Annotated in this window: 836 protein-coding genes, 1 tRNA gene and 8 pseudogenes (2 of these 845 running past the window's edge); 466 read left to right on the forward strand and 379 right to left on the reverse strand. The window is 71.6% G+C overall.

Going from position 1 to position 922746, the window contains the following annotated elements:
- A protein-coding gene (gene pyk, locus BUB75_RS02225; protein WP_073250895.1) for a pyruvate kinase crosses the window boundary here: on the forward strand, positions 1-193 show its 3' end. 1226 nt of this gene lie to the left of the window's left edge; only the last 193 of its 1419 coding nucleotides appear in the window; its start codon lies off the left edge, out of view; it ends in the stop codon at positions 191-193.
- A 51-nt stretch (positions 194-244) separates the two neighbouring features.
- Here the strand turns inward: pyk and BUB75_RS02230 are convergent.
- Positions 245-330, reverse strand: a tRNA-Leu gene (locus BUB75_RS02230).
- A gap of 233 nt (positions 331-563) precedes the next feature.
- On the opposite strand from BUB75_RS02230, the gene BUB75_RS02235 reads away from it, so the two are divergent.
- The 11 genes from BUB75_RS02235 to BUB75_RS02285 all read left to right on the forward strand — a co-directional run bounded on the left by BUB75_RS02235 (position 564) and on the right by BUB75_RS02285 (position 13796).
- Complete coding sequence (locus BUB75_RS02235) at positions 564-1193, forward strand: ANTAR domain-containing response regulator (RefSeq protein ID WP_073250897.1); 630 nt, start codon at positions 564-566, stop codon at positions 1191-1193.
- Between the two features lie 281 nt (positions 1194-1474).
- The gene (locus BUB75_RS02240) at positions 1475-2605 is read left to right on the forward strand and encodes a branched-chain amino acid ABC transporter substrate-binding protein (protein WP_342761106.1); all 1131 of its coding nucleotides are present in this window, start codon (positions 1475-1477) and stop codon (positions 2603-2605) included.
- Between the two features lie 165 nt (positions 2606-2770).
- Positions 2771-3721, forward strand: coding sequence for a branched-chain amino acid ABC transporter permease (locus BUB75_RS02245; RefSeq protein WP_073250901.1), 951 nt, complete (start codon positions 2771-2773; stop codon positions 3719-3721).
- A complete protein-coding gene (locus BUB75_RS02250; protein WP_073250903.1) occupies positions 3718-5274 on the forward strand; it encodes a branched-chain amino acid ABC transporter permease in 1557 nt (518 codons plus the stop codon). Before BUB75_RS02245 ends, BUB75_RS02250 begins: the two co-directional genes overlap by 4 nt.
- Before the next feature lie 70 nt (positions 5275-5344).
- The gene (locus BUB75_RS02255) at positions 5345-6181 is read left to right on the forward strand and encodes an ABC transporter ATP-binding protein (RefSeq protein WP_342761114.1); all 837 of its coding nucleotides are present in this window, start codon (positions 5345-5347) and stop codon (positions 6179-6181) included.
- On the forward strand, positions 6171-6887 hold the full coding sequence (locus BUB75_RS02260) for an ABC transporter ATP-binding protein (RefSeq protein WP_073250906.1): 717 nt from the start codon (positions 6171-6173) through the stop codon (positions 6885-6887). The genes BUB75_RS02255 and BUB75_RS02260 overlap by 11 nt, the downstream gene beginning before the upstream one ends.
- Before the next feature lie 178 nt (positions 6888-7065).
- Positions 7066-7977: an ABC transporter substrate-binding protein gene (locus BUB75_RS02265; protein ID WP_073250908.1), complete on the forward strand. Its 912-nt coding sequence runs from the start codon at positions 7066-7068 to the stop codon at positions 7975-7977.
- A 90-nt stretch (positions 7978-8067) separates the two neighbouring features.
- The gene (locus BUB75_RS02270) at positions 8068-9066 is read left to right on the forward strand and encodes an amino acid ABC transporter permease (RefSeq protein WP_073250910.1); all 999 of its coding nucleotides are present in this window, start codon (positions 8068-8070) and stop codon (positions 9064-9066) included.
- The gene (locus tag BUB75_RS02275; RefSeq protein WP_073250912.1) at positions 9063-9845 is read left to right on the forward strand and encodes an amino acid ABC transporter ATP-binding protein; all 783 of its coding nucleotides are present in this window, start codon (positions 9063-9065) and stop codon (positions 9843-9845) included. Before BUB75_RS02270 ends, BUB75_RS02275 begins: the two co-directional genes overlap by 4 nt.
- Positions 9846-9878: 33 nt before the next feature.
- Positions 9879-12296 (forward strand): ABC transporter substrate-binding protein, encoded by a 2418-nt coding sequence (locus tag BUB75_RS02280; protein WP_073250914.1) that lies wholly within the window; start codon positions 9879-9881, stop codon positions 12294-12296.
- Between the two features lie 60 nt (positions 12297-12356).
- A complete protein-coding gene (locus tag BUB75_RS02285) occupies positions 12357-13796 on the forward strand; it encodes a cytochrome P450 (protein ID WP_073250916.1) in 1440 nt (479 codons plus the stop codon).
- Here the strand turns inward: BUB75_RS02285 and BUB75_RS02290 are convergent.
- The gene (locus BUB75_RS02290) at positions 13780-14187 is read right to left on the reverse strand and encodes a PaaI family thioesterase (RefSeq protein WP_073250918.1); all 408 of its coding nucleotides are present in this window, start codon (positions 14185-14187) and stop codon (positions 13780-13782) included. The genes BUB75_RS02285 and BUB75_RS02290 overlap by 17 nt on opposite strands.
- Positions 14188-14238: 51 nt before the next feature.
- Here BUB75_RS02290 and polA point away from each other — a divergent pair, with 51 nt between their 5' ends.
- Complete coding sequence (gene polA, locus BUB75_RS02295) at positions 14239-16917, forward strand: DNA polymerase I (RefSeq protein WP_073250920.1); 2679 nt, start codon at positions 14239-14241, stop codon at positions 16915-16917.
- A gap of 206 nt (positions 16918-17123) precedes the next feature.
- On the opposite strand, the gene BUB75_RS02300 is transcribed toward polA, so the two are convergent.
- Complete coding sequence (locus tag BUB75_RS02300) at positions 17124-17618, reverse strand: general stress protein (protein ID WP_073250921.1); 495 nt, start codon at positions 17616-17618, stop codon at positions 17124-17126.
- Between the two features lie 209 nt (positions 17619-17827).
- Between BUB75_RS02300 and BUB75_RS02305 the strand changes: the two genes are divergently transcribed.
- Positions 17828-19270, forward strand: a complete 1443-nt coding sequence (locus BUB75_RS02305; protein WP_073250923.1) for a hypothetical protein — start codon at positions 17828-17830, stop codon at positions 19268-19270.
- Here BUB75_RS02305 and BUB75_RS02310 read toward each other — a convergent pair whose 3' ends face one another.
- The gene (locus BUB75_RS02310; RefSeq protein WP_073250925.1) at positions 19271-20506 is read right to left on the reverse strand and encodes an oligosaccharide flippase family protein; all 1236 of its coding nucleotides are present in this window, start codon (positions 20504-20506) and stop codon (positions 19271-19273) included. It abuts the gene before it with no gap.
- A gap of 117 nt (positions 20507-20623) precedes the next feature.
- On the opposite strand from BUB75_RS02310, the gene BUB75_RS02315 reads away from it, so the two are divergent.
- Together BUB75_RS02315 and BUB75_RS46025 are read left to right on the forward strand one after the other, a co-directional pair.
- The gene (locus tag BUB75_RS02315; protein WP_073250927.1) at positions 20624-22426 is read left to right on the forward strand and encodes an MmpA family trehalose lipid delivery protein; all 1803 of its coding nucleotides are present in this window, start codon (positions 20624-20626) and stop codon (positions 22424-22426) included.
- 65 nt (positions 22427-22491) lie between these two features.
- Positions 22492-22641, forward strand: a complete 150-nt coding sequence (locus BUB75_RS46025; RefSeq protein WP_178379741.1) for a DUF2613 family protein — start codon at positions 22492-22494, stop codon at positions 22639-22641.
- Between the two features lie 279 nt (positions 22642-22920).
- Here the strand turns inward: BUB75_RS46025 and BUB75_RS02325 are convergent, their stop codons facing one another.
- Positions 22921-24039, reverse strand: coding sequence for a glycosyltransferase (locus BUB75_RS02325; protein WP_143174993.1), 1119 nt, complete (start codon positions 24037-24039; stop codon positions 22921-22923).
- 46 nt (positions 24040-24085) lie between these two features.
- Between BUB75_RS02325 and BUB75_RS02330 the strand changes: the two genes are divergently transcribed.
- Positions 24086-24904 carry a class I SAM-dependent methyltransferase gene (locus tag BUB75_RS02330; RefSeq protein WP_218617239.1) on the forward strand — a complete coding sequence of 273 codons (819 nt, stop codon included), beginning with the start codon at positions 24086-24088 and terminating at the stop codon, positions 24902-24904.
- Entirely contained in the window at positions 24901-29250 is a 4350-nt protein-coding gene (locus BUB75_RS02335) for an alpha-(1->3)-arabinofuranosyltransferase (protein ID WP_073250929.1), read from the forward strand. The genes BUB75_RS02330 and BUB75_RS02335 overlap by 4 nt, the downstream gene beginning before the upstream one ends.
- A gap of 57 nt (positions 29251-29307) precedes the next feature.
- On the opposite strand, the gene BUB75_RS02340 is transcribed toward BUB75_RS02335, so the two are convergent.
- Positions 29308-30879 (reverse strand): acyltransferase family protein, encoded by a 1572-nt coding sequence (locus BUB75_RS02340; protein ID WP_073250931.1) that lies wholly within the window; start codon positions 30877-30879, stop codon positions 29308-29310.
- Positions 30876-32783, reverse strand: coding sequence for a hypothetical protein (locus tag BUB75_RS46030; RefSeq protein WP_073250933.1), 1908 nt, complete (start codon positions 32781-32783; stop codon positions 30876-30878). Before BUB75_RS46030 ends, BUB75_RS02340 begins: the two co-directional genes overlap by 4 nt.
- A gap of 335 nt (positions 32784-33118) precedes the next feature.
- Here BUB75_RS46030 and pgfA point away from each other — a divergent pair, with 335 nt between their 5' ends.
- A complete protein-coding gene (gene pgfA / locus BUB75_RS02350) occupies positions 33119-34096 on the forward strand; it encodes a cell envelope lipid trafficking protein PgfA (protein ID WP_084740137.1) in 978 nt (325 codons plus the stop codon).
- A gap of 117 nt (positions 34097-34213) precedes the next feature.
- Here pgfA and BUB75_RS02355 read toward each other — a convergent pair whose 3' ends face one another.
- Positions 34214-35068 carry a class I SAM-dependent methyltransferase gene (locus BUB75_RS02355; protein ID WP_073250937.1) on the reverse strand — a complete coding sequence of 285 codons (855 nt, stop codon included), beginning with the start codon at positions 35066-35068 and terminating at the stop codon, positions 34214-34216.
- Between the two features lie 532 nt (positions 35069-35600).
- Here BUB75_RS02355 and rpsA point away from each other — a divergent pair.
- The 3 genes from rpsA to coaE are packed head-to-tail and all read left to right on the forward strand — an operon-like array spanning position 35601 to position 38742.
- Positions 35601-37103 (forward strand): 30S ribosomal protein S1, encoded by a 1503-nt coding sequence (gene rpsA, locus BUB75_RS02360; protein WP_073250939.1) that lies wholly within the window; start codon positions 35601-35603, stop codon positions 37101-37103.
- A gap of 38 nt (positions 37104-37141) precedes the next feature.
- A complete protein-coding gene (locus BUB75_RS46035; protein ID WP_178379743.1) occupies positions 37142-37753 on the forward strand; it encodes a hypothetical protein in 612 nt (203 codons plus the stop codon).
- Positions 37754-37800: 47 nt separating this feature from the next.
- Positions 37801-38742, forward strand: a complete 942-nt coding sequence (gene coaE, locus BUB75_RS46040; protein ID WP_073250943.1) for a dephospho-CoA kinase — start codon at positions 37801-37803, stop codon at positions 38740-38742.
- 106 nt (positions 38743-38848) lie between these two features.
- Here coaE and BUB75_RS02375 read toward each other — a convergent pair whose 3' ends face one another.
- Together BUB75_RS02375 and BUB75_RS02380 are read right to left on the reverse strand one after the other, a co-directional pair.
- The gene (locus BUB75_RS02375; RefSeq protein WP_073250945.1) at positions 38849-40540 is read right to left on the reverse strand and encodes an ABC transporter permease; all 1692 of its coding nucleotides are present in this window, start codon (positions 40538-40540) and stop codon (positions 38849-38851) included.
- 28 nt (positions 40541-40568) lie between these two features.
- Positions 40569-41492, reverse strand: a complete 924-nt coding sequence (locus tag BUB75_RS02380) for an ABC transporter ATP-binding protein (protein WP_073250947.1) — start codon at positions 41490-41492, stop codon at positions 40569-40571.
- A gap of 245 nt (positions 41493-41737) precedes the next feature.
- Here BUB75_RS02380 and BUB75_RS02385 point away from each other — a divergent pair, with 245 nt between their 5' ends.
- The 3 genes from BUB75_RS02385 (at position 41738) to BUB75_RS02395 (ending at position 45779) form a co-directional block, all read left to right on the forward strand.
- Positions 41738-42190, forward strand: coding sequence for a MarR family transcriptional regulator (locus BUB75_RS02385; protein ID WP_073252625.1), 453 nt, complete (start codon positions 41738-41740; stop codon positions 42188-42190).
- Positions 42191-42233: 43 nt separating this feature from the next.
- Complete coding sequence (gene uvrB / locus BUB75_RS02390; RefSeq protein ID WP_084740139.1) at positions 42234-44417, forward strand: excinuclease ABC subunit UvrB; 2184 nt, start codon at positions 42234-42236, stop codon at positions 44415-44417.
- A gap of 159 nt (positions 44418-44576) precedes the next feature.
- Positions 44577-45779: a cellulase family glycosylhydrolase gene (locus BUB75_RS02395; RefSeq protein WP_218617241.1), complete on the forward strand. Its 1203-nt coding sequence runs from the start codon at positions 44577-44579 to the stop codon at positions 45777-45779.
- An 86-nt stretch (positions 45780-45865) separates the two neighbouring features.
- On the opposite strand, the gene BUB75_RS02400 is transcribed toward BUB75_RS02395, so the two are convergent.
- Positions 45866-46165: an antibiotic biosynthesis monooxygenase family protein gene (locus tag BUB75_RS02400; RefSeq protein ID WP_073250951.1), complete on the reverse strand. Its 300-nt coding sequence runs from the start codon at positions 46163-46165 to the stop codon at positions 45866-45868.
- Between the two features lie 357 nt (positions 46166-46522).
- Between BUB75_RS02400 and BUB75_RS02405 the strand changes: the two genes are divergently transcribed.
- Entirely contained in the window at positions 46523-47506 is a 984-nt protein-coding gene (locus BUB75_RS02405) for a TerC family protein (protein ID WP_073250953.1), read from the forward strand.
- 136 nt (positions 47507-47642) lie between these two features.
- On the forward strand, positions 47643-48641 hold the full coding sequence (locus BUB75_RS02410) for a TerC family protein (protein ID WP_073250955.1): 999 nt from the start codon (positions 47643-47645) through the stop codon (positions 48639-48641).
- On the opposite strand, the gene BUB75_RS02415 is transcribed toward BUB75_RS02410, so the two are convergent.
- Complete coding sequence (locus BUB75_RS02415) at positions 48638-50173, reverse strand: PucR family transcriptional regulator (RefSeq protein WP_073250957.1); 1536 nt, start codon at positions 50171-50173, stop codon at positions 48638-48640. The two genes, BUB75_RS02410 and BUB75_RS02415, sit on opposite strands and share 4 nt — an antisense overlap.
- A gap of 94 nt (positions 50174-50267) precedes the next feature.
- Here BUB75_RS02415 and BUB75_RS02420 point away from each other — a divergent pair, with 94 nt between their 5' ends.
- The 9 genes from BUB75_RS02420 to ppk2 all read left to right on the forward strand — a co-directional run bounded on the left by BUB75_RS02420 (position 50268) and on the right by ppk2 (position 58514).
- Entirely contained in the window at positions 50268-50765 is a 498-nt protein-coding gene (locus BUB75_RS02420; RefSeq protein WP_073250959.1) for a nucleoside deaminase, read from the forward strand.
- Positions 50762-51718 (forward strand): isopenicillin N synthase family dioxygenase, encoded by a 957-nt coding sequence (locus tag BUB75_RS02425; protein WP_073250961.1) that lies wholly within the window; start codon positions 50762-50764, stop codon positions 51716-51718. The genes BUB75_RS02420 and BUB75_RS02425 overlap by 4 nt, the downstream gene beginning before the upstream one ends.
- A 98-nt stretch (positions 51719-51816) precedes the next feature.
- Positions 51817-53241, forward strand: a complete 1425-nt coding sequence (locus BUB75_RS02430; RefSeq protein WP_073250963.1) for a purine-cytosine permease family protein — start codon at positions 51817-51819, stop codon at positions 53239-53241.
- 44 nt (positions 53242-53285) lie between these two features.
- The gene (locus BUB75_RS02435) at positions 53286-54461 is read left to right on the forward strand and encodes a PAS domain S-box protein (RefSeq protein ID WP_218617242.1); all 1176 of its coding nucleotides are present in this window, start codon (positions 53286-53288) and stop codon (positions 54459-54461) included.
- A complete protein-coding gene (locus BUB75_RS02440; protein WP_073250965.1) occupies positions 54454-54825 on the forward strand; it encodes an STAS domain-containing protein in 372 nt (123 codons plus the stop codon). Before BUB75_RS02435 ends, BUB75_RS02440 begins: the two co-directional genes overlap by 8 nt.
- Entirely contained in the window at positions 54809-55234 is a 426-nt protein-coding gene (locus tag BUB75_RS02445) for an ATP-binding protein (RefSeq protein ID WP_073250967.1), read from the forward strand. Before BUB75_RS02440 ends, BUB75_RS02445 begins: the two co-directional genes overlap by 17 nt.
- A complete protein-coding gene (locus BUB75_RS02450; protein WP_073250969.1) occupies positions 55222-56280 on the forward strand; it encodes a SpoIIE family protein phosphatase in 1059 nt (352 codons plus the stop codon). Before BUB75_RS02445 ends, BUB75_RS02450 begins: the two co-directional genes overlap by 13 nt.
- Positions 56277-57473, forward strand: a complete 1197-nt coding sequence (locus BUB75_RS02455) for an ATP-binding protein (RefSeq protein WP_073250971.1) — start codon at positions 56277-56279, stop codon at positions 57471-57473. Before BUB75_RS02450 ends, BUB75_RS02455 begins: the two co-directional genes overlap by 4 nt.
- A gap of 111 nt (positions 57474-57584) precedes the next feature.
- Positions 57585-58514, forward strand: a complete 930-nt coding sequence (gene ppk2, locus BUB75_RS02460; protein WP_084740140.1) for a polyphosphate kinase 2 — start codon at positions 57585-57587, stop codon at positions 58512-58514.
- 4 nt (positions 58515-58518) lie between these two features.
- Here the strand turns inward: ppk2 and BUB75_RS02465 are convergent, their stop codons facing one another.
- The 7 genes from BUB75_RS02465 to BUB75_RS02495 all read right to left on the reverse strand — a co-directional run bounded on the left by BUB75_RS02465 (position 58519) and on the right by BUB75_RS02495 (position 67157).
- Entirely contained in the window at positions 58519-59415 is an 897-nt protein-coding gene (locus BUB75_RS02465) for an alpha/beta hydrolase family protein (RefSeq protein ID WP_425430858.1), read from the reverse strand.
- Between the two features lie 229 nt (positions 59416-59644).
- Positions 59645-59854 (reverse strand): hypothetical protein, encoded by a 210-nt coding sequence (locus tag BUB75_RS02470; protein ID WP_073250973.1) that lies wholly within the window; start codon positions 59852-59854, stop codon positions 59645-59647.
- 117 nt (positions 59855-59971) lie between these two features.
- A complete protein-coding gene (locus BUB75_RS02475; RefSeq protein ID WP_073250975.1) occupies positions 59972-61852 on the reverse strand; it encodes a tetratricopeptide repeat protein in 1881 nt (626 codons plus the stop codon).
- Between the two features lie 114 nt (positions 61853-61966).
- Complete coding sequence (locus tag BUB75_RS02480) at positions 61967-63745, reverse strand: sensor histidine kinase (protein WP_073250977.1); 1779 nt, start codon at positions 63743-63745, stop codon at positions 61967-61969.
- 80 nt (positions 63746-63825) lie between these two features.
- Entirely contained in the window at positions 63826-64503 is a 678-nt protein-coding gene (locus BUB75_RS02485; protein ID WP_073250979.1) for a response regulator transcription factor, read from the reverse strand.
- Positions 64494-66257 carry a sensor histidine kinase gene (locus tag BUB75_RS02490; protein WP_073250982.1) on the reverse strand — a complete coding sequence of 588 codons (1764 nt, stop codon included), beginning with the start codon at positions 66255-66257 and terminating at the stop codon, positions 64494-64496. The genes BUB75_RS02485 and BUB75_RS02490 overlap by 10 nt, the downstream gene beginning before the upstream one ends.
- 234 nt (positions 66258-66491) lie before the next feature.
- A complete protein-coding gene (locus tag BUB75_RS02495; protein ID WP_073250984.1) occupies positions 66492-67157 on the reverse strand; it encodes an MBL fold metallo-hydrolase in 666 nt (221 codons plus the stop codon).
- A gap of 251 nt (positions 67158-67408) precedes the next feature.
- Between BUB75_RS02495 and uvrA the strand changes: the two genes are divergently transcribed.
- Positions 67409-70354, forward strand: coding sequence for an excinuclease ABC subunit UvrA (gene uvrA, locus BUB75_RS02500; protein ID WP_073250986.1), 2946 nt, complete (start codon positions 67409-67411; stop codon positions 70352-70354).
- A gap of 131 nt (positions 70355-70485) precedes the next feature.
- Here the strand turns inward: uvrA and BUB75_RS02505 are convergent, their stop codons facing one another.
- On the reverse strand, positions 70486-71439 hold the full coding sequence (locus BUB75_RS02505) for a glucosyl-3-phosphoglycerate synthase (RefSeq protein WP_073250988.1): 954 nt from the start codon (positions 71437-71439) through the stop codon (positions 70486-70488).
- Positions 71440-72032: 593 nt separating this feature from the next.
- Between BUB75_RS02505 and BUB75_RS02510 the strand changes: the two genes are divergently transcribed.
- Positions 72033-72569 (forward strand): polyadenylate-specific 3'-exoribonuclease AS, encoded by a 537-nt coding sequence (locus tag BUB75_RS02510; protein ID WP_073250990.1) that lies wholly within the window; start codon positions 72033-72035, stop codon positions 72567-72569.
- A gap of 102 nt (positions 72570-72671) precedes the next feature.
- Complete coding sequence (locus BUB75_RS02515; protein WP_073250992.1) at positions 72672-73697, forward strand: 6-phosphofructokinase; 1026 nt, start codon at positions 72672-72674, stop codon at positions 73695-73697.
- 7 nt (positions 73698-73704) lie between these two features.
- Here BUB75_RS02515 and BUB75_RS02520 read toward each other — a convergent pair whose 3' ends face one another.
- Positions 73705-74088: a phage holin family protein gene (locus BUB75_RS02520; protein ID WP_073252636.1), complete on the reverse strand. Its 384-nt coding sequence runs from the start codon at positions 74086-74088 to the stop codon at positions 73705-73707.
- Between the two features lie 82 nt (positions 74089-74170).
- A complete protein-coding gene (locus BUB75_RS02525) occupies positions 74171-75337 on the reverse strand; it encodes a hypothetical protein (RefSeq protein WP_073250994.1) in 1167 nt (388 codons plus the stop codon).
- Between the two features lie 103 nt (positions 75338-75440).
- Here BUB75_RS02525 and BUB75_RS02530 point away from each other — a divergent pair, with 103 nt between their 5' ends.
- The 3 genes from BUB75_RS02530 (at position 75441) to BUB75_RS02540 (ending at position 79114) form a co-directional block, all read left to right on the forward strand.
- The gene (locus tag BUB75_RS02530; protein ID WP_073252638.1) at positions 75441-76769 is read left to right on the forward strand and encodes a class II 3-deoxy-7-phosphoheptulonate synthase; all 1329 of its coding nucleotides are present in this window, start codon (positions 75441-75443) and stop codon (positions 76767-76769) included.
- 47 nt (positions 76770-76816) lie between these two features.
- Complete coding sequence (locus BUB75_RS02535) at positions 76817-77773, forward strand: GntG family PLP-dependent aldolase (protein WP_084740295.1); 957 nt, start codon at positions 76817-76819, stop codon at positions 77771-77773.
- Positions 77774-77848: 75 nt separating this feature from the next.
- Positions 77849-79114 carry a hypothetical protein gene (locus BUB75_RS02540; protein ID WP_073250999.1) on the forward strand — a complete coding sequence of 422 codons (1266 nt, stop codon included), beginning with the start codon at positions 77849-77851 and terminating at the stop codon, positions 79112-79114.
- A 62-nt stretch (positions 79115-79176) separates the two neighbouring features.
- Here the strand turns inward: BUB75_RS02540 and BUB75_RS02545 are convergent, their stop codons facing one another.
- The 6 genes from BUB75_RS02545 to pknB all read right to left on the reverse strand — a co-directional run bounded on the left by BUB75_RS02545 (position 79177) and on the right by pknB (position 85428).
- Positions 79177-80205 carry a GDSL-type esterase/lipase family protein gene (locus tag BUB75_RS02545; RefSeq protein WP_073251001.1) on the reverse strand — a complete coding sequence of 343 codons (1029 nt, stop codon included), beginning with the start codon at positions 80203-80205 and terminating at the stop codon, positions 79177-79179.
- Between the two features lie 127 nt (positions 80206-80332).
- Positions 80333-80815, reverse strand: coding sequence for a bacterioferritin (bfr, locus tag BUB75_RS02550; RefSeq protein WP_073251003.1), 483 nt, complete (start codon positions 80813-80815; stop codon positions 80333-80335).
- A gap of 131 nt (positions 80816-80946) precedes the next feature.
- Positions 80947-81129, reverse strand: coding sequence for a (2Fe-2S)-binding protein (locus BUB75_RS48400; protein WP_073251005.1), 183 nt, complete (start codon positions 81127-81129; stop codon positions 80947-80949).
- A gap of 203 nt (positions 81130-81332) precedes the next feature.
- Positions 81333-82358: a 3-deoxy-7-phosphoheptulonate synthase gene (gene aroF / locus BUB75_RS02560; RefSeq protein WP_073251007.1), complete on the reverse strand. Its 1026-nt coding sequence runs from the start codon at positions 82356-82358 to the stop codon at positions 81333-81335.
- A 194-nt stretch (positions 82359-82552) separates the two neighbouring features.
- Positions 82553-83428 carry a deoxyribonuclease IV gene (locus BUB75_RS02565; RefSeq protein WP_218617245.1) on the reverse strand — a complete coding sequence of 292 codons (876 nt, stop codon included), beginning with the start codon at positions 83426-83428 and terminating at the stop codon, positions 82553-82555.
- Positions 83429-83439: 11 nt separating this feature from the next.
- Entirely contained in the window at positions 83440-85428 is a 1989-nt protein-coding gene (gene pknB / locus BUB75_RS02570) for a Stk1 family PASTA domain-containing Ser/Thr kinase (protein WP_073252642.1), read from the reverse strand.
- Between the two features lie 204 nt (positions 85429-85632).
- Between pknB and BUB75_RS02575 the strand changes: the two genes are divergently transcribed.
- From BUB75_RS02575 to BUB75_RS02585, 3 genes are read left to right on the forward strand one after another with little or no spacing between them, the layout of a single operon-like run.
- The gene (locus BUB75_RS02575) at positions 85633-86010 is read left to right on the forward strand and encodes an Rv2175c family DNA-binding protein (RefSeq protein ID WP_218617246.1); all 378 of its coding nucleotides are present in this window, start codon (positions 85633-85635) and stop codon (positions 86008-86010) included.
- 4 nt (positions 86011-86014) lie between these two features.
- On the forward strand, positions 86015-86338 hold the full coding sequence (locus BUB75_RS02580; protein ID WP_073251009.1) for a lycopene cyclase domain-containing protein: 324 nt from the start codon (positions 86015-86017) through the stop codon (positions 86336-86338).
- A complete protein-coding gene (locus BUB75_RS02585; protein ID WP_073251011.1) occupies positions 86335-86715 on the forward strand; it encodes a lycopene cyclase domain-containing protein in 381 nt (126 codons plus the stop codon). Before BUB75_RS02580 ends, BUB75_RS02585 begins: the two co-directional genes overlap by 4 nt.
- Here the strand turns inward: BUB75_RS02585 and BUB75_RS02590 are convergent.
- The 5 genes from BUB75_RS02590 to BUB75_RS02610 form a co-directional block, all read right to left on the reverse strand.
- Positions 86633-87565 carry a phytoene/squalene synthase family protein gene (locus BUB75_RS02590; RefSeq protein ID WP_073251013.1) on the reverse strand — a complete coding sequence of 311 codons (933 nt, stop codon included), beginning with the start codon at positions 87563-87565 and terminating at the stop codon, positions 86633-86635. The genes BUB75_RS02585 and BUB75_RS02590 overlap by 83 nt on opposite strands.
- On the reverse strand, positions 87562-89079 hold the full coding sequence (mptB, locus tag BUB75_RS02595) for a polyprenol phosphomannose-dependent alpha 1,6 mannosyltransferase MptB (protein WP_143174994.1): 1518 nt from the start codon (positions 89077-89079) through the stop codon (positions 87562-87564). The genes BUB75_RS02590 and mptB overlap by 4 nt, the downstream gene beginning before the upstream one ends.
- Before the next feature lie 5 nt (positions 89080-89084).
- Complete coding sequence (crtI, locus tag BUB75_RS02600) at positions 89085-90575, reverse strand: phytoene desaturase family protein (protein WP_084740296.1); 1491 nt, start codon at positions 90573-90575, stop codon at positions 89085-89087.
- Positions 90576-90619: 44 nt separating this feature from the next.
- Positions 90620-92032, reverse strand: a complete 1413-nt coding sequence (locus tag BUB75_RS02605; RefSeq protein WP_143174995.1) for a Tat pathway signal sequence domain protein — start codon at positions 92030-92032, stop codon at positions 90620-90622.
- Positions 92033-92251: 219 nt separating this feature from the next.
- On the reverse strand, positions 92252-93319 hold the full coding sequence (locus tag BUB75_RS02610; RefSeq protein ID WP_073251019.1) for a polyprenyl synthetase family protein: 1068 nt from the start codon (positions 93317-93319) through the stop codon (positions 92252-92254).
- A gap of 103 nt (positions 93320-93422) precedes the next feature.
- Between BUB75_RS02610 and metF the strand changes: the two genes are divergently transcribed.
- Positions 93423-94379 (forward strand): methylenetetrahydrofolate reductase [NAD(P)H], encoded by a 957-nt coding sequence (metF, locus tag BUB75_RS02615; protein WP_084740143.1) that lies wholly within the window; start codon positions 93423-93425, stop codon positions 94377-94379.
- A gap of 22 nt (positions 94380-94401) precedes the next feature.
- On the opposite strand, the gene BUB75_RS02620 is transcribed toward metF, so the two are convergent.
- Genes BUB75_RS02620 through BUB75_RS02645 form a run of 6 tightly spaced genes read right to left on the reverse strand, consistent with a single transcriptional unit; the run spans position 94402 to position 99672 of the window.
- On the reverse strand, positions 94402-95892 hold the full coding sequence (locus BUB75_RS02620) for a phytoene desaturase family protein (protein ID WP_073251021.1): 1491 nt from the start codon (positions 95890-95892) through the stop codon (positions 94402-94404).
- Positions 95885-97066 carry a glycosyltransferase family 2 protein gene (locus tag BUB75_RS02625; protein ID WP_084740144.1) on the reverse strand — a complete coding sequence of 394 codons (1182 nt, stop codon included), beginning with the start codon at positions 97064-97066 and terminating at the stop codon, positions 95885-95887. The genes BUB75_RS02620 and BUB75_RS02625 overlap by 8 nt, the downstream gene beginning before the upstream one ends.
- Positions 97063-97824 carry a carotenoid biosynthesis protein gene (locus BUB75_RS02630; protein WP_218617247.1) on the reverse strand — a complete coding sequence of 254 codons (762 nt, stop codon included), beginning with the start codon at positions 97822-97824 and terminating at the stop codon, positions 97063-97065. The genes BUB75_RS02625 and BUB75_RS02630 overlap by 4 nt, the downstream gene beginning before the upstream one ends.
- A gap of 25 nt (positions 97825-97849) precedes the next feature.
- Positions 97850-98395 carry a GNAT family N-acetyltransferase gene (locus BUB75_RS02635; RefSeq protein WP_073252652.1) on the reverse strand — a complete coding sequence of 182 codons (546 nt, stop codon included), beginning with the start codon at positions 98393-98395 and terminating at the stop codon, positions 97850-97852.
- A gap of 5 nt (positions 98396-98400) precedes the next feature.
- Positions 98401-99129, reverse strand: coding sequence for a DUF3291 domain-containing protein (locus BUB75_RS02640; protein WP_073251027.1), 729 nt, complete (start codon positions 99127-99129; stop codon positions 98401-98403).
- Between the two features lie 48 nt (positions 99130-99177).
- Positions 99178-99672 (reverse strand): YbaK/EbsC family protein, encoded by a 495-nt coding sequence (locus BUB75_RS02645; protein ID WP_073252654.1) that lies wholly within the window; start codon positions 99670-99672, stop codon positions 99178-99180.
- A 95-nt stretch (positions 99673-99767) separates the two neighbouring features.
- Here BUB75_RS02645 and BUB75_RS02650 point away from each other — a divergent pair, with 95 nt between their 5' ends.
- On the forward strand, positions 99768-101132 hold the full coding sequence (locus tag BUB75_RS02650; RefSeq protein WP_073252656.1) for an acyltransferase family protein: 1365 nt from the start codon (positions 99768-99770) through the stop codon (positions 101130-101132).
- Between the two features lie 118 nt (positions 101133-101250).
- On the opposite strand, the gene BUB75_RS02655 is transcribed toward BUB75_RS02650, so the two are convergent.
- From BUB75_RS02655 to BUB75_RS48405, 4 genes are all read right to left on the reverse strand, one after another.
- On the reverse strand, positions 101251-102837 hold the full coding sequence (locus tag BUB75_RS02655) for a S1C family serine protease (protein WP_084740145.1): 1587 nt from the start codon (positions 102835-102837) through the stop codon (positions 101251-101253).
- 122 nt (positions 102838-102959) lie between these two features.
- Entirely contained in the window at positions 102960-103685 is a 726-nt protein-coding gene (locus BUB75_RS02660) for a phosphoadenylyl-sulfate reductase (RefSeq protein ID WP_073251029.1), read from the reverse strand.
- A 246-nt stretch (positions 103686-103931) separates the two neighbouring features.
- On the reverse strand, positions 103932-105641 hold the full coding sequence (locus BUB75_RS02670; RefSeq protein ID WP_073251033.1) for a nitrite/sulfite reductase: 1710 nt from the start codon (positions 105639-105641) through the stop codon (positions 103932-103934).
- A gap of 108 nt (positions 105642-105749) precedes the next feature.
- Positions 105750-105842: a putative leader peptide gene (locus BUB75_RS48405; protein ID WP_342761107.1), complete on the reverse strand. Its 93-nt coding sequence runs from the start codon at positions 105840-105842 to the stop codon at positions 105750-105752.
- 143 nt (positions 105843-105985) lie between these two features.
- Between BUB75_RS48405 and BUB75_RS48735 the strand changes: the two genes are divergently transcribed.
- From BUB75_RS48735 to map, 6 genes are all read left to right on the forward strand, one after another.
- Positions 105986-106051 (forward strand): putative leader peptide, encoded by a 66-nt coding sequence (locus BUB75_RS48735; protein WP_425430859.1) that lies wholly within the window; start codon positions 105986-105988, stop codon positions 106049-106051.
- 318 nt (positions 106052-106369) lie between these two features.
- Positions 106370-106918, forward strand: coding sequence for an adenylyl-sulfate kinase (cysC, locus tag BUB75_RS02675; RefSeq protein ID WP_073251035.1), 549 nt, complete (start codon positions 106370-106372; stop codon positions 106916-106918).
- Positions 106915-107853 carry a sulfate adenylyltransferase subunit CysD gene (cysD, locus tag BUB75_RS02680; protein WP_084740147.1) on the forward strand — a complete coding sequence of 313 codons (939 nt, stop codon included), beginning with the start codon at positions 106915-106917 and terminating at the stop codon, positions 107851-107853. The genes cysC and cysD overlap by 4 nt, the downstream gene beginning before the upstream one ends.
- 2 nt (positions 107854-107855) lie before the next feature.
- Entirely contained in the window at positions 107856-109112 is a 1257-nt protein-coding gene (locus BUB75_RS02685; RefSeq protein WP_073251037.1) for a sulfate adenylyltransferase subunit 1, read from the forward strand.
- 2 nt (positions 109113-109114) lie between these two features.
- A complete protein-coding gene (locus BUB75_RS02690) occupies positions 109115-109954 on the forward strand; it encodes a sirohydrochlorin chelatase (protein WP_073251039.1) in 840 nt (279 codons plus the stop codon).
- 59 nt (positions 109955-110013) lie between these two features.
- Positions 110014-110865 carry a type I methionyl aminopeptidase gene (gene map / locus BUB75_RS02695; RefSeq protein ID WP_073251041.1) on the forward strand — a complete coding sequence of 284 codons (852 nt, stop codon included), beginning with the start codon at positions 110014-110016 and terminating at the stop codon, positions 110863-110865.
- 35 nt (positions 110866-110900) lie between these two features.
- Here the strand turns inward: map and BUB75_RS02700 are convergent, their stop codons facing one another.
- Positions 110901-111740: a YaaA family protein gene (locus BUB75_RS02700; protein ID WP_073251043.1), complete on the reverse strand. Its 840-nt coding sequence runs from the start codon at positions 111738-111740 to the stop codon at positions 110901-110903.
- 59 nt (positions 111741-111799) lie between these two features.
- On the opposite strand from BUB75_RS02700, the gene BUB75_RS02705 reads away from it, so the two are divergent.
- The gene (locus BUB75_RS02705) at positions 111800-112540 is read left to right on the forward strand and encodes a VIT1/CCC1 transporter family protein (RefSeq protein WP_084740149.1); all 741 of its coding nucleotides are present in this window, start codon (positions 111800-111802) and stop codon (positions 112538-112540) included.
- A 97-nt stretch (positions 112541-112637) separates the two neighbouring features.
- On the opposite strand, the gene BUB75_RS02710 is transcribed toward BUB75_RS02705, so the two are convergent.
- On the reverse strand, positions 112638-113333 hold the full coding sequence (locus BUB75_RS02710; RefSeq protein ID WP_073251045.1) for a hypothetical protein: 696 nt from the start codon (positions 113331-113333) through the stop codon (positions 112638-112640).
- 243 nt (positions 113334-113576) lie between these two features.
- Here BUB75_RS02710 and BUB75_RS02715 point away from each other — a divergent pair, with 243 nt between their 5' ends.
- Positions 113577-114767: an MFS transporter gene (locus BUB75_RS02715; RefSeq protein ID WP_073251047.1), complete on the forward strand. Its 1191-nt coding sequence runs from the start codon at positions 113577-113579 to the stop codon at positions 114765-114767.
- Between the two features lie 100 nt (positions 114768-114867).
- The gene (locus BUB75_RS02720) at positions 114868-115590 is read left to right on the forward strand and encodes an HAD family hydrolase (protein ID WP_073251049.1); all 723 of its coding nucleotides are present in this window, start codon (positions 114868-114870) and stop codon (positions 115588-115590) included.
- Between the two features lie 10 nt (positions 115591-115600).
- On the opposite strand, the gene BUB75_RS02725 is transcribed toward BUB75_RS02720, so the two are convergent.
- Both BUB75_RS02725 and BUB75_RS02730 read right to left on the reverse strand, forming a co-directional pair.
- A complete protein-coding gene (locus BUB75_RS02725) occupies positions 115601-116032 on the reverse strand; it encodes a ferritin-like domain-containing protein (RefSeq protein ID WP_073251051.1) in 432 nt (143 codons plus the stop codon).
- Positions 116029-116574 (reverse strand): hypothetical protein, encoded by a 546-nt coding sequence (locus BUB75_RS02730; RefSeq protein ID WP_143174996.1) that lies wholly within the window; start codon positions 116572-116574, stop codon positions 116029-116031. Before BUB75_RS02730 ends, BUB75_RS02725 begins: the two co-directional genes overlap by 4 nt.
- Positions 116575-116771: 197 nt before the next feature.
- Here BUB75_RS02730 and rimP point away from each other — a divergent pair, with 197 nt between their 5' ends.
- The 15 genes from rimP (at position 116772) to BUB75_RS02805 (ending at position 131872) form a co-directional block, all read left to right on the forward strand.
- Positions 116772-117275 (forward strand): ribosome maturation factor RimP, encoded by a 504-nt coding sequence (rimP, locus tag BUB75_RS02735; protein WP_073251055.1) that lies wholly within the window; start codon positions 116772-116774, stop codon positions 117273-117275.
- On the forward strand, positions 117272-118327 hold the full coding sequence (gene nusA / locus BUB75_RS02740) for a transcription termination factor NusA (RefSeq protein ID WP_073251057.1): 1056 nt from the start codon (positions 117272-117274) through the stop codon (positions 118325-118327). Before rimP ends, nusA begins: the two co-directional genes overlap by 4 nt.
- Before the next feature lie 68 nt (positions 118328-118395).
- Complete coding sequence (locus tag BUB75_RS48410) at positions 118396-118680, forward strand: YlxR family protein (protein ID WP_218617250.1); 285 nt, start codon at positions 118396-118398, stop codon at positions 118678-118680.
- 103 nt (positions 118681-118783) lie between these two features.
- Complete coding sequence (gene infB / locus BUB75_RS48045) at positions 118784-121870, forward strand: translation initiation factor IF-2 (RefSeq protein ID WP_073251060.1); 3087 nt, start codon at positions 118784-118786, stop codon at positions 121868-121870.
- Positions 121871-121941: 71 nt separating this feature from the next.
- Complete coding sequence (locus BUB75_RS02755) at positions 121942-122238, forward strand: DUF503 domain-containing protein (RefSeq protein ID WP_073251062.1); 297 nt, start codon at positions 121942-121944, stop codon at positions 122236-122238.
- A gap of 48 nt (positions 122239-122286) precedes the next feature.
- Positions 122287-122763 (forward strand): 30S ribosome-binding factor RbfA, encoded by a 477-nt coding sequence (gene rbfA / locus BUB75_RS02760; RefSeq protein ID WP_073251064.1) that lies wholly within the window; start codon positions 122287-122289, stop codon positions 122761-122763.
- Between the two features lie 86 nt (positions 122764-122849).
- Entirely contained in the window at positions 122850-123890 is a 1041-nt protein-coding gene (locus tag BUB75_RS02765) for a DHH family phosphoesterase (RefSeq protein WP_073252663.1), read from the forward strand.
- Positions 123887-124801 (forward strand): tRNA pseudouridine(55) synthase TruB, encoded by a 915-nt coding sequence (gene truB / locus BUB75_RS02770; RefSeq protein WP_073252666.1) that lies wholly within the window; start codon positions 123887-123889, stop codon positions 124799-124801. Before BUB75_RS02765 ends, truB begins: the two co-directional genes overlap by 4 nt.
- Positions 124802-124897: 96 nt before the next feature.
- A complete protein-coding gene (locus BUB75_RS02775) occupies positions 124898-125911 on the forward strand; it encodes a bifunctional riboflavin kinase/FAD synthetase (RefSeq protein ID WP_073251067.1) in 1014 nt (337 codons plus the stop codon).
- A gap of 116 nt (positions 125912-126027) precedes the next feature.
- Entirely contained in the window at positions 126028-126297 is a 270-nt protein-coding gene (gene rpsO / locus BUB75_RS02780) for a 30S ribosomal protein S15 (protein WP_073251069.1), read from the forward strand.
- Positions 126298-126513: 216 nt separating this feature from the next.
- On the forward strand, positions 126514-128757 hold the full coding sequence (locus tag BUB75_RS02785) for a polyribonucleotide nucleotidyltransferase (RefSeq protein WP_073251071.1): 2244 nt from the start codon (positions 126514-126516) through the stop codon (positions 128755-128757).
- A gap of 10 nt (positions 128758-128767) precedes the next feature.
- The gene (locus BUB75_RS02790; RefSeq protein ID WP_073251073.1) at positions 128768-130189 is read left to right on the forward strand and encodes a M16 family metallopeptidase; all 1422 of its coding nucleotides are present in this window, start codon (positions 128768-128770) and stop codon (positions 130187-130189) included.
- 2 nt (positions 130190-130191) lie between these two features.
- Positions 130192-130935 (forward strand): 4-hydroxy-tetrahydrodipicolinate reductase, encoded by a 744-nt coding sequence (gene dapB / locus BUB75_RS02795; RefSeq protein WP_218617253.1) that lies wholly within the window; start codon positions 130192-130194, stop codon positions 130933-130935.
- Position 130936: 1 nt separating this feature from the next.
- Positions 130937-131425, forward strand: coding sequence for a hypothetical protein (locus BUB75_RS02800; RefSeq protein WP_073251077.1), 489 nt, complete (start codon positions 130937-130939; stop codon positions 131423-131425).
- A gap of 66 nt (positions 131426-131491) precedes the next feature.
- Positions 131492-131872: a TFIIB-type zinc ribbon-containing protein gene (locus tag BUB75_RS02805; protein WP_073251079.1), complete on the forward strand. Its 381-nt coding sequence runs from the start codon at positions 131492-131494 to the stop codon at positions 131870-131872.
- 50 nt (positions 131873-131922) lie between these two features.
- Here BUB75_RS02805 and BUB75_RS02810 read toward each other — a convergent pair whose 3' ends face one another.
- The 3 genes from BUB75_RS02810 to BUB75_RS02820 are packed head-to-tail and all read right to left on the reverse strand — an operon-like array spanning position 131923 to position 134310.
- A complete protein-coding gene (locus BUB75_RS02810; protein WP_073251081.1) occupies positions 131923-132510 on the reverse strand; it encodes a GNAT family N-acetyltransferase in 588 nt (195 codons plus the stop codon).
- A 10-nt stretch (positions 132511-132520) separates the two neighbouring features.
- Positions 132521-133174 (reverse strand): hypothetical protein, encoded by a 654-nt coding sequence (locus BUB75_RS02815; RefSeq protein WP_073251083.1) that lies wholly within the window; start codon positions 133172-133174, stop codon positions 132521-132523.
- Complete coding sequence (locus BUB75_RS02820) at positions 133171-134310, reverse strand: hypothetical protein (protein WP_073251086.1); 1140 nt, start codon at positions 134308-134310, stop codon at positions 133171-133173. The genes BUB75_RS02815 and BUB75_RS02820 overlap by 4 nt, the downstream gene beginning before the upstream one ends.
- A 116-nt stretch (positions 134311-134426) precedes the next feature.
- Between BUB75_RS02820 and BUB75_RS02825 the strand changes: the two genes are divergently transcribed.
- The 5 genes from BUB75_RS02825 to BUB75_RS02845 all read left to right on the forward strand — a co-directional run bounded on the left by BUB75_RS02825 (position 134427) and on the right by BUB75_RS02845 (position 139987).
- On the forward strand, positions 134427-135749 hold the full coding sequence (locus BUB75_RS02825) for a winged helix-turn-helix domain-containing protein (protein WP_218617254.1): 1323 nt from the start codon (positions 134427-134429) through the stop codon (positions 135747-135749).
- A gap of 82 nt (positions 135750-135831) precedes the next feature.
- Entirely contained in the window at positions 135832-136389 is a 558-nt protein-coding gene (locus tag BUB75_RS02830) for a DUF2752 domain-containing protein (protein ID WP_073251088.1), read from the forward strand.
- Between the two features lie 123 nt (positions 136390-136512).
- Complete coding sequence (thyX, locus tag BUB75_RS02835; protein ID WP_073251090.1) at positions 136513-137271, forward strand: FAD-dependent thymidylate synthase; 759 nt, start codon at positions 136513-136515, stop codon at positions 137269-137271.
- Between the two features lie 44 nt (positions 137272-137315).
- Positions 137316-138230, forward strand: a complete 915-nt coding sequence (dapA, locus tag BUB75_RS02840) for a 4-hydroxy-tetrahydrodipicolinate synthase (RefSeq protein ID WP_073251092.1) — start codon at positions 137316-137318, stop codon at positions 138228-138230.
- Between the two features lie 71 nt (positions 138231-138301).
- Complete coding sequence (locus BUB75_RS02845) at positions 138302-139987, forward strand: ribonuclease J (protein ID WP_073251094.1); 1686 nt, start codon at positions 138302-138304, stop codon at positions 139985-139987.
- 99 nt (positions 139988-140086) lie between these two features.
- Here BUB75_RS02845 and BUB75_RS46045 read toward each other — a convergent pair whose 3' ends face one another.
- Positions 140087-140257, reverse strand: coding sequence for a hypothetical protein (locus BUB75_RS46045; RefSeq protein WP_178379746.1), 171 nt, complete (start codon positions 140255-140257; stop codon positions 140087-140089).
- 183 nt (positions 140258-140440) lie between these two features.
- Here BUB75_RS46045 and BUB75_RS02850 point away from each other — a divergent pair, with 183 nt between their 5' ends.
- Complete coding sequence (locus BUB75_RS02850; protein WP_084740151.1) at positions 140441-143044, forward strand: DNA translocase FtsK; 2604 nt, start codon at positions 140441-140443, stop codon at positions 143042-143044.
- A 38-nt stretch (positions 143045-143082) separates the two neighbouring features.
- Here the strand turns inward: BUB75_RS02850 and BUB75_RS02855 are convergent, their stop codons facing one another.
- On the reverse strand, positions 143083-143670 hold the full coding sequence (locus tag BUB75_RS02855) for a hypothetical protein (protein ID WP_073251096.1): 588 nt from the start codon (positions 143668-143670) through the stop codon (positions 143083-143085).
- Positions 143671-144124: 454 nt separating this feature from the next.
- On the opposite strand from BUB75_RS02855, the gene BUB75_RS02860 reads away from it, so the two are divergent.
- Positions 144125-144955, forward strand: a complete 831-nt coding sequence (locus tag BUB75_RS02860) for a nucleoside-diphosphate kinase (protein ID WP_073251098.1) — start codon at positions 144125-144127, stop codon at positions 144953-144955.
- Here BUB75_RS02860 and BUB75_RS02865 read toward each other — a convergent pair.
- Positions 144949-145485, reverse strand: coding sequence for a peptide deformylase (locus BUB75_RS02865; RefSeq protein ID WP_073251100.1), 537 nt, complete (start codon positions 145483-145485; stop codon positions 144949-144951). The genes BUB75_RS02860 and BUB75_RS02865 overlap by 7 nt on opposite strands.
- 183 nt (positions 145486-145668) lie before the next feature.
- Between BUB75_RS02865 and BUB75_RS02870 the strand changes: the two genes are divergently transcribed.
- Positions 145669-146430, forward strand: a complete 762-nt coding sequence (locus tag BUB75_RS02870) for an HAD family hydrolase (RefSeq protein WP_084740153.1) — start codon at positions 145669-145671, stop codon at positions 146428-146430.
- Here BUB75_RS02870 and BUB75_RS02875 read toward each other — a convergent pair.
- Entirely contained in the window at positions 146392-147444 is a 1053-nt protein-coding gene (locus BUB75_RS02875; protein ID WP_073251104.1) for a helix-turn-helix domain-containing protein, read from the reverse strand. The genes BUB75_RS02870 and BUB75_RS02875 overlap by 39 nt on opposite strands.
- Positions 147445-147672: 228 nt before the next feature.
- On the opposite strand from BUB75_RS02875, the gene rimO reads away from it, so the two are divergent.
- The 7 genes from rimO (at position 147673) to pspM (ending at position 153441) form a co-directional block, all read left to right on the forward strand.
- Positions 147673-149181 carry a 30S ribosomal protein S12 methylthiotransferase RimO gene (gene rimO / locus BUB75_RS02880; RefSeq protein ID WP_084740154.1) on the forward strand — a complete coding sequence of 503 codons (1509 nt, stop codon included), beginning with the start codon at positions 147673-147675 and terminating at the stop codon, positions 149179-149181.
- Positions 149178-149813: a CDP-diacylglycerol--glycerol-3-phosphate 3-phosphatidyltransferase gene (gene pgsA / locus BUB75_RS02885; RefSeq protein ID WP_084740155.1), complete on the forward strand. Its 636-nt coding sequence runs from the start codon at positions 149178-149180 to the stop codon at positions 149811-149813. Before rimO ends, pgsA begins: the two co-directional genes overlap by 4 nt.
- A gap of 10 nt (positions 149814-149823) precedes the next feature.
- On the forward strand, positions 149824-150309 hold the full coding sequence (locus BUB75_RS02890) for a CinA family protein (protein ID WP_073251106.1): 486 nt from the start codon (positions 149824-149826) through the stop codon (positions 150307-150309).
- 238 nt (positions 150310-150547) lie between these two features.
- Complete coding sequence (locus tag BUB75_RS48050) at positions 150548-150994, forward strand: helix-turn-helix domain-containing protein (RefSeq protein WP_143174998.1); 447 nt, start codon at positions 150548-150550, stop codon at positions 150992-150994.
- A complete protein-coding gene (locus tag BUB75_RS02900) occupies positions 150991-151599 on the forward strand; it encodes a TetR family transcriptional regulator (RefSeq protein ID WP_073251109.1) in 609 nt (202 codons plus the stop codon). The genes BUB75_RS48050 and BUB75_RS02900 overlap by 4 nt, the downstream gene beginning before the upstream one ends.
- Before the next feature lie 183 nt (positions 151600-151782).
- Positions 151783-152661 (forward strand): PspA/IM30 family protein, encoded by an 879-nt coding sequence (locus BUB75_RS02905; RefSeq protein ID WP_073251111.1) that lies wholly within the window; start codon positions 151783-151785, stop codon positions 152659-152661.
- A 9-nt stretch (positions 152662-152670) separates the two neighbouring features.
- Entirely contained in the window at positions 152671-153441 is a 771-nt protein-coding gene (gene pspM, locus BUB75_RS02910) for a phage shock envelope stress response protein PspM (RefSeq protein WP_073251113.1), read from the forward strand.
- On the opposite strand, the gene BUB75_RS02915 is transcribed toward pspM, so the two are convergent.
- Positions 153434-154231: an Fpg/Nei family DNA glycosylase gene (locus BUB75_RS02915; RefSeq protein WP_073251115.1), complete on the reverse strand. Its 798-nt coding sequence runs from the start codon at positions 154229-154231 to the stop codon at positions 153434-153436. The genes pspM and BUB75_RS02915 overlap by 8 nt on opposite strands.
- A 201-nt stretch (positions 154232-154432) precedes the next feature.
- On the opposite strand from BUB75_RS02915, the gene BUB75_RS02920 reads away from it, so the two are divergent.
- Positions 154433-155281, forward strand: coding sequence for a hypothetical protein (locus tag BUB75_RS02920; RefSeq protein ID WP_073251117.1), 849 nt, complete (start codon positions 154433-154435; stop codon positions 155279-155281).
- Here the strand turns inward: BUB75_RS02920 and BUB75_RS02925 are convergent.
- From BUB75_RS02925 to BUB75_RS02945, 5 genes are all read right to left on the reverse strand, one after another.
- Positions 155268-156716, reverse strand: coding sequence for a DUF4153 domain-containing protein (locus BUB75_RS02925; protein WP_218617255.1), 1449 nt, complete (start codon positions 156714-156716; stop codon positions 155268-155270). The genes BUB75_RS02920 and BUB75_RS02925 overlap by 14 nt on opposite strands.
- A 675-nt stretch (positions 156717-157391) precedes the next feature.
- Positions 157392-158450: a HAMP domain-containing sensor histidine kinase gene (locus BUB75_RS02930; protein WP_073252676.1), complete on the reverse strand. Its 1059-nt coding sequence runs from the start codon at positions 158448-158450 to the stop codon at positions 157392-157394.
- Positions 158447-159148, reverse strand: a complete 702-nt coding sequence (locus tag BUB75_RS02935; protein WP_073251119.1) for a response regulator transcription factor — start codon at positions 159146-159148, stop codon at positions 158447-158449. The genes BUB75_RS02930 and BUB75_RS02935 overlap by 4 nt, the downstream gene beginning before the upstream one ends.
- 115 nt (positions 159149-159263) lie before the next feature.
- A complete protein-coding gene (locus tag BUB75_RS02940; protein ID WP_073251121.1) occupies positions 159264-160052 on the reverse strand; it encodes a hypothetical protein in 789 nt (262 codons plus the stop codon).
- Entirely contained in the window at positions 160049-160957 is a 909-nt protein-coding gene (locus tag BUB75_RS02945) for an ABC transporter ATP-binding protein (RefSeq protein WP_073251122.1), read from the reverse strand. Before BUB75_RS02945 ends, BUB75_RS02940 begins: the two co-directional genes overlap by 4 nt.
- Before the next feature lie 130 nt (positions 160958-161087).
- Here BUB75_RS02945 and BUB75_RS02950 point away from each other — a divergent pair, with 130 nt between their 5' ends.
- Positions 161088-162347: a sensor histidine kinase gene (locus BUB75_RS02950; RefSeq protein ID WP_218617256.1), complete on the forward strand. Its 1260-nt coding sequence runs from the start codon at positions 161088-161090 to the stop codon at positions 162345-162347.
- Positions 162344-162988: a response regulator gene (locus BUB75_RS02955; RefSeq protein WP_073251126.1), complete on the forward strand. Its 645-nt coding sequence runs from the start codon at positions 162344-162346 to the stop codon at positions 162986-162988. Before BUB75_RS02950 ends, BUB75_RS02955 begins: the two co-directional genes overlap by 4 nt.
- Positions 162989-163051: 63 nt before the next feature.
- Here the strand turns inward: BUB75_RS02955 and BUB75_RS02960 are convergent, their stop codons facing one another.
- The 3 genes from BUB75_RS02960 to BUB75_RS02970 all read right to left on the reverse strand — a co-directional run bounded on the left by BUB75_RS02960 (position 163052) and on the right by BUB75_RS02970 (position 171428).
- The gene (locus BUB75_RS02960) at positions 163052-163993 is read right to left on the reverse strand and encodes a DUF559 domain-containing protein (protein WP_073251129.1); all 942 of its coding nucleotides are present in this window, start codon (positions 163991-163993) and stop codon (positions 163052-163054) included.
- A 500-nt stretch (positions 163994-164493) separates the two neighbouring features.
- Positions 164494-169386, reverse strand: coding sequence for an ATP-dependent helicase (locus BUB75_RS02965; protein WP_073251131.1), 4893 nt, complete (start codon positions 169384-169386; stop codon positions 164494-164496).
- A gap of 779 nt (positions 169387-170165) precedes the next feature.
- Positions 170166-171428, reverse strand: coding sequence for a bifunctional pyridoxamine 5'-phosphate oxidase family protein/GNAT family N-acetyltransferase (locus BUB75_RS02970; RefSeq protein WP_073251133.1), 1263 nt, complete (start codon positions 171426-171428; stop codon positions 170166-170168).
- A 40-nt stretch (positions 171429-171468) separates the two neighbouring features.
- On the opposite strand from BUB75_RS02970, the gene BUB75_RS02975 reads away from it, so the two are divergent.
- The 5 genes from BUB75_RS02975 to rny all read left to right on the forward strand — a co-directional run bounded on the left by BUB75_RS02975 (position 171469) and on the right by rny (position 179215).
- Entirely contained in the window at positions 171469-172785 is a 1317-nt protein-coding gene (locus tag BUB75_RS02975; protein WP_073251135.1) for an aminotransferase class I/II-fold pyridoxal phosphate-dependent enzyme, read from the forward strand.
- Positions 172786-173811: 1026 nt separating this feature from the next.
- Positions 173812-174006 carry a DUF3046 domain-containing protein gene (locus tag BUB75_RS02980; protein ID WP_073251137.1) on the forward strand — a complete coding sequence of 65 codons (195 nt, stop codon included), beginning with the start codon at positions 173812-173814 and terminating at the stop codon, positions 174004-174006.
- Positions 174007-174224: 218 nt separating this feature from the next.
- Positions 174225-175271 (forward strand): recombinase RecA, encoded by a 1047-nt coding sequence (recA, locus tag BUB75_RS02985; protein ID WP_073251139.1) that lies wholly within the window; start codon positions 174225-174227, stop codon positions 175269-175271.
- Between the two features lie 134 nt (positions 175272-175405).
- The gene (locus BUB75_RS02990) at positions 175406-176362 is read left to right on the forward strand and encodes a regulatory protein RecX (protein ID WP_218617257.1); all 957 of its coding nucleotides are present in this window, start codon (positions 175406-175408) and stop codon (positions 176360-176362) included.
- 1317 nt (positions 176363-177679) lie between these two features.
- Positions 177680-179215, forward strand: coding sequence for a ribonuclease Y (gene rny / locus BUB75_RS46945; RefSeq protein WP_425430860.1), 1536 nt, complete (start codon positions 177680-177682; stop codon positions 179213-179215).
- Positions 179216-179352: 137 nt separating this feature from the next.
- On the opposite strand, the gene BUB75_RS03000 is transcribed toward rny, so the two are convergent.
- The 4 genes from BUB75_RS03000 to BUB75_RS03015 all read right to left on the reverse strand — a co-directional run bounded on the left by BUB75_RS03000 (position 179353) and on the right by BUB75_RS03015 (position 182674).
- A complete protein-coding gene (locus tag BUB75_RS03000) occupies positions 179353-180258 on the reverse strand; it encodes an amino acid ABC transporter permease (RefSeq protein WP_073252678.1) in 906 nt (301 codons plus the stop codon).
- On the reverse strand, positions 180255-180911 hold the full coding sequence (locus BUB75_RS03005; protein ID WP_073251140.1) for an amino acid ABC transporter permease: 657 nt from the start codon (positions 180909-180911) through the stop codon (positions 180255-180257). The genes BUB75_RS03000 and BUB75_RS03005 overlap by 4 nt, the downstream gene beginning before the upstream one ends.
- 69 nt (positions 180912-180980) lie before the next feature.
- On the reverse strand, positions 180981-181856 hold the full coding sequence (locus BUB75_RS03010; protein WP_073251142.1) for a glutamate ABC transporter substrate-binding protein: 876 nt from the start codon (positions 181854-181856) through the stop codon (positions 180981-180983).
- Between the two features lie 59 nt (positions 181857-181915).
- The gene (locus tag BUB75_RS03015) at positions 181916-182674 is read right to left on the reverse strand and encodes an amino acid ABC transporter ATP-binding protein (RefSeq protein ID WP_073251144.1); all 759 of its coding nucleotides are present in this window, start codon (positions 182672-182674) and stop codon (positions 181916-181918) included.
- Positions 182675-182802: 128 nt separating this feature from the next.
- Between BUB75_RS03015 and miaB the strand changes: the two genes are divergently transcribed.
- The 3 genes from miaB to BUB75_RS03030 are packed head-to-tail and all read left to right on the forward strand — an operon-like array spanning position 182803 to position 186516.
- The gene (gene miaB, locus BUB75_RS03020) at positions 182803-184281 is read left to right on the forward strand and encodes a tRNA (N6-isopentenyl adenosine(37)-C2)-methylthiotransferase MiaB (protein WP_073251146.1); all 1479 of its coding nucleotides are present in this window, start codon (positions 182803-182805) and stop codon (positions 184279-184281) included.
- Between the two features lie 4 nt (positions 184282-184285).
- Complete coding sequence (locus BUB75_RS03025) at positions 184286-184990, forward strand: response regulator transcription factor (RefSeq protein ID WP_073251148.1); 705 nt, start codon at positions 184286-184288, stop codon at positions 184988-184990.
- 2 nt (positions 184991-184992) lie between these two features.
- Complete coding sequence (locus BUB75_RS03030; protein WP_073251151.1) at positions 184993-186516, forward strand: sensor histidine kinase; 1524 nt, start codon at positions 184993-184995, stop codon at positions 186514-186516.
- Here the strand turns inward: BUB75_RS03030 and BUB75_RS03035 are convergent.
- A complete protein-coding gene (locus BUB75_RS03035; protein WP_178379749.1) occupies positions 186495-187463 on the reverse strand; it encodes a TAXI family TRAP transporter solute-binding subunit in 969 nt (322 codons plus the stop codon). The two genes, BUB75_RS03030 and BUB75_RS03035, sit on opposite strands and share 22 nt — an antisense overlap.
- 32 nt (positions 187464-187495) lie before the next feature.
- Complete coding sequence (locus tag BUB75_RS03040; protein WP_073252680.1) at positions 187496-188677, reverse strand: DUF349 domain-containing protein; 1182 nt, start codon at positions 188675-188677, stop codon at positions 187496-187498.
- Between the two features lie 991 nt (positions 188678-189668).
- Between BUB75_RS03040 and BUB75_RS03045 the strand changes: the two genes are divergently transcribed.
- From BUB75_RS03045 to BUB75_RS03065, 5 genes and pseudogenes are all read left to right on the forward strand, one after another.
- Positions 189669-190424, forward strand: coding sequence for a class III extradiol dioxygenase subunit B-like domain-containing protein (locus BUB75_RS03045; RefSeq protein WP_073251153.1), 756 nt, complete (start codon positions 189669-189671; stop codon positions 190422-190424).
- Positions 190421-191506, forward strand: a complete 1086-nt coding sequence (gene miaA / locus BUB75_RS03050) for a tRNA (adenosine(37)-N6)-dimethylallyltransferase MiaA (protein WP_143174999.1) — start codon at positions 190421-190423, stop codon at positions 191504-191506. Before BUB75_RS03045 ends, miaA begins: the two co-directional genes overlap by 4 nt.
- A 49-nt stretch (positions 191507-191555) precedes the next feature.
- Positions 191556-192407: pseudogene (dapF, locus tag BUB75_RS03055) on the forward strand (diaminopimelate epimerase); the annotation flags it as partial.
- Between the two features lie 137 nt (positions 192408-192544).
- On the forward strand, positions 192545-193378 hold the full coding sequence (locus BUB75_RS03060) for an inositol monophosphatase family protein (RefSeq protein WP_073251157.1): 834 nt from the start codon (positions 192545-192547) through the stop codon (positions 193376-193378).
- A 39-nt stretch (positions 193379-193417) separates the two neighbouring features.
- A complete protein-coding gene (locus BUB75_RS03065) occupies positions 193418-193837 on the forward strand; it encodes a hypothetical protein (RefSeq protein WP_073251159.1) in 420 nt (139 codons plus the stop codon).
- 100 nt (positions 193838-193937) lie between these two features.
- Here BUB75_RS03065 and BUB75_RS03070 read toward each other — a convergent pair whose 3' ends face one another.
- A complete protein-coding gene (locus tag BUB75_RS03070) occupies positions 193938-195326 on the reverse strand; it encodes a malic enzyme-like NAD(P)-binding protein (protein ID WP_073251162.1) in 1389 nt (462 codons plus the stop codon).
- A 377-nt stretch (positions 195327-195703) separates the two neighbouring features.
- Here BUB75_RS03070 and hflX point away from each other — a divergent pair, with 377 nt between their 5' ends.
- Both hflX and BUB75_RS03080 read left to right on the forward strand, forming a co-directional pair.
- Positions 195704-197179, forward strand: coding sequence for a GTPase HflX (hflX, locus tag BUB75_RS03075; protein WP_084740161.1), 1476 nt, complete (start codon positions 195704-195706; stop codon positions 197177-197179).
- Between the two features lie 241 nt (positions 197180-197420).
- Positions 197421-199757 carry a hypothetical protein gene (locus tag BUB75_RS03080; RefSeq protein WP_073251164.1) on the forward strand — a complete coding sequence of 779 codons (2337 nt, stop codon included), beginning with the start codon at positions 197421-197423 and terminating at the stop codon, positions 199755-199757.
- A 109-nt stretch (positions 199758-199866) separates the two neighbouring features.
- On the opposite strand, the pseudogene lexA reads toward BUB75_RS03080, so the two are convergent.
- A pseudogene (gene lexA, locus BUB75_RS03085) lies at positions 199867-200541 on the reverse strand (transcriptional repressor LexA); the annotation flags it as partial.
- A gap of 515 nt (positions 200542-201056) precedes the next feature.
- Here lexA and BUB75_RS03090 point away from each other — a divergent pair.
- The 6 genes from BUB75_RS03090 (at position 201057) to BUB75_RS03115 (ending at position 209156) form a co-directional block, all read left to right on the forward strand.
- Positions 201057-201794, forward strand: coding sequence for a LysM peptidoglycan-binding domain-containing protein (locus BUB75_RS03090; RefSeq protein WP_143175000.1), 738 nt, complete (start codon positions 201057-201059; stop codon positions 201792-201794).
- A 173-nt stretch (positions 201795-201967) separates the two neighbouring features.
- Entirely contained in the window at positions 201968-203317 is a 1350-nt protein-coding gene (locus BUB75_RS03095; RefSeq protein WP_073251169.1) for a B12-binding domain-containing radical SAM protein, read from the forward strand.
- Between the two features lie 291 nt (positions 203318-203608).
- Positions 203609-204145, forward strand: coding sequence for a transcriptional regulator NrdR (nrdR, locus tag BUB75_RS03100; protein WP_084740162.1), 537 nt, complete (start codon positions 203609-203611; stop codon positions 204143-204145).
- A 237-nt stretch (positions 204146-204382) separates the two neighbouring features.
- Positions 204383-207283 (forward strand): vitamin B12-dependent ribonucleotide reductase, encoded by a 2901-nt coding sequence (locus BUB75_RS03105; RefSeq protein WP_073251171.1) that lies wholly within the window; start codon positions 204383-204385, stop codon positions 207281-207283.
- A gap of 119 nt (positions 207284-207402) precedes the next feature.
- Positions 207403-208359: a DUF4184 family protein gene (locus BUB75_RS03110; RefSeq protein ID WP_178379750.1), complete on the forward strand. Its 957-nt coding sequence runs from the start codon at positions 207403-207405 to the stop codon at positions 208357-208359.
- Between the two features lie 59 nt (positions 208360-208418).
- The gene (locus BUB75_RS03115) at positions 208419-209156 is read left to right on the forward strand and encodes an HNH endonuclease family protein (RefSeq protein WP_073251177.1); all 738 of its coding nucleotides are present in this window, start codon (positions 208419-208421) and stop codon (positions 209154-209156) included.
- A gap of 13 nt (positions 209157-209169) precedes the next feature.
- On the opposite strand, the gene BUB75_RS03120 is transcribed toward BUB75_RS03115, so the two are convergent.
- Complete coding sequence (locus BUB75_RS03120) at positions 209170-211314, reverse strand: RecQ family ATP-dependent DNA helicase (RefSeq protein WP_073251179.1); 2145 nt, start codon at positions 211312-211314, stop codon at positions 209170-209172.
- A 12-nt stretch (positions 211315-211326) separates the two neighbouring features.
- Positions 211327-212295, reverse strand: a complete 969-nt coding sequence (locus BUB75_RS03125) for a potassium channel family protein (RefSeq protein WP_073252687.1) — start codon at positions 212293-212295, stop codon at positions 211327-211329.
- Positions 212296-212750: 455 nt separating this feature from the next.
- Between BUB75_RS03125 and BUB75_RS03130 the strand changes: the two genes are divergently transcribed.
- From BUB75_RS03130 to BUB75_RS44800, 4 genes are all read left to right on the forward strand, one after another.
- Positions 212751-213368 carry a hypothetical protein gene (locus BUB75_RS03130; RefSeq protein ID WP_073251181.1) on the forward strand — a complete coding sequence of 206 codons (618 nt, stop codon included), beginning with the start codon at positions 212751-212753 and terminating at the stop codon, positions 213366-213368.
- Positions 213369-213497: 129 nt separating this feature from the next.
- The gene (locus BUB75_RS03135) at positions 213498-215270 is read left to right on the forward strand and encodes a DUF4192 family protein (RefSeq protein WP_073251183.1); all 1773 of its coding nucleotides are present in this window, start codon (positions 213498-213500) and stop codon (positions 215268-215270) included.
- 77 nt (positions 215271-215347) lie between these two features.
- Positions 215348-215995 (forward strand): hypothetical protein, encoded by a 648-nt coding sequence (locus BUB75_RS44795; RefSeq protein ID WP_178379751.1) that lies wholly within the window; start codon positions 215348-215350, stop codon positions 215993-215995.
- A 145-nt stretch (positions 215996-216140) separates the two neighbouring features.
- Positions 216141-216338: a hypothetical protein gene (locus BUB75_RS44800; RefSeq protein WP_073251187.1), complete on the forward strand. Its 198-nt coding sequence runs from the start codon at positions 216141-216143 to the stop codon at positions 216336-216338.
- A gap of 63 nt (positions 216339-216401) precedes the next feature.
- Here BUB75_RS44800 and BUB75_RS03150 read toward each other — a convergent pair whose 3' ends face one another.
- On the reverse strand, positions 216402-217058 hold the full coding sequence (locus tag BUB75_RS03150) for an iron-dependent transcriptional repressor DtxR (protein ID WP_245806223.1): 657 nt from the start codon (positions 217056-217058) through the stop codon (positions 216402-216404).
- Positions 217059-217474: 416 nt separating this feature from the next.
- On the opposite strand from BUB75_RS03150, the gene BUB75_RS03155 reads away from it, so the two are divergent.
- Together BUB75_RS03155 and BUB75_RS03160 are read left to right on the forward strand one after the other, a co-directional pair.
- Complete coding sequence (locus BUB75_RS03155) at positions 217475-218671, forward strand: acetoin utilization protein AcuC (protein ID WP_143175057.1); 1197 nt, start codon at positions 217475-217477, stop codon at positions 218669-218671.
- Position 218672: 1 nt separating this feature from the next.
- A complete protein-coding gene (locus tag BUB75_RS03160; RefSeq protein ID WP_084740165.1) occupies positions 218673-221699 on the forward strand; it encodes a bifunctional acetate--CoA ligase family protein/GNAT family N-acetyltransferase in 3027 nt (1008 codons plus the stop codon).
- Here BUB75_RS03160 and BUB75_RS03165 read toward each other — a convergent pair.
- Together BUB75_RS03165 and sigB are read right to left on the reverse strand one after the other, a co-directional pair.
- Positions 221696-222928: an MFS transporter gene (locus BUB75_RS03165; protein WP_073251192.1), complete on the reverse strand. Its 1233-nt coding sequence runs from the start codon at positions 222926-222928 to the stop codon at positions 221696-221698. The two genes, BUB75_RS03160 and BUB75_RS03165, sit on opposite strands and share 4 nt — an antisense overlap.
- 196 nt (positions 222929-223124) lie before the next feature.
- The gene (sigB, locus tag BUB75_RS03170) at positions 223125-224246 is read right to left on the reverse strand and encodes an RNA polymerase sigma factor SigB (RefSeq protein WP_342761108.1); all 1122 of its coding nucleotides are present in this window, start codon (positions 224244-224246) and stop codon (positions 223125-223127) included.
- A 361-nt stretch (positions 224247-224607) separates the two neighbouring features.
- On the opposite strand from sigB, the gene BUB75_RS03175 reads away from it, so the two are divergent.
- Both BUB75_RS03175 and BUB75_RS03180 read left to right on the forward strand, forming a co-directional pair.
- Positions 224608-224982 (forward strand): BlaI/MecI/CopY family transcriptional regulator, encoded by a 375-nt coding sequence (locus BUB75_RS03175; protein WP_073251194.1) that lies wholly within the window; start codon positions 224608-224610, stop codon positions 224980-224982.
- 75 nt (positions 224983-225057) lie between these two features.
- Positions 225058-226011 (forward strand): M56 family metallopeptidase, encoded by a 954-nt coding sequence (locus tag BUB75_RS03180; protein ID WP_084740166.1) that lies wholly within the window; start codon positions 225058-225060, stop codon positions 226009-226011.
- Between the two features lie 25 nt (positions 226012-226036).
- On the opposite strand, the gene BUB75_RS03185 is transcribed toward BUB75_RS03180, so the two are convergent.
- The 3 genes from BUB75_RS03185 to BUB75_RS03195 form a co-directional block, all read right to left on the reverse strand.
- A complete protein-coding gene (locus BUB75_RS03185) occupies positions 226037-228073 on the reverse strand; it encodes an RNA polymerase sigma factor (protein ID WP_073251196.1) in 2037 nt (678 codons plus the stop codon).
- Between the two features lie 142 nt (positions 228074-228215).
- Positions 228216-228638 carry a D-aminoacyl-tRNA deacylase gene (gene dtd / locus BUB75_RS03190; protein ID WP_073251198.1) on the reverse strand — a complete coding sequence of 141 codons (423 nt, stop codon included), beginning with the start codon at positions 228636-228638 and terminating at the stop codon, positions 228216-228218.
- Positions 228635-230230 (reverse strand): DUF7782 domain-containing protein, encoded by a 1596-nt coding sequence (locus BUB75_RS03195; RefSeq protein WP_073251200.1) that lies wholly within the window; start codon positions 230228-230230, stop codon positions 228635-228637. Before BUB75_RS03195 ends, dtd begins: the two co-directional genes overlap by 4 nt.
- A 77-nt stretch (positions 230231-230307) precedes the next feature.
- On the opposite strand from BUB75_RS03195, the gene BUB75_RS03200 reads away from it, so the two are divergent.
- From BUB75_RS03200 to BUB75_RS46050, 3 genes are all read left to right on the forward strand, one after another.
- Positions 230308-230889: an HhH-GPD-type base excision DNA repair protein gene (locus tag BUB75_RS03200; protein ID WP_073251202.1), complete on the forward strand. Its 582-nt coding sequence runs from the start codon at positions 230308-230310 to the stop codon at positions 230887-230889.
- Complete coding sequence (locus BUB75_RS03205) at positions 230886-231650, forward strand: GNAT family N-acetyltransferase (RefSeq protein ID WP_073251204.1); 765 nt, start codon at positions 230886-230888, stop codon at positions 231648-231650. The genes BUB75_RS03200 and BUB75_RS03205 overlap by 4 nt, the downstream gene beginning before the upstream one ends.
- Positions 231651-231769: 119 nt before the next feature.
- Positions 231770-232177 (forward strand): DUF3099 domain-containing protein, encoded by a 408-nt coding sequence (locus tag BUB75_RS46050; RefSeq protein ID WP_178379752.1) that lies wholly within the window; start codon positions 231770-231772, stop codon positions 232175-232177.
- An 11-nt stretch (positions 232178-232188) separates the two neighbouring features.
- Here BUB75_RS46050 and BUB75_RS03215 read toward each other — a convergent pair whose 3' ends face one another.
- On the reverse strand, positions 232189-233097 hold the full coding sequence (locus BUB75_RS03215) for a carbohydrate kinase family protein (protein ID WP_073251208.1): 909 nt from the start codon (positions 233095-233097) through the stop codon (positions 232189-232191).
- Between the two features lie 28 nt (positions 233098-233125).
- Positions 233126-234100 (reverse strand): pseudouridine-5'-phosphate glycosidase, encoded by a 975-nt coding sequence (locus BUB75_RS03220; protein WP_425430861.1) that lies wholly within the window; start codon positions 234098-234100, stop codon positions 233126-233128.
- Between the two features lie 125 nt (positions 234101-234225).
- Here BUB75_RS03220 and BUB75_RS03225 point away from each other — a divergent pair, with 125 nt between their 5' ends.
- On the forward strand, positions 234226-234459 hold the full coding sequence (locus BUB75_RS03225) for a DUF3039 domain-containing protein (protein ID WP_073251210.1): 234 nt from the start codon (positions 234226-234228) through the stop codon (positions 234457-234459).
- Here BUB75_RS03225 and BUB75_RS03230 read toward each other — a convergent pair.
- A complete protein-coding gene (locus BUB75_RS03230) occupies positions 234432-235514 on the reverse strand; it encodes a YihY/virulence factor BrkB family protein (RefSeq protein ID WP_073251212.1) in 1083 nt (360 codons plus the stop codon). The two genes, BUB75_RS03225 and BUB75_RS03230, sit on opposite strands and share 28 nt — an antisense overlap.
- Positions 235515-235878: 364 nt before the next feature.
- Here BUB75_RS03230 and BUB75_RS03235 point away from each other — a divergent pair, with 364 nt between their 5' ends.
- On the forward strand, positions 235879-237627 hold the full coding sequence (locus BUB75_RS03235; protein WP_245806211.1) for a DEAD/DEAH box helicase: 1749 nt from the start codon (positions 235879-235881) through the stop codon (positions 237625-237627).
- Positions 237628-237714: 87 nt separating this feature from the next.
- Here BUB75_RS03235 and BUB75_RS03240 read toward each other — a convergent pair whose 3' ends face one another.
- Both BUB75_RS03240 and BUB75_RS03245 read right to left on the reverse strand, forming a co-directional pair.
- Positions 237715-237909 (reverse strand): DUF7455 domain-containing protein, encoded by a 195-nt coding sequence (locus BUB75_RS03240; protein ID WP_073251216.1) that lies wholly within the window; start codon positions 237907-237909, stop codon positions 237715-237717.
- A 529-nt stretch (positions 237910-238438) separates the two neighbouring features.
- Positions 238439-239941, reverse strand: a complete 1503-nt coding sequence (locus tag BUB75_RS03245) for an RNA polymerase sigma factor (RefSeq protein ID WP_084740314.1) — start codon at positions 239939-239941, stop codon at positions 238439-238441.
- 329 nt (positions 239942-240270) lie between these two features.
- Between BUB75_RS03245 and BUB75_RS03250 the strand changes: the two genes are divergently transcribed.
- The gene (locus BUB75_RS03250; RefSeq protein WP_073251220.1) at positions 240271-241083 is read left to right on the forward strand and encodes an inositol monophosphatase family protein; all 813 of its coding nucleotides are present in this window, start codon (positions 240271-240273) and stop codon (positions 241081-241083) included.
- Between the two features lie 70 nt (positions 241084-241153).
- On the opposite strand, the gene BUB75_RS03255 is transcribed toward BUB75_RS03250, so the two are convergent.
- Together BUB75_RS03255 and rsgA are read right to left on the reverse strand one after the other, a co-directional pair.
- Positions 241154-241651 (reverse strand): LytR C-terminal domain-containing protein, encoded by a 498-nt coding sequence (locus BUB75_RS03255; RefSeq protein WP_178379753.1) that lies wholly within the window; start codon positions 241649-241651, stop codon positions 241154-241156.
- Between the two features lie 85 nt (positions 241652-241736).
- Positions 241737-242495: a GTPase RsgA gene (rsgA, locus tag BUB75_RS03260; protein ID WP_073251224.1), complete on the reverse strand. Its 759-nt coding sequence runs from the start codon at positions 242493-242495 to the stop codon at positions 241737-241739.
- A gap of 562 nt (positions 242496-243057) precedes the next feature.
- On the opposite strand from rsgA, the gene BUB75_RS03265 reads away from it, so the two are divergent.
- Both BUB75_RS03265 and BUB75_RS03270 read left to right on the forward strand, forming a co-directional pair.
- The gene (locus BUB75_RS03265) at positions 243058-243360 is read left to right on the forward strand and encodes a DUF4193 domain-containing protein (RefSeq protein WP_035856868.1); all 303 of its coding nucleotides are present in this window, start codon (positions 243058-243060) and stop codon (positions 243358-243360) included.
- 243 nt (positions 243361-243603) lie between these two features.
- Entirely contained in the window at positions 243604-244455 is an 852-nt protein-coding gene (locus BUB75_RS03270; protein ID WP_073251226.1) for a hypothetical protein, read from the forward strand.
- Positions 244456-244482: 27 nt separating this feature from the next.
- On the opposite strand, the gene BUB75_RS03275 is transcribed toward BUB75_RS03270, so the two are convergent.
- Positions 244483-244965 carry a DUF3093 domain-containing protein gene (locus BUB75_RS03275; protein WP_073251228.1) on the reverse strand — a complete coding sequence of 161 codons (483 nt, stop codon included), beginning with the start codon at positions 244963-244965 and terminating at the stop codon, positions 244483-244485.
- A 99-nt stretch (positions 244966-245064) separates the two neighbouring features.
- Here BUB75_RS03275 and dut point away from each other — a divergent pair, with 99 nt between their 5' ends.
- The 9 genes from dut to BUB75_RS03320 all read left to right on the forward strand — a co-directional run bounded on the left by dut (position 245065) and on the right by BUB75_RS03320 (position 254708).
- Positions 245065-245568 (forward strand): dUTP diphosphatase, encoded by a 504-nt coding sequence (gene dut, locus BUB75_RS03280; protein ID WP_073251230.1) that lies wholly within the window; start codon positions 245065-245067, stop codon positions 245566-245568.
- A gap of 13 nt (positions 245569-245581) precedes the next feature.
- Positions 245582-246229, forward strand: coding sequence for a DUF3710 domain-containing protein (locus BUB75_RS03285; RefSeq protein WP_073251232.1), 648 nt, complete (start codon positions 245582-245584; stop codon positions 246227-246229).
- A 267-nt stretch (positions 246230-246496) separates the two neighbouring features.
- Complete coding sequence (kdpF, locus tag BUB75_RS03290; protein WP_073251234.1) at positions 246497-246586, forward strand: K(+)-transporting ATPase subunit F; 90 nt, start codon at positions 246497-246499, stop codon at positions 246584-246586.
- Positions 246586-248220 (forward strand): potassium-transporting ATPase subunit KdpA, encoded by a 1635-nt coding sequence (gene kdpA / locus BUB75_RS03295; RefSeq protein ID WP_073251236.1) that lies wholly within the window; start codon positions 246586-246588, stop codon positions 248218-248220. The genes kdpF and kdpA overlap by 1 nt, the downstream gene beginning before the upstream one ends.
- 3 nt (positions 248221-248223) lie before the next feature.
- On the forward strand, positions 248224-250269 hold the full coding sequence (kdpB, locus tag BUB75_RS03300) for a potassium-transporting ATPase subunit KdpB (protein ID WP_073251238.1): 2046 nt from the start codon (positions 248224-248226) through the stop codon (positions 250267-250269).
- Between the two features lie 10 nt (positions 250270-250279).
- Positions 250280-250876, forward strand: coding sequence for a potassium-transporting ATPase subunit KdpC (gene kdpC / locus BUB75_RS03305; RefSeq protein WP_073251240.1), 597 nt, complete (start codon positions 250280-250282; stop codon positions 250874-250876).
- 2 nt (positions 250877-250878) lie between these two features.
- Positions 250879-253353 carry a sensor histidine kinase gene (locus BUB75_RS03310; protein ID WP_073251242.1) on the forward strand — a complete coding sequence of 825 codons (2475 nt, stop codon included), beginning with the start codon at positions 250879-250881 and terminating at the stop codon, positions 253351-253353.
- Positions 253350-254024, forward strand: coding sequence for a response regulator (locus tag BUB75_RS03315; protein ID WP_073251244.1), 675 nt, complete (start codon positions 253350-253352; stop codon positions 254022-254024). Before BUB75_RS03310 ends, BUB75_RS03315 begins: the two co-directional genes overlap by 4 nt.
- Before the next feature lie 15 nt (positions 254025-254039).
- A complete protein-coding gene (locus BUB75_RS03320) occupies positions 254040-254708 on the forward strand; it encodes a DUF2461 domain-containing protein (protein WP_073251246.1) in 669 nt (222 codons plus the stop codon).
- A 104-nt stretch (positions 254709-254812) separates the two neighbouring features.
- Here BUB75_RS03320 and BUB75_RS03325 read toward each other — a convergent pair whose 3' ends face one another.
- Positions 254813-256741, reverse strand: a complete 1929-nt coding sequence (locus tag BUB75_RS03325) for an APC family permease (protein WP_073251248.1) — start codon at positions 256739-256741, stop codon at positions 254813-254815.
- A gap of 38 nt (positions 256742-256779) precedes the next feature.
- Positions 256780-257505: a hypothetical protein gene (locus BUB75_RS03330; RefSeq protein ID WP_084740171.1), complete on the reverse strand. Its 726-nt coding sequence runs from the start codon at positions 257503-257505 to the stop codon at positions 256780-256782.
- A gap of 168 nt (positions 257506-257673) precedes the next feature.
- On the opposite strand from BUB75_RS03330, the gene BUB75_RS03335 reads away from it, so the two are divergent.
- Both BUB75_RS03335 and BUB75_RS03340 read left to right on the forward strand, forming a co-directional pair.
- Positions 257674-258069: an OB-fold nucleic acid binding domain-containing protein gene (locus BUB75_RS03335; RefSeq protein ID WP_073251252.1), complete on the forward strand. Its 396-nt coding sequence runs from the start codon at positions 257674-257676 to the stop codon at positions 258067-258069.
- The gene (locus BUB75_RS03340) at positions 258066-259070 is read left to right on the forward strand and encodes a DUF3159 domain-containing protein (RefSeq protein ID WP_084740172.1); all 1005 of its coding nucleotides are present in this window, start codon (positions 258066-258068) and stop codon (positions 259068-259070) included. Before BUB75_RS03335 ends, BUB75_RS03340 begins: the two co-directional genes overlap by 4 nt.
- A gap of 69 nt (positions 259071-259139) precedes the next feature.
- Here BUB75_RS03340 and BUB75_RS03345 read toward each other — a convergent pair whose 3' ends face one another.
- Both BUB75_RS03345 and BUB75_RS03350 read right to left on the reverse strand, forming a co-directional pair.
- On the reverse strand, positions 259140-259811 hold the full coding sequence (locus BUB75_RS03345; RefSeq protein WP_073251254.1) for a potassium channel family protein: 672 nt from the start codon (positions 259809-259811) through the stop codon (positions 259140-259142).
- Entirely contained in the window at positions 259811-260479 is a 669-nt protein-coding gene (locus BUB75_RS03350; protein ID WP_073251256.1) for a potassium channel family protein, read from the reverse strand. Before BUB75_RS03350 ends, BUB75_RS03345 begins: the two co-directional genes overlap by 1 nt.
- A 148-nt stretch (positions 260480-260627) precedes the next feature.
- Between BUB75_RS03350 and BUB75_RS03355 the strand changes: the two genes are divergently transcribed.
- The gene (locus tag BUB75_RS03355; protein WP_073251259.1) at positions 260628-262667 is read left to right on the forward strand and encodes an APC family permease; all 2040 of its coding nucleotides are present in this window, start codon (positions 260628-260630) and stop codon (positions 262665-262667) included.
- Positions 262664-264049, forward strand: coding sequence for a class I SAM-dependent RNA methyltransferase (locus BUB75_RS03360; protein WP_084740173.1), 1386 nt, complete (start codon positions 262664-262666; stop codon positions 264047-264049). Before BUB75_RS03355 ends, BUB75_RS03360 begins: the two co-directional genes overlap by 4 nt.
- Here BUB75_RS03360 and BUB75_RS03365 read toward each other — a convergent pair.
- Positions 264046-265224, reverse strand: a complete 1179-nt coding sequence (locus BUB75_RS03365; protein WP_073251261.1) for an ROK family transcriptional regulator — start codon at positions 265222-265224, stop codon at positions 264046-264048. The genes BUB75_RS03360 and BUB75_RS03365 overlap by 4 nt on opposite strands.
- Positions 265225-265470: 246 nt before the next feature.
- On the opposite strand from BUB75_RS03365, the gene BUB75_RS03370 reads away from it, so the two are divergent.
- From BUB75_RS03370 to BUB75_RS46950, 6 genes are all read left to right on the forward strand, one after another.
- Positions 265471-266571 (forward strand): sugar ABC transporter substrate-binding protein, encoded by a 1101-nt coding sequence (locus BUB75_RS03370; protein WP_073251263.1) that lies wholly within the window; start codon positions 265471-265473, stop codon positions 266569-266571.
- Positions 266572-266681: 110 nt separating this feature from the next.
- Positions 266682-267524 (forward strand): ATP-binding cassette domain-containing protein, encoded by an 843-nt coding sequence (locus BUB75_RS03375; RefSeq protein ID WP_073251266.1) that lies wholly within the window; start codon positions 266682-266684, stop codon positions 267522-267524.
- Positions 267521-268795, forward strand: a complete 1275-nt coding sequence (locus tag BUB75_RS03380) for a sugar ABC transporter permease (RefSeq protein WP_073251267.1) — start codon at positions 267521-267523, stop codon at positions 268793-268795. The genes BUB75_RS03375 and BUB75_RS03380 overlap by 4 nt, the downstream gene beginning before the upstream one ends.
- Positions 268796-268971: 176 nt before the next feature.
- A complete protein-coding gene (gene dxs / locus BUB75_RS03385; protein WP_084740174.1) occupies positions 268972-271026 on the forward strand; it encodes a 1-deoxy-D-xylulose-5-phosphate synthase in 2055 nt (684 codons plus the stop codon).
- A 144-nt stretch (positions 271027-271170) separates the two neighbouring features.
- Positions 271171-271467 carry a type II toxin-antitoxin system Phd/YefM family antitoxin gene (locus BUB75_RS03390; protein WP_073251271.1) on the forward strand — a complete coding sequence of 99 codons (297 nt, stop codon included), beginning with the start codon at positions 271171-271173 and terminating at the stop codon, positions 271465-271467.
- 100 nt (positions 271468-271567) lie between these two features.
- Complete coding sequence (locus tag BUB75_RS46950) at positions 271568-271747, forward strand: type II toxin-antitoxin system RelE family toxin (protein ID WP_218617263.1); 180 nt, start codon at positions 271568-271570, stop codon at positions 271745-271747.
- On the opposite strand, the gene BUB75_RS03400 is transcribed toward BUB75_RS46950, so the two are convergent.
- Positions 271732-272712 (reverse strand): hypothetical protein, encoded by a 981-nt coding sequence (locus BUB75_RS03400; RefSeq protein WP_143175002.1) that lies wholly within the window; start codon positions 272710-272712, stop codon positions 271732-271734. The genes BUB75_RS46950 and BUB75_RS03400 overlap by 16 nt on opposite strands.
- A gap of 234 nt (positions 272713-272946) precedes the next feature.
- On the opposite strand from BUB75_RS03400, the gene BUB75_RS03405 reads away from it, so the two are divergent.
- From BUB75_RS03405 to BUB75_RS03420, 4 genes are all read left to right on the forward strand, one after another.
- On the forward strand, positions 272947-273609 hold the full coding sequence (locus BUB75_RS03405; RefSeq protein ID WP_073252715.1) for a response regulator transcription factor: 663 nt from the start codon (positions 272947-272949) through the stop codon (positions 273607-273609).
- Positions 273606-274871 carry a HAMP domain-containing sensor histidine kinase gene (locus tag BUB75_RS03410; RefSeq protein ID WP_073251277.1) on the forward strand — a complete coding sequence of 422 codons (1266 nt, stop codon included), beginning with the start codon at positions 273606-273608 and terminating at the stop codon, positions 274869-274871. The genes BUB75_RS03405 and BUB75_RS03410 overlap by 4 nt, the downstream gene beginning before the upstream one ends.
- A gap of 190 nt (positions 274872-275061) precedes the next feature.
- Positions 275062-275304 (forward strand): preprotein translocase subunit SecG, encoded by a 243-nt coding sequence (secG, locus tag BUB75_RS03415; RefSeq protein WP_084740175.1) that lies wholly within the window; start codon positions 275062-275064, stop codon positions 275302-275304.
- Positions 275305-275380: 76 nt separating this feature from the next.
- Positions 275381-275725, forward strand: a complete 345-nt coding sequence (locus tag BUB75_RS03420; RefSeq protein ID WP_073251278.1) for an RNA polymerase-binding protein RbpA — start codon at positions 275381-275383, stop codon at positions 275723-275725.
- Positions 275726-275771: 46 nt separating this feature from the next.
- On the opposite strand, the gene pgl is transcribed toward BUB75_RS03420, so the two are convergent.
- The 6 genes from pgl to tkt all read right to left on the reverse strand — a co-directional run bounded on the left by pgl (position 275772) and on the right by tkt (position 284126).
- Positions 275772-276539 carry a 6-phosphogluconolactonase gene (gene pgl / locus BUB75_RS03425; protein WP_073251280.1) on the reverse strand — a complete coding sequence of 256 codons (768 nt, stop codon included), beginning with the start codon at positions 276537-276539 and terminating at the stop codon, positions 275772-275774.
- The gene (locus tag BUB75_RS03430) at positions 276536-277522 is read right to left on the reverse strand and encodes a glucose-6-phosphate dehydrogenase assembly protein OpcA (RefSeq protein ID WP_084740176.1); all 987 of its coding nucleotides are present in this window, start codon (positions 277520-277522) and stop codon (positions 276536-276538) included. Before BUB75_RS03430 ends, pgl begins: the two co-directional genes overlap by 4 nt.
- Positions 277519-279255 carry a glucose-6-phosphate dehydrogenase gene (gene zwf / locus BUB75_RS03435; protein ID WP_084740177.1) on the reverse strand — a complete coding sequence of 579 codons (1737 nt, stop codon included), beginning with the start codon at positions 279253-279255 and terminating at the stop codon, positions 277519-277521. The genes BUB75_RS03430 and zwf overlap by 4 nt, the downstream gene beginning before the upstream one ends.
- Positions 279252-280766: a hypothetical protein gene (locus BUB75_RS03440; protein WP_073251281.1), complete on the reverse strand. Its 1515-nt coding sequence runs from the start codon at positions 280764-280766 to the stop codon at positions 279252-279254. The genes zwf and BUB75_RS03440 overlap by 4 nt, the downstream gene beginning before the upstream one ends.
- Positions 280759-281868, reverse strand: a complete 1110-nt coding sequence (gene tal / locus BUB75_RS03445; RefSeq protein WP_073251283.1) for a transaldolase — start codon at positions 281866-281868, stop codon at positions 280759-280761. Before tal ends, BUB75_RS03440 begins: the two co-directional genes overlap by 8 nt.
- A 128-nt stretch (positions 281869-281996) precedes the next feature.
- Positions 281997-284126 (reverse strand): transketolase, encoded by a 2130-nt coding sequence (gene tkt, locus BUB75_RS03450; RefSeq protein ID WP_073251285.1) that lies wholly within the window; start codon positions 284124-284126, stop codon positions 281997-281999.
- A gap of 340 nt (positions 284127-284466) precedes the next feature.
- Between tkt and BUB75_RS03455 the strand changes: the two genes are divergently transcribed.
- From BUB75_RS03455 to BUB75_RS03465, 3 genes are all read left to right on the forward strand, one after another.
- On the forward strand, positions 284467-285387 hold the full coding sequence (locus tag BUB75_RS03455; protein ID WP_073251287.1) for a heme o synthase: 921 nt from the start codon (positions 284467-284469) through the stop codon (positions 285385-285387).
- A gap of 37 nt (positions 285388-285424) precedes the next feature.
- The gene (locus tag BUB75_RS03460; protein WP_073251289.1) at positions 285425-285760 is read left to right on the forward strand and encodes a hypothetical protein; all 336 of its coding nucleotides are present in this window, start codon (positions 285425-285427) and stop codon (positions 285758-285760) included.
- A gap of 112 nt (positions 285761-285872) precedes the next feature.
- Positions 285873-286817, forward strand: a complete 945-nt coding sequence (locus BUB75_RS03465; RefSeq protein ID WP_073251290.1) for an oxidoreductase — start codon at positions 285873-285875, stop codon at positions 286815-286817.
- Here the strand turns inward: BUB75_RS03465 and BUB75_RS03470 are convergent.
- Positions 286786-287745, reverse strand: a complete 960-nt coding sequence (locus BUB75_RS03470; protein ID WP_084740178.1) for a COX15/CtaA family protein — start codon at positions 287743-287745, stop codon at positions 286786-286788. The two genes, BUB75_RS03465 and BUB75_RS03470, sit on opposite strands and share 32 nt — an antisense overlap.
- On the opposite strand from BUB75_RS03470, the gene purU reads away from it, so the two are divergent.
- Positions 287744-288682 carry a formyltetrahydrofolate deformylase gene (gene purU, locus BUB75_RS03475; RefSeq protein WP_084740179.1) on the forward strand — a complete coding sequence of 313 codons (939 nt, stop codon included), beginning with the start codon at positions 287744-287746 and terminating at the stop codon, positions 288680-288682. The genes BUB75_RS03470 and purU overlap by 2 nt on opposite strands.
- Here the strand turns inward: purU and BUB75_RS03480 are convergent.
- Positions 288679-289431, reverse strand: coding sequence for an AAC(3) family N-acetyltransferase (locus tag BUB75_RS03480; RefSeq protein ID WP_073252725.1), 753 nt, complete (start codon positions 289429-289431; stop codon positions 288679-288681). The two genes, purU and BUB75_RS03480, sit on opposite strands and share 4 nt — an antisense overlap.
- A 313-nt stretch (positions 289432-289744) precedes the next feature.
- Between BUB75_RS03480 and BUB75_RS03485 the strand changes: the two genes are divergently transcribed.
- The 8 genes from BUB75_RS03485 to BUB75_RS03520 all read left to right on the forward strand — a co-directional run bounded on the left by BUB75_RS03485 (position 289745) and on the right by BUB75_RS03520 (position 296428).
- Positions 289745-290461 (forward strand): helix-turn-helix transcriptional regulator, encoded by a 717-nt coding sequence (locus tag BUB75_RS03485; protein ID WP_084740181.1) that lies wholly within the window; start codon positions 289745-289747, stop codon positions 290459-290461.
- 47 nt (positions 290462-290508) lie between these two features.
- Positions 290509-291975, forward strand: coding sequence for a Fe-S cluster assembly protein SufB (gene sufB, locus BUB75_RS03490; protein WP_073251294.1), 1467 nt, complete (start codon positions 290509-290511; stop codon positions 291973-291975).
- Positions 291976-292039: 64 nt separating this feature from the next.
- Entirely contained in the window at positions 292040-293224 is a 1185-nt protein-coding gene (gene sufD / locus BUB75_RS03495; protein WP_073251297.1) for a Fe-S cluster assembly protein SufD, read from the forward strand.
- Positions 293224-293553: a non-heme iron oxygenase ferredoxin subunit gene (locus BUB75_RS03500; RefSeq protein ID WP_073251299.1), complete on the forward strand. Its 330-nt coding sequence runs from the start codon at positions 293224-293226 to the stop codon at positions 293551-293553. Before sufD ends, BUB75_RS03500 begins: the two co-directional genes overlap by 1 nt.
- Positions 293550-294317 carry a Fe-S cluster assembly ATPase SufC gene (gene sufC, locus BUB75_RS03505; RefSeq protein WP_073251300.1) on the forward strand — a complete coding sequence of 256 codons (768 nt, stop codon included), beginning with the start codon at positions 293550-293552 and terminating at the stop codon, positions 294315-294317. The genes BUB75_RS03500 and sufC overlap by 4 nt, the downstream gene beginning before the upstream one ends.
- Entirely contained in the window at positions 294314-295591 is a 1278-nt protein-coding gene (locus BUB75_RS03510; RefSeq protein ID WP_073251302.1) for a cysteine desulfurase, read from the forward strand. Before sufC ends, BUB75_RS03510 begins: the two co-directional genes overlap by 4 nt.
- Before the next feature lie 13 nt (positions 295592-295604).
- Positions 295605-296069: a Fe-S cluster assembly sulfur transfer protein SufU gene (gene sufU / locus BUB75_RS03515; RefSeq protein WP_073251305.1), complete on the forward strand. Its 465-nt coding sequence runs from the start codon at positions 295605-295607 to the stop codon at positions 296067-296069.
- A complete protein-coding gene (locus BUB75_RS03520) occupies positions 296066-296428 on the forward strand; it encodes a metal-sulfur cluster assembly factor (RefSeq protein WP_073251307.1) in 363 nt (120 codons plus the stop codon). Before sufU ends, BUB75_RS03520 begins: the two co-directional genes overlap by 4 nt.
- On the opposite strand, the gene BUB75_RS03525 is transcribed toward BUB75_RS03520, so the two are convergent.
- Positions 296418-297884: an MFS transporter gene (locus BUB75_RS03525; RefSeq protein WP_073251309.1), complete on the reverse strand. Its 1467-nt coding sequence runs from the start codon at positions 297882-297884 to the stop codon at positions 296418-296420. The genes BUB75_RS03520 and BUB75_RS03525 overlap by 11 nt on opposite strands.
- Before the next feature lie 56 nt (positions 297885-297940).
- Here BUB75_RS03525 and BUB75_RS03530 point away from each other — a divergent pair, with 56 nt between their 5' ends.
- Positions 297941-298630, forward strand: coding sequence for an acVLRF1 family peptidyl-tRNA hydrolase (locus BUB75_RS03530; RefSeq protein ID WP_073252729.1), 690 nt, complete (start codon positions 297941-297943; stop codon positions 298628-298630).
- On the opposite strand, the gene BUB75_RS03535 is transcribed toward BUB75_RS03530, so the two are convergent.
- Positions 298627-299214 carry a CGNR zinc finger domain-containing protein gene (locus BUB75_RS03535; protein WP_073251311.1) on the reverse strand — a complete coding sequence of 196 codons (588 nt, stop codon included), beginning with the start codon at positions 299212-299214 and terminating at the stop codon, positions 298627-298629. The two genes, BUB75_RS03530 and BUB75_RS03535, sit on opposite strands and share 4 nt — an antisense overlap.
- A gap of 68 nt (positions 299215-299282) precedes the next feature.
- On the opposite strand from BUB75_RS03535, the gene BUB75_RS03540 reads away from it, so the two are divergent.
- Together BUB75_RS03540 and BUB75_RS03545 are read left to right on the forward strand one after the other, a co-directional pair.
- Complete coding sequence (locus BUB75_RS03540; protein WP_073251313.1) at positions 299283-299672, forward strand: RidA family protein; 390 nt, start codon at positions 299283-299285, stop codon at positions 299670-299672.
- A gap of 29 nt (positions 299673-299701) precedes the next feature.
- Positions 299702-300790 carry a winged helix DNA-binding domain-containing protein gene (locus tag BUB75_RS03545; protein WP_143175003.1) on the forward strand — a complete coding sequence of 363 codons (1089 nt, stop codon included), beginning with the start codon at positions 299702-299704 and terminating at the stop codon, positions 300788-300790.
- On the opposite strand, the gene BUB75_RS03550 is transcribed toward BUB75_RS03545, so the two are convergent.
- The 6 genes from BUB75_RS03550 to ypfJ form a co-directional block, all read right to left on the reverse strand.
- A complete protein-coding gene (locus tag BUB75_RS03550; protein WP_073251316.1) occupies positions 300787-301392 on the reverse strand; it encodes a response regulator transcription factor in 606 nt (201 codons plus the stop codon). The genes BUB75_RS03545 and BUB75_RS03550 overlap by 4 nt on opposite strands.
- Positions 301389-302567: a sensor histidine kinase gene (locus BUB75_RS03555; protein ID WP_073251318.1), complete on the reverse strand. Its 1179-nt coding sequence runs from the start codon at positions 302565-302567 to the stop codon at positions 301389-301391. The genes BUB75_RS03550 and BUB75_RS03555 overlap by 4 nt, the downstream gene beginning before the upstream one ends.
- Before the next feature lie 22 nt (positions 302568-302589).
- The gene (locus BUB75_RS03560; protein ID WP_073251320.1) at positions 302590-303336 is read right to left on the reverse strand and encodes an ABC transporter permease; all 747 of its coding nucleotides are present in this window, start codon (positions 303334-303336) and stop codon (positions 302590-302592) included.
- The gene (locus BUB75_RS03565) at positions 303333-304259 is read right to left on the reverse strand and encodes an ABC transporter ATP-binding protein (RefSeq protein ID WP_073251322.1); all 927 of its coding nucleotides are present in this window, start codon (positions 304257-304259) and stop codon (positions 303333-303335) included. Before BUB75_RS03565 ends, BUB75_RS03560 begins: the two co-directional genes overlap by 4 nt.
- On the reverse strand, positions 304256-304480 hold the full coding sequence (locus BUB75_RS03570; protein ID WP_073251324.1) for a hypothetical protein: 225 nt from the start codon (positions 304478-304480) through the stop codon (positions 304256-304258). Before BUB75_RS03570 ends, BUB75_RS03565 begins: the two co-directional genes overlap by 4 nt.
- 89 nt (positions 304481-304569) lie before the next feature.
- The gene (ypfJ, locus tag BUB75_RS03575) at positions 304570-305454 is read right to left on the reverse strand and encodes a KPN_02809 family neutral zinc metallopeptidase (RefSeq protein ID WP_073251326.1); all 885 of its coding nucleotides are present in this window, start codon (positions 305452-305454) and stop codon (positions 304570-304572) included.
- Positions 305455-305643: 189 nt separating this feature from the next.
- On the opposite strand from ypfJ, the gene BUB75_RS03580 reads away from it, so the two are divergent.
- Positions 305644-307245 carry an ABC-F family ATP-binding cassette domain-containing protein gene (locus tag BUB75_RS03580; protein ID WP_073251328.1) on the forward strand — a complete coding sequence of 534 codons (1602 nt, stop codon included), beginning with the start codon at positions 305644-305646 and terminating at the stop codon, positions 307243-307245.
- Between the two features lie 78 nt (positions 307246-307323).
- On the opposite strand, the gene BUB75_RS46055 is transcribed toward BUB75_RS03580, so the two are convergent.
- From BUB75_RS46055 to BUB75_RS46060, 3 genes are all read right to left on the reverse strand, one after another.
- Entirely contained in the window at positions 307324-307926 is a 603-nt protein-coding gene (locus BUB75_RS46055) for a hypothetical protein (protein ID WP_178379754.1), read from the reverse strand.
- 223 nt (positions 307927-308149) lie between these two features.
- Positions 308150-308899 carry a hypothetical protein gene (locus tag BUB75_RS03590; RefSeq protein ID WP_073251332.1) on the reverse strand — a complete coding sequence of 250 codons (750 nt, stop codon included), beginning with the start codon at positions 308897-308899 and terminating at the stop codon, positions 308150-308152.
- Between the two features lie 124 nt (positions 308900-309023).
- On the reverse strand, positions 309024-310670 hold the full coding sequence (locus tag BUB75_RS46060; protein WP_073251334.1) for a hypothetical protein: 1647 nt from the start codon (positions 310668-310670) through the stop codon (positions 309024-309026).
- Positions 310671-310841: 171 nt separating this feature from the next.
- Here BUB75_RS46060 and BUB75_RS03600 point away from each other — a divergent pair, with 171 nt between their 5' ends.
- Positions 310842-311555, forward strand: a complete 714-nt coding sequence (locus BUB75_RS03600; protein WP_178379755.1) for an enoyl-CoA hydratase/isomerase family protein — start codon at positions 310842-310844, stop codon at positions 311553-311555.
- Here BUB75_RS03600 and BUB75_RS03605 read toward each other — a convergent pair.
- Entirely contained in the window at positions 311552-312325 is a 774-nt protein-coding gene (locus BUB75_RS03605) for an exodeoxyribonuclease III (RefSeq protein WP_073252733.1), read from the reverse strand. The genes BUB75_RS03600 and BUB75_RS03605 overlap by 4 nt on opposite strands.
- 94 nt (positions 312326-312419) lie before the next feature.
- Between BUB75_RS03605 and BUB75_RS03610 the strand changes: the two genes are divergently transcribed.
- Complete coding sequence (locus BUB75_RS03610; RefSeq protein ID WP_425430862.1) at positions 312420-314267, forward strand: ABC transporter ATP-binding protein; 1848 nt, start codon at positions 312420-312422, stop codon at positions 314265-314267.
- Here BUB75_RS03610 and BUB75_RS03615 read toward each other — a convergent pair.
- From BUB75_RS03615 to BUB75_RS03625, 3 genes are all read right to left on the reverse strand, one after another.
- Positions 314264-316558 carry a bifunctional polysaccharide deacetylase/glycosyltransferase family 2 protein gene (locus BUB75_RS03615; protein WP_084740183.1) on the reverse strand — a complete coding sequence of 765 codons (2295 nt, stop codon included), beginning with the start codon at positions 316556-316558 and terminating at the stop codon, positions 314264-314266. The two genes, BUB75_RS03610 and BUB75_RS03615, sit on opposite strands and share 4 nt — an antisense overlap.
- Before the next feature lie 70 nt (positions 316559-316628).
- Positions 316629-316904, reverse strand: coding sequence for a hypothetical protein (locus BUB75_RS03620; protein ID WP_073251340.1), 276 nt, complete (start codon positions 316902-316904; stop codon positions 316629-316631).
- Positions 316905-317130: 226 nt separating this feature from the next.
- A complete protein-coding gene (locus tag BUB75_RS03625; protein WP_143175005.1) occupies positions 317131-318390 on the reverse strand; it encodes a peptidoglycan-binding domain-containing protein in 1260 nt (419 codons plus the stop codon).
- Between the two features lie 256 nt (positions 318391-318646).
- Between BUB75_RS03625 and BUB75_RS03630 the strand changes: the two genes are divergently transcribed.
- The gene (locus tag BUB75_RS03630; RefSeq protein ID WP_073251344.1) at positions 318647-319363 is read left to right on the forward strand and encodes a class I SAM-dependent methyltransferase; all 717 of its coding nucleotides are present in this window, start codon (positions 318647-318649) and stop codon (positions 319361-319363) included.
- Here the strand turns inward: BUB75_RS03630 and BUB75_RS03635 are convergent.
- The 4 genes from BUB75_RS03635 to BUB75_RS03650 form a co-directional block, all read right to left on the reverse strand.
- A complete protein-coding gene (locus BUB75_RS03635) occupies positions 319360-319932 on the reverse strand; it encodes a TetR/AcrR family transcriptional regulator (RefSeq protein WP_073251346.1) in 573 nt (190 codons plus the stop codon). The genes BUB75_RS03630 and BUB75_RS03635 overlap by 4 nt on opposite strands.
- Positions 319933-320046: 114 nt before the next feature.
- Positions 320047-322875 (reverse strand): aconitate hydratase, encoded by a 2829-nt coding sequence (locus tag BUB75_RS03640; protein WP_245806213.1) that lies wholly within the window; start codon positions 322873-322875, stop codon positions 320047-320049.
- A gap of 300 nt (positions 322876-323175) precedes the next feature.
- Positions 323176-323565 carry a hypothetical protein gene (locus tag BUB75_RS03645; RefSeq protein WP_143175006.1) on the reverse strand — a complete coding sequence of 130 codons (390 nt, stop codon included), beginning with the start codon at positions 323563-323565 and terminating at the stop codon, positions 323176-323178.
- A gap of 95 nt (positions 323566-323660) precedes the next feature.
- Complete coding sequence (locus tag BUB75_RS03650) at positions 323661-325163, reverse strand: aminopeptidase P family protein (protein WP_084740184.1); 1503 nt, start codon at positions 325161-325163, stop codon at positions 323661-323663.
- A gap of 140 nt (positions 325164-325303) precedes the next feature.
- Between BUB75_RS03650 and asnB the strand changes: the two genes are divergently transcribed.
- Positions 325304-327235 (forward strand): asparagine synthase (glutamine-hydrolyzing), encoded by a 1932-nt coding sequence (gene asnB, locus BUB75_RS03655; RefSeq protein WP_073251350.1) that lies wholly within the window; start codon positions 325304-325306, stop codon positions 327233-327235.
- Between the two features lie 47 nt (positions 327236-327282).
- Here the strand turns inward: asnB and BUB75_RS03660 are convergent, their stop codons facing one another.
- Together BUB75_RS03660 and BUB75_RS03665 are read right to left on the reverse strand one after the other, a co-directional pair.
- Positions 327283-328092 (reverse strand): MBL fold metallo-hydrolase, encoded by an 810-nt coding sequence (locus BUB75_RS03660; RefSeq protein WP_073251352.1) that lies wholly within the window; start codon positions 328090-328092, stop codon positions 327283-327285.
- Positions 328089-328493: a thioesterase family protein gene (locus BUB75_RS03665; protein WP_073251354.1), complete on the reverse strand. Its 405-nt coding sequence runs from the start codon at positions 328491-328493 to the stop codon at positions 328089-328091. Before BUB75_RS03665 ends, BUB75_RS03660 begins: the two co-directional genes overlap by 4 nt.
- A 146-nt stretch (positions 328494-328639) precedes the next feature.
- On the opposite strand from BUB75_RS03665, the gene BUB75_RS03670 reads away from it, so the two are divergent.
- Together BUB75_RS03670 and BUB75_RS03675 are read left to right on the forward strand one after the other, a co-directional pair.
- Positions 328640-329416 (forward strand): SIR2 family NAD-dependent protein deacylase, encoded by a 777-nt coding sequence (locus BUB75_RS03670; protein ID WP_073251356.1) that lies wholly within the window; start codon positions 328640-328642, stop codon positions 329414-329416.
- 115 nt (positions 329417-329531) lie between these two features.
- On the forward strand, positions 329532-330602 hold the full coding sequence (locus BUB75_RS03675) for a phosphatase PAP2 family protein (RefSeq protein WP_342761117.1): 1071 nt from the start codon (positions 329532-329534) through the stop codon (positions 330600-330602).
- Here the strand turns inward: BUB75_RS03675 and BUB75_RS03680 are convergent.
- From BUB75_RS03680 to BUB75_RS03690, 3 genes are read right to left on the reverse strand one after another with little or no spacing between them, the layout of a single operon-like run.
- Positions 330539-332044, reverse strand: a complete 1506-nt coding sequence (locus tag BUB75_RS03680) for a PH domain-containing protein (protein ID WP_073251358.1) — start codon at positions 332042-332044, stop codon at positions 330539-330541. The genes BUB75_RS03675 and BUB75_RS03680 overlap by 64 nt on opposite strands.
- Positions 332041-332547, reverse strand: a complete 507-nt coding sequence (locus tag BUB75_RS03685) for a PH domain-containing protein (protein WP_073251360.1) — start codon at positions 332545-332547, stop codon at positions 332041-332043. Before BUB75_RS03685 ends, BUB75_RS03680 begins: the two co-directional genes overlap by 4 nt.
- Before the next feature lie 38 nt (positions 332548-332585).
- Complete coding sequence (locus BUB75_RS03690) at positions 332586-332789, reverse strand: hypothetical protein (protein ID WP_218617267.1); 204 nt, start codon at positions 332787-332789, stop codon at positions 332586-332588.
- Between the two features lie 265 nt (positions 332790-333054).
- Here BUB75_RS03690 and BUB75_RS03695 point away from each other — a divergent pair, with 265 nt between their 5' ends.
- From BUB75_RS03695 to BUB75_RS03720, 6 genes are all read left to right on the forward strand, one after another.
- Positions 333055-334146, forward strand: coding sequence for an AAA family ATPase (locus BUB75_RS03695; protein ID WP_073251362.1), 1092 nt, complete (start codon positions 333055-333057; stop codon positions 334144-334146).
- Positions 334147-334172: 26 nt separating this feature from the next.
- A complete protein-coding gene (locus tag BUB75_RS03700) occupies positions 334173-335159 on the forward strand; it encodes a DUF58 domain-containing protein (RefSeq protein WP_425430863.1) in 987 nt (328 codons plus the stop codon).
- Positions 335156-336106, forward strand: a complete 951-nt coding sequence (locus tag BUB75_RS03705; RefSeq protein WP_073251365.1) for a VWA domain-containing protein — start codon at positions 335156-335158, stop codon at positions 336104-336106. The genes BUB75_RS03700 and BUB75_RS03705 overlap by 4 nt, the downstream gene beginning before the upstream one ends.
- 92 nt (positions 336107-336198) lie before the next feature.
- Positions 336199-336903, forward strand: coding sequence for a 3-oxoacyl-ACP reductase FabG (fabG, locus tag BUB75_RS03710; RefSeq protein ID WP_073251367.1), 705 nt, complete (start codon positions 336199-336201; stop codon positions 336901-336903).
- 26 nt (positions 336904-336929) lie between these two features.
- Positions 336930-337700, forward strand: coding sequence for an enoyl-ACP reductase FabI (gene fabI, locus BUB75_RS03715; protein WP_073251369.1), 771 nt, complete (start codon positions 336930-336932; stop codon positions 337698-337700).
- A 160-nt stretch (positions 337701-337860) separates the two neighbouring features.
- Entirely contained in the window at positions 337861-338844 is a 984-nt protein-coding gene (locus BUB75_RS03720; RefSeq protein WP_425430864.1) for a ferrochelatase, read from the forward strand.
- 97 nt (positions 338845-338941) lie between these two features.
- Here the strand turns inward: BUB75_RS03720 and BUB75_RS03725 are convergent, their stop codons facing one another.
- On the reverse strand, positions 338942-339739 hold the full coding sequence (locus BUB75_RS03725; protein ID WP_218617269.1) for a hypothetical protein: 798 nt from the start codon (positions 339737-339739) through the stop codon (positions 338942-338944).
- Positions 339740-339855: 116 nt separating this feature from the next.
- Here BUB75_RS03725 and BUB75_RS46065 point away from each other — a divergent pair, with 116 nt between their 5' ends.
- The 4 genes from BUB75_RS46065 to BUB75_RS03740 all read left to right on the forward strand — a co-directional run bounded on the left by BUB75_RS46065 (position 339856) and on the right by BUB75_RS03740 (position 342515).
- Positions 339856-340002 carry a GPGG-motif small membrane protein gene (locus BUB75_RS46065; RefSeq protein ID WP_178379726.1) on the forward strand — a complete coding sequence of 49 codons (147 nt, stop codon included), beginning with the start codon at positions 339856-339858 and terminating at the stop codon, positions 340000-340002.
- Positions 340003-340136: 134 nt separating this feature from the next.
- Positions 340137-340964: a DUF3097 domain-containing protein gene (locus BUB75_RS03730; RefSeq protein ID WP_073251372.1), complete on the forward strand. Its 828-nt coding sequence runs from the start codon at positions 340137-340139 to the stop codon at positions 340962-340964.
- Between the two features lie 58 nt (positions 340965-341022).
- Complete coding sequence (locus BUB75_RS03735; protein ID WP_218617270.1) at positions 341023-341457, forward strand: NfeD family protein; 435 nt, start codon at positions 341023-341025, stop codon at positions 341455-341457.
- A complete protein-coding gene (locus BUB75_RS03740; protein ID WP_073251374.1) occupies positions 341457-342515 on the forward strand; it encodes an SPFH domain-containing protein in 1059 nt (352 codons plus the stop codon). The genes BUB75_RS03735 and BUB75_RS03740 overlap by 1 nt, the downstream gene beginning before the upstream one ends.
- A gap of 81 nt (positions 342516-342596) precedes the next feature.
- On the opposite strand, the gene BUB75_RS03745 is transcribed toward BUB75_RS03740, so the two are convergent.
- The 6 genes from BUB75_RS03745 to BUB75_RS03770 all read right to left on the reverse strand — a co-directional run bounded on the left by BUB75_RS03745 (position 342597) and on the right by BUB75_RS03770 (position 348183).
- On the reverse strand, positions 342597-343832 hold the full coding sequence (locus BUB75_RS03745) for an MFS transporter (RefSeq protein WP_073251376.1): 1236 nt from the start codon (positions 343830-343832) through the stop codon (positions 342597-342599).
- The gene (locus BUB75_RS03750) at positions 343829-344359 is read right to left on the reverse strand and encodes an ArsR/SmtB family transcription factor (protein WP_073251378.1); all 531 of its coding nucleotides are present in this window, start codon (positions 344357-344359) and stop codon (positions 343829-343831) included. The genes BUB75_RS03745 and BUB75_RS03750 overlap by 4 nt, the downstream gene beginning before the upstream one ends.
- Before the next feature lie 41 nt (positions 344360-344400).
- Positions 344401-345243: a CPBP family intramembrane glutamic endopeptidase gene (locus BUB75_RS03755; protein WP_073251380.1), complete on the reverse strand. Its 843-nt coding sequence runs from the start codon at positions 345241-345243 to the stop codon at positions 344401-344403.
- A 117-nt stretch (positions 345244-345360) separates the two neighbouring features.
- Positions 345361-346008, reverse strand: coding sequence for a response regulator (locus BUB75_RS03760; RefSeq protein ID WP_084740320.1), 648 nt, complete (start codon positions 346006-346008; stop codon positions 345361-345363).
- Between the two features lie 5 nt (positions 346009-346013).
- Positions 346014-347216, reverse strand: coding sequence for a sensor histidine kinase (locus tag BUB75_RS03765; protein WP_084740185.1), 1203 nt, complete (start codon positions 347214-347216; stop codon positions 346014-346016).
- A gap of 16 nt (positions 347217-347232) precedes the next feature.
- Complete coding sequence (locus BUB75_RS03770; protein WP_073251384.1) at positions 347233-348183, reverse strand: oxidoreductase; 951 nt, start codon at positions 348181-348183, stop codon at positions 347233-347235.
- A gap of 100 nt (positions 348184-348283) precedes the next feature.
- Here BUB75_RS03770 and BUB75_RS03775 point away from each other — a divergent pair, with 100 nt between their 5' ends.
- Both BUB75_RS03775 and BUB75_RS03780 read left to right on the forward strand, forming a co-directional pair.
- Complete coding sequence (locus BUB75_RS03775) at positions 348284-348862, forward strand: TetR/AcrR family transcriptional regulator (protein ID WP_218617271.1); 579 nt, start codon at positions 348284-348286, stop codon at positions 348860-348862.
- Between the two features lies 1 nt (position 348863).
- Positions 348864-349661: a TrmH family RNA methyltransferase gene (locus BUB75_RS03780; RefSeq protein ID WP_073251386.1), complete on the forward strand. Its 798-nt coding sequence runs from the start codon at positions 348864-348866 to the stop codon at positions 349659-349661.
- On the opposite strand, the gene BUB75_RS03785 is transcribed toward BUB75_RS03780, so the two are convergent.
- The 3 genes from BUB75_RS03785 to BUB75_RS03795 all read right to left on the reverse strand — a co-directional run bounded on the left by BUB75_RS03785 (position 349658) and on the right by BUB75_RS03795 (position 353178).
- Positions 349658-351631, reverse strand: coding sequence for an acyl-CoA dehydrogenase family protein (locus BUB75_RS03785; RefSeq protein ID WP_073251388.1), 1974 nt, complete (start codon positions 351629-351631; stop codon positions 349658-349660). The genes BUB75_RS03780 and BUB75_RS03785 overlap by 4 nt on opposite strands.
- 130 nt (positions 351632-351761) lie before the next feature.
- Complete coding sequence (locus tag BUB75_RS03790; protein WP_073251390.1) at positions 351762-352670, reverse strand: RNA polymerase sigma factor SigF; 909 nt, start codon at positions 352668-352670, stop codon at positions 351762-351764.
- Between the two features lie 43 nt (positions 352671-352713).
- On the reverse strand, positions 352714-353178 hold the full coding sequence (locus tag BUB75_RS03795) for an ATP-binding protein (protein ID WP_143175007.1): 465 nt from the start codon (positions 353176-353178) through the stop codon (positions 352714-352716).
- 284 nt (positions 353179-353462) lie between these two features.
- Between BUB75_RS03795 and BUB75_RS03800 the strand changes: the two genes are divergently transcribed.
- Both BUB75_RS03800 and BUB75_RS03805 read left to right on the forward strand, forming a co-directional pair.
- A complete protein-coding gene (locus BUB75_RS03800; RefSeq protein ID WP_073251393.1) occupies positions 353463-353915 on the forward strand; it encodes a phage holin family protein in 453 nt (150 codons plus the stop codon).
- Positions 353891-354187 (forward strand): DUF3618 domain-containing protein, encoded by a 297-nt coding sequence (locus tag BUB75_RS03805; RefSeq protein ID WP_073251395.1) that lies wholly within the window; start codon positions 353891-353893, stop codon positions 354185-354187. Before BUB75_RS03800 ends, BUB75_RS03805 begins: the two co-directional genes overlap by 25 nt.
- Positions 354188-354211: 24 nt before the next feature.
- On the opposite strand, the gene BUB75_RS03810 is transcribed toward BUB75_RS03805, so the two are convergent.
- The 3 genes from BUB75_RS03810 to ku form a co-directional block, all read right to left on the reverse strand.
- Positions 354212-354616, reverse strand: a complete 405-nt coding sequence (locus BUB75_RS03810; protein ID WP_073252758.1) for a ChaB family protein — start codon at positions 354614-354616, stop codon at positions 354212-354214.
- An 83-nt stretch (positions 354617-354699) separates the two neighbouring features.
- The gene (locus BUB75_RS03815) at positions 354700-355110 is read right to left on the reverse strand and encodes an STAS domain-containing protein (protein ID WP_084740187.1); all 411 of its coding nucleotides are present in this window, start codon (positions 355108-355110) and stop codon (positions 354700-354702) included.
- Positions 355111-355206: 96 nt separating this feature from the next.
- On the reverse strand, positions 355207-356208 hold the full coding sequence (gene ku / locus BUB75_RS03820; RefSeq protein ID WP_073251397.1) for a non-homologous end joining protein Ku: 1002 nt from the start codon (positions 356206-356208) through the stop codon (positions 355207-355209).
- 81 nt (positions 356209-356289) lie between these two features.
- On the opposite strand from ku, the gene ligD reads away from it, so the two are divergent.
- Both ligD and BUB75_RS03830 read left to right on the forward strand, forming a co-directional pair.
- On the forward strand, positions 356290-357231 hold the full coding sequence (gene ligD / locus BUB75_RS03825) for a non-homologous end-joining DNA ligase (RefSeq protein WP_073251400.1): 942 nt from the start codon (positions 356290-356292) through the stop codon (positions 357229-357231).
- A 255-nt stretch (positions 357232-357486) separates the two neighbouring features.
- Positions 357487-358659: a SpoIIE family protein phosphatase gene (locus BUB75_RS03830; protein ID WP_073251402.1), complete on the forward strand. Its 1173-nt coding sequence runs from the start codon at positions 357487-357489 to the stop codon at positions 358657-358659.
- A gap of 128 nt (positions 358660-358787) precedes the next feature.
- Here BUB75_RS03830 and BUB75_RS03835 read toward each other — a convergent pair whose 3' ends face one another.
- The 3 genes from BUB75_RS03835 to BUB75_RS03845 all read right to left on the reverse strand — a co-directional run bounded on the left by BUB75_RS03835 (position 358788) and on the right by BUB75_RS03845 (position 361800).
- A complete protein-coding gene (locus tag BUB75_RS03835; protein WP_084740188.1) occupies positions 358788-359213 on the reverse strand; it encodes an STAS domain-containing protein in 426 nt (141 codons plus the stop codon).
- A gap of 150 nt (positions 359214-359363) precedes the next feature.
- On the reverse strand, positions 359364-360161 hold the full coding sequence (locus BUB75_RS03840; RefSeq protein ID WP_073251404.1) for a site-2 protease family protein: 798 nt from the start codon (positions 360159-360161) through the stop codon (positions 359364-359366).
- Between the two features lie 184 nt (positions 360162-360345).
- Positions 360346-361800 (reverse strand): MFS transporter, encoded by a 1455-nt coding sequence (locus BUB75_RS03845; protein WP_073251406.1) that lies wholly within the window; start codon positions 361798-361800, stop codon positions 360346-360348.
- A gap of 230 nt (positions 361801-362030) precedes the next feature.
- Here BUB75_RS03845 and BUB75_RS03850 point away from each other — a divergent pair, with 230 nt between their 5' ends.
- Together BUB75_RS03850 and BUB75_RS44810 are read left to right on the forward strand one after the other, a co-directional pair.
- Positions 362031-363569, forward strand: coding sequence for an ATP-dependent DNA ligase (locus tag BUB75_RS03850; RefSeq protein WP_073251408.1), 1539 nt, complete (start codon positions 362031-362033; stop codon positions 363567-363569).
- A 346-nt stretch (positions 363570-363915) separates the two neighbouring features.
- Positions 363916-364128 (forward strand): hypothetical protein, encoded by a 213-nt coding sequence (locus BUB75_RS44810; RefSeq protein ID WP_143175009.1) that lies wholly within the window; start codon positions 363916-363918, stop codon positions 364126-364128.
- Here the strand turns inward: BUB75_RS44810 and BUB75_RS03855 are convergent.
- Positions 364078-365382, reverse strand: a complete 1305-nt coding sequence (locus BUB75_RS03855) for a coiled-coil domain-containing protein (RefSeq protein ID WP_143175010.1) — start codon at positions 365380-365382, stop codon at positions 364078-364080. The two genes, BUB75_RS44810 and BUB75_RS03855, sit on opposite strands and share 51 nt — an antisense overlap.
- A gap of 244 nt (positions 365383-365626) precedes the next feature.
- Positions 365627-365977: a hypothetical protein gene (locus BUB75_RS03860; protein WP_073251412.1), complete on the reverse strand. Its 351-nt coding sequence runs from the start codon at positions 365975-365977 to the stop codon at positions 365627-365629.
- Positions 365978-366027: 50 nt separating this feature from the next.
- On the opposite strand from BUB75_RS03860, the gene BUB75_RS03865 reads away from it, so the two are divergent.
- On the forward strand, positions 366028-366726 hold the full coding sequence (locus BUB75_RS03865; protein ID WP_073251414.1) for a hypothetical protein: 699 nt from the start codon (positions 366028-366030) through the stop codon (positions 366724-366726).
- A 162-nt stretch (positions 366727-366888) separates the two neighbouring features.
- Here the strand turns inward: BUB75_RS03865 and BUB75_RS03870 are convergent, their stop codons facing one another.
- The 4 genes from BUB75_RS03870 to BUB75_RS03885 form a co-directional block, all read right to left on the reverse strand.
- Positions 366889-367329 carry a hypothetical protein gene (locus tag BUB75_RS03870; RefSeq protein ID WP_073251416.1) on the reverse strand — a complete coding sequence of 147 codons (441 nt, stop codon included), beginning with the start codon at positions 367327-367329 and terminating at the stop codon, positions 366889-366891.
- Between the two features lie 342 nt (positions 367330-367671).
- A complete protein-coding gene (locus BUB75_RS03875; RefSeq protein WP_084740190.1) occupies positions 367672-369846 on the reverse strand; it encodes a sensor histidine kinase in 2175 nt (724 codons plus the stop codon).
- A gap of 50 nt (positions 369847-369896) precedes the next feature.
- A complete protein-coding gene (locus BUB75_RS03880) occupies positions 369897-371126 on the reverse strand; it encodes a cation:proton antiporter (protein WP_073251418.1) in 1230 nt (409 codons plus the stop codon).
- A 159-nt stretch (positions 371127-371285) separates the two neighbouring features.
- Positions 371286-371777 carry a cation:proton antiporter regulatory subunit gene (locus tag BUB75_RS03885; RefSeq protein WP_073251420.1) on the reverse strand — a complete coding sequence of 164 codons (492 nt, stop codon included), beginning with the start codon at positions 371775-371777 and terminating at the stop codon, positions 371286-371288.
- Positions 371778-371893: 116 nt separating this feature from the next.
- Between BUB75_RS03885 and BUB75_RS03890 the strand changes: the two genes are divergently transcribed.
- A complete protein-coding gene (locus BUB75_RS03890; RefSeq protein ID WP_073251422.1) occupies positions 371894-372448 on the forward strand; it encodes a methylated-DNA--[protein]-cysteine S-methyltransferase in 555 nt (184 codons plus the stop codon).
- 5 nt (positions 372449-372453) lie between these two features.
- On the opposite strand, the gene BUB75_RS48055 is transcribed toward BUB75_RS03890, so the two are convergent.
- Both BUB75_RS48055 and BUB75_RS03895 read right to left on the reverse strand, forming a co-directional pair.
- Positions 372454-372588 carry a hypothetical protein gene (locus BUB75_RS48055; RefSeq protein ID WP_281248278.1) on the reverse strand — a complete coding sequence of 45 codons (135 nt, stop codon included), beginning with the start codon at positions 372586-372588 and terminating at the stop codon, positions 372454-372456.
- A 72-nt stretch (positions 372589-372660) separates the two neighbouring features.
- Complete coding sequence (locus BUB75_RS03895; protein ID WP_073251424.1) at positions 372661-373641, reverse strand: LLM class F420-dependent oxidoreductase; 981 nt, start codon at positions 373639-373641, stop codon at positions 372661-372663.
- Between the two features lie 63 nt (positions 373642-373704).
- On the opposite strand from BUB75_RS03895, the gene BUB75_RS03900 reads away from it, so the two are divergent.
- Positions 373705-375549, forward strand: coding sequence for a sensor histidine kinase (locus BUB75_RS03900; RefSeq protein WP_084740192.1), 1845 nt, complete (start codon positions 373705-373707; stop codon positions 375547-375549).
- Positions 375550-375552: 3 nt separating this feature from the next.
- On the opposite strand, the gene BUB75_RS03905 is transcribed toward BUB75_RS03900, so the two are convergent.
- The gene (locus tag BUB75_RS03905) at positions 375553-376380 is read right to left on the reverse strand and encodes a serine hydrolase (protein WP_084740193.1); all 828 of its coding nucleotides are present in this window, start codon (positions 376378-376380) and stop codon (positions 375553-375555) included.
- A 200-nt stretch (positions 376381-376580) separates the two neighbouring features.
- Between BUB75_RS03905 and BUB75_RS03910 the strand changes: the two genes are divergently transcribed.
- Entirely contained in the window at positions 376581-377957 is a 1377-nt protein-coding gene (locus BUB75_RS03910; protein ID WP_073251428.1) for an NADP-dependent succinic semialdehyde dehydrogenase, read from the forward strand.
- On the opposite strand, the gene BUB75_RS03915 is transcribed toward BUB75_RS03910, so the two are convergent.
- The gene (locus BUB75_RS03915; protein WP_073251430.1) at positions 377954-379168 is read right to left on the reverse strand and encodes a serpin family protein; all 1215 of its coding nucleotides are present in this window, start codon (positions 379166-379168) and stop codon (positions 377954-377956) included. The two genes, BUB75_RS03910 and BUB75_RS03915, sit on opposite strands and share 4 nt — an antisense overlap.
- Before the next feature lie 102 nt (positions 379169-379270).
- On the opposite strand from BUB75_RS03915, the gene BUB75_RS03920 reads away from it, so the two are divergent.
- From BUB75_RS03920 to nagA, 8 genes are all read left to right on the forward strand, one after another.
- Entirely contained in the window at positions 379271-380047 is a 777-nt protein-coding gene (locus tag BUB75_RS03920; RefSeq protein WP_178379757.1) for a GntR family transcriptional regulator, read from the forward strand.
- Positions 380047-381519 carry a glycoside hydrolase family 3 protein gene (locus BUB75_RS03925; RefSeq protein WP_073251432.1) on the forward strand — a complete coding sequence of 491 codons (1473 nt, stop codon included), beginning with the start codon at positions 380047-380049 and terminating at the stop codon, positions 381517-381519. Before BUB75_RS03920 ends, BUB75_RS03925 begins: the two co-directional genes overlap by 1 nt.
- 168 nt (positions 381520-381687) lie before the next feature.
- Positions 381688-382983, forward strand: a complete 1296-nt coding sequence (locus tag BUB75_RS03930) for an extracellular solute-binding protein (protein ID WP_073251433.1) — start codon at positions 381688-381690, stop codon at positions 382981-382983.
- Positions 382984-383053: 70 nt separating this feature from the next.
- Positions 383054-384007, forward strand: a complete 954-nt coding sequence (locus BUB75_RS03935) for a carbohydrate ABC transporter permease (protein WP_073251435.1) — start codon at positions 383054-383056, stop codon at positions 384005-384007.
- Positions 384004-384828: a carbohydrate ABC transporter permease gene (locus BUB75_RS03940; protein ID WP_073251437.1), complete on the forward strand. Its 825-nt coding sequence runs from the start codon at positions 384004-384006 to the stop codon at positions 384826-384828. Before BUB75_RS03935 ends, BUB75_RS03940 begins: the two co-directional genes overlap by 4 nt.
- 101 nt (positions 384829-384929) lie before the next feature.
- Entirely contained in the window at positions 384930-385916 is a 987-nt protein-coding gene (locus BUB75_RS03945) for an SIS domain-containing protein (RefSeq protein ID WP_073252770.1), read from the forward strand.
- 55 nt (positions 385917-385971) lie between these two features.
- A complete protein-coding gene (locus tag BUB75_RS03950) occupies positions 385972-386835 on the forward strand; it encodes an N-acetylmuramic acid 6-phosphate etherase (protein ID WP_178379758.1) in 864 nt (287 codons plus the stop codon).
- Positions 386832-387959: an N-acetylglucosamine-6-phosphate deacetylase gene (nagA, locus tag BUB75_RS03955; protein ID WP_073251441.1), complete on the forward strand. Its 1128-nt coding sequence runs from the start codon at positions 386832-386834 to the stop codon at positions 387957-387959. The genes BUB75_RS03950 and nagA overlap by 4 nt, the downstream gene beginning before the upstream one ends.
- 66 nt (positions 387960-388025) lie before the next feature.
- Here the strand turns inward: nagA and chrA are convergent, their stop codons facing one another.
- Both chrA and BUB75_RS47540 read right to left on the reverse strand, forming a co-directional pair.
- Entirely contained in the window at positions 388026-389444 is a 1419-nt protein-coding gene (gene chrA, locus BUB75_RS03960) for a chromate efflux transporter (RefSeq protein WP_084740195.1), read from the reverse strand.
- Positions 389445-389463: 19 nt separating this feature from the next.
- Positions 389464-390723, reverse strand: coding sequence for an MFS transporter (locus tag BUB75_RS47540; RefSeq protein WP_073251443.1), 1260 nt, complete (start codon positions 390721-390723; stop codon positions 389464-389466).
- A gap of 138 nt (positions 390724-390861) precedes the next feature.
- Here BUB75_RS47540 and BUB75_RS03970 point away from each other — a divergent pair, with 138 nt between their 5' ends.
- The 3 genes from BUB75_RS03970 (at position 390862) to BUB75_RS03980 (ending at position 394664) form a co-directional block, all read left to right on the forward strand.
- The gene (locus BUB75_RS03970; protein ID WP_084740196.1) at positions 390862-391374 is read left to right on the forward strand and encodes an NUDIX domain-containing protein; all 513 of its coding nucleotides are present in this window, start codon (positions 390862-390864) and stop codon (positions 391372-391374) included.
- Positions 391375-391501: 127 nt separating this feature from the next.
- Positions 391502-393169, forward strand: a complete 1668-nt coding sequence (locus BUB75_RS03975; RefSeq protein WP_073251446.1) for an NAD(P)/FAD-dependent oxidoreductase — start codon at positions 391502-391504, stop codon at positions 393167-393169.
- 40 nt (positions 393170-393209) lie between these two features.
- Complete coding sequence (locus tag BUB75_RS03980) at positions 393210-394664, forward strand: ATP-binding protein (protein WP_073251448.1); 1455 nt, start codon at positions 393210-393212, stop codon at positions 394662-394664.
- A gap of 187 nt (positions 394665-394851) precedes the next feature.
- On the opposite strand, the gene BUB75_RS46070 is transcribed toward BUB75_RS03980, so the two are convergent.
- The 5 genes from BUB75_RS46070 to BUB75_RS44815 form a co-directional block, all read right to left on the reverse strand.
- Positions 394852-395028, reverse strand: coding sequence for a hypothetical protein (locus BUB75_RS46070; RefSeq protein WP_178379759.1), 177 nt, complete (start codon positions 395026-395028; stop codon positions 394852-394854).
- 108 nt (positions 395029-395136) lie between these two features.
- The gene (locus tag BUB75_RS03985; RefSeq protein ID WP_073251450.1) at positions 395137-397965 is read right to left on the reverse strand and encodes a helix-turn-helix transcriptional regulator; all 2829 of its coding nucleotides are present in this window, start codon (positions 397963-397965) and stop codon (positions 395137-395139) included.
- Positions 397966-398117: 152 nt separating this feature from the next.
- Positions 398118-398522 carry a hypothetical protein gene (locus tag BUB75_RS03990; protein ID WP_073251453.1) on the reverse strand — a complete coding sequence of 135 codons (405 nt, stop codon included), beginning with the start codon at positions 398520-398522 and terminating at the stop codon, positions 398118-398120.
- Entirely contained in the window at positions 398515-398871 is a 357-nt protein-coding gene (locus BUB75_RS03995) for a hypothetical protein (RefSeq protein ID WP_073251455.1), read from the reverse strand. Before BUB75_RS03995 ends, BUB75_RS03990 begins: the two co-directional genes overlap by 8 nt.
- A 148-nt stretch (positions 398872-399019) precedes the next feature.
- Positions 399020-400225, reverse strand: a complete 1206-nt coding sequence (locus tag BUB75_RS44815) for an FAD/NAD(P)-binding protein (protein WP_073251457.1) — start codon at positions 400223-400225, stop codon at positions 399020-399022.
- Between the two features lie 89 nt (positions 400226-400314).
- Here BUB75_RS44815 and BUB75_RS04005 point away from each other — a divergent pair, with 89 nt between their 5' ends.
- The 6 genes from BUB75_RS04005 to BUB75_RS44825 all read left to right on the forward strand — a co-directional run bounded on the left by BUB75_RS04005 (position 400315) and on the right by BUB75_RS44825 (position 404160).
- Entirely contained in the window at positions 400315-401133 is an 819-nt protein-coding gene (locus BUB75_RS04005; RefSeq protein ID WP_073251460.1) for an LLM class flavin-dependent oxidoreductase, read from the forward strand.
- A gap of 59 nt (positions 401134-401192) precedes the next feature.
- A complete protein-coding gene (locus tag BUB75_RS04010) occupies positions 401193-401957 on the forward strand; it encodes an IclR family transcriptional regulator (protein WP_073251462.1) in 765 nt (254 codons plus the stop codon).
- Between the two features lie 229 nt (positions 401958-402186).
- Positions 402187-402321 carry a hypothetical protein gene (locus BUB75_RS48060; protein ID WP_281248279.1) on the forward strand — a complete coding sequence of 45 codons (135 nt, stop codon included), beginning with the start codon at positions 402187-402189 and terminating at the stop codon, positions 402319-402321.
- A gap of 160 nt (positions 402322-402481) precedes the next feature.
- Complete coding sequence (locus BUB75_RS04015) at positions 402482-403414, forward strand: aldo/keto reductase (RefSeq protein WP_073251464.1); 933 nt, start codon at positions 402482-402484, stop codon at positions 403412-403414.
- Between the two features lie 172 nt (positions 403415-403586).
- A complete protein-coding gene (locus BUB75_RS44820) occupies positions 403587-403850 on the forward strand; it encodes a hypothetical protein (protein WP_143175013.1) in 264 nt (87 codons plus the stop codon).
- Between the two features lie 55 nt (positions 403851-403905).
- On the forward strand, positions 403906-404160 hold the full coding sequence (locus BUB75_RS44825; RefSeq protein WP_143175014.1) for a hypothetical protein: 255 nt from the start codon (positions 403906-403908) through the stop codon (positions 404158-404160).
- 112 nt (positions 404161-404272) lie between these two features.
- On the opposite strand, the gene BUB75_RS04020 is transcribed toward BUB75_RS44825, so the two are convergent.
- On the reverse strand, positions 404273-406219 hold the full coding sequence (locus tag BUB75_RS04020; RefSeq protein WP_073251466.1) for an MFS transporter: 1947 nt from the start codon (positions 406217-406219) through the stop codon (positions 404273-404275).
- Positions 406220-406361: 142 nt separating this feature from the next.
- Here BUB75_RS04020 and BUB75_RS04025 point away from each other — a divergent pair, with 142 nt between their 5' ends.
- On the forward strand, positions 406362-407177 hold the full coding sequence (locus tag BUB75_RS04025; protein WP_073251468.1) for a hypothetical protein: 816 nt from the start codon (positions 406362-406364) through the stop codon (positions 407175-407177).
- A gap of 121 nt (positions 407178-407298) precedes the next feature.
- Positions 407299-408744, forward strand: coding sequence for a serine hydrolase (locus tag BUB75_RS04030; protein ID WP_073251470.1), 1446 nt, complete (start codon positions 407299-407301; stop codon positions 408742-408744).
- On the opposite strand, the gene BUB75_RS04035 is transcribed toward BUB75_RS04030, so the two are convergent.
- Genes BUB75_RS04035 through BUB75_RS04050 form a run of 4 tightly spaced genes read right to left on the reverse strand, consistent with a single transcriptional unit; the run spans position 408733 to position 413667 of the window.
- Positions 408733-410604: a glycoside hydrolase family 127 protein gene (locus BUB75_RS04035; protein WP_073251472.1), complete on the reverse strand. Its 1872-nt coding sequence runs from the start codon at positions 410602-410604 to the stop codon at positions 408733-408735. The two genes, BUB75_RS04030 and BUB75_RS04035, sit on opposite strands and share 12 nt — an antisense overlap.
- Before the next feature lie 25 nt (positions 410605-410629).
- Positions 410630-411439 (reverse strand): carbohydrate ABC transporter permease, encoded by an 810-nt coding sequence (locus tag BUB75_RS04040; protein WP_073251474.1) that lies wholly within the window; start codon positions 411437-411439, stop codon positions 410630-410632.
- Complete coding sequence (locus BUB75_RS04045) at positions 411439-412365, reverse strand: carbohydrate ABC transporter permease (RefSeq protein ID WP_073251476.1); 927 nt, start codon at positions 412363-412365, stop codon at positions 411439-411441. The genes BUB75_RS04040 and BUB75_RS04045 overlap by 1 nt, the downstream gene beginning before the upstream one ends.
- A gap of 3 nt (positions 412366-412368) precedes the next feature.
- The gene (locus tag BUB75_RS04050; RefSeq protein ID WP_073251477.1) at positions 412369-413667 is read right to left on the reverse strand and encodes an ABC transporter substrate-binding protein; all 1299 of its coding nucleotides are present in this window, start codon (positions 413665-413667) and stop codon (positions 412369-412371) included.
- A gap of 247 nt (positions 413668-413914) precedes the next feature.
- Here BUB75_RS04050 and BUB75_RS04055 point away from each other — a divergent pair, with 247 nt between their 5' ends.
- Positions 413915-414889, forward strand: a complete 975-nt coding sequence (locus BUB75_RS04055; RefSeq protein WP_218617275.1) for a LacI family DNA-binding transcriptional regulator — start codon at positions 413915-413917, stop codon at positions 414887-414889.
- Positions 414873-415580, forward strand: a complete 708-nt coding sequence (locus BUB75_RS04060) for a (2Fe-2S)-binding protein (RefSeq protein ID WP_218617276.1) — start codon at positions 414873-414875, stop codon at positions 415578-415580. The genes BUB75_RS04055 and BUB75_RS04060 overlap by 17 nt, the downstream gene beginning before the upstream one ends.
- Here BUB75_RS04060 and BUB75_RS04065 read toward each other — a convergent pair.
- Positions 415554-416306 (reverse strand): site-specific integrase, encoded by a 753-nt coding sequence (locus BUB75_RS04065; RefSeq protein ID WP_073251479.1) that lies wholly within the window; start codon positions 416304-416306, stop codon positions 415554-415556. The two genes, BUB75_RS04060 and BUB75_RS04065, sit on opposite strands and share 27 nt — an antisense overlap.
- Before the next feature lie 162 nt (positions 416307-416468).
- Here BUB75_RS04065 and BUB75_RS04070 point away from each other — a divergent pair, with 162 nt between their 5' ends.
- Together BUB75_RS04070 and BUB75_RS04075 are read left to right on the forward strand one after the other, a co-directional pair.
- On the forward strand, positions 416469-416828 hold the full coding sequence (locus BUB75_RS04070; RefSeq protein WP_073251481.1) for an STAS domain-containing protein: 360 nt from the start codon (positions 416469-416471) through the stop codon (positions 416826-416828).
- Between the two features lie 134 nt (positions 416829-416962).
- Complete coding sequence (locus BUB75_RS04075) at positions 416963-417718, forward strand: lysophospholipid acyltransferase family protein (protein ID WP_084740200.1); 756 nt, start codon at positions 416963-416965, stop codon at positions 417716-417718.
- On the opposite strand, the gene BUB75_RS04080 is transcribed toward BUB75_RS04075, so the two are convergent.
- Positions 417715-418872, reverse strand: a complete 1158-nt coding sequence (locus BUB75_RS04080) for an alkaline phosphatase PhoX (RefSeq protein ID WP_073252779.1) — start codon at positions 418870-418872, stop codon at positions 417715-417717. The genes BUB75_RS04075 and BUB75_RS04080 overlap by 4 nt on opposite strands.
- 101 nt (positions 418873-418973) lie before the next feature.
- Between BUB75_RS04080 and BUB75_RS04085 the strand changes: the two genes are divergently transcribed.
- On the forward strand, positions 418974-420056 hold the full coding sequence (locus BUB75_RS04085) for a magnesium and cobalt transport protein CorA (RefSeq protein WP_218617278.1): 1083 nt from the start codon (positions 418974-418976) through the stop codon (positions 420054-420056).
- Here the strand turns inward: BUB75_RS04085 and BUB75_RS04090 are convergent.
- The gene (locus tag BUB75_RS04090; protein ID WP_218617279.1) at positions 420053-421132 is read right to left on the reverse strand and encodes an ABC transporter permease; all 1080 of its coding nucleotides are present in this window, start codon (positions 421130-421132) and stop codon (positions 420053-420055) included. The genes BUB75_RS04085 and BUB75_RS04090 overlap by 4 nt on opposite strands.
- Positions 421133-421257: 125 nt before the next feature.
- On the opposite strand from BUB75_RS04090, the gene BUB75_RS04095 reads away from it, so the two are divergent.
- From BUB75_RS04095 to BUB75_RS04125, 7 genes are all read left to right on the forward strand, one after another.
- A complete protein-coding gene (locus tag BUB75_RS04095; protein WP_073251485.1) occupies positions 421258-424053 on the forward strand; it encodes a helix-turn-helix transcriptional regulator in 2796 nt (931 codons plus the stop codon).
- Positions 424054-424240: 187 nt separating this feature from the next.
- Complete coding sequence (locus BUB75_RS04100) at positions 424241-425047, forward strand: SDR family NAD(P)-dependent oxidoreductase (protein ID WP_073251487.1); 807 nt, start codon at positions 424241-424243, stop codon at positions 425045-425047.
- A complete protein-coding gene (locus tag BUB75_RS04105) occupies positions 425044-425829 on the forward strand; it encodes an ABC transporter ATP-binding protein (RefSeq protein WP_073251489.1) in 786 nt (261 codons plus the stop codon). Before BUB75_RS04100 ends, BUB75_RS04105 begins: the two co-directional genes overlap by 4 nt.
- Positions 425829-426545 (forward strand): ABC transporter ATP-binding protein, encoded by a 717-nt coding sequence (locus BUB75_RS04110; protein WP_073251491.1) that lies wholly within the window; start codon positions 425829-425831, stop codon positions 426543-426545. The genes BUB75_RS04105 and BUB75_RS04110 overlap by 1 nt, the downstream gene beginning before the upstream one ends.
- A gap of 4 nt (positions 426546-426549) precedes the next feature.
- The gene (locus tag BUB75_RS04115) at positions 426550-427428 is read left to right on the forward strand and encodes a branched-chain amino acid ABC transporter permease (RefSeq protein WP_073251493.1); all 879 of its coding nucleotides are present in this window, start codon (positions 426550-426552) and stop codon (positions 427426-427428) included.
- Positions 427425-428588 (forward strand): branched-chain amino acid ABC transporter permease, encoded by a 1164-nt coding sequence (locus BUB75_RS04120; protein WP_218617280.1) that lies wholly within the window; start codon positions 427425-427427, stop codon positions 428586-428588. Before BUB75_RS04115 ends, BUB75_RS04120 begins: the two co-directional genes overlap by 4 nt.
- Positions 428589-428609: 21 nt before the next feature.
- Positions 428610-429887: an ABC transporter substrate-binding protein gene (locus BUB75_RS04125; protein WP_073251497.1), complete on the forward strand. Its 1278-nt coding sequence runs from the start codon at positions 428610-428612 to the stop codon at positions 429885-429887.
- Between the two features lie 103 nt (positions 429888-429990).
- Here the strand turns inward: BUB75_RS04125 and BUB75_RS04130 are convergent, their stop codons facing one another.
- A complete protein-coding gene (locus BUB75_RS04130) occupies positions 429991-430380 on the reverse strand; it encodes a winged helix-turn-helix transcriptional regulator (RefSeq protein ID WP_073251499.1) in 390 nt (129 codons plus the stop codon).
- A gap of 100 nt (positions 430381-430480) precedes the next feature.
- Here BUB75_RS04130 and BUB75_RS04135 point away from each other — a divergent pair, with 100 nt between their 5' ends.
- Positions 430481-431326 (forward strand): SDR family oxidoreductase, encoded by an 846-nt coding sequence (locus tag BUB75_RS04135; RefSeq protein ID WP_073251501.1) that lies wholly within the window; start codon positions 430481-430483, stop codon positions 431324-431326.
- 50 nt (positions 431327-431376) lie between these two features.
- Here BUB75_RS04135 and BUB75_RS46955 read toward each other — a convergent pair whose 3' ends face one another.
- On the reverse strand, positions 431377-431547 hold the full coding sequence (locus BUB75_RS46955) for a hypothetical protein (protein ID WP_218617281.1): 171 nt from the start codon (positions 431545-431547) through the stop codon (positions 431377-431379).
- Between the two features lie 106 nt (positions 431548-431653).
- Between BUB75_RS46955 and BUB75_RS46960 the strand changes: the two genes are divergently transcribed.
- Positions 431654-431887 carry a peptidase associated/transthyretin-like domain-containing protein gene (locus tag BUB75_RS46960; protein WP_073251503.1) on the forward strand — a complete coding sequence of 78 codons (234 nt, stop codon included), beginning with the start codon at positions 431654-431656 and terminating at the stop codon, positions 431885-431887.
- A 12-nt stretch (positions 431888-431899) separates the two neighbouring features.
- On the opposite strand, the gene BUB75_RS04145 is transcribed toward BUB75_RS46960, so the two are convergent.
- A complete protein-coding gene (locus BUB75_RS04145; RefSeq protein ID WP_073251506.1) occupies positions 431900-432685 on the reverse strand; it encodes a tyrosine-protein phosphatase in 786 nt (261 codons plus the stop codon).
- Between the two features lie 251 nt (positions 432686-432936).
- On the opposite strand from BUB75_RS04145, the gene BUB75_RS04150 reads away from it, so the two are divergent.
- From BUB75_RS04150 to BUB75_RS04160, 3 genes are all read left to right on the forward strand, one after another.
- A complete protein-coding gene (locus BUB75_RS04150) occupies positions 432937-433176 on the forward strand; it encodes a hypothetical protein (RefSeq protein ID WP_073251508.1) in 240 nt (79 codons plus the stop codon).
- Between the two features lie 19 nt (positions 433177-433195).
- Positions 433196-433378: a hypothetical protein gene (locus BUB75_RS04155; protein WP_073251511.1), complete on the forward strand. Its 183-nt coding sequence runs from the start codon at positions 433196-433198 to the stop codon at positions 433376-433378.
- Positions 433379-433529: 151 nt separating this feature from the next.
- Positions 433530-435326 (forward strand): endonuclease/exonuclease/phosphatase family protein, encoded by a 1797-nt coding sequence (locus BUB75_RS04160; RefSeq protein WP_073251514.1) that lies wholly within the window; start codon positions 433530-433532, stop codon positions 435324-435326.
- Here BUB75_RS04160 and BUB75_RS04165 read toward each other — a convergent pair.
- Positions 435323-436369 (reverse strand): saccharopine dehydrogenase NADP-binding domain-containing protein, encoded by a 1047-nt coding sequence (locus tag BUB75_RS04165; protein WP_073251516.1) that lies wholly within the window; start codon positions 436367-436369, stop codon positions 435323-435325. The genes BUB75_RS04160 and BUB75_RS04165 overlap by 4 nt on opposite strands.
- 184 nt (positions 436370-436553) lie before the next feature.
- Between BUB75_RS04165 and BUB75_RS04170 the strand changes: the two genes are divergently transcribed.
- From BUB75_RS04170 to BUB75_RS04190, 5 genes are all read left to right on the forward strand, one after another.
- A complete protein-coding gene (locus BUB75_RS04170) occupies positions 436554-438857 on the forward strand; it encodes a putative bifunctional diguanylate cyclase/phosphodiesterase (RefSeq protein ID WP_073251518.1) in 2304 nt (767 codons plus the stop codon).
- 76 nt (positions 438858-438933) lie between these two features.
- A complete protein-coding gene (locus BUB75_RS04175) occupies positions 438934-439287 on the forward strand; it encodes an ArsR/SmtB family transcription factor (RefSeq protein ID WP_073251521.1) in 354 nt (117 codons plus the stop codon).
- The gene (locus BUB75_RS04180) at positions 439280-439756 is read left to right on the forward strand and encodes an SRPBCC family protein (RefSeq protein ID WP_073251523.1); all 477 of its coding nucleotides are present in this window, start codon (positions 439280-439282) and stop codon (positions 439754-439756) included. The genes BUB75_RS04175 and BUB75_RS04180 overlap by 8 nt, the downstream gene beginning before the upstream one ends.
- A 10-nt stretch (positions 439757-439766) precedes the next feature.
- Positions 439767-440627: a TIGR03620 family F420-dependent LLM class oxidoreductase gene (locus BUB75_RS04185; RefSeq protein WP_143175017.1), complete on the forward strand. Its 861-nt coding sequence runs from the start codon at positions 439767-439769 to the stop codon at positions 440625-440627.
- 104 nt (positions 440628-440731) lie between these two features.
- Positions 440732-442942 (forward strand): molybdopterin-dependent oxidoreductase, encoded by a 2211-nt coding sequence (locus tag BUB75_RS04190; protein ID WP_073251525.1) that lies wholly within the window; start codon positions 440732-440734, stop codon positions 442940-442942.
- On the opposite strand, the gene BUB75_RS04195 is transcribed toward BUB75_RS04190, so the two are convergent.
- Entirely contained in the window at positions 442935-448607 is a 5673-nt protein-coding gene (locus BUB75_RS04195; RefSeq protein WP_084740202.1) for a diguanylate cyclase, read from the reverse strand. The two genes, BUB75_RS04190 and BUB75_RS04195, sit on opposite strands and share 8 nt — an antisense overlap.
- A 288-nt stretch (positions 448608-448895) precedes the next feature.
- On the opposite strand from BUB75_RS04195, the gene BUB75_RS04200 reads away from it, so the two are divergent.
- Positions 448896-450593, forward strand: a complete 1698-nt coding sequence (locus BUB75_RS04200) for a substrate-binding domain-containing protein (protein ID WP_073251531.1) — start codon at positions 448896-448898, stop codon at positions 450591-450593.
- Between the two features lie 6 nt (positions 450594-450599).
- On the opposite strand, the gene BUB75_RS48065 is transcribed toward BUB75_RS04200, so the two are convergent.
- The gene (locus tag BUB75_RS48065; RefSeq protein WP_281248281.1) at positions 450600-450734 is read right to left on the reverse strand and encodes a hypothetical protein; all 135 of its coding nucleotides are present in this window, start codon (positions 450732-450734) and stop codon (positions 450600-450602) included.
- Between the two features lie 138 nt (positions 450735-450872).
- On the opposite strand from BUB75_RS48065, the gene BUB75_RS04205 reads away from it, so the two are divergent.
- Positions 450873-452000: a winged helix DNA-binding domain-containing protein gene (locus BUB75_RS04205; RefSeq protein ID WP_073251533.1), complete on the forward strand. Its 1128-nt coding sequence runs from the start codon at positions 450873-450875 to the stop codon at positions 451998-452000.
- Between the two features lie 17 nt (positions 452001-452017).
- Here the strand turns inward: BUB75_RS04205 and BUB75_RS04210 are convergent, their stop codons facing one another.
- Positions 452018-452956, reverse strand: coding sequence for an exopolyphosphatase (locus BUB75_RS04210; protein WP_073251536.1), 939 nt, complete (start codon positions 452954-452956; stop codon positions 452018-452020).
- Positions 452957-453423: 467 nt separating this feature from the next.
- On the opposite strand from BUB75_RS04210, the gene BUB75_RS04215 reads away from it, so the two are divergent.
- From BUB75_RS04215 to BUB75_RS04230, 4 genes are all read left to right on the forward strand, one after another.
- Entirely contained in the window at positions 453424-455223 is a 1800-nt protein-coding gene (locus tag BUB75_RS04215; RefSeq protein ID WP_073251538.1) for a cutinase family protein, read from the forward strand.
- A 66-nt stretch (positions 455224-455289) separates the two neighbouring features.
- Positions 455290-455763, forward strand: a complete 474-nt coding sequence (locus tag BUB75_RS04220) for a hypothetical protein (protein WP_073251540.1) — start codon at positions 455290-455292, stop codon at positions 455761-455763.
- A gap of 410 nt (positions 455764-456173) precedes the next feature.
- Complete coding sequence (locus BUB75_RS04225; protein ID WP_073251543.1) at positions 456174-457391, forward strand: cellulase family glycosylhydrolase; 1218 nt, start codon at positions 456174-456176, stop codon at positions 457389-457391.
- 90 nt (positions 457392-457481) lie between these two features.
- Complete coding sequence (locus tag BUB75_RS04230) at positions 457482-457700, forward strand: EF-hand domain-containing protein (protein ID WP_073251545.1); 219 nt, start codon at positions 457482-457484, stop codon at positions 457698-457700.
- Between the two features lie 159 nt (positions 457701-457859).
- Here BUB75_RS04230 and BUB75_RS04235 read toward each other — a convergent pair whose 3' ends face one another.
- Positions 457860-459461 carry an amino acid permease gene (locus BUB75_RS04235; protein WP_073251547.1) on the reverse strand — a complete coding sequence of 534 codons (1602 nt, stop codon included), beginning with the start codon at positions 459459-459461 and terminating at the stop codon, positions 457860-457862.
- A 352-nt stretch (positions 459462-459813) separates the two neighbouring features.
- Here BUB75_RS04235 and BUB75_RS48740 point away from each other — a divergent pair, with 352 nt between their 5' ends.
- Together BUB75_RS48740 and BUB75_RS48415 are read left to right on the forward strand one after the other, a co-directional pair.
- On the forward strand, positions 459814-460008 hold the full coding sequence (locus BUB75_RS48740; RefSeq protein WP_073251549.1) for a DUF397 domain-containing protein: 195 nt from the start codon (positions 459814-459816) through the stop codon (positions 460006-460008).
- A 246-nt stretch (positions 460009-460254) separates the two neighbouring features.
- Complete coding sequence (locus tag BUB75_RS48415) at positions 460255-460473, forward strand: DUF397 domain-containing protein (protein WP_084740205.1); 219 nt, start codon at positions 460255-460257, stop codon at positions 460471-460473.
- 65 nt (positions 460474-460538) lie between these two features.
- On the opposite strand, the gene BUB75_RS04250 is transcribed toward BUB75_RS48415, so the two are convergent.
- Positions 460539-461384 carry a helix-turn-helix domain-containing protein gene (locus BUB75_RS04250; RefSeq protein WP_073251551.1) on the reverse strand — a complete coding sequence of 282 codons (846 nt, stop codon included), beginning with the start codon at positions 461382-461384 and terminating at the stop codon, positions 460539-460541.
- Between the two features lie 717 nt (positions 461385-462101).
- On the opposite strand from BUB75_RS04250, the gene BUB75_RS04255 reads away from it, so the two are divergent.
- Both BUB75_RS04255 and BUB75_RS04260 read left to right on the forward strand, forming a co-directional pair.
- Positions 462102-462578: a hypothetical protein gene (locus BUB75_RS04255; RefSeq protein WP_178379760.1), complete on the forward strand. Its 477-nt coding sequence runs from the start codon at positions 462102-462104 to the stop codon at positions 462576-462578.
- A 9-nt stretch (positions 462579-462587) separates the two neighbouring features.
- Positions 462588-463205, forward strand: a complete 618-nt coding sequence (locus tag BUB75_RS04260; RefSeq protein ID WP_084740207.1) for an RES domain-containing protein — start codon at positions 462588-462590, stop codon at positions 463203-463205.
- Positions 463206-463311: 106 nt separating this feature from the next.
- Here BUB75_RS04260 and BUB75_RS04265 read toward each other — a convergent pair whose 3' ends face one another.
- Both BUB75_RS04265 and BUB75_RS04270 read right to left on the reverse strand, forming a co-directional pair.
- Positions 463312-464508, reverse strand: a complete 1197-nt coding sequence (locus BUB75_RS04265) for an RNA polymerase sigma factor (protein ID WP_073251557.1) — start codon at positions 464506-464508, stop codon at positions 463312-463314.
- Positions 464505-464867: a YciI family protein gene (locus BUB75_RS04270; RefSeq protein WP_073251559.1), complete on the reverse strand. Its 363-nt coding sequence runs from the start codon at positions 464865-464867 to the stop codon at positions 464505-464507. Before BUB75_RS04270 ends, BUB75_RS04265 begins: the two co-directional genes overlap by 4 nt.
- 463 nt (positions 464868-465330) lie before the next feature.
- On the opposite strand from BUB75_RS04270, the gene BUB75_RS04275 reads away from it, so the two are divergent.
- From BUB75_RS04275 to BUB75_RS48420, 7 genes are all read left to right on the forward strand, one after another.
- Positions 465331-466131 carry an alpha/beta fold hydrolase gene (locus BUB75_RS04275; protein ID WP_073251561.1) on the forward strand — a complete coding sequence of 267 codons (801 nt, stop codon included), beginning with the start codon at positions 465331-465333 and terminating at the stop codon, positions 466129-466131.
- 56 nt (positions 466132-466187) lie between these two features.
- Complete coding sequence (locus tag BUB75_RS04280; protein ID WP_218617282.1) at positions 466188-466781, forward strand: TetR/AcrR family transcriptional regulator; 594 nt, start codon at positions 466188-466190, stop codon at positions 466779-466781.
- 93 nt (positions 466782-466874) lie between these two features.
- On the forward strand, positions 466875-468404 hold the full coding sequence (locus BUB75_RS04285; protein ID WP_073251565.1) for an MDR family MFS transporter: 1530 nt from the start codon (positions 466875-466877) through the stop codon (positions 468402-468404).
- A gap of 183 nt (positions 468405-468587) precedes the next feature.
- On the forward strand, positions 468588-471698 hold the full coding sequence (locus tag BUB75_RS04290) for an efflux RND transporter permease subunit (protein ID WP_073251567.1): 3111 nt from the start codon (positions 468588-468590) through the stop codon (positions 471696-471698).
- Positions 471699-471751: 53 nt separating this feature from the next.
- A complete protein-coding gene (locus tag BUB75_RS04295) occupies positions 471752-473716 on the forward strand; it encodes a TRAP transporter permease (protein ID WP_073251569.1) in 1965 nt (654 codons plus the stop codon).
- Positions 473713-474729: a TAXI family TRAP transporter solute-binding subunit gene (locus BUB75_RS04300; RefSeq protein ID WP_073251571.1), complete on the forward strand. Its 1017-nt coding sequence runs from the start codon at positions 473713-473715 to the stop codon at positions 474727-474729. Before BUB75_RS04295 ends, BUB75_RS04300 begins: the two co-directional genes overlap by 4 nt.
- 13 nt (positions 474730-474742) lie before the next feature.
- Complete coding sequence (locus BUB75_RS48420) at positions 474743-475156, forward strand: RpiB/LacA/LacB family sugar-phosphate isomerase (protein ID WP_073251574.1); 414 nt, start codon at positions 474743-474745, stop codon at positions 475154-475156.
- Positions 475157-475249: 93 nt separating this feature from the next.
- Here the strand turns inward: BUB75_RS48420 and BUB75_RS04310 are convergent.
- A pseudogene (locus BUB75_RS04310) lies at positions 475250-476065 on the reverse strand (EamA family transporter); the annotation flags it as partial.
- On the opposite strand from BUB75_RS04310, the gene BUB75_RS04315 reads away from it, so the two are divergent.
- Together BUB75_RS04315 and BUB75_RS04320 are read left to right on the forward strand one after the other, a co-directional pair.
- A complete protein-coding gene (locus BUB75_RS04315; protein ID WP_073251578.1) occupies positions 476064-476963 on the forward strand; it encodes a LysR family transcriptional regulator in 900 nt (299 codons plus the stop codon). The pseudogene BUB75_RS04310 and the gene BUB75_RS04315 overlap by 2 nt on opposite strands.
- A complete protein-coding gene (locus BUB75_RS04320) occupies positions 476948-477628 on the forward strand; it encodes an adenylate kinase family protein (RefSeq protein WP_073251581.1) in 681 nt (226 codons plus the stop codon). Before BUB75_RS04315 ends, BUB75_RS04320 begins: the two co-directional genes overlap by 16 nt.
- Here BUB75_RS04320 and BUB75_RS04325 read toward each other — a convergent pair.
- Both BUB75_RS04325 and BUB75_RS04330 read right to left on the reverse strand, forming a co-directional pair.
- Positions 477623-478375 (reverse strand): SDR family NAD(P)-dependent oxidoreductase, encoded by a 753-nt coding sequence (locus BUB75_RS04325; protein ID WP_073251584.1) that lies wholly within the window; start codon positions 478373-478375, stop codon positions 477623-477625. The two genes, BUB75_RS04320 and BUB75_RS04325, sit on opposite strands and share 6 nt — an antisense overlap.
- A 5-nt stretch (positions 478376-478380) precedes the next feature.
- A complete protein-coding gene (locus BUB75_RS04330; RefSeq protein ID WP_073251587.1) occupies positions 478381-479907 on the reverse strand; it encodes a long-chain-fatty-acid--CoA ligase in 1527 nt (508 codons plus the stop codon).
- Between the two features lie 96 nt (positions 479908-480003).
- Between BUB75_RS04330 and BUB75_RS04335 the strand changes: the two genes are divergently transcribed.
- The gene (locus BUB75_RS04335; RefSeq protein ID WP_073251589.1) at positions 480004-480666 is read left to right on the forward strand and encodes a TetR/AcrR family transcriptional regulator C-terminal domain-containing protein; all 663 of its coding nucleotides are present in this window, start codon (positions 480004-480006) and stop codon (positions 480664-480666) included.
- A 14-nt stretch (positions 480667-480680) separates the two neighbouring features.
- On the opposite strand, the gene BUB75_RS04340 is transcribed toward BUB75_RS04335, so the two are convergent.
- On the reverse strand, positions 480681-481310 hold the full coding sequence (locus tag BUB75_RS04340; protein ID WP_073251591.1) for a TetR/AcrR family transcriptional regulator: 630 nt from the start codon (positions 481308-481310) through the stop codon (positions 480681-480683).
- Positions 481311-481436: 126 nt separating this feature from the next.
- Here BUB75_RS04340 and BUB75_RS04345 point away from each other — a divergent pair, with 126 nt between their 5' ends.
- The 3 genes from BUB75_RS04345 to BUB75_RS04355 are packed head-to-tail and all read left to right on the forward strand — an operon-like array spanning position 481437 to position 484740.
- Entirely contained in the window at positions 481437-482594 is a 1158-nt protein-coding gene (locus BUB75_RS04345) for an acyl-CoA dehydrogenase family protein (RefSeq protein WP_073251593.1), read from the forward strand.
- A gap of 9 nt (positions 482595-482603) precedes the next feature.
- On the forward strand, positions 482604-482966 hold the full coding sequence (locus tag BUB75_RS04350) for a DUF2203 domain-containing protein (RefSeq protein ID WP_073251595.1): 363 nt from the start codon (positions 482604-482606) through the stop codon (positions 482964-482966).
- 10 nt (positions 482967-482976) lie between these two features.
- Complete coding sequence (locus tag BUB75_RS04355) at positions 482977-484740, forward strand: acyl-CoA dehydrogenase (RefSeq protein WP_073251597.1); 1764 nt, start codon at positions 482977-482979, stop codon at positions 484738-484740.
- On the opposite strand, the gene BUB75_RS04360 is transcribed toward BUB75_RS04355, so the two are convergent.
- Positions 484737-485402: a DUF6308 family protein gene (locus BUB75_RS04360; RefSeq protein ID WP_073251599.1), complete on the reverse strand. Its 666-nt coding sequence runs from the start codon at positions 485400-485402 to the stop codon at positions 484737-484739. The genes BUB75_RS04355 and BUB75_RS04360 overlap by 4 nt on opposite strands.
- Before the next feature lie 151 nt (positions 485403-485553).
- Here BUB75_RS04360 and BUB75_RS04365 point away from each other — a divergent pair, with 151 nt between their 5' ends.
- Positions 485554-486540, forward strand: a complete 987-nt coding sequence (locus BUB75_RS04365) for a glutathione S-transferase family protein (protein WP_073251601.1) — start codon at positions 485554-485556, stop codon at positions 486538-486540.
- Positions 486541-486624: 84 nt separating this feature from the next.
- On the opposite strand, the gene BUB75_RS04370 is transcribed toward BUB75_RS04365, so the two are convergent.
- Positions 486625-487578, reverse strand: a complete 954-nt coding sequence (locus BUB75_RS04370) for a lytic polysaccharide monooxygenase auxiliary activity family 9 protein (protein WP_073251604.1) — start codon at positions 487576-487578, stop codon at positions 486625-486627.
- Positions 487579-487918: 340 nt separating this feature from the next.
- On the opposite strand from BUB75_RS04370, the gene BUB75_RS04375 reads away from it, so the two are divergent.
- Complete coding sequence (locus BUB75_RS04375) at positions 487919-488968, forward strand: LacI family DNA-binding transcriptional regulator (protein WP_073252787.1); 1050 nt, start codon at positions 487919-487921, stop codon at positions 488966-488968.
- Between the two features lie 509 nt (positions 488969-489477).
- On the opposite strand, the gene BUB75_RS04380 is transcribed toward BUB75_RS04375, so the two are convergent.
- The 5 genes from BUB75_RS04380 to BUB75_RS04400 all read right to left on the reverse strand — a co-directional run bounded on the left by BUB75_RS04380 (position 489478) and on the right by BUB75_RS04400 (position 496009).
- On the reverse strand, positions 489478-490416 hold the full coding sequence (locus tag BUB75_RS04380; protein ID WP_073252790.1) for an MBL fold metallo-hydrolase: 939 nt from the start codon (positions 490414-490416) through the stop codon (positions 489478-489480).
- Positions 490417-491503: 1087 nt separating this feature from the next.
- Positions 491504-492343 carry a hypothetical protein gene (locus BUB75_RS04385; RefSeq protein WP_073251605.1) on the reverse strand — a complete coding sequence of 280 codons (840 nt, stop codon included), beginning with the start codon at positions 492341-492343 and terminating at the stop codon, positions 491504-491506.
- A 119-nt stretch (positions 492344-492462) separates the two neighbouring features.
- Positions 492463-492756, reverse strand: a complete 294-nt coding sequence (locus BUB75_RS04390) for a hypothetical protein (RefSeq protein ID WP_178379761.1) — start codon at positions 492754-492756, stop codon at positions 492463-492465.
- Between the two features lie 281 nt (positions 492757-493037).
- Positions 493038-494831 carry an SRPBCC family protein gene (locus BUB75_RS46075; RefSeq protein WP_073251607.1) on the reverse strand — a complete coding sequence of 598 codons (1794 nt, stop codon included), beginning with the start codon at positions 494829-494831 and terminating at the stop codon, positions 493038-493040.
- Positions 494831-496009, reverse strand: coding sequence for a vWA domain-containing protein (locus BUB75_RS04400; protein WP_218617284.1), 1179 nt, complete (start codon positions 496007-496009; stop codon positions 494831-494833). Before BUB75_RS04400 ends, BUB75_RS46075 begins: the two co-directional genes overlap by 1 nt.
- On the opposite strand from BUB75_RS04400, the gene BUB75_RS46080 reads away from it, so the two are divergent.
- A complete protein-coding gene (locus BUB75_RS46080) occupies positions 495986-496390 on the forward strand; it encodes a hypothetical protein (protein ID WP_178379727.1) in 405 nt (134 codons plus the stop codon). The genes BUB75_RS04400 and BUB75_RS46080 overlap by 24 nt on opposite strands.
- On the opposite strand, the gene BUB75_RS04405 is transcribed toward BUB75_RS46080, so the two are convergent.
- The 5 genes from BUB75_RS04405 to BUB75_RS04425 form a co-directional block, all read right to left on the reverse strand.
- Positions 496368-497234, reverse strand: a complete 867-nt coding sequence (locus BUB75_RS04405) for an AAA family ATPase (RefSeq protein WP_073252795.1) — start codon at positions 497232-497234, stop codon at positions 496368-496370. The two genes, BUB75_RS46080 and BUB75_RS04405, sit on opposite strands and share 23 nt — an antisense overlap.
- A 269-nt stretch (positions 497235-497503) precedes the next feature.
- On the reverse strand, positions 497504-498625 hold the full coding sequence (locus BUB75_RS46965; protein WP_073251609.1) for an XdhC family protein: 1122 nt from the start codon (positions 498623-498625) through the stop codon (positions 497504-497506).
- Complete coding sequence (locus BUB75_RS04415) at positions 498625-501018, reverse strand: aerobic carbon-monoxide dehydrogenase large subunit (RefSeq protein WP_073251611.1); 2394 nt, start codon at positions 501016-501018, stop codon at positions 498625-498627. Before BUB75_RS04415 ends, BUB75_RS46965 begins: the two co-directional genes overlap by 1 nt.
- Complete coding sequence (locus BUB75_RS04420) at positions 501015-501485, reverse strand: (2Fe-2S)-binding protein (protein ID WP_073251613.1); 471 nt, start codon at positions 501483-501485, stop codon at positions 501015-501017. Before BUB75_RS04420 ends, BUB75_RS04415 begins: the two co-directional genes overlap by 4 nt.
- A 4-nt stretch (positions 501486-501489) precedes the next feature.
- Positions 501490-502362 carry an FAD binding domain-containing protein gene (locus tag BUB75_RS04425; RefSeq protein ID WP_073251615.1) on the reverse strand — a complete coding sequence of 291 codons (873 nt, stop codon included), beginning with the start codon at positions 502360-502362 and terminating at the stop codon, positions 501490-501492.
- 104 nt (positions 502363-502466) lie between these two features.
- On the opposite strand from BUB75_RS04425, the gene BUB75_RS04430 reads away from it, so the two are divergent.
- Complete coding sequence (locus BUB75_RS04430) at positions 502467-503411, forward strand: LysR family transcriptional regulator (RefSeq protein ID WP_073251618.1); 945 nt, start codon at positions 502467-502469, stop codon at positions 503409-503411.
- On the opposite strand, the gene BUB75_RS04435 is transcribed toward BUB75_RS04430, so the two are convergent.
- Positions 503408-504268 (reverse strand): ABC transporter permease, encoded by an 861-nt coding sequence (locus BUB75_RS04435; protein ID WP_073251620.1) that lies wholly within the window; start codon positions 504266-504268, stop codon positions 503408-503410. The two genes, BUB75_RS04430 and BUB75_RS04435, sit on opposite strands and share 4 nt — an antisense overlap.
- Positions 504265-505185, reverse strand: a complete 921-nt coding sequence (locus BUB75_RS04440) for an ATP-binding cassette domain-containing protein (protein WP_073251622.1) — start codon at positions 505183-505185, stop codon at positions 504265-504267. The genes BUB75_RS04435 and BUB75_RS04440 overlap by 4 nt, the downstream gene beginning before the upstream one ends.
- Before the next feature lie 88 nt (positions 505186-505273).
- Here BUB75_RS04440 and BUB75_RS04445 point away from each other — a divergent pair, with 88 nt between their 5' ends.
- Positions 505274-505963, forward strand: coding sequence for a TetR/AcrR family transcriptional regulator C-terminal domain-containing protein (locus tag BUB75_RS04445; RefSeq protein ID WP_073252797.1), 690 nt, complete (start codon positions 505274-505276; stop codon positions 505961-505963).
- Here the strand turns inward: BUB75_RS04445 and BUB75_RS04450 are convergent.
- Together BUB75_RS04450 and BUB75_RS04455 are read right to left on the reverse strand one after the other, a co-directional pair.
- Entirely contained in the window at positions 505954-506502 is a 549-nt protein-coding gene (locus BUB75_RS04450) for a DUF3558 family protein (RefSeq protein WP_073251624.1), read from the reverse strand. The two genes, BUB75_RS04445 and BUB75_RS04450, sit on opposite strands and share 10 nt — an antisense overlap.
- A 140-nt stretch (positions 506503-506642) precedes the next feature.
- Complete coding sequence (locus tag BUB75_RS04455) at positions 506643-507497, reverse strand: dioxygenase family protein (protein WP_073251627.1); 855 nt, start codon at positions 507495-507497, stop codon at positions 506643-506645.
- Between the two features lie 90 nt (positions 507498-507587).
- Here BUB75_RS04455 and BUB75_RS04460 point away from each other — a divergent pair, with 90 nt between their 5' ends.
- On the forward strand, positions 507588-508097 hold the full coding sequence (locus tag BUB75_RS04460) for a MarR family winged helix-turn-helix transcriptional regulator (protein WP_218617286.1): 510 nt from the start codon (positions 507588-507590) through the stop codon (positions 508095-508097).
- A 12-nt stretch (positions 508098-508109) separates the two neighbouring features.
- On the opposite strand, the gene BUB75_RS04465 is transcribed toward BUB75_RS04460, so the two are convergent.
- The 3 genes from BUB75_RS04465 to BUB75_RS04475 are packed head-to-tail and all read right to left on the reverse strand — an operon-like array spanning position 508110 to position 509604.
- Positions 508110-508319, reverse strand: coding sequence for a heavy-metal-associated domain-containing protein (locus BUB75_RS04465; RefSeq protein WP_073251631.1), 210 nt, complete (start codon positions 508317-508319; stop codon positions 508110-508112).
- A 19-nt stretch (positions 508320-508338) separates the two neighbouring features.
- A complete protein-coding gene (locus BUB75_RS04470) occupies positions 508339-508623 on the reverse strand; it encodes a metal-sensitive transcriptional regulator (RefSeq protein ID WP_035856696.1) in 285 nt (94 codons plus the stop codon).
- Between the two features lie 36 nt (positions 508624-508659).
- On the reverse strand, positions 508660-509604 hold the full coding sequence (locus tag BUB75_RS04475; RefSeq protein WP_073251634.1) for a dioxygenase family protein: 945 nt from the start codon (positions 509602-509604) through the stop codon (positions 508660-508662).
- Between the two features lie 174 nt (positions 509605-509778).
- Here BUB75_RS04475 and BUB75_RS04480 point away from each other — a divergent pair, with 174 nt between their 5' ends.
- The gene (locus BUB75_RS04480) at positions 509779-510207 is read left to right on the forward strand and encodes a DUF2243 domain-containing protein (protein ID WP_073251636.1); all 429 of its coding nucleotides are present in this window, start codon (positions 509779-509781) and stop codon (positions 510205-510207) included.
- Positions 510204-510947 (forward strand): cytochrome c oxidase assembly protein, encoded by a 744-nt coding sequence (locus BUB75_RS04485; RefSeq protein WP_073251638.1) that lies wholly within the window; start codon positions 510204-510206, stop codon positions 510945-510947. Before BUB75_RS04480 ends, BUB75_RS04485 begins: the two co-directional genes overlap by 4 nt.
- 27 nt (positions 510948-510974) lie before the next feature.
- Here the strand turns inward: BUB75_RS04485 and BUB75_RS04490 are convergent, their stop codons facing one another.
- Entirely contained in the window at positions 510975-511574 is a 600-nt protein-coding gene (locus BUB75_RS04490) for a sulfite oxidase-like oxidoreductase (protein WP_073251640.1), read from the reverse strand.
- Between the two features lie 144 nt (positions 511575-511718).
- On the opposite strand from BUB75_RS04490, the gene BUB75_RS04495 reads away from it, so the two are divergent.
- Both BUB75_RS04495 and BUB75_RS04500 read left to right on the forward strand, forming a co-directional pair.
- Positions 511719-511955 carry a hypothetical protein gene (locus BUB75_RS04495; protein WP_073251642.1) on the forward strand — a complete coding sequence of 79 codons (237 nt, stop codon included), beginning with the start codon at positions 511719-511721 and terminating at the stop codon, positions 511953-511955.
- A 47-nt stretch (positions 511956-512002) separates the two neighbouring features.
- Complete coding sequence (locus BUB75_RS04500; protein WP_143175019.1) at positions 512003-514114, forward strand: sensor histidine kinase; 2112 nt, start codon at positions 512003-512005, stop codon at positions 514112-514114.
- On the opposite strand, the gene BUB75_RS04505 is transcribed toward BUB75_RS04500, so the two are convergent.
- Positions 514080-515249, reverse strand: a complete 1170-nt coding sequence (locus tag BUB75_RS04505; RefSeq protein ID WP_073251646.1) for a saccharopine dehydrogenase family protein — start codon at positions 515247-515249, stop codon at positions 514080-514082. The genes BUB75_RS04500 and BUB75_RS04505 overlap by 35 nt on opposite strands.
- A 64-nt stretch (positions 515250-515313) precedes the next feature.
- Positions 515314-516834, reverse strand: a pseudogene (locus BUB75_RS04510) (MDR family MFS transporter); the annotation flags it as partial.
- Positions 516835-517124: 290 nt separating this feature from the next.
- Here BUB75_RS04510 and BUB75_RS04515 point away from each other — a divergent pair.
- Complete coding sequence (locus BUB75_RS04515; protein ID WP_084740330.1) at positions 517125-519083, forward strand: DHA2 family efflux MFS transporter permease subunit; 1959 nt, start codon at positions 517125-517127, stop codon at positions 519081-519083.
- Positions 519084-519162: 79 nt separating this feature from the next.
- Here BUB75_RS04515 and BUB75_RS04520 read toward each other — a convergent pair whose 3' ends face one another.
- Positions 519163-520743, reverse strand: a complete 1581-nt coding sequence (locus tag BUB75_RS04520) for an MFS transporter (protein ID WP_073251650.1) — start codon at positions 520741-520743, stop codon at positions 519163-519165.
- A 41-nt stretch (positions 520744-520784) separates the two neighbouring features.
- Positions 520785-521234, reverse strand: coding sequence for a MarR family winged helix-turn-helix transcriptional regulator (locus BUB75_RS04525; protein ID WP_218617289.1), 450 nt, complete (start codon positions 521232-521234; stop codon positions 520785-520787).
- Positions 521235-521390: 156 nt separating this feature from the next.
- Here BUB75_RS04525 and BUB75_RS04530 point away from each other — a divergent pair, with 156 nt between their 5' ends.
- From BUB75_RS04530 to BUB75_RS04545, 4 genes are all read left to right on the forward strand, one after another.
- The gene (locus BUB75_RS04530; protein WP_073251654.1) at positions 521391-522482 is read left to right on the forward strand and encodes a sugar ABC transporter substrate-binding protein; all 1092 of its coding nucleotides are present in this window, start codon (positions 521391-521393) and stop codon (positions 522480-522482) included.
- Between the two features lie 61 nt (positions 522483-522543).
- A complete protein-coding gene (locus BUB75_RS04535) occupies positions 522544-523326 on the forward strand; it encodes an ATP-binding cassette domain-containing protein (protein WP_073252802.1) in 783 nt (260 codons plus the stop codon).
- A 7-nt stretch (positions 523327-523333) separates the two neighbouring features.
- Positions 523334-524758, forward strand: a complete 1425-nt coding sequence (locus tag BUB75_RS04540) for a sugar ABC transporter permease (protein WP_073251656.1) — start codon at positions 523334-523336, stop codon at positions 524756-524758.
- Positions 524759-524765: 7 nt separating this feature from the next.
- Positions 524766-525938, forward strand: coding sequence for an ROK family transcriptional regulator (locus tag BUB75_RS04545; protein WP_073251659.1), 1173 nt, complete (start codon positions 524766-524768; stop codon positions 525936-525938).
- Between the two features lie 64 nt (positions 525939-526002).
- On the opposite strand, the gene BUB75_RS04550 is transcribed toward BUB75_RS04545, so the two are convergent.
- Entirely contained in the window at positions 526003-526986 is a 984-nt protein-coding gene (locus tag BUB75_RS04550; protein WP_218617290.1) for a sugar phosphate isomerase/epimerase family protein, read from the reverse strand.
- A 157-nt stretch (positions 526987-527143) separates the two neighbouring features.
- Between BUB75_RS04550 and BUB75_RS04555 the strand changes: the two genes are divergently transcribed.
- The 10 genes from BUB75_RS04555 to BUB75_RS04600 all read left to right on the forward strand — a co-directional run bounded on the left by BUB75_RS04555 (position 527144) and on the right by BUB75_RS04600 (position 537146).
- The gene (locus BUB75_RS04555) at positions 527144-528022 is read left to right on the forward strand and encodes a transketolase (RefSeq protein ID WP_073251663.1); all 879 of its coding nucleotides are present in this window, start codon (positions 527144-527146) and stop codon (positions 528020-528022) included.
- Positions 528019-528981 (forward strand): transketolase family protein, encoded by a 963-nt coding sequence (locus BUB75_RS04560; RefSeq protein WP_073251665.1) that lies wholly within the window; start codon positions 528019-528021, stop codon positions 528979-528981. The genes BUB75_RS04555 and BUB75_RS04560 overlap by 4 nt, the downstream gene beginning before the upstream one ends.
- A 4-nt stretch (positions 528982-528985) precedes the next feature.
- Positions 528986-530467 carry an FGGY family carbohydrate kinase gene (locus BUB75_RS04565; protein WP_218617291.1) on the forward strand — a complete coding sequence of 494 codons (1482 nt, stop codon included), beginning with the start codon at positions 528986-528988 and terminating at the stop codon, positions 530465-530467.
- Entirely contained in the window at positions 530464-531180 is a 717-nt protein-coding gene (locus tag BUB75_RS44845) for a DUF2291 family protein (protein WP_143175020.1), read from the forward strand. Before BUB75_RS04565 ends, BUB75_RS44845 begins: the two co-directional genes overlap by 4 nt.
- On the forward strand, positions 531177-532715 hold the full coding sequence (locus BUB75_RS04575; RefSeq protein ID WP_073251671.1) for a sugar ABC transporter ATP-binding protein: 1539 nt from the start codon (positions 531177-531179) through the stop codon (positions 532713-532715). The genes BUB75_RS44845 and BUB75_RS04575 overlap by 4 nt, the downstream gene beginning before the upstream one ends.
- A complete protein-coding gene (locus BUB75_RS04580; RefSeq protein WP_073251673.1) occupies positions 532712-533827 on the forward strand; it encodes an ABC transporter permease in 1116 nt (371 codons plus the stop codon). Before BUB75_RS04575 ends, BUB75_RS04580 begins: the two co-directional genes overlap by 4 nt.
- A gap of 45 nt (positions 533828-533872) precedes the next feature.
- Entirely contained in the window at positions 533873-534859 is a 987-nt protein-coding gene (locus tag BUB75_RS04585) for a D-ribose ABC transporter substrate-binding protein (protein WP_073251676.1), read from the forward strand.
- Between the two features lie 79 nt (positions 534860-534938).
- Positions 534939-535907, forward strand: coding sequence for a sugar-binding transcriptional regulator (locus BUB75_RS04590; protein ID WP_143175021.1), 969 nt, complete (start codon positions 534939-534941; stop codon positions 535905-535907).
- A gap of 60 nt (positions 535908-535967) precedes the next feature.
- Positions 535968-536360, forward strand: a complete 393-nt coding sequence (locus BUB75_RS04595; protein ID WP_073252804.1) for an ATP-binding protein — start codon at positions 535968-535970, stop codon at positions 536358-536360.
- Positions 536361-536399: 39 nt separating this feature from the next.
- Positions 536400-537146: an MBL fold metallo-hydrolase gene (locus BUB75_RS04600; protein WP_073251681.1), complete on the forward strand. Its 747-nt coding sequence runs from the start codon at positions 536400-536402 to the stop codon at positions 537144-537146.
- Here the strand turns inward: BUB75_RS04600 and BUB75_RS04605 are convergent.
- Both BUB75_RS04605 and BUB75_RS04610 read right to left on the reverse strand, forming a co-directional pair.
- Positions 537143-538654, reverse strand: a complete 1512-nt coding sequence (locus BUB75_RS04605; protein WP_073251683.1) for a M16 family metallopeptidase — start codon at positions 538652-538654, stop codon at positions 537143-537145. The two genes, BUB75_RS04600 and BUB75_RS04605, sit on opposite strands and share 4 nt — an antisense overlap.
- Positions 538651-539601, reverse strand: a complete 951-nt coding sequence (locus BUB75_RS04610; protein WP_073251686.1) for a hypothetical protein — start codon at positions 539599-539601, stop codon at positions 538651-538653. Before BUB75_RS04610 ends, BUB75_RS04605 begins: the two co-directional genes overlap by 4 nt.
- A gap of 254 nt (positions 539602-539855) precedes the next feature.
- Between BUB75_RS04610 and BUB75_RS04615 the strand changes: the two genes are divergently transcribed.
- Positions 539856-542588 (forward strand): hybrid sensor histidine kinase/response regulator, encoded by a 2733-nt coding sequence (locus BUB75_RS04615; protein WP_073251689.1) that lies wholly within the window; start codon positions 539856-539858, stop codon positions 542586-542588.
- Here BUB75_RS04615 and BUB75_RS04620 read toward each other — a convergent pair.
- The 9 genes from BUB75_RS04620 to BUB75_RS04660 form a co-directional block, all read right to left on the reverse strand.
- Positions 542585-542944 carry a hypothetical protein gene (locus tag BUB75_RS04620; protein WP_073251690.1) on the reverse strand — a complete coding sequence of 120 codons (360 nt, stop codon included), beginning with the start codon at positions 542942-542944 and terminating at the stop codon, positions 542585-542587. The genes BUB75_RS04615 and BUB75_RS04620 overlap by 4 nt on opposite strands.
- Before the next feature lie 67 nt (positions 542945-543011).
- The gene (locus BUB75_RS04625) at positions 543012-543656 is read right to left on the reverse strand and encodes a nitroreductase family protein (RefSeq protein WP_073251692.1); all 645 of its coding nucleotides are present in this window, start codon (positions 543654-543656) and stop codon (positions 543012-543014) included.
- 9 nt (positions 543657-543665) lie between these two features.
- Complete coding sequence (gene galT, locus BUB75_RS04630; protein WP_073251694.1) at positions 543666-544763, reverse strand: galactose-1-phosphate uridylyltransferase; 1098 nt, start codon at positions 544761-544763, stop codon at positions 543666-543668.
- A gap of 22 nt (positions 544764-544785) precedes the next feature.
- On the reverse strand, positions 544786-545583 hold the full coding sequence (locus BUB75_RS04635) for a DeoR/GlpR family DNA-binding transcription regulator (protein ID WP_073251696.1): 798 nt from the start codon (positions 545581-545583) through the stop codon (positions 544786-544788).
- The gene (galK, locus tag BUB75_RS04640) at positions 545573-546688 is read right to left on the reverse strand and encodes a galactokinase (RefSeq protein ID WP_073251698.1); all 1116 of its coding nucleotides are present in this window, start codon (positions 546686-546688) and stop codon (positions 545573-545575) included. Before galK ends, BUB75_RS04635 begins: the two co-directional genes overlap by 11 nt.
- Before the next feature lie 23 nt (positions 546689-546711).
- Positions 546712-548751, reverse strand: coding sequence for a beta-galactosidase (locus BUB75_RS04645; RefSeq protein ID WP_073251700.1), 2040 nt, complete (start codon positions 548749-548751; stop codon positions 546712-546714).
- A gap of 5 nt (positions 548752-548756) precedes the next feature.
- The gene (locus BUB75_RS04650) at positions 548757-549677 is read right to left on the reverse strand and encodes a carbohydrate ABC transporter permease (protein ID WP_084740213.1); all 921 of its coding nucleotides are present in this window, start codon (positions 549675-549677) and stop codon (positions 548757-548759) included.
- Entirely contained in the window at positions 549674-550645 is a 972-nt protein-coding gene (locus BUB75_RS04655) for a carbohydrate ABC transporter permease (protein WP_073251702.1), read from the reverse strand. The genes BUB75_RS04650 and BUB75_RS04655 overlap by 4 nt, the downstream gene beginning before the upstream one ends.
- A gap of 7 nt (positions 550646-550652) precedes the next feature.
- On the reverse strand, positions 550653-551921 hold the full coding sequence (locus BUB75_RS04660) for an ABC transporter substrate-binding protein (RefSeq protein WP_218617292.1): 1269 nt from the start codon (positions 551919-551921) through the stop codon (positions 550653-550655).
- A gap of 386 nt (positions 551922-552307) precedes the next feature.
- Here BUB75_RS04660 and BUB75_RS04665 point away from each other — a divergent pair, with 386 nt between their 5' ends.
- On the forward strand, positions 552308-553858 hold the full coding sequence (locus BUB75_RS04665; protein WP_073252808.1) for an AMP-binding protein: 1551 nt from the start codon (positions 552308-552310) through the stop codon (positions 553856-553858).
- On the opposite strand, the gene BUB75_RS04670 is transcribed toward BUB75_RS04665, so the two are convergent.
- On the reverse strand, positions 553855-554490 hold the full coding sequence (locus BUB75_RS04670; RefSeq protein ID WP_073251706.1) for an alpha-ketoglutarate-dependent dioxygenase AlkB: 636 nt from the start codon (positions 554488-554490) through the stop codon (positions 553855-553857). The genes BUB75_RS04665 and BUB75_RS04670 overlap by 4 nt on opposite strands.
- 43 nt (positions 554491-554533) lie before the next feature.
- A complete protein-coding gene (locus BUB75_RS04675; RefSeq protein ID WP_073251707.1) occupies positions 554534-557731 on the reverse strand; it encodes an NACHT domain-containing protein in 3198 nt (1065 codons plus the stop codon).
- 89 nt (positions 557732-557820) lie between these two features.
- Here BUB75_RS04675 and BUB75_RS04680 point away from each other — a divergent pair, with 89 nt between their 5' ends.
- Both BUB75_RS04680 and BUB75_RS04685 read left to right on the forward strand, forming a co-directional pair.
- The gene (locus BUB75_RS04680; protein ID WP_073252810.1) at positions 557821-558645 is read left to right on the forward strand and encodes a methyltransferase domain-containing protein; all 825 of its coding nucleotides are present in this window, start codon (positions 557821-557823) and stop codon (positions 558643-558645) included.
- Entirely contained in the window at positions 558642-559955 is a 1314-nt protein-coding gene (locus BUB75_RS04685; RefSeq protein ID WP_073251709.1) for an MATE family efflux transporter, read from the forward strand. Before BUB75_RS04680 ends, BUB75_RS04685 begins: the two co-directional genes overlap by 4 nt.
- Before the next feature lie 280 nt (positions 559956-560235).
- Here the strand turns inward: BUB75_RS04685 and BUB75_RS48745 are convergent, their stop codons facing one another.
- A complete protein-coding gene (locus tag BUB75_RS48745; RefSeq protein WP_425430865.1) occupies positions 560236-561306 on the reverse strand; it encodes a WD40 repeat domain-containing protein in 1071 nt (356 codons plus the stop codon).
- Here BUB75_RS48745 and BUB75_RS48750 point away from each other — a divergent pair.
- Positions 561191-561952, forward strand: coding sequence for a pentapeptide repeat-containing protein (locus BUB75_RS48750; protein WP_425430866.1), 762 nt, complete (start codon positions 561191-561193; stop codon positions 561950-561952). The genes BUB75_RS48745 and BUB75_RS48750 overlap by 116 nt on opposite strands.
- A 407-nt stretch (positions 561953-562359) precedes the next feature.
- Here BUB75_RS48750 and BUB75_RS48755 read toward each other — a convergent pair.
- Positions 562360-563412 (reverse strand): annotated as a pseudogene (locus tag BUB75_RS48755) (Hsp70 family protein); the annotation flags it as partial.
- 128 nt (positions 563413-563540) lie between these two features.
- Here BUB75_RS48755 and BUB75_RS04695 point away from each other — a divergent pair.
- The 4 genes from BUB75_RS04695 (at position 563541) to BUB75_RS04710 (ending at position 568602) form a co-directional block, all read left to right on the forward strand.
- Complete coding sequence (locus BUB75_RS04695) at positions 563541-564446, forward strand: DMT family transporter (RefSeq protein WP_073251714.1); 906 nt, start codon at positions 563541-563543, stop codon at positions 564444-564446.
- A 194-nt stretch (positions 564447-564640) separates the two neighbouring features.
- Positions 564641-566188: a DHA2 family efflux MFS transporter permease subunit gene (locus BUB75_RS04700; RefSeq protein WP_073251716.1), complete on the forward strand. Its 1548-nt coding sequence runs from the start codon at positions 564641-564643 to the stop codon at positions 566186-566188.
- 132 nt (positions 566189-566320) lie between these two features.
- A complete protein-coding gene (locus tag BUB75_RS04705) occupies positions 566321-567505 on the forward strand; it encodes an acyl-CoA dehydrogenase family protein (protein ID WP_073252813.1) in 1185 nt (394 codons plus the stop codon).
- Entirely contained in the window at positions 567502-568602 is a 1101-nt protein-coding gene (locus BUB75_RS04710) for an acyl-CoA dehydrogenase family protein (protein ID WP_073251718.1), read from the forward strand. Before BUB75_RS04705 ends, BUB75_RS04710 begins: the two co-directional genes overlap by 4 nt.
- Here BUB75_RS04710 and BUB75_RS04715 read toward each other — a convergent pair.
- A complete protein-coding gene (locus tag BUB75_RS04715) occupies positions 568520-569593 on the reverse strand; it encodes a DNA primase (RefSeq protein WP_143175022.1) in 1074 nt (357 codons plus the stop codon). The genes BUB75_RS04710 and BUB75_RS04715 overlap by 83 nt on opposite strands.
- Positions 569594-569681: 88 nt before the next feature.
- On the opposite strand from BUB75_RS04715, the gene BUB75_RS04720 reads away from it, so the two are divergent.
- Positions 569682-570536: an acyl-CoA thioesterase gene (locus BUB75_RS04720; RefSeq protein WP_073251723.1), complete on the forward strand. Its 855-nt coding sequence runs from the start codon at positions 569682-569684 to the stop codon at positions 570534-570536.
- Positions 570537-570626: 90 nt separating this feature from the next.
- Positions 570627-571250 (forward strand): hypothetical protein, encoded by a 624-nt coding sequence (locus BUB75_RS04725; protein WP_073251725.1) that lies wholly within the window; start codon positions 570627-570629, stop codon positions 571248-571250.
- A gap of 9 nt (positions 571251-571259) precedes the next feature.
- Here the strand turns inward: BUB75_RS04725 and BUB75_RS04730 are convergent, their stop codons facing one another.
- Entirely contained in the window at positions 571260-571730 is a 471-nt protein-coding gene (locus BUB75_RS04730; RefSeq protein WP_218617295.1) for a nitroreductase/quinone reductase family protein, read from the reverse strand.
- A gap of 49 nt (positions 571731-571779) precedes the next feature.
- On the opposite strand from BUB75_RS04730, the gene BUB75_RS04735 reads away from it, so the two are divergent.
- Positions 571780-572253, forward strand: a complete 474-nt coding sequence (locus BUB75_RS04735; RefSeq protein WP_073251730.1) for a MarR family winged helix-turn-helix transcriptional regulator — start codon at positions 571780-571782, stop codon at positions 572251-572253.
- On the opposite strand, the gene BUB75_RS04740 is transcribed toward BUB75_RS04735, so the two are convergent.
- A complete protein-coding gene (locus tag BUB75_RS04740) occupies positions 572254-572730 on the reverse strand; it encodes an Lrp/AsnC family transcriptional regulator (RefSeq protein WP_073251733.1) in 477 nt (158 codons plus the stop codon). It abuts the gene before it with no gap.
- A 93-nt stretch (positions 572731-572823) separates the two neighbouring features.
- Between BUB75_RS04740 and BUB75_RS04745 the strand changes: the two genes are divergently transcribed.
- Positions 572824-574491 carry an alpha-keto acid decarboxylase family protein gene (locus tag BUB75_RS04745; protein WP_143175023.1) on the forward strand — a complete coding sequence of 556 codons (1668 nt, stop codon included), beginning with the start codon at positions 572824-572826 and terminating at the stop codon, positions 574489-574491.
- A 75-nt stretch (positions 574492-574566) separates the two neighbouring features.
- On the opposite strand, the gene BUB75_RS04750 is transcribed toward BUB75_RS04745, so the two are convergent.
- Entirely contained in the window at positions 574567-575358 is a 792-nt protein-coding gene (locus BUB75_RS04750; RefSeq protein ID WP_073251737.1) for an alpha/beta fold hydrolase, read from the reverse strand.
- Positions 575355-576236: an RNA polymerase sigma factor SigJ gene (gene sigJ / locus BUB75_RS04755; RefSeq protein WP_073251739.1), complete on the reverse strand. Its 882-nt coding sequence runs from the start codon at positions 576234-576236 to the stop codon at positions 575355-575357. The genes BUB75_RS04750 and sigJ overlap by 4 nt, the downstream gene beginning before the upstream one ends.
- Before the next feature lie 168 nt (positions 576237-576404).
- Between sigJ and BUB75_RS04760 the strand changes: the two genes are divergently transcribed.
- Complete coding sequence (locus BUB75_RS04760) at positions 576405-577493, forward strand: MFS transporter (RefSeq protein ID WP_084740218.1); 1089 nt, start codon at positions 576405-576407, stop codon at positions 577491-577493.
- Between the two features lie 27 nt (positions 577494-577520).
- Here BUB75_RS04760 and BUB75_RS04765 read toward each other — a convergent pair whose 3' ends face one another.
- Positions 577521-578258: a glutamine amidotransferase gene (locus BUB75_RS04765; RefSeq protein ID WP_073251743.1), complete on the reverse strand. Its 738-nt coding sequence runs from the start codon at positions 578256-578258 to the stop codon at positions 577521-577523.
- Between the two features lie 107 nt (positions 578259-578365).
- On the opposite strand from BUB75_RS04765, the gene BUB75_RS04770 reads away from it, so the two are divergent.
- Genes BUB75_RS04770 through BUB75_RS04780 form a run of 3 tightly spaced genes read left to right on the forward strand, consistent with a single transcriptional unit; the run spans position 578366 to position 580228 of the window.
- Entirely contained in the window at positions 578366-578827 is a 462-nt protein-coding gene (locus BUB75_RS04770) for a VOC family protein (RefSeq protein ID WP_073251745.1), read from the forward strand.
- The gene (locus tag BUB75_RS04775) at positions 578827-579699 is read left to right on the forward strand and encodes a pyridoxamine 5'-phosphate oxidase family protein (protein ID WP_073251747.1); all 873 of its coding nucleotides are present in this window, start codon (positions 578827-578829) and stop codon (positions 579697-579699) included. The genes BUB75_RS04770 and BUB75_RS04775 overlap by 1 nt, the downstream gene beginning before the upstream one ends.
- A gap of 4 nt (positions 579700-579703) precedes the next feature.
- Positions 579704-580228 carry a CGNR zinc finger domain-containing protein gene (locus tag BUB75_RS04780; RefSeq protein ID WP_073251749.1) on the forward strand — a complete coding sequence of 175 codons (525 nt, stop codon included), beginning with the start codon at positions 579704-579706 and terminating at the stop codon, positions 580226-580228.
- Here the strand turns inward: BUB75_RS04780 and BUB75_RS04785 are convergent.
- Positions 580225-580860 (reverse strand): TetR/AcrR family transcriptional regulator, encoded by a 636-nt coding sequence (locus BUB75_RS04785; RefSeq protein WP_073251751.1) that lies wholly within the window; start codon positions 580858-580860, stop codon positions 580225-580227. The two genes, BUB75_RS04780 and BUB75_RS04785, sit on opposite strands and share 4 nt — an antisense overlap.
- Positions 580861-580920: 60 nt before the next feature.
- Between BUB75_RS04785 and BUB75_RS04790 the strand changes: the two genes are divergently transcribed.
- On the forward strand, positions 580921-581415 hold the full coding sequence (locus BUB75_RS04790; protein WP_073251753.1) for a quercetin 2,3-dioxygenase: 495 nt from the start codon (positions 580921-580923) through the stop codon (positions 581413-581415).
- On the opposite strand, the gene ilvA is transcribed toward BUB75_RS04790, so the two are convergent.
- Positions 581412-582668: a threonine ammonia-lyase IlvA gene (gene ilvA, locus BUB75_RS04795; RefSeq protein WP_073252815.1), complete on the reverse strand. Its 1257-nt coding sequence runs from the start codon at positions 582666-582668 to the stop codon at positions 581412-581414. The genes BUB75_RS04790 and ilvA overlap by 4 nt on opposite strands.
- 70 nt (positions 582669-582738) lie before the next feature.
- A complete protein-coding gene (locus BUB75_RS04800) occupies positions 582739-584385 on the reverse strand; it encodes an FAD-binding dehydrogenase (RefSeq protein ID WP_073251755.1) in 1647 nt (548 codons plus the stop codon).
- A gap of 245 nt (positions 584386-584630) precedes the next feature.
- Here BUB75_RS04800 and BUB75_RS04805 point away from each other — a divergent pair, with 245 nt between their 5' ends.
- Positions 584631-585644: a 2-dehydropantoate 2-reductase gene (locus tag BUB75_RS04805; protein WP_073251757.1), complete on the forward strand. Its 1014-nt coding sequence runs from the start codon at positions 584631-584633 to the stop codon at positions 585642-585644.
- A gap of 5 nt (positions 585645-585649) precedes the next feature.
- On the opposite strand, the gene BUB75_RS44850 is transcribed toward BUB75_RS04805, so the two are convergent.
- The 4 genes from BUB75_RS44850 to BUB75_RS04820 form a co-directional block, all read right to left on the reverse strand.
- Positions 585650-586762 carry an MBL fold metallo-hydrolase gene (locus tag BUB75_RS44850; protein WP_178379764.1) on the reverse strand — a complete coding sequence of 371 codons (1113 nt, stop codon included), beginning with the start codon at positions 586760-586762 and terminating at the stop codon, positions 585650-585652.
- Complete coding sequence (locus BUB75_RS46085; protein WP_178379765.1) at positions 586743-587312, reverse strand: hypothetical protein; 570 nt, start codon at positions 587310-587312, stop codon at positions 586743-586745. Before BUB75_RS46085 ends, BUB75_RS44850 begins: the two co-directional genes overlap by 20 nt.
- Positions 587309-588016 (reverse strand): hypothetical protein, encoded by a 708-nt coding sequence (locus BUB75_RS04815; RefSeq protein ID WP_143175025.1) that lies wholly within the window; start codon positions 588014-588016, stop codon positions 587309-587311. The genes BUB75_RS46085 and BUB75_RS04815 overlap by 4 nt, the downstream gene beginning before the upstream one ends.
- A gap of 82 nt (positions 588017-588098) precedes the next feature.
- Positions 588099-588650, reverse strand: coding sequence for a MarR family winged helix-turn-helix transcriptional regulator (locus BUB75_RS04820; protein WP_073251763.1), 552 nt, complete (start codon positions 588648-588650; stop codon positions 588099-588101).
- A gap of 59 nt (positions 588651-588709) precedes the next feature.
- Here BUB75_RS04820 and BUB75_RS04825 point away from each other — a divergent pair, with 59 nt between their 5' ends.
- Positions 588710-589486: a helical backbone metal receptor gene (locus tag BUB75_RS04825; protein WP_073251766.1), complete on the forward strand. Its 777-nt coding sequence runs from the start codon at positions 588710-588712 to the stop codon at positions 589484-589486.
- On the opposite strand, the gene BUB75_RS04830 is transcribed toward BUB75_RS04825, so the two are convergent.
- Positions 589456-591162, reverse strand: coding sequence for an Hsp70 family protein (locus tag BUB75_RS04830; protein WP_073251768.1), 1707 nt, complete (start codon positions 591160-591162; stop codon positions 589456-589458). The genes BUB75_RS04825 and BUB75_RS04830 overlap by 31 nt on opposite strands.
- Before the next feature lie 97 nt (positions 591163-591259).
- Between BUB75_RS04830 and icmF the strand changes: the two genes are divergently transcribed.
- From icmF to BUB75_RS04865, 7 genes are all read left to right on the forward strand, one after another.
- On the forward strand, positions 591260-594487 hold the full coding sequence (gene icmF, locus BUB75_RS04835; protein WP_073251770.1) for a fused isobutyryl-CoA mutase/GTPase IcmF: 3228 nt from the start codon (positions 591260-591262) through the stop codon (positions 594485-594487).
- A gap of 144 nt (positions 594488-594631) precedes the next feature.
- Positions 594632-595921 carry a helix-turn-helix domain-containing protein gene (locus BUB75_RS04840; RefSeq protein WP_073251772.1) on the forward strand — a complete coding sequence of 430 codons (1290 nt, stop codon included), beginning with the start codon at positions 594632-594634 and terminating at the stop codon, positions 595919-595921.
- Positions 595922-596088: 167 nt separating this feature from the next.
- A complete protein-coding gene (locus BUB75_RS04845) occupies positions 596089-596700 on the forward strand; it encodes a TIR domain-containing protein (protein WP_073251774.1) in 612 nt (203 codons plus the stop codon).
- A complete protein-coding gene (locus BUB75_RS04850; protein ID WP_073251776.1) occupies positions 596697-599174 on the forward strand; it encodes a hypothetical protein in 2478 nt (825 codons plus the stop codon). The genes BUB75_RS04845 and BUB75_RS04850 overlap by 4 nt, the downstream gene beginning before the upstream one ends.
- Entirely contained in the window at positions 599167-600057 is an 891-nt protein-coding gene (locus tag BUB75_RS04855) for a hypothetical protein (RefSeq protein WP_143175026.1), read from the forward strand. The genes BUB75_RS04850 and BUB75_RS04855 overlap by 8 nt, the downstream gene beginning before the upstream one ends.
- Positions 600054-601286, forward strand: a complete 1233-nt coding sequence (locus BUB75_RS04860) for an OmpA family protein (protein ID WP_073251780.1) — start codon at positions 600054-600056, stop codon at positions 601284-601286. Before BUB75_RS04855 ends, BUB75_RS04860 begins: the two co-directional genes overlap by 4 nt.
- Before the next feature lie 11 nt (positions 601287-601297).
- Positions 601298-602632, forward strand: a complete 1335-nt coding sequence (locus BUB75_RS04865) for a hypothetical protein (RefSeq protein WP_073251782.1) — start codon at positions 601298-601300, stop codon at positions 602630-602632.
- On the opposite strand, the gene BUB75_RS04870 is transcribed toward BUB75_RS04865, so the two are convergent.
- Positions 602613-603899, reverse strand: a complete 1287-nt coding sequence (locus tag BUB75_RS04870; RefSeq protein WP_073251784.1) for a methyl-accepting chemotaxis protein — start codon at positions 603897-603899, stop codon at positions 602613-602615. The two genes, BUB75_RS04865 and BUB75_RS04870, sit on opposite strands and share 20 nt — an antisense overlap.
- A 119-nt stretch (positions 603900-604018) precedes the next feature.
- On the opposite strand from BUB75_RS04870, the gene BUB75_RS04875 reads away from it, so the two are divergent.
- A complete protein-coding gene (locus BUB75_RS04875; protein WP_073251787.1) occupies positions 604019-604969 on the forward strand; it encodes a hypothetical protein in 951 nt (316 codons plus the stop codon).
- 14 nt (positions 604970-604983) lie between these two features.
- Here the strand turns inward: BUB75_RS04875 and BUB75_RS04880 are convergent, their stop codons facing one another.
- Complete coding sequence (locus BUB75_RS04880; protein ID WP_073251789.1) at positions 604984-606531, reverse strand: response regulator; 1548 nt, start codon at positions 606529-606531, stop codon at positions 604984-604986.
- A gap of 35 nt (positions 606532-606566) precedes the next feature.
- Positions 606567-609080, reverse strand: coding sequence for an aminotransferase class I/II-fold pyridoxal phosphate-dependent enzyme (locus tag BUB75_RS04885; RefSeq protein WP_073251791.1), 2514 nt, complete (start codon positions 609078-609080; stop codon positions 606567-606569).
- 128 nt (positions 609081-609208) lie between these two features.
- On the opposite strand from BUB75_RS04885, the gene BUB75_RS04890 reads away from it, so the two are divergent.
- Positions 609209-611464: an ATP-binding protein gene (locus tag BUB75_RS04890; RefSeq protein WP_073251794.1), complete on the forward strand. Its 2256-nt coding sequence runs from the start codon at positions 609209-609211 to the stop codon at positions 611462-611464.
- On the opposite strand, the gene BUB75_RS04895 is transcribed toward BUB75_RS04890, so the two are convergent.
- Both BUB75_RS04895 and BUB75_RS04900 read right to left on the reverse strand, forming a co-directional pair.
- Positions 611457-611903: a DUF309 domain-containing protein gene (locus BUB75_RS04895; RefSeq protein WP_073251795.1), complete on the reverse strand. Its 447-nt coding sequence runs from the start codon at positions 611901-611903 to the stop codon at positions 611457-611459. The two genes, BUB75_RS04890 and BUB75_RS04895, sit on opposite strands and share 8 nt — an antisense overlap.
- 47 nt (positions 611904-611950) lie before the next feature.
- The gene (locus BUB75_RS04900; RefSeq protein WP_073251797.1) at positions 611951-612304 is read right to left on the reverse strand and encodes a YciI family protein; all 354 of its coding nucleotides are present in this window, start codon (positions 612302-612304) and stop codon (positions 611951-611953) included.
- Positions 612305-612490: 186 nt separating this feature from the next.
- On the opposite strand from BUB75_RS04900, the gene BUB75_RS04905 reads away from it, so the two are divergent.
- From BUB75_RS04905 to BUB75_RS04930, 6 genes are all read left to right on the forward strand, one after another.
- On the forward strand, positions 612491-613201 hold the full coding sequence (locus tag BUB75_RS04905) for a DUF1684 domain-containing protein (RefSeq protein ID WP_073251799.1): 711 nt from the start codon (positions 612491-612493) through the stop codon (positions 613199-613201).
- Positions 613202-613323: 122 nt separating this feature from the next.
- The gene (locus BUB75_RS04910; protein WP_073251801.1) at positions 613324-614826 is read left to right on the forward strand and encodes an ABC transporter substrate-binding protein; all 1503 of its coding nucleotides are present in this window, start codon (positions 613324-613326) and stop codon (positions 614824-614826) included.
- Positions 614827-614855: 29 nt separating this feature from the next.
- Positions 614856-615812: an ABC transporter permease subunit gene (locus BUB75_RS04915; protein ID WP_073252817.1), complete on the forward strand. Its 957-nt coding sequence runs from the start codon at positions 614856-614858 to the stop codon at positions 615810-615812.
- Positions 615809-616630, forward strand: coding sequence for an ABC transporter permease (locus BUB75_RS04920; protein ID WP_073251803.1), 822 nt, complete (start codon positions 615809-615811; stop codon positions 616628-616630). The genes BUB75_RS04915 and BUB75_RS04920 overlap by 4 nt, the downstream gene beginning before the upstream one ends.
- Entirely contained in the window at positions 616627-617412 is a 786-nt protein-coding gene (locus BUB75_RS04925; protein WP_073251805.1) for an ATP-binding cassette domain-containing protein, read from the forward strand. Before BUB75_RS04920 ends, BUB75_RS04925 begins: the two co-directional genes overlap by 4 nt.
- Positions 617409-618158, forward strand: a complete 750-nt coding sequence (locus BUB75_RS04930; protein ID WP_073251807.1) for an ABC transporter ATP-binding protein — start codon at positions 617409-617411, stop codon at positions 618156-618158. Before BUB75_RS04925 ends, BUB75_RS04930 begins: the two co-directional genes overlap by 4 nt.
- On the opposite strand, the gene BUB75_RS04935 is transcribed toward BUB75_RS04930, so the two are convergent.
- Complete coding sequence (locus tag BUB75_RS04935; protein ID WP_084740221.1) at positions 618145-619407, reverse strand: aminotransferase class V-fold PLP-dependent enzyme; 1263 nt, start codon at positions 619405-619407, stop codon at positions 618145-618147. The two genes, BUB75_RS04930 and BUB75_RS04935, sit on opposite strands and share 14 nt — an antisense overlap.
- A gap of 244 nt (positions 619408-619651) precedes the next feature.
- On the opposite strand from BUB75_RS04935, the gene BUB75_RS04940 reads away from it, so the two are divergent.
- The 4 genes from BUB75_RS04940 to BUB75_RS04955 are packed head-to-tail and all read left to right on the forward strand — an operon-like array spanning position 619652 to position 623137.
- The gene (locus tag BUB75_RS04940; protein ID WP_073252819.1) at positions 619652-620878 is read left to right on the forward strand and encodes a cytochrome P450; all 1227 of its coding nucleotides are present in this window, start codon (positions 619652-619654) and stop codon (positions 620876-620878) included.
- A 9-nt stretch (positions 620879-620887) separates the two neighbouring features.
- Positions 620888-621547 (forward strand): TetR/AcrR family transcriptional regulator, encoded by a 660-nt coding sequence (locus tag BUB75_RS04945; protein ID WP_073251811.1) that lies wholly within the window; start codon positions 620888-620890, stop codon positions 621545-621547.
- A 49-nt stretch (positions 621548-621596) separates the two neighbouring features.
- Complete coding sequence (locus BUB75_RS04950) at positions 621597-622439, forward strand: sterol desaturase family protein (protein WP_073251813.1); 843 nt, start codon at positions 621597-621599, stop codon at positions 622437-622439.
- Positions 622436-623137, forward strand: coding sequence for a FadR/GntR family transcriptional regulator (locus BUB75_RS04955; protein WP_073251814.1), 702 nt, complete (start codon positions 622436-622438; stop codon positions 623135-623137). The genes BUB75_RS04950 and BUB75_RS04955 overlap by 4 nt, the downstream gene beginning before the upstream one ends.
- On the opposite strand, the gene BUB75_RS04960 is transcribed toward BUB75_RS04955, so the two are convergent.
- Entirely contained in the window at positions 623123-623647 is a 525-nt protein-coding gene (locus tag BUB75_RS04960; protein WP_143175027.1) for a nuclear transport factor 2 family protein, read from the reverse strand. The two genes, BUB75_RS04955 and BUB75_RS04960, sit on opposite strands and share 15 nt — an antisense overlap.
- A gap of 98 nt (positions 623648-623745) precedes the next feature.
- Here BUB75_RS04960 and BUB75_RS04965 point away from each other — a divergent pair, with 98 nt between their 5' ends.
- Together BUB75_RS04965 and BUB75_RS04970 are read left to right on the forward strand one after the other, a co-directional pair.
- A complete protein-coding gene (locus tag BUB75_RS04965; RefSeq protein WP_218617300.1) occupies positions 623746-624972 on the forward strand; it encodes an MFS transporter in 1227 nt (408 codons plus the stop codon).
- An 82-nt stretch (positions 624973-625054) separates the two neighbouring features.
- Positions 625055-626260 carry a metallophosphoesterase gene (locus BUB75_RS04970; RefSeq protein WP_084740225.1) on the forward strand — a complete coding sequence of 402 codons (1206 nt, stop codon included), beginning with the start codon at positions 625055-625057 and terminating at the stop codon, positions 626258-626260.
- Here the strand turns inward: BUB75_RS04970 and kstR are convergent.
- Positions 626229-626894 carry a cholesterol catabolism transcriptional regulator KstR gene (gene kstR, locus BUB75_RS04975; protein ID WP_073251818.1) on the reverse strand — a complete coding sequence of 222 codons (666 nt, stop codon included), beginning with the start codon at positions 626892-626894 and terminating at the stop codon, positions 626229-626231. The genes BUB75_RS04970 and kstR overlap by 32 nt on opposite strands.
- 213 nt (positions 626895-627107) lie before the next feature.
- On the opposite strand from kstR, the gene BUB75_RS04980 reads away from it, so the two are divergent.
- Genes BUB75_RS04980 through BUB75_RS05000 form a run of 5 tightly spaced genes read left to right on the forward strand, consistent with a single transcriptional unit; the run spans position 627108 to position 631798 of the window.
- Positions 627108-628169 carry an acyl-CoA dehydrogenase family protein gene (locus BUB75_RS04980; protein WP_073251820.1) on the forward strand — a complete coding sequence of 354 codons (1062 nt, stop codon included), beginning with the start codon at positions 627108-627110 and terminating at the stop codon, positions 628167-628169.
- A complete protein-coding gene (locus BUB75_RS04985) occupies positions 628160-629338 on the forward strand; it encodes an acyl-CoA dehydrogenase family protein (protein WP_073251822.1) in 1179 nt (392 codons plus the stop codon). The genes BUB75_RS04980 and BUB75_RS04985 overlap by 10 nt, the downstream gene beginning before the upstream one ends.
- Positions 629335-630252 carry a bifunctional MaoC family dehydratase N-terminal/OB-fold nucleic acid binding domain-containing protein gene (locus BUB75_RS04990; RefSeq protein ID WP_073251824.1) on the forward strand — a complete coding sequence of 306 codons (918 nt, stop codon included), beginning with the start codon at positions 629335-629337 and terminating at the stop codon, positions 630250-630252. Before BUB75_RS04985 ends, BUB75_RS04990 begins: the two co-directional genes overlap by 4 nt.
- A complete protein-coding gene (locus tag BUB75_RS04995) occupies positions 630249-630632 on the forward strand; it encodes a MaoC family dehydratase (protein WP_073251826.1) in 384 nt (127 codons plus the stop codon). Before BUB75_RS04990 ends, BUB75_RS04995 begins: the two co-directional genes overlap by 4 nt.
- Entirely contained in the window at positions 630629-631798 is a 1170-nt protein-coding gene (locus tag BUB75_RS05000; protein WP_073251828.1) for a lipid-transfer protein, read from the forward strand. Before BUB75_RS04995 ends, BUB75_RS05000 begins: the two co-directional genes overlap by 4 nt.
- Positions 631799-631828: 30 nt before the next feature.
- Here the strand turns inward: BUB75_RS05000 and kstD are convergent, their stop codons facing one another.
- Entirely contained in the window at positions 631829-633499 is a 1671-nt protein-coding gene (kstD, locus tag BUB75_RS05005) for a 3-oxosteroid 1-dehydrogenase (protein ID WP_073251830.1), read from the reverse strand.
- Positions 633500-633608: 109 nt separating this feature from the next.
- Between kstD and BUB75_RS05010 the strand changes: the two genes are divergently transcribed.
- From BUB75_RS05010 to dmpG, 3 genes are read left to right on the forward strand one after another with little or no spacing between them, the layout of a single operon-like run.
- Positions 633609-634433 carry a 2-keto-4-pentenoate hydratase gene (locus BUB75_RS05010; RefSeq protein WP_073251833.1) on the forward strand — a complete coding sequence of 275 codons (825 nt, stop codon included), beginning with the start codon at positions 633609-633611 and terminating at the stop codon, positions 634431-634433.
- The gene (locus BUB75_RS05015) at positions 634430-635320 is read left to right on the forward strand and encodes an acetaldehyde dehydrogenase (acetylating) (protein ID WP_073251835.1); all 891 of its coding nucleotides are present in this window, start codon (positions 634430-634432) and stop codon (positions 635318-635320) included. The genes BUB75_RS05010 and BUB75_RS05015 overlap by 4 nt, the downstream gene beginning before the upstream one ends.
- Positions 635317-636354 carry a 4-hydroxy-2-oxovalerate aldolase gene (gene dmpG, locus BUB75_RS05020; RefSeq protein ID WP_073251837.1) on the forward strand — a complete coding sequence of 346 codons (1038 nt, stop codon included), beginning with the start codon at positions 635317-635319 and terminating at the stop codon, positions 636352-636354. Before BUB75_RS05015 ends, dmpG begins: the two co-directional genes overlap by 4 nt.
- A 79-nt stretch (positions 636355-636433) precedes the next feature.
- Here the strand turns inward: dmpG and BUB75_RS48425 are convergent.
- The 5 genes and pseudogenes from BUB75_RS48425 to BUB75_RS05045 form a co-directional block, all read right to left on the reverse strand.
- Positions 636434-636616, reverse strand: a pseudogene (locus tag BUB75_RS48425) (class I SAM-dependent methyltransferase); the annotation flags it as partial.
- A 55-nt stretch (positions 636617-636671) separates the two neighbouring features.
- Positions 636672-637151, reverse strand: coding sequence for a nitroreductase family deazaflavin-dependent oxidoreductase (locus BUB75_RS05030; RefSeq protein ID WP_073251841.1), 480 nt, complete (start codon positions 637149-637151; stop codon positions 636672-636674).
- A complete protein-coding gene (locus BUB75_RS05035) occupies positions 637151-638158 on the reverse strand; it encodes a ferredoxin--NADP reductase (RefSeq protein ID WP_073251843.1) in 1008 nt (335 codons plus the stop codon). Before BUB75_RS05035 ends, BUB75_RS05030 begins: the two co-directional genes overlap by 1 nt.
- Positions 638155-638424 (reverse strand): hypothetical protein, encoded by a 270-nt coding sequence (locus BUB75_RS05040; protein WP_073251845.1) that lies wholly within the window; start codon positions 638422-638424, stop codon positions 638155-638157. Before BUB75_RS05040 ends, BUB75_RS05035 begins: the two co-directional genes overlap by 4 nt.
- Positions 638421-639554, reverse strand: a complete 1134-nt coding sequence (locus BUB75_RS05045) for a 3-ketosteroid-9-alpha-monooxygenase, oxygenase component (RefSeq protein ID WP_073251847.1) — start codon at positions 639552-639554, stop codon at positions 638421-638423. The genes BUB75_RS05040 and BUB75_RS05045 overlap by 4 nt, the downstream gene beginning before the upstream one ends.
- A gap of 149 nt (positions 639555-639703) precedes the next feature.
- On the opposite strand from BUB75_RS05045, the gene hsaA reads away from it, so the two are divergent.
- Genes hsaA through hsaB form a run of 4 tightly spaced genes read left to right on the forward strand, consistent with a single transcriptional unit; the run spans position 639704 to position 643185 of the window.
- Positions 639704-640891, forward strand: a complete 1188-nt coding sequence (gene hsaA / locus BUB75_RS05050) for a 3-hydroxy-9,10-secoandrosta-1,3,5(10)-triene-9,17-dione monooxygenase oxygenase subunit (protein WP_073251849.1) — start codon at positions 639704-639706, stop codon at positions 640889-640891.
- Entirely contained in the window at positions 640891-641763 is an 873-nt protein-coding gene (gene hsaD, locus BUB75_RS05055) for a 4,5:9,10-diseco-3-hydroxy-5,9,17-trioxoandrosta-1(10),2-diene-4-oate hydrolase (RefSeq protein ID WP_073251851.1), read from the forward strand. The genes hsaA and hsaD overlap by 1 nt, the downstream gene beginning before the upstream one ends.
- Positions 641760-642656, forward strand: a complete 897-nt coding sequence (gene hsaC / locus BUB75_RS05060) for an iron-dependent extradiol dioxygenase HsaC (protein WP_073251853.1) — start codon at positions 641760-641762, stop codon at positions 642654-642656. Before hsaD ends, hsaC begins: the two co-directional genes overlap by 4 nt.
- Positions 642631-643185, forward strand: coding sequence for a 3-hydroxy-9,10-secoandrosta-1,3,5(10)-triene-9,17-dione monooxygenase reductase subunit (gene hsaB, locus BUB75_RS05065; RefSeq protein WP_073251855.1), 555 nt, complete (start codon positions 642631-642633; stop codon positions 643183-643185). Before hsaC ends, hsaB begins: the two co-directional genes overlap by 26 nt.
- Positions 643186-643239: 54 nt before the next feature.
- Here hsaB and BUB75_RS05070 read toward each other — a convergent pair whose 3' ends face one another.
- Positions 643240-644370 carry a steroid 3-ketoacyl-CoA thiolase gene (locus BUB75_RS05070; RefSeq protein WP_073251857.1) on the reverse strand — a complete coding sequence of 377 codons (1131 nt, stop codon included), beginning with the start codon at positions 644368-644370 and terminating at the stop codon, positions 643240-643242.
- 168 nt (positions 644371-644538) lie between these two features.
- On the opposite strand from BUB75_RS05070, the gene BUB75_RS05075 reads away from it, so the two are divergent.
- Together BUB75_RS05075 and BUB75_RS05080 are read left to right on the forward strand one after the other, a co-directional pair.
- Complete coding sequence (locus BUB75_RS05075) at positions 644539-645774, forward strand: cytochrome P450 (protein ID WP_073251858.1); 1236 nt, start codon at positions 644539-644541, stop codon at positions 645772-645774.
- Entirely contained in the window at positions 645774-646826 is a 1053-nt protein-coding gene (locus BUB75_RS05080) for an LLM class F420-dependent oxidoreductase (RefSeq protein WP_073251860.1), read from the forward strand. Before BUB75_RS05075 ends, BUB75_RS05080 begins: the two co-directional genes overlap by 1 nt.
- Here BUB75_RS05080 and BUB75_RS05085 read toward each other — a convergent pair.
- Complete coding sequence (locus BUB75_RS05085; protein WP_073251862.1) at positions 646801-648321, reverse strand: long-chain-fatty-acid--CoA ligase; 1521 nt, start codon at positions 648319-648321, stop codon at positions 646801-646803. The two genes, BUB75_RS05080 and BUB75_RS05085, sit on opposite strands and share 26 nt — an antisense overlap.
- Before the next feature lie 131 nt (positions 648322-648452).
- Here BUB75_RS05085 and BUB75_RS05090 point away from each other — a divergent pair, with 131 nt between their 5' ends.
- Positions 648453-650081 carry an acyl-CoA synthetase gene (locus BUB75_RS05090; RefSeq protein WP_073251865.1) on the forward strand — a complete coding sequence of 543 codons (1629 nt, stop codon included), beginning with the start codon at positions 648453-648455 and terminating at the stop codon, positions 650079-650081.
- Positions 650082-650097: 16 nt separating this feature from the next.
- Complete coding sequence (locus BUB75_RS05095) at positions 650098-651198, forward strand: NAD(P)H-dependent flavin oxidoreductase (RefSeq protein ID WP_073251867.1); 1101 nt, start codon at positions 650098-650100, stop codon at positions 651196-651198.
- A 41-nt stretch (positions 651199-651239) separates the two neighbouring features.
- On the opposite strand, the gene BUB75_RS05100 is transcribed toward BUB75_RS05095, so the two are convergent.
- The 3 genes from BUB75_RS05100 to BUB75_RS05110 are packed head-to-tail and all read right to left on the reverse strand — an operon-like array spanning position 651240 to position 654356.
- Positions 651240-652100 (reverse strand): TIGR03619 family F420-dependent LLM class oxidoreductase, encoded by an 861-nt coding sequence (locus BUB75_RS05100; protein WP_073251869.1) that lies wholly within the window; start codon positions 652098-652100, stop codon positions 651240-651242.
- Between the two features lie 27 nt (positions 652101-652127).
- Positions 652128-653177 carry an acyl-CoA dehydrogenase family protein gene (locus BUB75_RS05105; RefSeq protein ID WP_073251871.1) on the reverse strand — a complete coding sequence of 350 codons (1050 nt, stop codon included), beginning with the start codon at positions 653175-653177 and terminating at the stop codon, positions 652128-652130.
- 3 nt (positions 653178-653180) lie between these two features.
- On the reverse strand, positions 653181-654356 hold the full coding sequence (locus BUB75_RS05110) for an acyl-CoA dehydrogenase family protein (protein WP_073251873.1): 1176 nt from the start codon (positions 654354-654356) through the stop codon (positions 653181-653183).
- Between the two features lie 152 nt (positions 654357-654508).
- On the opposite strand from BUB75_RS05110, the gene BUB75_RS05115 reads away from it, so the two are divergent.
- Genes BUB75_RS05115 through BUB75_RS05130 form a run of 4 tightly spaced genes read left to right on the forward strand, consistent with a single transcriptional unit; the run spans position 654509 to position 658605 of the window.
- Positions 654509-655390 (forward strand): 3-oxoacyl-ACP reductase, encoded by an 882-nt coding sequence (locus tag BUB75_RS05115; protein ID WP_073252825.1) that lies wholly within the window; start codon positions 654509-654511, stop codon positions 655388-655390.
- 1 nt (position 655391) lies between these two features.
- Positions 655392-656159 (forward strand): glucose 1-dehydrogenase, encoded by a 768-nt coding sequence (locus tag BUB75_RS05120; RefSeq protein ID WP_073251874.1) that lies wholly within the window; start codon positions 655392-655394, stop codon positions 656157-656159.
- A gap of 27 nt (positions 656160-656186) precedes the next feature.
- Entirely contained in the window at positions 656187-658109 is a 1923-nt protein-coding gene (locus BUB75_RS05125) for a WD40 repeat domain-containing serine/threonine protein kinase (RefSeq protein WP_143175029.1), read from the forward strand.
- A gap of 43 nt (positions 658110-658152) precedes the next feature.
- Complete coding sequence (locus tag BUB75_RS05130; protein WP_073251877.1) at positions 658153-658605, forward strand: MarR family winged helix-turn-helix transcriptional regulator; 453 nt, start codon at positions 658153-658155, stop codon at positions 658603-658605.
- Between the two features lies 1 nt (position 658606).
- Here BUB75_RS05130 and BUB75_RS05135 read toward each other — a convergent pair whose 3' ends face one another.
- The gene (locus tag BUB75_RS05135; protein ID WP_073251880.1) at positions 658607-659227 is read right to left on the reverse strand and encodes an L-threonylcarbamoyladenylate synthase; all 621 of its coding nucleotides are present in this window, start codon (positions 659225-659227) and stop codon (positions 658607-658609) included.
- 11 nt (positions 659228-659238) lie between these two features.
- Positions 659239-659787, reverse strand: coding sequence for a TetR/AcrR family transcriptional regulator (locus tag BUB75_RS05140; RefSeq protein ID WP_073251882.1), 549 nt, complete (start codon positions 659785-659787; stop codon positions 659239-659241).
- A gap of 52 nt (positions 659788-659839) precedes the next feature.
- On the opposite strand from BUB75_RS05140, the gene BUB75_RS05145 reads away from it, so the two are divergent.
- A complete protein-coding gene (locus BUB75_RS05145) occupies positions 659840-661135 on the forward strand; it encodes an MFS transporter (protein ID WP_073251884.1) in 1296 nt (431 codons plus the stop codon).
- On the opposite strand, the gene BUB75_RS05150 is transcribed toward BUB75_RS05145, so the two are convergent.
- The 3 genes from BUB75_RS05150 to BUB75_RS05160 are packed head-to-tail and all read right to left on the reverse strand — an operon-like array spanning position 661054 to position 664687.
- Entirely contained in the window at positions 661054-662031 is a 978-nt protein-coding gene (locus BUB75_RS05150; RefSeq protein WP_073252827.1) for a TIGR03564 family F420-dependent LLM class oxidoreductase, read from the reverse strand. The two genes, BUB75_RS05145 and BUB75_RS05150, sit on opposite strands and share 82 nt — an antisense overlap.
- 47 nt (positions 662032-662078) lie before the next feature.
- The gene (locus BUB75_RS05155; protein WP_073251886.1) at positions 662079-663737 is read right to left on the reverse strand and encodes a class I adenylate-forming enzyme family protein; all 1659 of its coding nucleotides are present in this window, start codon (positions 663735-663737) and stop codon (positions 662079-662081) included.
- Positions 663734-664687 carry a cyclase family protein gene (locus tag BUB75_RS05160; RefSeq protein WP_073251888.1) on the reverse strand — a complete coding sequence of 318 codons (954 nt, stop codon included), beginning with the start codon at positions 664685-664687 and terminating at the stop codon, positions 663734-663736. Before BUB75_RS05160 ends, BUB75_RS05155 begins: the two co-directional genes overlap by 4 nt.
- Before the next feature lie 122 nt (positions 664688-664809).
- Between BUB75_RS05160 and BUB75_RS48430 the strand changes: the two are divergent.
- Positions 664810-665149: pseudogene (locus BUB75_RS48430) on the forward strand (sulfite exporter TauE/SafE family protein); the annotation flags it as partial.
- Positions 665150-665292: 143 nt separating this feature from the next.
- Here the strand turns inward: BUB75_RS48430 and BUB75_RS05170 are convergent.
- Genes BUB75_RS05170 through BUB75_RS05180 form a run of 3 tightly spaced genes read right to left on the reverse strand, consistent with a single transcriptional unit; the run spans position 665293 to position 668332 of the window.
- The gene (locus BUB75_RS05170) at positions 665293-666015 is read right to left on the reverse strand and encodes a class I SAM-dependent DNA methyltransferase (protein WP_073251892.1); all 723 of its coding nucleotides are present in this window, start codon (positions 666013-666015) and stop codon (positions 665293-665295) included.
- 17 nt (positions 666016-666032) lie between these two features.
- Entirely contained in the window at positions 666033-667307 is a 1275-nt protein-coding gene (locus BUB75_RS05175) for an LLM class flavin-dependent oxidoreductase (RefSeq protein WP_084740226.1), read from the reverse strand.
- Entirely contained in the window at positions 667304-668332 is a 1029-nt protein-coding gene (locus tag BUB75_RS05180; RefSeq protein ID WP_073251896.1) for an LLM class flavin-dependent oxidoreductase, read from the reverse strand. The genes BUB75_RS05175 and BUB75_RS05180 overlap by 4 nt, the downstream gene beginning before the upstream one ends.
- A gap of 48 nt (positions 668333-668380) precedes the next feature.
- On the opposite strand from BUB75_RS05180, the gene BUB75_RS05185 reads away from it, so the two are divergent.
- Entirely contained in the window at positions 668381-669781 is a 1401-nt protein-coding gene (locus BUB75_RS05185) for an MFS transporter (RefSeq protein WP_178379767.1), read from the forward strand.
- A 228-nt stretch (positions 669782-670009) separates the two neighbouring features.
- On the opposite strand, the gene BUB75_RS05190 is transcribed toward BUB75_RS05185, so the two are convergent.
- The 13 genes from BUB75_RS05190 to BUB75_RS05250 are packed head-to-tail and all read right to left on the reverse strand — an operon-like array spanning position 670010 to position 682560.
- Positions 670010-670189, reverse strand: coding sequence for an LLM class flavin-dependent oxidoreductase (locus tag BUB75_RS05190; RefSeq protein ID WP_073251900.1), 180 nt, complete (start codon positions 670187-670189; stop codon positions 670010-670012).
- A complete protein-coding gene (locus tag BUB75_RS05195; RefSeq protein WP_073251902.1) occupies positions 670186-670971 on the reverse strand; it encodes an ABC transporter ATP-binding protein in 786 nt (261 codons plus the stop codon). Before BUB75_RS05195 ends, BUB75_RS05190 begins: the two co-directional genes overlap by 4 nt.
- Complete coding sequence (locus BUB75_RS05200; protein ID WP_073251904.1) at positions 670968-671765, reverse strand: ATP-binding cassette domain-containing protein; 798 nt, start codon at positions 671763-671765, stop codon at positions 670968-670970. Before BUB75_RS05200 ends, BUB75_RS05195 begins: the two co-directional genes overlap by 4 nt.
- Complete coding sequence (locus BUB75_RS05205) at positions 671762-672607, reverse strand: ABC transporter permease (RefSeq protein WP_073251906.1); 846 nt, start codon at positions 672605-672607, stop codon at positions 671762-671764. Before BUB75_RS05205 ends, BUB75_RS05200 begins: the two co-directional genes overlap by 4 nt.
- Positions 672604-673554 (reverse strand): ABC transporter permease, encoded by a 951-nt coding sequence (locus tag BUB75_RS05210; RefSeq protein ID WP_073251908.1) that lies wholly within the window; start codon positions 673552-673554, stop codon positions 672604-672606. The genes BUB75_RS05205 and BUB75_RS05210 overlap by 4 nt, the downstream gene beginning before the upstream one ends.
- Positions 673551-675044, reverse strand: coding sequence for an ABC transporter substrate-binding protein (locus tag BUB75_RS05215; protein WP_073251910.1), 1494 nt, complete (start codon positions 675042-675044; stop codon positions 673551-673553). Before BUB75_RS05215 ends, BUB75_RS05210 begins: the two co-directional genes overlap by 4 nt.
- Positions 675037-675816, reverse strand: coding sequence for a DUF427 domain-containing protein (locus BUB75_RS05220; protein WP_073251912.1), 780 nt, complete (start codon positions 675814-675816; stop codon positions 675037-675039). Before BUB75_RS05220 ends, BUB75_RS05215 begins: the two co-directional genes overlap by 8 nt.
- The gene (locus BUB75_RS05225; protein WP_073251913.1) at positions 675813-676841 is read right to left on the reverse strand and encodes a 2OG-Fe(II) oxygenase family protein; all 1029 of its coding nucleotides are present in this window, start codon (positions 676839-676841) and stop codon (positions 675813-675815) included. Before BUB75_RS05225 ends, BUB75_RS05220 begins: the two co-directional genes overlap by 4 nt.
- Positions 676842-676852: 11 nt before the next feature.
- The gene (locus BUB75_RS05230; RefSeq protein ID WP_073251915.1) at positions 676853-677311 is read right to left on the reverse strand and encodes a hypothetical protein; all 459 of its coding nucleotides are present in this window, start codon (positions 677309-677311) and stop codon (positions 676853-676855) included.
- Positions 677308-679164: an ABC transporter ATP-binding protein gene (locus tag BUB75_RS05235; protein ID WP_073251917.1), complete on the reverse strand. Its 1857-nt coding sequence runs from the start codon at positions 679162-679164 to the stop codon at positions 677308-677310. Before BUB75_RS05235 ends, BUB75_RS05230 begins: the two co-directional genes overlap by 4 nt.
- On the reverse strand, positions 679161-680027 hold the full coding sequence (locus tag BUB75_RS05240) for an ABC transporter permease (protein WP_084740228.1): 867 nt from the start codon (positions 680025-680027) through the stop codon (positions 679161-679163). The genes BUB75_RS05235 and BUB75_RS05240 overlap by 4 nt, the downstream gene beginning before the upstream one ends.
- Before the next feature lie 13 nt (positions 680028-680040).
- Entirely contained in the window at positions 680041-680994 is a 954-nt protein-coding gene (locus BUB75_RS05245; RefSeq protein ID WP_073251919.1) for an ABC transporter permease, read from the reverse strand.
- A complete protein-coding gene (locus BUB75_RS05250) occupies positions 680995-682560 on the reverse strand; it encodes an ABC transporter substrate-binding protein (RefSeq protein ID WP_073251921.1) in 1566 nt (521 codons plus the stop codon).
- Between the two features lie 131 nt (positions 682561-682691).
- On the opposite strand from BUB75_RS05250, the gene BUB75_RS05255 reads away from it, so the two are divergent.
- From BUB75_RS05255 to BUB75_RS05275, 5 genes are read left to right on the forward strand one after another with little or no spacing between them, the layout of a single operon-like run.
- Positions 682692-684473, forward strand: a complete 1782-nt coding sequence (locus BUB75_RS05255; RefSeq protein ID WP_073251923.1) for an ABC transporter substrate-binding protein — start codon at positions 682692-682694, stop codon at positions 684471-684473.
- Positions 684474-684475: 2 nt separating this feature from the next.
- On the forward strand, positions 684476-686026 hold the full coding sequence (locus tag BUB75_RS05260) for a dipeptide ABC transporter ATP-binding protein (RefSeq protein ID WP_073251925.1): 1551 nt from the start codon (positions 684476-684478) through the stop codon (positions 686024-686026).
- Complete coding sequence (locus BUB75_RS05265; protein WP_073251927.1) at positions 686019-686945, forward strand: ABC transporter permease; 927 nt, start codon at positions 686019-686021, stop codon at positions 686943-686945. The genes BUB75_RS05260 and BUB75_RS05265 overlap by 8 nt, the downstream gene beginning before the upstream one ends.
- Positions 686942-687964: an ABC transporter permease gene (locus BUB75_RS05270; protein ID WP_073251930.1), complete on the forward strand. Its 1023-nt coding sequence runs from the start codon at positions 686942-686944 to the stop codon at positions 687962-687964. Before BUB75_RS05265 ends, BUB75_RS05270 begins: the two co-directional genes overlap by 4 nt.
- Positions 687961-689142 (forward strand): GNAT family N-acetyltransferase, encoded by a 1182-nt coding sequence (locus BUB75_RS05275; protein WP_073251932.1) that lies wholly within the window; start codon positions 687961-687963, stop codon positions 689140-689142. Before BUB75_RS05270 ends, BUB75_RS05275 begins: the two co-directional genes overlap by 4 nt.
- Here the strand turns inward: BUB75_RS05275 and BUB75_RS05280 are convergent.
- Positions 689139-689864 carry a GntR family transcriptional regulator gene (locus BUB75_RS05280; protein WP_073251934.1) on the reverse strand — a complete coding sequence of 242 codons (726 nt, stop codon included), beginning with the start codon at positions 689862-689864 and terminating at the stop codon, positions 689139-689141. The two genes, BUB75_RS05275 and BUB75_RS05280, sit on opposite strands and share 4 nt — an antisense overlap.
- Positions 689865-689992: 128 nt before the next feature.
- On the opposite strand from BUB75_RS05280, the gene BUB75_RS05285 reads away from it, so the two are divergent.
- Genes BUB75_RS05285 through BUB75_RS05305 form a run of 5 tightly spaced genes read left to right on the forward strand, consistent with a single transcriptional unit; the run spans position 689993 to position 695433 of the window.
- Positions 689993-691033 (forward strand): BMP family ABC transporter substrate-binding protein, encoded by a 1041-nt coding sequence (locus BUB75_RS05285; protein ID WP_084740230.1) that lies wholly within the window; start codon positions 689993-689995, stop codon positions 691031-691033.
- Positions 691030-692511 (forward strand): ABC transporter ATP-binding protein, encoded by a 1482-nt coding sequence (locus BUB75_RS05290; RefSeq protein ID WP_073251936.1) that lies wholly within the window; start codon positions 691030-691032, stop codon positions 692509-692511. The genes BUB75_RS05285 and BUB75_RS05290 overlap by 4 nt, the downstream gene beginning before the upstream one ends.
- On the forward strand, positions 692508-693548 hold the full coding sequence (locus BUB75_RS05295) for an ABC transporter permease (protein WP_084740231.1): 1041 nt from the start codon (positions 692508-692510) through the stop codon (positions 693546-693548). The genes BUB75_RS05290 and BUB75_RS05295 overlap by 4 nt, the downstream gene beginning before the upstream one ends.
- Positions 693545-694450, forward strand: a complete 906-nt coding sequence (locus tag BUB75_RS05300; protein ID WP_073251938.1) for an ABC transporter permease — start codon at positions 693545-693547, stop codon at positions 694448-694450. Before BUB75_RS05295 ends, BUB75_RS05300 begins: the two co-directional genes overlap by 4 nt.
- The gene (locus BUB75_RS05305; RefSeq protein WP_073251940.1) at positions 694447-695433 is read left to right on the forward strand and encodes a nucleoside hydrolase; all 987 of its coding nucleotides are present in this window, start codon (positions 694447-694449) and stop codon (positions 695431-695433) included. Before BUB75_RS05300 ends, BUB75_RS05305 begins: the two co-directional genes overlap by 4 nt.
- On the opposite strand, the gene BUB75_RS05310 is transcribed toward BUB75_RS05305, so the two are convergent.
- Positions 695419-696723 carry a M20/M25/M40 family metallo-hydrolase gene (locus BUB75_RS05310; RefSeq protein WP_073251942.1) on the reverse strand — a complete coding sequence of 435 codons (1305 nt, stop codon included), beginning with the start codon at positions 696721-696723 and terminating at the stop codon, positions 695419-695421. The genes BUB75_RS05305 and BUB75_RS05310 overlap by 15 nt on opposite strands.
- 9 nt (positions 696724-696732) lie before the next feature.
- Positions 696733-697302 (reverse strand): NADPH-dependent FMN reductase, encoded by a 570-nt coding sequence (locus BUB75_RS44860; protein ID WP_073251944.1) that lies wholly within the window; start codon positions 697300-697302, stop codon positions 696733-696735.
- Between the two features lie 115 nt (positions 697303-697417).
- Here BUB75_RS44860 and BUB75_RS05320 point away from each other — a divergent pair, with 115 nt between their 5' ends.
- Positions 697418-697792 carry a winged helix-turn-helix transcriptional regulator gene (locus tag BUB75_RS05320; protein ID WP_073251946.1) on the forward strand — a complete coding sequence of 125 codons (375 nt, stop codon included), beginning with the start codon at positions 697418-697420 and terminating at the stop codon, positions 697790-697792.
- A 136-nt stretch (positions 697793-697928) separates the two neighbouring features.
- Positions 697929-698504 (forward strand): AAA family ATPase, encoded by a 576-nt coding sequence (locus BUB75_RS05325; protein WP_073251948.1) that lies wholly within the window; start codon positions 697929-697931, stop codon positions 698502-698504.
- A gap of 1 nt (position 698505) precedes the next feature.
- Here BUB75_RS05325 and BUB75_RS05330 read toward each other — a convergent pair whose 3' ends face one another.
- From BUB75_RS05330 to BUB75_RS05340, 3 genes are read right to left on the reverse strand one after another with little or no spacing between them, the layout of a single operon-like run.
- On the reverse strand, positions 698506-699726 hold the full coding sequence (locus BUB75_RS05330) for an SfnB family sulfur acquisition oxidoreductase (RefSeq protein WP_073251950.1): 1221 nt from the start codon (positions 699724-699726) through the stop codon (positions 698506-698508).
- Complete coding sequence (locus BUB75_RS05335; RefSeq protein WP_073251952.1) at positions 699723-700334, reverse strand: peroxidase-related enzyme; 612 nt, start codon at positions 700332-700334, stop codon at positions 699723-699725. The genes BUB75_RS05330 and BUB75_RS05335 overlap by 4 nt, the downstream gene beginning before the upstream one ends.
- Before the next feature lie 10 nt (positions 700335-700344).
- Positions 700345-700926: a peroxidase-related enzyme gene (locus BUB75_RS05340; protein ID WP_073251954.1), complete on the reverse strand. Its 582-nt coding sequence runs from the start codon at positions 700924-700926 to the stop codon at positions 700345-700347.
- A gap of 162 nt (positions 700927-701088) precedes the next feature.
- Here BUB75_RS05340 and BUB75_RS05345 point away from each other — a divergent pair, with 162 nt between their 5' ends.
- Positions 701089-701364: a hypothetical protein gene (locus BUB75_RS05345; protein WP_073251956.1), complete on the forward strand. Its 276-nt coding sequence runs from the start codon at positions 701089-701091 to the stop codon at positions 701362-701364.
- A gap of 43 nt (positions 701365-701407) precedes the next feature.
- On the opposite strand, the gene BUB75_RS05350 is transcribed toward BUB75_RS05345, so the two are convergent.
- Entirely contained in the window at positions 701408-702430 is a 1023-nt protein-coding gene (locus BUB75_RS05350; protein WP_073251958.1) for an iron-siderophore ABC transporter substrate-binding protein, read from the reverse strand.
- 71 nt (positions 702431-702501) lie between these two features.
- Here BUB75_RS05350 and BUB75_RS05355 point away from each other — a divergent pair, with 71 nt between their 5' ends.
- The 3 genes from BUB75_RS05355 to BUB75_RS05365 are packed head-to-tail and all read left to right on the forward strand — an operon-like array spanning position 702502 to position 705376.
- Positions 702502-703530, forward strand: a complete 1029-nt coding sequence (locus tag BUB75_RS05355) for a FecCD family ABC transporter permease (RefSeq protein ID WP_073251960.1) — start codon at positions 702502-702504, stop codon at positions 703528-703530.
- A complete protein-coding gene (locus tag BUB75_RS05360; protein WP_218617305.1) occupies positions 703527-704564 on the forward strand; it encodes a FecCD family ABC transporter permease in 1038 nt (345 codons plus the stop codon). Before BUB75_RS05355 ends, BUB75_RS05360 begins: the two co-directional genes overlap by 4 nt.
- Positions 704565-704566: 2 nt before the next feature.
- Positions 704567-705376, forward strand: a complete 810-nt coding sequence (locus tag BUB75_RS05365; protein WP_073251962.1) for an ABC transporter ATP-binding protein — start codon at positions 704567-704569, stop codon at positions 705374-705376.
- On the opposite strand, the gene BUB75_RS05370 is transcribed toward BUB75_RS05365, so the two are convergent.
- The gene (locus BUB75_RS05370) at positions 705360-706172 is read right to left on the reverse strand and encodes a DUF1684 domain-containing protein (protein WP_073251965.1); all 813 of its coding nucleotides are present in this window, start codon (positions 706170-706172) and stop codon (positions 705360-705362) included. The two genes, BUB75_RS05365 and BUB75_RS05370, sit on opposite strands and share 17 nt — an antisense overlap.
- Before the next feature lie 100 nt (positions 706173-706272).
- Between BUB75_RS05370 and BUB75_RS05375 the strand changes: the two genes are divergently transcribed.
- Entirely contained in the window at positions 706273-707406 is a 1134-nt protein-coding gene (locus tag BUB75_RS05375) for an esterase-like activity of phytase family protein (protein ID WP_073251968.1), read from the forward strand.
- Here BUB75_RS05375 and BUB75_RS46090 read toward each other — a convergent pair.
- Positions 707403-708068, reverse strand: coding sequence for a PASTA domain-containing protein (locus BUB75_RS46090; RefSeq protein ID WP_178379768.1), 666 nt, complete (start codon positions 708066-708068; stop codon positions 707403-707405). The genes BUB75_RS05375 and BUB75_RS46090 overlap by 4 nt on opposite strands.
- A gap of 30 nt (positions 708069-708098) precedes the next feature.
- Positions 708099-708782, reverse strand: a complete 684-nt coding sequence (locus tag BUB75_RS05385; RefSeq protein WP_073251970.1) for a type 1 glutamine amidotransferase domain-containing protein — start codon at positions 708780-708782, stop codon at positions 708099-708101.
- Positions 708783-708854: 72 nt separating this feature from the next.
- Here BUB75_RS05385 and BUB75_RS05390 point away from each other — a divergent pair, with 72 nt between their 5' ends.
- Entirely contained in the window at positions 708855-709772 is a 918-nt protein-coding gene (locus tag BUB75_RS05390; protein WP_073251972.1) for a LysR family transcriptional regulator, read from the forward strand.
- 42 nt (positions 709773-709814) lie between these two features.
- On the forward strand, positions 709815-711032 hold the full coding sequence (locus BUB75_RS05395; protein ID WP_073251974.1) for an NAD(P)/FAD-dependent oxidoreductase: 1218 nt from the start codon (positions 709815-709817) through the stop codon (positions 711030-711032).
- A gap of 82 nt (positions 711033-711114) precedes the next feature.
- Here the strand turns inward: BUB75_RS05395 and BUB75_RS05400 are convergent.
- The 3 genes and pseudogenes from BUB75_RS05400 to BUB75_RS05410 form a co-directional block, all read right to left on the reverse strand.
- A pseudogene (locus BUB75_RS05400) lies at positions 711115-712350 on the reverse strand (HNH endonuclease signature motif containing protein); the annotation flags it as partial.
- 18 nt (positions 712351-712368) lie between these two features.
- Entirely contained in the window at positions 712369-712626 is a 258-nt protein-coding gene (locus tag BUB75_RS05405) for a hypothetical protein (RefSeq protein ID WP_073251978.1), read from the reverse strand.
- 38 nt (positions 712627-712664) lie between these two features.
- On the reverse strand, positions 712665-713408 hold the full coding sequence (locus BUB75_RS05410; RefSeq protein ID WP_073251980.1) for an alpha/beta hydrolase: 744 nt from the start codon (positions 713406-713408) through the stop codon (positions 712665-712667).
- A 90-nt stretch (positions 713409-713498) separates the two neighbouring features.
- On the opposite strand from BUB75_RS05410, the gene BUB75_RS05415 reads away from it, so the two are divergent.
- The gene (locus BUB75_RS05415) at positions 713499-714569 is read left to right on the forward strand and encodes an LLM class flavin-dependent oxidoreductase (protein WP_073251982.1); all 1071 of its coding nucleotides are present in this window, start codon (positions 713499-713501) and stop codon (positions 714567-714569) included.
- Positions 714566-715060, forward strand: coding sequence for a flavin reductase family protein (locus tag BUB75_RS05420; RefSeq protein WP_073251984.1), 495 nt, complete (start codon positions 714566-714568; stop codon positions 715058-715060). Before BUB75_RS05415 ends, BUB75_RS05420 begins: the two co-directional genes overlap by 4 nt.
- Here the strand turns inward: BUB75_RS05420 and BUB75_RS05425 are convergent.
- Together BUB75_RS05425 and BUB75_RS05430 are read right to left on the reverse strand one after the other, a co-directional pair.
- Positions 715057-716634 carry an acyl-CoA synthetase gene (locus BUB75_RS05425; RefSeq protein WP_073251986.1) on the reverse strand — a complete coding sequence of 526 codons (1578 nt, stop codon included), beginning with the start codon at positions 716632-716634 and terminating at the stop codon, positions 715057-715059. The two genes, BUB75_RS05420 and BUB75_RS05425, sit on opposite strands and share 4 nt — an antisense overlap.
- 38 nt (positions 716635-716672) lie before the next feature.
- On the reverse strand, positions 716673-717104 hold the full coding sequence (locus BUB75_RS05430) for a DUF1810 domain-containing protein (RefSeq protein WP_073251988.1): 432 nt from the start codon (positions 717102-717104) through the stop codon (positions 716673-716675).
- Between the two features lie 30 nt (positions 717105-717134).
- Between BUB75_RS05430 and BUB75_RS05435 the strand changes: the two genes are divergently transcribed.
- Positions 717135-717938 (forward strand): GNAT family N-acetyltransferase, encoded by an 804-nt coding sequence (locus BUB75_RS05435; RefSeq protein WP_073251990.1) that lies wholly within the window; start codon positions 717135-717137, stop codon positions 717936-717938.
- Here BUB75_RS05435 and BUB75_RS05440 read toward each other — a convergent pair.
- Positions 717917-718342 carry a ribosomal protein L7/L12 gene (locus BUB75_RS05440; RefSeq protein ID WP_073251997.1) on the reverse strand — a complete coding sequence of 142 codons (426 nt, stop codon included), beginning with the start codon at positions 718340-718342 and terminating at the stop codon, positions 717917-717919. The two genes, BUB75_RS05435 and BUB75_RS05440, sit on opposite strands and share 22 nt — an antisense overlap.
- A 67-nt stretch (positions 718343-718409) precedes the next feature.
- Between BUB75_RS05440 and BUB75_RS05445 the strand changes: the two genes are divergently transcribed.
- On the forward strand, positions 718410-718706 hold the full coding sequence (locus BUB75_RS05445) for a DUF1330 domain-containing protein (protein WP_073251999.1): 297 nt from the start codon (positions 718410-718412) through the stop codon (positions 718704-718706).
- A 57-nt stretch (positions 718707-718763) separates the two neighbouring features.
- Positions 718764-719831, forward strand: a complete 1068-nt coding sequence (locus BUB75_RS05450) for an MBL fold metallo-hydrolase (protein ID WP_073252001.1) — start codon at positions 718764-718766, stop codon at positions 719829-719831.
- 6 nt (positions 719832-719837) lie between these two features.
- Here BUB75_RS05450 and BUB75_RS05455 read toward each other — a convergent pair whose 3' ends face one another.
- The 7 genes from BUB75_RS05455 to BUB75_RS05485 all read right to left on the reverse strand — a co-directional run bounded on the left by BUB75_RS05455 (position 719838) and on the right by BUB75_RS05485 (position 727399).
- Positions 719838-720938 carry a beta propeller repeat protein gene (locus tag BUB75_RS05455; RefSeq protein ID WP_073252003.1) on the reverse strand — a complete coding sequence of 367 codons (1101 nt, stop codon included), beginning with the start codon at positions 720936-720938 and terminating at the stop codon, positions 719838-719840.
- Between the two features lie 43 nt (positions 720939-720981).
- A complete protein-coding gene (locus BUB75_RS05460; protein WP_073252005.1) occupies positions 720982-721695 on the reverse strand; it encodes a helix-turn-helix transcriptional regulator in 714 nt (237 codons plus the stop codon).
- Positions 721685-722662: a threonine/serine dehydratase family protein gene (locus BUB75_RS05465; protein ID WP_073252007.1), complete on the reverse strand. Its 978-nt coding sequence runs from the start codon at positions 722660-722662 to the stop codon at positions 721685-721687. Before BUB75_RS05465 ends, BUB75_RS05460 begins: the two co-directional genes overlap by 11 nt.
- Before the next feature lie 45 nt (positions 722663-722707).
- Positions 722708-723847: a GGDEF domain-containing protein gene (locus BUB75_RS05470; protein ID WP_073252009.1), complete on the reverse strand. Its 1140-nt coding sequence runs from the start codon at positions 723845-723847 to the stop codon at positions 722708-722710.
- 77 nt (positions 723848-723924) lie between these two features.
- Positions 723925-724638 carry an ABC transporter ATP-binding protein gene (locus BUB75_RS05475; protein ID WP_073252011.1) on the reverse strand — a complete coding sequence of 238 codons (714 nt, stop codon included), beginning with the start codon at positions 724636-724638 and terminating at the stop codon, positions 723925-723927.
- On the reverse strand, positions 724635-725444 hold the full coding sequence (locus BUB75_RS05480) for an ABC transporter ATP-binding protein (protein ID WP_073252013.1): 810 nt from the start codon (positions 725442-725444) through the stop codon (positions 724635-724637). The genes BUB75_RS05475 and BUB75_RS05480 overlap by 4 nt, the downstream gene beginning before the upstream one ends.
- The gene (locus BUB75_RS05485; protein WP_084740234.1) at positions 725441-727399 is read right to left on the reverse strand and encodes a branched-chain amino acid ABC transporter permease; all 1959 of its coding nucleotides are present in this window, start codon (positions 727397-727399) and stop codon (positions 725441-725443) included. Before BUB75_RS05485 ends, BUB75_RS05480 begins: the two co-directional genes overlap by 4 nt.
- 262 nt (positions 727400-727661) lie before the next feature.
- Between BUB75_RS05485 and BUB75_RS05490 the strand changes: the two genes are divergently transcribed.
- The 7 genes from BUB75_RS05490 (at position 727662) to BUB75_RS05520 (ending at position 733548) form a co-directional block, all read left to right on the forward strand.
- A complete protein-coding gene (locus tag BUB75_RS05490) occupies positions 727662-728876 on the forward strand; it encodes an ABC transporter substrate-binding protein (RefSeq protein WP_073252015.1) in 1215 nt (404 codons plus the stop codon).
- A 181-nt stretch (positions 728877-729057) separates the two neighbouring features.
- Positions 729058-729996 (forward strand): thiamine pyrophosphate-dependent enzyme, encoded by a 939-nt coding sequence (locus BUB75_RS05495; protein WP_084740235.1) that lies wholly within the window; start codon positions 729058-729060, stop codon positions 729994-729996.
- Positions 729993-731009 carry an alpha-ketoacid dehydrogenase subunit beta gene (locus BUB75_RS05500; protein WP_073252019.1) on the forward strand — a complete coding sequence of 339 codons (1017 nt, stop codon included), beginning with the start codon at positions 729993-729995 and terminating at the stop codon, positions 731007-731009. The genes BUB75_RS05495 and BUB75_RS05500 overlap by 4 nt, the downstream gene beginning before the upstream one ends.
- A complete protein-coding gene (locus BUB75_RS05505; RefSeq protein ID WP_073252021.1) occupies positions 731006-731251 on the forward strand; it encodes a biotin/lipoyl-containing protein in 246 nt (81 codons plus the stop codon). The genes BUB75_RS05500 and BUB75_RS05505 overlap by 4 nt, the downstream gene beginning before the upstream one ends.
- Positions 731248-732603, forward strand: coding sequence for a dihydrolipoyl dehydrogenase (gene lpdA, locus BUB75_RS05510; protein WP_073252023.1), 1356 nt, complete (start codon positions 731248-731250; stop codon positions 732601-732603). Before BUB75_RS05505 ends, lpdA begins: the two co-directional genes overlap by 4 nt.
- A gap of 7 nt (positions 732604-732610) precedes the next feature.
- Positions 732611-733345, forward strand: coding sequence for a 2-oxo acid dehydrogenase subunit E2 (locus tag BUB75_RS05515; RefSeq protein ID WP_073252025.1), 735 nt, complete (start codon positions 732611-732613; stop codon positions 733343-733345).
- On the forward strand, positions 733342-733548 hold the full coding sequence (locus BUB75_RS05520) for a hypothetical protein (RefSeq protein ID WP_073252027.1): 207 nt from the start codon (positions 733342-733344) through the stop codon (positions 733546-733548). Before BUB75_RS05515 ends, BUB75_RS05520 begins: the two co-directional genes overlap by 4 nt.
- Here the strand turns inward: BUB75_RS05520 and BUB75_RS05525 are convergent, their stop codons facing one another.
- A complete protein-coding gene (locus tag BUB75_RS05525) occupies positions 733549-734274 on the reverse strand; it encodes an IclR family transcriptional regulator (protein WP_073252029.1) in 726 nt (241 codons plus the stop codon).
- Between the two features lie 146 nt (positions 734275-734420).
- Between BUB75_RS05525 and BUB75_RS05530 the strand changes: the two genes are divergently transcribed.
- Positions 734421-736001, forward strand: a complete 1581-nt coding sequence (locus tag BUB75_RS05530; protein WP_073252031.1) for a class I adenylate-forming enzyme family protein — start codon at positions 734421-734423, stop codon at positions 735999-736001.
- Here BUB75_RS05530 and BUB75_RS05535 read toward each other — a convergent pair.
- On the reverse strand, positions 735998-737122 hold the full coding sequence (locus BUB75_RS05535; protein ID WP_073252033.1) for an FAS1-like dehydratase domain-containing protein: 1125 nt from the start codon (positions 737120-737122) through the stop codon (positions 735998-736000). The two genes, BUB75_RS05530 and BUB75_RS05535, sit on opposite strands and share 4 nt — an antisense overlap.
- A 181-nt stretch (positions 737123-737303) precedes the next feature.
- On the opposite strand from BUB75_RS05535, the gene BUB75_RS05540 reads away from it, so the two are divergent.
- On the forward strand, positions 737304-738686 hold the full coding sequence (locus BUB75_RS05540; RefSeq protein WP_073252035.1) for an aromatic ring-hydroxylating oxygenase subunit alpha: 1383 nt from the start codon (positions 737304-737306) through the stop codon (positions 738684-738686).
- A gap of 17 nt (positions 738687-738703) precedes the next feature.
- Positions 738704-740527, forward strand: a complete 1824-nt coding sequence (locus BUB75_RS05545) for an NAD(P)-binding domain-containing protein (RefSeq protein WP_073252839.1) — start codon at positions 738704-738706, stop codon at positions 740525-740527.
- Here BUB75_RS05545 and BUB75_RS05550 read toward each other — a convergent pair.
- The 4 genes from BUB75_RS05550 to BUB75_RS05565 are packed head-to-tail and all read right to left on the reverse strand — an operon-like array spanning position 740520 to position 744577.
- A complete protein-coding gene (locus BUB75_RS05550; RefSeq protein ID WP_073252037.1) occupies positions 740520-741827 on the reverse strand; it encodes a TetR/AcrR family transcriptional regulator in 1308 nt (435 codons plus the stop codon). The two genes, BUB75_RS05545 and BUB75_RS05550, sit on opposite strands and share 8 nt — an antisense overlap.
- A gap of 55 nt (positions 741828-741882) precedes the next feature.
- Positions 741883-743118 (reverse strand): Nramp family divalent metal transporter, encoded by a 1236-nt coding sequence (locus BUB75_RS05555; RefSeq protein ID WP_073252039.1) that lies wholly within the window; start codon positions 743116-743118, stop codon positions 741883-741885.
- Positions 743115-743315, reverse strand: a complete 201-nt coding sequence (locus BUB75_RS05560; RefSeq protein WP_073252041.1) for a ferredoxin — start codon at positions 743313-743315, stop codon at positions 743115-743117. The genes BUB75_RS05555 and BUB75_RS05560 overlap by 4 nt, the downstream gene beginning before the upstream one ends.
- Complete coding sequence (locus BUB75_RS05565; protein WP_084740238.1) at positions 743312-744577, reverse strand: NADH-ubiquinone oxidoreductase-F iron-sulfur binding region domain-containing protein; 1266 nt, start codon at positions 744575-744577, stop codon at positions 743312-743314. The genes BUB75_RS05560 and BUB75_RS05565 overlap by 4 nt, the downstream gene beginning before the upstream one ends.
- A 46-nt stretch (positions 744578-744623) precedes the next feature.
- Between BUB75_RS05565 and BUB75_RS05570 the strand changes: the two genes are divergently transcribed.
- A complete protein-coding gene (locus BUB75_RS05570; protein WP_073252043.1) occupies positions 744624-745088 on the forward strand; it encodes a hypothetical protein in 465 nt (154 codons plus the stop codon).
- Here the strand turns inward: BUB75_RS05570 and BUB75_RS05575 are convergent.
- The 8 genes from BUB75_RS05575 to BUB75_RS05610 all read right to left on the reverse strand — a co-directional run bounded on the left by BUB75_RS05575 (position 745075) and on the right by BUB75_RS05610 (position 751900).
- Positions 745075-745950, reverse strand: coding sequence for an alpha/beta fold hydrolase (locus tag BUB75_RS05575; protein WP_073252045.1), 876 nt, complete (start codon positions 745948-745950; stop codon positions 745075-745077). The two genes, BUB75_RS05570 and BUB75_RS05575, sit on opposite strands and share 14 nt — an antisense overlap.
- The gene (locus BUB75_RS05580; RefSeq protein WP_073252047.1) at positions 745947-746333 is read right to left on the reverse strand and encodes a Rieske 2Fe-2S domain-containing protein; all 387 of its coding nucleotides are present in this window, start codon (positions 746331-746333) and stop codon (positions 745947-745949) included. The genes BUB75_RS05575 and BUB75_RS05580 overlap by 4 nt, the downstream gene beginning before the upstream one ends.
- Positions 746323-747459, reverse strand: a complete 1137-nt coding sequence (locus BUB75_RS05585; protein WP_073252049.1) for an amidohydrolase family protein — start codon at positions 747457-747459, stop codon at positions 746323-746325. The genes BUB75_RS05580 and BUB75_RS05585 overlap by 11 nt, the downstream gene beginning before the upstream one ends.
- Entirely contained in the window at positions 747456-748535 is a 1080-nt protein-coding gene (locus BUB75_RS05590) for an amidohydrolase family protein (protein WP_143175031.1), read from the reverse strand. The genes BUB75_RS05585 and BUB75_RS05590 overlap by 4 nt, the downstream gene beginning before the upstream one ends.
- A gap of 85 nt (positions 748536-748620) precedes the next feature.
- The gene (locus BUB75_RS05595; protein ID WP_073252053.1) at positions 748621-748938 is read right to left on the reverse strand and encodes a 2Fe-2S iron-sulfur cluster-binding protein; all 318 of its coding nucleotides are present in this window, start codon (positions 748936-748938) and stop codon (positions 748621-748623) included.
- Between the two features lie 3 nt (positions 748939-748941).
- A complete protein-coding gene (locus tag BUB75_RS05600) occupies positions 748942-750351 on the reverse strand; it encodes an aromatic ring-hydroxylating oxygenase subunit alpha (RefSeq protein WP_218617309.1) in 1410 nt (469 codons plus the stop codon).
- A 122-nt stretch (positions 750352-750473) separates the two neighbouring features.
- The gene (locus tag BUB75_RS05605; protein ID WP_073252056.1) at positions 750474-751241 is read right to left on the reverse strand and encodes an SDR family NAD(P)-dependent oxidoreductase; all 768 of its coding nucleotides are present in this window, start codon (positions 751239-751241) and stop codon (positions 750474-750476) included.
- The gene (locus BUB75_RS05610) at positions 751238-751900 is read right to left on the reverse strand and encodes a TetR/AcrR family transcriptional regulator (RefSeq protein ID WP_073252057.1); all 663 of its coding nucleotides are present in this window, start codon (positions 751898-751900) and stop codon (positions 751238-751240) included. Before BUB75_RS05610 ends, BUB75_RS05605 begins: the two co-directional genes overlap by 4 nt.
- 118 nt (positions 751901-752018) lie before the next feature.
- Here BUB75_RS05610 and BUB75_RS05615 point away from each other — a divergent pair, with 118 nt between their 5' ends.
- The 4 genes from BUB75_RS05615 to BUB75_RS05630 are packed head-to-tail and all read left to right on the forward strand — an operon-like array spanning position 752019 to position 755892.
- Positions 752019-753323, forward strand: coding sequence for an acyl-CoA dehydrogenase family protein (locus tag BUB75_RS05615; protein WP_073252059.1), 1305 nt, complete (start codon positions 752019-752021; stop codon positions 753321-753323).
- Positions 753316-754347: a phosphotransferase family protein gene (locus BUB75_RS05620; protein WP_073252061.1), complete on the forward strand. Its 1032-nt coding sequence runs from the start codon at positions 753316-753318 to the stop codon at positions 754345-754347. Before BUB75_RS05615 ends, BUB75_RS05620 begins: the two co-directional genes overlap by 8 nt.
- A complete protein-coding gene (locus BUB75_RS05625; RefSeq protein WP_073252063.1) occupies positions 754344-754787 on the forward strand; it encodes a VOC family protein in 444 nt (147 codons plus the stop codon). The genes BUB75_RS05620 and BUB75_RS05625 overlap by 4 nt, the downstream gene beginning before the upstream one ends.
- Before the next feature lie 52 nt (positions 754788-754839).
- Entirely contained in the window at positions 754840-755892 is a 1053-nt protein-coding gene (locus tag BUB75_RS05630; RefSeq protein WP_073252065.1) for an NAD(P)H-dependent amine dehydrogenase family protein, read from the forward strand.
- On the opposite strand, the gene BUB75_RS05635 is transcribed toward BUB75_RS05630, so the two are convergent.
- Complete coding sequence (locus BUB75_RS05635) at positions 755873-757084, reverse strand: CaiB/BaiF CoA transferase family protein (RefSeq protein WP_218617310.1); 1212 nt, start codon at positions 757082-757084, stop codon at positions 755873-755875. The two genes, BUB75_RS05630 and BUB75_RS05635, sit on opposite strands and share 20 nt — an antisense overlap.
- 150 nt (positions 757085-757234) lie before the next feature.
- Here BUB75_RS05635 and BUB75_RS05640 point away from each other — a divergent pair, with 150 nt between their 5' ends.
- The 7 genes from BUB75_RS05640 to BUB75_RS05670 are packed head-to-tail and all read left to right on the forward strand — an operon-like array spanning position 757235 to position 767668.
- Positions 757235-758449 (forward strand): amidohydrolase family protein, encoded by a 1215-nt coding sequence (locus BUB75_RS05640; RefSeq protein WP_073252069.1) that lies wholly within the window; start codon positions 757235-757237, stop codon positions 758447-758449.
- 22 nt (positions 758450-758471) lie between these two features.
- Positions 758472-759623 carry an aromatic ring-hydroxylating oxygenase subunit alpha gene (locus BUB75_RS05645; protein WP_073252070.1) on the forward strand — a complete coding sequence of 384 codons (1152 nt, stop codon included), beginning with the start codon at positions 758472-758474 and terminating at the stop codon, positions 759621-759623.
- Positions 759620-761260: an N-acyl-D-amino-acid deacylase family protein gene (locus BUB75_RS05650; protein ID WP_073252072.1), complete on the forward strand. Its 1641-nt coding sequence runs from the start codon at positions 759620-759622 to the stop codon at positions 761258-761260. The genes BUB75_RS05645 and BUB75_RS05650 overlap by 4 nt, the downstream gene beginning before the upstream one ends.
- Positions 761261-761269: 9 nt before the next feature.
- On the forward strand, positions 761270-762460 hold the full coding sequence (locus BUB75_RS05655) for a cytochrome P450 (protein WP_073252074.1): 1191 nt from the start codon (positions 761270-761272) through the stop codon (positions 762458-762460).
- A gap of 18 nt (positions 762461-762478) precedes the next feature.
- Positions 762479-763729, forward strand: a complete 1251-nt coding sequence (locus tag BUB75_RS05660; protein ID WP_073252076.1) for an amidohydrolase family protein — start codon at positions 762479-762481, stop codon at positions 763727-763729.
- Positions 763726-767079 (forward strand): indolepyruvate ferredoxin oxidoreductase family protein, encoded by a 3354-nt coding sequence (locus tag BUB75_RS05665; RefSeq protein ID WP_073252078.1) that lies wholly within the window; start codon positions 763726-763728, stop codon positions 767077-767079. The genes BUB75_RS05660 and BUB75_RS05665 overlap by 4 nt, the downstream gene beginning before the upstream one ends.
- Positions 767063-767668, forward strand: coding sequence for a hypothetical protein (locus BUB75_RS05670; RefSeq protein WP_143175032.1), 606 nt, complete (start codon positions 767063-767065; stop codon positions 767666-767668). The genes BUB75_RS05665 and BUB75_RS05670 overlap by 17 nt, the downstream gene beginning before the upstream one ends.
- On the opposite strand, the gene BUB75_RS05675 is transcribed toward BUB75_RS05670, so the two are convergent.
- From BUB75_RS05675 to BUB75_RS46970, 6 genes are read right to left on the reverse strand one after another with little or no spacing between them, the layout of a single operon-like run.
- Positions 767665-767967 (reverse strand): hypothetical protein, encoded by a 303-nt coding sequence (locus tag BUB75_RS05675; RefSeq protein WP_073252082.1) that lies wholly within the window; start codon positions 767965-767967, stop codon positions 767665-767667. The two genes, BUB75_RS05670 and BUB75_RS05675, sit on opposite strands and share 4 nt — an antisense overlap.
- On the reverse strand, positions 767967-769421 hold the full coding sequence (locus BUB75_RS05680; RefSeq protein WP_073252084.1) for an aldehyde dehydrogenase: 1455 nt from the start codon (positions 769419-769421) through the stop codon (positions 767967-767969). The genes BUB75_RS05675 and BUB75_RS05680 overlap by 1 nt, the downstream gene beginning before the upstream one ends.
- Positions 769418-770602, reverse strand: coding sequence for an amidohydrolase family protein (locus BUB75_RS05685; protein WP_073252086.1), 1185 nt, complete (start codon positions 770600-770602; stop codon positions 769418-769420). The genes BUB75_RS05680 and BUB75_RS05685 overlap by 4 nt, the downstream gene beginning before the upstream one ends.
- A 56-nt stretch (positions 770603-770658) precedes the next feature.
- Positions 770659-771495: an SDR family NAD(P)-dependent oxidoreductase gene (locus BUB75_RS05690; RefSeq protein ID WP_073252088.1), complete on the reverse strand. Its 837-nt coding sequence runs from the start codon at positions 771493-771495 to the stop codon at positions 770659-770661.
- 18 nt (positions 771496-771513) lie between these two features.
- Positions 771514-772698 carry a thiolase C-terminal domain-containing protein gene (locus tag BUB75_RS05695; RefSeq protein ID WP_073252090.1) on the reverse strand — a complete coding sequence of 395 codons (1185 nt, stop codon included), beginning with the start codon at positions 772696-772698 and terminating at the stop codon, positions 771514-771516.
- Positions 772695-773108, reverse strand: a complete 414-nt coding sequence (locus BUB75_RS46970) for a Zn-ribbon domain-containing OB-fold protein (protein ID WP_073252091.1) — start codon at positions 773106-773108, stop codon at positions 772695-772697. The genes BUB75_RS05695 and BUB75_RS46970 overlap by 4 nt, the downstream gene beginning before the upstream one ends.
- A gap of 93 nt (positions 773109-773201) precedes the next feature.
- On the opposite strand from BUB75_RS46970, the gene BUB75_RS05705 reads away from it, so the two are divergent.
- Positions 773202-774167, forward strand: coding sequence for an LLM class flavin-dependent oxidoreductase (locus tag BUB75_RS05705; protein ID WP_073252092.1), 966 nt, complete (start codon positions 773202-773204; stop codon positions 774165-774167).
- Positions 774164-776386, forward strand: coding sequence for a CaiB/BaiF CoA-transferase family protein (locus BUB75_RS05710; RefSeq protein ID WP_073252094.1), 2223 nt, complete (start codon positions 774164-774166; stop codon positions 776384-776386). Before BUB75_RS05705 ends, BUB75_RS05710 begins: the two co-directional genes overlap by 4 nt.
- Before the next feature lie 24 nt (positions 776387-776410).
- Here the strand turns inward: BUB75_RS05710 and BUB75_RS05715 are convergent, their stop codons facing one another.
- From BUB75_RS05715 to BUB75_RS05725, 3 genes are read right to left on the reverse strand one after another with little or no spacing between them, the layout of a single operon-like run.
- On the reverse strand, positions 776411-777691 hold the full coding sequence (locus BUB75_RS05715; RefSeq protein WP_073252096.1) for a hypothetical protein: 1281 nt from the start codon (positions 777689-777691) through the stop codon (positions 776411-776413).
- Between the two features lie 51 nt (positions 777692-777742).
- Positions 777743-779185 (reverse strand): aldehyde dehydrogenase family protein, encoded by a 1443-nt coding sequence (locus BUB75_RS05720; RefSeq protein WP_073252098.1) that lies wholly within the window; start codon positions 779183-779185, stop codon positions 777743-777745.
- Positions 779182-780372: an amidohydrolase family protein gene (locus BUB75_RS05725; protein ID WP_073252846.1), complete on the reverse strand. Its 1191-nt coding sequence runs from the start codon at positions 780370-780372 to the stop codon at positions 779182-779184. The genes BUB75_RS05720 and BUB75_RS05725 overlap by 4 nt, the downstream gene beginning before the upstream one ends.
- Before the next feature lie 106 nt (positions 780373-780478).
- On the opposite strand from BUB75_RS05725, the gene BUB75_RS05730 reads away from it, so the two are divergent.
- The gene (locus BUB75_RS05730) at positions 780479-781555 is read left to right on the forward strand and encodes a Zn-dependent alcohol dehydrogenase (RefSeq protein WP_073252100.1); all 1077 of its coding nucleotides are present in this window, start codon (positions 780479-780481) and stop codon (positions 781553-781555) included.
- 44 nt (positions 781556-781599) lie between these two features.
- On the opposite strand, the gene BUB75_RS05735 is transcribed toward BUB75_RS05730, so the two are convergent.
- On the reverse strand, positions 781600-782790 hold the full coding sequence (locus BUB75_RS05735) for a thiolase family protein (RefSeq protein WP_073252102.1): 1191 nt from the start codon (positions 782788-782790) through the stop codon (positions 781600-781602).
- 18 nt (positions 782791-782808) lie between these two features.
- Positions 782809-784515, reverse strand: coding sequence for an N-acyl-D-amino-acid deacylase family protein (locus BUB75_RS05740; protein ID WP_073252104.1), 1707 nt, complete (start codon positions 784513-784515; stop codon positions 782809-782811).
- Positions 784516-784601: 86 nt separating this feature from the next.
- On the opposite strand from BUB75_RS05740, the gene BUB75_RS05745 reads away from it, so the two are divergent.
- From BUB75_RS05745 to BUB75_RS05755, 3 genes are all read left to right on the forward strand, one after another.
- Positions 784602-785417 (forward strand): SDR family NAD(P)-dependent oxidoreductase, encoded by an 816-nt coding sequence (locus tag BUB75_RS05745; RefSeq protein ID WP_073252106.1) that lies wholly within the window; start codon positions 784602-784604, stop codon positions 785415-785417.
- Positions 785418-785489: 72 nt separating this feature from the next.
- The gene (locus BUB75_RS05750; protein ID WP_073252108.1) at positions 785490-786143 is read left to right on the forward strand and encodes a TetR/AcrR family transcriptional regulator; all 654 of its coding nucleotides are present in this window, start codon (positions 785490-785492) and stop codon (positions 786141-786143) included.
- Between the two features lie 3 nt (positions 786144-786146).
- Positions 786147-786533 carry a nuclear transport factor 2 family protein gene (locus tag BUB75_RS05755; RefSeq protein WP_073252109.1) on the forward strand — a complete coding sequence of 129 codons (387 nt, stop codon included), beginning with the start codon at positions 786147-786149 and terminating at the stop codon, positions 786531-786533.
- Between the two features lie 44 nt (positions 786534-786577).
- Here BUB75_RS05755 and BUB75_RS05760 read toward each other — a convergent pair whose 3' ends face one another.
- From BUB75_RS05760 to acuI, 3 genes are read right to left on the reverse strand one after another with little or no spacing between them, the layout of a single operon-like run.
- Positions 786578-788251 carry a class I adenylate-forming enzyme family protein gene (locus BUB75_RS05760; RefSeq protein ID WP_073252111.1) on the reverse strand — a complete coding sequence of 558 codons (1674 nt, stop codon included), beginning with the start codon at positions 788249-788251 and terminating at the stop codon, positions 786578-786580.
- Positions 788248-789429 carry an FAS1-like dehydratase domain-containing protein gene (locus tag BUB75_RS05765; protein ID WP_073252112.1) on the reverse strand — a complete coding sequence of 394 codons (1182 nt, stop codon included), beginning with the start codon at positions 789427-789429 and terminating at the stop codon, positions 788248-788250. Before BUB75_RS05765 ends, BUB75_RS05760 begins: the two co-directional genes overlap by 4 nt.
- A 14-nt stretch (positions 789430-789443) precedes the next feature.
- A complete protein-coding gene (gene acuI, locus BUB75_RS05770) occupies positions 789444-790427 on the reverse strand; it encodes an acrylyl-CoA reductase (NADPH) (RefSeq protein ID WP_073252114.1) in 984 nt (327 codons plus the stop codon).
- Positions 790428-790620: 193 nt separating this feature from the next.
- Between acuI and BUB75_RS05775 the strand changes: the two genes are divergently transcribed.
- From BUB75_RS05775 to BUB75_RS05835, 13 genes are all read left to right on the forward strand, one after another.
- Complete coding sequence (locus BUB75_RS05775) at positions 790621-792216, forward strand: Vgb family protein (protein WP_073252116.1); 1596 nt, start codon at positions 790621-790623, stop codon at positions 792214-792216.
- Positions 792213-793058, forward strand: a complete 846-nt coding sequence (locus tag BUB75_RS05780) for an SDR family NAD(P)-dependent oxidoreductase (RefSeq protein WP_073252118.1) — start codon at positions 792213-792215, stop codon at positions 793056-793058. The genes BUB75_RS05775 and BUB75_RS05780 overlap by 4 nt, the downstream gene beginning before the upstream one ends.
- Positions 793058-794401: an aromatic ring-hydroxylating oxygenase subunit alpha gene (locus tag BUB75_RS05785; RefSeq protein ID WP_073252120.1), complete on the forward strand. Its 1344-nt coding sequence runs from the start codon at positions 793058-793060 to the stop codon at positions 794399-794401. The genes BUB75_RS05780 and BUB75_RS05785 overlap by 1 nt, the downstream gene beginning before the upstream one ends.
- Entirely contained in the window at positions 794398-796221 is a 1824-nt protein-coding gene (locus tag BUB75_RS05790) for a flavin-containing monooxygenase (protein ID WP_073252122.1), read from the forward strand. The genes BUB75_RS05785 and BUB75_RS05790 overlap by 4 nt, the downstream gene beginning before the upstream one ends.
- Positions 796218-797126 carry an SDR family NAD(P)-dependent oxidoreductase gene (locus BUB75_RS05795; protein WP_073252124.1) on the forward strand — a complete coding sequence of 303 codons (909 nt, stop codon included), beginning with the start codon at positions 796218-796220 and terminating at the stop codon, positions 797124-797126. Before BUB75_RS05790 ends, BUB75_RS05795 begins: the two co-directional genes overlap by 4 nt.
- Positions 797123-798829, forward strand: coding sequence for a thiamine pyrophosphate-binding protein (locus BUB75_RS05800; protein ID WP_073252126.1), 1707 nt, complete (start codon positions 797123-797125; stop codon positions 798827-798829). The genes BUB75_RS05795 and BUB75_RS05800 overlap by 4 nt, the downstream gene beginning before the upstream one ends.
- A complete protein-coding gene (locus BUB75_RS05805) occupies positions 798829-800244 on the forward strand; it encodes an aldehyde dehydrogenase family protein (protein WP_073252128.1) in 1416 nt (471 codons plus the stop codon). The genes BUB75_RS05800 and BUB75_RS05805 overlap by 1 nt, the downstream gene beginning before the upstream one ends.
- Positions 800234-801145 (forward strand): SDR family NAD(P)-dependent oxidoreductase, encoded by a 912-nt coding sequence (locus BUB75_RS05810; RefSeq protein ID WP_178379769.1) that lies wholly within the window; start codon positions 800234-800236, stop codon positions 801143-801145. The genes BUB75_RS05805 and BUB75_RS05810 overlap by 11 nt, the downstream gene beginning before the upstream one ends.
- A 35-nt stretch (positions 801146-801180) precedes the next feature.
- Positions 801181-802470: a cytochrome P450 gene (locus tag BUB75_RS05815; protein ID WP_073252131.1), complete on the forward strand. Its 1290-nt coding sequence runs from the start codon at positions 801181-801183 to the stop codon at positions 802468-802470.
- On the forward strand, positions 802467-802655 hold the full coding sequence (locus BUB75_RS05820; RefSeq protein ID WP_073252133.1) for a ferredoxin: 189 nt from the start codon (positions 802467-802469) through the stop codon (positions 802653-802655). The genes BUB75_RS05815 and BUB75_RS05820 overlap by 4 nt, the downstream gene beginning before the upstream one ends.
- Before the next feature lie 125 nt (positions 802656-802780).
- Positions 802781-803608 (forward strand): TauD/TfdA dioxygenase family protein, encoded by an 828-nt coding sequence (locus BUB75_RS05825; RefSeq protein WP_073252849.1) that lies wholly within the window; start codon positions 802781-802783, stop codon positions 803606-803608.
- On the forward strand, positions 803605-804348 hold the full coding sequence (locus BUB75_RS05830) for an SDR family NAD(P)-dependent oxidoreductase (RefSeq protein WP_073252135.1): 744 nt from the start codon (positions 803605-803607) through the stop codon (positions 804346-804348). Before BUB75_RS05825 ends, BUB75_RS05830 begins: the two co-directional genes overlap by 4 nt.
- Positions 804345-804926: a carboxymuconolactone decarboxylase family protein gene (locus BUB75_RS05835; protein ID WP_073252137.1), complete on the forward strand. Its 582-nt coding sequence runs from the start codon at positions 804345-804347 to the stop codon at positions 804924-804926. The genes BUB75_RS05830 and BUB75_RS05835 overlap by 4 nt, the downstream gene beginning before the upstream one ends.
- A 50-nt stretch (positions 804927-804976) precedes the next feature.
- Here the strand turns inward: BUB75_RS05835 and BUB75_RS05840 are convergent, their stop codons facing one another.
- The 5 genes from BUB75_RS05840 to BUB75_RS05860 are packed head-to-tail and all read right to left on the reverse strand — an operon-like array spanning position 804977 to position 810184.
- The gene (locus BUB75_RS05840; RefSeq protein ID WP_073252138.1) at positions 804977-805744 is read right to left on the reverse strand and encodes an enoyl-CoA hydratase/isomerase family protein; all 768 of its coding nucleotides are present in this window, start codon (positions 805742-805744) and stop codon (positions 804977-804979) included.
- A complete protein-coding gene (locus BUB75_RS05845) occupies positions 805744-806994 on the reverse strand; it encodes an acetyl-CoA hydrolase/transferase family protein (protein WP_073252140.1) in 1251 nt (416 codons plus the stop codon). The genes BUB75_RS05840 and BUB75_RS05845 overlap by 1 nt, the downstream gene beginning before the upstream one ends.
- Positions 806991-807863, reverse strand: coding sequence for an HpcH/HpaI aldolase/citrate lyase family protein (locus tag BUB75_RS05850; RefSeq protein WP_073252142.1), 873 nt, complete (start codon positions 807861-807863; stop codon positions 806991-806993). Before BUB75_RS05850 ends, BUB75_RS05845 begins: the two co-directional genes overlap by 4 nt.
- 13 nt (positions 807864-807876) lie before the next feature.
- Positions 807877-809043 carry an acyl-CoA dehydrogenase family protein gene (locus BUB75_RS05855; RefSeq protein WP_073252144.1) on the reverse strand — a complete coding sequence of 389 codons (1167 nt, stop codon included), beginning with the start codon at positions 809041-809043 and terminating at the stop codon, positions 807877-807879.
- A 1-nt stretch (position 809044) separates the two neighbouring features.
- Complete coding sequence (locus BUB75_RS05860; RefSeq protein WP_073252146.1) at positions 809045-810184, reverse strand: CoA transferase; 1140 nt, start codon at positions 810182-810184, stop codon at positions 809045-809047.
- Between the two features lie 73 nt (positions 810185-810257).
- On the opposite strand from BUB75_RS05860, the gene BUB75_RS05865 reads away from it, so the two are divergent.
- The 8 genes from BUB75_RS05865 (at position 810258) to BUB75_RS05900 (ending at position 818603) form a co-directional block, all read left to right on the forward strand.
- A complete protein-coding gene (locus BUB75_RS05865) occupies positions 810258-811733 on the forward strand; it encodes a class I adenylate-forming enzyme family protein (RefSeq protein ID WP_073252148.1) in 1476 nt (491 codons plus the stop codon).
- 33 nt (positions 811734-811766) lie between these two features.
- Positions 811767-812570 (forward strand): FadR/GntR family transcriptional regulator, encoded by an 804-nt coding sequence (locus BUB75_RS05870; RefSeq protein ID WP_073252150.1) that lies wholly within the window; start codon positions 811767-811769, stop codon positions 812568-812570.
- Positions 812571-812668: 98 nt separating this feature from the next.
- The gene (locus BUB75_RS05875) at positions 812669-813415 is read left to right on the forward strand and encodes an SDR family oxidoreductase (RefSeq protein WP_073252851.1); all 747 of its coding nucleotides are present in this window, start codon (positions 812669-812671) and stop codon (positions 813413-813415) included.
- Positions 813416-813462: 47 nt separating this feature from the next.
- Entirely contained in the window at positions 813463-814611 is a 1149-nt protein-coding gene (locus tag BUB75_RS05880) for an acyl-CoA dehydrogenase family protein (RefSeq protein WP_073252152.1), read from the forward strand.
- Positions 814608-815573 carry an acyl-CoA dehydrogenase family protein gene (locus tag BUB75_RS05885; protein ID WP_073252154.1) on the forward strand — a complete coding sequence of 322 codons (966 nt, stop codon included), beginning with the start codon at positions 814608-814610 and terminating at the stop codon, positions 815571-815573. The genes BUB75_RS05880 and BUB75_RS05885 overlap by 4 nt, the downstream gene beginning before the upstream one ends.
- A 14-nt stretch (positions 815574-815587) precedes the next feature.
- The gene (locus BUB75_RS05890) at positions 815588-816370 is read left to right on the forward strand and encodes an enoyl-CoA hydratase/isomerase family protein (protein ID WP_073252156.1); all 783 of its coding nucleotides are present in this window, start codon (positions 815588-815590) and stop codon (positions 816368-816370) included.
- Positions 816367-817569 carry an acyl-CoA dehydrogenase family protein gene (locus BUB75_RS05895; RefSeq protein ID WP_073252158.1) on the forward strand — a complete coding sequence of 401 codons (1203 nt, stop codon included), beginning with the start codon at positions 816367-816369 and terminating at the stop codon, positions 817567-817569. The genes BUB75_RS05890 and BUB75_RS05895 overlap by 4 nt, the downstream gene beginning before the upstream one ends.
- Positions 817566-818603, forward strand: coding sequence for an acyl-CoA dehydrogenase family protein (locus tag BUB75_RS05900; protein WP_073252160.1), 1038 nt, complete (start codon positions 817566-817568; stop codon positions 818601-818603). The genes BUB75_RS05895 and BUB75_RS05900 overlap by 4 nt, the downstream gene beginning before the upstream one ends.
- Here the strand turns inward: BUB75_RS05900 and BUB75_RS05905 are convergent.
- Positions 818600-819595 (reverse strand): LacI family DNA-binding transcriptional regulator, encoded by a 996-nt coding sequence (locus BUB75_RS05905; RefSeq protein ID WP_073252162.1) that lies wholly within the window; start codon positions 819593-819595, stop codon positions 818600-818602. The genes BUB75_RS05900 and BUB75_RS05905 overlap by 4 nt on opposite strands.
- A gap of 38 nt (positions 819596-819633) precedes the next feature.
- The gene (locus BUB75_RS05910; RefSeq protein WP_073252165.1) at positions 819634-820449 is read right to left on the reverse strand and encodes a mycofactocin-coupled SDR family oxidoreductase; all 816 of its coding nucleotides are present in this window, start codon (positions 820447-820449) and stop codon (positions 819634-819636) included.
- 497 nt (positions 820450-820946) lie between these two features.
- On the opposite strand from BUB75_RS05910, the gene BUB75_RS47545 reads away from it, so the two are divergent.
- The 13 genes from BUB75_RS47545 to BUB75_RS05975 all read left to right on the forward strand — a co-directional run bounded on the left by BUB75_RS47545 (position 820947) and on the right by BUB75_RS05975 (position 835283).
- Positions 820947-822179, forward strand: a complete 1233-nt coding sequence (locus tag BUB75_RS47545) for a CaiB/BaiF CoA transferase family protein (protein WP_073252168.1) — start codon at positions 820947-820949, stop codon at positions 822177-822179.
- Positions 822176-822997 carry an NAD(P)-dependent oxidoreductase gene (locus BUB75_RS05920; RefSeq protein ID WP_245806216.1) on the forward strand — a complete coding sequence of 274 codons (822 nt, stop codon included), beginning with the start codon at positions 822176-822178 and terminating at the stop codon, positions 822995-822997. The genes BUB75_RS47545 and BUB75_RS05920 overlap by 4 nt, the downstream gene beginning before the upstream one ends.
- Positions 822998-823027: 30 nt before the next feature.
- Positions 823028-824158: an amidohydrolase family protein gene (locus BUB75_RS05925; RefSeq protein ID WP_073252171.1), complete on the forward strand. Its 1131-nt coding sequence runs from the start codon at positions 823028-823030 to the stop codon at positions 824156-824158.
- Positions 824155-824985 (forward strand): NAD(P)-dependent oxidoreductase, encoded by an 831-nt coding sequence (locus BUB75_RS05930; protein ID WP_073252173.1) that lies wholly within the window; start codon positions 824155-824157, stop codon positions 824983-824985. The genes BUB75_RS05925 and BUB75_RS05930 overlap by 4 nt, the downstream gene beginning before the upstream one ends.
- A 24-nt stretch (positions 824986-825009) precedes the next feature.
- Positions 825010-826479 carry an aldehyde dehydrogenase family protein gene (locus BUB75_RS05935; protein WP_073252175.1) on the forward strand — a complete coding sequence of 490 codons (1470 nt, stop codon included), beginning with the start codon at positions 825010-825012 and terminating at the stop codon, positions 826477-826479.
- Positions 826480-826508: 29 nt separating this feature from the next.
- Positions 826509-827381: a mycofactocin-coupled SDR family oxidoreductase gene (locus tag BUB75_RS05940; RefSeq protein ID WP_073252179.1), complete on the forward strand. Its 873-nt coding sequence runs from the start codon at positions 826509-826511 to the stop codon at positions 827379-827381.
- 26 nt (positions 827382-827407) lie between these two features.
- A complete protein-coding gene (locus BUB75_RS05945) occupies positions 827408-827599 on the forward strand; it encodes a ferredoxin (protein WP_073252181.1) in 192 nt (63 codons plus the stop codon).
- Positions 827600-827614: 15 nt separating this feature from the next.
- The gene (locus BUB75_RS05950; RefSeq protein WP_084740242.1) at positions 827615-828994 is read left to right on the forward strand and encodes a cytochrome P450; all 1380 of its coding nucleotides are present in this window, start codon (positions 827615-827617) and stop codon (positions 828992-828994) included.
- A gap of 92 nt (positions 828995-829086) precedes the next feature.
- Positions 829087-830463: a cytochrome P450 gene (locus tag BUB75_RS05955; RefSeq protein ID WP_073252184.1), complete on the forward strand. Its 1377-nt coding sequence runs from the start codon at positions 829087-829089 to the stop codon at positions 830461-830463.
- A gap of 66 nt (positions 830464-830529) precedes the next feature.
- Positions 830530-830847 carry a ferredoxin gene (gene fdxA, locus BUB75_RS05960; protein WP_073252186.1) on the forward strand — a complete coding sequence of 106 codons (318 nt, stop codon included), beginning with the start codon at positions 830530-830532 and terminating at the stop codon, positions 830845-830847.
- Positions 830847-832493 (forward strand): thiolase C-terminal domain-containing protein, encoded by a 1647-nt coding sequence (locus BUB75_RS05965; RefSeq protein ID WP_073252188.1) that lies wholly within the window; start codon positions 830847-830849, stop codon positions 832491-832493. Before fdxA ends, BUB75_RS05965 begins: the two co-directional genes overlap by 1 nt.
- Position 832494: 1 nt before the next feature.
- The gene (locus BUB75_RS05970) at positions 832495-833700 is read left to right on the forward strand and encodes an NAD(P)/FAD-dependent oxidoreductase (protein ID WP_073252190.1); all 1206 of its coding nucleotides are present in this window, start codon (positions 832495-832497) and stop codon (positions 833698-833700) included.
- A 26-nt stretch (positions 833701-833726) separates the two neighbouring features.
- Complete coding sequence (locus BUB75_RS05975) at positions 833727-835283, forward strand: APC family permease (RefSeq protein WP_143175033.1); 1557 nt, start codon at positions 833727-833729, stop codon at positions 835281-835283.
- Positions 835284-835334: 51 nt separating this feature from the next.
- Here BUB75_RS05975 and BUB75_RS05980 read toward each other — a convergent pair whose 3' ends face one another.
- From BUB75_RS05980 to BUB75_RS06000, 5 genes are read right to left on the reverse strand one after another with little or no spacing between them, the layout of a single operon-like run.
- The gene (locus BUB75_RS05980) at positions 835335-835646 is read right to left on the reverse strand and encodes a hypothetical protein (RefSeq protein ID WP_073252194.1); all 312 of its coding nucleotides are present in this window, start codon (positions 835644-835646) and stop codon (positions 835335-835337) included.
- A 29-nt stretch (positions 835647-835675) separates the two neighbouring features.
- Positions 835676-836608 carry a VOC family protein gene (locus tag BUB75_RS05985; RefSeq protein WP_073252196.1) on the reverse strand — a complete coding sequence of 311 codons (933 nt, stop codon included), beginning with the start codon at positions 836606-836608 and terminating at the stop codon, positions 835676-835678.
- 33 nt (positions 836609-836641) lie between these two features.
- A complete protein-coding gene (locus tag BUB75_RS05990) occupies positions 836642-836971 on the reverse strand; it encodes a hypothetical protein (RefSeq protein WP_073252198.1) in 330 nt (109 codons plus the stop codon).
- Positions 836972-836993: 22 nt separating this feature from the next.
- Entirely contained in the window at positions 836994-838400 is a 1407-nt protein-coding gene (locus tag BUB75_RS05995) for a carboxyl transferase domain-containing protein (RefSeq protein ID WP_073252200.1), read from the reverse strand.
- A complete protein-coding gene (locus tag BUB75_RS06000) occupies positions 838390-839244 on the reverse strand; it encodes a 3-hydroxyacyl-CoA dehydrogenase family protein (protein ID WP_073252202.1) in 855 nt (284 codons plus the stop codon). The genes BUB75_RS05995 and BUB75_RS06000 overlap by 11 nt, the downstream gene beginning before the upstream one ends.
- A gap of 183 nt (positions 839245-839427) precedes the next feature.
- On the opposite strand from BUB75_RS06000, the gene BUB75_RS06005 reads away from it, so the two are divergent.
- From BUB75_RS06005 to BUB75_RS06015, 3 genes are all read left to right on the forward strand, one after another.
- Positions 839428-840891, forward strand: coding sequence for an NAD-dependent succinate-semialdehyde dehydrogenase (locus BUB75_RS06005; protein WP_073252204.1), 1464 nt, complete (start codon positions 839428-839430; stop codon positions 840889-840891).
- Between the two features lie 104 nt (positions 840892-840995).
- Positions 840996-841787 carry an enoyl-CoA hydratase/isomerase family protein gene (locus tag BUB75_RS06010; RefSeq protein WP_073252206.1) on the forward strand — a complete coding sequence of 264 codons (792 nt, stop codon included), beginning with the start codon at positions 840996-840998 and terminating at the stop codon, positions 841785-841787.
- Between the two features lie 136 nt (positions 841788-841923).
- Entirely contained in the window at positions 841924-842352 is a 429-nt protein-coding gene (locus tag BUB75_RS06015; RefSeq protein ID WP_178379770.1) for an ArsR/SmtB family transcription factor, read from the forward strand.
- Positions 842353-842398: 46 nt separating this feature from the next.
- Here BUB75_RS06015 and BUB75_RS06020 read toward each other — a convergent pair whose 3' ends face one another.
- The 5 genes from BUB75_RS06020 to BUB75_RS06040 all read right to left on the reverse strand — a co-directional run bounded on the left by BUB75_RS06020 (position 842399) and on the right by BUB75_RS06040 (position 846289).
- Positions 842399-842818, reverse strand: a complete 420-nt coding sequence (locus BUB75_RS06020; protein WP_073252211.1) for a MaoC/PaaZ C-terminal domain-containing protein — start codon at positions 842816-842818, stop codon at positions 842399-842401.
- A gap of 14 nt (positions 842819-842832) precedes the next feature.
- Positions 842833-843321: an FAS1-like dehydratase domain-containing protein gene (locus tag BUB75_RS06025; protein WP_218617315.1), complete on the reverse strand. Its 489-nt coding sequence runs from the start codon at positions 843319-843321 to the stop codon at positions 842833-842835.
- Between the two features lie 68 nt (positions 843322-843389).
- Positions 843390-844739: a VWA domain-containing protein gene (locus tag BUB75_RS06030; RefSeq protein WP_178379771.1), complete on the reverse strand. Its 1350-nt coding sequence runs from the start codon at positions 844737-844739 to the stop codon at positions 843390-843392.
- A gap of 12 nt (positions 844740-844751) precedes the next feature.
- Positions 844752-845423, reverse strand: coding sequence for an alpha/beta fold hydrolase (locus tag BUB75_RS06035; RefSeq protein ID WP_073252216.1), 672 nt, complete (start codon positions 845421-845423; stop codon positions 844752-844754).
- Entirely contained in the window at positions 845420-846289 is an 870-nt protein-coding gene (locus tag BUB75_RS06040; protein ID WP_073252219.1) for an AAA family ATPase, read from the reverse strand. The genes BUB75_RS06035 and BUB75_RS06040 overlap by 4 nt, the downstream gene beginning before the upstream one ends.
- 116 nt (positions 846290-846405) lie before the next feature.
- On the opposite strand from BUB75_RS06040, the gene BUB75_RS06045 reads away from it, so the two are divergent.
- Both BUB75_RS06045 and BUB75_RS06050 read left to right on the forward strand, forming a co-directional pair.
- A complete protein-coding gene (locus BUB75_RS06045) occupies positions 846406-847542 on the forward strand; it encodes an acyl-CoA dehydrogenase family protein (RefSeq protein WP_073252221.1) in 1137 nt (378 codons plus the stop codon).
- On the forward strand, positions 847539-848786 hold the full coding sequence (locus BUB75_RS06050; RefSeq protein ID WP_073252223.1) for an acyl-CoA dehydrogenase family protein: 1248 nt from the start codon (positions 847539-847541) through the stop codon (positions 848784-848786). Before BUB75_RS06045 ends, BUB75_RS06050 begins: the two co-directional genes overlap by 4 nt.
- Positions 848787-848839: 53 nt before the next feature.
- Here BUB75_RS06050 and BUB75_RS06055 read toward each other — a convergent pair whose 3' ends face one another.
- On the reverse strand, positions 848840-850303 hold the full coding sequence (locus tag BUB75_RS06055) for a class I adenylate-forming enzyme family protein (RefSeq protein WP_073252225.1): 1464 nt from the start codon (positions 850301-850303) through the stop codon (positions 848840-848842).
- 82 nt (positions 850304-850385) lie between these two features.
- Positions 850386-850895 carry a DoxX family protein gene (locus BUB75_RS06060; protein ID WP_073252227.1) on the reverse strand — a complete coding sequence of 170 codons (510 nt, stop codon included), beginning with the start codon at positions 850893-850895 and terminating at the stop codon, positions 850386-850388.
- 131 nt (positions 850896-851026) lie between these two features.
- Here BUB75_RS06060 and BUB75_RS06065 point away from each other — a divergent pair, with 131 nt between their 5' ends.
- Together BUB75_RS06065 and BUB75_RS06070 are read left to right on the forward strand one after the other, a co-directional pair.
- Positions 851027-851893 (forward strand): hypothetical protein, encoded by an 867-nt coding sequence (locus BUB75_RS06065; protein WP_073252229.1) that lies wholly within the window; start codon positions 851027-851029, stop codon positions 851891-851893.
- A 112-nt stretch (positions 851894-852005) separates the two neighbouring features.
- Positions 852006-852662: a TetR/AcrR family transcriptional regulator gene (locus tag BUB75_RS06070; protein ID WP_073252232.1), complete on the forward strand. Its 657-nt coding sequence runs from the start codon at positions 852006-852008 to the stop codon at positions 852660-852662.
- A 48-nt stretch (positions 852663-852710) separates the two neighbouring features.
- Here the strand turns inward: BUB75_RS06070 and BUB75_RS06075 are convergent, their stop codons facing one another.
- Complete coding sequence (locus BUB75_RS06075; protein ID WP_073252234.1) at positions 852711-853481, reverse strand: SDR family NAD(P)-dependent oxidoreductase; 771 nt, start codon at positions 853479-853481, stop codon at positions 852711-852713.
- 158 nt (positions 853482-853639) lie between these two features.
- Here BUB75_RS06075 and BUB75_RS06080 point away from each other — a divergent pair, with 158 nt between their 5' ends.
- Positions 853640-854812 carry a thiolase family protein gene (locus BUB75_RS06080; protein WP_073252236.1) on the forward strand — a complete coding sequence of 391 codons (1173 nt, stop codon included), beginning with the start codon at positions 853640-853642 and terminating at the stop codon, positions 854810-854812.
- 52 nt (positions 854813-854864) lie between these two features.
- On the opposite strand, the gene BUB75_RS06085 is transcribed toward BUB75_RS06080, so the two are convergent.
- Together BUB75_RS06085 and BUB75_RS06090 are read right to left on the reverse strand one after the other, a co-directional pair.
- Complete coding sequence (locus tag BUB75_RS06085; protein ID WP_073252238.1) at positions 854865-855089, reverse strand: DUF397 domain-containing protein; 225 nt, start codon at positions 855087-855089, stop codon at positions 854865-854867.
- Positions 855070-855978 carry a DUF5753 domain-containing protein gene (locus tag BUB75_RS06090; protein WP_073252240.1) on the reverse strand — a complete coding sequence of 303 codons (909 nt, stop codon included), beginning with the start codon at positions 855976-855978 and terminating at the stop codon, positions 855070-855072. Before BUB75_RS06090 ends, BUB75_RS06085 begins: the two co-directional genes overlap by 20 nt.
- Positions 855979-856298: 320 nt before the next feature.
- Here BUB75_RS06090 and BUB75_RS06095 point away from each other — a divergent pair, with 320 nt between their 5' ends.
- Entirely contained in the window at positions 856299-856490 is a 192-nt protein-coding gene (locus BUB75_RS06095) for a hypothetical protein (protein ID WP_143175035.1), read from the forward strand.
- Between the two features lie 21 nt (positions 856491-856511).
- Here the strand turns inward: BUB75_RS06095 and BUB75_RS06100 are convergent, their stop codons facing one another.
- The 11 genes from BUB75_RS06100 to BUB75_RS06150 form a co-directional block, all read right to left on the reverse strand.
- Positions 856512-857249, reverse strand: coding sequence for a hypothetical protein (locus tag BUB75_RS06100; protein WP_084740245.1), 738 nt, complete (start codon positions 857247-857249; stop codon positions 856512-856514).
- A gap of 227 nt (positions 857250-857476) precedes the next feature.
- Positions 857477-857674, reverse strand: coding sequence for a hypothetical protein (locus tag BUB75_RS06105; protein WP_073252247.1), 198 nt, complete (start codon positions 857672-857674; stop codon positions 857477-857479).
- A gap of 59 nt (positions 857675-857733) precedes the next feature.
- Positions 857734-858984: an Nramp family divalent metal transporter gene (locus BUB75_RS06110; RefSeq protein ID WP_084740363.1), complete on the reverse strand. Its 1251-nt coding sequence runs from the start codon at positions 858982-858984 to the stop codon at positions 857734-857736.
- 9 nt (positions 858985-858993) lie between these two features.
- Complete coding sequence (groL, locus tag BUB75_RS06115) at positions 858994-860643, reverse strand: chaperonin GroEL (RefSeq protein WP_073252249.1); 1650 nt, start codon at positions 860641-860643, stop codon at positions 858994-858996.
- Between the two features lie 13 nt (positions 860644-860656).
- Positions 860657-861682: an NAD(P)-dependent alcohol dehydrogenase gene (locus tag BUB75_RS06120; RefSeq protein ID WP_073252251.1), complete on the reverse strand. Its 1026-nt coding sequence runs from the start codon at positions 861680-861682 to the stop codon at positions 860657-860659.
- Positions 861683-861712: 30 nt separating this feature from the next.
- The gene (locus tag BUB75_RS06125; protein WP_084740246.1) at positions 861713-862486 is read right to left on the reverse strand and encodes an iron-sulfur cluster assembly protein; all 774 of its coding nucleotides are present in this window, start codon (positions 862484-862486) and stop codon (positions 861713-861715) included.
- Positions 862483-863541, reverse strand: a complete 1059-nt coding sequence (locus tag BUB75_RS06130; RefSeq protein WP_073252253.1) for an amidohydrolase family protein — start codon at positions 863539-863541, stop codon at positions 862483-862485. Before BUB75_RS06130 ends, BUB75_RS06125 begins: the two co-directional genes overlap by 4 nt.
- A gap of 1 nt (position 863542) precedes the next feature.
- Positions 863543-863893 carry a propane 2-monooxygenase effector subunit MimD gene (gene mimD / locus BUB75_RS06135; RefSeq protein WP_218617316.1) on the reverse strand — a complete coding sequence of 117 codons (351 nt, stop codon included), beginning with the start codon at positions 863891-863893 and terminating at the stop codon, positions 863543-863545.
- Complete coding sequence (locus tag BUB75_RS06140) at positions 863890-864987, reverse strand: aromatic/alkene monooxygenase hydroxylase subunit beta (protein WP_073252872.1); 1098 nt, start codon at positions 864985-864987, stop codon at positions 863890-863892. Before BUB75_RS06140 ends, mimD begins: the two co-directional genes overlap by 4 nt.
- Positions 864988-864995: 8 nt before the next feature.
- Positions 864996-866021 (reverse strand): FAD-binding oxidoreductase, encoded by a 1026-nt coding sequence (locus BUB75_RS06145; protein ID WP_073252255.1) that lies wholly within the window; start codon positions 866019-866021, stop codon positions 864996-864998.
- Between the two features lie 48 nt (positions 866022-866069).
- Complete coding sequence (locus BUB75_RS06150; protein WP_073252257.1) at positions 866070-867707, reverse strand: ferritin family protein; 1638 nt, start codon at positions 867705-867707, stop codon at positions 866070-866072.
- 432 nt (positions 867708-868139) lie between these two features.
- Between BUB75_RS06150 and BUB75_RS06155 the strand changes: the two genes are divergently transcribed.
- From BUB75_RS06155 to BUB75_RS06165, 3 genes are all read left to right on the forward strand, one after another.
- Entirely contained in the window at positions 868140-869741 is a 1602-nt protein-coding gene (locus tag BUB75_RS06155; protein WP_178379772.1) for a sigma-54-dependent Fis family transcriptional regulator, read from the forward strand.
- A gap of 33 nt (positions 869742-869774) precedes the next feature.
- Positions 869775-870413 carry a DUF4291 domain-containing protein gene (locus BUB75_RS06160; RefSeq protein ID WP_425430857.1) on the forward strand — a complete coding sequence of 213 codons (639 nt, stop codon included), beginning with the start codon at positions 869775-869777 and terminating at the stop codon, positions 870411-870413.
- 147 nt (positions 870414-870560) lie between these two features.
- Positions 870561-870785, forward strand: a complete 225-nt coding sequence (locus BUB75_RS06165; protein WP_073252261.1) for a hypothetical protein — start codon at positions 870561-870563, stop codon at positions 870783-870785.
- 213 nt (positions 870786-870998) lie between these two features.
- Here the strand turns inward: BUB75_RS06165 and BUB75_RS06170 are convergent, their stop codons facing one another.
- Genes BUB75_RS06170 through BUB75_RS06190 form a run of 5 tightly spaced genes read right to left on the reverse strand, consistent with a single transcriptional unit; the run spans position 870999 to position 878335 of the window.
- Positions 870999-873938 (reverse strand): DUF5682 family protein, encoded by a 2940-nt coding sequence (locus BUB75_RS06170; protein WP_218617317.1) that lies wholly within the window; start codon positions 873936-873938, stop codon positions 870999-871001.
- Positions 873935-875053 carry an ATP-binding protein gene (locus BUB75_RS06175; RefSeq protein ID WP_073252263.1) on the reverse strand — a complete coding sequence of 373 codons (1119 nt, stop codon included), beginning with the start codon at positions 875051-875053 and terminating at the stop codon, positions 873935-873937. The genes BUB75_RS06170 and BUB75_RS06175 overlap by 4 nt, the downstream gene beginning before the upstream one ends.
- Positions 875054-875064: 11 nt before the next feature.
- Positions 875065-876456 carry a VWA domain-containing protein gene (locus BUB75_RS06180; RefSeq protein WP_084740248.1) on the reverse strand — a complete coding sequence of 464 codons (1392 nt, stop codon included), beginning with the start codon at positions 876454-876456 and terminating at the stop codon, positions 875065-875067.
- Positions 876453-877859: a hypothetical protein gene (locus tag BUB75_RS06185; RefSeq protein WP_073252265.1), complete on the reverse strand. Its 1407-nt coding sequence runs from the start codon at positions 877857-877859 to the stop codon at positions 876453-876455. The genes BUB75_RS06180 and BUB75_RS06185 overlap by 4 nt, the downstream gene beginning before the upstream one ends.
- Positions 877859-878335 (reverse strand): hypothetical protein, encoded by a 477-nt coding sequence (locus BUB75_RS06190; RefSeq protein ID WP_073252267.1) that lies wholly within the window; start codon positions 878333-878335, stop codon positions 877859-877861. The genes BUB75_RS06185 and BUB75_RS06190 overlap by 1 nt, the downstream gene beginning before the upstream one ends.
- A gap of 748 nt (positions 878336-879083) precedes the next feature.
- Between BUB75_RS06190 and BUB75_RS06195 the strand changes: the two genes are divergently transcribed.
- A complete protein-coding gene (locus tag BUB75_RS06195) occupies positions 879084-880100 on the forward strand; it encodes a hypothetical protein (RefSeq protein ID WP_143175037.1) in 1017 nt (338 codons plus the stop codon).
- Positions 880101-880157: 57 nt separating this feature from the next.
- Positions 880158-881063, forward strand: coding sequence for a pentapeptide repeat-containing protein (locus BUB75_RS06200; RefSeq protein WP_218617318.1), 906 nt, complete (start codon positions 880158-880160; stop codon positions 881061-881063).
- A gap of 166 nt (positions 881064-881229) precedes the next feature.
- On the opposite strand, the gene BUB75_RS06205 is transcribed toward BUB75_RS06200, so the two are convergent.
- The 6 genes from BUB75_RS06205 to BUB75_RS06230 all read right to left on the reverse strand — a co-directional run bounded on the left by BUB75_RS06205 (position 881230) and on the right by BUB75_RS06230 (position 891813).
- Complete coding sequence (locus BUB75_RS06205) at positions 881230-882375, reverse strand: FAD-dependent oxidoreductase (protein WP_073252273.1); 1146 nt, start codon at positions 882373-882375, stop codon at positions 881230-881232.
- A complete protein-coding gene (locus tag BUB75_RS06210) occupies positions 882368-885559 on the reverse strand; it encodes a LodA/GoxA family CTQ-dependent oxidase (protein ID WP_073252275.1) in 3192 nt (1063 codons plus the stop codon). Before BUB75_RS06210 ends, BUB75_RS06205 begins: the two co-directional genes overlap by 8 nt.
- A 96-nt stretch (positions 885560-885655) precedes the next feature.
- On the reverse strand, positions 885656-887185 hold the full coding sequence (locus BUB75_RS06215) for a hypothetical protein (protein WP_218617319.1): 1530 nt from the start codon (positions 887183-887185) through the stop codon (positions 885656-885658).
- 45 nt (positions 887186-887230) lie between these two features.
- On the reverse strand, positions 887231-888736 hold the full coding sequence (locus tag BUB75_RS06220) for a tetratricopeptide repeat protein (protein ID WP_084740249.1): 1506 nt from the start codon (positions 888734-888736) through the stop codon (positions 887231-887233).
- A 94-nt stretch (positions 888737-888830) separates the two neighbouring features.
- Complete coding sequence (locus BUB75_RS06225) at positions 888831-890501, reverse strand: DUF4331 domain-containing protein (protein ID WP_073252277.1); 1671 nt, start codon at positions 890499-890501, stop codon at positions 888831-888833.
- 202 nt (positions 890502-890703) lie between these two features.
- A complete protein-coding gene (locus BUB75_RS06230; RefSeq protein WP_073252279.1) occupies positions 890704-891813 on the reverse strand; it encodes a glycosyltransferase in 1110 nt (369 codons plus the stop codon).
- Positions 891814-891899: 86 nt separating this feature from the next.
- On the opposite strand from BUB75_RS06230, the gene BUB75_RS06235 reads away from it, so the two are divergent.
- The 4 genes from BUB75_RS06235 to nhaA all read left to right on the forward strand — a co-directional run bounded on the left by BUB75_RS06235 (position 891900) and on the right by nhaA (position 896306).
- Positions 891900-892649 (forward strand): NUDIX hydrolase, encoded by a 750-nt coding sequence (locus tag BUB75_RS06235; RefSeq protein ID WP_073252281.1) that lies wholly within the window; start codon positions 891900-891902, stop codon positions 892647-892649.
- Between the two features lie 10 nt (positions 892650-892659).
- Positions 892660-893604 (forward strand): hypothetical protein, encoded by a 945-nt coding sequence (locus tag BUB75_RS06240; RefSeq protein ID WP_073252283.1) that lies wholly within the window; start codon positions 892660-892662, stop codon positions 893602-893604.
- Positions 893601-894830: an adenylosuccinate synthetase gene (locus BUB75_RS06245; protein ID WP_073252285.1), complete on the forward strand. Its 1230-nt coding sequence runs from the start codon at positions 893601-893603 to the stop codon at positions 894828-894830. The genes BUB75_RS06240 and BUB75_RS06245 overlap by 4 nt, the downstream gene beginning before the upstream one ends.
- Positions 894831-894896: 66 nt before the next feature.
- Positions 894897-896306, forward strand: coding sequence for a Na+/H+ antiporter NhaA (gene nhaA, locus BUB75_RS06250; protein WP_218617320.1), 1410 nt, complete (start codon positions 894897-894899; stop codon positions 896304-896306).
- Here the strand turns inward: nhaA and BUB75_RS06255 are convergent.
- The 3 genes from BUB75_RS06255 to BUB75_RS44865 form a co-directional block, all read right to left on the reverse strand.
- A complete protein-coding gene (locus tag BUB75_RS06255; protein WP_073252288.1) occupies positions 896293-896823 on the reverse strand; it encodes a DsbA family protein in 531 nt (176 codons plus the stop codon). The two genes, nhaA and BUB75_RS06255, sit on opposite strands and share 14 nt — an antisense overlap.
- Before the next feature lie 23 nt (positions 896824-896846).
- Complete coding sequence (locus tag BUB75_RS06260) at positions 896847-898280, reverse strand: ATP-binding protein (protein WP_218617321.1); 1434 nt, start codon at positions 898278-898280, stop codon at positions 896847-896849.
- Positions 898281-898355: 75 nt separating this feature from the next.
- Entirely contained in the window at positions 898356-898823 is a 468-nt protein-coding gene (locus BUB75_RS44865; protein WP_143175039.1) for a hypothetical protein, read from the reverse strand.
- Between the two features lie 455 nt (positions 898824-899278).
- On the opposite strand from BUB75_RS44865, the gene BUB75_RS06270 reads away from it, so the two are divergent.
- The 8 genes from BUB75_RS06270 (at position 899279) to BUB75_RS06305 (ending at position 911241) form a co-directional block, all read left to right on the forward strand.
- Complete coding sequence (locus BUB75_RS06270) at positions 899279-902035, forward strand: tetratricopeptide repeat protein (RefSeq protein ID WP_073252294.1); 2757 nt, start codon at positions 899279-899281, stop codon at positions 902033-902035.
- A gap of 127 nt (positions 902036-902162) precedes the next feature.
- A complete protein-coding gene (locus BUB75_RS06275) occupies positions 902163-903212 on the forward strand; it encodes a hypothetical protein (RefSeq protein ID WP_073252296.1) in 1050 nt (349 codons plus the stop codon).
- A gap of 8 nt (positions 903213-903220) precedes the next feature.
- Entirely contained in the window at positions 903221-904783 is a 1563-nt protein-coding gene (locus BUB75_RS06280; protein ID WP_073252298.1) for a CHAT domain-containing protein, read from the forward strand.
- Complete coding sequence (locus BUB75_RS06285; RefSeq protein ID WP_073252300.1) at positions 904780-907410, forward strand: tetratricopeptide repeat protein; 2631 nt, start codon at positions 904780-904782, stop codon at positions 907408-907410. Before BUB75_RS06280 ends, BUB75_RS06285 begins: the two co-directional genes overlap by 4 nt.
- On the forward strand, positions 907407-909050 hold the full coding sequence (locus BUB75_RS06290) for an FHIPEP family type III secretion protein (RefSeq protein ID WP_073252301.1): 1644 nt from the start codon (positions 907407-907409) through the stop codon (positions 909048-909050). The genes BUB75_RS06285 and BUB75_RS06290 overlap by 4 nt, the downstream gene beginning before the upstream one ends.
- The gene (locus BUB75_RS06295; protein ID WP_073252302.1) at positions 909047-909286 is read left to right on the forward strand and encodes a hypothetical protein; all 240 of its coding nucleotides are present in this window, start codon (positions 909047-909049) and stop codon (positions 909284-909286) included. The genes BUB75_RS06290 and BUB75_RS06295 overlap by 4 nt, the downstream gene beginning before the upstream one ends.
- Before the next feature lie 150 nt (positions 909287-909436).
- Entirely contained in the window at positions 909437-910285 is an 849-nt protein-coding gene (locus BUB75_RS06300) for an aldo/keto reductase (RefSeq protein WP_073252303.1), read from the forward strand.
- Complete coding sequence (locus BUB75_RS06305; protein ID WP_073252304.1) at positions 910285-911241, forward strand: heme-dependent oxidative N-demethylase family protein; 957 nt, start codon at positions 910285-910287, stop codon at positions 911239-911241. The genes BUB75_RS06300 and BUB75_RS06305 overlap by 1 nt, the downstream gene beginning before the upstream one ends.
- Here the strand turns inward: BUB75_RS06305 and BUB75_RS06310 are convergent.
- Both BUB75_RS06310 and BUB75_RS06315 read right to left on the reverse strand, forming a co-directional pair.
- Complete coding sequence (locus tag BUB75_RS06310) at positions 911221-912234, reverse strand: LacI family DNA-binding transcriptional regulator (protein ID WP_073252306.1); 1014 nt, start codon at positions 912232-912234, stop codon at positions 911221-911223. The genes BUB75_RS06305 and BUB75_RS06310 overlap by 21 nt on opposite strands.
- Positions 912235-912267: 33 nt before the next feature.
- Positions 912268-913509, reverse strand: a complete 1242-nt coding sequence (locus BUB75_RS06315; RefSeq protein WP_073252308.1) for an MFS transporter — start codon at positions 913507-913509, stop codon at positions 912268-912270.
- A gap of 124 nt (positions 913510-913633) precedes the next feature.
- Here BUB75_RS06315 and BUB75_RS06320 point away from each other — a divergent pair, with 124 nt between their 5' ends.
- Complete coding sequence (locus tag BUB75_RS06320; RefSeq protein ID WP_073252310.1) at positions 913634-914440, forward strand: helix-turn-helix transcriptional regulator; 807 nt, start codon at positions 913634-913636, stop codon at positions 914438-914440.
- 11 nt (positions 914441-914451) lie between these two features.
- On the forward strand, positions 914452-915174 hold the full coding sequence (locus tag BUB75_RS06325) for an SDR family oxidoreductase (RefSeq protein WP_073252312.1): 723 nt from the start codon (positions 914452-914454) through the stop codon (positions 915172-915174).
- Between the two features lie 7 nt (positions 915175-915181).
- Here BUB75_RS06325 and BUB75_RS06330 read toward each other — a convergent pair whose 3' ends face one another.
- Positions 915182-915661: a pyridoxamine 5'-phosphate oxidase family protein gene (locus BUB75_RS06330; RefSeq protein ID WP_073252891.1), complete on the reverse strand. Its 480-nt coding sequence runs from the start codon at positions 915659-915661 to the stop codon at positions 915182-915184.
- An 87-nt stretch (positions 915662-915748) separates the two neighbouring features.
- On the reverse strand, positions 915749-916384 hold the full coding sequence (locus BUB75_RS06335) for a hypothetical protein (RefSeq protein ID WP_143175040.1): 636 nt from the start codon (positions 916382-916384) through the stop codon (positions 915749-915751).
- 116 nt (positions 916385-916500) lie between these two features.
- Between BUB75_RS06335 and BUB75_RS06340 the strand changes: the two genes are divergently transcribed.
- The 5 genes from BUB75_RS06340 to BUB75_RS06360 all read left to right on the forward strand — a co-directional run bounded on the left by BUB75_RS06340 (position 916501) and on the right by BUB75_RS06360 (position 921301).
- On the forward strand, positions 916501-918012 hold the full coding sequence (locus BUB75_RS06340; protein WP_073252316.1) for a GntP family permease: 1512 nt from the start codon (positions 916501-916503) through the stop codon (positions 918010-918012).
- Positions 918013-918024: 12 nt separating this feature from the next.
- Positions 918025-918921 carry an MSMEG_6728 family protein gene (locus tag BUB75_RS06345; RefSeq protein WP_281248294.1) on the forward strand — a complete coding sequence of 299 codons (897 nt, stop codon included), beginning with the start codon at positions 918025-918027 and terminating at the stop codon, positions 918919-918921.
- Between the two features lie 9 nt (positions 918922-918930).
- On the forward strand, positions 918931-919467 hold the full coding sequence (locus BUB75_RS06350) for a VldE C-terminal domain-containing protein (protein WP_073252320.1): 537 nt from the start codon (positions 918931-918933) through the stop codon (positions 919465-919467).
- 9 nt (positions 919468-919476) lie between these two features.
- Entirely contained in the window at positions 919477-920535 is a 1059-nt protein-coding gene (locus BUB75_RS06355) for an MBL fold metallo-hydrolase (RefSeq protein ID WP_073252322.1), read from the forward strand.
- Between the two features lie 145 nt (positions 920536-920680).
- The gene (locus BUB75_RS06360; protein WP_073252324.1) at positions 920681-921301 is read left to right on the forward strand and encodes an RlpA-like double-psi beta-barrel domain-containing protein; all 621 of its coding nucleotides are present in this window, start codon (positions 920681-920683) and stop codon (positions 921299-921301) included.
- On the opposite strand, the gene BUB75_RS06365 is transcribed toward BUB75_RS06360, so the two are convergent.
- Complete coding sequence (locus BUB75_RS06365) at positions 921267-921899, reverse strand: hypothetical protein (protein WP_073252326.1); 633 nt, start codon at positions 921897-921899, stop codon at positions 921267-921269. The genes BUB75_RS06360 and BUB75_RS06365 overlap by 35 nt on opposite strands.
- Positions 921900-921987: 88 nt before the next feature.
- On the opposite strand from BUB75_RS06365, the gene BUB75_RS06370 reads away from it, so the two are divergent.
- Positions 921988-922746, forward strand: partial view of a nucleoside hydrolase gene (locus BUB75_RS06370; RefSeq protein WP_073252328.1) — the 5' portion only. The gene runs 195 nt beyond the window's last position; only the first 759 of its 954 coding nucleotides appear in the window; it begins with the start codon at positions 921988-921990; its stop codon lies off the right edge, out of view.

Below are 922746 nucleotides of genomic sequence, written 5' to 3' on the forward strand. Positions count from 1 at the left end.
CTGGGGTGTCGAGACGTTTCTCTCACCGTCGGTGGAGCACACCGACGACATGGTCGACCAGGTCGACTCGCTGCTGCAGGAAGCGGAGTGGGTGACGCCGGGCGACAGCGTCGTCATCGTGGCGGGTACCCCGCCGAACACCGCGGGCGCCACGAACACCGTCCGGGTGCACCGCATCGGTTCGCTGGCCTGACCCCGTTGAGCCGTGTGGCCTGGTCGCTCGACGCGACCAGGCCACCGTTGGTGGTGCCGGGAGCGGGATTCGAACCCGCACGCCCTTTCGGGCAGACGCTTTTGAGGCGTCCGAGTCTGCCATTCCTCCATCCCGGCGTGTCGGACGATGAGTTACCACCGGCCGCACGAGTTTCGCAACCGGACCGCGCTGACCAGGGCAGCCGGAATCACCGGCGGCCGTGAACATCGACCCGCACGCGAAAGCCCTGACAGCTTAGCCCGGTACGCTGCTCGCCAGCAGGCACCATCAGCCGTCGGCATTCGTCGCCCCGGTCGCAGACCGTGTTAGCGCGCACGCCCGGCTCCACGTCAACCCCAGAGGAGGCCCCATGGCTGAGTCTCCAGCGTCATCTCCGGCTGCGGCCGAGCCCGCTGCCCCGACGCGACGCGTCCTCATCGCCGAGGACGAGGCACTGATCCGCCTCGATCTCAAGGAGATGCTGGTCGAAGAGGGTTACGAGGTGGTCGGCGAGGCCGGCGACGGCCAGAAGGCCATCGAACTGGCCGAGGACCTCCGACCCGACCTGGTGATCCTCGACGTCAAGATGCCGGTCCTCGACGGCCTGGCCGCCGCCGAGCGCATCGCGGGTGACCGCATCGCGCCGGTCGTGATTCTCACCGCATTCAGCCAGCGTGACCTCGTCGAGCGTGCGCGCAGCGCCGGGGCGATGGCGTACCTGGTGAAGCCGTTTCAGAAGAAGGACCTTCTGCCGACGATCGAAATGGCGGTCTCCCGGTTCGCGGAGATCACCGCGCTCGAGAAGGAGGTCACCGACCTCACCGAGCGGCTCGCCACCCGGAAGGTCATCGAGCGGGCCAAGGGTCTGCTCCAGGAGCAGGGCATGAGCGAGCCGGAGGCGTTCCGCTGGATCCAGCGGACCGCGATGGACCGCCGCACGACGATGAAGCTCGTCGCCGAGACGATCGTCGAGACCCAGACCCAGCGCGCCAACGGCTGATCCGCGGCAGCGGCTCGGACGTCCCGAAACGGTAACGTCCGAGCCGTTACTCCGGGCGACGATCTACGCTCTGAGGTGGGAGAAGGGGCAGTTCGCCCCCGTCCGTAGGCTTCTCCGGGTCACTTTGGTGTTACGACGCCCGTCAAGGCTGGTCTCAGGCGTTGTGGCACTCCTATAGTCCCTCCCACACAGGGGGATGCGGATCCGTGCCAGCAGCGGTAATGGATCGCGTACCCACGTTCAGTGGAGGTTAACTCGTGCGTCTTCGCAACCTCGCGCGCGTGGCGGCAGTTGGCGCCGCCATCGCGCTCGCCGCAACCGGCTGCAGCAGCGGTGGAGATGATGATGGCGACACGACCGCCAGCGGCGACAAAGCCTGTGGCCTGACCATCGCCTTCGTGGGTGCGCAGACCGGCGGTGAGGCGGCGCTCGGCATCAACATCTCGAACGGTGCTCAGCTCGCGGTCGACCAGTACAACGAGAAGAACGCGGACTGCAAGGTCACGCTGAAGAAGTTCGACTCCGAGGGCAAGCCGGAGAAGGCTTCGACGGTCGTCCCCGAGGTCGTCCAGGATGAGAAGATCGTCGGCGTCGTCGGCCCGGCGTTCTCCGGTGAGACGAAGGCCACGGGGCCGACGTTCGAGGAGGCCGGCCTCCCGATCATCACCGCCTCGGCCACCAACCCGGCGCTCGCCGAGAACGGGTGGAAGATCTTCCACCGCATTCTCGGTAACGACGCCGCGCAGGGCCCGCAGGCCGCGCTCTACATCAAGAACGACCTGAAGGCCTCCAAGGTCTACGTCGTCGACGACGCTTCCGAGTACGGCAAGGGCCTCTCGGACATCGTCAAGAAGGACCTCGGCAGCGTCGTGGTCGGGTCGGACACCGTCCAGGACGGTCAGACCGACTTCTCCGCGGTCGTCACGAAGATCAAGTCGTCCGGTGCCACCGCGCTGTTCTACGGCGGTTACTACGACGAGGCCGGTCTGCTCCGCAAGCAGCTGACGCAGGCGGGTGGCCAGGCGATCACGCTGATCGCCGGTGACGGTGTCAAGGACACGAAGTTCGTCGACGGCGCCGGTACCGCCGCTGCCGAGGGCACCATCGTGACCTGCCCGTGCCTCCCGCCGGAGAAGGCCCCGGGCACGTTCTTCGAGGACTACAAGAAGGCGTTCAACGCCGAGCCGTCGACCTACTCGGCTGAGGCCTTCGACGCCGCGACCGTCTTCCTCGACGGCATCGCCGACGGCAAGTCGACCCGCGCGGACATGCTCGAGTTCGTGAAGGCCTACGACAAGCAGGGCATCACCAAGCAGGTCAAGTTCGACGCCAAGGGCGAGGTCGCCGACAAGGGTGTCTGGGCCTACAAGTTCGAGGGCGGCAAGATCGTTGCGCTCAAGGAGATCAAGTAACAACGGCAGGCGGTCATTGAGATCGTCTCCCTGATTGCTTGATTCACTGACGAGGCCGGGTGCCGGCACCTCCGGCACCCGGCCTCGTCGTGTGAGCCCGACCGCCGCCGCCACGAACGGCGGCGTCGTCCCGTCCCCGATCACACCGGTTGGAAACCTTGGCAGATGGACTTCTCTGCTCTATTCGATGACTTCGGTCAGCTCACCGCGACCGGCTTCACCCAGGGAGCGATCTACGCGCTCGTCGCCCTGGGATACACCCTCGTCTACGGCGTTCTGCGCCTGATCAACTTCGCGCACTCCGAGGTGTTCGTCACCGGCACCTTCGCGGCGATCCTCACCCTTCGCCTGGTGGGTGTCGGCGCGGATGAGGCGGTGCCGGGCACGGTCATGGTCATCGTCGCGCTCGCGGCAGCGACCGTCGCCGCGATGGCCGCATCCGGAGCCACCGCGCTCGTTGTCGAACGCGTCGCCTATCGCCCGCTGCGGAAGCGGAACGCTCCGCCGCTGGTCTTCCTGATCAGCGCGATCGGTGCCTCGATCGCGATCTCGGAGGCGTTCGGCGTTTTTTACAGCCGCGACAACGTCCCGGTCGGCAACCTGATCCAGCCGTCGACCCAGTTCGAGATCTTCGGCGCCTCGATCACCAACCAGATGATCCTGGTGGTCGTCGCCGCGTTCGGCGTGATGATCCTGCTGGACACGATCATTCGGCGGACCCGGCTCGGCCGTGGCATCCGTGCGGTGGCGCAGGATCCGGACGCTGCCGCGCTGATGGGCGTCAACAAGGACCGCGTCATCGCGTGGACGTTCGTGCTCGGCGGCCTGATGGCCGGCGTCGCCGCGGTGCTCTACGACCTGCAGTTCGGCGTCACGAAGTTCAACGCGGGGTTCCTGCTCGGGCTCAAGGCGTTCACGGCCGCCGTGCTCGGCGGTATCGGCAACCTGCGAGGCGCGCTGCTCGGCGGGCTCCTGCTCGGCTTGATCGAGAACTGGGGCCAGGCCGTGATCGGCTCGAGTTGGCGTGACGTCATCGCGTTCGTCTTCCTCATCCTCGTGCTGATGTTCCGGCCGACCGGCCTGCTCGGCGAGTCGTTGGGGAGGGCGCGGGCATGAGTCAGGACACGCTCACTCCGACGACGGCGCCCGCTGCCGGGTCGCCGCTGCTCCGGGTCACCGATGCGATCGCTGCTCGTCGCGAAGCCGCGATGGGAAGCTTCCGTCACCGCTGGGGCGGACTGCCACGACCGGCCCGGTTCGTGCCGGCCGGGCTGCTGTTGCTGGTGCTGATCATGCTGCCGGTCTGGGACAAGAGCCTGCGCGAGTCGACCGGCTCCGGCATCCCGGTGATCGGGACGCCGAACACCAGCTTCTCCGGTGTGCTGTTCCTGGTCGGCGCGTTCGCGCTGTGTGCGATCGGTCTGAACGTCGTCGTCGGCTTCGCCGGTCTGCTGGACCTCGGCTACGTCGGTTTCTACGCGATCGGCGCGTATACGGTCGCGGTCTTCGGCTCGCCGTCGAGTGACCTCGCCACCGCGTACCCGTGGCTGATCTGTATTCCGATCGGCATCGCGCTCACGATGATCGCCGGCGTGATCCTCGGTGGTCCGACGCTGCGTCTGCGCGGCGACTACCTGGCGATCGTGACGCTCGGCTTCGGTGAGATCGTCCGCCTGACGATCGTGAACACGGACCCGCTCGGCAACCGGGCGGGTATCTCGAACATCCCGAAGCCGCCCGGCGAGAAGTCCGACGGCTCGAAGCTGTTCGGCGTCGTCGACATCGCGCCGTTCTACTGGCTGATCCTCGCGCTCATCCTGCTCATCCTCGTGCTCGTCTCGAACCTCGAGCGCAGCCGGGTCGGCCGGGCGTGGCTCGCGATCCGCGAGGACGAGGACGCCGCCGAGCTGATGGGTGTTCCGACGTTCCGCTTCAAGCTCTGGGCGTTCGCGATCGGAGCCGCGGTCGGCGGCCTTTCCGGCGGCATCTTCGCCAGCCGGCAGGGCTTCGTGAACCCGGACACGTTCGACGTCCTGACGTCGATCCTGTTCCTCGCCGCGGTCGTCATCGGTGGTTCGGGCAACAAGTTCGGCGTCATCCTCGGCGCGGTGATCGTGGTCTACGTGCCCGAGCGTCTGCGTGGCTTCGACGAGACGCTGTTCGCCGCGTGGTTCGTCGTGCTGGTGATCGCGCTGGCCGTGACGCTGATCTCGCGTCGCAAGACGCTTTTTGCCACGAACCTTCGGGCGGCGGCCACGCTCGTCGGCGGTGTGCTCGGGTTCGTGGTCGCGGTCGGCGTCGGTACTCAGCTGCACTCGATCGTGACCGAGGTGGGCACGGAGAACCCGACTCGGCTGCTGGTCGGCGCGGTCGCGGTCGTGCTGATCGTCGGGCTGCTGCTGGTCCGCCTCGTCGGGTCGGCGCAGGCCGAGGGTGCCCACGCGGCGGCGATCTTCCTCGGCGCGTTCCTCACCGTGCTGGTCGGGGCAATCGCACCGTACGTGTTCGACGAGATCGGGGACGGTATCCAGGCGCTGCGGTACTTCGCGTTCGGCCTCGCCTTGATCGTCATGAGCGTGTTCCGTCCGCAGGGCTTGCTGCCCAGCCGACGCCGCGCGACCGAACTCGCCGACCGGAAGAAGGAGGTGGCCGTCGGTGTCAACGCCTGACCACCCCGAGTTGAAGCCCGACGCCGTGGAAGCGCCCGACTCGATCCTGCCGGACGCCCCGCCTCCGTCGATCGACGAGAGCGTCGACCTGCCGGAGCCGGAAGCACACGTCAGCGTCGGCGAGAAGCTGCTGGAGATGCGGAACATCACGCTGCGCTTCGGCGGCGTCACCGCGCTCGACGGCGTCGACTTCGCGATCAACCGGGGCGAGATCCTCGGCCTGATCGGTCCGAACGGCGCGGGTAAGACGACGTGCTTCAACGTGATGACCGGCGTCTACCAGCCCACCGACGGAACCGTGTGGTTCGACGGGAAGAAGCTGGGCCGGCGGAAGAAGTACCAGATCACCCGGCTGGGCATCGCCCGGACGTTCCAGAACATCCGGCTGTTCCCGGAGATGAGCGCGCTGGAGAACGTCATGGTGGGCGCCGACGCCCGCCACAAGACGAGCGTCCCCGGCGCGGTCTTCCGGCTCAGCCCGCGGCACTTCCGTGAGGAGCGGGAGGGCCGCGAGCGCGCGATGGAGCTGCTGCGGTTCGTCGGCATCGCGGACCTGGCGCACGCCGCCGCCCGCAACCTGCCGTACGGGTATCAGCGGCGGCTGGAGATCGCCAGAGCGCTGGCCACCGAGCCGACGCTGCTCTGCCTGGACGAGCCGGCCGCCGGCTTCAACCCGGCGGAGAAGGCCGAGCTGATGGACCTGATCCGGGCCATCCGCGACCAGGGCTACACGGTCCTGCTCATCGAGCACGACATGCGTCTGGTGATGGGCGTGACCGATCGGATCGTCGTCCTCGAGTTCGGCAAGAAGATCGCCGAGGGAACCCCGGCCGAGGTCCGCGACAACCCGGCGGTCATCGCCGCCTATCTCGGGGTGCCGGAGGGAGAGCCGACCGATGTTGCTTGAGATCACCGACCTGGCGGTCGCCTACGGCCGGATCGAGGCGCTGCACGGAATCAGCATCCAGGTCGACGCCGGCGAGATCGTGACGCTGATCGGTGCCAACGGCGCCGGGAAGAGCACGACGATGCGGGCGATCTCCGGTCTCCGGCCGGCCAGCCGCGGAAGCATCATCTTCGACGGCGAGGACATCACCAACCTGCGCGCGGACCTCCGCGTGACCCGGGGCATCTCGCAGGCCCCCGAGGGCCGGGGCATCTTCCCCGGCATGTCGGTGATGGAGAACCTGGACATGGGCACGTATGCCCGGAAGGACCGGCGTAGCCCGGCCAGGGACGCCGACCTGGAGCGGGTGTTCGCGCTGTTCCCCCGGCTGAAGGAGCGGCGGACGCAGGTCGCGGGCACGATGTCCGGCGGTGAGCAGCAGATGCTGACGATCGGCCGGGCGCTCATGGCCCGGCCGCGGCTGCTGCTGCTCGACGAGCCGTCGATGGGCCTGGCTCCGATGCTGATCCAGCAGATCTTCTCGATCATCAAGGAGATCAACGCCCAGGGCATCACGGTGCTGGTCGTCGAGCAGAACGCCCAGCAGGCGCTCTCGATCGCCGACCGCGCGTACATCCTCGAGACCGGGTCGATCGTCAAGTCCGGCCAGGGCCGTGACATGCTCGGGGACCCCGCGATCAAGGCGGCGTACCTGGGTGTGGCGTAACACTCCGTTCACGACGTAAGGCACAACCCCGCGGGCCGGCTCAGCGCCGAAGCCGGCTCGCGGGTCGCAGGTCCACCAGTCAACGCAGCTGGTGAGAGGTACCGTCGGCCGTTGTCGGTCGGCGGCGGTTCCGTCGGATCCCCTCGACCGGCGGCAATTTTCCGGGAGGTAACTCCAAATGCGCTCGCTCCCCGTCGGCCGCGGCCGTCGAATGTTCGCCACGGTCGCCGTGCTCGCCGCTGTCGCGGCCGGACTCGCCGGTTGCGGCGACGACCCCAGCGACTCGTCCTCCGAGTCGTCGCCAGCCCCGACCGCCTCGGCTGACTCGGCCCTGGCCGACAAGGTGCCGGACGCGATCAAGGCGGACGGCAAGATCCTGGTCGGTACCGACTCGTCGTACGCGCCGAGCGAGTTCCTCGCCGAGGACGGCAAGACGATCCAGGGCTTCGACGTCGACCTGTTCACCGCCGTCGCGCAGAAGCTCGGACTGAAGGCCGAGTTCCAGACCGCGGACTTCGACGCGATCATCCCGGGCATCGGCTCCGGTAAGTACGAGGTCGGCGTCTCCTCGTTCACGATCAACGCCGAGCGCAAGAAGACCGTCGACATGGTCAGCTACTTCAACGCCGGCACCCAGTGGGCGACGAAGAAGGGCAACCCGGAGAAGCTCGACATCGACAACGCGTGCGGCAAGAAGATCGCGGTGCAGCAGGGCACCGTGCAGGTCGACGACATCACCGCCCGGTCGAAGAAGTGCACCGACGCCGGCAAGAAGGCGATCACGATCGACCAGTACCAGGGCCAGGACCAGGCCACCGCCGCCGTGGTGTCCGGTAAGGACGCCGCGACGCTCGCCGACTCGCCGGTCGCCGCCTACGCGGTGGAGCAGACGAACGGCCAGCTGGAGCTGCTCGGCGACATCTACGAGGCCGCGCCGTACGGCTACGTGCTGAAGAAGGACCAGGCCGAGTTCGCGCAGGCCGTCGCCGACGCGGTCAAGGCGCTGATCGCCGACGGCAGCTACAAGACGATCCTGGAGAAGTGGGGCGTCGAGGCCGGCGCGATCACCGACCCGGCCGTCAACCCCTGATTCCCTCATGACAGTGTGCCCCGGCCGGCTCTTCCGCTCCGCTCCTCGGTCGCTAGGGCTCCCTGCGATGCTCACTTCGGAGCCGACCTCATGACTTCGTCGGAAGACTCGGACGACACCTCGGGAGGCGCCCTCGCGGCGCCTCCCGAGAGGGAACGTCCCGAGCCGATCAAGGCCGTACCGGTCCGCCACCCCGGGCGTTGGGTGGCGGCCGTGGTCGTCCTGATCCTGGTCGCGATGTTCGTCCACATGCTGGTGACGAACGACGCGTTCCAGTGGTCGTTCATGGTCGATCACATGTTCCGGTCGCCGATCATCGAGGGCGTTCGCACCACGCTGGTGATGACCGTCCTGGCGATGATCATCGGCGTGATCCTGGGTGTCATCGCCGCGGTGATGCGGCTGTCGCCGAACCCGATCCTGGCCGGGGCGGCCTGGCTCTACACGTGGTTCTTCCGGGCGGTGCCGCGGCTCGTGCTGCTGGTGCTGTTCGGCAACCTGGGCATCCTCTACGCGCGGTTCGAGATCGGGCTGCCGTTCGACCGGCAACTCGGGAACCTGCTCGGGTTCGATCTGGACGCCCGCTTCTTCGGCATCGACGCCAACGACCTGCTGTCCGGCTTCTACGCCGGTCTGATCGGGCTGGCGCTCTCCGAGGGCGCGTACATGGCGGAGATCGTCCGCGCCGGTATTCAGTCGGTCGACCCTGGCCAGACCGAGGCGTCGCAGGCGCTGGGCATGTCCCGGACGGCGACGATGCGCCGCATCGTCCTGCCGCAGGCCATGCGCGTGGTGGTGCCGCCGACCGGCAACGAGACGATCGCGATGCTCAAGGACACCTCGCTGCTCGCCGCCGTCCCGATCAGCAACGAGTTGTTCTTCCAGCTGCAGGCGGTGGGCACCCGGACGTTCCAGGTGTTCCCGATGCTGGTCGCCGCATGTCTCTGGTACCTGGCCCTGACCAGCGTTCTGATGGTCGGTCAGTATTTCCTGGAGCGGTACTTCGGCCGAGGGTTCGGAACGCAGCCGCGCCGGCGAAGGACACTTCGGGGCCGGCCGGCCGCCGGTGAGGGAACGGGGGGCGCATGAGTACCGAACCGACGGTGGGCACCCCGATGGTGCTGGCGGACAACGTCCACAAGTCGTTCGGGCATTTGGAGGTGCTCAAGGGGATCGACCTGCGGGTCGATCCCGGCGAGGTGATGTGCATCCTCGGCCCGTCCGGCTCGGGCAAGTCGACGTTCCTGCGCTGCATCAACCACCTGGAGAAGATCAACGCGGGCAAGCTCTGGGTGGACGGCCGCCTGGTCGGCTACCAGGAGCGCGGCGGCAAGCTGCACGAGCTGTCGGAGAAGCACATCGCGGCCCAGCGCCGCGATATCGGCATGGTGTTCCAGCGCTTCAACCTGTTCCCGCACAAGACCGTCCTCGACAACGTGATCGAGGCGCCGGTGCAGGTGAAGCGCGAGCGCAAGTCCGAGGCCAAGGAGCGGGCTCGTGTTCTGCTCGACCGGGTCGGGCTCGGCGACAAGGTGGACAGCTACCCGAGTCAGCTCTCCGGTGGCCAGCAGCAGCGGGTGGCGATCGCTCGGGCGCTGGCGATGCGTCCGAAGCTGATGCTGTTCGACGAGCCGACCTCGGCGCTCGACCCCGAGCTGGTCGGCGAGGTGCTCGACGTGATGCGTGGGCTGGCGCAGGACGGCATGACGATGGTCGTCGTCACGCACGAGATCGGGTTCGCCCGCGAGGTCGGCGACAGCCTGGTGTTCATGGACGGTGGTGTGGTCGTCGAGTCCGGCCCGCCGCGCGACGTCATCACGAATCCCCAGCACGAACGCACGAAGGCGTTCCTCTCGAAGGTGCTGTAAGGGCCGGTCCGGGGCCGCCGATAGGCTGCCCCGGTGGCACCAGCGGGGTATGCGCTCGGCATCGACTTCGGAACCTCGAACACGGTGGCGGTCCTGCGGCACCCCGACGGCCGGGTCGAGTCGCTGCTGTTCGACGGATCGCCGCTGCTCGCGTCGGCGGTGTTCGCCGACCCGGACGGTCAGCTGCTGACCGGGCGGGACGCGCTGCACTCCGCGCGTACCCGGCCGGAATGCCTGGAGCCGAACCCCAAACGCCGGATCGACGACGGCAAGGTGCTGCTCGGCGCCCACGAGATCCCGGTCGTGGACCTGCTCACCGCGGTGTTGACGCGGGTGGTCGTGGAGGCGACGCGGGTCGCGGGCCGGGTTCCGGACGACGTCGTCCTCACCCACCCGGTGTCGTGGGGACCGCGCCGGCTCGACCTGCTGCACCGGGCCGCGACGTCGGCCGGGCTGGGTGACCCCGTCCTGGTGCCGGAGCCGGTCGCGGCGGCCCAGGGTTTCCTCGCGCTGCCGGACGTCCGGCTCTCGGCGGGTGAGATCGCCGTCGTCTACGACCTCGGCGGCGGGACGTTCGACGCGACGGTGGTCCGGCGGACCGCGGACGGCTTCGACGTGCTCGCCGCGGAAGGCCTGGCGGACGTCGGTGGCCTGGACATCGACGCGGCGGTCTTCGGTTACCTCGGTGCCGCGCTCGCCACCAGGGACGGCGTCGCGTGGGGCCGCCTGCAGTCGCCGGCCACGGCCGGCGACCGGCGCGCGGCTCGGCTGCTGTGGGACGACATCCGGACCGCGAAGGAGATGCTGTCCCGGTCGTCGACCGCGGACCTGCACGTGCCCCTGTTCGGCGACGAGCTCCCGCTCGGTCGCGAGCAGCTCGACGGTCTGGCCCGGCCACTGCTCGAACACACGGTGGACGCCACGCGCGCGGCACTTCGGGCGGCCCGCGTCACCGAGGTCGCCGGCGTGTTCCTGGTCGGTGGCTCGAGCCGGATCCCGCTGGCGTCGACGCTGCTGTTCCAGCGCCTCGGGGTGGCGCCGACCGTGGTGGAGAGCCCGGAGCTCGTCGTCGCCCGCGGAGCGCTGCTCGCCGCAGCCGAAACATCCACGGCAGGCACCCGGACCGCAGCCGGCGCCGGGGACCGATCCACCGCCGGAGCCGGGCAGCGGCGGAAGCCGGCGGATGCCGCGACGTCCGCGCTGCGGTCGCGGCGGCGCTGGTGGGCAGCGGCGGCGGCGACAGTGGTGACGCTCGCCGTCGTGGCCGGCGTCGTGTTCGCGAACACCCCCGGTGACGCCGAGCCCGCCGACGCGGCGGGGACCAGCGCACCGGCGGTGGCCGGCACCACGACCGCGGCGAAGGCCGCTCCGGCGCGCTCTGCGTCCGGGAGCCCGAGCGCCTCGCCGTCCGCGAGCCCGGTGTGCGGCCGGAAGCTGGCCGTGCTCGGCCCGTTGACCGGCGCCAGCTACGCCCGTGGCGTCCCGATCTTCAACGGGGCCAAGCTCGCGGTCGACGCGTACAACGCCGAGCACCCGGGCTGCACGGTGACGCTGGCGCGGTTCGACTCCCGCGGCCTGCGGGACGTCGCCGCCGAACGGGCCGCGGAGATCGTCGCCGACCCGTCGATCGTCGGACTGGTCGGGCCGACGTTCTCCGGTGAGACGCTGAGCGCCGCGCCGGTCTTCGAGCAGGCCGGGCTTCCGATGATCTCGCCGTCGGCGACGTCCTCGACGCTGTCCACGCGCGGGTGGCAGGTCTTCCACCGCGTACTGGGCGACGACGTGCGGCAGGCGGCACCAGCGGCGAAGTACCTGGCCGCCGCGGGCCTGAAGCGGGTGTATCTCGTCGCGGAGAACTCCGAGTACGGCACCGTGATGGCCGACGCGATGCGGGCCGAGCTCGGGAGCGCGGTGATCGGCACCGGAACCGTCCGGGACGGACAGACCGACTTCACCGCGCTGGCCGAGACGATCCTCGCGGCGAATCCGCAAGCCGTGTATTACGCGGGCTACTCCGACGAGGCCGGGCTGCTGCGCAAGCGGCTCACGACCGCCGGTGGCAGCACGATCACGCTGGTCGGCGGCAGCGCGATGCTGGCCGACACGTTCCCGCGTGTGGCCGGGGACAGCGGCACCGGCACGGTCGTCACCTGCGGCTGTGCCCCCGTGTCCGAGTTGCCGCACCGCTTCCGTTCGGCCTACGCCACGACGTTCGGCGCCGATCCCGAGCACTACGCCGCCGAGGCCTACGACGCCGCGAACGTGCTGCTGGCCGCGCTGGCGGGGGGCCGGTCCACGCGCGCCGACGTGCTGGCGTTCCTGGACGCCTACTCCGGTCAGGGCCTGACGAAGCCGCTCGCGTTCGACGACCGGGGTGAGGTGGAAGCAAGCGTCGTCTGGGCGTATCGGGTCGAGGGCGCGAAGTTCGTCCCGCTACGGCGGCTCGATTGAGAGCGGATCGCACCACCCGCCAGTGGTACCTTCTGGTACCGAGGGCTGCGGGAGGCGAACATGGTGACCAGCGTCGAGATGCCGACCGGCCAGGCGCGCCCGGCGACGAGCGTCCGCATCGGGCCGGTGATCGAGCAGCGTGAGCGGCGCCGCACGACGACCAGCGACGGGCTGCGGCTCCCTCCGGGGCCGGGCTTCTCGTTCGAGCGGCTGTCCGGCTTCCGCCGGGAGCATCTGCCCTGGATGATGCGGGCAACCGCGCGGCGCTGGCCGGGCGTCGCCTATCTCGGGCTGCTCGGCCGTCACCTGTACCTGGTCTCCGAACCGGAGCTGGTGCGTCAGGTGCTGATCGCCGACGGCCGGAAGGTCGACAAGGGCGAGGCGCTCCGCACCGCGAACATCGTGCTCGGCGAAGGGCTGATCACCGCGAAGCGCGAGCTGCACCTGCCACGGCGCAGGCTGGTCAACCCCGCGTTCGCGCACGCCCGGATGGCCGGGTACTCGACCGGCATGGTGGACGCCGCCCGCGCGGCCGACGCGCGCTGGCAGGACGGGCAGCGGGTCGACTTCGCCCGGGAGATGTCCCGGCTCACGCTCGACATCATCGGCCGCACGGTCCTGGGCGCCGATCTGGATGCGCAGTGGCAGCACGTCGGCAAGGAGTTGACGCTGGCGCTGCGCGGCTGGGAGGCGATGATGGTGCCGGGCGGTGCCTGGTACCTGAAGCTGCCGCTGGAGGCGCCGCGGCGGTTCTGGGCCGCGGCCGACAACCTGCACGAGATCGTCCGGCGCATTCTGGCCGTCGACACCGGCGGCGAGAGCGTCGTCGACGAGATGCGCCGAGCCCGGGACAACGGCGCCGCGCTCGACGACGACGCGCTGCACGACGAGACGATGAACCTGATGCTCGCCGGTCACGAAACCACCGCGCTGGCGCTGACCTGGGCGTTCTGGCTGCTCTCCCGGCATCCCGGGGAGGCCGCCGCGTTACGGGAGTCGCTGACCGACGCGCTCGGCGACCGGGAACCGGGCTACGGCGACCTCCGCGAGCTGCACCGCGCCTACGCGGTCGTCGCCGAGACGCTCCGGCTGTTCCCGCCGGCCTGGATCCTGGAGCGGGAAGCGGAGCAGGACCTGACGCTCGGCGAATGGACCGCGCCGGCCGGATCGACGGTGCTGGCCTCGCAGTTCGTGCTCCACCGCGACCCGCGGTTCTGGCCGTCGCCGGACGCCTTCCGCCCGGAGCGGTGGCTCGACGCGGACGGCCGGTTCAGCGAGGAGAACCCCGGTGTCCCGCGCGGGTCGTGGTATCCGTTCGGCGCCGGTACCCGGATCTGCATCGGTGAGTCGTTCGCCTGGACCGAGGCCGTGCTGGTGCTGGCCGTCCTGGCCCGGCGGTGGTCGCTCCGGGTCGACCCGGAGCACCGGATGGCGCTGCACGCCGCGATCACGCTGCGCCCGGCCCACGGGCTCCCCGGCGTACTCAGGCGCGCGGAGTGAGGTTCTGCAGACGCACCTGACCGCGCGCGACCAGGCGGCCGTCCTCGTCGTGGGTCTCGACGACCCAGACCTGCTGCGACCGGCCCCGGTGCACCGGCGAGGCGACCGACCGCAGCCGGGCACCGTCGGTGGTCGGGCGGTAGAAGTCGGTGGAGTTGTTCGCACCGACGACCTGACCGCGTTCGCCCAGCCAGACGGCCGCGCCGGTGCTGGCCAGGCTCTCCACCACCGCGCAGTGGACGCCGCCGTGCAGGATGCCGTACGGCTGGAGCAGCTCGGCCCGCACGGTCCAGCGGGCGACGATCTCGTCCGGCGTGACGGTGTCGAGTTCGAGCCCGAGGAACTTCGCGAACGGGCCGAGATCATCGCTGGAGAAGTTGGTCGGCAGCATGCTGCCAGCCTAGGTGCAGGAATTGTCGGTCGGTCTGACTAGGCTCGGGGTGTGAGCCAGACCGCCTCCAGACTGCTCCTGCTCGACGGCCACTCGCTGGCGTACCGCGCGTTCTTCGCGCTGCCGGTGGAGAATTTCTCCACGACCACCGGCCAACCGACGAACGCGGTGTACGGCTTCACGTCGATGCTGATCAACGTGCTGCGCGACGAGAAGCCGACGCACCTCGCAGTCGCCTTCGACGTCTCCCGCACCTCGTTCCGCACCGAGGCGTACGCGGAGTACAAGGCGGGCCGGTCCGAGACGCCGTCCGACTTCAAGGGTCAGGTCAGCCTGATCCAGGAGATCCTCGACGCGCTCCAGATCCCGTTCCTGAGCCTCGAGGGCTACGAAGCCGACGACATCCTGGCCACGCTGGCCACCGAGGCCAACGCCGCCGGCGCCGAGGTGCTCATCTGCTCCGGAGACCGGGACGCGTTCCAGCTCGTCAACGACAAGACCACGGTGCTGTACCCGAGGAAGGGTGTCTCCGACCTGGCCCGGGTCGACCCGGCCGAGGTCGTGGCACGCTACGGCGTTCCGCCGACGCTGTACCGGCACCTGGCCGCGCTGGTCGGCGAGTCCAGCGACAACCTGCCCGGCGTCCCCAAGGTCGGGCCGAAGACCGCGGCGAAGTGGCTCACCCAGTACGGCTCGCTGGAGGGCCTGGTCGAGCACGTCGACGAGGTCAAGGGCATGGCGGGGGAGAATCTGCGCGCCCACCTCGCCGACGTGCTGCGCAACTACCAGATCAACGCGTTGATGACCGACCTCGAGCTGCCGCTGCACCTCTCCGACCTGGAGCGGCGCTCGTGGGACCGGGAGAAGGTCCACCAGGTCTTCGACACCCTGCAGTTCCGGGTGCTGCGCGACCGGCTGTACGCGACGCTGGAGGCCGCGGAGCCGGAGGCCGACTCGACGATCGAGGTCGCCGGCGAGTTGCTCGGCCCGGACGCGGTCGCGCCCTGGCTGGCCGCGCACGCGCCGTCCGGCGTCCGCACCGGGGTGGCGTTCGACGGTTCGTGGGGGCGCGGCACCGGTGAGCTCCGCGCGATCGGTGTCGCGGGCGCCGACGGTGCCGCAGCCTGGTTCGAGCCGGCGCAGCTCACCGCCGCCGACGACGCCGCGGTGGCGGCCTGGCTCGCCGACGAGGCGCGCACGAAGGCGGTGCACGACGTCAAGGGGCCGCTGCTGGCGGTCACGGCTCGCGGCTGGACGCTCGCGGGCGTCACCGCCGACACCGCGCTGATCGCCTACCTGGTCCGGCCCGACCAGCGCACCTACGACCTGGCCGACCTGACGCTGCGGAACCTCCGGCGCGAGCTGCGGGCCGAGGGGCCGAGCGACGGGCAGCTCTCGCTCGACGGCCTGGACGAAGACTCGGCGAAGAAGCACCTGATGGAGAAGGCGCAGGCCACCCGCGAGCTGGCCGACGCGCTGGAGGCCGAGCTGGGGCAGCGCGGCGGCACCGCCCTGCTCACCGGCGTCGAGCTGCCGCTGGTGAAGGTGCTGGCCGACATGGAGCGGGTCGGCATCGCCGCCGACACCACGCACCTGGCCGACCTGGAGGCCCACTTCGCGGCCGAGGTGAAGGCCTCGGCGCAGGCTGCCTACGGTGTCGTCGGCCGGGAGTTCAACCTCGGATCGCCGAAGCAGCTGCAGGTGATCCTGTTCGACGAGCTCGGCCTGCCGAAGACCAAGCGGATCAAGACCGGGTACACGACCGACGCCGACTCGCTGCAGTGGCTGTACGCGCAGACCGAACACCCGCTGCTCGAGCACTTGCTGCGCCACCGTGACGTCGCGAAGCTGAAGACCACCGTCGACGGTCTGCTGAAGACCGTGGCGGACGACGGCCGGATCCACACGACGTACAACCAGACGATCGCGGCGACCGGTCGCCTCTCGTCCACCGACCCGAACCTGCAGAACATCCCGGTGCGCACCGAGGAGGGCCGCCGGATCCGGCGGGCGTTCGTCGTGGGGGAGGGGTACGAGACCCTGCTCACGGCCGACTACAGCCAGATCGAGATGCGGATCATGTCGCACCTCTCGGCCGACCCGACGCTGATCGAGGCGTTCACGTCCGGGCACGACTTCCACGCCGCGACGGCGGCCGGCGTGTTCGGCGTCGAGCCGACCGCGGTCAGCGGCGAGCAGCGCAGCAAGATCAAGGCGATGAACTACGGGCTGGCCTACGGGCTGTCCGCGTACGGGCTGTCGCAGCAACTCGGCATCACGACCGAGGAAGCCAAGGCGCTGATGACCGACTACTTCGAGCAGTTCGGCGGGGTGCGTGACTACCTGACCGCGGTGGTCGCCAGGGCCCGCGGTGAGGGCTACACCGAGACGATCCTCGGCCGCCGCCGGTACCTGCCCGACCTCAACAGCGACAACCGGCAGCGGCGCGAGATGGCGGAGCGGATGGCGTTGAACGCGCCGATCCAGGGGTCGGCGGCCGACATCATCAAGGTGGCGATGCTCGCGGTCGACAAGCGGATCCGCGAGGAGGGGCTGCGGTCGCGCCTGCTGCTGCAGGTGCACGACGAGCTGGTGTTCGAGACCGCGCCGGGCGAGCGCGAGGCGCTGGAGGCGCTGGTACGCGACGCGATGGGCGCCGCGTACCCCCTAGACCTCCCCCTCGACGTCAGCGTCGGCGTCGGCCGAACCTGGGACGACGCCGCCCACTGATCTGGGCGGCCCGCCCAGAACGACGCTGGCAGGCGAGCGCGAGGACTTGAGACGCCAGGGCCAAGGTCGCGGCGTCCTCGCGCTCGACAGCCAGCGCCGCCCTGGGCGGGCTCCACGTTAGAACGATGCGCGGCCTTCGGCGCGCTCAGCCGTGGTTCCGCCCTGCTGTTGTCTCGAGGCCTCGCGCGGCCGTCAGGCTCGCCCCCTCAGCGGGCCGTCTCCAGGAGGCGCTGGGCCTCGTTGAGGTAGGAGCTGCTGACCAGGACGTCGTACCGGCCGGCGGCCAGGGAGCTGCGGGACGCGAAGTCTCGCTGCCCACCGCTCAGCGAATGCGCGGCCAGCCCGAAGATCGCCCCCCACACGGCACCGATCACGATCGCGGTCAGGATCACCGCGACCCACGACCCGAAGCTGTTGTCGGTGAAGATCCCGAGCAGCAGCCCGAAGAACAGCCCGAACCACGCGCCCGACCCGGCGCCGGCGCCCGCGGCCTTGCTGAGCGTCATCCGGCCGATCACCTGCTCCACGAGGCGCAGGTCGGTGCCGATGATCGTGGTGTGCTCCACCGGGAACTTCTGGTCGGAGAGGTGGTCGACGGCTCGCTGAGCGGAGAGGTAGTCGCCGTAGCTGGCGAGCAGCGTGCGATCGATGTCGTTCGCACCGGTGGGTGTGCCGGCCGACGGTCCGACAGGGATGGTCATAACGTACTCCCGGACAGAACGAGTGGACGCGGCGAGCACCGCGCCTCGCCGCACGGATACCCCGGCCGCGCCTCGCGAACCCCACCGTTACCGGGCCGAGATACTGAAACGGTCCTGGACTGCCACTGTGGACCAAAATCAGAGGTTTTCTGCCCCCGGCTGCGGGGACCCCCGACGCGGCTCGGGAGACCCGTGCCACACTCACCGCCATGTCCTTACTCCCGGGTAAAACAGCCGGTGGACCGCTGCTGCGCACGGTCGCGCTCAGCTGCGTGATCGTGTTGGTCCTGGCGGTGGCCGGGTGCACCGCCGACGGCGACGAGGACCCGACGGCGCCCCGATCGTTCCGCGACTGCGGCGAGATCGCCTGCACCGGCGAGATCGACGGCGCCCGCTACCAGATCCGGCTGCCGGAGGTCTGGAACGGCACCCTGCTGCTGTACTCGCACGAGTTCCGCTCCGCCGACCCGTTCCCGCCCGCGTTCGAGGAGCCGCGGACCGACGCGCCGGTCGCCGGCGACAACGGCGCCGCGAACCGCCTGCTGGAAGCCGGCTATGCGCTGGCCGGCTCGTCCTGGTCGCGCAACGGGTACGCGCTCCGCGAAGGCGTGCAGGCCGGGCAGCAGCTCTACGAGTTCTTCCGGACGACGGTCGGTGAGCCTGCCCGCACCTACGTCTGGGGTGAATCGCTCGGCGGTGTCGTCACCGAGTTGCTCGCCGAGCGGGAGGACTGGGTCGATGCGGCGCTGCCGATGTGCTCCACGCTCGCCGGTACGAACCCGAACTTCGACCTCGCGCTCGACATCGCGTTCGCGTTCAAGACGCTGATCTACCCGGAGATGAAGCTGACCGGCTTCGCCAGCTACGCCGAGGCCAAGGCCACCTGGACGGAGATGCGGCGCCGCGCCACCGCCGCGCTGTCCGGTGGCGCGGACCAGCTCGGGCGCCTGATGCTGGTCAGCGCGCTCGGAAACCAGGTGTGGAAGTCGCGGGACCACGACGACGCGACGATCGAGTCCAGGATCGACGCCGGGATGGACATCCTGTTCGAGGTCATGGGGTACGCGACGATCGTCCGCTACGACCTGGAGCAGCGAGTCGGGGGCAACCCGTCGACGAACGTCACCGCGCAGTACGGGCAGCGCATCTCGGCCAAAGAGAAGGAGGAGATGGCGTTCATCGACCCGGACGGGCTGGACGGCCTTCTCGCCGAGCTCGAGGCGGCGCCGCGGATCACTGCGAACCCCGCGGCGCGGAAGGCCGCCGACGCGCTGGGCGACCCGACCGGCAAGCTGCGGGTGCCGACGCTCACCGTCCACACCGGGTACGACGCGACCGCGATCGTCCAGAACGAGACGGTCTTCGCCAACCGGGCGCTGCGGACGACCGGCCGCAGCGGCGACCTGATGCAGATCTATACGACGCCGCCGCCCAAGTACACCGGGAAGGGCGCGCCGTACGGCGCCGGGCACTGCAACTTCACGACCGACGAGCGGGTCGGCGCGATCAGCAACCTCGACCGGTGGGCACGCACCGGTACCCGGCCCTCGCTGGTCGACATCGGGATCACGATGCGCGGCACGTCGAAGGCCACCGGCTTCGACCCGGTGTTCGTGCCCGGTCAGTGGCCCGCCGAGCGCGAGGTCCAGTAGTCAGCCCGCGAGGGTGGCGGGCTCCGCGACACGGTGGGCTGCCGCGGAGCCGACGCGCAGCAGCACCACCGCGACCAGCACGCTGCCCACCGCCGTCGCCAGCGCCACCACCGCGGTGTGGGTGAGCGAGTACGGACGCCAGGTCAGCACCGCCACGGCCTCGACCGCGGCGGCCGCCCAGAGCGGCGCCGCCACCCACCGGTAACCGGCCGCGATCCGCGCGGTCAGGAACAGGTTGACCAGGGCCCACCCCGCACCAGCGGCGGCGAACAGCCACACCTCGTCGGCCAGCCCCGCGTACTCGCCCTTGCCCGCGACCCGCACCGCGAGGTCACCGGCGACCACGGTCGCCAGCACGCCGATCAGCCCAGTGGTTGCCACGACCAGCCCGCTCACCAGCAGCGCACGCCGCTGCCCCTGCGCCAGCCGGGGGAGCGCGACGACCGCGACGACCTGCGGAGCCCAGTAGGCCGCGTTGGTGAGGATCGCGCCGACCGCGTACTCGCCGCTGACCTCCGCCGGCAGCACCGCCCTGGCCAGCAGCAGGTCGGCGTTGACCAGCGCCAGCATCGCCAGCATCGCGCTGCACGCCCCGAGCACCTCGCCGATCCGGGGCGAGCCGACGCCCGACGCCTGCCGCACCGGCCGGGACAGCGCGTACGCGGCCACCAGCGCCAGCGCCCCGCCGACCGCCACGCCGAGCAGCGTCCAGAACGCGCTGCGCCCGAGCACCAGGCCGATCAGCCCACCACCGGAGCGTCCGACCGCGACGACGCCGGTGAGGATCGCGAGCCGCCCGAACCGTTCGGCGCCCTGCAGCAGCCCCAGATGGATGCCGGCCGCGTTGAGCGGCCCCACCGCGGCGGCGAGCGCGACGGCCGGCCAGACGCTCGGCAGGTGCAGCACCGCGGCCAGCACCGGCGAGGCCAGCACCAGCACCGCGGACGTCGCGACCGACAGCCGGATCCCGGTCGTCACCAGGCGATCGGGGTCGCTGGTGCCCTTCGCGGTGCGGACGGCCGCCACGGTCTGCGTCCCGACCTGGAGCACGGTCGCGACGGTCAGCAGCGCGATCAGCGCGCCGAGCGCGCCGTTCTCGTCGGTGTCGAGCAGCCAGTTGCCGCCGAGCCGCAGCCCGTACGCGAGCACGTTCGCCGCCATCGCGGCGGCGGCGACCAGCGTGGCCCCAGCGGCAAATCGAGCTGCTGCGCTGCTGGTCGACTGCGGCGCGGACATGTGCCTCCTTGCGTGCGCGTCCCCCGGTTACGGTGACACTTCCGGACCCGGAAAGTGCACAGCCTAACTACTCGCGGGTAGGTTTCGGGCCGTTGAGCGCCAGATCGAGGAGGACGCGTGGCTCGACGCTCCGCCGAGCACGTGCTCGCGGCCGGCCTCGTGCTCCTGCTGCTCGGTCCGGTGCTCCGCCCGGGCTACGTGCTGGCCTACGACATGGTGGCCACCCCCGAGGTGCCGTTCACCGCGGCGTCGCTGGGCTGGGGCGACGGATTGCCCCGTGCGGTGCCGCAGGACGCCGTACTCGCCGTGCTGACCACTGTCGTGCCGGGCTGGGTCGTCCAGCTCGTCGCGCTGGCCGCGGTCGTCTGGCTGGCGGTGGTCGGGGCGGCCCGGTTGGTGCCGAGCGACCGGCTGCTCGTTCGGCTGGTGGCCGGCGCGGCGTACGGGTGGAACGCGTTCGTCGCCGAGCGTCTCCTGATCGGACACTGGGGGTTGCTACTCGGTTACGCCGCGCTACCGTGGATCGTCCGGGCGGCGCGGGCAGCGCGCACGGGTGCACCGGCTGCGCCGGTGGTGGGCTGGGCCGCGTTGGCGGCCCTGACCCCGACCGGTGGGTTGCTCGCCGCGGTCACCGCGTCCGTGATCCTCTGCTGGCCCTCCAAGCGCTCTTCGGACGCCGGGCAAGGCGACGCCGAGCAGGGCGACGCCGAGCAGGGCGACGCCGAGCGCGGGGAGCCCCGGACCCGGCCGCGGCCAGGGTGGGCACTGGCGGTGGCCGCGCTGAACGCCCCCTGGGTCGTCGCAGGCGCGGTCGCCCGGGTGAGCGCCGTCTCCGACCCGGACGGCGTCGCGGCGTTCGCAGCCAGGGCGGAGAACTGGTCCGGGACGCTCGGTGCGCTGCTGGGGCTCGGTGGCGTCTGGAACGCCGAGGTGGTCCCGGCGAGCCGGACCGTCGTCGTCGCGCCGCTTTTCACGCTGCTGGTCCTCGTGATCGCGGCGGTCGGGTTCGGTCGGCTCGCGCGCGCCTGGGGCCGCGGGCCGACGACGGCGCTGGCCGTCGTGGCGGCCGCTGCCCTCCTGGTCGCCGTGTTCGGTGCGCTGCCCGGCGGCGCGCACGCGCTGGGCGTCCTTGTGGAGCACGTGCCCGGCAGCGGCCTGCTGCGGGACGGCCAGAAGTTCCTCGCGCCGTACGCGCTCCTGCTCGCGCTGTGCTTCGCGCTCGGCGTCGAGCGGCTCACCGACGCCCTGCGGACGCGAGGCGCGCGGACGGCGGCGGTCGCTGCCACGGTCGCGGCTCTGGTGTACCCGGTGCTGGTGCTGCCCGACCTGGCCTGGGGCGGGGCCGGACGGCTGGTCTCGGTGCGGTACCCGGCCGACTGGGACCGGGTCGCGGCGACGCTGGCCGCCGATCCGCGCGGCGAGATGGCCGTGCTGCCGTTCTCGACGTTCCGGGCGTTCGGCTGGAACGGCAACCGCACCGCGCTCGACCCGGCTCCCCGGTACTTCCCGGTGGACGTGGTGGTCGAGGACGCGTTGCCGGTGGACACCGGCGGCGGCGACGGGATCGTCGGCGGCGAGAGCAGCCGGGCCGCCGAGGTCCGGGACGCCCTGGCCGGCGGGCGGTCGCTGACCACGGCCGGCATTCGCTGGGTGCTGGTCGAGCGGGGGACGCCGGGTCCGGTGCCCGCGTCCGCGCTGACCGGCTACCGACCCGTCTGGACCGGTAGCGACCTCGTGCTCTACCGGGCCGAGTCAGCGCCCCCGCCGCCGTCCGGCTCTGAAACGGTACGGGTGACCGCCGTGGTGGGTGGGTATGCCGTAGCCATTGGCGTTCTGCTCGGGGCCTTGGCATCATGGGCGGTCTTCAGGTCGCGGTCACGGAGAAGCGATTTTCGCGCTTCTCCCTCCGCAATGAGGTGAAGACTTCCCGCACCGAGCTACTGCTTGGTAACGTCACCACCGCTTCATATGTGGAGGGAGCCATAATGAGCTCGTTTCTCTCGATCATCGTCGCTGCCGTGATCGGCGTCGTACTTGCGGTGGCGACCACCATCGGGATTGTGAGCGTCAGCAAGCAGTCGCCCGACAACACGCCTGCGGTCAGCAAGCCGCTGGTGCAGTACGGGCACCGCTGAGCTCGAAGCTGGTCGTGTCGCTGCCGCGGGCAGTGGCCGACCAGTAGTTTTTGCACGGCGAGGGTCGGCGTTGCCGCGGTCTGGTGACTGCGGTACGTCGGCCCTTTATGCATTCAGGACACATCACCCATCAGTGTCGGCTTTTTGGGTCGCTGATAACAATTCGGTAGCGATGTTTTGGCAACTCGCCCATTGCTACTGAATTTTCGTGCTCGGTACCGAAATGCATGCGGTACCCAACGGATAACTGGCTGTAATCGACGGAACCGAGCGTTTTCGTCAGCCGGTGATGTCGTCGACCAGCGCGGCAAAGCGCTTGCCGGTTTCGTCCCAGGTGAAACGGCCGGCGTGTGCACGCGCCGCCTCGCCCATCGACGTTCGTAACCTGTCGTCCCGGACGATTCGGGCGCAATGCCCGATGAATTCGTCCTCGTCGTCGGCGAGGAAGCCGGTCTCGCCGTCCACGACCGACTCGGCGACGCCGCCGGCGTTACGGAACGCGACCGCGGGCGTGCCGTGGGCGGCAGCCTCGATGACCGAGAGGCCCCAGCCCTCCTTGAGCGAGGGCACCAGCATCGCCCAGGATTCGGCCAGCAGTCGCTGCTTCTCGTCCTCGTCGACGAAGCCGGCGAACCGGACCCGGTCGCTGATCCCGAGCCGGGCGGCCTCCTCGCGTAACGGTTCGAGCCACCAGCCCTGCCCGGCGACGACCAGCCTGATGTCCGGGTGGTCGGCCGACAGCCGCTGGACGGCGCGTAACGCGACCTCGACCCGCTTGTGCGGCACCAGGCGGCCGAGCACCAGGAGCGTGGGGGAGGTGGCGCGGGTCCGCGGCCGGGGGTCGGGCGGCGGTGTTCCGTTGTGGATGATCGTGATCCGCTCGGGGTCCACCCCGAGTTCGGTCAGCTCGGCGCGCGTCGATTCGGAGACCGCGACGTAGCGGCAGCTCCGGTGCACACGCGGCGACAGCCAGGATTCCACCCACCAGCCGAACCGGGCCGCGACCGGGCCGAGCACGACCCGCCACTGCTCCCGGTGGACGTGGTGCACGAGCAGGACGACCGGCGTGCGGGCGTAGAGCCGGGAGAGGAACGGCAGTCCGTTCTGGACGTCGACCACCACACCGGGACGTCCCAGGCGCCCACGTAAGTACTCCCAGGCAGCCCGCGCGTACACTGTGTGACGGCCGCCGCGGCGTACAATCCGGACGCCATCCGGAGTGGTCTCCTCCGGGTCGCCGTATTCGTGCGCGGCGCACAAGATCGTGACCGGGTGGCCCCGGCGGGCCAGCGCTGCGGCCACTTGCTCCGCGTACAGCTCGGAGCCGCCGCCCTCGGGATTGCGAAGATCCCGCCAGTTGAAAATGAGTACGGCGGGTAGAGCAGCGGTTTCCACCACGCGTCTCCCTACCAATCAGTAACCTTGCCGCGACACCGTACGACACTTGGCCCGTCCGGAGGGACGAATCGCGTTGATCGACGTTTCAGGGAGCTCGACCGGCACCGCAGCCGACGGGCGCCGACTGGTCGTGCCGCCGCCCGGGACCTTCCGCCGCTCGGTCGCGCTGTTCCGCGCGTTCCGGGTCGAGCAGACCGACCCGGACTACTTCTACGGAATGCTCGCGGCCGACTCGGCCCGGCAGGTCGCCGGCTACGCCGACCTGGACGGGAAGACCGTGCTGGACGTCGGTGGTGGTCCCGGCTACTTCGCGGACGCGTTCCGCCGCTCCGGGGCCCGCTACGTGGGCATCGACGCGGACCTCGGCGAACTGGCGGCCCGGAGCGAGCCGGGTCCGGGCACGCTGCTCGGCAGCGGGATGGCGCTCCCGATCCAGACCGGAGCGATCGACGTCTGCTACTCGTCGAACGTGCTCGAGCACGTCGACAAACCCGAGCTGATGGCCGACGAGATGGTCCGCGTCACCAAGCCCGGCGGCGTCGTCTTCCTGTCGTACATGCTCTGGTGGGGCCCCTACGGCGGCCACGAAACCGCGCCCTGGCATTACCTCGGCGGTCACTACGCCGCGCGCCGGTACGCCAAGAAGCAGGGACACCCGCCGAAGAACGTGTTCGGCGAGAGCCTCTTCCGGATCACCGCGGGAAGGATGGTTCACTGGGCCAAACAGCGCCGCGCCGACGGTAGGGTCGAGATCCTCGATATCGTGCCGCGCTACCACCCCAACGGCTTCAAGTGGGTGGTCCACGTGCCTGGTGTACGGGAGATCGTGACCTGGAACCTCGTGCTCGTGCTGAGGGTTCGGTGACCGCCACCGCGGTCACCGGTCCTGACGACGAAATCTCCGAAGAGCGCGCGCCGGGTCGCGCGCCGCGTCCGGCTGCGCCGCCCACCTCGCACACCGTCCGCAGACTCCGGCTGATCGGGGTCGCGCTCGCGCTCGTCGTCCTGGCGTTCCTGCAGAAGCCGGGCGACATCGCGGCCGACACCAAGCTCGACCTGGTCGTCGACCCGCTCGCGTTCCTCGGCAGGGCGCTCGGGCTGTGGGACCCGACCGGCTACGCCGGCCAGCTGCAGAACCAGGCGTACGGCTACCTGTTCCCGATGGGGCCGTTCTTCGTCCTCGGCGACGTCCTGCACATCGACGCCTGGATGGTGCAGCGCCTCTGGTTCGCCGCGCTGCTCGTGGGCGCCTGGGGCGGCACCTACCGGCTGCTGAACGCGCTACGCATCGGCACGCCCACGGTCCGGGTGATCGCGGCGCTGACCTACGCGCTGGCTCCCCGCATGCTCACCGAGCTGGGCGGCGTGTCGTCGGAGGTCATCCCGTTCGCGGTCGCGCCCTGGGTGCTCACGCCGCTGGTGCTCGGCGCCCGTCGCGGTTCCCCGCGTCGGGCCGCCGCCGCGTCCGGGGTCGCGTTCCTGTTCGCCGGCGGGATCAACGCCGCCGCCGCGCTCGCGATCCTGCCGCTGCCCGCGTGGTGGCTGCTGACCCGCGCCAAGGGCCCGCGGAAGAACCAGCTGATCCGCTGGTGGCTGGTGGCGATCGGGCTGGCGTCGCTGTGGTGGGTCGTCCCGCTGCTCGTGCTCGGCCGGTACAGCCCGCCGTTCCTGGACTGGATCGAGTCGAGCGCGTTCACCACGTCGGCCACCGACCTGCTGGACGCCTGGCGCGGCACCACCCAGTGGGTGGCGCGGATCGCCGGTCCGGACGGCCCGGAGTGGACGGCGGGCTGGGTCCTGCTCACCGCGCCCGCGGCCATCATCGCGACGGTCCTGGTCGCGGCCGTCGGGTTGGTCGGCGCCGTCCAGCGGAGCAACCCGCACCGGCTGTTCCTCGGCGGTGGCCTGGTGATCGGCCTGGCGCTGATCACGTTCGGCCACACCGGCCCGCTCACCCCGCCGTGGGCGACGTTCTCCCAGGACCTGCTCGACGGAGCGCTGAGCCCGTTCCGGAACATCCACAAGTTCGACCCGGTCATCCGGCTCGTGCTCGCGATCGGCCTGGCACACCTGCTGGCGGCGATCCATCCGCTGCGCGGGCTGCGGCTGCGCGACCTGCCGGTCGCGGCGCTGGTGCGGATCGCGGTCGCCGCGACGCTCCTGGTGAGCGCGGTCCCCGCGTTCAGCGGCGACCTGGTGAACCGGGCCCGCCCGACCGAGTACCCCACGTACTGGGCGGACGCCGCCGACTGGCTCGCCGACAACGCCGGCGAGAGCCGCGGCCTGGTCGTCCCCGGTGCGCCGTTCGGGCTCTATTACTGGGGCCGGACCAACGACGACGTCCTGCAACCGCTGGCCGAGAGCGGCTGGCTGGTCCGGGACGGCGTCCCGCTCAGCTCGGCGGGCAACATCCGCCTGCTCGACGCGTTCGACCAGCTGCTCGCCGACGGGCAGCCGTCGGCCGGACTCGCCACCGCGCTGGCCGGCGCGGGCATCGGCTACGTCGTCGTCCGCAACGACCTGGACTGGCGGCGCGGGCGCGCCACGCGTCCGGAATTGGTGCACGAGGCGCTCGACGGGTCACCCGGCCTCGAACGGGTCAAGACGTTCGGGCCGGAGCTGACCGCCGCGGGCGACCTGGTCGACCGCCAGCTCTACGACCCGAAGATGGCCTCCTACCGCGCCGTGGAGATCTACAAGGTCACCGACGTGCCGGCCACCGTCCGCAGCGTTCCGCTGGAAAACGTGCTGCGGATGGCCGGCGGGCCGGAGGCGACGCTCTCGCTCGCCGAGCAGGGGCTCCAGGTCGGCCGGCCGACCGTGCTGGCCGGCGACGACCGGCTCCTCGGCGACACGGTGGGCACGCCGGTGGTCACCGACACGCTCCGAAAACGTGAGGTCAACTTCGGCGAGGTCCGGCACAACGTGTCCGCGACGATGACCGAGGACGAGCCGTACCTCGCCGACCGGTCCGCGCACGACTACCTCAACGGCGACGACCCGTCGCTGCTGACCGTCGCGCGGTACACCGGCGTGTCCCGGTTCAACGCGTCCTCGTCCGGCTCGGACGTCGACGCCGCGGTCTCCCACGACGCGGCGCACGCGCCGTGGTTCGCAGTGGACGGCGACGCGAACACCAGCTGGGCGACCGGTAGCCCGGGAGCGGTCGGCCAGTGGCTGGAGCTGACGTTCGACGAGGCGGTCGACCTGCGGTCGATCACCCTGCAGTTCGACGCCGCGCTCAAGCTCGGGCCGATGCCGACGAAGCTCGACGTCACGACCGACCGTGGCACCCGCTCGGTGGAGGTGAAGCCGGACGGCGAGCCGCAGCGGGTCGCCACGCCGGGCGGCACGACGAAGAAGCTCCGCCTGACCGTGCGGGCCGTCGACGGCGACCCGGCGAAGGCGGGCGGCGTCGCGATCGCCGAGATCACCGTTCCCGGCGTGAAGCCGACCCGGACGCTGGTCACGCCTGAGGTTCCCGGCACCGACCCGGCGATCGTCGTGTTCCGGGCCGCCACCAGCGGCCACGGTGACTGCCTGACGTTCGACAACCACCCGGTCTGCCTCCCGGGCCTGTCGACGCCCGCAGAGGAGCCGACCGGGATCGATCGCACGTTCACGCTGCCGGCTGCGGCCGCCTACGCAGTGACGATCTCCGCGCTGCCGATCTCCGGCGACGCGCTCGACGCGCTGCTCGCGCCGAGCCCGGACGGTGCCGTGGCCACCAGCCAGGACACCGGCTACAACGACCCGCGGACCCGGCCACAGGCGGTGTTCGACGGTGATCCGGCCACGGTCTGGATCGCCGAGCCCGGCGTCCAGGCGCCGCTCCTGACCGTGACGCTGCCGGAGAAACGCCGAGTCACCGGCCTCACGCTCCGGCTGGAAGGCACGGCGAGCGCCGCGCCGCCGAAGACCGTGCAGGTGACCAGCGACACCGGCCAGACGCAGCTCGGCGCGGTGCTGCCCAGCGGGTCGTCGAACAGCGTGCGGTTCGCCAAGCCGATGACCGGGACGACGTTCGAGATCCGGATCGTGGAGACGTCGGCGGCGGTGACCACGAACGCGGCGAACGGGCTGACCGAACTGCTGCCGCCGGGCATCTCGGAGCTACGGCTGGTGGGTGCCGAGGACCTGGTCGAGCCGGTGGACCCCAGCACGGTCATCCAGCTGGGCTGCGGGCAGGGACCGACGCTGCAGATCGACGGACGGAGCGTGCAGACCCGGGTCGTCGGCCCGGCGACCAGCGTCACCGCGGACGCGCAGGCCGACAGCTCCTCCACGCCGCGCGAGCTGACGCTCGGCGACCTGCTCGAGGAGCGTCCGGTGCGGGTCGAGCCCTGCTCGACCACCGGCGTGAGCGAGTCCGAGAGCGACCGGCCGGTCGCCGACCTGGAGCTGGCCGCGGGCGAGCACCGGCTGCAGCTGGTCGGCACCGAGAACATCCGTCCGGTCTCGGTGATGCTCGCGCCGCTGGGCGCCACCGGCATCCGCACCACCCAGCGCACGGCCGACGTCCGGGACTGGGGATCGACCTCCCGCAGCGTCGACCTGGGCCCGTCCGACCAGCCGAGCGTGCTCGTCGTCCCGGAGAACTACAACGAGGGCTGGGTGGCGTCGCTGGCCGGGCAGGACCTGGTGCCGATCCGGGTCGACGGCTGGCAGCAGGCGTGGATCGTGCCCGCCGGTGACGGCGGCACGGTGCAGCTCAGCTACCGGCCGAAATGGATCTACTGGGGCGGCCTGTTCTTCGGGTTCGCGGCCGTGATCCTGCTGCTGGCGCTGGCCCGGATGGGACGGCCGATCGGCCGGACCACGCCGGCGACCGCGGAGGCCGGAACTCCGGAGGCGCTCCCGCCGGTCGAGGCGGGGCGGTCGCGGTTCGTCCGGCGGTTGCCGCTGGTGCTGCCTGCCGTGATCGCGGGCCTACCCGGCCTGATCGGCACCGTCGTGCTCTGGCTGGTCGTCCGGAAGACCCGGTGGGGGAACGCGCTGGTGCGCTGGCTCCCGCTGGTGGGCGGCGCCGCGCTGATCGTGGCGGGCGGTTTGGGTGCCTTCCGGCCGTACGCCGGTTCGCAAGAGCCGTGGGCCGACACCTGGTTCGTGCAGGCGCTCTGCCTCGCCGCGGTCGTCGTGGTGGCGGTCGTGGCCGTGCATCCGACGTCGTCCGAGGACGCCCCGGAGCTCACCGAGGAAGACCGCACCTGAGAGCGAAGGCCTGTCGCGGTGGGAACCGCGACAGGCTGCTACACAGCGGGAGCGGGATCAGTCGGCGGGACGCCGCGGCGGAGGAGCCGGCCAGCCGGGCGGCGGACCCACCGGCGGCGGCCCGACCGGCGGAGCGCCTCCCGGCGGTAGCCCGACCGGAAGCGAGTTGTCCGGCGGCGGTGGCATCCGGGGGATCGGCTCGGTGGACCGCTCCGCCTCGGCGTCGGGTGTCGTCGGCTGCTGCGGGACCCAGGGCCCGAGCTGCACCGGGTGCTGGTACTCCCACGGCACGGCCGGCTCCGGCGGGGGCGGCAGCGGCGAGCGCGGCGCGTCCGGATCGGGCGCGGGGAACTGCGGTGCTTCGGCGTCGGACGGCGTCGGCGTCGGGTCGGTCGCCGGTGCGGCGTCCTTGGCCTGGATGTCGGCCGCCCCGCGCCGGGTACGGCGTCGGACGTAGTTCTGGGCCGGACGTTCGAGCAGGCGGTAGCTGAGCGCCGCGACGACGATCGCCGCCGCCACGGTGAGCGGGAACAGCGTGCTGAAGCCGCCGCGGAACAGCTCCAGGTTCAACGCCTCCACCAGCGTGAACATCAGCACGAGGTGGAACAGGAAGACGCCATAGCTGATCTCGCCGAGCCAGCGCACCCGCTTGTCGGTGAGCACGGCCCGGAGCGGGTGCGTGCGTCCACCGGCCGGGGCGGGGGAGACCAGCGGCAGCAGCATGAAGAACGCGGTGGCGCCGTAGAGAAGGTGCTTCGCGATCCACTGCGACGTGGTGGCGGCCTCCAGCGTGTACGGGCCCGCGACCGGCGTCATCGAGAGCGCGAACAGGATCCCGGCGATGATCCAGCAGGTGCCGGGCGCGGTGGCCAGGTCCTCGGCGAGCTTGCGCAGCCGCGGCCACGCCCCGACCGACGCCGCCGAGGGCAGGCACGCGAGGATCATTCCGAGCGCGAACCAGTCCAGGTACGCGGGCAGCCACTGCAACGCGAGTTGGTCGCGCAGCACCGGGATCTGGTGGATGACCAGACCCCACAGCGGGCCGATCGCGAGCAGCACGCCGAGCGCGATCGTCTGGCGCCGCATGATCCGGCGGGGGCGGCGGCCCTTGAGCGACACCGCGGCGATCAGCGGCAGCGCGAGGTAGAACGACATCTCGACGACGAGGCTCCAGATGTGCGTCAGCGCCTGGTGCGGGTTGTCGCCGAAGTAGATGTGGGTGAGCGTCGCGTACTCGAGCCAGTCGGTCCACGTCGTGCGCTGGATCGTGAACCCGGTCGAGTGCTCCCACGGGCGGATCAGCATCGTGAGCGCGAGCAGCGCCCAGTAAGCCGGGAAAATCCGGGCGAACCGCCGTAATAAGAACGCCTTGGACTCCGGCCGGGGCCGGAGGTCGACCGCGGCTTCCACGAACGGCCGGTAGAGCAGGAACCCGGACAGCAGGAAGAACAGCGTCACGCCGAAGTCGAGCCGGGCGAGGAACGGGGCGAAGAAACCCTCGACCGCGCGGCCGGTCTGGAACCCGGCGTGGGTAGCGACGACCGCGAACGCGGCCAGCGCGCGCACGCCGTCGAGGACGTCGAGATGCCCGCCTGCCCGCGTTCCGGCCCGGGGCGCCGGGGCCGTCACAGCGCCGGCTCCGGGCGTCCGGCCTTCGCCGCCAGACAGATCATCGCGTCCGGATCGGTGCTGCTCACCACGACCCGGTCGTACGCCTTGTTCGGCGTTCCGAGCATCAGCGACGAGTACTTGCCGGTCGTCAGCGTCGTCTCGGCGAACCGGCGGGGCGCGAACCTGCGCGCACCGTCGGCGAGCTGGACGGTGACCGTCGTGGGCGTCTGCGACAGGTAGTCCAGCCGGAGGAACGAGTCCGGATGGGGGATCCGCTTGTCGAGCGTCACGGTCACCGACCCGACGCCGCGTAACGGATGCGCGCAGAACACGCCTGGCCGATCGGCACTGGTGGCCTCCTCCACGAAGCGGGCCCGGAGCAGGTGGCCTCCCTGGTCGAACATGTACATGGGTCGGGTTGCATCGTCCCATCGCACGGCGGCCGGTAGGTGCGGTTCGACCGGACGGAAGATGTCGGAGGTGCGCCGGTTGGTGCTGATGAAGTTCGCGACCGTGCCCGCGACGTAGGTGTCGAAGATCGAGATCTGGCCCTTCTCGGTGTTCGTTTCCAGATCCCGGAGCGCGGTCGTCATGTAATCCCGGATCGGGTTCTCCACCCAGCGCTTCTCGAACGAGCCGACGGTCGCACCGTAGCTCAGCGCGTAGGCGACGACCGCGATCACCAGGCCGATTCCGACCGGCCGGGTGACCCCGTCACCCGCCGGTGCGGGCGGGAGTGCGCCCTGGTCCGGCTCCTCGTCGTCCGGCGCCGCGTGGCGTCCGGCCGGTGCCGGGGCAGCCGGTGCGGCCGGTGCGGGCTCCGGTGGCCACAGACCGTGCCGGCCTCTGGCCGCGACCGCGTCCGGGTCGGGGACGACGAGCAGCATCACTTCGGCGAGCACGAGCGCGATCGTGATCTCGGAGAGGTAGTGGAAGTTGCGGGCCAGGATCACGCCGACGTACTCGAACCGGCCGGCGGCGAGCAGGACCGCGGTGCCGGCCAGCACGCTCCCGGGCAGCAGCCACGCGCGCAGCGCCCACCAGCCGTTCCGCCGGACGCCGATCACGCTCAGCACCAACGCGGCGACCTGCCCGGCGACGATCGCGACCGCTCCCGGCGACGAGGCGCTGTAGTAGACGATGTCGAGCGAGAACCAGGTCCACGGACCGCCGATCATCGCCGGGGCGATCGATCCCACCCACGCGTCCGAGAATAGGTCCCAGGTGGCGCCGATCGACGGGGTCTTGCCGGACGAGGCGTAGTCGCCGGTGAGGAAGACGACGAAGAACGCCAGGATCGGGAGCGCGTAGATCAGCCAGGCCAGCCACGAGCGGAACAGCGCGCCGATCCGCGCCCGGATGCCACCCCGGCTCAGGTAGAGCAGCGTGAGCAGCGGGGCCAACGCGACGCTGAGCGCCGCTTTCTCCCAGAAACACACCGCGAGCAGGACGCCGAGCGCGCCGAACGCCGCGTACTTCAACTGCCGGGTGGCTTCGTACCGGATGTGCATGACCAGCAGCAGCAGGATGCCGATGTGCGTCGGCACCAGGTTGACGCCGCTGGACAGCGAGAGCAACGACGGCACGAGCAGCGGCGAGAACGCGTAGACGCCGAGCCCGAGCAGCGCGGCCCGGCCGGGGCCGAGCAACTGGGCGAGCAGGTACGCCATCAGCAGCGTCGCCACCGTCTGCAGCACCAACCGGGCGACGACCGTCGAGTCGTTGTCGTAGGGCGCCAGATGCGCGCTGACCCAGTAGAAAGTGCGCAGGCCCGGCGTCAGGTGGTCGTTGAGCGGGAGCGTGATGTAGTCCCACCCGAACGGGTGCTTCGCCGCTTCCGCGGTCATGTCGATGTCGTCGAGGTAGAAGTAGCCCGCCACCCCCAGCGCCCCGATGACGACGGCGTGGACAGCCGCGATCACTGCTGTGACGAGTGCGTACGGATGAAGCGCTCTGGATCCACCGACGCGCCGACTCGGCTCACCCCGCGTCGGCGCCGTCGGCAGGTACGTCGTCATCTGCTCTCACACCGTCCTCGTCGCCCCGGTTCGGTCGGTCGTGCCACGCCTTCGCGACCGGCGAGTAGTCAACTCGTTCCGGACCGTGCAGGCAGCCCACGACCTGCGGAGATATCCCGCACAAAACTGCTTCGAGGGAACCATGCGAATGCGCCCCCGGTGAGTTTACTCACTGGTAACCTCTGCGGGATCGCTCGGGGAAAACAGCTTTGAAGTGCAGGTCTCCTGGGAGGAACCTCATGCGTCGTGTCGTGGGTGCCGTGGTTTTGGCACTCGGAACCTTTTTGGTGGTTGCAGCAGTCATGCTGCCCACCTATGTGGCGTCGAATCTGGTGAAAACACCACTGGATCAGTACACGATCAGTGTCGCCACATCCGACAGCGCAACCGTTTTCGACGTTGCTTCGCTCACCGTGCAGCAGAACGTCCCGGTTGAAGCGACCCGCACCGTGCGGGCCGACCCTGAGGAGAGCACCGACGACGTCGTTGTGTTCGACGCGTTCCTGGTCGTCGAGGACGCGCGGAACAACAAGCAGATCACGTTCTCCAGCGACCACGTGGGCCTCGACCGGACCACGGCTGAGTCGCAGCCCGGCTTCGACGCCGCGGTCGACGACGAGCCGACCGAGCACGAGGGCCTGATCTACAAGTGGCCGTTCGGCGCGGAGAAGAAGTCGTACCAGTACTTCGACACCACCACCCGCAAGCCGTACACCGCCAAGTACGTGAGCAGCGAGGACATCAACGGCCTCGAGACGTACAAGTACGAGATGGAGATCCCGCCCACCAAGATCGGTGAGCTGGAAGTCCCGGGTGAGCTGGTCGACAGCGCCGAGCCGGACGTGACCGCGGACCGGTACTACACCAACGTCCGTACGGTGTGGGTGGAGCCGAAGACCGGCATCGTGCTGAAGGGCCAGGAGCAGCAGAAGCAGACGCTGCGCGACGCAGCGGGCACCGACAAGCTGACGCTGTTCGAGGCCACGCTCACGTTCGACGAGCAGACCATCGACGAGGCCGTCGGCCTCGCCGAGGACTCGATCTCACAGATCACTCTAGTGAAGACCGTGGCACCGCTGGTGGTCGGCGTGCTCGGTGTCGTGCTGATCCTGCTCGGACTGTTCCTCGCGCTTCGTCGCGGCGGCACCGATGAATCGTCGTACCGGCCGTCGAAGCCGTCGACGCCTTCGGACAATCCGGCGCCGGCTCGAACGTAGGTTTTCGTCCGCTTAGGTACGGACACGTACCTAGGCGTTCGTACAAGCTTGACAAAACAGTGCCGACCCCCGGGAAAAGGGGGTCGGCACTGTGCTGTTTACGCCCGATTTATTCGGTCAGTCGCGGCGGCACACATATATCGACGTACCCGGCACCAGCGCGCCGCGCAGCGGGCTCCACTGCCCCCAGACCTCCTGGTGTCCCTCGGGCCATTCCGGCTCGACGAGGTCGACCAGCTGGAAGCCGGCCGCGACGAGCTCGCGGACCCGGTCTCCGAGGGTGCGGTGGTGCTCGACGTACGTCGCCCGCCCGTCGTCGTCGAACTCGGCGTACGGCGTCCGGTCGAAGTACGAGTGGTAGACGGTCAGCCCCTCCGGGCCCGGGTCGTCCGGGAACGCCCAGCGGAGCGGGTGGGTGGTGGCGAACACCCAGCGGCCGCCGGGCCGCAGCACCCGGTGGACCTCGCGCATCACGGCGGCGGAGTCGGCGACGAACGGCACCGCGCCGAACGCCGAGCAGGCCACATCGAAGCTGGCGTCGGGGAACGGCAGCGCGCCGGCGTCGGCCAGGACCAGCGGGACGTCGACGCCGGACCGGTCGTTGGCGGCGCGCGCGTGCCGGAGCATGCCCGCGGAGAGGTCCAGCGCCACTGGGCGCGCGCCCTGGGTGGCCAGCCAGCGCGAGCAGGACGCCGCGCCGCAGCCGACCTCGAGCACGTCCCGGCCCGCCACCGGCCCGAGCAGCCCGGCGTCCTCCTCGGTCAGCCCCTCCGGGCACCACCGGAACCGCACGTCGCCGAGGAACTCGCCGTGGGAGGCCTGGTAGTCGTCGGCGTCGGCGTCCCACCAGAGCCGGCTCGCCGAGCGGCTCTCCGCCGGACCGACCGGACGATGGATGATCCCGGTGGTGCCGAGCAGCTGGACGGCGCTGAACCGCTGGGGGCCGCCGTCCGTGTCCGTAGAGTTCTGCACGGTTCCAGTGAACTCTTTTCGACCGGCGACTGCTGAGGCCCCTCGACCCTCGGAGAAGGCCGGAGGTGGAAAAGGGTTCAGTTGTGCCGAGGGCTCGAACCTCCCAGGAGCCCCGGCCGACGCGTACGAGCCGGGCGGATCGACGCGGCGCGTCGATCCGCCGGGCCCTCGACGGTGCCGGTGACAGGAGTCGCCGGCGAGACGGTCGTTAGCCATGCCGGGCATTCCGGTTTCGGAGGGCGGAATTGCGGGCCCGGATCCGGTGTTGAGCAGGTGTCTACTCGCAGGTAGCGGTACGAGGGAACGCGCGTTGGACCTTAAGGCCGCCTGCACGGTAGGCTTGAGAACGCGTTATGGGCTGACCGTGCCTCAGTAGGGAGCAGGCTCGCAGCCGTATGCGTGATCGGGTCCGAGTGCGCCCGAGTCGCGCCCGTTGGCACCGGGGTGTGACTGGAGTGTTTTCGGCTCGCGTCCGCGGCGAGCCCACGACGCACGGCACGACTCATTGTCCCAATCCGGAGCAACCGCCCACATGACGAGCAGCACCGAGGCCCAGCCGACCACCCCGCAGGTAGCGGTCAACGACATCGGTTCGGAAGAGGCCTTCCTCGCCGCGATCGACGAGACCATCAAGTACTTCAACGACGGCGACATCGTCGAGGGCACGATCGTCAAGGTCGACCGTGACGAGGTCCTGCTCGACATCGGCTACAAGACCGAGGGCGTCATTCCCTCGCGCGAGTTGTCGATCAAGCACGATGTCGATCCGGCCGAGGTCGTCTCCGTGGGAGACCACGTCGAGGCCCTCGTCCTCCAGAAGGAGGACAAGGAAGGCCGCCTGATCCTCTCCAAGAAGCGCGCTCAGTACGAGCGGGCCTGGGGCACGATCGAGAAGATCAAGGACGAGGACGGCGTCGTCACCGGCACCGTCATCGAGGTCGTCAAGGGTGGTCTCATCCTCGACATCGGCCTCCGTGGCTTCCTCCCCGCCTCGCTGGTGGAGATGCGCCGCGTCCGCGACCTGCAGCCGTACGTCGGCCGCGAGCTCGAGGCGAAGATCATCGAGCTGGACAAGAACCGCAACAACGTGGTCCTGTCCCGCCGCCAGTGGCTGGAGCAGACCCAGTCCGAGGTCCGCAGCGAGTTCCTCAACAAGCTGCAGAAGGGCCAGGTCCGCAAGGGCGTCGTTTCGTCGATCGTCAACTTCGGTGCCTTCGTCGACCTGGGCGGCGTCGACGGTCTGGTCCACGTTTCCGAGCTCTCCTGGAAGCACATCGACCACCCGTCCGAGGTCGTCGAGGTCGGCCAGGAGGTCGAGGTCGAGGTTCTGGACGTCGACCTGGACCGCGAGCGCGTCTCGCTGTCGCTGAAGGCGACCCAGGAAGACCCGTGGCGTCAGTTCGCCCGCACGCACCAGATCGGCCAGGTCGTTCCCGGCCGCGTCACCAAGCTGGTGCCGTTCGGTGCGTTCGTCCGCGTGGACGAGGGCATCGAGGGTCTGGTCCACATCTCGGAGCTGGCCGAGCGCCACGTGGAGATCCCGGAGCAGGTCGTCAACGTCGGCGACGAGATCATGGTCAAGGTCATCGACATCGACCTCGAGCGTCGCCGGATCTCGCTGTCGCTGAAGCAGGCGAACGAGGGGGCCATCGACCCCGACTCGTTCGACCCGACTCAGTACGGCATGGCCGCCACGTACGACGAGCAGGGCAACTACGTCTACCCCGAGGGCTTCGACCCCGAGACGAACGACTGGCTCGAGGGCTACGAGAAGCAGCGTGAGGAGTGGGAGCGCCAGTACTCCGAGGCGCAGACCCGCTTCGAGGCTCACCAGAAGCAGATCGCGGAGGCCCGCGCGGCCGAGGCGACCGCTGCCGAGGAGACCTCGTACTCGTCCGACTCGGCGTCCACCGGTGGCGGCAGCTCCACGAGCTCCAGCAGCCCCCGGAGCGACGACTCGGCGGCGACCGGCACGCTCGCGACCGATGAGGCCCTGGCCGCGCTGCGCGAGAAGCTGGCCGGCGGCCGTAGCTGAGTAATGGGCGAGCGTTCGAACGCTCGCCGGGAACGCTGATGGGGGCGCCGCGAATTCGTTCGCGGCGCCCCTTTCGTGTGCTCGTCCTGGCCGTGGTCTGGGTGGCGCTCGCCGCCGCGGGGTTATCGGTCCTGCTGGTCTCGCCGCTGCCGGACCGCCACCGGGACGAGTCGGTCCTCGACGGACGGGTCGCCTCCGGCCTGATCGGCTGGGTCGTCGCGGCGGAGGCCGATCAGGTCACGATGGAGCGGATCACCGGCATCGACGGCCCGCGCCGTGCCGACGCCGCGGTGGAGCTCCGCCGGTCAGGCGACAGCGGAGCGTGGGCATTCCTCCTCGCCGGGCTGGCGCGACCGGACGAGTTCTTCCGGATCGGTCGCTCGTACCGGATGCAGCTCTACGTCCGCGACCTGAACGCGTCCGGACGCCCGGTGACCCTGCGGGTCACGAACGGCGCCGCGGATCGTGGCCCGACCGACGCATCCGTGACCGCCGCGTTCACCGACCGCGACTGGCACCTACTGACGCGGACGTTCGTCGCCACCGGAAACGCGTTCCAGGACACCGCGCTCTACCTCGCGCTACCCCCGGACGGACCGCTGCACTGGCAGGCGACGCTGGCCAGCGTCCGGCGGGTGGATCCCGGCTGAGCGGCGGATCGGCCGACGGCGGGCTCCGCGTCGGGAAGGATGGTGCCGTGCTGAGGATCGGGTTGACAGGTGGGATCGGTGCGGGGAAGAGCGCGGCGGCGACGGCGCTCGCCGAACAGGGTGCGGTGGTGATCGACGCCGACCGACTGGCCCGCGAGGTCGTCGAACCGGGGACAGCGGGGCTCGCGGCGGTCGTCGAGGCGTTCGGCACCGAGGTGCTGGCCGCGGACGGCACGCTCGACCGGCCGAAGCTGGGCCGCGTGGTGTTCGGCGACGACGCGGCCCGCGCCCGTCTCAACGGGATCCTGCATCCGCTGATCGGGACGCTGACCGCCGAGCGGGTCGCGGCCGCGCCGTCCGACGGGGTGGTCGTCCACGACATCCCGCTGATCGTAGAGGGCGGGCTGGCGGCGGGGTTCCACCTGGCTGTCGTCGTGATGGCGCCGGAGGACGTCCGGATCGAGCGGCTCACCGGCCTCCGCGGCATGCCCGAAGAGGACGCCCGCGCCCGCATCGCCGTGCAGGCGACCGACGAGCAGCGGGCCGCGGCGGCCGATGTCCTGCTCGACAACGCGGGCCCGCTGGACCGGCTGCGCGACGCGATCGCCGAGCTCTGGGAGCTGCGGCTCGCTCCGTACGCGGCCGGGCTGGCCAAGGGCGTACCGGCGCCGCTGCCGTCCCGGCCAGGGCCGGTGGACCCGACCTGGCCGGCCCAGTACGCCCGCGCCGCTGCGCGGCTGCGGACCTGGCTGCACCGGCCCGACCTGCTGGTCGAGCACGTGGGCCCGACCGAAATGCCGACGCCCGGTGCGACGGTGCCCGACGTGCTGGATCTGCGGGTCGTTCTTCCGGACGCCGAAGCGGTGCGATCCACGGCGGGTGCGCTGGCCGGATCCGGTTGGATCGTCGGCGCCGAGCCGTACCCGGACGGCGCCACCGCCCACTCCGCCGACCCCGGCCGCCCGGCCCGGCTATTCCTCGCGTCGTAAACGCCTGCCGCGGCGGGCGCGGCGGCCTGCCGCGGCGGTCGAGGCGGGCGTGACGGCCGGCCGCGGCAGGCGTGGCGGCCGGACTTGGCAGGCCGCCGCGGTGGGTTCAGCCGATGTCGCGGCGGCGGAAGCCGGCCAGGCCGAGGACGGTCAGCGCCGCCGCGAGCGCGGCCAGCCACGCGTACGGGGCGTAGGCGGACGCACCGTCCAGCGGCGCGCCGGGCAGCTTCGGCAGGTGGGTGAACGGGGAGAGGTCCATCAGCCAGCTCGGGAGCTGGAGGATCTCGCCGAACTGTCCGATCACGATCGCGGCCAGCAGCACCGCCCAGCTGACCGCGGTCAGCCGCGGGAGGAGCCCGAACAGTGCCACCGCGACCGCGGCCAGCAGCATCACGGCCGGCCACTGACCCAGGGCGGCGCCCACCTGGCGGACGATCTCGGACCCGAGGTCGCCGGCTCGCACGCCGTGAGCGAGCCCGGCCGCCAGCCCGGACGCGATCAGGATGGCCGCCGACCCGACCGCGACCCAGAGCACGTGCGCCCCGGCCCACCGGACCCGGCCGACCGCGGCGGCCAGCACCGGCTCGGCGCGGAGGGACTCCTCCTCGGTGCGTGCCCGGAGCACCGCGCCGACCGCGTAACCGGCGACGACCATGCCCATGATCAGATAGATCATCGAGAGGTAGACGTCGGCGAGGCTGCCGCCCGCGCCGGTGTAGTCGCGCAGGATCTCGACGGTCTCTGGGTCGTTCTCCGCGGCGGTCACCATGTCCTGGGCCAGGCCGCCGAACGCGCCGCCGCCGATCGCCGCACCGATCGCCCAGCCGATGATGCTGCCCCGCTGGAGGCGCCAGGCCAGGCCGACCGGCCCGCTGAGCGAGCGGGATGCGGTGGCCGGACCGAGCCCGGGCCGGAACACGCCCGCTCCGGCGTCCCGTCGCATCCGCAGCGCGACCACGGCGGCGAGCAGCAGCAGGACCGTCGCCGCCGGCAGCAGCAGCACCCACCAGCGGTTCCCGGCGTAGGGGCGGATCGCCTCGGCCCAGCCGATCGGCGAGAGCCAGGACAGCCAGGACAGCGACGAGTCGCTCGCCGCCGCGGAGTCGCCCGCAGCCCGGAGCAGGAACGCGGCGGCGAGCGTGCCACCGGCGATGCCGCCCGCCGAGCGGCCGTGCTCGGTCAGCTGGGCGGCGAGCGCGCCGACCGCGGCGAACACCAGACCGACCGACGCGCAGCCGGCCATCAGCGCCAGTGAGCCGCCTGCCGGGATGCCCTCGATGCTGGCCAGCGCGCCGACGGTGAGCAGCACGATCAGGACGTTGAGCAGCGTGACGTAGAGCAGGGCGGCGGTCAGCCGGGCGTAGCGGCCCACCGGCCCGGCGTCGACCAGATCGGACCGGCCTGCCTCCTCCTCGGCCCGGGTGTGCCGGATGACGAGCAGGAAGCTCATCAGCCCGAGGAGCACGGCGGCGAACGTCAGGACCTGCCAGGCCGTCGCGCCGCCGTACGTGTTGAGCGCACGCGGCGGGCCGGTGAGCGCGACCAGGCCCGGGTTGGCGTCGCTGCCGTAGGCGCGAGCGAAGCGGTCGAGGTCGGCCTGGGTCGGATAGAGCCCCTTCAGCGGAGCGGCCTGGCTGTAGGTGAACAGGACCAGGCCGAGCGTCCAGGCGGTGGCGCGGACCCGGTCGCGGCGGAGGGCCAGGCGGAACAGCGTGCCGGTGCCGGTGAGGCCACCGGCGCCCCGGGCGGCCCGCGTCCGGGCGTCGGCCGGACGCGGGGGACTGGCGAGCGTAGTCATCGGACGACCTCCCTTCCGGACGAGGCGGTCATGCCCGCGCGCCGTTGAGCGCGGGCTCGTCGCTGTAGTGGCGCAGGAACAGTTCCTCGAGCGTGGGCGGCTGGCTGACCAGGCTGCGGATGCCGAACTGCTCGAGCCGCCCCAGCAGCGTCCCGAGCGACTCGGCGTCCACCTGGCAGATCAGGCGGGTGCCCGCCACCGTGACGTCGTGCAGGCCCGGCAGATCGGCGAGGCCGTCCGGCTCGCGGGTGAGCTCGGCCTCGATCGAGGTGCGGGTCAGGTGGCGCAGGTCGGCGAGGGTGCCGGTCTCCACGACCCGGCCGGAGCGGATGATGCTCACCCGGTCGCAGAGCTTCTCGGCCTCGGCCAGGATGTGGCTGGAGAGCAGCACAGTGCGGCCGTTCGTCCGCTCGTCGTTGATGCACTGCTGGAACACCGCCTCCATCAGCGGGTCGAGGCCGGACGTCGGCTCGTCCAGGATCAGCAGCTCGACGTCGGAGGCGAGCGCGGCGACCAGCGCGACCTTCTGCCGGTTGCCCTTCGAGTACGTCTTGGCTTTCTTGCGGGGGTCGAGCTCGAACCGCTCCAGCAGGTCCGCCCTGCGGCGCGGGTCGAGGCCGCCGCGGACCCGGCCGAGCAGGTCGATCACCTCGCCGCCGGACAGGTTCGGCCAGAGGTTGACGTCGCCGGGAACGTAGGCGAGCCGTCTGTGCAGGGCGACCGCGTCCCGCCACGGGTCGCCGCCGAGTAGCCGCGCCTGCCCGGAGTCGGCGCGCAGTAGCCCGAGCAGAACCCGGATCGTGGTGGTCTTTCCTGCGCCGTTGGGCCCGAGGAAACCGTGGACCTCGCCGGAACGGACTGAGAGGTCGAGTCCGTCGAGTGCGCGGACCGGCCCGAACGTTTTCACGACCCCGGCGAGTTCGATGGCCGAGACACTGTCGTTGGAAGCCATAGTTCTGACGGTATCGAGTCTTCACAAATTTGTGAAGATTGGCGAGAATGTTCGAGGCAGGGCAGTATCGAAAGACGCGACGTCGGTGGAAGGGAGCGCTGGTGAGACCGGAGGCCAGCAGGGGTGCGGGAGGCGCGGAGGTCGCCATCGAGCTGATTTCGCAGCCGTCGTCGGACGCCGTCCCGGAGAGCGGCGATGCCGACGAGGCGATCCGGGCGGACTTCCGCGAGCGGTTCGCGCTCGTGATGACGAACTGGGGTCTCCAGCGCATGGTCGCCAGGGTGTACGCCGCTCTGGTCGTGACCGAGTCGCCGACGCTGACGATGCCCGAGCTCGCCGAGTTGCTGCAGGCCAGCGCCGGGGCGATCTCGGGTGCGGTGAAGTCACTCACGACGATCGGCATCGTCGAGCGGGTGCCGGCTCCCGGCAGCCGTCGCGACCACTACCGGATCGCCGACAACGGCTGGTACGAGGCGATGCTGGAGAAGAACAAGCAGGTCGTGCAGCAGATGATCGATCTGGCCGCGGACGGCGTCGGTAAGGTCGGGGAGGACTCAGTCGCCGGTCATCGGTTGGCCGAGATGCGGGACTTCTATTCGTTCATCAGCGCTGAGATGCCGACGATGCTCAGCCACTGGGAGCGGGCCCGCGACGAGCGCCGGGCGGCGCGGCAAGCGTCGAGCGACGCCGAGGCGTAGATCGCGACGCGTTCTGTCGGACCCTCGACGTACCGTGGTTCGCATGAGTCCGTCAGCCCGACCTGCCTCCGGTCCGAACGCGCCGGAGGGCCTGCGCGACGACGCCGTTGCCCACGGCGAGACGACGTCCATCGTCCGGCGTCCGGGCCGGTTCGAGGTGGTCAGCGACTACGACCCGGCCGGTGATCAGCCGGCCGCGATCGACGAGCTCGAACGGCGCATCCGGGCGGGCGAGAACGACGTCGTGCTGCTCGGTGCCACCGGTACCGGCAAGTCGGCGACCACGGCCTGGCTGATCGAGCGGCTGCAGCGGCCCACGCTGGTGATCGCGCCGAACAAGACGCTCGCGGCCCAGCTGGCCAACGAGTTCCGCGAGCTCCTCCCGAACAACGCGGTCGAGTACTTCGTCTCGTACTACGACTACTACCAGCCCGAGGCGTACGTCCCGCAGACCGACACCTACATCGAGAAGGACTCCTCGATCAACGAGGAGGTCGAGCGGCTCCGTCACTCCGCGACGATGTCGCTGCTGACCCGGCGCGACGTCATCGTGGTCGCGACCGTCTCCTGCATCTACGGCCTCGGTACGCCGCAGGAGTACATCGACCGGTCGATCCCGTTGAAGGTCGGTCAGGAGATCGAGCGCGACAAGCTGCTCCGCTGGCTGGTCGACGTCCAGTACACGCGGAACGATCTGAACTTCACCCGGGGCACGTTCCGGGTCCGCGGCGACACGGTCGAGATCATCCCGGCCTACGACGAGCTCGCGGTCCGTGTCGAGATGTTCGGTGACGAGATCGAGCGGCTCTACCACCTCAACCCGCTCACCGGCGAAGTGGTCAACGAGGAGACCGAGCTGCACGTCTTCCCGGCGACGCACTACGTCGCCGGCCCCGAGCGGCTGGAGCGGGCGATCCGCGGCATCGAGGCCGAGCTGGAGACCCGGCTGGCCGAGCTGGAGCGGCAGAGCAAGCTCCTGGAGGCGCAGCGGCTGCGGATGCGCACGACCTACGACATCGAGATGATGCGCCAGGTCGGGTTCTGCTCCGGCATCGAGAACTACTCCCGCCACATCGACGGCCGCGATCCCGGCTCGCCGGGCTTCTGCCTGATCGACTACTTCCCGGACGACTTCCTGCTGGTCATCGACGAGTCGCACGGCACCGTCCCGCAGATCGGCGGCATGTACGAGGGCGACATGTCGCGGAAGCGGACGCTCGTCGAGTTCGGCTTCCGGCTGCCGAGCGCGATGGACAACCGCCCGCTGAAGTGGGAGGAGTTCCAGGACCGGGTTGGGCAGACCGTCTACCTCTCGGCCACGCCGGGCAACTACGAGATGGGCCGCGCGAAGGGCGAGTTCGTCGAGCAGATCATCCGCCCGACCGGACTCATCGACCCGGAGGTGCTGGTCAAGCCCACCAAGGGGCAGATCGACGACCTCGTGCACGAGATCCGGGTCCGGGCCGAGAAGGACGAGCGGGTCCTGGTCACGACGCTGACCAAGAAGATGGCCGAGGACCTCACCGACTACCTGCTGGAACTCGGCATCCGGGTGCGCTACCTGCACTCCGAGGTCGACACGCTGCGGCGGGTCGAGCTGCTGCGCGAGCTCCGCAAGGGCGACTTCGACGTGCTGGTCGGCATCAACCTGCTCCGCGAGGGCCTCGACCTACCCGAGGTCAGCCTGGTGTCCATTCTCGATGCCGACAAGGAGGGGTTCCTGCGCAGCGAGACGTCGCTGGTGCAGACGATCGGCCGTGCGGCCCGAAACGTCTCCGGCCAGGTCCACATGTACGCCGACCAGATCACGCCGTCGATGCGGCGGGCGATCGACGAGACCAACCGGCGCCGCGAGAAGCAGATCGCGTACAACACCGAGCGTGGCGTCGACCCGCAGCCGCTGCGGAAGAAGATCGTCGACATCCTCGACGACATCTACCGGGAGGCGGCCGAGAACGAGAGCGGCGAGCTGATCGGCGGCTCCGGCAGGCAGCAGTCCCGCGGCAAGTCGCCGGTTCCCGGGCTGAAGTCGAAGGCGACCGTCGGCGTCGGCGCCCACCGCGAGGGCATGGCGCGTGCCGAGCTCGCCGACCTGATCCAGCAGCTCAACGATCAAATGCTGGCGGCGGCGCGAGAGCTGCAGTTCGAGCTCGCGGCCCGGCTCCGGGACGAGATCAACGAGCTGAAGCGGGAACTGCGCGGCATGGACGCCGCCAACGTGAAGTAGCCTCCGGGCTGCTCGAGGCCGCGAGGCGGCGAGGTTGCGGGACGGCCGGCGGTTGGATCCACAACCGTCCGGCTCCCGGACGACACTCGGCGCGACAACCCCCGGTTCCGATGAAGCCACCGTCAGAACAAGGATTGTTCTCACGGAGGATTCATGACGATGGACCGTCGTAAGTTGCTCGGCGCCGCTGCGATCGCCGTCCCCGCTATTGCCGGCGCCGCTCTACTCAGCGACCTCGACCTGGGCACCGACACTCGATCGACCGGCGAGAGCTTCGCCGGCCAGGCGGAGGAAGTATCCGGCGACGCCACCGTGGCGCAGAACGCCGCGCCGCCGGTCGTCGGCGCCCAGTTCCACGGCACGTGGGACATGTACTGGAACAGCCTCACGCCCAACGCGATGTTCTACAAGCACCTCGACACGCTCGCGGCCCAGCGCATCCAGGTCCTGCGCGTCGACGTCGGCTGGTCGTCCGCGCAGCCCACGAACGTCGCCCCGACCGCTAGCCAGTGGTACCACCAGCGGCTCGCGATCGTCATCGACGCGATCCGCGCCCGCGGTATGCAGGTCTTCCTCACGGTTCACCAGTCGCCGGCGTGGTCGCGGCCGAACACCGGTAGCGAGGTGAAGCAGTACCCGACCGACCCCAACGCGATCAAGCCCTGGCTGACGTGGCTCGCGTCGACGTTCGGCTCGAAGCTGCTCGCGATCGAGGTCTGGAACGAGCCGAACCTGGCCGAGTTCTGCGGGATCGGCGACGCCTACCAGCGTGCGGTGAAGTACGTGCCGATCCTGAAGGCGGCGTACTCGGCGATCAAGGCCGGGCGCCCGACGCTGCCGGTGATCTTCGCCGGGCCGAGCCAGACCGATGACGGTTTCATCCGGGATTGCTACGCCAACGGTGCCAAGGGTTACTTCGACATCATGGGCGTCCACCCGTACCAGGGGAACCAGACCAAGGCGCCGGAGTCTACGGACATCACCGGTAAGGCGCGGATGACGAACATGCCCGCGATCATCAACCTGATGGCGGCGAACGGTGACGGTGCCAAGCCGATCTGGTGGACCGAGTTCGGCTTCAGCGTCCACTCCAACGTCGGGATCCCGAGCAGCCAGGTGTGGCTGTTCGGCGTGCCGGACGACGAGACCGCGGCGTCCTACATCTCGCGGTCGTTCTACCTGGCGTGGAACCAGTGGCCGCAGGTCAAGCTCGCGGTGACGTACTGCGGGTACAAGACGCCGTCGGACAGCTACGGGCACCAGTACGGCTACCGGATCATGGAGGCCGACGGAACCGCGAAGCCGCAGCTGGTGGCGCTCGCGAACATCCGGCAGGCGTTCGGCGCGCTGCAGACGCTCTGACGATCACCACCGAGGGCCGGTCACCGGGCCGGCCCTCGGTGGTTCAGGCGTGAGCAACTCCGGCCTGCGCCCCCGCCCACCCGCCCTCACGCGGAAGTAGGAACATCCCTGAAGTGCTCGACATGCGGCGGGCCGGCGAAGAACGGTCCGATCGTCGCGCGCCACCGGCCGAAGCGGTCGGTCGCGCGGAAGTTCTGCTCGTGCGCCTCCACCGAGTCCCACTCCACCAGCAGGACGAAGCGGCTGGGGGTCTCGATGCCCTGCGTCATCCGGACCGAGCGGCAGCCTTCCACGTCGATCAGCTCGGTGACCGCGGTTTGGTACGCGGCCGCGAACTCGGCTTCCTGACCGGGCGTGACATCGATGAGCGCGACTTCCAGAACCATGCCGCGGAGCTTGCCAGCACCCGGCGGGCGTGCCGTGCGCGGGGTCGGGCGGCCGGTCGGGATGTTTCAGTGCGCATTCGGCGTGCTGCACGTACGATCAAAGCAAATCGCTCGGTGCAAGTACCAGGAAAGTACATCGGTGCTCGTCAGGTGAGGCGTCGCTGACACTCACCGGCCCCTGGCTGGCCGTGGGCGCAGGCGCGCCCTACTATGGGGATCCGACGAGGGGAGTAGCCCCACGGTCCACCCGGTCAATACGGCGAGCGCAGCAGGTGTGGCGCGGACCCCGGGCACCGGCTCGCTTCGGCGGGTAGCGAGACCTCGGACACGTTCCGCTGCGCGTGATCCGGGGGCAATATGTCCGTTTCGTTGTGGGTCTGGGCCGCGACCATTGCGGGTCTGGCCGTGATCGTCGCCATCGACATCTGGCATGCGAGGCGTCCCCACCACGTCGGATTCCGTGAGGCGACCACCTGGTCGGTCATCTACATCGTCGCGTCGATCCTGTTCGGCATCGGTGTCTGGGCGTTCGCCGGTGCCCAGCCGGGAACCGAGTTCTTCGCCGGCTGGCTGATCGAGAAGAGCCTGTCGGTCGACAATCTCTTCGTCTTCGCGGTGATCCTGTCGACGTTCGGCGTGCCCGACAAGCACCAGCAGAAGGTGCTGCTCATCGGCATCCTGGGCGCGCTGGTCATGCGGGCGATCTTCATCGCGGTCGGCGCCGCCGCGATCCACCGCTTCGCGTTCACGTTCGTCGTGTTCGGCGCGTTCCTGATCTACACGGCGGTCAAGCTCGTCCGCTCGCACGGCGAGCAGCCGGACGTCGGCAACAGCCGGGCGGTGCGGATGCTGCGCCGGTTCGTCCCGGTGACCACCGAGTTCCCGGACAATAGCGCGCTGACCGTCAAGGAGAACGGCAAGCGGCTGGCCACCCCGCTGCTGGTCGTCGTCGTCACGATTCTCTCGGTCGACCTGGTCTTCGCGCTGGACTCGATCCCCGCGGTGTTCGGGGTGACCGAAAGCCCGTACATCGTCTTCACGGCGAACGCGTTCGCGTTGCTGGGCCTCCGCGCGCTCTACTTCCTGCTGATCGGGCTGCTCGACCGGCTGGTGCACCTGCACTACGGCCTCGCGGTCGTGCTGGCCTTCATCGGCGTGAAGCTGATCCTTCATTACGCTCACACGGTCTGGCCGTCGGTCCCGGACATCCCGACGTCGGTCTCGCTCGGGGTCGTCGTCGTCGTGCTGGCCGTGACCACGTTCACCAGCCTTCGGTCCACTCGGAAGGCCTCCCGCGCGGTCGCCGAGGGCGTCGGCTCCCGGACGGCTGATCATGGCTAGTAACCGCCTTTCGCGACACTTAGCGACGAAACTGTCGCACCATGTAAGACCTGGTCTGCGGTTCGGGTATGAGCAACACACACGCTCCTGCGCCGGTAACGGAGCAGGGCACACCAGTCGTAGAGAGGCCTGACCGGTGGATGTTCCTGCCTGGGTGCAGTGGAGCGTGCTCGGCGCGCTCATCGTTCTGTTGGCGGTCGACGTCTGGGTGATCGGCCGGCGGCCGCACGAGCCGTCGATCCGGGAGAGCACCAGAGGCGTCCTCTTCTTCATCGGGCTCGCCCTGCTGTTCGGGGTCGGCGTGTATTTCCTGGCCGACGCGCGGTACGCGGGCGAGTTCTACGCGGGCTGGCTGACCGAGTACAGCCTCTCGGTGGACAACCTGTTCGTGTTCCTGATCATCATGAGCCGGTTCAAGGTGCCGCGGGTGTACCAGCAGAAGGTGCTGCTGATCGGCATCGTGCTGGCGCTGGTGCTGCGAGGCATCTTCATCGTGGCCGGCGCCGCCGCGATCGAGCGCTTCATCTGGGTGTTCTTCCTCTTCGGAGGCTTCCTCCTCTATACGGCGTGGAACCTCGCGTTCCACCACGAAGAGGAGGAGGAGTTCAAGGAGAACGTCCTCATCCGGTGGTCCCGGCGGGTGCTGCCGATCTCCAAGGACTTCGGTGACGGCAAGCTGCGGACGGTCGTCGACGGCAAGCGGATCTGGACGCCGATGGTCGTCGTCCTCATCGCGATCGGGACGACCGACCTGCTGTTCGCGTTCGACTCGATCCCGGCGATCTTCGGCCTCACCCGGGAACCGTTCCTGATCTTCACCGCGAACGTGTTCGCGCTGATGGGTCTCCGACAGCTGTACTTCCTGCTCGGCGGGTTGCTCGACCGGCTGGTCTATCTGTCGGTGGGGCTCGCGTTCATCCTCGGGTTCATCGGCGTGAAGCTGATCTTCGAGGCGCTGCACGAGAACTCGCTGCCGTTCATCAATGGCGGCCACCACGTCGAGTGGGTGCCCGAGGTGCCGATCTGGCTCTCGCTCGCCGTCATCGTCGGGACGCTCGTCGTGACGACCCTCGCCAGCCTCTGGAAGTCCCGCCGCATGAGCCCCGACCGGGAGCTCACCTCGGTCGACAGCTAGCGGGCCGCCACCAGGCACGCCGCCAGGAGAGCGGGGTAGAGGTCGGGATCGGCGGGGGCGTGACCGAGGAGCGACTCGATCCGCTCCAGGCGCTGGTAGAGCGACTGGCGGCGCAGGTGCAGCGCCGCCGCGGTCCGGGTGACGTTGGTGCCGTGCCGGAGGTAGAGCTCCAGCGTGCGCACCAGCCCCGTGCGGTGGCGCGCGTCCCAGGCGACGAGCGGGCCGATCGTCCGCTCGACGAACGCGTCCAGTTGGCCCGGGTCGGCGCGGCGGCTGAGCTCCAGTTCGAGCGCCAGCGTCCGCGCCGACACGACCACCGGCCGGTTGCCCGGACGGGCCGCGCCGCGACCGGTGCGGGCCAGCGCGAGCGCCAGCGCGGCCCGTGCCTGCTCCAGGGACGACGCCCAGCCGGTCGGCTCGGTGACCGAGTACCCCAGCGCCACCGTGATCTGCGGCGCGCCGGACCGGCGGCCCGCCTCGCCGAACGCGGCTTCCGCCGCGCTGACCGGGTTGCCGGAGTCCGGCGCGACGACCAGCGCGAGCACCGACTCCCGTACCCGCGCCCGCAGCGCGGACGTCCCGAGCAGCCGGGCCGCGTGGTCGATCAGCGTCACCGCGGGCCGGGTCTCCGGCGCGTCCACCGCGACGCCGACCAGCGGCCGTCCCGGCGGCGGACGAAATCCGGCGAGCCCGGTGCGGACCGCGGTCTCCGCCGGGGCCAATCCGCCGCCCGCGACCAGGTCGGTCAGGAGCGCGGCGGCGTGGCGCTCCCGCTCGGTGGGCGGGTCGCCGGTGCGCAGGATCTCGACCGCCAGCGCGGTCGCGGTCCGCTCGACGGTGGACGCCAGGTCCTCCGGCGCCAGCGCTGAGCCGGACCCGGCGATCAGCCGCCCCCAGGCCCGGCCGTGGACGATCACCTCGGCCTCCGCTCGACCGGCGTCGACCGTCGCCCAGGCCGCATGGTCGTCCGACACCCCGAAGAACGCGACCAGCGCACCGCTCACCGTGGTCAGGACGATCGGCGCGCCGGTGACGTCCGCCGCGGTCCGCAGCAGCCCGGCGACGCCGGCGCCGGAGATCAGCGCCTCGTTCAGCGCGCGGGTCACCCGGTCGCCGAGTCGCAGCCGCTGGGCGGCCTCGTCGACGATCGCGGTGTTCGCGGCCTCGCACATCCGGATGAACGGCACCACCGCGCGGAGCGCGATCAGCGGGAGCCCGCGTCGTTCGGCCTCGGCGACCAGTTCCGACGGGATGTCCGAGAAGCTGCGGCCGAGTTCGACCACGAGGCCGCTCACGCCCCGGTCGGCCAGTTCACGGACGTAGTGGCGGCGAGCGCCCGCGTCGCTGCCTGCCAGGCCGAGACCGGTGGTGAGCAGCAGTTCTCCGCCCGAGAGCAGCGGCCCGATCTCGTAGATCTCGCTCGAGTGCACCCAGCGCACCGGCCGGTCGAGGGCGTCCCGACCGGCCAGCACTTCCGGCTCGGCGTCCCGGACCGCGTCGAACTCCAGCAGTTCGGCCACCGTCAGCGCCATCGGCCCACCTAGTCAGAATGTCAGCGTCGGACCGGCTCAGTATGGACGCGATGTCAGTTGTCCCGGTGGGCCGGGCGGGCGCAGAGTGTGGGGCATGACGAACCACCCCGCGGATACCGCGCTCGACCCCGCCGCGCTGCTCGCGGTCGCGGTCGAGGAGGCCAGGACCGGGCTCGCGGAGGGCGGCGTCCCGATCGGCGCGGCGCTGTTCGCCACCGACGGCACGCTGCTCGGACGCGGGCACAACCGCCGGGTGCAGGACGGCGATCCGTCGCTGCACGCGGAGACCGCCGCGTTCCGCAACGCCGGACGTCGTCCGGGCTACCGCGACACGATCATGGTCACCACGCTCTCGCCGTGCTGGTACTGCTCCGGGCTGGTCCGCCAGTTCGGGATCGGGCACGTCGTGATCGGCGAGGCGACTACGTTCTCCGGCGGGCACGACTGGCTGGCCGAGCACGGCGTCGCCGTGACGCTGCTCGAGGACCCCGAGTGCATCGGCCTGATGACCGACTTCATCCGCGACCGGCCCGAGCTGTGGGCCGAGGACATCGGGGTCGACCCCGCCGAGCTCGAGGACGGTGAGCTGTGACCGAACCCGTACCCTCCATCGATCTGCGTCCGTGGTTCTCCGGGGAGGACCGCGCCGGAGTGGCGGCGCAGGTGGACGCCGCCCTGCAGCGCTCCGGGTTCATGCTCGTCACCGGCCACGGCGTCGCGCCGGAGCTGCGGGCCGCCACCCGGGGGGCGGCGCGGGCGTTCTTCGCGCTCCCGACCGCGGTGAAGCAGCAGTACGCGGCCACCGTCGGCGGCCGCGGCTGGCTGCCGACCGGCGTCGAGGCCAACGGCTACGCGGAGGGCACCGAGACGCCGCCCGACCTCAAGGAGACGTTCGCGATCGGCGCCGACCAGCGGGTCGGCGACCCGGTTGTCGACGCGGCCTGGTTCCTGCCGAACGTCTGGCCGGCCGAGGCTCCGGAGCTGCACGACGTGCTGACCCGGTACCAGGCGGCGATGCGGACGCTCGCCGACCAGCTGCTCGAGGTGTGCGCCGCCGCGCTCGGCCTGCCGACGTCGTTCTTCGTCCCGACGACCGACCACCCGACCTGGACGCTGAACATCAACTGGTACCCGCCGATGGGGGTCGTCGGTGAGCCGGAGGAGGGCCAGTACCGGATCGGTCCGCACACCGACTTCGGCACGCTGACGCTGCTCGACCGCGAGTACGGCAGCGGCGGGTTGCAGGTGTTCACGGCCGACGGGGAGTGGGTGGACGCTCCCTACGACCCGGAGGCGTTCACGATCAACGTCGGCGACCTGCTCGCCCGCTGGACCGGCGACCGCTGGCTGTCCGCCCGGCACCGGGTGCTCCCGCCGCAGGCCGACGCCCCGGACGAGGACCTTGTCTCGCTCGTCTACTTCTACGAGGCCAACCACGACGCGGTGGTGGAGGCGCTGGAGCCCCCGATCGGCCGCGCGGCCCACCCGCCGGTCGTCAGCGGCGACTTCATCCGCGAACGCCTCGACGCCATCACGATCGCTTAGTCGAAGACCCGGCGGCTGCACCCGCCGGCGTACCGGGCGCCTACCGGAGTGACGACCGTGGACGCGGGCAGACAGCCCCGGCCGGGAGAGGACGACAGATGGCTGTAACCGAGGACGCGGGAGTCGAACCGCTGCGCGAAGGCACCTACGGCACCAAGGTGGTCGCCGTCGAACCCGGCGGGATCGAGAAGATCCCGCTCGCCGACCGACACGGCCGACCGCTCAACCTGTTCTGGACCTGGGCGTCGCCGAACCTGGAGTTCGCGACGATCTACCTCGGGGTGCTGTCCACGCTCGTGTTCGGCCTGACGTTCTGGCAGGCCGTGCTCGCGATCGTGCTCGGCAACGCGCTCTCGTCGATCGCGCACGGCGTGCTCTCGGCCAGAGGTCCGGTCCACGGCGTGCCGGAGATGGTGCTGTCCCGCGGTGCGTTCGGCTACTGGGGCAACCTCCTGCCCGCGGGATTCCTGGCGGTCACGGCGGGCATCGGGTGGTTCGCGGTCAACAGCGTGAGCGCCACGTTCGCGCTGAACGCGCTGACCGACCTGCCGAAGTGGCTGTGCCTGGTCGTCGTGGTGGGCGCGCAGGTCGTGATCGCGTTCCTCGGCCACAACTTCGTGCACTCGTTCGAGCGCTGGGTGTTCCCGGTGCTGGCGGTCGTCTTCGTGGTCGGCGCCGTCGTCGTGCTGAGCAAGTCCAGCCCGGGTGCGCCTGCCGGGGAAGGCATCCCGGGTGTGGGCACCGTCGGCGGGTTCCTGCTGACGCTCGCCGCGGTCTTCGGATACGCGTCCGGCTGGAACCCGTACGCCGCGGACTACGCGCGGTACCTGCCGCCGGACACCAACCGGCGTGCGGTGGGGCTCTGGGCCGGCGCCGGGCTGTTCGTCGCCACCACCGGGCTGCAGATCGTCGGTGCGGCGTCGGTCACGATCGGGCCACCGACCTCCGACAACCCGACCACCGCGTTCGTCGACACGATGCCGTCGCTGCTCGCGAACCTCACGTTACTGGCGATCGCGATCGGCGGTGTCGCGGCGAACGTCCTGAACATCTACTCGGGGTCGATGGCGTTCCTGACGATGGGCGTCAAGCTGCCCGCGCACCTTCGCCGGGCGCTGGTCGCGGTGACGTTCGGCGCGGTGGGGTTCGTCGTCGCGTACTTCGGGCTGGAGGACGCCGGGCACAAGTACGAGAACTTCCTGCTGGTGATCGGGTATTGGATCGCGCCGTGGCTGGGCGTCGTGCTGGTCGACCTCTGGCTGCGCCGGAAGGACAGCGACGGGTCGGCGGTGGCGCCGGTGCTGTACGACACCCGGTACACGAACTGGGCCGGACCGATCGCGATGGTCACGGGGCTGGTCGTCTCGATCGGGCTGTTCTCGAACCAGGCGAAGTACACCGGTCTGGTGGTCGAGTCGAACCCGGCGATCGGTGACGTGACGCCGATCGTGGGGCTCGTGCTCGCGGCCGCCGTGTACTTCGCGCTGCGCGCCCGGAACAGTCGGCAACAAATAGGGACATAGGTAACTTATGCTGTCGCCAGATGCGAGCTTTGCGGGAGGCTGGCGTGGGCGACACAGCGCACGGTACGGAGAGCGGCGGGAACGAGTACCGGGAGATGGTGGACGCCATCCCGGACTTCGGATTGGTCCGGCTGGACCGCGACGGCCTGATCCGGGGGTGGTACGGCGCGATCAGCGACATCACCGGATACGCGGCGGACGAGGTGCTCGGGCAATCGGCGTCGATACTCCATCCGGAGGGCGAGGCGCAGGACATCCGCAGCGAGCTCGAGGCCGCCGCGTCCACCGGACGGTTCCGCACCGAGGGATGGCGCGTGCGGAAGGGCGGCGAGCGCTTCTGGGCGACGGTGTCGCTCACGCCGATGGCGGGCGGCTACCTCAAGATCGTCCGTGACCTCACCGAACGTCGCACCCAGGAACTCGCGCTGCGCAGCGTCGAGGAGATGATCAACAGCATCACCGACTACGAGGTCATCCGTCTGGACGCGGATGGCCTCGTCCGGTCCTGGAACCCGGGCGCCGAGCGTCTCCGGCAGTTCACCGCCGCCGAGGTCATCGGTAAGCCGGTCTCGACGTTCTACTCCGAGGAGGAGGTTCGGCGCGGCGTCCCCGAGCGGGAGATGGCGGCGGCCGTTCGCGAGGGCCGGTTCGAGTCCGAGGGCTGGCGCCTGCGGCGTGACGGCAGCCGGTTCTGGGCCAACGACGTGCTCAGCCCGATCCGTAACCCGGAAGGCGACGTGGTCGGGTACGTCAAGATCTCCCGCGACCAGAGCGAACGCCGCGAGGCTGAACAACTCGTCTCCCGGCAGCGGGACGAGATCCTCGAGCTGTCCACCCCGGTCATCCAGGTCTGGGACGACGTCCTCGTGCTGCCGGTCATCGGGACGCTCGACAGCGCCAGGGCTGCCAGGCTCACCGAGAACCTCCTGGAGCGGATCGCCCGCGACCAGGCCGAGGTTGTCATCCTCGACGTCAGCGGCGTGCCCGCCGTCGACACCGAGGTCGCGCAGCACCTGCTGAAGACCGTGGAGGCGGCCCGCCTGATGGGCAGCATCAGCGTGCTGTCCGGCGTCCGGCCGGAGACCGCGCAGGCCATCGTCCACCTGGGCATCGAGCTGGGCACGCTGCGCTGCCGCAGCAGCCTCAAGGACGCACTGCAGCTCGCACTCCGGCTGGTCGGTGCCCCACTGACGTCGGAGAGGCCGGCGGTCGATGCCTGACGAGGTCCCGATCATGCGGATCGGCCGCAACCTCCTGGTCACGCTCCAGGGTGACCTCGAGGACGCCACGGTCGAGCAGATCGAGCGCGTGGTCACCAGAGAGGTGGCCCGGACCGAGGCGACCGGCATGCTGATCGACATCAGCGGGCTCACGCTCGTCGATTCGTTCGTCGCCCGGGTGATCGCCCGGCTGGTCGGCATGGTCCGCCTGCTCGGCGCGCGGACCACGGTCGTCGGCATGCAGCCGGCCGTCGCGATCACGCTGGTCGAGCTGGGCGTCTCGCTGAAGCACGTCCACACCGCGCTCAACGCCGAGCAGGGCATGGCGCGTCTCCGGGGACGGCAGGATGAGCGCCTCGACTGACGGCGCCGTGCAGACGGTCACGATCGGCGGCGAGTCGGACCTCCTGCGCGTCCGGACCACGCTGCGTGCGGAGTCGCAGGCAGCCGGCCTCGGCCTCACCGCGGCCACGAAGTTCGTAACCGCTGGTAGCGAGCTGGCCCGGAACATCATCCGGTACGCCGTGCACAGCCAGGGTGAGGTGCTGATCGAGCCACTACTGCAGCACGGTGGCAAGCGTGGCGTCCGGGCGACGTTCACCGACTCCGGCCCCGGGATCCCCGACCTGGACGCGGCGATGACCGACAACTACACGACCGGAGGCGGGCTGGGGCTCGGTTTGCCGGGCAGCAGGCGCCTGGTCGACGAGTTCTCGATCGACACCGGGCCGGACCGAGGCACCACGGTGGTGATCACACAGTGGGGCAGGTAGGCCACCGCGCCACCGTCCGATTCCCGCACCACCGCCGGGTGGAGGTGGGCGACGACACGGCCGTCGGCGAAGCGCGGCGGATCGCGAATCGGCTCGCCAGCGACCTGGGCGCCGATCCGGTCGGCGTCACCCGGGCCGAGCTGGTCGCCACTGAGCTCGCGACGAACCTGTTGCGGCACGCGGACCCGGGCGGGTGGCTGCTGCTCCGGGCCGCACGACCGAGCCGGGTGGAGATCCTCGCGGTCGACCGCGGCCCGGGGATCCCCGACGTGGCTACGGCGCTGGCGGGCCACTCGCCCGCGCCGAAGGGCCTGGGCTGCGGGTTGGCCTCGGCCCGCCGAGCGTCCTGCCTGCTCGACGTGTACAGCCGCGCCGGGTCCGGCACCGTGGTGCTGGCCCTGGTCGACGTCGCCGACGCCGAGGCGTCGGCGGACCCCCGGCGGTGCGCCGGGGTCTCGGTCGGGCTCTTCGAGGCCTGCGGCGACGGATGGTCGGTGATCGAGCTGGACGACGGGCGGCTCGCGGTCGCGGTGGTCGACGGCGTCGGGCACGGCGTCGCGGCGTCGGTCGCCGCCGACGTGGTGCTGGACGTCTTCGGCGAAGCGCCGACCGACCTGGCGACGTTCTCCCGGCGCGCCAACGAGGCCGCGCGGGGCACCCGGGGCGCCGTGGCCACGGTGTGCGTGCTCGACTCCGGCGCCGAGCGGCTGTCGTGCGTGGCGGTCGGCAACGTCAACGGACGGGTGTTCGCCGAGGCCACCGAGAAGGGCCTGTTGACGTTCAGCGGTGGCCTGGGACTGACCGCGCGGCCGCCGTCGGCGAAGATCCAGCATCCCGCGTGGGCCGCGGGGGCGACGCTGGTGCTGTGGACCGACGGGCTCCGCAGCCGGTTGGACCTGACCGGCTACCCGGGGTTGTTCGAGCACGACCCGGCGGTGGTGGCGGCCGTGCTGCACCGCGACCACGCCCGCGGTACGGACGACGCGACGGTCGTCGTCGCGCACGACGGCGGACGCCCCGGCTTCGGTCACCCGGACGGGCCGTGAGCAACGAGCCCGCCGACCTCACCGCACTCACCGCGGAAGTGGAGGCACTGCGCGCCGAGTTGGAGGAGACCAACCGCGGCCTGATGGCGCTCTACGCGGAGCTGTCCGCGCAGACCGACGAGCTGGACCGCGCCCGGGTCGTCGCGGAGGAGGCGACCAGGGCCAAGGCCGCGTTCCTGGCGGACATGGGCCACGAGATCCGCAACCCGCTCAACTCGGTGATCGGGTTCGCCGAGTTGCTCGACGAAACCGAGCTGACCCACGAGCAGTCCGACTACCTGAAGCCGATCCGCGCGGCCGGCGACCACCTCCGCAGCCTGATGGACGACCTCCTCGACTTCTCCAAGCTGGAAGCCGGGTACTTCACGTTCGAATCGGTCCCGTTCGACCTGGTCGGTTGCGTCGAGGACGCGCTGGCGATCGTCGCGCCGCAGGCGGCGGCGAAGCACCTGGGGCTGGCGGCGGTATTCACGCACGACACCCCGGCCACCGCGCACGGCGACCCCACCCGGCTCCGCCAGATCCTGGTCAACCTGCTGGTCAACGCCGTCAAGTTCACGGCGGAGGGACAGGTCTGGGTCGAGCTGACGACCCGCCGCGCCGGCTCCACCCCGGCCTGCCTGTCGTTCGCCGTCCACGACACTGGCATCGGCATCGCGCCGGACGCGCTGGAGCGGATCTTCGTCCCGTTCGCCCAGGCCGACGCGTCCACCCACCGCCGGTACGGCGGTACCGGGCTGGGCCTCTCGATCGCCCGCGAACTCAGCCACCGGATGGACGGCGAGCTCACCGTGGCCTCCGAGGTCGGCGTCGGGTCGACGTTCACCAGCACCGTCCGGATGGCCGTGGGTCCCGAGACGCTCACCGACCCGGACGACCGGCCGCTCTGCGGCCGGACCGTGCTGCTCGTCCACGACGATCCGGTGACCGAGCGGGCGCTCCGCACCCACCTGACGAGCTGGGGAGCCGTCGTGCGGACGGAGCCGGGACCGGTGGACCCGGCCCTCGCGGTCGTCGATGCCGGTGCCGAGCGGTTCCTCGGGCTCGGGCACTCGGTGCCGGTCCTCGTCGTCGTCCCGCTGGCCCTCCGGCGGCAGACGCCCGACGGTGTCGCCGCGGTGCTGCACAGCCCGGTGCGTCGCAGCCAGCTCCGGCTCGCCGTTGACGCGGTGCTGTCCGCCATCACCGCCTGAGCCGACCCGGCCGCTTCTCGTTCACAGTCCGTTCATGCTGCTCGGCGACGGTTCAGCCAGCGGCGCGGACGGGTAGCCGGGAAGTGGATGCACCACAGAAGGGGGTCAGGGATGACGGGCGGCGCGCCGTTTGGTGGCACCGAGCTGGATCTCTTGTTCGACGAGACCGGGGGTTTCCTCCTCGACCGTGCGCACGACTATCGCGTCGAGGACATCGACGACGACGATCCGGTGCTGCGCCGGTCGGACGGCGCCCCGGTGGACACCTGGCGCGAGGGGTACCCGTATCAGGAACGGATGTCCCGCGAGGAGTACGACCGGGTCAAGCGCCTGCTCCAGATCGAGCTGCTCAAGCTCCAGTACTGGATCAAGGACGCCGGCGAGCGCCTGGTCGTCCTGTTCGAGGGACGGGACGCCGCGGGCAAGGGCGGCACGATCAAACGGTTCCTGGAGCACCTCAACCCCCGCGGCGCGAGCGTGGTCGCGCTGGAGAAGCCGAGCGAGCGCGAGCAGAGCCAGTGGTTCTTCCAGCGCTACATCCAGCATCTGCCCGCGGCGGGCGAGATCGTGTTGTTCGACCGCTCCTGGTACAACCGCGCCGGCGTCGAGCGGGTGATGGGGTTCTGCACCGAGGAGCAGTATCAGCAGTTTCTCCGGGACGCCCCGCGGTTCGAGGACATGCTGGTGGAGAACGGCACCCGCCTGATCAAGCTGTGGTTCTCGGTCACCCGGTCCGAGCAGCGGACGCGGTTCATCATCCGGCAGATCGACCCGGTCCGGCAGTGGAAGCTCTCGCCGACCGACATCGCTTCGCTCGACAAGTGGGACGCCTACACCGAGGCGAAGGAGGCGATGTTCCTCCACACCGACCTCGCCGAGGCGCCGTGGACGGTCGTGAAGAGCAACGACAAGAAGCGCGCGCGGGTGGAGGCCATGCGGTACGTGCTGTCCCAGTTCGACTACGCCGACAAGGACGAGGAGGTCGTCGGCCGACCCGACCCTCGAATCGTCGGGCCGGCCGCGAGCGTCCTTCCGGATTGATCGATCAGAACGGGCAGGTGTTCATCGACGCGCTCACCGGGGCGAACAATCCGGTGGACGGTCCGGGGCAGAGGAACTGGGTGTAGCGGGTGTCGTTGTCCACCCAACGCTTGAGCCACGAGATGAAGTATTTCGCCATCGTGGTGTTCGCCGACGTGGGGAAGAAATGGTCGGCGTTCCGGAGTTCGATGTAATCCTTCTCGGCTCGGGTGATGCTGTTGTAGAACGGCTTCGCGTGGTCGTTCGGCGAGGCGACGGCGTCGGACGAACCACCGAAGAACAGCGTCGGCACGGTGACGGCGGACCAGTTGCGCTCGCCGTTCCAGGGCGCCATCCCGACGATCGCCTTGAGCGACGGGCGTTGCAGTGCGGCCCGCCGCAGGCCGCCGCCGCCCATCGACCAGCCGGCCGCGGCCAGCCGGGTCCGGTCGATCCGGCTCGCGACCGGGCTCCGGGTCGTCGCCCAGTCCAGCGCGGCCAGCGCCTGGTCACCGCGCGGGTCGGGCAGGTCGGTGATCACGCTGGTCTCGATGCCGATGACCACAAAACCCTGGGACGCCAGGCGCGGCCCGAGCCAGTTGAGCTGGGCCCAGACCGAGATGAAGCCCGGCACGATCACGACCGCCCCGTACGTCTGGCTGGTGTCGGTCGGGTAGTAGATCTGGCCGCCGCCGAAGCCGGAGGCACCGACGATCGGCTGCGTGCCGACCGCGAACGGGCCGGTCGCCGCCTCGATACTCGCGTTCGTGGGGTCCGGACCGCGTTGGTAGGGGTTGTCGGCCGCCTGCGCGGCGGGGGCGGCGGTGAGCCCGCTCGCGACGAGCGCAGCGGTGAACAACAGGAGCGCCGGTAACGACGCTCGTCGGCGCTCGGGGCGGCCGGTACTTCGGAGAAAGGACAGCACGTCGTCGTACACCTTTCGTTCGGGTGCGACGGCGCGGAATCAGTTTTCGGGCAGACCGCGGAAACGCGTCGGGTGACGATTTCCCGCGCGCGCCGTCACGAGGGTGCGGACGACGGAATTATGCGGCTGCGGGAAATGGAAATGGGGGAGTGCTGACGAAGATCGCCGCCGAATGACAAAACATTTCTCGCTCAATTCGGATGGCGAAAATTCGTTGTCACCCGGCTCAGCGGTCGCGGAAGAACCGAGCCGGCCCGAACGCGCGCCCGAACAGGTAGGCGCTGAGCAGGATCCCGAACACCGCCACGGCGAGGCGCGGCGCGCCGTGGTCGAGGACGTTCACCGCGGCGCTGGAGAGCAGCAGGACCAGCGCGGGCGCGGCGGGGTGTACGCCGCCCGCGCGCCGGTTGCTGTCCCGGGGTAACGGCCTGGTCACGCCTCGATGGTGAGGCGGCGCGGAATCCCCCGCCGGTCCGGGCCGCGCAACATCATCCGAACGCTGGGCGAACACCGTCCGCCGCCTCCCCCGTGGCGCCGGGGGAGGCGACCGGCGTCAGAGCTCTTCGGTGCGCGCGCGTTCGAGCGTCGCGAGCGTCTCGCCGGCCAGGTCGTGGAGCGGATGGTCGGGCACGGTCGCCTCGCGCAGCGTCCGGTAGGCCGCGATCGCGGCGTCCAGATCGGCGAGCGCGCCCCGCCGCCCGAACCGCTCGCTCAGCGCCAGCCCCAGCCGGAACGTGACCGCGTTGCGGCCGTCCTGCTCGGACGCGAGGGTCTCCGCGTCGCCTGCCTCGGCCGTGTGCGCCGTGTGCGCCTCCACGGAACCGGGCTCTCCGGCGCCGGGCCCCGTGGCGCCGGACCCCGTGGCGCCGGACCCCGTGGCGCCGGACCCTGTGGGACCGGACCCCATCGGACCGGGCTCCGGGCGACCGGGCTCCGCTGCGTCGGCCGGGGCGGCGGCGGGCTCGTCGGGCGGCGGGTTCGCCGCGATCGCCTGCTGCCGGGCGTCCCCAGTGGTGGGGGTGACCGGAGGGGACAACGGCGGCTCGCCGACCGGGGGTGTCCGGAGCGGGGCGCGCAGCGCCTCGCGGAGCAACGCGACGGCCTCGTCGAGGTCGGCGTCGCGGCCCGGCCGATGGCTGCTCGTCTGCAGCAAGTACCCCAGCGACGCCACCCGTGCCGGCAGGTCGGGGTGGTCGTCGCCGGTGGCGGCGACGGCCGCCTGGCCGAGCTCGAGCGCTTCGCCGATGTCCGCCTCCGCGCCGTACCGCTCGAACCGCTCGGCGAGCACGGTCGCCAGCCGGATGTTGACCGCGGCCGCTTCCGGCGTGCCGGTCCGATGCGCGGACACCGACGCCTGACGCAGCGTCGCGACCGCTTCGTCCAGATCCTCGCGCCGCTCGTGCAGCTCGAACCGCTCGAACAGCGCATCACCGAGCTGCCAGCGCCGGACCGCGAGCCCTGGGTGGCCGCTCGGCCCGCTCATGATCGAGGTACGGGCGTGCGTGATCGCGTCGTCCAGATCCGCGGCCTCACCGTCACGGTCCCATCGTTCTTTGAGGACCGCCGCCAGGCACCACGACGCCTCGTGCTGCTCCGGGCTCTCCGACGGCAACCCCTCGACCGCACGCCGCAGCGCGTCGATCGCCGCGTCGAGGTCCTCGTCGTTCCCGGCGTGCGCGTGCCGGTCGGCCAGCGCGAGCCCCAGGTTCGCGAAGTACCCGGGGCGGTTGGGGTCGGCGTCCACCGACAGCTCGGCGGCCTGCCGGAGCGTCGTCACCGCGGTGTCGATGTCGGCGGGCCGGTTTCGCACCCGGAACCGCAGCCGCAGTCCCAACCCGAGCGTGCACAGCGCGCTGGGCGTCCGGTGGTCGCCCTTCGCCATCGCGTCCACGGCCGTGCCCGCGGTGCGGATCGCCTCGTCGAGGATGCGCGCGTCCTGGACCGCCTCGGCCCGTGCGAGCAGCGCGTCGGCGTAACCCGCGAGGAAGCCGGACCGCGCGGGGTGGGCGGCGGGCAGGTCGGGGAAACCCTCCTCGTAGAGCGTCATCGCTTCGGCCAGATCGGATTCGCTCCCGGTCTCCCGGTACCGGCCGAGCAGCGTGTCGGCGAGGTCGGCGCGGGCGTCCACGACGGCGGGGTGCTGTTTCGGCGTGCCGGCCAGCAGTTCGCGGAGCAGGGCGACCGCGTCGTCGAGGTCCGCCGGGTGGGCGTAGACGCCGAAGCGGACCTGCAGTGCCGACTTCAAGCTCCACAGCGGAGCGAGACGGGTCGGGTCGTCCGGCGGGAGCTCGGCGGCCACCCCGCGGAGCAGCACGACGGCCTCGTCGAGGAGGTGCGGGTCGTGCTCCTCCATCGCCTGCTCGATGAGACGGTCGGCGTGCGCGACGCGGGCCGTCGTATCAGGCTCGGTGTTTTGTGCGGGGGCTGCCACCATTCCTCCACCATCGTTAACGGGTGACCCAAATGTCTCCGATGGCTCTCAGTATCGGGGAAGTCACGGAAGTGTGGGGGACGCCCACGTCCCCGTAACGGTGTGCACCTGCGCAACTCAGTCGAGGGGGAGCCGCACCCGTACGGTGGTGCCGACGCCTGCGGTGCTCAGGATCTCGACCTCGCCACCCAGTGCCCTGGCCTGGTCCCGGATCCCCGCGAGGCCACCGTCCGCGACCGCACGCGCACCACCGGCGCCGGCGTCGACGACCTCGCCGACCAGGTTCCGGTCCTCGGCGTAGACCCGCACGACGACCTCGTCCACGGACGCGTGCCGAGCCGCGTTCGTCAGCGCTTCGGCCAGTGCCAGGTACAGCGCCCGCTCCAGACCCGGCGACGGCTTGACGTCGGCGATCTGCAGTTCGACCGCGAGGTCCAGCCGCTCGGCCAGGCTCTCCAGGGCCGCGGGCAGCCCTTCCTCGGTGAGCTGTCCGGGGTGGATGCCGCGAGCGAACGCGCGTAACTCGCCGAGCGCCTGGGTCGCGGCCTCCCGCGCCTCGCGCAGCGCGGCCCTGGCCTCCGGTTCCTGGACCGACGCCTCCACCGCCGCCAGCCGCATCGCCAACGCGACCAGCCGCTGCTGCGCGCCGTCGTGCAGGTCGCGCTCCATCCGCTGGCGCTCGGCGGCCTCCGCCTGCAGCACCCGCATCTGGGCGACCCGGACCTGTTCGATCCGGGCCTGCACCTCGGTCTGCAACTGGGCGTTCTCCAGCGCGCGCCGCCCGGCGAGCAGCGCCGACATCACGAGGCCCTCGTGGCGCCGCAACGCCGGATCGGTGTCCACGACCGCGAGTGGCTCGCCGCCCTCGGTCACCACCGGCAGCCGCCAGCGTTCGGCGTCCGGGTCGGGCGGCGGCACCACCCGACCGGCGTGGTCGACGTACTGGCCCTGCCGCGGAACCCAGAACCAGACGTCGAGCGTCGGGTCGCGGAGCACCGCGCGGAACGCGTTCCGCACCTGCTCGGCCGAGGGTGGCCGGGTGAGCTGCAGCAGCTGGTCGGCCACGGCGACCTCGGCCCAGCGACGCCGCAGCCCGACCGCGAGCAGGGCCAGCGGCACCGAGAGCGCGAGCGTGCCCTGCACCAGGTACGTGTCGAGCTGCCGGTCCAGGCCGGTGATCGCTCCGGTCTGGACGAACGCGGAGAGCACGCCGACGACCGCGACGGCGGTCAGCACCGGGAGCGTCAGCGCCCGCTCGACACCGTAGAGCCGCCGCTGCCGCCACCAGATCACGGCCGCGAACCCGGCCGCGATCGCGAGCGTCGCCGCCGTGACGGCGCCGAGCGCGACGGTCTCCAACCGTGCGGAGTGGACCAGCCGCGGCCAGACGATGTCGTCGTCGTACCCGTAGAGCGACGGAGGTGTCGTCAGGCAGAGCACGACCTGGCCGCCGACCAGGACCACCGCGGCGGCCACCGCCCACCACCGCTCGGGCCGGCCGTGCAGCCGTCCGTCCGGGTAGTACAGGATGCCGACGCTGCCCGCGAGGAAGAAGAACGACTGCGCGAACGCCGAGATCAGCGGGCTCGCGCCGGTGTTCCACGCGGCCAGCCACACGAACGCCCAGCAGAACGCGGCCGTCAGCAGCAGCAACCCGGTCGGACGGGTGCCGCGGCCGGTGCCGAGCAGGACGCCGGCCGCTGCGGTGGTGCCGCACTCGAGCAGCGTGATCCCGGCGGCGAGCGAGTGGGTCTGCCAGTGCGGCCATCCACAGGCGACCGCGATGAGCGCGACGACCAGCCCCACGCCGATCGCCCACTGCCGTGGGTGGCGCTCCAGGGTCGTGTACGGGCGGATGCGCTTCCGCTCGCCCGGCACGCCGACCTCGGTGACCACGTGGTCACCCTAGGGGCAGCACCAGTGTGCTGTGTTCGCTTGTGCCCGCTCCGTATCCGAGTTGGGCGTCCGCACACGGTTCAGAGGTCGCCGGCACCGTCCTGCCGGGCCCGCAGGTACGCGAGAACCGCGGAGACCCGCCGGTGGTGACCGGTCTCGGTCGCGGGCAGGCCGAGCTTGGCGAAGATGCTCGCGATGTGTTTCTCGACCGTCTTTTGGTTGAGGACGAGGACCTCGGCGATGCCGCTGTTCGAGCGGCCTTCGGCCATGTGGCGCAGGACGTCCTTCTCGCGGTCGGTCAGCTGGGAGACGCCGGGGCTGGTCGCGCGCTTGCGACGCTGTTCGAGCAGCCGCTCGACGACCTCCGGCTCGATCACGGTGTCGCCCGCGGCGATGCGGGTCAGCGTGTCCTGGAGCGTCGCGACGTCGGCGACCTGCTCCTTGAGGCGATACCCGACGCCGCGCGAGCCGATCTCCAGCAGGCGCATCAGGTACGGCGTCTCGGTGTAGTGGGAGAGCATCAGGATGCCCAGTTCGGGCCAGGTCTCCCGGAGCCGTTCCGCGGTGGCCAGCCCACCGTCCGGCTTCGGGGGCATCCGAATGTCGAGGATGACGACGTCCGGCAGGTCGGCCGCGATCTTGCCGAACAGCTCGTCACCGTCGGCGGCCTGCGCGGCGACCTCGACGCCCGCCGCCGACAGCAGAAGGCAGAGGCCGTCCCGGAACAGGGCCGCGTCGTCGGCGACGGCTACGCGCATGGGATCCTCGCCGCGACCGTGAAGTCGGTGCCGTTCTCACTGGGTGCGAGTAACTCGCCGCCGATCGCCCGGATGCCCCCACCGAGCGCGGCGAAGTACTTCTCGCTGTGGTCCCCGCCGATCCCCACCGCGGTGGTTCGCACCCACAGGTCGCCACTGCGGGCCGAGACCTCCACCCGGATCTCGGCAGCATTCAACTGTCGTGTCACGATCGTCAGCACCTCGGTCGTCGAGTAGTACGCCACGGCTTCCACCACCGGCGGGAAACGGCGGGCCGGCGCAGTAATCGTGACCGGGACCGGGAAGCGGTCGGCGACGGCCTCCAGCGCCGGTCCGAGCCCCGACTCGGTCAGTGTGGACGGATGGATCCCGTCGGCCAACTCGCGCAGCTCCCGGAGGACCTCGCGGATCTCGTCCTGGACCTCGCCCATCAAGTCCCTGGCCCGGGTATCCAGCGGAACCGTCGCGCTGGCGGCCCCGAGCCGCATGGTCAGGGCCGCCAGCCGATGCTGGGCACCGTCGTGCAGGTTCTGTTCCAGGCGTCTTCGCTCCGCCCAGCGGGATTCTTCGACCTTCCGGTGGGCCGCGGTGAGGTCCTGACGTTCGGCGCGAATGCCCGCCTGCAGCCCGGCCAGTGCCAGCGCCGGGCCGGCGGCCTGGACGGCGGTGGCGACCAGGTCGGTCCGGTGGCGGTGGTGCGGGCTGCCCACGAGGATCGCCACCGGCACACCCGCGTCGAACCGCACGTCGGGGACCGGGACGCGCTCGGCGGTCTCGTGTTCGAGCGTCCGCCCGTCCTGGCAGATCACCGCGAACCGGTCGTTCGCCGGTACCTCGACCTCGCGGCCCTCGGCATCTACGTACCGGCGTAGGCCGTCGACCCAGTAGCCGATCTGGATCGACGGGTCACGCAGTGCCCGGCGGAGCGCGGACTGCAGCCGGTGCGGGCTGGCCGGCCAGGACAGCCCGGTGACCGCGTCGGCGACGTCGGCCCGCTCGGCGGCCAGCCGCGCGGTCGCGGCGACCACCGTGATCGGGAGGGCGAGCAGCGCGATGCCGATCACCGTCGGTACCCAGAGTGCTCCCGTCCCGGACGGCGACCCGGCCAGCGCCCAGGCCGCCAGCACCGCGACCGCGGCGACGACCGCGGGCACCTGGGCCGTGCGCAGCGTCCGCCGCTCCAGCCCGCGGACCCGGCCGAGCCTGCGGGCGACCAGCGTGAGGAACGCGGCGATCAACGCGAGGTCGCAGACGTTGGTCAGCGCGCGGACGGCCGGGGCGCCGTCGGTGATCGCCGTCAGCACGTCGGTGCCGACCATCGTGACGGTCGCCACCACCAGGTAGCGGCGCTCCCACCGGTTCACGTGGTTGGACCAGTAGAGGATCGCGGCGGTCAGCAGCAGCCAGAACGCGGAGTTGAAGAGCGAGCCGACGATCGCCGGGATGGCGTCGTGCCACTCCCCGATCCAGGTGCCGGAGCGGCAGACCCCGGCCACCCCGAACGCCCACGGCACCGACCGGCCACGCGTCCCGGCACCCGCGCCACGCAGCAGCGGGGCGACCGCGGCGTGCGCGACGGCCAGCACCGTGTTGACGCCGGCCAGCAGCGGGCTGATCTGCCAGAGCGGCCATTGGAGCGCGGTCGACGCCGCGGCAGCGGCCACGACGACCACCCCCACGGTCGCTGCCAACCGGGCCCGCTCGGGCAGCGAAGGCCGAGCGGGCCGGGTCAGCGTGACGCGCTCCGCGTACATGTCATGTGCTTATCCGGTCGTCAACTGGGAGAACAGGGGGCCTACCCCCAACTCGGCCACCGTGGGGCCACCCGAACGGATTCGGGGGGTCGCACGGGCGCCTGTTCCGACCGTGACCGGCAGGCTGTGGAACGGTCGGCCGGCGCGGAGGGGTGGGGCCGGCGGTCGCTGGGTCGCGCTCTGCCCGCGGGGGCAGATCGCACCAGCGTCCGGCGGCCCGGTCCGGTCGACCTCCTACCAGCCCCGCTCCCGCCACTCACCGAGGTGCGGCCGCTCCGCGCCCAGCGTCGTGTCGTCGCCGTGGCCGGGGTAGACCCAGGTGTCGTCCGGCAGGCGGCCGAACACCTTGCGCTCCAGGTGGTTCATCAGCGACGTGAAGTCCTCCGGCGACGTCGTCCGGCCGGGGCCGCCCGGGAACAGCGAGTCGCCGGTGAACAGGTGCGGGTGCCCACCCGGCTCGCGGTAGAGCAGCGCGATCGCGCCGGGCGTGTGGCCGACCAGGTGGATGACGTCCAGGGTGACGTCGCCGACCGTGACCGTGTCGCCGTCGTCGACCAGGTCGGTGGCGACGACCGGCAGCGACTCGGCGTCGGCCGGGTGGGCGACGAGCCGCGCGCCGGTCTCCTTGGCCACCTCGGCCAGCGCCTGCCAGTGGTCGGCGTGCCGGTGCGTGGTGACGACCGTGGTGAGCTCCGCGTCGCCGAGCAGCCGGAGCAGCGTCCCGGCGTCGTTGGCGGCGTCGATCAGCAGCGCCTCGCCGGTGGCCGTGCTGCGGAGGAAATACGCGTTGTTGTCCATCGGGCCGACCGACACCTTGGTGATCGTCAGCGGACCCGCGTCGCGGGTGGCCGGAGCGCCCTGCGGATCGACGTGGCCGGTGTAGCCGAACTCGATACTCATGCTTTCATCCTGGTGCATCCGTGTTACGGCGGCGGCGGGGGAGTGATCCGCGTCACCACTGCGCTGCGTTCTCTCGAACATGCGGTCGAGTGCGGGCAGAAACTGTCGTACGCCGCCGTTAGATTGGGTGCCGGCTTCGTCTGGGTAATCCGTGCCGGTGAGCGCCGGTCACGGATCGCCGTGACGACACCCGGGGCTGGCGCGTATCCGCCCAGCTCAGCCGTACCGCCGACGAACGGAAGAGAATCACCGTGGCCGACCGGCTCCTCGTGCGTGGAGCACGCGAGCACAACCTGCGGGACGTCAACCTCGACCTTCCCCGGGACGCGCTGATCGTCTTCACCGGTCTGTCCGGGTCGGGCAAGTCGAGCCTCGCGTTCGACACGATCTTCGCCGAGGGCCAGCGTCGTTACGTGGAGTCGCTGTCCGCCTACGCGCGGCAGTTCCTCGGGCAGATGGACAAGCCCGACGTCGACTTCATCGAGGGTCTGTCGCCCGCGGTCTCGATCGACCAGAAGTCCACGAACCGCAACCCGCGGTCGACCGTGGGCACGATCACCGAGGTCTACGACTATCTCCGGCTGCTGTTCGCGCGCGCGGGCGTGCCGCACTGCCCGGTCTGCGACGAGCAGATCAGCAGGCAGACGCCGCAGCAGATCGTCGACCGGGTGCTCGCGATGCCCGAGGGTTCACGCTTCCAGGTGCTGGCGCCGGTGATCCGCGGTCGCAAGGGGGAGTACCTCGACCTGTTCTCCGAGCTCCAGGCGAAGGGGTACGCCCGGGTCCGGGTCGACGGCGTCGTCCAGCCGCTGACCGAGTTCACCGAGGGCGACACCAAGCTGAAGAAGCAGGAGAAGCACACGATCGAAGTGGTGGTCGACCGGCTGGCGGTGAAGGAAAGCGCCCAGCGCCGGCTGACCGACTCGGTGGAGACCGCGCTGGGGCTGGCCGGCGGCATCGTCGTGCTCGACTTCGTCGACCTGCCCGAGGACGACCCGGCGCGGGAGCGGAAGTTCTCCGAGAACTTCGCCTGCCCGAACGACCACCCGCTGGCGATCGAGGACCTCGAGCCGCGCACGTTCTCGTTCAACGCGCCGTACGGCGCCTGCCCGGAGTGCACCGGGATCGGCACCCGCAAGGAGGTCGACCCGGAGCTGATCATCCCCGACCCCGAGCGGACGCTCGGCGAGGGCGCGATCCAGCCGTGGTCGACCGGCCACAACCTGGAGTACTTCCTCCGCCTGCTCTCCGGCCTCGGTGACGCGCTCGGCTTCGACCTGGACACCCCCTGGGAGAAGCTGTCCGCGAAGGCGAAGCGCGCGATCCTGCACGGGCACGACACCCAGGTGCACGTCCAATACACGAACCGGTACGGCCGCAAGCGGTCCTACTACGCGAGCTTCGAGGGTGTGATGCCGTTCCTGGAGCGGCGGCACGCCGAGACCGACTCCGACTGGAGCCGGGAGCGGTACGAGGGCTACATGCGGGACGTGCCGTGCCCGGTCTGCCGCGGCACCCGGCTCAAGCCCGAGGTGCTGGCGGTCCGGCTCTCCGGCCGGAACATCGCCGAGGTCTCCGCGCTGTCGATCGACGAGTGCGCGGCGTTCCTCGGCGACCTGCAGCTGAACGACCGGCAGCGGATGATCGCCGGCCAGGTTCTCAAGGAGATCAACGAGCGGCTGCGCTTCCTGCTCGACGTCGGGCTCGACTACCTCTCGCTCGAGCGGCCGGCCGGGACGCTGTCCGGCGGTGAGGCGCAGCGGATCCGGCTGGCCACCCAGATCGGGTCCGGGCTGGTCGGCGTCCTGTACGTGCTGGACGAGCCGTCGATCGGGCTGCACCAGCGCGACAACCGGCGGCTGATCGAGACGCTGGTGCGGCTGCGCGAGCTCGGCAACACGCTGATCGTCGTCGAGCACGACGAGGACACGATCGCGGCGGCCGACTGGGTGGTCGACATCGGCCCCGGCGCCGGCGAGCACGGTGGCAACATCGTCGTCTCCGGCACCGTGGCCGAGCTGCTGGCCAGCGAGAAGTCGCTGACCGGCGCGTACCTGTCCGGGCGGCAGAACATCCCGGTGCCGGTGGTTCGCCGTCCGGTCGACCCGAAGCGTCGCCTGGTCGTGAAGGGCGCCCGCGAGCACAACCTGCGCGGGCTGGACGTGGCGTTCCCGCTGGGCACGCTCACCGCGGTCACCGGCGTGTCCGGTTCGGGCAAGTCGACGCTGGTCAACGACATCCTTTACACGGTGCTGGCGAACACGCTCAACGGCGCGCGGCTGGTGCCCGGGCGGCACCAGCGGGTGACCGGTCTGGACCTGGTCGACAAGGTCGTCGGCGTGGACCAGTCGCCGATCGGCCGGACGCCGCGCTCGAACCCGGCGACGTACACCGGTGTGTTCGACCGGATCCGGAAGCTGTTCGCCGAGACCACCGAGGCCAAGGTCCGCGGGTACGGGCCGGGCCGGTTCTCGTTCAACGTCAAGGGCGGGCGCTGCGAGGCGTGCACCGGTGACGGCACGATCAAGATCGAGATGAACTTCCTGCCGGACGTCTACGTGCCGTGCGAGGTCTGCAAGGGCGCCCGGTACAACCGGGAGACGCTCGAGGTGCACTACAAGGGCAAGACGATCGCCGAAGTGCTGGAGATGCCGATCGAGGAGGCCGCGGAGTTCTTCGCCGCGATCCCGGCGATCCGGCGGTACCTGGCGACGCTGGTCGACGTCGGGCTCGGGTACGTGCGTCTGGGGCAGCCCGCGCCGACGCTCTCCGGCGGTGAGGCGCAGCGGGTCAAGCTCGCGACCGAGCTGCAGAAGCGGTCGACCGGGCGGACCGTGTACGTGCTCGACGAGCCCACCACCGGGCTGCACTTCGAGGACATCCGCAAGCTGCTCGGTGTGCTGGACCGGCTGGTCGAGCAGGGCAACACGGTGATCGTGATCGAGCACAACCTCGACGTGATCAAGACCGCGGACTGGATCATCGACATGGGTCCGGAAGGTGGCAACAAGGGCGGCACGGTCGTCGCCGAGGGCACGCCCGAGCAGGTCGTCGCGGTCGACGCGAGCCACACCGGCCGGTTCCTCGAGCCGCTGCTGCGCGGCGAGGGCGCGGGTGCCGCGGCGCTGCGCGCCAAAGCCGAACGCACGGTGGCCCAGCGTCCGAAGCGCGCACGCAAGGCCGCCGTAGTCGGCTGAGCCGCCGACCGCCTAACGCGGCCGCGCCCCCTGCGAGCCCGCAGCGGGCGGGGCGTGGGGCGGGCCGCCGCCCTCCGAGCAACGCCGAACGGCCGCCCCACGCGAGCGGGGCGGCCGTTCGTGTGCGTTGATCAGGCGGTAGCGGACGACGCGCGACGGGACGCCTGGTACGACGGGAGGGAGATCATCGGCGGCCTCTCCTCCCACGGAATGTCCCAGGTCACCGGCACGACCTCGCCCTCTACCCGGCTGAACTGGACCAGGTCGTGGCCCTCCGGCCGGGCGGGGCCGATCCGTGCGGTCAACGTCTGAATGATCGTGGCCGACATCCGCCCGAGTGCGGCGGTGTCCTGGTGGCCGTGCCCGCGCTCACCCAGGTCGACCTGGGCCACGGCGTCGATGCCGTGAGCGAGCACCGTGTCGATGAGGATGCCGGTCTCCACCCCGTACCCGGGGGCGAACGGCAGGCGCTCGAGCAGGGAGCGCCGTCCGGCGTACTCCCCGGCCAGCGGCTGGACGACACCGGCCAGCTCCGGCAGGAACGCGTTGAGAAGCGGTCGGGCGGTCAGCTCGGTGACCCGTCCACCACCGACCGGTGAGACCCCGGCCAGCGGCCGGTCGTAGAACGCCTTCACCAACTGGACGCTCGGATCGCTCAGGATCGGGCCGAGCAGCCCGGTGACGTAGTGCGGACGGAAATCGGTGAGATCCGCGTCGACGTAGACGACGATGTCCGCGGTCGTTGCGTGCAGTGAACGCCAGAGCACCTCGCCCTTGCCCGGTCGGCTGGGGAGGTCGGGGACGATGTCGTCGCGGTGGACGACCCGCGCCCCGGAGGCGGCGGCCCGCTCTGCGGTGCGGTCGGTGGACCCGGAGTCGACGACCACGATGTCGTCGACGAGGCGGCTGCGGTCAGCCAGGCTCACGATGCGTTGGACGATCGTGCCGACGGTTTCTTCCTCGTTGAGCGCCGGCAGCACCACAGCGACCGTCGTCGAGCCCTTGCGATCGGCAAGGACCTCGACGGGCCAATCACCTGCGGTGGAGGTCCGGCGGGAGAACCAGGCACGGGTGTCGGCTCTCATCGGCGACCCCTTCCGGTCAGGACCGAGCTGTCGTGGATGGCCAGCTCAGTGTGACGGGTGAGAACAACCACGCTGTCGGACAATGGTTTCTTGTGAGTTTCGTCCTGTGGTCACTCAAGTGACCTACGGTGACCGGTTTGGAAGGGGCAGCGCATCCGGCCCCGAACAGCAGGCCGTCTCTACCCCTTCACTCCTGTTTCCATGCGGCTGAGTGACGACGAAGCGAGGCTCACGCATTTCCATAGTGCGCCATCCTGTGTCGATCAAGCACCGTTTAAGTGATCGAGCTAATGCATAACGGATTTTCTCGACGTTTCTCGGCGCGAAGAAGACGTGGCGAGTGCCACTCGGGGCAGGTGAGACCGGTGCGGCGCCCCCGCGGACCGTGCCGCGACGACCTCGGGCGCGGTCCCCGACGCCACGCGCACCCCCATCCCCCTGCGTGGTGACGCCCGAATACCCGAGGCCGCCCGGATCTACCGTCCGCGACGGGTGCAGTTTGGGCGGGAGAATGGGGCTGTTGAGACCGCGTTTGCACCGTTTACCGGGTCCCGGATTCCTCGTCCGGGGGCCGGTGGCGGCAGAATGAGGGAATGGCACCGCTCCGCCGCATCTTCTACGACACCGAGTTCATCGAGGATGGGCACACCATCGATCTCGTCTCCATCGGAGCGGTCGACGAGGACGGCAACGAGTTCTACGCGGTCTCGACGGAGTTCGACGACAGCCGGGCGATTCCGTGGGTCCGGAAGAACGTCCTCGACAAGTTGCCCGGCCCGGCGTCGCCCGTCTGGAAGTCCCGGGAACGCATCCGTACCGAGCTGCTCGAGTTCCTGACCGCCGGGGTGACGAACCGGGGCTCGGTCGAACTCTGGGCCTGGTACGCCGCGTACGACCACGTGGCGCTCTGCCAGCTGTGGGGGCCGATGCCCGCGCTGGCCCGCCCGATCCCGCGGTTCTCCAAGGACCTGCGGCAACGCTGGGACGACCTCGGCCGCCCCGAACTGCCGCCGGCGGGTGCCGACCAGCACGACGCGCTCGCGGACGCCCGGCACAACCTCGCGCGCTGGCGGGCGATGGAGAAGGTCCGCATCTCCGGCGTGGAAGGTGTCCGCATCGGTTCGGCCTGACGACTACGGTGTGCGTCGAGGCGACTACCGCGTCGGCACGTCAGTCCCCGCAGCACAGGACGCGGCCCCTCCGTCGTCCCCGTGCTACGAAAGGACCGCACCATGCACATCGGCGTGCTCACCGGCGGCGGTGACTGCCCGGGCCTCAACGCCGTCATCCGGGCCATCGTCCGGAAAGGTGTCAGCGTCTACGGCCACGAATTCTCGGGATACCGGAACGGTTGGCGCGGCCCCGTCGAGGGTGACGCGCGGCCGCTGGGAATCGAGCAGGTTCGCGGGATCCTGCCGCGCGGCGGGACGATCCTCGGCTCCTCGCGGACCAACCCGTACAAGGTCGAGGACGGCGTCGAGCGGATCCGCCGGTCGCTGGAGGAGCGGGGCGTCGAGGCCCTGATCGCGATCGGCGGCGAGGACACGCTCGGCGTCGCGAAGAAGCTCACCGAAGAGGGCATCCCGGTCGTCGGGGTGCCGAAGACGATCGACAACGACCTGGGCGCGACCGACTACACGTTCGGCTTCGACACCGCGGTGACGGTCGCGGTCGACGCGATCGACCGGCTGCACACCACCGCCGAGTCGCACCACCGCGCGCTGGTGGTCGAGGTGATGGGGCGGCACGCGGGCTGGATCGCGCTGCACGCGGGCCTGGCCGGGGGCGCGAACGTCATCCTCGTGCCGGAGCTCCCGTTCGACCTCGACGACGTGATCAAGCACGTGGAGAGCCGCTTCGCCACGCAGTACGCGCCGATCCTCGTCGTGGCCGAGGGCGCGATGCCCCAGGAGGGCGCCGAGGTGCTGCAGAGCGGCGAGCTGGACGCGTTCGGGCACGTCCGGCTCGGTGGGATCGGGCAGTGGCTGGCCAGCCGCATCGAAGAGCGAACCGGCAAGGAGTCGCGGGCCGTGGTGCTGGGGCACGTGCAGCGCGGTGGGTCGCCGACGCCGTTCGACCGCGTGCTGGCCACCCGTTTCGGCCTGCACGCGATCGACGCGGCGCACGAGCGGGACTGGGGCCAGATGGTGGCGCTGCGCGGCACCGACATCGTCCGCGTCCCGATCGAGGAGGCGACCCGGGAGCTGAAGACCGTGCCGCTGGCCCGCTACGCCGAGGCCGAAGTGTTCTTCGGCTAAGCGCTGGTCAGTCCTTGTCCTTCGACAGGTCGAGGGCCAAGTTGAGGACGAAGCTCACGATCCAGACGACGATCGCGCCCCAGAAACCGGCCCAGAAACCGTCGACCTCGAAGCTCAGCCCGAACTGCTCGGCGAACCAGCCGACGAGCAGGAACAGGAGCGCGTTCACGACGAGCCCGAACAACCCGAGCGTCAACACGTAGATCCCGCAGCCGATCAACTTCACGATCGGCTTCACGATCGTGTTGACCAGACCGAAGATCGCCGCGACGACGAGCAGCGTGCCGACCTTGGCCGGCCAGGTCGCCTCGGTGACGTCGATGCCGTCGACGACGTATGTCGACGCCAGCAGCGCCACCGCGTTGACGAGCACCGTCAGGATGAGGTTCACGTCCCGATCCTGGCAGACCGGGTCGAGTGTTCCGGCCGACTCGGTCACACCAGCCCCAGGCGTTTCGCGGGAGGCCCCGGGATCAGTCGACCAGGTCGATCAAGTCCGGCGCCGCCGGGTAGTTGACCTCGAGCACGCCGAAGTCCACGCCGGTCGGCGTCCGACCCTCGGCGCGGTCGATCACGTCCTCGTCGAGCCGGTACGCGAGGCACGGGATCCCGGCCGCGCCGGCCAGCCGCACCAGCTCCCGCAGCGTCCATGCCAGGTCAGGCAGGTCCACGACGCGTCGCCCGGCGGCGTCCACCAGCGCGACCCGGTCGACGTCGCCGACCAGCCGCCGCAGCGCAGCCTCGGTGTCCGCGTCGAACGTCGGCTCGTCGCTCTCGGGCTTCAGCCCCGCGGCGACGATCACCACCATCGACGCCACCGGGCCGCCCGGCGCGTCCGGATCCGGCGTCGAGAGGCCGCGGCCGCCCACGAGCAGCGTCCGCTGCCGTCCCGCCTCGTCGATGATCTCGATCCGGCGCGGATCGGCGCGCACGGTCAGCTCCGGCTCGGAGATCCACTCCGCGTACTCCGCAGGCGAGTCGAAGTCCTCCGGGTCCATCGAGTCGTCGAGCACCACCAGCGTCACCGGCTCGTCCACCTGGGGGCGGAGCAGCACCGGGGCCGGTAGTGCCGGGAAACGCTCCGGCGTCCGGGTCTTCTGCGCCTGCACCTCGTCCCGCTGCGCCAGCCGCTGGTACCGCTCCAGCACCGGACGCTCCCGCTGCTGCGCCCGCGAGGCGATCAGCAGCCAGGCCGTCGCCGGCATCAGCCACCCGAGCGTGAGGCACAGGATCCCGCCGACGCCCCCGACCACGACGAGCGTGTCGACGTCGGTACGCACGAACCCGACCAGGAGCCCGAGGCACCCGAGAGCCAGCGTCACCGCCTGTAACCAGTCGCCGACGACCCGAGCGGCCTCCGACCGGGTGCTCCACCCGCCGAACGACGCCAGCGGCCACGACGTCAGCCCTCCGAGCGCGATCAGGGCCAGCGCGCCGAACGCGACGTAAATGGTCCACTCGTCGTTGGTCACCGCCCAGCCGGCGAAGGCGGCGGCCGAGACCAGCGCGAGCACGACCCGTGCCACGCGCACCACCCGGCGGATCGGCCGGCGACCGGCGATCGCGACCCGTAAGTCGGTGTCCGAGCGCCCGGACGGCAGCGCTGCCGTACCGATCGAGTCGGGGAGAGCTTCTAACATCTGTGCGGACCTTCCGATAACAGGCGTGTGACGCATCACCCCGATCCCACGGAGCGGGTGGGGACCGCACCCTTCCGGGGCGGCCAACTACTCTGGGGGCGTGATGGACACCGTCGTCGACGACCTGGATATCTGGCGCTCTCTGCCCGCCGCACAGCAACCGACCTGGCCGAATCCCGACACGCTCGCGGAGGTCGGCCGCACGTTGTCGACCGTTCCGCCGATCGTCGCGCCGTACGAGGTCGACGCTCTGCGCGAGCGGCTGGCCGAGGTGGCGCACGGCCGGGCGTTCGTGCTCCGCGGCGGTGACTGCGCCGAGACGTTCGACGACAACACCGAGCCCCACCTGCGCGCGCTCACCCGGGTGCTGCTGCAGATGGCGGTCGTCCTGACGTACGGCGCCTCGATGCCGGTCGTCAAGATCGGGCGGGTCGCCGGGCAGTACGCGAAGCCGCGATCGTCGGACATCGACTCGCTCGGCCTGCCGTCGTACCGCGGTGACATGGTCAACGCGTTCACGCCCGACCCCGAGCTGCGCATCCCCGACCCGAACCGGATGATCCGCGCCTACGCGAACGCGGCCGCCGCGATGAACATGATGCGGGCGTTCAGCCGCCGCGGCGGCATGGCCGACCTGCACGCGGTCCACGACTGGAACAAGGAGTTCGTGAAGAACTCCCCGGCCGGAGAGCGCTACGAGGCGATCGCGGCCGAGATCGACCGCGCGCTGAAGTTCATGCAGGCCTGCGGCGTGGACGACGTAGCGCTGCGCACCACCGACCTGTACGCGTCCCACGAGGCGCTGATCCTGGACTACGAGCGGCCGCTGACCCGGCGCGACGAGCGCGGCATCGCGTACGACCTGTCCGGGCACATGATCTGGATCGGCGAGCGCACCCGGCAGCTGGACGGCGCCCACCTGGACTTCGTCTCCCGCATCGCGAACCCGATCGGCGTCAAGCTCGGCCCCACGACGACGCCGGACTTCGTGATCGAGCTCGCCGAGCGCCTCGACCCGGACCGCATCCCCGGTCGGCTCACGCTGATCTCCCGGATGGGCAACCACAAGGTCCGGGACGCGCTGCCGCCGATCGTGGAGAAGCTCCGCGCGACCGGGCACCTGGTCGTCTGGGAGTGCGACCCGATGCACGGCAACACGCACGAGGCGTCCACCGGGTACAAGACGCGGCACTTCGACCGCATCGTCGACGAGGTGCTCGGCTTCTTCGAGGTGCACCGCGCGCTCGGCACTCACCCGGGCGGCATTCACGTGGAGCTGACCGGCGAGGACGTCACCGAGTGCCTCGGTGGGGCGCAGGACATCCTCGACGCGGACCTCGCCGACCGGTACGAGACCGCGTGCGACCCGCGGCTGAACAGCCAGCAATCGCTGGAGCTGGCGTTCCTGATCGCGGAGATGCTGCGCGGGTGAAACCGGTAGACCTCCGCTCGGACACCGTCACCCGTCCCACGGACGGGATGCGGAAGGCGATCGCCGAAGCCGAGGTCGGCGACGACGTCTACGGCGAGGACCCGACGGTCAACGCGCTCGAGGCCGAGGTCGCCGCACTGTTCGGCCACGAGGCGGCGCTGTTCGTGCCGTCCGGCACGATGGCCAACCAGCTCGCGCTCTCGGTGCTGCTCGGGCCGGGGGACGAACTGCTCTGCGACGCCGACGCGCACGTCGTCACGTACGAGGGCGGCGCGGCGGCGGCGATCGGCGGGGTCAGCACCCGCACAGTCGTCGGCACGTCGCCCGGTGCGCTGGACGTCGACGCCTGGCTCGCTCAGGTACGGCGTCCGGGGTACCACGCGCTGCCGACGAGCGCGGTCGCGGTCGAGAACACCCACAACCGGGGTGGCGGCTCCGTGTTGCCCTACGACGACCTGGTGCGGTTGCGGGCCGGCGCCCCGGCGCTGCACTGCGACGGGGCGCGGATCTGGAACGCGTCGGTGGCGTCCGGGGTGACGTTCGCCGAGTACGGCCTGCTGTTCGACACGCTCTCGGTCTGCCTGTCCAAGGGGCTGGGTGCGCCGGTGGGCTCGCTGGTGATCTCCACCGCGGAGCGGATCGAGCGGGCCCGGCGCCGCCGACAGCAGCTCGGCGGCGGGATGCGGCAGGCGGGCGTCCTCGCGGCGGCCGGCCGGTACGCGCTCGCGCACCACGTCGAGCGGCTGGCCGACGACCACGCGCGGGCGTCCCGGCTCGCGGCAGCGCTGGCCGAGTTCGGCGTGGTGGATCCGGCAGGCGTGTGGACGAACCTGGTGCTGCTCACGGTGCCCGATCCGCACGCGTTCGTGCGGGCGGCGGCCGAGCAGGGCGTCCTGGTGGGCGTTTTCGGTCCGCGCACGGTCCGGGTGATGACCCACCTCGACGTGGACGACGACGGCCTCGAGCGGGCGATCACCGTACTGTCGGCCGTACTGCGCGGCTGAACTAGCTCAAATTCCCGGGTGGGACCCTCCGAACGGTCCCTTTCCTCGCGCGGTGGGACACAGCAACGATGTGTCATGCGCACCTTACGCCGGGTGGTAGGTGACCAGTCGCTCATCCTGACGTGGGCCGGTGGCACGACGCTGGTGCTGCTGTTCGCCGCGTGGTTGCTCGGACGCTTCTCGCCGATCATCGTCGCGGTTCTGATCGGCGTCGTCGTCGGTGTTCTGCTGCTGACGATCCGGGACCTCGCCGCGGCCGAGGAGGCGGCAGCCGACGCTCTGGCCGGCTCCACCGAGCGCCTCGACCGCACCACCGCCGACCTGCGTGAGCTTCGCGCTCGCCTGAGCACGGTCGAGACGTCCCAGCGGGACCTGGATCAGCTGGGGGACCGGCTGAGCCGCTTGGAGAGCGTGCTGGCGCTGCTGACCCGCTGGCCCCGCGACCCGATCGCGGACCCGGTGACGAGCAGCGTGTTCCTCCGACCGGCCGGCGCAGTGGCCGCGCGGAACGGCCTGGCGGGCGCGCGGGACGCCGGGGCCGGTCTCCAGGGGCTCCAGCGGCGGCGCGCTGCCCAGGACCAGGCACGCAAACGCGTCGCGCGGTGGCGGACGCAGCTCGCTTCCGGCCCGGACCGGCTCGGCGTCTACGCCGACGTGTTCTGGCTGCCGCGTTGTACGACCGTGCGCGGTCATCCGATGCTGTTCGTCCGGCGGACGCGAATGGAGGCGCCACCGTGGCCACCGGTGACCGAGTCCGGCCGCCCGGTCCGGGAGGACTTCGTCGCGGCGATGGAGGAGCGTTTCACGGACTCGCGGTCCCGGCGGGAGGTGGCGTTCTGGAGTTCGCCGGTCGGCGACGACCTGAGCACGCTCGTCGCCCGGCTGGCCGCCGACCACGACCGCTGGCAGGACCTGGTCGACGGACTCCCGGCGGTCGTCCGGGAGTCCGACGGCGACCGGCTCGGTCCGGCCACCGTTGCCGAGATCGGGGCGCTCGCCGCCGACGGGGAGCCGGTGCGGATCGCCCGGTACGCGGGGCTGATCGCCGGTGCGCGGACCGCCGAGCCCGCGTTCCGGCACGCGTACGTGGTCTGGACCGACGGTGACCCGGTGGCGGCGCTGGTCGCGGACACCGTCGTCCGTGCGCTGGACGGGCTGGCCGCCGAGCGCGGTGGCGCCGCCGTCGGGCCGGACGTCCTGGTGGGCACGGACGCCGCCGGGATGACCCGGTGGCACGGCGTGGACGGCCTGCGTGCGGACGCGCGATCGGTGCTCGACCAGCGGCGCGACCGCGAGGCGAGCGGCGGACGCCGAGCCCACCGGGTGCGACACCGGGCCTGAGCCGCAAAACCGCCGCGACCGGCCGCGGCGGCCGCGCCCAGGGGGCCGCGCGCAGGCGGCGCTCAGGCCGCTAGGGGAGCGGCGACCGGGGCGAGGTTCCCGTCGGACTGGCGGGCGCACTTCGCGGCGCGGTCCCCGCGTGCCACGAACGCGCTCAGGCACCGTGCGAACTGTGCGTGCCCGCGAGCGTTCGGGTGCGCGGACTGCTGCAGCACGTTCATCCCCAGCCCGTGCCGGATGGCGGCCAGGTCCACGGTGACGCCGCGCGACCACTCCTGGAAGCGGCTGATCCCGCGCGCACACGCCTCCCGGCCGCGCAGCGCCGGTGCCAGGTCGAGGAACCGGACGCCCTCGTCGGCGGCGATCCGGGCGAACGCGGCGGAGAACTGCGCGGCGACCCAGTTCTTCGCCCAGTTGCCGTCGTCGTCCCTCACCGGGCAGCCGAACAAGCCGCGGGCCGCCGTGCCGTACCGGATGTCGCCGGTGACCGGGGACGCGTACGACTGCAGGACCAGCGTGTAGTCGTCGCTGCGGTAGCCGGCCTCCCGCAGCACGCTCCGGATGTCACGGACGTCTTGAGAGATCCGGGGGACCGCGGCGGCCAGCCGCTGCCGGATGCGCGGCGCCCAGGTGTCCTGGCAGCGGTCGGCGAGCCGGAGGTAGGCCAGGATGCAGTCGTAGGCCAGGTTCGCGTATCCGACGTCGTTCACGCCGACCGTCAGCACGATGAGCCGGACGTCGTACCGGCGCGCCACCGTCCGCAGCTGCTCGGCCTGCGGCGCCTCGCCGTAGCGCGGGTTACCGCCGAGCCGGACGTTCGCGGTGGTGGCTCCGGCGCAGGCCAGGTTCACCCGGGCCGGGTCGGCGACGCCGGGCAGCGTCGTCTGCTGGAGGGCAGCCGCCCGGGAGCGGTGGCAGAAGTTGCCGCGGCGGTCGGTGGCGGGCAGGTAGCGCCCGGCGCCCTCGCCGGCGACGAGGCTGTCGCCCATGCCGACGATCGCCGGGCGACGTGCGGCCGCGTCGGCGGGGTTGGTGAACAGTAGCCCGCTCAGGACCAGTGCCACTGCGGTGAGGACGCGCCAGGCAGCCATCCGAACTCCCCAACCCGATCGACGAGTGGTTTGATGATCCCACAGTGATCGCGTCGATACGGGTGGTTAACGTGCCGAGGCCCGTGCCGGCGGTGGTGCCGGCACGGGCCTCGGACGATCAGCTAGCTCAGTCCGATTCCGGGTGCTTTGTCAACCGGGACAGGTATAGCGGCTCGCCGAGCTTCTCGATCAGGTCGAGTTGAGTCTCGAGGTAGTCGATGTGGCTTTCCTCGTCCTTGAGGATGTCCTCGAAGATGTTCGCCGACGTGACGTCGCCGACCGACCGCATGTGGGCGATGCCCTCGCGGAGCCGAGTCACGGCCTCCTGCTCGATCAGCATGTCGCACCGGAACATCTCCGGCACGGTCTCGCCGATCCGCAGCGCCAGCAGCTTCTGGTAGTTCGGAAGCCCTTCCAGGAAGAGGATCCGATCGGTGAGCACCTCGGCGTGGCGCATCTCGTCGATCGACTCGTGCTTGGTGTGCGAAGCAAGAGTCGTGTAGCCCCAGTTCTCCTGCATCTTCGCGTGCAAGAAGTACTGGTTGATCGCGGTCAGCTCGGCGGTGAGCTGCTCATTGAGGAACTCGATGGTCCTCGCGTCGCCTTGCATGCCGGAGATCCTCCGTTCGGGTGTGGAGGCCTCACCCTAACTCCGCTCCGGCGTATTTTCCTGTTGTAGGGCACGACTCGCCGGTCGCAGACGTGTTCGTGTCTGCGACCGGTCGGTACTGACCTTGCAGGTCAGGACGCTCGAGCCAGGGGCGCCTCACTGTCGCGAAGTAATCCACAGATTCGTTCGACGCAGGAACCGCAACCGGTGCCCGCGCCGCATGCCTCGCCGACGTCGAACTCGTCCTGTGCGCCGGCGTGGATCACCGACCTGATCTCGGCCTCGCGAACTCGCGCGCAGATGCAGACGTACACGAGCTCACCCCCGGATGGTCGGTCAGGCTGTTGGTTAGCCTTGGCTCAGTAAGGCTTACCTATCCTTCTCCGGGATGCAAGTGGTTGCCGGGATTCGCTCCCGACCCTGGGCATGTTGCGGTCTTAATGTCCGATATTTTTTGGGTCCGGAAACGGCCGAGGCGCCGCCGTAAGGCGACGCCTCGGATCAGCCTCCGCGCTGGTCAGGGTGCGGGCGTGAGGGTCTTGCCGAGGGCGGGCGGGAGCGTACGCACCGCGGTCTCCAACTCGTCGAGGTCCGCACCGTGCAGGGCCTGCGGCCCGTCGCACTTGGCGACCTCCGGGTGCGGGTGGACGTCGATGAGCAGCCCGTCGGCGCCCACGCCGATCGCCGCTCGCGCCAGCGGCACGACCAGCTCCCGGCGGCCGGCCGCGTGGGACGGGTCGATCAGGACCGGCAGGTGGGAGAGCTGGTGCACCATCGGCACGGCCGAGACGTCCAGCATGTTCCGGATCGCGGACTCGAACGACCGCACTCCACGCTCGCACAGCACGATGTCGAGGTTGCCGCGCTGGGCGATGTACTCGGCGGCCATCAGCCACTCCTCGTACGTCGCGGTGAGACCGCGCTTGAGCAGCACCGGCTTGCCCACCGCGCCGACCGCCTGCAGCAGCGCGAAGTTCTGCATGTTCCGGGTGCCGACCTGCAGCATGTCGGCGTACTCGGCGACCACGTCGACGTCCGCCGGGTCGACGATCTCGGTCACCACCGGCAGACCGGTCTCGGTCCGGACGTCGGCCAGGATCTTCAGGCCGTCGACGCCGAGGCCCTGGAACGCGTACGGCGACGTCCGGGGCTTGTAGGCGCCGCCGCGGAGCAGGGCGGCGCCCGCCCTCCGCGCCATCAGCGCGGCTTCCAGCGTCTGTTCCGGGGTCTCCACCGCACACGGACCGGCGATCAGCGTCACGCTGTCCGGACCGATCGGGACGCCCCGGACGTGAACGGTGGACGTTCGTAGATGGTTCTCGTGGCTCACGAGTTTGTACGGAGAGGTGATGCGGACCACCTCGGCGACGCCGGGTAGTCCCTCCACCTCCAACGCGGCCAGGACCGATTCGCCGGCGACCACGCCGACGATCGTGCGGGTGACGCCGCGCGAGACGAACGCGGAACCGCCTGCCTCCTCGACCGTCGAGACGACGGTGCGGAGTGCGCTGTCCGCGGCGTCAGGGCTCATCACGATGACCATGCGAAGTTCTCCTCTAAAACGACGAGCCCCGGGCCTGGGGCCCGGGGCTGTCGGAAGGATTCCTGCGGCGTGCGCTTCTAGTACAGCGCGACTGGCCGCCGGGGGACGCCCGGGCGGTCGCCATACCAAAAGAAACGCTGCTGCATGATTCGAAGCCTAGCCGATCACATGCGTACTGGGCTGTCGGGTGTCCGTCACCCCGCGGCGAGGCGACGGAGGAGCGTGATGTCGGCGGCGTGGCCGGCACCGTCGTCCTCCGACGGCGTCTCCACGACGATCGGGACACCCGCCGCGGCCGGGTGCGTGAACAGCGCGGCGAAGCCGTCGACGCCGATCGTCCCCTCGCCCAGCGTGGTGTGCCGGTCCCGCAACGAGCCGGCCGGGTCGCGGGAGTCGTTCGCGTGCACCAGCGCCAGCCGACCCGGTCCCACGGTGTCGACGAGCGTGTCGAGCGTCTTCGTCAGGCCGCCGGGTTCGGCCAGGTCGTGTCCGGCCGCGTGCGCGTGGCAGGTGTCCAGACACACGCGCAGCCGCGGATGGGCGTCCACCGCCGCGAAGTACTCGGCGAGGTCCTCCACCCGGGACGCGAGCGCGAACCCGCCGCCCGCGGTCGGCTCGACCAGCAGGTCCGGATCCTCCGGGGTGAGTTCGTCGAGCAGCGGCAGCAGGTGCTCGCGCAGCTGTCCGTAGGCCGCGGCCCGGCGCTCGGTGGCCAGCGACGACCCGGCGTGGAACACCACCCCGCGCGCGCCGATCGCCCGGCCCCGCGCCACCGCATGGCGCAGCGACGCGACCGACTTCTCCACCGTCGCCTCGACGTTCGAGCCGAGGTTCACCAGGAACGTGGCGTGGATGAACACCGCGATGCCGCGCTCCGCCGCCCAGGCCGCGAACCGCTCGTCCTGCGCGGGCACGCCGGCCGCCAGGGCCCACCCGCGCGGGTTGGAGACGAACACCTGCACGGTGGTCGCCCCGATCCGCTCCGCGTAGGGGATCGCGCGCTTCGCGAGCCCTCCGGAGGCCGGGACGTGAGCCCCGAGAACGGGCTGGTTGAGAGGCAGCGGAGACACGATCGGCCAGGCTACCCGGTGATGATGCTGACCTCGGTGCCTGCAGCCACGAGCGTGCCGGCCGGTGGGTACTGGAAGATCACCCGCGCGTCGTCATCGTCCCCACCGCCCCGCCGGGACACCTTCAGCCCGGCTTCGCGGAGCTCGTCGCGGGCGTCGTCGAACTCCTCGCCGGTGACGTCGGGGATCTCCACCTGCGACTGGCCCTGTGCGACCTTCAGCACGATTTTCTGGGAGCTGGAGACCTGGCCCGGACTCGGCGTCTGGTTGGTCACCAGACCCGCCTGCTCCGGGTCGGTGACCGTATCGTCGATCTGGATGTCGTACGCCAGGTCGAGTTCCTCGAGCGTCTGTTCCGCCTCCTCGCGGGACTTGCCCTTGAGGTCGGGCAGCGTGATGCCCTTGCCCTTGCTGAGGATGATCGTGACCGTCGATCCGCGCTCGACCTTGGTGCCGAGCGCAGGAGACGTCGAGATCAGCTTGTTCGCGTCGATGTCCTCGCTGAACTCGAAGTCGGGCGTGGTCTTGAACCCAACCTTCTTCAGGGCTTCCTCGACGTCACCCTTGCTCTTACCGCGGAGGCTCTTCGGGATCTCGACGACGTCGGGGCCCTTGGAGATCGTCACGGTGACCGTGCCGCCCTTGCGGATCCGCCCGTCCGGCTTCGGTGACTGCTTGAACACCCGGCCGGCGAGCGCGGTCTTGTCGAACTCCTGGCGGATCTCGATCTTCAGGCCGGCCGCCTGCGCGCGTGCGGTCGCGTCGGCCGAGTTGAGCTCGTAGAACTGCGGTGTCGACGTGTAGCGGCCGATCCCGAGATACCAGCCGGTGCTGGCTGCGACGAGCGCGAGCACCAGCCCGACGGCGATGATCGCGAGCTTGCGCTGCTGTGGGTTCAGCCGTCCCAGCGGACCGGGGAGCGCGGCCGCGTGGCCACCGCCGCCCGGACGGTGCGGTGGCGGCATCCCGCCGGGCATCATCGCGGTGCCCCGCGGGTCACCGGCCCTGGGGACGACCTGGGTGTGCTGACCAGGCGCGGTCGGCACCGGCACCGCGGCGGACGCGGTGACGGTGTTCGTCGGCGGGCCGCTCTGCGGGCTCAGGCCGGCGAGGATGCCGGTGCCCGAGACGCTGCGGGTGCCGCGTCCGTCGATCTCGTCGCGCACCGCACGCAGTTCCTCGAGGAACGCGCCGGCGTCGGCCGGGCGGGCGTTCGGGTCGCGGCGGGTCGCGCGCATCGTCAGCTCGTCGAGTGCGGGCGGTACTAGCGGAGCCCGGGACGACGGCGCGGGCACGTCCGCGTGGACGTGCTGGAACGCGATGTTCACCGAGGAATCGCCGCCGTACGGCACCGACCCGGTAAGCATCTCGAACAGCATGATGCCCGCTGAGTACACGTCGCTGCGCGTGCTGGCCTGGCCGTACGTGATCTGCTCCGGCGAGACGTAGGCCACTGTGCCCATCACCACACCGCGGGTCGACGTGGGCCCGACGGACGCGACCGCGCGCGCCAGCCCGAAGTCGGCGACCTTGACCGCGCGGCCGTCCGCGCCGATCAGGACGTTCTCCGGCTTCACGTCGCGGTGGACCATGCCGTGCCGGTGGGCCGCGGCGAGCGCGTCGAGCACCGGGTCGAGGATCGCCAGCGCGTCGGCGGCGGGGAGCCGCCCGCGCGCGGCCAGGACCTCGCGGAGCGTCCGGCCCTGAACCTGCTCCATCACCAGGAACGCCAGGCCCTCGTGTACGCCCTGGTCGTACACGGCGACGACGTGCGGGTGGCTCAGCGCCGCCGCCGAGCGCGCCTCCTGGATGAACCGATGGACGAACGACGGGTCGGCGGCGTACCCGGGGTGCATGATCTTGACCGCGACGGTCCGTTCCAGACGCTCGTCGACGGCGTCGTACACGGTCGCCATGCCGCCGCGCGCGATCCGCCCCCGAATTCGGTAGCGGCCTTCGAGCACGGTACCCACCAAGGGGTCGGCCAGCGTCCTGTCCACGGGCATCAGTGTACGGAGAGACTGTCAACGAGACAGCCGACCTGCCATGCCGGTGGCCAGTTCCCCATCTCTGGCGTCAGATGGCGGCCTTTGGTCATGATATGACCGCGGAGCTTCATGCCGAGCACACGCATCCGGACGACAAATGGTTCGCCGGGGGACCGCAACCGTCACCGAACTGAGATCTCGTGGGATCGTGGGTGCGTGGAACCGAGTAACGACACGGTCGGCCCCGACGCTTGGCTCACGGTCCCCGAGGCCGCCGAGCGGCTGGACGTCCGGGTGACCAAGGTGCATCAGATGGTGAAGAGCAACACGCTGCTGGCGGTCCGGCGCGACGGGGTCTGGAAACTGCCCGCGGATCTGGTGCCCGACCTGCGATCGGCGGCCGGGACCAAGTCCAACCTGGCCAGGCACCTCGGCGGTGTGCTGATGCTGTTGCACGACGCCGGCTACTCCGCGGAGGACTCCGTGCGCTGGCTGTATACGCCGGACCCGACGCTGCCCGAGGGCACCGCCGCGGCGGCGCTGCGGGAGCGGCCGACCGAGATCAAGCGCCGCGCGCAAGCGTTGGGCTTCTGACGACGTGCGCCATCTGAGCTACCTGGCCGTGCTGGCGTTCTGTCTGCTGGGCTCCGGCTGGCTCGAGGTGGTGCTCCGGGTGCGGGTCTACCGGCGGTGGCGGCGGCTGCTCCTGGCGCTGGCGCCGACCGTGCTGGTGTTCGTCGTCTGGGACCTGGCGGCGATCGCCGCCGGTCACTGGACGTTCGACGCCGAGCAGATGACCGGGATCCGGTTCGGTTCGCTGCCGCTGGAAGAGCTGCTGTTCTTCGTCGTGGTGCCGATCGCGGCGATCCTCGCGTTCGAGGCGGTACGGACGGTCACGCGCTGGAAGGCTGGCGACGAGTGACGTACACCCAAGCAGCGGTACTGGGCGTCGTCGTCGCGCTCGTCGTCGACCTGTTCGTCTGGCGCACCCGGCTGATCACTCGTCGGGTGTGGTGGGTTTCCTACGCGATCGTGATGTTTTTCCAGTTACTGACCAACGGGTTCCTCACCGGACGGCGGATCGTGCAGTACGACCCGGACGCGATCCTCGGCGACGGCGGCCCGCAGCTGTTCGGCGACGGCCGGATCGTCTACGCGCCGGTCGAAGACCTGCTGTTCGGGTTCGCGCTGGTGCTGTTCGCGGTCTCCACCTGGGTCAGGCTGGGACGCCGCTCCGGCGGGCGCGCACGGCCCGAACCAGCGCAGGAACCGCGACCGCGGCCCGGCGGACGTCGCTGACCGCGACCCGGCGGTCGAGCACCTGGTAATCCGCGCGCTCGACCGCGTCCAGGATGCCGCCGTACAGCCGGAATGCGGTTTTCATGCACTCCTGGCTCGCCGGGTGCAGCAGCCGGAAGCCCGGCCACGCGGACCGGTAGACCTCCCGGCAGCGAGCCACCTCGAACGCCAGCAGCCGCCGGACCGGTCCATCGACGACGCCGCGGGCCAGGTGCTCCCGGTCCACGCCGAACAGCGCCAGGTCCTCCATCGGCAGGTACACGCGGCCGCGCCGGAGGTCCTCACCCACGTCCCGGATGAAGTTCGCGAGCTGGAACGCCACCCCGAGGTCGTGCGCATACGGTTCGACCACCGCGCGCGGCACGCCGGGGTGTTCCAAGATCGGCACCATCTGCAGGCCGATCACCGCCGCCGAGCCGTAGACGTAGGTCATCAGGTCGTCGTAGGTGGCGTACTCGGTAACGGTCAGGTCCATCCGCATCGACGTCAGGAACGCGTCGATGTAGGCGGTGTTGATGTCCCAGCGCGCGACGGTGTCGACCAACGCGCGGGTGATCGGGTGATCGGAGGCGCCCCGTTCCAGGTCGGCGCGCACCGAGGCCGCGAACGCGTCGAGCTCCGCCGCCTTCTCCGCGTCCGAGCACGTCGATGCGAGGTCGTCGACGATCTCGTCGGCGTACCGGGCGAAGCCGTAGAGCGCCTGCACGTACGGCCGCTTCGCCGGCGGCAGCAGCAGCGTCGCGAGGTGATACGTCTTGCCGTGCTCGGCGAGCAGCGCGCGGCAGGCCGCGTAGGAGGCACGCAAGGCCGGGTCGGTGATCCCGGCGGCGTCCAGTTCGCGAGCGCTCATGTCAGGGATCCCTTCCGGAGCCGGTGGACGCCGTACCCGATCGCGAGCACGGTGCCCAGGAGGACGACGATCGTGCCCGGTACGACCGTGGCGCGGGCCAGGTTGTAGCCGTCCGGCAGGATCAAGAAGCACAGCGCGCCGGACGCCACGGCGTAGGCGGTCGTCCATTTCTGGCCTGCGGCGACCAGGGGTACCGCCGGCCAGAGCAGGTACCACGGGTGGAACGCCTCACCGAGCACGCCGACCAGCAGCAGGGCCGCCGCGCAGGCCGCCAGCACCCGCTGTCCGTACGGCCACGCGTCCGGCGTCGTCGTTGCTGGTTTTCGGACGCGCCACCAGAGCACGACGAGCAGCACCACCGCGACCGCGGACCCGACCAGGCGCGCGGCCTCCAGCACCGCGTCGTCGCGGTCGGTGAACCACCCGGCCGCCAGGCCCCAGGCAGTCGGAATCGACGTCCACTGGACGCTGATCCCACCGGTCACCGACAACGCGTGGATGAACCCGGGGCCGACGCCCGCGACCAGGCACGAAGCAGCCAGCGCCAACAGCGCGGCCCCGACCGCGACGGCGCCGGTCTGCACCAGCCGCAGCCAGCGGCGCCACTCGGTTGCGGCAGGCAGACCCGCGGCGACCAGGACGACGACGAACGGCAGCGCGACGATCGCGGAGAGCTTCGTGGCGGCGGCCAGCCCGGCCAGCGCGCCCGCACCCGCCCCGACGGCCAGCACGCGGGAGGCCGGGCCGACGGCTCGGGCCGCGACGAGCAGCGCGGCGGCGAGCAGCGGCAGCATCAGGGCCTCGTTGTGACCGGCGGAGACCAGCTGGGTGAGCAGCAGCGGGTTGGCGATCACCAGCCACTGCGCACCGGCGGCCGGGACGCCGTACGCGGCGGCCAGCCGGGGGACGAGCAGCGCGAGCGCGACGACGCCGAGCACGGCCAGAGCGCGCAGCGCGAGGACGGCGACGATGAGGTTGCCGTCCGCGGCCTCGGCGATCCGGCTGCTGAAGAACAGGAACAGCGGCCCGTACGGCGCCGGGGTGTCCGCCCACGTCGGCGAGATCGACGTCAGCCAATCGACGCCAGGCCCGTCGGTGAGGGCCGACGGGCCGACCTCGTACGGGTCGAGCCCCTGGGCCAGCACCAGGCCCTGCGTGGCGTAGATGTAGATGTCGCGGCTGAACATCGGTGGGGCCAGCGCGAGTGGAACGGCCCACAGCGCGGCCGTCCTGGTGACCCAGGACACGTTCCGCGCGGTCCGCGTCCGCCACCAGGCGAGCACCAGCAAGCCGATCCCGACCATGGCCAGCGTGACGCAGACCGGAACACCGGCGCCGTGCCGCAGGACGCGCAACACCGGAGCGTCGGACAGCGGATCGGGACGCGGCAGCACGCCGGCGCCGAGACCACCGACCGCGATCAGCACCGACCCGGCGAAGCCGACCCATCGTTCTCGAGCGAACCGGTCGTGTGCTGCGGGGAGGTCGGTGGTGGTGGCTGACGGCACTGACACGGCCATCATGCTCGCATGGGGCCGGTGATGCGCTCGGCGGCGAGCCTGCCGGAGACCAGGACCATCGGCACCCCGACGCCCGGCTGCGTGCCGGACCCGGTGAACACGACGTTCGCCAGCCCCGGTGCCAGGTTCGACGGCCGGAACGGACCGGTCTGGCCGAACGTGTGCGCGGCCGCGAACGGGGCGCCCATCGCCAGCCCGGAGGCCTGCCAGTCGGCGGGCGTGACCATCCGCTCGACCTCGATGCCGTCCCCGAACCCCACGTAGCCGCGCTGCTCCAGGACCGCGATGATCTCGTCCCGGTAGCGCGGTCCGATCACCGACCAGTCGATCGGCGCACCGGCGTGCGGCGTCGGCGCGAGCACGTAGTACGTCTGCTTGTCCGCCGGGGCCAGCGCCGGGTCGCTCAGCGTCGGGTTGCACACCAGGATCGAGGGGTCGCTCATCAGCTCCTGGCGGTCGATCAGCTCGGTGAACGTCCGCTTCCACGCGCGTCCGAAGTGGATGTTGTGGTGCGCGGTCTTGGTGTACGCGGCGGACGAACCGATGTGCAGCAGGAAGCAGGACGGGGAGTAGCGCAGGTACTTCAACCGCCGCGGAGCGGCGGACGGCGGCAACAGGTCGCGGTAGGCGACCGGCAGGTCCGGGTTGAGGACGACGACGTCCGCCGCGATCCGGTCCCCGTCACTCGTCCGGACGCCGACCGCGCGGCCGTTCCTCGTCTCGACCTGGGTGACCGTGGTTCCGTAGCGGATCTGCGCGCCGTGCTTCTCGGCGGCGCCGGCCAGCGCGGTCGGCACCGCGTGGATGCCGCCGCGGGGAAAGAACACGCCGGCAACCGAGTCCATGTACGCGATCACCGCGTAGATCGCGAGTGCCTGGAACGGGGAGACGCCCGCGTACATCGCCTGGAAGCTGAAGACGCGCTGGGTCCGCGGATCCTTGAGGTACTGGCCGACCTTCGGCGCGAGCCGCCGGAACCCACCCAGCGCGAGCAGGCGCGCCAGTCCGGGCCCGAGCAGGTCGAGCGGCGAGTCGAGGTTCCGGTCGATGAAGTCATCCATCTCCAGGCGGTAGAGCTCGGAGACGAACCCGACGAACTTGCGGTACCCGTCGGCCTCCTTCGGACCGCAGACGGCCGCGATCTCCGCGGCCATCCGCTCGGTGTCCGGGTGGACGTCCAGCGTCGAGCCGTCCGGGTAGAACGCCCGGTACAGCGGGCTGACCGGGTCCAGCGTCAGCCAGTCGTCCATCCGCTCGCCGACCGCGCCGAACGCGTCCGCGATCAGGTTCGGCATGGTCAGCACCGTCGGCCCGGTGTCGAACTGGTAGCCATCAACGGTCAGCCGGCCGGCGCGTCCGCCCGGGACGGGTTCGCGTTCGACGATCGTCACCTGCCTGCCCGCGCCGAGCAGACGGAGCGCGCAGGAGAGACCGGCGAGGCCTGCTCCGACGACGACGACGTGATCGCTTGGCCCGGTTGTCGTGCGCACGTCAGAACCGTAGGGCACCGCGGGCGACACGGCATTTCGAGGCCTTACCGGCGATCGCTGCCCAGCGTGAACGGGTTGGTGCCGGTCGCGGCGAGCAGGTACCAGGCCGTCGTGCCGACGTGCCGGTACGGGTAGTAGCCGGTGTCGCCGACGCCGCTGTGCAGCGCGCTGGACGCGGCGATGAGGCCCTCGCCGTCCGGCAGTGGCTTGGACCCGGCCGTCTCCCGTGTGCCCAGCCGGCTCTGCACCTCGGCCAGCGTGTTCAGCCGGGCGTGCGCGGCCTCCAGGTCACCGACACGAGCCCGGACGAGCAGCGCGGCCGCCAGCTGCGCGGTGCCCTCCAGCCAGACCGCGTCCGGGTCCGGCCGGTGCAGGCCCGGCTCGATCGGTACGTCCGGGTCGACCAGGCGGCTGCGGTCGGAGAACGTCACCCCGGTCACCGTGACGCCGACCGGCAGCGCGCTGTGGTCCCGCTCGGCGGTGTCGGTGACCGTGAGCTCGTTCACCACGTAGTCCAGCGCGGTCTCCTGGGCCGGGCGGGCGCTGTCGTGCAGGGCGAGGACGGTGGTGACCTGCGCTGTCGTGGTGACCGGGAACCGCGCGACGACGATGCCGTCGTCCGAGCCGCACGCGTAGAACCCGCCGTCCTCCTGCCACATCCGGTGGACGAACGCGGCCGCCTTGGTGCGGCGCTCCACCCAGATCTCGTCACCGGTCAGCGTCGCGAGCTGGCCGAAGAACGCCGCGAGCACCGCGTTCTGCGCGGTGTCCGTGCGGGTCAGCGTGGTTCCGGCCCGGTTGATGCCCGCCCGGTAGCCGCCGAGCGCCTGGTTCGTGCCGCAGGTCGCGGCCACCCAGTTGCCCAGCTTGGTGGCCGCGGTGAGGAACGCCGGGTGGAGGCCGCGCCGGGCCAGCGCGACCAACGCGAGCCCGGCCCAGGCCTGGTCGCCGGTCAGGCTGGCGCTGTGGTCGAAGACGTTCCCGGCATTCACCATGCCGTCGGGCTGCACGAACCCGTTGGGCTGGACCACGCCGTTCCGCTCGTACGGGCCGACCGTGTACGACTGGCGCAGCCGTCCGTCCCGGTAGCCGGGGTCGTGTTCCTGGGCGAACCGGAGCGACTCGCCGATGACCCGGGCCCGCTCGACCGAGGCGGGGGAGCCCTCGGCCAGGTACGCCAGCGCGGCGAGGGCCGCGTCGTACGTGTAGGCCGTGCCGTACAGGCCGACCTGGTCGGCGTACGACTGGGGGAGCCGGAGCATCCCGTAGGCGGGGTAGTGGACGTCCATCGCCGCGTTCAAGAACCGGTATCCCGCCCGGAGCGCCGGGTGGTGGACGATGCTCGCCGCGGGGGCCGCAGGTGCCGCCGCGGCCGGTGCTGTGGTCAGCAGCCCGGCGCCGACCAGGCCGGCTCCTCCGACCAGCATCCCCCGCCGCGTGATCGCCCGGGATGCCACCGCTGTCTCGCCCTGACCTGCCACCGTGCCGCCCCCGTATGCGTTCGTGCGCGGCGGAACCGCCGCAGCCTGCGCTCATTGCGCACGGTCACGGTTGCAATCCGCCCCGACACGCCGGACGGTGGCCCGATCGACGCCGCGGCCCCGCTCAGAGACGCGAAACCGGCCTGTAAGCCGACGTTAGAGCCCGGTTTCGCGTCAGCGGCCGCGCCCGCGCTGCTACGCCTTGCGGGTGGTGGCTGCGCCGGCGAGTTCGGCCAGGGCGTCCGCGGCTTCGGCGTCCACATGGGCGTTGTTCAACGCGTCGAGAGCACGGCGGGTCAGCGAACCGATCCGCTCCTCGGTGCGCGTGAGCGCACCGGTCTCCACCAGCACCCCGCGCAGCGCCTCGACGCCCTCCGCGCCCAGCTCCGGGTCGCCGAGGTAGCGGTCCAGCAGCTCTTCCTGCGCCGGTGTCGCGCGCTCGGCGGCGTACGCGAGCAGCAGCGTGCGCTTGCCCTCGCGCAGGTCGTCGCCGGCCGGTTTGCCGGTCTCGGCCGGGTCGCCGAACACTCCGAGGACGTCGTCGCGGAGCTGGAACGCCTCGCCGAGCGGCAGCCCGTAGCGGCTGAGCGTCTCCACCAGGTCGGGCGCTGCCCCGGCCAGCGCGGCGCCCAGGTGCAGCGGACGCTCGACCGTGTACTTCGCGGCCTTGTACCGCACGACGCGGATCGCCCGGTCGACCGAGTGGCCGCCCTGCGCCTGCGCCAGCACGTCGAGGTACTGGCCGGCCATGATCTCGGTGCGCATCTCGTCCCAGACCGGGCGGGCGCGCTCCAGCGCGTCGGCGGGCATGCCGGACCGGTCGAGCATCTCGTCGGCCCAGATCAGGCAGGTGTCGCCGAGCAGGATCGCGGCCGCGGTGCCGAACCCGTCGGCGCTGCCCCCGTACCCCTCGTCGGCGTGCAGCGCGGCGAACCGCTTGTGCACCGCGGGCTTGCCACGGCGGGTGTCCGAGCCGTCCATCACGTCGTCGTGGATCAGCGCGCAGGCCTGCACCAGCTCGAGCGCGCCGACCGCCCGCACCACGGCCTCGGAGTTCGCGCCCCCGGCCGCCCGGTACCCCCAGTACGCGAACGCCGGACGCAGCCGCTTGCCGCCCTCCAGGAAGTCGGCCAGCGCGTCAGCGACCGGGCCGAGTTCGGGACCGACCAGCGCGAGCCGTCCGCGCTGGCGGTGGAGCTGGGCGCGGAGCGCCGCGCTCACGCGGGTCCGCAGGTCGTCCCGGTCGAGCGGGGTCGCGGGCACGCGGGGTTCCTCCTCTGCTGGCTACCTCCGGGCACGCTATCCGGTCGACGCGGTCGGGGACGCACTGACCGGGGCTAACTCGGCCCGACTACAGTGTGGCCACATGGCAACCGGTCTCGTTCCCCCCAAGGTCGGGCGGATCCCCAAGGTCGGGCGGGTCCCCAAGGTTCGGCGGATCTCGGTGGGGGATCTGGTGCGGGACGACGCGCCGACGTTCTCGTTCGAGTTCTTCCCGCCGAAGACCGACGCGGGCGAGCGCCAGCTCTGGCAGGCGATCCGCGAGCTGGAGGCGTTGCAGCCCTCGTTCGTCTCGATCACGTACGGCGCGGGCGGCTCCAGCCGCGACCGCACCGTCTCGATCACCGAGCGGATCGCGTCCGAGACCACGCTGCTGCCGATGGCGCACCTCACCGCGGTGAACCACTCGGTGGCCGAGCTGCGGAACGTGATCGGGAACTACGCCGCGGTCGGCGTCCACGACGTGCTGGTGCTGCGCGGTGACCCGCCGGGCGACCCGCAGGCCGAGTGGCTCGCGCACCCGGAGGGGTACTCGTACGCGTCCGAGCTCGTGAAGCTCGTGAAGGACTCCGGTGACTTCTGCGTCGGCGTCGCGGCGTTCCCGGAGAAGCACCCGCGGTCGCCCGACTTCGAGTCGGACGTCCAGTTCTTCGTCGAGAAATGCCGGGCGGGCGCCGACTTCGCGATCACCCAGTTCTTCTTCGACTGGCAGGACTGGGCGCGGCTGCGCGACGCGTCGGTCGCCTCCGGATGCGACGTGCCGATCGTGCCCGGCGTGATGCCGGTGACGAACGTTTCGCAGATCGAGCGGATGGCGATCCTGTCCGGGGCGGCGTTCCCGGTCGATCTCGCCGAGCGGCTGCGCGCGGTCGCGGACGACCCGGTGGCGGTGCGGGCGATCGGCGTCGAGGTCGCGACGGCGTTGTCGTCGCGGTTGCTGGCCGAAGGCGCGCCGGGCATCCACTTCATCACGCTGAACCGGTCGGCGGCGACCCGCGAGGTCTGGGCCAACCTCGCGCCCGCGAAGGTCGCGGCCCGCTAAAAATCTGTCCTTTGATCGACGTTCATGCGGGGCCCACGAGGCCGGCGACCGTCTGGGCGGAGAGCGTGACCAGGGGAAGCCCCCCGCCGGGGTGGGACGAGCCGCCGACCAGGAACAGGCCAGGAACGACCGCCCGGTTGCCCGGCCGGAGGAACGCCGCCCGGGCACCGTTGCTCGACGTCCCGTAGATCGCGCCGCCCACCGCGTGCGTGCGCGTCTCCAGGTCGGCGGGCGTCCGGACCTCCCGGAACAGCAGCCGATCGCACAGGTCGTATCCGCGCTCGGCCAGCCGCTCGAGCAGCAGGTCGGCGTACCGGTCGGCGAGCCCGGGCGTCCGCCAGTCGACCGCACCCCGGCCCGTCCCCTGCCGCGCCGCGTTGACCAGGACGAACCACGCCTCGTGGCCGTCCGGCCGGACGTCCGGGTCGTCGGGCACCGAGAGGTAGAGCGTCGGCTCCGGCACCGGACGCCCCGGGTCGCCGAAGACGTGGTCGAACTCCGCGTCGTAGCTGCCCGGCAGCGGGCCGGGCGGGAACAGCACGGTGTGGTGCGCGAGGCCGGGCGTCCGGCCCCGCACCCCGAGCAGCAGCACGAACCCGGACAGCGACGGCGTGGTTCGCCGCAACGCCCGCGCCGCCGACGGCACCGCGATCAGATCGGAGTACACGTGTGTCGCGTCCGCGTTGGCTACGACGACGTCCGCGCGAAGCCGGCCGCCGTCCGCGAGCAGGACGCCGGTCACGCCCCGGGCGTCCGCGGTGATCCGGGTGACCTCGGTGCTCGTGCGCACGGTGACACCCCGCTCCGCGCACCGGGCCAGCAGCGCGTCGGCCAGCCGCCGCAGCCCGCCCCGCAGGTACCAGCCGCCGAACGCCAGCTCGGCGTACGGCACCGACGCCAGTGCCGCCGGGGCGCGGCGCGGGTCGGAACCGGTGTAGGTCGCGTAGCGCTCGACGAACTGCCGCAGCCGCGGATCGCGCAGGTAGGTCGCTGCCAGCCCGCGTAGCGTCCGGGCCGGTGCGATCGTCGTCAGGTCCCGCAGCCGGGTCGCGTAGCGGGCCAGCGTCCGCGGGCCGTCCAGCGCCGACGCGAGGAACGGCTCGTAGGTGGCGGCCCAGATGCGTTCGGCGCGTCGCCAGAACTCCGCCCAGTCGGCGCCCGCGCCACCGCCGAACGCGTCGTCGATCCGCCGCCGGAACTCGAACGGGTCGGCGCAGGACGCCAGCGACGTGCCGTCGCCGAAGCGGTAGTGCGCGATCGGGTCGAGCGGCACCAGGTCGAGCACCGATTCCAGCCGGTCGCCGGTCTCCCGGAAGAAGTCCGCGAACACCTGCGGCATCGTCACCAGGCTCGGGCCGGTGTCGAAGCGGAACTCGCCGCGGGTCAGGAGGCCGAGCTTGCCGCCCACCTCCGGAGCGCGTTCGCACACCGTGACCCGGTGCCCGCCCACTGCCAGCCGGACCGCCGCGGCGAGCCCGCCGACACCCGCCCCCACCACCACGACGTCAGCCAAGCCTCCGGCCCTTCCAGGTCAGTGTGCCGCGGCGGTGATGCACGAGCGACCGAGCCACCAGGTACCCGAACGTGACGATCGACGCCGGGTGGGCCAGCGCGTCGGGCCAGGCGCGGCCGCCGCTGGCCCGTGCCGCGACCACCCGCCCGGCGACGCCGGCCGCGTATCCGAGCAGGCCGAGGCGGTTGCCCCGGAGTGCGGTGGTGACGGGCAGGACGTACAGCAGCCCGAGGAAACCCACGGTGGCTGCCGCGCCGGTGGGCGACCCGAATGCCGCCCACAGTGACTTACCGTAGCCGTCCCGCAGCTCCGGCCAGGACTCGTACATCCGGCACGCGGCGATCGTCGAGCCGTCGGTGACCACGCCCCGACCGCCTGCCCGCTTCACCGCCCGCAGCAGCCCGATGTCCTCCAGCACGTCGGCGCGCACGGCCGCGTGGCCGCCCGCGGCGTCGTACGCCTTGCGCGTGACGAGCAGGAACTGCCCGTTGGCGGCGGTCAGCGACGGCCGCGGCGACCGCTCGGCGATCCCCAGCGGCAGCGTCGTCAGCCACGACCACTGCAGCAGCGGCTGCACCAGGCGTTCGGCTGCGCCGGCCGCCACCTGGCGCGGGTACGGCGAGATCAGGTCCAGCCCGGATTCGTCGAGGACGGCGAGGGCCGCTGCGACCGCGTCCGGTGTCAGTACGACGTCCGCGTCGACGAAAACCAGCACCTCGGACGCCGGGTCAGCGGCATCGGCGAGTTGCTGACAGGCGTGCGGCTTACCGAGCCAGCCCCGGGGGAGCGGGACGCCGGTGAGCAGCCGGACACGCGCGTCACCGGCGGCGATCCGCCGGACGACGGCCGCGGTGCGGTCGGTGCTGCCGTCGTCCAGGACGACGATCTCCAGCCCCGGGACGCCACGCTGGGCGAGCAGCGCCCGCAGGCACGGTTCCACCCGGTGCTCCTCGTCGCGCAGCGGGAGCAGCACCGAGACGCGGACCGGCGTCTCCGGGGGGTCGGCCGGCGGCCGCCGCAGCCGCCGGGCGTTCACCGCCGCATGCGCCGTCAGCGCGACCGCCCCGACCGTTCCCCACAGCACCGGGTCCGCCAACCGGCGCGCCCAGCCGGATCGGGTGGTCCAGCTCGATCGGATGGCCCCGGCGTGTTGAGCGGCTGCCTCGCGGTTCATCGGGTGCTCGCGAGCCGGGTCGGCCGGGGCGCGCGGGCATGGCGGGCATCACGGTAGAGCGTGACGGCGAGCGGGATCGCCACCAGCCCCATGCCGAGCCCACCCCACGCCGCCGACGCGGGCAGGCCGAAGAACGCCGCGTGCGCCAGCACCGAGGACGCGTAGGTCCACAGGTAGAACCCGAGCATCGGCGCGTCGTGCCGGGCGTCCGCATCGACGTGCAGCAGTTGCAGTAGGCCGCTCATCACCACCGCGACCAGCAACCATCCGGCGTAGTTCGACAGCGGGATCCCGGGGACACCCGGCAGGGCCGGGTCCGTCGTCGCCCACGTCCAGTGCCCGGCGTCGACCATCTGCGGGTCGAGGAACAGGTCCCAGGACGCCAGTGCCCATCCCGAGACGAGCACCCGGAGCCACCCGGCGGAGGCCAACCGCCCGGCCACCAGCCAGGCGGGCCAGGCCATCATCGTCCAGGCCAGCGGGATCACCCACGGCACACCGAGCACCGCCGGGCCGAGCGACGAGGCGTACGTGTACTCCCCGAACGGGACGCCGGTCGCGGTGCCGACCGCTTCGACGACCAGCCCGCCCCCGGCGGTGACGACCACGACCACCGCCGCCGGGCGCACACCCCGCGTCACCGCGGCATGTGTCACCGCCGCAGCGAACCCGAGCACCACCGTCGCCACCGTGAGTCCACTGCGCACTCCGCCACCGACCAGCGGATACGTGATCTGGGCCAGGACGGTCAGTCCCACCAGGACGGCCGGTACCCGGCGCACGTCAGGGGGTGGGGTCGTCGAGCGGAAGGCCTCGTCCGAGCACGGCGAACGGCCGGTCGTCGCCGGGGAACACGACGTTGCGCAGCACGTCGAGGAAACCCAGCCGGCGGTAGAGCCGCCAGGCCCGTGACTCGCCACCCTCCGGGGTGGAGAGTGCGGTGGTGCGACGGGCCACGCCGTCCAGCAGCAACCGGATCTGCTGCTCCCCGATGCCCTTTCCCTGGACGCCCGGCGCCACGTGCAGCTCGACCACCTCGAAGCAGTCCGAGAGCCACGCGCGGTACCCGGCCGGGTCGAGCCGGGAGCGGACGTGCTCGTGCCACCACTGGCCCGGCTCACCGCGGTACCCGTAACCGAACCCGACCACGCGGCCGTCGGCGTCGAACGTGCCGACCGCGCGGAACTCCGGGCGGCGGGTGTGCGCGACCAGGATCCCCCGGCGCCCCTCGACCAGCGCCGGCGAGTAGTTCATCGCCGAGCCGTACACGCCGAGCACCTCGTCGAGGTGGGCGACGACGTCGCGAGCGGACCAACGCGTCGGGGTCAGTGGAGTCACGTCAGCGGATCTCTGCCGTCCAGCGAGCCGTCCGCCCGCACCACGCCGAAACGGGCGAAGAGTTCCTCGGCGTACCACCCGGTCTCCTTCGTTCTGCGGATCGCCGCGACGTGTGCGGCTCCCTGATAGGCGAACGCACGGAGGTCCTCCGCGTTCCGCCAGACGCTCAGCGTCCCCTGCCACCCGGCCGGGGCCTCGCCGACGCCGAATGCGGCCAGCAGGCCACCGCTCGCCCGGTGCTCGTGCAGCGCGGATGCCACCGGCGGCACCGCCCGCCAGAACGTTCCGGCCTTCCGCGCGGACAGGCGCGCCCTGGTCACCGCGGCGACCGGCCCGTCCCAGCGGCGGGGCACCGGCTTCCCGAACGGTTGCCGCCGCGCCCAGAGCCCGTGCGCGGCGAGCGGCGTCAGCTCCAGCCGCCACTGCTCCTCGGCGAGCCGCCGCCAGCCACGTGCGGTGGGCGAGCGTTCGAACGCGGCCGCGTCGGCGTCACTGGCCCAGCACGACAGCAGTGCCCAGCGATTGAGGTGCGCATCGCGGAGCGCGAACGTGGTGCCGTGGCCGGTGCCGAGCAGGCGCGCGAACCGCAGACCGGTCGTCGAACGCAACCGGACGCGGTCGGTGGCCATCCGGGTGAGCGCGGCCGCCACCCGGCGACCGGGCACCCGCCACACGTGGACGGTGACCAGCGCGGGTGGCGAACCGGACTCCCGCGCGGATGGCATGGAGCCAGCCTAAGGGGGACGCGTCGGAACGGCAGAAGCGAGGCGGGCTCAGGCAACCTCGGCCGCCACGCCGCCGGTGATCCGCAGCAACTCGTCGTAGGTGGTGGGGAACACCGCGTGCGGGATGCCACCGGCCGCCCACACCGTGTCGTACGCGGCGAGCGCCACGTCGACGAGCGTCCGGAGCCGAACCGGGTGCCCGACCGGCGCGACGCCGCCGATGGCCTGCCCGGTCACGTCCCGGACGAACTCCGGCGTGGCCCGGTGGACCGTGCTGACCTCCACCAGCGCCGCCACCATCGTGGTGTCGACCCGGTGCGAACCGGACGCGAGCACCAGCAGCGGCTCGCCGTCCGCGTCGAACACGAGCGAGTTCGCGATCTGCCCCACCGTGACCCCGAGCGCCTCCGCGGCCTGCGCCGCGGTGCGGGCGGCGTCCGGGAGCAGCCGGACGCGGTTCTGCGACCCGAACGCGGCGAGCACGGCGTTCACCGCGTCGACGTTCGGGTGGGCGGGACTGTCGGAGGTGGGCGTCGAGGTCATGGCGCTCATCTGAGCACATCCGGAGTCGAAGTGTGCACAGCGTTCCGAGTAGAACTGCTCTCGGAGCGAAGCGCCGGAACATGGACCGTGAGGCCATGACTTCCTCCGCGATACGGACGGCGCCGTTGTCGGCCGCCGCACTGGCGGCGGCGACGCCCGCCGACCGCGACCGGTACGTCGACGCGCTCCGGGTGCTGTCGATCGGCGTGGTGGTCCTCGGCCACTGGCTGATGCTCACACTCCAGGTGGACGACGGCCGGCTGCGCGCCGGGAACGTGCTGGCCGAATTACCGGCGGCCCAGCTGCTGACCTGGGTCTTCCAGGTGATGCCGCTGTTCTTCCTCGTCGGTGGCGCGGCGCACGCGGCGGCGCTGCGCTCGCACCGTGCACGGGGCGGCCGGTATCCGGAGTTCCTCGTCGCGCGGCTACGGCGCCTGCTCGCGCCGACCGCGGTGTTCCTGGCCGTCTGGTGCGCGATCGCGGCGGCGACCGAGCTGGCCGGCGTCCAGGCCGGGGACGGCACGGTCGCGGAGCTGACCCGGACCGCGACCCGCACGGTCGTGCAGCCGCTCTGGTTCCTGGGCGTCTACCTCGGCATCGTGGCGCTGGCGCCGGCGATGCACGCCGCGCACCGGCGGTGGGGCGTCGCGGTGCCGGTCGTGCTGGTGCTGGGCGCGGCGGGTGTGGACGCGGCCCGGCTGCTCGGCGGCGTCGAGGCGATCGGTGCGCTGAACATGGCGCTGGTCTGGCTGGCCGCCCACCAGGTCGGTTTCCTCTACGCCGACGGGCGTCTGACCCGGCGGGTCGGGCTCGCGCTGGCCGGCGGTGGGCTGGCCGCGACGACGCTGCTCACGGCCGTGCTCGGCTGGTACCCGGTGTCGATGGTCGGGCTGCCGGGCGCGCCGGTGTCGAACATGAGCCCGCCGACGCTCGCGCTGGTCGCGCACGGCGCGTGGCTGACCGGCCTGGTGGTGCTGGCCCGCGGTCCGGTGACCCGGTGGCTCGCGCGCCCACGCGTGTGGACGACGGTCGTCGCGGCGAACGGCGTCGTGATGACGGTGTTCCTCTGGCACCTCACCGCGCTGTTCGTCGTCGCGGCCGCCGTCGCGGCGGGGCTCGGGATGCCGGAGCCGGGCGGCGCGGTCTGGTGGCTCACCCGGCCGGTGTGGGTGGCGGTGCTCGCCGCGATCGCGGTGCCGCTGGTGCTGGCCGTCCGGCGGTTCGAGCGGCCGGCCGCCCGCCCGGCGCCCAGGAACCGGGTGAACCGCGGGCTGGACGGGATGGCCGCGGGCGTCGGTGCCGCGCTGGCCACCGGGGGCATGCTGGCCGTCTCGGTGACCGGGTTGAACGGGCTGCTCGCGGAACGGACCGCGCATCTGGTCGGGGTGCCGGTCACCGCGTGGGGCTCGCTGGCCGCGCTGGGGATCGGCTGGGCGCTGGTGCGGGCCGCCGGCCGCTGAAGTCGCTGAATCGTTGAACCGCTGAACACAAAACCGCCGCACCACGCTGGCTGCGTGGTGCGGCGGTTTGGTGCCGGGCCGGGGGAGGGGAAACCGCCCGGGCGTGGGGTTCGTCCGGTCAGGTCGAGCTGCTGTTGAGCGTCGCGCTGGCGGTGCTGGTCTTGCCGTCGCGCTGATAGGTCACCTTCACGGTCTCGCCGGGGTTGTGCGAGCGAACCGCCGCGACCAGGCCGTCGGTGTCGGTCACCGCGCGGTCGCCGATCGCGGTGACGACGTCACCGGTCTTCAGGCCCGCCTTGTCGGCCGCGGAACCGCTGGTCACCTGGGCGATCTGGGCGCCGGTGCCGCTCTGGGTGTCCTGCGCGCTGACGCCGAGCGTGGCGTGCTCGGCGGTGCCGTCCTCGATCAGCTGCTTGGCGACGTTCAGCGCCGTGTCGGAGGGGATCGCGAAGCCGACGCCGATGTTGCCGGACTGGGACTCCTGCTGGCCGAAGCCGGACGAACCGCTGGAGACCGTGGCGATCGCGGAGTTGATGCCGATCACGCGGCCGGAGAGGTCGACGAGGGCGCCACCGGAGTTGCCCGGGTTGATCGCCGCGTCGGTCTGCACCGCGTCGAGGACCGTGTTCTGGTCGGCGGTGCTCCCGGTGCGCACCGGGCGGTTGAGTGCGCTGACGATGCCCTCGGTGACGGTGTTGGAGAGACCCAGCGGGGCGCCGATCGCGAGCACGGTCTGGCCGGTCTTGACCGTGGACGAGGCGGCGAACGTCGCCGGAGTGAGCCCGCTCGCGTCGCTGACCTTGATCACCGCGATGTCGGAGGACGGGTCGCGGCCGACGATCGTCGCGGAGCGGGTCTCGCCGTTCGCGAGCGTCACGGTGATCGTGCCGCCGTCCGCGGCCGCTTCGACCACGTGGTTGTTCGTGATGATGTGGCCGGAGCTGTCGAGCACCACGCCGGAGCCGGTGCCTGCGCCCGAGCTCGCGGTGACCGCGATCGTGACGACGCTCTTCAGCGCGGTCGCGGCGGCCTTCTCGACGCTGCCGGTGTCGCTGGCCCTGGTGGCGGCGGTCGACGTCTCCTGGTTGATCGTGACGCCGTTGCCGCTGTTGCGGTCGCTGACCGCGACGCCCACGGCGGCGCCGGTGCCACCGGCGACCAGCGCGAGGACCAGCGCGCCGCCGGCGATCGCGAGCGCGAGGGGGCCGCGGCGACGGGCGGGCGCCGGGGCCGGCGTGCCGAGCGGGGTGGTCGGGTGGCTCGCGCCACCGGCCGTCCACGCCGGGAACGGCCCGGTCTGATGCGGCCCGGTCTGATGCGGCCCGGTCTGATGCGGCCCGCCCGGCGCGGACCCGAAGTGCCCGGGCTGGCCGAACTGCCCGGTGACGCCCGGGGCAGCCGGGCCGCCGGCGGCGTGCGCGGCGCTCGGGGCGCCCTGCACGTGCGCGGCGCCGGGCGCGGGAACCGCGCCGGTCGCGGCGGCCGGGGCCGCCGAGGCGCTCGGCGCGGGGGCGGGCGTTGGCTGTGAGGAGGGGGACTGGGACGGGGCGGGCGCCTGGGGCGCCGCCCACGGGGAGGACGCGTCCGAGGGGCGCGAGCTCGGCTGCTGAGCACCCGAGGGGAGCACGCGAGAGGGATCGGTCGGCGGCGTGCCGGCCTGGTCACCGCCGGTGCCGGCTGCGGAGGAGCGGTGCGATTCGTCCATGTAATGAACGGTCGCTCCGAAACCTGTGCGCTCGCTGTGCCGATCCTGAGGGCTCTGTGTGCATCACAGAGCGCCATTTCCGCAGGTCGGCGAACCAGCTTAAGTACCGCGCGCAAGCCCGCTCAGAGGTGAATACCGCACTCCGTCTTCTCGGACTCCGACCACCGACCGGCCCGCCGGTCCTCGCCCAGCTGGACCGGACGCGTGCACGGCGCGCACCCGATCGACAGGAATCCGCGGTCCACCAGCGGGTTGACGATCACGTTCCGCTCGGCGACGAACCGGTCGACGTCGTCCTGGGTCCAGCACGCCAGCGGGTTCACCTTGATCTTGTTGCGACGCGTGTCGACGCCGATCACCGGCGTGTGGCGCCGGGCGAACGACTCGTCACGCCGCAGCCCCGAGGCCCAGGCGTCGTACGGCGCCAGCCCGCGGTCGAGCGGTTCGACCTTGCGCATCGCGCAGCAGGAGTCCGAGTCGCGCGCGTACAGGCTCTGGCCGTACTGGATGTTCTGCTGGGCGACGGTCAGCTCCGGCTTCACGGTGACGACCGTGACGTCGAGCTCGGCCGCGACCCGGTCACGCGTCTGGAGCGTCTCCGCGAAGTGGTAACCGGTGTCCAGGAACACCACGTCGATCCCCGGCACGGCCTCGGCGGCGAGCGTCGCGAGGACGGCGTCGCCCATCGAGGACGTCAAGCAGAGCCGGTCGCCGAACGTGTCGCCCGCCCAGCGGAGCACCTCCACCGGGTGGGCACCTTCGAGCGCGGCCGATGCTTCTTCGGCCAGCGCGCGGAGAGCCGACAGATCCCGTACCTCGACGTCCGGCCTTGCGAGCATGTCGGTCATCGCGTCACCTCTCTGAGTCCGCAGCTGCGTCTGCCCACGCAGCCGTCCCGGTCCGGCCGGAAGGGCCGGACGGGTCGTCGTCTAATTCGGTGGTCGCTCCTGCCGCGCCACGGCGGCCTAGACCGACGTACTTCAACGTCCACACCCGTGTGCAGGCGTCACAGCGCCACTGGCCGTGGTGCTCACCGTCGGGACGGATGTCCTCCTCGCCGCAGTAGGGGCAATAGAAGGGGGCCGCCCGCTCGGTCACTGCAACCACGCCTCGTCGGCGCGGGCGACGTAGCCGGCGAAGCGCTCGTTCGGTTCGCGGCGTTCCAGATAGCCGCGGAGGATCCGCTCGACGTAGTCGGGCATCTCGTCCGCGGTGACCTTCAAACCACGGAACTTCCGGCCGAACGCGGCGTTCGCGCCGAAGTGGCCGCCCAGATGGACCTGGAAGCCCTCGACCTGGTTGCCCTCGTCGTCACGGACGATCGAGCCCTTGAAACCGACGTCAGCGGTCTGGAACCGGGCGCACGAGTTCGGACAGCCGTTGATGTTGATCGTGATCGGCTCGTCGAACTCCGGGAGCCGCTTCTCCAGCTCCCGGTAGAGCGTGTCGGCGCGACCCTTGGTCTCGACGATCGCCAGCTTGCAGAACTCGATGCCGGTGCAAGCCATCGTGCCGCGCCGGAACGCGCTGGGTTTGACCTGCAGGTCGTGGGTGGCCAGCTCGTCGATGGCCGCCTCGACGTCCGCGGGGTCGACGCCGAGGAGCACGAGCTTCTGCTGTGCGGTGGCCGCGATCCGGCCGTCACCGAGCCGGTCGGCCAGCTCGGCGACCGCGCTCAGCGTCGTACCGGACAGCCGGCCCGCGCGCGGGGCGAAGCCGAGCGCGACGTTGCCGTCGCGCATCGGGGTGATCCCGACGTGGTCGCGCTGGTCCTGGATCGGGACGCCGGGCGGCGGGCCGTCGGGGAGCTTCTGCTTCAGGTACTCGGTCTCGAGCACCTCGCGGAACTTCTCCGGGCCCCAGTCGGCCAGCAGGAACTTGAGCCGGGCGTGCGTGCGCGACCGCCGGTAGCCGTAGTCGCGGAAGATGCCGACGACGCCTGCCCAGGCGGCCTCCACCTGGTCGGGCCGGATGAAGACGCCGAGCCGCTCGGCGAAGCGCGGGTTCGTCGACAGACCGCCGCCGACCCAGAGGTCGTAGCCGCGCTCGCCGTCGGCGTTCACCACGCCGACGAACGCCACGTCGTTGATCTCGTGGTTCGTGCAGTGCTCGGCGCAGCCGGAGATCGAGCTCTTGAACTTGCGCGGCAGGTTCGAGAACGCCGGGTCGCCGATGTACCGGTCGACCACGGCGCGCAGCGGCTCGGTCGCGTCGAGGATCTCGGTCTCCAGCTCGCCGGCGAGCGGGCAGCCGAGGATCACGCGCGGCGTGTCACCGCAGGCTTCGGTGGTGGAGAGCCCGACACCCTCGAGCCGGCGCCAGATCTCCGGCACGTTCTCGATCTCGATCCAGTGCAGCTGGATGTTCTGCCGGTCGGTGACGTCGGCCACGTCGCGGCCGAACTCGGTCGCGATCCCGGCGATCACCCGCAGCTGCTCGGACGTGAGCCGCCCGCCGTCGATCCGGACGCGCAGCATGAAGTAGCGGTCGTCGAGCTCCTCCGGCTCCAGGATCGCGGTCTTGCCGCCGGGGATGCCGGGAGCGCGCTGGGTGTAGAGCCCGAACCAGCGCATCCGGCCGCGCAGGTCTTGCGGGTCGATCGAGTCGAAGCCGCCGCGTGCGTAGATGGTTTCGATGCGCTCGCGGACGGTGAGCCCGTCCGCGTCCTTCTTCATCTGTTCGTTCTTGTTGAGCGGCTCGCGGTAGCCCAGGGCCCACTGGCCCTGGCCGCGAGGACGGCCGCTGCCGGCGCGGGCGGCGCGCGCGGGCCGGGGACTGTCCGGCGTGCTGGTCGGCACGGCCATAGCTGGTTACCTCACAGGGGTCGGACCGCGCCCGCGGCGCTCACCCCGGTGGTTCGGGGGCGCAAGGGCAGAAAGCGGTCGGGAGACGGACGAGGGGCGTCTGTACGGTCAGGCCGGACAGGCGGCGCTGATCACCCGCTGCAGGTCTACATGCAGGCGGGCGACCAAGAGGGTGCCTCGCGTCGTCACGTCTAAAAGCATCGCACAGCGCGCCGACAGTAGCCAGATGTTGGGAAACGGTGCTCACCTACTGGAATAGTAGGCATTCCGCTACCGGTTGGCCGGGGCGTTTTGCTGTGTCATCATCGGCAACCATGACCGGCCGTACCCGCCCTGCTTCGGCGATGCTGACCACGCGTCGGCACGTCGACTTCCTGCGCGTCTCCAGCGCAGTGTGTCGCCTGAGCTGAGCGCGGCTTCTGGCGTTCCGCGAAGGCGGCTTTTGGGTGGGTTTCCCCTCCTGGCCTTCGGTCGGCTCCGGTCCGACCACGTCCGGCTCGCGCAGACGGATCGTTTCCCCTGGGTAGACGTGCGATGAGACCCCTTTGCGGGCGCTCGGACGCGCGGTCGTGCCCCCGTTGCGGAACGTCCGGCGGACAATGCAGATGTCCAATGCCTGCACATCTGTCCGTTGGGCCGGAGTTCCTCCCCCAGGTCAGGAGAATCGCGCGATGCCGACCGCATCGACTGCCGCTCGCACAGAGAGTGGCCCCGTCGGTACCGTAGCTGTGGCAGATCCCACAGTGGCCGGTGCCACAGTCTGGCTCACCGGGCTGCCGAGTGCAGGCAAGACCACCGTGGCGACCGCGGTCGCCGCGCGCCTGCGCGACACCGGTCGCCGGGTCGAGGTCCTCGACGGGGACGCCGTGCGCGAGCACCTCTCCGCCGGACTCGGTTTCAGCCGCGCCGACCGGGACACGAACGTGGCGCGGATCGGCTTCGTCGCCGAGCTGCTCGCGCGCAACGGCGTCCTGGTGTTCGCCGCCGTCATCTCGCCCTACGCCGCCGCCAGGGACGCCGTCCGCGCCCGGCACGTCGCGAGCGGCACCCCGTACCTCGAGGTCCACGTCGCCACGCCGGTCGAGGTGTGCAGCGTCCGGGACGTCAAGGGCCTCTACGCCAAGCAGCGTGCCGGTGAGATCGCCGGCCTCACCGGGGTGGACGACGCCTACGAGGCGCCCACCGCGCCGGAGCTCGTGCTCCGCACCGAATCGTCCGCTCTCGACGCGTCCGTGGACGCGGTGCTCGCCGCGTTGTCCGAAAGGGGCCTGCTGTGACCACCCTCTCGACCGAGTTGAACCTCCAGCACCTCGAGGACGCGCGGGACGCAGCGCTCACCGCGCTCGAGGACGAGTCGATCCACATCCTCCGCGAGGTGGTCGGCAGCTTCGAGCGTCCGGTGCTGCTGTTCTCCGGCGGCAAGGACTCGATCGTCATGCTGCGGCTGGCGGAGAAGGCGTTCTCGCCGGGCCGGATCCCGTTCCCGGTGATGCACGTCGACACCGGCCACAACTTCCCCGAGGTCATCGAGTTCCGCGACCGGCGCGCGGCCGAGCTGGGCCTCGACCTCGTCGTCGCCTCGGTGCAGGACGCGATCGACCGCGGCCGGGTCAGCGAGCGTCCGGGCCAGTCCCGCAACCCGCTGCAGACGGTTCCGCTGCTCGACGCGATCACCGACAACAAGTTCGACGCCGTCCTCGGCGGCGCCCGCCGGGACGAGGAGAAGGCCCGCGCCAAGGAGCGGGTGTTCTCGATCCGCGACGAGTTCGGCCAGTGGGACCCGCGCAACCAGCGTCCGGAGCTCTGGGACCTCTACAACGGGCGGATCGCCCCGGGCGAGCACGTGCGGATCTTCCCGCTGTCGAACTGGACCGAGCTGGACATCTGGCGCTACATCGCGCGGGACGGCATCGAGGTGCCGAGCATCTACTACGCGCACGAGCGCGAGGTCTTCGACCGCGACGGCATGGTGCTCGCGGTGACGCCGTTCACCCCGCCGCGCGACGGCGAGCAGGTCCGGGTCGAAACCGTCCGGTACCGCACGGTCGGCGACGCCACCTGCACCGGAGCGGTCCGCTCGACCGCCCGCACGGTGGACGAGGTCATCGCCGAGACCGCGACCAGCCGGTTGACCGAGCGCGGCGCCACCCGCGCCGACGACCGCGCGAGCGAGGCCGCCATGGAGGACCGCAAGCGCGAGGGATACTTCTAGACATGTCTGATCTGCTACGCGTCGCCACCGCAGGGTCGGTGGACGACGGTAAGAGCACGCTGATCGGACGCCTGCTCCACGACTCGAAGAACGTGTTCGCCGACCAGTTCGACGCGGTCGAGGCGGCGTCCCGGCGCCGTGGTCTGGACGCCGCCGACCTGGCGCTGCTCACCGACGGCCTGCGCGCCGAGCGGGAGCAGGGCATCACGATCGACGTCGCCTACCGCTATTTCGCGACGCCGCGTCGGACGTTCGTGCTCGCCGACACCCCCGGCCACGTCCAGTACACCCGGAACATGGTGACCGGGGCGTCCACCGCCGACGTGGCCGTCGTCCTGGTCGACGCCCGGCACGGCCTGGTCGAGCAGTCCCACCGGCACGCCGCGGTGGCCGCGCTGCTCGGCGTCGGGCACGTGGTCCTCGCGGTCAACAAGATGGACCTGGTCGACTTCTCCGAGGAGGTCTACGACCGGATCGTCGCCGACTTCGACGTGCTCGCCGACGAGCTTGGCATCCGCTCGGTGACCGCGATCCCGGTCTCGGCGCTGCACGGCGACAACATCGTCGAGCCGTCCGAGAACCTGAGCTGGTACGCGGGGCAGACGCTGCTCGAGCACCTGGAGACCGTGCCGGTGCCGCCCCGCGGTGGCCAGGTCGGCGCGCGGTTCCCGGTCCAGCTCGTCATCCGGCCCCGCTCGGCCGAGCACCCGGACTACCGGGCCTACGCCGGGCGGGTCGCGGCAGGCGTCCTGCGGGTCGGCGACGAGGTGGTCGTGCTGCCCTCGGGCCGGAAATCCCGGATCGCCGGCATCGACACCCACGACGGTTCGCTGGACGAGGCGGCAACCGGCCGCTCGGTGGCGGTACGGCTGGAAGACGACGTCGACGTGGCCCGCGGTGACCTGCTGGCCGCGGCGCCGGACGCCCCGGAGCCGGTACGGCAGCTCACCGGCCGAGTCTGTGTTCTCGCCGAGCGTCAGGTGCGGGCCGGCGACCGGTTCCGTCTGCGGGCGGGGACCCGGGAGGTCCGTGCGATCGTCGGCTCGGTCGCCGACCGGCTCGACGTCACCACGCTCAAGCGTGAAGACGCCGACGCCCTCGAGCTCAACGACATCGGCGACGTGACTCTGCGGCTGGCCGAGCCGGTCGCCGTCGACCCGTACGCGCTGTCCCGGGGCACCGGCTCGTTCCTGCTAATCGACGAGGCCACCGGCGCCACCGTTGCGGCCGGCATGGTCGAGCAGCCACCGGCGGTGTGAGGGTGCCTGACCCGGTCCTGCTCGCGGTGGCGCACGGCACGTCGTACGCCCCCGGTATCGCGACGCTGCACGCGTTGCTGGAGCGGGTCCGGGAACTGGCGCCCGGGCTGCGGGTCGAGCTGGCGTTCGTCGACCACGAACCACCGTCCGTGCGCGGGGCGTTGAACGCTTTTGCCACCGACGGCGTCCCGGTAGCCACGCTCCCGCTGCTGCTGACCGCGGCGTCGCACAGCAAGGGCGACATCGCGGGCACGGTGCGGCTGGTCCGGGACGAGCGGCCCGGTTTCGCGGTGAGTTACGGGCGACCGCTGGGGCCGGATCCACTGCTGCTGCAGGCGCTGGCCGACCGGGTGGCCGAGGCGGGCGCCGGACCGGACACCGCGCTCGTGCTGGCCTCGGCGGGCGCCGCCGACCCGGACGCGAACGCCGAGATCTGGCGCGCGGCCCGGCTGTTCTGGGAGTACCGCGGTGGAGGTGCGCCAGTGGAGGTCGCGTACGCCAGCGCGACGACACCGACCGTGACCGACGCGGTACGGCGGCTCCGGACCCTCGGCCACGACGACGTCCTGGTCGTGCCGTACTTCCTCGCGCCGGGCAAGCTTCCGTCCGGTGTCCGCCGGGACGCGCAGGACGCCGGCGCCCGCGCCGCCGACGTGCTCGGCGCGCACGACGCGGTGGCCCGCCTGGTGCTCGCGCGGTACGCCGAGGCGGTCGGCGGCACCGTGCTGATGAACTGCGATACGTGCCAGTACCGGTCGCCGTGGCCGGGCCGGGAGAACAAGGTCGGCCAGCTCCAGCAGCCGCACACGCATCCCGCCGACGAGGCTGTGTCAGCGGGCTGACGCAGGGTGTGTGCGCACGGATTCTCCGGCGCTCCGGAACCTGACCTAACCTGGAATGCATGCGTGCACCCCTGGTCCCCGGCAGGCAGTCACCTCGGCGCGAGGTCCCTGCCCACATCCCGCGTCCGGAGTACGTCGGCCGTCCGGCTCCCCGGCGCTGGACCGGCTCGGACGTGCAGACCCCGGAGACGATCGAGAAGATGCGGTTCGCCGGGCGTCTCGCTGCCCAGGCGCTGCAACTGGGCGGCAAGCACGTCGCGCCGGGTGTCTCCACCGACGAGATCGACCGGGTCATCCATGAGTTCCTGATCGAGCACGACGCGTACCCGTCGACGCTCGGTTACCGCGGTTTCCCAAAGTCGTGCTGCACCTCGCTCAACGAGGTGATCTGCCACGGGATCCCGGACAGCACGGTGATCGAGGACGGGGACATCGTCAACATCGACGTCACCGCGTTCATCGGCGGCGTGCACGGTGACTGCAACGCGACGTTCTTCGCGGGCGAGCCCGCGGAGGAGATCCGGCTGCTGGTCGAGCGGACCGAGGAGGCCACCCGCCGGGCGATCAACGCGGTGAAGCCCGGGCGGCAGCTCAACGTCGTCGGGCGGGTCATCGAGTCGTACGCCAAGCGGTTCGGGTACGGCGTGGTGCGGGACTTCACCGGCCACGGCATCGGCGAGACGTTCCACTCCGGGCTGCACGTGCCGCACTACGACGACCCGGATCTGCTGGTCGAGATCGAGCCGGGGATGACGTTCACGATCGAGCCGATGATCACGCTCGGCACGTACCAGTGGGACATGTGGCCGGACCGCTGGACGGTGCTGACCAAGGATCGCAAGTGGACGGCCCAGTTCGAGCACACCTTGGTCGTCACCGACTCCGGCGCCGAAATCCTCACGCTGCCGTAGTGCGTGGCTGGTTGGAGTGGGCCCGTTCGGGCTAGCTATGACGCGCTGGAACGGGCCCGCTTCAGTGCCGCCGGAGTGCCGGCGGGGGGCTCGTGGAGGAGCACGTCGACGCCGTGGGTGCCGTGGCGCTCGGCGGGGAGGCCGGCCTTCGCGGCCACCCGGACGACGTCGTCGGGGCTCTCGACGTTGGCGGTGGTGGTGGCCAGGGCGCGGGCGAGTAGGCCCTTGGCGTGCTTGTTGAAATGGCTCACCACCGAGCGGCTGCCGTCCGGCGCGACGTACAGGACCCGCACGGTGACCGCACCGCGTACCGGTGCGAGCGCGGCGTAGGCCCCGGAACGCAGGTCGACGACGAGCCCGGGCAGTTCGGCCAGCGCCGGACCGAGCACCGGCTTCCAGAGCGCGGTGAGCGTCCCGAAGCCGGGCAGACGCGACCCGGCCGAGAACCGGTAGGCCGGGATCGGGTCACCGCCCCGGACGGCACCGAACAGCGCGGACGCGACCACGACCCGGTCGGCGGCCCGTTTGCGCTGGGCCGGGGTCAGCCCGGACGGGTCGAACGCGTCGTACAGCACGCCGGTGTAGCGGAACAGCGCCGGGCTGGTCGGCGCGGTCGCCAGCACCGCGTCGAGCTCCAGTTGATCCCGCTGGCCCGCGGAGAGACCGAGAGCCTTCAGCGCGGGCGCCGGATCGCCGGCCAGTGCGTCCGTGGCCAGCGCGGTGAGGGCGGTGACCAGGCGTTCGCGCACCGGCCGGAGCGCGGGAAAGGCGAGCGCGCTCAGATCCAGCGCGGGCCCGTCGCCACCCGGCCGCTTCGTCTCCGACGGAGGAAGCAACAGGGTGAGGGGAGCCTTCTCCCGGGGCGTGCGCGACATGCGGCGAGACTGACACACGTGCCCCGGCCCGGGAGGCCCGGGGGAGGAGGGAAGTGAGCATGGACGAGACCCCGCCCACCGGGACCGCGGGTCAGATCGACGACGAGTTGTTGCTGGTGCCGCACCATGGCGACGTCTCCGGCGGATGGCTGCGCGCGGCGGTGTTCGGCGCGATGGACGGCCTGGTCACGAACATCTCGCTGATCGCCGGTGTCGGCGGTGGCGGCGTCGACCGGCACACGATCATCCTGACCGGCATCGCCGGTACGGTCGCCGGCGCGGTCTCGATGGCGCTCGGCGAGTACACGTCGGTGCGCACGCAGAACGAGCAACTCGACGCCGAGGTGGCCAAGGAGCGCCGCGAGCTGCGTCTGCACGGTGCCGCCGAACAACGCGAGCTGGTGCTGCTGCTCCAGCGTGCCGGTCTGTCGCCGGGCGTCTCGCAGCGGATCGCCGACGAGGCCGCCGGCAACCCCGACCTGGAGCTGCGTCTGCACGCGCTCACCGAGCTCGGCGTCATTCCGGAGGAGAAGCCGTCGCCGTGGACGGCGGCCGCGTCCTCGTTCGTGTGCTTCGCGGTCGGCGCGCTGATCCCGCTGCTGTCGTTCCTGCTCGGCTCGGACGAGTTGTGGCTCGCGCTGCTGATCGGCGGCGCCGGGTTGTTCGTCGCGGGCGTGCTGGCCACCAGGGCGACGGCCGGGCGGTGGTGGGTCGGCGGGCTCCGTCAGTTGCTCCTCGGTGCGGCGGCGGCAGGCGTGACGTACCTCGTCGGGCGCCTGATCGGGGCCACGGTGAGCTGACGCGGAGCGGACGCCCGACGGGGCGGAGGCGAGGAGCGCGTCGGAAACCAGTGATGCAGGAGCGGGCATGCCTGCGGTGGTTCGCCGGGCGGCGTGATCACAAAACCGGGGCGTCCACCGGGCAGCCGCGTCGGGTGAGTTCGGTGGCCTGTCGTTCGAGGCGGTCGCGGACCTCGACGAGGTCGAGGCCGGCGACGCCGGACCGGCGGGCCGCGTCGGCGGGGCCGCGGAAGTAGGCGCGGGTCAGCAGGCCCTCGGTGAGTGCGGTGGCGATTCTGGCCTCGGCGAGCAGGAGGAGTGCGCCGTCCTCGTCGTGCCACTGTCCGGCGTGGACGGCGTCGGTCAGCAGCGACCAGGCGGCGCCCCAGGCCTCCCGGGCCAGCGCGCTGAACTCGCGAGGCGTGGCCTCGGCGAGCCGGGTGAGGTGGGTGTCGCGGAGTCCGGCGAACCAGTTGGCGTCGTCGTCGAGCGGGCGGACGTGGAGGAAGCGGTCAGCGTGCAGTGGCCAGTCGGTGGTCAGCGTGCGGGCGCGGGCCAGTAGTTCCTGCTGGGACGTGACCGTGAGGTGCAGCAGCTGTCCGTCGATCCGGCGCCGGGTGGGCTGTGGACCGGCGCCCGGCCGGTAGGTGACGACGAGCAGCGCGACGTCGGTGCCGTCCCGGTCGTCGTCGTGGGCGAGCGCACCGGTCGCACCGATCGCGGCGACGTCCGCGCGCCAGCGGCGGCGGATGCGGCGTGCGAGGTCGGCGGCGAGAGCGTGGCGGGGATCGGTGGTCTCGAGGGGAAGGGCCACGCGGTCATCCTGCCGTGCGCGCCGGGAGCCCCGATAGTCTCCCCGGAACCGCGGCCGGACTATCTGAGCCGGTTTCACGTTCCGCTTGAGATCCCGACCGATTGTGCCCACTATATGGTGACGAAGACGACCACTCGGCTGTCGGCGGGCCGACTCGTGCGATTAGGAAGCCGAAGGCGACCATGACGGGATCCGGGTCGGCGTCAGCCGTCTCGCACCGCGCCTCAGCAGGCTGCTGAGGCGATGGAATCCACCACCGAGGCGGTGCCCGCCGGATATCGTGCGGTGCTCCGGCACCCGGTCGCCGGGCGGCTCGTCGCCGTCAAGACGATCTCCGAACTCGGCGACTACGTGGGGCTCGCCGCGCTGCTGCTCCTCGGGTACCAGCAGACCGGGTCGCTGCTCGGCGCCGCCGCGGTCTACACGGCGCGGGCGCTGCCGGCGATCCTGGTGGCCACGCTGTTCAGCGGGTGGCTGGACGTGGCGCCGCGCCGTCCGATGCTGAGTCTGCTCGCGCTCGGCGGTGCTGCTGCGCTGCTGCTCCCGGCGGCGTGGCCGGCCGCGTCGACCGCGCTGGCGGCGTCAGCGATCCTCGGCGCCGTGCGCGCGGCGTACGTGGCGGTGACCACGGCGGTGGTCGCGGAGTCCGTGGACCGGACGATTCAGCTGCCGTACTTCGGGCTCACCGCGGCGATCAACCTCTTCGTGCAGGTGGGCGGCATCGCAGTGGGGTCGGGGCTGTCCGTGGCGATGGGGCCGCGGGTGGCGCTGCTCCTCGATGTGGCGTCGTTCCTGATCGCGGCCGCGATGCTGGCGCTGCTGCCGATCGGCGGTCGTCGCGAGCGGCGGGACCGGCTGCCGCCCGGTGCCGGGTTCGTGCTGATCTGGCAGCAGCCGATGCTGCGCGTGCTCGCGTTGCTGACCTGGGCGACGTTGATCTGCAGCGTGCTGCCCGAGACCGTGGCGACGCACGCGCCGGACGGGTGGATACCGGCGGTGATGGCGTCGTCGGCGCTGGGCGGCGCGCTGTTCGTGTCGGTGATGGGACGGCGGCGGTTCCTGGAGCTGCCGTTGAACCAGAACCGGACCGCTGCGGTGTTGGGGTGTGCGCTGGTGGTCGGCGGGTTGGTGCTCTTCACCGGGGAGCATCCGCTGCTGTTGGTGCTGGTCAACCTCGTGATCGGGGGAGCGTCCGGGTGGACGGTGGGGGCACAGGCCACGTTCGCGCGGCTCGCTCCCAGAGGTCGGATGGGGCAGGTGGAGGCGTCGATGGTGGCCTCCAACGTGTTCCTCGAGGGCGTCGGGGTGATGTTGTTGAGCCTGGTGGCGGTGGCGGTGGGGTCGGACGGGGCGGCGTACCTGGTGGCCGGGGTGCTGGTGCTGGCTGCGGTGATGGCGGCCGAGCGGCCGCTCCGGGTGCTGGGGCGAGCCTGAGCGGTGCTGTGGGTCGTGGGGGCGTCGGCGCGGGTTGCCGCTGTTTCGGCGGCGCAGCGGTCGCGTGGGAAGTGTCGTACCCGCGTGCGAAAGTGGCGGAATGGTGAAGGCGGTTCTCTTCGACTGGGGCGGCACGCTCACGCCCTGGCACACGGTTGACGCGAAGGAGCTCTGGCGCACGATCGCCACCGAGAGTGCGATCAGTGCGGCGGCTGAATCGGAGCCCGTACCGACCATCGAGCAACTGGTCGACGCGCTCCTGGCCGCGGAGGACGCCGCGTGGGCGCGCTCCCGCGACGAGCACACGTCCACTTCGATGGCCGACGTCTGTGCGGCGGCGGGCATCGCGCTCACGGCCGAGCTGCTGGCCGCACACGAGCGGCACTGGGAGCCGCACACGTACACCGATCCGGACGCCGTGACCGTGCTCGCCGAGCTGCGGAACCGTGGGCTCCGGGTCGGGCTGCTCTCCAACACCGTGTGGAGCCGGGAGCACCACGAGCGCATCCTCCGCCGGGACGGCGTCCTCGACCTGTTCGACGGTGCGGTCTACACCAGCGAGATCCCGTGGACGAAGCCGCACCCGGAGGCATTCCGGGCGGCGATGGACGCGGTCGGCGTCGACGACCCGAGCGCCTGCGTGTACGTCGGCGACCGGCTGTTCGACGACATCTACGGTGCCCAGGCGGCCGGTATGCGGGCGGTGCACGTCCCGCACAGCGCGGTACCACCGCAGCAGGTCGGGCACACGGTGGGTGAGCCCGACGCGGTGATCCAGCGACTCACCGACCTGGTCCCGGTCGTCGACCGCTGGCGCGCCTGAGCGCCGTGCACTACGTGCCGCCGGGCCAGGTGACGGTGGGGGACTTTCCCGGCTCTGCGACCGACCGCCACTGCGCCCCGCGCACCGCGGAGCCGACCAGCGCGTCGAGTGCCACCTCGCGGGCCGTGCCGGACAGCGAACCGAGCGCCGAGCGCCACACCGCGGCGGCGCGGGTCTCGACCTGGACGCCGAGCGCGAGCGCACCCGCCCGATCGGTCACCGGTTTCGGGAGCTGGTAGGCGGGCGCAGCGGGAGCCGGCGTGGCGCTCGCGGTCGTGATCAGGTCGGCGACCGCGTCGCGCTGCTGGCGGTGCGCGAGGTCACCGGCCCTGGCCCAGGCGAGCTCGTCGCCGGTCAGGTGGGCGCCGAGCACCCCGTAGGCGTAGATCGCGGCGTGCTCCGCGGCCAGCGCGAGCTGGAGGCGCTCGGTGGAGGCGCTCATGCCAGAGCCACCTCGTGCGACGCCTCCGCGGCGCAGATGCTGCCGAGCACCACGACCCGCTCCGCGGCGCCCGCCGCGTCACCGGCCCCGGCCCCGGCCCCGGTCACCGCCAGGCACGCCGAGCGCGACCGCGCGGACGCCGTCCGTTCGGCCTGCCGGAGCGCGACCAGCGCCGACGCCGGATCACCGCTGACGGCAGGCGCCGCCGACGTGCCCGTGGACGGCCCTGGCACCGGCGGGGTGGCCCGCGCCAGCGCCGCCCGGCGGCGGGCGTCCAGGAGTTCCAGCAGCGCGTCCCGGTGCTCGCGGTGTGCGTCGCGGAGCGGGGTGATCCGGGCAGCCAGATCGCGGTGCGCGGCGAGCGTCGCCTCGTAGAGGTCCAGCATGGTCTGTTTCTCGGTGACCAGCGCTTCCAGCGGGTCCGCGGCGACCGCGGGCACCGACGGGCCGGGGTCGACCAGGCCGCAGCCGGCGATCGACCCGGCCGCGCCCGCGACGAGCAACCCGCCGAGCAGCTGCCGCCGGTTCACGCGTCTGCGCACGGAGGGTTCGTACGGAGATCCGGAGGGGGACGGTGAGAGCCGGGGCACCCCGACAGTTTCCCAGTCGGCCGGACGCGCGCCGGATGGAGGGCCGCTCGTTTCGAACCGTTAGGCTGTGACCAGCGCGCCGACGCTCGTCGGCCCGTATGCGCAGAGTGCCCCACAACTGCACAGTGACCACCGCTCGGAGGTGTCGGATGCCAGCCCCGCAGGCGATGCGCTCCCGGATCGTCGCGTTGGTCGAACCCGTGGTCAACGCCGCCGGCTACGACCTGGAAGAAGTCGCGGTCAATCAAGCAGGTCGCCGGACCGTGGTCCGGGTCGTCGTCGACACCGATGGTGGCATCACGCTCGACGACATCGCCGCTGTGTCGCGTGACGTCTCCTCGGCGTTGGATGAGGACGGCTCCTCGTTCGGTAGCGGTCCGTACACGCTCGAGGTCACCTCGCCGGGCGTCGACCGGCCGCTGACCGAGCCGCGCCACTGGCGCCGGAACGTCGGCCGTCTCGTCACGGTCCGTATCGGCGACAAGAGCCTGACCGCCCGCATCACCGAGGTCGACGACCAGGGCGTGCACCTCACCGACGACCGGGGCGTGCGGACGGCGACGTTTGCCGAGCTGGGTCCGGGCAAGGTGCAGGTGGAGTTCGCCCGCCCCAAGGCAGGCACCGACGAGGCAGCAGAAGGAGGAGACCGATGAACATCGACATCGCGGCCTTGCGCGCGGTCGAGCGGGAGCGCGAGATCTCCTTCGACACGATCATCGAAGCGATCGAGACCGCGCTCCTGACCGCGTACAAGCACACCGGTCACGCACACCCGGACGCCCGGGTGGAGGTGAACCGGAAGACCGGCGCCGCCACGGTGTGGGCCGCCGAGCGCAACGAGGACGGCACGGTCCTGCGTGAGTACGACGACACGCCGGACGACTTCGGCCGGATCGCGACGATGACCGCGAAGCAGGTGATCCTGCAGCGGCTCCGGGACGCCCAGGACGAGATGACGTTCGGGGAGTTCGCCAGCCGCGAGGGCGAGGTCGTCGCCGGCGTGATCCAGGCGCACGAGTCGAGGGCCGAGCGCGGCATCGTCTCGGTCAGCCTGGGCAAGATCGAGGCCACGCTGCCGCCCGCCGAGCAAGTGCCGGGGGAGAGCTACCAGCACGGCGCGCGGATCAAGGCGCTCGTCGTCCATGTCGCCAAGGGCATGCGCGGCCCGCAAGTCACGCTGAGCCGGACCCACCCGAACCTGGTGCGGAAGCTGTTCGCGCTGGAGGTTCCGGAGATCGCCGACGGCACGGTGGAGATCGCCGCGGTCGCGCGTGAGGCCGGTCACCGGTCGAAGATCGCAGTCCGTGCCACGGTGGCGGGCGTCAACCCGAAGGGCGCGTGCATCGGCCCGCTCGGGGCACGCGTCCGCGCGGTGATGAGCGAGCTGCACGGCGAGAAGATCGACATCGTCGACTGGGCCGAGGACCCGGCCCGGTTCGTTGCCAACGCGCTCTCGCCGGCGCAGGTGCGGGCGGTCGAGGTCGTCGACGCCGAAGCGCGGTCGGCGCGGGTGACCGTGCCGGACTTCCAGCTGTCGCTGGCGATCGGCAAGGAAGGTCAGAACGCCCGGCTGGCGGCGCGGCTGACCGGCTGGCGGATCGACATCCACAGCGACGCCGAGCAGACCAGTACCGATGAGCAGGATGAGACCCCTGCGGCAACAGTGGGGGAACCGGACGCTTCGGTCCCAGGCAGCGCGGGGTAGACTGGCCTGTGGTTCGCCGCAACCGTCCGGCGCCGTCCCCGCATGACCGCTCCCCGACGCGGACCTGTGTGGGATGTCGACAACGAGCGGCAGCCACCGAGCTGCTGCGCGTCGTCGCGGTCGAACGTGGGGTCACCCGCGTCACCGTCCCCGATCCGGCGCGTCGGCTACCGGGGCGGGGCGCTTGGCTGCACCCCGACCCAGCGTGTTTCGTATTGGCGGAACGGCGCCGCGCCTTCGGGCGTGCGCTCCGGGTCCCCGGTGTCCCGGACGCCGAGGAGGTCCGCGAGTATTTGACGCGGCTCGAGAACGAGGGACCGGGCAACCCGCCCGGACCCACGGACGAAAAGTAGGTCTCCCGGTATGAGCGTGCGATGAAGTCTCTGCGATGAGCAAGCTTCAGGAGTAACCAGAAGGTCGAGCGGGTGTGCCGCCCGGCCTCGGAAGAGGAGAGCAGTGGCAGGCAAGGCCCGCGTACACGAACTCGCCAAGGAACTCGGCGTCCCCAGCAAAGATGTGCTGAACAAGCTGAAAGAGCTCGGGGAGTTCGTGAAATCCGCCTCGTCGACGATCGAGGCGCCAGTGGCGCGTCGATTGCGAGAGGCGTACACCTCACCGTCCTCCGGTAATAACGGAGGACGTAAGCCGGGTCCCCCGAGTGGACCCCGGCCGCCGCGGAACGTTCCGTCCCCGGCATCGATGGCCCGCCCGCAGGGCACGGCCAGCGCCCAGGACATCGAAGTCAAGGCCGAGCAGGCTCGGGCTGCCGAGTTGAAGCGCGCCCAGCAGGCCGCTGCCGCGCGTGCGGCGTCCACGACGCCGACCGACCGGCCGACTCCCGGACCGCGTCCGGGTCCGCGTCCGAGCCCGGCGGCGCCCGCGGCGTCCCCGGAGCCCGCGCCGACGCAGCAGCCCGGCCCGGCCCAGAGCGGTCCGCGTCCCGGCCCGCGTCCGGCCGGTCCAGGCGCGCGTCCGGCACGTCCCGGCAACAACCCGTTCGGCGTCGGCCCCGGCACCCCCACGCAGCCGGCGCCGCGTCCCGGCCCCCGGCCGGCTCCGGCCGCTGCGAGCGGACAGGCTCCGGCCGGTCCGTCCAACGCACCGCGTCCCGGCCCCGCCGGTCCGCGTCCGGGCCCGCGTCCCGGCCCCCAGCAGGGCGGTGACCGTCCGGGTGGCCCGCGTCAGGGTGGCCCCGGTGGTCCGCGTCCGGGTCCGGGCGGACCTCGTCCCGGCGGGCAGTCGGGTGGCCCTGGTGGTCCGCGTCCCGGCGGTTCGTCCGGTGGTCCCGGCGGCCCGCGTCCTAACCCCGGCATGATGCCGCCGCGGCCGAACCCGGGCATGATGCCCGGTCGTCCGGCCGGTGGCCCCGGCCGTGGTGGCCCCGGTGGCGGTCGTCCGGCCGGCCCTGGTGGTGGCGGCGGCGGTCGTCCCGGTGGCGGCGGCGGTGGCTTCCGCGGCGGTCCCGGTGGTGGCGGCGGCGGTGGCGGTCGTCCCGGCGGCGGTGGCGGTTTCCGCCCCGGCGGCGGTGGCGGCGGTACCGGTGCTCCCGGTGGCGGTTTCCGCCCCGGCGGTGGCGGCGGCGGTGGCCGTCCCGGTGGTGGCGGTCGTGGTCGCGGCGGTGCCGCGGGTGCGTTCGGCCGTCCGGGTGGACGCGGTCCGGTCCGTGGCCGGAAGTCGAAGAAGCAGCGGCGTCAAGAGTTCGACAACCTCTCCGCGCCGACGATGGGCTCGGGTGCCCCGCGCGGCAACGGCGAGGTCATCCGGCTCCCGCGTGGCGCGTCGCTCTCCGACTTCGCCGACCGGATCAACGCGAACCCCGGTTCGCTGGTCCAGGAGGCGTTCGGCCTCGGCGAGATGGTGACCGCGACCCAGTCGTGCACCGACGAGACGCTGCAGCTGCTCGGTGTGCACCTCGGCTACGAGGTCCAGATCGTCAGCCCCGAGGACGAGGACCGTGCCCTGCTGGCCCGGTTCGACATCGACCTCGACCAGGAGTACGACGACGAGAAGCTCGTCACGCGGCCTCCGGTGGTCACGGTCATGGGCCACGTCGACCACGGTAAGACCAAGCTGCTGGACGCCATCCGGCACACGAAGGTCGCCGAGGGTGAGGCCGGTGGCATCACCCAGCACATCGGTGCCTACCAGGTCGAAGCGCACGTCAACGACGAAGACCGGCTGATCACGTTCATCGACACCCCGGGTCACGAGGCGTTCACCGCCATGCGTGCTCGTGGTGCGAAGTCGACGGACATCGCGATCCTCGTGGTCGCGGCCGACGACGGTGTGAAGCCGCAGACGATCGAGGCGCTCAACCACGCCCAGGCGGCCGACGTGCCGATCGTGGTCGCGGTGAACAAGATCGACAAGGAAGGCGCGAACCCGGCGAAGGTGCGGCAGCAGCTCACCGAGTACGGGCTGGTCGCCGAGGAGTACGGCGGCGACACGATGTTCGTCGACATCTCCGCGAAGGCCCGGATCAACATCGACGGGCTGCTCGAGGCCGTCTGCCTGACCGCGGACGCCTCGCTGGACCTGCGGGCTCCGGTGGACGTGCCGGCCCAGGGTGTCGCGATCGAGGGTCACCTCGACCGTGGCCGCGGTCCGATCGCCACCGTCCTGGTCCAGCGCGGAACGCTCCGCGTCGGTGACTCGATCGTCGCCGGTGAGGCGCACGGTCGCGTCCGGGCGATGCTCGACGACAGCGGTGCCCAGGTCGCCGAGGCGGGCCCGTCCCGTCCGGTGCAGGTGCTCGGCTTCACCGCCGTGCCCGGCGCGGGCGACACGTTCCTGGAGGTCTCCGAGGACCGGGTGGCCCGGCAGATCGCCGAGCAGCGGCAGGCGCGCGAGCGTAATGCCCAGCTCGCGGCGAGCCGTGGACGCCCGACGCTGGAGACGCTGCTCGAGCGGATGAAGGAGGGCGAGAAGACTCAGCTCAACCTCATCCTCAAGGGCGACGGTTCCGGTGCGGTCGAGGCACTCGAGGACGCGCTGGCGAAGATCGAGATCTCCGACGAGGTCTCGCTGCGGATCATCGACCGCGGTGTCGGTGCGATCACCGAGACCAACGTCATGCTGGCGTCGGCCTCCGACGCGGTCATCATCGGCTTCAACGTCCGGCCCCAGGGCAAGGCGAGCGAGCTGGCCGACCGCGAAGGCGTCGACATCCGCTACTACTCGGTCATCTACGCGGCGATCGAGGACATCGAGAATGCCCTCAAGGGCATGCTCAAGCCCGAGTACGAAGAGGTGCAGCTGGGTACCGCGGAGATCCGTGAGGTCTTCCGCTCCAGCAAGTTCGGCAACATTGCCGGTGTGCTCGTCCGCAGTGGCGACATCCGCCGCAACTCCAAGGCTCGTCTGGTGCGGGACGGCAGTGTCATCCAGGACAACCTCACGATCCACTCGCTCAAGAGGTTCAAGGACGACGTCACCGAGGTCCGCGAGGGCTACGAGGCCGGTATCGGTCTCGGCTCCTTCAACGACATCAAGGTCGACGACGTCATCGAGACCTTCGAGATGCGGGAGAAGCCCCGGGCGTGAGCCGGTACGGGCGGCCGGTCGGGATTCGTCCCGGCCGGCCGTCCGGCTGGTTGCTCGGAGAAGGGTTTTGAGTGTTCACCGGGACGTTGGAATTCGACGTGGTGCTGCCCCCGGACAGCCGCAGCCTCAAGGCCAAGCGGGCGTACGTCCGACCCGTGGTCGCCGCACTCCGGCGGCTGGAGGTGTCCGCGGCGGAAGTCGGCGACCAAGAACTGCACGGCCGCACGGCGATCGGGGTGGCGGCGGTGGCCGGCACCGCTCACCACGTCGGCGAGGTACTGGACGCCTGCGAGCGATTGGTTGCCGGGCGTCCGGAGTTGGAGCTTCTGTCGGTGCGTCGTCGGCTGCATTCCAGCGACGACGATTGACCCCTGCGTACTGGCCGGGCCGCTGCGCCCGGTGAGGAGTGAGACACGATGGCTGACGCAGCACGGGCGAGGAAGCTCGCCGTCCGGATCCGGGAGATCGTCGCGGAGACCCTCCGGACGCAGGTGAAGGACCCGCGGCTCGGCATGGTGACGGTGACCGACGCGAAGGTCACTGCCGACCTGCACGACGCGACCGTCTACTACACCGTCTACGGGGACGACGCCGAGCGCGCCGCCACCGCGGCGGCACTGGAGAGCGCGCGGGGCGTCCTGCGCAGCGCGGTCGGGCGGCAGACCGGGGTGCGGTTCACCCCGACGCTGACGTTCAGCCCCGACGAGGTCCCCGACACCGCCAAACACATCGACGACCTGCTGGCCGAGGCCCGCCGGGCGGACGCCGAGGTGCAGCGGCAGGCCGTCGGCGCGAACTACGCCGGCGAGGCCGACCCCTACAAGCACGAGGACGACGACGAGGACGCGCCGGCCGAGGAGCCGGTCGACGTCCCCGACCGGAGCGGCCGGTGAAGCCGTCCGCGGCGTCCCGGACCGTGCTGCGCTCCGGTCGGCCCCACCGCCGGACGGCCACGACGCGTCCGGTGTACGGTCCGGACGTGCAGCCCAGCCGGAGTGCGGCGGACGGTGCCGGAATCACCGGCGCGATTACCGAGGACGCCTGGGACCGGGCGCTAACGCTGCTGCGTGGCGACAGCAAGATCGTGCTGGCCTGCCACCTCAACCCGGACGGCGACGCGCTGGGCAGCATGCTCGCCACCGGCCTGGGGCTGCGTCAGCTCGGTATCTCGGTGCAGGCCTCGTTCAGCAACCCGTTCCGGCTGCCGCAGTCGCTGACCCAGCTCGCGGGCCGGGAACTGCTGGTGCCGCCGGAGCAGGTCGTCGCCGAGCCGGACGTCCTGGTGACGTTCGACACCGGCAGCGTGGACCGGCTCGGTGACCTGGCGCCGCTGGTGGCCGCGGCCGGCGACGTGATCGTCGTCGACCACCACATCACCAACGGCGGGTTCGGCACCCACAACCTGATCGACCCGCAGGCGGCCGCGACGGCCGTCGTCGTCGACGATCTGCTCGCCCGGCTGGGGGTCCGGCTCGACGCTGCGATCGCCGAGTGCCTCTACGTCGGCCTGTCCACCGACACCGCCTCGTTCCGTGGTGCGGCGACCTCGCCGTCGACGCACGAGCTGGCGGCGCGGCTGCTCGCGACCGGCATCCGCCCGGACGAGATCAGCCGCCGTCTCTACGACGCCCGTCCGGTGCGGTCCCTGCACCTGCTCGCCGACGTGCTCGGCCGGGTGGTGCTGGAGCCGGGCGCGGCCGGTGGGGCGGGGCTGAGCTGGTCCTACGTCACCCAGGACGACCTGGCCCGGCACGGGGTGGGCATGGAGTGGGTGGAGGGCGTCGTGGACATGATCCGCGGCGCCGAAGAGAGCACGGTCGCGATGGTCGCCAAGCAGACCGGGCCCGGCGAGTGGTCGATCTCGTTGCGCTCGCGTGGCCCGGTCGACGTCGGCGCGCTGTCCGTACGGCTCGGCGGCGGCGGCCACCGGCTCGCGGCGGGATTCACCGGGCGCGGGCCGCTCGAGGGTGTCGTGGACGCCCTGCGCACGGCCCTCGACGCGGTTCCGGTGACGAGCTGAGCGCGAACCGGACCCCCGCGACCAGCGGTCTGGTCGTCGTCGACAAGCCGTCCGGGATGACCTCGCACGACGTCGTCGGCCGGATGCGACGGATCGCGAAGACCCGCAAGATCGGGCACGCCGGGACGCTCGACCCGATGGCCACCGGCGTGCTGGTGCTCGGCGTCGAGCGGGCGACGAAGCTGCTCGGCCACCTGACGCTGACCGCGAAGACCTACGTCGCCACGATCCGCCTCGGCTACGCCACGGTGACCGACGACCGGGAGGGCGCGCGGCTGGACGGTGGCAGCGCCGCCGACGTGCCGTTGGACGCCGTCCGCGCCGGCATGGTCGCGCTCACCGGCTCGATCGAACAGGTGCCGTCCGCCGTGTCCGCCGTGAAGGTGGACGGGCGGCGCGCCTACGACCGGGTGCGATCCGGCGAGGAGGTGGCGCTGGCGGCCCGTCGGGTGACCGTGTCGCGCTTCGACCTGCTCGCCGAACGGCGTCCGGAGCCGGAGTTGCTCGACCTGGACGTCATCGTCGAATGCTCGTCCGGCACGTACATCCGGGCGCTCGCCCGTGACCTCGGCCGGACCCTCGGGACCGGCGGTCACCTGACCGCGCTACGCCGGACCCGGGTCGGCCCGTTCACCGATCGGGACGCCCGGACGCTCGACGAACTGGCCGACGCGGCCGACGCGGGAGAGGATCCCGTCACACTCGATCTCGACCGCGCCGTGAACGCGGCGTTTCCGCGGCGCGACGTCGACGCGGCGACCGCCACCGTGCTGGGGCACGGCGGACGGCTGTCGACGACCGGTCTGACCGGCCCGTACGGCGTCTTCGGGCCGGACGGGCGGGTGGTGGCGCTGGTGGTGGAGCGGGACGGTGCGGCGCGTCCGGAGGTCGTGCTGCGGCCGTCCGGCTGAGCGACCGCGCCTCCGGGGCATTCCGACCGACGAACTAGGCTGAAGCCGGACCGGGCTCTGAAGGCGTACTGGGGCCCCGAGGAGAGGCAGGCGGGCGTGCTGCGGTGGCGCGGGCTGGCGGAAAGCGCGCCGGACTGGAACCGGACAGTCGTCACGATCGGGGTCTTCGACGGCGTCCACCGGGGCCATCGGGCACTGATCGACGCGACGGTGCGAGAGGCGGCGGCGCTCCTGCCGGTGCCGAGGCCGTCCGGGGCTGAACCGCCGGAGGCTCCGCCGGTGGTGGTCGTGACGTTCGACCCGCACCCGGCCGCGATTCTCCGCCCGGACGCCGTGCCGGACCGGCTCACCACGCTCGACCACCGCGCGGTGCTGATCGAGGGCCTGGCCGCCGACGGTCTCACCGTGGACGGGCTGTGCACGCTGCCGTTCACCACGGAGCTGTCCCGGCTCGCGCCGGAGGACTTCGTCCGCTCGGTGCTCGTCGAGCACCTGCGCGCGGCGGCGGTCGTCGTCGGCGAGGGTTTCCGGTTCGGGTTCCGCGCGGCGGGTGACGTCGCGCTGCTCCGGACGCTCGGCGCCGAGCACGGTTTCGAGGTGCGCAGCGTCCCGCTGCTGACCGACGCCGACGGCGCGGTGTCCAGTAGCCGCATCCGGGCCGACGTCGCCGAGGGCGAGGTCGAGCGCGCCGCAGCGGCCCTGGGGCGTCCGCATCGGGTCGAGGGTGTGGTCGTCCGTGGCGACCAGCGTGGCCGTGAGCTCGGCTTCCCGACCGCGAACCTGTCGTCGCCGCGGTACACCGCGGTGCCCGAGGACGGCGTCTACGCCGGTTGGCTGGTGCGCGACCCGGCTCGGCGCGCCGGGGAGCGCGAGACGCCGTTGCCGGCGGCGATCAGCATCGGCACCAACCCGACCTTCGCCGGTGAGCGGGCGCGCCGGGTGGAGGCGTTCATCCTCGACTTCGACGCCGACATCTACGACGAGACCGTCGCGGTCGACTTCGCCGCGCGGCTCCGGCCGACGGTCGCGTTCTCGTCGGTGGATGCGCTCATCACCCAGATGAACGCCGACGTCGCGCGGGTGCGGGAATTGCTGCTCGGCGGCGCCTGATTCGTCGTTAAGTGACCCGGCTGGTAGCGTTGTGCCGACGCCGGGTGCACCCGGCGGTGTGCAGGCTGCCCTCGTGACCACGACCGGGGGCCACACCGAAGAGATCAGGAGAGTCAGTGGCGCTCGCTGCAGACGTCAAGAAGCAGATCATCGCCGAATACTCGACGGTGGACAACGACACCGGCTCCCCCGAGGTCCAGGTCGCTCTGCTGTCTCGGCGTATCAACGACCTGACCGAGCACATGAAGGCGCACAAGCACGACCACCACAGCCGCCGTGGGCTGCTGCTGCTGGTCGGCCGTCGTCGTCGGCTGCTCAACTACCTCGCCAAGACCGACATCAACCGCTACCGGTCGCTGATCGAGCGACTCGGCCTGCGGCGCTGACGTCGGCGGGGAGCGGCCTACCGGGCCGCTCCCCGTTCCGCAGCAGTACCGTTGGCTAAAACCGGAGTACCGGACGATCCGCGGGCCCGTGCTGAGCCGGTCCTCGGTAGTACGCACTTGTGACGTTCGGTCACAAGTGGGTTCGATCGAAGACCGGCACGAGATGCCGCTCGGGTCCTCCGCATCGCCTGGTACCACAACCAGGAGGATCTAAATATGTCAGAACACACCGTGACCGAGGTCGTCGCGACCATCGACAACGGCAACCACCCGTCGCGCGAGATCCGGTTCAGCACCGGCCGGTTCGCCCGGCAGGCAGCCGGCTCCGTGACCGCCCAGCTCGGCGACACGCTCGTGCTGTCGGCGACCACCGCGTCGAAGAGCCCGAAGGAGCACTTCGACTTCTTCCCGCTCACGGTCGACGTCGAGGAGCGGATGTACGCCGCGGGTCGCATCCCCGGCTCGTTCTTCCGCCGTGAGGGCCGCCCCAGCGAGGACGCGATCCTCACCTGCCGTCTGATCGACCGCCCGCTGCGCCCGACGTTCGTCAAGGGCCTGCGCAACGAGGTCCAGGTCGTCGTGACGGTCATGTCGCTCGACCCCGACACGCTCTACGACGTCGTGGCGATCAACGCCGCGTCGCTCTCCACCCAGCTCGCCGGCCTGCCGTTCAACGGCCCGATCGGCGCGACCCGGATGGCGTTCGTCGGCGGCGACTGGATCGCGTTCCCGACCCACACCGAGCTGGCCACCGCCACGTTCGACATGGTCGTCGCCGGCCGTGTCACCGAGGCGGGCGAGGTCGCGATCATGATGGTCGAGGCCGAGGCCACCGAGGGCACCGTCGCGCTGATCGCGGGCGGCGCTCCGGCGCCGACCGAGGAGGTCGTCGCCGCCGGTCTCGAGGCCGCGAAGCCGGCCATCCGGAAGCTGGTCGAGGCGCAGGCCGAGGTCGCCGCCAAGGCCGCGAAGCCGACCGCCGAGTACCCGGTCTTCCTCGACTACCAGGACGACGCCTACGACGCCGTCGCCGCCGCGGTGACCACCGAGCTGGACGCCGCACTGCGGATCGCGGGCAAGCAGGAGCGCGAGGCCGAGCTCGACCGGGTCAAGGGCCTGGCGATCGAGCGGGTCGCGGCGCAGTTCGAGGGTCGCGAGAAGGAGGTCGGCGGCGCGCTCAAGGCGCTGACCAAGAAGCTCATCCGTCAGCGCGTGCTGCGCGACAAGGTCCGCATCGACGGCCGTGGGCTCACCGACATCCGGACGCTCTCCGCCGAGGTCGAGGTACTCCCGCGGGTGCACGGCTCGGCGCTGTTCGAGCGCGGCGAGACCCAGATCCTGGGCGTCACGACGCTGAACATGCTCCGGATGGAGCAGCAGCTGGACACGCTCGCGCCGGAGACCCGCAAGCGCTACATGCACAACTACAACTTCCCGCCGTACTCGACCGGTGAGACCGGCCGGGTGGGCTCGCCGAAGCGCCGCGAGATCGGCCACGGCGCGCTGGCCGAGCGGGCGCTGGTGCCGGTGCTGCCGAGCCGCGAGGAGTTCCCCTACGCGATCCGGCAGGTCTCCGAGGCGCTGGGCTCCAACGGCTCGACGTCGATGGGGTCGGTCTGCGCCTCGACGATGTCGCTGCTCAACGCCGGTGTTCCGCTGAAGGCGCCGGTCGCGGGCATCGCGATGGGCCTGATCAGCGACACCGTCGACGGCAAGACCGAGTACGTCGCGCTGACCGACATCCTCGGTGCCGAGGACGCGTACGGCGACATGGATTTCAAGGTCGCCGGCACCAAGGAGTTCGTGACCGCGCTCCAGCTCGACACGAAGCTCGACGGCATCCCGTCCGAGGTGCTCGCCGGTGCGCTCACCCAGGCCAAGGACGCCCGCCTGACCATCCTCGAGGTGATGGGCGAGGCGATCGACGGCCCGGACGAGATGAGCCCGTTCGCGCCGCGCGTCACCACCGTGACGATCCCGGTCGACAAGATCGGCGCGGTCATCGGCCCGAAGGGCCAGATGATCAACTCGATCCAGGACGACACCGGCGCCGACATCACGATCGAGGACGACGGCACGATCTACGTCGGCGCCTCGGACGGCCCGTCGGCGCAGGCCGCGGTCGACCGGATCAACGCGATCGCGAACCCGACGATGCCGAAGATCGGCGAGCGGTACCTCGGCACGGTCGTCAAGACCGCCGCCTTCGGTGCGTTCGTCTCGCTGGTCCCCGGCAAGGACGGTCTGGTCCACATCTCGAAGCTCGGCAACGGGAAGCGGATCGGCAAGGTCGAGGACGTCGTCAAGGTCGGTGACAAGATCCAGGTCGAGATCACCGACATCGACGCCCGCGGCAAGATCAGCCTGGTTCCGGTGCGGGAAGAGGCGGCGAAGCCCGCCGACGCCCCCGCCGAGGCCCCGGCCGACGCCGAGCCCGCAGCGCCCGCGGCGACTTCGTGATCGTCCGCCAGTGACTTACCGCGGGCAGTTCGCCCGCCCGGAGGGGATCGCGGCACGCGCCGTGGTCCCCTCCGGGGTTGCTGACGCGCGGTTCGGCGGCACCGTCCGCCGAACCGTTCTCCCGAACGGCCTGCGCATCGTCACCGAGGCGCTGCCGACCGTCCGCAGCGTCTCGTTCGGCATCTGGGTCGGCATCGGTTCCCGCGACGAGACCCCGCGGCTGGCCGGTGCGTCGCACTTCCTCGAACACCTGCTGTTCAAGGGCACGCGCCGGCGTAACGCCTGGGACATCTCGGCGCAGATCGAAGCGGTCGGCGGCGACACCAACGCGTTCACCGCGAAGGAGTACACCTGCTACTACGCGCGGGTGCTCGACAGCGACCTGCCGCTCGCCGTCGACGTCGTCTGCGACATGCTGACCTCGTCCCTGGTCACCGCGTCCGACCTGGAGGTCGAACGCCAGGTGATCCTGGAAGAGATCGCCATGCACGACGACGAGCCGAGCGACGTCGTGCACGACCTGTTCACGACCGCGCTCTACGGCGACCACCCGCTCGGCCGCCCGGTGATCGGCACCACCGAGTCGATCACCGCGATGAACCGCGCGCAGGTCGCCGGCTTCTACCGCCGCCGGTACACGCCGCCGCAGCTGGTCGTCTCCGCCGCGGGCAACCTCGACCACGACGAGACGGTCCGGCTGGTCGCCGCCGCGTTCGACGCCGCGACCCGGGACCTGCCCGGCGGCGAGCCGGTCGCGCCCCGCCGTGGTGCGGCGGTCAGCGCGGCCCGGCCGACGCTCGCGGTGCGGGCCAAGGAGACCGAGCAGGCGCATCTGGTGCTGGGCGTGCCCGCACTCGATCGGCACGACGAGCGGCGGTTCGCGCTCGGCGTCCTCGACCAGGCGCTCGGTGGGGGCATGAGCAGCCGACTGTTCCAGGAGATCCGGGAGCAGCGAGGGCTGGCCTACTCGGTCTACTCCTACGACACCCAGTACGCCGATGCCGGTCTGTTCGGCGTCTACGCCGGGTGCGCCCCACGGCGAGCCCACGACGTCCTCGACCTGATGCGGTCGGAACTCGACCGGGTCGCCACGTCCGGCCTCACCGACGAGGAGGTCCGGCGGGGCAAGGGCATGCTGCGCGGTGCGACCGTGCTCGGCCTGGAGGACACCGGCTCCCGGATGAGCCGGATCGGTAAGGCCGAGCTGCTGTACGGCAACATCCTCTCGATCGACGAGGTGCTGGCTCGGATCGACGCGGTGACTCCGGACGACGTCCGGGCGATCGCCGACGACCTCTTCACCGGACCGGTCTCGCTCGGCGTCGTCGGGCCGTTCGCCGAGACCGACTTCGACGGGTTCGACCTGGGTGGTGACCGCGGCAGCGTCGCGGAGGCCGCCCGGCGGACCACTCCTTCGGAAGGACGGGCATAAACGTGGGAGCGACGCGGGTCGGCGTGATCGGTGCGCGCGGGCGGATGGGCGCTGAGGCGGTCCGTGCGGTGACCGCCGCCGACGACCTGGAGCTGGTGGCTCAGATCGGATCGGGCGATCCGCTCGACGCGCTCACCGACGCTCAGGTGGTCGTGGAGTTCACCCGCCCGGACGCCGTGCTCGACAACGTGCGGTGGTGCGTCGAGCGCGGCTTGCACGTCGTCACCGGCACCACCGGTTTCACCGAGGAGCGTCTCGACACGGTTCGCGGCTGGCTGGCCTCCGCGCCCGAGGTGGGCGTGGCCGTCGTGCCGAACTTCGCGCTCGGCGCCGTGCTGATGATGCGGTTCGCCGAGACCGCGGCGCGCTACTTCGAGTCGGTCGAGATCGTCGAACTGCACCACCCGCAGAAGGTCGACGCCCCCAGCGGCACCGCCCGGCTGACCGCCGAGCGAATCTCGGCCGCGCGGGCGTCCGCCGGCCTCGGTGCACCGCCCGACGCCACCACCGACCTGGTCGCCGGAGCCCGCGGGGCCGCGATCGCCGGCATCCCGGTGCACTCGGTCCGGGCACGTGGCCTGGTCGCGCACCAGGAGGTGCTGTTCGGTGCGGCGGGGGAGACGCTCACGATCCGGCACGACTCGTTCGACCGCACGTCGTTCATGCCGGGCGTGCTGCTAGCCGTCCGTAAAGTGACCAACCGTCCGGGGCTGACCGTCGGCCTCGATCCGCTGCTGGACCTGTGACATGAAGATCAAGGCCATCGTCGCCGTCCTGGTCGTGGTCCTCGCCGTCTACCTGGCGATCGCCGTGAACCGGGGGCTCGTCCTGCTTCGGACCGGCGACCTGCTGCTGGTCGGGCTCGGCGTCGCGATGCTGGCGCTGCCGCTGCTGGCGTCCTGGCTGGTCTGGCTCGAGATCAAGTTCGGCCGCGCCGCGCAGCGGCTGGCCGACGAACTCGCGGACGAGGGCGGGCTCCCCGTCGACGACCTGCCGCGACGGCCGTCCGGCCGTCCGGTGCGGGAGGCCGCGGACGAGCGGTTCGCGGTCCGGCAGGCCGAGCTGGAGGAGGACCCGGAGGACTGGCGGCGCTGGTTCCGGCTCAGCCTGGCGTACGACGACTCCGGCGATCGGCGCCGGGCGCGGGCGGCGCTGCGCCGGTCGATTTCGCTGCACGACGGCGGATCGACCGGGCCGTTGTCCCCCGGGGATGCGCGGACGGGGCAGAATCTCTAGCGGAACCTATGAACGGTGACTAACCGTTCATAGTGCGCCAGCAACCTATGAGGAGGCCTCCCGGTCATGATCTGTCCGAAGTGCCAGGCACCGATGCGACAGTACGAGCGAGCCGGCGTGACCATCGACCAGTGCAGCGAGTGCCGGGGAATCTTCCTCGACCGCGGTGAGCTGGAGCGGTTGGTCGACGCGGAGGACAAGTACTCCCGGGGCTCGCACGGGGCGCCCAGCGCGCCGCCGCCCGCGCCGGGGTATCCGGCCCAGGGGTACCCGACGCACGGCCAGCCCGGTTACGCACAGCCCGGTTACGGGCAGCAGCAGCCGTATCCCACCCACTCGTCGCACTCGGCGCGGTACGGGACGCACGGTTCCTACGGCCACCACGGCCACCGTCGCCACCGCGGTCACCGCCGCAACAAGTCTTTTTTTGATGACCTTTTCGGCTGAGTAGTCCGCCGACCGAATCCGCTCCCACCTTCGTGGGGGCGGATTCGGCGTTACTGGGGGTCGGCGGGGGTGAGGTCGGTGACCAGGCGGATCTCGGCGACTTCGGTGCCGTCCATGTCCAGGACGCGGCCGACGCCGTCGGGAGCCCAACCGGTCGACTCCAGCAGGCTGCGGGTGGCCTGGTCGGCCTCCAGTACCCAGGCCACCGCCCGGGTGAAGCCCTGCTGCCGCGCGAGGTCGGCGACGGCGGCGAGCAGGCGGCTGCCGTGGCCGCGCCGCCCCCAGCGCGGCTCGACCAGCAGCGTGTTGACCAGTAGCGCGGTGGCGTCCCACTCGCCGGCCGCGGTCGGTGCCTCGGACGCGTACCCGGGGCCGACGAGGTCCTCGCCCGAGGCGGGTCCGATCGCCGCGAACCCGACGATCTCCGCGCCCTCGTAGGCCACGAGCAACCGATGCCGCGGTGTCGGCGGCTCGACGATCGCCGAATGCCACTGCGCGGCGACCTCGTCCTCTTCCAACGCATCGAGAACGGTCGCCGGGATCACCTGGGCGTAGGCAATACGCCAGGTGGCGAGTTGGAGGCGGGCCACGGCGACGGCATCATCCGGCCGCGCCGGCCGGACAAACGCGTCGACCATGGCGGGAAGCCTAGTACCCGTCGCCGGCGCCGGGTTCGATCGCCCGCGGTGCCTGCTGGATCGTGGCCCGACGGGCGGCGATCGCGGCGACGAGGGGCGCGAACCCGGGCATCTCCAGCCCACGCGGGCCGTACACCAGCCAGGAGACCGCGACCGCGAACCACGGTGCGGCCGGACCGTGCAGCATCAGCGCTGCGCCTACCTCGAAGCGCAGCACGAACGCCCAGCGGGTGAGGTCGACGACGAGTTCCTGCGCCCCTTCGTGCCAGAAGCTCAGCCACTCTCCGCCGTGGTCGCACAGGATCCGCTGGTCGGTCAGCGCGGTCCGGACCAGAGCGTGATCACGCCACTGGACCGCCGCCATCGCCGCCGCCCGGTTTCTCGCCTGCTGGTTGGTGATCGCTTCCACCGCGAGCCCTCCGAGCACGAACGCGGGCGAACCGAACCAGAGACTGCTGCTCTGCTGGTACTCGACCGTCGTGCCGTAGAAACGCGCGTATCCCAGAACCGCGGTGGCGTAGTGGTTTTCGTCCGGCCGCAGACGCAGTGGCGTGCGCGGATCGGCGCGCAGCGTCCCACCCTGGCTCAGGTGCTCGTAGAGGCCGCAGGCGCTGGACCAGCCCGCCCGCAGCGTTGCGTCGGCGGCCGGATCGGAAGACGTCACTTGTCGCTCTTCGGGAGCCGGGGTGCCATCCGGGTCGCCATCGCGACCGCATAGCGTTGGTAGCTGACGGACTTCTGATGGGCGTCGACCGCGAGCACCAGGACACTCTGGCCGGAGCGGACGACGATGACGGCGGTTGCCTCGTTGATGGTCGCCGTGTGCCCGAATGCCGCGAACGACTCGTCGCCCAGTGCCGGGACGCTGAACTCCTGCCAGCCGCACTCCTGGGCGTGCGCGCGCACCTGTCCGAAGTACTCGGCGCTGTAGCGACCGTAGAAGCCGGCGACCGCGGAGGAGATCCCGACGGCGTCCTCCACGCCGACGATGCCGAGCCCGTTGGCGTCCTGGGAACCGATTCCGTCGCCGGCCACCGACCCCGTGTCACAGAGCTGGAACGGCGAGAGCGTGACGACGCGATCCGGTGGCCAGGTCGCGGTGCTGTCGACCCGCGAGCCGGTGGCGGCCAGCGCGTCCTCCGGGGTGACGAGCGCCCTGGCGATCACGTCGGCGGCTGGCGGCGGCGTCGACCGGTCGACGGATCGTGTCGGCGAGGCAGCGAGCACATCCGTGCGATCGGACTCGGAGGACGAGAACGACAGGAACGCGCAGCAGCCTAAAACCAGGAGCAGGGGGAGGACGACGGCGAGCCCGACGATCAGGCCGGTGCGCTTCTTCCTCGGGGGCACTGCGGGTGCGCCGGGGAAGATCCACGGCGAACCGCCCGATGCCGGATGGACCGAGGGTGGCATCGGGTAGTCGACGGACGGCGGCGGATGCTGATCGGACGGCACGTCAGGCCCTCGGAGGGCGCCGGCCTGCAGCGCCTCGTGCATGCCCGAACCGGCGATCCACGCCCGCACGACGTAGAGCCGCTGACGCGTCGAATCGCCCCGCGCCGGAGCGAGGAACACTTCGCGGACGTCAGCCGGCGCCGGATGGATGCGCGAGCGCCATCCGTCGGAGTCCTCGGCGTCGAGGATCGTGATCGCGTACTGCGACTCCGCGCCGGCGGCGTCAACCCCGCGAGCCCGCCAGACTTCGCCGTCCCCATTGTCCGCAGCGAGTACGAGCAACTCGTACCGCCGGGACGCCTCCGCCGGGCCTACGAACCACGAGTCGCCAGCAGCCACGCGCATGATTCGCATCTTGTCAGAAGCGTCAGCAGTGGCTCCCGGGACGACTGCCCGGACAGAATTGTCGGAGGCGCAGAGCACACTGGCCCGGACTGTCGACGATCCGGAAGGCGACTCGCGTGAGCAGCACCTTGCCGGCCGCACGCCGGCCGGGCCCCACCCAGACTCTGTCGGCCGCGGAGGCCCGGCGTGCCGCGCTCGCGGCGCAGGGCTTCGCCGACCCACGTCCGGCCGGCCGCCCCGGTCCCCGGGCGCTACGCCGGGTGCTCGACCGGGTCGGCCTGTTCCAGATCGACTCGGTGAACGTGCTGGTTCGCTCCCACTACCTCCCGCTCTTCAGCAGGCTCGGCGCCTACCCGGTCGAGCTGTTGGAGCGCGCCGCCTACCGGCCGCAACGACAGCTGTTCGAGTACTGGGCGCACGAGGCGTCGCTGCTGCCGGTCGAGGTCCAGCCGCTGCTGCGCTGGCGGATGGCGCAGGCAGCCGACCACGCCTGGGGTGGCATGCGGCGGATCGCCGCGGAGAAGCCCGAGGTGGTGGCGAACGTCCGGGCGACGATCGCCGAGCGCGGCCCGATGACCGCGGGCGAACTGGAAGCGGAGAACGGGCCTCGTGCGCCCCGCTCCGGGCCGTGGTGGGACTGGCGGGAGTCCAAGCTCGCGCTGGAGTACCTGTTCTGGGCCGGTGAGGTCACCACCGTCGATCGGCGCAACTTCGAGCGCCGCTACGACCTCACCGAACGGGTCCTGCCGCCCGAGGTGATCGCGACCCCCACGCCCGAACCCGCCGACGCCTACCGCGAACTGATCCGCATCTCCGCTCGCGCGCTCGGCGTCGCCACCGAACCCGACCTGCGCGACTACTTCCGGCTCAAACCCGCTCAGTCCAAGCCGGCGGTCGCCGAACTCGTCGAGGAGGGTGCGCTGGTCCCGGTGTCGGTGGAGGGCTGGCGCGACGTGGCCTACCTCGCCGCGGACGCCCGGGTGCCCCGCCGGGTGGGCGCCACCGCGCTGCTCTCGCCATTCGACTCGCTGGTCTGGTTCCGGCCGCGCACCGAGCGGCTGTTCGACTTCCACTACCGGCTGGAGATCTACACGCCGGCCGAGCGCCGAATCCACGGCTACTACGTGCTGCCGTTCCTGTTCCGCGGGCAGCTCGTCGGCCGCGTCGACCTCAAGGCCGACCGGGCGGCAGGCGTGCTCCGGGTGCCGGGGGTGTTCGGCGAACCGGTGGTCCTGGCCGATCCGCTGGTGCCGGACGGCGACGGCGAGACACCCGCGCGGGGAGCGGCCGCGCGTCGGCGGGCGTTCGCGGCCGACGCCGTGGCCGCGCTCGCCGTCGAGCTGCGTTCGCTCGCGGGCTGGCTGGGCCTCGACAGCGTTCAGGTGGCGCCGAACGGCGACCTCGCGGTTCCGCTGACGGCGGCGCTGGCCGCCGGCTGATCCCGATCCCGAGCCGGACGAGCGAGGGACTGCGGTCGCTTCGCGCGTGTATCGTCGCCACAGAGGGAGCGGAGGAGAACGGATGCTCGAGCAAGCCGGGGCGCCGGGGCCGTTGGCGCCGGCAGGTGCACCGGTGCCGCCGCCCCACGAGGGCACGCACCCCCACGACGCGTACATGTGGCAGGAGGCCCCGCCAAGCCGGATCGAGCGGCTGGCGCTGGCGGCCTGGACCAAGCCGTCGTGGCTGGCTCCGCTGACGATCCTCGGATGCATCGGTGCCGCGAGCACCTACGTGCTGACCAACGATCCGACCGACACGCGGCTCGACCCGCTCGGTCCGTGCGCGTTCAAGATGCTCACCGGCTTCGACTGCCCGGGGTGCGGCGGTACCCGGATGGTCTGGTACCTGCTGCACGGTGACGTCCTGCAGGCCGCCCGCCACCACCTCGTCGCGTTGATCGCGGTGCCGATCCTCGCCTGGGCGTACGTGGTCCTCGCCGCGAAGCGGTTCTTCGGCGTCCAGCTGCCGAGCAAGCGGATCCCGCTGGTCGCGATCCTCGGGTTCCTCGGGTTCTGGGTCGTGTTCGCCGTATTGCGGAACCTGCCCTGGGCGCCGTTCTCCTGGTTCTTCGTATCCTGATCTTCTTCGTATGCTGACGGGGAACCCCGATGAACCTTTTTCGACCTCCGGCCTTCTTACCGGTCAAACGACCTCAGTAAGCGCCGGTCGAAAAAGATTCACTCCGAACAGCAGGGAGACACCGTGGCCGAGATCGTGCCGCTGACTGTCCGCGCGATCGCCTGGACGCACTTCGAGCCTCCGGCCGACGTCGACTGGTCGACCGACGCCGAGGGTGGCGAGGCACTCGCCGAGTTCGCCGGCCGGGCCTGCTACCAGTCGTGGCGCAAGCCGAACCCGGCCACCGCGACGAACGCGGGTTACCTTCGGCACATCCTGGACGTCGGCCACCTCTCCGTGCTCGAGCACGGCAGCGTCACGTTCTACCTGACCGGTGTCTCCCGGTCGCTGACCCACGAGCTGATCCGGCACCGTCACTTCTCGTACAGCCAGCTCTCCCAGCGGTACGTGCCGGAGCGGGACGCGGCGATGGTCGAGCCGGACATCATCGCGGCCGACCCGGAGCTGCACGAGGCGTTCACGAAGGCCGCGGAGGCCAGCGTCGCTGCCTACACGACGCTGCTCGAAGGGCTGGAGAAGAAGTTCGCCGAGGAAGGCGCGACCAACCGGACGCTGGCCCGCAAGCAGGCCCGCCAGGCCGCCCGGTCGGTGCTGCCGAACGCGACCGAGACGCGCATCGTCGTGACCGGCAATTACCGTGCGTGGCGGCATTTCATCGCGATGCGGGCCACCGAGGCCGCCGACGTGGAGATCCGTGCGCTGGCCATCGCGTGCCTGCGGGAGCTGCAGCGGATCGCGGCCAACGCGTTCGCCGACTTCACGATCGACACGCTCCCGGACGGCACCGAGGTCGCGACCAGTCCGCTGGTCACCGAGGGCTGAGTCCCCCGACGCGTTCCGGCCGTCGGGACGGTAGCGTGAGCAGCATGAGCGCCGAACTACGGCGGCCGTTCGGCCGCTTCCTCACCGCCATGATCACGCCCTTCACGGCGGACGGATCGCTCGACCTCAAAGGCGCCCAGAAGGTCGCAGAACACCTCATCGACGTGGCGGGCAACGACGGCCTGATCGTCAACGGAACCACCGGCGAGGCGCCGACGATGACCGATGCCGAGAAGGAGTCGGTGCTCCGCGCGGTCGTCGAGGCCGTCGGCGACCGGGCGACGATCGTCGCCGGGGCCGGCAACAACGACACCCGCCACTCGGTGGAGCTCGCCCGGACCGCGGAGAAGGCGGGTGCCGACGGGCTCCTCGTCGTCTCGCCGTACTACAACAAGCCGCCGCAGGCGGGTCTGGAACGGCACGTCCGCACGATCGCGGACGCGACCGGCCTGCCGGTGATGCTGTACGACATCCCGCACCGCACCGGCGTGGCGTTCGCCACCGAGACGCTGATCGCGCTCGCCGAGCACCCGCGGGTGGTCGCGGTGAAGGACGCCAAGGGCGACCTCGCCGCGAGTGCCGAGGTGATCGCCGGGTCCGACCTGGCGTACTACAGCGGCGACGACATCCTGACGCTGCCGCTGCTCTCGGTCGGCGCGGTGGGTGTCGTCAGCGTGACCGGGCACCTGGTCGGTCCACGCATCCGCGAGATGATCGACGCGTTCGAGCGCGGCGACGTGGCGGCCGCGCGCACGCTGCACCAGGGCATGCTCCCGGTCGACGTCGGCGTGTTCCGCACCCAGGCGGCGATCCTGACGAAGGCTGCTTACAACTTGCTCGGCCTGCCCGCCGGGTCCGTGCGTTCGCCGCTCGTCGATGCGACCGCAGAACAAATCGCGACGCTTCGCAGTGACCTCGCCCGTGGCGGCGTGGTGCTCGGCGATGAGGAGGCCGCATGACCGTTGCATCCCCCGACAAAGGCTCGCGGCGAGGCCGGGGTGGTCCAGCAGCGGTCGGAGGTGTCGAGGCGATGACGGTTCCGGCGGACCTCGGCCCGCCGCCGCCGCTTCCGGCCGGAGGGCTGCGTGTGCTGCCGCTCGGTGGCCTGGGCGCGATCGGCCGCAACATGACGGTGTTCGAGGCCGAGGGGCGGTTGCTGATCGTCGACTGCGGTGTCCTCTTCCCGGAAGCGGACCAGCCGGGCGTCGACCTGATCCTGCCGGACTTCACGCCGATCGCCGACCGCCTGGACGACGTCGAGGCGATCGTCCTCACGCACGGACACGAGGACCACATCGGCGGGGTGCCGTACCTGCTGCGCCTCAAGCCGGACATCCCGCTGGTGGGCTCGCGCTTCACGCTCGCGCTGATCGAGGCCAAGCTCCGCGAACACCGGATCGAGCCGTACAGCCTGACCGTGCGGGAGGGGCAGGCCGAGCAGCTCGGCCCGTTCGGCTGCGAGTTCTTCGCGGTCAACCACTCGATTCCGGACGCGCTTGCGGTGGCGATCCGGACGGCGGCGGGCACCGTGCTGCACACCGGTGACTTCAAGATGGACCAGCTGCCGCTCGACGGCAGGCTGACCGACCTCGGCGGCTTCCACCGAATCGGACGCGAGGGCGTCGACCTGCTGCTCTCGGACTCGACGAACGCCGAGGTGCCGGGCTTCGTCACCGCGGAGCGCGAGATCGGTCCGGTCCTCGATGACCTGTTCCGGAACGCCACCAAGCGCATCATCGTGGCGAGCTTCGCGTCTCACGTCCACCGTGTGCAGCAGGTGCTGGACGCGGCGCACGCGCACGGCAGGCGGGTCGCGTTCGTCGGCCGGTCGATGGTGCGGAACATGGGCGTGGCCCGTGACCTCAAGCTGCTCCGGATCCCCGAGGGCCTGGTCGTGTCGCTCGACGACGCGGCCAGCCTGCCGCCGGAGCGGGTCGTGTTCATGTCGACCGGCTCCCAGGGCGAACCGATGAGCGCGCTCGGACGGATGGCGTCCCGCGACCACCGGCACATCACGATCGAGCCCGGCGACACGATCATCTTGGCGTCGTCGTTGGTGCCCGGTAACGAGTCGGCGGTCTACCGCGTCATCAACGGGCTGGCCCGGTGGGGCGCGAACGTGATCCACAAGGAAGTGGCCAAGGTTCACGTCTCGGGTCATGCGCCGGCCGGTGAGCTGCTGTACCTGCTGAACGCGGTGCGGCCGCGCAACTTCATGCCGGTGCACGGCGAGTGGCGGCACCTGCAGGCGCATGCGCGCCTGGCGGGCCAGACCGGTGTGCCGGACGACCGGATCGTGCTCTGTGCGGACGGTGACGTCGTCGACCTGGTGGACGGCGTCGCGCGGATCACCGGCCACGTCGAGAACCACTACGTCTACGTGGACGGTCTGGCGGTCGGCGACGTCGGCGAGACCGCGCTGACCGAGCGGCGGATCCTCGGTGACGAGGGTTTCATCGCGGTGACCGTGGTCGTGGACGAGGCCACCGGCAAGGTCGTCGGCGGCCCGTTCGTCGCCGCCCGTGGGTTCGCCGACGACCCGACGGCGTTCGACCCGGTGCTACCGCTGATCGAGCAGGCGTTGGACTCCGCCGCGGCCGACGGAGTCATCGAGCCTCGCCAGCTGCAGCAGACCGTGCGCCGCACGGTCGGGCGCTGGGTGTCGGACACCTATCGGCGCCGCCCCATGATCGTCCCGACCGTGCTCGAGGTGTGACTCAGGGTGTGACTCAGTAGGGGCGGGCGGCTGTCGGCGCCGCCCCATACTGAGTCGCGCGGACCGTGCTCGAGGTGTGACCCAGTAGGGGTCGGCGGCTCAGTATGGCCGGCGGCCGCCGCTGCTTCCGCCGCCGCGGAGACGGTCGGTGAGCTTGCGGAGCTTCTGCTGGTTGCCCGGCTTCGACAGCTCGCGCTGGGCCTGGTTCATCAGTTTCTGGCCCTGCGGGGTCCGAGCGAACGACTTGAGCTTGTTGATTATCGACGCCATCGTGGTGCCTCCTGTGGTGGAGCGGGTGGGTTCCGCTGCTCCGATCGCGGTGCAGCAGGGTTTCCCGCTTTCCAGGAAACAACGCTCGAACAACTCGTAATCGTTCCACTACCCAGCGTGGTATGACGCGGGGACCGGCGCGGCAGCGCGGCACACGGGTGTCGGCACGATACGGTCGTCACCATGGCTGGTGGTGGTTCCCGCGCGTCCGGATCGAATACGGTCGGAGCGAAGAACGGATCCGCGAAGAAGGCTGCCCCCCGGAAGGCCACCACCGGTAAAGCCGCCCCGCGCAAGGCGTCCGGACGGCCCGCCGCCGCCCGCAACGGCGCCAAGGCCCCGGCGAAGCGGACGTCCGCGCGCGCCAAGGCTCCGTCCCGGGTACCCGGCCCGGGCCAGGCCGCCGGAAAGATCCTCGTCAACACCTGGCTGTTCGCCGCCCGCGGCGTCGGGGGAGCCGTCCGGGCCGCCGGGCGCCAGGCGTCCACGGCCCGCGACCTCCCGGCCGAGCATCGCCGCGACGGTGCGGGCCTCGTCGTCCTGGCCATCGCGATCGTCGCGGCCGCCGCACTCTGGTTCGACGCGGGCGGCCCGACCGGCGAGCTGACCCGGATGGCAGTCCGGTGGCTGTTCGGCTCGCTCGCGGTCGCGCTGCCGGTGCTGTTCGGCGCCGCCGCGGTCCGGATGATGCGGACACCGGCCGACCCCGAGCACCGCGGCCGGATGATCGTCGGTTGGTCCGCGCTGACGATCGGTTTACTGGGCCTGTTCCACCTGGGCGCCGGTGACGCCGCCGACCGCGACACCTGGACGCACGCCGGCGGCGTGATCGGCCGGTTCGCCGCCGGTCCGCTGGTCACCGCGGTCACCGCCTGGGTGGCGATCCCGATCCTGGTCCTCGTCGTGATCTTCGGCGTGCTGGTGATCACCGCGACGCCGATCGCCGCGATCCCCGCTCGCCTCGACCAGCTCTGGGGCCTGACCCAGGGCCGGGTGCGCGCGCTGCCGCCGGACCTCGAAGGCGAGGACGTCGGCCTGGACGTCGTCGACGACGTCGTGACGCCCCGGCCACGGCGCCGCAGGCGCGCCGCCGACGGCATGTCGCCGGACACCGGCCCCGTCGGCGACCCGGAGGAGACCGGAGCGGTCCGCCGGACCGGTCCGGACAGCGTCCCCGCGCCGCGCGCCGGAGCCAAGCGCGCCACCGCACCGGTCTCGCCGGCGGACGTGCCGGCCACCCCGCCGCGCGCGGTCCCGGAGCACACCCCGGCGCCCACCCGCTCCGAGCAGCTCGCGCTCAGCGCCACCGAGGGCGACTACCGGCTGCCGCCACCGACGCTGCTCTCTTCTGGCCCGCCCGCGAAGACCCGCAGCCGCGCCAACGACACCGTGATCGCGGCGCTGACCGGCGTGTTCGAACAGTTCGACGTGGACGCTGCGGTCACCGGCTTCACCCGCGGCCCGACCGTGACCCGGTACGAGATCGAGCTCGGTCCGGCCGTGAAGGTCGAACGCATCACGCAGCTCTCCCGGAACATCGCGTACGCGGTCAAGTCGCCGGACGTCCGGATCATCAGCCCGATCCCCGGGAAGTCGGCGGTCGGCGTCGAGATCCCGAACACCGACCGGGAGACCGTCGCGCTCGGCGACGTCCTGCGCAGCCACGTGGCGACCAGTGACGAGCACCCGATGCTGGTCGGTCTCGGTAAGGACATCGAGGGCGGCTACGTGGTGGCCAACCTCGCGAAGATGCCGCACCTGCTGGTCGCGGGCGCCACCGGCGCCGGTAAGTCGAGCTTCATCAACTGCCTGATCACCAGCATTCTGTCGCGCGCCACCCCGGATGAGGTGCGGCTGGTCCTGATCGACCCGAAGCGGGTCGAGCTGACGCTGTACGAGGGCGTGCCGCACCTGGTGACGCCGATCATCACGAACGCGAAGAAGGCCGCGGACGCGCTGCAGTGGGTCGTCCGCGAGATGGACATGCGGTACGAGGACCTGGCCGCGAACGGTGTCCGCCACATCGACGACTTCAACAAGCGGGTGAAGAGCGGCAAGATCGTCGCCCCTCCCGGCAGCGAGCGGGTCTACCGCCCGTACCCGTACCTGCTGGTGATCGTCGACGAGTTGGCCGACCTGATGATGGTGGCGCCGCGCGACGTCGAGGACGCGATCGTGCGGATCACGCAGCTCGCGCGTGCCGCCGGTATCCACTTGGTACTGGCCACACAGCGGCCGTCGGTGGACGTCGTCACGGGTCTGATCAAGGCGAACGTGCCGTCGCGGCTGGCGTTCTCGACGTCGTCGCTGGCCGACTCCCGGGTCATCATCGACCAGCCGGGCGCGGAGAAGCTGGTCGGCCGCGGTGACGGGCTGTTCCTGCCGATGGGCGCGAGCAAGCCGATCCGGATCCAGGGCGCCTGGGTCACCGAGAACGAGACCGCGGCTGTCGTCAAGTTCTGCAAGGAGCAGCGCGAGCCGGAGTTCCGGGAGGACGTCACCGCGCCGACGGCGTCCAAGAAGGAGATCGACGAGGACATCGGCGACGACCTCGACCTGCTCTGCCAGGCGGTGGAGCTGGTCGTGACGACGCAGTTCGGGTCGACGTCGATGCTGCAGCGCAAGCTGCGCGTCGGGTTCGCCAAGGCGGGCCGGCTGATGGACCTGATGGAGACGCGTGGTGTGGTCGGGCCGTCGGAAGGGTCGAAGGCCCGTGACGTCCTGGTGAAGCCCGACGAGCTGGACTCGGTCCTCACGATCCTCCGCGGCGGGGCCGCGGAGGAATGAGCGGCGGCGCCGCCGGAGTCAGCGGCGCCACCCGGGAGTCACGCGGGGCGGGCTGCCGCCAGAGCCGCGGCGCGCGCGCCCACCTCCGCCGGGGTGAGGACCTCGCCGGCCACGACGACGGCCTCGAACTGCGTCAGCGGGATGCGCTCGAACAGGGGCGATCCGAGCGTCTCGAAGACGTCCTGCGGCACGATCCGGTCCGGCGTCGTGACCACGACCGTCGGCAGACGCTCCGCCAGGTCACGCGTGCCGACGATGTTGAGGATCTCGGTGGGCCCCACGGCGTCGGCCCCGGCAAGCCCGGTGGCCGCCGCCTCGGGCCGGTTCTCCGGTGCGCCGCCCAGCCGGGCCAGCAGACGCCGGGTGGTCCCGCTGCTCGGTGCGCTGACGAACCCCCCGTCTCGTCCGGCCAGGAGCCGGTATGCGGTGTCCACCGCCGCCTGGGCGTCCCGCTCCAGACGTGCGGCGAACCGAGGTAGCTCGATGCGCGGGTCGCCGGTCTCGAGCAGGCGCTCCAGATGCCACAGGCTCGCGTAGCCGGACAGCTCGCGCCGCAGAAAACGAAGACAATGCGCTACGAGTTCTGAATGATCCGCGATTTCTTCGAGTTCGGAAATGGCGCGCAATGTGACTCCGGTACAGCCGACGTCGCGGACCGAGGTCAGTGCGACAAGTCTCGGGGGAATATTTTCCACTGTCACCCTGCGACCTTTCCGATCAGGTAGGAGTTCGCCGGGGAACTAAGCTACCGTCGAGGGTGACAGCGACTTCATCCACCGTCGACTAAAGCCGATGCTGCCCGAATACGTGAACGCATCGCGCCGGGTCGACTCCTCGGCGCGACGAGCTTCCCCGCGCTGTGCTGGGACGATGACACTGTTCACTCTGGACACCCACCGACCTGTCTGGGAGGTCACGGTGGCTCAGCCGGACGAATTCGGCTCCACTCCGGTATCAGAAATCGTGCATCTGGACTCCGTTGTTATTCCGGCTCCGGTGGACGCGCGATTGGCTCGGTCAACCGGTAAACGGCGACTCTATTCCGTCGACACCTATTACCGGGACTCGTGGGAGGATTTATTGCGTATCGGCGGTTCGGATGCGGTCGGAATCGCGGCACGCCACGCGTTTCTCCTGCTCAAGCCCGACGCGGTGGTGCGGAGGAGGCTGGTGCCCGCGCTGGAATGGCTGACGGCGCGTGGATGGCGGGTCGTGCACGCTCGGCGGTTCCGCGTTCACCGCTGGGCGGTCCGTGCGTTCTGGCAGTACCAGTGGAACACCGCGTCCCGTGATCGCCGGGAGATGGCCGACCTCTACATGTCCGCGACCGACTCGCTGGTGCTCCTGCTCCGGGCGCCGCACGACGACGAGTGGGCGTCCACGATCCTCACCGGGGACAAGGGGTCCTCCGACCCGGCACGCTGCCGGCCCGGTCAGCTCCGGCACACCCTGGGGACGCTCAACCAGCAGCTGAACCTCGTGCACAGCGCGGACGAGCCGGTGGATCTCGTCCGGGAGGTCGGGATCTGCTGCACCGCCTCGGAACGCACCGCCGTCTACCGCGCGCTCGTCGACGGGGTGGACGCGGTCGACGGCGCCCTCGACCTGGCTCGCCGGATGGAGGCCGAGCACGAGCCGCTCGACCTGTCGCTGGCCGGAACCGTCGCCCGCCTGGCCGGCCGCGTGGACGGCACCGGAGAGCGCGCGCTGCTCCACCGCCGGCTCACCGGGTTGCTGGACGGGCGGCCGAGCGACTGGCGCGAACTCATCACCCTCGCCGACCGGGCCGGGGTGGCGCTGTCCCGCTGGGACCGGGTGGTGCTGGGCACGTACCTGCTGGTTCCGACGCTGCCGGGCGTCGTCCCGCTGGTGCCGGACGCGTCGGCGACCGGCGTCGCCGTGCCTCAGTAGTTTCCGGCCGCCTCGGTGGCGCGGTAGTGCTCGACCGGCATGAGCACGTCGGTCGCCGCCATCCGGTCGCAGTACAGGACGCCGTCCAGGTGATCGATCTCGTGCGCGACCAGCCGGGCGAGGCTGCCCTCGAAGCGGGTGGTGCGCGGCGTCCCGTCCAGAGCCTGTGATTCGACCACGAGGTGCACCGGACGCCGGACCTTGCCACGCACGTCGAAGAAGCTCAAGCACCCCTCGAACCGCACCTCGTCGGCCGCCGATCGGTGCACCACCCGCGGGTTGAGCAGGACGATCGGGCCGCGGACGTCGGGCGTGTGCACGATCGCCACCCGGCGGCCGAAGCCGATCTGTGGCGCGGCCAGTCCCATCCCCTTGCGGAAGGCGTGAACGGCCCGGACGTCAGCGGCCCGAGCCCGCAGCTCGGCCACGATCCGGCGGGCCACCGCCACCTCGGCGGGCAGGTTGAACTCGACGGTCGGCTCCCGGAGCAGCGGGTCGTCGTCGAGCTGGGCGATCCCCAGCCTCCGCATGTCCCCACTGGATGCCGAGAGGTGGGGGAGGACCGGAGCCGGTCGAAAAGAATTCACTGTGACGCGGGAGGCGGGTGAGGTCACGGAAAGGCAGATTAGCGCCCCGATGTCGGGTCTCGCTGCCGCCCCACCGCCGCCCGGGGGGTCGTTCCGGACGCGAGAGGCGGATTCTCACGCATTCTCATGCCGCTGAGCACCCGGAGCGATTGCCTCCGATCGGCGAGCAAATCACTCTGGGGTGTGTCGCACTTGCCGGGAAGTGAGGAAAGCCCACAGGACGACGTCGCGTTACGAGCAGTGCTGTTCGATATGGACGGCACGCTGGTCGCGAGCGACGGTGTGTGGGACCAGGCCATGACCGAAATGGCAGCCGCTCACGGCGGCGAACTTCCACCCGACTTCTTCGTCCGCAGCGTCGGATTGGCCGTCTCCGAGGCGCTCCTGCTCGCGCACGAGTTGCTGGGCCTCTCCGACGAGCATCTCGACCGCAATCTGAGCTGGGTGCTCGACCGGGCGCGCATGCTGCTCGACGAGGCGCCACCGCTGTGGTTCGACGGCGCCAGGGAGCTGGTCCGGGCGGTACGGACCGCCGGGCTGCACACCGGCCTCGTGACGTCGTCCGGCCGGACGCACGTGGAGGCGGCGCTGGTCGAGACCGACCGGTCCTGGTTCGACGTCATCGTGTCCGGCGACGACGTGGTCGCGCCGAAACCGAGCCCCGAGCCGTACCTGCGCGCCGCGGACGCCCTGGGCGTCGAGCCGGGGGAGTGCGCGGTGGTCGAGGACTCCGCGATCGGGGTGGCCAGCGCGCTCGCGGCCGGCTGCCGGGTGGTCGTGGTGGCGCCGGTGACCACCGCCTGCCTCACGGTCGGCGGGATCGCGGCGGTCGACCTCGACCTCCTGCGCTCACTGCAGCACGGCCGGCCGTCGGCGGTTCAGGGCTGAGCGACGGGCGCTGGCTCTGCCAGGGTGGTCGAGCCGATCGGAACGCTCCGGCCGGCTCGACTGCTCGGGCCGCTCGGCCGCGCGGCCGGCCGCCCGCTCGCCGGCCCCCGGCCCGTTCTGGAACTGCCAGTGCAGGCGGTAGCGCGCGTTGAGCTGTGGGTGCGGAACCTCCCAGAACCACTCCGACTCTCCGTCGGGTGAGTGGGTGATCCGCGGCGTCGCGGCCAGCGGTGCGCCGTCCGCGGTCATCGACGTCTCGGTGCCCCAGACCCGGGGCTCGAGGTGCGTCGGGAACCGCAACCGGACCGACAGGTAGCGGGTGGGCAGCCGGATCGCCCGCTGGAACCAGTGGCCCCAGGTGCCCTCGGCGACCGTGTACGAGTACTCGATCCAGGCCCGGTCGCCCGGGTAGAGCGGGAACTCGTAGTCGCCGTTCCGGAACTGCAGCCAGACCTGCTTGGCGTACGGCTGGTCGGCGGCGACCCGCCAGTCCATCGGCTCGCCGTTGCAGTTGGCCTTCAGATCGATCATGTCCCAGGTCAGCGGCTGCTGGGAATCGTCGGCGCTGGCGATCTTGATCCAGTACAGCGTCACCGGCTTCGTGCCGACGTTGTGCAGGTGGCGCCGGATCGTCATCACGTAGTTGCGCCCGTCGAACCGCATCGCGGCCTCTTCGCGCTCGACCACGAGGTCGGAGTGCGGGTCGGCGTTGGCGGCGACCGGCACGGCCGTACCGGCGACAGACTCCTGCCGCGAGCGGTCGTACTCGCGCCAGAGCAGCCAGAGCCGGCCACCGGAGCCGAGGACGTCGTCCGCGCGGCGCGCGAAGTCCTCGGTCGGACGGTGGCGTCCGCTCTCGATGTGGCTGACGTAGGACGGGTCGAACGACATCCGGCGCGCCAGGGCCTTCTTCGATAAGCCCGCCTCGACACGGCGTCTCGTCAACTCCGTGCGAAACGCGTCCATCGTCGCTGTCACCTGCGTCACCGGGGTCGTCGTGACGTCATGGTCCATGTGCGCACCTCACTGAGTGCGTGGACATACTCCACACACTGTAAGCCGTGTGAGAGTCAGGTGGCGTTGTCTATGCGGACGTCGCCCGGTATCGGACGATTGAGGGCCGATTTCGGGTGTGGCATCTGTCACCTTCGTACCTATCGAGTCCGCTCAGCGCCCGCCCGAGCGCTTGTCCCGGCTCCCCGTCCGGCGGGAGAACCCCGCCGGGGCCGGTAGGCTCGCCGCATGCCTCGGAATGCCGGCGACCGACGCGTCGCCCTCGTCACGCTGGGCTGCGCGCGCAACGAGGTCGACTCCGAAGAGCTCGCCGGTCGGCTCGCCGGTGACGGCTGGGAACTGGTCGACGCAGCGGACGACGCCGACGTGGTCCTCGTCAACACCTGCGGGTTCGTCGAGCAGGCCAAGAAGGACTCGGTCGACACCCTGCTCACGGCGTCCGACAGCGGCGCGAAGGTGGTGGCCGCCGGCTGCATGGCCGAGCGGTACGGCGCCGAGCTGGCGACCGCGCTGCCCGAGGCCGACGCCGTACTCGGTTTCGACGACTACGCGCAGATCTCCGATCGGCTGAATCGGGTGCTGGCCGGCGAGGAACTCTCCGCGCACACCCCGGTCGACCGGCGCACGCTGCTGCCGATCACGCCGGTGGAGCGGTCCTCGCACGCGGTGGCGATCCCCGGGCACGCGGACCTCCCGGAAGGCGTCTCGCCTGCCTCGGGCCCGAGGGTCCTGCGACGGCGGCTCGAGGGCGGCCCGGTCGCCCCGCTCAAGCTCGCCAGCGGCTGCGACCGGCGGTGCGCGTTCTGCGCGATCCCCTCGTTCCGCGGCGCGTTCGTCTCCCGGCGCCCGACCGAGATCCTCGAGGAGGCCCGCTGGCTCGCCTCGCAGGGCGTCCGCGAGGTGGTCCTGGTCAGCGAGAACTCCTCCTCGTACGGCAAGGACCTCGGCGACCCCCGGCTGCTGGAGACGCTGCTGCCCGAGCTCGCCGCGGTGCCCGGCATCGTCCGGGTCCGCGTCTCCTACCTGCAGCCGGCCGAAACCCGTCCGTCGCTGATCAAGGTCATCGCGACGACCCCCGGCGTGGTGCCGTACTTCGACCTGTCGTTCCAGCACTCCAGCGAACCGGTGCTGCGCCGGATGCGTCGCTTCGGGTCGACCGAGCGCTTCCTGGAGCTGCTGGCCGCGGCCCGTGAGCTGGCGCCGGAGGCAGGCGTCCGGTCGAACTTCATCGTCGGTTTCCCCGGCGAGACGAAGGCCGACGTCGCCGAGCTGGCCCGGTTCCTCACCGAAGCCCGGCTGGACGCCGTCGGCGTCTTCGGCTACTCCGACGAGGACGGCACCGAGGCGGCGACGCTGCCCGGCAAGATCCGCCGGGACACGATCGACCGGCGGTACGACCGGATCTCCCGGCTCGCCGAGGAGCTCACCGCGCAGCGCGCGGAGGAGCGGCACGGCCAGGTCGTCGAGGTGCTGGTGGAGTCGGTCGACTCGGATTCCGCCGAGGGGCGCGCCGAGCACCAGGCCCCCGAGGTCGATGGTTCGGTGACGCTCCGCGGTGACTGCCCCGTGCTCGGCCGACTCGCGGTGGGCGACCTGGTGCGTGCCCGGGTGACCGGCAGCCTCGGCGTTGATCTGGACGCCGAGGTGCTGGGCGTCGTGGACCGGGTGGGCGTCGACCCCGCAGTGCTGGACCGGGGCCCGAACCGCGTACCGGCGCCCGCAGGCTCTGGCGGATGAGCGGCGTGGCGACCGGCGCCGATTCGCCAGTGCCTCCTGACAGCGGCGAGGCGTCCGGTGCCGTTCCGAAGCGGCCCGCCCCGCTGCTGAACGCGGCCAACGTGCTCACCGTCCTCCGGATCGTGCTCGTCCCGGTGTTCGTCGCCGCGCTCGTGGTGTCCGACGGGACGCACTCCGGCTGGCTGCTGGCCTCCGCCGTGCTGTTCGCGATCGCGTCGATCACCGACTACTGGGACGGGCGGATCGCCCGCGCCCACGACCTCGTGACGCCGTTCGGCGCGGTCGCCGACCCGATCGCCGACAAGGCCCTCACCGGCGCCGCGCTGATCGGGCTCTCGGCCTACGCGCTGCTGCCGTGGTGGGTCACGGTGGTGATCCTCGTCCGCGAGCTGGGCGTCACCGCGTTGCGGTTCTGGGTGATCCGGCACGGCGTGATCGCGGCCAGCCGCGGCGGGAAGCTCAAGACGCTGCTGCAGATCGCGGCGATCATCTGGTACCTGTGCCCGATCCCCGACCCGGTGGATCACGTCGGCACCGTCGTGATGGGAGCGGCGGTACTGGCCACCGTGGTCACCGGTGGCGACTACCTCGTCCGCGCGCTGTCGCTGCGCCGGACGGGCCGCGAGCGGTGATTCCCGAGCGATGATCCCTGAGCCGACCGCCGCGGGTGTGCTGGCGGCGTTGCGGGCACGCGGAGCCACGCTCGCGACCGCCGAGTCGCTGACCGGCGGGATGCTCGCCGCTCGCCTCGTCGACGTGCCGGGGGCGTCCGCGGTGTTCCGCGGGGGCCTGGTGGCCTACGCGACCGACCTCAAGGCGACGCTGGTCGGCGTCGAGAGCGCGCTCCTCGATCGGCTCGGACCGGTCGCGGGCGAGGTGGCCGCCGCGCTCGCCGAGGGCGCGCGGCAGCGGTGCGGCGCCGACTGGGGGCTGGGAACGACCGGCGTCGCCGGCCCCGACCCGCAGGACGGCAAGCCGGCCGGGACCGTCTTCATCGGCGTCGCCGGGCCGGGCGGTGCGCCGGCGGTCCGGGAGCTGCACCTGACCGGCGATCGGCCCGCGATCCGCGCGGCGACCGTGGACGCCGTGCTGTCGCTGCTCGCCGAACGCCTCACCGCCGAGCGGTGAACGCCGCGCCGTAAACGCCGCCTGCGGCGGGAAGCCCGGCGGCGTCCGGGACGTTTGTGTCGTTGATGACCGATGCAGACGAAATCCGACCGGTACCTGACTCCCGGGTAAACGGCGAGCGGTTACGCCCTCGGCAAACGCGGGCGCCCCGACGGCCCGTCACCGTGCCTCGGGCTGGCTGCCCGGAGTACGGTGAGCCCATGCCTGATCCCTGGCAGCTGCGCGAGAGGGGTGCCTGATGGTCCTGCTGCGCCGGATCCTCGGCGACACGCTGCGGGCGCAGCGGCTCGCCCAGCAACGCACTCTTCGTGAGGTGTCCACGGCCGCGAAGGTGAGCCTCGGGTACCTCTCCGAGGTGGAGCGTGGGCAGAAGGAGGCTTCCTCCGAGCTGCTCTCCTCGATCTGCGAGGCGCTCGGCGTCCCGCTCTCCGAGGTATTGCGCGACGTCAGCGACACGCTCGAGGTCGCCGAGACCACGCCCGCCGCCAGCGCGAGCGTCCTCAACGCGGTCGAGCCGGTCGCCGCGCTCAGCGGGTCCGCCCTCGGGGGCGACGGCGCCGAGCTCGAGGTCGTCGGTGCCGGGGTCGGGGGCAACGGGCCCAGCCGGCTCGAGGTCCATCTCGATCACCACCTGGACAGCCACCTGGACGCGCGCGGTCGCCACCGGGTGGTCGCGGCCGCGTGACCGGCCGGGGCCCGGGCGAGCTTCCGCTCGATTGGAGCCTGGCCGAGCGTCCCCCGCTGCGCGGCACCCGCGTGCGCGCGGGCAACGCGATGGCGCGCACGCGAGCGTCCCTGCTGGACGCTGCGGTGCGCCTGGTCGCAGAGCGGGGCACCCGCCGCACGTCGATGACCGACATCGCGCAGGCGGCGGGCATCGCCAAAGGCACGCTCTACAACCACTTCCGTAACAAGGACGAGGTTTTTGCCGCGCTCGTCGAGGCGGAGATCGTTCTGATCGCCGACGAGTGCCGCGGGCTCGAACTGGAGGACGCGCTGGCGGTCGCCGCGCTCCGGATCGACACTCACCCCGCGCTGCGTCGGGTTGCCGACGACGACCCGGCCGCGCTGGCGGCGCTGGTCGGCGCGGACCCCGAGGCCGCGGGGTGGCGTGCGGCACGGTCGGCCGCCGCCGACGTACTGGCTGCCAGCGGCCGTGACCCGCGCGGCGCTGAGCTCGTCGTCCGTTGGTTGACCAGCCACGTCGCCGCGCCGGACGCCGACGAGGCCGAAGCGGGCGCTCGACTGCTCGCCGCGGTTCTTCCGCTCAGGGCTCTGGCTACGGTCTGACCCTGACGCCTACCCTGAGGTTGACCCTGAGCCTGCCGTCGAGAAGGTGACGATGGTGCGCAGGCCTGAGACGATAGGGGAAACGCACCGCACGTCCAGGGTCGAGCACGACTGGTCACCGGCCGGCTCAGCCGCGGCCGGCCCCGGCCTGGTCGCACGCGCCACAGGGAGTTGAGGACACCGATGGCCAACCCGATCATCAAGGCCTGGAAGTACTTCATGGCGTCGTTGGGCGCCACGGTCGACGCACACGCCGACCCGAAGGTGCAGATCGAGCAGGCCATCGACGACGCGAAGAACCAGCACCGAGCGCTCGTCGAGCAGGCCGCCAACGTCATCGGCAACCAGCGTCAGCTCGAACTGAAGCTGTCCCGGCAGATGACGCAAGTCGAGAAGCTGCAGAGTTCGGCGCGCCAGGCGCTCGTCCTGGCCGACAAGGCACGCGCCGAGGGCAACGAGCAGCAGGCGACGCAGTACGAGAGCACTGCGCAGGCGTTCGCGACCCAGCTGGTCGCCGCCGAGCAATCCCTGGAGGACCTCAAGACGCTGCACGACCAGGCGCTGTCCGCCGCGCAGCAGGCGAAGCAGGCCGTCGACAGCAACGCGATGCTCCTGCAGCAGCGGCTCGCCGAGCGGGCCCAGCTCCTCAACCAACTGGAGCAGGCCAAGATGCAGGAGCGGGTCGCCGACTCGCTCCAGGGCATGTCGCAGCTCACCGCGTCCGGAAACGTCCCGAGCCTGGACGAGGTCCGGGAGAAGATCGAGAGCCGCTACGCGACCGCGATGGGCCGGTCGGAGCTCGCCCAGAGCTCGGTCGAAGGGCGGATGCTCGAGGTGCAGAAGTCGGCGCTCGACATGGCCGGCGCCAACCGCCTCGACCAGATCCGCGCGAGCATGTCCGGTGGCCAGCTCGGTCAGGGCCAGCCGAAGCCCGCCGTGCAGGCAGGCCAGGCCGCGTCCGCCCCGCCTGCCGCGGCTACGAACGGTTCGCTCCCCCTCGCCGAGCAGCGTCTGAAGGAACTGCGTGACGCCGACGCAGCCTCGGGCCGGCCGCCGGCATAAGGAGGCCACGTGTTCTCCTTCAATGGCCCCGACGCACGCGCACGGCACCTCCGCGATCTGCGGAAGGCACGGAACCGCGCGCGGGCCTGGGGCGTGTGGGCCGCGACCGTGGGCGGGTCGGCCCTGGTCGCGGTGCCGTACGCGGGGCTGGGGCTGCCCGACATCCTGTGGGCGGGCGCCGCGGGCGGCGCCACCGCGATGGCCCTGCTGCGGCGGCGCGACCACCGGGAGCTAGCCGCGGCGCCGGTGCCCGAGCCGGAAGTGCGGCGAGCCTTGACGATCGGGCAGCGGCTGGCGCCGCTGCTCGGGCCCCGGTTCGGTGCACTGATCGACCATCCGCACCGGGTGGTGCTTCCGGCTGGTTCGCCGGGGGCCGAGGCCGCGCAGCGGCTCAACAACGCCGCGCGGGTGCTGCCGCAGATGCTCGACCGGTTGGGGCCCTACCGCGGGCAGCTACCGGCCGAGGCGGAGTCAGCCCACGTCGCGTTGCGCGATCTCGGCAACCGGCTCGCGCTGGTGGAGCGCACGCTCGCGTCCGCGGCTCCGGAGGCGCGTCCGGCTCTGCTCGCGGCGCGCGACGACCTCGTGGCCCGGTTCGTCGAGGGTGTAGACGCCTACGAGGCGCTCACGACGGCGGCGGCCGAGTGCGTCGCGGCAGTGTCGCGAGGCGGCGAGGACAGCGTGTCGGTGCGGCTCACCGAGGCCGCCGATCGCCTCGCCGGCATGTCCTACGGCCTCAACACCGTTCATGAGACTACGCGCCAGTACGACGTCAACTGACCGGTTGACATTTCGGGCACCAGAAGACTGTTCGTTGGGCGTCGGTGCCTTCGGCGCCGGAGCCGAGCGGCGCGGCGGTGACACGGCTGCCACAGCGGAGGCAGGGCCGCCCGCGCCGCCCGTAGACGTAACGCTCCTGGCCGCGGACCAGCGAACCGGTCGTGGACTGCTCCACGCGGGCGCGGTTCGCGTAGAGCAACCGCTGGGCGGTCGTGACCAGCGCCGGCAGGTCGGCGACCTCGCCGGTCGCGGTCGTCGGATGGACACCCCGGAGGAACAACACCTCCGCGCGGTACAGGTTGCCGATCCCGGCCAAGTTCCGCTGGTCGAGCAGCGCCAGGCCGATCGGGCGCTCCGGCGTCGCGCGCAGCCGTCGCACCGCTTCGTCCGGATCCCAGTCCGGGCCGAGCAAATCGGGCCCCAGGTGGCCGACCAGCGACGACTCGTCATCGGTCGACACCACCGCGAGGTCGTGCAGCCGGGAGCCGACGGCCACGATCTCCTCGGTGGTGAGCACCACCCTGACCTGGTGCCCGGGTGACCGCCAGCGCTCCCCGGGCCGGTACAGCCACCAGTTGCCGTCCATCTTCAGGTGACTGTGCAGCGTGATCCCGTCGGAGAGCCGGATCAGCAGGTGTTTCCCGCGGGCCAGGGCCTCGGTGACGGTGCGGCCGGACAGATCGACCAGCGCCAGCCGCGGGTGGCGGAGATCGGACGAGACGATCCGGCGACCGGCGAGGGCCTGGTGCAGCCGGGCGGCGGTCCGCCACACCACGTCTCCCTCGGGCATGCCCTCATCCTTCCAGCCCGGGATGAGCCGGGCGGCTGCGCATTCCGGACGTGGGCAGGGCACTATGGGAGACCGGCGGGGCGGCCGAGGTACTTCACCTGTGAGCGAGACGAGACGGAGAGCGACGTTCGAATGCCCACCCAGCCTGGATACCGGTATCGCCGCTCCGCGGTAACGGAGGCTCGTCACGGCCAGGATCGCGTGGTCGCGGTCCGACGACGTCCGCGACGCAAGCTGATCGGCGTCCTGGTCGTCATCGTGCTGCTGGTGCCCGCCGGGTTGCTCGCGGCGAAGTCGCTCTACGGCACGATGACCGGCACCGTCGTCGATCCGGAGACCGCGGCGCAGTCGCCGGTCTCGCCGTCCCCCTCGCTGAACCCGAACGACCCGTTCGACGGGACGCCCGCCGCCAAGTACCTCCCCGCCGACCAGGGCATCGTGGTGCCCACCGCGGTCAAGGCCGGTGTCTGGTCGGCGAAGGAAGTCGGGACCGTGCTCACGAAGACCAAAGAGGTCCTGCTCGCGGCCCGCACCGACCCGAAGGTGCTGGGCGGTGACCCGACGAGCTACGTCGAGGCGCTCGCTCCGAACGTGCGGGAGCAGGTCAAGGAAGCGATCGTGAGCGGCACCGACACGCTCGGGTACGTCACGAACCTCGGCGCTGGTTACACGCTCGGGGCACCGATCCGGGGCGTCGGGTCGCTCGCCGTCACCACCGGCTCGCTGAAGCAGCTGATCGTCCGGGCCGACGTCGTCTGGGTGTATCCGCTCGCCGGGCCGCTACCCGAGGAATCGACGGGTGCCGGCGTCCGCCTCGTCGTGCTGCACACGGTGGAGAGCTACGAGTGGTTCCCGTCCAAGGGCTTCGCGGACGAGGACCAGGGCGCGCGGCCGGGCGAGGGGGAACGGGCCGTGTTCAACGCCGACTGCCCGAAGTACCTGAAGGGCGCGCTCGCGCTGCCGGCCACCCCGGTCCAGGATCCGGTCGAGGGCAACGAGGCCGTGTTCGTCGCCACGACCCCGCTCACCTCGTTCCCTACCGGCTGCTGAGCGTGCAGAGGCCCGGCGGACGGTCGCGGTAGATCTCGCGGGCCTCCGCGCGGCTGAGGTTCGCCGTGTACCACGCCTCGTCGGCGTCCACGTGGTACTCCAGCGTCGCGAGCGCGCACGACCGCAGGTCCGGGGGTAGCCGGTCGAGCGCGGGTGCGGCGTCCGCGGACAGGCCCGAGAGGTATCCGACGTCGATCCGGCCGGTCTCGGCATACCGGTCGACGCTGCGTTCGGCGATGAACGCGTCCGGGTTCAGCGCGGCGAGCGCGAGCAGCGTCAGCACTCCGGTCGCGATCACGGTCCGCGGCAGCCAGCGTCCTCGCAGCCGGATCCCGGCGATGCCCACCAGCACGAACACCAGCCCCAGCCAGACCTCGGTCGCCTGGACGAGCAACCGCAGGCGGGTGAAGCCGTAGGCGTCCTCGTACAGCCACATCCGCCGCAGCGCGGACGCGACCACGAGGACGGCGAGCAGGCACAGCGCTCCGAGCAGTACCCGCAGCGTGAGCCGGTCACCGCGGGTCTCCCGCCGCGCGATCCGCACGACGACCGCGACGACCAGCAGCGTCAGCGCGGTCACCGCGAGCAACTGCCAGAAGCCCTGTCGGGCATATTCCGCGTACGTCAGGCCCGCGGTGCGCACGACGTGACGGTTCCCGTCAGCCAGAACGACGAGTTGGACGCCGACGAAGCAGGCGAAGAGGGCTACCAGCGCGCCCAGCGGGATCGCCCACTCGGCCCGGGGCCGTCCGGTGCCGCGCCGGGGGGCTAGCGCGTCGAAGTCCGGTGCCTGGTGGGACAGGCAGGCGCCGATCAGCGCGAGCGCGGCCACCACCGCGAACAGCACGAACCGGCCGATCCACTGCGCCGGGTCGATCTCCGGGACGAGGCCGCCGACCAGGTCCGCGAAGACCGGGTCCGCACCGGCGAAGAGCCCGCCGAACACCAGCAACAGGAGGACTGAGGCGGCCGTGATCGCGAGGGCGCGCCCGACCGGCAGGCGGCGGCCGCGGACGCGCGGGACGACGCCCCGGCCGGTCCAGCGGGCGGTGCGGCTGAACGCGCCCAGCGGGGAGAGCGTGCCGAGCAGGATCCCGGTCCAGGAGCGCCCGGCGGTGACCGCGAGGATCGTGGCGAGCAGCCCGGCGAGGACGCAGAGCGTGAGGAGCCAGGCGGCGGTGCGGACGCTCGCCACCCCGAACAGCGCCACGGCCAGCACGGCGAACCCGATCTGCCGCGGCCGGACGGTCTGCGGGCGGGTCGCGAGGGCGGCGAGCAGCACGGCCAGGACGAGGAGCCCGATGCCGACGCCGAGGGCGTCCGCTACCAGGACGGAGGCACCGACAAGCCCCGCGCCTGCTGCTGCGACGAGGACGCCGAACGGGGCGCCGTCCTTCGTGAGCGGCCAGACCCGCGCTGACCACAGCGGCGGCACCGGCGCCGGAGGCGGCCCCCACGGCCCGTGCGCCCCTGTCTGCCCGGGGTTTCGGGGATAGCCCGGGCTCGTCGGCGGCCCTGGCCGCATGCCGGCGGGGACCGGCGCGGGCGGCGCCACGGTCGCCGTCCGCCCCGCCCCGGCCCCGCCCACAGCCACCGCCGGCCCGGCGGAAGCCGCCGCTGTCGGCCCGGCGGAAGCCGCTGTCGGGGTGGTGGCAGCCGCCGCGGGCGCGCCCGCCGCCGGCACGTCCGCGGCCGCTTGGGGCACGCCGGCAGCCGTTGGCGTGGCGCCCGCCGCTGGCGTGGAGGCAGCCGTTGGCGTGGAGGCAGCCGCCGGCGTGGCGCCCGCCGCTGGCGTGGCGGCTGGTTTCGGCGCGGCGGGTTCTCCTGCGGGCGGCTTCGGCGCGGCGGGTTTCGGTTCCGCCCGGCCGCCGGTAGCCGGTTGTTGTGCGCTCGGCGCAGGCTCGGCAGGCGTTGCTGCCGCCGGTTCCGTCGCGCTCGGATCGGGCTTGGCGGGCGTTGACGCCGCCGGTTTCGACCCGCTCGGCTCCGAATCGGGCGGGGGCGTGGACGGTGAGGGATCGGTCACGGTCACTCCGTCAGGTCGACGTCAAATTCGGGCAGGGTGGAGCAGCCGGGCAACCAGCGGTGGCTCGGCGGAGTACGGACGTGATCAGGCGGGCAGCGTCACCTGGATGCGGCAACCGGGGCCGGTGTCGGCGACCGAGATCGTGCCGTCGTGCAACTCGACCGCCCAGCGGGCGATCGCCAGCCCCAGCCCGGTGCCACCGTCGCGAGCGATGGCCGGCGTCGACCCGCGGCTGAACCGGTCGAACACGCGGGTGCGCTCCTCCGGCGGGATGCCCGGCCCCTCGTCGGTCACCTCGAGCAGCAACCCGGTGCCCGGTCGCTGCGCGCCCAGCGAGGGCAACCCGCGAGCCCGGATCAGCACACGTCCCCCGGGCGGGCTGTGCCGGGCGGCGTTATCGAGCAGGTTGGCCACCACCTGGTGCAGCCGCGCCTCGTCGGCGTTGATCTCGAGGTCCGAGGGCAAGACGTCGACCTCGATGTGCGCCTGGCTGACCCCCACGGCTGCTGCCTCGGCCGCCGCGGTGAGGAACGGCTCCAGCTTGACCGGGCTGCGGCGCAGCGGCTCCACCCCGGCGTCCAGACGGGAGAGGTCCAGCAACTCGGTCACCAGCCGCGACAGCCGCTCGGTCTGCCCGAGCGCGACCTTGAGCGTCGCCGGATCGGGCTCGGCCAGGCCGTCCACCAGGTTCTCCAGCACCGCCTGCAGCGCGGTGATCGGCGTCCGCAGCTCGTGCGAGACGTTCGCGATCAGCTCCCGGCGCTGCCGATCGGCGGTCTCCAGATCGGCTGCCATCCGGTTGAACGCCCGGGCGAGTTCCCCGACCTCGTCGCGGGACGTGGCCGGAACCCGCTGGCTGTAGTCGCCGCGGCTCATCGTCCGCGCGGCGGCGGTCATCGCCCGGAGCGGCGCGGTCGTGCCGTGGGCGAGCACCTGCGACATCACCAGCGACACCGTCAGAGCAGTGAACACCGTCCAGGGCGGCAGCCAGCCGATGCTCAGCACGAACACCGTGAATCCCGCCCCGCCGGAGCCGACCAGCAGGATCGCCAGCTTGAGCTTGATCGACCGGATCCGCCCGAGCGGCTGCGGAAGCCGCCGCAGTAGTCCGGCAACGATGTCCCAGAGGCGCCAGGGGCTCATCGGGACGTCTCCCACGCATAACCGACCCCGTGGACGGTGCGAATGCGGTCACCGCCGAGCTTCCGGCGCAGCGCCTTGATGTGGCTGTCGACGGTGCGGCTCCCGCTGCCGTCCGACCACCCCCAGACAGCGGTCAGCAACCGGTCCCGGGGAAGCACCGCCCGTGGCCGGGAGGCCAGGCAGACCAGCAGGTCGAACTCGGTCCGTGTCAGGTGCACCTCGTCACCGTCGACCCGCACCCGTCGTTCGGCGAGGCTGATCTCGACGTCGTCGACGGTCAGCCGATCGGCGCCGACCGGTTCCGCGTCGAGGGCGGCCAGCTCCGCGGCACGGTCGACGCGGCGGAGCAGGGCGTGGGTCCGCGCGACGAGCTCCCGCATGCTGAACGGCTTGGTCAGGTAGTCGTCGGCGCCGACGGCAAGCCCGACCAGCACGTCGGTCTCGGCGTCCCGAGCAGTGAGCATGAGGACCGGAACCGCCCGCTCGGCCTGCAGCCGACGGCAGACCTCGAGCCCGTCGTAGCCGGGGAGCATGATGTCGAGGACGACGAGGTCGTGCGGGCGGGCGGTGAAGGCGGCCACCGCGGCGGGGCCGTCACCGGCCAGCTCGACCGAGAATCCCTCGGCCCGCAGCCGGGTCGCGATCGACTCGGCGATCGTCTGCTCGTCCTCGACCACGAGAACTCGGCGCTCGCTCATGGCGCTGACTGTAGGAGTCGTCGGTGGCGCTTACCGGCGGGGCTTCTGGAGATCCTGTGAAGATCGTGGTGAGGAGTCGTGGCCGACGAGGGGGCGCGCCGGCCACGAACCTGCCTCAGGCGTCGCGGCGGACCAGCACGGCACCGCCCGCCACGAGCGTCACGGCCACCCAGGCGGCGAGTACGACCGCACCGGCTGCCGGCGCGAGCAACTCGATCGGCACGCGGTCGGTGCTGACCGCGTACAGGCTCTGCGCGGCGGCGACCGGCGTGTACTTGAGGGTCGCGTCCTCGACCGACGTGGGCAGCGCGGCAGGCAGCACGGCCGGAATCACGAGGAACGCGGCGACGAACACCGTGATCGCGCCTGCCGTGTGGCGCAGCGCCGTTCCGATGCCCAGTCCCAGCAGCGCTGCGGCGAGCGGATATACCGCAGCGCCCAGCACTGCCCTGGCGACGCCGTCGTCGGTCAGCGCCGCAGCGTCGTCTCTCAGAATGCCCTGCACGACGACGAAGGAGGCCAGGCAGACGAGCAGACCCAGCGGCGCCAGGACCGCGACGAGCACGGTGGCCTTGCCGACGAGCAGCGGCCACCGCCGCGGCACCGCGGTGAGGCTCGCGCGGATCAGACCGGACCCGTGCTCGCCGGTCGCCTGCAGGACGCCGAACACGCCGAGCACCAGCGCCAGCAGATCGAGCCCGAGGAACGTCACGTCGACGGCCTCGGCGGCACCGGCGGTCTCCTCGCCGGATCGGAGCGCGCTCCGGTACGCGTAGCCGAACGCGGTGGCCAGCGCCACGGTCAGCACGGAGGCGGTGCCGAGCGTGACCCACGTCGACCGTAACGACCACAGCTTCGTCCACTCGGAGCGTACGACCCGGCGCTGGGTGACGACCGTGCTCATCGTGCAACCCCCTGGTACTCGACGGCGTCCCTGGTCAGCTCCATGTACGCCTCCTCCAGCGACGCCCGGCGCGGGGTGAGTTCGGACAGCACCAGCCGCCGGCCCGCAGCCACCTCGCCGATCTCCGCGGACGTCAGCCCGCTGACCGTGAGCGTTCCGGTGTCCTCGGCGACCACCGTGGCGCCGCGCCGAACCAGCGTTTCGTGGAGAGCGCCCGGGTCCGGGCCGCGCACCAGCACGCTCCCGACCCCCACCCGGGCGATCAGCTCGTCGAGCCCGGTGTCGGCGAGCAGCCGGCCGCGGCCGATGATCAGGAGGTGGTCGGCGGTAACGGCCATCTCGCTCATCAGGTGGCTGGAGACCAGCACGGTCCGGCCCTCGGACGCCAGCCCGCGCAGCAGCGTCCGCACCCAGAGCACACCGTCCGGATCGAGCCCGTTGATCGGTTCGTCGAGCAGGACGACGCTCGGGTCACCGAGCAGGGCCGCGGCGATGCCCAGCCGTTGCGCCATGCCGAGCGAGTACCGGCCGGCGCGGCGGCGAGCGACGTCCTGGAGGCCCACCATCGCCAGCACCTCCTCCACCCGGCTCACGGGCAGGCCGTGCGTCCGGGCGAGCGCGAGCAGATGCGCGTAGCCGCTCCGGCCCTTGTGCACGGCGCTCGCGTCCAGCAGGACGCCGACCTCGCGCAGCGGGGCGCGGTGCGAGGCGAACGGGCGGCCGTTGACGGTGGCGGAGCCGCTGGTCGGGCGGTCGAGCCCGACGATTATCCGCATCGTGGTGGACTTCCCGGCGCCGTTGGGGCCGAGGAAACCGGTGACCTGGCCCGGTTTCACGGTGAACGACAGTCCGTCCACCGCGACCGTGCCGCCGAATTTCTTGGTGAGTGCGTCGAGTTCGATCATGACGTCCAGTCGAGCCGACCGGCCCTGGTCGGCGGCAGCGCGTTACGTCGGCGATCGAGGCGACGAACGTCGGGCGGATACGACTTTCGTCGCCTTCCGCGGCCCGGTCGGGGCGACGTACGGTCGCGAGGTGAGCCGGGTGCTGGATCCAGCACGGCGCGCAGCCGCCGGGGACGTCCTCGTGGCGGTGGCCGCGTCGGTCATCGCGCTGCTGATGGTGCGCGGCACGCCGTCGCTGCTGCTGCCACACGGCGGCGCGATGCTCGCCGGGCAACTCGTGCTCGCGCTCCTCCTGCTCCGGCGGCGACGCAGACCGGTTCTGGTGGCCTGGGTGACGACGGCCGCCGCGGCGGCGATCGCGGTGTGCGAAGCGCTGGCGCCGGGCACGCTGGTGACGCCGGGCCTGCTCAGCGAGCACGCGTACCCGTGGCTGCCGGCGGCGGCGCCGTTCGCCGCCTACGCCGCGACCGCGTTCGGTGGACGGCGCGGGCTGGTCCCGGCGGCGGTTCTGGTCGCGGTGGCAACGCACGCCTGGGCGCTGCCGCCCGACTCGCCCTGGTTCATCCAGGGACTCGTGTTCGCGGGCGGGCCAGCGCTGCTGGGGCTCTACACCGGCGCCCGGCGGCGGTTGCTCGAGTCGCTGACCGAGCGCACCGAACGCGCCGAGCGGGAGCGTTATCTGCTCGCCGAACAGGCCAGGGCCGAGGAGCGATCGCGCCTCGCCGCGGAGATGCATGACCTGGTGACCCACCGGGTGAGCCTGATGGTGCTGCAAGCCGGAGCGCTCCGGGTCACGGCGTCCGACGAACCCACGCGGCTCGCGGCGGACGAGATCCGGGCCACCGGCTGCCAGGCGCTGGCGGAGTTACGGGACGCGATCGGCCTGCTGAAGGCACCGCCGGCTGTCTTGGTCGAGGCACCGGCGGGGAACCTGGCGGCGCTGGTGGACGAGTCGGGCTTGAACGTGGAGCTGGTCGAGGACGGCGATGCCGGGGTGCTCTCGCCGGTGGTCGGACGGACCGTGTACCGGGTGGTGCAGGAGGCGCTGACCAACGTCCGCAAGCACGCGCCGAGCGCGGACGTCAGCGTGTGGGTGCGGTACGAGGCGGACGGTGTGCGGGTGAGCGTCCGCAACGGACCGCCGGAGGAGCCGCCCGACCCGACGCTCGCGGCCAGCGGCTCGGGGACCGGGCTGCTCGGGCTGGCGCAGCGGGTGGAACTGCTCGACGGTTCGCTGGACGCCGGGCCGGATCGCGGCGGCGGGTTCCGGGTAGAGGCGCAGTTACCGGCCTACGTGCCGACCAGGGTTTCTGGGGTTTCTGGGGTTTCTGGGGTGGCTGGGGTTTCCGGGGCTGGCGGCGAAGCGGCGACCGGGGGTGAGGCCGCGTGATCAGGATCCTGGTCGTGGACGACGAACCGATGGTGTGCGCTCATCTGCGTACGATCCTCGGCTCGGCGCCCGACCTCGAGGTGGTCGACCAGGCCCACGACGGCGCGGCCGCGGTCGAAGCGGTGATCCGGCACCGGCCGGACGTCGTCCTGCTGGACCTGCGGATGCCCGGCGTGGACGGCCTGGCGGCGATCGAACGGCTTACTCGGCTCCCCGAACCCCCGGTGATCGTCGTGCTGACGACGTTCGACGCCGACCACTACGTCACGCGTGCGTTGCAAGCCGGTGCGGCGGGCTTCCTGGTGAAGTCGACGCCCCCGGAGGACCTGATCGGGCTGGTCCGAGTCGCGGCCGACGGGCACACGGTGCTCTCGCCGATCGCGACCCAGCGACTACTGGCGGGAGCCGGAGCGCAACAGGCCGAGCGGGAACGCGTACGGGCGTTGCTCGCCGACCTGACCGAGCGCGAGACCGAGGTGCTGGCGTGTCTCGGCGCCGGCTTGTCGAACGCCCAGATCGGAGCCCGCCTGTACTTGGCCGAAGCCACGGTCAAGGGCTACGTCTCCCGCGTGCTCCTCAAACTGGGTTGCACCAACCGCACCCAAGCCGGCCTCTTGTGGGCGGGCCGGGCGGGGGCCTGAGCAGATTGCATTTGGAAGGCCTATAACCCTCGTAAATGCAATCTGCTTCGGCGGGAGCGCCGCTCAGATCCGGCAATTCGGGCCGCAGCGGGTGGGGGTTCCTGTCCAGCCGCGGGTGCGGAGGACGGTGGCTACCTCGGCCGCCACCGCGCACGGTCGCCGGCGCACGTCTTGCCAGCCGTAGCGGAGCGTCGCCTCGCCGCGTACCGCCGCCGCATTGTCGCGACTCATATCTCGCCGGGCCGCCGCCGTCGACTGGTGGACGGCGGCTCCGTCCAGCTCGATCGTGGTGCGGTACTCGCGATGGTGCACGTCCTGGAAGTTCCCGCCCACCGCCCGCTGGCGCTCTCCGACCGGGAGACCGTGCGCACGCTCCACGTCGACGAGGAAGCGCCGCTCCAGTGCGGAGTGCGCGCCACCGCCCGCGTCGTCGATCAGATCCAGAATGTCCCTGCGGCCGGGCAGGTTCCGACGCTCCAGCGCGAGCGCCCGCACGTCCGGAAGTGCCTCGGGGTACTGCTGCGCTACTCGGCCGAGCACGGCAGCGGCGTCGTCCGGCCGGCCCTTCGCCACTGCGCACAGCTCGAGAGCGGTGATCGCCACCGCCGTCCGCGGCGGATAGCCGGTGGGTACCGGCGTGTCGCGTGCGTGGTGCACGACGATGCCACGCCGGGAGCGGGTTCCGCGGTGCCTGGGCACGGTGACGTGGACCGCACGGAGGTTCCGGGCGGGCAACAGGCGCCAGAGCACGCCGGCCGTCTCGTGGCTGAGCACCGCGTCCGGGCCGGCGTGCAGGAGCGCGACCCAGATCCTGGTCAGGAAGGGCAGCGGGCCGGTGAAGGTTACGTAGATCCCCGGGATGGGGCGCTGCCAGCGTTTCGCGGCGAGGTTCGCGGCGATGTCGGCCGCACTCACCCCATGCGCCAGGAGCTGCGTACGTGACACGGCGCCCTGCTGGTGCGCGAGCAGCGTCTGCCAGCCCTGCCCGCTGAGCGCCGTACCCATCCCGCCACGCTGACGGCGCCGAACAGCTCCGCGCAGTGGCGCCGCTCGGATCTGTGGACGAGCGCAACGCCTGTGGATGAGCGCGCGGCTCAAGCCCGACGGCAACAGCACAGCCTCCGCCCCCGCGGTCCGCCCCGCGCCCCGCGGGTCCGCGCCGCGCTCCCCGGCCCCGCGCCGCGCTCCCCGGTCCCGCGCCGCGCCCCGCGGGTCCGCGCCGCGCTCCCCGGCCCCGCGCCGCGCTCCCCGGCCCCGCGCCGCGCCCCGCGGGTCCGCGCCGCGCCCGGCGGGCCCCGCGCCGGCGCCGCGTCCGGCCTGTCCGCGCCGCGTCCGCCTGTCCGCGCCGCGCCCCGCGGGTCTGCGCCGCGCCCGGTGGGCCCGCGCCGCGCCCCGCGGGTCTGCGCCGCGCCCGGTGGGGGCCGTGCCGCGCCCCGCGGGCCCGCGCCGCGTGGGCCGCGTGCCGCGTGCGTCCGGCCGACCGGCGCTGCGCGAACGCGGGCGAGCTACCCGCGCAGGCGGAGGCCTCGTGGCGTCGGGCGGAAGCCGGCCGCTTCGAGGGCGTCGGCGAGCGGGCTTCCGCCCACGTGGGCGCCGTCGGCGCGCTCCACGGCGAGCCCGCCGAGGCGCCCCGCGTGCACCGCCTCCGCCAGCGCACCGGCAGCCAGCGTCAGTGCCGCCGGATCGTCGCGATAGGAGAGCAGCGTCTTGCCGCCCCGCTCCACATAGAGCGTCAGTGCCCCGTCGACCAGCACCACGACGGCACCGGCCTTCCGCCCGGGTTGGTGCCCCCGCGTCCGCCCCTTCGCCGGCGCGGTGTCCGCCGGCGCGGGCTCGCCGCCGGGCCCGCCGACTGCGCCAGCACTACCAAGACCGCCAGGCCCGCCGGGCCCGCCGAGGCCGCCAGAGCCGCCGGGCCCGCCGAGGCCGCCAGAGCCGCCGGGCCCACTGAGACCGCCGGGCCCGGCGAGGCCGCCGGGCCCGCCGGCCAAACCGGTGTCGCCGTTCCCCTCCCGGCCCGGCCACGGCAGCGCCGCGCCGTACGGGTTGGCCGGGTCGGTGGCCGCCAGCACGACGGCCTGCGGCTGCCGCTCGTCGGCCTCCAGCTCGGCCGCGACCGCGCGCAGCCGCTCGACTGCTCCCGGCTCGGCGAACTGCGCCCCACCGAGCCCTTCGACGAAATACCCGCGCCGCACTCGCCCGGTGTCCTCCGCGGCGCCGAGCACCCGGTACAACGCCCCGAACCCACCGGCCAACCGCTCGGGACCGACCGTGCCCCGCACGACGACCCCGTAGCGGTCGAGCATGACCTCGGCGGCGGCATGGGTCCGGCGGGTCGTGTCCAGTTCGCGGTCGGGCACGAGTGACCACCGCCCGGCCATCGTCGGCGGACCGCTCCGGCTCGGCAGCGCGGGCCGTGGAACACCCCGGCCGTCCGCCGCGCCGACCCCGCTGAGCCCACCCAGTCCCGGCCGGCCGACCCGGCGGAACCGCCCGGCCGGCGCCGCCCGGCGTACCGGATGGCGCGTCCGCCCGCCGCTCTGCAGCGCCCGCAGCGGAGCGAGCGTGTCGTTCGTGACCACGCCTGCCCACACCAGGTCCCACACCGCGGCGGCCAGCTCGGCGTCGTCGGTGGTGCCCAGCTCGGCGCCGATCGCGTCGGCGAGCGCACGGAAGAACAGCGCCCGCCCGTCGGCCAGCGCGGTGAGCACCGCATCGTGCAGCGGAGTCGAGCTCCACTCCGCGGGCGGCGGCAGCAGCAGCGGAGCGGCGTCCGCGTAGGCGAGCGTCACCCACCCGTCGTCGCCGGGTAGCGACCCGGCACCGCTCCAGACCACCTCGCCCGCCGTGCACAGCTCGTCGAGCAGCGCAGGGGAGTAGTCCGGCACCCGGGAGGCCAGCACCAGCTGCTCCAGCGCCGACGCCGGCACCGCGAGCCCCTGCACCTGCTCGATCGCGCGCAGCAGGGCGTCGGCGGCGCCGGTGCGAGGCCCGGCCGACCGGGAGCCGTGACGACCGCCGCTCTGCTGCGCCGCGGTCACCTGCTGCCAGCGCGCCAGGAACGTCGCGTACGCGGCCGGGCCGACCGGCTCGACCTCCTTCCGAAGCGCGGCCAGCGACCGGCGACGCAGCGTCCGCAGCACCTCGGCGTCACACCACTCGGTGCCGGCGCCGTCGGGGCGGAACTCGCCGGACGTGACGCGCCGGGTGGCGGCCAACCGCTGCAGTGCGCCGTGCACCACCGCGACGCCGAGCCCGAACCGTTCGGCGCACTCGGCCGCGCGGAACGGCCCGTGCGTGCGGGCGTACCGGCTCACCAGGTCTCCGAGCGGATCGCGCACCGGCTCGGTGAACGCCTCCGGGACGCCGACCGGCAGCGCCACGCCGAGCGCGTCCCGCACCCGTCCGGCGTCCTCGATCGCCAGCCAGCGCTCGGTGCCCGCGATCCGCACTCGGATCGCCCGCCGCGCCGCCTCCAGCTCGGCGAGCCACTCGGGCGTCGCTCCGCGTTCGACGGCCTCGGCCGTGCTCAACCCGCCGAGCACGCGCAGCAGGTCGGCCGTCGAGTCGAGGTCGTGGGCCCGGCGCTCCTCGGTGAGCCGCTGCAGCTGCCGCTCGGTCTCGGCGATTACGGCCGGGTCGAGCAGCTCGCGCAGCTCCGCTCGGCCGAGCAGTTCGGACAGCAGCGACGAGTCCAGCGCGAGCGCCTGCGCACGCCGCTCGGCCAGCGGAGCGTCGCCCTCGTAGAGGAACGCGCCGACGTAGCCGAACAACAGCGAGCGGGCGAACGGCGACGGGGCGGGTGTCTCCACCTCGACCAGCCGCAGCGTCCGGGACTGCAGCTCGCGGGTGAGCCCGACCAGCCCCGGCACGTCGAAGACGTCCTGCAGGCACTCGCGCATCGTCTCCAGGACGATCGGGAACGAGCCGAACTCCGAGGCCACCCCGAGCAGCTGCGCGGCGCGCTGGCGCTGCTGCCAGAGCGGCGTGCGCCGCCCCGGGTTCCGGCGGGGGAGCAGCAGCGCCCGCGCCGCGCACTCCCGGAAGCGGGACGCGAACAGCGCGGAGCCGCCCACCTCGTCGGTGACCAGCGGCTCGATCTCCTCGGGCTCGAACAGCGCCAGGTCTGCGGTGGGCGTGGCCAGCTCCCCGGTGACGTCCGGCAACCGCAGCACGATCCCGTCGTCGGAGTGCAGCGCCTGGACGTCCAGGCCGGTGCGTTCCCGCAGCCGGGCCGCGATCGCCAGCGCCCACGGCCCGTTGACCGGCGTTCCGAACAGGGAGTGCACGACGACCCGCCAGTCGCCGAGCTCGTCGCGGAAGCGCTCGACGACGATCGTGCGGTCGTTCGGGAGCCTGCCGGTGGCCTGGCGCTGCTCCTCCAGGTAGGCGAGCAGGTTGGTGGTGGCCCACTGGTCGAGCCCTGCGGTGGCGGCCCTGGCCTGTGCGGCGTCGGCGTCGAGCGCGGACAGCTCGCGGAGGAAACCGCCGATCGCGCGCCCCAGCTCGACCGGGCGGCCTGCGGTATCGCCCTTCCAGAACGGCATCCGCGCCGGTTGGCCGGGGGCGGGCGTCACCAGCACGCGGTCGTGGGTGATCTCCTCGATCCGCCAGGACGTCGAGCCGAGCAGGAAGACGTCGCCGACCCGCGACTCGTAGACCATTTCCTCGTCCAGCTCGCCGACCCGCCGACCGGGTTCGCCGGGCCCACCGACCAGGAACACCCCGAACAGGCCGCGGTCAGGGATCGTGCCACCGCTGGTGACGACCAGCCGGTGCGCGCCGGGCCGGGCCGTGAGGACGCCGGTCACCCGGTCCCACACCAGCCGCGGACGCAGCTCGGCGAAGTCGTCGGACGGGTAGCGGCCGGCCAGCATGTCGAGCACCGACTCCAGCGCGGAGTCGGGCAGCTCGGCGTACGGAGCCGCCCGCCGCAGCACCGACGCCAGGTCGTCGACCGTCCACGGTTCCATCGACACCATCGCCACGATCTGCTGCGCGAGGACGTCGAGCGGGTTGCGTGGATACCGCATCGCCTCGATCTGCCCGGCCGCCATCCGCTCGGCGACCACCGCGCAGGAGATCAGGTCACCCCGGTGCTTGGGGAACACGACCCCGCGGGACGCGGCGCCGACCTGGTGACCGGCCCGCCCGATGCGCTGCAGCCCGGACGCGACCGACGGCGGCGCCTCGACCTGGACGACCAGGTCGACCGCGCCCATGTCGATGCCCAGTTCCAGACTGGACGTCGCGACGACCGCAGGCAGCCGACCGGCTTTGAGGTCCTCCTCGATGCCCCGGCGTTCTTCCCGGGAGACCGAGCCGTGGTGCGCGCGGGCCACGACCGGGGCCGCTCCCGCCGCCGCGCCGGCCTGCGCCATGATCTCGGCGGGCATCCGCTGCGACTGCGCGCCGGGCTCGGCTTCTTCCACCCGCTCCTCGGCCAGCTCGTTGAGGTGCGCGCAGAGCCGCTCGGCCAGCCGCCGCGAGTTCGCGAACACGATCGTCGAGCGGTGGGCGCCGACCAGGTCGAGCACACGCTCCTCGACCGCGGGCCAGATCGAGTTGCGACGGGGGGCGCCCAGCGCGTTGCCCTCGACCTCGCCGGACGGCTCACCGAGCTGGGACATGTCCTCGACCGGCACTTCGACGGTCAGCTCGACCTGTTTGGACGCCGGCGGCTGGACGATGGTCACCGGCCGGGCGCCGCCCAGGAACCGGGCGACCTCGTCGACGGGGCGCACGGTCGCCGACAGCCCGACACGCTGCGCGGGCTGCTCCAGCAGTTCGTCCAGCCGCTCCAGGCAGAGCGCCAGGTGGGCGCCGCGCTTGGTGCCGCACACCGCGTGCACCTCGTCGACGATGACCGTGTCCACCCCGCGGAGCGCGTCCCTGGCTTGCGAGGTGAGCAGCAGGAACAGCGACTCGGGCGTGGTGATCAGGATGTCGGACGGCGCGCGGGTGAACGCGCGGCGGTCGACCGCGGGGGTGTCGCCGGTGCGCATGGCGACGGTGATCGCGGGCTCCGGGTGCCCGAGCCGCTGGGCGGCTTGCCGGATGCCTGCCAGCGGGGCACGCAAGTTGCGCTCGACGTCCGCTGCAAGGGCTTTTAGCGGGCTGACGTACAGCACCCGGCAACGGCGGGAGGCGTCCTCGGCGGGTTTCCGGCTCAGCCGGTCGAGCGCGGACAGGAACGCGGCGAGGGTCTTGCCGGAGCCGGTCGGTGCGACGACCAGCACGTCGTCGCCCTTGCCGATCGCCGACCAGGCGCCCAGCTGGGCCGGGGTCGCGTCTGCGAACGCGGCTCGGAACCAGGCGCGCGTGGGTTCGCCGAACGCCTCGACCGGATCCGGCCCCGGGAACGCCCAGCGGGAGTCGTCGCTACCTCGAGCTGCCACGCAACCATCGTGCCTCGCACCACCGACAAAAATCGGCAGGGTCCGAACCGGTCAAGATCCACCCAAGGGTGGACGCACACGAGTTCAACCCACCGTTACGGTTCTAACACGCTGAGCGTTCGAACGGCGGGGGGTCGGTCGGACGGCAGCGTGTAAACCGGGCGAAAGGGCGGTGAGTGGTGTTATCCACCGCGACGGGATCGAGCGTGCGAATGCCGTGGCACGAGCGATCTGCTGGGCGCGCGTACTGAGTCGGACCCACCTCCGGCACAGCGACGCCAGCCCCGGTAACCCGGCGAGGAAACCCCGGCAGGGGAACCTGCCGGTTGATGGTCCGGTTCGCCGGGCCGATCACGGCACGAGGAAACCACCGCGGGGACGCGGTGATCGGTCGGCAAACTGCTGACGGTGCGACGCCGCCCGTTTACGGGCCGCGCGGTGAGATCGGTGAGCTGGTCGGATGGGGGTCCGGCTAGTACGACGGCGCCGGTCGGACCTCAAAGCACCGCACCGGTAGTTTCCGTCCTCCCGCGGAGAGGGGACGCACAGGAGGACCGGACGCCGGGCTCTGCCGCCTCCGGGCGCCAGGGGTCAGTGGGAAGCACGGCCGTCCAGCGGCTGGGCGGCGGAATCGAGGGGGTTCCGTCGTCCAGCCGCGCCATTAGACGTTTCAGGAGCGGCCACCGGCCGGTGTGTGGGGCGCACGACCGATGGAGGTGCGCTCCTCCGGGCGGCGGTATCGGGGGACTCCCGTCCTCGGTACCGCCGCCTGCTCGTGTTCAGGGGTTGGTCAGGCGCGCCCGAAGCCGGTCCCGGTGGGTCGGCCACTCGGTCGACGTCATGCCGTACAGCACGGTGTCCCGCCACGACCCGTCCTGACGCTGCTTGTGCCGGCGGAGCACCCCTTCCCGCACCGCCCCGAGCCGTTCGATCGCGGCCTGTGAGCGCAGGTTCAGGATGTCGGTGTGCCAGGTGACCCGCTCCGCTCCCAGCGTCTCGAACGCGTGGCCGAGCAGCAGCAGCTTCGCTTCGGTGTTCACCCCGGAGCGCCACCAGTCCCGGCCCAGGAACGTGTAGCCGATCGCGAGCGACGGCCGGGAGGGCTCGATCTCGTAGTACGACGTGCTCCCGATCGCCCGTCCGGTCACGGCGTCGACCTGTGCGAACGGCACCCGCTCGCCGCGTTCGGCGTCGGCCAGCGCGACCTCGACGAACCGCGTCATCTCCTCGATCGTCGACGGAACCGGATGCGGGATGTGCTCGTGCACCTCCGGGTCGCTCGCGGTGGCGAGCAGGTCCTCGACGTGCTGCAGTCCGAGCGGCTCCAACCGGACGAACTGTCCTTCCAGTACCGGTGCGCGATGCCAGGTGTCGCGCGGAACCGATCCGCGCCGATAGGCGGACAAATAGTGCGGCGTCGGGGTCGGTCCGAGGTCGGCGGACGCCACCGGCGGCCCGGCCACCGTCCGCATCGGCAGGAAACCGGCCCAGTAGGCGAGCCCGTAGTCCTCCGGCTCCTCCTCCACGACCGCGCCGGGCACCAGCCGGTCGCCGATCTTCGCCGACGCCTCCGACAGCGGGATCGCCAGCACCGCGGTCGCCGCCAGTTCCTTGTTACTGGGCGGCCGGCAGTCCGCCGCGCGGCCCGGAGCGGCCTGCTCGAGCAGCGCGTCGAGCGCGCGGAGCTTCTCGTCCCGGTCGCGGACCGGCCGGGCGAGCCCGTGCACGATCACCGAGCGGTAGTCCACCGAGTGGTTGAAGCCCGAGCGCGCGAACACCAACCCGTCGATCAGCGTCACCGTGACGCACACCGGGACGCCGTCGTCAGCCTCGCGGAGCGGCCGGCTGCCGGTAGAACCGTGCAGGTAGAGCGTGTCGTCGACGCGCGCGTGCAGCGTCGGAATGACCCGCGGGGCGCCGTCGATCACGATCCCGAGGTGCGCGACCAGCGCCTCGTCGAGGATCGCGTGGATCGTCTCCCGGTCGTAGCGGGCGCGGTCGGCATACCGGGTCGGCACGGTGCGTGCGCTCGGCGCTCCCATTCTTGCTCCTCGATCTTTGTGCTGGTACAAACTTGAGTTTGTGCCGACACAATATCGGATCACCGGCCGGGGAGCGGACGAGATTTCCGAGGCCGTCGAACGCGGCATCCGCGACGGCGGCATCCTTCCCGGCGCCGCGCTACCCCCCGTGCGCCGGCTGGCCACCGATCTCGGGGTGGCCGCCACCACGGTGGCCGCCGCCTACGCTGACCTGCGGCGACGCGGTCTGATCGAGACGGCGGGGCGACGCGGTACCCGGGTCCGTCCGCGTCCCGCGACCGCGCCGCGCTCGGTGCACCTGCGGGTTCCGCCGGGCGCGCGTGACCTCTCCCACGGTGAGCCGGACCCGGAACTGCTCCCGCCGTTGGCACCGGTGCTGTCCCGCATCGATACCGGTCCGTTCGGTTATGCGGACGATCCGGTGCTGCCTGCCGTCCGTGAGGTGGCGGCCCGGCGCTTCGCCGCCGACGGCGTCCCGTCCGACGCGCTGACGCTCTGCCACGGCGCGTTGGACGCGATCGAACGGTGCCTGGTCATCCGGGTGCGTCCGGGTGACCGGGTGGCGGTGGAGGATCCGGCCTGGGGCAACGTGCTCGACCTGCTGGCCGCGCTCGGTGCGGAGCCGGTCGGCATGGCGGTCGACGAGCAGGGTCCGCTGCCGGACGCCGTTGCCGCCGCGCTCCGCCGGGGGGTCAGCGCGATGGTGGTGACCAGCCGGGCGCACAATCCCACCGGCGCGGCGATCAGCCCGGCCCGAGCCGAGGAGCTACGGAGCCTGCTGGCCGGCCACGACCTGCTGCTGATCGAGGACGACCACGCCGCCGAGCTGGCCGGTGTCCCGCTGGCACCGCTGGCAGGCGCAACACCGTACTGGGCCGCGGTCCGCTCGGTGAGCAAGCCCTACGGGCCCGACCTGCGCTGCGCGCTGCTCGCCGGTGACCCGGTGACGGTGGCGCGCGTCGACGGCCGCCGTCGGCTCGGGCCGGGCTGGGTCAGCCGGCTGACCCAGCAGATCGTGGCCCAGCTCTGGCAAGACCCCGCTGTGGACGCTGTGATCGCGCGCGCCGCAGCCACGTATGACGCCCGTCGAGGCGCGCTGCTGGCCGCACTGCGGTCGGCCGGAGTGGCCGCCACCGGCCGGACCGGGCTGAACGTGTGGGTCCCGGTCGCCGACGAGACCGCGGCGGTGGCCACGCTCCGAGACGCGGGGATCGTGGTCGCGCCCGGTGCGCGGTACCGGGTGCACACCGGTCCGGGAGTGCGGGTCACCGCGAGCACGCTCCCGGTAGCGGACGCCGCGGGGGTGGCCGAGGTGGTAGCGGCGGCCTCCGCCACCCGCCTGTCCGCCCGGGCGTGATCGCGCTTCGGGGCTCGCGCCGTGCCGCGGGGCGGCGGCGCCCGCCCGTGCCGCGGGGCGGCGGCGCCCGCCCGTGCCGCGGGGCGGCGGCGCCCGCCCGTGCCGCGGGGCGGCGGCGCCCGCCCGTGCCGCGGGGCGCGTGTCGGCTCGCGGTCCGATTCTCGCGAGCACCGCGCCCGATTTGAGGCAGAGCGTAGTTGCGGGGTGCGGCCGGGTCGAACGATGCGGCATTGGCTCGTGATGGTGGCTGTTGCAATTTGCGCATGCGTGCGTAGCGACGTGGTCGACGGCTGCCGGGCACTTGTCGAACGGGTGCCGTGGTTTGGGCTGTGGGGGGCGTGGTTGCAGCCGGGTTCGGGCGGATCGATGTGGTGTGGAGCTCGTGGCAGCAAGGTGTAGCCGGCCGTGGGGAGCGGGAGCTGGTTGGTGTGGGTGGGCTGCGCGGGAATGGTTGCGGCGTTCTCCGCCTGCCTCGCCTCACGGTTGTGGCGTTTTCCGTGCCAGGGCACGGAAAACGCCGCAACGACACTCCGCGCTACACGGAAACAGCCGCATCCATTCGGTGGGGAGCGGCGCCCACCCCCGGGAGAGTTCGTGGTGCGGGGCGCGAACTCAGGCCGGGTGACGCTGAGCGCGGACCGGGCCGGCCATCTCGCAACAGCCACGATGGCGAGCCCCAGGTCGCATCGTTCCGGCGCCCACACCACACGGAGTTGCAACCTGATCCGGGCGGGGGCGGGCCCGCGTTCTGTGGGTTGCTGTCCGACGGCGCGTGAAGACCCCAAACCCCGCAACCTGTGTAGCCAGCGCGCGCCTGGTCCTCGCCGCGGCCGTGATTGTTGGTCCGCTCCGGAGTGAAACGCGGATCAGTCCTGCCAGGGCTGGACCGATCCGCATCCGTCGCTTGGGCGCGCTGCCCGGAACGCGGACAATCCGCCATTTCACGTCACCCTGTGTGTGCTGTGGGACTCCGGGTGGCTGTGGAGGCACGATCGAGGCGCTGCGGGTGCAGGTAGCCTGGCCGCCGTGCGGCTCACCGAATTCTGGCAGCGGATGGACACGACCTTCGGCGCCACCTACTCCCGGTCCATCGCGACCGACCAGGTCCTCGCAACGCTCGGCGGCCGGACCGTCGACCAGGCGTTGTCCCAGGGTGAGGACGCCAAGGCGGTATGGCGCGCGGTCTGCACCGCGTTCGAGCTGCCGTCGTCCCAGCGCTGACCGCCCGTCGGGGATAGCGCTCGACACGCCTGAGAGCGATGTTGCACGATCGAACATAAGTTCGGTTAGCATGGCGGCACGCGCGTCGTAGCTGTGCACTGAAGCCCCAGGGGGCGACAGAGTGTCCACAGATCCGATCCGGATCGCAAAACTGTCGTACCCAGCCTCTAGCGTCAGCCGCGATGAAAACTTCCCGACGACTTCCCAAGGCGGCAGCCATGCCAGCAGCACCTGACCGCGACAAGGCGCTCGAGGTAGCGCTAGCCCAGATCGACAAGCAGTTCGGCAAGGGCTCCGTCATGCGCCTCGGCGAGGACAACCGCCCGCCGATCGCGTCGATCCCCACCGGCTCGATCGCCCTCGACGTAGCGCTCGGCATCGGTGGTATCCCGCGTGGTCGTGTGGTCGAGATCTACGGCCCCGAGTCCTCCGGTAAGACCACGGTCGCCCTGCACGCCGTCGCGAACGCGCAGGCAGCCGGCGGTATCGCCGCGTTCATCGACGCCGAGCACGCGCTCGACCCGGTGTACGCCAAGGCGCTCGGCGTCGACACCGACGCGCTGTTGGTCTCCCAGCCCGACACCGGTGAGCAGGCGCTCGAGATCGCCGACATGCTGGTCCGCTCCGGCGCGCTCGACATCCTGGTGATCGACTCGGTGGCGGCCCTCGTGCCCCGCGCCGAGATCGAGGGCGAGATGGGCGACAGCCACGTCGGCCTCCAGGCCCGGCTGATGAGCCAGGCGCTCCGGAAGATGACCGGTGCCCTCAGCAACTCCGGCACCACCGCGATCTTCATCAACCAGCTGCGCGAGAAGATCGGCGTCATGTTCGGCTCCCCGGAGACGACGACCGGTGGTAAGGCGCTGAAGTTCTACGCCTCGGTCCGGCTCGACGTCCGGCGCATCGAGACGCTGAAGGACGGGTCCGACGCGGTCGGTAACCGCACCCGGGTCAAGGTCGTCAAGAACAAGGTGTCGCCCCCGTTCAAGCAGGCCGAGTTCGACATCGTCTACGGGCAGGGCATCAGCCGCGAGGGCTCGCTGATCGACGTCGGCGTCGAGCAGGCCCTGATCCGCAAGTCCGGTGCCTGGTACACGTACGAGGGCGACCAACTGGGCCAGGGCAAGGAGAACGTGCGCAAGTTCCTGGTCGACAACCCCGATCTCGCCGACGAGATCGAGAAGAAGATCAAGGAGAAGCTCGGCATCGGCGCGTTGCCCGCCGTCGACGTGAACGGGGTCGTGCCGGCTCCGGTCGACTTCTGAGCACCGACCGGGCCGCCCGCCCGGCACCCTCTCCGGACGACGCTCCCCGGGCCGGCGCCGACCACGGTCGGAACGTCCCGGGGCCAGCGGAGCCACCCGGCGGCCCCACCCAACCCTCGGCCGCCCAATCGACGGTGGCCCGATCGACGGCCGCCGGTTCGACCGCGGACCGGGTGGCGGTCGCTCGTGCCGCGCTGGCCGAGGCCGAGCGTCTCGCCCGATCTCGCTCGGCCTCCGACGCGGAGCCGCCGCGGGCCGAGGCCGGCCGTCGAAGCGCGACGCGCCCCGGCAACCGCGAGCGGTCGGGTGACGGCGGCCGCGAAGGGTCGGGCGACGGCTACCGCGAGCGGTCGGGTGACGGCGGCCGCGAAGGGTCGGGCGACGGCTACCGCGAGCGGACGGGCGACGGTAACCGCAAGCGGTCGGGCGATCGTGCTCGGGAGGCCACGACGCGCCGGGCGGGGCGCCGGGGGCGGAAGTCTTTTGGGGGCGCCAACGACACTGCATCGTGGACGGACGGTGACGACAACGCTGCCGCGCCCGGCGAGCCGGACGGGCCGGGGAACGGGCCTGGAGCTGACCCGGAACAGGTCGCTCGTTCGATCTGCCTGCGGTTGCTGACCAGCCAGCCTCGCACTCGAGCGGAGCTCGCCGCCGCCCTGGCCAAGCGGAACGTGCCGATCGAGGCAGCGGAGGCCGTGCTTGACCGGTTCGGCGAGGTCGGCCTCATCAACGACGCCGCGTTCGCACGCGCGTGGGTGGAGACCCGGCAGCGCGGGCGGGGCCTGGGGCGGAGCGCGCTCGCCGGTGAGCTGCGCCGGAAGGGCGTCGACCGGGACGTCGTCCAGGAGGCGCTGGAGCAGATCGACGCGGACGACGACATCGAGGCAGCGCGGCGTCTCGTCGAGAAGAAGCTGCCCGGCACCCGGGGACTGGCGCCGGACAAGCGGGCGCGGCGTCTGGTCGGGATGCTTGCCCGGCGAGGACATTCGTCCGGGCTCGCCTACCGCGTCGTCCGGGAGGCGCTGGCAGCGGAGGGCACCGACCCCGACCTCGCGGGCGTACCCGACCCCACGCTCACCGACGACTGACGTGTTCTTCGGCGGGTCGGTGGCGATTTGTCGTCACTCTGTGTGGCACTGCCTTGACCTGGGGTCGAGGGTGAGCCAGATGTGGAAGCGATGGCTGTTCCTTGACCGGTCGGTAACCTGCACATAGCCTCACGGGTACTGAGATCGAGCCTGTGTACGTGACATCTACCGATACGCACCTGCGATACCCATAACTTCACGAAGAGTGCTTTCGCGCCGACATGAGACCTTCTGGCTGAGTGTCGGTTCCTTTGGCGACGGCGCTCTCCGTTCAGTCGGGATATGCCGATGCGTGTCCCGTCCCGTCGCCGGGCTCTTGTCGCGTGCCCCGGCGCGAGGACTGCCCGGCTTCCGGACGGGACTCTCCTCCGCGGCCGCGAGCCGGGACGAGGAGGGGCCATGGGCATGTCGGGCGCCGCGCTGGTCGGTTTCGCCGTGGTCGTTCTGCTGGTGGCGCTCGTAGTCGCCGTCGTGACGGCGTTCGTCGTGCTCCGCCTGCTCGATTCGCGCCTTCCGGCGACAGCTGCCGCGACATCCGCCGGCCCCGGCGGGCCAGATGGGCCAGGTGGGCCCGCGGGCCCTGGCACGGCCGCGCCCAGCAGCGGCGAATCGGCGGTGGCCGCGACCCGCGCCGACCCGGCAGCGCGCGCCGAGGCTGGCACAGACACGTCCGAAGAGCGCACGCCGGCCACAACGACCGCCCACACCGCCCTCGCCGAGGACGGCGCCCACGGCGCCCACGGCGCCCACGGCGCCCACGCAACCCACGACACCCCGGCCTCGGGCGGCGGCTCGGCCGCCGACGGCACCCCGGCCGCTGAACCCGGCCCGGCCCCGAGCGGGGCCCCGGCCCCGAGCGGTGCCCCGGCTCCGAGCGGTGCCCCGGCTCCGAGCGGCGGCCCGGCTCCGAGCGGCGGCCCGGCTTCGAGCGGTGGCCCGGCTTCGAGCGGTGGCCCGGCTTCGAGCGGTGGCCCGGCTTCGAGCGGTGCCCCGGCTCCGAGCGGTGCCCCGGCTCCGAGCGGCGGCCCGGCTCCGAGCGGCGGCCCGGCTCCGAGCGGTGCCCCGGCCCCGAGCGGTGCCCCGGCTTCGAGCGGTGCCCCGGCTTCGAGCGGTGCCCCGGCTCCGAGCGGTGCCCCGGCTTCGGGTGACGCCTCGGCCCCGAACGGCGCCCCCGCCGCAGAATCCCCGACGGCCGCGGACGGCCGGTCCGGACGCGACGGCCACGGGGCGCACCCCGCCAGGCCCCGGACGGTTGGCGACACCGGCGACCCCCACAACCCCCACACCCGAGTAACCGGAGCAACGGTCGTGAGCGGCGTGCACGTCGTCGCACCCCGCCAGGCCCCGGACGCGGACGAGAACGACCCGCAGGCGCTGACCGCGGTCCGCGGCCAGGTCCGCCGGGTGGTGGAGGCCGCACAGGCCGAGGCCGCCGAGATACTCGACCGGGCGCGCCGCCGGGCCGAGCGGGAGGTCGAGGAACTGCTCGCGGACGCGCGCCGCAGCGCGGAGCGGGAGGCGGCGGGGCTCCGCGCCGACGCCGACGCCCGTCGGGACGAAGCGCAGCGCCGGGAGACACGGGTCGCGGACCGCGAGGAACGCGCCGGGCAGTCGGAGACGCGGCTCGCCGAGCGTGAGGTCGAACTGGCCACGCTCGCGGAGGACCTCGCCGCCCAGAAGGCCGCGCTGGCCGCCGCGGCGGACGAGCGGCGCGCCGAGCTGGAACGGATCGCCGGGCTCTCCGCCGATGCTGCCAAGGCCGAGCTGGTGAAGGAAGTCGAGACGCAGGCGAAGCGGGAAGCCGCGATCCTGGTCCGCGACATCGAGGCCGAGGCCCGCGCGAAGGGCGAGGAGAGGGCGAGAAGAATCGTCGTCGACTCGATCCAGCGCGTCGCCAGCGAGCAGACCGCGGAGAGCGTCGTCAGTGTTCTGCACCTACCGGGCGACGAGATGAAGGGCCGGATCATCGGCCGCGAGGGCCGGAACATCCGGACGTTCGAGTCGGTCACCGGCGTGAACCTGATCATCGACGACACACCGGAAGCGGTGCTGCTGTCGTGTTTCGATCCGGTCCGGCGCGAGGTGGGACGCCTGACGCTGGAGAAGCTCGTGCTCGACGGACGGATCCACCCGCAGCGGATCGAGGAGGTCTACGAGCGCAGCCGCGACCAGGTCGAGCAGCTGTGCGTCCGGGCCGGTGAGGACGCGCTGGTGCAGGTCGGGATCGCCGACATGCACCCCGAACTGATCGCGACGCTCGGCCGCCTGCGGTACCGCACGAGCTACGGGCAGAACGTGCTCAAGCACCTGATCGAGACCGCGCACATCGCCAGCCACATGGCGGCCGAGCTGCGGCTGGACGTGGAGCTGGTGAAGCGCTCGGCGTTCCTGCACGACATCGGGAAGGCGCTCACCCACGAGGTCGAGGGCAGCCACGCGCTGATCGGCGCCGACCTGGCCCGTCGTTACGGCGAGCGGGAGGAGGTCGTGCACGCGATCGAGGCGCACCACGACGAGGTACCCCCGCGGACGCTGGAGGCGGTGCTGACGCAGGCCTCGGACGCGTGCTCGGGCGGGCGTCCGGGGGCGCGGCGCGAGAGCCTAGAGACGTACGTGAAGCGGCTGGAGCGGATCGAGCAGATCGCGAGCGGCATGCCCGGCGTCGAGAAGGTGTTCGCGATGCAGGCCGGGCGCGAAGTGCGGGTGATGGTGGCGCCGGATCAGGTGGACGACCTGGCGGCGCAGGTGCTGGCCCGCGACGTCGCGAAGCAGATCGAGGACGAGCTGACCTACCCCGGCCAGATCCGTATCACGGTCGTCCGCGAATCCCGCGCCACCGGCGTCGCGCGCTAGCGCGCACTCGACGCACCGGCGTCGCGCGCTAGCGCGCACTCGTCTGAACCTGGAGCCCGCCGAGGACGAGGCCGGCGTCCGAGCGCGAGACCGCCTCGCGCTCAGCCGTCAGGCTCGCCCCTCGGCGGGCCACCCGCCTAGATCGGCGCGGCGCCGCCGACGTGTTCCTCCAGCTCCACCGGCGCCGACGTACGGCCCGCCCTGGACAAGCGCCGCTCCAGCCACGTCGCGAACCACGACAGCAGCAGACAGGTGGCGATGTACATCGCCCCGCCCACGAGCACGAGCGGGATCAGCGGGTATTCGAAGTCCGGCGCGGTGGCCAGCTGCTTGAGCTGCTTCAGCAACTCGTCGTACGTCACCAGGAACCCGAGCGCGGTGTCCTTCAGCAGCACGACGAGCTGGCTGATGATCGCCGGCAACATCGCCCGCACCGCCTGCGGGACCAGCACCGACGACATCACCTGGGTCTTGCGCAGGCCGAGCGCGTACGCGGCCTCCGACTGACCCCGCGGCACCGACGCGACGCCTGCCCGGAACAGCTCCGCGAACACCGAGCCGTTGTAGAGCGTCAACCCCAGCACGACGGCCCAGAGCGGGCTCACGCGGAAGCCCAGCGCCGGCGTGCCGTAGTAGAAGAGGAACATCAGCAGCAGCAGCGGCACCGCACGGAACAGCTCGACGAACGCGAACGCCGGCGCGCGCAGCCACGCGTGGTCCGACAGCCGCGCCGCGGCCAGGCCGATGCCTAGCGCCAGCGCGAGTATCGCCGCGATCCCGGCGGCCTTCAGCGTGTTGAGGAAGCCTTCGAGGATCGTGATCTGCGGCTGCTTGTACGCGAAGATCTCCCACTTCTGGCTGGAGAACTGACCGGTCTCCCAGAAGCGGTAGATCACGTACCCGATCGCGCCGACGATGACGGCCGTGCCGATCACCCCGATCAGCGCGTTGCGCCGCCGGGCGCGCGGTCCGGGCACGTCGAACAGCACGGCGCTCGCGGGGTCGGTTTTCTTCCGCACCTTCGGTGCGACGGTGACGGTCATCGGGCCACGCTCCACCGGCGCTCGAGGTTGCGCTGAGCCGCCGAGAGCGGCAGCACCAGGATCAGGAAGCCGATCACGACCCAGATCAGCCCGGCCAGCGCCGGATAACCCAGCTCGGAGAGGTTCGCCCGGATCGAGCCCGCCTCGGGGACGCTGAACCCGGCCGCGATCGTCGTGTTCTTCAGCAGCGCGATCAGGATGCTCGCCAGCGGCGGGACGACCGCGCGGAACGCCTGGGGGAGCACGACGAACCGCAGCGTCTGGATGAACGTCAGGCCCACCGCGCGAGCGGCCTCGGCCTGACCGGCCGGAACCGTGTTGATCCCCGCCCGCACCGCCTCGCAGACGAATGCCGCGGTGTAGACCGACAGTGCGATCACCGCGAACGTCGTGAACGAGAAGTTGATCTCCAGGTACGGGAAGCCGAACGCGACGAAGAAGAACACCAGCGTGAGTGGCGTGTTCCGGAGCAACGTCACGTACCCGGTGCCGAACCACCGCAGCGCGGGGACCGGGGACACCCGGAACGCGCCGAGCAGCGTGCCGAGGACCAGCGCGGCCAGCGAGGCCAGGACGAACAACAGAACCGTGTTGACGAACGCCTTGCCGAACAGGCTCCAGTTGTCGGTCAGCGTGGGGACGAAGTCACTCATCGGGCTCCCGGAGGCCAAAGGAACCGTGGGGCCGTCGTCAGTGACGGACGGCCCCACGAGGTGAGGAACTCAGTAGCGCTCGAGCGCCGGCGGCGTGGCGTCAGATCCCGACTTGCCGAGCGTGGCGTCGTAGATCTTCTTCCACTCGCCGTCCTTCGCGGACGCCTCGATGATGTCGTTGATCTTGCCGCGCAGCGCGCTGTCGTCCTTGTTCAGGCCGACGCCGTACTTCTCCTCGGAGAACGGCTTGCCGACGACCTTGAGCTTGTCCGGCTGCTGGGCCGCGTAGCCCTTGAGGATCGCGTCGTCGGTGGTCACCGCGTCGACCTGCTTGTTGAGCAGGCCGTCGACGCACTGCGAGTACTTCTCGAACTCGACGGTCTTCGCCTGCTTGTACTCCTCCTTGATCCGCTGGATCGAGGTGGAGCCGGTGACCGAGCAGACCGTCTTGCCCGCGAGCGTCTCGGGGCCGGTGATCGACGTGTCGTCCTTACGCACGAGCAGGTCCTGGCCGGCGACGTAGTACGGGCCGGCGAACGAGATCTGCGTCTTGCGCTTGTCGGTGATCGAGTAGGTACCGACGTAGTAGTCGATGTCCCCGTTGACGATCGCCTGCTCGCGGTTGGCGGACGGGATCGCCTTGTACTCGATCTTGTCGTCGCCGTAGCCGAGCTTGGCAGCGATCAGCTTCGCCATCGAGATGTCGAAGCCGGAGTACTCGTTGGTCGTGGGGTCCTTGTAACCGAGGTTCGGCTGGTCTTCCTTGACACCGATGATCACCTTGCCGCGCTGCTTGATCGCGTCGAAGGTCTTCGAGCCGGAGACTGCGACGGCGCTCTCGACCGCCGAGGTCGGCTCGTCGGTGCCGCTATCGCCCTCCTTGCCACACGCGCTGAGCGCGAGGGCGCCGGCGATCGCCACTACGGCGAGCTTCCGGAGCTTCATTCGATCTCCTCCTGGGGATCCGTCGGGTAGGTCGGCGGGTCGAAACCCGAGGCGCAGTCTCAGTGGGTGAGGATCTTGGACAGGAAGTCCTTGGCCCGGTCGGACGTCGGTTTGGTGAAGAACGTGTCCGGCTCGGCCGCCTCGACGATCTGGCCGTCCGCCATGAAGACGACCCGGTCGGCGGCCCGCCGCGCGAAGCCCATCTCGTGGGTGACGACGACCATCGTCATGCCGTCCTTGGCGAGCGAGGTCATCACGTCCAGGACCTCGTTGACCATCTCGGGGTCGAGCGCGCTGGTGGGCTCGTCGAAGAGCATCACCTTCGGGCGCATCGCCAGCGCGCGGGCGATCGCCACCCGCTGCTGCTGACCGCCGGAGAGCTGCGCCGGATACTTGTCGGCCTGACTGGCGATGCCGACCCGCTCCAGCAGCTCCATCGCGTGCTTCCGGGCGGCGTCGGCCGACTCCTTCCGCACCTTGGTCGGGCCGAGCGTGACGTTCTGCAGGATCGTCTTGTGCGCGAACAGGTTGAACGACTGGAAGACCATGCCGACGTCGGCGCGGAGCCGGGCCAGCTCCTTGCCCTCGGCGGGTAGCGGGACGCCGTCGATCCGGATCTCGCCGTTCTCGATCGGTTCCAGCCGGTTGATCGCCCGGCACAGCGTCGACTTGCCGGATCCGGAGGGGCCGATGACCACCACGACCTCGCCGCGCGCGATGTCGAGGTCGATGTCGCGCAGCACGTGCAGCTCGCCGAAGTACTTGTTCACGCCCTGCACGGAGACCAGTGGAGTCTCGGTCTTCGGCTCGTCAGCCATCGGGCTCCTCTTCGACGTTAGCGCTGCCTGTGTAGAGCCGAAGACTATCGATCGGAACAAACCGATCAGGTACCGTGCGATCACGGACGCGTAACGAGAGCGGCGCAGGTCGTAGGGTGTGAGGTGTTATGAGCACCCCGATCGAAACGGCAGCGCGCACCTACGCGGTGCGCACCTTCGGCTGTCAGATGAACGTGCACGACTCCGAGCGCCTGTCCGGCCTGCTGGAGGCGTCCGGTTACCGTCCGGCCGAGGCCGGCACCGACCCCGACGTCGTCGTGCTGAACACGTGCGCCGTCCGGGAGAACGCCGACAACAAGCTGTACGGCAACCTGGGCCACCTGGCGTCGGTCAAACGCCACAAAAAGGATATGCAGATCGCGGTCGGCGGCTGTCTCGCGCAGAAAGATCGCGGGACGATCGTCGAGAGAGCCCCCTGGGTCGACGTCGTCTTCGGCACCCACAACCTCGGCGCGCTCCCCACGCTCCTGGAGCGCGCCCGGCACAACGCCGAAGCGCAGGTGGAGATCAAGGAGTCGCTGGAGACGTTCCCGTCGGCGCTGCCCGCCCGGCGCGACTCGGCGTACTCGGGATGGGTCTCGATCTCGGTCGGGTGCAACAACACCTGCACGTTCTGCATCGTCCCCTCGCTGCGCGGCAAGGAGACCGACCGGCCGCCCGCCGACGTGCTGGCCGAGGTCCGGGCGCTGGTCGCCGAGGGTGTGCTCGAGGTGACGCTGCTCGGGCAGAACGTGAACTCGTACGGCGCCGAGTTCGGTGATCGCTCCGCGTTCGCGAACCTGCTCCGCGCCTGCGGCGACGTCGAAGGCCTCGAGCGGGTCCGGTTCACGTCCCCGCACCCGCGCGATTTCACCGACGACGTGATCGACGCGATGGCCGCCACGTCGAACGTCTGCCACCAACTCCACATGCCACTACAAAGCGGTTCGGACGCCGTCCTGAAGGCGATGCGCCGCTCCTACCGCTCGGAGCGGTACCTGGGCATCCTCGACCGGGTCCGCGCCGCCATGCCGGACGCGGCGATCACGACCGACATCATCGTCGGCTTCCCCGGCGAGACCGAGGCCGACTTCCAGGCGACGCTCGACGTGGTGGCCGCCTCCCGGTTCTCCGCGGCGTTCACGTTCCAGTACTCGCAGCGCCCGGGTACGCCGGCCGCGACCATGCCCGACCAGCTGCCCAAGCAGGTCGTCCAGGAGCGTTACGAGCGGCTGATCGCGCTCCAGGAGGACATCTCCTGGGCCGAGAACAAGAAGCTGGTCGGGCGGGACGTCGAGCTGCTGGTCGCCACCGGCGAGGGTCGCAAGGACGCGGGCACCGGCCGGATGACCGGGCGGGCGCGCGACGGACGGCTGGTGCACTTCGCGGGCGACGCGAGCGTGATCCGGCCCGGCGACATCGTGCACAGCACGATCACGTACGCGGCACCGCACCACCTGATCGCCGAGGGCCCAGTGAAGAGCCACCGCCGCACCCGGGCCGGTGACAACGTCGAAGCGGGCCTCAAGCCTAGGACTTCCGGCGTCGGTCTCGGCATGCCCACGCTCGGCCCGCCGCCCGTGGCGCCGGCCCCGGTCTGCGGATAGACCCATGCGGGTTCTCCTGATCGAGGACGACGACCGGGTGGCCGGTGCGCTCTCGGTGAACCTCACCCGGCAACGGATGGACGTCGACCGGGTGGGCAGTGCCCAGCGGGCGCTGGAGCGGTTACGCACCGGCGCCCGGCACGACGTCGTCCTGCTCGACCTGGGGTTACCCGACCTCGACGGGCTGGCGCTCTGCAAGCGGATCCGCGAGCTCTGCGACGTCCCGGTGATCATGGTGACCGCCCGCACCGACATGTCCACCCGGCTGCACGGCCTGCACGTCGGCGCGGACGACTACGTCACGAAGCCGTTCGACCCCCGCGAGCTGGTGGCTCGCATTCACGCGGTGACCCGTCGCGCCAGCCGCACCGCGCCGCCGGAGTCACCGGTGGACGAGACTCCCGCGCCCGCCTCCAGCACGATCGCCGGGCCGGGCGGCGTCCGAATTGACGTTGAACGGCGGGAGGTGACCGTCGACGGGGAAGCGGTCCCGCTGACCCGTAAGGAGTTCAACCTGCTCGCGATGCTGGCGCGGCAGCCCGGGATCGTCTTCACCCGGTCGCGGATCCTCGCCGAGGTCTGGGACTCCGCCTGGGTCGGCAACCAGCGGACGCTCGAGGTGCACGTCGCCGCGGTGCGGGCGAAGCTCGGCGTCGCCGGCGTCATCGAGACCGTCCGCGGCGTCGGCTACCGCTTTCCGGCCGGGTAACCGTGCGCGCCCGGCTGTTCGTCCTCCTGCTGACGCTGATCGCGCTGGTCGTGGTCGCGTTGCTGACGCCGCTGGCGATGAACTACGCGACGAACGCCCAGCGCCAGGTCTTCATCGACCGGCTGCAGGACACGAACCGGTTCGCGCTGCTGCTCCGGGACGGCTCGGGCAGCTCGGAGGTGAACGCGCTGCGCGCCGAGATCGACCGCTACCACGACGTCTACGGGATCCCGACCGTGGTGCTGGACGCCCACCGGACCGTGCTGCTCAGCTCCGCACGCGTCGACCTGGACGATCCGGCAGTCAGCGATCGGGTCGACACCGCGCTCTCCGGCCGCAGCACCGAGGAGATGGTGATCTGGCCGTGGGAGAACCATCCGCTGGTCGTCGCGGTGCCGTTCCTGGCGGGGGAGGGCGCCGGGGTCGCCGGGGTGGTCGTCACGGTGTCGCCGACCGACGCGCTGAGAACCCGGGTCGGCACCGTCTGGCTGGTGCTCGCGGCGTTGAGCCTCGGCGCGATCGCGCTGTTCGTCGCGGTCGCCGACGCGCTCGCGACCTGGGTGCTGCGACCGGTCAGCAGCCTCGACGCGGCGGCGCACGCGATCACGTCCGGTGACCTGAGATCGCGCGCTCCGGTGGGTACGGGCCCACCGGAGCTGAGACGCCTCGCGCGAAGTTTCAACGAGATGGCCGCCACCGTGAGCGGTGCGCTCGAACAGCAACGCGCGTTCGTCGCCGAGGCGTCCCACCAGATGCGCAACCCGCTGACCGCGCTGCTGCTGCGGGTCGGGAACCTCGCCGACGCGGTCGCGGACGACCACGGCGGTCAGCTGCCCGCGCGGGCGGAAACCGAGTACGACGAGGCCGTACGTGAGGGGCAGCGGCTGCAGCGGGTCCTGGAGGAGCTGCTGGCGCTGGCCCGCGCCGAACGGCACCTCGGTGCGGTGCGGCGGGTCGACGTCGGCACGGTCCTCGACGAGCGGCTGTCCGCCTGGCGCGTCCGGGCCGACCTGCGCGGACAGATGCTCGTGCGGTCCGGCGTCGCGAGCGCCGAAGCCGTCGTCGACCCGGAGTCGCTCGCCCGCGTGCTCGACGAACTTCTCGACAACGCCAGCCGCTACGCCGGTGACGACGGCGTCATCGTCGCCGCGCTGCGGGCAGGCGCCGGGTCGCCCGGCGTCGTCCGGCTGACGATCTCCGACGACGGCGACGGCCTTCCGCTGACCGAGTTCGACAAGGTCACCGACCGGTTCTGGCGCAGCCCCAGCCACGCGAACGTCCCCGGCACCGGGTTGGGCCTGAGCATCGTCACGTCGCTGCTGCAGACGTTCGACGCCCGGCTGGAGGTGAGCCCGGGCCCCCAGGGCGGCCTGGCGGTCACCTGTGTGCTGCCGGCGCCTCCCGCGCCGCCGTCGTCGGCTTCCCCGCCCGAAAAGCCCACTTCGGACGTCATGAGCCCGGCCACCGCAGCCGACGCGCCGCCGCCCGAGGTCCTGGCCGAGCGTCAGGGCTTGACCGAGCGGTAGTAGCGGACCGCTCCCGGGTGCAACGGGACTGTCGCGGTGCTGATCGCCGACCGCACGTCGAGCACCCGGCCGCTCGGCACCACGTCGGCGATCCGGGTGCGGTGCGAGAACAGCGCGGCGGTGAGGCGGTAGACCAGATCGTCGTCGAGGGCCCGGCTGGCCAGCAGGTAGCTCGGCACCGCCGCGGTGCGGGTGTCCGGGACCCCGGTGTAGGTGCCCTCCGGGACGGTGGCGAGTTGGTAGAACGACCCGTACTGGCCCTGCAGCGTCGCGACGTACCGCTCGATCGGCAGCAGCCGGATCGGCACGGTCCCGGCAAGCGTCGCCACCGCAGCGGTGGGGAGGCCGCCCACCCAGAAGAACGCGTCCAGGTCCCCGGCGGCAAGCAGCCGCGCGGACTCGCTCACCCCGTAGCCCCGCCGCACGATGTCCCGGTTGTCGTCCATGTGCGCGGCGGCGAGCAGCCGTCGTGCGGTGATCTCCACCGACGAACCCTGCGACCCCACCGACACCCGCTTGCCGCGCAGGTCGGACAGCGTCCGGATCGGTGCATCCTGACGCACGACGACCTGCACGTACTCGTCGTAGATCCGCGCGACCGCGCGGATCCGGCCGGGTGCGCCGGCGGCCTCCTCCAGCGCCGGGATCCGGAACGCGGTGTCGGCGGAGATGAACGTGAGGTCGGCGCGTCCACCGGCCAGCCGGGTGAGGTTGTCGACCGACCCGCTGCTGTTGTCGACGCGGACGCGGAGCTCCGGCAGCTCGTCGGCGAGGACCTCCTCGAACGCCAGCCCGTACGCCTCGTAGACGCCGCCGACGCCGCCGGTGCTGATCCGGATCCCACCCGGCGGGTAGTGGACCGGATCACACACCGGCTCGCGGCAGCCACGTAACGCCACCAGCCCGACCGCGGCGATGGCGAGCGCCACCACGGTGACCAGCAGCACCCAGCGTCGCCGCCGGGTCAGGACGGGCAGGACTACCCCGCTTGTTCGGCGAGGTTGAGGAACTGGCGCTTGGAGGCCAGCGCCTTCTCCGCCTCGGCGATCCGACGCTGGTCACCCTGCGCGCGGGCGCGCTCGAGTTGCTTCTCGGCCTTGGCGACCTGCTCCCGCATCTGAGCAAGCAGCGGGTTGCTCTCCACGCTGCCGCGCCGCCACTCGGCGTCGGCGGCGACCCGGACCCGCTCCTCGACCGCACGCAGACGCCGGTCGAGGTGCGCGACGGCCTCGCGCGGCACCCGGCCGATCTCGTCCCAGCGGGCCTGCACGTCGCGCATCGCGGCCTGAGCGGCCCGCAGGTCGGTCTCCGGGTCGATCCGCTCGGCCTCGGCCAGCAGCTCTTCCTTCTTGGTCTGGTTGCCCTTCAGCTCGGCGTCCCGCTCGGAGAACGTCGCCGACCGGTGCGCGAAGAAAGTGTCCTGCGCGGCCCGGAACCGCTTCCAGAGCTGCTCCTCGGCGTCCCGGGGCGCCCGCCCAGCAGCCTTCCAGTCCGCCATCAGCTGCTTCAGACGCGCGGCCGTGGCCTGCCAGTCGGTCGACTCCGCCAGCTCCTCGGCCTCGGTGACCAGCTGCTCCTTGATCGCCTGGACCTGCTTGCGCTGCGCGTCCAGACCGGCGAAGTGGCTACCCCGGCGGCGGCTGAACCCGTCACGGGCCGCCGCGTAGCGGCGCCACAGCTCGGTGTCGGTCTTCCGGTCGACGCCGCGGATCGTCTTCCACTCGGCGAGGATGTCGCGCAGCCGGTCGCCGGCGACCTTCCACTGGGTGGAGTTCGTGGCGATGTCCTCGGCCTCGGCGACCAGTGCCTGCTTCCGGGCGGTGGCCTCCTCGCGGGCGCGGGCCTTCGCGGCCTTCTGCTCGTCGGCCTTCGCGCTGGAGGACTCGATCAGCGTGTCGAGCCGGGTGGCCAGCGCGGCGAGGTCGCCGATGACGGCCGCGGTGGCCAGCGACTCGCGCAGCCGGGCCGCGGAGGACTTCGTGTGCGCCGCGTCGCTCATGCCGCCGTTCAGGCGCGCTTCGAGCAGCTCGACCTCGGTGACCAGGTCGTCGTAGCGCCGCTGGTAGTGGTGCAGACCCTCTTCGGCGGTGCCGGCCTGCCAGGAGCCGATCGCGCGGTCGCCCTCGGCGGTGCGGACGTAGACGGTGCCCTCGGCGTCGATCCACCCGAAGTCGCCCGCGGACGTGCTGCCGGGGGTGGGACCGGCCGGGGCCTCGGCCGCGGCCGCGGGGACATCCGCCGGGGTGGCAGCGTGCGCGACATCGGCGGGCGTGACCGCAACGTCGGCGGGAGCGACGTCGGCGGGGGTCCCGGCGGGAGCGACGTCCGTCGGGCTCGCGCCAGGGACGACGTCAACCGGGGTCGCGGCTGCGGGCGCGGCCGGGACGTCGGCCGGGGTCGCGGGGGGTGCGACGTCGGCCGGGGTCGCGGGGGGTGCGACGTCGGCCGGGGTGACGAGGGCGGACACGTCGGCCGGGGTGACGGCGGCGGGCTCGCTCGTCTCGGCGGGCGCGGACGCGGACGGCGCGATGGCGGCGGCGATCTCGGCCGGGGTGACGGCGACCGGGCCCGGCGCCTCGGCCGGTTCGGCCGACTGGTCCGACTGGTCCGGCTGGGCCGGCTGGGTCTCCCCGGACGGCTGGGCCTGCCCGGCGGCGTCCGCGGGCGGGCTGACGTCGGCCGACGCGGGCGCGGCCGGAGCCGCCGCCACGTCCGCGGACTCCGTGGGCGACGACTCCGCAGGCGTCCTCGCAGGCGGCGTGGCCGCGGTGCTGTCGCTGCCGGAAGTGTCCATGACCATCCTCGTTCCCGTTCCGGTGGCGGGTATATTCACCACCGCATCTGCTGCGCCACCCTGGGTGAGCCGGTCGCCGCCGCGGGAGCGGCCGCAGGCCGGGTCGTGGGCTGCCTGACGAGCATTGTCACAGGTTCCGGCGAACTACTTCGCACCGATGGGGCGATCGGTGCTGCATCTGTCGATCATTCCGGGCGGATCAGGCGTACGAACAGCACGGTGAGACTCCTCCAGCCTCGCACGTACCCCAAGCTCAGGGCGGTGCGCAAGGGCCGGATCAACAAGCCTCATCCCGCATCTGTCGGATATCCGGTTGCCGTGCCGCGGTCCGATTCGGCCCGGCGGTTACCCTTCCGGGGTGTTGCTCGCCGCCGCCGTCTGTCCTCATCCGCCGCTCCTGGTGCCGCAGCTCACCGGCGCCTCGGTGCAGCAGCCATCGAACGGTCCCGCGGCGGCGGTCGCTGCCCTGCGAGAGACCGCCCTCGCGGCCGTGCGTGACCTTCTCGCCGTGGGAGACGAGGCGGGCACCGACCTGGACGTCGTGGTGGTCGGCACCGGTCCGACGCCGGGCAGCGCGGCACCCGACGCGGTCGGGTCGCTCGCGGGCTACGGCGCGGACGTGACGGTCGCGCTGACCCGGGGCGAGCCCGGCACCGCGGCCCCGTCGCTGCCGCTCTCGGTGACCGTCGGTGTCTGGCTGCTGCGCGAGGCCGGGTACCCCGGTCCGGTGCGCGCCCGGGTCGTCACCGAGCACGCGACCCCGGCCGAGTGCGCCGACCTGGGCGCCCGGATCGCCGCGTTCCCGACCCCGACCGTGCTGCTGGTGATGGGCGACGGCTCGGCGAGCCGGGACGAGAAGGCGCCCGGAGCGCTCGATCCGCGGGCGGTGCCGTTCGACACCGCGGTCGCCGACGCGCTGGCCGCCGTCGACACCGCCGCGCTGGGCGCGCTCGACCCGGCGCTGGCCCGCGAACTGCTCGCCGCGGGCCGAGCGCCGTGGCAGATCCTCGCCGGTGCGGTGGAGGCCGACGGGCGTCCGTGGAAGGGCGAGCTGCGGTCGACGGACGCACCGTACGGCGTCGGGTACCTGGTCGCGTCCTGGTCGCCGGTGTGACGCTCCCGCCGGACGCGCCGGACGCGCCGGACGCGCCGGACGCGCCGGACGTGTCGGACGTGTCGAACCCGGCCGGCTCGGCGGGCCTGGTCGGCCCGGCTGGCCCGGTCGGCCTGTCGGGGCTGGTCGGAGGGCCGGCTGTTCTCGCGGTCGTGGGGCCCACCGCGACCGGGAAGTCCGGGCTGGGTGTCGCGCTCGCGAAAGCGCTCGGCGGCGAGGTGGTCAACGCCGACTCGATGCAGCTCTACCGCGGCATGGACATCGGCACGGCGAAGCTGACGCTCGCCGAGCGGGACGGCGTCCCGCACCACCTGCTCGACGTCTGGCCGGTCACCGAGACCGCCAGCGTTGCCGCCTACCAGCGGCTGGCCCGCGCGACGATCGACGAACTGCGCGCGGCCGGACGCGTGCCGATCCTGGTCGGCGGCTCCGGGCTGTACGTCGACGCGGTACTCGACCGGATGGAGTTCCCCGGCACCGACCCCGCGCTGCGTGCCGCGCTGGAGGCCGAACTCGCCGCGGACGGACCGGCCCCGCTGTACGCGCGACTGGCGGCCGCCGACCCCGCCGCGGCGGCCGCGATCCTGCCCAGCAACGGACGCCGGATCGTGCGGGCGCTCGAGGTGATCGCGCTGACCGGCTCGTTCGCCGCGGAGCTGCCCACCGAGCCGCAGCCGTACTACCCGGCCGTCCGGATCGGCCTGGACCGGCCGGTGGAGGAGCTCGACGCCCGGGTCGAGCAGCGCGTCGACGTGATGTGGGCGGCCGGCCTGGTCGAAGAGGTGCGCGCGCTGGAACGCGTCGGGCTGCGCGAGGGGCGGACGGCGTCCCGGGCGCTCGGGTACGCGCAGGTGCTGCGGATGTTCGACGGCGAACTGGACGAACCGGGCGCGATCACCGCCACCCAAGCCTCGACCCGGCGCTTCGTCCGGCGGCAGCGGTCCTGGTTCCGCCGGGACGCCCGGGTGCGGTGGCTCGACCCGAGCGATGAGCAGCGGGTACTGGACGAGGCCTTGGCACTTGTGCCTCAGGGGTCACAGAAACTGGCGCCGGAAGCACGCGACAACCCTCGTAGGATCTAGAGGCGTGAGCGCCTCCGCACCATCCCCCGGGAATCCCGTCATCGGGCCCGTGCCGTTCGCCAAGGGCCACGGCACCGAGAACGACTTCGTCATCCTGCCCGATCCCGAGGGTCAGCTGGAGGTTTCGCCGCACCTCGTGCGCGTGCTCTGCGACCGCCGCGCGGGTCTCGGCGCCGACGGGGTGCTCCGCGTCGTCCGCACCACCCGGATCCCGGACGGGCTCGGGCTGGAAGGCGAGTGGTTCATGGACTACCGCAACAGCGACGGTTCGATCGCGGAGATGTGCGGCAACGGCATCCGGGTGTTCGCCCGGTACCTGGTGGAGTCCGGGCTGGCCAAGGCCGGGACGATGCGGATCGCGACCAGGGCCGGAACCAAGCTGGTCGTGGTCCCCGGCGGCGAGAGCGACATCACCGTGGACATGGGTCCGGCGGTGATCGGCACCGAGGCCGTCGTGCAGGTCGGCGGTCGTCCGTTCGCCGGCATCGCGGTCTCGATGGGTAACCCGCACCTGGTCTGCGGCACCGCGCTGCCGGTCGGCGAGATCGACCTCTCGTCCGCGCCGGAGTTCGACCCGGCGACGTTCCCGACCGGCGTCAACGTCGAGGTCGTCAACGTGCTGGGCGGCGAGTCGCGCACCGCGCCGGGCGTCCCGGCCCCGGAGGGTTACGACCTGCACGTGCGGATGCGGGTCTACGAGCGCGGCTCCGGCGAGACGCGGTCCTGCGGCACCGGGGCCTGCGCGGTCGGCGCCGTAGCGCTGCGGTCGGCGGGCCGCACCACCGGGCGGGTCGCGGTCGACGTTCCCGGCGGACGGGTCGGGATCACGGTCACCACCGCCACCACGCTGCTGGAGGGCCCCGCGGTGCTGGTCGCGGGCGGGCAGCTCTCGCCGCAGTGGCTCGCCGCGGTGCAGGTCGAGACCCCGGCGTCGATCGAGGCGATCCCCGCGCCGAAGCCACCCGTTGCTCCGGCGGTGCTGGACGCACCGGCGTCGCCGGCGTCCGCGCCGCGCGCCGCGACGGTCGGGCCGCGCGCGTGAGCCTCGATGCGGGTCAGCTCCGGGAACTCGCACGGATCGCCGGTGGCGTCCTCGACGAGGCGACGCCGTACTTCATCAGCGAGATCGGCGCGAAGGAAGAGGTCGTCAAGGGCGTCGGGGACTGGGCGACCGCCGCCGACCTGGCGCTGGAGCGGCAGATCACCGCGGCGCTGACCGAGCGCACCGGGCTGTCGATGCACGGCGAGGAGTTCGGCGGGCCCGACCTGCACACCGGCGTCACCTGGGTCCTCGACCCGATCGACGGCACCGCGAACTACACCGCCCGGATCCCGCTGACCGGGATCAGCCTCGCGCTGCTGGAGGAGGGCCGGCCGGTGGTCGGCCTGATCCGGCTGCCGATGTTCGGTGAGGCGTACCAGGCGATCGACGGCGGTCCGCTGGAGCGCAACGGCGAGGCGATGCCCACGCTCCAGCCCGCCGGGTTGGACGACGTCACGATCGCGCTGGGCAACGTGGCGCCGAAGGGCACGCATGGCGGCCCGACCCCGCGCTACCCGTTCCGGTACCGGATGGCGCTGGCGAACGCGATCGCCCACCAGGCGCTGCGGGTGCGGATGTTCGGTTCGTCCGCGGTCGAGCTCGCCTGGGCCGCTTCCGGCGCGGTCGGCGCGGCGCTGAACTTCGGCAACCACGCCTGGGACAACGCGGCGGGAGCGCTGCTGCTCCGGCAGGCCGGCGGTGAGCTGCGCGACCTGGAGGGCGGCGAGTGGAGCCTCCGGAGCCGCTCGATCCTGGTGGGTCGGCCGGGCGTCGTCGGTGAGCTGGCCGACCTGCTCGCCGCCCTGGGCGACCCCGCGTCCTACGCCTGAGGTATTGCCACGGTTGCGGGGAAGGGTGACCGTGGACGCATGGAGATCTGGACGATCGAGGTTCTCGACGGCCGGTTCTCGGCGGACGTGTGGTTCGCGTCGCACCGTGAGTACCTGATCGAGGCGGCGGTGACGCACGGAGCCAAGGACTGGCGCTGGGTGCGGCGCGACTGGGGCTTGGTCCTCGAAGTCGAGTTCGACGACGTGGACGACTGGTTGCGGTTCCGCGCGACGCCCGCGGTGAAGGCAGCGCTCGACGCGGTGCCCGATCCGGTCAACGGGCTGTTCATCTACCTCGGGCCGGGCGGCAGCAGCGGGCAACGGTCCCGCCGCCGCCCGAAGCCCCGCCCCGCGGCCGGCGCGGCGGAGATTCCGGTGCCCCCGGAACCGCCACTACGCGCGGCCCCCGAGACGCACCTACGCCCGCCCGCGAACGCACTACGCACAGCGTCCGCCTAGCGCAGTTGCTGTTGAAGCGCCGCCAGGCGCGAGTATTTGTCTTGCTACGGCGATGGAACCCGTTGAGGACGGGGCTGACGCTCGCGCGTCAGCCCCGTCCTCAACGGGCCGCCTCCCGGCGGGCGGCGTCGGTGACTGCGGCTGCTACGGCGGGGGCGACCGTGGGGTCGAAGACCGAGGGGACGATCACGCTCGGGTTGACCTTGTCGACGCCGACCGCGTTCGCGATCGCCTCGGCCGCGGCCAGCGCCATCGGCAGCGTGAACTCGCGTGCCTGGGCGTCCAGCAGGCCCCGGAACACGCCGGGGAACGCGAGCACGTTGTTGATCTGGTTCGGCTCGTCCGAGCGTCCGGTCGCCACCACGGCTGCGTGCTCGCGGGCCTCCCGGGGGTCCACCTCCGGGTCGGGGTTGGCCAGCGCGAACACGATCGACCGGTCCGCCATCGTGGCGATGTCGTCGCCGGTCAGCAGGTTCGGGGCGGACACGCCGATGAAGACGTCCGCGCCGCGTAGCGCCCCGGCCAGTGAACCGGAGTAGTTGTCCCGGTTCGTGTGCTCGGCGAGCCACTGCATGCTCGGGTTCAGCCCCTCGGACCCGGCGTGCAGCGCACCGCTCTTGTCGCACGCGATGATGTCGCCGACACCCTCGGCGAGCAGCAGCTTCATGATCGCGGTACCGGCCGCTCCGGCGCCGGAGACGACGATCCGGACCTCCTTGAGGTCCTTCCGGACGACCCGCAGGGCGTTGGTCAGCGCGGCGAGCACGACGATCGCGGTGCCGTGCTGGTCGTCGTGGAAGACCGGGATGTCCAGCTCGTCGCGCAGCCGGGTCTCGATCTCGAAGCATCGGGGCGCGGCGATGTCCTCGAGGTTGATGCCGCCGTACACCGGCGCCAGCGCCCGGACGATCGACACGATCTCGTCGGTGTCCTGGGTGTCGAGGCAGACCGGCCACGCGTCGACCCCGGCGAACCGCTTGAACAGCGCGGCCTTGCCCTCCATCACCGGCAGCGCCGCCGCCGGCCCCAGGTTGCCCAGCCCCAGCACGGCCGAGCCGTCGGTCACGACCGCGACCGTGTTGCGCTTGATCGTCAGCCGGCGGGCGTCGTCCGGATTCTCGGCGATCGCCCGGCAGACCCGGGCGACGCCCGGCGTGTAGGCGCGGGACAGCTCGTCGCGGGTGCGCAGGTTCACCTTCGGGGTGACCTCGATCTTCCCGCCGAGGTGCAGCAGGAACGTGCGGTCGGAGACCTTCCGGACGTCGACGTCGTCCAGTGCCCGCAGCGCCGCGACGACGCTGTCCGCGTGCGGCCCGTCGGAGGTGTCGCAGGTGAGGTCGACGACCACGCGCTCGGCGTCCGAGTCGACGACGTCCAGTGCCCTGACGACACCGCCGGCGGACCCGACCGCGGTAGCGAGCCGTCCGACGCCGGTGGGGTCGGCGGGAGCGGCGATCCGGATGGTGATCGAGAAACCGGCACTGGGCATCGGGCTGGACACGGGTTTCCTCCGTCTGGCCGGCCGCGTGGAGGCCGGGTGCTGTGAGTTCGTCTGGTGCGGCGCGCCCGCCGCGCGTGTCGTCGGAATCCTTCCAGAGACCGCCTCGCCGTCCGCGTCCGCGGTTCTCGAGGTTGGGTGACCGGAAACCGGGAATCCAGAACGCCGTGGCGTCGTTACCAACCGTAGACGTGGTCGAGTGACGCAGAAGTGCAGCGTTCCGCTCCCCGGAACCCTGCGCTGGACCTCCGCGCGGTCGCGCGGACAATTCCGGATGCCCCCGACCCGGTGCACGTGTCACGATGCGTGCGCAGGAGTTTCCCGATCGAGAGGACCCCGCACTGACTACTGATGGAGTTGATCTGCCGATGAGCCCTTCGAGCACCGCACGTCGAGCCGGCGCTCTCGGCGACAGCGCCATTCGGCTCCGTCCCGAGCTCGCACCCGAGGTCGAGGACGACTTTGACGGTGACCAGTTCGACCGGGAGGAACGGCAGGCGCTCCGCCGTGTCGTCGGGCTCTCCACCGAACTCACCGACGTCACCGAGGTCGAGTACCGGCAGCTGCGGCTGGAGCGGGTCGTCCTGGTGGGTGTCTGGACCGAGGGCACCATCGAGGACGCCGAGAACTCGATGGCCGAGCTGGCGGCCCTCGCCGAGACGGCGGGCTCCCAGGTCCTCGAGGGCCTGATGCAGCGGCGCGACCGGCCCGACCCGGCCACGTACATCGGTTCCGGCAAGGCCAACGAGCTGCGTGAGGTCGTCCTGGCGTCCGGCGCCGACACGGTCATCTGCGACGGTGAGCTCTCGCCGGCCCAGCTGAACGCGCTGGAGAAGGTCGTCAAGGTCAAGGTGATCGACCGGACCGCGCTGATCCTCGACATCTTCGCCCAGCACGCGCACACCCGCGAGGGCCGTGCCCAGGTGTCGCTGGCCCAGATGGAGTACATGCTGCCCCGCCTGCGTGGTTGGGGTGAGTCGATGTCCCGGCAGGCCGGTGGTGCCGGTGGTGGCGCCGGCGGCGGCGTGGGCACGCGTGGACCCGGTGAGACCAAGATCGAGACCGACCGGCGGCGGATCCGCGAGCGGATGGCGAAGCTGCGTCGGGAGATCAAGGGCATGAAGCAGGCCCGCGACACCAAGCGCGCTTCTCGCCGCCGGAACGAGGTGCCGAGCGTCGCGATCGCCGGCTACACCAACGCCGGGAAGTCGAGCCTGCTCAACCGGCTCACCGGCGCCGGTGTGCTGGTGGAGAACGCGTTGTTCGCCACGCTGGATCCGACGACCCGGCGTACCGAGGCCGCGGACGGCCGCGAGTACACGCTGTCGGACACGGTCGGGTTCGTCCGGCACCTTCCGCACCAGCTCGTCGAGGCGTTCCGCTCGACGCTGGAGGAGGTCGCCGACGCGGATCTGCTCGTGCACGTCGTCGACGGGTCCCACCCCGACCCGATCGCCCAGGTGAACGCGGTGCGTGAGGTGCTCGCCGACATCGAGGCGGCCCAGGTCCCCGAGATGATCGTCGTGAACAAGGCGGACGCCGCTTCGCCGGAAGCGCTGCTGGAATTGCGGCAGGCGCTGCCGGGCGCGCTGGTGGTCTCGGCCCACACCGGCTTCGGTATCGACGAGTTGCGTGCGGCGATCGAGGAGCGGCTGCCCCGTCCGGCGCTGGAACTGCACGTCCGGCTGCCGTACGACCAGGGCGGTCTGGTGTCGCGCATCCACGCCGAGGGCGAGGTGCTCTCCAGCGAGCACACGACCGACGGCACCGAGCTTCACGTCCGGGTGCATCCCGGGCTGGCGGCGGCGCTCCAGCCGTACGCAGGCACTTCCCAGCACGTGTGACGGTCGGACAACAACGCGGCGGGTCGGTCCATGGGCCGGCCCGCCGTTGTGTGCTGGTGCTTCACCGAAGCGTGATCGGTGTTCCTCCGGAGGCGTGATCGGTGTTCCTCCGAAGGGACTACGGGTGAACGGCCGGTGACGTGCCTCTCCCGATCGGCGGCCTATGTCCTTCGCAACGCCGCCGACCAGCCGTCCACTCGTCTGCAAGACTGGGGGCGTGACACGGTGTGGACGGATTCTGGTGGCCCTCCTGCTCGGGGTGGGCTTCGCCCTGCTGCCGGGCGGTCAGGCTGCCTTGGCCGCGCCGCAGAGCGTCTGCACGGTGAACGACACGCGGTTGCCGGAGATCAGCGGTCTGGTGGCGGTCGACGACGGGTACGCGGTAATCACGGACAGTGACGACACGGTCCAGCAGGTCACGATCTACCAGGTTGACGCGAAGTGTGCGGTGACCGACACGTTGACCTCGGACGTCGACCCGTTCGACCCCGAGGACTTGGCCCGGACGTCGGACGGCTCGTACTGGGTAGCTGACATCGGTGACAGCGATTCCGCCCCCGAGCGGGAGACGATCGCCGTCCACCTGTTCCCGCCGTCGGGCACGCCGACGATCCAGCGGATGCGCTACCCGGACGGCGCGAAGAACGCGGAAGCGCTGCTCGTCCAGAACAACAACGTCCCGGTCGTCGTCACCAAGTCGCCGACCGGCGACGCGAAGGTCTACCAGGCCAGCCAGGCGATCAGCGGTCCGTCGAAGTCCGCCGAGCAGGCGGTTCCGCTGACGCTCGTGGGCTCGGTCTCGCTGGGCAAGGGAGAGCTGGTCACCGGCGGGGCACTCTCCCCGGACGGCAAGCGGGCGGCGCTCCGGACGTACACGTCGATCTTCGAGTGGGACGTCGCGGACGGTGACGCGGCCAAGGCGATGACGTCCGGCAAACCGCGCAAGACGTTGCTGACCGGACAGCAAGGCACGCAGGGTGAGGCGGTCACGTACTCCCCGGACGGCAAGTTCTTCGTGACGATCCCCGAGGGCACCAAGGCCAACCCGGCGTCCGCGCTGCAGAAGTGGCCGATCGGCGACCAGGCGAAGGCGACCACCGCGGCGAGCGACGGCGGGGCCGCCGACTCCGAGTCCGACGGTGGGTTCTTGTCGAGCATCAGCTTCAACCAGATCACCTCGTTGGTCGCGGTGGTCGGCCTGATCGGGATCGCGCTCCTGGCTGCCGGCATCGTCGGGATCGTCCGGTTCCGCCAGCGGGCACAGGACCCGACGGCCGGTGGCCCGCCGCGCGGACCGCGCGTCGGTGCCGGTCCCCAGGTCGGGAACGGGCCGGGCGGCCGACCCGGCGAACCGGACGAGCTCGTGCCCGCCGCGGAGACCATGCAGCTGCCCCGGGTCGCCGGTGCGGTCTACGGCGGACGCCCGGACGGTCCGCGCGGCGGCGCGGCCGCACCGCCCGCACCGCGTGGCGCGGCGAGGCCGCCGGTCGGCGCGGGTGCCGGGCCCGGTGGCTGGGGCGCGGAGCGCGGTCCGGAAGCAGGCTTCCGCTCCGAGGGCCCGGCCGCGGGCGCCGCGTCGGTGTCCGGCCCGGTGTCGGGTCCGATTCCGGGGGCGGGGCCGGCCGCTGGTGCCGCCTCGGTGTCCGGTGCGGCGTCGGTGTCCGGAGCCGCGCCGGTGTCCGGGCCGTCCGGACGCGGCACCGTGTACGGCAGCGGTTCATCCGGTTCGTCCGCGTCGTCCGGCGGCTTCGACCCCGAGACGACCGGCAGCGGCCGGGTGCGTCGCCCGCAGGGTCCGCCACCGACCCGGCCCGTGCCCGGTGATCCGACGACCACCGGCGGAGGTCGCGTCCGGCGCCCGGCCGGGCCACCCCGCGGTGCTGCCGATCCCGAGACGACCGGCGGCGGCCGGGTGCGCGACTCCGGCGCCGCGCCGCGCCCCATACCCGGTCCGGGTGGCCGTGGTTCGGCTCGGCCGGGTGCGGCTCCGCCGCCCCCGCCGGTAGACCGGTCTGCTCCGACGCGCGCCCGGCGCGCGGGTCCGCCGCCGATGCCCCCGGGCACGACCTACGGTGGCGGACGCGATGCGGGTGGCCGTGACGGGGGACGCGACACCGGCGGACGCGAGGCCGGTGGACGCGACGGGCGGGACACCGACGGTCGGGGCTGGGATGGCCGGAACACCGGGGATGTCCGTGGCGACGGCCGGAACACGGGCGATGTGCGCGGCGACGGGCGAAACACCGGCGATGTCCGTGGCGACGGCAGGAACACCGGTGACGTGCGCGGTGACGGCCGGAACACCGGGGACGTTCGCGGTGGTCGTAACACCGGCGACGTGCGCGGTGGCCGGGACCCGGACTGGGAGACGACCGGCACCGGGCGGGCACGTCCGCCGGCCGGTGACCGGATGCGTCCGCCGCCTCCGCCCGGCGAGCGCCCCCCGAACGGCGCCGACCGCGGACGGCGCGACCCGAGCGGAGCCTGGCGCGACGACGACGGGCGTCCGCCGCCACCGCCGCCGGGTGGACGGCGTCCGCCGCCACCACCGTCCGAACGCGTCCGCTACGACGGCTGACGTCCGAACGCGCCCGCTACGACGGCTGACGCTCTCGACACGCTGAACGCCGATGGCCGGCCCCGTCCGTGGGGCCGGCCATCGGCGTGTCGGCGTAGCGCCGGGTGCTTCAGAGGCGGCGGAGCACCGTGACGACGCGTCCGAGGATCGTCGCCTCGTCGCCGGGGATCGGCTCGTAGGCGGCGTTGTGCGGCACCAGCCACACCTGCCCGTCGCGCCGACGCAGCCGCTTCACGGTGGCCTCGCCGTCGAGCATCGCGGCCACGATGTCACCGCTGTCGGCGTCGGGCTGCTGGCGGACGACCACCCAGTCGCCGTCGCAGATCGCCGCCTCGACCATCGAGTCACCGACCACGCGCAGCAGGAACAGGTTGCCGTCACCGACGATCTCGCGGGGGAGCGGGAACACATCCTCGACGGCCTGCTCGGCCAGGATCGGCCCGCCGGCGGCGATACGTCCCAGCACGGGAACGTTCACCGGCGCCGGGCGTCCGTCGTCGGCCGCCGGGGCGCTACCCGGAGCCGTGCTGACGCCGCCGCCGATCTCGACGACCGTGTCCCGGCCGCCGGTCGGGGCGCCTGGCGTGCGGATGTCGACCGCACGAGGGCGGTTGGGGTCGCGCCGGAGCAGCCCCTTCTCCTGCAACGCCTGCAGCTGGTAGGCGACGCTGGAAGGCGAGGTGAGACCGACCGCCTCACCGATCTCCCGGACGCTCGGCGGGTACCCGCGGGTCTCCACCGAGTCGCGGATCACCTCGAGGATCCGGCGCTGGCGCGGGCTCAGCGGCGTCCCGGCCGTGGTGGTGCTGCGGCGCCCGCGGCGGCGCGGTGCGGCGGGAGCCGGTTCCGTGGAGGGGGCGGCCCCGTCGGAGGCGGTCTTGACGACGCCGGAATCGGCGACTGCCTCGACCCGGCCGGTGCCGGCGGCTTGGGCGGGGTTGTCGCCACCGGCTCCATCCGTCGAGCTGCGGCCCTGTCGCGTCACGGTTTCCTCCTCGTCTGACGGCACCGCCGCCGTCACCTCGTCCGTAGACCGTAGCCACTGTGGACGAGGATTTCAAACAAACGTACGACGTCGGCGCGTCGGATAGCGGTATGCCTGCGCCCGGTTCGGCCGGGTCCGGTCGGTCCGCGCGACCGAGGAGGTGTCGCGCCGCCGGGACCGAACATACGGTCGAACTAAACGGCAGGCAAGCCTGGTAACGAGCCCCGGAACATGGTAGAGATCGTACACGCGTTCGTTCGAACTTTCGTACGTGTTCGGCTTCCCCGGGGGTGCGTGTGGTCACGCTCAAGCTGGTGCCAACGCTGTCCGACGACGCGATCCACTTCGATCCCTTCGAGCAGGCAGTCCGGGCCGGTGCAGGGCGGACGGCGGCGTTGCGGGCCGTCGACGGGCGGCCGGTGCGGCGAAGCGGCGACGTGCGTCGCGTGCGCCGCGCAGCGCCCGACGCGGCGCCGCGCGACCCGGCGCCGCGTGATGGGGCGCCGCGCGACCGGGCGCCGCGTGATGGGGCGCCGCGGGAGGCCGCGGCTCGCGGAGCGGCGCGGTGCCAGGCCGGCGGGGCGAAGCGGGTTGCGGGCGAGGCGGCGCGTGCCGCTGTGGGCGACGGGCCGGCGCGGGACGGCGCTGCGCGCGTGCCTGCGCCGCGGCGCCCGGAGGGGCCGCGGTCCGCGCCGGGACGCAAGCGTCGGGTGGCGACGCCTCGCGCGGCCGACCCGAGGCGGGCACCGCACTCCGCCGGGGCACCGCCGGTGCGGCTCACCCGCCGGGGGAGGGCGCTGGTACGCAGCGTCGCGCTGGTCGGCGTGGCCCTGACCGCGTTCGCGTTCTCGGTGTCCACCCGGGCCGACGGCGTCACCCCGGTGTCGTCCCGCAGCATGGTCGTCACCGAACGCGACACGCTCTGGACGATCGCCGAGGACATCGCACCCGACCGGCCGCGCAGCGAGACGATGGCCGAGATCCGGGAACTCAACGACATGTCCGACTCCACCGTCCGAGTCGGCGAGCGCTTGCTCCTCCCCGCTCACTAGAGCCGCGGCGCCGCGAAGCGCTGCACACTTTGTGCCCTCATAGGGGCACAGAATGTGCAGCGCCTCCACGCGGGACGATTGCCCGCACCCGACGGACCTCGGGAGCCTCGGTAGGGTGGCATTCCGGCGCGGGCGGCGGCGGCCGCGAGGGATCGCGCCGGATCGGAGTGTGCATGGACGCCGGAGAGGGCAACGGGCCGCCCCGGCGGCGACAGCTCCGCGTCGCGCTGGTCTACGTGGGCCAGCCGGAGAGCGAGTCCCGGCCGGTGATGAGCCCGCCGATCGGTCCGCAGCTGCTGGGAACCCTGCTGCTCGAGCACGGGGGCGACGTCGAGCTGTTCGACTCGCGTCTGCAGCCGGCCGACGCCCTGCTCGCCGCGGTCGACGACTTCGATCCGCACCTCGTCGGGTTCAGCTACCTGTCGCCGAACGCGGCCGAGGCCGTCGCGCTGGCCCATGCGGTCCGGCGGCCCGGGCGGGCGGTGGTCGCCGGTGGGGTGCACGCCAGCATCCACACCGAGGCCACGGTGGCGACCGGCGCGTTCGACTGTGTGATCCGGCGCGAGGGTGAGTCGGCGATTCTCGACCTGTACGACCGGGTGGCCGCGGGCGAGGAACTGCCGCGTGTCGTCGAGGGGACGCCCTGGCCCGACATCGACGCGTTGCCGCCCTACGCGGACTTCGACTGCTACCGCGGCGTCTACGCGGGCTCCGACGGCTACCGGCCGGTCTACCTGCAACTCGGCCGGGGCTGCCCGATGCAGTGCACGTTCTGCGAGCTGCCGAACCGCTCGGTGTTCGAGCCGCCGCGCCGACGTTTCCGCTCGGTCGACCGGGTGATGGCCGAGTTGCACGAGTACGTCCGCCGCTGGGGTGTGGACTTCGTGACGATCGCCGACCCGATCGCCACCCTCAACTTGCCGTTGCTGACGGGCGTCGTCCGAAGAATGGACGCGGAGCTGCCGCACGTCGGATTGATGTTCAACGGGCACGTGAACCGGTTCAACCGTGCGCTCGCCGAATGCCTGGGCGAAGCCCAGACCGGGCGGGACCGGGAGGGGCAGCGGATCACGGTCTGGTTCGGCTTCGAGAGCGGCTCACAGCGGCTGCTGGAGTTCATGCGCAAGCGCACGTCGGTGGCCGACGGTGTCGCGGTGGCGCAGCTCTGCCGCGAGTACGACGTCCAGGTGGGCGCGAACCTGTTGCTCGGTGTACCGACCGAGACCGACGAGGACTACGCGGCCCACCACGCGTTCATGGATGCGGTCGCCCCGACGTTCCCGAACCCGAACATCCTCAACCCGCTGCCGGGCACCGAGATGTACGAGTACTGCGCGGCCAACGGATTACTGCGCGACCCGGCCGACTACTCGATCTGGCGCGACACCGACATCGCCGCCCGGGGCGAGGGACCGGTGCTCGGCATCGACTACCAGCGGGTGCTGGCCACCTACCGGCACTACCGCGACGAACCCGCACCGGAGTCGGAAGAACGCTACCAGTCGTGGGCCGCCGCCGAGTGAACCACAACAGGTTGTGGATAACCGCGCCGAGCGTTGCGCGCTGTGTCACCGGTGATCAACAGCCCGTAGAAGTTGCCGGTGTTTCGTCCGAGATCCGCGATTTCTCCGGCGGGTCGGCTTGCGGTCGTGGGACCACAGGCCTACTGTCGCCACTAGATCTAGTGCTTACGGGCATGTAACTCACCTACCAGTAGGGTCGAGGTCCTGTTGAGGGCCGCCGATCCTTCCGTGGTGCGTACGGTTCGAGCACTGGATGGACGACGGCACGAGCGACGGGAAGGAGGGCGCACCGTGAAGTGCCCGTACTGCCGGCACCCCGACTCGCGGGTGGTCGACTCCCGCGAAGCCGAGGACGGCCAGGTCACCCGGCGGCGGCGTTCCTGCACCCGATGCTCCCGGCGCTTCACCACGGTGGAGGAGCCGGTGCTGGCCGTCGTCAAGCGCAGTGGGGTCAGTGAGCCGTTCAGCCGCGCCAAGGTCGTCGCGGGTGTCCGCAAGGCATGCCAGGGGCGGCCGGTCGACGCGGACGCGTTGGCCGTACTGGCCCAGAAGGTCGAGGAGGCGGTCCGGGCACGGGGCGCCGCCGAGGTCGCGTCGCACGAGGTGGGGTTGGCCATCCTCGGTCCGCTCCGCGAACTCGACGAGGTGGCCTACATCCGGTTCGCCAGCGTCTACCGCGCGTTCTCCTCGCTGGAGGACTTCGAAGCGGAGATCGCCGCGCTCCGGGAGAACCGGCCCGCAGACGAGGCCGACGCTCCCCGTCCGGTGGTCGACGTGACCGCGTCACCGCCGCTGGCGGCCGATCAGCTTCAGCCCATCAGCCCCTAGGCGGGCCGGGCGCGACACAGGTGTGAATGGTCCGGCGATGCCGCCGGGCACGGCGGTTCGGTTCGGGGCGGACCCGAAACGCCGGAGCGCGGCTCTCGCGTGCGCTCGAGTAATCGAAAAGCGGAATTCCTAAGCACAACCCGGCGAGCGCGTCAGCGCGCGCTTCGCCATGCCCACGCAACGTGGGCCAAGAGTTCGTCTACAGGCGAGAATCTTCACGAGGGACAGGGGACGCCGATGACCGAGACAGTTGGCTCATCAACCGACAGCACAGCCGCGCCGGCACCGCGGGCGCAGACGCGGCGGGCCGCGGCCCAGTCGGCGGGCAAGGGACCGGTCGGTAAGGGCCTGACTGTCGAGCGGGTGTTCACCACGCCGGGCGTCCACCCGTACGACGAGGTGACGTGGGAGCGCCGCGACGTCGTCATGACGAACTGGCGCGACGGCGTGGTCAACTTCGAGCAGCGCGGTGTCGAGTTCCCCGACTTCTGGTCGCTGAACTCCACGAACATCGTCACCACCCGGTACTTCCGGGGCGCGCTCGGGACGCCGCAGCGGGAGAACAGCCTTCGCCACCTGATCGACCGCGTCGTCCGCGTGTACCGGAAGGCCGGGGTCGACTACGGCTACTTCGCGACGCCGGAGGACGCCGAGATCTTCGAGCACGAGCTGGCCTGGATGCTGTTGCACCAGGTGTTCAGCTTCAACTCGCCGGTCTGGTTCAACGTCGGCACGGCGGCTCCCCAGCAGGTGAGCGCCTGCTTCATCCTCTCGGTCGACGACGAGATGGACTCGATCCTGAACTGGTACCGGGAGGAGGGCCTGATCTTCAAGGGCGGCTCCGGTGCCGGTCTCAACCTGTCCCGGATCCGGTCGTCCAAGGAGCTGCTGGCCAGCGGCGGCACGGCGTCCGGCCCGGTCAGCTTCATGCGCGGCGCCGACGCCAGCGCCGGGACGATCAAGTCCGGAGGCGCCACCCGCCGGGCAGCGAAGATGGTCGTGCTCGACGTCGACCACCCCGACATCGAGGAGTTCGTCGAGACTAAGGCGCGCGAGGAGGACAAGATCCGCGCGCTGCGGGACGCCGGGTTCGACATGGACCTGGGCGGCAAGGACATCAACAGCGTCCAGTACCAGAACGCGAACAACTCGGTCCGCGTCTCGGACGAGTTCATGAAGGCGGTCGAGGACGGCGGGGAGTTCCACCTCCGTGCCCGCCTGGACGGCTCGGTGATCGACACCGTCGACGCCCAGGGCCTGTTCCGCAAGATCGCGAAGGCCGCCTGGGAGTGTGCCGACCCGGGCATCCAGTACGACGACACGATCAACGACTGGCACACCACGCCGGAGTCGGGCCGGATCACCGCGTCCAACCCGTGCTCGGAGTACATGCACCTGGACAACTCGTCCTGCAACCTGGCGTCGCTGAACCTGATGCGGTTCCTCCGCCCGGACGGCACGTTCGACGGGCCGACGTTCGTGAAGGCCGTCGAGCTGGTCATCACCGCGATGGACATCTCGATCTGCTTCGCGGACTTCCCGACCGAGCCGATCGCAGACACCACCCGCAAGTTCCGCCAGCTGGGCATCGGTTACGCGAACATCGGCGCGCTGCTGATGGCCACCGCGCACGCGTACGACTCGGACGGCGGCCGCTCGCTTGCCGCGGCGATCACGTCGCTGATGACCGGTGTCGCGTACCGCCGCTCGGCCGAGCTGGCCGGCATCGTCGGCGCGTACGAGGGTTACGCCCGCAACGCCGAGGGCCACCAGCGGGTCATGCGCAAGCACGCGGCCGCCAACGACGCGGTGCGCCCGGTCGGCGCCGACGACGCCGCGATCCTCAAGCTGGCGACCGCCGAGTGGCAGAACGGCCTGAAGATCGGCGCGAAGAACGGCTGGCGCAACGCCCAGGCCTCGGTGCTGGCTCCGACCGGCACGATCGGCCTGATGATGGACTGCGACACCACCGGCATCGAGCCCGACCTGGCCCTGGTCAAGTTCAAGAAGCTCGACGGCGGCGGCTCGATGCAGATCGTCAACCAGACGGTGCCGCGGGCGCTGCGCTCCCTGGGTTACCAGGACGAGCAGATCGAGGCGATCGTCGAGCACATCGCCCAGCACGGTCACGTCGTGGACGCTCCCGGCCTGCGCCGCGAGCACTACGAGGTGTTCGACTGCGCGATGGGCGAGCGCTCGATCCGCCCGATGGGTCACGTCCGGATGATGGCCGCGGTGCAGCCGTTCATCTCCGGCGCGATCTCCAAGACCGTGAACCTGCCCGAGTCCGCGACGATCGAGGACATCGAGAAGGTGTACGCGGAGGGCTGGCGCCTCGGCCTCAAGGCCCTCGCCGTCTACCGCGACAACTGCAAGGTCGGCCAGCCGCTGTCGGTCGGTGGCAAGAAGGCGGACGCGGCGCGCGCTGCGGGCAACGCGGCGGCCGAGCCCGAGGTGCAGACCGTCATCGAGTACCGGCCGGTGCGCAAGCGCCTGCCGAAGACCCGCCCGAGCACGACCACTTCGTTCTCGGTGGCCGGCGCCGAGGGTTACCTGACCGCGTCGACCTACCCGGACGACGGTGTCGGCGAGGTCTTCCTCAAGCTCGGCAAGCAGGGCTCCACGCTCGCCGGGATCATGGACGCGTTCTCGGTGGCGATCTCGGTGGCGCTGCAGTACGGCGTCCCGCTGGAGCAGTACGTCGAGAAGTTCCGCAACATGCGGTTCGAGCCGGCCGGTATGACCGACGACCCGGACATCCGGATCGCCAGCTCGGTCATCGACTACATCTTCCGGCGGCTCGCGCTCGACCACCTGCCCAAGGAGACCCGCGCCGAGATGGGGATCCTGACGAACTCGGAGCGGGCCGCCGAGCTCGACGGCACGTCGAACGACGACGTCGACATCGCGGGCCTCGCGGTCTCGGCGCCGGTGTCGGCACCGGCCCCGAAGAAGGAGGCCCCGCAGCCTCCGGCGCCGCGTGACCTGAGCAGCGCGCACTCGTCGACCGAGCTGCTGGAGCTGGTGCAGGGCACGGCCGCGGACGCACCGCTCTGCCTCACCTGCGGCACGAAGATGCGGCCCGCCGGGTCCTGCTTCGTCTGCGAGGGCTGCGGTAGCACCTCCGGCTGCAGCTGACGCGTACCGCCGCCGCCCCCTGGGACGCCCAGGGGGCGGCGGCGTGTCTGCAGGGGTTCTCAGGTGCGCTGGGAACACTGGGCGCATCCGTCCCACCGTTCTCTGGAGCGTCGATGCCTATGACGTACGTGTCCCATCAAGTGCCGGCGCTCGCGGCGAAGCTGGCCCGGCCACGGTGGTTCGACGGAACGGCGGTGGCGCTGGGCTCGATGTCGCCGGACTGGCCGTTCGCGCTGGCGGGCACGCGTCTGGAAACGAACGCACACAACACACGGGGCGTGCTGCTGCTCTGCGTACCGGCGTCGGCGGTGGCGGCCGTGGTCGCGCGGCGGCTCGCCCCGGTTGCCGCTGACTACCTGCCGGAGTTCCCCGGGCTGCCGCTGCGGCGGCTCGCGCTGCTGGGGGAGCGGCGGCCGCCGATGGCCGTCACCGTGCTCAGTGCCCTGCTGGGGGCCTGGAGCCACGTCGCCTGGGATTCGTTCACCCACGACGGCCGGTGGGGTGCGCGGCGGGTGCGGTGGCTCGCGGCGCCGCACCACGTCGGAGGCCGCGCGGTGACGGGGGCGTTCCTGGCCCAGCACACCAGCACGGTCGTGGGTGGGATGGTCGGGCTGGTGCTGCTCTCGCGGGTGCTGCGGGAACTGCCCGGCTGGGTCGACGCGAAGCCGCCGGGCTGGGCCCGGGAGCTGCCGGGCGGGACCGCCGGCCGGCCGGGCGGGGCGCGGGAGCGGCTGGGCTCGGCCCGGCAAGGGCCGGGTGAGGCCCGGCAGGGGCCGGGTGAGGCCCGGCAGGGGCCGGGTGAGGCCCGGCAGGGGCCGGGTGAGGCCCGGCAGGGGCCGGGTGAGGCCCGGCAGGGGCCGGGGGATCAACCGTCCGGGGACGTACCGCCGGGGCGGGGCCAGTTCTGGGCCGCGGTCGCTGCGGGGACCGCCGCCGGTGCGGTGTGGGGTTGCCGCGGCGGCTGGGACGGCCGTTTCAACATCGCGGTCCTCGTCATCCGGACCAGTTTCGGAACTGCCGCCGGAGCGGTCGCGGGTGCTCTCCGGGCCCGCCGTAAGCTGCGGGGCGCCAACTAGCGTGACCGTCGGGTGAGGACCGCGCGGCGCCCGGGTATGGCGTTTCCCGGAGGTGCTGGGTGCGGAACACACGATGGTCGCGTCTGGTCGCGGCCCTTTCCACGACGGCGGTGCTGGTCCTCGGCGCAGGCTGCTCCGAGACCGGTCTGCCGGTACTCGATCCGACGACGACCGCGGGGGCATCGGCGCCCGCCGAGCCGGGAAGCGTCGCCGACCCCACCCCGGCGTCGGTCACGCGGGCCCGAACCGCGTTAGACGGGCTGACGGTCAAGTCCATCCCCGGTAAGGACTCCAGCTACGAGCGGGACGCGTTCGGCGACTCGTGGAGCGACGCGGCGACCGGCGTCCAGTTCGCCCGCAACGGCTGCGACACCCGCAACGACATCCTGCGCCGGGACGCCGTCCCGGGCACCATCCGCACGAAGAACGGCACCAGCGGCTGCAAGGTCACCGCCGGCACGTGGGTATCGCAGTACGACGGCGCGCGGTACACGAACAAGTCGAAGATCCAGATCGACCACATCGTGCCGCTCGCGCGGGCCTGGGCGTCCGGAGCCAAGCGCTGGTCGGCCGCGCGGCGGCTGGCGTTCGCGAACGACCCCGACAACCTCCTGGCGGTCGACGGGTCGTCGAACCAGTCGAAGAGCGACAAGGGCCCGTCGGCCTGGCGTCCGCCGAAGGCGTACCAGTGCGGCTACGCGGTGCGATACATCGGTGCGGTGTCCAAATACCAGCTCCCGATCACCAAGTCCGACAAGTCCGCGCTGACGTCCATGCTGGATGGATGCCGGACGTAGGCAGCGCTCCCGGTCAGCTCTCGGCGGCGAGCACCAGCGGGTAGACCGCGCGGGCACCCGCCCGACGGAGCGCTCGTGCCGCCACCGTGAGCGTCCACCCGGTGTTGACCCGGTCGTCCACCAGCAGCACCGTGCGGCCCTCGACGGCGGAGGGGCTGTCGAGCACGTACCGGTCGGCGACCGCGCGGAGCCGCTGGGCGGAGTTCATCGCCCCCTCGCCGGTGCCCGCGGCGCCGACGATGTCGAAGCGGGTGAGCACCGGGATCTTCGCGTAGCGGGACAGCCCGTTCGCCACGTGCGCGACCAGCTGCGGATGGGTGAGCGAGTCGAGGTGAACGATGCCGTCCGGCCGGGTGGCGAAGTTCCAGGCGTCAAAAACCTGCACCAGCGCGTGCCGCAGCGGCACCGGCAGCTCACCGTCCGGCGTCTCCGGGCGGAACAGGTCCCGCAGCTGGTTGCCCCACCCCAGGTCGGTCAGGCGCGCGATGGCCCGGCCGGCCTCGGCCTGCTCGTCGCGGGCGATCTTCCCCTTCAGCTCGACGCCGATCGCGCCCATCCCGGTCGGCCACATCCGCCGGGTCTCGACCGGTACGCCGGGCCGGCTGAGACGGTCGGTCGCCGCCGCGAGACTGCTGGCGTCGGTGGCGGCCGAGAGCGCCAGCCCACCGCAGTTGTCGCACCGTCCGCACGGCTGTGCCTCGGGGTCGTCCAGCGCGCGTCGCAGGTACTGCATGCGGCACTCGGACGTCGTCAGATAGTCGAGCATCGCCTGCTGCTCGGTGCGGCGGGTCGCGCTCACCCGGGCGTACCGCTCGGCGTCGTAACTCCACGGCTGACCGGTCGCGGTCCAGCCGCCCTTCACCCGGCGGACCGCGCCGTCCACGTCCAGGACCTTGAGCATCATCTCCAGCCGCGTCCGGCGCAGCGGAACGTAGGTCTCCAGCACCGCGGTCGAGAGCGGGCGGTCCTCCTCGGCGAGCACCCGCAGCGTCTCCCGCACCTCGTGCTCGGGCGGGAACGCCAGCGAGCCGAAGTAGTCCCAGACGTCGCGGTCCTCCCGGCCGGGCAGCAGCACCACGGTGGCCCGCTCGGTGCCGCGGCCCGCGCGTCCGACCTGCTGGTAGTAGGCGATCGGTGACGCGGGTGCTCCCAGGTTGACCACCCAGCCGAGGTCGGGCTTGTCGAAGCCCATGCCCAGCGCAGACGTGGCGATCAGCGCCTTTACCCGGTTGTGCAGCAGGTCGTCCTCGGCGGCCAGGCGTTCGGTCTGCTCGGTCTGGCCCGAGTACGCCGCCACCGGGTAACCGCGCTCGCGCAGGTAGTCGGCGACGTCCTGGGTCGCGGCGACCGTGAGGCAGTAGATGATGCCGGACCCCTCGAACTCGCCCAGGTGGTCGGCGAGCCAGGCCAGCCGGGCCGCCTGGTTCGGCAGCGCGACGACGCCCAGGTGCAGGGACGATCGATCGAGGCTGCCGCGCAGCACCAGGACGTCGTCGAGCGTGCGTTCGCCGGTGACCGACAGCTGCTCGGCGACGTCGCGGGTGACGCGTTCGTTCGCGGTCGCGGTCGTCGCCAGCACCGGGATGCCCGCGGGCAGGTCGGCCAGCATCGTCCGGATCCGCCGGTAGTCGGGCCGGAAGTCGTGCCCCCAGTCGGAGATGCAGTGCGCCTCGTCGATCACCAGCAGACCGGCGCTCGCCGCTAGGCGCGGCAGCACCTCGTCCCGGAACTCGGGGTTGTTCAGCCGCTCGGGGGAGACCAGCAGCACGTCGACCGCGCCGTCGCCGATCGACGAGTAGATCTGCTTCCAGTCGTCGACGTTCGTCGAGTTGACGGTCTGGGCGTGGATGCCGGCCCGGTCGGCGGCCGCGATCTGGTTCCGCATCAGCGCGAGCAGCGGGGACACGATCACGGTCGGCCCGGCGCCCGCCGCACGGAGGAGTGCGGTGGCGACGAAGTAAACCGCCGACTTACCCCACCCGGTGCGCTGGACGACGAGCGCACGGCGACGATCGGCCACCAGGGCTTCGATCGCGGTCCACTGGTCGTCGCGCAATCGAGCGTCGGGGTTGCCGACCAGATCGCGGAGGTGTTTCTCGGCCCGCTCCCGCAGGGCAGCCCGATCGGTGTGGGGGATTGCCTCGGTGGAGGCAGACATCAGTTCTCCAGGTCAGTCGCCGGAGTGGTGGTTGGCGTTGGACGGCCGGTCGTCACGGATGTAGACGAGCAGGTCGCCGGTTTCCAGCTTGTTGGTCTCGGGCTCCACCAGCGGGATCACCCGGCCGCGGCGGGTGATCGCGATGACCACCTCGTCGAGCGTCCGCGGCGACTTGCCGATCTCGTCGCGCACCACCGAACGGCACGCGAACGCCATCCCGTGGCCGGGCGTCAGCAGGTCCTCCACGACGTCGATGACCGGCGGATCGGTGGTCGCCAGGCCGAGCAGCCGCCCGGCCGTTGCGGAGGAGACCACGACCTGGTGGGCGCCGCTCTGCCGGAGCAGCGGCGCGTTCTCCGCCTCCCGGGCGGTCGTGACGATGCGTACCTGGCCGTTGGTCAGCTGGCGGGCGGTGAGCGTGGTGAGCACCGCGGCGTCGTCGGCGTCGGGCGCGACGATGATTGCCGTCGCGCGATCGACCTGTGCCTGCGCCAGGACGGCGGACCGGCCGGACGACCCCTCCACCACCGCGAGCCCCGCGTTCACCGCCTGCTGCGCGACCCGGTGGTCGCGCTCGACGATGACGATCTTCTCCTTCGGGATGCCGTTCTCCAGCAGCGCTTCGACCGCGCTCCGGCCCTTGGTGCCGTACCCGCACACCACGTAATGGTCTCGCACCGTCGACCTCCACCGCTCCCGCCGGAACTGTCCGCGGTACTGCTCGGTCAGGACCTCGAGAGTGGTGCCGACCAGGATGATCAGGAACAACACCCGCGCCGGGGTGATGAATATTACGTTGATGAGCCGCGCTGACGGGGACGCCGGCGCGATGTCGCCGTAGCCGGTCGTCGACAGCGTGACCACCGTGTAGTACGCCGCGTCGAGCAGGCTCAGCGGGCTGCCGGTGTTGTCGCGGTAGCCGCCGCGGTCGGCGTAGACCACCCCGACCGTGACCACCACCAGCGTCATAGCCGCGAACATGCGGAGGCCGAGCGCACGCAGCGGCCCGGATCGCCGCTGAGGTAGCCAGACCGTCGCTCGCGGCAGCGCGGTCGGCGAGGCGGGACGCGTCACGAACCGAGACGGTAGCGGCATCCGCCAACGGCGGCACGGGGGACTCGCCTGGCTGTGGACAACTCGGGGCGCTGCGCGCTCAGCTCAGCGGAGGGTAAGCAAAGGCCGCCCCGCGAACAGGGCGGCCTTTGGGTACGCCAACCCGCCGGGTCGCCTCTCGGCGGAAGGTCGCTCGCGGCGACTTAGTTGGGACCGGGGGCCTGGATCGGGCCGACGCACTGAACACCACGGTACAGGGTCTCCTGAGGTTCCTGGCGTCGTCGGATCGTGCAGAGGCGCCGCGTGTTGGCGCAGCGCTGCTTACGCTGGAACTCGTCCCACCGTCGACAGCACAGCTGCGTTGCACTCAGGAGGCCGCCTTCGTGTCAGAACCTCCTCGTCACAGTCGTCCCATCCTCGCCGCTGACCTGGAGCGACTCGCTGCCAGTTCGGCCGAGGGCGAGCCGTCCGCCCGGCTGGAACTGGCGCACGCCACCGCCGCGGCGTTGGTCTCGGTCGGACGCGACGGGACGGACGACCCCGGCGACCGCCTCGTTCGCCTCGCCGACACGGTGGGGTTGGACACACTGGCCGAGCTCTGGCGCGGTGCGCCGCCGGACTCGCTGCCCGGTGCCCTCTGGGCCCTGTACCTGCTGCGTACCTGGTGTACGGAGAACGGCTCCGAGGTGGCCAGGCTCTACCGCACCGGCCGGTCGCTGGCGCCGGTCGACGAGGTCGTCGCCGGGGTCCAGGATGACGCGGACCCGGAGGCCATCGCGTCGATGGCGGACACCGTGCTCGGCGGGCTCTACCACGGTGATCTGGACGTCGCACTGGAGCGCGGCGCGGCGTTCTTCCGGGTGGTCGCGGCCGGGCGGCTGTTCCTCGCGCCGGACGGCCCGGACGGCAACGCGGAACGTGAGCGCGCGGGCCGGAACCGGGCGTGCGCCGACGGCCTCGGCCGTGCCGCCGACGCGTGGCGGGCCGGCACGCTGCGCTGAGCGTCCTCGCCCGGCGCGGCGTAGCACGCTGACGCGGACCCGTGCGGCTGTCCCCAACCGCCCGGGTTGTCCACACCCCGCGTTCGTGGCCCTCGTCCGCGCCCAGGGCCGGCGCCAGAGTCGTCGGCCATGACGATGTTCGAGACCCCACCCGACCGGCCGGTAGTGCGGTTGAGCACCCCGCCCGAGATCGTCCGCGCGATACCGCAACTCCTGGGCTTCCACCCCACGGCGAGCCTCGTCGTGCTCGGCTTGGGAGGTCCGCGCCGACGGCTGCGGATGACGCTACGGATCGACCTGCCCGCCCCGGGCGGCGAGACCGAGATCGCGAATCAGGTCGCGAGTCGGCTGGCCGCCGAGCACGCTGCCGCGTGCGTCGTGGTGCTGTTCACGGCGTCTTCGGACGCCGAACGCCGCGCCCCCGCAGGCGCGGCCACCGAGGGTGCGGCCGCCGAGCAGGCGGCGACCGGGGGCTCGGCCACCGAGGGCTCGGCCACCGAGGGCTTGGGCGCCGCGCAAGCGGGGGCCGGGGCCTCCGGCGTCGAGGGTTCGAGCGCCGGAGGCTCAGGCGCCGGAGGCTCAGGCGCCGGAGGCCTGGGCGGCGGGGGAGCAGCGTCGTCGGGGGCGGCGCCGTCCGGGGGACGCACGTGGCTACCCGGCGCGACGATGGCGTTCGCGGTCGAGCGCGCCCTCACCCTGCGTGGCGTGGAAGTGCGGGAACTCCTCCGCGCCGAGAGCGGCCGCTGGTGGTCGTACGCGTGTGAGCGGCCGTGCTGCCCGCCGGACGGGCTGCCGCTGGGGTCCGGCCCCACCACGCTGCTGGAGGTACTGCGGGTCGCCGCCGGACGCCCGCTGTTCCCGGACCGGTCGGCGCTCATCACGTCCGTGGAACGAGCGCCCGGCGAACCGACCGAGGCGCTGCGAGAGGCGCTCCAGGCACGCATGGACGCCGTCATCCGGGAGGCTCCCGCAACCCAGGCAGTCCGCGATCTGGCTGCGATCCAGGGCATCCTCACCGCAACGACGGCGGCCCCGCCTGGCGGCGCGGAGGTCCCGCCCGGAGGCGCGGCGGACCCGCCCGGAGGCCCGGCGACCGTGCCCGGGGGCGTCGCGGCGCCGCTCAAGGGCGCGGCAGACCCGCTCAAGGATGCGGCGGTCCGGCCCGGGGACGTGGCGGCCGGGCCCAGGGGCGCGAAGGTGCCGTCTGAAGGCGTGGGGGTCCCGCCCGAGGACGCGGAGGCCACGCCTGGCGGCGCGGAGGCCACGCCTGGCGGCGCGGAGGCCACGCCTGGCGGCGCGGAGGCCACGCCTGGCGGCGCGGAGGCCACGTCCGGCGGTGCGGCCCGGCCTGGGGACTCGGCGGCGGGATCGCAGGCCGGGCCATCCGACGGTTATGCCGCCGGCGCGACCTGGGGAGGCCTGGCCGGGGACGGACCGGACGACGGCGCAGTGGGGAGCGCCTACGACGACCGGACCGTCGCAATGGTTGCGATCGCGCTGACGAACCTGACCGTGCGGGACTCCTCGTTCGCCTGGACCGGCGGACCCTACGCCGACGCCGCGGCCACACTGTGGCGCGAACTGGTGCGCCGCGTCCCACCGCCCTACGCCGCCGCGCCGGCCACGCTGCTTGCGGTGTCCGCCTATCGTCGAGGCGACGGTGCGCTGGCCGACGTCTACCTCCGGCGGGCGCTGGACGACGATCCGGACTACCGGATGGCCGACCTGGTGCTCACGAGCCTGGAGAACGGTTTCCGCCCCTCGCAGGTGGAGTGTGCGCTCGGACTCGGAGGCAGCCGCCACCCGGCCGAGCCGGCCTCCCAGCCGACTCGTCGCGAGGGAGGGCGCCGGGGGCGGCGGAAGTCCGCCCCGCGCCGGGACGGCGGCACGGATGCGGAATGATGGCCGCCGGACGAACGCGCCGGCCGGGCTCGAGCGCCGGTCGCGCACCCCCGTACGAAGAGCCGGAGGAGTTGACGATGCGCGCGTGTACCGCCCGCCGGGTCGTCCGCGTGGCGGGCGTCGTCCTGGCGCTCGGTGGGCTGGTCGGCACGACCGCCTGCTCGGGTGACGACCCGGAGGAGCCGTCCACGCCGGAGACCGAGGCGGTCGCCCCGACGTTGCCGTCCTCCGCGGAGGCGTCCGCGACACCGTCCGCCTCGCCCTCGGCCGTGCCCACCAGCCTCCCACCGGCGGCCGAGGCAGGCGGCGTCTGCGCGTCGGTGACGTTCGCCGAGGTCCGGGACGCGCTGGGCATCACGTTCCAGGTCGCGGCGGCGAGCGGGAAGTCCGGCTCGGTGCGCACCTGCGTGCTGGCGCGGCTGGATGAGCCGCTGCCCGACCTGACGTTCGTCGCGACGCCGCTGGACGGTGACGTCAGCGAGGACGACTACGAGAAGGACTTCGTGCCCGACAACGCCGACGAGCAGAACGGGCTCGGCCGAGCGGCGTACAAGCAGGTCGTGGCCGCCACCGCGCAGGCGGGACCGGTGGTGCGCATCGGGTGGCTCGGTGAGGAGACCGTCTACACGCTCACGCTCACCACGGAGAAGGCCACCGGAACGCCGGGCGCGCAGGCGTATCTGCCGAAGCTCGTCGCGCTCGCGCCGAAACTGATCCCGAGCTAAGCCCCGCTGACCCGGCGCCGCCACGAGCGGCGGTGCGGATCGGCCTTCGTGAACGGGCCGCTCGCGGGGCGCATGTGCCTGCCGGGTCGGGGTATGTCCGCGCCGTCGAGACCTACGGGTTTCCAGCGGAGGGGGCAGCGTCGCTATGCAGAACGACCCGGTGCAGGACGTCGCCGACAGCGGCCGAGCGGCCCGCGGCGACCTCGCGGAGCAGGACCTGGAAGTGGACCCGGACAACCACGCGGACGTCGCGGAGGAGTTCGCCGAGGAAGCGGGAATCGACCCGACCCCGCATCAGGTCGAGGAGTACGTCGCGCTCCAAGGCGTCCACCCGACCCCGTAACGCAGCCGTTTGACGCAAAAGCGCCTGCGGCGAGCCGCAGGCGCTTTGCTACGGGCCGTCCGCTCAAGAGGCGGAGACGAAGACCAGGTTCGCCAGCGACCGCGGGATCTTGACCGTGGTGTCGCCGTGCGTCAGCGTCACCTCGCGCTCCGACCGGTCCACCAGCACCGACACTCCCGGCTCCACACCGGCCGAGTGCAGGTCGTGGATCAGGCTCGTGTCGCCCTGCAATTGCTCCGAGATGCGCTGGATGACGACCTCGTCGCCAGTGGGCGTCGCAGCGAGCGTCACCTGGCTGGTCGGCTTGGCGTCCGGCTCCTTGATGTCGGTGTCGAGTTCGGCGAGCCCCGGGATCCGGTTGCCGTACGGCGACACCCGCGGCCGACCGAGCAACTGGTACACCTTGCGCTCGACCTCGGCGCTCATGACGTGTTCCCAGCGGCAGGCCTCGGCGTGCGCCGCCTCGTACTCCAGCCCGATGACGTTCACGAGCAGGAGCTCGGCGAGCCGGTGCTTCCGCATGACGGACACGGCGCGATGCCTGCCCAGGTCGGTCAGTTCGAGGTGCCGGTCGCCCTGGACGGTCAGCAATCCGTCGCGTTCCATCCGCGCGACCGTTTGGCTCACCGTCGGCCCGCTCTGGTGCAGTCGTTCGGCGATGCGCGCGCGCAGCGGAGTGATCCCTTCTTCCTCGAGCTCGAGGATGGTGCGCAGGTACATCTCCGTGGTGTCGATCAGGTCACTCACGTCGCCGCCTCGCTTCTTTCACCGCTGCCTCGGTGATCCGTCCGGGACCACTCGCTCCCGCCGACGCCGTCCGGCCGACCGGAAGTACCAAAGATTCTCGCCGGTTACGCACCGGCCGATGGCACGGGCTCTCCTGGGGGCAAGCATACCCCCCATCCGCCATTTTCTGGAACCGTTCAAGATTTGCGTGATAACCCCCACGACCTGCTCCGATCTCGCCTCGGCGGGGGTCGGGTCCGCGCCACGTCCACCTCAGCGGTCACCAGATGAACAGCGGGTTACGCGGCGTCCTGTGGACAGCCCGTACACGCGGCCGCTTCGCGTGATGAGATGGATGAGTGACGACTGAGCGGTCCCGGCCGGCGACGGAGCAGACGCCGGATGTCGAGATCACCGCGGAGACCCAGGCTGCTCCGGTCACCGTGGTCTGGGATCCGGCGGTTGCCGCCTACAACTTCGGTGACCATCCGCTCGACCCGGTCCGGGTGGAGCTGACGATCGCGCTCGCCCGCGATCTCGGCGTCCTCGACCGGCCGAATGTCACGGTCGTGCCCGCAGCGCCTGCCGACCGGCAGACGCTGCGTCTGGTGCACGAGGAGGCGTACCTGCACGCGGTGCAGGCCGCGCCGCACGACCCGTTCTTCCGCGGGTGGGGCCTGAACACCCCGGACAACCCGCTGTTCGAGGGCATGCACGACGCGGCGTCGCTGATCACCGGGATGAGCGTCCGGGCCGCCGAGGCGGTCTGGCGCGGTGAGGCGTTGCACGCGGTCAACGTCGCGGGCGGCCTCCACCACGCGATGCCCGACCGGGCCAGCGGCTTCTGCGTCTACAACGACCCGGCGGTCGCGATCGCACGGCTGCTGGAGCTCGGCGCCGAGCGGGTGGCCTACGTCGACATCGACGTGCACCACGGCGACGGCGTCCAGGCGGTGTTCTGGAACGATCCGCGTGTCCTCACCGTCAGCCTGCACGAGTCGCCGGTCTCGCTGTTCCCCGGCACCGGCTTCCCGACCGAGGTGGGTGGGCCGGACGCGCAGGGCACCGCGGTGAACGTCGCGCTCCCGGCGGGCACCGACGACGCCGGCTGGCTGCGGGCGTTCCACGCGGTTGTGCCGTCGGTGGTCCGGGCGTTCCGGCCGCAGGTGCTGGTCAGCCAGTGCGGGTGCGACTCCCACTTCCGCGATCCGCTGGCCAACCTCGCGCTGTCCGTGGAGGGGCAGCGGGCGGCCCAGCTGGCGATGCGCCGCCTCGCTCACGAGCTGACCGGTGGACGCTGGGTGGTGTTCGGGGGTGGCGGCTACGGCCTGGTGGACGTCGTCCCGCGGACCTGGTCGCACCTGCTGGCCACCGCGACCGGCGAGCCGGTGAATACCTCGCACGCGATCCCGAACAGCTGGCGCGGGTTCGCCGCGTCGAAGCGCCCGGCGGCGCGCGTGCCCACCGTGATGGGCGACGGCGCGGACGTGTCGTACCGGCCCTGGGAGCCGGGGGATCGGGTCGACCCGATCGATCGGGCGGTTCTGGCCACCCGCCGGTCGGTGTTCCCGCTGCACGGCCTCGACCCCGACGACCCTCGCGACTGACATGCCCGACGACCCCGGCACCCCGCCGTCTGCCGCCGACGAGCCGGTCACGGATCCCGACGCGGGAGTCCCCGGCGCGGCGAGGCCGGAAGACACGCCCGCCGGCCCCGCGGCCGCAGCGCCCGCCGGCCCCCCGACCGCAGCGCCCGGCGGCCCCCCGACCGCAGCGCCCGCCGGCCCCGCGGCCGCAGCGCCCGCCGGCCCAGCGGCTAACGGCGCCACCGGCCCAGCGGCTAACGGCGCCGCCGGCCCAGCGGCTAACGGCGCCGACGGGACCGGGGCCGCGGCGGTCGAGCCGGTTGCGGAGGCACCGCTCGCCAAGCCCTACCCCGAACACCGCCAAGCCGACGTCGTCCTCTCCGACGGTGGCACCGTCCACCTGCGGCCGATCCGCCCCGACGACGCGGACGCGATCGTCGCGCTGCACTCGCGCTTCTCCGACCGCACCCGCTACCTGCGGTACTTCTCCCCGTATCCGCGGATCCCCGCGCGCGACCTGAAGCGCTTCACCGAGGTCGACCACGCCGGCCGCGAGGCACTGGTCGCGGTGCTCGGCTCCGACCTGATCGCGGTCGGCCGCTACGAACAGCTCTCCGACCCCGACACCGCCGAGGTGGCGTTTGTCGTCGAGGACGCCCACCAGGGCCGCGGCATCGCGTCGGTGATGCTCGAGCACCTCGCCGAAGCCGCCCGCGAGGAAGGCATCACCCGGTTCGTCGCCGAGATCCTGCCGCAGAACGGCGCGATGATCCGGGTGTTCACCGACGCCGGCTACGACGTCGATCGCAGCTTCGAGGACGGCGTCGTCCATCTGACGTTCGACACCCGGGAGACGCCGCAGATCCTCGAGGTGCTGCACGACCGCGAACGCCGCACCGAGGCGCGGTCGATCCGGCGCCTGATGAACCCGTCCGCGGTCGCGGTGGTCGGTGTCGGCCGCGACCCCGGCGGGATGGGCCGCGCGGTCTTCGAGAACCTCCGCAACGGGAAGTTCACCGGCCCGATCCACCCGGTCAACCCGAACGCGACCGAGGTCGACGGCGTCCCGGTGTACCCGTCCGTGCGGGAGATCCCCGGCCAGGTCGACCTGGCGGTCATCGCGGTACCGGCCGAGCGGGTGTCGGCGGTCGTCGAGGACTGCGCGGCCAAACAGGTCGCCGGGCTGGTGATCCTGACCAGCGGGTTCGCCGAGATCGGCGAGGACGGCGCCCGCGCCCAGGCCGAGCTGGTCGAGATGGCCCGCATCAACGGTATGCGCGTCGTGGGTCCGAACTGTTTCGGGCTGGCGAACACCGACCCGGCGGTCTCGCTCAACGCCACGCTCGCGCCGCGGGTCGCCGGGCGGGGGCGGGTCGGCTTCTTCACCCAGTCCGGTGCGCTCGGGATCGCGCTGCTCGCCGAGGTCGACCGCCGTGGCCTGGGGCTCTCGACGTTCGCGTCGGCGGGCAACCGCGCCGACGTCTCCGGCAACGACCTGCTGCAGTACTGGCGCGACGACCCCGAGACCGACGTCGTCATGATGTACCTGGAGACCTTCGGCAACCCCCGCAAGTTCACCCGGGTCGCCCGCAGCCTGGCGCGGCGCAAGCCGGTCGTCGTCCTCAAGAGCCGGGGCGTGACGCCGGGTCTCACCGGGGGCCCCGGCGAGCACGGGCTGCAGGCGCTGTACCGCGCGTCCGGCGTCATCCGGGCGGAGGCGCTGGGCGAGATGTTCAACATCGGCCAGCTACTCGCCTACCAGCCGCTGCCGACCGGCCGCCGGACCGCCGTGATCGGCAACTCCGCCGTCCTGGTCGCGCTCGCGGCCGACGCCTGCGAGGCCAACCGCCTGGAGGTACCGCTCGAAGGGCGGATCGACGTCGGCCCGAACGTCACCCCGGACGAGCTGCGCACCGCGCTGCGGTCCGCGGTCGAGGCCCCCGACATCGACGCGGTGCTCGTCGTCTTCGTTCCCGCGCTGGCGGTACCCGAGTCGGCCTACGCCGACGTGCTCCGCGAGGTGGGTGCCGACGCGCGCGTCCCGGTGATCGCCTCGTTCCTGGCCGCGAACGGCATGCCCGAACGCCTGCGCCGGCTCGTCCCCGCAATTAACGACGATGTGGACGCCACGGAGCGCGCCACCACCGGCGACCCGGATCACACCGTCCTCCTGCCCAGCCAGCAGTTCGTGGTCGCGCGCGGTTCGGTGCCGTCCTACGCCACCCCGGAGGCCGCCGCCCGCACGCTCGGCAAGGTGGCCACGTACGCCGAGTGGCTGCGTGCCCCGGCCGGTCAGCTGCCGTACCTGCTGAACTCCGACGTCGGTCGCGCACGCACGTTCGTCGGCCGCACGATGGACAAGCACCCGGACGGGATCGACCTGGAGGACGGCGAGGCCGAGGAACTGCTCGCCGCGTACGGCATCACGGTCTGGCCGAGCCGGCGCGTGGTCGGGGCGGAGGCGGTGGTGGCCGCCGCGGCCGAGCTCGGGTACCCGGTCGCGGTGAAGGCCGCCGACGAGACGCTGCGGCACCGCGCGGACCTCGGCACGGTCCGGCTCGACGTCGACTCGCCGCGCGACGCCCGCGCGGCGTACCACGGCATCGCGGCGGCGTCCGGAAACCCGAACCCGACCGTCCTGGTGCAGCGGATGGCGCGCGGCGGCGTGGTGTGCGTCGCCGAGGTCGTGCAGGACACCGCGTTCGGGCCGATCGTCGGGTTCGGGCTGGGCGGCATCGCGACCGAGCTGATCGGTGACCGAGCCTGGCGCGCCGCTCCGCTCACCGACCGGGACGCCCACGACCTGCTGCGTGAGCCGCTGGCGTCGCCGATGCTCTTCGGCTACCGGGGAGCGCGGCCGGTCGACGCGGCCGCCTGCGAGGACCTGCTGCTCCGGGTCGGTGCGCTCGCCGACGAGTTGCCCGCGCTGTCGGCGTTGACGCTCAACCCGGTGCTGGCGTCGCCGGAGGGTGTCACGGTGCTGCACGCCACGGTGCGGATCGAGCGCCCCACCCGGCGCCTCGACGAGGGTGCGCGCAGGCTGCGCTAGCTAGCGCGCCGACCCCGTGCGGTGGTGCGGTGGGGGACGGACAGGGCCACGAGGGCCAGGGCCACGACGAGCAGGACCGGCAGCACACCGAGCGAGAGCCGCAACCCCACGAGCTCGGTGAGCGCCCCGATCCCCGGCGGTCCCACCAGAAACCCCACGTACCCGCAGGTCGTGACCGCCGCGATCGAGGCTCCCGGGTGCGCGCTGCCGCTGCCCGCCGTCGACACCAGCGCCGGGAACGTGCACGAGAGCCCCAGCCCCAGCACCGCGAAGCCGGCCACCGTACCGATCGGGTTGCCGCTCAGCAGCCCACCGCCGAGCCCGAGCGCCGCCAGCGCGCAGAGCCACTGCAGGGTCCGGCGCGACCCGAACCGGGTCAGCACCCGGTCGCCGAGCAGGCGCCCGATCGTCATCGTCCCGCTGAACGCGACGAACCCGAGGCTCGCGGCGCCGACGTCCACCGCGAGGTTCTCCCGCAGGTAGACGCCGCTCCAGTCGGCGACAGCGCCCTCACTGCTCAGGACGATGAACCCCACCGCGCCGAACACCAGCAACCGCCCACTCGGCCGGGCGAACAGCGGCGGGGCCTTCGCGTCCGCCTGCGCGTCCTCGTCGACCGAGTCCGGGACGAACCAGCGGCTCATCGGGAGCCACCCGGCCAGTAGCACCGCCGCGACGAGCCCCAGGTGCAGCGACACCGGCATCGAAAACGCCGCGCCCAGACTGCCGAGCGCGGCGCCGACCAGCGCGCCCAAGCTGAGCATCGCGTGGAAGCCGGAGAGCACCGAGCGGCCGTACCGGCGCTCGACGGTCACCGCCTGGACGTTCATCGTGACGTCGCAGGCAGCGACCGCGAGCCCCCAGACGAACAGCACCACGAACAGCGTGACGCCGTTCGACGCCAGCCCCGGCAGCACCGCCAGGACGCAGGTCGCGACGAACGCGGCGCGGATCGCCCGCGGGCTCCCGAAACGGACCGCGGCCGCCCCACCCAGCGGCAGCGAGACCATCGACCCGATCGCGACGCCGAGCAGCGCGAACCCGAGCACACCCGCGGACAACCGGAGATCGGCCTTGATTTCGGGGATCCACGGCACCCAGGCGCCGTACAGGGCGCCGTTCGCACCGAACGTGTAGAGCGTGGCGATGCGAGCTCGCCGCGCCGCCCGGTCGGGTCGGGCTACCCCGGTCGGCGCGAGCGCCGCTGCCGTCGTGTCGACCGGGTGCACGCCCCGACGGTACCCAGCTCCCCGCGCGGTGACGCGAAACCGGGGTCTAACGGCGGCTTACAGCCCGGTTTCGCATCACTCCCGGAGTGCGCCGGCGCGGACTTGCCCCTGCGGTGGCCACCGTCCGGCGGCGGTGCGCCGGCACGCGTAAAGAAATAAGGCCGGGCCCGAAGGCCCGGCCTCAACCCTCGCGGGGTCAGCTCACGTACGCGCGGAGCGGCTCGGCGCGCAGCGGGTCGCGCAGCTTCGCCATCGTGCCCTTCTCGATCTGCCGGATCCGCTCGCGGGAGAGACCGAAGTCGCGGCCGATCTCGTCCAGCGTGCGCTGGCGACCGTCGTCCAGGCCGAAGCGCAGCCGGATGACCTCGCGCTCGCGGTCCGACAGCGTCGCCAGCACCTTGTTGACCTCGGCCTTGAGCAGCGCGTAGGAGACGTTGTCCGCGGGGCTCATCGGGTCGGTGTCGGCGATGAAGTCACCGAGCTGGCTCTCGCCGTCGTCGCCGACGGTCTGGTCCAGGCTGACCGGCTCGCGGTCGTAACCGAGCAGCTCGACGACGCGGAACGGCTCGATCCCGAGTTCGGTGGCGAGCTCGGCGGGCGACGGCTCGCGGCCCAGCGAGATCGACAGGTCGCGCCGGGCACGCACCAGGCGGTTGATCTGCTCGACCAGGTGGACGGGGAGGCGGATCGTGCGTGACTGGTCGGCCATCGCCCGGGTGATCGCCTGCCGGATCCACCAGGTGGCGTACGTGGAGAACTTGAAGCCCTTGGTGTAGTCGAACTTCTCGACCGCACGGATCAGGCCCAGGTTGCCCTCCTGGATCAGGTCGAGCAGCGACATGCCCCGGCCGGTGTACCGCTTGGCCACGCTGACGACCAGGCGCAGGTTCGCCTCGAGCAGGTGGTTCTTCGCGGCGACGCCGTCGCGGGCCACCTCGGCCAGGTCGGTGCGGTCGTCGTCGCTCAGGGGGCGAGCCGCGTCCTCCAGCGCCTGGCCGGCGAACAGCCCGGCCTCGATGCGCTTGGCGAGGTCGACCTCTTCGACGGCGGTCAGCAGCTTGGTCTTGCCGATACCGTTCAGGTAGGCCCGGACCAGGTCCGCGGAGACGCCGCGCCCGGCAGCGTCCTCACGGGATCCGCGACCGCGCCGCGGGGTCTCGGGCTCGTCTTCGGTCCCGTCGATGCGGGACTGGGAGACGGCGTCGTCATCACCAGTCGCAGTGTCACCGCTGCGGCGGACGTCGGCGCTGTCGGCGTCGACATCCCCGGGCACGAGGTACACGTCGAACGCTTCCTCGATCATGAGCGGAACGGACACCCGGCTCGCCTCCTCGTGGCGCGGGGGAGCTGGACTCTCCCGCGTACTGTGCGTCGTGGAAACCAGGCTCGCGTTCGCGCCGTGAAGCCAGGGTGAGGTCGATGTGAGATCCGTGTGAGGTGGACGCCGTCGCAGGCCAGAGCAACGGCGGTGACCTGGCACTACACCGGTGAACGGCGTCGGGGTGCCGGGGCGCGCGATTACTGTCGGCTACCCGACAGCTGTTTCGGGAACTCTGCACGCGTTTGCGGACACTGGGGTGAGTTAGCGATGTGGCGCGTCCCTCGTTCGGACGATTCCGCGTTCGCTTTCTACGTTCCGTAGACTGGAGGGGCGTCCGTCGCGGCGGAAGGAGACCCCCATGGCCCGGTTGGGCGAGCTGGAGCGTGCGGTGATGGAGGTCCTCTGGTCCGCCGACGCTCCACGGACGGCCCGCGAGGTGGCCGATTCACTGGCCAATCGCGAACTTGCGAAGACCACGGTGCTGACCGTGCTGTCCCGACTCGAGTCCAAAGGCCGCGTGGAGCGCTGCCGCGACCGATGGGCTCACACGTACACCCCCACTGCCACGCGCGAGGACTACATCGCCGAGCTGATGGACGAGGCGCTCGGCGATGCTGCTGATCGCACTGCCGCGCTCGTCCGGTTCGCCGGCCGCGTGAGCCCGGAGGAGGCGGCAGCCCTCTCCGGCGCGCTCGACCAGGCCCTGCGCCGGGCGGGCAAGGCCTCGGCTTAGTCCGTACCAGCGGGAGACGGGAGTGACCATGCAGCGGAGCACGGCCACCGGTCGAGTACCGGCCTAGGACGCGACGTGCTGACCACGATCGTGGGTCTGGGCATCGTCGCCGTCCTGTTGATCGGCCCGGTGGCGGCCGCGCTGGCCCGCGCGCAGTGGGTGCAGCGGGAGCCCAGGGCTGTCCTGGTGCTCTGGCAGGCGCTCGGCCTCGCGTCGGGGCTGGCGGCCGGTGGAGCGGTGCTGGCGGCTGCGCTCGCACCGCTGGCCGGTTCGCTGCCGAGCGCGCTGGCCGCGTACTGGCGTGCGGCGGCCGCGGGCGACCTGAGCGGCGGACTCGACGTTTTCCACCTGTTCCTGCTCGGTGCGGCGATCGGCCTGTTCGGCTGGCTGCTGACGATGACCGCGGTGTCCTCGTGGCGCGCCACGCGGTGCCGTGCGCGCCAGCGCGAGCTCGTCGACCTGGTGAGTACCCCGTGGCCCAACCGAGTCAGCCCGGCGCGGGCGACCGGTGCGGGTGCCCGGCTGATCGACCACCCGGCTGCCGCCGCCTACTGCCTGCCGGGGCCGAGCTCGCGCGTCGTCATCACGACCGGTGCATTGTCACTGCTCGATCCCGACGAGTTGGACGCCGTCCTCGCGCACGAGCACGCGCACCTGGCCGAACGGCACGACCTCCTCCTGCTGCCGTTCGCGGCCTGGTCGGAGGCGATGTTCGGGCTCGCGGGCACGCAGCGCACCCGCCGGGCGGTGGCGCAACTCGTCGAGATGCTCGCGGATGACCGGGCCTGCCTGGGCCGCGACCGGGCCGTACTGGCCACCGCGCTCGCCCGGGTGGGTGTCGCCGGGGCCGGTGGGGTCGCGCCGTCCGGGGCGCTCGGCTCGACCGACCTCGCGGTGCTGCCGCGCGTCCAGCGCCTGCTGGAGCCGCCGGCGCCGTCCTGGTGGCTGCGGACGCTGTCCTACGCGGCCGCTGCGGTGACCGTCACCGCGCCGCTCTGGGCGTTCGCGTTGCCGCTAGCGGTGGCTTGAGCGCCGTTCGCTGCGGCGCCGGCGCTCAGCAGGCGGTCAGCGTGATTTCGGTGGTGGCGTGCTGCGGTTTCCCGGTCGGCGGCGTCAGCGTCGCGGTGATCGTCCAGACCGTGTTGCACCGCTGAGCGGCCGCCAGGTCCACCGGGAGGTTCTGGCCGCTGCCCAGCTCGACGTACTGGGTCTCCTGCTGGAGCGTGTACGTCCCGGACCAGGTCAGCGTCGCGTTCAGCAGCGCGGCGTCGAAGCCTTCGGGAACGGCGACCGAGAGCGTCACGCTCGCCAGACGGGCGTCGTAGTCGTAGAGCGCCACCGAGCCGCCGTGTGCCGGGCTGATGACGGTCAGCGTGCCGAACGTCCGGAACGGGTCCGTCGACGGCTTCGGCGTGGTTGAGCCGGAGATCGGCCGGATCGACGTCCGGGCGGAGGCGGAGGGTGACGTCCGGGCGGTCGGCTCCTCGTCGTCCGCGGCCGGAGTGGTGCTTCGCGGGCTGGGCGAGGGCGCCACGCTGGTCGCCGCGGCGGCGGCCGGCGACTCGGCCGGGACGGCCGGAGGTTTCCGGTCGGTGGCCAGGCTCTCGGCGGTGGCCTCGGGCCTGCCGTGGGTGGCGAGTGCGGCGATACCGACGGCACCGAGGACCAACACGGTCACGGCGATCGTGGCGGTGGTGGCGAACGGGCGGTAGCGCACGGGGCCCTTCGCGTCGGCGGGCGTCGGCCGCTTCGCGGGACCTCCCGGCGCGGTCGACGTCGACGGCTTCGACGGCCCTGTCGAGTCAGAGGGGGTGGCGTTCGCGGTGGGGAGCACCTGGGTGGGGTCGTCGTCCACCGGACGATCCATCGTGGCGGTCGCCGGCCCGGAGAAGGCGGCCGCGCCGGAGGCGGCCGCTGCGCCCGCGGCGGCTCCGGAACGCGGATCCGCCGCGTCGGATGCACCTCGCGGCTCGCGCGCGTCGGATGCACCTCGCGGCCCGCGCGCGTCGGATGCACCTCGCGGCTCGCGCGCGTCGGATGCACCTCGCGGCCCGCGCTCCGCCGACGACCGGGCACCCGGGGCCGTGCGCGACGCGGACGCCGGGGCTTCGCGATAGGTGTCGCGCGCGGCCGACCCGCGGGATGCCGGGGCTTCGGAGTGCGGTGGTGCGGCGGCGTACGGTGCCTGCCCGCCCCCACCGGCCGGACGGGCCGTGTGCCGGGGCGGTGGCGTGCTGAACGGAGGACGGCGCGGCGTGACGAGTTCCGCGGTCGCCCCGTCGATCACCGCGTGCGACCCGGTCACCGCCCGCACCCGATCGGTACCGGCGGCGAGACCGGCCCGCAGCGCCAGCTCCATCCGGTCGAGCAGCCGGTCGTTCATCCCGGCGGGCACCGCGGTCAACGGCAGCAGCGCCGCGAGCGCCGCCAACGGCCACCGCTCGTAGGTCGTCGAGCACTTCGGGCACGGTGGCACCTTGCCCCGGCCCGCCACGTGCGCGTGGACCTTCTTGCGCGCCGCGTGGTCGGGCTCCTTGGCCGCGTACCGGAGCGTGTCGCGCAGGTCCGGGCAGTCGTCCAGGGACCGGGCGGCGATGACGTCCGCGACGACGTGCTCGCGGATCTCGCCCAGGCGCTTCTCGATCGCCGAGGGCTTGCCGGGCTCCACGGCCACCGCGATCGACTCGGTGGTCAGCTCGGCGGCGGCTGCGAGCGCGAACAGGATCCGGTCCGGGCCGGTCAGGTCACCGGCAGCCCGCCAGGCCACCAGCCGGAGGTCCTTCGGGTCCGGCGCGGCCGGTGGCTGTTCGCCCTTCCGGCGGAGCCAACGCTTGCGGAGGATTTCGTGCTCGACCTCGATGCAGGCGTCGTAGATCAGTCGGATCATCGCCGCACGTAACGTGCGCGCACCGGCCAGACGCGTCCGGACCGCGACCTCGAAGACGCGCGCGGTCGCCTCCTCCGCCGCGTCCGGGTCACGGAGCGCGTTGAGGCAGGTCGAATACGTCCAGCCGTGACACTCCTCGAACAGATCGGCCAGCGCTTCCTCATTTCCGCGCTGGACCGCTGCAACAAGCGCCACGTCGTCCATGATTCGGCACGGTAAACGTTACGGCGGCGCAAAAGAAGTCAGGGGTCCCACCAGTGACCGAATCGGTGACCCAGGCCTTAACTGGGCTTCGTTCGGGTCTTAACGACCCTTAAGGTATGCCCCCAATCGGCCTACGCGCGGCTCAGACCTCGAGCAGGATCGTCTGCGGGCCGACGTTCACCGACGAGACGAGCATGTGCGTCCGGAAGCGCCCGGTCTCCACCGTCGCGCCGCGCTCCCGCAGCGCCGCGACGACCGCGTCCACCATCGGCTCGGCCTGCTCGGCCGGCGCCGCCGCCAGCCACGAGGGCCGCCGTCCCTTGCGGGTGTCGGCGTAGAGCGTGAACTGGCTGACGACCAGCAGCGGAGCCCCGACGTCCGACGCGGACCGCTCGCCGTCGAGGATCCGCAGCTCGTACACCTTGCGGGCCAGCAGCGCGGCCTCCGCGGCGGTGTCCGTCCTGGCCACCCCGACCAGCACCAGCAGCCCGGACTTGATCGCGCCGACCACCTCGCCGTCGACCGTGACCGACGCCTCCGACACGGTCTGAACGACCGCCTTCACCGCGACCCCGCCGCGCCCGCGGCCCCGGCTCCGCCGGCGGCCCCGGCTCCGCCGGCGACCCCGGCTCCGCCCGCAAAGCCCGCGCCCGCGACCCCGTCCGCCGGCAGCAGCAGGCCGCGTTCCACCAATCGCCCGACGAGCGGGATCGCCACCGTCGCCAGCGCGACCGGCTCCGCCTCGTACGCCGCGGCCAGCACCGACAGCTGATCTCCGAGCGTCACGCTCCCGTCACATCCACTCACGAGCGCGACCGTCACCGGATCCACTTCCTGCGCCCAGCGCCACCCCGACTCCAGTGCCAGCACCTGCTGATCCACCTCCCAGCCGTCGGCGCCCCGGGACGCGGTCTGCCGCAGCCGCAACGACGGCGCCGCCACGAACCGCGACGCGAGCAGGTCCGCCCCGCGGACGAACGCGACCCGCGAGAACCACGCCGCGACCTCCGGTCCGATGACCGTGTCGTGCTCCTGCATCGCCTCCTCGACCCGGACGACCGGCTGGTCCGATCCGGCCGCGTGGACGCTGATCAGGCCGAAGCCCACCGCGTCCACCCGGTTCTCGGTGAACCAGTCCAGCCACTCCGCGGTGCGGCGCTCGGCGTCCGAACCGCTCAGCTCCCCGGCGTCGCGGAGCCAGAGCGCCACGTACCCGGCCGGGTCCAGCGCTTCCCGCTGCACCGCGTGGGCATCCAGGCCGGTCGCCTCGAGCCAGCCACCGACCCGTTCTTCCCACGGCTCGCCCTCGATGTGCAGCCAGTTCGCCAGCAACTGCCCGTACCCGCCCGGCGCGAGCAGACCGGGCAGCGCCCCCACCAGCTCCGAGCAGATCCCGTCCCCGACCCGCCCGGAGTCGCGGTAGACCATGCGCTCCCGGGACGCGCGCGCCGGCCCGACGACGAACGGCGGGTTGCTGACGACCAGGTCGAACCGCCGCCCGGCGACCGGCGCCACGAAGTCCCCGCGCACCGCCTCCCAGGTGAATCCGTTCAGTGCGGCGTTGGTCACCGCGAACCGAATCGCACGCTCGGAGAGATCCGTCACAGTCACCGCGTCGACGTGCCGGGAGAGGTGCAGCGCCTGGACGCCGCACCCGGTGCCGAGATCGAGGGCCGAGCCGACCGTCGGGCGAACCGTCGACTGCGCCAGCGTCACCGATGCGCCACCGACCCCGAGCACGTGATCGCCGCGAACCGGACCGGGCCGGACGTCCGAACCCAGGTCGGACAACACCCACCAGTCGCCGTCGTCGTCGCCGTAGGGGGAGAGGTCGAGCGCTGCGCGCACGCCGTCTCCAACCTTTTCGACCAGTCCGGTAGAGATAGCCCCGGCCAGCCCGAACGCGCCGAAGGCCGCGTCGGCGGCCTTCTCGTCGACCGTGCCACCGGTGGGAAACAGGTCGATCAGCGTGCCGAGCGGGTCGTCCCCGCCGCGGTTGCGGAGCTCGTGCCGCACAGCGAGGAACTCGGCGCGGCCGAGCGCGGCGCTCGCGGTCTCACCGAGGCGGTCCGCGACGCCCTGCGGCGTGAAGTTCGCGTCCCGGAGCGCGGCGCGCAGAGCCCCGATCTGGTCGGGAGAGAGCAACGGATCGGTCACCGGCCCATCCTCTCTCCCAACCGGGCGCTCTTCGCCCCCGGGGGAGCGAAGGGCCCTGGACGTGGCAGTCTGAACGCATGGTGACGCTGCGTCTGAGTCAGGACGTCGATGCCGACGCGTTCCTGGCTGACGACCCGCTCGCGCTGCTCGTCGGCATGCTCCTCGATCAGCAGTTCCCGATGGAGCGGGCGTTCGCGGCGCCCTACACGCTCAGCAGGCGGATGGGCGTGTCGCGGTTGGACCCGGCCGCGATCGCCGCGTTCGACCCGGACGAGTTCGCCGCGCTGTTCGCCACGCCGCCAGCCCTGCACCGGTACCCGCAGGCGATGGCCGGCCGGGTCCAGTCGGTTGCCTCCTACGTGCTGGACGCCTACGACGGCGACACCGCACGGCTGTGGACGGGCGCGACCAGCGGCGCCGACCTCCTGAAGCGGATCAAGGCCCTCCCGGGCTTCGGCGAGCAGAAGGCCCGGATCTTCGTCGCGCTGCTCGGCAAGCAGTTCGCCGTCCGGCCGGACGGCTGGCGCGAGGCCGCCGGTGCCTACGGCGAGGACGGCTCGACCCGCTCGGTCGCGGACGTGACCGGCCCGGAGACGCTGCAGGCCGTCCGTGAGTTCAAGAAGGCCGCCAAGGCGAAGGCCAAGGAGGGTGCACGATGAGCGCTGGCGACGCCGCGGGCTTCGACTCTTCGCTGTGGCCGTTGGCCCAGCTCCGTGTGCGTGCCGGCGCGATCGAGCTGCGCCCGCCGACCGACGACGACCTGCCCGCGCTGGCCGCGCTGGTCCCGGTCGAGGCCGGTCACGACCCGACGCTGCCGATCAGCGGCGTCACCACCCCGCACGAGGTGACCGCCCAGGCCGTGCTGCGGCAGGTCTGGCGGTCACGGGCCGAGCTGGCGCCCGACCGGTGGCGGATCTGCCTCGCGGCCTACGTCGACGGCGTCCTGGTCGGTCAGCAGGACCTGAAGGCGGACGACTTCCCCCGCCGCCGGATCGTCGAGACGTCCTCCTGGCTCGGCACCGAGCACCGGCGTCGCGGGCACGGCAAGGCGATGCGGGCGCTCGCGCTGCACCTCGCGTTCGAGGGGCTCGGCGCGGTCGCGGTCGAGAGCGAGTCCGCGGAGGGCAACGACGCGGCCCTGGGCATCACCCGATCGCTCGGGTACAGCCCCAGCGGCGACACCTACGAGGTGCACGACGGGGTCGTCACGCACATGCTCTGGTCACGGCTGACCCGGGAGCGGTGGGCCCTTCACCGGCAGGGTTACGGCCTCGGGCCGGTCGAGTGCGAAGGCGTGGAGGGATGCCGGCAGCTGCTCGGACTGCCCCCCACCGAGCTGGCGCCGACGAGCAACGGCAACCGGGCCGCGAACGGCGTCGCCCACCGCGGCGCACCGACGGGACAGCCCGCACCGGCCTGAACCCCGACCCGCATGGCGGAGCACTGTGCGCAGTGCAACGATGGGTTGATGCGGTACCCGGCCCGAGGGTGACCAGCCCTCGGGAGACTGGGCGCCCCCGAGCGAAGCGGGTGGAGCGCGTGCAGACACGGCGATCGCGGGTCGAGGTGATCACCGGGGCCGACCGGAGTCCCGCCGATCAGCTCCGCCGCCGTCAGTGGCAGTACTTCGGGCTGATGATGCTGCGGGTCGTCTGCCTGATCGTCGCCGCGATCCTGGTCAGCCTGGAAGTCCCGTACGCGCTGGCCTGGGTGCTGTTCCTGACCGTCGGCATGGTGGCGTTCCCGTGGATCGCGGTGATGGTCGCGAACGACCGCCCGCCTCGGGAGGAGAACCGCTTCACCAATCGCCTGCGGCGGTCGTCGGCCGGGGCCCGTGCCGTGGCCACCCACGAACAGGGGGACGACGTCCGCCGGCCGGAGCGGCCCGAACTCGACGCCCGCGAGTTACCGCCGTCCTCCGCCAAGGTCATCGACCCCGACGACTGAACAACGACCGGTTAGGGCCGGGCACCGGGGAGGCCGACGGCGAGCGTGCCTGCCCGGGCCCCCGCGGCAAGCGCCCCGGCCGGACCGGCGCCGGTGAGCCAGGCGGCCAGCAGTCCGGCGGCGAACGCGTCTCCGGCACCGGTGGTGTCCACAACGCGCCGGGCGGGCTCCGCGGCGACCCAGGCGGCTCCGCTCGCTCCGCGCCACCACGCACCGCCCGCGCCGTCCTTCACGACCGCGGTGTCCACCGCCTCGGCGAGCCGGGCGGCGGCCACCGACGGGTCGGACAGCCCGGTGAGCACCGCCGCCTCGGCGGCGTTGGCCAGCAGCAGATCGACACGTGCGATCCAGCGGAGGAACCGCTCCGGCCCGGCTGCCTCCAGCGGTGCGGCGGACGCCGCGTCCACCGAGATCGTGAGGCGACGTTCCTTGGCGACGTCCAGCGCGGCCAGCCCGGCCTTCCGGGAACCGGCGTCCAGCAGCGCGTAACCGGACAGGTGCAGGTGCCGGATGTCGTCCCGCCCGACCACGGCCGCGACGTCCGCCGCGTCGAGCCGGTCGGCCGCCGCCCGGTCGGGGAACATCGTCCGCTCGCCGTCGCCGTCCACCAGCACGGCGATCGACGCGGTCGGCAGCTCCGGGTCGATCGCGACCGCGGACTCCACGCCGGCCGCCACCAGCTCGGCGATCCGGTCCCGCCCGGGGGCGTCGTCACCGACGCGCGCGACCAGCGTCACCGGGACACCGGCCGTGGCGAGCCAGGCCGCGGTGTTCGCGGCGGCGCCGCCACCGCTGTACCGGATCTGCGCCGGCCGATCCGACCCGACCGCGGGTGGCCCGTCGGTGCGGATCACGATGTCGGTGGCCAGGTCACCGACGACGGCGACCCGGCCCGCTCGGCGCTGCGGCGCGGTGGTCACGGCCGTCAGCCGCCGGTTCGAGCCGGGGTCACGCGAGCGCCGTCCGGGTTCCGGCGAACGCCACCGCGATTCGGCCGGCCAGCTCGGCGTTGCGCAGGATGATCCGGGTGTTGACGGTCAGGCTCTCGCCCTCGGTCGCGGCGTGGAAGTGCGCCAGCAGGTACGGGGTCACGTCCTTGCCGGTCACGCCCTCCCGCTCCAGCCCGGCCAGCCCCTCGGCGAGCACCCGGTCGTGCAGCGCCGGATCCAGCTGCTCGGATACCGGCAGCGGGTTCGCGACCACGACCGCGCCGGACCCCAGTTTCAGCTCCCGGGTGGCCCGGAGCGTCTCGGCGATCTCGCTCACCTCGTCGGCCCGCCACCCGACCGGGTAACCGGAGTCGGAGAGGTAGAAGCCCGGGAACTGGTCGGTGCGGTAGCCCAGCACGGTCACGCCGGAGGACTCCAGCCGCTCCAGCGTCGCCGGAACGTCGAGGATCGACTTCACGCCGGCGCAGACCACCGCGATCGGCGTCCGGGCCAGCGTGCCGAGGTCGGCGGACTCGTCGAACGTCGTCGCGGCGTCGCGGTGCACACCGCCCAGGCCGCCGGTCGCGAACACCGGGATGCCGACCGCCGCGGCCACCGCCGCGGTGCTCGCGACGGTGGTCGCTCCGTCGCCCCGCTTGGCCGCGAGCACCGGCAGGTCGCGGACGCTGGCCTTGGCGACGCCGTCGGTGAGCGCCAGGTGGCGCAGCTGCTCGGCGTCGAGGCCGACGACGATCTCCCCGCCGAGGACGCCGACCGTGGCCGGTACCGCACCGGTCGCGCGGACCGTGCGCTCGATCTCCGCACCCACCTCGAGGTTCCGCGGGCGGGGAAGCCCGTGGGACAGGATCGTGCTCTCCAGCGCGACCACCGGAGTGCCGGTGCCCAACGCCTCCGCCACCTCGGCGCCGAGCCGGATTCGATAGCGCCCGAGCGGGGGTTCGATCTCCACGCGAACACCGTACTTCCTGGTGATACGGCGCTCGCTGCTGGCCTTGATCGATATCTCCGCGTGACCTATCGACGGCCGCGACGAGGCCGTTCGGGCGGTCATGCGGCAGACTGGTATGCGCATCGTCATTCGCAGGGAGAGGAAGCATCGTGGGAGCCACTGAGACGCTGGAGCGGCCGGAGACCCGAGAGCGCCAGACCGACAACGGCCCCGAGGTCTTCCACTACGTGAAGAAGAACAAGATCGCCGAAAGTGCGGTCATGGGCACGATGGTACAGGCACTCTGTGGCGAAGTCTTCCCCGTGACGAAGTCGCCGAAGCCGAACTCGCCGGTCTGCCCGGCCTGCAAGGAGATCTACGACTCGCTGCCCAAGGGGGAGTGAGCCAGGACCGCCGCTGACCGGGCCGACTCCGCGTCGGTCCGGTCCGTGCGCTCCACGGGCGCTTTCGCCTCGTCCGGTTCGGACTCCGCCTCTGGCTCCGGCTCAGCCGGAGGATCCTCCGCCGGCCGCCGACCGCGGAACGCGGCGGCCAGCTTGCGCCCGAGACGCGCGATCCGGTGCAGATGGCGCGGCCGGCGGCCGGCCGGGTGCAACTGCTCCAGCGTCCCGTTCAGCTCGGCGCCGAGCAGCACCGCGAACGCCAGCACGTAGAAGTACAGCAGCGCGACGATCGGCGCCGCGAGCGTGGAGAACAGCAGCATCTCGCCGGCCAGACGGCCGAGGTAGAGCCGCAGCACCCACGAGAGCCCGATGAACAGCAGCAGCGCCAGCGCCGCGCCCGGCAGCGCCCGCCGCCATCGCAGCCGCACCGGCGTCGCGTAGTGGTAGAACGCGGACAGTGCGGTGAACACGATCCCGGCGGTCACCGGCCAGTACGCCAGCCGGATCACCGCTTCGGCGGCCGAGTGCCAGCCGTCCGGCAGCCAGGCCACGACGAAGTCCGGCCCCAGAATCGCCAGCGGCACCGCCACCACGGCGGTGGCCAGCGTGAAGATGTAGAGCCAGAGCGCGAGCAGCCGGCTGGCCACCGCACCCCGCAGCTCGCGCTGCCCGTAGGCGATCGACACCGTGTTGACGAACGTCGCGGTGGACGACGAACCGGCCCACAGCGACAGCACGAGCGCGATCGTCGCCACCTCACCGCGACCGTGCCGCAGCAGCTCGCCGACGATCGGCGCCACGACGTCGTGCTGCACGCTCGGGCTCACCAGCCGGTCCGTCAGCCGCAGCGCGTGGGCCTCGGTGCGGTTGACGAGGTCGGTGCCGGTCCAGCGTCCGGCGTAACCCAGGACGCCGAGGATCGCGAGGAAGAGCGGGGGCACCGAAAGCAGCTGCCAGAACGCCGCTTCGGCCGACAGACCGAGGATCCGGTCCTGCCACGCCTTCGCCAGCATCGAGCGGATGACCCGCCAGATCCCGCTCAGCGTGGTCCGCACGGGGCGGAGAGTAGCGGCCGCCGAGCGGTACACGATGCGCGCCGGGCCGAAGGCCGGACCTAGCGCGCGCCGCGCAACCCGGGTCGCCGCGGCCCGGAGCCACGCGACGCGCCCGGCAGGAAGTGTGAGCATGTCAACCGTTCACGCTACGGGGTCGGACCACCGGCGTCGCGTCCGGACCCGCTGTTGCAGCACGTCGGCCCGGGAGGGCCGCACAGCGCCGAAGCGGACAGTGTTCGCCGCGGTCGCGATGCCGCCGGTATCCATCATCGCGCACCGGCGCCGGGTAGGCTCGGTGAAGCCCTCGCGCCGCGAAAGCCGCCCGGGGGCGCACTGGTGTTCGGCTCGGTATGGAGGGTGTGGTTTGACCGCGAACCCAGTGAACGCGGCTGTCGGCACGGTCGGCGGAGCCGCGCCGCCGCTCCGCGTCTGGCAGCGGAAAGCCCTCGTCGAGTACCTCCGCCGGTCGCCGCAGGACTTCCTCGCGGTCGCGACCCCGGGAGCCGGAAAGACGACGTTCGCACTCCGGATCGCCGCGGAGCTGCTCGCCGACCGCACGGTCAGTCAGGTCACGGTCGTCGCGCCGACCGAGCACCTGAAGACGCAGTGGGCGCAGGCGGCAGCCCGGGTCGGCATCCAGCTCGACCCGACGTTCTCCTCCGCCGGGCTCACGTCCTCGGACTTCCACGGCATCGTCGTGACGTACGCCCAGGTCGGTCTCTACCCGCAGATCCACCACCGCCGGTGCACCGCACGGCCGACGCTGGTGATCCTCGACGAGATCCACCACGCCGGTGACTCGCGGACGTGGGGCGACGGCGTCCGGATGGCGTTCGAGCCGGCCACCCGGCGGCTCGCGCTGACCGGTACGCCGTTCCGGTCGGACGCGAACCCGATCCCGTTCGTGCAGTACGAGCGCGACCGCAACGGGCTGACCCGGTCCCGGTCGGATTCCAACTACGGCTACGCGGACGCCCTGCGCGACCAGGTCGTCCGGCCGGTGCTGTTCCTGGCGTACTCCGGCGAGGCGAAGTGGCGCACCAGCGCCGGTGAGGAGCTCACCGCGCGCCTGGGCGAGCCGCTCACCGCCGAACAGACCGCCCAGGCCTGGCGGACCGCGCTCGACCCCAAGGGCGACTGGATGCCGCAGGTCCTGCGCGCCGCCGACGCCCGGCTCACGGTCGTCCGGCAGCACGGCATGGCCGACGCCGGCGGCCTGGTCATCGCCACCGATCACCAGGCCGCGAAGGCCTACGCCGAGCTGTTGCGGCGGGTCACCGGGAAGGCGCCGGTCGTGGTGCTCTCCGACGACGGCGCGGCGAGCGCCAAGATCGCCGCGTTCGGGGCGTCGGAGGACCGGTGGATGGTCGCGGTCCGGATGGTGTCCGAAGGTGTCGACATCCCGCGGCTGGCGGTCGGGGTCTACGCGACCAGCGCCAGCACGCCGCTGTACTTCGCGCAGGCGATCGGGCGGTTCGTCCGGGCCCGGCGCCCGGGGGAGACCGCGACGGTGTTCCTGCCGAGCGTCCCGGTGCTGCTGGGGCTCGCCGGTGAGATGGAGGTCGAGCGCGACCACGTGCTCGACCGGCCGCACCGGGAGAAGCTACTCGACGACGACCTGGTCGCCGCGGCCAACAAGCAAGAGGACGAGGACACCGACGACAAGCCGAAGTTCACCGCGCTCTCGGCGTCGGCGCATCTGGACCAGGTGATCTACGACGGTGCCTCGTTCGGCACCGGAGCGGCACCCGGCACCGCCGAGGAGGAGGAGTACCTGGGGCTGCCCGGGCTGCTCACCTCCGACCAGATCGCGGCGCTGCTGGCGAAGCGGCAGGCCGATCAGGTGGCGGCGCAGCGGAAGGCCGCGTCCGAGCGGAAGGCCGCCGGCGGCCCGGCGATCCCGGAGCCGGAGGCGGTGCCGACGTCGAGCTTCGCGCGGCGCCAGATGCTGCGGAAGCAGCTGAACACGTTGGTCGCCGCGCAGCACCACCGCACGAACCGGCCGCACGGCCAGATCCACGCCGAACTGCGCCGTCTCTGCGGTGGCCCCCCGAGCGCCCAGGCGACCATCGAACAGTTGGAAGAACGCATCGCCACGATTCAGACCTGGTGAGCGGCCAGCGCCGCCCTCGAGGGGCTCCAGGTTCAGACAACGACGAAGCCCCCGGCCCATGGGCCGGGGGCTTTTGTCGCTCGGGCCTTAGTCCTCGCTACGAAGGATCTGGACTGCCACCTTCTCGAGGTCCTTGGCGTACTTGTTTCCGTGGTGACCGCAGAAGACGAGGTCGCCGCCGCCGGGCAGAACTGCCCGGACCTTGGCAGCCGCACCACACCGGTCGCAACGCTCGCCAGCTGACGGCGCCTCGGTCGGCGGCGGGGTCAGGGTCGGGGTCATTGGCCTCCTCCTCTGCTCTCACCGTGCTGTTCGTTGTGCTTACCGCTCACACATCGTCCAACACATCAGTGTGCTGAGACGTTCCTGATCCACCGCCATGTTCCGCATCACACAGCGAGTGACCAGTTGTCTCGGGACCGCCGTTCACGATGACCGGCGGTCCCACAACCAGAGTGCCACGGGAAACGGCACTTCGGAGATCGGATCTCGGACAGACATCCGGGCGTGGCAAATCGCTTCCGGTACATCGGGTATATATGCCACTAAACGACGCCCTGGACGACGATCTGACATCCGGCGGTCACCAAGTTGGAACACGCCGAGACGCCCCGTCGAGGGCGCTCGGAGGTCGGATTCCCCGCCGCGCGGTGTGGCCTGCCCGGCTTCGCCGGCCCCGAACTGCTCCTCCGGACGATCGGCAGCTGCCCGACGTCGTCACTGAACGTATTTCTGCGGACGCACGACGGCGGGCCGGCCGCGCGAAGGCCCCGCCGCCCTCGAACGGGTGGCGGGGCCTTCGCGGCCGAACTCAGTCCAGGTAGTCGCGGAGTACCTGGGACCGCGACGGGTGCCGCAGCTTCGACATCGTCTTCGACTCGATCTGGCGGATCCGCTCCCGGGTCACGCCGTAGACCTGGCCGATCTCGTCCAGCGTCCGCGGCTGGCCGTCGGCGAGGCCGAAGCGGAGCCGGACCACACCCGCCTCCCGCTCCGACAGCGTCTGGAGCACCGACTGGAGCTGGTCCTGCAGCAGCGTGAAGCTGACCGCGTCGACCGCGACGACCGCCTCGGAGTCCTCGATGAAGTCGCCGAGCTGGCTGTCGCCCTCGTCGCCGATCGTCTGGTCGAGCGAGATCGGCTCCCGGGCGTACTGCTGGATCTCCAGCACCTTCTCCGGGGTGATGTCCATTTCCTTGGCGAGCTCTTCGGGGGTGGGCTCGCGGCCCAGGTCCTGGAGCAGCTCACGCTGTATGCGGCCGAGCTTGTTGATGACCTCGACCATGTGCACCGGGATACGGATCGTCCGGGCCTGGTCGGCCATCGCCCGGGTGATCGCCTGCCGGATCCACCAGGTGGCGTACGTGGAGAACTTGTAGCCCTTGGTGTAGTCGAACTTCTCGACCGCCCGGATGAGGCCCAGGTTGCCTTCCTGGATCAGGTCGAGGAACGCCATGCCGCGGCCGGTGTAGCGCTTGGCCAGCGAGACGACCAGCCGGAGGTTCGCCTCCAGCAGGTGGTTCTTGGCGCGCTCGCCGTCGCGGATGATCCAGTTTAGGTCGCGGCGCAGCTGGTGCTGCATCTTCTCGCCGCGGTCCTCGCCCTGGCGCATCCGCTCGGCGGCGTAGAGACCGGCCTCGATGCGCTTGGCGAGGTCGACCTCCTCCTCCGCGTTGAGCAGCGCGACCTTGCCGATCTGCTTCAGGTAGGCGCGGACGGAGTCGGCCGACGCGGTGAGCTCGGCGTCCTTACGCGCCTGCTTCAGCGCCTCGGACTCCTCCTCTTCCTCGTCGAACGCGAACTCTTCCTCTTCGCCGTCGGTGAGCACGACCGGCTCGTCGACGGCCAGGCCACCCTCGCCGGGAGGACCGGCGGTCGGCGCGCCTTCAGCGGGGGCGGCACCGGCGGCCGGAGCGGCGGCAGCGGCCGCGGCCTTCTTGGCGGGGGCGCGCTTCGCCGGGCGGGGCGTCGCGGCGGCGGAGGCGTCACCCGGTGCGGCGGCGGGGGCGGCAGCAGGCCGTGTCGTCTTCGCCGTCGTCGCCTTCGACGCGGGGGTGGTGGCCGAGCGGGCGGCGGCCACGCGTCGACGAGTCGGACGCGGATCGGCGGAGCCGTTGACGACGACGGTGACGCCGGCGATCGACAGGCCCTGCAGGATCTTCTTGCCTTGGGCTGGCGACACCCCCGCACCACCAAGAACCCGCGCCACCTCGTCGGAGGTGAGGGAGGCGGTATCACCCGCCCGCGCTGTCAGCGTGTCGACGAGGGAACGGACGATGTCGGCCCGCGGAGGGGTGCGGTCGGCGTCTGTCACGAAGTGACCTTCCACGTGTCGGTGCGGCGGGGCACACCTCACCGGTCAGGGGCTGACCGGGGGGCTGATCTACCAGGAGCGATCCTCCGGGACTTCTCTGCCCGGTGGCTGGCAACGAATTGTACCGCCGGGTCGGGGGAGACGGTTCCCACCATCGATCCATCCGTTGTGTCTGGTTGGTGGGGGCCACCCGGCCCGGCGGGCTCGACGCCGTGCTGGACTGTACGTCGCGTTCCCGGGTTCTGGCCACGACCGCCACGGGCAAACGTTCGCTTGACCAGCGCGGAACGATTCAGCGACTCGATTCAGACGCAAGGAGCACCACCGAAATGGCAGCAGTGGAGCCCACCGAACTCCTGGACCTCGCCGTCGATCTGGTTCGCCGGGCGGCCGTCCTGGTCGGCGAACAGCGGGCGGCCGCGGTCGCCTCGGTGGAGACCAAGTCGACGCCGACGGACCCGGTCACCGCGGCCGACCGGGCGTCCGAGCAACTGGTGGTGGAGGGGTTGGCCGCCGCGCGCCCCGGCGACCTGGTGCTCGGCGAGGAGGGCGGGTTCCGGCCGGTCGGTGCCGAGGCCGCCCCGGACGCCGTGCGGTGGCTGCTGGACCCGATCGACGGCACGGTCAACTTCGTCTACGGCATCCCGGCGTACGCGGTGTCGCTGGCCGCGGAGGTCGACGGTGTGGTCGTCGCGGGCGTGGTCCGGAACGTCGTCACCGGGGAGGAGTGGACCGCGACCCGGGGCGGTGGTGCGTGGCGGGACGGTGTGCGGTTGAACGGCTCGGCCGTGACCGCGCTGGGGAGTGCGCTGGTGGGCACCGGGTTCGGCTACGCGGCGCAGCGACGGCGAGAGCAGGCCGAGGTGCTGCTCCGGCTGCTGCCCGAGATCCGGGACATCCGGCGGATCGGGTCGGCCGCACTCGACCTGTGCGCGGCGGCCGAGGGACGGCTGGACGCGTTCTTCGAGCGTGGGCTGAGCCCGTGGGACCGCGCGGCCGGCGGGCTGATCGCCGAGGAGGCGGGCCTGCTCTTCACCGGCCTGCACGGCCAGCCGGCCGGCGACGAGATGACCCTCGCCGCACCCCCCGCCCTCCACCCGGCCCTACACGACGCGCTGATCGCGGCCGGCGCGCAGCCGTGACCGTGCTTGTCGAGCGCCGCCAGGCGCGAGCGTTCTGACCTGGAGGCGCGCTCGCCTGCCAGCGTCGTTCTCAGCAGGCCGCGTCGGTGGGTTGAACGGGGTCCAGGTTTTCGAGCTCGGCGGGGACGTCTTCCTCGGGGGTGAGGTCCTTGAACTCGATCCCGAGGACGACGTCGATGCTGGCGTCCTCGCGGGCGTCGTCGACGATCACGCTGCCCCGCACGGACGCCTGCAGCAGCTGCGCCGCACCGGCGCCGGTCGGTCCGTAGCGGATCTGCGCGGTCTGCGAGACCGGTTCGCCCTGCGGGTCGTTGCCGACCGTGAGGACGTTGAACCCGCGCTTCTTCAGCGCCTGCCCCACCTTGTCGGCGAGCCCCTGCTCGTCGGTGCCGTTGTAGACGCGCACCTTCACCGCGCTCGGCGCCGGGATGCTCGCCTGCACGGTGTCGCACCCTCGAGCCGACTTCCCGGTCTGGTCGTCGGTGACGATCGCCCACACCACGGTGATGACGGCGACCAGCGCCAATACCCCGATTACCGTCAGCGCCCTGACCCGCGCCAGGCTCACCGCCCCACCACCCCGGTCGTCATGGGCCCAGACTGTAGCGTCCCGGGTCATCACAGGTGATAACCCGGCAACCCCCTTGCGTTCATCAGGCTCCGCCGGCCAGCGGGCGGAGCCGGCGACGCGGTTGCGGACCGGCTCGCCACCGCTCCCGCTGCGCCGCGCGCAACCGGCTGAGATAGCGCTCGGCCAGCCAGTCCGGCTCGTTCGCCGCACATCCGGGGGTGTCCACGAGCACACCGCCGCCGGGCAGCGGCACCAGCGCCGACCCGGTTCCTGCCCGCGGAGCGCCGCCGGACAATGCGTCCACCGTCGTGCTCTTGCCACAGCCGGCCGGGCCGACGACCGCGGCCGCGCAGGCGGGCGAACTCGGTAGCAGCGCCCGCAGGCGGTGCAGCCCGGCCGCGCCGGGATGGTCGGGGATCGTGCTGATCCCCACGACGCGGGTGCCCGGACAGCTCTCGGCGAGTATCGCGAGGTCAGCCAGCACGGATCGGAGCGCGGCGCCGCTCGGCGCGAGATCGACCTGGCTGAGCACGAGGACCGGGGTCGCCGCGCTGGCGGCGGCGAGCGCGAGCAGCCGTTCGGTGCGGTCCGGCGTCAGGTCGGCGGAGAACGCCTGCATCACCAGCACCAGGTCGACGTTGGCGGCCAGCACCTCGCCCCGGACGTCGTCCGCACCGCGGCTGTGCCGCACCGTGGACGTCCTGGGGAGGATCGTGACGATTTCGTCGCCGGAGAGCACGGCCCAGTCGCCGGCCACCGGCATCAGCTCGGGCCCGGCCACGGCGCGCACCGGCCCGGTCGCGGCCAGGCAGCCGCAGTGCGTCCCGTCGACGTCGGTCACGCGGGCCGGGACGAGCGGTCCGCGGAGGGGCGCCCGGCGCCCCCCGGATGGGGGCCACCGTGCCCGCCGGTCCGCCGCGGACAGCGGTCGCCGCGTCCCGCCTGGTGAACGACGAGGTTCGGGGTCCCCGATCCGGTCCGCGCATTGGGTAAGGTCGCCATCCGCGACCCGGATATCCGGCGTCGTGGGGCATCTGCCGGTTGCCGTCGCCATCCGGTACCGTGCGTCCCATTCGTCCGACCATCCGAGGCGGCGTAGCCGGGCCCGGCTGCGCCGTCCGCTGATGGGGGGCACTGGACCGGTGGTCGTCGGCGCTGGGGACGGGTCCGCGGGAAGCGCGGTGGCCCGCCCCTGGTCCGGCTGCTCCGGTGCAGGGAAGACGGGCATCGGTGTCACCTCGATCACATCGGGAACACATCCGGTGGGCTGTGCGTATTAGGGGCGCTGGAAACGGTAAGGTTCCGCGCTCGCCGGGTCGAACGGGTTTCCTTCCTGGCCGGGAAACCTGGCCGTTCACGGCGTGACCCAGGCTGTCATCCAACGAAAGAAGAGGACCACCACGATGGCCACCGACTACGACGCACCACGTCGAACCGAGGAATCGGAAATCGGCGAGGACAGCCTCGAGGAGCTGAAGGCACGCCGGACCGATTCACAGTCCGGCAGTGTGGACGTCGACGAGGCTGAGGTTGCCGAGGGTTTCGAACTGCCGGGCGCTGACCTGTCCGGCGAGGAGCTCACGGTCAAGGTGCTGCCGATGCAGAACGATGAGTTCCGCTGTTCGCAGTGCTTCCTCGTGCACCACCGCAGCCAGCTGGCCGAAGAGAAGAACGGCCAGTACGTCTGCACCGAATGTGCGGCCTGACCCCCCGGTCAGCCGCACGTGTCACGGGGACGCTCCGTGGTTCGCCACAGCCGCAGCAGGAGCGTCCGGAAGGAACACAACGGTCGGGGCTCCGGGGGGTAGTACCCCGGCCGTTCGGGGTAGTGCAGAAGCGGTTCGTTATCGACCGCGCTGCCGCCCGTGGGCGGTGCGACGGGCGCGGATATCCGGCTTACGCCGGAACCGCGCCGGCACCCGCTCCGCGTGACCCGAGGGATTGCCGCCATGACTTACCCGGACAACTCGTCCACGGCCGGATCCGCATCCGAGGCATCTGACCCGGCGTCCGGGACGCCCGTGTCCGACCCCACTCCGGCTGACGTCTCGCCGGAGACCACGGACGCGCTGGTTCGCCTGACCGACGCGGAACTCACCACCGCCGATCGACGTCGTTTGCTCAAGCGTGTGGTCAGCGGGCTCGGACGGGGTGCCGGTCGCGCGCTGCGTGGCCCGCGAGCCGCCGTCAACTGGGCGACGGACCTGGTGATCGCCGTCGCGCCGCACGTCGTCGTCCGTGATCTGGAGACGCTGCAGCGTCACTACGGCGGGAAGTCCGGTGAGGATCTCGCGGACGCGCTGATCCGGAACGCCTCGCGCGCCACCGCAGGCCTCGGCGCCGCCGGCGGCGGGGTCGCCGCCATCAGCTGGACCACACCACCCGCGCTGCTCTCCGCCCCCGTCGTCGTGGCGGTCGAGACCGCCGCGATCGTCGCCGTCGAGGTCAAGCTGCTGGCGGAGCTGCACGAGGTCTACGGCGTGCCGATCCGCGGCTCGGCCAGCGAGCGTGCGAGCGCGCTGCTGCAGTCCTGGTCACGCCGTCGCGGCGTGACGCTCCTGCAAGGTGGGCGCGGCTTCACGACGATTCTCGGCTCGGGGCTGCGGAAGGACCTGCGGGACCGCCTCGTGCGCCGGATGGGAAAGAACGTGACGACGCTCGGCCCGCTGTTCACCGGTGCGACGGTCGGCGCCGAGCTCAACCGCAGGGCGACCCGGTCACTGGGCGACGAGGTCCGCGCGGACCTGCGCAAGGGCGGCCCGGCGCCATCGGACCAGCCCGGCCAGCCCGGGCTGTACTGAGCCGCCGAACTCCTGGACCGGGCCGCCCTACTCCGGGGCGGGCAGCGGCAGGTCCAGTGCCGCGAGCAGCGCTTCCGGTCGCCGGGAGGAGATGATCCAGTACGGCGTCGGGTCGTCGGGGTCGTCCAAATAGACCCGCACCAGACCCCGCACCCACGGCCGGTGGACGACGAACGCGACCGGGTCCAGCTCCGGGCCGAGCGCTTCCCGGCGCGCCTCGGGGTCCAGCGCTTCGGCGGCGATCAGGAAACGGCGCGGGATGTGGGCGTCGTCCACCTGAAGTTCGTCGTCGGTGACCGCGACCGTGATCCGGCTGAGCGCCGCCACCGCGATCAGCGCCACCGGGACGCAGATGACGTAGGGCAGCCACGCCCGGAGCCCGCCGTACCCCAGGTGGACCTCGGCGGCCATCAGGAGCGCGACGGCCAGCGCTCCGGTCCAGCCCCACCACGGCACGGTCCACCGTTCCCGGTAGGTGCTGGTGGACGTGGCGGTCGAGCGGGATGGCATGGTCCGAGCCTATCGGCCGTGTCCTGCGGCTCCGTCGCCCACTGCTGGCGGATATCGTGCGTCGGGCCGTAGAGATGCTCCGGAAGGAACGGATCGCCGATGACCGACGCCACAGACCCGACCGCAGCCGCTCCGGTCGAGGTGCTCGTGCAGCTGCTCGACCCCGAGCTGCCGCCGCCTGCCTACGCGCAGCCGGGCGACGCCGGTGCCGATCTGGTCGCGTCCACCGAGGTCCGGCTCGCGCCGGGCGAGCGCGCACTCGTCGGTACCGGCGTGGCGATCGCGCTGCCCGAGGGTTACGCCGGGTTCGTGCACCCTCGCTCGGGTCTGGCCGCGCGGTTCGGGGTTTCGATCGTCAACGCACCCGGTACCGTCGATGCTGGATACCGGGGCGAGATCAAGGTGAACCTCATCAACCTCGATCCGACCGAGACCGTGACACTCGCGCGAGGCGACCGGATCGCTCAGCTCGTGGTTCAGCGCGTCGAACGGGCCGAATTCCGGGTGGCGTCCACGCTGCCCGAGTCGGTTCGGGGGACCGGTGGCCACGGCTCGACCGGGGGGCATCGCGGCCTGGTTTCCGTGCGCCCGAATTCAGAGTGAGAGGTGTGTGAGGGTGTTTCGACGTCGGCGTGGTCGGCACGCGGCGACCGGCCGGGAGGAAGGCGACCTGGAGGTCACTGAGACCGAGCCCGTGGACTCGGAGGACGAGGAGGCCGGCATCGGCCCCTGGGACGCTGACGCGGCTCCCTCGGACGACGTCCAGCGGGTCGACCTCGGCGCGCTGCGCGTCCCGACCCTTCCGGACGTGGAGCTGCGGGTCGAGGCTGACCAGCAGGGGCAGGTGGCGTCGGTCGTCCTGACCGACGGGTCGAGCGCGCTCGAGCTGGCGGCGTTCGCGGCTCCGCGCACCGAGGGCATCTGGGACGACGTGCGGCAGGAGCTCGAGGCAGGCATCCGCGGTGACGGTGGGGTGGTCGCGCACGAGCAGGGCGAGTTCGGCCCCGAGTTGCGTGCGACGGTGAAGGTGCCGGACGGCAGCAAGCAACTGCTGCGGTTCGTGGGGGTGGACGGGCCGCGCTGGTTCCTGCGCGCGACGTTCACCGGTGCGGCGGCCGCCGACGCCGCGGCCGGGCCCCAGCTCGCCGAGTCGGTGCGGCAGACGGTCGTGGTGCGCGGCACCGATCCGATGCCGGTGCGGGACCCGCTGCCGCTGCGGCTGCCCCGCGAGGTCGTCGAGCAGGCGTCTCAGCAGCAGGACTGATCTACTTCGCGGGTACGCCCGGCGCGCCGATGGCTCGCCGGGCGTTCTGCTGTCAAGGAACCGTCAAGACGGCGGGGAGCACCGTCAAGGGACCGTCAACGCCGGCCGCGAGGCCGGAATCCGGCGCTTGACTTCCGGTGCGGGCATCAAGACCGATGCCCGACCCACCGGTTCTGGAGTGTTCCCCATGCTTGACCTGGCCTTTGTGGCCCTCGCCGTCGCGTTCTTCGCGATCGCGGCGCTCGTCGCGCGAGGGGTGGAACGGCTGTGAGTACCGAGAACGCCGTCGGATTGATCGCCTCGGTGCTGCTGATCGGCTACCTGCTGGTCGCGCTCGTCCGCCCGGAGAAGTTCTGATGAGCGACGTCGCTGCCGGGCTGCTCCAGGTCCTCGCGCTGTTCGTCGCGCTGGGGTTTGCCTGGAAGTACCTCGGCGACTACATGGCGCGGGTCTACGACACGCCGAAGCACAGCCGCGTCGAACGGATTCTCTACCGCGCGGTCGGCGTCGACCCGGCCGCCGACCAGCGGTGGCCGGTCTACCTGCGGAGCGTGCTCGCGTTCTCCGCGGTCTCGGTGCTCGGCCTCTACCTGCTGCAACGCGTCCAGGGGAGCCTGCCGCTCTCGCTCGGGTTCCCCGGCGTCCCACCGGACCTCGCGTTCAACACCGCGGCGAGCTTCGTCTCGAACACGAACTGGCAGAACTACTCCGGTGAGTCGACGATGGGTCACCTCACCCAGATGGCCGGTCTCGCCGTCCAGAACTTCGTGTCCGCGGCCGTCGGCATGGCGGTCGCGGTGGCGCTGATCCGCGGGTTCGTCCGGAAGGGCACCGACCGGCTGGGCAACTTCTGGGTCGACCTGTTCCGCGGCAGCTTCCGGATCCTGCTCCCGCTCGCGGTGGTCTCGACGCTGGTCCTGGTCGCGGCGGGCGCCGTGCAGAACCTGGCCTCACCGCATGAGGTGACGACGCTGGCCGGCGGCTCGCAGACGATCACCGGTGGCCCGGTCGCGTCCCAGGAGGCGATCAAGGAGCTCGGCACGAACGGCGGCGGGTTCTACAACGCGAACTCGGCGCACCCGTTCGAGAACCCGAACGCGTTCAGCAACTGGTTTGAGATCTTCCTGCTGCTGCTGATCCCGGTCGCGCTGACCCGGACGTTCGGCCGGTTGATCGGTCAGCGTCGGCAGGGGCTGGCCATCCTCGGTGCGATGACGACGATCTTCGTCGGTCTGCTCGCGGTGGTCTGGACGTTCGAGGCGCACTTCGCCGGCGCGATGGAGGGTAAGGAGGTCCGGTTCGGGGTCCCCGGGTCGGCGTTGTTCGCCACGGCCACCACCGGCACGTCCACCGGAGCGGTGAACGCGTTCCACGACTCGTTCTCCGCGATCGGCGGTGGTGCGCTGATGCTCAACATGCTGCTCGGAGAGGTCGCGCCGGGCGGCGTCGGCTCCGGCCTCTACGGGATCCTGGTGATGGCGATCCTGGCGGTGTTCGTCGCCGGTCTCATGGTGGGGCGAACCCCGGAGTTCCTCGGCAAGAAGATCCAGGGCCGGGAGATCAAGCTCGTCTCGCTCTACATCCTGGCCACCCCGATCGCGGTGCTGGTCGGTGCCGGGCTGGCGATGTCGTTCTCGTCCACCAGGGACTCGATGCTGAACAGCGGACCCCACGGCTTCAGCGAAGTCCTGTACGCGTTCGCGTCCGGCGGCAACAACAACGGCAGCTGTTTCTGCGGCCTCACCGGGAACACGCCGTTCTACAACACCGCGCTCGGCCTCGCGATGCTGGTCGGCCGCTTCCTGCCGATCGTCTTCGTGCTGGCGCTCGCGGGCTCGCTGGCCCGGCAGCAGCCGGTACCGGTCACCGAGGGCACGCTGCCCACCCACCGGACGCTCTTCGTCGGGCTGCTGGTCGGCGTCGTCCTCGTCGTCACCGGCCTGACCTACTTCCCCGTTCTCTCGCTCGGCCCGCTCGCGGAGGGGCTCTAGACCATGACCACACTTCTCGAACGACCCGAGACGACCACCGAACCGCGCCGCGTCGGCGGCGGGCTGCTCGACCCCCGGTTGCTCCTCACGTCGCTGCCGGACGCGCTGCGCAAGCTCGACCCGCGCGTGATGGTGCGGACGCCGGTCATGTTCGTCGTCGAGATCGGGTCGCTGATTTCCACCGTGTTCGCGGTGCTCGACCCGAGCGTCTTCGCGATCGTCGTCGCGGTCTGGCTGTGGCTCACGGTGGTGTTCGCGAACCTCGCCGAGGCCGTGGCCGAGGGCCGCGGCAAGGCACAGGCCGACACGCTGCGCCGGGCCAAGACCCAGACCGTCGCCTACCGGGTCACCGGCGAGGAGGTGGCCGCGACCGCGCTGGTCGTCGGTGACCTCGTGGTGGTCGAGGCCGGCCAGGTCATCCCCGGCGACGGGGACGTCGTCGAGGGCATCGCGAGCGTCGACGAGTCGGCGATCACCGGTGAGTCCGCGCCGGTCATCCGCGAGTCCGGCGGCGACCGCAGCGCGGTGACCGGCGGCACCCGGGTGCTGTCCGACCGGATCGTCGTCAGGATCACGGCCAAGCCCGGCGAGAGCTTCATCGACCGGATGATCGCGCTGGTAGAGGGGGCCTCGCGGCAGAAGACGCCGAACGAGATCGCGCTGAACATCCTGCTGGCGAGCCTGACGATCGTGTTCCTGCTCGCGGTGGCGACGCTGCAACCCTTCGCCACCTACGCGGGGGCTTCGCAGCCCTTGATCGTGCTGGTCGCGCTGGTGGTCTGTCTCATCCCGACGACAATCGGCGCGCTGCTCTCGGCGATCGGCATCGCGGGCATGGACCGGCTGGTGCAGCGCAACGTGCTCGCGATGTCCGGCCGCGCGGTCGAGGCGGCGGGCGACGTCAACACGTTGTTGTTGGACAAGACCGGGACGATCACGCTGGGCAATCGGGTCGCGACCGAGTTCCTCCCGGTCGACGGCGTGACGCCGTCCGAGCTGGCCGACGCGGCCCGGCTCTCCAGCCTCGCCGACGAGACGCCGGAGGGACGCTCGATCGTGGCGCTCGCCGGCGGTCCCGGTGTCGCGCCCGGCGGCGCGGTGTACGTGCCGTTCACGGCGGAGTCCCGGATGAGCGGCGTCGACCTGCCCGGGCGGCTCATCCGCAAGGGCGCGGCGTCGGCCGTGCTGCGGTGGGTGCGGGACAACGGCGGGCGCGTGCCGGACGAGGTCGGGCCGGTCGTGGACGGGATCAGCGCCGCCGGGGGCACCCCGCTGGTGGTGGCTTCGACGGACGAGAGCGCGCCCGCCCGGGTGCTGGGCGTCGTGCGGCTCAAGGACGTCGTCAAGCCGGGCATGCGGGAACGGTTCGCGGAGCTGCGGCGGATGGGCATCCGCACGGTGATGATCACCGGCGACAACCCGCTCACCGCCAAGGCGATCGCCGACGAGGCCGGCGTCGACGACGTCCTCGCCGAGGCCACGCCCGAGGACAAGATGAACCTGATCCGGGCCGAGCAGCAGGGCGGCAAGCTCGTCGCGATGACCGGCGACGGGACCAACGACGCCCCGGCGCTCGCCGCGGCCGACGTCGGCGTCGCGATGAACTCCGGCACGTCGGCCGCCAAGGAGGCCGGCAACATGGTCGACCTCGACTCGAACCCGACGAAGCTCATCGAGATCGTCGAGATCGGCAAACAACTGCTGATCACCCGGGGTGCGCTGACCACGTTCTCGATCGCCAACGACGTCGCGAAGTACTTCGCGATCATCCCGGCGATGTTCGTGGCCGCCTACCCGAGCTTGGACGCGCTGAACGTCATGCGGCTGCACAGCCCGCAGTCGGCGATCGTCTCGGCGGTCGTGTTCAACGCGCTGGTGATCGTCGCGCTGATCCCGCTGGCGCTGCGCGGCGTGCGGTACACGCCGTCGTCCGCGTCGGCGATGCTCCGGCGCAACCTGCTGATCTACGGCCTCGGTGGGCTGATCGTCCCGTTCGTCGGGATCAAGCTCATCGACCTCGTCGTTCAGTTCATTCCCGGCTTGTCCTGAGGAGTTCGTGATGGTTTCCCGAGCACCGGCCGCGGTGCGACAATACGGCGCGGCCTTTCGCGCACTCATCCTGTTCACGCTCGTCCTCGGGCTCGCCTACCCGCTGGTGCTGACCGGGGTGTCCCAGGTCGCGTTCGCCCGCCAGGCGAACGGCTCGGTGCTGGACGGCGGGTCCAGCCTGCTGGGTCAGTCGTTCACCGACGCCGACGGCAATCCGCTGCGGCAGTGGTTCCAGCCGCGGCCGTCCGCCGGTGGGTACGACCCGTCGGCCACCGGCGCGTCGAACCTCGGGCCGAACTCGCCGGACCAGGCGAAGCTCGTCGCGGAGCGCCGGGCCGCGGTGGCGGAGTTCGACGGCGTCGAGGAGGCCGACGTCGCCCCGGACGCGCTGACCGCGAGCGGGAGCGGCCTCGACCCGCACATCAGCCCCGAGTACGCGCGCCAGCAGGTGCGGCGGGTCGCCGAGGCCCGTGGCTTGCCCGTCGACGAGGTGCGGGCGCTGGTAGCCGCGCACACCCAGGGGCGCATCCTGGGTTTCCTGGGCGAGGACCGCGTCAACGTCGTCGAGCTGAACATCGCCCTGCAGGACCTCAGCGAAGGAAGGTAACGATGGCGCGGGGCACGCTGCGGATCTACCTCGGGGCGGCGCCCGGGGTCGGCAAGACGTTCAAGATGCTCGAGGAGGGCCGCCGCCGCGCCGAGCGGGGCGCCGACGTCGTCATCGGGTACGTCGAGACGCACGGCCGGGCCGAGACCGCAGCGCAGATCCAGAACCTCGAGGTCGTGCCCCGCGCCCGGACGACCTACCGCGGTGCCGAGTTCGAGGAGATGGACCTCGACGCGGTGCTCGCCCGGCGGCCCGAGGTCGCGTTGGTCGACGAGCTGGCGCACACCAACGTCCCCGGTAGCAGGCACGCGAAGCGCTGGCAGGACGTCGAGGCGTTGCTCGACGCCGGGATCGAGGTCGTCTCCACGGTCAACGTCCAGCACCTCGAGTCGGTGAACGACGTCGTCCGGACGATCACCGGCGTGCCGCAGCGCGAGACGGTCCCGGACGGGGTCGTCCGCGCCGCCGACCAGGTGGAGCTCGTCGACATGGCGCCGGAGGCCCTGCGCCGACGAATGGCCCACGGCAATATCTACCGGGCCGAGGCGATCGACGCCGCACTCGGCAACTACTTCCGGGTCGGAAACCTCACCGCGCTGCGCGAGCTGGCCCTGCTCTGGACCGCCGACAAGGTCGACGAGGCCCTCCGCCGGTACCGCGACGAACACGACATCCAGGGCATCTGGGAGGCCCGGGAACGGGTGGTCGTCGCGGTGACCGGCGGCCCGGAGGGCGACACGCTGATCCGCCGCGCGGCCCGGATCGCCGCTCGCAGCCAGTCCGGCGATGTGATCGCCGTCCACGTCTCGCGCAGCGATGGCCTGACCGGCGCCGACCCGGCCCGCCTGGAGCAGCAGCGGGAGCTGGTCGAGTCGCTCGGCGGCACGTTCCACGCGGTGATCGGCGACGACGTCCCCGGCGCCCTGCTCGACTTCGCGCGCGGTGCCAACGCGACCCAGCTCGTGCTCGGCACCAGCCGCCGACCGCGCTGGCAGCGTGCGCTGTCCGAGGGCATCGGCTCGCGGGTGATCGCCCGGTCCGGGCCGATCGACGTCCACATGGTGACGCACTCCGAGGCGGCGCGGCTGCGCCGGTTGCCGGGGATCACCGGCGGGCTCACCGCCCGCCGGCGGTGGTACGGATTCGGCCTGGCGGTGTTGGGCCTACCGCTGCTCACCGTGGCGTTGAAGCTCGTCGACCTGGACCTGTCCAGCGAACTCCTGCTGTTCCTGGGCCTCGTCGTCGCGGTCGCGCTCGTCGGCGGCGGCTACCCGGCGGTGTTCGCGGCCGCGGCGGGGACGCTGCTGGTCAACTGGTTCTTCACCCCGCCGGTGCGCACGTTCACGATCGCCGAGTTCGACAACCTCGTCGCACTGACGGTGTTCGTGCTGGTGGCGCTGGCCGTCGCGGCGGTCGTCGACGCGTCGGCGCGGCGGCGCCGGGAGGCGTCCCGGGCGCAGGCCGAGGCGGAGCAGCTCTCCGCGCTCAGCCGCGGCGTGCTGGCCGGTGGCCGGGCGCTGCCCGCGCTGCTCGCCCAGGTCAAGGACGCGTTCGGGCAGGAGTCGGTGACGCTGCTGGAACGCGCCGACGGCCGCTGGAACGTGGTGGACAGCGTCGGGCCGCCGGGCGAGACCGGTGACGTCGACATACCCGTGGACGAGACGCTCCACCTGGTCCTGCGCGGGCGTCCGCTCCCGGCGTCCGACCGGCGCGTGCTCGCCGCGTTCGCGGCGCAGGCCGCGATCGCGCTGCGGCAGTCCCGGCTGTCCGCGCAGGCGGCCGAGGCCGCCCGGCTGGCCGAGGGCAACCGGATGCGGACCGCGTTGCTGGCCGCGGTCAGCCACGACCTGCGGACGCCGCTGGCGTCGATCAAGGCCGCGATCTCCGCGCTGCGAATGACGACGGTGACGCTGGAACCCGACGACGTGGCGGAGCTGCACGCGACGATCGACGAGTCGGCAGACCAGCTCGTCGCGCTGATCGACAACCTGCTCGACATGAGCCGGCTGCAGACCGGCGCCGTCGATCCGCTGCGGCGCGTGATCGGTCTCGACGAGGTCGTGCCGCGCGCGGTCGCCGACGGAACCGGCGGCGCGGCCGAGCAGATCACCGTCGACGTGCCGGAGACGCTGCCCGCGGTGCTCGCCGACCCCGGCCTGCTGGAGCGAGCCGTCGCCAACCTGGTGAGCAACGCGGTGCGGCACGGCGCGGGCGCGCCGATCGTGGTGCGCGCCAGCGCGCTCGGTGACCGGGTAGAACTGCGGGTCGTGGACACCGGACCGGGCGTCCCGGAGGCCGACCGGGACAGGATCTTCGCGCCGTTCCAGCGGCTCGGCGACCGTCCGATGGGCAACGGCGTCGGGCTCGGCCTGGCGGTGGCAAGGGGGTTCGTGGAAGCGATGGGCGGCACGCTGGAGCCGGAGGACACGCCCGGCGGCGGGTTGACGATGGTCGTGTCGCTGGAGGTAGCCCGATGACCAGGATCTTGGTGGTCGACGACGAACCGCAGCTGCTGCGGGCGCTGCGGATCACGCTGCGAGCGCGGGGGTACGAGGTGGAGACCGCCTCGGACGGGAAGGCGGCGCTGGAGGCCGCCGCGCACAAGCACCCGGAGCTGATCGTGCTGGACCTCGGCCTGCCCGACCTGGACGGGATCGAGGTCATCGAGGGGCTGCGGCCGTGGTTCACCGGCCCGATCGTCGTGCTCTCCGCCCGGCAGGACAGCGACGACAAGGTGCTCGCGCTGGACGCCGGCGCCGACGACTACGTGACGAAGCCGTTCGGCATGGACGAGCTGCTGGCCCGGTTGCGCGCGGCGCTGCGGCGGGCGACCCCGGCACCGGACGCCGTCGTCGTCACCACCGACGCGTTCACCGTGGACCTCGCGGCGAAACGAGTCACGGTCGGCGAGCACGACGTCCGGCTCACCCCGACCGAGTGGGGCATGCTCGAGGTGCTGGTCCGCAACCCGGGCCGGTTGGTGCCGCGCAAGCAGCTGCTCCGCGAGGTCTGGGGGCCCGCGTACGGGGACGAGTCCAACTACCTGCGGGTCTACATCGCGCAGCTGCGGCGCAAACTGGAGCCCGACCCGTCCCACCCGCGTTACCTGCTCACCGAACCCGGCATGGGTTACCGTTTCGAGCCCTGACGGGAAAGGAGTGCGATGTCCCGGTTCGAAGGCTTCGACGCCCAGGTACCCGAGTGGTTCGTCGGGCTGGAGGCGGACAACAGCAAGACGTACTTCGACGCGCACCGGCCGTACTACGAACGCGCCGTCCGGGGTCAGCTCACCGCGCTGCTCGCCGACCTGAGCGAGGAACTCGGCGGCGAGACGAAGATCTTCCGCCAGAACCGCGACGTGCGGTTCTCGGTGGACAAGTCGCCGTACAAGACACAGACCTACGGCATCCTGTCCGGCTCGACGCTCACCCCGGCGGGGCTCTACGTCGGGATCTCCGCGGACGGGCTGACCGCGGGCGGCGGCTACTGGCGGATGGAGCGGGACCAGCTCGAGCGCTACCGCTCGGCCGTCGCCGACGACGAACGTGGAGCCGACCTGGCCGCCCGGACCGCGGAGGTGGAGGCGGCGGGGCTCGAACAGTGGGGGGAGAGCCTGGCCACCGCACCCCGCGGTTACCCTCGCGACCATCCGCGGATCGAGATGCTGCGCCGGAAGAGCGTGACGTTCGGCCGGCGCCTGCCGGTCGGCGACGGCATCGGCGCCACCGAGGGCCGCACGTTCGTCGCGGGAACCTGGACGTCGTCGGCCCCGGTCCTCCACTGGCTCGATACGCACGTCGGCCCCACCACCGCACCCCCCAGACGCCGCTGACCTCAGCCACTGTGTTTCGTGGTCGGCTCAGCCACTGTGTTTTCTTGGTCGGCTCAGCCACTGTGTTTTCTTGGTCGGCTCAGCCACTGTGTTTCCTGGTCGGCTCAGCCGACGTGGACGAAGGGGCGGCGGGTGCGGTCGGGTTCGGCGCGGCGGAGTACCTCTCGTGCCACCGGCGCTACCTCGCCGGCGCCGACGAACAGGAACTTCAGCAGGTGGACGATCGGGTTTCCCTCCGTCCACTCGAAGTAGACGTGCGGGCGGACGTCGTAGGTGTCCCGGACGTGCAGGAGCAACGCCGCCACCGAGTTCGGGACGCTCGCCGCGCGCATCGAGAGCACTCGGTATCCGTCCCGCTCCTCGCCGACGACGTGCAGGTCGCTCGCGAACTCCGACGCGTCGGCGACCGTGACCTCGAGGAACAGCACCGGCGCCGCGGCCGGCAGGTGGTGCCGTTCCCGGGCTTCGGCCTCCTTCTCGGCGTACTCGCTCGCGTCCCGGGAGTTCGGCTCGTTCGCGACGATCTCCAGGACGCCGTCGTGCACGCTCTCGGCGACCAGCCGGGCGGCGGTCTCGTCCAGCGTGACCTCGGTGGCGCGCAGCTCGAACGCCCGCTGTACCCGGGACGCGAAGGAGGTCGCGACGATCGCGACGATGAACAGCGCCGCGATTTTGACGCCGTCCGGGCGCTCGATCACGTTCGCGATCGTCGTGTAGGTGAAGATCGCCGCGATCGTTCCGAACCCGATCATCGCCGGGCGGCGGCCACGGCGATGGGCCGACAGCGTGACCGCGATCGCCGCCGACGTCATCAGCACGAGGACGCCGGTCGCGTAGGCACCGCCCTGAGCGTCCACATCGGCGTCGAACAGGATCGTGACGACGAACGCCACCGCGGTGAACAGCAGCACCAGCGGCCGGACCGCCCGCGCCCACTCCGGAGCCATCCCGTACCGGGGCAGGTAGCGCGGCACCAGGTTCAGCAGGCCGGCCATCGCGGACGCACCAGCGAACCAGAGAATCGCGATCGTGCTCAGGTCGTAGATCGTGCCGAACACCTCGCCGAGGTGCTCGTGCGCCAGGTAGGCCAGGGCGCGGCCGTTGGCCTCGCCGCCGGACTCGAACTCCTTCTCCGGGATCAGGACGGTCGTGCAGAAACTGGACGCCATCAGGAAGCAGCTCATCGTCAGCGCCGCGGTCGTGAGCAGCCGGCGCGCACCGGCGATCCGGCCGACCGGACGCCGCTCGGTGTCCCCGGCGCGGCCCCGGATCTGCGGCATCACCGCGACACCGGTCTCGAAGCCGGAGAGCCCCAGCGCGAGCTTCGGGAACACCAGCAGTGCCACCGCGATCACCGCGAACGGGCTGCCGTGCGAGGTGGTCAGCGCCTCCGACCAGTCGCCGATCTTCGTCGGGTGGGTGGCGACCTCGTAGAACGCGGCCAGCAGCACGACGAGGTTCAGCGATAGGTAGACGCTCACCAGCCCGACCGCGATGCCGACCGCCTCGGTGAAGCCCTTGAGGAACACCCCGCCGAGCAGCGCGAGCAGCACCAGCGTGATCAGCACCTCCTGGCCGTGCAGGAACGACGGCGCGAACGGATTTTCCTCCAGGTGCGCGGTAGCGTCCGCGGCCGAGAGCGTCATCGTGATCAGGAAGTCCGTGCACGCGAACCCGAGCAGCGCCAGCACGAACAGCTTGCCGCCCCACCAGGGCAGCACCTTCTCCAGCATCGCGATCGAGCCCTCGCCGTGCGGGCTCTCCTTCGCGACCCGGCGGTACACCGGCAGCGCGCCGAGCAGCGTCAGCAGGATCAGCACCATCGTGGCGAACGGTGAGATGACGCCTGCGGCGAGCGCGGCGATGCCCGGCTGGTAGCCGAGCGTCGAGAAGTAGTCGACGCCCGTCAGGCACATGACCTTCCACCAGGGATGGGTCTTGTGCTCGGCGACCGGCGCGCGGTGCGGCCCCGGGTGGTCGGTCGCTCGGTCGGCCAGCCCGTCCAACAGCCACCGGCGGACGCCGGTGCGCATTCCGTCGTGCGGCGGAGCCGCCACTCCTGCCACATCAGTCACGGCCGGACAGTACCCACCGCGCGACAAGCCTGGATCGCGGCATGGCCGAGGTACGTGCGGTCGGCGCCGACCGCGGCCAGCGTCGTCGTGGTGAGGGCTGCGGTGGGTGCGGCCTCGGCCCAGGCCTCGGCGACCGTCGCCGGGTGCATCGGGTCGTCGGTGACGGCCACCACCCCGCACGGCACGGTGAGCGACGCCAGCTCGGCGAGGGTGGGTCCGGCGCTGGTGGCCGTGGCCCGGAGTGCGGTGGTGAGTTCGCGGGCGGTGTACCGGGGCCACGCTGCCGCCAGCTCGTCCACGACCCAGGAGCCGGGCGCCGCGGCCCGCAGCCTTTCCACGGTGGCGGCGACCCCGTCCCGTTCGACGTCGGCCGCCGTTATCGCCGAGACTCCGGCGACCGCGTCCGGCTCCCCGGTCCAGGCGGGCATCACGAGCAGCAAACCGGCCACCGCCGGACGCCGGCTCGGTCGGCGCGCCGCCGACCGGTTCAACCGGTGCGCGGCCCAGCGGACCGCCAGGTGGGCGCCGAGTGACACACCTCCCACCAACGCCGGCCCGAACCGCTCCTCGGCGTCGTCCAGCACGGTCAACTGACCTGCCACGACGTCCTCGACCGGGGGATCTGCCGTGACCAGGCAGAACCCAGCAGCGGCGAGCGGCGGACCGAACGCGCGGCGGACAAAATCGGCGTTTGACGCGCTCCCGGGGAGCACGATCGCCACGGGATTCCCACGTTCGCCGTACCACTGCCAACGATCTGACACGGTTGGCCATTGTGGCGTAGGAATCCTGACCTACCCTGATCAGGACGGCGCGGTACCGGGTATGCCTCGGATACGCAAACGCGTTTCTACGGCATAGCCGCGCCGACTCGTCGCTGAGGTGCCCACATGACTGACACGCTGCCGCGGACCGCTGAGGACTCCGGCCTGAAACGGCTCTTCCGCCGTATCACCGCCTCCGACCGCGAACTCGATGCCGAGAACCTGCAGGAGGTCAGCGCCCGATCGGGGGCGGAGAAGGTCTGTGACTGTCCGCGGGGCCGGTACGCCACGGTCACCGGCCGGTTGACGTCCGTCCGCTACACCCCACGAACCAACCAGCCGACGCTGGAAGCCGAGCTGTTCGACGGCACCGGCTCGATCACGATCGTGTTCCTCGGCCGGCGGCGGATCGCCGGTATCGAGCCCGGCCGGTCGCTCTCCGTCGAGGGACGGCTCGCCCTGCGGGATGGTCGTAAGGTGATCTTCAACCCCGTCTACACGCTGGAGCCGACCTCACCGTGACCGACCACCGCGCCCGGCCGACCGGCGACCGTATCGACTCGTCCGCCGACACCGACCGGCGCGAGGTGGAGGACGAGCAACTCGCCGAGGCGATCTTCGGCGACGAGCACCCCTCGGCTCGGGTCGCGGACATCCTCGCGGACGAGGCGGCACACCTGGTCGCCGATCTGCCGCCGGGCGACCCCGTCGGGCACGGCGGGCACGGTCGCCACGCTGCTCCGGAGAGGGCCCAGGTTTCGGACAGCGCCGTAGTTCCGGGCGGCGGTGGTGACCCCGCGCCCGTCACCCCCGCGGACGGCGGTTCGCCGCGTCGCGTGCGGATCACCCCGCCGGAGGCGCAGGCTGAGGTTTCAGCCGACGACGGCGAGAAGGACGACGAACCGATCTCGATCGCGGACGCCGTCCGCGAGCAGCTCGGCGGGCTCCGCGGGTTGGTCGAGAGCAGCCTGCCGGTGCTGGTTTTCATCGTGGTGAACATGACCACGTCGCTGAAGCCGGCGCTCTGGGCAGCGGTCGGTTCTGCCGCGTTGATCGCCGCGTACCGGCTGATCCGGCGCGATTCGGTACGGCATGCGCTGAACGGGCTGTTCGCGGTCGGGATCGCGGCGTTCATCGCCGCTCGCACCGGCCAGGCCGAGGACTTCTACCTGCTCAACATCGCCCGCAACAGCGGCGGAGCGCTGCTGTGCGCGGGGTCCGTGCTGTTCCGGCGCCCGGTGATCGGGTACGCGTGGCGGTTCATCGCCGAGATCCCGCCTGCGTGGCGGGAGAGCAAGGGGCTCATGCGGGCGTTCTCGCTGATCAGCCTCGTCTGGGCGCTGATGTTCGCGATCCGCGCGGGTGTGCAGATCTGGCTGTGGTCGCAGAGCAACGCCGACGCGCTCGGCTGGGCGTCGCTGGCGATGGGCTGGCCGATGTTCGGCGCCTGCCTGGTGTTCACGATCTGGTACGGACGCCGCGCGATCGCGGCCGACGCCGAACGGACCGCAGCGGTCGGCTGACCCGCCCGCCGCGGTCGGCGGACCTGCCCGCCGCGGTCGGGTGAGCCGTCCGCCGCGGACGGCCGGGCTTCAGTCGACCGAGCCGTCGCCGCTGACGACCGAGTGGAGACGGTCCTCGGTCTCCTGCGGGCACAGGAACATCAGCTCGTCACCGGCCTCCAGCGGGTCGTCCGGGGTCGGCACCAGCACCCGGGCCCCGCGGAGGATCGCGACCAGCGCCGCGTCCGACGGGAGCGGAACCTCCCGCAGCGGACGCCCGACGTACGGCGCGTCCCCGGCCAGCGTGATCTCGACCAGGTTGGCCTGACCCTGCCGGAACGTCATCAGCCGCACCAGGTCGCCGACCGTCACGGCCTCCTCGACCAGCGCCGCCATCAGCCGCGGCTTGCTGACCGAGACGTCCACGCCCCACTGGTCGGTGAACAGCCACTCGTTCTCCGCCCGGTTGACCCGGGCGACGACCCGGCCGACCGCGAACTCGGTCTTCGCCAGCAGCGACACCACGAGGTTGACCTTGTCGTCGCCGGTCGCGGCCACCACGACGTCGCACCCGGCCATCCCGGCGTCGTCCAGCGACGAGAGCTCGCACGCGTCGGCGAGCACCCACTCGGCCTCCGGAACGAGGTGGCTGCGCATCTGACGGGGGTCACGGTCGATCAGCATCACCTGGTGACCGTTCTCCACCAGCTCGTTGGCCACCGAACGGCCGACGTTCCCGGCACCCGCGATCGCGACCCGCATCAGTGTCCCCTCTCGCCCGGAGCCGTAGCGGCGATCTCGCTGACCCTCTCGACCTGGCCCTCGGCCGCGAGCAGGAAGATCCGGTCGCCTTCCTGGATGACCGTGGACCGGTTGCAGAGCTGCCCCACCCCGAAGCGGGTGAGGTACGCGACCCGCGCTCCGGTCGCTTCCTCCAGCGTCGAGATCCGCTGGGTGAGCCACCCGGGGTGCAGCGGTGGTTCGATCATCGCGACCGAGCCGGAGGGGTCGCGCCAGACCTCGACCGCGCTCTCCGGCATCAGCGCGCGGAGCACCTGGTCGGACGTCCAGCGGACGGTGGCGACGGTCGGGATGCCGAGACGCTCGTAGACCGCCGCTCGGCGGGGGTCGTAGATCCGCGCCACGACCCGCTGGACGCCGAACGTCTCCCTGGCCAGCCGCGCCGAGATGATGTTCGAGTTGTCGCCGCTGCTCACCGCCGCGAACGCGTCGGCCCGCTCGATGCCGGCCTCCTCGAGAGTCCGGCGCTCGAAGCCGACCCCGGTCACCGTCGAACCGCCGAAGTTCGGGCCGAGCCGGCGGAACGCATCGGGGTTCTGATCGATGACCGCGACGGTGTGCCCGCGCTTCTCCAGACTGTGGGCGAGGGTGGAGCCCACCCGTCCGCAGCCCATGATGACGATGTGCACGTCCGCAGTCCTTCCGCGCCCTGGAGGCCTGACCTCGCCTGGACGCTACACGCCCTGAACCCCCGGGTAACCCAGGGTCTTCGGACTCGATGTTCACGAGTTACCGCCCTGCCCGATCCGCCGGTCAGGACGGACGTACGCTAGCGCCGTGCCGTCCCCGACGTCCGTGTTCAAGCGCCTCGTCATCGGACGGGCGCTCCGGAGCGACAAGCTTGCCGAAACCCTGCTGCCGAAGCGCGTCGCGCTGCCGGTCTTCGCGTCCGACGCGTTGTCGTCGGTCGCCTACGCGCCCGCCGAGATCCTCGCCACGCTGAGCGCGGCGGGGCTCGCCGCCTACACGTTGTCGCCCTGGATCGCGCTGGCCGTCGTCGTCGTCCTGCTCACCGTGGTCGCCTCCTATCGGCAGAACGTCCATGCTTATCCGTCCGGCGGCGGCGACTACGAGGTCGTGAACACCAACCTCGGGTCGCGGTTCGGCCTGGGGGTGGCGAGCGCGCTGCTCGTCGACTACGTACTCACGGTCGCGGTGTCGGTGGCGTCCGGAGTGGCGAACCTCGCTTCGGCGGTGCCGATCCTGGACGACCATCAGGTGCTGGTATCGATCCTGCTGGTCGCGCTGTTGACGTCGCTCAACCTGCGGGGTGTCCGGGAGTCGGGGGTGGCGTTCGCGATCCCGACCTACGGGTTCATGATCGCGGTCTTCGGCATGGTGCTCTGGGGCGTGTACCGGATCTTCATCGCGGGTGACGAGGTGCGGGCCGAGAGCGCCGACTTCGAGATGCACAGCGAGCAGACGATCGCCGGGGTCGCGCTGGTGTTCCTGCTGGCGCGCGCGTTTTCGTCCGGGTGCGCGGCGCTGACCGGCGTCGAGGCGATCAGCAACGGTGTGCCCGCGTTCCGCCGTCCGAAGAGCAAGAACGCGGCGACGACGCTGCTGCTGCTCGGGCTGATCTCGGTCGCGATGATGCTCTGCATGATCTGGCTGGCCCGGCTGACCGGCCTCCAGTACGTCGAGAACCCCGCGGAGCAGCTGGAAGGCGCACCGGACGGTTACGTCCAGAAGACCGTCGTCGCGCAGCTGGGCGAGGCGATCTTCAGCGGGTTCAGCCCCGGCTTCTACTTCGTGACGTTCATGACCGCGCTGATCCTGGTGCTGGCCGCGAACACCGCGTTCAACGGCTTCCCGGTGCTGGGCTCGATCCTCGCGCAGGACCGATACCTCCCGCGGCAGCTGCACACCCGGGGCGACCGGCTAGCGTTCAGCAACGGCATCCTGTTCCTCGCGGTCGCCGCCGGCATCCTGCTGGTGGCGTTCAAGGCAGACCCGAGCGCGCTGATCCACCTCTACATCGTCGGGGTGTTCGTCTCGTTCACGCTCAGCCAGATCGGCATGGTGCGGCACTGGAACCGGCTGCTGCGGGTGGAGCGCGACCCGCAGGTTCGCCGCCGCATGCGCCGCTCGCAGGCGATCAACGCGTTCGGACTGGTCATGACCGGCACGGTGCTGATCATCGTGCTGCTCACCAAGTTCACCCAGGGCGCCTGGATCGCGATCGCTGCGATGGCGTTCATCTACCTGCTGATGCTGGGTATCCGCAGGCACTACAACCGGGTGGCCGAAGAACTGCGGCCGGCCGACGAGAAGCCGATCCTGCCGTCCCGCAACCACGCGGTCGTGCTGGTCTCGACGCTCCACCAGCCGACGCTGCGGGCGCTGGCCTACGCGAAGGCGACCCGCCCGGACTCGCTGACCGCGGTGACCGTGAACGTGGACGACGCCTCGACGCGCGCGCTGCAGGAGGAGTGGGACCGGCGGGGAATCTCGTTGCCGCTCACCGTGGTGGAGTCGCCGTACCGGGAGATCACCCGGCCGATCCTCGACTTCGTGCACGGGCTGACCAGGCAGTCGCCGCGGGACGTCGTCACGGTGTTCATCCCGGAGTACGTGGTCGGGCACTGGTGGGAGCACCTGCTGCACAACCAGAGCGCGTTGCGGCTCAAGGGCCGGCTGCTGTTCGAACCCGGCGTGATGGTGACCAGCGTGCCGTGGCAGCTGCTGTCCACCGCCGGCCGTGACCCGGACCGCGCCGACCGGGTGGCCGGTCCCGGTTCGGTACGCCGCGGCCTGCACCCCTCGGTCTCCGACCCGCCCGACCGTGACCGCGAGTCGGAGGGTTCCCAATCGTGACGTCCTGGGCGGCGGGTACCGAGTTCGAGCTGGAGATCGGCGCGTTCGCGCACGGCGGGCACTGCGTGGGCAGGCACGACGGCCGGGTGGTCTTCGTCCGGCACGCGCTGCCGGGCGAGCGGGTGCTGGCTCGGGTGACCGAGGATCGTGGCGGCTCGTTCTGCCGTGCGGACGCGGTCGAGGTGCTGCGGGCGGCGCCGGAGCGAGTCGAGCCGCCCTGCCCGTACGCGCACCCCGGCGGGTGCGGGGGCTGCGATCTGCAGCACGCCGCTCCGTCCGCGCAGCGCTCGTTGAAGGCGGGCGTGGTGCGGGAGCAGCTGGAGCGCCTCGGGGCGCTGACCCCGGAGCGGGTTTCGGAGATCTTCACCGGCGTCGAGGAGCTGCCCGGTGGGCCGCTCGGCTGGCGGACGCGGGTCCAGTTCGCGGTCGACCCGACCGGGCGTGCGGGGTTGCACCCGCACCGGTCGCGGGCGGTGTTGCCGGTGGAGAGCTGCCCGATCGCCGATCCACGGATCGACGCGCTCGGTGTGACCCACCTGGGGTGGCCGGGGGTGGCCGCGGTCGAGGCCGTGGTGTCGGCGGGTGGTGACGACGCGCTGGTGCTCGACCAGCCCGGTCCCCGGCGTGACCGGGGCCGGGGACGTGAGCGAGGCCGGGGCCGTGACCGGGGCGGACGCGGGCGCGGGCAGGCATCCGGGCCGGCACCGACGCCGGTACACGTGCCGGAGGAGCTGCCGGAGTCGGCGGCGATCCTGGTCGCGGCATCGCCGGTCCGGCGCACCGAGCGGGCGCCCGCCGCGCCGATCCGGGGGCACCGGCGGGTGCGGGAGCTCGCGGCCGGGCGGCGCTGGTACGTGCGGGCAGACGGGTTCTGGCAGGTGCATCCCGCGGCGCCGGACGCGCTGGTGAGCGCGGTCGTCGAGGCGCTGGGGCCGCGTCCGGGGGAGTCGGTGCTCGACCTGTACGCCGGCGCCGGCCTGTTCGCCGGGGTGCTCGGCTCGCAGGTGGGGCCGGACGGCCGGGTGGTCGCGGTCGAGGCCGACCGTGGTGCGTGCGACGACGCCCGGCGGAACGTGCGGGACCTGGAGTGGGTCGAGGTGGTCGCTGCGCGGGTGGACCGGGCGCTGGGCGAGGGGCTCGAGCAGCCGGTTGACCTGGTGGTGCTGGATCCACCGCGGTCGGGGGCCGGTGCTGCGGTGGTGCGTGCGGTAGCGGCTCGGGGCCCGCGGGCCGTGGCCTACGTGGCGTGTGATCCGGCGGCGTTCGCCCGCGACGTGGCCACGTTCGCCGAGGAGGGTTACCGCCTGACGCGGGTCCGCGCCTTCGACGCGTTCCCGATGACCCACCACGTCGAGTGCGTCGGGACGCTCCTGCCCCGCTAGCGGCTGGGGGACGGTTCGCGGAGCACCAGGGCGACCGCGCCGAGGGCCTCGGCGCGGCCGCCGAGCGTCCCCTGGACGACGTCGACCGCTTCGACCGCGCTCGGCACCGCGGACCGCCCCAGCGCGTGCCGGAGGGGGTCGAGCAGCACCTGCCCGGTCGCTGCCAGCTCGCCACCCACCACGACCCGGTCCGGGTTGATCAGGTTCACCAGGCCACCGAGCGCGATCCCGATCGCCGAGCCGGCGTCCGCGACCACCCGGCGGCACGGCGCGTCTCCCTCGGCGATCAGCTGGACGACGTCCGCCAGCGACCGGACCTCGGGCCGGCCCCGGCGCAGCACCGAGACCAGCGCGGCGCCACCGGCGACCAGTTCCAGGCAACCGCGGTTGCCGCACCGGCAGACGTCGCCCGCCGCGTCGAGGCTCAGGTGGCCGATCTCGCCCGCGGTACCGGAGATGCCCCGGAACAGCCGCCCGTTGATCACCAGCCCACCGCCGATGCCGGTGCCCAGCTTGAGGTAGACGAGCGCCTCGCTGCCCCGCCCGGCGCCCCAGGTGTGCTCGGAGAGCGCGCCGAGGTTCGCGTCGTTCTCGACGTGGACCGGCAACTGGAGACGGCGCCCGAGCTCCACCGACGGCGCCAACCCGGCCCAGGCGGGCAGGATGTTCGACGCGCCCAGCAGGCCGGTGCCCGCCACGACCGGGGCGGGCAGGCCGAGCCCGACGCCGATCACGTCCGACAGACGGTGGCCGGACTCCTCGACGGCGGCGACCACGAGCGCGGCCGCGCGGTCGAGCATGACCGAAGCGGTGTGCTCCTCGTCCGGCTGCAGCCGCTCACCGCGCTCGGCGATGACGGTGTGCGCCAGGTCGGCCACCGCGACGTTGACGTGCCGCCGCCCGACGTCCACCCCGGCCACGACCCCCGCGCCCGGCGCGAGCTGGACCACGGCGGCCGGCCGGCCACCCGCGGGACCCGCGGGCGCGGTACCGCCGGGTTCCACGACCAGGCCGAGGTCCGCGAGGTCACTCAGCGTAGTCGAGACGGTCGCACGGGAGAGGCCGGTCGCGGACGCCAGATCGGCGCGGGTACTGGGCCCCATTGCCCGCAGCGCATCGGCCAGACGGCGTTGATTACCGCCCAGCGCGGTGACGCCTGACACCTGGTCAGTCATGGAGGAATATTCCGGCGTGTCGACAGTTCTGTCAACTGAACACAAAACTGAATCGTTGGAAGCCGCCGGGAGTGCATGCTTCGTGGCTTTCGTCGGCTTTACCGATACAGTGAAGTGTCGTGTCCATGACGAAACCAAACCGTTATGGCTGTTCCTTGACGTAACCCGGGCCGAGGGCAGAGTGTTCTGGGCATCGGCGGAGTGCGCCGGTGCAGTGTTTTTGATGCGTCCCCATCGGGAGGTTCGGTGTTCACTCTGCGTCGCGGCGTCGCTGTTGCCGCTGCCGTGCTGCTGGCGCTCAGCGCGGCAGCCTGTGAGAGCTCAGACGAAGGTTCTGACTCTGGCAGCAGCAGCGACAGTGCCAAGATCGCGCTACTGCTCCCGGAGTCGCAGACGACCCGGTACGAGCAGTTCGACAAGCCGCTGTTCGAGGCCAAGGTCAAGTCGCTCTGCTCGGGCTGCTCGGTCATCTACAACAACGCCAACCAGCAGTCCGACACGCAGCAGCAGCAGGCTGAGGCCGCGCTGAACGACGGCGCGAAGGTCCTCGTGCTCGACCCGGTCGACGGTGCGGCCGCTGCCAGCATCGTCAACACCGCGAAGGCCAAGAAGGTCCCGGTCATCTCCTACGACCGGCTCGTGACCGGCGCGGACCTCGACTACTACATCTCGTTCGACAACGAGAAGGTCGGCGCGCTGCAGGCCACCTCGCTGGTCGACCAGCTGAAGAAGACCGGCAAGACCAGCGGCAACGTCGTGATGATCAACGGCTCGCCGACGGATAACAACGCGAAGCTCTTCAACAAGGGCGCGCACTCGGTCCTCGACGGTTCGGGCTTCAAGCTCGAGCCGACCCCGGACTACTTCACGCCGGAGTGGAAGCCGGAGAACGCTCAGACGTTCATGGACGGCCAGATCTCCAAGCTGGGTAAGACCGGCTTCGTGGGCGTCTACGCCGCGAACGACGGCACCGCCGGTGGCGCCATCGCCGCGATGAAGGCCGCGGGCGTCACCCCGCTCCCGCCGGTCACCGGCCAGGACGCCGAGCTCGCCGCGATCCAGCGGATCGTCGCCGGCGACCAGTTCATGACGGTCTACAAGGCCATCAAGCCGGAGGCCGAGAAGGCCGCGGAGATCGCGGTCGCGCTGGCCCAGGGCAAGGAGATCACCGACCAGACCACCCCGGTCAACAACGGCAAGGAAGACGTCCCGTCGATCCTGCTGACCCCGGTCGCGGTCACGAAGGACAACATCAAGACGACTGTCGTCGCCGACAACTTCTACACGGTGGCGCAGATCTGCACGGCCGACTACGCGGCGGCCTGCAAGGCGGCCGGCCTCCAGTGACGGCCGACCACTCCTGATCGCGAGGGCGACGGCACACCACACGGTGTGCCGTCGTTCCCGCGCGCAGGGGTCCATTCCGAAACCAACCCCCTCGCAGCGAAGAGGACCGCATGACAGCCACCACAGGGGCCGGCCGTCCAAGCACCGGCACAGATGCGCCGGTGCTCTCGATGACGGGCATCAACAAGCGGTTCGGCGCCGTCCAGGCGCTCACCGATGTCTCCTTCTCGGTTCAGGCCGGGGAGGTGGTCGCGCTGGTCGGAGACAACGGAGCCGGCAAGTCCACGCTCGTCAAGGTGATGTCCGGAGCGGGACCGGCGGACAGCGGCGAGATCCTCTTCGAGGGCCGCCCGGTCTCCATCCCGTCGCCGTCGGCATCGCAGAACCTCGGCATCGCCACGGTCTTCCAGGACCTGGCGCTCTGCGACAACCTCGACGTCGTCGGCAACTTGTTCCTGGGCAACGAGGTCACGATCGGTGGCGTCGCCCTCGACGAGGCCGAGATGGAGAAGCGCAGCTGGGAGCTGCTGCGCACGCTCGCTGCGAAGATCCCGAGCGTCCGGATCCCGGTCGCCTCGCTCTCCGGTGGCCAGCGGCAGACCGTCGCGATCTCGCGGTCGCTGCTCGGCAACCCCAAGGTCGTCATCCTCGACGAGCCGACCGCCGCCCTCGGCGTCGCCCAGACCGCCCAGGTGCTCAACCTGGTCGAGCGGCTGCGCGACCGGGGTCTCGCGGTCGTCCTGATCAGCCACAACATGGCGGACGTCCAGGCCGTCGCCGACCGGGTGCTGGTCCTCCGCCTCGGTCGCAACGCGGGTGAGTTCGACGCCCGCGCGGTCAGCAGCACCGAGCTGGTCGCCGCGATCACCGGCGCCAGCGACAACGTGGTGGCCGAGCGGGCCGCCCGGGAACACCGCGGCCCCGCGGGCCGGCACGAAGGGACGAACGCGTGAGCTCGACGAACACCCCCCTGGAGCCGGCCGAGAAGCCGGCGGAAGGTGCCGTCGCGGCGGACCTGCTCGACCCCCGGCTGATCCAGGCCCGTGGCCCGATGGGCTACCTCAGCGCGCTGGTGCAGCGGCTGAAGAGCGGCGACATCGGCTCGCTGCCGATCGTCGTCGGACTCGTCGTCATCGTCATCGTCTTCCAGAGCCTGAACGAGACGTTCCTCAACGCGTTCAACCTGGTCAACCTCTGTCTGCAGATCGCGTCGCTGACGATCATCGCGCTCGGCATCACGCTGGTGCTGCTGCTCGGCGAGATCGACCTGTCGATCGGTTCGGTCAGCGGTGTCGCCGCCGCGATCGTGGCAGTGGCCAACGCGACCCACGGCGTCAACCCGTGGCTGTCGGTCCTGATGGCGGTGCTCGCGGGTACCGTGATCGGCCTGATCCACGGCCTGGTCTTCACGAAGATCGGCGTGCCGTCGTTCGTCATCACGCTCGCCGGTCTGCTCGCCTGGCTCGGTGTGCAGCTGCAGATCCTCGGTAAGCAGGGCACGATCAACCTGCCGCCGACCGGAACGCTGATCGACATCGGCCAGCAGAAGTTCCTCCCGACCTGGCTGACCTACACGATCGGCTTCGCGCTGGTCCTGCTGTACGTGGTGACGGCGCTGACCGGGTCGGCCCGCCGCCGGCGCGCCGGGCTGTCCGGTCAGCCGATCTGGGTCACCGCGATCGTCGCGGTGTTCCTCGTCGTCGTGGTCGTCGCGGTCGCCGCGAAGCTGGGCCTCGACCGCGGCCTGCCGTGGATCTTCCTGTTCTCGGTCACGCTGGTGCTGATCTTCGACTGGGTCATCCGGCGGACGAAGTACGGCCGGGCGATCCTGGCCGTCGGTGGCAACATCGAGGCGGCTCGCCGGGCCGGTATCAAGGTCGACGCGATCCGGATCTCGGTGTTCATGCTCTGCTCGACGCTCGCCGCGATCGGTGGTGTGATCGCCGCGATGCGGCTGGGCTTCGCGAACCAGCAGTCCGGTGCCGGTGACGTGCTGGTCAACTCGATCGCCGCGGCGGTCATCGGTGGTACCAGCCTCTTCGGTGGCCGCACCCGTCGCTACGCGCCGCTGCTCGGCGCGGTCGTGATCGGTTCGATCGCGAACGGCCTGGCGCTGCAGTCGCTGGAGTCGTCGGTGAAGTACATGATCACCGGCGCGGTGCTGCTCGGCGCGGTCGTGATCGACGCGGTGTCCTCCCGCGGCCGGAAGAGCTCCGGTAGGTAACAGCAACAACATCGATGCGGACGCTGTGCACGCGCACAGCGTCCGCATCGTTTGTATAACGTGAAGTTTCTGTGTGGGTTTCCAGGCGCGCAAGCGGCCGGATCCGCCCGGCGCAGCCCCCGGTGAGCTGGGCTTTTGCTGCTCGTGCACCATGGGGTGGAGGCCTGAGCCTCGAGATGCGGTCGAGTCAGCCGTGGCTAGACTCGAAAATCTCGCCGGCTCCCCAAGCAGGCCCCCTGACCCCGCTAGCGCGAGGAGTTGCCGCCACCGTGACCGACCAGGCCCGTGCCGAGGTTCCCCCGTCCAAGGGTGCATTGTCCGACGGTGAGCTTCTGGGAAGCATCTCCTCGCCCGAGGTGCTGCGGGCACTGCCCGCGGAGGTGCTGCCGACCCTGGCGGCCGAGATCCGCGACTACCTGGTCGCCAAGGTCTCGAAGACCGGTGGCCACCTCGGTCCGAACCTCGGCGCGGTCGAGCTGACGATCGCGCTGCACCGGGTGTTCGAGTCCCCGGCCGACAAGATCCTGTTCGACACCGGCCACCAGGCCTACGTGCACAAGCTGCTCACCGGCAGGCACGACTTCGAGAAGCTCCGCCAGCGCGGCGGCCTCTCCGGCTACCCCAGCCGGGACGAGAGCCCGCACGACCTGGTCGAGAACTCGCACGCCTCCACGGCCCTCTCCTACGCCGACGGCCTGGCCAAGGCGTTCGCGTTGCGCGGTGAGAAGCGCCACGTGGTCGCGCTGGTCGGCGACGGGGCGCTGACCGGCGGCATGTGCTGGGAGGCGATCAACAACATCGCCGCAGGCAAGGATCGCCCGGTCGTGATCGTCGTCAACGACAACGGCCGCTCCTACGCGCCGACGATCGGCGGGCTCGCCAACCATCTCGCCACGCTGCGGCTCAATCCGGGGTACGAGCGGGTGCTCGACCTGGTCCGCGACTCGCTGTCCCGGACCCCGCTGGTCGGGGCGCCGCTCTACGACGCGCTGCACGGCGTCAAGCGGGGCCTGAAGGACGCGATCAGCCCGCAGGGCATGTTCGAGGACCTCGGGCTGAAGTACGTCGGCCCGGTGGACGGGCACGACCTCGGTGCGCTGGAGTCCGCGCTGCGCCGGGCGAAGTCGTTCGGCGGTCCGGTGATCGTGCACACGGTCACCCGCAAGGGTTACGGCTACGCGCCGGCCGAGGCCGACGAGGCCGACAACTTCCACGGTCCTGGCGCGTTCGACCCGGCCACCGGCAAGTCGATCGCCCCGCCCGCGCTGAAGTGGACCAAGGTCTTCTCCGAGGAACTGGTCGCGGTCGCCGAGGAGCGCGAGGACGTCGTCGGCATTACCGCCGCGATGGCGATCCCGACCGGCATCGACAAGCTGGCCCAGCGCTACCCCGAGCGGGCGTACGACGTCGGCATCGCCGAGCAGCACGCGGTCACCTCGGCGGCGGGTCTGGCGATGGGCGGCATGCACCCGGTCGTCGCGGTGTACGCCACGTTCCTCAACCGGGCGTTCGACCAGACACTGCTCGACGTCGCCCTGCACGGCCTGCCGGTGACGTTCGTGCTCGACCGGGCGGGCATCACCGGGCCGGACGGGCCGAGCCACTACGGCATCTGGGACCTGTCGATCCTCGGCGTCGTGCCGGGCATCAAGGTCGCGGCGCCCCGCGACGCGGCGACGCTGCGGGAGGAGTTCCGCGAGGCGGTGGCCGTCTCCGACGGCCCGACCGTCGTGCGGTTCCCGACCGGCGCGGTGCCGGCCGACCTTCCGGCGGTGTCCCGCGTCGGTGGTGTGGACGTGTTGGTCGACGCCGGTAAGAAGCCGGACGTCTTGCTGGTGAGCATCGGCGCGTTCGCGCACACCGCGGTCGAGGTCGCGGCGCGGGCCGCCGAGCACGGCATCCGGGTCACGGTCGTCGACCCGCGGTGGGTGCGGCCGGTGCCCGAGGCGCTGGTGACGATGGCGCGGGAGGCCGCGCTGGTGGTCTCGCTGGAGGACGGCGTCCGGGCCGGTGGGATCGGCACCGCGCTGGCGCAGACGCTCTCCGACGCCGGCGTCGGCGTGCCGGTGCGCGACCTGGGCGTGCCCGCGGAGTGGCACCCGCACGGGACGCGCGGCGAGATCCTCGCCGACCTCGGGCTGACCGCGCAGGACATCGCCCGGCAGATCACCGAGTGGGTCTCGTTGCAGGCCGAACAGGCCGACCGGACGAGCGACCCCCTCACGCACTGAGCGTCCGGCCCGCCGGTTCCCCGGCGGGCCGTGGTCGTTGAGGCCGCGGCGAGGCGCACCGGGAAGCGGACGCCGGGCGCCTCCGCGAGTCCGCTCCCCTGGATCGCTAGTTGACTAGGATTCTGGTCAACTAGAATCGTGGTCATGACGACGATCCTGCCTCTGAATGAGGTCAAAACGCGCTTTTCTGCGCTCGCGGATGAAGTCGCGGCGACGCATGAGCGCGTGATCGTGACCCGCAACGGACGACCGCACGTCGTGATCATCGCCGTCGACGACCTCGACGCGCTGCAGATGACGCTGGAGCTGGCGACGACTCCGTCCGCGCTCGCGGAGACGACCGTTGCCGATCGTGAGGTGGCGGACGGTGATTACCTGACCGCGACCGACGTCGAGGACATCCTGGCGCGGCGCCGAGCCGCAGAGGTGCCGGATGAGTGACCGGTACGAGCTTCGGCTGGCTCGTTCGGCCTCGCGTGTCCTGCAGAGCGGTCCGCCGCACGGCTTGCCGTTAGCGGCAGCGGAAGCGATCGGAGCGTTCATGACCGGACCGCTGCTGGACAACCCACATCGCGTCGGCAAGGAACTGATCAACGACTGGGCCGGCTACCACGCGGCGCGGCGGGGCGACTATCGGATCGTCTATCGCATCCTCGAAGCGGATCGGGTCGTGCGGGTGGTTCGGATAGACCACCGCGCAGTGGTCTATCGACCGCGCTGATCGCGGGCTCGACCGGCGGCCGCTCGGCGGAGGGCTAGGTCGGCGAAGGCGGCTGGGGGGCGGTCCCAGGGCCAGCTGTCGGACCACTCGCGCCGCCCCACCTTGCGGTTGCGGGCCTCCTGGAGCACCGTGAGCGCCCCGGGCGGCAGAGCGGTGCCATGGCGGTAGGCCAGCGCCACCGCGGCCGTCAGCGCGACCGTGAGGTGTTGCGCGCCGAGCAGCTCGACCAGCCGGGCGTCCACCTCGATGTTGCCCGCGGCGCTGTGGCCGAGGTGGCCGAGGCTGAGGTTGGCGCTGGACCGGGCGAGCGCGTGCGCCTCGTCGTCCGGCACCGCGATCAGCGCGGGTACCACGCCGGGGGTCTCCGGGAACCACGCCAGGAGCTCCGCGGCGCCGGCAGCGACCGCTGGGTCGTAGTCGCTGAGCCAGTTCAGGTAGCGGTACCCGTGGCGTGCACCCGCTTCGTACGCCGCCTGCGCCCAGTACGCGGCGACCGCGTCGGTCGCGGCGAGCTGCGCCTCGTCCGGACGCGTCTCCTCGTCGTAGAGCCAGGTGAGAACCGTACGTTCGGTTTCGCTCGTCACGCCGCGGGCGCCCGCGAACGCGACGGCGGGGGAGAACGGCAGTTCCCCGTCCTCCCGGTCGCCCACCGCCAGCGCGCGCAGCAGGCCGATCAGGATCGCGCGGTCCGGCGTGTCCCGCGACTCCACCAGCCCGACCACGAACTGGACCACGTACCGGGTCGCCTGCCAGCGCGTTCCCTGGTGGTACACGGTGCCCAGCAGCGCCGCGCAGGCGTTCTGCCGGACGTCCGGATCGCCCGACCGTAACGACCGTAAGTGGCCCGGTACGTCGGTGGCGACACCGTAGGCGTGGTGCAGCCGGTTCCACGGGACCGCATCGAGACCCGCGAGCGGTGTCGGGGTCGATGGGGGCGGTGGGGGAGGAGTCGACAGCATGCGCACCCGCGATCGATACCACATCGGGTCGATCGCGCTGCAGGCACGGTCGTGGGTTACGCGCGTCCAAGGTGGACGTAACCGGCATTCCGCGTGGGGGCGCAGGGGATCGTGATGCAGGTGTGACCCGCAGCCCACTCGTCCGGCACGGCTCGTGGCCGGAGGTGACGCGACGGCTTACCGTCGTTGCGGGGGCCGACCTGTCGGCCTCCGCTGGGCAACGCAGTGGGAGGCACGAACGTGCGGGTGCTGGTGATCGAGGACGAGCGGGCTCTGGCCGACGCGGTAACCCGCGGGCTGCGCCGGGAGGGGATGGCCGTCGACGTCGCCTACAACGGCACCGACGGGCAGGAGATGGCCACCGTCACCCGCTACGACGTCCTGGTGCTCGACCGCGACCTGCCGGGCGTCCACGGCGACGTGATCTGCGCCGAGCTGGCGGCCTCCGGTTCGCTCACCCGCGTGCTCATGCTGACCGCCAGCGGGACCGTGGCCGACCGCGTCGAAGGGCTCGGGATCGGGGCCGACGACTACCTCGCGAAGCCGTTCGCGTTCGAGGAACTGGTCGCCCGGGTGCGTGCGCTCGGACGCCGGGCGACGCCGCCCGCCCCGCCGGTGCTCACCGTCGGCGACGTCGAGCTCGACCCGGCTCGCCGCGTGGTCAGCCGTGCGGGGCGTCCGGTCGACCTGACCCGGAAGGAGTTCGGCGTGCTGGAGGTGCTGCTCTCCGCGCGGGGCGCGGTGATCTCCAGCGAGGAGCTGCTCGAGCGGGTCTGGGACGCCAACGCCGACCCGTTCACCACGACCGTGCGGGTGACGATGATGACGCTGCGCAAGAAGCTCGGTGATCCGCCGCTGATCGAGACCGTGGTCGGTGCCGGTTATCGGGTGACACCGAGATGACCGTCTACGGGGGGCCGGCCCCGGTTCGACCGTCCCGGCTGCGCCCCACGCTGCGGCTGCGGCTGACGCTGCTCAACGGCATCCTGCTGGTCGGCGCCGGACTGCTCCTGCTGGTCCTCTCCTACCTCCTGGTGCGCGACCAGCTGATGTCCACCGAGCAGCTCGCGCCGGGCTCCAGCGTCACGCTGGTCGACGCGGACGGCAGCACGCACACCGAGAGTGCCACCGCGTGGCAGGAGAGCATGGCCTCCACCACCACGACCGACCTGCTGGTGAAGGGCTTCCTGGCGCTGGTCGCGATCGGCGTGGCCGGGGTGGCGGGCGGGCACCTGCTCACCGGACGGGCGCTGCGCCCACTGCACCAGGTGACCGCGACCGCCCGGCGCCTGTCCACCGAGACGCTCGACCACCGGCTGCACCACACCGGCCCGGACGACGAGGTGAAGGAGCTCGCCGACACGTTCGACAGCATGCTCGACCGATTGTCGGCCGCGTTCGGCAGCCAGAAACGGTTCGTCGCGAACGCCAGCCACGAGCTCCGGACGCCGCTCGCCGTGATGCGGACCGAGATCGACGTGACGCTCGCCGACGACGACGCGACGGTCGAGGACCTGCGCCGGATGGGCACCGTCGTCCGGGACGCCTCCAGCCGCGCGAACGAGCTGATCGAGGCGCTGCTGCTGCTCGCCCGCACCGAGGCCCAAGCAGGCCGGCTGGCCAAGCAGATACCCGTCGACCTCGCGCGAGGTGTCCCCTCGACGCTGGCAGCGGTCGCGGCCGAAGCCGAGCGGCTCTCGCTCCAGGTCGGCACCGACTTCGCCCCGGCCGTCGTGGTCGGCGACCCGAGCCTGCTGGAGCGCCTCGCCGGGAACCTGGTCGAGAACGCCGTGCGCTACAACGTCACCCATGGCGTCCTGAACGTGCGGACCGGCAGCGACGGACGCCAGGCCTGGCTGGTGGTCGCCAACGACGGACCGGAGCTGGACCAGCGCGAGGTCCCCGGGCTGTTCGAGCCGTTCCGGCGGGGCGGGGTCGAGCGCACCGGTACCCGCGGCGCGGGCCTGGGGCTCTCGATCGTCCGTGCGGTGGCCGGTGCGCACGGAGGGACCGTGCAGGCGGTCGCCCGGCCGGGCGGCGGGCTCGAGGTGACCGTGCTGATCCCCGCGGCCGATCCGGCGGTCGCCGCCACGCTCACCACGCCGGGCCGCGATTCGGCTCCGGCGGGCCGGGTGCGGGGTGTCGCCCGGCCCCAACCCCGCTGACCGGCGGGGCGGACGTCAGCCCATCGGCTGGCTTTTCCGCCGAAAAACAAGGCGGATGGTGACCATGGCTCGTCCGTGCCGTTGAGGCAGTTATCCTGTGCGGGTGGTGCTGCGGCCCCAGCGCGGCACCCCGGAGAAACCGGGCCGGTGTCCGCGACCCCCGCGAGAGCGAGAGGAACTACCACCCGCAATGACCATCGCCGTATCGACCGTGCTCGTCGTGACGAGCTTGGCGCTGATCCTGCTGATCCTGCTCCACCGGGGTAAGGGCGGGGGTCTGTCGAGCATGTTCGGCGGCGGCGTCTCCTCGAACCTCTCGGGCTCCTCGGTCGCGGAGAAGAACCTCGACCGGATCACGATCGCTACCGGCGTGATCTGGTTCGCCTGCATCGTGACGCTCGGGTTGCTGCTGAAGACGACCGCCGGCGCCTGATTTCTCGGGCTCGGTCGGCGCTCGGCAGCGACCACCCCCACCCACCCCCTCTGGGAAGGAACGGAGCGCTGTAACCGTGGCTGGTGGAAATGCCATCCGAGGCACCCGCGTCGGCGCGGGGCCGATGGGAGAGGCGGAGCGGGGGGAGTCAGCGCCCCGTCGCCACATTCCCTTCTACTGCGCGAACGGGCACGTGACCCGTGTGTCGTTCGCGGTGGAAGCCGCCGAGCCGGAGCACTGGGACTGTCCGCGGTGCGGGCTGCCTGCCGGCAAGGACCGCGAGAACCCGCCTGCGGCTCCGCGCAACGAGCCGTACAAGACGCACCTGGCCTACGTGCGGGAGCGGCGCAGCGACGCGGACGGTGAGGCGATCCTCGAGGAGGCCCTCGCGAAGGTGCGGGCGCGCCGCGGCGAGGTCTAAGACTTAAAGCGAGAAGCGGCCCCCTACCGGGGGCCGCTTCTGGCGTTCATGACCTGCGAAGGCGCAGGTTGGGTGGCACGTTGACCGCCGCTGCCTCGTCCACCAACCACAACGTCCGGACGCCGCCCCGCGCGCCGGCCGCCGGTATCTGGACGCGACCCGCACCGGCCAGCGCCAGCCCCACCGCCTCGGCCTTACCGGCGCCGGCGGCGAGCAGCCACACCTCGTCCGCGCTGGTGATCGTGCCGAACGTCAGCGAGATCCGGGTCGGCGGCGGTTTCGGACAGTTCCGCACCGCGGTGACCAGGCCCTCGTCGTACGCCGCGGGCGACTCCGGGAAGATCGACGCGATGTGCCCCTCCGGCCCGACGCCGAGCATCAGCACGTCGAACTTCGGGAGCGACGCGCCGGCCCGTGCCGCCTTCGACAGCTCGTCCGCGTACTGCTCAGCGGCGCTCTCCGGCGCGCTGCCGGTGTCGGCGGGCATCCGGTGCACCCGTGCCGGGTCGACCGGCACGTGGTCGAGCAGCGCCTCGGTGGCCTGCACCTCGTTCCGCTCGGGGTCGCCGGCCGCCAGGTAGCGCTCGTCACCCCACCAGATGTCGAGCGCGCCCCAGTCGATCGCGTCCCGCGCGGGGCTGGCGTTCAGCGCCTTCAGCGTCCCGATCCCGACGCCGCCACCGGTGAGGACGATCGAGGCGGTGCCACGCGCCTGCTGCGCGTCGACGATCCGCACCATCAGCCGGGCCGCGGCCGCCGCAGCCAGGACGTCGGCGTCCCGGTGGACGACAACACTCAGTTCGCCGACCGTCATGAGGTGGTCGCGGGGGTCGCGGTGGGCATCGGGTCCTTCCAGACGTGCGTGCGGAACGGCGACCGCTGATTCAGGCCGGTCAGCCCGGTGGCCGCGCCGAGCGCCTCACCGTAGGGCTGGTCCGGGTCGAGGCGCTTGATCTCCTCGGCGAGCTGCTCGCCCAGCGACCGCCGGGCCAGCGGCTGGATCCGGTCGGGAACCCCGGTGCGGCGCAGGATCGCGTGGTGACTGTCCTGCCGGACAACCGAGATCGTCGTGCCGTCGTCGATCTCGACCGTGACCTCGGCGATGCCCCGCTTCGCGGTCTCCTGCAGGTCGACCTCGAGGCCGAGACGGCTCCGCAGCCAGCCCACCAGCAGCGTTCCGGTGACGTTCCGCGGTGCGGTGATCACCTTGACCGACGTCGGACGGCCGATCACCGTGTCGAACGCGCCGGCCAGCAGCGTGCGCCACGGCGTCGTCCGGGACCAGCCCAGGTCGGTGTCGCCGGGCGCGTAGTCCTCGGCCCGGCCGTGCAGCGCCGCGATCGGGTCCGCCGCCTCCCGTGCGTCGGTGACCCGGCGGTCGGCGAACACCCCCAGCGGGTCGTACGCGATCCGCTCCGGCGGCTCGCCGTGCCACCACGTCACGACCGGCACGTCCGGCGCGAGCAACGGCAGCGTGACCGACTCGGCGTGCGCCGCGAGCCGCCCGTACATCCGCATCACGACGGCCTCGCCGGGACCGAGCCTGCCGCCCACCGAGATCTCCGCGTCCAGCCGCGGCATCGGCGCCTCGATCTGGCGCCGCACCACGATGAGCAGCCGGCACGGGTGGGCCGCCGCGGCGATGCTGGCCGCTTCCTCGGCGGCCGACACGTGCTTCTCGTTCGCGACGACGACGAGCGTCAGCGCCACACCGCTGGCGACGAATCCCGCGGCCCGGCGTGACTCCGCCAGTGCCTTGACCACGTCGGTGCCGGTGGTGTCCCAGAGTGTCGTCACGGCCGCCTCCAGGTGCGTCCCTCGCGGGCGAGCATCTCGTCCGCTGCCTTCGGGCCCCACTCGCCGGAGCGGTACTTGTGGGGCTCCTTGCCCTCCCAGTAGTCCTCCAGCGCGTCGATCACGACCCAGCTGGCCTCGACCTCGTCCGCGTTCGGGAACAGCGTCGAGTCGCCGACCAGCACGTCCAGGATCAGCCGCTCGTAGGCCTCCGGAGAAGACTCGGTGAACGCCTCGCCGTAGAGGAAGTCCATCGCGACATCGCGGACCTCCATCGCCGAGCCGGGCACCTTCGAACCGAACTTCAGCGTCATGCCCTCGTCCGGCTGCACCTTGATCACCAGCTGGTTCTGTCCCAGCGCCTCGGTGTCGGTGTCCGCGAACGGCAGGTGCGGCGCCCGCTTGAACAGCACCGCGATCTCGGTGACGCGGCGCGGCAGCCGCTTGCCCGCCCGCACGTAGAACGGCACGCCCGCCCAGCGGCGGGTGTGGATGCCGAGCTTGATCGCCGCGTACGTCTCGGTTGTCGAGTCGGCCGGGATGTCCTTCTCCTGCAGGTACCCGGGCACCCGCTGGCCGGCCAGCCAGCCCTGTTCGTACTGGCCACGGATCGCGTCGTGCTCCATGTCGACCGGGGGCTTCGTCGCGTGCAGGACCTTCAGCTTCTCGGTGCGGATCGCGTCCGCGGTGAAGCTCACCGGCTCCTCCATCGCGGCGAGCGCGAGCAACTGGAGCAGGTGGTTCTGGATCACGTCCCGCGCGGTGCCGGTCTTGTCGTAGAACCCGGCCCTGGTGCCGATGCCGACGTCCTCGGCCATCGTGATCTGCACCGAGTCGACGTAGTGCGCGTTCCAGATCGGCTCGAACAGCTGGTTGGCGAACCGCAGCGCCAGCAGGTTCTGGACCGTCTCTTTGCCCAGGTAGTGGTCGATGCGGAACACGTTCTCCGCCGAGAACACGTCGTCGACCAGGCGGTTGAGCTGCTTGGACGACTCCAGGTCGTGTCCGAACGGCTTCTCCACGACGACGCGGCGCCAGCCGCCGTCGGTCGTGGTGTCGGCCATCTTCGTCCGCTCGATCTGGTTGAGGACGACCGGGAACAGCGACGGCGGGATCGACAGGTAGAACGCGGCGTTTCCGAGGATGCCGTGCTCGTCGTGGAGGCCCTTGAGCGTCGCGTGCAGGTGGTCGAACGCGTCGTCGTCGTCGAAGGAGCCGGCGACGAACTTGATGTTCTCCGACAGGCGCTCCCAGGCGTCCTCGCGCCACTGGGTGCGGGCGCCGCTCTTGGCCCACTCCCTGGCGACCTCCTCGAACTCGCCGTCGCCCCAGTCGCGCCTGGCGAAGCCGAGGACGACAAAGCCGGGCGGCAGCAGGTCGCGGTTGGCGAGGTCGTAGATCGCCGGGATGAGCTTCTTGCGCGACAGGTCTCCGGTGACACCGAAGATCACCAGCGCACACGGTTCGGGAACCCGGGGCAGCCGCCGGTCGGCCGGATCGCGCAGCGGGTTGGCAGCGCGTCCACCGCGGGTGGAAGCCAGCGTGATCGGCTGGGCCGCCGGGTCGGCCGCGCCTGCCGCCGGTTTGGCCGCCGCCGGACTCGACGCGGAGGGGCTACCGGCTGCGGGGGTGCCGGGAGGTGGTTTCTCCTCCGGGACGCCGGAGGTTCCCGTGTCGGAGACGCCGGATGTCGTTGTGTCGGACGCCTTGCGGGAGCCCGTGGCCGGTTTGGTCATCGCACCGCCTCGAGAAGCTGAGCCAGGCCGGCGGCCCGGTCGGTGAGGTGAAGCCGAACGATCGGGCGGCCGCGGCCGCCGAGCGCCTGGAGGTCGCCTGCGGCCTGTGCCGCCTGCAACGTGCCGAACGTGTAATCCGTACCCGGAACCGGCAAGTCCGTTATGACCGCGCCGGTGAGCTGGAGGAACCCGCCGTTCTGCGGGCCACCCTTGTGATACTGGCCGCAGCTCCGGAGCAGGCGCGGCCCCCAGCCGAACGTCACCGGCCGGTGGGTGCGAGCGGCGAGCGCGGCGCGGAGGCCGGCGGCGTCCGCGTCCACGACCGGGTCGAGGAATGCCATCACGGCCACGTACCCGTGATCGCCGATCGCGTTGAGCAGCCCGTCCACCGCGCCACGGACGTCGGTGGCGGCGCCGAGCACGGCCGCGTCGGCGTAGACCTCGATCGCGCCGTCGACGAGCGCCGGTGTCGTGTGGGGGAGGCCGTGCGTAAGCAGGCGTGCGGTGTTGAGTTCCGACTCCCGGATGTCCGGGTGGGCGGCGGGGTCGATGCCGAGTGCCCTGGCGGTGGCGACGGTCGCGTACTCCCAGGCGACGAACTGCGCGCCGAGCGGACCGTTCACCGTGACGTCGGGCGCGCCGCCACCGCCGGGGACCGCACCGGGGCGCAGTGCGCCGCCGACGGTGACCAGCAGCGCGTCCGACCCGACGGCGGCGGCGGGGTTCTCGACCGCGACCGGCAGGATGCCGCGGCCGTCCTTGCCCGTGGTCTCGGCCAGCAGTTCTTCGATCCAGTCACCGAGGACGACGCCGGTGCCGTCGTCGGCCACGACGAGCGTGTCGCGGCCGGTGCCCGCCGCGGTGGTCAGCGCGCCGCCGAGCGCGGCACCGGGGCTGTCGTCGGCGCCCAGCGTCGCGCCGAATTCCGTGGCTTCGTCGAGCAGCGTGGTCACGTCGGCACCGGCGAGCGCGCTCGGCACCAGGCCGACCGGGGAGAGCGCACGGTCGGCTCCGGCCGGAACGACCCGGCGCGCGCCCATCTCGTGCGCGGTGCGCTCGAGCGGTGTGCCCGGTTCGGTCACGACCACGAAGCGGCGCCCCGCGTCGAGCGCAGTCAGGCCGTCGTCGAGAAACGCCTGGAGGTAGGCGCGCCGGTGAGCGTCGGTCTCGACCGATTCACCGGACCGGTCGGCCACCACGACCACCGTGCGGTCGAGGCGGTCGGCCAGCGTGGAACGCACCCGCTGCGGATCGGTGCTGTCCAGAACGGTCATCCGGACGCCGAACGTCCGGGTGATCGCCTCCGCCGCCGGTGCGGAACCGGCCAGCACGACGTGGTCCAGCCCCTCGTCGGACAACTCCGCACGGAGCTGCGCGAGCGGCTCGACCAGCGGCCGGCCGGGAAGGCCTTCGGCGAGGGCCGCCGTCGCCGGATCGACGGCGCCGGAGACGCCATCGACGCCGGTGACGGTCAGCCCACCGCCGACGGTCGGGCCTCTGAAATCAGGCATCGACCGCGGAGAGCTGCTTCTTCACCGAGTCGAGCAGCTCGACCCAGGACTGCTCGAACTTACTGACGCCCTCGCGCTCCAGCAGGTCCACGACGTCGTCGTAGTCGATGCCGATGCCCGCCAGCGCGTCCAGCGTCGCCTGCGCCTCGGGGTAGTAGGAGGTGACCGTGTCACCGCGCACCACGCCGTGGTCCTCGACGGCCTTGAGCGTGGCCTCCGGCATCGTGTTCACGACGCCGGGCGCGACCAGCTCGACGACGTACTGGGTGTCGTCGTACGCGGGGTCCTTGACGCCGGTCGAGGCCCAGAGCGGACGCTGCGGCTTGGCGCCCGCGGCCGCCAGCGCCTTCCAGCGCTCGGTCGAGAAGACCTGCTCGTAGTCGCGGTAAGCGAGCCGGGCGTTCGCGATCGCGGCCTTGCCGCGCAGCGCCTTGGCCTCGTCGGAGCCGAGCTTGTCCAGCCGCTTGTCGATCTCGGTGTCGACGCGCGAGACGAAGAACGAGGCGACCGAGGCGAGGTTCGTCAGGTCGTGCCCGTTGGCCTTGGCCTGCTCCAGGCCGGCCAGGTACGCCTCCATGACCTCGTTGTAGCGTTGCAGGCTGAAGATCAGCGTGACGTTGACGCTGATGCCCTGAGCCAGCGCGGCGGTGATCGCGGGCAGGCCCGCCTTCGTCGCCGGGATCTTGATGAACAGGTTCGGCCGGTCGACGAGCCACCAGAGCGCCTTGGCCTCGGCGATCGTCGCCTCGGTCTCGTTCGCCAGGCGCGGGTCGACCTCGAGCGAGACCCGGCCGTCGACGCCGCCGCTGCGGTCGAAGACCGGACGCAGCAGGTCGGCGCCGTCGCGGATGTCGGTGGCGGTGACCATGCGGACCGCCTCGTCGACCGAGACCTTGCGGGCCTTGAGGTCCGTCAGCGTCTCGGCGTAGGTGTCGATGTCCTCGAGCGCCTTGGCGAAGATCGTCGGGTTGCTCGTGACACCGACGACGTGCTTCTCGGTGACGAGCTGAGCGAGGTTGCCGCTGTTCAGCCGCTGCCGGGAAATGTCGTCGAGCCATACCGCCACACCGGCGGCGGACAGTTCTGCGAGTGCGTCGGACATGATGGGCGTCCCTCTCTGTCGAATTTCGGCCCGTGGGCCGGGGATACGCCCGGCCCGCTCTCTCGGGTGCGTCCGGGTTCCGGACGCACCGGTGTCCCAGGGCCCGAACGGGCCCCGGGACGGGTGAGTCAGTTGCCGGTGGGGCTGCCGGTGATCGCACCGACCCGGGTCAGGCTGGCGTGCGCGGCCGCGACGATGCGGTCAGGGGTGAAGCCGAACTGCTCGTACAGCACGGTGTACGGAGCGCTGGCGCCGAAGTGCTCGATCGACACCGACTCGCCGGCGTCGCCGATCAGCGCCCGCCACGGCATCGCGATACCGGCCTCGACGCTCACCCGCGCCTTGACGCTCTTCGGCAGCACCTGCTCGCGGTAGGACTCGTCCTGCTCGGCGAACCACTCGAAGCACGGCACCGAGACCAGGCGAGTCGGGGTTCCGTTCTCCTCCAGGCGCTTGCGGGCGACGTCGGCGATCGAGACCTCCGAGCCGGTGGCCAGCAGGATCACCTCGGGCTGGCCGCCGCTGGCCTCGGCCAGGATGTAGGCGCCCTTGGCGGCGTTCTCGACCGGCGCGTACTCGCCGCTCTCCCGGTCGAACGTCGGCAGGTTCTGCCGGGACAGCGCGAGCGCGGTCGGCCGGTCGGTGTGCTCCAGCGCCTGCTTCCACGCGACCACGGTCTCGTTCGCGTCCGCCGGGCGGACGACGTCGAGGCCGGGGATCGCCCGCAGCGCGGTGAGGTGCTCGACCGGCTGGTGCGTCGGGCCGTCCTCGCCGAGGCCGATCGAGTCGTGCGTCCAGACGTAGATCGTCGGCAGCTTCATCAGCGCCGCGAGCCGGACCGCCGGTCGCATGTAGTCGCTGAACACGAGGAACGTGCCGCCGTACGGGCGGGTGCCGCCGTGCAGCGCGATCCCGTTGAGGATCGAGCCCATCGCGTGCTCGCGGATACCGAAGTGGAGCACCCGGCCGAAGGGGCCACCGCTGAACATCTTGGTCTGCCGGTCGGCGGGCAGGAAGGACGGCTCACCCTTGGGGGTGGTCAGGTTGGACTCGGCCAGGTCGGCCGAGCCGCCCCACAGTTCGGGGAGCGCCGGCGCGATCGCGGTGAGCACCTCGCCGGACGCCTTCCGGGTGGCGACGCCCTTCGCGTCTGCCGGGTAGGTCGGGAGCTTGTCGGTCCAGCCGTCCGGCAGCGTGCGGGTCGCCATCCGGTCGAACAGCGCCTTGCGCTCCGGGTTGGCCTCGGCCCACTTCGCGAACTCGGCGTCCCAGGCCTCGTGCGCCGCGCGACCGCGCGTGACGACCTCGCGGGCCCGGTTCAGCGCGTCGGTGGGCACCTCGAACGTCAGCGAGGGGTCGAAGCCGAGGATCTCCTTGGTGGCCTTGACCTCGGCCTCGCCGAGCGCGGCGCCGTGCGCCTTACCGGTGCCCTGCAGCTTCGGCGCCGGCCAGCCGATGATCGTGCGTAGCTGGATGAACGACGGGCGGTTCGTCTCGGCCTTGGCGGCCTGCAGCGCGTCCCAGAGCGCCTGGACGTCCTCGTGGTACTTCTCGCCCGCGGTCCAGTCGACGGTCTGCACGTGCCAGCCGTAGGCGTCGTAGCGCTTGGCGACGTCCTCGGAGAACGCGACGTTCGTGTCGTCCTCGATCGAGATCTTGTTGTCGTCGTAGACCAGCGTCAGGTTGCCCAGCTGCTGGTGCCCGGCGATCGAGGAGGCCTCGCCGCTGATGCCCTCTTCCAGGTCACCGTCGGACGCGATCGCCCAGATGTTGTGGTCGAACGGGCTCTGGCCGGCCGGGGCGTCCGGGTCGAACAGCCCGCGTTCGCGGCGGGCGGCCATCGCCATGCCGACCGCGTTGCCGACGCCCTGACCCAGCGGGCCGGTCGTGGTCTCGACGCCGGGGGTGTGGCCGTGCTCCGGGTGACCCGGGGTCTGGCTGCCCCACTGACGCAGCGACTTCAGGTCTTCCAGGCTCAGCGGGTAGCCGGACAGGAAGAGCTGGATGTAGAGCGTCAGGCTGGAGTGCCCGGCGGACAGCACGAAGCGGTCGCGGCCGGTCCAGTTGGGGTCGGTCGGATCGTGCTTGAGCACCTTGTTGAACAACAAGTAGGCCAGCGGGGCCAGGCTCATCGCGGTGCCCGGGTGGCCGTTGCCCGACTTCTCGACGGCGTCGGCGGCCAGGACGCGCACGGTGTCGACCGCTCGGGCGTCCTGATCGTTCCAGTCGAGTACTGCGTCGTTCTCCGAGCTGCTCACAGGCTTGTCCCTCGTCCGTGTCCTTCTTCAGGACGGAATGGCGTTCCGGCCGGGGGAGTTCCGCGACCGGCTCCTTGGAAAACCCTACCCACCCACTGAGTAACGACGCGTCTCTGGATGGTGTCGTGTGAATGTCCGTCGGGTTCCGGCGCGTCCCACCCACCCACAGCGTGTAGACGATTGGGTGCGGTCTACCATGACTCAGGCGCGCCGTCAGCGTCGCGTCGCAGGGCTGAAGTGCCCGGCAAGTGCTCGGTTTCGGTGGAGCGCGGCCGGAACGATCGGAAGGTGGACGGTCTGCTGTGACCCCCCGCATCCCGTGTCTCGGGCTGGCCCAGGCATGACCGCTCAGCTCGAGACGCCGGTCAGCCCCGGGCCGGCGCGGCTTCGCCCGCTGGGCGTCGTCAAGGCCTACGTCGCGCTGACCAAGCCCCGCATCATCGAGACGCTGCTGGTGTCCACGGTCCCGACGATGCTCCTCGCCGAGCAGGGCATGCCCTCGCTCTGGCTGATCGTCGCCACGGTCCTCGGCGGCACGCTCGCCGCCGGTAGCGCGAACGCGCTCAATTGCTACATCGACCGCGACATCGACGAGAAGATGTCCCGGACGCAGCGCCGCCCGCTGGCGCAGCACACGGTGGAGCCGCGGAACGCGCTGATCTTCGGGATCACGCTCGGCGTGATCGCGGTGGCGTTCCTCTGGTGGCAGACCAACGCGCTGGCCGCGGGCCTCGCGCTCGCCGCGATCCTGTTCTACGTCCTCGTCTACACCGCGGTGCTCAAGCGCCGCACCAGCCAGAACATCGTCTGGGGCGGCGCCGCGGGCTGCATGCCGGTGCTGATCGGCTGGGCCGCGGTGACGAACTCGCTCGGCTGGGCGCCGCTGGTCCTGTTCGGCGTCATCTTCTTCTGGACGCCGCCGCACTACTGGCCGCTGGCGATGAAGTTCCGCGCCGACTACGCGAAGGCCGGCGTCCCGATGCTGCCGGTCGTGGCGGCGCCGAAGGTCGTCACCGGGCAGATCCTGGCGTACTCGTGGGCGATGGTGGCCTGCTCGCTGCTGCTCTGGCCGCTGGCGACCGGCTGGATCTACGGGCTCACCGCGCTGGTGCTCGGCGGGTGGTTCCTGGTCGAGGCGCACCGGCTCAACCGGCAGGTGCGACGCGAGCTCAAGGCCAAGCCGATGCGGCTGTTCCACCTCTCGATCACGTACCTCACGCTGTTGTTCCTCGCCGTCGCCGTGGACGCTCTGCTCTCGTAACGCGTCGCCCGGCTCTACTGATCGGTAACATGCGCTCATGGCCGAGACCGTGGAAGAGAAGACCACCCCGCAGCCCAAGATCGCCCCGATCGTCAAGCGGCTGCGGAGCTTCGCGAAGGCGCACGACGGTGCGACCGCGGTGGTGGAGTACCTCGGGCAGAAGGGTGCCCGGATCGTCCTCGTCGGAGGCGACGGGCGCTGGGGCGACCAGGTGGTCGCCGGTGGCGTCGAGGCGGCGACCACGGCGTGCGCCGAGGCCGAGATCCCGGTGAAGGACGAGTGGGAGCGCGAGCTCGTCACCGGAATTCGCACCGATTCGTACGAGTGGAACTACATGGGCGGCAGCGCGGCCCGCGGCGGCGGCACCCGCTGAGGCAGGCGCGGCCCTGGCTCGACGCGCGATGACGAGAAACCGGGGTCTACCGGCGTCTTAGAGGCTAGTTTCTCGTCAGCATGGGAGCGGAGTTCCCCCTCGAGGAGGCCCGATGGCCCGCTGGACCGCCGCCGACATTCCCGACCAGACCGGCCGCACCGCGATCGTGACCGGCGCGAACAGCGGCCTCGGCTACCGCACCGCCGAGGCGCTGGCCCGGGCGGGCGCGTCCGTCGTCCTCGCGTGCCGGAACGTGGAGAAAGGCGCGGACGCGCTCCGGCGTCTGCACGCGGCCGTGCCCGACGCGGCGGATCGCACCGAGGTCCGCTCCCTCGACCTGGCCGATCTCGGCTCGGTGCGGGCGTTCGCGGAGGCGACCCAGGGCCCGGTCGACCTGCTGATCAACAACGCGGGCATCATGCTGCTGCCGACCCGGCGCACCACCGCCCAGGGCTTCGAGATGCAGTTCGGCACCAACCACCTGGGCCACTTCGCGCTGACCGGGCTCCTGCTCCCGCGGCTGCTCGACCGGCCGGACTCCCGGGTGGTGACCGTCAGCAGCATCATGCACAAGCTCGGGAAGGCGTCCCAGCTCGACGACCCGCAGAGCGAGCGCGCGTACTCCGCGAGCGGCGCGTACAACTTCTCCAAGCTCGCGAACGCGTGGTTCACGCTCGAGCTCGACCGGCGGCTGCGGGCGGCGGCGGCGCCGACGATCAGCGTCGGCGCCCACCCCGGATACACCGCGACGAACCTGCAGTCGACCGGGCCGCAGGCCGACGGGAACACGGTGACGACCCGCGTGGTCGCCGCGGCGACGAAGGTCCTCGGCCAGTCCGACGCGGTCGGAGCGCTGCCGTCCTTGCGCGCCGCCACCGATCCGGCGGTCCAGGGTGGCGAGTACTACGGTCCCGGCTGGCCCGGGGAGTTCCGTGGCCACCCGGTGCGCGTGCGCTACACCGGCACCGGCCGGGACGAGACCGCCGCGCGCCGCCTCTGGGAGGAGTCCGAGCGGCTCACCGGCGTCAAGCCACCACTGGCCGTTCGCGGATCGTGAAGAGCACCCGGACCGCGAACGCCCAGAGGACGGCCGCGCCGAGCACGTGCAGCCCCACCAGCACAACGGGGAGGTGCGTGAAGTACTGCACGTAACCGATAACGCCCTGCGCCATCTCGACGACGAACAGCATCGTGACCGCGCGCAGCGCCACCGGGTGCGCTCGCAGCGCCAGCATGCCGCCGATCGTCAGCCCGATCAGCAGGAACACGGCGTCCGCGTGCAGCTGGCTGACCAGCGCGGGGTCGAACCCGGTGCGGGGAACGTCGTCGTCACCGGCGTGCGGGCCGCTGCCGGTGACGACGGTGCCGATCACGATCGTCGTCGCGGCCGCGATCACGATGCCGCGCGCCAGCCAGCGCAGCGGCACCGAGACCCGCCACTCCCGCGGGCCGTCACCCTCGCCGGTCCGGTGCCAGAACGCGTACCCCGCGTAGATCAGGCCCATCGAGACCAGGAAGTGCGCCGACACCGTCCAGGGGTTCAGCCCGGTCAGCACCGTGATGCCACCGACCACCGCCTGCGCCACGATGCCGCCGAACTGGAGCAGCGACAGCCAGATCAGCGAGCGCCGCCGGGCGTGCTGCAGCAGGACCGCGATGATCGCCGCGCCGACGATCGCGGAGAGCGCGAACGTCAGCAGCCGGTTGCCGAACTCGATGTACCCGTGGATGCCGTACTCGGGGGTGTTCGTGTAGCTGTCGTCGGTGCACTTCGGCCACGTCGGGCAGCCCAGGCCCGACCCGGACAGCCGGACCGCCACACCGGTCAGGACGATCACGATGTTGCCGACGATCGTCCCGAAAGCGAGCCACCGCACCAGCCGCGGAGCGTCCCGCAGCCGCTCCAGCCACGCCGGGCCTCGTCCGGCGGGGGGCGGCTCGGAGTCGGTCGCGGAGCCGGCGGCGTCGGCGGTCGCGGTAGTCATGGCGGGCATTCTATGCGCCGTAGACGTTCTGCTCCGGAGGCCTCCCGGACCTGCTCGAACAGCGTCGGCGGGTAGCCTCCACGGGGTGCAACCCCAGTTCGTCCTCACGCTTTCCTGCGCCGATCGGCCCGGCATCGTTCACGCGGTCGCGGGCCGGCTCGCCGACGCCGGGTGCAACATCCTGGACAGCCAGCAGTTCGGCGACGCGTTCACCGGCCGGTTCTTCATGCGCGTCCACATCTCCGGCCCGGCCGGACGCGGCGCCCCCGAGCTGCGCGAGCAGTTCGCGCCGGTGGCGACCGACTTCGGCATGGACTGGGAGGTGCACGACCTGTCCGTCCGTCCGCGGGTGCTGATCCTGGTCAGCAAGCTCGGGCACTGCCTGAACGACCTGCTGTTCCGGCGGGAGACCGGCGCGCTGAAGATCGACGTCCCGGCGATCGTGTCCAACCACCCGGACTTCGCGGCGCTGGCCCGCTGGCACGGGGTGCCGTTCCACCACCTGCCGGTGACGCCGGACAGCAAGCCGGAGGCCGAGGCCAAGCTGCGGGCGCTGGTCGACGAGCACCAGATCGACCTGGTGGTGCTCGCCCGCTACATGCAGGTGCTCTCCGACGATCTCTGTCGTGACCTGGCCGGACGTGCGATCAACATCCACCACTCGTTCCTGCCGAGCTTCAAGGGTGCCCGCCCGTACCACCAGGCGCACGCGCGTGGCGTCAAGGTCATCGGGGCGACCGCCCACTACGTGACCGCCGCTCTCGACGAGGGGCCGATCATCGAGCAGGAGGTCGCCCGGGTCGACCACACCGACAGCCCGGACGACATGGTGGCCGTGGGCCGCGACGTGGAGTGCCTCGCGCTCTCCCGGGCCGTCCGCTGGCACGTCGAGCACCGCGTGCTGCTCAACGGCGACCGCACGGTGGTTTTCCGCTAGCTCCAGCCGGCGCGGTGGACGGGTATCCACGTGGCGGCGAAGCGCGCGGCGGCGTCCAGATCGAAGAGACGGGCGTGAGCCGAACCGACCGGGCCCGCCGTCACCGCACCGGTGGCCTCCCAGGCCGCGCCGAGCGTGGCGAAGTCGCGCTCGTCGGCCACGACATCGACGTAGTCGACCCAGCGGCGCTCGCCGTCCGCGCCGAGCACCGCGCACGCCAGGCGTTCCCGGGGAGCACCGGCCGACCGGGCCTCACCCAGGTGGAACGCCGTGCACGCGTCGTAGCCGGCGCCGAGCAGCAGCACCCGCGCCCCGGCGCCGGCGAGCGCGGCCAGCGGCGACCGGTCGCCGAACCGGCAGTCCAGGTCATGCCGGGCGAGCAGTGACGCTGCGGCCGGGCCGAGCGCGGCGAACGACGTCTGCGGGTGGGTGCTGCGGACCGCACCGGGCCACGACCGCAGCGTCTCCGGGAGCCAGCCCATGCCGTCGGAGGGCGTCCGCGCCGGGTCGAACCCCGGTAGCTGTCCGCGGATCGTGTCCCACCAGTCCGCGGGCACCGCGGGCGCCTGCCACTCGGACGGGTCGGAGTTGCTGCCGGTCTGGGTCGGGACGACCAGCGTCCCGGTCGGCCCGACGGCGTCCTGCAGCGCGAGGATCGCCGCCTGTTCGCGTCCGGCCACCCAGCCCAGCGTCGACAGCGCGGTGTGCACCAGCAGCACGTCACCCGGCCGGACGCCGAGCACGCGCAGGTCGGCGGCGAGCGTCCGGCGGGTTCGCGGTGCTGGGGTGCGTGCGACGACGGCTGCTTCGCGGGCCGCGGGATCCGGCCGATCGGTGGGCGAGGCGACGTGGAGGTCGGTCACGGGCGCCATCGTGCCCCTCCGGCCCGCCGCTACGGAACCGCCACGCGGAGCGGCGAAATCGGGCGACGGTTATCACTGCAGATCACACCAATCCCGGGCGCCTCGAACATAGGTAAGGCTACCCTGCGTGACGGTGCTCACTCGTACTCACGCGTAACGGTCGCTGGCCGGTCTCGCCGATATCCGCAACAATAGTGTTGTGAAAAACGTCGAGCCGACCACGGCGGCCGGGGCGCAGGCGCCTCCGGCGGGTGCCGTGACGCCCGGCTCCGACGTCCGGACCCGCGATCGGGTCGCTCAGCTGCTGCTCGAGGAGGGTGGCGCCACTGCGGCCCACCTGAGCGAGCGCCTGGGCCTTACGCCCGCCGCCGTCCGCCGTCACCTCGACTCGCTGCTGGCCGAGGGGCGCGTGGTGGCTCGTGACCGGCCCGGCCGTGGGCCGCGCGGCCGCGGACGCCCGGCCAAGGAGTTCGTGCTCACCGACGCCGGCCGCGAGACGTTCCCGCATACGTACGACGATCTGGCCGCCGAGGTGCTGCGCTATCTCGCGCGCCAGCACGGCCAGGATGCGGTGGCGACGTTCGCCGAAGAGCGTGTGCGGGTACTCGAAGAGCGGTGCCGTGCTGCGATGGCCGACGCCGGCGACGATCCGCTGGCCAAGGCTGAGGCACTGGCCGGTGCGCTCTCCGCGGAGGGCTACGCTGCCAGCGCGTCGGCGCTCGCGGGTGGTGGGCAGCTCTGCCAGCACCACTGCCCGGTAGCCCAGGTCGCCGCCGAGTTCCCGCAACTGTGCGAAGCCGAGACCGCGGTGATCTCCCGGTTGCTCGGAAGCCACGTCCAGCGGCTCGCGACGATCGCGCACGGCGATGGGATCTGCACCACGCACATCCCTCCACGAACACGACAACCCAGCTAGTGCACCATGCACCACCTGACCCACACCCGTCCCGGGAGGACGTCCTCATGACCGCCATCACGCCCGAGAACCGCTCGGAGGCAGGCGCGCCGGTCGCCACTGTGCCCCTCACGCAGGACGAGCAGATCGCGGCGCTGGGCAACTATCAGTTCGGCTGGGCCGACTCCGACGTCGCCGGCGCCGCCGCGCAGCGTGGCCTCTCCGAAGCGGTCGTCCGGGACATCTCGGCGAAGAAGAGCGAGCCGGAGTGGATGCTCCGTCGTCGTCTCCGCGGCCTCACGCTGTTCCACAAGAAGCCGATGCCGGACTGGGGCGCCGACCTCGGCGACATCGACTTCGACAACATCAAGTACTTCGTGCGCTCGACCGAGAAGCAGGCGGCGAGCTGGGAAGAGCTTCCCGAGGACATCAAGAACACCTACGACAAGCTGGGCATCCCCGAGGCGGAGAAGCAGCGGCTGGTCTCCGGTGTGGCGGCCCAGTACGAGTCCGAGGTCGTCTACCACAAGATCCGTGAGGACCTCGAGGAGCAGGGCGTGGTGTTCATGGACACCGACACCGCGCTGCGCGAGCACGAGGACATCTTCAAGGAGTACTTCGGCTCGGTGATCCCGGTCGGCGACAACAAGTTCGCCGCGCTGAACACCGCCACCTGGTCCGGCGGCTCGTTCATCTACGTGCCGAAGGGTGTGCACGTCGAGATCCCGCTGCAGGCCTACTTCCGGATCAACACCGAGAACATGGGCCAGTTCGAGCGGACCCTGATCATCGTCGACGAGGGTGCCTACGTGCACTACGTCGAGGGCTGCACCGCGCCGATCTACACGTCGGACTCGCTGCACTCCGCAGTCGTCGAGATCATCGTCAAGAAGAACGCCCGCTGCCGGTACACGACGATCCAGAACTGGTCGAACAACGTGTACAACCTGGTCACCAAGCGCGCGGTCTGCCACGAGGGCGCGACGATGGAGTGGATCGACGGCAACATCGGCTCCAAGGTGACGATGAAGTACCCGGCGGTCTTCATGACCGGCGAGCACGCCAAGGGCGAGGTGCTCTCGATCGCGTTCGCAGGCGAGGGCCAGCACCAGGACGCCGGCGCGAAGATGGTGCACGCGGCGCCGAACACGTCCTCGACGATCGTGTCGAAGTCGGTCGCCCGCGGTGGTGGCCGCACGTCGTACCGCGGTCTGGTGCAGGTGCTCGACGGTGCGGTCGGCTCGAAGTCGACCGTGAAGTGCGACGCGCTGCTGGTCGACACGATCTCGCGGTCGGACACCTACCCGTACGTCGACGTCCGCGAGGACGACGTCGCGATGGGGCACGAGGCCACGGTCTCCAAGATCAGCGACGACCAGCTGTTCTACCTGATGAGCCGCGGGCTGACCGAGGACGAGGCGATGGCGATGATCGTCCGCGGCTTCGTCGAGCCGATCGCCCGTGAGCTGCCGATGGAGTACGCGCTGGAGCTGAACCGCCTGATCGAGCTCCAAATGGAAGGCGCGGTTGGCTGACGCCGAGCCCACGCCAGCGAAACCACTGAGAAAAGGGATCCAGTAAGTGTCTAGCGATGCTCCTGTGCTCGCGGGAGCGCACAGCCATGGTGGGCCGGTCGACGGCAAGCCGCCGGCCAGCAAGGCCGTGGCGCTGCGCTCCTACGACGTGGCCGACTTCCCCCGGCTGACCGGCCGGGAGGAAGAGTGGCGGTTCACGCCGCTCGGCCGCCTCCACGGCCTGCACGACAGCAGCGCCGAACCGGCGGCAGAGGCCCTGTCCGAGCAGACCGGCACCTGGGCCGGCGGTGAGCTGCCCAGCGGCGTCCGCGTCGAGCACGTCGACACCGCCGACCCCCGGGTGGGGAGCGCGCTGGTTCCGTTCGACCGTCCGTCCGCCGACGCCTACGGCAAGGCCGGGCAGGCCACCGTCGTCAGCGTCGCGCCGAACGCGGTCGTCGACGAGCTGGTCCGCATCGACCTGACCGGCCGCGACGCCTCCGGGGCGAGCTACCACCACACGGTGCTCGACGTCGGGGCGAACGCCGAGGTCAAGATCCTGCTCGACCAGTCGGGCAACGTCGCGCTCGCCGACAACGTCGAGATCCTCGTCGGCGACAACGCGAGCGTCACGGTCGTCACCCGCGCCGACTGGTCGGGCGACTCGGTGCAGCTGCAGCACCAGCGCGCGAAGCTCGGCCGGGACTCCCGCCTGACCCACATCGCGATCACGCTCGGCGGTGACCTGGTCCGGCAGTACACGTCGGTGGAGTTCACCGGCCGCGGCGGCGAGGTCGACGCCTACGGCATCTACTTCGCCGACGCCGGTCAGCACCTCGAGCACCGGCTGTTCGTCGACCACTCGGTGCCGGACTGCCGCTCGAACGTCGTGTACCGCGGCGCGCTGCAGGGCGCGGACGCCCACACGGTCTGGGTCGGCGACGTGCTGATCCAGGACGAGGCGACCGGCACCGACACGTACGAGATCAACCGGAACCTGGTCCTCACAGACGGGGCACGCGCCGACTCGGTGCCGAACCTGGAGATCGAAACCGGCGAGATCGTCGGTGCCGGCCACGCCAGCGCGACCGGCCGGTTCGACGACGAGCAGCTGTTCTACCTGCAGTCCCGGGGCATCCCGGCGGACGAGGCGCGGCGCCTGGTCGTCCGCGGCTTCTTCGCCGAGATCATCCAGAAGATCGGCGAGCCGGAGCTGGTCGAGTCGATCACCCAGACCATCGACGCGCGGCTGGCCAAGGCAGGTGCCTGATGGCTTTCGTCCGTGTCTGCGCGGTCGCTGACCTCGAGGACGACACCCCGCTGGCGGTGGACGTCGAGGGAGAGCCGGTCGCGGTCGTCCGTTCCGAGGGCGAGTACTTCGCGATCCGCGACGTGTGCTCGCACGCCGACGTCCCGCTCTCCGAGGGTGACGTCGAGGACTGCGCGATCGAGTGCTGGCTGCACGGATCCCGGTTCGACCTGCGCTCGGGCAAACCGACCGGCCTGCCGGCGACTAAGCCGGTGCCCGTCTACCCCGTGCGGGTCGACGGCGACGACGTTCTTGTATCTCTGACCACGAACCAGGAGTTCCCCCAGTGAGCACGCTCGAGATCCGCGACCTGCACGTCAGTGTCCAGACCGGCGAAGACACGAAGCCGATCCTGCGCGGGGTCGACCTCACCGTGAAGTCGGGGGAGACGCACGCGATCATGGGGCCGAACGGCTCCGGCAAGTCCACGCTGGCCTACTCGATCGCCGGTCACCCGAAGTACACGGTGACCAGCGGTGCGGTGCTGCTCGACGGCGAGGACGTCCTCGCGATGAGCGTGGACGAGCGGGCCCGCGCCGGCCTGTTCCTCGCGATGCAGTACCCGGTCGAGGTGCCCGGCGTCTCGGTCTCCAACTTCCTGCGCACCGCGGCCACCGCGGTCCGCGGCGAGGCGCCGAAGCTGCGCACCTGGGTCAAAGAGGTCAAGGGCGCGATGGAGACGCTCGGCGTCGACCAGTCGTTCGCCGAGCGCAACGTCAACGAGGGCTTCTCCGGTGGCGAGAAGAAGCGGCACGAGATCCTCCAGCTCGAGCTGCTCAAGCCGAAGATCGCGATCCTCGACGAGACCGACTCCGGGCTCGACATCGACGCGCTCAAGTCGGTCTCCGCCGGCGTCAACCGCGCGCGCGAGGAAGGCGACATCGGCACGCTGCTGATCACGCACTACACCCGGATCCTGCGGTACATCCGCCCGGACTTCGTGCACGTGTTCGTCAACGGCCGGATCGTCCAGGAGGGCGGCCCGGAACTCGCCGACGAACTGGAGGCCTCGGGCTACGAGCGCTTCATCGCGGCCGGGGCGAACGCCTCATGAGCAGCTACGACGTCGAGAGGATCCGGAAGGACTTCCCGATCCTCTCCCGTCGCCTGCACACCGAGGGCGGTGGCGAGGGCGTTCCGGTGATCTACCTGGATTCCGCCAACACGTCACAAAAGCCACAAGCTGTTATCGACGCGATGAGCGAGCACTTCGCGCGGCACAACGCGAACGTCGCCCGCGCCGTGCACACGCTGGGCTCGGAGTCGACGCTGGCCTACGAGGCGGCCCGGGACGCGGTCGCCGGCCTTATCCACGCGCCGAGCCGCAACGAGGTCATCTTCGCGAAGAACTCGTCCGAGGCGATCAACCTCGTCGCTTACTCGCTGGGCAACTCGGCGGGACGTCCGGCCGGTTCGGAGTTCCCGCTGCTCGGCCCCGGCGACGAGGTGGTGATCTCCGAGATGGAGCACCACTCGAACATCGTCCCGTGGCAGCTGCTGTGTCAGCGCACCGGCGCGACCCTGCGGTGGTTCCGGATCACCGACGACGGCCGACTGGATCTGTCCGAGCTCGACACGCTGATCAACGAGCGGACGCGCTTCGTGTCCTACGTCCACCAGTCGAACATCCTGGGGACGTTGAACCCGGTCGAGCCGATCGTGTCGCGGGCGCGGCAGGTCGGCGCGCTGGTGATGCTCGACGCGTCCCAGTCGGTGCCGCACATGCCGGTGAACGTCGCCGACCTGGGCGTCGACTTCATCGCGTTCACCGGGCACAAGATGGTCGGCCCGACCGGCATCGGCGTGCTCTGGGGCCGGGCGGACCTGCTCAACTCGATGCCGCCGTTCCTCGGCGGCGGCGAGATGATCGAGACCGTCTCGATGGACGGTTCGACGTTCGCGGAGGTGCCGCACCGGTTCGAGGCCGGGACGCCGCCGATCGCCGAGGCCGTCGGGCTCGGTGCCGCGGTGAAGTACCTGACCGAGATCGGGCTGGAGAACATCCAGGCGCACGAGCACCGGCTGGTCGAGTACGCGCTGCCGCGCCTGCATTCCGTTCCCGGCCTCACGATCGTCGGGCCGGACACCGCAGACGCCCGGGGCGGGACGATCTCGTTCTCGCTCGGCGCGATTCACCCGCACGACATCGGGCAGTATCTCGATGAGCTGGGTATCGCGGTCCGGGTGGGGCACCACTGCGCCCGTCCGACCTGCGTTCGGTTCGGAGTTCCGGCGACGACCCGCGCCTCGTTCTACCTGTATACGACCGATGCGGAAATCGACGCGCTGGTCGACGGGTTGCACCAGGTAGTGAGGTTCTTCGGCTAGTGAAGGGCGAAGGATGAGCGGCCTCTTCGGCGACGCGATGTACCAGGAGATCATCCTGGACCACTACAAGCACCCGCACGGACGTGGTCTGCGTGACCCGTTCGAGGCGCAGGTGCACCACGTCAACCCGACCTGCGGTGACGAGGTGACGCTGCGGGTGCACCTGGACACCGGGAACGTCGCCGACGTCTCGTACGACGGCGCCGGGTGCTCGATCAGCCAGGCATCGGCGTCGGTCCTGCACGAGTTGCTCGTCGGGCAGTCGGTGGAGGACGCTTTCAAGACCGTCGACACGTTCGTCGAGCTGCTGCAGTCGCGCGGTCAGATCGAACCGGACGAGGACGTGCTGGAGGACGCGGTCGCGTTCGCCGGCGTCGCGAAGTACCCGGCGCGGGTGAAGTGCGCGCTGCTGGCGTGGATGGCTTTCAAGGATGCGACCGCCCAGGCGGCGGCCGCGCCGGAGAGGACGACGGCATGACTGAGCCGACGGCGCCGACGGCGCCCGGTGGTGCGGCGCTCGACATCGCCAAGGTCGAGGACGTCGAGGAGGCCATGCGGGACGTGGTCGACCCCGAGCTGGGCATCAACGTGGTGGACCTGGGCCTCGTCTACGGCATCCACGTGGACGACGCGAACGTCGCCACGCTGGACATGACGCTGACGTCGGCGGCCTGTCCGCTGACCGACGTGATCGAGGACCAGACCAGGGCGGCGCTGGTGAGCGGCGGCCTGGTGGAGGACTTCCGGGTCAACTGGGTCTGGATGCCGCCGTGGGGCCCGGACAAGATCACCGACGACGGCCGCGAGCAGCTCAGGGCACTCGGCTTCAACGTCTGACGCGGCACCGCCGAGTTTCCGGCCCCGCCGCCCCCTCAGGGGCGGCGGGGTTTCGCGTCTCAGCGCCCGGCCGCGCTGCGGCGCCCGGCGGTGCGGCGGGCAGCGGCTGTGCGGCGGGCCGCGGCGCGGCCGCTGGGAGCGAGCGGGGGCCCGATCGTCGGAGACGCCGCCGGGCGGCGAGGAGCAGGGCGGCCGCGGGGGCCAGGGCGGCGGCGCTGACGACCAGGGCCGCCCGGAGGGACCAGTACGTGCCGATCGCGCCGAGTGCCGGGCCGCCCACGACCTGGCCGGTGGCGTCGAACATGTCGCGGGTGGACAGCACGGTCGCGCGGACCGAGGGGTCGGTGCGCTCGACCAGCCACGCGGTCAGCACCGGTGCGAACGCGGTCCGGGCCGCGGCCAGCGCCAGCGCGGCGCCGATCGCCAGGTAGACGTTCGTCGCCAGCCCGAACACGACCGTCGTCACGAGGAGCGCCGCGACGACGCCGAGCAGTATCCCCATCGTGTCCGCGTCCTTCGCCCGGGTGGCGATGAGCTGCGTGACGACGAGCCCGAGCAGTGTCGCCGCGACACCGAGGACGCTGAACCAGGTCGTGGCGTCCGGGCCGGGGAGCCGGTAGGTCTCGAGGAGATGCGCTCCCCAGAGCCGGTCGATCGCCTCGCTCCAGCCGCCGACGAGCGCGACGACGGCGAACACCAGCAGGAACGCCGGTCGCACCCGGATCAGCCCCCAGGCGGCCCGCACGGTGTCCACTGCCCCCGGCTCGGCCTCGGCCCCCGGCTCGGCTCCGGCTCCGGCCTCGGCCTCGGCCGAACGCGGCCGGGCACGTTCCGGCATCACGAGCGTGAGCACCACCGCCGTCGCGATCAACACGCCGCCGCCGACCAGCAGCGGCAGGCTCGTGCGCACCCCGGCGACCAGCCCGCTGACCGCGGTACCGCCGAGCGTCCCGATCAGCCCGGCCTGCGACCCGCGCAGGTACACCCGGGTGAGGCCGGCGGTCCCGCCCGCACCCGCGGTCCCGCCATCACCTGCGGTCCCGCTTTCACCCGCGGCGCCGACCTCACCTGCGGTCCCGCCCTCGCCGGCTCCCTCGACCTCGCCGGCGATCCATGCCTCCAGCGCTCCGCTGACCAGCGCGTATCCCAGCGCCCCGATCACCTGCGCGGCCAGGATGCCGAGAAACAGCGGCAGCAGCGCCTCGACCACACATCCGACGCCGAGCACCGCGACACCGGCGATCACACACGCGCGGTTGTGCCCGAGATCGGCGAGTACGCCGGTCGGCAGCTGGAACGCGAAGTACGCGGCCTCCAGCGCCGTGCCCACCAGCACCAACTGCAGCGGATCGAGCCCGGCGGCGTCCACCCGGTAGACCACGATCGTCGTGTAGACGAGCCCGGTACACGCTGCCAGCGTGCACCGCAGCCCGAGGAACACGCGGTAGGCCCCCACCGAGCAAGGACACACCGGCCGCGGACCGCGTCCAACCGATTATTAGGGTGGCCCTCGTGACGAAGGGAAAGCCGGCCGCTGGGGGAGGGCGCTGGGTCGAGGTGCCGCCGGAGCGGCTGCAGCGGTGGTTCGCCGGGTTCGCCGAACGGCACGGCGCCGTGCGGGCCGAGGCGTCGGCGGGAATCGTCACGCTCGTCGGGGCCGACGAGGCGGTCGCCGAGTGCCACGTCCCGTTCCCGCCGCTCCCGGCCGAGGAACGCGACCCGGCCGAGGCGCCCGACCCGGCCGAGGGGCGCGACCCGCTCGACGCGTTGATCGCTCATGCGTGTCGTGACCGGCGGGTCGGTGTGCTGCTGGTGCGGCTCGGCGGGTACGCCGCGGGGGTGTTCGAGGGCGTCCGGCTGGTGACGTCCAAGGTCGACACCCGTCAGGTGCACGGCCGGAACAAGGCCGGTGGCTGGTCGCAGCAGCGATTCGCCCGTCGGCGCGAGGGCCAGGCGCGGCAGCTCACCGACGCCGCGGCGGCCACCGCTGCCCGGATCCTGCTCCCCGAGGTCACCACCCTGGACGCGGTCGTGCTCGGCGGCGACCGCACGGCGGTGGACGCCACGCTGGCCACCCCGGCGCTGGCCCCGCTCCGGGAGCGAGCCGTCGAGCGTTTCCTCACGGTCCCCGATCCGCGCCGAGACGTGCTGGAGGCGACCCCGGCCGCGTTCCGAGCGGTCCGGATCCGGCTGACGCCCTAGGACTTCCGCGCCCGGTGTGCCCGGAGCTTGTGGCGGTTGCCGCACCGCTCCATCGCGCACCACCGCCGGGCGCCGGGGCGGGACGAGTCGACGAACACCAACGGGCAGTTGTCGCTCGCGCACTCGCGGAAACGCTCGGCGTACGGCCCGGTCAGCAGGTCGATCATCTCCCGCGCCAGCGTCGACAGCACCTGCGAAGCCCGCACCGGAGCCGCCCAGGCCGCGGCCGTGCCGTCCGCAGCGAGTTGGGGGACCAGCGGCGCCACGGCCGCGAAGCGGTTGATCGTCGCGACGGCGTCGATCGGGAGCGCCTGACGCGCGGCTTGGGCGTGTGCCGTTTCCCAGATGGCCTGGCGCAGCTTCTTGGCCGCGGCCAGGTCGCGATGGGTCGCGGGCACCTCCGCGGACAGCGGCGGCTGAGCCAGCCATTCGGCCAGGTCGGTGGGCTCGTGGAGGGTTTCGAACACCGCGTACTGGCCTTCGCCGCCGCTGTGGGCGAAGTCCAGGCAGACGGCGCCGGCGTCGAACCAGAACGACCCGCCCTTGGGGTCGTGCAGTCGCCGCCCGGTTGCGCTCACTCGCATGTAACCACTATAACCAGTGTTGTAGGCGACACCGGTAAAACTGGTGTCAACGCGAGGAGGAGGTCGTCATGGCGGTACGACACATCAACCCGGAAGGGCTCCACCGCAGCCCGGCGTTCAGCCAGGCCGTCGTCGTCGAACAGCCGGCGAAGACGATCTACATCGGCGGGCAGAACGGAGTCGACGCCGAGGGCGCAGTCGTCGGACCTACGCTGGCCGAGCAGGCCGAACGAGCGCTCCGGAACATCGCGACGATCCTGGAGAGCGAGGGCGCGAGCCTGGCGAACGTCGTCCACTGGCGCATCGCGGCGGTGGACGGGCACCCGATCGAGGAGGGCGTGGCGGCGTTCCAGAAGGTTTGGAACCCGGCCGACCCGCCCCCGGCCATCACGGTGCACCTGGTCTCCGCGCTGGCGCCCGGGTTCCTCGTCGAGATCGACGCCGTCGCGGTCGTGTGACGTTCGTTCGACGCGAGAGAGGAGGCGGCGTGAAGGTCAGTTGGGAGCAGGTCTTCGCGTGGCGGATGCGGCGGCAGTACCTGGACCCGCGCACCACCCGCCCGGCGACCGAGATCGTCAGCCGGCTGTGCGGTGTCCAGGCGCAGGTCGCGAGTGCCGCCGAGACGGCGGTCGGCCTGCGGCGATCCGCACCCGAGCGGGACGGTGTCGCGGGGGCCCTGGCCGATCGGTCACTGATGAAGACCTGGGCCATGCGCGGAACCCTGCACCTGCTGCGGCCGAGTGAGGCGGGCGCCTACCTGTCGCTGCTGGAGACCGGCGGCTTCTGGCGCAAACCCTCGTGGCAGCGGGTCGCGGGCGTCACGCCGGAGCAGATCGACGAGCTGACCGAGAAGGTCGGGGACGTCCTCGACGGCGCGGTGCTCACCCGCGACCAGCTGGTCACCGAGATCGTCCGGGACGAGCGGTTCGCCGGGTTGGAGACCCAGCTGCGCTCGGGGTGGGGCCAGGTCCTCAAGCCGCTGGCGTGGCGGGGAGTGCTCTGCCACGGCCCCAACCAGGGCAGCCGGATCACGTTCACGAATCCGGCGAGCCAGTTCCCGGAGTGGAAACAGCGACCGGAGCCCGACGAGGCCGCCCCCGCCGTGATCGCGGCGTACCTGGGTGCCTACGGCCCCGCCACCCCGGAGGCGTTCGACGGCTGGCTGTCGCGTAACGGCACCAGCAGGCCGCGTCTGCGCCGGTGGTTCGCTGACCTGGGCGACACGCTGACCGAGGTCGACGTGGAGGGACGCCGGACGCTGATCCTGACCGAGCACGCGGACGAGCTCGCCGACACTCCCGAGTGCACGACCGTCCGCCTGCTCGGCGGTTTCGACCAGTACGTCCTCGGTACGGGAACCAACGACGAGGCGCTGCTCGCGAAGGCGCACCGGGCGGCGGTGAGCCGTACCGCCGGGTGGATCTCCCCGATCGTCGTCGTGAACGGGCGGATCGTCGGCGTGTGGGAAGTCCTCGACGGCGAGATCGTGCTGACCCCGTTCCCGGGCGCCGATCCCGTGCCGCCGGACGAGCTGGCACGGGAAACAGCGCACGTCGCACGTGCGATGGGACTCTAGATCCAGCCGGAGCGGCGGGCCGCCGCGACGGCCTCGTGCCGGTTCTGGGCGCCGAGCTTCCCGGTCGCGGACGACAGGTGGTTCCGCACGGTGCCGGGGGAGAGCGAGACGCGGACCGCGATCTCCTCGATCGTCGCGCCGTCGGCGGCCAGCTCCAGCACGTCGGCCTCCCGCGGGGTGAGCGGGCTCTCCCCGGCGGCGATCGCGTCCGCAGCCAGCTCCGGGTCGACGTACCGGCCGCCGCCGGCCACCGTCCGGATCGCGGCCGCCAGCACCGAGCCGGACGACGTCTTCGGGAGGAACCCCCGCACGCCGATCTCGAGCGCACGCTTCAGGTAGCCGGGCCGTCCGTGGCTGGTCAGCACCATCGTGGCGCAGCCCGGGACGTCGGCGTGGATGCCCGCGGCCGCGGCCAGCCCGTCGGCGCCGGGCATCTGCAGATCGAGCACCGCGACGTCCGGCAGCTCCTTGCATGCCATCGCGATCGCCTCGGCCCCGGACGCCGCCTGCGCCACGATCAGCAGGTCGTCCTGCAGGTCGAGCAGCCCGGCGATCGCGCTGCGCACCAGGTTCTCGTCGTCGGCCAGCAGTACCCGGATCAAACCCGTGCCTCCTCGACCACCGCGTTGGCCGGGAGGTCCGCGCAGAGCACAAACACCCCGTCCCGCTGCTCGAACGTCAGCTCGCCGCCGAGCGGACGGAGCCGTTCGGCCAGCCCCGCCAGCCCGGATCCGTGGCCGAGTGGGCCGCTCGCGCCGTCGTTCTCGATGCGCACCCGCACGTTGCCGTCCTGTTCCCGTACCTCGATGCGGCACAGCGTCGCCGCCGAGTGCCGCACCACGTTCGTCACGCCCTCGCGCACCACCCACGCCGCCGCGGTCCGGACGTCGTCCGGCAGCGTGGCGACCTCGGCGCTGATCCGGCTGGTCACCCCGGCGGAACGCAGCAGCGCCGCCGACCCCTCGAGCTCGGTCCGCAGGTCGACCGCGCGGTATCCGCGCACGGCGGCCCGCACCTGCCGCAGCGATTCCTGGGCGATGTTCCGCGCCTCCTCGGCGCGTTCCGCGGCCTCCGGGCGGCCGCGCCGGGCCAGTTCGGCGGCGAGATCACTGGTCATCGCGATCGCCGAGAGGTCGCGCCCGACGATGTCGTGCAGGTCGCGGGCGAACCGCAGGCGCTCCTCGGCGACCGCGAGCTCGGCCCGCGTGCGGTCGGCGTCCGCGAGCCGCCGCACGACGTTGACCAGCCAGAGCGAGAGCTGCACCGCGGACGCCACCGCGACCAGGACGGCCAGCACGAAGAACGCGACCTCGAACATCAGGCCGGGCCCGTCGTGCCGGGCGTCGGACTGCAGCGCGATCGCGACCGCCACCACGGCGCCGACCGGCACGTAATAGCGGGCGCCCCAGCCGCCGAGCGGAGCGAGCCCGAACGCCGCGATCAGCACCAGGCCGGGCCCGCGGGCGTTCCCGATCGGCGCCAGGCTCACGATCAGCGCCCCGGCCAGCACGGCGCCGCCCCAGACCCAGTAGTCCCGGCGCCGCAGCGAGTGGCCGGTGACCAGACGGTCGAGCACGTACAGCACGACGACCGACACCGCCAGGACCACCGCGACCAGCGTCGTCCGCACCGGGCCGGTGATCTCGCCTGCCCGCGACGCCGGGATCGAGCCGACGACGAACGGCCCGACGGCGGCGAGCGGAAACATCGAGCACCGCGTGTAGAGCGTGACGCGCGCGACGTCGTCGGCCTCGCGCCACCATCGATGTAACGCCATGCGGCTCACCCCCAAGCCCAGATCATGCCCTGGGCGACCAGCGGAACGACGTCCGGATCAGTAGGACGCCCGCCGCGATCCAGGCCAGCAGGATCCCGGTCTGTCCGGCCGCGGAGACCCAGTCGACCGGGCCCAGCCAGCCGTCCCGCACCAGCTCGAGCACGGCGGCCAGCGGCGTGAACCCGCAGATCCGCTCGACGGCCGGCGGTAGCTCCTCCAGCGGAACCACCAGGCCGGCGCCGAACAGGCAGACCGCGAGCACCGGCAGGCTGGTGATCTGCACGGACTCCACGGTCCGGGAGATCACCGCGGTGAGCAGCGCGACGACCGCGAACACGGCCGCGCCGAGAAGCACCGCGAACAGCACGATGACCGGGTTGTGCGGAACCGGCAGGCCGAGCACCACCCCGCCGACGGCCGCGAACAGCAGGACCTGGACGAGCGCTACGACCGAGCCGGGCAGCGATGTCGCGGTCAGGATCTCGGCGTCGGAAGCCTCCCCGGTCCGCAGGCGCTGCAGCACACCCTCCTCGCGGCGCGCCACCGAACCGCTGAGCACGGTGTAGTAGACGACGAACAGCAGCACCATGCCGATGAACAGGCCGACCATGGTCGCGGCTTCGCTGTCGTCGGGCGCTCCACCGTCCCCGGCGGTGGCCAGCGCCCCGACCAGGCCGAGCGGCACCAGCAACGCGGTGAACAGCAGCGTCTTGTTGCGGCGCAGCAGCAGCACTTCGGCGCGCCCCAGCGAGTAGGTCCTGGCGATCATCGGACTCCCTCCAGCTCACGGTCAGCGGATTCTTCGCCGCGGGCCAGCGCCAGGAACGCGGTCTCCAGCGACGCGGGGGTGGCGCGCAGCTCGGGCAGCACGACGCCGGTGTCCTCGGCCCAGCACAGCACGCGGACGAGCGTCCGCTGCAGGGTGCCGGTGCGGACCACGACGTGCCTGCTGCTGACCTCGACGGCCTCGCCGTCGAGAACCCCGGCCGGCGGCCGGCCGGCCGCCGCACCCCAGCGGATCTCCGCGCGGTGGGTGGCGACGACCTCGTCGAGCGTGCCCTCGGCGACGATCCGGCCGCGGTGCAGGATCGCCAGCGAGTCCGAGAGCTCCTCGGCCTCCTCCAGGTGGTGCGTGGTGAGCAGCACCGCGGTGCCGTCGTCGACCAGCGCGCGGATCAGCGTCCAGACCTGGCGGCGGCTCTCCGCGTCGAGCCCGGTCGTGGGTTCGTCGAGCAGCAGCAGGTCGGGGCGCCCGAGCAGCGCGACCGCGAGGTCCAGCCGACGCCGTTCGCCACCGGAAAGGCTTTTGATCGGGACGTTCAGTCGGGCGCCGAGGTCGACGGATTCGATCGCCTCGGTGGCCGGCCGGGGTCGGCGCATCGTGCCCGACCACATCCGGACGGCCTCGGCGACGGTCAGCTCGCCGGGTAACCCGCCGGACTGCAGGACGACGCCGGTGCGGTGCCGGACGGCCCGGCGCTCCCGGATCGGGTCGTGGCCGAGCACCCGGACGGTGCCCGTGGTCGGGGATGCGAGCCCGGCGACGACGTCCATCGTGGAGGTCTTGCCTGCGCCGTTCGTGCCGAGCAGGCCGAACACGCCTCCGGGCCGGACCGTGAAGCTGATCCCGCGGACGGCCTCGGCACCGGATCGGTAGGTGCGGGTCAGTTCGCGGACCTCGACGGCGTTCACCGGGCGCCCTGCTTCCGGGCGGCGAGGCCCAGCCGCAGGGCCAGGTACAGGCCGAACACGACCGACAAGATCAGCATGAACTGCCGGTCGTCGACGATCGTCCAGACCACGCCGAGTAAGACGAGGCTGGACACGGTGACCGCCAGCTCACGGGGGACGGTGGGCGCCGACGTGAACGACATCAGGTCGGCGAGGTAGTTCGACAGCGCGTTGTTCGCCATGCCTCCAGCGTGGTGGCGCTCGGAGCGTCCGGACCGTGCGCCGATGCACGACGTTCCGGGAGCCGTTCACGCCTATCCCATGACGAATGTCATACCCGGTCGAGCGTGCTGCACGTCTTCGGATCGCCGCTGGAGTGGCCGGTGTTGAACCACTGCTCGCGCTGGGCGGCCGAGCCGTGCGTCCAGGTCTCGGGGTTCACCCGGCCACCGGACTGCTCTTGGATCCGGTCGTCGCCGACCGCTCCGGCGGCCTGGAGCGCGGACTTGATGTCTTCGGCCGAGACGCTCTCGACCAGGCTCTGCGCTCCGCCCGAGGCGTTCCGCGTCCACACCCCGGCGAAACAGTCGGCCTGCAGTTCCAGCGCGATCGAGTACTTGTTCTCGTTGCCGGGGTCCCGCTGCTGGAGGCGGCGGACCTCACTCTCGAACCCGGTGAGGTACTGGATGTGGTGGCCGAACTCGTGGGCCAGCACGTACGCCTGGGCGAACTCGCCGGGCGCGCCGAACCGCTGCGCCAGCTCGTCGTAGAACCCGAGGTCGATGTAAATGCGCTGGTCACCGGGGCAGTAGAACGGGCCGACCGCGGACGTGGCCTGACCGCACGCGGTGTTCACGCCCTGGGTGAAGAAGCGGAGCCGGGGGTCCGCGTACTGCGCGCCGAGCGCCTTGGTGCCCTCGGTGCTCCAGTAGTCGCGTAGATCGTCGAAGACCGCGACCTGGCGGCACTGGACCAGCTCGAACCGCTGGGCGTTGCTCACCGCGCACTCCTGCGCCAGGTTCGCCGAGCTGCTGGGCGCCGGGCTCGACGAGTCGTCGCCGAGCGTGTTGTACCCGAGCAGGGCCAGCACGACGGTGACGATCAGCCCCAGCGCGCCGCCGCCGACGACCATCGGGCCGCCGCTGAAGCCGCCTCCGCCGCCGCGCGCATCCTCAACCTTGGAGAGATCAAGATTGGCGTCCTCGTCGAAGTCCATCGCACGCACCGTCCGTCCCGTGCCCCGCCTTCCTGGGGGCGCGCCCGTCCGGTACCCGGCAGGCGACGGCGCCAACCCAGCGGCCGGAAAAGCGCTCCGCGCAGACGGGTAGACTGGCTACGTGCACTCGTAGACCGACCCTCGCCTGACCTGTTCCATTTCGGCCCGTCCGTCTGCGAGGAATTCCCCGTGATCACCGTTACCGGCTTGGAGCTGCGCGCCGGTGCGCGCATCCTGCTGTCCGACACCACGCTGCGGGTTCAGCCCGGCGACCGGATCGGCCTCGTCGGCCGCAACGGCGCGGGCAAGACCACCACGCTGAAGGTGCTGGCGGGCGAAGGGATGCCGTACGCCGGCGAGGTCTCGCGCCGGGGTGAGGTCGGTTACCTCCCGCAGGATCCGCGCACCGGCGACCTCGACGTCACCGCCCGCGACCGGGTGCTCTCCGCCCGCGGGCTGGACGTCCTGCTGCACGACATGGACAAGGTGCAGATCGCGATGGCCGAGGCCGCGACCGACGCCGACCGCGACAAGCTGGTCCGCCGGTACGGCCGGCTGGAGGACCAGTTCGCCGCGCTGGGCGGCTACGCCGCCGAGAGCGAGGCCGCCCGGATCTGCGCGAACCTGGGCCTGCCCGACCGGGTCCTCGCACAGCCGCTCCGGACGCTCTCCGGCGGTCAGCGCCGCCGCGTCGAGCTCGCCCGGATCCTGTTCTCCGACGCCGAGACGCTACTGCTCGACGAGCCGACGAACCACCTCGACGCCGACTCGATCACCTGGTTGCGCGACTACCTCAAGGGCCACAAGAGCGGCCTGATCGTGATCTCTCACGACGGCGACCTGCTGGACGCCGTCGTCAACAAGGTCTGGTACCTGGACGCCAACCGCGCCGAGGTCGACCAGTACAACCTGGGGTGGAAGGCCTACCACGCGCAGCGCGAGGCCGACGAGCGGCGGCGCAAGCGCGAGCGCGCGAACGCCGAGAAGAAGGCCGGCGCGCTGATGTCCCAGGCCGACAAGATGCGGGCGAAGGCCACCAAGGCGACCGCCGCGCAGAACATGGCCAAGCGCGCCGAGAAGCTGCTGGCCGGGCTCGCCGACGAGCGGGTCTCGGACAAGGTGGCGAAGGTGCGGTTCCCGACGCCTGCGCCGTGCGGCCGGACTCCGCTCACCGCGGAGGGCCTCTCGAAGAGCTACGGCTCGCTGGAGATCTTCACCGACGTCGACCTGGCCGTCGACCGGGGCACCCGGGTGGTCGTCCTCGGGCTGAACGGTGCCGGGAAGACGACGCTGCTGCGCCTGCTCTCCGGGATGGAGCAGCCCGACACCGGCGAGGTCGTGCCCGGTCACGGGCTCAAGCTCGGCTACTACGCCCAGGAGCACGAGACGCTGGACACCGAGCGGACCGTGCTGGAGAACGTCCGCGCGGCGGCGCCGGACAGCAGCGACGGTGAGCTGCGCCGGTTGCTCGGCGCGTTCCTGTTCTCCGGCGACGACGTGAACAAGCCGGCCGGGGTGCTCTCCGGTGGCGAGAAGACCCGGCTGGCGCTGGCCGGGCTGGTGAGCTCGTCCGCGAACGTGCTGCTGCTGGACGAGCCGACGAACAACCTCGACCCGGCGAGCCGGGCCCAGGTGCTCGACGCGCTCACCACGTACACCGGAGCGGTGGTCCTGGTGACGCACGACCCCGGAGCGGTCGAGGCGTTGAAGCCGGAGAAGGTGATCCTGCTGCCCGACGGGGTGGAGGACAACTGGTCCGACGACCTGATGGAGCTCGTCTCGCTGGCCTGACGCTCCGCGCCCCGCGTACGAACAAAATCGGCGGGAGAGCCCCCTGGGCTCTCCCGCCGATCGTCGTTTCCGCGGGTCTTACGGCGTCGTCGCCGCGCCGCCCGCGGCGGTGCCTGGCGCTTCCGCGGTCGGAGCGGTCGTCGGCGCCGTCGTCGGGGCGGTCGTGGTCGGGGCCGTCGTCGGCGCCGCGGTGGTCGGTGCGGTCGTCGGCGCGGTGGTCGGAGCCGCCGTCGTGGGCGCCGTGGTCGGAGCCTTCGTCGGGGCCTTCGTCGCGCCGGCGGACGGCTTGGCCGTCGCGGTGGCGCTCGGGGCCGGTGCGGTGACACTGTCCGTAGTGGCCTGATCACCGGACTGTGCCGCTGCGGTGTCGCGGGACAGGTTGCCGGTGTCCGACGCGGAGTCCGAGCTCGCCGCACCGGCGCTGGGCGCCGTGCGGGTGGCGGCGGCCTTGTCTCCGGCCGGGAACAGCGTGTCCAGGCCGACCGAGGAGCCGGTGAACAAGCTGATGGCCAGCAGTCCGGTGTAGAGCAAGCAGCACGCGGAGACGAAGCCGGCGACGATCCGGACCAGGCGTCGGCGGCGTCCGGTCGTGTCGACAAAAACCGGCGAGCGCGAGGTCAGCACGTCATCGCCGAGAGGTTCGAGACTCTGCGTGATGTCGGAGGGGGCGACAGTGTTCACGCTTCGAGACTAAAGACCCACGGGTGCAGCCTTACCTCACGCTCAGTTAGCTCCATTTCCGGTTCTATCCGGACAGACGGGGGTGCGAATTCCCGGTAAGTCCGGACAAACCCGAGATGGCGCAACGACTTCGACTATCAGGTAACTCACAGTGAGAGCGTGTCGGACATCGGACGAAGTATCTGAGCGTGACTATGCAAATGCGACTAGTAGCGTTCGCTGGTCAGGACGCCCAGGGGAACAGGGTGTCCAGGAGGCCGTCGAGGGCGTTGCCGCTCGGCGAAGGGCTCGGCGCCGCGGCGGACGGCGTCGGCGCGGGAGGGTTGCTGGGGGCGGCGGAGGGCCGAGTGCTCGCGGCCGGGGCGGAGCGCGTCGACCGAGGGGTGGCGGCGGGTGCGCTGCCGGTGGCTCGTGCCGCCGGTCCGGTGTCGACGGTCGCGGCCGCGGAGCGGGAGAGTTCGGCCCGGGCGGTGGCGACCGGGGCGCCGGTGGCCGGCGGCGACTGTTTGCCGCCCGGACGTAACTCCGGGGAAGCGTGTGACTGTGCCCCGTGACCGCCGAGCATGCTGACGACGAGGATCGTGGCGTACGTCAGGCCGGCGAGGCTGACCAGCCAGAGTGCTGCCCGCAGGCGGCGCCGACGGCGGCCGGTCGTATCGAGGAACACGGGGAGTTCTGCATCAGCGACCCTGTGTAATAGTTGCGTGTCGTCGGTGCTGTTCGCGGCGTCCGAATCGGAGCGTGTGTCGACCGGAGGCGGGTCCGGCGTCTCGGCGGGGGCGTCATCCGGGGGCGTGAGACCGTCGCTGGCGGGCTCGCCGACCGGATCCGGGGTATCACCCTGCGATTCCGCCTGCGGCGGCTCTGCGGCCGCGGGCTCGGGAATCTCGCCGTCCTCGCCCGCCCTGGTGATCGAGGGAGTCCAGAACGCGGGAGTGACGCCTGTGGTGTCGTCGGTAGGGACGAGAGGCATGCACACAGGCTAAAGGGAACGGGACGGCGCTAACCATCCCTGTAAACTGAAATGTCCTACTTCAACACTGGTCCTCCTGGGGGCAATCCTCGTGCCCCCAGGAAGGGCACCCCGGTGTACGCAGTTAGGGCCCCGGGCTCACGCTGCCGCCGGTCGGCCCGGCGGTGGGCTGCGTGGGGTTACCGGTGGGCTCCGGGTCGTCGGACGGCTCCGGCTCGCGCGTCCGCGTCGGACGCGGCGTCGGGGCGGGCTCGTCGTCGTCCGGGGCTGCCGCCGACCGGGTCGGATTGGTCACCTGCGGCCCTCGGCTGGATTCCGGGGCCGGGTCGCCGACCGCTCTCTCCGACGGGCTCGCGGACGCCGACGCCGACGGCGACTCCGACTTCGCCGGGGGAGCTTCGGTCTTCTTGTCCTCTTTCTTCTCGTCGATGATCGCGCCGCGCATGACCCCAGGCCCGGCGGTCAGGCTGACGATGATGCCGATCAGGAACAGCAGCGCGATGATGCCGACCAGGCGGAACAGGATCTTGAGCCGCTTCTGGCGCTTGCCGCTGCTGTCGACGAAAACCGGTCGCCCGAGGTCGTCGGGGCGGGTGAAGAGCTGGGTGGCCTGGTCGTCGCTGCCCGCGGGCATGCCGGGGACGTCGATCCGCGGCAGATCCTCCGGGCGCCGGATCATCTGCGTCGCAGCGTCATCCGGGCCGCCGACCCGGGTCGCGGCGACGCCGGGCGGACCGCCGGCCGCACCGGACGACGGCCGCGGTACGAACATCTGGGTCTGCTCGTTGTCCTGGTCACGCAGGGCGCGGTCGAGCGGTGAGCGGTCGGTCGCCTTGGGTAACACCATCGTGGACTCGGTGTCCACCGCCGGCGGAATCGGCACGTCCCGGCGCGGCGGCGGACCGTCGGCCGGGGTACGGGCCGCGGGGATGATCCGCGTCTCGGCGCCGGGCGACCCCTCACGGTTGTCGCGGCGACCCAGCGCGGGCAGGCCCAGTTCCTCGGGCCGGACCCGGCGAGTCTCCTGGCCGGGCTCCTCGTCGTAGCCGCCCCGGCGGTCATAGCCCGCCCGGTCGTCGTGCCCGCCGTCGCCTCGACGGCCCTCCGGACGCCGGTCGCCGTACCCGCCGCGGTCGTCGTACCCGCCACGCTCGTCGTACCCGCTCCGGTCGCGGTAGCCGCTCCGGTCGTCGTTTGCCATCCGGTTGTCGTACCCACCGCGGTCGTCATAACCACGTCGGTCGTCGTATCCGGCCGCGCCGTTGTAGCCGGGGGCCCCGTCGTATCCGGCCGCGCCGTTGTAGCCGGGGGCCCCGTCGTAGCCGGGGGCCCCGTCGTATCCGGGAGCCCCGTCGTATCCAGGAGCCCCGTCGTATCCGGCACCGTTGTAGCCGCGGCGCGAGCGGTCGTCGTACCCGCGCCGGTCGTCCTGCCCGCGCCGGTCGTCCCGACCCGCGCGCTCGTCGTAGCCGCCGCGCTCGTCGTACCGGTCGGGTCGCCGCTCGTCGTACCGGCGGTTGTCGTCGTATCCGTTGTACCCGCCGCGGTCGTCGTAGTCGTCGAACGAACCGCGGTGCGCGCCGTCGTCCTCGTACCGACCGCGGGGCTCCGGCGGCCGCGTCCTCGATGGCTCCGGGGAGGGGTGGTGGCCACGCTCGGCCTCGGTGGAGCGGGGCCGACGGTAGGTCGCCGCGTCAGGGTCCGCGCCGCGCGGAGGGTCGTACGTCCCGCCGTTCGGGCGGGCGTCGTCATACCGGTAGCCGGAAGCCATGGCTTTCAGGGTAAGGCGTGCCGGGAGTGACCCACGATCTGGAGGTGAAGGTTCCATCCGTTCGGCCCGGTTGTTGCCAACGTTCGGTACATCACAGCGGTGCGTAGGCTCGTCCGGTACGGACCGAATCCGGAGGGGGCGACGATGCCGATGGAGCCGGAGAGCACTCCGATGACCAGGGGCGATACCGACGCGGACGGTGCCGGGCCGCGGCTGCGCCGCGATCAGCCGGGGCTACTCACCGTTGCGGTCGGCCCGGTCGGTCGGTTCGACGACAGGGCAGTCCGGACGCTGAGCGGGCTGGCACGAATCGGACGCGAACTGACCGGCGACATCCGGGTGGTCGTCCTCGAACTCGCCGAAAGTAACGCGTCCACTACCGACAGTGCATCCGGGGAGGATCGCGACCCGGTTCTGGCCGGTTACCAAGAGGGGGTGGCCTGGCTCCGGCGGGCAGACGTCGTCTCGGTGGCCACCGCACGGGGCCCGCTCACCGGCGTCGCCGTGGAACTCGCGCTCTGCTGCGACCTGCGGCTGCTCGGCGTCGAGGCGTCGCTCACGCTGACCGGAGCGCGCACCGGGGGCGCGCCGCTGCTCGGGGCCACCGGCCGGCTGGTCGACCTGGTCGGTGCCGCACGGGCGACCGAGCTCTGCCTCACCGGGCGAACCGTCGGCGCGGCCGAGGCCGAGCGGATCGGGCTCGTCTCCCGGGTCGTGCCCGGCACCGAGTTGGAGGTGGCCACCGACGCGCTCGTCGCGGGGCTGCTGGCCGCCGACCGCGTCGCGCTCACCGAGACCAAGGCGCTGCTGAACCACACTCTGCGCGACCAGTTGGCCGCTGAGCGTGAGTCCTTCGCCCGCCGCGCCCGGCCCGACGCCGGTTAGTTCACGTCCACGACGACCGGGGCGTGATCCGACGGGGCCTTTCCCTTGCGGGCGTTGCGGTCGACGTAGGCGTCGCTGACGGTGGCCGCGAGGGCGGCGTCCGCATAGAACAGGTCGATGCGCATGCCGAGGTTCTTCGGGAACGCCCCGGCCCGGTAGTCCCAGTAGGTGAACGGGTGGTCGTATTTCAACGGCCGCGGCACCACGTCGACCAGCCCGGCCTCGCGCAGCGAGGCCAGCGCCGCCCGCTCCGGCGGCGTGACGTGCGTGAGGCCGACGAACGCGGCCGGGTCGAAGACGTCGTCGTCGGTGGGGGCCACGTTGAAGTCGCCGGCGACGACGAACGGGCCCGACCCCAGCTCCGCGGCCACGGTGTTCCGCAGCGCCTCCAGCCAGGCCAGCTTGTACGTGTAGTGCGCGTGCCCGGGTTCGCGCCCGTTCGGCACATACACCGACCAGATCCGGACGCCGTCACAGGTGGCGCCGATCGCGCGCGGCTCCGGGTCGTCGGGGAACCCCGGCTGGTCGACCAGGCCGCGGGTCACCCCGTCCAGCCCGACCCGGGACAGCAGCGCCACGCCGTTCCAGCGTCCGTCGCCGTGGGCGGCGGTCTCGTAGCCCAGTTCGGCCACCGCGTCGGCGGGGAACGCGTCCGTGCTGCACTTGATCTCCTGCAGGCAGACGACGTCCGGCTTCGTGGTCGCGAGCCAGTCGAGCAGCCGCGGGAGACGCGCGATCACCGAGTTCACGTTCCAGGTCGCCAGGCGCACGGCACCCATCCTGCCGCGTGATCGGAATCTGTGCGGCGATTACAGTGTTACATCGCACCGGAGGTGGCGCCCGATGACCGAGCCGATGGCGGCCATGCAGCTGATGCGCACGATGCGCCGCGGTGGCCCGGATTCGCAACGGAAGCTTCCGCCGGGTACGGCGAAGCGGATCTTGGCGTTCGCACGCCCGTACCGGCGTGACATCGCGGTGTTCCTGCTGGCCACCGTGGTGTCGGCGGTGATCGCGGTGGTGACGCCGGTGCTGGCCGGGCGGGTGGTGGATGCGATCAGCCGGGGTGGGCCCCGGAGTGCGGTGGTGACCGTGGCGCTGGTGATCGCCGGGCTCGCCGTGGTCGACACCGTGCTGTCGATGGTCGGGCGCTGGTTCTCGTCCCGGATCGGCGAGGGCATCATCCTGTCCCTGCGCAGCCGCGTGTTCGGGCACGTCCAGCGGATGCCGGTCGCGTTCTTCAGCCGGACACAGACCGGAGCGCTGGTGAGCCGGCTGAACAACGATGTGATCGGGGCGCAGCGCGCGTTCACGTCGACGCTGTCCGGAGTGGTCTCGAACGTCATCGCGCTCGTGCTGACGCTCGCCGTCATGCTCACGCTGTCCTGGCAGATCACGCTCGCGGCGCTCGTGCTCCTACCGATCTTCGTGCTGCCGGCCCGCCGGGTCGGGCGGCGGCTGGCCGCGATCACCCGCGAGGCCGCCGAGCTCAACGCCTCGATGAACACGACGATGACCGAGCGCTTCAACGTCGCCGGTGCGGTGCTCGTGAAGCTGTTCGGGCGACCGGACGAGGAAGAGGCCGCGTTCACCCGGCGCGCGGCCAGGGTCCGGGACGTCGGCATCCTCTCCGCCGTCTACTCCCGAGCGTTCTTCGCCGCGCTGACGCTGGTCGCGGCGCTCGCGACCGCGCTGGTCTACGGCGTCGGCGGCTCGCTGGCGCTGGCGGGGAGCCTGTCCGCGGGAACCGTCGTCAGCCTCGCGCTGCTGCTCACCCGGCTGTACGGGCCGTTGACCGCGCTCTCCAACGTCCAGCTCGACGTCGCCAGCGCGCTGGTGAGCTTCGACCGGGTCTTCGAGGTGCTCGACCTGCCGCCGATGATCACCGAGAAGCCGAACGCGGTACCCGTGCCCGCCGGGGCGCGCAGCGTCGAGTTCCGGAACGTCTCGTTCAGCTACCCGGCCGCCGACGAGGTCTCGCTGGCCTCGCTGGAGGAGGTCGCGGTCCTCGACACCGCGCCGCGGACCCGGGTGCTGCACGACGTCGACTTCACCGCCCGGCCGGGGCAGCTCGTCGCGCTGGTCGGCCCCTCCGGGGCCGGGAAGACGACGATCAGCCAGCTGATCCCGCGCCTGTACGACGTGGACGCCGGTGCGGTGCTGGTCGGCGGCGTGGACGTCCGGGACGCGACGACCGCCTCGCTGCGGGACGCCGTCGGCGTCGTCACCCAGGAGGCGCACCTGTTTCACGACACGATCCGGGCCAACCTGCTGTTCGCGCGCCCGGGAGCGTCCGACGACCAGCTCTGGGACGCGCTCCGCCGGGCCCGGATCGAGCCGCTGGTGCGGTCGCTGCCGGACGGCCTCGACACGGTCGTCGGGGAGCGGGGCCATCGGCTCTCCGGCGGCGAGAAGCAGCGGCTGGCGATCGCGCGGCTGCTGCTCAAGGCGCCGGGCGTCGTCATACTGGACGAGGCGACCGCGCACCTGGACTCGGACTCCGAGCGCGCGGTGCAGCAGGCGCTGGACGAGGCGCTGGCCGACCGCACCGCGATCGTCATCGCGCACCGTCTCTCCACGGTCCGGGACGCCGACCTGATCCTCGTCGTCCAGGACGGCCACATCGTCGAGCGCGGCACCCACGAGTCCCTGCTCGCCGCGGGCGGCCTCTACGCCGGCCTCTACGAGACCCAGTTCGCCCCGGCGGCCTAGCGCGGTGAGGTCTGGACGTCCCCGGTGCGGCGGAGCTTTTGCCAGCGGAGGCGTGCGCCGGTCAGGGCCGTGGCCACCGACTGGATCAGGACGACGTACATGAGCTGCCGGTAGACGATCTGCTGCAGCGGGAACGCCCACAGCGGCCGTAGCCGCTCCCGGTCCAACCGGAACGCGATCACCGCGATCACCAGCTGCACGACGAGCATGCCGAGCCAGCCGAGCGCGGTCAGCGCGGCGTCGTAGAAGAGCAGCCCATAGATGAGGAACACGTCGATCAACGGCGCGAGCAGCGGCAGCACCACGCCGAACAGCGCCAGGAACGGCAACCCGACGCGTCCGAACCGCCCGGACGGCCCGCGGTCCGCGAACGCGCCGCGGTGCTTCCACATCGCCTGCATCGTCCCGTACGTCCAGCGGTAGCGCTGGGTGGCGAGCTGGCCCATCGTCGCGGGCGTCTCGGTCCAGGCCCGCGCCTGGTCCTGGTAGACGACCAGCCACCCGGCCCGGCTCAGCGCCATCGTCAGGTCGGTGTCCTCGGCGAGCGTGTCGTCGCTGACCCCGCCGACCTGCTCCAGCGCCTCCCGCCGGAACGCGCCGATCGCGCCGGGGACCGTCGGCATGCAGCGCATGATCTCGTACGCGCGCCGGTCCACCGCGAAGCCGGTCACGTACTCGATGTGCTGCCAGCGCCCGAGCAGGCTGCGCCGGTTGCCGACCTTGACGTTGCCTGCCACCGCACCCACCGCCGGATCCGAGAACGGTTGCGCCAGCGCGGAGATCGAGCCCGGCTCGAAAAGCGTGTCGCCGTCCACCATGACCACGAGCGGATAGTCGGTGGCGGCCGCGCCGATGTTCAGCGCCCGCGCCTTGCCACCGTTCGCGACCCGGATGATCCGGACGTTCGGTAGGCCCAGCGCCTCGACGATGTTCGCGGTGCCGTCGGTGGAGCCGTCGTCGACCACGATGACCTCGACCGGCACCGGGCGGCCGTCCGGCGCCCGCCCCACGTAGTCACCGGCGACCAGCGACCGGACCGCGGCCTCGATCCCGGCGCTCTCGTTGTACGCCGGAACGACGACCGACACCGGCAGCGTGACCGGCGGCGGAGGGCCCTTCTTCCGCTGTTTCCGCTGCCGGGCGACGTGCCGCCAGGTCAGCACCAGCATCAGGATCAGCCGGGCGATCGTCAGCGCGCCGACCAGGATGATGAGGTACGTGCACCACAGCACGAACTCGTGCGCCAGCCAGATGCCGTAGAGCACCGCGCGTCCGCGCCACAGCTCGCTGACGGTCGCCGAGCGGTGCACGGTCGCGGTGCTGCCGTCGCCGAAGTTGATGCCCTCGGACAGCGTCGTGAACGTGTAGCCGAGCTTCTTCATCTTCGGGATGTAGACGTCGAGCGCCTCGACGGTCTGCTCGCGGTTGCCGCCGGCGTCGTGCATCAGGACCACGGCTCCCACCCCATCCTCCGGGGTGGCGTTCTCGACGATCTCGTTCACGCCGGGCCGCGCCCAGTCCTCACCGTCGACGTCGGCGACGACCGTGACGTAGCTCAGATCGCCGGCTTCCTTGATGATCGGCCAGTACGTGTCGTCGATGGCCGCCGCGGTCGACGAGTACGGGAACCGCAGCAGCGACGTCGTGTCGCCGGTCGCGCCGACCACCGCCATCTGGGTCGCCGAGTACTGCAGGCGACGCTCCCAGGCCGAGATGGTGGACATGTCGGCGTGCGTGAACGTGTGGATGCCGATCTCGTGGCCCTCGTCGTGGACCCGGCGCGTCATCGAGGGGTCCTCGGTGATGCGGGCACCGACCATGAAGAACGTCGCGTCGACGTCGTGTTCCTTGAGCACGTCGAGGATCTTCGGTGTCCACGTCGGGTCGGGGCCGTCGTCGAACGTCAGCGCGATCGTGCTGTCCTTCATGCCGAAGGACGCGGTGGTGCGGTGCTGCGTGGTGTCGATGACCGGTCCGCCCTCGGTGATCTCCGAGGGGACGTCGTCGGTGCTGCCCGCCTCGTGCACGGTGCTCGACGCGCCGACGGACGCCGTGGCGACCGCGTTGAGGAAGAGGACCGCGCACAGAAAGATCAGGAGGACGATGACGACGGGCACCCGGCCGCGGGCTCGCCGCTCTCCGCGTCGCTGCTCGTGCGGGCTGGGGCTGCGCCGACGCCGGCCGCGGAGCAGTCCGGCGGCGGGAGGCGGCTCCGGGGGGCCGTCCGGTTCGGCGAGGTCGGGCCCGGCGTCCTCGGCAGGGTCCTGCGGGCGACGGACGGACCGGGGCATCGCAGTCCTTCGATCGGCCGACCGGGGTCGGCGGGCGGTCGGTGCGCGCCGCCACTCCCGGTTCGCCCGGTCAGCTCGCGGTGGCCGAGGCGGTCGCGGACGTCGTGGCCGAAGCGCTCGGCATCGCGGTCGAGAGATCGACCGAGGAGCCGAACAGCCCGCTGGCCATCACGCCCAGGTACACCGCGAACGCCAGGCAGACGACGACCGCGAGGACGCGGAGCCAGCGGGCGCGGCGTCCGGTGGTGTCGACGAAGACCGGCGCGGACGCTCCGGTGGTCGCGCGGGTGATCGCGCTGTCGTCGGCGGGGCGGTCAGTGACGGTGAGTAATCCGTTGAGGCTCATGAGATCAAGCGTAGAACCGCCATGAACCTCGCTAATCGGACTCACAGGTTTAACAAAGCGCCCAATACGGTCACCAGTTGACCTCCAGAAACGGACATTACCGGATCATCTTACCGTTTCCGGGGCTCAGGATCGGCATTCCGGTGCCCGTGCCGTCGACCGTTCGGAGGGCTGATACATCCGGACGTCTTCAGTTTCCGCACTCAGCGTAATCACGTAGAAACGGTCAGGCGCCGAGCGCGGTCCACGTTTTCCGGTCAACGATGCCGGTCACCGGCAGGTGGTGCGTCCGCTGGAAGATCTTCACGGCGTTCTGGGTCTTGGTCGCGAACGTGCCGGTGACCGTGGGCAGCTTGAGACGACGCTGCAGCGCGGTCACGGCGGCACCCTTCGAGCCGTACTTCAGCACTGTGTCGCGGTACTGCGTGAGGGGGTTGGGCGCCGCCGGCTTGGCCGTCGCGGGCTTGGCCGTCGCGGCGGGCGTCGCCGGCTTCGCAGCGGGCGTTGAGGGCTTCGCGGCGGGGGGCGCGGGCTTGTGGGCGGCCAGCAGGGCCCGCCACGTCGCGGCGTCGACCACCGCGGTACCGGGCAGCTTGTGCGCGGTCTTGAACGAGACGACCGCGGCAGCGGTCTTCGGCCCGAACGCGCCGTCGGCGGTGAGACCGAGCGCGGCCTGGAGCGCCTTGACCGCGTTGCCGCTCGCGCCCGACTGCAGCTGCGCGCCGGAGAACTTGACCAGCCCGGCGTAGGCCGCGGGGGAGCCGGCCGGAGCGCTGAGCGTCGCGTACGTCGTGCACTTGGCCGCGTTCAGCGCGCGGTACGGCGCCGCGTAGTTCAGGTCGGCGGTGCGGCACGGCCCGAAGTCGTTCGCGGCCACCGAGCCGGTCCAGAACGACGTCCGCTTCATCGCGCCGGCCCAGCTCAGGCTGAAGTGCACGTGGTCGCGGTGGCAGGTGGTGTCCCAGCTCGCCTCCGGGTGCGACGCGCACGTGGAGTACGGCTTCCAAGCGGCGTTGTAGCTGCCCCAGATCCGGCCGTCCCAGATGATGTACATGACGCCGAGCCGGCGGGCGTTGGCGTACTTGTTGCCCGCGGAGTCCGTGGCGAACAGCCAGTTGAGCACGGCGGTGGCCTGCGCGGCCTGGGACGGCTTGCGGATCGAGTTCATCCAGTCGACGGCCCGGCCGTCGTAGTGCTCGCTGGACATCGTCCCGGTGCAGGAACGGGTCACGCCGTAGGACGTGTCCGGGTACGTGGCCTTCAGCAGCGCGCCGAACGCGATCGCGCCGGGCTTGTCGACCCACTCGCAGGAGGTCTGCGCGACGTACGGGGCCAGCGCCTCGATCCCGCTGGGCAGCTTGGCCGGGGCCGACGGGGTCTTCACCGGGGCGGCCGCGGAGGCCGCGACCGGTGCGGCCGCGATGCCGGTGACCACGGACAGGGCCAGGGCCGCGCCGAGCGCGCGCAGCCGGCGGAGTCGGGGCATCGAACGCAGCGAGATCGTCACGGCGGCCAGATCGGCGCCCGACGGTTGCCGTCTGACCCGAACGCCGCGCGCGCACCTGGCCCGCACCGATCCCGATCCCGGCGCGCTCCCGACGCCGCGCGGGTTTATCACTGCAAACCGGGCGCCCCCGCTGACCAGCCCTATCTCTGCCTCAAGAATTGGGTTCGGGCCTGCCGGAAAGCCACACGGTGCGCTTAAGGTCCGCAGAGAGAGACGGACGGGGAAGGTGTAAGCAGTGGTGGACGCATACGCGGCTGCAGCGCAGTACTACGACCTGCTGCACGCTGAGCAGTCGGCCGCCCGGGCACACGCGATGCTCGCGGCCGCCGAGGTCCGGCACGGCATCCTCGACCTCGGGGCGGGTACCGGCTCGGTGTTCGCCACGCTCGCGGCCGAGATTCCCGACGTACCGATCGTCGCGGTCGAACCATCGGTGGGGATGCGGACCGCGCTCTACGCCCGCCTGGCCGCCGATCCGGCGCTGCGGGCACGCACGACCGTGCTGCCGGAGACCGCCGAGCGATACGCGTCCGCCGAGTTCGCCGACCTGGCGCTGTGCCTCGGCACCAGCCCGGCGTTCCCGCCGCCGTATCGCCCGGACATCTGGGAGCGGGTCCGTACCGCGCTCGTCCCCGGCGGGCTGTTCCTGCTGGACGAGCCGCAGTTGACCGAGCCGGTCGCGCAGGAGCCGCGCGAGCTCGGCCGGGTCGCGGTGGGCACGCACACGGTCGTCGGCTCGGTGCGCGGGGAGCCGGCGGGTCAGCGGCAGTGGTGGGAGTACCGGTACACGGTGCTGGACGCCGAGGGCGAGGTCCTCTCCGAGGAGGAGACCGAGTTCTACACCTGGCCGGTGTCGCCGGACGAACTGCGCACCGAACTCGCTGACGCGGGCTTCGTCGTCAAGGACGACATCGCCTACGAGGGCGGCACCCTCATCCAGGCGCTGCGCTAACGGCGCCGGACGGCCTCTTCGACGAGGTCGAGCACCGCGCCCAGCTTGGCGGCCGGGCGTCCCATCGCGAGGTGGAGCACCAGGCCGTCCAGCGCCAGCTCGAGGAACCGCTGCAGCGTGTCGAGGTCGACGTCCTCGCGGAGGACGCCCGCCTCCCGCTGCCGGGTCAGCCGGTCGTGGGTGGCCTGCGAGATCGCCTCGGAACGCGCGGCCCAGCGGGCGGCGAAGTCCTTGTCGGTGCGGAGCCGGCGGGACACCTCGAGCTGAGTGCCGAGCCACCCGGCCTGCTCGGGGCTGAACTCGTCGTCCAGCAGGTTGCGCATGACCTGCACCAGGCCTTGCTCGGCGACGACCCCGGCCATCTCGGCCGCGTCGTCCTCGGCAACGGCGAGAAAAAGCGACTCCTTGTCGCGGAAGTGGTGGAAGATCGCACCACGGGAGAGGCCGGTCTCCTCTTCCAGCCGGCGGACCGTCGCGCCCTCGTAGCCGTGCCGGGCGAAACACGCCCGGGCACCGGCGAGGATTTCCTGCCGACGGGCGTCGAGGTGCAGCTGACTGACCTTGGGCATGTCCTGATCGTGTCAGCCGGAACCCGGTTGATGCAATCCGTACGTCTGGTTTTCTAGCGCGAACCGGCCCCGCGGCGTCTGCACGCCGCGGGGCCGGTCAACCACAGCGCCAACTCAGCCGAGCAGGCTCCGCAGCACGTACTGCATGATCCCGCCGTGCCGGTAGTAGTCGGCCTCACCCGGCGTGTCGATCCGCACCACCGCGTCGAACTCGACCCCGGTGTCCGTGCTGACCTTCACGGTCTTCGGCGTCGGCCCCTCGTTCAGGGCCGTCACCCCGGTCACCGAGAACGTCTCCTCGCCGGTCAGGCCCAGCGACTCCGCCGACTGCCCGGCCGGGAACTGCAGCGGCAGCACGCCCATGCCGATCAGGTTCGACCGGTGGATCCGCTCGTAGGACTCCGCGATGACGGTCTTGACGCCGAGCAGCGCGGTGCCCTTGGCCGCCCAGTCACGCGACGACCCCGAGCCGTACTCCTTACCCGCGAGCACCACCAGCGGCGTCCCGGCCGCGGCGTAGTTCTGCGCGGCGTCGTACACGGTCGTGACCGGCCCGTCGGCGACGGTGAAGTCCCGGGTGAAGCCACCCTCGGTCCCGGGGGCGATCTGGTTGCGCAGCCGGATGTTCGCGAACGTGCCCCGGATCATCACCTCGTGGTTGCCGCGCCGCGACCCGTACGAGTTGAAGTCGCGCCGCTCCACGCCGTGCTCGGTCAGGTACTTCCCGGCCGGCGAGTCCGCCTTGATCGCACCCGCGGGCGAGATGTGGTCGGTCGTCACCGAGTCGCCGAGCTTCAGCAGCACCCGCGCGCCCTCGATGTCGGTCACCGGCGTCGTGTCACGCGAGAGACCCTCGAAGTACGGAGGCTTCCGCACGTACGTCGACTCGGTGTCCCACTCGAACGTGTTCCCGGTCGGCGTCGGCAGGTTCTGCCAGCGCTCGTCACCGGCGAACACGTCCGCGTAGTCGCGGGAGAACATCTCGCTGTGGATCGCGGAGGCGATGACCTCCTCGACCTCCTGCGGCGACGGCCAGATGTCGGAGAGGTAGACCGGCTTGCCGTCCGAACCCGTGCCCAGCGGCTCGCGCGTGATGTCGATGTCCATCGACCCTGCCAGCGCGTACGCGACGACCAGCGGCGGCGAGGCCAGGTAGTTCATCTTGATGTCCGGGTTGATCCGGCCCTCGAAGTTCCGGTTGCCCGACAGCACGGCGGCTACGGCCAGGTCGGCCTCGTTGATCGCCGCGGAGATCTCGTCCTGCAGCGGACCGGAGTTACCGATGCACGTGGTGCACCCGTACCCGACGAGGTTGAAGCCGATCTTGTCCAGGTACGGGGTGAGCCCGGCCCGGTCGTAGTAGTCGCTGACGACCTTCGAGCCCGGGGCCAGCGTCGTCTTCACCCACGGCTTGCGGGTCAGGCCGCGCTCGACGGCCTTCTTCGCCAGCAGCGCCGCGCCGATCATCACCGACGGGTTCGACGTGTTCGTGCAGGACGTGATCGCCGCGATCGTCACCGCACCGTGGTCCAGCTCGAACGTCGTGCCGTCGGCCATCGTCACCGGGACCTTGCGCGACGGGCGGCCGTTCGCGCCGGGAGCGCCGTGGTGCGGCTTGTCGGCCTCGGTGTTGCGTCCGTTGGCGGGGGAGTCCGACGCCGGGAACGACTCCTCGGAGGCCTCGTCCGCCGGCCCGCCCTCTTCGGCAGTGCCGTACTGCTCGTCGTCGTGGACGTAGTTGCGGATGTCGCCGCGCCACTGGGCCTTCGCGTCGGCCAGCACGATCCGGTCCTGCGGGCGCTTCGGGCCGGCGATCGACGGCACGATCGTCGACAGGTCCAGCTCGAGGTACTCGGAGAACACCGGCTCGACCGACGGGTCGTGCCACATGCCCTGTTCCTTCGCGTACGCCTCGACCAGCGCGAGCTGCCGCTCGGGACGGCCGGTGAGCCGCAGGTAGTTCACGGTCTCGGCGTCGATCGGGAAGATCGCGGCGGTGGAGCCGAACTCCGGGCTCATGTTGCCGATCGTGGCCCGGTTGGCCAGCGGAACGGCGGTCACGCCGGTGCCGTAGAACTCGACGAACTTGCCGACGACGCCGTGCTTGCGCAGCATCTCGGTGATCGTCAGCACCAGGTCGGTGGCGGTGGTGCCCTCGGGCAGCTCGCCGTGCAGCTTGAAGCCGACGACCCGCGGGATCAGCATGCTCACCGGCTGGCCGAGCATCGCGGCCTCGGCCTCGATGCCACCGACGCCCCAGCCCAGGACGCCCAGCCCGTTGACCATCGTGGTGTGCGAGTCCGTGCCGACACACGTGTCGGGGTAGGCGGTGTTCGCGTCGCCGCGGACCATCACCACCCGCGCCAGGTGCTCGATGTTCACCTGGTGCACGATGCCGGTGCCCGGCGGGACCACCTTGAACTCGTTGAACGCTCCCTGACCCCAGCGCAGGAACTGGTAGCGCTCGAGGTTGCGCTGGTACTCCAGGTCGACGTTCCGCACGAACGCGTCCGGCGCGCCGAACACGTCGGCGATCACCGAGTGGTCGATGACCAGCTCGGCCGGCGCCAGCGGGTTGATCTTCGCGGGGTCGCCGCCCAGTTCGGCCACCGCCTCGCGCATCGTCGCCAGGTCGACCACGCAGGGCACGCCGGTGAAGTCCTGCATCACGACCCGCGCGGGCGTGAACTGGATCTCGGTGTCCGGCTCAGCCTCCGGATCCCAGTTCGCCAGCGCGCGGATGTGGTCGGCCGTGACGTTCGCGCCGTCCTCGGTCCGCAGCAGGTTCTCCAGCAGGACCTTCAGCGAATACGGCAGCCGGGCGATCTTGTCCTGGAGACCCTCGACGGCGTTCAGCCGGAAGATCTGGTACTCCTCGTCGCCGACCGTGAGCGAGCCGGCCGACCCGAAACTGTCGATGCGCGGGGGGGAGCCCTCTGACACGTCGCACTCCTTCGTCGGTTCTCCTGGCCAGTCTCGCCTACCGGGGCTTACGCCCGGCAAGCGGCTGGCGTGAGCTTGTAAACCGTACGTCCGTCTTGCATCGTACCCGATTCGGGTAGACGCTCTGTGTTCGGCTTACCCATTCATATCGACGCCTGCACGGTGACCGCCCCCCGGTATCGCCCTGAGCACCGGTTCGGTCAGCCGTCGTCGATCGCGGAACCGCGGCGCATCGCGGGGACATCGCGGTGCCGGTCCCGGCGTCCAGGCCGGCTGCAGCGACACGGTGGGACGCGAGGGTTACGCGGTCACCCAGTCCGGTGCCTCGGTCGTCCCGGTGGCTCTCACCTGCTCGCCCTCGCCGGCCACCTCGTCGTCGCCGATGAGGAACGGCGTCGTCCCGTCCAGCCCGTAGACCTGGATCGGGTAGGCGGTACCGGCGTCGGCGACGGTCTGGGTGACGCACGTGCCGGGCTGGGCCGTCGCCGACTTCGCCCTGGTTTCAGGGAACAGGACGTACGCCGGGTAGTCGCCCTCGGCGCACACCTCGAACGAGGGCTCAGCCTCCGACTCGGCAGCCGCCGGCGCGTGCGGCTGGGCGTCGGTGGCCTCGGCCCACCCCACCGATCCGGCGATCACCAGCAACGACAGGACGGACAACACCGGAAGGGACCAGGGCGACGATCGCACGCTCCCATCCTCCCTACCGCACTCCGCCCACAGGCGTTCCTGGACGTTCCCTTACCGGATCCCTAACCGCGCCCGGTTCTGCCCGGCAGCCCGGTTCAGCCCGGCAGTCGCAGTCCGGCCGCCCGCTCCGCGGCCATCCATGCCTCGACGGCGTCCGGGTCGCGCGGCAGCGCCGCTGACAGCACCTCGGCGCCGTCGTCGGTGACCAGGACGTCGTCCTCGATGCGGACGCCGATCCCGCGGTACTCCTCCGGCACCGTGAGGTCGTCGGGCTGGAAGTACAGGCCCGGCTCCACGGTGAGTGCCTGCCCGGTTGCGAGCACACCGTCCAGATAGGTCTCCGACCTGGCCTTCGCGCAGTCGTGCACGTCGAGGCCGAGCATGTGGCCGGACGCGTGCAGCGTCCACCGGCGGTGCAGGCCGACCTCGTCGTCCAGCGACTCGGCGGCGGACACCGGGAGCAGACCCCAGTCGGCCAGCGCACCGGCGATGACCCGCATGCACGCCCGGTGGATGTCGCGCCACACCACGCCGGGCCGGATCACCGCGATGCCGGCCTCCTGAGCGGCCAGCACGGTCTCGTAGACCCTGCGCTGGACCGGCGAGAAGCGTCCGCTCACCGGCACCGTGCGGGTGATGTCAGCGGTGTAGAGGTGCCGGTTCTCGACCCCGGCGTCCAACAAAACCAGTTCTCCGGGGCGGCAGACGCCGTCGTTGCGCCACCAGTGCAGCGTGCAGGCGTGCGCACCGGCGGCGGCGATCGTGCCGTAGCCGACCGTGTTGCCGTCGTGCCGGGCGCGCAGCCCGAAGACGCCGTCGACCAGGCGCTCGGAGGATTCCCGGTCGGCGGGCAGCGCCCGGACGACGTCGGAGAAACCGCGGACGGTGGCATCCACCGCGTCGCGCAGCTGCTCGATCTCCCAGGCGTCCTTGACCAGCCGCAGCTCGCCGAGCGCGGCGGCGAGCTGACCGTCGCGTAGTCCGTCGTCGGGCGCCGCGAGTGTGGCGTCCAACTCGGCGTTGTGACCGCGCAGGACGCGGGTGGTCGCGGGATCGAGCTCGGCCACCACCTTCGGGAGCGCGTCCAGCGAAACGCAGGGGAGACCGAGCACGGTCGACCATTCCTCGGCCGACCGCCGCGGACCGACCCACAGCTCGCCGCCGCGGCTGCGGAAGAACTCGTCGGACTCCCGCGACGCCCGCACCCGGACGTAGAGCGTCGCGCCGTCCGGGCCGGCGACGAGCACCGCGTCCTGCTCGTAGCAGGTGGTGAGCCAGGCGAAATCGGAGCCGGGCCGGAACTCGTAGGACGAGTCGTTGTTGCGGACCTTCGCGGTGCCGCTCGGGATGACCAGCGTCTCGCCGGGGAACCGCTCGGCCAGCCGGGCCCGCCGCTCGGCGGTGTACGCGGCCGACGGCGCCGGGGAACTCGCCGCGGTCGGCGGCTCCGCCCAGCCGGTGCGCATGAACTCGGCCAGCCGCTCGGGTACCGGGAGGTCGTGACTCGCGGTGGTGATCGACGGGTCGGTCTCGGCCAGCTCGCCGTCCCCCGGCCCGTTGAACACAGTCGGCGTCGTCGACGCGTCGTGCTGATCCATCTGGCCGCCCCCTCGGTGTGTCGCCCGGCGCTCTCGACGCTACCGCGCGATAACCCGCGCCCGCACGGCTCACCTGCGCCGATCTCCGCTCGGCCACCGCACCGCGAACGGGGTGGGCAGGCAGTGGGAAGATGGCGACCATGTGCGGTCTGCTCACCTACGTCAGTTCCTGCGGGGACGCCCACCACCAACGCGACGGGGTGGCCGCCGCGCTGGAGAGCATTCACCACCGGGGCCCGGACGAGACCGGGGTCCGGGTGTCCGGCGACGACGTGGTGCTGGGCTTCAAACGACTCGCGTTCATCGACGTCGAGAACTCCCACCAGCCGCTGGAGTACGCCGACGGCCGGTACGTGATCACGTTCAACGGCGAGATCTACAACTACCTCGACCTGCGCAAGCAGCTCGCCGAGGTCGGCGCGTCGTTCGCCACCGAGGGTGACACCGAGGCGATCGTCGCGGCCTACCACTACTGGGGCCCGGAGTTCGTCAGCCGGCTGCGCGGCATGTTCGCGTTCATCATCTGGGACCGGTTCGAGCGCACCGCGTTCGCCGCCCGCGACCACTTCGGCATCAAGCCGCTGCACTACACGGTCACTCCGACCGGGATCTTCGTCTCCAGCGAGAAGAAGGCGCTGCTGCCGTTCTCCGCGGCCGCGCGCTCCGGCGACGCCGGCCTCGACCCGGCCGCGCTCTCGCACTACCTGACGCTGCAGTACGTGCCGGAGCCCGGCACGCTGCACACCGACATCCACCGGCTGGGTAGCGGCGAGACGCTGACCTGGAAGCCCGGCCAGGAGGTCACCCGCGACCGGTACTTCCGGCCGGACTTCCGGCCGACCTCCACTTCCTCGCCGGAGCGGTTGTTCGCCGAGATCCGGGACGTGCTGCGCGAGTCGGTCGGACTGCACCTGCAGAGTGAGGTGCCGGTCGGCGCGTTCCTGTCCAGCGGCATCGACTCGACCGCGATCGTCGCGCTGGCCCGGGAGCACAAGCCCGACATCCTGACGTTCACCGCGGGCTACGAGGTCGACGGGTACTCCGAGATCACGGTCGCGGAGCAGTCGGCCAAGTGGCTCGGCGTGAAGAACTTCCCGGCGCTGATCACCGCGAACGACATGATGGAGTCGCTGCCACGGATCGTCTGGCACCTCGACGACCCGGTCGCCGACCCCGCGCTGGTCCCGCTGTACTTCGTCGCGAAGAAGGCGTCCGAGCAGGTGACCGCCGTGCTCTCCGGCGAGGGCGCGGACGAGTTCTTCGGCGGTTACGGCATCTACCGCGAGCCACTCTCGCTCAAGCCGATCACGTCGCTGCCCGACCCGCTGCAGAAGGGCCTGCGCGCGGTCAGCAAGGTGATCCCGGAGGGCGTGAAGGGCAAGAGCTTCCTGGAGCGCGGCACGACGCCGCTGCAGGAGCGCTACTACGGCAACGCGCGGATCTTCACCGAGGCCGAGAAGTCCAAGCTGATGCGGCGGTACGACCCGTCGGTGCAGTACACCGACGTCACCGAGCAGCACTACCGGGACGCCGCCTACCTCGACGACGTCACCCAGATGCAGTACATCGACCTCTACACCTGGCTGCGCGGCGACATCCTGGTGAAGGCCGACCGGATGACGATGGCGCACTCGCTGGAAGGCCGGGTGCCGTTCCTCGACGTCGGTGTCTTCGACGTCGCGCGGAAGATCCCGCAGGAGCTGAAGGTCACCAGCAAGGGCATCCGCAAGTACGCGCTGCGGCAGGCGCTCGAGCAGGTCGTGCCGCCGCAGATCGTCAACCGGCCGAAGCTCGGCTTCCCGGTGCCGACCCGGGTCTGGCTCAAGGGCCTGATGTTCGACTGGGCGCGCGGCATCCTGGCCGACTCGAAGGCAGGCGACCTGCTGGACCTGCAGTACGTCGACCGGCTGCTGCAGGCGCACAAGGCGGGGGAGGCCGACAACTCTCGCAAGGTGTGGACGGTGCTGGTGTTCTGCGTGTGGCACTCGATCTTCGTCGAGGGCCGCATCGACCCGCGCCCGGCACCCGCGGAGTCCGCGCTCCTCACCAAGCGGGCGATCCGCCAGCGCTGAGGAACGCGAAACCGGGCTCTCAGGGTCGCTTAGAGCCCGGTATCGCGTCAGAGCGCGCCGTCGAGGAACGCGTACGCGCGCTGGACGGCCAGGACCGACCCGAACGGGGCCTTGGCGGCTACCTCTTCGGCGGGTGCGTGGTCGCGCCAGCCGTCCCGGCACGCCCACTCCAGCGCGGCCAGCTCGGCATGCTGGGCGGCGACCGCGTCCGGGGTCATCGGGTTGCCGTGGCCGGGGACGACGGTGGACGGGCCCAGCTCGATCAGCGCCGCGACCGTGCCCGCCCACTCCAGCGGCCAGGAGTCGTCGAACGACGGGGGAGCGCCGTCCTCCAGCAGGTCGCCGGCGAGCACCACGGCGGCGTCCGGGACCACGACGACGAGGTCGTTGTCGGTGTGACCGCGACCCAGATGCCGCAGGTCGACCGTGCGGCCGCCGAGGTCGAGCGTCACCTCGCCGGGTACGGCCCGGTCGGGTCCGCGCAGCGTCACGGTCTCCAGGCCGGGAATGTCGAACTCGGCTGCGATCGCCGCGACCCGTTCCTTGCCGCCGTCCTCGGCGATCCAGCGGTCGTACCGGGCGAGACACTCGGTGTGCGCCCACACCTCGGTGTCCGCGTCCGGAGCCAGGACCGCGTTGCCGTAGCAGTGGTCGAAGTGGTGGTGGGTGTTCACGACCCGCCAGGGCAGCGGCGTCACCCGGCGGATCGCGTCGGCCAGCTCGGTCGCCTGCGCCGGCGTCGAGAGCGTGTCGACGACGAGCGCGCCCGCGTCGCCGAGCACCAGCACCGCGTTGACGTCCAGCACCGGCTGGCGCCAGACCAGCACACGGTCGGCGACCTCGACCCAGTCGGTCATTGTGTTCCTCTCTGCGCCAGCCGGCCCAGGAACCGGGCGCGGTCGATCGCGGCCCGCTCCACGGTCACCTCGGCGACCACCCGTCCGTCCGGCTCGATGTCGTCGCGGACGACCACCGCGAAGTGCAGCGCCCGGCCGTCCACCGTGTCGAGGGTGGCGGTGGCCGTGGCGGTCGCACCCACCGGCGTCGGCAGCCGGTGCGCGAGCTCGACCCGGACGCCGACCGTCGTCATCTCGGCGGGCAGCGCCTCGCGGATCGCGTCCACGGTGGCGGCTTCGGCGAGCGCTAGCAGCCGCGGGGTCGCCAGCACCGGGACGTCGCCCGACCCGACGGCCTCCGCCGTATCGGCGTCGGTCACCGTGAGTACGGACCGACCGGTCGAGCCGAGCGGAAGATGCATGCCGCGAAGCCTATGCGGTAGCGGTGCCGGCCCCCGGCGGCGGTGTGCCCACGCGCGCGATCTCCGGTGAATTTGTGCCACTGACGTAGAGCGGACACGCACGTACGGCTGGTACTCGACGGCTGGTACGCATAGCGTTTGTGCGCATGAGGGACGGGCAGGCGGTCGCGCGCTGGATCGCGGACGCAAAACGGGTAACCGCGTTGACGGGTGCAGGTATCAGTACCGATAGCGGTATCCCGGACTTCCGCGGCCCTAATGGGGTATGGACGCGCAACCCGGGCGCGCAGCGGTTGTTCACGTTGAGGGACTACGTGTCCGACCCCGACATCCGCCGGGAGGCGTGGCAGATCCGTCGTGCGCACGCGGCCTGGACGGCTCGGCCGAACGCGGCGCACTACGCGTTGGTCGATCTGGAGGCCAGCGGTCGACTACGCGCGGTGATCACGCAGAACATCGACGGTCTGCACCAGCTCGCCGGCACCAGCGAAGACCTGGTGATCGAGGTGCACGGGTCGCTCTACGAGGTGGAATGCCTCTCCTGCGGCTCCCGGTTCGCGATGTCCGACACGCTCGAGCGGGTCGCGGCAGGCGACGAGGACCCGGCGTGCCTGCGCTGCGGCGGCATCCTCAAGGCGGGGACGATCTCGTTCGGTCAGCCGCTGGTGCCGGAGGTATTCGCGAAGGCGCGGGCGGCCACGGCCGACTGTGACCTGTTCCTCGCGATCGGGACGTCGCTGTCGGTGCAGCCGGTGGCGGGGCTGGTCGAGGTGGCGAAGAAGCAGGGCGCGAAGGTCGTGATCCTCAACGCCGATCCGACGCCGTACGACGGCGTCGCGGACGCGAAGCTCTCCGAGCCGATCGGGAGCCTGCTGCCCCGGCTGGTGGGCGGAGATTCGTCCAGGGCGGCGTCGGCGGGGTAAGGCGCGGATTCGAGGTCCCGAGCGGCGCGGCTGTACCCTCGGCCGGGTGATCTTGGAGGACACCGCGACCCAGCCGCCCCAGGAACCCGTGCCCGGCCCGGACGCCCGCAGTCGCATCCGGGAGTTGCTGGGACAGCGTCGGGTCGCGGTGCCGTTGTTCGCGGTTGCCTTCGCGATCTACTGGTACTTCGTCGGGCTGCCGACCGACCCGATGCTGGCCGCGCTCTGGCTCTGGTTCGGCACGATCGCGTTCCGGCCGGATCAGCCGTGGCGCTACCACCTGGGCTTCGCCCGTGACTGGACCCCGATCGTCCTGCTGCTGGTCGCCTACGACTTCAGCCGCGGGTTGGCAGATAACGGCGTCGCGCCGCACGTCACCGAGATGATCCACGCGGACGAGTGGCTGACCGGGGTGATCCCGACGGTCTGGGCGCAGGAGCACCTCTACGACCCGGACCAGATCCACTGGTACGACGTGCTCGCGTCGTTCGTCTACTTCTCGCACTTCGTGGTGTGCCTCACGATCGCGGCCGTGCTGTGGTTCCGTAGCCGGCCGCTGTGGGGCGCGTTCATGCGGCGGTGGTTCACGCTGACCGCGGCCGGCCTGGTCACCTACTTCGTCTACCCGGCCGCGCCGCCGTGGTGGGCGCACGAGCACGGGTACATCGTCGACGAGGTCGTCCGGATGTCCGGTCGTGGCTGGGAGGCGATCGGCCTGCACGGCGGGACGAAGCTGCTGAGCGTCGGGCAGTCGATGTCGAATCCGGTCGCCGCGATGCCGTCGCTGCACTCGGCGTTCGCGATGTGCGCGGTCGCGTTCTTCCTGACCCGGGTGCGGAAGCGCTGGATTCCGCTGCTGCTGGCGTATCCGGTGCTGATGTCGCTGACGCTCGTGTACACCGGCGAGCACTACATCATCGACGCGATCGTCGGATACGTGTACGTCGGCGTCGTGTTCCTGCTGGTGTGGCTCGGCGAGCGCTGGTGGGCGCGCCGGAGCGCCCGGCGGGTCGGCGAGGCCGCCGAGTCGCTGCTCCGATCCACGGCACCGCCCGCGACCGACCAGCCCGCGACGGCGAGCGCGACCGCGGCGACGGGCGCCGCGGCGCCCGCGGTGGCGGGTCAGGCGCCGCGGGCACCCTCGGCCGTCGAGGAACCCGAGTCGGCGGGCCGCTCCTCGGACTGAACCGCCGCTTCCGCGGGCGGGAGGGCCGTTTCGGCGGCCGTGAGGTCCGGCTCTGCGGGCGGGAGGTCGGCGGGGTGGGTCGGTTCGGTGGCCGGGGCGCGGTTGGTGCGGGCGCGGTCGACGAGGTCGGTCGCGACCCGGGCGGCGTTCGCGGTCTCCTGGTGCAGCACGGTCGGCGTGGTGTGCCCACCGGCCGGGTCGAGCCGCACCGACGCGAGGTCCAGCGCGCGCTGCCACGGCCCCTGCGTGATCCGGATGCTCTGCGCACGCGCGTGCAGCGCGACGTCGTGCCGGGCGGTCAGCCATCCGGAGCGGGTGACCAGCGCGGTGTCGGTGATCGCGTAGGCGAGCCGCCGGTACTGGAACGGCGCGCGCCAGCGGGCCCGCACCGGCGCCGGGTGCAGGCCGATTGCGTCCGGCCCGTCGGCCGGGACGGTCGGGAGGACCGCGTGCAGCACCGCGAACGCCTCCGCGGCCGGCGCGACCGGGACGAGCGCGCTGCGGCCGCTCTCCTGCTGACCGCCGGCGCCGTAGCCGGCGACGTCGATCTCGATCCGCACCCAGCCGAACGGGCGCCACAGCAGCGGCTGCCGGATCCGCACCGCCTGGATCCGCGGGATCGGGATCGTCTGGTTCCGCACGTCGAGCATGCCGCGGTGGACGCGCAGCCCGTCCGCGTCGCGTCCGACTGTGAAACCCCACTCGCCGAGCAGGCGGCGGACCGGAACCTGGATCAGGCCCACGATGCCGCTGACGAACGTGAACACGGTCGCGGCCGACGGGTCTTCGGTGGTGAACTCCAGGATCGGGAAGACCAGCAGGAACGGCGCCGACAGCGTGTTGACGGTGAGTAGCTGCGAGAGGATCAGCCGTCGGTGGTCCACCCGGAACAGGCCACCCACGGCGGTGGTGACGCTCGGCGCCGATGGGGCCACCGGGGTGGCGGGCGCACCCGCGTCGGCGGCCAGCCGGAGCAGGTGGACCCGGAGCTGTTCGGCTTCTGCGGTGGTGAGGTAGGCCAGCGGTGCTTCCGCGTCCTTGCCGCCGCCGACGACCTCCATCCGGACCTCGGCCAGCCCGAACAGCCGGCCCAGCGCGGGCCGGACGACGTCCACCGCCTGGACGCGTTCGAGCGGGATCGTCCGCTGCCGCCGGGACAGGATGCCGTCACGGACGTGCAGCTCCCGCGCGGCCACCCGGAACCCGGTGAACCGCCAGGCGACCCAGGCCACGACGAACCAGCCGAGGACGATCAGGCACGCCGCGATCGCCAGCGCGCGCCAGCCCGCCGAACCCCAGGCCTGATAGGAAACGAGGCCGAGGACGACGCCGATGCCCCGTGCGCCGCGGATCAGCGGGCTGAGCGGGTGCAGCCGCCGGAATCCCGCGTCGGAGTCGGCCGCGAGTGGCGCGAGGGGAGCTGACGCGGAGGGCTCGCTCATAGACCGGCTGCCCTGGCCTCGCCGAGGGCCGCGAGGCGGTCGCGGAGCCGGGCGGCTTCGACGGTGGGCAGGCCCGGGATCACGGCGTCGGACGCCGCGGCGGCGGTGTGCAGCTGCACGGTCGCGAGCCCCAGCGCGCGCTCCAGCGGCCCGGCCTTGACGTCGACGTACTGCATGCGGCCGTAGGGCACGACCGAGAGTTTGCGGACGACGAGGCCGTGCCGGACCAGCAGATCGTCCGACCGCTCCGCGTACCCCCACGACCGGACGCTGCGAGTCACGACCGCCAGCCCCCAGGCGATGGAGCCGAACCCGAGCACCCCGATCGTCCACGGCAGCCACGTCACGTCGGTCCAGACGGCGGTCGCGACCACCGCGGCGACGATCGGGACGAGGAAAGTCAGCAGCCCGGCGCGGCGCACCCAGGCCAGGCGCGGGGAGACCTGCTGCCAGCCCGCGTCCTCCGGCCAGAGCGCGAGATTGTCGCTCGACGGGGCAGCCATGCCCCCAGACTAGTAGCGGTCAGCGAACGAGCGTCCGGTCAGTGGTCGGCCGGCTCCACGGCGAGCAGGAAGCCACGGACGTCGAGGAACGTCGACAGGTGCTCGCGGTGCTCAGCGCACGCGGCCCAGGTCTTGCGCCGATCGGCGGTGTGGAGGCGGGGATTGCGCCAGCGGAGCAGGTACTCGGCGGACTGACGGCACCCCTTGGCCGAGCAGACCGCGAGCGTGCTCTCGGACGTCACCAGATCTCCCGCCCCCGACCAGGGTTCCCACCCCGGAAAGCGAAACGACGCCAGGCGACCACGGGGGAAGCCGCCTGACGTCGTCTGAATCTTACACCGGCCCGTGTAGCTGTTGTCCAGATCCGAGAAGCGTTCACGATTTGGCCGCGTTCCTCTCAGCAAATCCACGGGGGTCACGCCGAGCGGTCGGTCGCTTTCGCCTGGCAGAGTGGTAGCCGACATGCCACGGCGGTGGGTGGACGAGTGACCCTGCGGGAGGAGATCGGTGGCCCAGCAGCACACACCGGCAGAGGACGCGACCCAGCTCGAGCGGACGCTCTTCGAGGTCAAGCGTGTGATCGTCGGGCAGGATCGGATGGTCGAGCGAATGCTCGTCTGCTTGCTCGCTCGCGGGCACTGCCTGCTGGAAGGCGTCCCCGGCGTCGCCAAGACGCTCGCGGTCGAGACGCTCGCCCGGGTCGTCGGCGGGACGTTCACCCGCATCCAGTTCACGCCCGACCTGGTCCCGGCCGACATCCTCGGTACCCGGATCTACAAGCCGAGCACCGAGGCGTTCGACGTCGAGCTCGGCCCGGTCTTCGCGAACTTCCTGCTCGCTGACGAGATCAACCGCGCACCGGCGAAGGCCCAGTCCGCGTTGCTCGAGGTGATGGCCGAGCGTCAGGTCTCGATCGGTGGCCAGACGTACAAGCTGCCGGACCCGTTCCTCACGCTGGCGACCCAGAACCCGATCGAGCAGGAGGGCGTCTACCCGCTGCCGGAGGCGCAGCGCGACCGCTTCCTGATGAAGGTCGTCGTCGGGTACCCCACCGACATGGAGGAGCGCGAGATCGTCTACCGGATGGGCGTCAACCCACCGCAGGCGGAGACCGTGCTCAGCCCCGAAGACCTGCTGCGGCTGCAGACGACGGCCGACAACGTCTTCGTGCACAACGCGCTGGTGGATTACGCGGTCCGGCTGGTGCTGGCGACCCGCACGCCCGCCGAGCACGGCCTGAACGACGTCGCCCAGTGGATCTCGTACGGTGCTTCGCCCCGGGCGTCGCTGGGTCTGGTGGCCGCGACCAGGGCGCTGGCGCTGATGCGCGGTCGCGACTACGCGCTGCCGCAGGACGTCGTCGACCTGGCACCGGACATTCTCCGGCACCGGCTGGTGCTTTCCTACGACGCGATCGCCGACGGCGTCCCGCCCGAGCACATCGTGCAGCGCGTCCTGGAGACGATCCCGCTGCCGACGGTCTCGCCCCGCCAGCAGGCGGACGCCCGGCCGGTCTCCTCGGTGCCCGGCTCCGGCGGCCCGGCGTATCCGGCGGCGACCTGGCCGGCCGCGGGTGCCGCCGGGGAGCGGCCCGCGTGATTCGGCTCGCCCGGCGATCCGAACCGGTGGCGGCCGGTGCCGCCACCGCCACCGCGGCTGACATGGCCGCGGAGTCCGCCGCCGCCGAGGCGGTGCTCAAGCGTCTCCAGCTGACCGTCACGCGCAAGCTCGACGGCCTCCTCCAGGGCGACTACGTCGGTCTGCTGCCCGGTCCCGGGAGCGAAGCCGGCGAGAGCCGCGAATACACGGCTGGGGACGACGTCCGCCGGATGGACTGGCCGGTCACCGCACGGACGACCGTGCCGCACGTCCGGCAGACGATCGCCGACCGCGAGCTGGAGACCTGGCTCTGCGTCGACCTGTCCGCGAGCCTGGACTTCGGCACCGCCCGGTGCGAGAAGCGTGACCTGGCGATCGCCGCGGCCGCGGCGATCGGCTACCTGACGGTTCGCGGCGGCAACCGCGTCGGTGCGGTGGTCACGAACGGGGAGACGTCGCGCCGCCTGGCCGCCCGGCCCGGCCGGAACAACGCGCACGGCATGCTGCGCCGCATCTTCCAGACGCCCCGCGCCCCGGCCGGCGGCACCGCGGCCAACGCCGGTTACCTCGCCGAGGCCGTCGACGCGCTCAACCGGCCGCCGCGGCGCCGCGGGCAGGCGGTGGTGATCTCGGACTTCCTCACCGACGACATCGTGCGGAGCGAGCGCGGCGACACCGAGCCCGCGTGGGAGCGGCCGATGCGCAAGCTGGCCGTCCGGCACGACGTCCTGGCGATCGAGATCGTCGACCCGCGCGAGCTCTCCCTCCCGGCCGTCGGCGTCCTCACGGTCGTCGACCCGGAGAGCGGAGCGGTGCACGAGGTTTCGACCGACGCCAAGGTGCGGAAGGCCTATGCGGACGCGGCCGCTACCCAGCGCACCGCGATCGCGGGTGCGCTGCGGCGCGCCGGGGCCGCGCACCTGCGGCTGTCCACCGACTCCGACTGGCTGCTCGACATCGTCCGGTTCGTGGCCGCGCAACGGCGCGGGCGAAGCAGAGGGACCACCCGATGATCCGATTTCTCACCCCCTGGTGGCTGCTCCTGCTCGTGGCGGTCGGCCTGCTGGCCGGCGCCTACGTCTGGGTGCAACTGCACCGGCGTACGTACGCGGTCCGGTTCACGAACGTGGCGCTGCTCAAGTCGGTCGCGCCCAAGGCGCCCGGCTGGCGCAGGCACCTCGGGGCGACCGCGTTCCTGCTCTGCCTGCTCGTGCTCGCGCTCGGTATGGCGAAACCGTCGACGGACGTGAAGCAGCCGCTGGAGCGCGCGACGATCGTGCTCGCGCTGGACGTCTCGCTGTCCATGCAGGCCACCGACGTCGACCCGGACCGGATCACCGCGGCGAAGGCGGCAGCCAAGCAGTTCGTCGAGGAGTTGCCGGAGAGCTACAACCTCTCGCTGGTCTCGTTCGCGAAGAGCGCGACGGTCGTGGTCTCGCCGACCAAGGACCACGGGCAGATCACGTCCGCGATCGACGGTCTGGAGCTGCAGGAGTCCACCGCGATCGGCGAGGCGATCTACGCGTCGCTGCAGGCCATCCAGTCGGTGCCCGCCGACGGCGCGAGCGGGGCGCCGCCGGCGCGGATCGTCCTGCTCTCGGACGGCTACACGACGTACGGGCGGCCGAACGAGGAAGCCGCGAAGGCCGCGTCGACCGCGAAGGTTCCGGTGTCGACGATCGCGTTCGGCACCCAGGAGGGCGTCGTGGATCTGAACGGCACCCGGACGCCGGTGCCGGTCGACCGGGACGCGCTGCAGGCGATCGCCCAGCAGACCGACGGCCGGTTCTACTCCGCGGTGACCGCGCAGGAGCTGAAGGACGTCTACCGCGATCTGGGCAGCTCGATCGGCTACCGCACGACGCCGCGCGAGATCACCCAGTGGTTCGTCGGCGCGGCGCTGATCTTCGGGTTCGCCGGTGCCGTGATGAGCCTGCTGTGGACCTCCCGCCTGCCCTGACGTTACTGGTCAGTTTCGGAGGCGGTTGGTCCCCGGCGGGGCCGACACCGTAGCCTCGGCGAGCCAGGTCGATGGATTCAGGGAGGTCGCGGGTGTCACGCAGCGTTCTGGTCACGGGCGGGAACCGGGGGATCGGGTTGGCGATCGCCAGGGCGTTCGCGGCACAGGGCGACCAGGTCGCGATCACCCACCGAGGTAGCGGGGCGCCTGACGGGTTGTTCGGCGTTCAGTGCGACATCACCGACGGTGAGCAGGTCGAGGCCGCGTTCGCCGCCGTGGAGGAGGCGCACGGCCCGGTCGAGGTGCTCGTCGCCAACGCCGGGATCACCGACGACACGCTGCTGCTGCGGATGTCCGAGGAGCAGTTCACCCGGGTCGTCGACACGAACCTGACCGGCGCCTACCGGGTCGCCAAGCGCGCGTCCTCGAAGATGCTGCGGAAGAAGTTCGGGCGGATCGTCTTCATCTCGTCGGTCGTCGGGCTGGCCGGGTCGGCGGGGCAGGTCAACTACGCCGCCTCCAAGGCCGGCCTGGTGGGCATGGCCCGGTCGATCGCCCGCGAGCTGGGCTCCCGCAACATCACCGCGAACGTCGTCGCGCCGGGGTTCGTCGAGACCGACATGACCGCGGAGCTGCCCGAGGCGCGGCAGAAGGAGATCCTCGGCCAGATCCCGCTGCAGCGGTACGCGCAGCCCACCGAGGTCGCCGGTGTCGTCACCTGGCTGGCGTCGGACGCCGGTGCGTACGTGACCGGCGCGGTGATCCCGGTCGACGGCGGCCTCGGCATGGGCCACTGAGCTTTCTCACTTCGGAAGGAGGCCGGGTGTCCGGTCTGTTGGAAGGTAAGCGCATCCTCGTCACCGGGGTGATCACCGACGCGTCGATCGCGTTCTCGGTGGCCCGGATCGCCCAGGAGCAGGGTGCGACCGTCGTCCTCACCGGATACGGCCGGCTCTCCCTGGTCGAGCGGATCGCCAAGCGGCTGCCGAAAGAGGCGCCGGTGATTCCGTTCGACGTCACCAGCTCCGAGGACGTCGCCGGTCTCGCGGACAAGGTCCGCGAGCACGTCGACGGCCTGGACGGCGTGCTGCACTCGATCGGGTTCGCGCCGGCTTCGTGCCTCGGCGCCCCGTTCATGGACGCGCCCTGGGACGACGTCGCGACCGCGCTGCACGCGTCGACGTACTCGTACAAGTCGCTGGCCGAGGCGACGCTGCCGCTGATCCCGGAGTCGGGCGGGTCGATCGTCGGGCTGACGTTCGACGCGACGCAGGCCTGGCCGGCCTACAACTGGATGGGCGTGGCCAAGGCCGGGCTGGAATCCGCGAACCGGTACCTCGCCAAGGAGCTCGGGCCGCGCAAGATTCGGGTGAACCTGGTGGCGGCGGGGCCGCTGCGGACGATGGCCGCGAAGAGCATCCCGGGCTTCCAGCAGTTCGAGGAGGCGTGGGGCCCGCGGTCGCCGCTGGGCTGGGACCTCAACGACCAGGCGGCGGCGGCACGCGGCTGCGTGGCGCTGCTGTCCGACTGGTTCCCCGCGACCACCGGAGAGATCGTGCACGTCGACGGCGGGTTCCACGCGATCGGTGCGTGAGGCGAACGGTCGCCTGGCCCGTGCGTGAGGCGCGGGTCACCCGCAGGCCCCGTCAGCGCGCCGTGGCGCCGGGGGAGTGGCAGGATCTGGAGCTGTGACCGGTAGCTACGACGCCGTGCTCCTGCTCTCCTTCGGCGGCCCCGAGGGCCCCGACGACGTGATGCCGTTCCTGGAGAACGTCGTCCGCGGCCGTGGGGTGCCCGCTGCCCGCCTGGCCGAGGTCGCCGAGCACTACCAGCACTTCGGTGGGGTCTCGCCGATCAACGAGCAGAACCGGGAGCTGCTGGCCGCCCTCGGCAAGGAGTTCGCCGCTCACGGCATCGACCTGCCGCTCTACTGGGGCAACCGGAACTGGCATCCGCTGCTCGCCGACACGCTGCGGCAGATGCGCGCGGACGGCGTCCGGCGGGCGCTGGCGTTCGCGACCTCGGCGTACTCGTCGTACTCCTCGTGCAGGCAGTACCGCGACGACATCGCCACAGCCCAGCGCGAGGTCGGCCCGGACGCTCCCGAGGTGGAGAAGCTCCGACACTTCTACGACCACCCCGGCTTCGTCGGCCCGCACGTCGACGCGGTGAAGGCGGCGCTCGGGAGCCTGGACCCCGCGCGGCGGGGGACGACGCGGATCGTGTTCACCGCGCACAGCGTCCCGATGTCGATGGACGCCTCGAGCGGGCCGGACGGCGGGCTCTACAGCGCGCAGCTGACGACGGTGGCCGGGCTGGTGTCCGCTGCGGCGGCGCCGGACCTGGCGTGGGACCTGGTATGGCAGTCGCGGAGCGGCCCGCCGCAGGTGCCGTGGCTGGAGCCGGACGTCAACGACCATCTGCGGGCGATCGCGGGCGAGGGCGTCACTGACGCCGTCGTCAGCCCGATCGGGTTCGTGAGCGACCACCTCGAGGTGATCTGGGACCTCGACAACGAGGCGAAGCAGACCGCCGGGGAGCTCGGCCTCGGGTTCGCCAGGGCGGCGACGCCCGGCACCGATCCGCGGTTCGTCGGGATGGTGCGGGAGCTGGTGACCGAGCGGCTGTACGCGTCGTCGTCGCAGCGGCGCCTGGCGCCGTGGGAAGCGTCCGGCCCGTCGTGCCTGCCCGGCTGCTGCCCCGCCCCGGCCCGCCGCCCGGCCCCGGCCGGCCACTGACGGCCGCGCTGCGGCCGAGCCCCGCGGTCGAGCCGCGCGCCCGCGGTCGAGCCGCGCGCCCCGGCCGAGCCGCGCGCCCTGGCCGAGCCGCGCGAAACTACTCCAGCGGTGAGTTGACCGCGGCTGCTCGGGCGCGGCGGGCGGCGGTGGCCAGCGGTCGCAGTGCCGCGTCCCTGGCCGAGGTCTCGTAGGCGTTCACCGCCGCCCCTGACGCGTCCGCGGACGCCAGCGCGAGCACGCCCGCGATCGTCGTCGCCCGTGCGGACAGCCGCCGCGCCCGCGGACCGTATCCCACCGGCAGCGCCGGTCCGGCCCCGTCCTCGCCACGGAGCGCCGCCAGCCCGCGCGCCAGCCCCGGGGGCAGGCGCGCGACGTCGAGCTGGCGGAGCGCGCCGATCGTCTCGGTGAGCGCCATCGTGAGGTCGTGGTCGGCCTCGGCCAGCGTCAGCGGCTCGACCGGCACCGGCGTCTCCGGCAGCGGATACGCCAGCCAGCGTGTCCCCGCCCACCGGTCGGCCGGGTCCGGCAGCACCGGCGACGACGTGTCCTCCTCCGGCACCAGGCCGGTCGCCCCCAACACGACACCCTCACCGACCACCAGCGCCGCCGAGCTGAACGCGCCGGGGCCGGGCAGCCCACGCGGGTCGCCGGCGGCCGGGAGCACGACCCGCACCGCGTCCGGCGACACCCGCGGAGAAGCGGTGAGCGCCGCGGCCAACGATTCCTCGGTGCCGTCCGGATGACGCACGAGGTGCTCCTCGCCGCCGGTCACCTCGTCCAGAAGCTCGTCGAACGAGGCCAGCCCGGCACGCCAGGAGCGGACCCAGGCGGCGAGCGTCGCGCTGCGCTGGCCCGGCGGAGCCGGGATCTGCTGGTCGGAACGGCGATGGAGCACGGAACGAGGGTAGCTCGCGCACGGCATACCGCCGGGGGACGATGCCCCGGACGAGCGCGGCCCAACCGTGATTTCAGTCCGGTTTAGAGACCGGGGGGACCGGCTACCAGAACCGCATGATCGGCATCCTGCTTACCATCATTGCGGCGATCCTCGTCATTTTAGGGATCTTCCGGATCGTCCGGGGCGACCTCCTCTGGGGCATCGTCCTGATCATCGTCGGCCTGCTCGTCGGCCCCGGTGGTTACAGCATCTTCGGCTAGCCGCGAGAACCATCCCCACAACCCCCACACGGATCCCCCGGACGGCTCCCGCCGCCCGGGGGATCGTCCACGTCCATAGCGGACCTCGGCGTGGCGACGGGTCCGACGACAGGAGCGCCGCTATCCTCCCGCCCGTGCGCAGCAAGGACTATCGCGACGTTCTCGCCGGCGACTGGCGCAAGCGCCGCACGATACCCACGGTCGAGGCCGAGCCCGACCTGGTCGTCGAAGAGGCCGGCTCCGGCTTCTGTGGTGCGGTGATCACTTGCGCGAAGGACGCCGTCACGCTGGAGGACCGGTTCGGCAACCGGCGCGTCTTCCCGCTCGCGCCCGCCGCCTTCCTGATCGACGGCGAACCCGTGACGCTGATCCGGCCGACGACGACGTCGAGCAGCGCACCGCGTCGCACGGCGTCCGGGTCGGTCGCGGTGGACAACGTCCGCGCCCGCGTCGCCAAGGCCAGCCGGATCTACGTCGAAGGGGTGCACGACGCCGCGCTGGTCGAGCGCGTCTGGGGTGAGGACCTCCGGATCGAGGGTGTGGTCGTCGAACCGCTGCACGGCGTCGACGACCTGCCCGCGCTGATCCGGGCGTTCGGCCCGGGCCCCGAGCGCAGGCTCGGCGTCCTCGTGGACCATCTGGTGCCCGGCAGCAAGGAGAGCCGGATCGTCGCCGAGATCAGCTCACCGCACGTGCTGGTGACCGGCCACCCGTTCGTCGACATCTGGCAGGCGGTGAAACCGTCGGCGGTCGGCATCGCCGCCTGGCCGCGCGTCCCCAAGGGGAGGGACTGGAAGCAGGGTGTCTGCGACGCGCTCGGCGTCGCCGATCCGCAGGAGATGTGGCGGCGGGTCCAGGCCGGCGTGAACAGTTACGCCGACCTGGAGACCGAGCTTCTGGGCGCCGTCGAGCGGCTCATCGATCATGTGACCGCCGATGTCTACGGGGCTGAGGTCCGGTAACCGACGCGGGGCCGCCTGAGCTGTATCCGCACGTGCGTAAGCGTGGGATATTCGAACTGTGAGCGCCTGGCTGATCTGGCTGATCGTTGCTGTGGGCCTGCTCGTCGCCGAGATTTTCTCTCTCGACCTCGTGCTGGTCATGTTCGCCAGCGGTGCGCTGGCCGCTGCCGTCGCCGCCGGTGTCGGTAGCCCGCTGCTCGTCCAGGCGCTGGTGTTCGCGCTGGTGTCGGTCGCCTCGTTGGTCGTGGCCCGGCCGCTGGCCAAACGTCGGCTCGAGGTCGCCCAGGATCCGGTGAAGCACGGCATCGACGCGATTCGCGGCGCCGATGCGCTCGTTCTGGAGCAGGTCGACGAGCACCACGGCCTGGTGAAGATCGGCGGCGAGCAGTGGACCGCGCGGGCCTTCGACGGCACGCAGGTGATCGAACCTGGCCAGAAGGTTCAGGTAGTGGAAGTGAAGGGCGCGACCGCGCTCGTCTGGAGGCAGCCCTGATGGAGGACTCAGTCGTCCTCATTGTCGTCGCGATCATCGTTGTGGTCGTGCTGTTCGTGCTGGGCCGCGCCGTGCGGATCATTCCGCAGGCCCGCGCGGCCGTCGTGGAGCGTCTGGGCCGCTACAGCCGGACGCTCACGCCCGGGCTGACCGTCGTGGTGCCGATCATCGACAAGGTACGGCCGCTGATCGACCTCCGTGAGCAGGTCGTCTCGTTCCCGCCGCAGCCGGTGATCACCGAGGACAACCTCGTGGTGAGCATCGACACGGTGATCTACTTCCAGGTGACCGACCCCCGGGCGGCCACCTACGAGATCGCCAACTACATCCAGGCGATCGAGCAGCTGACGGTCACCACGCTGCGGAACGTCATCGGTGGCCTGAACCTCGAGGAGACGCTCACCAGCCGGGACCAGATCAACGGCCAGCTGCGCGGCGTGCTCGACGAGGCCACCGGCAAGTGGGGGATCCGGGTCAACCGGGTCGAGTTGAAGGCGATCGACCCGCCGCACTCGATCCAGGACTCGATGGAGAAGCAGATGCGTGCCGAGCGTGACCGGCGGGCCGCGATCCTCACCGCGGAGGGCACCAAGCAGTCGCAGATCCTCACCGCCGAGGGTGAGAAGCAGTCCGCGATCCTCCGCGCGCAGGGTGACCGGGAGGCGCGGGTGCTACAGGCCGAGGGCCAGGCACGCGCGATCGAGACGGTGTTCGCCGCGATCCACGCCGGCAACCCGGACGAGCGTCTGCTCTCGTACCAGTACCTGCAGATGCTGCCGCAGATCGCGCAGGGCAGCGCGAACAAGGTCTGGATCGTCCCGGCCGAGCTCGGCAAGGCCCTCGAAGGCTTCGGCAAGGCGTTCACCGGCACTGCCGCGCCGTCGAACAACGGTCAGGCGGTCACGCCGGCTGCGCCGCCGGCGTCCCCTCTGCCTACGCCGGTCAGCCCGGAGCAGTCGGCCGAGGCCGAGGCCGAGGCGGAGGCCGCTGCCCGCGCGGCCGAACAAGCGGTTGCGGACGCCACGAGCAGCACCCCCGGCGTGCATCGGCCGCTCTGAAGGGCGCCGTGGATGGAGGATTCCTCCGCTGAGTGAATGAACCGTGCTCCCTGCCATAGCGGGGAGCACGGTTCATTCAGGTCACAGGGGCAACGGTTCAGCGACCGCGGGAGAGGGATCCTGGCGGCGGAGGCGGCGGACGCTCGGGGTGGCCGCCGCGGCCAGTGCGGCGGTGAGTGAGAGGGCGGCGGCGCCGAGCAGCGTCGCGGTCATTCCCACCGAGCCCGCGACCGGACCGGCCACCACCTCACCGATCGGGATCGCCAGGTACGACCCGAGCATGTCGTACGAGTAGACCCTGGCCAGCCGCTCCGGTGGGATGTGCTGCTGCATCGTCGTCTCCCACGCGACGCTGAACTGTTCGACGCCGATGCCCACCAGGACTCCGAGCGGGATCAGCACGAGCAGGTTCGGCGCGACGCCGAGCCCTACCAGGAAGAGCGGTTCCAGCGCCATCCAGAGCATCGCGGCCAGCAGCGGCCGCCGGTAGCGCGTGCGGAGCGCGATCAGACCGCCGAGCACGAACCCGGCCGTCTCCGCGGCGAGCACGAGCCCCCAGCCGCTGCGGCCGATCGTCTTGTCGGCGACCGCGGGGCCGAGGACCTGCATCGCCCCGATCGTCGCGTTGATCACCGTGAACGCGACCACGACCACCCAGACCCAGGTGCGGGCGGTGAACTCGCCCCAGCCCTCGCGCAGATCGGTGACGATGCCGTTGCCGGTCTCGTTCGCCACCCGCGGCACGCGGAGCCCCACGAACACCGCACCGGCCAGCAGGAACGTGGCGGCGTCGATCGCGAGACCCCAGCCGGGTCCGACGACGGCCACCAACGCACCTCCGGCCGCCGCGCCGAGGATCAGCGCGGTGTTGGAGCCGATTCGCATCACCGCGTTGGCCTGCTGGAGGATCTCGCTCGGCACGGTCTGCGGGGTCAGCGCCGCGGTGGCGGGCAGGCTGAGCGCGGACAGCGCGCCGTTGAGCGCCGAGAGGACGATCAGCGTCGGGACGTGCGCGGCGTGGGTCAACACCAGCACCGCGACCACGGCCTGGGTGAGGCCGCTGAGCACGTTCGACCCGACCAGCACCACGGGCCGCGGGAGCCGGTCGGCGAGCACACCGCCGAGCAGCAGGAACGCGACGTTGGCGAGCGACCGGGCGCCGACGATCAGGCCCAGCATCGACACCGAGCCGGTGAGGTCGAGCACCGCGAACGCGAGCGCGATGGGCGCGACCGCGTTGCCCAGCGTGGTGATCGTGCGGCCGGTCAGGAGCCGCCGGTACGCGGCGTGGCGCAGCGGCGCGAGCGCGGCGTTCACTGGTTCATCCGGAACAGCGCCACGGTCGCGTTCACCCGGATCGTGTCGGGGGAGCGGGGCGGTCGCGCGGCCCGGTGCAGGTCGAGCGTCGCCTCCCGGATCGCGGCGACCACCCGGTCCCAATCGGTCGGCGTCACCCACAGCTCGGCGTCGGTCTGGTTGCCGGGGCCCTCGGCGGCGAGCAGGCCGGCGCGGCGGCTCAGCTCCTCGGCGAGCACCAGGCAGGCGCCCCGCTGCGCGTCCACCTCGTCCGCGGTGCGGTCGGGCGCGGGGTCGCGCTCGCGGTCGACGTCGTAGCGGTAGCGCTTGCTGCCGCCACGGCCGGGGCCGCCCTCGTGTTCGACGACGACGGCCGGGAGGACCAGGAGCTTGCGCAGGTGGTAGCTGGCGTTGGCGTGGGTGATGCCGAGCTCCTGAGCCACCTCGGTCGCGGTCATCGGCGCGCCGGTGAGCAGCGAGAGGATCTGCAGCCGCAGCGGATGCGCGACGGCCCGCAGCTCGGTGACCCGGGCGCTTTCCAAAGACATGTTGGAAATCATGGCACCGGGCTGCGGACCGAGTCAAACAGTTATTGGAAACTTTCTCCGCTGCTGGCCACAGCGACGGCCGCCCGCCGCCGCATCCGGCCGGTGCGGACCGCGTGGCGGAGCAGCAGCGCGGTCGGGACCGCGGCGACCAGCACCGTCACGACGCTGGCCTCCGGGCCGAACTCGCCGCCGGTGAGCGCGACCGATCCCGACAGCGTCGTGTGCAACAGGCTGTCCGACTGCTCGGTGCCGGACGTCGCGACGCCGAACACGCCCGCCTGGGTGACGTTCCAGCCGAAGTGGACGCCGATCGGCAGCCAGAGCGAGCCGCTCGCCAGGTACGCGGCGCCGAGCAGCAGACCGCCGGTGAGCGCGATCGCCAGCGCGCCCCAGAGCGTCGCGTCCTCGTTCAGCAGGTGCATCGCGCCGAACACCAGCGACGAGACGGCCAGCGCGACCCAGCCGCCGAACCGCTCGGACATGATCCGGACGACGACGCCGCGGATCAGCAACTCCTCGTTGACCGCGATGCACGCCATCACGCCGAACGTGACGGCGAACCCGCCGATCGAGCCGCCCTCCGCCCCGTCCCACCCGCCGAACAGCGCGATCAGCGCCATCACGAGCGTGAACAGCCCGACGCCGAGCAGGACGCCGCTACCGACCCGGCGGGCAGCACCCGGGCGGGCCAGTTCCGGCACGTCCGGACGCTGTTCGATCCGCTTGCTCAGCCAGGAGTACGCGAACAGGGCGATCGCCGCCGTCACCAGCCCGACCGGCAGCGCGAGCAGCGGGACGTCGTGCACCGGCAGGTTGAGCGCTTCGGTCACCAGCAGGACCACCAGCACGCCGGCGAACAACAAGGGGAAACGGAAGCGGGTCATGGTTGCGGAAGCCTCTCGACGGTGCCCAGGGGAACACCGGTAACGCTAGAAATTTCGGGCGTCCGCGACGTCCCCCGGCGACGGACACTTCCGTGTAGCTCGCACGGGGGACAACGGTCAGGCGCTGACCAACCCGTTCCGGTACGCGTACACCACGGCATGGACGCGATCCCGCAGGTCGAGCTTGGTGAGGATCCGCGAGACGTAGGTCTTCACGGTCTCCGGGCTGAGCACCAGCTCCGTGGCGATCTCGGCGTTGGACATGCCCTGGGCGATCAGCGTCAGCACCTGGGTCTCGCGCGGCGCGAGCACGTCCGGACCCACCGGACCGGCGTCGGCCGGCCGCAGCCGGGTTCCGAAGTGACCGATCAGCTTCCGGGTGACGGCGGGGGACACCAGCGCCTCACCGGCGGCGATCGTGCGTACTCCGGCGATCAGATCGCCCGGCAGCGCGTCCTTGAGCAGGAATCCGGCGGCGCCCGCCCGCAGCGCGTCGTACACGTACTGATCCAGGTTGAACGTGGTGACGACCAGGACCTTCAGCGGGTCGGCCACGCCCGGACCGGCGAGCTGCCGGGTCGCCTCGATCCCGTCCAGCATCGGCATCCGGATGTCCATCACGACGACGTCCGGCCGCAGCGCGCGGGCGAGACGGACGGCCTCCGCGCCGTCCGCCGCCTCGCCGACGACGTCCAGGTCGGGCTGGGCGTCGAAGATCGTGACGTATCCGGTGCGGATCAGCGCCTGGTCGTCGCAGACCAGCACCCGGGTCACGGGGCCGCCACCGCAACCGGGATCTCCGCATGCACGCGGAAACCGCCACCGGGCGTCGGATCGGCCGCGAACTCGCCGCCGAAGACGCTCACCCGCTCGCGCAGGCCGGTCAGCCCGCGCCCACCGGAGGCCGCGCCGCCTCCGACCGGCGCGCTGCCGTCCGTGGTCACGCTGCCGTCGGTGACCACCTCGACCGCGATCCGGCCGTCGGTGTGATCCAGCCGGACCCGGGTGGGGCGGCCGTGGGCATGCTTCACGGCGTTGGTCAGCGCCTCCTGCACCACCCGGTACACGGCCAGGTCGACGCCTCCTCCGGTCGGCCGCCGCTCGCCGTGTTCGGTCCACGCGACCGGCTGTCCCAGCGCGCGGATGCGCTCCACCAGATCCTCCAGCTTCCCGACGGCAGGCTGCCGGTCCGCGTCGTCGGCGGGGTCCAGCACCTGTAACAGGTGACGGAGTTCGGTCAGCGCCTGCCGGCCGGTGCCGCTGACGGTCGCCAGCGCGTCCGCGGCCCGCTCCGGGTTCGTCCCGACCAGATATCCGGCAGCGTCGGACTGCACCACCATCGCGGTGACGTGATGCGTGACGACGTCGTGCAGCTCGCGGGCGATCACCGCGCGCTCGGTCGCCAGCGCGGCCGTCACGCTGGCCGCGCGGACGGCCTCGGCGGTGGCCCGCTGCCGCCGCATCCAGTCACCGGCACCCCACACCGCCACCAGGACGCCGTAGAACGTGACGTACTCGAACGAGCGCTCCGGTGACCCGAGGCTATGCAGCACGAGCGCGAGCACCACGTATCCGGCCGTCCCGGCGGCGGCCACCAGGCGGAGCCCGCGCCGCTGATAGGCGCCCACGCTGTAGAGCGCGATGATCAACGTCAGCGACGCGGCGGTCAACGGGTAGGCCAGGCTCTGGTGCAGGGCGAACCCGATCCCGGCCAGTGCGAGGCAGGCGGCAGGCCACCGCCGCCGGAGCACCAGCGGGACGCAGAGCGCCACGACCAGGGCGGCACCGAGCGGATCCAGTTGCTTCTTCGGCAGCTCCGCGAGGTCCACGCCGATGCCTGCGACCCCCGGAATGACCGACAGCAGCAGGAGCACCGCGGCGAACACCGTGTCCTGGGCGAGGGTGCCGAGCCGGTGCCACCGGGCGCGCAGCGGCGGCGGGAGCAACGTTCGTCGCCGACCCGGCTCCTCCATGGGCGCGAGCCTACTGTCAGCCCGGAAGCGGGAGCCGATGGGCGTCGAACTCGTACCGCACCCCGGTCAACTCCGTCGAGACGTCCCACAGGCGCTGCTGGTCGGCGGTGTCGTGCGACCGCGCGGACGAGGCGACGACCTCCGGATACCCGGTGAACCCGAGCCGTCCCGGCGGGCCGACGTACTCGCCACCGCGCAGGGCGGGGTCGACCGCGGCCCGCACAGCCGCCAGCGCGCCGATCTCCGCGGACTGCAGCAACCAGCCGTTGAGCAGGTGCAGCCGAGGGCTCGCGATCGCCCGCTGCCACGGGCGCAGGTGGCGCGTGAACGCGGTGTGCGCGTTGCCGGGATGGGCGGCGACCGCGATCGGGCCGGAGTTCGCCAGCCGTCGCTGCAGCTCGTACGTGAACAGCAGGTTGGCGAGCTTCGACTGGAAGTAGGCGGTCGGCAGCGAGTGGGGCGCGCTCAGCTGCAGATCGTCCCAATGCATCCGGCCTCGTTTGTGGCCGAGGCTGCTCACGGTCACGACCCGGGAGCCCGGGGTCGCGAGCAGCCGGTCGAGCAGCAACCCCGTCAGCGCGAAGTGCCCCAGGTGGTTGGTGCCGAGGTGGATCTCGAAGCCGTCGGCCGTGCCGCGCTCCGGTGACATGCCGACGCCGGCGTTGTTGATCAGCAGGTCGAGGCGGGGGTGCTGGGTCCGGATCCGCTCGGCCGCCGTCCGGACCGAGGCGAGCGAGGCCAGGTCGAGTTCGATCGTCGAGACCGGTGCGGTGCTCGTCGCGCGGATGCGCTCGGCCGCGGCGTCGGCCGTGGTCACCGTGCGGCAGGCGAGGACCGTGGTGGCGCCGTGCGCGGCGAGCAGCCGCGCGGTCTCGAATCCCAGGCCGATGTTGGCGCCGGTGACGACGGCGGTCCGCCCGGTGAGATCGGGGATGTCGGTGGCGGTCCAGCGGGATGCAGAGGGCATGAGAATCCTCCAGGAAGGGGTCCGATAGAATCGGGATGGCCATCCCGTTTCGACGATACGGGACGGCCATCCCGGTTGTCTACGGAGAGGGAAAGCACGCGTGCCGGACGGATTGCGGGCGGACGCCCGGCGGAACCGGGCCAGGGTCCTCGAGGTCGCGATCGAGGCGTTCGCGACCGAAGGGCTCGCGGTGCCGATCCACGAGATCGCCCGCCGCGCGGGGGTGGGCACCGGCACCGTCAGCAGGCACTTCCCGACCAAGGAGAGCCTGTTCCAGGCCATCGTCTCCACCCGGGTGGAGCACCTCGTGACGCAGGCGCGCGCGATCGAAGCCGAGCACGCGCCGGGCGACGCGTTCTTCGTGTTCTTCGGCGTGATGGCCGCCGAGGGCGCGCTGGACCGCGGCCTGGCCGACGCGCTGATCGGTGCGGGCTTCGACATCGACGCCGCCGCGGACTCCACCGGATACGACCTGAACGGCCACCTCGAGCGGCTGCTGGCCGCCGCCCAGGAAGCCGGCACCGTCCGGGGCGACGTCGACTTCGCCGACGTCAAAGCGCTGCTGGCCGGTTGCCTGGCCCGGGAGCGCGGCACCGCAGACGCCGCCGCCAGGGACCGGATGATCACGATCGTCCGGGCCGGTCTGCGGCCCGAGCCCGGGACGGCCGAGAATCGCTGACGTGCCGGCCATCCAGATCACCGACCCCGACGACCCCCGGATCGCGGACTACCGCGCGCTCACCGACGTCGCCCTGCGGACCGCGTTCGAACCACCGCACGGGCTGTTCATCGCCGAGGGCGAGCTGGTCCTGCGCCGCGCGGTGCGCGCCGGCTTCGCGCTGCGGTCGATCCTGGTGGACGCGAAGCGGATCGACCAGGTGGACACGATCGCGCCGGACGTGCCGCTCTACGCCGCGACGCCGCCGGTGCTGGAGGCGATCACCGGCTTCCACGTCCACCGGGGCGTCCTGGGATCCGTGCACCGCCCGGCGCCCGCCGACCCGGCCGCGCTGCTCGCGGCGGCGCAACGCGTCCTGATCCTGGAGGACGTCAACACGCACACGAACGTCGGCGCGATCTTCCGTGCCGCCGCCGGGATGGGCATGGACGCGATCCTGCTCAGCCCGTCGTGCGCCGACCCGCTATACCGGCGGAGCGTCCGGGTGAGCATGGGCGAGGTCTTCGCGGTGCCCTACGGCAGGCTCGACCCGTGGCCGGCCGCCCTCGACCAGGTGCGGGCCGCGGGCTTCACACTGCTCGCGCTGACCCCGGACCCGGACGCGATCAGCCTGCGCGCGCTCAGCCCCGCGCAGCGGGAACGGCCCGCGCTCCTGCTCGGCGCCGAGGGTCCCGGCCTGTCGGGCGAGGTCCTCACGGCGGCCGACGCCCGGGTGCGGATCCCGATGCACCGGGGCGTCGACAGCCTCAACGTCGCGGCGGCCGCAGCCGTCGCCTGCTACGCGCTGGCGCCGGACTAGATCTTGCGGCGGACGTTCTCCTTCTCGGACGGGCCCGGCGCAGCGGACATGATCCACGGGCCGTCGTCGGACGGATCGAGGATGCCCTCCTCCAGCCACTTGTAGCGCCCGTCCAGGACCCGATCGGCGAGCCGCCGGTCGGTGTCGTCGCTGTTCGTCCAGAGCGCCTCGAACAGCGCGTCGGCCCGTACCGTGGCCTGGCGGCAGAACGCGTCCGCGAGTTCCAGCGCGGTCGCGCCCCGGTGCGGCCCGCCGGTCGTCTTGAGCGACGCCGCCCGCACGCACGCCGCGCTCATCGCGAACAGCTCGGCTCCGATGTCGACGATCCGGGCCAGGAACCGCTGGCGGTGCTCCAGCCGTCCCTGCCACCGCGACATGCCGTAGAACGTCTGGCGCGCGAGCTTGCGGCTGGACCGTTCGACGTACCGCAGGTGCCTGGCGAGCGGCCCGAACTCCGCGAACGAGTTCGGGAGCTGGCCCGCGCCGACCGCCAGCGTGGGTAGCCAGCCCGCGTAGAACTTGCCGGCCTGTGCCGCCGCCTTGCGCTTGGCGCTCAGCGTCGCGTCCGGATCGATGATGTCACCGGCCACCGACAGGTGGGCGTCGACCGCCTCGCGCGCGATCAGCAGGTGCATGATCTCGGTCGAACCCTCGAAGATGCGGTTGATCCGCTGGTCGCGCAGCGACTGCTCGACCGGGACCGCGCGCTCGCCGCGCGCGGCGAGCGACTCCGCCGTCTCGTAGGCGCGCCCACCGCGGATCTGGACGAGTTCGTCCGCGACCAGCCACCCCATTTCGGACGCGTAGAGCTTGGCCAGAGCGGCCTCGATCCGGATGTCGTTGCGCTTCTCGTCCGCCAGTTGGCTGGTCAGGTCGAGTACGGCTTCCAGCGCGAACGCGGTCGCGGCGATGAACGCGATCTTCCCGGCGACCGCGTCGTGCTTGCCGACCGGGCGCCCCCACTGCTCGCGGGCGGCGCTCCACTCGCGGGCGATCTTCAGCGACCACTTGGCGGTGCCCGCGCAGATCGCCGGAAGCGAGAGCCGGCCGGTGTTCAGCGTGGTCAGCGCGACCTTCAGACCCTCGCCCTCACGTCCGATCCGGTTGGCGGCCGGCACCCGGACCTGGTGGAACCGGGTGACGCCGTTCTCCAGCCCACGCAGCCCCAGGAACGCATTGCGGTTCTCCACGGTGATGCCGGGGGAGTCGGCCTCGACGACGAACGCGGTGATGCCACCGCGTCCGCCGGTGTACTTGGGAACGCGGGCCATCACGACGAGCAGGTCGGCGACGACACCGTTGGTCGTCCAGAGCTTGACGCCGTCGAGGACGTAGTCCTCGCCGTCGCGGACCGCGCTGCAGGCGAGCCGGGCAGGGTCGCTGCCGACGTCGGGCTCGGTGAGCAGGAACGCGCTGATGTCGGTCCGGGCGCAGCGGGGGAGGAACTGCTGTTTCTGCTCCTCGTTGCCGAACAACACGACCGGCTGCGGGACGCCGATCGACTGGTGCGCCGAGAGCATCGCGCCCAGCGCCGGGTTGACGGAGCCGGCCAGCATCAGCGCTTTGTTGTAATAGACCTGGGTGAGCCCGAGACCGCCGTACGTGGTCGGGATCTTCATTCCGAACGCGCCGAGTTCCTTCAGCGCGTTGATGACGTCGTCCGGGATCCGGGCGTCGCGCTCGATCTTGGCCGCATCGACACCGGCCAGGAACGTGCCGAGTTTCGCGAGGAAGTTCTCGCCGACCTCGCGGGCCTCGTCGGTGGGGTGGGGCTCGGGGTGGATGAGCTCGAGCGGGAAGCGTCCGAGGAACAGCTCTTTGGCGAAGCTGGGTTTTGTCCAATCGGTCTGGCGGGCGGCCTCGGCGACCTGACGCGACTCGCGTTCGGACGGGGCGGGCCCGGAGCCGGGTGGGGCGGTGGTCGGCGCGTCGCTAGTAGGGCCAGGGTGCACGCGGTCGTCAGTCGTCATGGACGTCTCCTCGCCGACTCTGTGTTACCTGCCGGTAACCACTCTGCACCCCCGGGTGTGATCACCGCCACACATTCCGCCGGAAAGACGAAAGCCCCCTCCGCGGGGAGGGGGCTTCCGGTGGGTCGGTCTACTCGTCGACGAGCAGGCGTTCGCGCAGCTTGGCGAGCGTCTGTGAGAGCAGCCGCGACACGTGCATCTGGGAGATCCCCATCCGCTCGGCGATCTGCGACTGCGTCATGTTCCCGAAGAACCGCAGGATCAGGATCTTCCGCTCCCGCGGCGGCACCTGGGCGAGCAGCGGCTGCAGCGACTCGCGGAACTCGACGTGCTCCAGCGCCGCGTCCTCGTCGCCGAGCGTCTCGGCCAGCGTCGGCATCTCGCCGTCGCCGCGCACCGGGTCGTCGAGCGACGAGCTGCGGTAGGCGTTGGCCGCCTCCAGACCCTCCAGGACCTCCTCGCGGGAGAGCTTCAGGTGCTCGGCCAGCTCGGTCGCGTTCGGCGCGCGTCCGTTGCGCTGGGAGAGTTCCGCGGTGGCCGCGGTCAGCGACAGGTGCAGCTCCTTGAGCCGCCGCGGCACCCGCACCGCCCATCCGTGGTCGCGGAAGTGCCGCTTGATCTCCCCGACGACGGTCGGCACCGCGTACGAGAGGAAGTCCGCGCCGCGCTCGGCGTCGAACCGGTCGACGGAGTTGATCAGGCCGACGGTGGCGACCTGCACCAGGTCCTCCAGCGGCTCACCGCGGTTGTTGAACCGCCGCGCGAGGTGCCGGACCAGCGGCAGGTGCATCGTCACGAGCTCGTCCCGGATCGCCTGCCGCCGCGGCGAATCCTCCGGCAGAGCGGCCATCTGCGCGAACAGGGCCGCCGCCTCGCGGCGCGACTCCGACCGGGCGTCCGCCACCGTGGTGTCGTCGACCTTCTCGACCGTGCTCTCGGTGCTCTCGGTGCTCTCGGGGGCCTCGGGGGCCTCGGTTGCTTCCTCCCGCGCCGGGTCGTCGATCGCGGCCGTCGGCTGCTCACTCCGTGGCGCGGTCATACCGCGGCTCCCCGTTCCGGGCGCCGCGCGGTAGCGCGGTCGTTCACGCGAGCGCCTCGAGTCGGCGCTTGACCAGCTTGATGTGGACGATGTTGTCCTCGCTCGCCCACGCCGTCACCTCGTCGACCAGCGCGGTCAGCACGCGCCAGCCGAACGTGTTCTGGCCGGGCGTCGCTCCGTCCTTCGTGGCGGCCGACACGGTCACCCGCAGCGCGTCGTCGTCGACCCGGAAGACGCACCGCAGCCGGCCGGGACCGGAGGCCTTCGCCACCAGCTCGGCACACGCCTCGTCGACCGCCATCCGCAGGTCGGAGACCTCGTCCAGGTCGTAGTCGAGGCGGACCGCGAGGTCAGCCGCGAGCGCCCGGGCGACCGGCACGTGGACCGGGTCGGCAGGCAGGGTCAGCTCGATGTCGCTGCCCGCTGCGTCGGGGGCCAGCGAGTCGCTTCCCGCCGGGGCAGGTGGGGCCGCAGCCGGCTCCGAGCTGGTCCGTTCGGGCACCGCCATCTAGCTCGCTCCTCATCACACCGTCGTCGAACCCGGTGGGGAACCGGGTAGTGGCCGGGGCGCGAGTGGGGTCGGCGCCTCCGGCACACGCGGGCTTACCCCGCCGATGCTCGCCCGAACCTACCGCTCGGAAGCCACCGATGTGTGGTCGGCCCTGACCTCGACTCCACGCCCACGATCCGTGGCAAGGTTGACGGGGCTGGCCAGGGGGTACAGCGTCCGCGCGCCGCACGGGCGGGTACCTCCCGCGGGCCGGGCGGGTGCTGTGGTGGGGAGGAGCGGTGGTGGCGTCGGAAACCGGTGCGAAGACGGTCGACAGTGGTAACGGTGCGAAGCCCCGGCCTGCGGTCGAGCGGGCGCGGGAACCCTCGATCGGACAGTTGGTCAGCGACGTCGCGGCCGGGCTCTCGAGCCTGGTGCAGCACGAGATCGCGCTGGCCAAGGCGGAGCTGCGCCTGGAGGCCCAGAAGGCGGTGGCCGGGATCGCCGGACTGGCGGTCGCCGCAGCTGCCGGGCTGATGATCGTCCCGCTGCTCTCGCTGGCCGCGGTGTACGCGCTGTCCGAGGTGATGGCAGGCTATTGGGCTGCACTGATCGTGGCAGGCGTCTGGGCGTTGATCGCCGGGATCGCCGGGCTGCTCGGTGCGTTGCGCCTGCGTCGGGTCAACCCCGTCCCGACGCAGGCGATCGAAGCGGTGAAGGAGGATGTGCGGTGGGTCCGCGACCGGAAGAGTTAGAACGCGAGATCGCGTTCGCCCGCGATCAGCTACGGCGGGACGTGGACGAGCTGGTGGCGAGGGTCAGCCCGCGCGCGGTGGCCCAGCGCCAGGCCGACCGGGTCGCGAGCGAGGCACAGCGGATCTCGGCGCAGGCGGTCGCGACCGTCGTGCCGCTTCTGCGCAACGGGCGTGACCAAGTGCTCAGCCGTCCCGCGCTGCTCGGGATCGGTGCCGGACTGACCGTGTTGTCGCTCGCTACCGTGCTCTGGCGCGTTCGCGCGCGGCACTGAGCCGTCGCACGGCCGCGGCCGCCGCTACGTGCGCGCGGCCGCGGTCTTCTTGCGGTTCGCCTTCTTGATCGCCTCGACGAGCTCGCTCTTGGTCATCGTCGAGCGGCCCCGGATGTCCAGCGAACGGGCGACGTCCTGCAGGTGGGACTTGGACGCGTTGGCGTCCACACCCTCCGCGGTCTTGCCGCCGCGGCGCGCCGCGGCGCCGCTCTTCGCCGCCTGCTTGTCGGACGGGCCCTTGCGGTCCTTCGGCTCCCAGTGGTCGCCGACCTTCTCGAACGAGTGCTTCAGCGAGTCGAACGCGGTGCGATGCGCCCGCTCACCCTCGCCGTACTGCTCGACGGCGGAGTCGTGCGTCTTCACCCACGTGTCCTGCGCCTTCTTCGGAGAGCGCTTCAGCGTGGACGGCATTTCCTCGCGGCCGGGCATCAGTACCTCCTCGGGGGCGGTTTCGTCGTCGACGATCACGGGGTTCCCGTGCCGCCGGTGACGAAACCGCCCGAGAGAAAGGCTCAGCTCCCGACCGGCGGCAGGTCGGCGAACGACTCGTGGAAGTCGAGGACCTGGTCCAGACCGGTCAGGGTCAGGGGACGACTGACCGTGCGGTTCGCGCACACCAGCCGGAACTTCGTACCGACCGACTCGGCCTGCTGCGACAGCTCGACCAGCACGCCCAGCCCGTTCGAGCCGAGGAACGTCACCGCATCGAGATCCAGCACGACGTCCGAGCCGGGCACGGCCACAACGGGGGTCAGGGCGTCGCGGAGCCGGGGCGCGGTGAGCATGTCGATCTCGCCGCCGACCCGAACTACCTGTCGCCCGTCGTCCGTCGGCGGTACTTGCTCCACCGACAGCACCGCGTCCGTCGCGTCACCGAGCGCACCGGTCCGTTCTGGGGCCGCCGAACCAGCGGGGTCGACCATTACGTACTCCCTCCATCGCTGCCACTGAACCCTAGCCCGGACGGCCCAACGCCGCGTGGGTGGCCGGAAGGCACGAGGGAGTAAACCGCATTGCTGTCAGGCTGTCTTGCGCTGGCTTGTGCCCTTCGTGGTGGTTCGTGCAGCGGTTTTGGCGGGAGCCTTCTTGGCCGCCGTCTTCGTCGACGTTTTCTTCGCCGTGGTCTTCTTCGCGGCCGACGAGCTGCTGGACGCCGTGGCTTTCTTCGGTGCCGCCTTGCGGGGCGCGCTCTTCTTCGCCGGCGTGCTCTTCGCCGCCGGGCGCGTCTCGCCGACCGCCTCGCCGCGAGCTCGTTTGGCCTCCGCGACGCTCGCTTCCAGCGCCGCCATCAGGTCCAGCACCGCGCCACCGCCCTCAGCCGGTGCCTCCGGCTGGGTGACCTCGTGGCCCTGGATCTTGGCGTCCACGACCTCGCGGAGCGCCACCGCGTAGTCGTCGCTGAACTCGTCCATGTCCAGGTCGCCGGTGAGCGTCTGGATGTACGACTCGGCCATCTGCATCTCCTGGGCCCGGACCGTGATGTCCGAATCCGGAGCCAGCTCGGCCGGGTCGCGGATCTCGTCCGGCCAGAGCATCGTCTGCAGCAGCAGGACCTCGCCGTAGGGGCGCAGCAGGGCCAGCGCTTCGCGCTGCCGCAGCGCGACCTTCACCAGCGCGACCGTGCCCGCTCGTTCCAGCGCCTCGCGCAGCAGCACGTAGGGCTTCGCGCCGGGCCCGTCGGCCTGCAGGAAGTACCCCTTGGACAGGTACAGGCCGTCGACCTGCTCGGACGGGACGAACTTCTGGACGTCGATGTTGCGGCCGGACGCGATCGGCAGCTTTTCGAAGTCCTCGTCGTCGAGGACCACGACCTGCCCGTCCGGGAGCTCGTACCCCTTGGCGATCTCGCTGTAAGGCACCTCGACGTCCTCGGCCTCACAGACCCGGCGGTACCGGATCCGTCCGCCGTCCGCGGCGTGGACCTGGCGGAGCTGGACGTCGTGCTGCTCGGTTGCGGAAAAAAGTTTGATCGGGATCGTGACGAGCCCGAACGACACGACGCCCTTCCAGATCGCACGCATGGCCGGTGCCCCCTGTGGTTGCTCTCGACGGGACTACTCTGCGATTACCGCCGGGGGGAAGTCCAGCGTGGAGGTGTCGGCGTGGCGAGTGCATCGGCGAACACGACGGTCGCGGTTGCCGGACGTCAACTCTCCCTGTCGAACCTTTCCAAGATTCTCTACCCGGAGACCGGGACGACGAAAGGTGAGGTGATCGACTATTACTCCCGAGTCGCGCCCGTTCTGTTGCCGCATCTGGCCGGTCGTCCGCTCTCGTTGAAGCGGTACCCCGACGGAGTCGCCGGGCAGGGCTTCTTCGCGAAGAACGTGCCGAACGGTGCGCCCGACTGGGTCCGCACCGAGCGTCTCCCCGCTCCGGGCAGCACCAAGAACCGGGACGAGATCGACTACCTGGTCCTCCCGGAGGACGAGGGTGACGCGCTGGCCACGCTGGTCTGGATGGCCAACCTGGCCGCGCTCGAGCTGCACGTCCCGCAGTGGCAAGTCGGCCCGCGCGGTGGTGTCCGTGGCACTGACCTGCTGGTCTTCGACCTCGACCCGGGTGCACCCGCCACCGTCGTCGAGTGCTCCGCCGTCGCACTGCGGCTCCGTGAGGTTTTGGACGCCGACGGGCTGCACGCCGTGGCCAAGACGTCCGGATCGAAGGGCATGCAGGTCTACGCGGCGATCAAGCCGGTCGACCCGGGCCGCACGTCGGACTACGCGAAGGCGGTCGCTCAGCAGCTGGAGAAGGAGGATCCGCAGAACGTCACGTCGGTGATGCGACGGGCACTGCGGCCGGGCAAGGTCTTCATCGACTGGAGTCAGAACAACACCGCGAAGACCACGGTCGCGCCGTACTCGCTGCGCGCCCGCCCGGCGCCCACCGTGTCCACCCCGCTGTACTGGGACGAAGTGGCCGCGTGCCGCCGTCCAGAGGAGCTGGTGTTCCCGTTCGACGCGGTGCTCGCGCGCGCCGCCGACGACGGTGATCTGTTTGCCGAACTGTTGACCGACGACCGCCCGGCGCTACCGCGGCGATGATCGGGTGAACGGTCGGTCTTGCACGTCGGGTCCCGGCGAGGATAATCCGAGCCGTCGTCCGTCCGTCACGATGTGGTCACGGGGGGCGAACGAGGCTCCCGGCCCGTTCCGCGCACAGGCGGGGAGTTCCGGCAGGACTTTCGCGCGAGCCGATTAGGCTTGGCGGGAACCGGAGGTCGGCGTGAGAACACGCTCGGTACAGGAGGAGACCCTGACCATGACCGTTGGCGAGTTGAGCGTGCGCGGAGTGCGATCGTGACGTCGATCGAAACGGCGGCCGCGCTTGACCAGCCCGCACCGTCCGACGGCGATCTCGTGATCGAGCGGAGGGCCCCGGACCCGCGTGCCTGGTGCGAGGCGCTGCCCGCGGCAGCCGGCCGCACGATCCTGATCTCGGGACGCGTGCTGTCGGACGGTTCGCCGGAGGGCGCCGCCGTCGCGGAGCGCCTCGCCGGGCCGCTGCGAATGGCTGCCCGCGCGATGGCCCGCGTCGACCTCGCGCCTGCCGAGGCGCTCGGATACCTCGACAGCCTGGTGGCCGAGTGGGAGGAACCGTTCCGCGCACGCCTGCTGTACGGCGTCTTCGACCCGGTCGACGGCGCGTTCTGCTTCGCCCAGGCCGGGCACCCGGCGCCGGTGATCTGCCCGGTCAAGGGCGCGACGGTGGCTCCGCCCGCCCCCGACGGTGGCCCGCTCGGCGGCTTCGTGAGCGTCAGCGCGTCCTACGGCGAGCAGACCGTGGCGATCCCGCCGGGCGGCAGCGTGGTGCTCGCGCTCCCGGCCGAACTCGCGGACGACGTGGCGTTCGCCACCGGAGGCTTCGCGATCGACGCTGACGTGGTGTCTACGGCGCCGTCCGTCGATGGTGTGGCGCCCGCGCTGGCCGTGGCGCTGGACGGCGTCAGCGACCCGGTGGCGGCCGCGGAGGCGGCACTGGAGAGCGGGCCGGGCGGTACCGTCCTGGCCGCCGGGTGGCCGACCGGCCTGACGGTCGGGCCGGTCCGGGTGATCGAGCTGGAGCTCGGCGAGGGGGAGGACCCGACCCGCCGGGCGCGGGCCTTCTGCTACGGCGTGCTGAGCACGTGGCAGCTGACGCCGCTGGTGCGGGACGACATCGTGCTGGCGGTGTCCGAGCTGGTCGCGAACGCGCTGCTGTATGGCGGTGCGGCGGAGCAGCTGCGGCTACGTCGCTCGGCGAACCGGATCGTCATCGAGGTGTTCGACCGGGAACCGGCGATGCCCCGGCCGCGGATCGCGGACGCGGATGCCGAGAGCGGCCGCGGGCTGTTCCTGGTGCGCCGGGTGGCGGCGCGGTGGGGAGCGCGTGCGGTGCCGGGTGGCAAGGCGGTGTGGGCGGAGTTCGACCTCACGGCACCCCGCTCCGAAGACGAGGAAACCCCCGACCCGGTCGAAGCCGCCGCAGGCTGAGTGCACGGCCCGCCGAGGACGAGGCTGACGGCCGCGCGCAAGGCCTTGAGACCACAGCAAGGTCCAGGCGGCCTTGCGCGCGGACGCCAGCCTCGCCCTCGGCGGGCTCCAGGTCCGTAGAAGCAGACCTAAGGGCGGTTGGGGCTCAGACCAAGGGCTTCTTCGGCCTGCTCGATGGTGTCGACCAGAGGGACGACGCGGTCGACGCCGGTGAGGCGGAACACCCGGGAGACGATTCCGGGCACGGTCACGACGTGCAGCGACCCGTCGCGGTCGCGGAGTCGCTTGTGGTCGCTCACCAGGATGCCCAGTCCGGTGGAGTCGAGAAAGGTGACTTCGCGCAGATCGACGACGTGCCGGTGCTTGCGCTGTTCGACCAGTTCGTGGAGCGGCTCGCGCAGTTGCGAGCCGGTGGTGACGTCGACCTCTCCGGCGACGGTGACCAGTGCGTAGTGCTCGCGGTCGTCGACGGTGACCCGCAGCCGGCCGAAGCTCTCCGGCTTGGACCGAGTGGCGCTACGCGCCCCGACGGCCCGACCCTGACGCTCACGCATGGAACCCGACCTTCCTCGTACGGCTCGGTGCATCTGTGCTGTCGCACTTCCGGTCGGTCACGCGGGCAGTCTAGTCGCGTAACGGACGGTCATCACGCCTCCCTTATCTTTCTCTCAGTACACTCAGATTTCGATCCCAGGTTGGAGGCTTTACCCCAACCAGAACCGGAACAGGCTCTGGCCGTAGTCGGCGAGCCAGCCCGGTACCCCGAGCAGTTCCAAGAACCACAGCACGATCGTGAAGAACGCCCGGTTCACCGGCGGAATGAACAGCAGAACGAACAACAGCAGCACCGCGTACGGCGCGATCGGCGCGACCTTCCGCAGGATCTTGTTCGACAGGTACGGCTCGATCACCCCGAATCCGTCCAGCCCCGGGACCGGCAGCGAGTTCAGCACTGCGGCGGTGACCTGCAGGAACGTCAGGAACGCCACCGCGGCCCAGAACTCGACGTGGACGGCGTCGGAAGAGCCCCACCCGGCGAGCGCGATCGCGAGCACGGCCGCGAACACCACGTTGGTCAGCGGACCGGCCAGCGAGACCAGGCTGTTGGCCAGCCGGCTGCGCAGGTACCGGCGGTCGACGAACACCGCGCCTCCGGGCAGGCCGATGCCGCCCAGCAGGACGAAGAGCAGCGGCAGCAGGATGCTGTACACGAAGTGCGTGTACTTGAGCGGGTCCAGCGTCAGGTAGCCGCGTTCGGCCACCGACCGGTCACCGCCCTGGTAGGCGACCACCGCGTGCGCGAACTCGTGCAGGCAGAGCGAGACCACCCAGCCGGCCGCGACGAACAGGAACGCGAACAAGCCGGCCGAGCCGTAGCCGGTCCAGAGCGCCCACCCGGACACCACGGTGGTCAGCACCAGCCCGACGAAGAGCGGACTCGGCCACCGGCTCGCCGTGGACTCCCGGCGCTGGCGTACCGGTTCTCCGGTCGCTTCCGTCACAGTTCTCCGATCCTCCTACCGATCCGTCCATCCTGCCTCGCGCGCGCAGGTTCTGCCGGGCGGCTGACGCGGTGGCCCCCGGACCGGGGTCTTGACGGGCCCTTCGGACAACGAACGGGGGCGGCCACCGGGTGCCCGGTGGCCGCCCCCGAAACCGTTCTGGACGCTGATTTACCTTGTCTTTTTACGTGCCGTCCGTGGGTCGGGTGGCGGGGGTGCCGGCGGCCGCGTCGGCCACCCGCGTCTTCACGATGCCCAGCGGCTTCGCGATCGATTCCAGCGACTTCCGTTCGGCGTCCACACCGAGGTAGAACGCGACCAGACCGCCGACGATCATCAGGCAGGCACCCAGCAGGTAACCGCCGAACAGCGGTCCGCGGCTCTCGCCGTCGCCGATCAGCGCACCGAACAGCGCCGGCGCGATGACACCACCGCAGAACTGGGAGATCGCGAAGAAGAACGCGATCGCCTGGCTCCGCAGCTCCAGCGGGAAGATCTCGCTGACCGTGAGGTAGCCGGAAGAGGCCGCCGCCGACGCGATGAAGAAGATCACGCACCAGAGGATCGTCTGGGTCACCGCGGTCAGGACGTCGGCGTAGAACAGGTAACCGGTGATCGCCAGCAGGATGCCGGAGCTCACGTAGGTACCGCCGATCATCTTCCGCCGTCCGACCGTGTCGAAGAACGGGCCGAGCACCAGCGGACCGATCAGGTTGCCGATCGCGAACGGGAAGAAGAAGTACGGGATCGTCCCGCTGTCCACGTCGTAGAACGTCCCCAGCACCAGCGCGTAGGTGAAGAAGATCGCGTTGTAGAGGAACGACTGCGTGGTCATCAGCGCGAACCCGAGGATCGACCGGCTCCGGTACTGCTTGAACATGATCCGGGCGATCTGCCGGTAGGTGACCGGGGGATGCGGTTTGACTTCGCTGGCCTCGGACTCCGGGACCGGCGTGACCTCCTTGCCGCTCGCCCGGACACGCGCCTCGATCTCATCGACCGTGCGTTCGGCCTCCTCGGCCTTGCCATGGGTCATCATCCAGCGAGGGCTCTCCGGGATGTGGCGCCGGAGCGGCCAGATCGCCAGACCGATCAGCGGGCCGAGGAAGAACCCGAGCCGCCATCCGATGTTGTCGGAGAAGATGTCCGGGTGGAGGAAGACGATCTGTGCGGCTGACGCCAGCGCGGCGCCGCCCCAGTACGTGCCGCTGATCGCCAGGTCGACGCGGCCGCGGTAATGCGAAGGGATCAACTCGTCGATCGCTGAGTGGATCGCCGCGTACTCACCGCCGATGCCCATACCGGCAAGGAATCGGAACAGCAGGAACTCGTAGAACGTGAACGAGAAACCGGTCAGGCCGCTGGCGACGAGATAGAGCGTCAGCGTGATCAGGAACAGTTTCCGACGCCCGAGCCGGTCGGCTAACCGGCCGAACCAGAGCGCGCCGACGACCTCGCCGAACAGGTAGACCGATGCGGAGATCGTCACCTGCTGGGCACTCAGGCCGAGCGTGCCGTCCTCGGTGAGCTTGTCGGCGACCGTGGACGCGATCTGGATCTCGAGCCCGTCGAGGATCCAGGTGACGCCGAGCGAAATGACGACCAGCCAATGGAAACGGGACCATGGCAAGCGGTCCATCCGGGCTGGTACCAAACTCCGGAATGTTCTTTCGGATTGCGGTGCGCTGGCCGCTTCAGTTGACGTCATTGTCCACCTCCCCATGGAACTGGGAGTTGGCCTACCCAACTGAACTTCTCGTGAATCCTGGGGTGCCGGGAGGCGCCACCCGCCGTATGCGGGTCACCGAAGCGAAGTCGCGCGAGCGCGTGGGCGGGCCGAACTGTCGGTGTGGGGAGTGACAATGGGCCATGCTTCTCGCCGACATCGCCGCGACCGGGCGTGACGTCGCCGCGGTCAGCTCACGCAAGGCCAAGGTCGAGCGGCTGGCCGCGTGCCTCAAGCAGCTCTCCGACGACGAGGTGGTGCCCGGCGTCGCCTGGCTCTGCGGTGAGCTGCGGCAGCGGCAGATCGGTGTCGGCTGGGCCGCGCTCCGCGACTTGCCCGACGTCGCCGCCGAGGACCCGACGCTCACGGTGACGGCCGTGGACGCCACGTTCGCGGAGATCGGCGCGCTCGCGGGGCCCGGCTCGCAGGCCGCCCGCCGGGCGGCGCTCGCGGCACTGTTCGCCCGTGCCACCGGGCCCGAGCAGGCGTTCCTCCGCGCGCTCCTGGTCGGCGAGGTCCGTCAGGGCGCGCTGGCCGGCGTCATGGCGGACGCCGTCGCGGCCGCCACCGGCCTGCCGCTCACCGCGCTGCGCAGAGCCGTGCTGCTCCGTGGCGACCTGCGGGTAGTGGCCGAGACCGCGCTCCGCGACGGTGCCGAGGGGCTGGCGGCGTTCCGATTGCAGGTCGGGCGTCCACTGGCGCCGATGCTCGCCCAGCCCGCCGAAGATCTGGCCGACGCGCTGACCCGATCCGGCCCGGCCGCGGTCGAGGAGAAGCTGGACGGCGCCAGGGTTCAGGTCCACCGCGACGGCTCCGACGTCCTTGTCGTCACCCGGAGCCTGGACGACATCACGGCCCGGGTGCCCGAGGTCGTGGAGGCCGCGCTCGCGCTCCCCGTGCGCACGGCGGTGCTCGACGGGGAGGCGATCGCGCTCCGGCCGGACGGGCGCCCGCAGCCGTTCCAAGTCACCGCGTCCCGAGTGGGCAGCCGGGCGGACGTAGCGAAGGCGAGGGCCGCCACGCCGCTCTCCGCGGTGCTCTTCGACGCGCTGCACCTCGACGGCCAGGACCTCCTCGACGGACCGGCCGCCGATCGGTTCGCCGCACTGAGCGCGGTGGCTCCCGCCGAGAGCATCGTGCGCAGGGTCGCGGTGCCCGAGGAGGACGCTGCGGAGTTCCTGGCCGCGACCCTGCGCCGGGGGCACGAAGGCGTCGTCGTGAAGTCGCTGGCCAGCCCTTATGCGGCGGGAAGGCGCGGCGGCGGCTGGTGGAAGGTCAAGCCGCGGCACACGCTCGACCTGGTCGTGCTGGCGGCGGAGTGGGGCCACGGGCGGCGTCGCGGATGGCTCTCCAATCTGCACCTGGGTGCCCGCGATCCGTCCGGCCTGGTGGGTGACGCGGGTGGCTTCGTCATGCTCGGCAAAACGTTCAAGGGCATGACCGACGCGATGCTGAAGTGGCAGACCGAGTTTCTGCTCGAACGCGCGGTGAGCCGCGACGCGTACACCGTCTACGTGCGACCGGAACTGGTGGTCGAGATCGCGTTCGACGGGGTGCAGACCAGCCCGCGCTATCCGGGCGGTGTGACGCTGCGGTTCGCCCGGGTGAAGGGCTACCGCACCGACAAACGGGTCGACGAGACCGACACGCTCGAGGCCGTGCGAGCGCTGCACGTCTCGTAGGCGGCGATGACGCGGGGGAGAGTGGACCCGCTTGGGCGCGTTATAGCTGGCCCAAGCGGGTCCGCTCTCACGGCAGCGGTGTTCCGCCCAGGATCTGGGCGTGCGGTCTCGAAATGCGGGCAGGTAGGTCCGAAACCCGCTGGACGCCGCCCGGTTCGTCGCCCGAGTCCCGTTTGCGAGTAGGCGCGCCGCGCATGGATGTCCCGCGGTGGGTGCGTACACCCCCATCCCGGGTCAACCATTCACCGCCCACCCGCAGATCGCGTGATCGCCGGACACGCGGGCAGCGGTCAGTACGCGGGCTGCCGGGCCGGCGATCCGTGCGGACGATCGGCGCACGGGCGGTGTGGACACTGCACCCCGCTCCGCGCGTTCCCACAGCGCGGCGCGGAGTGCGGCGTCACTGGGTGGTGCGGAGGGCGGCGTCGCGTTCGGCGCGGCGCGGAGTGCGGCGTCGCTGGGTGGTGCGGAGGGCGGCGTCGCGTTCGGCGCGGCGCGGAGTGCGGCGTCACTGGGTGGTGCGGAGGGCGGCGTCGCGTTCGGCCCGGTATTCGGCTAGTCGCTCCGAGTAGGACGCGCGGAGGTCGGCGAGCCGCTGTTCGGCGTGTTCGGCCGCCGCGGCCAGCTGGGCACGGGCGGCGTCCCGCTCGGCGGCGGCCGTGGCCAGTTCGGTGCGGACCGCGGCCAACTCGGCCCTGGTCGACTCGACCGCGGCGTCCGCGACGTCGCGGCGGCGTTCCGCCTCGTCCCGGACCGCGGCGGCGCGGGCGTTCTCGGCGGTGACCCGGGCGACTTCGCGGTCGGCGTCGGCGCGGGCCTCGGAAGCGGCATCCCGCTCGGCGTCAGCGCGCGCAGCCCGACGTTCGGCGTCTGTAGCTCGGCGTTCGGCGTCGCTGGCTCGGCGGTCAGCGTCCGCGGCCTGGCGCTCCGCGTCTGCGGCGCGGCGGTCGGCCTCCTGGGCTCGGCGGTCGGCGTCGCGTTGGGCGGTGGTTGCTTCTTCGGCGCGGGTGACGGCGCCGTCGAGGTCGGCGCGGAGGCGGTCGAGCTGATCGCGCAGCAGGGCCAGCGCCTGCTCGGCGTGCCCAGTGCGTTCCTCGGCGAGCGCGCTGCGGCGCTCGGCGTCGGCGGCTGCGGCGCGCTGTGCGTCGGCGTCGCGCTCGGCGGCGTCGGTCTGGGCGCGGTGCCTGCTCTCGGCGGCCTGCGCGGCTGCGGCCCGCTCGTCGGCGTTGGCACGTTCGATCTCGGCCTGCTCCAGCGCCAGCTGTACCGACGCGAGTTCACCGGTGAGTTCGTCGACCCGCGCCAGGGCGGCGTCGCGGGCCGTCTCGGCCTGCCTTCGGGCAGCGCGCACCTCGCTCGCGGCGTGTTCGATCTGCAGCGCCCGCGCCTCGGCGGCGGCCACCGCAGCGTCGGCGGCGGCGCGGACCGCGGTGACCTCGGTGGCCATCGCGGCCGGGTCGCGGCCGGTCGCCAGGTCGGACAGGACACGTTCGCCGAGGTCGCGGAGGTCGGTCGCGGCGGCGGCGAACCGCTCGATCGCGCGCTCCATCCGTGCGCCCGCGGCGGTGACCGGACGGTCGCCGGGAGTGGGGTGGGCGTGACCGCCGTCGGCGGGTTGCTCGGCCGCCTGGTCGAGCGCGCGCCGCCGTCGCTCCGCGAACGCGGCGGCCCGGTTGTGCCCCGGATCGGCGCAGTACTCGGGCGCGCGTCCCGGCCCGGAGGCGGGCGCCGCCGGCCGGTCGCACCCCGGATACCGGCACGGACGCGCCCCGGCCGCCCGGGACACCCCGGTCTCAGCGGAGGCCCCAGCCACAGGCACCCCGACCGAGGACGTTCCGGCCGCGGGTGTCCCGGTGGCGGGCGCGCCAGCGCCGGACGGTTGGGCCGCGGGCGTCCCGGCAGTGGACGCTTGGGTCGCGGGTGTCCGGGTGACGGGCGCGGCGCCGGACGCTCCGGTCGCGGATGTCCCAGCGGCGGTCAGGGGTGTCTTGGACGCAGCGGGTTGGGCCGCGCGGGCCGCGGGGACGGACGTGCGGCCGTCGGGAGTGTCCACGGGCTCAGGGCGCCCGGTGGCTGCCGCCGGCCCGATCGCGCAGCGTCCGCACGCGACCGGCGACTGCACGGAATGCGGTGCGTCCGCGTTCCACGGCCGCGGTGCGCACCGCGGCCACGCGGCCTGTCTCGGCGTGCGGTGACGGGGCCACTACGTTGCGGCTCAGTCCGAGGCCCGGGGTGGCGTCGTCGGCCGTCGATTCGCGGGACGCCGCGTCGTCGATCCGGCTATGCAGGCGCGCGCGGATCTCGTCCGGCGTGTACGCGCGCCGTCGACGCTCTGACCGCGCAACCGCGACCCCGGTCGCCGCGACGCCGGCCAGGCCGGCGAGACCCACCACTTTCCACCAACGCATCTTAAATGTCCCCGTCCTGCACGTGGTCGCCGCGTGACTAGGCTATCGGCATGCCCGGCAACCGGATGACCCTGACCGAGGCGGTCGAGCAGACTCGCACCGGCGATCTCTGGCTCTTCCGGGGGCGCACGGTCGCTGACCGGGCAATTCAGACACTCACTAACAGCCCGGTCAACCATGTCGGCATGGCGGTGACGATCGACGACATGCCGCCGCTGATGTGGCACGCCGAGCTGGGCCGCTCGCTGCCCGACGTGTGGGCCGGGACGCACCTGCGTGGCGTCCAATTGCACCTGCTCGCCGACGCGGTGCAGGTCTGGGGCAACCGGTACGGGCAGCGGGCCTGGCTGCGGCAGCTCGAGGCGCCGGTCAACCGCGAGATGGAGGACGCGGTCCTGCGCACGATCGCCCGGCTCGACGGCACGCCGTTCCCGTCGACGGCAGGGCTGGCCGGACGCTGGGCACGCGGACGGAGCAGGCAGCGCGTCCGCTCGTTGCGCGAGGCGGCGCGCACGGCGTTCGGCGCCTCCCGGGACACAGGAGACGCCGCGCTCCGGCTGGACAACGCGCTCGAATCGGCCTATTGCGCCGAGGTCGTCGCGCTGACCTACCAGGCCATGGGCCTGCTTCCGGCGAACCGGCCGTCCGACTCGTACGACCCGGGCAGCTTCTGGAGCGGAGACAAGCTCGATCTCCAGCTCGGAGCGCGCCTCGGCGACGAGATCGAGGTCGTCCTGCCCGACCAGTGACCGACAGCCCAGAGGTCCGACCCAGAGGTCAGCGACCCAGGGCCAGAGCATGCCTAGGTCAGCGACCCAGAGGTCAGCGACCCAGCGGCCAGTGCGCCCAGGTCAGCGACCCAGAGGTCAGCGACCCAGGGGCCAGTGCGCCTAGGTCAGTGAGCCCAGAGGTCAGCGCCGCCGGGAGACGTGGAGCACGGTGCCGTCGGCGCCGGTGACCACGGTGAGGCCGGCACCGGAGAACCGGGTGCGATCGGGGTTGTCCTGCTCGGGCGCGACCCGGGACGGTGCCGCGAGGACGTTCGCCACCTCGGCGTCCGTGATACCGAAGTCGGTGGCGGAGCGCCGCGCACCGCGGGTCATCTTCACCCCGCCCGCGCCGTCGGCGCTTGCGGTGGGTGCGTGCGACCCGGCTGAGCGGGGGTTGCGAGTGCCACCGGCCGCACGGCCGGAGTTGCGGCGGCGTTGGCCGCCGTCCCGCGCAGTGTCGCGGCCACCGACGGCCCGGCCCGGCGCGGCATCGCGTCGGCGCTGGGTGGGCGGTGTGTCGGTGTACCCGGCGGAGTCGTCGCCGTCGACGGACGGAGCGCTCGGCGGGGCGAGGAACAGCATGGCAGGAGCTGCGGGCGGTGCAGACGAGCGTGAGGGCATAACGTCCCTTCTGGTCGACGCGTCGGTGCGCTGGCGTGCCACGGCCGTGCCCCGGATCAAAGGGAGCAGGGCGGTTTTGGCGTCTCGAGGACGGCCAGCGCGCCGTCTCATAGGGTTCGAGGCCTCATCGGGACCTCGGGGTTGCCAGGGTCAGTGTCGCCTCGAGTCAGGGTCGCCGACGGTGGCACCCAGCACTGTTGAACAGCCACCCGACACCCACCATACCCGCAACGACGCGGTTCCGCTGGGGTGTGAACGGCGGTCGAGCCGGTGAGCGCCCGCAGTCGGAGTGAGGCAGGTCACTCAGCTACGGACGCCGACCAGGTCGGGGGCCTCGGCGTCGGCGGACCGGGCGCCGGTGCTCATCGGCAGCGTGAACCAGACGAGCGTGCCGCCGCCGGGGTTGTCGACCGCGCCGATCGTCCCGCCGTGGCGCTCGACGATGCGGTGGCAGATCGCGAGCCCGAGACCGGCACCGGGGGAGCCGCGGAAGATCCTGGCGTGCTGCCCCGACGGGATGCCGATCCCGTGGTCGGCGATCTCGATCCGCACCCAGTTGTCCTCCCCGGGTACCGGTCGCGCCCGGACGGCGATCCGCGGCGCCTCGTCCGGTGGGGTGTAGGTGACCGCGTTGCCGAGGAGGTGGGTCAGCAGCCGGCGGAGCAGCGCACCGTCGGCGCGCACGGTCGGCAGCGGACGCACGACGACGTGCGGCGGGTTCGTTCTCTCCGGCCGCAGTACCGCGGGAAAGACGTCGCTCACCAGCGCGTTGAGGTCGACGTCGCCGAGCTGCAGCGTGGCGTCGCGGGCCGCGGCGTAGGTCAGCAGATCGTCGATCAGCCGGCGCATCCGGTCGGCGCCGGTCCGGACCCGGGCCAGGTGGCCGAGCGCCGTCGTCACGCCGCGGGGCTGCCGCCCGAGCGTCCGGATCTCGGCCAGGTCGTCCTCCGCCAGGTCCAGGTAGCCGACCAGCGTGGCCAGCGGCGCCTGCAGGTCCTGTGCGGCGAGGCCGGCGAACGCCGCCAGGTCGGCCTCGCAGGCCCGCAGCGCGGTGACGTCCCTGGCGACCGCCAGCGCTCCGCGCCGGTCCGGCCCGAGGTCGAGCGGCTGCGCCGAAACCCGCACGCGGACGCCGTCCGGCCGCGCGGCGTTGCGGATGACGAACTCGTCCGTGCAGGCGGTGCCTTCCAGCGCCCGGCGCAGCGGCAGCTGCTCGGCGGGGTACGGCGTGACACCGTCCACCCGGTAGAGGCCGTAGTGCTGCTGCCGCTCGTCCGGACCGGCGGTCGCCGGAACCGCGAGCGTCGCCTGGGCGGACGGGTTGAGCATGACGAGCGACCCGTCCGCGTCGGCGACCGCGATGCCGTCCTCGACGCCGTGGAGCACGGCATGGAGCAGCGCGGCCTGCTGCCGGGCGGACCGCTCGGTGTGGCGCAGCTCCGCGGTGACGGCGGCGACCTGAGCGCGGGCGCGGGCCCGGCCACCGGCCAGCCCGTACACCAGCAGCGCGAGCAGGATGCTCACCGCGACGCCGGTGACCAGCGCGATCTCGTCCAGATGAACGTCGATACCGAACAGGGTGGCAGCGGAGCTGCCGGACCGGAGCCGCAGCTGCCAGGCCTGCCGGCCGACCGCGAGGCGGGCCGTCCGCACCACGGCTGACCCGTCGTCGTCGCGAAGGGCGACCGTGCCGAGCCGGGCGGTGCGCCCGCCGGTGCCGGTCGCGGTGAGCGAGATCCCGGCCAGACCCTGCGACGCGTCGCGCAGCGTCGTCTCGAGGAAGTCGCGGCCATGCAGAGCGAGGTGCACCCAGCCGACGAACCGGCGTGTCGCGGTCGTCGACCGGTAGATCGGGGCGACCAGCGCGACCGAGGTCTGACGCCGGGCGGCGGGCAGGTTCCGGTCGGGGAGCAGCACGTGGGCGTCGGTGACCACCAGGTCGCCGGAGACCCGGGCGGCCTCCAGCGCGGCCACCGCCTCGGGCGCTGCCGCGAGGTCGAGCCCGACCTGGGGTGTGGTGCCGCCCCAGCGGCGGTCGAGCACTGCGAAGTAGTGCTTCGGAGCGTCCGGTACCGCGGTCAGGTCGGCCCGCCAGGCGCGCTGCACCGCGGACACCTGCGCGGTGGTCGCGGGGACGACGACGCTCAGCCCGGCGGCCCCCGCGAGCGTCGCGTCGGGCACCACCGCGGCGAACCGGCTCTCGTCGAGGGTCTCCAGCGCGCCGAGGGACGCCGCGAGCTGCCGCGCGGTGTCGGTGTACCGGCGGATCTCCGCCGCGACCGCGGTCCGGGCGAGCGTGCTCTGCCGGTCCATCGCCCGGTCGACACCGTGCCGCTCGACGTCCCGCAGCCCCTCGGCCAGCAGTACCGAGAGCGCGACCCCCAGCACCGCGACGGTCGCTGCGAGCAGCGTCCCCCGGGTGCGCTCCCCACCGGCGCGCCGGTGCATCCCGCTCTGCTCGTCGGTGGGCGACGTCATGACGCCGATTGTGTCGTTTAAGTCCCCTTATGGGAACTTTCTCGCCGCGGTCAGTCGACGGCAGGCTGCGGGGTCGGCCCGACGATCGACGCCGATGACTCCTCCCGGCGGCGGACGAACAGCCGACGCGAGGGCCGCTTCGACCGGTCGAGGTCCGACAGCCGGGCCAGCAGCGGACCGGACACGACGGTGATCAGCACGTACGCGGTGGCGAGGGCACCCAGCTCCGGGTCGACCCCCGCCGCGACGGCCAGGCCCGCGATGACGATCGAGAACTCGCCGCGCGGCATCAGCGCGAGCCCGGCACGCAGACGACCCTTCGAACCGATCCCGGCGCGGCGGGCGGCGTACCAGCCGGTCAGCACCTTCGTCCCCATCGTGACGACCGCCAGGGCGAGCGCGGGCAGCAGCACCGGCGGGATCGTCTCCGGGTCGGTGGACAGCCCGAAGAACACGAAGAAGACCGCGGCGAACAGGTCGCGCAACGGGCTGAGAAGCGCGTTCGCCGAGTGTGCGACCTCGCCGGAGAGCGCGATGCCGACCAGGAACGCGCCGACGGCGGCCGACACCTGCAGTTCGGACGCGATGCCCGCGACCAGCAGCGTCAGGCCCAGGACGCCCAGCAGCAGCGCCTCCGCGTCTTCGGCGGAGACCAGCTTGGTGATCCAGTGGCCGAACCGCAGCGCCATGACCAGCACGATCGCGACCGTGCCGAGTGCGATCCCGAGGACCACCGACCCCTTCGCGAACCCGACGCCGGCCAGCAGCGCGGTGAGGATCGGCAGGTAGAGCGCCATCGCCAGGTCCTCGATCACGAGGACGCTCAGCACGGTCGGCGTCTCCCGGTTACCGAGGCGGCCGAGGTCGGCGAGCGTCTTGGCGATGACGCCGGACGACGAGACCCAGGTGACGCCGGCCAGCGCGACCGCGCCCACCGGGCCCCAGCCGAGCGCCAGCGCCAGCACCGCACCCGGGACCGCGTTGAGCAACGCGTCCACGACGCCGGCCGGAGCCGCCGCGCGGACGTTCGACACCAGCTCGGACGCGGAGTACTCCAGGCCCAGCGTGACCAGCAGCAGGACGACGCCGATCTCGGCGCCGACCTCGATGAATCCCTCGCTGGCCGACAGCGGCACCAGCCCACCGTGGCCGAACGCCAGACCCGCGAGGAGGTAGAGCGGGATGGGGCTGAGCCCGATCCGCCGTCCGGCGCGACCCAACAGGGCCAGCGCCAGCAGAATCCCGCCGACCTCGATCAACAGCGTCGCGGAGGAATGCACCGGCCTCCCTCGTCCTGCTCAGTCCGCTTCTGTCATTTCCGGGCCCCCGGGCCACGGCACAGCACGCCGCCACCGCGTGGGTGCAGCTCACCGCCGGACCGGCACGGTCCGGTGTCTTCCTGGCGGTCGCCGCCCGGCGGCGCCGCGTAAAACTGCTGCTCAGGCCTCGCCGCGGAGGATCGCGGCGACGCCGTCGATACCGTCTCGGGTTCCGACCACGACCATCATGTCGCCCGGAGCGAATACGAACGACGGCCCCGGTGACGCAACGACTTCGGCCTGCCGCAGCACGGCGACGATCGAGGCGCCGGTTCGCGTCCGGGCCTGCGTGTCGCCGAGCGGACGGCCGGCGAACGCCGAGCCTTCCAGGACCGGCAGTTGCTCAGTGAGGACGCCGGTCACCTGCTGCTGGAGCTCGGCGAGGTGCCGGACCAGCTGCGGTGCACCGAGGAGCTCCGCGAGCGCGTTGGCCTCGTCGCCGTTCAACGGGATTGTGTCGCTCGCGGCGTCCGGGTCGTCCACGTCGTAGACCACCAGTTCGCGGTGACCATCGCGGTGCGTGAGCACGCCGATGCGGCGGCCCTTCCGAGTCACTACGTCCTGGCAGACGCCGATCCCGGGGAGGGCCCGCTGCTCTACCCGCGCACTCATCCTGGTCCTCCGGCTCATAACCCCCGGCCCCCCGAGTCGTCCGACCAACCCTAACCTGTTCGATCCGGCCGCTGAGCAGGGAGCGTCTTGTCGGACCCGGGAGATACCGTGCCGGGGTGACGGTTGAACCTCCAGCTGAGGACGAGACGCGGGCGACCGTGGAACTCTCCACGCCGATCGGGCCACTCGGTGTGGTCGTGACCCGGCGGGGCGTGCTGGCGGTCGGGCTCGACGGCCTGCCCGGCGCGGAGTCGGCGGCCGAGGCCCTCGAGCTACGGCCGGGCGCGCTGCCGGCGGCGGTGGAGCGCGTGCGGGCGGAGTTCGGCGCCTACTTCGACGGTCGGCTGCGCCGTTTCTCGTTGCCGATCGACTGGCGGCTGAGCAGCGGATACGCCAGGGAGGTGCGGGAGAAGCTGTACGCGACCGTCGGCTACGGCGAGACGATCAGCTACGGCGGGTTGGCGCGGCGGGTCAACGACACCGAGGTGGAGGGCGAATTCGGGGCCGCGCGTGCGGTGGGGCGGGCGATGGCGACGAACCCGGTGCCGGTGATCGTGCCGTGTCACCGGGTGCTGGCCGCCGACGGCAGCCTGCACGGGTTCGGTGGCGGCCTGGAGATGAAGCGGCGCCTGCTGGCCCTGGAAGGAGCGGTCCCCGACACCCTGTTCTGACCGCGTTACGCCTCGCCGAGTAGCTGCCGCAGATCGACGAGAACGGTGCCCACTCCGAACGACGGTTCCGCCGAAGCCGGTAGATCGGTGTCATCGAGCCCCAGCTGGGCCACGTGGCGGTACGTCCGGTACGAACTCATCGCGGCGCGGTCGCCGGGACTGCGGCCTCCAGCAGGTTGGCAAGCCGGTGGCAGATTGCTGGTGAGGGCGGGTCAGGCCGGGGACACGGCTCGGATCGCGGCCAGCACGCCCTCGGGGGTGCCGATGTCCGGCGTCGGCAGCAGCGCCGCCACCGGGGTCGTGACGCCCGCGTCGACGTACGCGCGCAGGTGCGCCCGGCACTCGTCCGGGGTCCCGTGCACGACCAGTGCGTCCACCACCTCGTCCGGGATCGCGGCGTTGGCCGCCGCCCGGTCGCCGGCCTCCCACGCGTCCCACATCGGGCCGAGCGCGTCGCCGCGCCCGAGCCACTCGTGGAACGCCCGGTAGGCGGGCACGGTCAGGTACGAGCTGATCAACCGCCGGGCCAGCACGCCGACGAACTGCCGGTCGGTGGTCGGGCAGACGAAGATCCGGGCCGCGACCTCCTTCTCGGCGGTGCCCAGCTCCGCGACGGCCTTCGGCACGTCGGTGACGGCCAGCCAGTTGAGGATCGCGCCGTCCGCCTCCTGCCCGGCGAGCCGGAGCATCCCGGGGCGCAGCGCCGCGAGCAGGATCGGTGGCTGCTGCTCGGGCACCCGCTGCAGCCGGAAGCCGCGCACGGTGAACGTCTCGTAGGCCTCGTCGATCTTCTCGCCGGCCAGCGCCCGGCGGAGGAACCGCAGGGTGTCGCGGACGCGCTGGTACGGCTGCTCGAACGGCAGCCCGTTCCACGACTCGACGATCGCCGGCGACGACGCCCCGAGGCCCAGCGCGAACCGGCCGGGGGCGGCGTCGGCGAGGGCGGCGGTGCTCATCGCCAGCAGCGCCGGGCCGCGGGTCTGCGCGGGTGCGATCGCGGTGCCCAGCCGCAGCGTCGGGGACCACGAGGAGAACAGCGCGAGCGGGGTGAACGCGTCGGCGCCGGCGGTCTCGGCCGACCAGACGTCGGTGAAACCGAGTTCGGCCACCGCGTCGATCAGCGGGCGGTGTCGGTGCAGCGGGACGCCGTCGAGCGGCAGCGTGAGGCCCCAGCGGGGGACGAGGGTCGGCACCGCGCGACCGTAGCAGGGGTCCGTCGCACTGCTTTGGCACCTATATTTCGTTAAGCTCCTATTATGTCCGTATACCCGGCTGTAGCCGGACGACATGCGCGGCTGCCGCACTGGGCGTCGCTGCCCGTCGTCGTGGGAGTGGTCGGGCTGAGCGTCGCACTGCTGATCACCGGCGTTCTGCACCAGGCTGAGCAGCGACGGGCCGTGGCCCTGCTCGACCGGCAGGCGACGGAGATCGAGGCCGCGGTGACCGCGGAGTCCAACCGGTACGTCGACACGCTGACCGACCTGACCGCCGCGATCGGCGCGCAAACCAGCCTGACCCCGGCGGACTTCGCCGCGATCATGTCCGGGCTCAGCGCGGAGCGGCTCTACGGTGCCTCGGCGGTGTCGCTGGTCATGCCGTCCGCGGGCGCCGAACTACCGGACCTCGCCGAGGAGTGGAACCCGGACGAGCGGGCCGACGCGCTGGTACCGGACCTACTCGCGCTACCGCACCGGTTCGTCGTCCTCAACCGCACGTTGGACGGATCCGCCGCGCGGATCGGCCGCGACGCGGCCGCGATCGCGCCCGCACGGGAGGCGATGGACCTGGCCGTCCAGCGCGGGCAGCCGACCGCCAGCCGGACGTACGTGCTCAGCAAGGACGTCGAGCTGGTGCCCGCCGCCCAGCGGCAGCTGTCGTTCGTCGTCACCGCGCCGGTCCGGTCGGCGGGCAACGCGGGCGACGGAGAGCTGCGGGGCTGGCTGGTGATGGGCCTTCGCGGCCAGGATTTCCTCGAACGGACGCTGCGGCGCGCGGCGGCCGGGCAGGTGCAGGTCGAGCTGAGCGACGTCGACGGTTCGGCCGTCCGGCGCGTCGCCGGCTGGCCGCGGCGGCAGTCGAGCCTGGTCCCCGAGGGTGGGATCGCCGGTCGCGCGGAGGCCGCGGAGCGGATCGGGATCACCCCCTCGCCGAGCTGGCGGACCGCCGGGGTCGAGCACCGGTGGGTGGAGGTCGCCGGACGGACCTGGCTGCTCTCGGTAGCTCCGGTCGACGGGTACATCCAACCGGACAGCACGCTGGACAGCGTCGTCCTGTTCGCCGGGACCGTGATCGCGCTCCTGCTCGCCGCGCTGGTCGGCGTCCTCACCCGGTCGCGCGACCGAGCGCTGGCCGACGTCGAGCGTGCGACCGCCGCACTGCGGGCCGACGTCGCCCGGCGCGAGGAGGTCGAGCTCGAGCTACGACGCCGGGAACGGGAACTGGCCGGGTTCGCCGGTGTCGCCGCGCACGACCTGAGGTCACCGCTGACCGCGGCGTCGGCCTACCTCGAGGTGCTGGCCGACGACGAGAGCGACCGGCTGGACACCCAAGGGCAGGAGTTCCTCGGCCGGGCCCGTTCGGCGGTGGCCCGCACCGACCGGATGCTCACGGACCTGCTCGAGTACGCCACCGCCGAGAACAAGGAGCTGAACCGCGCCCACGTGGACCTCGCCGTGCTGGCCGCCGACGTGATCGCCGAGCGGACCGACCGGTTGGAGCCCGATCCGTACCGGGTGACGCTCGGTGAGCTGCCGGTGGTCTCCGGCGATCGGGGCATGCTCTGCCAGGTCCTCGACAACCTGATCGGCAACGCGCTGAAGTACACCGCGCCGGGCCGACCGCCTCGGGTCGCGGTGGGCTCGCGCCGGATCGAGGGCGGCTGGCGGATCGAGGTCGCCGACCGCGGGATCGGCATCCCGTTCGTCGAGCGCGAGGGTGTGTTCGACGCGTTCCACCGGGGTGATGGGAGCGCGGGGTTCTCCGGCAGCGGTCTGGGGCTCGCGATCTGCCGCCGGATCGTCGAACGACATGGCGGGACGATCGGCATCGACGACAACCCCGAGGGAGGCAGCGTGTTCTGGTTCACGCTGCCCGATGCCTAGCCCTCACAGCCCTCGGAACAGCATGCGGTTGACCTGGGACGTGGTCTCGACGCCGCTGGCGTAGCTGCCGCGGGAGCGCTGGTCGGCCATCACCGCCACCAGGTACCGCTGGCGGCGGCCGACGAACCCGGCCGAGTTGATCACCCACCCCGCGCGGTACCGGAACCACCCGTTCTTGTTGCCCCGCACCCAACCGGATCCGGCCGCCCACACTCCCCACTGCTGGTTGCCCGCGACACCGCGCATCCGCGCGATCAGGTACTGCCGCACGTCGCTCGGCGCCTCCCGCACCACGTACCGGGTCAACCGGCGCAGGTCCGCCGCGGTCGTCTTCATCGCACCCCAGTGCCGGGCGAGGCCGGGCACGAAGCCGGTGTCGGTCATCCCGTAGTCCTGCCAGCGCGCGACCATCGACGCGCCACCGTAGCGGCGCCAGAGCTGGTTCGCCGCGCCGTTGTTGCTGGCCACCAGCGACGTGTAGAGCCACCGCCAGTCGTTGGTGGACAGCCGTACCTCACCCCGGTGCCTGCGCATCAGGATGTCCAGCGCGATCGCGAGCTTCGCGGTCGAGGCGGCGTAGATCTTGCGATCGGCGTACTCGTTCCGCCAGACCCGGTTCCGCCAGCCGTCCGAGACGGCGAGCCCGGTGTAGCCGGGACGGGTGGCGAGGTAGGCGTTCACGCGCTCGAGCCGGGCGGCGAAGTCGCAGTCGAAGCCGGTGGCCTCGTCGACGCACCCGGCGGCGCGGGCCACGTGGTCGGCCGCCGGCGTCAGGAACCACCCCCCGACCAGCGCCGTGACGAGAAGACAGATCGACAGCCGTACGCGCACGGTCCCCTCCGGTGCCCGGTGGATCCTTGAAAGTGACACTAATACCTATTCGTTACGATTCTGAGGACCGCTCGCGGCGGGTCGTGCAGCTCGCTGTGGCGCCCCGGGCACGCGTCCGAAACAGGCATTTGCCGGTACAGGCGACCGGTGAGGGGTACGAAGGATGGGGACGCTCGAGGGGAATCCAGGGAGGTAGCACGGTGCCGATCGCGACGATCGACCCGACCGACGGTCGGGTGCTCAAGACCTTCGAACCGCTGACCGAGGCGCAGGTCGACGCGAGCCTGGCGCGGGCGGCCGAAGGGTTCGCGGCGCTTCGCGCCACGACGTTCGAACAGCGGGCGACGTGGCTACGGGCCGCCGCCGATCTTCTGGACGCCGAGCGCGACGACGTCGCCCGGACGATGACCGTCGAGATGGGCAAAACGCTCGTCGCGGCGAAGGCCGAGGTCGCCAAGTGCGCCACCGCGTGCCGCTTCTACGCCGAGCACGCCGCGGCGTTCCTGGCCGACGAGCCGCTCGACGATCCGTCGGCGGTGAAGGCCAGCCGGGCCTACGTGCGGTACCAGCCGCTCGGCCCGGTGCTCGCGGTGATGCCGTGGAACTTCCCGCTCTGGCAGGCGATGCGGTTCGCCGCGCCCGCGCTGATGGCCGGTAACCCGGGCCTGCTCAAGCACGCGTCGAACGTCCCGCAGACCGCTTTGTACCTGGGGGAGTTGTTCGAGCGGGCCGGGTTCCCGGCGGGTGCGTTCCAGACCCTGCTGATCGGCTCCGGCCAGGTCGAAGCCGTGCTCAGCGACCGGCGGGTCGCGGCCGCGACGCTCACCGGCAGTGAGGGTGCGGGCCGGGCGGTTGCCGCGATCGCCGGCCGGGAGCTGAAGAAGACCGTGCTGGAGCTGGGTGGCAGCGACCCGTTCGTGGTGATGCCGTCGGCCGACATCAACCGCGCTGCCGAGGTCGCAGTCACCGCACGCTGCCAGAACAACGGCCAGTCGTGCATCGCCGCGAAGCGGTTCATCGTCCACACCGACGTGTACGACGCGTTCGCGACGGCGTTCGTCGACCGGATGGCCGCGCTCACCGTCGGTGATCCCCAGGACGAGAAGACCGACGTCGGACCGCTCGCCACCGAGCAGGGGCGGACGGACGTCGCGGAGCTGGTCGAGGACGCGGTGGCGAAGGGTGCCACGGTTTTGTGCGGTGGTACCGCTCCGGAGCGTCCGGGGTGGTGGTACCCGCCGACGGTCGTCGCGGACCTGACGCCGGACATGCGGATGTACCGCGAGGAGGTGTTCGGGCCGGTCGCCGGGTTGTACCGGGTCTCGTCCTACGAGGAGGCGATCGAGGTCGCGAACGGAACCGACTTCGGGCTCGGCTCCAACGCGTGGACCGGCGACGCCGCCGAGCAGGAGCGCTTCGCCACCGACCTGGAGGCGGGCGCCGTGTTCGTCAACGGCATGGTGACGTCGTTCCCGCACCTGCCGTTCGGCGGCATCAAAGTCTCCGGCTACGGCCGCGAACTGTCAGCCCAGGGCATCCGCGAGTTCTGCAACGCCAAGACTGTCTGGATCGGCTAGGCCTCGGACGGCTCGGCGACCCACGCGGAGAAGACCGGCACACCGTGCCAGGGCCCCCTCCTCCGCTGCTGCGCCACCGCCACCACCGCGTACGGCCGCCCGAAGCGCAACGCGGCCCGGCGTAACAACCCGGGCCGCGGCGCCGGCGGCATCCCGGCGAGCCGGATCCCCAGCGCGGTCACCGCCGCGGCCTTGAACCCGACCCGGGAGTAGGCCGCCATCGCGCTCTGCACTGCCTCCACCGCGAACCCCTCGGGCTGCGGTGGCAGCAGCGGCACCAGCGCCGCGGCGGCCTCCGCGAACCCGGTGCGCGGATCCCGCAGCAGGTCGTGCGTGCTGCGCGCGGACCAGGCCGGCAGCGTGGCGGCGAAGCGCTCCTCCCGTCCGTCGCGGGCGTGCGTCTGCGTCGGCTCTTCGGTGATCGTCCACGCGTGGCCCTCGCCCAGCGGCAGGTCGAACAGCGAGAGCCGAGGGGCGAGGCCGGCGACGTGGTCGGACGCGATCCGGTGGGCCGCCGCGAGCACGGCGGGCGGCGCGACGTCGGGTGCCGCGATCACCGAGACGACGACGAGCGGGTCGTCGTCCGCGCTGTCGGCGGCGTGCACGGCGACGGTCCCGGCGTCACGGGTGAGGGCCAGGAAACACCGGTGAATACTCGGGGCTCGCAGCGCGGTCGTCACCCGGCCGGCCCACGGGCTGTCGGCCCCGAGCTCCGCGGCCGGCACCGTGTCGAACGGCGTCCCCCACGACACGTCGGTGGCCAGCGCCGACGCCAGCACGAGCAGCGTCCGGGCATCAACCTGGATCGGGAACTCGTCGATCAGCCCGCCGGTCCGGTCGGCGGCCCACGCGTTCGCCCCCTCCTGGGAGGGCACCGCGCCGCGCTCGACGACGTCGGCCAGCCCGGACTCCCACGCCTGCAGCGCGGGCGTGCGCTGGTCGGCCCTGGTCCAGAGCGCGGCAGCCGCGGCGACCGCCGGGTGCGGCTCGGCCAGCAGACGCCCGGCGCGGGCAGCGGCCGCCTGGGCCGGTTCGCCCAGGACGTCCTCCAGCGTGGCGCGGACGGATCCGGTCGCGGCCGGTGCGGCCAGCGCCAGCACGAGCCAGGCACCCAGCGGCGAAGCCACCTGGTGGCCGGGGCTCAGGGCGAGGTGCAGGCGCTCCGCATAGCGGGCGACGAGCTGCGGGAAGCGGTCGAGCTGCTGCGGCATCGGTTCAGTGTCGCGCGGCTGTCCAGCGGAGGCGCTCTTGACGACCAGGTCATCCAAGTGGTCTAGTCCGGGCTGGACCAGAGCTGCACGAGGTCGGAGGCCATGCTGAGCGCCGTGAACAACCCCGGAGACACACCGAACGTGATCGACGCCCGCAGCCCCGTGCCGAAGTACTACCAGCTGCGCGAGATCCTCCTCGACCTGATCGAGCGAGAACTCACCGTCGACGCGCCGGTCCCGTCCGAACGCGAGCTGGCCGCCCGCTACGGCCTCTCCCGGATGACCGCGCGGCAGGCGATCGAGCACCTGGTCAGCGAAGGCAAGCTCTACCGCGTCCAGGGCCGCGGGACCTTCGTGGCGCGGCCGAAGATCGTCATGCCGCTGCGCCTGACCTCGTTCAGCGACGACATGCGTGCCCGCGGCATGGTCCCGGGCGCCCGTGACCTGGGCCGACGCGCGATCGACGCGCCCGCAGCCGTGGCCCGCGAACTGGGCGTCGAGGCCGGTGCCCCGCTCTATGTCGTCGAGCGCCTCCGCACCGCGGACGGCGTCCCGATGGCGCTGGAACGGTCGCACCTGCCGGCGCGGCTCGTACCCGGGCTGCTCGACCAGTCGCTCGCCGACCGCTCGCTCTACCAACTGCTCGCGGCCGAGTACGGCCTGGCCCTGGACCGCGGGGACCAGGTGATCGAGGCGGGCATCGCCGACCGCGGTGACGCCGAGCTGCTCGCGCTCGCCCCCGGTAGCGCGGTGCTCCGGCTCCAGCGCCGGTCGTGGGCGGGCTCGGTGCCGGTCGAGTACGTCGTCTCCACCTACCGCGCCGACCGCTATCAGCTGCGTGCGTCGCTGGACATCGATCCACCCGGAGGGGGAGCCTGATGAAAGAGCTGGTCGACCGCGTTCTGCTGGTCGGGTTCGAGGAACCGGACCCGCCGGAGTGGCTCCGCCGGGCTGCGCCCGGCCTCGGGGCGGTGGTCCTGTACGGCCAGAACCTCCTCGTTGATACGGACGCCGCGCGCCTGGCGGAGTTGCTGCACACCGAGTCGGACGTCGTCCTCGCGGTGGACGAGGAGGGCGGCGACGTCACCCGGGTGCACTACCGCGAGGGCAGCCCCACGCCGGGCAACTACGTCCTCGGCGCCGCCGACGACGTGACCCTCACCGCGAAGGTGGCCGAGAGCATCGGCGTCGGCCTGCGGACGGCCGGCATCGGCTGGAACCTCGCGCCGGACGTCGACGTGAACTCGGCACCGGAGAACCCGGTGATCGGCGTCCGGGCGTTCGGAGCCGATCCGAAGCTGGTCAGCGCACATGCGTCGGCCTGGATTCGCGCGCTGGAGGAGACCGGCGTCGCGGCCTGCGCGAAACACTTCCCGGGGCACGGCGACACGCGCGCCGACTCGCACCACGCGCTGCCGGTCGTCGACTGCAGCGAGGCCGAGTGGCGCCGCGTCCATCTGCCGCCGTTCGTCGCCGCGGTCGAGGCCGGCGTCCGCTCGGTGATGACCGCGCACGTCGTGGTCCCCGCGCTGGACGCTGCTCCGGCCACGATGAGCCGCCGGTTGCTGACCGGCGTCCTCCGGCGCGAGCTCGGCTACGACGGCGTGATCGTCACCGACGCGCTGGACATGGGGGCGATCCGGGACGGCGTCGGGACGGAGGCCGGTGCCGTCGCCGCGTTGCGGGCCGGCGCCGACGCGCTGTGCCTCGGCGCGATCGGTGGGGAAGGGCTCTACCTCCGGGTCCGGTCGGCGGTGCTGGCCGCGGTCGAGGACGGGTCGCTGCCCCGTGCCCGGCTGGAGGAGGCCGCCGAACGCGTCGAGGCCCTGCGTGGCTGGCTCCGGGAGGCTCCGCCCCGGCCGGATCCCGAACCCGGCTGGGTGTGCGGCTCCGCGAGCCTGAACGGCTGGGACGACCCGGGCCTGGAGGCCGCTCGCCGCGCCGCGCTCGTCCTGGGTGCTTCGCCGCTGGCCGCGCGGCCGATCGTCGTCGAAATGCGCGACACACCGAACCTCGCGGTCGGCGAGGCGTACTGGGACCTGGCCGGGCCGCTGGCGGCCGTGGGCCGCGAGCCACTGGCCGTCCACCGGCTGACCAGCGACGCGGTCCCGCTCACGCTCGATCTGCCCGACGGCCTTCCGGTCGTCGTCGTCGGCCGCGACGTGGCCCGCTCGGCATGGCAGCGGGCCGCCTGGCAGACGGTATACGAGCGGCGTCCCGACGCCGTGCTCGTCGACATCGGACTGCCACGCCCGGACGTGCTCACCGAGGGACCGCGCGTGTTCGTCGGCGGTGCCGGCCGTCCGAATCTGCGGGTGGCGGCCGAGCTGTTGGCCGGCATCCGGCTGTAAGCGGTGGCCGCCGGGACTGTTCCGGCGGCCGTTACCGAACTGACTCCTTGACGCCACATAGGGGCTGTGCCACAGTCCCGGGCTAGACCGGTATGGACCACTCGCCGAGCACGGCGCGGCCACCAGTCAGACCGATCGAGGTCGGACCGAACCTAAGAAGGAGGCGACGTGGGCGTTCGCCGAGCGTTGACCGTGGGGATCACCGCACTGGTCACCGCGTCCCTGGCGCTATCGGGCTGCAGCAGCAGCGACGACAGCGCGGGTGACGGCGGGACGAAGAAGCTCACCGTCTGGCTGATGACCGGCTCCGCGCCGGACGCGTTGGTCGACGAGATCAACACCGAGTTCACCAAGGCCCACGAGGGCTGGACCGTCGACTACCAGGTCCAGCAGTGGGACGGCATCCAGGACAAGCTCACCACCGCGCTGGCCAGCAACACGCCGCCGGACATCGTGGAGCTGGGTAACACCCAGGCGCCGCGGTTCGTCGAGTCCGGCGCGCTGGCCGACCTGACCGACGCCAAGTCCGACCTGGGCGGCGACAACTGGCTCGAGGGCCTCGCCGCGACCGGTGAGAAGGACGGCAAGACGTTCGCGACGCCGTTCTACGCCGCGAACCGGATCGTCGTCTACCGCAAGAGCATGTTCGCCAAGGCCGGCATCACCGCGCCGCCGAAGACGATCGACGAGCTGATCGCCGCCGGCAAGAAGCTGCAGACCGCGAACGCGTCCAACAAGCAGTTCCAGGCGCTCTACCTCCCCGGCCAGTCGTGGTACACGCTGCTGTCGTGGGTCTGGGCCCGCGGTGGCGACGTCGCCAAGCAGGACGGCGACAAGTGGACCGGCACGCTGGACACGCCGGAGGCGCAGCAGGGCTTCACCGACTACGCCAACATCTACAAGGCGCTGTCGAAGGGCCCGGTCGACCAGGACGAGGCCAACCCGCAGCAGTCGACGGTGTTCGCCAAGGGCAACGTCGCGATGTTCATCGGTCTCCCGTGGGAGATCGCGACCGCCACCGCGGCCGAGGGCGGTAACCCGAAGCTGGCCGACGACATCGCCACGTTCGCGATCCCCGGCCCGACCGGTCCGGCCCCGGTGTTCCTCGGTGGTTCGAACCTCGGCGTCGCGGCGGCCAGCCCCAACCAGGACGCGGCCACCGACTGGCTGAAGCTGATGCTCAGCGAGAAGCACCAGACGACGCTGGCCGGCGCGGGCGTGGTCCCGGCGCTGGACAACCTCGGTGACGGGATCTACGGCGACAACGAGGCCGCGAAGGTCATGGCGTCGGCGGCCACCAACGGCGGCAAGGTCACGCCGGTCACCCCGGCCTGGGCCGCGGTGGAGAGCGGCACGAACCCGATCAAGAACGCGATGACCAAGGTGCTCCGCGGCACCGACGTGGCCACCGCGTCCAAGGAAGCCAGCACCTCGATCACCGAGACGATGGCGAAGGCCAAGTGAGTCTCTGAGGTCAAGGCCGCCGGGTCCGTTCGGGCCCGGCGGCACCTATCTGTCAAGAGGAGTCGAGCCGATGAGCGTGCCGACGCCGACCGTGTCGCGGCCGGCTCCGGACGGCGCCGACGTGGCGCCGCCGAGCGAGCCGCCCGCCGCGAAGGGGCGGCGCGAGCCGCTGCCGTACATCCTGATCGTGCCGAGCATGGTCGCGCTGGTCGCCCTGTTCGGATACCCGGTCTTCCTGCTGTTCCGGATGTCGTTCCAGCAGCTCGGCTTCGGCGAGCTGGTCCGCCGGGTGACGATCTGGACCGGCGTCGACAACTACACCGAACTCCTTGGTGACCCCGAGTTCTGGCAGGTCGTCGGCCGGACCGTCGCGTTCACCGCGGTCTGCGTCACGCTCACGATGACGCTCGGCACCGGAATCGGGCTACTGCTCGTCCGGCTGGGCAAGAAGATGCGGATCGCGGTGTCGATCTCGCTGGTCGTGGCCTGGGCGGTGCCGATCGTCACCGCGACGACGCTGTTCCAGTGGCTGTTCGACGTGAACTACGGCGTCGTCAACTGGGTCCTCGGGACGCCGAACCACGACTGGTTCGCCACCGGGATCTCGACGTTCGGCGTCATCGTGACGGTCATCGTCTGGCAGGCCGTGCCGTTCGTGGCCTTCACCGTGCAGGCCGGGGTGCTCTCGATCCCGGAGGAGTACTACGAGGCCGCGCGGATGGACGGCGCCGGACCGGTCCGGGCGTTCCGGACGATCACGCTCCCGATCCTCCGCTCGATCCTCGCCGTGCTGGCGTTCCTGTCGACGATCTGGGACTTCAAGGTGTTCACCCAGGTCTGGGCGATCCGGCAGGGCGGACCGGACGGCGCGACGACCACGCTGCCGATCTACCTCTACGACGTGGGCATCGCGTCCAGCCGCTACGGGCTGGCCGCCGCGGGCGCCGTCGTGATGGTGCTCATCCTCGCCGTCGGGATGGTGTTCTACCTGCGGCACATGCTGAAGACGGAGTTGGACTCATGAGGCTCGCCAGGAAGGCATGGCCCAACGCGGTGGCGCTGGTCGTCATCCTCTTCTTCGCGTTTCCCGCGTACTGGATGCTCCGGACCGCGTTCCTGCCGACGATCGACATCCAGAGCGACCCGCCGGTGCTCTTCCCGACGAGCCCGACGCTCGACCACTTCGCCACGGCGGTCGAGCGGCCCGGCTTCTGGATCTACGTCCGCAACAGCCTGTTCGTGACGCTGGCCGCGGTCGCGCTCTCGACCGTGACGGCGCTGCTGGCGGCGGTCGCGGTGGCACGGTTCCGGTTCCGTGGCCGCAAGGCGTACCTGATCCTGATCCTGGCCGTGCAGCTGGCACCGTTCGAGGCGCTGTTCATCCCGTACTTCCTGGTGTTCCGGCAGTTCGACCTGCTGGACCGGCTGCCCGCGCTGATCCTGGTGTACTTCGTCTCGATCCTGCCGTTCACGATCTGGACGCTGCGCGGGTTCGTTGCCGCGGTGCCCGCCGAGCTGGAGGAGGCCGCGCTCGTCGACGGCTGCACCCGCTGGCAGGCATTCCTGCGGGTCGTGCTGCCGCTGCTCGGCCCCGGCCTGGTCGCCACGTCCATCTTCGGTTTCATCACCGCGTGGAACGAGTACCTGTACGCGTTCGTGTTCATGCGCAGCGAGGACCACTACACGCTGCCGGTCTGGCTGGCGACGTTCCGCACGGCGTTCGGCGACGACTGGGGTGGCGCGATGGCCGGATCGACGCTGTTCACGCTGCCGGTGCTGATCTTCTTCCTGATCGTCCAGCGCCGGATGGTCGGCGGGCTGACCGCGGGCGCGGTGAAAGGATGACGCAGGTGACGAACGAGACGAATACGGACGCGGCCTCCGACGGGATCGATCCAGGCCCGGCGCGAGGTGGCGCGAGCGCGCCGGCGCAGCCGGGCGCGCTGATGGGCGCGGAGATCGCCGAGCAGCCCTCGATCCTCGCTTCGCTGTTGACGACCGCCGACGCGATCGCCGAGGTCACCGAGGTGGTGCGCGCCCGTGCGCCGCGGTTCGTGCTGCTGGCCGCCCGCGGCACCAGCGACCACGCCGCGCTCTACGCGAAGTACCTGATCGAGACCCGGCTCGGTCTCCCGGCCGGGCTCGCGTCCCCGTCTACGATGACGCTCTACGGCAGCCGCCCCGACCTCCGGGACGTGCTGTTCCTGGGCGTCAGCCAGTCCGGCGCCTCGCCCGACCTGGTCGACTCGCTGACCGTGGCGGGGGAGTGCGGGGCCACCACGGTCGCGGTCACGAACGACCCCGGTTCGGCGCTGGCCTCGGCCGCGGAGTTCTCGGTGGACGTCCGGGCCGGCGCCGAGAACGCGGTCGCCGCGACCAAGACGTACACCGCTGAGCTGCTGGCGCTCTACCTGCTGCTCGGCGGCTCCGCGTCGGACGCGGCGGCGCTGCCCGACGCGGCCGCCGCCACGCTCGCCCGCGAGGACGCGATACCGGTCGCCGCTGCCCGGTACCGCTTCGCCGAGCGGCTGGTCACCACCGGCCGCGGGTTCGGCTACCCCACCGCCAGGGAAGCCGCGCTCAAGTTGATGGAGACCAGCTACCTCTCCGCGCAGGCCTTCTCCACCGCCGACCTGCTGCACGGCCCGCTCGCGATGATCGACTCCGGCGTGCCGGTGATCGCGGTGGCGACGCCGGACGCGGGCGGCGACGCGGTCACTCCGGTCGTCTCGCAACTGCGGACCTCCGGTGCGGACGTCCTGGTGGTCGGAGAAGGCCAGGAACTACCGGTCGTGCGCGACGGCGTCCCCGCGGCGCTCGCACCGGTGCTCGACATCCTGCCGCTGCAGCGGCTCGCCAGGCAGATCGCCCTCGACCGGGGCGAGAACCCGGACCGACCTCGCGGCCTCTCGAAAGTGACCCACACCCGATGAACTGTGTTTCCCGGCTACCGCTCCCACTCGCCGGCGCTCGCTTCGGCGGTGCCTCGTGACCGGTGATCTCCCGCTCGACCAGCTCTCCGCACACGGGGTGGCCGAGCGACTCTTTGACGCCGAGGCGCGGGTTCTGCCCATGGTGCGCTCGGCGACCCCCCGGGTGGCGGACGCCGCCGAGCTGATCGCCGCCCGGATGGCCGACGGCGGCAAGCTGGTGCTGATCGGCGCCGGGACGTCCGGTCGGCTCGCGGTGCTGCAGGCGGCCGAGCTGCCCGGCACGTTCGGGCTCTCCCGTGACCGGGTGGCTGCCCGCACCGCGGGCGGCGGGCCCGGCGGGCTGACCGGCACCGACGGCGACGAGGACGACGTGGACGCCGGGCGCCGGGACCTGACCGAGACCGGGTTCGGGTCCGGAGACGTGCTGGTCGCGGTCGCGGCCAGCGGCCGGACGCCGTACACGCTCGCCGCGGTGGAGCTGGCCCGTTCGCTGGGCGGTGCGGTGGTCTCGGTGACCACCGTGGCGGCCTCGCCGCTGGCCGCGGCGGCCGACGTCGCGATCGAGGTGCCGGTCGGCCCGGAGGTGCTGCGCGGCTCCACCCGGCTGACCGCAGGCACCGCGCAGAAGCTGGTGCTCGACGCGTTGACCACGGCGGCGATGGTGCGGCTCGGCCGCGTACACGGCGACGTGATGATCGACGTGGTCCCGGCGAACGCGAAGCTGCGGGCCCGCAGCGCCGGGCTGGTGGCCGAGATCGTCGGCTGTCCGCCCGACCAGGCTCTCGGGGTGCTCGACGAGTGTGAGGGCAATGCCAGGGCGGCCGTGCTGCGGCTGACCGCCGGCCTGACCCCCGCCGAGGCCGCCGCGCTCGCCGCCGGTCACCGCACGCTCCGCTCGGCGCTGGCGGCGTCCCGGTGACGCTGCTCATCGGCGCCCGGGTGGTGACCCCGTCGGGCGTCCTGGACTCCGGCTGGGTATCCGTCGAGGGCTCGACGATCACCGACCTGGGTACCGGGCCCGCGCCGGGCGGCGCCGGGCCGGTGGTCGATCTCGGCGGCGGTTGGCTGCTGCCGGGCTTCGTCGACCTGCACGTTCACGGCGGCGGCGGGCACGACTTCACCACGTCCGCGGACGACCTGGCGGCCGGCGTGGCGTTCCACGCGTCCCGCGGCACCACCCGGACGCTGATCTCGCTGGTCACCGCGCCGGTCGACGCGCTGGCCGAGCAGCTGCGCTGGGTCGCTGACGCGGTGGCCGCCGGCTCGACCGTGGTAGGTGCCCACCTGGAAGGTCCGTTCCTGGCCAGTGCCCGCTGTGGAGCGCAGAACCCGGCGCACCTGATCGACCCCGACGCCGGTGCGCTCCGGAAGCTGCTGGACGCCGGGCGCGGCACCGTACGGGTGGTCACGGTCGCGCCGGAGCGGCCGGGTGGCCTCGAGCTGATCGACCAGCTGGTCGCGGCCGGTGTGGTGGCGGCGGTCGGCCACACGGACGCCGACTACGCGACGACGTTGGCCGCGTTCGAGCGCGGCGCGTCGATGGTCACGCACGCGTTCAACGGGATGCGCGGCGTCCACCACCGGGAACCGGGGCCGGTGCCTGCCGCGCTCGACGCGGGGGTGGCGTGCGAGCTGATCAACGACGGTGTGCACGTCCATCCCGCGGCGGCCCGGCTGCTGCTGCGCCGCGCGGACCGTCTCGTGCTGGTGACCGACGCGATCGATGCGACCGGTGTCGGCGACGGGACTTACGTGCTGGGCGGCCAGGACGTCGTGGTGAGCGACGGACAGGCCCGGCTGGCGTCCAACGGGTCGCTGGCCGGCAGCACGCTGACGATGGACGCCGCGCTGCGCCGGGCGGTCACCGAGGTCGGCATGGACATCGTCGACGCGTCGGCGGCCGCGTCCGGGACGCCGGCCCGGCTGATCGGGCTCGCCGACCGCTGCGGCGCGATCGCCCCCGGCCTGGACGCGGACCTGGTGCTGCTCGACGACGACCTCGAGCTGGCGCGCGTCCTGCGCCAGGGCGCCTGGCTGAGCTAGGCGCCCCACGATCTGCCGGGTTATCGGGGTCCTTCCGGCGGCCAAAACCCCGATAACCCGGCGAACTCAGTTGATCGCCGCGTCGATCAGGCCGGCTGCCAGCCCGAGCGCGGCGCTGACCCCCAGGACGCGAAGCACCGGCCATTTCAGCCAGAAGATCAGCACCGCGGCGACCACGGCGATCCCCAGCGACACCGGCCGGAGCGTCGTGACGTCGGGCAGATCCAGGCGCAGCGGGCCAGTCGTGACCGTGTTGCTCTCCGCGAAGAGGGTGTGGACGGCGAAGTAGAGGCCCAGGTTGGCGATCACCCCGACGACGGCGGCGGTGATGCCGGTCAGCGCCGCCGAGAGGGCCTGGTTTCCGCGCAGCCGCTCGACGTAGGGGGCGCCGAGCAGGATGAACAGGAAGCAGGGGACGAACGTCACCCAGGTCGTCAGCAGCGAGGCGATCACGCCGGCGACCCACGGGTTGAGATCGCCCGGATGGTGATAGGCGCCGAGGAACGCCACGAACTGCACGACCATGATCAACGGACCCGGCGTGGTCTCGGCCAGCGCGAGGCCGCGAACCATGTCCCCGGCCGAGAGCCATCCGTAGTGCTCCACGGCCCGCTGCGCGACGAAGGCGAGGACCGCGTAGGCGCCGCCGAAGGTCACCACGGCCGTACCGGAGAAGAAGAGGCTCTGCTGCGTGAAGATGCTGCCGACCCCGGTGAACGCCGCGACCACCGCGACCGGGAGCGCCCAGACGAACAGCCCGACGGACAGGATGATCGCGGCTCGCCGCCGGGAGGGCCGATCGTGGTGCAGGGCGTCGTCGGCGATGAGCGGGGGCGGGCCCTCGTCCTTGTCGCCATGCCCCCCGGCCGAGGCCACCGAGTCGGGCCGCCAGCGGTGCAGTGCCCAGCCGGCCGCCGCGGCCAGCGCGATCACGATCGGGAACGGCACCCCGAAGACCGCCAGCGCGACGAACGCGGCGACCGCGAACCCGATCAGCGCCGGACTGTTCAGCGCCCGCGAACCGACCCGCCAGACCGCCTGGACGACGATCGCCACGACTGCCGGGGCGAGGCCGGCGAAGATCGCGGTGACGACCGTCGTGTCGCCGTAGCCGGCGTAGATCGCCGAGAGCGCCAGCAGCGCGACCAGGCCGGGTAGCACGAACAGCGTCCCGGCGACCAGGCCACCACGCAGCCCGTTGAGCAACCATCCGATGTAGATCGCCAGCTGCTGCGCCTCCGGGCCGGGCAGCAGCATGCAGTAGTTCAACGCGTGCAGGAACCGCCGCTGGCCGATCCAGCGGCGGTCATCGACCAGGTGCCGTTGCATGACCGCGATCTGCCCGGCCGGACCACCGAAGGTCTGCAGCGAGATCAGGAACCAGGTGCGGACGGCCTGCCGGAACGGAATGAGGTCCGGCCCGCCACTCGCCGCCGCCGACGCTTCGGGTTCAGTGCTCAGCGGGCGGCTAACCGAAGCATCCATACCGGCGATGTAACCATGGTTACGGCCCGGGGAAAGCCGCTGCCGCCTCGGTGGTGCGGTCCGGTACGGCTCGGGGCTCAGGGTGGCGGGGTAGCAGCAGCGGGCTGGCGAGGATGAGCAGGCCCGCGACCGTGACGGCCGCGCGTGGGCTGGTGGCTTCGGCGAGCAGCCCGCCGAGCGCGCTGAGGACGGCGATGGCCGCGCCGCTGCTGATCGACCAGGCGGACAGCGTGCGGACGACGCGGTCCTTCGGAGTGTGCTCCAGCCGGTAGGTCGCGAGCACCGGGTTGTACAGGCTCATGCTGACGATGATCGCCAGCTCGACCGCGATCACCGTGGCGAGCCCGACGACGCCGGGCTGGACGAACGCGAGGCCGATCAGCCAGATCGCGCGCAGCGTGCCCACGGTGCGCAGAACGCGGTGCTGGCCGTACCTGGCCACGACCCGAGGCGCCAGGCGCGAGCCGATCAGCCCGCCGACGCACGGTGCGGCGAACGCGAGCCCGTACTGCCAGGGTGCGAAGCCGAGATCGCCGAGCATCAGCACGGCCAGCAGCGGCTCGGTGGCCATGATCAGCCCGGCGACGAGCACCTGGTTGAAGTAGAGCGCGCGCAGACCGGGCCGGCTCAGGAGGTGCCGCCAGCCGTCGAGGAGCTCGTTAGCCCGGACCCGGTTGGTGCCGGTGCGCTGCGGGGGTTCCTCGCGGTCGCGGATCGCCGCGATGCCCAGCGCGGAGAGCAGGTAGCTCAGGGCGTCGGCCAGGATCGTGACCACCGGTCCGAACAGGCCGACCGCCGCCCCGCCCAGCGGTGGTCCGACCGCGATCGAACTCCACGTCGTCGACTCGAACCGGGCGTTGGCCACGAGCAGGTCCGCCGGCCGGACGAGGGACTTCAGGTAGGCGCCGCTCGCCGCGCTGAACGCGATCTTGGCCGCCGCGACCACGGCCGACACGACCAGCAGGTGGACGAAACTCAGCCGGCCCAGCGCGTACGCGACCGGGATCGTCAGCAGGACCGCGAACCGGGCCAGGTCCATCCCGATCATCACCGGCCGCTTGCGCCGGAACTCCACCCACGGCCCCAGCGGCACGGCGATCAGCGCGCCCACGGCCGGCCCCACCGCGGACAAGGCGGACACCTGGGCGGGACCGGCGTCCAGCACGAGCACGGCGATCAGTGGCAAAGCGCCGAACCCCAGGCCGGAGCCGTACGCGCTGACCGCGTACGCCGTCCAGAGCCATCCGAACTGCCGCCCCAGGGATCGTCTCGCCGCCACACCACGCCTCCCGCCGGAAACAACCCGGGGGATCAAAGCAAGGCCCGAGATACCGGATCAAACAACCGAATCGACGGGCTCCCACAACCAGAGGTTGTCCGGCGCGGATCCGGCGGCTGCCGGGGTAGCGTGCGGCCCGTGGTGAAAGAGGCGACGGCGACCGTTTTTGTGTTCGGACTGGTCGAGGGGCGGTACTGCCTGGGGCTGGTGTTCCACCCGCGGCTCGGCGTCTGGATCCCGCCCGGCGGTCACGTCGAGCCGGACGAGACGGCGGCCGAGGCGGCGCTGCGCGAGGTGACCGAGGAGACCGGCCTCACCGCCGCACTCCTGCCCCCTCCGCACGAGAAGCTCCCGGACGGCTATCCGCACACGCCGGTGTCGCCGCCCTGGTGGACGGTCGAGATCGCGGTCGGCCCCGACCGGCACACCCCGGCCGACCACGTCCACGTCGACCACCAGTACGTCGCGCTCGCCGCGTCGAGTGTGCCCGCGGAGACCGACCACCCGTTCGTCTGGCGCACCGAGGCCGACCTGAGCGAGCCGGACGCGATCATCGCGGACGCCCGCGGACAGGCGAGGGCCCTGTTCGGCCGGCTGCCGGAGCTGATGCTGTCGCAGCCCGGCTGGCCCGCGGGAAACCGACATTTCTGAACCGATCGAGTCCCGCCTTCGGTCAGATGACTGTTCTTCCCGGCCCACCGCCGTCGCACCGCGATCCGGCGGGGCAGACTAGGGGACGGTCGGGGCGCGTGGGCGTCCTGCGTGTCCGGGAGGGCTGATGGGCAAGCCGGTTTTGCTCACCGTCGACGACGACCCGTCCGTGTCGCGTGCCGTAGCGCGTGACCTGCGGCGTCGGTACGGCGAGGACTACCGGGTCATGCGCGCGGACTCCGGTCCGCAGGCCCTGGACGCGCTCAAGGAGATCAAGCTGCGCGGCGACCGGGTGGCGGCGATCCTCGCCGACTACCGGATGCCGCAGATGAACGGCATCGAGTTCCTCGAGGCCGCGATGGACCTGTTCCCGCGGGCCCGCCGCGCGCTGCTCACCGCGTACGCCGACACCGATGCCGCGATCCAGGCGATCAACGTGGTCGACGTCGACCACTACCTGCTCAAGCCCTGGGACCCGCCCGAGGAGAAGCTCTACCCGGTGGTCGACGCGCTGATCGCGACCTGGCAGGCCGCGGGCGACTCGCCGGTCGACGAGATCAAGGTCGTCGGGCACCAGTTCTCGCCCGCGTCGTTCGAGCTGCGGGACTTCCTGGCCCGCAACCAGGTGCCCTACCGCTGGTACTTCGCCGACTCGTCCGAGGGACGGCGGCTGCTGGAGTCGGCTGACGCCGATCCCGAGGAGCCGGACGTGATCCCGCTGGTGGTGACGCCCGAGGGTGAAGTACTGCGCAGTCCGACGCCGTCCGAGCTGGCGAGCCGCGTCGGCCTGGCCACCAACCCGGCGGAGAAGTTCTACGACGTCATCATCGTGGGCGGCGGACCGGCCGGGCTCGGCGCCGCGGTCTACGCGGCCTCCGAGGGGTTAAGGACCGTTCTCGTCGAGCAGCAAGCCACCGGCGGCCAAGCCGGGCAGAGCTCTCGCATCGAGAACTACCTCGGCTTCCCGGACGGCGTCAGCGGCGCCCAGCTCACCGAGCGCGCCCGGCGCCAGGCGATCAAGTTCGGCGCGGAGATCCTCACCACCCGCCGGGCCTGCGAGCTGATCGTCAAGGGCTCGGCCCGCGGCGTGAAATTCGAGGACGGCACCGAGATCGCGGCACACGCCGTCGTGCTCGCAACCGGCGTGTCCTACCGGCGGTTGGCGGCCGACGGCATCGACGACCTGACCGGGCGCGGCGTCTACTACGGTTCCGCGGCGGTGGAGGCCCCGGCGTGCGCCGGTCAGGAGGTCGTCATCGTCGGCGGCGCCAACTCCGCCGGTCAGGCCGCGGTGTTCTTCTCCAAGCACGCGTCGCGGGTGCGGCTGGTCGTCCGCGGTCCGTCGCTCGAGGCGTCGATGTCGGCGTACCTGATCAAGCAGCTGGACGAGATCGACAACGTCATCGTCCAGACCCGGACGACCGTGTGCGCGTGCCTCGGCGAGGGGCGGCTGCAACGGATCGACCTGAGGAACGGCGACACCGGCGAGATCGAAGCGGTCGACGCCGGGTTCTGCTTCGTGTTCATCGGAGCCGCCCCGCTCACCGACTGGATGGACGGTGTGGTGGCCCGCGACGAGGCCGGATTTGTCCTGGCGGGCACCGACCTGCTCGGCGACGACGGCGCACGGCCCGCCGGCTGGACCGTGGACCGGGATCCGTTCCCGCTGGAGACCAGCATCCCGGGTGTGTTCGTGGCCGGTGACGTCCGCTCGCAGTCGGTGAAACGGGTGGCCTCGGCGGTCGGCGAAGGAGCGATGGCGGTGACGCTCGTCCACCGCTACCTCAGCGCGTGAGAGCGCACACTGGAAGTACCGCGCGAGGAAGGACGCTGTGATGACCGACCGGGTGAGCCCCGACGAGCTGAAACAACTGTTCCTGTTCGAGGCGCTCAGCCCCGAGCAGCTCACCTGGCTGGCCGAGCACGGGGCGAGGGAGGAGCGCGAAGCGAACTCCGTCGTCTACGGCGAGGGCGACCCGGCGACGTGCTTCTTCGTGCTGCTCTCCGGCACGATCAAGCTCAGCCGGACGGTCGGCGGCGCGCGGGTGGAGATCTCCCGCACCGACAAGCCGGGTGCCTACGCCGGGTCCTATATGGCCTACCTCGGTGACCGGGTCCCGCAGCGGTACCTGCAGACGATGACCGCGCTCACCCCGTCCACGTTCTACGTGCTGCCCGCCGAGGACTTCGCGACGGTCGTCAGCACCTGGTTCCCGATGACCGTCCACCTGCTGGAGGGCCTCTACTTCGGCGGCCAGGCCAACCAGGCCACGGTCGGCTCGCGGGAGCGGCTGCAGGCGCTCGGGTCGCTCACCGCCGGGCTGACCCACGAGCTGAACAACCCGGCCGCCGCCACCGCGCGGGCGGCGTCGCTGCTGCGCGAGCGGGTCGCGAAGTCGCGGCACAAGCTCGCCGCACTGGCGCGCGGCGACATTCCCCGCGAGCGGCTGGCGGTCCTGGTCGACCTGCAGGAGGACGCGGTCGAGCGGTGCGCGAAGGCCAAGGAACTGTCCCCGGTGGAGGCGAACGACCGCGAGGACGAGCTGGGTGACTGGCTCGAGGAGCGGGACGTCCCGATGGCCTGGGACCTCGCGCCGACGCTCGTCGCGGCCGGGATCGACATCGACTGGGTGGAGGACGCCGAGGAGCGGCTCGGCGGCAAGCACCTGGACAGCGCGCTGCACTGGATCGGCTACACGCTCGAGACCGAGCAGCTGATGATGGAGATCTCGCAGGCGTCGGGCCGAATCTCCGAGCTGGTCACGGCCGCGAAGCAGTACTCCCAGCTCGACCGGGCACCGCACCAGTGGATCGACGTCCACGAAGGCATCGACAGCACGCTGGTCATGCTCTCCGGGAAGATCAACAAGAAGGAGATCTCGGTCGTCAAGGAGTACGACCGGACGCTCCCGCAGATCCCGGCGTACCCCGGTGAGCTCAACCAGGTCTGGACGAACCTGATCGTCAACGCGATCTCGGCGATGGGCGGCAAGGGCACGCTGACGATCCGCACGAGCCTGCGGCGGCCGGAGGACCCGGACAGCCCGGTGCAGGTCGAGGTCTGCGACACCGGGCCAGGCGTGCCGGAGGAGATCCAGGAGCGGATCTTCGAGCCGTTCTTCACGACCAAGCCGGTCGGCGAGGGTACGGGCCTGGGGCTGGACATCTCGTGGCGGATCGTGGTGAACCGGCACGGTGGCGACCTGAGCGTCCAGAGCGTGCCGGGGGACACCCGGTTCATCGTCTGCCTGCCGCGGAACGAGCCCCAGCATCCGGGGCCTGCACGGTAGGCGCCTCTCGCGCCGGCGCCTACCGAACAGGCCGGCCCCCCCCGGGTCCGGCTTCCCCCACCTCACCCCCCAGGCCGGGCCGGAGCGGCCCCTAGCTGGCCGGCCCGGGCCTGGGCGGTGCGCTTAGAAACCTACGGTGGGCCGGTGTCGTCGCGATACGGAGTCCGGCCCGGGACTTTCCGGCTTCTCACCCTGGGGTGGTGTCCGGCTCCCCGGTCGGCTTTCCGGCGCGCAGAAGCTGCTCCAAAACCCCTACCAGCTCGACGACGCCCTCAAAAGACAGCTCGTTGGACGAGTTGGGGCGTGCGACGCTGCCCTCGAGCCGACCCTGTGCGGTCTGACTCAGCTCAATGATGAGACGCATTCCGGCCCCCGTTGCTGCCACTCGGGGGCCAGCGTAGGAACGATGACCCCCCGCTGTCTTCCGGGGTCGACCCTGGGAATCCGCGGCGCCGACCCTGGGGTGGGCCGATCAGCGCGCGGCGAGAGCGCGCAGCTCGCCCCGACCGTCCACACCGAGCTTGCGGTAGATCGCGGTGAGGTGGCCTTCGACGGTCTTGACGCTCAGCGAGAGCTCGACGGCGATCTGCTTGTTCGTGCGGCGGGCGCCGATCAGCCGGGCGATGCTCAGCTCGGTCGCGGTGAGCCCGGCGAAGACCGCCTCCGGCGTCTCGATCGAGAGCCCGAGCGTGCGGGCGGCGTCCGCGGCCTGGGTGACGTAAGCCGTCGCGCCGAGCGCCCTGGACTGCAGTAGCGCGGTGCGCAGCGCGGCGACCGCAGGGGCCCGCCGGTCCAGCGCGGCCAGGCAGCGGCCGGTCAGCAGGTTGATCCGGACGACCTCCAGCGGCAGCCCGATCTCGGTGGCCAGCGCGAGCGCCTCGGTGCACGCGGTCAGGGCCTCGCGGTGCGCGCCGCGGGCCAGCGCGATCCGGGCGCGGACCCGGGCGACGCCGAGCCGGGCGGATCGTCGCTCCGGACGGGCCAGTTTGGACAGGTACGTCGCGAGGGCCGCGTCCGCGTCGTCGGGGCGGCCGAGCTGAGCCAGGGCGTCCGCGCGCAGCGGCCCGAACAGGTGGGTGCCCGGCTCCTGCGAGTCGTAGTGCTTCTCGATGTCCACCGCGGCCGCGAGCAGCGCGGTGGGGTCGTCCTTGGCCTGGGCGATCGCGGCGAGCCCGCCGGCGGCGTAGGCCAGGCCGGTGCTCGCGCCGATCAGCCCGGCCCAGTGCGCGGCGGCGCGGACGTGGGCGTCGGCGGCGGACCACTCGGCGCGGGCCGCGCGGGGATAGCAGGCCAGCGCGTGCAGGATCGCGTACTCCCAGACCCGGAGGCTCTCCTCGGCGTCGCCGAGCGCGAGTTCGGCGTGCAGCACCGCGTCGGTGAGCTCGCCGCGGCGGTACTCGACCTCGGCGAGGTAACCCAGCGCCTGGCCGATGCGCAGCGCCTCACCGGCGGTGGCGCGCGCGACCGACTGACGCAGGTCGCGGTCGGCGTCGGCCAGGCGATCGGTCCAGAGCGCGATCATGCCGCGGGCGCAGAGCGCGTCGAGCGCACCGGCGGCTCCGGGGGCGTCGGCGTCGGCGAGCGCGGCGATCGCCTCCTCGGCCCGGCCGGACAGGGCCAGCCCGATCGCGCGGGCGAAGTGCGCGTAGGCGGCGACCCAGGGTTCGGTCGCCGGTGCCTCGACCGCCTCGACGCCGTACCGGATCATGTCCCGGTAGTCGAGCGTGAGGATCGCGATGATCGCGAGCTGCGCCGCGATACGAGCTTGGAGATCGCCGGCGGTCGGCTGACCCGCGAGAGCGCCACCGTCGGGCCGAGCCTGGAGATCGCCGGCGGTCGGCTGACCCGCGAGAGCGCCGGCCGTGGGATCGGGCTCGCGGACCGTGGCCAGTGCGCGGTCGAGGAGGGTTTTCGCCTCGGGGATCCGGCCGGAGAGCAGCAGTTGGTACCCGGCGACGTAGTCGCGCCACGGCCCGTCGGGCGCGGTGCCGACGTCGCTCTCGTAGTCCTGCGCGCCGGCCGCGTCGCCGGCGACCAGCAGCGCCTCGACGGTGGTGAGTACGCGGGCGGCTCGCACCGGCCCGCGCGGGGTGAGTTCGACGGCGTGCCGGTACAGCGCCGCGGCCGCGGTCAGCTCCCCGCGTCGCCAGCGTTCCCGGGCGGCGTGCTCGGCGTCGTCGGCCAGCTCCGCGTCCAGGCCACCGGCCGCGGCGGTGAGCCGGTGATCGAGCACGTTCGGCCCGCCCAGCCGCGCCGCCCGCCGGTGCAGCTCCTGCCGGTAGGACAGCGCCCGGTCGTGGTAGAGCGACGAGCGGGTCAACCGGTCGGCGAACACGAACTCGCGCCCGCCGCTGCCCGGCACCTCGACGATCAGCCCGACGGCCAGCGCCTCGGTGGTCGCGGCGGTCAGCGGGCCCCCGGCGAGCTCGGCGATCGCGGCGGCGTCGGCCAGCCGGAACCGTTCACCCAGGACGGCCGCGGCCGACACCAGCTCTCTGGCCGGCGCGTGGCACGTCGCCAGCTGGGAGGCGATCGTCGCCGAGATCGAGTGCGGTGCGGGCAACGGGCTACTGTCCGCGGCCAGCGTCCGCATCGAGAGCTGAGGCAGCAGGTGACGGACGTGCAACGGGTTTCCGTCGGTCAGCTGCCAGAGCCTGGCCGCACCGGCTGGCGAGAGCCCGGCCCGGCCCTCCAGGGCCGCGAGCTGCATCAGCTCGTCGGGTGCGAGCCCACCGAGCTCCAGTTCGACGCCCCGGTCGGACTCCACCATCCGGCGCCAGCCGTCCGGCAGACCCGGGTTCGGGCGGCCGTCCGGGATCCGCCGCACCGCGCCGGGCGGGTGGTGGATCACCACGACGAGGACCGGCGCCGACGGCATCCGCCTCGCGGCGTACCGGATCGCCTCGATCGAGGCGCGGTCGGCCCAGTGCGCGTCGTCCACGACCACCACGGTCGGGCCGGCGCGCTGCAGGTCGGTGGCGAGCGCGTCGCCGACGAACACCGGGTTCGCCCCCGGATCGGGCGTCCGGATCGACTCGGCGGTCGCCGAGGACGGCAACCGCGCGACGGCCTGCCGGAGAATCTCCCACTGCCGGTCGACCTCGTTCTCGTCGGCCGCCAGCCAGAGCGTCGACGCGCCCGGCAGCCCGGCGAGGAAGTGTTCGACCAGGCGCGTCTTCCCGGTGCCTGGTGCGCCGGTGACGCTGACCACCCGCGGGTCACCGGCCTGCGTCGACCGCCATGCTTCGCCCAGGACCACCGTCTCCGGGCCGCGTCCGACGAAGGAGCGACTCGTGTCCATCGTGCTCCCGGAGCGCTACGGCACGTGTTCGCGCCTGTGCGGACAGTGGCTCCGCCGCGAAGCGAAGGGCTGATCCGGGCCAGGATAGGAACCCCTACGACGGTTGGCCAATCCGGCGAACGGCCCGCCCCGGTGTCCGAAAGGCACAGGCGTCAGCGTTCCGGACGCGACTTCCACAACCAGAGCAACCCGAGCACCGGCAGTATCAGCGGGATGAAACCGTAGCCGCTGCCGTAGTCGGACCAGACCGTCGCATCCGGGAATTCCTCGGGCACCACCAGGCTCGCGGTGCCGACGGCCAGGACACCGATCAACTCGATCGAGCAGCAGACCAGGGCGACCAGCCACCAGCGCGGTCCCGACCGGGCCAGCGCGACCGTCGCACCCACGTACACCAGCGCGGCGAACGCGGAGAGCAGGTAGGCAACCGGCGCGTCGCCGAAGCGGGACGCGATCTGGACGCCCGCGCGGGCACCGGCGGCGAGCGCGAACAACCCGTACACCGCGACGAGCACCCGCCCCGGCCCGTGGGCGGTGCCGGTGGGCTGCTCAGACACTCCACACCTGGTTCATGCGCACGACGAGTACCGGGATGACAAGGCACGCCACGCCGACGACCGCGGTCGCCGAACGGTTCTTCTCCGACCACGCCCAGAAGTAGCCGACCGGAAGGATGATCAGCGAGGCGATCAGGTACCCGAGGAACGTCGCCAGCTCGTCGGGGGTCCGGTCGGTCACCAGCTTCACCACCGCGACGACGAGTTGGACGACGAGCAGCGCCTCCAGGCCGACGACGCCGACCAGCAGCGGCTTCCGCGGTGCGAAACCACGAAGAACCTCGATCAGCGCCCAGGCCGCCAGCGCGAGCGCGACGACCGTCACCGCAGTCGCCAGTCCGTCGACCACCTGCGTCCTCCCCACAGAGTTCGGCCCGGACCCATCGGGTCCGGGCCGAACCTACTACGCGTTGTCGTCACTCTCCCCGTGGGGAGCCGTTCTCAGCTCTTCGGAAGCCCCTGCGGGTTGATCTCGGACTTCGGCAGCGCCTCGTTCGTCAGGTGGCCACCCCGGCGAGAACCGCCACCCCGGTGAGAACGGCCAGGACGTGGCGGGCGGCGACGTCGTTCTCGGTGGCGAGCGCGGTGCCGGTCAGAGTATCCGCACCACCGACGAGCGGGCCGTACGCGAAGCGCCGCGGATGGGCCACGCCGTGCCGGTCGAGCAGCGCACCGCTGCCGCTCCAGCCGGCCAGTTCACCCCGCTCGGCCAGCGCGCGGAGCAGCGGATCGTCGGACGAACGCAGCGGGCCCCACGCGGTGTCCGGCTCGATCAGCGTGCGCGCGGCCACCGCTGCGGCGCCGGTGCCCAGCACGAACGCGTTGCGGGTGGCGTCCGGCACGACGACGTCGGAAGCGGGATGCGGCACCACGACCCCGGCGTCCACCAGCGCGGCGCGGCGTTTCTCCCACGCGGCCGCGGCCGCGGGCCGCCGGACCGGCGCGAGGTCGGGACGGGCCGGGGACCGCAGGTGGATCCGCGGTTCGGCCCCGGTGGGCCGGTAGGTGTCGCCGACGTACCGGCCGCCGCGAGCGACGGTCAGCAGCGCCACCAGGTCACCGGTGACCGGTCCGGCGTCTCGGATCAGGACGTCGACCCCGGCCGGAACGCCGTCGAACGAGAGCGTGTCACCGTCGCGGGGGCGCTCGTACCGCAGCCCGCGCCAGTCGGCGAAGTCCGCCAGCTTCCACTGTTCAGCGGTGGGGCGGGTCCCCGCACGGCCCTGCGCGAGCACCACGACGTCGGCGGTCAGCTCGGCGCCGGTGTCGAGCACGACGTGCTGCGGGCCGTCCGGTTCGCCGACGACGTCCACCGCGGAGCCCAGGTGCGTCCGGATCGTCACGCCGGCCGGAGCGGTCCGGACCGTGTGCCAGAACGCCCACGTCAGATAGTGGCCGAAGGCCTGCCTGCCGAGCGGCTCCCCGGCGGGGGCGCCACCCCACCGGGCGTGAGCGGCGGCCCACGCGCGTGCGGACGGCTCGCCGGGCAGGATCGCGGTGTCGTCCACTGAGTCCAGCCGGTCGACGCCGGCACGCTCGGGCTGCCAGATCCGGCCGGGCCCGAACGGGAACGGGTCCACGACGTGCAGGTCCAGCGGCCGGTCGGACAGCAGCGCGGATGCGTGCGCGGTGAGCCGTTCGAGCAGGCCGGTACCGCGGGGACCGGCACCGACGAGGACGACGCGGACCGGGGTGCTCGCCATGCGTGTTTCTCCTCCGCCGACGGCTGGGACGAACGCCACTCTACGACTATCCCTAGCGAACCGATAGGAATTGTGGCTATCATGTGTCCATGACTGCGCCGCTGCTGTTCGGAATCCGTATCCCGGTCGGACGAACCGGCCGGCCGCAGCTGTCGCCATCCGTGCACCGTGACGCGGCCGTCGCTCAGGCCCGCCGCCTCACCGCGCTCGCCGACATCCTCGGGCTCGACTACGTGTTCAGCGGTGGTGATGCGGGCCTGTCCAGCGAGACGACGCTCGCCCTGCTCGGCGCGGCTCGCCGGCTGACGGTCGTGGCCCCGATCTCGGTCGCCGCCTGGCATCCGGCGCTGCTGGCGCGGTTCGGTGCGGTCGCCGCCCGGCTCTCCGGCGGACGGTTCGCGATCGACCTCCGCAGCGGCCCGCACCCCGACGACCACCGGGCGGAGGAGTTCGCCCGCATCGTGCGTGGGCTCTGGACCGGTGGCCGCGTCGACGTGGACGGCGAACACTTCCGCGCCCGCGGGCTGCGGCCCAGCGTCCGGCCGGACGTGGCACCCGAGATCGTCGTTTCCGGCGGTTGGCGCGCCGCGGCGTCGCTCGCCGCCCGCACCGGCGACTGGTACCTGCACCCGGGAGCCGGGCCGGATGAGGTCCCGGCGCAGGTCGCCGCGCTGGACGGCGAGGCGGCGGGCACCGGACGCGAGGTCGGGTTCGCCGTGTCGGTCGCCGCGACGCTCGAGGAGCCCGACGCGGTGGCCGCGCGGCTGGTGAAGTACGGGCGTTCGGGCGCCGGGCTGGTGGTGCTCGACCTGGCCGACCCGGAGGTCGACCTCCCGGTGTTCGCCCGCGAGGTCGTGCCCCGCGTGCGGGAGCTGGAGCGCGCTCGGACGCTGGTCGCCGTTCGCTGACCCGTCCGCGGCCCCGAATCCCTGGCGGGGCCGCGGATGCCCGGGCGCGGAGTGCCACGATGGTTGCCGTGGCTCCCGCCGACTCGCGCCGCGCGTCCCGCTCCTCGATCGGGCGGGCGTTCACGCTGCTCAACGCGTTCGGGCCGGACCACTCCCGGCTGACGCTGACCGAACTCGCCCGGCGCGCGGACCTGCCGCTGACCACCGCGCACCGGCTCGCGGGCGAACTCGTGGCCTGCGGCGCGCTGGAGCGTGACGACGGCGGCCGCTACCGGATCGGGCTCCGGCTCTGGGAGCTGGCGTCGCTGGCGCCGCGCGGTCTCGGGCTCCGCGAGCTCGCGCTGCCGTTCCTCGAGGACCTCTACGAGGTGACCAGGGAGAACGCCCAGCTTGCCGTGCGGGACGGCGTCGAGGTGGTGTTCGTCGAGCGGATCACCGGGCGCCACGCGGTGCCGGTCCGGACCCGGGTCGGCGGACGCTGGGCGATGCATTGCACCGGGGTCGGGCTGGTCCTGCTCGCGTACGCGCCCACCGACGTCCAGGAGCAGGTGCTCGGGCAGCCGCTGGAGCGGTACACCGAGCGGACGGTCACCGCTGCGGACGAGCTGCGCCGGACGCTGGCGTCGGTGCGGCAGCGCGGATACGCGGTGAGCGACCGCCAGGTCACGATGGACTCACTGTCGGTAGCGGCCCCGATCCGCGGCGCGGACGGCACGGTGGTGGCCGCGATCTCGCTGGTCGTGCACTCCGACGGCGCCCAGCCGGTCGCGCTGGCGCCGGCCGTCCAGGCGGCGGCGCGCGGAGTGTCCCGCGCGCTCCGCTGACGCGGAGACGGACGCTGCGGGGACGAGCGCTGCGGGGGACGAACGCCGCGGACACGGACGCTGCGAGGGACGGCCGCCGCGGGACGAACGCCCCGCGGGGACGAAGTAGACGGAGCGGTCGACACGCCGGGAATCCGGTGACACGCCAGGGACGCGCATCAATCCGTGAGGTCGCGGGTAACGCTCCGGGCGACGCGGCGCCGGGCCGCGATCGTCTCCGGGAGGCGTGATGTTCTTCGTCGTATTACTGGTGGCACTCGCCGTAGCCGTCGTCGCGATGCTGACCGCCCTGCCCTGGATGGAAGGCCGGCTGGCCGAGGACCTCGCGCCGAGCTCGGCGGAGGCGCCCACCGGCAACCCGTAACCGTCGCTCCCTGTTTCCGAGTGCACCCGGACGTGGTGCGCAAACACCCGCGTGGGTCACGCACGGTAGTGTGGGGCCTCAGGCGGTGTCCGGACGCGGCCGGGGAGGGACGCAAACCGTGAACATGCCGATGAGGGCGTTGGGGGCGTCCGGAATCACTGTGAGCCGACTCGGGCTCGGGTCGTGGCGGACGTTCGAGCGCATCAGCCGGGACGAGGGTGTCGCTGTCCTGCGTGCGGCTCACGAGGCCGGCCTGACGTTCCTCGACGACGCCCGGTACGACGACGAGACGGGCGGCGCGCCGATCCGCACCGGCTACTCCGAGGTCGTGTTCGGTGAGCTGTTTCGCGCCGCGGGCTGGCCGCGCGAGCAGGCGGTCGTCGCGAACAAGCTGTGGTGGGAGTTCTGGCCCGAGCAGACGCCGGACCAGGAGCTGGACGCCTCGCTCGGCCGGATGGGGTTTGACGACGTCGACCTGATCTACACCGCGCCACCCCCGGACGGCCTGGACGTCGCCGAGGCGGTGGAGCGGATCGTCGCGCTGATCGAGGCCGGTAAGGCTCGCGCCTGGGGTGTCCTCAACTGGTCCGCCGCGCAGGTGCTGGAGGCCGCGCAGATCGCCGACATGCGGGGCTGGCCCGCCCCGGCGGCGGCCCAGCTGCCGTACAGCCTGGTCCACCGGGACGTCGTCGAGGACGACCACCTGATCCGTGCGCTGGCGGCCGCGAACACCGGGGTCGTGGCGTCCTACGCGCTGGTCGGCGGTGTTCTGACCGGCAAGTACGACGCCGGGGCGGACGGGCGGCACCCGGAGGCGCTCACCGAGCCGCGCCTGGCAGCCGCGGTGGCGGCCGGCCGCGAACTCGCCGCGCTCGCGGCCGAGCTGAACACCCCACCGGCCGCGCTCGCGCTCGCGTTTCCGCTGCTCAACCCGGTTGTCGCCAGCCTGCTCACCGGGGCGACCCGGCCCGAGCAGGTGCACGCGAACCTCGCGGCGCTGACCCTGGTCGAGACGCTGGACGAGTCCGTGGCCGCGCGCCTGCGGTCGATCGGCGCCCCGTCCGACGTCGAGACCACGGTTACTGCCCAGTAGGGTTCCTCGGCCGATCGGGGGATCGGGAACCGCCGTCCGGCGCGAGGTCGGGCCCAACGGCGGAAATCCGGGAATGAGTCCTCATCCGGCTATCGGAACTGCCGAAACCTCTCTTGCAACGCTCGGACCGCTGGCACGGATGCCGCGGCCGGATTGCCCCGAGGAGGTTGTCATGTCCGTAGGCGGAGTTTCATTATCCGGGACGCAGTTCGCCCCAGTCCGGTCGACGGGCAGTAACAGCCGTGTCGACGAGGCAAGCCGGCAAGTCAGGCTGGATCAGCAGAAGGTGGACGAGCGGAAGGCCGAGACCGACCGCAAGGCGCAAACCGCCGCACGGGCGGCCGCCGAGCTCAAGGACGCCAAGGCCGAAGTCGCCAAGGACCAAGCGGAGCTCAACGCAGCAAAGGCAGAAGCGAAGCTCGACGTCTACACGTGAGCCCGCCCCCGCCCGAGCCGCACTCCCACCCCCTGTTGCCCAGTCAGGAGCAGTGATGTCCAGCTTCGCCATCTCCGGATCCTCGGATCCCCGTCCTGCCGCCTACGCGTTAGCCCGCGCAGCGTCACAGGACCGGGCAGGGCAGAACGCCGCCGTCCGCCAATCGCGAGCGGACGAGCAGCAACGCGTCGCCGAAGTCGCGGTAGCACAGCAGTCCTCGGCAGTCCAGGAACGGCAGGCGGAAGCCGCCCGCCAACAGGCCGCACTGGTCCAAGCCACGACCGGTGCCGTCCTGAACGTCTACGCCTAGAGAAGGAAAGGACCCCGCTAACGCCCGTGGCGCCGCGAGTCGGGCAGGACTCGCGGCGCCGTCCGGGCCCGGCCGGGGGTGACGTGAGCACGTCCGTCACCCTCGGTCGTCGTTATGACCCCCGCTGCTCGTGGAGGGCGGCGAGTTCGCGCGCGACGGCCTGCTCGTGCAGCTGGGCGTCGCGCATCGCGCGCGCCGGGTTCCACCGTCCGGTGAGGAGGAAGACGAACGGCAGGAACACGATCTGGCCGGCGAACGCGACCCACCACCACCGCTGCCACTCGTGCGGTGCGGCCTCCCGGGCACGGGCGACGTCCGCGCCGTGCGCCTGCAGATACGCCAGGTCGTCCGCCGGAACCCGGCTCAGCGCGACCAGCTGTGAGGCCGCCGCGTTCACCCGCTGGCCGTACTTCACGGTCGCGTCGAGGTCGGCGTCCGGCGGTGGGTTTCGCAGCTGGCTCAAGGCTCGCTGGGCCCTGGCCACATCCTCGTCCATCGCGGTCAGCACCTGCCCCCAGATGATCGCTTGCACCTCGGGCGTGCCGACGTTGTACGTGAAGTACGTGCCCAGCGGCTTGCGGAGCGACGTATAGGCCTTCAGCAGGTCCGGATACTTCTGCTGCGTGATGAGCACGGCCGCGACCGTGGTGACCGGGAGGTCCGCGATCTCGGCGACCGCGACCGCCTGCACGACGGGGTTGTCCGGGTCGCTCGCGAGCGTGTCCGCGGTCGGCGCGGAGAGCTTCGCGGCGGTCGCGACCTCGGCTTCGTACTTCGCCGCGAGCTCCCGCACCTCCGGCCCGTGGTCGACGAGCGCGTTCGCGGACGGGACCGCGATGACCAACCCGATCAACGACACGGTGACGACGCCGCGCAGCACGCTGCCCCAGATCGCGAGCCCGGTCGCGGTGGCGGCCGGGTCGTGCTTCTCGACGGTCTCGGTGAACGCGGCCATCCAGGCGCAGTACGCGATGCCGCCGCCGCTGGCGATCATGACCAGCAGCCAGGCGAACGTGTAGTAGCTGGTCTCCGGGCGGGTGGTCAGGATCGCGAACATCGCGACGCCGCTCGCGCTGACCAGGCCGCCGAAGATCATGAACGGCTTGCGGACCTGGAACGCGTCCGACGTGATGCCCGCGACCACCAGCGCGAGCGCATTCGCCACCCAGTACCAGTTCGCGAGCGCGTTCGCCCGCGCCTCGGAGTAACCGAACTGGATCGCGTAGTAGACGACGAAAAAGCCGACCGCGAAGTAGTAGAAGAGCAGGAACACGCTGATCGCGAACGCCGGCCAGACGACGTCGGCGCGGAACACGCGGCGCCAGCGGTCGCGGTCGGTCTCGCGCTCCGGGTCGATGCCCGCGGCCCTGGCCTCGATCAGCGTCCGGTCACGCAGGCTGACCATCAGCTGGTCGCGCAGCCGGGGCGACAGCTCGCGCAGGCCGATCAGCGCCAGCCCGAACGCGCCGAGCCCGACCAGGCCGCAGACGACGAACTGGAACCGCCAGTCCGGGTGGGTCGGGAGCGTCCGGCTGGAGACCGTCGACACGACGAGGCTGCCGAGCACCGGGCCGAGCGTCCAGAACCCCATCGCGGACGCCCGGCCGAGCTGCGGCGAGAAGTCGCGGATCAGCGCCGGGGTGGCGACCAGCACCATGCCTTCGACGAAACTCAGCGCGGTGAACAGCAGCGTGTAGCTGTTGCGGTCGGTGGCGTTCGGCAGTCCGATCAGGATGATCAGCGCGGTGATCAGCAGCCCGACGACGACCAGGTTCGCCCGCCCCCACCGGTCGGCGAGCCCGGCGATGACCGAGGCGAGCGCGCCGGCGGCGTTGCCGACGATCGCGACGACCACGAAGTAGCGCAGCGTCATGTCGAACTCGTCGATGATCTGCGTCGCGACCGCGCCTTGGACGTACAGCTCGTAGTACAGCGTGATCGTCGCGATGACGACGATCGTCAGGTACCACGCGCGTGGGCCGGTGGCGGGGTAGTGGTCGAGCTTGCGTCGCCAGAGACGGGTGAACAGCGGGGGGTGGCGCAGAGCGGAATCGGTCATGTCCGGGCGCCCTTCGTCGGACGAGGTGGCGGTCGTCCGCTCCCAGCGGCGCCGCCGAGTGCGAGCACGCTAGCAGTGCTAGTTAAACCGTGTAGCGAGAACGCCCAACCCCGTGCAACCGGAAGGCTCTAGGCTCCGGGCCGTGTCCGAACAGCGCCTGGAGCCGGATCCGATCGGCCGGCTCCACCGCAACCCGGGGCAATTGCTCCTGCTCGTGGCGGCCCGCCCATCGGTCTGGCTCCTCGGCCTCGGTTTGACCGTGCTGGGCAACGCGGTCTTCCTGCTGGTTTTCCCGCCCTGGGTCTGGGGGCTCGGTGGAGCGTTCTACTTCGGGGCGGTCGTTGCTCCGTTCTGCGTCTGGCGGATGCGCGTGCTCGACCGGCGGGCGGTCGCCGAGGGGCGGCTGGGTGTCCCGGACCCGCGGCGCCTGCCGATCGACGTCCGTGAGCCGACGCCGGAGGCGCTGGTCGCCACGGCGGACGCGACGCTGCGCCGTCTGCGCCGGATCGTGGCCTGGAGCCGGGGGATCGCGCTCGCGATGACGGTCGGGTTTCTGGCCGCTCTGCCGCTGGATCCGGGTGATCAGATGCCGCGGCCGATCTTTGTGGTGACGTGCCTCGTGGGTGCGGCCTGGCTCGGGTGGTACGGGCAGTACCGGGTACCGCGGTTCGCCGCCGCTGCCCGCGCCGCGCATGCGCGTGTCGTCGCCGGTAGCGCGCCGCGGCACGTCGTGCGGGTGGTGGAGGTCGAGGCGAATGAACCGGTCGTCGAACCGGAGGGTGGTGGTGGCCGGCTCCGGATCCGATTCGCGGTGGTGGGCATTCCGTGGCTTCGCGTCGACGACGAGCTGGTGGTGGTCGGCGAGTGGACGGTCGGCGCGGCCGTGCTGGCGACCGGTCCGGGCCGCCGCGGGCCGCGGAGCGCGTGGGGTGATCTTCGGCCGCCGCCGAGCGTCTGAGCCGGAGGCCGTTGTGTCGCTTCTGCGTTAAGTGTCCGCGTGTTCCCCGCCGTACGAGCGTTTCCGCTGGTTCAATGCGCTCAACAGGGGTGCTGGAGATTCCGGCCGTGCGGGAGGGCTGATGCACCGGACGCGACGGCTGGTGCCGGCGATCGCTGCGATGGTGGCGGGCGCCGTTCTGGCAGCCGGCACCGTCTCCGCCTGCCAGGCGGATCAGAAGCCGGAACCGGAGCAGAGCGCCGCCGCGCCGGTGGTGCCGGCGGCGCCGACGCCGACACCCCTGCCGAGCGCGGCTCCCGGCACCGCGGGACCCGACGCGGAGCGCTCCGCCTGGCTCGGCGAACAGCTGCGGGAGATCGTCGACGCCCAGCACTTTGACGACGTCGTCAACGCGAAGACCGGCAAGCGCCCGCCCGCGATGCCCAACGTCGACGTCGCGGTGATCGAGCTCGACGACACCGGTCGCCCGGTGGCCGCCGCGAACACGCTGCTCACCCAGAAGCACCCGCACGGCGTCGCGGTGCCGGTGACCAGAGACCTGTCCGCGCCGGGCGTCCGCTGGACGCACTGGAGCAACTCGGTGTGGGCCGCGAAGAAGTCGACCGAGCCGCTGCTCGCCGACCGCGGCGACGCGCCGCTGGAGTTCATGACCCCGTACCCCGCGTCGGTGTTCAAGCTGATCGTCGCGTTCGGGGTCGCGCGGCTCGCCGACCGGGGCGGCGTCCGCTACGACGAGGTCTACGACTACCGGCCCCGGAAGGCGACCTGCCCGGACGGCCGCAAACCTGGTAAGCACTCGGTGTCCTGGTGGCTGGACGCGATGCTCACGTACTCGAGCAACACCGCGACGTGCGCGCTGCTGATGATGCTGCACGAGCGCGACGGCGTCGCTCCGATGAACGGTGCGCTCCGCTCGCTCGGGCTGCCGACGCTCCGGGTGGTCAACACCGATCCGGCGGACGGCGGCGGCTGGTCGTTCTGGGGCCTCACGATGACCGCGCTGGACACCTCCCGGCTGCTTCTGCTGTTCACCGAGGCACCGGGCACGCTCTGGCGCACACCGAAGGGCGATCCGGTGACGGTCGGCGTCCTCAAGCGGTCGTCCCGGGCCACGCTCCGGAAGATGCTGCGGGACCAGGGGCTCAACCAGGCACTGTCCACCGCGAACTGGTGCGGGCAGGACTACCCGGCGCAGGGGATCCCGCACGCGGTGCCGAAGCGGTGGATCGACCCGGCGACCGGGGTCGTGCACGTCGAGGACCGCACGTACCGCGGCGACGTGCGGAAGTGCGCGGACGATGCCGAAGTGGAGTTCGCGCACAAGACCGGGCTGGTGCCGAGCGCCGGTGCGGACGCCGGGATCGTGACCGCGCTGCCCGGTGCGAAGCCGCGGCGGTACGTGATCTCGGTCTTCTCGAACCTGGGGTGCACCTACGTGGACTTCGTCGGCGCGTACGACGGCGCGTGCCGCTACACCGAGAAGCTGGCCACACTCGGCGCGGCGGTCGACGCCCTGATGACGAAGACCGCCGGCCGCGCGACAGCGACGCTGGTATCAGGCGGTTAGCGGGATCCAGACCCGCATCGCGCCGGGCGAGCGGTTCGCCCACAGGAAGTACGGCACGGCGGTCAGTGCGATCGGTGTTCCCGGTGCGCTCGCGGCGAGTGGCTCATAGAGCGGCGTCCCGGCCGGGTCGCGATGGGTGCCGGCGACGCGCAGCACGACCGGCGCGAGGTCACCGGCGCCGACGTCCACCGCGGCCCTGGCGTCCAGCGTCACGTCGTCCACCAGGACGTCGTCCGGCAGATCGGCCTGTTCGAGACAGTAGACCAGCGGGCCCCGCAGCAACGCGGCGCAGCCGCGGACCGCATCGACGCGCGGATGCCCGGCGACGACCCGCGCCGGCATCGCGAGCTCCAGCCGCACCACGTCCCCGGGCTCCCAGACGCGGTTGACCTCGGCGTACTCGCCGGTGACCGGCACCCCGTCCAGGGTCGCCGACTCGCACCAGCCGGGGATCCGCAGCGCGAGCGTCCACGCGGCGCCGGGCGTCGCCGGGGTCACCGAGACCGTCACGCGGCCGTCCCAGGGGTATTCGGTCCGGATCGCGAGTTCCCCGTGCGGTGTGGCGATCCGGCCTGCGGTGTGGAGGTGCACCTGCACCCCCGCCTCCGTCGTGGTGGCGACGTACGACTGCAGGGACGCCATGAGCCGCGCCAGGTTCGGCGGGCAGCACGCACAGGAGTACCAGCTCAGCCGCTGCGACGGGGCGTCCTCGTGGGAGCCGTCGTGCCCGGTCCGCAGGTGCAGCGGGTTGGAGTAGAAGAAGTGCGTGCCGTCCAGCGAGGTCGAACCCGCGATTCCGTTGTAGAGCACGCGTTCGAGCTCGTCGGCGTACCGGTGGCCGCCGGTCGCCAGCAGCATCCGCCAGTTCCAGGCGAAGCTGGCGATGGCCGCGCAGCTCTCCGCGTAGGCGCGGTCGGGCGGCAGTTCGTACGGGTCGCCGAACGCTTCGTCGCGGTGGCGCGAGCCGTGCGCGCCGGTCAGGTACGTCTTGGTGTCGAACGCCGACTCCCACAGGCGGGTGGCGGCGTCCAGCAACGACGCGTCGCCGGTCTCCACCGCGACGTCGACGACCCCGGCCAGCAGATAGAGCTGCCGGACCGCGTGGCCGGCGACCTCGTCGGCGTCCCGGACCGGAGTGTGGTCCTGGTAGTAACGCGCGCCGAACTTCGGTTCGTCACCGAGCAGGCCGTGCCCGCGCAGGTCGACGAAGCGGGCGGCGAGGTCGAGGTACGGGCGGTGCCCGGTGACCCGGTACAACTCGACGAGCGCGGTCTCGATCTCCGGGTGCCCGCAGACGCCGTCCGTGCCGCCTTCCCCGAACCGATCGACGAGCAGGTCGGCGAAGCGCCGGGCCACCCGGAGCAACCGGTCGCCGACGCCGGACCGCGCCGCGGCCACCGCGGCCTGGATCAGGTGGCCCGCGCAGTACAGCTCGTGGCTCCAGACCAGCTCGGCCCACTGCTGGTCGCGGTGGTCGGTCTGGAAGTACGAGTTGAGGTAGCCGTCGGAATCCTGGGCTCGTTCGAGGAGCGCCGTCGTCGCGTCGAGGAACTGCTCGAGCGCGGTGTCCGGGCGGCGCCCGAGTTCCCAGGCGACGGCTTCGAGCGTCTTGTACACGTCGGAGTCGGCGAACCACATCCCGCGGAAGGCGGCGGGCGCGGAGTCGGTGATCCGCCGCAGGTTGTCCAGGTTGCCGCTCTCCTCCAGCTGCTTCAGGCAGTGCGACAGCGTCGCGTCGGTGTTGCGGCGCTGCCAACTGCCGAGCAGACCGCCCTCATCGAGCGTCACCGCGGTCAGGCCGAGCGGCCGGAGCGCGCCCGTGGACGGCGCGGCAGTACCCGCGATCGTGGTTTCCGACATGGTGGTTCCCTTCGAGGTACGAGAATCAGCCCTTGAGGGCGCCGGCGCTGAAGCCGCTGACGTAGTAGCGCTGGAGCAGCAGGAACACCGCGACGCACGGCACCGCGGCGGTGACCACACCGGCCTGCAGCGCGCCGAAGTCGACCGAGCCGAGGTTGCCGGACTGCAGGTTGAACAACGCGACCGGCAGCGTGAACTTGCTGCCGTCGGTCAGGAAGATCAGCGGCGCCACGAACTCGTTCCAGGACGCGAGGAACGAGAACAGCGCGACCGTGACCATGCCCGGCGCGACCCCGCGCAGCAGGACGCGACGCAGCGCCCCGCCCGGCGTGCAGCCGTCGATCAGCGCCGCCTCCTCCAGCTCGGGCGGCAGCGCCTCGAACGAGTTGCGCATCATGAACAGCCCGAACGGAAGCTGGAACATCGCCAGCACAAGGCCCAGCCCGATCAGCGAGTTCTGCAGGCCGAGCCAGCCGAGCACGATGTAGAGCGGGATCAGGATCGTCGTGTACGGCACCATCAGGATCGCGAGCGTCACCAGGAACAGCAGGTTCTTGCCGGGGAACGAGAGCCGGGCGACCGCGTAGCCGCCGAGCGTCGTCGCCACGACCGTGACCGCGACCGTCACCAGCGCGACGACCGTCGTGTTGAGCACGTAGGACCAGAGCCCGTCGCCGTAGGCGACCAGCCGCTCGTAGTTCGCCACGCCCCAGCCGTCCCGGCCGTCGGCCGCCCGGGTGCCGTGCACCGAGGAGTACAGCGTCCAGACCATCGGCAGCAGGAACAGCACCGCGAGCGCGGACGACGTGCTGAGGTGACCTGCCCTCCGGAGCATCAGTTGTCCTCCTTCCGTCGTAGCAGCCGCAGCTGTGCGCCGTTGATCACGATCAGCACCACCAGCAGCGCCACCGAGATCGCGGCGGCCCGGCCGAGGTCCTGGGAGAGGAACGCCTCGCGATAGATGTCGATCGCCACCGTGGCCGTGTCGTGCCGCCCACCGGTGAGGATGAAGAACTGGTCGAACGCGAGCAGCGAGCCGGTGACCGAGAGCACCATCATCAGCGCGAGCGTCGGCCGGAGCAGCGGCAGCGTGACGTGCCGCATCGTCTGCCAGCGGGTCGCGCCGTCGGTGCGCGCCGCCTCGTAGAGCACCGGATCGATGCTCTGCAGGCCGGTCAGCAGGATGAGCATGTAGAACCCGGCGAAGCGCCAGGTGATCATGCCGACCGTGGACGACAGCGCGCTGCTGTTCGTCCCCAGCCAGTCGACCGAGTCGATCCCGACCCACCGCAGGACCGCGTTCAACGGCGAGGACTCGGTGTTGAACAGGCCGTAGAACAGCAGGCTCGCCGAGGCGAGCCCGACCGCGGCGGGCAGGAAGTAGACGGTCCGGAAGAAGCCGACGCCGCGCCGGGCCTCCTGCACCAGCAGCGCCATGCCGAACGCGACCAGGCTCAGGACGACGGTCGTCACCAGCGTGTACTTCAGCGTGAACCACAGTGCGCGGACGAACAGCGGGTCGGAGAGCGCCCGGTAGTTCTCCACGCCGTTCGGGCGGGACGCGCCGAGCAGCGGCCAGTGGTTGACCGACATCCAGACCATCAGCACCAGCGGCAGGACGAAGAACACCAGCACGAGAACGGCCATCGGCGCCGAGTAGATCAACCCCAGCCGGGCCCGGCGGCGGCCGAGCCCGGCCGGCGCGGCCCGGCGGGAGGACCGCCGAGCCGCGTCGGTGGGGCGGGAGAGCGTCGAAACCATGCGCTAGCCGCCCGTGGACAGCGACTCGGTGATGCTCGGGTTGTGCTTCGCGAGCGCGTCCGCCGAGCTACCGGTGCCGAAGACCGCGTCGATGATCGTGGCGGTCCACGGTCCGTTCGGGTCGTTGTACGTCTTGCCGAAGTTGACCGAGATCGGCGTCTGGCCCTTGGACGCGAGGTCGTTGAACGTGCCGAGCCGCGGGTCCTGCTGGGCGTACTTGTTGTCGGCCAGGTCGCTGCGCACCGTGATGTTCTTGTTCTTGGCGATGACCTCGACCTGCGCCTCCTCGGACAGCGTCCAGGAGATGAAGTCCCACGCCTGCGCGGCCTTCTTGCTGTTCGAGCTGATGCCGAGCACGTCACCGCCGACGAACGAGTTGCTGCCGCCGGTCAGGCCGGGGATCGGGGCGACGCCGATCTCGAGCGCCGGACCTTCCTTCATCGTCTGGAGTGCGGTGGCGCCGAGCGGCTGGATACCGATCTTGCCTTCGGTGAACGCCTGGACCCAGGTCGGGCCGCCCTCGTTCTTCGCCGCGGTGGGTACGAGACCTTCCTTGTACATCTTCTTGTAGAGCTCGTAGACCTCCGCCGCGGCCGGGTTGTCGACCGTCGACTCGGTGCCCTTCTCGTTGAGCACGGTTTCGCCGGAGGCCCAGATCATCGGCCAGGTCGTGAACAGCGTGCAGCCGGGGCAGGCACCGCCGAAGAAGTACCCGTCGACGCCACCGCCGAGCGCGTCGATCTTCTTCACCTGCGTGTAGAGCTCGGCCAGTGTGGTCGGTGGCTTCTCCGGGTCGAGGCCGGCCTTGCGGAACAGCACCTTGTTGTAGAAGACCGCGGACAGGTCGATGTCGTGCGGGACGCCGTAGACCTTGCCGTCGTAGGTGGCGGTCTTCATGTGGGCCGGGGCCAGCGTGTCCTTGAACGACAGCGTGTCCACCCGGTCGGTGAGGTCCTGGAACACGCCCTTGGAGGCGTAGTTCGGCGCGTACACCACGTCGGCGGCCAGGATGTCCGGCAGCTGCTTCGCGCCGCTCGCCGAGCCGACCTTCTGCTGGTACGTGTCGGCCGGGATGACGGTCAGCTTGACCTTGTTCTTGTGGCTCTTGTTGTACGCGTCGATCAGCGTCTGGCTGAACGTGGCCGTGGGGGACCGCGTCCACATCGTGATCGTGGAGCCGTCGTCCTTCGCGTCGGTGCCACCCGAGGCGGCGGTGTCGCCCGCGCTCTGGCAGGCGGCGGCGAGAAGTAAGACGGTGGCGGCGAGCAGTGCTCGCCCGCGGCGGAATCGGGGCTGGCCCATCGTGCCTCCTTGGACGTGGGGGCCGGGACGTGCGCGGGAGGATGTGAGCGTTAACAAACAGCGCCGAGGCGCAGTATCGGGAAACTTCGGAAACCGATTGCCGCCGAGAATAGGAACGCCGCTCGGAGCGTGTCAACCGGCAGCTTCCCAAGGTTATAGACGTGTGAGGTAGCCTCTGGTCGGTTTCACGGCCACGGCACGGAGGAAACGAGTGCGGAAAACGGATCGACTCGCGACCATTCGCGATGTGGCCGCGCTGGCCGGTGTGTCGGTGGGCACCGCGTCCAAGGCGCTGAACGACCGCGGCTCCCTGCGCGCGGAGACCCGCAGACGGGTGCAGGAGGCCGCCGAACGGCTGGGGTTCCAGGCGAACGCGGCCGCCCGGACGCTGAACACCGGCCGCACCTACACGGTCGGCATGATCACCACCGACAGCATCGGCCGGTTCAGCATCCCGCTGATGCTCGGCGCCGAGGACGCGCTCGGCGCGGGCCAGATGTCGGTGCTGCTCTGCGACGCGCGGGACGATCCGATCCGCGAGCAGTACTACCTCCGGGCGCTGCTCACCCGGCGGGTCGACGGGATCATCGTCACCGGCCGCCGAGCCCAGGCCAGGGCTCCGCTCGCCGTCGATCTGCCGGTGCCGGTCGTCTACGCGTTCGTCAGCTCGACCGATCCGGCCGACTGCTCGGTGGTGCCGGACGAGGCGGGTGGCGCGGTGAAGGCGGTCGAGCACCTGCGGGCGACCGGGCGTCGCCGGATCGCGCACGTGACCGGGCCGGACCACCACACCTCGGCGCGGGTGCGCGCGGAGGCGGCGGGGCCGGGGCTGGTGCGTCCTCCGCTGTTCGGCGAGTGGAGCGAGGCGTGGGGCAGGCAGGCCGCCGGGATGCTGCTCGCCGAGAAGACCGACTTCGACGCGGTGTTCGCGGGCAGCGACCAGATCGCCCGCGGTGTCGTCGACACGCTGCGTGCGGCCGGACGGCGGGTCCCCGAGGACGTCGCGGTGATCGGCTTCGACAACTGGGACGTCATGGTCTCGGCGTCCCAACCGCCGCTGAGCAGCGTCGACATGGACCTGGACGGGCTAGGACGCACGGCGGCGAACCTGTTGCTGGCCGCGATCAACGGGGAGCCGGCGCCCGGGCGGCACGTGCGACCGTGCAGGCTGGTCCTGCGGGAGTCGACGGCCGTGGGGGTCGGTGGTGGTGATCGAGTGTGACGAGCTGTACCGGCGGGTGGCGCTGTCCGTGCCGTCGCTGGCCTACACGGTCTCGCCGGCCGGCGGGGCACGCCTGCCCGGAGCCCTGCTGACCGACCCGGGCTGGCTGGCGGCGCAGGTGGACGCGTCCACCCGGCAGTGGGGCGGGGTGCCGCGCCGGGTCGCCGGGACGCTCTGGTGGTACTCGACCAGCTCGACGCTCGTCGCAGGGCCGGTCATCGCGCTGCTGGTCACCGGGTGGGTGCCGGCGCTCGCCGTCGACGAGGTGACGTTCGAGCTGTCACACGGGTCGGTCGCCGGAGTGCGGGCGGCGCGCGTGCTGGGGCGTGGTCCGGACGCCCTGGCGGCGGCGCTCGGTCCGGCGCTCGCAGCGGTGATCGAGCCGCTCGCCCGGGTGAGCGGGGTGGGTGCGCCGTCGCTGCGCGCGGTGCTCGGCGACTCGGTGGCCAACCGCGCGCTGGACGTCGCCCGCGGCCCGGCGGGGGAGGCGCTCGCGGAACGGGTCGCTGCCGGTGGCGGGTTGCCCGCGCCGCGGTTCCTCGACGTGCCCGGCGCCGGACCGTACCTGCGCCGGTCGTCGTGCTGCTTGATCTACGAGGTGCCCGGGACCGCGAAGTGCGCGAGCTGCCCGCGGCAGCGGCCGGAGGTACGGGAACGGCGGATGTCAGCGGTCGCGATGGGCCAGCGCTGACAGCCGCAGCTGGCGCAGGTCCCAGCCCGGCCCGCCGTCAGGCGTCCGGGTGTGCTGGTCGAGCAGGATCCGGGCGCGGTCGTAGCCGAGCCGGGCGCGCCCGGTGTACGGGCACAGGTCCGACCGCGGGGGACGCCGGGCAGGTGGCGGCCGCCGTTCGGACAGGAACAGCGGACCGCGCGACCGGCCCGCGATCAGCCGGGGGAGCAGGTACGCGCTGCCGTCGTCCCAGCGCAGGTCACCCGCCCGGCGTCGGCGGAGGTTGAGGTCCTCGACGTCGAGCGCCAGGACGTCGGCGGTCCGTCCGGCGGTCTCGTAGAGCAGACGCCAGAGCGTCCGCTCCCGCAGCGGGAGGTCCGGCCGCAGCAGCAGGCGCTCGATCGCTTCCCGGGGCAGGATGGCGGTCGGATCGGTTTCGTCCGGCCGCCGCTCGACGGCGTCCGGCATCGTGGGGGCGTCCTCGCCGCGCGCGCGGCACCAGGCCAGCCACCCGGCGACCGCCGCGCGATTCCGGTTCCAGGTCGCGGCCGCCGCGCTGCCCCACAGGCCGCGGAGCGCCGTAGTCAGCTCCTCCTCGCCGATCTCGGTCAGCGGGCGGTGGCCGCCCAGCCAGCCCGCCAGCCGGTCGAGGACGCTGCGGTAAGCGCGGTGAGTGTTCTGGTTCGCACACTGGGGCGACGAGAGGTACGACTCGACTGCGGAGTCGACGGTGACCGCGTCGCTCATCGCCGGACACCCCGGAGCGGATGTACCGGATAACGTATTGGCGGTGAACCCGGCGTTATCGAGGTCACAGCGGTACCCTACGCCAAGATGTACCGGATAACAGCCGTCGCGCTCAGGAGGCCAGCAGTGGGTTCAGTCGCGCGGTCGGGCGCCGGAGGCGGCGTGGCTCCCGAACCGGCCTCCGGGGTGCGTCGTGCCACCCCGCCGGCCGAGCGTCCCGGTGTAGTTCAGGTCGAGAACGGTGGCGGCCTGTTGCGGATCCGGCTGACCGGTGCGGTGGACGCCGTCCTCGCGCCCCGGCTCGACACCGTAGTGGCCGACGTGGTCGCTGCCCAGCCGATCGACGTCCGGCTCGATCTGGCCGAGGTGGACTTCCTCGGCTCCCACGGGATGGCGTTCCTGGTGCGGATCCAGCACGCCGTGCGGGCGGCGGGGCGGGTCGCCGCCGTCGACGCCGCATCCCGGCACGCGCGGGTCGCGCTGCGCATCGCGGGATTGGAGCACTTCCTCAACCTGAGCTGATGCGCCTCGCAGTATGTGGTCAGGGCGTCTCTCAGCGTGAGACGGATCCGACACCTGACGACCTGCGTTCAGCAGCGCATTAGGGTATTACGCGCCGCCCCCGCTGATCACCGCAGAAAGAAGAGCCGACCCCCATGCCGGCAGAACTGCCGCTCCCACCCGCCGAGCCGACCCCGGTGGCCCCCGAACAGGCCCCGGTCGACCGGAGCGGTTACCTGTACTGGGTTTTCAAGGTCCTCCTGACGTTGCCGATGACCCTGTACTTCCGGCCCCGGATCGAGGGCATCGAGCACGTGCCCAAGCACGGTCCGGTGATCCTCGCCTGCAACCATGTCTCGTACCTGGACTGGCTGTTCCTGCCGCTGGTCGTGCGGTGGCGCCGGATCAGCTTCCTGGCCAAGCACGAGTACTTCACCGAGCCGGGGCTGCGTGGCCGGTGGAAGCGGTATTTCTTCACCGCGACCGGCCAGGTGCCGGTCATTCGTGGTGGCGCGTCGGCGGGTGACGCCGCGCTGAACACCGCGAGCAGGCTGCTCGCCGAGGGCCGCGTCGTCGGGATCTTCCCGGAGGGCACCCGCACCCGCGACGGGCGCCTCTACCGAGGCCGTACCGGGCTGGCCCGGATCGCGGCCGCGACCGGCGCGCCGGTGGTTCCGTGCGCGACGATCGGTGTGTTCGAGATCGCACCGCCCGGCGCCAAGTTCCCGCGCCCCGGCCGGGTCACCGTGCGGTTCGCGCCGCCGATGACCTGGCCGAAGGACGAGACCCCGCCCACCCGCGAAGTGCTGCGGGAGCGCACCGACGAGCTGGTCGCGGTGATCCAGTCGCTCTCCGGCCAGGAGTACGCCGGCGTCGACGCGCAGCTCCCCGGCCGGGAAGCTGCGCCCTAGCGGAACGGGCCGCGGACCTCGTAGGTGATGCCGCCGCTGGACTGTCCGGTCGTGCCGCGCTGGGACGAGAAATAGAACCGGTCGCCGGCCGGGTTGAACGCCGGGCCGGTCAGCTCGGAGCCGGACTGGCCGGTGACCCTGGCGAACGGTGCGACCACACCGGACGGGGTGATCAGGTTGATCTCCATGTTGCCGCCGTCCTCGGCGACGAACAGGTCGCCGGAGGAGGCGCCGGTGATGTTGTCGACGCCGGTGAGCGGCGCGGCACCACCGGGGATCAGCGAGTCGTCGTAGGCCAGCGAGAGCCGCTGAGCGGCCGCGTCGTAGGCCCAGACGCGGTTGTCGCCCTTCGTCGTGAAGTAGCAGACGCCGTTCGCGTAGTAGCAGCCCTCGCCGCCGTTGAAGTGTTTCGCGGCGCTGACCTGGAGCCGGGTCGGGATCGGGAGGCCGTCGCGGTCCGGGATCGGCCGCCAGGTCACCGGGCCGTCGGTCAGGTCGGCGGCGCCGCACAGCACCTCGACCCGGCCGGTGTCGAGGTTGCCCCAGGTGTCCGGCGTGAAGCGGTAGAAGCAGCCGTCGGTCTCGTCCTCGGTGAGGTAGACGACCTTCCGCACGGGGTCGCAGGCCGCGGCCTCGTGCTTGAACCGGCCCATCCGGGTGCGTTCGACGCCGGCCCGCCCGCCGCCCGGCCAGGTCTCGAACACCCGGCCCCACGGCACCTCCTCGCAGGACAGCCAGGTGCCCCACGGCGTGGCACCGCCCGCACAGTTGACGTTCGTCCCGGACAGGATCCGGTACGCGCCGGAGATCGTCCCGTCCGCCGTGAACTTCACCGCGGACGCGCCGCCGACCAGCGGAACCTCCGAGTTCGAGACGTAGATCCACCCCGAGCCGTCCGGGAAACACGCACCACCGTCCGGGGCGTCGTGCCACACGTACCCGGTGGCGCCGACCCGCTGCCGGGACCGTCCGATCACCCGGCTGGTGAAGCCGGCCGGCAGCTGGACGCCGTTCGCGTCGGCCGCGAGCAGCTCGCCGTACGGGCTCGGGCCGGGCTGGGCCACCGCCGCGAACGCCTCCTGCCAGAGCGCGCCGGAGAACGCCGCGGCGCCGCCACCGACGACCGCGACGCGGAACAGCGCACGACGGTCCAAAATGCGGTCCATACCTACCTCCATCGGCATAGATCGGGCCTGCCACTCTAGGGTGCGGAGGCGTCGCAGGCGTGAATTCCCGACGGCTCTAGGCTGTGCGGGTGCGTGCGTCTGCGTTCCGTCGGCTAGCGCGGTTGCTGGATTCCGACCCGGCACCGGTCAGTCCGCCGTCCCCGCCACCGGATCGGCCTGCCGAGCACGCGGTCGTCGACTGCGGCCGGTACGTCGACGGCGTCCGGCGGTCGGGCCGGATCCCGCTCGCCGACGCGCCACGGGTGCTCCGCGAGCGCCATGGCTTCGTCTGGATCGGACTGAAGGAGCCGACTCGCGAGCAGTTCGCCGAGGTCGCCGAGCGGTTCGCGCTACCGCCGCTGGCGGTGGCCGACGCCGTTCGCGCGCACCAGCGTCCGAAGCTGGAACGGTACGGGGACATCCTGTTCGCGATCGTCAAACCCGTGCGGTACGTCGACGCCGACGAGGTGGTGGACGTCGCCGAGCTCGCGCTGTTCGTCGGCCCCCGGTTCGTGGTGATCGTCCGGCACGGCGAGACCGACGTCCCGGCCCGGGTGCGGGCGATCGCCGACAGCGACCCGGCGCTGAGCCGCAAGGGTCCGCTCGGGGTCCTGCATCAGGTGATGGACCTCGCGGTCGACGGTTACGCCGACGCGATCGGCGGCATCGACGCGGACATCGAGGAAATCGAGTCGCAGGTGTTCGGCGGCGACGAGAACGATCACGCGGAGCGGATCTACAAGCTCAAGCGCGAGGTGCTGGAGTTCCGCCGCGCGGTGAAACCGCTGGTCGGCGCCGTGCAGAAGCTGTCCGATTCGACCGATCCGCACGCGCTGGGCCCGCACTTCCGGGACGTGCACGACCACCTGATGCGGGTGGCGGACTCGATCGAGAACTACGACAACCTGCTCACCGACGTTCTCCAGGCCGACCTGGCGCAGGTCAGCGTCCGGCAGAACCGCACCGCGATGCGGCAGAACGAGGACATGCGGAAGATCTCGTCGTGGGCCGCGATCGCGCTGGTGCCGACCGCGATCGCCGGCCTCTACGGGATGAACTTCGAGCGCATCCCGGGCGCAGGCGTCCCGTACGGCTTCTGGGGTGTCTGCGTCGTCATCCTGGCGCTGTGCGGAATGCTGTGGGTGCTGTTCCGGAGGAACAAGTGGCTCTAAGGCGTCGTGCCGGGCATCGGTAGCTCCGCCGTGCGGTTCGCGCGGTTCGGCAGGATGTTCGTGACCAGCACCGCGAGCGCACCCAGCCCGGCGTAGAGCCCGAGGATGAGCAGCGGGCCACCCAGCGGCGCGTCCGGGAAGTACAGGCTGTCGCGGACGTACTGGGTGCCGGCGCCGGTCGGGAGGGCCTGCCCCAGGATCCGGCCCCAGGTCGGGAGGAACTCCGGCGGGATGCTGGCGCCGGAGATCACGGTGCCGATCGTGAAGTAGAGGAACCCGGCGGCCGCACCCGCCGGACCGATCAGCGCGACCAACCCCGCGGTGGAGCCGGTGATCGCCAGCGAGACCAGGCTGAACCCCCAGAACAGCGTCGCGGAATCGGCGTCGGCGCCGACGCCGAACCAGCTCATCGACCAGAGCACGATCGCCGCCGACGCGAGCGCGTAGACGACCAGCGTGGTGAGGTGCCCGACGCCGCGCCGCCATGATCGGCGCGCGCGGGGGATGAGCCTGCCCAGCCCGAGCGACGCCACGGTGCCGCCCAGCGCGAGGGCCTGGACGAGCATGCCCAGCGAACCGCCGTTCCGGTCGTCGGCGGGGAGCGGGACGACGTCGGTGATCGTGCCGGGGTTGGTGAGCGTCTCGACGGTGGCGAGCGGGACCGTGTCGCCGGCCGCGGCGAGCTTCGCGACGGCCGCGGCGGTCTGCTTCTGCAGGACGGCCGTGTACGTGGTCTTGAGCGTGGTGGCGGCGGAGGGCCCTGCTGCGGTGGCGAGATAGAGGTGCGGTGTCGCGCCGCTCAGGTCCAGGCCGCCGTAGACGTCCCGCCGCTCGGTCGCGGTGATCAGGTCCGCGGCCGCGTCGTACCGTGTCACCCGGTAGCTGCCGCCCCCGTTGAGTTCCTGCTGCAGTTCGGCGGCCTGCGCGTCGGTGGCGATCAGCCCGACCGGCAGGTGGTGGGGCTTCGGAGCGTGGGCCATGCCCAGGTAGTAGCTGGTGAGGACCAGTTGGACGACGACGCCGACCAGCGCGACCGCCGCCGCGATCCGGCGGAATTGCCGCGCCGAGGTGATCATTTGTCCACCGTCAGGCTGCATTCCACGCTCCTGCCCGTTATATGGCGTATTGCTCGCACTGTAATCGGACCGAGTTGTGGCGAAGTCGGGGACGAGGGCTTTACCGCGAGGTAACAATCCCTCTTATGTTTCCGGTCGCCGCGGTTGCGCAGACTCGTGCCCTCCCGGGGCGGGCGTCCGAACTGCGTCGGCTCGAGACGCTGATCGACCGCCTCCGGCGCGGTGAGGGCGGCGGGTCGCTGCTCGTCCACGGCGCGCCGGGCACCGGCAAGACCGCGCTCCTGCAGCACGCGGCAGCCCTGGCGACCGCGGACCTCACCGTGCTCGGGACCACCGGGGTCGAAGCCGAGTCCGGCATGCCGTTCGCCGCGCTCCAGCAGGTGCTGATGCCGCTCGCCGCCGACCTCGACGAGCTCCCGGAACCGCAGTCCGCGCTGCTGCGCCGGGTGCTGGAGACCGGGGTCGACGACGCCCGCACCCGGTTCGCGCTCTGCGTCGCGGTGCTGAACCTGTTCGTGCTGGCGGGCAAGCGCCGCGCGGTCGTGTGCTGCGTGGACGACGTCGACGTGGTGGACCCGGCGTCCCGGGACGTGCTCGCGTTCGTGGCGCGCCGGGTGGCGACCGAGAACGTCGTGCTGCTCGCGGCGGCCACCGATCGGGTCCCGGTCGACACACTGCTGCCCGGCGTCGAACGCCTGCCGCTCGCCGGGTTGGACGTGGCGGCGGGGCAGGAGCTGCTGGCCCGGTTCGCGCCGTCCGGGCTGACGCCGGAGGTCGCGATCGAGCTGGTGCAGCTCTGCGCGGGCGCTCCGCTCGCGCTGCGCGAGGTGGCCGGAGCGCTCTCGGTCGAGCAGGCGCGCGGCCGGGCGTCGCTGCCGGTCGAGTTCCCGCGGGGCAGCCGCAGCCGCCGGGTCTACGACGCGCGGGTGGGCGCTCTGCCCGCCGAGACCCGTGAGCTGCTGCTGGTCCTCGCCGCCGACCCCGACGGCCTCGACCTCGACGTCCTCGCGCTGGTGGCGGACGGTGCGGGCCTCGGCGCGCTGGAGCCGGCCGAGGCGGCGGGGCTGATCCACGTCGTCGACGGCCGGATGCGCTTCCGCACGCCACTGGTCGGGGGCGGGGTCTACCGCAGCGTCCCGCCGGACGCGCGGCGCGCGGTGCACCGCCGGATCGCCGAAGCGCTGGACACCGGCGAACCCGAGTTCCGCCTCCGCCGGCTCTGGCACGTGGCCGCGGCCGCCGACGCGCCCCCCGAGTTGCTCGCCGTCGAGCTGGCCGAGGCCGCCGCGGACGTCCGTGAGCGCGGCGACCACGCCGGCGCGTCGCTGGCGGCGGAGCGGGCCGCCGACCTCAGCACGCACGCCGGTGCCCGCGCGGACCACCTGCTCGCGGCGGCCAGGGACGCCTGGCTGGCCGGGCGCCCGCACCGGGCAGGCGTCCTGCTGACCCGGCTCCGCCCGGCACCCGCCGCGGCAGGCGGATCAGCCACCGGGGGGATGAGGGACGCGCTGCGCGGTGAGATCGAACTGCGCGCCGGGTCACCGGCCGCCGCCCACGAGACGCTGATCGCGGCCGCCACCCGGCTCGCCGCCCGCGACCGCACCGCCGCCGTAGTGGCGCTCCTGCACGCCGGGGAGGCCAGCTTCCTCACCGGTGACCTGCGCCGCTACGTGGACATCTCGCTGCGCGCGCTGGCGCTCCGGGAGGGCGGTGAGCCCCCGGACCGCGAGCTGATGTTCGAGTACGCGGCCGGGATGATGGCGCTGTTCCGCGGACGGCACCACGAGGCCGTGCGGCGGCTGCGTGGCGTCCTCGAACTGGTGCCGCGCACCGACGACCCGACCGCGATGACCTGGGCGACGCTCGCCGCGCTGATGCTCGGCGAGGAGGCCCGCGCGTACAGCCTGACCGAACGCGCCGGCGCCGCCGCCCGGGCCCGCGGCGAGGTCGCACTGGTGCCCCGCGCGTTGGAGCTGGCCACGTTCGCCCAGCTCTGGCTCGGCCGGTACCACGGCGCGCTGGCGTCGGCGCAGGAAGGCTTGCGGCTGGCGCAGGACGCCGGGCTGGAGAACTCGGTCGCGTTCCACCGGTCGATGCTGGCGCTGTTCTCGATGTTCCAGGGCGACGACGACACCGGGCTGCTGCACGCGAACGCCGCGGCGGCGACCGCGTCCGAGCGTGGGCTGGCGATGCCGCACTCGCTGGCGTCCTGGGCGCTGGCCCACCGCGACCTGGCCGGTGGACGGGCCGCGGACGCCGCCGGCCGGCTGCGCGCGCTCGCCACCGCGGGCGGCGGGCCGGGGTACGTGACCGGGCGGGTGCTCACCGCGCCGCACTTCGTCGAGGCCGCGGTGCGCTGCGGCGACCGAGTGGGCGCCGTCGAAGCCACGGACCTGTTCGGCCGGTGGGCGACGAACACCGGCAGCGCTGCCGCCCGCGCGCTGCTGGCCCGCTGCCAGGCGCTGGTGGCCGCCGACCCGGCGGACGCCGAGGACGCGTACCGGGAAGCGCTCCGGCTGCACCTGCTCGCCGACTCCGAGTTCGAACGCGCCCGCACCGAGCTGCTCTACGGCCGCGAGCTCCGACGCCGCCGCGGCCCGTCGGCGGCGCGCACGCACTTGCGTAACGCTTACGACACGTTCGACCGGCTCGGTGCCGCCTCCTGGGCCGAGCAGTCCCGCAGCGAACTGCGGGCGACCGGCGAGTCCGTCCGCCCGACCGCTCCGGCGCTGGAGAGCCGTCTCACCGCCCAGCAGCTCACGATCGCCCGGATCGTCGCCCAGGGCGCCACGAACCGCGAGGTGGCGTCCCAGCTGTACCTGAGCCCGCGGACCGTGGACCACCACATGCGGAACATCTTCGTGAAACTCGGTGTGCGCTCCCGGGTGGAGCTCGTGCGCCTGCTCTCCGCCGAGGTCTGACCGGCACCCGGCAGCACCTCCGCGGGCAAGAACGCGCGAATCGGTCAATACCTACACCGGCAATATCGCCGATGCGGCCAGATGCGCTGGTCACCGAGTATTTCGTTCGTCGCTGTGGACGTTGACCGCCGGTGGGCGGTCCCCGCTGCGTCAGCTCTTTTCGACGCCGAGGGGGAGGGCCGCCGCGATGAAGCCCGTGGGTCGCACCGCCGCCCTGGTCAACGGAGCCGGTTCGACGGTGGGGCGCGCGATCACCGGCCTGCTGCTCGCCGAGGGGTACCGGGTGTGCGCGACCGACGCCGACGCGATCGCGCTCCGCACCACGCTGCGCACCGCGGACCGGCGGCGGGTCGCCGCCCTGGTCGGCGAGCCCGACGACGTCGACCACCAGGACGACGCGATCGAGCGGACGCTGAGCGCGTTCGGCCGGATCGACGTCCTGGTCACGGTCGTCGACGCCGCGACCGTCCGGACGCTCGTCGAGCGTCCCGAGACCGCCGACCACCCCACCGGCTGGATCCGCAAGGTCGACCTGGCGTGGACCGGCGACCACGGCGGTACCGCGGTCACGCTGTTCCAACCGCTGCTCACCCGCGACGGCACCTGGCCCGCTTCGGTCGCCGTCCGGCTGAGCCGCTACACCGCCCGGCTGCAGGACGAGTTCGGCCCGAGCACCCGGCTGATCTCGGTGCTCCCGCCCCCGGCGCTGCTCGGCGAAGCCCCGGTGGCCGCCACCGCCCGGCCGGCCCCGCGCCGCAGCGCGGTGATGCCGCTCCGCTCGGCGGCGACCGTGCCCGAACTCGTCGGTTACCTGCTGTCGCGGCGCGGCCAGGGTCTGGCCGGCCGCACCGTCCTCGCGAACCGCGCCGGGGTGCCCTGGTCGGTGGTCGACGCGCCGCTCCCGGCGCCGTCCACCGGCAGCCTCGCGCGGACCCCCTGGTTCGAACCCGACCTCGCCCCGGCGGTCGGCTGGCATGTGAAAGGAGCACAGTGACTGACGCGAACGGATTGACCGTGGACGGCGTCGGCGTCCGCTTCGGCGGGCTCGTCGCGCTGGACGACGTCTCGGTCGAAGTACCGCCTGGGACGGTGGTCGGGGTCATCGGCCCCAACGGCGCGGGCAAGACGACGCTGTTCAACGTCGTCTGCGGGTTCGTGCGGCCGACCACCGGCTCGATGCGGTGGGACGGACGTCCGTTCGCGCCCCGCCCGGACCGGCTCGCCGCGGCCGGCATCGCCCGCACGCTGCAGGGGCTCGGACTGTTCGCCGGCCTGACCGTGCTGGAGAACGTGATGGTCGGCGCCCACCGCCGGTCCCGGGCCGGCTTCACGTCCGCGCTGTTCGGCCTGCCGCCCAGCGACCGCGACGAGCGTCGGCTGCGCGAGGCCGCGCTGGCCACCCTGGACAGTCTGGAGATCGCCGCTCTGGCCGGTGCCCACCCCGGCGCACTGCCGTACGCGGTGCAGAAGAAGGTCGCGCTGGCCAGGGCGCTGGTGTCGCAGCCGCGACTGCTGCTGCTCGACGAACCGGCCGGTGGTCTCGGCGCCGAGGAGGTCGAGGAGCTCGCCGACCTGATCCGGACGCTGCCGAAACGGTCCGAGCAGCCGTGTGCGGTGATGCTCGTCGAGCACCACATGGACCTGGTGATGTCGGTGTGCGACCGGATCTTCGTCCTCGACTTCGGGAAGCGGATCGCGGTGGGCAGCCCGGCCGAGGTGCAGGACGACCCGGCGGTGACCGAGGCCTACCTCGGTGCCGAGGCGGTGGCCTCCTGATGCCCGCTCTGCTCGAGGTCGAGGGCTTGACCTGCGGCTACGGTCCGGTCGGCGTCTTGAAGGACGTGACGCTGACGGTCGAGCGCGGATCGATCGTCGCGGTGCTCGGCGCCAACGGCGCGGGCAAGACCACGCTGCTCCGCACGCTGTCCGGCCTGCTCCGGCCGACCGAGGGCCGGGTCGTGTTCGACGGCACCGACCTGCGGAGCGTCCCGGTGGAGCAGGTGGTGCGGCGCGGGCTCGCACACGTGCCCGAGGGCCGCGGTGTCGTCGCCGAGCTGACCGTTGACGAGAACCTCCGGCTCGGTGGCCTGTGGCGTCGCGATCAAGCCGACGCGCGCAAGGCGCTGACCGAGGTCTACGAGCTGTTCGAACCGCTGGCCCGGCGGAAACGCAGCGTGGGCCACCAGCTCTCGGGCGGCGAGCGGCAGATGCTCGCGCTCGGCCGGGCACTGGTCGCCCGGCCGAACCTGCTGCTGCTCGACGAGCCCTCGCTGGGCCTGGCGCCGCGGGTGACCGCCCAGATCATGGCGCTGCTCGCACAGCTCCGCGAGCGGACCGGGCTGACCGTCCTGCTGGTCGAGCAGAACGTCCGCAGCGCGCTCTCGGTCGCCGACCACGGCGTCGTCCTCTCGGTGGGACAGGTCGTGATGTCCGCACCGGCGGCCCGGCTCCGGGACGACGACGACCTCCGCCACGCCTACCTGGGGTTTTGAGCAAATGGATCGTTTTGTATTCCTCACCTTGGACGGCTTGTCCAAGGGCGCTGTCTACGCGGCGTTCGCGCTCGCGCTGGTACTGATCTGGCGGGGCACCCGGGTGGTCAACTTCGCCCAGGGCGCGATGGCGGTCGCGACCGTCTACGTCGCCTACTCGGTGTCGGACGCGACCGGCTCGTACTGGCTGGGCTTCGCCGCCGCGATCGTCAGCGCCGCCCTGCTCGGTGCGGTGATCGAGATCGTGGTGGCCCGGCGGGTACACGACGCTCCGCCGCTCAACGCGATCGTCGTCGCGATCGGCCTGGTGCTGCTGCTGCAGGCGGTGCTGGGCATGATCTACACGAACGAGTACCTCGCGTTCCCGGCTCCGTTCAGCGAGACCGCGATCACCGCGGGCGGTCTCACGCTGCTCTCGGCGTACGACCTGTTCGTCTTCGCGGTCGTCACCGGGCTGCTCGTGCTCCTGACCGTCCTGTTCACGCGGACGCCGCTGGGGCTGCGGATGCGTGCGTCGGCGTTCGCGCCCGAGGTCTCCCGCCTGCTCGGCGTCGACGTCGCTCTGATGCGGACGCTCGGCTGGGTGCTGGCGGCGGTGGTCGGCTCGCTCGCCGGGCTGCTCGTCATCCCCACCGAGCTCGGCCTGCACCCGACCGCGATGGACGACATCTTCGTGGCGGCGTTCACCGCGGCGGTCGTCGGTGGGCTGGACAGCCCGGCGGGCGCGGTGATCGGCGGGTTGATCGTCGGTGTGCTGCTCTCCTACGTCGGCGGTTACATCCGCAGCGACGCGACGCCGCTGGCCGTGCTCGCGCTGCTGGTCGTCGTCCTGCTGGTTCGTCCCGGCGGTCTGTTCGCCGTTCCCCAAGCGAGGCGCGTGTGAGCACTTCCCCGAAGACCACGGAAGGAACTTCCCCGGAGAGCACGGAAGGAACTTCGCCGGAGAGCACCGAAGCGTCCCGGCCGGCGGCCTCGACCATGCCGGGGCTGGTGCGCCGGGCGGGTGGGGCCGGCGCTCCGCCTGTCCGGCGCGGCAACACGCTCCTGCGGCACCTGGCGATCGCGATCGTGATCGGCGTCGTCGTGGTGATCGGCACGTACCAGATCGAGCCGTTCCGCAACTACCAGCTCGCCACGATCGGCGTGTACCTCTGCGTCCTGCCCGGTCTGATCCTGCTCACCGGGTTCAACGGACAGATCTCGCTCGGCCACGGCGCGCTGATGGCGGCCGGGGCGTACACGGTCGCGCTGGTGCAGGACGCGCTCGGCGGTGAGGCGCAGTGGCACCTGCTGGTCTCGGTGCTGAGCGGCGTGGTCACCGCGACCGTGCTCGGCGCGATCATCGGCGTCGCCGCCGCCCGGCTGCACGGGCCCTACCTGGCCGGTGCGACGCTCGCGGTCGCGGCCGCCGTACCGGCGGTCACCACGACGTTCGACGGGCTCTTCGGCGGTGACGCCGGTCTGTCGTTCGCGATGGCTCCGGCGCCGGAGTCGCTCGGCGTGTACTTCCCGTTCGAGCGCTGGCAGGCCTGGCTGACGCTGCTCGGCGCCGCGATCACCCTGCTGCTGCTCGCCAACCTGGTGCGCAGCCGGTTCGGCCGGACGCTCCGCGCGGTCCGCGACGACGAGGTGGCGGCATCGCTCGCCGGGATCCACGTCGCCCGCGTACAGGTGCTGGCGTTCGTGGTCAGCGCCGCCGGCGCGGGGCTCGGCGGCGCGCTGTTCGCCGTGCTCGCACAGAGCGTCTCACCGGGTGCGTACGGGCTGACGCTCTCGCTCAACCTGATGCTCGCGATTGTCCTCGGTGGCCTCGGCGGGTTGCGCGGAGCGCTCTGGGGCGCGATCGCCCTGGTCGCCCTGCAACCGCTCGCGGACGCGGCGACCCGCGGTTTCTCGTTCTCGCCCGAGGTGCAGCAGCGCCTCGACGGGACGTTGCCGCTCGCCGTGTTCGGCCTCGCGCTGATCGTCGTGATGACCACCGCTCCGGGCGGAGTCGACGGGCTAGTCAGCCGAGCCACCCGCCGTCTTCGCCGCTCTCGTTAACCCCCACACAGAAGGGTCGTCATGATCCGTTCCCTACGGCGCGGCATCGCCGTTGCCGCCGCGCTAGCACTCGCCGCCTCCGTTGCCGCCTGCACCGAGGACTCGCCGTCGTCGAACGGGGCGTCGGTGCCCGGCGTCACCGACACCACGATCCTGGTCGGCACCCACCAGCCGCTGACCGGGCGGGCCGCCGCCGGCTACTCGAAGATCGCGTCCGCGACCAAGGCCTACTTCGAGTACGTCAACGCGAACGGCGGCGTCCACGGGCGCAAGATCGAGTACAAGATCGTCGACGACGCGTACAACCCGGCCAAGACCCAGGAGGTCGTCCGGCAGCTGGTGCTGCAGGACAAGGTGTTCGCGGTCCTCAACGGCCTGGGCACCCCGACACACGGCGGCGTCCTGGACTTCCTGAAGACCAACAAGGTGCCGGACCTGTTCGTCTCGTCCGGCAGTGCGCTGTTCAACCAGCCGGAGAAGTACCCGAGCACGTTCGGGTTCAACGTCGACTACGTGACCGAGGCCAAGGTCCTCGCGAACTACGTCAAGAAGAACTTCCCCGGCAAGAAGGTCTGCTTCTTCGGGCAGAACGACGACTTCGGCCAGGACGCGCTCAAGGGTGTCGAGACCGTGCTCGGCTCGGTCACCGCGAAGCAGAACTACGTGCCGACGAACACCAACGTCGCACCGCAGGTCGGCGCGCTGAAGGCGGCCGGCTGCGAGGTGAACATGCTCGCGACGATCACGCCGTTCACCGCGCTGACGATCGGCACCGCGGCGAAGCTCGGCTACCGGGCACAGTGGGTCGGCAGCAGTGTCGGCGGTGACTACGTGGGTCTCTCGACGCTGCTCGGCAAGGTCGCGCCGGTGCTGCTCGAGGGTTACGTGACGTCCGGCTACCTGCCCAGCCCGCTGGACGCCACGAACCCGTGGACGAAGCTGTTCAAGGACGTCAACGCCAAGTACAACGGCAACACGACGTTCGAGGTCAACACGCTGTTCGGGATGGCCGTCGGTTACACGTTCGTGCAGGCGCTGCAGGCGGCGGGCAAGGACCTGACCCGCGAGGGCCTGATCGAGGCGGTCGAGAAGGGTGGCTTCGAGGGGCCGTCGCTGGTGCCGATGCGGTACTCGAAGGACGACCACTCCGGGTTCAGCGGTACCCAGATCTCGGTGATCAAGGGTGGCAAGCAGGCGCTCGTCGACACGCCCTACGTCACCGACACGGGTGACGGACCGGTCGAGCCCTACACCGAGGGTGCGTCCGCTCCGCCGGCGAACGGAATCCCGACGGCCTGACGTCGGGCCGCCTGAACCACCGGCCGCGCTAGGGGATCGGCTGCCCCTAGCGCGGTCGGTCTGCGTCTGCCACCGGGCAGGGTGTCTAGGGGATCGGCTGCCCCTAGCGCGGCCGGTCTGCGTCGTAGGCCGCCTGGGCCTCGACCACCTGGGGCACCCGGGACTCCAGTAGTTCCACCAGCGCGAACAGCTGGTCGGCGATCTCGGCGCCCAGCGGCGTCAGCGTGTACTCGACCCGGGCCGGGATCGTGGCCAGCACCTCGCGGTGCACCATCCCGTCGCGCTCGAGCGTCTGCAGCGTCTGAGCGAGCATCTTCTCGCTCACCCCGTCGACCCGGCGACGCAGCGCGTTGAACCGGTACGCCCCTTCCCGCAACGCGACCAGCGCGAGTACCCCCCACTTGCCGGTGATGCTCTCCAGCGTCCGCCGCGAGGTGCACCCGCGCGCGAACACGTCGGCGACCAGCGTCTCCAGGTCCGGCTCGGCACTCACAGATCCAGCGTACCTCGGTGACTGTACTCACTCGCAGTTTGCACTTTCAAAAAGTTAGTACAAACTCGGAGGCGACCACTCGTCCGACCGAGGAGTACCCGTGATCACCGTTACCGGCGCCACCGGCCAGTTCGGCCGCCTCGTCATCGCCGACCTGCTCGCCCGGGGAGTCCCGGCCGGCGACATCACCGCCGCCGTGCGGAGCCCCGAGAAGGCCGCCGGCCTCGGCGTCCGCGTCGTCGAGGCCGACTACGACCGGCCGGAGACGCTGGTGCCTGCTTTCGCAGGCACCGACCGATTGCTGTTCATCTCCGGCAGCGAGGTCGGTCGACGCATCCGTCAGCACCAGAACGTGGTGGACGCCGCCCGCGAGGCCGGCGTCGGGCTGATCGTCTACACCAGCGCACCGAAGGCCACCACGAGCAGCTTGCAGCTGGCGGCCGAGCACAAGGCCACCGAGGAGGCGATCGCCGCGTCCGGCCTGCCGTCGGTGATCCTGCGCAACGGTTGGTACTTCGAGAACTACACCGGGACGCTCGCCCAGACGCTCGAGCGCGGCGTGATCGTCGGCAGCGCGGGCGACGGCCGCGTCTCCGCCGCGAGCCGCGCCGACCTGGCCGCGGCCGCGGCGGCCGTGCTCGTCGACCCGGTACCGGGCAGCGTCTACGAGCTCGGCGGCGACGAGGCGTTCACGCTGTCCGAACTGGCCGCCGAGGTCAGCGCGCAGAGCGGCACCCCGGTGAGCTACCGCGACCTGCCGGTGGACGAGTACACGCAGGTGCTGGTCGGCGCCGGTCTGCCGCAGCCGGTCGCCGCGGTGTTCGCCGACTCCGACCGTGGGCTGTCCGTCGGTGACCTGTTCATCGACAGCGGTGACCTCCGCCGCCTGATCGGTCGTCCGCCGACGTCGCTGGCCGACGCGGTGGCCGACGCGCTGAAGCCATGAGTGTGCTTTTGGGGGTTCCGCGATAGAAGTGGAGCATCGGCAGGGGGACGTCAGCCGCCGTCGGGCGCTCGCGCTCGGGGGCTGGGTGCTGCGGCGGTCGGCCTCGCCGGATGCGGTGACGACGAGGACTCGACCAGCAGCTCGGCCACCGCGGCGGCCACCACGTCGGCGGCCGCGACCAGCACGTCCACCGGGGTCTGCGCGCTGCAGCCGGAGGTCACCCAGGGTCCGTACTACCTTGGACGGCAGCCAGAAGCGCGCCGACATCACCGAGGGCAAGTCCGGGCTCCCGCTGAGCCTGACGCTCAGCGGCGTCGACGTGAAGGATTGACCTACCTGCGCGGCTATCAGGTCACCGACGCGTCGGGCAAGGTCACGTTCACGACGATCGTCCCCGGCTGGTACAGCCCGCGGGTGGCGCACATCCACCTGAAGGTGCACCAGGGCGGGAGCGCGGGCAAGACGGCGGACGGCTACGACGGCACGATCGGCATCGACCCGAGCGCGACCTCGTCGACCGGCGCGGGTGCGCCGCCGTCGGGAGCGCCGAGCCCGCCCTGAGGTTCGTTCGCCTCACGCCGTGAGGAAGCTGTTCCGGAACCGGGTGAGGTCGGCGTCCGCGAAGCCATGGGCGAGCAACCACCCGGCGCCACCACCGAACACCGTCGTCAGCTGGTCGAGGAACGCGGCCATCGTCTCGGGACGCGCCCGCCGCGCCTCGTCCGGCAGCGTGTTCGCCTGGGACGGGATCTCGGCCCCCGCCGCCCGCATGCGCCGGATGACTCGTTCGATCACCCCGTCCATGTTCGCGTCGGTCAGCGCGTAGTCCGCGACGATCTCGTCCCGGCGGACGCCGGCCGCGTCGAGCAGGATCGCGACCAGCGTGCCGGTGCGATCCTTGCCCGCCGCGCAGTGCACGAGGGCCGGCTGCCGCTCCGGGTCGGTGAGCAGGCGGGCGGCGGCGACCACTCGTTCCGCGCCCGACCCCAGGTAACCCAGGTAGTGGCCGGTGAGGTTGCCGCGGAGGATCTCCGGGACGACCTGACCGACTCCCGGATCGCTGCTCATCGAATGGTTCGCCCAGCCCGCGACCGCCTCGCGCAGCGCGCTCCGGCCGTCCCGCGTGACCTCCTCGAGCGAGCGCAGGTCGACCACCTGCCGCAGGCCGCGCTCGGTGACCAGCGTCCGGACGTCGGCCGCGGTCAGTTCGCTCGGGGCGTCCGCCCGGTAGAGCAGGCCGAACCGGGTCTGCCTGCCGTCGGTGGTGGTGAGCCCGCCGAGGTCGCGGACGTTGCTCGCGCCCTCCAGCCGCACGACTCGTTCGGTACGGGTATCGGGCTCCAGCCGGCCCTCGGTCATCGGCGATCCTCTCGTCGGCCCTCCCCACCGTACGAACTCGGCCGGGTTGGGGGTAGGCACGGTGGTGCCATTGGTCCGTTCAGAGCATCGTTGGTCACTCTCCGGACCACACGCCGCTCACGTCGGGCGACCGCGGCGGTACCTCCGGGCAGAGTGATCCGACTTTCCGGGTCGATCGACCGAGTTGCCAGTCGCTACCGGGCAGGGTCGTCGTTAGGCCGGTAGTAGGGCCGAACTCGAGGGGGTACGCGATGGACGACGAGAGCCGCGAGACCACGGTGGTGGTGGAGTTCGTCAGGGCGCCGTCGGGTTTGGACGGTCCGGCTAGGGTGACGCGCCGGCACGGAATCCTCGGCCGGACGCAGATCGTCGACGCCGCGGAGCTGGACGCCGTGGGGCTGGACGCCGTCGTCGGCCCACCCGGGGGAGATCTGAAGTGGCTGGTGAAGCTGGTACCCGCGCTGCTCGTGGCCATGGCGCCGCGACACTGAGCGGGCGGCCGACGGCGTGATGACCAGTCCGGTGGGGCCCGGCTGGGACGACGATCTCGACGCGGACCTGACCCCCGAGCAGCGCGCGGCCGAGCGCGCCGCCGCGCGGGAGACGCTGCGGCGCCTCCACGTCCCGTTCGGCGGGGTGTGCGAGTGGTGCCGGCAGCCGTACCCCTGTCCGGACTCGATGCCGGAGGCCTGAACCGGTCACGGTTCGCTAACGGCTGCACTGGTGTGCAGGTGGTGACCGGATGGGACGCATGTTCCCCGACGTGTCATCTCGGGTTCGCCTACCGCGGTACCTCCGATATGGCCTAATAATCCCCGATGACGTCCGATGATCGGGGAACCTCATGGTGCGACGGGTAACCGTGGCAGCGACCGGCCTCCTGCTGGTCGGCGGTGTGTTGGCCAGTACTCCCGCGCAAGCCGCCACCGCGGCACGCATCCACGACGTGCAGGGCGCCGCCCACGTCTCGCCGCTGCGCGGCCAGGTGGTGAGCGTTCCCGGGATCGTGACCGCACGAGCGTCCAACGGGTTCTACCTGCAGGACCCGCAACCGGACCGGGACCCGCGCACCTCCGAGGCGATCCTCGTTTTCACCGGGTCGGCCCCGTCCGTCGCGGTCGGCGACGCGGTGACCGTCGAGGGCACGGTCACCGAGTTCCGGCCGGGCGGCGCCGACGGCACCGCGAACCTGACCGCGACCCAGCTCACGACGCCGACCGTGACCGTCACCTCGTCCGGCAACGCGCTGCCCGCCACCACGGTGCTCGGTGCCGGTGGCCGCCGTCCGCCGACGAGCGTGGTCGAGAACGACGCGAACGGCGACGTCGAGGCGGGCGGCGCGTTCGACCCGGCCTCCGACGGCCTGGACTTCTACGAGTCGCTCGAGGCGATGCGCGTCCAGGTGAACAGCGCGGTGGCGGCCGGGCCGACGAATTCGTTCAACGAGCTTCCGGTGCTCGGCGACCGCGGACGCTCTGCCGGCCCGCGCAGCGTCCGCGGTGGCGTCGTGCTGCGGCCCGGTGACGCCAACCCGGAGCGGATCATCCTCGACGACGGCCTCGGCTTCGCACCGCCCAAGGTGGACGTGGGTGCCACCGCGACCGGGCCGGCCGTCGGCGTCGTCAGCTACAGCTTCGGGAACGTGAAGGTCATCCTGACCGCTGCCACGGCGTTTTCGGGGACGCCTGCGCCGGAGACCACGCGCGCCGACGCCGGGAACGAGCTCTCGGTGGCCACGTTCAACGTGGAAAACCTGGACCCGAGCGACCCGCCGGCGAAGTTCGCGCGGCTGGCGTCGATCATCGTGCGCAACCTCCGCGCGCCGGACGTCGTCGCCCTGGAAGAGGTGCAGGACAACAACGGCGCGACGAACGACGGGACCGTCGCCGCCGACCGCACGTACGCCACGCTGATCGCGGCGATCACCGCCGCAGGCGGCCCGGTGTACGCCTACCGGCAGATCGACCCGGTGAACAACGCGGACGGCGGCGAGCCGGGCGGCAACATCCGGGTCGGTTTCCTCTACGCGGCCGACCGCGGCGTGTCGTTCGCGAGCGCACCGGCCGGGGACGCCACCACTCCGGTCGCCGTGACCACCCGCGGGGGCAAGCCGCACCTCTCGGTCAACCCGGGCCGGATCGCACCGGCCGAGGCCGCCTGGGCGGACAGCCGGAAGCCGCTGGTCGGCGAGTTCACCTACCGCGGCCGGTCGGTGTTCGTGGTGGCCAACCACTTCGTCTCGAAGAGCGGTGACCAGCCGCTGTTCGGCCGGTTCCAGCCACCGGCCCAGCCGTCGGCGGCGAAGCGAGTGCAGCAGGCGACGCTGGTGAACGCGTTCGTGCGGCAGCTGCTCGCCGTCGATCGGCAGGCGCTCGTGGCGGTCGTCGGGGACCTCAACGACTTCGAGTTCTCCGAGACCGTGAAGACCGTGGCCGGGACCCAGCTGATCGATCTGCCCGCGACGCTGCCGGTGCCGGAGCGCTACACGTACGTCTTCGACGGCAACTCGCAGGTGCTCGACCACATCCTGATCAGCCGGTCGGTGCGGTCGTACTCGTACGACATCGTCCACGTCAACGCCGAGTACACCGACCAGGCCAGCGATCACGACCCGCAGCTGGTCCGGCTCCGGCTGCCCTAGGTCGTCAGCACGAACGCACCGAGCTCCTCCAGACGACGGAGGAACGGCTCGGCCCCGAATGCCTCGGCGGGACTGCGGACGCCGGGCTTGGGGCCGGGCCGTACGCCGGTGCCGCGCCCGTCCAGCGCGAGGTCGAGCGCGGCCTCCACCGACGCGACCGCACCGGCCCACCAGATGTCGTGGCCGGTAAGGTGCGCCGAGCGGTGGCCACCGCCGCCGGTGCGGACGTCGACAGCGACCGTGAACGCGGTCTGCGCGCGCTCAGTGGCGTCGACGTGCTCGCTGGTGAAGACCTGGGGCTCGGCGAACGTGCTGGCGGTGAGCAGGACCTCGACGTCGCGCGTCGGGACGTGCCGGGGGATCGTGACCGCGTCGCCGGTCGGGAACGGGCCGATCATCTCGCGGTCGCCCAGCGGGGCGGGGAACCGGAACGTGGTCGGGTAACTCGGTAGTGGCCCGACCCGCTGCGCGCCGTCGGTGAACGTGATCCGCTCAACCTCGTTGAGCAGCTGCTCGGCGGTGGCGCGGGCGCCGGTCGTCATGCGCCAGCCGCTCACCGCGTACCCGACCGTCACCGTCTCGACCGCGGGCAGGCCGTCGGTGGCGGCCGCGGCCAGGAAGTCGCCGAAGCCGCCGTAGAAGCTCAGCCCCGGGCACACCAGGACACCCGCGCGTTCCGCGGGCGCGGCGAACGTGTCGAACAGATTCTTGACGTGGTGCGCCTCCACCGCGTGGTCGACGTAGTGGGTGCCCGCGTCGATCGCCGCGGCCACCACCGGCGCACCGGTGCACGAGTACGGCCCGGCGCAGTGGATCAGGGCCGGTGCCCCGGCGGCGAACGTGCGTAAGGCGTCCGGATCGTCGAGGGAAGCGGGCCGCACCGTCACCCGGTCGCCCTCCCCGAGATCGGCGGCGAGTGCGATCAGCCCGGTCGCGTCGCGGCCCCCGAGGACGACCGGGTGGCCACGAGCCAGGATCTCGGTGGCGACGAGCCGGCCGGTGTGGCCGGTGGCGCCGTAGACGGCGATCGGTGCTGCGGACATTGGGCACTCCTAGCCGCTTCGAACGTGTGTTCGGATTAACGCTACGCCGATCCAGCGACTTCGAGAAGTCACTGTTTACCTCACGGGACGCGCGCCGTGGTCGATCAGCTCAGATCCGCGGCGATCCGGACGAAGCCTGAGGGGAGGGGGCCACCCCGGTTCCCGAGGCGGACGGAGAGCAGACGTGGCCGATCGCGCCGCCGTCTCGGCGGTTGCCCGGGTCGTTCTGCTGGGCTGCGGCCTGCTCGCACTGGCCCTCGGGGTGCACGTCTGCTGGGTCTGGTCGGGCCACGGCGCGACGTCCCCGCTGCGGCTCTGGTCACCCTGGGCGTTGATCGAGATCTCGATTCTCGTCGGCACCGCCATGGTCGTGCTGCGCTGCGTCCTGGTGCCTGCCCAGCGGGTGGCGTGGGTGCTGGTCGCCGTCGCCTCCGCCGCCTACGGCGTCGGCTACGTGGTCTGGGACCGCCTGATCGCCGCGGGCAACCCGCTCCCGAGTTTCTCGCTCGCCGACGCGTTCTGGCTGCCCGGACTGCCGCTGGTGGCGGTCGCGGTGTGGCTGCTCTCCCGGCCGCTGGTCGGCGGCGTCGGCGTCGTCGGGATCTGGGACGCGGTCGTCGCCGGGACGCTGGGCGCGGCGGTGATGGCGCTGATGCTCGGCCGCGAGGTGCTCACCTGGGCCGACGGGAGCCCGCTCGACGCGGTGGTCACGCTCGGCTATCCGGCGCTGACGATCGTGGTGGTCGGGATGCTCGGTTCGGTGCTCGCGCTCGCCCACTGGCGCCTCGATCCGGCCTGGCTCCTGCTCAGCACCAGCGTGCTCCTGATGGCGATCGCCAACGCGCTGGTCAGCCGTCTGCTCGCGACCGGCTCGGAGGGCGTCGAGCTGGTGGACCAGGTGTACGGCTTCGCCGCTGTGGCGCTGGCCGCCGCGGCGTGGCAGCGGCCCCGGCGGATGTCCGCCCGCTCGCTCGACCGGTGGACGATCCTCGCGCCGCTGCTCTGTGCCGGGGTCGCGGTGCTGATCCTGGTGGTCGTGACGGCGACCGCGCAGCCGGCGGTGGCCGCCGTGTTCGCCGCGATCTCGGTGCTCGCCGCGCTGGCTCGCATCGGGTTCGGCGTCCGGCAGTTGCTGGACGCGGGCGAGCAGCACCGCCTGGCGATCACCGACGAACTGACCGGGCTCTACAACCGACGCGGGTTCCTGCGCGGCGTCGAGGAGGCACTGGCGTCGGACAACCGCCGGACCCGGGCGCTCCTGCTGCTCGACCTCGATCGCTTCAAGGAGGTCAACGACGGGCTCGGGCACCAGATCGGAGACCAGCTGCTCGCCGTGCTCGCACCGCGGCTCGCCGGGGCGCTGAACTCGGACGATCTGCTCGCGCGCCTGGGCGGCGACGAGTTCGCGGTGCTCACCAGCGCGCCGACGGCCGTCGACGCGGACCGGGCCGTGCAAGGGCTGGCCGAGCGATTGCTGGCCGCCGTGCGGATGCCGCTCCCGATCGGCGGGATCGCGGTGCCGATGGACGTCAGCATCGGGGTCGCGGTGGAGGGGGATGCGCCGCCCACCGGCACCGTCGGCGAGCGGACCCTCGAGCTGCTCCGGTGCGCGGACACCGCGATGTACCGGGCGAAGGGTGAGCGGCTCGGGTGGGTCCGGTACGACTCGATCGGGCCGGACCTGCAGCGCGACTCGCTGCAGCGAGCCGCCGAACTGCGAAGCCTGCTGATCGGGGCTGGCACGGGGGCGTACGGGCAGCTGGAGATGCACTACCAGGCGCTGGTGGCGACCGCGGCGACCGCGCCGGCCCGGGTGGAGGCGCTCGTGCGGTGGCGCCATCCGGTGCACGGGATGATCGCGCCGGACCACTTCCTCGGGCTCGCCGAGCGGACCGGGTTGACGCCGTACCTCACCCGGCGGGTGCTGGGCATGGCGCTGGACCAGGTCGCGCGGTGGCGGCAGGGCGGCGCGGACGTCGAGGTCTCGGTCAACCTCTCGGCCTCCGACCTGTGTCACCCGGCGATGGTCGACGAGGTCCTGGAGGGCCTCGCCGTGCGTGGTCTGCCGTCGTCCGCGCTGACCGTCGAGATCACCGAGCAGGTCGCGATCGGTGACCTGGACACCGGCCGCGACTTCCTGGCGCTGCTGCGGAGCGCCGGGGTCGGCGTCGCGATCGACGACTTCGGCACCGGGTACTCGGCCCTCTCGTACCTGCAGCGGCTGCCGGCGACCGAGCTGAAGCTCGACCGGTCGCTGACCGCGAAGCTGGTCGACGACCCGGCCGCCGCCGCGATCGTCCGGGCGTGCATCGACCTGGCGCACACGCTCGGGCTGGAGGTCGTCGCCGAGGGCGTCGAGACCCCGGAGCAGGCCCGGCAGCTGGTGTCGGCCGGGGCCGACCGGCTGCAGGGGTGGCTCTTCGGCAAGCCGCAGCCCGGCGGTGCGGAGCCGCCGGTCGTGCTTCCGCTGGCAGCCGCGCAGCTCTGACATCACCCATGGGGTTGACAGCGCACCATCGCGCCACCATTCTTAACCCATCGGTTCTAGAACTAGGTGGTTATGAATGGCGGTCGACCAGCTCAGTCTTGTGTTCAGCGCGTTGGCCGATCCGACGCGCCGGGCGATCCTCGCGCGCCTCGCCGCGCACGGTGACGCCACCGTCGCCGAGCTGACCGGCCCGTTCGCGATGTCCCAGCCGGCGATCTCCAAACACCTCAAGGTGCTGGAGAACGCCGGGCTGATCTCCCGTGCCAGGCGGGCGACCGCCCGCCTGAGCCACCTGGAGGCGAAGCCGATGCGCGAAGCGACCGACTGGCTGGCCGAGTACCGCCGGTTCTGGGAGACCAGCCACGAACGACTCGACGAACTCCTCGCCGAGCTGCAGCAATCCCCGACGAACGGAGCGAACGATGGCTAAGACCGAGATCATCGCCGAGCCCGGCACCTCCCAGATCGTCGTGACGCGGGAGTTCCAGGCCCCGCGTGACCTGGTGTTCCGGGCCTACACCGATCCGGACCTCATCCCGCGTTGGCTCGGCCCGCGCGAGCTGACGACGAAGGTCACCGACTACGACGTCCGGGACGGTGGCCGGTACCGGTACGTCCACGCGGACCCCGACGGCAATGAGTACGCGTTCCGCGGCGTCTTCCACGGCACGCCGACGCCCGACCTCACGACGCAGACGTTCGAGTACGAGGGCATGCCGGGCCACGTCGCGCTGGAGGCCGTGACGATGACCGAGGTGGACGGCCGCACGGTCGTCCGCACGCTCTCCAGCTTCCAGTCGGTCGAGGACCGCGACGGCATCGTCGAGTCCGGAATGGAGACCGGGATTCGCGACTCCGACGAGCGGCTCGAGGCGCTGCTCGCCGAACTACAGCCGTAATCTCGGGGGCATGGCACAACGACTCGTGAGCGTGTGGCAACCCTTCTTCATCGCCAACAAAGACCGGGACGCCGTCCTCGACGCCGCCACCGAACTGGAAGAGCTGGGATATCACCGGCTCTGGTTCTCGGCGGGCTTCAAGGAGGGCGTCCCGGCCCGTTTCCGGGAGATCCTCGACGGCACGAAGCGGATCGGCGTCGCGCCCGGAATCGTCAGCATCTGGCACGCGTCCCCAGCGGACGCGGCCGCGTTCACCGCGGACGCCGAGGCCGCGCACCCCGGCCGCTTCCTCCTCGGGCTCGGCGCGAGCCACGCCGTCCTCGTCGAGAGCGGCGGTGAGCAGTACCGCAAGCCGTACTCGAAGATGGTCGAGTACCTCGACGCGCTCGACGCCGCCGGAAGCCCGCCCGAGCAGCGCGTGCTCGCCGCGCTCGGGCCGCGGATGCTCGAGCTCTCGCGTGAACGGGCGTGCGGAGCGCACCCGTACTTCGTCCCCGCCGAACACACCGAACAGGCCCGTGCGGTGCTGGGGCCCGAGGCGCTGCTCGCGCCCGAGGTGGCGGTCGTCCTCGAGCCGGACGCCGAGCGGGCGCGCGCCGTAGCCAGGGAGTACACCACCGGGTACCTCACGCTGCCGAACTACACCCAGAACCTCCGGCGCCTCGGCTGGACCGACGCGGACCTGGCCGGCGGCGGCAGCGACCGGCTCGTTGACGCGCTGATCCCGTGGGGCACCGCCGAGCAGGTCGCGGCCGGGATCGAGAAGCACTACACGGCCGGTGCCGACGAGGTGACGATCCAGGTCCTGGGCGTCGGCGCGAAAGACTTCCCCGGTGACGCGTTCCGCGCGCTGGCGGCCGCGCTGATCTGACCGCGCCATCGGCGGTTTCGCCGGTTCCGCACAACTCGCGGGTGTTCGGCGTCGGGGTCGGCCAGACTGGGTCGGAGCGACCCCGACGCCGAGGAGCGCCCTCCATGAGCACTCGAACCGCCTACCGGACCTGCCCGCTCTGCGAAGCCGTCTGCGGCCTCGAGATCACGCTCTCCGGCCGGGACGTCGTCCGGGTCCGTGGTGACCGGGACGACGTCTTCAGCCGTGGTTTCATCTGCCCGAAGGGCGCGACGCTCGGCGACCTCGACCAGGACCCCGATCGGCTGACCGGGCCGCTCGTCCGCCGCGACGGCGTCCTGACCCCGGCCACCTGGGACGAGGCGTTCGCCGCCGTGGAGGCCGGGCTGGGCCGGGTCGCCGCGGAGCACGGCCGGGAGTCGGTCGCGCTGTACTTCGGCAACCCGAACGCGCACACGCTCGGTGGCGGGCTCTACCTAGGTGCGCTGCGCAAGGCGATCGGCACCCGCAACGTCTACAGCGCGGCCAGCGTCGACCAGCTCCCCAAGCACGTCTCGGCCGGGCTGATGTTCGGCGACCCGACCGCGATCCCGGTGCCCGACCTGGACCGCACCGACTACCTGCTGATGCTCGGCGCCAACCCGGTCGAGTCCAACGGCAGCCTGTGCACAGCCCCCGACTTCCCCGGCCGCCTCAAGGCGCTGCGGGCGCGCGGCGGGCGACTCGTCGTCGTCGACCCGCGCCGCACCCGGACCGCCGCGCTCGCCGACCGGCACCTGTTCATCCGCCCCGGCACCGACCCGTACCTGCTGCTCGGCATCGTGCACACGCTGTTCGCCGAGAACCTGGTGGCCGCGCTGGACGACCGCTTCGCGGGTGTCGAGGAACTGCGCGTGCTGGCCAAGGAGTTCACGCCGTCCGCGATGGCCGACGTGTGCGGCGTCCCGGCCGAGGAGATCGAGACGCTGGCCCGTGAGCTCGCGGCGGCCGAGACCGCCGTGGTGTACGGCCGGATCGGCACGTCGACCGCCGAGTTCGGGACGCTGACCAGCTGGCTCGTCGACGTCGTCACCACGCTGACCGGCAACCTCGACCGGCCGGGCGGCGGCATGTTCGGCGCACCACCGCACGGCCGCACGCGCTGGCGCAAGCCGTTCCGGACCGGCCGCTGGAGCAGCCGGGTCCGGGGCCTGCCGGAGGTCATCGGCGAGCTCCCGGTCGCGACCCTCGCCGACGAGATCCGGACGCCCGGCGACGGCCAGGTCCGCGCGCTGGTCACGGTGGCGGGCAACCCGGTGCTGTCCACCCCGGACGGACCCGGCCTGGACGCGGCGCTGGAGACGCTCGACTTCATGGTCAGCGTCGACCCGTACTTGAACGCGACCACCCGGCGCGCGGACGTGATCCTCCCGCCGCCCCGGATCCTGGAAGCCGGCCACTACGACGTCGCGCTGCTCGGGTTCGCGGTCCGGCGGGTGGCGCGCTACTCCCCGCCGGTGCTCGCCCCTCTCGACGGCAGGCCGAACGAGGCGCAGATCCTCGCGAAGCTCGCGCTGATCGCCGCCGGGCAGGGCGTGGACGCCGATCCGGCGCTGCTCGACGAGGGCTTGATCGGCGCGGCGCTGGCGCACGCCGTGGCCGACCCGACGTCCCCGGTGCACGGACGCGACGCCGGTGAGCTCGCGGCGGAGCTGACCGGTGCGGACGGCACCGAACGACGGCTGGACCTGATGCTGCGGCTCGGCAGCTACGGTGACGCGTTCGGCGCCCGTCCCGGCGGGCTCTCGCTGCGACGGCTGCTGGACGCTCCGCACGGCCTCGACCTCGGTCCGCTGGAGCCCGCGCTCGACGCGCTGGTGGCCACCGCGTCCGGGAAGGTCGAGCTGGCACCCGCGCCGATCGTCGCCGACCTGGCCCGGCTCCGCTCCGGCGCAGGCGCCCGGCGCGACGGGTTCGTGCTGGTCGGGCGGCGGAACCTGCGGACGAACAACAGCTGGTCACACAACGTCCGCGCGCTGGCGGGCGGGTCGAACCGGTGCACGCTGCAGATGAACACCGACGACGCCGCCCGGCTCGGGCTCGCGGCCGGGCAGGAGGTGTGGGTCCGCTCGCGGGTCGGCGCGGTGGCGACCGTGCTGGAGCCGAGCGAGACGATCATGCCCGGCGTCGTCAGCCTGCCGCACGGCTTCGGGCACGGCCTGCCCGGCACCCGGCAGCGGGTCGCGGAGCAGACCTCAGGCGTCAACGCGAACACGCTCACCGACCCCGACCTGCTCGACGCGCTGAGCGGCACCGCCGTCCTCAACGGAATCCCGGTGGAGGTCGGCGCTAACTGACGTGCACGCGGTTCCGGCCGGCGTGCTTCGCCAGGTACAGGCAGCGGTCCGCGCGCCCCAGTAGCGTGCTGACCAGCGTGTCCGCGTCCGGATCCGCGTCCAGGTCGGCGTCGCGCAGGTAGGTGACGCCGAGGCTGATCGTCACCCGCAGCGGCCCGGCCGACGTCGGCACCGGGTCCTCGGCCACCGCGGCCCGCAGCTGCTCCGCGACCCGCGCCGCCTCCACCGGCCCGGCGCGGAGCAGCAGCGCGAACTCCTCACCGCCGTACCGGCCGAGCAGCCCGAGCCCGCGGCCGTTCTGCCGGAGCCGCCCGGCGACCACCTGGATCACCTCGTCGCCGACCTGGTGGCCGTGCTCGTCGTTGACCTGCTTGAAGTGGTCGATGTCGATCATCATCGCGGCGATCGGCCAGCTCGCCGCCCGGTCCCGCCTGCTGACCGCGACGTCCTGGGTGGCCAGCTCGAAGAAGTGGCGGCGGTTGGCGACGCCGGTCAGCCCGTCGATCGTCGCGAGCCGCCGGACCTCGGCGAACAGCCGGGCGTTCTCGTAGGCGACCATGCCCTGCCCGACCAGCGCACCGGCGATCTCGGCCACGCCGTCGTCGTAGTCGTCCGGTGAGCCGGTCGCGAACAGCAGGACGCCGAGCCGCTCGTCGCGCGCCACCAGCGGCAGCGCCAGCCAGCACCGGGCGTCCGGCAGCGCGTCGGTGACCAGGCGCGGCGCGTCGGACCGGCTCACCGCCGGTTCGGCCGTCTCGAGCAGGTGCAGCAGCCGGGCGTCGGCCTCCATCGCGACCGGGTGCGATCCGGTCGGGATGTTCAGGCCGTCGCCGGGGTCGTCCAGCCCGTCCGCCGCCGCGACCGCGGCGAAGATGCCGGCCAGGTCGTCGGTGCGGTGGTGCCGTCCGGTACGCGACGCGGCCCGTACCCAGACCAGCGGCGGCTCCGGCCCGGCCTGGATCAGCCAGCCGCTGTCGCCCCCGACGACACCGAACACGACCGTGAGCAGCCGCCGCAGCACCTGCTCGGGCGTCGGTTCGAGGATTCCGGTGATCGCGGCCAGCGCGTCCCGCAGCGTCTCGGCGAGGTCGCGCTGGCGGTTCGCGGCACCGACCGCCACCTCTAGCTGCGCGGCTCGCGCGGTCTCCAGCGCCACCGCGACGTGGCTGGTGATCGCGGTGAGCACGCCGACGTCGTCCGCGGTGAAGATGCCCTTCGCGACCCGGCTGTCCAGGTAGACGACGCCGAGCAGCCGGCCGTCGAGCAGGATCGGCGCCGCCATGATGCTGCGCAGCCCGTGCAGGACGACGCTCTCCGCGCCGAGCGCTGCACCCTCCTCGGTGCCGGTGACGACCATCGCGGTGCGGCTCTGCCAGACCCGCTCGACCAGCGTCGCGCTGTAGCCGGTGAGCGTGCCGAGGTCGGTGCGCGCGGCGTCGCGTCCCCCGTGCGGGCGCAGCCGGCCGGTGTCGTCGACCAGGAACAGGTAGGCGCGTTCCGCGCCGAGGATCCGGATCGTCTCGTCCAGCGCGACCGCGGCCACCCGGGCCGGATCGAGCACGCGGGACGCGGCGAGCCCGACCTGCTGGATCGCGTCCAGCCGCTGCCGGTACAGGCTGACCGCGACACCGTCGGAGGACCGGGCCTGGTGCAGCGTGACCCGGGACGCGCTGTCCAGGCCGAACTCCGACGCGAGCTGGCGGGCCCGGTGCGGCCAGCGCTGCTCGACGGCGAGCGCCAGCGCGTACCGTGCCTGCCGGTCGCGTTCGCCGTCCGCGCCCAGACTCTGCAGGGCCCGAGCCCTGATCCGGGCCGTCTCGAACGCCACCAGCGGCGCGTCCACGGCGCGCAGCACCGGCTCGGCGGTGTTCAGCGCCCGCAGCGCACGGTCGGTGCGCCCCTCGCACAGCAGCAGCCCGGCGCGCGTCACCCGATGGTGTGCCCGCAGCATCGGGGTGTTGGCGACGAGGCCGAGCGCCCGCACCGCCGCGCGGGCCTGCGCCAGCCGCCGTGCCCGGTCGTCCTTGCTCGCGACGCGGACCTGCTCGAGCCGCCCGTACGCCTGGTAGACGTAGAGCCCCCGGTGGATCGGGATCAGCGCCCACCAGGGCACCGCGGCGTCCTCCAGGTCCGCGACGGCCTCGTCGAACGCCGGGCCGCAGTCGCCCTGCTCCACCTCGGACAGCATCGCCACGTAGCTCAGGTCGACGCGTTCCCAGCGCGCCCGTCCGCCGTCGGCTCGTGCCCTGGCCAGCTGCGCGGCGGCCTCCGCGGGCCGCCCCTGCAGCGCGAGCAGCCCGACGTTGCACGCGTGCACGGTCGAGTTCAGCGCGCCGTCGCTGGCCTCGACCAGCGCCTGGCGACGGGTGAACACCTCCTCGGCGCCCCCGACGTCGCCGCGCAGCAGCGTGTCCCAGCAGAGCACCGACAGCAGGTCGATCCGGCGGCCGGCGTCCAGCCACCGGGCGCGGTTGGCGAGCACCGCACGGACCCGCTCGCCCTGGTCGAAGCCGAAGAACTGCTCGTCCAGCGCCTCCAGCCAGTCGACGAACGCGGTCAGCTGCGGGTCGCCGACGTCCTCGGCCGTGCGGTGCGCCCGCCGGGTCAGCCACCGCCCGTACCGGCGCAGGCCGATGATGTAGACGAGGTGCGCCGCCGCCATCGCCATCCGCGCGCTCTCCGGGCCGCGGCCGATCCGGGCGGTCAGGAAGACCCGCCGCAGTGTGAACGCCAGCGAGACGGTCGGCCGTAACTGCCGGGCGTACGCCAGCGCGCCGGCGTCGTAGAGCTCGGTGAGCAGGCAGTACAGGTCGCGCTGCGGTTCCCGGACGGTGCCGTAACCGATCCGGGTCAGCATGATCGCCAGCCCGGCCAGCACCTGCCAGAGCGTCGAGAAGACGAGCACGAACGGGTTGTCCGGCAGCGGCCTGCCGAGCTCCAGCAGCGCTTCGTCGACGGCCTGCGACTGCCGGTCGGTCGCCCACGTGCTGTCGTGGACCTGCGCGGTCAGCGCGAGCAGCCGGGCGCGCTCGAGCGGTTCGGCGGTGCGCGCCCGCGCGGCCTCGAGCGTGGCCAGCGCGTCGCGGAACCGGCCGGTGCGGTGCTGTGCGCGGCCCAGCGCCTGCAGGAACTGGGCGTCCGGAACGTGGCCCGACCGGGTCGCCGCCGCGGCCGCCTGCTCCAGGAAGCCGACCGCCTCGGCCGGTGCCTGCTCGGCGAGCGCGAGCCGTCCGGCGGCCGTGCAGGCCACGAACAGCGCGGGGTTCGGCCTGCCGTCGTCGGCCAGCTGCCGATGCCGGGCCAGCGCGTACACCGTGGCGGGCACGCTCTGGTCCTGCGCGGTGAGGACGTCGGCGATCCGGGCGTGCACGCTGCGCAGCGTCGCGGGGTCGAACTGGCCGAGCAGCGCTTCGCGGATCCGGTCGTGCAAGAACTGGAAGTTGTCGCCGTCCCGGCGCTCCAGCAGGTGGCGCCAGGCGGCGGCGCTGGCGACCTCGATCGCGCGGCGCCGGGCGATGCGGCCGACCTCGGCGACCATGCCGGGGTCGAAGTGCGGGCCGAGCGCGGCGGCGACCCCGAGCAACTGCCTGCTCTCGTCGTCCAGCCCGCGCAGCCGTTCGAGCACCAGCGCCACCGCGTCGACCGGCAGTTCGACGTCGTGCAGCAGGTCGGAGTCGATCTGCCAGGTGCCCCAGGACGGCCGGGCCAGGCCGGCGTCGACGATCGCGGTGAGGAACTGCAGCAGCGTGAACGGGTTGCCGTCGCTGCGGGCGGCCAGCGCGGCCGCGGCGGCAGCGCTGATCCGGATGCCGCCGGTGACGCCGCGGACCAGCTCCGCGACGGCGTCCGCGGGCAGGGGTTCGAGCCGGATCGTGAGGTCGAGCGCCGGGCCGAGCGCCGCCCGCACCGCGTCGAGTTCCGACTCGTGCCCCGGGCCGTCGCGCGCGGTGGCGAGCACCAGGACCGGGGCGTCCGGAAGTTCGTCGGCCAGCTGGCGGAGCACCCGACCGGTGGCGTCGTCCATCCAGTGCAAGTCGTCCAGGTGCAGCACCAGGCCGCCCGCGGAGCGGGCCAGCCCGGCGAGGAATCCGGCGACCGCACCCGGTAGCGGCTGGTCGCGGTCGTCGGCGACCAGCGGCGCTGCTTCCAGCAGCGCGCCCAGGCCGGGGGACAGGCCGTGTAACAGCGACGCCGCCGGACCGGCCGCGGCGGTCAGGTCGACGGCGGCGGCGACCCGGCGGGCCGGCGGCAGCTCCAGGACCTCGGCGACGTACCGGTCGAACGCTTCGCGCAGCGGCGCCAGCGGCACCGAGGAGTCCGCGTCGCACTTGCCGTAGAGGACCAGCCCTCGGTTGGCGGTGACCGCGACCGTGAGTTCCTCGGTCAGCCGGCTCTTGCCGCTTCCCGGCGGCCCGGTGACCAGCGCGGCGCCCCCGGCGGCGGTGCCGTCGGCGGCGGCGTCCCGGATCTTTTGCCAGCGTGCCGCCAGCGCGCCGAGCTCGGCGTCACGGCCGACCAGCGGGGCCTCGGTCTTCCCGGCGGTCGGCCGGTCGGCGGTGCCGAGCCGGAACGCCCCCTCGCCGGACGCCAGCCTGCGCAGGTCCGCGACCAGGCCGTCGCCGCTCTGGTAGCGGTCGTCCGGGTCCTTGGCCAGCAGCTTCGCGATCACGCCCCCGAGCGCGGGCGGCAGGTCGCGGCGAGCCATCAGCGGATCCGGCGCAGGCACCGTCGCGTGCATCCGCAGCAGCGAGCCGACGTCGTCGGAGTCGAACGGCGGCGCGCCGGTCGCGCACTCGAACAGCACGGCGCCGAGCGCGTAGAGGTCGGCGCGGCCGTCGACCGGGCGGTTGAGCATGCCGGACTGCTCCGGCGCGCAGTAGAGCATCGTCCCGGCCACCGTGCCGTCGGGCGGTGCGCCCAGCCGGGAGGCCATCCCGAAGTCGATCACCCGCGCCTGCGGCGCGACGTGCCCGACGCCGGTTTGGACGATGATGTTCTCCGGCTTGATGTCGCGGTGCATCAGTCCGGCCCGGTGGGCCGCGGCCAGCGCGTCCGCGACGTCGATGCCGATCGCGAGCAGCGTGTCGATGCCGAGCGCCCCGTCGGCGAGGACGTCGGCTAGCCGATCTCCGTCGACCAGGTCCATCACCAGGTACGGACGCCCGTCGGCGGTGCCGACCTCGTGCACGCGCGCCAGGCCGGGGTGCGCGACGCAGGCGAGCAGCGCGGCCTCCCGGCGGAACGCGCGCTCGGCGGCCTCGGCCGTCGCCGCGTCGTCGTCGGGCCCGGTGACGCGGTCCCGCGCCACTTTCATCGCGTACACGCCGTCGCCGCGGCGGACCCGGTACGCGACGGTCCGGCTGCCCCGGCCGAGCTCGCCGAGGATCTCGTAGCCGGCCGAACCCTGTGCGGCCTTCGCCGCGGTGGCGGCCCGGACACCGGCCCCGTGGGTGCCGGTGGTGGACCGGAGCGGCGCCGCGTCGACCGGGCCGATCGGGCTGACCGGACGCGGGCGCGGCTGGCCGTCCGGACGGCTGCCGGACGCGGGAAGCGGCACGGCGGGCTCGCCGGCCGTTCCGGCGACCGCGCGGAGGCGTTCCAGCCCCAGGAGGACGCCTGCGTCGTCGTGGCGGTCGAGCGACACCCCACGCTCCCGTTTGCTCACTGTTGGCGGTCGGAGCCTACCGACTCCTTCGCGATCCAGGAGTTACAGACGATGAACTTGCCCCTGTTTCTTGCGCTGGTCGACCGCTGAGTCAGGGCAGAACGGCTGGGGTGGGCACCCACCGGACGCACGCTGGTCGGGGCCGAGCAGCATCAGGTACCTTCCGTGCTCATGGCGCGTGGTCGGCACCGCACTGCGGTGGTACTCCGCCAGCAGGCATCCGCCTCGGCGGCTTCGCGTCCGCGCGCCCGCCGCTGGTGGTTTCGACCATGGACTGCTGCGGTCGTCGTGGTCGTCTTGGTCGGTGGCGCGCTCACTGCCGGTTACCTCCTCCGTTCCGACGAGTGCACCGGCGAGCCGGTCGTGCTCTCCGTCGTCACCTCGCCCGATCAGCAGGACGTCGTCCGGGAGCTGGCCTACGCCTGGGAGGCCGGGGAACACCGGATCGACGGGAAGTGCGGTGCGATCCTGGTCCGCGGCCAGGAGTCGTCCGCCGTCGGCCAGTCGCTGACGCCGACCCAGAACGGCGCCGCGCCCGCGAACCGGGTCGATGTCTGGATGCCGGATTCGTCCACCTGGATCACCAGCACCGCCGCACGGCCGGGTGTCGCCCCGCTGTTCGCCTACGACCGCCCCAGCATCGCGACCTCGCCGATCGTGCTGGCGCTGCCTCGCCCGATGGCCGATGCGCTGGGCTGGCCGAACACGCCGGTGTCGTGGACGCAGCTCGGGCTGCAGCGGATCAACGGCCGGACCTGGAGCGACTACGGCCACCCGGAGTGGGGCGCGTTGCGGATCGGCGTCGGCGACCCGCGGCAGTCCACGACGGCGCTCGGCACGCTGCTGTCGGTGGTCGACGCCAACGGCGACAACAAGGTGGGCGAGACCGAGCTGCACAACGCGTTGCTGCTGGCCAGGGCCGCGACCGTGGACCAGCCGACGTCGGCGGCGTTCCTCGCCCGGCTGCGCGGCGCCACGGACGAGGCCGCGCTGCTCGCCGAGGCCGGTCCGTTCCCGGCGACCGAGCAGCAGGTGGCGGCGTACGACAACGGTGACCCGGTGGTGCCGCTGACCGCCGTGCACCCCACCGAGGGGACGATCTTCGCCGACTACCCGTACGTGACGCTCGCCGCGCCCTGGGTCGATCCGATCCGGCAGAAGATCGCGGCCAGCTTCCTCGACCTGATCCAGAGCGACGAGGGGCGGGAGGCGTACGGGCGGGCCGGATTCCGCGACCCGGAGCGCACCACCCGGTACGCGCGGGGTCTCCAGCCGGTGCTGGGGATGGGCGGTCCGGTCTCGGACGGTGCCAGGGGCCTGCCCACCGACGACGGGATCACCCGGACCGTGGTGTTCTGGACCGCGCTGCAGCGCCGGGCGAACGTGCTGGCCACGATCGACACGTCCGGCTCGATGACGGATCGGGCGCCGGACGGCTCCGGCACCCGCATGCAGGTCGTGCAGGAGGCGTGCATCCGGGCGATCACGTTGTTCAGCCCGGAGTCCGGCGTCGGACTGTGGAAGTTCGCGACGGAACTCGACGGCGACAAGGACTACCGGCAGCTGGTCCCGCTCGGGCCGATCGGCGGCGCGCTGTCGGACGGCACGCCGCGCCGGGCGGCGCTGGAGACCGCGATCCGGCGCGATCTGACGCCGAAGGGCGCGACCGGCCTGTACGACACGATGTACGCCGCGTTCCGCAACGTCCAGGCGCACTGGCAGCCCGGCCGGTTGAACCTGCTGGTGCTGATGACCGACGGCAAGAACGAGGACGACGGCCTGACCCGTGCGCAGCTGGTCCAGCGGCTTCGTCAGATCGCTCAGCCGGACAAGCCGGTGCAGGTGATCGCGATCGGCTTCGGGAGCGACGCCGACCTGGCCGAGCTCAACGCGATCACGCAGGCCGTCGGTGGCAAGGCGTACCGCGCGAACAGCGGCCGCGACATCGATCGGATCTTCCTGCAGACGCTAGTCGGCGGCGAGTAGTTCGACTCACCAGCCGGTGTAGTCCCAAGCGCTGTGGAGGCGCTTGCGGGAGCGACGGTGCCGGCGCGGCTTGTGGCACTCGTAGTCCCAGCTGTTGTTGTAGTCGTAGCCGCAGTCGCCGTGGTGTTCGTGGCAGCTCATCGCAGTCTCCTTCCGGACTCATGGTCGAGTTCCAGGGTGGCGGCGATCGCTGTCGTGCACGGTCAGCGCCGTGACGGGCGGATTGTTCGCGCGGCGACAGAGACGAGATTGTCGGTGGGGTGCTCTACCGTCTGCGGCATGACTGGGCAGAGGCTCTCCAGGCGGGCGCTGAACCGCGCGACGCTCGCCAGGCAGTTCCTCCTGGAACGCGCCGACGTGCGGGTGGTGGACGCCGTCGAGCGGCTCGGTGGCCTCCAGGCTCAGACGCCGCACTCCTGGTACTTCGGGCTCGCCGCCCGGCTGGCCGGTGTCACGCCGGAGGCCGTCTCGGCGCTGCTGGTCGACCGCAGCCTGGTGCGGATCGCGCTGCAGCGGTCCACGATCCACCTCGTCTCGGCGCGCGACGGGCTGGCCTGGCGTCCGCTGCTGACGCCGGTGATCCTGCGGGCCACGCTGCAGACGTACCGGCGCTTCCTCGACGGCGTCGACCTGGACGAGTTGGCCGCGGTCGGCCGTGAGCTGCTGGCCGAGGCGCCGCTGACGTTCGCGGCGCTGGAGAAGGGCCTCGCCGAGCGCTGGCCGGCGAACGATCCGCACGCGCTGTCCTACACGGTGCGGGCGCTCCTGCCGCTCGTGCAGGTGCCGCCGCGGGGCTCCTGGGGTCCGTCCGGCCCGGTCAGCGGGCCGATCGCGCACATCCCGGCGGAGTTCTGGCTGGACGCCGGCCCTGTCGAGCCCGCGGTACCCGACGACCTCGTCCTGCGTTACCTGGGCGCGTTCGGCCCGGCCGGGGTGAAGGACGCGCAGACCTGGTCGGGGCTCACCCGGCTGGGCGAGGTGTTCGAGCGGCTGCGCCCCCGGTTGGTCACGTTCACCGACGACGAGGGCCGGGAGTTGTTCGACCTGCCCGACGCGCCGCGCCCCGGCGAGGAGACGCCGTCGCCGGTCCGTTTCCTCTACGACTTCGACAACCTGCACCTGTCCTACGCCGAGCGGAATCGGTTCCAGGTGCCGGAGACCGCCGAGGCGCGCGCGCGGACGTTCACGAAGAACGGCCAGTTGCCCGGCACGATCCTCGTCGACGGCGACGTCCACGGCGTCTGGGTGCTGACCCGCGGGCGGGGCGGCGCCACGCTCACCGTGCGGCCGCTGTCCCGCTGGTCGGCCGCGCAGGCGTCCGCGATCGAGGCCGAGGGCGCGGCGCTGCTGGCGTTCGCGGCCCCGGCGTCGGCCCGGCAGGAACTGGTGGTCGGCGACCCGGTGTGACCTGACGGTTCGCCGGGTCAGACCGCGACCGTGCGGGGCGTCCCGACCGCGTCGATCACCTCGGCGAGGACGCGTTCGGCGTCCTCGTGCGGCACCTGGCACGTCCCGGCGGCGACGTGACCGCCGCCGCCGTAGTGGAGCATCACCGCACCGACGTCGATCGGTGACGTGCGGTCGAAGATCGACTTGCCCACTGCGAGGACGGTGTTCTGCTTCTGGCGGCCCCACAGCACGTGCACCGAGACGCGGGCCTGCGGGTACAGGGCGTAGACCATGAACCGGTTGCCCGCGTAGATCGTCGCCTCGTTCCGCAGGTCGACGACGACCACGTCGCCGTGCAGCGTTCCGACCCGCTTGAGCTGGTCGACGAAGAACTTGTGGTGGGCGTTGTAGAGGTCGGCTCGCTCAGCGACGTCCGGCAGGTCGAGGATGTCCTCGACGTCCTGGTGCTCGATGCACGCGTCGATCAGCGCCAGCATCAGCTGGTAGTTCGAGATGCGGAACTGGCGGAACCGGCCGAGCCCGGTGCGGCTGTCCATCAGGAAGTTGAGCAGCGTCCAGCCGGTCGGGTCGAGGATCTCCCGGATGTCGTACTGCGCGGAGTCGGCGCGGTCGACGGCGTCCATGATCTCGTCGGAGACCGAGGGGAACCGCTCGCGCCCGCCGTAGTAGTCGTAGACGACCCTGGCCGCGGACGGTGCGTCCGGGATGATGACGTGGTTCGGCGCGTCACCGCCGGTGCGCAGCGTCTCCGAGTGGTGGTGGTCGAAGACCAGGTGCGCGCGCGGCGCGTACGGCACGTTGGTGAGGATGTCCCGCTCGGTGACCTCGAACGTCCCGTCCTGGACGTCCTTGGGGTGGACGAACGTGATCTCGTCGACCAGGTCGAGCCGGCGCAGCAGTACGGCGCACACCAGCCCGTCGAAGTCGCTACGGGTCACCAGGCGGTACGACATGAGAGTCCCTCGGGCGCGCCGACAGTTGTCTCCGGCCAGATCGGCAGCTCTCTCCGGCGTCTGAACATTCTGGGGACAATGATGTGCGCGTGAGCAGGAGAGATGTGTGCCCGAAATTGCGCACGGTAGTTGAATTTTATTAATGCTGTTTATTCACGCGGCGAAATAAACCCCTATGTCTAGCGTGCGTGGGCGTTTTCGGGCGCGCTGATCGTCCGTATGGGCCGGTATTGAATCGCCGAACGGCGACGTCGGCCGCCGCCAGGGCGTTCGTAATTCCGCGCCGAACAGTGGAATGGATGGCGGGGCGGCGGCCGGTCGGGTCGCCATAAGCTGCCGCGGGTCGGCTCGGCAATTCCCTGGCCAGTCGGCCCACCTATTCGCTGTCCGTTTCGCCAACCCCTCGGGTGCTTCATTCATCGCGCGGTCGTCCGCGTGCGACCGCGCCTGCGCCGAACAGGTAACCCGTGATCTTCGCGTCTGTGTTCCACGCTCGGGCCTCGCGCTGGGTGGTCGCGGCTCTGCTCCTGCTGCCGGTCGTGGTGATCGTGGCCGGTGCGCCGGTGGCGCGCGGAGAGAACCCCGCGTGCGGCGACGTCACCGTGGTGTTCGCGCGGGGCTCCGGGCAGCGGCTGGCGCAGCGGGAGAGCGCGGTGTTCTTCGCCGCGCTGTCGGTTCGGCTCGGAACCGCGGTGCGGGCCACCGCGTACGAACTCGGTACGGCCACGTACGGTGGGACCCGCTACCCGGCCGTCGGCGTCGGCGTCGACAGCAGCGACGCGTTCGAGAACCTGCTGGACGCCGGGTCGTACTGGACCGGCAACGCCGGTGGCCGGTACCGGGCCAGCGTCAGGGCCGGCGCCATCGAGCTGCGTGCCTACCTGGAGCAGCGGCTGCGGGCCTGCCCGGACGAGCGGGTGATCCTCGGGGGGTACTCGCAGGGCGCCCAGGTCGTCGGCGACGCGCTCCCCACGGTGCCGCGCAGCCTCCGCGACCGCATCGTGTTCGTCGGCCTGTTCGGCGACCCGAAGCTCTCACTGCCGGAGGGGCGAGGGATCTTTCCCGCGGCGTGCCAGGGCCGATCGCTGTCGCCCTGGCGGCGCGGGAACGTCAGTTGTTACACCGATAACGGCGTGCTCGAGGCACGTTCGCCGTACGTCCCGGCGGACCTGGCGCGGCGGGTCGGCTCCTGGTGCGACCGGGACGACCCGATCTGCAACAACAACCTCGGCGACTTCGCGCACTCGACGCACGGCCTTTACGCGAAGCCCGGCCGGGCGGTCGACCAGGCGGTCCGCGAGGCGGCGGCCGCGATACCGGGCACGCCCGAGTCGCCGCCAGTGAATTCTTTTCGACCGACCCCTGCGGACGACGCTCAGTCAGCGGAGACACGTGAGGTTGAAAAGAGTTCAGCTTCCGCGGCGTCGGTCGCGCTGGTCATCGACGAATACTGGACGCGGCCGGGCACGCCGGTGACGTTCGACGCCTCGGCCTCGGCGCTGCCGCCCTCGGCGGTGGCCGCGTACCGCTGGGACTTCGACGGCGACGGCACGACCGACCGCACGACCCCCGTTCCGACCGTGGCGCACGTGTACCCGGAGCCGTTCCAGGGCCGCGTCCGGCTGCGCGTGAGCGCCGCCGACGGCGCCGAGCTCATGGCGGGCGCGGTCGTCCACGTCGACCGGGTCGGGCTCGCGCGTCAGCTCCCCGCCGATCCGACCGGCGTGACGGTGCGGGCCGCGCACGGGCCCGACGGTGCGGTTGTGCGCTGGCGGCCGGGCACGGCTGTGGACGGGCAGCGGGGCGCCGTGGCCGACGGTCGGCGGGGCACCGTCGCCGGCGGTCCGGTGGACGCGTGGCGCGTTCATGACGCGGCCGGGCGCCTGCTCGTGCACGTCCCGGGATCCGCGCGCCAGGCAGACCTCCCCGCGCTCCCCGATCGCACCACCGCACTCACGGTCGAGGCCGTCAACGAGTACGGCAGCAGCGTCGCGCGGGTTGCGGTGCCGCACGGCACGGGCTCTTCCCGGTTCGCGGACGTCGTCCCGGCCGGCAACGTCACCGGCGCGGACGGCGGGGCGCTCGATGGCGTCCGCACGGTCGACGCGGGGGAGGCCGACGCCCGCGGTCTCTCGACCGCGCCGCTCGCGGCGGCGGTGGTGCTGTTGCTCGCCACGGTCGGGGCGCTCGGGGTCACGCTGGCGCGGGCCGGGTCGCTTCGCACCGGGGGCGCAGGACGGCATCGAAAACGTCGCTGCCCGTTCTGAACACACAACGCATCTGCGACGTAACTCATTGAAGAGGATGACTGCGGGGGACGCGAGGAGACAGGAATGAGCCCGGCTCGACACGCGATCGAACAGAACCGGCGCCACCGCGCTTGGATGCTCGCGGCAGCGGTTGCTGTCGTCGTGGTGGTGATCGGCGCCCTGGGTGCGGTGGTCACGCTTCGGAGCGGTGGTGATCCGGACGTGGCGGCGGCGGCGAACCGTTTCCGTCCGCTCGCCGGCTGGTGGCAGGTGGAGAACGAAGACCGCTCCGGAGCCGGCTGCGTCGACACCGGCTGTCCGCTGTCGTTCCGGCGCTGGCAGGCGGACGCCGCGCCCAGCCCGTCCGACCTCCGGCGCTCGCTGGAGTCGGCCGGCTGGTCCGAACCGAAGATCACCGGTACCTGCCGGCCGGTCGAGGGGCGCTCCGGTACGTTCCCGCTCTGCACCGTCCAGGCGTCCGGTGACGGCATGCAGCTCACCCTGACGGTGACCGAGGTCGACTCGTACCAAATCCTGCTGACGGTCGAATCCGCGTGAACACCGAACCGGGCCGCCCTCGGGACCGTGAAGAGGTAGGGCAAGGCGGATGAATTCGTCTCGCCGTACCGCGTCCGTCAGGAGGCGATCATGAGCTTCACGGGTACCGTCGCGCGCTCCGAAGCAACCGAGGAACGCTGCCGCTGCGTCGCCCTTCGGGTGACGTTCGGCCTCCGCGGTGCGGCGCCCGCACCGCGCCGCGCCCGCCGTCTACGCGGTGTTTTCCCAGCTCAGAGCCGTGATCAATGGTTGGCGGAGCGGTTGCTGGCACCCGTGCCGCACCCGGCCCGCACCCTCTGACCAAGATCCGGAATCAGGCAACCGTCCTGCTCCCGTCCCGCTTCCGTTCCCGCTACCGACGCTGCCGAACTTGGTTGTCGAGAGGCAGACGAGAGAAGCGAGGGGCGAGGATGAAGCGCAAGTTCCTGGTAGCCAGCGTGTTGGCCGTGTCGGGTCTGATCGGGGGCGCCGTCGGCGGCACCGCGCAGGCGGCGACCACGGCGCTGGTCACCAAGCCGACCGCTGACGCCTCGGCCAAGAAGAAGAAGAAGGCCGTGGGCGTGGCCGGCTCGGCGACGGCGCTGGCCGCCGGCACCGCCGCTGCTCCCGCCGTCCCGCAGCTGGGTGTGCAGATGCACGCGATGTGGGAGATGTACTGGAACGGCCAGACCCCGAACGCGATGTTCGACAAGCACCTCAACGCGCTGGCCGCCAACAAGGTGCAGATCGTCCGCGTCGACATGGGTTGGTCGGCCAGCCAGCCGACCTCGGCGGCGCCGACCACGACGTCCTGGCACAACCAGCGGCTGAACACGGTGATCAACCGGATCCGCGCCAAGGGCATGAAGGTCTTCCTGACCGCGCACCAGTCGCCGCTGTGGGCCCGTCCCGGCACCGGCAGCAACACGATGCAGTTCCCGGCCAACGCCGCGTCGATCAAGCCGTGGATGACGTTCCTGGCCAAGAACTACGGTTCGCGTCTGGCCGGCATCGAGGTCTGGAACGAGCCGAACCTGGCCGAGTTCACCGGCGTCAGCGACTCCGCCGCTCGGGTGAAGAAGTTCGTCGCCGTGCTCAAGGCCGCCTACGCCGGTATCAACGCTGGTAACGCCGCCCTGCCGGTGATCTTCGGTGGCCCCGCGCAGACCGACGACGTCTTCATCAAGCAGGCCTACGCCGCCGGCGCCAAGGGCGCGTTCGACATCATGGCTCTGCACCCGTACCAGGGCAACCAGACCAAGGCTCCGGAGTCGACCGACATCACCGGCAAGGGCCGCATGACCAACCTGCCGGCCGTCGTCGCGGCGATGAAGGCCAACGGCGACAGCGCCAAGCCGATCTGGTGGACCGAGTTCGGCACCTCCGTGCACTCGAACGCCGGCATCAACCAGGTGTGGCTCTACGGTGTCGCGAACGAGCAGATCAGCGGTGACTACATGGTCCGCTCGTTCAAGCTGGCCGCGAAGCAGTACCCGCAGGTCAAGGTCGGCACGATCTACACCGCGTACCGCCCGGCCGCCGGCATCTCGGTCCACCAGTACGGCTACCGCCTGCTCGAGGCCGACGGCACCGTCAAGGGTCAGCTGAAGATGCTGAAGGCGATGCGCGACACCACCCCGTCGCGATGAACCCCAGCTAGTTCCGGAAGCGGGCGTCTCCCAGTGGAGGCGCCCGCTTTCGCTTGTTTGGCCGGGCCCTCTTCGGGCCACTGTGGGGGTGTGGCAGACACCAGTGAATACGCGACCACCTTCGGCCTGATCGACCTCGACAACGACGGGCTGATCTCCGCAGCGGAGCTGGTCCAGGTGACCGGCGTGCTCGGCGACCCGATCACCGAGGAAGCCGCGGTGGCCGCGGTCACCAGGGTCGACGCCGACGGGGACGGTCGGATCTCGTTGGAGGAGTTCACCGCTTACATGGGGTCACGGCCGGCTTGACGTTCTGTCAGCAATCGAACGTTCCGGTAGTCGTCACGCCGATCGAGTCCGGCGTCGATCGGCGCGATCCTCTAGGTACGAACGAACGCTCCACAGAACCGCGAGCCGGGGACGTCAAGGGACTCCCCGGCCCGCTGGCATTTCTGGGCCTTGAGACCTCTACACCGCGCCAGGGGTTGCCGGCTCGGTGAGCGGCTCCTCGTCGATCGTCCGCCGTGGGCCGGCGAACCACTTCCGGGCGGACGTGAACCACCAGACCGTGATCGCGAGCAGCACCGCGCCGGTCACGATCGGCGCGTAGTTCACGTCGAACCAGCTGAAGTCATCGGTGAACGGCACGCCGCCCGGCACGATTGGCATGCAGAAGTAGATGCTGATCACGACGATCTCCGCCGCCGCGACCACGTTCATCCACCGGTAGTGCCGCCCGAGGCTCCACGGCCCCGGCTGGAACGCCGACCCGTGCCGTAGCCGGTAGTAGATCGGGATGAGGAACGCCAGGTACAGCCCGATGACGGCAACCGACACCACGGCGTAGAAGGCCACCGGGATGCCGGCCGGGCTCTTGTACAGCGCGGGCAGCGTGATCGCCACGCCCGCCACCGCGCCGCCGAGCACCGCGTTGACCGGGACGCCGGTCTTCGGCGACACCCGGCTCCACAGTCGACGCCCCGGCACCGCACCGTCCCGGCTGAACGCGTACCCCATCCGGGACAGGCTGGTCATCGCCGCGATCCCGCAGAACACCTGTCCGATCGTCGCGATCACCATCACGAGCTTGAACAGCGCAGGCGACAGCGCGGACGAGAAGATCGCGATCACACTGCCGACGCCGTACCCGTTGTCCGGCGAGTTGATGAACCCGACGTCCTTTGCGGCCCACAGGAACGCCAGCAGCAGCAGCCAGCCGCCGATCGCCGAGTAGAAAATCGACGTCCAGATGCCCCGCGCGACCGTCCGGGACGCCGCATGCGTCTCCTCCGAGAGGTGTGCCGAGGCATCGAACCCGGTGATCGTGTACTGCGTGAGCAGGAACCCGAGCGGCAGGACGTAGAACCAGAACGACCAGGCGCTGTCGGAGAACCCGGAGTTGTTGATCCGCTCGGTGAAAATGAAGTCCGCGCTCTGATGGCCGTCCGACGCGACGAGCAGCACGACGATGATCACCGCGGCGCCGAGCACGTGCCAGCCTGCGGAGACGTTGTTGATCAGCGCCAGCAGGTGCGAGCTGAAAATATTCAGTACGCAGACCAGCGCCATAATGACGACGAACCAGAAGAACTGCTGGGTCAGCGCGTCGCCGCCGAACGTGTCGCCCCAGCCGCTCCAGAACAGCGTCAGCGTGATGTTCCAGAAGCCCGCGCACGCATAGACGATGCTGGCGGTGACCGCGATCAACCCGACCAGGTTGAGCCACCCGGTGTAGAACCCGGCGGCCGGCCCACCGAGCCGCGCCGCCCACCAGTAGATGCCGCCCGCGGTCGGGTACGCCGAACCCATCTCGGCCAGGCACAGTCCGATGATCAGGATGAAGACGCTGATCAGCGGCCATCCGATGGAGATCGCGATCGGACCGCCGTTGTTCCACGCCTGGGCGAACGTGGTGAAGCAGCCGGCCAGGATCGAGATGATCGAGAAGCTGATCGCGAAGTTCGAGAAACCGGACCAGGTGCGATGCAACTCCTGGCGGTAGCCGAGTTCGGCGAGGCGTGCCTCGTCGGAGTCGGGCGCGGGTCGGTTCGTGTCGTCGGCGACTGCCATGAACGCCTCCTCGTACAGCGGGGGAACTGCGAGGGAGTAGTACGAACGTCGTTGTTCGGGCGCGCGAAGGGCCGGGACCGTGACGCGGCACCGTCCAACCAGTACTGACGGTCGAAACCGGACAGGCCGCTGGAAGGGTTATAGCCGCTCTCGGCGTTGCGCGGAAGCGCTCTGCCGGGCCGGGAGCGCTCGACGGGGCAGGCCGCCCCCGTCAGCCGGTACCCTCGACCGAGAAGTCTCGAACGTACCGATTGCGGATGATGTTGAGGACTTGTACGGCGAATCCGGGCCGCCGTGCGAGATCTCGGTATCGGGGACGGTAGGCCCGTGACGCGAATGGACGTGGACGGTCATGGAATCGCAGCAAGGCGGAATCAAATGGCGCCGATCCAGCTATTGCGGCCACGCGAGCTGCTTAGAGATGTGCCGGGATGATCAACGAGTACTCGTCCGTAACAGTGCAGCGCCCCACGGTGCACAGCTCGAACTGTCCGCCGCGCTGTGGCGCGAATTTGTAGAAGCAGCCAAGGCGGGAGCTTTCGGCTAGTCCGGCGCGGCAGCGGCTGAACGTACCACTGCGATTGCCGTCTGGTTCACCATATCGGGCGGCATGTGGCTTGCTATTTCCCTAGAGTGGCGCGGTGACGTCCATCTTCCCCGCAAGGATCGGCCCGACCTATCCTGCCATCCCGTTGTCGTCGCTGTGGGCTCACCTGACGTGGGCGTGCCCCTGCAGCATTGGCGTTCCGTCCCCGTATGGTAAGACATCCGATGCAAATACGGGGGGAATTTGATGCGTGAGATTGGTCCGCGCGGCGATGCGGCTTTGTGGCAGCGGTCAAGTCACTGCGGTCACACGAGCTGCGTCGAGGTTGCGCGACTCGGCGATGAATCGATCGCCCTCAGGGACAGCAAGGACGGCACTCGTGGACGGGTTCTGATCTACCCGGCGCGATCGTGGTCGGCGTTCGTCGACGCTGCGAAGCAGGGGTTTTTCGACGTACGGCGGTGAACTTCGCTCGGTCGGCTCGGCGGCGCCGCTAGGTCGCCGCCCGAGCCGCGCCACGGGGATGTCCGTCACAGGGCGCGGGCGACCGACCCGATCAAGCGCTCCGACTCCTCCGGGTTCAGAGACAGCTCTTGGAGCTGACCGAAAAGACTGCGGTATCTCTGGAGATCCTCCATGGCGACCAGAAACGTGGATGGTAGTAGTCCGTCGACGTAGACCCGGTCACGAATAGCCTCGTCAAACGACATGATCGTGAATAGGCCGTCCATTCCGGGATGGGCGCCGACCGAAAAAGGTATGACCTGAAGTGTGAGCGGGCCTTCGGAGCTCAGTCGGGCCAGATGCTCGAGTTGTCCACGCATCGTGCTTCGTCCGCCTACCACCCGACGGATGGCGGCTTCGTCCATGACGAAATTCAGCCGCGGTGGATGCGGGCGGCGGAAAATGTCTTCCTGCCGCCGGCGGCGATCGTTGATAACTTTTTCCATGAGATCATTGGGGATGTTCGGCTGAAAGCGTCGAAAAAGGGCGACCGTGTAATCTGGGGTTTGTAGCAACCCGGTGATAATTGTGGTCTTGTAATCGTCGATGGCGCTTGCGGCCAATTCCAAATCGGTATAGTCGGGGTTGTCGACAACGGGCTTTCGAGTGGTTCTGCGAGCCTCGCCCACTAGCTTCGTCAGACGTTCCTGCTCGTCGTTGTCGAGGCCGTACAGTTCGCAGAGGCGCACGAGGTCCGGGATCTGCACTCGGCGGTTGCCGGTCTCGATACGGCTGAGCTTGGAGGCCGAGAAGCCGGTCGCGTCGAGCACCTCCGCCGTGGTCAGCTCGAGGGCTTCCCGGTGGCGTTTGAGGGCGGCGGCCACCTCAAGTCGTCGGAGGGTGGGCGGGCTCAGGCTCGATGCCTCGGCCACAGTGGCTCCCTTGGTCGATGCACGCAGTGTTACTCGTTCTGCATGGAGCGAACCACTCAATGCGTACTGCAAATTGCAATTTCTTCGGCAATTGCCAGTGATCTTGCCAGGTGCGAGCAAGCCCGTCACTATGAAGCTGAGTATTCCTACGGTTGTGTCATCCTTCGGGCGGGGGAGTGGCGTGACGACCGAGGCTGTTGTGGCGATCCCATACAGCTGTGGCGTAACACCGTAGGACACAGGGGGGTGGGCGACAGATATCCGCTGTCGGCGTAGAGCGACGCCCGAATTCGCTCCCACAGATGTTTGGTGAGCGCCTCGAAAAAACGGACTGGGTCGATGTTGCAGCATCGACCCAGCCCAAGGCGCACACCGTCCGCGCGAGCGCTCCAGCTCACTCAGTGACAGGTGATGCGCCGTGTCCAACGGTACCCGTGCTTTCAATTTACTTCTAGGTCGTCTCAACCACAGAATGACCGTTCTCGGTGATCGATTGTTTCGGCGCGAGGACGACGCGGCGAGGGCCGCGGGGTGGGAAATCCACCGGACCTGGTGGGGATTGGGGCGGCGATACCGGGATCCGCGGATCGCGCGACGGGCGCGGAACCGCGGCGGGCCGCCCGGCGAGAGCGGACGCCACCGCGTCCTCGTCGGTGTGGCGGGGCGGCGAGTCCGATGACGGTGTCGGCGCAGCTACCGCCGCCGCAGTATGGTCCGTTGCCGGGGCCGGTGAAGCGTCCGCTGCCGACGACGATCGTGTGGCGTTGGCGCTACGAAGTCCTCGTGTTTCTCGCCATTTCTCTGGCGGCTTCCGTGCTCATCCCGGCGTACGGGCTGGCCGAGACGTTACTGCCGACCGGCGTGAGCGTCGCATTGGTCGCGGCGGTCGGGCCGTTACGGCGGGCCGTCGTCCGGTGGGTGCTGTGCGTGGCGACCGAGCATCGCGTCCGGGCCGGGCTGGCGCAGGCGTGGGTGCACAACCGGCGCGGCCGGCTGCCCGCGATCGTTCGGACGCGGCGCACGCCGTACGGCGAGGCGGTGCTGCTGTGGTGTCCGGCGGGGATCTGCGCGCGACACGTCCGCGCCGCCGCGCCGGTGCTGCGGGCGGCGTGCTGGGCGCAGCACGTTCACGTCACGGCGGACGTCCGGCGCGCGCACCTGGTCACCGTGCACGTGGTGCGCCGGAACGGCTGAGGCCTCGCCATGCTTCTCTATCGAGTCATTCCGTATCGGGTGGACGCCCGGCCGGGGTCGCTGGGCCATCCGCTGTGCCTGACCGTTCGGCAGGGTGAGGGTCGCCTGGACAATCCGGCGCACTACACCGTGGCGTACTTCGCGTTGGAGCCGAGCGGCGCGGTCGGCGAGACGTTCGCCGACGTGCCGGACTGGACCGCGGAGATGTTTCGCTCGGCGGGCGCGGGCAGCGTGTGGGCGCTGGCCACGTACATGCTGGCCAACCGTGTGTCGTTGCTGGAGCTGGACAGCGCGTCGAACCTCGTCGACCGGGGTTTGCGGCCGACGCAGGTCATCGAACGCAACCGTTCGGCCAGCCAGGCGTGGGCTCGCAAGATCTACCGCGAGCGCAACGACTTCGGTGAACGGCTGTGGGACGGCGTCCGCTGGTGGAGTTACCACCGCCCGGGGTGGCGGATCGTCGGGTACTGGGGGAGCGAACTGCCGGCCGTGCTCAAGATCGAGGCGCTGGGTCTGGAGCATCCGGCGGTGGTGGACGCAGCGTACGAGCTCGGCCGGATGTTCGACCGGCCCGCTCCCTCGCCCCGCCCGGTGGACGGCGCCGGCCTCGGCGAGCGGTCGGCGTGACCCGCCGGTCGGTGGCGCAAGCGGTCGGCGTGACCCGCCGGCCGGTGGCGCAAACGGTCGGCGTGACCCGCGGTCGGTGGGCGCGAGCGATCGGCGTGACCCGGGCTCAGGCCAAGCGCCCCGCGCGCGTCGTGAGGTAGCGGCGTTCCGGCAGGCTCGCGGTGCGCCGGGCGGCCTCGCGGTACGCCTCGCGCGCCCCGGCGGTGTCGCCCTGCAGCTCCAGCAGGTGCGCCCGCACCGCGTGCCACCGGTGATGCCGTTCCAGCGAAGACCGCACCGACTCCAACACCGCGAGCCCGGCGGCAGGCCCGTTCACCTGCGCCACCGCGACCGCCCGGTTGAGCGTCACCACCGGACCCGGCTCGAAGCGCTCCAGCAGCGTGTAGAGCCCGACGATCTGCACCCAGTCGGTCTCGTCCGCGGACGGCGCCTCGGCGTGCACCGCGGCGATCGCGGCCTGCAGCTGGTACGGCCCAAGCGGCGCGACCGGCAGCGTCGCGCTGATCAACGCCACGCCTTCCTCGATCATTTTCCCGTCCCACGACAGGCGATCCTGCGAGTCGAGCGGGATCAGCTCCCCACCGGAGCCGAGCCGGGCCGGGCGCCGCGCCTCGGTGAGCAGCATCAGCGCGAGCAGCCCGGCCACCTCGCCGTCGGACGGCATCAGCGAACGGATCGCCCTGGTCAGCCGGATCGCCTCCGTGGTCAGATCGGCGCGATGCAGAGCGTCCCCCGAGGTGACGACGTAGCCCTCGTTGAAGATCAAGTAGAGCACCCGCAGAACCACCGCGAGCCGCGAAGCCTGCTCGTCGGCCGGGGGCGGAACGAACTCCTCCGCGCGGAGCCGCGCCTTGGCGCGGCTGATCCGCTGCGCCATCGTCGACTCCGGCACCAGGAAGGCCGCGGCGATCTCGGCCGTGGTCAGGCCGCCGACGGCCCGGAGGGTCAGCGCGGCCTGCGTGGTCGGCGACAGCGCCGGATGGCAACACAGGAAGAACAGCGTCAGCGTGTCGTCCACCGCGGGTACGACCGGTGCCTCCGACGGCACGACGGCTACCTCCCGGCGACGCCGCGCGGCGTCGCTGCGCCACTGGTCGGTCAGCCGGCGGGTCGCCACCGACACCAGCCAGGCCCGCGGGTTGTCCGGCACCCCTTCGGACGGCCACTGCCGGAACGCCGCGAGCAACGCCTCCTGCACCGCGTCCTCGCACTGGTCGAACTGCCCGTAGCGGCGGACCAGGCTGCCGAGGACCTGCGGCGCGCACTCGCGCAGCAGGTCCTCCAGGCCAGGGACAGCAGTCACATCTCCAGCCCGGCCTCGGCCATCACCGGCCGTACCTCGATCGCGTTGAACGACGCGTCCGGGATCTTCGCCGCGAGCTCCACCGCGCGCTCCGGTGTCTCGCAGTCGACCGCGTAGTACCCGGCGAGGAACTCCTTCGCCTCGACGTACGGGCCGTCGGTGGCGTCGACCGCGCCGTCGCGCACCCGCACGGTCGTCGAGGACGCCGGGTCGGCGAGCGCGACGAACCCGAGCATCTCGCCGGTCTCCTTCAGCTCGGCCGTGAACGCTTCGTGGCCGGCGAAGACCGCGTTCTTCTCCTCCTCGGAGAGCGTCTCGAACACCGTCGGGTTCATGTGGATCAGCAGCAGGTACTTCATCGCTTTTTGCTCCTTCGTCTCGCTGGTGCCTAGCACGGGGAGGTCGGAGCCGTCGGCCCCTCCTCGACACCCCGGCGATGTGACCCCCGTCACTAACCGACGACGTCGAGAGCCGAGCGTCCGCTGCGACGCCCTACCGAACCGCACATCGCGAGAGGACGAGGGATGAGCATCGCGGAAGACGCACAACAGCGCGCGGGCCGGCGCGAGCAGCGTCGTCGGGGCACCGGGCGGCCGTCGCCGCACGCGACACGCTCACCGGCGCTGCCGAGGTTGCGGCCGGTCTGCCTGACAAGCTCGGGGCTGAGGTTCTCGCTGCCGCTGAGCAGGCGTTCACCGCCGGGATGCAGGCCGCGGCCGCCACCAGTGCCGCGCTGCTCGCCGGGCTCGCCGTGCTGGTCGTGGTGGCGCTACGGCACACCCCGCCGACCGGCGCGGAGCCGACCCGCGAAGGAGAGCACTGATGGACACCGTCACCTCGGCCGACGGCACTCCGATCGCGTTCGACCGCTACGGCAGCGGTCCGGCGGTGATCCTGGTCGGCGGCGCCTTCCAGCACCGCGCGATCGATCCGGGCACCGCGGCGCTGGCCCGCCTGCTCGCCGAGGAGTTCACCGTCTACCACTACGACCGCCGCGGACGTGGGGACAGCGGCCACGGCGCCACCCGGTACTCGCCGGAGCGGGAGATCGAGGACATCGCCGCGCTGATCGTGCACGCCGGTGGCCATGCGGCGCTCTACGGCATGTCGTCCGGGGCGGCGCTGGCCCTGGATGCGGCGGCCAGGCGTCCGGCGGTCACCCGCGTCGCGGTGTACGAGGCCCCGTTCATCGTCGACGCAAGCGCACCACCGCACTCCGACGATCTCCAACCCCGGCTGGAGCGCCTGGTGATGACCGACCAGCGCGACGGCGCCGTCGAGCTGTTCCTCACCGAAGCGGTCGGGGTGCCGCGGGACGTCGTCGCCGGGATGCAGCGCTCGCCGGGCTGGGCCGCGATGGAGGCGGTCGCGCACACGCTCGCGTACGACATCGCGCTGCTGGAGGGCACCACCACGGGCGAGCCGCTCTCACCGCAGCGCTGGGCGGCGGTGACGGTCCCGGTGCTGGTGATCGACGGCGGGGCGAGCCCGCCGTCGATGGCGAGCGCCGCGGACGCGCTGGCCGGCGTCCTGCTCGACGCCCAGCGCCGGACGTTGCCGAGGCAGACGCACGACGTCGACCCGGCCGTGCTCGCCCCGGTGCTGCGGGAGTTCTATCGCTAACTATTGCAGGCAATAAAGATTTGCAGCCCCTGCAAGATTCGCCTAGCGTGGGGCGCGTGAACCCAGGGCTGCGTCTGCGGAAGAAGCAGCAGACCCGCGCGGCGCTCGCCGACGCGGCGCTCCGGCTGGTCGCCGAGCGGGGCCTCGACCACGTCACGGTCGAGGAGATCAGCGCTGCGGCCGACGTCTCGGCCCGCACGTTCTTCAACTACTTCGCGACGAAGGACGACGCGGTCTTCGGCACGATGCTCGAGGGCAGCGACCGGATCCGGGAGGCGCTCGTCGCGGCGCCGCCCGACCGGCCGCTCTGGGACGCGCTCTGGACGGCGTACCGCGACGAGGCGGAGGACCTGCAGGCCGACGCCGAGCGGCTGCGGCTCCGGATGACCGTCTGTAGCCAGAACCCCTCGATGCTGGCCCGGCTGGTCGAGGTCGGCGCCGCGGCGGAGCTGGCGCTGGCCGAGGCGATCGCCGCGCGGCTCGGCGTCGAACCCGGTAGCGACGGAACGCCGCTACTGATCGCCGTCACCGCCGGGGGAGCGCTCCGCGTCGCGATGATGCGCTGGGCCACCGGGAGCGGCGACCGTCTTCTCACCGAACTCGTCGACGAGGCGTTCGAGGCCCTCGCCGCCGGCTTCGCGGGGCGCTGACCCCGCCCCACCCCAACCTGGACGAGAGAGAACACACGCGTGACCGCACCCGATTTAGCCACGCCCGCACCCACGCCTGATCAGTCCGAACGCATGTCCCGGCGGGAGATCCTCCAGGCGCTGTCCGGCCTGATGATGGGCCTGTTCGTCTCGATCCTGGCGTCGACGATCGTCTCCAACGCGCTGCCGAGGATCATCGCCGACCTGAACGGCAGCCAGTCGGTCTACACCTGGATCGTCACCACCGAGTTGCTCGCGATGACCGCGACCGTGCCGCTCTGGGGAAAGCTCGCCGACCTCTACAGCAAGAAGCTGCTCATGCAGCTCTCGCTGGTGATGTTCGTGATCGGCTCGCTGGTCGCGGGGCTGACGCCCAACGTCGAGCTGCTGATCTTCAGCCGCGTGATCCAGGGCATCGGCGCCGGTGGTGTCACCGCGCTCGCGCTGATCGTGATGGCCGCGATGATCCCGCCGCGGGAGCTCGGCCGGTACTCCGGCATCTTCGGTGCGGTGTTCGGTGTCGGGACGATTGCCGGCCCGCTGATCGGTGGCGTGCTCGTCGACACGTCCTGGCTCGGCTGGCGCTGGTGCTTCCTGATCGGCGTCCCGTTCACGCTGGTCGCGATCCTGCTGCTGCAGCGGACGCTGGACCTGCCGGTCGTGAAGAAGGCCGTGAAGATCGACTACCTCGGGGCGTTCCTGATCACCGCCGGTGTCTCGACGCTGCTGATCTGGTCGACGCTGGCCGGGGACAAGTTCGACTGGGCGTCCGCGTGGACGGCGGGCCTGGTCGGGCTCGCGGTCGTCCTGCTGGCGCTGTTCGTGCTGGTCGAGTCCCGGGCGGCCGAGCCGATCATCCCGCTGGGGATCTTCCGCAACCGTACGGTCTCGCTGACGACGCTCGCGAGCGCGCTGGTCGGTGTCGCGATGTTCGGCGGCACCGTGTTCCTCTCCCAGTACTTCCAGATCTCGCTGGGCAAGTCGCCGACCGTCGCCGGCCTGATGAGCCTGCCGCTGATCTTCGGACTGCTCGGGTCGTCGACCGTCGCCGGTGCCCTGATCACCAAGTACGGGAAGTGGAAGATCTACCTGGTCGCCGGTGGCGTCGTGATGGTGATCGGGATGGCGCTGCTGGGCACGATCAGCGCGGACACCAGCGTCCTGATCCTGTCGCTGTACATGTTCGTGCTCGGCGTCGGCGTCGGCCTGCTCATGCAGAACCTCGTCCTGGCCGCACAGAACGACGTTCCGGCCCGTGACCTGGGTGCCACCACGTCCGTGTTGACGTTCTTCCGCAGCCTCGGCGGCGCGATCGGCGTCAGCGCCCTCGGCGCGGTGCTCGCCAACCGGGTGAGCACGCTGAGCGCGGAGAAGCTCGGCCCGGCGGCGTCCGGCGGCGACGGGGCCGCCGAGGTTCCCGACCTCTCCACGCTGCCGCCCGCGGTGCTGAAGGTGATCCAGGACGTCTACGGCGAGGCCACCGCCGACATCTTCCTCGTCGGCGCGCCGATCGCGGCGTTGGCGCTGTTCGCCGTAGTGTTCGTTAAGGAGAAGTCGCTGGCCACGCTCAGCGGCGACGAGCGCCTCGCGCGGGAGCAAGCCGGCGTGGGTGCGGGGCACTGACCCGCTGACCCACAGTCTGTGGCTCGGCTGAGGAACGCTGCGCCCGCATCCGCGGGTTGTGGCTGACTACCGGTCGGATCCCATCGGCGTCCATTGCCGGACGCGGCGGGATCCGATACCCGGAGCAAGGCCCCGGCGTGTCCGGGATCCATCACCCTCGTGTGCCGATCGGAGAGCACCGACATGTCCTTCCTGGCCAGGTTCAGCCTCGCCAACCGGGCGCTGATCGCGTTGATCACGATCGCGGTCACCGCGTTCGGGCTGATCGCGATCCCGTCGCTGAAGCAGCAGCTACTGCCATCCCTGGAGATCCCCGCGGCGTTCATCACCGCGCAGTACTCCGGCGCCTCGCCGGACGTCGTGGAGAGCCAGGTCACCGAGCCGATCGAGGAGGCCGTCCGCGGCGTCGCCGGCGTTACCGGGACCACGTCGAGCTCGCTGGAGGGCTTCGCGACCGTTCAGGTGGAGCTGGAATACGGCACCGACCTCGGGGCGACCGTCAACAAGCTCCAGCAGGCGCTCGACCGGGCTCAGCTACCCGCGGACGTCGACCCGTCGATCCTGTCCGGCGGCACCGACGACTTCCTCCCCGCGGTCGCGCTCTCGGCGTCCGGCGGGGACACCGCCGCGCTGGCGCAGAAGCTGCAGAAGACCGTCCTGCCGGAGCTGAACAGCATCGAGGGGGTCCGCGAGGCCACGCTCACCGGCGCGCCGGACAAGACCGTCGTCATCCGCCCCGACCTGGCGAAGCTCAGCGCCGCCGGCCTGAGCCCGCAGTCGATCAGCACCGCGATCAGCAGCGGTGGGACGGCCGTTCCGGCCGGCCAGGTCGCCGACGGCACCCAGGCCCTGACCGTGCAGGTCGGCGGCGGGTACACGTCGCTCGACGACCTGAAGAACCTGTACCTGACGCCGAGCTCGGGCGACACGACGCCGGTCAAGCTCGGTGACGTCGCCGGCGTGGAGTCGGTGCAGACGCCTGCCACGTCGGTGACCCGAACCAACGGCAAGGACAGCCTCGGTATCAGCGTGACGATGACGCCGGACGGCAACGCCGTCGACATCTCGCACGCGATCAGCGACAAGCTCGACGAGTGGACCGAGGAGCTCGGCGAGGGCGCCGAGCTGACGATCGTCTTCGACCAGGCACCGTTCATCGAGAAGTCGATCAGCAGCCTGGCCACCGAGGGTGGTCTCGGCCTGGTGATGGCCGTGATCGTCATCCTGGTGTTCCTGCTCTCGGTGCGGTCGACGCTGGTCACCGCCGTGTCGATCCCGCTGTCGGTGCTGATCGCGCTGATCGTGATGTGGGCCGACGGCCTCTCGCTCAACGTCTTGACGCTCGGCGCGCTGACGATCGCGATCGGCCGGGTGGTCGACGACTCGATCGTCGTCCTGGAGAACATCAAGCGGCATCTCGGGTACGGCGAGGAGAAGATCACCGCGATCTTCAACGGCGTCCGCGAGGTGGCCGGCGCGGTCACCGCCTCGACGCTCACCACGGTCGCGGTGTTCGCCCCGATCGCGCTGGTCGGCGGGCTGGTCGGCGAGCTGTTCCGGCCGTTCGCGATCACCGTGACGGTCGCGCTGCTGGCCTCGCTCGTCGTCGCGCTGACGATCGTCCCCGTGCTGGCGTACTGGTTCTTGCGGCAGCCGAAGAACGTTGAAGACGCCGAGGAGATCCGCAGGATCGCCGAGGAGAAGGAGCGGAAGAGCTTCCTGCAGCGGGTCTACGTCCCGGTCATCGGGTTCGCGGTCCGGCGTCGGTGGACGACGATCGCGATCGCGATCGTCATCCTGATCGCGACGCTCGGCATGGTGCCGTTCCTGAAGACGAACTTCCTCGACCAGTCGGGGCAGAACACGCTCAGCCTGACCCAGACGATGCCGGTGGGCAGCAGCCTGGCCACCACCGACGCGGCGGCGAAGAAGGTCGAGGCGGTCCTCGCCGAGTTCCGCGAGGACGGTGACCTGGAGTCCTACCAGGTGACGATCGGCGGCGGCGTGTTCGGGCTCGGCGGCAACAGCAACTCCGCCACCTACCAGCTCACGGTGAACGAGGACGAGGACACCGCCGAGGTCCAGGAGGCGCTCGAGAAGAAGCTGGACGCGCTGTCGGACGCCGGGGAGATCGAGGTCGGCGCCGCGCAATCCGGGGTCAGCGGCACCGAGCAGCAGGTGATCGTCCAGGCTCCGGACGAGGCGACGCTGCGCACCGCGACCGACGCCGTCACGAAGGCGATGGACTCCGTCGACGGGCTGGACGACGTCAGCAGCGACCTCGCGGAGAGCACGCCGCGGGTCGAGGTGTCGCTGAAGGACGAGGTCGCCGCGCAGTACGGGCTGACCGAGGGCACGCTCGGGCAGATCGTCGCGGCGGCGTTCCGCGGCGCTCCGGCCGGTCAGATCGTGCTCGACGGCGTCGAGCAGCCGATCACGGTGCTCGCCGCGACGCCGCCGGCCACGGTGGACGCGGTGAAGGCGCTGACGGTCCCCACCCCGACCGGCGTGGTGCCGCTGAGCCAGGTCGCGGACGTGAAGACCGAGCCGGGCCCGGTGGAGATCACCCGGATCGACGGTGCCCGCAGCGCGACGGTCAGCGGGACGCCCAGTGGCGACAACCTCGGGACGATCACCGCGGACCTGCAGAAGAAGCTGGACGCGCTGGACCTGCCCGCCGGGGCGAGCTTCTCGCTCGGCGGCGCGTCGGAGGACCAGGCCGAGGCATTCCAGCAGCTCGGGCTCGCGGTGCTGGCCGCGATCGCGATCGTCTTCATCGTCATGGTGGCGACGTTCCGCAGCCTGATCCAGCCGCTGATCCTGCTGGTGTCGATCCCGTTCGCGGCGACCGGCGCGCTGCTCCTGCTGCTGGTCAGCGGCACCGCGCTCGGCGTACCGGCGCTGATCGGCATGCTGATGCTCGTCGGCATCGTGGTCACGAACGCGATCGTCCTGATGGACCTGGTCAACCAGTACCGGCGCGACGGCATGCCGGTCGTGCAGGCCGTGGTCGAAGGCGGACGGCACCGTCTGCGTCCGATCCTGATGACCGCGGCGGCGACGATCTTCGCGCTGATCCCGATGGCGCTCGGGCTCACCGGCGAGGGCGGGTTCATCTCGCAGCCGCTGGCCGTCGTCGTCATCGGTGGTCTGATCAGCTCGACGCTGCTGACGCTGGTGCTCGTGCCCGCGCTCTACACGCTGGTCGAGGGTCGCAAGGACCGGAAGGCCGAGAAGCGCCGCCGCAAGGCGGAGGCCGCGGCCACACCGGAGCCGGAGCCGGCGATCTCCTAACTAGACGGGTTCCTACCAACTACGGACATGTCCGTAGTTGGTAGGGTCCCGGCATGGCCGCCCCCGGGACCGTGGCGCCGGATCTCGTCGTCCGTGACGAGGAGCAACCGGCCCGGCGCCTGACGGGGCGGCTCGGCCTGGCGGTATCGATCGCGGCCGCCCTCATCGTGGTGTTCGCGGTCTACCAGGCACTCCGGCCACTGGCGCAGGGCGGCCAGTTCTACCTGATCCTGTTCCTCGCGGCCGTGCTGCCGCTGGTGTTCCTCTGCTACCGGGCGCGCCCCGGTGCCGACGCGACCCGACCGTCCGTGGTGGACTGGGTGCTGGCAGCGGTTGCGCTGATCGTCGCCGCGTATCCGGTGCTCGTCGGCTACAACGCGTTCCTCGACCGGCAGGGCCTGCTCGACCCGGCCGACGTCGTCGCCGGAGGCATCCTGCTCGTGCTGCTGCTCGAGGCCTGCCGCCGGACGACCGGCTGGGTGTTGCCCGTCGTCTGCCTGCTCGCGCTCGCGTACTGCTACTACGGCGGATACCTGCCGCAGTCGTGGTCGATCGCGCACGCCGGTCTGGACGTCGATCAGATCATCGACGCGCTCTACAACTCCGGCAGCGGTTTCTACGGCACCCCGCTGGACGTCGCCGCGACCTACATCGTGCTGTTCACGCTCTACGGCGCGGTGCTCAGCCACTCGGGGGCCGGGCAGTTCTTCGTGGACCTCTCGGTGGCCGCGTTTCGCCGGTCGCGTGGTGCGGCCGGCCGAACCGCTGTGGCCGCCGGGTTCCTGCTCGGCACGGTGTCCGGGAGCGGGACCGCCACCGCGGTGAGCGTCGGCGCGGTCACCTGGCCGATCCTGCGCCGGGCCGGGTACCCGGCCACGAACGCCGGCGGCATGCTCGCCGCTGCCGGTGTGGGCGCGATCCTCTCCCCGCCGACGCTCGGCGCGGCGGCGTTCATCATCGCCGAGTACCTCGACGTCTCGTATCTGCAGGTGCTGGGCTGGGCCACGGTGCCGACGATCCTCTACTACCTCGGCATCCTGCTCGCGGTGGAGATCGACGCCCGCCGGTTCGGGGTCCGCCCGGTGGAGGTCGAGGCCCGGTCGCCGTGGCGCCTGCTGGCCCGGTTCGGCTACCACTTCTCGTCGCTGCTCGTCGTCCTACTGCTGTTGTTCTTGGGCCGGCCGGTGACCGAGGCCGTGCTGATCGCGACCGCGGTCGCGTTCGCGCTCTCGTTCCTCGACCGGTCGGCCAGGCTGACGCCCCGGCGGCTGTTCGCCGCGCTCGCCGAAGGCGGGCTGGGCGTGCTCACGGTGACCGTGGTCTGTGCCTCCGCCGGGATCATCACCGCGACGATGACGAAGACCGGCCTGGCGGCGCAGACCGCGTCGCTGCTCGTGGACGGCGCGCGGGCGATCGTCGACGATCCGGTGGCGACGCTCGCGCTCACCGCGGTGCTGGCGGCGGTCGCGCTTCTGCTGCTCGGGCTGGCGGTCCCGGTGACCGCGTCGTTCATCATCGGCTGGGTCGTGATCGGACCGGCGCTGCTGGAACTGGGCGTCCCCGCCGCGGCGGCGGCGATGTTCGTCTTCTACTACTCGGTGCTCTCCGAGGTGACGCCGCCGACTGCGCTGGCGGCGGTCGGCGCGACCGCGGTGACCGGCGGGGCGGCGATCCCGACGATGTGGCAGGCGCTGAAGTACGCGCTGCCCGCGTTCCTGGTGCCGCTGTCGTTCGTCCTGACCGACGCGGGCGAGGGGCTGCTCGGACGCGGGGGCTGGGCAACGGTGCTGGTCGCCGCCGTGGTGGCCGCGCTCGGCGTCGCCGCGCTCGCGGTGGCGACCGGCGGCTGGGTGCTCGGGGTGGGCGCCGTCGGACGCGTCGGCCGGGTGCTCGCGGGGCTCGCCGCGCTGTTGCTGCTCTATCTGGAACCGGTGCCGGTCGTGGTCGGGCTCGTGTTGCTCGCAGCGGCGGCGGCCGTGGCGGTGGTGACCCGCAAACCCGAGGAGGGTGTGGCATGAAGCGACGGTGGATTCGACTACTCGGTGGTGTGCTCGCGCTGGGCGTCGGAGCGACGAGCCTGGCCGGCTGCGGGGGTCGGCGGGACGACGCCACGACCGACGACGCGGACGCCCCGGTGACCTGCGAAGTCGAGAAGGACACCCGGATCAGCATCGCGACCGGGAACGCGACCGGCGTGTACTTCGCGCTCGGCAACGCGTACGCGGCTCAGATCTCGACCGCGACCGACGGCCGGGTGAAGGCCACCGCGGCGGAGACCGGGGCATCGGTGCAGAACATCCAGCAGCTGGTTCGCGGTGACTACCAGGTCGCGTTCTCGCTCGCCGACAGCGCCGCCGACGCGGTCGCGGGCAAGGGCGCCTTCGACGGCGAGCCGCAGCCGATCCGTGCGCTGGCCCGCATCCACACGAACTACACCCAGGTCATCGCGCGGAACGGCACCGGCATCAGCCGGGTCGAGGATCTCCGTGGCAAGCGGGTGTCGACCGGTTCCCCGAAGTCCGGCACCGAGGTGATCGCCAACCGGCTGCTGGAGTCCGCCGGCCTGGACCCGGCGAAGGACGTGCAGGCCCAGCGGCTCGACCTCGCGAAGACCGTCGACGCGATGAAGAGCGGGACGATCGACGCGATGGTCTGGTCCGGCGGGCTCCCGACGCCCGGCGTCACCGACCTGTTCACGACCGCGCGGAACCGGGTGACGTTCCTCGACATCACGCCGCTGCTCCCGGCGATGCGGACGATCAGCCCGGAGTACGAGCAGGCGTCGATCCCGGCCGCTACCTACGGCACTCCGGCCGCGGTGCCGACGATCGCGGTGCCGAACCTGCTGCTGGTGCCGGAGACGCTCGACGCGAACCTGGCGTGCGTGCTCACGAAGGCGCTGTTCGAGCAGTTGCCGGCGCTGGTGAAGGCGAACAAGGCGGCGGAGGACATCACGCTGGAGTCGGCGCCGGACACCGAGCCGGTGAAGCTCCACCGGGGCGCGGAGAAGGCGCTGGAAGAGTTGCGCTGACTAGGGTTGAGACATGCGGATCGCGTTCGCGGCGGATGACAGCAACGAGTGCGTGGAAGCCGTCCGGGCGTTCCTCGCGAAGGATCACGAGGTGACGGCCGTCGAGGGCGACTGGCCGGTGATGTCACGCCGGGTCGCCGAGGCGGTCGTCGCCGGTCGCGCGGACTACGGCGTCCTGATGTGCTGGACCGGAACGGGTACCGCGATCGCTGCGAACAAGGTGCCGGGGGCGCGGGCCGCCACCGTCGCGGACGCCTGGACCGCGCGCGGGGCTCGGCTCTGGAACGACGCGAACGTCGTTGCGCTCAGCCTCAAACGGCTCGCGCCGGACGTCGCCGTGGAGTGCGTCGCGGCGTTCCTCGCCGTGCCGGAGCCGGACCCGGACGAGGCGGCGAACATCGCGCTGCTCGGAGATCCCCCCGGCTGAGCCCGGGCGGTGTTCGGCGGCGGTGACGCCGACGCCGGCGAGCACGACCATGGCGATGGCCAGGGTCTGCACCGGCGTCAGCGCCTGCCCCAGCACCAGCCACCCGGCCAGCGCCGCCACCGCGGGGCCGAGGCTCATCAGCACGCCGAACACCCGCGCCGACAGGCGGCGCAGCGCGAGCAGGTCCAGCGCGTAGGGCAGCGCGGACGAGAGCACCCCGACCAGGCACCCGAGCGCGAACGCCGCCGGATGGAACCCGGCCGTCAGCCCGACCGGCCCCACCACGACCGCCGCGATCACCGCGGACAGCGCCAGCCCGGACAGCCCACCGCCGTCGGCGTCGCCGAGACGCCGGTTGAGCACGATGTACCCGGCCCAGCAGCCCGCGGCGATCAGCGCGAGCACGATGCCGACCAGGTCGGCGTGCGGCAGGCCACCACCCAGCAGGACGACGCCGACGAGCGCGCACACCGCCCACCCGGCATCGCGCGGACGCCGGGACAGCGCGAGCGCCAACCCGAGCGGACCGAGGAACTCGATCGTGATCACCGCACCCAGCGGCAGCCGGTCGATCGCCAGGTACACGCACGTGTTCATCGCGGCGGTCAGCAGGCCGAACCCGGCAGCCAGCCGCCACCGGATGACGGCCACCCGTCCGCGTCCCACCACCACCGCCGCGAGGCCGAGCGCCAGCGCCGCGCCCACCAGGCGCGCCGCGACCATCCCCAGCGGCCCCAGCACCCCGAACAGCGTCGCCGCCAGCGCAGCGCCGAACTGCAGCGAGCACACACCCGCGAGCACCAGCCCCGCGCCCTCCGCGGTCGTCCTCCGTGTCATGGCCTCGACGCTTCCAGCGCCGGGGGCACCCAGGGAAATACCTTTTGCGCAGCACTTATGCTTCGCTGGCATGGACGTCGAACTACGTCATCTGCGCGCGCTGGTGGCGATCGTCGAGGCGGGAACGATCACCGCGGGCGCGGCCCGGCTGGGCATCGCGCAGCCCGCGCTCTCCCGGACGCTGCGCCAGCTGGAGAACCGCGTCGGGACGACGCTCCTCGACCGTTCGACCCGCCACCTGGAGCCCACGCACCGCGGCCGGGCGTTCTACGACCGGGCGCGGGCGATCCTGGCCACGGTGGACGACGCGGTGGCCGAGGCCGCGGGGCCCCGGCCGCTGCGTCTCGGCTACGCCTGGGCGGCGCTCGGCAGCCACACCACGCCGCTGCTCCGGGCGTGGCGCGAGGCCCATCCGGACGTCCCGGTCGAGGTGCACCGGGTGGACACCCGGACCGCCGGGCTCGAACACCGTCTGGTCGACGTCGCCCTGCTGCGGTCGCGGCCCGAGGACGCCGGGGTGCGCGGGCATCCGCTCTACCGCGAGCCGCGGCTGGTCGCGTTGCCCGACGTCCATCCGCTGGCGGGCGCCGACGTCCTGGAACTCGCCGACCTGAGCGGCGAGACGATCGCGCTCTGCCCGCCGATCGGCACGACCAGCCTCGATCTGTGGCCCGCCGAGCGGCGTCCGACGTCGGCGGTCGAGGTCGGCAACGTCGACGACTGGCTCAACGTCATCGCGTCCGGGGGAGCAGTCGGGGTCACCGCGGCGGGGAGCCGGCACACCCATCCCTATCCGGGCGTCGTCTACCGGCCGCTGCGCGGGGCGCCGCCGATCACGGTCTACGTGGCCTGGACCGACGGCCCCGCCCATCCGGCATTGGAGGAGTTCGTCGCGCACCTGGTCGGCGGCGTGCATGCTGGCGGTGCGGCCGTGCGGGGTGAGAGGGTCCGACCATGCGCAAGTACGTGATCATGGGCGTCCAGGGCAGCGGGAAAGGCACCCAGGCGACGATGCTCGCCGACGATTTTGACCTGGTCCAGATCAGCGTCGGCGACATCCTCCGGTGGCAGGTGCAGCACCACACGAAGATCGGGGCGCAGGTCCGCCGGATCGTGGCCGCCGGCGAGCTGGTGAGCGACGACCTGGTGGGGTCGCTCGTCCGGAACCGGCTCGAGCTGCACGACTGGAACTACGGCTTCATCATCGACGGGTTTCCCCGCAACCGGCCGCAGGCGGAGTTCTTCCTGGAGAGCTACGACATCGACGGCGTGATCCACCTCGAACTCCCGGACGACGAGGTGCGCCGCCGGGTGCTCAACCGGCGGCTGTGCACGCGCTGCGGGATGGACTACAACCTGATCGCGCACCGGCCGAAGATCGAGGGGCGGTGCGACGTCTGCGGCGGTGAGCTCGCGACCCGCGAGGACGACGCCGAGCACGCGCTGGAGGCCCGGCTCCGCGACTACCACACGAAGACGAACCCGGTCCTCGAGCTGTTTCGCCGCAAGGAGTTCGTCATCTCGATCGACGCCCGGCCGGACAAGATCACCGTCCAGCGTCAGATCCGCACCGAGCTGGGCCTGCCGATCACCCGCGGGCCGGAGAACCGGGCCCGGGACGGGCGGACGTCATAGGCCTTCCGGGTCGTGCCCCAGCGCGGTGCGTCCGCCGTCGACCGGTAACACGGCGCCGCTGACGAAGCTCGCGTCCGGACCGAGCAGGAACGCGACGACCGCGGCCACCTCCGAGGCCCGCGCCACCCGGCCGAGCGGGTGCAGCCGCGCCATCTCCGCCTCGACGGCGGGGTGGGCCTCGACGTACTCCCGGTACCGCGCGGTCTCGACCGAGCCGGGCGCCACCACGTTGGCCCGGATCCCGTCCGGCCCGTACTCCACCGCGAGCGCCCTGGTCAGGCCCTCGATCGCGGACTTCGCGGCGACGTAGGGCAGCGAGCCGGGGACGGCGAGGCGGGCCTGCCAGGACGAGACGTTCACGATCGCCCCGCCGGTCCCGCCGAGCCGGAACCGGCGTACCGCCACCGTGGAGCCGGCGACGACCAGGTCGACGTTGCGCCGGATCGCGTCCGAGACGTGTTCGGCCGGCGCCGCGTGGACCGACAGATCCTGGAACACCGCGGCGTTGTTGACCCAGCCGGTCAGCGTCCCGAGCTCGGCAGCCGCGGTGGCCGCGCGCTCCATCGCCGCCTCGTCGGAGGCGTCGGCGGCCACGGCGACGACACCGGGGTGCGGCGCTGTCCACTGCAGTGTTCCGGCGTCCCGGTCGACGGCGGCGACCGCACCGCCGTCGTCCAGGAGCCGTTCGACGATCGCCCGGCCGATACCGCCGCCGGCGCCGGTCACTACGTACGAGGGGTTGGTCATGCCCCTCAACGGTACTGCTGGCGCAGCTCTCGCTTGAGCACCTTGAGACTCGGCCCCAGCGGTAGCTGGTCGACGACCTCGACCCGGCGTGGGTACTTGTGCCGCCCGAGGTGCTCCTTCGCGAACTCCACCAGCGCAGCAGTGTCCACCGCACTCCCGGGGGCGCCGACCACCACCGCGCAGATCTCCTCGCCGTGCACCGGGTCGGGCACCCCGATCACCGCGGCCTCGGACAGCCCTGGGTAGCGGAGCAGCACCTCTTCGACCTCGCGCGGGTACACGTTGAAGCCGCCGCGGATGATCAGGTCCTTCTTGCGGTCGACGATCGTGATGAAGCCCTCGGCGTCCTTGGTGCCGAGGTCACCGGTGCGGAACCAGCCGTCGACCACCGCGGCGGCGGTCGCCTCGGGGTTGCCGAGGTAACCGCTGAACACGTTGTGCCCGCGGATCACGATCTCCCCGAGTTCGCCGGTCGGCAGCAGCTCGATGCGCTCGTCGATCTCGGCGCGCGCGATCTCGACGTCGACACCCCAGAGCGCGTGCCCGACCGAGCCGGCCTTGGTGCCGAAGTGCGGCTGGTTCACCGACGCGCTCGGCGAGGTCTCGGACAGCCCGTATCCCTCGTACACCGGCGTCCCGAACGTCTTCTCGAACGCCTCCAGCACCGGGACCGGCAGTGAAGCGCCACCGGAGACCGCGATCTTGAGCTGCGGCAGCTCCGGCAGATCACGGGCCACCTCGACCAGCCGGACGTACATCGTCGGCACGCCGTGGAACGTGTTGACCCGCTCCCGCTGCATCAGCGCGATCGCGTCCGCGGCCTCGAACCGGGGGAGCAGCACGACCGTGGCGCCGACCCGCCACATCGTGTTCAGGCTGACCGTCTGGCCGAACGAGTGGAACAGCGGCAGCGCGCCGAGCGCGATGTCGTCCGGCCGGGCGTCGTTGGCGTCGAACGCGTTGACGGTCGCGTTCAGCACCATGTTGAGGTGGGTGAGCACGGCGCCCTTCGGGCGTCCGGTGGTCCCGCTGGTGTAGAAGATGACGGCCGGGTCGTCGGCGTCCCTGGTGAGGTGCAACGGCAGCGGTTCGGCGTCCTGCTCCTCCAGGCGGGGGACGCTCTGCAGCTGCGGCACCGCGGGGCCCACGGTGAACGTCCGCACTCCGGACGCCGTCCCGGCGGCCAGGCCGACCTGCGCCACCGCCACGTGGCAGAGCAGCAGCGAGGCGCCGGAGTCGCGCAGCACGTGCTCGACCTCCTCGGCCGAGAGCAGCAGGTGCACCGGCACCACGACGCCGCCGGCGGCGAGGATCGCGTAGTAGGCGCGGGGGAACTCCGCGGTGTTCGGCGCCATCAGTGCGACCCGGTCGTCCGGCCGGACCCCGGCCTCGACGAGCGCGGCGGCCTGAGTGCGGACCTGCTGCCACATCTCCCCGAACGTGATGCGCTGCTCGCCCTCGATCAGCGCGAGGTGATCGGGACGGCGTCGTGCCGATTCGGCCAGGATGCTGGCCAGCGAGAGGGTGGTCATGGCCGAAAATTAGCAGCGCTAGTTTCCTGGCGGGCGGTTTCCCGGCGAACCGCTTTGCAAAGATGGGGCCGACCGCCGAGCCCGGGGAGGTACCCGATGGCGCGACCCCGAAGACCGCTGCTGAGCCGTGAACGCATCGTCGGCGCGGCGCTCGCGCTGGTGGATGCCGAAGGGCTGGACGCGCTCTCCACCCGGCGGCTGGCCGCGGAGCTGGGCGTCAGCGGGCCGTCGCTCTACAACCACCTGGCCACCAAGGAGGAGCTGCTCGACGCGGTCGTCGACACCGTAGTCGGCGAGGTCGACATCACGATGTTCGCCCGGGTCGTGGACGGGGGGACCAGCTGGCGGGCGGCGCTGCACGACTGGGCGCACTCGTACCGGGCCGCGCTGGCCGCCCACCCGAACATCGTCCCGGTGCTCGCGCAGGGGCCGGGGCACCGGCCGAACGCGCTCCGGCTGGCCGACGCGGTATTCGGCGGGCTGGTCGACGCCGGCTGGCCGCGCGGCCAGGCCACCCGGATCGGTGCGCTGATGCGGTACTTCGTCACCGGGTCGGCGCTGGGCTCGTTCTCCCGCGGCTTTCCGGACGACGCCCGGGTGTACGCCGGCCGGTATCCGCACCTGTCCGAGGCGCACCTGCTCGCCGACCACCAGCGCGCGATCGACGACGGCGCGTTCGACGCGGGCCTGGAAGCCCTGCTCGACGGCCTGGAACTGCGCTACTCCCGCCTGGTCACCGCGCGGCCACCCGCTGAGTGACGCCGAACCGGCCGCTAGCGGCTACTTACGGCCCGGTTTCGCGTCGGCACGCGGGGGCGGTACTCGACGACGGTGAGCGCTAGGCCGACATAGCGGTCGATCAGCTCGGGGAGCGGCGTCCGCCCCTCCGGGCGGTACCACTGGGCGATCGCGTTGCAGGCCGCGATGATCATGCGCCGGGCGTCGTCGGGCTCGGGCGTCCGGAACAGGCCCTGCGTGACGCCGTCCGCGATCACCTCGCGGAAGCGGTCGGTGGCGGTCGCCTGCCGCGCGCGCAGCGCGGCGTGCTGCTCGGGGTTGAGGCTCCGGCCCTCGGTCAGCTCCAGCTGGCTGCTGCCGCGCGGCCCGCTGCGGAACCGGACCAGCGCCTCGACCAGCGCTGCCAGCCGCTCGGCGGGGTCGTCGCCGACGCCGGCCAGCGCGTCGTCGCAGGCCTGGTCGTAGACGTCCATTCCCTCGTCGAGCAGCGCGTACAGCAGCTCCTGCTTACCGCCGTAGTAGTGGTACAGCGCGGAGAGGCTGACCGCGGCCCGGTGCGCGATGTCCCGGATCGAGGCGCTGCCGTAGCCGCGCTCGGCGAACTCCACCCGGGCGGCGGCGAGCAGCGCTTCGTGGCCCGGTGGGCGGAGCGGGGCGGCGGTCATTGGCTCGCAGCCTAACGTTTGTTCACTCGTATGGTGGTTCCGCGCGCTGGTGTGCACTGGACAGCGGCTAGTACCCAGAAGTAACTTAACGAACGTCCAGCGGGTTACCTGAGAGGACGACGCGCCGTGCGCCGAACCGTATTCAACGAGGACCACGAGGCGTACCGCGCCACGATTCGCGACTTCATCCAGTCCGAGGTCGTGCCGGTCTATCCGCAGTGGGAGGAGCTCGGCCACCCGCCGCGTGACTTCTACCGCCGCCTCGGTGAGCTGGGCGTCTTCGGCATCGAGGTGCCCGAGGAGTACGGCGGCGCGGGCGAGCACAGCTTCAAGTTCTCGGCGGTGACCAGCGAAGAGCTGGCCAAGGCCGGGGTGAGCTTCGGCGGTTCCAGCGTGCACACCGCACTCTGCCTGCCCTATCTGCTCGCCTACGGCAACGACGAGCAGAAGAAGCGCTGGCTGCCCGGGTTCGTCAGCGGCGAGATCATGACCGCGATCGCGATGACCGAGCCCGGCACCGGCTCGGACCTCGCCGGCATGAAGACCACCGCGAAGCTCTCCCCGGACGGCACCCACTACGTGCTCAACGGCGCGAAGACGTTCATCACCGGTGGCGTGCTCGCCGACCGCGTGCTCGTCGTCTGCCGGACCGCCGCGCCGACCAAGGAGGACCGCCGCGGTGGTCTGAGCATCCTCGTCGTCGACACGAAGTCTCCCGGGTACCAGGTCGGCCGCAAGCTGGAGAAGCTCGGCCTCCGGACCTCGGACACCGCGGAGCTCTCGTTCACCGACGTCAAGGTCCCGGTCGAGGACCTGCTCGGCGAGGAGGGCAGGGCGTTCTCGTACCTGACCCACAACCTCCCGCAGGAGCGCCTGGGCATCGCGGTCGGCGCCTACGCGCAGGCCGCCGCGGCCGTGCAGTTCGCGCTGGCCTACGTCCAGGAGCGCACCGTGTTCGGCCAGCCGGTCGCCGGGTTCCAGAACACCAAGTTCGTGCTGGCCGACTGCCAGACCGAGGTCGAGGCCGCTCAGGCCGTCGTCGACCGCGCGCTGGACGCCCACGACGCCGGTGAGCTGAGCGCCGCCGACGCCGCGAAGGCGAAGCTGTTCTGCACGGACGTCGCGTCCCGCGTGATCGACAAGTGCCTGCAGCTGCACGGCGGCTACGGCTACATGCTCGAGTACCCGATCGCCCGTCTCTACGCCGACAACCGCGTGAACCGCATCTACGGCGGCACGAGCGAGGTCATGCGGACGATCATCGCGAAGAGCCTGGGTCTGTAAGTTGCCCGCATGGGTCTGTTCACGGTGGAAGAAGCTCGGGACGAGCTCGCAACGCTACTGCCGGTGCTCGACGAGATCGTCGCGCTCCGGGCGGACGCCGCGGAGCTCGCCGCCGCTGTCCGGCTGAACGGCCCGCCGACCGACCTGGGTGGCCTTCCGGAGTTGAAGGCCGCCCAGGCACGGCTGGACGAGCTGATGACCACCGTGCAGCAGACCGGCGCCGAGCTGAAGAGCCTGGCGCCGCTGCTGATCGACTTCCCGGCCGATCTGGACGGGGTGTCGGTCCTGCTCTGCTGGCTTGAGGGTGACCGCGCGCTGAACTGGTACCACCGCACCGATCTGGGTTTTGCCGGCCGAAGGCCGCTGAGCTGAGGGAGCGCCGATGGCGTCGCTGCTGTTGTCGAGGCGGGACCTGGAATTCCTGCTGTACGAGTGGCTCGACGTCGAAGCGCTGACCAAGCGCCCGTACTACGCCGACCACTCGCGCGACACGTTCGACGCCGCGATGGACCTGGCGGAGGAGGTCGCGACCGAGCACTTCGCGACCCACAACAAGCGCGCCGACGCCGAGGAACCACAGTTCGACGGTGTACGCGTGACGATGATTCCCGAGGTCAAGCAGGCGCTCGACGTCCTCGCCGAGACCGGGTTGCTGTCCGCGGCGCTACCGGCGGAGGTCGGCGGTGGCCAGGTGCCCGGCGTCGTCGCGCGGGCCTGTTTCGCCTGGTTCCAGGCGGCGAACGTCGGCACCGCCGCGTACCCGTTCCTCACGCTCGGCAACGCGAACCTGCTGCTCACGCACGGCAGCCAGGAGCTGGTCGACCGGTACGTCCGCCCGATGCTCGAAGGGCGTTTCCACGGGACGATGTGCCTCTCCGAGCCGCAGGCCGGTTCGTCGCTGGCGGACATCGTCACGAGGGCAGAGCCCCAGGACGACGGCACGTACCGGGTCTTCGGCAACAAGATGTGGATCTCCGGCGGTGACCACGAGCTCGGCGAGAACATCGTCCACCTGGTGCTGGCGAAGATCCCCGGCGGCCCGGCGGGCGTCAAGGGCATCTCGCTGTTGGTCGTGCCGAAGTTTCTCCCGGACGGCGCGCGGAACGACGTCGTCCTGGCTGGTTTGAACCACAAGATGGGCTACCGCGGGACCACCAACACGATGTTGAACTTCGGCGAAGGCGGAGCCGGAGCCGTCGGGTACCTGGTGGGGGAGCCGCACCGCGGCCTGACCTACATGTTCCACATGATGAACGAGGCGCGGATCGGCGTCGGCGGCGGCGCGACCGCGCTCGGCTACACCGGGTACCTGAAGGCGCTGGACTACGCGAAGAACCGTCCGCAGGGCAGGCCGGTCGCGGGCAAGGACCCGAACGCCCCGCAGGTGCCGATCATCGAGCACCCGGACGTCCGGCGGATGCTGCTCGCGCAGAAGTCCTACGTGGAAGGCGCGCTCGCGCTCAACCTGTACTGCGCCCGCCTGCTGGACGAGGAGCGCACCGCGCCGGAGGCCGCCGACCGCGACCGGGCGCACCTGCTGCTCGACGTGCTGACGCCGATCGCGAAGAGCTGGCCGTCGCAGTGGTGCCTGGAGGCCAACGACCTGGCGATCCAGGTGCACGGTGGTTACGGGTACACCCGCGAGTACGACGTCGAGCAGCACTACCGCGACAACCGGCTGAACCCGATCCACGAGGGGACCCATGGCATCCAGGGTCTCGACCTGCTCGGCCGCAAGGTCGTGATGCAGGGCGGCGCCGGGTTGGCGCTGCTCGGCGCGACGCTCGGGGAGACCGTGGCGCGGGCGACCGCGGCCGGCGGCGAGGCGGCGGTGCTCGGCGCGGCGCTGGGAGCGGCCGCCGAGCGGGTCGGGGCCGTGACCGCGACGCTCTGGGGGTCCGGTGACCCCGAGGTGGCGCTGGCCAACGCGTCGATCTATCTGGAGGCCGTGGGGCACACGGTCGTGGCGTGGATGTGGTTGGAGCAGTTCCTCGCCGCTGATGCCCGGGAGGGCGCGTTCTACGACGGCAAACGCCAGGCCGCGCGCTACTTCTACCGCTACGAGCTCCCGAAGACCGGCCCCCAGTTCGACCTGCTCGTGTCCCTCGACCGCACCACCCTCGACACGTCGTCGGACTGGTTCTAAGCGACGGTCTCCACCGTGTCCTCGTAGCCGTGCATCCAGACCGCGGCGTCGAGGACGCGGAGCAGGCTGATGTCGGAGATGCCGCCGATGTCGTCCCGGATCGAGGCCAGTGATTTCGCGCGCTCGGGATCGGTGTGGAACCACGAGTGCAGGCAGTGTGTGATGTCCCGCGGCTTGCCCAGCACGCGCGCCACCACGATGTCGTAGCAGGGCAGCAGGTGCGGCCGCTTCCGGGCCAGCAGCTTGGTGGCGGTCATCCGTCCGAGGTGCGGGAAGTCATCGCTGAGCAGCATGCTCGCGAGCGTCCCGGCCGCCGACGCCGGGTCGATCTCGGATTTCGGCGCCTCGTAGATCGGGGTGTGCGGGATCCGCCGGAGCAGCGCGGAGAGCCGGTTGGCGTGCGTCTCCAGGATCGCGATCGCGGACACCGGCTTGATGTCGGTGCCGAGGCACCGGACCGCGGTCAGGTCCGCGGCGGTGAACTGGTGGGCGACGTCGGCGCGGTCGCCACCGCCGTCCAGCCGCTCGAAACGTGCCCCGGTGTAGAGGTCGGTGTTGAAGTACCGACCGACGTTGACGATCGCGGCCTGGCGCAGGTCTCCGTACACGAACCGGTCGAGTGTGTGATGCGCGAACTGGTAGTCGGGTGAAGTCTCGGACACGCTGTCACCTGCGCTCTCGTGGACTGGACCGGTTCGGGCCGACAATCACTCCCAATATAGGTGGTTATTTCCGTTTTACGCGAGACTGGCCGGATGCCGTGCGTGGCCCGCGGGAATACGGTCGCGGGGGAGCGAGGAGAACGGAGCCGCGATGAGCACGGAGACGCCCCCGAAGGAGTTCGAGCGCGCGCCCAACCACTTCACCGACCGGGTCGGGTCACCCGACTGGCCGCTGGAGGCCGGACGCTACCGCCTGGTCGTCAGCCGGGCCTGTCCCTGGGCGAGCCGCGCGGTCATCGTCCGGCGGCTGCTCGGGCTGGAGTCCGCGCTGTCGATGGCCGTCGCCGACCCTATCCAGGATGAGCGGAGCTGGCGGTTCACGCTCGATCCGGACGGGCGGGATCCGGTCCTCGGCATCCGGTACCTCGGCGAGGCCTACTACGCCCGCGAGCCGGAGTACGACGGTGGGATCAGCGTCCCGGCGATCGTCGACGTGCCCAGCGGCAAGCTGGTCAGCAACGACTACCCGGAGATCACGCTCAACCTGGAGATCGACTGGGCGCCGCTGCACCGCGACGGCGCGCCCGACCTCTACCCGGAACCGCTGCGGGACGAGATCGACGAGGTCAACGACGCGGTGTTCCGGGAGGTCAACAACGGGGTGTACATGGCCGGGTTCGCCACGCGCCAGCGCTCCTACGAGCGGGTCGCGCACCGGCTGTTCGAGCGCCTCGACGCGCTGGAGGAGCGGCTCACCGACGGCCGGTACCTGGTCGGCGACACGATCACCGAGGCCGACATCCGGCTGTGGGTGACGCTGGTGCGGTTCGACGCCGTGTACCACGGCCACTTCAAGTGCAACCGGCGCAAGCTCGCCGAGTACCCGGCGCTGTGGGCCTACGCCCGCGACCTGTTCCAGACGCCCGGCTTCGGCGACACGGTCAACTTCGACCACATCACCCGGCACTACTACCAGGTGCACCGGAACATCAACCCGACCGGGATCGTGCCGATCGGCCCGGACCTGCGGCTCTGGCTGACCCCGCACGGCCGGGAGGACCTCGGTGGGCGCCCGTTCGGTGACGGGACGCCGCCCGGCCCGGTGCCGCCCGGCGAGACCGTGCCCCCGATCGGCTGACGTGGTCGGTTCGCGGGGTCGGTTCGCGGGGTCGGTTCGCGGGGTCGGTTCGCGGGGTCGGTTCGCCGGGTCGGCGCGGTGCGGCTAGCCGCGGCGGTGGCGGGGGCGTGGGCGGTAACGGAGCGCGAGCAGGCCGATCGTCCCGATGACGGCCAGCATGGCCGCGATCCCGGCCACCACCGGCCATCGGCTGCTGTTCATCATTCCGGTCGGTTCCTGCGCCGCGACCGGTGACGGGTCGACCGCGTCCGCCTCGTCCGCCGTGTCCCTGGCGTCCGCGGCGTCCGCGGCGTCCGCGGTTCCGCCTGCGGCGGCGGTCGGCTCGTCGCCTGCGCTCCCCGCTGCCGGTGCGACGGACGCCTGCCGCGACGGCGTCGCCGCGGCAGTTTTTTCGGTGCCCTTCGACGGCGGGAAGACGACGTCCGAGCAGGAGTAGTACGTGTCGGCCGTGCTCGAGTTCTGCCAGATCGTGTAGACGACGTGCTGCCCGGCCCGGCCGGTCGGCATCCGTCCGGGCAGGACATACGCGCCGCCGGTGCGGCGGGGGTCGGTGATCGAGAGGAACGGCTTGCTCTCCAGGTCGGCCCAGCGCAGCGCGCGGCCCGGCTGGTATCCCGGCTTGGTGACGTAGAGCCGGAACGTGCCCTCGTGCGGGATCGTCGTCCGGTACCGGAACGTGAACGTCGCGCCCGGCGTGACCTGGGTCGTCGGCCAGTCCGCGCGGGCCAGGTCGAGTCCGGCGTACTTCGCCAGCCCACCGCTGCAGAGCTTCCCGTCCGGGATCACCGAGCGGTCCCGGCCGTTCACGTTCGCCACCCGCAGGTTGTCCCACGCCGCCGCGGCGCCCGGCTCGCTGGCCGCGATCGCCGCCGTGCAGGCCGCTGATCGTGCGTCCTTTCCGCCGTCGGGACCGCACGCCGCCGCGCGCGAGACCGGAGCGGTGAGAGCGCCATGGGCCGACGCCGCGTCGGCGGGCAGGCCGAGCGCGACCAGTAGCCCGAGGAGCGCACCGACGCCTGCCAGCCGGAGCTTGTTCACCGGTGAACCCTCCTTCACCCGGGCAGCCGCCACCGGAACAGGCGGCCGCCTAACTCTGGGTACGCACGCGCGCTACGAGGGGTTCAGTCATGCTCGGGGCTCGCCCGTGCTGCCGGCTCTGATCCACGGTCTGGTCTCGAACCGGAGACGTGTTACCGCGGTATTGACAGCGCCCCTGTGCCTGCGCGGTACTGTGTCGGTCGACCAACGAGAAAGCGCTCTCTCTGGGCTTCGGTGCCGTCGTGGGTGGCCCCCGTCCCGTGACTGTCGCGAAGAGACGGTTGGGCGCGCCGCGCGCAGGTCGGGCGGCGCTTCGACGGACGGAATCGGGGGTGTGCCGGTGGCGAGCGGGGTCCGGTCGGGCTGGGGCCCGCGTCCGACGCTGGATGCGGTGGCCGAACTCGCGGGTGTCTCGCGGGCAACGGTGTCCCGGGTGGTGAACCAGTCCTCGAAAGTGGGCCCCGAGGTGCGGGCACGCGTCGAGGATGCGATCCGCACGCTCGGGTACGTGCCGAACCCGGTGGCCCGTAGCCTGGTCACTCGCCGTACCGACGCGGTCGCGCTGGTCGTCGGCGAGCCCTCGAACATGGTGATGACCGACCCGTGGCTCTCCCGGTTGATCCTCGCCACCAGCCGTGAACTCGGCGACGCGGGGCGTCAGGCCGTGCTGCTGTTGACCGGCGGCGTCGCCGACGACCACGACCGGATCTCGCGGTACCTCGCGGGCGGGCACGTCGACGGGGCGATCGTGCTGTCCGTGCACCGCACCGACCCGCTCGGACCCGCGCTCCGGGACCTTCCGGTGCCGGTGATGTTCGGCGGGCGGCCGTGGGTCGACGACCTCGGCTCCGCCGGCTCGATCGACGTCGACCAGCGTGATGGCGCGCGACGTGCGGTCGAGCACCTCGTCGGTCTCGGACGTCGTCGGATCGCGACGATCACCGGGTCGCTCGACCAGCGGGCGGCCGTCGAGCGGCTGGACGGGTATCGCGGTGTGCTCGAGGAGTACCGGGACACGCTCGGCGAACCGGACCCCGACCTGATCGCGCACGGTGACTTCACCCGCGGCGGCGGCGAGCGGGCGATGACCGAGCTGCTCGAACGGACGCCGGACTTGGACGCGGTGTTCGCGGCGAGCGACCTGACCGCGGCCGGGGCGCTCGCCGTCCTGCGGCGTGCGGGCCGGCGGGTGCCCGAGGACGTGGCGGTGATCGGGTTCGACGACCTCGAGGAGGTCGCCGCCTGGACCGAGCCGCCGCTGACCACCGTGCACCAGCCGGTGAGCGCGTTCGGGCGGCGGTTGGTCGAGGCGCTGCTCACGATGCTGACGGGTGGCGAGCCGGTGCGCGAGGTGCTCCCGGTTCACCTGGTGCGCCGCGCGTCGGCGTAGCGCGCGTGGCGGTGCTCGTCCGCAGGGGCCTGTGCTCGTCCGCGGGGGCCTGTGCTCGTCCGCATGGGTCTGTGCTCGTCCGCAGGGGCCTGTGCTCGTCCGCGGGGGCCTGTGCTCGTCCGCGGGGGTGGTCTCGTACGCGCCGTCGGCGGTGAGGGCGCCGTCCGTGGGGCGGTGCCGTTCGCGCCGTTAGTCGGTTCGTGGTGGACGTTTGTGTCGGCCGGTTCCTCTGTGGTTGTCCGATCGTCGGGGTGGGCGGTGAATGGGTGACCCGTAGCAGGTGTGTACGCACCCGCTACGGGTCACCCACGTGCGGCCGCCAGCCCGGCAAATGGGAAGCCGGGACTGCGACTAGCGGATCTCGGTCGAGGTTGCTCGAATGCCGGGACGCACCGCCCGGCTGCTGGACGCACCGGTGGTCGAGCCCGAACGATGCGGCGTGGAGCACGTGATAGCGAGCCCTCGGCCACATCGTTCCGAGCGGAGCGGCGATAGCGCCGCGCTTCCGCTCAGGCGTAACAGGTGAGCGGCTTGCCGCCGTTGAACGTCACCATGTCACCGAGAATCCGGGGAATGTCGAGCGGAGCGCCGAGCGGGAGGCCGTCGAGCTCGGCGTAGGCACGATGCAGGTTGCCGACGATGCGCTCGCTGTCGGTCAACTCCGCGTACCGGCCCAGATCGGTCTCCCGGGCGGCGTCCAGCGGTGACAGACCCGCATCCTTCGCCGCGCGGGCGGTGTCCTGCACGAACTCCAGGTACTCCAGGACCGTGCCGATCACCTCCGGACCGCACACCGGCCCGTGCCCCGGGACGATCGTCGTGGGTTGGAGCGGCGCGATGACCTCGGACAGCACCCGAATCGACCCGGCCACCGAGCCCGACATCAGGAACGGCGTGCCGCCGTTGAACACCAGGTCACCGGCGTACAGCACGGACCGCTCCGGGACCCAGACGATCGAGTCGTTCGTGGTGTGTGCCGGCATCCCGACGTGCCGCACCTCGCACCGTAGGTCGTCGACCCAGAGCGTCACGCGCTCGCGGTAGGTGAGGAACGGTGCCGCGGTCGGGAGCGTGCCAAGATCGAACGGCTCCCAGACGGCCTGGACCAGGGGCAGGCCGCGCAGCACCTCCGTCCGGGTCTCCTCGTGCGCGACGATCGCCGCTTCGCGAAACAGCGCGTTGCCGACCGTATGGTCAGGGTGGCTGTGAGTGTTCACCAGTACGCGCATCGGTTGATCGGTCACCGAGGCGACCGAGTCCCGAAACGCACGGGTACGCCGCTCGGTGGCGCAGGCATCCACCAGCGTGACGCCGTCGCGGCCGACGAGGAAGCCCGTGTTGTTGATGAACCAGCTGCCGTCCGGCTGGATGTAGGCGTAGAGGCCGCCGCCGAGATCCTCGATCAGCGCGGCGTCGATCGAGGTGTGGTCGTGCGGTGATGTGCTCACGTCGGTCCCTCCGGTCACGGTGCGCGCGCCGGGACCGCCTGGCCCCGGCGCTCGTTGGCACGCTAGTGCCAACGGCGGACATCGCGCCGTGATCCGCCGAAATCCGGCCCATCCGGACGCAGCGCGCCGCCCGGGCATGCCCCGCCCGGCGCCTGCCCCGCTCCGCGCTCGCGCAGCTTCCGTGCCGCGCGTCCGCCGCGCGTCCGCCGTGTGCCGGGCCTGCGCAGCTTCTGTGCCGCGCGTCCGCCGTGTGCCGGGCCTGCGCAGCTTCTGTGCCGCGCGTCCGCCGTGTGCCGGGCCCGCGCAGCTTCTGTGCCGCGCGTCCACCGCGTGCCGCGCCCGCGCAGCTCTCGTGCCGCGCATCACGCGCAATCACAGCCCGCTCCCACCCGCGCCGTGCCGGGCCGGCTCGCGTAGTGCGCAACCCGCGCGGTCGCAGCGCGCCGCCCCCGATCACGCCCCGTGCGGCTGCCGCGGCGTCGCGCCGGGCGACCGCGGCGTCGCGCCGGGCTGCTCGGACTACGCGCGGGGCAGCGTGCGGGTCAGTCCTTGGCCGCTGATTAGGGCCGCATGCCCAGGTAGAGCCAGCCGCTCGCCGCATACTGCTGTTTCCGGTGCTCCGAAACAGCAATATGTGGTTCGCCTCGATCGGTGCCTGCGGTATCGACCTCCAGATATGGTGCGCACGCCGCGCCCGAATCCGGCTCAGTCGGACGTACCAGCGCGCCTGAGCGCGGAGGCGCGGCGCAGCCACTGCTCGGCGCACAGCCGCTATCACAACGGAGCAGCCGATGGCCTCTACCGTGGGGCCCGCTCAGGACGAGGACGGCGTCCGCGCGCGACGACCCCTCACTGGTGACCGTTGCGGCTACGCGCGTGTGCGGCGGACCTGGGCTCGGCGTTTCAGATCGTCGCGCCGCCGCCGTTCGATCCCTGGGCGGGCCGCCTGCAGCCGTCGGGTTGGCTGCTGGGCGGGCCGCTCATGGTCGCGAGGGACGCTGCGGGGTTGGGCGGCGTGGCGGTCGGGTTGGGTGCCTGGCCGTGCCGTGCGCGGCACCGGGTTGGCCGCTGGGGGCGTGCGCGGCTGTCAGGTTCGGTCCCGGGACGGGGCGCCGACGCCTGTCAGGTTTGCCTCCTGGGCGGGCCGCGCGGGGATCTGGCCGGTGGTGTCGGGATGGCCTAGTCCGTAGGCGGCCGTGTCGAGGCCTCGGCCGACGAGCCGCCAGCGGGACGGCGGCAGCGACAACCGGCGGGCAGCTGCGGTGGAGCGGTGGGTCGCCGTGAGTCGCTCCAGCGCCATTGCGGCTGCGCCCCGGCTCGAGTGGACGCTGATGTGGTCGGAGACGGTGCCGTACTGGTCGACCAGACCGTCGATGGTCAGCACCCACACCGCGGACCGGTACTCGTCACGGGCGACGAGGTACCGCGCCTCCAGGTCGCCGCCGGGTGTGCAGCCCAGCCGGTCGACGGTGTCGAGGACGCTGTGCGACAGCCGTAACTGGACCAGCCGGCGGTGGGTGTGCAGCTCGGTGGCTCCGACGGTTGCGGCCAGCTCGCCGAGCGGAGTGCTGCGGCGCCAGCCTTCGACCAGGATCGCGTCGGCGGCTGGCGTCCAATAAGTGCCGTTGCTGTGCGCGCGTCGGGACGCGCGCCAGTCGTACGTGGGGGTGCCGTTGAGCTGCTCGCGCAGCCAGTTCTCGGCGGCGGCCCCGCGCAGCGATAGGCCCGGAGGGGTCAGCAGCCGCAGCGCGCCCCGGACCGCGCCGGGCGTCCGCTGCAGTTCTTCGGCGATCTGCTCGACGCTGGAACCGGCGGCGAGCGCGGTGACCACGGTGGAGTACTCGTCGTCGGTCCACGGTTCGCCGGAGCGTCGGGCTAACACGCGGATCGGGGTCGCCTGGTCGTTGACGGTGCCTTGAGCGGACATGAGTGCCGTCCCTCCGTCGTGGTGACAGCGACCGCCGTACGGCGGTCACTGTCACTACGTTAGAACAGGGGTACGACAAAAACGGGGGTGTGGATTGGCGTCGGCTGCGAGATCCGTGCCTACCAGTCGCGCCAGGGGTCGGTCAGCTCCAACGGGTGCAGGCCGCGTCGAGCGGTCAGCGTGCCGAGGTCGACCCCGGCGGCGGTGAGCACCGCGCCGAAGTACTCCGCGAGTTCTTCGCGCTCGCCTGTCTCGATCCGGGCGTGTTCGAGGTCGACGGCGTTCAGGGCTCGCACGGCACGCTCGACGGCGTTCCAGATCGCCCCGTCGTCGCTCGGAGACTGACGCCCGACCTCGTGCTGGTAAGCGTCCAGGACGGCGTCGACCTCTTCGATGAAGACCGGCGGCCACAATTGCGCTGCATACGCATCTTCGACGGGAAGAGTGCCGGCGGCTACAGCCGCGGCATCCTCGGCGACGCGGCGTGACTATCGCTCGGTCGGACGTTTCGGCACGGGCGGCAGCCTAGTCAACTCCGGTCGTGCCGCGAGTGGCGGGACGCGCGCTCAGCCACAGCTGATCGGATTGCATTCGGAAGGGCTATACGTCTTCCAAATGCAATCTGCCTCGCGGTGTCACTCGAGCGTGGGCGCGGGCTGAGGCTCGGCGCGTGGCCGAGCCTCAGCCCGTGCGGTCAGCTCTTCCTGCGGCCGGCGCGCCGACCGAGGAGGTAGGCGAGGAACGCGATGATTGCGACGAGGCCGAGTGCCTTCTTCGGCTCGCGGAGCTGGGCCTCCGCGATGGCCCTCGCGAGTGCGAGAGCATCCAGCGCGTTGTCGTCCGAGGCGGCAGGCGGCGTGAAGGCCGGGGCCGGGCGGCTCGCTGCCGGGGCGGACGAGGCGGGCCGTGCGGTCGCTGCGGCTGACGCGGTCGCTCCGGCTGGCGCGGTCGTACCGCTCGGCGTGGTGCTCGGAACTGGTCCGGTGCTCGGAGCCGGCGCGGTGCTCGGAGTAGATGCGGTGCTCGGAGCCGGCGCGGTGCTCGGAGTCGATGCGGTGCTCCGAGCCGAGGTGGTGTCCGGAGTTGGTGCGGTGCTCCGAGCCGAGGTGGTGTCCGGGGTTGGTTCGGTGCTCGGAGCCGGGGTGGTGTCGGGAGTTGGTGCGGTGCTCCGAGTCGGGGTGGTGTCGGGAGTCGGGGTGGTGCTCTGAGTCCGGGTGGTGCTCGGAGTCGGGGTGGCGCTCGTGGCTCGGGGCGTGCTGGTGGCCGCGCCGCTCGGGGCCGGACCGCCGTCCGCGGCGATCGGCTCGGCGGCGGCGGTCGCTGTGGCGTTGCCCGCGATCTCCGCGGCCGGCGTTTCCGCGGGTGCGGTCGCGGGCGCCGGGGCGCCGTCTGCGGCCACCGGTGCGCTCTTCACCGTGCTGCCGTTGGCGGCTGCGACGCCGCTGTCCGATGTGGCCTTCGCGGCCGCGGTGCGCTTGCGCGGGGTGGTCTTCTTCGCGGGTGCGGCGCTGGCGGAGCCGGTCGCGGCCTCGGTGGCGCTGCCCTCGGCGCCCGGGGATTTTGCGGTCCCGGCGCCGGTGGCCTTCGCCGTGGTTGTCTTCGAACCCGTGGTCTTCGAGCCGGTAGCTTTCGCGCTGGTGGCTTTCGCGCCGGACGACTTCGCGCTTGCGCCCTTCGGCGCGGACGCGGTGCCCGCGGCGGTGGCGCCGGAGGACGCGGCGTCCGCGGCGGTGGTGCCCGGGGCGGTGGTGCCCGCGGCGGTGGTGCCCGCGGCGGTGGTGCCCGGGGCGGTGGTGCCCGGGGCGGTGGTGCCCGCGGCGGTGGTGCCCGGGGCGGTGGTGCCCGCGGCGGTGGTGCCCGCATCCGCAGCGCCAGCGGCGGTGGTGGTGCCGGAGGTTGCGGTGTCCGCGGCGGGGGTGGCCGAGGCGGTGGTGCGGGGGGCTGCGGTGTTCGGGACGGCGTCCGAGAACGTCGGCTTCGGCACGGCGGTGCCCTCTGCGGCTGCCGCCCCCGCACCGGTGCCGACCGTGGCCGGCGCGTCTCCCGCGGCGAGCATCGCCTGCAGGTTGGTCGCGAACTGGGCCATCATCTGCTCGGTGACCGTGTTGATCACGCCCTGCCCCATCGCGGCGGCCCGGCCGGACAGGTTGACGTCGGCGGTCACGGTGCCGTGCGTGGTGGTGCCGTCGGAGGTCAGCGCCAGCTGTGCGGTCGCCTCCGCGGTGCCCTGCCCGCGGGCTTCCTTCGCCTTGCCGCGCAGCGTCGCCCGGTGCTCGTCCGGGTGCCGCTCCACCACCTCTAACTGACCCTTGTACTGCATGGTCACCGGACCGAGCTTGATCTTCATCCCGACCTGGTAGGCGTCCTCGGACAGCGTGTTGAGGACCTGTGCGCCGGGCAGGCACGCTGCGACCCGCTCGAAGTCCATCAACGTCGACCAGACCTGGTCGATCGGGGCAGTCACGTCGAACGCGCTGTCGAGCTGCATCAGTCTCTTCCCTTCCGGAGGTCCCTTGCTCGGCCGCATGCGGCGACCGCGGCGGCAACCTCGTCCAGTGCGGCCAGGCTATGCCCGCTGACGAACGCATCGCAGTACGGGAGGGCAGCCGCCATCCCCCCGACCTTCGGCGCATACCCGGCAGCGGCCTTCCGCGGGTTGACCCAGACGATCCGGTGAGCGAGCCGCCGGAGCCGGGCCATCTGGGCCGCCACCTCGGACGGTTCGTCCTGCGCCCAGCCGTCGGAGAGTACGACGACCACCGCACCCCGGGCGATCCCGCGCCGCCCGTACGAGTCGAGAAAATCCCGCAGCGACGCGGCGAGCCGAGTGCCGCCCGCCCAGTCCGGGGCGGCCGCTGCGGCGCGACGGAGGGCGAGATCCGGGTCGCGGCGGGCGAGCGGCCGGGTCAGCCGAGTCAGCCGGGTGGCGAACACGAACGCTTCCGCGCGCGCACCGGCCACCGAGCCGTGCAGCAGCGCGAGGAACACCCTGGTGTACGGCTCCATCGACCCCGAGACGTCGCACAACAACACCAGCGGCCGTGGACGGCGCCTACGGCGCCGATGCACGAGTGCGACCGGATCCCCACCGGTCTTCCGCGCGTCTCGTACGGTGCGGCGGACGTCGATCCGCTCGCCGTTCCTCGTGGACGGCCGGGTGCGGCGGGTCCGGCGGAGCGGCGTAGCCAGCACGAGGTGCCGGACGAGCCGGCGGACCGCGTCGACCTCGTCGGCGGTGAGCTCGGCGAACGCGGTGTGCGCGAGCCGCTCGGCCGCCGAAGCCAGCGCCGGCACCGCACGGGGTTCCCCGGGGGCGCCGGTCGGGGCGGTGGAGGGCAGACCTGCCCCGGACGGTGTCAGCTGCGAAGGACGGTTGTCCGGTGGCGCGGGGCGGGTCTCGGGTGGGGTGTCCGGGAGCGTCGGTGCGGTGGGGTCGCCTCGGTGGTCGGCCAGGTCCACGGGTGGTGCCGCGTCGCCGAAGATGCCGTCGAACACCGCGTCGAACGCGGGCAACTGGGTGGCGTCGGCGACCAGCGTGGTGCGGGCGGTCCAGTAGAGACGGTCCCGGGTCCGCGGGGGCACCAGCCGCAGGGCGGAGGCGAACCGCGCGGCCCGGTCGGTGCCCGCCGGGACGCCGCCGCGGTGCAGCGCGTCGACGAACGCCACGGCCAGCGCCGCCGGCTCCGCAGCGAGCCCGCCACGGTCAGCGTGACCGCCAAGGCCTGCGTGACCGCCGCGGTCAGCGTGACCGCCAAGGCCTGCGTGACCGGCGGGGCCAGCGTGACCGCCGCGGTCAGCGTGACCGCCAGGGCCAGCGTGACCGGCGGGGCCAGCGTGACCGGCGGGGCCAGCGTGACCGGCGGGGTCAGCCTGACCGGCGGGGCCAGCCTGACCGGCGGGGCCAGCCTGACCGGCGGGGCCGGCGTGACCGGCGGGGCCGGGAGGATCGGCGCGGCCCGGAGTGCGGTGGTTGCCGGGCGGGTCATGGTCGCCGGGCGGGCGGGCGTCGGCGGGGCCGGTGGGATCAGGCATGGGGGGCTCCGGTGAGCCAGCCCAGCCCGCGACCCCGCACCAGCTCGAGGTCGTCGCGGCTCTTGAGCACCGAGCCCAGCGTCGTCGCGGCCACGTCCGTGGGCAGGGCGTCCAGCCGGGGGACGCCGAGCAGCGTCAGCGCCGCGACCCAGTCCACGGTCTCCGCGATGCCCGGCGGTTTCTCCAGGTCGAGGCCGCGCATCCGGGCGACCGCGGCGGTGGCGTCGAGCGTGAGCGGCAGCGCGCTGTCGGGCACTCGGCGGCGCACGATCTCGGCCGCGCGGTCCGGCGAGGGGTAGTCGATCCAGTGGTACAGGCAGCGGCGCTTGAGCGCGTCGTGCAGATCCCGTGTGCGGTTCGAGGTGAGGACGACGATCGGCGGATGAGTCGCGCGGACGGTGCCGAGTTCGGGAATCGTGACGGCGGACTCGGCGAGGAGCTCGAACGTGAACGCCTCGAAGTCGTCGTCGGCCCGGTCCAATTCGTCGATGAGTAACACCGCAGGGCGGGGGCCGGGATGCTCCAGCGCCGCGAGTAGTGGACGCCGCAGCAGGTAGTCGCGGGTGAAAAGGTCGGTCTCGGCGAGCCGTTCGTCGCGCGCCTCGGCCATCCGGATCGCGAGCAGCTGCCGCGGGTAGTTCCACTCGTAGAGCGCCTCGGCGGCGTCGATGCCCTCGTAACACTGGAGCCGGACCAGCGGCGTGTCCAGCGCTCTAGCCAGCGCCTTTGCCGCCTCGGTCTTGCCGACCCCGGGCTCGCCCTCGAGCAGCACCGGCTGGGGGAGGCGGACGGCGAGGAACAGCGCGGTCGCCAGGCCGGGGTCGACGACGTAGTCGGCGGCGTCGAGGGCGGCGGCCAGCGTTTCGACGTCGGGGAGGGCCGCGGCGACCTCCGGGGCGGCGCCTGGCCGCGCCGCCCCGGAGTGCGGTGGTGCGCCCGCCTGCGGCGGTGCGCCCCCGTGCGGCGGTGCGCTCCCGTGCGGCGGTGCGCTCCCGTGCGGCGGTGCGCTCGCGTGCGGCGGTGCGCTCGCGTCGGCCTGCGGTGGTGCGCCCGAGTCGGCCTGCGGTGGTGCGCCCGCGTCGGCCTGCGGCGGTGCGCCGGAGTGCGGCTCCGACCCCGCCCCGGCCGTCACCCGCGGTCCGCGAGGTACCGCCGACGGCAGCCCGCGGCGCAGAAGTACACGGTTCCGCCGTCGTGGCCCGGCGCCTGGATCGCGCTGGCTGTGACCGCGACGGTCATCCCGCAGACAGGATCGATCGCAGTCCCCGGTCCGGCTCCGGCCGCTGGCCCGGTTCCCGTCGCCGGCTCGGTTCCCGTCGCCGGCTCGGATCCGGCTGCCGGCCCGGCTGCCTTCGCCGCCTCGACGGCCGGGGAAGGTCCGTCGAGGACGGCGAGCGGCACGATGCCGGGTGGCACCACCGGCTGCCCCCCTGCGGTGGTGCCGTGACCGGCGGTGTCGGTATCCGACTCGCCCGCTGCGGTGTTTCCGGCGGCGCTGGACGCGGCGGTGCCGGCACCCAATGCCACCCCACCCACGGCGGTTCGCCGGACGGCGTGAAGAGAAGAACGGAGAGCCACGATCTCAGCGAGGATCGACAACGCGACCTCGGGCGCGGTGCGCCCGCCCAGGTCGAGGCCCGCGGGCGAGTGCACGCGGGCTCGCTGCTCGTCGCTGACGTCGAGCGAAGCGAGAACGGCCGCGCCACGGCGGCGGGAGGCCACCAGCCCGACGTAGGGCACCCCGGCGCGTAGAGCCTCCTCCAGCGCGGGCTCCTCGTCCCGGCCGTGGGAAGCCACCACGACCGCGTCGGCGGCCGCCGGAGCCCCGCCGGGGTCGATCTCGAACCCCAGCGGCGTGCCCAGTGCTGCCAGCGCTGCGCCGATCGGGGTGTCGCCGATGACGACCAGGCGCGGCGCCGGGCGGTGCGGCTCCAGGAAGATTTCCAGGCTGCCGCCGGACAGGCACGGGTTCGCGACGGTCACGGCGCCCTCCTCCACGACGGTGGAAGGCGCCCCCGCGGAAATGCGGAGCAGCAGCGGATCCCCGGTACCGAGCGCCGCCAGTGCATGCACCCGCACCGACGACTCGGCGCAGGTCCCGCCGACGAAGCCCTCGATGGCTCCGTCGGCGCGAACCAGCGCGGTGTCGCCGGCGTGCGCGCTGGCCGGTTTGCCCGCGCGCACGACGGTGGCTTTCACGAAGGGCTGCCGCGACCGAGCGAGTTCGGCAGCCAGGTCTGTGAGGCTCATCAGATCGGGGGAGTGGCCCGGCCCTGCATCGCCGCCCATACCCGGTCCGGGGTGCACGGCATGTCCAGGTGGGTCACCCCGTACGGGGCAAGTGCGTCGACTACGGCGTTCACTACGGCCGGCGGCGAACCGACGGTCGCGGATTCACCGATGCCCTTCGCACCGATCGGATGGTGCGGCGACGGGGTGACCGTGAAGTCGGTCTCCCAGTCCGGGACCTCCATCGCGGTCGGGATCAGGTAGTCCATGAATGATCCGCCGAGGCAGTTGCCCTGCTCGTCGAACCCGATGAACTCCATCAACGCCATGCCGACGCCGTCGGTCAGGCCACCGTGCACCTGACCCTCGATGATCATCGGGTTGATCCGGGTGCCGCAGTCGTCCACCGCGATGAACCGGCGAACCTTGACGTGCCCGGTGCCCGGATCGACGTCGACGACGCAGATGTACGCGCCGTACGGGAACGTGAGGTTCGGCGGGTTGTACGTGACCTCGGCGTCCAGGTTGCCGTCGATGCCGTCCGGCAGCTCGACCGTGCCGTGGGCGCCCATCGCGATCTCGGCCATCGTCTTGCCCTGGGACGGGTCGCCGGTGACGAACCAGCGGCCCTTCTCCCACTCCAGGTCCTCCGGCCGCACCTCGAGCATCGCCGCCGCGATCAGTTTGGCCTTCTCCCGCACCTTGCGGGTGGCCAGCGCGACCGCGCCGCCGCTGACCGGCGTCGACCGGCTCCCGTAGGTGCCGAGCCCGAACGGGGTGTTGTCGGTGTCGCCGTGCACGACCTCGATGTCCTCGGGCGGGATCCCGATCTCCTCGGCGACGATCTGCGCGAACGTCGTCTCGTGGCCCTGGCCCTGGGTCTGGACGGAAAGGCGCACGACGGCCTTGCCGGTCGGGTGGACGCGCACCTCGGCGCCGTCGGCCATGCCCAGCCCGAGGATGTCCATGTGGCGGCGGGGCCCGGCGCCGACGGTCTCGGTGAAGAACGAGATGCCGATGCCCATCAGCTCGCCGTTGGCCCTTTTCGAAGCCTGCTCGGCGCGCAGCTCGTCGTAGCCGGCCCGCGACAACGCCAGCCGCATCGTCTTCTCGTAGTCGCCGGAGTCGTACTCCCACCCGGTCTTGTTCGCGTACGGGAACTGTTCCGGCCGGATGAAGTTCTGCAAGCGGATCTGCGCGGGGTCGAGCTCGAGCTCGGCGGCGAGAACGTCGACCATCCGCTCGATCAGGTACACGGCCTCGGTGACCCGGAACGAACACGCGTAGGCCACCCCGCCCGGCGCCTTGTTCGTGTAGACGCCGGTGACCTTGCAGTACGCGGCCTGCAGGTCGTAGCTGCCGGTGAAGATGTGGAAGAAGCCGGCCGGGTACTTCGTCGGGTTCGCGCTGGCGTTGAACGCTCCGTGGTCGGCGATGACGTGCGTGCGCACCGCCAGGATCTTGCCCTCGCGAGTCGCCGCGACGTCGGCCTTCATGATGTAGTCGCGGGCGAACGACGTCGACATCAGGTTCTCCGACCGGTCCTCGACCCACTTCACCGGCTTGCCGGTCACGATCGAGCCGACGACGGCCAGGATGTAGCCGGGGTAGATGCCGACCTTGTTGCCGAAACCGCCGCCGATGTCCGGGCTGATCACTCGGATCTTGTGCTCGGGCAGACCCGCGACCAGCGCGAACACGGTCCGGTGCGCGTGCGGGGCCTGGGTGGTCTCGTACAGCGTCAGCTTGCCGTCGATCGCGTCGTAGTCGGCGATCGCGCCGCAGGTCTCCATCGGCGCCGGGTGCACGCGCGGGTAGATCACTTCCTCGGAGACGACCACCTCGGCGTCGGCGAAGACCGCGTCGGTCTCCGCCTCGTTGCCGGCTTCCCAGTCGAAGATGTGGTTGTCGGTCTTGCCTTCCTTGTCGTCCCGGATGATCGGCGCGTCCGCGTCGAGCGCCTTCCGGACGTCGATGACCGGGTCGAGGATGTCGTAGTCGACGTCGATCAGCTCGAGCGCGTCCCGGGCGGCGTACCGGTCCTCGGCGATGACGAACGCCACCTCCTGGCCCTGGAAGCGCACCTTGTCGGTGGCGAGCACGGCCTGGACGTCGTAGGACAGCGTCGGCGCCCAGGCCAGGTTGAGGCCCTCGAGGTCGGTGCCGGTGATGACCGCGAGCACCTTCGGATGCGCCAGCGCCTCGGTGGTGTCGATCGAGAGGATCTTCGCGTGCGCGACCGGGGAGCGCAGGATCGCGCCGTGCAGCATCCCGGGCAGCACGATGTCGTCCAGGTACTTGCCCTTCCCGCGGACGAAGCGCGGGTCCTCCTTGCGCTGGAGACGCCCGAAGCCGATCGGACGCGACTCGTCGCCTGCGGCGGGGTTGGTCTCGCGGGTTTCGGTGACGGTCATGCCTTCACCTCGCTGTTCTTCGCTGCCCACTGGACCGAGCGCACGATCGTCGAGTAACCCGTGCAGCGGCAGATCTGACCGGAGATCGCGGAGCGGATCTCGGTCTCGTCCGGGTCGGGGTTGCGGTCGAGGAGGGCTCGCGCGGTCATCATCATGCCCGGCGTGCAGAACCCACACTGCAGACCGTGCTCCGCCATAAAGCCTTTTTGGACGACGTCCAGCTCGCCGTTCTGAGCCAGGCCCTCCACCGTCTTCACTTCCCGGCCGGCGGCCATCGCGGCCAGCACCGTGCAGGACTTCACCGGTTCGCCGTCCATCAGCAGGACGCAGGTGCCGCAGTTGCTGGTGTCGCAGCCCCAGTGCGTCCCGGTCAGCCCCAGCGTGTCGCGGACGAAGTGCACCAGCAGCGTGCGGGGTTCGCACTCGGCGGTGACCTCGGTGCCGTTGACGGTCATCGTGATCTGCACTGGATCAGCCCTCCGAGGCCCGTGCGGTGGCGGTACGCAGGACGCGCTTGGTCAGTTCGGCCGCGAGGTGGCGCTTGTAGTCCACCGGGCCGCGCTGGTCGGCGACCGGGTCGCAGTCCTCGGCGGCTCGCTGGGCGGCCTCGGCGAACAGCTCTTCGCTCGGCGGGTTGCCGGTGAGGAGCTCCTCCGCCCGGGTGGCCGTGTGACCGTCCAGCCCGACCGACGTCAGCCCGACCGCGGCGTGCGTGATCGTGCCTGCCGGGCTCAGCGTGATTGCGGCTCCGGCGGCGGCGATCGCCCAGTCGCCCACCCGGCGCTCGACCTTCTCGTAGGCGCTGCCGGAGCGCGGCAGGACCGGGAACCGGATCTCGGTGAGCAGCTCGTCCTGGGCGACCGCGGTCTCGTACGGGCCGCGGTGGAGCTCCGGCATCGTGAGGACCCGCTCGCCGTCCAGCCCGCGGATCACGACTTCGGCCCGTAACACTTCGCACACCGTCGACAGGTCCTCAGCCGGATCGGCCTGGCAGAGCGAACCGCCGATCGTCCCGCGGTTCCGGACGATCGGGTCGGCGATCACCTTCTCGGCGTCGGTGACGATCGGGAACAGCCGCGCGATCAGGTCGGACGCCAGTAGGGTGGCGTGCCGGGTCAACGCTCCGATGCGGACGGTCGAGGCGTCCTCGACCAGGTAGTCCAGCTCGAACAGGTCGTTGATGTCGATCAGCCACTCGGGCCGGGCCAGGCGCAGTTTCATCATCGGCAGCAGGCTGTGTCCGCCCGCGATCACCCGCGACTCCGGGCCGTGTCTCTGTAACAGGGCCAGCGCGTCCTCGACGCTCTCCGCACGGGCGTAGTCAAAGGGAGCCGGAACTTGCACCTGAGTGCCTCCACATCGGCAGATGGGATTTCCGCGGCCGACCTTGTTACCGGCGTTCACGGGTGTCAAGGTCGTCATAAGCGAACGGTTAAGAGGTGTCATCGATGACGCTGAGCCAGTTGCGAACCTTTGCTTTAGTCGTTCGGCTCGGATCGCTCCGCGCGGCTGCCGCGGAGCTCGGAGTCAGCGAGCCCGCCGTTTCGGCAGCGGTCGCCGCGCTGCGTCAGGAACTCGGCGATCCGCTGTTCGTGCGCGCCGGCGGGGGCATCGCGTTCACGCCGGGTGGGCGCCGCCTGGCCGTGCACGCGGAGGAGATCGTCGGCCTGGCCGACCAGGCTCGCCGCGAGGTGGCCGAGACGAACGGTTCGACGACGTCGCTGCGGGTCGCCGCGACCAGCGACTTCGCCGAGCACGCGGCGTGCGCTCTGCTCGACGCGTTCACCCGGCGGCTGCCGGACTGCGAGGTCGAGCTGGTGGTGTCGGACGGGGCGGCGCTCGGTGACGCGCTGGTCCGGCGTGCGGTCGACGTCGTCCTGGGGCCGCGCCCCGGGAGCGGGGGTTTCGACGCGGTGCCGTTCCTGCGGTACCAGCGGATCCTCGTCGCGTCGCCGGACCGTCCGCTGCCCGAGCTCTCGCTCGGTGCCGCGCTGCGCCAGGTATGGCTCACCGGGCCGGCCGGGCTGGAGGAACTGTCGGAGGAGGGGCGGTGGCTGGCCGGGCAGTCGGCCTGGCCCGACCTGGTGCGGTTCCCGAGCGAGACCGAGGCGGTCGCGGCGGCCCGGGCCGGCGACGGGGTGATGCTCGCGCTGGGGCACGTGGTGCGCGCCGACCTGCGGCACGGGACGCTGGTGCGGCTCCCCGTCCCCGGTACGCCGGTACAGGGGCTCTGGTACGCGACGTTGCTGGGGCGCGGGCGGGCGAGTGCGGCGGCGCGGGCGTTGCAGCAGTTCGTGACGACGCCCGGCGCGACCGCGGCGATGCTCGCCCCACCCGGCGCCGCCCCCACGGCCCCGCGTCGTCCTCCGGTGCACGTCGCACTTTGGAGCTAGGCGGCCTCACCCATCGGCGCTCTCGCCGGCTTAGTCGTCTTCGGCCAGTTTCGGGCAGGGCGACGGGCGAAGCGGCGGGTCGTCGCGGGGACGAAGATCGCCAGGATCACGGCGGCGTAGAGGAGGGTCGCGGTGATCGGGTGGGCGAGGGGCCAGGCGCCCGCGTCCGGCGCGGTCGGGTTACCGCACAGCTCCCGCACCGCCTGCCCGAGCGCGCTGACCGGGTTCCACTCGGCGATCGTCCGGAGCCACGTCGGCATCCCGCCGGTCGGCACCATCAGGTTCGACACCATCGCGATCGGCAGGACGACCAGCGAGAGCTGCCCGGCGGCTTCCTGGCTCCGGAGCACCAGCCCCAGATAGAGCCCCACCCACGTCATCGCGAACTGGACCAGCAATAACAAGCCCAAAGCAGCAGCCAACCGCCATACCCCGCGGTCGAACCGCCAGCCGACGAGTAGTCCGCACAGCCCCATCAGGACGAAGTTCACCAGCCCGTAGACGCTGGTCGCCAGCGCCTGCCCGAACGGCACCGCGGTGCGGCTGATCGGCATCGAGCGGTACCGGTCGACGACGCCCAGCTGCGCGTCCCGGGACATCGTCACCAGCGGGGGAATGATGCTCACGGCGATCAGCACGAACAGCCCGGGGATCAGGTACTCCCGGTAGCCGCCGCCGGGCACCTGGATCGCGCTGCCGATGATGTAACCGAACGCGACGACCAGCACCAGCGGCGCCGACAGCGTCACGACGAGGCCCGCCGGGTCGTGGCGGAGTTTGGTGAGTATCCGTTCGGCCGCGGCGAGGCTGTCGACGACGGCTCCGCGTGTCCGTCCGTAGGGGAGGATCTCGGTCACGCTGCACGCTCCGTCCGGTCGAGGAACACTTCGTCGAGGGTGGGGCGCCGGAGCCGGACGTCGGCGACGACCAGGCCGTCGGCGTCCAGGGCCCGTACGACGTCGGGCAGTGTCACCGCGCCGGCCGGGAGCGGTGCGGTGACCCGCGTTCCGGCGACGTCCGGCCGGGCGGTGGCCCAGCGTCCGAGCACGGCGGCCACCGCGTCGGCGTCGGACGGATGCTCGACGACCACGTCGATGCGGGCGCCGAGGGTGTCCTTGAGGACGTCGGGGCTGCCTTCCGCCACGACACGGCCGCCGTCGACGATGACGACGTGGTCGGCGAGCCGGTCGGCCTCCTCGAGGTACTGCGTGGTGAGCAGGACGGTGGTGCCGGCGGCGGCTCGGTCGGCGACGCTCGTCCAGATCTCCTGGCGGCTGCGCGGGTCGAGGCCGGTGGTCGGCTCGTCCAGTACCAGCAGCGCCGGTTCGACCAGGAACGCCGCGATCAGGTCGAGCCGTCGGCGCATGCCGCCGGACCACGTGCGGACCAGGCGGTTCCCGGCCTCGGCCAGGTCGAAGCGGGCCAGCAACTCGTCCGCGCGGCGCCGGGCGGCGCGTCGGCCGAGGTGCAGCATCAGCCCGAGGATCACCAGGTTCTCGCGGCCGGTGAGGTCGTCGTCGACGGCGGCGTGCTGCCCGGCGAGGCCGATCAGCGCGCGGACGCGCTGCGGCTGGGTGACGACGTCGAATCCCCCGACGGTGGCGTGGCCCGCGTCGGGGGTGGCGAGCGTCGTCAGTATCCGGACCGCGGTCGTCTTGCCTGCGCCGTTCGGGCCGAGCAGGGCGCAGACGCTGCCTTTCCCCACTGTGAGGTCGAGCCCGTCCAGGGCGCGGACGTCGTCGTAGGTCTTCACCAGCTCGTGGGCTTCGATCATCGAGCCCTCCCTTACTGCGATCGGTGTTCGCAGTAAGGACGCTACCCGACTGGGTACGGTGTTCGCAAACGACGAATCAGGAGTGCTGATGCCCGACGAGCCGATCTGGCTCCGCCCGGAACGAGCAGGGCACGGACCCGCGCCGGAGCACACCCGGGAGCGGATCGCGGCGGCGGGTATCGCGCTCGCGGACGCCGACGGGCTGGCCGCGGTGTCGATGCGCAAGGTCGCGGCCGCGCTGGGAGCCGGGACCGCGTCGCTCTACCGATACGTGGCCACCCGGGACGAGTTGGTGGCGCTGATGGTCGACGCGGTGAACGGCGAACTCGGGTATCCGCGGCCGACGACCGGCGACTGGCGGGCCGACCTGCTGGCGATCGGTCACGACCTGCGGACGTTGTACCGGCGGCACACGTGGCTGGTGGAGATCCAGCCCGCGGCGACCGGCATCGGGCCGAACGGAGTGGCCTATCTGGAGCAGGCGCTGGCAGCGCTCAGCGTCCTGGACCGCCCGGCCGGGACGAAGCTGGAGGCGGTGGCGATGCTCAGCGGCGTAGTGAGCCTGTTGGCGCGGGACGAAGCGTCGGCGCGGTCGGCCAGTACGGCGGACGGTCGTGCGGCCACCGCGCGCTACCTCGCTGCGGTGGCCACGCCGGAACGCTATCCGCACCTGGCCGCTGCGCTCGGATCGGTGGGAACCGCCCCTGCCGTGCACTCCGACCCCTTCGACCGCGTCATCGGCGGCCTGCTGGAAGGGCTTCTGGGTGGTCAGAGCTGAGAGATGATCTTCTCCGCGGTAGCGGTGGCGACGGTCTGGTCGCCCGCTTCGTCGCCGGCGCCGGTCGCGTAGACGTCGACCAGCAGGTCACCGCTGCGGACGAAGAGGTGCCCGGCCGAGGTGTACGCCTCGTCGCCGACACCGTCGACGTCGATCGCGTCGGGGTCGCGCACCGCGAAGTCGTCCGCCGACGTGGGGGACAGGAACACCGCGAGCACGCCCTCCTCGAGCTGCCACTGGCAGGTGCGCGTCGGGCCGGAGTCGGCGTCGCCGCGGTCGACCTGGGTGATCTCCCGGGACGTCAGCGCGTTGACGTCGGCCGGGGTCAGCAGCTCGCACGGATTCGGGACCTCGCCGCTGTCAGCGGCGGTGTCGGTGGTCGGCTCGACGGTGGGGGAGGCGGAGGCTGCGGACGTCGTCGGACGCGGCGACGGCGCCGCATCGTCGGTGGAGACGTCGATCGAGCCGCACGCGGTGAGGGCGAACAGCCCGGTGGCGGCAGTGGCGGCGAGCAGGACGCGAACGGTCCGGGCGGTCATCGTGCGTACTCCTTCGGAGCAGGATGGCGGCCTCGGAGTGGATCCGGCCGTACGCACAGGGTCCCGTTCGTCGCAGACGGGGACGATCGGCAAAACGACGCCCGGTGTGTTCGTCGGGCGACACACGCCCCACGGGCATCTCAGGCGGCTTGGAACGACCGCTTGGCCAGCCCCATGAAGAAGCCGTCGACGGTCGTGGTCACCGGTGCTTCCGGGTCGGTCGCTGCGCCGAGCGTGACGAACAGCGGAGTGAAATGCTCGACGGTGGGGTGCGCGTACGGCATGCCCGGCGCGCGGTCGCGGAACGCGGACAGTTCCTCGACGTCGCCGCGCTTCAACGCGTCCGCGGCCCAGGCGTCGAACTCCGCCGACCAGCCGGGAGCTTCGGCGTCCAGGCGGTAGTCGCGCAGGAAGCGCAGGCCGTGGGTCATGAACCCGGAGCCGATGACCAGGACGCCTTGGTCACGCAGCGGCCGGAGCCGTTCGCCGAGCGCCAGCAGCCGGGCCGGGTCGTGGGTCGGGATGCTCATCTGCAGCACCGGCACGTCCGCGTCCGGGTACATGACCTTGAGCGGAACCCAGGCGCCGTGGTCGAGGCCCCGGTCGCGGTGCTCGTAGACGGTCTCGGTGTCGGGCAGTACCGAGAGCAACTGCGTGGCCAGGTCGCTGGCGTCCGGGGTGTCGTACCGCATCCGGTAGTACAGCGGGTCGAAGCCGCCGAAGTCGTAGACCGGCGTGGTGTTGGCCTGGGTGCTGCTCACCGAGAGCGGCGCGCTCTCCCAGTGCGCGGAGACGATCACGATCGCCCGCGGTTTCGGCAGCGACCGGGCCCAGGCGAACATCTCGTCCATCCAGAGCGTGTCCTCGAAGAGCGGTGGTGCGCCGTGGCTGAGGTAGATCGACGGCAGGGCGCCGTCCTCGGGCGTCCAGAGCCGGTGCGGCCCGGCGGCTGCGGCCTTCTGCAGGTGCGTCGCGAACGGGTGCGGACCGGCCATGGCGGTGTCCTTCGGGGTCGGAGAAGTTGATCTCTCAACCAAAGTACGACGTGAAAGTTGAAGCGTCAACTTATGTCGTACACTGGAGGGGTGACCAGCTCTGCCGACCCCGGTGCCCCCGCCACGGCGCCGCTCTGGCTGGATCCCGACCAGCAGCGCACCTGGCTGCGGCTCGCGGGGCTCCTCATCAAGCTTCCGGCGGCACTCGACGCGCAGCTCCAGCGCGAGGCCGGCCTGAGCCACTTCGACTACATGGTGCTCTCGCGGCTGTCCGAGGCGCCGAACCGCACGCTGCGGATGAGCCAGCTCGCCGAGCTGGCCAACGGATCGCTGTCCCGGCTGTCGCACGTCGTCAAGCGGTTGGAGCAGCGCGGCTGGGTGCGGCGGCAGCCCTGCCCGGAAGACGGGCGGGCGACGAACGCCGTGCTCACCGAGGACGGCTGGGACAAGGTGGTGCAGACCGCGCCGGGGCACGTCGCGACGGTCCGGTCGCTGGTCGTCGACCCGCTCGACCCAGCCCAGCTGGCGCAGTTCGGCGACCTGGTCGGCACGCTGCTCGCCCAGGTCGACCCCGCGGGCGACTGCCCCGGCCAGGACTAGGCGGCGCCTCCGCTAGTTGGCCAGTTCGTAGCCGGCCTCGTCGACCGCGGCGCGCACTTGCTCGACGTCGACCGGCGCCTCGCTGGTCACGGTCACCGCGCCGGCCGCGAGGTCGACGTCGACGGCGGTGACGCCCGGGATCTCGCCGACCTCGGACTGGACCGCGTTGACGCAGTGCTGGCAGGTCATCCCGGTCACCGGGTAGGTCGCCGTGACGGACATCGTGAATCCTCTCTCGGTTTCAGGAGCGGACGAGCCGCGCGATCGCGTCGGACGCCTCGCGGACCTTCGCGTCGGCTTCCGGGCCTCCGTTGCGAGCGGCGTCGACCACGCAGTGCGCCAGGTGTTCGTCGAGCAGGCCCAGCGCGACCGACTGCAGTGCCTTGGTCGCCGCCGAGACCTGGGTGAGGATGTCGATGCAGTACTCCTCCTGCTCGACCATCCGCTGCAGCCCGCGGATCTGGCCCTCGATGCGCCGCAGTCGCTTGAGGTAGGCGTCCTTGTCGGCGATGTATGCGTGTGCCACGGCCGCCGTCCCTTCGTCGTCCGGCTCAGGTCGCTCCTACTGTACCCCCCTAGGGTACTTGGCGTGAGAGGCTGACCCGCTCGCGCCGGGCGGGACGTCGAGCAGGTCGACGCCGAGATTGACCGCGCCGAGGTACGCGTCGCCGAACCGGCGGAGCGTGAGCAGCCCGGACGCGTCGAACAGCGCGTCGGTGGCGTTCCGGACGTTCCGCGCGTCCCGCCGCCGGTACGGCGGTGCCGCGTAGACCCGGTCGCTCACCGCGTCGTCCAGGAACAGCTGGGTGCTGAGCACGGTCCGCCGGTCCAGGTAGACCTTGGTGTGCAGGTGCGGCGCCCGTCCGACGTACCAGCCGGGGTAGATCGTGGTGAACCGCACGACGCCGGCCCGGTCGGCGACCTGGGCGCCCCGCAGGTACGTGGTCTCGTCGCCGGGCTGGGCCTCGGCGTCGCCGCTGCTGTACGAGCCGTCGGACGTCCGGGTGGCGTAGCCCATCGGGTCGGCGGTCGGGTCGCCCGCAGGCAGCTCCGCGCCGAGGCGGTTCGGCCACCCCGGCGGTGGGTTCGGTGGGGCGGGCCGGGCCGGGACGTCGAAGCCGGAGTACCGCCCGGTGGCGTCGCAGTGCCAGACCTCCACGACCGCGTCCGGTACCGGCCGCGACTGGCAGCCGGCCCCGTCGACGACCCGCAGCGCGAGCTGCAGCGTCGTACCCGGGCGGTTCTCCCGGATGTCGCTGCGCAGGCGGTCGACGTCGAACCAGTACGGGCCCTGGGTGAGCTGACGCGACGGGCGGCAGGTCCGGGCGGTCCGGAGGAGCGCGAGCGTCGCCGCGTCGACCGGGCCGCCGAACTCGCTCAGCCGGGCGTCACCGCGCCTGCCCTCGTCGCAGCCGGCCAGGCCGGCCGCGGCCACCCCGGCCGCGCCGACGCCGAGCGTGCCGACGGTGAGCGCCCGGCGTCTGTTGATCCGGCGATCCAGTCGCATGTGAAACCCCCAGTCTGGCGCGTCTCCGGCGAAAGAGAGATATGCCGGGAGAATCCGGTCGCGCTGGTGGGAGTCTGGCGGAAGTGGGCGCCGAGGCGCGGCCCCGTGCGGTGTCCCGTTTGCGGGCGTTCGCGCGGGGAACCGGACGTGTCACCGGTGAGAAAGGGAGAGGCCGTGGACCGCAACGTGCTGTCGGGAGCGCTGCTCGGCGTCGGCGTCGCCGCGTTCGTCGACGAGACCGTGTTCCACCAGCTCCTGCACTGGCACCACTTCTATGACAAGTCCACGGCCGCGGCCGGGCTGGTGTCCGACGGGCTGTTCCACGCGTTCGGGTGGTTCGCCACGGTCGCGGCGCTGTTCCTGTTCGCGAGCCTGCGCCGGCGCCGGACGTTCGCCGCCCGCCGCTGGTGGGGCGCGCTGCTGGCCGGGGCGGGAGCGTTCCAGCTCTACGACGGCACGATCCAGCACAAGCTGCTCGACCTGCACCAGATCCGCTACCACGTCGACGTGGCGCCCTACGACTGGGCCTGGAACCTGTCGGCGGTGGCTCTGCTCGGCGTCGGCATCACGCTCCTGCTGCGCGCGCCCGCGGTCGGCCGGTGACTCACCACGGCGAGGTCTCCGTCACCGGCCTGCTGCTGCTCGCGTCCGCGCTGGGGCTGCCGCTGCTCTGCTACCGGCTCGCCGTCGACGAGGCGAACCGCCGGCACGGGTCCTGGCCGGTCTGGCGGACCGGCTGCTGGGTGGCCGGGCTGGGCGCGCTCGCGATCGGACTCCTGCCGGGGCAGGGATTCCTGCCGCACATGGTGTCGCACCTGCTGGTGGGCATGGTCGCGCCGCTGCTGTTCGCGCTCGCGGCCCCGGTGGAGCTCGCGCTGCGCGCGCTTTCGGTGGAGCGAGCCCGGGCGCTGGTACGGGTGCTGCGCGCGGCTCCGGTGCGGACGCTGGGCCACCCGGTGACCGCAGCAGTGCTCAACGTCGGCGGGCTCTGGCTGCTGTACCTGACGCCGCTCTACCCGGTGCTCTCCGGCCACCCGCTCCTGCACGTCCACCTGCTGGTCGCCGGGTACCTGTTCGCCGCGGCGATCCTCGGCACCCACCCGCGGCCGGCCGGCTACCCGCTGCGCGCCGCGGTGCTGGTGGGCTACCTCGCCGCGCACGGCGTCCTCGCGAAGTACCTGTACGGGCATCCGCCGGCCGGGGTCTCCGCGGCGGACGCCGAGCTCGGCGCCCAGCTCATGTACTACGGCGGCGACGCGGTCGACCTGGTACTGATCGTCCTGCTCTGCCGCGCCTGGTTCCGGACGCTCGACCGCCGCGAACCGCTTCCTGTGCGGAGCTGAAGGCCGGCCCGCCCCCGCCGAGAGACCTCAGTCGCCGTCGTACCGCTGCTCGCGCCACGGGTCGCCGTAGTCGTGGTACCCGACCCGCTCCCAGAACCCCTTCTTCTCGGCGGTCAGCAGCTCGATCCGCGTCACCCACTTCGCCGATTTCCAGAAGTACAGGTGCGGCACGAGCAGCCGGGCCGGGCCGCCGTGCTCCGGCGTCAGCGGCTTCCCGTCGTACCCGAAGGCCACCCACGCCTTTCCGTTCCGCAGGTCGGCCAGCGGGAGGTTCGTCGTGTACCCGCCGTACGAGTGCACGAGCGCGTACCCCGCTGCGGTGTCCACGCCCTCGAGCAGCGTGTCCAGCGAGACGCCCTCCCAGGCCGTCCCGAACTTCGACCACTTCGTGACGCAGTGGATGTCGACGGTCGGCTTCTCCCGCGGGAGCGCCTGGAGCTCGGTCCACGACCACCGGTGCCGGGCGCCGGTCTCGGTCGTGATGCTGAACTCCCAGGAGTCCAGCGACACCCGCGGCGTCGGCCCGGCGGAGAGCACCGGGAACCCGTCGGTGACGTACTGGCCGGGTGGCAGCAGGCCGCTGGCGGGCCGGCGGCGTCCCTGAAAGCCCGGAGAGAAGATCGCCACGCGGTGCTCCTGTCGTGCGCGGGGTTTGGTTGCGCTCCAGTCTGCCGCGTGGTGCATCGCAGTTCCTTCGGTCGGATGACTGCTCAGCTCGTTTCACTCCTGGCCGACGGGCACGGCGTCGAACCAGCGGAGAGGCGGCATGGCATGAACCTCGTCGAGGCCCGTCAGGCGGTGGAGTGGGTCTACGGTCCGCGTGCGTCCGGGATCTGGGGAGACCTGCTGCTCGCATCCGGGCTGGAGGGCACCGAGACCGATCCGGCCGCGTTCGACCGGCTGCTCGCCGCGATGCGGTCGGCGGCGCCGGTGACCGCGCTCTGCGGCGAAGCGCTGATGCTCCGAGCCAAGAACCACGCTGCCCGCGAGCGGACCGCGCGCGCATAGCGTCCCAAATGCGTTTTTTGGGCGTTTAGTTAGGTTAACTTTGAGTAGTGAAACGCAGAACGATGTCCGCCGCTTGGGCACGGATGCGGGATCTCGTCCTGCCGGCGGGCGTCTGGCTCGTGCTCTGCGCGATCGGGGCGACGGCACTCTCGTGGGCTGACCGGACGAGCCGGGACGACCTCGTGCAGCGCTTCGACATGCGGGTGTCGCTGGGCAGCCAGTTCGTGGCGAGTTACGTCCAGGACGTGTTGGCGCGGGAGCGCACCCAGGCCGAGACGTTCCTCGCGGCCAAGACGGTCGCCGCCGCCGATTTCCGGCGCTCGGTCGCCACGTTCGGTTACCCCGCCGCGGTGCTCATCGACGGGAACGGGCGGTTGCTGCACGTCGAGCCGCCGAACCCGGCGTTGATCGGCACGAACATGATCGCCAAGTACGCCCACCTGCGCACGGCTGTGCTCACCGGCGTACCGGCGGTCTCCGCCGTGGTCCCGTCGGCGGCAGAGAAGGTCCCGGTGACCGGGTTCGCGATGCCGTACGACACGCCGTACGGGCGGCGCGTGTTCTCCGGCGCGGTGGAAGTGGCCCGCAGCCCGCTCTCCGCCTACCTGGCCAAGGCGCTCACGATCCCGGGCAACCGCGTATACCTCGCCGACAACGCGGGCCGGGTGGTGGCCGCGAACCAGTCGGTGACCGGCCGGACCAACGCGCTGGCCACGGCCGAGCCGGCCCTCGCCGAGGCGCTGGCCACGCACGAGTCCGGCCGGGTGTTCGACACGTACACCGTCGGCGGCAAGCGCTGGACGTTCAGCAGCTACCCGGTGAGCGGCACCGCGTGGCGGCTGGTCGCCACGGTGCCGGACGCCTCGCTCTACGGACCGCTGGCCGGCGCCACCACCGCGGGCCGGGTCGGGCTGGGCACCGCGGCCGTCGTCGGTCTAGTGGCGGTGGTCATCGCGGCCAAGGGCTCGCGCAGCCGCCGTGAGCTGCGGCTGAGCGAGGAACGCTTCCGGACGGTGTTCGACCGCTCGCTGGTCGGGATGGCGCTCACCGACCTCACCGGCCGGTTCCGCCAGGTCAACGAGGCCTTCTGCGCGATGCTCGGCCGCACCCCGGAGGCAGTCACGAAGCTGACGATCGCCGAGATCCTGCACCCGGACGACGTCCCGGCCACCCAGGCCGCGATGCAGGAGACGCTGGCCGGTGCCCGGCCCGGCTTCCGGCTGGAGAAGCGGTACCTGCACGCCGACGGCCGGGTCGTGTACGGCGCCACCACGATCACGCTGCTGCGTGACCTGCACAACCAGCCGGTGCGGTTCACGGTCCAGGTCGTCGACATCACCGACCGGAAGCGGCTGGAGGCCGAGGAGGCCGCCGCCCGCGCGCAGCTGGCCCGGCACGCCGACCAGCTGGAGCGGATGAACGGCAACCTCACCGACGCCAGGGATCGGATGGCGGACTTCGTCGCGATGCTGTCGCACGACGTCCGGCAGCCGATCACCGGCATCCTCGGGTACGCCGAGACCCTCACCGACGACTGGGAACACCTGCCCGACTCGCGGAAACAGCAGTACCTGCTCGGGATCGAATCCGCCGGTCAGCGGCTGAACCGCCTGGTGGAGGAGATCCTCACGGTGGCGCAGCTGGACGCGGGGGTGCTCACCGCCAAGCCCGTCGCGGTCGACCTGCGCGCGGCCGTGCACGAGGCCGTCCTGACGCTCCCGCCCGACCAGGCGCTCGACGTCTCGGTCGCCGTGCCGGAAGGGCTGTTCGTGCAGGTCGACCCCGGCCACTTCCAGCAGATCGTCACGAACCTGCTCGGCAACGCGGTCAAGTACGGCGCGCCACCGTTCGACCTGGTCGCCAGGCCGCTCGGCCGCACGGTGGAGCTGGTGATCTGCGACCACGGCGAGGGTGTGCCGCCGGAGTTCGTCCCCCAGCTGTTCGACCGGTTCAGCCGTGCCGAGACCGGTGTCGCGACGACGAAGCGCGGCACCGGGCTCGGTCTCCATATCGTCCGGACGCTGGCCGAGGCCGGGCACATCGGGATCACGTACCGGCCGAACCGCCCGACCGGCGCGTGCTTTCTCGTGGACCTGCCCGCGGCCGAGCGGGTGCTGCCCGGTGTCAGTCCTGCCAGCGCCCGCGGACGCGGAACGTGATGCCTGCGGCGTCCAGCCGCTCCACCAGCCGATCACCCATCGCGACCGCGGTCGTGACCTGACCGGCGGTCTCCGGCAGCGTATCGCCGGCCAGGCACAGCGTGGCCTCGGCGAGCATCACCGCGGTCGACGCGTAACCGGGGTCGCGGTCGCTGTGCACCTCGGTGAGCACCCGCTGCCCGCCGCCGACGCCGGTGAACCGGACCGAGAACCAGCCCTCTTCCCGCTGCTGCGCGGTCGGCCCGTCGCCGGACGTCCAGCGCCCCAGGACCTGGTTGCGCAGCGGCGGGATCTGCGCCGCGGCGATCAGCGCCCCGGTGCCCGCGAGGATCGCCGCCGCGTGCACCGGCGAGGGCAGCGCGAGGTAGTGCGCGTAGCTGAAGTCCGGTCCGTACCGGTCGAGCGTGGCCGCCGAGCGCGCCACGACCTGCGGGTCGAGCGTCGGCAGCGGCACGTTCCAGACCCCCACCGGATGCGTGCGGGGGAGCGGGCCGGTGAGGTGCACCCGGCGGCCGTTCGGCCGGCCTTCCTTGCGCCGGCGCTCGCGGAACGCGCGCTGCGCGCCCGGCAGGTCGCCGACCGCCTCGACCAGCGAGTGCACGGTTCCCGCCGACGGCCGGCCGGACGCCCGGACGAAGCTCTCCACCTGCAGTGGGACGTCGTCCGGTAACTGGCCGACGGTGTAGTACGCGCCGAGGTCGGCCGGGATCGAGTCGAACCCGCACGCGTGCACGATGCGGGCGCCGGTGCGCAGTGCGGTCTCGTGGTGCCGCAGGTACATCTCGTCGACGAACCGCGGCTCGCCGGTCAGGTCGGTGTAGTCGGTGCCCGCGGCCGCGCACGCCGCCACCAGCGGCTCGCCGTACCGCGCGTACGGACCGACGGTGCTGGCCACCACCCGCGCCGACTCGGCCACCGCCCGCAGCGACGCGGCGTCCGTCGCGTCCGCCTCGAGCAGTGGCAGTTCAGCGTGAGTGGGCCCCAGCCGGTCGCGGACCGCGGCCAACTTCGACCGGTTCCGCCCGGCGAGGGCCCACCGGAGCCCGGCCGGCGCATGCGCCGCGAGGTACTCCGCGGTGAGGCCACCGGTGAAACCGGTGGCTCCGAACAGGACTACGTCGTACGAGCGCGCCATCGGGCAAGGGTATCGGCGAAGCCGACTACCGACGAGCGGAAGCCAGTTCCACGACGTTCTCGACGTCGTTCGCCGGCGGCGCCGCCGGAACCGGCTCCGCGTTGCTGGTGCGCAGCGCGACCTCCCGGATGAACAGCACCGCGACGAACGCGAGCAGCGCGAACGGTGCCGCGTAGAGGAACACGTCGCCGGCCGCGTGGCCGTAGGCGTCCATCACGACCGTCCGGATCGGGGCGGGCAGCGTGGCCAGGTCGGGCAGGCTGCCGCTGTCGCCGCCGGTCGACGTCACGCCGAGCGCCCGCAACCCGTCGGCGAGGTAGTCGGTGACCTTGTGGCCGAGCACCGCGCCGAGCGCCGAGACGCCGACCGCACCGCCCAGGCTCCGGAAGAACGCGACCGTCGAGCTCGACGTCCCGAGTTCGCTGACCCGGACCGTGTTCTGCACGGCCAGCACCAGGTTCTGCATCGTCATGCCGAGGCCGACGCCGATCAGCGCCATGAACAGCGCCAGGTGCCAGTAGGGCGTGTCAGCGCGGGCCGTGCCCATCAGCGCGAACCCGACCGTGACCAGGAACGCACCGGCGACCAGGAACCGCTTCCACTTGCCGGTGGCGGTGATGATCCGGCCGGAGATCGTCGAAGCCAGGAACAGGCCGCCGATCATCGGCAGCGTCCGCAGGCCGGACACCGTGGGGGAGTCGCCGCGGGCGATCTGGAAGTACTGGCTGAGGAACACGCTCGCGCCGAACATCGCCACACCGACGAACAGGCTGGCGACCGTGGCGAGCACCACCGTGCGGTTGCGGAACAGGCCGAGCGGGATGATCGGCTCGACGGCCCGCGACTCGACGAACACGAACAGCGCACCGAGGACGAGCGCGCCCGGCACCATCAACGCGGTCTCCCAGGAGAGCCAGCCGAACTGGTCGCCTGCGAGCGAGACCCAGATCAGCAGCAGCGAGACCGCCGCGGTGACCAGCGTGGCGCCGAGGTAGTCGATCTTCACCTTCCGCTTGATCACCGGCAGGCGCAGCGTCTTCTGCAGGACGACGATCGCCAGCGCCGCGATCGGGACGCCGACGTAGAAGCACCAGCGCCAGCCGAGCCACGAGGTGTCGACGATGATGCCGCCGATCAGCGGTCCGCTGACCGTCGCGACCGCGAACACCGCACCCAGGTAACCGGAGTACCGGCCGCGCTCCCGCGGCGAGATCATCGCCGCCATGATCACCTGGGCCAGCGCGGTGAGACCGCCGACGCCGATGCCCTGGACAGTGCGGGCCGCGATCAACTCACCGATGTTCTGCGAGAGCCCGGCGAGGGCCGAGCCTGCGACGTAGATGACCAGCGCGATCTGGACCAGCATCTTCTTGCTGGTGAGGTCGGCGAGCTTGCCCCAGATCGGGGTGGTGGCGGTGGTGGCGAGCAGCGTGCTCGTGACCACCCAGGTGTAGGCGGACTGGCCGCCGTGCAGGTCGGTGAGGATCGTCGGCAGCGCGTTGGTCACGATCGTGGACGACAGGATCGCCACGAACATGCCGAGCAACAAGCCGGTCAGCGCCTCGAGGATCTGGCGGTGCGACATCGGCTCGGCTGTCGGTGGTGCACCGGCGGCTGGCCTCCCCTCGATGGTTGTCGTCATCGGTTTCCCTTCACTTTCACCGAGCCGAGCATTTAGCTCCTTGACGCACACAACTTTATCTCAGAAGTTGCTTGGTGCAACTTTGTAAATGTGTGACGTGACCGACGTGCGGCGCTCGAAGTGTCTCGAGAAACGTGCTATACGGGACTTATGCCGCTTAATGGACGGAACTCGGTCGCGTGACGGCCGGCGACGTCGCGACGGGCCGCCCGGCGGCGCTGTCCCGGACCCAGATGAACCTGGTCTTCACCACGATCCTGCTCGGCATGCTGCTGGCCGCACTCGACCAGACGATCGTCTCGTCGGCGCTGCCCACGATCGTCGCCGACCTCGGCGGCGCCGGGCACATGGCCTGGGTGGTCACCGCCTACATGCTCACCGAGGCGGTGGCCTCGGTGCTGGTCGGCAAGTTCGGCGACCTGTTCGGCCGGAAGGTGATCTTCCAGCTCTCCGCGATCCTGTTCGTGCTCGGCTCGGCGGTGGCCGGCCTCGCGCACAACATGACGCTGCTGATCATCGGACGCGCGATCCAGGGCATCGGCGGCGGCGGGCTGATGGTGACGGCGCAGGCCCTCATCGCCGACGTCATCCCGTTGCGGGACCGCGGCCGCTACCAGGGCGCGCTCGGAGCCGTTTTCGGACTCACCACCGTCCTGGGCCCCACGCTCGGCGGCCTGTTCACCGACCACCTGTCCTGGCGCTGGTGCTTTTACATCAACCTGCCGGTGGCGGTCGTGATGGTCGTGATGGCGGCTCGCACGATTCCCTCGGTCACGATCGCGACCAAACCGCTGATCGACTACCTCGGCATCGTGCTGGTCACGCTCGGCGTGGTCTCGCTGATCATGGCGCTGGAGTGGGGCGGCGACGAGTACGCGTGGACCTCGTCGGTGATCCTTGGGATGTTCGGCTGCGCCGCCGCGTTCTTCCTCCTGTTCGTGCTGGCCGAGAAGCGGGCACCGGAGCCGATGCTGCCGCTGCGCCTGTTCGCCAACCCGGTGTTCACGGTCTGCTCGGTGCTGTCGTTCGTCGTGGGCTTCGCGATGCTCGGCGCGATGACGTTCCTGCCGTCCTACCTGCAGTACGTCGACGGGGTCTCGGCCACCGGTTCCGGGTTCCGCACGCTGCCGCTGATGGCGGGCCTGCTGATCATGTCGATGGTCAGTGGCTCGGTGATCAGCCGGACCGGCAAGTACAAGGTGTTCCCGATCGTCGGGACCGCGGTGATGGCCGTCGGACTGTTCCTGATGTCGAGGATGGACCAGCACACCGGCGTCCTGCTGGAGTCCGTGTACATGTTCGTGCTGGGCTCCGGCCTGGGGCTGGCGATGCAGGTGCTCACGATCGCGGTGCAGAACACGGTCGCCTACGGCGACCTCGGGACCGCGACGGCGGGCGTCACGTTCTTCCGGACGGTCGGCAGCACGGTCGGTACGGCGGTCTTCGGGACGCTCTACTCCAACCAGCTGACGAGTGAGCTGGCCACGGCGTACGCGGCGGTGCCAGGGGTGTCGTCGAGCACGATCACCGACCCGGCGGCGTTGCACACGCTCCCCGAGGCCGACGCCGAGCCGTTCATCAGCGCGTACGCCAGCGCGATCAACCACGTCTTCACCTGGGTGGTGCCGATCGCGCTGGTCGGGCTGCTGGTCTCGTTCTTCCTCAAACAGGTGCCGCTGCGGGACACCGCGCGGGCCGGGGCCACCGACGTCGGCGAGGGATTCGGTACGCCGGACACCGCGGACGCCGACCGGCAGCTGGAACGGACCGTCGCGCAGCTGATCCGGCGGCGGGCGTCCACCGCGGCGCCGTCGATCCTGGCCGGATCGGGCACCGCGCTGAGTCCGGGGCAGGCGTGGGTGGTGGGCCAGGTCCACTTGCGGGGACGCCGGGGGAGCCCGCCGACGCTGGAGGACGTCGCGGCCGCCCACCGGGTACCGGCGGACGTGCTCGCACCGGTGTTCCTGCAGGCCGTGGAGGACGGCCACCTGCGTCCCGAGGGCGGCGGGCTGGCGCTCACCGCTGCGGGCTCGGCGGCGTTCGCGCAGATCACCGCCGCGTGGCGGCAGTGGCTGGTCGGTCAGCTCGAGGACTGGGACACCACCGACCCGATCGACCGAGCCCGCCTCGACCGCGCCATAGACGCCCTAGCCGACCGCCTGCTGGAGGAGGAGGCGGCCGCCCGGGCGTAGCGCGCCGGGGCACCCGAGGAAGGACGCAAAACCGGTCCCTAAGGCGCGCTGAGAGACCGGTTAGGCGTCAACAGGAGCGTCAGTGCGCGACCGGCGTCTCGACCGGGGTGGCGCCGCGGCGGACGCCGACGTAGGCGACGACCGCGCCGATCAGGCAGACGATGCCGGTGACCAGCACCGCGGTGTGCACGCCGTTGACGAACGCCTGCGCGCTGCCCTCGACGATCGCGGACTGGACCTGCGCCGACACCCCGGCCGGAGTGGGCGCGACGCCCTGCGCGACCGCGTCCTTGGCCTCGTGCAGGCCGCTCGCCAGCGGAGCGGGCACCCCGGCGGCGGTCAGCTCGCCGGTCAGCGTGCTGCCGACCCGGCCGGACAGCACCGACAGCAGCACCGACGTGCCGAGCGCGCCACCCAGCTGCAGCGCGGTGGCCTGCAGGCCACCGGCGACGCCGGCGTCCTTCACCGGCGCGTTGCCGACGATCGCCTCCGACGACGCGGACAGCACGATGCCGGTCCCCAAGCCCAGCCCGACGAACGACGGCCAGAGCGTCAGGTAGGAGGAGTCGACGCCGAGCCGCAGCAGCGCGAGCAGCGCGACGGCCTGCAGCAGCATGCCCAGCGGCATCGTGAGCCGCGGACCGTACTTGTCGGTGAGCGCGGCACCGATCGGCGCGGCCACCACCGAGGCCAGGCTCAGCGGCAGCGTCAGCAGGCCGGCCTCGACCGCCGTGTACACGCGGACGTTCTGCAGGTAGAGCAGCACGTAGAAGATCGTGCCGAGCAGCGCGAAGAAGTTGACCGCGGTGATCACCGTGCCGATCGCCAGCGACCGGTTGCGGAATAGCCGCATCGGCAGCAGCGGGTGCTCCAGGTTCTTCTCCGCGAGCACGAACACCAGCAGGATCAGGACGCCGAGCAGCAGCGTGCCGAGCGTCTTCGGCGAGCCCCAGCCCCAGCTCTCGCCCTGCACGACCGCGTAGACGATCGCGAGCATGCCGAGCGCGAGCAGCACGACGCCCGCGATGTCGAACCGGTGGTGACCGGTGCTGTTCTTGCTCTTCGGCAGTACCCAGGCCCCGAACGCGAGCGCGATCACGCCGATCGGCGCGTTGAGGTAGAACACCGACTCCCAGTTGACGTGCTCGACCAGCAGCCCACCGACGATCGGCCCGAGCGCGGTGGAGACCGACGAGACCATCGCCCAGATCCCGACCGCCCGGCCGAACGTCGAAGGCGGGAACACCGCACGCAGCAGCCCCAGCGTGTTCGGCATCAGCAGCGCGCCGAACACCCCCTGGAGCGCGCGGAACACGATGACGCCCTCGATCGAACCGACGAGCCCGATCGCGATCGACGCGACCGTGAAGCCCGCGACGCCGATCAGGAAGAACGTGTGCCTGCCGAACCGGTCGCCGAGCTTGCCGCCGAGCACGAGCACCGCGGCCAGCGCCAGCAGGTAGGAGTTCGTGACCCACTGCAGCTGGGGGAGCGTCGCGTTCAGGTCCGCGCCGATATAGGGGTTGGCGATCGCGACGACGCTGCCGTCCAGACCGACCATGAACAGGCCGAACGCGACCGCGATCAGCGTAAGCCAGGGGTTGGACCGCACATCGCGGGCGGGCGCGGGCAGCGCGCGGACAGGGGTGACCACGGACATGGAGCGGTGGTGCCTCTTTCTGATTCGGTGAGAGCGGGGACTCAGCCCGCGTGCATCCGCCTGGCCAGCGCGATCAGCCCGGGAAGGGCCTCGCCGATCGCGGCGACCTGTGCGGGGTCCAGGCCGTCGAGCGCGGCCAGGAGGTAGTCGGCGGTCAGGCCGTCGACCGAGGCGAACTGCTCCCGCGCGTCGGCGGTCGGGTGCAGGTGGACGACCCGCCGGTCGTTCTCGTCGGGGACGCGCGTGAGCAGTCCTTCGCCCACGAGGTGTGACACCAGCGCGCTGACGTTGTTCGCCTTCATCAATAGGGCATCGGCGGCTTCCCGCACCGTGATGCCCTCACGCTCGCCGACCAGCCGGAGGAGGGCCAGCTGCGCGTCGGGCGGTTTGGGGCGTGCGTAGTCGAGCGCCAGGCGCCGCTCGACCGTGCGCATGAGCACCGGGAGAACGGCGGTCAGCCCGGCCGCGACGTCCTCGGGGTTGGGTGCCACGTCCGAAGAATAGCTATGGATAAATAGCTATGCAACCATAGTGATCTGGCCCACGCCCCGTAACGGATGGATAACAGGCCTTCACGCGGCGTACTCACCGCCTATATGTTCCCGGCCACAACAATTCGGTTCTTCAACGAGGAAGGCGGGAGAGGCATGCGCATACGCGCACTCGGAATGGTTGCCCTCGGCGCCGTGACGGCGCTGATCCTGGCGGCCTGCGGCAACGACGACTCGTCCGACACGGCCGACACCGGTTCGTCGGTCAAGGGGAAGGTCGGCGTGATCCTTCCGGACACCCAGTCGTCGGCCCGCTGGGAGAGCTTCGACAAACCGTTACTCACCAAGGCGTTCGAGGAAGCCGGCGTCGAGGCCGACATCCAGAACGCGCTCGGCGACAAGAGCAAGTTCGTGTCGATCGCGGACGGCATGATCCAGGACGGCGTCTCGATCCTCGCGATCGTCAACCTCGACTCCGCGACCGGCGCCCAGGTGGAGGCCAAGGCCAAGGCCGCCGGGGTGAAGACGATCGACTACGACCGGCTGACGCTCGGCGGCTCCGCCGACTACTACGTCTCGTTCGACAACGTGAAGGTCGGCGAGCTGCAGGGGCAGGGCCTGGTCGACTGCCTCACCGCGGCGAAGAAGACCAACCCGTCGATCATCGAGCTGAACGGCTCGCCGACCGACAACAACGCCACGCTGTTCAAGCAGGGCTACGACTCGGTCCTCGACCCGAAGTACAAGGAGGGCTGGAAGAAGGTCGGCGACCAGAGCGTCCCGGACTGGGACAACGCGAAGGCCGTCACGATCTTCGAGCAGCTGCTCACCGCGGCCGGCGGCAACGTGGACGGCGTCCTCGCGGCCAACGACGGGCTGGGCAACTCGGCGATCACCGTGCTGAAGAAGAACGGCCTGAAGGTGCCGGTCACCGGGCAGGACGCCACGGTCGGCGGCCTGCAGAACATCCTCGCCGGTGACCAGTGCATGACCGTCTACAAGCCGATCAAGCAGGAGGCCGAGGGCCTGGTCAAGCTCGCGGTCGCGCTGCTGAAGGGCGAGAAGGCCGAGACCACCGGCACGGTCCGCGACGACCAGGGCAAGCGGGACGTGCCGTCGCTGCTGCTCACGCCGCTGCCGATCACCAAGGACTCGGTGAAGGACGTCGTCGCGGACGGCTTCGTGACCAAGGCCGAGCTGTGCACCGGCAACTACGCCACGCTGTGCACCGAGGCCGGCGTCGTTTGATCCCTCCCGCACCGGTGGGCGTAGCCGCCCACCGGTGCGCCTCGCCCCGAAGGAGGTGTCCGTGACCGACACGCCCATCCTCGAACTACGCAAGATCAACAAGAGCTTCGGGCCGGTCCAGGTCCTGCACGACATCGACCTCGCGGTCCACGCCGGTGAGGTGACCGCGCTCGTCGGCGACAACGGCGCGGGCAAGTCGACGATCATCAAGTGCATCGCGGGCATCCACCACGTGGACTCCGGCGAGTTCTTCTTCGACGGACAGCCGGTCACGCTGAACAGTCCTCGCGACGCCGCCGCGCTGGGCATCGAGATCGTCTACCAGGACCTCGCGCTGGCCGACAACCTCGACATCGTCCAGAACATGTTCCTCGGACGCGAGTCCAAGAGCCGGCTGCGGACGCTCGACGAGGGCGCGATGGAGACGCAGGCCCGCCGGGTGCTGGCCAGCCTGTCGGTCCGCACCGTGAAGTCCGTGCGCCAGCCGGTGAGCAGCCTCTCCGGCGGGCAGCGGCAGACGGTCGCGATCGCGAAGGCCGTGCTCTGGAACTCCCGGATCGTCATCCTCGACGAGCCGACCGCGGCGCTCGGCGTCGCCCAGACCCGGCAGGTCCTCGACCTGGTCCGGCGGCTGGCCGACCGCGGCCTCGGCGTCGTCCTGATCTCCCACAACATGAACGACGTCATCGAGGTCGCCGACCGGATCGACGCGCTCTACCTGGGCCGGATCGCGGCCGAGGTGCAGGCCGCCGACACCACGGTCGGCCAGGTCGTCGAGCTGATCACGACCGGCCGGTCGGGCGACCTCGGACTCTCCCGCGCCACCGCCGACGCGAACCTGTGAGGCGCTCATGACCCCAACCACCCCCGCGATCCGCGACATCCCCGACGCCGACGCGCAGGCGTTCTCCGAAGACGTCGGGCCCCGCAACGTCGTGGAGGCGTTCCGCGCCTACGTCGACCGGGTCCGCGGCGGCGAGGGCGGCGCGCTCCCGGCCGTGCTCGGCGCGGTCGTCCTCGTCGTGATCTTCGCCAACGCCAGCGACGTCTTCCTCAGCAAGGGCAACTTCGCGAACCTGCTGCAGCAGGCCGCGCAGATCTCGGTACTCGGCATGGGCATGGTGTTCGTGCTGCTGATCGGCGAGATCGACCTGTCGGCAGGCACCGCGGGCGGCGTCTGCGCGGCGGGCATGGCGCTGGCGCTCAACGACGACGGCAACCTCCGCGCGTCGCTCGGCACCGGCGTGTTCGTCGTGCTGATGCTGATCATGGCCGCGACCGTGGTGCTGGCCGCGCTGTCCCGGCTCTGGATCCCGGCCGCGATCGTGGCGATCGGCATCGTCATCGCGGTGGCGCAGCTGGGGTCGACGCAGCTGCTCGCGATGTTCCTGTCGGTCGCGGTCGGCACGTCGATCGGCGTCCTGATCGGGTTCCTCGTGGCCCGGATCGGTATCCCGTCGTTCATCGTGACGCTGGCCCTGTTCCTCGCTTGGCAGGGCGCGCTGCTGACGTTCATCGGCACCGGCGCGGCGATCCCGACCCGCAGATTCGACCTGGTCAACAACATCGAGAACGGCTACATGCCGGTGGTGTTCGCGTGGGTGGTGTGGGGGCTCTCGATCGCCGCCTACCTGGCGGTCACCGCGCACCGCGCGATCAGCCGACGGCGGGCCGGTCTGTCGGCCGAACCGCTGGACCTGGTGCTCGTCCGGGTGGCCGCGATCGCCGCGGTGACCGGGCTGGCCGTCTACGTGCTCAACCAGGATCGCTCGCGCACGGTCTTCGCGAAGATCCAGGGCGTCCCGTGGTCGGTGCTGCTGGTCGCGGTCGTGTTCGTGTTCTGGACGCTGATCCTGACCAGGACCCAGTACGGGCGCTTCATCTACGCGGTCGGCGGCAGCAAGGCGGCGGCCCGCCGGGCAGGCATCGACGTCGCGCGCGTGCGGATGTCCTGCTTCATCATCTGCTCCGGCATGGCGGGGCTGGCCGGGATCATCGGCGCGTCGTACCTGGGCGGCGTCCCGTCCGACTTCGGGAAGAACACGGATGTCCTCTATGCTGTGGGAGCTGCCGTTATCGGCGGTACCTCACTCTTCGGCGGACGAGGGAAGATCCGTGACGCGATCATCGGCGCGATCGTCATCGCGATGATTCCGAACGGACTGAACCTGATCAAGAACATCAGCTCGGCCTACGTCTTCCTCGTCACCGGCCTGGTGCTGCTGGTCGCCGCCGGTGCGGACGCGCTCTCCCGCAGGCGTCCCGCGGAGGACTGATTCCACGGTGCCCCGCTCCACGGTCGTGCGTCCGGAAGAGATCCGGCGTCACAACCTCAGCCAGGTCCTGCAACAGATCCACCGGCGCGGCGAGCTGACCAGGGCGGAGCTGACCACGTCGCTCGGGCTCAACCGCAGCACGATCGGTGACCTGGTGGGCGACCTGGTCCGGCAGGGCGTGGTGGACGAGCACGTACCGGGCGGCGGGGAGAAGGCCGGGCGTCCCTCGCACGTGGTGGCGCCCCGGCCGGACGGCCCGTACGTGCTGGCCGTCGAGGTCGAGGTCGAGCGGATCGTCTCGGCGGCGGTGGGGCTCGGCGGCCGGGTGCACGTCCGGCACGAGACCGTCGTCGCCGAGCCGGGCCCGGCCGCCGTCGTCACCCAGATCGCCCGCGACGCGCGCCGGCTCGCCGCCCGGATGCCGGCGAGCGCGACGCTGGTCGGCGTCGGGGTGAGCGTGCCCGGCACGATCCAGCGCGCGGACGGGCTGGTCGTCCACGCGCCGAACCTGCGCTGGCGGAACGTCCCGTTCGGCGCGCGGCTGCGGACGAGGCTCGGGGCCGACCTCGACGTCCGGATCGGCAACAACGCGAACCTCGGCGCGCTCGCCGAGCATCAGCGCGGCGCCGCCCGGGCGATGCGCGACGTCGTCTACATCGTCGGGTCGGTCGGCGTCGGTGGCGGCGTGATCGTGGACGGCGCCGAGATGTACGGGGCCGGTGGGTACGCCGGCGAGATCGGCCACATCATGCTGAACCCCGACGGCCCGGAGTGCCACTGCGGCAGCAACGGATGCGTCGAGACGTACCTCGGCGAGCACGCGCTGCTGCGGGAGGCGGGGGTCGCCGACGACGCGTTCGGCCCGGCCGCGGTCGCCGGCGTGCTGGCCGACGCCGAGCGGGGCGTGCCACCGGCGGCCGACGCGGTGGCCACCGTGGCCACGAGCCTCGGCCGCACGCTGGCGATCCTGATCAACGTGTTCAACCCGGAGGCGATCGTCGTCGGCGACACGCTGGCCGAGATCCTGCGGATCGAACGGCCCCGGGTGGAGCGCGAGGTGGAGCGGCGCGCGATGGCCGCGGCCCGCGGCTGCACGGCCCTGCTGACCCCGGACCTCGGACGCGACTCGTCTCTCATCGGCGCCAGCGAACTCGCCTTCCAGGCTCTGTTCGCCACATAATTGTCCAGTTTTCGACGCATCCGTTCGCGGTGATACGTCGAAAACCGGCCACGTTTCTCGGCGGCTACTCGGGCAACGTCGAGAGCAGCGCTTTGCGGATGATGCGCTGGGCAGCGAGGGCGTCCTGGGCGTCCTGGGCGGCGCGCAGGGCGTCGCGGTCGACGAGGTCGAGCGCCCGGTAGATCGCGCGCATCACGTCGATACCGTCCCGGGCCGCCTGCACCTGGTCCTCACGGAACGGGAACTGGTCGAGCTGCCAGACGCCGTCCCATCCCAGGTCACGGAGCGTCCAGAAGAACTCGAACGTCTCGGTGAGGTGCACCGACCCGACGACCATGTCGTCGTCCCAGCCCCGGAAGTTGTCGTTGACGTCGATCGCGAACAGCCGGCCGCGGGAGATCGCGAGGCGCGCCGCGTCGGCGGGTGACTCACCACCGTAGAGCGAGTGCCCGAAGTCGAGCAGGATGCCGACGTTCGGCAACCCGATCTCCTCGATGCCGAGCAGCGTCCGGGCCACGCCGGAGAACACCATCCGGTTCCGCGGCTCGCGCGGCTTGTACTCGATCGCGAACTTGAGGTCCGGGAACGTCGCGGCCAGCTCGCGCACGCCGTCCAGCGAGTACTTCCAGAGCTGGCCGTAGTCGGCCTGGAACGGGTAGTCCCACCCGTCCTGGCCCGGCCAGAGCTTCACGTAGTCGCAGCCCAGTTCGCGCGCCACCTCGGCGCCCTCCGAGATCAGCGACAGGGCTTCGCGACGCACGGCGGCGTCCGGGTTCGTGAACGCGCCCTTGACGAACTTCCGGGTGTAGATCTCCGGCGTGATCGCGATCGCCCGCAGGTTGTTGCGCTTGAGCGCGTCGGAGACGTCGGAGACCGCGAGGTCGACCGGGTTGAACGGGTACGTCAGGTCGACGACGGAGAGCGAGCCGACCTGGCCGGCCCGGTCGATGGCCTCCAGCGTCGTGACCGGGGGACCGTATCCGTCCGTGGCGTAACGGTCGACGTACTGCCCGAAGTGCCAGATGCCGGCACCGAATAACGGCTCCATGTGAATATCCATTCATAGCCGAATGGGAGATGCGGTCAACGTAGTTTCCGGCAGATTTCCTGTCAACGGTGGCCTGCGGCAAACACATGCTTGACGAACGGCGAATCTTCGGCCCACGCTATGCGTATGCAAATTCGAGCCGGAATAGATATTCAGCATGTTAGTGGCTGACCCACCGCTGGCGGCGGAGTACCGCGAACTGCGCGCCCGGCTGGCCGGCCTCGACATCGAGGCTAAGGCCGCTGAGTTGCGCCGGATCTCGCTCGCCGTGCGTCGCAGCGTCGTCGAGATGATCGCCACCGCCAAGCTCGGCCACATCGGCGGCGACTTCTCCGTCACCGACATCCTGGTGACCTGCTTCGCCGGCGTGCTGAACCTGGACCCGACCCGTCCGCACTGGGAGGACCGCGACCGGTTCGTCCTGTCGAAGGGACACTGCGCGGCGTCGCTCTACTCCACGCTCGCGTACTGCGGTTTCTTCCCGCGCAGCGAGCTGGCCACGTTCATGGCGCCGCTGTCCGCGCTCAACGGCCACCCGAACCGGGTGAAGGTGCCGGGCGTGGAGACGAACAGCGGCCCGCTGGGCCACGGGTTCCCGGTCGCGACCGGCGCCGCTCTCGCCGCGAAGCTCGACGACAAGTCCTGGCGCACGGTCGTCGTTCTCGGCGACGGCGAGATGCAAGAGGGCAGCAACTGGGAGGCGGCGATGACCGCCAGCCACTACGAGCTGGCCAACCTCACCGCGGTCGTCGACCGCAACCGCCTCCAGCAGGGCGCCCGCACCGAGGAGACGAAGTCCCTCGAACCGTTCGGCGACAAGTGGCGCGCGTTCGGCTGGGAGCTGCGGGAGGTCGACGGGCACGACCACGTCGCGCTGCTGCAGGCCCTGGAGCCGTCGACCACCGGCAAGCCGGTCGCGATCGTCGCCAACACGATCAAGGGCAAGGGCGTCTCGTTCATGGAGGACCGGGTCGAGTGGCACCACAAGGTGCCCAGCCCCGAGCAGGTCCGTCTCGCTCTGGAGGAATTGGTATGAGCGTCACGACGGAGGTTCCGACCTACGACTGCCGGAAGGACTTCGCCGACGAGCTGATCCGGCTCGCCGAGGCCGACGAGCGCATCGTCGCGGTCTGCAACGACTCGGTCGGCTCCAGCAACCTCGTCGGGTTCCGTGAGCGCTTCCCCGACCGGCTGATCAACGTCGGCATCGCCGAGCAGGACCTGGTCGGCGTCGGCGCCGGCCTCGCCAACGGCGGCAAGATCCCGTTCGTCTCGGCTGCCGCGCCGTTCCTCACCGGGCGTGCGCTGGAGCAGATCAAGGCCGACGCCGCGTACAGCAACACTCACGTCGTGCTCTGCGGCCAGAGCCCGGGCATGGCTTACGGCGAACTCGGGCCGACGCACCATTCGATCGAGGACCTGTCCTGGATGCGGGCGGTCGCGAACCTGCCGGTCGTCGTCCCGGCCGACCCGGAGCAGACCCGCGCCGCGGTGCGCTGGGCCGCGGCCAACCCGGGCCCGTCGTTCCTGCGCATCCCGCGGTTCAAGGTCCCGGCGGTGACGCCGCCGGACGCGCCGTTCGGCCCCGGCATCTCGAACACGCTCACCGACGGCGACGACGTCACGGTGATCGCGGTCGGCACGCTGGTGTCCCGCGCGCTGGCCGCCGCCGAGCAGTTACGTGCCGAGGGCATCGGGCTGCGCGTGATCAACATGCCGTTCGTCGACCCGCTCGACGTCGACGCGGTGCTCGCCGCTGCCCGCGAGACGCGCGGCCTGATCACCGCGGAGGAGGCGACGGTCAGCGGTGGCCTCGGCGCCGCGGTCGCGTCGCTGGTCGCCGCCGAACACCCGGTGCGGATGCGCATCCTCGGCATCCCGGGTGTGTTCGCCCCGACCGGTAGCGCCGACTTCCTGCTCGAGCACTTCGGACTGACCGCCGACGGCATCGTCGCCGCCGCCAGAGAGTTGCTCGGCCATGGCCTCCACGGATAGATCCTTGATCCTCGCGATCGACCAGGGCACCAGCGCCACCAAGGCGCTCCTGGTCGACCGGTCGGGCGCCGTCGTCGGGTCGGCGTCCGCGCCGCTGGGTGCTTCGCACCCGCGCCCGGGCTGGGTCGAGCAGGACCCGATCGAGGTCTGGGACAGCGTCCGTGCAGCCGTCCGTTCGTTCGATCCGGACGACGCTGCGCGCGTCGTCGCGGTCGGGCTCAGTACCCAGCGCGAGTCGCTCGTGCTCTGGGACCGGACCACCGGTGAGCCGCTCGGCCCGCTGCTGGGCTGGCAGGACCGGCGTACCGCGGACCGGTGCGCCGAGCTGCTCGCGGAGGGTGCCGGTCCGCTGGTCGCCGACGTCAGCGGGTTACCGCTGGACCCGATGTTCTCCGCGCTCAAGGCGCAGTGGCTGCTGGACACGTACGACCCCGGCCGCGGCCGGGACCTGTGCCTCGGCACGATCGACTCCTGGCTGCTCAGCCGGTTCAGCGGCGGGCGCGAGCACGTCACCGAGATCGGCAACGCCTCGCGCACCCAGCTGCTCGACGTGCGGCGCGGAGCCTGGGACGACAGGCTGCTGGAGCTCTTCGGCGTGCCCGCCGCGGTGCTCGGCGAGGTCACGCCGTCGGACGGCCCGTTCCCGGCCGTGCGGGGCCTCGACCCGGTGCCGGACGGCGTCCCCGTGCTGGCGGTGCTCGGCGACTCGCACGCCGCGCTGTTCGCCCACGCGGGCTGGCGGCCGGGCGTCGTCAAGGCGACCTACGGCACCGGATCGTCGGTGATGGCCGTGCTCGGTGGCCCGGCCGACGCCGCGGGCGGGCTGTGCCTGACCGTGGGCTGGCAGCACGGTGGAGCAGCGCCGACGCTCGCGCTGGAGGGCAACATCCGGTCCTCGGGCCGGACGCTGACCTGGCTCGCTGACCTGTTCGGCGTCTCCACGACCGAACTGCTGGATTCGGCGGGGCCGTCCGCCGAGGGCGTCGCGCTGGTGCCCGCGTTCGGCGGGCTCGGCGCCCCCTGGTGGGACGCCGACGCGGTCGCCACGGTCAGCGGCCTCACGCTCGGCACCGGCCGTCCGGCGCTCGCCAGGGCCGCGATCGAATCGGTGGCGTTCCAGGTCGAGGACGTCGTCGCGGCCGTCGAGGCGGTCGGCGGCCCGATCGAGACGCTGCTCGCCGACGGCGGGCTGTCCCGCAGCGCGACCGTCATGCAGGCCCAGGCCGACCTGTCCGGACGCGCGGTCCGCCGGGCCGACGACGCCGACCTGTCCGCGCTCGGTGCGGCGCAGCTCGCCGGGGTCGGCGCCGGCCTCTGGAGCGTCGCCGATCTGACCGACCGCGCCCGGGCCACCACCGCGTTCGCGCCGGCCACCACCCCGGAACAGCGCCGGGACGGACGCGCGGGCTGGCACGCCGCGATCGCGCGGTCCCGCACCCAGCCGCTGGCTGACACCCCCGTACCTGTCTCGAGGAGGCACCCGTGACGCAGTCATCGTCGACCGAGTCACCTGCCGCGACGAGGGCGCCCACTCCCGGCCCGGCCCGCGCGCGCACGGTGAGTACCCGGCCGAGCCGGAAGGTTCGTCTGATCCAGGCCGCCGTCGTGGTGCTCGTGCTCGCCGCGATGGGGCTGTCGACCGAGTGGCGCTCGGCCGACGCACCGGCCACCCGCGCCGAGGCCGAGCAGACGTTCGACCCGGCGGCCTACGGCAAGGAGACGTTCCCGAAGGTCGCGCCGCTGATCGAGCAGAACGCGGTGCCGCTCACCGAGCTGGTCCCGGCCCTGGTCGCCGACGCGGACGCGGCCGGCGAGAAGTACGGCAAGCGCGAGGGCACCAGCCCGTACAGCTTCCCGGCGAGCGCCGAGGGCACCGGCGGTGAGCTGAACGGCAGCATGCTGTCGCTGACCGTCGAGGGGTTGCCCGCCAACACCCAGGTCTGGGTCCAGGTCGGCCCGGCGATCACCGGCACCTCGCTGCGCGACGCCACCGGGACGATCAAGTTCGGCGACTTCCTGAACCAGGTCCAGTACGCCGACGCCGGCACCGCGCTGAACAACGAGGTGCGGACCACGGTTCTGGCCGGGGTGCAGCCCGCGACCCTCAAGGGCAAGAAGATCGCGGTCACCGGCGCCTTCACGTTCCTCACCCCCGAAGTCGTGACGCTCACCCCGGTGAAGTTCGAGGTCGCCCCGTGACCGCCGTGCTCAGCGCGTCCGAGATCACGAAGGTCTTCGGCGGCACGCACGCGCTCAAGGGCGTCGACTTCGAGGCGCACCCCGGCCGGGTGACCGCGCTGTTCGGGGAGAACGGCGCGGGCAAGTCCACGCTGATGAAGATCCTGGCCGGGATCGAGTCGCCGACCACCGGTCACATCGCGGTCGACGGCGAGCCGGTCGTGTTCGGCTCGGCGCGACAGGCTGCCGACACCGGGATCGTCATCATCCACCAGGAGCTCAGCCTCTGCGCGAACCTGTCGATCGAGGACAACCTGTTCCTCGGCCGGGAGCGGGTCACCGCGGCCGGTGCGGTCGACCGGAAGACGGAGCGCGGGCTCGCCGCGGACATCCTGCGGCGCCTGGAGGAGGAGATCGATCCCCGGACGCTCGTCGGCGAGCTACGGCTGGGCCAGCAGCAGCTGGTCGAGATCGCCCGCGCGCTGCTCCAGGACGCCCGGGTCCTGATCATGGACGAGCCGACCTCCGCGCTCTCCGAGCCCGAGGTCGAGGTCCTGTTCCGGCTGATCCGCGAACTGACCGCGCACGGCGTCGCGGTCGTCTACATCTCCCACCACCTCGACGAGGCGCTGGCGATCGCCGACGACGTCGTCGTGCTGCGGGACGGTTCGCTGGTCGCCACCGCCGCGGCGGACGACGTCGACCTGGGCTGGATCGTCCGTCAGATGGTCGGCCGGGACTCCGAATCGCTCTTCCCGGACCGGGACACGGTGCTCGGCGACGAGCTGCTCACGGTGTCCGACCTGGTCGTGCCCGACCCGACCAACGCCGACCGGCTCGCGATCGACGGGTTGTCGGTGCGCGTCCGGGCCGGGGAGATCGTCGGGCTCTACGGGCTGATGGGCGCCGGGCGCACCGAGCTGCTCGAGGCGCTCGCCGGGCGGATCCCGATCCAGTCCGGCTCGGTGGAGCTGGGCGGCGAGCCGGTGACCAGTCACGACGGCATCCGCGACCGGATCGCCCGCGGGCTGATGCTGGTGCCCGAGGACCGCCAGCGCGACGGGCTCGTCCAGACGATGACCGTGGGGGAGAACCTCTCGCTCGCCGGCCTGCTCGCGTTCGTCAAGCGGGCCTTCCTCAACCGCGGCAGCGAGGACACCGCGGTCGCGCGCACGATCAAGGACGTCACGGTCAAGACCAGCAGCCCCAAGTCGCCGATCGGCGCGCTGTCCGGCGGCAACCAGCAGAAGGTCGTCATCGGCAAGGCGCTGCTCACCGACCCGCGGGTGCTGCTGCTCGACGAGCCGAGCCGCGGCGTCGACGTCGGTGCCAAGGCCGACGTGTTCGCGCTGATGGCCGAGCAGGCCCAGCGGGGCCTGGCCGTGCTGTTCACCACCTCCGAGGCGGAGGAGGCACTGCACATCCCGGATCGGCTGCTGGTACTGGCCCGCGGCCGGATCGTCGGCGAGTTCAAGCGCGGTGCCCTGACCCGCGAGGACCTGATGGCCGCTTCGGGCGGCAGTGTTCCGTCGAAGAAGACCGGAGAAGCGTCATGAGCACCGCGACCGCTCAACCCCCGACGACCGAACGCCGCGAAGCGGCGGCCGAGGCGGCCGCCCAGGCGCATCGGCTGCGCCTGCTGAACGTGGCGTTCGAGGCGCGCGCGTTCATCGCGCTCGCGGTGCTGATCATCGTGTTCAGCCTGCTGTCGGACACGTTCCTCACGGTCACGAACGTGATCACGATGACCAAGCACGTCGCGATCAACGGCATCCTCGCGCTCGGCATGCTGCTGGTGATCCTGAAGGGCGGCATCGACCTGTCGGTCGGCTCGATCGTGGGCCTGTCCGGGGTCGTCGCCGGTGAGCTGCTCGGCGGCGTGAAGCTGTTCGGCGTCATCGCCTACCCGCCGGTCTGGGTGACGATCCTGGTCGCGATCGCGGTCGGGACGATGGTCGGTGCGATCAACGGCATCCTCGTGACGCGATTCAACGTCGCGCCGTTCATCGCGACGCTCGGCATGTTGTACGTCGCCAGAGGCGCGGCGCTGCTGATCTCCGACGGCGAGACGTACCCGAACCTCGGCGGCGACCCCGAGCTCGGCAACACCGGCTTCGACTTCCTCGGCACCGGCAAGCTGCTCGGCATCCCGGTCTCGATCTACCTGCTGGCGCTCCTGGCGATCGTGATCACGGTGCTGATCCGCAAGGCGCCGTTCGGCCGGTGGCTCTACGCGACCGGCGGCAACGAGCGGGCGGCCGAGCTGTCCGGCGTGCCGGTGCGGCGGGTCAAGGCGCGCGTCTACATGATCTCCGGCGCCTGCGCGGCGCTGTCCGGGCTGATCATCGCGTCCGAGCTGACGTCGGCCGCGCCGCAGGCCGGTGAGACGTTCGAGCTGAACGCGATCGCCGCGGTCGTCATCGGCGGCGCGGCGCTCTCCGGCGGCCGCGGCAACGTGCGCGGCACCCTCGTCGGCGCGTTCGTCATCGGCTTCCTCGCCGACGGCCTGGTCAACCTCGGCGTCTCGACGTTCTGGCAGATCTTGATCAAGGGCGCGGTGATCGTGCTGGCCGTTGTCCTCGACCAGGGCCAGCAGCGGTTCCAGAAGCGCGGAGCCGCCGCAGCGGCGGCCGCCGAGACGGTACCGACGCCGGCCAAGACCCCCTGAGTTTTCGCCCCAACCCCCCAAACCCTCACTGTGGAGGTACTCCCAATGTTCAGACTGCGCCGTTTAGCCGCGGCCGGCCTCGCCCTCTCGCTCGGCGTGTTCGCGCTCGCCGGCTGCGGAGGCGACGACAGCGACTCGGCCAGTAGTGACTCTTCCGGCGACGCCGGTGGCCTGATCGCGATCATCACGCCGTCGCCGGACAACCCGTTCTTCAAGGCCGAGGCCGACGCCGCGGCCGCGAAGGCCAAGGAACTCGGCTACGAGACGTCGGTGGCCTCCCACGACGACGACCCGAACAAGCAGAGCGAGCTGATCGACGCCGCGATCTCCCGCAAGGCGAAGGCGATCATCCTCGACAACGCCGGCGCCGACGCGTCGATCGGCCCGGTCACCAAGGCCAAGGACGCCGGTATCCCGGTCTTCCTGATCGACCGGGAGATCAACAAGACCGGCGTGGCGACCGCCCAGATCGTCTCGAACAACGCCCAGGGTGCCCAGCTGGCGGCCCAGGAGTTCGTCAAGGGCATGAAGAGCAAGGGCAACTACGTCGAGCTGACCGGTAAGGAGTCCGACACCAACGCGGGCGTCCGCTCGAAGGGCTACGCCGACGTCATCTCGCAGTACCCGGCGATGAAGCGGGTCGCCCAGGTGAGCGCCAACTGGGATCAGCAGGAGGCGTTCACCAAGATGGAGACGATTATCCAGAAGAACAAGGACATCCAGGGTGTGATCGCCGGTAACGACACGATGGCGCTCGGCGCGGTCGCGGCGCTGAAGGGCGCGGGCCTGCTGGACAAGGTCGTCGTCGTCGGGTTCGACGGCAGCCCGGACGCGATCGCGGCGATCAAGGCCGGCGAGATGCTGGCGACCGCTCTCCAGCCGGCGGCGCTGGCCGCGGAGCAGGCCGTGGAGCAGGCCGACAAGACGATCAAGGACGGCAAGTCCGGCCAGCCGGAGAAGCAGTCGATCGACTGCGAGATCGTCACGAAGGCCAACGCCGACGAGTTCGGCGTCTTCGCCCGCAAGTCCTGAGGGATCCCGGGCCGCGTCCGCGAGGGCGCGGCCCGGGGGATGGATACACTCGCGCGGAATAGATATGAGGGAGACGCCGATGCCGGTCACCGGCGTGCGCACCGCGGGCGCCGAGCAGCTGCGGATGCTGGCCAAGGTCGCCCGGATGTACCACGAACAGGGCATGCGCCAGCCCGAGATCGCCGCCCAGCTGAACATCTCGCAGCCGCGCGTCTCCCGGTTGCTCAAGGAGGCGACCACCCGCGGCATCGTCCGCACGGTCGTCGTGCTGCCGCCGGGCGTCCACACCGAGCTGGAAGAGCAGCTGCAGCAGCGGTACGGCCTGCGTGACGCAGTGGTCGTCGACACCGACGGCTCGAACGGCGACGTCATTCCGGCGCTCGGCGCCGCGGCCGCGGTCTACCTCGACGCGACGCTCAAGGGCGGCGACGTCATCGGCATCTCGTCCTGGAGCGAGACGCTGCTCGCAGCCGTCGACGCGATGCACCCCAAGCACACCCAGGTCGCCGACCGGGTCGTCCAGATCGTCGGCGGTGTCGGCAGCCCGGAGGCGCAGGTGCAGGCCACCCGCCTGACCGGGCGCCTGGCCGAGCTGACCGGGGCCCGGCCGGTGTTCGTCCCGTCTCCGGGCCTGGTCGGGACGCCCGCGATCCGGCGCGCGCTCACCCAGGACGACGCGGTGGCCGCGGTGATGGCGCAGTGGAAGGAACTGACCGTCGCGCTGGTCGGCATCGGCAGCCTGGAGCCGTCGCCGCTGCTGCTGCAGTCGGGGAACGCGGTCGCCGAGGCCGACCAGGACGAGCTCCGCGCGCTCGGCGCGGTCGGGGACGTCTGCCTGCGGTTCTTCGACGACCACGGCCGGCCGGTGAAGTCCCGGCTCGACCAGCGGGTCGTCGGGATCTCCAGCGCCGACCTGCGGACGATCGAGCGGCGGGTCGCGGTGGCCGGTGGCGAGCGGAAGCTGTCGGCGGTCCGGGCCGCGCTGCTCAACGACTGGGTGAACGTGCTGATCACCGACGTCGACACCGCCGAACGCCTGGTCGCCTGAACAGAGTCGTTTCCGGTGCCAGTGGGGCGGCTATGACCAGTGTGGGAGGTGATCCGTCCGATGAGTACCGATTGTGAACCGACGGTCCAACTGGACGTAGAGCACGAACCGATCCCCGCAGCGACCGCACAGGTGCGCGGCCGAGTCCGCGCGCTGCTGGCCCAGTGGCGCATCGGCGGCACGGCCGCCGAGGACATCCTGCTCGTCGTGCACGAGATGGTCGCGAACGTGATCGACCACGCCCGGACGCCGTTCCGCCTCGCGGTGCAGCTCTGCGGCTCGTTCGTCCGGGTCTCGGTGCACGACGCCAGCCGGCGGCCGCTCGTCGTCCGGGCGTTCGATCCGGAAGCCACCCGGGGGCGCGGGCTGCCGCTGATCGCCGCGATCTCGGAGCGCTGGGGGTGTTCTCAGCAGTCGGACGGCAAGACGGTCTGGGCTGCGATTCCGGTGTAGCGTCGCAAGCCCACACCGGGCGCTGGGATCGGAGCGGACATGGGCGCACCGACGGTCACCGAGGTCGCGGCGGGCGTGCACTTCGTCGAGGGTGATGCGGTCAACTGGGTGGTGCTGACCGACGGCGACGCGCTCACGCTGATCGACGCCGGGTACCCCGCCGACGTCGACGCGGTGCGCCAGTCGCTCGACCTGATCGGCTGCCGGCCCGACCAGATCGCCGCCGTGCTGATCACCCACGGGCACGTCGACCACATCGGTTCGCTGCCCGCGCTGCTCAACGGATCAACGCCGGTCTACCTGTCGCAGCCCGAGGTCCGGCACGTGCACGGCGAGTACCGCGAACAGGCCACCCCGATCGACGTCGTCCGCAACCTGCACCGGCCCGGTTACCTCGGCTGGTCGCTGTACCTGGCGCGGTCCGGCGCCCTGAAGCACGTCACGCTGCCGGCCGCGGCCCCCTTCCCGTCGGACGGGCCGCTGAACGTGCCCGGCCGGCCGATTCCGGTGCCGACGCCGGGCCACACCTCCGGTCACACCTGCTACCTGCTGCCGGACGCGGGCGTGATCCTCACCGGCGACACGCTGGTCACCGGCCATCCGACGTCCCGGATCGAGGGCCCGCAACTGCTGGCGCCGATCTTCCACCACGACCGGCAGCGCACGGTGGAGGCGCTGGACACGCTCGAAGCGCTGGACGCCGACATCGTCCTGCCCGGCCACGGCCCGGTGTACCGCGGCTCGATCCGCGAGGCCGCCGCACAGGCTCGCGAGCGCGCGGCCTAGCTTTTCCGGCGGCGGAGCAGGCCGCCACGCTTCTCCGGCGGCGGGTCCGGCGTGGGCGGCGCCGGCCGGGGAATCGTCGACGGGTCGCGCGGGGGGAGCCGGACCACGAGGTGCGGCGGTAGGCCGGCGCCGATGTGGTGCAGCAAGCCGGGGTCGGCCGCGATCATCGTCGGTTCGACCGCGACCCGCATGCCGTCGTGCCCGACCAGTTGCCGACCGCCGTCCGGCCAGACCAGCATCGCGGCGCACTCCGTGTACCGGACGGTCGCCGCCTGGTCGCCGATGACGCGGCTGACGCCGGCCGGGCCGATGACGAACCGATCGTTCGGGTCGTCGATCACCGGGTAGGCGCCGCCCTCGACGACGGTCTCGGAGGTGATCGGCGCGACCGCGTAGCCGGCCCAGTCCGCGGTGTGGTCCTCCGGCACCAGCAGCAGCCCGGTGCGCAGCGCCTGCGCCGCGACCGCCCGCACCTCGTCCAGCGTCACGGCGCCGAGCTGAGCCGTGCGCTCCTCCGGTGAGTGGATCGGACGTCCGGTGAGCAGGTTCGTGACCAGCCCGGAGAGCGACGCGGCGGCGGCGTCCGGATGCTGCAGGTCGCCCTGCGCGGCGGCGATCACCGCGTCCACCTCGGTCTGCTCGATCCGGCCGACGGCGAGCGTGTGCAGCGCGTCGACCATTCCCCCGAGAACCGCACTCTGCTTCTCCGGCAGCGCGTCGGCGATCGCGGTCACGATCGCGGTGTCGTGCGGATGGGCGGTGTACCCGGCGGCCGTGGTGTACGAGAGGCCGTCGGCCTGGCGTAACTCGCGGAACAGCTCGCGCTGCAGCACCTCGGCGTAGACCATCGCGGCCGGGCCGCGGGGGACGACCGCGTCGAACGCGGTGCCGTTCATCGGGGCCTGGAAGAACGCGGGCGTGACCGGCAGTGCGGACGTGACCGGCGGCGGCGCCCAGCGTCGTCCGCTCGGCAGGGGCAGGCGCAGACCGGCCGGGACGCCGTCACCGGCGATCCACAGCCCGGCGTTCTCCCGGGTGAACCAGGTTCCCACCCAGTGCCGGATCTCGTCCGGGGTGAGGTTCGGGACGCCGTACTCCGGGTAGCCGGCCAGTCCGAAGCCACGCGCCCCGTACCGCCAGAGCGCGAGCACCTCCGACGGCGAGGGCGACTTGCCCGCCTGCTCGGTCCGCAGGACCTGCTTCTCCACCTCCAGCCGTTCGAACGGTAGCGCGGAGAGCGCCTCGCACACCCCGGTGAGGAACGCGACCACGTCCTGCTCGCTGCCGCGCAGGTGGAACTCGGTGGTCGCGGCGCCGGTGCGTCCGTTGTAGTGGTAGTCGGCCTGCCCGGTCCGGAACAGCGCGAGGTGCTCGACCACGTGGGTGATCCCGGCGCGAGCGAGGACCTCGTCCGCGTAGCCGACGCGGAACACCAGCCCCGCGTGCATCTGCCCCGACACCGGCGCGATCAGCGTCGGAACGCCGTCGACCTCGGTTTCCTTGATCACTGTCCCCCGCCCTCCGCCAGCGCCCAGGTCCGGAACTCGTAGAACTTCTCGGCCGGGTCACCGAGATGGTCCCAATAGACGTCGCAGGCGAAGTCGCCCATCAGCCGGAAGAACGGTGCCGTCGACCGCTGGTCGCCGAGCAGGCCGAAGAACACAGCGAATGCGTTGACCGCGGTGACCCAGCGGGGCTCGAGGCGGAACTGCGGGTTCAGTACGGACCGCTGAGCGGCGGCCCACACCTCGGCCGCGGCGCTCTGCAGATACGCCCTGACTTCGTTGTCGTCCATCGTGGTCCACCGTTCCAGGTGAGCCTGCGGGACGAGGGCGCCGGACAGGGAGCCCGGCGGTGCGGCGGCAGCCTGCTCGCGGGCGAACTGATAGAGCGCCTCCCAGCTCCCGCCCCACTTCGGGCAGAGCTGCTGGATCATGCAGAGCTGGGAACCGTAGTGGTGGGGATCGGTCCGCGAGAGTCGGGCGTACCGGCGGAGTGCCTCGGCCTGCCCCAGTTCGAGCCCGCGAGCGGTGAGCAGACGGTACTCCCAGGCCGACACCGCACTCGGATCCCGAGCGGTGACGTCCATCAGCGTCTGCTCCGCCTCCCGCAGATGGTGGTGGAAGGCGGCGAACTGGTCTCGGCTCACCCGGGACGCCGCGTAGCTCGTCCGGGCGCGCCAGCCGACCTGGACCAGGCTGGCGCCGAGCAGCGTGCCGCCCAGCGCCGAGGGCTCCCGCGCGACCACCTGCCGGAGGAACTGGTCGGCACCCGGGATGTCGCTCGCGATGCGGACGGCGAGCGAAACCGCCCCCGGGTGGCGTAACTGAGCGAATGCGCCGGCGATCGCCGTCCAGTCGCCCGCGCGGGTCGCGGCCTCGAACACGTACAACTCGGGATGCCAGGTACTGCGGTGGAACTGCGGGGGTAAGGACTGCTCATCCTCGGTCGGCACGCGGGTGATCGTAGCGATGCCGCAGCGTCCCTCCGGCGGGAGGACGCGCGTTGTCGACGGCGAGAAACACTTCAGGACGCACGCTCGAGGCCGATGGTCTGGTGCGGTGCGGGTGCTCTTCGGGAGCAGCCGCACGCCGACCACCAGGGGACGAGGGGGCTGCGCTGGCTGGCGGGGGGACGGCGCCGACCGCCGCAGGTCCGGACGGCTCGTCGTCCGGGCCCCGCTCCCGCGCCCGGCTGACCGTCGGACGGTTGCTGACGACCGGGTTCGTGCTCGCGATGGCCGCGCTCGCGGTCATCGGTCTGAGCGCGTACGTGCGCATCGGGACGCTGATCCGCGACCAGGAGCCGGTCGACCACAGCTACGACGTCCTGTACCGGATCGAGATCGTCCGGGAGCGGATGCTGGACGCCGAACGCGGCCAGCGCGGGTACGTCATCACCGGCCGGGACAGCTACCTCTATCCGTACCGCAGGGCGATCGCCGCGCTCCCGACCGACCTGGAGGAGCTGCGCGCGGCCGTGGCCGACAACCCGCGGCAGCTGCGGGTACTCGAGGCGCTCGAGGTTCCGGTGCGGGTCAAGCTCGCGGTGATGGCCCGGACCGTGGAGCTCCGCCGGGACAGCGGATTCCCGGCCGCCCAGGCGTTCACGGTGTCCGGCCAGGGGTCGGCGGCGATGATCCAGATCGCGTCCCGGCTGGAGTCGATGCGCACCGAGGAACTCCGGCTCCTGGCGGAGCGCCGCACGGCGAGCGCGGTCAGCGCGCGGCACACCCGGGCGCTGATCGTCTGGGGGTCGCTGGCGGCGCTCGTCCTGTTCGGCGTCGGGGCCTGGTGGGTGACCCGGCGCATCACCCGGCCGATCGGCGAGATCACCGCGGCGGCCAACCGCATCACGGCCGGCGACCTGAGCCGCCCCGCGCACGTGTCCGGCCCGGTGGAGCTGGAGCGGATGGGGGAGGCCGTCAACACGTCGATCGAGGCGATCTCGCAGGCCAGGGACGTGGCGATCGCCGCGGCCGCGGCCAAGTCCGCGTTCCTGGCGACGATGAGCCACGAGATCCGGACACCGATGAACGCGGTGATCGGCATGACCGGGCTGCTGATGGACACCGACCTCGACGGCGAGCAGCGCGAGTTCGTCAAGACGGTCCGGGACTCGGGCGAGGCGCTGCTCGGGATCATCAACGACATCCTGGACTTCTCGAAGATCGAGTCCGGCGAGCTCGAACTCGACGATGTGCCGTTCGACCTGCGCGAATGCATGGACAGCGCGCTGGCGCTGGTGGCGCTCGACGCCGAACGCAAGGGCCTGGAGCTGGTCGGCGGCCTCGACCCGCAGACGCCGCCGATCCTGCACGGTGACGTGACCCGGCTGCGGCAGATCATGGTGAACCTGCTCAGCAACGCGGTGAAGTTCACCGCCGCGGGCGAGGTCGTGCTGTCGGTCAGCGGCCGGCGCCTGGACGAGAGCCCGGACGGGCCGGTCGCGCTGGTCGCGGAGGTGCGCGACACCGGGCCGGGCATTCCGGCCGACCGGATGGATCGGGTGTTCCGCTCGTTCGCGCAGGTCGACTCGTCCACGACCCGGGTCTACGGCGGGACCGGGCTGGGGCTGGCGATCAGCCGCAGGCTGGCCCACGCGATGGACGGCGACCTCACCGTGGAGAGCGAGGTCGGCGTCGGCTCGACGTTCACGCTGACCGCGCGGCTGCGCGCCAGCCCGGACGCCGATCTCCGGCCGCCCGACCACGCCGCGCTGGCCGACGCGCACGCCCTGGTCGTCGACGACAACGCGACGAACCGGCGGGTGCTACGCGCGCAGCTGGCCGGCTGGGGGATGCGGTGCACCGACGTCGGTTCCGCGGCCGAGGCGCTGGAGCTGGTCCGGGACCCGGCGCAGTTCGACGTCGCCGTGCTGGACATGCACATGCCCGAGATGGACGGGGCGCAACTCGCCGCCGCACTCCGGAGCTCCGAGGCGACCGCGGACCTGCCGCTGATCCTGCTGACCAGCGTCGTCTGGCGTCCGCGGCCGGACCAGCAGCGCCTGTTCGACGCGGTGCTGATCAAACCCGCCAGGGGCGGCGCGCTGCACGCCACGCTGGCCAGGGCGGTGGCGCGGACCGAGGATCTGGGCCCGGAGTCGCCGGGGGCACCGATCGGACCCTCGCCGACGCCGCTGCGCGTGCTGCTCGCCGAGGACAACCCCGTGAACCAGAAGGTCGCCCAGCTGATGCTGGGGAAGCAGGGGCACCTGGTGGACACCGTCGCCGACGGACAGGAAGCGGTCGAGGCGGTGCTGCGCGCGCCGTACGACGTCGTGCTGATGGACGTGCAGATGCCGACGATGGACGGCTTGGAGGCGACCCGGCGGATCCGCAGCGAGATCCCCGCCGACCGGCAGCCGTACATCGTCGCGATGACCGCGAGCGTCCTGGTCGAGGACAAGGCGGCCTGTCGCTCCGCCGGGATGGACAGCTACCTCCCCAAGCCGGTGCGCGCCGACGACCTGCGCCGGACGCTCGACGAGTTCGCCCGCGGCCGTCCCGATCCCGGCCCCGACGTGGCTGCCGAAGGGGCGGGGCGACCCGAGGACCAGGAGACCAGCATCCGGCGTCGGTTCGCCGAGTTCGCCGGACCGGCCCCGGAGGAGCACGAGAAGGCGTTGCTGGCCGAGATGGTCGGGGCGTTCGTCCGGACCGCACCGGAGACGCTCGCCGCGCTCCGCGACGCCGTCCACGCCGGGGACGCCCGCGCGGTGGCCGCGCGGGCGCACAAGCTCAAGGGCTCGGCGTCGAACATCGGGGCCGGCGCGCTGGCCGAGGTCTGCGCGAGCTTCGAGGAGATGGCCACGCTCGGGCAGCTGTCGGCGACGACCGACCACGACCCGGCGCTCGACCGTGCTGCCGAGGAGCTCGACCAGGCCCGACGCGTGCTGTCGGACCTGATCGCCGGGTTGTCACCGGGGCCGCGGGTCTAGAACGCGAACGGCCCCTCGGGGGTGTGCTGTCGGAACACCAGCGCCCAGTTCGAGCCTTCCCAGGTGTAGAGCGACGTGATCCAGGCGCGGTAGTCCGGCAGCCAGGCGCCGTCGGCGCGCGCGTGGTAGTGGATCAGGACGCTCCCGCCGTCGACGAGCAGCAGCCGCGGCTCGGACAGCTCGTACGTCAGCGCCTCGTGCTGCTCCCACCGCACGATCAGCTCGTCGCGGTTCACCACACCGGTCGGCAGCACGACGTAACCGTCGGACGTCATGTGCCGCGCGTAGAAGCCCGCAGCCCGGCCCTCGCTCAGCTCTTCCCAGAAGTGCTGTTCCAGCTTCCAGGCCTGATCCATCGTCGCGCTCCTCATCCCGTCTCCGGCGAGTCTAAGCGGTGCTCCTATCGACCTGCGGGCCGATCGTTCACCAGCTGTCGACGTGAAGGACCTCGTCGAGAGGTTGACGGGCGGCCGGCTTGAACGTATCGCCGGTGTAGAACGCGGTCGGGATCAGCGCCGCCTGGGCGATGCCCTCCGGGATACCGAGCAGCGACGAGATCGCCTCCTCGTGCCGCAGGTGGAGCGTCGTCCAGGCGGTACCGAGGCCGCGGGCACGCGCGGCGAGCATGTAGCTCCAGGCCGCGGGCAGGATCGAACCCCACAGCCCGGCCTGGTTGCCCGCGCCGAGCGAACCGGCCTTGATGCAGGGGAGGACCAGGACCGGCACCTCCGCCATGTGGTCGGCGAGGTACTGCCCGGACGTCCCGATCCGCTGCTGCACCGCGGCCCGCTCCGGGTCGTCCGCGTACAGCACGCCCGCCGAGCGCCCGGACGCGATGTACCGCTCCCAGGAGTCCGCGTAGTAGTCGGCGATCGCCTTGCGCTTGTCGGCGTCGGTGACGACGACCCAGTGCCAGTCCTGGCGGTTCGAACCGCTCGGTGCCTGGAGGGCGATCTCCAGGCACTCGCGGATCAGCTCCAGCGGTACCGGGCGGGTGAGGTCGAGGCGCTTGCGAACGCTGCGGGTCGTGGTCAGCAGCTCATCCGGCGTCAACGGCAGAACGGTCATACCGGAAGGCTAAGCCGTCTCGCCGCGGAGCGAGGCGGCGGCCCGCTCCGGAGCGATGTCGTTGATCCAGACCGCGGCGCCGGACTCCGAACCGGCCAGATACTTGAGCTTGCCCGGCGCGCGCCGGATCGAGAACACCTGCAGGGCCAGGTGCCAGAGGTCGCGGTCCTGCCGCACCGGCGCCTGCTGCCAGCCCGCGATGTACGGCGCCGGGGTGTCGAACAGCCCGTCGAAGCGGCGCAGCACCGCCGGGTACAGCTCGGAGAGCTCGGCCAGCTCCGGCTCGTCCAGCGCGGGCAGGTCGGGGACGTGCCGGTGCGGAACGATCATCACCTCGTAGGGCCACCGCGCGGCGAACGGCACGTACGCGGTGAAGTGCGAGCCCTTCTCGACGATCCGGGCGCCGTCGGCCTGCTCGGCGGCGAGCAGCGCGCACTGCAGGCACTCGCCGGTCGCGTCGTGGTGGTCGCGCAGCGACTGTCGGATGCGATCCATCCGCGGCGGCACGAACGGGTACGCGTAGATCTGCCCGTGCGGGTGGGAGAGCGTCACGCCGATCTCCTCGCCCCGGTTCTCGAAGCTGAAGACGTACTCGACGCCGTCGATCCGGCCCAGGGCCTCGGTCCGCTGCGCCAGCGCGTCGAGCACCGTGCGGACCCTGGCGGCGGGCAGGCGGGAGAACGCTCCGTTGTGGTCGCTGGTGAAACAGACGACCTCGCACCGCCCGTTGCCCGGTTCGGTGTGGAACAGGCCGGTCAGCGACGACTCCACCGGGGTCGACGTCGAGAGCGAGGGGAACCGGTTCTCGAACACCACGACGTCGTAGTCGGACGCCGGGATCTCGGTCTGGTGCGTCGCGCCGTTCAGTTGCTCAGTACGGGTCGGGCAGAGCGGGCACTGGTCGGTCGGCGGCAGGAACGTGCGGGTCTGCCGGTGACCGGCGATCACCACCCACTCCCCGGCCAGCGCGTCCCAGCGCCGCTCGGACGTGCTGACCACGTGCGGCAGGCCGCGCTCGTCGACCGCGGACCGGTCCTTGCCCGGCGCGTCGTCGAAGTAGAACAGCTCCCGTCCGTCGGAGAGGTGGGTCTCGGAGATGTTGCTCATGTGCGGTCCTCGACGGCGGGGGTCACTGGGCTGCGTGATCGGCTGCGACGTCGACGACGATGAGTTCGCCGACGGCTTCGGCCAGGATGTCGTTCGCGGCGGGGGGAAGGCCGCGGTCGGTGATCAGGACATCGGCGGTGGACAGCGGCCCGAAGTCCGCGAGCCCGACGATGCCCCACTTGGTGGAGTCGGCGAGCACCACGACCTCGCGTGCGCTGTTGATCAGCGCCCGGTTGGTCTGGGCCTCGGCCAGGTTCGGCGTGGTGAGCCCGGCCACCGCGTCCATGCCGTGCATACCGATGAACAGCTGGTCGACGTGGAGCGACGCGATCGACTGGTCGGCGACCGGCCCCACCAGCGCCGCACTGGGCGTCCGTACTCCACCGGTGAGGATGACCGTGAACCCGGCCCTGGGCGCCTGGGCCTCCAGGATGTCGGCGACCGTCGTCGAGTTCGTCACCACGGTCAGTTCGGGGATCGCGGTGATGTGCCGGGCCAGCGTCCACGTGGTGGTACCGGCGGACAGCGCGATCGCGGTGCCCGGCGTGATCAGCTCGGCCGCGCGGGCGGCGATCGCTTCCTTCGCCGGCTGCTGCAGCGCGCTCTTCACCGCGAAGCCGGGCTCGTCGGTGCGGCGCGAGTTGGCCAGCACCGCGCCGCCGTGCACCTTGTGGAGCACGCCGGACTTGGCCAGCACCTCCAGGTCCCGGCGGATCGTCATGTCGGAGACGCCGAGCAGCTCGGTGAGGTCGCTGACCCGCACGCCGCCGCCGCGCCGGATCTCCTCGACGATGCGGGCCTGCCGCTGACTAGCCAGCATGGTGGGCCCCCACGGAATGGGCTCCGGCCGCCGGCGACGTGGTGAAGGTCCGCGGTGTCGCGAAGCCGTGTGCGGTCGCTGCGGCTACGGCGGCGCGCGCGGCGTCGTCCACCGCGTTCTGGTCGAGCAGTGCGATGACGCACCCACCGAAACCACCGCCGGTCATCCGGGCGCCGTAGGCGCCCGCGGCCAGCAGCGCCTCGACGAGGACGTCGACCTCCGGGACCGTGATCTCGAAGTCGTCGCGCATCGACGCGTGCGACGCGGTCAGCGCGGGCCCGATCTCCCGGACCTTTCCGGCGTCGAGCAGCGCGACCACGTCGGTGACCCGCGCGTTCTCGGTGACGATGTGCCGCGCCCGCTTGACCAGGACCTCGCCGTCGGGCTCGGCGGCCAGCTTGGCCAGGGCCTCGTCCAGATCGACGACGTCCCGCAGCGCTCGCAACCCGAGCGTCGAGGCGGCTTGCTCGCAGGAACGGCGCCGGGCCGCGTACTCCCCGTCGGCGTGCCGGTGCGGCGCTCTCGAGTCGACGACCAGCAGCGCCAGGCCCTCGGCGTCCAGACCGAACGGAACCGGACGCACGTCGAGCGTGCGCATGTCGCAGAACAGCACCGATCCGGCCTCGCCGAGCATCGAGGCGAGCTGGTCCATCCCGCCGGTCGGTGCGCCGACGAAGTCGTTCTCGGCCTTCCTGGTGGCGGCCACCAGCTCCCGCGGGGAGAGCCCGAGTTCCAGCAGGTCGTTCGCGGCGCCACCGACCGAGCAGGTCAGCGCGGCCGAGGAGGACAGCCCAGCGCCCAGCGGGACGTCGGAGTCGACGGCCACGGTCAGACCGGGCAGGTCGACGCCGAGCGCCCAGAGAACCCCGGCCGGGTAGGCAGCCCACCCGGGCACGGCGCCGGGGGCCAGGTCGGCCACCGGCACCTCGACCGGGTCGGGCTCCTGCGCCGAGGTGAACCGCAGCATGCCCTCCGGGCCGGGGGAGACCGTGGCTCTGCAGCCGAATTCGATGGCCAGCGGCAACACGAAGCCGTCGTTGTAGTCGGTGTGCTCGCCGATCAGGTTCACCCGTCCCGGCGCCAGCCAGCTGGCCGATTCGCGCATGCGCACAGTCCTCTCCCGACCCCTCAGCCGGCTAGCCGGATCACGACTACCGCACCGGCGCCGACCGTGTCGGTCTCGGCCCACTCACGGCCGGTGAGAAGGTCCTTACCCCGTACCGGCACGGCAATCGCAGCGTCGGAATGGTTGATCGCGAACAGGTACCGCGCATCACCACCGACGCGCTCGACCACGTCCAGCCCGTCCGGCCACGGCGAGAGCGGCAGTACCGGCTTCACCCCGGCGGAGATCAGGACGCTGCCGACCAGCCACGCGTGGCTCGCCGCGTCCAGCCGGGTGCCGACGTACCAGGCCTCGCCGTTGCCGACCGAGTTGCTGGTGATCACCGGCCGCCCCGCGAGCGGGCCGTTCTTGTAGGTGACGAGCACCTCCGCGGTGGTGGCGGTCGCCGCTTCGGTCCACAGTGTGCCGGTCGCCTCGCTGCCGATGCCTTCGAGCTCGACGCTGTCCCCGGCCAGCAGCGGGTTGAACTCCTCGACGCGGACGCCGAGCAGGTCGCGGAACGCCCCCGGGTAGCCGCCGAGCCGCACGTGGTCGTTGTGGTCGACGATGCCGGAGAAGTACGTGACCAGCGCGGTGCCACCGGCCTCGACGAACTCGGTGAGGTTCGGCCCGGCCTCGCCGCCGGTGAGGTACAGCGTCGGGACGATGACCAGCCGGTACCCGGACAGGTCGTGGTCGGGGTGGACGAAGTCGCAGGCGACCCCGCGCTCCCACAGCGCCCGGTGGAACCGCCGCAGCTCACCCAGGCCGGTGACCTCGACGCTGGGGTGCGAGTCGAGCTCGATCGCCCACCAGCTCTCCCAGTCGACGGTGATCGCGACCTCGGCGCGGACGGTGCTCCCGGCCACCTCTTCGAGGTTGTGGAGGTCGTTGCCGAGGGCGACGACGTCCCGCCAGAGCTTCGAGTCGGTGCCGGCGTGCGGCACCAGCGCGGAGTGGAACTTCTCGGCTCCGGCCTTCGACTGCCGCCACTGGAAGAACAGCGCGCCGTCGGCACCGCGGGCGGTGTGGGTGAGGCTGTCCCGCCGCAGCTGGCCGGGCAGCTTCGCCGGGTTGCGCGGCTGCCAGTTGACGGCGCTCGTGGAGTGTTCCATCAGCAACCAGGGCTGACCACCGGCGAGCGACCGGATCAGGTCACCGGACATCGCCAGGTCGTGGGTGGCGCCACCGGCTCCGAGACCTTCGACGATGCGGTAGTGGTCGTTGGAGATCAGGTCCTGCTCGGCGGCCCAGGCCCAGTAGTCCAGCGGCTTGAAGAACGTCATGAAGTTCGTCGTGACCGGTGCGCTGGACACCTCACGGAGGATCTCGGCCTCGGCGCGGAAGCAGTCCAGCAGCTCGTCGGAGGAGAACCGCCAGAAATCCAGCTGCTGGGTGGGGTTCGCGAACGTGTGGTACGCCGGGGTCCGCGGCGGGATGATCTCGGCCCAGTCGTAGTAGCGCTGGCTCCAGAACGCGGTGCCCCAGGCCTCGTTCAGCGTGTCGAGGCTGGAGTACCGGTCCCGTAGCCAGGTGCGGAACGCCTCGGCGGACGTGTCGCAGTAGCAGTGCCAGTTGTGGCAGCCGTACTCGTTGTGGACGTGCCACATCGCGACCGCGGGATGCTCGGCGTAGCGTTCGCCGATCGCCCTGGTGAGCCGGGCGGAGGCGGTGCGGTAGTCCGGCGACGACGGGCAGAACGCCTGACGCGCCCCGTACCAGCGGCGCTGGCCGTTCGCGTCCACCGGGAGCGAGTCGGGGTAGCGGCGGGAGAACCAGGGCGGCGGCGTGGCCGACGCGTTGGCCAGGTCGACCGCGATGCCGTTGTCGTGCAGCAGGTCCAGGACGCGGTCGAGCCAGCCGAACTCGTACTCCTTCTCGGCGGGTTCCAGCTTCGCCCAGGAGAAGATGCCGACCGAGACCAGGTTGACCTTGGCCTCTTTCATCAGCGCGACGTCCTCGAGCCAGACCGACTCCGGCCACTGCTCGGGGTTGTAGTCACCGCCGTAGGCCAGCTTGCCGCCGAGGCGGGCGGTGACCGCCCGCAGGCCAGCGTTACTCATATCTATCAACCCTTGTTGGAGCCGAGAGTGAGACCGGCGACGAACTGGCGCTGGAGCGCGACGTAGACGGCCAGCACCGGGATCGCGGTCAGGAGTGCGCCGGCCGCGATCAGGTTGTCGTTCTGGGCGTACTGCCCGAACAGGTTGTTGATACCGGTGGTGACCGGTAGCCGGTCACCGGTCTGGATGAACAGCAGCGCCCAGAAGAAGTCGTTGTAGACCCAGATGACCTCGAGCGTGGCCAGCGCGGCCAGGGCCGGGCGGCAGAGCGGGAGGATGATCTTCCAGAACTGCTTCCAGACGCCCGCGCCGTCGACCAGCGCGGCCTCGGTCAGCTCGTGCGGCAGCGCCTTCATGTAGTTGCTCAGCACGAACGTGCAGAACCCGACCTGGAACGCGATGTTCGCCGCGATCACGCCGTAGTAGGTGTTGAGCAGCGACCCGGAGTCGCTCACCGAGTACGGCAGCGCGAAGTGCTTGTAGAGCTGGAACAGCGGCGCGGCGAGGATCTGCTGCGGCAGCAGGTTGCCCGCGGTGAACAGGATCAGCAGCGTGATGTTGAACCGCCACCGGAACCGCGACACCGCGAACGCGACCATCGCGGCCAGTGCCAGCGTGATGATCACCGCCGGGATCGTGATGATCGCCGAGTTGACGAAGTAGTTCGAGAACCCGCCCTGGTTCCACGCCTCGACATAGTTGTCGAAGTTGAACGCCCCGCCGGTGCTCAGGTAGCCGTACTTCTGGGTGTCCTTCTCCGGGCGGAGCGACGTGTAGATCGTCCACACCAGCGGGATCAGCCACAGCACCGCGGTGATCGTCAGGAACGAGTAGCTGAAGATCCGGCCGCCGCGGCTGACCTTCGGCCCGCTCTTGGACGACTTCGCCAGGACCGCCGGCGCTTTCGTCTTGGTCAGCACGGTCATCGCTGCTCCTCCTTCCGGAAGGTCTGCCAGAGGTACGCGACGATCGGTACCAGGGAGATCACCAGCAGCACGGTCGCGATCGCCGCGCCGACGCCGATCTGGGTGCCCTCGCCGACCAGGTTCTGGACGACGAGCGCGGAGAGCAGCTCGAGGCCGTTCGTGCCGCGGTTGATCACGTAGACGATGTCGAACGCGCGGAGCGCCTCGATGACCGTGATGACGACGACCACGATGTTGATCGGGCGCATCGCCGGGAACACGACCCGGAAGAACGTCTGCACCGCGTTGGCGCCGTCGATCTGAGCGGCCTCCCGCAGCGACGGGTCGACGCCCTTCAAGCCGGCCAGGTACAGGATCATGATGTAGCCGACGTGTTTCCAGGACGCCGCGACGAGCGCCGCCCAGAGGTTGATGCTCGAGTCGCCGAACCAGTCGATCTGGTCGTCGGTGCCCGCGGTGCCCAGCACGCTGTTCAGCAGACCGGCGTCCGGGCTGTAGATCAGGTGCCAGATGATGCCGACGAGCGCGAGCGAGAGCATCACGGGGACGAAGAAGATGCTCTGGTAGATCCGCGAGCCGCGCAGGTTCTGGTCGAGCAGTACCGCGATGAACAGGCCGAGCGGTGTTGCGATCACGGCCAGGAACAGCAGCCAGATGATGTTGTGCTGCACCGCGGGCCAGAACGGCGGATATTCCTCGGTGATGAACTTGTAGTTGTCCAGCCCGGCGAAGTTGACTCCGCCGGGCTGGTCGATGTCGGTCCGCGCGTCGGTGAAGCCGAGGAGGACCGAGAACAGCGCCGGCCCCCAGACCAGCAGCAGCTCGATCAGCGTCGGGATCCCGACCATGAGCCCGAGTACGACGCGGTCTCTCCCGGTGAGGCGGCGCAATTTTTTGCGTTTGCCCACCGGGGCGGATCGTTCGGTCGGGGTGCTGGGCGTGGCCACTGTGGCCTGAGGGGTCGTCATGCTGGTCTCAGCTGCCGTAGATCTGCTTGGCCTGTGCCTCGAGGCCCTTGGTCACCGCGTTGACGTCGCCGTCCTTGATGAACTGCTGGAACGCGGGGAGCGCGGCGTTGTTCGCGAACGCGGGCTCGGCGTCCCGGTCGAGGAACTGCGAGATGTTCTTCGCGGCGCCGATGACCTCGGCGGACTTCTTCTGCAGCGCGGAGTACTTGGCCGTGCTGGCCTTGTTCGACGCGGCGACGTTGTTGGGGTCCTCGGACTGGTAGATGTCCTGGGCCTCACCGCTGGCGAGGTACTCCATGAGCTTGCGGGCGCTGTCGTTCTCGCCGCCCTTCTTGCTCAGGATGAACCCGTCGATCGGGGCCTCGACCGCGTCCGCACCGACGTTGGAGTCGAGCTCCGGGAACGGGAAGAAGTCGATGTCGGTGTCGCCCTGCGGCCACTGCTGGCCGACGAACGTGCCGAGCAGGTACATGCCCGCCTTCTTCTGGACGACGGTCTGCGCGGCCTCCTGCCAGGTGCGTCCGAGCGAGCCCGGGGCCTGGTACGGGAAGATCTCCTTCCAGGTCGTGAAGACCTGCTTGACCTTCGCGTCCTCCCAGCTCTCCTTGTGCGCCATCAGGTCGACGTGGAACTGGTAGCCGTTGATGCGCATGTTCAGGTAGTCGAACGTGCCGAACGCGGGCCAGCCGTCCTTGTCGCCGAACGCGATCGGGGTGAGCCCGTCCGCCTTCATCTTCTTGGTCAGCGCGATGAGCTCGTCCCAGGTCTTGGGCTCGGTGTAGCCCTTCTCCTTCCAGACGCTCGGACGGTAGAACCAGCCCCACGGGTAGTTGTAGTTCGGGATGAAGTACTTCTTGCCGTCGTCGGCCGTGGACGCGGTCTTGAACGCCTCGGAGAAGTTGCCTCCGACCTTCTCCCAGACGTCGTCGATCGGGGCGAGCAGGCCCTGCTTCGCGTACGACTTCATGCGGTAGCCGGCGAACCACGTGAAGACGTCGTCCGGGCTGCCCTTGAGGTAGTTGTTGATGTTGTTCTGGAAGTCGTTGTGCGGAACCGTGTTGATCTTGACCGTCAGGTCGACGGCGTCCTTGGCCGAGCCCAGCATGGCCGCGAAGGCCCGCTTCGGCACCTCGTCCGAACCGTTCGAGCCGAACGTGACGGTGCCGGTGCCGCTGCCCGAGCCGCTGTCGGCGCCGGTGCACGCCGCGAGCAGCGGAGATGCCGCGATCCCGACGGCGCCGAGCCCGAAAGCCCGGAGGACGGAGCGACGGCTCATGCCGGTCTGGCTCATCAATGAGTCAAGCGAAGGGGTGGGCATCAGTGCGCCTCCTTGCCGTGTGGATCACGACGGGATCCAACATTAGTGCGCACACTTCACCAGAACCGATCGGGCCCGTCAACGGTCCTCGGTAACGTTTGCGCAACACGCGATTGCGCTGGGTAAACGCGTGGTGACCGGGTGATTGCAAGCGGGGTGAACTGCCTCACTGGAACGCGCAACGTCGGAATTGTCCGTTGTCGATTTTTGGGTGGATGTTGTGGCAGTCACAGTGACGCTCGGTGGCAGGACCGCGCGCGAATCGCGGGTTCTGCTTGCGCTCGCTATCGGCGGAGACGAGCCTTGCGGTGGACGACGAGGTCGAGAAGTCGCGGAGGTGGTCGGTGTTCTACCCGCTCAACGTGAAGGACTTCCTCGATCGGGCCGAGACGGTCTATCCGGACCGGATCGGCGTCATCGACGAGCCGAACCAGCCGGCGACGCCGCTCGGCGACGTGAGCTACGGGCGGCTCGCCGCGATGGCCCGCCACCAAGCGGCCTGGCTGGACGGGCTCGGCGTGCCGGTCGGCGGGCGGGTGGCGATCGTCTCCCACAACGCCGGGCGCATGCTCGCGTCGTTCTTCGGCGTCTCCGGCTGGGGGCGCATCCTGGTGCCGATCAACTTCCGGCTCGGCGCCGAGGAGATCTCGTACATCGTCGGGCACTGCGCCGCGGACGTGCTGCTGGTCGACCCGGAGCTCCGCGGCCTGCTCGACACGGTCACCGCCAAGCACACGTTCGTGCTCGGCGAGAACGACGCGGAGATCTTGGGCGTCGGTGCGGTCACCGGCGCGGTGGTGGACGCCGACCCGCGTCCGTGGGCGGCCGACGAGAACGCCACCTGCACGCTGAACTACACGTCGGGCACCACCGCCCGGCCCAAGGGCGTCCAGCTCACCCACCGGGCCAACTGGTTGAACGCGACCGTGTTCGCGCTGCACACCGGCGTCAGCGACCGGGACGTCTACCTGCACACGCTGCCGATGTTCCACGCCAACGGCTGGGGCATGCCGTACGCGATGACCGCGCTCGGCGTCCCGCAGGTGGTGCTGCGGAAGGTCGACGGCGCGGAGATCCTGCGCCGGGTGCGCGACCACGGCGTGACGCTGGCCTGCGCGGCGCCCGCGGTGCTCAACGCGGTGCTGGAGGCGGCGGAGTCCTGGGACGGCGAGATTCCGGGCCGGGACCGGATGCGGGTCGTGCTCGCGGGCGCGCCGCCGCCGACCCGGACGATCGAGCGGATCCGGGCCGACCTGGGCTGGGAGTTCATCCAGATCTACGGCCTGACCGAGACCGCGCCGCTGCTCACGATCAACCGGATGCGTTCGGAATGGGATGATTTGGACCCCTCCGAGCAGGCCCGGTTGCTCGGTCGGGCGGGTGCGCCCGCGATCGGCGTCCGCATGGCCGTGGACGCCGAGGGAGAGGTCCTCGCCCAGACCAACCACAACCTCGACGCGTACTGGGAGAACCCGTCGGCGACCGCGGAGGCGCAAGCCGACAACTGGTTCCACACCGGGGACGGTGGAGAGTTCTCGGACGGCTACCTCACGATCACCGACCGGAAGAAGGACGTGATCATCTCGGGCGGCGAGAACGTGTCGTCGATCGAGGTCGAGGACGTGCTGAACTCGTTCCCCGCGGTTCGTGAGGTCGCGGTGATCGGCATCCCGGACGAGAAGTGGGGCGAGCTGGTGACCGCGCTGGTGGTCACCGACGGGACGGCGGTCACCGCCGAGGACGTGATCGCGCACTGCCGGGCGCGGCTGGCGGGGTACAAGTGCCCGAAGCGGGTCGAGTTCGTCGACGCGCTACCGCGGACGGCGACCGGGAAGCTCCAGAAGTTCAAACTCCGCGAGCCGTACTGGAAAGGCCACACCCGCCAGGTGCACTAGGCCACATCAATAGGGCGGAACTGGACGCTGACTCGGGGGCCGACCGCGCGGGTGGTCTTCGGGACCGCGTGCTCCCAGGTCCGCTGGCAGGAGCCGCCCATGACGATCAGGTCGCCGTGGCCGACCGGGAACCGCAGGCTGGCGCCGCCCCCGCGCGGACGCAGCAGCAGCGGCCGCGGCGACCCGAACGAGACGATCGCGACCATCGTGTCGTGCTGCGCGGCGCGCCCGAGCGTGTCGCCGTGCCAGGCGACGCTGTCGCGCCCGTCCCGGTACAGGCACATCCCGGCCGTGACGAACGGCTCGCCCAGCTCGTCGGCGTAGTACGCGGACAGCTCCTCGCGTGCCTCGGTGAGCAGCGGGTGCGGCAGCGCTTCGTGCCCGGCGTACCAGCGGAGCAGTCGCGGAACGTCGACCTCGCGGTCGTACATCTCGCGGCGCTCGGCCCGCCAGTCGACGTCGGACAGCAGGGTCTGGAAGACCGCGTCGGAGCCGCGGACCCAACCCGGCAGGTGATCGACCCACGCGCCGGAGGAGAGGGGATGACGGCGGATCCGGCCGGCCAGGGGGCCGAGCCGGGCGTCGGTGTCAGCGAGCTCCAGGATCGACGGCTGGTACGCAATCGCAGTCATGGGATCACCCTACTGTATTTTTCGAACGTTCGTGCGAACACGCTCAGTCGATCGAGAGGTCACCGAGCCAGTCGGGCAAGGGCAGGCCTTCGCCGCCGAACGCCCGCCGAAAGGTCTCCTCGGCGCCCGGTGGCCAGGACACATCGCGGACGCGGAGCACGTCGTGCCACAGCTCCATCAGCTCGGCCGCGTGGGCCGGGGAGTGGTGCGCCGCGGTCGCGGCGATGAAGCGCGCGAGAAGCGGCAGGTCTTCGTCGAGCGTGTCGGTGACGAGGAGGCGGGGCAGGTCGTCCAGCTTCGCTACTCCGTCCACGACCGCGGGCTCCTCGGCGAGTTGGCGCAGCACCGCGTGCCGATAGCGTCCCCGTCCGCCGGCGAGCCCTAGTTGGAAGAGAAGAAGGCGGACCTTCGGATCATGGCGCTCCGGTGGCACCAGCAGAAGTTGCTGCAGGCCGACGGCCAGGTCCACCACGGGCGGCATGCCACCGAAGTCGATCAGCGGGGTAGGACCGTCCGACCAGGCCGCCATCGTGCCGTAAACGGTCTCGCGGAGGTCGATGGAGGTCTGGGCGAACGCGGCGCGCCGTAGCGCTTCGCCGAAGTAGCTCTGCGAACGGAGCGTGACATCCGGGATGAGCCAGTCGGTGCCGAACGCGGGAGGGTCGTCCGTGGGCCACGGGAGCGACGCGTACACGCTCACGTCGCTCCCGTCCTCCAGGCGCACTTCGAGCCACGTCGGATCGTCGTCGAAGCGCCACGCCACCCGGAACGCCTGCCACATGCGCTGCCGGTCCTCGTGGTCGAGCTGGCTGCGCCAGAGCAGCGAGAGTTGCCGCCACGCGATCGGCGACGGCCCGCCTGCCAGCTCGTCCGCCCGCACCGGGCCGTCCGCGAGCAGCACCGCGAAGCAGACCAGGTTCGCCGAGAACGCGGCGTGCCGCGCCGCGAACGGCTTCCGGCGGGGCTCGTAATCCGCCACCGACCAGCTCCGCGGCGGGAACCCGGCCTCCGGAAGGAGCTCCAGCACCAGCTCGCGGCAGGACCGGCGCTGCTCGGGTGTGAGCGCGGCGAGCAGACCGCGGCAGAAGTCCCAGAGCGGCGCCCGCCGGGTCATCGTCACGAACGAGGTGGCCGCGAACAGGAACCCGGCGTCGAGCACCGCCTGGAACCGGCGTCGCTGGTAGGCCCGCGCGTCGGCGAGGTCGACCAGTGCGTCCACGACGAGCCGCGCGGCGAGGAAGTCGCCGAACGTCGCGTGCAGGAACTCGAAGCTGCGCTCCGGTCCGCCGGTGTCCCGGGTCGCCCGTGCCTCGTGGACGAAGAAGAACCGCCCGATCAGCAGTTGGCTGGCGGTGAGGACGCTGCGGCCGGTATCGGTTCGACCGGCCGCGAGATCGTCGCCGTCGAGCAGTTGAGGGAGGTCCCGGTCGAGTTCCGCCTCGAGGATGACGTCGCCGCCGCGGTTGAGGATGGCCAGCGCTACCGCGCCCAGGCGTCGCCACTCCCGGGCGATCTCCCGGTCCCGTTCCTCGTGCGGCTCCCCGTTCCGGCGCTTGTCGACCTCCCGCTCGACGAAGTCCGCGAACAGCCGCTGGTACAGCTCGACCTGGCCGAGGTCCGCGCTGGCGCCCTGCAACGCATTCGCGCCGGCGTCGTAGAGAGCCAGGAGCAGCAGGAGTAACGGCTGGCCGGCCAGCTCGCCCTGGGCGAGCGCCACGTCCACCGGCAGCGGCAGGAGCCCGCGCTCGGCCAGGCTCGCGCGGTTCGTCGCGTTCCAGGTCGCGAGCCACCGCCGGACCTGCGGCTCGTCGAACGGAGCCAGCCGGACCACGATCGAGCCGAGCGGGAAGCGCGCTCGGTCGGCGACCACCGTGCGGCTGGTGACCAGCACCGCGACCGGGCGTCCCAGGTCGGCCTCACGCTGCTGGAAGTTTTGGACCTGCTCCAGGTAGTCGGCTCGGTTCAGGCCGGTGGCCTGCAGCAACTCGTCGAAACCGTCGAGGATGACGACCGGCAGCGCGGGGTGGACCCGGCGCGCGACGTCCGGCCAGGAGACCTGCTCGCCGAGCGTCTGCAGGAGCGCCTGCTCGATCTGGGCCTGGATCGACGCGTCGCTGGGGACCGAGCGGAGCTCCACCCGGATCGCGAGGAAGCCCATCCCGGTGAGGCGCGCGGCCAGGACCCGGGTCAGCGCCGACTTGCCCGATCCCGGGTGTCCGAGGACGACCGTCGGCGCGGACACCGCGCCGAGCGTCGTGAGGTGGCCGACGAGGAAGTCCGGAGCGTCGTCGACCGGCTGAGCGTGCTCCCACCAGGCCTCGGTCGCCGGGCGGGCGTCCCTCTCGGCCTCGGCGACCTGGGCGCTCGGGTTGACGTAGCTGTCCCGCAGCCAGGGCAGCGTGATGTGCGGGGGCACGCGGTCGGAGGCCAGGATCGGCCGGTCCAGTTCGGTCTGGTGGAGGATCGCGAGTCCGGTGGCGACCGCGTCGACGGCGGGGGTTGCCACCAGCGCGCGGAGGTCGGCGAGGTCGGCCTTGAGCTGGTCGGCGGAGACGCGGACGGTTTCGCGGGTCGCCTGTGCGTCCACGCCGGCAGCCCACACCCGGAACTCCGGTACCTCGGCGGCGAGCGATCGGAAGGCCTCGGTGTACCGCGCGACCGCGCGGGTGGGCAGTCCGTAAACTTCGCTGACGCGTCCTTCGAAGGCGACGAGACCGGCGAGGAAGTTCCAGGTCAGTGAGCCGAGGACGTCGTAGTAGCCCCTGAGATCCGCCTCGAGGTACTCGGCCGGCCGGGTCGGCGTCGGGATCGGTAAGGGGACGTCGACCAGTTCGGCGATCAGCCCGCGATAGCTGGCCGCCGGGGCGGACCCGGTGGCCAGCGCGACCTGCTCGGCGGCGGTCAGTTCGGCGTCGTCGAGGTTCAGGCCCAGCCCGGCGAGTTCCTCGTCCACCGCCTCGAAAAACGCCGTGATGACGAGGACGCCGTGCGCGGCGACCAGGCGTTCGGTCCGGTCGAAGCGGGACAAGCCGCTGAGCTTCGCGCGCAACCCGCCGACCGCGGAGTGCCCCCAGCGAACCAGTTGGTCGCGGAGCGCGAAGAAGTCGACGGTACCGCCGCTGCCGATGGTCACCGCCCCGGCCCCGGCGCCGGCGAGGTGACCGATCGTGGTGACCACCGGGCTGTCCGGTTCGCCGATCAAGCGGACGGCGTCGGCGTACGTCAGCGAGCGTCGGCGCATGTGGCGGACGGTAGCGGAGCGCCTACGCCCGAACAATTCGGTGTTCATTCCGGTCGTCGTCATGTGGCACGGTGCTTCCTGTGACGGACATCGACGACTATCGCGAACTCAACAGGGCCAGTTGGGACGATCGGGCCGCGGCGCACGCGGCCTCGCAGGACTACGCGGTCGACCGCTTCCGGGTCGACCCCACGTTCCTCAGCAGCGTCGTCCAATTCGACGTACCGCGGCTGGGTGACATCGCCGGGCTCGACGGCCTGCACCTGCAGTGCCACATCGGCACCGACACGCTCTCGCTGGCCCGGCTCGGCGCCCGGATGACCGGCCTGGACTTCTCCGGTGAGTCGCTGGCGCAGGCGCGCGAGCTGGCCGCCGAGACCGGAGCGCGGATCGAGTACGTGCAGTCCGACGTGTACGAGGCGGCCGAGACGCTCGGCGCCGAGCGGTTCGACCTGGTCTACACCGGGGTCGGCGCGCTCTGCTGGCTGCCGGACGTGCGGCGCTGGGCCGGGGTCGTCGCGCGGTTGCTGCGGCCGGGCGGTCGGCTGTTCATGCGCGAGGGCCACCCGGTCCTCTGGGCACTCGACGACGCCCGCACCGACGAAAAGCTGGTGCTCGAGTACCCGTACTTCGAGCGGGACGAGCCGCTGGTCTGGCACGACGAGGGCTCCTACGTCCAGACCGACACCCAGTTCACGAACAACAAGGTGCACAACTGGAACCACGGCCTCGGCGAGGTGGTCACCGCGCTGCTCGACCAGGGCTTGACGCTGACCCAGCTGGTGGAGCACGACTCGGTGCCGTGGGAGCCGTTCCCGGGCCGGATGGAGCCGGTCGACGGCGGGTTCCGGCTCGCCGAGCGTCCGTGGCGGGCTCCGCTGACCTACACCGTGCAGGCCACGAAGCCTCGGTGACGACGGCATCGTCCGGGGACGCATCCGCCACGCGGGTCGTCCGGCTGGCGGCGTCGGCGTTCGTCGTGCTGGCCGCGGAGCCGCTCTTCCTGCTGGTCGACACCGCCGTCGTCGGGCACCTCGGCCAGGTGGCGCTGGCGGCCCTCGGTGCCGGTGGCACGCTGATGGGCCTGCTGGCGATCGTCGGCACGTCGCTGGCGTACGGCACCACCGGGCGCGCGGCCCGCTGGTACGGCGCGGGGCAGCGGGACGCCGCGGTCGGCGAGGGGGTGCAGGCCTCGTGGCTCGCGCTGCTCGTCGGCGGACTCGGCATCCTGGCCGGTCAGCTGCTGGCGGGCTGGGCGACCCGGCTGATCGCGGGGGAGGGGGAGGTTGCCGAGGCCGCCGAGTCGTGGCTGCGGATCGCGATCCTCGGGCTGCCCGGGATCCTGTTGGTGTTCGCCGGGAACGGCTGGCTGCGCGGCGTCCAGGACACCCGGACGCCGGTCGTCGTCGTGGTCGTCGCGAACGTCGTCTCAGCGGTGATCTCGCCGGTGCTGGTGTACCCGGTGGGGCTCGGGTTGGTCGGGTCGGCGTGGGCGAACGTGGCGGCGCAGTGGCTCGGTGGTGGGCTCTGCCTGTGGGCGCTGGCCCGCGAGCGGGTGCCGGTGCGTCCACGCTGGTCGGTGATGCAGCGGCAGCTCATGGTCAGCCGGGACCTGGTCGTGCGATCGGCGGCGTTCCAGATCGCGTTCCTCACCGCGGCGGCGGTCGCCGGGCGCGCCGGCGCCGCACAACTCGCTGCGCACCAGGTCGGCCTCCAGCTCTGGAACCTCGCCGCGCTGCTGCTCGACTCGTTCGCGATCGCCGCTCAGTCGCTGGTCGGGGCCGCGCTCGGCGGCGGGGACGTGTCGACCGCGAAGAGCACCGCCTGGCGGGTGAGCCGATTCGGGCTGGTCGCCGGGGTGGTCCTCGCGGGAGTCTTCGGGCTGCTGTGGTTCGTGGTGCCCTACGTCTTCACCGATGACGACGCTGTGCGCGAGCAGCTCGGCGTGCTGTGGCCGTTCCTGGTCGCGATGGTGCCGGTCGGGGGAATCGTGTTCGCGCTGGACGGCGTCCTGCTCGGGGCGGGGGACAACGCGTACATCCGCAACGTCACGGTGGGGTCGGCGCTACTCGGGTTCGTGCCGGTGACGCTGGCGACGGCGCTCCTGGGGTGGGGGCTGGCGGGGGTGTGGACCGGTTTGGCGGTGTTCATCGCGGTGCGGTTCGTCGGAATGGTGTGGCGCACCCGCTCGGGTGCGTGGGCGCGGGTGGGCGCGTCGCTCTAAGCCGCTCGGCGCGGCGCCTGAGGCGCTCAGCGCGCCGCTCTCGCGGGCCGGTCCTGCGTTTCGCGGGCCGGTCGTGCGTTTCGCGGGCCGGTCGTGCGTTTCGCGGGCCGGTCGTGCGTTTCGCGGGCCGGTCGTGCGTTTCGCGCGCCGGTCCTGCGCTTCGCGCCGGTCCTGCGCTTCGCGCCGGTCCTGCGCTTCGCGCGGCGCTTCGCGTCGCTAGAAAGTTGGCCACTTCTCGACGTGTCCGGGCGGGCGGACACGTCGGAGAGTGGCCAACTTTCTAGAGGGGCCAGACACGGGCTGTGGTGTCGTGGCTCGCGGTGACCAGGTGGCGGTTGTCGGGGGTGAACGCGACCGCGGTCAGCGCGGACGTGTGCCCGCTGATCGGCGGGGCGAGGGCGCGGCCGGTGCTCGGGTTCCACAGCCGGGCGGTGCCGTCGACGCCCGCGGTGGCCAGCGCCCGTCCGTCCGGGCTGAACGCGACCGCGGTGACCGCGCCGGTGTGCCCGGCCAGCCGCTCGGAGACCTGACGGCCGGTGTCGGCGTTCCAGAGCCGGGCGGTGCCGTCGACGCCCGCGGTGGCCAGCAGCCGTCCGTCCCTGCTGAACGTGACCGCGTGCACCAGGCCGTGCCCGGTGAGGCTCGTCAGCTGGCGCCCAGTGGTCACGTCCCAGATGCGGATCGTCTCGTCGAAGCTGCCGGTCGCGATCCGCTGGCCGTCCGGGTGGAACGCGACCGCGCGGACGACGTCACTGTGCCCGGTGAGCGTGCCGACGGTCTCGCCGGAGCGGACGTTCCAGATCCGGACCGTGTGATCGAAGCTGCCGGTGGCGACCCGGCGGCCGTCGGGGTGGAACGCGACCGCCCGCACCATGTCGGTGTGGCCGGTGAGCGACGAGAGCTCGGTGCCTGCGGCCGGGTCCCAGATCCGAACGGTCCGGTCGTCGGCGACGCTGGCGAGGCGGGTGCCGTCCGGGCTGGACGCGAGGCCGTTGATCCGTCCGGTGTGGCCGGACATGCGCGTGATCCGGCGTCCGCCGGGCAGCTCCCAGATCCGGAGCGTGCTGTCCGCGCCCGCGGTGGCGAGGCGGGTGCCGTCCGGGCTGATCGCGAGCGAGGTGACGGCCTCGTCGTGGCCGCGGATCTCGACCGGTTCGCCGGGTTCGAAGGTGGCCCGGATCTGCGGCGGCGCGTACGCCCGCCCGCTGACGGGCGCCGTGCCGCTGACGGGCGCCGTGCCGCTGACCGGCGCGGCGCTGACCGGCGCGGCGCTGATCGGGGTTGCGCTGATCGGGGTTGCGCTGACGGGCGCCGCGCTCACGGGGGCGGCGCTGATCGGCGCGGCGCTCACCGGGGCCGACGGCGGCGGTGCCGGCGGTCCGCTCCGTGGCGCGGGCGGCCCGGCAGGGCTCGGCGGGGCCGGCGGTCCGCTCTGCGGCGCGGGCGGCACGGCCGAAGGTGCTGATGGGGCGGCCGAAGGTGCGGATGGGGCGCTCGGCGGGGCCGGCGGTCCGCTCTGCGGCGCGGGCGGTGCGGAGGGCCCGGTCGGCGGTGCGGGTGGCGCGCTCTGGGGCGAGGGACGCGTGCTCGGTGGGGTCGCGAACGGGGCCGGGGCGGCTTCGGCGGCGCGGAAGTCCCGCTCGCCGCGCGCGATGCCCGGCGCCGCCTGTGGCTCCGGCGCGGGAGGGAACGGCTGCCGGTGCGGCTGGTTCCAGCCGCCGTGCTGCGCCGGGCCGCCGTGCTGCGCCGGGCCGCCGTGCTGCGCCGGGCCGCCGTGCTGCGCCGGGCCGCCGTGCTGGGGCGCCCCGGACTGCGGGGCGCCGGGGTGCTGCTGCGGGCCCTGGTGCTGGGGAGCACCGGGGTGGGACTGCCCGGGGTGCTGGGGCGGGCGGTGGTGCTGTGGCGGGCCGTATCCCGGGGCTCCGTGCGGTGGTGCGGGATGCGCTGGCGCTGCGTGCGGAGGCCCGGAGTGCGGCGGCCGGGCGTGGCCAGCCTGAGGCGGGAAGGGCGGCCCGGACTGGGGCGGGAACGGCGGACCCGACTGCGGGGCCGGCGCGGGGTAACCCCCCGGACCCGGCTGCGGCCCCCGGAACGGCGGGGCCGAATGCGGCGCGGAGTGCGGTGGCGCGGAGTGCGACGCCGGAAACGGCGGCGCGGAGTGCGGTGGCGCGGAGTGCGACGCCGGAAACGGCGGCGCGGAGTGCGGTGGCGCGGAATGCGACGCCGGAAACGGCGGGGCCGAGTGCGGTGGCGCGGAGTGCGGTGGCGCGGAGTGCGACGCCTGGAACGGCGCCCCGCCGTGTGGTGCCCCGCCGTGCGGCGCCCCGGCGTGCGGCGCCCCGGCGTGTGGCGCCGCGGACGGCGGCGGCGCGTCGAAGGCCCGCACCCGCAGCGCCCCCTCGGCCACGATCAGCTCGGGCTGCTCCAGCACCGTCGCCGGCACGCCCAGCGTCCGGTGCAGCAGCGTCGCCACCATCGGGATCCGGGTCGATCCCCCGACCAGGAAGACCGCCGATAGGTCGCCGGGCGTGATCCCGGCCTCCCGCAGCACGCCCTGCACCGAAACGATCGTCCGCTCCAGCAGCGGCCGGATCAGCTGGTCGAGCTCGGCACGCGTCAGCGGCACCTCGTCGTCGATCAGCGGCACCGGGATCAGCGTCGACGCCGACGACGACAGCAGCTCCTTGGCGGCCCGCACGTCGTCCTGCAGCAGCCAGCGCGCCCGGCGTTCCGCCGCGGTCTCCGGCGCGGTCAGCGCGCGCCACGCGTCCGGGTCGCGCTTCTCGACCACCGCGCCGACGTGCTCCAGGATCGCGTGGTCGATGTCCAGCCCGCCCGCGTCCACCAGGCCGTCGGTCGCCCGAACGTCGTAGCCGGTCGAGGTCCGCCGCAGCACGGTCGCGTCGAACGTGCCACCGCCCAGGTCGTAGACCAGCGCGTTCCCGCCGACCGGTAACCGCGCGCCGTGGACCTCGGCGAACGCGGCCGCCGCCGCGACCGGCTCGGGAACCAGCCCGACCGAGTGCACCGGCCACCCGGCCGCGGCCGCGGACCGACGGAGCAGGTCGCGCCGCGCGCTGCCCCAGACCGCCGGGTGGGTGATCCGGATCTCGCCGGGAGCCGACTCGCCGGTGACCCGCCGGGTCTCGTCGGCGACCCGGCGCAGCACGGCCGAGAACAGGTCGGTGACGCCGAACTCGTTCGCGCCGAGCAGCACGATTCCGTCGTCGATGCGGCGCTTCGGGTTGGGCTCGAACCCCTCGGGGTGCAGCCGGGCGGTGTGCAGCGCGGCGCGTCCGACCAGCAGATCCTGGGCGGGCGTCGCGCAGACCGCGGACGGCAACTGCGGCTGACCGTCCACGAGCAGCGGGTTGACACGGCCATCGGGCCTGGCGAGGACCGCCACCGTGTTCGATGTCCCGAAGTCGATCCCTAGTCGTGTCCCTACAGCCGCCACGCCGTCACCATAGGCCGCTCGCTGCGCGCCCGGTGCCGTACCCGGTGTCCGGTAGTCGACTGCCCGCGCCGGGCGGAACTAGCTTGCGCGGTGCCACCTACCGTGTTGTCGTTCCCCGGGAGGTCGGTGTGTCTCGGCGAGGCTGGCTGCTGTTCGTTGTCATGAGCGTCCTGTGGGGCGTGCCGTACCTGATGATCAAGGTGGCGGTCGACGGCGTTTCGGTGCCGATGGTCGTGTTCACGCGGACGGCGATCGGCGGGTTGCTGTTACTTCCGTTTGCACTCCGCGGTGGCGGCCTGCGCCAGGTGCGAAAGCACTGGCGTCCGGTTCTGGCCTTCACGGCGCTCGAGATGATCGGCCCCTGGTACTTCCTGACCGACGCCGAGCGGACGTTACCCAGTTCGCTGTGCGGGCTGATCATCGCGACGGTCCCGGTCATCGGCGCGATCGCGGTGCGGGCGACCGGCGGCACCGACCGGCTCGGCCGCAAGCAGTGGGCCGGCCTCGCGGTGGGCCTGATCGGCGTCGGGATCCTGGTCGGACCGAACCTCGGCGGCGGCGACGCCTGGCCGACGGTCGAAGTGCTGTTCACCGCCCTCGGCTACGCGATCGCGCCGCTCATCGTCGCCCGGTATCTCGACGACGTCCCCGGCCTGCCGCTCACCGCGGTGTCGCTCAGCCTGGCCGCGGTCGTCTATACCCCGGCGGCGATCGTCACCTGGCCGGAGCAGTGGCCGGAACCGGAGGTGCTGTGGGCGCTCGCCGGGCTGGCTCTGCTCTGCACGACGATCGCGTTCCTGGTGTTCTTCGCGCTGATCCGGGAGGTCGGCCCGGCGCGCGCGACCGTGTTCACGTACGTGAACCCGGCGGTGGCGGTGCTGGCGGGCGTGCTGGTGCTCGGGGAGCCGCTCACCGTGCTGATCGTGGTGGCGTTCACGCTGATCCTGGCCGGTTCGGTGCTGGCCACGTCCCGCGACACACCGGCGCCGGGGCCCGCCCGGGCCGAGAACACGGCGGAAACCGGCGTGAGGTAGCGTCGTTATTTGGGTGATGCAAGGAACTTGGGTCGGCAGGGAATAGCTGCTCAGCGCACCCGGTTGGTTCATCCCGGCATCGCTTGACGTATGGCTTACGCCGATAATTCTGTTTCTGTCGAGTGCATCGATGCAGTAAAGAGTCAACCAGCTGTCCGGCCCATCACCTGCGGATCGGCGCAAAGGAAGAGTTCATGGCAGAAGTGACCACGGCCAACGACGACAAGATCACTCCCGACATACTCAAGGTCGCCGGGGTAGTCGTCCTCGGCGCCATCATGTCGATCCTCGACATCACGGTCGTGAACGTCGCTCTGCCGACGTTCCAGACCGAATTCGGCTCGCCGGACGCCCCGCTGGACTACGCGCAGGTCGCGTGGACAGTGACCGCCTACACGTTGGCGCTCGCCACTGTGATTCCGCTCACCGGGTGGGCGGCCGACCGGTTCGGCACCAAGCGGCTCTACATGACCGCGGTCGCGCTGTTCACGCTCGGCTCCGCGCTCTGTGCCGCCGCGTGGAGCATCGAGGCGCTGATCGGTTTCCGAGTGCTGCAGGGCCTCGGTGGCGGCATGCTGATGCCGCTCGGCATGACGATCATGACGAAGGCCGCCGGCCCGAAGCGGATGGGCCGCCTGATGGCGATCCTCGGTGTGCCGATGCTGCTCGGCCCGATCGGTGGTCCGATCCTCGGTGGCTGGCTGATCGACGCCGCGAGCTGGCACTGGATCTTCCTGATCAACCTGCCGATCGGTCTCGGTGCGCTGGTCTACGCCTGGGTCGTGCTGCCAGCCGACACCGCCCAGCCGTCCGAGTCGCTCGACTTCGTCGGTGTGCTGCTGATGTCGCCGGGTCTCGCGCTGTTCCTCTACGGCGTCTCCTCGATTCCGGAGGCGGGCACGGTCACGGCGAACAAGGTCTGGATCCCGGCGCTGGTCGGCGCCGCCCTGGTCATCGCGTTCGTCCTGTACTCGTTCAAGCCGAAGCACCCGTTGCTCGACCTGCGGCTGTTCCGCAACCGGAACCTCACGGTCAGCGTCATCACGATGTTCTTGTTCGCGGTGGCGTTCTTCGGCGGCCTGCTGCTCGTGCCGACCTACTTCCAGCAGATCCGCGGTGAGTCGGTGCTGATGGCCGGCTTGCTGGTCGCTCCGCAGGGGCTCGGCGCGATGGTGACGATGCCGATCGCCGGAACGCTGTCGGACAAGATCCCGGTCGGTCGCATCGTGCCGTTCGGTCTGATCGCGATCATCATCGGCATGTTCGGCCTGACGCAGATCGCCGCCGACACCCCCTACTGGCAGCTGATCATCTGGCTGTTCGTGCTGGGTCTCGGCATGGGCCTGACGATGATGCCGATCATGACGACCGCGCTGCGGACGCTCACCAACCACGAGGTCGCGCGGGGCTCGACGCTGCTGAACATCACCCAGCAGATCGCCAGCTCGGTCGGCGTCGCGCTGATGTCGGTGCTGCTCACCAACGGCCTGAAGGACGCGGAGCTGGCGCTGCCGGCGATCGCGGCGCAGCAGGACCCGCGGATCGAGCAGCAGCTCGGCGGCCCCGAGGTCGTCGCGCAGGGTCTGTCGCAGGCCGCGGAGGCGTTCGCGAGCACGTACTGGGTGGCGGCGGCGCTCTGCGTGCTGACGCTGGTCTCGGCGCTCTTCCTGCCGCGGAAGAAGGAGGAGTCCCACCTCCTCGACGACCAGGACGAGTCCGCCCCGCCTGTGATGATGCACTAGCCGATACCACCCCGAAGGCCCCGCGGCGCCCGCCGCGGGGCCTTCGTCGTGAAGCGGGTAGCTGGACGGGGAACGTCTGTTAATTTCGGCGAACGGGTAGTGATCGACCCGGCACCGGAAGAGGAGACGCCGATGTCCCCCGAGGAGCTCACCGCGGCGATCGACACGCTGCTGCGTGACCATCCCCCCGCGACCACCGATCCGCACGACTTCTTCGGCGCCCGGTTCGACGCCGGTCTGGCGTGGGTCTGGGTCGACCCGGCCGACGGCGGTAGCAACGCCGCTCCCGCGTTACAGGCCCTGGTCGAGCAGCGGCTGAGCGACGCCAGGGCTCCGCACCCGGGCGCTTACAACCCGATCGGCCTCGGTATGTGCGGCCCGACCCTGCTCGCCCACGGCACGCCCGAGCAGCGCGCCAAGTACCTCCGCCCGCTGTTCACCGGCCACGAGGTGTGGAGCCAGCTGTTCAGCGAACCCTCCGCCGGCTCGGACGTCGCGGGCCTCGCCACCCGCGCCCGCCGCGACGGCGACGAGTGGATCCTCGACGGTCAGAAGGTCTGGACGTCGTTCGCGCACCTGGCCAGCCGCGGCCTCATCCTCGCGCGCACCGACCCCGACGTCCCGAAACACCAGGGAATCACCGCGTTCATCGTCGATATGCACGCGCCGGGCGTCGACGTCCGGCCGCTCCGCCAGATGACCGGCGAGGCCGAGTTCAACGAGGTGTTCTTCGACGGCGTCCGGATCCCGGACAGCGACCGGCTCGGCGACGTCGGCGCGGGCTGGCGGGTCGGCACGACGACGCTGATGAACGAGCGGGTGTCGCTCGGCGGCGCGCTGGCCACCCGGGCCGAGCCGGGCAGCGAGATCCTGGACGGGTACCGCGTCGCCGCGTCCCGGGGCGAGGGCAACCCGGTCCGCCGTGACCAGGCCGTCCGGCTCTGGATCGAGGCGAACGTCAACCACCTCACCGCGCTGCGGGCCGCCGCGGGCGGTAACCGCGGCAAACCCGGGCCGGAAGGATCCGTCCTGAAGCTCACCACCGCTGAGTACAACCGAAGGGCCGCCGAGTTCCAGGTCGACCTGCTCGGTATCGGGGGTGCGCTGGTGCCCGGTTACGAGCTGCGCCGGCCGACGCTGCCCTACGGCAGCAGCGGCACCCCGGCCACCACGACCACGTTCCTCCGCACTCGGGCGAACACGATCGAGGGCGGGACGTCCGAGATCCTCCGCAACATTCTCGGTGAACGAGTGCTCGGCCTGCCCGGCGACGTCCGGGTCGACAAGGGTGTCGCCTGGAAGGACGTGCCGCGATGATCTTTTCCGAGGAACAAGAAGAACTGCGTCGCACGGTCCGAACGTTCCTGGAGCGGACCTCGCCGGAGTCGGCGGTTCGCCGGCTGATGGAGACCGACGAGGGGTACGACGCGGCCGTCTGGAAACAGATGGGCGAGCAGCTCGGTCTCCAGGGCATCCACATTCCCGAGGAGTACGGCGGCGCCGGGTTCGGGTTCGTCGAACTCTGCCTGGTGCTCGAGGAGATGGGGGCCGCGCTGCTCCCGGCGCCGTTCTTCGCGTCCGCGGTGCTCGCGGCCGAGGCGCTGCTGGAATCCGACGACGAGGACGCGAAGAAGGAGCTGCTGCCCGGCATCGCGAGCGGCGAGACGATCGCGACGCTGGCGTACGCGAACGACGCCGGGCACCCGGACGGCGCGGTGGAGGCGAACAGCACTCCGGCCGGGTACACGCTGACCGGTACCCGGCACTTCGTGCTGGACGGCGCGCTCGCCGACCTGATCCTGGTCGTGGCCTGCGCGGACGCCGGGCCGTCGCTGTTCGCGGTGCAGAAGGGCGCGGAGGGGCTGTCCACGGTTCCGCTCTCCACGATGGACCTGACCCGTAAGCAGGCCGACCTCACGTTCGACGCGACTCCGGCACGGCTGATCGGTGCCGAGGGCGCGGCGGACGGCGTCCTCGACCGGGTGCTGTGGCTGGCGTGCGTCGCGCTGGTGAACGAGAGCGTCGGCGGGGCGCGCGCGGTGCTGGCGCAGGCGACCCGGTACGCGACCGAGCGTCTGCAGTTCGGACGTCCGATCGGGTCGTTCCAGGCGATCAAGCACAAGTGCGCGGACATGCTCGTCGCGGTCGAGGGCTCCCGCTCGGCGGCGTACCACGCGGCGGCGATCGCGCAGGCGAACGACCCGTCGCTGCCTGCTGTCGCGTCGCTGGCGAAGTCGTACGTCGGGGAGGCGTACTTCTCGGTCGCGGCCGAGAACATCCAGGTGCACGGTGGGATCGGGTTCACCTGGGAGCACCCCGCGCACCTCTACTTCAAGCGCGCGAAGTCCTCCCAACTCCTCTTCGGCGACCCCCTCCACCACCGCGAACTCCTCGCTCAGCGATTTGGTCTGTGAGGTAGACCGCCTCCAAGACGGTGGTGCCGTCGAAACCCAGTCGGACGCTCAGCGAGTGGGCGATCCCGGGAAGGAGCGGCGTGTCACGGGCGACCGCGCGGCGTAACAGCGCCCCCGCGGCGCGCAGCGCGGTGACCCGGCCCTCCACCTCGTCCAGACGTCGTCCGGCGAGCCGCGCGTCCACCAGCGCGGCGAGCAGCGACGTGCGGGACTCGCGGAGCATCCGGTCGGCGCCCCGCGGCCCGCTCCGGGCGACCAGTGCGGCCGGGTCGGTCCCCGGCGGCAGCACGACCGCGTCCACCGGCCCCGTCCAGTCCCGCAGTAGCTGGTACGCGCGGTCGGCGGCGCGCCGCCCGGCGTCGTCCGGATCGAAGCAGACCACCACCGGCGTGCCGGGCACCACCGTCGCGGTCAGCAGCGCCACCTGGCCGGTGGCGAGCGCGGTGCCGCACGTGGAGACCGCGGCCAAGCGCCCGTCGGGGCCCGGCGGTAGCCGGGCCAGCGCGACCGCGTCGGCAGGGCCCTCGACGATGACGACCGCGCCGGGCGGCCGGCGTGCCTCGAACGCCTCGGCGAGGGCGTAGAGGTGGTTGCTCTTGGTGTAGATCGGCGTCGTGGCGCTGTTGCGGTAGCGCGGGACGCGAGGGTTGCCGGAGAGGTCGCGGCCGACGAACGCGCGGACGCGGCCGGCGCGGTCGCGGACCGGGAACATCACGCGGTCGCGGAACGCGTCGAGCGTACGGCCCTGGGACGCGATCGCCAGCCCGGCGGTGAGCAACTCGTCGGCGGTGAAGCCGAGCCGGCGCAGGTGGTCGCTCAGCCCGGTGCGGGCCGGGGGCGCGTAGCCCAGCCGCCACGGCCGTGCGCGGGCGAGCGCGCGGGGGATGCCGCGGCTGCGCAGGTAGTCCACGGCGGGACCGCCGGGCAGCCGAGCGAGCTGCCCTGCGTAGTAGGCGGCCGCGCGCTGGTGCGCCTCCAGGAGGCGGTCCATCAGCACATTGTGTCCCAGGCACGCCTACCCGCTGGTAAGGATCCGGACTGCAATGCTTAGGGTGGAAGAGGGCGGAACGAGGAGATCAGTGGCCACCATCCATGAGGTCCTGGAGATCGAACGGATCGAGGACGACATTTTCCGGGGCAGCACTCCGGACACGTTCCTCCAGCGGACGTTCGGTGGGCAGGTCGCCGCTCAGGCGCTGGTGGCCGCTACTCGGACGGTTGCCGAGGGGTACACCGTGCATTCGCTGCACGGGTATTTCATCCGTCCCGGTAAGCCCGACATTCCGACCGTCTACCTGGTCGACCGGATCCGTGACGGACGGTCGTTCGCCACCCGCCGCGTGACCGGGGTCCAGGGCGGCAAGGCGATCTTCTTCATGTCGGCGTCGTTCCACGTGCAGGACGAGGGCCCGGAGCACCAGGACACGATGCCGGGCGTCCCGTTCCCGGAGGACCTGCCGGACCCGATCGGCCTGCAGGGCCAGATCGCGGCGTGGCACGCCCGGGAGTGGCCGGACTGGGACCTCCGGCAGGTGCCCGCCGACTCCGTGGGACGCGTGCCCGGCGTGGCCGCGCAGCAGCAGGTCTGGATCCGGTACCGGCACAAGCTGCCGGCCGACCCGGTGTTCCACGTCTGCGTGCTCACGTACTTGAGCGACATGACGCTGCTCGGGTCGGCCCGGGTGCCGCACCCGGACACGAACACCCAGGGGGCGTCGCTCGATCACGCGCTGTGGTTCCTGCAGCCGTTCCGCGCCGACGACTGGTTGCTCTACGACCAGACCTCGCCGGCCGCCGGCTTCGGCCGGGCCTTCACCCAGGGCCGGATCTTCGACCGGCAGGGACGCCTGGTAGCTGCGGTGACGCAGGAGGGCCTGATGCGGTACGAGCGTGAGCCGGACGCCAGGCCGGTGGTCGACGTCGGTAAGGCCTGACACGGTCTACATCGGCCCGAGCTTTACGTTTTGCATTGACGGGTACTCCGTATCTCGACCGAGCAGAATCGAGACACACGGAGGCCGACAATGTCGACCGGGCTGATCATCACGCTCGTCGTGATAGTGCTCCTCGCGCTCGTCGTGGCCGCGGTCGTCGTGCCGCGCCAGCGCCATGCGAAGGCAAGGAAGGCGGAAGAGCGCCGCCTGAAGGCGCAGGAGCACCTCGAGGAATCCAAGGCACGGGCCGCGCGCGCCGAGGCCGAGCGGGCCGCCGCTTCGCAGCAGGCCGCGCAGGCGCAGGCCCGTCGCGCCGAAGTGGAGCAGGAGCTGGCTCGCGAGGAGCGAGAGGCCGCCGAGCGGCGTCGCCGTGCGGACGAGGAGCACGCCGAGGCCGAGCGCCTCGCCCAGGAAGCGCGGAAGCTCTCGCCGGACATCGACCCCGCCGGTGCCCCCGGTGACGCGCGGATCCACGATCAGGACGCCGCCTACGACGAGGCCCTCCGCGAGGACCGCGTCCACACTGACCGGACCAGCCGCCGCGACGACCGGGTCGTGACCAACGACACCGAGACGGTCGAGCGGGACGCCACCGTGCGTACCGACGCTCGTCAGGACCCGGACCGCGAGGTCATCGTCGAGGACGCCGAGACCCGCAAGCCGGTGGGTCGCGGCCGGCTCGGCCGGTTCCGTCGCGAGCACGTGGAGCACTGACGCTCGTTCTCATCCGGCCCGGGAGCCCTCGTGGCTCCCGGGCCGCTCTACGTCTACCTCGAACACCGCGACCTGGTCGGCGGCGGCTTCGAACTCGTCCGGGTCGGCGCGGCGCACGAGGCCGAGTTGGACGAAGAACGCGACGCCGTGCGGCACCTCGGTCGGGAACGCGCGCATCACCGCCCGGCGGACGCCTGGATCGGTGACCTCGGCGAGCCGCACCCGCTCGGTGCGGCGTCCGTACGCCAGCGTTCCGGAGCCGGCCGCGCGGACGTTGCGCGCCCACTGCGCCTCGGCGAGACCGGCGATGACGTAGCGCTTGCCATCGACGCGGAGCGGGGAGACCGGCGTCGTCCGGGGCTTGCCGGAGACCCGGCCGGGGACGGTCAGCACGTGGATCGTGCCGAGCCGGAGGTTCGCCCGGTTCAGTACGCGGACCACTCGGTTAGCGGCGGGGAGCCAGCGAGGGAGCTCAGCCATCGGGATTCCTTCGACGATCGAAATGATTGCCTACCGTAAGCTCTTTCGAGTGTCGAAGCAATCACCAGAGCGGGAACTGCTCGTCGAGCGCGCAGCGCGGGCCGCGGCAGATTTCGGTGCCGCTGCCGGTGCGGTCGACGAGCAGGCCAGAGCGGTGCTCGGCATCAACCCGACCGACGCGTCGATCCTCGCGGTGCTCTACGAGCGGGAGCAGTTGACCGCGGGCGAGGCCGCCGCGGCGATCCGGCTGAGCCCGGCGGCGACGAGCACTGCGATCCAGCGGCTGGTCGCGGCCGGGCACCTCACCCGGACGCCGGACCCGGCCGACCGGCGCCGGGCGGTGCTCGTGCTCACCGAGGCCACCCGGACGTTGCTCGCGGCGATCTACGAGCCGATCGGCGACGAGGGGACGGCACTGCTCGCCGACTACACCGACGACGAGTTGCGGGTCGTCACGCGGTTCCTGGAGCGGGGCCGCGCGCTCCAACTCGCCCACGCCGACCGGGTCCGCGCGCTCCGGTAGCTACGAGAGCGTGCGTTCCAGCAGCGGGCGCATGCGGCGGGGGATCAGCTCGCGAGCGGCCAGGCTCGTGCTCGTCCGCATCACGCCGTAGGCGCCGACGATCAGCCGCGTCACCCGGTGCAAGTCTTCCGGGTCGGTGGCCACGACCTGCGCGATCAGGTCGGCGTCGCCGGTGACCGCGTGCAGTTCCAACACCTCGGGGATCGCCGACAGCGCCTCCACGGTCGGGTCGAGATCACCCTGGCTGATCTCGATCGAGACGAATGCGAGCAGCGAATACCCCATCGCGCCCCGGTGCAGCCGGCTGGACGGCGGCGCCAGCGAACCGTCGGCCTCCAGCCGCCGCTGCCTGCTCTGCACGGTGTTCCGGGCGAACCGCAGTTCCTCGGAGAGCGCGGTGGTGGTGGCGAGCGGGTCGGCGTCCAGCGCCAGCAGGATGGCGGCGTCGGTGCGGTCGATGATGCGCGTTTCGCTCAACCGTGGCCTGCTCTCGACGTCCAAATAAAGCATTTTGCTCAGTGAACAGCGTACATCTTGTCGTTCTGCATCCTTGACGGAAGCTTGACAATCGTGGGTGTTACTCGTGAGGTCACGGTCGCGGCGTATCTCGCCGAGCGCTTACGCCAGCACGGCGTCGCGCATCTGTTCGGCGTCCCCGGTGATTTCAACCTCGGGCTGATCGACGGTCTGCTCGCCGGTGGCCAGCAGCGCTGGATCGGGTCGCCGAACGAGCTCAACGCCGGGTACGCGGCCGACGCCTACGCGCGCCGCCGGGGGCTCGCGGCGGTCGTCACGACCTACGGTGTCGGCGAGCTGAGCTGCCTCAACGCGATCGCCGGTAGCTACGCCGAGCAGGTGCCGGTCGTCCAGATCACCGGAGCACCCGCGACCGACGCGGGCGGGCAACTCCTGCACCACACGCTCGCCGATGGCGACCTCGGGCATTTCGCCCGCGCCTATCGCGAGGTCACCGCCGCGACCGAGGTCCTGGCGCACGGCAGTGCCGCGTCCCAGATCGACCACGCGCTGGCCACCGCGCTGGCGACGTCCCGGCCGGTCTACCTGAGCATTCCCGTCGACGTGGCGGACTCGCTCGTCGACGGGCACCGGCTCGCCACCACCGTCTGGTCGGAGCCGATCGACGCGGCCTCGATGGCGGCGTTCGCGAACGCGGCGCGTGAGCTGCTGCGGGCCAAGGACGGGCAGGTCACGGTCGTCGCCGGGCACGAGGTCGAGCGGCGCAAGGCGGCCCGGGAACTGCGCGCGCTGGTCGAGGCCGGTCCGCTGCCGTTCGTCACGCTGGTGTCGAGCAAGGGCTGCCTCGACGAGGACCACCCGTGTTTCGCCGGCGTCTACTGCGGCGACCTGGGCGTCAAGTCGGCCCGGCAGGCCGTCGACCAGGCCGCGGTCCTGATCACGGTCGGCACGCTGATGACCGACGTCGTCGCCGGCATGTTCACCGCGCGCGAGGACCGCACCCACACGATCGACGTCCGCGGGACCACCGCGTACGTGGCGGGAGAGCGCTTCGAGGGTGTACCGATGCGCGCCGCGCTGGCCGCGCTCACCGGTCTGGCGGGCGACTACGCGACGCTGCCCGCGGCCGGGCTGCCGGCGTCGGCGATCCTCGGACGCCGCGCCGAGGACGAGCACGGGCCGGTGACCGACGCGCTGACCCAGATCTCGCTCTGGGAGAGCCTGGAGGAGTGGCTGCCGCCGTCCTCGACGGTGCTGGCCGAGATCGGGACGTCGTTCTGGGGCGCGGTGAGCGTGACGTTCCCGGCCGACACCGCGCTCGTCGCCCAGCCGGTCTGGAGTTCGATCGGTTACACGTTGCCCGCGACGCTCGGCGCCGGGCTCGCCGAGCCGCAGCGGCGCCCGGTGCTGGTCATCGGTGACGGCGCGGCGCAGATGACCGTCCAGGAGCTGGGGACGATGGCCGCGAACGGCCTCGCGCCGGTCGTTCTTGTCGTGAACAACGCCGGGTACACGATCGAGCGGGTCCTGCGGAGCCCCGAGGCGTCGTATCACGACGTCACGGCCTGGAACTGGAGCGGCCTGGTGCGGTCGCTCGCGCCGCAGGCCCACACGTTCCGGGTGACCAGCAGGCGCGAGCTGCGGGCGGCGCTGACGGCGGCGTCCGCCGCGCCGGACCGGATGGTGTTCATCGAGGCGGTCCTGCCGGCGAACGACACCCCTCCGATGCTGCAGCGCCTCGCGGCGGCCACCCAGGCCTGACCCCGAGCCTGCCGCGGTTCGGCCCGCGGCCCGCGGCGGCCCGCGCCCCGCGCGGGCGCGCCGCAGGCCGCCGGGTCAGGCGGCCGATACCCGGGCCGTGGCCCGCATGACGAGGGCGACGACGCCCTCCGGATCGTCGGGCATCGGGACGTGGCCACAGCCCGGCAACGACGCGACCCGAGTCCCCGGCGGCAGCTGCCCCAGGTTCTGCGCCTGGCTCGGCAGCAGGATGCGGTCCCGCGAGCCGAACGCCACGGTCACCGGCGCGTCCATCGGGGCCGCGGCCCGGTAGTGGCGGGTCCGCGTCGCCGCGAGCGTGGCCTCGTACCCGGGGGCGTCGGCGAACGCGCGGATGCCCGCCCTGGCGTACGCCGGATCGACCCGCGCCGGCCGGCCGTGGACCTGGCGGAGGACCAGCACCCGCCCCACCCGGTACGTCACGAGCCGGCACAGCAGGCCGGTGGCGTGCCCGATCAGCCACCGCATCATTCGCAGGCTGACCACCGTGTAGAGCGGCGTCCGGTCCCGCCACAGCCCGGCCGGTGACAGCAGCGCCAGCGACGCGACCGGACGTAACCGGGCGAGCTCGAGCGCGACCCATCCGCCGAGCGAGTTGCCGGCCACGTGCGGTGTGTCGATCCGCAACGCGTCGAGGAGGTGCGCCACCGCCGCCGCGAGCGCCGCCGGCGTCGGCTCGGCCCGCAGCGGCGCGGACTCCCCGAAGCCGGGCAGGTCCACCGCGATGACGTCGAACCGCTCCGCGAGGTCGGGGACGACGGGATCCCAGGCCCCGCGGGACGATCCGAGGCCGTGGAGCAGCACCAGCGGAGTCCCGCTGCCGCAGCGGGTGTAGGCGAGTTCGGTCATTGAGTTTCTCCTGTGGGTCCGACCCGGCCGAGCTTCTCCGGGTTGAGTACAAAATCGATCTCGGTGATCACGTGGCCGGCGACCGTGAACCCCATGACGCCCACGACCTCGCCGTCGGCACCGAACACCACGCCCGCCGCGCCGTTCACCGGCCGGACGGCTGGTTCGACCCGGCCACGCCCGGCGACCGCGAGCAGCAGCCGCGCGACACGGTCCGCGCCGACGACCGGGCGGCGTGCGACACCGGACACCAGACCGCCGCCGTCCGAGCGCAGGACGACGTCCGGGTCGAGCACCCGCACCAGCTCCTCGACCTGCCCGTGGACGCACGCGGCGAGGAACGCCTTGACCGCCCCGGTGTGCTGGTCGTGGTCGGGCGTGAAGCGCGGAGCGTGCCGGCGCACGTGGGCGCGCGCCCTGGCGACGAGCTGGCGGCAGGCGGCCTCCGAGCGGCCGACCGTGCGCGCCACCTCCCCGTACGGCAGACCCAGCACGTCACGCAGGACGAACGAGGTCCGCTCGGCCGGGCTGAGCGATTCGAGCAGCACGAGCATCGCCATGCTCACCGACTCGTCCAGCGTGACCCGCTCCTCCGGGCCGAGCGCCGGGTGCGGAGAGCCGACGACCGGCTCGGGCAACCACGGGCCGACGTAACTCTCCCGCCGCGCTCTGGCCGAGCCCAACTCGTCGAGGCAGATCCGGGCGACCGCGGTGGTCAGCCACCCCCGGACGTCCCGCAGCGCCGCGGTGTCGCTCCGGGCGAAACGCAGGTACGCCTCCTGGACGGCGTCCTCGGCGTCGGCCAGCGTGCCCAGCATCCGGTAGGCGACACCGGTGAGGTGTGCGCGGTGCCGTTCGAACTCCGTCGCGTCGTCCATAGTGTGAGGACGACGGAGCCGGGCGCGCTGTGACAAGACGCGGAATTCAGTGGCGCGGCATGGGACGATCACTCCATGCGACATTGATCCTGCAGTAGTACCCCCGACCGGCTCGCCCGTCGCGTCCAGATTCTGGCGTTCGTCGACGAGCTGATCCCGCTCTACCCGGTGTATCCGCTGCTGTTCGTGGACGCCGGGATGTCCGGCGGGCAGATCAGCGTGCTGTTCGGCCTGTGGTCGCTCGTTGGCTTCGTGCTCGAGGTGCCGTCCGGCGCGCTCGCCGACCGGATTCCCCGTCGGCACCTGCTGATCGCTGCCCAGGTGGTCCGGGCCGCGGGGTTCGCCTCCTGGCTGGTGTGGCCGACGTTCGCCGGTTTTGCGCTCGGGTTCGCGCTGTGGGGCGCGAGCGGCGCGGCGTCGTCCGGTACCTGGCAGGCGATGCTCTACGAGGAACTGGACGCCCGCGGCGCCGCCGACCGGTACGCGCGAATCGTCGGCCGAGCCGAGGCGCTCGCCGCGGTCGGGGCCCTCGCGGGGACCGCGCTCGCCACACCGCTGATCGCGCTCGGCGGTGGCTACGCGGCGGCGGGCTGGACCTCCGTTGCCGTCTGCCTGGTCGCGGCCGTGGTCGCGTCTCGCCTGCCACGGTCGGTTCCGACCGACGCCGAGACCGAGCCGAACTACTTCTCGACGCTACGGGCCGGCGTCACCGAAGCGGTCCGGAACCGGGCCGTCGGGCGGATCGTGCTGGTGGTCGTCGTCCTGTCCGGCGTCACCGCGATCGAGGAGTACTTCCCGCTGCTCGCCGGCGACCACCACCTCTCGCCGGCCGTGCTGCCGCTGCTCCTGCTGGCACCGGCGGCCGGTTATGCGATCGGTGCCGAGGTCGGTGGCCGGTTCGGTGCGCTGTCGCCACGGTGGCTCGCCGTGGTGGCCACCGTCGGTGCGGTGGCGTTCGCGGCCGGCGCGCTGCTCCGCCACCCGGTCGGGTTCCTCGGGATCGCGGTCGGCTTCGGGCTGCTGGCCTGCGCGATCGTCGTCGCCGGAGCCCGGCTGCAGGAGACGCTCACCGGGCCGCGCGCAACTGTGACGTCGGTGTCCGCGGTCGGGGAGGAGGCCGTCGCGATCGGAGTGTTCGCGGTGTTCGGGGTGGCGTCCGGGCTCGTGCCGCTCTTCGTCCTCACCGCCGTAGCGGTGCTGCCCGTCCTCGCGCTCCCGATCGCCCGCTGGCTACCGCCGGCTGCCCGGGAAAAATGATCTGCAGCAAAGGGTGAGCATCGGCGCTCATGGGCTGACCCGCGCGCGGGCGTGCTGCTCGACGAACGCGCGCAGCACGGCAGGCGGGTGCCGGACGTCGCTGCGGTAGGCGAGCGCTTTGATCTCGTCGGCCTCCTCGGGCTTGAAGTAGCCCGCGTACTTGTAGACGTCGACGCGGGTGCACAGGCCGTCGGCGTCCAGCTCGGGGTGGAACTGGGTGGCGTAGACGTGCCGCCCGATCCGGAACGCCTGCACCGGGCAGCCCGGCGAACTCGCCAGCAGGACCGCGTGCGGCGGCAGCACGCTGATCGCCTCCTTGTGGCCGACGAACGCCTCGAACGTCGTCGGCACGTCCCGGAACAGCGGGTCCGGTTCGACGATCGTGATCTCGACGGCGCCCACCGGCTCGCTGTACGTGCGGTCCACCACCGCGCCCTGGTGGCCGCCGAGCGTCCCGATGCCGTAACAGGCGCCCAGGAACGGGAAGTCCGCATCGACGATGCGCGCGATCAGCGCGCTGAGCTCGGCTTCGACCCGCTTCTGCACCGGGGTCTTCGTCTCGTCCGGATCGGAGACGTTGAACGGGCCCCCGCCGAGCAGGATGCCCGACCAGTCGTCGAGGTCGACCCGGCCGAGGGGGGTGCGTTCGAGGCGGTGGCGAACCAGAGATCGCTCGTCGAGGCCGGAGAAACGCAAGAACGCCGCGTACTCCTCGTCGGCAGCGGCGTCCTCGGCGCGGGTGGCCAGCAGCAGGAACGGCTTCACCGGGCCACCCTACGGGTCCCGCGCCGTTTCGACGGGGCCCTTGACGTGCGCGCGCCGCGCTTTCTAACCTGTTAGAGTCATTCAACAGGTTAGAAAGCGAGCGCCCCATGACGACGGCACCGTTGGCCGGCCTCACCACCGGCCACGTCGGACTCAACGTCACCGACCTCGCCCGGTCCCGCGACTTCTACGTCGAGGTGCTGGGGCTGGACGTGGTCGGCACGTCGGTCAGCCCCGGCCGCGAGTACGCGTTCCTCGGCGTGGACGGCACGCTCGTGCTCACGCTCTGGCAGCAGAGCGACGGCCGGTTCGACCCGGGTCTGCCGGGCCTGCACCACCTGTCGTTCCAGGTCACGGACGCGGAGGCGGTCGCGGCGGCGGAGGCTCGCGTCCGAGCACGCGGCGCCGAGTTCGTCCACGACGGCGTCGTCGCACACGGCGAGGGTGCCCGCAGCGGCGGGATCTTCTTCCTCGACCCGGACGGCACCCGGCTGGAGATCTTCGCGCCCACCGGTGCCGAGAACGCCCCGGCGCCCACCGCGGCCGCGCCGACCTGCGGCTTCTTCTGATGTCGGCGTGGCACGAGGGTGAGCTGGCCGCCCAGCGGCTGGCCGGAGAGCCCGAGCGCACCGCCCGGGCCCTGCGGGCGGAGCTGCCGCCGGTCGCTGCGGCGTTCCTCGCCGACCAGCCGTTCCTCGTCCTCGGCGGCACGGACGACGCCGGAGCGGTGTGGGCGACGATGCTCACCGGCGGCCCGGGGTTCCTCCGCGCCGTCGACGAGCGGACGGTCGACGTCCTCGCCACGCCCGCGCCGGACGACCCGCTCGCCGCCGTGCTGCACCGCCCGACCACCGTCGGCGGCATCGCGATCGAGCCCTCCTCGCGCCGTCGCGTCCGGCTCAACGGCACCACCGCACCACTCGGCAACGGGCTGCGGCTCTCGCTGGACCAGGTCGTCTCGAACTGTCCGAAGTACATCCAAGCTCGCGACTACCAGCGCGCGGATGACCAGCCGCCCGGCGCGGCCCGCCGTGGGCGGTCGCTGGACGACGCCCAGATCGCGGCGATCCGCCGGGCGGACACGTTCTTTCTCGCGACCCGCCACCCCGACGGTGACACTGACGCCAGCCACCGGGGCGGCGCTCCGGGCTTCGTCGAGGTGCTCGACGAGAACCACCTGCGGTGGCCGGACTACCTCGGCAACGGCATGTACCTCACGTTCGGCAACCTGCAGCTCGACCGGCGCGCCGGACTGCTGGTTCCGGACTGGTCGACCGGCACGCTGCTGCACCTGTCCGGCACCGCGGACGTCGACTGGGACGCGGGCGCCACCCGTTCGGTGGACTTCAGGGTCGAAGCGGTCGTCGAGCGGCCGGCCGCGAGCCCGCTGCGCTGGGGCGCGCCGGAGTACAGCCGGTTCAATCCGGCGGTGCGAAACTGAGCCCGTGCAACGTCCGCTGCTCGGTGAACCCCTGCCGATAGACCTGCTCAACACCCGCTGGATCGCCGGCGGTGAGCGGTACGACCTGCTCGACGACCGGGTCGAGGTAGCGGCGTGGCTGGCGGCATGGGGGCTGCCGAGCGATCCCGGCCCGGCGGTGATCGACGGCCTGAAGCGAGCCCGCGACGCGATCGCCGCGCACGTCGCCGCACCCGGCGACGAGGCCGCGTCGCGGGCGGTCTCCGAGCTGCTGGCGGCCGGGCACCTCCGGCTGCGGCTCGGCGCCGAGGGACCGATCCGGGAGGCGGTCGTGCCGGATCCGGCGTGGTTGCCGGCGTGGACGGCCCTGCGCGTCTACCTCGATCTGCTCGACCAGCGGGGCGGGCGGATCCGCAAGTGCGCGAACTCGGAGTGCGTGCTGCACTTCGTCGACGCGACCGCCCGCAACGCGCGCCGCTGGTGCTCGATGGACGCCTGCGGCAACCGCGCGAAGGCCCGCCGCCACTACACCCGGAAGACCGCGGGCTAGCGGGTGCGCAGGATCGCCGAGCGGAGAGTCTCGGTGGCCCACTCCTCCCATTCGTCCGGCGTCCAGCCGCGTTCGACCGTCAGCAGCGCGTACAGCTCCGGGCTGAGCAGCGAATAGACGAGGTCGGTGGCTCGCTCGACGGTGAGCCCCGGCCGTAGCGCGTCTTGTGCGGCCAGCGCGTCGGTCAGCATCCGGTGGGCGATCACGCGCTGCTCCGCGTTGGTCCGCCACTGCGCTGCGAGGTCCGGATCGGTCCCCATCGCCTCCCGGACGATCGTCATGACCGGCGTGATCCGGCCGAGGATCTCCCGGCCGGAGCGCACCCAGAGCGCCAGCATGGTCGGGCCGTCCGGCGCGTCGAGGGCATTGCGGGACGGCTCGCGGTCGAGCAGCGCGACCGGCGCGTCGTCACCGACGGCCAGCACGTCGAGGATCTCCTTGAGGACCGTCGCCTTGTTCCCGAAGTGGAAGTACAGGGTCTGAACCGCGACCCCGGCTGCTGCCGCGATCTCGGTGAGCGTCGTCGCCGCATATCCCTGCCGGACGAAGAGCTCCCTGGCCTCGGTCAAGATGCGCCGCCGCGTGGCCCGGGCTTGCTCCGTCCGCCGATTGGTCTTGACAACCTCGCTCATTCGCTAGAGCCTACTCTAGCCAGTTTCACTAGAGTTGACTCTAACGAAGGAGACCCGACGATGAGCTTCGGCTACGTCAAAACACCGGCCGACGGTCCGCAGTGGTGGTTCCTCGACACCCGGATGGTCGTGAAGGCCGCCGCCGAGCAGACCGGCGGCGCGTTCGCGTTGATCGAGTGGTCGGCGCCCGCGGGATTCGGTCCGCCGCTGCACCAGCACAACACCGAGGACGAGGCGTTCTACCTGTTCGAAGGCGCGATCGACGTGCAGTGCGGGGACGACCGCTGGACGGTGGGCCCCGGCGACTTCGTGTTCCTGCCGCGGGGGGTGCCGCACGGGTTCGTGGTGGCCGACGGGCCGGTGCGCGGTCTGCAGATCACCAGCCCGGCGGGGTTCGAGCGGTTCGTGGCCGAACTCGGCCGTGAGCCCGAGGGCCCCGGTCTGCCCGAGCCCTCGGCGCCCGACGTGCCGCGGCTGGCCGAGGCGAGCGGCCGGTACGGGCACGAGATCCTCGGCCCGCCGCTGACCGCCTGGAGTACGACGCTGACCGCTTAGAGCAAGAAGCGGAACAGCGGGCTGTCGGTCTCGACGCGCTCGATCCGCGGCGGGGCCTCGTCCATCCGCTTGAGCAGCGGCTCCAGGTCCTCCGGCCGCCCCAGCTCGATGCCGACCAGTGCCGGCCCGGTCTCCCGGTTGTTGCGCTTGACGTATTCGAACAGCGTGATGTCGTCGTCCGGGCCGAGCACCTCGTCGAGGAACCGCCGCAGCGCACCGGGCTCCTGCGGGAACTCGACCAGGAAGTAGTGCTTGCGTCCCTCGTGCACCAGCGCCCGCTCGACGACCTCCGCGTACCGGCTGACGTCGTTGTTGCCACCGGAGAGCACGCAGAGCACCGACGACTCGGGTTCGATGTCGACCACGGTGCCGAGCACGCTGGGCGCGAGCGCACCCGCGGGCTCGGCGATGATCCCGTCGGACTGGTACAACTCCAGCATCTCGACGCACACCTGGCCCTCGGCCACCCGCACCAGCTCCGCGCCGAGTTCCGCGACCAGCGGATACGTGACGTCGCCGACCCGCCGCACGGCGGCGCCGTCGACGAAACCGTCCAGGTCGTGCAGCGGCACCGGCCCACCGGCCGCCAGCGCCGCCGCCATTCCGGCAGCGCCCGCCGGCTCGACCCCGATCACCCGCACCGACGGGTAGCGCTCCCGCAGCCAGGCCAGCGACCCGGCGAGCAGCCCGCCACCGCCCACCGGGATCACGACGGTGTCCGGTGCCTCGTCGAGCTGCTCGAACGCTTCCTTGAGCACGGTGCCCTGCCCGGCGATCGTCCGCGGATCGTCGAACGCGGGCGCCAGCGTCGCGCCGGTGCGGGCGGCGTCCTCGGCGGCGGCCGCGGCCGCCTCGTCGTAACTGTCGCCGGCGACGATCAGCTCGACGGCTTCGCCGCCGAGCGCGGCGATCCGGTCCCGCTTCTGCCGCGGGGTCGGCCGAGGTACAAAAACTTTTCCGCGGACGCCGAGCGCGGCGCACGCGTACGCCAGGCCCTGTCCGTGGTTACCGGCGCTGGCGCAGACCACACCGCGCGCCCGGCTCGCCCGGTCGAGCTGCGCGATCAGGTTGTACGCGCCGCGCACCTTGTACGAGCGCACGACCTGGAGGTCCTCGCGCTTCAGCCAGACCGAGGCGCCGACCCGCGCCGACAATCGGGCGTTGCGCTCCAACGGCGTCCGGGAAACGACGGAACCCAACCGGACGGCGGCCGCCTCGACGGCCTCCGCGTCAACTCTCGTCACGGGATCGATTCTTCCTCGTCGACGCGGCGGCCGCCGACCCGCCCCACGGTGGTCCCAGCCCGTGGCGCTCGGGGTGGTCTCAGCCCGTGGCCTCGGCGGCGGCGCGGCCGGCGACGCGGCCGGAGAACAGGCAGCCGCCGAGGAACGTGCCCTCCAGCGCCCGGTACCCGTGCATACCGCCGCCGCCGAAGCCCGCGATCTCGCCCGCGGCATACAGGCCGGGCACCGGTGTGCCGTCGGTACCGAGCACCCGCGACGACAGGTCGGTCTGCAGCCCGCCGAGCGTCTTGCGGGTGAGGATGTGCAGCTTGACCGCGATCAGCGGACCGGCGCTCGGGTCGAGCAGACGGTGCGGCGACGCCACCCGGATCAGCCGGTCGCCGCGGTATGCACGGGCCCCGCGCAGCGCGGTGATCTGCAGGTCCTTGGTGAACGGGTTGGCCATCTCGCGGTCGCGCGCCAGCACCTGACGCTCGATGTCGGCGGCGTCCAGCAGTGGGGTGTCGGTGAGCTTGTTCATGCCGGCCACCAGCTCCGGGAGCCGGTCGGCGACGACGAAGTCGACGCCGTGCCGCTTGAACGCCTCCACCGGCGCCGGCGCGCCCGGCCGGACCCGCTGCAGCAGGAGCCGGACGTCCTTGCCGGTCAGGTCCGGGTTCTGCTCGGAGCCCGACAGCGCGAACTCCTTCTCGATGATCTTCTGTGTGAGCAGGAACCAGCTGTGGTCGTGTCCGCTCCGCGCGAGGTGGGTGAGCGTGCCGAGCGTGTCGAAGCCGGGGAACAGCGGGACCGGCAGGCGCTTGCCGGTGGCGTCGAGCCAGAGCGACGACGGGCCGGGCAGGATCCGGATGCCGTGGCCGGGCCAGATCGGGTCCCAGTTCGTGATGCCCTCGGTGTAGTGCCACATCCGGTCCCGGTTGACGACCCGGCCGCCCGCCGACTCGGTGATGCCGACCATCCGACCGTCCACGTGCGCCGGGACCCCGGTCAGCATGCTCTTCGGCGGTTCTCCGAGCCGGGCGGGCCAGTTCTGCCGCACCAGGTCGTGGTTGCCGCCGATGCCGCCCGCGGTGACGATCACGGTCTGCGCGCGCAGCGCGAAGTCGCCGACCACCTCGCGGCTGCTCGGCTCGCCGCGGCGGACGTCGCTGGGGGCGAGGATGCTGCCGGCCACGCCGGTGACCGACCCGTCGTCGGTGAGCAGCAGGTCGACCCGGTGGCGGAACCGCAGCGTGACCCGGCTCGAGGCCCGCACCCGCCGGACGAACGGCGCGATGACGCCCGGCCCGGTGCCCCAGGTGAGGTGGAAGCGCGGCACCGAGTTGCCGTGGCCGGTCGCGTCGTAGCCTCCGCGCTCGGCCCAGTTCACCAGCGGGAAAAGGCCGATGCCCTGCTCACGCAGCCAGGCCCGCTTCTCGCCGGACGCGAAGTCGACGTACGCCTCGGCCCAGCGGCGGGCCCACAGATCCTCGTCCTCGTGCCGGTCGAAGCCCGCGGTGCCGAGCCAGTCCTGCCACGCCAGCTCGTGGGAGTCGCGGATGCCCATCCGCCGCTGCTCCGGCGAGTCGACGAGGAACAGTCCGCCGAACGACCAGAACGCCTGGCCACCGAGTGACGCCTCCGGCTCCTGGTCCAGCAGGATCACCGACCGGCCGGCGTCGGCCACCTCCGCGGCGGCGACCAGCCCGGCCAGCCCTCCGCCGACGACGATGACATCTGCGTCCATCTCACGCTCCCTCGCGCCACAGTTTGGCTCACCCTGCGCGCGCGGAGGGCGCAGGTCAACGATCTTGTGCGGAGTCAGCGCAGGGCAGTTGTCACCCTGTTATGAACCGGCACTGCTCACAGCGGGTACGTGTTGTCATCAGGTGCCAAGGGGGCGTCCAGCATGCGGGATATTTGCCGTTTCGGCACCCGGTGCGGTCCACACTTCGCACAATCGGGCGCGAGCAGCGCGGAAGGAGGGTCGGCGTGCCGGAGCGGATCGCGGTGCTGGGCGCGGGCCTGATCGGCCTCTACATCGGCGGTGCACTGCACGCCGCCGGGGCCGACGTGAGCCTCGTCGGTCGCGCGCGGATGCGCCCGTACACCGAGTCGACGCTGGTGCTCACCGACCTCGACGGCGGCCGGACGGAGGTCCCGGCGGGCACGCTGGAGTACTCCCTCGACCCGACCGCGCTGTCCGACGCCGGGCTGGTGCTGGTGACCGTGAAGAGCGCGGACACCGCCGCCGCGGCGGAGATCGTCGCGGCGAACGCACCGCAGCGGCCGGTCGTGCTGAGCCTGCAGAACGGCGTCGGCAACCTCGACGTGCTCCAGACGCTCCTGCCGGGCTACGACGTGGTGGCCGGCATGGTGCCGTTCAACGTCGCCAACCCGGAACCGGGCCGGCTCCATCGCGCCAGCGAGGGTGGGCTGATGGCGGCCCGGACCTCGGTGCTCGACCCCTGGCTGCCGGTGTTCGCGGCCGCCGGGTTGCCGGTGACGTTGCGGGCCGACTTCGTGCCGGTGCAGTGGGGCAAACTCCTGCTCAACCTCAACAACGCGGTGAACGCGCTGTCCGGTGTGCCGCTACGGGCGGAACTGTCCCGCCGCGCCTACCGGCAGTCGCTCGCGCTGCTCGTCGCCGAGGCGCTGCGGGTGCTGCGCGCCGCGGGCATCCAGCCCGCGCGGGTCACGAAGGTGCCGCCGCACGTCCTGCCGACGCTGTTGCGCGTGCCGGACGCGGTGTTCACCCGGTTGGCGGGCGCGATGCTGCGGATCGATCCGGAGGCGCGGTCCTCGATGCGGGAGGACCTCGCGGCCGGTCGCCGTACCGAGGTGGATCACCTCAACGGTGCGGTGGTGCGACTGGCGCAGCGTGCCGGCGTGCGGGCACCGGTCAACCAGGCCGTCGTCGACCTCATCCATGCCGCCGAGCACGGCCCACCCCCGTCATTCACCGGCGACGAGCTCTACGCGCGACTCTCGGCCGCGGCCCGCTGACGGCGTCAGCGGTAGACCGCGAGCTCCGATGCCGGCGGGACATGGGTTACCGACCAGGCGTTGTCGCTGATGGGCGTTCTAGCACGCACCTGCCCGCTTCTACCCCACGGGTCTTGGACGTTCTTCCCCAGTTGGTTGATCAGAGCCGCGGTGGATCGCACGCCACGTGGCCTGGGAACTTTTCGCGGCGATGCGGTGATATACGAGCGCGGAGCGAGATCCAGCAGCCTGACGATGTCGGACGGTGCCGGGCGTTTGGTGGCGCCACCTCGATACGGAGTCATCAGCGCGAGAGGACCGGGCACGACCAAGTCCGTCCACACTTGCCGCCAGTGAGCGTTCGGCGCTCCGTGATGGGGAACCTTGATCACCTCGGCCTTGGTCGGCGGCCGGTGCCAGTCGAGCACCGCTTGCCACCCGCAGGCCGCTGGGCCGTTGAGTAAGTCGGCGCCGAGAAGAACGCAGCGGTCACCGACCTCGATCCAGAGGGCTACTGCCAACTCGTTAGGATCAGCGGCCGGCGGCCGGGGAGTTTGTCCGATGACTAGTGCCCCGTTCGCCAACTTTTGCAGCGATCGTGTTATCGCTTCTTGGGAGGGAGAAAGCGCGAGGACACTGGCACGGTCGTTCCCCACCGGTATCGAGAGCAACGGCAACTGCTCGGTAGCCCTGACCAGTGGCCGTCGTTGCCCTTTCGTCCGTCCACGCGCCCGCACGATATCGAATATCCGCCGGTATTCCTTGTAAACCCCCACGCGAACGATCTCTTCAACGCGTTTGTCTGTCGCGGCGAGAGCATAAAACTCTTCGCTGCTGACAGCGGCCGAACACACGAGCGATGCGGATGGGCAGGCCTCGACGACGGCAGCCATTCCTGCGATATGGTCGTCGTGCGCATGGGTGCCAACGATCAGCTGTACAGAGTTCCCGGGGTCCACCCCGATGTTTCGCAGATAGTCCAAAGGCGGAATTCGGCCGTCGAACTGATCTCTGCACGAATCGACGATCATCCACTGGCCATCGCCCAGATGAACCAGGATCGACTCTCCCTTGCCCGGCCCGAAGATGGAAACTTCGAGCTCGTCGGGGGCCGGCGCTTTACTCCCAGAGGTCGGCAAGATCGTCGCGTAGCCTCTCGGCGTCGTTCTTGACTGCACTGGCTTCCGCTTCGGTCCAACGCCCGAAACGTCGGACGCGTATGCTCGACGTCCGCTCGCGTCGTCCACGGTCGCTGACCGTTCGAACCGTGAGGTAGAACAGCGTGCCAGGCGACAGGGCATCGGAGTCGGCAGCGTCGAGCAGGTCGAGGTCGAACTCCGCGGTGACCGTCGGCTCTTCGTCGTCGATAGGCGTCAGCTCTGCGATGAAGAATTGGTCACCGACCTCGAGCACCCTGCCGTTCCATTTCGCGAGCCCGACGACGCGTGAGGTGCCGACGTGGGCGTGGGATTCGCCGTCGATCGTGCTCGTGGGATCACCGAGCGGGTGCTCGGCGCCGGACACGAGCCGCGCTGGAGTGTTGCGTGCCGTCGGAGACAGCGCTCGTGGCAGCGTCGGTCGGCGGCGAAGCCCGAGGGAGTACGGCCTCGGCCTGTCGCGTTGGGTCGTCTCTCCGGGATGGAGGTTGTCGTTGAGGCCTCCGGTGGAGGTCGTATCGATGTTGTTCATCCGGATTCTCCGACCAACTGGATGATCCGGTCGGACTCTGCGCGGCTCGGCGACCAGCGGTCGTTCAGAATCTCGATGGCGATCGAAGCCATACCGGTACGAGGTTCCACATTCTGCGGTAGGGTAACGTCGGCGCGGGACATCGGAGGGTCGTCGACCCGGGTGAAGTCGTAATGGTCATTGATGGCGACAAACACTCCGTAGGGTATCACCGTAGATGGCTCAACTGTGACCGTGACGGATCCGCCGTAATTGCCGGCGCGGCCTCCGATGATGGAGACCGACCGTGTTGCGGGAAATTTCAATGCGGAGGACCAGACCTTTTTGGGGGCGAGCCGATCGCCGATGGCATGCCACCGCTCTTCGTTCTCGGCGTCGAAGTGAGCGATGCGGTTGATTCCCAGTGCGGACAGCGGAGTGTGGGGGAGTGCGCGAAGAATTCCGATAGCGACGTCTCTCATTCGCTCGGTCTCTTCGGCGACCTCAGTGCGCAGTTGGATGCTGTCGGGAAGCACTTGGAGGTTCAACCAGTCGACCGAGAAGATGGCAAAGTCGCGGCTGATTCCGTCCAGGACGGCCGCTTCGAACTCGGTCTCGCCGATGAGCCCCACGTTTTGCAGCCAGAGCGGCGAGAAAATAGCCGGGTTGAAGGCGCCTTTGACCACTATTGCCGCGTTGTCGACGGCGATCCGTGGGAGCGGCATCGGCCTCCTCATCTCGATCTCGTGCCCACACACATGATCTGGCCGGCCAGCCTACCGAGCGAGCCATTCCGGAGACCAGGAGTTACTCCGCGTTGTGGAAAGCATTGGGCCAGGTGCGGGCGGCGTCTTCGGCGGGGAAGTCGCCGGCGTGGAGGCGGACGTCGCGGAGCAGGTCGTAGAGCGACTTCATCTGCTCCGGGTCCAGCGCCTCGAGCGCGAACCGCACGCCGACCAGCGCCTCGGTCGCCCGTTCGGTGACCTCGCGGCCGGCGTCGGTGATCGCCACCAGCGTCGTGCGGCGGTCGGTGGGGTGCGGCTCTCGCCGGATGAACTGCTGCGCCTGCAACCGGTCGACGATGTTCGTGATGCTCGTCGGGTGGACCATCAGCCGCTGGCCCATCTTGCTCATCGGGAGGCTGCCGTTCCGGCTGAAGCACAGCAGCACCAGGGCCTCGTACCGCGCGAACGTCAACTGCAGCGGACGCAACGCGGCCTCGATCCGCCCGAGCAGCAGCTGTTGAACTCGCATGATCGAGGTCGCGACCGCCATCGCGTCCGCGTCGTCCCAGCGGGCGCTCCACTTACGGGCGGCCTCCTCGACCGGGTCGAACGGCAAGGAGCTCGGAGCGGCCATGGCTTGCAGGGTAACGGGGTCGCCGCGGGCCGGGCGCGACCGTGCCTATCGTCGTGACCATGGCGACATCGGTGGACGACCTCGGACTGACCGTGACGGTGCCGGACGAGGTGCGCCGGGTGGTCAGCCTGGTGCCGTCGCTCACCGAGACCGTCGCGGCGAGCCGCCGGGACCTGCTGGCCGGTGTCACCGACTGGTGTTCGCACCCCGCGGACCTGGACGTGCCCCGCATCGGCGGTACCAAGAACCCGAACGTCGACGCCGTGATCGCGCTCCGGCCCGACGTCGTGCTGGCGAACCAGGAGGAGAACCGCGCACCGGACCTGGATGCGCTGCGCGCGGCCGGCGTCCCGGTGTACGTGACCGACATCCGGACGGTCCCGGCCGCGATCGAATCGCTGGAGCGGGTGCTGGCGCTCCTCGGAGTATCCCGTCCGGCGTGGCTGGACCGGGCCGCGGACGAGTGGCGCGGGGCCGCCCCGCCGCGGGAACGGGTGATCGTGCCGATCTGGCGGCGGCCGTGGATGGCGCTGGGCTCCGACACGTTCGCGGGTGACCTGGTCGAGCGGCTGGGGTTCCGGAACGTGCTCGGTGACAGCCCGGAGCGCTATCCGCGGTTCGACCCGGACGCGCTGGCGCCGGTCGACCTGGTTCTGCTGCCCGACGAGCCGTACGCGTTCACTCCGGACGACGGCCCGGAGGCGTTCGGCGGGATGCCGTTCGCCTGCGTCGACGGCCGCTCGCTGACCTGGTACGGCCCGAGCCTCGACGGCGCACGCACCCGCCTGCGCGCCACGATCGACGCTCAGCGCACCCGGACGAACTCGTCGGAGTAGAAGTCGCCGCCGCTGGTGAGCGTGTCGCCGATGCAGGCGTACCGGTCCGGCTCCGGGTTCAGTTGGAGCGCACCGCCGTTGTTGTAGACGCCGTCGCGGTACAGCGACCACCGCCCGTTGACGCTCTGCGTGGTTCCGAACAGCGTGCCGTTCGCCGTCCGATACCGCAGCGTCGAGCGGCCGCTCAGCCGGTACACCCACTCGTTGCCGCGGTAGGTACCACGCAGCGGCGGATCGTCGTACGTCACGGTGAGGACGCCGTCCGGACCGTATTTCAGCGTGCGGCCTGCGGTGCCGCGGAGGACGACGTCTACGCCGTCGATCTTCACGGTCACGGTGGCCTGCACCCGCCGCCAGGAGCCGACCAGGCACGGATCGACGCCGGGGGCGTAGCTCGGCGTCGGGCTGTTCGCCGTCACCGGGCGGATGGACGTGCTCGCGGACGGCGTCGGGGCGGCCTTCGCGTCGCGGTCGTCGTCGCCGATCCGGGCCAGGCCGGCCACGGCCAGTACGGAGAGCACCACGGCGGCCGCACCGAATACGGCCAGGCGGCGACGTGCCGGGCGGCCGGAACGATCGGCGGGCGGCGTCGGCGGAGCGGGAGACGCCACCGGCCCGGCGCTCTCGTCGGCGGTCACCGCGCCTTCGGCGACCGCGATCTCCGGCTGGTCGACGAGCGTCGGGACGACGTCGAACCGCTGGTGGAGTGCGGTGGCCACGGCCGGGATGCGGCTCGAGCCGCCAGTCAGGTAGATCGCGGTGGGCGACACGTCGGCGGTGCGCAGTGCGGCCCGGCAGGCGGTCAGCGTCCGTTCGACGATCGGTGCCACCAGCGCCTCGAACTGCTCCCGCCCGAGGACCTCGTCCCGGTCGAACAGCGGCAGGTGGACGTACGTCGAGGTGGCCCGGGACAGCACTTCCTTGGCGGTCCGGACGTTGTCCCAGAGCTGGCGGCGGTACCGCTGGTCGGACGTCGTCTCGGGGGACGTGAGCCGCGCCCAGAGCGTCGCGTCCTGCCCGATTGCGACCGTTCCCAGGTTCGCGATGATCGCGGCGTCCACGTCGAGCCCACCGCAGTCGGGTAAGCCCTCACTGGCCAGCACCTCGTAGCCGGTCGGGGTGCGCCGCACGACCGACGCGTCGAACGTTCCCGCGCCGAAGTCGTAGACCAGCGCGGACTCGCCGGGCGCGAGCGTGGCCGTCGCCTCCGCGAAATGGTGCGCGGCGGCGACCGGCTCGGGCAGCAGGCGGACGTTCGGCAGGACCTCGGACGCGGCGGTCAGCAGCGTCCCGCGGCGAGTGTTCGCCCACGCCGCGGGGTATGTCAGCACGGCCTCGTCCGGAGGCTCGCCGAGCGCTTGCGCGGCCTCGTCGGCGACGCGGCGCAGCACCGCGGCGATCAGGTCGGACACCGCGATCTCGTGGTCGCCGAGCAGCACGGTCCGGTCGTCGACGCAGCGTTTCGGGTGCGGCTCGAACGCTCCGGGAGCGGTCAGACCGGCGTGCTGCGCGTCGCGTCCGGTCAATAGCCGGCCGTCCGGGCCGGCGTGCACGGCCGAGGGGAGCAGCGGTGAGCCGTCGAACAGCAGGAGGCGTGGTTCACGTCCGGAGCGCCGCAGCACCGCGACGGTGTGGGCGGTGCCGAAGTCGATCCCGAGGCGGGCCCGGCGCGTCATGGCGCACAGGATAGGGGGCCGCTCTGACTGGACAAGAACCCTCGGGAGTCAGATAGTAGGAAGTCAAAGTATCTCCGCCTCGGGACGGGGTCAGCTCATGGCACTGCACGCACCGGCACACCCGGTCCGCTTCGTCACCGCGTCCAGCCTGTTCGACGGCCACGACGCGGCGATCAACATCATGCGGCGGATCCTGCAGTCCCAGGGCGCGGAGGTGATCCACCTCGGGCACAACCGGTCGGTGCGGGAGGTCGTGACCGCCGCGATCGAGGAGGACGTCCAGGGTGTGGCGATCAGCGCCTACCAGGGCGGGCACGTCGAGTACTTCAGCTACCTGGTCGAGCTGCTGAACGAGCGGGGCGCCGGGCACATCAAGGTGTTCGGCGGCGGTGGGGGCGTGATCGTCCCGGAGGAGATCGAGCTCCTGCACGGACGCGGGGTGGCGCGGATCTTCTCGCCCGCCGACGGGCAGCGCATGGGGCTCGCCGCGATGATCAACTCGATGATCGCGGCCTGCGACTACGACCTCGCCACCGCGACCGTGGCCTCGCCCGCCGCGGACAGCGCGGCCCCCGCGATCGACCAGGCCGCCGCGCTGGACGGGCTGTTCACCGGCCACACGCACGCGGTGGCGCGGGCGATCACGATGGCCGAGGCCGGCGCGCTGCCGGACGACCTGCGCGCGGAGGTCGAAACCCGAGCGAAGGCCCGTGCCGTGCCGGTGCTCGGCATCACCGGCACCGGTGGGTCCGGGAAGTCCTCGCTCACCGACGAACTGGTCCGCCGGTTCCGGCTCGACCAGCAGGACAAGCTCCGGATCGCGGTGCTCGCCGTCGACCCGACCCGCCGCCGGGGCGGCGGTGCGCTGCTCGGCGACCGCATCCGGATGAGCGGCCTCGACGGTGACGCGGTGTTCTTCCGTTCGCTCGCCACCCGTCGCGCCGGAGGGGAACTCCCGGACGGCCTGGCGAGCGCGATCGACATCTGCCGGGCGTCCGGATTCGACCTGGTGATCGTCGAGACGCCCGGCATCGGCCAGGGCGACGCGGCGATCGTCCCGTTCGTCGACTTCTCGCTCTACGTGATGACGCCGGAGTTCGGCGCCGCGTCCCAGCTCGAGAAGATCGACATGCTCGACTACGCCGACGCGGTCGCGATCAACAAGTTCGAACGACGCGGAGCCGACGACGCCCGCCGCGACGTCGCCCGCCAGCTGGTGCGCAACCGCGAGGCGTTCGGCGCGCAGTGGAGTGACATGCCGGTATACGGCACCAGCGCCGCGACGTTCAACGACGACGGCGTCACCGCGCTCTACCAGCTCCTCCGTGACGAACTCGCCGGCCACGGCCTCCCGGTCACCGAGGGCGTCCTCCCCGCCGTCGACGGCAAGACCTCGACGTCCGCGTCGACGGTCGTCCCGCCGACCCGGGTGCGCTACCTCGCGGAGATCGCCGAAGGCATCCGGGCCTACCACCGCACCACCGCCGACCAGGTCGCCGCCGTCCGGCAGCGGGCGCACCTCACCGCGGCGCGGGCCGCGCTCGAATCGGCCGGAGCGCCGACCGACGCCCTGCAGAAACTGATCGACGACGCCACCGTCGACCACGGCGCCGAGGTGCTGCTGCGCGAGTGGCCGCAGGTCGTCGAGCAGTACTCCGGCGACGAGCTCGTGGTGCACGTCCGTAACCGCGAACTGCACACCGCACTCCGCAAAGAGACGCTGTCCGGCACCAAGGTCCCCCGCGTCGCGCTGCCGCGCTACGTCGACGACGGCGAGCTGCTCCGCTTCCTCCGCGAGGAGAACCTCCCCGGCCGTTACCCGTTCACCGCGGGCGTGTTCCCGTTCAAGCGCGAGGGCGAGGACCCGGCCCGCATGTTCGCCGGCGAGGGCGACGCGTTCCGCACCAACCGTCGCTTCAAGTACCTGAGCGCCGGCGAGAGCGCCACCCGCCTGTCCACCGCGTTCGACTCGGTGACGCTCTACGGCCGCGACCCGGACACCCCGCCGGACGTCTACGGCAAGATCGGCACGTCCGGCGTCTCGATCGCCACGCTGGACGACATGAAGGCGCTGTACGCGGGCTTCGACCTCACGGCTCCCACGACGTCGGTGAGCATGACGATCAACGGCCCGGCGCCCACGATCCTCGCGTTCTTCCTCAACACGGTGATCGACCAGGAGCTGGCGAAGGGTGGGGATCCCGCCGAAGCTCTCCGTGCGGTTCGGGGAACGGTCCAGGCCGACATCCTCAAGGAGGACCAGGGGCAGAACACCTGTCTGTTCTCCACCGAGTTCAGCCTGAAGATGATGGCCGACATCCAGGAATGGTTCATCCAGAACCAGGTTCGCAACTTCTACTCGGTGAGCATCTCCGGCTACCACATCGCGGAGGCCGGGGCCAATCCGATCAGCCAGCTCGCGTTCACGCTGGCCAACGGGTTCACCTATGTGGAGTCGTACCTGGCGCGCGGGATGGACATCGACGACTTCGCGCCGAACCTCTCGTTCTTCTTCTCCAACGGCATGGACGCCGAGTACACGGTGCTCGGACGGGTCGCCCGGCGGATCTGGGCGATCGCGATGAAGGAGCGCTACGGCGCCAATGACCGCAGCCAGAAGCTCAAGTACCACGTGCAGACGTCCGGCCGGTCGCTGCACGCCCAAGAAATGCAGTTCAACGACATCCGGACGACGCTGCAGGCGCTCACCGCGATCTACGACAACTGCAACAGCCTGCACACCAACGCCTACGACGAGGCGGTGACCACGCCGACCGAGGCGTCGGTGCGCCGGGCGCTGGCGATTCAGCTGATCATCAACCGCGAGTGGGGCCTCGCGCTCAACGAGAACCCGCTGCAGGGCTCGTACGTCGTCGACGAGCTGACCGACCTGGTCGAGGAGGCCGTGCTCGCCGAGTTCGACCGGATCTCCGAGCGCGGCGGCGTGCTCGGCGCGATGGAGACCGGTTACCAGCGCGGCCGGATCCAGGACGAGTCGATGCTCTACGAGCAGCGCAAGCACGACGGGTCGCTGCCGCTGATCGGCGTCAACACGTTCCTGCCCCCGGACGGCGCGGACGAGACCGGGCCGATCGAGCTGGCCCGCGCCACCGAGGACGAGAAGCGCTCCCAGGTCGAGCGCGTGCGGGCGTTCCAGTCCGCGCATCAGGCCGAGGCCCGGGAGGCGCTGGCGCGCCTGAAGGACGCGGCGATCGCGGGCGAGAACGTGTTCGCGGTGCTGATGGACGCCGCCCGGGTGTGCAGCCTGGGCCAGATCACCGAGGCGTTCTTCGAAGTCGGGGGCGAGTACCGCCGCAACGTCTGACGCGACAATAGTCACCTCCGTCACTCGCGCCCCATCATCCTTTATGGATGGCCGCCGTTCGGAGGCAGCGGGAATACGCCATTGCCGACTAGCGTGTTTCCCACGCCTCGCGAGAATTGACCCCCGACAACTCGGTGGTGACGAATGGTGGATGAGTCGGCGGAACTGTTAGCGTTCGGTGCTGAACTGCGGCGCCGGCGCACGGCAGTCGGCTGGTCCCTGGAGCAACTGAGTCGGATCGCGTGTTACAGCAAAGGACATTTGAGCAAGGTCGAAAGAGGATCCAAGGCGCCCAGTATCGCCTTGGCCAGACGTTGCGACCACGTTCTCGACGCCGGGGGAGAGCTCGCTCGGTTGGTTTCTCGCCCAGGTAGAACCGCCGCCGCGCCGCACGATGATCAACCAGGCGAGGTGTGGCTCATGGAGCTGGGCGACGATGGTCGCGGAACATTTCAATCCCTCAATCGACGGTCGCTCTTGGCGGGCGGAGCGGCGAGCCTTCTCACGTGGCGAATCGCGCCCCCGGTCGATCCCGGTGCCGCACGACTCGCCGCACTTCCGGCGTTTCAGCAGATACTCGATAACCTTCGAATGTTGGGGCACGGCGCCCATCCGTCGGCGCTGATCCCACTCCTGGTATCCGGGCTCTACGTACTGCGCGAGGTCGCGGGCGGCTCCCCCTCCACGCACCGCGTCGACGTCGTGCGGCTGGCCGCGCGCTACGCCGAGTACACCGGCTGGATGGCGCAGGAGAACGGCGACGAGGGCGCCGCGCTCTGGTGGACCCGGTACGCGGTGAGCCTGTCCCGCTCCGGCGAGGACCACGAGTTGGAGGCGTACGCGCTGGTGCGGCAGGCCGAGCTCGCGCTGTACCGCCGGGATTCGATCTCGACGATCGACCTCGCGGAGAAGGCCCAACGCGAGACGTCCGACCCCTACGTGGCCTGCCTCGCCGCGCAGCGGGAGGCCCAGGGCAGGGCGCTGGACGGCGACGAGTTGGGGTGCCGGCGCGCGCTGGACCGCGCCGCGTCGTTCGCCGCGAAGGCGCAGAGCAACGGCGATCGGCTGTTCGGGAGCGGATCCCTGGCCGATCCGATCGCGTTCGCCACCGGGTGGAGCCTGCACGACCTCGGCCAGGACGAGGCGAGCATCGAGTTGCTGACCAGGGAACTCGAGAACATGCCCGACCACGCGCAGCGAATGCGCGCCCGGTGCGCCGCGCGGCTCGCCCTCGCGCTGGCGAGTCGGCAGCGATTGGACGAAGCGTGCGCGGTGATCGGGCCGATGCTCGGTGTGGTCCGAGTCGTCGACTCCGCGACGGTCAGGGCGGATTTGCGAGAATTGGCTTCGACGCTTCGCCGCTGGCGTAGTCATCGGGATGTCCGGCCGCTCATTCCGCACCTCGCCGCCGCACTCGAGAGCCGAATTGTCTGAATCGCGACTCAGCTTTCCTGAGTAGGTGGCTGGTAGGCCTTTCGGTGGAGGCCGCTGAATATCCGGCTGTTTCCCGAAACGGACCCGGGAAACGACTTTTCAGCCGCCCTCGCGCGCCGCAGTGTGGGGTTCGCCCATCGCCGCGTTGTTCGCAGGAGGTAGTCCGGGTGTCCGGAATTTTCGTCAACTACCGCACCGAAGACGCCTCCTACGCGTCCTGTCTTCTGGATTGCGTATTCACTCGGGAGTTCGGGGTCTCGGAGGTGTTCTGGGACAGCCGGGCCCTGGAAATAGGGAAGGATTTCCGTCCGGAACTCAACCTCCGGCTCCATACGTGCGACGTCTTTCTGGTGCTGATCGGGCCGCGCTGGCTCGACCGGGACGACGAGCGTGGAATCCGGCTGATCGACCGGCCCGAGGACTTCGTCCGGATGGAGATCCAGCAGTCGCTCCTCCGCGGCGTCCCGGTGATCCCGGTGCTGCTCGACGGCGGGTCACTTCCGCATCCGGACGCGCTACCCGCAGACATCGCGGCCCTCACCGATCGCCAGTACACCCATCTGCGGGTGCGCTCGTACCGGCAGGACCTGGACGAGCTGGTGGCCAAGATCCGGCAGATCCTGCGCGGCGGGCCGTACGACACGGCGCCGGGTCCGCGGCAGGCACGCCGGGACGAGTCGCACGCCACCACCCGATATCACCGGACAGCGGTCGCCAACGGTGACCGCGCCTCGGCCGCGTACTACGAGAACGCACCGGATCGGGCCGATCGGGAGTGAGCGTCCAGAACGAGCACACCGACCAGAACGACCGGTCGGCCGACGACCCGGCGTCCCCGCAGGCCCCGGAGCCCCGGGCTGAGCCGGAGGCACCGGAAGCGCCGGGGGCCGGCCACGCGAAAATCGCCCCGGCGCCGGCGGGGCAGACGGGTCAGGCACCGCTGCACGAGGGGGGCAGCGGTGCCGATCCGGCGGGCCCGGCCACGGCTCGGCCGAACGGTCGGCGAGCGCCCGAGGAGAAGGGAGATCGTCGCCCGTCCGTCGCCCGGGGTGGGCGCCCGCTCGAGCTGGAGGCGCCCAAACCCGCAGATCCGCCGGCGGGAGACGGCACCGGCCGTCCGCGGCCGCCGTCCGAGGACGCGCAGAACAACACCCAGTTCGACGAGTACTCCGCCGAGGAGAAGGCCCGCAAGTTCGGCCGCGAGCAGGTGTTCGACCGCTCCGCGTCCGCATCCGGCCCGGACGGCAAGGCGTTCTACTTCGAGCACTTCACCCAGCACGTGACGGTCGGGGACCGGCGGATCCGGGTCAGCCGGGCGCGGATCCGCGACGCCGCGCGGGACGCCTGCCGGGAGACGTACGTCGCGGTCGACGGGATCGACCAGATGGCCGACACGCTCGTCCGGCGGCGTCTGGTGATCCTCTCCGGACCATCGGGAACCGGTCGCCACGCGACCGCGGTCTACCTGCTCAGCCGGGCTCCGCAGAGCGGATGGCTCGGGCGCCTGGAGACCGAGCCGGACGAACTCGGTGACGTGATCGGCCGGAACGGCGGGCCCGAGTCGGGGGCGACGCCGATCGAGAAGGACGACCGGCTCGTCGTCGACTTGCTGGGGCGCTCGCCGACCGACGGCCAGTGGGCGGCGCTCGCCGAGGAGGCCTACCAGAAGAGCGCGTTCGTGGTGGTCGTCGCGCCGCCGACGCCGACGTCCGGGGATGCCTATCCGCGTGAGTTCTGCCGTCCGCACGGGCGGCCGGACCCGGCCGCGGTCCTCCGGCGCAACCTGGCGTACCAGCTGACGAAGCACCGCAGCGCGTGCGACCGCGAGGACTGCACCGACGAGCGGCTCGGCGCGATCGTTGACGCCCGGTGCGCGGTTCCGGAGGTCGATCGTTACCTCCGGATCGCCCGCTCGCTGGACGAGGTGGCCGGGCTGGCCGCGGTGCTGGCCGATCACGTGCACACCGCGGACGCCGAGGTACCGGGGCTGCTCGGCAGCTGGAAGGACCGCCTGCGCACCCGCGCCGAGGAACTCCTCGCGGCCTCCAGCGGCCCCTCCGAGAAGGAGGAGCGGCTGCTGCTGCGCAGGCAGGTGTTCCGCATCGCGTACGCGGTGTTCCACGGTCACCCATTCAGCGACGTGTTCTCGGCGGGGGACTGGCTGATGGCGGCCGTCACCCAGCAGGCACCCAACCGGGTGCGGCTGGCCGAAGTGCCCAGGCTCATCGTCGACGGCAAGGTCCGCGAGCTGCTCGGCACCGGCATGTCCGCGGTCGACGAGGCCGCAGTGAACGGCACCGACGGGCCTCGGCGCGCGCAGCTCGTCGACGGCGACCTCGTCGTCTCCATTCTGGACGTCGCGTGGCACGACTACCACACGCTGCGCGGCCCGCTGCTGGACTGGCTCCAGATCCTCGCGCTCCACCCCCAGGTGCGGGTGCGGGTGCGTGCGGCGCAGACCGCCGGCCTGCTCGCGCGGTTCGACTTCGACGAGGTGTACGGCCAGCTCCTCAGGGGTTGGGCCGAGGGGCCGGCATTCACCCGGGCCGCCGCCGCGGACGCGCTGGACATCGCCCACCGCAGCGGGTTCCTGGCTGCGCGCGTCCGTCGGCAGGTCAGAGACTGGGCGCTGAGCCCGAAGGCTCAGCTGCAGGACAGCGCGGCCCGCGCGTACGGCAGCGTCACCGGCGTCGCCGACCCGGCCGAGGCCATCCGCGCGCTGGCGGACCTCGGGACCCGTCGGGCGCTGGCGGACTGGAGCTCGATCGCGCTGGCGATGGTGCAGCTGTCGGACGCGGGCGCGCCGACGCAGGTGCTGGACGCGCTGACCGAGTGGATCCGGTCGGGCGAACCGACGCTCCGCGACCACGCGGTCCGGGCGATGCTCCAGCTCACCCGGTTGGCGGCGGGGGAGAACAGCCGATCGCCGCTGGTGCGCGGGCTCTCGGACCGCCGCGACACGGTGATCCGGCTCTGGCGTCGGGCGCTGGCCGACGAACGGACGTCGCGGCGCGCGTGGGACCAGTTCCGGCAGTGGCTCCGGTCGGCCGAACGGCGGCCGGAGGACGCCGCCGGGATCGAAGCGCTGGCCGTCGACATCCTCGACCACCCGTTGGACGCGCGGGCGCGCTTCTGGCTGACGCTGTGGGCCGAGCGGCACCCGGAAGCGTCGATCTACGACCGCATCAGATCAGCGCTCCGGCGGCCAGGAGCCGGCGGCGCCTCGTTCGGAGAGGACCTGCTCGATGGCTAGTCGGAGCGGATTTCTGCAGTGGTGGCGCCAGTGGTTCCCGAAGCGGGAGGCGGCGCAGACCACGCCGGATACGGTCTGCGATTCGCCGATGACGACGTTGCCGATGCTGGTCCCGGCGCGCGGCGAGGTGTTCGACTTCCACCTCTACGTCCGTCTGCACTGGTCGAGCCCGACGCACTCGCTCCACCAGCTGGAGAACCTGAGCCACGCGCGCAGCCACACGGCCCTGGCCACGATCCGGATGGCGGCGTGGGAGATCGCGCGCATGTACGAGCCCGGCGACACCGGACCGGCCGAGCACGCGGTCAACAACAGGTTCGCGCAGGGGCTCTGCTACGACGACGCGTACGGTCGCACGATCCGCTGCGATCCCACCGTGCGGGTGCTGATGGATCCCCGCCTGCGCGAACACCTCGTGCAGTACCGGCTGGAGCAGGCCCAACAGCGTGAGGAACACCGCCTCGGGCTGGATCGGGCGCGCATGGTCGAAGAGCGCACGCAGTCCTGGCTGAACGCGCTGCGGACGTTCGAGGGTGCTCCGGAATCGGTCGACGGCCGGATGTCGGCGCCGAACCGGGACGGCAGCCGGACCCCGGAGGTGGACGAGGCCGAGGTTCGGCAGCGCCAGTTCCTGCTGCCGTTCGCTGCCAGCCTCAGCGATCAGCAGTTCGCCGAGGTCACGACCGACCTCTCCGAGACCCGGCGCGAGCGCGCCATCGAACTCGTCCAGGTACTGCGGGCCGCCCGGGGTGACCACCAGCAGGTCGGCCTGTTCGAGTTCGCCCGAGCCTACGACAAGGCCTACGAGATGTTCTGTCAGCAGATGGGGCTGCGTCCCTACTCGTTCATGCTCGCCGACTTCAACCAGGGAACGGACGAATGAGGCGGTGGCGGGCCGCCGGTCTCGGCGTGGCGCTCGTGCTCGGCGTCGCCGGGTGCGGTCTCGGCGACCTGCAGAAGCGGCCGGACTCCGATCGGTGCGGCTGGATGCAGCAGGAATCCGAGGCACCCGGCGCGACCGTGATCCTGGTGGACGTGTCGAACTCGACCCGGGGCGCGATCACGCGGGCGGGGTCGACCGGCGGTTCGGCTCCGCACTACGGAGCGGCGCTGGAGAAGGCGATCGAGGACGCCGTCGGCCGCCGCGACACGGTGTCGGTCGCGAGCTTCAGCGGGACGGCGGCGAACCTCGGTTGGGTCGTGACGGACCGGTCGACCGACTGGAAGAAGGACGTCAACAACGACCCGAATCAGCAGAGCCGCCGCGCCGAGGGTGTCCGGTGCCTGCTCGCGGACGCCGACCCGGTGCTCGGCGCGCGGCCGCTGGGCGCAGGCTCCGACATCCTGCAGGCGGTCGGCATCGGAGCCGGCCGCCTCCGCGAGGGCGGGGGCGACAAGCATCTGGTGGTGCTCAGCGACGGGCTGCCGACCACCGGCTGCGCGGATCTGACGAAGCTCGATCAGTGGACCGATGCCCAGGTCACCGGCATCGTCGACCGGTGCGTGCGGAAGAAGACGCTCCGGCCGGGCGATCTGGCCGGAGTGGACGTTTCGCTGATCGGTGTCGGGCACTCCGGGACCGGTTACCCGATCGCCGACAGCCAGCGCCGGGACTGGCTGAAGCGGCTCTGGACGGCGCTCTGCGAGCGGGCGGGCACCGCACGCCGGTGCGGTGTGGACACCCAGCCGATCGCCGCCGAGGACGACGACCCGCCGCCGTCGCCGGATGCCGCGGTCGACGACGTGGTGGTCCCGCTCGCCGGCAAGGTCACGGTCCGTCCGCTGCTCGGCGCGGCGCTGTTCGACGGCGACTCCGCGGTGCTCAGGTCGGCAGGCGAGCGGGCCCTGCGGGAGCTGGCCGAGTCGATCCGGACGGCGGACTGGGTGGAGGTCATCGGGTACGCCGCCCCGTACGGCAGCGCGCCGGACCTGCTCCGATTATCCCGGGCCCGCGCGGAGCGGGTCGGATCGTTCCTGGCCGAGCTCGGGGTGCCGGTCGTCGCGGTCCGGGGCGCCGGGGCGACCCGCTCCTGCCCGGATCCCGTGTTGGAAAGCCAGGTCGGCGCGGACGAGTGCTTCCGGCGGGTCGACGTCGTCGTGGGGAATTCCTGAGAGGTAGATCGATGAATGACCTGGCAGCAGCGAACGGCCGGGGCGGACCGGGCGCCGGACTGTCGTGGGCCGCGCCGATGCCGTGCGGCAACACACCGCCGGGCCCGGCCGTCCTGCCGCCGGAACCGACGACCGAGCAGATCGACGACGTCGAGGCCGCCGCGCTGCTGCGCGCGTTCGCGGAGGCCAACGCGTCGCTGGGGCGCGCGCACCAGACGCTGCAGGACCGGTCGAAGCGCATGCTCGAGACGTGGCACGCCGCGCGGCACACGATCGAGGGGGTCACCCGGTTCACCAACGCGGACGCGGTCGGGCAAGCGCGGTCCGAGGCGGAGCGGGTGGCGCAGCGGCACGCCGACGACGGCCCGGAGAACCGGCTCCGGCGGCGGGTGCGTCCGACCTGGTTGGTCTGGCCGGCGCTGGCCGCGAGCGCGGTCTTCGACGCGGCGTTCGTCGGCGTCGTCGTCCAGCAGATGCTCGACTTCGAGACCGGAAGCATCGCGTACTACCTGGCCTACCTCCCCGGTGCCGGGATGGCGATCGCGCTGTACGTGGCCGGCACGATGCTGGCCGAGAACCTGTTCCGGCACCGCGACCGGTCGAGCAGGCGGCCCACCCGCGACCCGCTCACCCCGTGGACGCTCGCCAAGCGGGTGCTGTGGCAGTGGCGTCCGGAGCCCGAGGAGCGGAAGCCGAGCGATCTGCCGTGGCCGCGGCTGACCGTGCCGGTCGTGTTCGCCGCGCTCGTGCTCGGGTTGCTCGGCGTGTTCGGCTACATCCGTGCGGCGTTGGCCGTGCGGGACTTCCCCGAGCTGGCGCGCGTGCTCCCGGTGTTCGTCATCCTGCTGCTGTTGCTGAGCCTGTCGACGGTCGCGTTGAAGGTGCTCGTGCACAACCCCTACGCCGACCGTGCCGCGGAGGTCGGGAAGGCGGTGCGCGACGTCGAGAAGCGGGCCGCCGACCTGCAGCGGACGGCGCACGACGCGGTCGCGGCGCACACCGACGAGTGGAACACCTACCGCGCGCTCGTCGCGGGGTCGGAGGCCGAGGCCCACCGTGTCCTCCAGGAAGGGTGCGCCCGGATCCTCGACGAGCGCGGGCGGCGCGCGCGGCGCGGGACGCTCCGGTTGCCGCTCGACGGACCGCGCTGGCCGGCCGAGCTCTGGCGCGGCGAACCGGGCGGCGGCCCACGGATCGACTGGGCGCTGCTGGGTTACGCCAGGGACCTGGTCGGCAGGAACGACCCCGAGCTGCTCGAGCGGGACCTCGCGGCGGTCGTCGCCGCGCAGAACGCCCAGTTCCGCCGGGCGGAGCCCGCCGAGGGGTTCAGCCCCGGTCCGCGGTGACCAGACGGTCGAGGCCGGCCAGGATCTCCTGGGACGCCTGCGCCGCGGTATCCAGCTGGCGGGTGACCTCGGCCAGCACCCTCGCCTGCTCGTCGACCGCGTCCGCGATGTCGTCCTGCAGCGCCTTGACCGACTCGACGACCTCGGCGGTGGACGTGAAGCTCTGCGCGACCGCCTCGGTCTCGCCGACGATCGCGGCGATCACCCGGCTCACCTCGCCCGCCGAAGACGCCGTCTCGTTGGCGAGCTGCTTGACCTCGCTCGCGACGACCGCGAAGCCCTTGCCGAGGTCGCCCGCGCGGGCCGCCTCGATCGTGGCGTTCAGCGACAGCAGGTTCGTCTGGCCGGCGAGCTGCGCGATCAGCGCGTTGACCTCGGCGATCTCGCCCACTGACCGCTCCAGGTTCTGCACGCGTTCGGTGGCGCTGGCCGCGGTCGCCTGACCGGCCGCGGCGGTCTCGGACGCGTGCGCGGAGCGCCGGGCGACGTCCTGCACGGCGCTGGACAACCGCCCCAGTTCGGAACCGACGACGTCGAGCGCGTCGAGCGCCACCCGGGCACCGGCGCCGATGTCGGCGGCGTCCCCGGCGAGCCGCTCGGAGTGCGCGACCGCCTCCTGGCCCCGCTGCCGTTCGGCCTCCGCCTGGCGTACGGCGGTCTCCTGGGCGGCCAGGTCGCGGTCGCGACGCTCCTGGTCGGCGATCGCGGCCATCGTCTCGACCTCGTGCTCGGCCTGCTCGGCGAAGTGCCAGAAGACGATGATGCCGACGATCTCCAGCGTGGCGAGCCCCGCGTGGACGCCGACCATCACGATCGCCTCGGCGGTGTGGGTGTGGTCGCCGAAGACCCGTTCCGGAGCCAGCAGGCCGAGGACGCCGTGGTGGATCAGCACCACCAGCACGGCCCAGAGCAGCGGCGTCCACTGCTGGTAGAGCGCGACGAAGATGAGGATCGCGTAGAGGTGGATGTGGGCGGCCATCTGGCCGCCGGTCAGCTCGATCGCGACGAACGTGCACGCGATGAGCCCGATGCTGGTGAGCGCCGCCCGCGACTTCGGCGCCGGCGCGATCCCGCCCCCGACCGCGAGCGCCGCGATGGCCGCGGGGAGGACCACGGCCTCCCAGACCGGCATCGGGCCGAGCAGGCCGATCAGCACCAACACCGGGACGTGACACCACAGCAGCCGGAGCATGATCCGGTGGCGCGCGGCCCACGACTCGTCGGAAAGGCGTCCACCGCGAGGTAGCCGTTCTAGCGCCGAAGTCATATCCGAGTGATCGGCATCACGTCGGCGGGGTTGAGCGCGGCACGGCGTGTCAAACTGCGCGTAATAGGGCAAATCGGGTTCGATTGGCTCGTCCGCACATTCGGGTGGGAGATAACTCGATGGCCGCGCCGCCCCGATCGTCCGACGGGCCTTCCTACACCCGCCCGGGGACGCTCTACGGGCGGTCCGCGACCGTCTACGGCCGCACGGTCACCGACCGCGATACACCCGGCCACGACGCACCCGGCCACGACGCCCCGGATCACGACGCCCCCGACCGGAACGACGACCCGGCCGAGGACACCGGATTCCTCGGCTTCACCGCGGCGGCGTCGTCCGGACGTCACTCCGCGTCCGGTGCGGACCTCGATCCGCTGCCGGGAACGCTGACCGACGCCGGGCTCCCGGTGGTCGCGCTCGGGCTCGCGCTCGTCGCGCTCCTGATCGCCGGCGTCGCGACGATCACCGGCATCATGGCGGTCGGACGCGCGACGTCCGCGCAGGTCGCGGCCGAGCGGGCGGCGAGCGCGGCCGCCAGCGCGGCGGACGGCGTCCGGATCACGCCGGAGCAGCCGGCCTCACCGCAGGCGGTCGTCCCGGCGCCGGTGCTCCCGTCGCCGACGCCGTCCGCACCCGCGCCGGACCCGGACCGGCTCGATCCGAAGGCCGACTACACCACTGCGTACTCCGCGCAGCTCGTCCGCGTGCAGCCGAGCACGTGCGAGGGCACCGGCGTCGACCTGGACGAGCCGCGTGTCCTGCCGCCGACCGGCGCCGACGCCGCCTACCGCAACTGCGACGACGGGTACCACCTGGACTTCGACGAGGCGGCCCGGTACGCGGTGGTGTCCGGACCGCGCACGACGGCCGGCGAGTGCGTGGACGCGATCCGGGCCAACCCGGGCGTCGGCTGGGTGTCGCCGACGCCGGGCACCACGGTCTGCGTCCTCACCTCACGGCTGGCCGCCGAGCCGCAGAACCTCACGACGAAGCTGGCGCTGCTGCACGTGGAGAACGTGGAGCCGGACGGGACGCTGGTCGCCGCGCTCACCGGCTGGGTGGTGCCCTGAGCCGGGCACGGCCGTCAGGACGACACGGGCTCCGGGACGCTGACCATCCGGCCGAGCATCGCGTTGGCCTTCTCGCACGCCTCCAGCAGTTCCGGTAGCAGGTTGTGGCAGGCCAGTAGATCCCCGGTCTCGGCCGCGACGCCGATCCGGGTGCACGCTCTGGCGACCCGTACCGCCCCGACCGTGATGCTCGCCGACCGCAGCGAGTCGGCGGCCGCGACCGTCTGCCGGGTGTTCGAGCGCCGAATCGCGCCCTGCAACCGCAGCCGCCGGCCGGGCAGCTCGGTCAGGTATGCCCGGAGCAGCCCCATCGCCGCGCTCCGGTCACCGTCCAGCTCCTCGGTCAGCCGGGTGACGACCGCGACGTCGACCTCCACCTGCGTCGGCAGCGGCGTGGCCGGAGCCGTGATCTCGGTCGGCGGCGCCGGAGCGTCCGCGCCGGGGGTGACCGTGGCGAGCGCGGCCCGCAACCGTTCCAGGTCGACCGGCTTGGACAGGAAGCCGTCCATGCCCGCGGCCAGACACTCCTCCTGGGTGCCGGACGACACGTCCGCGGTCACCGCGATGACCCGCACCCGGCGGGGAACCGCGAGCTGCTCCTCGGCCGCGCGGATCCGGCGGGTCGTCTCGATGCCGTCGATGTCCGGCAGGTGCCGGTCCATCAGCACGACGTCGTAGTCACCCTGGATCGCGGCGGCGATCCCGGCCGCGCCGGTCGTCACCGTGTCCAACGCGTGTCCGAGCCGGGCGAACTGCCGCTGGGCCAGGATCCGGTTGACGGTGTTGTCCTCGACCAGCAGCACCCGGAGACCCATCCGGCTGGCCACCGCGCGCACGGCCGCACCCGGCACCGCGCTGTCGGCAGGCCGCAGCGGTGCCGAGAGCGTGACCGCGGTGCCACCGGCCGAGCCGCGGGTCGCGGTGAGCCTGCCGCCGAGCCGGTCGGCGAGCAACCGGGCCAGATAGAGCCCGAAGTGACGGCCGTCTTCCGGCGGCGTCGGCCGGGCCGAGTGCAATCCCGCCCAGACGTGCGCGGGGAGGCCCGGCCCGGCGTCGGTGACCGAGAACCGCACCGGCAGCCCTTCCGGGCCGGAGTGCCCCGCCCGCTCCACCGCGATCGCGAACGGCGGGCGGCCGTGCGCCACCGCGTTCGTCACGAGCTCGGACAGCGCGTCGACCAGCGCGTCCCGGTCGCCGACCAGCGAGGTCGGGATCCGCGGGTCGATCTGGACCCCCACCGACGTGGTCGTGCTGACCACGGCGGTGACCTCACCCAGCAGTTCGGGCAGGTCGAAGGACCGCGCGGCCGGCTCGGCCGCGGTGGACCCGGAGGCCCTGGTGGCGAGCACCCCGAGCAGCGCGCCGATGCGGTTGCACGCGGACAGCACCTCTTCGGCGCCGCTGATCACCTGCTCGGCCAGCTGGCGCTGGCTCTCGTCGAGGCCCGCCATGACCAGCAGCTCACCGAAGCCGAGCAGCGAGTGCAGCGGCGTCCGGATACCGAACGTGAGGCTGTTGGACAGTAGTCGGACGATCGATTCAGCGGACTGGTCGGGGTTCATGGGTCCTCGTCAAGGGGGGTCGGGCCGCTGCGGTATCAGGCGGCCTGGGCGGCGATCGCCTCGGTGAGCTGGTTCAGGACGTCGGCCTGGTACTGCTCGGTCGGCTGCAGGTAGACGACGCGGCGGCGGGGCCGCGCGCCGAACCGCGACTTCTGCAGGTCGGCGCTCATCCCCAGCAGCAGGCGCTTGGCGCCCCGGCGCTGCCCGGTGCGGAACGTCTGCCAGAGCGTCTGCTGGTAGCTGCGGTGCGATGCCACGTAGGTGTAGTCGAGGCCGACGAACACCGGCGCGACGTGCTCCGGACCGTGGTAGAGCAGCGCGAACGCGATCGGCTCGTCCGGCCCGTCGGTCAGCCGGAGCAGGGCCAGCTCCCAGCACGACTCGGCCAGCACCTCGTCGAACAGCCGCCGCGGCAGCGGGAACACGTTCAGCTCCAGGTTGCGGGCGTGCACGTTCCGGTAGAGGCGGTAGAGGTGGTCGCGCTCGGCCGTGGTCAGCGCCGCCGCGGCCGAGCTGCCACCGACGATGTTCTCCACCTGGTAGCGGTCCTCCCAGCTCAGCACCGCGGTGCGCTGGTGGTACCTGGCCTTCTTCGCCAGCCCGGCGAGGAACTGGGTGTCGTCGGCGAAATCGAGCTCACGCTCCCAGGTCGGCATCGTCGGCAGTCGGAGGAAGCCTTCCCCGACCAGGAAGTCGTGCAACTCCTGCGCCTCCGGCGAGCCGTCGTCCTCCAGGTCGCGCAGCGCGAGCGCGGAGGCGCCGACCTTCTCCTCCTCGGTCCGGGCGGCGGTCAGGAGCAGCCGGAGCGCCGCCCGCCAGTCCGCACTGCGGTCGAGCCAGAGGTGGTCGCCCTCGGTGATCAGCGAACCCATGCCGACGACGGTCGACGTCAGGTACATCGGCAGCTCGGCGCGCCGCCGCTCGACCTCGGCCGAGACCTCGACCGTCGAGAGCATGTCGTCCTTCCAGCACGCGGTCGTGAAGAACGTCGCGGCGACCGGCGCGTCCGACGCGTCCCGCACGATCCAGTACGTGAACCGCCAGCCCTGCGGGTCGGACGCCGGGTCACCGTCGAACGCGCGCTCGAACGTGCGCAGCGCCGCCCAGCCGAACGCACCGCGTCCGGCGAGCATCCGGTCCCACTCGTCTCGGTCGACGGTCCCGATCGTGTCGTGCCGCTCCAGCCGCAGCTCACCGTCAGCCGAGGGTGCGGACTCCACCGAGTCCATCGCCCGGAGCGGGATCGCCGGCGCGACCGGCACCGGCCGGAGCCGCACCGGACGCCCGGCCAGCTGCCGGGAGAACACGCTGACCAGCTCCTCGGCGGAGCTGCCCTCGTCGGCGAGCGCGGCAGGAAGCGCCGCCGCGATCGCGTCGACGAGCGCGACGATGTCGGCGTCGGTGTGGTGGTAGGTCAGCGTCACCCGGGCGCCGGAACGCTTCGCGGCCACCGCGGGGTACGACGCGGTGTCGACGAAGAAACCGGCGTCCAGCAGCCGCCCGGTGAGATTATAGGCGACCGGCGGCCCACCGGCCGCGATGTACCGGATCGGCGACTCGTCCACCGAGACCAGCGGCAGCCCCTGCTCCTCGGCCAGCCGGTTGAACAGGCGGATCGACGCCTGGAGCCGCTCCTGCCGCTCGGTGACCGCCGGCGAGAGGTGCCAGCGCGCGGACGCGATGACCGCGCCGAGCATCGGGGGCTGCACCGGGCCGGAGAAGATCATCGGGCCGCCGACCGTCCGGACCTGGCGGAGCAGCTCCTCGGTCGGGAACGTGAGCGCACCACCGGCGGCCGCGAACGACTTGTTCAGCGACGCGGCGACGAGCGTGCGCTCGGCGGCTGCCGGGGTGAGCCGGTCGAGCACGTGGCCGCGTCCGTTCTTCCCGGTCCACGACGCGCCGTGGGCGTCGTCGAGGTAGAGCCAGAGCTTCGGGAACTCCTCCACCATCCGGCACAGCGCGTCGACCGGCGCGAAGTCGGCGTACATGCTGTAGAGCCCGTCGCCCGCGTACCAGATCCGGTCGTGGGTGCGGGACAGCTCGGCGACCCGGGCGGCCAGCTTCTCCAGGTCGCTGTGCGGCACCAGCTCGACCAGCGTGCCCTGCGCCTGCGCCAGCTTGGCCGCGGTCTGGACGCTGGCGTGCACCTGGTGGTCGAGCAGCAGCGCGTCGTTCACGCCGATCAGCGTCGGCATCGCCGCCATGTGCCCGAGCGTGGTGCTCGGCGTGATCAGCGTCGGCCGCCCGAACACCTCGCTGAGCAGCGACTCGGCCTCGGTGTACGCGGGGGAGGAGAGGTAGGCGCGGGACGAGGAGAACTGCGTTCCGTACCGGGTCACCGCGTCGGTCACGGCCTCGGCGAGCGCGGGGTGCGTCTCGAGCCCGAGGTAGCTGCACGAGCCGAAGTTGACCAGTCGGCGTCCACGGACGGTGACGATCCGGCCGTCGAGGCGGTCGTCCTCGGCGACGTTGTGCAACATCCCCCGGCGCACACCGTCGGAGATGATGTCGTCAACGGCGCGCAACACGTCAGCAGCGGTCGGCATGGCGGAGGGGCTCCCTTGTTGTCCGTTGATTGCTCCGGCGCTGATCGGCGGCGTCCGTCCGGGATTGAGGGCTATAACCGGCCTGCAACCCGCCTCAGCATCCGCACACGCTTGCCGATCGGGTGGATGTGACGAACCGGACAACGGAACCGGCTACCTCCGGCGCGGCGTACAGCGTCGACGACCGGTCGGGCGTCGAGTTGCTCGTCGAGGTCGGAACGCTGCTCTCCGCGTCGACGGTGACGGCGCTGGACAGCGGCCTCGAACTGTCAGTGGTCGCGGTGGCCGCCTACGTCGGCGGCCGGCGCGGTGAACTCGTCGTCCGCCCGGCGTCCAACCCCGGCCCGACCGACCCGTTCCCGCTCGCCGGCGCCGAGGCCGCGGCGGGGCCCACCAGCCTGGCGGACGCACCGGGCCTCACGCCCGGCCTCCCGCCGATGCCCGAGCCCGGCGTCCACGCCGCATCGGTTCCGCCGCCGCTCACCCCGGCGGCCGGACCGGCTCCACTCCCCGACCTTCCGGCCGGGACGCCCGGCATCGGCGCCGCGCCGGGCCTGAGCGACATCCAGTGGCAACGCCTGGACGAGGGGCGGCCGATCGTCGACGCGACCAGCCTCGGCGGCCCGGCCGTCCTGCTCCCGGTGTCGCACGAGGGGCAGGTCCTCGCCGCGCTGCGGATCGGCGGCCTGGTCAACGAGGCCGCGGTCGTCGAGAACCTGAAGTCCGGCGAGCGGGGCGAGGTCGCGGTCGGCGCGGGTGCGCTGATCGGTGCCGCTATCGCGCGCCGCCGCACGCTGGCCGCGGACGAGAGTGAAGAGCGCCAGGCCCGCGCGATCCTCGACCAGATCGGCTCGGTGATCGTCCAGGTCGACATGCTGGGCCGGATCTCCTACGTCAACCAGGCGTGGACCAGGCTGACCGGCATCCCGACCGAGGACATGATCGGCCGGAACGCGATGGACCGCGTCCACCCGGACGACCACCACGTCGCGGCTGAGCACCTCGTCGAAGGCATGCGCGACCAGGCCCAGCGCACGATCAAGGACGTCCGGTTCCTCGACCGGGACGGCCGCCCGCGGTGGATGGAGGTCCAGGGCAAGGCGATCCTCAACGCCGCGGGCGAGGTCATTGGGTTCGGCGGCACGCTGCACGACGTCACCGAGCGCCGCCAGGAGACGTTGAACGCGAACGCCGCCCGCGACCGCGCCGAGCAGGCCCGCGACCGTGCGGAGCGCTCGAACCGGGCGAAGAGCGAGTTCCTGTCCCGGATGAGCCACGAGCTGCGTACGCCGCTCAACGCGATCCTCGGGTTCGCCCAGCTCCTGGAGCTCGCCGAGCTGGACCACGAAGACGCCGACAACCTCAACCAGATCGTCAGGGCGGGCAGGCACCTGCTCGCGGTGATCAACGACGCGCTCGACGTCGCCCGGATCGAAACCGGGCGGCTCTCGCTCTCGGTCGAGGACGTCCGGGTCGAGCCGGTCGTCGACGAGTGCCTGGACTTGATGCGTCCGGCGGCGGAGGAGAACGGCATCGCGCTGGGCCGGCCGACCGCGTCCGACGTCGGCATGATCGCCCGCGCCGACCGGCAGCGGCTCCGCCAGGTGCTGATCAACCTGCTGTCGAACGCGGTGAAGTACAACCGGCGCGGCGGTCAGGTCACGGTCGAGTACCACCCGGCCGACGACGCCGGGAACCGGGTCGCGCCCGAACTGGCCGACTGGCTGCGGATCACCGTGGCCGACAGCGGCATCGGCATCCCCGCCGACCGGCTGAACGAGGTCTTCGTGCCGTTCGAGCGGCTGGGTGCCGAGCGGACCGGGGTCGAGGGCACCGGCCTGGGCCTGTCGCTGGCCAAGAGCCTGATGGACGCGATGGGCGCCCGGATCAGCCTCAGCAGCATCGAGGGCATCGGGACCACGTTCCACCTCGACCTGCCCGCGATGGCAGCGATGCCGGACAGCGACCATCCCCCGGTCCTGGACCTCGGCCCGAACGGTCCGACGCTGGCCACGACGACCGTGCTCTACGTCGAGGACAATCCGGCGAACGTCACGCTGGTGCAGCGGGTGCTGAGCAAGCGCGAGAAGCTCCACCTGGTCGTCGCGCCGGACGGTGCGTCCGGGGTACGGCTGGTCGAGGAGCTCCGGCCCGCGCTGGTGCTGCTCGACGTGCACCTACCGGAGATGAGCGGCGACGAGGTTCTCGCGGCCGTGCGCAACCACGCCGATCCGGTGCTGCGCCGGACGCCGGTCATCATCGTCACCGCCGACGTCTCCGGTGGCGCCGAGCGGCGGCTGCGGACGGCGGGCGCCGACGCGTTCATCGCGAAGCCGATCGACGTCCACCGGCTGCTGACCGAGGTCGATCTGCACCTCACGTGAGGGTGGGAGGCGCGGTGCCCGTTGGGTCGGCGGCGTGGGCGTCGTACCAGGCGAGGAGGCCGGGGACGTCGACCCCGTGCGGTGGTGACTCGGCGTACGGACGCAAGCGGGCCACACCCCGGGCGAACAGGCGCGCCGATCCTGCCCGGTTGCCGCGCTGCGCGTGGGTGATCCCGACGCAGAACTGGGCGAGGCCCTGCCAGAGCTCACGCTCCGGCTCCGGCGCGGCCTTCCAGGCCGCCTCCAGCACCTCGTGCGCGGAGAACGCACGCCCACTGTCCAGCAGACGCTGAGCCTCGGCGAGCGTCTGCGGCGGCGGCAACGGCTCCTCCGAGACCGGGGGGACGCCACGGGGGTCGCCGTACGGCAGCGGACGTCCCAGCGCATCCCGCGGACGCGCCTGTCGCGGCCGCCCACGGTCGTCCCGGTCCCGGTTCACGGTTCCATTCTCCCCCGCCCGGACAGCGGGGGAGACCGTGGCGAGGGTTACGCGTCCGGCTGGGACGCCGAGCGAGGCGGAACGCCGGCCACGCCGGACGCGCCGGTCGCGGTGTCGGAGCGCAGCTTCTCGTAACCGGGCGCGACGCGGGTGGGGTCGAACTCCACCACGGTGTAGTCGGCCAGGCACTTCTCGGCGTAGGGGTCGAGCGAAAGGCGCCGGTTCAGCTCCTCGCGGTCGAGGCCGTCCGCGAGGATCACGCCGCCGTGGCGCGGCACCCGGCGGCCGGAGGCGACAAAAACGCCATCGGCGAACTGGCTGTCGAGCCAGGCCAGGTGGGCCTCTTCCTCGGCGTCCACTTCGGAAATATCAGCGACGTAAGTGAGTGTCACAACGAACATTCGCGCACCCTATCGGCTGCGCGCCACCGCCTTGGTGGCCTTTGGGCGAACCGGTCTTAACGCGCACGTGGCCTGGGGAAACGGAGTGACGTAGCCCTCCCAGGGGAATACTCCATCGGCCAGGTAGGGTTAATCGGTCCGGAAAGTCACGCACCGTGTCCGAACCGTCGAAGTGAGCTCCGCCCGATGTCCGCACCAACCTCCGCCTCCGTCTCCAGCGCCGCCGCCGAGTGGACAGCCTGGCGCACGTCGCGGCTCGCCTCCGTCACCGCGCCGACCGGCAACCTCGCGCTGGTGGAAACCCGCTGGTCAGCGCCGGATGAGCCGGAGCCGGTCGTGGAGTTGGCGGACGGGGTGACGGTCACCCGGCTGCAGCGGCGCAACCTCACGACCGGAGCGGTCGAGCACGGCATCCGCCACTGGGACGCGAACTCCCCGGCGATCCAGCATTTCGAGACGATCGACGTATTTCCGTATAACCCGGACCTGGTCCTCAAGGCAACGCTGCGTAGCGACGGTGAGCCGAAGCGCGTGCCGTTCGAGCATCTCCGCGACAACGGGCGGACGCGCGACCTCGCGGTGCCCGGCGACATTCTGCTCACCCGGGCGGGCGTCGACTACACGCTGAACGCGTTCGACGACGACGGCACGCTGCTGCTGGTGTTCGGCGACGAGACCAACGGCGTCGACACGTACGCCGCCGGGCGGTTCCTGTTCGTCGAGCGGCAGCCGGGCGCCGATCGGGTCGTGCTCGACTTCAACCGCGCGTTCGTCCCGCCCTGCGGCTTCTCGGCCGAATACAACTGTCCGATGCCGCCGCGGCAGAACCGCCTCGCCGGCCGGATCGAAGCCGGCGAGAAGCTGCCGGTCTTCCGCGGCGGCTTCGCGCCTTCCTGAGCACGGCCGGGCGGCGGCGCCCCGCCGGAGAGCAACCGACCGCGTGCCGCACCGGCCCGCAGTCGCAAACCCCACCCCAACCCCCCAGCCAGCGGTGGTTCGCCGCGTGGCGTAGAGATCGGATTTGTGTGAAACGGAAAGCAGTGATCGGCGGGATCCTCACCGCGGTGCTGGCGCTCGCCGCCTGCGGCGGCGGAAACGACGACGGCGGGTCGGGGACGGCGGACGCGAACGCGATCATCCAGGTCGGCTCGCTCTACGAGCCGCAGAACCTGGACAACACGAACGGCGGCGGGCAGGGCGTCACCGAGGCGTTCAACGGCAACGTCTACGAGGGGCTGTTCAAGCTCACCGACGAGGGCAAGGTCGAGCCGCTGCTCGCGGCTGATCACCAGGTCAGCCCGGACGGCCTGACCTACACGTTCACGCTGCGCGACGGCGTGAAGTTCCACTCCGGCAAGGCGCTGACCTCGGCGGACGTCAAGTACAGCATCGAGAAGGTCACCGCGGAGAACTCGCAGTCCGCGCGCAAGAGCAGCTTCGAGGTGATCAAGAGCATCGCGACGCCGGACGCCAAGACGGTCGTCGTGACGCTGTCGAGCAAGTCGATCTCGTTCGTCTACAACCTCAGCTACGTCTGGGTGATCAACGACGAGGCGAAGAACCTCAGCACGACCGAGGACGGCACCGGGCCCTACAAGCTCAGCGCCTGGAAGCGCGGCTCGACGCTGACGCTGACGAAGTTCGACGGCTACTGGGGCACAGCTCCGAAGAACAGCGGCGTGGTCTTCCACTACTTCACCGAGGCGACCGCGCTGAACAACGCGCTGCTCACCAACCAGGTGGACGTGGTGACCTCGGAGCAGTCGCCGGACGCGCTCGAGCAGTTCGACAACGACGACTACACGATCAACGACGGCAAGTCGACGACGAAGCTGCTGCTCGCGTTCAACGACAAGGTCGCGCCGTTCAACAAGGTGGGCGTCCGCAAGGCCGTGTCCTCGGCGATCGACGACGCGAAGCTCCTGCAGTCGATCTGGGGCGAGTACGGCACGCTGATCGGCTCGATGGTGCCGCCGACCGACCCCTGGTACGTCGACCTGACGAAGGTCAACCCGTACGACGTCGCGCTCGCGAAGAAGGAGCTGGCCGCGGCCGGCTACCCGAACGGTTTCACGTTCACGCTCGACACCCCGAACTACGACCCGCACCCGACCGTCGCGACGTTCGTCAAGTCCGAGCTGGCGAAGGTCGGCATCACGGTGAACATCAACGTGATCACCGCGGACGAGTGGTACACGAAGGTCTACAAGAACCACGACTTCGCCGCGACGCTGCAGGAGCACGTCAACGACCGGGACGTGGTCTGGTACGGCGACCCGACGTTCTACTGGGGTTACGACAACCCGCAGGTCACCGCGTGGGTCAAGCAGGCCGAGCAGTCGGACACCGAGGAGCAGCAGACCGCGCTGCTCAAGAAGGTGAACGAGCAGATCGCGCAGGACGCGGCTTCGGACTGGCTGTACCTGTATCCGCAGATCGTGGTCGCGTCGTCGAAGCTGTCGGGGTACCCGGTCAACGGCCTGAACTCGCAGTTCTACGCGTACGGCATCACGAAGAGTTGAAACCGGTAAAGGTTCGGGAGCGCGGGTCGCTGGGGAGGTACCTACTCCGGCGGCTCGCGTTCCTGCTCGTGTCGTTGCTGCTGGCCAGCGTCGTGCTGTTCGTGCTGCTCCGGATGCTGCCGGGTGACCCGGCGAACGCGCTGCTCTCGGTCGGTGCGACGCCGGACCAGATCGAGGCGGCGCGGCACCAGATCGGCACCGACAAGCCGCTCGTCGAGCAGTTCCTGCCGTGGCTGGGCGACCTGGCGACGTTCTCGTTCGGGACGTCGTTCGTCAGCTCGCTGCCGGTGGGGCCGGAGATCGCGTCCCGGCTCGTCGTGACCGTGCCGCTGACGCTGCTCTCGTTCCTGCTGGCGCTGCTGATCGCGGTGCCGGTCGGGTTCGTCGCGGCGTGGCGCTCGCACACCTGGTACGGGGCTTTGCTGAACGGCGTGTCGCAGCTGGGCATCGCGGTGCCCGCGTTCTGGATCGGGATCCTGCTCGTGACGGTGTTCGCGCTGGAGTGGCGGGTGCTGCCGGCCGGTGGGTTCCCGTCCGACGACTGGGCCAGCTTTCCGGACGCGCTGCGCTCGCTCGTGTTGCCGATCCTGACGATCGCGCTGGTGATGTCGGCGTCGCTGATCCGGTACGTGCGGTCGGCGACGCTGGACGTGCTGGGCTCGGACTACCTGCGGACCGCGCGGGCGCTGGGCTCCTCGTTCGTCGGCGCGATGTGGCGGCACGGCGTGCGGAACGGGGCCGTGCCGGTGGTGTCGATCCTCGGCATCGAGCTGGCCACGACGTTCCTCGGCGCGGTGGTGGTGGAGAGTGTGTTCGCGCTGCCGGGGCTGGGGTCGCTGCTGATCCAGGCGATCGACCAGCACGACTACCCGGTGATCCAGGGTGTGCTGTTCGTCAGCACGCTCGCGGTGCTCGTCATCGGCTTCCTCGCGGACCTCGCGCAGCGGCTGATCGACCCGCGGCTCCGGTCGGGATCGGTCGTATGAGCCGCCGGCGATCGGTGGCGCTCGTCGTGGGCGGCGTGCTGGTCGGGCTCGTCGTGCTGATCGCGCTGGTGTCGCTGGTCTGGACGCCGTACGCGCCGGACGACACGACCGGCGGACGGCTGACCGGAGCCACGGCGGAGCACTGGCTGGGCACCGACAAGCTCGGCCGCGACCTGGTGACCCGGCTGATGATCGGCGCCCGGATCGCGCTGGCGACCGGGGCCGGCGCGGTGCTGCTCGGCGGCGTCGTGGGGGTGACGTTCGGGCTGGCGGCCGGGTTCGCCCAGCGGTGGTTCGACGACACGCTCGCCGCGCTGCTGGACATCCTGATCGCGTTCCCGACGCTGCTGCTGGCGATGCTCGTGGTGGCCGCCCGGGGGGCGTCGCTGACGTCGGCGGTGCTCGCGATCGGACTGGCGATGGCGGCGATCGTGGCGCGGCTGACCCGGATCCTGGTGAAGCGGGTGCTGGCCCAGGACTACATCACCGCGTCCCGGACGTCCGGCACGTCGTGGCCCCGCGTCGTCGTGGAACACGTGTTGCCCAACATCTGGCCGACGCTGAGCGTCAACCTCGCGTTGCAGTTCGGGCTGGCGGTGCTGGCCGAGGCGTCGCTGTCGTACCTGGGGCTGGGGCCGCCCCCACCGAACGCGTCCTGGGGGCAGCTGCTGCAGGAGGCCCAGGCCACCGTGCTCACCGCGCCGATCGGTGCGCTCGCGCCGGGCATCGCGCTGGTGCTGCTGGTGGTGGGCGTGAACCTGGTGGCCGACGGGCTGCGGGACGTGGCGGATCCGACTCGTCGGAGGTCTTCGTCGTGAGCGTGCTTGCTGTCTCCGGCCTGAACGTGCGTGGTGATCGTGCGCTGGTGTCCGATCTGTCGTTCACGGTCGACGCGGGGGAGCGGCTCGGGCTGATCGGCGAGTCGGGTTCGGGGAAGTCGCTGACGGCGTTGGCGTCGGTCGGCCTACTCCCCGCGGGCCTGACCGCGTCCGGAAGCGTCCGGCTGGGTGCTGCCGAGGTCGTGGGAGCGTCCGATCGTGTCCTGAACACCGTCCGGGGCCGCGCGGCCGCGATCGTGTTCCAGGAGCCGCTGACCGCGCTCGATCCGCTGATGCGGGTGGGTCGCCAGGTCGCGGCGCCGCTGCGGCGGTTCGGTGCGGTGCGCGGCCGTGCGTTGCGGGCGGCCGTGCTGGACGCGCTGGCCGAGGTGCGGCTGGACGACCCGGCGCGGATCGCCCGGGCCTATCCGCACCAGATCTCCGGGGGCCAGCGCCAGCGGGTGGCGATCGCGATGGCGCTGGCGTGCCGCCCGGCGTTGCTCATCGCGGACGAGCCGACCACCGCGCTGGACGTCACCGTGCAGGCCGAGGTGCTGTCGCTGCTGGACGGGTTGGTGCGTGACCGGGGCATGGGGCTGCTGTTCATCAGCCACGACCTGGCCGTCGTCTCGAAGGTCACCGACCGGGTGATCGTCCTCGAGCACGGTGTGGCGGTCGAGCGTGGTGTCCTGACCGACCTGCTGCGCGCACCGCAACACCCGTACACGCAGGCGCTGGTGACCGCCGCCCGCCAACTGGACACCGCACTGGAGTGGTCATGAGCCTGCTGGAGGCCCGCGACGTCGGGTTCGCCTACCGGGGCGCGTCGGCGCCGGTGCTCAGCGACGTCTCGGTGGCGATCACCGAGGGGCGCAGCACGGCCCTGGTCGGTGAGTCCGGCGCCGGCAAGACGACGCTGCTGCGCCTGCTGCTCGGCCTGGCCCGCCCGACCAGCGGCGCGGTGCTGTTCGACGGCGTGGACGTGCGGTCCGCCGGGCGGGCGTTCCGGCGCAGCGTCCAGACCGTCTTCCAGGACCCGTACTCGTCGCTCGACCCCCGGCAGCGGGTCGGCCGGATCGTCTCCGAGCCGCTCCGCTCGCTCGGTCTGCCCGGCGACCGGGGCGCTGCGGTGGCCGCCGCGCTGGACGCCGTCGGGCTACCGGCCGACGTCGTCGACCGGTACCCGCACGAGTTCTCCGGCGGCCAGCGCCAGCGCATCGCGATCGCGCGGGCCATCGTCTGCGAGCCCCGGGTGCTGCTCGCCGACGAGCCGGTCAGCGCGCTCGACGTCTCGACCCGGGTGCGGATCGTCGATCTGCTCGCGGAGCTGCGGGAGACCCGCGGGCTGACGCTCGTGATGGTCTCCCACGACCTCGCGGTGGTGGCCACGCTCTGCGCGCACACCGCGGTGCTGGAGCGCGGGCGCATCGTGGAGCAGGGCGAGACCGCGTCGGTGCTGGGAGCCCCGTCGCACCCCTATACCCGCCGCCTGGTGAGCGCCGTCCCCCGGCTGCCTACGCTCGGATGAGCTCGGCGACGCCGAGGAGCAGCCGGTCGACGTGCTCCTCGGTGCTGCCGAGGCCGACGCTGGCCCGCACCGCGGACGTGCCGAGATCGGCACCCACCCGGGCGGACGCGTCGGCCAGCAGCCGCTGCGAGAGTGGGTGCGCGCAGAACAGCCCGTCCCGGACGCCGATGCCGTGCCGGGTCGCCAGGTGCGCCGAGACCTCGGGCGCCGGAACCCCGGCGACCGCGAAGCTCACGATCCCGACCCGGTCGTGCCCGACGGGGAACGTCCGGAGCTCGCCCACGCCGGGCAGCGCGTCCAGCCCCTCGCGGAGCCGCTCGACCAGCGCGGCCTCGTGCGCGGTCAGCGCGTCCCGATCGGACTCGGCCAGGGCCTCGCACACCGCGGCCAGCGCGACCGCGCCGACCAGGTTCGGGGTGCCGGCCTCGTGCCGCGCGGGGCCTTCGTTCCACTCGACCCGGTAGCCCCCGTCCTCCGCGGCGACGTACGCGGTCGCGCCGCCACCGGCCAGGTACGGGGCGGCGGAATCGAGCCAGTCCGCGCGCCCGGCCAGGACGCCCGCGCCGAACGGGGCGTACAGCTTGTGACCGGAGAGCGCTAGGTAGTCGACGCCCGAGTCGGCCAGCGACACCGGGCGGTGGGGCGCGAGTTGGGCGGCGTCCACCGCGATCCGGGCGCCGTGGCGGTGCGCCACCTCGGTCAGCTCGGCGATCGGCCAGACCTCGCCGGTGACGTTCGAGGCGCCGGTCACCGTGACCAGGACCGGCCCGGTGAGCCCGGCGAGCGTGAGATCGAGGGTGTCGATCGCCTCGCCGGACGTCCGGGGCACCGGCAGCGAGACCGTCGTGCCCCACGGCAGCAGGTTCGCGTGGTGCTCGCCCGCCCACCCGACGACCGTCGTCCCGGACGGGAGCGCCCTGGCCAGCAGGTTCAGCGCGTCGGTGGTGTTGCGGGTGAAGATCACGTGGTCGTCCACGCGGGCGCCGACGAAGTCGCCGATCGTCTGCCGGGCCCGTTCGTAGGCGAGCGTGCTGCGCTGCGACGCCGCGCCCGCACCACGGTGGACGCTCGCGTACCAGGGGAGGATCTGGGTCACCGCGTCCGCGGCGGCGGCCAGGCACGGGGCAGTGGCCGCGTAGTCGAGGTTGACGTGGTTGGTGATGCGACCGTCGGCGAGGGTCACCGGCAGGTCTGCACCCAGGACGGGAAGCGCCCGAAGGGGGCGGGCAAGAGTCACCGTGGCGAGCATAGGCGTCACTCCCTGTAGAAGGGGACCCCGAAAAGGTCCGCGCTTGCCCCACGGTTTCCTTGACAAGCGCGAGCCGCCGTACGTACAACGTACGTAACACGTACGGAGTACGTATCGAGGAGGCGCCATGACGCTGACCAGCAACCAGCCGGTGGTGCGGGCCGTGCGACCCCCCGGCCGCTTACGGGCCGAGCTGTTGACGGCGGGCTCCTGGTCGGCCCGGCACGGCGTGGCCCGGGTGGCGATGAAGCGCGCGCGGAAGCAGGGCGACCTGCAGGCGACGCTCTTCTCCGACCCGGCGGTCCGCGCGAACCCGTTCCCGCTCTACGCGCAGATCCGCGAGCGGGGGCCGGTGCTCAAGGGTTCGTTCCTGGCCGCCACCGCCAGCCACGCGGTCGCCGGAGCCACGCTGCGCAGCGACGCGTTCGGCGTGGTGGCCGATCCGAGCACGTTGCCCGCACTGCCCCGCTGGCTGATGACGCGTCCCGATCGGACGATCGGCCCGGTGACGCCGCCCTCGATGCTGGCGGTGAACCCGCCCGACCACACCCGGTACCGGCGGCTCGTCTCGAAGGTGTTCACGCCGCGGGCGATGGCCGCGATGCGCGGCCGGGTCGGTGAGCTCGCCGACGACCTGCTCGACCGCGCCGAACGGGAGAGCCGCGGCGAACCGGTCGACCTGGTGAGCCGGTACGCGAGCCTGCTGCCGGTGACGATCATCGCCGAGATCCTCGGCGTGCCGACCGAGATGCGGTCACAGTTCATCGCCTGGGGCAGCACCGCGGCACCGGTGCTCGACATCGGACTGACCTATCGCGAGTTCCGCCGGGTGGACCGGGCGATCCGCGAGCTCAACGAGTGGATGTCCGGCCACTTCGCCCGGCTGCGGCGGGAGCCCGGCGACGACCTGCTCAGCCAGCTCGTCCGGGTCGAGAACGAGCTGACCGAGACCGAGCTGCAGGCGATCGCCGGGCTGCTGCTGGCGGCGGGCTTCGAGACCACGGTCAACCTGATCGGTAACGGGGCCGAGCTGCTGATGCAGAACGAGGACCAGCTGGCCGACCTGCGCGCCGACGCGAACGGGTGGGGCAACGCGGTCGAGGAGATCCTGCGGTACGAGTCCCCGGTGCAGAACACCGCCCGGCTGGCGCTGCACGACACCGAGGTCGCCGGCGTGCCGGTGCGGGCGGGCACGTTCCTCTCGGTCCTGATCGGTGGCGCGAACCGCGACCCGGAGGTGTTCGACGACCCCGAGCGGTTCGACATCCACCGGACGAACGCCCGCGAGCACCTGGCGTTCTCCAGCGGCGTCCACTACTGCCTGGGTGCGGCGCTGGCGCGGATCGAGGGGGAGGAGGCGCTGCGCCGGCTGTTCGAGCGCTACCCGAACCTCGCGGTGGCCGGGCGTCCGCTGCGTCGCCCGACCCGGACGCTGCGCGGTTACGTCGAGCTGCCGGTGCGCCTCGGATAGCGTGAGCCGGTGAGGAAGTCTCCGGAGCCGGTGGTGCGGCTGGTCCTGACCCGGGAGCGGATCGTCCACGCCGCGGTGGAGCTGCTCGAGCGGCACGGCGCCGAGGCGCTGTCGATGCGTGCGGTGGCGGCCGAGCTCGGCGTCGCGGTGATGTCGCTCTACAACCACGTCCCGAACAAGGCCGCGCTGATGGAGGGTGTGGCCGAGTACGTCGTGGCCGGCCTGGACGTCGTGCCGTCGGGGACAGGGGACTGGCGCGAAGAGGGCCGTGCGCTGGTGCGCGCTTTCCGGGCGGCGGCCCACGAGTACCCGCAGGCGATGCGGGTGGTGCTCACGCACTCGATCGACAGCACGGCGGCGTCCCGGCTGGCCGAGCGCGCGCTCGCGCTGGCGGCCGAGGCGGGGTTCGAGGGCGCGACCGCGGTGCGCATCGTGCACGCGCTGATGGCGTACGCGGTCGGCTCCCAGTTGCAGGCGCTCTGGCTCGGCCAGCTGATCGATCGGGTCTCCGAGGGGTCGGCGCCCGCGCTGGCGCGCGTGGACCCGGCGCAGTTCCCGCACGTCGTCGCGTCGGCACCGGCGTTGCTGGCGCACGATCCCGAGGCCGACTTCGAGTTCGGCCTGGATCTGCTGGTCGCCGCGATCGACGCGCTGCCCCGCAGAGCGTGATCCGCCATACTGGTTGAACCAGTGGACCAGTGTCCGTACGCTAGCGCGCATGACGGAGTACGTGCTCGTCTTCGCCGTGCCGGTGTTCGTGCTGTTCCTCGTGCTGGAGATCGCGTCGTACCGCTTTCTCAGCGACGAGAGCGAGCTGGGCTACACGCCGTGGGACACCGTGACCAGCCTGTCGATGGGGCTGGGTTTCCTGGTCGTGGAGGCAGGCTGGAAGCTGGTCACGCTCGGCGCGCTGGCCGGCGTCTACGCGCTCACCCCGCTGCGCCTGGACCCGACGTCGATCTGGACCTGGGTGTTGCTGTTCTTCGCCGACGACCTCGCGTACTACTGGTACCACCGGTCGCACCACGAGGTCCGCATCCTCTGGGCCTCGCACGTCGTGCACCACTCCAGCCAGCGGTACAACTTCTCGACCGCGTTGCGCCAGCCCTGGACGCCGTTCACCGCGCTGCCGTTCTGGCTGCCGCTGGCCGCGATCGGGATCCCGCCCTGGATGATCTTCTTCCAGCTGTCGGTCAACCTGATCTACCAGTTCTTCCTGCACACCGAGCGGATCGGCACGATGCCGCGCTGGTACGAGGCGGTGTTCAACACCCCGTCGCACCACCGGGTCCACCATGGCGTCCAGCAGATGTACCTGGACCGCAACTACGGCGGCATCCTGATCGTCTGGGACCGGCTGTTCGGCACGTTCGAACCGGAGGGCGAGCGGGTTGTCTACGGGCTGACCAAGAACATCGGCACGTACAACCCGGTCAAGGTCGCGTTCAGCGAGTACGTGGCGATCGGACGGGCGCTGCGCACGGCGTCGTCCTGGCGTGACCGGGCCGGGTACCTGCTCCGCGGGCCGGGATGGGCGCCCGCCGTAAAGTCGGTGCGGTGACCTTCAGCCCGATCGCGCGCAGTGGTGTCTCCGATGGCGTCTACCGGCAGTTGCGGGACGCGATCCTGACCGGGACGCTCGCCGCGGGCACCGCGCTGCCGGGGGAGCGGGCGCTGGCCGAGCAGTTCGGCGTGGCGCGGCACGGGTTGCGCGAGGCGATGCGCCGGTTGCAGCAGGCGCGGCTGGTCGAGGTCAGCCACGGTGGTGCGACCCGGGTCCTGGACTGGCGGACGCACGCCGGGCTCGAGGTCCTCGGTGACCTGGCCGCCTCGGAGCTGGCCAGCGGGGAGATCCTGCGGTCGGCGCTGGAGATGCGGCTGGCGATCGGCGTCGACGCCGCGCGGCTGGCGGCGGTGCGCGCCTCGGCGGTGGCCGCCGCCGAGATCGAGGACTTCGTTACCGGCTCTACCGGGGTGTCCGACCCGATCGTGCTGGCCGAACGCTACGAGCAGTTCTGGCGGCTGATCGTCCTCGCAGGCGAGAACGTCGCCTACCAGCTCGCGTACAACAGCCTCGTCACCGCGATGAACCAGAACGTCGCGGTGACGCGGCCGTTGAGCGCACCGGAGGCCGCCGACCTGGCGACCCAGCGGGTGCTCGCGTCCGCGATCGCCGCGTCCGACGCCGACGGCGCCGCGACGGCGGCGCGCCGCCTGACGTCGGTCATGCTTCGGTCGCTCGGCTCACCCGTCGGCTGAGCCGCGTCCGCGGTTCGGATCGGCGAGCGGGACCAGGCGGCGCTCACCGACGCGGGTGAACAGCGCCAGCGGCGCGCTCGCGACCCGGATCAGCCTGGCCAGCCCTGGCCGTCCCTGCCGCCGCACCAGCAGCGGACCGATGCTGCCCATCACCTGCGTCAGCGCGGGTAACGGCCGCCCGAACAGCGTCAGCTCGACGATCCGGCCGTCGGCGTCGAACCGCAGCAGCTGCGCCTCCTCGAACTGCTCGCGGCCGGCCCGTCCGGTCAGGAACAGCGCGCGCGTGCGCTCGTCGCCGACCTCGGTGTGGTAGCGCAGGTCCTCGAAGACCTCCATCGCGGCGATCAGCATCTCGCGCACCTGGTCCCGGCCGGAGAAGCGGAACGCGGCGGTGAGCGGGGAGATCGCCTCGACGGTGTCGGCGAGACACGCGGCGGCGGCCTCCGCGTCGCCGCTCTCGCCTGCCGCCCGCCAGGCTGCGGTCGTGCTGTCCACGGACATGACGGCCATGACTGCCTCCCCGAACGTCGGAATGTCCACACCGTACGCCGCGGCACGCGGGAACGTCTACGGCATGTAGTCAATTAGCTCGGGTAAGTTCGGCGATCGTGCCGCTTCTGGCCGACGTGCGCCCGCTCCGCGCGTCCCCCGAGTTCCGTCGGGCCTGGATCGGTCACGCGTTCTCCGCGATCGGCACCGGCATGACCGGTGTGGCGCTCGCGGTCCAGGTGTACGACCTCACCGGCTCGTCGTTCGCGGTCGGAGCCATCGGGCTGGCCACGCTGGTCCCGACGCTCGCCCTCGGGCTGTTCGGCGGCTCGATCGCCGACGCGGTCGACCGCAGGCGGCTCGTGCTGGTCACCAGCTCGGCCCTCGCGCTGGTGGCGACGCTGCTCGCCGTGCAGGCGGCGCTCGACCTGCGGCAACTCTGGCTCCTGTACGCGCTGGCGGCGGCCCAGTCGGGCCTCTCGGCGGTGGACGCCCCGGCGCGCCGCACGTTCCCGCCCCGCCTGCTGCCTGCCGGGCTGGTCCCGGCGGCGGCCGCGCTCACCCACCTCGCCTGGCAGATCAGCTTCCTCGCCGGTCCGCTGCTGGCCGGCGTGCTCATGGCGTCGATCGGCGCCGTCGCGGTCTACCTGCTGGACGCGGCCACCTACGCGTTCGCGGTCTGGACGATCGCGGGGATCCGGCCGATGCCACCCGCGGGCGGCGGCACGGCCGCCGGCGTGCGCTCGGTCGCGGAGGGGCTGCGGTACGCGAGGCGGCACCCGCTGGTCGCGGGTTCCCTTCTTGCCGATCTGGACGCCATGGTGCTCGCGCTGCCGCACGCGCTGTTCCCGGCGCTGGCCGACACCCGGTTCGGCGGCGGGGAGCTGGCGACCAGCCTGCTCTACGCCGCGCTGGGGCTCGGCGGGCTGTTGGCCGCGGCGCTGTCCGGGCCGCTGGGTGCGGTACGGCGTCCGGGCGTGGCGATGCTGGTGGCGGTGGGGTGCTGGGGCCTGGCGATCCTGGGACTCGGGCTGAGCCCGACGCTCTGGCTCGCCCTCGGGTTCCTGGTGGTCGCCGGGGCGGCCGACGTGGTGACGGTCGTCTGCCGCGCCACGATCCTGCAGCTGACGACGCCCGACGAGCTGCGCGGCCGGATCAGCGGCGTGGACTTCGTGGTCGGGGCCGGTGGTCCGCAACTCGGCAACGTCCGGGCCGGTGCGGTGGCGGCGTTCGCCGGTCCGGCGGCCAGCGCGGCGCTGGGTGGGCTGGCGTGCGGGCTGGGTGCGCTGGCGCTCGCGGTGGCGCTACCGGCCCTGCGGCGCTACCGCACGGACACGAGCCGTTGACCGGGACGCGGAATCAGGACGAGTAGCGTGCCGTTGGTCTAACGAGCGCCCCGTCCACCCGAACCACCGAACAGGAGCACCCGTGGCCGAGCTCGATTCGCTGCCCGAGGACGTCGCCGAGGCCACGCCCGCTCCGAACCCGGAGCGCAGCCGCCGGGCCGGCGCGTTCCTCGGCATCGTCCTGGTCATCTCGCTGCTGCTGTTCGGCGTGCCGTGGTTCACGTTCGTCGGCCCCTCCAACGACTGGCCGCTGCCGGTCGTCGTGGTCGGCACGCTGGTGTTCCTCGCCGGGCTGGTCGGGCTGCCGCTGGCGATGACCCGCGGCCACGGTCGCCACGACGACCGCGCGGCACGTATCGGCGACACGCTGCTCGGCGTCGTCTGGGTGCTGTTCGTCTGGTCGTTGATCGGCGACGTGCTCCGGCTGGCGCTGGCGCTGGGCGGGGTGGAAAACCCGGCGCGGTCGCGGGTCGTCGCGGCGTTCACGCTGGTGGTCAGCGTCGGCCTGCTGCTCTGGGGCCACTACGAGGCGATGCGGGTGTCCCGCGTCCGCGAGGTCGACGTGACGCTGCCGCGGCTCGGCGCCGGCCTGGACGGCACCCGGGTCGTGCTGATCGCCGACACCCACTACGGGCCGATCGACCGGGCCGAGTGGTCACGCAAGGTCACGGACGTGATCAACACGCTCGACGCCGACGTCGTCGCGCACGCCGGTGACATCGCCGACGGCACGCCGGCGCAGCGGCGGGATCAGTCCGCGCCGCTGGGCACCGTGAACGCCCGGCTGGCCAAGGTCTACGTCACCGGCAACCACGAGTACTTCAGCGAGGCCCAGGGCTGGCTCGACCGGATGGCGGAGCTGGGCTGGGAGCCGCTGCACAACCGGCACGTCGTCGTGGAGCGCGGCGGCGACCGGCTCGTGCTGGCCGGCGTCGACGACGTGACGGCCGGAGCGTCCGGGCTGCCCGGCCACCGCACCGACCTGGCGGCCGCACTGGAGGGGGCCGACCCCGACCTCCCGGTGCTGCTGCTCGCACACCAGCCGAAGTTCATCCGGCACGCCGCTGCAGCCGGCATCGACCTGCAGGTGTCCGGCCACACTCACGGCGGCCAGATGTGGCCGTTCAACTTCCTGGTGCGGCTCGACCAGCCGGTCGTCCGGGGCCTGTCGCGGCACGGCAACCGTACGCAGCTCTACACCAGCGGGGGGACCGGCTTCTGGGGGCCGCCGTTCCGGATCTTCGCGCCGAGCGAGATCACCCTGCTGACGCTGCGGGCGCCTCGCTGACGTTGTCCAGCAGCAGGTGAACGGTCAGTTCGAGGCGGGCGGCGACGTCGCTCACCGACGCGCGGCGCGTCACCCAGGCCACCAGGTTCGACAGCCAGACGTCGCCGATCACCCGGGCGATCGCCCGGTCGTCGGCGCTCGGCTCGGCGTGCATCGCCCGGCCGAACATCTGCTCCATCAGCCGGGCGACGGTGTCGACCTCGGCCGAGACGCTGGCGTCGGCGAACATGAACGCGCGGGTCATCGCCTCGGTGAGCTGCGGGTACCGCTGCAGCTTGCGGGTGACGCGCCCGAGCACGAACAGCACGCGCTCGCTCTGCGTCTCGCCGGGGATCTCGATCCGGTCGAGCTTCTCCATCGCCTGCTCGAACTCGCGGGCGAGGCCGGTGACCAGCAGGTGGTTCTTCGAGGGGAAGTACCGGTAGAGCGTGCCGAGCGCGACGTCGGCGTTCTCGGCGACCGCGCGCATCTGCACGGCCTCGTAGCCGCCCTTGGTCGCGAGTGCGATCGTGGCGTCCAGCATCCGCTTGCGGCGGTCGCGCTGGGCGGCCGAACCGAGGTCGTCCTCGGTCAGCGAGTTCAGCGTGGTGAGGACGCCCTGGCCGCCGCCGCGCGCACGAGCCGGTACCGCCATCGGGTCTACCCCCTGCATCCGTGAGACCCGGACGGCGGGGCGCCGTCCGCGCACGTTCTCAGAGTACCCCGGCCGAAGAGTCACACGTTCTAGTGGCATCGGCGCTTCACGTTCCTGTAACGCACGATCGTCCCTCCCTGACGGGTCAGAAAACGTCATCTCTGCCGTCGAAGCGCAGACGTCTGCGATAGAACCTGTTCTAGTATCCGGGACGTGGACTTTACTCTCGACGCGACCCTGCGCGACGCCGCGGAGCTGACCGCGCTGGTGGTCGAGCGGTCCGGCGACGACGCTCGCTGGGCGGCGCTGACCGACGCCGGCCTGGTCGAGCTGGCGTTGCCCGTCGAGGTCGGCGGCGACGGGCTGGGCCTCGCCGGTGCCGCCGTCGTGCTGACCGAGCTGGGACGCCGTGCGGCGTGCACGCCGTTCTACGCGACGGTGGCGCTGGGTGGGCTGACGCTGGCCCGGTGCGGGGCCGCGGCACCGCTGCTCGGCCGGGTCGTCGAGGACGGTGTGATCCTCACCGCAGCCCTGCACGAACCGTCGGCGCCGTTCCCCGCGGCCCCCCGGACGGTGGCCACTGCGAAGGACGGCGGGTACTCGGTCAGCGGAGTGAAACTGGGGGCTCCGGACGCGGGCACCGCCGAACGGATCCTGGTGCCGGTGACCCGCGATCCGGGCGGCCCGGCGCTGCTGCTGGTCGATCCGTCCGCGCCGGGCGTGCGCGTCGCCCCGGTGCCGGGAGCCGGGCCGAACGCCCCCTTCCGGCTCTCGCTGGACGCCGTCCAGGTGCCCGCGGACGCGCTGGTCGGCGGCGCCGACGCGATCGCCGAGCTGTACCGGCTGGCGATGGGGGGCGCGGTCAGCTACGGCGACGGGCTGCTCGCCGGCGCGCTGGCGCTCACCACCGCCCACGTCGCGTCCCGGCAGCAGTTCGGCCGGTCGCTGGCGACGTTCCAGGCGGTCGCGCAGCAGGTCGCGGACGTCTATCTGGCGTCCCGGACGCTGCACCTGCTCGCCACGTCCACGGTCTGGCGGCTGCAGACCGGCCTTGACCCGGGAACCGACCCGGAGGTGGCCGCGTACTGGGTGGCGACCGAGCTGCCCGCGGCGATCGGGATCTGCCACCACCTGCACGGCGGCCTCGGGCTCGACCGGGACTACCCACTGCACCGGTTCTCCGCGGCGGCCAGCGACCTGGCCCGGCTGGTCGGCGGCGCGGACAGCACGCTGGACCGGGTCGGCGCGCGGTACCTGGAGGGCAAGTGTTCATAGACCTCACACCGTCTCAGCGGGCGCTCCGCGACGAGTTACGCGCGTACTTCGGCGGCGTGCTGTCGACGGCCGAGCGCGAGGCGATGGTCGTCGACCGGCACGGAACCGTCTACCGGGAGCTGATCCGCCGGCTGGGCCGGGACGGCTGGCTGGGCCTGGGCTGGCCGACCGAGTACGGCGGGCGCGGGCTCGGCCCGGTCGAACAGCAGCTGTTCGTCAACGAGGCCGCGCGGGCCGTCGTCCCGCTGCCGTCGGTGACGCTCCAGACGGTCGGGCCGACGCTGCAGCGCTACGGCACCGACGAGCAGAAAGCCCGGTTCCTGCCGCCGATCCTGCGCGGCGAGGTCCACTTCGCGATCGGATATACCGAGCCGGAGGCCGGCACCGACCTGGCGTCGCTGCGCACCCGCGCGGTTCGGGACGGTGACGAGTACGTCGTCGACGGCCAGAAGATCTTCACCACCGGCGGCCACGACGCGGACTTCATCTGGCTGGCCTGCCGCACCGACCCGGACGCGCCCAAGCACCGCGGGATCTCGATCCTGATCGTCGACACCACCGACCCCGGCTACTCGTGGACGCCGATCATCACGTCCGACGGCGCGCACCACGTCAACGCGACCTACTACCGCGACGTGCGGGTGCCGGTGGCGATGCGGGTCGGCGCCGAGAACCAGGGCTGGCGGCTGATCACGACCCAGCTCAACCACGAGCGCGTGATGCTCGGCCCGGCCGGGCGGCTGGCCGGACTGCTCGACCGGGTCCGGGAGTGGGCGTCGACCCGGTCCGACCCCGACGGGACGCCGCTGCTCGACCGGCCCGACGTGCGACGCGCGCTGGCCAGGGTGCACGCCGGCCAGCGGGTCAACGAGCTGCTGAACTGGCAGGTCGCCGCGGCGGCCGGGCGCGACCTCGGTGCGGCCGAGGTCGCCGACGCGTCCGCGACCAAGGTGTTCGCGTCCCAGGCCGCTCAGTGGGTGGGTCCGCTGCTGGAGGACGTCGTGTCCCGGCACGGTGACCCCGCCGACCCGGAGACCGCGGCGCTGCTGCGCTGGCTGGACGTCCAGCGCAAACGCAACACCGTACTGACGTTCGGCGGCGGCGTCGACGAGATCCAGCGGGAACTGATCGCGACCGCGGGCCTCGGCCTGGAGAGGGTGCCCCGATGACGTCCGAAGACATCCTGAGCGCCGCGGAGAAGATCCGCGCCCGCGGCGAGAGCGCCCCGTTCACCGCGCGCGACCCGGTGAACCCCGCCACCACGCACGCCTGGCTCGACGCCCTCGGCGACCAGAACCCGATCTACACCGACGACGACGCCGCGCGCGCCGCCGGTCACCCGGGCGTCGTCGCACCACCGGCGATGATCCAGGTCTGGACGATGCCGGGGCTGGGCCGGGCCCGCGACGCCGACGACCCGCTGTGGTCGATGATCACGGTGCTCACCGAGGCCGGATACCCGTCGATCGTCGCCACCGACTGCGACCAGACGTATCACCGCTATCTCCACCCCGGCGAACTGGTGACCGTGCGCTCCCGGCTGGGCGACGTGATCGGCCCCAAGCAGACCGCGCTCGGCGAGGGCTGGTTCGTGACGACGCACAACACCTGGTACGTCGGTGACGAGCCGGTGGCCGAGATGGCGTGGCGCGTGCTGAAGTTCCGGCCCCGCCCACCGAAGCCGGAGCGCACCGCCGTACTCCGCCCCGTGGTCAGCCGGGACACCGAGTTCTTCTGGGGCGGCACGGCGGCGAACGAGCTGCGGATCCAGCGCTGCGAGAAGTGCGGGACGCTGCGGCACCCGCCGGGCCCGCTCTGCACCGCGTGCGGCGCCGATGCCTCGGGTTACGTCGTCGCGAGCGGCCTGGGGACGGTATTCAGCTACGTCGTCCACCACCACCCGCCGGTGCCCGGACGGCAGACGCCGTACGTGGTCGCGCTGGTAGAGCTGGACGAGGGCGTGCGGATGCTCGGCGAGGTCGTCGGCGTCGACCCGGACGTCGTCCGGATCGGCACGCCGGTCGAGGTGGTCTGGGACCGGATCGACGACGAGCTCACGTTGCCTGCCTGGAGGGTTCGATGACGATCGGCGAGGTCCTGCCGGAGCTGAGCCTCGACGCCACGCCGACGTTCATCGTCAGCACGGCGCTGGCCACCCGCGACTTCCAAGAGGTGCACCACGACCGGGATCTCGCGGTGGCGCGCGGCTCGCAGGACATCTTCCTCAACATCCTGACGACGACCGGGCTCGTGCAGCGGTACGTCACCGACTGGGCAGGTCCGTCGGCGCGGGTCGGGCGGGTGGCCATCCGGCTCGGCGTCCCGTGTTACGCCTACGACCGGCTGACGTTCTCCGGCGAGGTGACCGCGGCCGACGGCACGGTGCTCACCGTGTCGGTGGTCGGCCGGGTGAGCCGCGGGAACCACGTCACCGGGACCGTGTCGCTGGAGGTCGCGCCGTGAGCCTCTCGAAGACCGCCGCGATCGCCGGCATCGGCGCGACCGACTTCTCCAAGGACTCCGGACGGAGCGAGCTGAAACTCGCCGCCCAGGCCGTGCGGGCCGCGCTGGACGACGCTGGGCTGACGCCCGCCGACGTCGACGGGCTGGTCAGCTTCACCCAGGACAACAACACCGAGATCGCGGTGGCCAGGGAGCTGGGCATCCCCGAGCTGTCGTTCTTCAGCCGGATCCACTACGGCGGCGGCGCGGCGTGCGCCACCGTCCAGCAGGCGGCGATGGCGGTGGCGACCGGTGTGGCGTCGGTCGTCGTCTGTTACCGGGCGTTCAACGAACGCTCCGGGCACCGGTTCGGGCAGGTGCAGCCCGGCCTGGCGGTCGCCCCGACGTCGTCCGGGGTGGACGCCGGCTGGTCGTACCCGTTCGGGCTGGGCACCCCGGCGAGCTGGGTCGCGATGTTCGCCCAGCGGTACCTGCACACGTACGGGGCGTCCTCGCGGGATCTGGGCCGGGTCGCGGTGACGATGCGGGCGCACGCGGCGACCAACCCCGCGGCGTGGTTCTACCAGCGTCCGATCACGCTGGAGGACCACCAGGCGTCCCGCTGGATCTGCGAGCCGCTGCGCCTGTTCGACTGCTGCCAGGAGAGCGACGGCGGGGTCGCGGTCGTGGTGACGTCGGCTTCGCGGGCCCGAGACCTGCGGCGGCCGCCGGTGGTGATCGCCGGGGCCGCGCAAGGCAGCGGCTCCGACCAGTACGTGATGACCAGCTACTACCGCGACGACCTCACCGGGCTACCGGAGATGGGCGTCGTCGCCCGCCAGCTATGGGGGCAGGCCGGGATCGGCCCCTCCGACGTGGACGTCGCGGTGCTGTACGACCACTTCACGCCGTTCGTCCTGGTGCAGCTGGAGGAGCTGGGCTTCTGCGGGCGCGGTGAGGCGGCGGGCTTCGTCGCGTCGGGCGCGCTCGGGCTGGACGGCGCACTGCCGACGAACCCGCACGGCGGGCAGCTCGGCGAGGCGTACATCCACGGCATGAACGGCATCGCGGAGGCGGTGCGGCAGGTCCGCGGCACGGCCGTCAACCAGGTGCCTGGGGCGGAGACCGTGCTGGTCACCGCAGGCACCGGCGTGCCCACCAGCGGCCTGCTGCTCGGCGCGGCCTGACCACCGCGCCGTAGCAGGAGGTCTCCGCGTCTACAGTGCTCCGGCGGCGTCCAGCGCGGCGAGGTACCCCGAGGTCATCGCCGGGCCGAGCGTCGCGCCGGGGCCGGCGTACGTGCGGCCCATCACCTGCGCACTGGTGTTGCCCGCCGCGTAGAGCCCCGGAATCACGCTGCCGTCCTCCCGCAGCACCCGCGACCGCTCGTCGGTGACCAGCCCGCCCTTCGTCCCGAGGTCGCCGGGCACGATCTTGACCGCGTGGAACGGCGGTTTCACCAGCTCGGCGAGGCACGGGTTCGGCTTCACCCGCGGATCGCCGTAGTACCGGTCGTACGCGGACTCGCCCCGCCCGAAGTCGAGGTCCTTGCCGGTGGAGGCGAACCCGTTGAACCGCGCCACGGTCTGCTCCAGCGCCTCGGCCGGCACCCCGATCTTCTCCGCCAGCCCGGCCAGCGTGGACGATTTGGCCGCCACGCCCGCCCGGTACCAGGAGCCGGGCAGCGGCTGGCGCGGCCCGCGGGCGGTGAACAGGTACCGGTCGCGGTACCGCTGGTCGAACACCAGCCAGGCGGGGATGCGCGGTTCGCCCGCCTCGTACATCGCGTGTACGGCGTCCACGTAGGGCGCGGCTTCGTTGACGAACCGCGAGCCGTCCACGTCGACCAGGACGCACCCCGGCAGCGACCGCTCGGCGAGCAGGAAGTACGGCCCGCGCGGCAGCGGCACGGACGGCCCCCACCAGGCGTCGTCCATCAGACGCACCGCCGCGCCGAGGTCCTGCGCGGCCCGGATCCCGTCCCCGGTGTTCGCCTCGGCGCCGACCGTCCACTCGGTGCCGATCGGCTCCTTCTGGTACCGCTTGCGCAGCGTGTCGTCCCGCTCGAACCCGCCCGCGGTGAGCACGACGCCGCGCTCGGCCAGCAGTTGCTCCGGCTCGCCGCCGCGCACCGCGACCTCGACGCCGATCACCCGGCCGTCCTTCACGACCAGTTCGAGCAGGGGCGTCGACAGCCACACCGGGACGTCTCGGCGAGCCAGCCCGGCCCGCAACCCGGCCGCGAGCGCCTGCCCCATCGTCAGCAGCTCGCGCCGCCGTGCCCGGCTGATCCACGCGCGGGCGCCGACCTTGGCCGCGGTGGCCACCCCGCGCGGGTGCCTGGCGACCAGGTTGAGCCAGCGGAACTCGGCCTGCGTGATCGCCAGGCCGGACTTCGACGCCAGATACGGCGGTTCGAGCGTGGACCGCAGCCCGCCGAGCACCGACGAGGGGAGCGGCTTGGGTTCCACCGAACGCCCGGTCGGCCGGCCACCGGGCGCCTCCGGGTAGTAGTCGGAGTAGTCCCGCACCCACCCGAACCGCAGCGGCGTCTCCTTCTCGACGAACGCCAGCATGTCCGGGCCGTGCCGGAGGAACGCCGCCTGCAGCGCGCTGACGTCCGTGTCGCCGGAGCGGGACGCGGTCGCGACGATGTGCGCGAGGTAGGTACGGGCCGCTTCGGCGTCGTCGACGACGCCGTCCCGCTCGAGGGCCTGGTTGTTCGGAATCCAGACGCCGCCGCCGGACCGGGCGGTCGAACCGCCGTAACGCGGCGCCTTCTCGACCACGATCGCGCGCAAGCCGGACGCGGCGGCGGTGAGCGCCGCGGCCATGCCGGCGCCCCCGGCACCCACGACGACCAGGTCGAACTTCTGGGCAGCGGACATCGACGCTCCTCCGGTGACGGCCAGATCTGTAACACGTTATAGAAACAACCGGTCGCACCGCTATGGTGTGAGGGGGCTCGAAAAGAACGCGTTCTAGAAGGAGGCGGCGGTGCTGGACCCTTCCGACCTCGCGTCAGCGGCCGACGTGTTGCGTGCCGCCGAGCGCGATCGCGTGCCGATCCCGCCGCTGATCACCACCTATCCCGGTATCGACGCCGCCGATGCCTACCGGATCCAGCTGCTGAACATCGAGCGGCGGACCGCGGCGGGCACGCCGATCGTCGGCCACAAGGTGGGGCTCTCGTCGAAGGCCATGCAGCAGATGATGGGCGTCGACGAGCCGGACTACGGCCACCTGCTCGCCGACATGGCCTGCCGCGAGGACGAGCCGGTCGACACCGGCCGCTACCTGCTCCCGAGGGTCGAACCGGAGGTCGGGTTCATCCTCGGCGACGATCTGCCCGAGGACTGCACCGAGGAGCAGGCGCTCGCGGCGACTGCGGCGATCGCGCCCGCACTCGAACTCATCGACAGCCGCATCGTCGACTGGAAGATCGCGCTCCCCGACACGATCGCCGACAACGCGTCCTCGGCCGGGTTCGTGCTCGGCGCGACTCGGCTCGACCCCCGCACGGTCGACCTCACCGCGCTCCCGGTCCGCCTGCTGCGCAACGACGAGGAAGTGGGCGTCGGCGCGTCCTCAGCCGTGCTGGGCAACCCGCTGGTCGCGGTCGCCTGGCTGGCCCGCACCGTCGCGCGGTTCGGGGTCCGCCTGCGCGCCGGGCACGTGGTGCTGCCCGGGTCCTGCACCCGGGCGGTCGACGCCCGTCCCGGCGACGTGTTCCGCGCCGAGTTCGGGGAGCTCGGCGCGGTGCATCTCACGTTCGAACGTGCCCTTCAGCGAACCAGCCCTACCCAGCGAGGTGGCGTGTGAGTACCGCACGAGCGGCGATCGTCGGTTCCGGGAACATCGGCACCGACCTGATGTACAAGCTGTTGCGCTCGGAGCACATCGAGCCGCGGTGGATGATCGGCATCGACCCGGACAGCGAAGGGCTGCGGCTCGCGTCCGAGGCGGGGCTCGAGACCAGCGCGGACGGCGTCGATTGGCTATTGGCTCAGGACGAGCGTCCGGATCTGGTTTTTGAGGCGACGTCGGCCTACGTGCACCGGGCCAACGCTCCGCGGTACGCGGAGGCGGGCATCGTGGCGGTCGACCTCACACCGGCCGCGGTCGGGCCGGCCGTGATTCCCTCGGTGAACCTCGGCCACGAGCTGGGCGCGACGAACGTCAACCTGATCACCTGCGGTGGTCAGGCGACGATTCCGATGGTCGCCGCCGTGTCCCGGGTGACGCCGGTGCACTACGCCGAGATCGTCGCCACCGTCGCGTCGAAGTCGGCCGGGCCGGGAACCCGGGCCAACATCGACGAGTTCACGCGGGTGACCAGCCGTGGCATCGAGCTGATCGGCGGAGCGCAGCGGGGGAAGGCGATCATCGTCCTCAACCCCGCCGACCCGCCGATGATCATGCGCGACACGATCTTCTGCGCGGTTTCCTCCGGGGCCGACGCCGACGCGATCGCCGCTTCGGTGGTGCGGATGGTTGCGGACGTCGCGACCTACGTCCCCGGGTACCGGCTGCTCAACGACGTCCAGTTCGACGAGGCCGACGGTCAGGCACGGGTGAGCATCTTCATCGAGGTGGAGGGCGCCGGTGACTTCCTCCCGCCGTACGCGGGCAACCTCGACATCATGACCGCGGCCGCCGCCCGGGTCGGCGCGGAACTCGCCACGGCTATGCAGGGGGTGTCCTCATGATCCGGATCACCGATACGTCCCTCCGGGACGGCTCGCACGCGAAACGCCACCAGTTCACGGCCGACGAGGTGCGCGCGGTCGTCGGCGCGCTGGACGCCGCAGGCGTCCCCGTGATCGAGGTGACGCACGGCGACGGGCTGGGCGGATCCTCGTTCACGTACGGGTTCAGCCACACGCCCGAGCAGGAGCTGATCTCGGCCGCCGTGGCGACGGCGCAGCGCGCGAAGATCGCGTTCTTGATGCTGCCGGGCGTCGGCGTCAAGGACGACATCCGCGCCGCGGCCGACAACGGGGCGAAGATCTGCCGGGTGGCCACGCACTGCACCGAGGCCGACGTCTCGATCCAGCACTTCGGACTCGCCCGCGACCTCGGCCTGGAGACCGTCGGGTTCCTGATGATGGCCCACTCGCAGCCGCCCGAGGCGCTGGCGAAGCAGGCCCGGATCATGGCCGACGCGGGGTGTCAGTGCGTCTACGTCGTCGACTCGGCGGGCGCGTTGGTTCTCGATCAGGTGGGGGATCGAGTCTCGGCATTGGTTTCGGAGCTCGGGGACGACGCGCAAGTGGGCTTCCACGGGCACGAGAACCTGGGGCTGGGTGTCGCCAACTCGGTGCTGGCCGTCCGCGCCGGAGCCCGGCAGATCGACGGCTCGACCCGCCGGTTCGGCGCCGGAGCGGGCAACACGCCGGTCGAGGCGTTCGTCGGGGTGTGCGACAAGCTCGGCATCGAGACCGGGATCGACTTCTTCGCGATCGTCGACGCCGCCGAGGACGTGGTGCTGCCGACGATGCCCGAGGAGTGCAAGCTCGACCGGATGGCGCTGATCATGGGGTACGCCGGGGTGTACTCCAGCTTCCTCAAGCACGCGTTCCGGCAGGCCGAGCGGTACAACGTCTCGGGCGCGGAGATCCTGGTGCGCGCCGGGGCGCGGAAGCTGGTCGGCGGCCAGGAGGACCAGCTGATCGACATCGCGCTGGAGCTTCAGCGGGAGGCGGCCGCGGCCACGAACCAGTCGCCGGCCAGCGTCGGCTGACCGCCGATCTCGTCCGCGAGTTCTGCCCCCCGGGGTTGAGCGCGGAGTCCACGACGACGAGGTGTGCAGCGACCCGGCGAGCCTCCGCCAGGAACGTGGCGCGCTCGCCGGGCGGCAGGTGCCCGTAGAAGTGGCCGGCGAACACCCGGTCGAAGCTGTCGTCGGCGAACGGCAGGTCTAGGGCGTCACCCCGCACCGCGACGCCGTTGGGCAACCGGCGCTGGGCCAGCGCCACCATCGACGGGCTCTGACACTGGCCCATTGTGGACCGTTCGGCAGGCGGAGTTGAGCACTCAGGCCGGTCCTGTCTCCCCGCTTCAGCGGGGGGACAGGACGATGAGCGGGATCTCGCGGGACGCCCAGCTCTGGTACGTGTCGAAATCGGCGTACACCTCGACCACGACCGGCCACAGAGCCGCCCGTTCCTCCGCGTCGGCGACCCGGGCCCGCACCGCCCGGCGCTCGCCCCGGATCTGCACCGACGTCTCCGGCGCCGCGCACAGGTTCCGGTACCACTGCGGATGCGCTTCCAACCCACCCTGCGACGCGACGACCAGCAGATCGTCACCGTGCACGGCGTACAGGACCGGCGTCGTGAGCAGCCGCCCGGACTTCCGGCCCCGATGGTCGAGCAGCAGCACCGGGACCGGCTTGCGGAACCCGGCGCCCACGCGCCACTTCCCGCCGATCCGGCCACGCGTGCGCCGGTAGACCCACACGTGGGCCCGGGACATGACGCGGAAGATCTTCGGCAGCAGCGGGGAATCGAGCTGCCGCGGCCGTGGGGGCGTGCCCATCAGTCGTAGGTGACCCGGAACGGGCCGGTCTTGGGCATCGACTGGCACGCCAGCACGTAACCGTCCGCGAGATCGGTGGCGTCCAGCACCTCGTTGTTCACCATCTCGACCTCGCCCTCCACCAGCCGGCAGGTACACGCACCGCAGCGCCCCTCCCGGCACGAGGACGGCGCGGCCAGACCGTGCTCGACCAGCACGTCGAGCATCCGTCGTCCGTCCGGCCACGCCAGCGTGTGGTTCGCCCCGTCGATCTCCACCTCGAGCGGCTCGCCCTCGGCGACGGAACTCTCCACGGCTTCCACGGCGACGAACGGATCCTCGGCCAGCGACTGGAACCGTTCCACGTGCACCCGCTCGACACCGATCCCGCGGAGCGCGACGTCCACCGCGGCCATGAACGCCGAAGGTCCGCAGAGGAACACCTCCGCGGATGCCCACGGCCGGAGCAGCGGTTCCAGCGCCGACGGCGTCGGCAGCCCGCTCACGCTCTCCAGCCAGTGGACGACCGTCAACCGGTCCGGGTACTTCGCGACCAGCCTGCGCAGCTCACCGGCGAAGATCACCGAGTTCTCGTCGCGGTTGGCGTAGAACAGCGTGATCCGACCGCTGCCCGACGCCAGCACCGTGCGCAGGATCCCGAGCACCGGCGTGATGCCGCTGCCGCCGGCCACCAGCAGGAACGATCCGTCCAGCGACCGCGGGGTGAAGCGCCCGGCGGGCGGCAGCACCTCCAGCTCGTCGCCGGCCGCGACGTTCCCGTGCAGCCACACCGAGCCGAAACCGTCGGCGGTGCGCTTCACGGTGATCGTCAGCGGGTCGCCCGGCGCGTTGCAGAGCGAGTAACACCGTCCGACCGCCGCCGGCGACACCGGCACCCGCACCGTGAGGAACTGGCCCGGCTTGTGCGCGAACGTCTGAGCGAGTTCCGGCGGCACGTCGAGGACGAACGACCGCGCGTCGTCCGTCTCGGCGACCACCTCGGCCACCCGCAGCCGGTACGACGTCACGAACTCTCCGCGGCGCGAATCGCCGCCGTCAGCCGCCCGCAGCCCAGCACCGGCGCCCCGGACGGCGGCCGGTCGATGAGTTCGGGGCAGGCGGCGCCGGCCGGCCACTGGATCGACGTCTGCTGCGTGCTCGCGTGCCGCACCAGCACCGTCGTCCGGCAGGCACCGCACGTCACCGGGTGGAAGCCGCCGTGCAGCTGCTCCTCCCGGTGCGCGTCTCGCGGTGGCGACTTCCGCTGCGCGTCCCTCGGCAGGGCCCTGGTCATGATTCCTGGGCCCGGGCGAGGTTGTCGGCGACTTCCTTCTCCCACGTCTCGACGGCCCGGGTGGTGTCGACCTCGAACTCGAACCGGGCCACCATGTCGTCGGTGACGTCCGCGGCGTCCACGTAGAACTGCTCGTACCAGCGACGCAGCTGGTAGACGGGCCCGTCCTCCTCGCAGAGTAGCGGGTTGTCGATCGGTGTCTTGTTCCGCCAGATCTCGACGTCCTGCAGGAAGCCGACGCCGTAGCTCTTCGAGAGCTTCCGTGCGATCTTGTCCGACGTGACGTCGTCGACCCCGGGGATCTTCTTGACCATCACGCCCCACTGCAGCACGAACGACGTCGGCGACACCGGGTAGTGGCAGTTGATGAGCACGGTCTCGAGCGTGAAACCGTTGGCCATCTCGTTCCACAGGTAGTCGATCATGTACGACGGCCCGTAGTACGACGCCTCCGACCGCAGGAGGTCGCCGGGGTCGCTGTCGGCGCCGAGCCCGGTGTCGGGCCGCGCCCGCGAGTTCAGGTACTGGCTGGCGACGTGGCCCTCGAACACGTTCTTGAAGTACACCGGGAACGCGTGGTGGATGTAGAAGAAGTGGGCCATATCGACCATGTTGTCGATGATCTCCCGGCAGTGGGAGCTCTCGACCAGGACGCTGTCCCACGTCCACGAGCTGTACCGGTCGCGGTTCGCGATCTCCGGGATGTCGACGCCGGGCGGCGGGGCATTGCCCTCCGGGTCGTTGTAGACGAACAGCTGGTTGTTGCGCTCCAGCGTCAGCCACGAGCGCGTCCGGGCCCGCGGCGGCACGCGGCGGGCGTACGGAATCGCCGCGCAGCGTCCGTTGCCCGACCACCGCCAGTCGTGGAACGGGCAGGCCACGTTGTCGCCCTTGATGGTGCCCTGGGTGAGGTCGCCGCCCATGTGGCGGCAGTACCCGTCCAGGACGTGCAGGCTGCCCGCGCTGTCGGCGAACACCACGAGCTTCGTGCCGAACGCCTCCACGGCGTGCGGGACGCCGTCGCGGAACCGCTCGGCGAGCCCCAGGCAGTGCCAGCCGCGCGCGTACCTGGCCTGCGGTGTGCCGGCGTCGATCGTCCGGACGTCACCGTCCGGGCTCGTCAGCGTCATGCTGAACCTCCCGATCTGTCGGGCCCCAACGTAGAACAGGTTATAGTTTGACACAGGAGGAGCGCCACCCGGCCCTGACGTGCGCCTCCTCGACAGAAAAAAGAACGTGTTCTAGCGTACGCGGCAACCGAGGGACGGAGAGCGCAGCGATGGAGCAGAGCCTCGAGAGCGTCGGCGAGAAGGTGCTGGACGCGGTCCGCGACCTCCTGCCGGTACTCCGCGAGCGCGCAGCCGAGACGGAAGCGGCGCGGCGGATTCCGGCGGCGTCGATCCAAGCGCTTCAGGAGACCGGTGTGCTGCGGCTGCTGCAGCCGAATCGGTTCGGCGGGCACGAGACCCACCCCGTGGTGTTCTACCGGGCGGTCCGGCTGATCGCGAGCGCGTGCGGATCCACCGGCTGGGTGACCTCGGTGCTCGGCGTCCACCCGTGGCACGTCGGGCTGTTCGCCGAGGAGGCGCAGCGCGAGGTCTGGGCTGAGGACCTCGACACCCGCATCTCCTCCTCCTACGCGCCGCAGGGCAAGGCCACCGCGGTCGACGGCGGCTTCCGGTTCACCGGCCGCTGGAGCTTCTCATCGGGGTCTGACCACGCGACCTGGGTGCTGCTCGGTGGGCTGGTCATCGGCCCCGACGGCCGGCCGACCGACTTCCGGACGTTCCTGCTTCCCCGCGCCGACTACACGGTGGACGACGTCTGGGACACCGTCGGGCTGCGCGGCACCGGCAGCAACGACATCGTCGTCGACGACGTGTTCGTGCCGGAGCACCGCACGCTCTCGTTCCAGCACACCGCCAAGGTCAAGTGCCCTGGTCAGGAACTCAACGACGGCCCGCTTTTCCGGATGCCGTACGGCACGATCCACCCGTTCGCGATCACCGCACCGCTGATCGGCATGGCCGACGGCGCGTACGAGGCCTACGCCGGCCACACCAAAGCCCGGGTCCGCGCCTCGTACCTGGGGGAGAAGGCCAAGGACGACCCGTTCGCCCAGGTCCGGGTGGCCAGGGCCGCGGGCGAGATCGACGCGGCCTGGCTGCAGCTCGAGCGCGACCTGAACGAGGAGTACGCGCTCGCGGTCCAGGGCACCCGCATCCCGCTGGAGATGCGGTTACGCGCCCGGCGCGACCAGGTGCTCGGCAGTGCGCGGGCGATCGACGCGACCGACAGCCTCTACGAGAGCGCGGGCGGCAAGGCGATCAACGCGCCGTCGGTGATCGCGCGGTTCTGGCGCGACGCCCACGCCGCCCGGGTGCACGCGGCGAACGACGTCGAGCGTGCGCTGGTGATGTACGGACGGACGGAGCTCGGCCTCCCGGTCACCGACGGGATGTTCTGATGACCGCACCGACGCTGGAGAGCACGAGCCACACGCTGACCGTCGCGTCCGGATTGGAAGTGCATTACCACGACGCAGGCGAGCAGTCGGCCGACCGGCCGCCGGTCGTGCTCCTGCACGGAGGCGGGCCGGGCGCGAACGCCTGGAGCAACTTCGGTAAGAACCTCGCGGTCCTGTGCAGGTCGGCGCGGGTCCTCGCCGTTGACATGCCAGGTTTTGGACGCTCCGGCAAGCGCGCCGAGCACCCCCAGTACTTCACCTACGCCGCCGGTGTCCTCGCGGAGTTGCTCGACGAACTGGGGATCGGCACCGTCGACCTGGTGGGCAATTCGCTCGGCGGAGGAGTGTCGACCCGGTTCGCGCTGAACTACCCGGAGCGGGCCCGGCGGCTGGTGCTGATGGCGCCGGGTGGCCTCGGCCTGAACGTGTTCGCGCCGGACCCGACCGAGGGTGTCCAGCGGCTGGGGCGCTTCGGCGCACCTCCGGGGCCGACCCCGGAGAAGCTGAAGGCGTTCCTCAGGACGCTCGTGTACGACCAGAAGCTGATCACCGACGAGTTGGTCGCGGAGCGCTTCGCGGCCGCGAGCAACCCCGAGTCACTGCAGGCCATGGTCGCGATGGGCATGTCGTTCTTCCAGCATCCGGAGGAGGGGCAGCTCTGGCGCGAGGCGCACCGGGTCACCCAGCCGACGCTGATGATCTGGGGGCGCGAAGACCGCGTCAACCCGCTGGACGGCGCGCTGGTCGCACTCAAGCAGCTGCCGGACGTCCAACTGCATGTTTTCAGTAGGTGCGGTCACTGGGCGCAGGTGGAGAAGTTCGACGAGTTCAATCGCCTGACGGAAGCCTTCCTGGGAGGTGGCGCAGCATGATCAAGTCGCTGGGATACCTACGCATCGAGTGCACGGACCTCGAGGCCTGGCGGACGTACGGCCTCAAGGTGCTCGGCATGATCGAGGGTAAGGACGCCCCGCCCGGTGAGCTGCACCTGCGGATGGACGATTTCCCGGCCCGGCTGGTGATCGTGGCGGGCGAGGCCGACCGGCTGTCCGCGACCGGGTGGGAAGCCGCGAACGAGGAGGGGCTGCGCGCCGTCGCCGCCCGGCTGGACGCGGCCGGTGTGCCGTGGAAGGAGGGCACGCCGGAGCAGAAGGCGTCCCGGAAGGTGACCGGGCTGATCCTGTTCGAGGACCCGTCCGGCAACACCCAGGAGGTCTTCTCCGGCGTCGCGCTGCAGCACCGCCGGGTCGTCAGCCCGTACGGGCACCGGTTCGTCACCGGTGAGCAGGGGCTCGGGCACGTCGTGCTGTCCACCACGAACGACGCCGAGGCGCTGCACTTCTACCGGGACGTGCTGGGGTTCAAGCTGCGCGACTCGATGCGGTTCCCGCCGGAGGTGCTCGGGCGTCCGCCCGGCGGCGAGCCGGCCTGGCTGCGGTTCTTCGGCTGCAACCCCCGGCACCACAGCCTGGCGTTCCTGCCGTTCCCGACCGAGTCGGGGATCGTCCACCTGATGGTCGAGGTCGAGGACACCGACGACGTCGGGCTCGCGCTCGACCGCGCGCTCCGGCACAAGGTGCCGATGTCGGCGACGCTCGGGCGGCACGTCAACGACCTGATGCTGTCGTTCTACATGAAGACGCCGGGCGGCTTCGACGTCGAGTTCGGCACCGGCGGACGGCAGGTCGACGACACCGACTGGGTCGCGCGGGAAAGCACCGCGGTGAGCCTGTGGGGGCATGACTTCAGTGTCGGCGCCTCGTAACTCCGTCGGCGCCGTGGACCCCGCTCGCTTTCGTTCGGTGCTCGGGCAGTTCTGCACCGGCGTGACGGTGGTGACCGCCAGCCTGGACGGCGAGCCGGTGGGGTTCGCCTGCCAGTCGTTCTCGGCGCTCTCGCTGGACCCACCGCTGGTCGTGTTCTGCCCCTCCGCGACGTCGCGGAGCTGGCCGGTGATCTCGCGCGCCGGGACGTTCTGCGTCAACGTGCTGGCCGGCGACCAGGCCGAGGTGAGCGCGGTGTTCGGGTCGCGCCGCGAGGACAAGTTCGACGTCGTGCCGTGGAGCAGGTCGCCGGCGGGCGCTCCGGTGCTCGACGGCGTCCTGGCCTGGGTCGAGTGCACGGTCGACGCGGTGTATCCGGGCGGCGACCACCACATCGTCGTCGGACGCGTCGAGGTGCTGGAGGCGCCGAACGGCGGGCGTCCGCCGCTGCTGTTCCACCGCGGCCGGTACACCGCGACGTCCGACCCGGAGCCCTGGTTCGGCTGGTCCCAGCCGGACGACTGGATCTAGACCCGCGCCCGGCTCACCACCCACCCCTGAGCCGATGAGCCGGGCGCGGGGGCTTCAGATGCGCGCGAGGATCGTCGCGGTCGCGAGCGCGCCGCCTGCGCACATCGTGACCAGGGCGGTCTCGGCGTCGCGGCGCTCGAGCTCGTGGAGTGCGGTGGTGAGGAGGCGGGCGCCCGTCGACCCGACCGGGTGCCCCAGCGCGATCGCCCCGCCGTTGACGTTCACCCGGTCGGCGTCCGGCTCGTGCACGGACATCCAGGACAGCGGCACGGACGCGAACGCCTCGTTGACCTCGAACACGTCGATGTCGCCGATCTTCATCCCGGCGTTGGCCAGCACCCGCGCGGTGGCTTGCACCGGTCCGTCGAGGTGGTAGAACGTCTCGGCGCCGACCAGGCACTGCGCGACGATGCGGGCCCGCGGCTTCAGGCCCCGGTCGGCCGCCGCGGCTGCGTCCATCAGCAGCAGCGCGGCGGCTCCGTCGGAGATCTGCGACGACGTCCCGGCGGTGTGCACACCGCCCTCCAGCACCGGCTTGAGCGCCGACAGCCCTTCGAGCGTGGTCTCCCGGAGCCCTTCGTCCTTGCGGATCACGGTGCCGTCGGGCAGTTCGACCGGTGCGATCTCGCGCTCGAACCGGCCCTCCGCCCAGGCGGCGGCCGCGAGCGTCTGCGACCGCACCCCGAACGCGTCCACGGCGTCGCGGGTCAGCCCCCGGCGAACCGCGATGCGCTCGGCGGCGCCGTACTGGTTCGGCAGGTCGATGTTCCACGAGTCGGGCTTCGGCTTGCGGTCGGGCAGCACGTTGCTGCCCAGCGGTGCCCGGGTCATCGCCTCGACGCCGCACCCGATGCCCGCCGTGATGACGTCCGCCGCGACCAGAGCGGCGACGAGGTGGGTGGCTTGCTGCGCCGACCCGCACTGGGCGTCGATCGTCGTGCAGCCGGTGGCCTCCGGGAGGCCGGCGTGCAGCCAGGCCGTCCGGGTGACGTTGCCCGCCTGCTCGCCGGCCTGGGTCACGCAGCCGCCGATGACCTGCTCGACGGCGGTGGCGTCCAGACCGGCCCGCTCCACCGCCGCGCGCTGGGCGACGCCGAGCAACTCCGCCGGGTGCAACCCGGAGAGCCACCCGCGACGCCGCCCGATCGGCGTCCTGACCGCGGACACGATCACCGGACTTCCCATGCTGCCGCTCCCTCGCGCTCACCGGTCAACCTGAACCCGATACTAGAACAGGTTCCATTTGAAAGGGTGATGATCCTTTCGAGCGGCACCACCCTGTGCTTCAATCCGTTGAAACGTGTTTCAAGCGGATCCGCCGCGCCGGGCCACCCCACCTCGGAGGTCACCGCAATGACCGTCTCTCCCGACATCCCCGCCGGAATCGACTTCACCGACCCCGACCTGTACATGCAGGAAGGGATCCCGCTGGAGAAGTTCGCCGAGCTACGGCGGACGGCGCCGGTTTGGTGGAACTCGCAGCCGCACAACATCGCGGGCTTCGACGACGACGGGTACTGGGTGGTGACCCGGCACGCCGACATCATGGAGATTTCGCGGAACCCGGCGGTGTTCTCCAGCACCACGAACACCGCGATCGTCCGGTTCGGTCCGGACATGACGCGTGACCGCATCGACATGCAGTCGCTGATCCTGCTGAACATGGATCCGCCGAAGCACACCTCGCAGCGGGCGATCGTCTCCCGGATGTTCACGCCGCGGGCGGTGAACAGCCTCCGCGACGAGCTGACCGCGCGCGCCCGGAAGATCGTCGACGAGGCAGCTGCGAAGGGCGAGGGCGATTTCGTCAACGACGTCGCGGTCGAGCTGCCGCTCCAGGCGATCGCCGGGCTGATGGGCGTTCCGCAGGAAGACCGTCACAAGGTCTTCGAGTGGTCGAACCAGATGATCGGTTCCGACGACGACGAGCTCGCGACCGAGACGTCCGACCTCGCGTCCGCGAACATGCTCGGGTACGCGATGGGCATGGCCGAGGAGCGGCGGAAGTGCCCGGCCGACGACCTCGTCACGACGCTGCTCCACGCCCAGGAGGGCGAGAGCGCGCTGAGCGACGACGAGTTCGGGTTCTTCGTCCTGATCCTCGCGGTTGCCGGGAACGAGACGACCCGCAACGCGATCACCCACGGGATGAACGCGTTCCTCGATCACCCCGACCAGTGGGAGCTGTTCAAGAAGGAGCGGCCGAAGACCGCGGCGGACGAGATCGTCCGGTGGGCGACGCCGATCATCGCGTTCCAGCGCACGGCGACGCAGGACACGCAGCTGAGCGGCGTGGACATCAAGAAGGGCCAGCGGGTCGTGATGTTCTACAGCTCGGCGAACTGGGACACCGAGGTGTTCGACCACCCGGAGCGGTTCGACATCCTGCGCAGCCCGAATCCGCACCTCGGGTTCGGTGGCACCGGCACGCACTACTGCATCGGTGCGAACCTGGCCCGGCTGGAGATCGACCTGATCTTCAACGCGATCGCCGACGTCATGCCGGACATCCAGAAGCTCGGAGAGCCGAGCCGGCTACGGTCCGGCTGGATCAACGGCATCAAGCACCTCCCGGTCAAGTACGCCTGATGCGGCTCGGACTGCAGTTGGGGTATTGGGGCGCGGCGCCGCCTGCGGACGCGCCGGCGCTGATCGCCGCGGCGGAGGAGGCCGGCTTCGCCGCGGTGTACACCGCCGAAGCCTGGGGGTCGGACGCGTTCACGCCGCTGGCCTGGTGGGGCGCGGCCACCTCGCGTGTGCGGCTGGGCACCGCGGTCGTCCAGATCTCGGCGCGGACACCGGCGGCCTGCGCGATGCACGCGCTGACGCTCGACCACCTCTCCGGTGGCCGGTTCGCACTCGGGCTCGGCGTCTCCGGGCCGCAGGTCGTCGAGGGCTGGTACGGCGAGCCGTTCGCCAAGCCGCTGGCCCGCACCCGCGAGTACGTCCGCATCGTGCGCGACGTGCTCGCCCGGCAGGCTCCGGTCACCAACGACGGCCCGCACTACCCGCTGCCCTACGACGGCCCTGGCGCGCTCGGGCTCGGCAAACCGCTGCGCCCGATCACCCACCCGCTCCGCGCCGACCTGCCGATCCTGCTGGGCTCGGAGGGGCCGAAGAACGTGGCCCTGACCGGCGAGATCGCCGACGGATGGATCTCGGTCTTCTACTCGCCGCGGCTCGGCGGCATGTACGAGGAGTGGCTCGGTGAGGGCCTGGCCCGGCCGGGCGCGCGCCGCACGCGTGACGAGTTCGAGGTCGTCGCGAACTGCCAGATCGTCCTCACCGACGACCGGCGGCCCGCGCTCGACGCGCAGAAGCCCGCGCTCGCGCACTACATCGGCGGGATGGGCGCGCCCGGCATGAACTTCCACGCGGACCTGTTCGCGCGGGCAGGTTTCGCCGACGCGGTCGCCGAGATCACCACGCTGTTCCAGAGCGGGCGCCGCGCCGAGGCGGTCGCCGCGGTACCCGACGAGATGGTCGACGAGGTCTCGATCGTCGGCGACGCCGACCACGTGCGGGCGGAGATCGCCCGCCGCGAGGCGGCGGGCGTCTCGATGCTCCTGACCGGCTGTCGCTCAGTGGCCGACGTCCGTGCGCTCGGCACGGTCCTCAACGCGAGCGCAGCTCCCGTTTGAGGACTTTGCCGGTGGGGCCGAGCGGTAGCGCGTCCACGTAGTCCACCGACTTCGGCAGCTTGTATCCGGCGAGGCGCTCGCGGGCGAACGCGACCAGGCCGTCCGGGTCCGGTGTGCTGCCGGGCTGCGGCACGACCACGGCGACTACCGCCTCGCCCCAGGTCGGGTCCGGCCGCCCGACGACGGCGACCCCGGCGACGTCCGGGTGGTCGGCGAGCACGGCCTCGACCTCGGCGGGGAAGACGTTCTCGCCGCCGGTGATGATCATGTCCTTCAGCCGGTCGCTGATCGTCAGGTAGCCCTCGGCGTCCAGGCTGCCGATGTCGCCGGTGTGCAGCCAGCCGTCGGCGTCGAGCAGGGCCGCGGTGGTGTCGGGCTGGTTGTGGTAGCCGGGGGTGTTCACGACGCTGCGGCAGAGGATCTCGCCCGGCGTCCCGGTGGGTACGTCCGCGCCGGTCGCCGGGTCGACGATCCGCAGCTCGACCCACGGGTACGGCTTGCCTGCCGCGCGGAGCAGGTGCGCCCGGGGTCCGTCCGGGTCGTGGTCGGCGGCGTCCAGCTGGACGATCGCGCCCTGCGTCTCGGTGAGCCCGTAGAGCTGGAACAGCGGACGGCCGAACGTCGCCAGCGCGCGGCGGAGCAGCGCCGGGGTGATCGGGGAGGCGCCGTAGGCGATCGAGCGCAGCGCCGAGTAGTCGCGGTCGGCCGCGCCCGGCAGCGTCACGAGCATGCCGATCACGGCCGGCACGAGGAACGTGTTCGTGACCCGCTTCTCGACGATCAGGTCGAGCAGCGGCTGCGGCACGAGTTCGCGGACCACCACGTTGTGGGCGCCGAAGACGAGCCCGACCAGCAGGTAGCCCAGACCTCCGATGTGGAACATCGGCATCGCGACCAGGCTGACCGAGTCGGCGTCGATACCCCAGGACTCGGCGGGCCCGCTCTCGGCGACGCTGAGCGTACGGTTCGTGGTCAGGACGCCCTTCGGCTTCCCGGTGGTGCCGGACGTGTAGAGCTGGAACACGACCGTGTCGAGGTCGCCGCGCCAGCCGTCGTCCTCACCGGACGCCGCGTCCAGCCACTTCTCGTAGTCGCCACCGAGCTGGATGGCCTTGACGATCGTGCCGACCTCGACCGCGACCTGTTCGGCGGTCGCGGCGAACTCGGGGTGGGCGAGCAGCACGGTCGCGCCGGCGTCGCGAAGGACGGCGGACAGCTCGCGGGCGGTCAGCCGCCAGTTCAGCGGGATCAGGACCGCACCGGCCTTCACGGCACCGAGCAGGATCTCCGCGATCTCCACCGAGTTCTTGTCCAGCACCGCGATCCGGTCGCCGGGAACCACGCCGTCCGCGCGCAACGCGTTCGCGATGCGCGTGCTCCGCGCGTCGAGTTCGGCGTAGGTGAGGCTCCGGACGCCGTCGCTGACGGCCGGATGGTCTCCGCGCTCGCGCGCGTGCTGTCGGGGGACGTCCGCTACCCGGAATTCAAGATCCATCGGGGGCCACCTCGCTGTCGCCGCGTACGGGACGTCTCACGGTACCGGAATCGCGGTTAACTTCCGAGGTGGTGGACGGCGGAAGTCCTGGAGCCGTTGTGGCGAACGATAACATGTTCTAATTTGGCTCCATGGTCCTCAACGTGGCAGACCTCGTGGAACATGCCGTCGATACCGTGCCCGACCGCGACGCCCTGGTCTTCGGGGGCAGCCGCGCGACCTACGCCCAATTCGAGGCACGGGCCAACCAACTAGCCCACCACCTGGCCCGACACGGTGTCGGCCCGGGCGATCACGTGGCCCTCTACTCGCCGAACGCGATGGAGGCCGCCGAGACGATGTTCGCGGTGTGCAAGCTCCGCGCTGCGACCATCAACGTCAACTTCCGGAGCACCGAGAACGAGTTACGATATGTCCTCCGTGATTCGGACGCCGTCGCGCTCATCCACCCCGGCAGCCTGACCGCGAACGTGGCGGCGGTCACTGCGGATTGCCCCCAGCTGCGCCACGTCGTCACGTTCGAGGGCGAGGGTCCGGAGGGCGCCGCGCACTACGAGGAGGCGCTGGCCGCGGAGTCGGCGGAGCGCGACTTCCCGGAGCGCAGCCCGGACGACCTGTTCCTGATCTACACCGGTGGCACGACCGGCAGGCCGAAGGGCGTCATGTGGCGCCAGGAGGACATCTGGCGGGTGCTCGGCGGCGGCGTCGACTTCATGACCGGCGAGCCGATCCAGGACGAGTGGCACCAGGCCCGCTCCGGTGTGGACAGCCCGCTGGTCCGGCTGGTCGCGGCGCCGCTCATCCACGGCCAGGCGCAGTGGGTGATGTTCGGCGGGTTCTTCATGGGCAGCACGATCGTGCTGATGCCGAAGTTCGACGCGCACGACATCTGGCGCGCGATCACCACGGAGCGCGTGCAGGTCCTCGCGATCGTCGGGGACGCGATGGCGCGGCCGCTGATCGAGGCCTACCGGGAGGGCCCCCCGGACGGTGGTAAGTACGACGCCTCTTCGTTGGTGGCGATCTCGAGCACCGCGGCGCTGATGTCACCGGCGGTGAAGCGCGAGTACCTCGACGAGTTCCCGAACGCGCTGCTCACCGAGGCGGTCGGGTCGTCGGAGACGGGCTTCAGCGGAATCGGCATCATCAGCAAGGACGCGATCGAGCCGCGCGGCCCCCGGGTGAACTCCGCCCGCGAGGCGATCGTCATCGACGAGTACAACCAGCGGATCGAGCCCGGCTCCGGCCAGGTCGGCCGGCTGGCGCGTGGTGGCTATCTCCCGCGGGGCTACTACAAGGACCCGGAGAAGACCGCACAGCTGTTCGTCGAGGTCGAGGGCAAGCGGTACACGGTTCCCGGCGACTTCGCGATCCCCGAGGCCGACGGCACGTTCCTGCTGCTCGGCCGCGGCAACACCTGCATCAACACCGGCGGGGAGAAGGTCTACCCGGAAGAGGTCGAGGGTGTGCTCAAGGCGTACCCCGGCGTTTTCGACGCGCTGGTGGTGGGTGTTCCGGACGAGCGGCTCGGGTCCCGCGTCGGGGCGATCGTGCAGTGGCGAGAGGGCCACGAGCCGGACGCCGCGGGCCTGGACGTCCACGGCCGCACCGAGCTGGCCGGCTACAAGATGCCGCGCTCGTACTGGTGGGTCGACCAGATGCCGCGGCTGGCGACCGGCAAGGCCGACTACACCGGAGCCCGCCGCCACACCGAGGAACACTCGCCGTCGGAGCAGCTGCCCGTCGCCGCCGGCCGCTGATCAAAGGAGATTCCGCTTGCGTACCGACCTCTGCGACCGGCTCGGCATCGAGCACCCGATCGTCGGCTTCACGCCGTCCGAGCACGTGGCGGCAGCGATCAGCCGAGCCGGTGGCCTGGGGGTCCTCGGCGCCGTCCGCTACAACGACCCGGACGAGCTGGCGGCGGCGCTGGACTGGCTGGACAAGAACACCGACGGCCGGCCGTACGGCGTCGACGTCGTGATGCCGATGAAGGCGCCCACCGAGGGGTCGATCGGCGACCTGTCGAAGCTGGTGCCGCCGGCGCACCGTGACTTCGTCGAGAAGACGCTGCACGAGCTCGGCGTCCCGCCGCTCCCGGCGTCGGACAACCCGGACGGCGACGGCGTGCTCGGGTGGCTGCACTCGGTGGCCAGGGCGCACGTCGAGATCGCGCTGGAGCACCGGCCCGCGCTGATCGCGAACGCGCTCGGATCCCCGCCCGCCGACGTGATCGCCCAGGCCCACGACCGCGGCATCCTGGTCGCCGCGCTGGCCGGCCGGGTCGACCACGCGCTGCGCCAGGTCGCCGACGGCGTCGACATCGTGGTCGCGCAGGGCTCGGAGGCCGGTGGGCACACCGGGGAGATCGGCAGCATGGTGCTGCTGCCGGAGATCGTGGACGCGGTCGGCGGGTCGGTGCCGGTCCTCGGCGCGGGCGGGATCGGGTCGGGCAGGCAGCTGGTCGCGGCGCTCGCGCTCGGGGCGTCCGGGGTTTGGATGGGCTCGACCTGGCTGCTCACCGAGGAGTACGCGAACGGCCTCGGGCAGACCGCGGTCAGCCAGGCGCTGCTCAAGGCGTCCTCGGCGGACACCGTGCGGGCGCGGATCTACTCCGGCAAGATGGCGCGGCTGGTGAAGAGCCGGTGGACCGAGGCCTGGGCCGCCCCGGACGCTCCCGACCCGCTGCCGATGCCGCTGCAGAACCTGCTGGTCGGTGAGGCCCACCGGCGGATCGCCGCGGCGGACGACCCGGACGTCGTGGCGATGCCGGCCGGCCAGATCATCGGCCGGTTCGACCACCTGCAGCCGGTCGCCACGATCATCGAGGACATCGTGCGGGAGGCCGAGGCCACCAGGGCACGGCTGGCCCCATAGCGCCGCTAGCCCCCATAGCGCCGCTAGCCCCCATAGCGCCGCTAGCCCAAGAGCGCCGCGGGGGTGTCGCGGACGAAACGGAGCAGCGCCTCGCGGTCGCGGCGTACCCGGCCGGGTGGGGACACGATCAGGCGGTCCACCCCGGCGTCGGCGTAGGCCGCGACCAGCGTCGTGTCCAGCGGGTCCCGGCCGGCGGGCGTCACCGAGATCTCCAGCCGGCCGAGCTCGGCGGGCCGATCCAGGTTGTCGGCCAGCTCGGCCAGCTGGGTGACGACCGCGGCGGTCTGCTCCGGCGTCACCGCCCACCCGTACCAGCCGTGCGCCCGGCTCACCGTGCGGCGGAGCGCGGCCGGGGAAGCCCCGCCGACGTGCAACGGCGGCCCGCCCGGCCGGATCGGGCGCGGCTCGGCCGTGACCCCGCTGATCGACACCCGCGGCCCGATGACGTGCACCGAGGACGTCGTCCAGAGCGCGTGCAGCGCCTCCAGGTACTCGTCGGTGCGGACGCCCCGGTCGGAGAGCGGAACGCCGAGCGCGCGGAACTCCGGCTCCAGGTAGCCGACCCCGATGCCGAACAGGAAGCGGCCGCCGCTGATCCGGTCGACGGTGACCACCTGCTTGGCCAGGAGGACCGGCGGGTGCACCGGTACGACGGTCACGCCGGTGCCGAGCAGCAGCGTCCTGGTCACCCCGGCGAGGTGCCCCAGCGCGACGAACGGGTCGAGGAACGGCGTGTCGGGTCTGGTCGGCGAGGCCGGCACCGCGGGGTCCGGCAGGACGTAGTGTTCACCGGTCCAGACGCTCTCCCAGCCGGCGTCCTCGGCGGCGACCGCGACGTCGGCCGCCACCCGCGGATCCAGCGCGCAGAGGTCGGTGTTGATACCGAAGAGCCCCAGTCGCATGAGGAGGCACGGTACCCCGTGCGGTGTTCAGTCTGCGGACAGAACCGCACCGAGATCCAGAAGGGACGCCGTGGCGCCACCACCGTCGAACTCGATGCGCTTGGCAGCCAGGAAGTAGCGGTGCGCCGGGTGCTCGACGTCGATGCCGGTGCCGCCGTGGACGTGCACGAGCGTGTGCGCGACCCGGTGCCCCGCCTCCGCCGCCCAGAAACTCGCGGTCGCCACGGCTGCCGCTGCGTCGTCGTCCTCGGTCAGCGCACACGCCGCTGCCCACAGCGTCAGCTCGAGCGCCTGGACGTCGACGTACGCGTTCGCCAGCCGCTGGCTGACGGCCTGGAACGCTCCGATCGGCCGGCCGAACTGGACCCGCGTGCGGGCGTGTTCGGCGGTCAGCTCCAGCGCCGCCTCCAGCACGCCGAGCTGATAGGCCGCCCGGCCCACCGAGGCCCGCGCGCGTAACCAGCCCGCGACGTCGTCGCCGTCCAGCCTGCGGTCGTCCGAGACCGGCACGTCGTCGAGGTGCAGCAGGCCCGCGTCGTCGAAGTCGGTCGTCGATTGCGCCTCCACGGTGACCCCGGGATCGTCGGGACGAACCAGGAACACCCCGCCGACGGTTTCCACCAGCAGCGTGTCCGCGACCGGCCCGGCCGGAACGGCGCTCACCTGCCCGGACAGCTGCCAGCCGCCGCCGGACCGACCGGCGGCGGCCGGCGGCCGGACGTCCGGATGAGCAAGTGCGGCCGTGAGCACGGTCTGTCCGGCGAGCGCGGGCGCCAGCCACCGCAGACGGGCCTCGGCGGAGCCGAACCGGGCCAGGGCCGGACCCGCCACCACGACGGTCGGCAGATAGGGGACCGGGGCCAGCGCGCGCCCCAGCTCGACGAGCACCGAACACTGCTCCAGCAGGTCGTCCACGCCGAGGATGCCGGTCTCGGCCAGGACGGCCCAGAGGTCCCGGTCGAACCGCGCGCCGGACTGCTCGGCGGCGCGCAGGCTCTCCGGCGTCACCCGGTCGCCGACGATCCGCTTGGTCAGCGCGCCGAGCTCGATCTGGGCCTCGGTGAGGGTGAAGTCCATCGTCTACCGCCGTCCGACCGGCAGCCGGAGACCGCCGGCCGCGATGATGTCCCGCTGGATCTCGTTCGTGCCGCCGCCGAACGTGAGGATGAGCGCCGCGCGGTGCGCGCGTTCGACCCGGCCGTGCAATGCCGCGCCCGGTGAGCCGGTGCGCAGCGTCGCCGCCGGGCCCAGCACCTCCATCAGCAGCCGGTAGGCCTCGGTGGCCAGCTCGGTGCCGTAGACCTTGGTCGCCGACGCCGCGGCCGGCGTCAGGTCGCGTTCCCAGGCCGTGCGCAGGTTCATCAGGCGCAGCACCTCGGCGTGGGCGTGGACGCGGGCCAGATGCACCTGCACCCACTCGGAGTCCAGCAGCCGGCCACCGGAGCGCCCCGGCGTCGTGGCGGCCCACTCGCGGACGTCGGCGAGCGCCTTGCGCAGCGGCGCGGCCGAGGTCAGCGCGACCCGCTCGTGGTTGAGCTGGTTCGTGATCAGCGCCCAGCCCTCGTTCTCCGCGCCGATCCGGGCGTCGGCCGGGACCCGTACGTTCTCGTAGTACGTCGCGCTGGTGGTGACGCCCGCCATCGTCCGGACCGGCGTCCAGGAGAAGCCGGGGGTGTCGGTCGGCACGACCAGCACCGACAGCCCGCGGTGCCGGACGGCGTCGGGGTCGGTGCGGCAGGCCAGCCAGACGTAGTCGGCGTAACCGACCAGGCTCGTCCACATCTTCTGCCCGTTGACCACGTACTCGTCGCCGTCGCGGACCGCCTTCGTGCGCAGCGACGCCAGGTCGGTGCCCGCACCGGGCTCGGAGTACCCGATCGCGAAGTGGAGCTCGCCACCGGCGATCCGCGGCAGGTACTCGCGCTTCTGCTGCTCGGTGCCGTGCCGCATGATCGTCGGCCCGACCGTGTTGAGGGTCAGGAACGGGATCGGGACGCCGGCGATCGCCGCCTCGTCGAGGAAGATCAGCTGGTCGAGCTGGGAGCGGCCCTGGCCGCCGTACTCGGTCGGCCAGCCGAGCACCAGCCAGCCGTCCTTGCCCAGCTGCCGGACGACCTCCCGGTAGGCGTTGCCCTCGCCGTAGTCGTCCTCACCGGCCTCCAGGGCCTCGCGGCGCTCCGGTGTCATCAGCGCCGCGAAGTAGGCGCGTAGCTCGGCGGCCAAGGCTCGTTGCTCTCGCGTGTAGCGCAGCCGCATGCGCCCCTCCCGGGTCGTCGGAATTTCCGCGAACGTAACGCGTTGCCGTCCGTGTCCGCTAGCGTAGAACGCGTTCTATATTTGGTGCGAGTAATCGGCTTGAATGGCTGATGCTGCCCAGAGAACCAGTTCTAGGAGGGCTGCCGGTGTCGATCGACCTCTCCGGCCTGGTCGCGGTGGTGACCGGCGCGGGCTCGGGCCTCGGCCGCGCCGAGGCGCTCGCGCTGGCGGCGGCCGGTGCCTCCGTGGTCGTGAACGATGTCGCGGCGACCGACATCCTGGACGAGCTGCCCGCCGGGCGGGCGGCGCTGGTCCGCGGCGACGTCAGCGATGCGGCCGTGGCTCGCGAGCTGGTCGACACCGCGGAGCAGCGTTTCGGTGGGCTCGACGTCGTCGTCAACAACGCGGGCGTGGTGCGCGACCGGATGTTGTTCTCGATGTCCGACGAGGAGTGGGACGCGGTCGTCCGGGTCCACCTGCGCGGCCACTTCCTGCTCTGCCGGAACGCCGGGGCGTACTGGCGCGACAAGTCCAAGGCCACGGGCGGGCCGGTCTACGGGCGGCTGATCAACACGACGTCCGAGGCCTGGTTCCTCGGCGCGGTCGCGCAGCCGAACTACGCCGCGGCCAAGGCCGGCATCGTCGCGCTCACCGTGGCCGCCGCCCGGGGCCTGAGCCGCTACGGCGTCCGGGCGAACGCGATTTGCCCGCGGGCGCGCACCGCGATGACCGAACCGGTCTACGGTCCGCCGCCCACCGACGGCCCCGACCCGCTCGGCGTCGAGCACGTGGCCCCGCTGGTGGCCTACCTCGCGTCGCCGGCGGCCGACCGCATCAACGGCCAGGTGCTCTTCGTCCACGGGGGCATGGTGGCGGTGCTCTCGCCGCCGACGGTAGCGGCCCGATTCGACGCGGACGGTCCGGTCTGGACCGCCGACGACCTGGCGAAGACGCTCGGCGACCACTTCGCCGACGCCACGCCGGACGACGTGTTCACCGGGCGCGAGATCTCGCTGCTCGAACGAAAGGGCTGACATGCGGCTGGACGGCAAGATCGCGCTGATCACCGGCGCGGCGCGCGGGCAGGGCGCGGCGGCAGCGCGGCGCTTCGTCGCGGAGGGTGCGCAGGTCCTGCTCACCGACGTGCTCGACGAGGACGGCGCGAAGCTCGCGGCCGAGCTGGGGGAGTCCGCGGCCTACACGTCGTTGGACGTCGCCGAAGAGGACGCCTGGGCGGCCGCCGCCGACCTCGTGAAAGAGCGGTACGGGCGGCTCGACGTGCTGGTCAACAACGCCGGCCTGCTGCACTTCTCGGCGCTGGCCGACACGTCGCTCGCCGAGTACGAGCGGGTGATCCGGATCAATCAGTTCGGCACGTTCCTCGGCATGCGCACGGCGATTCCGCTGATGCGCCCCGGCGGTGGTTCGATCGTGAACGTGTCGTCGGTGGAGGGCCTCGGAGGCATGCCGCTGCTCGTCGCGTACTCGGCCAGCAAGTTCGCGATCCGCGGTATGACGAAGGTCGCCGCGATGGAGCTCGGCCGGGAGGGCATCCGCGTCAACTCGGTGCACCCCGGCGCGGTCGACACCCCGATGGTCTCCAACGCGCTCGGCGGGGTGCCGATCGAGATGGCGCCGATCGGGAAGAAGGTCGCGCTCGGCCGGGTCGGGAACCCGGACGAGATCGCGAACATGGTGCTGTTCCTGGCCAGCGACGAGAGCTCGTACTGCACCGGTGGGGAGTTCGTCGTCGACGGCGGGGCGACCTCCACGCACGCGCTGGCGACGATCCTGCGGACGTAGGTCCGATGCGGCGCTAGTGTCGCCGTGGTGGACGTCGATCGGGCCCGGATCGCCGCGGCGCTACCGCACTACGACATCGGCGAGATGCTCGGGCAGGGCGCGCACGGCGCGGTGTTCGCCGCGCGCCACCGTCGCCTGAACGTCGACCGCGCGGTGAAGGTACTGCTCGCGGACGATGTGAACGCGACCGATCGGTTCCTGACCGAGGCACGGGTGATGACCGTGCTGGACCATCCCCACATCGTGCGGGTCCACGAGTACGCCGAGCGCGACGGGGCATGGCTGCTCGTCATGGAGTACCTGCCGGGCGGGACGCTGACCGGCCGCGGACGGTGTCCGCCGGAGCAGGTGGCCGCCTGGGGGCTGGCGGTGGCCGACGCGCTGTCGGCCGCCCACGCGAACGGCATCGTGCACCGCGACATCAAACCGTCCAATCTCCTGTTCACCGCCGACGGGACGCTGAAGGTCGGCGACTTCGGCATCGCGAAGCTGTACGCCGGAGCGGACGCCTCGGCCAGCGCCGACCTCGTCGGGACTCCCCGCTACATCGCGCCGGAGCAGATCCTGGGCGGCCGGGTCGGCCCGGCCACCGACCTGTACGCGCTCGGCGTGACGCTGTACGAACTGCTGGCGGGCCGGCCGCCGTATCCGCGCGGGCTGGAGCTTCCGGCGCTGATCCACCACCACCTGTCGGTCCCACCGATGCCGCTCGACGAGCCGCCGGCCAGGATCGCCGCGGTGATCCTGCACATGCTCGCCAAGGACCCGGACGACCGGCCACCCTCGGCCCGCGCCTGCGCGGTCGAGCTGGCCAGGGCGGCGTCGCAGGACATCGGACCGAACTGGCTCGAGCGGGCAGGCGTGCCGCTACGGGTCGACGGATCAGTGCTGCGCGAGGCCTCCGAGCCGGCCACGGTGGTGCTCCGCCGGCCCTCGCCGGGACGCCGGCGTGCGCGCTGGCTGCTCGGCGCGGCCGGGCTGCTGGCGCTGCTGCTCGTTCTCGTGGGTGGCCTCGTGCTCCGGCCGGACGACGATCGCGGGGCCCGGACGTCGGACACGGCGACGACCGCGACCGAGCTGGACACCTACCGTGGCCCGCCGGGGTTCGTCACCCAGTTCGCGTTCGCGAACCACTCCAGCCGGGTCGCGCTGCTCGACGATGACGGCTTCGTCGTGCTCTGGACACCGGGCAGTCAGGACACCCTGGGGCCGATCCGGATCGAGGGAATCATCTGGGACCTGACGTTCGACCCGTCCGACACCACGCTGGCCACCGCGGGGAGCGACGCCGCGGTGCGGTTCTGGAACGCGTCGAGCGGTAAACAGAACCTGGCGCCGATCACCGGCCTGGAGAGTGAGGTCGGGTCGGTGGCCTTCAGCCGGGACGGCAGCGTGGTGGCGGCCGCCGACGTCAGCGGCATCCGGCTGACGAACCCCGGCGAGACACGTCCGTTCGAGTCCATGCCGGTTGCCGCGGTGACGAACCACGGACTGGTCTACAGCCCGGACGGGCGTCGCCTGGCCTCGTCCAGTGAGGCCGGGGTCGAGCTGTGGGAGGTGAACACCGGCGCGCTGCTCCGTCGGCTGCCCGGCACCACCCCCAGCAGCGGAGTCGTGTTCAGCCCGGACGGCTCCCTCCTCGCGGCCGCGGTCGGCGAGGGCCGCATCCAGGTCTGGAGCGTGGCCGAGGGAATACCGGTGGGGCCGGTGATCGTCGTTCCCAACCTGTCGCCCGGCGGCGCCGTCGCGTTCGACGAGAACTCCACGCACCTGGTCACCTGCGAGCGGACCACCGTGCGGTGGTGGGACCCGACGACCGCGCGGCAGGTCCGCGAGCCGCTGATCCTGCACACCACCGCCCCGCCCGGCGCGTCCGCGTTCAACCGCGACGCGACGCGACTCGCGATCAGCGCGGGCGACGGCACCGTGCGCCTGTGGTCGATGGACTGACGCGCCGACGTCGTTAGGTCGACCAATGAATTAGGGTGGGTGCATGGAGGCACCCGCCGAACGTCCGGCGTTCTCGCGCCTGCCGTCGCTGCCGAGCTGGTTGCTCGCGCAGACCGCGCTGCACGCGGGGCGGCTGGTCGCGGACGGGTTCGCCGCGGAGGGGGCGCGCGGTTACCACTACCGGTTGCTCGCGACGCTGGCCGAGGCAGGCCCGTCGAGCCAGGCCGAGCTCGGCCGACGCAGCGGGATCCACCTGAGCGACGTGGTGGCGGCGCTGAACGAGCTGTCCGCCGACGGTTACGTCCAGCGAACGCCCGACCCGTCCGACAAGCGGCGGAACGTCGTCGTACTCACCGACGCCGGCCGTGCGCGGCTGGAGGTCCTGGAGGCACGCGTCACGGCCGTGCAGGAGGACATCCTGGCCCCGCTCGACGCCGCAGAGCGCGGGCAGCTGGTGGCCTTGCTGACTCGCCTACTCGGCCACCACGCGGGCTGACCTACTCGAACCGCGACGTGTCGCCGGCGCCGCGGCGGAGGATCTCGGGCTCGTCGCCGGACAGGTCGACGACCGTGGTCGGCTCGGTGCCGCACTCCCCGGCGTCCACCACCGCGTCGATCTGGTGGTCGAGCCGGTCCTGGATCTCCCACGCCAGCGTCAGCGGGTCGTCCTCGCCGGGCAGCGTGAGCGTCGTCGACAGCAGCGGCTCGCCCAGCTCGGCGAGGATCGCCTGGGTGACCGCGTGATCCGGGATCCGGACGCCGACCGTCTTCTTCTTCGCGTGGAGAAGCCGCCGGGGCACCTCGCGAGTGGCCGGCAGGATGAACGTGTACGGACCCGGTGTCGTGGCCTTGACCAGCCGGAACACCGCGTTGCTGATCTGTACGAACTGGCCGAGCTGGGCGAAGTCGCTGCAGACGAGCGTGAAGTGGTGCCGGTCGTCGAGCTTGCGGATCGTCTTGATCCGCTCCAACCCGTCGTGGTTGCCGACCTGGCAGCCGAGCGCGTAGCAGGAGTCGGTCGGATAGGCGATCAGGCCGCCGTCGCGTACGAGCGCGACGATCTGGTTGATCGCACGCGGTTGCGGATTGACCGGATGGACGTCGATGAACCGGGCCATGGGACGGAACCTTAACGCTCCCAGGCCGCGATCAGCGTCTCGACGTGCGTGCGCACTTGTGCGGTGGTGAGTGGGGCCGCGGTGGTGAGCACCGCGGCGACGACCGGGCCGGTCAGCTGCGCCGCGGCGAGTACCGGCTCCGGCATCCCGGGGTGGGACGGACGCAGACCGTCGAGGACGGTGGCCGTCGGCGCGGCGAGCGGATCGGTGGCGCGCAGGAGCTCCCGCACCGCTGGGTCGTGCTGCGCCTCGCCGACCAGCGCGCGGTACGCCAGGCCGGCCGGTGACTCGACGAGGAACCGGTTGAGCGACTCCAGGTACGGCTCCGCACCGGTAGTGACCAGCTCCTCGACAGCGTCCTCCGCGCAGGCCTCGAACAGGATCTCGGCCTTCGTCGACCACCACCGGTACACGGTCTGCCGCCCCACGCCTGCCCGCTCGGCGATGCCCTTCATCGTCATGGCCGCGTACCCGACGTCCACCAGCAGGTCGTCGACCGCGTGCAGCACCGCACGCCGGGCGCGTTCGCTCCGGGGGCGGCCTACGGGTGCGGTGACCATACTCACGAGCATATCGAGGCACAGTGTCTCGGAAGGTCGTTAACGTGCACTCATGAGTTCCGTGACGAAGGCCCCGCTACGGTTCGCCGCGCTGCGGAACCGCGACTGCCGCCCGTATCTGATCGGTGCGGCGCTGGCGATGATGGCCGACAACATCGAACACGTCATCACGTACTGGGTTCTCTGGGAGAAGTTCCACTCCCCGGCGCTCGCCGGCTTCCAGGTGATCAGCCACTGGCTGCCGTTCCTCTTCTTCTCGGTGTACTTCGGCGGACTGGCCGATCGCTTCGACTGCCGCCGCGTCATCCAGGCTGCCCAGGCGCTGTTCATGCTGGTCTCGGTGGCGTGGGGCGTCCTGTTCGTCACCGACACGCTGGAGATCTGGAGCGCGTGCGTGCTGCTCATGCTGCACGGGATCGCCGGTGCGCTGTGGGGACCCGGCGAGCAGCTGATGCTGCACGACTTCGTCGGGGACGACGAGCTGCCGAGCGCGGTCCGGCTGAACGCGACATTCCGCAGCCTCGGCATCCTGTTCGGACCGGTCGTCGGGTCGGCGCTGCTGCTCGGGCTCGGTCCGACCGCGGGCATCTTCGCCAACGTCCTGTTCTACCTGCCGCTGACGCTGTTCCTGTTCCGGACGAAGTACACCGGCCACACCCGGGACGGTGGCCTGGTGAAGCGGGCGCGGGTGGGGCTGGTCGACTCGGTGCGCGTCCTCCGGGAGATCCGCGGCAACCACACGCTGGTCAGCATGATCGTGCTGGGCGGGCTGGGCTCGTTCTTCATCGGGGCGTCGCTCCAGTCGGCGATGCCGATCTTCGCCCAGGATCTCGGCGCGGGGAGCGAGGGCACCGCGTACGGCGTGCTGCTGTTCGCGAACGGCGTCGGCGGGGTGGTCGGCGGCATCGTGCTGGAGGCGACCGGGTGGGTGCGGCCGAGCGTCCGGGCCGCGGTGGTCAGCACGCTGGTCTACGGCGCGACGACCGCCGTGTTCGCGCTGACCGGCAACTACGTGCTCGCGCTGCTGATGCTCGTCGTCGGTGGCGTCGCGAACCTCGCCGCGATGTCGATCGGGCAGACGATCGTCCAGTTGCTGGCACCGCCCGCCGACCGCGGGCGTGTCATCGGCGTCTACGGGACGGCCGCGAACGGCCTGCGGTTCGGCAGCGGCATCACGGTCGGACTGCTCGGCGCGGTGCTCGGCGTCCACTGGTCGCTGGGGCTGAGCTCGGCATTGCTGTGCGTCGGCACGCTCGCGGCGGGCGTCTACGCCTGGCGCGGCACCGCCGCGGCGTCCGCTGGCGACGCCCCGGCCGGGTCCTCGGTGAGCGAGCCCAGGAACTCGTAGGTCCGCTGCTGGTCGGCCGGGCCGCCGAAGTGCGTCTGGGTGACGACGACCTCGGTGGCGCCCGCGTCCCGGTAGCGCCGGATCGCGTCCTCGAGCGTCTTCTCGTCGCCGAGAACCGCGAGTTCGGCCGCCGAGCCGAGCCCTTCGCGTGCGACGACCCGCTGGTAGGACGGCACCTGGTCGTAGAACGCCAGCTGTTGTGCGGCGGCCTCGCGGGCGGCGTCCAGGTCGGATACCAGCGCACCGGGGAGCAGCGCGACGATCTGCGGCGCCGGACGTCCCGCCCGCTCGGCGGCCGCCGTGATCGTGGGGACGATCTCCTCGGCGAGCGTCCGCGGCCCGGCCAGGTACGGCAGCGTGCCGTCGGCCAGCTCGCCGGTCGCCCGGAGTGCCTGCGGGCCCATCGCCGCGACGAGGAGCGGGGGAGGTGTGGCACCGGCCAGCGTGATCGGCCACGGCGGGTCGGCGGTGACCAGCTCGCCGTGGAACTCCGCGTTCCCGGTCTCCAGCAGCGTCCGCAGCGCGGTGAGGAACTCGCGGAGCACGGCGATCGGCCGGTCGAACCCGATCCCGAACGTCCGCTCGACCGTGTCCTTCGTACCGAGCGCGAGGCCGAGCCGGAAGCGGCCCCCGGTCGCCGCCTGCGCGACCTGCGCCTGGTTGGCCACCAGCACCGGCTGACGCCCGAAGACCGGGATCGCCGAGGTACCCACCCGCACCTCGGGCAGCTCGCGGGCGACGACCGTGGCCAGCGTCGTCGCGTCGTAGTCGAATCGCTGGGCGAACCAGAGCGAGCGCACGCCCGCGTCACGGGCCGCGCGAGCGTGGCGCAGGATCGCGTCCACGTAGTTCGGAACGGTCGGGTCGAAGTCGGCCACGGCGATACCGGTAGTCATGCCACGGAAGAACCCGGGCACCGAACTACGTATTCCCGATCGACTAACTAGGTTCGACCGCGGAGCTCGCGGCGCAGGATCTTGCCGGTCGTCGTCTTGGGCAGCTCGTCGACCAGCTCGACCGTCCGCGGGTACTTGTAGGCCGCCATGTTCTCCCGGCAGTACTCGACCAGCTCCGCGGGCGTGGCCGACGCCCCCGGCAGCAGCGACACGAACGCCTTGACGGTCTCGCCGCGGTACGCGTCGGGCACACCGACCACGGCGGCCTCGCGCACTGCCGGGTGCGCGTAGAGCACGTCCTCGACCTCGCGCGGCCAGATCTTGTACCCGGCGGCGTTGATCATGTCCTTCTTGCGATCGACGAGGTAGAACCACCCGTCGGCGTCCATGAAGCCGACGTCGCCGGTGCGCAGCTCGCCGTCCGGGATCGACTCGGCGGTGGCGTCCGGCTTGTTCCAGTACCCGGGTACCACCTGCGGGCCGCGGATCGCGATCTCCCCGACCTCGCCGACCGGCAGCTCGGCCCCGTCGTCGCCGAGGATGCGCACGACCGTGCTGAACACCGGGACGCCGATCGACAGCGCGCCCGACGCCGGGTCCACCGGCGCGGCCGCCCCGAACGGCACCGCGTGCGAGGGGGAGTTGGTCTCGGTCAGCCCGTAGATGTTGTAGATCTCCAGGCCGGTCGTGGCGCGGAGCCGGTCGCGGACGGCCGGAGCGATCGGTGCGCCGCCGGAGTAGGCGATCCGGACCGAGCCGAAGTCCTCGGGGGTGGCGTCCGGCTGGCCGGCGAGGCTGATGAACACGGTGATCGCCGCGACCGTGAACGTCGGCCGGTGCTCGCGGATCGCGTCCAGCACCACGCCGGGGTGGAACCGGTGGGTCAGCACCAGCGGGCACGGTGTGAGCAGCGCGATCCCGACGTGCCCCACCAGCCCGGTGATGTGGAACAGCGGTGCGACGCCTAGGACCCGGTCGTCCGGCGTCAGCGCCATCCAGTCTCGGTAGGTCTGGGCGTTGAAGGCCAGGTTGCGGTGCGTGTTCAGCGCGCCTTTCGGCACGCCGGTCGTGCCCGACGTGTACGTGAGCACCGCGACGTCGTCCGGCTCGGGGGCGGCCGGCGGCGGTGTGCGCCCGGCGTACTGCTCGAGCAGTGTCTCCAGGTCGAGGGCGTCGTCGGCGACCGGCTTGGTGGCGTGCGCGAACAGCCGGGGATCGATGCGCTGCTGCCGATCGAACGCGGACGCGGTGATCACGAGCCGGACGTCGGTCTGCCCGGACGCGATCACCGCGCGCACGACGTCCGCATGAAGTTCGTCGAGACAGAGCAGGGCGGTCGAGCCGGAATCGGCGAGCAAGTACGTCAGTTCCCGGTGCTTGTTCATCGGGTTGATCGCGACCGCGATCCCGCCGGCCTTCCAGGCCGCCAGCAGGCCGATCACGAACGCCGGGTTGTTCTGCAGGTACAGGGCCAGCCGGTCGCCCGCGGTGAACCCGCGGTCGAGCAACGCGGCCGCGAGGGCGTCCGACGCCCGGTCGAGTTCCGCCAGCGTGAGGACGCCGTCGAAGTACCGAATGATCTCGCACGCCGGGGCGCGGGCCACCGAGGCGCGGAGCAGGTCGAGCATTGTGCCGTGGTCGGGGGTGAGGTCGGCCGGGCGGCCCGCGCCGTATCGCGCGAGCCAGGGCCGGTCTGGGTAGCTCACTTGATCGCCACGGGGTTGACCGGCGAACCGGTGGCCCTGGCGACCTTCAGCGGTGCGGCGACGTAGAGGAACGAGTACTGCCGGTCCTCGGCGCAGCTCGCGGCGAGCTTCTCCAGGTCGCAGATCTCGGTCAGCGCGACGCCCAGGTCGCGCATCAGCGCGCAGTGCAGCGGTAACGCGACGCCGGAGACCGGATCGATCGTGACCTCGTTCGCGATCGTGTCGGTGACGAGGTTCGGGATCTCCTTGTCCTGGAACCACTGCACGAGTTCGGGGGAGTAGGTCAGACCGGGCTCGCAGAAATCGTCGTAGAACGCCGGGCCCTGCTCGTAGAACAGCCGCAGGAAGTTCGTGCGGACGAGCAGGATGTCGTGGGGCTCGATCGTGTGGCCCTGTTTGGCCGCGCACTCCTCCAGGTCGGCGTGGGTGAACGTCTCGGCCTTGTCGAGGTTCTCCTTGCCGCGGAACCGGGCCATGTCGAGCAGGACGCCGCGCCCGACGATGCCGCGCTCGGCGATCGGCTGGACGCTGGCCTTGCCGAGGCCCCCGACCGTGGTGCGGGCGTCGTAGCCGTTCCAGATCTTGCCGTCGTACCAGACGTGGCCGAGCGCGTCGTACTGCGTCGAGCCCTGGAGGAACGCGTCGATCTTGTCGTCGGCGTAGTGCAGGCCGCCGGGAAAGCTCGGTGCGGTGTCGCTGTCCCACGTGGACTCGTCGAGGATCATCGTCCGCTTCGCCGGCGTGCGTCCCGGCCACACCGGGTCGCCCTCCGGATGGCCGATCAGCCGTTGCAGCGTGAACACGGTGCCGGAACGGATGTGGGAGGCGCCGCGGAGCACTTCGGCGGCCGTGAGGTGGTTGAGCGCGCCCACCTCGTCGTCGTCGCCCCATCGGCCCCAGTTGGACGGTGTGTCGCGGAGCAGGTCGGTCATCGCGGGAACGTCGGTCATCGGGCACCCTCCGGTCTCGACGGTGAGACGCCTCACCGTCACACGGGGGTTGCCAGGAGTCAACCAAAACGGGCAAGCGGGCAGCGAAGTGACCGAACGGGGCTCGGCGCACAGCTCGTCGCGGCAGCCTCGGGATGGCCTACGGCGTCACCTCGACCACGCTCCTGCTCGCGACCGGCACGAACGCCGCCGCGGCCTCGGCGACCGTGCACCTGGACACCGAGGTCGCGGCCCCGGTGATGGCGATTCATCCTGCTCGTGCTCGCAAAGCGGTTCCTCGCGCCGCTGGGCGTCTTCGGCGGGTTCATCGACGCGATCGGCGGGGGCGGCTGGGGCCCGATGGGCACTCCGGCGATCTTGGCCGGCGGACGGCTCCAGCCGCGCAAGGCGATCGGCTCGATCGACACCAGCGAGTTCCTGATCGCGGTCGCAACCAGCGCCGGGTTCTTCGTCGGGCTCGGCTGCTGCGCAGCGACTGGATCGACGCGTCGGACGCCGTCAGGTACTCGTTCTACGCGGTGATCTACCTGGTGTGGGCCGCGACGATCGGCCGTCGACGAGCGCGAGGCCGAGGTGCGCGCCGCCGAGCGGGAGCCGGTACCTGCCTAGGCGGGCTTTTCCCAGACCGAGACGTGCTTGGTGCTCTCGTGCGTGAACGGACGGCGGTTCCAGTCGTCCCAGCGGTGCAGTAGCCGCAGACCGGCGAGCTGGGCCATCAGGTCGAGCTCGCTGGGCCACACGTACCGGAACGGGATCGAGCGGACCTCGCCGGCCTCGACGTAGTTGGAGCTCAGCGCCTGGGTCGCGGTGTCGTAGCGGTCGAACGCCCAGCGGCCGGGCTCGTCGAGGAACGGCACCATCGTCTGCCCGGGCGGCAGCCGCCGTAGCCCCGGCACCATCACCTCGACCACGAACCGGCCGCCGGGCGCGAGGTGCGCCGCCGCGTTGCGGAAACAGGCCACCTGGGCGGCCTGCGTGGTCAGGTTCATGATCGTGTTGAAGACGAGGTAGGCGAGCGAGAACGACCCGTCGAGCCGGGTCGACGTCATGTCGCCGATCGTCACCGGGACGGCGTCGCCGCCGGGCTTGGCGCGGAGCCGGGCCGCCATCGCGTTCGAGAGCTCGATGCCGTGCACGGGGATGCCCCGCGCGGTGAGCGGCAGCGCGATCCGCCCGGTGCCGATCGCGAACTCCACGGCCGGTCCGGAGCCCGCGAGTTCGGCCAGCACGTCGACGGTCGTCGTGACGACGTCCGGCTGGAACTCGGTGCTCTCGGGATCGTCGTAGGTGGCGGCGACGCTCTCGCCGAAGTACCCGTCCTCGCTCACGGCAGGGACCGTAGACGTCAGACCGGCGGTAGGTCGAGGTGATTTCGGAGCGTGGTGCCCTCGTACTCGGTGCGGTAGACGCCGCGGTCCTGCAGCTCCGGCACTAGCTTGTCGACGACCTCGTCGATGGACCCGGGGATCAGCTGCGGCAGCAGGTTGAATCCGTCCACCACGCGGTCGCGGACGAAGCGCGCCCACTCGTCGGCCACCTGCCCCGGTGTTCCGACAAAACCCTCGTGGCGCGGCGTCACCTCGGTGACCAAGTCGCGGATCGAGTAGTTCCGTTCCGCGGCCAGCTCTCGCCACTCCGCGATCCGCGCGAGTTTGCCGGTGCGCCACGCGATCGGCAGCGTGCCGCGCGACGGGTCGAGCTCGTCCTCGGTCGGTTCGATGTCCGGCAGCGGCCCGTCCGGGTCGTAACCGGACAGGTCCTTGCCCCAGAACTGCTCGAGGAACGCGATCGCCCGCGGGCCGGTGGTCTGCTCGCGGCGGATCCAGCGTGCGCGCTCGGCGGCGTCCGCGGGCGTGTCGCCCAGCACGACGGTCGTGCCCGGCAGAATCCGGACGTCGTCCGGCCCGCGGCCGTGGGCGACCAGCCTCGCCCGCAGGTCGTCGGCGTACGCGCGGGCGCCCTCGTAGTCGCTGTGGGCGGAGAACACCACATCGGCGTGGCGGGCGGCCAGGTCGCGTCCGCCGGGGGAGTCGCCGGCCTGGAACAGCACCGGCCGCCCCTGCGGACTCCGTGGCTGGGTCGCCGTCGCGGTCAGGCGGACCAGGTCGGTGGCGCGCTCGACCGGGCCGTTCCCGGCCCAGAGTTCCTTCGCGGCCTCGACGAACTGCCCGGCCCGCTCGTAGCGGCGTTCGTGCGGCAGCCAGCCGCCGTGCCGGAAGTTCTCCCCGGTCCAGGCGTTGTCGGTCGTGACGACGTTCCACCCGGCGCGGCCGCGGGACACCAGGTCGAGGCTCGCCAGCCGCCGGGCCAGGTCGGCCGGGTAGTTGTAGGTGGCGTTCTGGGTGGCGACCAGCCCGATCCGCTCGGTGACACCGGCCAGCGCAGCCAGCTGGGTGATCGCGTCCGGGCGTCCGGCGACGTCCAGGTCGTAGACCCGGCCGCGGTTCTCCCGGACGCGCAGGCCCTCGCCGAGGAAGAACGCGTCGAACAGGCCGCGCTCCAGCGTCTGCGCGACGTGGACGAACGTGTCGATGTGGACGTGGTCGGCGGCGTTCGGGTCGGTCCAGAGCGTCTGCGGGCCGACGCCGGTGTAGAAGAGGCCGAGGTGGAGACGTGTCACGGTGTTGCCTCTCCGACGGTCGCTGCGAATCGGTTGGCCGGGCGCGGAAGGCCGAGCCGCTCACGGAGCGTTCCGGACGACGCCGGGCGGCCCGCGTCGGCCGGCAGCGCCTCGGCCGGCAGAGTGTCGGCCGGCAGCGCCTCGGCCAGGAGCGGGAGGTCGACCGCGGTCTCGGCGGGGTGCAGGCGGACGCCGTCCACGGTCGCTCCCAAGCGATCGATCAGGTCGCGGAGCGCTGCGACCGACCCCACGTGCCGCAGCCGATCGGACGGCGCCCACGAGTCCGCCGTGTCGCGTCGCTCGCCCGACTCGTCGATCAGGACCTCGACCTCGGCGAACACCAGGGGAGCACCGGCCGCACGGGCCGCGGCCGCACGCGCGGCGACGTCACCACCGACGAGGGCGATGTCCAACTGTCCGGTGACGCCGAGCGTGTCCGCGCCGAGCACGACGACCTGGCCCTGCGGCGGCCGCGGTGTGATCAGCGGCCCGACGATCGAGAACGTGTCGCCGGTGAAGTTCACGTGGTGGACGCGATCGGGGTCGAGGAAGCGCCCGGTCGCGACGTCGCGGATCGTGGCGTCGTCCTCCCAGGAGTCCCAGAGCGCGCGGTTGACCTCGACCACGTCGGCGACCTCGCGGCGCAGCGCGTCGGGCTCCAGCGGCTCGCGGCCGGTCGTCGCGAGTGCCGTGGCCGTGTTCTGCGCGCCGACGACCCACCCGCCGCGACCCTGGCTCGCATGGTCGAGGCTGGCGAGCTGAGTAGCCAGGTGGAACGGCTCGGTGGTGGTGACGTGCAAGGTCGGCGCCAGCCCGATCCGATGGGTGCGTAACGCCAGGTAGGCAGCGCGGACACCGGCCTCGAGCCCACCCTGCGCCGCGTCGGCGAGCGTGACCAGCACGAATCCGGCGTCCTCGGCGAGCCGCGCGGACCGGACCACAACGTCGGGATCGAAGGGATCAAGCGTGTGTCCGGCGGCCGGATGGGCGCCGGGACCGTCGATCTCCACCGCCAGATGAGTCATGTCTCGACGGTATCAGACCAATCCGACGGGTCATGTAGGGTTTCGGCTATGTCCGACGCCTCCCGGCGGTGGGCGCTCCGTTTGTGCCTCGCCGCCGGTTTCACCACGTTGATCGACCAGTCGGTCCTGAACGTGGCGATCCCGTCGATCCGGTCCTCACTGGACGCCGGTCCGCACGAAGTCCAGTGGATCCTGGCCGGCTATTCGTTCGCGTTCGGTCTCGCGCTGGTGCCCGGTGGGCGGCTCGGCGACGCGCACGGCCGCCGGGGGTACTTCCTGGCCGGGTTCGCGCTGTTCACGCTGACCAGCGTGGTCGCCGGTACCGCGCAGCACGGTTGGGTGGTCGCGGCCGCCCGGATCGTGCAGGGGCTGGGAGCCGGGATGGTCAACCCGCAGGTGCTCGGCCTGATCCAGGACGAGTTCCGGGGCGCCGAACGGGCCCGGGCGCTCGGCGCGTACGCGACGACCGGAGGCGTGGCCGCGACGATCGGGCCGGTAGTGGGCGGCGCGCTGATCGGCGTGGCCGGGCCGGACTGGGGCTGGCGGCTGATCGCGCTGATCAACGTGCCGTTCGGGGTGGCGACGTTGATCCTGGCCGCGCGGTATCTCCCGCGCCGGCTTCCCGTGCGGCGGCGGACGCCACTCGACGTGCCCGGCCTGATCCTGCTCGGCGCGCTGACGCTCTGCGTCCTGCTGCCGGTGACGCTGTCCGGCGGTGTGCCGGTGGCGGTGTGGGTGGCCGTCGGCGCGGCCCTGCTCGCGGGTCTCGTGACCTGGGAACGGTGGTATGCCCGGACCGGACGAGCCCCGGTGCTGCACCCGGCGCTGGTCCGCTCCCGGGCGTTCGTCTGCGGGAGCCTCGTCGCGATGTTCAACTTCGGGGCGGTGCTCGCGATGTCGCTGGTGATCGTGCTTCACCTGCAGGAGGCCGCCGGGGAGTCCCCGCTGGCCGCGGCGCTGACCACGCTCCCGAGCGCGGTCGCGTTCGGGCTCACGTCGGCGGTCAGCTGGCGCGCGCTCGCGCGCCTGGGGCCTCGGCTGCTGCGCTACTCGACCGCGCTCGGCGCCGCGAGCGCGCTGGCGACGCTGGCGTGCGCGGTCTGGGTCCCGGACCGGCACCTGTGGTTCGCGTTCGCGATCACCCAGCTCGCGTTCGGGATCAGCGGCGGGCTGACCGTCTCGCCCAACCAGGCGCTGACGCTGCGGCACGCTCCGGCCGAGGTCGCCGGCCTCGCGGCCGGGTTCCTCCAGGTCGTCCAGCGGATCTCGGCCGCCGTGAGCCTCGCGGTCGTGAGCGGGCTCGCGCTGGCGGCGCCGATCACCGGGTATCGCCACGCGACCGCCTCCGGCCTGGTGTTCTGCACGGTGCTGCTGGTGGGCTCACTGATCGCGGCGTTCGGCGTCCGAGTAGGACTCTCCCGAAGCGCTGCACATTCTGTGCCGTTATAGGGGCACAGAATGCGCAGCGCTTCCCGCGTAGCGGTTCGGGGGGCGGTCGAGGCCGAGGTTCTCGGAACAGGCCGCGGCGCTGCGCGCCCGGCAGGTACTCGAAGACCACGTTGAAGCCGTCCGCGCCCCGCCGGGTGAACCACTCCTCGACGTGGCCGGCGACCCTCTCCGGGGTGCCGACGATCGTCCGGTCGTCGTCGGCGACCTTCTGCGCCAGCTGGCGGATCGTCAGCCCGGCGGCCCGGGCCTGCCGGTGCCGAGCCCGAGCTGCAACCGCCCACCGGTCAGCGCGTCGAGCACCGCGGCGTCCTCGGCCACCGCGGCGACGAAGAACTCCACGAGGTCGCGGTAGACCTCGGACGCGGCGCGTTCCGGGCCGTGCACATGAGTGAGGAAGCCGAGCTTCACAACACCTCCGAAGGCAGCTGCGGCACCGCGGCGAGCAGCGCCTGGGTGTACGGGTGCTGCGGCGCGGAAAGCACCTGGGAAGTCGGGCCGCGTTCCACGACGACGCCGTCCTTCATCACGAGCACGTCCGCGCAGAGCTGCTGCACGACGCCGATGTCGTGGGACACCAGCACGAGCGTGAGCCCGAACTCGTCGGCCAGCGTCCGGAGCAGCGCGAGCACCGAGGACCGCACGACGACGTCCAGGGCGCTCAGCGGCTCGTCGCCGATCAGCACCTTCGGTCCAGGGGCGAGCGCACGGGCGATCGCGATCCGCTGCCGCTGGCCACCGGAGAACTCGTGCGGGTAGCGGCCCATGATCTCCGGGCCGAGCCCGACGGCGGTCAGCACCTCGGCGACGCGGGCCCGGACGTCGCCCGCGACCCGTAGGCACTCCAGCGGCTCCGCCACGATCTGCCGCACGGTCATCCGCGGATCCAGCGACGCCCGCGGGTCCTGCAGAACGACCTGCACCTCGCGCCGGAACCACTCCTGGCGCCCCGGCGTCACCCGGACGTCCCGGAACCGCACCTCCCCGGCGTCCGGACGCTCCAGCCCGAGCAGCAGCCGGGTGAGCGTCGACTTGCCGGAGCCGGACTCTCCGACGATGCCGAGGTGCCTGCCCTCGGCCAGTTCGAGGTCCACACCGCCCACGGCCCGCCGCCGCGCCGCCGACGAGAACAGCGACCGCCGCGGCAGCCGGTACGACTTGTGCAGCGCGGACGCGGAGAGCAGCACGGTCACGGCGCCAGCACCTTCCCCGGCACCCAGGACGTGGCACGGGCCGCGGCGATCAGCGCGCGCGTTCCCTCGTGCTGCGGCGACTGCACGATGTCGGTCACCGTTCCCTCCTCCAGTACTCGGCCGTCGGCGAGTACCGCGACCCGGCGGCAGACCTGGTGGACGACGGCCAGGTCGTGGCTGATGAACAGCAGCGCGGTGTCGTGGTCGTCGACGAGCCGGTCGAGCAGCCGCAGCACGCCGGCCTGCACGGTGACGTCCAGCGCGGTGGTCGGCTCGTCGGCCAGCAGCAGCGCGGGCCGGCACGCCAGCCCGATCGCCAGCCCCACCCGCTGGCGCTGACCGCCGGACAGCTCGTGCGGGTAGGAGTGCACGAGCCGGTCCGGGTCGGGGAGCCCGACCTCGGCGGCCAGCTCGACCGCGGCCGCGGCTGCCGCCCGCCGGGACAACCCCGCGTGCAGCCGGAGCGGCTCGCCGATCTGCCGCCCGATCCGCATCAGCGGGTTGAGCGCGGTCTGCGGCTCCTGGAACACCATCGCGACACGACGTCCGCGGATCCGGGACAGCGCGCGGTCGCCCAGCCCGATCAGCTCGGTCCCGTCGAGCCGCACCGACCCATTGACGACGGCTCCGTCCGGCAGTAACCCCAGGATCGCCAGCGCGGTCAGCGACTTCCCGGACCCGGACGCCCCGATCAGCCCGAGCCGGTCCCCCGAGTCCAGCGTGAGACTGACGTCGGACACCACCGGACGCCCACCGATCCGGACCGTCAGCCCCTCCACCTCGAGCAGGCTCATCCGACGGTCCGATCCCGGCGCAGCTGCGGGTCGATCGCATCCCGTAGCCCGTCGCCGAGCAGGTTGAAGCCGAGCACGGTCAGCGCGATCACCAGTCCAGGCCAGACCACCAGCAGCGGCCGGACGGTCAGATACGGCTGCTGCTCGTGCAGCAACCGTCCCCAGGACGGCGTCGGCGGCGGCGTGCCGTACCCGAGGTAGGAGAGCGCGGCCTCGGCGAGCACCGCGATCGCCAGCGCCAGCGACGCCTGGACGACGAGCGTCGGCGCGACGTTCGGCAGCACGTGCCGCCCGACGATCCGGCCGATGCCCGCGCCGGACGCCCGCGCGGCCAGCACGTAGTCCGCGGCCATCACCCGCATGATCTCGGCGCGGGTCACCCGGGCGACGATCACCGCGAGGCCGAGGCCCACCGCGGTCACGCCGGTCCACGTCGACCCGCCGAACACCGCGGCGAACACCATCGCGAGCAGCAGCACCGGAAACGCGATCAGGACGTCGAGCACGTGCGCCAGGGACTCCGAGATCCATCGCGGCGGCACCGCGGTCAGGATCGCCAGCGCGACGCCGAGCAGCACCGCGATCAACGACGCCAGCACCGCGACCAGCACGGTGATCCGGGAACCGGCGATCAGCTGGCTCAGGATGTCCTTGCCCGCGGTGTCGGTGCCGAGCCAGTGGTCACCGGAGAACGCCGGCACCCAGGACGCGCGCGGGTCGACGAGCGTCGGGTCGTACGGCGTCCAGAAGAGCGACAGCAACGCCGTGCCGAGCAGCACCCCGACCAGGACCGTTCCGACCAGGCCGCTCGGGCTGCGCAGCAGCGCCCGGACAACACTCATGAGGCCCTCCGCAGGCGCGGATCGATGAGGCGGTGGGCGACGTCGATCGTGAAGCCGACGACGAGCACGGCCGCGCTGACGATCAGCACCTCGCTCTGCACCGCGACCAGGTCGCGGTTGCCGACGTCGCGGACCAGCAGCTGGCCCGCGCCCGGCAGGTTGAACACGGTCTCGACGACGATCGCGCCGACCAGCAGCGTCGCGATCTGCAGCCCGAGGACCGACACGACCGACAGCGCCGCGTTCCGGACGCCGTGCCGCAGCAATGCCCGGGTCCGGGTGAGGCCCTTCGCGCGCGCCGTACGCAGCCAGTCCTGGTGCAGCACCTCGAGCGTCGCCGAGCGCACGTACCGCAGCAGCACCGCGCCCTCGGCGAGCGCGAGCGTCACCGCGGGCAACACCAGGCTGCGCACGGCCCGCGACGAATCGGACCAGCCGTCGATCGGGAACCCCTGCGCGGGCAGCCAGCGCAGGTGCACCGCGAACAGCACGGCCAGCACCAGGCCCAGCCACAGCGTCGGCACCGCGATCCCCAGCTGGCTCACCACCGAGATCACGGTGCCGGACCGCCGCCGGTGCAGGGCGGCGGCCAGAATCCCGCCGGGCACGGCCAGCACGATCGCGAGCACGATCGCACCGATCACCAGCGGGACCGTGACCGACAGCTTCTCGGTCAGCTCGGCGCCGATCGACGCGCCGGAGAGCGGTGACCGTCCGAAGTCGCCGGTCACGACCCCGCCGATCCAGTCGAAGTACTGGGTGACCAGCGGCCGGTCGGTGCCGAGCTGGTGGCGCAGGTTGGCCACCGCCTCCGGCGTCGCCTGCGTGCCGGCGATCACCTGTGCCATGTCGCCCGGGAGCAACCGCAGCAGCAGGAACACCAGCACGCTGGCGAGCACCAGCGACCCGAGCAGTAGCCCGAGCCGCCGGAGCACGAACGGCATCATGAGGCGGTGACGCTCGCCAGGTTCAGTCGGGAGCTGGTCGAGTCCTTCGGGAAGCCCTCGACGCCCTTGCGCACCACGGTGTGGATCTGGCCGCCGGACAGGAAGTCGCCCGCCGCGTCCTCGGACACCTGCTTCGCGGCCTGCGCGAGCAGCTCGTCACGCTGGTCCTCGGACGGCGCGACCTGCGCGTCGGCGACCAGCTTCTGCACGGCCTTGCTGTCGTAGCGGAAGTAGTACTTCGGGTTGGCCCAGATGCCGATGTCGCGCGCTTCGGCGTGGTCGACGATCGAGAGCTGGTAGTTCGCCTCGGTGAAGACGGTGTCCAGCCAGGTCGCGAACGGCACCGACTTGATCTCGACGGTGATCCCGACCTGCTTGAGCTGCGACGTGACGTACTCGGCGTAGAGCGGCGGGTAGAAGTTCGCCACGGTCAGCGTCAGCTTCAGGTTCGAGACGCCGGCCTCGGCGAGCAGTTTCTTGGCCGCGGCCGGGTCGTACTTGTCGATGCTGGTCAGGCTCTCGTCGTACCAGGGGTCGGTCGAAGCGACCGGACCACCGATCCGAATGCCCTCGCCGTAGCTCGAGATCAGCCCGTCCTTGTCGATCGCCTGCCGGATCGCCCGGCGCACCCGGACGTCCTTCAGCGGGCCGTACGCGTTGTTGAAGCCGAGGACGATCTTGTCCGACGCGATGCCCTCCTGGACGGCGAAGTCCTGGTTGTTCTCGTACGGCGCGAGCAGCTTCGGGTCGAGCGCGGTGAGCACGTCGATGTCGCCGGCGAGCGTCGCGTTGTTCGCCGCGTTGTCGTCCGGGATGTAACGGAAGACGACCTTGGCGACCTTGGCTTCCTCGCCCCAGTACTCGTCGTGACGCAGGAAGGTGAGGCTCGCACCGCGCTGCCACTTGTCCAGCGTGAACGGCCCGGTGCCGTTCTCGCTGTCGGCCAGCCCGGTCGCGCCCTTCTTGTAGACGACGCCCGCGCGGTTGGTCAGCGCGTAGGTGAAGTTGCTGTCGCGCTGCTTGAGCGCGATCTTCACGGTCTTCTCGTCCGGCGCGGTGACCGAGGCGACCTGGGCGAAGTCGATCTTGTTCGGGTTGGCCGACTTCGGGCTGAGCACCTGCTCGTACGACCAGACGACGTCGGCGGCGGTGACCGGCGAGCCGTCGTGGAACGTCGCCTTCGGGTTGAGCGTGAACGTGTAGCTGAGCCCATCGGGCGCGGCCTCGTACTCGGAGGCGAGCGACGGCACGATCTTGTCCGAAGCGTCCCGGGTCAGCAGGCCCTGGTAGACGTTGTCGAGCAGCACCTGGTCGAGCGCCGCGCCCGCCACCGTCGTGAGGTCGAGGCTGGTCGGCTCCAGCTTCAGCCGCACGGTGACGGTCGCGTTGGTGTCCGCAGCCCCGGCGCTCGCGTCGCCGTCCTCGCTGCTGCAACTCGTCAGCGCGACGAGACCCGCCACTAACAGGGCCAGAAGGCCGGTCTTACGCACGAGGGTCCTCATCTCGAGAAAAGCGGCGGTTGAATTCGGTAACGGGTCTGTCCAGCGCGACGCCGTCGACCGTGATGTCGACGACCTCGTTGTAGAAGGCGACCAGGTCGGCGATCCGGCCTACGGCCGGAACCGGGTCGGGGTAGGTCCAGGCGACGTTCTCCGGCCCGCCGGGGAACGACCAGTACGACGCCGTGCCCTTGTACGGACAGCCGGTCTGCAGGTCGGACGGCTGCAACGTCGTGAAGTCGACGTCCTCGCGCGGCAGGTAGTAGCGGATCGGCAGACGCGTCTCGAACACCAGCACCGGCCGGTGCGACTCCGCGACCCGGACGCCGTTGATCGACACCTGGACGTGGCGCGAGCTGGGCAGCGGATCGACGCGTTTGTACGGGTCACGCGGGTGGACGAAGATCTCCTCGTCCTCCTCGTACCAGTGCTCGATGCCGGGCTCGGTCCGGCCGAACCAGTCGAACGCGACGTGGTCGGCCAGCTCCGGGACGTCGTAGGTCCAGGCCACGGACGCCAGCCGCCGCCCGTCGACGAGGAGATCGAACCGACCGTCGGAACCTGGAGAAAGCAGGTCGGTCCGTACGTCCGACCGCGGGAACACGTACCCGGGCACCGCACGCCCCGGCTCCCAGACCAGCACCGGACGCGCACTGTCCACGACGGTCACGGCGCCGACCGTGCCGCGCACCCGGCGCTCGGACGGCTCGTACGTGAACTCGTCGGCGGGCACCGGGTGGCGGCGAGAGGCCCGGGGACTCATGCGAGGGCCGCGACGTAAGGGCGGCCCTCGCGCCAGGCCGCGACCTGGTCCGGCCGGCCGAACACGCGAAGGTACTCCTCGACGCGGTCCTTGACCGTGTCCCAGACCAAGACCGGGTCGAACTCGACGTCGTCCGGGTCGTCGACGAACGGCGCCAGCGGCTCGATCACGGTGTCGACCCGCGGGTGCCAGAACACGCCGCTGGACAGCCGCGTCACCGTGCCACCGGCGACCACGCGGTGCCTGCCCGGACGCAGCCGCCCGTTCGTCCACCGGGTGAGCAGCGAACCGGTGAAGACCTGCAGCGCGCCCGGGACGATCGGCACCGGCACCCAGCTGCCGTCGGCGCGCTGGCCCTGCAGCCCGTCGTAGTCGCCGCGCTGGTGGAGGACGGTGAGCACGGACCCGTCGGCGTGCTCGAGCAACAGCAGCTTGCGCTCGTCGTCGCTCGCGGACTCCTCGGTGCTGCCGCCGTCCTCGTACGTCCAGGTCGGGTAGTTGTTGACCACGAACGACGTGTGGTCGGGCCCGTCGCCGACCGGGAACACCGCCGGGTCGGCGTCGAGCGCGCGGGCGTACACCGCCAGCACCCGCCGCGCGACCAGCCGCGCGGCCTCGTGGTAGGTGCGGGCGGCGTCCCGCAGCTCGGGCGTGGGCCAGACGTTCGGGTGCGCGAAGTCCGCGGCGTACTGTGGGTCCAGCCCGTCGGCCACCGCCTCGTCGACGGTGTCGTACTGGCCGATCGTGATGCGCTCCAGCTCCAGCCGGCCGAAGTCGTCCGGCCACTGCCGCCAGCCCCGGTACGGGTGGCCGGTCGGGCTGGCGAGCGGGATCTTCTCGTCGCGGGGGAGCGCGAGGATCGCGCCGATCCGGTCGTGGAAATCGTCGATGACGTCCTGCGGGACGCCGTGGTTGACGATCTGGATGATGCCCAGGTCCTCGCCGGCGTGGCGCAGCGCGGCCAGGCTGTCCGCGTCACCGGCCTCAGCGGCGGACAGGTCGATCAACGTGATCTCGTTCGACATGGCTCGCTCCTTCAGGAAGTCGGGGTGGAGAGCGCTCGGCGGAGCTGGTCGGCGACGGCGTCGGCGGAATCCGCGGGGTCGAGGAGGAGCAGCGTCGCGGGCGAACGGAACCGCGTCGCTGCGGTGAGGGCCTCGTGCGCCGCGTCGCCGGCACCGGCCCAGATCGCGGCGCGCGGTGCGAACGACGCGATCGCTTCGGCCACGGCCCGTCCGGCCCGTCGCGGCGTGGTGCCCGGACCGGATGACCGGCCGGTGCCCGGCAGGTCCAGGACGACCGTGGGCCGCTGCAGGGCCAGCGCGACGTCGTCCAGGTCGCGTGCCTGGCCGTCCGGCGGCGCGACCAGCACGACCTCGGCCGGCCCGCTGCCCCAGGCCACCCCGGACAGGTGCCCGCCGGTGCTGATGTTGACCCAGCGCCGGACGACGGACGACGTCCCGACGCCGGTGAACTCGTTCTCGGGTGCGCTCATGAGCGTTTCTCCGCATCCGTCGGCAGGTCTTCGATGGGTAGGTGGCACCGCACGGTGTGGCCGGGCGTGATCTCCCGCAGCTCCGGCTCCTCGGTGTCGCAGCGCGGCCCCAGGTAGTGGGGGCATCGCGCGGCGAAGCGACAACCGGTGCCGCTCCGATCGGTGTCCGGCAGAGCCGTGGCCGACACCAGCGCCGCCGTGTACGGGTGGTGGGGGCCGGACAGCACAGCCTCGGTCGGCCCCACCTCGACCAGCCGCCCCCGGTACAGCACGCCGACCCGGTCGGCGAGGTACCCGACGACGGCCAGGTCGTGCGAGATGAACAGGTACGACGTCCCGGTCCGCTCGCGCTGCTCGGCCAGCAGTTCGAGCACGCCGGCCTGCACGCTGACGTCCAGCGCGGACACCGGCTCGTCGCAGACCACGAGGTCGGGTTCGCCGGCGAACGCGCGGGCGATCGCGATTCGCTGCTTCTGCCCACCGGACAGGTCGGTGGTCCGCGCGGGCAGCAACGCTGGTTCGACCTGCGTCCGCGTCGCGAGATCCTCGACCGTGCCCCGGCCGCCGAGCGTCCGGAGGGCCCTCGCGAGCACGGTGCGCACCCGCTGCGACGGGTTGAGCGTCGCGTCGGGCTGCTGAAAGACCATTTGGACGCCACGCGGCCGCGAATTCTCGAGTCGCACCGTGCCGCTACCGGAACCGGCCGGGAGGCCCGCGATCGTGCGCGCCACCGTGGTCTTGCCGCTCCCGGACTCGCCGACCAGCCCGAACACCTCGCCGCGCCGGATCGTGAAGCTCACGTCGTCGACGGCCCGGTACTTGCCGTACCGCCGGGTCAGTCCGTCGACCACCAGCCGAACCCCGTCTGGTTCCGGGGCCGGGCTCAGCGAGACCGGCGGCGACGCGAGCGCTTGCAGCTCCGGCCGGAGCCGCTCGACGTGGTGGCACCGCACGGCACGGTCGTCCACGACCCGCTCGACCGGTTCCTCCGAGGTGCACCGCACGTCCGCGAACGGGCACCGCGGTGCGAAGGCACAGCCTTCGGTGGAACCGGGCACCGGCGGCCGTCCAGGAATCGCCGTGAGTCGTCGCACGGTCCGCGGCACCCCGAGCTTCGGCGCGGACCCCAGCAGCGCCGCCGTGTACGGGTGCGAGGGCGCGCGCAACACGGCGGCGGCCGCGCCGCGCTCGACGACGCGTCCGGCGTAGAGCACCGCGACCTCGTCGCAGCGCCGTCCGACCAGCCCGAGGTCGTGGCTGACCAGGACCACGGTCGCCGACAGCTCGTGCCGCAGGCGGTCGAGCAGGTCGAGGATCTCCGCCTCCACCGAGGCGTCGAGGCCGGTGGTCGGCTCGTCGAGGATCAGCAGCCGGGGGCGGGAAGCCAGCGCCGCGGCGATCACGATCCGCTGCTGCTGCCCGCCGGACAGCTGGAACGGATACCGCTGGGCCACGGTGGCCGGGAGCTGCACGGCCGCCAACAGGTCGGGCACCTCGGTGCGCGGCCGCCCCTGCAACGCCAGTACCTCGCGCAGCTGCGCGCCGATCCGCATCGTCGGGTCGAGCGTCGCGCCGGCCTCCTGGTGCACGAACGCCAGGTCGCGCCGACGCCAGGTGCGGAGTTCCGCGGTCGGCAGCGCCAGCACGTCGACGTCGTCCACCCGGATGCCGCCGCCGAGGACCGCCCCGTTCTCCGGCAGGTGCCGTCCGAGGGCACGGACCAGCGTGGTCTTGCCGCTGCCCGACTCGCCGACGATCCCGAGCGTCTGACCCGTGCCGATGCTCAGGCTGACCGTGTCGACGACGGTCTTCGTGCCGTAACCGACCGACAGATCGGTGACCGAAAGGCTCATGATCGCTCCGTCCGGGCGCGCAACTCGTCGGTGACCAGCGCGACGCCGATGACCAGCGACGCGATCGCCAGCGCCGGAGTGAGCACCGTCCACGGAGCGATCTGCAGCCAGGCCCGGTTGTCGGCCACCGACGCGCCCCAGTCCGGCGAGCCGGGTGCGGCTCCGAGCCCGAGGAACGAGAGCGTGGCGGCGGCGAACACCGCGTCGCCGAGCCGGGACACGGCCTCGACCAGCACCGTCGTCGTGATGTTCGGCAGGATCTCGCGGAACAGCAGCGACCAGGTCGGCTCGCCGCGCAGCCGGGCGGCCTCGACGTACGGCTTGTCGCGCTCGACCAGCGTCGCGGCCCGGACGCTGCGAGCCACGATCGGGACGAACGAGAAGCCGATGACCAGCACGAGGACCGGTGTGGACTGCCCGAGCAGCGCGACGAACAGGATGCTCGCGACGATCGCGGGGAACACCGTGAGCGTGTCGAGCACGCGCATCACGGCCTCGTCCACCCAGCGGCCGGACGCGCCCGCGATCAGCCCGACGATCGTGCCGACGATCAGCGACAGAACGGTGGCGAGCGGCGCGACCGAGAGCACCGACCGGGCCCCGGCGAGCATCCGGCTGAACACGTCCCGTCCGAACTGGTCGGTGCCGAGCCAGTGCTCACCGCTCGGTGACGCGAACTTCGTCGCCGGATCCTGGGCCACCGGGTCGAACGGCGCCAGGTGCTGACCGAACACCGCGACCAGCGTCCACCACAGGAGGATGAGCAACCCGAAGCTCAGGGCCAGCGGCACGCGACGCGAGCCAGCCACCACCGGTGGAGGCTCGACCGGAGTACGCGGCGGAGCCGCGATGACGTCGGTCATGAGGCGCCCGCCGTCATACTGTGGCCCCCAGCCGTAGGCGTGGGTCGAGCAGCCGGTAGACGACGTCGACCGTGAGCGTGATCAGCAGGTAGAGCAGCCCCAGCACCATCGCGGCCGCCTGCAGGGTCGGTAGGTCCTTGTCGAGCGCCGCGGTGAGCAGCAGCGCACCGAGGCCGGGGTAGTTGAACAGCAGCTCCACCGACACCAGCCCGCCGAGCAGGAACTGAGCCTGGACGCCGAGCGCGCTGGTGGCCGGCACGGTCGAGTTCCGCAGCACGTGCCGGGTGACGACGCTCCGGCGGGACGCGCCGCGCAGCTCGGCCGCCCGGACGTACGGGCTGCGGACCGACGTGACCGTGCTCGCCCGCACGTGCCGCGCGACGTACCCGAGGCAGAGCAGCACCAGCGAGACCGCCGGGAGCACCAGGTGCTCGAGCTGCACGACGAACGACGCGCCCGGATCGGCCTGGGCGGACACCGGGAACCAGCGCAGCGACACCGAGAACACGACGAGCAGCACGACGCCGGTGACGAACTCCGGCGTCGCCCCGAGCGTCAGGCTGGTCACGCTGAGGAACCGGTCCAGCGGCCGGTCGTGGTGCAGCCCGGCCAGCACGCCGATCAGCAGCGCCACCGGGACCAGCAGGACGAACGCGAACACGGCCAGCATCAGCGAGCTGCCCAGCCGCTCGAACACCAGGTCCCGGACCGGGACCTTCAGCGTGTACGACGTGCCCCAGTCGCCGGTGAGGAAGCTGCCCAGCCAGTCCAGGTACCGGATCAGCAGCGGCCGGTCGAGGCCCAGCTCGTCCCGCAGCTGCGCCACGGTGGCGTCGCTGGCCTCACGCCCGAGGACCTGCCGGGCGACGTCGCCCGGCAGCACCTCGGTGGCCAGGAACACCAGCGCCGAGATCACCAGCAGCGTGACCGGAATCGCGGCGAGGCGTCGCAGCAGCAGGTGTCCCATTTACAGTGCCGAAACGTTCGTGTAGTCGACGTACTGCGACGGGTGCGCCTCGATGCCGCGGAACTTCCGCTTGTTGTACGCGCGGACCGCGCCGTTCCAGAGCGTCAGGACGACCGGAACGTCCTCGTGCAGCGCGGTCGCGATGATCTTCGCCTGCTTCTTCCGCTCGGCGTCGTCAGCGGCGGCGTCGTAGGCGGTCAGCGCCGCGTCCAGCGCGGGGTTGGCGTACTTCGAGCCGTTCCAGACGCCCTTGCTCGTCACCATCGGGCTGACGAACTGGCTCGGCACGGCTCGACCCGCCCAGCCGACCAGGTTCGCGGTCGTGAACAGCCAGGGTGTGTCGGTCTCCTGGTTGCCGCCGTAGAATGCGGCCGACGTGCGCTGGTCGAGGTTGACGGTGATCCCGACCTCTTTCAACTGCGCCTGGATGACCAGCGCGTAGTCCTTGTTCGGCGGGTCGAACGTGAGCGTGAACTCGAGCTTCGGCACACCTGCCGCGGCCAGCAGCTCCTTGACCTTCGCCGGGTCCTTCGCGCGCTGCGGGATGTCGGTCGGCGCCGAGGCGAACAGCGGCGCGTACAGGTGGTCGTTGCCGAGCTTGCCGATGTTGTCGTTGACGGCCTGGTTCACCGCGGGCCGGTCGAGCGCGTACGCGACCGCCTGGCGGACTTCCTTCTTGTCGAACGGCGCCTGGTCGACGCGCAGCGTCAGCGCGGTCATCGCGGTGCCCGCGGCCTCGTCCAGCGCGATGTCGCCGACCGCCTGGATCACCGACGCCTCGGTGATGAACAGCGTGTCGAGCTCGCCGCTCTGCAGCGCGAGCTGCTCGGCCTGCGAGTCCTTGTAGAACCGCACCTCGACGCCGTCCAGGTACGGCTTGCCCTCCTCCCAGTACTTGTCGTTCCGGGTGAGGCTCGCGCCGGTGGACGGGTTGAAGTCCTTCAGGACGAACGGGCCGGTGCCGATCGCGTTCTTGGTGAAGTCGCCCGCGTAGTCGGCCTTGAGGATCACCGCGTTGTAGTTGCCCGCGGAGACCAGGTACGGGAAGTCCGAGAACGCCCGCTCGAGCGTGAACACCACGGTCTGCGGGTCCTGGACGGCCACCCCGCCGGGGGCCAGCACCGTGTCGAAAGCGGACAGCGCCGCGGACTTGCTCTTCGGGTCGAGCAGCCGGTCGAAGCTGGCCTTGACCGCCGCGGCGTCCAGCGGGGTGCCGTCGGAGAACACGACGCCCTTGCGCAGCGTGAACACCCAGCGCTTGTTGCCGTCCTCGCCGGTCCACTTCTCGGCCAGGCGGGGCACCAGCTTGAAGTCGGAGTCCAACCAGATCAGGTAGTCGGCGACGAGCTGCACCAGCGCGATCGACGAGCCGTCGTACATCGTCACCGGCTCCACGGCGGTGGGCGGAGTCAGGGTGCCTGCGCGCAGCGTGCCGCCCTGCTTGGCGGGACCGTCCGCGGCCGGTGCGTCCTCGTCGTCGACGCCGCACGCCGCGAGCAGGGCGGCCAGGCCGATGCCGCCGGCACCGGCCAGCAGACCACGGCGGGACAGCACGAACTCGGGCATGGCGGTGCTCCTCAGGGACAGGCGGGGGTAAGCGAACTATGTCTATCAGAGTAGTAGGGATCTAGTAAATTCCCTACCTACCTGATAGACGTACTGCGGTATTACCGCACACCGAAAGGCAGAACCCCTCGATGAGCTCCACCACCCGCCGCAGATCCCTCGCGACGGCGGCCGCGGCCGTCGCCCTCGCGCTCGGGCTGACCGCGTGCAGCGGAAACCAGCCGGTCAGCGACGACGCCGGTGACGGCAAGGCGGGGTACGGCGGGACGCTCCGCATCGCCTCGCTCGAGTCCGACCTGGACGCGCTCGACCCGCTCACCGGCTACAGCATCGACTCGTGGCAGATCCTGCGCGGGATCACTCGCCAGCTGGTCACGTTCCCCGGCAGCACCGAGAGCCTCGGCGCCGACAACAAGCTGATCGGGGACCTGGCGAAGTCCTGGGACGTCAGCCCGGACGGCAAGACCTACACGTTCCACCTGCGCGACGACATCACGTACTCCGGGTCGGCGACCAGGGAGATCGTCGCGAAGGACTTCGTCTACGCGATCAAGCGGTTCTGCGACCCGAACAAGCAGGTCGCGGCCATCAACTACTTCAACCTGATCTTCTCCGGCTTCCCGCAGTACTGCGCGGAGTTCGCGAAGGTGAAGCCGGGCGACCCGGCACGCTCCAAGCAGTTCATCGACACCCACGAGATCTCCGGGGTGTCCGCGCCCGACGACAAGACGCTCGTGCTGAAGTCCGACACCAAGAACTACGACTTCCTCAGCATCCTCGCGATGAACTTCGTGACGCCGCTGCCCGAGGAGGTGGCCTCGAAGTACATCGGCGACTCGGTGGAGTTCCGCAAGAACTACCCGTCCAGCGGCCCGTACCAGGTCGACTCGTACGAGCAGGGCAAGGAACTCGTCCTCTCGAAGGTCAAGGGCTACAACGCCGCGGGCGACCCGGCCCGCAAGGCCTACGTGGACAAGATCGTCGTCGACTTCACCACGAACACCGAGGACGCGGTCGTCCAGAAGATCCAATCCGGTGAGGCGGACCTCTCGCTCTACCTGACCGCACCTCCGATCGCGACGATCCAGAGCTACACGGCGAGCAACAGCGCGCACCTGCACTCGTCCGACGGGGCCGGCGCCAAGTTCATCGTCCTGAACACCGCCCCGTACAACAACTCGGCGAACGCGAAGGCGCTGCGCAACCTCAAGGTGCGGCAGGCGCTGACGTACGCGGTCAACCGCGCGAACCTGGTCCAGGGCCAGGGCGGCAAGGTCGTCGCGAAGCCGCTGCACCAGATCCTGATCTCGACGATCCTCGGCCACGAGGACATCGACCCGTACGCCACGGAGGGCGACAAGGGTGACGTCGCGAAGGCGAAGGCGCTGCTCACCGAGGCCGGCTACCCGAACGGCCTGACGCTCAACGCGATCTACCGCGGCGTCGCCAGCGAGGAGTCGAAGGCCACCACGCTCAAGGCCGACCTGGCCAAGGCAGGCATCAACCTGAACCTGATCAAGGTGCCCGCGGCGGACTTCCGCGCCTACTACGCCAAGAAGGACGCGGTCTGGGACCTCAACCTCTCCGGCTCGTTCTCGCCGGACTGGCAGGGCGACAGCACCCGGATGCTGCTCGGCGGCTGGCTCAACTCGGACGGTTCGCCGCAGGGCGTCGGCAACGTGCAGGCGGTCGCGTACGACAACAAGGAGCTGAACAAGCTGGCGGCGGAGGCGTTCGTCTCGGACGACCCGGGTCCGATCTGGGCGAAGGCCGACGCGCTGGTCTCGAAGGACCTGCCGTGGATCCCGCTGTTCGAGCTGCGCAAGGTCGTCGTCACCTCGGAGCGGCTGCGCCAGTTCACCTGGTCGAACGTCCCGGTGAACCCGGACATCACCAACGTCGCGGTGCAGTAGCCGTGGCGACGTTCGAGGTCGAAAACTTGCGGGTCCGCTTCGGTGACACCGAAGCGGTCCGCGGGGTGTCCTTCGCGGTCGACGCCGGGCAGACGCTGGCGATCGTCGGCGAGTCCGGCTCCGGGAAGAGCGTGTCGCTGCTGGCCGCGACCGGGCTGCTCGGCGGAGCCGGTGAGGTCACCGGCTCCGCCCGCCTGGACGGGACCGAGCTGGTCGGCGCGTCCCCCGGGGCGTTGCGGCGGCTGCGCGGCAAGGACATCGGGTTCGTGTTCCAGGACCCGCTGGCCAACCTGCACCCGCTCAAGACGATCGGGAAGCAGGTCGGCGAGGCGATCACCGCGCACGAGCGGGTCCGCCGGACCGTGCTGCGGCGCCGGGTCGTCGAGCTGCTCGACGAGGTGGGCATCCGGGAACCGCACCGGCGGGTGGACGACTACCCGGTGCACTTCTCCGGCGGGATGCGGCAGCGGGCGATGATCGCGGCGGCGATCGCGCTCAACCCGAAGCTGCTGATCGCCGACGAGGCGACCACCGCGCTCGACGTCACCGTGCAGGCTTCGATCCTCGAACTGCTCCAGCGGTTGCAGCGCGAGCACGGCTCGGCGCTGGTGTTCGTCAGCCACGACCTCGGCGTCGTCTCCGACATCGCGGACGACATCGTGGTGCTGCGAAACGGCGAAGTGGTGGAAGCCGGAGCCGCGGACGAGATCTACGCGGCTCCGGCCCACCCCTACACCGTCGAGCTGCTGAGCGCGACCCGGCACAAGGCCGTGACGCCGAAAAAAGAGGACCGGCCGGTCCTGCTCGAGGCCCGCAACCTGACCCAGCGGTATACCTCCCGTAAGCGGTCGGTGACGGCCGTGGACGACGTCAGTTTTGACGTCGGTGCGGGGGAGATCCTCGGGGTCGTGGGCGAGTCCGGTTCCGGCAAGTCGACGATCGGGCGCATCGTCAGTGGGTTGCTGAAGCCCACGGCCGGCACGGTGGCTCTCGGCGGCGAGCCCTACGCCGCGGGCGTGCCCGCCGCCCTCCGGCCGCGGATCCAAGTCGTCTTCCAGGACCCGTACGCGAGCCTCAACCCGCGGCGGACGATCCGGGCGATCCTCGCCGAGCCGTACGTGATCCACCAGCGGCCCACGCCCGACCTCGGCGAGGCGGTCCGCCGGGTGGACCTGCCGGTCGACGTGCTCGACCGATACCCCGCCCAGCTCTCCGGCGGGCAGCGGCAGCGGGTGGCGATCGCCCGCGCGATCGCGCTGGAACCGGACCTGGTCGTGGCCGACGAACCGGTGTCGTCGCTGGACGTCACCACGCAGGCGCAGATCCTCGCGCTGCTGCGGCGGCTCCGCGACGAGCTGGACGTCTCGTTCCTGTTCATCTCGCACGACCTGGGCGTCGTCGCCGACCTCTGCGACCGCGTGCTGGTGCTGAGCGAGGGCCGGGTCGTGGAGGACGGCATCACGTCGGAGGTGTTCGCGGCACCGAGCGATCCGTACACCCAACGGCTGCTCGACGCGATCCCGGGCCGGAAGCGAGGGCTGTTGCATGTCTGACGTACTCGTTGCGGCGCCGACCGCACCCGCCGCCCCGTCCCGGGCGCTCGGGGCCCGGATCCTGCGGGAGCGGTCGGCCCGGTTCGGGCTGATCACGATCGGCGTTGTCGTCCTGCTGGCCGCGGCGGCTCCGGTGTTCGCCGCGATCACCGGCCACGGGCCGGCCGAGCAGTTTCCGTCCGAGGCGCTGAGCGAGGCAGGCGTCCCGGTCGGGCCGAACGGTGACTTCTGGCTGGGCGCCGACGGCAACGGGCGCGACGTCCTGGTGCGGACGCTCTACGGCGCCCGGATCTCGCTGCTGGTCGGGATCCCGGCCACCACCGTCGCCGCCGTGCTCGGCACCGCGATCGGGGTGCTCTCCGGGTACTTCGGGGGTGCGACCGACCGGATCCTCTCCCAGGTGACCGACGTCGTGCTGTCGTTCCCGTTCGTGGTCACCGCGCTCAGCCTGGTGGCCCTCAACCTCGGTGCCGACGGCACGTCCCGGCTCAGCCCGGTCCTGCTGGTGATCATCGTCATCGCGGTGTTCGCCTGGACGTACTTCGCCCGGCTCACCCGCGGGCTCACGCTCGAGCTGCGTCATCGCCCGTTCGTCGAGGCCGCGATCACGCTCGGCGCCGGTCACGGCCGGATCATCACCCGGGAGATCCTGCCCTCGATCGCTCCCGCGGTGATCGTCTACTGGGCGGTGCAACTGCCCACGAACATCGTCGCGGAGGCGACGCTGTCGTTCCTCGGCATCGGCGTGCAGGCCCCGACGCCGAGCTGGGGCAACATGATCGCCGACGCCCAGAGCACGTCGCTCTACCAGGTGCAGCCCTGGTTCCTCGCGGTGCCGGCGATCGGTCTGTTCCTCACCGTGCTGGGTTTCAACGCGCTCGCCGGTGGTGTCCGCAACGTCCTGGACCCGGCCCGATGATTCACCCAAAAAGGCAGCACTGGCTGTTCCGCCGCGCCGGGCGGGCGCTCGTCACGATCTTCGCCGTGCTGATCGCGACGTTCGCGCTGACCCGCGTCGCCTACCAGAACCCGGCGGCCTCGCTCGCGGCCCGCAACGACAACCAGCAGGTCATCGAGGGGATCACCCGGGCGCTGCGGCTCGACGAACCCTGGTACTCGCAGCTCTGGCACTACCTGTTCCGCGGACCGGACATCCAGGGCGCCCCGATGGGCCTGTTCCACTTCCCGCCCGCGCTCGGCTTCTCGTTCCGGCGGCAGACGCCGGTCACCGAGCTGATCCTGTCGAAAGTCTCGGCGACCGCTTCGCTGGCGCTCGGCGCGCTGGTCATCTGGATCGCGCTGTCGATCCTGTTCGGCGTGCTCGCGGCGCGGCGGCCGGGGTCGCTCACCGACCGGGTGCTCGGCGGCGTCTCGTACGTCGGGCTGTCGGTCCCGACGTTCCTCACCGGGATCCTGCTGTCGTACTTCCTGTTCTTCAAGCTCTCGACGTACGGCGTGCGGTGGTTCCCGAGCAGCGGATACGTGCCGCTCACCGAGAACCCGCTGGAGTGGGCACGGCACCTGCTGCTGCCCTGGGCGACGATCGCGCTGGCCGAGATCGGTATCTTCCAACGGGTGGTGCGGGCCGGGATGCTCGACGTCCTGTCGGCGGACTACATCCGCACCGCGCGGGCGAAGGGCGTCAGCGAGCGGCGGGTGCACTTCGACCACGCGCTGTCGGCGGCGCTCAACCCGCTGATCACGCTCGGTGGCCTGGAGCTCGCGGTGGTGTTCGGTGGTGCGATCGTGACCGAACGGATCTTCGGTATCGACGGCGTCGGGCGGCTGGCCATCGACTCGGCGCTGACCGGCGACTATCCGGTGGTGATCGGCACGACGTTGTTCGCCTCGGTCGTGTTCATCCTCACGAACTTCGCGGTCGACGTCGTCACCAGGCTGCGGGACCCCAACCTCCGTGCGAAAGAGTCGACGCTATGACACTGGACATCCGCATCCTGCGCCATCCGGAGGAGTCCAGCCGCGCCTTCCGGACGTTTCTCAAGGCGATGGTCGGGCTGCCGCCCGCGCTGCTGGACGCCGACCCGGCGGAGTTCCTCGAACCGGGGCGGTACCTCGGTGCGCTGGTCGACGGCGTGATCGTCGGGGGCGCCGACTCCTACACCGGCTGGCTCGTCGTCCCCGGCGGCCGGCGGCTGCCGCACGCGGCCGTGACGCACATCGGCGTCCTCCCCACCCACACCCGGCGGGGGATCGTCACCGCACTGGTCGAGCAGCAACTGGCCGACCTCGCGGCGCGCGGCGAGCCGGTGGCGACGCTGCGCGCGTCCGAGGCCGTGATCTACGAGCGGTTCGGGTACGGCGTCGCGAGCACGTCCGCGGAGTACCGGATCGCCCGCCGCCGGGCCGTGCTGCGGGATTCGGTCCCGGACAGCGGCCTGGTGCGGCTGGTCGAGGTCGCCGATGCGGGCAAGCTGCTGCCGGAGATCTACGCCGCGGCGTCCTGGGCGGGTGCGGTGGCGCGCGCCGACCAGTGGTGGACCTCGCACCGCCCGGGGCCGGGCGCTCAGCTGGCCGTCCACGGTACGGAGGGGGCCGAGGACGGCTATCTCGTCTACCGTCCGCTGAACACCGCCGAGTGGTGGAGCAGCACCGAGCGCACGATCGTCGTCGAGGACTTCGTCGCACACACGCCGGAGGCCTACGCCGGGCTGCTCCACCACCTGCTGCGGGTCGACCTGGTCGACACGATCGTGCTCGGCGGGCGCCCGGTCGACGACCCGCTGCCGACGCTGTTCCGCGACCGCCGCGCGGTGACGGTCAGCGGCCACCGCGACGAGACGTGGCTGCGCCTGGTCGACGTCGGCACCGCGCTCGCCGCCCGCACGTACGCGGGGGACGCCGCGCTGACGATCGAGGTCACCGACGGCGTCCTCCCGGCCAACACCGGCCGCTACCGGCTCGACGGCACCCGCACCGACGACGCCGCCGACCTGAGCGTGGACGTCGCCGGGCTGGCCGCGGTCTACCTCGGCGGCACCCGCTGGTGGCAGCTCGCCCGCGCCGGCCGCGTCACCGAATCCACGCCGGGTGCGCTCGCCACCGCCGACGCCGCGTTCGGTACGGCGGCCGCCCCATACAGCGGCACGATCTTCTAGTTCCCGTGCCGCACGATGAGGAAGTCGAAGCCGTCGTCGAGGAAGTAGATCTTCGACCACGACAGCGGCCGGCCGCCGGGGAGGTACTGGACCTGGTCGAGCAGCAGGTACAGGCCGGTCGCGCTGCGTCCGTCGCCCCAGCCGACCGCGGGTTCCAGCACCGCGCGAACCCGCGCCACGGCACGTTCGGGCATCGCGTTGACCCGGGCGTACTGCTCGAAGATCGAACCGGAGAAGTCGAAGTCGTCGGGTAGCACGTCGGCGGCGACGACCGAGTAGTCGAAGGCCACGGTCCGGTCGTCCGAGGTGATCTCGCGCTCGATCTCGAACACCTCGGCGTCCGGGCCGCGTTCGAGCCGCCGCGCCTCGTCGGCCGTCACCGGGCGGCGGTGGCGCCGCCGGTAGGCGGCGCCGGGCCGGTGGCCCTGCTGGGCGATCGAATCGTGCAGCGACCGCAGCTCTTGCAGGCCGGCCCGGATCGAGGAGTTGTACCGGGTGACGTACGTCCCGGATCCGTGGCGGGTCTCCAGCAGCCCGGCGCGCTGCAGCTGCTGGAGCGAGGCGCGCATCGTGTGCCTGCTGACCGCGTACTCGGCGGCGAGCTCGGCCTCGCTGGGGAGCTGGTCACCGGTCGACCACTCGACGCCGATGCGCTCCCGTAACGAGGCGGCGATCACCTCCGGGAGTGCGGTGGGACGCACCGGACGTCTGGTGATGGTCACACTCTCCCCGGGACGAAACAAACACTCGGTAGCCTAGCGAGTCGTGCACTCGTTCAGTTGTTCAATCACTGATCGAGTCCGTATGCTGCCGAGAGCATACCCCACACAGCTGGTAGGAGAAGTCTGGAATGCGACTACGCCGTCACGCTAAGTTGCTGGCCCTCGGTCTCGGCGTCGCCCTCACGGCGTTCGCCGCCACCGGATGTAGCTCGTCCGACGGCTCCTCCGCGTCCGGGGACAAGCCGCTGATCGTCGTCATCACCCCGAACCCGGTCGGCGTCAACGAGTTCCTGAAGCTGTCGGTCGAAGGCACCAAGACCGCGGCGAAGGCGCAGGACGCCGACGTCAAGGTCTACGAGAGCACCGACCCGACGAGCATCTCGCAGAACCTGCAGGCCGCGATCGACCTCAAGCCGAAGCTCATCGTCACGATCAGCTTCAGCTTCGACGACCTGATGAAGACCGCGCCGGTCGACAACCCCGACCAGCAGTTCCTTCAGGTCGACTCGTGCCCGGAGAGCCCGGCGAAGAACCTCACCTGCGCCCGGTTCAAGGAGTACGAGGCGGTCTACCTGGCCGGCGTCGAGGCCGGTCTGCTGACCAAGAAGAACCAGGTCGGCGCGGTGGCCGCGCTCGACTCGCCGTTCATCCACCGCTGGACTGACCCGTTCGGCGAGGGCGCGAAGTCGGTGAACCCGAAGACGACGTTCAGCCCGCTGTTCGTCGGCGGCAACAACCCGTTCAGCGACCCGGCGCGGGCCAACGCCCAGGCCGAGACGCTGGCCCAGAAGGGCGTCGACTACGTGATGGCCGCCTCCTCGGCGGGTAACACCGGCGTCTTCCAGGCCGCCAAGGCCGGTGGCTTCTACGCGTTCGGCGTCGACGTCAACCAGTGCGGCGAGGCGCCGGGCGTGGTCGTCGACAACGCGACCAAGCGCGTCGACGTCGCGATCGAGAACGCGGTCGAGGCGGTCTTCTCCGGTAAGCCGGGTGGCGTCACCGAGTACGGCCTGAAGGAGAACGGCGTCGGCCTGACCGGCCTCGAGGACGACGCCGCGTCGTCCGGCTGCCTCATCACGAAGTACCCGGACGTGCTCGCGAAGGTCAAGCAGGTCCGGGATGACATCGTCTCCGGGAAGCTCGTCGTGAAGGACCCCGCAGCAGCATGACGGAGAGCCGCGTGCGCCTCGCCGGGATCACCAAGCGGTTCGGGCCGGTGGTCGCCAACGACGACGTCGACCTGGAACTGCGGGCCGGCGAGGTGCACGCGGTCGTCGGCGAGAACGGCGCCGGCAAGTCGACGCTGATGTCGGTGCTCTACGGCAGCGTCCGCCCGGACTCCGGGCAGATCCTCGCCCGCGGCACCGAGGTGAGCTTCGACTCGCCGCGCGCCGCGATCGCCGCCGGTATCGGCATGGTTCACCAGCACTTCCAGCTGTTCGAGAGCATGTCGGTCACCGACAACGTGATCTACGGTGCCGAACCGACCCGGCGCGGGCTGCTCGACCGGCGCCGGGCCCGGGAGCGAGTGGCCGCGCTGGTCGAGGAGTACGGCTCGCCGCTCTCGCCGACCGCGACCGTCGGCTCGCTGCCGATGGGCCTGCGTCAGCAGGTCGAGATCCTCAAGGCGCTCTACCGGGGCGCCGACGTGCTGATCCTGGACGAGCCGACGGCGGTCCTGACCCCGGCCGAGACCACGCTGCTGTTCACGTCGATCCGCCGGCTGGCCGAGCGCGGCACGGTCGTCGCGCTCGTGACCCACAAGCTCGACGAGGTCATGCAGGTCAGCGACCGGGTGACGGTGTTACGGCAGGGCAAGGTCGTCGCGGCCATGCCCACGACCTCCACCAACCCACGGGCGCTGGCCCGCGCGATGACCGGCCGCGACATCGAGATCGCGACCAACGACCAACCCAGCACGGTCGGTGCCGCCGTCCTCGAGGTGACGGACCTGCGGACCGGGATGGTCCACTGCGACGAGCTCGTCGTCCGGGCCGGGGAGATCGTCGGGATCGCCGGCGTCGCGGGCAACGGCCAGAGCGAGCTGGTGCAGGCCACGGTCGGTCTGCGTCCATCGGTCGGTTCGGTTCGGATCGCCGGACGCGACGTCAGTCGCGAGGACGTCCGAGGCCGGCGCGCCGCGGGCCTGGCCTACGTCCCGGAGGACCGGGGCGCGGTCGGCTCCGCCCGCAGCCTGAGCGTCCAGGACAACCTCGCGGTCGGCCACTACCGCAAGGGCTGGTTGAAGCCCGCGGTTCTCCGGCGGTTCGCCGCCGACCTGATGGGACGCCACGACGTCCGCGGCGCCGGGCCGGACGCGCTGATGTCCTCGCTGTCCGGCGGCAACGCCCAGAAGGTCGTGCTCGCTCGTGAGCTGGAGCACCGGGCACCGCTGCTGGTGGCCGAGAACCCGACCCAGGGCGTCGACGTCGGCGCGATCGAGTACATCCACCGGGAGCTGCTCGACTACCGGGCCGCCGGCCACGGCGTCCTGCTGGTCTCCAACGAGCTGAGCGAGCTGATCGCGCTCGCCGACCGGGTGCACGTGATGGTCGACGGCCGGTTCGTCGCCGCGATCGACCGCGCGGACCTGACCGAACAGCGCGTCGGCGAGGCGATGACGAACGCCACGGAGGTGCTCTCGTGAGCCTGGTCCGCCGGGCGCTCACCGGTGCGGCGCTGCCCGCGCTGCTGGCGTCGTTCCTCGTCGGTGCGATCGTGCTGCTCACCGCGGGCACGAACCCGCTCACCGGCTACCAGGCGCTGGTCCGTGGCGTCCTGCTCGACACGAACCTGCCGTACCTCGCGGCCGCGTTCGCGCCGATCCTGGGCATGGCGGTGAGCTTCGCGATCCCGCTCCGGATGGGGGAGTTCAACCTCGGCGGCGACGGCCAGCTCGTGCTCGGCGGCATCACCGCCGCCGCGGTCGCGATCGCGATCCCGAACGCCGGCCTGCCCGGCTACGCGCTGGCCGCGGCCGCCGGCGCGGTGGCCGCCGCGCTCTGGGCCGCGCTCGCGGTGCCGCTGGCCCGCTACGGCCGCGTCCCGATCATCATCTCGACGCTGCTGCTCGGCTTTCCCGCGGTCTCCTTCGCGTCCTACCTGGCCCGGTACCCGCTGACCGACAAGGGCACCGGCATCCCGCAGACGCCCCGCCTGCCGGACGCGATGCACCTGCCGAGCCTGCCCTACAGCGCCTACGTCAACGTCGGACTGCTCGTCGCGGTGCTGATCTTCGCCGTGTACTGGGTGGTCGACGCCAGAACCGGCACCGGCCTGGAACTCCGGACGCTCGGCGCGAACCTGCGGTTCGGCCAGTACGTCGGTATCGACGTCGCCCGACGCACCACCGGCGCGCTGGCCGCCAGCGGGGCGATCGCCGGCCTGACCGGCGCGTTGATCGTGGCGGGGCCGCCGTACCGGTTCATCGACGGCGCGCTGGTGACGCCCGGGTACACGTTCACCGGCGTCACGGTCGCGCTGATCGCCTCCGGGCGGCCGGCCGGGCTGCTCGCCGGCGCCCTGCTGTTCACCGCACTCCAGGTCGGGGGCACCGGCATGGAGCGGGACGTCGGTATCCCACGGCAGCTGACCGCGATCATCCAAGCCTCGGTCGTCATTACGTTCGTCCTGATCGTTGCCGTCCAGGCACGTCGGGCCCGGGCCCGGGCAGGTGCCCGGTGAACGTCTTCACGCTCGGTTTTGTCGCCGCCGTCCTGATCGCGCTGGCCCCGGTGCTGCTCGCGGCGCTCGGCGGCGCGCTCTGCGCCCGGGTGGGCGTGTTCAACATCGGGCTCGAGGGCCAGATGCTGCTGGGCTGCTTCACCGCGGTCGCGGTCAGCGCGAAGACCGGCAGCGCGCTGCTCGGCGTCGCCGCCGCGGTGGGCGCGGGGGTGCTGACCGCGCTGGTGCTGGCCGTCGGCACGATCCGGTTCCGGACCGACCCGATCGTGCTCGCGATCGGCACCAACCTGCTCGCGGTCGGACTGACCGGCTTCCTGCTCCGCTCGGTGCTCGGCACCAGCGGCACGTACAGCAGCCCCGACCTGGCCGGGCTCACCCGGCTCGGCGACACCTGGGTCGGCGACATCCCGGTCCTCGGCGACATCTTCCACAGCAGCAGCTGGGTCGTCGTACTCAGCCTGCTGCTGGTGCCCGCGCTCGCGTTCTTCCTGGCCCGTCACCCCGCCGGGTTGCGGCTGCGGGGGATCGGCGAGAACCCGGAGGCCGCCCGCAGCCTCGGTGTGCACGTCGACGGATACCAGCAGACCGCGATCCTCGTCGCCGGAGCCCTCTGCGGCCTGGCCGGTGCCCAGCTCGCGCTCGGCAACGTCCAGCTGTTCAGCGAGCAGATGACGGCCGGGCGTGGCTGGGTCGCGGTCGTCGCGGTCATGCTCGGCCGTGGGAGGCCGGGTCTCGTGCTCGCCGCCTGCGTGGTGTTCGGCGCGGCCGAGGCATTCGGGTTCCGGCTGCAGGGCTTGGGCCTGCCGCAGCAAGCCACCGACGCCGCTCCGTACGTCATCACGCTGATCGCGCTCCTTCTGACCTCGATCCGCAGGCCGAAACTCGCTGGAGGAAATCCATGACGTCCCGCCGCGCCGTCGTCGTCGACACCGACACCGGTATCGACGACGCGCTCACGCTGGTCTACCTGGCTGCGGTCGGCGGCGTCGACCTGGTCGCGATCACCGCCACCCACGGCAACTGCTCGACCGCGGACTCGGCGGTCAACGTCGGCCACGTGCTGGGTCTGTGCGGCCTGCCGGACGTGCCGATCCACCTGGGCCGGCCGGGGCCGATCAGCGGCAAGCCGCCGCGGTACTCCTACCACGTGCACGGCCACGACGGGCTCGGTGACCTCGGCGTCGAGAAGCTGCCGAGCACCCCGTCGGCGGAGCCGGCCGCCGAAGCGCTGGTCCGGATCGGCCGCGAGCAGCCGGGCGAGGTGGACCTGCTGGTGCTCGGCGCGATGTCGAACCTCGCGGACGCGATCGCGATCGACCCGCTGGTGCTCACCCGGTACCGGTCGATCGTCGTGATGGGCGGTTCCGGGCCGTACCAGCCCGCCGGGACGATCCTCGAGGTCGACGCGAACGTGGACGCCGACCCGCAGGCCGCCGAGATCGTCTTCGGCGCCGAGCACGGGAACCTCGTGATGGTGGGTGTCAACGTGACGACGCCGGCGATCCTCGACGAGCAGTTCCTCGCGGCGGTCGCCGAGCAGAACGGCCCGGTGACGTCGTTCTGCACCGCGATCCTGAGCTACTACCTGGACTTCTACCAGGAGAAGTGGGGCCGCCGGATCTGCTCGGCGCACGACCCGCTGGCCGCGGCGATCCTGGTCCACCCCTCGTTGGTGACGCGTGCCGCCGACGGTCCGGTCAACGTGCGCGACGACGGCTACGCGGTCCGCGCTCGCTTGATGCGAACCGCGGACCTGGAGCTTCCGGCGTTCCCGCTGATCGAGACCCCCGACACCCATGTCGTGCTCGACGTCGACCAGGCCGCGTTCCTCACCGAGTTCACCGCGGTCCTCGCGAACGCGGACGCGCGGCTAGCTGCTCAGTAGGAACCGCTCCAGCACACGGACGCCGAACTCCAGGGCGTCGACGGGCACCCGCTCGTCGACGCCGTGGAACAGCGCGCTGAAGTCCAGGTCGGGCGGCAGCCGGAGCGGCGCGAACCCGAACGTCCGGACACCGAGCCGGGCGAACGCCTTCGCGTCGGTGGCCGCGGGCAGCAGGTACGGCAGCAGCCGGGCACCGGGGTCCTCGGCGGTCACCGCACGGGTCATCGCGTCGACGAGCGGCCCGTCGAACGTCGTCTCCCAGGCCGGTAGATGGCGCCACTCGGCCTCGATGCCGGGCCCCAGCACGTCCACCAGCTCGTGTTCGAACGCGGCCAGGCGGCCGGGCAGCACCCGGCAGTCGACCTCGGCGCGGGCGACCGAGGGCACCACGTTGGACTTGTAGCCCGCGGAGAGCATCGTGACGTTCGCGGTGTCGCGGAGGCCCGCGCCGATCAGCCGGGCGAGCGGACCGAGTCGGGCGACGGTCGCCTCCGGATCGTCCGAATCAAAAGGTGCACCCAACAGCTCGCCGGCACCGGTGAGGAACTGGCGCATCGGGTCGGTCAGCAGCACCGGGAACCGGTGCCGGTCGAGGCGGGCCACCGCCTCGGCCAGCCGGGCGACCGGGTTGTCCTCGTGCAGCATCGCGCCGTGGCCCGGGGTGCCGTGCGCGGCCAGGCGGAGTGCGAACGAGGTCTTCTCGGCGACCTGGATCAGGTAGGCGCGGGTGCCGCCGAGCGTGACCGAGTAGCCGCCGACCTCGCTGATCGCCTCGGTCGCGCCGTCGAACAGCTCCGGCCGGTGGTCGACCAGCCACTGGGCGCCGAGCCGCCCGCCCGCCTCCTCGTCGGCGAGGAACGCGAAGATCACGTCCCGCGGCGGCACGGTGCGCTCCCGGCGGAACTGCCGGGCGACCGCGAGCGCCATCGCGACCATGCCCTTCATGTCGACGGCGCCGCGTCCCCAGACGTAGCCGTCCCGCACCTCGCCGGAGAACGGGTGCACGGCCCATTCGGCCGGGTCGGCGGGGACGACGTCGAGGTGGCCGTGCACCAGCAGCGCGCCCCGGCCCGGGTCGGCCCCCGGCAGCCGCACGACGACGTTGCCACGGCCGGGGCCGGACTCCACATAGGTAGGCTCGTAGCCGGCGTCCGAGAGCAGGCCCGCGACGTACTCCGCTGCGGGCCGCTCGGTGCCCTGCGCGTCGGGATCACCGGTGTTCGACGTGTCGATCCGGATCAACGCGCTGGTCAGCGCCACGACCTCGTCGACAGCGGAGGGCACGGGCACAGGCCGAGACTACGCGGCGGCGGTAACGCGCAGCGTCGCGAGCGCACCGGACCAGGCCACGACCTGGTCCAGCGTCGAGGTCAGCGCGTCGAGCTGGGTCGGCTGCGGCCGGAACGTCACGAAGTTCTCGTAGTCGGTGTAGAGCGAGAGCGCGACCTGGGACCGCACGGTGGCCAGCTGCAGTTCGGCGGCGACCAGCCGCAGGTGCTCGACCGCACGGACGCCACCGGCGGCGCCGTAGCTGACGAACCCCGCGGCCTTGTCGTTCCACTCGGCGTAGAGGTAATCGATCGCGTTCTTCAGCACGCCGGTCGTCGAGTGGTTGTACTCCGGCGTCACGAAGACGAACCCGTCGAAGCCGGCGATCGCCTGCGACCAGGCGAGCGTGTGCTCGTTCGCGTACTGGCCGCCGGACGCGGGGATCGGCTCGTCCAGGTGCGGCAGCGGGTAGTCGATCAGGTCAATGAGCGTGAACTCGGCGTCGCTGCGCAGGCGGGCGTTCTCGTAGACCCAGTCGGCGACGGCCTTGCCGTAGCGGCCGGGGCGCGTGCTGCCCAGAATGATGGCGATCCTGGTCACGGAGGTGCTCCTGTTCGGTAGATCGGGGATGCGTCCATTGCATCTCCTGCTGCTCCGGTAGGGAAAGAGGGTCGAGTCGCGCACTTTGAAGTGCGTGACGGGTTAGCGTGGAGCCGTGGAGCGAACCAGCACTCCCTGCGGTGACGAGCGCACGCAACGGCACACCCGCCAGCTCCTGCGCCGGGTGGGTGACACGTGGTCGCTCGTCCTGGTGTCGCAGCTGGTCGGCGGGCCGATGCGGTTCACCGAGCTGCTGCGCGCGGTCGACGGCATCTCGCACCGGATGCTCACCCAGACGCTGCGGAGCCTGGAGCGCGACGGGCTGGTGTCCCGGACCGCGTACCCGGAGACGCCGCCCCGGGTCGAGTACGCGCTGACGCCGCTCGGGCAGACGTTCCTGGGTTCGCTGACCGGATTGGTGGTCTGGGGCGAGGACACCCAGGCCGAGGTCGAGGAGCATCGCTCCCGCTTCGACGCCGACCGGCACTGACTGTTCGGCGCGCGATTTCCACCGCCCGCTGCCGGTATCTTGCGTCCGCCGCCGATCGCTGGGTCAATGGGGGATGTGAGGGACATCCACGTCGGGCAGCCGTCCGCGTCGCCGCGCCCCGAGTAGGCCGCGGAACATGCGGCGATACATCCTCACCGGTGCGCCCGGGGGCGGGAAGACGACGATAGCCCGCGCCCTGCAGCAGCGCGGGTACTCGGTGGTCGACGAGGCGGCGACCGACGTCATCGCCCGTGCGCAGGAACGGGGTGTCGATCAGCCGTGGCAGGAGCCCGGCTTCGTGGACACGATCGTCCGGCTGCAGCAGCAGCGGCAGCAGCAGGCGCCGCTCGACGGGGCGTCGGTTCAGGTCTACGACCGGTCGCCGATCTGCACGCTCGCGCTGGCGCGCTACCTGGAATTACCGGTGACCAGGGAACTCCGGGCCGAGGTGAACCGCGTGGTGCAGAGCGCGATCTACCAGCCGGTGGTGTTCTTCATCGAGCTGTTCGGCGAGGTCGAACCGACGTCGGCCAGGCGGATCAGCCTGGCCGACGCGAAACGGTTCGAGGAAGTGCACCGCACGGCCTACGAGACGTGCGGCTACGAGCTCGTCGACGTACCGCCCGCCCCGATCGAGGACCGGGTCGACCTGATCGACGAGGCGCTGCAGGCGGACGACGTGCGGTTCGCCGAAGAGGCCTGGAACTTCTGACTCAGTACAGCACCCCGAGCCGCGGCGGGTTGACGCCGTTGAGCAGGTGGTTGCCGATGTGGACGTACTTCCAGCGCGCCGGGTCGTGCAGCGAGTGCGTCCGGACGTTGCGCCAGTGCCGGTCCAGGTCGTGGGCCTCGTCGGTCGCCGAGGTACCGGCCAGCTCGAAGATCCCGGACGCGATCTCCGGCGCCAGCTCCTGCGCGAGCGCCTTGGCCTCGGCAACCGCCAGGGTCGCCGCCGCGGTGTTCTCGTCGGTGAGCTCCGGCGCGGCCAGCGCCTCGTCCACCAGCCGCGCGCCGCGCTCCAGCAGGGCCTCCAGCGCGTGCAGGCGAGTGGTCAGCTCACCGAAGCGCCGCAGGACGTGCGGCTCGTCGGCGGCCTGGTCGAGGCCCGACTCGAACCACGGCCGGCTGCGGTCACGGACGAACGCCGCGCCGTCCTCCAGCGCCGCGCGGGCGATCCCGACGTCGATCGCGGCGTGCAGGGCCTGGTCGTAGGCGCCGAGCACGAGCGGCGGGAGCTCCTCCGGCGGCGGTCCCTCCGGCAGCACCAACTCCGCGTCGACGACGACGCCCTCCAACCGGACGGTGCCGCTGAACGACGCTCGCTGCCCGAACGACGACCAGTCCTCCAGCCGCAGCGTGACCCCGGCGTCCCCGGGGCGGACGAACACGGTCGCCGGGTAACCGTCGTCGTCGAGCGCCGCGACCGCGATCCAGGCCGCACCGAGCGAGCCGGTCGCGTAGTACTTCAGCCCGTCGAGCCGCCAGGTGCCGTCCGGCTGCTTCCGGACCCGGGTCTCCCGGTCTACCGAGCGCTTGGTGGTGCGCTCGACGGTCGCGTTGCCGATCCGGCCACCGGCCAGCACGTCCGCGAAGATCCGCGGCGCCGGCGCGGTATCACCCAGCCCGGAGATCGCGTGCTGGACGACGAAGTGGGCCAGCAGCTGCTGGGCGACCGCCGAGTCCGCGCGGGCCAGGATGCGGAAGACCTCGACCACGGTCGAGCGCGGCAGGTCCGGCCCGCCGTGCGCGGCCGGTACCGCGATCCCGAGCAGTCCGCTGGCGTCGATCGCGGCCAGCTCCTCGTGCGGCGCGCTTCGTTCCCGGTCACGGGCGGCGGCGGTCTGCACGATCCGGCCGGCCAGTTCGCGGGCGACGGCCAGTGCCTCGGCGGGCGTCGCCAGGACCGGAATCACCTGTTCCAGTGTCGTCGTCACGCGTGGGCGCTCCTCGTCGTCTCGGGGAAACTCTGGGCCTCGGGGAAGCTTTGGGCGTCGGGCAGCAGGCCGAGCGCGAGGCTGATCCGGTTGGTGGCGTTGATCGCCGCGATGATCTGGACTGCTTCGTAGATGTCCTCGTCCGTCAGCCCGGCGGCGCGCAACTCGTCGATCTGCGCGTCGCTCACCTCACCCGGCGTGTGGGTGAGCGTGACCGTGAGGTCCGCGAGCAGCCGCTCGCGCTCGGAGAGCTCCTCGACCTCGCGGTGGTCGAGGCCGATCCGGTGCGCCAGCCGGTGGTCGCCGAGCACCTTGCCGAGGCCGTCGACGTGCAACGCGTGGCAGTACGCGCACCGGTTGGCCACCGACACGATCGTCGAGAGAATCTCGCGCTCGCGGAGGCTCAGCGTGCCGGGACTGTCCGGGGAGCCCTCGAGCAGCGGGAACAGGTAGGCGTTCAGCCGGGTGAAGTGGTCGCCGCCGAGCGTGAAGCCGCTGATCCAGTTCGGAACGTGGCCCTGCGTGCGTTCGGTGGTCTCCAGGAACCGGACGATCTCCGGGGAGAGCTCGTCGCGGGACGGGACCTTGAGACGGGAGATGCTGGTCATCGCGCGCCGCCTAGGAGAAGAACTGGTCGTCGGGCGTGACCTGCAGGAAGATGCTGAACCGGTTCGCCGCGGCGAAGACCGCCACGATCTGCACCGCTTCGTAGATCGCCTCGTCGGTCAGGCCGAGGTCGCGGAGGCTCTCGATGTCCTCGTCGGTCACCTCGCCCGGGTGGACGGCGAGCTTGGCGGCGAACGCGGAGAGCGTCCGCTGCCGGGGGGTCAGCTCGCGGACCTCGCGGTAGTCGATCGCGATCCGGGTGCCGAGCTTCCGGTCGCCCAGCGCGTGACCCAGGCTCCCGGCGTGGTTGAGCCGGCAGTAGCTGCAACCGTTCTCCGCGGACGTCACGGTCGCGAGCAGCTCGCGGTCGGCATAGGGGAGCAGGCCCTGGTTCGGGTCGAGCAGCGGGAGCAGGTACTCGTTGAAGCGGGCGGTGTGGGCGCCGCCGAGCGCGAACGCACGAATCCAGTTCGGCGTGTACCCGAGCTGCGCGGTGATCGAGTCGATCTGCTCGCGGAGCTTCGGCGGTAACTGGTCGAGTTCGGGGACCCGGAGCCGGGAGATGCTCACTGCCTCGGTCGTGTCGACGGACATGGGGGTGCCTCTCTGGCCGAATTGGCTACTAAGTCAGTAGGTTATACAGAGAAGCTAGGGAAAGGAACGGGTCTCGGCGGTGCTCGACATGCGAACCGGACAGGGACGGTCCAGAATGGTCCCGGGGGCGCACCGGTTCGAGTGCGAATGTGGTGATCTCGCGTGGACGAGAAGAGCGGAACCGACATCGATGGATACGCCGTCGTCGCCGGGCACTGGCCGTTGGCCGGTCCCTACAGCCCGGCGCGGACGGCCTATGCCGCGCAAGCGTTGACCTCGCTGGTGGACTACCTCCGGCACGCGGTGGGGGCGACCGACGGGCTGGCCGGCCGGCACGACGCGGACCGTGTCTTGCAAGCGGTGGACGGAGCGCTGACCGGACTGCCTCCGATCGCGGCGTCGCTGGAGGAGCGGAGGCCGACGCTCAGCGAGGGGTGACGAGCCCGGGTGGGGCGCCGCTGCGCGCCCCACCCGGGAAGGCTCACGCCGTCGTGGCCGGGTCACCGTCCGCCGCGGCGGCGAGCTTCGGCACCAGCTCGTCGATCAGGTACGGGAGGCTCAGCACCGAGATGAACGACGTCGCGCCGCCGAGGCTCTCGTCCTCCTTGAGGTAGAGGTCGCGGCCTTCCTTGGTCAGACCGAGCTTGGCGTAGAGCGAGTCGGACTGGATCTTCTTGGCGTCGGCGGCCGGATCCGGCACCAGCCAGACCAGTGCGTCGACGCCGAGCAGGTCGGTGCGTTCGCGGCTGATGCTGGCGCCGAACTCCTTGCCGGTCACCGCGTCCAGACCGGCGGGAAGCGTGAAGCCGAGGTCGGTGAGGAAGCGGCCGCGCGGGTCCTTCGTTCCGTAGACGTAGTAACCCTCCCAGTTCGTCGCCATCAGACCGGTCTTGCCGGCGAACTCGGGGTGCGCGGACTTGGCCTTCGCGATCGTGCCCTCGACGTCGGCGATGACCTTCTCGGCCTGCGCCTTCCGGCCGACCGCGGTACCGACCATCGTGGTCAGCTCCTGCCAGCTCACGCCGTAGTCGATGCCGCCCTTCGGCTGCGCGATCGTCGGGGCGAACTTCGAGAGCTTGTCGTACTCCTCCTTGGTCAGGCCGGAGTAGATGCCGAGGATCAGGTCGGGCTTCTGCGCCGCGATCTTCTCCAGCTGCAGACCGTCGGTGTTGGTCAGGACGGTCGGCACGGTCTTGTCACCGAGTTCGTCCTTCGCCCACGGCCAGATCGCGCCGGGGTGGCCGCCGAACCACTCGGTGGTGGCCACCGGGACGACGCCCAGTGAGAGCAGCGCGTCCTGCTCGACGAGGCCGACCACGACGATGCGCTTCGGCTCCTTGGTGATCTCGGTCGTGCCGTACTTGTGGGTGACCGACACCGGGAACGCGTCGGTGGCGCCCGAGGTTGACGTCGTGGTCTCGGAGCCGTCGTCGCCACCACCGCACGCGGCGAGGCCGACGGCCAGGACTAAGGCGGACGCGGCCGCTGCGAGCCTGCGGAGCACGGGGTTCCTCCCGGAGACAAGAACAGTGAGCCCTTAGGCTAGCCTTGCCTATCGTCGAGAGGCACACCCCCATGACCCACACCACCGCGCCGGTCGTCGGCCGTGCACGGGCCCGTCGACGTGCGCTCGGTCTGCTCGGCGCCGCGGCGGCCCTCGTCGTGGTCTCGATGCTCAGCCTGGCGATCGGCACCCGCTCGATCCCGCTCGGCACGACCTGGCAGGTGCTCTGGAACGCCGACGGCTCGGTCGCCTCGGACGTCGTCCACACGCTACGGATCCCGCGGACGCTGCTCGCGATCGGCGTCGGCGCATCGCTCGGCCTCTCCGGGGCGCTGATGCAGGCGCTGACCCGCAACCCGCTCGCCGAGCCCGGCCTCCTCGGGGTGAACCTCGGTGCGGCCACCGCGGTCGTGATCGCGATCGCGTTCCTCGGCATCACGTCGATGCTCGGCTACATCTGGTTCTCGTTCGCCGGAGCCGCGCTGACGTCCGCCGCGGTGTTCGCGCTCGGCGGGACCGGCCGGTCGCCGACGCCGGACCGCCAGATCCTCTCCGGCGTCGCGATCACCGCGGTGCTCGGCGCGTTCGTCTGGGCGGTGCTGGTCACGATGCCGGAGGTCTTCGACCGGTACCGCTACTGGGACGTCGGGTCGCTGGCCGACCGGGACTGGGAGACGTTGGTCCGGGTCGCGCCGTTCATCGTGGTCGGCATCGTGCTCGCGCTGGTGCTCGGCGGCCGGCTCAACGCGCTGAGCCTCGGCGACGAGGCGGCGACCGCGGTCGGCGCCTCGCCGACCCGGATCCGGGTGCTCGGGCTCGCGGCGATCACACTGCTGTGCGGGGCGGCGACCGCGGCGACCGGCCCGATCTGGTTCCTCGGGCTGGCGGTCCCGTACGTCGCGCGCCTGTTCGTCGGCGCGGACCACCGCTGGGTGCTCGCCTACTCCGTCGTGCTGGGGCCGATCGTGCTGCTGCTCGCCGACATCGTCGGCCGGGTCGTCGTCCCGCCGGGCGAACTCCAGGTGGGCATCGTGACCGCGTTCGTCGGAGCGCCAATCTTCCTGGCGCTCTGCCGCCGCCCACGGTTGGGGCAGCTGTGACCGCCACGGTCGTTCGCCGCGGAGCCGTCTCGCTCCGCTTCCGGAACCGGTCGCTGGTCGTCGGCGCCGTGCTCACCGTGCTGGCGCTCGCCACTGCGGCGGTAAGCCTGACGTCCGGCGACTTCCCGGTCCCGCTCGCCGACGTGCTGCGGTCGCTGGTCGGCCTCGGTGACCCGGCGACCGACGTCATCGTGCTGGAACTGCGGTTACCGCGGGTCCTCGTCGCGCTGCTGGTCGGACTCGCGCTCGGGGCGGCCGGCGCGACGTTCCAGAGCCTCACCCGCAACCCGCTCGGCAGCCCCGACTTCGTCGGGCTGACCGTCGGCTCGTCGACCGGCGCGCTGCTGGTCATCCTGCTCATCGGCGCGAGCGGCCTCGCGGTGAGCGTCGGGGCGATCGTCGGCTGCGTGGCCACGTCGGTCGCGGTCTACCTGCTCGCGTTCCGCCGCGGCACCCAGCCGTTCCGGCTGGTTCTGATGGGAATCGGCGTCTCCGCGCTACTCGAGGCCGTGAACTCGTTCCTGATCCTGCGTGCGCGGCTGGCCGACGCGATCGCCGCGCAGGTCTGGATCATCGGCAGCGTCAGCGAGCGGACGTTCACCGAGGTCGTCATCGTCGGCGTCGCGGTCGTCGCCGTGCTGCCGGTGCTGCTGTACTTCAGCAGGCACCTGTCGATGCTCAACCTGGGCGACGACACCGCGATCCTGCACGGGGTACGGCTCGAGCCGAGTCGCGCGGTCCTGGCCGGGGGAGCGGTCGTGCTGGCCGCGGCAGCCACGGCTGCCGCCGGTCCGGTGGGTTTCGTCGCGCTCGCGGCGCCGCACCTCGCATCCCGTCTGACCCGGGCGCCGGGACCGAACATCCTGCCCGCGGCGTTGATGGGCGCGCTGCTGATGATTTCCGGCGACTGGATCGCCCAGCGCCTCCTGCCGGACCGGGACCTCCCCGTCGGCGTAGTGACCGCGGCCGTGGGCGGCACGTATCTGACCTGGCTGCTGGCGCGCGAGTGGCGCCGCGGCCGTGTGATGGGGTGACGATGAATACTCGACTGTGGGCCGAGGACCTCACGCTGGCGTACGAGGAGCGTGTCGTCGCCAGCGAACTCGGCGTCCGGATCGCCGACGGCTCGTTCACGGTGATCGTCGGCCCGAACGCCTGCGGCAAGTCGACGCTGCTCAAGGCCCTCGCCCGGGTGCTGAAGCCGGCGTCCGGAACGGTCTACCTGGACGGGAAGGCGATCTCGTCCTATCCGTCGCGCGACGTCGCCAAGCAGCTCGGCATGCTGCCGCAGTCGCCGGTGGTCCCGAACGGCATCGTGGTCGAGGACCTGGTGGCCCGCGGACGCTTCTCGCACCAGCGGTTCCTGCGGCAGTGGTCGCCCGAGGACGAGGCGGCGGTCGCCGACGCGCTGCGGCTGACCGAGACCACGGATCTGGCCGAGCGGTACGTCGACGAACTGTCCGGCGGCCAGCGCCAGCGGGTCTGGCTGGCGCTGGCGCTGGCGCAGCAGACCGACATCCTGCTGCTCGACGAGCCGACCACGTTCCTCGACCTGGCGCACCAGTTCGAGGTGCTCGACCTCTGCGCGGACCTGCACGAACAGGGCCGGACGATCGTCGCGGTGCTGCACGACCTCAACCACGCGTGCCGCTACGCCACCGAGCTGATCGTGCTGAAGGCAGGCACGGTCGTCGCGTCCGGCCCGCCCGCCGAGGTGATGACCCCTTCGCTGGTCGAGGACGTGTTCGGCGTCCCGTGCGAGGTCATGGACGACCCCGCAACGGGTACCCCGATGATCGTTCCGGGCAGCCGCGTCCAGCGCCGGGGTGTTACAGCCGCTCGGTAGGGATCTTCTCGCCGGCCTCGATCGCGATCGGGAGCCGATTCTCGGCCGGCGGCAGCGGGCAGGTCGCCAGGTCGGTGTAGGCGCAGGGCAGGTTCGCGGCACGGTTGAAGTCGAGCGTGACCGTGCCGTCCTCGGCCGGTGCGCCCACCGAGAGCGCCCGGTTCGCGGCGTACGTCGTCACCCCGGACGTCTCGTCGGTGAACAGGATCGACAGGCTGCCGGGCGCCCGGCCGTTGAACGCGGTCAGGGCCAGCTCCTGGCCGTCCAGCGTGAACCGCACCTCGCCGGGCGCGTCGTAGATGTGCTGTAACCCCTCGACCGCGGCACCGACCGTGGTCGGCCGCGGCTGGTCGAACGGCACATATCGGCCGGTGACCACCCAGCGCGGGTCCGGCGCGTACACCGGGGTGCCCGCGAAGTTCGTTCGCAGCGGGTTCTCCGGGTGCCGCGGCCGGACGATGTCGTGCCCGCCGCGCTTGGCCACCTCGATCACGGCGTCGCCGGACTTCGGGAACAGGCTCGCCCGCTCCGGGATCACGCCGAACGCGTGCCGCCCGGTGACCGTCTCGCCGTCGATCTGCAGTTGCTCGCCAGGGGCCAGCTCGACGACGACGCCGTCCGGGCCGGTCGACCACTCACCGGGGGCGTCGGCGAACCGTTGCGGCGTCTCGTCGAGCCAGTTCAGGCTGGTGATCGCCAGGAAGCCGTGCGGGTCGGCGAGGATCCGCTCGTGCTCGGCGTACCAGGCCTGCCAGTCCTGGACGAAGGTCTCGCTGACGATGTCCTGCGCGGTCATGACGGACTCCCCACGGTCGTAATACCTACCGGCAAAGTAGAGATTACCCCGCTCGCGTCCCCGCGGCCGCCGCGTGCATCGGACACCTAGGCTCGGGGCCGTGCGGTTCACGGTCGTCGCCCTCCTGCTCCTCGGCGTGTTCGCGACGGTGGGCTGCACCCCCGCCGCGACGGACCCCGCCGCTGCCCCGTCGGCGACGCCGAAGCCCGGCCTGACGTTCCTCGGCGCGGCGACCATTCCCCGGACGTCGGACTTCCAGGGCACCACGGTCGGTGGCCTCTCCGGCATCAGCCGCGACCCGCGGACCGGCAGCTACTACCTGATCAGCGACGACCGGTCCGAGCGCGACCCGGCGCGGTTCTACACCGCGACGGTCACGGTGAACGCCGACGGCGACGTCGACGCCCGCCTCACCGGCACGAAGCCGCTCCGCCGCCCGGACGGCTCGACGTTCCCGTCGCTGCGCTCCGGCGCAGTGCCTCCCGACCCGGAGGGTGTCGCGGTCGACCCCGGCTCCGGGAACCTCTACTGGGTCGACGAGGGGGAGCGCAGCGACGTCGTCGAGAACCCGTCCCTCCGGGTGGCGACGCCGTCCGGCGCCTACGTCCGCGAGCTCCCGATCCCGGCGTCGCTGCGGATCGAACCCGGCACCGGCCCGCGCCGCAACCAGGCGTTGGAGGGCGTCTCGTTCACCCCGGACGGACGTCAGCTGTTCACCGCGATGGAGGAGCCGCTGCGGCAGGACGGCCCGAACCCGACGCCGACGGCCGGCGCGCTGACCCGGATCACGCAGTACGTGGGCGGTCGCCCGGTCGCCCAGTACGCGTACCCCCTCGAACCGCTGTTCACTGAACCCCGCGAGGCCGGGGCCACTGGAGGCGCCGACACCAACGGTCTGTCGGATCTGATCGCGCTCGGCAACGGGCGGTTCCTGGTGATCGAGCGGGCCGCGGTTCCCGACCGGTTCCGGATCTCGGTGCGGGTCTTCCTGGCCGAGTCCGGCCGCGCGACCGACGTGCTCGGCCGGTCGTCGCTGCGCGGTGCGGCCCCGATGACCAAAACGCTGCTGCTCGACCTCGACGACGCGCCGGTTCTGCGCGTCGACAACTTCGAAGGTGCGACGCTCGGCCCAGCGCTGCCGGACGGACGCCGGACGGTGCTGCTGGTGTCCGACGACAACTTCCACTGGGCGCTGACGACCCAGATCGCGGCGTTCGCGCTGGCGGGGCTCTAACCGGGACAGCGGTCGGTCGGTTCGCCGATCTTCACGACGGTGAGCAGCACCCGCGTCGAGCGGGCCGGCCGGCTGCCCGCCGCGACCGACTGCTCCACGACCACCCAGTTCCGGTCGACGAGCTGGCGGCGGCCCTGCCCACTGCCGTCGACCGACGCCAGCACGTAGAACCCCGCGGCCTGCAGCGCGTCCTGCGCCGACTGCAGATCACGGCAGACGACGTCCGGGATGACGCCGTCGGAGGGCACGTCGGTCGGGGCGCTGTCGGTCGGCTTGCTCACTCGGAGCGTGATCTCCGCGGACCGGTCAACCCGCGACCCCGCCGCCGGCTCCTGTGCCCGCACGATCCAATTCTGCCGGGAGACCACGACACGCCCCCGGCCGGTCGCGTCGACCACTCGTGGATCGTCGAAACCGAGCGCCTTCAGCCGTTGCTCGGCGTCCGGAAGGCGTTGGTCCGTGACGTTCGGAACCACCAGGCGCTCGCCGCTCGCCGGCGGAGCCGACGTCGCCGCGGGCGACGCCGTCGACTCCCCACCCTGCTGCGCGATCGAGATCAGCAGACCGGCGAAGCAGCAGAGCGCGAGCACGATGAGCATCACGACCGCTAGCAGCCACGGCCCACGGGTCTGCGGCCGGGGGAAGCGGTTCGGTGAGCTCATGGTGTCCCTACGGTAGGGGACTAGCGGTGCTCACCCGAGCCGCGTGAGCACCGCTGCGGCCAGTGGGGCCGACGAGGCGGGGTTCTGTCCGGTGTAGAGGTTCCGGTCGACGACGACGTGCGGCTGCCAGGCCGGGCCCTCGTCGAACTCCGCGCCGAGTGCGGTCAGCCGGTCCTGCAGCAGCCAGGGCGCCTTCGGGGCGAGTCCGGCCTGCGTCTCCTCGGCGTTGGTGAACCCGGTCAGCCGGTAGCCGGCGAACGGGGAGGTCCCGTCCTCGCGCTGGGCGGCGAGCAGGGCGGCCGGCCCGTGGCAGACGACGGCCAGCGGCTTGCCGGAGTCGAGCGTCTCGGTCAGCACGCGGCCGGAATCCGGGTCGATCGCCAGGTCCTCCATCGGGCCGTGACCGCCGGGGTAGAACACCGCGTCGTACTCGGCCACGTCGACCTTCGCCAGGTCGAGCGGCGAGGTCAGGTCGGTGATCGCCGCGATCTCCGGCTCGACGTCCTTGCCGTCGTTCGCTTCCGGCGCGAGGCTGGCGCGATCGACGACGGGCTCGGCGCCGTTCGGGGTCGCGAACACGACGCGGTGACCGGCGGCGGTGAACGCACGGTAGGGCGCCAGCAGTTCCTCGGCCCAGTATCCGGTCGGGTGAGCCGTGCCGTCATTGAGCGTCCAGTGCCGGGCACCGGTCAGCACGAACAAAATGGTCGACATCGTCAGGATCCTTCCGTCGGTTCCCCTCGAACGTAGGCACCGATCCATCAAGCGGAAAATAGGATCGCCGATGTGAGCGATCGAAAACCTGATGGCGGGCTCGATCTCGCCCAGCTCCGCACGTTCCTCGCGGTCTACCGCGCGGGCTCGCTGACCGCGGGCGCCCGCCTGGTCGGGCTCGCGCAGCCGACGGTCACCGCGCAGCTGCGGGCGCTGGAGGCGGCGCTGGACCGCCGGCTCTTCGAACGCCTGCCGCGCGGGGTGACGCCGACCGCGGTGGCGGACGAGCTGGCGGCCCGGCTCGCGGCGCCGATGGACGCCTTGGAGGCGATCGCGTCCGGCTCCGGGGTCAGCGCGCCGGAGCCCCCGGTGCACCTCGGCGGACCCGCGGAGGCGCTGTCGCTGCTCGTGCTGCCCGCGCTCGCCCCGCTGCTGGAGACCGGCGTGCGGCTGCGGGTCACGACCGGTTTGGCGGACGACCTGCTGGCCGGCTTGCGCGCCGGGGTGCACGACCTGGTCCTGTCGGCCGTCCGGCCCCGCGGCCGGGCCGTGCAGGCCACGCCATTGGTGGACGAGGAGTTCGTGCTCGTCGCGTCGCCGGAGCGGTACGCGCGCCTGGACCGGAGCGCGCTCACCACCGACCCGGCCGGTGCCGTCGCCGGGGAACCCCTGATCGCGTACGCCGAGGACCTGCCGATCCTCCGCCGGTACTGGCGGCACGTGTTCGGCACCCGGCTCGCCGCCGACCCGGCGCTCGTCGTGCCGGACCTGCGTGCGGTCGCCGCCGCGGTCGCGGCCGGTGCGGGCCTGAGCGTGCTGCCCCGCTATCTCTGCGCCTCCCCGTTGGACGACGGCACGCTCGTTGCGGTCCTGGAGCCGGAGGACCCGCCGATCAACACGGTCTTCCTGGCCCGGCGCGCGGGCGCCACGGCCCATCCGCACGTGACCGCGGTTCACGACGCGCTGGTCCGTGCCGCGGCCGAGTGGTAGGTGGGATGCTTCGGTCGAGCCCACCCGGGAGAGAGGTGTCGCATGACGGAACAACGCGTAGTGATCGTCGGAGCGAGCCTGGCGGGCGGTACGGCCGCGCTGACCCTCCGGGAGCACGGGTTCGACGGCGCGGTGACGCTCGTCGGTGCGGAGAAGGCACCGCCGTACGAGCGCCCACCGCTGTCGAAGAGCGTCATGCAGGGCGAACGGGACCAGCCCGACTGGGTGCTGGCCGACGGCGAGGCGTCGGCCTGGGCGGAACGCGACGTCACGCTGCGGGCGGGGACGCGGGCGGTCGGCGTCGATGTGGACGCTCGGACCGTCACACTCGACGACGGTGACGCGCTCGCCTACGACACGCTCGTGCTGGCCACCGGCGCCGAGCCGCGGCGGCTGCCGATCCCGGGCGCTGAGCGCGCGGTGACGCTCCGGTCGCTCGACGACGCGCTCGCGATCCGGCGCGCGGCCGAGTCGGGCGGGCCGGTGGCCCTGATCGGCGGGAGCTGGATCGGCTGCGAGGTGGCCGCGTCGCTCCGTCAGCACGGGTGTGACGTCGAAATCCTCGAGAAAGCGCCGCGCCTGCTGCCGATCCTCGGCTCCGACGCGGTGAGCGAACGCCTGCTGGCGCTGCACCGCGCGAAAGGCGTGACGGTGACGCTCGGCGCGGACGTCACCGGGATCACCGACGAGGGCGTCCGGCTCGCCGACCGGTTCGTCGAGGCGTCGGTCGTCGTGCTCGCCACCGGGGTCGCGCCACGCCTGGAGCTGGCCCGCGCGGCCGGGCTGGCGGAGGCCGCCGGGGGCGTCGCGGTCAGCGCCACGCTGCGGACCTCGGACCCGAACATCGTCGCGATCGGCGACATCGCGGCGGTCGACCACCCCGCGTACGGCACCCACGTGCGGGTCGAGCACTGGGACGTCGCCCAGCAGCACGGGAAGTACCTCGGGGCGGCGCTGACCGGCGCGGCGCCGGAGCCGTACACCCGGGTGCCGTACTTCTTCTCCGACCAGTACGAGCTCGGCTTCGAATACCGGGGCTGGGTCGACCCGAGCGGCCCGGACGCGGAGGTCGTGATCCGCGGCGACGACCCGGCCGGGTCCTGGTACGCGTTCTGGCTCGTCGACGGTGCGGTGCAGGCGGTGCTGAACGCGAACGCGTGGGACGACAGTGCGCCGCTGTGGAAGCTCGCAAACGAACGGCCGGTGGTGGCGCCGGAGCGGCTGCGCGATCCGGGCGTCCCGCTGACCGAGTTGGCCTGAGCGCGGCAGGGGTCGACACCCGAGGCACGCCGAAACCCCGGGCCTCCGTCGTGCTCGGAGGTCCGGTGCGGGTCGGCCGAGGTCAGAAGGGTGGCGCCTCCGTCGTCGCGGCGGCGACCGGTTCGTGCGCTTCGTCGTGGGTGGGTGGGTCGACCGTGTAGGTGTGGCCGGCGGGGCTGGTCCAGGTGCAGGATCCGGAGTCGGCGTCGTGGTGCAGGCCCCATCCGCCCTCGTCCTTGGCGCGGTGATGCCTTCGGCACAAGGCCACCAGGTTGGCGGCGCTGGTGGGGCCACCGTCGATGCGGCGGACGTTGTGGTCGAGGTCGCACCGGTAGGACGGTTGGGAGCAGCCGGGAAACACGCAGGTGGGATAGGTGGCGCGGACGAGCGCGGCCAGGCCGGCGGACGGCCGGTAGGTGCTGCGGCCGAGGTCGGTGACGACGCCGCGGTTGTCGGTGAGCCACTTCTCCCACTTGCCGTCGGCGGCGAGGGCCCGGACCACCGAGGGCGGGACCGGGCCGTAGCCGGTGAGGTCGCCGGGAAGGTTCGTGGCGCCGAGCACTGTGGAGAGCGGCGCGGTGAGCGCGACGCGGGGCGGGGCAGCGCGCTTCCCGGCGAGGACCGCGGCCACCACGTCCGACGACGGCGCGGCGCCGTGGCAGTGCCCGTCGCTGCCGGGGCCCTCGCTGCCGGGGCCGTCGCTGCCGGGGCCCTCGCTGGCAGGGCTCTCGCTGCCGGGGCCGCTGGTAGCGGTGCTGCTGCCGCGGGCGCATTCGCCGTGCGCGTTGCCGCAGTGGGGGCAGTGGCCGTGGCCGATGGCGGTCAGGGCGCCTAGTTCGGCCAGGGCGACCAGGGCGTCCGCGCGGCGCTGGTCGATCGTCCGATCGTCACCGCGTGCCGCGGTGCGCCCGGCCACCTGGTCGATCGCGGCGCGGACGCGGGCGGCGTCGTCGGCGGGCAGGATCGCGCGCAGCTCGGCCATCGCGTCGGGCAGCGGGACGACGTCGACCCGCCGCCCTTTCCGCGCGCGGCGGTGGCGGCGGTCGGCACCGTCCGGGTCGGCCTTGGCGACCTCCTTGCGCGCCTGGCGCCCGAGCTGTGCCGGCGTCTTGCGCTCCGCCGCGTCGAGCAGCAACGCCTCCACGTCGGCGGCCCGATCGTCGTCCAGAGGCTCGAGGGCCTGCACGATCTCGACCGCGTGCCGGTAGGTGATGCGGCCCTCGGCCAGCGCGCGCCGGGTAAGGAAACACCGACCGTTCAGGACCCGGGCCACGTCGATGCGTTCACCCGCCGCGATGTTCGACCACCGCAGGCCGGCCGCGACCTCCTCGCGGCCTCAGTCCTCGTCCTCCGGGCCGATGCGGGACCCGGCGATGGCGAGCACGGCGTCGTTCAACCGGGAGTCGACCCACGCTGACACCCGCTGCCAGGCCTGGGCGACGAGCACCTGATCGGTGGCGTCCGGAATGACTTCCGGCACGCCTGCGTTATCCACCGTCCGGCGGGAGACCGGCCCGAGCCCGGCCAGCACCGTGACCAGCTCCGGGCCGACCGGACCCCCGATGAGCTGCGCTAATACCCCGTGATCGCTCATGCCGGAAAGCCTGCACCACCCCTACGACAAAACCAGGTTCACAGCTCCCGGTGGGCGATCGCGGGGGCCTCGGCGCCGAGGCGGAGACGCTCGAGGAACAGCACGACGGTCGCGGCGGCGGTGCGGTGGGTGGCGTCGTTGAGCGCGTCGTGCTTGCCCCCCGCGATGCTCACGAGTTCGGCGTTCGGTGCCGCCGCGAACTGCGTCCGGACGCCCGCGAGCGGGCTGATCGTGTCCGCCGCGCCGTGCAGGCCCAGGATCGGGACGCGGACCTTCGTCAGCTCCGCCGCGGCGTACCACTCGGTGGGCAGTTCCTCGGCCAGCGTGCCGTGCCGGACCAGCGCGTCGGCCCGGAGCGTGTTCTGGTGGGTCGGGCAGGCAGTGCGCTCGGCGAGTTCGGCGTCCCAGTCCGCGGGCTCGCTGCCGGGGACGACGGTGGGTAGCCCGACCAGGATCAGGCCGTCGGCGTCCACCCGGCCCGCGGCCACCAGCCCGGCGGCGAACAGCGCCCCGGCGTCCGAACCCACCAGGACGACCGGGTGCACCGGCGCGCTCTCGGTCAGCAGCGCCTGCAGGTGGTCTTCGACCCCGGCGGGGTCGACGGTCGGGTCACCGAGCGCGTGCACCCGGTAGCCGTCGACCGCGATGCGGGTGCCGAACCGGTGGTAGACGCCGGCGTGCTCGCCACGGCCGGCGACGACGATCACGGTGCCGCGGGTCGCGACCGCGGGCGGGTGGTCCCAGGTAGCGATCAGAGTTTCGTGCGGGGGAGAGATGGTCATACCGAAGTATACCTATGAGATTGCAAGGGATTGGCACCCACAAAGCAGACTGGTTTACTGGGTAAAGCATCGTCCAGCTCAGGGGGCCCCGTGAAGTTCCTTGCGATCACGTTGATCGTCCATGCCCCGGATCCGCTCACCCAGCAGAAGGTCTCCACGCACGACCGGTTCCGGCAGGTGATCGCCAACGCGCAGCTCGCCGAGGAACTGGGGTTCGACGGTTTCGGCGTGGGGGAGCGGCACGAGCGTCCGTTCATCTCCTCGTCGCCGCCGGTCGTGCTCAGCCACCTCGCGGCGCGAACCCGGTCGATCCGCCTGTTCACCGCGGTCACCACGCTCAGCCTCCTCGACCCGGTGCGGGCGTTCGAGGACTACGCGACGCTCGACAACCTCTCCGACGGCCGGCTGGAGCTGATCATCGGCAAGGGGAACGGCGCCGCGCAGCGCGAGCTGTTCTCGGTCACCACCGACGACCAGTGGGACCGCAACATCGAGTCCTACGAGCTGTTCCGCCGCCTCTGGCGCGAGGACAAGGTGACCTGGTCGGGCCGGTTCCGCCCGCCGCTGGAGAACGCCGAGGTCTGGCCGGAGCCGTTACAACGACCGATCAGGGTCTGGCACGGCAGCGCGACCAGCCGCGAGTCGGTCGACCTGGCCGCACGCTACGGCGACCCGCTGTTCTCGGCCAACGTCACGAACCCGGTCGAGCCGTACGCCGAGCTGGTCGCGCACTACCGGGAGCGGTGGGCGCACTACGGCCACGACCCGGCCGGAGCGATCGTCGGCGCGGGCACCGCCGGCTACTACGCGGCGCCCCGCTCCCAGGACGCCTACCGCGTCTACCGCCCGATCTTCGACGCGAGCCTGGCCTTCCAGAAATCACTCGGCCTGGAGCCGGTGTTCACCACGTTCGAGGACTACGTCGAGCGCAGCTCGGCGCTGATCGGCAGCCCGGAGCAGGTGATCGACAAGGTCCACCGGTACCACGAGCGGCTCGGGCACACGGTTCTGCACCTGCACGCGGACGCGAGCGGGCTCACCGACGCCCAGCACCGCGAAACCCTCGAACTTTTCCAGTCGGCGATCGCCCCGGAGCTGCGGCGCACCATCCCCGACCCTCCCTGGCCAGCCCAATCGGTCGCGAAGGAGCACCACGCATGAGCATCAGCCCCATCATCGGTACCGACCCCGGCCGTCTGCGCCGCGTGTTCTCCGCGTTCCCGACCGGCGTCACCGCGCTGGCCGCCGAGCCCGAGGGCTTCCCGGTGGGCATGGCCGCGTCGTCGTTCACGTCGGTGTCGCTGGACCCGCCGCTGGTCTCGGTCTGCGTCGCCCGGACGTCCCGGACGTGGCCGGCGCTGCGGGTGGCGTCACGGATCGGCGTCAGCGTGCTCTCGGACGGGCACGCCGAGGCGAGCCGACAACTCTCGGCCAAGGAGGGCGACCGGTTCGGCGGCCACCGGTGGCGCCGGTCGGACGACCGGGCGCTGTTCCTGGAGGACGCCGCGGCCTGGCTGGACTGCTCGCTGGAGCAGGAGATCCCGGCCGGTGACCACCACATCGTCCTGTTGCGCGTGCACGACCTGGACATCGACCCGGAGGCGGAGCCGCTGGTGTTCCATCGCAGCGGCTACCGCCGCCTGGCGTCCTAGCCCTGGCCGAGGTGGCCGTAGCGCTGCCGGAGTTCCCGCTTCAGGATCTTTCCGCTCGGGTTCTTCGGCAGCGCGTCGGCGACCACGACGTATTTCGGGGCCTTGAAACCGGCCAGGACGCTCTTGCTGAACGAGACGACCTCGTCCGGGTCCAGGCCGGGCTCCTTCGGCACGACGACCGCGGTGACCGCCTCGATCCAGTGCGGATGGTCAATGCCGAACACCGCGACCTCGGCGATGCCCGGGTGCTGGTAGAGCGCCTCCTCGACCTCGCGGCTCGCGACGTTCTCGCCGCCGGTCTTGATCATGTCCTTCTTCCGGTCGACGACCCGCAGGTAGCCGTCCTCGTCGAGGATCCCCAGGTCACCCGAGTGAAACCAGCCGTTGCGGAACGCCTCGGCGGTCTTCTCCTCGTCGCGGTAGTACCCGAGAGTGGCGTGCGGGCTGCGGTGCACGATCTCGCCGACCGTGCCGGGGGGCACCGGCTCGTCGTTGTCGTCCACGACGATCGTCTCGACGTTGATCGCGGGCCGTCCGGCGCTGCCTGCCCGCGGGAGTTGCTCGTCCGGGCGGAGGATCGTCGCCAGCGGCGCCATCTCGGTCTGGCCGTAGAAGTTCCAGAACCGCACCTGCGGTAGCCGGCCGCGCAGCTCGTGGAGGATCTCCACCGGCATCGGCGACGCCCCGTAGTAGCCCTTGCGCAGCGTCGAGAGGTCAGTGGTGTCGAACTCGGGGGAGCGCAGCAGCGCGATCCACACGGTCGGCGGCGCGAACAGTTTCGTGGCGCCGTGCTCGGCGATCGCCGACAGGATCGCCGCGGGCTGCGGCGCGGGCAGGATGATGCTGGTCGCGCCGGTGTAGACGTCGACGTTGAGGAAGCAGTCGAGCTGCGCGCAGTGGTAGAGCGGCAGCGCGTGCACCTCGATGTCGTCGCCGGTCATCTCACCGTCGATCGCGCAGCTCGCGTACTGCCAGAGCAGCGCCCGGCCGGTGAGGATCGCGCCCTTGGGCCGGGACTCGGTGCCGCTGGTGTACATCAGCCGCACCGGGTCGTCGTCGGCGACGAGGACGTCGTCGGGTAACGGGCCGTCGTGCTCGAGCCAGGTCGTGACATCGGTCCAGCCGGGCTGCGGTGCGCCTGTATCGAGCGGGATGAACAGTCGCCGGGTGACCGCGCCGGCCGAGGCAGCGATCGCCTTCTCCGCGGTGTCGGTCAGCCCGTCCTCGGCGACGAACGCGACCGCGCCGCTGTGGTCGAGGACGTACGCGATCTCCTCGGGGTTGAGCATGAAGTTCACCGGCACCAGGACGACGCCCCGGCGCGCGGTCGCGAACGAGAGCACCGCGAACTGCCAGCAGTTGTGCGACAGCAGCGCGAGCCGGTCGCCCTTGACCAGGCCGGCGGCGTCGATCGCGGCGGCGGTCCGGTCGACGACCGCGTCCAGCTCGGTGAACGAGAGGCGGGTGTCGCCGTTGACGATCGCGGTCTTCGGGCCGTTCCGGCGGGCCGAGCGGCGTGGGATGTCGCCGAGCGAGTGCTGGCGGGCTCGGGCCACGGCGTGCGGTGTGCTCATCGGCGAGTGTCCTTCCGAGAGGGCTGCACCGGTGATCCTCACATGCCGAGCGCTGCGGTGGTTCGGTCGTCGGACTGTCCGTGGAAGTACTTCTCCAGGATCTGCGGGAACCTCGGTTCGTCCGGGTCGGCCGCCGCGAAGAGCGTCATCGAGGACCGGAGTTTCATCGCGTCGACCGGACCGAGGATGCGGGTGATGCTGCGATCCTCGACGCCGAGCAGCGCGTCGACCGCGGCCAGCAGGCGCGCCCGCAGCACCGGATGCGCGAGGTACGCCCGGGCTTCGTCCAGCGAGCCGATCGCGTACTGCTGGGCCATCGCGCTGCTGCCCAAGCCTTCGACCTGCGGAAACACGTACCACATCCAGTGGCTGACCTTCGCGCCCGCGCGAAGCTCGGCGAGCACGGCGTCGTACCCGTGGCCGCTGTCCTGCGCGCTGACGAATCGTCCGAGCCGGTAAGGGTCGTCCATGCCTGCCATTGAACTCGCTACGGTGGCGCCGTGATCGTCCGCGCGGTGGAGTCAGCGGATCTGGCCGGAATTCGGGCGATCACGCACGCCACCGGACAGTCGGATCGGGACTCCGGGGCGGACGCCGCCTACGTCGCGCTGCTCCGCTCCACCGGTACCGCGCTGGCCGCGGTCGACGGCGATCGGGTCCTCGGCTGGGCGGCCACGCTGCCGACGTCGTCCGGAACGCTGCTCACCGACCTGTTCGTGGACCCGGCAATGCACGCCCGCGGAGTCGCCACCGCACTCCTGGGCCGTCTCTGGCCCCCGGCGGCGCCTCGCCGCTACACGTTCAGCTCGAAACATCCTGCCGCCCTGCCGCTCTACGCCCGCGCCGGCCTCGTCCCGTCCTGGCCGCTGCTCTACGTCAGCGGCCCGACGTCCCGGTTACCGCGCGGTGCCCTGCGGGTCGAGTGGGTTTCCGCCGCGAAAGCGGCTGCGGCGGAGGCCGCGCTCACCGGCGGTGAGCCCCGTCCCGGCGTCTTCGCGTACTGGGGCGAGGCGTTCGTCGTCCGGAACCGGTCGCGGGTGATCGCGGTCGGCGCGGCGCAGCCGGGCCTGCCGACCGTGCTCGCGCACCTGAGCTGTCCCGATCCCGGGTCGGCGGCCGGCGCGTTGTTCGCCGCGGTCGCGGCGCTTCGCGCCGATCAGGTCGCGTGCTGCCTGCCCGGCCCGCATCCCGCGCTGCAACGACTGCTCGCGGCCGGGTTCCGCGTTGATGATTTCGACGTTTTGATGCGGACGCTCGACGTCGAGCCGCCGCTCGGCGCGGTCTATTCGCCCGGGCTGGGCTGAGTCTTCGCAGGCTGTGCTCCTGCGGGCTGCGCCGCGGCAGGCTCGGCGGGCTCGGCGGGCTCGGCGGGGTCGGCAGGCTCGGCGACCGAGACGGGGGCGGCCTTGCCGCGTTCGATCTGCTCGACGGCGTTCTTGGCCTCCCTGAGGCCCACGCCGGTCTGCTCGCGGTACACCTTGATCGCGGCGACCTTCTGATCCTTGTCCAGCAGCGCCACGACCTCGGGATACTGCTGCTCCGGAACGTCGAGCCCGAAGTGGGCGATGATCACGTCGAGCTTGCGTTCGACCGACGCGAGCTGCCGCGCCGAGCGGTGTTCCCGCCGGTCGCGTCCGGCGAGTGCCGTCGTGATCAGACCCAGGCCGATAACGGCGATGACTAACGCAACGAGCAGCACGCTGTCCATACCCCTATTCAACCTCGCGTCCGGAAGCTGACAGGCGGGGCGTCCGGCACCTCCTAACATCCGCCGCGTGACCGTTTACGCCCTTGCGCAGATTTCGATCCACGATCGTCCCCGCTACGACCGATACGTCGCCGGGTTCTTCCCGGTGCTCCTCCAGTACGGCGGCCGGCTGCTCTCCGCCGATGAGTCGCCGGTCGTCGTCGAAGGCGAGTGGGGCCACCAGAAGGCGATCCTGATGGCGTTCGACGACGCGGAGAGTTTCCGCCGCTGGGCGGACTCGCCCGAGTACAAGGAGATCTCCACCGACCGGGTGGCCGCCACGACCGGCGTCGTCCTGCTGCTGGCCGGGCTGCCTTCCCGGTGATCCCGCGGTGACCCAGATCTCGTTGTCGTAATCCTTACCGTATGTTCGGCTGGCTGGGTGACTGAGACAACCACTCCGGCCGGCGACGCGATCACGGTGACCGGGACCGCGCAGCAGCTGGCCTGGCGCGACCGGATCCTCCCGCCGGTCGAGCGGGTCCGTCCCGGCCTGTGGTCGGTGCCCACGGCCATGCCGCACAACCCGCTGCGGTACGTGCTCACCTACCTGATCGAGACGAAGAGCGGGCTGGCGCTGGTCGACACCGGCTGGCCGAGCGAGGACGCCTGGCAGGGCTTGGTGGACGGCGTCCGGGAGACCGGGCACGAGCTCGCGGACATCGACACCGTGATCGTCACCCACTTCCACGGCGACCACTTCGGACTGGCCGGCCGGGTCCGCGAGGTCTCGGGCGCCCGGGTGGCGATGCACCGTCTGGACGCGACCGTGCTCCGCTCGTTCTCCTCGATCGAGAACTTCGTCGACACCGACCGGGAGTGGCTCCGCCGCCGGGGCGTCCCGGATGAGGAGCAGCCCGAGATGCTGCCGCCGGTGGACGCCGAGGGCCCGCTCTGGGAGCAGGGCGAGGTCGACGTGCTGCTCGAGGACGGTGACCGGCCGATGGGGGCGGGCACGCCGCTGCGTGTGGTCTGGACGCCCGGCCACACGCCGGGGCACATCTGCCTGGCCCACTCCGACCACGACGTCCTGCTGACCGGTGACCACGTGCTGCCCCGGATCAGCCCGAACATCTCCTCGTCCCCGCTCGGTGACGAGGACACGCTCGGCCAGTTCTTGGACTCGCTGGCGCTGCTCGGCGACCTCGACGTCGCCGAGGTGCTGCCCGCTCACGAGTACCGGTTCGCCGGGCTTCCGGCGCGGGTCCGGCAGCTCCTCCGCCACCACGAGCAGCGGCTGGACGAGATCCTCGCGAGGCTGGACGCCGGGGACGGCCCGACGACGGCGCAGGTGGCCGCGCAGCTCACCTGGTCACGACCGTGGGAGCAGAACCGCGGCTTCATCCGCCGGTCCGCGATCGGCGAGACCTACGCGCACCTCGTCCACCTGCAGCGGCGCGGGCTCGTCACCCCCGGTGCGGGCGCGGAGGACGCCTGGCGCCGGGTGTAGGGCGCTTCAGGCCGGGAGACGCAGCTGCGCCCACTTCTCGCCGTCGGTCGTCGTCCAGTAGCGGCCGTCCTGCATGCCGGTGCCGAGTAGCCGGCCGCCGGTGGAGTCCAGTGCCCACAGCGCCGGGACCTCCTCGACGGCGTACGGTGCGGCCAGCTTCCGGCCCGGGACGAGGATCTGCACCCCGCCGTGCGAGTCGACGACCACCAGCCTGCCGTTGACCGCTGCGGCGTCCCGGCTGCCGCGCAGCGTCGAACCGCGGAGCGACCGCAGCTGCCAGGTGCGGCCGCCGTCGGTGGTGAGCGAGATCGCGGTCGGGCGGAGCAGGCTCTCCTCGTCCGCTCCGAAGACCAGCAGGTAGGCCGTCAGCCGGTCGACGGCGGCGACCTGCACGAACGTCCGGGGCGGCGGTGGGAGCACCGGCGTCACCAGCTGCCAGCGGCCCGCCCACACCGCGACCTGGGCGTTGCCGCCGGTCGCCCAGACGCTGCCGTCCCGGGCGGCGGAGACCGAGATCGGCTGCCAGGAGGGCTGGTCGGGAAAGGCCGTCGGCTGTCCGGAGTCCGGCGCGTACCAGGCGAGCAGGCGCGGCGGCCGGGTCTTCTGCTGCTGGTCCGCCCGGGTGCCCGACGTCGTCCGCAGCCGGACCCCCGCGGGCGGCGTCCCCGGCGCGCGGAGCGCGTCGACGGCGAGACCTCGCCGCCAGGTGGCCCCGCTGTCCGTGCTCAGCCAGCGGCGCCTGCCGGCTTCCACGGTGACCGTGCGTGGTCCGACCGCGATCAGGTGGACGCCGGTGTCGCGTCCCAGCTCGTCGACGGGCAACGCGGTTTCTTCCCAGGTCGCGCCGCCGTCGAGCGTCCGCCAGAACCGGGGGTCGCAGCGGGTCGGAGCGCCGCAGCGCGGCGTCAGCGCCCAGCCGTGCTGTTCGTCGGCGAACGCGACCTGGTTCGCGGTCGCGCTCCACCGGACCGGCTGGGGGTCGGGGTCCTCCGGCGCCGGCTTCGGGTCGGGGGCGAAGAGGGCGACCGACGCGGTCACGGCCGCGGCCGCGGCGACGAGCGCGGCCAGCAGGCCGTAGCGGCGGTGGGGGGACGGCGGTTCCGGCACGGTTCGATTGTCACCCCGGGCCGGGTCAGGAGGCCGTCGGTCGTCAGTCGTTCAGATAGTTGTAAATCGTGTATCGGCTCACGCCGAGCGCTTTGGCGGCGATTTCGACCGACTCCTTGATCAGGAAGAAGCCCCGGCTCTCCAGGTCCTTGACGACCCGGGTCTTGTCCGCCTTGGACATCGCGGCCACATCGACGCCGACGGTCGCGATCGCGCGGCGCAGCAGGTCCTCGGTGAGGTTCTCGACCGACGCGTAGAACGTCTCGGTCCGGTCGTGCCCGCTCACCGCCGGGGTGTCGACCAGCGCGGTGAGCAGGTCACGGGCCGCGACGAGCTGACCGATGTCCCGGTTGAGGCAGAGCGCGGCGACCGGGCGGTGGGCGTCGATCCCGCCGGAACCCTCGCCTCGCAGGAAGATCGTGGAGGAGCGGCAGACGATGCCGCCGGGCAGTTCGGTGCGGTACCCGATGATGCTCTCCGGCGGATCGTCCTGCATCAGCAGGCGTAGCCCGAGGTCGGTGGCCGGTGCGCCGACCGTGCGGCCGCTCAGGCCCCCGGCGATCGCGACCACCGAGTTCGGCAGCTTGCTCAGGTCGTGCAGGACGACCTCGACGCCGGGTCCGACGGCCTGCGCCAGTGGTTCGACCAGCGGCCGGTACGCGTCCACCACCCGGGCGGCGGCGGCCGCGAACTCCGGCGTGGCCCACGAGTCAGCCGACCGGGGCGTCTCAGCCGGGCCGGGCGCCTCAGCTGACATCGACGCCGAACCGGGAAGCCCAGGCCAGCACGTCCGCCACGGTCGCGTTACCACCGCAGAGCACGAGCCCGAGGCGGCAGTCACCGCCGGCCTGCTCGACGACCCGCCGGGCCGCGGGGAGCAGGCACCCGGCGGCCGGCTCGGTCCAGACCTTCGCGGCTTCGGCGATCTCCAGCGTCCCGCGGACCGCCTCGGCGTCGGTGACCACCAGGACGTCGTCGACCAGCGCGCGCACGTGCGCGTAGGTCAGCGGCGCGACGGCGGGCGGGGAGAGCGTGGTGACGATCGACGTCGGCACGATCGGTATCGGACCACCCGCCGCGAGCGCCCGCGCCATCGCGTCCGACCCCGCGGTCTCCACACCCCAGATCCGGACGCCCGGCCGCAGCGCGCGGATCGCCGCGGCGATCCCGCTGATCAGCCCACCGCCACCGATGCTCACCAGGACGTCGGTCAGCGCACCGGCGTCCTGCGCCAGCTCCCGGCCGACGGTGCCCTGACCGGCCACGACGTCCGGATCGTCGAACGGGTGGATCAGCGTCAAACCCTCGGCGCGCAGGCGCCCGCCGAGCGCGAACGCTTCGGTCACGTCGGTGGTGAGCTGGACGGTGGCGCCGTGCCGCTCGGCGAGTTCGACCGCGCGGCGGGGAGCGGAGCGCGGCATCACGATCGTCGCCTTGACGCCGAGTGAATCGGCCATCGCCGCGACCGCGATGCCGTGGTTGCCGCCGCTCACCGCGACCACACCCGCGACGCGCTCGGCGTCGTCGAGCAGCCGCAGCTTCGCGGCCGCGCCACGGACCTTGAACGACCCGGTGCGCTGCAGCAGTTCGAGCTTCGCGGTGACCGGTACCCCGAGCAGTTCGCTCAGGCCGGTGCTCGGCACCGTCGGGGTACGGACGACGTCGCCCTCGATGAGGCGCGCCGCAGCCTCGATCGCGGGGAGGTCTACGAGGTTTTCTGTCACGTCAACAAACTGTAGATCATCTCCACACAGTGTTGAAGTCCCGGCTCAACGCCGGTGCGCGGCCTTCTCCGCGTACATCCGGGCGTCCGCCTGCGCGGCCAGCGCGTCGACGTCCCAGGGCCCCGGGCCGGACGTGACCGCGACACCGACGCTGACCCCGATCCGCAGCGGGCCGTCGTCGGTCGGCACCGGCCCGGTGAGCGCGGTGCGGACGCGGTGGGCGGCGGCCTCGGCCGCGTCCCGGTCGGCTCCCCGCAGCACGATGACGAACTCGTCGCCGCCCGTCCGGACCACGAGGTCGTCCGTCCCGACACACGTGCGCAGGCGGGACGCGACGGTCCGCAGCACCGCGTCGCCGGTCGCGTGCCCGTAGGTGTCGTTGACGCCCTTGAACCCGTCCAGGTCGATCCCGAGCAGCGCACCGTTCCCCTGCAGGGCGGCGTCCCGGCTGTAGAGCAGCGCGCGGTTCGCCAGCCCGGTGAGCGCGTCGTGGGTCGCCTGGTACTGCAGCGCGTCCTGGGCGGCGGCCAGCGCCGCGACCTGCCGGTCGACGGCGGCGGTCTGGTTGCCGATCGTCCAGGCGACGAAGAAGCCGAGCACGGCAGCGAACACGAACCCGGTGATCGACGCCTCGGCAGCCGGGCCGACGCGGGTGTGGTGTTCGGCCGTCGCGGCGAGGATCCCGGAGACCGAGGCGTACCCGGTCACACCGCACATCCACGTGAACACCGCACCCCGGCGACCGAACCGGATTCCGGCCACCAGGATCGGCAGGACCACCAGGCAGGCGCCCGCGGCCCGGCTGGTCACCGGCAACACGATGCCCGCGGCGAGGACGGCGCCCACGCTCAGCCCGATCTGCAGGACGCCGACCTGCTGGTACCGGCGGGTGTTTCCGGCGAACCGCACCGCAAGCACACCCGCGGCGCAGACCGCGAGCGTGAGCGGCCCGAAAGACGCGACGCTGAGCGGGGCCGCTCGCTCCAGCTCGGGTGGCAGGTACCCCCGAACCGCCCAGCTGATCAAAACCATGACGAGCCCCACGGCGCCGACGCCGATGCCGGTGATCTCGGTGGACCGGCGTCGCCGCAGCAGCGCCTCGGCGGCGGTCGGCTCCGGCGCGGCGGGACCGATGGCACCGGCGGGGGAGCGTGCGCGCCCCCGACCGGACCGCCGGAATCGCATGTCGCTGCCTTTCGTCACCCGTCGCCGAGGCGCACTCCCCTCGTCTCGTCGGCAGGCGACGGCCGGATCTGACCGGATCAGGCCGCGGTCGCCTCGCCCAGGTACCGGTGGAGCAGTTCCTCGCCCGCCGCGTCCGCCGGGCCCGACCAGGACGTCCGGCCGCGCTGCAGGATCAGGCACTGGTCGGCGAAGTCCAGCGCCCGCCCGGCGAACTGCTCGATGAGCAGCACCGACACCCCGGCCGACCGGGCACGTCCCAGGCTCTCGAAGATCAGGTCGACGAGCTTCGGGGCCAGGCCGAGCGACATCTCGTCGGCGATCACCAGCTTCGGCTCGATCATCAGCGCGCGGGCGAGCGAGAGCATCTGCTGCTCGCCGCCGGACAGCGTCCCGGCGAGCTGCCGACGCCGCTCGCCGAGGACCGGGAACAGCGTGAACGCGCGGTCCAGCCCCTCCGCGCGGCGTCCCTTGTCGACCGCCAGCCCCATCCGGAGGTTCTCCAGCACGGTGAGGCCGGGGAACACCCCGCGGCCCTCGGGCAGGTGGACCAGGCCGGCCCGCCGCACCTTCGCGGGGGACAGCTTGGTGAGGTCGCGGTCGCCGAAGCGGACCGTGCCCCCGGCCTTCGGCACCAGGCCGGACAGCGCGCGGGCCAGCGTGCTCTTGCCCGCGCCGTTGGGCCCGAGCACGGCCAGCGCGCTGTTCGGCGGGATCTCGAACGAGACCTCGGCCAGCGCCTGCGCGGCGCCGTACCGCACCGAGAGGTCACTGACCTGCAGGGTTTCGCTCATGCCTGCTCCTGTTCGTCGTCGAGCGCCGTACCGAGATAAGCCGCGCGCACCGCCGGGTCGTCCCGGATCTCGGCCGGGGTGCCCGCGGCGATCAGCACACCGAAGTCCAGGACGTGCACCCGGTCGCACATCCCGAGGACCAGCGGCACGTCGTGCTCGACCAGCAGCAATGAGACGCCGTGGTCGGCGACCAGCTCCCGCAGCGTGGTCGCGAGCTCCTCGGTCTCCCGCACGTCCAGGCCGGAGGACGGCTCGTCGAGCAGCAGCACACGCGGGTCGACGGCGAGCGCGCGAGCCACCTCGACCAGCCGGCTGGTGCCGAGCGGCAGCCCGGCCGCGGGCGCGTGCTGCACGCTCCCGAGGTGCAGCGCGTCGACGAGCGCGTCGACCCGTTCGGTCTCGGCCGCCGGCGGGCGGCGGAAACCGCCGCCGGTGAGGAGGTCGGTCCAGAGGCGGCTCTTGCTGTGCCGCATCCGGTAACCGAGGACGATGTGCTCCCGGACGGTGAGCGTGGAGAACAGCTCCGGGTGCTGGAACGTCCTGGCCAGGCCGCGGCGGGCGCGGGCCTGGGGCGTCGCGGCTGTCACGTCCTCGTCGTCCATCAGCACGGTGCCTGCGGTGGGCTTGAGCAGCCCGGACAGGACGCCGAACAGCGTGCTTTTCCCGGCGCCGTTCGGCCCGACCAGCCCGACGATCGACTGCGCCGGTACCTCGACGTCCACCTCACTGAGGGCGACCAGCCCACCGAAACGAACCGTGACGCCGCGCGCCGCCAGGCGGGGCGGTGCCTCTACTGCAGTGGTCATGCTCGCTCCTCTGCCTTGGCGTACGCCATCACCGGGGTCCGGCCGGTGCGAAACCGGGCCACCAGCCGGGCGATCGCGGCGCCGTTCTGGGCGACCGCGCCCTCCGGGTGGTTGGCCAGCGCGATCGCACCGAGACCGAACAGGATGACCGGGACCCCGGCCAGGTCGGACGGCAGGTACGTCGAGAACAGGCCGGGCATCAGGTAGAACAGCAGCCCGGCGGCGAGCGCGGCCATGATCGATCGCGAGCCGAGCGTCACCAGGACCGCGAGCCAGACCAGGCCCAGGAACGGGGCGAACGAGTCGGGCAGCGACGACTGGAAGTTCATCGCGAGGAACCCGCCACCCACCGCGGCGACGAACGACGCCACGCCGGAGACCAGCACCTTCGCCTGGACGACGCTGATGCCGAGCGTCCGGGAGCCGTTCTCGCTCCACCGCACCGCGCTCATCGCGAGGCCCGCCGTCGACCGCCGAAGGTTGAGCACGACGAGGCCGAGGAGGAGGAACGCGCCGAGCGTCAGCAGCGCGAACGTCTGGTTGTCCACCGCCCACGACGGGCGGGGCATCGGCTGGCCCGACCCGAAGTTGTAGAACCGGTCCCTGGTGAAGACCAGCGTCTGGACCAGCAGGCCGAACGCCAGCGTCACCAGCGCCACGTACAGGTTGCCCAGCCGGATCGTCAGCACGCCGAGAATGACGCCGAGCGGAACCACGACGATCGCGGCGGCGACGACCGCGAGCAGCGGCGGCCAGCCCTGGTAGGTCGTCAGCTCGGCGGAGAGCACGGCGCCCAGCCCGGCGAACGTGATCTGACAGAGCCAGACCATGCCGCCCTCGCCGGTCACCAGCGTGTAGGAGAGCAGCGCGATCGCCAGCGCGATGCCCGCTGCGGCCAGGCCCGCCCAGTACTCGCTCAGCGTCAGCGGCAGCGCGGCCACGATCGCGACGAACACGACCGTCGGGATCAGGCCGGGACCGAACCGGCTCAGCCGTGACTTCCCGGCCGTGACCGGTGCCGCCGGGGTCTCGTCCTGGACGCTGATCGCGCGGTCGAGCGCGCCACCGGCGGTGGTGTCGCCCGCCTGCCCACGGGCGGCGTAGTACAGCAGGAACACCAGCATGAACGCGAACGGGACGCTGGGTACGACCGCGGCGGTGAACGGGCTCTCCGGGTCCAAGTACTTCTGGATCACGGTCGTCACCAGACCCATGAGCAGCGCGACGCTGACCGCGATCGGGAGGCTGCGCAGGCGGGCGGCGACGACCGCGGCGAACGCCGCGGACATGAGCACGGTCATGCCCTCCGCGGAGAGACCGGCGGTCGGGGCGATCAGGATGCCCGCCAGGCCGGCGAGCGTCGCGCTCGCGGCCCAGACGCCGAGCGAGACCTGGCCGGGGCTGGTGCCGGAGAGGCCGGTGAGCGCCTCCGAGTCGACCAGCGCGCGCACCTTCAGCCCGACGTCGGTGAAGCGCAGTACGCCGACGCCGATCAGCAGGACCACGGCGAGGCCGAGGTAGGCCACCAGCTGATCGGCGTTGAGCACGGCGCCGAACGGGTGCCACGTCGCGAGTGGACGAGGTGCCAAGCCCGGGGCGGTGACGCTCGTGAGGTGCCCCATGATCAGCTCCACCAGCGGCGGGAGCGCGACCGACAGGCCCATCGTCGCCATCAGCTTCACCAGCATCGAACGCTGGCGGAGATGCCGGAAGAGGAGCCAGTACAGGGCCGCACCGAAGATCGGTGCGAACACCAGGAGCGCGACGACGGCCGAGGGGAGGATCGGCCAGCCGGCTTCGGTGTTGAGCGCGTAGTACACCCGCGCGACGGTGAAGGCCATCGCGGCGAACGCGAGGCTGAAGATGCCGGACGCCACGTAGGTGACCACGAGCGAGCCGGCCGCGATGGCGTAGATGGAGCCGAGGGCCAGCCCGGCGAGGACATAGGAGAGCACGGAGCCTCCAAGCACATGGGACGGGAGCACTGCGTCGTGCGGGCTCCCACGCAGCGGATCCATCACAGAGTGCTGCAGCAATGTGATGTGCGTCAACGCTTGTAAATTTTTCAATCCTTAGAAATGATTGCGGCCCCCATGCGTCCCGTAGCAGACGTGCGGGAAGGCGCTAAGGCCTCCGAGGCGGGCGTTATCGACCGCAGTGTCTGTGGTCGGCAAAATTTCGACGTTTCCACAAATGTCAGAGAGGACGAGGTGGAGCATGCGCGGAAGAGGCATCGCCGCGATCGGAGCAGCCTGCGCGGTTGCGCTCGTGGTCGCGGCGTGCGGTGACGGTGGCGGCAGCAGCACCCCCGGCGACACCGTCAAAGTAGGCATTCTGACGTCGCTGAGCGGCCCGAACAGCGCGGCGTTCAAGGGCACGGTGTCGGGCGCGGAGGCCCGGCTCGCCGCGTACGAGGAGGACGGCGGCAAGTGCGCTGACAAGAAGTTCGAGACCGTCAAGGCCGACGACCAGTCCAACGCGCAGGGTGCGCTGACCGCGTCGCAAAAGCTCATCCAGCAGGACAAGGTCTACACCGTGCTCGCGGTGAGCTCGTTCTTCTACGGCGCGACCCCGTACCTGACCACGGCCGCCAAGGGCACGCCGATCATCGGCGGTGGCTTCGACGGTGCCAAGGAATGGCAGAACACGAAGAACAACCTGTTCCCGGCCATCCCGGTGCCGAACTACTCGAAGACCTACACGACGGCCGGCGACTACCTGAAGAGCGTCGGCGGGACCAAGGTCGCGGGCGTGGCCTACGAGAGCCCGAGCTCCCAGCAGGGCCTCGAGGCGTCGCTGCGGTCGGCCGAGCAGGCGGGCCTCAAGCGCGGCTACGTCAACACCACGGTGCCGTTCGGCAGCACCGACGTCGGCGCGATCGTGCTCGGCATCATCCAGTCGAAGTCCGACGTCGTGCAGTTCGGCATCAACCCGGACACGTCGTTCGCGATCGTGGCCGGGCTCAAGCAGGCCGGCTACACGCCGAAGGCCGTCGTTTCGGCCACCGGTTACGGCAACGACCTGCTGGAATCCGCTCCGGCGGTGCAGGCGGGCCAGGGTGTGACGTTCACGACCGGGTGGGCTCCGAACGAGCTGAAGAACGAGGGCACCGAGCGGATGTCCAAGGCGCTGAAGGACCACGCCGGGTCGAAGTCCGGCATCCCCGGCTTCGCGCAGACCATGGGCTGGATGACCGCGGACATCTTCCTGCACGGCCTCGAGGTCGCGGGCTGCGACGCCGATCAGGCGAAGTTCATCTCCGACCTCCGGGCCGACAAGACCTGGGACGCCGATGGGCTCTACCCGTCGCCGCGCGACTTCACCACGATCGAAGCCGACGAGCAGTGCCAGTACTTCCTGAAGCTCGAGGGCAGCGCCTTTGTGCCCGAGCCGAAGGCCTCGCCGCTCTGCGGCAAGGTCGTCTCTGGTTGAGCCGACCAGGGTGCGGCCTTCGCGGCGAGGGCCGCACCCTTGCGGCTTGTCCGAAGCCGTTGCTAGCGTGACCGGAACAAATGTTAGGTTCCGGCCATCCGTACTCGAAGAGGAGTGCAGATTGACGTCGACTACGGAAGTACCGATCGATACCGAACTGGCCCGGCGCCTGTACTCCACGATGACGCTGGCGCAGGCCGTCGACGCCCGGTTGCGCAAGGGCATCGGGCGGGGCGAGTTCTTCGCAGTGATCTGGCCGTCTCGCGGGCAGGAGGCGGTCGCCGCCGGGGTCGGTGCGGCGCTGCGCCGTGACGACCGGCTGGTCACGACCTACCGCGGCATCCACGACCTGGTGGGCAAGGGCGTGCCGCTCACCGAGATCCTCGGGGAGATCCTCGGCAAGAGCATCGGCGCGTCCAAGGGCAAGGGCGGGACGATGCACATCACCGCGCCCGAGCAGGGCGTCGCGCTGACCACCGGCATCGTCGGCGCCGGCGTACCGGTTGCCGTGGGGCTGGCGCTGGCCGCGAAGCAGCAGGGCAGCGACCGGGTCGCGGTGGTCAACTTCGGCGACGGCGCGACGAACACCGGCTCGTTCCACGAGGGCATGAACCTCGCCTCGACCTGGCAGCTGCCGGTCGTCTTCGTCTGCCAGAACAACCTCTGGGCGGAGATGACGCCGGTCGGCGAGACGATGAACATCGACCAGGTCGTCGACCGGCGCCTGGCGTACGCGATGGCCGGTGAGCGCGTCGACGGCAACGACCCCGAGGCCGTGCACCGCGCGGTCACCGCGGCGGTCGAGCGCGCCCGCACCGGCGGCGGACCGACGTTCATCGAGGCGGTCACGTTCCGCTTCGAGGGCCACTACTTCGGCGACCAGCAGAAGTACATGCCTACCGACGAACTGCAGGCGGCCAAGGACGCGGACCCGATCCCGCGCTACCGGCAGCGGTTGATCGACGCCGGGTTGCTGTCGGACAGCGACCTCACCGCGATCGAGCAGGACGCCACCGCGCAGGTCGACGCCGCGCTCGCCGAGGTCCTCGCGGCGCAGGCCCCCGACCTGGCCGAACTCGACCAGGACGTCTTCGTGAACATGGAGGGCATCCCCTCGTGAGCGCCACGACCGAAGCGCAGCCCAGTACCAAGACCCTGTCCGTGCTGAACGCGCTGAACGAGGCGCTGGACGAGGCACTGGCCGCCGACGAGCGGGTCTTCCTGCTCGGCGAGGACCTCGCCGACCCCGCCAGCGGCGTCAGCCATGTCACCAGCGGGCTGTCCACCAAGCACGGGAAGCACCGGGTCCTGGACACGCCGATCTCGGAGGCCGCGATCGCGGGTGCGGCGATCGGCGCGGCGATCGACGGCCAGCTCCCGGTCGCCGAGATCATGATCATGGACTTCATCGGCATCGCCGTGGACCAGATCGTGAACCTGGCGGCGAAGGCGCGCTTCACCTCCGCCGGCCGGACGCCGTGCCCGATCACGGTCCGGACCTCCAGCTTCGGCGGCCTGGGCTCGGGCGCCACGCACTCCCAGTCGCTCGAGGCCTGGTTCATGCACATCCCGGGCATCAAGGTCGTCGTCCCGAGCACGCCCGCGGACGCCAAGGGCCTGCTCAAGGCCGCGATCTTCGACCCGGACCCGGTGCTGTTCGTCGAGACGAACATCCTCTACGGCAAGCGCGGCCCGGTCCCGACCGGCGACTACGTCGTCGAGCTCGGCAAGGCCGACGTCAAGCGGTCCGGTTCGGACGTCACGGTCGTCACCTACGGCCGCGGCGTGTACGACGCGCTGGACGCCGCGAAGGCCCTGGAAGACGAGGGCATCGACGTCGAGGTGCTGGACCTGCGCACGCTGGTTCCGCTCGACGTGCCCGCGGTGCTGGAGTCGGTGGGCCGCACCGGCCGGGCCGTCGTCGCGCACTACGCGGTGGAGTTCGCCGGGCCGGGTGCCGAGCTCGCGGCTCGGATCAGCACCGACCTGTTCGGCCAGTTACGGGCGCCGGTGGCCCGCGTCGGGGCACGGTTCCGGCCGATCCCGGCCGCCAAGGAGCTGGAGACCGCCGTCTACCCCAGTGCCGAGCGCATCGCATCGGCCGTTCGCGCAACCGTGGGATACGCCCGATGACTCAGAAGGTTCCCGTCCAGGTCCCGAAGCTCACGATGGCCACGACGGAGGTGACCTTCCTGGAGTGGCTCGTCGAGGACGGGCAGACCGTCGAGGAGGAGCAACCGCTGTACGTCGTCGCCACCGACAAGGTGGAGAACGAGGTCGCCGCACCGGCGTCCGGCATCCTCCGGCACGGCACCGCCGAGCCGGAGGAGGTCTACCCGGTCGGAACCGAGATCGCCACCATCGAGGTCGCGTGAGTTCCTCGGATCTGGTCGTGCTCGGCGGCGGATCCGGGGGCTACGCCGCAGCCCTCCGCGCCGCCGAGCTGGGTCGGACGGTCACGCTCGTCGAGAAGGACAAGGTCGGGGGCACCTGCCTGCACCGCGGGTGCATCCCGACCAAGGCGCTGCTGCACGCCGGTGAGGTCGCGGACGCCACCCGCGGCGCCGCCGGCGTGGGCATCCGTGCCACGTTCGACGGCGTCGACGCGGCCGGCGTCCAGAAATACACGGACGCGGTGATCGCCAAGAACTGGAAGGGCCTGCAGGGCCTGATCGCCGCTCGCGGCATCACGGTGGTGTCGGGGGAGGGGCTTCTGGTCGCCCCGGACACGGTGCGGGTCGGCGACGAGGAGTACCGCGGTTCGGCGATCGTGCTCGCCACCGGCTCGTCGCCGGTGGTGCCGCCGGGGATCACCGTGGACGGCCGAGCCGTGCTCACGTCCGAGGACGCGCTGGCGCTGGACGTCGTGCCCGGTTCGGCGATCGTGCTGGGCGGGGGCGTGATCGGCTGCGAGTTCGCGTCCGCGTGGACGTCGCTGGGCGCGTCGGTGACGATCGTCGAGGCGTTGCCGCGGCTGCTGCCGAGCGAGGACGAGGCGAGCTCGAAGCTGCTGGAGCGGGCGTTCCGGCGGCGGAAGATCGGTCTGCGGCTGGGGTCGCGGGCGGCCGAGGTGGAGCGGATCGCTGACGGCGTCCGCGTGACCCTGGACGACGGTTCCACGTTAGAGGCAGACCTGCTCCTGGTGGCCGTCGGGCGGCGGGCGAACACTCAAGGCCTGCCGGTCGACATCCGGGACGGCCACGTCGTCGTCGACGAGTACTGCCGTACGTCGGTGCCCGGGGTGTACGCCGTCGGCGACCTGCTGAACACGCCGCAGCTGGCCCACGCCGGGTTCGCCGAGGGGATCCTGGCCGCGGAACACCTCGCCGGGCTCGCCGTCGAACCGATCGACTACGCCGGCGTACCACGCGTCACCTACAGCTCGCCGGAGGTCGCGTCGGTCGGGCTGACCGAGGCACAAGCGGTCGACCGGTACGGCGCGGACGCCGTCCGCACCGTCACCTACGACCTCACTGGGAACGGGCGATCGGCGATCCTCGGCACCCGCGGTGCGGTGAAGCTCGTGGCGACCGGCGATCGTGTCGTCGGTACCCACCTGGTCGGCGACCGGGTGAGCGAGCTGATCGCGGAGGCCCAGGTGCTGTACGCGCTGCAGCCGTCGGCATCGACGGTCGCCGGGCTGATCCATCCGCATCCCACGCAGTCCGAGGCCATCGGCGAGGCGCACCTGCTGCTGGCCGGGAAGCCGCTCCACGTTCACGGATAGGGTCTTCATGACACAGGTACAGGCTCCTCATCGGGAGCGGATGACCCGGATGCGCCGGATCATCGCGAGCCGGATGGTCGAGTCGCTGCAGACGTCCGCGCAGCTCACGTCCGTGGTCGAAGTGGACGTGAGCGCGGTCGCCGAGCAGCGGCGCAGGCACAAGGACGCGTTCCGGGCGCAGCACGGCGTCGGACTGTCGTATCTGCCGTACTTCGCGCTGGCGACCGTGCAGGCGCTGGCCGAGCACCCGATCGTCAATGCCTCGGTGATCGCGGAGACCAACGAGATCGAGTACCACCCCGCTGCACACCTCGGGATCGCGGTCGACACCGACCGCGGCCTGATGGTGCCGGTGATCCACGACGCCGGGGACCTCGACCTGGCCGGGCTCGCGGTCGCGATCGACGACGTGGCGGCCCGGACCAGGGAGAACAAGCTCCGGCCGGACGAGGGCAGCGGCGGCACGTTCACGATCACGAACACCGGGAGCCGGGGCGCGCTGTTCGACACCCCGATCATCAACGCGCCGCAGTCCGCGATCCTCGGCACCGGCGCGGTCGTACGCCGCCCGGTCGCGCTGCTCGACGGCGAGGGCGCGGAGTGGGTGGCGATCCGGTCGATGGTGTACCTGGCGCTCTCCTACGACCACCGGATCGTCGATGGCGCCGACGCCGCGCGGTTCTTGACCGACGTCAGGCGTCGCCTGGAAGACCCGCAGTGGGCAGACGAGGTGACGCGATGACCGGCTACATCGGCAGTTCGGTGCGGGAGATCGAGGCGACGCCGGACGCGGTGCTGACCGCGGGCCTGCTGGACCGGCTGAAGGACCTGGACGCGACCCGGATCAACAAGGACGACCAGATCGTGCTCCGGAAAGCGGTGCTCGGGCTGCTCGCGATCGTGGCTGAGCTGGAGGCCCGGATCGTCGAGCTCGAAGCGCGCTGATCAGAACCTTCCCTGCGCGACCCGGGCGGCCTCCACGCGGATCTCGGCCGCGACCCGATCGAGTTCGTCGGTGATCCGGGCGCTCGGGCCGGCGACGGCCAGGCACGCCACGACCCGTCCCTGGACGAGGATCGGGCTCGCGGCCGCCGACACGTCCGGCACGGTCTCGCCGCGGTTGACCGCGTAACCCTGCTCCCGCACCCGGTCGAGCTCCTCCACGATCAGCGGACGCCGGGCCGCCTCGACGTGCTCGGCGAGGTACGCGTCGCGCCGGCGCGGGGAGAAGTGCGCGAGGAAGCACTTGCCGGAGCTGGTCGGGTACAGCGGCCGGCGGCGGTGCAGCGGCGCGGAGTACTTGATCAGTTGGCCGGACTCGACCATCTCCACATAGACGACCGCGTCGCCCACCAGCCGGCAGAGGATCGCGGTCTCGTCGAGGGACCGCTGGAGGTTCTCCAGCGCGCGCCGGGCGGACAGCGTGAACTCCGCGCGCGCCGGGCGGACCAGGACGTCCAGCGCCGGCCCCAGCCGGTAGACGCCCGCCTGCTCCTCCAGGTAACCGGTGGCGACCAGACCCTTCACCAGGCCGTGCACCGAGGACTTCGGCGCGCCCAGCAGCGAGGCCAGCCCGGCGAGCCGGACGCCGTCCCGGCTCTGCCCGGCCGCCTCGAGGATCGTCGTCACCCGGCTGACCGTCCGGTGTTCGCGCGCCAGGGCGTCCGACATCGTTGCTCCTCCCACCACGTCCGTGGCCCCACCGCGTGTCCGGGACCATTGTGCGCCCCGCGGAATCGCGACCCGTTGACAGGCCTTCCGGGGCCTCTTACGTTGGCATAAGCGAACGCCAGTTCCGATATACGGACGGAGCATAGATGTTCCAGTCGTCCTCGGGGTGGGGCAGTGAGGTGGTCGAGAGCACGCTGCACGGCCACCCCTGCCTGATGTACGCCACCCGTCCCCGGAGCCTGTCCGATGTGCTCGACGCGTCGTTGCGCTGGTCCGACCGGGTGTTCCTGGTCCAGGGCGAGCGTCGGATCACGTTCGCCCAGCACCACCGGGCCGTGCAGGCGGTAGCGAACCGGCTCCGCGAGTACGGGGTGGGCGAGGGTGACCGGGTCGCGCTGTACGCCGCGAACTCGCACGAGTGGGTCACCACGTTCTTCGCGACGATCGCGCTGGGCGCCGTGGCCGTGCCGTGCAACGGCTGGTGGGCGGGGGCGGAGCTGGCGCACGCGTGCGGCGTCGTCACGCCGACTGTGGTCGTCTGCGACGAACGGCGGGCCGAGCGGGTCCCACCGGAGCTGCGCCGGATCGCGCTGACCGACCTGGTGACCGACGACGTCTGGGACGCGCCGGCCGCGGCCCGCCTGCCGAACCCCGCGGACGAGAACGCGCCCGCGGTCGTGCTGTTCACCGCCGGGACGACCGGCTTTCCGAAGGGTGCGGTCCTCGCCCACCGGTCCCTGATCGCGAACCTCCAGACGCTGCTCGTGGTCTCCCGCAAGCTGCCGCACGAGATCGCCGACGACGCGCCGGAGAGCGTCACGCTGGTGGGGTTGCCGCTGTTCCACATCGGGGCGATCCAGCTGATCCTGGTGCCGCTGATGACCGGTGGCCGGGTGGTCTTCCCGGCCGGCCGGTTCGACCCGGAGGAGGTGCTGCGCCTGATCGACCGGGAAGGCGTCACGATGTTCTCCGGCGTGCCCACGATGGCCGACCGCCTGCTGCGGCACCCGGACGCCGCCGGGCGTGAATATCCGACGTTGCGCACCGTGGTTCTGGGTGGTTCGCCGGTCAGCGACGAGCTGCTGGAGCGGGTGTCGACGACGTTCCCGAACAGCCGGCGCCGGGTCGGCCGCACCTACGGGCTCACCGAGGCGGGCGGCGTCGTGAGCACCGGCGTCGGCGAGCAGGTCGCCGCGCGTCCGGGCACCTCGGGCCGGCTCGGCCCGGTCGTCGAGGTCCGGATCTCCGAGCCGGGGGCGGACGGCGAAGGGGAGGTGCTGGTCCGGTCGCCGTCGTCGATGGACGGGTACTGGGGCCTGCCCGGCGACCCGACGCTCGACGCCGACGGCTGGATCCACACCGGGGACCTCGGCCGGCTGGACGACGACCGGTTCCTCTACATCACCGGCCGCCGCAAGGAGGTCGTGATCCGGGGCGGCGAGAACGTGTCCGCGGTTCGCGTGGAGACCGTGTTGCACGAGCACCCGGACGTCGCCGAGGTCGCGGTGATCGGGCTGCCCGACCCGGACCTGGGCGAAATTGTCGCGGCGGCCGTGGTGCCCGCCGCGGGCGCGGAACCCACGGCGGGCGAACTCGAACGCTGGGCACGGGCTTCGCTGGCTCACTTCGCCGTCCCCAGCCGGTGGTGGATCCGCGCCGAGCCGCTGCCGGTCAACGACGCGGGCAAGGTCGTGAAGGCGCGGCTGGCGCAGGAATGGCCCGATTAAGCCGCGGGACGCCGGGGCAGGACCACCCGGGCCGTGCCGCGCGCGGACTCGTGACCGTCCTGGTTGACCGCGTACAGCGACACCTCGACGGTCCCCGTCGAGGTGTCGACCGCGGTCACCCGGCCGTCGCAGGTGACGAGTTCGCCGAGGACGTTGTGCCGCCGCACCTGGACGTCGAGGTACTGCAGGAACCCGTCGTCACCCATCCAGTCGGTGACGACGTGGCCCATCCACGAGACCCGCTCCGGCCCGTAGTCGTAGGCGCCGGGCACCCCGACGCGGCGGGCCAGGTCCGGGTCCCAGTGGACCCGCTCGGGTGGCTCGGGGACGCCCCACTCGTTCGGGATCCCCAGCGCCGGGTGCCGGTCGAACAGGTCGAACGCGTCGCCGTGGGCGCGCACGTAGAGGCCGCCCCAGCCGAGCAGGTACGCGATCGCGGTCGTCGCGGTGTACGGACCCTTGGTCACCGCGGGCAGGTGCTCGTCGACCGTGACGTCCTCGACGTAGCGGGGGGTCGCGCCGCGCCGGCGCGCCTCCTCGTCGCGGTAGCGCTGGGCGATGTCCGCGATCTGCTCGGGCGACCACTCGACCCGGATCTCCTCGTACTTCTTCGCCTCCCGGGCGCTGTCGCGCTCGGTGCGGAAGCAGTAGGAGTGGCCGGTGCAGACCAGTTCGCCGTCCGGGTCGCGGAACGGGACCCGGTAGATCTGCTGCCAGGATCGTCCGGCGAACCGGCTCGGCCGCTCAATCAGCTCCGCGAGCGTCGCCTCGCCGGTGAGCCGGTCGCCGACCCGCAGCGGCCTGGTGAAGTCGAACGTGGCGCCGGCGTACATCGCGTGGATGCCCGGCAGCCCGGAGACGTAGCCGCTGAAGACCTTGTCCATGGCGAGCAAGGCGGACGGCGGGGCGAGCTGCGTTCGCCCGTGCGCCGCGGCGTAGTCGGGGTCCGTCCAGAGCGGATTGCGGTCGCCGATTCCGAACGCGTAGTGCCGGATGGCGTCCGAGGTCAGCTCGGTGACGTGTGGCCGGTCGCTGCGGACCGGCTTGCCGATCATGTCTCGCAGGTCCTGTACCTGCTGAGCGTTGATCTGGGGAAATTCGCGCGTGGCTTCGGTCGTCATCCTCAGTCCCGTCGTTCGCTTATACGAACGTCAGTTCGCGGATATGGACGGTAGGAGAGCCCGGCTCCGAGTGTCAAGGTCCGATCTTCGGAATCGGTTCACCTCTCCCGCATCTAGTAAATCCTTGCAATGATTGCAAATCCAACAGTTGACCGCTCCCCGCACGGGTTGGAGAAACGTCATGACCGAGACCGTCGAAAACCCGACGGAGACCGCCGCCCCGCTTCTGGACCAGCCGTACGTCATTCCGGTGGAGGCCTACTACTCCCGGGAGTACGCGCAGGCGGAGAAGGAGAGGCTCTGGTCGAAGGTGTGGCTGAACGTCGCCCGCGTCTCGGAGCTGCCGAAGTTCGGCGACTTCCTCACCTACGCGATCGCCGACGACGAGTTCATCGTCATCCGCACCGGCGAGGACACGTTCAAGGCGTACTCCAACGTGTGCTCGCACCGCGGCCGCCCCCTGATCGACACCGAGCCCGGTGAGCACGACGCCCGTGGCCGTCGCCGGCAGTTCGTCTGCGGGTTCCACGGGTGGCGGTACGACACCGACGGCGCGTGCACGCACGTCACCGAGGCCGAGGACTGGGGGCCCGGCGGTCCGGATCTGGACTCGTACCGGCTTCCCCAGGTGCAGGTCGACACCTGGGGCGGCTGGATCTGGCTCACGATGAACCCGAACGCCGAGCCGTTACGCGAGTACCTCGAGCCGATGGCGAGCCTGCTCGAACCGTTCCAGCTGGAGAACATGCGGTGCCGGTGGCGCCGCTGGCTGGAGTTCGACTGCAACTGGAAGGTCGCGCTCGAGGCGTTCATGGAGACCTACCACGTGCCGGTGACGCACCCGGAGTTCCGCGTCTTCGGCAGCTTCCTCGGCTGGTCGCGGGCGATGGGCACGCACAGCCACATCGGGTACGACGCGCCCAAGGGCATGGAGGAGAACCAGGCCAAGGTGCGCATCGCCCAGGGCACCGACGACCCGCGGATCTCCACCGCCAAGATGCAGAACTTCACCTGGGAAGCGGTGAACACCAACACCACGCAGACCCTGGTGGACGCCGCGAACCGGCTGGTCGACGAACTGCCCGAGGGCACGCCGCCGGACGTCGTCCTCAAGCACTGGCTGTCCTCGGCGCGGCGCGACGACGAGGCGCGCGGCGTGATCTGGCCGTCCCCGACCCCGGAGCAGACCGCCGCGAGCGGCACCGCCTGGCAGGTCTTCCCGAACTTCCAGATCGGCCACGGGCTGAACAACGCGCTCTGCTACAGCGCGCGGCCGCTGGGCGACGACCCGAACAAGTGCATCTTCGAGGCCGCGGTGTACGAGATCTTCCCGCCCGGCGAGGACCCGCAGGCGCCGTGGATCCACACCCCGGTCGACGACGAGTACTGGGAGACGCACATCGTCCTGCCGCAGGACTTCTCCAACATGGCCGCGATCCAGAAGGGCATGAAGCGGCACGGGTTCCAGGGCAACAAGCCGAACCCGTATCGGGAGCGCGGCATCGTCAACTTCCACCGCAACCTCGCCCGGTACGTAGGCACCGGCGCCCCCAAGCCCCTCTGAGGACGGTAATGCAGAACCTGCAGCACTGCGCACCGACGCAGACGCCCGACGTCGACCACGACGCACTGAGAGAGAAGTACCGCGCCGAGCGGGACAAGCGGCTCCGCCCGGAGGGCGGCGAGCAGTACCTGGTGACCGAGGGGGAGTTCGCCGAGTTCTACGAGGCCGACCCCTACACGCCGGTGGTGCCGCGGCTACCGATCCACGAGGACATCGAGGTCGTCGTCCTCGGCGGTGGCTTCTCGGGCCTGCTGGCCGCGGGCCGGATCAAGCAGGCAGGCGTGTCCGACGTCCGGATCATCGAGCTCGGCGGTGACTTCGGCGGCGCCTGGTACTGGAATCGGTACCCGGGCATCCAGATCGACACCGACGCCACGGCCTACCTTCCGCTCCTGGAAGAGGTCGGGTACCTCCCGACGCAGAAGTACGCGCTGGGCGACGAGGTCTTCGAGCACTGCCAGCGGATCGGGAAGCACTTCGGGCTGTACGACAACGCGATCTTCCACACGCTCGTGCGTTCGCTGGAGTGGGACGCATCGATCAACCGGTGGAAGGTCGGGACCAACCGGGACGACGACATCCGGGCCCGGTTCGTGGTGATGTGCCAGGGGCCGTTCCACCGTCCGAAGCTTCCCGGCATCCCCGGTATCGCCGACTTCAAGGGCCACACGTTCCACACCGCGCGCTGGGACTACGAGTACACCGGCGGCGACATCCGCGGTGGTCTCGACAAGCTCGGTGACAAGCGGGTGGCGATCATCGGCACCGGGGCGAGCGGCGCCCAGTCGATCCCGCACCTGGCGGAAGGCGCCGAGCACCTCTACGTCTTCCAGCGCACCCCCTCGTACATCAACGAGCGGGGCAACGTCACGGTCACTCCCGAGTGGGCAGCGACGCTCGAGCCGGGGTGGCAGGAGGAACGCCGCCGCAACTTCCACACCGCGGCGTTCGAGGCGTTCGCTCCCGGACAGCCCGATCTGATCTGTGACGGCTGGACCGAGATCGCCCGCAACCTGCAGGCCCACCTCGACGCCACGAACGGCTGGGGCGCCCTGGCCGACCCGGCGAAGTTCATGGCGCTGCGGGAAGAGATCGACCACCGGTACACCGAGCGGCTCCGCGAGCGGATCGCGTCGATCGTCACGGACCCGGCGACGGCCGAGACACTCAAGCCGTACTACAACTATCTGTGCAAGCGGCCGGTCTTCAACGACGAGTACCTGCCGACGTTCAACCGGCCGAACGTCACGCTGGTGGACGTCTCGCGCGCGAAGGGCGTCGAGCGGATCACCGCCGACGGAGTGGTGCACGAGGGCGTGGAGTACCCCGTGGACTGCATCGTCTTCGCCAGCGGATTCGAGGCCACGACCGACCTCGACCGCAAGATGGGCGTCAAGCCGTTCGCCGGCCGCAACGGGTTGTCGCTGTACGACCACTGGGCCGACGGCTTCCGGACGCTGCACGGGATGACGAGCCACGGATTCCCCAACGCGTTCTTCGTCGGGTTCATCCAGGGCGGCATCACCGCCGCCGTCACCGCGGTGTTCGAGCAGCAGGCGGACCACATCGCCTACGTGATCGGGGAAGCGCTGGCGCGGGGCGCCACGACCGTGGAGCCCTCCGAAGAGGCGCAGAACCAGTGGGTGACGACGGTCCGGGAAACCGCGTTCGACAACTCCGCGTTCTCGCGCGCGTGCACCCCGGGGTACTTCAACGGCGAGGGTGAGCCTCGGCTCCGGTCGCAGTTCGGTGAACCGTACGGGCCGGGGTTCTACGCGATGGGCGAGCTGCTGCAGGCCTGGCGCGAGACCGGTGAGCTGGACGGCCTTTCGCTCACCTAGCGGCTGGGGCGAGGGCTCCGCGGAGGACTGTGGCGCGGGCGTGTGTGAACACACCCCGCGTCGTGGTCCGTCCGACGACGCTGGGCGGCACCCAGATCAGGTCGCGCACGCACGGCGTCACATCGTCCAGCGACACGTCCTGCCCCGGAATGTGGGCCGTCCGGATCTCGTCGCCGTCGAACCCGGCAGCGACGATGTCCCGGATGATCAGCGTGCGTTCCTTCAGCGAGTCCGACAGCGTGTTCGTCTCCGGCGGGTACGACCGGAACCAGGCCTGCTGGATCTCGAACTCCTCGCTGAACCGCTCCCGGGCGTTGACGTTGAGCCACGTCAACGCGTCCAGCTTCTCGATCGCGGTCGCGGGTGCCGCGGCCACGGCCTCGTAGCCGCTGGAGAGCCGCGTGTAGAACGCGTTCATGATCGACGCGAGGAGCGCCTCTTTGCCCTCGACCAGCCGGTAGACGGTGCCGGTGCCCATCCCCGCAGCCGCCGCGATATCGCGGATCGTGGTCGCCTCGTAACCGCGGCGCGCGAACTCGGCGCGGGCCACCGCGCGGAGCCCGGCCCGTCGCTCGTCGAAGTCGTCGTCCCGGGTCGCGGACCACTGCGCGATCGTCGCCGAGGCGGCGCCCATCGCGGCCGAGCGGTTCAGAGCCCGGTCGGCGGGCGGACGCTTCGCGACGCCGTACAGCACCATCGAGCAGAGCAGCGTCGCGGTGCGCGCCGGCGAGCCGTCCTTGTGCAGCCGGCCCAGCCCGACGTGCAACATCGTCTCGACGAGCTGGTGGGTGAGCAGCGTCGGGTCGACGCGCTCGACCAGGTCACCGCGGGCCGCGGCGTCGTCCAGGATGCGCTGCATCGCGGCGGTGACCGCCTCCGGCTTGCGGCGCGCGAGTCCCATCAGGTCGGGTGACGCGCCGGCGTGCGGCTCGTAGGCGGCGAGGTGCAGCGCGGCACCGTGGCGGACCGCGCACTCGGCGATCGCGATGCCCAGCGCGACGACCCGGTCGGACGTCGGCGCGTCCGGCCCGGGCGGCGGGTCGTTCGCCCAGCGGCTGCCGATCTCGTCCAGCTCCGTGTAGTAGCGCTCGAGGAGCTCGGTCGCGATCGCCTGCTTGGAGTCGAAGTGGTGGTACAGGCTGCCCGGCAGGATCCCGCACGCGTCCGCGACGTCCTTCAGCGACGTGCGTGTATACCCGGACGCTGCGAACAGGCCCGAGGCGATCTGCAGGATCTCGGAGCGGCGGGCGCCGTCCAGGGACGGAGGACCGGCCGCCACCGACCCGCGTGGTCGTGTCACCGCTCCAGTATGGCGCCTGGTCAGAGAGCCTCTGCGGCGCGGTTTCCGACTCACGTCACCCGCCGATCGTGTCGTAGATCAGGTACAGGTTGAGCGCGGAGATCACCGCCGAGATCACGGCCATCGCGACCGTGGTGGCCCGGCGGTTGACCATCTCCTTCATCACCCGCGGATCCCGGGTGACCAGCACCAGCGGGACCAGCGCGAACGGGATGCCGAACGAGAGCACGATCTGCGAGATCACCAGCGCCTGGCTCGGGTCGACGGCCGTGCCGAGCACGACCAGCGACGGCAGCATCGTCAGGCCGCGCCGGACGAACAGCGGGATCCGCCGGTTGAGGAAACCGGCCATCACGACCTGCCCGGCGTACGTGCCGACGCTGGCCGACGCGAACCCGGACGCGATCAGCGCGATCCCGAACGCCAGCGCGGCACCCGACCCGGCCACCGCCCTCAGCGTGGCGTGGATCGAGTCCAGGTCGGTGGCCCCGTCGACGACCGGTAACGCGGCGGCCACGCACAGCATCGCCAGGTTGATCGCGCCGGCGGTGCTCAGGCCGACGATGCAGTCCCACCGGTTCAACCGCAGCCGCCGTCGCCGCTCGACGACGTCGTCGGCGATGAACGCCGGCTTCTGCAGCGCGGAGTGCGCGTAGATGACGTGCGGCATGACCGTCGCTCCGACGATCCCGACGATGAGCGCCAGTGCACCGTCGCCGGGCAGCTGCGGTACTAGCCCCGCGGCCAGCGCACCGCCGTCCTGGGTTCCGGCGGCGAACAGCAGGTAGCCGAACCCGCCCGCGACGATCAGCAGCAACGCCGCGACCGCGACCACGAACCGGCGCCTGCCCTGCTGCTCCAGCGCGAGGATCGTGAACGCGACCACGGCGGTGAGCAGCCCGGCGGGGAGCAGCGGCATACCGAACACCAGGTGCAGGCCCACCGCCGCGCCGACGAACTCGGCCAGGTCGGTGGCCATCGCGACGACCTCCGCCTGGAGCCAGAGCGCCAGGTTCGCGCGCCGGCCGAAGCGTTCCCGGCACAGCTCGGGAAGGCTCCGGCCAGTCGCCAGCCCGGCCTTCGACGTCACGTACTGCACCAGCGTCGCGACCAGGTTCGCGAGCACGATGACCCAGGCCAGGCCGTAGCCGAACTCGATGCCACCGGCGAAGTTCGTGGCGAAGTTCCCCGGGTCGACGTACGCGACCGCGGCGACGAACGCGGGGCCCATCGCCGAGGCGACCATCCGGGCCCGCGACGGCGCCCGAAGAGTGGTGGTCGAGGAACTCACTCCGAGGGCAGCTCGATGATCGCGTGCACCGGGCAGTCCAGCAGCGCCCGGCGTACGTCGTCCTCGTCGTGAGGTTGTACGGCGCCGGTGCCGGTCAACGACGCGTAACCCCAGTCGTCGAGCGAGAAGTGCTCGGGCGCGTGTTTGGCGCAGATCCCGAAGCCGTCGCAGAGCGTGCGGTCGAGCTTGATCCTCACGGCAGCCTCACTTCGAACGGTCGATCAGCGCGGTAGGGGTCTCCGGCGCACCGGTCGCACCCGCCGTGAAGGTGCTGGTCGACTTCCGACGGAAACTCCCGTAGCAGCGACGCGGCGACGTTCGTGGCGCCGTCGAGCGTGCCGCAGGCGCCCCGGCCGCGTAACACGACCGACCAGCGGGTCAACCGGTCGAGGTCGGCCTGCTCGGCGCGGAAGTCCCGGAGCGCTGCGGCCACCGCGCTCATCGCCGCGGTGCCGTTGAAACACGACCCGCACTGCCCGGCGTTCTCGCGGTCGAAGTACGCCATCACCGAGGCGACCACCGCGACCGGGCAGTCGTCGGTGCCGATTAGCGCGATCGCGCCGCACCCCAGGCCGGTGTCGAACCGGCGGGCGGTCTCGTGGTCGAGCGTCAGGTCGAGGACGCGCCGGTTGACGGCACCGGCGAAGTACCCACCCAGCAACGCTCCGTGGACGTCGTCCGGGTCGACGCCGTGCCGTTCGAGCAGCTCGGCGAACGGCATCCCGTGCGGGAGCTCGTAGAGCACGGGAGCCCGGCCGCCGCCGCTGATCGTCGCGAGGAACGTGCCGGGTGAGGCCGGCGTGCCCTGGCTGCGGAACGCGTCGGCTCCGTGCCGCGCGAGGTACGCCAGGCTCGCGAGCGTCTCGACGTTGCTCACCAGCGTCGGCCGGCCGCCGACCCCGGATTCGTACGGGCGCGGGGGCTTGTCGGTCGGCAACGCCCGGCCACCGTTCAGCGCCTGGACCGCGGCGGTCTCCTCGCCGGCGACGTAGGCGGGAGCGACCTCGACGACGTTGCCGCCGGCCTCGCGTACCGCCTCCGCCGCTACCGGGTCGGAGACATACACGTGCGTGGTGTCCGCGCCCACCGCGTGGGCGGCGAGGCGCAGTCCGTCCAGGACGAGGTGCGGGCGGTACCGCAGGAGCCAGCGGTCCTTGATCGACATCGGCTCGCCCTCTTCGCCGTTCGCGACGACGACCGGCCGGACGCCCGCCCGGCACGCCTCCCGGACCGAGCGGAGCTTGACGCCGAGCGGGAACGCCGCGCCGCCGCGCCCGAGGAGACCGGACCGGTCGGCCTCGTCGAGCAACACCGCCGGGTCGGGGAGCGGGCCGTAACTACCGGCGGCCCGGTACGCGTCGGCGTCCTCGGGGCCGTCCGTGGCGCGCAGCAGGCGGGCGTCCGCCGGTGGTGCGGCGATCCGTACCGCCGGTGCCGGCGTCAGCAGCGTTTTATCCATGTGGTCCTCGGTATTTACTCGAGCGAATTGCGGATACGATCTCGGCATGAGAACTGCGGTGGTCCGGATCAACGTCGACCCGCGAGGCGAACTCGCCGTACCGGCGTTGCGGGAGCGAATGGAAATACTCGCCGCGGACGCCGCGGGTGCGGGTTTTCAATTGGTCCGGAGCGACGTCGATCCGAATCGGCCGGAATTACAATTCTTGATGGCGGGCGACGATGCGGCGGCGCTGCGCGAGACCGCCGCCGCGCTGTGCGCGCGGGCGTTCGGCGTCGAACCCGCCGCCGGTGCCGTGACGTACCTGAGCCGCGGCACCGACGACGACGCGCTCGGCGTGCTCGCCGGTTTCGGGCTGACCGGTCAGGTCAGCCGAACCCCGGGCGACGACGGGTGGGACGTCGTCGAGGTCCGGCTGGCCAAGGCCGACCTGGCGCGGATTCCGGAGAGCCGGATCCACACCGCGCTGGAAGCCGCGCTCAACGCCGAGGTGCGGCTCACTCTCTACTGAGGAACTCAAGGATGGCGGGGGCGGCCTGCACCCAGGTGTCGAACATGTTGTAGCGATCGACCCGGCCGGCCGCCCGGTCCTCGGTCGCCCGCTCCCAGGCGTCCTCCGGCCACGGTGGGTCGATCAGCTCGCTGTCCTTGATCAGGCAGCTGACCTCGAGCGACGTCCGCTTGGGGTGGTGCCAGTCGTCCTTGCCGCCACGGATGATCAGCGTCGGGACCCGGATGTTCACGAAGTCGAGGTCTTCGACGCCGGGGATCGTCTGACCCGGCTTCGACACGTACGCGTCGAGCCAGCGCAGCATCAGCTGCAGGAAGTCGTCCTTCTTCAGCGCGCGCAGCCGGGCCTCGTTCGCCGGGTTCGCCTTGATCAGCGCCTGCCACTCCGGCAGGTCGAACAGCCCGTCGATGCCCTTCGCCATGACCGCCTGGATGGACGGGACCACGTAGTAGGCGCCGAGGCTGAACGAGCCGAACACGCCGCCGACGATGTTCCAGACGACGAGCTTCGTGGCCAGCTCCGGGTAGAGCATCACGGTCAGCATCGAATCCCGCGCACCGCCCGACCCGCCGGCGATGACGCAGGGCCCCTCGCCGAGCTCGGTCAGCAGGGTCTTCAATGTCTCCGCGCGCATGTGCGATTCGGAGCGGCCGTAGAACTGCACGTCCGACGCGCCACAATTCGGCCGGTCCCAGAGCAGGACGCGTTTGCCGCCCTCGACCAAGGCCTCGGCGAGCGGCCGTAATCCTTCGATGTCCTTGCTGAATCGTCCACCGGGCGTGAGCACGATGAGCTCATCCGGGGAATTGCCGAGAATCTCGTAGACGACGTTCCCGCCGTTGATTTCCATGGGTCCCCTCATGCCGTCACGAGAACGTCATTGCCGACCACCCGCACGGGGTAAGTGCGGATGCTCCATTCCGGCTTCACCGCGGTGGTGCCGGTGGCGAGTTCGAAGCCCCACTGGTGCCACGGGCAGTAGATGTACTCCAGGTCGCGCACCATCACCGCGTCGCCGGGCACGTTCTCGTCCACGACCGTGCGGCCGCGCGCCCGGCCCTTGCAGAGCGGTCCGCCCTCGTGCGGGCAGTAGTTCGCGATCGCGTAGAACGTGCCGTTGACGTTGTAGACGCCGACGCCGTGCCGCCCGATCGGTACCACCTTGAAGCTGCCCGGCGGAATCTCGTCCAGCGTCGCCACGACGTGTTCCCGCCCCTGCGCGAGTCGCGGAGCGTCACCAGACACGGGTTTGGCTTTCGACCGCGGGGACCGTGGTCGGCAGTTTGTAGGTCTCGATGCCGTTCTTGAACATCACGGCCTCGCGCGCGTGCTCCGGCAGGTGCTTGAGCAGCCACTTCGGGTCGTCGAAGGTCCAGTGCGGATAGTCGGAGGAGAACAGCAGGATCTTCTCCGCCTCCATCCACTCCAGCGCCCGGGACAGCTCGGTCTTGTCCTCCGGGTAGTCCAGCGGCTGGGTGGTGAACTTGATGTGGTCCTTGACGTAGTCGGACGGCTTCCGCTTGATCGTCATCCACGACTTGCGGGCCGCGTAGATCGCGTCCATCCGCCACATCAGCGGCAGGATCCAGGTGAACGCGTGCTCGACCAGGACGATCCGCAAGCTCGGGAACCGGTCGAAGACGCCGTCGAAGATCAGGCTCATGACCTGGTTCGCGGCCAGCAGCGAGTACGTGACCATGAAGTCGTGGTTGTAGCTGGGGAACCCGACCGGCGGCATCGGCATCGTCTCGTAGTTGCCGCGGGAGAGGTGGCAGCTGACCGTGATGTCGTGCTTGGTCGCCGCGGCCCAGACCGGGTCGTACAGCGGGTTGCCCCAGGACGGCCGGGGCTCGGCCTTGATCAGGATCTGCGCCATGTGGGGGTGGCCTGCCCACTTCTCGATCTCGGCGACCGCGCCCTGCGGGTCCTCGATCGACACGCAGATCGAGCCACGCCAGCGCTGGTGCCAGTTGTTCCGGCTGTCGAGCCAGTGGTTGGCCAGCCACTCGTTCGTCGCGGTGCACATCGCGGAGGAGGCTTCCGGGATCCGGGTGAACTTCGAGGACGGCTCGAGGACCGCGATGTCCGAGCCGGCTTCGATGATCAGCTGCTTGAACATCATGTCCGGGTCGCTGCCCGGGAAGCCGCCGTCGGTCGGGAACGCGTCGACCCGCATCGCGAACGCGTGCGCGTAGTCCGGGGCGTCGTAGTTGATCGTGTCGCCGACCTTGTGCGACAGCAGGAACTTGCGCCACTTCTCCGGGATGTACTCCGCGACGACCCCCGGGCGGGGCACCGGGTGGACGTCCGAGTCGACGACGCGCACCGGTACCTCGGCGGTGGCCGGGACGCGCTCTTTTGCCTGTGTCACGGCGTCACTCCTTCGGGGACGGAGATTCCGTACAGGTCGGCGGCGTTGCGCCAGAGGATGCGGTCGCGCTGCTCCGCGCTGAGCGCGCTCGGCAGGGAATCCACCGTGCTGTGCTGCCAGTGCGGGTAGCTCGACCCGTACAGGACCTTCTCGTCCTTCTCGGTGAACGACAGCCACTCGCCGGCGAACTCCACGTCACCGGGACCGTCGAGGCTGCCCTGGACGAAGTACACGTGGCCGGGCAGGTAGTCGCTGGGCATCCGGGGCGCCCACGGTGTCTGCTCCAGGTGCGGGCGGCCGAACGTGTCCATCCGCCAGATGAACGGCGTGAGGAGGTCGGCGGCACCGTCGGCCCAGACCACCTTCAACGCGTCGAAGCGCTCGAACACGCCCTCCGCGATCATGTTCATCAGGTGGTAGAGGTAATTGAGCGCCATGAAGCCCAGGTACTGCTCGTACGTCTGCGGGTGGCCGGACGGGGTGGGCGGGTACCCGATGCCCTGACCGGCCTCGATGTGCACGGCCACCGGCAGGCCTGCGGCCGCGGCCGCCTCCCAGAGCGGCCAGAACTGTGGTTTCCCGTAGAGCTCGCGCGACTGCAGCGGGACGCCGATCTGGACGACCTGCGGGTGATCGCCGTAGCGCTCGATCTCGCGTAACGCGCCGGGGATGTCTTCCGGGTTGACGCGGATCGCGCCCCGGTACCGCGGATCGTGGTCGAGCCAGCGGCTCACCAGCATCTGGTTGTGCGCCGCCAGCACCGCCGTGGTCAGGTGCCGGTCGGGGAGCGTGCCGCGGGACATCGGGTGCAGCACCGCGACGTCGACGCCGCCCTCGTCGAACAGGTGGGCGCCGACGATCTCCGGGTCGGAGCCGGGGTACTGGCCGTCGGGGCCGTGGGCAGCGGCCACGTACTCGCCGCCGGGTGCGCCGTACCAGTCCATCTCGTAGTCGGGGATGCCCCGGCTCGCGTACGGCTCCCGGAGGAAGCTCCGGAAGTCCCGGTTGTCCCGGAAGAACACGTGGACGCTCGCGTCGATCAGCGGCGTCGTCACGCCGTCGCGGTGCACCCTCACGGGCGGCCCTCCTTCGTCTGTGGCCGAACCTAACATTTGTTCCGGCTGGTCAGGGGTCACCCCGCACCGACGGTGCGGGGCGACCTCAGCCCGGGGGCGGCTGGACGCCTTTTTTCTCCAGGACGACGCCTGCGCCCTTGATCTGCAGACGACAGGCGAGGCGAACCAGCGGGCTGCGCAGCCGGCGGGGGAGCCGGGTACGCATCTCGAACAGCTCGTCGTCACCGGGCGGCACGGTCTGGAGTTCCCCGTCGATCACCTTGACGAAGCAGACCATGCACTCCGCCTGGCCGAAACACTTCGTCGGCCAGGTGACGTCCTGCCGCCAGGCGGCCTCGGCGACGGACTCCTTCGGCCCGACGTCGAACTCGACCCCGGACGGTTCGACCCGCACCGTCGCCATGTACTACTCGACCCGGCTCGCGATGACCCGGTCGAGCTCCTCGTGCATGTTGCTGATCGACAGCTCGTACTGGCTGGACAACCGGCTCTCGGTGAACCCGGGGGAGTGCAGCCCCCGCTGCTGACGCTCGATGTTGCTGAAGTCCTGCCGCGGGATCAGGCCCCAGTTCTCGGTGTCGTCCTTGTCGAAGATGCCCTTCAACTCGGCCCGCTCCGGCTCCTGCCCGACCGGGTACGTGGTCAGCGACCAGACGTCGAAGATGCACCACTCCGGGTCGTCCTTGTACGGCCGCGACCGGTACGCGAGGCAGTTCCCGTACATCGGCAGCATCAGGTAGTTCGGGAACATGAAGATGTCGCCGCCCCAGAGCTGCATCGCCGGGCCCATCGGCGCCATCGGGATGCCCGCGCCCTCGGCGTACTCGTAGAGGGCCATGATCGCCTTCATCGAGAACTGCGGGTCGTCCTGGGGGACCTTGTTGCGCAGCCCCTCGAAGATCCGGACGTCCTGTTCGAGCGTCATCGCGTCCTGGCCGGTGGCGAGCAACCGGCCGGCCTCGATGAACTCCTCCGAGTCGAACACCGGCTCGTACTCGGAGTCGCCCTTGCTCGCGCTCTGGAACCGGGCGTGGCCGTTCTTGAACGTGGTGTAGGCGACCTGCGCGGCCTTGCGCTCGCCGTACTCCTCGTCGTTGCCCATCAGCAGCTGCGGGTGGGTCTGGGTGACGTGGTAGCCCTCGAAGAACGCTTCCTGGGCCATCTTCCAGTTCGCGTTGAGGACGACCTGCTTCCACCACTTGACCCGCATGTTGCCGATGCCGAGCGGTTCGAGCAGCTTCGCGACCGGCGACAGGTGCTCGAGCAGCGGCGGCGCGCCGAGGTCCATGTTGATCCAGACCAGGCCGCACCAGGTCTCGACCAGGCACTCGCGCAGCGCGAGGTCGTCCTTGTTCAGGCAGGCTGGCTCGAACGCCTTCTCGCCGAACACGAACGACGACGAGCCGTCGAGGTTCCACCGCCAGCCGTGGAACGGGCAGACCAGCTGGCCGCCGGGGAGCCGCCCCTGGCCCTTTACGAGCTCGGTGGCGCGGTGGCGGCAGGCGTTGTGCAGCGCTTTGATCGAGCCGTCGCGCTGCCGGACGATGAGGATCGACGTGCTGGCGATCTCGTACTCGACGTAGTCGCCGGGGTTCGGGATCTCCTCCTCACGAGCGGCCATCAGCCAGCTGTGCGGCCAGAGGTACTTCTTCTCCAGCTCGAAGATCTCGCGGGAGTAGTACCGCTCCTTCGGCACGAAGCGCGAGTCGCGCATCGCGTGCGGCACCTTGGCCTGGATCTCCGGCGGGTTGGCGCCGAGCGGCGCGTCGTCGCCCTCGGCCCAGGTGAACTTCGGGTTGAGATCAGCGACAGTCATGAAAGAGCCCTTCGACGTCAGTGTCGGTCGCGAAGAGAGAAGTGGGGGAGCGCTACGGGCTCGAACCAAACACTTGTTCCGCGACTGTAAGCGTGTGAAGTAAGCCACGCAATACCTGGGCTCTAGACCGCCTTGGTGACCCCGCCGTCGACGCGGATGCTCGCGCCGGTCGTGAAGCTGGACGCCGCGCTCGCCAGGTGGACGATCAGCGGCGTGAGCTCCTCCGGCCGGCCGATCCGGCCCAGGGGAACGAACGGCACCTCGGTGCCCTCCGGCGGGGCCCAGCCCTTGCTGGAGTCGGTGCGGAACGGGCCGGGCAGCACGGTGTTGACGCGCACGGCCGGCGCGAACGCCTCGGCGAGCGAGACCGTCATCGCGTTCAACCCGGCCTTGGCGCACACATACGGCAGATGGCCCGGCCCCGACACCAGCGACCCGGCGGTGCTGATGTTGATGATCGACCCGCCGCCGTTCGTGGCCATGTGGGTTCCGGCGTGCACTGCCAGGCGGAACGGGCCCTTGAGGTTGACGCCGATCGTCTTGTCGAAGAGCTCCTCGGTGATCGCGTCGAGGCTCTGATAGAGCGGGGACATGCCCGCGTTGTTCACGAGCACGTCGAGGCGTCCGAAGTGCTCCAGTGTCCGGGCGACCAGCCGGTCGCAGTCGTCCCACTTCGCGACGTGACAGGCGATCCCGACCGCCTTGGTGCTGGTCGACGCTTGGACCTCGGCGGCCACAGCCGAAACGGCCTCCGGCTTCCGGGACGCGACGACGACGTCCGCGCCTGCCTCGGCGAGGCCCTGGACGATCGCGCGGCCAAGGCCCCGCGTCCCACCGGTCACGATCGCGACCTTGCCGGTGAGGTCGTGCAACTCCGCTAACGTCGTCACGCTTGTCCCTTCGCTGTATGTACGGCCGACGGGTGCACGGCCGCGATGATGAACCGCGTCATCCGGTCGAGTTCGGCCCGCGTCGGCCGGCTGCGCTTCCAGAGGTAGTCCGAGAGCGTGCCGAGGACCGCGTGCGCGGCCAGGGCGGCGTCGAACTCCGGGTCGCTGCTGCCGAGCTCCGCCAGCGGCTCCTCCAGCAGCGGGCCGAGCGCGGTCGCGCCGGGGTGGCGTCCGGACGCCATGCCCTGGCCGACGCTGCCGCCGTTCCACAGCACGGCCAGCGTGGTGGCGGCGATGTCCTCGCCGGTCTGGGTCATCACACCCTCGACCCACCGCCGGACCCGGCCCTCCGGCGTCGTCTCCTTGCCCATCTGGTGCGCGAGGTAGCTGCTCAGCTGGTGGGTCCCGTCCTCGATGAGCGCGGCGACCAGGGCTTCCTTGGAGCTGAAGTGGCGATAGAACGCCTCGTTGGAGAGCCCGGCCGTGGCCACGATGTCGGCGACCCGTGGGCGCGACGTCGTCCCGCAGGACTTCATGACCTCGAGCGCCGCGGCGAGCAGCCGCCGGACCTCCTCGGCGTAGTCCAGCCCACCGCGTCGCTCCCGGGTCTGCCGGGCGATGCGATCCACGACGCCACCGGCCAGAACATCGTTCTTCATACGAGAACCATATTCTGCGATCCCGGGTCCGCGAAAGCCCGTTCTCTTGCCCAGAACAGCATTCTGGCGGTAAGAACGTTGTTCTGAGAGCCGTTGACGACGTCCGAGGAGGACCCCGATGGCGTGGGATTTCGAGACCGACCCGGAGTACCAGGCGAAGCTGGACTGGGCCGACACGTTCGTCCGCGAGGAGGTCGAACCGCTCGACCTCCAGTGGCCGGGCCTGCAGTTCACCGCACTGGAAGGCGATCGCAAACGGGTCATCGACCCGCTCAAGGACGAGGTCCGGCGCCAAGGCCTGTGGGCGACGCACCTCACGCCGGAGCTCGGCGGGCAGGGCTTCGGCCAGGTCAAGCTCGCGCTGCTCAACGAGATCCTCGGCCGGGCGTCCTGGGCGCCGATCGTGTTCGGATGCCAGGCGCCCGACACCGGCAACGCCGAGATCATCGCCCACTACGGCACGCCCGAGCAGAAGGACCGCTACCTGCAGCCGCTGCTCAACGGCGAGATCTTCTCGTGCTACTCGATGACGGAGGCCGAGGGCGGCGCCGACCCGACGCAGTTCACGACCACCGCCGTGAAAGACGGCGACGAGTGGGTGATCAACGGCCTGAAGTACTTCTCGTCGAACGCCCGGACCGCGTCGTTCTTCATCGTGATGGCGGTGACGAACCCGGACATCAGCGCCTACCAGGGCATGTCGATGTTCCTGGTCCCGGCCGACACCCCGGGCATCAACATCCTCCGGAACACCGGGCTCGCGATGGACGCCGGTGACGAGGAGGGCACCCACGCGCTGATCCAGTACGAGGACGTCCGCGTTCCCGCGGACGCGGTCCTCGGTGGGGAGGGGCAGGCGTTCGCGATCGCGCAGACCCGGCTGGGTGGTGGCCGCATCCACCACGCCATGCGGACGATCGGCCAAGCGCAGAAAGCGCTGGACATGCTGTGCGAGCGGGCACTGAGCCGGCGGACCCAGGGGACGCTGATCGCCGAGAAGCAGTTCGTTCAGGGGTACATCGCCGACTCCTACGCGCAGCTGCTGCAGTTCCGGCTGATGGTGCTCTACACCGCCTGGACGATCGACAAGTACAACGACTACCGCAAGGTGCGGAAGGACATCGCCGCGGTGAAGGCGACGATGCCGACCGTGCTGCACGACATCGCGTGGCGAGCCGTCCAGGTGCATGGCGCGCTCGGCGTCAGCAACGAGATGCCGCTGTTCCAGCAGGTGCTCGGCGCGTCGGTGATGGGGCTCGCGGACGGGCCGACCGAGGTGCACAAGGTGACCGTGGCGCGGCAGGTCCTCCGCAACTACAAGCCCAGCGACGACCTGTGGCCGACGCAGCACCTCCCGAAGCGGACCGCGGCCGCCCAAGCCAAGTACGCGGCGTTACTGGAGCGCGAGGCCGGCAATGAGTGACCCCGGCCTCGACCTCGATCGGCTGGCCACCTGGCTGGACGGCACCGACCTGCCCGGCAAGGGCGCGCCGATCGAGCACAAGTTCGTCACCGGCGGCGCGCAGAACGCGATCTACGAGATCCGCCGCGGCGACCTGCACGCCGCGCTGCGGATCCCGCCGCCGTCCGCGCCGCCCAACCGGGACGCAGGCATCCTCCGCGAGTGGCGGATCACCGAGGCGCTGGACGGCACCGACGTCCCGTCCACGGCTGCGTACGCGGTCTGCGCCGACACGTCGGTGCTGGGCCGCGCGTTCTACCTGATGGGCTTCGTCGACGGCTGGTCGCCGATGGCCACCCGCGGCACGTGGCCCGCCCCGTTCGACTCCGACCTCGCCGCGCGGCGAGGCCTGGCGCTCGAGTTGGTCGACGGGATCGCGCTGCTGTCGAAGGTGGACTGGCGGGCCCGCGGGCTGGACGGCCTGGGCAAGCCGGACGGCTTCCACGAGCGGCAGGTCGACCGCTGGACGGCGCTGTACGAGAAGATCAAGCGGCGTGACCTGCCGGGCTTCGAGGAGGCCTCCGCCTGGCTGCGCGCGCACAAGCCGCTGGACTACGTCCCCGGCCTCCTGCACGGCGACTACCAGTTCGCGAACGTGATGTTCCGGCACGGTGCCCCGGCCCGGCTGGCGGCGATCGTCGACTGGGAGATGGGGACGATCGGCGACCCGAAGCTGGATCTGGCCTGGTTGATCGACCGGTGGCCGGAGGACCCGTCGGCGGACGCGGGTGGCCCGAGCTACGTCGACATGCACGGTATGCCGGGGCGGGCGGAGCTGATCGCGCGGTACGCCGAGGTGTCCGGGCGGCAGCTCGACGACCTCGACTACTACCTGATCCTGTCCCGCTTCAAGATGGGCGTCGTCATCGAGCAGGGCTTCCAGCGGGCCGGGGACAACACGACGCTGCAGGCGTTCGGCCCGATCGCGGTCGACCTGATGAGCCGCGCCGCCTCGCTGGCCGAGTCGACGGACTACGCCGGATGAGGGCCGCCGATCAGTTCCACGTCGGGATCGTCGTCGACGACCTGGAGGCCACGCTGGAGCACCTGACCGCGCTATTCGGCTACGAGTGGGCACCGGAGATCGGCGGCCCGACCGCGGTCCTGCTGCCCACCGGCCCGGCCGAGCCCGAACTGCGGTTCGCCTACTCGCGGACGGTGCCGCGGCTGGAGGTGATCCGGAGCGTCCCGGGGCATCCGGTCTGGCAGCCGGCGACGTCCGGCATCCACCACCTCGGGTACTGGTCCGACGACGTCGCGGCCGACTCCGCCGCGCTGGTCGCCCGGGGCTACGAGCTCGAAGTGACCGGCGCGCGGCCCGACGGAACACCGTACTGGGCGTACCACCGCCCGGCGCACGGCCCGCGGATCGAGCTCGTCAGCCGTGAGGTCCAGTCGGGTCTCGAACGTCTCTGGGCATCATAGAAAGTTTTACAATCATCTACATGATGGCGTCGGCAGGCATTACCGTCGGGTCATGCCTGCCGCACCGCCGTACCGCGTCGTCCAGTGGGCCACCGGGAACATCGGATCCCGCACCCTCCGCGGAGTGATCGAGCATCCCGGCCTGGAGCTCGCCGGGGTGTACGCCCACAGCCCCGCCAAGGCCGGCCGGGACGCCGGCGAGCTCTGCGGACTGGACCCGACCGGCGTCCGAGCGACGTCCGATCTCGACGAGATCCTCGCGCTCGGCGCCGACTGCGTCGTCTACACGCCGCTCGCCTGCGACTTCGACGACGTCTGCCGGGTGCTGGAGTCCGGCACGAACGTCGTCTCGACCCGGGGAGAGTTCGCCCGGCCGGCGAACCTCGACCCGGACGTCCGGAAACGGGTCGAAGAGGCCTGTGTCCGCGGCGGGACGACGATCCACAGCACCGGCAGCAGCCCGGGGTTCGTCACCGAGGCGTTACCGCTGGTCCTGACGTCGATCCAGCGGCGGCTCGACGGCGTCCGCATCGACGAGTTCGCCGACCTGTCGCAGCGGAACTCCCCGGCGCTCCTATTCGACGTGATGGGCTTCGGCAAGCCGCCGACGGAGTTCGGCGAACGGCGGCTGACCGCGCTGCGGAACAGCTTCGGCCCGTCGCTGCAGGTCCTGGCCGAGGCGCTGGGCGTGCCGCTCGACACGGTCGACGCCGAGGGCGAGTTCGCGGTGACGCCGCGCCCGCTGACGATCGCCGCCGGGACGCTGGAGCCCGGCACGGTCGCCGCGCAGCGAATCACGGTGACCGGGCGGCGCAACGGCGAGGCACTCCTGACGTTCTGCGCGACCTGGTACTGCCATGCGGACCTGGAGACCGAGTGGGACCTGCGGGCCACCGGGTGGCGGGTCACGGTCGACGGTGACGCGCCGCTCCACGTCGACCTGTTCTTTCCGTTCCCGCTGGAGCACATGGCCGAGCGGTCGCCCGGCTACACGGCGAACCGGGCGGTGAACGCGGTGCCGGTCGTCTGCGCGGCGCCACCCGGGATCCGGACGACCGTCGACCTGCCCCAGATCGTGGCCGATCTCAGGGGATCGCGGCAGTAGCTTTCAGCTCGGCGATCTCCTCCCAGGTCAGGCCCGCTTCGAGCAACACGGACTCGGTGTGTTCACCGTGCTCCGGGGCCCGCGACGGCCGGCCGGGCTGCTCGTCGAACTGCACCGGCACGGTGACGAGCGGCAGCGTGTGACCGTTGCCGAGGTCGACGTCGGCGAGGTACCCGTTCGCCACGGTCTGCGGGTCGGTCGCCAGCTCGTCGAGGCGCTGGCTGGGCGCCCAGCCGCCGCCGAAACCGTCCAGCGCGGTCCGCCACTCGGCGAGCGTCCGCCGGTCGAACACGACCTCCAGCCACTCGACACACTCGCGGGCGTTCCGGTGCCGGGCGGCCAGATCGGCGAACCGCGGGTCGTTCGCTCGGGACGGTTCGCCGATGGCCGCGCAGAACTCCGCCCAGTACCGGTCGGGCGCGAGCATCTGCAGCACGATCACCCGGTCGTCGGCGGTGCGGTAGGGGAGCATCAGCGGGTTGCCGGTCTCGTACCGGCCGCGCCCGACCGCCGGCGGCTCCGGACCGCCGAGCAGCGCGTTGACCAGGTCCATCTGGATCTGCCACATGCCGACGGCGAGCAGCGAGGCGTCCACGATCGACGGTTCGCCGGTCGAGGCCCTGCGGTAGAGCGCGGTGCTGATCGCGCCGGCCAGCGCGAGGCCGGCCACGACGTCGCCGAACGCGGGGCGCGGCGCCGCCGGCCAGGTCGCGTCCGGCGGGGCCAGCAGCTGCTGCATGCCGCTCCGGGCCCAGTACGCACCCGCGTCGAACGCGCCCTGGCCCGCGTCCGGACCGCGCGGGCCGAACGCCGTGCCGCGGACGTAGATCAGCGCGGGCGCGTCGGCCCGTACGTCCGCCGGGTCGATCCGCAGCCGGGTGCAGGTCGCGGCCTTCAGGTTGGTCAGGAAGACGTCGCTGCCGGTGACGAGCCGCGACAGCACCGCGCGGCCGTCCGGCGTGGTGAGGTCGAGCGCGACCGACCGCTTGCCGCGGTTGACGGCCTGGAACTGGACGTCCGCGCCGTGCCAGGACTTGTGCAGGCCGCTGCTGACCAGCCCGCGGTACGGGTCACCGGTCACCGGGTGCTCGATCTTGACGACCTCCGCGCCCCACTCGGCCAGGACCGCGCCCGCCATCGGGACGAACACGTGCGAGGCGACCTCGAGGACCCGAACGCCGGCGAGCGGCAAGCTATTTCGATGGTTAGGCAAACGTTGACGTTCTGCACGCCCTGAAGCACGCTGAGACACCGCTGCTCCGATCTCTGGTGTACGGCCCGGGGGTGGCGTTAGTCTCTCTAGTATGTAAGCGTTCGCTCTCAAAGCGAATTGGAGTACACGATGTCTTTTAGTTGGTTCGTCTCCGTCGATGACCACCTCATCGAACCCGCCCAGCTGTGGCAGGACCGGTTACCGGCGCGATGGCGGGACACCGGGCCGCGGATCGTGTCGCAGGACGGCACGGAGTTCTGGGTCTACGAGGACCGGCAGATCGTCACGACCGGCTTGAGCGCGGTCGCGGGCAAGCAGCGGGAGGAGTTCTCTCCCGAGCCGGTCACCTACGCGGACATGCGGCCCGGTTGTTACGACCCGTCCGCGCGCGTGGCCGACATGAACCAGGGGCACGTGCTCTCGTCGATGCTGTTCCCTTCGTTCCCCCGGTACTGCGGCCAGGTCTTCCACGAGGCCAAGGACAAGGAGCTGGCGCTGCTCTGCGTCCGGGCCTGGAACGACTTCATCCTGGAGGAGTGCGCCGAGGCCCACCCCGGCCGCTTCATCCCGCTGATGATCATCCCGCTCTGGGATCCGGCTGCCGCGGTCGCGGAGATCGAACGCACGGCGGCGCGTGGCGCGAAGTCGATCGCGTTCTCGGAGAACCCCACCAAGCTGGGGCTGCCCTCGATCCACGGTGACCACTGGGACCCGGTGTTCCGCGCCTGCCACGAGACCGGGCTGGTCGTGTCGATGCATGTCGGCTCCTCGTCCAACCTGATCCGCACCTCGCCGGACATGCCGACGCTCGCGTTCATGGCGTACTCGCCCGCGGTCAACCAGGCGGGGACGCTGATGGACTGGCTGTTCAGCGGCAAGTTCGAGAAGTACGCGAACCTGAAGATCGCGCTGTCCGAGGGCTCGATCGGCTGGATCCCGTACTTCCTGGAGCGCGCCGAGCAGGTCGTCGACAAGCAACGGTTCTGGGCGTCCCGGTTCGACATCGACATGCACGCCTCGCACGAGCGCGGCGAGCAGACCAGCGACTCGACGTTCAACCTCGACACCGACGTCCGGCGCCTGTTCCGCGACCACGTCTACGGGACGTTCATCGAGGACCAGGCAGGCGTCCGGCTGCTCGACATCATCGGCGAGGACAACGTGATGCTCGAGTGCGACTACCCGCACTCGGACTCGACCTGGCCGGACACCGTGAGCATGGCCAACAAGTGGCTCGCGCACCTGCCCGACGAGGTCCAGCACAAGATCACGATCGGGAACGCGTCCCGGATCTACGACTTCACCCCGGCGGACCCGGCAGACATCGTGGCCGCGAGCCACTAGCCCACTTTTGAGGGATGACGCCGTGGACAAGGAAGCCCTCGAGCTCAGCCTCGTACGCCGATTGATCACCCACCTCGACAACGGCACCACCGACCTCGCCCCGGGCGTGATGGAGGTATCGACCGACCGCTATCTGGGCGCGCACCACGAGCGGGAGGTCGCGACGCTGTTCCACGACCGTCCGCTGGTGTTCGGACTGTCCGGCGCGCTGCCCGGCCCGGACGCGTTCCGCACCGTCGACCTGTGCGGGACGCCGATCCTGCTCACCAGGGACCGGCGCGGAAAGGTCCACGCGTTCGCGAACGTGTGCCGCCACCGCGGGGTGCGGGTGGTTGACGGGTCGGGCCACCGGGGCACGTTCGCCTGCCCGTTCCACGCCTGGGTGTACGACAACGAGGGCGCGCTGCTGCGGGTGCCCTCCGCGGAGTGTTTCGGCGACCTCGACACCGCCCGCCACGGCCTGGCCGAACTGCCGGTCGCCGAGGGCTACGGCGTGATCGTCGGCCGTCTGCGGCCGGGGCCACCGGTCGACATCGACGAGTACCTGGGCCCCGGGCTCGCGGAGGAGTTCGCGGTGCTCGACTTCGCGGACTGGGAGCCGACCGGCGACGCGCACGTGCACCGGGTGGCCGCGAACTGGAAGGTCACGCTCGACACGTTCCGGGAGAACTACCACTTCGCGTACCTGCACCGGCGGACGCTGGCGACCTACGCGTACGGCGGCGTGCTGACGTTCGACGCGTTCGGCCCGCACCTGCGCAACTCCTCGGCGCTGCGCTCGATCGACGGCCTGCGCGGCCGTCCCGAGGAGGAGTGGGACGACGTCGCCGCGCACTTCAGCTACCAGTACGCGCTGTTCCCGAACACCAGCCTGACGTTCGACAGCCGCCACGCCGAGCTGTGGCAGATCGTCCCGGTCGACGCGGCGACGTCCGAGGTCTGGCACACGTCGTACCTGCGGCCGAGCCTGTCCGACGCCGAGCGTGAGAAGGCGATCGAGATGGCGCCGTGGATCTGCGAGACGGTCGTCGACGGCGAGGACTTCTGGGTCGCCGGGCGCACCGAGCCGGGCGTCCGGACCGGCCTGACCGACCACATCGTGTTCGGCCGCAACGAGCCGGCACCCCAGCACCTGCACCGGGAGTTCGCCCGCGCGCTGGAGGAGGACGTATGACGCTGCTGCTCCGAGGGGCGCGACTGATCGACGGCACCGGCAGCCCGGCCAGGGCCGCCGACGTCGTGGTCACCGACGACCGGATCACCGACGTGACCGACCCGGGCGCTGTGGCGCCGGGGCCGGACACTGAGGTCGTCGACCTGGACGGGCTCGCGCTGGCACCCGGTTTCATCGACATCCACACCCACTACGACGCGCAGATCCTCTGGGACGGCGACCTCACGCCCTCGTGCTGGCACGGCGTCACGACCGTGGTGATGGGCAACTGCGGCTTCGGCGTCGCCCCGACCAAACCCGAGCACCGCGACATCATCGTCCGGACGCTGGAGAACGTCGAGGGCATGTCGGCCGAGGCGCTCGAGGCCGGGATCGACTGGTGCTTCGAGACGTTCCCGGAGTACGTCGACGCGCTGGACCGGCGGCAGAAGCGGCTGAACGTCGGCGCGTTCGTCGGCCACACGCCGCTGCGTCTCTACGTCCTCGGCGGAGAGGAGCGGGCCGCCACCGAGGACGAGGTCGCGACGATGCGCCGACTGCTGCGCCAGGCCGTCGACGCGGGAGCGGTCGGGTTCTCGACGTCCCGTCAGCCCGCACACCAGGGCGCGTACGGCCGTCCGGTCCCGAGCCGGTTCGCCGAGGTCGACGAGATCGACGCGATGGCCGCCGTGCTCGGTGAGGCGGGCAAGGGCGTGATGCAGATTTCGATCGGCCCGGGCATGTTCGTCGACCAGTTCTCCGACCTCGCGGTGCGCTACGGCGTGCCGGTGACCTGGACGGCGCTGATGGCGAGGGCCGACCGCCCCGGCGGTGCGATGCGGACGGTCAAGCGCGGCAGCGCCCTTCCGGGGGAGGTCTATCCCCAGATCGCCTGCCGGCCGATCGTCATGCAGATCGTTCTGACCGATCCGGCGCCGCTCGGTGAGATCGACGAGTGGAAGGAAGTGCTGGCACAGCCGCGCGCCGACCGGATCGCGCTCTACCGGGACCCGTCCTGGCGCGACCGGGCCCGCAAACCGACGCTCGAGGCCTGGCACCACCGCTGGGCGAAGATCGACGTGCAGGAGACCGACGTCCACTCCGACGTCGTCGGCATCCCGCTGAGCCGGCTGGCCGACGAGCGCGGCACCACGCCGTTCGACCTGCTGCTGGACCTGGCGCTCGCCGACGACATGGTGACCCGCTTCCGGGTCGTGCTGGACAACGACGGCGACGACGAGATCGGCGAGCTGCTCGCCGACAAGCGCACGCTGCTCGGGCTCTCCGACGCCGGTGCGCACGCGACCCAGCTCTGCGACGCGTGCTACTCGACCCACCTGCTCGGACACTGGGTCCGGGAACGCCGGGCGCTCTCGCTGGAGGACGCCGTCTGGCGGCTGACCGAGCACCCCGCCCGCGCGTTCCGCATCGCCGACCGGGGCGCGATCCGGCCCGGGTACTACGCCGACCTGGTCGCGTTCGACCCGGACACGATCGGCGCCACCGCGACCGAGCGGGTGACCGACCAACCGGGCGGCGCCGACCGGCTGGTCGCGCACAGCACCGGCGTCGAGCACATGTGGGTGAACGGGGTCGCCACCAGAACCGCCGGAGCGGACGTCGCCGGGGCGTCCGCCGGACGATTCCTGCGCAGCTGAGGGGACGAGATGGCCCAGCGATTGTCCGACGAATGGTGCCGTGAGCACTTCGATCACCTGTCCCCGGACCTCGCCGCGACGCTGCCGGAGACGATGGCGCGGGTGCGCGCGCTGAACCCGGTCGCGCGCAGCGACGCCCACGGCGGGTTCTGGGCGGTGACCGACTACCGGAACGCGATGGCGGTTGCCCGGACACCCGAGGTCTACAGCTCGGCGCACGGGCTGTCGATCGTCGGCGGCGGTGGTGTCGTGAAGAACCGCCCGGTCGAGCTCGACGGGGCCGAGCAGCGCCTCTACAAGAACCTGACCAGCCCGTTCTTCACGCCGGCTGCGATGGCGCCGCTGGAAGCGCCGGTCCGCGACCTGGTCAACCGCCTGATCGACGGGTTCGCCGACCGCGGCGAGTGCGAGTTCATGGGCGAGTTCGCCCGGCCGCTGCCCAGCCTGGCGTTCTTCGAGCTGGTGATCAGCGCACCCGCCGAGGAGGTGGAGACCGTCGCCGCGCTGGCGTCGACGTCCTCGACGCCGACCCACCCGAAAGCGCGGGAGTCCTGGAAGGGCCTGTACGACTGGGTCGGGGCGTTCGTCCGTACCCGGCGCGAGAACCCCGCGCACGGTGACGTCGTCGACGCGGTGCTGGCCGCGCAGATCGACGGCAGGCCGATCACCGACGAGGAAGCGATCGGGACGATCCAGCTGCTGATCCTCGGCGGCCTGGAGACGACCGCTGGTGCGCTCGGGCTGATCCTGATCCGGCTGTGCCGCGAGCCGCACATCGCCGATCGGCTGCGTGCTCATCCGGAGCTGCTACCGGCCGCGGTCGAGGAGTTGCTGCGGTTGGAGGGCCCGTTTGTCTCCGTGGGGCGCACCGCGGTGGCCGAGGCGGAACTGGCCGGCGAGAAGGTCGCCGAGGGCGACAAGGTCCTCATCCACTGGGCGTCGGCGAACCGGGACGCCGCCGAGTTCCCCGAGCCGGACGAGTTCCGGCTCGACCGCGAGCACAACCGGCACCTGGCGTTCGGCATCGGCCCGCACCGGTGCACCGGGGCCAACCTCGCGCGGATGAACATCCGGATCGCGCTGGAGGAACTGCTGCGCCGGATCGACACGATCACGCTGAAGGACGAGTCCGCGATCCACTACCACGCCGGGCTGACCCGGTCCCCGCTCAGCCTGCCGATCACGTTCACGCTCCGGTAGCTCGCACGGAGGCCACCGATGGCTGACAGGACCTTGCTGACCAACGCACGCCTACTCACCTGCTCGGGAGCCCCGGACGAGCGGCCGTTCGACGGCGACGTCCTGATCGAGGGCACCCGGATCGCCGCGGTGTCTCCGGGACGGATCGACGTCGACCCGGCGGCCGTCCGCGTCGTCGACCTCGGCGGCGCCACCGTCCTGCCCGGACTCGGCGACGCCCACACCCACATCAGCTGGCCGCTGGACTTCGTGTTCGACCACGCCGGGATCGCCGCGACGCCGCCGGGCAAGCACCTGCTCGACGTCGCCGCGGTGACGCGGACGTTCCTGGAGAGCGGCTACACGCTGATCATCGGCGCCGGCGTCACCCAGGACTACGACGACCTGTACGCCAAGGACGCGATCGACCGCGGGCTGCTGACCGGCCCGCGGATCGTCCCCAGCGGCGCGATGATCGCCGAGGAGGGCGGCCTGGGTGCGGAGGGCGGCCTGATGCGGGTGGTGCGGGACGCCGCGTCGCTCCGCGCCGAGGTCGCCCGCCAGTGCGACCAGGGGGTCCGGGCGCTCAAGCTGTTCATCTCCGGCGACGGTGTGCTGCCCGCGTACCCGTCGGACGACGTCTACATGAACGACGAGATGCTGACCGCGGCGGTCGCGGAAGCGGACAAGTACGGGGCGTTCCTCACCACGCACGCCCGGGGATCGGCGAGCGTCGCGATGGCGGCCCGGACCGGCGTGCGGATCATCCACCACGCCTGCTTCCTCGACGACGAGGCGCTCACCGCGCTGGAGGCGCGGCGCGACGACGTCTGGGTCTGCCCCGGCCTGCACTACCTGTACGCGATGGTCCGCGGCCACGCGGAGCCGTGGGGGATCACGTCGGAGCAGATCGAGGAGTCGGGTTACCACGAAGAGTTCCGCTCGCAGGTCGACGGGTTGCGCAAGCTCAAGGCGGCCGGGATCCGGATCCTGGCCGGCGGCGACTTCGGTCACCAGTGGACGCGGCACGGCACGTACGCGGCCGAGCTGCAGCGGTACGTAGAGCTGGTGGACCTGACCCCGGTGGAGGCCATCCACACCGCGACGCGCAACATGGGGCCGGCCGCCGGGCTGCCGGTCGGGGAGATCCGGCCGGGGTACCTCGCCGACCTGTTCGTCGTCGACGGTGACCCGACCGCCGACGTCACCGTGCTCCAGCAGCCCGCGCTGCGGCGTGCGGTGCTCAAGGACGGCGCGTTCGCCTACGTCAACCCGTCGCTGTACCCGTGACTCTGTTATCCGGGGTGGACGCCCTGGCCCGCCTGCTCGTCGTGCGCACGCAGGTCGACGTACGGGACGGTCTGACGACCGCGACGATGGTGTCCGGGTATCCGGGGTCGCCGCTCGGCACGTTCGACCTCGCGGTCGACCGGCTCGGCCCCGAGCTGGCCGCGCACCGGATCGTCCACCGGCCGGGCGTCAACGAGGAGCTGGCGCTCGCGACGGTCTGGGGCAGCCAGATGGGCGCGGCGGTCGGCTACGACGGCATCGACGGGGTCGCCGGTGCCTGGTACGGCAAGGGGCCTGGCCTGGACCGCAGCGGTGACTCGCTCAAACACGCGAACGCGATGGGCGTCGGGCCGTCCGGCGGCGCGGTGCTGTTCTGCGGGGACGATCCGGCGGCGAAGTCGTCGACGCTGACCTGCGACAGCCAGCCCACGTTCGCCGACGCCTGCGTCCCGGTGCTCTACCCGGGTAACCAGCAGGAACTGCTCGACCTCGGCGTCCACGCGTTCCGGCTGTCCCGGTACGCGGGCTGCTGGGTGGGGATGAAGGTCGTCACGGCGGTGGCCGACGGCCTGGGCACGGTCGACGCGTCGGTCGATCGGCAGCATCCGGTGGACCCGGAGACGGGCTGGCAGCACCGTCCGCTCGCGACGCTCGGCCCGCACGCGGTACCGGATCAGGAAGTCCTCGTGGTGGAGCGGCGGCTGGCGGCCGCCCAGGAGTACGTGCGCGCGAACCGGCTCGACCGGATGGTGGGCACCGGCACCCGGCTCGGCGTCGTCTGCGCCGGGAAGACCTACTACGACGTCGTGCAGGCGTTCGCCGACGCCGGACTCGACCCCGACGACGTCGGCGTTCGCATCCTCAAGCCGGCGCTGACCTATCCGGTGGTGCCGGAGACCGTGCGGGAGTTCGCCGCGTCGGTGGACGAGATCCTCGTCGTGGAGGAGAAGCGGCCGTTCGTCGAGGTGCAGCTGCGGGCGCTGCTGCACGAGGCGGGAATCGGCGTCCCGGTGCGGGGTAAGCGGGATGCTGGTGGTCGGCCTCTCGTTTCCTCGGTGGGGGAGCTGGACCCCTCGGCGGTGGCCGCGGTGCTGGGTCGCGTGCTGCCCGGGTTCGTCGCACCACCCGTTCGGCGCACGCTGGCGCTGCTGGACCTGCCCGGGCGCGCGCCGGGGTACTGCAGCGGCTGCCCGCACAACCGGTCCACGGTCGCACCCGCCGACGCGCTGGTCGGGGGCGGTGTCGGCTGCCACGGGATCCTGTATTTCGAGGCGCGGAACGCCGCACTGCGGACGCTGCCGCCGACGCCGATGGGCGCCGAGGGCGTGCCATGGATCGGGCTGGCGCCGTTCGTCGCCGAGCAGCATCTGATCCAGAACCTCGGCGACGGGACGCTGAGCCACTCCGGAACGCTGGCGATCCGCTCGTGTGTCGCGGCCGGGGTGAACATCACGTTCAAGATCCTCTACAACTCGGCCGTGGCGATGACCGGCGGACAGGACGTGACCGGGCTGCCCGACGTCCCGTCGCTGACCCGCGCGCTGCACGCGGAGGGCGTGCAGCGGATCGTCGTCTGCGCGGAGGAGCCCTCGCGCTACGGACGCAAGGCGCAGTGGGCGCCCGGCGTCCGCGTGCTCGGGCGGGACCGTCTGACGGCGTCCCAGGACGAGCTGCGGAAGGTCGCCGGCGTCACCGTGCTGATCTACGACCAGCGGTGCGCCGCCGAGTCGCGTCGGCTGCGCAAGCAGGGCGTCCTGCCCCAGCCGCAGCAGCGGGTCGTGATCAACGAGGCCGTGTGCGAGGGCTGCGGCGACTGTGCGGCGAAGAGCAACTGCCTCTCGGTGCTGCCGCACGACACCGAGTTCGGCGTGAAGCGGCGGGTGCACGACCCGTCGTGCAACAGCGACTACACCTGCCTGGAAGGCGACTGCCCGGCGTTCGTGACGATCACGCCTCGGAACGGCTCTCGGAAACGCCCGTCGCGGAAACGGCCGGCGCTGCCGAACGGCGAGTTGCCGACGCCGGTCGTAGCGCTGCCTTCGCAGCGTTTCAGCGTGTACGTCACCGGGATCGGCGGAACCGGGGTGGTCACCGCGTGCCGGATACTCGCCACGGCGGCCCGCGACGCCGGCCTCGACGTCAGCGGGCTGGACCAGACCGGGCTCTCGCAGAAGGCCGGTGCGGTGGTGTCGCACCTGCACCTCACGCCACCGGGGGCCGATCCAGGCGCGGCCACGACCAGCGAGGGCGGCGCCGACCTCTACCTCTCCGGCGACCTGCTGCAGGCCGCGGCTCCGCGTCATCTGGCGAAGGTCCGGGCCGGGCACACGGTCGCGGTGCTCGAACAGGACCTCACGCCGACGGCCACGATGCTCCAGGGCGGCCCGGCTGCGCCGGACACGGACCGGCTCCGCCGGGCGGTGGCCGAGCAGGTCGGCGAGGGTTCTGTGCACGTGGTGGACGCCCGGCGCGTCGCCGAGCGGGTGTTCGCCGACCACCTCCCGGCCAACGTCGTGCTGCTCGGCGTCGCGTTCCAGCGCGGTGCGTTGCCGCTGCCGCTGGACGCCCTCGACCGGGCGCTGGGCCGCCGGGGCGCGGACAACCGGCGCGCGTTCGAATGGGGGCGGTGGCTCGCGCACGACCCCGCGGCGGTCGCGGCGGCGCTGCCCGCGGACGACCGGACGATGTTCGACCCGTCACCGGCGGCGCTCGCGACGGCGGCCGACCTCGTCGAGGAGGTGCCGCCGGGGTTGCGTGACCTGCTGATCCGGCGGACCGCGCAGGTGATCGACTACCAGGACGTGCGGCGGGCCCAGCGGTACCTGGACCTGGTCCGGCCGGTGGCGGCGCACGACCGCGGCGAACTGACCCGCGCGGTGGCCGAGTCCTGGTTCAAGCTGCTGACCTACAAGGACGAGTACGAGGTGGCCCGGCTGCACCTCGCGGCCGACCACGACCGGGCCGCGGCCGACCTCGGCATCGACGGGGACTACCGGGTCACGTATCACCTCCACCCGCCGGTGCTGCGGCGGCTCGGCATGGCCCGGAAGCTGCCGCTCGGCGCGCCGTACGCGCTGGCGTTCCGGCTGCTCCGCCGGTTGCGGCGGCTGCGCGGGACCCGGTGGGACCCGTTCGGGCTGGACCCGGACCGGCGGACCGAACGCGCGCTGCTGGTCGAGTACGCCGACCTGATCGCGGAGATCACCCGGCCGGACACGCCGCTGGACTACCGGACGCGGGTCGCGCTGGCGTCCTCGGCGCTGTCGATCAAGGGGTACGGGCCGGTCAAGGACCGCGCGGTGGCCGCGTGGCGGGCCGAGGTGGCGGCGCTCCGTGATCAAACGCCTTAGCTTCGGAATCCGCGGCGGGCACGTGGCCGCTGGGCTCCGGACGCCGGCCGACGTGCGGCCGCTGCGGGTCGTGGCCGGACCGACGCTGCCCGCGGTGACCGAGGACGACCTCGGGTACGACGGGATCGCGATCGAGTGGTTCCGCGACGACGCTCACCTGGCTCGGTTCCAGGAGTGCGCTTCGGAGCCGGCGACCGGCGTGGTGGTCGTGGTCGCGGACGAGGTGGTCGTGCGCGGCGCGGACTGGCTCGAGCAGCGGTGGCGCGAGGGCGGCGTCCGGTACAAGCACCTGGCCGTCGCCCGGCGGGCCGAGGGTTTGAGCGCGGCGGAGTTCTCCGCGCGGTGGCTGGGGCACGCGGGCCGGCTGAGCTCTACCGTCGTCATCCCCGACGACGTGCGGGGCTGCGCGTACGTCCAGAACCACGTGCGGGGCGAGGGCGTCTACCACGCGGTGAACGAGGTCTGGTTCGACGACGCCCCGAGCCTGTGGCGGCGGGCCGGCTACTTCCGCGACGCGGTGCCTCCGTCCGACTTGGTCAGCTGGTCGGCGTACCTCGCGACGCGGGAGTACGTCCTCCGCGGCGGCTAGACCCGGGAGCGGAGGAGGCGGCGGTCCACGTAGACGGGCGCGCCGGCCAGGATCGTCGGCACGGCGGCCGCGGTGGGCACCGCCGTGCCGAGCGTCCCGTCGCGCACCAGGTGCGCCTGGACGCCGTACGTGCCCAGCCGCAGCGCGAGGGGGCGCAGCGGCCGCCGCCGGGCGGCCGGGGGCTCCGGGAAACACCAGTCCCACTCGCCCTCGTCGGTGCTGAAGCGCAGTTCCAGGTAGTCGGCGCGGGCCGGGCAGCGGCGAACCTGCCCCAGCGTGGCCAGCAGGAAGTCGTCCATCACTCGGCGTCCGGGGGCAGCCCGATGCTGCGCGGTTCCAGGAAGTTGAACAGCCCTTCCGGTCCGAGTTCACGTCCGAGCCCGGACTCCTTGAAGCCGCCGAACGGAACGTGCGGGAACGGCGGGAAGTAGCCGTTGATCGCCACGCTCCCGGTGCGCAGGCGGCGGGCCACCCGCAGGCCACGCCGCGGATCGCCCGACCAGACGCCCCCGGAGAGGCCGTAGGGGGAGTCGTTGGCGATCCGGACCGCATCGTCGTCACCGTCGTGAGCGATCACGCAGATCACCGGGCCGAAGATCTCGGCGCGCGCCACCGGCGCGCTGTTGTCCACGTCGGCCAGCACGGTCGGTGCGACGTACCAGCCGCGGGGGAGGTGCGCCGGACGGACGCCACCGGCCGCGATCCGGGCCCCGTCCGCGACCGCCTGCCGGACGAAACCCTCCACCCGGTCACGCTGGCGGGCGGCGACCAGCGGCCCGACGATCGTCGCGGGGTCGTGCGGGTCGCCGACGACGATCGTCGCGGCGGTCGCGGCGGCCGTGTCCACCGCCTCGGCGTAGCGCGAGCGCGGCACGAGCAGGCGGGTGTGCGCACCGCAGACCTGGCCGGACAGGTGCATCGCACCACCGATGACCCGCGGCACCACCGCACCGAGGTCGGCGTCGTCCAGCACGACCGCGGCCGACTTCCCGCCGAGCTCCAGCGAGACCCGCTTCACCTGTGCGCCGCAGAGCGCCATGATCCGCTTGCCCGCCGCGGTCGACCCGGTGAACGCGACCTTGTCGGTGCCGGGGTGGGTCACCAGGTGCTCACCGGCCGCGCGGTCGCCGGGCAGCACGTTGAGCACGCCGGGCGGTAGCCCGGCCTCGTGCAGCGCTTCGGCCAGCACGAACGTGCTCAGCGGAGCCTCGGGTGGCGGCTTGAGCACGACCGCGCAGCCGGCGGCCAGCGCCGGTGCGACCTTCCACGCGGCCAGCGTCACCGGCGCGTTCCACGGTGTGATCGCGGCGACGACGCCCACCGGTTCGTGGGTCACCAGGCCGAGGCGTTCGCCGACGGCCACCGACCGCTCCAGCGGCGCGCTCCGGACCAGCTCGGCGTAGTAGTCGAACAGCGGCGCCACCATGCCGGTCTGACCCTGCGGCGCGGAGCTGAGCGCGCAGCCCATCTCGTCGATCGTGATGCCGGCGATCTCGTCCGTCCGCTTGCGCAGCAGCGTCGCGGCCCGGGCGAGGAGGTCGGCCCGCTCGGCGGGGGTCAGCCGCGGCCACGGCCCGTCGTCGAACGCCGTCCGCGCCGCCGCCACCGCGCGGTCGATGTCGACGTCGCTCGCGGCGGGGGCCCGGCCGACCACCTCCTCGGTCGACGGCGAGACGACGTCGAAATACTCGCCGCGGGCGGGGGGCGTCCACCCACCGTCGAGGTAGTGCGCCGGGCGGTCCAGGGCGTTCATGCTCGGTCCGGCGGGTCCAGGTGGTAGAGCTTCGTCGCGGTGTGCTGGAGCACCTTGCCGATCGTCTGCTCCGGCAGCCCGCCGAGCGCACGCTCCATCACGTCCCGCGGGCTCGGCGACTCCGACGCCGGGCCGGGGGAGAGGCTGGTGGCGTGCGGGAAGTCGGTCTCGAACATCAGGTTGTCGCCGATCAGGTCGATGACCGACCGCATCGCCTGCTGCTCGTACCAGAACATCCCGTAGATCTGCCGCTGCATGTACTCGCTGGGCAGCAGCCGGTCCGGGAAGTCCTTGTGGGCGCCGACGTTCTTCCACTGCCAGTCCATGGTCTCGGCCAGGAACGGCAACCAGCCCGCGCCGTTCTCCACCGAGACGAACTTCAGGTCCGGGTAACGGTCGCAGACGCCGGTGAGGACGACCTCGGCGATGTTCTGCGCGTTGCCGAGCAGGACCAGCGAGCTCTCCTTCGTGAAGTCTTCCTTCTTGGACTGGTCGACGGCGCCGGAGAGCTCCTCGGGTGCGGACAGGAACCCGACGTGGAAGTTGAGGCTGAGCTCCATCTCCTGCGCCAGCCCGAGCAGCGGCGACCAGTAGTCGTCGGCCAGCCGGGGCAGCCCGACCTTGTCGTAGCGGGCCGCGAACAGGACGCCCTTGTGGCCCATCGCGTGGGCGCGCTGGATCTCCGCGACCGACTCGTCGATGTCCCAGAACGGGAGCATCGTCATCGGGACGAGACGCTTCGGGTCCGCCGAGCAGAACTCGACGATCCAGTCGTTGTACGCGCGGACGCACTCGGTCGCCAGTTCGCGCGGCACGTTCTTCAGGAAGACGTGGCTGTGGAACCCGAGGATGTTGGGGTAAAGCACCTGGTAGTAGATGCCCATCTCGTCCAGGTAGGACAGCCGCGCCTTCGGATCGACCGTCGCCGGGTTCGCCTCGGCGAGCCGCTTGGGGTGCGACGGGGGGTACTCCGGCCAGCCCGCCTGCGCGAACGCACCGGCGCCGTACAGCTTCTTGTCGCCGACGTACCAGACGTCTTCCTGCCGGCGTTCGTGGAACCGCACGTGGGGGATGAGGTCGCCCCACTTCGACGAGATCCGTGCGGTCCACAGGTCGGCCGGCTCGATGATGTGGGAGTCGACGTCGGCGACGGCGTAGCGCTCGCAGAGCTGTTCGGTCATGGGTACCGGCTCCTTCGCGGCTTGCCGGGCATTAACAGAGTGTACGCTCACTTACTTTAGGAGGGCTCCGGGACTCCTCGCAAGTGCTGCGCCATCAGAAGCGGCACCACGCTGAGCACCCCGGACTCGACCGGCAACGTCACGCCGGTGATCCACCGCGCCTCGTCGCTGGCCAGGAACGTGGTGGCCCAGGCGACGTCCCAGCCGGTGCCCGGCGTCCCCAGCAGGCCGGCCTCCGCGCGCATCCGGTCCATGAACTCGGCGCGCGGCCCTGGGGCGGACACCGAGTGCACCATCGGCGTGGTGATGTGGCCGGGCGCGACCGCGTTGACCCGGATGCCCTGCCTGCCGTGCGAGTACGCCATGTCGACGGTCAGCGCGATCAGCCCGCCCTTGGCCGCGGAGTAGGCAACGGTGCCGTCGCCGCGCAGCGCCGAGATCGAGGCGATGTTGACGATCGCGCCGCCGCCCTTCCCGGCCAGCACCGGTACCGCGAACTTCGACGCGAGGAACGCGCTGCGCAGGTTGAGGTCCAGCGCCCGGTCCCAGGCGTCCTCGGTGGTGTCGACGACCGTGCCCAGCGCGGCCAGGCCGACGTTGTTCACCAGGATGTCGAGCGTGCCGAACGCGTCCACCGCTGCCCGCACCATCGACTCGCAGCCGTCGGCCGTGGTCACGTCGGCCTGCCACACCTCGGCCGTGCCGCCCTCGTCGGCGATCATCTTCGCGGTCTCCGCGGCCCGCTCCGGGTAGCGGTCGACGAGCAGGACGCTCGCGCCCTCCCTGGCGAGCACGACCGCGATCGCCTTTCCGGTGCCGATGCCGGGCCCGGGCGTCGACCCGGCGCCGGTCACGATCGCGACCTTGTTCTCGACTCGTCCTGGACGCTCCACGGCGTTGCCTCCCTGTGGTCAACGGCGGGTCAGAAGAGCCGCGCCGGCCTCGTATCCGCCGACGTTCGTCACCGCGGCGACCTCGGCGCCGGCCACCTGGCGGTCGCCCGCCTCACCGCGGAGCTGCCGCACCGCCTCGGCGGTGTGGCCGAACGCGGCGTGCAACCGGCCACCGGAGAGCTGGCCGCCCCAGGTGTTGAGCGGCAGCTCACCACCGAGCGCGATCCGCTTCCCGCCGTCGACGTAGTCTCCGGCCTCGCCGACGCCGCAGAAGCCGAGCGCCTCCAGCCACCAGACGACCTCGATCGTGAAGCCGTCGTAGAGCTCTGCGGTGTCCACGTCGGCGGGGCGGAGGTCGGTGCGGGCCCACATCGCGGCCGCGGCGCCGTGACCGACCCGCCCCATGTCGCGCCACTGCTCCCAGGACGGGCGGCCCTCGACGACGCCGGCCATCGCCTCGATGTCCACCGGGGCGCGCAGGTCCGGCGCGGTCTCGGCGGCCGAGACCACGAGCGCGGTGGCGCCGTCGACCGGGACGTCGCAGTCGTACAGGCACAGCGGCGTCGAGATCATCCGGGCGCCCAGGTAGTCGTCGATGCTCAGCGGCGACCGGTAGACCGCGTCCGGATTGAGCCCGGCCGACGCGCGCTGGGTGACCGGGATCCAGGCCAACTGCTCCCGCCGGACGCCGTACTCGTGCAGGTAGCGGGTGGCGTAGGGCGCGATCTGGCAGACCGGCGAGAGCATCCCTACCGGGAGCAGCCAGGCCAGCGGGCCCTCGGCGACCGGCTTGGTGGAGCCGTACGCCGGGCGACCCCCGGCGCGACGGGCGGCGCTGCCCTCCTTCACGGTTCGCCAGACGACGACGTGGCGCGCCTGCCCGGTCGCCACCGCCATCGCGGCGCCGTAGAACGGCAGCGCCATGCCCTCCACGATGCCCTGCCGCCAGCTCGTCGCGAGGCCGAGCGCGTCCTGGACCTCGTAGAGGTTGCCGTTCGCGTACCCGGGCAGGTTCGCGGCGCCGCCGCCGGGGAACATCGCCAGCCCGTCGATGTCCCCGACGGTCAGGCCGGCGTCCGCGATCGCCGCGAGGACGGCGTCCAGCGTGAGTTGGAAACCGGACCGGTCGATCTGCCTGCCGACCGCGGACTGGCCGACACCAGAGATCACCGCTCGTCGTTCGAGCAGGTCGGTCGCGCTCATGTCCGCACGGCCAGGAAACTCGGGATGCTGAAGCCACCGGGCCCCGGCTCGAAGCCGATCTCGACGACCGCGCCGATCGTCACCGCCTCCGGGGGACAGCCCCGTAACCGTCCCACGACGCGCACCCCGGGGTGGCTCGGGAACTCCACCAGCACGATCGCGTACGGCACCTCGAGGCCGGGCAGCCAGCGTTGATAGTTGACCGTGTAGCTGTAGACCACGCCGCACCCGGTGATCTCGGTCGGCTCGAGCGTCCGACCGCGACACTCGCGGCAGATCCCGCGCGGCGGGAACGACTCCGCGCCGCAGGTCGAGCAGCGTTCGACGACCAGGCGGCCTTCGGCCGCGGCGGCCCAGAACGGTGCGGTCTCGTCGGTGACGGCGGGCGGTATCCCCAGCGTTGCGTCCATGACCACCTCGGAACGGAGTCTAAGACGAGGACCTAAAAAAGTGAACGCTTGCTAATATAGGCCTTCGCGCCGCTCTCGACCCGAGGAGCGAGGTTGTCAGATACCCGCGTCGTTCTCGGAGCACCCCGCGTCGTTCTCGGAGCAGCAGCCCTTCCCGAACCCGATCCGCGCTGGTTGGCCGCGGCCGAGCGTCTGCCGATCGACTCGATCTGGCACGGCGGTCACCTGTTGCCGCCGAGCGCGACCGGCGAGGCGATCACCCGGCTCGCACTGCTCACCGCATGGACCGAGCGGGTTCGCGTCGGTACCGCCGTGCTGTTGCTGCCGCTCTATCATCCGGTGGTCGTCGCCAAACAGCTCGCCGATCTGGACTCCCACTCCGGCGGCCGGGTCACGGCCGGCGTCGGTGTCGGCGGTGAGTACCCGGACGAGTTCGCGGCGGTCGGCGTGCCGATGGCCGAGCGCGGCGCCCGCACCGATGAGTCGATCGAGGTGCTCCGCGCGCTCTGGGCCGGTAAGCCGGTCAGCCACCACGGCCGGTTCGTCGGATTCGACGACGTGACGCTGCGGCCCGTGCGGACGCCCGGCGGCGGTATGCGCGAGGGCGGGCCGCCGATCGTCGTCTCCGGCCGGAAAGCACCAGCGCAGCGTCGCGCCGCCGCCCTGGGCGACGGGTGGATGCCGTACCTGGTCTCGCCGTCCGGCTACCGGCGTTCGGTCGAGGCGATCACGTCGCACGCCGCGCAGCTCGGCCGGAGCCTGGACGGGTTCGAGTGGTGCCTGTTCCTCTACTGCTCGATCCGCCGGGACGCCGACCGCGCCCGCGCCGACGTCGCGTCGTTCCTGGGCAGCGCGTACGGTGACAAACCCGCGGCGATGCTCGACCGGATCGCCCCGGCGGGTACCCCGGAGCAGGTCGCGGCGCGGCTGCAGGAGTACGTCGACGCGGGCGTGCGGCACATCGTGATCTCCCCGGCCGCCGCCGAGGACACGCTCGAGGTGGTCACGCTGGCCGCCGAAGAGGTACTGCCGCGGCTGACCGTGGGGAGCCCGGTATGAGAACCGATCCGTGCGAGGGCCTGGTCGTCGTCGAGGTCCTCGTCGGGGTGTCAGAGCTCGGGCTCGGCCTGGCCGGTGCGCTGCCCGGAATGATCCTGGCCGATCTCGGCGCACGGGTGACCCGAGTGGTCGGTCCGGAGCCGGTGCCCCTGGACGAGGGCCTGAGCTGGAGCCACGCCTGGAACCGCGACAAGCGGGTGGTCACCACCGACGACCCGGACGAGATCCGCGCGCTGCTCGCCGGGGCCGACGTCGCGCTGGTGTACGGCCCGGAGCGCCTGGTCGAGGGGCGCGGGCTCGGCTACCGCGACCTGCGGGCGGCGTACCCGGCGCTGGTCTACGCCCGCTGCACACCCAGCCGGACCGCGCGCGGCGTGGTGGCCGACTACGGGCTGCTGGTCGAGGCCGACGCCGGGTTCTGCACACAGCTGGCCGGTCACCGGCCCGGCCCGATCTTCGTGGACGTGCACGCGTCCGGCGTCGGTGCCGCCGCGCTGCTCCTGGTCTCGGTGCTGGCGCTGCTGCTGCGGCGGACCGAGACCGAGGCCGGCGGCTGGTCGGAGACGTCGCTCTACGACGGCCTGCTCGTGACGCTCGGCTGCATGATCGGCCGCTCCGAACGGGCGGCGCCCGAGGTCGAGAGCTACTGGGAGCACGGGTCGACGTTCCCGAACTTCCTGTACCGCTGCGCCGACGACGAGCTGATCCAGGTCTGGTTCGGCGGAAAGGGGATGTACCGGGCGCTGATCGAGGTACTCGGTGACGAGCCGAGCACCAGCGGCTACTACCAGGATCAGGTCACCGGTGCGCTGGGGGAGCGGGCGGCGCGGTGGGTGCCGCGGTTCGCGACCAGGCCCCGGGACGAGTGGGTCATGCTGCTGCGGGCGGCCGGGATCGCGTGCGAGCCGGTGCTGGCACCGGGTGAGGTGCTGGCCGACCCGCACCTGGCCGAGATCGGGCTGATCGTCGAGCGCGGCCGGGACACGATGGTGGGCTCGCCGATCCAGGTGCGGCCGCTCGGGGACGCCGCTCCGCACCGCAAGCCCCTCGGCGGCCTCCGGGTGGTGGACTTCTCCGCGTTCGTCGCCGGTCCGCTCGCCGCCCAGGTCCTCGCCGACCTCGGCGCCGACGTGATCAAGGTCGAACCGCCCGAGGGTGAGGCGATGCGCGCGGCCGCCTACGCGATCGCGGCCTGCCAGCGCGGCAAGCGCAGCCTCGCGCTGAACCTCGGAGCTCCGGAGGCCCGGCCGGTCGTCGAGCGGTTGATCGCCGGCGCGGACGTCGTCCTGCACAACTTCCGGGTGGGCGTCGCCGAGCGCCTGGGCATCGGCGCGGACGCGGTCGCGGCACTCAACCCGCACGCGGTGTACTGCCACGCGAGCGCGTTCGGGGTCACCGGCGAGCGGGCCGCGTTACCCGGCAACGACGCGCTGATGCAGGCGCTGACCGGCTTCGAACGGGCGATCGCCGGGCCCGGCAACGAGCCGACCGCGGGCACCTGGATCCCGATCGACATGACCGGCGGCTGGGTCGCCGCGATCGGCGCGCTCACCGGGCTGCTGGCCAGGGCTACCAGCTGCCGCGGGCAACACGTCGTGACCAGCCTGCTCGGCGCCGGCTGCCTGCTGCACAGCGGAGTGTTCCAGCGGGACGGCCGGGTGGTCCGCGGCCCCGAGCTCGACGCCGAGCAGACCGGATACGGGCCGGGTTACCGGCTCTACCGGGGCGGCGACGGGGCCTGGTTCGCGCTCGTCGTCCCGGATCCCGAGTCGTGGGCCCGGCTCGGAGAGCTGATCGACGGCCTCCCGACGGCCTACGCGCCGCTGCGCTCTCATCCGGACGCCCGGCGGGCCGAGACCGTGCTGACCGAGGCGTTCGCCACCGCACCGGCGGCCGAGTGGGCGGCGCGGGTGCGTAGCCTCGGGGCGTTCGCCGAGCCGGTGGCGCCGCTGGACCGCGACGGCTTCCGGCGCGGCGTCCTGGACGATCCGGTCAACCGCCGGCTCGGCCGCGCGATCGAGTACTCGACGCATGACTGGGGCCGCTTCGAGCAGGTCGGGCCGCTGCTGCGGTTCGGCCCGGACGCCGGCCGCGGGCCCCGGCTGATCCTGCCGGGCGTCGGCGAACACACCGTGGAGGTCCTGACCGAGCTGGGCTTCGCGGCGAACGAGATCGAGGCACTGCTGGACGCGAAGATCGCCGCCGCGTCGGGACTCTGACGCGGGCGGCCGCCGAATCGGTGGTCACTTGCGGTGGATCGTGTAGTGCAGGATCAGGAACGGCAAGCCGTACAGCGAGAACGCGTGTTCGGCGCGTAGCTTGCCGTCCCTCACGTAGACGTCGAGCCGTTCGGCGAAGCCGGGAACGCTCAACGTGGTGAGCTCGCGGGTGCCGGGGTCGATGTAGGTCAGGTAGTGGCCGGGGTGGGCGAGCGGGCTGCGGCTGGTCAGCATGAGGCCGCCGTCCGGGCGGGGTTGGGGGAGCAGAGTGGCGGTGAAGCTGCCCTGCGGCACCGGAAAGCCGACGCTCACATAGCCGCGCCCCTCGTGCCGGTACGTGGTGTAGATGCCCACATAGATGGGCTCGTCGGTGTCGGCAAACGAGCGAATCCACCCCCGCACCCCGATCAGGTCGGCGCCGTCCGGCGTGATCGTGTCGATGCGGCTGCGCACTCCTCGTAGGGTCTCGCGCTGGTTCATCGGCACGTTGGCCTGGCCCACCGGACGCGCCACGAGCGTGCGGTAGAGCAGGTAGCCCGGCCGCACCCAGAGCCGCCACTCGGGCACGATGTCGAGCCGGAACCGGGTGGTGTGCTCGTAGAACTCGCGGACCAGCGGCTGGACACCCGCGGGGTCGAACTGCGGGCCGGCCAGGTCGTCGAGCGAGGCCACGATCCCCACGTCGGGGGCGTCGGCCTCGTACGTGCCGCCGAGCACCTCGGCGAGCTCACGCACGTAGCCGGTACCGACGTAGCGCGCACGGGCCTCGAGCGGCACGACGAACGGTAGTTCCTCGGCCTGCACGCCCTCGGCCAGCAGGCTCACCTGGGCGTCGCGAAACAGGAGAGCGGACAGAACGCGGAAGCCGACCACCGCGCCGGCCGCTACCGCACCGGGTTGGTGCCCGCCGGCCAACCGCCAGGCGGCTCCGACGGCGGCACCCGCCACCGGGCCGAGCGCTACCTTCTGCGGCCGCAACCCGAGCGCGCCCGCTACCGCGCCGGCCGCCGTACCTACCGCCACCGGCCCGGCGTGGGTGATTCGCCCACCGAGCCAGCCCACCGGCGCCGCCATCGCACCGCTCATCACCACCCGCGACCACCACGCCGGAATCTCATCGGGCCGCTGCCGGGCCCGTGCCACCGCCTCGGTCGCCGCGAGCGCCATCGCTCCGGCCACCGCCGCCCGGCCCTTCCGGCGCCGCGCCACCGAGGCACCGGCCAACGCCCCCACCGCTGCGGCGAGAGCCAACCCGCCGACGCGTTCGCGACTTCTCGCACGTCGCCTGGGCTCGGTCGCCGTCATGTGCGCACGCTAACGCACCGTCCCCTGCCGACTGGACAGCCGCCGGCTCGCTCAGGCCAGATCGACCCAGACCGACTTGGTGTTCAGGTACTCCTCGACGCCTGCCGCGCCCATCTCGCGTCCCCAGCCGCTGGTCTTGTAACCACCGAACGGGACGGCCGGGTCGAACAGCAGCATCGTGTTGACCCACACCGTCCCGGCCTGGATCAGCGCGGCCATCCGGTGCGCGATGCCGAGGTCGCGCGTCCAGACCCCACCGGCCAGCCCGTACGGGCTGTCGTTGGAGCGGGCCGCGACCTCCTCCAGCGTGTCGAACGGCAGCACGCAGGCCACCGGCCCGAAGATCTCCTCCCGGGCCACGCGCATCTGGTCGTGCACATCGGTCAGCACGGTCGGCGCCAGGAAGTAGCCGGCGTCGGAGGCGTCGAGCGTCCGCGTGCCCGCGGCCGTCCGCGCGCCCTCCGCGGACGCCAGCGAGAGGTAGCCGGTCACCCGGTCCAGCTGCTCCCGGGAGACCAGCGGCCCGATCGTGGTGGCCGGGTCCAGGCTGTCGCCGACGGTCAGCCCGTCGGCGAACGCGGACAGGCGCTCGACGAACTCGTCGTGGATCGGCCGCTGGACGTAGATCCGGGTGCCCGCGCAGCACACCTGGCCGGAGTTGGAGAAGACCCCCATCGCGGCGCCCGGCACGGCCCGGTCCAGGTCGGCGTCCGCGAACACGACGTCGGGCGACTTTCCGCCGAGCTCGAGCGTCACCCGTTTGAACGTTCCGGCCGCAGCCCGGAGCACGTGCCTGCCGACCTCGGTCGAACCGGTGAACGCGACCTTGTCGACGCCCGCGTGGTCGACGAGCGCCGCACCCGCGGCCGGGCCGAACCCGGTGACGACGTTGACCACGCCGTCCGGGAAGCCCGCTTCGGCCACCAGCTCACCGATCCGGAGCGCGACCAGCGACGCCTGCTCGGCCGGTTTGAGCACGACCGAGCACCCGGCCGCCAGCGCCGCGGCGAGCTTCCAGATCGCGTTGCTGATCGGCCGGTTCCACGGCACGATCGCCGCGACGACGCCCACCGGCTCCTTGAGCGTGTAGGTCAGCACCGCTCCCGGCACCGAGTTCGGGATCGTTTCGCCGTGGATCTTCGTCGGCCAGCCGGCGAAGTAACGGAGCACCTCCGCCTCCCAGGCGGCGGTGGGCTTCGACCGCCGCCGCCCGATCGGTGCGCCCATGTCGACGGCTTCCAGGTGCCGCAGCTCGTCGTAGTGCTCCTGCACCAGGTCGGCCAGCGTCCAGAGCAGACGCTGGCGGCCCCGCGGTTTCATCGTCCGCCACGGCCCGGCGAACGCCGCGCGAGCCGCGGCGACCGCCCGGTCGACGTCCTCGGGTCCGGCCTCGGCCAGTTCGGCGATCACCGTGCCGGTGGACGGGTTCAGCGTCTCGAACGTCCGGCCGGACGCCGCGTCCACCCAGGCCCCGCCGATCAGTAGCTGCTTCACGCGACCACGAAGTCCCGGATTCCGAGCAGCTCGGCGGCGTTTCCGCGGAGTACCTTCCGGGCCACGGCCGGGTCGCAGCTCGCCAGCGCCACGGTGTAGTCCAGCGGCGCGCGCAACCCCTCGGGGTGCGGCCAGTCCGAGCCGAACAGGACGTGGTCGGCGCCGAGGGCGTCGATCAGCTCGACGACGTCGTCCTCGGGGAACGGGCAGACCCAGAGGTGCTCGGCGAGCGCCTCGCTCGGCTTCGATGGCAGCGGCCCGCCGATCATCGGCCCGCGGCGGCCGAGCGCCGCGGCCTTGTCGACGGTCTTGAACAGTGCCTTGAGCCAGCTCGCACCGTTCTCGATCGAGACGATCCGGACGCGGGGGTGGCGGCCGAACAGGTTGTGCAGCGTCAGCGCGGTGAGCGTGTCGACCAGCGGCCGTTCGGTGTTGCACAGCGCCCACTGCAGCGGCGACTGCTGGTGCGACGGGTTGTCGCCGTTCTCCGACCACAGCGTCCCGTAGAAGTGGTTGTAACCGCTGTTCGAGACGTGGAAGACCACCGGGACCCCGGCGTCGGCGACCGTCGCCCAGAACGGGTCGAACAGCGGGTCAGCGGGCGAGTGCCCGCCGATCGGGCCGGGGCAGAGGTGGACCAGCCGCGCGCCCGCGTCCAGGACCCGGTGCAGCTCGGTCATCGCTTGCGCGATGTCCAACAACGACAGCATGGGGACGCCGTACACGCGGCCGTCCGCTCCGTAGCCCCAGTCCTCCTCCAGCCAGCGGTTGAACGCCCGCAGGCTGGCGTAGGTGAGGTCGACGTCGTGCCGCAGCTCGTACTCCACCGCGACGCCGAGCGTCGGCAGCATGATCGCGGCCTCGACGCCCTGTTCGTCCATCAGCGCCAGGCGGGCGCGCTTCTCGCTGAACTCCGGGTGGTCCCTGGAGGTGACGATCTCCCGGTGGGTGAAGCCGTCGGCCACCCCGCCCACGAACAGTCCCTGGAGCGCGCCCGGGGCGGACGCGTAGTCGCCAGGCATGACGCTCATAAACGTGCGCCGATCCTTGAGGAACACCCGGCCGAGCCCGTCGTCGCCGCGCTGGACGCGGATCGTCTCGTCCCGATAGCGCGCTTCGATGTGCCGGGTGAAGCAGTCGTCGGGCTCGTAGTAGTGCTCGTCGGCGTCGACCAGCCGGTAGTCCACCACGGTCAGCCTCCGGTTCGTCGGCTGGGATCGGTCGTAAGAAAGTAAGTGCCCAGTTACTATGCTCCACGAAGCCCTTCGCTCACAACTCCTTGCCGAGGTCGCCATGAGAGTCTGCGTCGCGTACCGGGTCGGAGAGCCGCTCGTCGTCGAGGACCTGCCGGTCCCGGCGCTGGGGCCGCGGGACGTCCTAGTCCGGGTCACCGCCAGCGGTATCTGCCACACCGACCTCAACGTCCTGGAGGGACGGTCGGCGCTGCCGCTGCCGATCGTCCCCGGGCACGAGGGGTGCGGGATCGTGGAGGAGGTCGGCAGCGAGGTACGCCGCACACGGGTCGGCGACCGGGTGCTGGCCTCGGTGGCACCGGCGTGCGGGGCCTGCTGGTGGTGCCTGAACGGCGTCTCCACGCATTGCGAGCTCAACCCGGTCGTGAAGGCGGCGCCCCGGTTCGAGCTCGCCGACGGCCGGTGGGCCGGTGCGGTGTGTGGTTGCGGGACGTTCGCCGACGCGATGGTCGTCCACGAGGCGTCGGTGGTGCCGGTCGAGACGAGCCTGCCCGACGAGCAACTGGCGCTGCTGGGCTGTGGCGTCACGACCGGGCTGGGGGCGGCACTCAACACCGCGGAGGTGCGGCCGGGCAGCAGCGTCGCGGTGATCGGCTGCGGGGGCGTCGGGCAGTCGGTGGTGCAGGGTGCCCGCATCGCCGGCGCCGCGACGATCGTGGCGATCGACCCGGTGGCCGGCCGCCGCGAGGCGTGTCTGCGGGTGGGTGCCACGCACGCGATCGACCCCGGCGCGAGCGACGTGCTGGCGGAGGTGCGCGGGCTGACCGGTGGCCGCGGCGCGGACTACACGTTCGAGGTCGTCGGCCGCCCGGAGCTGATGGTCCAGGCGTTCGATCTGGCGCGTCCGGCAGGCACCGTGACGTTCGTCGGCATGCCCGCGGTCGGCGACACGCTGACGCTGCCCGCGATTCCGGCGGTGTTCTCCGGCAAGCGGATCGCGGGCTCGGTGGTCGGGGGAGCGCAGATCCTGCGGGACTTCCCGCGCTACGTCCGGCTCGCCGAGAGCGGCTTGCTCGACCTGTCCGCGATGGTTTCCCACCGGATCAGCCTGGCTGAGATCAACGACGGTATCGACGCGATGACGCGCGGCGAAGGGGTCCGCACCGTGGTGGTGTGAGCGGGCGCCGCTGATCGGCGCCCGCTCCCGGTGTGGGCCGAGGATCAGGCGGAGGGTGGGACCTCGAGCAGCATTGCGGTGGCCATGCCGCCGCCGGCGCACATCGCGGCGACGCCGAGGCCCCCGCCGCGCCGCCGCAGCTCGTGGGAGAGCGTCAGCACCATGCGCGCGCCGGTCATCGCCACCGGGTGCCCCAGGCTGCAGCCGCTGCCCAGCACGTTCACCCGCTCCTCGTCCAGGCCGAGCGCGCGGGTGGCCGCGACGGCGACCGACGCGAACGCCTCGTTGATCTCCCAGAGCGCGACGTCCTCGACCGAGCGTCCGGCCCGCCGCAGCGCCTTCTCGATGGCGGCCGCCGGTGCCAGACCGGTCTCCGCGGGCGGGACGCCGACCGACGCCCACGCGCGGACGACCGCCAGCGGCTCCAGCCCCTCGCTCCGCGCGACCGCCCGGTCGGTAACGACGAGGGCCGCCGCACCGTCGTTGACGCCGGCCGAGTTGCCCGCGGTGATGCTGAAGCCCTCGATGCCCCGGTTCAGCGGCGGCAGCGACGCGAGCTTCTCCAGGCTGGTGGTTCGCCGGGGGTGCTCGTCGACCGCGAACGTGACCGCGGATCCGTCCCGCCGGACGACGTCGATCGGGAACGTCTCCGCGGCGAAGCTGCCCGCGTCGATCCCGGCGATCGCCCGCTGGTGGGAGCGGAGCGCCCAGGCGTCCATCTCGGCGCGGCTGACCCCGGCCTTCACCGCGGTGTTCCAGCCGACCGTGATCGACATGTCCGCGATCGGTGCGTCCGGCGTCTCGCGGTGGCTGGGCGCGAGCCAGTTCTCGGTCCACTCGTCGGTGGCCGGGCACCGCCACGCCACCGTCGGCATCGTCGAGCTCGACTGGACACCACCGGCGACGACGACGTCGTCCATCCCCGCGATGATCGACGACGCCGCGGTCTGGATCGCGGACAGCCCGGAGGCGCAGTGCCGGTTGTGCGCGATGCCGGGCGCGTTGACCAGCCCGGCGTCGATCGCGGCGTACCGTCCGATCGCGCCGCCACCGTAGAGCGACTCGCCGATCACGACGTCGTCGAACGCCTCGGGGGCGAGCCCGGAGCGCCGGACGGCCTCCGCGACCGCCTTGGTGGCCAGCGTGAACGCGTCGATCTGGGACAGCGTTCCCTTGTAGGCGGTGCCGATCGGGGTACGGGCGCCGGCGACGATCACGGCTTCTCGGTCGGTCATCAGTCTCGCTCCTCGATGTCAGCCGGGGGTGACCACGCGGCCGGGGCGTTCTCCGGTCAGCTCGTCGGACTCGACGACGATCTGGCCGTTGACCAGCGTGTAGTCGTAGCCGCGGGCGCGCTGGACGTAGCGGCTCGCGCCGAGCGGGAAGTCGTCGGTGAGTTCGGGGGTCAGCAGACGCAGCGCGTCGAGGTCGATCACGTTCACGTCGGCGAACGCGCCCGGCGTGAGCACACCGCGGTCGGCGATCCCGAACAGCCGGGCGCCCTCCAGCGTGAGCTTGTACACCGCGCGGCCGACGTCGAGCCGCTTCTCGTCGCGCACCCAGTGGCTCAGCACGTAGGACGTCTGGCCGGCGTCCATCGTCATCGCGACGTGTGCCCCGGCATCGGCCAGCCCGAGGACGACGTCCGGGTTGGTGATCATCGTGGCGACCGCGTCGAGGTCGGAGTTGAGGACCGGGTAGTACAGCAGGCCCTGGCCGTCGGTCTCCAGCAGGTAGTCGACGAACGCGCCCGCCGGTGTCCGGCCCCGGCGGGCGGCCTCCGCGGCCAGGCTGTTCTCCGGCCGGACGTCGTAGTGCGCGACGCCGGGCGGTAACAGGTACAGCTTCGCCGGATCCTTGGGCGCGAGCGGCCCGGACAACTCGGCGCCGTTCTCGGCCTGGTCGACCAGCACCTGGCGGAACGCCTCGTCGGCCAGCGCTTTCCGCCGCTCCGCGCTCGGTCGTTCCCGCAGCTGCGTCCAGGCGGGCAGCGCGTCGTACGGCGTCCGGCCGTGCAGGCCGTAGAGGATCGCGGTGCCGCGCCCGGACGTCTGCGGGCGCAGGTCGGCGCCGCGGGCGCGGGCCGCGGCCACCTCGTCCATCACCCAGGACCACAGGCCGGGACGACGGTCGCTCTGCGTGATCGCAAACGTGAGCGGCCGTCCGCAGGAGCGGCTGACCTCCTCCATCCAGGCCATCTCGGCGATCGAGTTCCGGCGCTCGGCACCGTCGCGCTCACCGATCCGCGGGGTCGCCTCGAGGACGCCGCGCCCCCGTTCGCCGAGCACGCCGGCGAGCGTCACGAGTTCGGACGGCTCGGCGAACGTGCCGGGCAGCGGCCGTCCGTCCGGAACCGTGTGCAGGAAGCTGCGCGACGTGGAGAAGCCGAGCGCGCCGCTGTCCATCGCCTCGGCCAGCACCGCGGCCATCTCCCGGACGTCGTCCGGCTCGGCGGGGGACTCGTCGAGGCTGCGCTCGCCCATCACGTAGTAGCGGAGCGCGCTGTGCCCGACCAGACCGCCGACGTTCAGGCCGAGCGGGCGGTCGTCCAGCGCGCGCAGGTAGTCGCCGTAGGACTCCCAGCCCCAGGGCAACCCGGCCATGATCGAGTCGGCGGGAATGTCCTCCACCGAGTCCATCATCTCCGCGAGGTATCGGGTCGCGGCCGGACGGACCGGCGCGAACGTGACCCCGCAGTTGCCGAGCACCACGGTCGTGACGCCGTGCCAGCAGGACGACGTGGCGCTGGGATCCCAGAACAGCTGGGCGTCCAGGTGAGTGTGGATGTCGACGAAGCCCGGCGTCACGAGCCTGCCGCGGGCGTCGATCTCGCGCCGGCCGGGGTCGGGTACCTCCCCGACGGCGGTGACGCGGTCCGCGTCGATCGCGACGTCCGCGCGGACCGGACCCGCGCCGGTTCCGTCAACGACGTCGCCACCCCGGATCACGATGTCGTGCATGGCCTCACGCCCCTACCTAAGAAAGCATGCGTTCACTTACTATAGGGGCCGACGCAGCGGACGTCACCCGGTACGAGGAGGTGCCCGTGGGGGCGATGGACGGGCGGGTCGCGGTCGTCACCGGCGCGAGCCGGGGCATCGGGCAGCACATCGCGGAGCGGTTCGCCGCCGAGGGCGCGGCGGTGGCGCTGGTCGCGCGGACCGTCGAACCGGGCACGTCGCGGCTGCCCGGTTCGCTGCAGGAGGTCGTCGACGGCATCCGAGCCCGGGGTGGCGTGGCGGCTGCCGTCCCCGCGGACCTGACCGCGCCGGACGACGTCGAGACCGTGCTGTCCCGGGCCGAGGCGGCCCTCGGGCCGGTCGACACGCTGGTGAACAACGCCGGGGTGAACTTCTACGGCCCGGCGCTGGACCTGCCCGCCAAGCGCTACGAGATCATGGCCCGGATGATGGTCCAGACCCCGTTCCGGCTGTGTCAGCTGGCCGCGGCCGGGATGGTCACGCGCGGGCGGGGCTGGATCCTCAACATCACGTCGAAGCAGGCCAGGCACCCGTCCGGCCCGCCGTACCCGGACTGGGCCGCCGACGGCAGCGTCGCCTACGGCATGTGCAAGGCCGCGGCCGACCGGCTGGCCACCGGGCTGGCGGCGGAGTTGCACGGCACCGGGGTGAGCGTCAACGCGCTCGGCACATCCGGGCTGGTGCGGACGCCGGGCGTCGCGGTCGTCTCGCCGCACACCCCGGACAACACCCCGGTCGAACCCGACGACGCGATGGCCGAAGCCGCGCTCCTGCTCTGCACGGCACCGGCGGGCCAGGTCACCGGCCGGATCGAGTACAGCATGGAACTGCTCGGGCGGCCGTTCCCGCTCGGCCCCTGGGCGCTGTCTGCGACGCACTAGCCGGTCCCGGGTGGGCGGTTCCCCGACCGCTAGGATGAGAGTAGGTACCTACTTTCGTCGGACGGAGTCGCAGTGGCCGAGCCGGAGACCCGCCCGCGGCGCCGCAGGCTGACCGCGGACGCGCGCCGGAGCTCCATCCTCGCGGCGGCCCGCCGCGCGTTCAGCGAGACCGGCGACATGAACGGCACGACGATCAAGCTGATCGCCGAGCACAGCGGCATCAGCGAAGGCATCATCTACCGGCACTTCGAGAGCAAGGACCAGCTCTTCTACGAGGCCGTCGTCGAGCCGCTCAAACACGCCGTCGACGACCTGGTGGCCGCCGCGACCGTCGTCGACCGCGACCAGCCGCTGACCCCGCAGCGCCAGCGCTCCACGATGCTCGGGCTCTACCGCCAGCTCACGTCCACGCTGGAGGAGATGCTGCCGTTGCTCGGGCTGGTGCTGTTCGGCGACCCGGAGGTCGCCGGGCGGTTCTACCGCGAGGACTTCTCGACCGCGATGGACCGGCTCGCCGAGGCCTGGCGCGAGGTCGAGGACCGGTACGGCTACCCGTTCGAGTCCCCCGACATCTCGGCCCGCGCGGTGATGGGGATGGCGCTCGTGCTCGCGCTGGAGAACCACCACAACCCGCAGTTCGACGCCGACCGCGCCACCACGCTGATCAGCGACGGCACCGTCAAGGGCTTCTTCCCGAGCCTCCAGCCGACCCGCAAGCGGCGCTGACCGATGGGTTACGTCGAGGTCGTCACCGAGCTGTCCGCGCGGTTCCGGTCCGGCGACGCCGCCGGTGCGTTCGCCCTCTTCCACCCGGAGATCCGGATCGAGCAGCCGGCCTCGCTGCCGCACGGTGGATGGCACGAAGGTCAGGACGGCGTCCGCCAGATGGGTGTGCTGTTCGGCGAGCACTGGACGCGCACGATCGACGAGCCCCGGATCCACGGGTGCGGCGACATCGTCGTCCAGGTGACCACCCAGACCTGGACCGCCACGACGACCGGCCGCGCCGCGACCGTGGACGTCGTCGAGCTGTTCGGCTTCACCGACGGGTTGATCAGCGAGATCCGGGTCTTCCAGCAGGACACCCACGTCCTGCTCGGCACGCTGGAGCGGTGAGAAGCGGATCGGGCCGGCGCTTCGGCCGGCCCGATCCGCGTCTCTCAGCCCGCCAGGCGCTTCGCGGCCAGCTCGCGGAGGTCGCCGGACTTCACCTTCGCGCTGCCGGTGAGCGCGATCTCGTCCTCGGCGAAGAACAGCACGTGCCGCGGGACCTTGTAGCTGGCCAGCCGCTCCCGCAGGTACGCGACGATCCCGTCGGCGTCGAGCTTCGCGTCGTCGTGCGGCACGATGCACGCGACGACGACCTCGCCGAGCGTCTCGTGCGGAACGCCGACGGTCTGCGTCACCTTGACGCCGGGGTACCGCGCGATCGCCTCGTCCACCTCGAGCGGCGACACGTTCGCCCCGCCGGTCTTGATGATGTCGGTGAGCCGCCCCTCCCAGAAGAGCCGGTTGCGGTCGTCGAGCCGGCCGCCGTCGCCGGTCCGGAAGAACCCCTCGTCGTCGAGCGTGTCGGCGAGCGGTGTGCCCACGTAGCCGAGCATCAGCGTCGGGCCCTTCACGCAGATCTCGCCGTGCTCGCCGCGGGGGAGGACCTCCGCGGTCAGCGTGTCGACGATCTTGACCGTGACGCCCGGCAGCGGCTCACCGCTGCTGCTGCCACCCACCTCGGGCGGCGTGTTGGCCGGGAAACACGTGGTCAGCGTGAACGTCTCGGTGTTGCCGTACGCGTGGCCCGGCTCCGACCAGTCGCTCGACACCGTCGGGTGCTTCGCCAGCGCGAACTTCGAGTCGGCGAACCGCAGGCTGCTCAGGTCGACGTCGGACCAGTTCGGCGCGGCCTCCAGCTGGGGCCACTGGTGCGGCCAGGCCAGCGGCATCGTCACCCGCTCGGCGTGCATGAGGTCGAGCGCCTCGGCGGCGTCGAAGCCGCGCTGCAGGACCAGCGAGCCGCCGGTGCACAGCGTCGCGCCGAGCGCCATCGCGAAGTTGCCCGACCAGAACAGGCCGTTCGCCGGCCAGCACCGCACGTGGTCCTCCGGGCTCAGGCCGAACAGCCGGGCGAACCGCCAGCACTGGATCGCCGCCGCGCGGTGTGCGCTGAGAATGCCCTTCGGCTTGCTCGTCGACCCGGACGAGAACAGCAGCAGCCCGGCGTCACTCGGGAACGTCGTCTCGGCCGTGGCCTCGACCAGCTCCGCGGGTTCGGTCTCACCCCGCGCCAGGAAGTCGTCCCAGGACTCGACGGCCCCACCGGCGCCGGACCCCACCACCGCCAGGCCGCGGAGGAACGGGAACGTCGTCGACCGGATACCACCCGGGGCCGCGGTGCCGATCTGCGGCTCCAGCCCGGTCAGGATCTCCAGGAAGTCCTTGCGGGGTGCGTCGCGCTCGAACAGCAGCCAGGAGACGCCGGATGTCTGCAGCAGGTACTCCAGCTCGGACGGCGTGGAGAACGTGCTCAGCGGCACCGGGACGCCGCCGGCCAGCGAGATGCCGAACACCGCGGAGACCCACTCCGGGCGGTTGGTCATCAGGACGCCGACCCGGCTGTCCTTGCCGTGGCCGGACGCGCGGACCGCACGGGCCACCGTGACGGCCCGGTCCCAGAGCTCGGCGTACGACCAGCGGATGACGCCGTCCGCCTCGCGCAACACCAGCGCCTCACGCCCGGCGAACCGCGTGGTCGTCTCGCGCAGCAGGCCGGGGAGCGTGAGCGTGCCCAGGCCGGGTTCCTCGGCGAGCGGCGGCCCGGAGGCAATCGACAGACTCATCGCGGCACCTCCACCTCGGCCGTGCAGTCCACCAGCACGGTGCCGTCCTGGTTGGTCAGCCGTAGCTTCACCTGGACGAGCGGCACGCCCCAGGACGACTCGGCCTCCTTACCGACGACCTCCGCGTCGAAGTACGTGACGTCGCCCTCGTAGGCCGGACCGCGGAAGTTCGCCTTCGAGTGGCGGACCATTCCCTCGTGCCCGGCCCAGTAGGACAGGTAGTCGGTGCACCAGGCGCCCATCGTCGCGCCGTAGCCGTACGCGCGACCCATCCCGATCTCGCCGGCCTTGTCGCTGTCGATGTGGCCCCGGGACGGGCCGACGTAGAGACCGTCCCGCTTCCGCGGGTCGATCCGCGCGCCCTCCTCGTCGAACGCGAAGCCCTCGACCCAGCCCGGGTCCTGGTAGACCCACGGATCCTCGACGCCGGCGGGGGTGACCCAGTGGAACGTCCCCCAGATGTTGAACAGGAACGCGCGGTACTCGGTCGTGAAGCTGGCGATGCTGTGCGGACCGATCACCCGGCGGGGTAAGCGGTCGCCGACGCTCACCTCGTCGAAGTGCGGCGAGACCCCGGCGCGGTTGGAGAGCAGCCAGTCGTACCGCACCTTCTCGATCTCGTTCAGCTCGGTCGCCGTCCACTTCCGCGCGGTGCCGACCTGCGCGTCGTACAGCCCGCGCTTCTCGGCTTCGGCGGCGAGGTAGCGGATCGCCGTGGACCGCTCCTTGGCGACGAGCGTCCCGTGCTGGTTGGTGTGCGTGGTGTCGCCGCGGGAGAACATCGTCGGCCCGGCGAACTTCGTGTCGACGACCTTGTAGTCGTGGAAGCGGCGCTCCTGGAACAGCTGGTCACCGGGGCGGACCGGCGCGCCGTAGAACCACCACTCCTCGCCGCCGAAGATCAGGTGGCTGCCGGGGATGTAACCGACGCAGGCCGGCTGGGCGCCGTGCCCGTAGTCCAGCGCCACCGCGATCGACTGGGGCGCGATCAGGCCGCCGTACTTGGACTCGCGGGCGAACTCCTCGTCCCAGTGCAGCGGGTTCGGGTAGTCCATCGCCATCACCCAGCGCCGGACGTCCGACGAACTGCACGGGTCCCACAGCTGTCCACCGCCGACCGGCTGTCCGACGCGGGGGTCGACGTCGGTGAGATCGAGTTGGACGTCGTTGTCGCTCATGTCTGAATTTCCTTTCAGCGGTTGACGTCGACGACGACGCGGCCGCGCACCGCGCCGTCCAGCAGCCGGCCGGCCGTCGCGACCGCGTCGGCGAGGCCGATCTCGTCGGCGATCGTGTCGATCAGCGCCGGATCGAGGTCCCGGGCGAGCCGGTCCCAGGCCGCGCGACGACGTTCGGCCGGCGCCTGCACGCTGTCGACGCCGAGCAGCGCGACGCCGCGCAGGATGAACGGGGCGACCGTTCCCGGCAGGTCCATGCCCCCCGCCAGACCACAGGCGGCGACCGCACCGCCGTACCGGGTCTGAGCGCAGGCGTTGACGAGCGTGTGGCTGCCGATCGAGTCGACGACGCCGGCCCACCGTTCCTTCTGCAGCGGCTTGCCCGCGGCGGACAGCTCCGCCCGGTCGAGCACGGTCGTGGCGCCGAGCTGCTGGAGGTACTCCGCCTCGGCGGCTTTCCCGGTGGATGCGGCGACACTGAACCCGGCACGGGCCAGCAGCGCCACCGCGACGCTGCCGACGCCGCCGGTCGCCCCGGTCACCAGTACTTCGCCCTGGTCGGGCCGGACGCCGTGGGTCAGTAACGCGTCCACGCAGAGGCTCGCGGTGTAACCGGCGGTGCCGATCGCCATCGCCTGCCGGGCGGTGAGCGCGGCCGGCAGCGGGATCAGCCAGTCGCCGTCGAGGCGGGCGCGCTGGGCGAGCCCGCCCCAGTGCCGCTCGCCGACGCCCCAGCCGTTGAGCACGACCTTGTCACCGGGCTGCCACGACGGGTGGCTGCTGCCGGTGACGACGCCGGCCAGGTCGATGCCCGGAACCATCGGGAACGAGCGCACGATCGGGGACCGGCCGAGCAAGGCCAGCGCGTCCTTGTAGTTGAGCGTCGAGTACTCGACCGCGACGTCGACGTTGCCGGGAGGGAGGCGGTCGTCGTCCAGGTCGGTGAGCGCGACGGACTGCGAGGTTCCGTCCTTCTCGATGAGGAGTGCCGAGAACATCGGTGGGCGGGTCCCTTCTGGAGCTACATCCCGGACGCCGGGGATCGAGGCGAGACTATCTAATGAATCCTTGCAATGATTGTGATATCAAGAGGTCGGCGAGCGTCCTCGGGTCCGCCGCCGGGGCGATGACCGCCCACTAAATCGGTGCAATTGCCCACGTTAACGACGACGTTGCCGGGAGTTCGTCACCATGACGCTGCGGTCTCGATACACCGGCGCTTCGCCGGTCAGCCTTGCCGACGGGTGGAGCGCGGAACAGCTCACCCCTCCGAGCCGCCTGTTCGGCGCCAACGGTCTGCGGACCGGGCCCGACGGGCGGATCTACATCGCCCAGGTCGCCGGCAGCCAGATCAGCGCCGTCGACGTCGGAACCGGCGACGTGGAGATCGTCAGCGCCCAGGGCGGTGACGTCGTCGCGCCGGACGACCTCGCGTTCGACGCCGCCGGAAACCTCTACGCCACCGAGTATTACGACGGGCGGGTCAGCGTCCGCGGCACCGACGGGCGCACGAGGGTCCTGCGGGACGACCTCCCCGGCGCGAACGGGATCACGTTCCACCAGGGCCGCCTGTTCGTCGACGAGTGCCGGATCGGCGGCCGGCTGCTGGAACTGGACCCGAACGGCGGCGCGCCCCGGGTGTTGCTCGAGAACCTGCCGATGCCGAACGCGCTGGAAGTGGGCCCGGACGGCAAGCTGTACTACCCGCTGCTCGGCACCAACGAGATCTGGCGGGTCGACCCGGACGGCGGCGAGCCCGAGCGGGTCGCCGCCGACCTCGGCGTGCCGGACGCGGTGAAGTTCGACTCGGCCGGCTACCTCGTCTCCACGCAGGTGGCGAGCGGTGAGGTGCTGCGCATCGACCCGCGGTCGGGTGAGCGCACGGTGCTCGCCGCGCTCGCGCCCGGCCTGGACAACCTGACGTTCTCCGGCGACCGGCTGTTCGTCTCGAACTTCACCGGGACCGTCACCGAGATCCTCAGCGAGGGCGGGACCCGGGAGGTGCTCCCGTCCGGGCTGACCTGGCCGCTGGACCTGACCGTGGACGCCGACGGCGTGCTGTACGTCGCCGACGGCACCTACTTCTACTCGCTCGCTCCCGGCGGCGGTTTACAGACGCTCGGCATGCTGTTCAGCCCGGGGTACCCCGGCTACATCCGTGGTGTGCACGCCGTCGGCGCCGGTGAGTTCCTCGTCGCCACCTCGAACGGCCAGGTGTCGCGCTACGCCCCGGCGCGCGGCGAGACCGAGATCCTGGCTGATGGCCTCGACCAGGTCTACGGCGTGGCCGCGACCCCGGACGGTGCGGTCGTCGTCGAGCAGGGCACCGGCCGGCTGCTCGCGGTCCGGTCCGGCGGGGTCGAGGAACTGGCCGGTGGGCTCGCGACGCCGGTCGGCGTCGCGGTCGCCCCGGACGGCACGTACTTGGTGTCCGAGTCCGGCGCCGGGCGGATCGTCGCGGTCAGCGCGTCCGGGGTGGACACCCTGGTCGACGGGCTGGAGACGCCGCAGGGCCTCGTCGTGCGCGACGGCCGCTTGTACGTCGTCGACATCGGCGCGAAGACGCTGGTCGGCGTCGATCTCGACAGCAAGGCGCGGCACGTGCTGGCCCGCAACCTCCCGGTCGGGGCACCCGCCGGCGTGAGCCCGAAGCCGCTCCGCGGCCTGGCGCCGTTCTCCGGCCCGCAGGGCACGTTCGCCGGGCTCGCCGCGGGACCGGACGGCACGCTCTACGTGTCCGGCGACGGCGACGGAAGTGTCCTGGCGCTGCGGGAGGGAACCCGATGAGCGTCTTCGGTCTGGACGGCAAGGTCGTCATCGTCGCGGGTGCTGGCGGTGGCGGCATCGGCACCGCGGTGACCCGCATGGTGGCCGAGGCCGGTGCGACCGTGGTCGCGGTCAGCCGCTCCCAGGACAACCTCGACAAGCACATCGGGCCGCTGGCCGGCGAGGGGCTGAACGTCGTACCGGTCGCGGCCGACGCGTCCACCGACGAGGGCGTCGCCACCGTACTGGCGGCGGCGACACAGACGGACGGCACACTCCACGGGCTGGTCAACGTCGCAGGTGGCGCCGCACCCGGCACCTGGATGCCCGCGACCCGGGTCAGTCGCGCCGACTGGCGTGCGCTGTTCGCCCAGAACCTCGAGACGATGTTCTTCATGAGCCAGGCGGTCGCCGCCGAGCTCAAGTCGCAGCGCCGCCCGGGCTCGATCGTCTCGATCTCGTCGATCAGCGGCATGAACACCGCCCCGCTGCACATCGCCTACGGCACCGCGAAGGCGTCGCTGGTGGCGGCCACCCGCACGCTGGCCGTCGAGCTCGCGCCGTACGGCGTCCGGGTGAACGCGGTCGCGCCCGGCGTCACCGAGACACCCGCCTCCGGCACCTACGTCGACGACGACCCCGAGCGCGACCAGCGCGCGATCGCGATGGGGCGGCGCGGCCGCCCGGAAGAGCAGGCCGGACCGATCCTGTTCCTGCTCTCCGACCTGTCGACGTACGTCACCGGGCAGACGCTCCTGGTCGACGGCGGTCTGAACCTGAAGTGGACGCACCTGGGCGCGGACAACACCTCGTTGTTCCTCAAGGACGAAGGGTTCCGCGCCGCGATTCTTGCGGAGAGCTGATGACCGAGATCGAACCGCTGTCCCAGCCGCTCACGATCGGCGTCGAGGCCTACATCTCCCCGGAGTACGCCCGCGCCGAGGCCGACAAACTCTGGGCCAAGGTCTGGCAGCAGGTCGGGCGGGTGGAGGAACTCCCGAAGGTCGGGAGTTACCTCACCTACGACATCCAGGACGACTCGATCATCGTCGTCCGCAGCGGTCCCGAGTCGTTCCGGGCGTACTACAACGTGTGCGCCCACCGGGGCCGCCGGCTGCTCGACACCCCGGAAGGCAAGCACGACGCCCGGGGCCGCGGCCGCGGGTTCACCTGCGGCTACCACGGCTGGAAGTACAACCTCGAGGGCGAGAACACGTTCATTCCCCAGCGCGACGACTGGCCCTGCGGGCTGACGTCGGCGAACAACGGCCTGACGCCGGTCAAGGTCGACACCTGGGGCGGCTGGATTTGGATCAACCAGGATCCGGACGCCGAGCCGCTGCGGGACTACCTCGAGCCGGCCGCGAGCCTCCTCGATCACTACCGGACCGACAAGTTCCGGTATCGCTGGCGCCGCTGGCTGGTCTTCGACTGCAACTGGAAGGTCGCGCTCGAAGCGTTCATGGAGATCTACCACGTGCCCTACACCCACCCCGAGTTCAACCAGTTCGGTGCGCAGCTCGGCTGGGCGAAGGCCCAGGGCAAGCACAGCAACATCGGTTTCGAGGCGCCCAAGGGTCTGGAAGGCAATCAGGGCAAGGTGCGCATCGCCGAGGGGGACGCCCGGGTGTCCACCGCCGTGATGCAGAACTTCATCTGGGCGAACGCCAACACGAACACCACCGAGACGCTCGTCGACGTCGCCAACCGGCTGGAGAAGGAGCTGCCGGAGGGGACGCCACCGGCCGAGGTCCTGCAGTACTGGATGAAGACCGCTCGCGAGGAGGACGCCGCCCGCGGCGTCGTCTGGCCGACGATTCCGCCGGAGGTGTCCGCGAAGTCCGGCACCGCGTTCCAAATCTTCCCGAACTTCCAGATCGGCCACGGGCAGAACAACATGCTCTGCTATAGCGCCCGGCCCTACGGTTTCGACCCGGACAAATGCATCTTCGAGGTCGCGGTGTACCAGCTCTACCCGGCGGGCGAGGAGCCCGAGACCGAGTGGGAGTACACCCCGGAAGACTCGCCGGAGTGGCGGACGGTGCTGCCGCAGGACTTCTCCAACATGGCTGCCGTCCAGAAAGGCATGAAGGCCCGCGGATTCACCGGGCCGAAGCCCAACCCGTACAGCGAGCGCAGCGTGGCCAACCTGCACCACAACCTCGCCACATACATGGGAACTGGCGAACCCTCGGAGCTGACATGACCTGTGAACCGACGTCGACTCCGGAGATCGACCGCGACGCGTTACGGAACAAATATTTGGCCGAACGCGACAAGCGCCTCCGTCCCGACGGCAACAGCCAGTACCTGGTGACCGAGGGTGAGTTCGAGGAGTTCTACGAGGCCGACCCGTACACGCCGGTGGTACCGCGGCTGCCGATCTCGGAAGACATCGACGTGGCGATCCTCGGCGGGGGTTTCGCGGGGTTGATCGCCGCGACCCGGCTGAAGGAAGCCGGCGTGACGAACCTCCGGATCATCGAGCTGGGCGGCGACTTCGGCGGCGTCTGGTACTGGAACCGCTATCCGGGCATCCAGGTCGATACCGATAGCTACTGCTACCTGCCGCTGCTCGAAGAGACCGGCTACATCCCGACGCAGAAGTACACGCTCGGCGACGAGTGCTTCGAGCACTGCCAGCGCATCGGGAAGCACTTCGGCCTGTACGACCAGGCGATCTTCAGCACGCTCGTCCGGTCCCAGGAGTGGGATCCCGCGCTGAACCGGTGGCGGATCCGCACCAACCGTGACGACGACATCCGCGCCCGGTTCGTCATCATGGCGCAGGGGCCGTTCAACCGGCCGAAGCTGCCCGGCATCCCCGGCATCTCGGAGTTCGAGGGCCACACGATCCACACGGCCCGCTGGGACTACGCGTACACCGGCGGCGACATCCACGGCGGCCTCGAGGGCCTCCGGGGCAAGCGGGTCGCGGTGATCGGCACCGGCGCCAGCGGCGTCCAGGTGATCCCGCACATCGCCAAGGCCGCCGAGCACCTGTACGTCTTCCAGCGCACCGCGTCGTCGATCGACGAGCGCGGCAACGTGCCGACGGACCCCGAATGGGCCGCGTCGTTGGAGCCAGGCTGGCAGAAGGAGCGACAGCGCAACTTCCACGCCGCGGCCTACGAGGCGTTCGGTCCGGGTCAGCCCGACCTCGTCTGCGACGGCTGGACCGAGATCAGCCGCAACCTTCAAGCCCATTTGGACGCCACGAACGGCTGGGCGGCGCTGGCGGACCCGGCGAAGTTCCTGGAGCTGCGGGAGATCGTCGACTACCAGGTGATGCAGCGGCTGCGCGACCGCATCGACGCCGTCGTCGAAGACCCCGCGACGGCCGAGGCGCTGAAGCCGTACTACCGCTTCCTCTGCAAGCGGCCGCTCTTCTCCGACCAGTACCTGCCGACGTTCAACCGGCCGAACGTGACGCTGATCGACGTCTCCGACACCAAGGGCGTCGAGCGGATCACGGCCAGCGGAATCGTGCAGAACGGCGTGGAGTACGCCGTGGACTGCATCGTCTACGCCAGCGGCTTCGAGATCACCACCGACCTCGACCGCCGGCTGGCGATCGCGCCGTTCACCGGCCGCGACGGACTGTCGCTCTACGACCACTGGGCCGAGGGCTACCGCACGCTGCACGGGATGATGAGCCACGGCTTCCCGAACCAGTTCTTCACCGGTTACGTCCAGGGCGGCATCACCGCGGCGGTTCCGGCGATGTTCGAGCAGCAGGCCGTGCACATCGCGTACGTCATCGCGTCGGCGATCGAGCGCGGCGCCACGTCGGTGGAGCCCACCCAGGAAGCCCAGGACGCCTGGGTGGCGACGATCCGCGAGACCGCGATCGACCAGACCAACTTCCAGCGCGAGTGCACGCCCGGCTACTACAACAACGAGGGCGAGCAGCGGATCCGGTCGGTTCTGGGTGACCCGTACTGGCCCGGTTTCTACGCGTTCGGCGACCTGCTGCAGGAGTGGCGCGACGCGGGCACGCTGCACGGTCTGGAGGTGCGCTCATGACGCTACGTTTCGACGATCGCGTCGCGGTGGTCACCGGCGGAGGGCGCGGGCTCGGGCGGGCCTACGCGCTGCTGCTCGCCTCCCGGGGCGCGAAGGTCGTCGTCAACGACACCGGCGCGTCGATCGCCGGGGACGGCGTCGACACCGCCCCCGCCGACGAGGTCGTCCGGGAGATCGAGAAGGCCGGCGGCGAGGCGGTGGCCTGTCCTGCGTCGGTCGCGACGCCGGAGGGCGGCCAGGCGATCGTCGACACGGCGCTCGACACGTTCGGCCGGATCGACGTCCTCGTCCACAACGCGGGCAACAACCGGCGGGCACCGCTGACCGAGATGACGTACGAGGACTTCGACGCGGTGCTCGACGTCCACCTCCGTGGCGCGTTCCACGTCGTCCGGCCGGCGTTCCCGGTGATGGCCGCCGCCGGCTACGGCCGGGTCGTCCTGACGTCGTCGATCGGCGGGCTGTACGGCAACCAGCTGGTCGCGAACTACAGCGCGGCGAAGGCGGGTGTGATCGGGCTGTCCCACGTGGTCGCCCTCGAAGGGGCCGCCTCGGGCGTGAAGTCGAACGTCATCGGCCCCGGCGCGCTGACCAGGCTCGCCGAGGGGCTCGACACGTCGGCGTACCCACCGATGGACCCGGAGCTGACGGCGCCGGTCGTCGGATGGCTCGCGCACGAATCCTGCTCGATCTCGGGCGAGGTACTGGTGACGATGGCCGGCCGGGTGGCGCGAGCCTGGGTCGCCGAGAGCCCTGGCGTGTATCGGCCCTCGTGGTCGATCGAGCAGGTCGCCGAGGACATCGACACGATCCGCGACACCAGCGACCCGTGGGTCCTGCCGGTCGTCCCCTCGGGATTCGCCACCCACATCGGAAACAGCTTCGCGATGGCGAGGAACTCATGACGGTCAAGGTTTACGAACGCATCCTCGATCTCTTCGAGGCCGAGGGCATCAACACGATCTTCGGCATCCCCGATCCGAACTTCGTGCACATGTTCCACCTGGCCGACGAGCGCGGCTGGAACGTCGTCGCGCCGCACCACGAGGCGTCGGCGGGCTTCATGGCCGAGGCGGTGTCCCGGATGACCGGGAAGGCCGCGGTCTGCATCGGCACGCTGGGCCCCGGCATCGCGAACCTGGCGCCGGCGATCATGTGCGCGAAGGTCGAGAACTCGCCGGTGATCTTCCTCGGCGGCCAGCGCGCCCGGATCACCGAGCAGCGGGTCCGGCGCGGCCGGATCCAGTTCGTCAAGCAGGCCGCGCTGGTCGAGCCCTCGGTGAAGTACTCCGCCAGCATCGAGTACGCCGACCAGACCGACGAGGTGATCCGGAACGCGCTCCGGACCGCGCTGTCCGGCACGCCCGGCCCGGCGTACATCGAGTACCCCTCGCACGTCATCCAGGGCGACCTGGACGTTCCGGCCGCGCTGCCGCCGAGCGCGTACCGGCTCGTCGACCAGACCGCGGGGCCGGAGCGGGTCGCCGAGGCGGTCGAGCTGATCCGGGCGGCGAAACAGCCGATCCTGCTGGTCGGGCACGGCGTCCACACCGCGCGGGTGGGGGAGTCGGTCCGGGCGCTGGCCGACGCGCTGGCCTGTCCGGTGATCCAGACCTCCGGCGGGACCTCGTACATCAAGGGCCTGGAAGACCGCACGTTCCCGTACGGGTTCTCGCCGTCGGCGATCGAGGCCGTCGTGCAGTCCGACCTGTGCGTGGCGCTCGGCACCGAGCTGGGCGAGCCGGTGCACTACGGCCGCGGCCGGCACTGGGTGGCCAACGAGGCCAACCGGAAGTGGGTCCTCGTCGAGCAGGACCCACAGGCGATCGGCGTGAACCGGCCGATCGACGTGCCGCTGGTCGGTGACCTCCGGGCGGTGGTTCCGCAGCTCGTCTCCGCGCTCGACGGCTTCACGCGGACGCCGTCCCCGGAGCTGGCGGGCTGGATCACGGCCGACGCCGAGCGCCTGGCGGAGCTGGCCGAGACCGCGCCGTCCGGCCAGTCGCCGGTGCACCCCGCGCGGTTGATCGTCGAGGCGACGAAGGTGTTCCCGCCGGACGGCATCCTGATCCGCGACGGCGGGGCGACGACGATCTTCGGCTGGACGTACACCCAGGCGAAGCCCAACGACGTGGTCTGGAACCAGAACTTCGGGCACCTCGGCACCGGACTGCCGTACGCGGTGGGGGCGGGCGTCGCCGACGGCGGCAAGCGTCCGCTGATGCTGATCACCGGCGACTCGTCGTTCCTGTTCCACATCGCCGAGCTGGAGACCGCCGCCCGGCTCAACCTGCCCCTTGTCTGCGTGGTCGGGGTCGACTACTCCTGGGGGCTGGAGGTCGGCGTCTACAAGCGCACGTTCGGCCAGGGCTCCCGGGAGACCGGGACGCACTGGAGCACAGCGACGCGGCTGGACAAGGTCGCCGAGGGCTTCGGCTGCTACGGCGAGTACGTCGAGCGAGACGAGGACATCGCCCCGGCGATCAAGCGTGCGTACGCCAGCGGCAAGACCGCGGTGATCCACGTGGTGATCGACCCGAAGGCGAACTCCGAGGAGATGCCGAGCTACGACGAGTTCCGGACCTGGTACGCCGAAGGGACGCAATGATGCGTGAATACCTGAAGTTCTACATCGGTGGTCAGTGGGTCGACCCCGCCACCACCGCGACGATCGACGTGGTCAACCCGGCGACCGAGCAGGTGAGTGGCCGGGTGGCGGCCGGGTCTGCCGCCGACGTCGACCGTGCGGTGGCGGCGGCACGCGCCGCGTTCCCGGCGTGGTCGGCGACGTCGAAGGAGCAGCGGCTGGAGCTGCTCCGCGCGATCCTCGACGTCTACCAGAAGCGGAGCGACGACCTCGCGTCCGTGCTGACCGAGGAGATGGGCGCACCGGCGGCGCTGGCCGGCGGTTTCCAGGTGGGGCTCGGCACCGGGCACCTCACGACCGCGATCGACCTGCTGGAGAACTTCACGTTCGAGGAGCAGCGCGGCCCGACGCTCGTGGTCAAGGAGCCGATCGGCGTCTGCGGCCTGATCACGCCGTGGAACTGGCCGCTGAACCAGATCGCGGTCAAGGTCTTCCCGGCGCTGGCCACCGGCTGCACGACCGTTCTCAAGCCGTCCGAGCAGGCGCCGGGCGTCGGGCAGATCTTCGCCGAGATCCTGGACACCGCCGGGGTGCCCGCGGGGGTGTTCAACCTCGTCCAGGGTGACGGGCCGGGCGTCGGCGTCCCGCTCTCGTCGCACCCGGACGTCGACCTGATCTCGTTCACCGGCTCGACGCGGGCCGGGATCGAGGTCGCGAAGAACGCGGCGCCCACGGTCAAGCGGGTCACCCAGGAGCTGGGCGGCAAGGGCCCGAACGTCATCCTCGACGACGGCGCGCTGGCCGAGAACGTGGCCAAGGGCGTCGGCGGCGTGATGCTGAACTCGGGGCAGACGTGCAGCGCCGCCACCCGCATGCTGGTCCCGCGGGCGCGGCTGGACGAGGCCACCGCCGCGGCCAAGGAGGCCGCCTCCGCGACCACGGTCGGCGACCCGACCGGTGAGGTCGCGATCGGGCCGGTCGTGTCGGAGGCGCAGTTCCAGAAGGTGCAGGGGCTGATCCAGAAGGGCATCGACGAGGGCGCGACGCTGGTGGCGGGCGGCCCCGGCCGACCGGACGGCCTTTCGGCGGGCTACTTCGTGAAGCCGACCGTGTTCGCGAACGTCACGAACGACATGACGATCGCCCGCGAGGAGATCTTCGGCCCGGTCCTGGTGATCATCGGTTACGACGACATCGACGACGCGGTCGCGATCGCCAACGACACCGAATACGGCTTAGCGGCCAACGTCTCCGGCGCCGACCAGGAACAGGCTCGCGCCGTCGCCAGGCGGATCCGGGCGGGCGCGGTCTACATCAACGACGCGTTCGACTTCTGCAGCCCGTTCGGCGGCTACAAGAAGAGCGGCAACGGCCGGGAGTGGGGCGAGTTCGGCTTCTCGGACTACCTCGAGATCAAGGGAATCCTTGGCTACTGAGAAGTCGCTGGCCGGCGCGGTAGCCGTCGTCACCGGCGCGAGCCGGGGGATCGGTAAGGGCATCGCGCTGGCGCTGGGCGAGCGGGGTGCGACCGTCTACGTCACCGGACGGACGGTCGCACCCGGCACGCACTCGCTGCCCGGCACCGTGGGCGAGACCGCGGCGGAGGTCGACCGCCGCGGCGGCACCGGCGTCGCGGTGCAGGTCGACCACGGCGACGACGAGCAGGTCGCCGCCTTGTTCGCGCGGGTCTTCCGGGACGAAGGCCGGCTGGACATCCTGGTGAACAACGCGTTCGCGCTGCCCGAGGACCTGACCGAGCCCGGTTCGTTCTGGGAGAAGCCGCTCAGCAACTGGCAGATGGTCGACGTCGGGGTCCGGTCGAACTTCGTGGCGGCCTGGCACGCGGCGACGATCATGGTGCCACAGCGATCCGGGCTGATCGTCGCGATCTCCGGCTACGTCGGGGTGACCTACACGTACGGCGTGGTGTTCGGCACCTGCAAATCAGCCGCTGACCGGATGGCGCGCGACATGGCGGTGGAGCTGAAGCCGCACGGTGTGGCGTCGGTGTCGCTGTGGCAGGGGCTGAACCTCACCTGCGACATCGACGGGGACACTGCACACGCGGAGACGTACTACCTCTTCGTCGGACGCAACCGGGACGACTCCAACTGGCTCGCCGGCGGGCGCTACCTCGACCGGTTGGAGCGGCGGAACGGGGAATGGCGGATCTCGCTGCGCACGAACGTCATCGAATGGTCCGGTACCGCGCCCAGCTTGGACATTCCGTTCGCCGACGTGCCGGACCTCCAACTCAACGGCGCTCCCTCGCGCAGCCTGGCGGATCCGTCCTACCAGCGGCCGCTGACCAACAAGCGGCAGCCCTGCGTGCCCTGACGCAGCAGCTTTCGCAGAGAGTGAGAGAAAAGTCGATGGACGACATCGCACAGAGGAACTTCTTCCGCGACAACGACGTCGCGGCGGATCCCTACCCGTACCTGGAGGCCGCGCGCGCCCAGAGCCCCGTGCACCGGGAGCCGCACCACGACGTGGTGATGGTGACCGGCTACGAGGAGGCCGTGCAGGTCTTCAACGACGCGGAGACGTTCTCCTCCTGCACGGCGGTGACCGGCCCGTTCCCGGGCTTCCCGGTTCCGCTGGAGGGTGACGACATCTCGGCGCTGATCGAGGAGCACCGCGCCGAGCTCCCGATGAGCGATCAGCTGCCGTGCATGGACCCGCCGGTCCACACCGCCCACCGCGCGTTGCTGATGCGGCTGATCACGCCGAAGCGCCTCAAGGAGAACGAGGCCGTGATGTGGCAGCTGGCCGACCAGCTGCTGGACTCCTACCTCGCGCCGGGCAAGGGCGAGTTCATCAGCGGGTTCGCGGCCCCGTACACGATGCTCGTCATCGCCGACCTGCTCGGCGTCCCGGAGGCCGACCGCGACGAGATCGCCGCCGGGCTCCAGCGTCCCCGCTCCAGCGCCGGGATCGGCGGAACCGGGGACAAGCCGCTGGAGCACAACCCGCTGGGGTTCCTCTACGACCGCTTCTCCGCCTACATCGACGACCGCCGCCGGAACCCGCGCGAGGACGTGCTGACCGGCATGGCGTCGGCGACGTTCCCGGACGGTTCGATGCCGACGGTCGCCGACGTCGCGAAGGTCGCCTGCAACGTCTACTCCGCGGGCCAGGAGACCACGGTCCGGCTGCTCAGCTCGGCGTTCCAGATCCTGGCCGAGAACCCCGAGCTCCAGGCGCTGCTGCGCCGGGAGCGGGACCGGATCCCGCAGTTCATCGAGGAGACGCTGCGGCTGGAGAGCCCGATCAAGGGGGACTTCCGGCTGTCCAGGGTGGCGACGACCGTCGGTGGCGTCGACATCCCGGCCGGCACCACGCTGATGCTGCTCAACGGTGCCGCGAACCGCGACCCGCGCCGCTTCGAGGACCCGGCGACGTTCGACGTCGACCGGAAGAACGCCCGGCAGCACATCGCGTTCGGGCGCGGCATCCACTCGTGCCCCGGTGCACCGCTCGCCCGGGCGGAGGCGCGCGCCAGCATCGAGCGGTTCCTGGACCGCACCGAGGACATCCGGATCTCCGAGGAGCACCACGGCCGGCCGGGCGACCGGTCGTACGACTACCTCCCGACCTACATCCTCCGCGGCCTGATGCGGCTCCACCTGGAGTTCACGCCCGCAGCGGGCACCGGACGATGAAGGCCCTGATCGACGAGGACCGCTGCCGCGGACACGGGGTCTGCGTCTCGGTCTGCCCGGAGGTGTTCGACCTCAGCGACGACGGTTTCGCGGTGGTGCGCGTCGCGGAGATCGACGCCGCGGACGAGTCGGCGGCGAAGGAAGCCGAGCGCACCTGCCCCGAGCGGGCGATCACGCTGAGCTGACGCTGGTTCCCCCGGCGGTCGGCCGGGGGAGCGGTGGTCAGGGTCGTGCGGCCATCGGTCACACCATCTACTGAATCATTATAAGTATTGTGATATCAAGGTTCGGGGTGAGAGGAGGGGTGGGCGTGGCTGCTATCGCCTTCGCGAAGCTCGGCGACACGATCGGAGCCGAGGTTCTGGCCGTAGACGTCGACCGTCTGCTGCACGACGACGACTTACCGGACGCCTGCCTGGACGCGCTCGAAGAGCACGGCGTCCTGCTGTTCCGGGAGATCGGCGCCGACGACGAAACACAGGTGGCGTTCTGCCGGAAGCTCGGCGACCTCGTGCAGTTCCGGGGTTATCCGAACCCCGACGTCATGGAGATCAGCTTCGACCCGGCCAACCCGAACGCGGAGTACTTCGCGAGCAACGACCACTGGCACATCGACGGTGCGCTGGACGCGATACCGGCGAAGGCGTCGATCCTGACTGCGCACGCCACTGCGGACGAGGGAGGAGAGACCGAGTTCGCCAGCACCTACGCGGCGTACGACGCGCTCTCCGACTCCGAGCGGGAGCGTTACCGCGACCTGCGGGTGCTCCACACGTTCGAGGCGATTCAGCGGCGGACCTATCCGGATCCGACCCCGGAACAGCGGGCCGAATGGGACTCCCGGACGCCCCGGGAGCACCCGCTGATCTGGGAGCACCGGTCCGGACGGCGGTCGCTGGTGTTCGGAGGCACCGCGTCGCACGTCGTCGGCATGGATGTCGACGAGGGGCGAGCCCTGCTCGCCGACCTCGAACGGCGGGCCACCGCGCCGGACCGCGTGCTGCGGCACCACTGGTCGGTGGGAGACATGGTGATGTGGGACAACCGGGGTCTGGTTCACCGTGCGTGCCCGTTCGACCGTGCGCAACCGCGCCGGATGCACCGCACGACTCTCGTCGGAGATGAGGCAATCGCATGAGCACACGGGTAGCGGTCGTCACCGGCGGTGGGTCCGGCATCGGTGAGGCGATCAGTCGTCGCCTCGCCGCGGACGGGTCACCGGTCGCGGTCCTGGACCTCGACGGCGACGCGGCCACGTCCACGGCCGCGTCGATCGAGGAGGACGGCGGCAAGGCGCTCGGCCTGGCCGTCGACGTGACCGACCGGAGCGCGGTCGACGCGGCCGTCAGCGAGGTGAGCGCCCGGCTGGGGCGGCCGGCGATCCTGGTGAACAACGCCGGGGTGAGCGCGGTCGGATCGTTCCTCGACGTCACGTTGGATGCTTGGAACCGGCTGCTGGAGGTCAACCTCACCGGCACGTTCCACTGCTGCCAGGCGACGTTGCCGGGGATGATCGAGGACGGCTGGGGGCGGATCGTCAACATCTCGTCGTCGAGCATCCACAGTGGCTCGGCCGGGATGTCCGGGTACGTGGCCGCGAAGTCGGGTGTCGTCGGGCTCACCAAGGTGCTCGCGCTGGAGTTCTCGAAGCACGGGATCACGGTCAACACGATCCCGCCGGGCTTCATCGACACGCCGATGCTGCGCCAGACCGTCGAGAAGGGCTTCGTCGACCTCGCGGCGCAGACCGCGCGGACCCCGGTGGGCCGGGTCGGCAGGCCCGAGGACATCGCGGCCGCGACCGCGTTCCTGGTGAGCGAGGAGGCCGGTTACATCACCGGGCAGATCCTCGGCGTCAACGGAGGTCGCAACACGTGAGCCGCATCCCGCCGGTTCCGCCCGCCGACTGGTCGCCGGAGCTTCGCACGTTCATCACCGAGTTCCGCGACACGGTGCGGGGTGACAAGGCCGCGGAGGGCCGCCCGAACGGCGCGAACCTGCTCGGCGTGCTCGCCAACCACCCCGCGCTGACGACCGCGTTCTTGCAGTTCAACGGGCATCTGCTCTACGGGTCGCCGCTACCGGGCCGCTACCGCGAGCTGGTCGTGCTGCGGGTTGCGTGGCTCCGGCGGTGCGACTACGAGTGGGCCCAGCACGTCATCCAGGCGTACGGCGTCGGGATCTCGGACGACGAGATCGACCGGGTCGCGGACGGGCCCGATGCTCCGGGCTGGACCGCGCTGGAGCGGGCGTTGCTCACCGCGACCGACGAGCTGCTCGACGAGGGGGCGATCGGCGGCGTCACGTGGCGGGAGCTGCACGCCGAACTGGACGATCAGCAGCTGCTGGACGTCGTCTTCACGGTCGGGACGTACGACATGCTCGCCAAGGCCATGCGCACGGTCGAGGTCGAGCTCGACGACGACCTCAAGCCGTACCTCCACGGGCGAGGCTGAGCTCTGCATCTCGGAGTGGTGTGGGCGGCCGCCCACACCACTCCGACGTGTCAGCGGCCGGTCCAGCGAGGGGCGCGCTTCTCGGCGAACGCCCGGGGGCCCTCCTGGGCGTCGTCGCTGCGGTAGCACGTCTCGGACGCGTGCCGCGCCGCCTGTAGCGCGGCCGAGCGTCCCATCTCGGTCGCGAGCATCACGGTCTCGCGGGCGGCGCGGACCGAGAGCGGAGCGTTGGCCAGGATCTCCCGGGCCAGGTCCAGCGCGACGTCCAGCACCGCGCCGGGCTCGGCGAGCCGGTTGACCAGCCCGATCTCGTAGGCCCGCTGGGCGGTGATCGGCGCGCCGGTGAGCAGGATCTCCATCATGATCCGCTGCGGGATCATGTGGATCAGCGGCGCCGCCCACGGCGAGCTGCGCCCCACCTTCACCTCGGTCACCGCGAACCGGGCGGTGGTGCTGGCCACGCACAGGTCGCAGGCCTGCGCGAGCATCCAGCCACCGGCGAACGCGACGCCGTTGACCGCGGCGATCGTCGGCTTGGTCAGCTCGATCGTGTCGTACGGCAGCGGGAAGAGGTCGCGGGGCGGCACGGTCATGCCGGTCTCGACCATCTCCTTCAGGTCACCGCCCGCGCAGAACGCCTTGTCGCCGGCGCCGGTGAGCACGGCGATGCGCAGCGCGGGATCCCGCTCGAAACGGTCCCAGGCAGCGGCGAGCCCCTCCCGGACGTCGCGGGCCAGGCAGTTGCGCGTCTCCGGGCGGTTGATCGTGATCACCGCGACACCGTCCTCGCGGGCGTCGAACAACACTGCATCGCTCACTAGAACCCCCGACGGGTGATGGCGTGGGCCTCGCGGTCGAGCTGCTCGCGGAAGTCCGGGTGGGCGATCGCGACCAGGCGCCGGGCGCGCTCGGCCAGCGAACGGCCGCGCAGCTCGGCCGCGCCGAACTCGGTGACGATCACGTCGACCTCGCTGCGAGCGGTGGTGACCGGTCCGGACAGCCGGGCGGTGATCCGGCTGATCGTGCCGCCCTTCGCAGTCGACGGCAGGACGATCAGTGCGTGCCCGCCCGGCGAGCGTGCGCCGGCCCGGACGAAGTCGACCTGGCCACCGGTGCCCCCGAGGTAGGCCGAGCCGCTCTGCTCGGCGTTCACCGCGCCGGTGAGATCGGCCTCCAGCGCGGAGTTGATCGTGACCAGCCGCTCCAGCTGTCCGAGCACGGCCGCGTCGTGCGTGTACGACGTCGGGCACATGCGGATCCGCGGGTTGCGGTCGGCGAACGCGTACAGGCGCCCGGTTCCGATCAGCGCGCCGGTGACCGAGACCCCGCGGTCGATCGGTTTGCGCGCGTTCGTGACCACGCCGGCCTCCACGAGGTCGACCAGGCCGTCACCGATCATGCCCGAGTGCACCCCGAGGTCCCGGCGGTCGCGTAACAGCCGGAGCAGCGCGTCCGGCACCGCGCCGATCCCGACCTGGAGCACCGCGCCGTCCTCGACGTAGGACGCGGCGTGCGCGGCGATCGCCCGGTCGGTCGCGGTGATCGTCGCCGGTGGCACCTCGACCGGTGGCCGGGACACCGGAACAGCGTGGCCGATGGCGGAACCCGGCACCGTCTCGCCGTGGGTGAACGGCGTCCGGTCGTTGACCTCGGCGACGACCACGCGGGCCGTCGCCACCGCGGCCCGGACGTGGTCGCTGATCAGCCCGCAGCTGTGGTCGCCGTTCGCATCGGCGGGGCTGACCTGGATGAACGCCGCGTCGCACCCGATGATCCCGGCTTCGATCAGCGGGCCGACCTGGCTGACGTGGCAGGGGACGACGGTGAGCCGGTGGCCGGCGGCCCGGGCGCGAAGGGCCCCGATCGCGCCCATGCTCGAGACCGTGAACGCATCCGTGGCGGTGAAGAGGCCGGAGAAGCTCGTCGCGATGAACACGGTGAGCCCGCCGATGTCCGGGCCCTGCTTGATCAGCGCTTCGACCAGCGTCGTGGGCTCGCCGCACGCCTGGCCCACGACGACGTGGTCGCCGGGTCGGAGGATCGCGCCGAGGTCGATCGGCGGCGTCATCCGTGGTCCGCCGAGGCCAGCAGCGCCTGGGCGCGCGCCAGGTGCGGGCGGTCGAGCATCGCGCCGCGGAAGCCGACCGCACCAACGTCCGGGGCGGCGGCGAACAGGTCGACGATCTCCTGGGCCGCCGCCAGCTCCTCGGCCGTCGGCGTGAACGCCGCGTTGATCACTTCCACCTGATCGGGGTGGATCGCGAGCATGCCGCGGTAACCCTCGCGCCGGACGGTCTCCGCGCGCCGGCGCAGCCCGTCGAGGTCGCGGAAGTTCGTGTGCACGGTCTCGATCGGCAGTACCCCCGCCGCCGCGGCGCCGAGCAGGCAGAGCGACCGGGCGAGCTCGTAGGTGAAGCCGTACGACCCGTCCGGGTTCCGGTTCTCGGACGCACCGACGGCGTCGGCGAGGTCCTCCGCGCCCCAGGTCAGCGCCTCGACCCGGGGAACGCCGCCGTAGCTGCCGGTCGTGAACATGCCCTCGGCGGTTTCGGTGACCAGCACGATCACCTTCGTCGTGCCGAGGTCGGTCCCGGCGCTGACCTCGAGCGCGGACAGGTAGTGGTCGAGCAGCTCGGCGTCGGCGCGGCCCCGGGACTTCGGCAGCATGATGCCGCCGGGCCGGGCGGGCAGCACCGCGGCCAGGTCCGCCAGCGCGTGCGGGCCGGAGAGCGGGTTGATCCGCACCCAGAGCCGCGCTCGCTCGGCGTCCGGCCGGCCGGCGAGGAACTCCGCGACCAGCGCCCTGGCCGTCGGCTTGGTGACCTCGGCGACCGCGTCCTCCAGGTCGAGGAGGACGACGTCCGCGGACCCGGCGGCGGCCTTCGCCATCTTGCGTTCGCTGTCGCCGGGGGCGAACAGCCAGGAACGTGCTCTCACTGCGAGCTCCGATTCAGTACGACTTGGGCAAACCGAACACCTTCTCGGCCAGGAAGTTCAAGATCAGGTGCGGGCTGACCGGTGCGGTCCGGGGGATCAGGATTTCCCGGAGGTACCGCTCGACGTGGTACTCCTGCGCGTAACCCATGCCGCCCAGCGTCAGCATCGCGGTGTGGCACGCCTCGAAACCGGCCTCCGCGGCCAGGTACTTGCCTGCGTTGGCCTGGACGCCGCAGTCCAGTCCGCGGTCGAATCGGGTGGCGGCGTTCATCACCATGAGGTTCGCGGCCTCCACCTGGGCCCAGCACTTCGCGAGCGGATGCTGAATGCCCTGGTTCATGCCGATCGGCCGTCCGAACACGACACGTTCCCTGGCGTAGCGCGCGGCGCGGTCGAGCGCGACCCGGCCGAGCCCCACCGCCTCGGCGCCGAGCAGGATCCGCTCCGGGTTGAGGCCGTGCAGGATGATCCGGAACCCGTCGCCCTCCGCGCCGATCCGGTCTTCCTCCGGGATCCACAGGTCGGAGAGGAACAGCAGGTTCGAGTCGACCGCGTGCCTGCCCATCTTCGGGATCGCGCGGATCTCGACCCGGGACCGGTCGAGGTCGGTGAAGAACAGCGACAGGCCGTCCGTGCGGCGTTTCACCTGGTCGAGCGGTGTGGTGCGGGCGAGCAGCATCATCGAGTGCGCTTCCTGCGCGACTGAGATCCAGATCTTCTCGCCGTTGACCAGGTACCCGCCGTCGCGTCGTTCGGCCCGGGTCCGCAGCGCGGTGGTGTCCAGCCCGGCGTCCGGCTCGGTCACCGCGAAGCAGAGCAGCTTCTCGCCGCTGAGCACCGGCGGGATCATCCGCTGCTGCTGTTCCGGCGTACCGAACTGGGCGATCGGCTGCATGCTGAACACCGGGCCGTGAATGCTGGACGCGGCGGTCATCCCGCCGCCCGACTCGGCGACGGCCTGCATCATCACCGCGGCCTCGGTGATGCCCAGACCGGCGCCACCGACGGACTCCGGCATCGCGACACCGAGCCACCCGGACTTCGCCATCGACGCGTGGAACTCGTGCGGGAACACGCCGTCCCGGTCGCGGTCGAGCCAGTACTGGTCGGAGAAGCGCGAACAGTGGCCGAGCACCGCGTCCCGGATGCTCTGCTGGTCCTCGGTGAGGGAGAAGTCCATGTCAGAGTCCGAGCTCGTCGAGGATCTCCCTGGTGTGGGCGCCGAGGCGGGGCGCCGGACCGGCGACCCGTCCCGGCGTCCGGGAGAACGAGGGTGGTGCGCCGGGGAACCGCACCGGGCCGTTCGGCGTCTCGACGGTCTCGAACAAGCCGACGGCGTCCAGGTGCGGATCGTCGAACAGCTCGTCGAGCGTGCGGACCGGCGCAGCCGGGATGTCGAGCGACCGGAGCAGGTCGAGCCAGTCCTGCGTGGTGCGCTCCCGGAACACGTCGGCCAGCAGCGTGTAGACGGTCTCGACCTGTTGGGCCCGCTGGGCGAGCGTCGCGAACTCCGGGCCGGCCCAGGGGGGTTTCACCGCGTCGACGAACGCCGACCACTGTTTGTCGTTGTAGACCAGCGCCGAGATCAGCCCGTCCTTGGTGCGGTACGGCGCCCGCTGCGGTGTCAGCGCGCGGGGATACCCGGCCGCGGCCAGCGGCGGGTCGAACATCGCGCCGTTGGCGTGCTCGACCAGCATGAACGCGGCCATCGTCTCGAACATGCCGATCTCCACCTCCTGGCCTTCGCCGGTCCGCGCGCGGTGGAACAGCGCCATCGTGGTGGCGTAGAGCGCGGTCATGCCGGCGACCTTGTCGGCCAGGATCGTTCCGACGTAGCTGGCCTGCCCGGTGAGCCGCTCCTGGACGTACGGCAGCCCGCACTCCGCCTGGATCGTGTCGTCGTACGCGGTCCGGTCGGCGTCCGGCCCACGGCGTCCGTAGCCGTAGCAGTTCGTGTAGACGATCGACGGGTTGATCGCCGCGACCTCGGGATAGCTGAACCCGAGCGCGGCGACGGCCTTCGCGCGCATCGAGTGGATGAACACGTCGCTCCGCGCGATCAGCGCGGACAGCGCGGTTTTGCCGTCGGCCGTGCGGAGGTCGAGCACCACGCTGCGCTTCCCGCGGTTGATGTTGACGAAGACGCCGCCCATCGCCGGTTCGGGCCCGGCCGAGATGAAGCGGGTGTTGTCGCCGCCGGGGGGTTCGATCTTGATCACGTCCGCGCCGAGATCCGCCATGAGCTGGGTGCAGTACGGACCCATCACCATCGCGGTCAGATCGACGACGCGGACACCGGACAGGGGACCGGGATGGGTCACTCTCACGTTGCCGCCACCTCCGCATTGAACCCTAATCAATGAATCATTATAAAGATTGTGATATCAAGGGTTCGTGCAAAAGACGATCCCCGGCGTGCTGGACGCAGCGGTCGCGCGCTACCGGGACCGGCCCGCGGTCGAGGCCGCGTCGGGCGTCTGGTCCTATGCCGACCTCGACGACCAGGCCCGGCGTGCGGCCGGAGCGCTGTGGTCGCTCGGGGTGCGGCCCGGTGACCGGGTGGCGGCCTGCCTCCCCAACGACCTGACGATCGTCGGTGCCTTCCACGGTGCCCAGCGGATCGGTGCGGTCTGGGCGGGCATCGGCGAGGCGCTCGCGCCGGCCGAACAGCAGGGGCTGCGCGACCTGATCGAGCCGACGGTCGTGCTGGCCGGGCCGCGATGCCGGGTGGACGGTGTGGGCCCCGATCGATGGGCGGAGCTCCTCGGTCAGAACCTGAGCGCACCCCCGGTCGACCGGCACCTCGACGCGCCGGCCGGAATCGCGTTCACCAGCGGCACGTCCGGGGTGCCCAAGGCGGTCGTGCACAGCCAGCGCAACCTGCTGCTGCCGGGCGCGGTGCTGGTCGCCACCCGTGGCTGGGGGCCGGACCTGCGTAAGGGCGACAGCTTCCCGCTCACGATCCTCAACCTGATCGTGCTCTCGACGCTGCTCACCGCGCAGGCGGGCGGCTGCTGCGTGCTGATGGACCGGCGCGACGTCGACGGCGTCGCCGAGTGGATCGCCACCCGGCGCGTCACGGTCTGGAACGGCGCGCCCGCGCAGCTCTACGACCTCGCCCGGCGTCCGGACGCGGAGCTGAGCTCGCTGCGCGAGGTCTGGAGCGGCGGCAGCGATACGCCGGACACCGTGCGCCGCGCGTTCGCCGCGACCCACGGGCTGGTGCCTCGTGCGACCTACGGCCTCACCGAGGCGCCGACCGTCGTCGCGATCGACCCGCCGGGCGAGGACTGGCGGCCGGGTGCGAGTGGACAGGTGCTTCCGCAGTACGACGTCGCCGCGTACGACGAGGCGGGTAACCGGCTCCCGGACGGCGAACCGGGCGAACTGCGGCTCGCCGCGGCGTCCACCGGCCGGTGGGCCGGCGTCTGGCGTCCGCTGCTGGGGTACTGGGAGGAGGGCCGCGTTCGCGCGGCCGCTCCCGGCCCGTTCCCCACCGGCGACGTCGGGGCCGTGGACGCCGACGGCTGGCTGACCGTCCTCGACCGGAAGAAGCTCGTGATCATCCGGGGCGGGGCGAACATCTACCCGCTCGAGGTGGAGCGGGTGATCGCCGCGCACCCGGACGTCGTCCGGGTCGCGGTCTGCGGCGTTCCCGACGATCGGCTCGGCCAGCGGGTGGCCGCAGTCGTGCAGAGCGCGGGGACGACGCTCGACCTGGACGCGCTCGCCGAGCGGTGCCGCCGGGAACTCGCCCCGTACAAGGTTCCGGAGGTCTGGACCCAGGTGGACACTCTGCCGGTGAACGCGATGGGCAAGGTGCAGCGCACCGAATTGCCTCAGCTCATCGCCGCACCGGATCGGTCATGAGTCCGCAGCCGCATCACTGCTAAACTTACAATTATGGCGATTGCAGGCTCCGAGCACACGAAAATCAGCCAATTGCGTATGGCGGAGCAGGTCGCCGCGGCCCTGCGTAACCGGATCCTCGCTGGTGGAATTGTCGACGGCACCTCACTGCCGAAACAGGACGAACTCGTCGCCGAGTTCGGGGTGAGCTACCCGTCGGTGCGCGAGGCCCTGCGCATCCTGGAGACCGAAGGGTTCATCACCGTGCGGCGCGGCAACCGCGGCGGCGCGGTGGTGCACGCGCCGGACATCGGCACCGCGGGTTACGCGCTCGGCCTGACGCTGCAGGCGATGCAGGTGAAGGCCACCGACCTCGGTGACGCGCTGGCCGTGCTCGAACCGCTCTGCGCGAGCCGCCTGGCACAGCGTGCGGACCGGCACCGGTTCGTCGTCCCGCGGCTCCGCGAGCTGCTGGATGCCAGCGAGCGCTGCATCGACGACGGTGCGGTGTTCACGACCGCGTCGCGCGAGTTCCACGACGCGCTGGTCGGCTTCGAGACCAACGCCACGCTGCGCGTCGTCGTCAAGAGCCTGACGTCGTTGTGGTCGGTGCAGGAAGAGGCCTGGGCCGAGGCGCAGGCCTCGCGGGGCGCCTACCCCTCGCACTCCGACTGCGCCGCCGCGCATCGCGCCCACGCGCGCCTGGTGCAGGCGATCGAGGACGGCGACGCGGACGAGGCCGCCCGGATCGCCCAGGAGCACCTGAGCGCGACCCAGCACTGGGTCGGCCGGTCGCTGAAGGGCGGCGTCATCGACGCGGCGTCCGAGCGGAGCCGGAAGCGGTTCCGGCGCGGCTGACGCGCCTATCCTTGTAAGGATTGAGAGTTTTCCTTAGGATCGGCCTTCACCGACCGAGGGAGACCGGCGTGGCCCTGGACCGCGAGGTCGCGGCACGAATGCTCGATTTGGACGGCCGGGTCGCGATCGTGACCGGTGCCTCCTCCGGCCTCGGTGCCGCGGTGGCCGAGGCGATGGCGTCGCTCGGCGCCCGGGTCGCCGTGGTAGCCCGCCGGCGTGATCGGCTCGACGAGCTGGCGTCGCGTCTCAAGGGGCTGGCCGTCGAGTGCGACCTGTCCGATCCGGAGCGGGTGGGCTCGGTCGTGCCCGCGGTCGTCGACGGGCTCGGGCCGCCCGAGATCCTGGTCAACGCCGCCGGGAGCATGTTCACCGAGGAGCGCGCCGAGTCCGAGCCGCTCGAGGCCGCCCGCCGGACGCTCGACCTCAACCTGCTGGCGCCGCTCCTGCTCGCGCAGGGAGTCTTCCCGCACATGCGTGAGCTGGGGCGCGGCGTGATCGTCAACATCTCGTCGATCAGTGGCCGGGTCGGCATCCCCGGGATCCCGCAGGCGTCCTACGCGGCGAGCAAGGCCGGCCTGTCCGGCCTCACCGCCGAGCTCGCGGTGCAGTGGGCGCGCCACTCGATCCGGGTGAACACGGTGGCGCCGGGCTTCTTCCGCAGCGAGATCACCGGCCCGCTCTACGACGCCGAGAAGGCGCGCGAGTACCTCCGCCGCAACACGCCGCTGCCGAAGGAGGGCTCGGTGGACGACATCGTCGGCGCCGTGCTGTGGCTGGTCGGCGACGGCGGGAGTTACGTCACCGGTCAGACCGTGGTCGTCGACGGAGGTTGGACCGCGCGGTGATCCGCTAAACTCACTATCATTGTAAGGATTGTATTATCGTGAACCCCATGGAGTACACGATGGGGGAGCGCGCCACGGCGCTACGCGCCGAGCTGCGTCGTCTGGTCGCGGAGCACGTTCCCGCCGACTACCTCGGCGCGTTCACCGACGATCCGGCGGATCTCGCGGTCGCCCAGCGGTTCTGTGAGGTGCTCGCCGACCGCGGCCTGCTCTGCGTCGCGTGGCCGGAGGAGTTCGGCGGCGGCGGCGGGTCACCCTGGGAGCAGACCGTGGTCCGCGAGGAGATGTGGGCCCACCACGAACCCCGCGGCGCCCAGTACATGGGCGTCAACTGGGTGGGCCCGACGATCATGCGGCACGGCACCCCGGAACAACAGCGGCAGCACCTGCCCCCGATCGCGCGCGGCGAGGTGATCTGGTGCCAGGGCTTCAGCGAACCCGAAGCCGGCTCCGACCTCGCGTCGCTGCGCACGGCCGCGCGTCCGGACGGCACCGGGTGGCGGGTCTCCGGCCAGAAGATCTGGACGTCCTACGCCTCGATGGCGCAGTGGTGTTTCCTGCTCGCCCGCACGTCCAACGGGGCGAAGAAGCAGCAGGGGCTGACGATCTTCCTCGTCCCGATGAACGCACCGGGCATCGTGGTCCGGCCGATCCGCAGCATGCTCGGCCCGCACCACCTCAACGAGGTGTTCTTCGACGACGTCCGGGTGGGCCCCGCCGACGTGCTCGGAACCGAGGGTGACGGCTGGCGGGTGGTCCAGGAGGTGCTGGCGTTCGAGCGGGTCGGGATCGCGCGGTACGCCCGGTGCGAGCGCCTGCTGCAGGCCGCTCCCGACGTCCTCGGCGACCAGTGGGACGATCTGCCGCCCGAGCTGCGGGCCCGCTGGACGCGGATGCTGGTCCACTGCCGACGGGCCCGCCTGCTCGCCTACCGGGTCGTCGCGCTGCAGAGCGACGGCCGGGTGACCCCCGGCGACGCCGCGGCCTACCGCATCGCGGTCACCAAGCTCGACCAGGACAGCGCGGAGGTACTGATGGAGATCGTGGGTGCGGCGGCGCTGACCGGACCGGACGGGCTCCGGTACCGGCGCCAGGTGGAGGACCACTGGCGCTACGCCCAAGCCTCCACGGTGGCGTCCGGCAGCATCGAGGTGCAGCGCGTCCTGCTCTCCCGCGCGTTGCTGGCGGCGTCGTGAACCTCGAGCTGAGCGAGGAAGCGACCGAATACGCCGAGCAGGCGTCGCGGGCGTTCGCCACGGCGGGTGGCGACTCGCTCGTGCAGCGTGCCGAGTACGAGCCGGATCGCCGCGGCGGGCTCGTCGAGCCGGTGCTGACCGGTCTCGGAGCCTGGGACCTGGAGGCGCGCAGCAACCCGATCGAGCTGGAAGCCGCGGCGGCGCTCTGCCGCAGCGCGGGCTACTGGGCGCTGGCCTACCCGGTGGCCGAGCGGCTGGCCCGCCCGGTCGACCTCGCCGTCGACGGCCTGCTCGTCGTCGCCGGGCCGGTGCCCTCCGCCGCCGTCGCGCACCTGGACCTGCGCTGGGCGGCGGTCACCCTGGACGGAAACCGCAGCAGCGCGCGGGCCACACCGGCGACCCGTCCGCCCCGCACGTCGCTGTTCGTCAGCGAGCTGGAGCTCGACCCGATCGACGACGACGGGGCCAAGGACGTCGCGCTCGCGCTGACGCTGCCCGGCTGGACGCTGCTGGGGATGCTGGACCGCGCGATCGACCTCGCCAGGGCCCACGTCCGCCTCCGGACCCAGTTCGGCAGGCCGCTCTCGGCGTTCCAGGCGGTCCAGTTCCAGCTCGCCGACGCCGAGGTCGAGCGGATGGGCGTGGAAGCGCTGGCCAAGCACGCACTGTGGAGCGTCCAGACCGAGAGCGAGGACGCGCTGGCCGACGCGCTCGCACTGCGGATCGCGGCGGCGGAGTCGGCCGAGACCGTGTTCCGCGCCGCGCACCAGCTGCACGGCGCCAGCGGCTTCTGCGACGAGACGACGCTCTCCTGGCTGTCCCGGTACAGCCAGCCACTGCGTCGTCTGCCGCTGGGGCTGTCGGCGGCGCGCGAGCGGCTGACCCGGCTCGTCGGCCGGCGCGGGCTGACCGGGCTGTTCGGCGAGCCGCTCGGTGAGCCGCTCGACGTCAGCCCGGTGTGAGAGGGAGACCGACCATGGAGTACGACCTGCCCGCCGAGCTCAGCGTCGAGGTCGACGGACCGATCCGGACCGTCGTCCTGAACCGCCCGGACGTGTTCAACGCGGTCAACGAGCCCCTGCACTCCGGGCTCGCCGACGTCTGGGAGCAGCTCGCCGCGGACCACGACGCGCGGGTGGTGATCCTCACCGGCGCGGGCCGCGCGTTCTGCTCCGGCGGCGACCTGGACTGGATCACGTCGTTCCTCGACGATCCGGTGGCGCGGGACGCCAGCCTGGTCGCGGGCGCCCGGATCGTCGACGAGATGCTCCGCTTCCCGCTGCCGGTGATCGCCGCGGTCAACGGACCGGCCGTCGGGCTCGGCTGCACGCTGGCGGTGTTCTCCGACATCGTGCTGCTCTCGGAGACCGCCTACCTGGCCGATCCGCACGTGACGGTGGGCCTGGTCGCGGGGGACGGTGGTGCGGCGTTCTGGTCACTGCTCACCCCGATCCTGCGCTCCCGGGAGTACCTCTACACCGGCGACCGGATCCCGGCCGCGACCGCGGTGGAGCTGGGCCTCGCGACCCGAGTGGTCTCCCCGGATGCGGTGCTCACCGAGGCCCGACGTTGCGCGGAACGGCTCGCGGCGCAGTCGCCGGAGGCCCTGCGCGGCACGAAGCGCCTGCTCAACGGCGTCCTGGCGCGGGCGCTGGGTGACGCGCTGCCGGAGGGGTTCGCCGCCGAGGGGGCGTCGATGCGCTCGGTGGAGCACCGGGAACGGCTGCTCGCGCTGCGTCCCCCGGCGGGCCCGGCATGAACTCCTGGCCTTCCGAGCCCGCTGAGTTCCGTGTCGCGGTGCGGGACTGGTGCCGGACCCACGTGCCACCGGACTGGCGACGAACTCAGACCGGCGTGCCGGAGGCGGAGTACGTCCGGTTCCAGCAGGCCTGGTTCCAGGAGCTGCGTGCGGCCGGACTCGCGGTTCCGCACTGGCCGGCCGAGTGGGGCGGCGGACTGTCCGCAGCCTCGCAGACCGTGCTCTACCAGGAGCTGGCCGCCGCCGACGCGCCCCGCCTGGTGCTCGCGTTCGTCGCGATCCACCATGCCGCGTCCACGCTGCTGATCGCCGGCACCGACGCCCAGCGATCGCGACACCTCCCGGCGATCCTGGACGGCGAGATCTGGGCCCAGGGGTTCTCGGAGCCGGGTGCGGGGTCCGACCTGGCCGCGCTGCGGACGACCGCGCGCCGGTACGGCGACCGCTACGTCGTCAACGGGCACAAGATCTGGGCGAGCGGTGCCGCGTACGCGGACTGGTGCCTGCTGCTCGTCCGCACCGACCCGGACGCACCGAAACGGCGCGGGATCACCTACCTGCTGCTGGACCTGCGCGCGCCCGGCGTCGAGGTGCGTCCGATCCGGCAGGCGACCGGCGAGTCACACTTCGCCGAGATCTTCCTGGACGACGTCACGGTCCCGGTCGCGAACCGGATCGGGCCGGAGAACGAGGGCTGGCGGGTGGCGCAGGCGACGCTGGGCGCCGAACGCGGGATGACGATGCTCGAACTCGCCGAGCGGCTGGGTAACGCGGGCTTCCGGTGGCTGGTCGAGGCGTGCGGCGATCGTCGTGCCGACGGGTCACGTCCGCTCGACGACCCGCGGGTGCAGGAACGGCTCGGCGCGTTCGAGACCGAGATCGCGGCGCTCCGCGCGCTGTGCCGGACGCACGTCGAGCGCGCGGGCGACGGGACGGCGGGTGCGGCCGACGCGTCGGTCGTCAAGCTCGTCTACAGCGAGCTGCTGCAGCGGGTGATGGACTTCGGCGTCGAGATCGCCGGGCCGGCCGCGCACACGGTGCTGCGCAAGCCGCTCTCCAGCGGGTGGGAGTCCGGCGCCTGGATGCTCGACTTCATCGGCTCGTGGGAGTGGACGATCCCCGGCGGGACGAGCGAGATCCAGCGCACGATCATCGGCGAGCGCGCGCTCGGCCTGCCTCGCGAGCCGAGTGCCGCATGAGCACCGAGCTTCTCGAACTGCACGATGACTTGCGTGCGGTGGCGCGCGACCTGCTCGGTGCCCAGCCGTCCGTCGACCGGGGGACGCTGGCCGAGGCGGGCTGGGCGGGCCTGGAGGTGCCGGACGCGCTCGGCGGTGCTGACGCGACGTTCGCCGAGGTCGCGGTCGTCCTCGAGGAGATGGGCCGCGCGGCGACCCGCAGCGGGTATCTGGGCGCGGTCCTGAGCGTCGGGACGCTCGGCCTGCTCGCGCCGTCGACCACCCGCGACGAACTGCTCCGCGACGTCGCGCACGGCACCGTGGCGCCGGCCGCCGCGATCCGCGACGCCGGGAACAGTGGCCTGGCGGACGGCGTCCCGTTCCGGCTGGAGCGGGGGCTCCGGCTGACCGGACGGGCCACGTTCGTCCCCGACGCCGTCGGGGCCGACCGGATCCTGCTGCTCGCGGAGGATCCCGACGGAGCCGTCGTGGTCGTTGTCCCGGAGCTTTCCGCGGTGCGGATCGTCGAACAACCCGTGCTCGACGAGACCCGGTGTTTCGGGGTCGTGGAGGCTTCGGACCTCCCGGTCCCGGCCGACGCGGTCGTGCGCTTCGCCGGCGACCCCGCCGTGGCCGTGCGGCGTCTCGTCGACCGGGCGGCGGCAGCGGTGGCCTGCGACAGCCTCGGGATCAGCGAGGCCGTGCTGGACGCGACCGTGGCCCACGTCCGGACCCGCGAGCAGTTCGGGCGGCCGATCGGGTCGTTCCAGGCGGTCAAGCACGCGTGCGCCGACCTCTACGTCCGAGCTTCCCTGGCCCGGCTGCTGGTGTCGGACGCGGCGGCGCGCCTGGATGAGGCCGCGGTGTCCCGGGCCAAGTCCTACGCCTGCGAGGCCGCAGTAGAGGCGGCCGGGACCGCGATGCAGTTGCACGGCGCGATCGGGTACGCGTGGGAGAGCGGGATTCATGCGTACTTGAAGCGGGCGGCGCTCAACCGCGCGCTGTTCGGATCCCCCGCGGAACACCGCCAGCGCCTCGCCGCCCGCTGGGCCTAGGCCGACGCGCGGGGGACCAGCGTGATGCCGTCGTGGAGGTCGAACGGCGGGGGAGTGCGGTCGGCGAGCAGGTCGACGAGCGTCCGCGCGAGGATCACGCCGGAACTGCGCCCGTCGATCGAGATCGTGGTGAGCGGCGGCTCGGCGTAGCGGGCGATCGACAGCTCGTCGGCGCCCATCACCGCGAGGTCCTCGGGAACCCGGAGCCCGGCCGCGCGGGCGGCGGCCAGCACCGCGAACGCGACTTCGTCGCCGTGGCACGCGACCGCGGTGATCGGGTGGCGGCCCGAACGCCAGACGCGGACGACGTCCGCGGCACCCTCGGACGGCACCACGTACCGCTTGACCGGCGGTAGCCCACGACGCTCCGCGGCGCGCCGCGCCCCCTCGTACCGCCCGGCGGACAGCGACGCCGAGCGGATGTCGCCCGGCACCGCGAACGCGATCCGGCGGTGGCCACGCCCGGACAGGTAGTCGACCTGCATCTCGCCGAGCAGCTGCATGACCTCTTCGAGGTTGGACCCGAACCGGGTCCCGGGCTGCGGCAGCACCAGCGCGGCACCGCTGGCCGTGAACGTGGCGATCTCGGACTCGGTGAACGGCACCATGCCGACGACCGCGACCGGCGCGAGCGCGGCCGCGACGTCCTTCGGCGACCGATGCTCCGCGCCGAGCAGGTAGGTCACCAGCGTGAAGCCCTCGGTGGCCAGTTCGTCCGCCAGGACCTCGAGCATGTCGCCCATCGTCCCGCCCTGCGGCAGGTCGGGGATCGCGAGCAGCACGGTCCGCCCGCGCCCGCGTCGCAGCGCCTGGGCGGGCCCGTGCGGAACGTAACCGAGCTCCTCGGCGGCCCGGAGCACCTTCGCGCGCGTGGTCTCCGGGATCGACTGACCGGGGGTGTTGTTCAGGACGAAGCCGACCAGTTGCCGGGAGAAGCCGGAGGCTCGCGCCACGTCCGTACTCGTCACCCGCGGACGACGCGCTGCAGCCACCGGCCTCCCTCCCTCGTCTTTCGTTCACGCTACAAGGTTCAGAACTCCGTGACGCCCGCGTCCGGCGCGATCTCGTGGGCGGTGATGTACTTCGACTCATCGGAGGCGAGGAACAGCACGGTGTCGGCCACGTCCTCGGGCTGCGTGATGTCGACCGGCAGCAGGTTGGCGAACATGCCCGCGAGCTTCGGGTACGTCTGGATCGCGGCGCCGATCGCGACCTGCATGTCGCCGGTGCCCATCGGCGTCGCGACGCCGGTCGGGTGGACGCTGTTGACCCGGATGTTGTGCTGAGACAGCTCGGCGGCGAACGCCTTGGCCATGCCGCGGACGGCCCACTTGCTGGTCGTGTAGGGCACCATGAACGGCTGCACCTTCAGGCCTGCGGCGGAGCTGATCAGGATGATCGACCCGCCCCCGGCCTCGACCAGGTACTTCGCGCCGGACATCACGGTGTTCCAGACGCCGGTGACGTTGGTGTCGATCGTGTCGGAGTAGATCTGCGGCGTGACCTGGTCCCACGCCCGCGGGACGCAGATGCCCGCGTTGGCGACGATGACGTCGAGCCGGCCGAGTTCGGCGACCCCGGCGTCGACGGCGGCCGTGAGCGCGTCGAGGTCGCGGACGTCGACCTTCGCCGAGACGATCCGCCGGTCGTGCTTCTCGACCAGCGCGACGGTCTCCGCCAGGTCGTCCGGCGTGGGGGAGTCGTAGTCGACGCTGGGCAGCGGGCCGGCGATGTCGACCGCGATGATGTCCGCACCCTCCTGTGCGAGCCGGATCGCCTCGGCGCGCCCCTGCCCGCGTGCCGCGCCGGTGATCAGCGCGACCTTTCCTTCCACCCGTCCAGCCATGTACGCCTCTGATCTCAGTGTTCGTTAGCACGTGCTAGCGCCCGAACTGTACTCCCGCCGCGTTGCTTCCGGCCGGGTTCCGCGGAAGACGCGAGTGCTTCCGTCTGATGTCTTCCGTGTGACGCAGGACACGCGTAGGGTGCGTTCCTAGCACGTGCTAGGAATCACGCTCCCCGGTTGCAGACTTCAACGGATTTCCAAGTCTCAAATGCCGCGGATGCGGGTGCACTACGCGTATGAGCTGGCAATAGGGCCCGACGAGAACATCGTGGAAGCCCTTGAGATTGATAGTTTTAGAACTATACGATGTCCCCGGTTTCCTCGACGTGGAGGAGCACGACAGACCGCCCGGAGCGCAGGTCTGTCGCCGGTGCGGCGTTTTCACTGCCGCGATGCCGCTTCCTCCACCCCCAGGTCACCGGAGTCCCCGCCGGGACGTCCCGGCCCGGCACGTTCGCCGGGAGCCCCGGCCCGTGGCAGAGATGAGGGTGCGTCACGTGTTAAGGCCGATGGAAGGCGTCCGGGTCCTCGAGGTGGCCCAGTTCACCTATGTGCCGTCCGCCGGCGCTGTGCTGGCGGACTGGGGTGCCGACGTCGTCAAGATCGAGCACGCCGAGAAGGGTGACGCCCAGCGCGGCCTGGTCAAGGCGCTCGGACACGACGTCATTTCGAAGAACTCGACGTTCGCGCCGATCATGGAAGGCCCGAACCGCGGGAAGCGCAGCCTCGGTCTCTCGCTGGAGAAGCCGGAGGCCAAAGAGGTCCTGCACGAGCTGATCCGGCGCAGCGACGTCTTCCTGACGAACTTTCTCCCGGCCGCACGCCGGAAGCTCGGCATCGATCTCGACGACGTCCGGGCGGTCAACCCGAACATCATCTTCGTGGTCGGGTCGGCATTCGGGCACGCGGGTCCGGAGGCGGAGAGCGGTGGGTACGACGGCACCGCGTACTGGGCCCGCGCGGGCACGGCCGACGCGCTGACGCCCGACGGTGCGGCCGCTCCGACGCCGCCGCCGGCCGGTGCCTACGGCGACAACATCGGCGGGATGACGATCGCCGGTGGCATCGCGGCGGCGCTGTACGCCCGCGCGACGACCGGCGAGCCGTCGGTCGTGGACGTGTCGCTGCTCGGCGTCGGGGCGTGGGCGATCCAGCTCAACGTCAACCTCGCGCTGCAGTCGGGCGGGCCGCTGCCGAAGTTCGCCCCCCGGGCCGGCGGCACCCCGAACAACCCGCTCACCGGTAACTACCGCACGTCCGACGGCCGGTGGATCAACCTCTGCATGCTGCAGCCGGGCCGGTACTGGGCCGACTTCTGTCAGGTCGTCGGGCGTCCGGACCTGATCGTCGATGAGCGGTTCGACACCACCGAGAAGCTGATGCGCAACGCGCTCGGGGCCGGGGAGATCGTCGCCGAGATCATCGCGGCCCGCACCAAGGACGAGTGGGTCTCGGTCTTCGACGACATGGAAGGCCAGTGGGCGCTGGTCCAGGACACGTTCGAGGTCGGCAACGACCCGCAGCTGCGGGCCGTCGGTGGCGTGGTCGACGTCGTCGACTACGAGGGGAACACGCAGAAGCTGGTCGCGAACCCGGTGCAGTTCGACCGGAAGCCGCCGGTGCTCACCCGGGCGCCGCAGTTCGCCGAGCACACCGACGAGATCCTGGCCGAGCTCGGCTTCACCGACGAGAAGGCGCTCGAGTTCAAGATCGCCGGAGCGGTCACGTGACTACGGTCCGGGTCGGGTTTATCGGTCTGGGGTCCCAGGGCGGACCGATGGCGCGCCGGATCGTCGACTCCGGTTTCCCGACCACGCTCTGGGCGCGCCGGGCGGAGTCGCTGGAGCCCTACGCGGACACCGCCGCGGCGGTCGCGGACTCGCCTGCGGCGCTCGCGAAGGCCAGCGACGTCGTCTGCCTCTGCGTGGTCGACGACGACGGGGTGCGGACGATCGGCGAGGAGGTGCTCTCCGGTCTCGCCGAGGGTGGCGTGATCGTCGTCCACAGCACAGTGCACCCGGACACCTGCCGCGCGCTCGCCGAGCAAGCCGCCCGAAAGGGCGTCGCGTTGATCGACGCGCCGGTGAGCGGTGGCGGCCACGCGGCGGCCGAACAGCGTCTGCTCGTGATGGTCGGCGGTGACGAGGCGGTGCTGGAGAAGGTCCGCCCGGTGTTCGAGACGTTCGCGAACCCGATCCTGCACCTGGGGCCGGTCGGCTCCGGTCAGGTGACGAAGATCCTCAACAACCTCCTGTTCACCGCGCACCTGGGGGTCGCCGAGTCGGCGTACGCGCTGGGCCGGGAGCTCGGGGTCGACCTCGAAGCGCTGGCGAAGGTCTTCGGCTCCGGAAGCGGCAACAGCTTCGCCGCGTCCGCGGTGCTGCCCGGCGGCGACTACGACGCCACCCGGATGGCCCCCATCGCCGGACCACTACTGCAGAAGGACGTCCGGCTGGCGGTCGAACTGGCCGACGCGGCAGGAGCGGAGGTCGGCGCGGTGCTACCCGCGGCCGACTCGGCGCTGAACACGATGCAACACCCTCGTTGACCGGTTCCGTTCCTGATTGGAGGCACGCACATGCCGCTCCCCGACGATGCCAAGATCATCTCGGTCGACGATCACGTGATTGAGCACCCGCGGGTCTGGCTCGACCGGATGCCGCAGAAGTACCAGGACGTCGCGCCGCGCATCGAGCGCCTGCCGGACGGCAACGACACCTGGATCTTCAACGGCAAGCCGTCCGGCAACTTCGCGCTCAACGCGGTCGCGGGCAAGCACCCGCGCGAGTTCGGCATGGACCCGCGCAGCTACGACGACATGCGCCCGGGCTGCCACGACATCGGTGAGCGCATCAAGGACATGGACGTCGAAGGCGTCTGGGCCCAGCTGTGCTTCCCGAACATGGGTGGGTTCGCCGGCAGCACGTTCTACGCGTGCGAGGACAAGGACCTCGCCGCGGAGTGCATCCGCGCCTACAACGACTTCATCCTCGACGAGTGGTGCGCCTACGCACCCGACCGCCAGATCCCGCTGGTGATGGTCCCGTTCTGGGACGTTCAGGCGGCGGTCAAGGAGGTCGAGCGCACCGCAGCGAAGGGCGCCAAGTCGGTGTCGTTCATCGAGGCGCCGCACCGCGTCGGGCTGCCGTCGTACCACACCGATCACTGGGACCCGCTGCTGCGGATCTGCGAGGAGGCCAACCTCCCGGTGTCGGTCCACTTCGGCTCGGGTGGCGCGCCGCAGGGCGTCGCGCAGGACGCCGACATGTTCGTGACGATCGCGCTGTTCGGCATCAACTCGATGATGGCCTGCGTCGATCTGCTGATCTCGCCGGTGTTCTACAAGTTCCCGAACATCAAGTTCGTGCTCTCCGAGGGCGGGATCGGCTGGATCCCGTACATCCTCGAGCGTGCCGACTACTCGTGGGGCCGGCACAAGTACTGGTGCAACATCGACCAGGACCGCAAGCCGTCGGAGCTGTTCAAGGACCACATCTACGGTGCGTTCATCTCCGACCAGAACGGCATCGACCTGCGCCACTCGATCGGCGTCGAGCAGATCCTGTTCGAGAGCGACTACCCGCACTCGGACTGCAACTGGCCGCACACCCGCAAGGTGCTCGGTGAGCAGCTGGCAGGAGTTCCCGACGACGAGGCACGGCTGATCGTCGAGGGCAACGCCCGCCGAATCTTCAACTTCCCCGCATGAGAGTCGGAGTTGTCGGCGCCGGCCGGATGGGCCGGCCGATGGTGCAGCGGCTGGCCGGCGCCGGGCACGAGGTCCGCGTGCTCGCGCGCTCCGACGCCGCCGCCGCGGCGCTCACCGAGGACGGTGCCGTAGCGGTACGCGACCTCGGCGCGGTCGCGGCCGGCGCCGAGGCCGTCGTAATCTGCGTCCACACCGACGAGCAGGTCCGCCAGGTGGCCCTCGACGACGGGCTGATCGACGCGTTGCCGGACGGCGCGCTGCTGATCGTCCACACGACCGGGCACCCGGGCACCGCCGACGCGCTGGCCGAGCGCGCCGCCGGCCGGGGCATCGAGGTGCTGGACGCCCCGGTCAGCGGAGGCCCGCACGACATCGCCGCCGGCCGGATCACGCTGCTGGTCGGCGGCAGCGACGAGGCGGTCGCCCGCGCCCGCCCCGCGCTGGCAGCCTACGGTGACCCGATCCTGCACGTCGGTGGCCGCGGCAACGGCCAGCGGGTCAAGCTGATCAACAACGCCGTGTTCGCGGCCAACATCGGGCTGCTCGCGGCCGCGGTCGACCTCGGTGCCCAGCTCGGCGTCTCCGAGGCGGCATTGCTCGAGGCCTTGCCGCAGGGCAGCTCGAACAGTTTCGCGCTGTCCGGCGTGGCCCGCGCCGGCTCGGTCGCCGGGTTCGCCGCGGCCGCCGGCGAGTTCATCGGCAAGGACGTGGCGGTGGTCCGCCAGGTCGTCGCCGACCTCGGCGGTGACCTCGGTGCGCTCGCCGCCGCCCACCAGACCTTGGCCGGCCTTCTCACGGTTCCCGAGCACGCTCGCGCTCTCGCCTGAAACTCACCCCCCTCGGAGCTCTTCATGACATCGCTTGGTGAACGCCTTCTCATCGACGGCGAGCTCGTCGCCGCCGGGAGCGGCCGCACATTCGACAACATCAACCCGGCCACCGAGGAGGTCATCGGCGCCGCCCCCGACGCCGACGCCACCGACGTCGAGAAGGCCATCGGTGCCGCGCGCCGGGCGTTCGACACGACGTCCTGGTCGACCGATGTCGAGTTCCGCCGGCACTGCCTCATCCAGCTGCGCGACGCCCTGCGGAACAACGTCGAGGAGCTGCGGAGCATCGTCGTCGCCGAGTCGGGCAGCCCGGTCGCGCTGACCGGCGCGATCCAGCTCGAGGGCCCGATCGGTTTCATCGACCACTACATCGACCTGCTCGGCAGCTACGAGTTCGAGCGTCCGCTGCCGGAGAAGGAGTTCTACGGCGCGGCGACCAGCCGGGTCGTCCGCCGCGAGGCCGCCGGTGTGGTCGCCGCGATCACGCCCTGGAACTACCCGTTCTACCTGAACATCGCCAAGACCGCCGCCGCGCTCGCGGCCGGCTGCACGGTCGTGCTCAAGCCAGCTCCGGACACGCCGTTCAGCGCGCTGGCCCTCGGCAAGATCGCCGCCGAGCACACCGACATCCCGGCCGGCGTGCTCAACGTGGTGTCCACGAGCGACAACAGCGTCGCGCAGATCCTCGCCACCCACCCGGACGTCGACCACGTCACGCTGACCGGCTCGACCGGCACCGGCCGCAAGGTCATGGCGGCCGCCTCCGAGACGATCAAGCGGGTCACGCTGGAGCTCGGTGGCAAGTCCGCCGCGATCCTGCTGGACGACGCCGACTTCTCGCAGATCCTGCCCGGCCTGGCGATGGGCATCGTCGTGCACGCCGGCCAGGGGTGCGCGGTGCAGAGCCGGCTGCTCGTGCCGCGGAACAAGCTCGACGAGACCGTCGAGCAGCTGGCCGCGGTCATGGCGCAGATGCCGTGGGGCGACCCCACCGACCCGGGCAACCTGATGGGGCCGGTGATCAACGCCGCGCAGCGCGACAAGGTGCTCGGGTACTACGAGGCGGCTGCCCGCGACGGCCGGATCGCCCTCGGTGGCAAGCCGCAGGACCGGTTCGAGCGCGGCTACTACGTCGAGCCGACGCTGATCACCGGCGTCGACCCGAAGTCCGCGGTGGCGCAGGACGAGATCTTCGGCCCGGCCATGGTGGTCCTTCCGTTCGACGACGACGAGGACGCGCTGCGCATCGCCGACAGCACGATCTTCGGCCTGTCCGGTGCCGTGCACAGCGCCGACTTCGAGCGTGCGATGGGCCTGGCCCGGCGGATGCGGAGCGGCACGGTCGGGGTCAACGGCGGCAACTGGTTCGACGTCCAGTCGCCGTTCGGCGGTTACAAGCAGAGCGGCCTCGGGCGGGAGTGGGGCACCGAGGGCCTGGAGGACTTCCTCGAGGTCAAGACCATCGCCTGGCCGACCGCGGCCGCGCGCTGAATCAGCACAGTAGACAGAGAGGTCGAACCATGGCTGGTCGGGTAGAGGGAAAGGTCGCGTTCGTCACGGGCGCGGGCAGAGGACAGGGCCGTAGCCACGCGGTCCGGCTCGCCGAAGAGGGCGCGGACATCATCGCGGTGGACATCTGCCGCGACTTCGAGACGGTGAACTACCCGATGTCGTCCTCGGACGACCTCAAGGAGACCGTCGCACTGGTCGAGGCGCTCGACCGGCGGATCGTCGCGGTCGAGGCCGACGTCCGGGAGCGCGCGCAGCTGATCGCGGCCGTCGAGCAGGGTGTCGCGCAGCTCGGGCACCTCGACATCGTGGTGGCACAGGCCGGTATCGCACCGATGAAGGGCGAGCCGGCGGTCCAGGCCTGGATGGACGGCGTCGACACGCTCTTAGTGGGCGTCATCAACGCGATCCACGCGTCGCTGCCCCACCTGAAGGCAGGCGCGTCGATCATCGCCACGTCCTCGGCCGCGGTCGCGATGACCGGTGCCGGTCTCGGCGCTGCCGGGTCGGTCGGCCAGGACCCGGGCGGGGCGTCGTACCAGTACGCCAAGAAGGCGGTCTGCGAGTTCATCCACGAGCTGGCCCGCAACCTCGCGACCCGCAGCATCCGGGCGAACGCGGTGCACCCGACCAACTGCAACACGCCGATGTTGCAGAGCCCGCCGATGTACAAGGCGTTCCGCCCGGACCTGGAGAACCCGACCCGCGAAGACGCGGAGATGGCGTTCTATTTCCAGCAGTTGATGCCGGTTCCGTACGTGGAGCCGGTCGACATCAGCAACGCTGTTCTCTACCTGGCGTCCGAAGAGGCTCGTTACGTCACCGGCATGCAGATGCGGGTGGACGCCGGTTCGTACCTGAAGTTCCAGGACTACCACGTCTGACGCGCTGACCGGAGGTACGGCTCCCCATGAAGGTTCGTGTTGATCCGCAGATCTGCCAGGGCCACACGCTGTGTGCGATGACCGCCCCGGATCTGTTCGAACTCAGTGACATCGACGGCCACGCCTCGGCCGTCAGCGAGGACGTCCCCGCCGACCAGGAGACGCTCGCGAAAGAGGCCGCCCGCACCTGCCCCGAGCAGGCAATCATCCTGTTCTGAGCAGGGAGAACCTTAGTGACGATCGACGACGTCCGGGATCCGAACACGGACGCCCGGAAGAACAAACGCATCAGCCTCGACCGGCACTCCACGCAGTACCGCGTGGAGTTCGAGAACCTCGCGACCGAGTTCCACGGCAAGTGCCCGGTGGCGTGGAACGAGACGCACGGTGGCTACTGGTTCGCCAGTGGCAACAAGGAAGTGTTCGACATCGCACGGCGGGCTGACGTGCTGTCGAACGAGAACGACCCGGACGAGGTCAAGCGCGGGTACTGGGGGATCTCGATCCCGCCGCCGCAGCGTCGGCCCGGTAATCCGATCGGCGGGTTCCTGGAGATGGACCCGCCGGAGCAACGGCACTACCGGCAGGCGCTCAACCCGTACCTGTCCCCGGCCGCGGTGGCCCGGTGGCAGCCGGTGATCGACGAGATCACCCGGGCGTCGCTGGACGAGAAGATCGAGTCCGGTCAGATCGACTTCGTCGACGACCTCGCCAACGTGGTGCCCGCGGTGCTGACGATGGCGATGCTCGGGATGCCGCTGGCGGACTGGGTGGTGCACTGCGAGCCGGCGCACGCCAGCGTGTACACGCGCCCGGATTCGCCGAACGTCATGCAGGTCTTCCAGATGATGATGGACGCCAGGGCCAAGACCGCGGAGTGGATCGGGCGGATCCGCGAGAACCCGCGCCCCGGCCTGATCAACGGCCTGATCACCGCCGAGATCAACGGCGCGCCGCCGTCGGACAAGGATGTCCTCGGCGCCGTGGGCCTGCTGATCGGTGGCGGTTTCGACACCACGACGGCGCTGACCGCGCATGCGCTGGAGTGGCTGTCGGAGAACCCGGAGGACCGGGATCGCCTCAACCGGGAGTGGGAGTCGCTGCGCGACTCCGCGACCGAGGAGTTCCTGCGGTTCTACACGCCTGCGGTCGGTGACGGCCGGACGATCGCGGTGGACGCCGAGATCGACGGCGTTCAGTTCAAGGAGGGCGAGCGTCTCTGGCTCTCCTGGGCGATGGCCAACCGGGACGAGACCGTGTTCGAGGACCCGCACCGCATCCAGCTGGATCGGAAGGGTAACCGGCACGCCAGTTTCGGTCTGGGCATCCACCGGTGCATCGGCTCGAACGTCGCGCGGGCGACGTTCAAGACGATGATCCGGCACGTGCTCGACCGGATGCCGGACTTCGTCTGCGACAAGTCCGGTGCCGTGCACTACGACACGACCGGCGTGATCAACGGGATGAAGCACTTGCCCGCGACGTTCACTCCGGGGCCACGTATCGGCCCCGGGCTGGACGAGACGATCGAGAAGATGCAGAAGATCGTCGACGAACAGCGTCTGGCCGAGCCGGTCACGGTGCGCAAGGCCAAGGCCGAACTGACCGATTGAGTTAGGCACCGAGGGCGGCGGCGTCGCGCGAGCGACGCCGCCCGCTCCTGCGCCGACCCACCCCGCTACTGCCCCCCGGAGTGAGGGAATCGATGACCATCGACGACGGTCGCGACATCGAAGAACAGCGGAAAAGTAAGCGCATCAACCTCGACCGGCACTCGCCGCGCTACCGGATCGAGTTCGAAGAACTGGCCGACGAGTTCCACACGAACTACCCGGTGGCCTGGAACGAGACGAACGGCGGCTACTGGTTCACCAGTGGCAACAAGGAAGTGTTCGACATCGCGCGGCGGGCCGACATCCTGTCGCACGAGAACGACCCCGACGAGGTCAAACGCGGGTACTGGGGGATCACGATCCCGCCCCCGCCGCGCATGCCGGGCGAGCCGATCGGCGGGTTCCTGGAGATGGACCCGCCGGAGCAGCGGCACTACCGGCAGGCGCTCAACCCGTACCTGTCCCCGGCGGCGGTGAAGCGCTGGCAGCCGGTGCTCGAGGAGATCACCCGGGCGTCGCTGGACGAGAAGATCGAGTCCGGTCAGATCGACTTCGTCGACGACCTCGCCAACGTGGTGCCCGCGGTGCTGACGATGGCGATGCTCGGGATGCCGCTGGCCGACTGGGTGGTGCACTGCGAACCGGCGCACGCCACGGTCTACACGCGCCACGACTCGCCCGAGATCATGGACGTCTTCACCAAGTACCTCGAGGCGCGTGGGCGAGCGGAGCACTGGATCAACGAGATCCGGGAGAACCCCCGCCCCGGCCTGATCGACGCGCTGATCAAGGCCGACATCAACGGCGGGAAGGCCTCGCACCGGGACATCGTGGGGGCGGTCCAGCTGCTGATCGGCGGCGGGCTGGACACCACGACGTCGCTCACCGCGCGCACGCTGGAGTGGCTGTCGGAGCACCCGGAGGAGCGCGATCGCCTCATCCGGGACTGGGAGTCGCTCCGGGACTCAGCGACCGAGGAGTTCCTGCGGTTCTTCACCCCGGCCCAGGGTGACGGACGGACGATCTCGGCGGACTGCGAGATCGCCGGCACGCAGTTCAAGGAGGGCGACCGGATCTGGATGTCCTGGGCGATGGCCAACCGGGACGAGACCGTGTTCGAGAACCCGCACCAGATCCAGCTGGATCGGAAGGGTAACCGGCACGCCAGCTTCGGTCTGGGCATCCACCGGTGCATCGGCTCGAACGTGGCGCGAGCGACGTTCAAGACGATGCTCCGGCACGTGTTCGACCGGATGCCGGACTTCGTGTGCGATCCCGACGGAGCCGTGCACTACGACACCACCGGAATCATCAACGGCATGAAGCACCTCCCGGCGACGTTCACGCCGGGACCTCGGCTCGGTCCCGGGCTGGACGAGACGATCGAGAAGCTCCAGAAGATCTGCGACGAGCAGCGTCTGGCCGAGCCGGTCACGGTGCACAAGACCGTGGCCAAGCTGTCTGACTGAGTTGTCACCCGCGGCGGCGCCGGCGTCAGCCGGCGCCGCCGCCTCGTTTGGCGAAGGAGAACAACCGTGGCGTACGTGGTCGCCGAACCCTGCGTCGACGTGCTCGACCGGGCGTGCGTCGAAGAGTGCCCGGTCGAGTGCATCTACGAGGGCGGCCGGATGGCCTACATCCAGCCGGAGGAGTGCGTCGACTGCGGAGCCTGTGAGCCGGTCTGCCCCGTCGAAGCCATCTACTTCGAAGAGGACCTGCCCGAGCAGTGGGGGCCGTTCGCCGAGGCCAACGTGGTCTTCTTCGCGACGATCGGCTCGCCGGGCGGGGCGTCGAAGATCGGCAAGCAGCCCGACGTCCCCTTCGTGGCGTCCCTGCCGGAACGGGAGGCGTGATGCCCGGCCCGCTGCCGTACGTCTCGCTGCTCAACGAGTTCTACTGGAAGTCCGGGGCCGACGGTGTGCTCCGGATGCAGCAGTGCTCGTCCTGCGAAGGGCTGATCCATCCGCCGAAGCCGGCCTGCCCGCGCTGCCGGAGCACCGAGTCCACGATCACCACGCTGTCCGGTTTCGGGACCGTGGTCGGCTTCACCGTCAACCACCGCTTCGCGCTCCCCGGGCTGCCCGCGCCGTACGTCATCGCGCGGGTCGCGCCGGAGGAGGACGACCGGGTCCGGCTCACCACCCGGCTGGTCGACGTCGAGCCCGACGCCGTCGAGCTGGGCATGCGCGTCCAGGTGACGTTCGAGCAGGTCGACGACGTCTGGCTGCCGCTGTTCAGGCCGGCGGCCGGTGAGCCCGGCGAGCTTCCCGAGGACGAGGAGGGCCCGGCCGAGATCCGCGCCCGGGTGCGGCCGATGCTCACCACCCGCAAGTTCGAGGACGACGTCGTGCTGAGCGGCGTCGGCGCCTCGGACATGGGCAGGCGGCTGCGCGTCGACCCGCTGACGCTGACCGTGCAGGCGTGCGAGGCGGCGGTCGCCGACGCGGGCCTCACGATGGACGACATCGACGGCCTCTCCACCTACCCGGGCGGTGGCCCGGCCGGCGGCTTCGGTGAGGGCGGTGTCACCGCGCTGGAGGCCGCGCTGCGGATACGGCCCACCTGGTACAACGGCGGCGCCGAGACCTTCGGTCCCGGCGGTTCCGTGATCGCCGCGATGCTTGCGGTCTCCGCCGGGCTGGCCCGTCACGTCCTGTGTTTCCGGACGATCTGGCAGTCGACGCACGACGAGATGCAGAAGCGGGGAGAGCTCGCGCCGTCCTTCGGCCGGGTGCCCGGCGACAGCGGATGGTCGGTGCCGTTCGGCGCTACGTCGGCCGCACACGGGCTGGCGATCAACGCGCAAGCCCACTTCCGGAAGTACGGTACGACCCGGGAGACGCTCGGCTGGATCGCGCTCAACCAGCGTGCGAACGCCGCACTGAACCCCACCGCGACCTACCGCGACCCGATGGACATGGACGACTACCTCGGGGCGCGGCTGATCACCACGCCGTTCGGCCTCTACGACTGCGACGTTCCGGTGGACGCGTCGATCGCGGTCATCGTCTCGGCCGCCGACGCCGTCGGTGACCTGCGGCAGCCGCCGGTGCGGGTGGAGGCCGTCGGCACCCAGCTGATCGAGCGGGTCGAGTGGGACCAGAGCACGTCGACGCACGAGCCGCAGGTGCTCGGCCCGGCCGCGCACCTGTGGACACGGACCGGGCTGCGCCCGGACGACGTCGACGTCGCCCAGCTCTACGACGGGTTCACGTTCAACTGCCTGTCCTGGATCGAGGCGCTCGGGTTCTGCGGGATCGGCGAGGCCAAGGACTTTCTGGACGGGGGCAAGAACATCGCGCGGGACGGCGTCCTGCCGCTCAACACCCACGGCGGTCAGCTCTCGCACGGCCGCACGCACGGGATGGGGCTGCTGCAGGAGGCGATCGTCCAGCTCCGCGGTGACGGCGGCGAGCGACAGGTCACCGACGCGCGCGTGGCCGTGGTCAGCAGTGGCGGCCTGACGCCCAGCGGCGTCCTGCTGCTCCGGAGGGACTGAAGTGGAACACGTCGTTGTCGTCGGCGCCGGGCTCGGCGGTGTGCGCACCGTCGAGCAGCTGCGGGCGTGCGGGTACGAGGGCCGGCTGACGCTGATCGGGGCCGAGGATCACCCGCCGTACGACCGGCCACCGCTGTCCAAGCAGATCCTCAGCGGTGTCTGGGACGCCGAGCGGGTGATCCTCCGGGACAAGCCCGCACTCGACGAACTCAACGTCTCCTACCGGCTCGGCGCGGCCGCGACCGGGCTGAACGGCACCACCGTCGAACTGGACGACGGCTCGACGGTCGCCGGCGACGCGGTCGTGATCGCCACCGGCGTCACCGCGCGCACGATCCCCGGTCAGCCCGACGGGGTGTGGACGCTGCGCACGCTCGACGACGCCACCGCGCTGCGCGACGCGCTGGACGCCTCCCGGTCGCTGCTCGTCGTCGGTGGTGGGTTCATCGGGGCCGAGGTCGCGCACGCGGCCAAGGCCCGGGGCCTGGACGTGACCGTGCTCGAGGCGGCACCGTCGCCGTGCGAGCGGGCGCTCGGCCCGACGATCGGCCCGCTGGTCAACCGGCTGTTCACCGAGAACGGCGTCGACCTGCGGTGCGGTACCGCGCTGACCGGGTTCGTCGACGCGCATACTGTCACGCTCGGCGACGGGTCGACGCTGTCGGCCGACATCGTGCTGGTCGGGATCGGGGCCACGCCCGACCTGGGCTGGCTGGCCGGCTCAGGCGTGGACGTCGGAGACGGGATCGCCTGCGACCGCTCCGGCCGGGTCGTCGGCGCACCGAACGTCTGGGCACTCGGCGACGTCGCCGCGTGGTGGGACGAGGTGCGGGGCGCCCGCTGCCGCACCGAACACTGGACGACGACCGTTGATCAGGCCGCGGTCGTCGCCAGGGACGTACTGGGCCAGGAGCTGCCTGCACCCGCGGTGCCGTACGTCTGGTCGGACCAGTTCGGCCTGAAGATCCAGCTCGTCGGCCGTCCCGACCTGGCCGACAACGTCTTACCCCTGATCGGGGAAGGACTCGACGGCGGCCCGGTCCGGGGCACGGTCGTCGGGTATCTCGCCGGTGACCGCCTGATGGCGGTCGCCGGATTCGGTGCGCCCCGTTACCTTCCGCGTTTGCGCGGGCTGGTCGCTACCGGTGCGCACCGGGGCACGGTGCTGTCCCTCACCCAAGAATTGATCGGCGGCGTGGTTCGCTGATCCGAACATCCGGAGAACCCCCTCCCTTGTCCAGACTCGACGGCGCGTCCAGACCCACCATCGCTCCTCCTCGAAACCCATCCGTTCCTTCCGGTCCGCGGGCCACCGCCGGTCTGCGGACCCACCATCTCGTCGCGCTGCTCGTCATCGCGCACGCCCCGCTGATGCTGCTCTGGTCGGTGATGCCCGCCGCCTGGGCGCACGGGCGGGTCGTCGCGACGCCCCTGGTCTTCCTCCTGGCCGGGCTGATCCTGCTCGCCTACGTCGTCGGGTACCGGGGGCTCGGCCGCCAGATCCGGCACACCGGCGGCCTCTACGCGCAGGTGAGCCTCGGCCTCGGTCGCGCGGTCGCGCTGGGCACCGCCGCGCTCGTCTTCGTGGCCTACCTCGGCATCGCCGCCGGGTTCTACGGCCTGCTCGCCCGCATCATGGAGACGCTGGTCGCGAGCGTCTTCGACATCGATCTCTCGCCGACCGTGGCGCTGCTCATCGGGCTCGCGGTGATCCTCGGCGCGGTGCGGCTCCCGCTCCGGGTCGTGGTCTGGATCGCGATCGTGGTCGCGGTCGAGCAGCTCGTCGGCGTGATCTGGTTCGACCTGGTCGCGCTCAACACGCCGGCCGGCGACAGCGTCTCGTTCGACGCGCTGGACCCGGGCTGGCTGCTCTCCGGTTCGTTCGCGGTCGGGCTGGTGTTCGCGGTGACCGCGTTCGTCGGCTCCGAGGTCAGCACGTCGTACAGCACCGAGCTCGCGAATCCGGTCCGCTCGGTGCCGAAGGCGACCGTGCTCTCCTACGTGCTGACGACGCTGATCCTGGTGTTCAGCGCGTGGGCGGTCAGCGTCGCGGTCGGGCCGGAGAACGCCGCGGCCGCGCCCGGCAACGGGGAGTCGCTGGTGCCGGCGCTCGTCGCCCAGTTCGCCGGCGTCGGCGGTCAGTCGCTCGCGATCGACCTCGTGCTGATCAACCTGGTGATCGGGTTGTTCGTCACCGGTGTCGTGATCAACAACGCCGCGTCCCGTCAGGTCGCCGGGCTGGCGCGTGACGGCGTGCTTCCGTCGGTGTTCGCGGTGAAGGCGCCCGGCGGGGAGCCGCGGGTCGCGGCGACGTACGTGCAACCGGCGCTCGCGGGCCTAATCGCGTTCGTCGCGTCGTTCTCGGAGACCGGTGTGCTGGCGCAGTGGCTGATCGTCGCGGCCGGCTTGGCGATCGTGGGCTCGCTGACGCTGGCGTCGGCGGCGACCGCGCTCTGGTTCCTGCGCAGCGAGGCCGAGGAAGGCGGCTTCTTCGGCTGGGAGGGCCAGGTGATCGCGGGCCTCACCGCCGTGGTCACGACCGGTGGGCTGTTCTTCTACGGGGTGTTCCAGATCCGCGAAGTGGCTCCGGGCGCGCCGCCGATGGCGGTCTGGCTGGTGCCGCTGCTCATCGCCGTCGTGTTCGGTGCCGGGGTGACCTATGCGCTGGTCCTGCGGGGCAGCAAGCCGGACGTGTACGCGGCGATCGGCAAGGGCCTGACGTCCCGCGAACGGCCGGCCCCGGCTCCCGTGGTGCCGCCCCCGGTCCCGCCGCAGCAGCACTGGCGCTGATCACACGACGAAGGGGCGGCCCGAGGGCCGCCCCTTCGCCGTTCCTGCCGCTCAGTCCGAGGCAGGCAGCGGTTGGGCGGTCTTGATCGTGAGCGTCCGCCCGTCGACCGCGATCTCGCCCGCGCCGGCGGCGACGCACAGCATCTCCAGGTTGCTGGCCTCGTCCTGGTACCGCTTGCCGAGCAGCGTGTGCCGCTGCGCGGGGTGTGCCGGAGCCGCCGCCGGGTCGGCCTTGTCGTCCGGGCCGAGCATGGGCTCACCGGCGCACGTGATCGTCACGTCCCCGTTCGGGACACGGACGACGATCGCCTCGACGCTGGAGACGGCGCTGCGCAGGCGTTGGCCGACGGAGTAAGTGGGCATGGGGAGTCTCCTTGGTTCCGGCGGGGGAATCAGTCTTCGAACGGGTCGTCGGGGATCGACTCCGTCGTGAAGAAATACGGCGCGCCCCACGTGTCGGCCGGGTCCGCGGCGACGGTGGTGGGGGTCGGCCGAGTGGTGCGGATGTTCTTCTTGGTCAGCCAACGCTCGGCCGAGTCGAGGTCGGTGACCCGGAACGTGACCGCATAGATCATGTTGCCGTATTTCGCGACGTGACGGCCGAGATCCGACGCATCGTCCAGTGGCTGGACGAGCTTGAGCAGCGAGTCACCGAGCTGCACGATCTGGAACTTCGCCTGGGTGACGTCGTCGACACCGCTCTGCAGCGGCACCGCCTGCACCCGGTTGACGTACGACGCGGTGGCCGCGTCCAGGTCCTTCACCCCGAGCATGACGTGGGCCAGCCGGCGGATCGTCAGCGGGTGCTGTTCCCACTGCCGCTCCTGCTCCGCCCAGCCGTCCTTCAACCGCGGGTCGTTCGGCATGTCGTGGGTGCACATCTCGGCCATCAGACCGAACATGTCCCGCGGGCTCGGGTAGAAGTAGCCGACGCCCTCGTCCATCTTCTCGACCTTGCCGCCGCCGGGCCGCCCGATGTAAATGCCCCGCTCGATCATGTTGTTGGCGAGCCCGGTGAGGTCGTCGACCCGGTAGCCGACCGAGTGCCAGTGACGGCCGAACTTCGTGTAGAACTTGCCGACCGGCTTGGTGGCGTCGACCGGCGTGTTCGGGGCCATCGTCTCGATGCAGAGGTCGCCGACCATCATCAGGCTCGCCCACCGGTCCTCCGGCGGCAGGTAGTTCGGCTCGTCCTCGCCCATGTAGAGCAGCGCACCGAAGACGTCCCGGTAGAAGTCGTTGAGCTTCTTGACGTCGTCGGTCATGTGGATGCAGTGGATCATCTGGCCGATGCCGTAGTCACCGGTCTTCTTCGGTCGGTGCATGACCATTCCTAACAGGGGCGGAGGAAAAGGGGGTCAGAGGTGCTCGTACCACTCCAGGACCGGTGGGTGCTCGGTCATGTTGATCGTCTGGGTGAACGTCATCCGGCCGCTGCCGATCGCGGCGTTGAGCGCGGCGGCTGCTGCGTCGACGTCGTCCTCGTCGAGCTCGTAGACCGTCAGGTAGCGGGTCGGCGCAGGGTCGGCGTCCGGTGCCGGGTGCAGCTTGTACCGGTGCGCGACCGTGATCGACGGGATCGCCGCACGCAGCTCCGGGATGTGGCTCCCCTCGTACCACTGGTTCAGCTCGGCCTCGACCTCCGCCGATGCCGGGCTGCTCCAGGCGAGCAGTAGCGTCTTTGCCATTGTCCGACCTCCGTCTCGAGGGTTACCGCGCCAGGGCCGACGCGGTGGCGCGGGTGGGGCGTGCGGTGCGGTCGCCGGGGCGCGCCGCACCCAGCGCGGACGTGACCGCGGCGCGGACCGCAGCGGCGTCCTCGTCGAGAACCGCGTCGACCAGGCCCGCGCGGGCCAGTTCGCCCGCGGTCAGCCGGAAGCTGGCGGCCAGTTCCGGGGCGCGGGCCGCGTCGCGGTAGAGCACGGCGGCGCCGGCCTCGGGGCCGATGACCGAGAACACCGCGCCACGGAGCAGCAGCAGCCGATCGGTGTGGGCGAGCGCCAGCGCTCCGCCGCTGCCGCCCTCGCCGACGACCAGTCCGACGCTCGCGGTGCGCAGCTCGGCCAGCGCGAGCAGCGTCCGGGCGATCTCGGCGGCCACCCCGTCGGCCTCAGACGGCGGCGACGGGTCGGCTCCTGGCGTGTCGACCAGCGTCAGCACCGGCAGGCCGAGCCGTCCGGCGAGCCGGATCGCGCGCTGGGCCAGCCGGAACGCGGCCGGTCCGGGGTGCGGGTTCGCGTGCCGGTCCATCGCGATCACCAGAACCCGGCCGCCGTCCAGCGTCGCGATGCCTGCCCGGACGCCCGGGTCGGTGCCGCGCAGCTCCAGCCAGCCGTCGGTGAGCCACGCCGCCCACTCGAGCCCGGACGCCCGATGCGCCGCCCGCGCCCGGGTCACCGCGGCCCACGCCCCGGCGACGTCGGCCTCGGTATGACGTCGGACCGTGGGGCGACCGTGCGGCACGGCCAGCGGCGGCGCCGGGGCCGCGCCGACCGCCGAGGTCAGCCAGCCCCACTGGTCGGAGCGCGGCACCAGCGCGTCCACCAGCCCGTGCGCGTGCGCCGACTCCGCGGTGTGCGACGTCGCGGGCGGGTACGACCCGGTCACCTGTGCCACCACGCGCGGACCGCCGAAGCCGATCGTCGCCGACGGCTCGGCGGCACGGACGTCGGCCAGCGACGCCCACGACGCGTAGACGCCGCCGGTGGTGGGGGAGCGTAGCACCGCGGCGCTGATCAGCCCCGCCGCGGCGTGGTCGGCGACGGCGGACGCGGTCCGGCCCATCTGCACCAGCGAGAACATGCCCTCCTGCAGCCGTGCCCCACCGCTGGCGACCAGCTCGACGACCGGGAGTCGCCGCTCGGTCGCGCGGCGGAACGCCCGCACGATGCGCTCACCCGCGACGACGCCCATCGTGCCGCCGTGCCGGTCGAACCGGCAGGCGACGAGCGCGGCCGGTGTCCCGGCGAGGTCGACGACGCCGGTGCGCACCGACTCGTCCGCGGCGGCGGGGGACTCGTAGGCCGGGAAGTCCAGCGGGTCGGCGGAGCACAGCTCGGCGTCCCACTCCTCGACGAACGGGACGGCCTCCGCCGCGGGTGCGATCTCAGCCGTCATAGGTGTAGAACCCGCGGCCGGTCTTCTGGCCCAGCCACCCGAGCCGCACGTACTGCTTGAGCAGCGGCGGCGGGAAGTACTTCGGGTCCTTGTACTCCTCGTACATCGACGCGGCCATGTCGTGGACGATGTCCAGCCCGATCAGGTCGGCGAGCCGGAACGGGCCCATCCGGTGGTTGAAGCCGAGTTGGAGGACCTCGTCGATCGACTCCTTCGGTGCGACGCCGCGCTCGAACGCACGGATCGCGTCGAGCAGGAACGGCACGACGAGCAGGTTGCCGACGAACCCGGGGACGTCGTTGATGACGACCGGGTTCTTGCCGAGGTCTTTCGCGAACGCGACGAAGCTCTCGACGTTGGCCGGCAGCGAGATCGGGGTCTTGATGACCTCGACCAGCTTCATCACCGGCACCGGGTTGAAGAAGTGCAGGCCGACGATGGCCTCCGGGCGCTTCGTCGCGCCGGCGAGGATGACGAGCGGGATCGTGGAGGTATTTGAGCCGATCAGCGTCTCCGGCCCGACGAGCGTGTCGATCCGGGCCAGCAGCCCCTTCTTGAGCTCGACGTCCTCGAAGACCGCCTCGACGACGAGGTCGGCCTCGGTGATCGCCTCGAGGTCGGTGCCGAACCGGAGCTTGTCGAGCGCGGCCTGCTTGTCGTCCGCGGTGATCCGGCCACGGTCGAGCTGACGGTCCAGGCCGGCGACCACGCGTCGCTGCCCGGCCTCGACGGCTGCCGCGTCCTTCTCGACGACGACCACCTCGTAGCCGCGCTGGGCCGACACCTGCGCGACGCCCCCGCCCATCGTCCCGCAGCCGATGACGGCTACCCGCTTTATCTGCACGCGTACTCCTCGAACGGCCGCCCATTTTGAAGGTTGTCAATGTATCTATACAGGAGGCGTCCCGGGCCGGACAAGATCGTCCGGGGGCGGAGGATTCCCGTCGGACGGGCTATCGGTGCGGGTGACGTCCGTTATCGTTAGGTGATTCCAAAAGTATCGACGCTTTGATTGCGGGTCGCTCTGATGGACGAGACTGCTGACTCTGTGCTGACGGGGGCGCTGTACCTCGACGGCGCGTGGAAGGACGCGGCGGACGGTCGCACGTTCACCGTGACCGACCCGGCGACCGGCGAGGTCATCGGCCGGGTCGCCGACGCCGACCGTTGTGACGCCTCCTCGGCGGTGGAAGCGGCCTCCGCGGCGTTCGGGCCCTGGTCCGCGCGGACCGCGTACGAGCGCGCCGAGTTCCTGGTCTCCGCCCACCGGCTGATGCTCGACCGGGCCGACGACCTCGCGCTGCTGATGACCCGTGAGCAGGGCAAACCGCTGAAGATGGCACGCAACGAGGTGCGGTACGGCGCGGACTTCCTCGCCTGGTACGCCGAGGAGGCGAAGCGCGTCTACGGGACGACGATCCCCTCCGCCCGCGCCGACCAGCGCTTCACCGTGCTGCGTCAGCCGGTGGGCGTGGTCGCGGCGATCACGCCCTGGAACTACCCGATCTCGATGATCACCAGGAAGGTGGCGCCCGCGCTCGCGGCGGGCTGCACGATCGTCGTCAAGCCGGCCGAGCAGACGCCGCTCTGCGCGGTCGCCATGTTCCAGATCTTCCACGACGCCGGGCTGCCCGCAGGCGTCGCGAACCTCGTCACGACCAGCGACCCGGTGCCGACCGGCGACGTCTTCCTGGACGCCCCCGCAGTGCGAAAGCTCACGTTCACCGGCTCCACCGAGGTCGGCAAGCAGCTCGCGTCCCGGGCGGCCGCGACGATGAAGCGCGTCTCGCTGGAACTCGGCGGGCACGCGCCGTTCTTGGTCTTCGACGACGCCGACCCGGTGCGCGCGGCCAAGGGCGCCGCGCTGGTGAAGTTCCTCAACACCGGCCAGGCCTGCATCTGCCCGAACCGGATCTACGTGCAGCGCCCGATCCATGACCGGTTCGTCGAGGCGCTCTGCGAGCGCGTCACCGCGCTGCGCGCGGGCTCCGGACTGGACCCCGCGGTGGGGATCGGCCCGCTGATCGACGCGGCCGCGCTGGAAAAGATGGAACGGCACGTGGGGGACGCCAGGGCGAAGGGCGCGCGGGTGCTCACCGGCGGCGATCGACTGAGCGGCCCCGGGCTCGACGACGGGTACTTCTACGCCCCGACCGTGCTCGCCGACGTCACGCCCGACATGGCGATCTACCGCGAGGAGACGTTCGGTCCGATCGCGGCCGTGCTGCCGTTCGACGACGAGCGCGAGGTGCTCGAGGCCGCCAACGACACGACCTACGGGCTGGCGTCGTACGTCTACACCCAGGACATCGGCCGGGCCGTGCGGGTGTCGGAGGGGCTACGGTTCGGCATCGTCGGCATCAACGACATCAACCCGACCGCCGCGGCGGCGCCGTTCGGCGGCGCCAAGGAGAGCGGTCTGGGACGCGAGGGTGGCGCGCAGGGCCTCGACGAGTACCTGGAGGAGAAGCTCGTCGGCTTGGCTATTTGATTGCCACCTGCCCGCCCCCCGCTATCGGTAGGGCCGGCACCGTTCGACGGTAGTGTGCCGATACCGGCGTCGGTGGGGCGCTTCGGTGCCCGAACGGAGGAGAGATGGCCACGGACGACGCGGTGCTGATCAGCGAGCCCACGCCGGGCGTCCGGCTGTTGACGCTCAACCGGCCCGAGGTGCGCAACGCGATGACCGGCGAGATGACGGCCGCGTGGGGCGCCGCGATCGAGGAGGTCGCGGCCGACCGGGACACCCGGGTCGCGGTCGTCACCGGCGCGGGCAGCTCGTTCTGCTCGGGCGCCGATCTCTCCTGGCTGGACCAGGCCGCCGGGCACGACACCACGACCGACCGGCTGCGCGAGCGGATGCTGCCGTTCTACCGCACCTGGCTGCGCCCCCGCTCGCTGCCGTTCCCGGTGATCGCCGCGGTCAACGGCCCGGTCGTGGGCGCCGCGGTCTGCCTCGCGCTCGCCTGCGACCTGCGGTACGCCGGGCCCGGCGCGATGTTCAGCACGCCGTTCATCTACCTCGGCACGCACGCGGGCATGGGCGCGACTTGGCTGCTGCAAGAGGCGATCGGCGTCTCGCGGGCCAGGGAGATGCTCTACACCGGCCGCGAGGTGTTCGGCGAGGAGGCGCTCGACTGGGGGCTGATCGGCGGGGTCGCCGACGACGTCCTCGCCCACTCGCTGAAGGTCGCCGAGCAGATCGCCGGCGCCGCACCGATCGCGACCCGGCTGACCAAGGCGGGGCTCGAGCAGGCCGCGCACGGGCTGGAGGCGTCGCTGCAGTGGGAGGCGCTCGCCCAGCCGGTCACGATGACGACCGCGGATCTGCACGAAGGAATCGAGGCAAAACGGCACCGACGCGCGCCAAACTTCAAAGGTCTGTGAAATTCTGCACGCGGATATCTAATCGTCGAACGGCTGCACGGACGATGTGCGGTGGCCGCGACGGCGTATATTGATAGTTAAACGAATGTCGAGGCGCTAGCCGAGGGAGTCTAGCCAGCAAGTGAGGAGCAATCTGGTGACTCCACCTTCCGCCGACGCGGTGAGCGCGACCGAGGTTTTCAAGGCCCTGGGCGATCCCATCCGCTGGAGCATCGTGCAGCAGATGGCTGCCACCGACGAGCTTGCGTGCAGCACGCTCGAGGAGACCTTGCCGATCTCCAAGCCCAGCATCTCGTACCACACGAAGATCCTGAGCCAGGCCGGGTTGATCTCGACGCGCAAGCAGGGCCGGAACTTCTTCTACACGCTGCGCCGCGACGTGCTGCGCGGGCTGATCGACGACGTCTGGGCACTGGCGCCCGAGCCGCGTCCGGTCGGCGACAGCGGACAGCTCGAGCACAAGCCGACGCCGATCCGGCGCCGTCGCAACACCACCACGACCCGGCTCCGTCAGGCCGCCGGCGACGAGGGCCGCGAACCCGAGGTCACGCTGCTGACCTGGTGAGCAGAGCACACACGAAGGCCCGGGCTCGCGCCCGGGCCTTCGTGCGTCAGTCGAAGACGACCGTGGCCGTGCCGGGCGCCAGTTGCGCGCCGTCCTGCGTCTCGGTCCAGATGCGCAGCTCGGCGCTGATCACGCCACCCTCCTCCGAGACCGACTCGACGACGCCGCGCGCGGTCACCGTCTGACCCTTGAGGTTCGGGTTCCGGAACTGGCACGACAGCCGGACGATCCGGCCCCGGCCCGCCAGCCACTGCCGCACCAGGATGTGTAGGTACGACCACTGCAGGTTGCCCATCCCGAACGCGGTCGGGTAGCCGGCCGCCTTGCCCGCCTCGTCGTCCATGTGGATCGGGACGAACTCGTCGTTCACGGCGGCGTACCGGTTCCAGGCCGCGAACCCGGTCTCCCGGACGAACGGCGGCAGCTCCTCGCCGACCGTCGGCGCCACACTCACTTGCTGGGTCATGGGTGTTGTTCCCCTCAGTACCTGATCAGCGTGCTGCGGGTGCGCTTCACGACCGCGCCGTCCTGGTTGGTCCAGGTGTCCTCGGTGACCGTGAAGAGCATCAGCCCGAGCCGCCCCTCGCGCTCGGAGTAGGACTCCAGGCGGTTCTCGCTGGTGATCACGTCGCCGGGCCGGATCGGCGCGCCGTACTCGGTCTCCATGCCGCCGTTGAGCTGGAACTGCAGCCCCGGCCCCGGGACGCCGGCCAGCTGCTCGGTGCGGTCGGCGGCGTTGGCGTCCTTACCGGCCTTCCCGGTGGACTCGCTGGCCGCCACCGCCCAGGCGAACGGGTTGAACTCCTCGGGGGCGCTGGCGGCGTCCAGGAAGACCTGGGGCGGCTTGTCCGGCCAGTAGGTCGCGAGCGCCCAGCGCCGGATGTCCGACTCGGACACCGGGTAACTGATCCTCCGGGTCAACAGGTTGCCGAGCGCGCCGCGCATGGCGTCGGACACGTTCGTTCTCATCGGAAGACCTCCCGGCGGGATTCGCTTAGACACTTAGCTAAGTTTCTACTTGCTTGAGGTTCGTCCGGTCAACGGCTTCCGTCACCCAGCCCGTCGACGAACGCCTTCAGTTGCCGCACGGTCCGGCACTCCACGACCGCGTCGCAGTGCGGCGCGTATCCGCCGATCACCGAGTCGCCACTGTCCCACGCGGCGGTGGGCTCGGGGTTGAGCCAGTACAGCTGGGCTGCCCGCGCCCGGATCCGGCGCAGGACCTCCGCACGCGGGGCGTGGTAGTTCGACCGCGCGTCGCCGAGGACGAGCACGGTGGTGCGGCCGGTGATCTGGGTTCCCCAGGAGTCCCAGAAGCTCTCCAGGGCGTGCCCGTAGTCGGAGTGCCCGTCCAGCCACACCCCGAGGCCCTCGGAGTTGATCCGGCGGGTGGCGGCGGCCAGGTCGGGCTCGGTCGCGAGCAGGTCGGTCACCTCGTCCACGCCGTCGACGAACACGAACGTCCGCACCGACGCGAACGCGCCCCGCAGCGCCGAGACCAGGTAGAGCGTGAACGTGGCGAACGTCGAGACCGACCCGGAGATGTCCGCGAGCACGACGAGCCGGGGCTTCGGCGGCCGGGGCGGCCGGTGGACCACGGCGGCCGGAACACCGCCGGTGGACAGCGCCGCACGCACCGTGCGCCGGACGTCCGGCCGCGTGCTGCGCCGGTGACGCCGTCGCTGGGCCAGCCGTGCGGCCAGCACCCGGGCGAGCGGGTCGACGGTCTCGCGCAGCGTCTCGATCTCCTTCGCGGAGGCGGTGAGGAACGCCACGTCCTCCGGCAGCGGCGTGCGCAGCGTCTTGGCGACCGCGGCCGCCCCCCGGTCGGCGACCAGCCGGCGGCGGATCTCCGATTCCACCTCGATCCGGAACTGCTGGACGGTCCCCTCGGCGCGCTCGGTCCGCAACCGTGCGTCCAGCCCGGCCGGCCCGTCGCCGGGTTCGCCGGTGAGCAGCTCGGTGACCAGCCGGTCGGCGTCCACGGCCCGCATCGTGCGGTACAGGTAGTAGGTACCGGCGACCGGACGGCCCGGCTGGACGTCGGCGTGCCGGTCGACGAACACCGCCGCGAGCGCCCGCTGCAGCGCGACGTCGCCCGCGCGCAGAGCGTCCACCAGCAGTTCGCGCAGTTCGTCGTCGGACAAGCCGGTGAGGACGGGACCGGACCCGCGGTCGGGATCGGCCGTAGGCCGGAAGAACAGCCCGAACACCGTGTCGAACGCGTGCTCGTGCGCCGCGACCTTGACCAGCGTGGCGCGCAGCGCCACCTGTACCTCGATCGGGCGGCCCAGGTCGACGTGCTCCAGCGCGCGGAGCGCGTCGATCTGCTCGCTGACCGAGATCGGGAGGCCGACCGTGCGCAGCTCCGCGACCAGGCTCTCCACCGCCGCGAGCATCTAGTCGGCCCCGTCGAGAAACGCCATGACGATCTCCAGGCAGCGGACGTCCGCGGCGAGCCCGAAGTGGTCGACGCCGGGCAGCATCCGCAGGCGCGCCCGCCCGAACGCGGCGACGAGGTCGTCGGCGGGCGCGTTGAAGTCCTTGTCACCGAGGACGACGAGCACGGACGCGTCCACCTTCGCGAGCGCGTCGGGCTCGGCGGGCGGCTTGGGGATCTCCAGGTAGCGCCGGACGTCGTCGATGTCGTTGCCCGCCGAGCGGGCCATCCGCCGGAACAGCCGGCCCACCCCGTGGGGGTCGTCCTCGTCGGCGAGCGCGTCGGCGAGCCTGCGTATCGCGACGACGTTCGGCTTGAGCACGCCGTTGCCGACGCCGAGCAGCGCGAGCCGCCGGAACCGGGCCGGCTCGCGCGCGGCGGTCGCGGCGAGGAGCTGCGCACCGGCCGAGAACCCGACCGCGTCCAGCGGCCCGTCCACCTCCAGCCGCCCGAGCAGGTCGTCGACGACCTCGTCGCCGCTGGTCATATCCGGTGGCGGGGCGTCGCCGTGCCCGGGGAGGTGGTATCCGATCACCGGGTGCCCGGCGGCTTCCAGCAGGTCGATCCAGCCGACCTTGCGGAAGTTGTGGTCGATCGTCGACCCGGCGCCGTGCACGAGCAGAACGGTCATGCCGACATCCCCGTGAAGTGATCCGTGGCCTGCGTGATGTCGCTCTGGTTCTTCAGTAGCACGTGCAAGTAGCTGCGGACCGTGGCGTCGGTCACGGTCTCCTCGGAGAGCAGCACGAGCGCCCTGGCCCAGTCGAGGGTCTCGGAGACCGACGGGCGCTTCTTCAGGTCCATCGCGCGCAGCGAGCGGACGACATCGGCCACCTGCGCGGCGAGCCGCTCGGAGATGCCGGGCACCCGGGCCAGCACGATGTCGCGTTCGCGGTCCGGGTCGGGGTAGTCGAGGTGGAGGAACAGGCAGCGGCGTTTGAGTGCCTCGGACAGCTCCCTGGTCGCGTTCGAGGTGAGGAACACCAGCGGGGTCCGGCTCGCGGTGATCGTGCCCAGCTCCGGCACCGACACCTGGTAGTCCGAGAGCACCTCCAGCAGCAGCGCCTCGGTCTCCACCTCCAGCCGGTCCACCTCGTCGATCAGGAGCACGACCGGTTCGTCCGCCCGGATGGCGGCGAGCAGCGGGCGAGCCAGCAGGAACGCCTCGCCGAACAGGTCCTCGAGGTTCGTCTCGGCGCCGGTCCCGGCCGCCTGGATCTGCAGCAGCTGCTTGCGGAAGTCCCACTCGTACAGCGCCTTGGACTCGTCCAGGCCCTCGTAACACTGCAGCCGGATCAACCGGGCGCCGGTGGCCGCCGCGACCGACTTGGCCAGCTCGGTCTTGCCGGTTCCCGCTGGACCCTCGACGAGGACGGGCTTCGCCATCCGCGCGGCGAGGTGGACGGTGCCGGCGATCCGGTCGTCGGGCAGGTAGTCGACCGCGCGTAACCGGTCTGCGGCGTCCTTTGCCGAGGTAAAACCAGGTGCGTTCTCCACGGGGGTCCTCTCTCGCCGCTGCAGCGGCCGACGCGCCTTGACGCGGGCAGAACTCCTGCATAATTTCAGAACTGTCAAAGCATGGGGAGTCGACGTGCCCTCCCTGGAGGAGTTTCATGGATTTTGACCTCACCCCGGATCAAAAGCTCTTCCGGGCAACTACGAAGAAGTTCCTCGAAGCCGAGGTGCCTCTGACCACCGTCCGGGAGCTGTCCACCGGTCCGCACGGGTTCGCGCGGGACTGGTGGACCCGGGGCGCCGAGCTGGGGTGGACGACGCTGCTGGTCCCCGAGGACCAGGGCGGCGGCAGCGTGTCCGACGCCGGGTTGCTCGACCTGCTGATCGTCGCCGAGGAGATGGGGCGGCTGGTGTCCCCGGGACCGCTGGTTCCAGTGAACACCGTGTTGGCCGCGTTGGTGGACGCCGGTGGTCACGCTGATTCCGTCGAGCGGCTCGTCGCGGGCGAGGCCGTCGGCACCTGGGCGGTCTACGAGCCGGGCAGCGGGTGGACGCCGGACGACCCGGGTGTCACCGCGACGCCGACCGACGACGGCTGGACGCTGAGCGGCGTCAAGGATCGGGTGGAGGCCGCCGACCAGGCGGACCTGTTCCTGGTGACGGTCCGCGCGCCGGAAGGGCCCACCCAGTTCCTGGTGCCCGCCGACGCGGCCGGCCTGCGGGTGGAGCCGTCCTGGTCGCTCGACCTGGTTCGGCGGTTCGGCTCGGTGGCGTTCGACGACGTGCGGGTGTCGGCGTCGGCGCTGGTCGGACGGTTGGGGGCCGCGGAGCCGCTGATCGATCGCCAGCGGTTGATCGCGTCGGTGCTGCAGAGCGCGGAGACCGCCGGTGCGGTCGACCGGGTCCTGGAATTCACGATCGCGTGGGCGTTCGACCGGTACTCGTTCGGCCGGCCGCTCGCGTCGTACCAGGCGCTCAAGCACCGGTTCGCGGACATGAAGACGTGGCTGGAGGCCTCGCACGGCATCGTGTCGGCCGCCGGGCGCGCGGTGCAGGACCGCTCCGCCGACGCCGCCGACCTGGTGAGCGCCGCCGCGTCGTACGTCGGGTCCAAGGCCACCGACATCATCCAGGACTGCGTCCAGCTGCACGGCGGCATCGGCGTCACCTGGGAGCACGACCTGCACCTCTACCTGCGGCGCGCCACCGTCAACCGGGCGCTGTACGGAACGCCCGAGGAGCACCGTCGAGCGCTGGCGGAGCAGATCATCGTCCGGGAAAGGGCAGCCGCATGAGCACCGAGTCGGTCGAGTCCGTCGAGGACTTCCGGTCCAGGGCCCGGACGTGGCTGGCCGCGAACATGCCGCGCCTGGAGGACCGGGACACCAGCCTGGACGACCCGGAGAACGACGACGCCTCCTGGGCGCGCACCCGTGAGCTGCAGAAGCTGCTCTGGAGCGGTGGGTTCGCCGGTATCGCGTTCCCGCGCGAGTACGGCGGCCTCGGGCTGACGCGGGAGCACCAGCGGGCGTTCAGCGCGGAGTCGGCGCCCTACGAGATGCCGCTGCGGATCAACGTCCCGACGCTCGCGATCTGTGCGGCGACGATCCTCGACATGGGCAGCGAGCAGCAGAAGCGCGACCGGATCGGCGCGGCGCTGCGCGGCGACGAGCTGATGGTGCAGTTCCTCTCCGAGCCGCGCGGCGGGTCCGACCTGGCCGGCGTGACGACCAAGGCCGAGCGCGACGGTGACGTCTGGATCCTCAACGGCGCGAAGATCTGGAGCTCCGGCGCGTACGCCGCGGACTACGGGCTCTGCCTGGTGCGGACCGACTGGTCGGTGCCCAAGCACGCCGGCCTGACGATGTTCCTGGTGCCCGTGCACGAGAAGGGCGTCACGATCCGCCGGATCCGGCAGGTCAACGGGTCGACGGAGTTCTGCGAGGAGTTCTTCGACGACGTGATGCTCCCGGCCGACGCGGTCGTGGGCGAGGTGAACGGCGGCTGGGCCGTGGCGTCCCGGCAGCTGTACTGGGAGCGGACCGCGATGGGCGGCGGCTCGCCGTACGTCAGCGGTGTCGGGCGGGGCGTCTCGAGCGTGGCCGACCAGCCGCTCTGGGCGCTGGCGGACGAGGTCGGGCGGCTCGACGACCCGAAGGTGCGCGAGCTGATCGGCGAGTCGCGGGCCATCCACCTCGTGCAGGAGCACCTGGTGCGGCGGGTCACCGCGGGCCTGGCCGGTGGCCACCTGCCCGGGCCGTCGGCGTCGATGACCCGGCTGTTCCACGCGGAGACCGACTGGCGGGACAGCGACATCCGCCTGGAGATCGCGGGCAGCGCCGCGGTCACCGGCCCGCTGGAGGAGCCGGGGCCGGGCAAGGTCGGGGAGTTCTTCCTCAACCGGCAGGCGGGCAGCCTCGGCGGGGGCAGCACGGAGATGGCGCGCAACGTGATCAGCGAGCGAGTGCTCGGGATGCCGCGCGAGTACGCCGCCGACCGTGACGTCCCGTTCAACCAGGTGAAGCAGGGCAAGGCCTGAGCACACGTCGAAGGGGGCCGGGAGATCCTCCCGGCCCCCTTCGACGTGCGGTGTTACTTGACGAGTTCGCGGCGGAGGATCTTGCCGGTGGGCGTGCGCGGCAGCTCGTCGACGAACGTGACGACGTCCGGCGTCTTGGACGACCGGAGTACGCTGCGGACGTACTCCCGGACGCCGTCCTCGCTCAGGTCCGCGCCGGGCCTGCGGATGACGAACGCCCCGATCCGCTGCCCCCACTCCTCGTCGGGGATACCGACGACGACGGCTTCGGCGACGCCGGGGAGCTGGTGGATCGTGTCCTCGATCTCGGCCGGGGCGATGTTCTCCCCGCCGCGGATGATCGTGTCGTCCGCGCGGCCCTTGACGAACAGGTAGCCGTCGGCGTCCAGGTAACCCTCGTCCCGGGTCGGGAACCACCCGTCGGCGTCGATCCGGCTGCCGCCCTGGCGGTACTCGCCCGCTACCTGCGGACCGCGGACGAAGATCGCGCCGATCTCACCGGCCGCGGCCGGCGCGTCGGCGCTGTTGCGGATCTGGATCTCGACGGTCGGCAACGGGCGTCCGACCGAGCCGAGCCGGGCGCGGACGGCTGCGTCGTCGCTGGCGGCCGCCTCCCGGTGGTCGTCCGGCCCGAGCACCGCGATCGAGGACGACGTCTCGGTCAGTCCGTACGCGTTCACGAACCCGACCTCCGGCAGCAACGTCAGCGCGCGCTGCAGGATCGATGGGGCGAGCGGCGCACCACCGTAGGACAGCGAGCGCAGCGTCGTCGGTGCGGCTTCGCCCGCTTCGAGCGCGTCGACGATCCGGGACAGCATCGTCGGTACGACCATCGCGTGCGTGACGCCTTCCTCGGCGACCGTGCGGAGCCACCCCTCCGGCGTGAACTTGTCCAGGTAGACGATCCGCCGGCCGGTGTAGAGGTTGGACAGCAGGTTAGCGACCGCCGCGATGTGGTACGGCGGCACGCTGACGACGACCGCGTCGGTGGGGGCGGCGCCGCTGAACTCCACGGTGTCCAGGACGTACGCGGCGAGGTGCCGGTGGCGGAGCACCGCGCTCTTCGGCGCTGCGGTGGTGCCGCTGGTCAGCAACAGCACGGCCTCGGTGTCGGGGTCCGGCTCGCTCGGCAGCGTGACGTCGGGCGCGTCCTGTGCCGTCAGCGCCAGCCACTCGTCGACGCTCCGGGCGTCGGCGGCCACCGTCGGGTCTTCGGTGATCACGTACGGGCGGTCCTGGGCCGCCACGACGTCCACCAGCTGGTCGTGGGAGAGCCGGTAGTTCAGCGGCAGGAACGGGACTCCGGCGGTGGCGGCGGCGAACAGCGCGATCGGGAAACCGATGCCGTTCTCGCCGAGGTAGACGACGGTCCGGGCGCCGGAGGCGACCAGGTGGGCGGCGCCGACGCGGACGCGCTGCTGCAGGTCGAAGCCGGTGAGACCGTCGCGGGCGGTGCCGAGCAGAACCCGGTCGCCGTGCCCGGCGCCGGTCATCTCGAGGATGGTGAGGAGGTTCATCGTGCTCCTGCCGTCCGTCTGGCGAATCGCCCAGACGCTAAGGATTCTGTTCGAAGAATGTCAATGTATGGTGACGCGTCGCTCAGGGGGTGTTCGTCGGAACCTTGTGGGGACGCCACGTGGTCGCGAGCAGCAGCGCGGTTCCGCCGAGACCGGCGAGGACCGCGATCGCGATCCCGGCCAGCCCGGTGATCTCGACGCCGAGCGCGTGGTCGAGCGAGATCCGGCCCGGTCCGATCGCCGCGAGGCCCGCCGAGACCACCGCGATCAGCAGCACGTACTCGTACCCGTCGCGGAACACGAAGAAGCCGTTCGGACGGTGCGCGACGATCGCGGCGACGGCCATCACGCCGATCGTCGCGGCGCAGGCCAGTGGCGTCAGTAGCCCGACGATCAGGCCGAGGCCGGCGGCGATTTCGGTGACGACGCTGGCCCAGGCTTGGAAGACGCCGGGGCGCAGGCCCAGGCTCTCGAACCAGCCGGCCGTCCCGGCGATCTTGCCGCCGCCGAGCCAGTGGTTCCAGCCGTGCATCAGCAGCGTGGCGCCGAGGCTCAGACGGATCAGCAGCAGGCCGACGTCCACCCAGTTCATCGCGGAACCCCGGGGGAGAGAACGTTCATGGGCGCCCTCTGTTCAATCGATCGAAATATTGACGACCATCTAATCATATGAGTGACTGGAGGTGCGCCGGAGCGGCGTCCTGAGCGAGTGCGGGAGGCGGGATGACAGCGGTGCGGAGCGCAGCCCGGCCGTTGCGGGCGGTCGCCGACGGGGGCGGCGCACGCCGCGCCCGGCCGGAAGCGGACGCGTGGCGGCCGCCGGAGCTCGACCAGCTCGTTCGTGCGCTGAACCTCTGGAGGGTCGGCACGGGACACTTCCTGGCGATGGCCGCGGATCCCGACTGGCCCTCGTTCCCCGGCCCGCAGCTCGTCGCGGCCCTGGTGACCGCCGCCGAGCGCAGCGTGCCGGGCTCCCGGGTGCGGCTGGTCTCGTGGTCACCCGGTGCGCCGCCGTCGGCCCGCCGGTCGGTGCGGGTGTCGGTCGACGCGCTTTCCCGCGGGCCGTCCGGGGACGTGACCGCGGAACTGACCGTCGACCAGCGCGACTCCGCCCGTGGCCCGCGGCGCAGGCACGGTCACGCGGTCGTGCTGCTGACCCCGGGCGGTGGTTCGACCGGTGCGGTGGTGGGCCGGGGGTCGGTGGGTACGGGGGAAACCGTGGCGGGTGGTCTGGTGCCCGCGGAGCTGCCCGCGCTGCTCGCCGCCGGAGACCTGGACCGTCGGCTGCCGATGGATCCGACCACCGGACGGGCGTTGCTGGCGTACCTCGGTGCGGCCCTCACCGCGCCGCCGGGCTGTTCCCCGTACCCCTGCGGTCCGAGCGGGGCGCGCGCCACCGTCCTGGCGTCGACGGTCGCGTTCCTGGCGGACGCCGGGCCGGGTGTCGGCCTCGCGCTCGGGCGGCCCGGGGTCGCCGCGGGGGCGGGCGAGGCGCCGAGCGAGGGGCACGCGCACGCGATGACCGAGTTCCGGACGCCCAGCGGCGTCCCGGTCGTCCAGACGTCGCAGGCGCTCGTCCTGGCGCCGTAACAAGACGGCCGCTGACCGGCGATCCCGCTTCCCGCAGACCTTCCGGTAGACTTTTCGGGTCGGTACCGGGGCGGCCTGCTGCCCGGTTCGAGATCGAGCTGGGAGGGTCACCATGCCGTCCGCGCCAGGCAAGGCGGAGAAGTCGGCACGGGCGCGGCGTCCGCGCGGCTCGATCAACCCCGCCGACATCATCGCGGGAGCGTTCGACTTCTTCCGGGACACGCCGGTCGAGCAGTGGAGCATTCCGCAGCTCGCCGCGCACCTCGACGTCGGCGTCACCAGCATCTACTGGTACTTCCGCACGAAGCGGGAGCTGGTCGCCGCGATGACCGAGGCGGCGCTGTCGTCGTTCTACGAGCGCATGCCGCCGCTGCGCGGGGACGACTGGGAAGGGCTGCTGCGCAACTTCTTCCTCGACTACCACCGTCTGCTGGCCGCCGACGACCTGGCGTGCGACCTGATCGTGCGGCAGATCGGGGCGTCCGGCGACGAGACGACCGCGCGGTCGTGGCCGCGGGCCCAGGAGCTGTTCACCGCGCTCGCCGACGCCGGGCTGCCCGACCCGATCGTGCAGCACGCGTTCTTCACGCTGTCGGTCTACACCCAGGGGTTCCTGCTGGTGGAGCGGAAGGGCAGGCACGCGCCGCCGCTGAACGCCGCGGGGTCCGACGACCCGTCGAGCGAGCTCGAGTTCGGCATCACGAACATCCTCCGCGGCCTGCGCCCCCTGCTGGAAACCCCGGCCCCGGCCCAGGCGCAGTCCGCCTGACGCGAAACTGGCCTCTAAGCCGCGCTTAGAGGCCAGTTTCGCGTCACGTCAGATGTTGAAGCGCTGGGCGGCGTCGATGCGGATCGTCGTGCCGTTCAGGTAGTCGTTGTCGACGATGGACAGGGCGAGCTTCGCGTACTCGTCGGGCTCGCCGAGCCGCTTCGGGTTCGGGATGTTGCTGCCGAACCGCTCCTGCGCCTGCTCCTTCGTCATCGCGCCGTACGCGGGTGTGTAGAACACGCCCGGCGCGATGCACATCACCCGGACACCCACCGGCGCCAGGTCACGCGACGCGGTCAGCGTCATCCCGATGACGCCGCCCTTCGCCGCGGAGTAGTCCGACTGCCCGACCTGCCCCTCGAACCCCGCGATGCTGGCGGTGGTGATCACGACGCCACGCTGACCGGAGTCCAGCGGCTCGTTCTTCGCCATCGCCGCTGCGGCCTTGCTGAGCACGTGGTACGTCCCGACCAGGAAGATCTCGACGGTCCGCCGGAACGTCGCGGTCGGGTACGGCTCGCCCTGCCGGTTGATGATCCGACGGCCGGCCGCCGGCCCACCGTGCACGATGACGTTCGTACGGAGCGGTCCCAGCTCGACCGCCGACGCGACCGCGGCGTCGACCGACTCCTCGCTGGTGACGTCGGTGTGGACGTAGAGCGCGTTGTCGCCCAGCTCCGCGGCGAGCGCCTTGCCGTTCTCCTCGGCGAGGTCGGCGATGACCACACTGGCACCGGCGGCATGGAGGCGGCGCACGGTAGCCGCGCCGAACCCTCCCGCTCCGCCGACGACGAGTGCAGACGATCCGGTCAGCTCCACGGGTATCTCCTTCGATGATCCGAGCGTGTCAACGTGGCCCATCGCACGTGAGAACTGGGGCGGGGCATCTTCTCGGCACGCTGCCCGCAGCCTACTGTTGGCTTACCGGTAAACGCTACAGTTACGCCGCCCGGAGAGTTCCCAAGAAGAGGTGGAGCATGGCGCAGCCCGTCATCGTCAGCGCGGCCCGGACCGCGATCGGCACCGCGCGGAAGGGGACGCTGGCGCAGACGCCCGCCGAGGACCTCGCGACCGCGATCCTCACCGAGACCGTGCGGCGGTCGGGGATCGATCCGGAGCGGGTGGATGACGTCATCTTCGCCGAGTCGCTGTACGGCGGCGGCGACGTCGCCCGGTACGCGGCCGTGGTGGCCGGCATGACCGGCGTGCCCGGCCTGGCCGTCAACCGGCACTGCACCGGCAGCCTCTCGTCGATCGGGCTGGCCGCGGCCGGCGTCGCCAGCGGGATGGAGAAGATCGTGGTGGCCGGGGGAGTGCAGGCCTCCTCGCTCTCGCCGCGTCTCAAGCGCCGCGTGCCCGGCACCGTGGACGAGGTCGAGAACTGGTACCCGGGGACGCACCCGAACACGGCCGAGGCGCCGAACACGGACATGTCGATCACCGTGGGCTGGAACACCGCGCAGGAGTTCGGGCTCACCCGCGAAGACCTGGACGCCTGGGCGCTGCGGTCGCACCAGCGAGCCGTCGCCGCGATCGACGCCGGCAAGTTCGTCGACGAGATCGTGCCGATCAAGGTGTCGACGCTCGACGGCTCGGTCGTCGAGTTCGCGGTCGACGAGCACCCCCGGCGCGACACCAGCGCGGAGCGGCTCGCGTCGCTGAAGGTGCTGCACCCGGAGATCCCCGGTTTCTCGATCACCGCGGGCAACGCGAGCGGCACCAACGACGCCGCGGCGGCCGTCACGGTCACCGGCGCCGAGCTGGCCGCGGCCGAGGGGATCGAGACGCTGGCGACGGTCCGGGCCTGGGCGTCGGTCGGACTCGACCCGAAGCGGACCGGCGTCGGCGCGCTGCGGGCGATCGAGAAGGTCCTCGACCGCGCCGGTCTGACGACCGGCGACGTGAAGCTGTGGGAGATCAACGAGGCGTTCGCGTCGGTGCCGGTCGCGGCCTGCCGCCACTTCGGTCTGGACGAGGAGACCGTGAACTTCTCCGGCAGCGGCTGCAGCCTGGGGCACCCGATCGCCGCGTCGGGCGCGCGGATGGTGGCCACGCTGATCCACGAACTCCGCCGCACCGGCGGCGGGATCGGCGTCGCCGCGATGTGCGCCGGTGGTGGTCAGGGCGGAGCCTTGGTCATCGAGGTCTGATCGCGGGCCAGGCGGCCGACCCACGTGCCGGATGGGTCGGCCCGCCCGTGCGCTACCGGCCGAAGCCGAATTCGCCGGCCTTGCACCCGTCCAGGAACGCTCGCCACGCCGGGTGGGCGAACGCGAGGACCGGACCGTGTCCGTGGTCCTTCGTGTCCCGGACGCCGACCGCGGCAGGTGCCGTGCCGACCTCCACGCAGTTGCCGTCGGTGCCGCTCCTGGTGGATTTGCGCCATCGGGCGCCGCTCACGTCGAGCTCAGGTTCGAGCGGGCTCATTCCGTACCTCCCTCTCCGATTCCAACTCCTCCATCGCACCGGCGATCATCGCTGCTGACGCCTCCGGGCTCAGTGCCTGCCTGGACAAACAGTCGACAACAGCGCGATACCGGTCTGTTTCCTCTCGTGTTTCCATATACAGGGCGTTTACCGGATTCTCGCCATAGGCGATCTCGCCGGGCGCGTCGCCCAGATGGTCGAACGACAGGAGGACGAAGGGGCCGGTCGCCGCCGCGGCGTGCGGACCAGCGGAGAAGGGGATGACCTGGATCGTGACGTTGGGCCACTCGCTCGCGGTGAGGAGGCGCTCCAGTTGCGTCCGCATGGCGTCCGCCTGGGCGATCGGCCGGCGGATCACCGCCTCGTCGAGGAAAGCCAGTAGCTCGGCAGGGCGATCCCGGCGCAGGATGCGCTGCCGTTCCATCCGTAACTGCACCCGCTCGCGGACGTCCTCCTCGGTCAGGTCGACCGCGGGCGCCCCGGCGAGGATGACCTCCCGGGCATACCCCGGCGTCTGCAGCAGGCCGGGCACCACGCAGGACTCGAACGTCACCACGCGCCGGGCGTCCCGTTCGAGGTCGAGGAACATGCCGAACTGGTAGGTCGCGAACCACGACAGGCGCTGGGTGACGCCCCGGCTGCCGGCCTCCTGTGCGAGCCGGACGAGCTGGTTCTTGGTGTCCTCGTCGACCCCGTAGACCTCGCACAGCCCGCGGATCTCGTGCGCGCGCAGCTTCCGCTTCCCGCCGGCCAGCCACCGGGCGACGGTCGAACCGTCGACCCCCACCTCGGCGCCGATCAGATCGGTGGAACGCCCGTCGGCCCGGTGGAGACGCTGCAGGGTCGAGAGGAGCATGCGCCGGGCGAGAGTGGGGCTGACTTCGTCCACGAACGACGTCCCTTCACGTGTGCGTCCCGTTTGCAGTCTTGCATTTTGGGTTCTCGAATTGAGCGCAAGAACTGGTATTGCGTCAGCGCACTTCGAGGGTTGCGAAGTGTGAATTCGCGGTTCATATTCAGACGAAGTCCAGCCATACGGGGCCCGTCGCCGGTCGGGTGTCCGTCTGGATCTCACGAAGGCCGTGGGCGCGACGGTCGTCGAAGTGTCGCCGCGCCCGGGTCAGCGGGACGGGAGCGTGTGTCATGGCAGCGAACGGGAACCGGCAAGACCCGCGATCGAACGGGGCGTCCGGGTGGCACCGTCGGTACGTGGCCGACGACGTCGAGACGGCGCGGGCGTTGATCGCCGAGCACGTGGTCGACCCGGCGAACAGCCGGTACTGCGGATCGGCCACCCACATTTATCCCGGTGAGTGGCCGTGTTACCGCCGCAGCTGGGCGGAGCTGGTGCTGCGGGCCGAGGCCCGCGGAGAGATCGACGACCTCCGCGAGCCGGCCTAGGTCGGCTCGCGGCCGGACCGGTCAGCGGCCCAGGGACTCGCAGCCGGTCTCGTCCGGCAGCAGCGGACGGAACATCAGCGACCAGCGTCGGCCCTCGTACGTCCAGGGTGTCGCGGCGTTGGCGGACGCGGCGTCGGCGAGCACGGTCCGGACCGCCGCGCCGGTAGTGAGCGCGCAGCTCACGTCGGCGGGACCGACCACGCGGCCGGGAAGAGCGGCGCCGCGCCAGGCGCGGGCGGGCTGGGGATTCTCCGGGTCGGTGTTGGCGTAGGCGGTGACGATCGTCGCGATCGCGGCCGGCTGGTACCGCTGCTCGCCGGATCCGCTGGCCGGGTCGGAGAGCGTCGCCAGCAGCCCGCGCATCCGGGCGCGGGCCTCGCGCTGCGCAGCGGTGAGGCTCTGGTCGGTCTCCATGGCCTCGCTGAGCGCGTAGACCTCGGCGGTGAGCGTGCGGCCACCCTCGACGAGCGTGAACCGGGTGGTGGTCGCGTCGGCGACCCCGGGGGTGCCGTAGTCCGTCGGCGAGCCGACCCCGGCGCGGCGGGCCGCGGCGACCAGCCGGTCGACCTCGGTGCGGCTGATCGTGCGGACCAGCAGGTTCGGCAGCGCGGGGCCGGGGTAGATCGCGATCTGCGGACCCTCGGTGATGACCCGGCCGTCGGCGTAGATGCTCACGGTGGGCAACCGCCCGTAGGTGAACGTCGCAGGCACGAAGCCGCCGGTCGATTCGGCGCGGAGTACCAGGGTGTCAGAGGACACGGGCTGCTCCGACGTGCGCGGAGCGGTACTCGCCTGGGGCGTGACCTCGGCGGTGGCGGTTGGGCCGCACGCCGTCGCCAGCAGGACGAGTCCGAGAAGTGCTGTCCGAATTATCCGCGTTCTGGCCATGATCATAGGACGGTAGCGCCAAGCGATCGGTTCCCTGCGGAGGCTGCACGTTTAGATTCCAGCAGACCGCCGCCACCTCGCAGCCGACGAGCACCCGCCTAGCAGACGAGCACCGCCGAAGTGCCGGCGATCGCGGACGCCGCGCAGGCCGCCGCGACCGGCCACGCCCAGCGGCGCCACCAGGCGGCGCGCCGGGCTAAGTGCGGCGGAACGTCGTCGCCGACGAGGCGCAGCCCGACCGCGAGCCAGGCGGCGATGACGCCCATCAGCGCGGCCGCCACGATCCAGGGAACCATGATTGCCTCCTCGGGGAGGTGTGAGCCGAACGCCGCGACTCGTCCAGCTCACACCCCGTCTACACCACTACTGCTGCCACCAGATAGACGTTGAGCGCGACGATCAGCGTCCCGACCGTGTATCCGGCGTACCGCGTTCCGGCCCGGTTCACCAGGTCATCTCCCATCAATCTCCGATCACCGGTGAAGCGCAGCAGCGGGAAGATCGCGAACGGGACCCCGAACGACAGCGCGACCTGGCTCAGCACCAGCGCGGTCGTCGGATCGACGCCGAGCAGCAGGATGACCAGCGCCGGCAGCACCGAGACCGTCCGCCGCAGCCAGAGCGGGATCGACCGCCGGATGAACCCCTGCATGACGACCTGCCCGCTGTACACCCCGACCGCCGACGCCGCGAGGCTGGAGGTCAGTAGCGCGATGCCGAACACCAGCGCGGTCGTATCCCCGGCCACCGCTCCGAACCCGGCGTGAGCCTCCTCCAGGGACTCCGCCGCCGACAGCGACGTCGCGCCGAGCAGGATCGCCACGTTCACCGACCCGGCGATGGCCAGCGCCAGCACCACGTCGGTCAGCGTCGCCCGCGCCGCCGCACGCCGCCGGCGCGGGCTCGGCCGCAACGACTGGGTCAGCGCCGAGTGCAGGTAGATCGCGTGCGGCATCACGGTCGCGCCGACGATGCCCACCGAGAGCAGCACGCTGTCGGTCCCGGCGAACCGCGGCACCAGCCCACCGGCCGCCTCACCGGCGGAGATCCCGGCGCGCAGCGTCTGGTATGCGAACGCCGCGACGAGGATCCCGAGCATCGACGCGATCACGGCCTCGAACGGACGGCGTCCCCGCTGTTGCGCGGCCAGGATCACGAGCATCCCGCCGACTGTCAGCACCGCACCCACCGTCGGCGGGATTCCGAACAGCAGGTTCAACGCGACCGCGCCGCCGACGACCTCGGCCAGGTCGGTCATGATCACGACGAACTCGGCCTGCACCCAGAGCAGCAGCGTCGCCCACCGCGGGTACCGCTCCCGGCACGTCTCGGCGAGGCTCCACCCGGTCGCCAGCCCGAGCTTGCCGGACAGGTACTGGACGAGCATCGCGGCGAGGTTGGCGACGACGATCACCCACAGGAGCGTGAACCCGTACTCCGCCCCGGCGGTGACGTTCGTCGCCAGGTTGCCCGGGTCGACGTACGCCACCGCCGCGACGAACGCGGGGCCGAGGTATCGCACTGCGTTCCGGCCGGGGCCGACTCGTACCCCCACCGGGCCCGGGCCGTGGACGAGGAGCGCGGCCGGACCCGGATCTCGACGCATGAACATCGATCAGTAGATGTTCGACGGACGCACCATGCCCTCGGCGAGATCACCGAAACCCGGTGCGACGATCGCGCCCGGATTCTGGACGATCTCCTCCACCACCAGCGTCTCGGTGGTGAGCAGGAGGGCCGCGACCGAGGCCGCACTCTGCAGCGCGGACCGGGTCACCTTGAGCGGGTCGATCACCCCGTCCGCGACCAGGTCGCCGTACTCGCCGGTCAGCGCGTTGAAACCCTCGCTCCCGGACAGCGAGCCCACTCGGGAGACCACGGTGTCTCCGTCGTACCCGGCGTTGATCGCGATCCACCGCAGCGGCTCGGCGAGCGCCCGCAGCACGAGGTCCCGTCCGACCGCAGCGTCCCCGGTCAGGTCCAGCGGCCCCACCGAGCGCCCGGCGTGCACCAGTGCGACGCCGCCGCCGGCGACCACGCCCTCCTCGATCGCGGCCCGGGTCGCCGAGAGCGAGTCCTCGACGCGGTGCTGCAGCTCCTTGAGCTCCACGCCGGTCGCGGCGCCGACGTGGATCACCGCGACGCTGCCCGACAGCCGCGCCATCCGCAGCTGCAGGTGGTCCTGGTCGTGTTCGTTGTCGGTGCGGTCCAGCTCGCTCTTCAGCTGCTCGATCCGCGCCGACACCGCGGCCTCGTCCCCGGCGCCGCCGACGATCGTCGTGAACGACTCGGTCACCGTGATCCGCGCGCACGTTCCGAGCTGGTCGAGCCGGAGCGACGACACGTCCTGACCGGCGTCGCCGGTGATCACCGCACCGCCGGTGATCGCGGCCAGGTCCTCGAGTTCGGCCAGCCGGCGGTGGCCGAACCCGGGGGCACGCACGACGACGCTGCGGAACGTGTCGTGGACGTTGTTCGCGACGAGCATCCCGAGCGCGGGCCCGTCCACGGTCTCGGCGAAGATCACCAGCGGGCGCTGGGTCCGCGTCACCAGCTCCAGGACCGGCATCAGCGTCTGCACCTGGGTGAGTCGCTCGTTGGTGAGCAGGATGTACGGACGTTCCAGCACGGTCTCCATGCGCTGTTTGTCGGTGGCCATGTACGGCGAGATGAAGCCGTGGTCCAGCTCGACGCCGTCCACGAAGTCGACGTCCAGACCGAACGTCGGCGATTCGTCGACGGTCACCACACCCGCGGGGCCGACCCGGTCCATCGCGCGGGCGATGATCGCCCCGATCTCCGGGTCGTTGTTCGCGGCCAGCGTCGCGACGTGCGCCAGCTCCTGCACGGTGGTCACCGGCCTGGCGTCCGTACGCAGCGCGTCGACGACGGCGGCGACCGTGCGCTGAATGCCGGTCTTCAGGAACATCGGGTTCGCGCCGTCCTCGACGGCCTTCAAACCCTCCCGCACCAGCGCCTGGGCCAGCACGGTCGCGGTCGTCGTGCCGTCGCCCGCGACCCCGTTGGTCTTCATCGCGACTTCCTTGACCAGCTGCGCGCCCATGTTCGCGAACGGGTCGCGGAGCTGGATCTCCCGCGCGATCGTCACACCGTCGTTGGTGATCGTCGGCGGCCCGGTCAGCTTCTCGATCACCGCGTTCCGGCCCTTCGGGCCGAGCGTCACCTTCACCGCGTCGGCGAGAGCGTTCACCCCGGCTTCCAACAGCTGCCGCGCGTCTGCGCTGAACCGCAGGTCCTTGGCCATCGAAGAACCCTCCTCAGGGGACGAGAATGGCGCGGCCGCGGACCTCGCCCTTGTCCAGGTCGTCGAGTGCGCGGGTGTACTCGGCCAGCGGGTACTTGTGCGTGTGCAGGGTGACCGAGCCCTGGGCGGCCAGCACCATCAGCTCGGCCAGGTCCGTGTACGAGCCGACCAGGTTGCCGACGAAGTTGATCTCGGTCGAGATGATGTCGATCGTCGGGACGCGCAGCTCGCCGCCGTACCCGATCACGTAGTAGTTGCCCGCCCGCCGCAGCATGCCGACGCCGGCCTCGATCGCGCCGCCCTCGCCGACGAAGTCCAGCACCGCTTCGGCGCCCTCGCCGCCGGTCAGGTCGCGGACGGCGTCCACCTCGCTGCCGTCGGACGCCACGATGTGCGCCGCGCCGAGCTGCTCGGCCAGGCCCAGGGCCTCCCAGGAGCGGTCGACGACGATGATCTCGTTCGGGGTCAGCGCGCGCAGGACCTGGATGCCGATGTGGCCGAGGCCGCCGGCGCCGATCACGACGACCTTCTGGCCGGGGCGGAGTGCGGTGGCCGCTTTGCGGGCGGCGTGATAGGCCGTGAGACCCGCGTCGGCCAGCGCAGCGACGTCGGCGGGCTGCAGTGAGTGGTCAAGCTTGACCACCGCGCGGGCGTTCGTCTTCAGGAGGTCCGCGTAACCGCCGTCGCTGTCGATACCGGGGAACCGCGCGTTCGCGCAGTGGACGTCGTCGCCCAGCCGGCAGGCCGGGCAGAGGCCGCAGGTCGCCAGCGGGTGCAGGATCACCGGGTCACCGACGGCCACGTTCGTGACCGCGTCGCCGATCGCGTGGACCCAGCCGGCGTTCTCGTGGCCGAGCGTGTAGGGCAGCGTGACGCCCGACTTCTCGGCCCACTGGCCCTCGATGATGTGCAGGTCGGTGCGGCAGACGCCGGCTCCGCCGATCCGGACGACGACGTCCAGCGGGCCGGTGACCGTCGGCTCGGGCACCTCGGCGAGCGTCGGGGTGGCGTCGTAGCGGGGTAGTTGGACGGCTCTCATCTCAGTCGCTCCCGTCGCGGTGGGGGGTGGCTAGCTCTCGGGATAGCGGGTGGCCAGCAGCCCGCTGCAGTACTGCGTGTTGGCGTCGATGCTGACCCGGACGGCCTTGGCGAAGCGCAATCGAAGGGGGACGTCGGCCGCGGCGATCGGGGTGCCGTCCTCGTCGACCAGCAGGCGGGCGTCCGGGTCGGTGGGGAGCCCGAGGCCGGCGCGGCGCCGGAGCAGACCATCGGTCTCGGGCGAGCGGGGGAGCGCGCCGAGCCGGACGTCCGGCAGGTCGTCGAGCGTCCGGCCGGCCGCCAGCAGACCGCGGCACGCCCGCTCCAGCGCGGCCTGGTGCGCTTTGCGCCGGAAGGTGCGCCGCAACTCGGCCAGCTCGTCGACGGCCTCACCCGGGAACGTCTCCTGGAACCCGGCGCGCCGGGCGGCACCGGCGTTGATCTCGTCGGCCGCGAAGTGGTCCTCCAGCCGGACCTCGGCGCCGACGACGCCGGGCACGGCCTCCACCGCGTCCAGCGCGTCGACCACCATCAGGTACGCGAAGTTCGGTGCGCAGAAGTACGTGGGCAGCCGGAGCCGGATCCGGACGTGCCCGCCGGACACCTCGCAGGAGCTGACGAACTTCAGCTCGGTGATCGGACGGTCCAGCTCGGGATCCCGGACCGACGCCAGCGCGGCGTAGACCCGGTCGCGGACGGCGCGCTCCCCGGCGTCCGAATGACTGTGGGTGAAGGGAGACGGCCCGACGGCGGGCACCACCCCGTCCGGGGCGGCCGTAGCCGCCCCGGACCGGGTCGTGCTCATTCGGCGCCCGCCGTGGCGGCTCTGGTCGTCGGGCTCGGCGCCGCGGCCTCGTTGGCCGCGCCGGACCCGTTGCCGACCGCGACCTCCGCGGGCACCTTGAGGTCGTAGAGCCGGGCGGCGTTCAGACCGAGGATCTTGCGCTTGATGTCCGGCGTGAGGACGCCGTACTCGGACTGCATGTCCTCCGGGATCTGGAAGTCGACGAACTTCTCGACCAGCCAGTTCGGCTGCCAGATCGCGTAGTCGCTGGCGAACGTGAGGTTGTCCTCGCCGACCCAGTACAGCAGCTCGCCGAGGACCTGGGCGAAGTACCGCGGCCGGGTATGGATGAACGGCATCACGACCGCGAGCCCGCCGAGGACGTTCGTCTCCTGGGTGGCGATCCAGCAGAAGTCCTCGAGCCGGGGGAGCCCGCAGTGCTCGATGATGAACGTGAGGCCGGGGAACTCGGTGGCGGCATCGTCCACGTCCGCGACGTCGAACGCGTCCCGGTTGAGCGGGTAGATCGTCGGGCCCTTGTGCACGTGGATGTTCGTGATCCCGAGTTCCTGGCACTTCTCCAGATACCGGTAGGCCCACGGGTCGGACAGTTTCCAGCCTTTCGATTCGCCCTTCCACTCGGCCGTGTAGAGCTTGACGCCGCGCAGGTTCCACCGGGACGCCAGCTCTTCGAGCGCGCGCAGGCCGTTCTCGCCGTCCCGCGGGTCGAACGCGCCGTTCACGATGAGCCGCTCCGGGTACTTCTCGGCCAGCACTCCGTTCCGCTCGGTCGTGTTGAAGCCGTTCTTGTAGAAGTCGGTCAGGTACGTCGGCTGGAAGATGCCGACGTCGACGTAGCCGACCTCGAACAGGTCGTGCACCAGGTCGTCCTCGGAGTACTTGCCGAACTTCTCCAGCGGCCAGTGGTACTGCTCCGGCGAGAGGTTGCGGTGGTAGTCGTAGAAACAGGCCGTGAAACCGGTTCCGTAGCGGTTGCGCTGGTTGTCCGGCCCGCCGTCCCAGAAGTGGATGTGCGAGTCGACGATGTAGTAGTTCTCTCCGTCTTTGGAATACATGTCAGCTCACCGGTGTCAGGTCGAAGTCGATGTATTCGGCGGCGTCCTCGGGGTTGGCGAACAGCATCGTGCGGTCGTCGAGGTGGACCATCCGCCCGTAGTGGGTGGACATGATTTCCTCGAAGTCCGACTGGTCGAATTCGAATCCGATCGCTTCGCCGATCTCGTCGTAGTCGAACGTCAGCACCCGCGCGCCGTCGACACGGATCATCGACGGGTATTCCGAGACCGTGACGCCGTCCTTGGTGCGCATCACGTCGGCGACCACGTAGCCGTTCTGGTTGTTCATCAGCGTGACGCCGGCCATGTTGGACGAGGTGGGGTTGGCGGCGAACTTCGACGGCGCGGTCACGGCGTCAGCTCCTTGGGTTCGTCGAGTCCGAGTTCCTCCAGCACCGTGCGGAAGCTGCCGGTCGCCGCGTGCCAGGACTCGGCGAACGTCACCGCTTTCTCCGGGATCTGCGACCAGATCGGCTGGAGTTCGTGCGCGGCCCGGACGCTGACCGGCACCCAGGCGGCGAGCCAGCCGTTGAGCACGTCCCGGTTGTGGGCTGCGTGCACGTCGTCGGCCACGAGCATCCGGTAGAGGACCCGGGTGTACCGCAGGTCCCGGTCGTAGTCGTGCTCGCCGGCGCCGACCAGCGTCGGCGTCACGTAGTCGCCGTTCCGGGCCGCGACCTGCATCACCAGGTGGCTGCGGAACAGCGCGCCGACCAGTTGCTCGAAGACGATGTTCGCGGCGAACAGCGACTCGGCCCAGTCCCGGATCGCGGTGAGCCGCTCGACGTTCTCCCGGACCGGCTGCCAGACGGGTTCTTGCTGCCAGGCGGCCTTGTGCGCCTTACCGTCGAACGGCAGATCCGACTCGGACAGGTCCAGGTTGTACAGCGCCAGGTCCTGGGCGAAGCGGAGCTTGTGCGCGCTGTTCACCGCGATCGCGTTGTTGATCATGTTCGTCGGCGCCGACCGCTGCTCGGAGAGGAACACGTGCATGCCCAGACCGTGCTCGGCGTGCATCCACGCGCCGAGGTGACGTTCGATGAACTGCGTCCACGCCGGGGCCCAGGCCCGGTAGGCGTGCGCCTTCTTCGCGTTCGCCAGGTTCAGCGAGATCTGCCGGACGACGTTGCTGTTGTTCCGGTAGATCGTCTGCTCCCACTCCTCGTTCGGGTCGAGGAACTGGTGCCAGTCGGACGACTTGAGCGCCGTCCACTCCTGCGGATAGCCGCCCGGTCCGTCGGCGAAGCCGTAGATCCAGCCCTGGGTCAGGTGCCGCTCCGGGTCGGGCTGGACGTCGAGCGTGACGTCCTCGTAGACGGTCGCGCGCAGCTTGCGGGGCGTGAAGTAGTTGTACGAGCGGCTGGTGGAGCCGGGGAACGTGCGGAGACCGGCCTCGGCGCCGGTGAACTCCGGCTTCGGGAAGCTGCGCTGGGTGGTTTCGGTCATCTTCAGCCTCATTCCGTTGGGCCGGTGAGCGTGAACTTGTCGTAGAAGACCTGCTCGGAGGGGACCGACCGGCTCTCCAGCAGCGCCAGGCCGGCGTCGATCATCGGCGGGGGTCCGCACAGGTAGACGTCGCGGTCGTCCAGGTCCGGCTCGCGCCGGTCGAGCACCGTGGTGACCAGCCCGGTCTCGCCGTCCCAGTCGTCCGGCCACGACTCCGACAGGCAGGGGACGAACCGGAAGTTCTCCAGGTCGGCTCCGATCGCCTCGATCTCCGCGGCGCAGATCAGGTCGGCCGCGGTCCGGGCGCCGTAGTAGTACACGGCGCCCCGTTCGGTGCGGCTCTCCACCATCTGGCGCAGCAGGGCGAGGATCGGCGCCATCCCCGCGCCGCCGCCGACGAACACCAGCGGTCGGTCGGAGCTGACGCGGAGCGTGAACGTGCCGTACGGGCCGGTCGCGGTGAGCCGGTCGCCCACCGCAAGGCCGTCCTGCAGCAGACCGGAGAAGCGGCCGCCGGGATAGCGCTTGATGAAGAACTCCAGGTCGCCGCTGGTGTTCGCCATCGAGAACGAACGGTGGTCCGACGTTCCGGGGATCGTCAGGTCGACGTACTGCCCGGGGTGGAACCGAAACAACTCGGGGTCGTCCAGCCGCAGCCGGAGCCGGGTGATGTCCGGTGCGACGTCCTCCAGCGACTCGACCCTCGTCTCGAACGTCACCACCGGTAGCCCTGACCGGATCATGTCCTCGTCGAAGTTGAGCAGCTCCACCTCGAGGTCGCTGTACGCGTGCGACCGGCAGAGCAGGACGTAGCCCTCCTCACTCTCGTAGTCGGCGAGGGCGAACGTGGAGTAGCGATCCATCTGCAGGTCGCCGTCGAGCAGGAACGACTTGCAGGCCGAGCACTGTCCCTCCTTGCAGCCGTGCATGAGCATCACGCCCTGCCGGAACGCGGCGTTCAGCACGGTTTCGTCCTCGTCGACGTCGATCTCCAACCCGACCGGTTCGAACCGGACGCGGTGTTTCTCTCCCATGTGCGTCCTCCCGCCGCGGCCGGGCTCTCGCCCGGCCGCGGCGTTTGCCTAGGCCGGCGTGGTGTTGGGGTTCGCGCGGTACGCGGAGACGTGGGCCTCGCGCTCGGCGTCGCTCATCGCGTTGAGCGCGATGTTCGGGCTACCGAACGGGATGCCGCGGACGTCGTCGAGCGTCCAGAGCTTCGCCGGGTCGTCGAGGTCGAGGTGCGGCTGCGGGACCAGCGTCTTCCCGTCGTCGCGGACGTAACCGAGGTCGGTGATGATGTCGGCCAGGTCCCAGCCGTCGTAGAGCGTCTCCCACTCGCGCTTGCCGGTGAGACGGCCCATGTTCGGCGTCGGACGGCCCTGGTACTCGGGGCGGAACGCCTCCTTGTCGGTCCAGGCGCAGGTCTCCGAGCAGTACGTCCGCCACTGGCCATCGACCTTGTCGACCACCATGTCCTCGCGGATCAGGCACGGCACCATGCAGGACCAGCACCGGTGCGGGTACTCGTAGCCGACGTCCTCGAACGCGATCGGCTTGTTCTTCCCCGGGTAGCGCAGCCGGTTGTAGGACTCCCACCAGCGGCCGAACTGGTTGTACCAACCCGGGTACTTGTCCTCGAACCACTCGAAGTCCACGTCGGTCATCGGGTCGATCCGCCAGTAGTTGACCGGCCAGCCGGTCGCGAAGAACTGCGCGACGCGGTGGACGTAGAACTTGTTGTAGATCCGGTTCCAGGCCTCCTCGACCAGGTCGTGCGGGATGACCAGGCCGTACTTCTCCAGCGGGATGAGGTAGCTGCGGTAGTAGTCGTCGTAGATCCAGCGGCGCCACATCTCGGCGTAGCTGTCCCGGTCCTTCCGGCGGTCCTTGCTGCCGTACTCGATGAACGTGCCGATCGCGGCGTCGACCACCGCGTGGTTGTTCCACCAGGCGTAGCGCAGGTCGCGCTCGAGCAGCGGCCGGTTGCGTTCGTCGGCCAGCGCCATCAGCAGGATCGAGTAGCCGTTGCTGATGTGCCGCGACTCGTCGGACTGCACGGAGTGGAACACGGTCGGCAGCAGGTAGTCGCCGTTCGCCGCGGCCTCCGACGGCATCGCCACGAACAGCGTGTTCGTGAACGCGGTCTCGGCGACGACCGTGAGGTAGACGTTCGCCGCGGTGATCGCGTCCCCGGTGATGAACCCCTCGCCGAACTGGCGGCCGATCGTCCCGCAGTAGCTGTTCGAGAACGCCTTCTCCGAGATGTCGAACCCGGCCGGGTCGATGTAGTGGTTCATGTAGAGGCGCTTGAGGTTCATCTGGATGGTCGAGTGCCGGACCTCGTCGATCATCTGGACGGCGAGGCCGTTGTGGACCTCAGGGTTCGGCACGGCGTCGATCGCCATCGGCATCGCGCGGGCCGCCGAGATCTCCGGGAACGGGATGATCGACAGGAACAGCTTCTGCCACTCCATCCACCGCTCTTGGACCTGGCGGAACATGTTGCCGCGGATCGCACCGTCCATCGCGCCGAAGACGCGGTTGTCCTTCTCCTCCTCCATCGGGAAGTACGACCGGAGAATCTGCTTGAGCGGGTCCTTCTTCGGCGCCTTCTCGAACGTGTAGTCGGTCCCGAACCGCTTGGCGGGCGTGGCGAACGTCGGTTCCCAGGACAACTCGGTGATCTTGCGGTGCGCCTTGCTCAGACTCTGTCGGCTCATGCGGGGTGCTCCCTCGGACGCGTGGGGTCTCCGAGCGGCGTCGCGGTTCGGCCCGTCGGGGGCCGCCGTTCCGGATGCCTGATTCCAACGCCGATCCGCGGTGACGCAGGTCTCAACTTGAGACGCGTCGGGGGCTCCGCGTCCCCTAGGCTCGGTGACAACCACGACACATCCGCGTCCGTGTTGGCAGCGGCGCGCCGCCGTCCGCGCGGACCGTGACGGCGGGAGGCGAGTTCAACGATGAAGCACGCCTTCAGCGGCCCGGTGACTCCCGCGGACCCTCGCCTCGGGGGTGAGCGGGAACGGTTCTGGGCGTCCTCGGGAGCCCGCCCGCGTGGGGTGAGGGACACGATCGCGGCGTCCTGGACGCGATCGCGGCGGTGGTCGGTCGCCCCGGACGGTGTGACTCCGACCTACACTGCCCACCCCGACGTGGACAGCCCGCTGGCCCGCTGCGCGCGGGTCGTGTTGTCCTCGGTGCAGGAGAGCCTGAACGGCAGCGCGGTGAGCCTGATCCTCACCGACCGGGACGGCGTCGTGCTCGACCGCCGCACCGACGACACCAGCCTGGTGCGCTACCTCGACCGGGTGCAGCTCGCCCCGGGGTTCAGCTACGCCGAGCAGGAGGTCGGCACCAACGGGATCGGCACCGCGCTGGAGAGCGGCCAGCCGACCGAGGTCTGGGGCCAGGAGCACTACACCGGCGTGCTCGACACGCTCGGCTGCGCCGGCGTTCCGGTGCGCCACCCGGTGAGCGGCCAGACCGTCGGCCTGCTCGACCTGACCTGCTGGAACAAGGACGCGGGCCCGCTGCTGCTGGCGATGGCGAAAAGCGCGGCGTCGCTGATAGAACAGGAATTGTTGCGGGAGAGCGGGCGGCGCGAGCTGGACCTGTTCGGCGAGTATCTGCGGGCCTGCCGCCGCAGCACCGCGATCGTGCTGGCGGTCAACCCCGACCTCGTGATGATGAACGACAACGCCCGGCACCTGCTCGCACCCGAGGACCAGGCCGTGTTGATCGCGGTCTCCGCCGAGGCCGCCGAGCGGGGCAAACAGACTTCGACGATCGTCGAGCTGCCCAGCGGCGGCCGGGCCCGGTTGCTCTGCTCGCCGGTGGTGAGCGGCGACGGCACGGCGGGCGGCGTCTCGCGGATCCGGCTGGAACGCGCGCTCGACCATCCCACCGCAGGCCGGGGCGTGCTCACGCAGTCGCTGCCCGGGCTGGCCGGTACCGGCGGGCTCTGGGTGCTGGCCTGCGAGGAGATCCGCAACCACTACCTGCACCGCGAATGGGTGACGATCTGCGGCGAGCCCGGTGTCGGCAAACAGGCCGTGGCCGCCTCGCTGCACCGGCTGTACCACCCCGAGCGGCCGATGCGCGTCGTCGACCTCGCCCAGCGCTACACCGAGGACGAGCTACTGACGACCGTCCGGATCGCACTCGACCAGCTCCGCGGCGGCACGCTCGTGCTCCGGCACCTGCACGCGCTGCGGGGGAGACCCCGAGAGTCGCTGGCCAACCTGCTGCACCGGCACCGCGCGGAGCCACGCGCCGGCTGGGTGGTGGCGACCGGCACCCCGCCCGCGGTTACCGGCCGCGACGCGCTGCTCAGCTGCTTCCCCGCCTCGGTGGAGCTGCCGCCGCTGCGGCATCATGCCGAGGACATCGCGCAGATCGTCCCGATGCTCCTCGGTCGGCTGGCGACGGGCCGGGACCTGACCGTCTCCGGTCAGGCAATGCAACTACTCATGCGGACGCCTTGGCCGGGCAACATCGCGGAGCTGGTGGACACGCTGCGAACCGTCGTCGCGCACCGCCGTGCCGGCACGATCGAGGCGGCGGACCTGCCTGCCAACTGTCACACGATCTCCGGGCGGCTGCTCAATCCGCTCGAGTCGATGGAGCGAGACGCGATCGTGGCGGCGCTGCGGGCGTTCGGCGGTAATCGTTCGAAGGCGGCGGCGTCGTTGTCGATGTCCCGCGCCACGATCTACCGGAAAATTCAGCACTACCGCATCGACGTCCCGTCGTAGGCCGTGGGCGCGCACCGAGGAATTCGGTATTCAATGGCGTCGGCCGGAATGAACCATCACGCTGGCGCGGTGACCGCAGCGAAATACCAGATCCGCGCCCTCCACGACGCCACGACGGTCACCGTCTATCAGGCGTACTCGCCGGAGATCGGACTGCCCGCTGCCGCTGTGGGGAGCTTTCCCTCCAGATGGAAGCGCGACCGGATGACCTGGATCAAGCCGTCATTCCTGTGGATGATGTACCGCTGCGGATGGGGAACCAAGGCGGGCCAGGAAACCGTCCTCGCCGTCCGGATCACCCGGCAGGGCTTCGACTGGTGCCTCGCCCAGGCATGCCTCTCCCACTACCAACCCGGCCTGCACACCGATCGGGCCGGCTGGCGACGCGACCTGAAGCGGGCGCCGACGCGCGTCCAGTGGGATCCCGAACGTGACCTCCATCTGAAGCCGCTTCCGCAACGCTCCCTCCAACTAGGTCTGGCCGGCGAGGCCGCGCAGCGTTACGCCGACGAGTGGATCGTGTCGATCACCGACGTCACGGAGCGGGCACGAGAAATCCAGCGCCTCATCCGCAGCGGAGACGACCGGGCCGCCGAGCAACTGCTGCCGGACGAACAGCCCTATCCGGCCGCCGACGGCCTCCTCGATCGGCTGGTTCCCCGCCGGCCGTGAAGCAGCACCCGGAGGCGCGCGATCCGCTCTCCCGCGGCGTGTGCCACCTGCGAAGTCGGCTACGGTCCTCGCATGCGTGAGGTTGTGCGAGGGCGGCGCGACGACACCGAACGCGCCGGTGCCTGAGTCGCGGTGGGGGCGGGAGTCGTGACCTCCGAGGGGCGGAAGGCCGGTCGTGCCGCGGTCGGCTATGGCTTGCTCGCGTTATTTGTCGCGCTCGACACCCTGGGCGAGTTTCCGGAAGGCCGCTTCATGTGGCGATCCGCGGCCGGATTCCTTCTCGCGGCACTGGCGCTGGAGCGCGCGGTCGACAGTTTCCGGCGCTGGCGCACGGACCGCACCGATTACGCGCCGGGAGACGGCCATCGCTGATCCTGGAGACCGGTAACCCACCGGCCGAAGGGGGCGCGGGTCGCGGTGTCACCCATCCCGGCGGGGTCAGGAACGCGACCCCGCCGAGGCTCTCGGCGGGGTCGCGGCGGGCTGGCCTCCGCGGCGGGCTGGCCTCCGCGGCGGGCTGGCCTCCGCGGCGGGCTGGCCTCCGCGGCGGGCTGGCCTCCGCGGCGGCTGGCCTCCGCGGCGGGGTCAGACCGGCAGGAGCGCTGCCAGCGCGGTTGCCGCCGCGGGGTGGGCGGTGAGCAGTGCGGCCACCTCGGGTGACGACCCGGCGTCGCCGGACTCGGACCAGACCGCCTCGACGCCGAGCAGCGTTGCGATGGCGTCGGTGGCCGCGGGGTGGGTGGTCAGCAGGTCGGCGATCGGGCCCGCCGGGACTGCTGCCGCCGGTGCGGCGGCGGGAGCGGATGCGGCCTCCCAGGGCGGCACGAACGCGTCCAGCGCGGGAAGCGTGCCCGGGAACGTCCGCCCGGCCTCCCGCACCAGCGTCGGGACGAGTTCGCCCGCCTGCTCGCGCAGCGTCGTGATCAGCGACGGCAACCAGGGCAGCAGTACCGGGTCGGGCAGGCGCGCGAACGCCTTCGACAGCACCTCGACGACGAACGGCGCCAGGCTCGGCACCGGCTCCAGTGCCTGGACGAACCCGCTCAGGTACTGCGGGAACGCCGGCAAGACCAGCGGGTTGTCGAGCAGGTCGTCGCACCGGGCGCGCAGCTCCACCCGGGTGACCGTGCCGAGCTGCGTCCCGGCGGCCCACACCAGCGCGAGCTTCGCGGGCACCTCCGGATGGGACTGCTGCACCGCAAGCTCCAGCTGCGCCCGGTCGCAGCCCAGCGTCAGCGCCAAGCTTTCCAGGCTGAACAGGAACCCGAGCATGGCCGCCACCTGGCGGACGCCGGTCTGCTCGTCGATGAACGCGGTCGGCAGCAGCGTGCAGTAGTGCGCGTAGCCGACCGTGACGAACTGTTCGCACCAGGCCGGGAGCTCGGGCTCGGTGGCGCGGTAATGCGCGAGCAGCCGGCGGATTCGGCGGAGCACGGCCGGGGCGTCGTCGACCGTGCGTTCGGCCTCGAGCAGCTCGACCGCGCGCGCCCCGAGTTCGGCGACGAACGTCGGGCTGTCCAGGTAGAGGATCGCGTCCTCCACCGCCGCCAGCGCGGTCGCGGCCGTCGCGTCGGTCGCGCGGACGCTCTGCCGGAGCCGCTGTTCGAGTACCTGCTCGATCGCGACGCCCTCGTAACCCAGCTCGATCAGCGACCGTTGGTAACGGCCGATCGCCAGGTCCCAGCTCTCCTGCAGCGAGGCTGTCTCGCCGAGCCGCCGTTCACCCATGATCGGGCGGACGGCGTCCGCGGGCAGGAGATAGCGCAACCGCCAGAGCAACCGTGACGCGGGCGCCAGGTCGGGACGCCCGGCCAGATCGAGCAGTGCCCGCTGGATCGTGCGGGACTCCAGGTCGAGCCCGAGTGGTTTCAGCCGGTCGTAGACGTCCCGGGCCAGCGGCGGCAGCGCGTCGTACCCGACGCTGCCGATGCGGTCGCCGCCGAGCAGGATCTCGCAGAGCCGCCGCACGTCCCGCCTGCCCGGCACCCCGTCCTTCTCGATGCAGGTGACCGCCGCATCCTGGAAGTCGTACGGGGTCGGCCGGGCCCGCCCGCGCATCCCCGCGAGCAGGATCGAGGTCTCGAACACTGCGATCGCGTCCGCGGTGCTGGACAGGTATCCGTTCTTACGGGCGAGCCGGACGATGTCGACGCACCAACCGAGCAACTCGGCCTCGTCCCGGTCGTCGAGCTGCGGCGGCTGCGACAGGAATCCCGACAGTCGGTCGACGGGTACCGACGGCGTCGCCGGCAGCATGGCCGCTCCGGCACCGGCACCCGCACCCGCACCGGCCCCGGCGGCGCGTCGGCCGCTCCCGGCGGGGCCCGGCGCCGGAGCGGCGGCCCGGCCGGCGCTGGTGCCGCGCTGGCCGGTCAGCGCGAACGGCTTCACACCCGCCTTGGTGACGGCCTTCTTCCACGTCGCCGCCGCGATTGACACCGAGCCCGGTGCCAGGCCGAACTGCGCCTCGATCGCGGAGTGGCTGGACGGGATCAGCCCGTAGAGCCACTTCGTCGGCGTTCGGTCGGAGATCGTGAACTCGGTGACGGGCGCGTCCGAGCCGAACTCCTCGACCCGGCTCGCGGCGTGGAACGCGCCGCAGACGTAGAGGGCACGCCCGCGGTCGATGCCGGTGCGGGCGAGGTGCTCCCGCATCCGGGTCCACATGAACCGCTCGCGGTCCTCGTCCCGGTCGAGCTTCTCGGCGTCGGACGGGCGCAGCCGACGGAAGAGGCTGCCGATCAGCACCATGACCTGGCGGTAGGTGTCGTAGTCGGCGCCGACCAACGGCTGTTCGACGTACTGGTCCCACCACTCCGACCAGTGCCGGACCTTGCCGTGGTGGAGCAGGTGCTCCTCCAGCTCGGCGAAGCCCGGCCGCAGGTCGCCGATCTCGAGGCCGACCGCGTCGCCGTGCAGGCCCGCCTCGTCGGTGGCCGACTCCGCCTCGTCGGTGGCGGGCTCGGCCCCACCGGTGCGGGGCTCCCTCGGCAGCCACTGGAAGACGTGGTCGGTCGAGCGGTCGACGAGCACCAGCTCGACGCCGGGCGTCTCCAGCGCGTAGGAGATCGCCTGGTACTCCGCCGACGCCGCGGTGATCGGCGCGACCACCGAGAGCGGCGCCCAGTCTTGCGGATGGCCGTGCAGCTCGGAGGCGAACGCCTGCAGCGCGACCGGCAGCGTGCAGTTCCGCAGCTCGGTCAGGAGCGGCTGAAAGTCCTCGCACAGCTCCAGGTAGATCACCGACGGCTGCTTCTGACGCAGCCGGCGCACCATCGCCAGCGCGGACGCCGGCGAGTGGTGGCAGACCGGGAAGATCTCCAGCGGTTCGCGCAGGGCACGGTCGACGTCGTCCACCAGGCCGGTGAGGATGCCGCCCAGGTCGCCGCGGCTGCCGGCGAACGCTTCCGCTGCTCCCGTGAGCTGCTCGCGGAGCGACGCGAAGCCTCCGCTGGCGACACCGTCGGCGTCCTCGGTGGCACCGCCCGCCGCCGACGGGCCGCCCGCGGTGACGACCTCGCTCACGACAGCGTCGCGATCGCCTCGCGACCGCCGGAGAGGAAGCCCTCCCATTCGCCGGCCTCCTGCTTGCTGCGCTTCTCCACCGTGCCGTGCCAGTACTTGTTCAGGATCGCCAGGTCCTCCGGGCTGCGCCGGGCCAGCGAGCCGACCAGCGACCGGGCGAGCGTGTCGGCCCGCAAGGACCGGTCACCGAAGAACTGGCTGTGCAGGATCGCGTCCTCCAGGACGCCGATCTGCTCGGCGGTCGACAGCGACGACTCGAGCTTCTCGTCGTCGCTGGTCGCGGACGCCGCCGCGGTGCGCAGGTCGGCGAAGCTCTGCAGCAGGATGTCGAGCAGCGTCGGCGGCACGTCCAGCTCGATCTCGTGCCTGCGCAGCAGCTCGACGGTGCGGAAGCGGACGATCTCCGCCTCGCTCTTCTTGTTCGTCACGACCGGGATCCGGACGAAGTTGAAACGCCGCTTTAGCGCGGAGGACAGGTCGTTGACGCCCCGGTCGCGGCTGTTCGCGGTCGCGATGATCGAGAAGCCCGGCTGCGCGAACACCGTGTTGATGCTGTCGTCCTTCAACTCCGGGATCGACACGTACTTCTCGGACAGGATCGAGATCAGCGCGTCCTGGACGTCGCTCGTCGTCCGGGTCAGCTCCTCGAACCGCCCGATGACGCCGCGCTGCATCGCGGTCATGATCGGCGACGGGATCAGCGAATCCGGCGACTGACCCTTCGCGATGACCATCGAGACGTTCCACGAGTACTTGATGTGGTCCTCGGTGGTGCCCGCGGTGCCCTGGACGACCAGCGTCGAGTTCCGGCTGATCGCGGCCGCCAGCAGCTCGGCGAGCCAGCTCTTTCCGGTGCCCGGGTCGCCGATCAGCAGCAGACCGCGGTCGGACGCCAGCGTCACGATGCTGCGCTCGACGAAGCTGCGGTCGCCGAACCACTTCTGCGCGACCGGCCGGTCGAGGCCGTCGGCGCGCTCGGAGCCCAGGACGAACAGCCGGACCATCCGCGGGCTAAGCCGCCACGAGAACGGCTTCGGGCCGGTGTCGATCGACTCCAGCCAGTCGAGCTCGTCGGCGTACTTGACCTCGGCGGGGGCGCGGAGCATGTCGGTCATTCGAACGCCTTTCAGGTGAGGAAGTTCTTGAGCTCGAACACGAGCTTGTCGATGCGGCCGGAGATCACCGGCGTGCCGAGGGTCTTGAACCGGTCGCGGAACCACGGGTTGACCTGCTGGCTCCCCGAGCTGGTCACCGAACCGACCGGGATGAACTTGACGCCGGACCGGTGCACGGCCTGGATGCCTTCGAAGAGCGGCTGCGACCGGTCGAACTCGTAGAAGTCGGAGATCCAGATCATCGCGGTGTTGCGGGGATCGGCGATCTTCGGCCGGGCCATCGCCATCGCGACCGGCCCGTCGTTGCCGCCGCCGAGCTTCGTCCGCAGCAGCGTTTCGAACGGGTCGTGGACCCACGGCGTCAGGTCGAGTGCCCGGGTGTCGAACGCGATCAGGTGCACGTCGACCTTGGGTAGCCCGGCGAAGATCGACGCCAGGATCGTGCAGTTCACCATCGAGTCCACCATCGAGCCGGACTGATCGACGACCACGATCAGCCGGGACGGTGTGCTCTTCCGGGCAGTCTGCCGGTAGTACAGCCGCTCGACGTAGAGCCGCTCGTCCTCCGGGTTCCAGTTGGTGAGGTTCTTCCAGATCGTGCGGTTCACGTCGAGGTTGCGGAACACGCGCTTCGGCGGCACGGACCGGTCGATCGGACCGACCGTCGCCTTCTCCACCTGCGTGCGCAGCACCTCGGCGACCTGGTCGACGAACTTGCGGATCAGCGCCTTGGCGTTGGCCAGCGCGACCCCGGAGAGGTTCGACTTGTCGCGCAGCAACTGCTCGACCAGCGACATGCTCGGCGTCAGCTTCGCGGCAAGCGTCGGGTCGGCGAGGACCTCGCGCAGCGCCATCCGCTTGATCAGGTCGCCTTCCATCTCGGCGAGCGTTTCGCCGAGACCGTTCTCCTCCGAGCGGCCGCGCAACTGGCCGGGCTCGTGGCCGAGCGCGCGCTCCAGCCACCCGGTGTCCTGCTGCCACGTCGACAGCTGCCCGGCCGTGACGTTGCCCGACCCGGTGCAGAACACGTTGAGCAGCAGCTTCGAGACGATCGCCGCGCGCCGAACCTCGGCCGCGGTGTCCCGTGGCTCGCCGTCAGCGGGCTCCGGCGGCTTCATCAGACCGTCGATCTCGGCGGTCAGCTCGGGGAACCGCTGGAGAACGGTGTCCATCGAGACGGTCCGGTCGAGCAGCGCGGCCGGCAGCCCGATGTCGTCGACGACCGCGACGCTCGCGCTCTCCAGCGTCGGCTGCTCCGACGGGTCGAACAGCTGGGCCAGCAGCCGCCAGTAGAGCACCTGGCGACGAGCGGCGTCGGATTGCGTCGTGTCGGGCCGGGCGCCGTCGGGCCGGGTGTCATCGGGCCGGGCCGCGTCGGCGCCCGAGCCGAGGGGCGTCGTCATTTGCGCAGCAGCCGGCTCGCGCGCTCGCGGAGCACCGCGACCGTGTCACCGGCGGCCTTCACCGCCTTCGCCACCTTCGGGTCGGTCGGGCCGGACGCCCAGTCGCCGACGTGCATCGGTACCGGCTTGCGCTTCACCGTGGCCTGGATCGCCAGCGGCTGTAGCGACCACTGCCCGTCGTCCCAGCGGAGCAGCCCGAGGCAGGCCGTCGAACCGGTGACCAGCTCCGGCGTCAACGGGCCGAGCGTCGGCAGCCGGTCCAGGTCGAGCGCCAGGCGGTGCCCGTCGAGCACCAGCACGCCGTCGTCGACCGCGTAACCCTCGACGAGCACCGGTTCGGCGAGCCGCACCGGGTGCCGGTCGAGCGGCGGCACGGCCGGGGCGACGGCACCGGCCAGGTGGATCCGCGCCGTGACGAACGGATCGGCCGGGTCGCCTGCCTGCGCCCGGTCGTCGGCCCAGAGCAGGTCGCCGCTGCTCAGCAACGTCAGGTCGGTGACGGTCAGCGCGCGCCCGTCGGTGAGCGCGGCCAATAGGGCCGGATATCCGTCGAACAGACGCCAGATCGCCGGACCGACGATCGTGTCGACCTTCGCGGCGGCCACGGTGGTGCGCACCAGGCGCGGTGTGGTCTCGCCCGCGAGCTCGAGCAGGCCGTGGACCTGTACTTGGACGGCGGTGGCGTGCTCGTGGACGTCGACGCCGAGGACCAGAAGCCGGCCGGAGACGGTCTCGGCCGCGCCTGCGGGCCACGTGCCGGGCTGGCAGAGCAGCATCGCCCTGGCCCAGAGGTCGGCCCAGCGGCGCACCGGCAGCTCGTCCATCGTCGCGATCGGAGCCGAGGCTCGTAGCTCCGCGGCCAGCCCGTCGACGAGCACGGCCAGCCGCCGCAGGCGCGGCTGCGTGACTACTGAGGGCATGAGCATGGCCTCCAGTACCTGACCGGACGAGGAGACCAGATCGTGGTCGACGCCGCGCCAGCCGGTGACCGCCAGCTCGCGGAGCCACGAGCGGCAGCCCTCGAGCAGGTTCCGCGGTGCGTCGGGCGCGTCGGCGTCAGCGGCGACCCACTCGGACCGGGGGCGGCCGACCGCCGTGTCGGCGCGGTCGAGCAGCGCGTCGTGCACGGCGCCCAGTAACGCGGCGCGCGCACCGGCCAGCGTCGTCAGGTGCTCGTCGGCGATCGAGCCCGCGGCGAGCTTGGCAGCAGCCTCGGAGGCACGATCGCCCAGCGGAGTGACGGCGACACCGGCGGCCAGCGCGGTGAGCGCCGCGGCCCCGTCGTCGCCGAGCCGGCCGAAGCCGGTGACCAGGCAGGCGTCGAACCCGTCGACCAGGTCGAGCGTCTCGGCGGTGCCGGCGGGCGTTCCATCGACGAGCGCGGCGAGTTGGGTAGCGAGCATCAGCGCCCCAACCCGTACGCGGGGAACCAGTGCAGCTCGGGGATCGGTTCCCCGGCGTCGGGAAGTTCGAGGTAGGCGAGGTGCCGCAGGAAGCGGCTGAACACGGTCGCGGCGGCCGACGGCTCGTGGCCGCTCAACCCGCGGGTCAGCGCGGTGGGGTCGGGGACCTCGACCAGGTCGACGCCGAGGTAGCGGCCCACGCGCTCGTAGCCGTACTGCAGCACGGCCTCGTCGACCAGCGACACCAGGTGCTTGCAGGGCGTGCCGCGGAGGCCACCGCAGGGCCGGTTGTTGTTCGTGCTGCAGTGGTAGGTCAGCGTGCCGGCGACGATCGACGAGACGTAGACCCGGTCGATGTCCGAACCGCTGGAGACGACGCCCTGCAGCCGGCCGTCTGCCAGCGCGACGAACGGGACCTTGGCCAGCTTGCGCGGCCGGACCGGTGGCACGACTCTGGCCGTGCTTCGGGCTTGCACGAGGGAGAACCTCCGTAACTCGGAGTGCGGACACGCCGGTGGCCAACGGTGACGACGCGCGGCCGACCCGGACGTCTCAGTTCTTATCGCACCGGTGCGACAGTTCCGGATGGGGCACCTGCGCGCTGTGTGACGGCCGAGATCGGCGTGCGCCCACCTCGAACCGTCGGGGGCTTCCGGTGGCCTCGACGGCTGCCTACCGTGTTCTCGGGGAACCGGGAGCCGCCGATGGTGACCAGAGGCAACCGCACGCGCAGGCCGACTGCTGCGTTCGCGCTGCGTCGCGCGCTCTTCCTGCTCTGGATCCGCGTCCTGATCGGCAACGGAATCACGCCGCCGGGCCGTGTCAAGGACGAGATAGAGGCGGGGAACTGTCTGTTCCCCGGCTGTGACCTGGATGCCGAGTATGAGACGAAACACGGCGGCCATTGCCCCGACCACAAAATAGTATGGACGAATTGTCCGATGACGAAGTGCGACGATGACATTGTTCGGCGCGATAAAGGATGGCATTGGCACTGTCCGAACCGCCACCTGGCTGATGGGGTGCTTTGTCCATATTGTGGTCAACTCGGGGAGTTACCGGCCGGGGGGAAACTCTGGCAATGCAGGAAGGTTCCGGGGCACCAGTTCTATATCGCGGAAGGCTACTGCCCGGATTGCGATTTCGGTCGGCTGGTGACGCGCTCCGAATCCGAATTTTGGCGATGTGAATATTGTGACCCGATTCCCTAGGTGAGGGCTGCGTTTGAGCACGGACATCATTAGCACCATCGGCGGCGGTGCGGGAAAAATCTCCCGCTATTTTTCCGTAGTGAGTGCACTACCCGCTGCGGTGTTCGCTGCGTACGCCTACTTGCTGGTGCAAGCCACCGACTGGTTCGGCCCGGTTGATTGGTCACGGATCGCGCGGTTCGAGTTGGCGGACGTCGCTGTTCTTGGCATCTCCGCTCTCGTCATGGCGATGGCGCTGAACCCGCTCCAGTACCCCCTCATACGGCTTTTGGAGGGGTATTGGGGCACGTCAGCTCTAGCTGTGGAGTTGGCAGTCATCCGAACCGACTACCATCGGCGCCGTTCCCGTTCGCTGTTCAGCGAGGGGACTTCGGCCGCAGCGAAGCTGGGCAACCCCATTCGAGCCCTTGATACGTCTACCGCCGATCAGGAGACACTCCGCGCGGCGGTCGTCTTCGCCGAGAACCGGCGCGCTCGGTCTGACTACCCCGATCGGCACCGCCTTCTGCCGACCAGGCTAGGCAACGTTCTGAGGCGATACGAGGACGCGATATCTCGAACCTACGGCCTGGATCCGTTGACGGCCGTCCCAAGGCTGGCGATGGTGGCCGGCGAGAAGGAAGTGGCGTACGTCGAGAATCAGCGCATTCAACTTGAACTCGCTGTTCGTACGACACTCCTCGCCTTGCTCGCTAGCCCGCTGACGGTGTTGTTTCTGAGCCGAAGTCAAACGTGGATGCTGTTGGCGGTCGTCCCCTATAGTGTCGCATTTCTTGCGTATCGAGGGGCGGTCTCAGTGGCTCACGAGTACGGGACGAGTCTGGCTGTGCTGACGGATCTAGGACGTTTTCCGCTCTACGAACGCCTGCATCTCCCGCATCCTCGAACGATCACGGACGAACGGGCGACGAACGAGGAACTGGCGCGGCTCTTCCGACTCAAGCGTGGCGTCTCCCTGGAATACGAGGTCCCGGGGTCACACCTGGAAATCAACGTCTCCGAGGGGCGCGGAGCGAGCGAGCAGCAGTAGCGAGCCGCACGACCAGACGTGGTTGGCTCTGGTCGAATCGTTTGGAACGATGCCAGCGTGACGCAGCAGGGGGATTCGGCCGCCGGTTCAACCGCAACGTCTCGACAGGCGCCGAAAAAGGCTGCCTCCAGAGGGGCAACGCGGCCGGTCGAACAGCTGCCCCAGGAGGACGCGGAGCCTGTTCGCCGCGCCGGAAAGGAAGCGGAACGGAAGGTGAGCATCCCGCCGCGGCCGAGGCAACGGGACAGTTGGCTATGGGCGCTGCGGCTGGTGGTGTTGGGGGCGATGGTCGCGACGAGTCGGCAGTGGGGGCCGTTCGGGGTGGTGGCGGCCGGAGTGGTGACCGTCGGGGTCATTACGTTGATCGTCGGCGGCGCGACGTTCGAACCGCGTGTTCAGCTCCGCGTAGTGGTCAGTGTCTGCGTTCTGATCGTGCTTGTGTTCCTCGGACAGGCCACCGGCGTCATCAGCGATGAGCCCGGCGGCACCGCAAAGGCGGGCGGCGCGAGCGCGGCACCTTCACCGGCGGACACGAAGACGGTGCAGCGCTTGAAGGAGGGCGCCGGGCGGGGAGCGACGCTCGGTTCGGTCGTGTTGGACGGGCAGAACCTCTCCGACACCCATCTCGACGGTGTCAGTGCGGCGGGATCCTCGTTCACGGACGCGGTGCTCAACCGGTCGAGTCTCGCCGGTAGCGATCTCAGCGGGGCAAGTCTGCGAGGGGCGAAGCTGCGCGGCGCCAACCTCCGCGGAGCGAACCTCACCGGCGTCGACCTTCGGGACGCCGACCTTACGGACGCGTGCTTGAACGGCGCAGACCTCACGGGCGCCGTGTTGGACCGTGCGGTGTTGCGTGGCGCTGCGGTGTCCGGTGCGAGGGTTGATCAGTCAACGACCGTGAGGGCGGTGGCTTGGGGAACCCCTTCCCAGGCGGGAACAGCCGCATGTTTGCTCGGCCCCTGACAGAGGACGCGGAGCGGACCGGCGGGAGGAGCGGCACCTCTGGATGGTTGTGGCGTTCTCCGCCTGCCTCGCTTCGTGGTTGTGGCACTCTCCGTGTCCTGGCACGGAAAGCGCCACGATCACCGTCAGCGCAACCCGGAAACGGCCACAACGATTGCGTTCGCGCTCACGGCGTCGGTGAGGTGCGTCGGTGCCAGAAGGGGGCGGCCGGCCAACGGTCCTCGGCGGCGTAGTACTCCAGCCGCTGGTGCAGGTACGTCGTGCACTCGCGGTCGAGTGCGGCCTCGTAGGCCGCTGATGCCTCGGACGCGTCACCGGAGAGTAGCGCGAGCACGGTGTCGGCGGCGGCTTTCGCGGAGCGCAGTGCCCCGGCGACGCCGTTGCCGGTGATCGGGTCGACGGCGAGCGCGGCGTCCCCGACGGCGATCCACGGTGCGCGCCGCGGATCGGCGCCGGGATGCGGGCGGTGCAGCCGTTGGCTCACCGCGGACACCACCCGAAGCCCGGACACCAGGCCCGCGCCCGCCGTGCCCACGGCCCCGTCTGCGGCGCCCTGCGCGCCGGCGACGCCTACGGCGCTCACGGCGGCTGCGGGGCCGAGGCGTGCGGCGGTTTCCGGGCCGAGTTCTCCGCGCCAGCGCTCGACCGTGCTGAGCCGGTGGCTCCGGGCCAGGTCGGCGTCGGTGAGCAGCATGACGACCAACTGGCCGGGCCCGGCAGGCGCGGAGTACCACCAGCCCGCCGGCACGGTCTCGACCAGCCCGTACCCCGGTGGGTCGGCCGCCGGGACGAACCCGGTCACGGCGACCAGCCGGTCGAACGGGATCCGCTCGGCGTCGAGCCGGCAGCCGATCCGAGCCGCGCGACCGGTCGCATCGACCAGAACCCGGGCACGCACCCGACCGCGCCCCGCGAGGCGCAGTTCCCAGGCCGCGGCCCTGGTGACACCGACGCAGGCCACGCCGGTCCGCAGCACGGCGCCCGCCTCGACAGCGGCCGACGCCAGCGAGCGGTCGAACGCCGCCCGGTCGACGTACCAGCCCGTGCCGTGCGGGCTGAACAAATGAGAGCTCGACGCGGCGCCGCCCCAGTAGCTCCGAATACCGTAGGACGGCGTTGCCGTGCCGGGCAGCGTCACGCCCAGATCGCGCAGGAGCGGGTTCACGTCCGGCGACAGTGACTCGCCGACCCGGGGGTGGTCGAACCGCGACCGTTCGAGCAGCAGCACCCGCCGCCCGGCCCGCGCCAGCCACAGCGCCGTCGCCGACCCGGCCGGGCCGGCGCCGACGACCGCGACGTCAAAATCAGGCAATCGGACGCCAGACCACGGCGGTCAGCGTCTTCTCCCGGGAGATCTGCTCGCCGCTCGGGGTGGTGCCGCGGCCACGAATCCGGATCCGGTAGGTCCCGAGCTGGTGGGCCGCGAAACCACCGGTGAAGCGGCCGCCGTCATCCTCCGCGAGCGCGACGGTCAGCGGCTCGGTATCCGGCCTCGTCACCTCCGCCCACACCTGCCCCCAGCCCACGAGCGGCACTCCCGCCCTGACCAGCGTGGCGTCCAGGTCCACCCAGGAGCCCGGCCCGAACTCCCGCTGCGTGACGTGCGCGCTGAACGTCAGCGACGAGTACGCGTGGACGAGCAGGCTGAACGGCACTCCGCCCGACCGCGCCGCAGCGGTCGGGACATCGACCTGGGCCACACCCTCCGCCGCCAGCACCGCGCGACGGGCGAGCCGCGGGAGGTCGTCGGTGTCCGGCGCGCCGGGTACGACGTCCGCCGGGGCGGACCCCACGTACCGGAGCGAATGATCGGTGCCGTTCGGGCTCTCGGTGCGTTCGTCCCGCGGCGCTCCCCACCGCACCACCACGTGCCAGGTCCCCGCGTGGTCGAACCGGTCCTGCTCGTACTCGAACGGCAACGCGATCCGGTAGTAGGCGACACCCTTCGACCGGACGTGACGCATGCCCGGCTCCACCTCGGCACGCCACGGCTCGATCAGCTGGCCACTCGGAGTCTCCAGCCGGAAGTCGACCGCGTCGGGATCGGGCGTCAGTAGCACGACGTCCACCCCGGAGTCTTCGGCGACCAGCGAGAACGGGAACCGTTCCACCTCGCCCTCCGGCAGTTTCGCGTCCGGGTCGAGGACGACCTCCGCCTGGGCGATCCCGGCCAGGACCTGCAGGAAGTACTTGTGCAGGCGGAACCGGTCGTCGCTGTTGATCGCCCCGGTGACCAGCAGGTAGGCGCCGGTGTTCCCGGAGAGCGCCTGTAGCGCGGGCACGCTGATGTTCTGCGGCTGGCCGAACCCGATCGCGTAGGTCGACGCGGTGAGGCCCCCGACGACGTCGGCGATCCACCGTTCCTGGTTCTCCAGGCCGTCGGTGAGGACGACGAGCGCACCACCGTCGAAGTCCCCGCCCGCCGCGGAGAGAAGGTTCCGGCCCTCCGCGATCCCGTCGCCGATCGACGTCTCGCCGTCCGGGTCGAGTTCCGTACTCGAGAGCAGGTCCCTGATCCGGCCACGGTTGACGTCCGACAGACCGCCCGTGCCCAGCGGCAGCACCGGCTGGAGCGCCTGCGCGTCCTGGTTGAACCGCACCAGGCCGACGCCGTCGTTCTCCAGCATCACGTCGACGAACGCGGTGGCGGCCTCGCGCAGCGACACGTGCTTCGGGACGCCGTCGCCCCGGTCTTCGGTCATGCTGCCGGACCGGTCGAGGACCAGCGCGACCGCGGTCGTGCGGCGCGCCACCGTGTCGCCGGTGACGGTCACGGTCCAGGTGGACGACGTCCCGACGTGGCGAACCGTCAGACGCTGCGGCGGCAGCGCCGAGCCGGCCAGCCCGGTCCGGTAGATCACCCAGAGGCGGGCGGTGGCCACGCCGGACGGACCGGTCGGACCGACGGTGACCGACGAGTTGAACGCCACCAGCTGCGGATGTGCCGGAGCGCCACCCGGCGCGTACTCTAGCGTCACCGGGGCGTTCGCGGCGGTCACCTCGAACGTGATCGCGAGCGCTGCCTCCCGCGCCATGCCCATCAGACCCTGCGGCACGTGCTCGAAGTCCAGCACGGGCGTCAGCAGGTTCACCGAGATGGTGTCGCACCGGTCGACCTCGACGTGCTGGTTGCCCTGCCGCACGACGAACCCGAGCTTGTGCCAGGCGTCCACCATGTCGGTCGCGGTATCCGCCACCCCGGCGGTGAACGACTGGCCGAGCCGGCCGCCCCGGATCACCGCGTTCGGCCGGGGAACCGGCCACCATCGAGTGCCGCACGCCGCGAAGTCGGCCTGCCACGGCAGCGCCATGACGTGGGTCAGCGCGCCCGGTCCCAGCCGGTTGTGGTCGAGCCGGTAGGGCTCCGCGTAGTTGGCCGCGTCGATGATCGGGCGCGAGGTGTCGTCCAGGCCGCCGGCCTCGATGCCGGGGAAGAACGACGCACCCACGCAGGCGTCCAGCGCGGCCCGGTCCAGCCCGTCCGGCGTCACCGTGGCCTCGGGCGGCGGGACGCCCTGCCAGTCGTTGCGGTACGTCTTGTCCTTCCACCGCTCCAGGTGCAGGTACTGGACGCTGGTGAGCCGTCCGTCGCCGGTGCTGTCGTTGAGCCGGGGCATGTTGCCGCCGCCCCCGCTCGGCGTGATCAGCCGGTTGAAGATTCGGGTGCGCAGTGCGTCGGCGATGACCGGCTCGGTCCAGGTGTGCACACCGCGGACGTCCTCCACCCAGCCGGTGTCGCGGGTCCGTTGCAGCACCGGGTAGACGTCGTGCGTGTAGGAGGTGGTCGCGGGCGCAGGTAGCCGCCCGGCCTCGACCAGCGCGGCGGTGATCCGGTCGTACAGCGTGACGACGCTGTCCTGGTCCGGCGCGAACTTCGGCGGGGCGACCAGGATCCAGGCGCCGGTCACCGGCGGTGTCGAGCCGTCGGCCCGCAGCGTGATCGTCGCGGTGACCGGGCCGTCGGCGACGTCGTCGTACCAGTCGTCGCTGGCCCAGAAATGCCCGCTGAGCGCGGTTCCGGCCGGGGACGCCGAGCGGCCGGACCCACCGAGCACGAGCAGCCGGTTCTCCGGCGTCGAGCGGACCTCACCGAGCGGGACGGTGGTCACCGGTGCGCCGGTGAAGCGGATCGTGCCGGTGTCGAACGCCTGCCGCTGGTTCGGGCCGGTCAGTGTGCGTGGCCCCGGATCGATCGTCAGGTCGGCGGCCGACTCCGTGTTGCCCCGGTCGGGGTGCGCGGCCTTCGTGTTGGCCAGGTGGACGGTCCAGTTGATCGTCGCCTGGGCGTCGGTGACCTCGGCGACCGTGCCGTCGTCGTGGTGGGCGTAGATGCGGAACCGGGCCGCCTGGCGCTTGATCCGGCACTGGTCGTCCTTGTAGCCGCCGGGGGGTTCGGGGAACGTACGGAGCCGTTCGGGACCGACGAAGAATTCGTCCGGGCTGTTGCCGACGCGCGCGACGCCGATCGCCGGGTGAATCTTGTAGACGGTCGCCATGTGTCTCCCCCTGAAGTCCGATTCGGACGGCACTGCCCACGCATTGTTGCGGAGACGCTGCGGATCGTGGGGGTAGTCGCGGGGAAGGAGGTGAACTCAGACGGTGATCAGGGCGCGGCCGGCGAGGCCGAGGCCGACGAGCAGCACCATGCCCGCGGTGGCGAGCGGGGCCGCGGCCGACCAGCGGGCGGTGAGCCGGGGGAACGGCCGCCACCGCCAGCGGTCCTGCACGACGATCAGCGCGAGCCCGGCCGCGGTCAGTGCGCCCGCCATCCCGAGGCCGTAGCCGAGGACGAGCAGGACGCCGAACGCGGTGCGGCCGAGGCCGATCGCGCCGAGCAGGATCACCAGCGCGGACGGGCTCGGCACGAGCCCACCCGCGATCCCGATCCCGATCAGCCCGGCTCGGCTCGCCCGGTGCGGGTGCGAGTGCGTATGGCCCACCCCGTGCGAGTGCTCGCCCTCGTGCGAGTGGTCGGCCTCGTGAGAGGAGTCGCCCTCGTGCGAGGGGCCAGCGCCGTGCGAGTGTTCAGCGCCGTGCGCGTGCCCGTGCCCGTGGGAGTGCGCGTGCTCGTGCGAATGCCCGTGGCCGTGGAAGAGTCCGTGCCCGGCCCGGTGACGTCGGGCCGAGACCAGCATTCCGATCCCGACCGCCGCCACCACGATCCCGCTCGCCACGCCGAGATATCCCAGCACGGTCTCGCCGACCAGCCCGGCCACCGTCGTCAGCACCAGCCCGAGCACCAGCACCCCGCCGGTGTGCGTCAGCGTCACGGTTCCGCCGACGATCAGCGCGTCCCGCCGTCGCCCACGGCGTCCGGCCAGGTAGGCGGCCATTACGGTCTTCCCGTGCCCGGGGAGCGCCGCGTGCCCGGCGCCCAGCGCGAGCGCCAGCAGCACGGCCAGCACCCCGACCGCCGGCGTGAGCTCCGACCGCCCGAGCATCGACTGCAGTGTGGCGTCCGCCGCCGCGGTCCACCGGGCGAACACCGATCCGTCGGTGATCGCCGGCGTCGCGGCGGTACCCGTCGAGGCGCTCCCGGGCCGCACCCGGAACGACGCTGACCGCACGTCCAGCGGCGAGCTCAGCAGGTCCTCCGGATAGGCGCGCAACCCGTCGCTCACGTCGGCGGCCGGGATCGGCGCGTCCACCAGACCGACCCCGCGACCGACCGCGGTGATCTCCCGCCAGCCGACCCGGTCGGTGCGGTACGTGTTGCGCACGTCCACCGCCGCCGGTGACCCCAACGACGCCGGACCCGTCAACGCACAGGTCAACCGGCTGGTCACCAGCCCGGCCGACCCCGGAACGTACTCGAACGCCGCCGACGACACCGTCCACGGCACGCGCGTCCCGTCCACCCGCACGCGGAAGTCACGGGCGAGCGCGGCACAGGACGTCCGTGCGTACGTCGCCCGCTCGGCGGCCGACGGCGTTCCGTCCCCGTCCCGGTCGACGGCCGGCTTCTCCTGCAGCGTCGGCAGCTCGGCGGAGTCGACGACGGCACGAACGTCGACCCGCTCCGGCGACAGCGTGAGCGACTCGAGCTGGTTCACCGAGAAGTTGCCCAGCGGATGTGCCTCCGCGGGGCTCGCCGACCACACGAGCACCAGGCCCAACGTCACGATTACGACGGCTGACCTGCTGATCAACGTCCGCATCGGAGCCTTTCAGAGCGACGCGAGGGTACGCCGGGCCGCAGGGGCCTCGACCGGGGAGAAGTGCGGGTTGAGCGCGAGCGCAGCCGACAGGCTGCGCCGCGCTGCGTCGGGCCGGCCGAGCGCGGCCTCGATGACCCCCTGGTGGTACAGAAAATGCGCGTTGCGGACGCCGAGCGCGGAGGCTTTTTCGGCGTACCGCAGTGCCTCGGCGTGCCGGCCGTTCGCGTGCAGTGCCTGGGCCATCGCGTCCGCGACGTCTGAGAACTGACGGCGCTTCCACTCGCGCTCGGCGGCGGCGAGCGCTTCGGCGGGCTTGCCGCGGGCGAGTGCCAGCGTCACCGTCGTCAGGTCGTCGGAGCCGCCGTTCGCGGCGAACAGCTGCCCGGCGGCGTCGGCGAGCGCGAGCTGGGTGGCGGCCTCGGTCGGGCGGTCGGCGGCCCGCAGCAACTCGGCGTACTCCAGGAGGTAGGTCGGGGTGGGGGAGCGCTGGGTCAGCGTGCGGTAGTCGGCGAGCGCGGCGGGCAGGTCGCCGCGAGCCGCCGCGACCTTGGCCCGGCCCTGGTACAGCGGCAGGTAGTCGGGGTCCGCGCGGTGGCCGACGTCGTAGTGCTGCGCGGCGGTGTCGAGGTCGCCGCTGTTCCAGGCCAGTTCGCCCAGCTGGTAGCGGCAGAACGCGATGTCGGCGGGGTCGACGGCGGTGGCGAGCGCGCGGCGCATCAGAGCGGTGGCTTCGTCGACCCGGCCGTGCTGCTCCAGGTCGTAGGACGCGCGGGTGAGCGCGGGCAGCGCGGGGCGCAGGTCGAGCATGCGCTGGACCGCGGCGGTCGCGGCGTCGGCGTGTCCGAGTTGGGTCTCGGCGTCGGCGAGGACTCCCTGGGCGTCGGCGCTGTAGGGGTTCTGGGCCAGCGCGCGCTGGGCGAAGTCGCGTCCTGCGGGAAAGTCGTGGCGGGCGTTGGCGAGCGCGCCGAGCCCGGTGAGCGCGGCCGGGTTCGGCGCCGGCCGCACGTCGAGTGAACGCCGCAGGGCGCCTTCCGCCCGGGGGTACCAGCTCGGGTCCGCGGTGATCCGCGCCTTCTCCAGGTACGCGCTGCCGAGCGACGCCCACGTCGCGTAGTCGCGGGGGAGCCTGCGGAGACGCTGCTGGGCGTCGGCGATCGCGGTGTCGAGCGCCGCCGTGCTCTCCGGCTGCGTCTGCGGCGCGGGAGCCGATGCCGGAGTGGACGAGTCGCGGAGCCCGACCACGCCACCGACCGCGAGCAGCCCCACCGCGAGCACCGCGACAACGATCACGGCCCGCAATCGCCGCGACCCATGGCCCACGGCCTCGGGCGCGGCCGCCTCGTCCGCGGCCGACCCCGGCGGCACAGCATCGTCCGCGGCCTCTTCCGGCGGCACGGCATCGTCCGCGGTCGCGTCGGGCGGCACGGCATCGTCCGCGGTCGCGTCGGGCGGCACGGCATCGTCCGCCGCCGGCCGGGCCGCGGTGTCCGGGGCGGGCTGCGCGGTGCGGGTCATCCGCGTCTCCTCGGGGGTGATCGGCCGCGGTGGCCGGCCGGGGTGTGCCCTACCCCGGCCGGCCACCTGGTTCCGGCGTTCGTGCGGTGGAGCGCTATCGACGCCGTCGGCCGCGGTGGGGCGGCAGGGTCGCGGTGGTCGGGCGGCGCCGGTACCAGGCGACGAACCCGGCGATCGAGCAGAGGATCGCGGTCGTGGTCACGGCGGTGATCAGCGAGACCCCGGTCGGGCCGAGCCGGTCGATCGCGGCGACGTTGTCGGTCTGCGGACTCGACCCGCCCTGGTTGACGCCGTCCTCGTTCGGCAGCGCGACGAACGGGAACTCGCGCTCGAAACGCACGTCGTTCTCGTTCACCTTGTCGCCGGCGGCGAGCGCGTCGACGAGCTTGCCCTCCTGGGCGGCGCCCTCCATCACCTGGATCGCGATGTCGACGACGTCGTCGCCGAGGCGGCGGCCGTTCGGGAAGCCCTCGGTGTCACCGGCGAGCAGCCCGAGCCGGTCCGGCTTCGTGTTGTGCTCGTTCCCGAGGTTCAGCCGCAGCATCTCCGACGCCCGGAACTTCTTCGCGTTGACGTCCCGGTTGAGCAGCTGCGAGTTCAGATCGACGTCGATCGGGCCGTCGGCTGCCTTGGCGATGCCGGTCAGGAAGATCTCCACGAGGTCTTCCCGCGGTGCGTCCGGCGCCGGGATCTTGTAGATCTGCTCGATCAGCTTCGGCAGCTCCGGATCGGTGACCCGGTCCACGGCCTCCTGGACGTCCGCGTCCTGATCGGGCCGGAGCGCGTTGAACGCGTCCTTCAGCCCGGCCGGCAGCACGACCTCGTTGACCAGCGGGTTGCCGAGGCGCGAGACCTGCACGGTGTCGTTGCCGAGCTTCGCCTTCGTGTTGCCGGAGATCCGCACCCGGTTCCGCTCGGTGGTCGACCAGAGGCCGACGACCGGGTTGCGCTTGACGTTGTTCTTGAGCGCGAGCGCCTCGGCCGGCACCTGCAGCGCGATCGAGTTGACGTTGTACCCGCCGAGCGTGTCTTCGCCGACCTCGCTCAGGTCACCGCCGTACAGCAGGTCGAACACCCGCAGGTCGGCGAAGAACGGGTCGTCGGCCTGGCCGGCGAACGCCTTCACGTTCTTCTTCTTCACGACCGCCTGTTCGCGCAGCGCCTTGTAGTCGGGCATCGACGCCTTGCCGACGAACGAGGGGGCGACCGGTGCGTTCTTGGCGATCGTCTGGCTGTAGCGGTTGCCGCCGTCGTACGACACTTCGAGCGTGTAGAACTGCTTGAACAGCAGGTTCTCGTCGTCCAGCGACGTGACCTGGCCGTTGTTGTAGAGGAACGTGTCATTCTTCCGCTGGTCGTCGTTCTTGAACGTCCACCGGAAGACGACGTCGGGCTTGGCGTCGCCGTCGTTGTCGACGTTGATCTTGTACGCGGCGTCGGTCGCGAACGGGTAGAAGTTCGGGCCGCCGTTGGGCTCCTCGAACGGCTGGAAGTTCGCGACGAGCAGGATGGAGCCGGGAGTGTCCGGGCTGGCCATCGCGTAGAAGTCGGTGTTGTCGACCGCGGGGTCGGCGGCGATCAGCGGCGCCTCGCGGTGGCTGGAGCTCTGCGCGGTGCCCGGGCCGAGACCGGTGACCGCGGTCGCGAGCGCGAGACCGCCGGCGGCGAGCGCGGCCGTGGTCCGGCGCGGGAGTCGGGTGCGCCGCGCGGGTGGAGGCGACCCCGGTGGTGGGGTGCTCGGTGGTCGCTGCGGCGTCGTCGTCATCCGGGGTCCTCCACGTTGGAATAACCATGAACGCGGTCAACCCGGGGACGGCCCAGCAGTGCCCGTGGATCAGCTGTGTGACGTGGACCACACTTCTCGAAACCGAGCAACCATCGCGTTGTCGCAGCTCAGCGGTGTTCCCGGACGAATGCTCCGATTCGGGAGCCCCGGGCATGGATCGTCACCCGACCCACGTCGGGCGTTACGCGGTGGCGAACGCTTCGAGGGTGGGGAGGACGTCCGTGGGCGACGGCATCGCGGCGATCTGGTCGCGGAGGACCTGTGCGGTGGCGCGGTGGACGGGCTCGCCGAGCAACGTCCGCGCGCACGCGGCGACGACGTCCGGCTGCACGTCGTCGCCGAGCAGCGCCAGACCCGAGCCCTGGGTGGTCAGCGCCTCGGCGTTCGCGAACTGGTCGGCGCCCTGCGGCAACACCAGTTGGGGCAGGCCGTGCGCGGCCGCGCCGAGCGTCGTCCCGCTGCCGCCGTGGTGGACGACAAGGTCGGCGTGCCGCAGCACCTGGTCCTGCGGCACGAACCGCCAGACCTCCATCCGGTCGGGTAGCGGGCCCAGTGCCGCCGGATCGCCGGGACCGACCGCGACGACCACCCGCACCGGCAGCTGCGCCAGCCCGTCCAGCGCCGCCCGGAACACCTCCGTGGCGCCGAACACCACCGTGCCGAGCGTCAGGTAGACCAGCGGCGAGCCCGGTGAGCGCCACGGTGGCGCGGGTGGGCTCCAGGGCACCGGCCGCAGCGGGAAGCGGTGCGGCACGGAGCCCGTGTTCGGGTCCGCCAGCCCGGGTGGCCAGGTGTCCAGGCACGCGTCGCCGAGCATCGGCTCGTCGGGGACGTCGCCGTTCCAGATCCACTCGAATCCGGCCGCGGCGTGCGTGCGGATGTCGACCGGTAGCGACCGCCCGATCGTCACCGACACGGCGGGGATCCCCGCCCGGCGGGCGGCACCGGCGGCGCCGACGTCGCTCATCTCGTAGATCACCAGGTCGGGGCGCTCGGCGGCGAGTAACGGCTCGAGGTCGGCGAGCGTCCGGCGCGGCAGGATGTCGGCGAACATCGTGAGCATCACGTCGATGACCGCCCCGTCCGGGTGCCGTCGCGTGGCCTCGGTCTCCGCTTCGCCGACGGAGATCCCGACCTCGTGGGTGGCGAACCCGAGCGCGGTGAGCCGGGGGACGAACGCCGCGCCGGTCGCCAGCGTCACCTGGTGACCGGCGTCCCGGGCGGCCACCGCGAGCGGGAGCAGCGGGTACAGGTGCCCGTACGCGGGCCGGCCGGAGAACAGGATCCGCATTTCACCGACCGTAGGGCTTGGCGCAAGGTGCAGGACTGAGCTATGTTGTTCTCGTTCCGAGAATTACTCAATCTGAGAAGGACCTCATGGACGAGCAGGCGTTCCTCGCGGCGTACGACCCGCGCGACTACCCCGCGGTCGCGGTCACGGTGGACGTCGTCGCGCTGACCATCCGCGACGGCGTGCTCCAGGTGCTGCTGGTCGAACGCGGCGAGGCGCCGTTCGCCGGGCGGCTCGCGCTGCCCGGCGGGTTCGTCGGCGACGAGACGTTGGACGACGCCGCGCTGCGCGAACTCGCCGAGGAGACCGGTTTGCAGCCCGGAACCGGCGCGCTGTCTCGCGTCCACCTGGAGCAGTTGAAGACCTACGGCGATCCGGGGCGCGACCCGCGGATGCGGGTCGTGTCGGTGGCCTACCTGGCGTTCGCGCCGAGCCTGCCCGACCCGCGGCCGGGCGGCGACGCGGCGGGCGCGGTGTGGACGCCGGCCGCGACCGCGGCCGACCTGGCGTTCGACCACGGGCGGATCCTCGCCGAGGGGCTGGAGCGGGCGAGGGCGAAGTTGGAGTACTCACCGCTGGCGACCGCGTTCGTCGGGCCGGAGTTCACGATCGCGGAGCTGCGCGCGGTCTACGCCGCGGTCTGGGGCGAAGACCTGCATGCGGGCAACTTCCACCGGAAGGTGCTCTCGGTACCGGGGTTCGTGGAGAGCACCGGGACCACGACCGCGCGCGGCGGCGAGCGGGGCGGGCCCAGGGCCAAGCTCTACCGCGCCGGTGACGCCCGCGTGCTGCACCCGCCGCTGCTCCGTCCGACCACTGAAGACACCATCCGATAGAGGAGAAGCCATGGGAAGTGGACGCTGGTCCAGCGACGTGTACTCGGCCGCCGAGAACTACCGGGCGGCCACCGGCCGGAGCGCGTTCGCGTACAGCGACAGCGGCGCCCGGCGCGTCCACCCGAGCCTCGATCCGCGCGGCGTCACCGCGCGGGAGAGCCGGGACAGCGACGAGCACCCGCGGAGCACGCCGATCGCGGTGCTGTTCGACGTCACCGGCTCGATGGGCGCGGTGCCGAGGGTGCTGCAGACCAAGTTGCCGCAGCTGCTCGGGTTACTGCTGCGCAAGGCGTACGTACCCGACCCGCAGATCCTGTTCGGAGCGGTCGGGGACGCGACCTGTGACCGGGTCCCGCTCCAGATCGGTCAGTACGAGTCCGACAACCGGATGGACGAGCAGCTGGAGAACATCGTCCTGGAGGGCGGCGGCGGGGGGCAGCGGCACGAATCCTACGAGCTGGCGATGTACTTTCTGGCCCGGCACACCGACACCGACGCGGCCCGGCGCGGACGGAAGGGTTACGTGTTCCTGATCGGGGACGAGCTGCCGTACCGCGCGGTGAAGGCTGCCGAGGTCCGCTCGGTGATCGGTGATCCGCTCGCCGAGAACATCCCGGTGGAGGCGATCGTCGCCGAGCTGCGCCGGCGGAACCACGTCTACTACATCCTGCCCACCGGGTCGTACTACTCCGGTGACCAGGACATCCTGCGGCGCTGGCGGCAGCTGCTCGGCGAGAACGTACTCGAGCTGGACGACCTGGACGCGGTCTGCGAGACGATCGCGCTGACGATCGGCCTCACCGAGGACACCGTCGACCTGGACGAGGGCCTCGCCGACCTGAGCGACGTGGGTTCAGCGGCGGGCGCGACCGTGGGGAGGGCCCTGACACCGCTGGCACGCCGGGGACGGCCCGCGCTGCCGCCCGGCCGGGGCCCCGGGATCGTGCGCCTGTGACCCACACGGTCGTCGTCGACCTCGGGTACGGGGACGCGGGCAAAGGCCGGGTCGTCGACCTGCTCTGCGCGGAATCGGACGTCACGGCGGTGGTCCGGTTCAACGGGGGTGCGCAGGCCGCCCACAACGTCGTACTCGAAGACGGGCGGCACCACACGTTCGCCCAGTTCGGCTCCGGCACGTTCCGGGGCGTCCGGACGCACCTGTCCCGGTTCGTCGTCGTCGATCCGCTGGCGCTCGCGGCGGAGGCAGCGCACCTGGCGGCGGTCGGGGTGCCCGATCCGTTCGGGCTGCTCACCGTCGAGGAGGGGGCCCTGCTCGCGACGCCATGGCACCGGGCGGCGAACCGAGCCAGGGAGCAGCGCCGCGGCACCGAGCGGCACGGCAGTTGCGGGCTGGGGGTGGGGGAGACGGTGGCCTACGCGCTGGCGTACCCCGGCGACGCGCCGCGCGTCGGCGACGTGCGGGACCCCGCGCGGCTCCGGCAGCGGTTGGTCGCGGTCCGCGACCGGCTGACCGCCTCCGTCGGTCCCCTACCTGCGCCTGCTGTGGACGACGTCCTGAACGTGTTCGCGGCGTTCCGGGACGCCGTCCGGATCGTGGACGCCGCGCACCTGGACCGGCTCCTCCGCGCCGGGCCGTGTGTGTTCGAGGGCGCACAGGGTGTGCTGCTCGACGAGTGGTTCGGCTGGCATCCGCACACCACGTGGTCGACGACGACGTTCGCGAACGCGGCGGCGTTGCTGGGTGAAGCGCCGGCGCGGCGGCTGGGCGTGGTGCGGACGTACACGACGCGGCACGGCGCCGGGCCACACGTCACCGCCGATCCGGCGCTGGACGTCCTGCCGGAGCTCCACAACGGGACCGGGGAGTGGCAGGGCGCGTTCCGGCGCGGGCACTTCGACGCGGTCGCCCACCGGTACGCGGTCGAGGTGTGCGGCGGGGTGGACGCGCTGGCGGTGACCCACCTGGACGCCCCGGCGCTGGCACCGTCGCTGGGCATCTGCACGTCGTACCGCGATCTGGACCGCATCCCGGTCGGGCGTCGCGGGGACCTCGCCGGACAGGAGCGGCTCACCACCGCACTCAATCGCACCACCGCAGGGGAGGTGCACCGCCCCACGGACTGGCCAGGCACGATCGGCGACCTCCTCGGCGCCCCGGTCGTCCTCGCCACCGACGCCCCGACCGGCCGGGCCGCCGCCGTTGCACCTGCGACGAAGTAGTCTTCGCGTCCGGCGGGTGGCTCGCGGCGTGGCAGCCTTGGCTCGCACTTCGAGTGGAGGACGTCGTTGAGCAACTCCCTGCCGCTGCCGGGCCGGCCGGGGCCCGCGTCCCGGATCGGGTTGCCGTACCTGTCGCCGGCCGTCCGCGAGTTCCTCACCCGGGAGGCGGGCAGCGCGGGCGTCCTGCTCGCCGCCACCGTGGCGGCGCTGGTCTGGGCGAACCTGCCCGGCGACAGCTACGAGGCGTTCTGGACGATCACCACCGACGTCCGGGTGGGCTCCTGGGCGTTGAACCTGGATCTGCGGCACGTCGTGAACGACGCCGCGATGTCGGTCTTCTTCGCGGTCGTCGGTCTGGAGATCAGCCGCGAGATCACGATCGGTGAGCTGCGGGACCGCCGCACGGTGATCGTGCCCGCGCTCGGCGCGCTGGGCGGCCTCGCGCTGCCCGCGCTGATCTACATGGCGTTCCAGCACAGCGGCCCGGCCGCGGCCGGCTGGGGCATCCCGATGTCCACCGACACCGCGTTCCTGGTCGGCGTCCTCGCGCTGTTCGGGCCGCGCTGCCCGGACCAGCTGCGGCTGTTCCTGCTGACGCTGGCGATCGTGGACGACATCGGCGCGATCACGGTGATGGCGGTGTTCTACAGCGACGGGATCTCGGTCGACGCGCTGCTGGTCTCGGCGCTGCTCGTCGCCGCGCTGATCGGGCTGCGGGTCGCGCGGGTCTGGCGGCTCACGCCCTACGTGCTGGTGGGGATCGCGCTCTGGGTGGCCGTCCACGACTCGGGTGTGCACCCGACGCTGGCGGGGGCCCTGCTCGGGCTGATCGTCCCGGCGGCCGCGGTCGATCCCACGCACCGGCAGCGGCTGGCGTACTACGGGAGCGCGGTGATCGAGGCCGCCACCCCGGAGCGGGTGCGGCTGGCGAACGCGGCCGCCCGCGCGACGCTCTCCACGAACGAGCGGCTGCAGGACGCGCTGCACCCGGTCAGTGCCCTCGTCATCCTGCCGCTGTTCGGGCTCGCCAACGCGGGCGTCCCGCTGGATTGGGCGACGCTGAAGGACGCGTCCACGTCGTCGGTGACGATCGGGGTCGTGGTCGCGTTGGTGGTGGGTAACGCGGTCGGGATCTCGCTCACCGCGGGTATCGCGCTGCGCACCGGGCTGGGTTCGCTGCCCGGCCGGGTGCGGTACGGGCACCTGATCGGTGGTGCGGTACTGGCCGGAATCGGGTTCACGATCGCGCTGTTCATCACCGACCTCGCGTTCGACGACGAGGCGCTGCGCCAGCAGGCGAAGATCGGCGTGCTGACCGGCTCTTTGCTGGCCGCGGTGCTCGGCTCGCTGCTCCTGCGCTACCTGGGCGAGCGGCTGCCGCTCTGTTCGGTCGACGGGCCCGAGGGCCCGCCGCCGCTGCCGTCGGGACCGTGGATCGATCCGACGCTGGTGGCCGCCCGCGTCAGGCGCGAGTGAGGCCGAGGGCGGCGCGCAGCGCGCGGAGCTCCACCCGGCCGGTGTAGAGCCGGCCGTCGTAGACGCTGTCCTCGATGCAGAGCGTCGGTGTGCCGCGGACGCCGAGCTCGACGCCCGACGCGTAGTCGGCCTCCACGAACCGGCGGCACTGCTGGGCGGCGTCGCCGATCACCGCGCTCGGCGTGCCGACGCCGACCTTCGCGGCGTACGCCTCGAGGTCACCGTCGGACAGCCGGGCCTGGTGCTTGAACAGGACCGTGTGCATGTCCCAGAAGTGCTCGCCGGACGCCTCGGCGGCCAGCGCCGCGGTCAGGGCGAACGGGTGCACGGTGAACAGCGGGAAGTGCCGCCACACCAACCGGACCCGCCCCTCCGAGCCGTCGACCAGCTCGCGGAGCACCGGTGCGGCCGCACCGCAGTACGGGCACTCGAAGTCGCCGTACTCGACCACGGTGATCGGCGCGTCGGGTTTGCCGTAAACGTGGCGATACAGGTCGACGACGGGGGCCTCGGTCACACGTTGACGGTAGCTCGCGTCGATCAGGTCGGCCTGCCGAGGAACGGGAAGCCCGGCGGCGGGCGCCGCGCCGGCGCCTGAGCGGCGCGGACGGCGGTGATCTGGGTGCGCAGGTCCTCCTGGGAGATCGCGGGCGCCGGGGTGCCGGTGCGCGCCTCCCGCATCGCCTTGGCGAGCTGGACGCGGCGCAGCACTTCCTTGAGGTCGGCGCCGGTCAGGCCTTGGCTGAGCGTCGCGCACTCGGCGATGTCGACGTCGTCGGCGAACATCCGGAAGCCCGGCACCTCGTGTTCGACGATCAGCTGACGGATCATCTTCGCGAGGATCTGCGCCCGTCCGGTGGCGTCCGGCGCGGGCACCGCGAGCTTGACGTCGAACCGGCCGGAGCGGATCAGCGACGGGTCGATGCGCTCCGGGAAGTTCGTCGTCGCGACCACGAAGACGTTCGGGTTCGCGTCGACCAGCGAGGTCATCTCCTGCTTGAAGATGCCTGCCACCGAGTTGATCGCCTGGCTCGCCGCGTCGCCGCCCTCACCGGCGTAACCGATGATCGTGTCGAACTCGTCGAACAGCATCACGGTCGGCTCGGAGTAGCGCCGGGCGTCCCGGAAAATCTGCTTGATGTTGCGCTCCGAGGCGCCGAGCCACTTGTCCAGGATCTCGGTGGTCCGGATCTCCCGGAACCGCGCGCCGATCTCGTTCGCCAGCGCCCTGGCGAGCATCGTCTTCCCGGTCCCCGGCGGCCCGTAGAACAGCGCACCCTGCGGACGCTGTGCGCCCCACCGCGCGAGCGCCTGCGGGTGCCGGAACGACGCGGCGATCTCCCGCAGCTGGTTGACGATGTCGTCCAGGCCGCCGACCTGGTCGAGCGTCACCCGGTCCGGCCCGCCGGAGGTGGCGCTCACCGTGACCGTGCGTCCGGACAGCGCGTCCGGCCCGGTGGCCTCGGCGACGGCGTCCAGGACCAGGCGGCAGAAGCCTTCCAGGTGGTCGACCGACAGCTCGGCGGCGGGGACCTCGGCGCGGAGGACGACGGTCCGCTCCGCGGTCCGGGCGGTCGCGGTCAGCCCGCTCGTCTCGTCCCGGACGCTCGCCTCCGCGGGCGCCGGCGGCTCGGGCGCCGGTTCCGGGGCGTCCTCCGAGGGGTCGAGGCGGCGGGAGACGTTCGCGATCACCGCGCCGACGCCGTCCACCAGGCGCGTCGCCCAGACGTCACCGGCGTCGACCCGGCGGGACAGGAACACGCCGATCGGGTCGTTGCCGAGCACGGTCACCGGTTTGACCTCACCCGGCGTGGTGCCGGTGCGGATGCTGGCGTCCAGATAGACGTCGGCGTCGTCGCGGGTCAGCGTCACCGAGACACCGCGCACCGGCGACGGGAACGCGGCACCGGAGAGCAGCTCGACGCGCTGCCCGTCGACGGTCGCCAGGATCCGGGCCGCATCAACCACCGTCACCCTGCATCCGGCGTGCGTGAACGTTCGCAGATCGGGCCGAACCGTATAGGTCGCGTCGGGCTCCATCCCTCGTTGCTACCCCAGCCCTGCAACCTCTATCCCCGGTGCGCGCCGCGCCGGCGGGAGGTTGCGGCGGGTGCGGGGCGTGGTCGGGCGGTGACGCGGCGGCAGCAGACGCACGATGCGGCGGCGCGCTGCGAGAGCGACCGGCACCGCCCACCGCACCGCTGCCGGAGCGTCCGCAAGACCGACCGCCGCCCGAGCCGACGGGGACAGCAGCGTGGCGAACACCGGAACCACCAGCGGCCGAAACGGCCACGGCACGTGGGCCCGCACCATCGCGAGCGTGCGGGCGCTGGCCCGGCGGCCGGCCTCCGACGGCGCGAACCGGGTGCGCTCGCAGCCGGCCAGGTACGCGGCCTGCGCCGGGTACGTGCGGGGCAGGTCCGGGACCCCATCCGGCGGCCGAGCTCGGCGTAGAAGACCGCGATCGCCGTCCGCTCGATCTCGGAGATCGGCCGCCAGCCGTACCGGTCGAGCCACCGCACGGCGGTCACCGCGAGGGCCGCGAGCGCGTACCGGTTGTCCTCCGTCGTTACCCTGCCGGTGCGGTGACCACGGTTGATGCCGCGGAGGACGGTTCGCCCGTACGGCGAGTCGAAACCCTCGGCGACCAGGTCACCGAACGCAAGCGACGTGGTCCGGGCCCGTCCGGCCAGCGCGTCGGTGGGCCCGATTCGCGCCGCCGTACCCGGAACCGCGTAGAGGTGCCAGATGACCAGCTTGCCCGCCGTGCGAAGGTCCCAGGGAAACTCGTGGAAGTACAACAATCGGACGATCTCGGCGTGGTCTCTCACGGGGTCGAGAGACCGGATCCGAGCAGCGAGCATGTTCCGGGGCACCGGCACACGGTAGGGGCGGTTGTCATCAGTCGGAGTCGTACGGGAACCGGGGGGCTCATGTTCCGGAAGCGTCGAGGGGAGCGTCGGGACACCGGCGTGACCCCGGAGACGGCGCTGCGGGACCGGGTGGTCCTCGGGCACACGCTGCTGGGCCACGGGCGCGCCGGTGAGGCCGAACAGGTACTCGCCGAGGCGTTGCCGCTGGTGACGACCGTCGGAGCGCACCCGAACGCGTTCCTCACGCTGCGGCTGCTCGGCCAGTGCGCGCGCACCGCGGGACGGCTGGACCAGGCTCGCGGCTACTACAGCCGGGCGCTGGACGTCGCCGAGGCGCTCGGCGACCCGGACCTGGCCGGAGCCGCGGTGAGCGGCATGGCGTACGTGGAGCTCGCCGCCGACGACCTGTCCCGCGCCGACGGTTACTTCCGCCAGGCCGTCCAACTCGTCCGCACGGTCACACCCGGGCCGGGTCGCGTCACCGTGCTGCGGAACTACGCGGACCTGCTGGTCCGGACCGGGGACCTGCGCGCCGCGGCGTTCTACCAGGAGGCGCTCGACCAGCCCGGCGTCGATCCGGTCGACCGCGCCGGGATGCTCGTCACGCTCGGCCGGGAACTCTGCCGGCGGGGACGGACGGCCGCGGGGCTGGACCGGCTGCGGGCCGGGGTCACGCTGCTGACCGAGGCGGGACCGCCCGGCGAGACGTTCACCGCGCTCGTAACGCTCGCCGGGCTCGCGGCGGAGAGCGAACCGGCGACCGCCACCGACGCGTTCGTCCGCGCGCACGACCTCGCGCTCACGCTGCACGCCACGGTCGACGTCCGGCACTACACCGAGGGGTACGCGGCGCGGGTCCGGCGCGTGGAGGCCGAGACCCAGCGCCGGGCCGACGCCGGTGAGCTACCCGCGGTGGCGCCGCCCGCGGTGATCGAGGCGACCCGCGGCCTGGGCCCGGACGCTGCCCGCACGGTCGCGGTGGGTGCACCCGCGATGATCGGTGCGCGATCGCTGGAGGACGGCGAGCGGCTGCTCGCCGAGCACCGGTACGACGAGTCGGACGCCAAGCTGCGGATGGCCGAGGTGATGTGGGCATCGCTCGGCGCCGGGCACGTGCTGCCGCAGGTGTGGTCGGCGCAGGGGCGGCTGGCGCTGGCACGCGGCGACGACGAGGCGGCGTGGACGCTGCTCGACCACGCGCGCGGGCAGGCTGCGGCGCTCGGTGACGCCCGGACCGAGCGCTCGGTGCTGGTCGCGCTGTGCGAGCTGCTCGGTGCGGGGGCGGAACCGCGGCCACCGGCCGGTGAGGTGCCGCGCGCGCTGCGTCTGCTGGACCTCGGCGCGCGGGCCCGCGGCCTGGCGTCGTTCCTGGGGGAGGACGCTCCGGTGTCGCCGGACGCCGCGGCGGCCGCGGTGACGCTGGACACCGCCACCGCGGCGCTGTGCGAGCGGTTCGGGGCTTTCGACCTGGCCGAGCGTTACCTGCGGGCCGCGATCGAGACCGCCGAGCAGGCACCGGCGGTCTCGTCGGCGACCGGGGTGGCGCGCCTCGTGGCGTACCTGGCGCGGCGGGGCGGCGGCGCCGACGTGGCCGCGCTCCGCGAGCGGCTGGTCGCCGAGCCGAGCACGGATCCGCTGGTGCGGACCGCGGTGGACGGCGTGGTGGGCCGGATCGACGCGGCGGCGGGGAACTGGTCGGACGCGACGTTCGAGCGGCTCGCGGCGGCGTGCGCGGCGTACGAGGAGGTGCGGGCCCAGCCGGGCGGGTTCGGACCCGGCCCGGTACCGGAGCCGCCGTACGAGGCCGCGGCCGAGGTCGCGGTGCGGCTCGGCCGGTACACCGAGGCGCTGGCGCTGCTGGAGCGGGCCGAGGTACCCGCCGTGCCCGAGCCGGGCACCGGCGTGCGGGTCGTGGCCTTCGGCGGCTCCTGTGGCGCGTACGCGCTCACGGCCGCCTCCGGCGGACCGGTCACCGGGGACGTCCTGGCCGCGAACGTCCCGTGGTCCGAGGAGGGCGTGTGCGCGGCCCTGGCGGCGGTGGTCGACGCCGCTTCGGCGCGTGGCGGCGCCGTCGCGGTGACCGTGGTCGGCGCGCTGTACGGCCTTCCGGTGCAGCGGACAGCGGACGGGAGCGCCCGCCCCGGCGTCTCGGTGCTGCCGCGGGTCTCCCCGCTGCCCACCGCCACCGTGCCGCCGGTGGCGCACCGCTCGGGCCTCGTCGCGGTCGACCCGCTGGACGAGCTGCCGTTCGCCCGGGTCGCGGCCGACCACGCCGCCGGACGGCTCGGCGTCGGTACGCTCGGCGGTGCGGCGTTCACCGTCGAGCGGCTCGCGGCGGAACTGGCGTCCGCGTCGTCGCCGGTGGTGCACCTGGCGTGCCGGGTCGTCGCCGACGGACGGCGTCCGGAGCGGAGCGCTCTGGTGCTGGCCGGCGGTGAACGCGCCACCGCAGCGCGGCTGGCCGCGATGCGCTGGGACGGCGCCCTGGTCGTCCTGAGCCCGGGGGAGGCGGGCGGTGTGCCCGCGGTGCTCGTGTCGGCGGTGCTCGCGGCGGGTGCCACCGCGGTCGTGGCGCCCGCGCGTCCGGTCGACGGGCTGGCGGCCGCCGTGCTGACGACCTGGTTCCACGACGCGCTGCCCGACCGGGTCACGAACGCGGCCGAAGTGGACACCGCACTCCTCGCCGCCCAGCAGCGCCTCCGCGCCGCCACCGGCGACGACCTGCTCACCTGGGCCGCCGACCGGCCGGTGCTCCGCGCCGACCAGCTCGGCGCCATCACCGAACGCGCGGACCAGGAGCACCCGTTCGCCGATCCGGGGCACTGGGCCCGCTGGGCCACGTACGGAACCCGCTGAACACCGTTTTCCCCACTAGTCCAATCGCGGCGCAGGGATCCTGTCGTTATTCCGGCAACACATTGAGAATATGTTCGGCAGGCTGGGACCATTTCCGCACTCGGGCCGAGTCGTTGGGGGCGGGGCTATGCCGGCGATCATCGAAAAACTCAGTTCCTGGCTGGGTGCCGCCGTTTCCACGCCGTCCCGGCCGCCGCTGTGGGTGCGCATTCCGGATGACCGCGTCGACGAGCCACTACCAGGCGGGACGCTGCGTCCGCGGCACGACTATTTCGAAGTCCGGGTGGCGCGCGCGCATTTGGCCAAGCGGCGTGAGTGGTTCACGCAATACGTGCCGTTGGTGCTCGCGGCGGCAGACCTGTCCTATGACGGCCAGAGTGTTGCGGTGCCGTCGATCATCGGCCCGAACATGCTGCGCGAAATCAGCGCGGACGCACCACTGTCCTCGGTTCTCGCCGGCACGCGTATCGCCGGTCCCATTCCCTATGCGGGCGGTGGGCTGACCCAGACCGTCGTGCTCTACCGCCTGGACATGGGCAATGTCCTCACCCCGCTCATGGACGTCCTGGAGAAAGGATCGAAGAGCCTCGACTTCGCCGGCGGGCTGGCGCCGTACACGGCGATGGCCAAGGTGCTGCTCGGCGGGCTGGAGGCGCTCACCGGTGGCACCGCTCCGCTGCTCGCGGTCCGGGACGCCCAGCCGGTGGCCGAGGCGGGGTACTGGGCGTTGATCGACGGTGCGGACGGCGCGCCGGACGTCGAGGAGCTGCGCGTCCGGAACCGTGAGCTGTGGACCGGGGACGGGCCGGTCCGTGACGTCGACTACGTCCTCTGTGGCGTCTCCGCCTGCGACCAGCAGCAGATCGACGTCTCCCGCCTGCCGTTCTTCCGGCAGTGGCAGGCGGTGCTGTCCGAGGCGGCGCGGTCCGCGACGCCCGCCATCTGGAGCAGCGCGAAGGTCAACATGGCGTCGCTGCTCGCGATGGTCCGGACCAGCCCCGACCTCACGATCCCGCACGCCACCGCGCTGATCGACGACTGGATCGAGCACCTGGTCGGCATGCACCGGGACGCGGTCCGGGTGTCCTCGCTGGCACCGGCCCGCCCCGGTGACGATCCCCGGACCGCCGCACTCGACGCGGTGCGCAGCAAAGCCTTGTCCGTTCTGGAGTTGTGAGGTGCCCGATGGCCACCGTCACGTGCACGTTGACCCTGAAGAGCGACCGGATCGGCGTCTACGAGGACGACGCGATCCGGGGTGTCCGGGTCGAGGCGCCGCTGGGCGGGACGGCGCTCGAGCGGCAGACCGCGAAGATCCTCAGCAACTGGGTCGCGACCCACGGTGACCTCTGCCGACGGCCGGAGCTGCAGATCCTGGGCAGGCACCTGTTCGAGATCGCGTTCGGCGGCGTCCGCCCCGGCGAACAGGGCGCACCGCTGGGGCAGGCCTTCCAGCAGACCGTCGAGGGGTTCTACCGGATGGGCGCCGGCGGTGTGCTCCGGCTGCGGCTGGTCATCGACGAGGCCGTGCAGGAGCTGGCCGCGCTGCCCTGGGAGTTCCTCTACATGCCGTGGGAGGGGAGCGGCTTCTTCCTCGCGGGCGGCAAGACCCAGCTGGTCCTGACCCGCTACATCCCCAACCGCGACGACGTTTTCGGTGGTCCCTCGACGACCGACGACTCGCTCCGCATCCTCATCGTGAAATCGCAGCCGACCGCGCCGGGCCTCGACTCCGTGGACGACGACGGGATCGTCGAACAGGTCGAGGGTTTCGCGTCCGACGCCGTCGCGGTCGAATCGCTCGACTCGCCGTCCCGGGACGTGCTCCGGACCACGATCGGCCACTGGCGGCCGCACGTCGTCCATCTGATGGGGCACGGCCGTCCCGGTGAGATCGCGCTCCGGGCGGACGCCGACGAACTCGCGCGCCGGTCCCGGCATCGCACGACCCAGCAGGCGCTCACCGGGACCGAACCCGCGGTCGACGAGGCCGATTGGGTCGACGCGGACACTGTCTGCGCGCTGCTGCGACAAGGGCTGGACGAGCACGGCGGACCCGGGCGTCTGGTGTTCCTCCACGCCTGCCACGGCGCGAGTGAGCCGCCGAGCGCGCAGTCGCTCAGCGGGTTCGACAGCGTCGCGCGTGCGCTCGCGCGGAGCGAACGGATCGCGGCCGTCGTCGCGATGCAGTACGCGATCGAGAACGGGGACGCGAAGCGCTTCGCCCAGGAGTTCTACCGCAGGCTCTTCGACCAGATGGCGGTCGACGAGGCGGTCACCTGGGCCCGCCACGAGCTGGGGGAGGCCGGTCACCGCGGCCACCAGGCGTGGAGCCACCGGAACTTCGGGACGCCGGTGATCTACCTCCGCAGCTCCGACCCGTTCTTCCGGAGGGCAGCACGCCCGGTGGTCACGCGGGTCTCGCCGCAACAGGGGCAGCAGCTGCAGGTCCGGGACAAGGAGTTCTGCCCGAACCCGTACTGCGAGCCCGGCGTTCTCGTCTTTCGCGCCAAGAAACGCTGCGGGGTGTGCAAGGCCTCGTTCATCGAATGTCCGGCGTGCGCCGACGGGTTGGTCGTCGCGATCCCCGGGCTGGAGTGCACCCGCTGTGACTACGAGTACGTGGCCGACGGCGACACGTTCGGGACCCGCTCGCCGGGCCCGCGGCGCGGCCCCGCGCGGTCGGCGTCCGAGCCGGCGCGGCCGGTCCGTCCGGAGTCGCTCAAGCGCATGGGCATCGTCCGATGACCCGGGTACGGACGTCGGTCGAGGACCACCGGATGCTCCGTACGCCGACCGCGGCGATCCCGTCCCTGCTGGGCGACGCCTACCGCGACGCGTCGATCGCAGGTCTCGACATGCACCGGATCGTCGATCTCCTGGAGCCGGTGCGGGGCGCCGCGACCGCGGACGACTCCTACCTCGGTGAGCGCGCGCTGGACGCGGCGGCGGGCCGCGCGGCCGGGTCGCCGTCGTATCCGGTCGTGGACCGGCTGCGGTCGCGGTATCTCGCTGCGGTCGCCGCCGACTTCCACGCCGTGGTCGCGGAGTTGGCGGCGGCCGACGAGCGGTCGGCGCGCGCGGTCTGGCTCGGCGCGTGCGCGAGCGTGCTGAGCATCTACCGCCCGACGTTGCTGACCCATCTCACCGCGGTGCCACCGCCGGGCTCGGAAGCGGACCCGCAGGTGCAACGCGTCCGTGAGTCGGTCTCCGACGTGTTGCTGGGACGCTGGGACCGGGCGCTACCGGCCGTGGAAGGGCTGCTCCCGCTCACCGGAGCGCCGCCGCCCGAGCGTGCGCGGCTGCTGGCGCTGGCCGCGATGATCCGCGTGTACTGGCGGTACGACGCCGACGCGGCACAAGACCTGCTCGATCGCGCGGAACAGGTCTGCCCGACCGAACCGCGCGTCTGGGAAGGCATCGGCCGGGTGCGGTTCCTGCGGCGTGACTTCGACGCCGCTGCGGACGCCTACCGCCGCGCCACCGAACTCGACCCCGGATACGACGGCGGCTACCAGGGCCTCAGCGACTGCGCGGTGGCCCGCGGGGACACCACCGAAGCGGAGCGCATCCTGCTGCGCGCCGGGGCCGACATCCCGGACTCCGGTGACCTGCGCCTGTACCTCCTGCGCCTCTACGCGGCACCGGCCCTGTTCGCCGAGCGAGAGGACGCCCTCGGACGGCTCGCCGAGGAGACCGTGGCGGTGGCGCCGATCGGCGACTACGACGTCAAGACGCTGCTCGGCAACGCGTACCGGGACAACGGGAAGCCCGATCTCGCGCGGACGTACTACCGCGAGGCGATCGCACTGCGGCCGACCCGGTCGACCGCCTACGAGGAGCTCGGCTACCTGGAGTCCGGTGCCGGTGAGGCGGACGCGGCGGCGGAACTGTTCGCGCGGGCGGCCGAGATCGACCCGGCCGAATGGACCTCGCGGTTCGGGCTCGTGCTCGTCCACCGTGCACGCGGTGACTACGACGACGCGGTCGAGCAGCTCCGGGTGGCGATCGCGGTGTCCAACGGCCTCTACGACTGGACGCTCCGGCCGTACCTGATCGACCTGCTCCTGGAGGCCGACCGGCTGGACGACGCGCTCGCCGAGGCCCGGTCGTGCCTGGCGGACGCCGTACCGACGACCGACCTGCGGCCGGCGCTCGTCCAGGTCGCGACCAGGCTCTGGGCGGATCGCCGGGAGGACGCCGAGGCGCTGCTGGCCGAGAGCGGTGTGGACGCGGCGGCGCGGGAGGCGCTCCGGGGTGAGGTCGCGGCCGCTGCCCTCGACGCCGACACCGCGGTGGCCGCGTATCGGCGGGCGAGCGAGCTGGACCCCGACCGGAGCGAGTACGGCTGGACCCTGGGGCGGCTCCTCACCGACCAGCAGGACTGGGCCGGGGCTCGGGCCGCGATCGAGGCCGCCTACGGCACCGACCACGACGACGACGCGTGGAATCGCGCGCTGGCCCGGCTGGAGAACGAGCGGGGGAACGAGCTGTTCGGCGAGGGCGGCTACGACGAGGCGGCAACCGCTTACGAGTGCGCCGCCCGGCACCAGCCGACCGATCCGGTGTACTTCAGCAACCTCGCGCTGGCCAGGGAGTACAGCGCGGTGCTCAGCCACCGGGCGGAGTCCTACCGGCTGGCGGCGAAGGCCCTCGACGCGGCGATCGACGTCGGTGGGACCGATCCCGACTACGCCGCGCGGCGAGAGCACCTGCGCACGCTGCTGGAGACCGTCGACCGGTTCGGCGAGCTGATGCTCCGGCCGGCCGCGGTGGATCCGATCCGGGTTCTCGTCTCGGCCGACCTGGCACCGTCCGTCGACCCGAAGCGGGACGGGCCGGACTTCCTTCCGGTGCGGATCCCCGCCCTGCGGGAGCGGGTGCGCGCGGCAACCGGTGTGACGATTCCCGGGATCCGGCTGGTCGAGGATTCCCTCCTCCCGTCGGGCGAGTTTCGCGTCGAGATCAACGGCGTCACCACCGCGCACGGGACCGCCCCGCTCGACGAGCCCGACGCGTCCACTCTGCTGGCGCAGCTGGAGACGGTCCTGCGGCAGAACGTCTGGCAGTTCCTCTCGTTCGACGAGCTGGACGACCTCATCGTCGGCGGCTTCGAGGCGATCGACGGTGAGGCGCCGGTGGCCAGGGCCCGGCTCGGGCTGGCGGCGATCCTCCGTGCGCTGGCGCGCGACGGCGTGCCGATGACCGACGTGTCCGCGGTGCTGCGCGCGGTCGGTCCCGGGGTGATCCGCGCGGACGACATGCCCGCCGCGCTCGAACGCGCGCGGCGCGCGGCCGCGCCGCCGGGATTCGCGTCACCGGGATTCGCGTCACCGGCGGCCGCGTCGCCGGACGGGGAAGGGGACCAGCCGTGACCGGGCTCCGGGTCGAGGCCGACCTGCGCGGATCGACGTGGGAGGCCGTCTCGACCGACGAACACCGGCAGACGATCGCGGCGGCGATCGGTGCGTCGCTGACCGCGCTCGCCGCCGACCTCGGCCTGCCGATCAGCCCGGAGGTGACGGTCCGGGACACACCGGACCCCGATCCGGACGGCTGGTGCCTCGCCCTGCGCGTGGAGGACCGCCCGGTCCGGTACCGCTGGACGCTGCAGGCACAGGTGGGCACCCTGATCGGCGTCGGCGAACCGGGGTCGGTGGAGCAGCTGGCCGCGGCGGCCGCCGAGCTGTGCCGGGAAGCGGTCGCGGGGCAGGCGTCGGTGCTCCTCACCGCGGTGGGGGCCGCCGAGATCGCTGGTGCGATCCGGGACCGCGGTACGAGCCTCCCGCCGGTCGACGGCGCGTGGCTGGACGGCGTCCTGCGGGGGCTGCTGGATCTCGGTATCGCGGTCGGCGACCCGGACACGATCGCGGCCACGCTGGACGAGCGGGACGACGACGATCCGAGCGCCGCGCTGGAGGCGCTCGTGGCACGGCTGGCCGGGAGCGAGGTGCGGGTCGAGCTGCCCGCCGACCTCGCCGACGCCCTGCGTACGCCCGACGACGCCTGGGGCGCCCTGGACGGGATCACGTTCGTCGCCGACGCCATGCTGCGGGAGACCGGGCTCGTCGTCCCGCCGCTCGTGGTCCACGGAACCGCGGCCGGGCGGAACGACGCGTTCACGCTGCGGATCAACGACGTCACCTCGACGTTCCCGCTGCTGCCCGCCGACCGGATCGTCACCGACGCCTCCGCCGACCTGGTGACCGCGGCCGTCGAGGGCGCCGACCCGGTGCCCGCCCGGTTCCCGATCACCGGCTCTCCGGGTTGCGAGACCGCGGCGACGTACGCCGAAGACCTGCTGAACGTCGGCGCGAACACCTGGGATCGGCCCGGGCACGTGGTGCTGACGATCCTCGCGTTACTCCGTCACCGCGTCGCCTGGTGCGTGCAGCAGGACCGCTTGCAGGCCCAGCTGGACACCCTGGAGGCGATCGTCCCGAAGACCGTGCTCGCCGTGCGCGGTGCGGTCCCGTCCTGGCGGCTCAGCGCGCTGGTCCGGTCGTTGGTGCTCGGCAGGGTCCCGCTGACGCACTTCCCGTCGCTGCTCCAGCGGTTGCTCGAGCTGCCCTACCTGGATCTTCCGGACGCCCGGCTGAACCTCCTCGGCGACCCGGTGACCAGCGTCGGCGCGGCCGCGGTCACCGATCGCGACCGCCGGGTCGAGACGTTCGTCCGTACCGGGTTGTGCGGGCACAACTTCCAGACCTGGTCCAGCGGCCGGGACCTTCTCCAGGTGTACCTCCTGGCGCCCGCGATCGAGGACCTCGTGCGCACCGAGCGCGACCACCGGCGGGTGGAGGAGATCCTGGTGCGCGGCGTCGCCACGCAGCTCAGGGCCTTCGTCCACAGCCATCGGACGACGCTCCTGGTCGCCGACGACGTGCGGCCCGACATCGGCGCCGCGCTGCGTCACGCGCTTCCGCTCGTGACCGTGGCGGGATACGGCGACCTCCCGGCGGACGGGCTGGTGGCACCGGTGGATCGCCTGGACCTCGAGGGAGCGGACCGATGACCCGACGCTGCACCTGCGGTGGCGCGCTCGCGCAGCACACGATCGAGGTGCCGATCGGGGGCGTCGCCACGCTGGACGATATCGAGCAGTGGCGGTGCGAAATCTGCGGCCAGAACGCCTACCCGCTGGCGACGCTCCAGCGCGTCGAAGCCGTGTTCCACGGCGTCAGCCTGGGCGGCCCACGCGCCGGGCAACTGGTCGTAGATGACGACGAGGGTATGTCGTCGATGCCCTGACGCGCGAGCCGCTGCCTGCCAGTGCCCGGGACAACGCCGGGTAAACCTCGATCCGGGCGGGCGGTGCAGTCACATGACACATGGCCGGTCTCCGGCGCCGGGCGTAGGTTCGATTCAGGTCGTACCGCGAGTCGAAGGAGCACCTGCCGCATGTCGGAGTCCACAGCCATCCACGCGAGTGCCGCCGGAACGATCGACGTGGGCGGCGATCTGACCGTCAACCGCCTCGGTTTTGGTGCCATGCGCATCACCGGCGCGGGCATCTGGGGCGACCCGCCGGACCGCGAGGTCGCGAAGGCCGTGCTGCGCCGCGCCGTCGAGCTCGGCGTCAACTTCGTCGACACCGCGGACTCGTACGGGCCGAACGTCAGCGAGGAGCTGATCGCCGAGGCGCTGTACCCCTACCCGGAGGACCTGGTCATCGCCACCAAGGGTGGTCTGACCCGCACCGGTCCCGGTGTCTGGCCGCGCAACGGGTCGCCCGAGCACCTGACCAAAGCACTGGACGGCAGCCTCAAGAGGCTGAAGCTGGAGCAGATCCCGCTCTACCAGTTCCACGCGCCGGACCCGGCCGTGCCGTTCGAGGAGTCCCTCGGCGCGCTGATCGAGGCCAAGGCGCAGGGCAAGATCCGGCACATCGGCCTCTCGAACGTCGACGAGACGCAGATCGCGATCGCCCAGGGCCTGACCCCGGTCGTGTCGGTGCAGAACCGCTACAACGTCGACGACCGGACGTCCGAGACGATCGTCGACCTCTCCGAGCAGGAGCAGCTGGTCTTCCTGCCGTGGGCGCCGATCAGCGCGGACAGCCCGGCGATCAAGGAAGCCGCGGTCAACCACGGCGCCACGCCGCGGCAGATCGTGCTGGCCTGGCTGCTCGCGCGGTCGCCGCAGATCCTCCCGATCCCGGGCACCGGATCGGTGGCGCACCTGGAGGAGAACATCGGCGCCGCGGGCATCACGCTGACCCCCGCCGAGGTCGCCGCGATCACCGGCTGATGGGCCTCTCCGGGTTCCCGTTCCCGTTCCGGGCCGACACGTTCCGGTACGGCACGAACGTGGAGCGGGCCCGGACGCCCGTGCACACGTCCGCCGGGTCGTGGGGCGCGCACGTCGTCGACATCGACGACGACTACCGCGCCGACCTCGCGGAGCGGGCCCGGATCCTGGAGCGGGATCCGGGCCGGCTGCGCGTGCTGCCGCACGCGCGCCCGGCCTGCTGGGACGCGGTGGTGACGGTCCTGCGTGACCTGGCCTCGTGTTATCCGGACGCGATGACGCTGACCAAGGTGGGGGACGCGTTCCGGTGGCGCAACCGGCTGCTCGGGGTCGACGTGACGTTCCGGGAGGGGGACGACGCTTCGCTGCCCGGCGGCCCGCTGGCGTTCCTCGGTAGCCAGATCCCGGACGACATCGTGCTGCTCGACCAGCGGGAGGGCGCGCTCTGGGCGGACGCCGCGTGCGTGACGTTCGCGGCCGGGTGGTCGGTGGGGTTCGACGTGGGCATGACGTTCACCGAGATCCACGGGCCGGTGCCGCGCGTCCACGCCGACGGGGTCGTGTCCCGCGCCGAGCGTTTCCTGATGCGCTTGCAGCCGGGGGAGGAGTACCGGCGGACGAACTGGTCGATGACCGTCGGCCGGTGCCTCGACACGTCGACCGAGGCGCAACCGTCGTGGGGGCCGGCGCGGGCCGCGGCCGGTGCGCTGTCCGGGGACGAACTCGCCGAGGTTCTGCACCTGCGGGTCGAGGTGCAGCACCTGATCCGGCTGGGGTACTCCGGCGCGGTGCTGTTCCTGATCCGGACGTATCTGGCCTCGCTCGCGGAACTGGCCGCGGTCCCGGAATGGCGCCGGCGGTTCGGGCGCGTGCTCGCGGAACTCCCCGAGGACATGGCGTCGTACAAGGGGCTCTCCCCGTTCCGCGCCGAGGCGTCACGCTGGCTTCTCGGCTAGGTGGGCCCCGGTGGTGCCGCGGATGACGAGATGGGGCGGGATGACCAGCTCGCGCGGTGTCACGGTCTCGCCCTCGATGCGGTCGACCGCCCGGGTGATCGCCAGCGTCGTCATCGCGGCGGTGTCCTGCGCGATCGTCGTCAGGTCCAGGTAGGTCAGCCGCGCCAGCCGGCTGTCGTCGTAACCGACCACGCTGACGTCGCCGGGGACGCTCAGGCCGGCGCGCCGGAGCGCGTCCAGGACGCCGGTCGCCGCGAGGTCGTTGAACACCGTGATCGCGGTCGGCGGGTCGGTGAGCAGCGGCGCCGTTGCGGTGGCGCCGTCTTCGCCGGTGGGGCCGCCGGGCACCACCCGGATCTCGGCGTCCAGACCGTGGTGGCGCATCGCGTCGCGGTAGCCGCGGCGGCGCTCCGCGGTGCCCGGTGTGCGTCCGCCGTCGATGTGGACGATCCGCCGGTGGCCGAGCGAGACCAGGTGGTCGACGGCCTGGTGCAGGCCCTCGCAGTCGGCGTTCCGGACGACGTCCACCGCGCGGTGCCGGACGTCCCGGCCGAGCGCGACCACCGGCATCCGGGACGCCAGCGTGGCCAGCTCGGACGTCGGGGACTGCGGGCCCAGGATGAGCAGCGCCTCGCACCGGTCCTGGAGCAGGCCGCCGATCGCGGTCCGTTCGTCGCGGCGGGGCGTGACCGCGCTGAGCGCCAGCTCGTACCGGAGCTTCTCGGCCGCCTCGTAGAGGCCGGTGACCAGGTCACCGTGGAACGCGTGCTGGACGCCGAACACGACGCCGAGCAGCCGGCTCCGTCCGCTGCGGAGCAGCCTCGCGCGGCTGTCCGGGTGGTAGCCGAGGCGGTCGGCGACCTCGAGGACGCGGCGGCGCGTCGCCTCGCTGGCACCCGGAGCGTCGCGCATGACGATCGACGCCAGCGCGGTCGAGACCCCGGCCTGCGCGGCGACGTCCGCGAGGGTCGGCCGGCGTTCGCCTGTCCGCATCCGCGTAGCGTACTGAGCCCCACGGACGTGGGACTACGCCACCGGGGCCGGAACGGCGGTCGGCTCGCTCTTGTCCGTGGGCCGTCGGGCGTCGAGGCGGAAGCTGAGGACGGCGAGGGTGAGGCCCGCCAGCGCGAGGCCCGCGCCGACCCACGCCGGGGACGTGTACCCGAAGCCCCACGCGATCACCAGCCCGCCGAGCGCGGCGCCGAGGCTGTTCGCGACGTTCGTCGCCGACTGGTTGATCGCCGCGCCCATCAGCTGCGCCCGCGGCGCCACCGCGATCAGCCGCGCCTGCAGTGTCGGCGCGTTCACCAGGCACGCCGCCCCGACCGCGAACGCCGTGACGAACAGCCCCACCGGGTACCGCGCGACGAGCGCGAACAGCGCCGCGGTCACCACGACGGCACCGAGCCCGAGCAGGATGCTGCGGCGCAGGTTCCGGTCACCGAGCGCGCCACCGACCAGGTTGCCGACGGTCATGCCGAGGCCGATCGTCGCGAGCACCCACGGCACCGCCGACGGCGACAGCCCGGCGACGTGCACGGTGATCGGCGCGATGTAGCTGTAGACCGCGAAGAACCCGGCGAACCCGATCGACGCGACGGCGGCGGCCATCCAGACCTGCGGCGTGCGGAACGCCTCCAGCTCCCGCCGGGGCGAGCCGCCCGGCGCGGCGGCGATCGGCGGCACGGTGGCCAGCACGGCCAGCAGCGTCAGCACGAACATGCCCGCGATCGCCAGGTACGCCCACCGCCAGCTGGTGGCCTGGCCCAGACCGGTGATCAGCGGAACGCCGAAGATGTTCGCCGCGGTCAGCCCGGACAGCACCGCCGCGAAACCCTTCGCCTGGCTCCCGGGTCCGATCAGCGCGGCGGCGACCATGCCCGCCGCGCCGAAGTACGCCCCGTGCGGTAGTGCCGCGACGAAGCGCGCGAGCAGGACCAGCGGGAACGTCGGCGCGACCGCGGACGCCACGGTGCCGGCCGCGAACAGCGCCAGCAGGCCGAGGACGAGTTTCTTGCGCGCCATCCGCGCGGTGAGGGCGGCGATCACCGGGGCGCCGACGACCACCCCGAGCGCGTAGGCGGTGATCGTCCACCCGGTGGTGGCGACCGCGTCCGACGTCGAGTGGGCGTATCGGTCGGGGAGCAGGCCCTGCGCCATCTCGGGCAGCAGGCCCATCGCGACGAACTCGGTCAGGCCGACCGCGAACCCGCCGAGCGCCAGCGACAGGACGGCGGCGTTCCGCCGTCCGCGGGACACAGCTTCCACTTCGACCCTCCGGTACGTGTTCGGTCTGCGCACCGGTGCGCGAGTCATCGAGACGCGCTGCTCAGCGTATAGGCCATTGTCTAGAACGTTCTAGTGAGCTAACTCACCGGGTGACAATGGGCCGGTGATCGTGCAGATCCACTCCGCGTTCGCCGACCCGGGCGAGGGCCGCTGCTCGGCGACCATGAGCGCGGCCGCGCCGTGGTTGCGCCGGTACGTCGTCGGCTACGGCGGCTACCGGGCTCTCGGCCCCGGCCCGCTGCGCCGCCGGATGTTCCCGATGACGCTGACGACCGTCCTCCTCGACGCCGACCCGGCGGCCCGCCTGGTGACCGGGCCGCGCGGCACCGGCGGGCTGCACGACGGCCCGGCCTGGCGCGACGGCGTCTCGGTGGGGCTGACCCCGGCGGGCGTGCGGACGCTCCTCGGCCCGGAGGCCGGGGTGCTCGCCGACGAGGTGGTGCCGCTGGACGCGGTCGGCGGGCCACGCGCCACGCGGCTGGCCGACCGGATCGCGGAGCTGCCGGACTGGCCGTCCCGGGTGGCGGCGCTGGACGCGGAGTTCAGCGCCCGGCTGCGCGCCGCGCGTACCGGACCCGCGCGGATCGTCGACCGGGCCTGGCACCGGCTGCAGGATCCGGCCGGTCGCGCGCCGGTCGGGACGCTCGCCGCCGAGCTCGGCGTCAGCCGCCGTTACCTGGAGCTGGAGTTCCGGCGCCGGATCGGGCTGTCGCCGAAGACCGTCGCGCGGGTGGCCCGGCTGCAGCGGGCGGTCGGGGCGCTGGCCGGTCCGGACGCGACGCTCGGCGCGGCCACCGCGGCCGGGTACGCCGACCAGTCGCACCTGAGCCGGGAGACCCGCGCGCTGCTCGGCGTCACACCGGGGGAGCTGTTCGCATTCGTCCAAGACACCCTGCGGGCCGCTGGTTAGCGTCCCCGGGCATGACGCTTTCCGGGAAGACTGCGGTGGTGACCGGCGGCTCGCGGGGTATCGGCCGAGCGATCGTCGAAGAACTCGTCGGACGCGGTGCGCAGGTCGTGTTCTCCTACCAGGCGAACAAGGCCGCGGCCGACGAGCTGGTCGAGGCGCTGGGCGACGCCGTCCGTGCGGTGCCCGCCGACCAGGCCGACCTGGACACCCTCGACGCGCTGTTCGCGCCGGTCGCGGACGGTTTCGACATCCTGGTGAACAACGCGGCGATCAACCCGGGCGCGGCGATCGCGGACCTCACCCCGGTGGAGTTCGACCGCGTGCTCACGGTCAACACCAAGTGGCCGCTGTTCGCGATGCAGCGCGCGGCGACGCTGCTGCGCGACCAGGGCCGGATCGTGAGCGTCTCGACGCTGAACACCGTCATCCCCGCGCCCGGCCACAGCCTCTACTGCGCGAGCAAGGGTGCGCTGGAGCAGCTCACCGCGGTCGCCGCGCGGGAACTCGGGCCGCGCGGCATCACGGTCAACACGGTGTCGCCGGGCACGACCGACACCGACCTGTTCCGCGACACGAACCCGCCCGGAGCAGCCGAGCAGACCGCGGCGTTCACCGCGCTGGGCCGGATCGGGCAGCCGGTCGACGTCGCGCGGGTCGTCGCCTGGCTGGCCGGCCCCGACGCGGGATGGGTGACCGGCCAGAACATCCGCGCGACGGGCGGTCTGCTCGTCTGATGCCTGGTCAGCCGCCGTTGAGGCCGGCGATCTTGCGGTGGTCCCAGGACGCGATCTTGGACGGCGTCAGCTTCACCCAGCCGTGCCGGCCGTCGTGGTACATGTTGCCCTCGCCCTCGAAGTACTTCGCGGCGAACAGCCGCTCAGCGGCCTCGAGCTCGGCGATCGACTCCGCGCCGGTGCGCGGCGCCTCGCCGACCTGCTCCAGCGTGCCGCGCAGCTCGACGCCGTGCAGCTCGAAGAAGTCGTGCCCGGCGTCCACGACGACCGCCACCCGGGGGTCGCGGAGGATGTCGGTCCACCGCTGGCTCTTGACGATCGAGTAGAGCCAGAGCGACGTCCCGTCCCAGACGAACCAGAGCGGGGACACGTGGGGCGCGCCCGAGGACGTGAGCGTGGCGACCCGGCAGGTGCGGCTCTCGGTGAGGAACGCGTCCAGTTCCTCCTTCGACAACGCGATCCGACGTCCCCGCTTCTGCGTGTTCAGCACGTTCCCGTCGACCACAGTGCCTCCTCGATCCGGGTCGCCTTCTGTTTACCGGACGGCTAGTGCGTACGTCGCCCGACCCGGAAATTAGAGGCCGTAGCACGGGCCGACGCCGCTTCCGAGCCGACGGTCGGGCGCGCCGGTATCCGGGTCGAGCCGGACGTCGATCGTCGTCCCGTCGCCGCGCTCGACCCGCACGGTCGTCGGGTCGGCCCAGGAGACGTGCGCGAGGCCCTCGTCGGGGTTGTCGCCGTCGAGGCAGCCGAGCACGTGCTCCCGGCTGTTCAGGCCGTCATGCGAGCGGATCCGCAGCAGCCAGGTCGGTCCCTGGAACTTCGCGGCCGCCGACACGGTCAGCGTGAAGCGCTCGTCCGGTGACCGGTACTCCACCGTCCGCCGATCGGCGCTCGGCTCGGCGTCCGCGGAAAGCGGGATGCTCAACCAGACGCCGCACGCCAGGACCAGCGCGGCGGCTCCGGCCGCCGCGGTGCGGACGAACACGTTCCGCACGCCGAGCACCACCGCCGCGAGCAGGACGACCACCGCGGTGGCGGCGAGCCAGAACGGGTGCTCGTAGACCCGGTTGACGACCGCGAAGCCACCCGGGTTGAGCGGGAACTCGCCGCCCCAGAAGACCACCGGGAATGCCTGGAGTGCGGCGATCCAGAGCACCACGGCCAACACCGAGAGTGCGATCACCGGGATCCGTCGAGCCGCTGTCACGCCCCACACTGAACTTGGTCGATGCAACTCGGGGGAGCGAGTGTGGCTGAAGTTCGCGCGTGGTGGGTAAGCGACGGTCGCGGGCGCTGCGGCCCGCTACCGACCGGGAGACGCCCATGCACGTTGCGACCGTCCTCGCCGCCGACGCACCGGACCCCGCCAGCTCCGATGCGCGGCTGATCATCGCCGCGCTCATCGGCGTCGCGGCGATCATCGTCCTGATCACCTGGGTCAAGTTGCACCCGTTCGTCGCGCTCACCGTCGGCGCGATCGGGCTGGGGCTGGGCGCCGGGCTACCCGCACTCGACACCGCGGAGAGCTTCAGCAGCGGCTTCGGCGCCACGATGGCCTCGGTCGGTCTGCTGATCGGCCTCGGCGCGATGTTCGGGAAGTTGCTCGCCGACTCCGGGGGCGCCGACCAGATCGTCGACACGATCATCGGACGCGCGCGCCCGGCCGCCCTGCCGTGGCTGATGGCGCTGGTCGGCGCGATCATCGGCCTGCCGATGTTCTTCGAGATCGGTGTGGTGCTACTGATCCCGGTGATCATCCTGGTGGCCCGCCGGTCGGGGCTGCCGCTGTTCCGGATCGCGGTCCCGACGCTGGCCGGCCTCTCGGTGATGCACGGCCTGGTGCCGCCGCACCCCGGCCCACTGGTCGCGGTCGACGCGCTGGACGCGAACCTCGGACTGACGCTCGCCCTGGGCATCCTGGTCGCGGTCCCGACCGTGATCATCTCCGGTCCGGTCTTCAGCCGGTGGGCGGCGCGCTGGGTCGACGTCCCGGTGCCGGATCTGTTCACCACGGACCAAGACCGCCCCGCCGACGGGTCCGCCGGCCGCACGGCGGGACGTGCCGGGCACGACGTCGAGGACGCGGCGGACGCCTCGTCCGGGACGGACGACTACCGCGGGGCCGCCGTCGCCACCGCGGAACGGCCGATCGTCGAGACGCGGCAGCGGCCGAGCTTCGGCGTCACGCTCGGCTGCATCCTGCTGCCGGTCGTCCTCATGCTGGCCAAGGCCATCGCGGACGTCGTCGCGCCGGACGCGGAGACGCCGCTGCACGACGCGATCGACTTCGTCGGGACACCGCTGATCGCGCTGACGATCGCGCTGCTGGTCGGCATCGTCGCGCTGGGCCGCGGCGGCGGGATGGACCGCGGCGCGATCGCGTCGTCGCTGGGCGACTCGCTGCCGCCGATCGCCGGGATCCTGCTGATCGTCGGCGCCGGCGGTGGCCTCAAGCAGGTGCTGATCGACACCGGCCTGGCGCAGATCATCGCGGACGCCGTCGAGGGCAGCGCGTTGCCGGTGCTGCTGCTCGCGTGGATCGTCGCGGTGCTGATCCGGGTCGCGACCGGCTCGGCGACGGTGGCCACGGTCACCGCGTCGGGCATCCTGGCGCCGGTCGCCGCCGATCTGCCGAACACGCACGTGTCGCTGATGGTGTTGGCGATCGGAGCGGGTTCACTGTTCCTGTCGCACGTCAACGACGCCGGTTTCTGGATGATCAAGGAGTACATGGGTACGACGGTCGGCGAGACCTTGAAGACGTGGACCGTGATGGAGTGCCTCATCTCGGTCTGCGGCCTGATCGGTGTCCTGCTGCTGAGCCTGGTGATCTAACTGCAAACCTTCCTGCCGGTCGCCGACTTCGCCGAGAGCGCCGCACTGCTCGACGCTCCGCGGCTGGGCAAACAGCGGGTCGAGACGCTCCAGGTGCTGCGCGCGCTGGAACTGCCGGACTACGGCTGGGCCAACCACCCGGTGACGACGATGTGGCGCGGCCGCACCGCCGGGCTGGTCGTCTACGGGCTGGCGATGGTGCGCGGCTGGCGCGAGCGGGGTTTCGCCGACACGACAGCGACGCAGATCGCCGAGTTCGCCCCGGACGCCGCCGGGCTGACGCAGGCCGAGGCCGCCGACGCCGGGCTGCTGCCGAGTTGGGTGGGCGACGAGGCGGTGCACCGGTCGCACCGGTCGAACCTGCGTGCGAAGGACCCGGCGTACTACGGCCCGCTGTTCCCGGACACCCCGGACGGCCTGCCGTACGTCTGGCCACCAGCGGACGACGTACCACCGCCCGTCCCGCCGGACGGGGTCCCGGTGTGGATCGTGCGCCCGCCGGGCCCGCTCGAGCTCGGCACGGCGCTCGCCCAGGGCGTCGTCGGGCTGGGCACGGATTCTGGCGTTCCGGTCGACGCGACCGGGCTCGACCCGGTCGAGCTCCGTGGGCTCGCCCGCGAGCTGTCCGGACGTCGTCCGGCGAAGGCCCTGCGGCAACTGTCCGCGTTTCTGGACGACGTGAAGCCGGGTGACCTGCTCGGCGTGCCGCTGGAGCAGGGAGCCGGGCTGCTGCTCGGGGAGTTCGTCGGCGACTACTTCTTCGTACCGGGCGAGCCGCTTCCGCACCGCCGCCCGGCGCGGTTCACCCACGTCGTGGCGCGCGCCGCCGCCCGGCCGCCGGCGTCGCTGCAGGATCCCCGGACGCTGTTCCGCGTGGTCCTCGACCCCGCGGAGGCACGCCCGATTTAACATATTCGAGTGAAATGTCGGTTCGTCGCGTTTCTGCTCGGCACGGGACTTGCGGTCCCGAGTGCGCCCCATCCGTACGTCGACGGCCCGGCGGGTTGTGTCTTCCCGGACCCGGTGCGAGCCGTCGGATGCGTGACCGCGCCGACCGACTGGTTGGTGGGCCAGGTACGGCACCGGCTCGGCGAGGTTCCGGGGGCGTGCTGGGACGCCCACGCGTGGAACCCGCGCAGCGACCACCCGCACGGCCGGGCCTGCGACTACACGATCGGACAGATCGGCGTGTTCCCGACCGAGACCCAGGTGGCGCGCGGCTGGCGGCTGGCCCGGTGGCTGCGGACGCACGCCCGCGCGCTGCACGTCCACTACGTGATCTTCCACGGCCGGATCTGGTCCTGGGAGCACGACGCCGAGGGCTGGCGCCGCTACGACGGCGGTGGCGCGTACGACCCGGCGGACGTCACCGGCGGCCACTTCGACCACGTCCACGTCTCCACGGTGGACAAGCCACCCGCGGTGCTCTTCCCGGCCGCCGCCGCGCGGGCCTAGATTCGGGGCATGTGCGTTGAGCCCGGGGATGCCGCCGCGCGCGAGGCCGCCGCTCCGCGTCCGGCCGAAGGACCGGCCGTCGACCCGATCACGGTGCCCCCGGTGGACGAGGTCGCGGTCACCACGCTGATCGACAACACGTTCGACGCGCTGCTGGGCTCGCGGGACGGCGTCGAACGGCCGCCGCTGGGCATCGGTTCGGTCGAAGCACCGCTGTTCGAGGGCGGCCGGACCAGCGCCGGCCTCCGCGCCGAACACGGGTTCTCGGCGCTGGTGACCGTGCGGCGCGGCGACACGACGTCGACGCTGCTGTTCGACACCGGCTCCTCGCCGGACGGCATGGCGACGAACGTCGAACGGCTCGGGATCGACGTCGGCGACCTGCACGGCGTCGTCCTGAGCCACGGTCACTTCGACCACTCGGGTGGGTTCAGTGGGCTCGCCCGGCTGCGCGGACGACGCGGGCTGCCGCTCACCGTGCACCCGAACGTCTGGAGCCGTCGGCGGATCGCCCCACCCGGGGCGAACCCGGTCGAACTGCCGACGCTGTCGGCCGGTGCGCTGCGCCGGGAAGGCTTCGACGTGATCGAGCGGCGGGAGCCGTCGCTGCTGGTCGACGGCGCGATCCTGATCACCGGCGAGGTCGACCGGGTCACCGAGTTCGAGCGGGGCATGCCGCCGCCGCACCAGGCCTGGGACGGCTCGGCCTGGCGCCACGACCCGACGGTCATCGACGACCAGGCGCTGGTGGTCAACGTCCGGGGGCGGGGCCTGGTTCTCGTCACCGGGTGCGGTCACGCGGGCATCGTCAACATCGCGCGGCACGCCATGCGGCTCACCGGCATCGATCGGGTGGACGCGCTGATCGGCGGTTTCCACCTGAGCGGCGCGGCGTTCGAGCCGATCATTCCGCCGACGGTCGAGGCGCTCACCGCGCTCGCACCCTCGCTGCTCGTCCCCGGTCACTGCACGGGGTGGCGCGCTCAGCAGGCCCTCGCCGGCACGCTGCCGGACGCGTGGGTGCAGAGCAGTTCCGGGACGACGTACCGGCTGCGGTCCGCCGCCTGAACCTTAAGAGCTTCCAGGATTCGAACCGACTGGTCTGGACCGGCCGTACCTCGCTATCGAAAGCGTTAGCGATCGTGGGCCGAAGGGTTGTGTCGTGCGGAATCGGAAGTCGAGTTGGCGGCGGACTGCTGCGATCGGGGCGGGCATGGCGCTGGTGTTCGGGGGCGCCACCGCGGTGAGTATCGGGGTGAGCTCGGCGGGCGAGAGCCCTGCCGTGCAGAGCGCGGCACCCCGCGAGGATTGCGGCGGGCTGGACACCGCGCTGCGCAACAACCTGAACTTCATCGCTGACCAGCAGCGGAACCCGGACGCGCTGTCGGAGGCGCGGATCGCGAACCGGCAGGCGGTCGTCGACCTGATCCAGCAGCGCCGCGCGGTCGCGGGCTGCACGGAGGACGTCGTCGCCGATCCGGTGGCCGGCGAGACCGCCGCGCCCGCCCCGCCGGCCACGGCCCCGACGACAGCCCCGCCCACCACGGCCGCACCCGCGGCCCCGGCGGAAGGCACCGGCGACGGCGAGGTCGTCTGCGCGGGCAGCACCGTGACGCTCTCCGGCGAGGAGGGCGGCGCTCCGGCCGCGTCGAGCGGTGACTTCCCGGTCGGCACCCGGTTGCGCGTCACGAACCTCGACAACAACAAGTCGATCACCGTCGAGGTCACCGGGCCGTCCGGGAGCTGCGTGCTGCTCAACAACGCGGCGTTCGAGCAGGTCCGGGAGCCCGGCAAGTTCCTCATCCGCCGTGCCGTGATCGAGCGGGTGGGCTGAGCTCCACGGTCGTCGTGACCCGCACCAGCGACGGGGCGCGCGGCGTCGACCCGAAGCCGAACCGCACCGGTGGTTCGACCGGGGCGAGCGTGCCGAGGTCGGCCCCGTCGAGGTGCGCGGTCACGGCGACGATCGGGTGCAGGTCACGGGCGCCGTACCACTCGTGGCGCCCGTTGCCCGCGCTGCCGTGGGTCCGGACGCCCGGCAGCGCCACCCGGGCGAGCACGTCGACCAGGCGCACCCAGGCCGGCGCACCGGCCAGCCGAGACGGCACCGCCCGCAGCAGTAGTCCGAGCGGGCTACGCGTCCCGGTCGAGAACGCGTACTCCAGCCCGCCCGCGGTGACGGTCCAGCGGGCGGCGGTCCGCCGGACGTCCACCGGTACCACCCGCACCGCGTCGAACCGGTACGTCGCCGCGACGAACTCGGCCAGCTCGGACGACGTCGCCAGCAGCGTGCGATGACCGGCGGCGTCCTCGACCATCACGTCGCTGACCGGCCCGAAGGGTGAGGCCGGCCAGTGGCCCAGCACCAACCGGGTCCCGCTGGTCGTCCCCACGCCCGCGATCCACCCGTCGAAACGCAGCCGTTCCCCCATGGGCCCAGCCTCCTGCCCCGCGACGTCGTCCGCATCTCGGGATGCCTACGATCCGACACGCACGAATCCGCCACCACTAGGGGAGCACATGGGCCGCCCGGTCTACCTGGACTGCGACACCGGCATCGACGACTCGCTCGCGATCGCCTACCTGATGGCCCACCCGGATGTCGACCTGGTCGGCGTCGGCACCAGTTTCGGCAACATCGACGCGCACCGCGCCGCGCGCAACACGCTCGACCTGCTGGCGCTCGGCGGTCACGACCACGTCCCGGTGGCGATCGGGGCGGAGAAGCCGCTGTCCGGTGCCTGGAACGGCGGCCCGGCCCACATCCACGGCGCGAACGGCGTCGGCGACGTCGAGCTGCCGCGGGCCGGCCGTGAGCCGCAGACCGACGAGTCGGCCGCCGACCTGCTCGTGCGGATGGCGCACGAACACGAGGGTGAGCTCCGCGTCCTCGCGATCGGGCCACTGACGAACCTGGCGCGAGCGCTGGACGTCGAGACCGCGCTGCCCTACCTCGTCGAGAGCGTCGTCGTGATGGGTGGCGCGGCCCGGGTGCCCGGCAACGTCACGCCGGTGGCCGAGGCCAACATCTTCAACGACCCGGACGCCGCCGACCGCGTGCTGTCCGCCGACTGGCCGCTCACGCTCATCCCGCTGGACGTGACGATGGAGCACCTGATCGAGGAGTCCGACCGGGCGACGCTGCTCGCCGCCGACGAACCGCTGCCCCGGGCGCTCGGCCAGATGCTCGACGTCTACTACGAGTTCTACGTCGCCACGTACGGCCGTCGCTGCGCGCCGCTTCACGATCCGCTCGCCGCGGCGGTCGCCGCCGTCGGG

Origin of the sequence: Cryptosporangium aurantiacum (assembly GCF_900143005.1) — a bacterium.
Taxonomy (GTDB): Bacteria; Actinomycetota; Actinomycetes; order Mycobacteriales; family Cryptosporangiaceae; genus Cryptosporangium; species Cryptosporangium aurantiacum.

Coding starts and splice junctions, on each gene's coding strand:
- BUB75_RS06280 (WP_073252298.1), top strand. CDS start 903,221: ATGGCCACCGTCACGTGCACGTTGACCCTGAAGAGCGACCGGATCGGC.
- BUB75_RS05440 (WP_073251997.1), bottom strand. CDS start 718,342: ATGGACAGCGTGCTGCTCGTTGCGTTAGTCATCGCCGTTATCGGCCTG.
- dxs (WP_084740174.1), top strand. CDS start 268,972: ATGCGGTCGAGTCAGCCGTGGCTAGACTCGAAAATCTCGCCGGCTCCC.
- BUB75_RS06295 (WP_073252302.1), top strand. CDS start 909,047: ATGACCCGACGCTGCACCTGCGGTGGCGCGCTCGCGCAGCACACGATC.
- BUB75_RS02670 (WP_073251033.1), bottom strand. CDS start 105,641: ATGGCCGTGCCGACCAGCACGCCGGACAGTCCCCGGCCCGCGCGCGCC.
- BUB75_RS05225 (WP_073251913.1), bottom strand. CDS start 676,841: ATGTCGAACGAGATCACGTTGATCGACCTGTCCGCCGCTGAGGCCGGT.
- BUB75_RS04880 (WP_073251789.1), bottom strand. CDS start 606,531: ATGAACCCCGACCAGTCCGCTGAATCGATCGTCCGACTACTGTCCAAC.
- BUB75_RS04930 (WP_073251807.1), top strand. CDS start 617,409: ATGAGCCTGCTGGAGGCCCGCGACGTCGGGTTCGCCTACCGGGGCGCG.
- BUB75_RS02505 (WP_073250988.1), bottom strand. CDS start 71,439: ATGAGAGCCGACACCCGTGCCTGGTTCTCCCGCCGGACCTCCACCGCA.
- BUB75_RS06175 (WP_073252263.1), bottom strand. CDS start 875,053: ATGACCGACATGCTCCGCGCCCCCGCCGAGGTCAAGTACGCCGACGAG.
- kdpC (WP_073251240.1), top strand. CDS start 250,280: ATGGTTTCCCGAGCACCGGCCGCGGTGCGACAATACGGCGCGGCCTTT.
- BUB75_RS03920 (WP_178379757.1), top strand. CDS start 379,271: ATGCTGAGCGCCGTGAACAACCCCGGAGACACACCGAACGTGATCGAC.
- BUB75_RS05795 (WP_073252124.1), top strand. CDS start 796,218: ATGACGCTACGTTTCGACGATCGCGTCGCGGTGGTCACCGGCGGAGGG.
- BUB75_RS06105 (WP_073252247.1), bottom strand. CDS start 857,674: ATGGTTCCCTGGATCGTGGCGGCCGCGCTGATGGGCGTCATCGCCGCC.
- BUB75_RS03200 (WP_073251202.1), top strand. CDS start 230,308: ATGGTGACGCTGCGTCTGAGTCAGGACGTCGATGCCGACGCGTTCCTG.
- zwf (WP_084740177.1), bottom strand. CDS start 279,255: ATGACCAAACCGGCCACGGGCTCCCGCAAGGCGTCCGACACAACGACA.
- BUB75_RS06130 (WP_073252253.1), bottom strand. CDS start 863,541: ATGTATTCCAAAGACGGAGAGAACTACTACATCGTCGACTCGCACATC.
- BUB75_RS05610 (WP_073252057.1), bottom strand. CDS start 751,900: ATGAAGAACGATGTTCTGGCCGGTGGCGTCGTGGATCGCATCGCCCGG.
- BUB75_RS02545 (WP_073251001.1), bottom strand. CDS start 80,205: ATGGCTGCCTGGCGCGTCCTCACCGCAGTGGCACTGGTCCTGAGCGGG.
- BUB75_RS04935 (WP_084740221.1), bottom strand. CDS start 619,407: ATGCTCGCCACGGTGACTCTTGCCCGCCCCCTTCGGGCGCTTCCCGTC.
- BUB75_RS04180 (WP_073251523.1), top strand. CDS start 439,280: ATGGCTAAGACCGAGATCATCGCCGAGCCCGGCACCTCCCAGATCGTC.
- BUB75_RS03150 (WP_245806223.1), bottom strand. CDS start 217,058: ATGTACCTGCGCACCATCCTCGAGCTCGAGGAAGAAGGGATCACTCCG.
- BUB75_RS03135 (WP_073251183.1), top strand. CDS start 213,498: ATGACGATGTTCGAGACCCCACCCGACCGGCCGGTAGTGCGGTTGAGC.
- BUB75_RS05080 (WP_073251860.1), top strand. CDS start 645,774: ATGCGGCTCGGACTGCAGTTGGGGTATTGGGGCGCGGCGCCGCCTGCG.
- BUB75_RS05160 (WP_073251888.1), bottom strand. CDS start 664,687: ATGACCGACGTTCCCGCGATGACCGACCTGCTCCGCGACACACCGTCC.
- BUB75_RS04905 (WP_073251799.1), top strand. CDS start 612,491: ATGTCCGCACCAACCTCCGCCTCCGTCTCCAGCGCCGCCGCCGAGTGG.
- BUB75_RS03205 (WP_073251204.1), top strand. CDS start 230,886: ATGAGCGCTGGCGACGCCGCGGGCTTCGACTCTTCGCTGTGGCCGTTG.
- BUB75_RS05505 (WP_073252021.1), top strand. CDS start 731,006: ATGACTCAGAAGGTTCCCGTCCAGGTCCCGAAGCTCACGATGGCCACG.
- BUB75_RS03940 (WP_073251437.1), top strand. CDS start 384,004: ATGAGGCTCGCCAGGAAGGCATGGCCCAACGCGGTGGCGCTGGTCGTC.
- BUB75_RS02305 (WP_073250923.1), top strand. CDS start 17,828: ATGTCCTTACTCCCGGGTAAAACAGCCGGTGGACCGCTGCTGCGCACG.
- BUB75_RS02405 (WP_073250953.1), top strand. CDS start 46,523: ATGTCCGTTTCGTTGTGGGTCTGGGCCGCGACCATTGCGGGTCTGGCC.
- BUB75_RS04520 (WP_073251650.1), bottom strand. CDS start 520,743: ATGTCCGTGGTCACCCCTGTCCGCGCGCTGCCCGCGCCCGCCCGCGAT.
- BUB75_RS06025 (WP_218617315.1), bottom strand. CDS start 843,321: ATGAGAACGAACGTGTCCGACGCCATGCGCGGCGCGCTCGGCAACCTG.
- BUB75_RS04560 (WP_073251665.1), top strand. CDS start 528,019: ATGAGCGTCACGACGGAGGTTCCGACCTACGACTGCCGGAAGGACTTC.
- BUB75_RS06140 (WP_073252872.1), bottom strand. CDS start 864,987: ATGACCGAAACCACCCAGCGCAGCTTCCCGAAGCCGGAGTTCACCGGC.
- BUB75_RS05185 (WP_178379767.1), top strand. CDS start 668,381: ATGTCCGACGCCTCCCGGCGGTGGGCGCTCCGTTTGTGCCTCGCCGCC.
- BUB75_RS03635 (WP_073251346.1), bottom strand. CDS start 319,932: ATGCCCAAGGTCAGTCAGCTGCACCTCGACGCCCGTCGGCAGGAAATC.
- BUB75_RS04515 (WP_084740330.1), top strand. CDS start 517,125: ATGAACCTGGTCTTCACCACGATCCTGCTCGGCATGCTGCTGGCCGCA.
- BUB75_RS04315 (WP_073251578.1), top strand. CDS start 476,064: ATGGACGTCGAACTACGTCATCTGCGCGCGCTGGTGGCGATCGTCGAG.
- BUB75_RS03925 (WP_073251432.1), top strand. CDS start 380,047: ATGAAAGAGCTGGTCGACCGCGTTCTGCTGGTCGGGTTCGAGGAACCG.
- BUB75_RS03110 (WP_178379750.1), top strand. CDS start 207,403: ATGACGTACGTGTCCCATCAAGTGCCGGCGCTCGCGGCGAAGCTGGCC.
- pgl (WP_073251280.1), bottom strand. CDS start 276,539: ATGACGGTCGGCGAACTGAGTGTTGTCGTCCACCGGGACGCCGACGTC.
- BUB75_RS02960 (WP_073251129.1), bottom strand. CDS start 163,993: ATGGGTACGGCGCTCAGCGGGCAGGGCTGGCAGACGCTGCTCGCGCAC.
- BUB75_RS02650 (WP_073252656.1), top strand. CDS start 99,768: ATGACTTCCTCCGCGATACGGACGGCGCCGTTGTCGGCCGCCGCACTG.
- BUB75_RS03120 (WP_073251179.1), bottom strand. CDS start 211,314: ATGTCTGCCTCCACCGAGGCAATCCCCCACACCGATCGGGCTGCCCTG.
- BUB75_RS03185 (WP_073251196.1), bottom strand. CDS start 228,073: ATGGACGACGTGGCGCTTGTTGCAGCGGTCCAGCGCGGAAATGAGGAA.
- BUB75_RS05410 (WP_073251980.1), bottom strand. CDS start 713,408: ATGACCATCTCTCCCCCGCACGAAACTCTGATCGCTACCTGGGACCAC.
- BUB75_RS04650 (WP_084740213.1), bottom strand. CDS start 549,677: ATGACCGTGCTGACCAAGACGAAAGCGCCGGCGGTCCTGGCGAAGTCG.
- BUB75_RS03460 (WP_073251289.1), top strand. CDS start 285,425: ATGGCCGAGACCGTGGAAGAGAAGACCACCCCGCAGCCCAAGATCGCC.
- BUB75_RS03975 (WP_073251446.1), top strand. CDS start 391,502: ATGGGCAAGCCGGTTTTGCTCACCGTCGACGACGACCCGTCCGTGTCG.
- BUB75_RS03625 (WP_143175005.1), bottom strand. CDS start 318,390: ATGCCCCGACTCCGCCGGCTGCGCGCGCTCGGCGCGGCCCTGGCCCTG.
- BUB75_RS05620 (WP_073252061.1), top strand. CDS start 753,316: ATGAGTGACCCCGGCCTCGACCTCGATCGGCTGGCCACCTGGCTGGAC.
- BUB75_RS04860 (WP_073251780.1), top strand. CDS start 600,054: ATGAGGCGGTGGCGGGCCGCCGGTCTCGGCGTGGCGCTCGTGCTCGGC.
- BUB75_RS05780 (WP_073252118.1), top strand. CDS start 792,213: ATGAGCGTCTTCGGTCTGGACGGCAAGGTCGTCATCGTCGCGGGTGCT.
- hsaA (WP_073251849.1), top strand. CDS start 639,704: ATGGAGCAGAGCCTCGAGAGCGTCGGCGAGAAGGTGCTGGACGCGGTC.
- BUB75_RS05490 (WP_073252015.1), top strand. CDS start 727,662: ATGCGCGGAAGAGGCATCGCCGCGATCGGAGCAGCCTGCGCGGTTGCG.
- BUB75_RS06045 (WP_073252221.1), top strand. CDS start 846,406: ATGGATTTTGACCTCACCCCGGATCAAAAGCTCTTCCGGGCAACTACG.
- BUB75_RS04475 (WP_073251634.1), bottom strand. CDS start 509,604: ATGCGACTGGATCGCCGGATCAACAGACGCCGGGCGCTCACCGTCGGC.
- BUB75_RS02235 (WP_073250897.1), top strand. CDS start 564: ATGGCTGAGTCTCCAGCGTCATCTCCGGCTGCGGCCGAGCCCGCTGCC.
- BUB75_RS05995 (WP_073252200.1), bottom strand. CDS start 838,400: ATGACGGCTGAGATCGCACCCGCGGCGGAGGCCGTCCCGTTCGTCGAG.
- BUB75_RS02850 (WP_084740151.1), top strand. CDS start 140,441: ATGGCTGGTGGTGGTTCCCGCGCGTCCGGATCGAATACGGTCGGAGCG.
- BUB75_RS48740 (WP_073251549.1), top strand. CDS start 459,814: ATGGAATCGCAGCAAGGCGGAATCAAATGGCGCCGATCCAGCTATTGC.
- BUB75_RS04210 (WP_073251536.1), bottom strand. CDS start 452,956: ATGTCGTACCGCCTGGTGACCCGTAGCGACTTCGACGGGCTGGTGTGC.
- BUB75_RS02475 (WP_073250975.1), bottom strand. CDS start 61,852: ATGGTGGCAGCCCCCGCACAAAACACCGAGCCTGATACGACGGCCCGC.
- BUB75_RS46025 (WP_178379741.1), top strand. CDS start 22,492: ATGAGCTCGTTTCTCTCGATCATCGTCGCTGCCGTGATCGGCGTCGTA.
- BUB75_RS04465 (WP_073251631.1), bottom strand. CDS start 508,319: ATGTCCGTCACGGCGACCTACCCGGTGACCGGGATGACCTGCCAGCAC.
- BUB75_RS06225 (WP_073252277.1), bottom strand. CDS start 890,501: ATGACGACGACGCCGCAGCGACCACCGAGCACCCCACCACCGGGGTCG.
- BUB75_RS06065 (WP_073252229.1), top strand. CDS start 851,027: ATGACAGCGGTGCGGAGCGCAGCCCGGCCGTTGCGGGCGGTCGCCGAC.
- BUB75_RS46965 (WP_073251609.1), bottom strand. CDS start 498,625: ATGAGCCTCACAGACCTGGCTGCCGAACTCGCTCGGTCGCGGCAGCCC.
- kstD (WP_073251830.1), bottom strand. CDS start 633,499: ATGTCCGCTGCCCAGAAGTTCGACCTGGTCGTCGTGGGTGCCGGGGGC.
- BUB75_RS02715 (WP_073251047.1), top strand. CDS start 113,577: ATGGAATCCACCACCGAGGCGGTGCCCGCCGGATATCGTGCGGTGCTC.
- BUB75_RS03345 (WP_073251254.1), bottom strand. CDS start 259,811: ATGCGGGTCGCGATCGCGGGTGCCGGGAACGTCGGCCGTTCGGTGGCC.
- BUB75_RS44820 (WP_143175013.1), top strand. CDS start 403,587: ATGTCCGTAGGCGGAGTTTCATTATCCGGGACGCAGTTCGCCCCAGTC.
- BUB75_RS05935 (WP_073252175.1), top strand. CDS start 825,010: ATGACATCGCTTGGTGAACGCCTTCTCATCGACGGCGAGCTCGTCGCC.
- BUB75_RS04110 (WP_073251491.1), top strand. CDS start 425,829: ATGCCCGCTCTGCTCGAGGTCGAGGGCTTGACCTGCGGCTACGGTCCG.
- BUB75_RS06230 (WP_073252279.1), bottom strand. CDS start 891,813: ATGCGGATCCTGTTCTCCGGCCGGCCCGCGTACGGGCACCTGTACCCG.
- BUB75_RS48065 (WP_281248281.1), bottom strand. CDS start 450,734: ATGAGCTGCCACGAACACCACGGCGACTGCGGCTACGACTACAACAAC.
- BUB75_RS04530 (WP_073251654.1), top strand. CDS start 521,391: ATGCGCATACGCGCACTCGGAATGGTTGCCCTCGGCGCCGTGACGGCG.
- BUB75_RS02515 (WP_073250992.1), top strand. CDS start 72,672: ATGCACATCGGCGTGCTCACCGGCGGCGGTGACTGCCCGGGCCTCAAC.
- BUB75_RS06310 (WP_073252306.1), bottom strand. CDS start 912,234: ATGCGGACAGGCGAACGCCGGCCGACCCTCGCGGACGTCGCCGCGCAG.
- BUB75_RS03440 (WP_073251281.1), bottom strand. CDS start 280,766: ATGCCTGATTTCAGAGGCCCGACCGTCGGCGGTGGGCTGACCGTCACC.
- BUB75_RS05855 (WP_073252144.1), bottom strand. CDS start 809,043: ATGGACTTCTCCCTCACCGAGGACCAGCAGAGCATCCGGGACGCGGTG.
- BUB75_RS03105 (WP_073251171.1), top strand. CDS start 204,383: ATGACCGAGACAGTTGGCTCATCAACCGACAGCACAGCCGCGCCGGCA.
- BUB75_RS04150 (WP_073251508.1), top strand. CDS start 432,937: ATGGACGACGAGAGCCGCGAGACCACGGTGGTGGTGGAGTTCGTCAGG.
- BUB75_RS04050 (WP_073251477.1), bottom strand. CDS start 413,667: ATGGGCCAGCCCCGATTCCGCCGCGGGCGAGCACTGCTCGCCGCCACC.
- BUB75_RS02265 (WP_073250908.1), top strand. CDS start 7,066: ATGCGCTCGCTCCCCGTCGGCCGCGGCCGTCGAATGTTCGCCACGGTC.
- BUB75_RS03705 (WP_073251365.1), top strand. CDS start 335,156: ATGATCCGATTTCTCACCCCCTGGTGGCTGCTCCTGCTCGTGGCGGTC.
- BUB75_RS04235 (WP_073251547.1), bottom strand. CDS start 459,461: ATGGCAGTCGCCGACGACACGAACCGACCCGCGCCCGACTCCGACGAG.
- BUB75_RS03275 (WP_073251228.1), bottom strand. CDS start 244,965: ATGCCATCCCGCTCGACCGCCACGTCCACCAGCACCTACCGGGAACGG.
- BUB75_RS05275 (WP_073251932.1), top strand. CDS start 687,961: ATGACACTGGACATCCGCATCCTGCGCCATCCGGAGGAGTCCAGCCGC.
- BUB75_RS05200 (WP_073251904.1), bottom strand. CDS start 671,765: ATGAGCCTGCTCGAGGTGGAGGGGCTGACGGTCCGGATCGGTGGGCGT.
- BUB75_RS04005 (WP_073251460.1), top strand. CDS start 400,315: ATGACTGCGCCGCTGCTGTTCGGAATCCGTATCCCGGTCGGACGAACC.
- BUB75_RS03005 (WP_073251140.1), bottom strand. CDS start 180,911: ATGAGTGACTTCGTCCCCACGCTGACCGACAACTGGAGCCTGTTCGGC.
- BUB75_RS05870 (WP_073252150.1), top strand. CDS start 811,767: ATGGCGATTGCAGGCTCCGAGCACACGAAAATCAGCCAATTGCGTATG.
- BUB75_RS06220 (WP_084740249.1), bottom strand. CDS start 888,736: ATGACCCGCACCGCGCAGCCCGCCCCGGACACCGCGGCCCGGCCGGCG.
- BUB75_RS04430 (WP_073251618.1), top strand. CDS start 502,467: ATGACGCTGAGCCAGTTGCGAACCTTTGCTTTAGTCGTTCGGCTCGGA.
- BUB75_RS05535 (WP_073252033.1), bottom strand. CDS start 737,122: ATGACGACCGAAGCCACGCGCGAATTTCCCCAGATCAACGCTCAGCAG.
- BUB75_RS05830 (WP_073252135.1), top strand. CDS start 803,605: ATGAGCACACGGGTAGCGGTCGTCACCGGCGGTGGGTCCGGCATCGGT.
- BUB75_RS02275 (WP_073250912.1), top strand. CDS start 9,063: ATGAGTACCGAACCGACGGTGGGCACCCCGATGGTGCTGGCGGACAAC.
- BUB75_RS06060 (WP_073252227.1), bottom strand. CDS start 850,895: ATGAACTGGGTGGACGTCGGCCTGCTGCTGATCCGTCTGAGCCTCGGC.
- BUB75_RS04300 (WP_073251571.1), top strand. CDS start 473,713: ATGAAGCGACGGTGGATTCGACTACTCGGTGGTGTGCTCGCGCTGGGC.
- BUB75_RS06180 (WP_084740248.1), bottom strand. CDS start 876,456: ATGACGACGCCCCTCGGCTCGGGCGCCGACGCGGCCCGGCCCGATGAC.
- BUB75_RS02820 (WP_073251086.1), bottom strand. CDS start 134,310: ATGCGCGTGGCTGCTGGCGACTCGTGGTTCGTAGGCCCGGCGGAGGCG.
- BUB75_RS05030 (WP_073251841.1), bottom strand. CDS start 637,151: ATGGGCACGCCCCCACGGCCGCGGCAGCTCGATTCCCCGCTGCTGCCG.
- BUB75_RS04040 (WP_073251474.1), bottom strand. CDS start 411,439: ATGCTCCGGAGGGCAGGTCACCTCAGCACGTCGTCCGCGCTCGCGGTG.
- BUB75_RS03850 (WP_073251408.1), top strand. CDS start 362,031: ATGCTTCTCGCCGACATCGCCGCGACCGGGCGTGACGTCGCCGCGGTC.
- BUB75_RS02590 (WP_073251013.1), bottom strand. CDS start 87,565: ATGAGCGCTCGCGAACTGGACGCCGCCGGGATCACCGACCCGGCCTTG.
- BUB75_RS06150 (WP_073252257.1), bottom strand. CDS start 867,707: ATGAGCCGACAGAGTCTGAGCAAGGCGCACCGCAAGATCACCGAGTTG.
- BUB75_RS04555 (WP_073251663.1), top strand. CDS start 527,144: ATGTTAGTGGCTGACCCACCGCTGGCGGCGGAGTACCGCGAACTGCGC.
- BUB75_RS05735 (WP_073252102.1), bottom strand. CDS start 782,790: ATGACCGACCGAGAAGCCGTGATCGTCGCCGGCGCCCGTACCCCGATC.
- BUB75_RS46075 (WP_073251607.1), bottom strand. CDS start 494,831: ATGCAGCTCGACAGCGCGTTCGACGTGACTGCCCCGATCGACCAGGTC.
- BUB75_RS46045 (WP_178379746.1), bottom strand. CDS start 140,257: ATGGCGTCGATAATCAACAAGCTCAAGTCGTTCGCTCGGACCCCGCAG.
- dut (WP_073251230.1), top strand. CDS start 245,065: ATGACCGACGCCACAGACCCGACCGCAGCCGCTCCGGTCGAGGTGCTC.
- BUB75_RS03335 (WP_073251252.1), top strand. CDS start 257,674: ATGACTGACACGCTGCCGCGGACCGCTGAGGACTCCGGCCTGAAACGG.
- BUB75_RS04625 (WP_073251692.1), bottom strand. CDS start 543,656: ATGACCGTTCTGCCGTTGACGCCGGATGAGCTGCTGACCACGACCCGC.
- BUB75_RS05540 (WP_073252035.1), top strand. CDS start 737,304: ATGACCGAGACCGTCGAAAACCCGACGGAGACCGCCGCCCCGCTTCTG.
- rpsA (WP_073250939.1), top strand. CDS start 35,601: ATGACGAGCAGCACCGAGGCCCAGCCGACCACCCCGCAGGTAGCGGTC.
- BUB75_RS46090 (WP_178379768.1), bottom strand. CDS start 708,068: ATGAGCTCACCGAACCGCTTCCCCCGGCCGCAGACCCGTGGGCCGTGG.
- BUB75_RS05470 (WP_073252009.1), bottom strand. CDS start 723,847: ATGCGATTCCGGCGGTCCGGTCGGGGGCGCGCACGCTCCCCCGCCGGT.
- BUB75_RS03265 (WP_035856868.1), top strand. CDS start 243,058: ATGGCCACCGACTACGACGCACCACGTCGAACCGAGGAATCGGAAATC.
- BUB75_RS04320 (WP_073251581.1), top strand. CDS start 476,948: ATGCGCAAGTACGTGATCATGGGCGTCCAGGGCAGCGGGAAAGGCACC.
- BUB75_RS03815 (WP_084740187.1), bottom strand. CDS start 355,110: ATGGTCGACCCCGCTGGTTCGGCGGCCCCAGAACGGACCGGTGCGCTC.
- BUB75_RS44815 (WP_073251457.1), bottom strand. CDS start 400,225: ATGGCGAGCACCCCGGTCCGCGTCGTCCTCGTCGGTGCCGGTCCCCGC.
- BUB75_RS05220 (WP_073251912.1), bottom strand. CDS start 675,816: ATGAGTCCCCGGGCCTCTCGCCGCCACCCGGTGCCCGCCGACGAGTTC.
- BUB75_RS02915 (WP_073251115.1), bottom strand. CDS start 154,231: ATGCCCGAGGGAGACGTGGTGTGGCGGACCGCCGCCCGGCTGCACCAG.
- BUB75_RS04225 (WP_073251543.1), top strand. CDS start 456,174: ATGAAGCGCAAGTTCCTGGTAGCCAGCGTGTTGGCCGTGTCGGGTCTG.
- BUB75_RS06285 (WP_073252300.1), top strand. CDS start 904,780: ATGACCCGGGTACGGACGTCGGTCGAGGACCACCGGATGCTCCGTACG.
- BUB75_RS04190 (WP_073251525.1), top strand. CDS start 440,732: ATGAGCACTCGAACCGCCTACCGGACCTGCCCGCTCTGCGAAGCCGTC.
- BUB75_RS04220 (WP_073251540.1), top strand. CDS start 455,290: ATGAGCCCGGCTCGACACGCGATCGAACAGAACCGGCGCCACCGCGCT.
- BUB75_RS04340 (WP_073251591.1), bottom strand. CDS start 481,310: ATGACCGCCGCCCCGCTCCGCCCACCGGGCCACGAAGCGCTGCTCGCC.
- BUB75_RS03175 (WP_073251194.1), top strand. CDS start 224,608: ATGGCCCGGTTGGGCGAGCTGGAGCGTGCGGTGATGGAGGTCCTCTGG.
- BUB75_RS02865 (WP_073251100.1), bottom strand. CDS start 145,485: ATGCGGAGGCTGGGGATCGCCCAGCTCGACGACGACCCGCTGCTCCGG.
- BUB75_RS46950 (WP_218617263.1), top strand. CDS start 271,568: ATGACCGGACCGCTGCTGGACAACCCACATCGCGTCGGCAAGGAACTG.
- BUB75_RS04995 (WP_073251826.1), top strand. CDS start 630,249: ATGACGATCGGCGAGGTCCTGCCGGAGCTGAGCCTCGACGCCACGCCG.
- BUB75_RS04165 (WP_073251516.1), bottom strand. CDS start 436,369: ATGTCCGCAGCACCGATCGCCGTCTACGGCGCCACCGGCCACACCGGC.
- BUB75_RS04325 (WP_073251584.1), bottom strand. CDS start 478,375: ATGACCAACCCCTCGTACGTAGTGACCGGCGCCGGCGGCGGTATCGGC.
- sufU (WP_073251305.1), top strand. CDS start 295,605: ATGAGCGGCCTCTTCGGCGACGCGATGTACCAGGAGATCATCCTGGAC.
- BUB75_RS03010 (WP_073251142.1), bottom strand. CDS start 181,856: ATGAAGCTCCGGAAGCTCGCCGTAGTGGCGATCGCCGGCGCCCTCGCG.
- BUB75_RS05340 (WP_073251954.1), bottom strand. CDS start 700,926: ATGTCCGTCGACACGACCGAGGCAGTGAGCATCTCCCGGCTCCGGGTC.
- BUB75_RS05270 (WP_073251930.1), top strand. CDS start 686,942: ATGATTCACCCAAAAAGGCAGCACTGGCTGTTCCGCCGCGCCGGGCGG.
- BUB75_RS02655 (WP_084740145.1), bottom strand. CDS start 102,837: ATGGACGAATCGCACCGCTCCTCCGCAGCCGGCACCGGCGGTGACCAG.
- BUB75_RS04540 (WP_073251656.1), top strand. CDS start 523,334: ATGACCCCAACCACCCCCGCGATCCGCGACATCCCCGACGCCGACGCG.
- BUB75_RS02805 (WP_073251079.1), top strand. CDS start 131,492: ATGATCTGTCCGAAGTGCCAGGCACCGATGCGACAGTACGAGCGAGCC.
- map (WP_073251041.1), top strand. CDS start 110,014: ATGCGTGCACCCCTGGTCCCCGGCAGGCAGTCACCTCGGCGCGAGGTC.
- BUB75_RS03935 (WP_073251435.1), top strand. CDS start 383,054: ATGAGCGTGCCGACGCCGACCGTGTCGCGGCCGGCTCCGGACGGCGCC.
- BUB75_RS04950 (WP_073251813.1), top strand. CDS start 621,597: ATGACGGAGTACGTGCTCGTCTTCGCCGTGCCGGTGTTCGTGCTGTTC.
- BUB75_RS04160 (WP_073251514.1), top strand. CDS start 433,530: ATGGTGCGACGGGTAACCGTGGCAGCGACCGGCCTCCTGCTGGTCGGC.
- BUB75_RS06035 (WP_073252216.1), bottom strand. CDS start 845,423: ATGACCGTTCTGCTCGTGCACGGCGCCGGGTCGACGATCGACCACAAC.
- BUB75_RS04580 (WP_073251673.1), top strand. CDS start 532,712: ATGAGCACCGCGACCGCTCAACCCCCGACGACCGAACGCCGCGAAGCG.
- BUB75_RS03795 (WP_143175007.1), bottom strand. CDS start 353,178: ATGGCGGTGCCCGAACGGACCAGCTCGGAGCCGGCTGCGGCCCCACCT.
- BUB75_RS02535 (WP_084740295.1), top strand. CDS start 76,817: ATGCGGAAGGCGATCGCCGAAGCCGAGGTCGGCGACGACGTCTACGGC.
- BUB75_RS05990 (WP_073252198.1), bottom strand. CDS start 836,971: ATGGCAAAGACGCTACTGCTCGCCTGGAGCAGCCCGGCATCGGCGGAG.
- BUB75_RS03365 (WP_073251261.1), bottom strand. CDS start 265,224: ATGACTGACCAGGTGTCAGGCGTCACCGCGCTGGGCGGTAATCAACGC.
- BUB75_RS46060 (WP_073251334.1), bottom strand. CDS start 310,670: ATGGCTTCCGGCTACCGGTATGACGACGCCCGCCCGAACGGCGGGACG.
- BUB75_RS03865 (WP_073251414.1), top strand. CDS start 366,028: ATGCCCGGCAACCGGATGACCCTGACCGAGGCGGTCGAGCAGACTCGC.
- BUB75_RS05565 (WP_084740238.1), bottom strand. CDS start 744,577: ATGGATAAAACGCTGCTGACGCCGGCACCGGCGGTACGGATCGCCGCA.
- BUB75_RS03125 (WP_073252687.1), bottom strand. CDS start 212,295: ATGTTCGCGGCTATGACGCTGGTGGTGGTCACGGTCGGGGTGGTCTAC.
- BUB75_RS02930 (WP_073252676.1), bottom strand. CDS start 158,450: ATGAGCCCCTGGCGCCTCTGGGACATCGTTGCCGGACTACTGCGGCGG.
- BUB75_RS05530 (WP_073252031.1), top strand. CDS start 734,421: ATGTTCCAGTCGTCCTCGGGGTGGGGCAGTGAGGTGGTCGAGAGCACG.
- BUB75_RS04010 (WP_073251462.1), top strand. CDS start 401,193: ATGGTTGCCGTGGCTCCCGCCGACTCGCGCCGCGCGTCCCGCTCCTCG.
- BUB75_RS46085 (WP_178379765.1), bottom strand. CDS start 587,312: ATGAACAACATCGATACGACCTCCACCGGAGGCCTCAACGACAACCTC.
- BUB75_RS02890 (WP_073251106.1), top strand. CDS start 149,824: ATGATCCCTGAGCCGACCGCCGCGGGTGTGCTGGCGGCGTTGCGGGCA.
- BUB75_RS02260 (WP_073250906.1), top strand. CDS start 6,171: ATGTTGCTTGAGATCACCGACCTGGCGGTCGCCTACGGCCGGATCGAG.
- BUB75_RS05335 (WP_073251952.1), bottom strand. CDS start 700,334: ATGACCAGCATCTCCCGTCTCAAGGTCCCGTCCCGCGACGAGCTCTCC.
- miaB (WP_073251146.1), top strand. CDS start 182,803: ATGAGCACCCCGATCGAAACGGCAGCGCGCACCTACGCGGTGCGCACC.
- BUB75_RS03615 (WP_084740183.1), bottom strand. CDS start 316,558: ATGCCCCGGTCCGTCCGTCGCCCGCAGGACCCTGCCGAGGACGCCGGG.
- BUB75_RS04185 (WP_143175017.1), top strand. CDS start 439,767: ATGGCACAACGACTCGTGAGCGTGTGGCAACCCTTCTTCATCGCCAAC.
- BUB75_RS04840 (WP_073251772.1), top strand. CDS start 594,632: ATGGTGGATGAGTCGGCGGAACTGTTAGCGTTCGGTGCTGAACTGCGG.
- BUB75_RS04270 (WP_073251559.1), bottom strand. CDS start 464,867: ATGAAGTACCTGCTGCTGATCCACATGAACCCGACGGTGTTCGAGACG.
- BUB75_RS05325 (WP_073251948.1), top strand. CDS start 697,929: ATGCGGCGATACATCCTCACCGGTGCGCCCGGGGGCGGGAAGACGACG.
- BUB75_RS02540 (WP_073250999.1), top strand. CDS start 77,849: ATGCGCACCTTACGCCGGGTGGTAGGTGACCAGTCGCTCATCCTGACG.
- BUB75_RS05775 (WP_073252116.1), top strand. CDS start 790,621: ATGACGCTGCGGTCTCGATACACCGGCGCTTCGCCGGTCAGCCTTGCC.
- BUB75_RS04495 (WP_073251642.1), top strand. CDS start 511,719: ATGAACCTCGTCGAGGCCCGTCAGGCGGTGGAGTGGGTCTACGGTCCG.
- BUB75_RS03520 (WP_073251307.1), top strand. CDS start 296,066: ATGACTGAGCCGACGGCGCCGACGGCGCCCGGTGGTGCGGCGCTCGAC.
- BUB75_RS04125 (WP_073251497.1), top strand. CDS start 428,610: ATGATCCGTTCCCTACGGCGCGGCATCGCCGTTGCCGCCGCGCTAGCA.
- BUB75_RS03455 (WP_073251287.1), top strand. CDS start 284,467: ATGACCGCTCAGCTCGAGACGCCGGTCAGCCCCGGGCCGGCGCGGCTT.
- BUB75_RS03240 (WP_073251216.1), bottom strand. CDS start 237,909: ATGACCCCGACCCTGACCCCGCCGCCGACCGAGGCGCCGTCAGCTGGC.
- BUB75_RS04415 (WP_073251611.1), bottom strand. CDS start 501,018: ATGACCGTCACCGAAACCCGCGAGACCAACCCCGCCGCAGGCGACGAG.
- BUB75_RS05405 (WP_073251978.1), bottom strand. CDS start 712,626: ATGAGCGATCACGGGGTATTAGCGCAGCTCATCGGGGGTCCGGTCGGC.
- BUB75_RS06210 (WP_073252275.1), bottom strand. CDS start 885,559: ATGGCGACCGTCTACAAGATTCACCCGGCGATCGGCGTCGCGCGCGTC.
- BUB75_RS04705 (WP_073252813.1), top strand. CDS start 566,321: ATGTCCCCCGAGGAGCTCACCGCGGCGATCGACACGCTGCTGCGTGAC.
- BUB75_RS03570 (WP_073251324.1), bottom strand. CDS start 304,480: ATGGCGAACAACGCGCTGTCGAACTACCTCGCCGACCTGATGTCGTTC.
- BUB75_RS05520 (WP_073252027.1), top strand. CDS start 733,342: ATGACCGGCTACATCGGCAGTTCGGTGCGGGAGATCGAGGCGACGCCG.
- groL (WP_073252249.1), bottom strand. CDS start 860,643: ATGGCCAAGGACCTGCGGTTCAGCGCAGACGCGCGGCAGCTGTTGGAA.
- BUB75_RS02270 (WP_073250910.1), top strand. CDS start 8,068: ATGACTTCGTCGGAAGACTCGGACGACACCTCGGGAGGCGCCCTCGCG.
- uvrB (WP_084740139.1), top strand. CDS start 42,234: ATGAGTCCGTCAGCCCGACCTGCCTCCGGTCCGAACGCGCCGGAGGGC.
- BUB75_RS04855 (WP_143175026.1), top strand. CDS start 599,167: ATGGCTAGTCGGAGCGGATTTCTGCAGTGGTGGCGCCAGTGGTTCCCG.
- BUB75_RS02705 (WP_084740149.1), top strand. CDS start 111,800: ATGGACGAGACCCCGCCCACCGGGACCGCGGGTCAGATCGACGACGAG.
- BUB75_RS05660 (WP_073252076.1), top strand. CDS start 762,479: ATGGCTGACAGGACCTTGCTGACCAACGCACGCCTACTCACCTGCTCG.
- BUB75_RS02530 (WP_073252638.1), top strand. CDS start 75,441: ATGGACACCGTCGTCGACGACCTGGATATCTGGCGCTCTCTGCCCGCC.
- BUB75_RS05895 (WP_073252158.1), top strand. CDS start 816,367: ATGAACTCCTGGCCTTCCGAGCCCGCTGAGTTCCGTGTCGCGGTGCGG.
- rimP (WP_073251055.1), top strand. CDS start 116,772: ATGCCAGCCCCGCAGGCGATGCGCTCCCGGATCGTCGCGTTGGTCGAA.
- BUB75_RS06005 (WP_073252204.1), top strand. CDS start 839,428: ATGGACGAGACTGCTGACTCTGTGCTGACGGGGGCGCTGTACCTCGAC.
- BUB75_RS05420 (WP_073251984.1), top strand. CDS start 714,566: ATGAGCATCAGCCCCATCATCGGTACCGACCCCGGCCGTCTGCGCCGC.
- BUB75_RS04075 (WP_084740200.1), top strand. CDS start 416,963: ATGCCGGCAGAACTGCCGCTCCCACCCGCCGAGCCGACCCCGGTGGCC.
- BUB75_RS02660 (WP_073251029.1), bottom strand. CDS start 103,685: ATGACCGACATGCTCGCAAGGCCGGACGTCGAGGTACGGGATCTGTCG.
- BUB75_RS06325 (WP_073252312.1), top strand. CDS start 914,452: ATGACGCTTTCCGGGAAGACTGCGGTGGTGACCGGCGGCTCGCGGGGT.
- BUB75_RS06050 (WP_073252223.1), top strand. CDS start 847,539: ATGAGCACCGAGTCGGTCGAGTCCGTCGAGGACTTCCGGTCCAGGGCC.
- BUB75_RS05655 (WP_073252074.1), top strand. CDS start 761,270: ATGGCCCAGCGATTGTCCGACGAATGGTGCCGTGAGCACTTCGATCAC.
- BUB75_RS03790 (WP_073251390.1), bottom strand. CDS start 352,670: ATGACCGCGCCACGGAGTGAGCAGCCGACGGCCGCGATCGACGACCCG.
- BUB75_RS05945 (WP_073252181.1), top strand. CDS start 827,408: ATGAAGGTTCGTGTTGATCCGCAGATCTGCCAGGGCCACACGCTGTGT.
- BUB75_RS04505 (WP_073251646.1), bottom strand. CDS start 515,249: ATGGCGCGCTCGTACGACGTAGTCCTGTTCGGAGCCACCGGTTTCACC.
- dapA (WP_073251092.1), top strand. CDS start 137,316: ATGAGCGCCGAACTACGGCGGCCGTTCGGCCGCTTCCTCACCGCCATG.
- BUB75_RS02875 (WP_073251104.1), bottom strand. CDS start 147,444: ATGGACCATGACGTCACGACGACCCCGGTGACGCAGGTGACAGCGACG.
- BUB75_RS03590 (WP_073251332.1), bottom strand. CDS start 308,899: ATGCCTCTCGTCCCTACCGACGACACCACAGGCGTCACTCCCGCGTTC.
- BUB75_RS04715 (WP_143175022.1), bottom strand. CDS start 569,593: ATGGACCGCCTCCTGGAGGCGCACCAGCGCGCGGCCGCCTACTACGCA.
- kdpA (WP_073251236.1), top strand. CDS start 246,586: ATGAGCGACGTCGCTGCCGGGCTGCTCCAGGTCCTCGCGCTGTTCGTC.
- BUB75_RS02490 (WP_073250982.1), bottom strand. CDS start 66,257: ATGTACGCGGAGCGCGTCACGCTGACCCGGCCCGCTCGGCCTTCGCTG.
- BUB75_RS04675 (WP_073251707.1), bottom strand. CDS start 557,731: ATGCGCCGACGCTCGCTGACGTACGCCGACGCCGTCCGCTTGATCGGC.
- BUB75_RS03685 (WP_073251360.1), bottom strand. CDS start 332,547: ATGGCTGCCCCGTCGAGCGACAATCTCGCGCTCTGGCCGGAGGACGCG.
- BUB75_RS06340 (WP_073252316.1), top strand. CDS start 916,501: ATGCACGTTGCGACCGTCCTCGCCGCCGACGCACCGGACCCCGCCAGC.
- BUB75_RS05495 (WP_084740235.1), top strand. CDS start 729,058: ATGACGCTGGCGCAGGCCGTCGACGCCCGGTTGCGCAAGGGCATCGGG.
- BUB75_RS05255 (WP_073251923.1), top strand. CDS start 682,692: ATGAGCTCCACCACCCGCCGCAGATCCCTCGCGACGGCGGCCGCGGCC.
- BUB75_RS03915 (WP_073251430.1), bottom strand. CDS start 379,168: ATGCCGCAGCAGCTCGACCGCTTCCCGCAGCTCGTCGCCCGCTATGCG.
- secG (WP_084740175.1), top strand. CDS start 275,062: ATGACCATCGCCGTATCGACCGTGCTCGTCGTGACGAGCTTGGCGCTG.
- BUB75_RS05210 (WP_073251908.1), bottom strand. CDS start 673,554: ATGATGCCGTTCGTGCTCCGGCGGCTCGGGCTACTGCTCGGGTCGCTG.
- BUB75_RS02385 (WP_073252625.1), top strand. CDS start 41,738: ATGACGAACTGGGGTCTCCAGCGCATGGTCGCCAGGGTGTACGCCGCT.
- BUB75_RS03015 (WP_073251144.1), bottom strand. CDS start 182,674: ATGGCTGACGAGCCGAAGACCGAGACTCCACTGGTCTCCGTGCAGGGC.
- BUB75_RS48420 (WP_073251574.1), top strand. CDS start 474,743: ATGCGGATCGCGTTCGCGGCGGATGACAGCAACGAGTGCGTGGAAGCC.
- BUB75_RS02945 (WP_073251122.1), bottom strand. CDS start 160,957: ATGATCGAACTCGACGCACTCACCAAGAAATTCGGCGGCACGGTCGCG.
- ku (WP_073251397.1), bottom strand. CDS start 356,208: ATGCGTGCGATCTGGAAGGGCGTCGTGTCGTTCGGGCTCGTCACGATC.
- BUB75_RS05230 (WP_073251915.1), bottom strand. CDS start 677,311: ATGAGCGCACCCGAGAACGAGTTCACCGGCGTCGGGACGTCGTCCGTC.
- BUB75_RS04290 (WP_073251567.1), top strand. CDS start 468,588: ATGTCCTTCCTGGCCAGGTTCAGCCTCGCCAACCGGGCGCTGATCGCG.
- BUB75_RS04990 (WP_073251824.1), top strand. CDS start 629,335: ATGACGTCCGAAGACATCCTGAGCGCCGCGGAGAAGATCCGCGCCCGC.
- ppk2 (WP_084740140.1), top strand. CDS start 57,585: ATGACGGGCGGCGCGCCGTTTGGTGGCACCGAGCTGGATCTCTTGTTC.
- BUB75_RS04670 (WP_073251706.1), bottom strand. CDS start 554,490: ATGACTGCGATTGCGTACCAGCCGTCGATCCTGGAGCTCGCTGACACC.
- BUB75_RS04020 (WP_073251466.1), bottom strand. CDS start 406,219: ATGACCGATTCCGCTCTGCGCCACCCCCCGCTGTTCACCCGTCTCTGG.
- BUB75_RS04820 (WP_073251763.1), bottom strand. CDS start 588,650: ATGGCCGCTCCGAGCTCCTTGCCGTTCGACCCGGTCGAGGAGGCCGCC.
- BUB75_RS02510 (WP_073250990.1), top strand. CDS start 72,033: ATGGCACCGCTCCGCCGCATCTTCTACGACACCGAGTTCATCGAGGAT.
- BUB75_RS02430 (WP_073250963.1), top strand. CDS start 51,817: ATGGCTGTAACCGAGGACGCGGGAGTCGAACCGCTGCGCGAAGGCACC.
- BUB75_RS05145 (WP_073251884.1), top strand. CDS start 659,840: ATGAGTTCCGTGACGAAGGCCCCGCTACGGTTCGCCGCGCTGCGGAAC.
- BUB75_RS05525 (WP_073252029.1), bottom strand. CDS start 734,274: ATGTCGGACGCCCTGGCGCGCGAACACCGGACGGTCAGCCGGGTGACG.
- BUB75_RS04115 (WP_073251493.1), top strand. CDS start 426,550: ATGGATCGTTTTGTATTCCTCACCTTGGACGGCTTGTCCAAGGGCGCT.
- BUB75_RS05740 (WP_073252104.1), bottom strand. CDS start 784,515: ATGCACGACATCGTGATCCGGGGTGGCGACGTCGTTGACGGAACCGGC.
- BUB75_RS05150 (WP_073252827.1), bottom strand. CDS start 662,031: ATGACTACCGGTATCGCCGTGGCCGACTTCGACCCGACCGTTCCGAAC.
- BUB75_RS04645 (WP_073251700.1), bottom strand. CDS start 548,751: ATGAGTAACGCTGGCCTGCGGGCGGTCACCGCCCGCCTCGGCGGCAAG.
- BUB75_RS03620 (WP_073251340.1), bottom strand. CDS start 316,904: ATGAGCCTCAACGGATTACTCACCGTCACTGACCGCCCCGCCGACGAC.
- BUB75_RS05370 (WP_073251965.1), bottom strand. CDS start 706,172: ATGACCGCGCAGGACATCGTCAGCGAGACCTTCGTCCAGGACTGGCAG.
- hsaC (WP_073251853.1), top strand. CDS start 641,760: ATGATCAAGTCGCTGGGATACCTACGCATCGAGTGCACGGACCTCGAG.
- BUB75_RS02640 (WP_073251027.1), bottom strand. CDS start 99,129: ATGCCATCCGCGCGGGAGTCCGGTTCGCCACCCGCGCTGGTCACCGTC.
- BUB75_RS06360 (WP_073252324.1), top strand. CDS start 920,681: ATGGCGCTGGTGTTCGGGGGCGCCACCGCGGTGAGTATCGGGGTGAGC.
- BUB75_RS04900 (WP_073251797.1), bottom strand. CDS start 612,304: ATGTTCGTTGTGACACTCACTTACGTCGCTGATATTTCCGAAGTGGAC.
- BUB75_RS03250 (WP_073251220.1), top strand. CDS start 240,271: ATGGCAGCAGTGGAGCCCACCGAACTCCTGGACCTCGCCGTCGATCTG.
- BUB75_RS05045 (WP_073251847.1), bottom strand. CDS start 639,554: ATGACGCTGACGAGCCCGGACGGTGACGTCCGGACGATCGACGCCGGC.
- BUB75_RS03740 (WP_073251374.1), top strand. CDS start 341,457: ATGGAGGACTCAGTCGTCCTCATTGTCGTCGCGATCATCGTTGTGGTC.
- BUB75_RS05075 (WP_073251858.1), top strand. CDS start 644,539: ATGACCGTCTCTCCCGACATCCCCGCCGGAATCGACTTCACCGACCCC.
- BUB75_RS04730 (WP_218617295.1), bottom strand. CDS start 571,730: ATGGCTGAGCTCCCTCGCTGGCTCCCCGCCGCTAACCGAGTGGTCCGC.
- BUB75_RS03375 (WP_073251266.1), top strand. CDS start 266,682: ATGACAGCCACCACAGGGGCCGGCCGTCCAAGCACCGGCACAGATGCG.
- BUB75_RS05820 (WP_073252133.1), top strand. CDS start 802,467: ATGAAGGCCCTGATCGACGAGGACCGCTGCCGCGGACACGGGGTCTGC.
- BUB75_RS03540 (WP_073251313.1), top strand. CDS start 299,283: ATGGCGGTACGACACATCAACCCGGAAGGGCTCCACCGCAGCCCGGCG.
- BUB75_RS03325 (WP_073251248.1), bottom strand. CDS start 256,741: ATGCGCACCGGCGTCCGCCGGTGGCTGTTGGACGGGCTGGCCGACCGA.
- BUB75_RS04365 (WP_073251601.1), top strand. CDS start 485,554: ATGAGCACGGAGACGCCCCCGAAGGAGTTCGAGCGCGCGCCCAACCAC.
- BUB75_RS03650 (WP_084740184.1), bottom strand. CDS start 325,163: ATGGATCAGCACGACGCGTCGACGACGCCGACTGTGTTCAACGGGCCG.
- BUB75_RS02525 (WP_073250994.1), bottom strand. CDS start 75,337: ATGTTAGAAGCTCTCCCCGACTCGATCGGTACGGCAGCGCTGCCGTCC.
- BUB75_RS03765 (WP_084740185.1), bottom strand. CDS start 347,216: ATGGAGGAGCCGGGTCGGCGACGAACGTTGCTCCCGCCGCCGCTGCGC.
- BUB75_RS04960 (WP_143175027.1), bottom strand. CDS start 623,647: ATGGCCGTCATGTCCGTGGACAGCACGACCGCAGCCTGGCGGGCGGCA.
- BUB75_RS03670 (WP_073251356.1), top strand. CDS start 328,640: ATGAGGGACGGGCAGGCGGTCGCGCGCTGGATCGCGGACGCAAAACGG.
- BUB75_RS48050 (WP_143174998.1), top strand. CDS start 150,548: ATGGTCCTGCTGCGCCGGATCCTCGGCGACACGCTGCGGGCGCAGCGG.
- BUB75_RS05625 (WP_073252063.1), top strand. CDS start 754,344: ATGAGGGCCGCCGATCAGTTCCACGTCGGGATCGTCGTCGACGACCTG.
- BUB75_RS02445 (WP_073250967.1), top strand. CDS start 54,809: ATGAGCGCCTCGACTGACGGCGCCGTGCAGACGGTCACGATCGGCGGC.
- BUB75_RS05755 (WP_073252109.1), top strand. CDS start 786,147: ATGGGTTACGTCGAGGTCGTCACCGAGCTGTCCGCGCGGTTCCGGTCC.
- BUB75_RS04790 (WP_073251753.1), top strand. CDS start 580,921: ATGAGCTTCGGCTACGTCAAAACACCGGCCGACGGTCCGCAGTGGTGG.
- BUB75_RS04825 (WP_073251766.1), top strand. CDS start 588,710: ATGGCGACATCGGTGGACGACCTCGGACTGACCGTGACGGTGCCGGAC.
- BUB75_RS05615 (WP_073252059.1), top strand. CDS start 752,019: ATGGCGTGGGATTTCGAGACCGACCCGGAGTACCAGGCGAAGCTGGAC.
- BUB75_RS05800 (WP_073252126.1), top strand. CDS start 797,123: ATGACGGTCAAGGTTTACGAACGCATCCTCGATCTCTTCGAGGCCGAG.
- BUB75_RS03025 (WP_073251148.1), top strand. CDS start 184,286: ATGCGGGTTCTCCTGATCGAGGACGACGACCGGGTGGCCGGTGCGCTC.
- BUB75_RS04175 (WP_073251521.1), top strand. CDS start 438,934: ATGGCGGTCGACCAGCTCAGTCTTGTGTTCAGCGCGTTGGCCGATCCG.
- BUB75_RS06275 (WP_073252296.1), top strand. CDS start 902,163: ATGCCGGCGATCATCGAAAAACTCAGTTCCTGGCTGGGTGCCGCCGTT.
- BUB75_RS02495 (WP_073250984.1), bottom strand. CDS start 67,157: ATGAGTATCGAGTTCGGCTACACCGGCCACGTCGATCCGCAGGGCGCT.
- BUB75_RS04285 (WP_073251565.1), top strand. CDS start 466,875: ATGTCCCGGCGGGAGATCCTCCAGGCGCTGTCCGGCCTGATGATGGGC.
- BUB75_RS05575 (WP_073252045.1), bottom strand. CDS start 745,950: ATGAGGGGACCCATGGAAATCAACGGCGGGAACGTCGTCTACGAGATT.
- BUB75_RS05245 (WP_073251919.1), bottom strand. CDS start 680,994: ATGGGACACCTGCTGCTGCGACGCCTCGCCGCGATTCCGGTCACGCTG.
- BUB75_RS04585 (WP_073251676.1), top strand. CDS start 533,873: ATGTTCAGACTGCGCCGTTTAGCCGCGGCCGGCCTCGCCCTCTCGCTC.
- BUB75_RS04035 (WP_073251472.1), bottom strand. CDS start 410,604: ATGTCGGAAACCACGATCGCGGGTACTGCCGCGCCGTCCACGGGCGCG.
- BUB75_RS04065 (WP_073251479.1), bottom strand. CDS start 416,306: ATGAGCGACGCGGTCACCGTCGACTCCGCAGTCGAGTCGTACCTCTCG.
- BUB75_RS03610 (WP_425430862.1), top strand. CDS start 312,420: ATGCAGCTGATGCGCACGATGCGCCGCGGTGGCCCGGATTCGCAACGG.
- BUB75_RS46070 (WP_178379759.1), bottom strand. CDS start 395,028: ATGCGTCTCATCATTGAGCTGAGTCAGACCGCACAGGGTCGGCTCGAG.
- BUB75_RS03985 (WP_073251450.1), bottom strand. CDS start 397,965: ATGGACACGAGTCGCTCCTTCGTCGGACGCGGCCCGGAGACGGTGGTC.
- BUB75_RS05110 (WP_073251873.1), bottom strand. CDS start 654,356: ATGCGGCTGCGCTACACGCGAGAGCAACGAGCCTTGGCCGCCGAGCTA.
- recA (WP_073251139.1), top strand. CDS start 174,225: ATGCCAGCAGCACCTGACCGCGACAAGGCGCTCGAGGTAGCGCTAGCC.
- BUB75_RS03000 (WP_073252678.1), bottom strand. CDS start 180,258: ATGACCGTCACCGTCGCACCGAAGGTGCGGAAGAAAACCGACCCCGCG.
- BUB75_RS46065 (WP_178379726.1), top strand. CDS start 339,856: ATGATCGGCATCCTGCTTACCATCATTGCGGCGATCCTCGTCATTTTA.
- BUB75_RS02245 (WP_073250901.1), top strand. CDS start 2,771: ATGGACTTCTCTGCTCTATTCGATGACTTCGGTCAGCTCACCGCGACC.
- BUB75_RS04335 (WP_073251589.1), top strand. CDS start 480,004: ATGGCGCGACCCCGAAGACCGCTGCTGAGCCGTGAACGCATCGTCGGC.
- BUB75_RS05815 (WP_073252131.1), top strand. CDS start 801,181: ATGGACGACATCGCACAGAGGAACTTCTTCCGCGACAACGACGTCGCG.
- BUB75_RS05980 (WP_073252194.1), bottom strand. CDS start 835,646: ATGCCCACTTACTCCGTCGGCCAACGCCTGCGCAGCGCCGTCTCCAGC.
- BUB75_RS05305 (WP_073251940.1), top strand. CDS start 694,447: ATGACGTCCCGCCGCGCCGTCGTCGTCGACACCGACACCGGTATCGAC.
- BUB75_RS04090 (WP_218617279.1), bottom strand. CDS start 421,132: ATGATCACCTCGGCGCGGCAATTCCGCCGGATCGCGGCGGCGGTCGCG.
- BUB75_RS04385 (WP_073251605.1), bottom strand. CDS start 492,343: ATGTCCGCTCAAGGCACCGTCAACGACCAGGCGACCCCGATCCGCGTG.
- BUB75_RS04550 (WP_218617290.1), bottom strand. CDS start 526,986: ATGGAGCCGTTATTCGGTGCCGGCATCTGGCACTTCGGGCAGTACGTC.
- BUB75_RS46035 (WP_178379743.1), top strand. CDS start 37,142: ATGGGGGCGCCGCGAATTCGTTCGCGGCGCCCCTTTCGTGTGCTCGTC.
- BUB75_RS04710 (WP_073251718.1), top strand. CDS start 567,502: ATGATCTTTTCCGAGGAACAAGAAGAACTGCGTCGCACGGTCCGAACG.
- BUB75_RS05365 (WP_073251962.1), top strand. CDS start 704,567: ATGAATACTCGACTGTGGGCCGAGGACCTCACGCTGGCGTACGAGGAG.
- BUB75_RS04455 (WP_073251627.1), bottom strand. CDS start 507,497: ATGGCCGGTCCGCACCCGTTCGCGACGCACCTGCAGAAGGCCGCAGCC.
- BUB75_RS05480 (WP_073252013.1), bottom strand. CDS start 725,444: ATGACCACTGCAGTAGAGGCACCGCCCCGCCTGGCGGCGCGCGGCGTC.
- BUB75_RS03680 (WP_073251358.1), bottom strand. CDS start 332,044: ATGAGCGAGCCCTCCGCGTCAGCTCCCCTCGCGCCACTCGCGGCCGAC.
- BUB75_RS05940 (WP_073252179.1), top strand. CDS start 826,509: ATGGCTGGTCGGGTAGAGGGAAAGGTCGCGTTCGTCACGGGCGCGGGC.
- BUB75_RS02300 (WP_073250921.1), bottom strand. CDS start 17,618: ATGACCATCCCTGTCGGACCGTCGGCCGGCACACCCACCGGTGCGAAC.
- asnB (WP_073251350.1), top strand. CDS start 325,304: ATGTGCGGTCTGCTCACCTACGTCAGTTCCTGCGGGGACGCCCACCAC.
- BUB75_RS04885 (WP_073251791.1), bottom strand. CDS start 609,080: ATGCCGACCGCTGCTGACGTGTTGCGCGCCGTTGACGACATCATCTCC.
- dmpG (WP_073251837.1), top strand. CDS start 635,317: ATGATCCGGATCACCGATACGTCCCTCCGGGACGGCTCGCACGCGAAA.
- BUB75_RS03785 (WP_073251388.1), bottom strand. CDS start 351,631: ATGACGACTGACGACCGCGTGCACCCTGGCCCTACTAGCGACGCGCCG.
- sufB (WP_073251294.1), top strand. CDS start 290,509: ATGACCGCCATCACGCCCGAGAACCGCTCGGAGGCAGGCGCGCCGGTC.
- BUB75_RS05355 (WP_073251960.1), top strand. CDS start 702,502: ATGACCCACACCACCGCGCCGGTCGTCGGCCGTGCACGGGCCCGTCGA.
- BUB75_RS06365 (WP_073252326.1), bottom strand. CDS start 921,899: ATGGGGGAACGGCTGCGTTTCGACGGGTGGATCGCGGGCGTGGGGACG.
- sigJ (WP_073251739.1), bottom strand. CDS start 576,236: ATGGACGACGCGACGGAGTTCGAACGGCACCGCGCACACCTCACCGGT.
- BUB75_RS03560 (WP_073251320.1), bottom strand. CDS start 303,336: ATGATCGCCAGGACCTACTCGCTGGGGCGCGCCGAAGTGCTGCTGCTG.
- BUB75_RS04595 (WP_073252804.1), top strand. CDS start 535,968: ATGAGTACCGATTGTGAACCGACGGTCCAACTGGACGTAGAGCACGAA.
- BUB75_RS02830 (WP_073251088.1), top strand. CDS start 135,832: ATGCTCGAGCAAGCCGGGGCGCCGGGGCCGTTGGCGCCGGCAGGTGCA.
- BUB75_RS04450 (WP_073251624.1), bottom strand. CDS start 506,502: ATGACCGCCCGGACCGTTCGCGTCCTGCTCGCCGCCACTGCCGCCACC.
- BUB75_RS04590 (WP_143175021.1), top strand. CDS start 534,939: ATGCCGGTCACCGGCGTGCGCACCGCGGGCGCCGAGCAGCTGCGGATG.
- BUB75_RS06235 (WP_073252281.1), top strand. CDS start 891,900: ATGGACGAGCAGGCGTTCCTCGCGGCGTACGACCCGCGCGACTACCCC.
- BUB75_RS05765 (WP_073252112.1), bottom strand. CDS start 789,429: ATGAGCGACAACGACGTCCAACTCGATCTCACCGACGTCGACCCCCGC.
- BUB75_RS02290 (WP_073250918.1), bottom strand. CDS start 14,187: ATGCTGCCGACCAACTTCTCCAGCGATGATCTCGGCCCGTTCGCGAAG.
- BUB75_RS05880 (WP_073252152.1), top strand. CDS start 813,463: ATGGAGTACACGATGGGGGAGCGCGCCACGGCGCTACGCGCCGAGCTG.
- BUB75_RS06125 (WP_084740246.1), bottom strand. CDS start 862,486: ATGAGCACGACCCGGTCCGGGGCGGCTACGGCCGCCCCGGACGGGGTG.
- BUB75_RS48055 (WP_281248278.1), bottom strand. CDS start 372,588: ATGAGTTCGTACCGGACGTACCGCCACGTGGCCCAGCTGGGGCTCGAT.
- BUB75_RS02415 (WP_073250957.1), bottom strand. CDS start 50,173: ATGGCGCTGACGGTGGCCGAACTGCTGGAGTTCGACGCGGTCCGGGAC.
- BUB75_RS04940 (WP_073252819.1), top strand. CDS start 619,652: ATGAAGCGCGCGCGGAAGCAGGGCGACCTGCAGGCGACGCTCTTCTCC.
- BUB75_RS02845 (WP_073251094.1), top strand. CDS start 138,302: ATGACGGTTCCGGCGGACCTCGGCCCGCCGCCGCCGCTTCCGGCCGGA.
- BUB75_RS04660 (WP_218617292.1), bottom strand. CDS start 551,921: ATGAGCCGTCGCTCCGTCCTCCGGGCTTTCGGGCTCGGCGCCGTCGGG.
- BUB75_RS06055 (WP_073252225.1), bottom strand. CDS start 850,303: ATGAACCTCCTCACCATCCTCGAGATGACCGGCGCCGGGCACGGCGAC.
- BUB75_RS04750 (WP_073251737.1), bottom strand. CDS start 575,358: ATGACCGAACTCGCCTACACCCGCTGCGGCAGCGGGACTCCGCTGGTG.
- BUB75_RS04205 (WP_073251533.1), top strand. CDS start 450,873: ATGACTGGGCAGAGGCTCTCCAGGCGGGCGCTGAACCGCGCGACGCTC.
- BUB75_RS04330 (WP_073251587.1), bottom strand. CDS start 479,907: ATGACCACCCTCTCGCTGGCCAGCATCCTGGCCGAATCGGCACGACGC.
- BUB75_RS04350 (WP_073251595.1), top strand. CDS start 482,604: ATGGGTCTGTTCACGGTGGAAGAAGCTCGGGACGAGCTCGCAACGCTA.
- BUB75_RS06080 (WP_073252236.1), top strand. CDS start 853,640: ATGGCGCAGCCCGTCATCGTCAGCGCGGCCCGGACCGCGATCGGCACC.
- BUB75_RS05180 (WP_073251896.1), bottom strand. CDS start 668,332: ATGACTCATCTGGCGGTGGAGATCGACGGTCCCGGCGCCCATCCGGCC.
- BUB75_RS05475 (WP_073252011.1), bottom strand. CDS start 724,638: ATGAGCGAAACCCTGCAGGTCAGTGACCTCTCGGTGCGGTACGGCGCC.
- BUB75_RS04030 (WP_073251470.1), top strand. CDS start 407,299: ATGCACCGGACGCGACGGCTGGTGCCGGCGATCGCTGCGATGGTGGCG.
- BUB75_RS03945 (WP_073252770.1), top strand. CDS start 384,930: ATGGGCGCGGAGATCGCCGAGCAGCCCTCGATCCTCGCTTCGCTGTTG.
- BUB75_RS06355 (WP_073252322.1), top strand. CDS start 919,477: ATGTGCGTTGAGCCCGGGGATGCCGCCGCGCGCGAGGCCGCCGCTCCG.
- BUB75_RS05570 (WP_073252043.1), top strand. CDS start 744,624: ATGAGAACTGCGGTGGTCCGGATCAACGTCGACCCGCGAGGCGAACTC.
- BUB75_RS02400 (WP_073250951.1), bottom strand. CDS start 46,165: ATGGTTCTGGAAGTCGCGCTCATCGATGTCACGCCCGGTCAGGAAGCC.
- BUB75_RS04620 (WP_073251690.1), bottom strand. CDS start 542,944: ATGGATCAGGCCTGGAAGCTGGAACAGCACTTCTGGGAAGAGCTGAGC.
- BUB75_RS04260 (WP_084740207.1), top strand. CDS start 462,588: ATGCTTCTCTATCGAGTCATTCCGTATCGGGTGGACGCCCGGCCGGGG.
- BUB75_RS05120 (WP_073251874.1), top strand. CDS start 655,392: ATGCGGCTGGACGGCAAGATCGCGCTGATCACCGGCGCGGCGCGCGGG.
- BUB75_RS05595 (WP_073252053.1), bottom strand. CDS start 748,938: ATGGCGACGGTGCGGGTCGAACCGTCCGGGGTCGAGTTCGACGTCGGG.
- BUB75_RS04445 (WP_073252797.1), top strand. CDS start 505,274: ATGCCCGACGAGCCGATCTGGCTCCGCCCGGAACGAGCAGGGCACGGA.
- BUB75_RS04785 (WP_073251751.1), bottom strand. CDS start 580,860: ATGAGCGAGGTTGTCAAGACCAATCGGCGGACGGAGCAAGCCCGGGCC.
- BUB75_RS04770 (WP_073251745.1), top strand. CDS start 578,366: ATGACGACGGCACCGTTGGCCGGCCTCACCACCGGCCACGTCGGACTC.
- BUB75_RS03555 (WP_073251318.1), bottom strand. CDS start 302,567: ATGGCGTTACATCGATGGTGGCGCGAGGCCGACGACGTCGCGCGCGTC.
- BUB75_RS06020 (WP_073252211.1), bottom strand. CDS start 842,818: ATGACCCAGCAAGTGAGTGTGGCGCCGACGGTCGGCGAGGAGCTGCCG.
- BUB75_RS03160 (WP_084740165.1), top strand. CDS start 218,673: ATGCCCGACGACCCCGGCACCCCGCCGTCTGCCGCCGACGAGCCGGTC.
- BUB75_RS03665 (WP_073251354.1), bottom strand. CDS start 328,493: ATGCATCTTCCGCTCGGCTCGACCGGTCGGTCCGTACTCACGGTGACC.
- BUB75_RS05805 (WP_073252128.1), top strand. CDS start 798,829: ATGCGTGAATACCTGAAGTTCTACATCGGTGGTCAGTGGGTCGACCCC.
- BUB75_RS03750 (WP_073251378.1), bottom strand. CDS start 344,359: ATGTCTTTGGAAAGCGCCCGGGTCACCGAGCTGCGGGCCGTCGCGCAT.
- BUB75_RS05925 (WP_073252171.1), top strand. CDS start 823,028: ATGCCGCTCCCCGACGATGCCAAGATCATCTCGGTCGACGATCACGTG.
- BUB75_RS02725 (WP_073251051.1), bottom strand. CDS start 116,032: ATGAGCGCCTCCACCGAGCGCCTCCAGCTCGCGCTGGCCGCGGAGCAC.
- BUB75_RS04275 (WP_073251561.1), top strand. CDS start 465,331: ATGGACACCGTCACCTCGGCCGACGGCACTCCGATCGCGTTCGACCGC.
- BUB75_RS48415 (WP_084740205.1), top strand. CDS start 460,255: ATGCGTGAGATTGGTCCGCGCGGCGATGCGGCTTTGTGGCAGCGGTCA.
- BUB75_RS05085 (WP_073251862.1), bottom strand. CDS start 648,321: ATGGATCTTGAATTCCGGGTAGCGGACGTCCCCCGACAGCACGCGCGC.
- BUB75_RS05955 (WP_073252184.1), top strand. CDS start 829,087: ATGACCATCGACGACGGTCGCGACATCGAAGAACAGCGGAAAAGTAAG.
- BUB75_RS02785 (WP_073251071.1), top strand. CDS start 126,514: ATGTCAGAACACACCGTGACCGAGGTCGTCGCGACCATCGACAACGGC.
- BUB75_RS03310 (WP_073251242.1), top strand. CDS start 250,879: ATGGCGCGGGGCACGCTGCGGATCTACCTCGGGGCGGCGCCCGGGGTC.
- BUB75_RS05105 (WP_073251871.1), bottom strand. CDS start 653,177: ATGGACTTCACCCTCACCGAGGCCCAGATCGAGCTCGGCGCGCTGACC.
- BUB75_RS03465 (WP_073251290.1), top strand. CDS start 285,873: ATGGCCCGCTGGACCGCCGCCGACATTCCCGACCAGACCGGCCGCACC.
- BUB75_RS04295 (WP_073251569.1), top strand. CDS start 471,752: ATGGCCGCCCCCGGGACCGTGGCGCCGGATCTCGTCGTCCGTGACGAG.
- BUB75_RS05685 (WP_073252086.1), bottom strand. CDS start 770,602: ATGACCGAACAGCTCTGCGAGCGCTACGCCGTCGCCGACGTCGACTCC.
- BUB75_RS02310 (WP_073250925.1), bottom strand. CDS start 20,506: ATGTCCGCGCCGCAGTCGACCAGCAGCGCAGCAGCTCGATTTGCCGCT.
- BUB75_RS04800 (WP_073251755.1), bottom strand. CDS start 584,385: ATGGACGCAGATGTCATCGTCGTCGGCGGAGGGCTGGCCGGGCTGGTC.
- BUB75_RS05130 (WP_073251877.1), top strand. CDS start 658,153: ATGGAGGCACCCGCCGAACGTCCGGCGTTCTCGCGCCTGCCGTCGCTG.
- BUB75_RS03500 (WP_073251299.1), top strand. CDS start 293,224: ATGGCTTTCGTCCGTGTCTGCGCGGTCGCTGACCTCGAGGACGACACC.
- BUB75_RS05090 (WP_073251865.1), top strand. CDS start 648,453: ATGGTCCTCAACGTGGCAGACCTCGTGGAACATGCCGTCGATACCGTG.
- ypfJ (WP_073251326.1), bottom strand. CDS start 305,454: ATGGACTTCGACGAGGACGCCAATCTTGATCTCTCCAAGGTTGAGGAT.
- BUB75_RS02870 (WP_084740153.1), top strand. CDS start 145,669: ATGCCGCTGAGCACCCGGAGCGATTGCCTCCGATCGGCGAGCAAATCA.
- BUB75_RS05140 (WP_073251882.1), bottom strand. CDS start 659,787: ATGGTCACCGCACCCGTAGGCCGCCCCCGGAGCGAACGCGCCCGGCGT.
- BUB75_RS03885 (WP_073251420.1), bottom strand. CDS start 371,777: ATGAGTGCGCGGGTAGAGCAGCGGGCCCTCCCCGGGATCGGCGTCTGC.
- metF (WP_084740143.1), top strand. CDS start 93,423: ATGGCAACCGGTCTCGTTCCCCCCAAGGTCGGGCGGATCCCCAAGGTC.
- BUB75_RS02420 (WP_073250959.1), top strand. CDS start 50,268: ATGACGAACCACCCCGCGGATACCGCGCTCGACCCCGCCGCGCTGCTC.
- BUB75_RS05965 (WP_073252188.1), top strand. CDS start 830,847: ATGCCCGGCCCGCTGCCGTACGTCTCGCTGCTCAACGAGTTCTACTGG.
- BUB75_RS05985 (WP_073252196.1), bottom strand. CDS start 836,608: ATGCACCGACCGAAGAAGACCGGTGACTACGGCATCGGCCAGATGATC.
- BUB75_RS04155 (WP_073251511.1), top strand. CDS start 433,196: ATGACCAGTCCGGTGGGGCCCGGCTGGGACGACGATCTCGACGCGGAC.
- BUB75_RS04045 (WP_073251476.1), bottom strand. CDS start 412,365: ATGGTTTCGACGCTCTCCCGCCCCACCGACGCGGCTCGGCGGTCCTCC.
- BUB75_RS05695 (WP_073252090.1), bottom strand. CDS start 772,698: ATGAGCGCGACCGACCTGCTCGAACGACGAGCGGTGATCTCTGGTGTC.
- bfr (WP_073251003.1), bottom strand. CDS start 80,815: ATGCAAGGCGACGCGAGGACCATCGAGTTCCTCAATGAGCAGCTCACC.
- BUB75_RS03720 (WP_425430864.1), top strand. CDS start 337,861: ATGCCGTTCCTGGAGAACGTCGTCCGCGGCCGTGGGGTGCCCGCTGCC.
- BUB75_RS05235 (WP_073251917.1), bottom strand. CDS start 679,164: ATGAGCCTTTCGGTCACCGATCTGTCGGTCGGTTACGGCACGAAGACC.
- BUB75_RS05385 (WP_073251970.1), bottom strand. CDS start 708,782: ATGTCGACCATTTTGTTCGTGCTGACCGGTGCCCGGCACTGGACGCTC.
- BUB75_RS05730 (WP_073252100.1), top strand. CDS start 780,479: ATGAGAGTCTGCGTCGCGTACCGGGTCGGAGAGCCGCTCGTCGTCGAG.
- BUB75_RS05205 (WP_073251906.1), bottom strand. CDS start 672,607: ATGAGTGTTGTCCGGGCGCTGCTGCGCAGCCCGAGCGGCCTGGTCGGA.
- BUB75_RS05930 (WP_073252173.1), top strand. CDS start 824,155: ATGAGAGTCGGAGTTGTCGGCGCCGGCCGGATGGGCCGGCCGATGGTG.
- BUB75_RS02685 (WP_073251037.1), top strand. CDS start 107,856: ATGTCTGATCTGCTACGCGTCGCCACCGCAGGGTCGGTGGACGACGGT.
- BUB75_RS05040 (WP_073251845.1), bottom strand. CDS start 638,424: ATGACCAGGGCCCTGCCGAGGGACGCGCAGCGGAAGTCGCCACCGCGA.
- BUB75_RS02375 (WP_073250945.1), bottom strand. CDS start 40,540: ATGACTACGCTCGCCAGTCCCCCGCGTCCGGCCGACGCCCGGACGCGG.
- BUB75_RS03410 (WP_073251277.1), top strand. CDS start 273,606: ATGACCGTCTACGGGGGGCCGGCCCCGGTTCGACCGTCCCGGCTGCGC.
- BUB75_RS03900 (WP_084740192.1), top strand. CDS start 373,705: ATGTCCGTATACCCGGCTGTAGCCGGACGACATGCGCGGCTGCCGCAC.
- BUB75_RS03770 (WP_073251384.1), bottom strand. CDS start 348,183: ATGCCCTCTGCATCCCGCTGGACCGCCACCGACATCCCCGATCTCACC.
- BUB75_RS05715 (WP_073252096.1), bottom strand. CDS start 777,691: ATGACGGCGACCGAGCCCAGGCGACGTGCGAGAAGTCGCGAACGCGTC.
- BUB75_RS05785 (WP_073252120.1), top strand. CDS start 793,058: ATGACCGAGATCGAACCGCTGTCCCAGCCGCTCACGATCGGCGTCGAG.
- BUB75_RS03095 (WP_073251169.1), top strand. CDS start 201,968: ATGGACGCCGGAGAGGGCAACGGGCCGCCCCGGCGGCGACAGCTCCGC.
- BUB75_RS03860 (WP_073251412.1), bottom strand. CDS start 365,977: ATGCGTTGGTGGAAAGTGGTGGGTCTCGCCGGCCTGGCCGGCGTCGCG.
- BUB75_RS03810 (WP_073252758.1), bottom strand. CDS start 354,616: ATGCCCGGCCGCGAGGAAATGCCGTCCACGCTGAAGCGCTCTCCGAAG.
- BUB75_RS04355 (WP_073251597.1), top strand. CDS start 482,977: ATGGCGTCGCTGCTGTTGTCGAGGCGGGACCTGGAATTCCTGCTGTAC.
- BUB75_RS06160 (WP_425430857.1), top strand. CDS start 869,775: ATGGCGTCGGCCGGAATGAACCATCACGCTGGCGCGGTGACCGCAGCG.
- BUB75_RS03535 (WP_073251311.1), bottom strand. CDS start 299,214: ATGCGAGTGAGCGCAACCGGGCGGCGACTGCACGACCCCAAGGGCGGG.
- BUB75_RS04655 (WP_073251702.1), bottom strand. CDS start 550,645: ATGACGACCCCTCAGGCCACAGTGGCCACGCCCAGCACCCCGACCGAA.
- hsaD (WP_073251851.1), top strand. CDS start 640,891: ATGACCGCACCGACGCTGGAGAGCACGAGCCACACGCTGACCGTCGCG.
- BUB75_RS03320 (WP_073251246.1), top strand. CDS start 254,040: ATGTCCCGGTTCGAAGGCTTCGACGCCCAGGTACCCGAGTGGTTCGTC.
- BUB75_RS05600 (WP_218617309.1), bottom strand. CDS start 750,351: ATGACTGTCGCTGATCTCAACCCGAAGTTCACCTGGGCCGAGGGCGAC.
- BUB75_RS05650 (WP_073252072.1), top strand. CDS start 759,620: ATGACGCTGCTGCTCCGAGGGGCGCGACTGATCGACGGCACCGGCAGC.
- BUB75_RS44795 (WP_178379751.1), top strand. CDS start 215,348: ATGCGCGCGTGTACCGCCCGCCGGGTCGTCCGCGTGGCGGGCGTCGTC.
- BUB75_RS02940 (WP_073251121.1), bottom strand. CDS start 160,052: ATGAGCACGGTCGTCACCCAGCGCCGGGTCGTACGCTCCGAGTGGACG.
- pgfA (WP_084740137.1), top strand. CDS start 33,119: ATGCGTCGTGTCGTGGGTGCCGTGGTTTTGGCACTCGGAACCTTTTTG.
- BUB75_RS05890 (WP_073252156.1), top strand. CDS start 815,588: ATGGAGTACGACCTGCCCGCCGAGCTCAGCGTCGAGGTCGACGGACCG.
- BUB75_RS05900 (WP_073252160.1), top strand. CDS start 817,566: ATGAGCACCGAGCTTCTCGAACTGCACGATGACTTGCGTGCGGTGGCG.
- BUB75_RS04635 (WP_073251696.1), bottom strand. CDS start 545,583: ATGCTGGCTAGTCAGCGGCAGGCCCGCATCGTCGAGGAGATCCGGCGC.
- BUB75_RS06110 (WP_084740363.1), bottom strand. CDS start 858,984: ATGCGTCGAGATCCGGGTCCGGCCGCGCTCCTCGTCCACGGCCCGGGC.
- BUB75_RS03315 (WP_073251244.1), top strand. CDS start 253,350: ATGACCAGGATCTTGGTGGTCGACGACGAACCGCAGCTGCTGCGGGCG.
- BUB75_RS04700 (WP_073251716.1), top strand. CDS start 564,641: ATGGCAGAAGTGACCACGGCCAACGACGACAAGATCACTCCCGACATA.
- BUB75_RS05875 (WP_073252851.1), top strand. CDS start 812,669: ATGCTCGATTTGGACGGCCGGGTCGCGATCGTGACCGGTGCCTCCTCC.
- BUB75_RS06240 (WP_073252283.1), top strand. CDS start 892,660: ATGGGAAGTGGACGCTGGTCCAGCGACGTGTACTCGGCCGCCGAGAAC.
- BUB75_RS05790 (WP_073252122.1), top strand. CDS start 794,398: ATGACCTGTGAACCGACGTCGACTCCGGAGATCGACCGCGACGCGTTA.
- BUB75_RS06070 (WP_073252232.1), top strand. CDS start 852,006: ATGCCGTCCGCGCCAGGCAAGGCGGAGAAGTCGGCACGGGCGCGGCGT.
- BUB75_RS02720 (WP_073251049.1), top strand. CDS start 114,868: ATGGTGAAGGCGGTTCTCTTCGACTGGGGCGGCACGCTCACGCCCTGG.
- rbfA (WP_073251064.1), top strand. CDS start 122,287: ATGGCTGACGCAGCACGGGCGAGGAAGCTCGCCGTCCGGATCCGGGAG.
- BUB75_RS05070 (WP_073251857.1), bottom strand. CDS start 644,370: ATGGGAAGTCCGGTGATCGTGTCCGCGGTCAGGACGCCGATCGGGCGG.
- BUB75_RS05100 (WP_073251869.1), bottom strand. CDS start 652,100: ATGCGACTGGGGCTCTTCGGTATCAACACCGACCTCTGCGCGCTGGAT.
- BUB75_RS02285 (WP_073250916.1), top strand. CDS start 12,357: ATGGTGACCAGCGTCGAGATGCCGACCGGCCAGGCGCGCCCGGCGACG.
- BUB75_RS02800 (WP_073251077.1), top strand. CDS start 130,937: ATGAAGATCAAGGCCATCGTCGCCGTCCTGGTCGTGGTCCTCGCCGTC.
- hsaB (WP_073251855.1), top strand. CDS start 642,631: ATGACTTCAGTGTCGGCGCCTCGTAACTCCGTCGGCGCCGTGGACCCC.
- BUB75_RS05395 (WP_073251974.1), top strand. CDS start 709,815: ATGACGGAACAACGCGTAGTGATCGTCGGAGCGAGCCTGGCGGGCGGT.
- BUB75_RS04440 (WP_073251622.1), bottom strand. CDS start 505,185: ATGATCGAAGCCCACGAGCTGGTGAAGACCTACGACGACGTCCGCGCC.
- BUB75_RS04875 (WP_073251787.1), top strand. CDS start 604,019: ATGGCCGCGCCGCCCCGATCGTCCGACGGGCCTTCCTACACCCGCCCG.
- BUB75_RS04725 (WP_073251725.1), top strand. CDS start 570,627: ATGTCGACCGGGCTGATCATCACGCTCGTCGTGATAGTGCTCCTCGCG.
- BUB75_RS02700 (WP_073251043.1), bottom strand. CDS start 111,740: ATGTCGCGCACGCCCCGGGAGAAGGCTCCCCTCACCCTGTTGCTTCCT.
- BUB75_RS02250 (WP_073250903.1), top strand. CDS start 3,718: ATGAGTCAGGACACGCTCACTCCGACGACGGCGCCCGCTGCCGGGTCG.
- BUB75_RS06085 (WP_073252238.1), bottom strand. CDS start 855,089: ATGAGCCCGCTCGAACCTGAGCTCGACGTGAGCGGCGCCCGATGGCGC.
- BUB75_RS02905 (WP_073251111.1), top strand. CDS start 151,783: ATGGCCAACCCGATCATCAAGGCCTGGAAGTACTTCATGGCGTCGTTG.
- BUB75_RS04775 (WP_073251747.1), top strand. CDS start 578,827: ATGTCGGCGTGGCACGAGGGTGAGCTGGCCGCCCAGCGGCTGGCCGGA.
- BUB75_RS03875 (WP_084740190.1), bottom strand. CDS start 369,846: ATGACGTCGCCCACCGACGAGCAGAGCGGGATGCACCGGCGCGCCGGT.
- icmF (WP_073251770.1), top strand. CDS start 591,260: ATGGCACTGCACGCACCGGCACACCCGGTCCGCTTCGTCACCGCGTCC.
- BUB75_RS02935 (WP_073251119.1), bottom strand. CDS start 159,148: ATGAGCGAGCGCCGAGTTCTCGTGGTCGAGGACGAGCAGACGATCGCC.
- purU (WP_084740179.1), top strand. CDS start 287,744: ATGGCGGGCATTCTATGCGCCGTAGACGTTCTGCTCCGGAGGCCTCCC.
- BUB75_RS05135 (WP_073251880.1), bottom strand. CDS start 659,227: ATGGCCCGGTTCATCGACGTCCATCCGGTCAATCCGCAACCGCGTGCG.
- tal (WP_073251283.1), bottom strand. CDS start 281,868: ATGTCCGACGCACTCGCAGAACTGTCCGCCGCCGGTGTGGCGGTATGG.
- BUB75_RS05290 (WP_073251936.1), top strand. CDS start 691,030: ATGACGGAGAGCCGCGTGCGCCTCGCCGGGATCACCAAGCGGTTCGGG.
- BUB75_RS05710 (WP_073252094.1), top strand. CDS start 774,164: ATGAGAACCGATCCGTGCGAGGGCCTGGTCGTCGTCGAGGTCCTCGTC.
- nusA (WP_073251057.1), top strand. CDS start 117,272: ATGAACATCGACATCGCGGCCTTGCGCGCGGTCGAGCGGGAGCGCGAG.
- hflX (WP_084740161.1), top strand. CDS start 195,704: ATGAGCCCTTCGAGCACCGCACGTCGAGCCGGCGCTCTCGGCGACAGC.
- galT (WP_073251694.1), bottom strand. CDS start 544,763: ATGAGCAACATCTCCGAGACCCACCTCTCCGACGGACGGGAGCTGTTC.
- galK (WP_073251698.1), bottom strand. CDS start 546,688: ATGCGCGAATCGGCCAGCTGGCTGGCGCCGGGACGGGTGAACCTGATC.
- BUB75_RS03065 (WP_073251159.1), top strand. CDS start 193,418: ATGGAGATCTGGACGATCGAGGTTCTCGACGGCCGGTTCTCGGCGGAC.
- BUB75_RS06010 (WP_073252206.1), top strand. CDS start 840,996: ATGGCCACGGACGACGCGGTGCTGATCAGCGAGCCCACGCCGGGCGTC.
- BUB75_RS03755 (WP_073251380.1), bottom strand. CDS start 345,243: ATGACCCGCTTCCGTTTCCCCTTGTTGTTCGCCGGCGTGCTGGTGGTC.
- BUB75_RS04095 (WP_073251485.1), top strand. CDS start 421,258: ATGTTTCCGGTCGCCGCGGTTGCGCAGACTCGTGCCCTCCCGGGGCGG.
- BUB75_RS03980 (WP_073251448.1), top strand. CDS start 393,210: ATGACCGACCGGGTGAGCCCCGACGAGCTGAAACAACTGTTCCTGTTC.
- BUB75_RS03660 (WP_073251352.1), bottom strand. CDS start 328,092: ATGACCGACTGGGTCGAGGTCGCCGACCGTGTGCTGGTCTGGCGCCAG.
- BUB75_RS04870 (WP_073251784.1), bottom strand. CDS start 603,899: ATGACTTCGGCGCTAGAACGGCTACCTCGCGGTGGACGCCTTTCCGAC.
- BUB75_RS05680 (WP_073252084.1), bottom strand. CDS start 769,421: ATGAACGCCCTGGACCGCCCGGCGCACTACCTCGACGGTGGGTGGACG.
- BUB75_RS02485 (WP_073250979.1), bottom strand. CDS start 64,503: ATGCGCGTAGCCGTCGCCGACGACGCGGCCCTGTTCCGGGACGGCCTC.
- BUB75_RS03600 (WP_178379755.1), top strand. CDS start 310,842: ATGACCAGGGGCGATACCGACGCGGACGGTGCCGGGCCGCGGCTGCGC.
- BUB75_RS05250 (WP_073251921.1), bottom strand. CDS start 682,560: ATGCCCGAGTTCGTGCTGTCCCGCCGTGGTCTGCTGGCCGGTGCCGGC.
- acuI (WP_073252114.1), bottom strand. CDS start 790,427: ATGTTCTCGGCACTCCTCATCGAGAAGGACGGAACCTCGCAGTCCGTC.
- BUB75_RS05460 (WP_073252005.1), bottom strand. CDS start 721,695: ATGTCAGCTGAGGCGCCCGGCCCGGCTGAGACGCCCCGGTCGGCTGAC.
- BUB75_RS05675 (WP_073252082.1), bottom strand. CDS start 767,967: ATGGACGACTTCCTGCTGGCCACGCTGGGGCAGGTTCGCCGCTGCCCG.
- BUB75_RS06145 (WP_073252255.1), bottom strand. CDS start 866,021: ATGGGAGAGAAACACCGCGTCCGGTTCGAACCGGTCGGGTTGGAGATC.
- BUB75_RS48405 (WP_342761107.1), bottom strand. CDS start 105,842: ATGCTTTTAGACGTGACGACGCGAGGCACCCTCTTGGTCGCCCGCCTG.
- BUB75_RS02440 (WP_073250965.1), top strand. CDS start 54,454: ATGCCTGACGAGGTCCCGATCATGCGGATCGGCCGCAACCTCCTGGTC.
- BUB75_RS05425 (WP_073251986.1), bottom strand. CDS start 716,634: ATGAGCACACCGCACGCCGTGGCCCGAGCCCGCCAGCACTCGCTCGGC.
- BUB75_RS02810 (WP_073251081.1), bottom strand. CDS start 132,510: ATGGTCGACGCGTTTGTCCGGCCGGCGCGGCCGGATGATGCCGTCGCC.
- BUB75_RS05630 (WP_073252065.1), top strand. CDS start 754,840: ATGCCTGCCGCACCGCCGTACCGCGTCGTCCAGTGGGCCACCGGGAAC.
- kstR (WP_073251818.1), bottom strand. CDS start 626,894: ATGGCGGTACCGGCTCGTGCGCGCGGCGGCGGCCAGGGCGTCCTCACC.
- BUB75_RS04920 (WP_073251803.1), top strand. CDS start 615,809: ATGAGCCGCCGGCGATCGGTGGCGCTCGTCGTGGGCGGCGTGCTGGTC.
- BUB75_RS03270 (WP_073251226.1), top strand. CDS start 243,604: ATGACTTACCCGGACAACTCGTCCACGGCCGGATCCGCATCCGAGGCA.
- BUB75_RS02645 (WP_073252654.1), bottom strand. CDS start 99,672: ATGACCTCGACGCCCACCTCCGACAGTCCCGCCCACCCGAACGTCGAC.
- BUB75_RS02625 (WP_084740144.1), bottom strand. CDS start 97,066: ATGAACCGCGAGGCAGCCGCTCAACACGCCGGGGCCATCCGATCGAGC.
- BUB75_RS05240 (WP_084740228.1), bottom strand. CDS start 680,027: ATGACCGACGTCATCGCGGCTCCGCCGCGTACTCCGGTCGAGCCTCCA.
- BUB75_RS04100 (WP_073251487.1), top strand. CDS start 424,241: ATGAAGCCCGTGGGTCGCACCGCCGCCCTGGTCAACGGAGCCGGTTCG.
- BUB75_RS03845 (WP_073251406.1), bottom strand. CDS start 361,800: ATGGACCGCTTGCCATGGTCCCGTTTCCATTGGCTGGTCGTCATTTCG.
- BUB75_RS04145 (WP_073251506.1), bottom strand. CDS start 432,685: ATGACCGAGGGCCGGCTGGAGCCCGATACCCGTACCGAACGAGTCGTG.
- BUB75_RS44825 (WP_143175014.1), top strand. CDS start 403,906: ATGTCCAGCTTCGCCATCTCCGGATCCTCGGATCCCCGTCCTGCCGCC.
- BUB75_RS05430 (WP_073251988.1), bottom strand. CDS start 717,104: ATGGACGACCCTTACCGGCTCGGACGATTCGTCAGCGCGCAGGACAGC.
- BUB75_RS06305 (WP_073252304.1), top strand. CDS start 910,285: ATGGGCCTCTCCGGGTTCCCGTTCCCGTTCCGGGCCGACACGTTCCGG.
- BUB75_RS44800 (WP_073251187.1), top strand. CDS start 216,141: ATGCAGAACGACCCGGTGCAGGACGTCGCCGACAGCGGCCGAGCGGCC.
- BUB75_RS02970 (WP_073251133.1), bottom strand. CDS start 171,428: ATGGGAGCGCCGAGCGCACGCACCGTGCCGACCCGGTATGCCGACCGC.
- BUB75_RS06185 (WP_073252265.1), bottom strand. CDS start 877,859: ATGCTCGCTACCCAACTCGCCGCGCTCGTCGATGGAACGCCCGCCGGC.
- BUB75_RS03390 (WP_073251271.1), top strand. CDS start 271,171: ATGACGACGATCCTGCCTCTGAATGAGGTCAAAACGCGCTTTTCTGCG.
- BUB75_RS05845 (WP_073252140.1), bottom strand. CDS start 806,994: ATGACGCCGCCGATCGACCTCGGCGCGATCCTCCGACCCGGCGACCAC.
- kdpB (WP_073251238.1), top strand. CDS start 248,224: ATGACCACACTTCTCGAACGACCCGAGACGACCACCGAACCGCGCCGC.
- BUB75_RS02380 (WP_073250947.1), bottom strand. CDS start 41,492: ATGGCTTCCAACGACAGTGTCTCGGCCATCGAACTCGCCGGGGTCGTG.
- chrA (WP_084740195.1), bottom strand. CDS start 389,444: ATGGATGCTTCGGTTAGCCGCCCGCTGAGCACTGAACCCGAAGCGTCG.
- BUB75_RS04600 (WP_073251681.1), top strand. CDS start 536,400: ATGGGCGCACCGACGGTCACCGAGGTCGCGGCGGGCGTGCACTTCGTC.
- BUB75_RS03070 (WP_073251162.1), bottom strand. CDS start 195,326: ATGCCCAGTGCCGGTTTCTCGATCACCATCCGGATCGCCGCTCCCGCC.
- BUB75_RS46970 (WP_073252091.1), bottom strand. CDS start 773,108: ATGGACGCAACGCTGGGGATACCGCCCGCCGTCACCGACGAGACCGCA.
- BUB75_RS05640 (WP_073252069.1), top strand. CDS start 757,235: ATGTCTTTTAGTTGGTTCGTCTCCGTCGATGACCACCTCATCGAACCC.
- BUB75_RS04815 (WP_143175025.1), bottom strand. CDS start 588,016: ATGCCGCTCCCACGGATCGCCGTCGACAACGCGGCAATAGTGGTCAAA.
- BUB75_RS05910 (WP_073252165.1), bottom strand. CDS start 820,449: ATGGCTGGACGGGTGGAAGGAAAGGTCGCGCTGATCACCGGCGCGGCA.
- aroF (WP_073251007.1), bottom strand. CDS start 82,358: ATGGTCATCGTGATGAGCCCTGACGCCGCGGACAGCGCACTCCGCACC.
- BUB75_RS06300 (WP_073252303.1), top strand. CDS start 909,437: ATGTCGGAGTCCACAGCCATCCACGCGAGTGCCGCCGGAACGATCGAC.
- pgsA (WP_084740155.1), top strand. CDS start 149,178: ATGAGCGGCGTGGCGACCGGCGCCGATTCGCCAGTGCCTCCTGACAGC.
- BUB75_RS03510 (WP_073251302.1), top strand. CDS start 294,314: ATGAGCAGCTACGACGTCGAGAGGATCCGGAAGGACTTCCCGATCCTC.
- BUB75_RS05285 (WP_084740230.1), top strand. CDS start 689,993: ATGCGACTACGCCGTCACGCTAAGTTGCTGGCCCTCGGTCTCGGCGTC.
- BUB75_RS05515 (WP_073252025.1), top strand. CDS start 732,611: ATGACACAGGTACAGGCTCCTCATCGGGAGCGGATGACCCGGATGCGC.
- BUB75_RS03470 (WP_084740178.1), bottom strand. CDS start 287,745: ATGACTACCGCGACCGCCGACGCCGCCGGCTCCGCGACCGACTCCGAG.
- BUB75_RS48060 (WP_281248279.1), top strand. CDS start 402,187: ATGTTCTTCGTCGTATTACTGGTGGCACTCGCCGTAGCCGTCGTCGCG.
- BUB75_RS04830 (WP_073251768.1), bottom strand. CDS start 591,162: ATGACGCGCCGGGCCCGCCTCGGGATCGACTTCGGCACCGCCCACACC.
- BUB75_RS05265 (WP_073251927.1), top strand. CDS start 686,019: ATGTCTGACGTACTCGTTGCGGCGCCGACCGCACCCGCCGCCCCGTCC.
- BUB75_RS03835 (WP_084740188.1), bottom strand. CDS start 359,213: ATGCGTGAGCGTCAGGGTCGGGCCGTCGGGGCGCGTAGCGCCACTCGG.
- BUB75_RS05760 (WP_073252111.1), bottom strand. CDS start 788,251: ATGAGTCTGTCGATTGCCTCCGGGCCGCCGCTCGCCGAGGAACCCGGC.
- rimO (WP_084740154.1), top strand. CDS start 147,673: ATGCCTCGGAATGCCGGCGACCGACGCGTCGCCCTCGTCACGCTGGGC.
- BUB75_RS03870 (WP_073251416.1), bottom strand. CDS start 367,329: ATGCTGTTCCTCGCCCCGCCGAGCGCTCCGTCCGTCGACGGCGACGAC.
- BUB75_RS02395 (WP_218617241.1), top strand. CDS start 44,577: ATGGACCGTCGTAAGTTGCTCGGCGCCGCTGCGATCGCCGTCCCCGCT.
- BUB75_RS04865 (WP_073251782.1), top strand. CDS start 601,298: ATGAATGACCTGGCAGCAGCGAACGGCCGGGGCGGACCGGGCGCCGGA.
- BUB75_RS06120 (WP_073252251.1), bottom strand. CDS start 861,682: ATGAGAGCCGTCCAACTACCCCGCTACGACGCCACCCCGACGCTCGCC.